The sequence below is a fragment of the Mycobacteroides chelonae CCUG 47445 genome (genome assembly GCF_001632805.1).
In the GTDB taxonomy this organism is placed as follows: Bacteria; Actinomycetota; Actinomycetes; order Mycobacteriales; family Mycobacteriaceae; genus Mycobacterium; species Mycobacterium chelonae.
Genome location: NZ_CP007220.1, coordinates 1 through 922,746, shown reverse-complemented (window position 1 = coordinate 922,746; position 922,746 = coordinate 1). Strand labels below are relative to the sequence as shown.

Annotated in this window: 894 protein-coding genes, 16 tRNA genes, 1 other RNA gene, 8 pseudogenes and 3 riboswitches (1 of these 922 only partly in view); of the genes and pseudogenes, 405 read left to right on the top strand and 514 right to left on the bottom strand. The window is 64.0% G+C overall.

The features are described from left to right. Together BB28_RS25460 and BB28_RS04555 are read left to right on the top strand one after the other, a co-directional pair. Nucleotides 1–320, top strand: partial view of a hypothetical protein gene (locus BB28_RS25460; RefSeq protein ID WP_225421983.1) — the 3' portion only. 994 nt of this gene lie to the left of the window's left edge; only the last 320 of its 1,314 coding nucleotides appear in the window; its start codon lies off the left edge, out of view; its stop codon occupies nt 318–320. A 188-nt stretch (nt 321–508) separates the two neighbouring features. Further along, nucleotides 509–581 (top strand) — tRNA-Arg (locus tag BB28_RS04555). 976 nt (nt 582–1,557) lie between these two features. On the opposite strand, the gene BB28_RS04550 is transcribed toward BB28_RS04555, so the two are convergent. The 4 genes from BB28_RS04550 to BB28_RS04535 all read right to left on the bottom strand — a co-directional run bounded on the left by BB28_RS04550 (nt 1,558) and on the right by BB28_RS04535 (nt 7,913). After that, the gene (locus BB28_RS04550) at nt 1,558–1,932 is read right to left on the bottom strand and encodes a hypothetical protein (RefSeq protein ID WP_046252687.1); all 375 of its coding nucleotides are present in this window, start codon (nt 1,930–1,932) and stop codon (nt 1,558–1,560) included. Between the two features lie 15 nt (nt 1,933–1,947). After that, nucleotides 1,948–2,913 (bottom strand): glycerophosphodiester phosphodiesterase family protein, encoded by a 966-nt coding sequence (locus tag BB28_RS04545; protein ID WP_225421982.1) that lies wholly within the window; start codon nt 2,911–2,913, stop codon nt 1,948–1,950. A gap of 242 nt (nt 2,914–3,155) precedes the next feature. After that, nucleotides 3,156–6,092: a hypothetical protein gene (locus tag BB28_RS25680; RefSeq protein WP_085230441.1), complete on the bottom strand. Its 2,937-nt coding sequence runs from the start codon at nt 6,090–6,092 to the stop codon at nt 3,156–3,158. Between the two features lie 354 nt (nt 6,093–6,446). After that, complete coding sequence (locus BB28_RS04535) at nt 6,447–7,913, bottom strand: sugar transferase (protein ID WP_046252686.1); 1,467 nt, start codon at nt 7,911–7,913, stop codon at nt 6,447–6,449. Nucleotides 7,914–8,718: 805 nt separating this feature from the next. On the opposite strand from BB28_RS04535, the gene BB28_RS04530 reads away from it, so the two are divergent. From BB28_RS04530 to BB28_RS04505, 6 genes are read left to right on the top strand one after another with little or no spacing between them, the layout of a single operon-like run. Then, a complete protein-coding gene (locus tag BB28_RS04530; protein WP_046255533.1) occupies nt 8,719–9,789 on the top strand; it encodes a glycosyltransferase family 4 protein in 1,071 nt (356 codons plus the stop codon). Further along, the gene (locus tag BB28_RS04525) at nt 9,786–10,970 is read left to right on the top strand and encodes a glycosyltransferase family 4 protein (RefSeq protein ID WP_046252685.1); all 1,185 of its coding nucleotides are present in this window, start codon (nt 9,786–9,788) and stop codon (nt 10,968–10,970) included. The genes BB28_RS04530 and BB28_RS04525 overlap by 4 nt, the downstream gene beginning before the upstream one ends. Beyond that, the gene (locus BB28_RS04520) at nt 10,963–12,261 is read left to right on the top strand and encodes a lipopolysaccharide biosynthesis protein (protein ID WP_046252684.1); all 1,299 of its coding nucleotides are present in this window, start codon (nt 10,963–10,965) and stop codon (nt 12,259–12,261) included. Before BB28_RS04525 ends, BB28_RS04520 begins: the two co-directional genes overlap by 8 nt. Next, nucleotides 12,258–13,262: a CgeB family protein gene (locus BB28_RS04515; protein ID WP_046252683.1), complete on the top strand. Its 1,005-nt coding sequence runs from the start codon at nt 12,258–12,260 to the stop codon at nt 13,260–13,262. Before BB28_RS04520 ends, BB28_RS04515 begins: the two co-directional genes overlap by 4 nt. Continuing rightward, nucleotides 13,249–13,860 carry a YdcF family protein gene (locus tag BB28_RS04510; protein ID WP_046252682.1) on the top strand — a complete coding sequence of 204 codons (612 nt, stop codon included), beginning with the start codon at nt 13,249–13,251 and terminating at the stop codon, nt 13,858–13,860. Before BB28_RS04515 ends, BB28_RS04510 begins: the two co-directional genes overlap by 14 nt. A 10-nt stretch (nt 13,861–13,870) precedes the next feature. Beyond that, complete coding sequence (locus BB28_RS04505; protein ID WP_046252681.1) at nt 13,871–15,016, top strand: glycosyltransferase; 1,146 nt, start codon at nt 13,871–13,873, stop codon at nt 15,014–15,016. On the opposite strand, the gene BB28_RS04500 is transcribed toward BB28_RS04505, so the two are convergent. Beyond that, nucleotides 15,013–17,400, bottom strand: a complete 2,388-nt coding sequence (locus BB28_RS04500) for a hypothetical protein (RefSeq protein ID WP_046252680.1) — start codon at nt 17,398–17,400, stop codon at nt 15,013–15,015. The genes BB28_RS04505 and BB28_RS04500 overlap by 4 nt on opposite strands. A 431-nt stretch (nt 17,401–17,831) precedes the next feature. Here BB28_RS04500 and BB28_RS04495 point away from each other — a divergent pair, with 431 nt between their 5' ends. From BB28_RS04495 to BB28_RS04450, 10 genes are read left to right on the top strand one after another with little or no spacing between them, the layout of a single operon-like run. Then, complete coding sequence (locus tag BB28_RS04495) at nt 17,832–18,689, top strand: MlaE family ABC transporter permease (protein WP_046252679.1); 858 nt, start codon at nt 17,832–17,834, stop codon at nt 18,687–18,689. A 1-nt stretch (nt 18,690) separates the two neighbouring features. Further along, the gene (locus BB28_RS04490) at nt 18,691–19,548 is read left to right on the top strand and encodes an MlaE family ABC transporter permease (RefSeq protein ID WP_046252678.1); all 858 of its coding nucleotides are present in this window, start codon (nt 18,691–18,693) and stop codon (nt 19,546–19,548) included. Next, nucleotides 19,549–21,117 (top strand): MlaD family protein, encoded by a 1,569-nt coding sequence (locus BB28_RS04485; RefSeq protein ID WP_046252677.1) that lies wholly within the window; start codon nt 19,549–19,551, stop codon nt 21,115–21,117. Continuing rightward, entirely contained in the window at nt 21,114–22,172 is a 1,059-nt protein-coding gene (locus tag BB28_RS04480; RefSeq protein WP_046252676.1) for an MlaD family protein, read from the top strand. The genes BB28_RS04485 and BB28_RS04480 overlap by 4 nt, the downstream gene beginning before the upstream one ends. Then, nucleotides 22,165–23,211, top strand: a complete 1,047-nt coding sequence (locus tag BB28_RS04475) for an MCE family protein (protein WP_046252675.1) — start codon at nt 22,165–22,167, stop codon at nt 23,209–23,211. Before BB28_RS04480 ends, BB28_RS04475 begins: the two co-directional genes overlap by 8 nt. After that, complete coding sequence (locus tag BB28_RS04470; RefSeq protein WP_046252674.1) at nt 23,208–24,326, top strand: MCE family protein; 1,119 nt, start codon at nt 23,208–23,210, stop codon at nt 24,324–24,326. The genes BB28_RS04475 and BB28_RS04470 overlap by 4 nt, the downstream gene beginning before the upstream one ends. Beyond that, nucleotides 24,326–25,639 carry an MlaD family protein gene (locus BB28_RS04465; protein ID WP_046252673.1) on the top strand — a complete coding sequence of 438 codons (1,314 nt, stop codon included), beginning with the start codon at nt 24,326–24,328 and terminating at the stop codon, nt 25,637–25,639. Before BB28_RS04470 ends, BB28_RS04465 begins: the two co-directional genes overlap by 1 nt. Further along, the gene (locus BB28_RS04460; protein WP_046252672.1) at nt 25,636–26,886 is read left to right on the top strand and encodes an MlaD family protein; all 1,251 of its coding nucleotides are present in this window, start codon (nt 25,636–25,638) and stop codon (nt 26,884–26,886) included. The genes BB28_RS04465 and BB28_RS04460 overlap by 4 nt, the downstream gene beginning before the upstream one ends. A gap of 46 nt (nt 26,887–26,932) precedes the next feature. After that, nucleotides 26,933–27,601 carry a YfgM family protein gene (locus BB28_RS04455; RefSeq protein WP_371258744.1) on the top strand — a complete coding sequence of 223 codons (669 nt, stop codon included), beginning with the start codon at nt 26,933–26,935 and terminating at the stop codon, nt 27,599–27,601. Nucleotides 27,602–27,621: 20 nt separating this feature from the next. Then, nucleotides 27,622–28,395 carry a mannan-binding protein gene (locus tag BB28_RS04450; RefSeq protein ID WP_046252670.1) on the top strand — a complete coding sequence of 258 codons (774 nt, stop codon included), beginning with the start codon at nt 27,622–27,624 and terminating at the stop codon, nt 28,393–28,395. Between the two features lie 68 nt (nt 28,396–28,463). Here the strand turns inward: BB28_RS04450 and BB28_RS04445 are convergent, their stop codons facing one another. The 4 genes from BB28_RS04445 to BB28_RS04430 form a co-directional block, all read right to left on the bottom strand. Next, nucleotides 28,464–29,744 (bottom strand): acetyl-CoA C-acyltransferase, encoded by a 1,281-nt coding sequence (locus BB28_RS04445; RefSeq protein WP_046252669.1) that lies wholly within the window; start codon nt 29,742–29,744, stop codon nt 28,464–28,466. A 103-nt stretch (nt 29,745–29,847) separates the two neighbouring features. Continuing rightward, entirely contained in the window at nt 29,848–30,222 is a 375-nt protein-coding gene (locus BB28_RS04440; RefSeq protein ID WP_046252668.1) for a DUF4345 family protein, read from the bottom strand. A gap of 143 nt (nt 30,223–30,365) precedes the next feature. After that, entirely contained in the window at nt 30,366–31,550 is a 1,185-nt protein-coding gene (locus BB28_RS04435) for an NAD-dependent formate dehydrogenase (protein WP_046255532.1), read from the bottom strand. Nucleotides 31,551–31,705: 155 nt separating this feature from the next. Beyond that, a complete protein-coding gene (locus BB28_RS04430) occupies nt 31,706–32,596 on the bottom strand; it encodes a LysR family transcriptional regulator (protein ID WP_046252667.1) in 891 nt (296 codons plus the stop codon). Between the two features lie 171 nt (nt 32,597–32,767). Here BB28_RS04430 and BB28_RS04425 point away from each other — a divergent pair. Beyond that, nucleotides 32,768–33,891: pseudogene (locus tag BB28_RS04425) on the top strand (FUSC family protein); the annotation flags it as partial. Nucleotides 33,892–34,172: 281 nt separating this feature from the next. On the opposite strand, the gene arsC reads toward BB28_RS04425, so the two are convergent. From arsC to BB28_RS04405, 3 genes are all read right to left on the bottom strand, one after another. Continuing rightward, nucleotides 34,173–34,514 (bottom strand): arsenate reductase (glutaredoxin), encoded by a 342-nt coding sequence (gene arsC / locus BB28_RS04415; RefSeq protein WP_046252664.1) that lies wholly within the window; start codon nt 34,512–34,514, stop codon nt 34,173–34,175. A gap of 202 nt (nt 34,515–34,716) precedes the next feature. Next, nucleotides 34,717–35,799: a GGDEF domain-containing protein gene (locus BB28_RS04410; protein ID WP_046252663.1), complete on the bottom strand. Its 1,083-nt coding sequence runs from the start codon at nt 35,797–35,799 to the stop codon at nt 34,717–34,719. 314 nt (nt 35,800–36,113) lie between these two features. Beyond that, the gene (locus BB28_RS04405; protein WP_046252662.1) at nt 36,114–36,728 is read right to left on the bottom strand and encodes a TetR/AcrR family transcriptional regulator; all 615 of its coding nucleotides are present in this window, start codon (nt 36,726–36,728) and stop codon (nt 36,114–36,116) included. 65 nt (nt 36,729–36,793) lie between these two features. Here BB28_RS04405 and BB28_RS04400 point away from each other — a divergent pair, with 65 nt between their 5' ends. Together BB28_RS04400 and BB28_RS04395 are read left to right on the top strand one after the other, a co-directional pair. Further along, nucleotides 36,794–37,237, top strand: coding sequence for an MmpS family transport accessory protein (locus BB28_RS04400; RefSeq protein WP_046252661.1), 444 nt, complete (start codon nt 36,794–36,796; stop codon nt 37,235–37,237). Further along, complete coding sequence (locus BB28_RS04395) at nt 37,234–40,104, top strand: MMPL/RND family transporter (RefSeq protein WP_046252660.1); 2,871 nt, start codon at nt 37,234–37,236, stop codon at nt 40,102–40,104. Before BB28_RS04400 ends, BB28_RS04395 begins: the two co-directional genes overlap by 4 nt. Nucleotides 40,105–40,127: 23 nt before the next feature. On the opposite strand, the gene BB28_RS04390 is transcribed toward BB28_RS04395, so the two are convergent. The 5 genes from BB28_RS04390 to BB28_RS04370 form a co-directional block, all read right to left on the bottom strand. Next, complete coding sequence (locus BB28_RS04390) at nt 40,128–40,778, bottom strand: DUF3159 domain-containing protein (RefSeq protein ID WP_126315367.1); 651 nt, start codon at nt 40,776–40,778, stop codon at nt 40,128–40,130. A gap of 77 nt (nt 40,779–40,855) precedes the next feature. Continuing rightward, on the bottom strand, nt 40,856–41,422 hold the full coding sequence (locus tag BB28_RS04385; RefSeq protein WP_225421981.1) for a TetR/AcrR family transcriptional regulator: 567 nt from the start codon (nt 41,420–41,422) through the stop codon (nt 40,856–40,858). Nucleotides 41,423–41,580: 158 nt separating this feature from the next. Next, the gene (locus tag BB28_RS04380; RefSeq protein ID WP_046252657.1) at nt 41,581–42,801 is read right to left on the bottom strand and encodes a cytochrome P450; all 1,221 of its coding nucleotides are present in this window, start codon (nt 42,799–42,801) and stop codon (nt 41,581–41,583) included. A 51-nt stretch (nt 42,802–42,852) separates the two neighbouring features. Beyond that, nucleotides 42,853–43,608, bottom strand: a complete 756-nt coding sequence (locus tag BB28_RS04375; protein WP_046252656.1) for an ArsR/SmtB family transcription factor — start codon at nt 43,606–43,608, stop codon at nt 42,853–42,855. 52 nt (nt 43,609–43,660) lie between these two features. Continuing rightward, nucleotides 43,661–45,142 carry a flavin-containing monooxygenase gene (locus tag BB28_RS04370; protein WP_046252655.1) on the bottom strand — a complete coding sequence of 494 codons (1,482 nt, stop codon included), beginning with the start codon at nt 45,140–45,142 and terminating at the stop codon, nt 43,661–43,663. Nucleotides 45,143–45,216: 74 nt separating this feature from the next. On the opposite strand from BB28_RS04370, the gene BB28_RS04365 reads away from it, so the two are divergent. Genes BB28_RS04365 through BB28_RS04350 form a run of 4 tightly spaced genes read left to right on the top strand, consistent with a single transcriptional unit; the run spans nt 45,217 to nt 48,050 of the window. Further along, the gene (locus BB28_RS04365) at nt 45,217–45,855 is read left to right on the top strand and encodes a TetR/AcrR family transcriptional regulator (RefSeq protein ID WP_030094398.1); all 639 of its coding nucleotides are present in this window, start codon (nt 45,217–45,219) and stop codon (nt 45,853–45,855) included. Continuing rightward, nucleotides 45,842–46,939, top strand: a complete 1,098-nt coding sequence (locus BB28_RS04360; RefSeq protein WP_030094397.1) for an alcohol dehydrogenase catalytic domain-containing protein — start codon at nt 45,842–45,844, stop codon at nt 46,937–46,939. The genes BB28_RS04365 and BB28_RS04360 overlap by 14 nt, the downstream gene beginning before the upstream one ends. Continuing rightward, nucleotides 46,936–47,379: an acyl-CoA thioesterase gene (locus tag BB28_RS04355; protein WP_030094396.1), complete on the top strand. Its 444-nt coding sequence runs from the start codon at nt 46,936–46,938 to the stop codon at nt 47,377–47,379. The genes BB28_RS04360 and BB28_RS04355 overlap by 4 nt, the downstream gene beginning before the upstream one ends. A gap of 5 nt (nt 47,380–47,384) precedes the next feature. Further along, nucleotides 47,385–48,050 carry an enoyl-CoA hydratase/isomerase family protein gene (locus tag BB28_RS04350; protein ID WP_046252654.1) on the top strand — a complete coding sequence of 222 codons (666 nt, stop codon included), beginning with the start codon at nt 47,385–47,387 and terminating at the stop codon, nt 48,048–48,050. Here the strand turns inward: BB28_RS04350 and BB28_RS04345 are convergent. The 3 genes and pseudogenes from BB28_RS04345 to BB28_RS25860 all read right to left on the bottom strand — a co-directional run. Beyond that, nucleotides 48,012–48,443, bottom strand: a complete 432-nt coding sequence (locus BB28_RS04345; protein ID WP_030094394.1) for a hypothetical protein — start codon at nt 48,441–48,443, stop codon at nt 48,012–48,014. The genes BB28_RS04350 and BB28_RS04345 overlap by 39 nt on opposite strands. Then, on the bottom strand, nt 48,440–48,868 hold the full coding sequence (locus BB28_RS04340; RefSeq protein ID WP_030094393.1) for a MarR family winged helix-turn-helix transcriptional regulator: 429 nt from the start codon (nt 48,866–48,868) through the stop codon (nt 48,440–48,442). The genes BB28_RS04345 and BB28_RS04340 overlap by 4 nt, the downstream gene beginning before the upstream one ends. Nucleotides 48,869–48,957: 89 nt before the next feature. After that, nucleotides 48,958–49,563 (bottom strand): annotated as a pseudogene (locus tag BB28_RS25860) (hypothetical protein); the annotation flags it as partial. Between the two features lie 1,193 nt (nt 49,564–50,756). Between BB28_RS25860 and dinB the strand changes: the two are divergent. Further along, complete coding sequence (dinB, locus tag BB28_RS04330) at nt 50,757–51,962, top strand: DNA polymerase IV (protein WP_046252652.1); 1,206 nt, start codon at nt 50,757–50,759, stop codon at nt 51,960–51,962. Between the two features lie 25 nt (nt 51,963–51,987). On the opposite strand, the gene BB28_RS04325 is transcribed toward dinB, so the two are convergent. Next, nucleotides 51,988–52,770 (bottom strand): VOC family protein, encoded by a 783-nt coding sequence (locus tag BB28_RS04325; RefSeq protein ID WP_046252651.1) that lies wholly within the window; start codon nt 52,768–52,770, stop codon nt 51,988–51,990. Nucleotides 52,771–52,889: 119 nt separating this feature from the next. Between BB28_RS04325 and yaaA the strand changes: the two genes are divergently transcribed. Next, on the top strand, nt 52,890–53,636 hold the full coding sequence (yaaA, locus tag BB28_RS04320; RefSeq protein ID WP_046252650.1) for a peroxide stress protein YaaA: 747 nt from the start codon (nt 52,890–52,892) through the stop codon (nt 53,634–53,636). Here yaaA and BB28_RS04315 read toward each other — a convergent pair. The 4 genes from BB28_RS04315 to BB28_RS04300 form a co-directional block, all read right to left on the bottom strand. Then, nucleotides 53,626–55,455, bottom strand: coding sequence for a hypothetical protein (locus tag BB28_RS04315; protein ID WP_064393366.1), 1,830 nt, complete (start codon nt 55,453–55,455; stop codon nt 53,626–53,628). The genes yaaA and BB28_RS04315 overlap by 11 nt on opposite strands. Nucleotides 55,456–55,556: 101 nt before the next feature. Further along, complete coding sequence (locus BB28_RS04310) at nt 55,557–55,943, bottom strand: DUF779 domain-containing protein (protein WP_030094387.1); 387 nt, start codon at nt 55,941–55,943, stop codon at nt 55,557–55,559. Nucleotides 55,944–55,995: 52 nt separating this feature from the next. Then, complete coding sequence (adh, locus tag BB28_RS04305; RefSeq protein WP_046252648.1) at nt 55,996–57,513, bottom strand: aldehyde dehydrogenase; 1,518 nt, start codon at nt 57,511–57,513, stop codon at nt 55,996–55,998. Between the two features lie 75 nt (nt 57,514–57,588). Then, complete coding sequence (locus BB28_RS04300; RefSeq protein WP_030094385.1) at nt 57,589–57,987, bottom strand: PaaI family thioesterase; 399 nt, start codon at nt 57,985–57,987, stop codon at nt 57,589–57,591. Between the two features lie 144 nt (nt 57,988–58,131). Here BB28_RS04300 and BB28_RS04295 point away from each other — a divergent pair, with 144 nt between their 5' ends. Beyond that, on the top strand, nt 58,132–60,132 hold the full coding sequence (locus BB28_RS04295) for an MDR family MFS transporter (protein WP_046255531.1): 2,001 nt from the start codon (nt 58,132–58,134) through the stop codon (nt 60,130–60,132). Here the strand turns inward: BB28_RS04295 and BB28_RS04290 are convergent. Continuing rightward, the gene (locus tag BB28_RS04290) at nt 60,095–60,646 is read right to left on the bottom strand and encodes a TetR/AcrR family transcriptional regulator (RefSeq protein WP_030094383.1); all 552 of its coding nucleotides are present in this window, start codon (nt 60,644–60,646) and stop codon (nt 60,095–60,097) included. The two genes, BB28_RS04295 and BB28_RS04290, sit on opposite strands and share 38 nt — an antisense overlap. 91 nt (nt 60,647–60,737) lie before the next feature. Here BB28_RS04290 and BB28_RS04285 point away from each other — a divergent pair, with 91 nt between their 5' ends. After that, complete coding sequence (locus BB28_RS04285; protein ID WP_046255530.1) at nt 60,738–61,649, top strand: LLM class flavin-dependent oxidoreductase; 912 nt, start codon at nt 60,738–60,740, stop codon at nt 61,647–61,649. A 32-nt stretch (nt 61,650–61,681) separates the two neighbouring features. On the opposite strand, the gene BB28_RS04280 is transcribed toward BB28_RS04285, so the two are convergent. The 4 genes from BB28_RS04280 to BB28_RS04265 form a co-directional block, all read right to left on the bottom strand. Beyond that, nucleotides 61,682–61,969, bottom strand: a complete 288-nt coding sequence (locus tag BB28_RS04280) for a hypothetical protein (protein WP_030094381.1) — start codon at nt 61,967–61,969, stop codon at nt 61,682–61,684. A gap of 113 nt (nt 61,970–62,082) precedes the next feature. Further along, nucleotides 62,083–62,526 carry a type II toxin-antitoxin system Rv0910 family toxin gene (locus BB28_RS04275; protein WP_030094380.1) on the bottom strand — a complete coding sequence of 148 codons (444 nt, stop codon included), beginning with the start codon at nt 62,524–62,526 and terminating at the stop codon, nt 62,083–62,085. Between the two features lie 36 nt (nt 62,527–62,562). Next, nucleotides 62,563–63,696 carry a lipase family protein gene (locus BB28_RS04270; RefSeq protein ID WP_474100057.1) on the bottom strand — a complete coding sequence of 378 codons (1,134 nt, stop codon included), beginning with the start codon at nt 63,694–63,696 and terminating at the stop codon, nt 62,563–62,565. A gap of 25 nt (nt 63,697–63,721) precedes the next feature. Next, a complete protein-coding gene (locus BB28_RS04265; protein ID WP_030094378.1) occupies nt 63,722–63,937 on the bottom strand; it encodes an antitoxin in 216 nt (71 codons plus the stop codon). A 54-nt stretch (nt 63,938–63,991) separates the two neighbouring features. Between BB28_RS04265 and BB28_RS04260 the strand changes: the two genes are divergently transcribed. Further along, nucleotides 63,992–64,825 (top strand): class I SAM-dependent methyltransferase, encoded by an 834-nt coding sequence (locus BB28_RS04260; protein ID WP_044104171.1) that lies wholly within the window; start codon nt 63,992–63,994, stop codon nt 64,823–64,825. A gap of 7 nt (nt 64,826–64,832) precedes the next feature. On the opposite strand, the gene BB28_RS04255 is transcribed toward BB28_RS04260, so the two are convergent. Both BB28_RS04255 and BB28_RS04250 read right to left on the bottom strand, forming a co-directional pair. Further along, nucleotides 64,833–65,507 carry a slipin family protein gene (locus BB28_RS04255; RefSeq protein WP_081252203.1) on the bottom strand — a complete coding sequence of 225 codons (675 nt, stop codon included), beginning with the start codon at nt 65,505–65,507 and terminating at the stop codon, nt 64,833–64,835. Nucleotides 65,508–65,817: 310 nt separating this feature from the next. Next, complete coding sequence (locus tag BB28_RS04250) at nt 65,818–68,223, bottom strand: cation-translocating P-type ATPase (protein WP_046252646.1); 2,406 nt, start codon at nt 68,221–68,223, stop codon at nt 65,818–65,820. Nucleotides 68,224–68,340: 117 nt separating this feature from the next. On the opposite strand from BB28_RS04250, the gene BB28_RS04245 reads away from it, so the two are divergent. Next, nucleotides 68,341–69,018 (top strand): class I SAM-dependent methyltransferase, encoded by a 678-nt coding sequence (locus BB28_RS04245; RefSeq protein ID WP_046252645.1) that lies wholly within the window; start codon nt 68,341–68,343, stop codon nt 69,016–69,018. Here the strand turns inward: BB28_RS04245 and BB28_RS04240 are convergent. Continuing rightward, entirely contained in the window at nt 69,015–70,115 is a 1,101-nt protein-coding gene (locus BB28_RS04240; RefSeq protein ID WP_046252644.1) for an MBL fold metallo-hydrolase, read from the bottom strand. The two genes, BB28_RS04245 and BB28_RS04240, sit on opposite strands and share 4 nt — an antisense overlap. Before the next feature lie 2 nt (nt 70,116–70,117). Further along, nucleotides 70,118–70,849, bottom strand: a complete 732-nt coding sequence (locus tag BB28_RS04235; protein ID WP_030094372.1) for an enoyl-CoA hydratase — start codon at nt 70,847–70,849, stop codon at nt 70,118–70,120. Between the two features lie 15 nt (nt 70,850–70,864). Between BB28_RS04235 and BB28_RS04230 the strand changes: the two genes are divergently transcribed. Then, a complete protein-coding gene (locus BB28_RS04230; RefSeq protein ID WP_046252643.1) occupies nt 70,865–71,926 on the top strand; it encodes an NAD(P)-binding domain-containing protein in 1,062 nt (353 codons plus the stop codon). Here BB28_RS04230 and BB28_RS04225 read toward each other — a convergent pair. Next, entirely contained in the window at nt 71,906–72,532 is a 627-nt protein-coding gene (locus tag BB28_RS04225; protein WP_044104166.1) for a hypothetical protein, read from the bottom strand. The genes BB28_RS04230 and BB28_RS04225 overlap by 21 nt on opposite strands. A 120-nt stretch (nt 72,533–72,652) precedes the next feature. On the opposite strand from BB28_RS04225, the gene BB28_RS04220 reads away from it, so the two are divergent. After that, the gene (locus BB28_RS04220; protein ID WP_046255528.1) at nt 72,653–73,387 is read left to right on the top strand and encodes a response regulator transcription factor; all 735 of its coding nucleotides are present in this window, start codon (nt 72,653–72,655) and stop codon (nt 73,385–73,387) included. Nucleotides 73,388–73,462: 75 nt separating this feature from the next. Then, entirely contained in the window at nt 73,463–74,776 is a 1,314-nt protein-coding gene (locus BB28_RS04215; RefSeq protein ID WP_046255527.1) for a sensor histidine kinase, read from the top strand. Nucleotides 74,777–74,778: 2 nt separating this feature from the next. Here BB28_RS04215 and BB28_RS04210 read toward each other — a convergent pair whose 3' ends face one another. Further along, nucleotides 74,779–75,138: an FKBP-type peptidyl-prolyl cis-trans isomerase gene (locus tag BB28_RS04210; protein WP_030094367.1), complete on the bottom strand. Its 360-nt coding sequence runs from the start codon at nt 75,136–75,138 to the stop codon at nt 74,779–74,781. Between the two features lie 23 nt (nt 75,139–75,161). Here BB28_RS04210 and BB28_RS04205 point away from each other — a divergent pair, with 23 nt between their 5' ends. Then, nucleotides 75,162–76,616, top strand: a complete 1,455-nt coding sequence (locus BB28_RS04205; protein WP_046252642.1) for a phytoene desaturase family protein — start codon at nt 75,162–75,164, stop codon at nt 76,614–76,616. A 63-nt stretch (nt 76,617–76,679) separates the two neighbouring features. Beyond that, nucleotides 76,680–77,663 carry a TIGR03557 family F420-dependent LLM class oxidoreductase gene (locus BB28_RS04200; protein ID WP_046252641.1) on the top strand — a complete coding sequence of 328 codons (984 nt, stop codon included), beginning with the start codon at nt 76,680–76,682 and terminating at the stop codon, nt 77,661–77,663. Here the strand turns inward: BB28_RS04200 and BB28_RS04195 are convergent. From BB28_RS04195 to BB28_RS04160, 8 genes and pseudogenes are all read right to left on the bottom strand, one after another. Further along, entirely contained in the window at nt 77,660–78,055 is a 396-nt protein-coding gene (locus tag BB28_RS04195) for a MarR family winged helix-turn-helix transcriptional regulator (protein WP_046255526.1), read from the bottom strand. The genes BB28_RS04200 and BB28_RS04195 overlap by 4 nt on opposite strands. A 28-nt stretch (nt 78,056–78,083) precedes the next feature. Further along, on the bottom strand, nt 78,084–79,496 hold the full coding sequence (locus BB28_RS04190) for a DHA2 family efflux MFS transporter permease subunit (RefSeq protein ID WP_046252640.1): 1,413 nt from the start codon (nt 79,494–79,496) through the stop codon (nt 78,084–78,086). Nucleotides 79,497–79,569: 73 nt separating this feature from the next. Further along, nucleotides 79,570–80,853 (bottom strand): citrate synthase, encoded by a 1,284-nt coding sequence (locus tag BB28_RS04185; protein ID WP_162269697.1) that lies wholly within the window; start codon nt 80,851–80,853, stop codon nt 79,570–79,572. 72 nt (nt 80,854–80,925) lie between these two features. Next, complete coding sequence (locus BB28_RS04180; protein ID WP_046252639.1) at nt 80,926–81,693, bottom strand: DJ-1/PfpI family protein; 768 nt, start codon at nt 81,691–81,693, stop codon at nt 80,926–80,928. After that, nucleotides 81,690–82,667 (bottom strand): GlxA family transcriptional regulator, encoded by a 978-nt coding sequence (locus BB28_RS04175; protein WP_046252638.1) that lies wholly within the window; start codon nt 82,665–82,667, stop codon nt 81,690–81,692. The genes BB28_RS04180 and BB28_RS04175 overlap by 4 nt, the downstream gene beginning before the upstream one ends. Before the next feature lie 62 nt (nt 82,668–82,729). Next, nucleotides 82,730–82,966, bottom strand: a pseudogene (locus BB28_RS04170) (DUF2252 family protein); the annotation flags it as partial. A 132-nt stretch (nt 82,967–83,098) separates the two neighbouring features. After that, nucleotides 83,099–84,376, bottom strand: a complete 1,278-nt coding sequence (locus tag BB28_RS04165) for an MFS transporter (protein ID WP_081252344.1) — start codon at nt 84,374–84,376, stop codon at nt 83,099–83,101. A 110-nt stretch (nt 84,377–84,486) separates the two neighbouring features. Further along, on the bottom strand, nt 84,487–95,610 hold the full coding sequence (locus BB28_RS04160) for a type I polyketide synthase (RefSeq protein WP_046252636.1): 11,124 nt from the start codon (nt 95,608–95,610) through the stop codon (nt 84,487–84,489). Nucleotides 95,611–95,910: 300 nt separating this feature from the next. Here BB28_RS04160 and BB28_RS04155 point away from each other — a divergent pair, with 300 nt between their 5' ends. The 4 genes from BB28_RS04155 to BB28_RS04140 are packed head-to-tail and all read left to right on the top strand — an operon-like array spanning nt 95,911 to nt 103,390. Then, on the top strand, nt 95,911–97,332 hold the full coding sequence (locus BB28_RS04155; RefSeq protein ID WP_046252635.1) for a condensation domain-containing protein: 1,422 nt from the start codon (nt 95,911–95,913) through the stop codon (nt 97,330–97,332). 33 nt (nt 97,333–97,365) lie between these two features. After that, on the top strand, nt 97,366–100,386 hold the full coding sequence (locus BB28_RS04150; RefSeq protein WP_046252634.1) for an MMPL/RND family transporter: 3,021 nt from the start codon (nt 97,366–97,368) through the stop codon (nt 100,384–100,386). 52 nt (nt 100,387–100,438) lie between these two features. Then, nucleotides 100,439–101,605: an acyltransferase PE gene (gene pe / locus BB28_RS04145; RefSeq protein ID WP_046252633.1), complete on the top strand. Its 1,167-nt coding sequence runs from the start codon at nt 100,439–100,441 to the stop codon at nt 101,603–101,605. A gap of 15 nt (nt 101,606–101,620) precedes the next feature. Beyond that, nucleotides 101,621–103,390 carry an AMP-binding protein gene (locus BB28_RS04140; RefSeq protein WP_075874103.1) on the top strand — a complete coding sequence of 590 codons (1,770 nt, stop codon included), beginning with the start codon at nt 101,621–101,623 and terminating at the stop codon, nt 103,388–103,390. Nucleotides 103,391–103,414: 24 nt separating this feature from the next. Here BB28_RS04140 and BB28_RS04135 read toward each other — a convergent pair whose 3' ends face one another. Together BB28_RS04135 and pdxH are read right to left on the bottom strand one after the other, a co-directional pair. Continuing rightward, nucleotides 103,415–104,068 (bottom strand): GAP family protein, encoded by a 654-nt coding sequence (locus tag BB28_RS04135; protein ID WP_046252631.1) that lies wholly within the window; start codon nt 104,066–104,068, stop codon nt 103,415–103,417. A gap of 3 nt (nt 104,069–104,071) precedes the next feature. After that, on the bottom strand, nt 104,072–104,719 hold the full coding sequence (gene pdxH / locus BB28_RS04130; protein WP_046252630.1) for a pyridoxamine 5'-phosphate oxidase: 648 nt from the start codon (nt 104,717–104,719) through the stop codon (nt 104,072–104,074). Between the two features lie 110 nt (nt 104,720–104,829). Here pdxH and BB28_RS04125 point away from each other — a divergent pair, with 110 nt between their 5' ends. Together BB28_RS04125 and BB28_RS04120 are read left to right on the top strand one after the other, a co-directional pair. Beyond that, nucleotides 104,830–105,966: a citrate synthase 2 gene (locus BB28_RS04125; RefSeq protein WP_046252629.1), complete on the top strand. Its 1,137-nt coding sequence runs from the start codon at nt 104,830–104,832 to the stop codon at nt 105,964–105,966. Nucleotides 105,967–106,012: 46 nt separating this feature from the next. Beyond that, complete coding sequence (locus tag BB28_RS04120) at nt 106,013–106,480, top strand: VOC family protein (protein ID WP_046252628.1); 468 nt, start codon at nt 106,013–106,015, stop codon at nt 106,478–106,480. A gap of 3 nt (nt 106,481–106,483) precedes the next feature. Here BB28_RS04120 and BB28_RS04115 read toward each other — a convergent pair whose 3' ends face one another. After that, nucleotides 106,484–108,166 (bottom strand): FAD-dependent oxidoreductase, encoded by a 1,683-nt coding sequence (locus BB28_RS04115; protein ID WP_046252627.1) that lies wholly within the window; start codon nt 108,164–108,166, stop codon nt 106,484–106,486. Further along, nucleotides 108,166–109,221: an AurF N-oxygenase family protein gene (locus BB28_RS04110; protein ID WP_030094347.1), complete on the bottom strand. Its 1,056-nt coding sequence runs from the start codon at nt 109,219–109,221 to the stop codon at nt 108,166–108,168. Before BB28_RS04110 ends, BB28_RS04115 begins: the two co-directional genes overlap by 1 nt. Nucleotides 109,222–109,435: 214 nt before the next feature. Here BB28_RS04110 and serC point away from each other — a divergent pair, with 214 nt between their 5' ends. Continuing rightward, entirely contained in the window at nt 109,436–110,551 is a 1,116-nt protein-coding gene (serC, locus tag BB28_RS04105) for a phosphoserine transaminase (protein WP_046252626.1), read from the top strand. 81 nt (nt 110,552–110,632) lie between these two features. Here serC and BB28_RS04100 read toward each other — a convergent pair whose 3' ends face one another. The 4 genes from BB28_RS04100 to BB28_RS04085 form a co-directional block, all read right to left on the bottom strand. Further along, nucleotides 110,633–112,501, bottom strand: coding sequence for a glycosyltransferase family 39 protein (locus tag BB28_RS04100; protein WP_046255523.1), 1,869 nt, complete (start codon nt 112,499–112,501; stop codon nt 110,633–110,635). Continuing rightward, nucleotides 112,501–113,724, bottom strand: a complete 1,224-nt coding sequence (locus tag BB28_RS04095) for a bifunctional glycosyltransferase family 2/GtrA family protein (protein WP_081252202.1) — start codon at nt 113,722–113,724, stop codon at nt 112,501–112,503. Before BB28_RS04095 ends, BB28_RS04100 begins: the two co-directional genes overlap by 1 nt. Nucleotides 113,725–113,790: 66 nt before the next feature. Beyond that, nucleotides 113,791–115,275 (bottom strand): flavin-containing monooxygenase, encoded by a 1,485-nt coding sequence (locus BB28_RS04090; protein ID WP_046252625.1) that lies wholly within the window; start codon nt 115,273–115,275, stop codon nt 113,791–113,793. Beyond that, a complete protein-coding gene (locus BB28_RS04085; protein ID WP_046252624.1) occupies nt 115,272–116,114 on the bottom strand; it encodes a short-chain dehydrogenase/reductase in 843 nt (280 codons plus the stop codon). The genes BB28_RS04090 and BB28_RS04085 overlap by 4 nt, the downstream gene beginning before the upstream one ends. A gap of 71 nt (nt 116,115–116,185) precedes the next feature. On the opposite strand from BB28_RS04085, the gene BB28_RS04080 reads away from it, so the two are divergent. The 5 genes from BB28_RS04080 to sepH all read left to right on the top strand — a co-directional run bounded on the left by BB28_RS04080 (nt 116,186) and on the right by sepH (nt 119,561). Then, nucleotides 116,186–117,202, top strand: coding sequence for an AraC family transcriptional regulator (locus tag BB28_RS04080; protein ID WP_046252623.1), 1,017 nt, complete (start codon nt 116,186–116,188; stop codon nt 117,200–117,202). Nucleotides 117,203–117,234: 32 nt separating this feature from the next. Beyond that, the gene (locus BB28_RS04075) at nt 117,235–117,579 is read left to right on the top strand and encodes a YidH family protein (RefSeq protein ID WP_046255521.1); all 345 of its coding nucleotides are present in this window, start codon (nt 117,235–117,237) and stop codon (nt 117,577–117,579) included. Next, nucleotides 117,576–117,884 (top strand): DUF202 domain-containing protein, encoded by a 309-nt coding sequence (locus tag BB28_RS04070; RefSeq protein ID WP_046252622.1) that lies wholly within the window; start codon nt 117,576–117,578, stop codon nt 117,882–117,884. Before BB28_RS04075 ends, BB28_RS04070 begins: the two co-directional genes overlap by 4 nt. Nucleotides 117,885–117,974: 90 nt before the next feature. Next, nucleotides 117,975–118,436 carry a lipoprotein LpqH gene (locus BB28_RS04065; protein ID WP_046252621.1) on the top strand — a complete coding sequence of 154 codons (462 nt, stop codon included), beginning with the start codon at nt 117,975–117,977 and terminating at the stop codon, nt 118,434–118,436. Between the two features lie 312 nt (nt 118,437–118,748). Then, nucleotides 118,749–119,561, top strand: a complete 813-nt coding sequence (gene sepH, locus BB28_RS04060) for a septation protein SepH (RefSeq protein WP_046252620.1) — start codon at nt 118,749–118,751, stop codon at nt 119,559–119,561. A gap of 12 nt (nt 119,562–119,573) precedes the next feature. Here sepH and BB28_RS04055 read toward each other — a convergent pair whose 3' ends face one another. From BB28_RS04055 to BB28_RS04040, 4 genes are read right to left on the bottom strand one after another with little or no spacing between them, the layout of a single operon-like run. Beyond that, nucleotides 119,574–119,885, bottom strand: coding sequence for a DUF2537 domain-containing protein (locus tag BB28_RS04055; protein ID WP_225421980.1), 312 nt, complete (start codon nt 119,883–119,885; stop codon nt 119,574–119,576). Continuing rightward, nucleotides 119,882–120,694, bottom strand: a complete 813-nt coding sequence (locus BB28_RS04050; protein ID WP_046252619.1) for a TrmH family RNA methyltransferase — start codon at nt 120,692–120,694, stop codon at nt 119,882–119,884. The genes BB28_RS04055 and BB28_RS04050 overlap by 4 nt, the downstream gene beginning before the upstream one ends. Beyond that, entirely contained in the window at nt 120,695–122,017 is a 1,323-nt protein-coding gene (locus tag BB28_RS04045; RefSeq protein ID WP_046252618.1) for an MFS transporter, read from the bottom strand. Nucleotides 122,018–122,051: 34 nt separating this feature from the next. Next, nucleotides 122,052–122,483 carry an Rv0880 family HTH-type transcriptional regulator gene (locus tag BB28_RS04040; protein WP_030094333.1) on the bottom strand — a complete coding sequence of 144 codons (432 nt, stop codon included), beginning with the start codon at nt 122,481–122,483 and terminating at the stop codon, nt 122,052–122,054. Nucleotides 122,484–122,563: 80 nt separating this feature from the next. Between BB28_RS04040 and BB28_RS04035 the strand changes: the two genes are divergently transcribed. Continuing rightward, a complete protein-coding gene (locus BB28_RS04035) occupies nt 122,564–122,809 on the top strand; it encodes a DUF2530 domain-containing protein (RefSeq protein WP_046252617.1) in 246 nt (81 codons plus the stop codon). 41 nt (nt 122,810–122,850) lie between these two features. After that, a complete protein-coding gene (locus tag BB28_RS04030) occupies nt 122,851–123,312 on the top strand; it encodes an SRPBCC family protein (RefSeq protein ID WP_046252616.1) in 462 nt (153 codons plus the stop codon). On the opposite strand, the gene BB28_RS04025 is transcribed toward BB28_RS04030, so the two are convergent. Continuing rightward, nucleotides 123,309–124,046, bottom strand: a complete 738-nt coding sequence (locus BB28_RS04025) for a DUF3027 domain-containing protein (protein ID WP_046252615.1) — start codon at nt 124,044–124,046, stop codon at nt 123,309–123,311. The two genes, BB28_RS04030 and BB28_RS04025, sit on opposite strands and share 4 nt — an antisense overlap. A gap of 139 nt (nt 124,047–124,185) precedes the next feature. Between BB28_RS04025 and BB28_RS04020 the strand changes: the two genes are divergently transcribed. Beyond that, complete coding sequence (locus BB28_RS04020) at nt 124,186–125,751, top strand: MFS transporter (protein WP_046252614.1); 1,566 nt, start codon at nt 124,186–124,188, stop codon at nt 125,749–125,751. After that, nucleotides 125,748–126,260 (top strand): DUF2771 domain-containing protein, encoded by a 513-nt coding sequence (locus BB28_RS04015; RefSeq protein ID WP_046252613.1) that lies wholly within the window; start codon nt 125,748–125,750, stop codon nt 126,258–126,260. Before BB28_RS04020 ends, BB28_RS04015 begins: the two co-directional genes overlap by 4 nt. Here the strand turns inward: BB28_RS04015 and BB28_RS04010 are convergent. Then, nucleotides 126,257–126,949 (bottom strand): DNA alkylation repair protein, encoded by a 693-nt coding sequence (locus BB28_RS04010; protein WP_046255519.1) that lies wholly within the window; start codon nt 126,947–126,949, stop codon nt 126,257–126,259. The two genes, BB28_RS04015 and BB28_RS04010, sit on opposite strands and share 4 nt — an antisense overlap. A gap of 28 nt (nt 126,950–126,977) precedes the next feature. Continuing rightward, nucleotides 126,978–127,391, bottom strand: a complete 414-nt coding sequence (locus BB28_RS04005) for a cold-shock protein (protein WP_030094326.1) — start codon at nt 127,389–127,391, stop codon at nt 126,978–126,980. 92 nt (nt 127,392–127,483) lie between these two features. On the opposite strand from BB28_RS04005, the gene moaA reads away from it, so the two are divergent. The 5 genes from moaA (at nt 127,484) to BB28_RS03980 (ending at nt 131,940) form a co-directional block, all read left to right on the top strand. After that, nucleotides 127,484–128,476, top strand: coding sequence for a GTP 3',8-cyclase MoaA (gene moaA / locus BB28_RS04000; protein WP_046252612.1), 993 nt, complete (start codon nt 127,484–127,486; stop codon nt 128,474–128,476). Beyond that, complete coding sequence (locus tag BB28_RS03995) at nt 128,477–128,725, top strand: MoaD/ThiS family protein (RefSeq protein WP_109550411.1); 249 nt, start codon at nt 128,477–128,479, stop codon at nt 128,723–128,725. It begins immediately after the preceding gene. Between the two features lie 296 nt (nt 128,726–129,021). Further along, nucleotides 129,022–129,194: riboswitch (cyclic di-AMP (ydaO/yuaA leader) on the top strand. A gap of 10 nt (nt 129,195–129,204) precedes the next feature. Continuing rightward, on the top strand, nt 129,205–130,305 hold the full coding sequence (locus BB28_RS03990; protein WP_064393365.1) for a transglycosylase family protein: 1,101 nt from the start codon (nt 129,205–129,207) through the stop codon (nt 130,303–130,305). A 127-nt stretch (nt 130,306–130,432) separates the two neighbouring features. Beyond that, a complete protein-coding gene (locus BB28_RS03985; RefSeq protein ID WP_081252201.1) occupies nt 130,433–131,227 on the top strand; it encodes a class I SAM-dependent methyltransferase in 795 nt (264 codons plus the stop codon). A 5-nt stretch (nt 131,228–131,232) separates the two neighbouring features. Then, nucleotides 131,233–131,940 (top strand): class I SAM-dependent methyltransferase, encoded by a 708-nt coding sequence (locus BB28_RS03980; RefSeq protein WP_046252610.1) that lies wholly within the window; start codon nt 131,233–131,235, stop codon nt 131,938–131,940. A 2-nt stretch (nt 131,941–131,942) separates the two neighbouring features. Here the strand turns inward: BB28_RS03980 and BB28_RS03975 are convergent, their stop codons facing one another. From BB28_RS03975 to BB28_RS25310, 5 genes are all read right to left on the bottom strand, one after another. Next, nucleotides 131,943–133,250 carry a lipase family protein gene (locus BB28_RS03975; RefSeq protein ID WP_052740101.1) on the bottom strand — a complete coding sequence of 436 codons (1,308 nt, stop codon included), beginning with the start codon at nt 133,248–133,250 and terminating at the stop codon, nt 131,943–131,945. An 87-nt stretch (nt 133,251–133,337) separates the two neighbouring features. Continuing rightward, nucleotides 133,338–133,766: a molybdenum cofactor biosynthesis protein MoaE gene (locus BB28_RS03970; RefSeq protein ID WP_046252609.1), complete on the bottom strand. Its 429-nt coding sequence runs from the start codon at nt 133,764–133,766 to the stop codon at nt 133,338–133,340. Beyond that, nucleotides 133,763–134,248 carry a MogA/MoaB family molybdenum cofactor biosynthesis protein gene (locus tag BB28_RS03965; RefSeq protein WP_046252608.1) on the bottom strand — a complete coding sequence of 162 codons (486 nt, stop codon included), beginning with the start codon at nt 134,246–134,248 and terminating at the stop codon, nt 133,763–133,765. The genes BB28_RS03970 and BB28_RS03965 overlap by 4 nt, the downstream gene beginning before the upstream one ends. Further along, a complete protein-coding gene (gene moaC / locus BB28_RS03960) occupies nt 134,233–134,667 on the bottom strand; it encodes a cyclic pyranopterin monophosphate synthase MoaC (protein WP_046255514.1) in 435 nt (144 codons plus the stop codon). The genes BB28_RS03965 and moaC overlap by 16 nt, the downstream gene beginning before the upstream one ends. Before the next feature lie 80 nt (nt 134,668–134,747). Beyond that, nucleotides 134,748–134,921 carry a hypothetical protein gene (locus BB28_RS25310; RefSeq protein ID WP_046252607.1) on the bottom strand — a complete coding sequence of 58 codons (174 nt, stop codon included), beginning with the start codon at nt 134,919–134,921 and terminating at the stop codon, nt 134,748–134,750. A 63-nt stretch (nt 134,922–134,984) separates the two neighbouring features. Here BB28_RS25310 and BB28_RS03955 point away from each other — a divergent pair, with 63 nt between their 5' ends. After that, nucleotides 134,985–137,210 (top strand): helicase-associated domain-containing protein, encoded by a 2,226-nt coding sequence (locus BB28_RS03955; protein WP_046252606.1) that lies wholly within the window; start codon nt 134,985–134,987, stop codon nt 137,208–137,210. 21 nt (nt 137,211–137,231) lie between these two features. Here the strand turns inward: BB28_RS03955 and BB28_RS03950 are convergent, their stop codons facing one another. Further along, complete coding sequence (locus tag BB28_RS03950; protein WP_046252605.1) at nt 137,232–137,630, bottom strand: DUF2628 domain-containing protein; 399 nt, start codon at nt 137,628–137,630, stop codon at nt 137,232–137,234. Between the two features lie 64 nt (nt 137,631–137,694). Between BB28_RS03950 and BB28_RS03945 the strand changes: the two genes are divergently transcribed. Continuing rightward, nucleotides 137,695–139,347, top strand: a complete 1,653-nt coding sequence (locus BB28_RS03945; RefSeq protein WP_046252604.1) for a DNA repair helicase XPB — start codon at nt 137,695–137,697, stop codon at nt 139,345–139,347. Here the strand turns inward: BB28_RS03945 and BB28_RS03940 are convergent. From BB28_RS03940 to BB28_RS03915, 6 genes are all read right to left on the bottom strand, one after another. Further along, nucleotides 139,307–140,452, bottom strand: a complete 1,146-nt coding sequence (locus tag BB28_RS03940; RefSeq protein ID WP_081252200.1) for an acyltransferase family protein — start codon at nt 140,450–140,452, stop codon at nt 139,307–139,309. The genes BB28_RS03945 and BB28_RS03940 overlap by 41 nt on opposite strands. 27 nt (nt 140,453–140,479) lie before the next feature. Continuing rightward, nucleotides 140,480–141,829 carry a PA14 domain-containing protein gene (locus BB28_RS03935; RefSeq protein WP_052740097.1) on the bottom strand — a complete coding sequence of 450 codons (1,350 nt, stop codon included), beginning with the start codon at nt 141,827–141,829 and terminating at the stop codon, nt 140,480–140,482. A gap of 23 nt (nt 141,830–141,852) precedes the next feature. Beyond that, nucleotides 141,853–142,338, bottom strand: a complete 486-nt coding sequence (locus tag BB28_RS03930; protein ID WP_046252603.1) for an SRPBCC family protein — start codon at nt 142,336–142,338, stop codon at nt 141,853–141,855. A 42-nt stretch (nt 142,339–142,380) separates the two neighbouring features. Then, nucleotides 142,381–144,033 (bottom strand): PA14 domain-containing protein, encoded by a 1,653-nt coding sequence (locus tag BB28_RS03925; protein WP_161581974.1) that lies wholly within the window; start codon nt 144,031–144,033, stop codon nt 142,381–142,383. Between the two features lie 242 nt (nt 144,034–144,275). Continuing rightward, complete coding sequence (locus BB28_RS03920) at nt 144,276–145,280, bottom strand: LLM class F420-dependent oxidoreductase (RefSeq protein WP_046252602.1); 1,005 nt, start codon at nt 145,278–145,280, stop codon at nt 144,276–144,278. A gap of 1 nt (nt 145,281) precedes the next feature. Further along, nucleotides 145,282–146,751 (bottom strand): FAD-dependent monooxygenase, encoded by a 1,470-nt coding sequence (locus BB28_RS03915; protein ID WP_046252601.1) that lies wholly within the window; start codon nt 146,749–146,751, stop codon nt 145,282–145,284. A 65-nt stretch (nt 146,752–146,816) separates the two neighbouring features. On the opposite strand from BB28_RS03915, the gene BB28_RS03910 reads away from it, so the two are divergent. Further along, nucleotides 146,817–147,485, top strand: a complete 669-nt coding sequence (locus BB28_RS03910) for a TetR/AcrR family transcriptional regulator C-terminal domain-containing protein (protein WP_046252600.1) — start codon at nt 146,817–146,819, stop codon at nt 147,483–147,485. Here the strand turns inward: BB28_RS03910 and BB28_RS03905 are convergent. The 6 genes from BB28_RS03905 to BB28_RS03880 all read right to left on the bottom strand — a co-directional run bounded on the left by BB28_RS03905 (nt 147,412) and on the right by BB28_RS03880 (nt 158,475). Further along, nucleotides 147,412–150,543 (bottom strand): MMPL/RND family transporter, encoded by a 3,132-nt coding sequence (locus BB28_RS03905; RefSeq protein ID WP_046252599.1) that lies wholly within the window; start codon nt 150,541–150,543, stop codon nt 147,412–147,414. The two genes, BB28_RS03910 and BB28_RS03905, sit on opposite strands and share 74 nt — an antisense overlap. A gap of 2 nt (nt 150,544–150,545) precedes the next feature. Continuing rightward, nucleotides 150,546–151,910, bottom strand: a complete 1,365-nt coding sequence (locus BB28_RS03900) for a condensation domain-containing protein (protein ID WP_046252598.1) — start codon at nt 151,908–151,910, stop codon at nt 150,546–150,548. Next, nucleotides 151,907–153,106 (bottom strand): serine hydrolase domain-containing protein, encoded by a 1,200-nt coding sequence (locus BB28_RS03895; RefSeq protein WP_046252597.1) that lies wholly within the window; start codon nt 153,104–153,106, stop codon nt 151,907–151,909. Before BB28_RS03895 ends, BB28_RS03900 begins: the two co-directional genes overlap by 4 nt. A gap of 51 nt (nt 153,107–153,157) precedes the next feature. Next, nucleotides 153,158–154,549, bottom strand: a complete 1,392-nt coding sequence (locus tag BB28_RS03890; RefSeq protein ID WP_046252596.1) for a condensation domain-containing protein — start codon at nt 154,547–154,549, stop codon at nt 153,158–153,160. 542 nt (nt 154,550–155,091) lie between these two features. Continuing rightward, complete coding sequence (locus tag BB28_RS03885) at nt 155,092–157,251, bottom strand: 3-hydroxyacyl-CoA dehydrogenase NAD-binding domain-containing protein (protein ID WP_046252595.1); 2,160 nt, start codon at nt 157,249–157,251, stop codon at nt 155,092–155,094. 15 nt (nt 157,252–157,266) lie between these two features. Next, nucleotides 157,267–158,475, bottom strand: coding sequence for an acetyl-CoA C-acetyltransferase (locus BB28_RS03880; protein ID WP_046252594.1), 1,209 nt, complete (start codon nt 158,473–158,475; stop codon nt 157,267–157,269). Nucleotides 158,476–158,772: 297 nt separating this feature from the next. Here BB28_RS03880 and BB28_RS03875 point away from each other — a divergent pair, with 297 nt between their 5' ends. From BB28_RS03875 to BB28_RS03865, 3 genes are all read left to right on the top strand, one after another. Beyond that, nucleotides 158,773–159,042: a hypothetical protein gene (locus BB28_RS03875; protein ID WP_234801002.1), complete on the top strand. Its 270-nt coding sequence runs from the start codon at nt 158,773–158,775 to the stop codon at nt 159,040–159,042. A 104-nt stretch (nt 159,043–159,146) separates the two neighbouring features. After that, nucleotides 159,147–159,554, top strand: a complete 408-nt coding sequence (locus BB28_RS03870) for a hypothetical protein (protein WP_046255509.1) — start codon at nt 159,147–159,149, stop codon at nt 159,552–159,554. A gap of 54 nt (nt 159,555–159,608) precedes the next feature. Beyond that, a complete protein-coding gene (locus tag BB28_RS03865) occupies nt 159,609–160,787 on the top strand; it encodes a pyridoxal phosphate-dependent aminotransferase (RefSeq protein ID WP_046252593.1) in 1,179 nt (392 codons plus the stop codon). Here the strand turns inward: BB28_RS03865 and BB28_RS03860 are convergent. From BB28_RS03860 to BB28_RS03835, 6 genes are all read right to left on the bottom strand, one after another. Next, nucleotides 160,776–161,849: an alpha/beta hydrolase gene (locus tag BB28_RS03860; RefSeq protein ID WP_046252592.1), complete on the bottom strand. Its 1,074-nt coding sequence runs from the start codon at nt 161,847–161,849 to the stop codon at nt 160,776–160,778. The two genes, BB28_RS03865 and BB28_RS03860, sit on opposite strands and share 12 nt — an antisense overlap. 69 nt (nt 161,850–161,918) lie before the next feature. Then, on the bottom strand, nt 161,919–163,010 hold the full coding sequence (locus BB28_RS03855; RefSeq protein WP_046252591.1) for a CaiB/BaiF CoA transferase family protein: 1,092 nt from the start codon (nt 163,008–163,010) through the stop codon (nt 161,919–161,921). Between the two features lie 43 nt (nt 163,011–163,053). Beyond that, nucleotides 163,054–164,100, bottom strand: a complete 1,047-nt coding sequence (locus tag BB28_RS03850) for a hypothetical protein (RefSeq protein WP_046252590.1) — start codon at nt 164,098–164,100, stop codon at nt 163,054–163,056. Then, nucleotides 164,097–164,861 carry a hypothetical protein gene (locus tag BB28_RS03845; protein ID WP_046252589.1) on the bottom strand — a complete coding sequence of 255 codons (765 nt, stop codon included), beginning with the start codon at nt 164,859–164,861 and terminating at the stop codon, nt 164,097–164,099. The genes BB28_RS03850 and BB28_RS03845 overlap by 4 nt, the downstream gene beginning before the upstream one ends. Then, nucleotides 164,858–165,808 (bottom strand): hypothetical protein, encoded by a 951-nt coding sequence (locus BB28_RS03840; RefSeq protein ID WP_225422032.1) that lies wholly within the window; start codon nt 165,806–165,808, stop codon nt 164,858–164,860. The genes BB28_RS03845 and BB28_RS03840 overlap by 4 nt, the downstream gene beginning before the upstream one ends. Nucleotides 165,809–165,872: 64 nt before the next feature. Further along, nucleotides 165,873–166,862 carry a hypothetical protein gene (locus tag BB28_RS03835; protein ID WP_046252588.1) on the bottom strand — a complete coding sequence of 330 codons (990 nt, stop codon included), beginning with the start codon at nt 166,860–166,862 and terminating at the stop codon, nt 165,873–165,875. Between the two features lie 235 nt (nt 166,863–167,097). Here BB28_RS03835 and BB28_RS03830 point away from each other — a divergent pair, with 235 nt between their 5' ends. From BB28_RS03830 to BB28_RS03800, 7 genes are all read left to right on the top strand, one after another. Further along, the gene (locus BB28_RS03830) at nt 167,098–168,063 is read left to right on the top strand and encodes an ABC transporter substrate-binding protein (RefSeq protein ID WP_046252587.1); all 966 of its coding nucleotides are present in this window, start codon (nt 167,098–167,100) and stop codon (nt 168,061–168,063) included. A gap of 112 nt (nt 168,064–168,175) precedes the next feature. Continuing rightward, nucleotides 168,176–168,631: an OB-fold domain-containing protein gene (locus tag BB28_RS03825; protein ID WP_046252586.1), complete on the top strand. Its 456-nt coding sequence runs from the start codon at nt 168,176–168,178 to the stop codon at nt 168,629–168,631. Then, nucleotides 168,628–169,104: a Zn-ribbon domain-containing OB-fold protein gene (locus BB28_RS03820; RefSeq protein WP_046252585.1), complete on the top strand. Its 477-nt coding sequence runs from the start codon at nt 168,628–168,630 to the stop codon at nt 169,102–169,104. Before BB28_RS03825 ends, BB28_RS03820 begins: the two co-directional genes overlap by 4 nt. Further along, nucleotides 169,097–170,167 (top strand): lipid-transfer protein, encoded by a 1,071-nt coding sequence (locus tag BB28_RS03815; RefSeq protein WP_046252584.1) that lies wholly within the window; start codon nt 169,097–169,099, stop codon nt 170,165–170,167. Before BB28_RS03820 ends, BB28_RS03815 begins: the two co-directional genes overlap by 8 nt. Next, nucleotides 170,164–171,318 (top strand): thiolase domain-containing protein, encoded by a 1,155-nt coding sequence (locus BB28_RS03810; RefSeq protein ID WP_046252583.1) that lies wholly within the window; start codon nt 170,164–170,166, stop codon nt 171,316–171,318. The genes BB28_RS03815 and BB28_RS03810 overlap by 4 nt, the downstream gene beginning before the upstream one ends. After that, a complete protein-coding gene (locus tag BB28_RS03805) occupies nt 171,315–172,100 on the top strand; it encodes an enoyl-CoA hydratase-related protein (protein WP_046252582.1) in 786 nt (261 codons plus the stop codon). Before BB28_RS03810 ends, BB28_RS03805 begins: the two co-directional genes overlap by 4 nt. Then, nucleotides 172,097–172,741, top strand: coding sequence for a TetR/AcrR family transcriptional regulator (locus tag BB28_RS03800; RefSeq protein WP_046252581.1), 645 nt, complete (start codon nt 172,097–172,099; stop codon nt 172,739–172,741). Before BB28_RS03805 ends, BB28_RS03800 begins: the two co-directional genes overlap by 4 nt. On the opposite strand, the gene BB28_RS03795 is transcribed toward BB28_RS03800, so the two are convergent. The 5 genes from BB28_RS03795 to BB28_RS03775 form a co-directional block, all read right to left on the bottom strand. Next, nucleotides 172,738–173,550: an enoyl-CoA hydratase/isomerase family protein gene (locus BB28_RS03795; RefSeq protein ID WP_046252580.1), complete on the bottom strand. Its 813-nt coding sequence runs from the start codon at nt 173,548–173,550 to the stop codon at nt 172,738–172,740. The genes BB28_RS03800 and BB28_RS03795 overlap by 4 nt on opposite strands. Further along, nucleotides 173,547–174,317: an SDR family NAD(P)-dependent oxidoreductase gene (locus BB28_RS03790; protein ID WP_046252579.1), complete on the bottom strand. Its 771-nt coding sequence runs from the start codon at nt 174,315–174,317 to the stop codon at nt 173,547–173,549. The genes BB28_RS03795 and BB28_RS03790 overlap by 4 nt, the downstream gene beginning before the upstream one ends. Beyond that, nucleotides 174,314–174,913 carry a TetR/AcrR family transcriptional regulator gene (locus tag BB28_RS03785; protein ID WP_046252578.1) on the bottom strand — a complete coding sequence of 200 codons (600 nt, stop codon included), beginning with the start codon at nt 174,911–174,913 and terminating at the stop codon, nt 174,314–174,316. The genes BB28_RS03790 and BB28_RS03785 overlap by 4 nt, the downstream gene beginning before the upstream one ends. A gap of 68 nt (nt 174,914–174,981) precedes the next feature. Next, complete coding sequence (locus BB28_RS03780) at nt 174,982–175,419, bottom strand: SRPBCC family protein (protein ID WP_030094281.1); 438 nt, start codon at nt 175,417–175,419, stop codon at nt 174,982–174,984. A gap of 28 nt (nt 175,420–175,447) precedes the next feature. Continuing rightward, nucleotides 175,448–175,741, bottom strand: coding sequence for an SDR family oxidoreductase (locus BB28_RS03775; RefSeq protein ID WP_046252577.1), 294 nt, complete (start codon nt 175,739–175,741; stop codon nt 175,448–175,450). Nucleotides 175,742–175,847: 106 nt separating this feature from the next. On the opposite strand from BB28_RS03775, the gene BB28_RS03770 reads away from it, so the two are divergent. Then, complete coding sequence (locus tag BB28_RS03770) at nt 175,848–176,738, top strand: alpha/beta hydrolase (protein WP_046252576.1); 891 nt, start codon at nt 175,848–175,850, stop codon at nt 176,736–176,738. A gap of 211 nt (nt 176,739–176,949) precedes the next feature. Beyond that, the gene (locus BB28_RS03765; RefSeq protein WP_046252575.1) at nt 176,950–178,425 is read left to right on the top strand and encodes a PPE family protein; all 1,476 of its coding nucleotides are present in this window, start codon (nt 176,950–176,952) and stop codon (nt 178,423–178,425) included. A 21-nt stretch (nt 178,426–178,446) separates the two neighbouring features. On the opposite strand, the gene BB28_RS03760 is transcribed toward BB28_RS03765, so the two are convergent. Beyond that, nucleotides 178,447–178,806, bottom strand: a complete 360-nt coding sequence (locus tag BB28_RS03760; RefSeq protein ID WP_225421978.1) for a hypothetical protein — start codon at nt 178,804–178,806, stop codon at nt 178,447–178,449. Nucleotides 178,807–179,221: 415 nt separating this feature from the next. Here BB28_RS03760 and BB28_RS03750 point away from each other — a divergent pair, with 415 nt between their 5' ends. Continuing rightward, nucleotides 179,222–180,760, top strand: a complete 1,539-nt coding sequence (locus BB28_RS03750) for a rolling circle replication-associated protein (protein ID WP_046255506.1) — start codon at nt 179,222–179,224, stop codon at nt 180,758–180,760. A gap of 24 nt (nt 180,761–180,784) precedes the next feature. On the opposite strand, the gene BB28_RS24365 is transcribed toward BB28_RS03750, so the two are convergent. Then, nucleotides 180,785–181,741, bottom strand: coding sequence for a DUF4365 domain-containing protein (locus BB28_RS24365; protein WP_075874105.1), 957 nt, complete (start codon nt 181,739–181,741; stop codon nt 180,785–180,787). Nucleotides 181,742–182,004: 263 nt separating this feature from the next. On the opposite strand from BB28_RS24365, the gene BB28_RS03745 reads away from it, so the two are divergent. From BB28_RS03745 to BB28_RS03730, 4 genes are read left to right on the top strand one after another with little or no spacing between them, the layout of a single operon-like run. Next, on the top strand, nt 182,005–182,658 hold the full coding sequence (locus BB28_RS03745; protein WP_126315366.1) for a DUF6037 family protein: 654 nt from the start codon (nt 182,005–182,007) through the stop codon (nt 182,656–182,658). Continuing rightward, the gene (locus BB28_RS03740) at nt 182,651–183,364 is read left to right on the top strand and encodes a hypothetical protein (protein WP_046252573.1); all 714 of its coding nucleotides are present in this window, start codon (nt 182,651–182,653) and stop codon (nt 183,362–183,364) included. Before BB28_RS03745 ends, BB28_RS03740 begins: the two co-directional genes overlap by 8 nt. Before the next feature lie 30 nt (nt 183,365–183,394). Then, a complete protein-coding gene (locus BB28_RS03735) occupies nt 183,395–183,814 on the top strand; it encodes a hypothetical protein (protein ID WP_046252572.1) in 420 nt (139 codons plus the stop codon). After that, nucleotides 183,783–184,412, top strand: coding sequence for a DUF3558 domain-containing protein (locus BB28_RS03730; RefSeq protein WP_081252197.1), 630 nt, complete (start codon nt 183,783–183,785; stop codon nt 184,410–184,412). The genes BB28_RS03735 and BB28_RS03730 overlap by 32 nt, the downstream gene beginning before the upstream one ends. 37 nt (nt 184,413–184,449) lie before the next feature. Here the strand turns inward: BB28_RS03730 and BB28_RS03725 are convergent, their stop codons facing one another. The 5 genes from BB28_RS03725 to BB28_RS03705 form a co-directional block, all read right to left on the bottom strand. After that, complete coding sequence (locus BB28_RS03725; protein ID WP_046252571.1) at nt 184,450–184,905, bottom strand: YbaB/EbfC family nucleoid-associated protein; 456 nt, start codon at nt 184,903–184,905, stop codon at nt 184,450–184,452. A 7-nt stretch (nt 184,906–184,912) separates the two neighbouring features. Beyond that, entirely contained in the window at nt 184,913–185,386 is a 474-nt protein-coding gene (locus tag BB28_RS03720) for an LppA family lipoprotein (RefSeq protein WP_046252570.1), read from the bottom strand. An 84-nt stretch (nt 185,387–185,470) separates the two neighbouring features. Continuing rightward, nucleotides 185,471–187,387, bottom strand: coding sequence for an alpha/beta hydrolase (locus BB28_RS03715; RefSeq protein ID WP_046252569.1), 1,917 nt, complete (start codon nt 187,385–187,387; stop codon nt 185,471–185,473). A 6-nt stretch (nt 187,388–187,393) separates the two neighbouring features. Next, nucleotides 187,394–187,702 (bottom strand): hypothetical protein, encoded by a 309-nt coding sequence (locus tag BB28_RS03710; RefSeq protein WP_046252568.1) that lies wholly within the window; start codon nt 187,700–187,702, stop codon nt 187,394–187,396. 216 nt (nt 187,703–187,918) lie between these two features. Then, nucleotides 187,919–188,347 (bottom strand): NUDIX hydrolase, encoded by a 429-nt coding sequence (locus BB28_RS03705; RefSeq protein WP_046252567.1) that lies wholly within the window; start codon nt 188,345–188,347, stop codon nt 187,919–187,921. Nucleotides 188,348–188,443: 96 nt separating this feature from the next. Here BB28_RS03705 and BB28_RS03700 point away from each other — a divergent pair, with 96 nt between their 5' ends. Next, nucleotides 188,444–189,223 (top strand): GntR family transcriptional regulator, encoded by a 780-nt coding sequence (locus tag BB28_RS03700; RefSeq protein ID WP_046252566.1) that lies wholly within the window; start codon nt 188,444–188,446, stop codon nt 189,221–189,223. A gap of 82 nt (nt 189,224–189,305) precedes the next feature. Here the strand turns inward: BB28_RS03700 and BB28_RS03695 are convergent, their stop codons facing one another. Continuing rightward, nucleotides 189,306–191,864 carry an AAA family ATPase gene (locus BB28_RS03695; protein WP_081252342.1) on the bottom strand — a complete coding sequence of 853 codons (2,559 nt, stop codon included), beginning with the start codon at nt 191,862–191,864 and terminating at the stop codon, nt 189,306–189,308. A gap of 255 nt (nt 191,865–192,119) precedes the next feature. On the opposite strand from BB28_RS03695, the gene BB28_RS03690 reads away from it, so the two are divergent. Genes BB28_RS03690 through BB28_RS03675 form a run of 4 tightly spaced genes read left to right on the top strand, consistent with a single transcriptional unit; the run spans nt 192,120 to nt 195,317 of the window. After that, nucleotides 192,120–192,539, top strand: coding sequence for a hypothetical protein (locus tag BB28_RS03690; protein ID WP_046252565.1), 420 nt, complete (start codon nt 192,120–192,122; stop codon nt 192,537–192,539). Next, a complete protein-coding gene (locus BB28_RS03685; protein ID WP_046252564.1) occupies nt 192,536–193,903 on the top strand; it encodes an FtsK/SpoIIIE domain-containing protein in 1,368 nt (455 codons plus the stop codon). The genes BB28_RS03690 and BB28_RS03685 overlap by 4 nt, the downstream gene beginning before the upstream one ends. Before the next feature lie 5 nt (nt 193,904–193,908). Next, nucleotides 193,909–194,145 (top strand): helix-turn-helix transcriptional regulator, encoded by a 237-nt coding sequence (locus tag BB28_RS03680; RefSeq protein ID WP_046252563.1) that lies wholly within the window; start codon nt 193,909–193,911, stop codon nt 194,143–194,145. Further along, a complete protein-coding gene (locus BB28_RS03675; RefSeq protein ID WP_046252562.1) occupies nt 194,145–195,317 on the top strand; it encodes a site-specific integrase in 1,173 nt (390 codons plus the stop codon). Before BB28_RS03680 ends, BB28_RS03675 begins: the two co-directional genes overlap by 1 nt. A 31-nt stretch (nt 195,318–195,348) precedes the next feature. On the opposite strand, the gene BB28_RS03670 is transcribed toward BB28_RS03675, so the two are convergent. The 3 genes from BB28_RS03670 to BB28_RS03660 all read right to left on the bottom strand — a co-directional run bounded on the left by BB28_RS03670 (nt 195,349) and on the right by BB28_RS03660 (nt 195,638). Further along, nucleotides 195,349–195,425 (bottom strand) — tRNA-Phe (locus BB28_RS03670). 34 nt (nt 195,426–195,459) lie between these two features. After that, a tRNA-Asp gene (locus tag BB28_RS03665) sits at nt 195,460–195,536 on the bottom strand. A 29-nt stretch (nt 195,537–195,565) separates the two neighbouring features. Further along, nucleotides 195,566–195,638, bottom strand: a tRNA-Glu gene (locus BB28_RS03660). 139 nt (nt 195,639–195,777) lie between these two features. On the opposite strand from BB28_RS03660, the gene BB28_RS03655 reads away from it, so the two are divergent. Beyond that, a tRNA-Lys gene (locus BB28_RS03655) sits at nt 195,778–195,853 on the top strand. A gap of 68 nt (nt 195,854–195,921) precedes the next feature. Next, nucleotides 195,922–197,208, top strand: a complete 1,287-nt coding sequence (locus BB28_RS03650; RefSeq protein ID WP_046252561.1) for an MFS transporter — start codon at nt 195,922–195,924, stop codon at nt 197,206–197,208. A gap of 57 nt (nt 197,209–197,265) precedes the next feature. On the opposite strand, the gene BB28_RS03645 is transcribed toward BB28_RS03650, so the two are convergent. After that, nucleotides 197,266–197,961, bottom strand: a complete 696-nt coding sequence (locus BB28_RS03645) for an alpha/beta hydrolase (protein ID WP_046252560.1) — start codon at nt 197,959–197,961, stop codon at nt 197,266–197,268. 111 nt (nt 197,962–198,072) lie between these two features. Here BB28_RS03645 and BB28_RS03640 point away from each other — a divergent pair, with 111 nt between their 5' ends. Then, nucleotides 198,073–199,035, top strand: coding sequence for an AraC family transcriptional regulator (locus BB28_RS03640; RefSeq protein ID WP_046252559.1), 963 nt, complete (start codon nt 198,073–198,075; stop codon nt 199,033–199,035). Nucleotides 199,036–199,043: 8 nt separating this feature from the next. Here BB28_RS03640 and BB28_RS03635 read toward each other — a convergent pair whose 3' ends face one another. Both BB28_RS03635 and BB28_RS03630 read right to left on the bottom strand, forming a co-directional pair. Next, nucleotides 199,044–199,946 (bottom strand): DMT family transporter, encoded by a 903-nt coding sequence (locus BB28_RS03635; protein WP_046252558.1) that lies wholly within the window; start codon nt 199,944–199,946, stop codon nt 199,044–199,046. Between the two features lie 51 nt (nt 199,947–199,997). Next, nucleotides 199,998–200,462 carry a membrane protein gene (locus tag BB28_RS03630; RefSeq protein ID WP_030094272.1) on the bottom strand — a complete coding sequence of 155 codons (465 nt, stop codon included), beginning with the start codon at nt 200,460–200,462 and terminating at the stop codon, nt 199,998–200,000. A gap of 102 nt (nt 200,463–200,564) precedes the next feature. Here BB28_RS03630 and BB28_RS03625 point away from each other — a divergent pair, with 102 nt between their 5' ends. Both BB28_RS03625 and BB28_RS03620 read left to right on the top strand, forming a co-directional pair. Next, the gene (locus tag BB28_RS03625; RefSeq protein WP_046252557.1) at nt 200,565–201,053 is read left to right on the top strand and encodes an anthrone oxygenase family protein; all 489 of its coding nucleotides are present in this window, start codon (nt 200,565–200,567) and stop codon (nt 201,051–201,053) included. 45 nt (nt 201,054–201,098) lie between these two features. Continuing rightward, nucleotides 201,099–201,947: an SDR family NAD(P)-dependent oxidoreductase gene (locus BB28_RS03620; protein ID WP_046252556.1), complete on the top strand. Its 849-nt coding sequence runs from the start codon at nt 201,099–201,101 to the stop codon at nt 201,945–201,947. Here the strand turns inward: BB28_RS03620 and BB28_RS03615 are convergent. Beyond that, on the bottom strand, nt 201,944–203,059 hold the full coding sequence (locus BB28_RS03615; protein ID WP_046255504.1) for a PucR family transcriptional regulator: 1,116 nt from the start codon (nt 203,057–203,059) through the stop codon (nt 201,944–201,946). The two genes, BB28_RS03620 and BB28_RS03615, sit on opposite strands and share 4 nt — an antisense overlap. A 301-nt stretch (nt 203,060–203,360) precedes the next feature. On the opposite strand from BB28_RS03615, the gene BB28_RS03610 reads away from it, so the two are divergent. The 3 genes from BB28_RS03610 to BB28_RS03600 are packed head-to-tail and all read left to right on the top strand — an operon-like array spanning nt 203,361 to nt 206,125. After that, nucleotides 203,361–204,254, top strand: a complete 894-nt coding sequence (locus BB28_RS03610) for a 3-hydroxyacyl-CoA dehydrogenase NAD-binding domain-containing protein (RefSeq protein ID WP_046252555.1) — start codon at nt 203,361–203,363, stop codon at nt 204,252–204,254. Nucleotides 204,255–204,281: 27 nt separating this feature from the next. After that, nucleotides 204,282–205,202, top strand: coding sequence for a hypothetical protein (locus tag BB28_RS03605; protein WP_046252554.1), 921 nt, complete (start codon nt 204,282–204,284; stop codon nt 205,200–205,202). Nucleotides 205,203–205,240: 38 nt separating this feature from the next. Then, the gene (locus BB28_RS03600; protein WP_046252553.1) at nt 205,241–206,125 is read left to right on the top strand and encodes a 3-hydroxyacyl-CoA dehydrogenase family protein; all 885 of its coding nucleotides are present in this window, start codon (nt 205,241–205,243) and stop codon (nt 206,123–206,125) included. Between the two features lie 8 nt (nt 206,126–206,133). On the opposite strand, the gene BB28_RS03595 is transcribed toward BB28_RS03600, so the two are convergent. From BB28_RS03595 to BB28_RS03585, 3 genes are all read right to left on the bottom strand, one after another. After that, entirely contained in the window at nt 206,134–206,808 is a 675-nt protein-coding gene (locus tag BB28_RS03595; protein WP_046252552.1) for a GAP family protein, read from the bottom strand. Between the two features lie 56 nt (nt 206,809–206,864). After that, the gene (locus BB28_RS03590; protein WP_046252551.1) at nt 206,865–207,848 is read right to left on the bottom strand and encodes an oxygenase MpaB family protein; all 984 of its coding nucleotides are present in this window, start codon (nt 207,846–207,848) and stop codon (nt 206,865–206,867) included. Between the two features lie 106 nt (nt 207,849–207,954). Continuing rightward, entirely contained in the window at nt 207,955–208,965 is a 1,011-nt protein-coding gene (locus tag BB28_RS03585) for an oxygenase MpaB family protein (protein ID WP_046252550.1), read from the bottom strand. A gap of 74 nt (nt 208,966–209,039) precedes the next feature. Between BB28_RS03585 and BB28_RS03580 the strand changes: the two genes are divergently transcribed. Further along, nucleotides 209,040–209,690, top strand: a complete 651-nt coding sequence (locus BB28_RS03580) for a TetR/AcrR family transcriptional regulator (protein ID WP_046252549.1) — start codon at nt 209,040–209,042, stop codon at nt 209,688–209,690. Here BB28_RS03580 and BB28_RS25240 read toward each other — a convergent pair. After that, nucleotides 209,647–209,994 (bottom strand): hypothetical protein, encoded by a 348-nt coding sequence (locus tag BB28_RS25240; protein WP_046252548.1) that lies wholly within the window; start codon nt 209,992–209,994, stop codon nt 209,647–209,649. The genes BB28_RS03580 and BB28_RS25240 overlap by 44 nt on opposite strands. Nucleotides 209,995–210,206: 212 nt before the next feature. On the opposite strand from BB28_RS25240, the gene BB28_RS03570 reads away from it, so the two are divergent. The 4 genes from BB28_RS03570 to phoU all read left to right on the top strand — a co-directional run bounded on the left by BB28_RS03570 (nt 210,207) and on the right by phoU (nt 215,645). Next, nucleotides 210,207–211,211: an acyl-ACP desaturase gene (locus BB28_RS03570; RefSeq protein ID WP_046255503.1), complete on the top strand. Its 1,005-nt coding sequence runs from the start codon at nt 210,207–210,209 to the stop codon at nt 211,209–211,211. Nucleotides 211,212–211,222: 11 nt separating this feature from the next. Beyond that, nucleotides 211,223–212,398 carry a tRNA dihydrouridine synthase DusB gene (gene dusB / locus BB28_RS03565; RefSeq protein ID WP_046252547.1) on the top strand — a complete coding sequence of 392 codons (1,176 nt, stop codon included), beginning with the start codon at nt 211,223–211,225 and terminating at the stop codon, nt 212,396–212,398. Between the two features lie 147 nt (nt 212,399–212,545). Next, nucleotides 212,546–214,855 carry an LCP family protein gene (locus BB28_RS03560; protein WP_046252546.1) on the top strand — a complete coding sequence of 770 codons (2,310 nt, stop codon included), beginning with the start codon at nt 212,546–212,548 and terminating at the stop codon, nt 214,853–214,855. 112 nt (nt 214,856–214,967) lie between these two features. Beyond that, nucleotides 214,968–215,645: a phosphate signaling complex protein PhoU gene (gene phoU, locus BB28_RS03555; protein ID WP_030094258.1), complete on the top strand. Its 678-nt coding sequence runs from the start codon at nt 214,968–214,970 to the stop codon at nt 215,643–215,645. A gap of 4 nt (nt 215,646–215,649) precedes the next feature. Here the strand turns inward: phoU and BB28_RS03550 are convergent, their stop codons facing one another. From BB28_RS03550 to BB28_RS03520, 7 genes are all read right to left on the bottom strand, one after another. Continuing rightward, a complete protein-coding gene (locus BB28_RS03550; protein ID WP_046252545.1) occupies nt 215,650–216,576 on the bottom strand; it encodes an NADP-dependent oxidoreductase in 927 nt (308 codons plus the stop codon). A gap of 112 nt (nt 216,577–216,688) precedes the next feature. Then, a complete protein-coding gene (gene pstB, locus BB28_RS03545; protein WP_030094256.1) occupies nt 216,689–217,465 on the bottom strand; it encodes a phosphate ABC transporter ATP-binding protein PstB in 777 nt (258 codons plus the stop codon). 10 nt (nt 217,466–217,475) lie between these two features. Then, nucleotides 217,476–218,384: a phosphate ABC transporter permease PstA gene (pstA, locus tag BB28_RS03540; protein ID WP_046252544.1), complete on the bottom strand. Its 909-nt coding sequence runs from the start codon at nt 218,382–218,384 to the stop codon at nt 217,476–217,478. Further along, the gene (gene pstC / locus BB28_RS03535) at nt 218,381–219,457 is read right to left on the bottom strand and encodes a phosphate ABC transporter permease subunit PstC (RefSeq protein ID WP_046252543.1); all 1,077 of its coding nucleotides are present in this window, start codon (nt 219,455–219,457) and stop codon (nt 218,381–218,383) included. The genes pstA and pstC overlap by 4 nt, the downstream gene beginning before the upstream one ends. A 78-nt stretch (nt 219,458–219,535) precedes the next feature. After that, on the bottom strand, nt 219,536–220,675 hold the full coding sequence (gene pstS / locus BB28_RS03530; RefSeq protein ID WP_046252542.1) for a phosphate ABC transporter substrate-binding protein PstS: 1,140 nt from the start codon (nt 220,673–220,675) through the stop codon (nt 219,536–219,538). A gap of 168 nt (nt 220,676–220,843) precedes the next feature. Continuing rightward, a complete protein-coding gene (mshD, locus tag BB28_RS03525) occupies nt 220,844–221,737 on the bottom strand; it encodes a mycothiol synthase (RefSeq protein ID WP_046252541.1) in 894 nt (297 codons plus the stop codon). 20 nt (nt 221,738–221,757) lie between these two features. Next, a complete protein-coding gene (locus tag BB28_RS03520; protein ID WP_225422031.1) occupies nt 221,758–222,570 on the bottom strand; it encodes a winged helix-turn-helix transcriptional regulator in 813 nt (270 codons plus the stop codon). Between BB28_RS03520 and BB28_RS25770 the strand changes: the two genes are divergently transcribed. The 7 genes from BB28_RS25770 to BB28_RS03495 all read left to right on the top strand — a co-directional run bounded on the left by BB28_RS25770 (nt 222,505) and on the right by BB28_RS03495 (nt 225,810). Beyond that, nucleotides 222,505–222,645, top strand: a complete 141-nt coding sequence (locus BB28_RS25770; protein WP_225421977.1) for a hypothetical protein — start codon at nt 222,505–222,507, stop codon at nt 222,643–222,645. The two genes, BB28_RS03520 and BB28_RS25770, sit on opposite strands and share 66 nt — an antisense overlap. 81 nt (nt 222,646–222,726) lie before the next feature. After that, nucleotides 222,727–223,524: a mannan chain length control protein LmeA gene (lmeA, locus tag BB28_RS03515; protein ID WP_046255501.1), complete on the top strand. Its 798-nt coding sequence runs from the start codon at nt 222,727–222,729 to the stop codon at nt 223,522–223,524. Between the two features lie 44 nt (nt 223,525–223,568). Next, nucleotides 223,569–223,988: a thioredoxin family protein gene (locus BB28_RS03510; protein WP_081252340.1), complete on the top strand. Its 420-nt coding sequence runs from the start codon at nt 223,569–223,571 to the stop codon at nt 223,986–223,988. Between the two features lie 10 nt (nt 223,989–223,998). Beyond that, the gene (locus BB28_RS25765; protein ID WP_353615267.1) at nt 223,999–224,085 is read left to right on the top strand and encodes an Ms5788A family Cys-rich leader peptide; all 87 of its coding nucleotides are present in this window, start codon (nt 223,999–224,001) and stop codon (nt 224,083–224,085) included. Nucleotides 224,086–224,154: 69 nt separating this feature from the next. Next, nucleotides 224,155–224,628 carry a DUF4395 domain-containing protein gene (locus BB28_RS03505; RefSeq protein ID WP_046252539.1) on the top strand — a complete coding sequence of 158 codons (474 nt, stop codon included), beginning with the start codon at nt 224,155–224,157 and terminating at the stop codon, nt 224,626–224,628. A gap of 40 nt (nt 224,629–224,668) precedes the next feature. After that, the gene (locus BB28_RS03500; RefSeq protein WP_046252538.1) at nt 224,669–225,502 is read left to right on the top strand and encodes a sulfurtransferase; all 834 of its coding nucleotides are present in this window, start codon (nt 224,669–224,671) and stop codon (nt 225,500–225,502) included. Nucleotides 225,503–225,504: 2 nt separating this feature from the next. Next, nucleotides 225,505–225,810 (top strand): DUF1416 domain-containing protein, encoded by a 306-nt coding sequence (locus BB28_RS03495; RefSeq protein ID WP_005064245.1) that lies wholly within the window; start codon nt 225,505–225,507, stop codon nt 225,808–225,810. Between the two features lie 99 nt (nt 225,811–225,909). On the opposite strand, the gene BB28_RS03490 is transcribed toward BB28_RS03495, so the two are convergent. From BB28_RS03490 to BB28_RS03475, 4 genes are all read right to left on the bottom strand, one after another. Then, on the bottom strand, nt 225,910–226,479 hold the full coding sequence (locus BB28_RS03490; RefSeq protein WP_046252537.1) for a hypothetical protein: 570 nt from the start codon (nt 226,477–226,479) through the stop codon (nt 225,910–225,912). A gap of 40 nt (nt 226,480–226,519) precedes the next feature. Continuing rightward, a complete protein-coding gene (locus BB28_RS03485) occupies nt 226,520–227,098 on the bottom strand; it encodes a hypothetical protein (protein ID WP_046252536.1) in 579 nt (192 codons plus the stop codon). 18 nt (nt 227,099–227,116) lie between these two features. Then, nucleotides 227,117–227,764, bottom strand: coding sequence for an MspA family porin (locus BB28_RS03480; RefSeq protein ID WP_419894518.1), 648 nt, complete (start codon nt 227,762–227,764; stop codon nt 227,117–227,119). 308 nt (nt 227,765–228,072) lie between these two features. Then, nucleotides 228,073–229,473, bottom strand: a complete 1,401-nt coding sequence (locus tag BB28_RS03475) for an ATP-binding protein (RefSeq protein ID WP_046255499.1) — start codon at nt 229,471–229,473, stop codon at nt 228,073–228,075. A 191-nt stretch (nt 229,474–229,664) separates the two neighbouring features. Here BB28_RS03475 and BB28_RS03470 point away from each other — a divergent pair, with 191 nt between their 5' ends. Next, nucleotides 229,665–230,318, top strand: coding sequence for a response regulator (locus BB28_RS03470; protein WP_046252535.1), 654 nt, complete (start codon nt 229,665–229,667; stop codon nt 230,316–230,318). 45 nt (nt 230,319–230,363) lie between these two features. Here the strand turns inward: BB28_RS03470 and BB28_RS03465 are convergent, their stop codons facing one another. Both BB28_RS03465 and BB28_RS03460 read right to left on the bottom strand, forming a co-directional pair. Then, nucleotides 230,364–230,729 carry a hypothetical protein gene (locus BB28_RS03465; protein WP_046255498.1) on the bottom strand — a complete coding sequence of 122 codons (366 nt, stop codon included), beginning with the start codon at nt 230,727–230,729 and terminating at the stop codon, nt 230,364–230,366. Between the two features lie 135 nt (nt 230,730–230,864). After that, entirely contained in the window at nt 230,865–231,239 is a 375-nt protein-coding gene (locus BB28_RS03460; RefSeq protein WP_078313682.1) for a hypothetical protein, read from the bottom strand. A gap of 195 nt (nt 231,240–231,434) precedes the next feature. On the opposite strand from BB28_RS03460, the gene BB28_RS25235 reads away from it, so the two are divergent. Both BB28_RS25235 and BB28_RS03455 read left to right on the top strand, forming a co-directional pair. Further along, nucleotides 231,435–231,590 (top strand): hypothetical protein, encoded by a 156-nt coding sequence (locus BB28_RS25235; RefSeq protein ID WP_162269692.1) that lies wholly within the window; start codon nt 231,435–231,437, stop codon nt 231,588–231,590. Next, nucleotides 231,587–232,204, top strand: a complete 618-nt coding sequence (locus BB28_RS03455) for a heme-binding beta-barrel domain-containing protein (RefSeq protein ID WP_046252533.1) — start codon at nt 231,587–231,589, stop codon at nt 232,202–232,204. The genes BB28_RS25235 and BB28_RS03455 overlap by 4 nt, the downstream gene beginning before the upstream one ends. A 300-nt stretch (nt 232,205–232,504) precedes the next feature. Here BB28_RS03455 and BB28_RS03450 read toward each other — a convergent pair whose 3' ends face one another. Then, entirely contained in the window at nt 232,505–233,359 is an 855-nt protein-coding gene (locus tag BB28_RS03450) for an aminodeoxychorismate lyase (RefSeq protein WP_046252532.1), read from the bottom strand. Between the two features lie 37 nt (nt 233,360–233,396). On the opposite strand from BB28_RS03450, the gene ygfZ reads away from it, so the two are divergent. Continuing rightward, entirely contained in the window at nt 233,397–234,491 is a 1,095-nt protein-coding gene (ygfZ, locus tag BB28_RS03445; RefSeq protein WP_046252531.1) for a CAF17-like 4Fe-4S cluster assembly/insertion protein YgfZ, read from the top strand. 115 nt (nt 234,492–234,606) lie between these two features. Beyond that, nucleotides 234,607–234,786 carry a DUF3073 domain-containing protein gene (locus BB28_RS24360; protein ID WP_030094235.1) on the top strand — a complete coding sequence of 60 codons (180 nt, stop codon included), beginning with the start codon at nt 234,607–234,609 and terminating at the stop codon, nt 234,784–234,786. A 21-nt stretch (nt 234,787–234,807) separates the two neighbouring features. Here BB28_RS24360 and purM read toward each other — a convergent pair whose 3' ends face one another. The 3 genes from purM to BB28_RS03430 are packed head-to-tail and all read right to left on the bottom strand — an operon-like array spanning nt 234,808 to nt 238,014. Further along, entirely contained in the window at nt 234,808–235,887 is a 1,080-nt protein-coding gene (gene purM / locus BB28_RS03440; protein WP_046252530.1) for a phosphoribosylformylglycinamidine cyclo-ligase, read from the bottom strand. 49 nt (nt 235,888–235,936) lie between these two features. Continuing rightward, nucleotides 235,937–237,010 carry an NAD(P)H-dependent amine dehydrogenase family protein gene (locus BB28_RS03435; protein ID WP_046252529.1) on the bottom strand — a complete coding sequence of 358 codons (1,074 nt, stop codon included), beginning with the start codon at nt 237,008–237,010 and terminating at the stop codon, nt 235,937–235,939. After that, nucleotides 237,007–238,014: a Rieske 2Fe-2S domain-containing protein gene (locus BB28_RS03430; protein ID WP_046252528.1), complete on the bottom strand. Its 1,008-nt coding sequence runs from the start codon at nt 238,012–238,014 to the stop codon at nt 237,007–237,009. Before BB28_RS03430 ends, BB28_RS03435 begins: the two co-directional genes overlap by 4 nt. Before the next feature lie 154 nt (nt 238,015–238,168). Here BB28_RS03430 and BB28_RS03425 point away from each other — a divergent pair, with 154 nt between their 5' ends. The 3 genes from BB28_RS03425 to BB28_RS03415 all read left to right on the top strand — a co-directional run bounded on the left by BB28_RS03425 (nt 238,169) and on the right by BB28_RS03415 (nt 242,177). After that, the gene (locus BB28_RS03425; RefSeq protein ID WP_030094231.1) at nt 238,169–238,729 is read left to right on the top strand and encodes a TetR/AcrR family transcriptional regulator; all 561 of its coding nucleotides are present in this window, start codon (nt 238,169–238,171) and stop codon (nt 238,727–238,729) included. Then, complete coding sequence (locus tag BB28_RS03420) at nt 238,726–240,141, top strand: amidase (RefSeq protein WP_046252527.1); 1,416 nt, start codon at nt 238,726–238,728, stop codon at nt 240,139–240,141. The genes BB28_RS03425 and BB28_RS03420 overlap by 4 nt, the downstream gene beginning before the upstream one ends. A gap of 104 nt (nt 240,142–240,245) precedes the next feature. Beyond that, a complete protein-coding gene (locus BB28_RS03415; RefSeq protein ID WP_046252526.1) occupies nt 240,246–242,177 on the top strand; it encodes an esterase/lipase family protein in 1,932 nt (643 codons plus the stop codon). On the opposite strand, the gene BB28_RS03410 is transcribed toward BB28_RS03415, so the two are convergent. Genes BB28_RS03410 through BB28_RS03395 form a run of 4 tightly spaced genes read right to left on the bottom strand, consistent with a single transcriptional unit; the run spans nt 242,174 to nt 247,303 of the window. After that, a complete protein-coding gene (locus tag BB28_RS03410; protein ID WP_046252525.1) occupies nt 242,174–243,817 on the bottom strand; it encodes an ABC transporter ATP-binding protein in 1,644 nt (547 codons plus the stop codon). The two genes, BB28_RS03415 and BB28_RS03410, sit on opposite strands and share 4 nt — an antisense overlap. Further along, nucleotides 243,814–244,755, bottom strand: a complete 942-nt coding sequence (locus BB28_RS03405; RefSeq protein ID WP_046252524.1) for an ABC transporter permease — start codon at nt 244,753–244,755, stop codon at nt 243,814–243,816. Before BB28_RS03405 ends, BB28_RS03410 begins: the two co-directional genes overlap by 4 nt. Next, complete coding sequence (locus BB28_RS03400) at nt 244,755–245,780, bottom strand: ABC transporter permease (protein WP_046252523.1); 1,026 nt, start codon at nt 245,778–245,780, stop codon at nt 244,755–244,757. Before BB28_RS03400 ends, BB28_RS03405 begins: the two co-directional genes overlap by 1 nt. Next, nucleotides 245,777–247,303, bottom strand: a complete 1,527-nt coding sequence (locus tag BB28_RS03395) for an ABC transporter substrate-binding protein (RefSeq protein ID WP_081252339.1) — start codon at nt 247,301–247,303, stop codon at nt 245,777–245,779. The genes BB28_RS03400 and BB28_RS03395 overlap by 4 nt, the downstream gene beginning before the upstream one ends. Before the next feature lie 206 nt (nt 247,304–247,509). Here BB28_RS03395 and BB28_RS03390 point away from each other — a divergent pair, with 206 nt between their 5' ends. From BB28_RS03390 to BB28_RS03380, 4 genes and pseudogenes are all read left to right on the top strand, one after another. Continuing rightward, nucleotides 247,510–248,481: an NAD-dependent epimerase/dehydratase family protein gene (locus BB28_RS03390; RefSeq protein WP_030094224.1), complete on the top strand. Its 972-nt coding sequence runs from the start codon at nt 247,510–247,512 to the stop codon at nt 248,479–248,481. Between the two features lie 179 nt (nt 248,482–248,660). Continuing rightward, nucleotides 248,661–248,769, top strand: a pseudogene (locus BB28_RS25760) (MarR family transcriptional regulator); the annotation flags it as partial. 55 nt (nt 248,770–248,824) lie between these two features. After that, nucleotides 248,825–249,838 carry an AraC family transcriptional regulator gene (locus tag BB28_RS03385; RefSeq protein ID WP_046255497.1) on the top strand — a complete coding sequence of 338 codons (1,014 nt, stop codon included), beginning with the start codon at nt 248,825–248,827 and terminating at the stop codon, nt 249,836–249,838. 74 nt (nt 249,839–249,912) lie between these two features. Further along, nucleotides 249,913–250,440, top strand: a complete 528-nt coding sequence (locus BB28_RS03380; protein WP_046252521.1) for a hypothetical protein — start codon at nt 249,913–249,915, stop codon at nt 250,438–250,440. Here BB28_RS03380 and purF read toward each other — a convergent pair. From purF to purL, 6 genes are all read right to left on the bottom strand, one after another. Then, nucleotides 250,437–251,951, bottom strand: coding sequence for an amidophosphoribosyltransferase (purF, locus tag BB28_RS03375; RefSeq protein ID WP_030094221.1), 1,515 nt, complete (start codon nt 251,949–251,951; stop codon nt 250,437–250,439). The genes BB28_RS03380 and purF overlap by 4 nt on opposite strands. Before the next feature lie 166 nt (nt 251,952–252,117). Then, nucleotides 252,118–252,504, bottom strand: coding sequence for a sterol carrier family protein (locus tag BB28_RS03370; protein ID WP_046252520.1), 387 nt, complete (start codon nt 252,502–252,504; stop codon nt 252,118–252,120). 44 nt (nt 252,505–252,548) lie between these two features. After that, nucleotides 252,549–253,151: a hypothetical protein gene (locus tag BB28_RS03365; RefSeq protein ID WP_046252519.1), complete on the bottom strand. Its 603-nt coding sequence runs from the start codon at nt 253,149–253,151 to the stop codon at nt 252,549–252,551. Nucleotides 253,152–253,186: 35 nt separating this feature from the next. Beyond that, a complete protein-coding gene (locus tag BB28_RS03360; protein WP_046252518.1) occupies nt 253,187–253,831 on the bottom strand; it encodes an Rv0804 family intramembrane glutamic endopeptidase in 645 nt (214 codons plus the stop codon). After that, entirely contained in the window at nt 253,828–255,630 is a 1,803-nt protein-coding gene (locus BB28_RS03355; protein WP_081252196.1) for an alpha/beta hydrolase, read from the bottom strand. Before BB28_RS03355 ends, BB28_RS03360 begins: the two co-directional genes overlap by 4 nt. Then, nucleotides 255,627–257,912, bottom strand: a complete 2,286-nt coding sequence (gene purL / locus BB28_RS03350) for a phosphoribosylformylglycinamidine synthase subunit PurL (protein ID WP_046252517.1) — start codon at nt 257,910–257,912, stop codon at nt 255,627–255,629. The genes BB28_RS03355 and purL overlap by 4 nt, the downstream gene beginning before the upstream one ends. Before the next feature lie 63 nt (nt 257,913–257,975). On the opposite strand from purL, the gene BB28_RS03345 reads away from it, so the two are divergent. Next, nucleotides 257,976–258,992 carry a hypothetical protein gene (locus tag BB28_RS03345; protein ID WP_046252516.1) on the top strand — a complete coding sequence of 339 codons (1,017 nt, stop codon included), beginning with the start codon at nt 257,976–257,978 and terminating at the stop codon, nt 258,990–258,992. Here the strand turns inward: BB28_RS03345 and BB28_RS03340 are convergent. Then, nucleotides 258,989–259,381, bottom strand: a complete 393-nt coding sequence (locus BB28_RS03340; protein ID WP_046252515.1) for a DoxX family protein — start codon at nt 259,379–259,381, stop codon at nt 258,989–258,991. The genes BB28_RS03345 and BB28_RS03340 overlap by 4 nt on opposite strands. A 107-nt stretch (nt 259,382–259,488) precedes the next feature. Here BB28_RS03340 and BB28_RS03335 point away from each other — a divergent pair, with 107 nt between their 5' ends. Then, nucleotides 259,489–260,307 carry a maleylpyruvate isomerase family mycothiol-dependent enzyme gene (locus tag BB28_RS03335; RefSeq protein WP_046252514.1) on the top strand — a complete coding sequence of 273 codons (819 nt, stop codon included), beginning with the start codon at nt 259,489–259,491 and terminating at the stop codon, nt 260,305–260,307. Here the strand turns inward: BB28_RS03335 and BB28_RS03330 are convergent. Further along, the gene (locus tag BB28_RS03330) at nt 260,297–261,565 is read right to left on the bottom strand and encodes a M18 family aminopeptidase (RefSeq protein ID WP_046255495.1); all 1,269 of its coding nucleotides are present in this window, start codon (nt 261,563–261,565) and stop codon (nt 260,297–260,299) included. The genes BB28_RS03335 and BB28_RS03330 overlap by 11 nt on opposite strands. A 42-nt stretch (nt 261,566–261,607) precedes the next feature. Between BB28_RS03330 and BB28_RS03325 the strand changes: the two genes are divergently transcribed. Both BB28_RS03325 and BB28_RS03320 read left to right on the top strand, forming a co-directional pair. Next, nucleotides 261,608–262,615: a Dyp-type peroxidase gene (locus tag BB28_RS03325; RefSeq protein WP_046252513.1), complete on the top strand. Its 1,008-nt coding sequence runs from the start codon at nt 261,608–261,610 to the stop codon at nt 262,613–262,615. After that, a complete protein-coding gene (locus BB28_RS03320) occupies nt 262,612–263,409 on the top strand; it encodes a family 1 encapsulin nanocompartment shell protein (RefSeq protein ID WP_030094209.1) in 798 nt (265 codons plus the stop codon). Before BB28_RS03325 ends, BB28_RS03320 begins: the two co-directional genes overlap by 4 nt. Before the next feature lie 78 nt (nt 263,410–263,487). On the opposite strand, the gene purQ is transcribed toward BB28_RS03320, so the two are convergent. Further along, nucleotides 263,488–264,162 (bottom strand): phosphoribosylformylglycinamidine synthase subunit PurQ, encoded by a 675-nt coding sequence (gene purQ, locus BB28_RS03315; protein WP_046252512.1) that lies wholly within the window; start codon nt 264,160–264,162, stop codon nt 263,488–263,490. Further along, nucleotides 264,159–264,398 (bottom strand): phosphoribosylformylglycinamidine synthase subunit PurS, encoded by a 240-nt coding sequence (gene purS / locus BB28_RS03310; protein WP_030094207.1) that lies wholly within the window; start codon nt 264,396–264,398, stop codon nt 264,159–264,161. Before purS ends, purQ begins: the two co-directional genes overlap by 4 nt. Nucleotides 264,399–264,449: 51 nt before the next feature. Here purS and BB28_RS03305 point away from each other — a divergent pair, with 51 nt between their 5' ends. Next, nucleotides 264,450–265,100, top strand: coding sequence for an MBL fold metallo-hydrolase (locus tag BB28_RS03305; RefSeq protein ID WP_046252511.1), 651 nt, complete (start codon nt 264,450–264,452; stop codon nt 265,098–265,100). 79 nt (nt 265,101–265,179) lie between these two features. Here the strand turns inward: BB28_RS03305 and BB28_RS03300 are convergent, their stop codons facing one another. From BB28_RS03300 to BB28_RS03290, 3 genes are all read right to left on the bottom strand, one after another. After that, a complete protein-coding gene (locus tag BB28_RS03300; protein WP_046252510.1) occupies nt 265,180–266,838 on the bottom strand; it encodes an FAD-binding dehydrogenase in 1,659 nt (552 codons plus the stop codon). Nucleotides 266,839–267,019: 181 nt separating this feature from the next. Further along, the gene (locus tag BB28_RS03295; RefSeq protein ID WP_046252509.1) at nt 267,020–267,724 is read right to left on the bottom strand and encodes a DUF2334 domain-containing protein; all 705 of its coding nucleotides are present in this window, start codon (nt 267,722–267,724) and stop codon (nt 267,020–267,022) included. A gap of 72 nt (nt 267,725–267,796) precedes the next feature. Next, on the bottom strand, nt 267,797–268,285 hold the full coding sequence (locus tag BB28_RS03290) for a glutathione peroxidase (RefSeq protein WP_046255494.1): 489 nt from the start codon (nt 268,283–268,285) through the stop codon (nt 267,797–267,799). A gap of 67 nt (nt 268,286–268,352) precedes the next feature. On the opposite strand from BB28_RS03290, the gene BB28_RS03285 reads away from it, so the two are divergent. Continuing rightward, nucleotides 268,353–269,756 (top strand): sugar porter family MFS transporter, encoded by a 1,404-nt coding sequence (locus BB28_RS03285; protein ID WP_046252508.1) that lies wholly within the window; start codon nt 268,353–268,355, stop codon nt 269,754–269,756. On the opposite strand, the gene BB28_RS03280 is transcribed toward BB28_RS03285, so the two are convergent. Genes BB28_RS03280 through BB28_RS03270 form a run of 3 tightly spaced genes read right to left on the bottom strand, consistent with a single transcriptional unit; the run spans nt 269,749 to nt 273,594 of the window. Beyond that, nucleotides 269,749–270,570, bottom strand: a complete 822-nt coding sequence (locus BB28_RS03280) for an SDR family oxidoreductase (protein WP_046252507.1) — start codon at nt 270,568–270,570, stop codon at nt 269,749–269,751. The genes BB28_RS03285 and BB28_RS03280 overlap by 8 nt on opposite strands. 4 nt (nt 270,571–270,574) lie before the next feature. Further along, nucleotides 270,575–272,704 (bottom strand): S9 family peptidase, encoded by a 2,130-nt coding sequence (locus BB28_RS03275; RefSeq protein WP_046252506.1) that lies wholly within the window; start codon nt 272,702–272,704, stop codon nt 270,575–270,577. After that, a complete protein-coding gene (locus tag BB28_RS03270) occupies nt 272,701–273,594 on the bottom strand; it encodes a phosphoribosylaminoimidazolesuccinocarboxamide synthase (RefSeq protein WP_046252505.1) in 894 nt (297 codons plus the stop codon). Before BB28_RS03270 ends, BB28_RS03275 begins: the two co-directional genes overlap by 4 nt. An 18-nt stretch (nt 273,595–273,612) precedes the next feature. Between BB28_RS03270 and BB28_RS03265 the strand changes: the two genes are divergently transcribed. Next, the gene (locus BB28_RS03265) at nt 273,613–274,239 is read left to right on the top strand and encodes a hypothetical protein (protein ID WP_046252504.1); all 627 of its coding nucleotides are present in this window, start codon (nt 273,613–273,615) and stop codon (nt 274,237–274,239) included. A 14-nt stretch (nt 274,240–274,253) separates the two neighbouring features. On the opposite strand, the gene BB28_RS03260 is transcribed toward BB28_RS03265, so the two are convergent. The 4 genes from BB28_RS03260 to BB28_RS03245 form a co-directional block, all read right to left on the bottom strand. Then, nucleotides 274,254–275,486: a cytochrome P450 gene (locus BB28_RS03260; protein ID WP_046252503.1), complete on the bottom strand. Its 1,233-nt coding sequence runs from the start codon at nt 275,484–275,486 to the stop codon at nt 274,254–274,256. 3 nt (nt 275,487–275,489) lie between these two features. Then, a complete protein-coding gene (purB, locus tag BB28_RS03255) occupies nt 275,490–276,908 on the bottom strand; it encodes an adenylosuccinate lyase (protein ID WP_046252502.1) in 1,419 nt (472 codons plus the stop codon). Between the two features lie 9 nt (nt 276,909–276,917). Next, nucleotides 276,918–277,601, bottom strand: a complete 684-nt coding sequence (locus BB28_RS03250) for a TetR/AcrR family transcriptional regulator (RefSeq protein WP_109550415.1) — start codon at nt 277,599–277,601, stop codon at nt 276,918–276,920. Between the two features lie 69 nt (nt 277,602–277,670). Then, nucleotides 277,671–278,786: a pyridoxal phosphate-dependent aminotransferase gene (locus BB28_RS03245; protein ID WP_225422029.1), complete on the bottom strand. Its 1,116-nt coding sequence runs from the start codon at nt 278,784–278,786 to the stop codon at nt 277,671–277,673. A gap of 98 nt (nt 278,787–278,884) precedes the next feature. Between BB28_RS03245 and BB28_RS03240 the strand changes: the two genes are divergently transcribed. Together BB28_RS03240 and BB28_RS03235 are read left to right on the top strand one after the other, a co-directional pair. After that, a complete protein-coding gene (locus tag BB28_RS03240) occupies nt 278,885–279,691 on the top strand; it encodes an alpha/beta hydrolase (protein ID WP_046252501.1) in 807 nt (268 codons plus the stop codon). Nucleotides 279,692–279,754: 63 nt separating this feature from the next. After that, entirely contained in the window at nt 279,755–280,564 is an 810-nt protein-coding gene (locus tag BB28_RS03235; protein WP_046252500.1) for an alpha/beta hydrolase, read from the top strand. Here the strand turns inward: BB28_RS03235 and BB28_RS03230 are convergent. The 3 genes from BB28_RS03230 to BB28_RS03220 are packed head-to-tail and all read right to left on the bottom strand — an operon-like array spanning nt 280,561 to nt 283,104. Beyond that, nucleotides 280,561–281,187, bottom strand: coding sequence for a hypothetical protein (locus BB28_RS03230; RefSeq protein ID WP_064393362.1), 627 nt, complete (start codon nt 281,185–281,187; stop codon nt 280,561–280,563). The two genes, BB28_RS03235 and BB28_RS03230, sit on opposite strands and share 4 nt — an antisense overlap. 19 nt (nt 281,188–281,206) lie before the next feature. Then, entirely contained in the window at nt 281,207–282,466 is a 1,260-nt protein-coding gene (gene purD, locus BB28_RS03225) for a phosphoribosylamine--glycine ligase (protein ID WP_046255491.1), read from the bottom strand. A 41-nt stretch (nt 282,467–282,507) separates the two neighbouring features. After that, nucleotides 282,508–283,104 (bottom strand): TetR/AcrR family transcriptional regulator, encoded by a 597-nt coding sequence (locus tag BB28_RS03220; protein WP_046252498.1) that lies wholly within the window; start codon nt 283,102–283,104, stop codon nt 282,508–282,510. A 108-nt stretch (nt 283,105–283,212) separates the two neighbouring features. Here BB28_RS03220 and BB28_RS03215 point away from each other — a divergent pair, with 108 nt between their 5' ends. Beyond that, nucleotides 283,213–284,991 (top strand): N-acyl-D-amino-acid deacylase family protein, encoded by a 1,779-nt coding sequence (locus BB28_RS03215; RefSeq protein WP_046252497.1) that lies wholly within the window; start codon nt 283,213–283,215, stop codon nt 284,989–284,991. Next, complete coding sequence (locus tag BB28_RS03210; RefSeq protein ID WP_046252496.1) at nt 284,988–285,851, top strand: alpha/beta fold hydrolase; 864 nt, start codon at nt 284,988–284,990, stop codon at nt 285,849–285,851. Before BB28_RS03215 ends, BB28_RS03210 begins: the two co-directional genes overlap by 4 nt. Here BB28_RS03210 and BB28_RS03205 read toward each other — a convergent pair. The 3 genes from BB28_RS03205 to BB28_RS03195 all read right to left on the bottom strand — a co-directional run bounded on the left by BB28_RS03205 (nt 285,846) and on the right by BB28_RS03195 (nt 288,931). Continuing rightward, nucleotides 285,846–286,988 carry a PDR/VanB family oxidoreductase gene (locus tag BB28_RS03205; protein WP_046252495.1) on the bottom strand — a complete coding sequence of 381 codons (1,143 nt, stop codon included), beginning with the start codon at nt 286,986–286,988 and terminating at the stop codon, nt 285,846–285,848. The genes BB28_RS03210 and BB28_RS03205 overlap by 6 nt on opposite strands. Further along, the gene (locus tag BB28_RS03200; RefSeq protein ID WP_046252494.1) at nt 286,981–287,865 is read right to left on the bottom strand and encodes a metal-dependent hydrolase; all 885 of its coding nucleotides are present in this window, start codon (nt 287,863–287,865) and stop codon (nt 286,981–286,983) included. The genes BB28_RS03205 and BB28_RS03200 overlap by 8 nt, the downstream gene beginning before the upstream one ends. A 172-nt stretch (nt 287,866–288,037) precedes the next feature. Then, a complete protein-coding gene (locus BB28_RS03195) occupies nt 288,038–288,931 on the bottom strand; it encodes a LysR family transcriptional regulator (protein WP_046252493.1) in 894 nt (297 codons plus the stop codon). 72 nt (nt 288,932–289,003) lie between these two features. On the opposite strand from BB28_RS03195, the gene BB28_RS03190 reads away from it, so the two are divergent. Then, nucleotides 289,004–289,981 (top strand): EamA family transporter, encoded by a 978-nt coding sequence (locus tag BB28_RS03190; protein WP_046252492.1) that lies wholly within the window; start codon nt 289,004–289,006, stop codon nt 289,979–289,981. 9 nt (nt 289,982–289,990) lie between these two features. After that, nucleotides 289,991–290,395 (top strand): HIT family protein, encoded by a 405-nt coding sequence (locus BB28_RS03185; RefSeq protein ID WP_046255490.1) that lies wholly within the window; start codon nt 289,991–289,993, stop codon nt 290,393–290,395. On the opposite strand, the gene BB28_RS03180 is transcribed toward BB28_RS03185, so the two are convergent. Further along, nucleotides 290,367–291,866 (bottom strand): sensor histidine kinase, encoded by a 1,500-nt coding sequence (locus BB28_RS03180; protein ID WP_191985246.1) that lies wholly within the window; start codon nt 291,864–291,866, stop codon nt 290,367–290,369. The genes BB28_RS03185 and BB28_RS03180 overlap by 29 nt on opposite strands. Beyond that, entirely contained in the window at nt 291,863–292,603 is a 741-nt protein-coding gene (locus BB28_RS03175) for a response regulator transcription factor (protein WP_099051502.1), read from the bottom strand. The genes BB28_RS03180 and BB28_RS03175 overlap by 4 nt, the downstream gene beginning before the upstream one ends. A gap of 116 nt (nt 292,604–292,719) precedes the next feature. Between BB28_RS03175 and BB28_RS03170 the strand changes: the two genes are divergently transcribed. Then, the gene (locus tag BB28_RS03170; RefSeq protein ID WP_046252491.1) at nt 292,720–293,469 is read left to right on the top strand and encodes a hypothetical protein; all 750 of its coding nucleotides are present in this window, start codon (nt 292,720–292,722) and stop codon (nt 293,467–293,469) included. Between the two features lie 8 nt (nt 293,470–293,477). Here BB28_RS03170 and BB28_RS03165 read toward each other — a convergent pair whose 3' ends face one another. The 5 genes from BB28_RS03165 to BB28_RS03145 all read right to left on the bottom strand — a co-directional run bounded on the left by BB28_RS03165 (nt 293,478) and on the right by BB28_RS03145 (nt 297,065). Next, complete coding sequence (locus BB28_RS03165) at nt 293,478–293,876, bottom strand: HNH endonuclease family protein (RefSeq protein ID WP_191985261.1); 399 nt, start codon at nt 293,874–293,876, stop codon at nt 293,478–293,480. 51 nt (nt 293,877–293,927) lie between these two features. Further along, a tRNA-Thr gene (locus tag BB28_RS03160) sits at nt 293,928–293,999 on the bottom strand. Nucleotides 294,000–294,121: 122 nt separating this feature from the next. Next, nucleotides 294,122–294,469, bottom strand: a complete 348-nt coding sequence (locus BB28_RS03155; protein ID WP_046252489.1) for a YidH family protein — start codon at nt 294,467–294,469, stop codon at nt 294,122–294,124. After that, a complete protein-coding gene (locus BB28_RS03150; RefSeq protein ID WP_046255487.1) occupies nt 294,466–295,503 on the bottom strand; it encodes an FAD/NAD(P)-binding protein in 1,038 nt (345 codons plus the stop codon). The genes BB28_RS03155 and BB28_RS03150 overlap by 4 nt, the downstream gene beginning before the upstream one ends. A gap of 149 nt (nt 295,504–295,652) precedes the next feature. Continuing rightward, nucleotides 295,653–297,065, bottom strand: a complete 1,413-nt coding sequence (locus BB28_RS03145; RefSeq protein WP_046252488.1) for a PPE domain-containing protein — start codon at nt 297,063–297,065, stop codon at nt 295,653–295,655. A 166-nt stretch (nt 297,066–297,231) separates the two neighbouring features. Between BB28_RS03145 and BB28_RS03140 the strand changes: the two genes are divergently transcribed. Next, nucleotides 297,232–298,038 (top strand): class I SAM-dependent methyltransferase, encoded by an 807-nt coding sequence (locus BB28_RS03140; protein ID WP_046252487.1) that lies wholly within the window; start codon nt 297,232–297,234, stop codon nt 298,036–298,038. 27 nt (nt 298,039–298,065) lie between these two features. Here the strand turns inward: BB28_RS03140 and BB28_RS03135 are convergent, their stop codons facing one another. The 10 genes from BB28_RS03135 to BB28_RS03090 all read right to left on the bottom strand — a co-directional run bounded on the left by BB28_RS03135 (nt 298,066) and on the right by BB28_RS03090 (nt 308,259). Continuing rightward, a complete protein-coding gene (locus tag BB28_RS03135; RefSeq protein WP_046252486.1) occupies nt 298,066–298,290 on the bottom strand; it encodes a heavy-metal-associated domain-containing protein in 225 nt (74 codons plus the stop codon). A gap of 68 nt (nt 298,291–298,358) precedes the next feature. Next, nucleotides 298,359–298,649: a WXG100 family type VII secretion target gene (locus tag BB28_RS03130; RefSeq protein WP_005062633.1), complete on the bottom strand. Its 291-nt coding sequence runs from the start codon at nt 298,647–298,649 to the stop codon at nt 298,359–298,361. Nucleotides 298,650–298,673: 24 nt separating this feature from the next. Beyond that, nucleotides 298,674–298,967: a type VII secretion protein EsxS gene (locus BB28_RS03125; protein WP_030098163.1), complete on the bottom strand. Its 294-nt coding sequence runs from the start codon at nt 298,965–298,967 to the stop codon at nt 298,674–298,676. Nucleotides 298,968–299,005: 38 nt separating this feature from the next. Continuing rightward, nucleotides 299,006–299,314 (bottom strand): PE family protein, encoded by a 309-nt coding sequence (locus BB28_RS03120; RefSeq protein WP_046252485.1) that lies wholly within the window; start codon nt 299,312–299,314, stop codon nt 299,006–299,008. A 31-nt stretch (nt 299,315–299,345) separates the two neighbouring features. Then, nucleotides 299,346–303,515 carry an AMP-binding protein gene (locus tag BB28_RS03115; RefSeq protein WP_046252484.1) on the bottom strand — a complete coding sequence of 1,390 codons (4,170 nt, stop codon included), beginning with the start codon at nt 303,513–303,515 and terminating at the stop codon, nt 299,346–299,348. Beyond that, nucleotides 303,512–303,751 carry an acyl carrier protein gene (locus BB28_RS03110; protein WP_030095697.1) on the bottom strand — a complete coding sequence of 80 codons (240 nt, stop codon included), beginning with the start codon at nt 303,749–303,751 and terminating at the stop codon, nt 303,512–303,514. Before BB28_RS03110 ends, BB28_RS03115 begins: the two co-directional genes overlap by 4 nt. A 4-nt stretch (nt 303,752–303,755) precedes the next feature. Next, entirely contained in the window at nt 303,756–305,270 is a 1,515-nt protein-coding gene (locus BB28_RS03105) for an AMP-binding protein (protein WP_046252483.1), read from the bottom strand. A 28-nt stretch (nt 305,271–305,298) separates the two neighbouring features. Further along, nucleotides 305,299–305,853, bottom strand: a complete 555-nt coding sequence (locus BB28_RS03100) for an FcoT family thioesterase (RefSeq protein WP_046252482.1) — start codon at nt 305,851–305,853, stop codon at nt 305,299–305,301. Then, on the bottom strand, nt 305,850–306,719 hold the full coding sequence (gene scoE / locus BB28_RS03095) for a (3R)-3-[(carboxymethyl)amino]fatty acid oxygenase/decarboxylase (protein WP_046252481.1): 870 nt from the start codon (nt 306,717–306,719) through the stop codon (nt 305,850–305,852). The genes BB28_RS03100 and scoE overlap by 4 nt, the downstream gene beginning before the upstream one ends. A 313-nt stretch (nt 306,720–307,032) precedes the next feature. Continuing rightward, nucleotides 307,033–308,259 (bottom strand): MFS transporter, encoded by a 1,227-nt coding sequence (locus tag BB28_RS03090; protein WP_201257828.1) that lies wholly within the window; start codon nt 308,257–308,259, stop codon nt 307,033–307,035. 347 nt (nt 308,260–308,606) lie between these two features. Here BB28_RS03090 and BB28_RS03085 point away from each other — a divergent pair, with 347 nt between their 5' ends. Next, nucleotides 308,607–309,647, top strand: coding sequence for a pyridoxal-phosphate dependent enzyme (locus BB28_RS03085; RefSeq protein WP_046252479.1), 1,041 nt, complete (start codon nt 308,607–308,609; stop codon nt 309,645–309,647). Nucleotides 309,648–309,721: 74 nt separating this feature from the next. Then, a complete protein-coding gene (locus BB28_RS03080) occupies nt 309,722–310,690 on the top strand; it encodes a hypothetical protein (protein WP_064393361.1) in 969 nt (322 codons plus the stop codon). Between the two features lie 140 nt (nt 310,691–310,830). On the opposite strand, the gene groL is transcribed toward BB28_RS03080, so the two are convergent. Further along, the gene (gene groL, locus BB28_RS03075) at nt 310,831–312,456 is read right to left on the bottom strand and encodes a chaperonin GroEL (protein ID WP_030095704.1); all 1,626 of its coding nucleotides are present in this window, start codon (nt 312,454–312,456) and stop codon (nt 310,831–310,833) included. 345 nt (nt 312,457–312,801) lie between these two features. On the opposite strand from groL, the gene BB28_RS03070 reads away from it, so the two are divergent. From BB28_RS03070 to BB28_RS03060, 3 genes are read left to right on the top strand one after another with little or no spacing between them, the layout of a single operon-like run. Then, on the top strand, nt 312,802–313,278 hold the full coding sequence (locus BB28_RS03070; protein WP_046252478.1) for a YkgB family protein: 477 nt from the start codon (nt 312,802–312,804) through the stop codon (nt 313,276–313,278). After that, nucleotides 313,259–313,888 carry an RNA polymerase sigma factor gene (locus BB28_RS03065; protein ID WP_046252477.1) on the top strand — a complete coding sequence of 210 codons (630 nt, stop codon included), beginning with the start codon at nt 313,259–313,261 and terminating at the stop codon, nt 313,886–313,888. The genes BB28_RS03070 and BB28_RS03065 overlap by 20 nt, the downstream gene beginning before the upstream one ends. Then, nucleotides 313,889–314,116 carry an anti-sigma factor family protein gene (locus BB28_RS03060; protein ID WP_046252476.1) on the top strand — a complete coding sequence of 76 codons (228 nt, stop codon included), beginning with the start codon at nt 313,889–313,891 and terminating at the stop codon, nt 314,114–314,116. Between the two features lie 30 nt (nt 314,117–314,146). On the opposite strand, the gene BB28_RS03055 is transcribed toward BB28_RS03060, so the two are convergent. Then, nucleotides 314,147–314,710, bottom strand: a complete 564-nt coding sequence (locus tag BB28_RS03055) for a TetR/AcrR family transcriptional regulator (RefSeq protein WP_046252475.1) — start codon at nt 314,708–314,710, stop codon at nt 314,147–314,149. A 111-nt stretch (nt 314,711–314,821) separates the two neighbouring features. Between BB28_RS03055 and BB28_RS03050 the strand changes: the two genes are divergently transcribed. Beyond that, nucleotides 314,822–315,733 carry an SDR family NAD(P)-dependent oxidoreductase gene (locus tag BB28_RS03050; protein ID WP_046252474.1) on the top strand — a complete coding sequence of 304 codons (912 nt, stop codon included), beginning with the start codon at nt 314,822–314,824 and terminating at the stop codon, nt 315,731–315,733. A 146-nt stretch (nt 315,734–315,879) separates the two neighbouring features. Further along, entirely contained in the window at nt 315,880–317,574 is a 1,695-nt protein-coding gene (locus BB28_RS03045) for a DEAD/DEAH box helicase (protein ID WP_046252473.1), read from the top strand. Between the two features lie 72 nt (nt 317,575–317,646). On the opposite strand, the gene BB28_RS03040 is transcribed toward BB28_RS03045, so the two are convergent. Further along, entirely contained in the window at nt 317,647–318,561 is a 915-nt protein-coding gene (locus tag BB28_RS03040) for an SDR family NAD(P)-dependent oxidoreductase (protein WP_046255485.1), read from the bottom strand. A gap of 209 nt (nt 318,562–318,770) precedes the next feature. Between BB28_RS03040 and BB28_RS03035 the strand changes: the two genes are divergently transcribed. Further along, complete coding sequence (locus tag BB28_RS03035; RefSeq protein WP_081342997.1) at nt 318,771–319,346, top strand: MspA family porin; 576 nt, start codon at nt 318,771–318,773, stop codon at nt 319,344–319,346. Continuing rightward, complete coding sequence (locus BB28_RS03030; RefSeq protein ID WP_109550418.1) at nt 319,343–319,714, top strand: hypothetical protein; 372 nt, start codon at nt 319,343–319,345, stop codon at nt 319,712–319,714. The genes BB28_RS03035 and BB28_RS03030 overlap by 4 nt, the downstream gene beginning before the upstream one ends. Here the strand turns inward: BB28_RS03030 and BB28_RS03025 are convergent. Further along, a complete protein-coding gene (locus tag BB28_RS03025) occupies nt 319,711–320,091 on the bottom strand; it encodes a VOC family protein (protein ID WP_046252470.1) in 381 nt (126 codons plus the stop codon). The two genes, BB28_RS03030 and BB28_RS03025, sit on opposite strands and share 4 nt — an antisense overlap. 15 nt (nt 320,092–320,106) lie before the next feature. Beyond that, nucleotides 320,107–320,904, bottom strand: a complete 798-nt coding sequence (locus BB28_RS03020; RefSeq protein ID WP_046252469.1) for an HAD-IIA family hydrolase — start codon at nt 320,902–320,904, stop codon at nt 320,107–320,109. Between the two features lie 116 nt (nt 320,905–321,020). On the opposite strand from BB28_RS03020, the gene moeA reads away from it, so the two are divergent. From moeA to mnhG, 10 genes are all read left to right on the top strand, one after another. Continuing rightward, the gene (gene moeA, locus BB28_RS03015) at nt 321,021–322,214 is read left to right on the top strand and encodes a molybdopterin molybdotransferase MoeA (RefSeq protein WP_046255484.1); all 1,194 of its coding nucleotides are present in this window, start codon (nt 321,021–321,023) and stop codon (nt 322,212–322,214) included. Between the two features lie 247 nt (nt 322,215–322,461). After that, complete coding sequence (locus BB28_RS03010; RefSeq protein WP_046252468.1) at nt 322,462–323,193, top strand: phosphatidylserine decarboxylase; 732 nt, start codon at nt 322,462–322,464, stop codon at nt 323,191–323,193. Nucleotides 323,194–323,204: 11 nt separating this feature from the next. After that, nucleotides 323,205–324,092: a CDP-diacylglycerol--serine O-phosphatidyltransferase gene (pssA, locus tag BB28_RS03005; protein ID WP_046252467.1), complete on the top strand. Its 888-nt coding sequence runs from the start codon at nt 323,205–323,207 to the stop codon at nt 324,090–324,092. Between the two features lie 6 nt (nt 324,093–324,098). After that, nucleotides 324,099–326,318: an AAA family ATPase gene (locus BB28_RS03000; protein WP_046252466.1), complete on the top strand. Its 2,220-nt coding sequence runs from the start codon at nt 324,099–324,101 to the stop codon at nt 326,316–326,318. A gap of 86 nt (nt 326,319–326,404) precedes the next feature. After that, nucleotides 326,405–329,254 (top strand): Na+/H+ antiporter subunit A, encoded by a 2,850-nt coding sequence (locus tag BB28_RS02995; protein WP_046255483.1) that lies wholly within the window; start codon nt 326,405–326,407, stop codon nt 329,252–329,254. Beyond that, the gene (locus BB28_RS02990) at nt 329,251–329,715 is read left to right on the top strand and encodes a Na(+)/H(+) antiporter subunit C (protein WP_046252465.1); all 465 of its coding nucleotides are present in this window, start codon (nt 329,251–329,253) and stop codon (nt 329,713–329,715) included. Before BB28_RS02995 ends, BB28_RS02990 begins: the two co-directional genes overlap by 4 nt. A gap of 5 nt (nt 329,716–329,720) precedes the next feature. After that, nucleotides 329,721–331,313 carry a Na+/H+ antiporter subunit D gene (locus tag BB28_RS02985; RefSeq protein ID WP_046255482.1) on the top strand — a complete coding sequence of 531 codons (1,593 nt, stop codon included), beginning with the start codon at nt 329,721–329,723 and terminating at the stop codon, nt 331,311–331,313. Next, on the top strand, nt 331,310–331,885 hold the full coding sequence (locus BB28_RS02980; protein WP_046252464.1) for a Na+/H+ antiporter subunit E: 576 nt from the start codon (nt 331,310–331,312) through the stop codon (nt 331,883–331,885). Before BB28_RS02985 ends, BB28_RS02980 begins: the two co-directional genes overlap by 4 nt. Then, nucleotides 331,882–332,175 (top strand): monovalent cation/H+ antiporter complex subunit F, encoded by a 294-nt coding sequence (locus BB28_RS02975; RefSeq protein WP_046252463.1) that lies wholly within the window; start codon nt 331,882–331,884, stop codon nt 332,173–332,175. Before BB28_RS02980 ends, BB28_RS02975 begins: the two co-directional genes overlap by 4 nt. After that, on the top strand, nt 332,172–332,498 hold the full coding sequence (mnhG, locus tag BB28_RS02970) for a monovalent cation/H(+) antiporter subunit G (protein ID WP_046252462.1): 327 nt from the start codon (nt 332,172–332,174) through the stop codon (nt 332,496–332,498). The genes BB28_RS02975 and mnhG overlap by 4 nt, the downstream gene beginning before the upstream one ends. Here the strand turns inward: mnhG and BB28_RS02965 are convergent. The 6 genes from BB28_RS02965 to BB28_RS02940 all read right to left on the bottom strand — a co-directional run bounded on the left by BB28_RS02965 (nt 332,495) and on the right by BB28_RS02940 (nt 342,500). Next, nucleotides 332,495–334,429: a MinD/ParA family ATP-binding protein gene (locus BB28_RS02965; protein WP_046252461.1), complete on the bottom strand. Its 1,935-nt coding sequence runs from the start codon at nt 334,427–334,429 to the stop codon at nt 332,495–332,497. The genes mnhG and BB28_RS02965 overlap by 4 nt on opposite strands. Nucleotides 334,430–334,576: 147 nt before the next feature. Further along, the gene (locus tag BB28_RS25230; RefSeq protein ID WP_046252460.1) at nt 334,577–337,702 is read right to left on the bottom strand and encodes a MinD/ParA family ATP-binding protein; all 3,126 of its coding nucleotides are present in this window, start codon (nt 337,700–337,702) and stop codon (nt 334,577–334,579) included. A 383-nt stretch (nt 337,703–338,085) separates the two neighbouring features. Continuing rightward, complete coding sequence (gene dmpG, locus BB28_RS02955; RefSeq protein ID WP_096498857.1) at nt 338,086–339,165, bottom strand: 4-hydroxy-2-oxovalerate aldolase; 1,080 nt, start codon at nt 339,163–339,165, stop codon at nt 338,086–338,088. 1 nt (nt 339,166) lies between these two features. Continuing rightward, nucleotides 339,167–340,075 carry an acetaldehyde dehydrogenase (acetylating) gene (locus tag BB28_RS02950; protein ID WP_046252459.1) on the bottom strand — a complete coding sequence of 303 codons (909 nt, stop codon included), beginning with the start codon at nt 340,073–340,075 and terminating at the stop codon, nt 339,167–339,169. 6 nt (nt 340,076–340,081) lie between these two features. After that, nucleotides 340,082–340,867 (bottom strand): 2-keto-4-pentenoate hydratase, encoded by a 786-nt coding sequence (locus tag BB28_RS02945; protein WP_030095730.1) that lies wholly within the window; start codon nt 340,865–340,867, stop codon nt 340,082–340,084. Further along, nucleotides 340,860–342,500, bottom strand: coding sequence for an FAD-binding protein (locus BB28_RS02940; RefSeq protein WP_046252458.1), 1,641 nt, complete (start codon nt 342,498–342,500; stop codon nt 340,860–340,862). The genes BB28_RS02945 and BB28_RS02940 overlap by 8 nt, the downstream gene beginning before the upstream one ends. Before the next feature lie 88 nt (nt 342,501–342,588). Between BB28_RS02940 and kstD the strand changes: the two genes are divergently transcribed. Further along, a complete protein-coding gene (gene kstD / locus BB28_RS02935; protein WP_046255481.1) occupies nt 342,589–344,277 on the top strand; it encodes a 3-oxosteroid 1-dehydrogenase in 1,689 nt (562 codons plus the stop codon). Between the two features lie 9 nt (nt 344,278–344,286). Beyond that, nucleotides 344,287–345,144: a MaoC/PaaZ C-terminal domain-containing protein gene (locus BB28_RS02930; RefSeq protein WP_046252457.1), complete on the top strand. Its 858-nt coding sequence runs from the start codon at nt 344,287–344,289 to the stop codon at nt 345,142–345,144. A gap of 9 nt (nt 345,145–345,153) precedes the next feature. On the opposite strand, the gene BB28_RS02925 is transcribed toward BB28_RS02930, so the two are convergent. Next, the gene (locus tag BB28_RS02925; protein ID WP_046252456.1) at nt 345,154–345,912 is read right to left on the bottom strand and encodes a hypothetical protein; all 759 of its coding nucleotides are present in this window, start codon (nt 345,910–345,912) and stop codon (nt 345,154–345,156) included. A gap of 221 nt (nt 345,913–346,133) precedes the next feature. Here BB28_RS02925 and BB28_RS02920 point away from each other — a divergent pair, with 221 nt between their 5' ends. Beyond that, on the top strand, nt 346,134–346,820 hold the full coding sequence (locus tag BB28_RS02920) for an Rv3717 family N-acetylmuramoyl-L-alanine amidase (RefSeq protein ID WP_030095735.1): 687 nt from the start codon (nt 346,134–346,136) through the stop codon (nt 346,818–346,820). 5 nt (nt 346,821–346,825) lie between these two features. On the opposite strand, the gene BB28_RS02915 is transcribed toward BB28_RS02920, so the two are convergent. The 6 genes from BB28_RS02915 to BB28_RS02890 are packed head-to-tail and all read right to left on the bottom strand — an operon-like array spanning nt 346,826 to nt 352,868. Then, nucleotides 346,826–347,980: a lipid-transfer protein gene (locus tag BB28_RS02915; RefSeq protein WP_191985260.1), complete on the bottom strand. Its 1,155-nt coding sequence runs from the start codon at nt 347,978–347,980 to the stop codon at nt 346,826–346,828. 2 nt (nt 347,981–347,982) lie between these two features. Beyond that, nucleotides 347,983–348,402, bottom strand: coding sequence for a MaoC family dehydratase (locus BB28_RS02910; protein ID WP_046252454.1), 420 nt, complete (start codon nt 348,400–348,402; stop codon nt 347,983–347,985). Further along, nucleotides 348,372–349,322, bottom strand: coding sequence for a bifunctional MaoC family dehydratase N-terminal/OB-fold nucleic acid binding domain-containing protein (locus BB28_RS02905; protein WP_046255480.1), 951 nt, complete (start codon nt 349,320–349,322; stop codon nt 348,372–348,374). Before BB28_RS02905 ends, BB28_RS02910 begins: the two co-directional genes overlap by 31 nt. Before the next feature lie 28 nt (nt 349,323–349,350). After that, nucleotides 349,351–350,514 carry an acyl-CoA dehydrogenase FadE29 gene (gene fadE29 / locus BB28_RS02900; RefSeq protein WP_030095739.1) on the bottom strand — a complete coding sequence of 388 codons (1,164 nt, stop codon included), beginning with the start codon at nt 350,512–350,514 and terminating at the stop codon, nt 349,351–349,353. 9 nt (nt 350,515–350,523) lie between these two features. Next, a complete protein-coding gene (locus tag BB28_RS02895; RefSeq protein ID WP_046252453.1) occupies nt 350,524–351,585 on the bottom strand; it encodes an acyl-CoA dehydrogenase family protein in 1,062 nt (353 codons plus the stop codon). A 23-nt stretch (nt 351,586–351,608) separates the two neighbouring features. Continuing rightward, the gene (locus BB28_RS02890) at nt 351,609–352,868 is read right to left on the bottom strand and encodes a cytochrome P450 (RefSeq protein WP_046252452.1); all 1,260 of its coding nucleotides are present in this window, start codon (nt 352,866–352,868) and stop codon (nt 351,609–351,611) included. A gap of 217 nt (nt 352,869–353,085) precedes the next feature. Between BB28_RS02890 and BB28_RS02885 the strand changes: the two genes are divergently transcribed. Further along, the gene (locus tag BB28_RS02885; protein ID WP_046252451.1) at nt 353,086–354,246 is read left to right on the top strand and encodes a steroid 3-ketoacyl-CoA thiolase; all 1,161 of its coding nucleotides are present in this window, start codon (nt 353,086–353,088) and stop codon (nt 354,244–354,246) included. Between the two features lie 47 nt (nt 354,247–354,293). Here BB28_RS02885 and BB28_RS02880 read toward each other — a convergent pair whose 3' ends face one another. After that, complete coding sequence (locus tag BB28_RS02880) at nt 354,294–355,547, bottom strand: cytochrome P450 (RefSeq protein ID WP_046252450.1); 1,254 nt, start codon at nt 355,545–355,547, stop codon at nt 354,294–354,296. A gap of 115 nt (nt 355,548–355,662) precedes the next feature. Next, a complete protein-coding gene (locus BB28_RS02875; protein ID WP_046252449.1) occupies nt 355,663–356,049 on the bottom strand; it encodes a DUF8021 domain-containing protein in 387 nt (128 codons plus the stop codon). 17 nt (nt 356,050–356,066) lie between these two features. Between BB28_RS02875 and BB28_RS02870 the strand changes: the two genes are divergently transcribed. Further along, complete coding sequence (locus BB28_RS02870; RefSeq protein ID WP_046252448.1) at nt 356,067–356,567, top strand: nitroreductase family deazaflavin-dependent oxidoreductase; 501 nt, start codon at nt 356,067–356,069, stop codon at nt 356,565–356,567. 31 nt (nt 356,568–356,598) lie between these two features. Here the strand turns inward: BB28_RS02870 and BB28_RS02865 are convergent, their stop codons facing one another. Together BB28_RS02865 and BB28_RS02860 are read right to left on the bottom strand one after the other, a co-directional pair. After that, entirely contained in the window at nt 356,599–357,510 is a 912-nt protein-coding gene (locus BB28_RS02865) for an SDR family oxidoreductase (protein WP_046252447.1), read from the bottom strand. Nucleotides 357,511–357,513: 3 nt separating this feature from the next. Next, nucleotides 357,514–358,329 carry an SDR family oxidoreductase gene (locus BB28_RS02860; RefSeq protein ID WP_046252446.1) on the bottom strand — a complete coding sequence of 272 codons (816 nt, stop codon included), beginning with the start codon at nt 358,327–358,329 and terminating at the stop codon, nt 357,514–357,516. 94 nt (nt 358,330–358,423) lie between these two features. On the opposite strand from BB28_RS02860, the gene BB28_RS02855 reads away from it, so the two are divergent. Genes BB28_RS02855 through ipdC form a run of 4 tightly spaced genes read left to right on the top strand, consistent with a single transcriptional unit; the run spans nt 358,424 to nt 361,882 of the window. Then, a complete protein-coding gene (locus tag BB28_RS02855; RefSeq protein ID WP_030095748.1) occupies nt 358,424–359,194 on the top strand; it encodes an enoyl-CoA hydratase family protein in 771 nt (256 codons plus the stop codon). Continuing rightward, a complete protein-coding gene (locus BB28_RS02850; protein WP_046252445.1) occupies nt 359,194–360,063 on the top strand; it encodes a CoA transferase subunit A in 870 nt (289 codons plus the stop codon). The genes BB28_RS02855 and BB28_RS02850 overlap by 1 nt, the downstream gene beginning before the upstream one ends. Continuing rightward, nucleotides 360,060–360,809 carry a CoA-transferase subunit beta gene (locus tag BB28_RS02845; protein WP_046252444.1) on the top strand — a complete coding sequence of 250 codons (750 nt, stop codon included), beginning with the start codon at nt 360,060–360,062 and terminating at the stop codon, nt 360,807–360,809. The genes BB28_RS02850 and BB28_RS02845 overlap by 4 nt, the downstream gene beginning before the upstream one ends. Beyond that, entirely contained in the window at nt 360,806–361,882 is a 1,077-nt protein-coding gene (gene ipdC / locus BB28_RS02840; protein WP_046252443.1) for a (3aS,4S,5R,7aS)-5-hydroxy-7a-methyl-1-oxo-octahydro-1H-indene-4-carboxyl-CoA dehydrogenase, read from the top strand. The genes BB28_RS02845 and ipdC overlap by 4 nt, the downstream gene beginning before the upstream one ends. Before the next feature lie 16 nt (nt 361,883–361,898). On the opposite strand, the gene BB28_RS02835 is transcribed toward ipdC, so the two are convergent. Then, nucleotides 361,899–362,798 (bottom strand): endonuclease domain-containing protein, encoded by a 900-nt coding sequence (locus BB28_RS02835; protein WP_046252442.1) that lies wholly within the window; start codon nt 362,796–362,798, stop codon nt 361,899–361,901. A 147-nt stretch (nt 362,799–362,945) separates the two neighbouring features. On the opposite strand from BB28_RS02835, the gene BB28_RS02830 reads away from it, so the two are divergent. Beyond that, complete coding sequence (locus BB28_RS02830) at nt 362,946–363,284, top strand: hypothetical protein (RefSeq protein ID WP_046252441.1); 339 nt, start codon at nt 362,946–362,948, stop codon at nt 363,282–363,284. Here BB28_RS02830 and BB28_RS02825 read toward each other — a convergent pair. The 5 genes from BB28_RS02825 to ipdE1 all read right to left on the bottom strand — a co-directional run bounded on the left by BB28_RS02825 (nt 363,281) and on the right by ipdE1 (nt 367,425). Further along, nucleotides 363,281–363,610, bottom strand: a complete 330-nt coding sequence (locus BB28_RS02825) for a hypothetical protein (protein ID WP_064393360.1) — start codon at nt 363,608–363,610, stop codon at nt 363,281–363,283. The genes BB28_RS02830 and BB28_RS02825 overlap by 4 nt on opposite strands. 26 nt (nt 363,611–363,636) lie before the next feature. Beyond that, a complete protein-coding gene (gene fadA6, locus BB28_RS02820) occupies nt 363,637–364,785 on the bottom strand; it encodes a steroid 3-ketoacyl-CoA thiolase FadA6 (RefSeq protein WP_046252440.1) in 1,149 nt (382 codons plus the stop codon). Between the two features lie 23 nt (nt 364,786–364,808). Further along, nucleotides 364,809–365,432, bottom strand: a complete 624-nt coding sequence (locus tag BB28_RS02815) for a TetR/AcrR family transcriptional regulator (protein ID WP_162269711.1) — start codon at nt 365,430–365,432, stop codon at nt 364,809–364,811. Between the two features lie 61 nt (nt 365,433–365,493). Next, nucleotides 365,494–366,282: a (5R,7aS)-5-hydroxy-7a-methyl-1-oxo-2,3,5,6,7,7a-hexahydro-1H-indene-carboxyl-CoA reductase gene (gene ipdF, locus BB28_RS02810; RefSeq protein WP_046252438.1), complete on the bottom strand. Its 789-nt coding sequence runs from the start codon at nt 366,280–366,282 to the stop codon at nt 365,494–365,496. Next, nucleotides 366,283–367,425 carry an acyl-CoA dehydrogenase IpdE1 gene (gene ipdE1, locus BB28_RS02805; protein WP_046255478.1) on the bottom strand — a complete coding sequence of 381 codons (1,143 nt, stop codon included), beginning with the start codon at nt 367,423–367,425 and terminating at the stop codon, nt 366,283–366,285. It lies immediately after the preceding gene. A gap of 99 nt (nt 367,426–367,524) precedes the next feature. On the opposite strand from ipdE1, the gene BB28_RS02800 reads away from it, so the two are divergent. Genes BB28_RS02800 through BB28_RS02780 form a run of 5 tightly spaced genes read left to right on the top strand, consistent with a single transcriptional unit; the run spans nt 367,525 to nt 372,553 of the window. Next, entirely contained in the window at nt 367,525–369,096 is a 1,572-nt protein-coding gene (locus BB28_RS02800; protein ID WP_046252437.1) for a FadD3 family acyl-CoA ligase, read from the top strand. Further along, nucleotides 369,096–370,256 (top strand): acyl-CoA dehydrogenase family protein, encoded by a 1,161-nt coding sequence (locus BB28_RS02795; RefSeq protein WP_046252436.1) that lies wholly within the window; start codon nt 369,096–369,098, stop codon nt 370,254–370,256. Before BB28_RS02800 ends, BB28_RS02795 begins: the two co-directional genes overlap by 1 nt. Then, nucleotides 370,253–371,206: an acyl-CoA dehydrogenase family protein gene (locus BB28_RS02790; protein WP_046252435.1), complete on the top strand. Its 954-nt coding sequence runs from the start codon at nt 370,253–370,255 to the stop codon at nt 371,204–371,206. Before BB28_RS02795 ends, BB28_RS02790 begins: the two co-directional genes overlap by 4 nt. Further along, the gene (ipdE2, locus tag BB28_RS02785; protein ID WP_046252434.1) at nt 371,203–372,156 is read left to right on the top strand and encodes an acyl-CoA dehydrogenase IpdE2; all 954 of its coding nucleotides are present in this window, start codon (nt 371,203–371,205) and stop codon (nt 372,154–372,156) included. The genes BB28_RS02790 and ipdE2 overlap by 4 nt, the downstream gene beginning before the upstream one ends. A gap of 22 nt (nt 372,157–372,178) precedes the next feature. Further along, nucleotides 372,179–372,553, top strand: a complete 375-nt coding sequence (locus tag BB28_RS02780) for a DoxX family protein (RefSeq protein ID WP_030095763.1) — start codon at nt 372,179–372,181, stop codon at nt 372,551–372,553. 18 nt (nt 372,554–372,571) lie between these two features. Here the strand turns inward: BB28_RS02780 and arr are convergent, their stop codons facing one another. Further along, nucleotides 372,572–372,997, bottom strand: a complete 426-nt coding sequence (arr, locus tag BB28_RS02775) for an NAD(+)--rifampin ADP-ribosyltransferase (protein WP_046252433.1) — start codon at nt 372,995–372,997, stop codon at nt 372,572–372,574. Between the two features lie 144 nt (nt 372,998–373,141). Here arr and BB28_RS02770 point away from each other — a divergent pair, with 144 nt between their 5' ends. The 3 genes from BB28_RS02770 (at nt 373,142) to BB28_RS02760 (ending at nt 375,992) form a co-directional block, all read left to right on the top strand. After that, nucleotides 373,142–374,416, top strand: a complete 1,275-nt coding sequence (locus BB28_RS02770; protein ID WP_046252432.1) for a hypothetical protein — start codon at nt 373,142–373,144, stop codon at nt 374,414–374,416. A gap of 67 nt (nt 374,417–374,483) precedes the next feature. Beyond that, nucleotides 374,484–374,867 (top strand): hypothetical protein, encoded by a 384-nt coding sequence (locus tag BB28_RS02765; protein WP_046252431.1) that lies wholly within the window; start codon nt 374,484–374,486, stop codon nt 374,865–374,867. Between the two features lie 12 nt (nt 374,868–374,879). After that, a complete protein-coding gene (locus BB28_RS02760) occupies nt 374,880–375,992 on the top strand; it encodes an agmatine deiminase family protein (RefSeq protein ID WP_046252430.1) in 1,113 nt (370 codons plus the stop codon). Nucleotides 375,993–375,999: 7 nt separating this feature from the next. Here the strand turns inward: BB28_RS02760 and fmdA are convergent, their stop codons facing one another. From fmdA to hsaA, 5 genes are all read right to left on the bottom strand, one after another. Continuing rightward, complete coding sequence (gene fmdA / locus BB28_RS02755) at nt 376,000–377,256, bottom strand: formamidase (protein WP_046252429.1); 1,257 nt, start codon at nt 377,254–377,256, stop codon at nt 376,000–376,002. A 14-nt stretch (nt 377,257–377,270) separates the two neighbouring features. Further along, entirely contained in the window at nt 377,271–377,552 is a 282-nt protein-coding gene (locus BB28_RS24355; RefSeq protein ID WP_075874108.1) for a zinc ribbon domain-containing protein, read from the bottom strand. Nucleotides 377,553–377,637: 85 nt separating this feature from the next. Continuing rightward, nucleotides 377,638–378,204, bottom strand: a complete 567-nt coding sequence (hsaB, locus tag BB28_RS02750; protein ID WP_081252194.1) for a 3-hydroxy-9,10-secoandrosta-1,3,5(10)-triene-9,17-dione monooxygenase reductase subunit — start codon at nt 378,202–378,204, stop codon at nt 377,638–377,640. Further along, on the bottom strand, nt 378,201–379,112 hold the full coding sequence (gene hsaC, locus BB28_RS02745) for an iron-dependent extradiol dioxygenase HsaC (RefSeq protein ID WP_030095769.1): 912 nt from the start codon (nt 379,110–379,112) through the stop codon (nt 378,201–378,203). Before hsaC ends, hsaB begins: the two co-directional genes overlap by 4 nt. A 26-nt stretch (nt 379,113–379,138) precedes the next feature. Beyond that, the gene (gene hsaA, locus BB28_RS02740; protein ID WP_046252428.1) at nt 379,139–380,326 is read right to left on the bottom strand and encodes a 3-hydroxy-9,10-secoandrosta-1,3,5(10)-triene-9,17-dione monooxygenase oxygenase subunit; all 1,188 of its coding nucleotides are present in this window, start codon (nt 380,324–380,326) and stop codon (nt 379,139–379,141) included. A 300-nt stretch (nt 380,327–380,626) separates the two neighbouring features. On the opposite strand from hsaA, the gene BB28_RS02735 reads away from it, so the two are divergent. Further along, a complete protein-coding gene (locus BB28_RS02735; RefSeq protein WP_046252427.1) occupies nt 380,627–381,682 on the top strand; it encodes a ferredoxin--NADP reductase in 1,056 nt (351 codons plus the stop codon). Nucleotides 381,683–381,746: 64 nt separating this feature from the next. After that, nucleotides 381,747–382,286: a hypothetical protein gene (locus tag BB28_RS02730; RefSeq protein WP_046255476.1), complete on the top strand. Its 540-nt coding sequence runs from the start codon at nt 381,747–381,749 to the stop codon at nt 382,284–382,286. A gap of 45 nt (nt 382,287–382,331) precedes the next feature. Here the strand turns inward: BB28_RS02730 and BB28_RS02725 are convergent. Beyond that, a pseudogene (locus BB28_RS02725) lies at nt 382,332–382,771 on the bottom strand (DUF6461 domain-containing protein). 179 nt (nt 382,772–382,950) lie between these two features. Here BB28_RS02725 and BB28_RS02720 point away from each other — a divergent pair. Beyond that, complete coding sequence (locus tag BB28_RS02720) at nt 382,951–383,247, top strand: hypothetical protein (protein WP_046255474.1); 297 nt, start codon at nt 382,951–382,953, stop codon at nt 383,245–383,247. On the opposite strand, the gene BB28_RS02715 is transcribed toward BB28_RS02720, so the two are convergent. Next, nucleotides 383,227–385,344, bottom strand: coding sequence for an acyl-CoA dehydrogenase family protein (locus tag BB28_RS02715; protein WP_046252426.1), 2,118 nt, complete (start codon nt 385,342–385,344; stop codon nt 383,227–383,229). The genes BB28_RS02720 and BB28_RS02715 overlap by 21 nt on opposite strands. Nucleotides 385,345–385,551: 207 nt before the next feature. Here BB28_RS02715 and kstR point away from each other — a divergent pair, with 207 nt between their 5' ends. The 8 genes from kstR to BB28_RS02675 all read left to right on the top strand — a co-directional run bounded on the left by kstR (nt 385,552) and on the right by BB28_RS02675 (nt 393,967). After that, nucleotides 385,552–386,229 (top strand): cholesterol catabolism transcriptional regulator KstR, encoded by a 678-nt coding sequence (gene kstR / locus BB28_RS02710; RefSeq protein ID WP_046252425.1) that lies wholly within the window; start codon nt 385,552–385,554, stop codon nt 386,227–386,229. Between the two features lie 60 nt (nt 386,230–386,289). Next, nucleotides 386,290–388,821, top strand: a complete 2,532-nt coding sequence (gene otsB, locus BB28_RS02705) for a trehalose-phosphatase (RefSeq protein WP_046255473.1) — start codon at nt 386,290–386,292, stop codon at nt 388,819–388,821. 47 nt (nt 388,822–388,868) lie between these two features. After that, nucleotides 388,869–389,873, top strand: a complete 1,005-nt coding sequence (locus BB28_RS02700; RefSeq protein WP_046252424.1) for an SDR family NAD(P)-dependent oxidoreductase — start codon at nt 388,869–388,871, stop codon at nt 389,871–389,873. Next, nucleotides 389,870–390,664: an SDR family NAD(P)-dependent oxidoreductase gene (locus BB28_RS02695; RefSeq protein ID WP_046252423.1), complete on the top strand. Its 795-nt coding sequence runs from the start codon at nt 389,870–389,872 to the stop codon at nt 390,662–390,664. The genes BB28_RS02700 and BB28_RS02695 overlap by 4 nt, the downstream gene beginning before the upstream one ends. 73 nt (nt 390,665–390,737) lie before the next feature. Continuing rightward, on the top strand, nt 390,738–391,616 hold the full coding sequence (locus BB28_RS02690) for a metal ABC transporter solute-binding protein, Zn/Mn family (protein ID WP_046252422.1): 879 nt from the start codon (nt 390,738–390,740) through the stop codon (nt 391,614–391,616). A gap of 7 nt (nt 391,617–391,623) precedes the next feature. Beyond that, nucleotides 391,624–392,409, top strand: coding sequence for a metal ABC transporter ATP-binding protein (locus tag BB28_RS02685; protein ID WP_046252421.1), 786 nt, complete (start codon nt 391,624–391,626; stop codon nt 392,407–392,409). Then, complete coding sequence (locus BB28_RS02680; protein WP_046252420.1) at nt 392,402–393,232, top strand: metal ABC transporter permease; 831 nt, start codon at nt 392,402–392,404, stop codon at nt 393,230–393,232. The genes BB28_RS02685 and BB28_RS02680 overlap by 8 nt, the downstream gene beginning before the upstream one ends. 18 nt (nt 393,233–393,250) lie before the next feature. Further along, on the top strand, nt 393,251–393,967 hold the full coding sequence (locus BB28_RS02675; protein WP_046252419.1) for a LamB/YcsF family protein: 717 nt from the start codon (nt 393,251–393,253) through the stop codon (nt 393,965–393,967). Here BB28_RS02675 and BB28_RS02670 read toward each other — a convergent pair. The 6 genes from BB28_RS02670 to BB28_RS02645 form a co-directional block, all read right to left on the bottom strand. After that, nucleotides 393,964–394,962, bottom strand: a complete 999-nt coding sequence (locus BB28_RS02670; protein ID WP_046252418.1) for a glycerophosphodiester phosphodiesterase family protein — start codon at nt 394,960–394,962, stop codon at nt 393,964–393,966. The two genes, BB28_RS02675 and BB28_RS02670, sit on opposite strands and share 4 nt — an antisense overlap. Nucleotides 394,963–395,054: 92 nt before the next feature. Then, nucleotides 395,055–396,002, bottom strand: a complete 948-nt coding sequence (gene rlmB, locus BB28_RS02665; RefSeq protein WP_046252417.1) for a 23S rRNA (guanosine(2251)-2'-O)-methyltransferase RlmB — start codon at nt 396,000–396,002, stop codon at nt 395,055–395,057. Nucleotides 396,003–396,004: 2 nt separating this feature from the next. Next, nucleotides 396,005–397,414, bottom strand: coding sequence for a cysteine--tRNA ligase (gene cysS, locus BB28_RS02660; RefSeq protein ID WP_046252416.1), 1,410 nt, complete (start codon nt 397,412–397,414; stop codon nt 396,005–396,007). Nucleotides 397,415–397,425: 11 nt separating this feature from the next. Further along, a complete protein-coding gene (gene ispF, locus BB28_RS02655; protein WP_030095787.1) occupies nt 397,426–397,902 on the bottom strand; it encodes a 2-C-methyl-D-erythritol 2,4-cyclodiphosphate synthase in 477 nt (158 codons plus the stop codon). Next, nucleotides 397,899–398,615, bottom strand: a complete 717-nt coding sequence (ispD, locus tag BB28_RS02650) for a 2-C-methyl-D-erythritol 4-phosphate cytidylyltransferase (RefSeq protein WP_081252193.1) — start codon at nt 398,613–398,615, stop codon at nt 397,899–397,901. Before ispD ends, ispF begins: the two co-directional genes overlap by 4 nt. After that, a complete protein-coding gene (locus tag BB28_RS02645; protein ID WP_005064991.1) occupies nt 398,563–399,051 on the bottom strand; it encodes a CarD family transcriptional regulator in 489 nt (162 codons plus the stop codon). The genes ispD and BB28_RS02645 overlap by 53 nt, the downstream gene beginning before the upstream one ends. A 379-nt stretch (nt 399,052–399,430) precedes the next feature. Between BB28_RS02645 and BB28_RS02640 the strand changes: the two genes are divergently transcribed. The 3 genes from BB28_RS02640 to BB28_RS02630 all read left to right on the top strand — a co-directional run bounded on the left by BB28_RS02640 (nt 399,431) and on the right by BB28_RS02630 (nt 401,123). Beyond that, a complete protein-coding gene (locus BB28_RS02640; RefSeq protein WP_046255472.1) occupies nt 399,431–400,144 on the top strand; it encodes a copper chaperone PCu(A)C domain-containing protein in 714 nt (237 codons plus the stop codon). A 76-nt stretch (nt 400,145–400,220) separates the two neighbouring features. Continuing rightward, complete coding sequence (locus BB28_RS02635) at nt 400,221–400,676, top strand: MmpS family transport accessory protein (RefSeq protein ID WP_046252414.1); 456 nt, start codon at nt 400,221–400,223, stop codon at nt 400,674–400,676. 81 nt (nt 400,677–400,757) lie between these two features. Continuing rightward, nucleotides 400,758–401,123 (top strand): MmpS family transport accessory protein, encoded by a 366-nt coding sequence (locus BB28_RS02630; RefSeq protein ID WP_046252413.1) that lies wholly within the window; start codon nt 400,758–400,760, stop codon nt 401,121–401,123. A gap of 89 nt (nt 401,124–401,212) precedes the next feature. On the opposite strand, the gene BB28_RS02625 is transcribed toward BB28_RS02630, so the two are convergent. Together BB28_RS02625 and BB28_RS02620 are read right to left on the bottom strand one after the other, a co-directional pair. After that, nucleotides 401,213–402,307 carry a fatty acid desaturase family protein gene (locus BB28_RS02625; RefSeq protein WP_046255471.1) on the bottom strand — a complete coding sequence of 365 codons (1,095 nt, stop codon included), beginning with the start codon at nt 402,305–402,307 and terminating at the stop codon, nt 401,213–401,215. 171 nt (nt 402,308–402,478) lie between these two features. Further along, nucleotides 402,479–403,594 (bottom strand): ferredoxin reductase, encoded by a 1,116-nt coding sequence (locus tag BB28_RS02620; protein ID WP_046255470.1) that lies wholly within the window; start codon nt 403,592–403,594, stop codon nt 402,479–402,481. 304 nt (nt 403,595–403,898) lie between these two features. On the opposite strand from BB28_RS02620, the gene radA reads away from it, so the two are divergent. Then, on the top strand, nt 403,899–405,320 hold the full coding sequence (radA, locus tag BB28_RS02615; RefSeq protein WP_046252412.1) for a DNA repair protein RadA: 1,422 nt from the start codon (nt 403,899–403,901) through the stop codon (nt 405,318–405,320). On the opposite strand, the gene BB28_RS02610 is transcribed toward radA, so the two are convergent. Beyond that, nucleotides 405,310–405,825 carry a PaaI family thioesterase gene (locus BB28_RS02610; RefSeq protein WP_109550519.1) on the bottom strand — a complete coding sequence of 172 codons (516 nt, stop codon included), beginning with the start codon at nt 405,823–405,825 and terminating at the stop codon, nt 405,310–405,312. The two genes, radA and BB28_RS02610, sit on opposite strands and share 11 nt — an antisense overlap. A gap of 50 nt (nt 405,826–405,875) precedes the next feature. Between BB28_RS02610 and disA the strand changes: the two genes are divergently transcribed. Further along, the gene (gene disA, locus BB28_RS02605) at nt 405,876–406,961 is read left to right on the top strand and encodes a DNA integrity scanning diadenylate cyclase DisA (protein WP_046252411.1); all 1,086 of its coding nucleotides are present in this window, start codon (nt 405,876–405,878) and stop codon (nt 406,959–406,961) included. Here the strand turns inward: disA and BB28_RS02600 are convergent. From BB28_RS02600 to BB28_RS02590, 3 genes are all read right to left on the bottom strand, one after another. Beyond that, the gene (locus BB28_RS02600) at nt 406,958–407,701 is read right to left on the bottom strand and encodes a hypothetical protein (RefSeq protein ID WP_046255468.1); all 744 of its coding nucleotides are present in this window, start codon (nt 407,699–407,701) and stop codon (nt 406,958–406,960) included. The genes disA and BB28_RS02600 overlap by 4 nt on opposite strands. 126 nt (nt 407,702–407,827) lie before the next feature. Then, entirely contained in the window at nt 407,828–409,360 is a 1,533-nt protein-coding gene (locus BB28_RS02595; protein WP_046252410.1) for an LCP family protein, read from the bottom strand. 151 nt (nt 409,361–409,511) lie between these two features. Beyond that, nucleotides 409,512–410,126, bottom strand: coding sequence for a carbonic anhydrase (locus tag BB28_RS02590; protein ID WP_064393359.1), 615 nt, complete (start codon nt 410,124–410,126; stop codon nt 409,512–409,514). Nucleotides 410,127–410,152: 26 nt separating this feature from the next. Here BB28_RS02590 and BB28_RS02585 point away from each other — a divergent pair, with 26 nt between their 5' ends. Further along, nucleotides 410,153–410,995 (top strand): HhH-GPD family protein, encoded by an 843-nt coding sequence (locus BB28_RS02585; protein ID WP_109550424.1) that lies wholly within the window; start codon nt 410,153–410,155, stop codon nt 410,993–410,995. On the opposite strand, the gene BB28_RS02580 is transcribed toward BB28_RS02585, so the two are convergent. Then, nucleotides 410,992–411,948 carry a helix-turn-helix domain-containing protein gene (locus BB28_RS02580; RefSeq protein ID WP_046252408.1) on the bottom strand — a complete coding sequence of 319 codons (957 nt, stop codon included), beginning with the start codon at nt 411,946–411,948 and terminating at the stop codon, nt 410,992–410,994. The genes BB28_RS02585 and BB28_RS02580 overlap by 4 nt on opposite strands. 71 nt (nt 411,949–412,019) lie before the next feature. Here BB28_RS02580 and BB28_RS02575 point away from each other — a divergent pair, with 71 nt between their 5' ends. Further along, the gene (locus tag BB28_RS02575) at nt 412,020–412,223 is read left to right on the top strand and encodes a hypothetical protein (protein ID WP_046252407.1); all 204 of its coding nucleotides are present in this window, start codon (nt 412,020–412,022) and stop codon (nt 412,221–412,223) included. 4 nt (nt 412,224–412,227) lie between these two features. On the opposite strand, the gene BB28_RS02570 is transcribed toward BB28_RS02575, so the two are convergent. After that, nucleotides 412,228–412,929, bottom strand: coding sequence for an alpha/beta fold hydrolase (locus tag BB28_RS02570; RefSeq protein ID WP_109550520.1), 702 nt, complete (start codon nt 412,927–412,929; stop codon nt 412,228–412,230). A gap of 136 nt (nt 412,930–413,065) precedes the next feature. Between BB28_RS02570 and mhuD the strand changes: the two genes are divergently transcribed. Both mhuD and BB28_RS02560 read left to right on the top strand, forming a co-directional pair. Next, a complete protein-coding gene (gene mhuD / locus BB28_RS02565; protein ID WP_046252406.1) occupies nt 413,066–413,383 on the top strand; it encodes a mycobilin-forming heme oxygenase MhuD in 318 nt (105 codons plus the stop codon). Between the two features lie 23 nt (nt 413,384–413,406). Next, the gene (locus BB28_RS02560; RefSeq protein ID WP_046255465.1) at nt 413,407–414,720 is read left to right on the top strand and encodes a serine hydrolase; all 1,314 of its coding nucleotides are present in this window, start codon (nt 413,407–413,409) and stop codon (nt 414,718–414,720) included. Nucleotides 414,721–414,727: 7 nt separating this feature from the next. Here the strand turns inward: BB28_RS02560 and BB28_RS02555 are convergent, their stop codons facing one another. Continuing rightward, nucleotides 414,728–415,522, bottom strand: coding sequence for a CbtA family protein (locus BB28_RS02555; protein WP_046252405.1), 795 nt, complete (start codon nt 415,520–415,522; stop codon nt 414,728–414,730). Nucleotides 415,523–415,537: 15 nt separating this feature from the next. Next, nucleotides 415,538–415,744 (bottom strand): CbtB domain-containing protein, encoded by a 207-nt coding sequence (locus tag BB28_RS02550; RefSeq protein WP_030095805.1) that lies wholly within the window; start codon nt 415,742–415,744, stop codon nt 415,538–415,540. A 172-nt stretch (nt 415,745–415,916) separates the two neighbouring features. Next, nucleotides 415,917–416,145, top strand: a riboswitch (cobalamin riboswitch). A 105-nt stretch (nt 416,146–416,250) separates the two neighbouring features. Here BB28_RS02550 and BB28_RS02545 point away from each other — a divergent pair. Genes BB28_RS02545 through BB28_RS02535 form a run of 3 tightly spaced genes read left to right on the top strand, consistent with a single transcriptional unit; the run spans nt 416,251 to nt 419,077 of the window. After that, nucleotides 416,251–417,303 (top strand): FecCD family ABC transporter permease, encoded by a 1,053-nt coding sequence (locus BB28_RS02545; protein WP_046252404.1) that lies wholly within the window; start codon nt 416,251–416,253, stop codon nt 417,301–417,303. Further along, nucleotides 417,303–418,088, top strand: coding sequence for an ABC transporter ATP-binding protein (locus BB28_RS02540; protein ID WP_046252403.1), 786 nt, complete (start codon nt 417,303–417,305; stop codon nt 418,086–418,088). Before BB28_RS02545 ends, BB28_RS02540 begins: the two co-directional genes overlap by 1 nt. Beyond that, nucleotides 418,085–419,077 carry an ABC transporter substrate-binding protein gene (locus BB28_RS02535; protein WP_046252402.1) on the top strand — a complete coding sequence of 331 codons (993 nt, stop codon included), beginning with the start codon at nt 418,085–418,087 and terminating at the stop codon, nt 419,075–419,077. The genes BB28_RS02540 and BB28_RS02535 overlap by 4 nt, the downstream gene beginning before the upstream one ends. 72 nt (nt 419,078–419,149) lie before the next feature. Here the strand turns inward: BB28_RS02535 and clpC1 are convergent, their stop codons facing one another. The 15 genes from clpC1 to BB28_RS02460 form a co-directional block, all read right to left on the bottom strand. Next, a complete protein-coding gene (gene clpC1 / locus BB28_RS02530; RefSeq protein WP_046252401.1) occupies nt 419,150–421,684 on the bottom strand; it encodes an ATP-dependent protease ATP-binding subunit ClpC in 2,535 nt (844 codons plus the stop codon). Nucleotides 421,685–422,062: 378 nt separating this feature from the next. After that, complete coding sequence (gene lsr2 / locus BB28_RS02525; protein WP_030095813.1) at nt 422,063–422,407, bottom strand: histone-like nucleoid-structuring protein Lsr2; 345 nt, start codon at nt 422,405–422,407, stop codon at nt 422,063–422,065. A gap of 174 nt (nt 422,408–422,581) precedes the next feature. Then, complete coding sequence (lysS, locus tag BB28_RS02520) at nt 422,582–424,084, bottom strand: lysine--tRNA ligase (RefSeq protein WP_046252400.1); 1,503 nt, start codon at nt 424,082–424,084, stop codon at nt 422,582–422,584. A gap of 64 nt (nt 424,085–424,148) precedes the next feature. After that, on the bottom strand, nt 424,149–424,964 hold the full coding sequence (locus BB28_RS02515) for a type III pantothenate kinase (RefSeq protein ID WP_030095815.1): 816 nt from the start codon (nt 424,962–424,964) through the stop codon (nt 424,149–424,151). A 2-nt stretch (nt 424,965–424,966) separates the two neighbouring features. After that, nucleotides 424,967–425,389 (bottom strand): aspartate 1-decarboxylase, encoded by a 423-nt coding sequence (panD, locus tag BB28_RS02510; RefSeq protein WP_046255464.1) that lies wholly within the window; start codon nt 425,387–425,389, stop codon nt 424,967–424,969. 13 nt (nt 425,390–425,402) lie between these two features. Next, nucleotides 425,403–426,347 (bottom strand): pantoate--beta-alanine ligase, encoded by a 945-nt coding sequence (panC, locus tag BB28_RS02505; protein ID WP_046252399.1) that lies wholly within the window; start codon nt 426,345–426,347, stop codon nt 425,403–425,405. Between the two features lie 9 nt (nt 426,348–426,356). Next, the gene (locus tag BB28_RS02500; RefSeq protein WP_046252398.1) at nt 426,357–427,310 is read right to left on the bottom strand and encodes a Rossmann-like and DUF2520 domain-containing protein; all 954 of its coding nucleotides are present in this window, start codon (nt 427,308–427,310) and stop codon (nt 426,357–426,359) included. Between the two features lie 155 nt (nt 427,311–427,465). Then, on the bottom strand, nt 427,466–429,004 hold the full coding sequence (locus BB28_RS02495) for a DUF6779 domain-containing protein (protein ID WP_064393358.1): 1,539 nt from the start codon (nt 429,002–429,004) through the stop codon (nt 427,466–427,468). Between the two features lie 70 nt (nt 429,005–429,074). Further along, nucleotides 429,075–429,542 (bottom strand): DUF3180 domain-containing protein, encoded by a 468-nt coding sequence (locus tag BB28_RS02490; protein WP_046252396.1) that lies wholly within the window; start codon nt 429,540–429,542, stop codon nt 429,075–429,077. Further along, nucleotides 429,542–430,078 carry a 2-amino-4-hydroxy-6-hydroxymethyldihydropteridine diphosphokinase gene (folK, locus tag BB28_RS02485; RefSeq protein ID WP_046252395.1) on the bottom strand — a complete coding sequence of 179 codons (537 nt, stop codon included), beginning with the start codon at nt 430,076–430,078 and terminating at the stop codon, nt 429,542–429,544. The genes BB28_RS02490 and folK overlap by 1 nt, the downstream gene beginning before the upstream one ends. Further along, nucleotides 430,075–430,461: a dihydroneopterin aldolase gene (folB, locus tag BB28_RS02480; RefSeq protein ID WP_046252394.1), complete on the bottom strand. Its 387-nt coding sequence runs from the start codon at nt 430,459–430,461 to the stop codon at nt 430,075–430,077. Before folB ends, folK begins: the two co-directional genes overlap by 4 nt. Then, nucleotides 430,458–431,510 carry a dihydropteroate synthase gene (gene folP / locus BB28_RS02475; RefSeq protein ID WP_046252393.1) on the bottom strand — a complete coding sequence of 351 codons (1,053 nt, stop codon included), beginning with the start codon at nt 431,508–431,510 and terminating at the stop codon, nt 430,458–430,460. Before folP ends, folB begins: the two co-directional genes overlap by 4 nt. Continuing rightward, a complete protein-coding gene (gene folE / locus BB28_RS02470; protein WP_030095824.1) occupies nt 431,507–432,121 on the bottom strand; it encodes a GTP cyclohydrolase I FolE in 615 nt (204 codons plus the stop codon). The genes folP and folE overlap by 4 nt, the downstream gene beginning before the upstream one ends. Nucleotide 432,122: 1 nt before the next feature. Next, complete coding sequence (ftsH, locus tag BB28_RS02465; protein ID WP_046252392.1) at nt 432,123–434,393, bottom strand: ATP-dependent zinc metalloprotease FtsH; 2,271 nt, start codon at nt 434,391–434,393, stop codon at nt 432,123–432,125. A 162-nt stretch (nt 434,394–434,555) separates the two neighbouring features. Further along, nucleotides 434,556–434,984, bottom strand: coding sequence for a hypothetical protein (locus tag BB28_RS02460; RefSeq protein ID WP_046252391.1), 429 nt, complete (start codon nt 434,982–434,984; stop codon nt 434,556–434,558). Between the two features lie 206 nt (nt 434,985–435,190). Between BB28_RS02460 and BB28_RS02455 the strand changes: the two genes are divergently transcribed. Further along, the gene (locus tag BB28_RS02455; RefSeq protein WP_052740356.1) at nt 435,191–436,759 is read left to right on the top strand and encodes a substrate-binding domain-containing protein; all 1,569 of its coding nucleotides are present in this window, start codon (nt 435,191–435,193) and stop codon (nt 436,757–436,759) included. Here BB28_RS02455 and BB28_RS02450 read toward each other — a convergent pair. Continuing rightward, on the bottom strand, nt 436,756–437,418 hold the full coding sequence (locus BB28_RS02450; protein WP_046252389.1) for a helix-turn-helix domain-containing protein: 663 nt from the start codon (nt 437,416–437,418) through the stop codon (nt 436,756–436,758). The two genes, BB28_RS02455 and BB28_RS02450, sit on opposite strands and share 4 nt — an antisense overlap. A gap of 62 nt (nt 437,419–437,480) precedes the next feature. On the opposite strand from BB28_RS02450, the gene BB28_RS02445 reads away from it, so the two are divergent. The 6 genes from BB28_RS02445 to BB28_RS02420 all read left to right on the top strand — a co-directional run bounded on the left by BB28_RS02445 (nt 437,481) and on the right by BB28_RS02420 (nt 443,143). Further along, nucleotides 437,481–438,299: a Coq4 family protein gene (locus BB28_RS02445; protein WP_046252388.1), complete on the top strand. Its 819-nt coding sequence runs from the start codon at nt 437,481–437,483 to the stop codon at nt 438,297–438,299. A gap of 271 nt (nt 438,300–438,570) precedes the next feature. Then, entirely contained in the window at nt 438,571–439,536 is a 966-nt protein-coding gene (locus BB28_RS02440; RefSeq protein WP_046252387.1) for an alpha/beta fold hydrolase, read from the top strand. Beyond that, nucleotides 439,533–440,726: an LLM class flavin-dependent oxidoreductase gene (locus BB28_RS02435; protein ID WP_046252386.1), complete on the top strand. Its 1,194-nt coding sequence runs from the start codon at nt 439,533–439,535 to the stop codon at nt 440,724–440,726. Before BB28_RS02440 ends, BB28_RS02435 begins: the two co-directional genes overlap by 4 nt. Then, nucleotides 440,726–441,757 carry a zinc-binding dehydrogenase gene (locus tag BB28_RS02430; protein WP_046252385.1) on the top strand — a complete coding sequence of 344 codons (1,032 nt, stop codon included), beginning with the start codon at nt 440,726–440,728 and terminating at the stop codon, nt 441,755–441,757. Before BB28_RS02435 ends, BB28_RS02430 begins: the two co-directional genes overlap by 1 nt. Nucleotides 441,758–441,781: 24 nt before the next feature. After that, nucleotides 441,782–442,531: an SIMPL domain-containing protein gene (locus tag BB28_RS02425; protein WP_046252384.1), complete on the top strand. Its 750-nt coding sequence runs from the start codon at nt 441,782–441,784 to the stop codon at nt 442,529–442,531. A 3-nt stretch (nt 442,532–442,534) separates the two neighbouring features. Next, nucleotides 442,535–443,143, top strand: coding sequence for an SIMPL domain-containing protein (locus tag BB28_RS02420; RefSeq protein WP_046252383.1), 609 nt, complete (start codon nt 442,535–442,537; stop codon nt 443,141–443,143). A 28-nt stretch (nt 443,144–443,171) separates the two neighbouring features. On the opposite strand, the gene hpt is transcribed toward BB28_RS02420, so the two are convergent. Beyond that, nucleotides 443,172–443,753, bottom strand: a complete 582-nt coding sequence (hpt, locus tag BB28_RS02415) for a hypoxanthine phosphoribosyltransferase (RefSeq protein ID WP_046252382.1) — start codon at nt 443,751–443,753, stop codon at nt 443,172–443,174. A gap of 89 nt (nt 443,754–443,842) precedes the next feature. Here hpt and BB28_RS02410 point away from each other — a divergent pair, with 89 nt between their 5' ends. Beyond that, nucleotides 443,843–445,339, top strand: a complete 1,497-nt coding sequence (locus BB28_RS02410; protein ID WP_046252381.1) for a flavin-containing monooxygenase — start codon at nt 443,843–443,845, stop codon at nt 445,337–445,339. Here the strand turns inward: BB28_RS02410 and tilS are convergent. From tilS to dacB, 3 genes are all read right to left on the bottom strand, one after another. After that, the gene (gene tilS / locus BB28_RS02405) at nt 445,336–446,211 is read right to left on the bottom strand and encodes a tRNA lysidine(34) synthetase TilS (RefSeq protein ID WP_052740089.1); all 876 of its coding nucleotides are present in this window, start codon (nt 446,209–446,211) and stop codon (nt 445,336–445,338) included. The two genes, BB28_RS02410 and tilS, sit on opposite strands and share 4 nt — an antisense overlap. 56 nt (nt 446,212–446,267) lie before the next feature. Further along, nucleotides 446,268–447,269 (bottom strand): zinc-dependent metalloprotease, encoded by a 1,002-nt coding sequence (locus tag BB28_RS02400; RefSeq protein WP_162269710.1) that lies wholly within the window; start codon nt 447,267–447,269, stop codon nt 446,268–446,270. A 68-nt stretch (nt 447,270–447,337) separates the two neighbouring features. After that, on the bottom strand, nt 447,338–448,735 hold the full coding sequence (dacB, locus tag BB28_RS02395; RefSeq protein ID WP_046252379.1) for a D-alanyl-D-alanine carboxypeptidase/D-alanyl-D-alanine endopeptidase: 1,398 nt from the start codon (nt 448,733–448,735) through the stop codon (nt 447,338–447,340). Between the two features lie 105 nt (nt 448,736–448,840). Here dacB and BB28_RS02390 point away from each other — a divergent pair, with 105 nt between their 5' ends. Then, nucleotides 448,841–449,329, top strand: a complete 489-nt coding sequence (locus BB28_RS02390; protein ID WP_030095840.1) for an inorganic diphosphatase — start codon at nt 448,841–448,843, stop codon at nt 449,327–449,329. On the opposite strand, the gene BB28_RS02385 is transcribed toward BB28_RS02390, so the two are convergent. Next, nucleotides 449,326–450,012: an MmpS family transport accessory protein gene (locus BB28_RS02385; RefSeq protein ID WP_046252378.1), complete on the bottom strand. Its 687-nt coding sequence runs from the start codon at nt 450,010–450,012 to the stop codon at nt 449,326–449,328. The genes BB28_RS02390 and BB28_RS02385 overlap by 4 nt on opposite strands. Before the next feature lie 114 nt (nt 450,013–450,126). Between BB28_RS02385 and BB28_RS02380 the strand changes: the two genes are divergently transcribed. Then, a complete protein-coding gene (locus BB28_RS02380; RefSeq protein WP_046252377.1) occupies nt 450,127–450,648 on the top strand; it encodes a 2-oxo-4-hydroxy-4-carboxy-5-ureidoimidazoline decarboxylase in 522 nt (173 codons plus the stop codon). Between the two features lie 12 nt (nt 450,649–450,660). On the opposite strand, the gene BB28_RS02375 is transcribed toward BB28_RS02380, so the two are convergent. From BB28_RS02375 to BB28_RS02360, 4 genes are all read right to left on the bottom strand, one after another. After that, entirely contained in the window at nt 450,661–451,098 is a 438-nt protein-coding gene (locus tag BB28_RS02375) for a hypothetical protein (protein WP_191985245.1), read from the bottom strand. A 51-nt stretch (nt 451,099–451,149) separates the two neighbouring features. Further along, a complete protein-coding gene (locus tag BB28_RS02370) occupies nt 451,150–452,109 on the bottom strand; it encodes an SDR family NAD(P)-dependent oxidoreductase (RefSeq protein WP_046252376.1) in 960 nt (319 codons plus the stop codon). Then, a complete protein-coding gene (locus BB28_RS02365; RefSeq protein WP_046252375.1) occupies nt 452,106–453,695 on the bottom strand; it encodes a flavin-containing monooxygenase in 1,590 nt (529 codons plus the stop codon). Before BB28_RS02365 ends, BB28_RS02370 begins: the two co-directional genes overlap by 4 nt. 83 nt (nt 453,696–453,778) lie before the next feature. Continuing rightward, nucleotides 453,779–455,104, bottom strand: a complete 1,326-nt coding sequence (locus BB28_RS02360) for an aminotransferase class V-fold PLP-dependent enzyme (protein WP_046252374.1) — start codon at nt 455,102–455,104, stop codon at nt 453,779–453,781. 32 nt (nt 455,105–455,136) lie between these two features. After that, nucleotides 455,137–455,249: riboswitch (SAM riboswitch) on the bottom strand. Between the two features lie 256 nt (nt 455,250–455,505). Between BB28_RS02360 and BB28_RS02355 the strand changes: the two genes are divergently transcribed. From BB28_RS02355 to BB28_RS02335, 4 genes are all read left to right on the top strand, one after another. Further along, nucleotides 455,506–456,486, top strand: a complete 981-nt coding sequence (locus BB28_RS02355) for a TerC family protein (protein ID WP_046252373.1) — start codon at nt 455,506–455,508, stop codon at nt 456,484–456,486. 180 nt (nt 456,487–456,666) lie between these two features. Further along, nucleotides 456,667–460,671 (top strand): Pls/PosA family non-ribosomal peptide synthetase, encoded by a 4,005-nt coding sequence (locus tag BB28_RS02345; RefSeq protein WP_046252371.1) that lies wholly within the window; start codon nt 456,667–456,669, stop codon nt 460,669–460,671. Beyond that, on the top strand, nt 460,668–462,020 hold the full coding sequence (locus tag BB28_RS02340; RefSeq protein ID WP_046252370.1) for a M1 family metallopeptidase: 1,353 nt from the start codon (nt 460,668–460,670) through the stop codon (nt 462,018–462,020). Before BB28_RS02345 ends, BB28_RS02340 begins: the two co-directional genes overlap by 4 nt. Next, complete coding sequence (locus BB28_RS02335) at nt 462,017–463,276, top strand: polysaccharide biosynthesis protein (RefSeq protein WP_046252369.1); 1,260 nt, start codon at nt 462,017–462,019, stop codon at nt 463,274–463,276. Before BB28_RS02340 ends, BB28_RS02335 begins: the two co-directional genes overlap by 4 nt. Nucleotides 463,277–463,283: 7 nt before the next feature. Here the strand turns inward: BB28_RS02335 and BB28_RS02330 are convergent, their stop codons facing one another. After that, entirely contained in the window at nt 463,284–464,669 is a 1,386-nt protein-coding gene (locus BB28_RS02330) for a WS/DGAT/MGAT family O-acyltransferase (RefSeq protein WP_046252368.1), read from the bottom strand. 110 nt (nt 464,670–464,779) lie between these two features. Between BB28_RS02330 and BB28_RS02325 the strand changes: the two genes are divergently transcribed. Continuing rightward, a complete protein-coding gene (locus BB28_RS02325) occupies nt 464,780–465,478 on the top strand; it encodes a glycosyltransferase family 2 protein (protein WP_046252367.1) in 699 nt (232 codons plus the stop codon). Then, complete coding sequence (locus BB28_RS02320; RefSeq protein ID WP_046255461.1) at nt 465,478–465,873, top strand: DUF2304 domain-containing protein; 396 nt, start codon at nt 465,478–465,480, stop codon at nt 465,871–465,873. The genes BB28_RS02325 and BB28_RS02320 overlap by 1 nt, the downstream gene beginning before the upstream one ends. Here the strand turns inward: BB28_RS02320 and BB28_RS02315 are convergent. Next, the gene (locus BB28_RS02315) at nt 465,829–466,761 is read right to left on the bottom strand and encodes an NAD-dependent epimerase/dehydratase family protein (protein ID WP_046252366.1); all 933 of its coding nucleotides are present in this window, start codon (nt 466,759–466,761) and stop codon (nt 465,829–465,831) included. The two genes, BB28_RS02320 and BB28_RS02315, sit on opposite strands and share 45 nt — an antisense overlap. 105 nt (nt 466,762–466,866) lie before the next feature. Here BB28_RS02315 and BB28_RS02310 point away from each other — a divergent pair, with 105 nt between their 5' ends. From BB28_RS02310 to BB28_RS02300, 3 genes are read left to right on the top strand one after another with little or no spacing between them, the layout of a single operon-like run. Beyond that, on the top strand, nt 466,867–468,639 hold the full coding sequence (locus BB28_RS02310) for a hypothetical protein (protein WP_046252365.1): 1,773 nt from the start codon (nt 466,867–466,869) through the stop codon (nt 468,637–468,639). A gap of 10 nt (nt 468,640–468,649) precedes the next feature. Further along, the gene (locus tag BB28_RS02305; protein WP_046252364.1) at nt 468,650–470,296 is read left to right on the top strand and encodes a CocE/NonD family hydrolase; all 1,647 of its coding nucleotides are present in this window, start codon (nt 468,650–468,652) and stop codon (nt 470,294–470,296) included. After that, on the top strand, nt 470,293–470,856 hold the full coding sequence (locus BB28_RS02300; RefSeq protein WP_046252363.1) for a DUF4352 domain-containing protein: 564 nt from the start codon (nt 470,293–470,295) through the stop codon (nt 470,854–470,856). Before BB28_RS02305 ends, BB28_RS02300 begins: the two co-directional genes overlap by 4 nt. Here the strand turns inward: BB28_RS02300 and BB28_RS02295 are convergent. Continuing rightward, entirely contained in the window at nt 470,853–471,413 is a 561-nt protein-coding gene (locus tag BB28_RS02295; RefSeq protein ID WP_046252362.1) for a TetR/AcrR family transcriptional regulator, read from the bottom strand. The genes BB28_RS02300 and BB28_RS02295 overlap by 4 nt on opposite strands. A gap of 82 nt (nt 471,414–471,495) precedes the next feature. Here BB28_RS02295 and BB28_RS02290 point away from each other — a divergent pair, with 82 nt between their 5' ends. Continuing rightward, a complete protein-coding gene (locus tag BB28_RS02290) occupies nt 471,496–471,930 on the top strand; it encodes a DoxX family protein (protein WP_046252361.1) in 435 nt (144 codons plus the stop codon). Here the strand turns inward: BB28_RS02290 and BB28_RS02285 are convergent. Further along, nucleotides 471,927–472,622, bottom strand: coding sequence for a CPBP family intramembrane glutamic endopeptidase (locus BB28_RS02285; protein ID WP_030095860.1), 696 nt, complete (start codon nt 472,620–472,622; stop codon nt 471,927–471,929). The genes BB28_RS02290 and BB28_RS02285 overlap by 4 nt on opposite strands. Before the next feature lie 202 nt (nt 472,623–472,824). On the opposite strand from BB28_RS02285, the gene BB28_RS02280 reads away from it, so the two are divergent. Together BB28_RS02280 and BB28_RS02275 are read left to right on the top strand one after the other, a co-directional pair. Next, nucleotides 472,825–473,517: a GAP family protein gene (locus BB28_RS02280; protein WP_030095861.1), complete on the top strand. Its 693-nt coding sequence runs from the start codon at nt 472,825–472,827 to the stop codon at nt 473,515–473,517. 261 nt (nt 473,518–473,778) lie between these two features. Continuing rightward, complete coding sequence (locus tag BB28_RS02275) at nt 473,779–474,201, top strand: helix-turn-helix transcriptional regulator (protein WP_046252360.1); 423 nt, start codon at nt 473,779–473,781, stop codon at nt 474,199–474,201. On the opposite strand, the gene BB28_RS02270 is transcribed toward BB28_RS02275, so the two are convergent. From BB28_RS02270 to BB28_RS02250, 5 genes are all read right to left on the bottom strand, one after another. Next, complete coding sequence (locus BB28_RS02270; RefSeq protein WP_046252359.1) at nt 474,141–475,295, bottom strand: hypothetical protein; 1,155 nt, start codon at nt 475,293–475,295, stop codon at nt 474,141–474,143. The two genes, BB28_RS02275 and BB28_RS02270, sit on opposite strands and share 61 nt — an antisense overlap. Beyond that, entirely contained in the window at nt 475,292–476,443 is a 1,152-nt protein-coding gene (locus BB28_RS02265; RefSeq protein WP_046252358.1) for a hypothetical protein, read from the bottom strand. Before BB28_RS02265 ends, BB28_RS02270 begins: the two co-directional genes overlap by 4 nt. Beyond that, complete coding sequence (locus tag BB28_RS02260) at nt 476,440–477,576, bottom strand: hypothetical protein (RefSeq protein WP_046252357.1); 1,137 nt, start codon at nt 477,574–477,576, stop codon at nt 476,440–476,442. The genes BB28_RS02265 and BB28_RS02260 overlap by 4 nt, the downstream gene beginning before the upstream one ends. After that, nucleotides 477,576–478,097, bottom strand: a complete 522-nt coding sequence (locus BB28_RS02255) for a hypothetical protein (protein WP_046252356.1) — start codon at nt 478,095–478,097, stop codon at nt 477,576–477,578. Before BB28_RS02255 ends, BB28_RS02260 begins: the two co-directional genes overlap by 1 nt. Before the next feature lie 62 nt (nt 478,098–478,159). Then, nucleotides 478,160–478,843 carry an alpha/beta fold hydrolase gene (locus BB28_RS02250; protein WP_225422028.1) on the bottom strand — a complete coding sequence of 228 codons (684 nt, stop codon included), beginning with the start codon at nt 478,841–478,843 and terminating at the stop codon, nt 478,160–478,162. On the opposite strand from BB28_RS02250, the gene BB28_RS25455 reads away from it, so the two are divergent. Next, nucleotides 478,772–478,948, top strand: a complete 177-nt coding sequence (locus BB28_RS25455; RefSeq protein WP_225422067.1) for a hypothetical protein — start codon at nt 478,772–478,774, stop codon at nt 478,946–478,948. The genes BB28_RS02250 and BB28_RS25455 overlap by 72 nt on opposite strands. A 31-nt stretch (nt 478,949–478,979) precedes the next feature. Here BB28_RS25455 and BB28_RS02245 read toward each other — a convergent pair. After that, nucleotides 478,980–479,055 (bottom strand) — tRNA-Thr (locus tag BB28_RS02245). Between the two features lie 57 nt (nt 479,056–479,112). Then, complete coding sequence (locus BB28_RS02240; RefSeq protein WP_046252355.1) at nt 479,113–480,318, bottom strand: DNA polymerase III subunit delta'; 1,206 nt, start codon at nt 480,316–480,318, stop codon at nt 479,113–479,115. 162 nt (nt 480,319–480,480) lie between these two features. Here BB28_RS02240 and BB28_RS02235 point away from each other — a divergent pair, with 162 nt between their 5' ends. Continuing rightward, nucleotides 480,481–481,971: an adenylate/guanylate cyclase domain-containing protein gene (locus tag BB28_RS02235; RefSeq protein ID WP_046252354.1), complete on the top strand. Its 1,491-nt coding sequence runs from the start codon at nt 480,481–480,483 to the stop codon at nt 481,969–481,971. On the opposite strand, the gene topA is transcribed toward BB28_RS02235, so the two are convergent. The 3 genes from topA to BB28_RS02220 all read right to left on the bottom strand — a co-directional run bounded on the left by topA (nt 481,968) and on the right by BB28_RS02220 (nt 485,829). Beyond that, nucleotides 481,968–484,745, bottom strand: coding sequence for a type I DNA topoisomerase (topA, locus tag BB28_RS02230; RefSeq protein ID WP_046252353.1), 2,778 nt, complete (start codon nt 484,743–484,745; stop codon nt 481,968–481,970). The two genes, BB28_RS02235 and topA, sit on opposite strands and share 4 nt — an antisense overlap. Before the next feature lie 186 nt (nt 484,746–484,931). After that, on the bottom strand, nt 484,932–485,510 hold the full coding sequence (locus BB28_RS02225; RefSeq protein WP_046252352.1) for a hypothetical protein: 579 nt from the start codon (nt 485,508–485,510) through the stop codon (nt 484,932–484,934). Between the two features lie 115 nt (nt 485,511–485,625). Next, nucleotides 485,626–485,829: a cold-shock protein gene (locus BB28_RS02220; protein ID WP_005064941.1), complete on the bottom strand. Its 204-nt coding sequence runs from the start codon at nt 485,827–485,829 to the stop codon at nt 485,626–485,628. A gap of 341 nt (nt 485,830–486,170) precedes the next feature. On the opposite strand from BB28_RS02220, the gene BB28_RS02215 reads away from it, so the two are divergent. Next, nucleotides 486,171–488,480: a DEAD/DEAH box helicase gene (locus tag BB28_RS02215; RefSeq protein WP_046252351.1), complete on the top strand. Its 2,310-nt coding sequence runs from the start codon at nt 486,171–486,173 to the stop codon at nt 488,478–488,480. Here the strand turns inward: BB28_RS02215 and BB28_RS02210 are convergent. Together BB28_RS02210 and BB28_RS02205 are read right to left on the bottom strand one after the other, a co-directional pair. After that, nucleotides 488,477–489,580 (bottom strand): annotated as a pseudogene (locus BB28_RS02210) (NADH:flavin oxidoreductase/NADH oxidase). The gene BB28_RS02215 and the pseudogene BB28_RS02210 overlap by 4 nt on opposite strands. Nucleotides 489,581–489,673: 93 nt before the next feature. Then, entirely contained in the window at nt 489,674–490,633 is a 960-nt protein-coding gene (locus BB28_RS02205) for an alpha/beta hydrolase (protein ID WP_046252350.1), read from the bottom strand. Nucleotides 490,634–490,868: 235 nt separating this feature from the next. Between BB28_RS02205 and BB28_RS02200 the strand changes: the two genes are divergently transcribed. After that, entirely contained in the window at nt 490,869–491,309 is a 441-nt protein-coding gene (locus BB28_RS02200; RefSeq protein ID WP_046252349.1) for a nitroreductase family deazaflavin-dependent oxidoreductase, read from the top strand. 2 nt (nt 491,310–491,311) lie between these two features. Here BB28_RS02200 and BB28_RS02195 read toward each other — a convergent pair whose 3' ends face one another. Further along, a complete protein-coding gene (locus BB28_RS02195) occupies nt 491,312–491,899 on the bottom strand; it encodes a TetR/AcrR family transcriptional regulator (protein WP_046252348.1) in 588 nt (195 codons plus the stop codon). 101 nt (nt 491,900–492,000) lie between these two features. Between BB28_RS02195 and BB28_RS02190 the strand changes: the two genes are divergently transcribed. From BB28_RS02190 to BB28_RS02175, 4 genes are read left to right on the top strand one after another with little or no spacing between them, the layout of a single operon-like run. Beyond that, nucleotides 492,001–493,275, top strand: a complete 1,275-nt coding sequence (locus BB28_RS02190; RefSeq protein ID WP_046252347.1) for an NADH:flavin oxidoreductase/NADH oxidase family protein — start codon at nt 492,001–492,003, stop codon at nt 493,273–493,275. Beyond that, nucleotides 493,268–493,912 carry a TetR/AcrR family transcriptional regulator gene (locus BB28_RS02185; RefSeq protein ID WP_046252346.1) on the top strand — a complete coding sequence of 215 codons (645 nt, stop codon included), beginning with the start codon at nt 493,268–493,270 and terminating at the stop codon, nt 493,910–493,912. Before BB28_RS02190 ends, BB28_RS02185 begins: the two co-directional genes overlap by 8 nt. Nucleotides 493,913–493,942: 30 nt before the next feature. Continuing rightward, a complete protein-coding gene (locus tag BB28_RS02180) occupies nt 493,943–494,863 on the top strand; it encodes a carbon-nitrogen hydrolase family protein (RefSeq protein ID WP_046252345.1) in 921 nt (306 codons plus the stop codon). Beyond that, entirely contained in the window at nt 494,860–495,228 is a 369-nt protein-coding gene (locus BB28_RS02175; protein WP_046252344.1) for a hypothetical protein, read from the top strand. Before BB28_RS02180 ends, BB28_RS02175 begins: the two co-directional genes overlap by 4 nt. Before the next feature lie 21 nt (nt 495,229–495,249). Here BB28_RS02175 and BB28_RS02170 read toward each other — a convergent pair whose 3' ends face one another. The 3 genes from BB28_RS02170 to BB28_RS02160 form a co-directional block, all read right to left on the bottom strand. Then, on the bottom strand, nt 495,250–496,089 hold the full coding sequence (locus BB28_RS02170) for a class I SAM-dependent methyltransferase (RefSeq protein WP_046255459.1): 840 nt from the start codon (nt 496,087–496,089) through the stop codon (nt 495,250–495,252). Nucleotides 496,090–496,155: 66 nt separating this feature from the next. Next, the gene (locus BB28_RS02165; protein WP_046255458.1) at nt 496,156–499,098 is read right to left on the bottom strand and encodes an MMPL/RND family transporter; all 2,943 of its coding nucleotides are present in this window, start codon (nt 499,096–499,098) and stop codon (nt 496,156–496,158) included. Then, entirely contained in the window at nt 499,095–499,556 is a 462-nt protein-coding gene (locus tag BB28_RS02160; protein ID WP_046252343.1) for an MmpS family transport accessory protein, read from the bottom strand. Before BB28_RS02160 ends, BB28_RS02165 begins: the two co-directional genes overlap by 4 nt. A gap of 130 nt (nt 499,557–499,686) precedes the next feature. On the opposite strand from BB28_RS02160, the gene BB28_RS02155 reads away from it, so the two are divergent. Beyond that, a complete protein-coding gene (locus BB28_RS02155) occupies nt 499,687–500,322 on the top strand; it encodes a TetR/AcrR family transcriptional regulator (RefSeq protein WP_046252342.1) in 636 nt (211 codons plus the stop codon). Nucleotides 500,323–500,334: 12 nt separating this feature from the next. Here BB28_RS02155 and BB28_RS02150 read toward each other — a convergent pair whose 3' ends face one another. The 7 genes from BB28_RS02150 to ssd form a co-directional block, all read right to left on the bottom strand. Further along, nucleotides 500,335–500,718, bottom strand: a complete 384-nt coding sequence (locus BB28_RS02150; RefSeq protein WP_162269695.1) for an Rv3654c family TadE-like protein — start codon at nt 500,716–500,718, stop codon at nt 500,335–500,337. Then, nucleotides 500,678–500,938: a TadE family type IV pilus minor pilin gene (locus BB28_RS02145; protein ID WP_318278482.1), complete on the bottom strand. Its 261-nt coding sequence runs from the start codon at nt 500,936–500,938 to the stop codon at nt 500,678–500,680. The genes BB28_RS02150 and BB28_RS02145 overlap by 41 nt, the downstream gene beginning before the upstream one ends. A gap of 65 nt (nt 500,939–501,003) precedes the next feature. After that, nucleotides 501,004–501,171 (bottom strand): DUF4244 domain-containing protein, encoded by a 168-nt coding sequence (locus BB28_RS02140; protein ID WP_044104861.1) that lies wholly within the window; start codon nt 501,169–501,171, stop codon nt 501,004–501,006. A gap of 75 nt (nt 501,172–501,246) precedes the next feature. Beyond that, entirely contained in the window at nt 501,247–501,831 is a 585-nt protein-coding gene (locus tag BB28_RS02135) for a type II secretion system F family protein (RefSeq protein WP_046252340.1), read from the bottom strand. Continuing rightward, nucleotides 501,828–502,601 carry a type II secretion system F family protein gene (locus tag BB28_RS02130; protein WP_046252339.1) on the bottom strand — a complete coding sequence of 258 codons (774 nt, stop codon included), beginning with the start codon at nt 502,599–502,601 and terminating at the stop codon, nt 501,828–501,830. The genes BB28_RS02135 and BB28_RS02130 overlap by 4 nt, the downstream gene beginning before the upstream one ends. Beyond that, nucleotides 502,598–503,758 (bottom strand): TadA family conjugal transfer-associated ATPase, encoded by a 1,161-nt coding sequence (locus tag BB28_RS02125; protein WP_046252338.1) that lies wholly within the window; start codon nt 503,756–503,758, stop codon nt 502,598–502,600. Before BB28_RS02125 ends, BB28_RS02130 begins: the two co-directional genes overlap by 4 nt. After that, the gene (gene ssd, locus BB28_RS02120) at nt 503,755–504,828 is read right to left on the bottom strand and encodes a septum site-determining protein Ssd (RefSeq protein ID WP_052740354.1); all 1,074 of its coding nucleotides are present in this window, start codon (nt 504,826–504,828) and stop codon (nt 503,755–503,757) included. The genes BB28_RS02125 and ssd overlap by 4 nt, the downstream gene beginning before the upstream one ends. Nucleotides 504,829–505,213: 385 nt before the next feature. On the opposite strand from ssd, the gene BB28_RS02115 reads away from it, so the two are divergent. Continuing rightward, nucleotides 505,214–506,095, top strand: coding sequence for an HAD-IB family hydrolase (locus tag BB28_RS02115; protein WP_046252336.1), 882 nt, complete (start codon nt 505,214–505,216; stop codon nt 506,093–506,095). 411 nt (nt 506,096–506,506) lie between these two features. Here the strand turns inward: BB28_RS02115 and BB28_RS02110 are convergent, their stop codons facing one another. From BB28_RS02110 to BB28_RS02090, 5 genes are read right to left on the bottom strand one after another with little or no spacing between them, the layout of a single operon-like run. Then, entirely contained in the window at nt 506,507–507,250 is a 744-nt protein-coding gene (locus BB28_RS02110) for a Fic family protein (RefSeq protein ID WP_046252335.1), read from the bottom strand. A 40-nt stretch (nt 507,251–507,290) separates the two neighbouring features. Further along, complete coding sequence (locus BB28_RS02105) at nt 507,291–508,916, bottom strand: ABC transporter ATP-binding protein (RefSeq protein ID WP_046255455.1); 1,626 nt, start codon at nt 508,914–508,916, stop codon at nt 507,291–507,293. An 18-nt stretch (nt 508,917–508,934) separates the two neighbouring features. Further along, nucleotides 508,935–509,849, bottom strand: coding sequence for an ABC transporter permease (locus tag BB28_RS02100; protein WP_046252334.1), 915 nt, complete (start codon nt 509,847–509,849; stop codon nt 508,935–508,937). After that, the gene (locus BB28_RS02095) at nt 509,842–510,813 is read right to left on the bottom strand and encodes an ABC transporter permease (protein ID WP_046252333.1); all 972 of its coding nucleotides are present in this window, start codon (nt 510,811–510,813) and stop codon (nt 509,842–509,844) included. Before BB28_RS02095 ends, BB28_RS02100 begins: the two co-directional genes overlap by 8 nt. Next, nucleotides 510,810–512,429 carry a peptide ABC transporter substrate-binding protein gene (locus tag BB28_RS02090; protein ID WP_046252332.1) on the bottom strand — a complete coding sequence of 540 codons (1,620 nt, stop codon included), beginning with the start codon at nt 512,427–512,429 and terminating at the stop codon, nt 510,810–510,812. Before BB28_RS02090 ends, BB28_RS02095 begins: the two co-directional genes overlap by 4 nt. Before the next feature lie 184 nt (nt 512,430–512,613). On the opposite strand from BB28_RS02090, the gene acs reads away from it, so the two are divergent. Further along, on the top strand, nt 512,614–514,560 hold the full coding sequence (gene acs, locus BB28_RS02085; protein ID WP_046252331.1) for an acetate--CoA ligase: 1,947 nt from the start codon (nt 512,614–512,616) through the stop codon (nt 514,558–514,560). Between the two features lie 9 nt (nt 514,561–514,569). Here the strand turns inward: acs and BB28_RS02080 are convergent, their stop codons facing one another. Next, nucleotides 514,570–515,265 carry a chymotrypsin family serine protease gene (locus tag BB28_RS02080; protein ID WP_030095895.1) on the bottom strand — a complete coding sequence of 232 codons (696 nt, stop codon included), beginning with the start codon at nt 515,263–515,265 and terminating at the stop codon, nt 514,570–514,572. Nucleotides 515,266–515,501: 236 nt separating this feature from the next. On the opposite strand from BB28_RS02080, the gene BB28_RS02075 reads away from it, so the two are divergent. Next, nucleotides 515,502–516,026, top strand: coding sequence for a phage holin family protein (locus BB28_RS02075; protein ID WP_046252330.1), 525 nt, complete (start codon nt 515,502–515,504; stop codon nt 516,024–516,026). 32 nt (nt 516,027–516,058) lie between these two features. Then, the gene (locus BB28_RS02070; RefSeq protein WP_046252329.1) at nt 516,059–517,021 is read left to right on the top strand and encodes an alpha/beta fold hydrolase; all 963 of its coding nucleotides are present in this window, start codon (nt 516,059–516,061) and stop codon (nt 517,019–517,021) included. Here BB28_RS02070 and marP read toward each other — a convergent pair. The 4 genes from marP to nth are packed head-to-tail and all read right to left on the bottom strand — an operon-like array spanning nt 516,995 to nt 520,384. Next, nucleotides 516,995–518,257: an acid resistance serine protease MarP gene (gene marP / locus BB28_RS02065; RefSeq protein WP_046252328.1), complete on the bottom strand. Its 1,263-nt coding sequence runs from the start codon at nt 518,255–518,257 to the stop codon at nt 516,995–516,997. The genes BB28_RS02070 and marP overlap by 27 nt on opposite strands. Then, complete coding sequence (locus BB28_RS02060; RefSeq protein WP_046252327.1) at nt 518,254–519,018, bottom strand: NUDIX hydrolase; 765 nt, start codon at nt 519,016–519,018, stop codon at nt 518,254–518,256. The genes marP and BB28_RS02060 overlap by 4 nt, the downstream gene beginning before the upstream one ends. A gap of 3 nt (nt 519,019–519,021) precedes the next feature. Beyond that, nucleotides 519,022–519,675 carry a TlpA family protein disulfide reductase gene (locus BB28_RS02055; RefSeq protein ID WP_081252189.1) on the bottom strand — a complete coding sequence of 218 codons (654 nt, stop codon included), beginning with the start codon at nt 519,673–519,675 and terminating at the stop codon, nt 519,022–519,024. A gap of 1 nt (nt 519,676) precedes the next feature. Further along, on the bottom strand, nt 519,677–520,384 hold the full coding sequence (nth, locus tag BB28_RS02050) for an endonuclease III (RefSeq protein WP_225422027.1): 708 nt from the start codon (nt 520,382–520,384) through the stop codon (nt 519,677–519,679). Nucleotides 520,385–520,640: 256 nt separating this feature from the next. Between nth and BB28_RS02045 the strand changes: the two genes are divergently transcribed. Both BB28_RS02045 and crp read left to right on the top strand, forming a co-directional pair. Then, nucleotides 520,641–520,979 carry a hypothetical protein gene (locus tag BB28_RS02045; protein WP_046252326.1) on the top strand — a complete coding sequence of 113 codons (339 nt, stop codon included), beginning with the start codon at nt 520,641–520,643 and terminating at the stop codon, nt 520,977–520,979. Nucleotides 520,980–521,070: 91 nt separating this feature from the next. Further along, a complete protein-coding gene (gene crp, locus BB28_RS02040; RefSeq protein WP_030095903.1) occupies nt 521,071–521,745 on the top strand; it encodes a cAMP-activated global transcriptional regulator CRP in 675 nt (224 codons plus the stop codon). Between the two features lie 12 nt (nt 521,746–521,757). Here the strand turns inward: crp and BB28_RS02035 are convergent, their stop codons facing one another. Genes BB28_RS02035 through BB28_RS24885 form a run of 4 tightly spaced genes read right to left on the bottom strand, consistent with a single transcriptional unit; the run spans nt 521,758 to nt 524,029 of the window. Beyond that, nucleotides 521,758–522,603 carry a DMT family transporter gene (locus BB28_RS02035; RefSeq protein WP_046252324.1) on the bottom strand — a complete coding sequence of 282 codons (846 nt, stop codon included), beginning with the start codon at nt 522,601–522,603 and terminating at the stop codon, nt 521,758–521,760. Between the two features lie 6 nt (nt 522,604–522,609). After that, complete coding sequence (locus tag BB28_RS02030; RefSeq protein WP_046252323.1) at nt 522,610–523,398, bottom strand: MBL fold metallo-hydrolase; 789 nt, start codon at nt 523,396–523,398, stop codon at nt 522,610–522,612. After that, nucleotides 523,398–523,871, bottom strand: coding sequence for a RidA family protein (locus BB28_RS02025; RefSeq protein ID WP_046252322.1), 474 nt, complete (start codon nt 523,869–523,871; stop codon nt 523,398–523,400). The genes BB28_RS02030 and BB28_RS02025 overlap by 1 nt, the downstream gene beginning before the upstream one ends. After that, nucleotides 523,868–524,029: a Sp36 family protein gene (locus BB28_RS24885; protein WP_044104864.1), complete on the bottom strand. Its 162-nt coding sequence runs from the start codon at nt 524,027–524,029 to the stop codon at nt 523,868–523,870. Before BB28_RS24885 ends, BB28_RS02025 begins: the two co-directional genes overlap by 4 nt. Nucleotides 524,030–524,099: 70 nt before the next feature. Between BB28_RS24885 and bagA the strand changes: the two genes are divergently transcribed. Together bagA and bagB are read left to right on the top strand one after the other, a co-directional pair. Continuing rightward, nucleotides 524,100–525,128 carry an ATPase BagA gene (gene bagA / locus BB28_RS02020; RefSeq protein ID WP_044104955.1) on the top strand — a complete coding sequence of 343 codons (1,029 nt, stop codon included), beginning with the start codon at nt 524,100–524,102 and terminating at the stop codon, nt 525,126–525,128. Further along, nucleotides 525,125–526,246, top strand: a complete 1,122-nt coding sequence (gene bagB / locus BB28_RS02015) for an ATPase BagB (RefSeq protein ID WP_030095908.1) — start codon at nt 525,125–525,127, stop codon at nt 526,244–526,246. The genes bagA and bagB overlap by 4 nt, the downstream gene beginning before the upstream one ends. An 85-nt stretch (nt 526,247–526,331) precedes the next feature. Here the strand turns inward: bagB and BB28_RS02010 are convergent, their stop codons facing one another. Then, nucleotides 526,332–526,649 carry a WhiB family transcriptional regulator gene (locus BB28_RS02010; RefSeq protein WP_030095909.1) on the bottom strand — a complete coding sequence of 106 codons (318 nt, stop codon included), beginning with the start codon at nt 526,647–526,649 and terminating at the stop codon, nt 526,332–526,334. Nucleotides 526,650–526,907: 258 nt separating this feature from the next. On the opposite strand from BB28_RS02010, the gene ponA2 reads away from it, so the two are divergent. From ponA2 to BB28_RS01990, 4 genes are all read left to right on the top strand, one after another. Further along, on the top strand, nt 526,908–529,328 hold the full coding sequence (gene ponA2 / locus BB28_RS02005) for a transglycosylase/D,D-transpeptidase PonA2 (RefSeq protein WP_046252321.1): 2,421 nt from the start codon (nt 526,908–526,910) through the stop codon (nt 529,326–529,328). Between the two features lie 101 nt (nt 529,329–529,429). Continuing rightward, a complete protein-coding gene (locus tag BB28_RS02000) occupies nt 529,430–530,392 on the top strand; it encodes a metallophosphoesterase (RefSeq protein WP_046252320.1) in 963 nt (320 codons plus the stop codon). A gap of 1 nt (nt 530,393) precedes the next feature. Continuing rightward, nucleotides 530,394–531,464 (top strand): L-cysteine desulfhydrase Cds1, encoded by a 1,071-nt coding sequence (gene cds1 / locus BB28_RS01995; RefSeq protein ID WP_046252319.1) that lies wholly within the window; start codon nt 530,394–530,396, stop codon nt 531,462–531,464. A gap of 102 nt (nt 531,465–531,566) precedes the next feature. Further along, nucleotides 531,567–531,640: transfer RNA gene (locus BB28_RS01990), tRNA-Pro, on the top strand. A gap of 81 nt (nt 531,641–531,721) precedes the next feature. Here BB28_RS01990 and BB28_RS01985 read toward each other — a convergent pair. From BB28_RS01985 to BB28_RS01975, 3 genes are all read right to left on the bottom strand, one after another. Beyond that, nucleotides 531,722–532,123 (bottom strand): tyrosine-type recombinase/integrase, encoded by a 402-nt coding sequence (locus BB28_RS01985; protein WP_052740087.1) that lies wholly within the window; start codon nt 532,121–532,123, stop codon nt 531,722–531,724. A gap of 50 nt (nt 532,124–532,173) precedes the next feature. Next, entirely contained in the window at nt 532,174–532,587 is a 414-nt protein-coding gene (locus tag BB28_RS01980; RefSeq protein WP_075874109.1) for a hypothetical protein, read from the bottom strand. 157 nt (nt 532,588–532,744) lie between these two features. Then, nucleotides 532,745–533,185: a hypothetical protein gene (locus BB28_RS01975; RefSeq protein WP_046252317.1), complete on the bottom strand. Its 441-nt coding sequence runs from the start codon at nt 533,183–533,185 to the stop codon at nt 532,745–532,747. 91 nt (nt 533,186–533,276) lie between these two features. On the opposite strand from BB28_RS01975, the gene BB28_RS01970 reads away from it, so the two are divergent. The 5 genes from BB28_RS01970 to BB28_RS01950 all read left to right on the top strand — a co-directional run bounded on the left by BB28_RS01970 (nt 533,277) and on the right by BB28_RS01950 (nt 537,414). After that, nucleotides 533,277–534,119, top strand: coding sequence for a hypothetical protein (locus BB28_RS01970; protein ID WP_046252316.1), 843 nt, complete (start codon nt 533,277–533,279; stop codon nt 534,117–534,119). A gap of 233 nt (nt 534,120–534,352) precedes the next feature. Beyond that, nucleotides 534,353–534,673 (top strand): hypothetical protein, encoded by a 321-nt coding sequence (locus BB28_RS01965; RefSeq protein ID WP_046252315.1) that lies wholly within the window; start codon nt 534,353–534,355, stop codon nt 534,671–534,673. A 12-nt stretch (nt 534,674–534,685) separates the two neighbouring features. Continuing rightward, a complete protein-coding gene (locus tag BB28_RS01960) occupies nt 534,686–536,731 on the top strand; it encodes a hypothetical protein (RefSeq protein WP_046252314.1) in 2,046 nt (681 codons plus the stop codon). 56 nt (nt 536,732–536,787) lie between these two features. Beyond that, nucleotides 536,788–537,117 (top strand): hypothetical protein, encoded by a 330-nt coding sequence (locus BB28_RS01955; protein WP_046252313.1) that lies wholly within the window; start codon nt 536,788–536,790, stop codon nt 537,115–537,117. Nucleotides 537,118–537,120: 3 nt separating this feature from the next. Beyond that, nucleotides 537,121–537,414, top strand: a complete 294-nt coding sequence (locus BB28_RS01950) for a hypothetical protein (RefSeq protein WP_046252312.1) — start codon at nt 537,121–537,123, stop codon at nt 537,412–537,414. Between the two features lie 10 nt (nt 537,415–537,424). Here the strand turns inward: BB28_RS01950 and BB28_RS25450 are convergent, their stop codons facing one another. Further along, nucleotides 537,425–537,604: a hypothetical protein gene (locus BB28_RS25450; protein WP_081252337.1), complete on the bottom strand. Its 180-nt coding sequence runs from the start codon at nt 537,602–537,604 to the stop codon at nt 537,425–537,427. A gap of 450 nt (nt 537,605–538,054) precedes the next feature. Between BB28_RS25450 and BB28_RS25305 the strand changes: the two genes are divergently transcribed. The 3 genes from BB28_RS25305 (at nt 538,055) to BB28_RS01940 (ending at nt 539,729) form a co-directional block, all read left to right on the top strand. Then, on the top strand, nt 538,055–538,198 hold the full coding sequence (locus BB28_RS25305; protein ID WP_046252311.1) for a hypothetical protein: 144 nt from the start codon (nt 538,055–538,057) through the stop codon (nt 538,196–538,198). 69 nt (nt 538,199–538,267) lie between these two features. Beyond that, nucleotides 538,268–538,852: a hypothetical protein gene (locus tag BB28_RS01945; RefSeq protein WP_030095914.1), complete on the top strand. Its 585-nt coding sequence runs from the start codon at nt 538,268–538,270 to the stop codon at nt 538,850–538,852. Nucleotides 538,853–539,012: 160 nt separating this feature from the next. Further along, nucleotides 539,013–539,729, top strand: coding sequence for a GNAT family N-acetyltransferase (locus BB28_RS01940; protein WP_046252310.1), 717 nt, complete (start codon nt 539,013–539,015; stop codon nt 539,727–539,729). A 7-nt stretch (nt 539,730–539,736) separates the two neighbouring features. Here the strand turns inward: BB28_RS01940 and BB28_RS01935 are convergent, their stop codons facing one another. From BB28_RS01935 to BB28_RS01925, 3 genes are all read right to left on the bottom strand, one after another. Beyond that, the gene (locus BB28_RS01935; protein ID WP_046252309.1) at nt 539,737–540,219 is read right to left on the bottom strand and encodes a hypothetical protein; all 483 of its coding nucleotides are present in this window, start codon (nt 540,217–540,219) and stop codon (nt 539,737–539,739) included. A 15-nt stretch (nt 540,220–540,234) separates the two neighbouring features. After that, nucleotides 540,235–540,927, bottom strand: coding sequence for an Rv0518 family GDSL lipase (locus BB28_RS01930; RefSeq protein ID WP_046252308.1), 693 nt, complete (start codon nt 540,925–540,927; stop codon nt 540,235–540,237). 72 nt (nt 540,928–540,999) lie between these two features. Continuing rightward, on the bottom strand, nt 541,000–542,238 hold the full coding sequence (locus tag BB28_RS01925; RefSeq protein WP_046252307.1) for an acyltransferase family protein: 1,239 nt from the start codon (nt 542,236–542,238) through the stop codon (nt 541,000–541,002). 273 nt (nt 542,239–542,511) lie between these two features. On the opposite strand from BB28_RS01925, the gene BB28_RS01920 reads away from it, so the two are divergent. From BB28_RS01920 to BB28_RS01910, 3 genes are all read left to right on the top strand, one after another. Then, nucleotides 542,512–543,117, top strand: coding sequence for a hypothetical protein (locus BB28_RS01920; protein WP_046252306.1), 606 nt, complete (start codon nt 542,512–542,514; stop codon nt 543,115–543,117). 38 nt (nt 543,118–543,155) lie between these two features. Then, nucleotides 543,156–543,980, top strand: a complete 825-nt coding sequence (locus BB28_RS01915; protein ID WP_046252305.1) for a DNA-3-methyladenine glycosylase family protein — start codon at nt 543,156–543,158, stop codon at nt 543,978–543,980. Nucleotides 543,981–544,072: 92 nt separating this feature from the next. Further along, the gene (locus BB28_RS01910; RefSeq protein WP_046252304.1) at nt 544,073–545,401 is read left to right on the top strand and encodes an HNH endonuclease signature motif containing protein; all 1,329 of its coding nucleotides are present in this window, start codon (nt 544,073–544,075) and stop codon (nt 545,399–545,401) included. Here BB28_RS01910 and BB28_RS01905 read toward each other — a convergent pair. Continuing rightward, nucleotides 545,398–546,096, bottom strand: coding sequence for a class I SAM-dependent methyltransferase (locus tag BB28_RS01905; RefSeq protein ID WP_046252303.1), 699 nt, complete (start codon nt 546,094–546,096; stop codon nt 545,398–545,400). The genes BB28_RS01910 and BB28_RS01905 overlap by 4 nt on opposite strands. A gap of 296 nt (nt 546,097–546,392) precedes the next feature. Between BB28_RS01905 and BB28_RS01900 the strand changes: the two genes are divergently transcribed. Genes BB28_RS01900 through BB28_RS01880 form a run of 5 tightly spaced genes read left to right on the top strand, consistent with a single transcriptional unit; the run spans nt 546,393 to nt 551,530 of the window. Further along, nucleotides 546,393–547,421, top strand: a complete 1,029-nt coding sequence (locus tag BB28_RS01900; RefSeq protein ID WP_046252302.1) for a glycerophosphoryl diester phosphodiesterase membrane domain-containing protein — start codon at nt 546,393–546,395, stop codon at nt 547,419–547,421. Next, nucleotides 547,421–548,068, top strand: coding sequence for a DUF4129 domain-containing protein (locus BB28_RS01895; protein ID WP_046252301.1), 648 nt, complete (start codon nt 547,421–547,423; stop codon nt 548,066–548,068). Before BB28_RS01900 ends, BB28_RS01895 begins: the two co-directional genes overlap by 1 nt. Further along, nucleotides 548,050–549,210, top strand: coding sequence for a DUF4350 domain-containing protein (locus BB28_RS01890; RefSeq protein ID WP_046252300.1), 1,161 nt, complete (start codon nt 548,050–548,052; stop codon nt 549,208–549,210). The genes BB28_RS01895 and BB28_RS01890 overlap by 19 nt, the downstream gene beginning before the upstream one ends. Continuing rightward, the gene (locus tag BB28_RS01885; protein ID WP_046252299.1) at nt 549,207–550,181 is read left to right on the top strand and encodes an AAA family ATPase; all 975 of its coding nucleotides are present in this window, start codon (nt 549,207–549,209) and stop codon (nt 550,179–550,181) included. Before BB28_RS01890 ends, BB28_RS01885 begins: the two co-directional genes overlap by 4 nt. Continuing rightward, the gene (locus BB28_RS01880) at nt 550,181–551,530 is read left to right on the top strand and encodes a DUF58 domain-containing protein (RefSeq protein WP_046252298.1); all 1,350 of its coding nucleotides are present in this window, start codon (nt 550,181–550,183) and stop codon (nt 551,528–551,530) included. The genes BB28_RS01885 and BB28_RS01880 overlap by 1 nt, the downstream gene beginning before the upstream one ends. Nucleotides 551,531–551,533: 3 nt before the next feature. On the opposite strand, the gene BB28_RS01875 is transcribed toward BB28_RS01880, so the two are convergent. Then, nucleotides 551,534–552,526: a stage II sporulation protein M gene (locus BB28_RS01875; protein WP_046252297.1), complete on the bottom strand. Its 993-nt coding sequence runs from the start codon at nt 552,524–552,526 to the stop codon at nt 551,534–551,536. Nucleotides 552,527–552,612: 86 nt separating this feature from the next. Here BB28_RS01875 and BB28_RS25445 point away from each other — a divergent pair. Then, nucleotides 552,613–552,924 (top strand): annotated as a pseudogene (locus tag BB28_RS25445) (RDD family protein); the annotation flags it as partial. A gap of 368 nt (nt 552,925–553,292) precedes the next feature. Here the strand turns inward: BB28_RS25445 and BB28_RS01855 are convergent. Together BB28_RS01855 and BB28_RS01850 are read right to left on the bottom strand one after the other, a co-directional pair. Then, a complete protein-coding gene (locus BB28_RS01855) occupies nt 553,293–554,552 on the bottom strand; it encodes a cation:proton antiporter (protein WP_046252293.1) in 1,260 nt (419 codons plus the stop codon). A 4-nt stretch (nt 554,553–554,556) separates the two neighbouring features. Beyond that, nucleotides 554,557–554,931 carry a hypothetical protein gene (locus BB28_RS01850; protein ID WP_046255452.1) on the bottom strand — a complete coding sequence of 125 codons (375 nt, stop codon included), beginning with the start codon at nt 554,929–554,931 and terminating at the stop codon, nt 554,557–554,559. 139 nt (nt 554,932–555,070) lie between these two features. Between BB28_RS01850 and BB28_RS01845 the strand changes: the two genes are divergently transcribed. Further along, nucleotides 555,071–555,799 carry a PadR family transcriptional regulator gene (locus tag BB28_RS01845; RefSeq protein ID WP_046255451.1) on the top strand — a complete coding sequence of 243 codons (729 nt, stop codon included), beginning with the start codon at nt 555,071–555,073 and terminating at the stop codon, nt 555,797–555,799. Between the two features lie 74 nt (nt 555,800–555,873). On the opposite strand, the gene glpK is transcribed toward BB28_RS01845, so the two are convergent. The 8 genes from glpK to BB28_RS01805 form a co-directional block, all read right to left on the bottom strand. Further along, nucleotides 555,874–557,388, bottom strand: a complete 1,515-nt coding sequence (gene glpK, locus BB28_RS01840; protein WP_064393357.1) for a glycerol kinase GlpK — start codon at nt 557,386–557,388, stop codon at nt 555,874–555,876. Then, nucleotides 557,381–558,193 (bottom strand): MIP/aquaporin family protein, encoded by an 813-nt coding sequence (locus BB28_RS01835; protein WP_046252291.1) that lies wholly within the window; start codon nt 558,191–558,193, stop codon nt 557,381–557,383. The genes glpK and BB28_RS01835 overlap by 8 nt, the downstream gene beginning before the upstream one ends. Nucleotides 558,194–558,284: 91 nt before the next feature. Then, nucleotides 558,285–559,163, bottom strand: coding sequence for an SDR family oxidoreductase (locus tag BB28_RS01830; RefSeq protein ID WP_046252290.1), 879 nt, complete (start codon nt 559,161–559,163; stop codon nt 558,285–558,287). A 27-nt stretch (nt 559,164–559,190) separates the two neighbouring features. Beyond that, on the bottom strand, nt 559,191–560,042 hold the full coding sequence (locus BB28_RS01825; protein WP_046252289.1) for a MaoC/PaaZ C-terminal domain-containing protein: 852 nt from the start codon (nt 560,040–560,042) through the stop codon (nt 559,191–559,193). 16 nt (nt 560,043–560,058) lie between these two features. Next, nucleotides 560,059–561,264, bottom strand: a complete 1,206-nt coding sequence (locus BB28_RS01820) for a lipid-transfer protein (protein ID WP_046252288.1) — start codon at nt 561,262–561,264, stop codon at nt 560,059–560,061. 178 nt (nt 561,265–561,442) lie between these two features. Then, a complete protein-coding gene (locus BB28_RS01815; RefSeq protein ID WP_081252187.1) occupies nt 561,443–562,072 on the bottom strand; it encodes a TetR/AcrR family transcriptional regulator in 630 nt (209 codons plus the stop codon). 38 nt (nt 562,073–562,110) lie between these two features. Continuing rightward, nucleotides 562,111–563,259: a hypothetical protein gene (locus BB28_RS01810; protein ID WP_064393356.1), complete on the bottom strand. Its 1,149-nt coding sequence runs from the start codon at nt 563,257–563,259 to the stop codon at nt 562,111–562,113. Beyond that, nucleotides 563,256–563,555: a hypothetical protein gene (locus BB28_RS01805; protein WP_030095948.1), complete on the bottom strand. Its 300-nt coding sequence runs from the start codon at nt 563,553–563,555 to the stop codon at nt 563,256–563,258. Before BB28_RS01805 ends, BB28_RS01810 begins: the two co-directional genes overlap by 4 nt. 195 nt (nt 563,556–563,750) lie before the next feature. Between BB28_RS01805 and BB28_RS01800 the strand changes: the two genes are divergently transcribed. Next, the gene (locus BB28_RS01800; protein WP_046252285.1) at nt 563,751–565,226 is read left to right on the top strand and encodes a glutamate-cysteine ligase family protein; all 1,476 of its coding nucleotides are present in this window, start codon (nt 563,751–563,753) and stop codon (nt 565,224–565,226) included. Nucleotides 565,227–565,241: 15 nt separating this feature from the next. Here the strand turns inward: BB28_RS01800 and BB28_RS01795 are convergent, their stop codons facing one another. The 8 genes from BB28_RS01795 to BB28_RS01760 all read right to left on the bottom strand — a co-directional run bounded on the left by BB28_RS01795 (nt 565,242) and on the right by BB28_RS01760 (nt 572,641). After that, nucleotides 565,242–566,069 carry a DUF5995 family protein gene (locus BB28_RS01795; protein ID WP_052740086.1) on the bottom strand — a complete coding sequence of 276 codons (828 nt, stop codon included), beginning with the start codon at nt 566,067–566,069 and terminating at the stop codon, nt 565,242–565,244. A gap of 44 nt (nt 566,070–566,113) precedes the next feature. After that, on the bottom strand, nt 566,114–566,407 hold the full coding sequence (locus tag BB28_RS01790; RefSeq protein WP_046252284.1) for a hypothetical protein: 294 nt from the start codon (nt 566,405–566,407) through the stop codon (nt 566,114–566,116). A 189-nt stretch (nt 566,408–566,596) separates the two neighbouring features. Further along, nucleotides 566,597–567,664, bottom strand: coding sequence for an ergothioneine biosynthesis PLP-dependent enzyme EgtE (egtE, locus tag BB28_RS01785; protein ID WP_046252283.1), 1,068 nt, complete (start codon nt 567,662–567,664; stop codon nt 566,597–566,599). Next, nucleotides 567,661–568,611, bottom strand: coding sequence for an L-histidine N(alpha)-methyltransferase (gene egtD / locus BB28_RS01780; RefSeq protein ID WP_191985257.1), 951 nt, complete (start codon nt 568,609–568,611; stop codon nt 567,661–567,663). Before egtD ends, egtE begins: the two co-directional genes overlap by 4 nt. A gap of 2 nt (nt 568,612–568,613) precedes the next feature. Beyond that, on the bottom strand, nt 568,614–569,294 hold the full coding sequence (gene egtC / locus BB28_RS01775) for an ergothioneine biosynthesis protein EgtC (RefSeq protein WP_046252281.1): 681 nt from the start codon (nt 569,292–569,294) through the stop codon (nt 568,614–568,616). Between the two features lies 1 nt (nt 569,295). Further along, nucleotides 569,296–570,591: an ergothioneine biosynthesis protein EgtB gene (egtB, locus tag BB28_RS01770; RefSeq protein WP_046252280.1), complete on the bottom strand. Its 1,296-nt coding sequence runs from the start codon at nt 570,589–570,591 to the stop codon at nt 569,296–569,298. Continuing rightward, complete coding sequence (gene egtA / locus BB28_RS01765) at nt 570,588–571,826, bottom strand: ergothioneine biosynthesis glutamate--cysteine ligase EgtA (protein WP_046252279.1); 1,239 nt, start codon at nt 571,824–571,826, stop codon at nt 570,588–570,590. The genes egtB and egtA overlap by 4 nt, the downstream gene beginning before the upstream one ends. Nucleotides 571,827–571,861: 35 nt before the next feature. Next, nucleotides 571,862–572,641, bottom strand: a complete 780-nt coding sequence (locus tag BB28_RS01760) for an SDR family NAD(P)-dependent oxidoreductase (protein ID WP_046252278.1) — start codon at nt 572,639–572,641, stop codon at nt 571,862–571,864. 59 nt (nt 572,642–572,700) lie between these two features. Here BB28_RS01760 and BB28_RS01755 point away from each other — a divergent pair, with 59 nt between their 5' ends. Continuing rightward, complete coding sequence (locus BB28_RS01755) at nt 572,701–573,141, top strand: nuclear transport factor 2 family protein (RefSeq protein WP_046252277.1); 441 nt, start codon at nt 572,701–572,703, stop codon at nt 573,139–573,141. Here the strand turns inward: BB28_RS01755 and BB28_RS01750 are convergent. After that, on the bottom strand, nt 573,110–573,997 hold the full coding sequence (locus BB28_RS01750; protein WP_046255448.1) for an LLM class F420-dependent oxidoreductase: 888 nt from the start codon (nt 573,995–573,997) through the stop codon (nt 573,110–573,112). The genes BB28_RS01755 and BB28_RS01750 overlap by 32 nt on opposite strands. Nucleotides 573,998–574,049: 52 nt before the next feature. On the opposite strand from BB28_RS01750, the gene BB28_RS01745 reads away from it, so the two are divergent. Genes BB28_RS01745 through BB28_RS01730 form a run of 4 tightly spaced genes read left to right on the top strand, consistent with a single transcriptional unit; the run spans nt 574,050 to nt 578,253 of the window. Further along, a complete protein-coding gene (locus BB28_RS01745; RefSeq protein WP_046252276.1) occupies nt 574,050–575,444 on the top strand; it encodes a sugar porter family MFS transporter in 1,395 nt (464 codons plus the stop codon). Continuing rightward, nucleotides 575,429–576,331: an N-acetylglucosamine kinase gene (locus BB28_RS01740; RefSeq protein WP_101312319.1), complete on the top strand. Its 903-nt coding sequence runs from the start codon at nt 575,429–575,431 to the stop codon at nt 576,329–576,331. Before BB28_RS01745 ends, BB28_RS01740 begins: the two co-directional genes overlap by 16 nt. 14 nt (nt 576,332–576,345) lie before the next feature. Then, nucleotides 576,346–577,359, top strand: a complete 1,014-nt coding sequence (locus BB28_RS01735) for an SIS domain-containing protein (RefSeq protein WP_046252274.1) — start codon at nt 576,346–576,348, stop codon at nt 577,357–577,359. Nucleotides 577,360–577,368: 9 nt separating this feature from the next. After that, nucleotides 577,369–578,253, top strand: coding sequence for an N-acetylglucosamine-6-phosphate deacetylase (locus BB28_RS01730; protein WP_225421975.1), 885 nt, complete (start codon nt 577,369–577,371; stop codon nt 578,251–578,253). Here the strand turns inward: BB28_RS01730 and BB28_RS01725 are convergent. Genes BB28_RS01725 through BB28_RS01710 form a run of 4 tightly spaced genes read right to left on the bottom strand, consistent with a single transcriptional unit; the run spans nt 578,238 to nt 581,219 of the window. Continuing rightward, nucleotides 578,238–578,882 (bottom strand): sensor domain-containing protein, encoded by a 645-nt coding sequence (locus BB28_RS01725; RefSeq protein ID WP_046252272.1) that lies wholly within the window; start codon nt 578,880–578,882, stop codon nt 578,238–578,240. The genes BB28_RS01730 and BB28_RS01725 overlap by 16 nt on opposite strands. A gap of 3 nt (nt 578,883–578,885) precedes the next feature. Beyond that, entirely contained in the window at nt 578,886–579,548 is a 663-nt protein-coding gene (locus tag BB28_RS01720; RefSeq protein WP_046252271.1) for a sensor domain-containing protein, read from the bottom strand. Between the two features lie 41 nt (nt 579,549–579,589). Beyond that, nucleotides 579,590–580,516 carry a carbohydrate kinase family protein gene (locus BB28_RS01715; protein ID WP_046252270.1) on the bottom strand — a complete coding sequence of 309 codons (927 nt, stop codon included), beginning with the start codon at nt 580,514–580,516 and terminating at the stop codon, nt 579,590–579,592. A 49-nt stretch (nt 580,517–580,565) separates the two neighbouring features. Further along, nucleotides 580,566–581,219: a sensor domain-containing protein gene (locus BB28_RS01710; protein WP_052740083.1), complete on the bottom strand. Its 654-nt coding sequence runs from the start codon at nt 581,217–581,219 to the stop codon at nt 580,566–580,568. Nucleotides 581,220–581,342: 123 nt separating this feature from the next. Here BB28_RS01710 and BB28_RS01705 point away from each other — a divergent pair, with 123 nt between their 5' ends. Then, nucleotides 581,343–581,957, top strand: coding sequence for a methyltransferase family protein (locus BB28_RS01705; protein ID WP_046252268.1), 615 nt, complete (start codon nt 581,343–581,345; stop codon nt 581,955–581,957). Here BB28_RS01705 and BB28_RS01700 read toward each other — a convergent pair. Continuing rightward, on the bottom strand, nt 581,941–583,266 hold the full coding sequence (locus BB28_RS01700) for an ammonium transporter (RefSeq protein WP_030095969.1): 1,326 nt from the start codon (nt 583,264–583,266) through the stop codon (nt 581,941–581,943). The two genes, BB28_RS01705 and BB28_RS01700, sit on opposite strands and share 17 nt — an antisense overlap. 182 nt (nt 583,267–583,448) lie before the next feature. Here BB28_RS01700 and BB28_RS01695 point away from each other — a divergent pair, with 182 nt between their 5' ends. Further along, nucleotides 583,449–584,582, top strand: coding sequence for a nitronate monooxygenase (locus tag BB28_RS01695; RefSeq protein ID WP_046252267.1), 1,134 nt, complete (start codon nt 583,449–583,451; stop codon nt 584,580–584,582). Here BB28_RS01695 and BB28_RS24335 read toward each other — a convergent pair. The 7 genes from BB28_RS24335 to BB28_RS01665 form a co-directional block, all read right to left on the bottom strand. Then, nucleotides 584,557–584,928 carry a DUF6199 family natural product biosynthesis protein gene (locus BB28_RS24335; RefSeq protein ID WP_046252266.1) on the bottom strand — a complete coding sequence of 124 codons (372 nt, stop codon included), beginning with the start codon at nt 584,926–584,928 and terminating at the stop codon, nt 584,557–584,559. The two genes, BB28_RS01695 and BB28_RS24335, sit on opposite strands and share 26 nt — an antisense overlap. 7 nt (nt 584,929–584,935) lie before the next feature. Continuing rightward, entirely contained in the window at nt 584,936–585,583 is a 648-nt protein-coding gene (locus BB28_RS01690; protein WP_046252265.1) for a sensor domain-containing protein, read from the bottom strand. Beyond that, nucleotides 585,580–586,194: a sensor domain-containing protein gene (locus tag BB28_RS01685; protein WP_046252264.1), complete on the bottom strand. Its 615-nt coding sequence runs from the start codon at nt 586,192–586,194 to the stop codon at nt 585,580–585,582. The genes BB28_RS01690 and BB28_RS01685 overlap by 4 nt, the downstream gene beginning before the upstream one ends. Further along, nucleotides 586,194–586,622, bottom strand: coding sequence for an organic hydroperoxide resistance protein (locus BB28_RS01680; protein WP_046252263.1), 429 nt, complete (start codon nt 586,620–586,622; stop codon nt 586,194–586,196). Before BB28_RS01680 ends, BB28_RS01685 begins: the two co-directional genes overlap by 1 nt. A gap of 62 nt (nt 586,623–586,684) precedes the next feature. Beyond that, a complete protein-coding gene (locus tag BB28_RS01675) occupies nt 586,685–588,148 on the bottom strand; it encodes a catalase (RefSeq protein WP_046252262.1) in 1,464 nt (487 codons plus the stop codon). A gap of 21 nt (nt 588,149–588,169) precedes the next feature. After that, entirely contained in the window at nt 588,170–588,598 is a 429-nt protein-coding gene (locus BB28_RS01670) for a Fur family transcriptional regulator (protein ID WP_046252261.1), read from the bottom strand. Between the two features lie 46 nt (nt 588,599–588,644). Then, the gene (locus BB28_RS01665) at nt 588,645–588,995 is read right to left on the bottom strand and encodes a DMT family protein (protein ID WP_030095976.1); all 351 of its coding nucleotides are present in this window, start codon (nt 588,993–588,995) and stop codon (nt 588,645–588,647) included. Nucleotides 588,996–589,051: 56 nt separating this feature from the next. On the opposite strand from BB28_RS01665, the gene BB28_RS01660 reads away from it, so the two are divergent. Continuing rightward, nucleotides 589,052–589,885, top strand: a complete 834-nt coding sequence (locus BB28_RS01660; RefSeq protein ID WP_046252260.1) for an alpha/beta fold hydrolase — start codon at nt 589,052–589,054, stop codon at nt 589,883–589,885. On the opposite strand, the gene BB28_RS01655 is transcribed toward BB28_RS01660, so the two are convergent. The 5 genes from BB28_RS01655 to BB28_RS01635 all read right to left on the bottom strand — a co-directional run bounded on the left by BB28_RS01655 (nt 589,882) and on the right by BB28_RS01635 (nt 594,429). Then, nucleotides 589,882–590,367 (bottom strand): tetratricopeptide repeat protein, encoded by a 486-nt coding sequence (locus BB28_RS01655; protein ID WP_046252259.1) that lies wholly within the window; start codon nt 590,365–590,367, stop codon nt 589,882–589,884. The genes BB28_RS01660 and BB28_RS01655 overlap by 4 nt on opposite strands. Nucleotides 590,368–590,430: 63 nt before the next feature. Further along, nucleotides 590,431–591,444: a DUF4185 domain-containing protein gene (locus tag BB28_RS01650; RefSeq protein ID WP_046255447.1), complete on the bottom strand. Its 1,014-nt coding sequence runs from the start codon at nt 591,442–591,444 to the stop codon at nt 590,431–590,433. Nucleotides 591,445–591,671: 227 nt separating this feature from the next. Next, nucleotides 591,672–592,067, bottom strand: a complete 396-nt coding sequence (locus tag BB28_RS01645) for a hypothetical protein (RefSeq protein WP_046252258.1) — start codon at nt 592,065–592,067, stop codon at nt 591,672–591,674. Between the two features lie 62 nt (nt 592,068–592,129). Then, nucleotides 592,130–593,167, bottom strand: coding sequence for an aspartate-semialdehyde dehydrogenase (locus BB28_RS01640; RefSeq protein WP_046252257.1), 1,038 nt, complete (start codon nt 593,165–593,167; stop codon nt 592,130–592,132). After that, the gene (locus tag BB28_RS01635) at nt 593,164–594,429 is read right to left on the bottom strand and encodes an aspartate kinase (RefSeq protein ID WP_030095982.1); all 1,266 of its coding nucleotides are present in this window, start codon (nt 594,427–594,429) and stop codon (nt 593,164–593,166) included. Before BB28_RS01635 ends, BB28_RS01640 begins: the two co-directional genes overlap by 4 nt. A gap of 86 nt (nt 594,430–594,515) precedes the next feature. Here BB28_RS01635 and BB28_RS01630 point away from each other — a divergent pair, with 86 nt between their 5' ends. Continuing rightward, on the top strand, nt 594,516–595,118 hold the full coding sequence (locus BB28_RS01630) for a nitroreductase family protein (RefSeq protein ID WP_046252256.1): 603 nt from the start codon (nt 594,516–594,518) through the stop codon (nt 595,116–595,118). Nucleotides 595,119–595,124: 6 nt separating this feature from the next. On the opposite strand, the gene BB28_RS01625 is transcribed toward BB28_RS01630, so the two are convergent. The 4 genes from BB28_RS01625 to BB28_RS01610 form a co-directional block, all read right to left on the bottom strand. After that, nucleotides 595,125–596,492, bottom strand: a complete 1,368-nt coding sequence (locus BB28_RS01625) for a flavin monoamine oxidase family protein (RefSeq protein ID WP_046252255.1) — start codon at nt 596,490–596,492, stop codon at nt 595,125–595,127. 74 nt (nt 596,493–596,566) lie between these two features. Continuing rightward, nucleotides 596,567–597,172: a TetR/AcrR family transcriptional regulator gene (locus tag BB28_RS01620; protein ID WP_046252254.1), complete on the bottom strand. Its 606-nt coding sequence runs from the start codon at nt 597,170–597,172 to the stop codon at nt 596,567–596,569. Between the two features lie 12 nt (nt 597,173–597,184). Continuing rightward, on the bottom strand, nt 597,185–598,060 hold the full coding sequence (locus tag BB28_RS01615) for a hypothetical protein (protein WP_046255446.1): 876 nt from the start codon (nt 598,058–598,060) through the stop codon (nt 597,185–597,187). Nucleotides 598,061–598,206: 146 nt separating this feature from the next. Further along, nucleotides 598,207–599,244, bottom strand: coding sequence for a hypothetical protein (locus tag BB28_RS01610; protein ID WP_046252253.1), 1,038 nt, complete (start codon nt 599,242–599,244; stop codon nt 598,207–598,209). 186 nt (nt 599,245–599,430) lie between these two features. On the opposite strand from BB28_RS01610, the gene leuA reads away from it, so the two are divergent. Continuing rightward, complete coding sequence (gene leuA, locus BB28_RS01605; RefSeq protein WP_046252252.1) at nt 599,431–601,263, top strand: 2-isopropylmalate synthase; 1,833 nt, start codon at nt 599,431–599,433, stop codon at nt 601,261–601,263. A 71-nt stretch (nt 601,264–601,334) separates the two neighbouring features. Here the strand turns inward: leuA and BB28_RS01600 are convergent, their stop codons facing one another. Next, the gene (locus BB28_RS01600; protein WP_046252251.1) at nt 601,335–601,577 is read right to left on the bottom strand and encodes a type B 50S ribosomal protein L31; all 243 of its coding nucleotides are present in this window, start codon (nt 601,575–601,577) and stop codon (nt 601,335–601,337) included. Beyond that, nucleotides 601,577–602,764 carry a ribosome hibernation factor-recruiting GTPase MRF gene (mrf, locus tag BB28_RS01595; protein ID WP_046252250.1) on the bottom strand — a complete coding sequence of 396 codons (1,188 nt, stop codon included), beginning with the start codon at nt 602,762–602,764 and terminating at the stop codon, nt 601,577–601,579. Before mrf ends, BB28_RS01600 begins: the two co-directional genes overlap by 1 nt. Before the next feature lie 131 nt (nt 602,765–602,895). Between mrf and rpmB the strand changes: the two genes are divergently transcribed. From rpmB to rpsR, 4 genes are read left to right on the top strand one after another with little or no spacing between them, the layout of a single operon-like run. Further along, complete coding sequence (gene rpmB / locus BB28_RS01590; protein ID WP_005063156.1) at nt 602,896–603,132, top strand: 50S ribosomal protein L28; 237 nt, start codon at nt 602,896–602,898, stop codon at nt 603,130–603,132. Next, nucleotides 603,132–603,296, top strand: coding sequence for a 50S ribosomal protein L33 (gene rpmG / locus BB28_RS01585; protein ID WP_030095992.1), 165 nt, complete (start codon nt 603,132–603,134; stop codon nt 603,294–603,296). Before rpmB ends, rpmG begins: the two co-directional genes overlap by 1 nt. A 1-nt stretch (nt 603,297) precedes the next feature. Next, complete coding sequence (gene rpsN / locus BB28_RS01580) at nt 603,298–603,603, top strand: 30S ribosomal protein S14 (RefSeq protein WP_030095993.1); 306 nt, start codon at nt 603,298–603,300, stop codon at nt 603,601–603,603. After that, nucleotides 603,603–603,848 carry a 30S ribosomal protein S18 gene (rpsR, locus tag BB28_RS01575; RefSeq protein ID WP_046252249.1) on the top strand — a complete coding sequence of 82 codons (246 nt, stop codon included), beginning with the start codon at nt 603,603–603,605 and terminating at the stop codon, nt 603,846–603,848. The genes rpsN and rpsR overlap by 1 nt, the downstream gene beginning before the upstream one ends. Before the next feature lie 7 nt (nt 603,849–603,855). Here rpsR and BB28_RS01570 read toward each other — a convergent pair whose 3' ends face one another. Genes BB28_RS01570 through BB28_RS01550 form a run of 5 tightly spaced genes read right to left on the bottom strand, consistent with a single transcriptional unit; the run spans nt 603,856 to nt 608,741 of the window. After that, nucleotides 603,856–605,007: a serine hydrolase domain-containing protein gene (locus BB28_RS01570; RefSeq protein ID WP_046252248.1), complete on the bottom strand. Its 1,152-nt coding sequence runs from the start codon at nt 605,005–605,007 to the stop codon at nt 603,856–603,858. Beyond that, nucleotides 605,007–605,990 (bottom strand): DEDDh family exonuclease, encoded by a 984-nt coding sequence (locus BB28_RS01565; RefSeq protein WP_046252247.1) that lies wholly within the window; start codon nt 605,988–605,990, stop codon nt 605,007–605,009. Before BB28_RS01565 ends, BB28_RS01570 begins: the two co-directional genes overlap by 1 nt. Before the next feature lie 34 nt (nt 605,991–606,024). Then, nucleotides 606,025–607,206 carry an acyl-CoA dehydrogenase family protein gene (locus tag BB28_RS01560; protein ID WP_046252246.1) on the bottom strand — a complete coding sequence of 394 codons (1,182 nt, stop codon included), beginning with the start codon at nt 607,204–607,206 and terminating at the stop codon, nt 606,025–606,027. After that, a complete protein-coding gene (locus BB28_RS01555; protein ID WP_046252245.1) occupies nt 607,203–608,270 on the bottom strand; it encodes a phosphotransferase family protein in 1,068 nt (355 codons plus the stop codon). Before BB28_RS01555 ends, BB28_RS01560 begins: the two co-directional genes overlap by 4 nt. A gap of 24 nt (nt 608,271–608,294) precedes the next feature. Next, entirely contained in the window at nt 608,295–608,741 is a 447-nt protein-coding gene (locus BB28_RS01550; RefSeq protein WP_081252186.1) for a MarR family winged helix-turn-helix transcriptional regulator, read from the bottom strand. Nucleotides 608,742–609,026: 285 nt separating this feature from the next. Between BB28_RS01550 and BB28_RS01545 the strand changes: the two genes are divergently transcribed. The 5 genes from BB28_RS01545 to BB28_RS01525 all read left to right on the top strand — a co-directional run bounded on the left by BB28_RS01545 (nt 609,027) and on the right by BB28_RS01525 (nt 613,219). Beyond that, entirely contained in the window at nt 609,027–609,587 is a 561-nt protein-coding gene (locus tag BB28_RS01545) for a hypothetical protein (protein WP_046252244.1), read from the top strand. A 113-nt stretch (nt 609,588–609,700) separates the two neighbouring features. Then, the gene (locus tag BB28_RS01540; protein WP_109550430.1) at nt 609,701–610,969 is read left to right on the top strand and encodes a Mur ligase family protein; all 1,269 of its coding nucleotides are present in this window, start codon (nt 609,701–609,703) and stop codon (nt 610,967–610,969) included. Further along, the gene (locus tag BB28_RS01535; protein ID WP_046252243.1) at nt 610,966–611,679 is read left to right on the top strand and encodes a type 1 glutamine amidotransferase; all 714 of its coding nucleotides are present in this window, start codon (nt 610,966–610,968) and stop codon (nt 611,677–611,679) included. The genes BB28_RS01540 and BB28_RS01535 overlap by 4 nt, the downstream gene beginning before the upstream one ends. 131 nt (nt 611,680–611,810) lie before the next feature. Beyond that, complete coding sequence (locus tag BB28_RS25440; RefSeq protein ID WP_225421974.1) at nt 611,811–612,485, top strand: hypothetical protein; 675 nt, start codon at nt 611,811–611,813, stop codon at nt 612,483–612,485. Between the two features lie 32 nt (nt 612,486–612,517). Further along, the gene (locus BB28_RS01525; protein WP_046252242.1) at nt 612,518–613,219 is read left to right on the top strand and encodes a hypothetical protein; all 702 of its coding nucleotides are present in this window, start codon (nt 612,518–612,520) and stop codon (nt 613,217–613,219) included. Between the two features lie 16 nt (nt 613,220–613,235). Here the strand turns inward: BB28_RS01525 and recR are convergent, their stop codons facing one another. After that, nucleotides 613,236–613,844 carry a recombination mediator RecR gene (recR, locus tag BB28_RS01520; protein WP_030096005.1) on the bottom strand — a complete coding sequence of 203 codons (609 nt, stop codon included), beginning with the start codon at nt 613,842–613,844 and terminating at the stop codon, nt 613,236–613,238. Next, nucleotides 613,837–614,181: a YbaB/EbfC family nucleoid-associated protein gene (locus tag BB28_RS01515; protein ID WP_030096006.1), complete on the bottom strand. Its 345-nt coding sequence runs from the start codon at nt 614,179–614,181 to the stop codon at nt 613,837–613,839. The genes recR and BB28_RS01515 overlap by 8 nt, the downstream gene beginning before the upstream one ends. A 205-nt stretch (nt 614,182–614,386) precedes the next feature. Between BB28_RS01515 and BB28_RS01510 the strand changes: the two genes are divergently transcribed. Next, nucleotides 614,387–615,130 carry an Rv3717 family N-acetylmuramoyl-L-alanine amidase gene (locus BB28_RS01510; RefSeq protein ID WP_046255442.1) on the top strand — a complete coding sequence of 248 codons (744 nt, stop codon included), beginning with the start codon at nt 614,387–614,389 and terminating at the stop codon, nt 615,128–615,130. Between the two features lie 12 nt (nt 615,131–615,142). On the opposite strand, the gene BB28_RS01505 is transcribed toward BB28_RS01510, so the two are convergent. From BB28_RS01505 to BB28_RS01495, 3 genes are read right to left on the bottom strand one after another with little or no spacing between them, the layout of a single operon-like run. Then, nucleotides 615,143–615,586, bottom strand: coding sequence for an SRPBCC family protein (locus BB28_RS01505; RefSeq protein WP_046252241.1), 444 nt, complete (start codon nt 615,584–615,586; stop codon nt 615,143–615,145). A 49-nt stretch (nt 615,587–615,635) separates the two neighbouring features. Further along, a complete protein-coding gene (locus BB28_RS01500; protein ID WP_046252240.1) occupies nt 615,636–616,457 on the bottom strand; it encodes an enoyl-CoA hydratase/isomerase family protein in 822 nt (273 codons plus the stop codon). Between the two features lie 13 nt (nt 616,458–616,470). Continuing rightward, nucleotides 616,471–617,664, bottom strand: coding sequence for an acyl-CoA dehydrogenase family protein (locus tag BB28_RS01495; protein ID WP_046252239.1), 1,194 nt, complete (start codon nt 617,662–617,664; stop codon nt 616,471–616,473). Nucleotides 617,665–617,754: 90 nt separating this feature from the next. Between BB28_RS01495 and BB28_RS01490 the strand changes: the two genes are divergently transcribed. From BB28_RS01490 to BB28_RS01470, 5 genes are all read left to right on the top strand, one after another. Then, nucleotides 617,755–618,426, top strand: a complete 672-nt coding sequence (locus BB28_RS01490; RefSeq protein WP_191985244.1) for a TetR/AcrR family transcriptional regulator — start codon at nt 617,755–617,757, stop codon at nt 618,424–618,426. Continuing rightward, entirely contained in the window at nt 618,413–619,387 is a 975-nt protein-coding gene (locus BB28_RS01485; protein WP_046252237.1) for a phosphotransferase, read from the top strand. Before BB28_RS01490 ends, BB28_RS01485 begins: the two co-directional genes overlap by 14 nt. Continuing rightward, on the top strand, nt 619,384–620,658 hold the full coding sequence (gene eno, locus BB28_RS01480) for a phosphopyruvate hydratase (protein ID WP_046252236.1): 1,275 nt from the start codon (nt 619,384–619,386) through the stop codon (nt 620,656–620,658). The genes BB28_RS01485 and eno overlap by 4 nt, the downstream gene beginning before the upstream one ends. Nucleotides 620,659–620,734: 76 nt before the next feature. Further along, nucleotides 620,735–622,105, top strand: coding sequence for an FAD-binding oxidoreductase (locus tag BB28_RS01475; RefSeq protein WP_046252235.1), 1,371 nt, complete (start codon nt 620,735–620,737; stop codon nt 622,103–622,105). After that, nucleotides 622,102–623,412, top strand: a complete 1,311-nt coding sequence (locus BB28_RS01470) for a class I SAM-dependent methyltransferase (RefSeq protein ID WP_046252234.1) — start codon at nt 622,102–622,104, stop codon at nt 623,410–623,412. Before BB28_RS01475 ends, BB28_RS01470 begins: the two co-directional genes overlap by 4 nt. Here the strand turns inward: BB28_RS01470 and BB28_RS01465 are convergent. Next, nucleotides 623,409–625,388 (bottom strand): DNA polymerase III subunits gamma/tau, encoded by a 1,980-nt coding sequence (locus BB28_RS01465; protein ID WP_046255441.1) that lies wholly within the window; start codon nt 625,386–625,388, stop codon nt 623,409–623,411. The genes BB28_RS01470 and BB28_RS01465 overlap by 4 nt on opposite strands. 95 nt (nt 625,389–625,483) lie before the next feature. Between BB28_RS01465 and BB28_RS01460 the strand changes: the two genes are divergently transcribed. Next, nucleotides 625,484–626,209, top strand: a complete 726-nt coding sequence (locus BB28_RS01460; protein WP_052740078.1) for a hypothetical protein — start codon at nt 625,484–625,486, stop codon at nt 626,207–626,209. A gap of 33 nt (nt 626,210–626,242) precedes the next feature. Further along, complete coding sequence (locus tag BB28_RS01455; protein ID WP_046252233.1) at nt 626,243–626,899, top strand: hypothetical protein; 657 nt, start codon at nt 626,243–626,245, stop codon at nt 626,897–626,899. Here the strand turns inward: BB28_RS01455 and BB28_RS01450 are convergent. Then, the gene (locus BB28_RS01450; protein ID WP_046252232.1) at nt 626,896–628,179 is read right to left on the bottom strand and encodes an aspartate aminotransferase type Ic; all 1,284 of its coding nucleotides are present in this window, start codon (nt 628,177–628,179) and stop codon (nt 626,896–626,898) included. The two genes, BB28_RS01455 and BB28_RS01450, sit on opposite strands and share 4 nt — an antisense overlap. 47 nt (nt 628,180–628,226) lie before the next feature. After that, an RNA gene (ffs, locus tag BB28_RS01445) (signal recognition particle sRNA small type) lies at nt 628,227–628,323 on the bottom strand. A 124-nt stretch (nt 628,324–628,447) separates the two neighbouring features. Between ffs and BB28_RS01440 the strand changes: the two genes are divergently transcribed. Further along, nucleotides 628,448–628,903 carry an acyl-CoA thioesterase gene (locus tag BB28_RS01440; protein WP_046252231.1) on the top strand — a complete coding sequence of 152 codons (456 nt, stop codon included), beginning with the start codon at nt 628,448–628,450 and terminating at the stop codon, nt 628,901–628,903. Here the strand turns inward: BB28_RS01440 and BB28_RS01435 are convergent. The 6 genes from BB28_RS01435 to BB28_RS01410 are packed head-to-tail and all read right to left on the bottom strand — an operon-like array spanning nt 628,900 to nt 635,923. Continuing rightward, nucleotides 628,900–629,850, bottom strand: a complete 951-nt coding sequence (locus BB28_RS01435; RefSeq protein ID WP_081252335.1) for an amidohydrolase family protein — start codon at nt 629,848–629,850, stop codon at nt 628,900–628,902. The two genes, BB28_RS01440 and BB28_RS01435, sit on opposite strands and share 4 nt — an antisense overlap. Before the next feature lie 5 nt (nt 629,851–629,855). Then, nucleotides 629,856–631,712 (bottom strand): anthranilate synthase family protein, encoded by a 1,857-nt coding sequence (locus BB28_RS01430; protein WP_046252229.1) that lies wholly within the window; start codon nt 631,710–631,712, stop codon nt 629,856–629,858. Then, nucleotides 631,709–632,344, bottom strand: coding sequence for an isochorismatase family protein (locus BB28_RS01425; RefSeq protein WP_046252228.1), 636 nt, complete (start codon nt 632,342–632,344; stop codon nt 631,709–631,711). The genes BB28_RS01430 and BB28_RS01425 overlap by 4 nt, the downstream gene beginning before the upstream one ends. 3 nt (nt 632,345–632,347) lie before the next feature. Next, nucleotides 632,348–633,106, bottom strand: a complete 759-nt coding sequence (locus tag BB28_RS01420; RefSeq protein WP_030096024.1) for a 2,3-dihydro-2,3-dihydroxybenzoate dehydrogenase — start codon at nt 633,104–633,106, stop codon at nt 632,348–632,350. Further along, on the bottom strand, nt 633,100–634,281 hold the full coding sequence (locus BB28_RS01415; protein WP_046252227.1) for a 3-deoxy-7-phosphoheptulonate synthase: 1,182 nt from the start codon (nt 634,279–634,281) through the stop codon (nt 633,100–633,102). The genes BB28_RS01420 and BB28_RS01415 overlap by 7 nt, the downstream gene beginning before the upstream one ends. 16 nt (nt 634,282–634,297) lie before the next feature. Then, complete coding sequence (locus BB28_RS01410; protein ID WP_046252226.1) at nt 634,298–635,923, bottom strand: carboxylesterase/lipase family protein; 1,626 nt, start codon at nt 635,921–635,923, stop codon at nt 634,298–634,300. 314 nt (nt 635,924–636,237) lie between these two features. Here BB28_RS01410 and BB28_RS01405 point away from each other — a divergent pair, with 314 nt between their 5' ends. Beyond that, nucleotides 636,238–637,524: an IS701 family transposase gene (locus BB28_RS01405; RefSeq protein WP_046252225.1), complete on the top strand. Its 1,287-nt coding sequence runs from the start codon at nt 636,238–636,240 to the stop codon at nt 637,522–637,524. Here the strand turns inward: BB28_RS01405 and BB28_RS01400 are convergent. The 8 genes from BB28_RS01400 to BB28_RS01365 all read right to left on the bottom strand — a co-directional run bounded on the left by BB28_RS01400 (nt 637,420) and on the right by BB28_RS01365 (nt 648,568). After that, nucleotides 637,420–639,207: a helix-turn-helix domain-containing protein gene (locus BB28_RS01400; protein WP_046255439.1), complete on the bottom strand. Its 1,788-nt coding sequence runs from the start codon at nt 639,205–639,207 to the stop codon at nt 637,420–637,422. The genes BB28_RS01405 and BB28_RS01400 overlap by 105 nt on opposite strands. Nucleotides 639,208–639,387: 180 nt before the next feature. Beyond that, nucleotides 639,388–640,770 (bottom strand): nitrosuccinate lyase, encoded by a 1,383-nt coding sequence (locus BB28_RS01395; RefSeq protein ID WP_046252224.1) that lies wholly within the window; start codon nt 640,768–640,770, stop codon nt 639,388–639,390. After that, a complete protein-coding gene (locus tag BB28_RS01390; RefSeq protein ID WP_064393354.1) occupies nt 640,767–642,707 on the bottom strand; it encodes an FAD/NAD(P)-binding protein in 1,941 nt (646 codons plus the stop codon). The genes BB28_RS01395 and BB28_RS01390 overlap by 4 nt, the downstream gene beginning before the upstream one ends. Further along, nucleotides 642,708–643,913 carry an FAD-dependent monooxygenase gene (locus tag BB28_RS01385; RefSeq protein WP_046252222.1) on the bottom strand — a complete coding sequence of 402 codons (1,206 nt, stop codon included), beginning with the start codon at nt 643,911–643,913 and terminating at the stop codon, nt 642,708–642,710. Then, nucleotides 643,913–645,478 carry an AMP-binding protein gene (locus tag BB28_RS01380; RefSeq protein ID WP_046252221.1) on the bottom strand — a complete coding sequence of 522 codons (1,566 nt, stop codon included), beginning with the start codon at nt 645,476–645,478 and terminating at the stop codon, nt 643,913–643,915. The genes BB28_RS01385 and BB28_RS01380 overlap by 1 nt, the downstream gene beginning before the upstream one ends. Beyond that, nucleotides 645,475–646,023 carry an SRPBCC family protein gene (locus BB28_RS01375; protein ID WP_046252220.1) on the bottom strand — a complete coding sequence of 183 codons (549 nt, stop codon included), beginning with the start codon at nt 646,021–646,023 and terminating at the stop codon, nt 645,475–645,477. Before BB28_RS01375 ends, BB28_RS01380 begins: the two co-directional genes overlap by 4 nt. A gap of 124 nt (nt 646,024–646,147) precedes the next feature. Continuing rightward, nucleotides 646,148–647,122 (bottom strand): NADPH:quinone reductase, encoded by a 975-nt coding sequence (locus tag BB28_RS01370; RefSeq protein WP_046252219.1) that lies wholly within the window; start codon nt 647,120–647,122, stop codon nt 646,148–646,150. A 66-nt stretch (nt 647,123–647,188) separates the two neighbouring features. Next, nucleotides 647,189–648,568 (bottom strand): alpha/beta hydrolase, encoded by a 1,380-nt coding sequence (locus BB28_RS01365; protein WP_225421973.1) that lies wholly within the window; start codon nt 648,566–648,568, stop codon nt 647,189–647,191. Between the two features lie 137 nt (nt 648,569–648,705). On the opposite strand from BB28_RS01365, the gene BB28_RS01360 reads away from it, so the two are divergent. From BB28_RS01360 to lucA, 3 genes are all read left to right on the top strand, one after another. After that, entirely contained in the window at nt 648,706–649,887 is a 1,182-nt protein-coding gene (locus BB28_RS01360) for an MFS transporter (protein ID WP_046252218.1), read from the top strand. A 5-nt stretch (nt 649,888–649,892) separates the two neighbouring features. Beyond that, nucleotides 649,893–649,981, top strand: a tRNA-Ser gene (locus BB28_RS01355). A 25-nt stretch (nt 649,982–650,006) separates the two neighbouring features. Beyond that, nucleotides 650,007–650,696, top strand: coding sequence for a lipid uptake coordinator LucA (gene lucA / locus BB28_RS01350; RefSeq protein WP_046252217.1), 690 nt, complete (start codon nt 650,007–650,009; stop codon nt 650,694–650,696). On the opposite strand, the gene BB28_RS01345 is transcribed toward lucA, so the two are convergent. The 3 genes from BB28_RS01345 to ligD are packed head-to-tail and all read right to left on the bottom strand — an operon-like array spanning nt 650,693 to nt 653,483. Then, nucleotides 650,693–651,199, bottom strand: coding sequence for a hypothetical protein (locus BB28_RS01345; RefSeq protein WP_046252216.1), 507 nt, complete (start codon nt 651,197–651,199; stop codon nt 650,693–650,695). The genes lucA and BB28_RS01345 overlap by 4 nt on opposite strands. Next, entirely contained in the window at nt 651,199–652,455 is a 1,257-nt protein-coding gene (locus BB28_RS01340; protein WP_046252215.1) for a glycosyltransferase 87 family protein, read from the bottom strand. The genes BB28_RS01345 and BB28_RS01340 overlap by 1 nt, the downstream gene beginning before the upstream one ends. Further along, complete coding sequence (ligD, locus tag BB28_RS01335; RefSeq protein ID WP_046252214.1) at nt 652,455–653,483, bottom strand: non-homologous end-joining DNA ligase; 1,029 nt, start codon at nt 653,481–653,483, stop codon at nt 652,455–652,457. Before ligD ends, BB28_RS01340 begins: the two co-directional genes overlap by 1 nt. 18 nt (nt 653,484–653,501) lie before the next feature. On the opposite strand from ligD, the gene BB28_RS01330 reads away from it, so the two are divergent. The 3 genes from BB28_RS01330 to BB28_RS24325 are packed head-to-tail and all read left to right on the top strand — an operon-like array spanning nt 653,502 to nt 656,937. Continuing rightward, a complete protein-coding gene (locus BB28_RS01330; protein ID WP_046252213.1) occupies nt 653,502–654,566 on the top strand; it encodes an ATP-dependent DNA ligase in 1,065 nt (354 codons plus the stop codon). Further along, on the top strand, nt 654,563–655,438 hold the full coding sequence (gene gluQRS, locus BB28_RS01325) for a tRNA glutamyl-Q(34) synthetase GluQRS (RefSeq protein ID WP_046252212.1): 876 nt from the start codon (nt 654,563–654,565) through the stop codon (nt 655,436–655,438). Before BB28_RS01330 ends, gluQRS begins: the two co-directional genes overlap by 4 nt. Before the next feature lie 44 nt (nt 655,439–655,482). Next, nucleotides 655,483–656,937: an ABC transporter permease subunit gene (locus tag BB28_RS24325; protein WP_081252185.1), complete on the top strand. Its 1,455-nt coding sequence runs from the start codon at nt 655,483–655,485 to the stop codon at nt 656,935–656,937. On the opposite strand, the gene BB28_RS01315 is transcribed toward BB28_RS24325, so the two are convergent. Further along, complete coding sequence (locus BB28_RS01315; protein ID WP_046252211.1) at nt 656,934–658,163, bottom strand: cytochrome P450; 1,230 nt, start codon at nt 658,161–658,163, stop codon at nt 656,934–656,936. The genes BB28_RS24325 and BB28_RS01315 overlap by 4 nt on opposite strands. A 63-nt stretch (nt 658,164–658,226) precedes the next feature. After that, nucleotides 658,227–659,462 (bottom strand): tRNA guanosine(34) transglycosylase Tgt, encoded by a 1,236-nt coding sequence (tgt, locus tag BB28_RS01310; protein WP_046252210.1) that lies wholly within the window; start codon nt 659,460–659,462, stop codon nt 658,227–658,229. Between the two features lie 53 nt (nt 659,463–659,515). On the opposite strand from tgt, the gene BB28_RS01305 reads away from it, so the two are divergent. Beyond that, entirely contained in the window at nt 659,516–660,067 is a 552-nt protein-coding gene (locus BB28_RS01305) for a DUF4334 domain-containing protein (RefSeq protein ID WP_046252209.1), read from the top strand. A gap of 62 nt (nt 660,068–660,129) precedes the next feature. Further along, a complete protein-coding gene (locus BB28_RS01300) occupies nt 660,130–660,582 on the top strand; it encodes an SRPBCC family protein (RefSeq protein WP_235604544.1) in 453 nt (150 codons plus the stop codon). Here the strand turns inward: BB28_RS01300 and BB28_RS01295 are convergent. Next, nucleotides 660,561–660,651: transfer RNA gene (locus BB28_RS01295), tRNA-Ser, on the bottom strand. The two genes, BB28_RS01300 and BB28_RS01295, sit on opposite strands and share 22 nt — an antisense overlap. Nucleotides 660,652–661,009: 358 nt before the next feature. Here BB28_RS01295 and BB28_RS01290 point away from each other — a divergent pair. Further along, complete coding sequence (locus BB28_RS01290) at nt 661,010–661,306, top strand: Mtp family mycobacterial-type pilin (protein WP_046252208.1); 297 nt, start codon at nt 661,010–661,012, stop codon at nt 661,304–661,306. A gap of 192 nt (nt 661,307–661,498) precedes the next feature. After that, nucleotides 661,499–661,831: an Mtp family mycobacterial-type pilin gene (locus BB28_RS01285; RefSeq protein ID WP_030096047.1), complete on the top strand. Its 333-nt coding sequence runs from the start codon at nt 661,499–661,501 to the stop codon at nt 661,829–661,831. Between the two features lie 61 nt (nt 661,832–661,892). On the opposite strand, the gene BB28_RS01280 is transcribed toward BB28_RS01285, so the two are convergent. Both BB28_RS01280 and BB28_RS01275 read right to left on the bottom strand, forming a co-directional pair. Further along, on the bottom strand, nt 661,893–662,351 hold the full coding sequence (locus BB28_RS01280) for a nucleoside deaminase (protein ID WP_046252207.1): 459 nt from the start codon (nt 662,349–662,351) through the stop codon (nt 661,893–661,895). Further along, nucleotides 662,348–662,878, bottom strand: coding sequence for a tRNA adenosine deaminase-associated protein (locus BB28_RS01275; protein ID WP_046252206.1), 531 nt, complete (start codon nt 662,876–662,878; stop codon nt 662,348–662,350). The genes BB28_RS01280 and BB28_RS01275 overlap by 4 nt, the downstream gene beginning before the upstream one ends. 71 nt (nt 662,879–662,949) lie before the next feature. On the opposite strand from BB28_RS01275, the gene BB28_RS01270 reads away from it, so the two are divergent. Beyond that, nucleotides 662,950–663,909: a prephenate dehydrogenase gene (locus BB28_RS01270; RefSeq protein ID WP_046255435.1), complete on the top strand. Its 960-nt coding sequence runs from the start codon at nt 662,950–662,952 to the stop codon at nt 663,907–663,909. Here the strand turns inward: BB28_RS01270 and BB28_RS01265 are convergent. Together BB28_RS01265 and BB28_RS01260 are read right to left on the bottom strand one after the other, a co-directional pair. After that, a complete protein-coding gene (locus BB28_RS01265; protein ID WP_030096051.1) occupies nt 663,906–664,454 on the bottom strand; it encodes a putative glycolipid-binding domain-containing protein in 549 nt (182 codons plus the stop codon). The two genes, BB28_RS01270 and BB28_RS01265, sit on opposite strands and share 4 nt — an antisense overlap. A gap of 100 nt (nt 664,455–664,554) precedes the next feature. Beyond that, nucleotides 664,555–665,364: a class I SAM-dependent methyltransferase gene (locus tag BB28_RS01260; protein ID WP_046252205.1), complete on the bottom strand. Its 810-nt coding sequence runs from the start codon at nt 665,362–665,364 to the stop codon at nt 664,555–664,557. A gap of 93 nt (nt 665,365–665,457) precedes the next feature. Here BB28_RS01260 and BB28_RS01255 point away from each other — a divergent pair, with 93 nt between their 5' ends. Beyond that, nucleotides 665,458–666,120, top strand: a complete 663-nt coding sequence (locus BB28_RS01255) for a winged helix-turn-helix transcriptional regulator (RefSeq protein WP_046252204.1) — start codon at nt 665,458–665,460, stop codon at nt 666,118–666,120. Here BB28_RS01255 and BB28_RS01250 read toward each other — a convergent pair. From BB28_RS01250 to BB28_RS01230, 5 genes are all read right to left on the bottom strand, one after another. Further along, nucleotides 666,052–666,810, bottom strand: a complete 759-nt coding sequence (locus tag BB28_RS01250; protein WP_046252203.1) for an ABC transporter permease — start codon at nt 666,808–666,810, stop codon at nt 666,052–666,054. The two genes, BB28_RS01255 and BB28_RS01250, sit on opposite strands and share 69 nt — an antisense overlap. Next, on the bottom strand, nt 666,807–667,460 hold the full coding sequence (locus BB28_RS01245; protein ID WP_046252202.1) for an ABC transporter permease: 654 nt from the start codon (nt 667,458–667,460) through the stop codon (nt 666,807–666,809). The genes BB28_RS01250 and BB28_RS01245 overlap by 4 nt, the downstream gene beginning before the upstream one ends. A 1-nt stretch (nt 667,461) precedes the next feature. Further along, nucleotides 667,462–668,568: an ABC transporter ATP-binding protein gene (locus BB28_RS01240; RefSeq protein WP_046252201.1), complete on the bottom strand. Its 1,107-nt coding sequence runs from the start codon at nt 668,566–668,568 to the stop codon at nt 667,462–667,464. Between the two features lie 4 nt (nt 668,569–668,572). Next, the gene (locus BB28_RS01235; RefSeq protein ID WP_046252200.1) at nt 668,573–669,505 is read right to left on the bottom strand and encodes an ABC transporter substrate-binding protein; all 933 of its coding nucleotides are present in this window, start codon (nt 669,503–669,505) and stop codon (nt 668,573–668,575) included. Between the two features lie 63 nt (nt 669,506–669,568). Then, nucleotides 669,569–670,189 carry a TetR/AcrR family transcriptional regulator gene (locus BB28_RS01230; RefSeq protein WP_046252199.1) on the bottom strand — a complete coding sequence of 207 codons (621 nt, stop codon included), beginning with the start codon at nt 670,187–670,189 and terminating at the stop codon, nt 669,569–669,571. A gap of 71 nt (nt 670,190–670,260) precedes the next feature. On the opposite strand from BB28_RS01230, the gene BB28_RS01225 reads away from it, so the two are divergent. From BB28_RS01225 to BB28_RS01210, 4 genes are all read left to right on the top strand, one after another. Further along, nucleotides 670,261–671,043: an SDR family oxidoreductase gene (locus BB28_RS01225; RefSeq protein WP_046252198.1), complete on the top strand. Its 783-nt coding sequence runs from the start codon at nt 670,261–670,263 to the stop codon at nt 671,041–671,043. Beyond that, a complete protein-coding gene (locus BB28_RS01220) occupies nt 671,040–672,122 on the top strand; it encodes an NAD(P)H-dependent amine dehydrogenase family protein (protein WP_046252197.1) in 1,083 nt (360 codons plus the stop codon). The genes BB28_RS01225 and BB28_RS01220 overlap by 4 nt, the downstream gene beginning before the upstream one ends. A gap of 103 nt (nt 672,123–672,225) precedes the next feature. After that, the gene (locus BB28_RS01215; protein ID WP_046252196.1) at nt 672,226–672,594 is read left to right on the top strand and encodes a LapA family protein; all 369 of its coding nucleotides are present in this window, start codon (nt 672,226–672,228) and stop codon (nt 672,592–672,594) included. Between the two features lie 21 nt (nt 672,595–672,615). Next, nucleotides 672,616–673,917 (top strand): threonine/serine exporter family protein, encoded by a 1,302-nt coding sequence (locus BB28_RS01210; protein WP_046252195.1) that lies wholly within the window; start codon nt 672,616–672,618, stop codon nt 673,915–673,917. Here BB28_RS01210 and BB28_RS01205 read toward each other — a convergent pair. Continuing rightward, on the bottom strand, nt 673,901–675,142 hold the full coding sequence (locus BB28_RS01205; protein ID WP_046252194.1) for an acyl-CoA dehydrogenase family protein: 1,242 nt from the start codon (nt 675,140–675,142) through the stop codon (nt 673,901–673,903). The two genes, BB28_RS01210 and BB28_RS01205, sit on opposite strands and share 17 nt — an antisense overlap. A gap of 48 nt (nt 675,143–675,190) precedes the next feature. Between BB28_RS01205 and BB28_RS01200 the strand changes: the two genes are divergently transcribed. Continuing rightward, on the top strand, nt 675,191–675,883 hold the full coding sequence (locus tag BB28_RS01200) for an SHOCT domain-containing protein (protein ID WP_046252193.1): 693 nt from the start codon (nt 675,191–675,193) through the stop codon (nt 675,881–675,883). 17 nt (nt 675,884–675,900) lie between these two features. Beyond that, nucleotides 675,901–676,572, top strand: coding sequence for a histidine phosphatase family protein (locus BB28_RS01195; RefSeq protein ID WP_046252192.1), 672 nt, complete (start codon nt 675,901–675,903; stop codon nt 676,570–676,572). On the opposite strand, the gene BB28_RS01190 is transcribed toward BB28_RS01195, so the two are convergent. The 5 genes from BB28_RS01190 to BB28_RS01170 form a co-directional block, all read right to left on the bottom strand. After that, entirely contained in the window at nt 676,569–677,078 is a 510-nt protein-coding gene (locus BB28_RS01190; protein WP_126315364.1) for a hypothetical protein, read from the bottom strand. The two genes, BB28_RS01195 and BB28_RS01190, sit on opposite strands and share 4 nt — an antisense overlap. Then, the gene (locus BB28_RS01185) at nt 677,075–678,973 is read right to left on the bottom strand and encodes an alpha/beta hydrolase (RefSeq protein WP_046252190.1); all 1,899 of its coding nucleotides are present in this window, start codon (nt 678,971–678,973) and stop codon (nt 677,075–677,077) included. The genes BB28_RS01190 and BB28_RS01185 overlap by 4 nt, the downstream gene beginning before the upstream one ends. Further along, the gene (locus BB28_RS01180) at nt 678,973–679,266 is read right to left on the bottom strand and encodes a hypothetical protein (protein WP_030096068.1); all 294 of its coding nucleotides are present in this window, start codon (nt 679,264–679,266) and stop codon (nt 678,973–678,975) included. Before BB28_RS01180 ends, BB28_RS01185 begins: the two co-directional genes overlap by 1 nt. A 68-nt stretch (nt 679,267–679,334) precedes the next feature. Then, nucleotides 679,335–680,924 carry a GMC family oxidoreductase gene (locus BB28_RS01175; protein WP_046252189.1) on the bottom strand — a complete coding sequence of 530 codons (1,590 nt, stop codon included), beginning with the start codon at nt 680,922–680,924 and terminating at the stop codon, nt 679,335–679,337. Nucleotides 680,925–681,001: 77 nt separating this feature from the next. After that, nucleotides 681,002–681,226, bottom strand: coding sequence for a hypothetical protein (locus tag BB28_RS01170; RefSeq protein ID WP_046252188.1), 225 nt, complete (start codon nt 681,224–681,226; stop codon nt 681,002–681,004). A gap of 113 nt (nt 681,227–681,339) precedes the next feature. On the opposite strand from BB28_RS01170, the gene BB28_RS01165 reads away from it, so the two are divergent. Continuing rightward, entirely contained in the window at nt 681,340–681,933 is a 594-nt protein-coding gene (locus tag BB28_RS01165; protein ID WP_046252187.1) for a TetR/AcrR family transcriptional regulator, read from the top strand. Between the two features lie 13 nt (nt 681,934–681,946). Here BB28_RS01165 and BB28_RS01160 read toward each other — a convergent pair whose 3' ends face one another. Next, nucleotides 681,947–682,378 (bottom strand): SRPBCC family protein, encoded by a 432-nt coding sequence (locus BB28_RS01160; protein ID WP_046252186.1) that lies wholly within the window; start codon nt 682,376–682,378, stop codon nt 681,947–681,949. 282 nt (nt 682,379–682,660) lie between these two features. On the opposite strand from BB28_RS01160, the gene BB28_RS01155 reads away from it, so the two are divergent. After that, nucleotides 682,661–682,810, top strand: coding sequence for a hypothetical protein (locus BB28_RS01155; RefSeq protein ID WP_225422065.1), 150 nt, complete (start codon nt 682,661–682,663; stop codon nt 682,808–682,810). Here the strand turns inward: BB28_RS01155 and BB28_RS01150 are convergent. From BB28_RS01150 to BB28_RS01110, 8 genes are all read right to left on the bottom strand, one after another. Further along, nucleotides 682,807–683,250: a hypothetical protein gene (locus BB28_RS01150; RefSeq protein WP_109550526.1), complete on the bottom strand. Its 444-nt coding sequence runs from the start codon at nt 683,248–683,250 to the stop codon at nt 682,807–682,809. The genes BB28_RS01155 and BB28_RS01150 overlap by 4 nt on opposite strands. Nucleotides 683,251–683,583: 333 nt before the next feature. Next, nucleotides 683,584–684,510: a 2OG-Fe(II) oxygenase family protein gene (locus tag BB28_RS01140; protein WP_046252183.1), complete on the bottom strand. Its 927-nt coding sequence runs from the start codon at nt 684,508–684,510 to the stop codon at nt 683,584–683,586. Continuing rightward, nucleotides 684,507–685,397 (bottom strand): 2OG-Fe(II) oxygenase family protein, encoded by an 891-nt coding sequence (locus BB28_RS01135; protein WP_046252182.1) that lies wholly within the window; start codon nt 685,395–685,397, stop codon nt 684,507–684,509. Before BB28_RS01135 ends, BB28_RS01140 begins: the two co-directional genes overlap by 4 nt. 55 nt (nt 685,398–685,452) lie before the next feature. Next, a complete protein-coding gene (locus BB28_RS25300) occupies nt 685,453–686,397 on the bottom strand; it encodes a 2OG-Fe(II) oxygenase family protein (protein ID WP_052740076.1) in 945 nt (314 codons plus the stop codon). Then, the gene (locus BB28_RS01125; protein ID WP_126315363.1) at nt 686,394–687,908 is read right to left on the bottom strand and encodes a cytochrome P450; all 1,515 of its coding nucleotides are present in this window, start codon (nt 687,906–687,908) and stop codon (nt 686,394–686,396) included. Before BB28_RS01125 ends, BB28_RS25300 begins: the two co-directional genes overlap by 4 nt. Beyond that, nucleotides 687,908–688,813 carry a 2OG-Fe(II) oxygenase family protein gene (locus BB28_RS01120; protein WP_046252181.1) on the bottom strand — a complete coding sequence of 302 codons (906 nt, stop codon included), beginning with the start codon at nt 688,811–688,813 and terminating at the stop codon, nt 687,908–687,910. The genes BB28_RS01125 and BB28_RS01120 overlap by 1 nt, the downstream gene beginning before the upstream one ends. Next, nucleotides 688,810–689,799 carry a 2OG-Fe(II) oxygenase family protein gene (locus tag BB28_RS01115; protein ID WP_046252180.1) on the bottom strand — a complete coding sequence of 330 codons (990 nt, stop codon included), beginning with the start codon at nt 689,797–689,799 and terminating at the stop codon, nt 688,810–688,812. Before BB28_RS01115 ends, BB28_RS01120 begins: the two co-directional genes overlap by 4 nt. Further along, nucleotides 689,796–690,539, bottom strand: coding sequence for a tRNA-dependent cyclodipeptide synthase (locus tag BB28_RS01110; protein WP_046252179.1), 744 nt, complete (start codon nt 690,537–690,539; stop codon nt 689,796–689,798). The genes BB28_RS01115 and BB28_RS01110 overlap by 4 nt, the downstream gene beginning before the upstream one ends. A gap of 588 nt (nt 690,540–691,127) precedes the next feature. On the opposite strand from BB28_RS01110, the gene BB28_RS01105 reads away from it, so the two are divergent. Further along, nucleotides 691,128–692,468: an MFS transporter gene (locus BB28_RS01105; protein ID WP_109550527.1), complete on the top strand. Its 1,341-nt coding sequence runs from the start codon at nt 691,128–691,130 to the stop codon at nt 692,466–692,468. A 160-nt stretch (nt 692,469–692,628) separates the two neighbouring features. Here the strand turns inward: BB28_RS01105 and BB28_RS01100 are convergent. Next, nucleotides 692,629–692,701: transfer RNA gene (locus tag BB28_RS01100), tRNA-Arg, on the bottom strand. A gap of 48 nt (nt 692,702–692,749) precedes the next feature. Continuing rightward, a tRNA-Ser gene (locus tag BB28_RS01095) sits at nt 692,750–692,838 on the bottom strand. A gap of 132 nt (nt 692,839–692,970) precedes the next feature. Between BB28_RS01095 and hisC the strand changes: the two genes are divergently transcribed. Continuing rightward, nucleotides 692,971–694,014, top strand: coding sequence for a histidinol-phosphate transaminase (gene hisC / locus BB28_RS01090; RefSeq protein ID WP_046252177.1), 1,044 nt, complete (start codon nt 692,971–692,973; stop codon nt 694,012–694,014). Here hisC and BB28_RS01085 read toward each other — a convergent pair. After that, complete coding sequence (locus BB28_RS01085) at nt 694,011–695,282, bottom strand: thioester domain-containing protein (protein WP_046252176.1); 1,272 nt, start codon at nt 695,280–695,282, stop codon at nt 694,011–694,013. The two genes, hisC and BB28_RS01085, sit on opposite strands and share 4 nt — an antisense overlap. 417 nt (nt 695,283–695,699) lie before the next feature. On the opposite strand from BB28_RS01085, the gene BB28_RS01080 reads away from it, so the two are divergent. Both BB28_RS01080 and BB28_RS01075 read left to right on the top strand, forming a co-directional pair. Further along, complete coding sequence (locus tag BB28_RS01080) at nt 695,700–696,623, top strand: family 2A encapsulin nanocompartment shell protein (protein ID WP_046252175.1); 924 nt, start codon at nt 695,700–695,702, stop codon at nt 696,621–696,623. Further along, nucleotides 696,610–698,481 (top strand): family 2A encapsulin nanocompartment cargo protein cysteine desulfurase, encoded by a 1,872-nt coding sequence (locus BB28_RS01075; RefSeq protein WP_046252174.1) that lies wholly within the window; start codon nt 696,610–696,612, stop codon nt 698,479–698,481. The genes BB28_RS01080 and BB28_RS01075 overlap by 14 nt, the downstream gene beginning before the upstream one ends. Before the next feature lie 76 nt (nt 698,482–698,557). On the opposite strand, the gene BB28_RS01070 is transcribed toward BB28_RS01075, so the two are convergent. Genes BB28_RS01070 through BB28_RS01060 form a run of 3 tightly spaced genes read right to left on the bottom strand, consistent with a single transcriptional unit; the run spans nt 698,558 to nt 700,349 of the window. Next, the gene (locus BB28_RS01070; RefSeq protein WP_046252173.1) at nt 698,558–698,893 is read right to left on the bottom strand and encodes a cupin domain-containing protein; all 336 of its coding nucleotides are present in this window, start codon (nt 698,891–698,893) and stop codon (nt 698,558–698,560) included. A 2-nt stretch (nt 698,894–698,895) separates the two neighbouring features. Further along, nucleotides 698,896–699,552 carry a helix-turn-helix transcriptional regulator gene (locus BB28_RS01065; RefSeq protein ID WP_081252183.1) on the bottom strand — a complete coding sequence of 219 codons (657 nt, stop codon included), beginning with the start codon at nt 699,550–699,552 and terminating at the stop codon, nt 698,896–698,898. Beyond that, the gene (locus tag BB28_RS01060; RefSeq protein WP_046252172.1) at nt 699,549–700,349 is read right to left on the bottom strand and encodes a class I SAM-dependent methyltransferase; all 801 of its coding nucleotides are present in this window, start codon (nt 700,347–700,349) and stop codon (nt 699,549–699,551) included. The genes BB28_RS01065 and BB28_RS01060 overlap by 4 nt, the downstream gene beginning before the upstream one ends. Before the next feature lie 114 nt (nt 700,350–700,463). Here BB28_RS01060 and BB28_RS01055 point away from each other — a divergent pair, with 114 nt between their 5' ends. Next, nucleotides 700,464–700,985 carry an OsmC family protein gene (locus BB28_RS01055; RefSeq protein ID WP_081252330.1) on the top strand — a complete coding sequence of 174 codons (522 nt, stop codon included), beginning with the start codon at nt 700,464–700,466 and terminating at the stop codon, nt 700,983–700,985. A gap of 176 nt (nt 700,986–701,161) precedes the next feature. On the opposite strand, the gene BB28_RS01050 is transcribed toward BB28_RS01055, so the two are convergent. Beyond that, nucleotides 701,162–701,248 (bottom strand) — tRNA-Ser (locus tag BB28_RS01050). Between the two features lie 31 nt (nt 701,249–701,279). Continuing rightward, nucleotides 701,280–701,648, bottom strand: a complete 369-nt coding sequence (locus BB28_RS01045; protein WP_256364533.1) for a MarR family winged helix-turn-helix transcriptional regulator — start codon at nt 701,646–701,648, stop codon at nt 701,280–701,282. A 238-nt stretch (nt 701,649–701,886) separates the two neighbouring features. Between BB28_RS01045 and BB28_RS01040 the strand changes: the two genes are divergently transcribed. After that, nucleotides 701,887–702,873, top strand: a complete 987-nt coding sequence (locus BB28_RS01040) for an NAD(P)H-quinone oxidoreductase (protein ID WP_046252170.1) — start codon at nt 701,887–701,889, stop codon at nt 702,871–702,873. 13 nt (nt 702,874–702,886) lie between these two features. On the opposite strand, the gene BB28_RS01035 is transcribed toward BB28_RS01040, so the two are convergent. Beyond that, nucleotides 702,887–704,083, bottom strand: coding sequence for a cysteine desulfurase-like protein (locus tag BB28_RS01035; protein WP_030096083.1), 1,197 nt, complete (start codon nt 704,081–704,083; stop codon nt 702,887–702,889). A 109-nt stretch (nt 704,084–704,192) separates the two neighbouring features. Between BB28_RS01035 and BB28_RS01030 the strand changes: the two genes are divergently transcribed. The 6 genes and pseudogenes from BB28_RS01030 to BB28_RS01005 all read left to right on the top strand — a co-directional run bounded on the left by BB28_RS01030 (nt 704,193) and on the right by BB28_RS01005 (nt 709,919). Next, on the top strand, nt 704,193–706,169 hold the full coding sequence (locus BB28_RS01030; RefSeq protein ID WP_046252169.1) for a DUF6541 family protein: 1,977 nt from the start codon (nt 704,193–704,195) through the stop codon (nt 706,167–706,169). Beyond that, nucleotides 706,166–706,684 carry a bacterial proteasome activator family protein gene (locus BB28_RS01025; RefSeq protein WP_046252168.1) on the top strand — a complete coding sequence of 173 codons (519 nt, stop codon included), beginning with the start codon at nt 706,166–706,168 and terminating at the stop codon, nt 706,682–706,684. Before BB28_RS01030 ends, BB28_RS01025 begins: the two co-directional genes overlap by 4 nt. An 11-nt stretch (nt 706,685–706,695) precedes the next feature. Then, nucleotides 706,696–707,484 (top strand): galactan export ABC transporter ATP-binding subunit Wzt/RfbE, encoded by a 789-nt coding sequence (wzt, locus tag BB28_RS01020; RefSeq protein WP_046252167.1) that lies wholly within the window; start codon nt 706,696–706,698, stop codon nt 707,482–707,484. Continuing rightward, nucleotides 707,477–708,421 (top strand): galactofuranosyltransferase GlfT1, encoded by a 945-nt coding sequence (gene glfT1 / locus BB28_RS01015; protein WP_046252166.1) that lies wholly within the window; start codon nt 707,477–707,479, stop codon nt 708,419–708,421. The genes wzt and glfT1 overlap by 8 nt, the downstream gene beginning before the upstream one ends. Further along, the gene (gene wzm / locus BB28_RS01010) at nt 708,411–709,238 is read left to right on the top strand and encodes a galactan export ABC transporter permease subunit Wzm/RfbD (RefSeq protein WP_046252165.1); all 828 of its coding nucleotides are present in this window, start codon (nt 708,411–708,413) and stop codon (nt 709,236–709,238) included. The genes glfT1 and wzm overlap by 11 nt, the downstream gene beginning before the upstream one ends. Nucleotides 709,239–709,240: 2 nt before the next feature. After that, nucleotides 709,241–709,919, top strand: a pseudogene (locus tag BB28_RS01005) (phosphatase PAP2 family protein). Here BB28_RS01005 and BB28_RS01000 read toward each other — a convergent pair. The 3 genes from BB28_RS01000 to BB28_RS00990 form a co-directional block, all read right to left on the bottom strand. Next, entirely contained in the window at nt 709,873–711,366 is a 1,494-nt protein-coding gene (locus BB28_RS01000; protein WP_046255430.1) for a bifunctional phosphatase PAP2/diacylglycerol kinase family protein, read from the bottom strand. The pseudogene BB28_RS01005 and the gene BB28_RS01000 sit on opposite strands and share 47 nt — an antisense overlap. A 57-nt stretch (nt 711,367–711,423) precedes the next feature. After that, nucleotides 711,424–712,005, bottom strand: a complete 582-nt coding sequence (locus tag BB28_RS00995) for a VldE C-terminal domain-containing protein (protein ID WP_046252163.1) — start codon at nt 712,003–712,005, stop codon at nt 711,424–711,426. Between the two features lie 108 nt (nt 712,006–712,113). Continuing rightward, nucleotides 712,114–712,578: a carboxymuconolactone decarboxylase family protein gene (locus BB28_RS00990; RefSeq protein ID WP_046252162.1), complete on the bottom strand. Its 465-nt coding sequence runs from the start codon at nt 712,576–712,578 to the stop codon at nt 712,114–712,116. A 49-nt stretch (nt 712,579–712,627) separates the two neighbouring features. Here BB28_RS00990 and pdxR point away from each other — a divergent pair, with 49 nt between their 5' ends. The 8 genes from pdxR to BB28_RS25295 all read left to right on the top strand — a co-directional run bounded on the left by pdxR (nt 712,628) and on the right by BB28_RS25295 (nt 723,297). Then, entirely contained in the window at nt 712,628–714,061 is a 1,434-nt protein-coding gene (pdxR, locus tag BB28_RS00985) for a MocR-like pyridoxine biosynthesis transcription factor PdxR (protein WP_075874115.1), read from the top strand. A gap of 74 nt (nt 714,062–714,135) precedes the next feature. Further along, complete coding sequence (locus tag BB28_RS00980; protein ID WP_046252161.1) at nt 714,136–714,960, top strand: alpha/beta fold hydrolase; 825 nt, start codon at nt 714,136–714,138, stop codon at nt 714,958–714,960. A gap of 257 nt (nt 714,961–715,217) precedes the next feature. Then, nucleotides 715,218–715,634 carry a GtrA family protein gene (locus tag BB28_RS00975; RefSeq protein WP_046252160.1) on the top strand — a complete coding sequence of 139 codons (417 nt, stop codon included), beginning with the start codon at nt 715,218–715,220 and terminating at the stop codon, nt 715,632–715,634. A gap of 27 nt (nt 715,635–715,661) precedes the next feature. After that, a complete protein-coding gene (locus BB28_RS00970; protein WP_046252159.1) occupies nt 715,662–717,062 on the top strand; it encodes a decaprenylphosphoryl-beta-D-ribose oxidase in 1,401 nt (466 codons plus the stop codon). An 18-nt stretch (nt 717,063–717,080) separates the two neighbouring features. Further along, nucleotides 717,081–717,860 (top strand): decaprenylphospho-beta-D-erythro-pentofuranosid-2-ulose 2-reductase, encoded by a 780-nt coding sequence (locus BB28_RS00965; protein ID WP_046252158.1) that lies wholly within the window; start codon nt 717,081–717,083, stop codon nt 717,858–717,860. A gap of 7 nt (nt 717,861–717,867) precedes the next feature. Next, nucleotides 717,868–719,757 (top strand): galactan 5-O-arabinofuranosyltransferase, encoded by a 1,890-nt coding sequence (locus BB28_RS00960; RefSeq protein WP_046252157.1) that lies wholly within the window; start codon nt 717,868–717,870, stop codon nt 719,755–719,757. Between the two features lie 19 nt (nt 719,758–719,776). Continuing rightward, nucleotides 719,777–723,007 carry an arabinosyltransferase domain-containing protein gene (locus BB28_RS00955; protein WP_046252156.1) on the top strand — a complete coding sequence of 1,077 codons (3,231 nt, stop codon included), beginning with the start codon at nt 719,777–719,779 and terminating at the stop codon, nt 723,005–723,007. Nucleotides 723,008–723,135: 128 nt separating this feature from the next. Beyond that, nucleotides 723,136–723,297: a hypothetical protein gene (locus BB28_RS25295; RefSeq protein ID WP_046252155.1), complete on the top strand. Its 162-nt coding sequence runs from the start codon at nt 723,136–723,138 to the stop codon at nt 723,295–723,297. A gap of 15 nt (nt 723,298–723,312) precedes the next feature. Here BB28_RS25295 and BB28_RS00950 read toward each other — a convergent pair whose 3' ends face one another. Continuing rightward, nucleotides 723,313–724,470, bottom strand: coding sequence for an ATP-binding protein (locus BB28_RS00950; protein ID WP_046252154.1), 1,158 nt, complete (start codon nt 724,468–724,470; stop codon nt 723,313–723,315). 192 nt (nt 724,471–724,662) lie between these two features. Here BB28_RS00950 and BB28_RS00945 point away from each other — a divergent pair, with 192 nt between their 5' ends. Continuing rightward, nucleotides 724,663–727,953 (top strand): arabinosyltransferase domain-containing protein, encoded by a 3,291-nt coding sequence (locus BB28_RS00945; protein ID WP_046252153.1) that lies wholly within the window; start codon nt 724,663–724,665, stop codon nt 727,951–727,953. Continuing rightward, entirely contained in the window at nt 727,950–731,156 is a 3,207-nt protein-coding gene (locus BB28_RS00940) for an arabinosyltransferase domain-containing protein (protein ID WP_046252152.1), read from the top strand. Before BB28_RS00945 ends, BB28_RS00940 begins: the two co-directional genes overlap by 4 nt. A gap of 35 nt (nt 731,157–731,191) precedes the next feature. Here BB28_RS00940 and BB28_RS00935 read toward each other — a convergent pair whose 3' ends face one another. The 4 genes from BB28_RS00935 to BB28_RS00920 all read right to left on the bottom strand — a co-directional run bounded on the left by BB28_RS00935 (nt 731,192) and on the right by BB28_RS00920 (nt 734,685). Continuing rightward, nucleotides 731,192–732,628 (bottom strand): PPE family protein, encoded by a 1,437-nt coding sequence (locus BB28_RS00935; RefSeq protein ID WP_046255428.1) that lies wholly within the window; start codon nt 732,626–732,628, stop codon nt 731,192–731,194. 11 nt (nt 732,629–732,639) lie between these two features. After that, nucleotides 732,640–733,338 (bottom strand): hypothetical protein, encoded by a 699-nt coding sequence (locus BB28_RS00930; RefSeq protein WP_046252151.1) that lies wholly within the window; start codon nt 733,336–733,338, stop codon nt 732,640–732,642. Between the two features lie 101 nt (nt 733,339–733,439). After that, nucleotides 733,440–734,333: an alpha/beta fold hydrolase gene (locus BB28_RS00925; RefSeq protein WP_046255427.1), complete on the bottom strand. Its 894-nt coding sequence runs from the start codon at nt 734,331–734,333 to the stop codon at nt 733,440–733,442. Nucleotides 734,334–734,415: 82 nt separating this feature from the next. Beyond that, complete coding sequence (locus tag BB28_RS00920; protein ID WP_030096102.1) at nt 734,416–734,685, bottom strand: hypothetical protein; 270 nt, start codon at nt 734,683–734,685, stop codon at nt 734,416–734,418. Nucleotides 734,686–734,781: 96 nt separating this feature from the next. On the opposite strand from BB28_RS00920, the gene BB28_RS00915 reads away from it, so the two are divergent. Continuing rightward, nucleotides 734,782–735,756: a cation diffusion facilitator family transporter gene (locus BB28_RS00915; protein WP_046255426.1), complete on the top strand. Its 975-nt coding sequence runs from the start codon at nt 734,782–734,784 to the stop codon at nt 735,754–735,756. 39 nt (nt 735,757–735,795) lie between these two features. Then, nucleotides 735,796–736,209, top strand: a complete 414-nt coding sequence (locus tag BB28_RS00910; RefSeq protein WP_046252150.1) for a hypothetical protein — start codon at nt 735,796–735,798, stop codon at nt 736,207–736,209. 62 nt (nt 736,210–736,271) lie between these two features. On the opposite strand, the gene BB28_RS00905 is transcribed toward BB28_RS00910, so the two are convergent. The 12 genes from BB28_RS00905 to glf form a co-directional block, all read right to left on the bottom strand. Beyond that, a complete protein-coding gene (locus BB28_RS00905; RefSeq protein WP_046252149.1) occupies nt 736,272–737,825 on the bottom strand; it encodes an acyl-CoA carboxylase subunit beta in 1,554 nt (517 codons plus the stop codon). 2 nt (nt 737,826–737,827) lie between these two features. Next, nucleotides 737,828–743,176 (bottom strand): polyketide synthase Pks13, encoded by a 5,349-nt coding sequence (gene pks13 / locus BB28_RS00900; RefSeq protein WP_046252148.1) that lies wholly within the window; start codon nt 743,174–743,176, stop codon nt 737,828–737,830. A gap of 49 nt (nt 743,177–743,225) precedes the next feature. Next, entirely contained in the window at nt 743,226–745,139 is a 1,914-nt protein-coding gene (fadD32, locus tag BB28_RS00895) for a long-chain-fatty-acid--AMP ligase FadD32 (protein WP_046252147.1), read from the bottom strand. A gap of 289 nt (nt 745,140–745,428) precedes the next feature. Continuing rightward, nucleotides 745,429–746,439 carry a carboxylesterase Culp6 gene (culp6, locus tag BB28_RS00890; RefSeq protein WP_046252146.1) on the bottom strand — a complete coding sequence of 337 codons (1,011 nt, stop codon included), beginning with the start codon at nt 746,437–746,439 and terminating at the stop codon, nt 745,429–745,431. A gap of 213 nt (nt 746,440–746,652) precedes the next feature. Then, entirely contained in the window at nt 746,653–747,633 is a 981-nt protein-coding gene (locus BB28_RS00880) for an alpha/beta hydrolase (protein WP_046252145.1), read from the bottom strand. 233 nt (nt 747,634–747,866) lie between these two features. Next, a complete protein-coding gene (locus tag BB28_RS00875) occupies nt 747,867–748,847 on the bottom strand; it encodes an esterase family protein (RefSeq protein ID WP_046252144.1) in 981 nt (326 codons plus the stop codon). Nucleotides 748,848–749,007: 160 nt separating this feature from the next. Further along, complete coding sequence (locus BB28_RS00870; RefSeq protein WP_046252143.1) at nt 749,008–749,982, bottom strand: alpha/beta hydrolase; 975 nt, start codon at nt 749,980–749,982, stop codon at nt 749,008–749,010. A 189-nt stretch (nt 749,983–750,171) separates the two neighbouring features. Further along, entirely contained in the window at nt 750,172–752,193 is a 2,022-nt protein-coding gene (gene aftB, locus BB28_RS00865; RefSeq protein WP_109550434.1) for a terminal beta-(1->2)-arabinofuranosyltransferase, read from the bottom strand. Then, nucleotides 752,171–753,085, bottom strand: a complete 915-nt coding sequence (locus BB28_RS00860) for a decaprenyl-phosphate phosphoribosyltransferase (protein WP_046252141.1) — start codon at nt 753,083–753,085, stop codon at nt 752,171–752,173. Before BB28_RS00860 ends, aftB begins: the two co-directional genes overlap by 23 nt. Further along, entirely contained in the window at nt 753,082–753,645 is a 564-nt protein-coding gene (locus tag BB28_RS00855) for a phosphatase PAP2 family protein (protein ID WP_046252140.1), read from the bottom strand. The genes BB28_RS00860 and BB28_RS00855 overlap by 4 nt, the downstream gene beginning before the upstream one ends. After that, the gene (locus BB28_RS00850; RefSeq protein ID WP_046252139.1) at nt 753,642–755,579 is read right to left on the bottom strand and encodes a glycosyltransferase; all 1,938 of its coding nucleotides are present in this window, start codon (nt 755,577–755,579) and stop codon (nt 753,642–753,644) included. Before BB28_RS00850 ends, BB28_RS00855 begins: the two co-directional genes overlap by 4 nt. Then, nucleotides 755,579–756,778 (bottom strand): UDP-galactopyranose mutase, encoded by a 1,200-nt coding sequence (gene glf / locus BB28_RS00845; RefSeq protein WP_046252138.1) that lies wholly within the window; start codon nt 756,776–756,778, stop codon nt 755,579–755,581. The genes BB28_RS00850 and glf overlap by 1 nt, the downstream gene beginning before the upstream one ends. 274 nt (nt 756,779–757,052) lie before the next feature. Here glf and BB28_RS00840 point away from each other — a divergent pair, with 274 nt between their 5' ends. Together BB28_RS00840 and BB28_RS00835 are read left to right on the top strand one after the other, a co-directional pair. Next, nucleotides 757,053–757,865 (top strand): hypothetical protein, encoded by an 813-nt coding sequence (locus tag BB28_RS00840; protein ID WP_046252137.1) that lies wholly within the window; start codon nt 757,053–757,055, stop codon nt 757,863–757,865. Between the two features lie 220 nt (nt 757,866–758,085). Further along, on the top strand, nt 758,086–759,798 hold the full coding sequence (locus tag BB28_RS00835) for an N-acetylmuramoyl-L-alanine amidase (RefSeq protein WP_109550436.1): 1,713 nt from the start codon (nt 758,086–758,088) through the stop codon (nt 759,796–759,798). 22 nt (nt 759,799–759,820) lie between these two features. On the opposite strand, the gene BB28_RS00830 is transcribed toward BB28_RS00835, so the two are convergent. From BB28_RS00830 to mgtE, 5 genes are read right to left on the bottom strand one after another with little or no spacing between them, the layout of a single operon-like run. Next, nucleotides 759,821–760,639, bottom strand: coding sequence for a Cof-type HAD-IIB family hydrolase (locus BB28_RS00830; protein WP_046252135.1), 819 nt, complete (start codon nt 760,637–760,639; stop codon nt 759,821–759,823). Next, on the bottom strand, nt 760,636–761,400 hold the full coding sequence (locus BB28_RS00825; RefSeq protein ID WP_046252134.1) for a lysophospholipid acyltransferase family protein: 765 nt from the start codon (nt 761,398–761,400) through the stop codon (nt 760,636–760,638). The genes BB28_RS00830 and BB28_RS00825 overlap by 4 nt, the downstream gene beginning before the upstream one ends. Beyond that, a complete protein-coding gene (locus BB28_RS00820) occupies nt 761,401–762,198 on the bottom strand; it encodes a lysophospholipid acyltransferase family protein (RefSeq protein WP_030096121.1) in 798 nt (265 codons plus the stop codon). It abuts the gene before it with no gap. A 48-nt stretch (nt 762,199–762,246) separates the two neighbouring features. After that, entirely contained in the window at nt 762,247–763,020 is a 774-nt protein-coding gene (locus BB28_RS00815) for an SDR family NAD(P)-dependent oxidoreductase (protein ID WP_046255425.1), read from the bottom strand. Between the two features lie 47 nt (nt 763,021–763,067). Further along, on the bottom strand, nt 763,068–764,456 hold the full coding sequence (gene mgtE, locus BB28_RS00810) for a magnesium transporter (RefSeq protein WP_225421970.1): 1,389 nt from the start codon (nt 764,454–764,456) through the stop codon (nt 763,068–763,070). A gap of 260 nt (nt 764,457–764,716) precedes the next feature. Here mgtE and BB28_RS00805 point away from each other — a divergent pair, with 260 nt between their 5' ends. Beyond that, on the top strand, nt 764,717–765,280 hold the full coding sequence (locus BB28_RS00805; RefSeq protein WP_046252132.1) for a CHAP domain-containing protein: 564 nt from the start codon (nt 764,717–764,719) through the stop codon (nt 765,278–765,280). On the opposite strand, the gene BB28_RS00800 is transcribed toward BB28_RS00805, so the two are convergent. Genes BB28_RS00800 through BB28_RS00790 form a run of 3 tightly spaced genes read right to left on the bottom strand, consistent with a single transcriptional unit; the run spans nt 765,281 to nt 767,571 of the window. Beyond that, nucleotides 765,281–766,174, bottom strand: coding sequence for a LysR family transcriptional regulator (locus BB28_RS00800; RefSeq protein WP_046252131.1), 894 nt, complete (start codon nt 766,172–766,174; stop codon nt 765,281–765,283). A gap of 12 nt (nt 766,175–766,186) precedes the next feature. After that, nucleotides 766,187–766,600 carry a tautomerase family protein gene (locus BB28_RS00795; RefSeq protein WP_046252130.1) on the bottom strand — a complete coding sequence of 138 codons (414 nt, stop codon included), beginning with the start codon at nt 766,598–766,600 and terminating at the stop codon, nt 766,187–766,189. Continuing rightward, a complete protein-coding gene (locus BB28_RS00790; protein ID WP_046252129.1) occupies nt 766,591–767,571 on the bottom strand; it encodes an NAD(P)H-dependent flavin oxidoreductase in 981 nt (326 codons plus the stop codon). The genes BB28_RS00795 and BB28_RS00790 overlap by 10 nt, the downstream gene beginning before the upstream one ends. A 130-nt stretch (nt 767,572–767,701) precedes the next feature. Here BB28_RS00790 and BB28_RS00785 point away from each other — a divergent pair, with 130 nt between their 5' ends. Next, a complete protein-coding gene (locus BB28_RS00785) occupies nt 767,702–768,415 on the top strand; it encodes an AAA family ATPase (protein ID WP_046252128.1) in 714 nt (237 codons plus the stop codon). A 138-nt stretch (nt 768,416–768,553) separates the two neighbouring features. After that, the gene (locus tag BB28_RS00780) at nt 768,554–769,888 is read left to right on the top strand and encodes an FAD-dependent oxidoreductase (RefSeq protein ID WP_046252127.1); all 1,335 of its coding nucleotides are present in this window, start codon (nt 768,554–768,556) and stop codon (nt 769,886–769,888) included. Here BB28_RS00780 and BB28_RS00775 read toward each other — a convergent pair. Further along, a complete protein-coding gene (locus tag BB28_RS00775; protein WP_046252126.1) occupies nt 769,885–770,316 on the bottom strand; it encodes a MarR family winged helix-turn-helix transcriptional regulator in 432 nt (143 codons plus the stop codon). The genes BB28_RS00780 and BB28_RS00775 overlap by 4 nt on opposite strands. Nucleotides 770,317–770,435: 119 nt before the next feature. Here BB28_RS00775 and BB28_RS00770 point away from each other — a divergent pair, with 119 nt between their 5' ends. Further along, nucleotides 770,436–771,989, top strand: a complete 1,554-nt coding sequence (locus BB28_RS00770; protein ID WP_046252125.1) for an MBL fold metallo-hydrolase — start codon at nt 770,436–770,438, stop codon at nt 771,987–771,989. Here BB28_RS00770 and BB28_RS00765 read toward each other — a convergent pair. The 5 genes from BB28_RS00765 to BB28_RS00745 all read right to left on the bottom strand — a co-directional run bounded on the left by BB28_RS00765 (nt 771,986) and on the right by BB28_RS00745 (nt 775,601). Then, on the bottom strand, nt 771,986–772,444 hold the full coding sequence (locus BB28_RS00765) for a nitroreductase family deazaflavin-dependent oxidoreductase (RefSeq protein WP_046252124.1): 459 nt from the start codon (nt 772,442–772,444) through the stop codon (nt 771,986–771,988). The two genes, BB28_RS00770 and BB28_RS00765, sit on opposite strands and share 4 nt — an antisense overlap. A 47-nt stretch (nt 772,445–772,491) precedes the next feature. Continuing rightward, a complete protein-coding gene (locus BB28_RS00760; RefSeq protein WP_046255424.1) occupies nt 772,492–773,301 on the bottom strand; it encodes a DUF5718 family protein in 810 nt (269 codons plus the stop codon). 5 nt (nt 773,302–773,306) lie between these two features. Further along, the gene (serS, locus tag BB28_RS00755; protein ID WP_046252123.1) at nt 773,307–774,563 is read right to left on the bottom strand and encodes a serine--tRNA ligase; all 1,257 of its coding nucleotides are present in this window, start codon (nt 774,561–774,563) and stop codon (nt 773,307–773,309) included. Between the two features lie 39 nt (nt 774,564–774,602). Next, nucleotides 774,603–775,085: a GAF domain-containing protein gene (locus tag BB28_RS00750; protein ID WP_046255423.1), complete on the bottom strand. Its 483-nt coding sequence runs from the start codon at nt 775,083–775,085 to the stop codon at nt 774,603–774,605. A 66-nt stretch (nt 775,086–775,151) separates the two neighbouring features. Further along, nucleotides 775,152–775,601, bottom strand: coding sequence for an ankyrin repeat domain-containing protein (locus tag BB28_RS00745; protein ID WP_081252182.1), 450 nt, complete (start codon nt 775,599–775,601; stop codon nt 775,152–775,154). A gap of 85 nt (nt 775,602–775,686) precedes the next feature. Here BB28_RS00745 and BB28_RS00740 point away from each other — a divergent pair, with 85 nt between their 5' ends. The 5 genes from BB28_RS00740 (at nt 775,687) to BB28_RS00720 (ending at nt 780,040) form a co-directional block, all read left to right on the top strand. Next, nucleotides 775,687–777,381 carry a septum formation family protein gene (locus tag BB28_RS00740; protein WP_046252122.1) on the top strand — a complete coding sequence of 565 codons (1,695 nt, stop codon included), beginning with the start codon at nt 775,687–775,689 and terminating at the stop codon, nt 777,379–777,381. A gap of 7 nt (nt 777,382–777,388) precedes the next feature. Then, nucleotides 777,389–777,739 (top strand): metallopeptidase family protein, encoded by a 351-nt coding sequence (locus tag BB28_RS00735; RefSeq protein WP_030096138.1) that lies wholly within the window; start codon nt 777,389–777,391, stop codon nt 777,737–777,739. A 145-nt stretch (nt 777,740–777,884) separates the two neighbouring features. Next, nucleotides 777,885–778,256, top strand: a complete 372-nt coding sequence (locus tag BB28_RS00730; protein ID WP_030096139.1) for a PE family protein — start codon at nt 777,885–777,887, stop codon at nt 778,254–778,256. 3 nt (nt 778,257–778,259) lie between these two features. Further along, a complete protein-coding gene (locus tag BB28_RS00725; RefSeq protein WP_046252121.1) occupies nt 778,260–779,300 on the top strand; it encodes a PPE domain-containing protein in 1,041 nt (346 codons plus the stop codon). Next, nucleotides 779,297–780,040: an ESX secretion-associated protein EspG gene (locus tag BB28_RS00720; RefSeq protein ID WP_046252120.1), complete on the top strand. Its 744-nt coding sequence runs from the start codon at nt 779,297–779,299 to the stop codon at nt 780,038–780,040. Before BB28_RS00725 ends, BB28_RS00720 begins: the two co-directional genes overlap by 4 nt. A gap of 14 nt (nt 780,041–780,054) precedes the next feature. On the opposite strand, the gene BB28_RS00715 is transcribed toward BB28_RS00720, so the two are convergent. Then, nucleotides 780,055–780,753, bottom strand: coding sequence for an MspA family porin (locus tag BB28_RS00715; protein ID WP_046255421.1), 699 nt, complete (start codon nt 780,751–780,753; stop codon nt 780,055–780,057). 61 nt (nt 780,754–780,814) lie between these two features. Next, a complete protein-coding gene (locus BB28_RS00710; protein ID WP_046252119.1) occupies nt 780,815–781,495 on the bottom strand; it encodes an MspA family porin in 681 nt (226 codons plus the stop codon). A 314-nt stretch (nt 781,496–781,809) separates the two neighbouring features. Here BB28_RS00710 and BB28_RS00700 point away from each other — a divergent pair, with 314 nt between their 5' ends. From BB28_RS00700 to BB28_RS00675, 6 genes are all read left to right on the top strand, one after another. Then, the gene (locus BB28_RS00700) at nt 781,810–782,442 is read left to right on the top strand and encodes a TetR/AcrR family transcriptional regulator (RefSeq protein WP_046255420.1); all 633 of its coding nucleotides are present in this window, start codon (nt 781,810–781,812) and stop codon (nt 782,440–782,442) included. Nucleotides 782,443–782,631: 189 nt separating this feature from the next. Continuing rightward, nucleotides 782,632–783,504 carry an SDR family NAD(P)-dependent oxidoreductase gene (locus BB28_RS00695; RefSeq protein ID WP_046255419.1) on the top strand — a complete coding sequence of 291 codons (873 nt, stop codon included), beginning with the start codon at nt 782,632–782,634 and terminating at the stop codon, nt 783,502–783,504. Next, nucleotides 783,501–784,361, top strand: coding sequence for an SDR family NAD(P)-dependent oxidoreductase (locus BB28_RS00690; RefSeq protein ID WP_046252117.1), 861 nt, complete (start codon nt 783,501–783,503; stop codon nt 784,359–784,361). The genes BB28_RS00695 and BB28_RS00690 overlap by 4 nt, the downstream gene beginning before the upstream one ends. Further along, nucleotides 784,358–785,893: a flavin-containing monooxygenase gene (locus BB28_RS00685; RefSeq protein ID WP_046252116.1), complete on the top strand. Its 1,536-nt coding sequence runs from the start codon at nt 784,358–784,360 to the stop codon at nt 785,891–785,893. Before BB28_RS00690 ends, BB28_RS00685 begins: the two co-directional genes overlap by 4 nt. Then, nucleotides 785,890–786,924, top strand: coding sequence for an alpha/beta hydrolase (locus BB28_RS00680; RefSeq protein WP_046252115.1), 1,035 nt, complete (start codon nt 785,890–785,892; stop codon nt 786,922–786,924). Before BB28_RS00685 ends, BB28_RS00680 begins: the two co-directional genes overlap by 4 nt. Then, entirely contained in the window at nt 786,921–788,480 is a 1,560-nt protein-coding gene (locus tag BB28_RS00675) for a flavin-containing monooxygenase (protein WP_046252114.1), read from the top strand. The genes BB28_RS00680 and BB28_RS00675 overlap by 4 nt, the downstream gene beginning before the upstream one ends. Here BB28_RS00675 and BB28_RS00670 read toward each other — a convergent pair. The 3 genes from BB28_RS00670 to BB28_RS00660 all read right to left on the bottom strand — a co-directional run bounded on the left by BB28_RS00670 (nt 788,431) and on the right by BB28_RS00660 (nt 790,858). Continuing rightward, nucleotides 788,431–789,057: a TetR/AcrR family transcriptional regulator gene (locus BB28_RS00670; RefSeq protein WP_046252113.1), complete on the bottom strand. Its 627-nt coding sequence runs from the start codon at nt 789,055–789,057 to the stop codon at nt 788,431–788,433. The genes BB28_RS00675 and BB28_RS00670 overlap by 50 nt on opposite strands. Nucleotides 789,058–789,185: 128 nt before the next feature. After that, a complete protein-coding gene (locus BB28_RS00665; protein WP_046252112.1) occupies nt 789,186–789,749 on the bottom strand; it encodes a peroxiredoxin-like family protein in 564 nt (187 codons plus the stop codon). Next, entirely contained in the window at nt 789,746–790,858 is a 1,113-nt protein-coding gene (locus BB28_RS00660) for an oxygenase MpaB family protein (RefSeq protein WP_046252110.1), read from the bottom strand. The genes BB28_RS00665 and BB28_RS00660 overlap by 4 nt, the downstream gene beginning before the upstream one ends. 155 nt (nt 790,859–791,013) lie before the next feature. Here BB28_RS00660 and BB28_RS25290 point away from each other — a divergent pair, with 155 nt between their 5' ends. Next, on the top strand, nt 791,014–791,241 hold the full coding sequence (locus BB28_RS25290; protein WP_075874117.1) for a hypothetical protein: 228 nt from the start codon (nt 791,014–791,016) through the stop codon (nt 791,239–791,241). Here BB28_RS25290 and BB28_RS00650 read toward each other — a convergent pair. Together BB28_RS00650 and pheA are read right to left on the bottom strand one after the other, a co-directional pair. Next, the gene (locus BB28_RS00650; RefSeq protein ID WP_046252109.1) at nt 791,238–791,924 is read right to left on the bottom strand and encodes a histidine phosphatase family protein; all 687 of its coding nucleotides are present in this window, start codon (nt 791,922–791,924) and stop codon (nt 791,238–791,240) included. The two genes, BB28_RS25290 and BB28_RS00650, sit on opposite strands and share 4 nt — an antisense overlap. After that, a complete protein-coding gene (gene pheA, locus BB28_RS00645; protein WP_046252107.1) occupies nt 791,921–792,847 on the bottom strand; it encodes a prephenate dehydratase in 927 nt (308 codons plus the stop codon). The genes BB28_RS00650 and pheA overlap by 4 nt, the downstream gene beginning before the upstream one ends. A 145-nt stretch (nt 792,848–792,992) precedes the next feature. Here pheA and BB28_RS00640 point away from each other — a divergent pair, with 145 nt between their 5' ends. Then, complete coding sequence (locus BB28_RS00640) at nt 792,993–793,778, top strand: DUF2470 domain-containing protein (protein ID WP_046252106.1); 786 nt, start codon at nt 792,993–792,995, stop codon at nt 793,776–793,778. Here BB28_RS00640 and BB28_RS00635 read toward each other — a convergent pair. After that, nucleotides 793,775–794,464, bottom strand: coding sequence for an alpha/beta fold hydrolase (locus tag BB28_RS00635; protein ID WP_046252104.1), 690 nt, complete (start codon nt 794,462–794,464; stop codon nt 793,775–793,777). The genes BB28_RS00640 and BB28_RS00635 overlap by 4 nt on opposite strands. Nucleotides 794,465–794,486: 22 nt before the next feature. Between BB28_RS00635 and BB28_RS00630 the strand changes: the two genes are divergently transcribed. The 5 genes from BB28_RS00630 (at nt 794,487) to BB28_RS00610 (ending at nt 798,880) form a co-directional block, all read left to right on the top strand. Next, nucleotides 794,487–795,248 (top strand): CPBP family intramembrane glutamic endopeptidase, encoded by a 762-nt coding sequence (locus BB28_RS00630; RefSeq protein ID WP_046252103.1) that lies wholly within the window; start codon nt 794,487–794,489, stop codon nt 795,246–795,248. A 326-nt stretch (nt 795,249–795,574) separates the two neighbouring features. Next, nucleotides 795,575–796,516, top strand: a complete 942-nt coding sequence (locus tag BB28_RS00625; protein ID WP_075874118.1) for an LCP family protein — start codon at nt 795,575–795,577, stop codon at nt 796,514–796,516. 18 nt (nt 796,517–796,534) lie between these two features. Then, the gene (locus BB28_RS00620; protein WP_046252100.1) at nt 796,535–797,092 is read left to right on the top strand and encodes a ferritin; all 558 of its coding nucleotides are present in this window, start codon (nt 796,535–796,537) and stop codon (nt 797,090–797,092) included. 171 nt (nt 797,093–797,263) lie between these two features. Further along, the gene (locus BB28_RS00615) at nt 797,264–797,809 is read left to right on the top strand and encodes a ferritin (protein ID WP_046252099.1); all 546 of its coding nucleotides are present in this window, start codon (nt 797,264–797,266) and stop codon (nt 797,807–797,809) included. A gap of 177 nt (nt 797,810–797,986) precedes the next feature. Beyond that, nucleotides 797,987–798,880, top strand: coding sequence for an SAM-dependent methyltransferase (locus BB28_RS00610; RefSeq protein ID WP_046255418.1), 894 nt, complete (start codon nt 797,987–797,989; stop codon nt 798,878–798,880). 9 nt (nt 798,881–798,889) lie between these two features. Here the strand turns inward: BB28_RS00610 and BB28_RS00605 are convergent, their stop codons facing one another. The 5 genes from BB28_RS00605 to msrA all read right to left on the bottom strand — a co-directional run bounded on the left by BB28_RS00605 (nt 798,890) and on the right by msrA (nt 803,436). Then, complete coding sequence (locus BB28_RS00605; protein WP_046255417.1) at nt 798,890–799,945, bottom strand: GGDEF domain-containing protein; 1,056 nt, start codon at nt 799,943–799,945, stop codon at nt 798,890–798,892. 75 nt (nt 799,946–800,020) lie between these two features. Continuing rightward, nucleotides 800,021–800,890, bottom strand: a complete 870-nt coding sequence (locus BB28_RS00600; protein WP_109550442.1) for a glycerophosphodiester phosphodiesterase — start codon at nt 800,888–800,890, stop codon at nt 800,021–800,023. Further along, the gene (locus tag BB28_RS25410) at nt 800,865–802,028 is read right to left on the bottom strand and encodes a DUF4328 domain-containing protein (RefSeq protein WP_109550443.1); all 1,164 of its coding nucleotides are present in this window, start codon (nt 802,026–802,028) and stop codon (nt 800,865–800,867) included. Before BB28_RS25410 ends, BB28_RS00600 begins: the two co-directional genes overlap by 26 nt. A gap of 81 nt (nt 802,029–802,109) precedes the next feature. Beyond that, the gene (locus tag BB28_RS00590; RefSeq protein WP_046252097.1) at nt 802,110–802,436 is read right to left on the bottom strand and encodes a rhodanese-like domain-containing protein; all 327 of its coding nucleotides are present in this window, start codon (nt 802,434–802,436) and stop codon (nt 802,110–802,112) included. 244 nt (nt 802,437–802,680) lie between these two features. Continuing rightward, nucleotides 802,681–803,436, bottom strand: a complete 756-nt coding sequence (gene msrA, locus BB28_RS00585; protein WP_081252329.1) for a peptide-methionine (S)-S-oxide reductase MsrA — start codon at nt 803,434–803,436, stop codon at nt 802,681–802,683. A gap of 175 nt (nt 803,437–803,611) precedes the next feature. Between msrA and BB28_RS25285 the strand changes: the two genes are divergently transcribed. The 4 genes from BB28_RS25285 (at nt 803,612) to BB28_RS00565 (ending at nt 806,930) form a co-directional block, all read left to right on the top strand. Continuing rightward, nucleotides 803,612–803,767 carry a hypothetical protein gene (locus BB28_RS25285; protein ID WP_101312434.1) on the top strand — a complete coding sequence of 52 codons (156 nt, stop codon included), beginning with the start codon at nt 803,612–803,614 and terminating at the stop codon, nt 803,765–803,767. Between the two features lie 197 nt (nt 803,768–803,964). Further along, nucleotides 803,965–804,588: a superoxide dismutase gene (locus BB28_RS00580; protein ID WP_030096167.1), complete on the top strand. Its 624-nt coding sequence runs from the start codon at nt 803,965–803,967 to the stop codon at nt 804,586–804,588. A 155-nt stretch (nt 804,589–804,743) separates the two neighbouring features. After that, nucleotides 804,744–805,277 (top strand): hypothetical protein, encoded by a 534-nt coding sequence (locus BB28_RS00575; RefSeq protein WP_046252096.1) that lies wholly within the window; start codon nt 804,744–804,746, stop codon nt 805,275–805,277. Between the two features lie 1,254 nt (nt 805,278–806,531). Further along, a complete protein-coding gene (locus BB28_RS00565) occupies nt 806,532–806,930 on the top strand; it encodes a secretion protein EspR (protein ID WP_046252093.1) in 399 nt (132 codons plus the stop codon). A 103-nt stretch (nt 806,931–807,033) separates the two neighbouring features. Here the strand turns inward: BB28_RS00565 and BB28_RS00560 are convergent, their stop codons facing one another. The 3 genes from BB28_RS00560 to BB28_RS00550 form a co-directional block, all read right to left on the bottom strand. Next, nucleotides 807,034–808,149 carry a hypothetical protein gene (locus BB28_RS00560; RefSeq protein ID WP_046252092.1) on the bottom strand — a complete coding sequence of 372 codons (1,116 nt, stop codon included), beginning with the start codon at nt 808,147–808,149 and terminating at the stop codon, nt 807,034–807,036. Continuing rightward, nucleotides 808,146–808,637, bottom strand: a complete 492-nt coding sequence (locus tag BB28_RS00555) for a M48 family metalloprotease (protein WP_030096171.1) — start codon at nt 808,635–808,637, stop codon at nt 808,146–808,148. Before BB28_RS00555 ends, BB28_RS00560 begins: the two co-directional genes overlap by 4 nt. Nucleotides 808,638–808,703: 66 nt before the next feature. Further along, on the bottom strand, nt 808,704–810,209 hold the full coding sequence (locus BB28_RS00550; protein WP_046255413.1) for a hypothetical protein: 1,506 nt from the start codon (nt 810,207–810,209) through the stop codon (nt 808,704–808,706). Nucleotides 810,210–810,525: 316 nt separating this feature from the next. Between BB28_RS00550 and BB28_RS00545 the strand changes: the two genes are divergently transcribed. The 7 genes from BB28_RS00545 (at nt 810,526) to BB28_RS00515 (ending at nt 816,318) form a co-directional block, all read left to right on the top strand. Then, entirely contained in the window at nt 810,526–811,182 is a 657-nt protein-coding gene (locus tag BB28_RS00545; RefSeq protein ID WP_046252090.1) for a DUF6474 family protein, read from the top strand. 3 nt (nt 811,183–811,185) lie between these two features. Beyond that, nucleotides 811,186–811,851 carry a YcnI family copper-binding membrane protein gene (locus BB28_RS00540; protein ID WP_046252089.1) on the top strand — a complete coding sequence of 222 codons (666 nt, stop codon included), beginning with the start codon at nt 811,186–811,188 and terminating at the stop codon, nt 811,849–811,851. After that, nucleotides 811,851–812,417, top strand: a complete 567-nt coding sequence (locus BB28_RS00535) for a copper resistance CopC family protein (RefSeq protein ID WP_046252088.1) — start codon at nt 811,851–811,853, stop codon at nt 812,415–812,417. The genes BB28_RS00540 and BB28_RS00535 overlap by 1 nt, the downstream gene beginning before the upstream one ends. 149 nt (nt 812,418–812,566) lie before the next feature. Further along, entirely contained in the window at nt 812,567–813,205 is a 639-nt protein-coding gene (locus BB28_RS00530; RefSeq protein ID WP_046252087.1) for a hypothetical protein, read from the top strand. Nucleotides 813,206–813,359: 154 nt separating this feature from the next. Further along, nucleotides 813,360–813,848, top strand: coding sequence for a ribonuclease E activity regulator RraA (gene rraA / locus BB28_RS00525; protein WP_046252085.1), 489 nt, complete (start codon nt 813,360–813,362; stop codon nt 813,846–813,848). Next, nucleotides 813,848–815,035, top strand: a complete 1,188-nt coding sequence (locus tag BB28_RS00520) for an amino acid deaminase/aldolase (RefSeq protein ID WP_046252083.1) — start codon at nt 813,848–813,850, stop codon at nt 815,033–815,035. The genes rraA and BB28_RS00520 overlap by 1 nt, the downstream gene beginning before the upstream one ends. After that, on the top strand, nt 815,032–816,318 hold the full coding sequence (locus BB28_RS00515) for a D-arabinono-1,4-lactone oxidase (RefSeq protein ID WP_046252081.1): 1,287 nt from the start codon (nt 815,032–815,034) through the stop codon (nt 816,316–816,318). Before BB28_RS00520 ends, BB28_RS00515 begins: the two co-directional genes overlap by 4 nt. Here the strand turns inward: BB28_RS00515 and BB28_RS24855 are convergent. Then, a complete protein-coding gene (locus BB28_RS24855) occupies nt 816,308–816,469 on the bottom strand; it encodes a hypothetical protein (protein ID WP_162269691.1) in 162 nt (53 codons plus the stop codon). The genes BB28_RS00515 and BB28_RS24855 overlap by 11 nt on opposite strands. A 153-nt stretch (nt 816,470–816,622) precedes the next feature. On the opposite strand from BB28_RS24855, the gene BB28_RS00510 reads away from it, so the two are divergent. Next, a complete protein-coding gene (locus BB28_RS00510) occupies nt 816,623–817,282 on the top strand; it encodes a TetR/AcrR family transcriptional regulator (RefSeq protein ID WP_052740072.1) in 660 nt (219 codons plus the stop codon). A gap of 87 nt (nt 817,283–817,369) precedes the next feature. On the opposite strand, the gene BB28_RS00505 is transcribed toward BB28_RS00510, so the two are convergent. The 9 genes from BB28_RS00505 to BB28_RS00465 all read right to left on the bottom strand — a co-directional run bounded on the left by BB28_RS00505 (nt 817,370) and on the right by BB28_RS00465 (nt 827,791). Beyond that, nucleotides 817,370–818,854: a flavin-containing monooxygenase gene (locus BB28_RS00505; RefSeq protein WP_030096181.1), complete on the bottom strand. Its 1,485-nt coding sequence runs from the start codon at nt 818,852–818,854 to the stop codon at nt 817,370–817,372. Nucleotides 818,855–818,941: 87 nt separating this feature from the next. After that, entirely contained in the window at nt 818,942–820,879 is a 1,938-nt protein-coding gene (locus BB28_RS00500) for a flavin-containing monooxygenase (protein WP_046252079.1), read from the bottom strand. 6 nt (nt 820,880–820,885) lie between these two features. Further along, entirely contained in the window at nt 820,886–822,121 is a 1,236-nt protein-coding gene (locus tag BB28_RS00495) for a cytochrome P450 (RefSeq protein WP_046252078.1), read from the bottom strand. Then, the gene (locus tag BB28_RS00490; RefSeq protein ID WP_046252077.1) at nt 822,118–822,960 is read right to left on the bottom strand and encodes a mycofactocin-coupled SDR family oxidoreductase; all 843 of its coding nucleotides are present in this window, start codon (nt 822,958–822,960) and stop codon (nt 822,118–822,120) included. The genes BB28_RS00495 and BB28_RS00490 overlap by 4 nt, the downstream gene beginning before the upstream one ends. Further along, a complete protein-coding gene (locus BB28_RS00485) occupies nt 822,932–824,506 on the bottom strand; it encodes a flavin-containing monooxygenase (protein ID WP_046252075.1) in 1,575 nt (524 codons plus the stop codon). The genes BB28_RS00490 and BB28_RS00485 overlap by 29 nt, the downstream gene beginning before the upstream one ends. Further along, nucleotides 824,503–825,096, bottom strand: a complete 594-nt coding sequence (locus tag BB28_RS00480; RefSeq protein WP_046252073.1) for a TetR/AcrR family transcriptional regulator — start codon at nt 825,094–825,096, stop codon at nt 824,503–824,505. Before BB28_RS00480 ends, BB28_RS00485 begins: the two co-directional genes overlap by 4 nt. Nucleotides 825,097–825,140: 44 nt before the next feature. After that, nucleotides 825,141–826,151, bottom strand: coding sequence for a PHP domain-containing protein (locus tag BB28_RS00475; RefSeq protein WP_046252072.1), 1,011 nt, complete (start codon nt 826,149–826,151; stop codon nt 825,141–825,143). Between the two features lie 10 nt (nt 826,152–826,161). Beyond that, a complete protein-coding gene (locus BB28_RS00470) occupies nt 826,162–827,496 on the bottom strand; it encodes a glycosyltransferase 87 family protein (RefSeq protein ID WP_046252071.1) in 1,335 nt (444 codons plus the stop codon). A 28-nt stretch (nt 827,497–827,524) separates the two neighbouring features. After that, nucleotides 827,525–827,791 (bottom strand): helix-turn-helix domain-containing protein, encoded by a 267-nt coding sequence (locus tag BB28_RS00465; protein ID WP_046252069.1) that lies wholly within the window; start codon nt 827,789–827,791, stop codon nt 827,525–827,527. 75 nt (nt 827,792–827,866) lie between these two features. Between BB28_RS00465 and map the strand changes: the two genes are divergently transcribed. Beyond that, complete coding sequence (gene map, locus BB28_RS00460) at nt 827,867–828,634, top strand: type I methionyl aminopeptidase (RefSeq protein ID WP_046252068.1); 768 nt, start codon at nt 827,867–827,869, stop codon at nt 828,632–828,634. A gap of 433 nt (nt 828,635–829,067) precedes the next feature. Here map and BB28_RS00455 read toward each other — a convergent pair whose 3' ends face one another. Together BB28_RS00455 and gltB are read right to left on the bottom strand one after the other, a co-directional pair. Beyond that, nucleotides 829,068–830,534 carry a glutamate synthase subunit beta gene (locus tag BB28_RS00455; RefSeq protein WP_046252066.1) on the bottom strand — a complete coding sequence of 489 codons (1,467 nt, stop codon included), beginning with the start codon at nt 830,532–830,534 and terminating at the stop codon, nt 829,068–829,070. Continuing rightward, nucleotides 830,527–835,131, bottom strand: a complete 4,605-nt coding sequence (gene gltB / locus BB28_RS00450; RefSeq protein WP_046252065.1) for a glutamate synthase large subunit — start codon at nt 835,129–835,131, stop codon at nt 830,527–830,529. Before gltB ends, BB28_RS00455 begins: the two co-directional genes overlap by 8 nt. A 493-nt stretch (nt 835,132–835,624) precedes the next feature. Here gltB and BB28_RS00445 point away from each other — a divergent pair, with 493 nt between their 5' ends. The 4 genes from BB28_RS00445 to phoA all read left to right on the top strand — a co-directional run bounded on the left by BB28_RS00445 (nt 835,625) and on the right by phoA (nt 840,210). Beyond that, nucleotides 835,625–836,461 carry an SDR family NAD(P)-dependent oxidoreductase gene (locus tag BB28_RS00445; protein ID WP_046252064.1) on the top strand — a complete coding sequence of 279 codons (837 nt, stop codon included), beginning with the start codon at nt 835,625–835,627 and terminating at the stop codon, nt 836,459–836,461. Between the two features lie 8 nt (nt 836,462–836,469). Beyond that, nucleotides 836,470–837,387, top strand: coding sequence for a metal-dependent hydrolase (locus BB28_RS00440; RefSeq protein WP_046252062.1), 918 nt, complete (start codon nt 836,470–836,472; stop codon nt 837,385–837,387). Next, a complete protein-coding gene (locus BB28_RS00435; RefSeq protein WP_046252061.1) occupies nt 837,387–838,526 on the top strand; it encodes a PDR/VanB family oxidoreductase in 1,140 nt (379 codons plus the stop codon). Before BB28_RS00440 ends, BB28_RS00435 begins: the two co-directional genes overlap by 1 nt. Before the next feature lie 124 nt (nt 838,527–838,650). After that, nucleotides 838,651–840,210 (top strand): alkaline phosphatase, encoded by a 1,560-nt coding sequence (gene phoA, locus BB28_RS00430; protein ID WP_046252060.1) that lies wholly within the window; start codon nt 838,651–838,653, stop codon nt 840,208–840,210. Between the two features lie 26 nt (nt 840,211–840,236). Here the strand turns inward: phoA and BB28_RS00425 are convergent, their stop codons facing one another. Beyond that, complete coding sequence (locus BB28_RS00425; RefSeq protein ID WP_046252059.1) at nt 840,237–841,172, bottom strand: alpha/beta hydrolase family protein; 936 nt, start codon at nt 841,170–841,172, stop codon at nt 840,237–840,239. A gap of 84 nt (nt 841,173–841,256) precedes the next feature. Between BB28_RS00425 and BB28_RS00420 the strand changes: the two genes are divergently transcribed. Then, nucleotides 841,257–842,120 (top strand): helix-turn-helix transcriptional regulator, encoded by an 864-nt coding sequence (locus BB28_RS00420; protein ID WP_046252058.1) that lies wholly within the window; start codon nt 841,257–841,259, stop codon nt 842,118–842,120. Between the two features lie 13 nt (nt 842,121–842,133). Here the strand turns inward: BB28_RS00420 and BB28_RS00415 are convergent, their stop codons facing one another. Further along, nucleotides 842,134–843,066: a TauD/TfdA dioxygenase family protein gene (locus BB28_RS00415; RefSeq protein ID WP_046252057.1), complete on the bottom strand. Its 933-nt coding sequence runs from the start codon at nt 843,064–843,066 to the stop codon at nt 842,134–842,136. 71 nt (nt 843,067–843,137) lie between these two features. On the opposite strand from BB28_RS00415, the gene BB28_RS00410 reads away from it, so the two are divergent. Continuing rightward, nucleotides 843,138–843,698, top strand: coding sequence for a TetR/AcrR family transcriptional regulator (locus BB28_RS00410; protein WP_046252056.1), 561 nt, complete (start codon nt 843,138–843,140; stop codon nt 843,696–843,698). A 6-nt stretch (nt 843,699–843,704) separates the two neighbouring features. On the opposite strand, the gene BB28_RS00405 is transcribed toward BB28_RS00410, so the two are convergent. Together BB28_RS00405 and BB28_RS00400 are read right to left on the bottom strand one after the other, a co-directional pair. Further along, entirely contained in the window at nt 843,705–844,784 is a 1,080-nt protein-coding gene (locus BB28_RS00405; RefSeq protein WP_081252180.1) for a DUF1254 domain-containing protein, read from the bottom strand. A 40-nt stretch (nt 844,785–844,824) separates the two neighbouring features. Continuing rightward, entirely contained in the window at nt 844,825–845,259 is a 435-nt protein-coding gene (locus BB28_RS00400) for a MarR family winged helix-turn-helix transcriptional regulator (protein ID WP_030096199.1), read from the bottom strand. A gap of 86 nt (nt 845,260–845,345) precedes the next feature. Here BB28_RS00400 and BB28_RS00395 point away from each other — a divergent pair, with 86 nt between their 5' ends. Further along, nucleotides 845,346–846,035, top strand: a complete 690-nt coding sequence (locus BB28_RS00395) for a PadR family transcriptional regulator (RefSeq protein ID WP_046252054.1) — start codon at nt 845,346–845,348, stop codon at nt 846,033–846,035. On the opposite strand, the gene BB28_RS00390 is transcribed toward BB28_RS00395, so the two are convergent. Further along, the gene (locus BB28_RS00390; RefSeq protein WP_046252053.1) at nt 846,036–847,742 is read right to left on the bottom strand and encodes a 3-ketosteroid-delta-1-dehydrogenase; all 1,707 of its coding nucleotides are present in this window, start codon (nt 847,740–847,742) and stop codon (nt 846,036–846,038) included. Between the two features lie 173 nt (nt 847,743–847,915). On the opposite strand from BB28_RS00390, the gene BB28_RS00385 reads away from it, so the two are divergent. Continuing rightward, a complete protein-coding gene (locus tag BB28_RS00385; RefSeq protein ID WP_046252051.1) occupies nt 847,916–849,070 on the top strand; it encodes a 3-ketosteroid-9-alpha-monooxygenase, oxygenase component in 1,155 nt (384 codons plus the stop codon). Then, nucleotides 849,067–849,324, top strand: a complete 258-nt coding sequence (locus BB28_RS00380) for a ferredoxin (protein ID WP_081252179.1) — start codon at nt 849,067–849,069, stop codon at nt 849,322–849,324. The genes BB28_RS00385 and BB28_RS00380 overlap by 4 nt, the downstream gene beginning before the upstream one ends. Here BB28_RS00380 and BB28_RS00375 read toward each other — a convergent pair. The 4 genes from BB28_RS00375 to BB28_RS00360 all read right to left on the bottom strand — a co-directional run bounded on the left by BB28_RS00375 (nt 849,321) and on the right by BB28_RS00360 (nt 853,333). After that, nucleotides 849,321–850,241: an alpha/beta hydrolase gene (locus tag BB28_RS00375; RefSeq protein ID WP_046252050.1), complete on the bottom strand. Its 921-nt coding sequence runs from the start codon at nt 850,239–850,241 to the stop codon at nt 849,321–849,323. The two genes, BB28_RS00380 and BB28_RS00375, sit on opposite strands and share 4 nt — an antisense overlap. Continuing rightward, nucleotides 850,238–851,086 carry an IclR family transcriptional regulator gene (locus tag BB28_RS00370; protein WP_046255409.1) on the bottom strand — a complete coding sequence of 283 codons (849 nt, stop codon included), beginning with the start codon at nt 851,084–851,086 and terminating at the stop codon, nt 850,238–850,240. The genes BB28_RS00375 and BB28_RS00370 overlap by 4 nt, the downstream gene beginning before the upstream one ends. A gap of 166 nt (nt 851,087–851,252) precedes the next feature. Then, complete coding sequence (gene bphC, locus BB28_RS00365; RefSeq protein WP_046252049.1) at nt 851,253–852,152, bottom strand: biphenyl-2,3-diol 1,2-dioxygenase; 900 nt, start codon at nt 852,150–852,152, stop codon at nt 851,253–851,255. Further along, nucleotides 852,152–853,333 carry an acyl-CoA dehydrogenase family protein gene (locus BB28_RS00360; protein WP_046252048.1) on the bottom strand — a complete coding sequence of 394 codons (1,182 nt, stop codon included), beginning with the start codon at nt 853,331–853,333 and terminating at the stop codon, nt 852,152–852,154. The genes bphC and BB28_RS00360 overlap by 1 nt, the downstream gene beginning before the upstream one ends. A gap of 103 nt (nt 853,334–853,436) precedes the next feature. On the opposite strand from BB28_RS00360, the gene BB28_RS00355 reads away from it, so the two are divergent. Genes BB28_RS00355 through BB28_RS00340 form a run of 4 tightly spaced genes read left to right on the top strand, consistent with a single transcriptional unit; the run spans nt 853,437 to nt 857,569 of the window. Beyond that, a complete protein-coding gene (locus tag BB28_RS00355) occupies nt 853,437–855,077 on the top strand; it encodes a flavin-containing monooxygenase (RefSeq protein WP_046252046.1) in 1,641 nt (546 codons plus the stop codon). Beyond that, nucleotides 855,074–855,868: a mycofactocin-coupled SDR family oxidoreductase gene (locus tag BB28_RS00350; protein ID WP_075874119.1), complete on the top strand. Its 795-nt coding sequence runs from the start codon at nt 855,074–855,076 to the stop codon at nt 855,866–855,868. Before BB28_RS00355 ends, BB28_RS00350 begins: the two co-directional genes overlap by 4 nt. An 8-nt stretch (nt 855,869–855,876) precedes the next feature. Beyond that, nucleotides 855,877–856,707 carry a mycofactocin-coupled SDR family oxidoreductase gene (locus tag BB28_RS00345; protein ID WP_109550532.1) on the top strand — a complete coding sequence of 277 codons (831 nt, stop codon included), beginning with the start codon at nt 855,877–855,879 and terminating at the stop codon, nt 856,705–856,707. A gap of 25 nt (nt 856,708–856,732) precedes the next feature. Continuing rightward, nucleotides 856,733–857,569 carry a sulfurtransferase gene (locus BB28_RS00340; RefSeq protein WP_046252042.1) on the top strand — a complete coding sequence of 279 codons (837 nt, stop codon included), beginning with the start codon at nt 856,733–856,735 and terminating at the stop codon, nt 857,567–857,569. Nucleotides 857,570–857,573: 4 nt separating this feature from the next. On the opposite strand, the gene BB28_RS00335 is transcribed toward BB28_RS00340, so the two are convergent. The 4 genes from BB28_RS00335 to bla all read right to left on the bottom strand — a co-directional run bounded on the left by BB28_RS00335 (nt 857,574) and on the right by bla (nt 860,912). Next, entirely contained in the window at nt 857,574–857,963 is a 390-nt protein-coding gene (locus BB28_RS00335) for a DUF1304 domain-containing protein (protein WP_046252041.1), read from the bottom strand. A 26-nt stretch (nt 857,964–857,989) separates the two neighbouring features. Then, entirely contained in the window at nt 857,990–859,237 is a 1,248-nt protein-coding gene (locus BB28_RS00330; protein ID WP_474100046.1) for an MFS transporter, read from the bottom strand. Next, on the bottom strand, nt 859,230–859,868 hold the full coding sequence (locus BB28_RS00325; RefSeq protein WP_046255407.1) for a GntR family transcriptional regulator: 639 nt from the start codon (nt 859,866–859,868) through the stop codon (nt 859,230–859,232). Before BB28_RS00325 ends, BB28_RS00330 begins: the two co-directional genes overlap by 8 nt. Nucleotides 859,869–859,994: 126 nt before the next feature. Then, nucleotides 859,995–860,912 carry a subclass B3 metallo-beta-lactamase gene (gene bla / locus BB28_RS00320; RefSeq protein ID WP_046255406.1) on the bottom strand — a complete coding sequence of 306 codons (918 nt, stop codon included), beginning with the start codon at nt 860,910–860,912 and terminating at the stop codon, nt 859,995–859,997. Nucleotides 860,913–860,971: 59 nt separating this feature from the next. Here bla and BB28_RS00315 point away from each other — a divergent pair, with 59 nt between their 5' ends. The 3 genes from BB28_RS00315 to BB28_RS00305 all read left to right on the top strand — a co-directional run bounded on the left by BB28_RS00315 (nt 860,972) and on the right by BB28_RS00305 (nt 863,869). Next, nucleotides 860,972–862,117, top strand: coding sequence for an acyl-CoA dehydrogenase family protein (locus BB28_RS00315; RefSeq protein ID WP_046252038.1), 1,146 nt, complete (start codon nt 860,972–860,974; stop codon nt 862,115–862,117). Between the two features lie 33 nt (nt 862,118–862,150). Further along, nucleotides 862,151–863,401, top strand: a complete 1,251-nt coding sequence (gene lipE / locus BB28_RS00310; protein ID WP_046252037.1) for a lipase LipE — start codon at nt 862,151–862,153, stop codon at nt 863,399–863,401. An 81-nt stretch (nt 863,402–863,482) separates the two neighbouring features. Then, the gene (locus tag BB28_RS00305) at nt 863,483–863,869 is read left to right on the top strand and encodes a hemophore-related protein (RefSeq protein ID WP_046252036.1); all 387 of its coding nucleotides are present in this window, start codon (nt 863,483–863,485) and stop codon (nt 863,867–863,869) included. Nucleotides 863,870–863,875: 6 nt separating this feature from the next. Here the strand turns inward: BB28_RS00305 and BB28_RS00300 are convergent, their stop codons facing one another. The 3 genes from BB28_RS00300 to BB28_RS00290 are packed head-to-tail and all read right to left on the bottom strand — an operon-like array spanning nt 863,876 to nt 867,143. Further along, nucleotides 863,876–865,279 carry a mycothione reductase gene (locus BB28_RS00300; protein WP_046252034.1) on the bottom strand — a complete coding sequence of 468 codons (1,404 nt, stop codon included), beginning with the start codon at nt 865,277–865,279 and terminating at the stop codon, nt 863,876–863,878. Between the two features lie 50 nt (nt 865,280–865,329). Then, nucleotides 865,330–866,472 (bottom strand): sensor histidine kinase, encoded by a 1,143-nt coding sequence (locus tag BB28_RS00295; protein WP_081252328.1) that lies wholly within the window; start codon nt 866,470–866,472, stop codon nt 865,330–865,332. Nucleotides 866,473–866,516: 44 nt separating this feature from the next. Further along, nucleotides 866,517–867,143: a response regulator gene (locus BB28_RS00290; RefSeq protein WP_046255405.1), complete on the bottom strand. Its 627-nt coding sequence runs from the start codon at nt 867,141–867,143 to the stop codon at nt 866,517–866,519. Nucleotides 867,144–867,338: 195 nt separating this feature from the next. Here BB28_RS00290 and BB28_RS00285 point away from each other — a divergent pair, with 195 nt between their 5' ends. From BB28_RS00285 to hrpA, 3 genes are all read left to right on the top strand, one after another. Continuing rightward, complete coding sequence (locus BB28_RS00285) at nt 867,339–867,653, top strand: hypothetical protein (protein WP_046252032.1); 315 nt, start codon at nt 867,339–867,341, stop codon at nt 867,651–867,653. Nucleotides 867,654–867,831: 178 nt separating this feature from the next. After that, entirely contained in the window at nt 867,832–869,061 is a 1,230-nt protein-coding gene (locus tag BB28_RS00280) for a MinD/ParA family ATP-binding protein (RefSeq protein WP_046252030.1), read from the top strand. A 43-nt stretch (nt 869,062–869,104) separates the two neighbouring features. Continuing rightward, on the top strand, nt 869,105–872,989 hold the full coding sequence (hrpA, locus tag BB28_RS00275) for an ATP-dependent RNA helicase HrpA (RefSeq protein ID WP_046255404.1): 3,885 nt from the start codon (nt 869,105–869,107) through the stop codon (nt 872,987–872,989). Nucleotides 872,990–872,998: 9 nt separating this feature from the next. Here the strand turns inward: hrpA and BB28_RS00270 are convergent, their stop codons facing one another. From BB28_RS00270 to BB28_RS00240, 7 genes are all read right to left on the bottom strand, one after another. Then, entirely contained in the window at nt 872,999–873,460 is a 462-nt protein-coding gene (locus BB28_RS00270) for a nitroreductase/quinone reductase family protein (RefSeq protein WP_046252029.1), read from the bottom strand. Next, nucleotides 873,457–874,503 carry an AurF N-oxygenase family protein gene (locus BB28_RS00265; RefSeq protein WP_046252027.1) on the bottom strand — a complete coding sequence of 349 codons (1,047 nt, stop codon included), beginning with the start codon at nt 874,501–874,503 and terminating at the stop codon, nt 873,457–873,459. The genes BB28_RS00270 and BB28_RS00265 overlap by 4 nt, the downstream gene beginning before the upstream one ends. A 235-nt stretch (nt 874,504–874,738) precedes the next feature. After that, nucleotides 874,739–875,029 (bottom strand): WXG100 family type VII secretion target, encoded by a 291-nt coding sequence (locus BB28_RS00260; protein ID WP_005062633.1) that lies wholly within the window; start codon nt 875,027–875,029, stop codon nt 874,739–874,741. Nucleotides 875,030–875,053: 24 nt separating this feature from the next. Further along, entirely contained in the window at nt 875,054–875,347 is a 294-nt protein-coding gene (locus BB28_RS00255) for a type VII secretion protein EsxS (protein ID WP_046252018.1), read from the bottom strand. Nucleotides 875,348–875,410: 63 nt separating this feature from the next. Continuing rightward, nucleotides 875,411–876,928, bottom strand: coding sequence for a PPE family protein (locus BB28_RS00250; protein WP_046252016.1), 1,518 nt, complete (start codon nt 876,926–876,928; stop codon nt 875,411–875,413). 4 nt (nt 876,929–876,932) lie between these two features. Continuing rightward, complete coding sequence (locus tag BB28_RS00245) at nt 876,933–877,241, bottom strand: PE family protein (protein WP_030098157.1); 309 nt, start codon at nt 877,239–877,241, stop codon at nt 876,933–876,935. Nucleotides 877,242–877,676: 435 nt separating this feature from the next. Continuing rightward, a complete protein-coding gene (locus BB28_RS00240) occupies nt 877,677–878,258 on the bottom strand; it encodes a TetR/AcrR family transcriptional regulator (RefSeq protein WP_046255403.1) in 582 nt (193 codons plus the stop codon). On the opposite strand from BB28_RS00240, the gene BB28_RS25675 reads away from it, so the two are divergent. Then, on the top strand, nt 878,176–878,550 hold the full coding sequence (locus BB28_RS25675; RefSeq protein ID WP_318278303.1) for a DUF6670 family protein: 375 nt from the start codon (nt 878,176–878,178) through the stop codon (nt 878,548–878,550). The genes BB28_RS00240 and BB28_RS25675 overlap by 83 nt on opposite strands. Before the next feature lie 20 nt (nt 878,551–878,570). On the opposite strand, the gene BB28_RS00230 is transcribed toward BB28_RS25675, so the two are convergent. The 4 genes from BB28_RS00230 to BB28_RS00215 all read right to left on the bottom strand — a co-directional run bounded on the left by BB28_RS00230 (nt 878,571) and on the right by BB28_RS00215 (nt 881,160). Next, nucleotides 878,571–879,008, bottom strand: a complete 438-nt coding sequence (locus BB28_RS00230) for a DUF350 domain-containing protein (protein ID WP_046255402.1) — start codon at nt 879,006–879,008, stop codon at nt 878,571–878,573. A 34-nt stretch (nt 879,009–879,042) separates the two neighbouring features. Further along, a complete protein-coding gene (locus BB28_RS00225; protein WP_046252013.1) occupies nt 879,043–880,209 on the bottom strand; it encodes a glutathionylspermidine synthase family protein in 1,167 nt (388 codons plus the stop codon). Next, the gene (locus BB28_RS00220; RefSeq protein WP_081252327.1) at nt 880,209–880,760 is read right to left on the bottom strand and encodes a hypothetical protein; all 552 of its coding nucleotides are present in this window, start codon (nt 880,758–880,760) and stop codon (nt 880,209–880,211) included. The genes BB28_RS00225 and BB28_RS00220 overlap by 1 nt, the downstream gene beginning before the upstream one ends. A gap of 317 nt (nt 880,761–881,077) precedes the next feature. Then, nucleotides 881,078–881,160, bottom strand: a tRNA-Leu gene (locus BB28_RS00215). Between the two features lie 255 nt (nt 881,161–881,415). Between BB28_RS00215 and BB28_RS00210 the strand changes: the two genes are divergently transcribed. The 7 genes from BB28_RS00210 to pknB all read left to right on the top strand — a co-directional run bounded on the left by BB28_RS00210 (nt 881,416) and on the right by pknB (nt 890,988). Next, nucleotides 881,416–882,771 carry an FhaA domain-containing protein gene (locus tag BB28_RS00210; RefSeq protein ID WP_046252010.1) on the top strand — a complete coding sequence of 452 codons (1,356 nt, stop codon included), beginning with the start codon at nt 881,416–881,418 and terminating at the stop codon, nt 882,769–882,771. 161 nt (nt 882,772–882,932) lie between these two features. Next, the gene (locus BB28_RS00205) at nt 882,933–883,397 is read left to right on the top strand and encodes an FHA domain-containing protein FhaB/FipA (protein ID WP_030098149.1); all 465 of its coding nucleotides are present in this window, start codon (nt 882,933–882,935) and stop codon (nt 883,395–883,397) included. Further along, nucleotides 883,394–884,905, top strand: a complete 1,512-nt coding sequence (locus BB28_RS00200) for a PP2C family protein-serine/threonine phosphatase (RefSeq protein WP_046252009.1) — start codon at nt 883,394–883,396, stop codon at nt 884,903–884,905. The genes BB28_RS00205 and BB28_RS00200 overlap by 4 nt, the downstream gene beginning before the upstream one ends. Beyond that, the gene (locus tag BB28_RS00195) at nt 884,902–886,335 is read left to right on the top strand and encodes an FtsW/RodA/SpoVE family cell cycle protein (protein WP_046252008.1); all 1,434 of its coding nucleotides are present in this window, start codon (nt 884,902–884,904) and stop codon (nt 886,333–886,335) included. The genes BB28_RS00200 and BB28_RS00195 overlap by 4 nt, the downstream gene beginning before the upstream one ends. Next, nucleotides 886,332–887,846 carry a penicillin-binding transpeptidase domain-containing protein gene (locus BB28_RS00190; RefSeq protein WP_046252006.1) on the top strand — a complete coding sequence of 505 codons (1,515 nt, stop codon included), beginning with the start codon at nt 886,332–886,334 and terminating at the stop codon, nt 887,844–887,846. Before BB28_RS00195 ends, BB28_RS00190 begins: the two co-directional genes overlap by 4 nt. Further along, the gene (locus BB28_RS00185; protein ID WP_030098145.1) at nt 887,843–889,105 is read left to right on the top strand and encodes a serine/threonine-protein kinase; all 1,263 of its coding nucleotides are present in this window, start codon (nt 887,843–887,845) and stop codon (nt 889,103–889,105) included. Before BB28_RS00190 ends, BB28_RS00185 begins: the two co-directional genes overlap by 4 nt. After that, nucleotides 889,105–890,988: a Stk1 family PASTA domain-containing Ser/Thr kinase gene (gene pknB / locus BB28_RS00180; RefSeq protein WP_046252005.1), complete on the top strand. Its 1,884-nt coding sequence runs from the start codon at nt 889,105–889,107 to the stop codon at nt 890,986–890,988. Before BB28_RS00185 ends, pknB begins: the two co-directional genes overlap by 1 nt. 3 nt (nt 890,989–890,991) lie before the next feature. On the opposite strand, the gene BB28_RS00175 is transcribed toward pknB, so the two are convergent. Then, entirely contained in the window at nt 890,992–891,666 is a 675-nt protein-coding gene (locus BB28_RS00175; RefSeq protein WP_030098143.1) for an aminodeoxychorismate/anthranilate synthase component II, read from the bottom strand. 68 nt (nt 891,667–891,734) lie between these two features. Further along, nucleotides 891,735–892,451, bottom strand: coding sequence for a DUF881 domain-containing protein (locus BB28_RS00170; protein WP_046252003.1), 717 nt, complete (start codon nt 892,449–892,451; stop codon nt 891,735–891,737). A gap of 203 nt (nt 892,452–892,654) precedes the next feature. Between BB28_RS00170 and crgA the strand changes: the two genes are divergently transcribed. The 5 genes from crgA (at nt 892,655) to BB28_RS00145 (ending at nt 896,583) form a co-directional block, all read left to right on the top strand. Next, nucleotides 892,655–892,918, top strand: a complete 264-nt coding sequence (crgA, locus tag BB28_RS00165; protein ID WP_005082859.1) for a cell division protein CrgA — start codon at nt 892,655–892,657, stop codon at nt 892,916–892,918. A gap of 121 nt (nt 892,919–893,039) precedes the next feature. Further along, entirely contained in the window at nt 893,040–893,462 is a 423-nt protein-coding gene (locus BB28_RS00160) for a PH domain-containing protein (RefSeq protein WP_046251995.1), read from the top strand. A 58-nt stretch (nt 893,463–893,520) separates the two neighbouring features. Beyond that, on the top strand, nt 893,521–894,420 hold the full coding sequence (locus BB28_RS00155) for a class I SAM-dependent methyltransferase (RefSeq protein WP_046251994.1): 900 nt from the start codon (nt 893,521–893,523) through the stop codon (nt 894,418–894,420). 161 nt (nt 894,421–894,581) lie between these two features. Then, nucleotides 894,582–895,547, top strand: a complete 966-nt coding sequence (locus BB28_RS00150) for an SAM-dependent methyltransferase (protein WP_046251992.1) — start codon at nt 894,582–894,584, stop codon at nt 895,545–895,547. A 64-nt stretch (nt 895,548–895,611) separates the two neighbouring features. Next, nucleotides 895,612–896,583, top strand: coding sequence for an SAM-dependent methyltransferase (locus BB28_RS00145; RefSeq protein WP_081252178.1), 972 nt, complete (start codon nt 895,612–895,614; stop codon nt 896,581–896,583). On the opposite strand, the gene BB28_RS00140 is transcribed toward BB28_RS00145, so the two are convergent. Then, a complete protein-coding gene (locus tag BB28_RS00140) occupies nt 896,571–897,332 on the bottom strand; it encodes a rhomboid family intramembrane serine protease (protein WP_052740067.1) in 762 nt (253 codons plus the stop codon). The two genes, BB28_RS00145 and BB28_RS00140, sit on opposite strands and share 13 nt — an antisense overlap. A gap of 111 nt (nt 897,333–897,443) precedes the next feature. Further along, nucleotides 897,444–897,980, bottom strand: a complete 537-nt coding sequence (locus tag BB28_RS00135; RefSeq protein WP_191985243.1) for a peptidylprolyl isomerase — start codon at nt 897,978–897,980, stop codon at nt 897,444–897,446. A gap of 116 nt (nt 897,981–898,096) precedes the next feature. Here BB28_RS00135 and cwsA point away from each other — a divergent pair, with 116 nt between their 5' ends. Then, complete coding sequence (gene cwsA, locus BB28_RS00130) at nt 898,097–898,501, top strand: cell wall synthesis protein CwsA (protein WP_046251987.1); 405 nt, start codon at nt 898,097–898,099, stop codon at nt 898,499–898,501. A gap of 34 nt (nt 898,502–898,535) precedes the next feature. On the opposite strand, the gene BB28_RS00125 is transcribed toward cwsA, so the two are convergent. The 4 genes from BB28_RS00125 to gyrA all read right to left on the bottom strand — a co-directional run bounded on the left by BB28_RS00125 (nt 898,536) and on the right by gyrA (nt 902,340). After that, nucleotides 898,536–898,608: transfer RNA gene (locus tag BB28_RS00125), tRNA-Ala, on the bottom strand. Nucleotides 898,609–898,734: 126 nt separating this feature from the next. Beyond that, nucleotides 898,735–898,811: transfer RNA gene (locus BB28_RS00120), tRNA-Ile, on the bottom strand. A gap of 48 nt (nt 898,812–898,859) precedes the next feature. Beyond that, nucleotides 898,860–899,816: a DUF3566 domain-containing protein gene (locus BB28_RS00115; RefSeq protein ID WP_046251985.1), complete on the bottom strand. Its 957-nt coding sequence runs from the start codon at nt 899,814–899,816 to the stop codon at nt 898,860–898,862. Between the two features lie 10 nt (nt 899,817–899,826). Further along, nucleotides 899,827–902,340: a DNA gyrase subunit A gene (gene gyrA / locus BB28_RS00110; protein ID WP_046255400.1), complete on the bottom strand. Its 2,514-nt coding sequence runs from the start codon at nt 902,338–902,340 to the stop codon at nt 899,827–899,829. Nucleotides 902,341–902,494: 154 nt separating this feature from the next. Between gyrA and BB28_RS00105 the strand changes: the two genes are divergently transcribed. Continuing rightward, nucleotides 902,495–903,460 (top strand): SAM-dependent methyltransferase, encoded by a 966-nt coding sequence (locus tag BB28_RS00105; RefSeq protein ID WP_052740065.1) that lies wholly within the window; start codon nt 902,495–902,497, stop codon nt 903,458–903,460. Nucleotides 903,461–903,465: 5 nt separating this feature from the next. On the opposite strand, the gene BB28_RS00100 is transcribed toward BB28_RS00105, so the two are convergent. Beyond that, nucleotides 903,466–904,038, bottom strand: coding sequence for a YdeI/OmpD-associated family protein (locus tag BB28_RS00100; RefSeq protein WP_046251983.1), 573 nt, complete (start codon nt 904,036–904,038; stop codon nt 903,466–903,468). 171 nt (nt 904,039–904,209) lie between these two features. Here BB28_RS00100 and BB28_RS00095 point away from each other — a divergent pair, with 171 nt between their 5' ends. The 10 genes from BB28_RS00095 to BB28_RS00050 all read left to right on the top strand — a co-directional run bounded on the left by BB28_RS00095 (nt 904,210) and on the right by BB28_RS00050 (nt 912,208). Continuing rightward, complete coding sequence (locus BB28_RS00095) at nt 904,210–905,046, top strand: arylamine N-acetyltransferase family protein (RefSeq protein ID WP_046251982.1); 837 nt, start codon at nt 904,210–904,212, stop codon at nt 905,044–905,046. A 9-nt stretch (nt 905,047–905,055) separates the two neighbouring features. Further along, the gene (locus BB28_RS00090; RefSeq protein WP_201257826.1) at nt 905,056–905,760 is read left to right on the top strand and encodes a methyltransferase family protein; all 705 of its coding nucleotides are present in this window, start codon (nt 905,056–905,058) and stop codon (nt 905,758–905,760) included. Nucleotides 905,761–905,855: 95 nt separating this feature from the next. Continuing rightward, nucleotides 905,856–906,242, top strand: a complete 387-nt coding sequence (locus BB28_RS00085; RefSeq protein WP_225421967.1) for a hypothetical protein — start codon at nt 905,856–905,858, stop codon at nt 906,240–906,242. A gap of 17 nt (nt 906,243–906,259) precedes the next feature. Beyond that, complete coding sequence (locus BB28_RS00080; RefSeq protein WP_126315361.1) at nt 906,260–907,654, top strand: glycoside hydrolase family 19 protein; 1,395 nt, start codon at nt 906,260–906,262, stop codon at nt 907,652–907,654. Between the two features lie 22 nt (nt 907,655–907,676). After that, a complete protein-coding gene (locus tag BB28_RS00075) occupies nt 907,677–908,444 on the top strand; it encodes a DUF3298 domain-containing protein (RefSeq protein WP_081252177.1) in 768 nt (255 codons plus the stop codon). Between the two features lie 107 nt (nt 908,445–908,551). Next, the gene (locus BB28_RS00070; protein WP_064393348.1) at nt 908,552–909,433 is read left to right on the top strand and encodes a lipoprotein LpqH; all 882 of its coding nucleotides are present in this window, start codon (nt 908,552–908,554) and stop codon (nt 909,431–909,433) included. 77 nt (nt 909,434–909,510) lie between these two features. Then, on the top strand, nt 909,511–909,819 hold the full coding sequence (locus BB28_RS00065; RefSeq protein ID WP_046251978.1) for a hypothetical protein: 309 nt from the start codon (nt 909,511–909,513) through the stop codon (nt 909,817–909,819). 161 nt (nt 909,820–909,980) lie between these two features. Continuing rightward, nucleotides 909,981–910,379, top strand: coding sequence for a hypothetical protein (locus BB28_RS00060; protein WP_046251976.1), 399 nt, complete (start codon nt 909,981–909,983; stop codon nt 910,377–910,379). Further along, entirely contained in the window at nt 910,376–910,978 is a 603-nt protein-coding gene (locus tag BB28_RS00055) for a DUF3558 family protein (RefSeq protein WP_046251975.1), read from the top strand. Before BB28_RS00060 ends, BB28_RS00055 begins: the two co-directional genes overlap by 4 nt. An 18-nt stretch (nt 910,979–910,996) precedes the next feature. After that, nucleotides 910,997–912,208: a hypothetical protein gene (locus tag BB28_RS00050; protein WP_064393347.1), complete on the top strand. Its 1,212-nt coding sequence runs from the start codon at nt 910,997–910,999 to the stop codon at nt 912,206–912,208. A gap of 48 nt (nt 912,209–912,256) precedes the next feature. Here the strand turns inward: BB28_RS00050 and BB28_RS00045 are convergent, their stop codons facing one another. The 9 genes from BB28_RS00045 to dnaA all read right to left on the bottom strand — a co-directional run bounded on the left by BB28_RS00045 (nt 912,257) and on the right by dnaA (nt 922,700). After that, nucleotides 912,257–912,601 carry a hypothetical protein gene (locus BB28_RS00045; RefSeq protein ID WP_046251973.1) on the bottom strand — a complete coding sequence of 115 codons (345 nt, stop codon included), beginning with the start codon at nt 912,599–912,601 and terminating at the stop codon, nt 912,257–912,259. Between the two features lie 253 nt (nt 912,602–912,854). Continuing rightward, the gene (locus BB28_RS00040; protein WP_046255395.1) at nt 912,855–913,094 is read right to left on the bottom strand and encodes a hypothetical protein; all 240 of its coding nucleotides are present in this window, start codon (nt 913,092–913,094) and stop codon (nt 912,855–912,857) included. Continuing rightward, nucleotides 913,094–914,305 carry a hypothetical protein gene (locus tag BB28_RS00035; protein WP_046251972.1) on the bottom strand — a complete coding sequence of 404 codons (1,212 nt, stop codon included), beginning with the start codon at nt 914,303–914,305 and terminating at the stop codon, nt 913,094–913,096. Before BB28_RS00035 ends, BB28_RS00040 begins: the two co-directional genes overlap by 1 nt. A gap of 132 nt (nt 914,306–914,437) precedes the next feature. Next, entirely contained in the window at nt 914,438–916,465 is a 2,028-nt protein-coding gene (gene gyrB / locus BB28_RS00030) for a DNA topoisomerase (ATP-hydrolyzing) subunit B (RefSeq protein ID WP_046251970.1), read from the bottom strand. A gap of 213 nt (nt 916,466–916,678) precedes the next feature. Continuing rightward, entirely contained in the window at nt 916,679–917,230 is a 552-nt protein-coding gene (locus BB28_RS00025) for a DUF721 family protein (protein WP_046251969.1), read from the bottom strand. Further along, nucleotides 917,223–918,371, bottom strand: a complete 1,149-nt coding sequence (recF, locus tag BB28_RS00020) for a DNA replication/repair protein RecF (RefSeq protein WP_046251967.1) — start codon at nt 918,369–918,371, stop codon at nt 917,223–917,225. Before recF ends, BB28_RS00025 begins: the two co-directional genes overlap by 8 nt. A gap of 19 nt (nt 918,372–918,390) precedes the next feature. Continuing rightward, entirely contained in the window at nt 918,391–919,284 is an 894-nt protein-coding gene (gnd, locus tag BB28_RS00015; RefSeq protein WP_046251966.1) for a phosphogluconate dehydrogenase (NAD(+)-dependent, decarboxylating), read from the bottom strand. Between the two features lie 49 nt (nt 919,285–919,333). Continuing rightward, entirely contained in the window at nt 919,334–920,533 is a 1,200-nt protein-coding gene (gene dnaN, locus BB28_RS00010; RefSeq protein WP_046251964.1) for a DNA polymerase III subunit beta, read from the bottom strand. A 691-nt stretch (nt 920,534–921,224) separates the two neighbouring features. Further along, on the bottom strand, nt 921,225–922,700 hold the full coding sequence (dnaA, locus tag BB28_RS00005; protein ID WP_030097698.1) for a chromosomal replication initiator protein DnaA: 1,476 nt from the start codon (nt 922,698–922,700) through the stop codon (nt 921,225–921,227). Between the last annotated feature and the right edge of the window lie 46 nt (nt 922,701–922,746).

Genomic DNA, 922,746 nt, shown 5'->3' with positions numbered 1-922,746 from the left:
ACATCGAGATCGCTCTAGCCTGCGGCACCGTCCACACCCAACGCATGGACATCACCGACGAAGACGCCAAACGCCACTACAACCGCGCCGAGCACCTGCGCCAATACGTCAAAAACGGCACAGACGGCATCTACCGCCGGTGCTACGGCTGGAGAGAAGACGCCGAATCGATCAACAACCTCATCCAGCAGACCCTGCACAACCGACGCATGATCGCTTACTCGGCGGCTCGCCAGTATCTGGTCATGCTCGGGTTCGCTATCGGTCGCAACAGCCTGGCTCGATGGCTACGTCAACAACAAACCTCATCCGACACTTAACCGGGCCGACAATCCATCGTCTCACTGTCCCACTCACCGCTCTGACCCCCTCGGGCCGCTAAGCTGTCTCCGGGCGCCCTCTCCCCTGTAGGGTGCGCAAAACGATCAGCGGACCACACAAAATCAACCGACGAACGCCCAAACCGATATCGTCATGGGTTTTCATCCACGATTCCATCCGGTCCCCCGCCCTCGTAGCTCAGGGGATAGAGCACGGCTCTCCTAAAGCCGGTGTCGCAGGTTCGAATCCTGCCGAGGGCACTCCTTCCGCTACTTCGCACCGTTTCACTCCCGCGTGCCGAAGCGCACACGGCCCCGCAAGAGTTGACACAGGCCTACAGCCCCACAAAATTCCGCCTATTCAAGCTGAATTAAATAAAGAGCGCCACCAATTTCTATTGCTATTGATAACTTCGCTCCAAAGACACGATCCCCACGAGTAACGTGCCCCTGTACATCCACCAATCCGCATAGTCAGGCTCCTTCTTCCGCAATACCATCGAACAGCCGCGATCTGCAGCGGACGCGGCGGCAAGACCTTGCCCTTCATCCCAGTTGGTTACATACACGGAAGTATCTCTATTCTCGTCGTAATCTGAGAGCTGCAGCCGATAATATGCTCTCAATTTTCGCCTCTATCCCGTAAATGAGACGTATCGCGAAAGACAAACCGCGCACATCCAAGTACGCGGCCCACCGCCTCTAGTGACACACCCGATTGCGGAGCCATATCGCTTAACGTGCCACTACTGATTTGCGTTCTATTCAGGTCAATTGGACCCATTGAATTCTCTAATTTATCTGCGGAGTATGACGACGATGGGCGTGCTTGCACGGGATCACTGCCCGCATCGGTATTCTTTGTCCGCAAGGTAGCCATGAGGATGAAAACGATCAACGAAAGCCAGAAAAGCAGTTCCATTGCCTCGGACCAACAATACGCAGCACTACCCCATCCCGGTACTGTGCCTATCATAGAAACCCGTTCGACGTCAGGCCCCTGTCTGACACTACGCTGTACTCGATCATGTAAATGATTATTATCGCGATTACGCACGTCCTACGTCCACATTTACAGATCAGCGCCATGACTATCCATGAATTTCCAATCGCATCCATTTGGAGCATGGTTTACCTGCGGCATTGCTATTCTTGCGGAGCTCAGACATACGAGGACTGCACACCGAATGGCCCTCATTATTTCAAGATATAAAGAAACGCCTCGACTGGCCGTTTATCATCGATAGCGTGTTGACGGGCGAGCGATCATCAACAGCATTCCTGCACATACGACGACGGCCGCGAGTGCAAAAACGGTGACGATTCGCCGTATTGGCACTGTGGCAATATTCTGAGTACCGCTGACTCGGTTTTCCTGTTTACGTACGGCGTCGCACCACAGCTTACGAAAAGTGTCGACGTCGCCGTCCAGCTGACGCACAACCAGATGGAGGATCTCCCACGACGGGATCGCTCCGGGCGCGAAGGCCTTGGCGACCGTCGTGTGACTGCACCCGATAGCCCGGCTGATGCTGCGAAAACTGGGCCGGCCGGCCATGAAACGCAATTCGGCTAGTTCAGCATTTAACGGGTAGACATGTGCGTCAGGCATTGTTCGAAAACTTCTCTACTGCCAATTTCGTGCTGCCAGGGGCGAATCGACCAGCACCGCATTTAGCCCAATCTTGCGGGCCAGACGAAAATCATCCTCGGTTTTCACTGCAAAACCAATCGTCTTCATGCCAGCATGCTGAGAGTTGAAACACTCAATAGAGCTAGGGTCCCAGAGCTCAGCATCGACTTGGGACACCCCCGTACCCAACGTAAATTTTTCAGACACGACGACATCGCGATGGAGCTCAAAACCAGCCCACCTTCCGGTGCTTGGCGCTGGCTCACACCGATGGTTCAGTGCCATGTTCAAGAGACGCTGACGAGTCATATCGCGACTTTCGGCGACCTTTAGACCACTCTGGGCCGCTAATGCAGACACTTCGGCATCTGTCGAATAGATAACTGATCTCTCTACAGCGGCAGCCTTGACCAGCACCCGGGAGACCGCGTCCACCAGGGGCTGAGCCGGCATCTGCTTCAGGTCGAGAAACAGCGGCATACTCGGCGGGATCGCGCCGATCGCCTCCTCTAGGGTCGGTATCTGGACCGGCTTTTGACGATAGGGGTTGACGTCCCCTCTGACGAAATTCCACCCCGCATTCAGCTCCTTCAATTGCTTCACCGTCTGGGCGTCCACCCGCCCTCTCCCATTTGTCAACACTGACAGGTCAACCGGGCGATACAGCACCGGTATCCCGTCACCGCTGACCTGGACGGTTACCCACATCCCACCGACACCTGATTTTTGAGCATTAGCAATTGCCAGAAGTGTGTTCTCCGGGTAATCGGCGGTACCGCCGCGGTGCGCGATCAGCATTGGCCTGGAGTCGACATCGACAGGGAGCTGATCGTTGCTTGGTGGCGCTATAGTCTCCGCAAATGTCGCATGCCCATTTTCGTCGCCGGTGTAATGACCACATCCGGCCACTGCGAATGTCATAACCATAAAACCAGAAGCTAAAAACCACGCACCAAGCATTTACGGATCACCTCAAATTGGAAAGCAGTGCGGTTCATTCAACACCGCGCCGGGAGTGCCTATACGAAGGGTAGGACACAAAGTGTCATGCTGTCAACGCGGTGTTTAAGCGTAAATTTCTTACGTCGGCCAACATTTCAGCGCACTAATCTCACGCTAATGCAGATCCGTCGATTGAAAGCTGAAATCATTCGGTCCGCAAAGATGCACTGCTGATCGATTGTCAGCCGAACCATGCGCCTTTAGTCGCCCGTCGAGTGCTTTCCGCCACTAGAAGCCGATCCGCCATGGGCACCCGAACCTTCCGAACCGCCGCCCGCGCTCGAACCACCACCGGACGACCCATCGGGCGCGCGATGCTTTCCACCCGACTCACTGGGCGAAGCCACCTTGACCTTCACCTTGTTAGACGTACCCGAGGACTCCTCGTGATGCCTACCGCTGTCGGAGTCCGGCTTGGTCTTGTTTCCCTTCGACGAACCAGCCGCATCGGCAGGAGCCGACTTCGCACTGTCGGTCTTCGTTGAGGTGGCGGATTCATCGGTGTTGGTCACCGTAGAGGTGACCGCACCCCGCGTCTGCTTGATCGACCCGGTAGCCGAATCCTTGAGCGCACTGTTCGCCTTATCGACCTTGTCCTGCAGCTTCTCCTTCACGACCGGCTTGACAGGCTTCCCCTTATCTTTGGAGGCCTCCTGATGCTGACCAGAGTCGTTGTTCCGCTTGCTCTGAGAAGGCTTGGACCCAGCATCCACAACCGGCTTAGCGCTGTCAGTCTTCGCCGCCGCGGCAGATGCATCGGTAATGGTTACCGTGGAAGCGGCGACGCTGCCGGTGTCCTGGGTGTCAGTCACCTGCTTCTTGAGTGACTGGTCTACTTTGTCGCGCAGCCCTTCCTTGACTGCTGGCTTGAGCCGGCTGTCCCTATCTTTCGTGTCCGCCTGAGGCGCGGCCTTGAGGTCTTCTTTCGTGGTGTCCTTAGCCGATTCGGCAGCGTGCTGCGCCGAGGACTCAGTGTCCACAACCACACGTGGTTTCGATGCGGAAGGCGCTGCGGACGAGATCTTCTCGAGCGCCGACGCGGCGTCGCCGTTGACAACGGCAGCTTCTTTTTCCTTGCCTGATCCGTTGGTGCCCAGCACGTGCGAGGCAACGTCCGGTGTTCCGGCGGTGAGCTGTTGGGGCGTGGGTAGCGTTTCCGGCATCGCAATCAGCGCCGCGGTGGAACGCGCCGCCACTGCGTGAGCACCCGCGCTCTGCACTGCTCCGACAAGCCCGTTATCCAACGACTTAGTTGATTCGTTGATCGCACGATTCGCATCGAACAGTGGCTTGCTCACATCGATGTTCAGAGCCCTCACCGCGGCACGCCCCTGGTCGATCACTTTGTTCACCTGAACTGTGGCAGCGTCGAGTGCATCGGCCACCGGCTTGAGCATGGTCTGCGCCTGGTTGAACATGGGGTTGGCGATGCTCTTGAGCCGGGTCAGTCCCTCGCGCACCGCGTGAGCCACAGATATGACCAACGCGTTCTTATAGATGGCATCCCCAAGTGCGCTGTTACCGAACAACGTGAGTCTCTGCTTCTCCGGGCTCAGCAGGTTATTGCTGAAACCGTCGATCAGCGCGTTGAACACCGTCTGCGGGACTTCAAAGCGCTGCGCCCAGTTGATGTTGGTCGGGGCCCTGAAAACATCCGCTTGCACACCGGCCATATCCATACCGCGGGTAAAGGTCATCACGCCGTTGGCGTCGGTGGTGCCCTTGACATCTTGGTAACCAAGCGCGACCAGCTGGGTGAGCACACTCTCAAACGAGTCGGCAACGGGTGTGGTGATGTCCGCCAGGCCCGTGTATCCGAGTAGGCGAGGCAGCATGTGGAAGGGCTCGAGGAGCGGAAGGTTACCCGAGTCATAGGTGACGTAGGTGGAGATGCCCTGCACTGGGAACTTGAAGTCAGCGCCAAGGATCGACCGGAAGACCGGCCCCAGAACCGCATTCAGCGCACTGTTCAGGGGGCCATTCACCACATCGAGGATCGTGCCCTGGGTAAGCAGGTGGAGCCCCTGTCCCCCCGTCGGATCAGCAGTGACCAACCCTGCGTTGATGAGCCCGGGAAGCAACTGACCGACAAGGTTGGCGGCCGCCGGGACTGCCTTGTCCTTATCGGGGATCAGGTAGGTGGGCATGACCACACCCGCGACAGAATTCGCCCAGGCAAGTGGATCGAGCGTCGACGGAGCGTCCGAAAGTAGGTCGTACTTCCACCCGACATCGGTGACGGAGATATTGAGAACCTTGGTGGCAAGACCAGCATTGGCCCCTGCATTCGTGTAGCTGCCCGCGCCGGGATTATTGAGATTCAGCCCGAACAACTCCGAGATGGGGGTGACCATCGCCATCAGGCCGCCGCCAGGGCGCGACGTATTGCGAAACAGCACAGCGACAACGCCAGTCACACCGTGCTTATCGTCCCCCCACAAGGCACTGTCGGACTCGACGTCTTTGATCATCTGGCGTAACGCAAGCGCGTTATCGGTGCCGCCGAGACCATCCCCGAGAATGAATGCACGCCGCTGGTTCAGTACCGTCAGCAAATCATTGCCGATCGCGCTAATACCGGGAATCCAATTGATCCACGGGCTATTGAGAGTATCTACAACGCCTTCAAGGCCACTGAAAGCGCCCATGCTGTAACTGAGCTCGTTCACGGAATCGAAAACGCCCGCCGGCCCGAAACCGGGCACCTTAGGCTCGACAGGACTGATCGTGTTCAGCACGTCCAGCAGCGTCTTAACCGCCGAGGACAAACTGGGATCGTTAAGCAACCCCACCGCGTTAGTCAGGACTGCATCCGGGCTGCCGACCCCGGCAAGGCGCAACGCCTGGAAGACAGGCCCCACCCCGTAAACGCCCACCATCGAGGCAAGTTGAACTTCCAGACTCATCGCACGTGGAGCGGGTGCTACCGCGGCCTGGGGCTCGGGGCGTGAGAAATCGACGGTGGTCGGCGCCGCCACACCGACTGTCAGCGCCGTCACTGTCACCAGCGCCGTCGTCGCCAACATCACCCGCGACGTAGAAAATGGCAGGCGGGCAGGCACCGGCGCGCCGGCAAGGACCTGCTTCCCCGATCGCTTGGGAACGTTATTCGACGACCGAACATCCCGACCCGACATAAGCACGACACCTCTCCTCAGAAAATTTGAGCAGCGTTGTACGCCGAAAGTCCCACTGGCCATTGAGAAATCGACAATGCCTATTCGCAGCGAATTTGCAAGGAACGCCCCGTACCACAGCCATGTGCAATCAGCATCTGGTACTCGAGGGAAAGCTCGTCGCCAGTTAGGGGTACCACCCAAGGAACCGTAGGACACAGAGTGTCATGCTGTCAACGATGTGTTCTGGCGCTAACACGCATTTACCGATTGAATGCGGTGACCATTCGGTCCGCAAAGAACCTGATCGAAAGATTGTGCGCCACAAGGCCGCACACCAAAACTCGGGAAGCCCTATGGGCCATCGACCGAGTATCAGTACGCGCCCTCGCTGCGCACCACCGCGCCGACAGTCCGGGAAATGATGCGTATATCGAGCCCCATGGACCAGTTGTCGACATACGAGATGTCGTGACGGATAGATTCATCGACGGAAAGATCGTTACGGCCGCTGACCTGCCATTGGCCGGTAACACCCGGTTTCACCAGGAGCCGTCGCCGCATCGTCTCGTCATAAGCGTCGACCTCCCGCTGCACCTGCGGCCGCGGCCCGACAACGCTCATGTCACCGAACAGCACGTTGAAGAACTGGGGCAGCTCATCGAGGCTGTACTTCCGGATGAACGCCCCCACCGGGGTGATGCGGGGATCTTCCTTCGCCTTGAAGAAGACGGGCGTGCTTCCTGCCGAGTCGATCATCGCCGCGGTATCGCGGTCGGCGCCCGTGTACATACTGCGGAACTTGATCATCCGAAATGGGACGCCGTCCAAGCCGATTCGTTCAGACACATAGAGCACCGGCCCGGTACTGGTGAGCTTGATGGCCGCGGCAATCGCGAGCATCACCGGCGCGGTGGCCAGAATGGCGGCCGCCGCGAACGCCATGTCGAATGCCTCCTTCGACATCGATCGGGCCCGGCGATGGCCCGGGGCGAGCATCTCCAGCATGTGGACCCGCTCCAGACCCCGCTCCGCTGTCGTCACGACAGTCTCATCCACGTCCCCCGGCGATGCCGCGAGCTCGATTCCCAGATCTCCGAGCTCGCAGGCCAGCACTGAAAGCTCCTTGCGTCCAAGCCCATTGGTCATCGCGACCGCGACGATCTGGGCCGATGTCCGCTGCGCAGCCTCGACCACGTGGCGGTCATCGCCGACGATCGGCACCCGGTGATCACCTACTTCAATCGCCTGCCCCCCGAGCCAATGCTCAACTCCGGGGGTGCACGCGCCGACAACCTCGAAGCCACTATCCCGGTGACGACCAAAGGCGGTAACCATCTCCCGGACGGCATCGTGATCGCCCGCCAGCAGCACCGGGGTCCGGCCCGCCGAGCCCCAGATACGCCGCAGCCCATACCGAGCGACCAGTATGCCCAGCAGTCCAAGCGGTATCTCGATGACCAGATGCCGAATATCGATCAGCTCGATGCGCGAGATGAGATAAGTGAGCAGCACGATCGTGAACAACTGGAACGTGACGCTGACGACCGTCTGCCATTGCTGCAAGACCGCCCGCAACGCCTTTCCCGGGCCGACCGTGTGCAGCGAGAGTGCAGCAAACCACGTGACGGCGATCACAACATCTGTTGCCGCATACCAACGACCTAGGTCCTGCCGACTGGACAGCAGATGATGCGCGAGCTGATACGAGACCAGCGACGTGAGAGCGATGGCCACCAGGTCAGCCGCCGGCGCCCATCGTCGGTGCAGGTAGAACAGCCCTCCGGGGCGCGCTTCTACCCTCCGTTGAATTCCGTCACTAACGACGCTCTTCAAATCCATAAGTGCACTTGACCCGTTCGTTCATATCGGTTGATTCGTATGGACGATTTAGGCAATTGAGCCCGACCTATTTACGTGTAGAGGTTTCCATAACGACCAAAAACACGCCACGTGATGACTGTCACGCTACTTCACCCATCGCAGCGCCACAAATGAAAGTTTTATTGCAGGGAAATAAGAATCATCTAATAAACATCTCCCGCCGACACCCTTTGCTAATCTTCACGCCAATCACACAACGCTCACCGGCAAGTAACATTTTCATAACATAGCCAGGTCAGGCTGATTCAGGCAACGCGGAACGCGCCCGTCCCTGCCCGCCACAGCGTTATCTTGAACACTACGCGCCTGCCAGTTGCGGGCAAATTAAAGGCAAGGTCAAACCCAACTTTCAGTGAGCGAAACCTCTGCCTCAGGTTGCGGAGCACCAGCGGTGTGTTGCAGGCTAGAGACGAGTCGGCTGTCTGGCGGCATGAACTAGGCGCATCGAAACATCGGTGCGCACATGAATTTCGCATCCGAAGAGCATCGTGCTAGTCGGAAATATTGTTTGGCCCACTCCGGCATTATGAGCATCAATGGATATGAACCTATCGGCGGCCACGAACACGTGCATGTTGTGTCGGTTGAACATTGAACAAACATGAGGGATGGGGCCGAGCCCCCAAGGCGGACCACGCATGTCGGCGAACACATGCGTGGCGATGGACGACGCGCGACGTCGGACCGATGCCGCAGCCGTCACCGATAGCAAAGATCGCCAGCAGTAGAGATGAGGCCTGATATGGCGCCCATCAGAGTGCACATGACCGGCGCGGAGTGGTTCTCCTCGTTGCCGGGCGGGTTGAATCGGTACTTCACCGATCTGTTCACCGCGCTCCGCCACCGGGACAACATTGAATTGTCGGCCGCCGCATTCGGGGTGCCCTCTGACGGTGGATGGTCTTGGGGCGCCACCGGCGGGTCCACTCGAACGCGGGTTCTCACCGCGTTCAACGATCGATCCGGGCTGCGACAACCCGGTATTCTTGATCGCCACTTCTGCCTGTATGGACCATCGGCCACCGGATGGCGCACCCGCAGCCGCCTAGTTGTGCACTTCCATGGACCCTGGGCGGCAGAAAGCAGGTTCGCAGGAGCCGGAGCCTTCCGTTCCCATGCCAAGTACGTCGTCGAGCGCCTCCGGTACACCGGCGCCGAGCGGATGATCGTCCTGTCGGATCGATTCCGTGACGTTCTGATCGAGGACTATCGGATACCGGCGGATCGCATCGAAGTCATTCCACCCGGGGTCGACCTCGACCGATTCGGACTGCTGCCACCGTTGGAGGCCCCCACCGGGCGGCGCACGGTGCTCTGCGTGCGCAGGCTCGAACACCGCATGGGAATTCACCGCCTCATCGAATCGTGGCCGGCCGTCGTATCCGCGCATCCAGATGCCTGCCTGATGATCGTGGGCACGGGCACCGCCGAAAATGATCTGAGAGCACAGGTGTCAGCGGCGGGTCTGGACGACAGCATCCAATTCACCGGACGTGTGGACGACCCCACCCTGACACAGCTCTACACACTTGCCGACCTCACCGTCGTACCATCCGTGGCTCTTGAGGGGTTCGGATTGATCGCACTCGAATCCCTTGCCACCGGCAGGCCTGCCGTGGTCACCGACTGTGGCGGACTCCCGGATGCGGTACGCGGTCTGGACCCCACGTTGATCGTGCCATCCGACAACGCTGAAGCACTTGGGGCGCGCCTCATTTCGGCACTCGATGGCGTGCTCCCTAGCCCGCAGCAGTGCCGACGACATGCCGAGTCGTTCTCCTGGGCGGCCACCGCGCAGCGTCACCATGCCGTGTATTCGGAGTTGAGCGCGTGATCCGGGCAGTATTCGTCGCCCACACGGCCGCGCCCTCCGGCGCGGAACTGGCAACTTCGCGCTTGCTGTCGGCGCTACGCAATGTGCCCGCGGAGTTCACCGTCGAACCGTCCGTGATCTACACCGAAGACGGCCCCATGGTCAGCGCAATGAAGTCCCAAGGCATACAAACATCATTGTTGGCCAACACTTTCGATAGCCGAAGCGTCACCATTGACGGTTCCGGATGGTTGCGCAGGTTGACCGGAGCCGCGGCACTGGTTCGGCTCGGGTGGGATCTGGGAGCCGTCGTGCGGGAGCACCGAGCCGATGTGCTGATCGCGGGGAGCACAAAAGCTCTCATCATGTCTGCCGTTGCGGCCAAACGAGCGCGGATTCCCTTGATTTGGCACGTTCACGATCGGATATCAGCTGAATATTTCGGTGCCACACTGGCATTCCTTATCCGAATGATCGGCATGATGGTGTCCGACGGATACATCGCCAACAGCCGATCCACCCAGAACTCCCTCCGGCCACGGCGGCGCCCGGGCGTCGTGGCGTACCCCGGGCTGGATTTTCTGCGGACACTCGACACAGAACACCCGCCCCAGCGCCCGCCCGCCGAGACCGTTGTCGCTGTCGTCGGCAGACTGACGCGATGGAAGGGACAAGACGTGTTCCTCAGGGCGCTGGCCAACACCAGCGTTAAGCCTCAGCGCGTGTACCTCGTCGGCGGCACCTTCTTCGGCGAGGATTCCTTTCGAACCGAATTAGAAGACCTGGCAAGCGAACTGCAGCTGCCGGTGACATTCACCGGGCATCTCGACGACCCCTCCGACATCCTCTCCACCGCCGACATCCTGGTGCATTGCTCGGTCATCGCCGAGCCCTTCGGGCAGGTCGTCGTCGAAGGGCTGCGCGCGGGCTGCGCAGTCATCGCCACCCAGCCCGGCGGTCCCGCTGAGGCTATTGAATCGGGAGTTCACGGGCTGCTGGTCGACGCCGGCAACGCTGATCAGTTGACCGATGCCCTCGACCGTCTCATTGAAGACCGTGACCTTCGAATCCGATTGGCGCAAGCCGGTCAGTCTCGGGCCAGAAAATTCGATATCGCCGACTCGGCACAGACCGTCGCATCGTTCTTCGCGCAGGTCCTCAACCGTCGCGCGACTGCATCGTTAGAAGAGCGCAGTGTCTAGGGGACCGCGAAACAGCGCAACGCTTCCCCGCGCATTACGACTGGCCCGGGATTTCGGGGCCGTTGTCTTCGGCAAGTACGGCCAATACGTCGTGACATTCGCGACCGTGCCACTACTTGCCCGAATTCTGGGCCCGGCGGGAATGGGGCTATTGGCCGTGGGGATGGCGGCGTACTTCTTCGGCTCCATCGTCGTCGACCTGGGCATGACACCGTTCCTCGCGGCTCAAGTGCCCGCCCTACGCAACACCCCCGCCGAACTCCGGCAGGTGCGTACCGACTACTTAACCCTGAGGTTGATCACCCTGGCCGTGCTCGGCGCCGCGTTCGGCGTCGGCTGGATAGCCGGGGCGCCCTCGTATGTGCACATGATTCTGTTGGGACTCTTCGCCGGTGGGCTCTGGGCCACCTCCGATGACTGGCTGCTCATTGGGCAGGGGCGGTTTGTCGCATCCGCGGTTTACCAGGGCTCCGGGCGCATCGCCTACCTCGTTCTTCTCATCGTGCTACTACCGCATTCCCCACACGCGTCCACCGCGGTGCTGTGCCTGCTGGGCTCCTCAGTTCTGACGGTCGCCGGCACCTGGTGGGACAGCCTGCGCACCTTCGGCGGACTGTGTCGCCCCTACGCACCTGGCCGCATCCTCCGCACCAGCTGGCCGATCGCCACCTCACGACTTCTCACCACCGGATACGGGCAAGGCGCACCGGCCATTTACTCCGCCATGCTCGACGCCGTGTCGCTGGGCCTGTTCTCGGCGAGTGATCGTCTGGTCAGGGCCATGCAATCTCTCCTGGATATGATCGGATTGGTGCTGCTGCCCCGGATGGCGAAACGCAGTGGACACGAACACTTCTGGCGCACCGGCTTGCGGGGATTACGCGGCGCCGTCGCGGTGGCCATACTCGCAGCAGCTCTACTCTGGGTGCTCGCGACACCGATAGTTCACCTCATTTTCGGAAGCGAGTTCCTCGGGGCCGTCGGCCTACTGCGCGCCGAGCTTCTCATTCTTCCGGCAAGCACTATCAGCTCGTACATCAGCACCGCGCTGTTACCGGTACGTCAGGACATGCATGGTGTCCTCGTAGCGTCGGTGGTAGGTACAGCGGCGTCGGTGGCCGGGCTGATCGCAGCATCCTGGAGCCACTCCGTGTGGGCACTGATTGGCGGCGTGATCGGCGCCGAATTCGGAGTAGCCATTTGGTATCTGGTCCGAATCAGGCACCTGGCAAGACGGGAACGAGGCGTGCTCATCGAGACCGAATCGGAGCAAGAGGGTGTTGTGCGATGAAGATCCTCTTTATCGGAGATGACTGGGTGGGCAGTAATGCCCGGTCGATGGCGGACGGATTCCGCCAGGCGGGCCATGAGGTGGTCGTGGTGGACACCACCAGAGTCACCTTGCCTGCCAGGCTGTCACCGGCCTGGGTGTACTCAAAGGCCATGCGCCGGAGGGCATCCTGGGTGCAGAACTCCGTGCATGATCAGATCGATGCCATTGCGCGAGATTTCACTCCCGACATGCTCTTCGGGTTCAAATCGATCCACCTGGACCAGGCACGACTACTCCAGGTTCCGGCAGCAGTCCGCGTCCACTACAGCCCCGATGATGTCGGCAATCCCTACAACACGACGACTGATTACCTGGCGCACGAACGCGAGTGGGATCTGGTGGTCACCACCAAACGCCACAACGTGACCGAGTTGCAAGACCGAGGCGCGCGCCGAGTGAAGTTCGTACGCAGCGCCTACGACCCCGCGTGGCATCGTGCGTGCGCGAAACGGGTTGCACGGCAGTATCTTGTGGGGTTCATCGGAGCCAGACGCCCGGACAGATCCGACATGATCGCCCGACTCGGCAACGAGCACGGGAAGAATCTTCTTGTTCGTGGTCCGGGCTGGCGACGCATGCCCTCGCTGCAGGCCACCGGAGCCACAGTCGGTGGCGCCGTCTACGGCGATCACTTCGCGACCACCGTGGCGTCCGTCACCGCGAACCTGGTCTTGCTGAACTCTGACAACCGCGACACCCACACCTGTCGAACGTTCGAAATACCCGCGTGCGGTGGGCTGTTCGTCGGGGAACGCACCGATGAACACAGCGAGCTGCTCAACGAGGGAACCGAATGTCTGCTGTTCTCCAACGAGGCCGAACTTGGCGAGATCCTGCAGTGGTGTGCTTGCCATCCGGCGCAAGCCGCCAAGATCGCGGGGGCAGGCCACCTTCGCGTGACGCAGGGATCGCACCGCTACGTCGACCGCGCCAAGGAAATCGCCGATGAGCTCCACTGACGCCACGGAAATGCCCACCGATGAGCCCTCAGTGCCTGCCGCCGACCGGCGACCACGGTGGCGCAGGCGAGTCCTGTTGGCCTTGATCGCGATCGCCGTGCTCACGACGGGGTTCGTCACCGCTGGCTGGCGTGTGTACATGCACCCGCAGACCGATCCGCTACGGCCCGCCGACGCGATCGTCGTATTGGGCGGCACTCCCTACGAGCGATTCGACGTCGGGCTGGATCTGGCGAAACGCGGGTACGCACCGTACCTGCTGATCGCACAGTCGACCGGTGCCAATGACCGCAACATGGACAAGTACTGCAAGGGCCACTTCACATTCACGGTCAGCTGCTTCATCCCAGACCCCTGGACCACCGAGGGCGAGGCCCAGGAAATACGCGCCAAGGCACAGGAACTCGGCTGGCATCACATCATCGTCATCACCTTCACGCCACACGTCTCGCGTGCTCGTTACATCGTCGGAAAGTGTTTCGACGGGGAGCTCACCATGGTCGCTAGTCCCACTCCTTCCGGAGTTGCCTTCTGGTCGTGGATGTTCGTCCGGCAGTCCGGCAGTTACGTCAAGGCTTTTCTGACCCCCGGATGCTGAGGAGGGAACTATGAACTCATCGCGTATAGCGATCGTCCATGAACGTTTCACCGAGTTCGGCGGCTCGGAATTGGTGGTCGCCGAATTCATGAAGGCCTGGCCGCAGGCGAAAGTCTTCGCGCCGATCACGGAACCCCATTGCCGCCAGCAGGTATTGGAAGCCGCGGGCTGGCCGGACGATGCACCGCACGAACCGATTTCGGGGACCTGGCTGGACAATGCCTACAGCGCTACCGGACGCAGGTCGCACGCACCACTGCTTCCCCTGGTTCCCAGCGCCCTGAGGAAGCTCCCGCTCGGCGATGACCTCGACGCGGTGCTGATCAGTCATCACTCATTCGCCACCCAGGCGGCATTCGCCACCGATGCTCCCGTCATCGCATACGTGCACAGCCCGGCCCGCTGGGCATGGGACCGCGCATTTCGTGATCACGAGATGGCAAGCCGGGCAGGACGAATCGCCCTGTCCGCATTGGGGAACCTCGCGCGCCGGGGCGAACTGCGGGCAGCACCCCGCTTATCGCATGTCATCGCCAACTCACATGCCGTGGCGGAGCGGATTCGCGATTGGTGGGGGCTGCCGTCGACAGTGATCAGCCCACCCGTACGCATCGACAGGTTCTCTCCCGATCCGTCGATTGCCCGCGAGGACTTCTATTTGTGTGCGGGCAGGCTGGTTCCGTACAAGCGTGCGGACCTAGCCATCCGGGCCGCGCAACGGGCCAATTGCCGCCTAGTGGTGCTGGGCGAGGGACGATTCCGCGATCACCTAGAAGAAATCGCCGGGCCCGAGACCACCTTTCTCGGCGCCGCATCCGACGAGGTTCTCCTGGACATGTACCGGCGATGCCGCGCCCTATTGATGCCCGGCGTGGAGGACTTCGGGATCGTCCCCGTCGAGGCAATGGCGTGCGGAACACCGGTCCTGGCGCTGGGCGCGGGAGGTGCTCTGGACACCGTGGAGCCCGGCATTACCGGTGAACACGTACAGGCCGGCCCGGATGACGCCGTCATAGCACAGCTCGCCGAGCTGATGCGGGACTTCAACCCCGCCGACTACGACACCAGCGCCATCCGGTCGCAGGCGTGCGGATTCTCACCCGAGGCGTTCCGTTCCCGGATCGCCGATATCGTGCTGGGAGCCGTGCGCCTCTAGTCGCTCGCCGAGTGCTTTCCTGCACTTGACGACGATCCGCCATGGGCACCCGAACCTTCCGAACCGCCCGCGCTCGAACCACCACCGGACGACGCCTCGGGCGCGCGATGCTTTCCACCCGACTCACTGGGCGAGGCCACCTTGACCTTCACCTTGTTGGACGCACCCGAGGAATCCTCATGATGCTTGCCGCTATCGGAGTCGCTCTTGGTCACCGACGACGTGCCTGAATCCTTATTCGCCTCAGCAGCTTTGGATTCGGACTGAGTAGAAGTCACAGATTCGATCGTGTTAGTCACCGTAGAGGTGATCGCACCCCTCGTCTGCTTGATCGACCCACTGGCCGAATCCTTCAGCGCACTATTCGCCTTATCGACCTTGTCCTGCAGCTTCTCCTTCACGACCGGCTTCGCCGGCTTCTCCTTGTCTTTCGAGTCTTCCTTCGCCTCGGCCTTGGGGGCCTCTTTCGCGACATCCGGCGTGGGAGCGGCAGCGGCAGCAGGTTGAGCTGCCGCTTCGCCGATCGGCGTCGCACTCAATTCCGAAGCGCTGGATGCGGATGCGGAAAGCGGCGCCGGCGCGACCTTCTCGACAACCTTGTCCTTGGCGGCGACGAGGTTCGAGGTGAGATCCAGTTTCGGAGCCTCAAGCTGCTTGGCCTCAGGTGCCGTCGCAGCGCCCAGTTTCTGCGCCGGCGCAGAAGCCTCGACGTGCGTGGCCGCCGGTGCGGGCGTATCGGTGGCCGCCAAGGTGTTGGGCGCCGGAGACGAGAGCGGCGCGGGAGCCGCACCGATCACGCTGGCGAGCTGCGTCATCACATCCTTGTAGAACTTGGAGGCCTGCAGGGTGTTCGACGCCGCACCATTGAACAGATTCCCGTACTGCGCGGTGAGCATGTCCGAGATCGGTGTCATGACGGGCGTAACCAAACCCTTGTACAGCGGAGTCAGAGCCTTGGCGAGTTCGACTGTCGGGTCCGGTATTCCGAGCGCGGTACTGATCAGGCCGGAGACGGTGATGAGCTGGGTTGGCACGATGCCACCCGTGGGAATCAGGTTGGGCGGGATGATTCCCAGAGGCGTGTTGGCCCCCGGTGCCGTGCCGATCTGGAATGTCGGCATGAGCCCAACACCGAACAGCGATGGCAGCGTGAAGCCCATGCCCTCGGTCCCCATGTTGAAGCCACCCAGGGAATAGACGATCGGTATCGGCAGCGCCCCGGAGAACGGCGTCTGCAACACCATCATGTTCTGCCCGTTGTTGATATTGAATCCGTTGGTGCCGAGATAGTTTCCGGTCGTCACATTGAGATTCGTCATACCCAGGCCGAGCATCGGAACGGAGAAGTTGGACAACGTCGTGCCGACCGGCGAGTAGATACCGTTCTGCGTCGGGATGAGGACATGTGCATTGAACTGGCCTGCCTGCCCCAGCCCCAGTGGAGCCTTGATGCCGTTGGCCCACATGGGAATCGACAGCACGGTCTGCGGAACGTTCACGGCACCGCCGTCGACCACCAAGGTGGGCGCGGTCGCCCACCATCCGGTCTCCATCCCCAGCGGGAATGTGTAGTTTCCCGCACCCATCGGGACCCAGGCCGTCACGTTCGGCAAGGTGCCATCGGGCAGGATTCGGACCGAGTCGGGCAAGATGCCCAGCGGGTCCAGCGAGGCCGGGATCTTGATGTTGAGCCCGCTCGGTGTCTGCACAAAGGTGTTGGTGATGGTTGTCAGGCCGCTGGCCTGAAGCAGCGGCCAGTTGTAGCCCGCCGTGAACTTGTCCTGCTCGGCGATCAGTCCGTCGACGATGTCGCTCAGGGGCGGAAGCTGGTTGACGACGGGCCCGATGATGGGGTTGTTGAACACACCGTCAAGCGCGTTGGCCAGACCATTGAGCAGGTTGGCGCCCGGGATGGTCGTCGGCAGTGGCAGGTCGACGAAACCCTGCCCGGGAATCTTGATCGCGGGAATGACTCCCGGAACAGCCGTCGGGAGCGGAGTGCTTGCGAGGTTCCGCAGCACATCCGGGAGGTCGGCGATGCTGGTCAGATTGGAGTGGGTAAGGCTCGTCCCGAACGTCGGGAGCAGCCCTCCGGATCCCTGAGCGATGGGATTCCAGACGCCTCCGGCAGCCGATCCGATCGCATTAGTCCCGGATAAGTAGTTATTGAGCGCGTCCTTAGAGTCGGTGACCGCACCCTTGTAGTCCGGCGCCGCCGCGGCCGCCTGCGCGGTGGGCCCGACAAAAGCCAAGCTGGCAGTCGCGGCGACGGCGCCGACCGCCGTCACGGTGCGTTGGACGACGACCTTTTTGGATGACTTTCGATGCCGCTTGGACAAAACCGCAACCCTCTCCTTTGAGGAAACCTGAAACGTGAGCAGCACTGTAAACGTGTGACCCACCTCATAGTCGTTATTTGAAAATCGTGTCTACCTGCGATTTGTTTGGTAACACTGCGTGCCCAGACCGGCCCCGGTCGCTGCGAGCAGCGCAAGGAGGGGCCTTACTCACGCAAAGTGATTGACGAAAGTTTGCCAGAGACGTCAACAAGCGTTTACGGCGAGCAACTTGACGGCCGAAGCAAACAAGCAAACCTCGCGGCCATCGGGGTACTACAACCCCAGTAGACGACCGTCAATTTACGTTCACGCCTGAATCCATTTTCGCGTTTCGCATGTATCCAGGAACCGAATAGCCCATGATGGCCGAGACGTACTCGTAGATTGCTGGGATTTGTGTTCCAGGTCACACAGGGAGCCGCATTGATTGCCGTAGCCGCAACCACTCTGAGCTGCGTCTGCGCGGGCCACCTGCGATGACCACACAAGACGAGCGCCGCGCCACCACTGATGGCGTTGCGGCGATCCAGGATTGGACGACCGGATACGTCAAGCGCCACCCGCTTGAATCACTCAAGACCGTCGGCGAGCAGTTCATGCTCGGTGTCCGCACCATCCAGTGGTTCTTCATCGACCTGTTCACCGGCCAATTCCAGTGGCAGGAGTTCGTCAGGCAGGGCGCTTTCCAGGCCGGCACCGCCGTCGTGCCCGTCATCCTGGTCACCCTGCCCATCGGTGTCACGCTCTCCATCCAGTTCGCACTGCTCGCCGGGCAGGTCGGTGCGACATCACTGGCCGGTGCGGCCAGTGGCATCGCCATCATCCGGCAGGCCGCCTCACTCGTGGCCGCTCTCCTGATGTCCGCGGCGGTGGGTTCGGCGATCACCGCCGACCTCGGCTCGCGCACCATGCGCGAGGAGACCGACGCCATGGAGGTCATGGGCGTCTCGGTGATCCGGCGACTCGTCGTCCCCCGCTTCGCCGCAGCCATCATGATCGGTATCGCGCTCACCGGAGTCGTGTGCTTCGTCGGATTCCTCGGCGCCTACCTATTCAATGTCTACTGGCAGAACGGCGCCCCGGGCAGCTTCGTCACAACCTTCTCCGCCTTCGCGACCCCCGGCGACATGATCCTGGCCCTCATCAAGGCCGTTATCTACGGCGCCATCGTGGCAGTGGTGGCCTGCCAGAAGGGTCTGTCCACCAAGGGCGGCCCGATCGGTGTCGCCAACTCGGTGAATGCGGCCGTCGTGGAATCGATCCTGCTGCTGATGACGGTCAACCTCGCCATCAGCCAGCTGTACATCATGATGTTCCCGCGGACGGGGCTGTGACATGACCGCATCAACTTATGTGCCCCCGATTGCACGGCCCTTCGTCGGCATCTACAACAAGGCGCAGAAGCCGATCACCCGGCTCGGCCACATGGTCGCGTTCTTCTTCCGCGCGATCGCCGGCGTACCCATTGTGCTGCGCCACTATTGGAAAGAATTCCTCCGGCATCTGTCCGATATCGCCTGGGGCAACGGGTCTCTCGTGGTCGGTGGTGGTACCGCGGGCGTCATGATCGTCCTCGGCATCATCGCCGGTGGACTGGTGGCCATCGAGGGCTACAACTTCCTGGACCTGCTGGGGCTGGGCCCGGCCACCGGCATCATCTCCTCCTTGGTGAACACCCGTGAACTCGCCCCGATCATGGCCGCGATCGCCTTCGCCACCCAGGCCGGCTGCCGCTTCACCGCACAGCTCGGTGCCATGCGCATCTCCGAAGAGATCGATGCCATGGACTCCATCGCGATCCGGCCCATCCCCTACCTGGTGACCACCCGGCTGATGGCGGCCACCGTGGTCACCATTCCTCTGTACGTCGCGTGCCTTGCCGTCAGCTACCTGTCCTGCCAGATCATGGTGGGGATCATGAGCGGTGGATCCATCGGTTCGTACCTGCACTACTTCGGCATCGGCGTGAGTGGCATCGACATCTTCTACTCGGTCATCAAGGCGATCATCTTCGTGTGGCTCGCCTCGACCATCCAGTGCTACTACGGCTTCTACGCCAGCGGCGGCCCCGAAGGCGTGGGCGTAGCTGCGGGGCATGCCATGCGCGCTGCCATCACACTCGTGATCATCGTCAACATGCTGCTCACCATGGCGCTCTGGAGCGTCGACGCAGGTGCGAGGTTGGGTGGCTAGATGGCGGCGAATTCCTTTGAGACGGACGGCCGTGGGCCATCCGAGAAGCTCCTGCTGGGTACCGGCGTCGCGATGATCGTGGTGGCCGCACTGGTCACTGGCGTGATGATGCTGAAGTCCACAGGGCGTCTCAACGACTTCGTCCGTGTGGTTGCCGATCTCAACAACGTCGGTGATGGGCTGCCCCAGAAATCCGACGTGAAGTACCACGGTGTTCTGGTCGGCGAGGTCGATGGGGTCACACCTGCCGCCAACGGGCAGCCCAATTTCGTGCACATCAACCTCAAGCCGCAGTACGCCAAGTCCATCCCTAGCACCGCCACCGCTCGCGTTGTCCCCAGCAACGTCTTCGCGGTGTCCTCGGTGCAGCTGGTGGACCGGGGGCAGGGTGCTCCGATCCGCGCGGGCGCACACATCGCCGAGGACACCCAGCTGCCGACCGTTCTGTTCCAGACAACAGTGAGCAAGTTGCGCGATGTCCTCACCGCGACCGGTCGCGGCCGCGACGACCACTCCACCGGCATCCTGGCCGCGCTGGGAGCCGCGACCGACAACCGCCGCGTCAAGCTCCTCACCGGCGGTGCGCAGCTGAACCGCCTCATCGCCCAGCTCAACGACATCGTGGTGACCGACACCGGCCCGTCCACGGTCAAGGCTCTGCTCGACGCGACCGAGGGGCTCAAGCAGACCGCACCCGAACTGCTCGACTCGCTGCACCAGGCCGTCAAACCGATGCAGACCTTTGTCGAAAAACGCGAACAGCTGACCAGCCTGATCAACGGCGGCCTCACGACGGTGGGCACCACCCGGCAGGCCTTCGACAATCACACCGATCAGCTGATCGGCATCACCACGGAACTGACGCCCGTCCTCGGCACGTTCTCGAACAACGCGGGCAAGTTCCAGATGATCTTCCAGAAGATCAACCAGATGAATCAGAAATGGTTCGAGAATCCCTGGCTGTCCGACGTGGATACCGGCAACATGCGGGTGAACCTCTCGCTGACCCCCGGATACAGCTACACGCGAGCCGACTGCCCACGCTATGGCGAGCTCAAGGGTCCCAGCTGCTTCACCGCACCCGAGCTCGTGGTGCGTCCAGACCTGCCGGAAGAACTGCTTCCCCAGAACTACAAGGTGCCGCCGGACCTGCAGCCACCACGCGGAACTGTAGTGGGCCCCAACGGAAATCTGATCGCGGTCGGCCCGCCGTACGTGGTGCCCCCCGGCGGCCCGAACCTGACGGACCCGAACCCCCCACTGCCGCCGTGGCAGGCGGTGCCGGTGCCGCGCGTCCCCGGGACCGCGGATCCCGATCTCCTGGAGCCGCCGCCACCACCACCTCCCCCGCTGCCGGCCGCACCGGTTGCTCCCGGCGCACGGGACGGTGGCGGCGCACCGATCGCACCGGCATCGTTCGGCGGGACGGTGGGCCCGGTAGGTAGCGCGGTGGAACGCACTCAGCTCAGTGTCATCACCGATAAGCCAGCTAGCTCCTCCACGCAGCTGCTGCTCGGCCCGGTCGTGCGGGGCACCACGGTCTCGCTCGCGAAGGAAGGATCCCAATGAAGTTCCGTGGTCCGTTGATCGCGCTGGTCGTCTTCATGGCGGTCGCGATGGTGCTGACGTGGCTGGTGTATGCCACGTTGCGCCGTGATGTGGCGGGCGGGACCACGGCGTACTCGGCGGTCTTCACCGATGTGTACGGGTTGCGAGACGGTGATGACGTCCGCATGGCCGGTGTGCGCGTGGGACGTGTGGAGAAGATCGAGCTAGTCAACAACAATCAAGCCAAGGTCGACTTCGTCGTCCAGAACGACCAGAAGCTGTACGGCAACACTCTTGCCTCCGTGACGTATCAGAACATCGTCGGTCAGCGGTACCTGGGCCTGTCGCTCGGCAAGACCGGTGACACCAACGTGCTGGCGGCGGGGTCGACGATTCCACTGGAGCGCACCGATCCTTCCTTCGATGTCACCACGCTGCTCAACGGATACGAGCCACTGTTCAGCACGCTCTCACCGGAGCAGGCCGACAATCTCACCAAGGGCGTCATCCAGTCCCTGCAGGGTGATCAGGCCTCGATCACCTCGCTGGTCGACCAAACCTCCACGCTGACAAAGACCTTCGCAGGTCGCGACCAGGTGCTGGGCAATGTGATCACCAGCCTGAGCACAGTGACGGGGAACTTGGCGCAGCAGAACGACAGTCTCGACAAGGCCATCACGAACACCCGGAAGGTCGTGGCAGACTTCGACTCCCGCCGTCCGGAGCTGGTCAACTCGGTGGGCTCACTGGCACAGACCCTGCGGCGGGTGTCAAAGATCACCGACGAGGTCTACCCGTCGCTCGATGAACTCATCACGCGCCAACCAGGTTTCGCCAAGCACATGGTGCAGATCGAGCCGAAGCTGGCCTTCCTCGGCGGCAACCTACCGCTGCTGCTCAAGGGCTTGGCTCGTATCACCGGTGACGGCGCCTACGGCAACGCTTATATCTGCGATCTGAACATCACCGGCTTCTTCCCGGGCCTCAACGACGTGGTGCCGATCATCGTCAACGCGGCGACACCCGGCAACGTCACCCAGCACACCCCGCGATGCAGGAACCTGGCCAATGGCTGAACAAACGAGATGGCAGAAGATCAAGAACCGGCCGGTCGAGACCTACAACAAGACCTGGCTCGGGTTCATCGCGATCGCCGTGATTGGCGCACTCGTGGGCGGGATGCTGCTCGTCAAGGCAATCGGTTTCGGGTACACCACCTACACCGCCGAGTTCGCGCAGGCAGCATCGCTGCGGTCCGGTCAGCCCATCACCGTGGCGGGCATACCGCTGGGAACGGTCACCAGCATGAAGCTGGTCGGAGATCACGTCGAGGCCAAGCTCTCGGTCAGCGATGACGTGAAGCTGGGTAAGGACACCAGGGCCGCGATACGGGTGACCACGATCCTCGGTTCCCGATACCTGGACCTGCGCCCGGAAGGACCGGGGTCGTTGCCCAACAAGACCATCGACCTCGCCCACACGGAGGTCCCCTACGACTTGCAGGCGACCCTGAAGGACGTGACGAACACCTTCGACCAGGTCGATTTCGACAAGGTGGCTCAGTCGTTGAGCATTCTGGGTAAACAGCTCGACGGGCTGCCCGAGGTGGTCCCCCAGGCCATGCAGAACATCCAGACACTGTCGGGAATCATCGCCGAACGACGCGACCAGTTGGGCACGCTGCTCAAGAGCACCGAAAAGGTCACTAACACGCTGCACCGTCAGCAGCAGGGCGTGGGAACCCTGATCAATCAGGGGCAGAGCCTGATCGGCGAATTCGTGGTGCGCCGTGGCACTTTCCACGCGATGATGCAGTCGCTCACCAACCTGGTCGAGCAGCTCAGCAAGATCGTCATCAGGAACCGGCCGCAGCTCGACGACATGCTCAAGACGCTGCATCAGCTCACCGACATGCTCGGCCAGCATGACGACCTGCTGCGCAGCATTCTGCAGGTTGCACCCGTCGCGCTGCGCGGCGTAACCAATGCCACCGGCACCGGCAACGCCATCGAGTTCAATGCCCCCAACGGCCTGGCCGTCGACTCCTGGATGTGCGCAATCAGCGGTCGCGCAAAGCAATTCGGCATGATCCAGTACTTCAAGGACTGCAAATGAGTAGCGGCAGAGGTAAGGCCATCGCCGTCATCGCAACGATCGCGTTAGTGGTCGCCGCGATCGTCGGCGCGGGCGCGTACTACGTGAAGTCGCAGTTGGATCACATCACGCTGACCGCCCAGTTCGACAACGCTTCTGGACTGTACGAGTCCAATGTTGTTGCGGTGCTGGGCATGCCAGTCGGCAAGATCACGAAGATCACCCCCCGATCCGGGTATGTCGACGTGGAGTTCACCGTCGACAAGGACGTCAAGGTGCCCGTCGACGTGCAGGCCGTCACCCTGTCGACATCGATCCTCACCGATCGCCAGGTCGAGCTATCTCCCCCGTACCGGGGTGGGCCGACACTCAAGGACGGTGACACCATCGGACTCGACAAGACGAAGACGCCGGTGGAATTCGACCGCGTACTGGGCATGCTCGACAGATTGTCGGTATCGCTCAAGGGCGACGGAAACGGCCAGGGGCCGGTGGGCGACATCATCAATGCGGCCGCCGGAGTCGCCGACGGTAACGGCGACAAGATCAAGTCAGGCCTTGACGAGCTGTCAAAAGCGTTGCGGCTCAGCTCAGAGGGCGGCGTAACCACCCGCGAGCAGATGACGACCATCATCAAGAACGTCAGCTCACTGTTCGACGCCGCGGCGGCTAACGATGGCAAGCTGCGCGAATTCTCCACCACCATCCACCAACTGAGCAACATCATCGACGACGAGGCGCTCGGCACGGGGAACACCGGGCGCAAGCTCAATGATCTGGTGAAGCAGGCCGGCGACCTCCTGGAAGTCAACCGCGACCACATCAAGGCGGCGGTCCTCAACGGCAACACGGCACTCAAGACGGTCTCGGACAACCAACGTGAGCTCGCCGAGACCCTCGACCTTGCGCCGCTGGCCGTGGAGAACCTCTACAACATCATCGATCAGGACAACGGGTCGCTGCGCGCACGATTTCTCACAGACAAGCTGCTGTTCGAGAGTCAGACCGCCAAGGAGATCTGCAACATGATGGGCCTGCGCCAACTGGGCTGCAGCACAGGAACATTGCAGGACTATGGGCCCGATTTCGGCCTCTCCTATGTGCTCGACGGGCTCGCGGCGATGGGGCAAAAGTGATGGCTACACGCAAGCGCCTGGCAGCGATGGGCACGGCAGCGATGCTGGCGGCCACCGTCCTGTCCGGCTGTGGCACCAACGGTCTGGGAGATCTCCCGCTGCCCGCCCCCGGCGTCGGATCGGGCGGCTACCATCTGACCGCCCTGTTCTCGAACATCCTGAACCTGCCGAACAACGCCAAGGTGAAGCTGGCCGGCGCGGATGTCGGCCAGGTCGACGACATGCGGGTGAGTAACTACACCGCGATCACCACATTGCGCATCATCCACGGCGTCCGGCTCCCTAAGGGCAGCACCGCCGAGCTGCGTTCCGCGACACCGCTCGGCGACGTCTTCGTCTCGATTCGCCCCCCGGCCGGTGCCACCTCGGACTCGCCCATCCTCAAGGAGGGCGACACCATCGGCCTCGATTCGACGATGGCCGCGGCGACGGTGGAATCCGTGCTCAGCTCGGCGGCGCTCGTTTCCAACGGCGGCGCGGTACGCAACCTGACCAATGTCATCAACGGTTTCGGTAAGGCAACCGGCGATCAGGGCCAGGCGTTCGGCGATCTGATCAAGGACTCCAATCGCCTACTGGGAACGTTGAATACGCGATCGGCACAGATCTCTGATGCTCTCACCCAGACCTCGCAGTTGGCCGACCAGCTCGACACCAAGAACCAGACTCTCACCGACATCGTGAAAGAGGCCGATCCAGCCACCGAGGCGCTCGCCGCCAACACCGCTCAGCTCTCGCAGCTGGTTCTTCAGATCGGCGCCACCACCAAGCAGCTGCAGAAATTCCCGTCGATCGCGGGCACTGATACCAGCGGACACAGCGTCATCAAGGACGCGAACACGATTGCCAAGTCGTGGAATGACATCGCGCAGGACCCGACGATCGATATCAACGGCCTCAACCGGCAGATCACCACACTCATCAAATCCACCCCCAGCAACGCGATTTCGGTACGCGTCAGTATCGACAAATTGGTACTGGGATCGATCCCCGATGCCGGGTTCAAGGGCGATATCGGTTCGCACGGCCCCAAGCGCTACAACTGGGCTCAGCTGGTCGGCTCCTTCAAGTACACGCTGTGGCGTCTTCAGGAACGCGTGGTGGGCAAGGGCGTGTACGGCGAGGACGTCCCGATGCGACCGAGCGCGACCGAACCCGGCGTGATCGAGCGCGTGCCGGGACCGCCGCCGGGCGTGCCGGTGCCGGCGCCTCCCGGACAAGCCGAGCCCGCGTCGGCGCCCGCTCCTGGCCCCGTCCCCGGCACCGCACCGGCGCCCGTTCCCGCCCCCGGACCGGAGGTGATGGGCCAGTGATCAACGCGCTCGCCAATGGCCTGGTCGGCACCATCCGTGCCGGGCATCGCAAGAGAATGCTGCTCTCGGGCATCGCGCTGGCCACCGTGCTGTTGGTCGCGATCGCCTACCTCACGGTAGGTGCGCTGCGCATCAGCCCGTTCTCGGGCACGTACCGCGTCAAGGTGCAGCTGCCGGAGTCCGGTGGTCTGCTGCCCAACCAGGATGTCGCGCTGCGCGGCGTCAAGGTGGGCACGGTGCAGTCGTTGGCCATCACCCCGCAGGGTGTCGACGCGGTCGCCGAGATCCAGTCGAAGTACAAGATTCCCGTATCCGCGAAGGTGCGCGTCACCGGCCTGTCACCCGCCGGCGAGCAGTACATCAACTTCGAAGGCGTCTCGGATCAGGGTCCGTTCCTCAAGGACGGCGCCGTGATCTCTGAGGGTGCGCAGGTGCCGGTGACGTTGGCCAAGCTGTTGGCTGATGCCGATGGTCTGCTGGCGCAGGTGGATCCCAAGAAGCTGGAGCTCATCAAGAAGGAACTGAGCCTGAGCAAGGAAGGCCCGCGCAAGCTCACCGAGATCATCGACGGCGGCACCTTCTTGCTGAGCACCCTGGATTCGGTGCTGCCCGAGACCACCAGCCTGCTCAAGACCAGCCGGGTGGTGCTCACCTTGGCCGCCGACAAGAACTCGGGCATCCAAGCCACCGCCAACGAGCTGGGCCGCACCCTGCGCGGCATCGAGAAGATGCAAAACGGCTACCGCACCCTCGTCGATCAAACCCCCAAAACCCTGGGCGCCGTCGACAACCTGTTCGCCGACAACTCCGACACCATGGTGACCCTGCTGGGTAATCTCGCAACCGCCTCACGGCTGCTCTACCTGCGCGTTCCTGCCCTCAACGCCCTGTTCCCCAACTATCGGGCCTCGGTGTTCGACGCGCTGATGAGCATCATGCACGACGGCGGAATCTGGGCCACTGCAGATCTGTACCCGCGCTACGTCTGCGACTACCCGACACCGCGGCTGCCGCTGTCGGCCGCCGACTACCCCGAGCCGTTCCTCTACGCCAACTACTGCGCGGACACGGATCCGGCCGTCCTGATTCGCGGTGCCAAGAATGCGCCGCGACCTGCTGGGGACGACACCGCCGGACCTCCCATGGGCGCCGATATGGGTAAGAAGGCCGACCCGACACCGAAGGGCCGCTTCCAGGTACCCACCACCTATGGTGGACCGACACTGCCGATCGAACCGCCGAACTGACACCTGACCTGCGAATCAGATTCAAGGAGCTACTACCGTGGTCACCATGACCAAAGATGACGTCGATTCCACAAGCGACGCCGAGGCGGACAAGGTCGACGAGAAAGACGCCGCGGACACTTCCGCGGAAACCGACCCGACCGACACCGACGAGGCCGACGACGTCGACGCGGCAGAAGAGTCTGATTCGGACGCACCCAAGGCCGACGACGATGCGGATTCTTCCGGAACGTCGTCGTGGGTGCGTTATGCCGCGATCGGAGCCTTCGCGGCAATCCTGGTCGGGGCTCTGGTGTTCTCGGGTGTCGTGGGCATGAAGGTGTGGAGACAGCACCAGATCGATGCGGCCGGAGAGCAGGCACAGGCCGTCGCGGTCGCCTACACAGAGGTCTTGACCAGCGTCGAGTCAGACAAGATCGACGAGAACTTCCGGCAGATCCTCAACGGAGCCACCGGCAAGTTCAAGGACGATTTCACCCAGGCAAGCATCCAATTGCGGCAGCTGCTCATCGACAACAAGTCGGGAGCAGAGGGCAAAGTCGTGAACTCGGCAATCGAGTCCAAGTCCACGGACAAAGTCGTGATACTGATGATGGTCGATCAGAGCGTCAAGAACGTTAATGTGCGTGATCAACGTGTCGACAAGAATCGAATGAAGATCACGATGGTGAAGATCGACGGTCGCTGGCTCGCAAGCGACCTGACGTACCTCTAGGTCGGCCAGGAAAGGTCATCATGCGGATTTCTCAACTCTTGGTCCGAGGAGTTGCCGGGGCGTGTGCCGTCGCGCTGGCGATCAGCAGCGCGCCGTTGGCGTCGGCGTCGGCGCAGTCCTTCTGCGGCGAGCTCGGCGGCAATTTCGACGGGCTCTACTGCCACACCGTGGTGACCTCGCCGCGTAAGGCAGATCGCGATATCAAGGTCGCCATCCCTGAGTTGGTGGACAGCAACCCCGCTATCCGTGAGTACCTGCGCAACTTGTACAACAACTGGAAAGCCAAGGGCGCTGACATGATTCAGGACAGCTATGGCGAGGAGAACTTCCAGATCTTCAACCACGGCAGCACCACATCGATCGTGTTTCACGAGGACTACCACGCCAACGGCCCGCAGGTGAACAACGCCTACCGGACGTTCAACTACGACGGCGGTAGGCGCCTGGTGCTCGCCGATATTCTCAAGGGCGGCGATCTGAACGCCATCCCGCCGATCGCCGAGCCGTTCATCATCGAGGCACTGGATCGGGCCGCGCCGGGGCACACCCCACAGACCTATCCGTTCACGCCCGACCGGTGGACTCCGGACAAGGTGTATTCCGGCGCGTACAAGGCCTGGGCGCTGACACCGGACGAGCTGATCATCTACATGCCGGATTACCCAGTCGCCCACGACTACCCGATCGATTACTCCCCCGGCCAGCGGGTGTACTCGATGGATGGCGGCACTGTGGAAGCGCATATCCCGATTGGCGCCATCGCCCCGATCCTGAAGCCCGGGTACGGCGGCTAGAACGCAATGGGTGATGCCCGCCTACGAGCGACAACGCTTGTAGGCGGGCATTTTCCGTCTTAGGAGGATTACTCCACGCGTTCAAGCACGGCACTGGCGCCGTGACCACCGGCCGCACAAATGCCCAACAGCGCGGTGCTCTTCCCGCTGAGCGCGAGCTCGTTGGCCATGGTGGTGACCATGCGCGCGCCGGTGGCTCCGAACGGGTGGCCGATCGATACCGAGCCGCCGTGCACATTCACCTTGTCGATATCGGGCGTGCCCACGGCCTCGGAGCGCCCGAGCCGGTCGGCCGCCCATTTCTTGGAACCGAGGGCCTCCAGCACCGAAAGAGTCTGCGCGGCAAAAGCTTCGTGGATGTCTACGTAGTCGACGTCGGCAAGAGTCAACCCTGCCTTCTCCAACGCGCGCGGCATTGAGATGGCAGGTCCGATGAGCACCTCGTCGGCCGGGTCGACGCTGACATAGCTCCAGGACCGGATGGCGGCCAGGGGCTGCAGACCGAGCGCCCGCGCCTTTTCCTCACTCATCAGCAGCACGGCGGCGGCACCGTCGGTCAGCGGGCTGGCGTTGCCCGCGGTGACTGTGCCGTCACGATTGAAGACCGGCTTGAGCGTTGCGAGTTTCTCGATGCTGGTGTTTTCGCGGACCAGGCCGTCGCGGGTGACACCGTTGACCGGCACCACCTCACGGTCGAAGCGTCCCGATTTGATGGCGGCAGCCGCGCGATGGTGCGAGCGCACCGCGAACTCGTCCTGTGCCTCGCGGGTAATGCCGTGGATCTTGGCCATCTTGTCGGCGGACTCCCCCATCACCTCACCAGTGGTCCGCTCTTCGATCTTGGGTCGCCGCGGCAGCAGGCCGGTGAACGGCGCCAGGCTCAGAGCGGCGTCGAGGTAGTCCTTTGGCTTGGGCTTACCCAGCGCCAGCGGGGCGGCCGCGTGAATGAGCTTCTGCGGCAAGTTGACTCCGGCATTGGATGTGGAGTCGGAACCGCCGGCAATCATCACGTCGTACTCACCGCGCTCGATCGCGGCGGCCGCCGTGGTGATGGCCTGCAGGCCGGAGGCACACGCACGGGTGACGGTGTGTCCCTCGACGCCGTGCCCGAGCTTGAGATCGAGTGCGATCTCACGAGCGATGTTCGGCGCACCCGCCGGCAGGATCACCCCGCCCCAGACGATGGCCTCAATCTCGTTCGAGGAGATCTTGGTGTTGTCGAGCAGACCACGCACGGCCTCGTCGGCCAATGCGATGGTGTCGATGCGGGTGAAGTCACCGAAAGCACGGACAAAGGGGGTGCGCGCGCCCGCGACGATGACGGCGCGACGCTGAGCAGGTGCGGTCATGGCCGCGAGCTTACTCGCGAGTCAGTTCTTTATTTACACGGGTACTAAGTTCGTAAATCGGCCCGGGTTACGCCACAGCCGGGCCGCGAACTCCCGCGTCGTATCAGGCATTGAGCCGCTCGGTGAGTGCCGCGCCCGCAGCGATTTCCAGCGCCGCGAAAAACCCTGTGGGCCAAGGCCGCACTCGCCGTTCAAACCCGCCAGACAACAATCGGGTCAGCCCCATGCCGTAGCTGGCGTAACGAACAGCGGCACGAAGACCCGCTGATCGAGGGCCGTCATCACCGGCCTGCGCCAAGGCCAGCGCGAAGGCCAGGGGGATGCCTCCGTACACGGCGCGAACCTCGGTGCGGGACTCACTGGTCGGTGCGTCGCCGCCGAACATCTGTGGCACCAGGGCGGGTTTCACAAGGGCGAAGATGCCGATTCCCGCGTAAAACCCCGCTGCCGCTTTGCGCAGTGATGCGTTGTGACTCATGGAGGCGATGCTGCCAGGATGACGCGGCCCTGACACTGCCAATCGATGCCAGATCCCGCCGGATCCATGCCAACCCGGGCTTACGTGCGCGCGGAAGGCCGGCCGCTGTCGGGAACTCCGTCCCGACAACGGCCGTGTGTGGGCTAGGTGCCCGCGCCGGGGCTGGCCGAGCCGTCCGCGGTGTAGGACTTGGCTCCGGTTCCGGCCAGCTGGCCGCCCTCGACGATCAGGTATTCGTCGCGGATAGGCCGCCGCTCAAAGAAGTCTTCGAGGATTTCCCGGGTACCGGCCGCATACCTTGCCTGCGCCGACAGCGTGGTGCCGGAGACATGCGGCGTCATGGCCTCGTGCGGCATGGTGCGCCATGGATGATCGGGGGCAGGCGGCTGGGGGTACCAGACGTCGCCGGCGTAACCGGCCAGCTGTCCGCTACGCAACGCATCGACCACCGCATCGCGAACCATGATCTCGGCACGCGCGGTGTTCACGATGTACGAGCCTCGTCGCATGGAGTTGATCAGGTTCGCGTCGAACAGGTGATAAGTCTGCGGGTGCAGCGGGGCATGGATGTCGACGATGTCCACAGAGCTGACCAGGGAGTGCACGTCCGGGTGATAGGTGAGACCCAGCTCCTGCTCCACCTCGGCAGGCAGCCGACGAGTGTCAAAATAGTGCAGCCGAACGTCAAATGGCTTGAGCCGACGCATTACTGCCTGCCCGATACGCCCTGCCGCGATGATGCCGACATCGAATCCCTCAAGGTCGTAGGCGCGTTCAACACTGTCCGCGATGTTCCAGCCGCCGTCGACCACCCACTGGTGTGACGGAAGGTAGTTGCGCACCAGTGCCAGGATCTGCATGACGGCATGCTCGGCCACGCTGATGCTGTTGCAGTACGTCACCTCGGCGACAGTGATGCCCGCCTTGATCGCCGCATCCAGGTCAACATGGTCCGAGCCGATACCCGCCGTCAATGCCAGCTTCAGTTTGGGCGCCTTGGCAATTCGCTCCGCACTGAGATATGCGGGCCAGAAGGGCTGAGAGATAACCACATCGGCTTCTGGCAGCTCCTTCTCGAACACCGAACCGGGCCCATCCTTGTCGGAGGTAACCACAAGCTCGTGCCCCTGCGCCTCCAGGTAACGGCGCAAGCCGAGTTCTCCGGACACACATCCCAGCAGCTCGCCCGGGGTGAAATCGATGGCCGACGGGGTAGGCAGACTCTGCCCATCGGGATAGCCGCCGATGACCGGGATCGAATCTCGGGCATACACGGGCGGATAACCCGTCACCGGGTCGGGGTAGAGCACACACAAGATCTTCGCCATGACCACTCCTCCACGGCGGTCGTATGGCCGCCAGTTCTCTTGATGCAGATGGCTTTCCAGCCATCCGGCGCGTTCATTCGACGCATCTTCAGTGTCCGGCGCGCCGTGGTGAGGTGTCCAAGACCAAGTTCCGACCGCCCAATAGGCAGAGCCGATCAGGGCTGGTCGAGCGGTGCCGCCGTCTGCGCCAGTGCGCGCGCCAAGAGCGACGCGGGCTCACCCGCGGCACGCACCAGCACGACCGGCGACCCGAGCCTCGGTGCCTGCAGCTCCACGACTCGGGCACCTGCTGGCGCAGGCACGGTAGCGAACCAGGTCCGTGCGACGATGGCCGCCCAGCGGCCGGTCCCTACCAAGGCCAGCAATGTTGCGACGGAATCAGCCTCCAGGCGAGGTGATACGGCGAGCCCATGCTCGGCAGCAGCCTCATCGATGCGATCGCGGTCACGCATACCCTTGTGCAACAAACACATTGGCAGACTTAGCGCTTCCGACCAGTCGATCGGGTCGGGGGCGTCACGCAACAACCCCTCGCCCGCCACCAGCACGTAGCGCTCCTCGTAAAGTCGGGTTAGCTCAAAACCGTCGGTCTGCAACCCATCGTCGTAGACCACACCCGCATCGAGCTCGAACCGGCGGATGCGGTCCAGGATCTCCGTGGAGCGCAGGCTGGACTCGATCCGTACCCGCACCAGCGGGTGTTCAGCACAGAAAGCATCGGCCATCAGCGCCACACGGGTGGCCGCCCCGGGCACCACACCCAACCGCAGCTCACCGGTGAGTCCGCTACGCAAGGCCGTCACCTCATGCTCCAGCGCGTCACGGTCCGCGAGAATCCTTCGTGCCCAAAGGACCAGGCGCTCTCCCTCCGGAGTCAAGCCCTCAAAGTTCGACCCGCGCAGTACCAGCGGGACACCCAGCTCGTGCTCGAGCTTGCGGATGGCCTCCGACAGCGCCGGCTGGGATACGTAGCACGCCGACGCAGCGCGGGCGAAGTGTCGTTCCCGCGCCAGCGCCACGAAATACTCAAGCTGACGGAACTGCATAACTCGTTCTACCACCAGCGATCGGTACCGCCTATCGACTCAGCGGCAATGTCTCTTGGACAGCTCCAGCGCTGAACTCACACACTGATTGCCATCATCACCACGGAAGCTTGGGAGCACACCCGTCCGGATCGCCACGATCACAGGCACGCACTCCGGGTCGCCGCAGGTTTGGCTCTCCCCGGGGTGGTTCTGCTGGCCTTCGGCCGGCCCGAGTTACTGGTGTACATCGTCTTCGGCTCCTTTACCGGAATCTACGGCCGCGCCGAATCCGGCTGGCGCCGGACGCGTCACCAGCTCCAGGCGGGGACTCTCCTCTGCGGGGGAGTCGCTCTCGGCGTGATGCTTTCGTCACTGCATGCCAGAACCTGGATGCTGGTCGCGGTTGAGGTGACATTCGCGATGGCTGGATCGATGGTGGCCGACGCGTTACGCCTGCGGCCTACGGGCCCCTTCTTCCTCTTCGCCATAGGCGCCACGGCCACCGTTCCGGCGGGTCTGATCGCCCCGCCGGGCGCCATCGGACTGTGCCTGTCGACGGCATTGCTGTCGATCATGATCGGTCTCATCGGATCATCCGGCGAGATCTCGACACCGCGTGTGAAGCATCGTCGTCCCCCGCCCGATGTCGGCAGGCATGCGCTGCGCTACGCGCTGGCCGTCGCGGCGGCAGGCGGGACCGGACTACTGCTGGGCTTCGATCACGCCAACTGGGCGATGGCCGCCGCTGCCGTACCGCTGTCCGCCATCGACATCGAACGGCCGTCAGATCGAGAAATTCAAGGAGTGCTGGTGCGGGCCACCCACCGGACCGCGGGAACTGTGGCGGGCCTGATACTCACCGGAGTGCTTATGACGCTAGGCCTTCCGCCTGTCGCGGTAGGCGCACTGGTCATAGCATTCTTGTTCCCCACCGAGCTGTTTATGGCTCGCCACTACGCGCTGGCCGTCGGCTTCTTCACTCCGCTGGTGATGCTGATGACCGAATTGGCCGACCCTGCAGACCCGTTCACCCTGATCCTGTACCGCGGCCTGGACACCGTGATCGGCGTCGCTGCCGGGGTGGCAGCCGCCATACTGGTAGGTAGACGGGATACCAGCCGCTAGACCCGCGCCAGATCCTTGGCCAGCCGGGCGGCGCCGACGCTCATGTAACCGCCGGTCAGCGCTACCAATGCGGCGGCACTGACGCGAGGAATGTCACCTCGGATCAGATGCGCGGTGCCGTGCACGGTATCGGTGACATCGACTATCAGCGCAAGCCGCTGCCACCGGAATCGCTCAGAGGTGGGCGACGTCAGGTAGCCGAGACCGAGCGCAACCGCGCGAATACCGAATATCCTTGTCATGTAGGTCAGTTCGGGCGTCGCTGGGACACGGCTGGCCTTGGCGAGCACGTTGGGGACAACCAAGGAAGCGACGCCCACGACGATCCTTCCGATGGCCAGCCCCCGCAATGCGCCCACAAGGCTGTTGTTGGCAGATTTTGGAGTCATAGGCCCTATCGTGCCAACAGCCACTCCCCCGAGTCTGCGGCTACGTGCCAAATGTGCTCGGAATCAGGACATCTGCGGAACTACAGGATCTCGTCGACAGCCTCGGTAGGGCGTGCCATCCGGGTGCCCTTCGCAGTCACCACGAATGGCCGCTGGATTAGCCGCGGGTGCGCAACCATGGCATCAAGGAGTGCGTCGTCGGAGGCATCCGCAAGACCGAGCTCCTTGTACTCGGCCTCGCCGGTGCGCACCGCGTCACGCACAGTGAGCTCCGCGTCCTTGATCAGCTTTTTCAGCTGCGCTTTGGTGAGTACGTCATCGAGGTACTTCACGACGGTCACGGTGGCGCCGGCCTCCTCAAGACGTGTCAGCGCCTGACGGGACTTCGTGCACCTGGGATTGTGGTAAATCGTCGCGTCCACGCCTTCAACCTACAGGTAGGCCCCGATAGATCTCTTCTGTCACAGGGGTTTCTGGTGTCACACCACGCGGCTCACTCGCCAGCGGGCCGGGTTAACGTTCGAACATGAATTCGATTGGAGCGTCGGAGGCGGCGACTGGTCAAGCCGGGTGTCACCGGGCAGTGGTGCGTAGCGAAGGCGCGTACTGACGATTTCGGCTGGATCAGGCCGTGGGCTCACGCGGTATGCGGGCGCGTTTGGCTTCGTATAGTTTGAAATCTGCTTGCCGCGTGAGGGATTCGAAGCTGAAGTCCACCGTGTCGGTCGATGCCCAGGCGATGCCTACGCTCATCGAGGTGCCGGAAGCGCCTGCGCCCACCGGTGCAGCGCGTATTCGAGCGTTGACTATGGCGATATCGTCCGGATCGTCTACGAATGCGACGACCATGAACTCGTCGCCGCCAATGCGGGCGGCGATGTCTTCCTGCCGGGTGTTCGCGAACAGATTGTCCGCGATGTCTTGTAGCGTCCTATCCCCGGCTTCGTGGCCGTAGGCGTCGTTGAGTTCCTTGAATCTGTCGACATCGGCCACCATCACCACGACGGTTGTGGGATTCGGCCGCTTGCCGAGTAGATAGTCGAAGGTGGCTTGCATACCCCTGCGGTTCAGCAGACCGGTCAGCGGATCGCGGTTGGCGGCCGAAATAGTGGCGCGTATCGATCTTCTGCCTCCTTCGATCACGGCCTGTATGAGGATCGGTAGGAGGACGACCGTGGTGAATGCCGGTGCGTTGTAGTGGAACTGGTCCAGGAAGGTCGCCGCGCCCCTATGCATGTTCCACAGCGTGATCGAGCCGAGTACGGCCGAAGCGAAGACACAGTGCACTGCCAACACGCGCCAGCCCATCAGAAACGCGGCGAAAACACCGATCGTGCTCATGTACAAGACCGGGGCAAGCCGCATCATGGGACCCGCATACATCCAGGCGGAGACCGCGAATGAGAAGTCCGCCCAGATCACGAAGGCGATGGCCCAGCGTCGAGTCGGCCATGGGCGGGCAATCCAGCACACCCCGACCAGGAACGATACTGCGATGAGTAGCTGGTGAATCGTGCGCCCAGTGCCCTGCGGACCCAATGGGTGCATATTGACGATCGTTCCCAGCGGGAGGATCGACATACACAGCAACCCGATGGTGACCTTCAAGTGCTTCAGATTCCGGCGGCCGAGGGCGCCCGTGACAAATCGGTATTCCTGCTCTGAGGTCCGCCTACGTCGCGGCCGGGCGGTTCGGGCGCTGCGCACGGGCTAAGTATGGAACATTGCTTATGGGATTAGTTAGCCGACGGGGAACTATTATCGAATTAGCTACAGTTACCGCAGCTCTAGAACGTCTCGGCCCCGCGGACGAGTACCCACCCACGCGGGTTAAGGCTGTCGGTGTTCCACTTCCTGTGGGTTGGCTTTCGACTCTTTGGGCACGTCCCTAGCTTGTCCGCTGGCGTGTCAAGTAACTCGGCGACCCTTATGCGCATCTGCGGGACCACGGCTGGACCACCCGAAAACACACCAACGGCAGCACCGAATGGATACGCCCACCACAACCAGAGATCGGAGCTTCAGAGCTTCCGGGTCAGGCTGGGCATGATGACGTCGTTCACCAGCGTGCGAACGGTGTTGGCCGTCGGCGATCTCACGGGCATCAACGAACGGAACACCAAGTACCCCGGTAACAGATCCCAAAGCTCCTCATTGATGGCGGCCGCCTCGATCTCGCCGCGTTCCACAGCTGCGGCAAGTACGTCGTCGAGTAACAACTTGCGCTGATCGATAAACTTCGTCCGAAATGCCTTGGTCAAGTCCGGGTTTCGCTCAATCTCGATCAGCAGACCGCGCATGACCGGCGTATTACGCCGAACGTCAGCGAGCGCGTTCATCCCGATCTGCAGCAGATCCTCGCGTAGCGAACCGGTATTCGGCCGGATCAACTGCGCACGCAGTCCCTCGATGAAGGCCGCTAGCACCAGTTCCGCCTTCGACGGCCAACGCCGATAGATCGTCGCCTTACTCGCCTTCGACTCCGCGGCAACTTCATCGACCGACAGCCGGTCGTACCCATGCTGCTGCAGCAGCCGCAGGGTGACAGCGAGCAGCTCCACCTCTCGGGGCGTCCACTGGGAGGACTGTCGCTTCTTCGCCGCCTTAGTCAACCCCGTTGACACGCCATTCGTCATGGGAGTACGGTACCGTACCGTTCTACACAAGTCGGTCAGCGACTATCGAGAGGGCGTGGACGCTGGTGCAGGGCTGGTTCTGGAGTTTCCTCAAACGCTGGTGGACATTCATCGTCGCGGCGGCCGTAGTGGCAGTAGTGGCCTTCGGAGTGACACGGCTGCATGGCATTTTCGGTTCAAACATCGAACTGTCACGTCCCGGCACCGAGGCCATGGAGAACACCAACTACAACCCCAAGCGCGTCCTTCTCGAGGTCTTCGGCACGTCGGGAAGCACCGCCACCATCAACTTCCTCGACGAGATGGCTCAGCCGCACCGCGTCGACAACGCTGCCCTGCCCTGGTCCCACGAGCTCGTGACCAACGACCCCACCTTGTTCGCCGACCTGCGCGCGCAGGGCAGTGGTGACGTGACGGGCTGCCGCATCACCGTCGACGGCATCGTCAAAGACGAAAGGACTGTCACCATCGTGAATGGCTACACCACCTGCCTGGACAAGTCCGCATGAGCGCCGGTCACGCCCAAGAATCGCGGGCGGCGAGGATTATCCGCAGGCTCGCGGTGCCGATTGTGTTGTTCTGGGTGGCCATCGCGGCGGTGACCAACGCCACCGTGCCCCAACTGGAGGTGGTGGGTGAAGAACGGTCTGCCCCGCTGAACGCTGCCGATGCGCCATCGACGCTGGCGATGAGGCATATCGGCAAGGTCTTCAACGAGTTCGACTCGGACAGCTCGGCAATGGTTGTGCTCGAGGGCGACAAACCCCTTGGCGCGGAGGCTCATCAGTACTACAACACATTGGTGCAGCGGCTCAATGATGACCGCGAGCACGTGCAGCACGTCGCCGACTACTGGGGCGATCCGATCACGGCAGGCGGCTCCCAAAGCAAGGACGGCAAGGCCGCGTACGTACAGGTCTACGTCGCCGGTAATCAGGGTGAGGCGCTTTCCAACGAGTCCGTCGACGCCGTGCGTCGCATTGTGGCGGACACGCCAGCTCCAGACGGGGTCAAGGCCTACGTTTCCGGTGAGGCTCCCACCATCACCGATCAGTTCGAGGTAGGTAACGCAGGTTCCGCCCAAGTCACGATCATCACGTTCGCTGTTATCGCGATCATGCTGCTGGTCGTCTACCGATCACTGACCACCACGGCGCTGGTTCTGGTGACAGTGCTGGTGGAACTGTCGGCAGCCCGAGGAATCGTTGCAGCACTGGGACATACGGGCGTCATTGGCCTCTCGACATATGCCACGAATCTGCTGACCATGCTCGCCATTGCCGCCGGTACCGACTACGCGATATTTTTCGTCGGCCGCTATCAAGAGGCACGCTCGGCTGGTGAGGATCGCCTGGCCGCCTACCACACGATGTTCAAGTCCACCGCGCATGTGATCGTCGGATCGGGTCTCACGGTCGCGGGCGCGTTGCTCTGCCTGTCGTTCACACGGTTGCCCTACTTTCAGACCCTGGGCCTGCCCGCAGCGCTCGGGGTGTTGGTGACATTGGCAGCGGCACTCACCATGGCACCGGCCGTGTTGGTGATCGGAAGCCGTTTCGGGCTGCTGGACCCCAAACGCGCGATGCGTACCCGCGGCTGGCGCCGTATCGGCACCGCAATCGTGCGCTGGCCCGGACCCATTCTCGTCGTCTCATGCATCGTGACGCTTGTTGGATTGCTCGCATTGCCGGGGTACAAGACCACTTACGACGGCCGCATCTACATGCCAAGCTCCGTTCCCTCCAATGTGGGGTATGCCGCCGCCGAGCGACATTTCTCCGTCGCGCGCCTGAACCCCGAGCTTCTGATGATCGAAACCGATTTCGATATGCGTAACCCCGCGGGAATGGTCTTGCTGGAACGCGTCGCCAAATCCGTTCTGCACGCCCGCGGCGTGGCCCTGGTCCAATCGATCACCCGTCCGCTCGGAACTCCGATCACCCACTCCTCTATTCCATTTCAGATCAGTGCATCAAGTGCCAGCCAGCTGATGAATCTCTCACAGCAGGAGAACCAGGCCCTATATCTGTCCCAACAGGCTGATCAGATGACGCGGACCATCGCTGTGCTGAAACAGCAGCTGGCACTTCAACAACAAAGTGCGGCGATCACGCATGAGCAAACCCAGGGGTTCCAGCAGACCGTGGCAGTCGCGCAGGACCTGAGGGACAAGATCGCGAACTTCGATGACCAGTTCCGGCCCATACGCAACTACTTCTACTGGGAGCCGCACTGCTTTGACATCCCCTTCTGCGCGGCGCTGAGATCGGTCTTCGACGCGCTGGACGGTATCGATGAACTCGTCGACGCACTCCAAACCGTCACCGGAAGCCTCAACAAACTCGACGCTTTGCAGCCCAAACTCGTGGATCTCATTCCGCCCCAGATTGAGATACAGGAGAAGAACCGCGATCTGACCCAGTCCAACTACGCCATCAACAACGGCACCAATACGCAGAATGAAGAATCAACCCGCACCGCAACAGAGTTGGGTAAGGCCTTTGATGATGCGAAGAACGATGATTCCTTCTACCTGCCACCCGAGGCGTTCGATAACCCCGCGTTCAAACGCGGCATGAAACTGTTCATGTCGCCGGACGGCAAGGCCGCGCGCATGATCATCACTCACCAAGGGGATCCACAGACCTCCGAGGGCATCGCACACATTGATGCGATCAAAGAGGCGGCCTTCGATGCCGTCAAGGCAACACCATTGGCGGACGCCAAGATCTATGTGGCGGGAACCGCCTCTGCGTACAAGGACATCGCCGACGGCCAGAAATACGATCTACTGATGGCCGCGTTGGCCTCGCTCGGCCTCATCCTGCTCATCATGATGTTCCTCACCCGCAGCCTGGTCGCAGCACTTGTGATCGTGGGGACCGTCGCACTATCGCTGGCCGCATCGTTCGGCATGTCAGTAGTGGTGTGGCAGTACATCTTCGGCATTCCGTTATATTGGGTCATCTTCCCGCTGGCCGTCATCATCTTGCTGGCGGTCGGAGCAGACTACAACTTGCTGCTGATATCCCGATTCAAGGAGGAAACCGGTGCGGGCCTGAAGACGGGAATCATCCGCGCCATCGCCGGCACCGGAGGCGTCGTCACCGCCGCGGGCTTGGTCTTCGCGGTGACGATGTCGTCCTTCATCTTCAGCGATCTGCGCGTGCTCGGCCAGATCGGTACCACCATCGGACTCGGCCTGCTGTTCGACACGCTGGTGGTGCGGTCGTTCTTGACCCCGGCGATCGCCACCATGCTGGGCCGCTGGTTCTGGTGGCCCCTCAACGTGCGCACGCGTCCAACTCCCAAACCCTTTGGGCCAAAACCAGTTGCGCCCGACGATGCCACCGGACCGATCTCGGTGGGCACATAGCACCTACCTGACCGGTCTGCGACTCAGTCACCCGCAACACGCATCGCGTGGTGCGCCCGACGTAACAACGGGTAAGCGATCACGATGAGCAGGACACCTAACGGCCATCCCATAAGGACTCGCGCCGCAGCCAGCGCCGACAGGCTGTCTGTGTCGTAGAGATCTTGCTGCACAACGAATCGCGCGGCATTGGCAAGCACTCCCGAAAATGTCATCAGCACGTACGCCAGGAATGCCGGCGGAACACTGCGCCAACGCGTCCCATGGTCAAGCAGCCAACCCCACGCACATCCCGCCAGAGGCCATCGCATCAGGATTGACACCGTTCCCGCAATCGCCGCGAGCAGACTTCTCCAGATTCCTATGACGAAATAGCCTCGCGCATCGCCTATTCCCCACGCAACGAGTAGTGCGACACCCACGGAAGCGGTCCCGATCAACGCGCCACGGGCAGTCCTGCCCATGGCGATCTGGAAGCACACGATGGCCAGGGAAGTACCCAGGGCCGCAACGCTTGCCACCAAAAAACCAGCCCCCGGCGCAAGAACGGCGAACACCGCCGTGGGAAACGCCGCGTGCAAGATCGCTGCCGCGCCACCCAACCGGCGGACCAGCACGCGCCACAATGCGGCGTCGCTGCTGGCCGTCTCGCTTTTTTCGGGTTCGCCTAACATCTCGACCTGAATGTACACAACTGTGCACAAAATGGTCAATATGCTTGGCCCCTCGGCCGAAATACGTTGGGCTCTAGTCAGTCTCGAGGTAGCGAGAGGGTGCGACCCATCTCGGCGATCACCTCGGCGCGCAACGCCTCATCATCCATGTCTGCCAGCCCAAACCCCGCACGCAATACCGGACCGAGCAGACGCCAGCCGTACTGCAGAGCTGTCGCATGCGCCGCGGCAAGCTGCGCCGCACGCTCGGTAGGAAAGTTGGGGCGCGCCTGATCCAGGACCCATTCCATTCCCGGTCTGCGCTCCTGTAGCTCGGCGATCGGATAGCCATCAAGAGCAGACCGCACGAGAACACGCATATGCAGGTCACCGAGCTCCTGGCGCTCTGCATCCAGATCGCCAGATGCAGCCAGTTCGACGCCTCTATCGGCGAGATGCTGCAGTGTGGCGGCCAGTAACTGCTGTTTCGTGCCGAAGTATCGGTGTATCAGACTGTGATTGACCGCCGCATGCGTGGCCACATCGCGCAATGAGGTCGCACTTGGTCCCTTCGCGGCGAAGAGTTCTACGGCGGACTCCAGGATGGCCTGCACGATCTCGGCACGGCCGAGCGGCCTATCGTGATCCGGCTCGCGTTTGCTCACGACAACCCCGCCCATCGGCGTGTGGCAGCCCTCGCCGGATCGGTCAGCTGAAATAGACGCTGTCGGGTGGCAGATAACACAACACAACAGTCTAGAGGGCCCGAATCGGGCTAAGGACGCTTAGCCTGGCGTTGTTTGTCCACGTTAGCCAGGGCGGCTCAACGAACACTCAACGGGAATGTACTGATTCCCCGGAGCGCCGCATTGGATGTGTAGGTGGGCTCAGCGACCATGTGGGCGTTGGGAAACCGGGAAGTCAGAGCCGATAACGCGAGCCTTGCTTCCAGCCGCGCCAGCGGGGCGCCCAGGCAGAAGTGCGGACCAAGGCCGAACGCCAGGTGTTTGGCATCGGAACGCCGTGGATGGAATGTGTCGGGGTCCTCGTAGACCGCCGGATCACGTTGTGCCGCAGCGAGCAGTACCAAAACAAATTCCCCCTTCGGCAAGGTCACCGCACCGGCAGTCATGTCCTGCGCCGCGGTACGCATGACCATCTGAACGGGAGGGTCGAAACGCAAAGTCTCGTCAACCACCGCCGAGGCATATTCCGGGTCGGCTCCCAGTTCCTGCCAGTGCCGTGGCTGACGCAACATGGCCAGCGCCGCGTTCCCGATCAGGTTGACCGTGGTGATGTGGCCCGCCAAGTACAAGATCACACACATGGTGACGATCTCCTCGTCCGTAAGGCGATCGCCAGCGGCCTCGGCATCGATAAGCGCTGACAGCAAGTCCGAACCGGGATGACGTCGCCGCGAGGCAACCAGCTCCGAGAAGTAGGCGCGCATGTCTGCGTCTGCCTGCACTTGAGCGGTGTTATCCGGGGCCTCACCGGTGAGCGCAAACACGAGTCCGGGTGAGCCGTTGAGCAGCTTGGTCGTGTCAACCACCATCGACTCATCGCCGGGAGGCACCCCAAGGATCCGCGAGATCACGGTCACCGGCAGCGGGTACGCATAGTCGGCAATAAGATCGAATGTTCCCATTTCTGCTGCGCTGTTGAGTAATTCATCGATGAGCTGCTGAACGCTCTCGCTCATCGCATTGACGACCTTGGCGTTGAACGCTTTCTGGACGAGACCGCGCAACCTGGCGTGAGCTGCCCCGTCCAGACCCAGAAGTGACGGCTCACGCGCGGGAGCCGGACTACCCGCTCGCTGACGTATATGGGCATGACGGGCGTCCGACGAGGCCAGCGGATGCCGAAGCATGGCATTGCAATCATCGAAAGTCGCCAGCACGCTGACCGGCAGCCCCTGCGGACGCACGGCGCCACTCCTGGCCAACTCCCGGATTTCCCCATAGAGCGGATAAGGATTCGCCCTATCGCCCTCATCCAGAAGCCGACGGAGTAGAGGGTCTACTTCAGTTTGTACACGCATGTCTACATAATGCACATCCCGGCTGAGACAGACCTGTGAACCGCGTGCCGCCTAGCCGGGCTGAGTCCACGGCTCCGTAGGCAGCGGGGCTCCAGTCTCCAAGAATGACTTGAGGTTTGACAGCACCGCCGCCCACCCACCGCTGGCCTGGGCATACTCCGACGGGTCCGCAAGGTCGGCGTGCTGGACCGTCAGCCGCACGATGTTTTGATAAGGCTGAATCAGGAAGGTGACGGTGGATGCGGGAGCGTCGGCGCCGCCGGCCGGGTCCGCCCACGTAGTGACCAGCTTTCGGGGCGGATCCGCCTCCACGACCGTGCCGACAACGTCGGCGATGCCAGATCCATCCACCCGCTGATGCTCCCAACGTGAACCCGGTTGCCAGTCAGACACATTCGAGTGTCCCCAGTACTGGCCGCTGAGGTCGGGATCGGTAATGGCCTGCCACACCTTCTCGGGCGTGCTGTTGATATAGGTGGTGTAGACGAATGTTGGTTGAGACATCTCCGGCTCCTCGGCTCGCTGCTTGAAGGCGCTCAACGCCCGCAGTCGCGGGCGTTCGAACTTGTCAATCCACCGTTCCTGAATCTCATGGAGCGGAACGGGATTGAGATAGTGCAGCTTCTCCCGGCCCTGTCGCACGGTAGTAATCAGGTTGGCAGATTCCAGTACACCCAGATGCTGAGTCGCCGATTGCCGCGTCATCCGAACGCCGTCGCACAGCTGACTGAGGGTCTGGCCGTTACGTTCATGCAGCCGGTCCAACAGCTCCCGCCGAGTCCGGTCGGCGAGGGCCTTGAAGACCATGTCCCAATGAGAATGGCCGGGTGCTGACTGCACCCGGCCATTATGCAGGTATTTACCTGCCTATTGCAACGGGGGCCTCACGCGAGACCTTTACCTTGCTGAATCGCACGCCCTTGTCGGCGACCTTGCCGTACTTGAGCACGGGCAGCTCGCGGAAGTAGTTCTGGTACGAACGCCATGGCGCCAGCGGCACCTGGTGTGGCACCGCGCTCTCCGCACGGGTGACATACCCGGAGACCAAGTCCTCCAAGAACGGCAGCCGCTCAGTGGTCGGGGGTTCGACGGGCCACACCACCGTCTGACCCTCTTTGTCCATGTACTTGAGCAAGCGGCAGGCGTACTGCGATACCAGATCGGCACGGAGAGTCCACGATGCGTTGGTGTAGCCGAAGGTGAAGATGAAGTTCGGCAGCCCGGTCAGCATCAAACCCTTGTAGCTCACCGAGTCGGCGGGGTTCACCGGCACACCGTCCACCACGGGCCTGAGACCGCCGGCCAGCTGAACATTCAAACCTGTTGCGGTCACGATGATATCGGCCTCGAGCTCTTCGCCCGACTCCAGCAGGATGCCCTTGGGCGTGAACCGCGCGATGCGGTCGGTGGCAATGGAGGCAGTGCCCTTGCGCAGGGCGCGGAACAGATCCGAATCCGGCACCACACACAACCGCTGATCCCACGGGTTGTACTTCGGGGTGAAGTGCTTGTCCAGATCGAAGTCAGGCAGCTGCCGCTTCAGGAGTGCACGCAGGATGCCCTTCATGCGCTCCGGGTCGCGGCGGCTCGTCTGGTAGCTGATGAAGCTGACCATCTGGTTCTTCCACTTCACGATCGGATACGCGATCGAGGCCGGAAGCTTGCCCTGCAGCGCCACCGCGAGCGCGTCCGTCGACGGCAGCGACACCACATAGGTGGGCGAACGCTGCAGCATGGTGACGTGCCCAGCGGTTCCGGCCATCGCGGGAACCAATGTCATGGCTGTCGCACCACTGCCGATGACAACGACCTTCTTGCCGGCGTAGTCCAGATCCTCCGGCCAGTGCTGCGGATGGATCACCTGGCCGACGAAGTCTTCGACACCCTCGAACTCCGGTGTGAAGCCCTTGTCGTAGTTGTAGTAGCCGGTGCACGCCAGGAAGAACCGCGTCGTGAACTCGACGATCTCACCGGCGTGCTCGGCCCGCACCGTCCAGAGTCCCTGCTCGGAGGACCACTCGGCGCCGACGACCTTGTGACCGAAGCGGACCTTCTTGTCCACACCGAACTCGCGGGCGGTGTCGGTGACGTACTCACGGATGGAGGTTCCGTCAGCGATGCCCTTGGTGCTCGTCCACGGGCGGAAGTTGAAGCCCAGGGTGAACATGTCGGAGTCGGAGCGGATACCCGGGTAGCGGAACAGGTCCCAGGTGCCACCGATGCGCTCGCGCGCCTCGAGCACCACGAAGTCCTTGCCCGGCAGGTCACGGGCGACGTGGCAGGCCATGCCGATCCCCGAGATTCCGGCGCCCACGATGACAATGTCGACATGTTCGGTCATGAAAGCTAGGCTATCGACGCAGTGTCGAGAAAGTCAACAGTATGTCGATAACTTTATAGAATGCGCAGGTAGACGTGACAAAACCGGCAACGAGAGGCCGCAAAACCACGCGTCCCTCCGGGGACGAGCGGATACAAGCGATCTTGACCAACACCGAGGAACTACTCGGGCAACGCCCACTGACGGATATCTCCGTCGATGATCTAGCGCGTGGAGCCGGTATCTCGCGGCCCACGTTCTACTTCTACTTCTCCTCCAAAGAGGCCGTACTCCTCACCCTGGCCGAGCGGATCATCGAAGAGGCCGACGCGAACGTCGCGGGCATCAACCCCGCGGCCATGACAAGCCCCGCCGAGTACTGGCGCGCCGTGATCAAGGCCTACTTTGACGCCTTCGGCTCTCACCGGGCCCTCACCGTCGCGTTGTCCAGCATGCAAGGAACAAGCCCCGAGCTGGATCAACGCTGGTCCGAGGTGACAGAGAACTGGGTCTCCAACACGACACTCGGTATCGAGGCCGAACGCACTCGCGGCGCCGCGCCGAACACCATCCCGGCCCGCGATATCGCCATTGCTCTCAACCTCATCAACCAGGCGATGATGCGAGCCACCTTCACCGGGCAGCAGCCCGCGGTCGACGACGGCAAGGTGGTCGATACGCTGCTCCACGTCTGGCTCAATGCGATTTACGGAGGGGTCTGTGCGAATTCGTAGTGCGGTGCTGCACGCGGCACCGATCGAAAGGCCATATCGCGACACACACCCCCTGAAAGTCGTTGAACTCGAACTCGACCCACCGGGTCCCGGTGAGGTGCTGGTCCGGATCGAAGCCGCAGGGCTGTGTCACTCGGATCTGTCAGTCGTCGACGGCAACCGGATACGTCCGGTGCCCATGGCACTCGGACACGAGGCCGCCGGCGTCATCGCCGAAGTCGGTCCCGGTGTTCGCGACGTCTCCCCCGGCGACCATGTGGTCCTGGTGTACGTACCGAGCTGTGGCGCCTGCAGATACTGCTCGTCGGGTCGCCCCGCGCTGTGCCCGGACGCCGCGGCGGCCAACGGCCGCGGCGACCTCATCCGTGGCGGTACCAGACTGCACGGTCTCGACGGCTCCGAGGTCCGCCATCACCTGGGCGTCTCAGGCTTCGCCGATCATGCCGTAGTGGACCGTAATTCGGTGGTCGTCGTCGACAAAGACGTACCACTGGACACCGCAGCGCTGTTCGGGTGCGCCATGCTGACCGGCTTCGGAGCGGTCACCCACACTGCGTCCGTGCGCCCCGGCGATTCGGTCGCGGTCCTCGGATTGGGCGGTGTGGGGCAGGCCGTGGTGATGTCCGCGGCGGCCGCCGGCGCCGGCGAAGTGCTGGCCATCGACCCGGTGGCGGCCAAACGCGAGCTGGCCCTTGAACTCGGAGCCACCAGCGCGTGCGCGCCCGACGAAGCGCCCGGCGGGCACGACTGGGTGTTCGAGGTGGTCGGATCGGCCGCCGTGCTGGAACAGGCATACGCACTCACCGGACGTGGCGGGGGCACGGTATCAGTGGGTCTGCCACATCCGGATGCGCGAATCAGCCTGCCCGCGTTGAGTATCGTCGCCGAGGGCCGCAGCATCCTGGGCTCCTACATGGGGTCGGCACAACCACAACAGGACATTCCGGCGATGCTGGCACTGTGGCGCGTCGGGCGGTTGCCGGTGGAAAAGCTGAAGTCCGGGGAGCTACCCCTCGATGACATCAACATCGCGCTGGACGCACTGGCCGACGGACTCGCGGTGCGTCAGGTGCTGCGCCCATGACCAAGCCGGAATTGCCCACTAAAGCCGACTTCCCGGTGCACCGTCGGCACCAAACCCGTTGGGCCGATAACGATGTCTACGGGCATGTCAACAACGTCGTCTACTACGCCTGGTTCGATACCGCCGTCAACGGCTGGCTGATGGAGGCCGCGGGGTGCGATATTCGCGACCTGCCCGCCATCGGCGTCGTGGCCGAAACCTCGTGCAAGTACCTGGCCGAGGTGTCCTTCCCAGACGAACTGTCGATCGGCTTGGCTCTGGAGCATCGCGGACGCAGCAGCGTGATCTATAAGCTCGCGGTGTTCAAGGTCATCGACGGTGTTGTCGAAGACGCTCCCCGCGCCCTGGGCCGGTTCGTCCATGTCTATGTGGACTCCGACGCCCGCACACCTGTCCCCATTCCCGAGCAAGTCGCGACCGCTCTCGAACAGTTGAGGTAACACACATGCCAGCCCTGCAGCGCACCGAAGGCATCTACACCCTTGAGCTCGGTACCGATGAGAACCGTTTCACGACAGCGAATATCGAACAGATCAACGCACTGCTCGACGAGGTCCTCGCCGACGAGACCCCCTCGGCGCTGGTGGTGACCGGCAGCGGGAAGTTCTTCTCCAACGGGCTCGACGTCGATTTCCTGGGCGCCAACCCCGACAAACTCAGCTGGTACATCACCGAGGTCCAGAAGATTCTGGCGCGTTTCCTCGTGTTCCCCACCCCCACCGTCGCCGCCGTCAATGGTCACGCCTTCGGCGCCGGAGCCATGGTCGCGCTGGCATGTGACTACCGGGTGATGCGCACCGATCGCGGCTTCTTCTGCCTGCCCGAGGTTGACCTCGGCATGCCGTTCACTCCCGGTATGTCGGCGCTGTGTCAGGGCAAGATGACGCCGCAGGCGGCATCGGCCACCATGCCCAGCGGCCGTCGGCTCGGCGGATCTGAATCGCTGAACTACCAGATCGTCGACGCGGCCGTTGCCGAGGACCAGGTGCTTTCCACCGCAACGAGTTTCGTGGCGCCCCTGGTAGGCAAGAACCGGGATACGCTGGGCACCGTCAAATACGGGATGTACGGGTCAATCGTGCCACTGCTGCTCGCCGGCCTGGGGTCGTGACAACAGGGCAACAATCGCCAGTGCGACCGCGATAGCCGACGCCGCGAGCGCGATCCAGAATCCGTAGCCGGTCACGATCGGCACCTTGACGTTGATGCGGTAATACAGCAGTTCGAGCCCCAGCAGCCCGAGCGCGAGTACACCTGCGGCGATCGGGGCGATGCGGTGAAGAATGTGCTGCCCCACCATGCATCCGGCCACCACAAGTAGTACCGAAACCAGCAAGATCATCTGTCCCGCACCGAATCCCGGTGGCAGCACCACCGATCCGGTGGCACCGCCGATGGCATTGGCCCTGCCCCCGCCGCTGGCCGATGTTCGCAACCACGGAAGCCAGACGCTGAACCCGATCACCAGGCCGGTGAAGGCGATCAGCCACCCGGCGCGTCTCATGGCAGCTGGCTCGGAACGCACTTGGCCAGCATCGCCTTCAACGCGCGGCGCTCGTCAGCGGTCAACTTCTCCATGACCTCGTTCTCGCCCGCGGTCACGGCCTCAACCGCCTTGTCCAGCTGGGTGCTGCCACGCCGGGTGAGGCGAGCCGGCAGCGACCTGCCGTGGTCCGCGTTCTCCGGACGGCTGATCAAGCCTTCCTGCTCCAACCGGTGCAGCACCGCATTCATGGCCTGCCGGGTGACCATCGCCTGCCGAGCCAGCTCGGAGTTGGACATGCCGGGGTAGGTGCGCAGGATCTGCATGCAGATGTACTCGGGCAGGCTGAGGCCCATCGGCTCCAAACGGGCCGCCACCTTGCCGCGCAGCGATGTCGCGGTACGGGTCAGCAAGTACCCCAGGGTCGCGGTTCCATCGATTTCCATGTCAATGATGTTGACTTATGTCAGTTCCGCTTACAAGCAGGTCCCCGCGCCGTGTCGGGCGCGGGGACCTTTGAGCTTGCGATTGCGGACTAGTCCGACGACGCCTTGTGCGAGGAACCGGACGAGGAACCACCCGAGTTGCTCGAGTGCGAGTCACTCGATGACGAGCTCGACGAGGAACTCGAAGCGGACTCCGGCTTCCCGGCAGACGATGCCGCACTCTCAGGCTTCTTCGCAGCTGAAGAGTCATTTTCAGACTTCTTCGGCGCGGACCCCTTATCGGACTTGGTGTCCTTGGAATCGGCCTTCTCGTTCTTGTCGGCCTTGGCCGACTCATCGGCCTTCGTCGCGACTCCGCCGCTGACCTCGCCGACCTTGGTGACCGGGGTGGGCAGCTTGACCTTCGGCACATTGACCTTCGACTCCACCGGCTTGGCGGCGTCGACGGGAGCCGCCGGCTTAGCAGGCTCGGCCGGTGTGGCCGGCTTGACGGCCTCAGCCGGGGTGGCCACCTTGACCGGTTCAGCGGGGGTGGCGGCTTCCGCGGGCTTGGCCGGCTCGGCCGGAGTGGTCACCTTGACCGAATCCGCGGGCGTAGCCGGGGTCGCGGGCTTGGCCGGCTCGGCGGGCGTCGTCACCTTCACCGACTCCGCGGGGGTGACGGATTCCGCAGGCTTGGCCGGCTCGGCCGGAGTCGTTACCTTCACCGACTCCGCCGGGGTGGCCGGCTTGGCCGCTTCCTCGACGGTTCCGGTCTTAGTGACTTCCGACTTCGCGACGTCAACCTTTGCGGCATCGGACTGAGCCACCGCAGCGTTCGTGACCAGCTTCGAAGAAGGAGTCACCAGGGAGGTGAGACCCGGGATGGTCGGGATGGTCGGAGCCGTTTGAGTCGTGATCCCCTGCAGATACGACAACACCGCAGCAGGCACACCCGGCAACTGACCGATAGCGGTCACGAAATCATTGATCAGCTTCTGATTCGCCGCGGTGTTCAGCTGACCCGTTGCGTACCAGAAGGGAACGTTGAACGGCAGCGTCAGCGCCCCACCCAACACCGTGAACACCGGCTGAACTGCCTGGAACAAACTCGGAGCCGGAGTAGCGGCCGCAGCAGTCGGCGCAGACAACGCCGCCGTCTTGACGGTGGGAGAGGCCGCAGTCAAACCCGGAATCGACGGGATGGTCGGCAGCGTCTGCGACGGAATACCCGCCAGATACGACAACACCGCAGCAGGCACACCCGGCAACTGACCGATAGCGGTCACGAAATCATTGATCAGCTTCTGATTCGCGGCCGCGTTCAGCTGACCCGTCACAAACCAGAACGGGATATTGAACGGCAGCGTCAACGCCCCACCCAACACCGTGAACACCGGCTGAATCGCCTGGAACAAACTCGGAGCCGGAGTAGCAGCCGCGGCCAAAGGTGTCGCGGCCGAACCTGACACGCCGGGCAATGTCGCCAGCGAGCCGATGCTCGACGGCGCCAGTGAGCCTTCGTTCGACGTCAGCACATAGGACTGCGTCGAGACGGTCCGGTGCTGTTCCGGACTGGCGCTGAGAGATTGAATCGTAGGCACGGAAGCCGACGCGGAGATGCAGACACTGCAAACCGCCGCGGCAGCCGTGGCACGAAGGCGAACGCGCACGTGAACCACCCCTTCTGGGCAAAGAATGTGAATAGGCTGGAAGTAACCTGGAGAACTTGGGATAAACGTAGGGCACACTGCACCATGCCGCCGACCACGAACTCGATAGTTTTCCTAGCCGTAAGTCAAATATCTCCCAGACGCCATCAGGGATTGACCCGCGATTCTCCGAATCAACTGGCTGTTGGGCAAATCAACCGGATCTTGGTGTCGGACCCCGGTGCGAGCATCTGTTCATGACCGGGACAGCCAGCATCCTGCACGCGGATCTGGACTCGTTCTACGCCTCCGTCGAGCAACGTGATGATCCGGCGTTGCGCGGCCGCCCGGTGATCGTTGGAGGCGGTGTCGTGTTGGCCGCCAGCTACGAAGCCAAGCGCTGCGGCGTGCGCACCGCGATGGGGGGCCGACAGGCACGACAGCTATGCCCGAAGGCCGTGGTGGTACCGCCCCGTTTCAACGCGTATAGCGCCGCGAGCAAGAAGGTCTTCGAGGTCTTCCGAGACACCACCCCGCTGGTCGAACCGCTGTCCATCGACGAGGCATTTCTCGATGTCGCTGGCCTACTGCGTATTTCGGGCACTCCGCGTGATATCGCGGAGACGTTGCGCGCGGAGGTGCGCCGTCGAGCCGGCCTGCCGATCACCGTCGGTATCGCCCGCACCAAGTTCCTGGCCAAGGTCGCGAGCCGTCAGGGTAAGCCCGATGGACTATTGGTGGTGGAACCTCACGAAGAGATGACATTCCTGCGCCCCTTGCCGGTGCAGGCGCTGTGGGGCGTCGGCACCATCACCGCCGAGAAGCTGCGGGTGTACGGAATCCACACCGTCGCGGACATCGCCGATCTTGGCGAGTCCACCCTGGCGTCGATGGTTGGCCGCGCCATGGGACACCAATTACATTGCCTGGCACATAATGTCGATCCGCGACGGGTGCAGGGCGGTCGACGGTGGCGCTCAATCGGCGCACAGTGTGCACTCGGGAGGCGGCGGCGCACCGGCGATGAGATCGACGCGATCACCACACAACTCATCGAACGGATCGCGCGCCGGATGCGTGGCACCGGCCGCAGCTGCCGGACGGTGGTGCTCCGGCTACGGTTCGACGACTACACGCGCGCGACGCGCTCACACACCGTGTCACGACCCACAACTTCCACGGAACACCTACTGGCAGTGGCACGCCAGCTTGTCGCCGAGGCCACTGCGCTGGTCACGGAACGGGGCATCACCCTGATCGGATTCTCCGTCTCCAACTTCGACTCCTGCGGCGCAACGCAATTGGAGTTGCCATTCGACGGTTCGCAGACAAACACGCTAGCGCTGGACAGCACATTGGACGAGCTACGCGAGAGATTCGGCACCCGCTCGGTCACCCGTGCCACCTTGTTACACGGGGGCGGGCATGAAGAGTGGGGCATCCCGACCTTTGAAGATCTTTGACGATGCCGGGATGCCCTATCCGCGATCAGGAATCGACTGAGCACAACCAGAAGGTAGCGCCGGTGGTGTCCCGAACCAGCGCCATCCGGCCATATGGGGTGTCCTGCGCAGGTGTGAGCACCGCTCCCCCGAGCTCGGCAACCCGTGCCGCACTGGCGTCGGTATCCGGCGTACCGAAATACACTGCCCAATGCGCCGGCACACCCTCGGAAAGCGCCCACTGACCCACTGTCGCGTCATTGACACCGGCGATCGGTTCTCCGCCGTGCTGGGCGCACGCATACCGGAACTCCTCGGAATCGCCCTCCACCTTGGTATCCCAACCCAGCACCTTGGTGTAAAAGTCGACCGCCTTGTTGTATTCGCGAGTGTTCAGCTCATGCCACACCGGGGCACCCGCCTCGGCCACCAGCTGGAACCCCTTGTGGGCCAGCGGCTGCCACAGTCCCACCACAGCTCCGGAGGGGTCGCCGAAGAGTCCCATATATCCGAGCTGTGGAACTTCCATGGCCTGCATGCAGTTTCCGCCGCCGTTGTCAGCCACCTTCTGGAGCGTGACATCGATGTCGTCGGTGGCGAAGTAGGTTGTCCATCCGTCGGGTGCATTCCATTCCGGATTGTTCGCGATCATTCCCGCGACCGCCTTGCCGTCCTTGTGCGCGTTGATGTAGCCGCCGTACTCAGGCCCCGCGTCCTGCAGGGTCCAGCCGAACAAAGCGCTATAAAAGGCCTTCGACTTCTCGACATCCGACGAGGCAAGGTCGATCCACGCGGGGGCGCCGAGTGGAGTTTCTTCACGAGTGGGCATGGGGTCTCCTTGTACTGGATGGGGCACTCACCCATATCGACCATCCAGACCACCAAAACTCATCGCAGCTGTCGACCCGCTGCGCCGTCGGCGGCGGCCAGTTCGCTACGGTCTGTGGCGTGATCGTGTTGCTGCCACCCTCAGAAACCAAACGCGAAGGTGGAGATCATGTTCCTCTGCGCCTGGACAAGCTGGCCACACCGTCGCTGAATCCGGTGCGCACGGCACTCGTCGACGAACTTGTCGCCCTTGCCGCCGACCCTCCGGCATGCCGGAAGGCGCTGGGCATCTCGGCCTCTCAGGATGCGGAAATCCAGCGCAATGCCGAGCTGCGGGTCTCCCCCACCATGCCTGCCCTGCAGCGGTACACCGGTGTGCTGTACGACGCCCTGGACGTGACGTCTCTGCGCGGCGCCTCCGCAACGCGTGCACGCGAACGCCTCGCCGTCGGCTCGGCGCTGTTCGGGCTGCTACGCGCTGATGATCCGGTGCCTGCCTATCGGTTGTCGGCCTCGTCCAAGCTGCCCGGAAAGCCGTCGTTGTCCGCCCGCTGGAAGCCAGTACTGGAGCCGGTGTTGGCGGAGCTGGCCGCCGACGAACTGGTGGTGGACCTACGCTCGGGTTCGTACGCGGGATTGGGGCGAATCCCGCAGGCGGTAACCGTTGATTGCCTCACCGAGCATCCCGACGGGCGACGTACGGTAATCACCCATTTCAACAAGGCGCACAAGGGAAAGCTGGCACGTATCCTCGCCGGCAGCCGAGCCGAACCCAATGACGCCACCTCAGTGGCTGCGGTTGCCCGTCGCGCCGGACTTCACATCGAACGCGACGGCAACACGCTTACGATCATCGTCAGTCAGTAGATCCAGCGTGTGACTTGCCCTCGGAAGAGTGCGACTTTCCTTCGGAGGAATGCGAACTCCCTTCCGATGACGGTGAACTCTTGCCGGTCGACGGCTTCTCCGTCGAGGACTTCTCCGCGGGCTTATCGGACGTGCCACCCGCGGAGGGGGACGATCCTTCGCGAACCTTGGTCGCCGTAGACGCACCGGGCGTCTTGCTGTCCGTTTCAGCGCCCTTGGATCCCTCGGTCGTCTTGGTGCCGCCGGTGGTGGTGGTTCCACCGGGTGTCGACTTCAGGCTGTCGCGGACGACCTTCACCGGGCTGCTGGCGGGTTCAGGCTTGGCCGGTTCCGGCTTGGTCTCCGGCTTGACCGGTTCGGGCTTGGTCTCCGGCTTGACCGCAACGGGCTTGGCAGGCTCGGGCTTCGTCGACGCCGCCGCCGGGTCTACCTTGGGCTCAACGACCTTCGTGGGCTCAACAGCCTTAGTCGGATCAACCTTCGTGGGCTCAACAGCCTTCGTCGGGTCAACAACCTTCGTGGGCTCAACAGCCTTCGTCGGGTCAACCTTCGGCTCAACGACCTTCGTGGGCTCGACAGCCTTAGTCGGGTCGACAGCCTTCGTCGGATCTGCCTTAGCCGGATCTACCTTCGTCGCGTCCGCCGGAGTCTCAGCGGGCTTGGCCTCATGCTCGGTTTTGGGCGCCTCTGCGGGCGTATCGCCAGGCTTGGCCCCGTGCTCCGTGTTGGGAGTCTTCGCATCGACGTCGCGCTTGGTGGTCTCTGACTTCTCGGACGCCGTTTCCGGCTTGGCGACAGCCTGATCGACCTGCTTCGAGGAGGTCTCCGGCGTGGTCCCGGGGTCGGTCCCAGGTAGCGATATCTTCGGCACCTGTCCCAGCAGGCTGGACAAGTCGTTGAGCGCGGCGGCAATCACCGTCGGCACGCCCTCGGTACTGCCGATGATCGCCTGTACCGGAACCGTGATCGGCAACGCCAGCACATGCAGCACCGCGAACGCCAACTGCGCAAAGTAGGACGGCGTGCCAAACGCGGGGCGCGGGCCCGGGAAGTTGGTCGGCAAGGGATCTGGCGCCGGAGCCGGAGCCGGAGCCGGCTCCTCAGTGGCGGGTGCTTCGGCCTCCGCCGCCGCAGCCTTCGGCAACAGCGAGGAGGCCTCTGCGACCTTCTGCTGTGCTTGCGCCGCCGGTTGCTGCGGCGAGAACCCTGGTATCTGGCCCAGCAGGCCCGATAAGTCATTGAGTGCCGCGGCTATCACCGTCGGCACACCCTCGGCACTGCCCAGGAAGAACTGCACAGGCACCGTGACCGGCAAGGCCACAACGTGGAACACCGCAAAGGCCAACTGCGCAAAGTAGGACGGGGTGCCAAACGCAGGCCAATGGGTCCCCGGGAAGTTGGTGGGTGGCGCCGGCTCGTCGGCCGCGGGCGGATCTGTGGGCTGCTCGACGGGCGGATCTACCGGCTGCTCTACCGGCGGATCGACAGGATCGACGGCGGCTGCGGTGATGGCCGGAGCCGAACCGGTCGACGCGGCTTGTGATGCCTTGAGGAGTTTGGCGACTGTCCCGATGAGTTCGCTGCCACTCGGCACCCCGGTGCCCACCGGATTCGATTGCGCCCCAGCATCATTTTGCGGGGCAGCCACCGTCAGCAAGTCAGAGAACGACGTGAGAGAAACTGCCCGATTCGTCACGGAACGTGTTGCGGCCGTGGCTGTTAGGGAAGGGGCCGGGCGCACGGTGCGCGCGTCCAGACCTGTCCCGACACACAGACTGCACACCGCAGCAACCGCAGCAGTTCGAATAGCTACATACACTGGATGACACTCCCCTACGACCGACCCGACCAGACAGCCTCCGACAAGGGCAAACTACTACCTCCGCGGGCAACCGACAACACGAAGGAATCGGCAGCGCCTCAACCGTCGGCGCCGGTCCTGACCGGCTGATTCGCCAACGCGAGCACCTCGTCATCGGTGAACAACCTCGACCGGATAAGGAAACGCACCCCCTCCGGCGCCTCCAGCGAAAATCCAGACCCTCGCCCAGGCACCACGTCCACCGTCAAATGTGTATGTGACCAGTACTCGAACTGGTCGGCGCTCATCCAGAACGGTGTTCCCCCGCTAACCTCGCCGAGCAACACATCCGACGCACCCACGCGAAATTCCCCGCGCAGGTAGCACATCGGCGCGCTCCCGTCACAGCAGCCGCCGGACTGGTGGAACATCACAGGCCCATGTCGAGCCACCAGCGAAGCCAACAGCTCGGCCGCCGCCGGGGTGAGCTCGACGCGATTGATCAGGGCCGGGCTTCCTTCGCGTGAGCTGGGGGTACCTCCCGCTTGCGGGGGACCATCAGAAGAAGCCCGCGGCGTCGGGCGAGTAGCTCACCAAGAGGTTCTTGGTCTGCTGGTAGTGGTCGAGCATCATTTTGTGGTTCTCACGCCCGATACCGGATTTCTTGTAACCGCCGAACGCGGCGTGCGCCGGGTACTGGTGATAGCAGTTTGTCCATACCCGGCCCGCCTTGATACCGCGGCCCAGCCGGTAGGCGTTGGTCATATCGCGCGACCACACCCCGGCGCCAAGGCCGTACAGCGTGTCATTGGCAATCTTCAGCGCCTCGTCCAGTGAGTCGAACTTCGTCACGGAGAGCACCGGGCCGAAGATTTCTTCCTGGAAGATGCGCATGTTGTTGGTACCGGCGAACACGGTCGGCTGGACGTAGGCGCCATCCGGGTAGTCGGCAACCTTTCGGGCGTCCCCACCGGTGAGCACCTGCGCGCCCTCTTTTCGCCCAATATCGATGTAGGACAAGATCTTTTCGTACTGATCGTTACTGGCTTGCGCACCGATCATGGTGTCCTCATCGAGCGGATCCCCGCTCACGATGGCTTCGACCCGCGCGACCGCACGCGCGATGAACTCGTCGTAGATGGACGAATGCACCAGCGCCCGTGAGGGACACGTGCATACCTCACCCTGATTGAGAGCGAACATGGTGAAGCCTTCGAGCGCCTTGTCCAGGAACGCGTCATCGGCGGCCATCACGTCGGGCATGAAGATGTTGGGGCTCTTGCCCCCAAGTTCCAGGGTGACGGGGATGATGTTCTCGGTCGCGTACTGCATGATGAGGCGCCCGGTGGTGGTCTCACCCGTGAAGGCGATCTTGGCGATACGCGGACTGGAGGCCAGCGGCTTGCCGGCCTCGACGCCAAACCCATTGACCACATTGACGATTCCCGGCGGGAGTAGGTCGGCGATCAGCTCCATGAGCACCAGGATCGAGGCAGGCGTCTGCTCGGCGGGCTTGAGAACCACACAGTTTCCTGCCGCCAGCGCCGGCGCCAGCTTCCAGACGGCCATCAACAACGGGAAGTTCCACGGAATGATCTGGCCGACAACCCCCAACGGCTCATGGAAGTGGTAGGCCACGGTGTCGTGGTCGATCTCTGAGATCGATCCCTCCTGAGCGCGCAGCACTCCGGCGAAGTAGCGGAAGTGGTCGATCGCCAGCGGTATATCGGCATTGAGGCTCTCGCGAATCGGCTTGCCGTTATCCCAGGTTTCCGCGACAGCGAGTCGCTCGATGTTTTGTTCCATGCGGTCGGCGATCCTGAGCAGCGTGTTGGACCGCTCGGCCGCTGACGTGTTACCCCATGCCTCGGCCGCGGCGTGGGCGGCGTCCAGCGCCTTGTCGATGTCCGGAGCGGTACTGCGGGCGACCTGAGTGAACACCTTGCCGTCGATCGGCGAGGAATCGTCGAAGTACTGGCCATCCGACGGGGCAACCCACTCCCCACCGATGAAGTTCTCGTACCGGGGCGCGAAAGCGACTGCGCTGCCTTCGGTTCCGGGTGCTGCATGCTTCATTGCCTGCTCCTGTCGGTCATCGATGCGAGCCCTGTGACGTACGTTACACCCAGTTCAGAAGCGGGGGCGCGGGTGTCATCCGCGCGGCCACAACACCAGCTGGGTGCACCGGAACACGGCCAGCGTGCGCCCATCATCGGAGGTCACGGTGGCGTCCCAGAGCTGAGTCGATCGCCCACGATGAACCGGCACAGCGGTCCCGGTGAGCTTTCCGCCGCGCGCGGTGCCCAGGAAGTTGGTCTTCAGCTCGATGGTGGTGAATCCGGTCGCCCCCTCCGGTAAAGAGGCCAGGCATCCGTACCCACACAACGTGTCCGCGAGCCCGACTATCGCGGCGGCATGAACGAACCCGTTCGGGGCGAAAAGCTCACCCCGGATCGGAAGCTCCGCGGTAACCCGGTCGTCTTGAAGCGATACGGACTCGATACCCAAGTAGCCGGGAAACTGATCGGTCGGAAGGTCTTCGCGTGTCATCCGGCTTCCTGTCCACTTATCTGCGAGCAACGTGAGTTCACGATGCCCTGGCCCACATACCTTTAGCATGGGTAAGTTATGTCAGCCGAATCTCAGCAGCAGTCTCCTGAATCCGAAACCGTCGATCAGGAAGCCGCGAGCTCCATGATCAGCGTGCAGCGCCGCAACCTCATCTTCGTCGCGGTCCTGCTCGGAATGCTCCTGGCCGCGCTGGACGGCACCATTGTCGCTACGGCCCTGCCCACCGTCGTCGCCGATCTCGGAGATGCCGGACACCAGTCGTGGGTGGTCACCAGCTATCTGCTGGCCTCCACCGTGGCCACCGCCGTCATGGGCAAGTTCGGTGATCTCTTCGGACGGCGCGCAGTCTTCATCGCCTGCATCGTCATCTTCGCTGCCGGATCGCTGCTCTGCGGTATGGCCGGATCCATGGCCATGTTGGTCGGTGCACGCGCGATTCAGGGCCTCGGCTCCGGTGGACTCATGGTGACGGCGACCGCCCTCATCGGCGAGATCATTCCCATGCGCGAGCGTGGCCGCTATCAGGGCATGCTCGGCGCGGTCTTCGGGGTGACGACCGTGATCGGCCCGCTATTGGGCGGACTGTTCACCGATCATCTGGGCTGGCGCTGGGCCTTCTACATCAACCTGCCCATCTCGGTGGTGGTGATCGTGGTCGCAGCCGCCGCCATCCCGGCTCTGGCCAAGGCGACTCGCCCCGTCATCGACTACTGGGGCATCGTGCTCATCGGATTGGGTGCCTCGGCACTGACACTGGCGACCAGCTGGGGTGGCACCACCTACCCCTGGTCCTCGCCGGTGATCATCGGACTGTTCGTCGGCGCGGTCGCCGCGATAGGCGTGTTTGTCTGGGTGGAATCCCATGTATCCGAACCGATCCTGCCGCCGCGGCTGTTCCGCGACCCGGTCTTCACGATCTGCTGCGTGCTGAGCTTTGTCGTTGGCTTTGCCATGCTCGGGGTGATGACATATCTCCCGACGTTCATGCAGTTCGTCAACGGTGTCTCGGCCACCGTGTCGGGTATGCGCACCCTGCCCATGGTGGCGGGCATGCTCATCACCTCCACCGGAACCGGCATCCTGGTAGGCCGCACCGGCAAGTACAAGCTGTACCCCGTACTCGGCACTGCCACCATGGCAGTCGCACTGGTGCTGCTGTCCAGGATGGACAACTCCACGCCGTTCCTGTTGCAGTCTCTGTATCTGCTCATTCTGGGTGTGGGCATCGGCGCCTCGATGCAGGTACTCACCCTCATTGTGCAGAACACGGCCCGATTCGACGATCTGGGCGTCGCGACCTCCGGTGTGACGTTCTTCCGCACCATCGGCAGCTCATTCGGCGCCGCGATATTCGGGTCACTGTTCTCCAATTTCCTTGCACGCGAAATCAGCTCGGTGAACGTGCCACCCGAGGCCACCGCGTCACCGCAGGCGCTGCACGCGCTGCCGCACGATGCCGCGATACCGGTCATCAACGCCTACGCCGACTCACTGGACCTTGTGTTCCTCTGCGCCACACCTGTTGCCGTCATCGGATTCGTCGTGGCGCTGTTCCTCAAAGAGGTCCCACTGCGCGGGACCGATTCGGCCCTGGCCGCCGATATGGGCGAGGGCTTCGGCATGCCCAACTCGTTCTCACCAGACAAACTGCTGGAGATCGCGATCAGCAATGCCATGCGCGGATTCCCACACATCGGCCTGCACAAGCTGCGCGAACACGCGGGTGTGTCGATGCCCATCGCGCCGCTGTGGGCCCTGGTGCAGGCCAACCGCTTCCTGCGTGCCACCGGGTCTGCCGAGGTGTCCCGAATCGCGCAGTGGTACCGGATACCGCCGGAGGTCATCGCCCCCGCCTTCAACGAGCTCGTCGAGAACGGGTACGCCTTACGCACCAACGACCATGTCTGGCTCACCGATTCCGGACGCCAGGAAGTCGACAAGATCAGCGAGGCGATCAATCAGTACTTGGTCGAACGACTCTCCCGCACACCTGATTTCGAGGATCGGGCAGATCGCGAACAGATTCAGGCAGCACTGGAACGCATTTCACGGCGAATTGTCACCGACACCGATTGGCGCGAGAACCCTATTCCTGCGCTACCCGGGGCGTCACCAGGCCGGTGAGCAATGCCTCAATCCCGGGACGCGGATTGAAGTTCGGCGACGGGTTGGCCAACTGCTGGTAGATGATGCCCGTCAGATAGTCCTGAAAGATTTCCGCATGCAGCTCAGGGGTTTTCGGGTCCACTTTGCGCATGAGCTGCAGTGTCCGGGGAATCTGCGCATCCCGGCCCCGCTGCAGCGGCTCTCGCAGCTCGGGATGGCTCCATCCCTCCATGAGAAGCGCCATGTACGCACGCACCCGGGTACTCATCATTCCGACAGCCCCGTTGGCGTACGCGGTGCCGATACCGACCAGATCAGCCACTGTCGTCGGATTGATCTCGATGACAAGTGCCCGCCAGAAGGCCCGGCGAAGTTTCTCGATCTCGACAATGACACCCAGCAGCAGCGCATCGCGCGTACGGAAATGATTCGACGTAGTACCGCTCGGGACGTTCGCCGCCGCATCCACCGAGCGATACGTAAGACCCCCGACCCCCATGGTGCCCGCCACCTCGATAGCGGCCGCGATCACCTCTGCCCGCCGACCCCTTGGTTGCTCCTCCACCGTTTCGAGGGTAGTACGCAATAACGGCGATATGCGCACCGGCTCTAGGCTGGAAAACATGCGCTTCTCGATATGGGGACAAACCAACCAATCCTGGACAGATCTGCTGGATATCGCCCAGTACGCCGACGGCGGATCGTGGCGTGCCTTCTACGCCGCAGACCACTTCATGTCACACGCGGACACCGCCGAACAGCGCACCGACTTCCACGAAGCCACCGCGATCTTTGCGGCGCTCGCCGCAGCCACCTCACGGATCCGGCTCGCGCCCCTGGTGCTGTCGATGACCTTCCGGCATCCGGCAGTGCTTGCCAACTGGGCGGCCACCGTCGATCACGTAAGCCAGGGGCGCTTCACGCTCGGGCTGGGCGCCGGCTGGCAGGAGAACGAACACCAGCGCTACGGGCTCGAACTCGGCAAGCCCGGACCGCGCGTCGACCGGTTTTCCGAAGGGCTGCAGGTGATTACCGGGCTGCTCAACGAACAAGCCACCACGGTGAACGGCGAGTACTACCAGCTGGCCGAGGGCATCTGCGAACCCAAGCCGTTGCAGCGACCGCTGCCCATCCTCATCGGCGCCACTCAGCCACGCATGCTCGGCCTGACCGCCCGGTACGCCCAGGAATGGAACCAGTGGTCCGCGCCCGGCGGGTTCCGCGAAGTCTCGGACCGTCTGGACGCCGCCGCCGAAAAGATCGGCCGCGATCCCGCGACGATCTGGCGTTCCACCCAGGCGCGCATTATCGTCACCGACGGCCCGCAGGCCGAGGCACGAGCTGCGGAAACCGCTGCGACATCACCGATTCCGGTGCTGTACGGCACCGCAGACCGCATCGCGGAGCAGATGGCACCGTGGGCACAAGACGGCGCCGACGAGGTGATCCTGCCGGATCACCTGCTAGGCACCGGGCCAGCTCGCCGGGACGCCTATGACGCCCTGGCGCAGGCCCTTACACCGCTCGCGGACTGACGTCCGGCAGAGATGGCTCCGACAGAGATGGCCTAGTTGCCCCAGCCGCGCTGGCCGTCCCAGCCACCACAAACGCCGTTGTAGCAGCCGTGACCCCAGCCACCCTGCCCTGGGTTCCATCCGCCGCATACGCCGTTGTAGCAGCCACCGCCGCCACCCGCGTCACCGCTGCCTGAGCCGCCGGGATCGGCAAGAACCACCTGGTTAGACGTGGTTGTCGGCACCCCGGTGGTCATCACGGCGGCGGGCGCAGCAGCGATCAGTACCGCGCCAGCACCTGCGGCGAACACCGTTCCGATGAACTTCCGTGTGATTGACATATATCCATATTGCTCCTTGTTCGGGAGCATGCCAACAACCGACACCAACTCGATACGGAGCCAATCACAAACCGTCGCTTATGTTTTCGCAGGTAGAACGCAAAAAATGGCGATTACGAGGCAGATGCAAAAACTTGAACAAACTTCGACAGCGAGGCGTCGATGTCACTGCGCAACGCTGCCGCGACCACCGCACCAATCGGGCCGAACATCGCGGGGCCACCCAAATGCAGGGTGAAGTCGACGACCGAACCCGGCCCCTTCGGGGTGATCGTCACCCGGAGCTTGACCTTCACGCCACCCCTGCCCTGTCCCTCCAGCGACAGTCCCGTCGGAGGGTCGTACTTCTTAAGGGTCCATCTGACCCGGTTGTACATGCCTTTCACACACACGATCGAATCGATCACCGTGCCCGTTTCCAGCGTCTCGGGCAACGCGCTGCGCCATGCGGTGTGAACACTCAGCCATTCATCGAAACGCCGCAGATCCGAGGCGTGCTCCCAAGCCTCCTGCGGAGGGAGGGGCACATCGATGGAGGAATTCAGTTTGGCTGCCACGTCGGCAAACGATACCGGAGCGACATCAACAGACGGCTAGCAGTTACTGGGAGCCGGAATCCCGGCAAACCGATCCGCGATCCACTGCACCCCCAGCCGCTCCCCTTCGGGGTCCACATGTCCCTTACCGGGCGCCACGATCTCCTGGACGGTGTCGCCCAATGCACAGGCTCGCCGCACCGCAGCGTGGATCCAGCGTGCGTCGATCAGCCGATCAGCCCCACCCGCGTAGACGAGCATCGGGCCAGAAGCCGGCCCCAACGGCAGCGAGATCCGCTTCAACGCGCGCGCGAAAATCTCCGCATCCTGCGGGGTGGTGCCGTGAAAATCGTTGGCGCGCAATCTACCTATGGCCGCGGCCCGCGCTGGATCCAGCCCGTTATGACATCCCAGCAGCAGTGCCTTGTCGTGCGGGTTGTCCTGAAACGATCCGTGCAGGAAGTTCTCCGGCTTCAGCTCAGGGACGGTGACCGAGAGCCCCGTGAGCAGAGTGGGCATCATCGAGAGCTGGCTCCAGTCGTACCGTCCGTCACCGACATGCGTCGCCATCTCGGTCAGATCTGCCGCCGGGGACAGGTTGGCCGCACCCACAAAGTCCAGTTCCGGGGCGTAATCGCCCGCGAGCTCGGCGGCCGCCCAGGTCGCCTGACCACCCTGGGACGCACCAATCGCCGCCCATGTCGTCGACGACCCCGGAATCAGCGACATCGCGGCACGCGCCGCGTCGACGACGTTGAATCCCTCGGATCGCGGCTCCAGATATGGATGTGGGCCCGGCACACCCAGCCCCTCGTAATCCGTGATGGCCACCACCCAGCCGCGCTTGGTGAGGTTGCGCACCAACCAGATGTAGCCGCGCAGATCGGGAGCACGCGAGACCGCGCACTGGTCATCCAGACCGGTGGTGCCGTGACCCACCGACACAATGGGCCAACCTTGTTGTGGAGGTTGACCTTTCGGTGAAAAGACGACACCGGTCACCTCAGTCGGGGTACCGGTGGCACCCGAGGTCGACATATAGCGGATGAGGTGGCCGTCGGCGACGGCGTCCAGATCCGGAGCCAGCGACAACGGCGCATCGGAAAGCACCTCACCCGGCGGCGGCGAGGGAGGCGGAGGTGCAACACCTTCCGCCTCGACCCGCGCGCAGGCCGCCGTGACCAACACCAGCGCCGCCAGCAGCAGCGCCAGTCGGTTACTGAGCGTCGCCGTCCTTAGGAGCTGCGGCCCCTTCAACCTTCTCGACCGCACCCTTGGCGGCGTCCTGCACCTTGTCCACCACTGCCGAGTACTTGCCACCGGTCTTGGAATCGATGGCGTCGCCGACCTTGTCGACGGCCTGGTTCACCTTGTCCTTGTTGCCCGCCAACAGGCTCTTGAGCTTGTCGATGAGGCCCTTGAAATCAGCCATGTGAGGTTCTCCTTCGGTCTGGGACGGCGCAACTGTAGTACGAGTTCGCGGCGTATGTTGGGTCGAGTGACGGACCGCGTGAAAATCACGCTGAGCGGCGCTCCCGAGACCATGCTGGCCACCCTGTACGGCCGGGCACAGGACGCCGTGTCCCCGAATTCGGTTCTTCATGACCACTACGCGGCCGAGGCCGTCGCTCGTATCGACTATGACTTCTCCAAAACCAAGATCAAAGGAACCCAGGCGATCGGGGTGGCATTACGCGCCCGCCAACTCGACGTCTGGACCTCGGAGTTCCTCGCCGCACATCGCGAAGCGACGGTGCTACATCTGGCCTGCGGGCTGGACACCCGTATCTTCCGGATCAATCCGCCCGAGACGGTGCGCTGGATCGATGTCGACTACCCCGACATCATCGCGCTGCGGCGTGCGTTGCTCCCCGAACGCGGTGGCGACTATCGGATGGTGGGCAGCTCGGTCACCGAGGAGGCATGGCTGGACGATATCCCCGCAGATCGCCCCACGCTCGCAGTGTTCGAGGGTTTGACGATGTACCTGACGCCGGCCGAAGGACAGTCCCTGATCCGGCGGATCACCGGCCGATTCCCCAGCGGACAGCTGACTTTCGACTGTTACGGCAGCATCGGAATCACGCTGCAGAAGCTTGTCCCCGCGGTGCGCAACGCGGGTGCCACCCTGCACTGGGGTATCGACGACCCCGGCCAGATCGAGGCATTACATCCCGGGCTGCAGTGCCTCGACGACCTGCGCAGCACCGACGTGGCAGGTGAGGAGCACCTGCCACTGTCGGGCCGCATCCAGATGAAGGTGATCTCGCATATCCCTGCCCTGCGCGATATCGGCAGGATCATGCGGTTTTTCTTCTAGGGCGCACTCAGCTGTTGAGGACGACCATTGCCTTACCGTCGGCCACCGACTCCAGGGTCCGCAGCTGCAGCAGCTCCGGATTCTCCCGCAGTAGCTTGGCGGTGTTGGCCATCGAGCGCAGCACGGCGGCCTCGGCGCGGGCGCGCTCCAACTGGGCCTTACCCGCCTCCCGGGCCAACAGCGGCCCGGCCAGCGCCTTACGTACCTCGCCGGACAGCATGATGTCCTTGACGACGAACCGGGTCACCGTGACGCCGAACTCCTCGGCCTCGGCCGCAAGCCTCGCAACGGCATCGGCGCCCAGAAACTGCCCCCGCTGGGCCAACAGCTCATCGAGCGTCAGTGCCGCGACGGCGTCACGCACCTGCAGCTGAGCACGCAGGTAGATGCCCCAGTGCACCGAACCATTCTCGGCGGTGGCGAAAACGTCCGGCATGGACACCTTGTACTCGACCGCCGCCGATACCTTCACGGTGAAACCATCGACGGTCAGCACATCTTGACCGACCACCTGAATCGACTGCGCACGCATGTCCACGGTGACCAAGGTGTCGGCACGCGGGCGCGTGTAATGCACGCCTGGCGTCAGCACCGCCTTGAACACACCGTCGCGGTACAGCACACCGCGCTGCCATTGCATGATCGTGATCTTCTGCCCGAAGATCTCTTCCCACATACCCATCCTTATTCACCTCTCTTACCTCTGACGTTGTAATTACGTTGCGGAGGAACGACTTCCGGGCCGCATCGCGAGCCGGCGGGAGGAAGTCGCCATAGCGTTCCCCGCAAGGCCGATCCGTGAACCGTAAGGCGCGCGGCCCGGAAGCCATCCTGTGAGGGACTCGAACCCCCTAGCCCGAGGAGGCGTGCCAACAAGGCGAAGACCCAACACGCGGTACGCCGACCGGCGATGCCGGGACGCCGCTTGATCTCCGCGTCAGCAAAGATAGCGAACAGATGCGATGCCGCGCACCCGAATTATCTGCGGCCACTCAGTCGTCGTCGGTGGCCCAGAAATGGCGGGGCTGACCGGACCACTTGCCCTGCAGCCACCACAACACCTCGATCGCGGCGGCCGCCGCGACACCGATGCCCAACGCGGGCCCGGTAACCGCCAGATTGCTCGGATCGAGCATGAATGTCTCTCGCGCCAAGGGAATCGCAAAGATCACCGCATAGCCCAGGCCCGAGAACGCCACCAGCGCCACCCGCCACCAGCGATAGGGACGTGCCACCACGGCGAGCACCCACACCGCCGCCACGAGTTCGGTGATCAGCGCGGCGGTCGACGCCTGCGTGCTGTTCCCCGTGACGTGCAGAATCTGACGAGCCAACAGATAGGACAGGAACGTCGCGATGCCCACCGTCAGGCCCGACGGAATTGCCGACATCATCACCCGGCGTACGAATCCCGTCTGTGCGCGTTCATTGTTCGGCGCCAGCGACAGGATGAACGCCGGAATACCGATGGTGAACCAGGCCGCAATAGTGACGTGGATCGGCTGGAACGGGAACGGTACCGCGCCGTAGTGGAAGATCTTCGAGCCCAGTCCCGCGAGCCCGACCGTCAACGCGAGCAGCACCGAGTACACCGTCTTGGTGAGGAACAGGTTGGAAACCCGTTCGATATTGCCGATGACGCGCCGCCCCTCGGCAACCACATAGGGCAAGGTGGCGAACTTATTGTCCAACAAGACAATCTGAGCCACCGCGCGTGAGGCCGAGCTGCCGGCACCCATCGCCACACCGATGTCGGCATCCTTGAGCGCGAGCACGTCGTTGACACCGTCACCGGTCATCGCGACGGTATGGCCATGCGACTGCAGTGCCTTGACCATCGCACGCTTCTGATCGGGCCGCACCCGCCCGAAGGTGGTGGCATCGGCAAGGGTGTCGGCCAGTTTGTCGGTATCGGAGGGCAGGGTGCGCGCGTCGATGGCGGCGCCGGAAAGCCCCAGCGTCTGAGCCACCGCACTCACCGACACCGCGTTATCACCGGAGATCACCTTGATCGAGACATGCTGAGAGGCAAAGTATTCAAGGGTGTCACGCGCATCGGGGCGAATCTTCTGTTCCAACACCACCAGCGCACGTGCGGTGATGACACCGGGCGCGTGGGCGTCGTTGACCGGCAGCTCCGCCGAGGCGAGCAACAGCACCCGCAGGCCCCGGGAACCGATCTCTTCGGCCGCGGTGGCGATCGGGTCGGCCGGGTCGAGAAGTACATCGGGCGCGCCGATCACCCAATTGCCATGCTCGCCGTAGGATGCGCCGCTCCACTTCTTGGCCGACGAGAATGGCGCTATCGCAGTCGATTTCCATCCTGGCGGAGTGTCATACGCCTCGGCGATGGCGGCAATGCTTGCGTTGGGCCGCGGGTCATCGGCCGCCAGTTGCGACAGCGCCGTCAGTGCATCCGCCTGATCACTGGCGCCGTCGAGCGTTTTGACATCCGAGAGCCGCATCCCATTCTCGGTGAGGGTGCCGGTCTTGTCGGCACATACCGTGTCCACGCGGGCCAGGCCCTCGATAGCGGGCAGCTCCTGCACCAGGCACTGGCGCCGCCCCAGGCGAATCACACCCACCGCGAAGGCGATAGAGGTCATCAGCACCAGACCCTCGGGAACCATCGGGACTAGGGCGCCCACCATCCGGAGTACCGATTCCTGCCAACTGTCATCGGTGGTGAACAGCTGGGTGTAGATGATCAGCGCACCCGCGGGCAACAGCAGATAGGTGATGAACTGCAGGATCTTGTTGATGCCGTTGCGCAGTTCGGAGTGCACCAAGGTGAACTTGGACGCCTCCTCGGCCAGCTTGGCCGCGTATGCCTCACGGCCCACCTTGGTCGCCCGGTACGCGCCACTGCCCGCAACGACGAAGCTTCCCGAAAGCACCGGAGAGCCAACGGTCTTGTCGATGGGATCGGCTTCTCCGGTCAGCAGCGACTCGTCGACCTCAAGAGCGGCCTCCTCGATGACCTCGCCGTCCACCACGATCTGATCGCCAGGCCCCAGTTCGATGATGTCGTCGAGAACCACTTCGTTGGGCGCGAGTGCTGTCGCCGCACCGTCGCGGCGCACCATGGGACGCGTCTGGCCGACGATCGCCAGCTTGTCGAGCGTCTGCTTGGCGCGCAGCTCCTGAATGATGCCGACGGCACTGTTGGCGATGATCAGCAGACCGAACGCACCGTTGATGACCGAGCCGGTGGACAGCACGATGACCAACAGCACCCCGAGAATGGCGTTGATTCGGGTGAACACGTTGGCTCGCACGATGTCCGACACACTGCGTGCCGCACGCGAGGGGACGTCATTGGTCTTCCCCTGCGCTACGCGCTCAGCGACGTCAGCAGCGGTCAATCCGCTGACGGTCAATCCCTCGATCGTTGCCACCCCTGCAGAGTAGCGACCGGCGCGCGCCTGGCACGGCTGCCGAGTGGGAACCTTGCGCAATTATTTGGCCAGATTGGCACGCCACATTCCCGGTCGACGCGGGTAATGTCAGGTGGTATGACATCGCATGAACTTCCGGACTGGGACGCCACATACCAAGGCAAGGGTGAGCTCTTCCAAGGCGATCCGCCGTGGAACATCGGCGAGCCTCAGCCCGAACTCACAGCGCTGATCGACGCGGGCAAGTTCCATGGCTCGGTCCTGGACGTCGGATGCGGCCACGCCGAAACCGCGCTGCGGCTGGCAGCATTGGGACATATCACCGTCGGGCTCGACCTATCTCCCACCGCCATCGAGGCCGCTCGCGCCGCCGCGGCTGAACGCGGACTGTCGAACGCCAGCTTCGAGGTCGCCGACATCACCGAGTTCTCCGGGTACGACGGGCGCTTCAACACCATCGTCGACAGCACGCTGTTCCACTCGATACCGGTCGAGGCACGCGAGGCCTACCAACGGTCGATCTCCCGTGCCGCGGCGCCGGAGGCGTCGTACTACGTGCTGGTCTTCGCGGTAGGCGCCTTCCCGCCGGGAATCGGCCCCAACGCCGTTACCGAGGACGAGCTACGCGCGGCGGTCGAACCGTACTGGATCATCGACGAGCTGAGTCCGGCATTCATCCACTCGAACATCCCCGAAGTGATACCCGGCGCCAACTTCGACATGCCGCTGTTCCACAAGGACGAGAAGGGACGCAACAAGCAGCCCGCGTTCCTGCTCCAAGCGCACAAGCGTTAGGAAAGACGCCACCAGCCGTCGGGGGCAACGGGCTGCCGCATATCGGCCCGTTGCCCGGGCTTGGGCGCCACGACGGTGACGCCCTGCCCGTCAGCGGCGGTGAGCAACCGTTCGATCGGCTCGGCCCACGGATGCAGGGCCAGGTTGAACGTCGCCCAGTGGATCGGCAGGAGTGGCGCCTGAGACGTCGCCAGATCCAGGTGGGTCTGGACGGCCTCTTCGGGGTTCATGTGGATATCGGCCCACGAGGTGTTGTAGGCACCGACCGGCAACAGGGTCAGATCAAAGGGTCCGTAAGTGTCGCCAATGACCTTGAAGGCCTTGGTGTATCCGGTGTCGCCACCGAAAAACACCTTATGTTTCGGTCCGGCGATGGACCAAGATCCCCACAGCGTGGTGTTGCGGGACAGCGACCGGCCGGAGAAATGCCGGGCCTGCGTGCAGGTGAGCGTGAGCTTTCCCAGCTGATGACTCTGGTCCCAGTCGAGTTCGATGACCCGCGCCGGTGAGACACCCCAGCTGCGCAGGTGCGCGCCTACCCCGAGCGGCACCACGAACACGGCGTTCTGGCTCCGGGTCAGCGCGATGATGGAGTCCATATCGAGATGGTCGTAGTGGTCGTGACTGATCACCACGGCGTCCAGCGCCGGTAGTGCCGACAGCTCCACCGGGACGGGATGCTGACGATGCGGCCCCACGGCGCGAGAGGGCGAGCACCTGTCGCTCCACACCGGATCGGTGAGCACCCGATACCCGTCGACCTCCACGAGCACACTGGAATGCCCGAACCAGGTGGCAGCCAAGTCGGCAGGCGGGCCGCCAAGTTCAGGGACCACAAGCGGCACTTGGCCTTTAGGTGCACCCACACTACGCCGCGTGATCACATCCCACACCACCGTGGAGGCCTCGGCGTCAGGCGAAAACTGCCGTGCCGGTTCGGCGTTATGGAAGGAACCACCACGGTATTGCGGTGACCCCTGCGCAACCTCGGCGATGCGCTCCTTGCTGGCGCCCAGCGTTCGCGGGACGTCACGCAGGGCGCGCCCGAACCACGTCGACGCAAGAGCCGCGCCGGCGCCAACCCAGAGCGCCCGCACGCTCAGGCTCCCTGGAAGTTCGGGGGCCGCTTCTGAATTCGCGCGACCTGAGCCTCGATGATGTCTTGGCTGCTCCACGCCTTGTCGAACAGCACCTTGTGCTCGGGCAGCTGGTCCTCGAAGGCACCGTCGTCGTTGAGCACCCGCTTGGCATGCTTGAGCGCCAGCGGCGCAAACCCGGCGAGCTCGGCCGCCCACGCCTGCGCGTCGGCAAGCTCTCCGATGCGGTTGGCCATGCCGGTTTGGAAGGCGGCCTGCGCGTCGAGCGGCTCGGCGGCCAGCAGCATGCCGCGTGCGCGTCCGTAGCCGACCAACGAGGACAGCCTGCGGATGCTCCAGTTATCCAGGGCGATACCGTATTTGGCGACCGGAAACTGGAAGCGCGCGGTCTCGGAGACCACACGCAGGTCGGCCACCATCGCCAACATGACACCGGCACCGATGGCGGGGCCGTTGACAGCGGCGATGACCGGAATGTCGGCGGCGTCGATGCTCTTGATCGAGTGCTGCCAGGCATCGGCGAACTTATCGGGATCAGGAGCGCCGCTGGACAGGTCGGCACCCGCGCAGAACGAGGTGCCCTGCCCGGTGATGACGATGACGCGCGCCGTTTCGGCGGCCTTGCGGACCTCCTCGGCGAAGGCGAGCGCCAACTCGTAGGTCACCGCATTACGCCGTTCTGGGCGCTGCAGCTCAATGGTGGTGACGGGACCGTCGCTAGTTACACCGATCATGGCAACCACCCTAATATGGCGCCCATGACTACCGTCGCCGTGATTGGTGGCGGGCAGGCCGGGATCGCCGCGGGGTACTTCCTCCGGCGGCGCGGCCTTGAGCCCGGCGGCGGATTTGTCATCCTTGATCACTCCCCCGGCCCGGGTGGAGCGTGGCAGTTCCGCTGGCCCACGTTGACGCTCGACAACACCAACCGCATCTATCAACTGCCCGGACTGCCGTTCGGGGAGACGGGCACCATCAAGGCGTCAACCGCCATGCCCCGCTACTTCGACGAGTACGAACATCGCTACGCCCTTGATGTCCATCGACCCGTGCACGTGCGCGAGGTGCAGGCAATTGCGGGCGGCTTCTCGCTCAAAACCTCCGCGGGCGACGTCACGGTCCGTGGGCTGATCAACGCGACCGGTACCTGGGACAAACCGTTCATCCCCTTCGCCGCGGGCTCGGCCACTTTCCAGGGACGTCAGCTGCACACCCACGACTACCGGACACCGGAGGAATTCGCCGGCAAGCACGTGCTGGTGGTCGGGGGCGGAGTGTCGGCAGTGCAGCTACTGGCCGAGATATCGACAGTCACCCGCACGTCGTGGGTGACCCGGCGCGAGCCGGTGTTCGTCACCGATTTCACCGTCGACCGACTGCGGGCCGCGGTCGCCGGCGTCGATGAACGGTCCCGACAAGGCGAACCACAGCGCTCGGTGGTGTCCGCGACCGGACTGCCCTGGACACCCGAGATCGCCGACGCCGCGCAGCGCGGCGTGCTGGCCCGGCGGCCCATGTTCAGCCGCATCACCCCGACCGGTGTGACCTGGCCCGACGGCAGCTCACTGGATGTCGACGTGATTCTGTGGTGTACCGGATTCCGGCACGCGCTGGATCACCTGGCACCGCTGCACCTGCGCAACAGTCGGGGCGGCATCACCATGACCGGCCGGCTGCTCACTCAGGTCGCGGGACAACCCGCCGTCCATCTGCTGGGGTACGGGTCCTCGGCCAGCACCATCGGCGCCAACCGGGCGTCGCGTGCCGCCGTCGTCGAGCTCATGAACTATCTAGAAGGACGTGCTGCCTGAGGGTTGCAGCACGAATCCGTGCTTCTGATCGCCCATGGTCACCTGGCAGGCAGTCAGACTGCCCGCACCGACGGCACATGTGACGTTGCCGTAGGTGAGCTTCTGTCCGACGTTGAGCACCGGCGCTTCGGGTTTGGTGCCGCAGGACCAGGCGCCCTTGCTGATTTCGAAGGCGCCATCGCCCTTCTGCGCGACGGTGCCCATCGGACATGTGCCGACACCGGGGATGTTCACGCCACCCAGTCCGGGCACGTTGGCGCTCGCGCCACCGACACCGGGCACGTTCGGGGCGTTCTGGGCATCGCCCGGAATCCCGGGTACGGCACCGTCGCAGCTGAGCCGCTGACGCGAAGTGGGCGTGATGTTCGCCGACGCACGGAACATGCACCCGATGCCGTCGGGGGTGGAGAAGTGGATCGACCGGACCGAAGAGTTTTCGTTGGTCACGAAGAATCCGTCGGGCGCCACCGCGGCGAACCCGTTCAGATCCGGGAAGGCGGGGTCGGCGTGGGCGACGCCCACACCCCCGGAAAGCAGCCCTAAACCAAGGACGGCGCAAACGCCAGCAACAGAGGAGACTAGCTTTACAGGTGCTTTTGTTGGCATGCGCAAGCTTTCGGTATGGGTCGCCGGATTATCAGCTTTCATGATACTGGCGACGCACGGGACGGCACCGACGTCCGCAGATGGAACGTTTTGAGCACTGCATCGGGCAAGATGGCAGACATGCCTGATGGACTTCGCGCAAGCGGCTCATCACCAGATGCCGGGCACCCCTCCCCGCGAGTACTGGTGGTGGACGACGATGCCGACGTGCTCGCCTCGCTGGAGCGTGGCCTGCGCTTGTCCGGCTTTGAGGTGAATACCGCAAGCGACGGCGCCGAAGCGCTGCGCTGCGCCACTGAGCATCGCCCGGATGCGATCGTGCTCGACATCAACATGCCCGTCCTCGACGGCGTCAGCGTGGTGACCGCGCTGCGCGCGATGGACAACGACGTACCCGTCTGCGTGCTGTCCGCGCGCACCTCGGTGGATGATCGGGTCGCGGGCCTGGAGGCGGGCGCCGATGACTACCTGACCAAACCCTTCGTGCTCGCCGAGCTGGTGGCCCGGGTAAAGGCCCTGCTGCGCCGCCGCGGCGCGGTGGCGACCTCGTCCACCGAGACCATCACTGTCGGCCCTCTTGAGGTCGAGATCCCCGGCCGGCGCGCCCGGATCAACGGCGTCGAGGTAGACCTCACCAAGCGCGAGTTCGATCTGCTGGCCGTATTGGCCGAACACAAGACCGCGGTGCTGTCCCGGGCCCAGCTGCTCGAGCTGGTGTGGGGATACGACTTCGCCGCCGACACCAACGTCGTCGACGTCTTCATCGGATACCTGCGCCGCAAGCTGGAGACCAGTGGCGCGCCTCGCCTGCTGCACACCGTGCGCGGTGTCGGGTTCGTGTTGCGTTCGCAGTAACTCTCGATGACCACTCCCAGTAAGCACCGCAGCCAGCGGATCACCGATCTGGCATACCGACTGCTGGAGCGGCCCATGCGGGTCTTCTCACTGCGCACCCTTGTCGCGATCGCCGCGCTCGGGGTGATGGCACTCGTCGTCACGCTGGGCACCTGGGTGTGGCTCGGTGTGGAAGATGACCAGAACAGCCAGCTGGATCGCCGGCTGGACTCGGTGTCCAGCCTGGGTGCCGTCTCAAGTCTGCTGAATTCGGTGATCAGTTCGGAAGGGAAGATCGACACCCCCGACGGCCTGGTGCTCACCGCCCGCGTGGCCGGGCTGACCAAGTCCATTCCCAGTGAAGTGGAACTGCCGCTACTGGAACCCGGCTACGCCAACACCACCATCAACGGCGTCGAATACCGGGTCCGGTCGTTCATCGCCCCGGGCAACATCCCCGTGGCGGTGGGTGCCCCGATCGCCGAGACCCAGCGGCAGATCGACCGATACCACATCCGCATCCTCGCGATCTGTAGCGGCGTACTGATCGGGACCGTGATCGTGGGCTGGGTGATCTCCCTCATCGTGGTGAGCCCCTTCCGGCTGCTGGCGCAGCAGGCCCGTCTCATCAACGCACAATCCAACCCCGACGACGTGAACGTGCGCGGCGTGCGCGAGGCCGTCGAAATCTCCGAGGCGGTCGAGGGAATGCTCGAACGCATCAACACCGAACAGGAAAAGACCAAGGCGGCCCTCGAAACCGCACGCGACTTTTCCGCGGTGGCCTCACATGAGCTGCGCACCCCGCTCACCGCGATGCGGACCAACCTCGAGGTGCTCTCCACCCTGAACCTCAGCGAGGACCAGCGGGCCGAAATCCTCGAAGAGACCGTGCGGACCCAAACCCGCATCGAGGCAACGCTTTCCGCGCTCGAACGGCTCGCACAGGGCGACCTGACCACCGAGGACGACCACGTACCGGTCGATATCACCGAGCTGCTGGACCGCGCCGCGCATGATGCGGACCGCAGCTATCCGAATGTCGAGGTGTCTCTAGTCCCCTCGTCGACCATCTTGATGCTGGGGTTGCCCGCCGGGCTGCGGCTAGTGATCGACAACGCGATCAAGAACGCGGTCCGCCATGGCGGCGCATCGGAAGTCCGGCTCTCCGCGATCAGCACCGTGCACGGCGTGGAGATCGCCATCGACGACAACGGCAGCGGTATCCCCGAGGCCGAGCGCGAGCTGGTTTTCGAACGGTTCTCCCGCGGCTCCACCGCATCACACACCGGCTCCGGCCTGGGTCTGGCACTGGTGGCACAGCAGGCCGAACTCCATGGCGGCACAGCGGCTTTGGAGTCCAGCCCGCTGGGAGGCGCACGACTGGTGCTGCGCCTCCCCGGGCACTAGCCCTAGCGCGCGCCGAGCAGGTCGATCACGAACACCAGCGTCTTACCCGACAGCTGATGCCCCGCGCCCGCCTCGCCGTAGGCCTGCGCCGGCGGCACCGTGAGCTGGCGGCGTCCGCCCACCTTCATGCCGGGGATACCGTCCTGCCAACCCTGGATGAGCGCATCGAGCGGGAACTCGATGGACTCGCCGCGGTTCCACGAGCTGTCGAACTCCTCGCCGCTCTCGAACTCGACACCGACGTAGTGAACGTTGACGACCGATCCGGGCGCGGCCTCCGCGCCATCACCGACGGTGATGTCCTTGATGACCAGTTCGGTGGGCGCTGGACCTGGCTGAAAATCGATCTCGGGTTTCGTCATGCGATCGACCCTATCGTTAGGTCATGACCGATAGCTATGACACCGTAATCGTCGGTGGCGGGCACAATGCCTTGACCGCCGCGGCGTATCTGGCACGCGCAGGCAAGCGGGTGCTGTTACTGGAGCGGCTCGACGTGCTCGGCGGGGCGGCGATCTCGGCACCAGCATTCGAGGGCGTGGACGCCCGGCTGTCACGCTACTCATACCTGGTGAGCCTGATGCCGCGGCAGATCATTGATGATCTGGGGTTGGATGTGCGCCTGGCGCGACGCAAGTACGCGTCGTACACGCCGGATCCCGAGGACGGCGGCCGAAGCGGGTTTCTCGCCAGCACAAATGATTTCGCAGAGTTCGGAGCGCTCTGCGATTCGGTCACCCGGCCATTGTGGAACTCCATGCTGGAGCCACTGCGGCGCCGAAGCGACATCCGCACGGGGGCCTGGGAGAAGCTGATCGAGACACCCATCGGCGAGGTGATCCGTGCGGCCACACCCAACGACCTGCAACGCGGAGTCCTGCTCACCGATGCACTGATCGGAACCTTCGCCAGTGCCGATGATCCTTCTCTGCAGCAGAACATCTGCTTCCTGTATCACCAGATGAATCCGTGGGACGTACCCATCGGCGGCATGGGCGCCGTGACGGGCTCGCTGGAATCGGCCGCCCGACGGTACGGTGCCGAACTGCGCACCGGGGCAGAGGTTTTGTCAATCAATCCCGAGGGCGAGGTGCGCTATCGGGCCGGTGACGATGAGCACACCGCAATCGGCGAGCGTGTACTCAGCGGCGTCACGCCTACCGTGCTGGCTCGTCTCCTCGGCGAAGATCCACCGGAGGGTCAGCCTGGCGCACAGGTGAAGGTCAATCTGCTGCTGACCCGCCTGCCGCGCCTGCGCGATGAAAAGGTCACGCCGGAGCAGGCTTTCGGCGGCACCTTCCACATCAACGAGACGTACACTCAGCTGGAGAACGCCTACCGGCAGGCACAGGCGGGCGCCGCCCCCGACCCGCTGCCGTGTGAAATCTACTGTCATTCACTGGCCGATCCCAGCATTCTGTCACCGGAGCTGCGCGCATCCGGGGTGCAGACATTGACAGTGTTCGGGCTGCACACACCGCACGGACTGTCCGCAACGCGCGAGGAACTGCAGACTGCCGTGCTCGCATCGCTGAATTCGGTACTGGCCGAGCCGATCACCGATGTGCTGGCCACCGACTCGCACGGAAACCCGTGTATCGAGACCAAGACCACCGCCGATCTGGAGCACGCCCTCGGCATGACGACGGGCAACATCTTCCATGGCGGATTGCACTGGCCGTTCGCCGAGGATGACGACCCGCTGCAGACGTCCGCACAACGCTGGGGAGTGGCCACAGACCACGATCGGATCCTGTTGTGCGGCTCAGGTTCCCGCCGCGGAGGCGGCGTTTCAGGTCTCGGCGGATATCACGCGGCGATGGCCGTGCTCGACGGCTAGCTGAGAGCCGCCGGATTCACCGACCCCGCGTTTCATCCCGCTCGAGCGGGGTACACGACGGGCATGACTCGTTTCGGCTACACCCTCATGACCGAGCAGAGCGGACCAAAAGACCTTGTTCGCTATGCCGTTTCCGCCGAGCAGGCCGGATTCGACTTCGAAGTGTCCAGCGACCACTACTCTCCCTGGCTCAGCGCGCAGGGGCACGCCCCTTATGCCTGGACTGTGCTGGGAGCGGTGGCTCAGGCGACCGAGCGGGTCGACCTGGCCACGTATGTCACGTGCCCGACTATGCGCTATCACCCGGCCGTCGTGGCGCAGAAGGCCGCGACCCTGCAGATCCTCGCCGACGGCCGGTTCACCTTGGGGCTGGGCAGCGGCGAGAACCTCAACGAGCACGTCGTCGGGCATGGGTGGCCGACGACCAAGCGTCGCCAAGCGATGCTCAGAGAAGCAATCCAGATCATTCGCGACCTGCTCGACGGAGAGCATGTGGACTGGAAGGGCGACTACTTTCAGGTCGACTCGGCGCGACTGTGGGATCTGCCCGACATACCTGTCCCGATCGGCGTCGCGGTATCCAGTGGTGACACCGCGGCGAGTTTCGCTCCGGCCGCGGACCACCTGATCGCGGTCGCGCCCGAATCGGAAATCGTGGACGCGTGGCAGCAGGCGCGCCGCTCTGCCGCGCTGCCCACCGAGAGTCGCGTGATCGGTCAGCTGCCCATCTGCTGGGACACCGACCATGACGAGGCGGTCAAGCGCGCGCACGCCGAATTCCGCTGGTTCGCCGGGGGCTGGCCGGTCAACGCCGACCTGCCCACGCCCGCCGGATTCACCGCCGCAACACAATTCGTCCGCCCTGAAGACGTCGCGGGGCATATCCCCTGCGGTCCGGATTTCGACACGATCATCGAGAACGCCCGCGCCTACGCGAAGGCGGGCTTCACCGATATCGCCCTGGTGCAGGTGGGCAGCGGCAGCCAGGATCGCTTCTTGGCCGAGGCGGCCGAACCTCTGCTGGCGGAACTGCGCGCCTCGATCTAGCCGTCGTTCACGGTCGGGCCGGTGGCCTTCTCCAGGAGCACACGCAGGGATTCCAGCTCGCTCCCGGCCAGCCCGGCAAGACCGGCCGGTGCGGGATCGTCCATCTCTGCGATGACCACCATCAGGCGCCGGCCTTCGTCGGTCAACGACACACGCTTGCACCGTCGATTGTCGGGGTCGATGCGACGCACCACCAACCCACGCTGCTCCAGATCGCTCACCGCGACCGTCGCCGCTGGAGCATCCAGCGCCGTGGCCTCCGCGATTCCCTTCACTGTCATGGACTGTCGCGCAAGCCTTCTCAGGATGCGCACGCGACTGAACGGCAGGCCGGTCGCCTCGACGACCGTCCGACGCCAACCATCGCGATTGTCCAGTACCAGGCTCGCCATGGTGCGCCAGACCTCATCCGCGAGGGGCCTATCCGACACGAGAAACCTCCCGCGAGGCAGTGCTCTCGATGAGCGGTGCGAGTCGCTGCGCCGAGCGCAGCGCGAACGGTGACGTGGACACGATACCGAGCGTAGCGATCGCGAGCCCGAGGCCCGCACACATGAACCACAGCGCGGGTGCACCGATCGAACCGCACAGTGCCACACCGATACTTACGCCCACCTGACGACTCGTGGAGGTGACCGCCGAGGCCGCGCCGGCACGATCCAGCGGCATACCGCTGACCGCGGCATTGGTGATCGGTGCGTTCACCATGGAGAATCCCGCACCGAAGATGGCGAAGACCACCAGGAGCTCCCAGATCGGTGTCGCCGTCGTAACCCGGGTGAGCAACAGCGAGGCCGTGAAGAACAGCGCGCCCGCCGCCAACAGTGACGGCCTGGCGCCGAACCGGCCCACCATACGGCCCGAGATCGGTGAGAACACCAGCGCGCCAACGGCAATCGGGAGATAGACCAAACCGGTGTGCATGGCCGAGAAGTGCCGCTCGCCCTGTAGGTACAGCGACATCGTGAACAGGAACGCGCTCCATGCCACGCACGCACATATCGCGGTCAGGGTGGCCGACGCGAACGGGATGCTGCGGAAGAACCGCAGATCGATGAAGGGGTGCCGCCGCCGGGACTCATACCTGAGGAACACCGCGAATGCCGCCAGCGCGGTGATCAGAACCGCGATGAGCCGCGGCGCGGCCCACCCCAGCGACGGCCCTTCGATGAGCGTGAACACGATGCCGAACAGGAACAGCACGGCGAGCACCTGCCCCACCGGGTCCATGTCACGCATGGTCGCCGACTTGCTCTCCGGCACGAAGATCGCCGTCAGCGTGAACGCCAGCGCACACACCGGCAGGTTGATCCAGAAGACGGCACGCCAGCCCACCCATTCGATCAGCAGCCCGCCGACTATCGGGCCCAGCGCCATCGATATCCCGACGACCGCGCCCCAAAAGCCCAGCGCCCTGGCACGTTCCACGCGCCCGGTAAAGACCTGCGAAATGATGGACAGCGCCACCGGGTTGAGCATGGAGCCACCCACCGCCTGCAGCAGACGCGCGGCGATAAGCAACCCGACGGTGGGCGCCACGCTGCACAGCAGTGAACCCACCGCGAAGATCGACAGCCCGATGTGGAAAACCTTCCGCCGCCCCAGCCGGTCGCCCGCGGCACCCGAGAGCATGAGCAACGAGGCCAGCCCCAGGGTGTAGATGTCGATGACCCATTGCAGCTGTGAGGTGCTGGCACCGAAATCGGCCCGGATGGTCGGTAGCGCCACGTTCACGATGGTGGAATCCATCGACACGATGAGCAGACTCAGACAGCAAGAACCCAGGATGACGATCTTGCGGCGCTCACTGAGCGCACCGGCGGCTGCTTCCACACAACCATTGTGAAACTACAACTGTTAGCGATGCAAACAGATTTATGTGAGCTTTGTCATCTCCCGAGGGAGGCTACGGGTACTGACGCTCTCCGTAACCGGTGTAGATCTGACGCGGGCGACCGATCTTGCCCGGCTCCGAATGCATCTCACGCCAGTGCGCAATCCAGCCGGGGAGCCGGCCCAACGCGAACAGCACGGTGAACATGCGCGTCGGGAAGCCGATGGCCCGATAGATCAGACCGGTGTAGAAGTCGACATTCGGGTACAGCTTGCGCTCGATGAAGTAATCGTCGGTGAGTGCGGCTTCCTCGAGGGCCTTGGCGATCTCCAGAAGCTGATCGTCTCCGCCGAGCTTGCCGAGGATCTTGTCGGCCTGCTCCTTACAGATGCGGGCACGCGGGTCGTAGTTCTTGTAGACACGGTGCCCGAAGCCCATGAGCTTGACGCCGTCCTCGCGGTTCTTGACCCGTCGAACGAAGTCGTGGGTGTCGCCGCCCTCGGAGCGAATGCGCTCCAGCATCTCCAGCACCGCCTGGTTGGCACCGCCATGCAGCGGGCCCCACAGCGCGTTGATGCCACCGGAAACAGAGGTGAACAGGTTCGCGTCGGACGAACCGACCAGCCGCACCGTCGAAGTGGAGCAGTTCTGCTCGTGATCGGCGTGCAGGATCAGCAGCATGTCGAGTGCCCGCACGATCTCCGGATCCACCTCGTAGGGCTCGGCCGGCAGACCGAAGGTCATCCGCAGGAAGTTCTCGACGAGAGTAAGCGTGTTGTCCGGGTACAGGAACGGCTGCCCGACCGACTTCTTGTACGCGTAGGCCGCGATGGTCGGCAGCTTCGCGAGCAACCGGATCGTGGACAGCTCGACCTGCGCGTCGTCATGCGGGTCCAGCGAGTCCTGGTAGTAGGCGCTGAGCGCGTTCGCGGCGCTGGAAAGCACCGGCATCGGGTGCGCGTTGCGCGGGAAGCCGTCGAAGAACCGCTTGAGGTCCTCGTGCAGCAGAGTGTGGCGCTGAACCTTGGTGGTGAAGTCCTCCAGCTGCTGCGGCGTGGGCAGCTCGCCGTAGATCAGCAGGTAGCTCACCTCGATAAAGGTGGACTTGTCTGCCAGCTGCTCAATCGGGTACCCGCGGTAGCGCAGGATGCCGGCGTCGCCGTCGATATAGGTGATCGCGCTCTTGGTCGACGCGGTGTTGACGAACCCCGCATCGAACGTGGTGTAGCCGGTATCAGCCAGCAGTTTCCCCAGCGCGAAGCCATCCGAGCCTTCGGTCGCGCGGACGATATCCAGCTTCGTTTCGCCTCCGGGGTACTGGAGAGTAGCGAAATCGTTGTTGTCGGCCACAGGCATCCCTTCTGAGGTTCAGCGGCTCCATGAGAACGTTCATAGAGAAGGTAGTCGCTCCCTCCACACGGCGCCTGGTCAGGGTCGAGGTCGGGGGTCCACCCGGGTGTCGAGCGACCGGCGTCGGCTCCCTTTCCGGCGCACCGTCGAGAGTGCGCCGTCCCACAACAACATCGCGCCCGCGGCGATGACCGCTGGCTTGAACGTGTCCTTGGCAAGCCCGGCGGTCGCCGTGGCCTTGGTGGCGGCACTGGCCTTGGACATGTGCCCGGAGTCGAAGGGCGGCTGCGGGTCGTACTCGATACTCAGCTGAATCGCCTTGGCCCGCTCCTCCCCGGCGATTTGGCCCGCGAGCCACAGCCCCAGGTCGATACCCGCGGACACCCCAGCCGCGGTGACCACACCGCCGCCATCCGCGCGCACGATGCGCTCGTCGCCGACCGGGGTCACCCCGAACGGCTTCAGCAGCGGCAGCGTGGACCAGTGCGACGTGGCCCGCCGGCCCTCAAGCAGACCGGCCGCCGCTAATACCAACGAACCACTGCACACCGAGGTGGTCCACGCGGTCGTCGGATGCACTCGGCGCAACCACTCCAGTAGCGCTTCATCGCGGGCCGCCATGGTCGTTCCGGGCCCTCCCGGTACCAGCACAACATCGGGTGCGGGGGTCTCGTCGAACGAGTGCGTGGCACCGATGACCAGCACGCCCGAATCGGCGGTGATGGGTCCGGGCTTGTGCCAGACGAATCGGACTTCGGTGTCGGGCATGAAGCGCAACACCTCGTAGGGACCGATGAAGTCCAGTGCGGTGAAATCCGGGTACAGCACAATGGCGATTTGAGTCATAACGAAGCCCTTTCGGTGCGATAGAAGGTCTTGCGATACTGATCGGGCGATACGCCCATGCGGCGAACAAAGTTGCGGCGCAAAGATTCCGCAGATCCGAACCCGCAGCGATCCGCGATCACCACCATGGTGTCGTCGGTCTCTTCGAGCTGACGGCGCGCGGCCTCGGAACGGATGCGTTCCACGTAGGCCGACGGCGCCTCGCCGACTTCCGCGGTGAACACCCGGGTGAAATGCCGCGGGCTCATGGCGGCCAGGCGGGCCAGCTCAGGCACTCGGTGTGATCGGCCGGGCTGCGCCTCGATAGCTTCTTGCACATCGCGGATCGGCATGCGCTTGGCCCGCGGCATCCACACCGGGGCCGCGAACTGTGACTGCCCACCCGGGCGGCGCAGATACAGAACAAGCCAGCGCGCCACCGTCTGCGCCACCTCCGCGCCGTGATCGTCTTCGACGAGGGCCAGCGCCAGATCGATACCCGCCGTCACCCCGGCCGCCGTCCACGTCTTGTCCGAGCTGCGTATGAAGATCGGATCGGGATCGACTGTGATGCTTGGGAATTCATTAGCCAGGGTCTCGGCGATAGCCCAGTGGGTGGTGGCCCGGCAGCCGTCGAGCAGGCCGGCCTCCGCGGCCAGGAACGCACCGTTGCAGACGCTGACCACCCGTCGCGCGGAGCGTGCCGAAGCGCGGATCCAGTCCATGACGTCCGGGTCCCGCTGAACCGCAGGCACGCCGACGCCGCCAGGCAGGACCAAGGTGTCGCATCCCGCGCTGGAATCTGGCAACGGACGGGTGACCAACTCCATACCCGAACCGGTGGCGATCGGAGTCCCATTGCTCGATACCAGCGACACGTCGTAGCCGGGGGTACCGGTCAAGTACTGGGACGCGGTCGCGAACACCTCATACGGCCCCACCAGGTCGAGGGCCTGAACTCCCGGAAAACCCAGAATCACTACCGAACGCGTCACGCCTCTTAGTGTTCGCCACCTGGGCAATGGCGTCCAGGTCGGGTATCCCACAAATTAGGACATCAGGAGCTCGGCAGCCACTGCTCCGCGGATGCATCGAGCAGCCGCTGGTGATCCTCACGATTGACCCGTACGTAGGCGTCGGCGAAGGCCGCATCGGCAGCATTGGGATCGGCACCCGCACCGAGGTAGCCCGCAATCACCCCGGGCACGCCCGACTGGGCGTGCGCACGCGCGAGGGCCATCGCACACAGGGACCGATACAACGCCAGGTCGTTGGGATCCGTGAGACTGGCCATGACCGCGGCCGCCCCACGCTAGAACGCGAACGGCGATTCCGACATGCGCTCGCGGCGCACCGGAACCAGCGACGGGATTCTGGACGTGTTCTGCGCGGCGAGCACTGGCGTCAGAGCATCCCTGGGTGAAACCTACTGGGGTTGCACCTTGTCCTGGCCTGCCTCATTCGCATCCTCCGCTGTGATCTCGTCCGACGTCCGGAACCGCACAAACACCGGAACGAGGAGCGCCGCAATGATCACCCCCACCACTACGAGAGCGCCACCACCGGCGGCGGCTGCCGTCGTACCCACGGCCGCGGCGGCCGCACCGTGCGCGAAGTCGGCAACCCGCGGCCCTCCTGCCACCACCACCGTGAACACACCCTGCAACCGACCGCGTACATCGTCCGTTGCCACCGATTGCAGGATCGTTGTCCGGAAGGCCGCCGACACCATGTCCGCGATGCCACCGATCACCAGGAAAACCAGCGACAGCCACAGCAGCGGCGCGTGTGCGGTGAGCCCGAAACCCACCATCGCCAGCCCCCACACCACGATGCTGATCACCACCGCCAGACCCTGGCGATCGATCCGATGGAACCAGCCGGAGAACACCCCGCCGATCACCGCGCCCACCGATATCGCGGCCGACAGCAGCGCGATCACGGTGCCGCCGTCGGCTGGATCGCCGAACCCCTCGTGGGCAATCTGCGGGAACAGGATGCGCGGCATCCCGAAGATCATGGCGATGAGGTCCACCACGAAGGACATCAGGACGATCTTGTGCCCGGCCAGATAGCGGAAACCCTCGAGGACATCACGAAGGCCAGAGGTGTTGGCGCGCAAATCTTTTGACGCGCTGCTCGGCGGCATCCTGTGCAGCCGAACTGTCGCCCAAATGGGCGCCACGCACGCGATGGCGTCAATCAGATACAAGGTGGACAGATCCACCCACTTCAGCAGTACCCCGGCCAGCAGCGGTCCGGCGATGAACCCGAACTGTTGGACCGTCATGTTCAGCGCGTTGGCGGCGGGCAGCTGATCGAGCGGAAGCATCCGCGGAATCGCCGCGGCGCGCGTCGGCGAATTCACCGCGAAGAAGGCCTGCTGCACCGAGAGTAGGCGCAGCACCACCCACACGTTGTCGACGGATAACGCGGCCTGCAGCCACAACAACACCGAAGAAACACCCAGTCCAATGGCCGTAATGATCAGCAGGGTCCGCCGGTCCATCCGGTCCGCCAGCGCGCCGCCCCACAGACCGAACACCACCAACGGCACCAAACCGAAAACGCCCGTCAGTCCGACATACGCCGAACTGTGGGTGAGCGAATAGATCTGAACCGGCACCGCGAACAGGGTGAGCCCAGCGCCGATGACCGTGACGACTCCGGCCAGCCACAGACGCCGGAAATCGGCGTTGCGCAGAGGTGTGATGTCCGCAAAAAATCGACTCAGGCCGCACCCGCTCCACTCATCACCGGCCAACAAATACCGTGGCCGTCCAGGCTAGCTAACTTACCTGGACGGCCACGGGTTCACCTCGCCGGCTCGGATACTTCGTCAGATGGTGCGGGCACCGTGTCCGTATCTGACTCGGACTCGGACTCGGACTGCGCAGCCTCCACAGCGGGTTGTTCCTCCTGCGATTCGGATTCCGCATCCGGCAATTGCGCCACGAGGTACTCCCCGAGCCCACCGATGGTCGGGTAGTCGAACACCGCCGTCGCGTTGATGGTGAACTTGCCACCGAACTGGCTGTGTAGCCGGTTACGCAGCTCGATCGCCATCAGCGAATCCGTACCAAGATCCAAGAACCGGCTCGTCGCGGCCGGCGGCTGTGCCAGGCGCAAGAAGTTCTGCACCTCGCGCTGCAGGAACTCGGTCACGAAACCAGCCCGCTGCGGCACCGGTATCTCCATCAGTTGCTTGAGCAACTCGCTGTCACCGGTTACCTCGCCCACGGCACTCGGCAACACGAGGTCCAGGATCGGCGGACGCGAACTGCCCAGCACCTTCGCCGCTCGCTGCCAATTGGCCTTGATGACGGTGGCCTGGCCGACGCCGTTGGCGATGACCTCGGCCAGAGCCGCGAGCGCCGCCGAGGGATCCAGCGGAATCAGGCCCTGCGCGCTGATGTTCGCGGTCGCCGCCTCCGAGGAGGCCATACCTCCCTGACCCCAGGGGCCAAAGTTGACGCCGGTGGCGGGCAGGCCCTGCGACCTGCGCCGGGCGATCAGACCGTCGAGCCACGCATTGGCCGTCGCATAGTTGGACTGACCGGGCGAACCGAACAAGCTGGACACCGAGGAGGACACGATGAAGAAGTCCAGATCCTCGTCCTTCGTCAGCCTGTCAAGGTAATCGGCACCGAACGCCTTGGGCGCCAAGGTGGTCCGGAATCGCTCGACGCTCTGCTGACCCAGCAGGGCGTCATCGAGCACGCCTGCCAGATGCGCGATGCCGCCGAGCGGGGGCAGCTCCGCCCGAATCCGCTCCAGCAGCTTCACAACCTCGGACTCCTCGCCGACATCGGCGGTGAAGACGTGGATGCGGGCCTTGGAGCGCTCGCTGATCTCCTCGATCAACCGTTGCGCGTCCACATCTGGAGCACGGCGACTGGTCAGCACGATGTCACCGGCACCGAGCTGAGCCAGATACGACGCGGTGTGCAGGCCGATTGCACCCAGCCCACCAGTGATCAGATAGGTCCGATCCGGCTGTGGTGCCAGCGGATTCGGCATCTGGCACACGATCTTTCCGATATGGCGGGCCTGCTGCATGCGGCGGAATGCCGTCCTGGCCTCCGTCAGCGGGTAGATCTCCGCGGGCAGTGGTGTCCACTCCCCCTTGGCCAAACCGTCCGAAACCTCCGTCAGCAAGCCCCGAATACGTTCGGGCTCTTGGAACATCACGGTGTCCAACGCGACGATCTCGTAGGCGATATCTGGGCGGGCTTCGGCCATCTGTTCCGAAGTCCAGATATCACGCTTGGCGATCTCGGCGAAACGGCCGTTCTTGGCGGTGGCCCGCACAGTCGCCTCGACAAACCCCTCGCTGGTGAGGCTGTTGAGCACCACGTCAACGCCATGCCCATCGGTGTCGGCGAGGATCTGGTCAGCGAAATCGGTTGTACGCGAGTCATACACGTACTTCACGCCGAGCTTGCGCACGGTCGCCCGCTTGAAGGTGCTCGCCGTTGCATAAACCTCAGCACCGCACTGCTGCGCCATCTGAATCGCGGCCAATCCCACACCACCACTGGCCGCATGGATGAGCACACGATCGCCGGGCTTCAGCTGCGCCCAGTCGAAGGCGAGCCGAACTGTCAGCGCAGCAGCGGGAATCGTGGTGGCCTCAACCGCACTGACCCCATCCGGAATCGGCGCCAGGAACTGAGCCGGTGCGTTGAACCGGCTGGCGAAGGCACCTTGCATGGAGCCATAGACCCGCTGACCCACCGCGACCTCGGTGACGCCCTCACCCAATTGCGTGACGACACCGGCGAAGTCACCGCCGATCGGGCCCGGGTCACCCGGGTACAGACCCAGCACATTGAGCACGTCACGGAAGTTGAGACCCGCGGCCTCCACCCGCACCTGCACGTATCCCTCGTCCGGCGCCTCGACTTCCTTCTCGGTGATCCGCAGGTTGTCGATGGCACCACGTTCGGTGGGCAACAGAGCGTAGTCACTCCCGCGCGGCACCGTGAGATTGCCACTGCGTGACCACGGCAACAATCTCGAGGCCAGCAGCTTACCCTGCCGCACAGCGATTTCCGGCTCCTCCACTGGCGTAGCCAGCAGATTCGCCAACGCCTGGACAGCCTCGGGTGAGCCGTCACCATCAACGAGCTTGGCGCGCAGCGCCGGTTCCTCGTTGATGGTGGTGCGCCCGAATCCCCACAGGGAAGCCTGCACCGGATCGACCGGCTCGCCGGACTCGGTGGCCACGGCGCGCTCGGTGACGATCCAGAGACCATCGGGAAGTTTCACGCCATTTTGTGCACCGTTCTGCACCGTGTGCACGGCGCTGAGCAGGTTGGCGATCTCGGTCTCCAGACGCGCGATCTCATCCGTGCTCGACTCCTGCGCACCCGGTGCGGCGGCACGCCAGACGACACCGGAGAACGGCACGCCGCGTTCCTTGGCCTCTGCCAGCACCTGTCCGAGAAGTTCCGGATTACTCGTCCGATCGAACGGGATGCAGCCCGGCACCCTGGCCGCCAGCTCGTCGAACCCGGCGATCAACCAGGTACCGCTTGCCGCCGCGGTGCCGTCCTCCGAGGGTGGCACCGGAACCTCGTGCCAGCCAAGGGTGTACAGCAGGCGGGTGGCATCGCCGCCCAACCCACGCAGCAATGCCTCGCGCGGCGCACGTTTCACCGTGAACTCACGAATCCCACCGAGGTGACGGCCATCGCGATCCAGGTATTCGAGATCGAAGACCTGGGTCTCGCTGTCCAGGGCACTCTCATGCCACCGGGCCCGGCAGTAGAAGCGCCGTGGCATCTTTTCCTTCAACGTCACCTGGCCATACCGCAAGGGCAGGAACAGATCGTTGATGCCTTGCTCGGCCGCGAGCAGGGCCGGGAACGCCGGGAAGGCCACACCGGTGCACAGATCCATCAGCACCGGGTGCATCGGCTCGGTACCGAGCTGTTCTGCGAGTTCCTCACCGACGAGGACGTCGCCGATGGCCTCACCCTGACCAAGCCAGAGTGACTTCAGAGAACCGGACCAGGTTGGGCCCCAGGACAGTTCCAGATCAGCGAAGGTTTCGAACAGCTCGTGCGGACGCATGCGCTCCATCCGCTCGATGGCCGCGTCAACCGGCTCGGCCTCCGAGGTCTGGCCGGCCGCATCGTCGGCACTGTCATCGATACCTGGCACGACGGTGCCTTCAGCGTTCAGCGACCAGTCAACATCGCGTTCGCCATAGGGACGGCTGTGCACCTGGAACTTCGACCCACTGCCATCCTCCAGCGGATGCAGCGTCAGCTGCACCTCACGAGAGCTCTTCTCCGGCAAAATAATCGGCTCGTAGAAGAACACATCCTTGGCCCGTGCCGGAGTGCCGACGGCCGCCAGGGCCATCGCGGCATACGTTGCGCCGGGTACGACGACGGTGCCGTAGATGACGTGGTCGGACAGCCACGGCTGCGACCTGACCGACAACCGGCTGATGTAGACGGAATCGCCGGAGGCAAGGTCCTCGCCTCTACCCAGGATGCCCGCGGACAAGCCGCCTCCGCCTTCGATGGCGGCGCCGGACGACTTCGGCCAGAAGCGGCGGCGTTGGAAGGGATAGGTCGGCAGTTCCAGCGTATTACGCGGGTGGCGCTGCAGCGCGGCGAAATTGGGCCGATGGCCGCCGACGTACGCCGCGGCCAGTGCCTCGGCGATCTGGCGTCGGTCGCCGACTCCCTTGCGCAGCGAGACAATTGCCCGCGGAGCGGCCAAGTGCTCCGGCCAGACCTGCACCGCGGCGCCGGTCAGCACCGGCTGTGGGCCAATCTCCATCAGCACCGAGCACCCCAGCGCGGCCACGGTGCGCACACTCTCGGCGAACTGCACCGGCTGACGGGAATGCCGTCGCCAGTATTGGGCGTCGATCGGGGTCTGTGCCGTCAGCACCGCACCCGTGCGGTTGCACACCAGCGGCAACGTGGGAGTCGCGAACTGTACTTGCGCTGCGTACGACTCGAATTCGTCGAGGACGGGGTCCAGCAGCTCGGAATGGAACGCGTGGCTGGTCTCCAGCCAGGTGCACCGGATTCCCTCCTCCTCGAAGCGCGCGACCGCCTGTTCCACATCCTCGCCCGGACCCGAGAGCACGGTGTTCGGTCCGTTGTAGGCGCCCACCGACACCCGCGGAAAATCACTCGCGATCTGTTCGACATGCTTGGCGTCGCTAAAGACGGCCACCATTCGCCCGCCCGCGGGCAGACTGCCGAAGAGCCTGCCGCGCTCGGCGATCAGTCGCGCACCGTCCTCCAGACTGAACACTCCGGCGACGCATGCGGCCGCGTACTGGCCGACACTATGGCCCAGCACCACGTCGGGCTCAATGCCCCACGACTGCCACAGTCGGGCCAGACCCATCTCTACGGCGAAGATGGCTGGCTGCGCGAATGACGTGTGCCGCAGTACCTTCCCGGCTTCTCCGCCCGTCTCGCGATCGGTGGCGAACATCACCTCCAGCAAGGGGCGCTCGACGATGTCCTTGACGGCTTCCGCGCAGCGCGTGACGATCTCCGCGAAAACCGGCTCTGCGTCGAATAACTCACGCGCCATGCCGGGATATTGACTGCCCTGTCCGGTGAACAGCCATGCCGTTGTCGGATGATTCGTGTGCTCGCCACGAATCACGCCGGGGCGCAGCCGGTTCTGAACCAACTCGGCCAGCCCCTCGCGCGCGGACTCCACCGAGTCCACGACGAGAGCGGCACGATGTTCGAAGTGCGACCGCCCACTCCCCGCGGTGAGGCACACATCCTCGATGTCGACCTCTGGATGGGCGCTCAACCAGGACTCGTAACGCTGCGCCACCGCAGCCAGCGCCTCCGGCGACCTGGCGGACAGCGGGAGGACGTTCACCTTGTCGCCCTGAGCTTCTGGTGTAGCGGCCGTCTCGTCGGGGCCACCTTCATCCGTCGCCACTGCCCGTCGCGGTGCCTCTTCGATGAGCACGTGGGCATTGGTGCCGGTGAATCCGAACGAGCTCACCCCGGCGCGCCGTGGCCGACCGTTGGGCTCCCATGGAATGGCCTTGTCCACCACCCGAACTGGCAACGACTCCCACGGGATGTGCGGGGACGGCTTTTCGAAGTGCAGACTCTGCGGCAGCACCCCGTTTTGGAGCGAGAGCACCACTTTGATGAGACCTGCTGCACCGGAAGCCGATTCGGTGTGACCGATGTTGGATTTGACCGAGCCCATCAGCAGCGGCCGGTCTGCCTCACGCGAGCCACCGTAGGCCGCGGCAGCCGCCTGCACCTCGATCGGATCACCCAGCGGGGTACCTGTTCCGTGCGCCTCAAGGTAATCGACGTCCCCACCCGCCAGACCGGCACGCGCAAGCACCGTTCCGATGAGTCGTTGCTGCGCCCCGCCGTTGGGAACGGTCAGTCCACTGGATGCGCCGTCCTGGTTCACCGCGCTACCCGGAATCACGGCCAGGACCCGGTCCCCGTCGCGCTCCGCATCGCTCAATCTCTTGAGCACAAGAATCCCGCAGCCTTCACTGCGCACATAGCCGTCGGCAGACGCATCGAATGTCTTGCAGCGCCCGACCGGCGAAAGCATCCTGGCGCGCGAGGCGGCAATGACTGTCACCGGGCTCAACAGAACGTTCACACCACCGGCCACTGCCAGATCGCAGTCACCGGAGTGCAGGGCCTGCACGGCCTGGTGGACCGCCACCAACGCAGAGCTGCACGCGGTGTCCACCGCGACCGCTGGTCCCTCGAATCCCAGCGCGAAGGCAACACGCCCCGATATCGCGTTGAGCGCATTACCGGTGATGAAATAGGGCTCAATCTTGTCGATCGATTCCGACGACAACAGGTGTGCGTACTCGTTGGCGCCCACGCCCGCGAAGATGCCGGTTCGGCTGCCGCGCAACGCGGCCGGCGAGTATCCGGCGCGTTCCAAGCCCTCCCATACCGTTTCGAGCATCAGTCGCTGCTGCGGCTCGATCCAGACGGCCTCGCGCGGGGAAATGCCGAAGAACTCGGGATCGAATCCATCGATACCGTCCAGGAATCCGCCGAAGCGTGTGTACGTCTTGCCCGCGGTCTCTGGATCCGGGTCATAGAACTCGTCGATGTCGAAGCGGTCCTCGGGCACCTCGCGAATCGCGTCGACGCCCCCGGAAAGCACCTCCCAGAAGGCCTCGGGATCCGGCGCGCCGGGGAACCGGCACGACACCGAGACAATCGCGATCGGCTCGTCGGTGCGATCCGTGACCGCCGATACCCGTTGCGGCGCCGGCTTGGCTTGCTCGCTGAGGCCCAGCACCTCGCCGAGCAGATAGTCGGCAACATCGGAAATGCGCGGATGATCCATCACCAGGGTGACCGGAATCTCCTTGCCCACACCCTGTTCCATGCGTTGGCGCAGTTCGACGGCCATCAATGAATCCATGCCGAGATCGAAGAACCCCGCATCCTCGCGGATCTCCGAGACATCCACGCGCGTCACCTCGGCCACCGCATCGCGCAGGTAATCGGTCAGAAGCTTCTTGCGCTGCTGCACCGGAGCACCCGCGAGCCGTTCGACCAGCTGCGTCGTGCCCGACTGCGGGACACCCTGCGATGCGGCCAGATGCGAAGGCACCTCGCGCTCCAACTCCGCCAGGAATGCTCGCCTTCCGGCCTGCTGGTAGAGCGGTAGGAAACGGGTCCAGTCGATGCGGGCGACGACGCCCTGCGCCCCGCCGTTCGACTGGGAGGCCGCCACCACATCCGCCAGGCCGGCCAGCGCATCGGACGGGGACAACGTCTTGATTCCACGTTGTTCCAGTCGCGCGCGGGATTCCGCGTCGGCCATGCCTGCCGTCCACGGACCGAAATTGACGCTGGTCCCCGCGATTCCCTGTTCACGCAGACGCCAGGCAAGTCCATCGAGGAAGGCATTGGCCGCGCTGTAGGCGGTCTGACCGAAACCACCCCACACCGATGCGATGGAGGAGGTGCTGATGAAGAAGTCGAGCTTCAGGTCGGCCGCTGCTTCGCTCAGATGCCAGGCGCCCCAGACCTTGCCGGCGAAGACGCGGTCGACTTCGGAGTCGTCGAGATCGCTGAGCGGGGTGGTGCCGATCTCCCCGGCGGCATGGACAATGCCGGCCAGCGGCGGCAAGTCGGCCTGCACGCCCGCCAACAGGCGTGCGACGTCATGTGCGTCCGCGACATCGGCGGTGACCACCCGAACCTCGCAGCCGTGCTGAGCGCCCAGTGCATCGATGCGCTGCTGCGCGGTCTCGTTCGGTTCACGCCGACTCGTCAGCACCAGATTCTTCGCGCCGCGCGCGGCCAGGTAACCGGCGATCTCCAGTCCGATCGAACCCAACCCGCCGGTTACCAAGTAGGTTGCGTTGTCGCGGACTTCCAGCGGAGTACCGCTGGGCAGATTCTCCCGCCGCACGAGCCGGGGAACGTAGACCGACTGATCGCGCAATGCGATCTGATCCTCCCTGGCCGCCGCATCGCTCGATGCGGAAGCACGGCTGATGAACTGTGACCATTCGGCGGCACTGGCATCGGCCAGATCAGCGAGTCCACCCCACACCTGTGGAAGCTCAAGGGCTGCCGCACGGCCGAATCCCCACAGGGCACTCTGTTCCGGCGCCACAGTGTCGGTATCGGTGATGCGCTGGGCACCACGGGTGATCACCCAGATGGGTGCCCGCAGTTCAGCAGCGGCGGCCGCGCGGAACAGTCGCCGCGTTCCGCCCAGTATCTGGTGTTGCATCCGCAGCAGCGACCGCGCCGAAGAGGCACCCCCGTCGAGGGCAGCGACATGCACGATGCGGAGCGCCGAATCGCCTGATACCGCGGAACGGAACTCGTCGGCAAGCTGCTGCTCGTCGGCGTCGGACGTCGGCAACCCGAGAATCCGGTACTGCTGTCCACGCGCAGTGAGCGCATCGACCAGAGGCGCGGCCGCGCCGGCTACATCACCCACGAGAAGCCAGGTGGTAGCCGTGCTGGTATCGGCACCCGCGAGCGGCATGGGCGACTTGTCCCACCGGAACTGGTAACGATCGTCCGCGATGGTCTGTGTAGTGCGTTGCTGGTTATGTTGCGCCGCAAGCTTTGTCAGGACTGCCAGGGTCTGCTGGTCGCCGCTTGTACCGCCAAGTAGGTTCGCGAGTTCCTCGATCTTTCCGTCCTCGAGCAGACGGACGGCTTCGGTGCGCGACCCGGAAGCAGGCTGTTGCTGCTTCGTGGCGTCGCGGTTGTCGGCGTTTCGCTTATCACTGAACCAGTACTGGCGATGCTCGAACGGATAGGTGGGTAGGTCGAGCTTTCGCGCGTGGCCGTGCCGGAACGCACCGAAATCGGGCAGGTGCCCCAGGACGTACGCGTCGGCAGCGGCTTCGGTGATCTGCCTGTGGTCCGCGGTGTTTCGACGCAAGGAGGCTATCGCCCGCGGCGCGGTGGCCGGGTCGGGCCAGGCGCGGAGCGCGGCGGCGGTGAGTACCGGTTGCGGGCCGATCTCGAACAACACCTTGCAATTCATGTCGGCGAGGGTGCGCACGCTCTTGGCGAACTCCACCGGTTGACGTGCGTGCCGGCGCCAGTACGCACCGTCCAGTTTCACACTTCTACCCAGCGCGGTGCCCGTGCGGTTGTCGATCAGGATCCGTTGTGGTGTCTTGTAATTGAACTTGCCGGCATACACCTCGAACTCGTCGAGGATCGGGTCGAGCAAGGCCGAGTGGAACGCGTGACTGGTCTCCAGGAAGTCACACCGAATGCCCTCGGCGACCAGCCCCGCCACCGCCTTTTCCAGATCCTGTGCGGGACCGGACAATACGGTATTGGCACCGTTATAAGCTGCAACCGACAGACTGGGGAAATCGTCAGTCAGGCTCTCCACCCGCTCGGCGGCAGCGAATATAGCTGCCATCCGCCCGCCGGCGGGCAAGCTGCCGAACAAGCGGCCGCGCTCGGCCATCAGCGCGGCGCCGTCCTCGAGGCTGAACACGCCCGCGACGCAGGCTGCCGCATACTGACCAACGCTGTGCCCCAACACCACATCCGGCTCGAAGCCCCACGATTGCCAGAGCCGGGCCAAGCCCATCTCCACTGCGAACAAGGCGGGCTGTGCATAGGCGGTCTGCCGCAGCGTCGCCTCGGCATCTGGACCGTCTACATCGAAAATGACATCCAATAACGGCTTTTCGAGAACATCGGCCACCACCGCCGCGCAACGCTTCAGCGTCTCGGCGAACACCGGCTCGGTGTCGAACAGCTCACGGGCCATGCCCGGGTACTGGCTGCCCTGACCGGTGAACAGCCACGCCGTCTTGGGCGTGTCATGGGATTCCCCACGCCCCAGACCCGGTGCCGGGCGGTCATCGGCGACGGCGCCGAGCAGCTCCACGGCGGCTTCGCGGGAATTGACCACCAGCGCGGCGCGGTGCTCCAAATGTGCGCGCCCCACTCCGGCGGTGAAGCACAGGTCCGCCAACGTGGCCTCGGGGTGCCCGTTCAGCCAGCTGCGGTATTGATCGGCGATCTGCACCAACGCGGCGGGTGTGCGCGCCGACAGCGGCAGAATGCTGAACCGGTCTCCCGTCGACTCCGGCTCTTCGGCCGTTTCGATCTCGGCCGCTACCGGGGCCTCTTCGAGAATGACGTGAGCGTTGGTCCCGGCGAACCCGAACGAGCTAACTCCCGCAATACGTGGGCGCCCGTTGCGCTCCCACGCGGTGGCCTCCTTGACGACCTCCACCGGGAGCCTGTCCCAGGGGATATGCGGCGATGGATTCTGAAAGTTGCGGTGCTGCGGCAACAATTCGTTCTCGAGTGACAGCACGACCTTGATGACCCCCGCGATACCCGCGGCCGCCTCCAGATGTCCGATGTTCGTCTTCGCTGAGCCGATCAACAACGGATCGTTCGCCGCACGGCCGATGCCGTAGGCCGCGCCAGCGGCCTGGGCCTCGATCGGATCGCCCAACGATGTTCCGGTGCCGTGCGCCTCCAGATACCCGACGTCACTCGGCGCGACACCGGCACGCTTGAGCGCATCGGCGATAACACGCTGCTGAGCAACGCCATTGGGGACCGTCAACCCGCCCGATGCGCCGTCCTGGTTAATCGCACTGCCCCGGATCACGGCCCGGATTCGATCACCGTCGCGGATTGCATCCTCAAGGCGCTTGATGACGATGACGCCGGATCCCTCACCACGCACGTAGCCGTCCGCGGCCGCGTCGAATGTCTTGCACTTGCCGTCGGGCGCCAGCATGTGCGCATGCGAGAACGTGATCATTGTGGCCGGGGTCAACAGGACATTCGCACCGCCGGCCAGCGCGAGATCGCACTCTCCGAGTTGAAGTGCTTGGCACGCTTGATGAATTGCTACCAATGACGAGCTGCACGCCGTATCGACGGCAACCGAGGGTCCCTGCAACCCCAGCCGGTAGCTGATGCGGCCGGCGGCCGCAGCATTGGAGGTGCCGATGGCCATGTAGGCCTCGATCTCCGGAAAAGTCAGCTCATCGGACGCCATTCCCAGGTAGTCATGGGTGGCCAAACCGACGAACACGCCGGCATTGGTCTCGGCCAAATCCGTTGGGGCGATTCCGGAATGCTCCACCGCCCGCCAAGCCATCTCCAGCAACAATCGGTGCTGCGGGTCCATCAGCCTGACCTCGCGCGTCGACATACCGAAGAACGGCGCGTCAAATCCCGTCACGTCATCGACGAAGCCGGCACGACGGGTTACGACCTTGCCGGGAGCTCCGGGTTCAGAGTCGAAGAACTCATCGGCATCCCACCGGTCAGCGGGTACCTCCGATATCGCGTCACGGCCTTCACGCAGCACGTCCCAGAACTCGTCCGCGTTGGCGGCACCGGGAAAACGCGCTGCATATCCGATGATTGCAAAACGTGGGGCGGGATTGTTCGGATGGTCAGCGGATTCCATGCTGTGGCCTCCTTGCGTCGGCGGGTGGGGAGAGTGGCCCTCGACATCGTCGGACCGAGAATGTGACTCTGGACATCGGCGGGTGCGAACGCGACTCTAGCCGAACAAGTATCGTGCGCACTGTTGTTCCCAAACTTCGTGGTAACTAGGACAGCAAGTTCTAGTTATTCCCGGTATGCCATGTGGCGCATGGGGTTTCCGGGTCTCGACCGACCGCACGTTGCGCGGTCAAACCGAGGGTATGTTGGGCCACCGACGAGAGATGCCGGAGCGGGGCCGGCCGAGCGAGAGGACGGCGCTTTGCGCATTGGCACGATAACTGTTGGCGCACTTGGTGAATGGACGTTGAGCCCCGGCTCCGTCACCTCGTGGCACCCCACCCCAGCCGCGGCCGAGAACGCCCGGCAAGCACCTGTGAGTTTGGTGCCAGTCAGCTACATGCAGAGCCAACATCTGCGAAATTACTACGAACGGAACGAAGCTGGCCTAAACTTCTCGCGCCAAATAATCGCCAGCTGCGATGTCGCGGGCCAGTGCGACATCGCCGCGATGGACCATGCCCTCAACGCATACCTGCGTAGGCATGACACCTTCCGCAGCTGGTTCGAGCGCGCCGAGGACGGGACGTTCGTACGGCACTCCATCAGCGATCCAAGCGAAATCGAGTTCGCGCCTGTAACACAAGGGCATATGACGGTCGATGAAATACGCAGCCACGTCACCGACATACCGAGCCCACTGGAATGGGGATGCTTCACCTTTGGAATCATCCAGAGCGAGAACCACTTCACGTTCTTCGCCGCCATGGACCACGTACATGGTGATGCGACGTTGATTGGCACCACCATGATGGAAGCCAACGGAATGTACTCCGCGCTGAGCGGAGGCGGGCAGGCGCTCACGCTTCCCGATGCCGGCAGCTTCGACGACTTCTGCACTCGCGAACGCGAGTTCACATCGGCATTGACCCTGGATTCGCCCGGGGTACGCGCGTGGATCGACTTTGCTGAGAACAACAATGGGACGTTTCCCGAGTTCCCGCTTCCACTGGGCAACCCGGCCGAAGCGACCACCAGCACCATGACCTCCCTGTCGCTGATGACCCCAGAGCAGACGGACCGATTCGAGTCCGCCTGCTCAACTGCCGGCTCACGGTTCGTCGGTGGTCTGTTCGCCTGCCTCGGCCTGGTCGAGCACGAATTCACCGGGGCGGTCACCTATTACGGTCTGACTCCGAGGGATTCGCGCACAGCTAGCGACAATTTCATGACGCAAGGCTGGTTTACCGGCCTGATCCCGATCACCGTTCCGATCGCGGCAACCTCTTTCAACGATGCGGCGTACGCCGCACAGACCGCCTTCGATTCGAGTCTGGACATGTCCCGGGTGCCGTACTACCGGGTCCTGGAATTGGCGCCGTGGCTGAAGTGGCCGGAACCGAACTTTCCGGTGTCGAACTTCTTCCACGGTGGCGCCGCTCCGCTCAACGCCATCCTCGCGGCGGGCGAGCTGGGCCTTGCCGACAACATCGGCATCTATCCGGACGGCCGATTCTCCTACCAGTTGACCATCTACATATTCCGGTACGGGGAAGGGACAGCGATGGCGATCATGCATCCCGATAACCCGATCGCCGAGAAGTCGGCGCTGCGCTACATGGAGGCCATGAAGTCGGTGTGCGGGCGAGTCGCGGACAGCGGTCACTGGGGACGCGTCGCGTAGCTTGAGCGACATCAGAATGAGGGTGAGGAAGATATGCGGCGGCTAGCCGATTTCGTGGTGCGATGGCCATGGGCGGTGATAGGCGCCTGGGTGGCGCTGGCCATCGCCCTGCCGCTGACCTTCCCCTCACTGACCGAAATGGCGGAGAAGCATCCGCTCGCCATTTTGCCGGCCGATGCTCCGTCGAGCGTCGCCGCCAAGAAGATGACCGAGGCGTTTCACGAATCGAGCAATGACGACCTGCTCCTGGTCGTGTTCATCAACGAGAACGGACTGGGGCCCGAGGACGCCGCGACCTACCGCAAGGTGGTGGATGCGGTACGACACGACCTGACCAGCGTCGTGTCGGTTCAGGACTTCATCGGCACACCCGAGCTGCGAAAGTTTCTGACGAGTCAGGACAACAAAACCTGGATTCTGCCGATCGGCCTTGCGGGCGAGTTGGGTACGCCCAAGGCCTTCGACTCGTACAACCGGGTGACCGGCCTCATCCAGCGCAGCGCCCAGGGCAGTCCGACGACCGTGCACATCACCGGTCCGGCGGCCACGGTCGCCGACCTCACCGTCGCAGGACAACAAGACCGCCTACCGATCGAACTCGCGATCGCCATCTTGGTGCTCGCGGTGCTGCTATTGGTCTATCGCAGCGCACTGACGATGATGCTTCCACTGGTGACAATAGGGTCCTCGCTAGTGATCGCGCAGTCCGTGGTGGCGGCTTACTCGCAGCTGACCGGGGCCGGCGTCTCAAACCAGTCCATCGTGTTCCTCAGCGCGATCCTGGCGGGCGCGGGCACCGACTATGCGGTCTTCCTCATCAGTCGCTATCACGACTATCTGCGGGCGGGTAAGACCTACGACCAGGCGGTCCGCGCCGCGATGATGTCGATCGGAAAGGTGATCACCGCGTCCGCCACGACGGTGGGTATCACCTTCTTGCTCTTGAGCTTTGCCAAAATGGGAGTCTTCCAGACGGTCGGAGTGTCGTCGGCCATCGGGATCGGTGTCGCGTACCTGTCCGGAATGACCCTGCTGCCCGCAATCCTGGTACTGGCCGGACCACGCGGCTGGGTCAGGCCGCGGCGCGAACTCACTGCGCAGTTCTGGCGGCGGTCCGGCATACGTATCGTTCGTCGTCCGATTCCACACCTGGTGGCCAGTGTGGTGGTCCTGGCCCTGCTGGGGAGCTGCGCCCTGCTGGCGCGCTACAACTACGACGACCGCAAGGCCGTGTCGCCGTCGGCACCCAGTTCGGTCGGGTACACCGCGCTGGAACGGCACTTCCCGCTCAGCCAGTCCATTCCCGAATACATCCTCATCCAGTCGCCGCGTGACCTACGCACCCCGCAGGCTCTCGCCGATTTGGAACAGATGGCGTCCCGCATCGCGCAGCTCCCCGACGTCGGCCTGGTCAGCGGTGTCACCCGCCCGCTCGGTGAGGTGCCACCCGAGTTCAGGGCCACCTATCAGGCGGGGCTTGTCGGCACCCGGCTGGCCGACGGCTCCAACCAGATCAGCCAGCGCAGCAGCGACCTCAACCGGCTCACCGCCGGCGCCAACACCTTGGCCGGCAGCCTCGGCGACCTGCGCACCCAGCTCAACAAGATCGTCCCCGGTCTGCAGAGCCTGCTCGATGCGTCCAACTCGCTGAAGACCAAATCAGGCGGCGACGAACTGGTGCGGAATGTGGACAACGCCGCCAAGCTCGTCGATGCCATCAACGCGCTCGCCAATGACATGGGGTGGAACTTCTCCGCCGCAAAGGACATGTTCGCCTGGATCAACCCGGTGTTGAACGCATTACAGGCCAACCCGGTCTGCGATGCCGATGTCTCCTGCGCCACCACCCGCGGCCAGTTCGAGCGACTCGTCGGCGAACGCAACAGCGGACGCCTCGACGAAATCAATCAGCTCGCCCATCAGCTCGGGAATTCACCGGGCAACAAGGCAACACTTTCGGCGACGGTAACCAAGCTCAACGCCTCGCTCATGAGCGTTATGAACGGGCTGCAGGCCATGGGCCTGGACAAGCCCGGCGGTCCGCAAGCCGGACTCAACCAGCTGCGGCAGGGCGCCGACCGCCTGGCCGGCGGTAGCCAGCAGGTGGCCGGCGGTGTAGATCAGCTCGTCGGACAGATCAAGGTGATTGTCAACGGACTTAACCAGGCATCGGCCTTCCTGCTGACGATGAAGACCAATGCCGCGGACCCGTCGCAAGCGGGATTCAACATTCCCGCCGAAGTGCTGAACAATCCGGATTTCCAAAGAGCGGCCAAGGCTTTCATCTCACCGGACGGCCATTCCGTGCGGTACCTCGTTCAGACGAAGCTCAACCCGTTCAGCCCCGAGGCGATGGACCAGGTCAACCAAATCAGCGATGTCGCCAAGGGCGCTCAGCCGAACACCACGCTGGCCGATGCCACGATATCGATGGGCGGGTTTCCGACTGCCCTGCGCGATACGCGCGACTACTACCAGCACGACATCCAGTTCATCATCGCGGCGACACTCATCGTCGTGCTGCTGACACTGATGGTGTTGCTGCGGGCGATCGTCGCGCCCCTGTATCTCGTCGGGTCGGTGGTGCTGTCGTATTTCGCTGCCATCGGTATCGGGGTGCTCACGTTCCAATTCCTGCTCGGCCAGCAGTTGCATTGGACGGTGCCGCCTTTGGCCTTCGTTGTGCTGGTCGCGGTGGGCGCCGACTACAACATGCTCTTCGTGTCACGAATGCGGGACGAGTCGACGAACAGTGTGCGCTACGGGATCATCCGCGCCCTGAATTCCACAGGTGGTGTGATCACCGCCGCCGGGCTCATCTTCGCTGCGTCGGTCGGTGGCCTGCTGTTCTCTAGCATTGGAATCGTGGTCCAAGGCGGCTTCGTGATCGGCGTGGGAATTCTGCTGGACACCTTCGTCGTCCGAACCATCACCGTGCCCGCCATCGCGGCGTTGGTGGGATGGGCCAACTGGTGGCCGTCACGGGTCAGCAAGCGCCAGAGACCGTCGGTGGCGTCACCGCCACCCGCAGCACCCGCGACGCAGGCGGGCTAGCACCAGAAATGTATGTGACACTGAAAATGAAGCCGAGCGGTCAGGAGCACGGATGAAAGACCTCCTCGCAGGAGCGGCCCTGCTGGTAGTCGCCAGCATGACAGGCTGTTTTGGCATCCCGTCCGCTGTCGCCGATGACCCACAGGTGCCCGGACCGCCGATCCCCCGAATCGCGGCAGACGGGACAGCGATGCCCGCGCCGGTATCGCCGGATCGGACCGCATACGCCCTGGGCGGTGCGCACGTGCTCGGCATCCCCTATGACGAGTACATCCGGATGACCGGCAAGGACTGGTTCCCGGGCATGAAGCGGGAAAACATCTGGTACCCCGCTGGACAGGTCCAGGGTCACACCCTGGAGCGCTTGTTCCCCGGCATCGGCCCGGTCGGGGAAAAGATCATGCCCGGCCTGGGTCTGGACGGCCCCAGCATCGGCGAGTCAATCGACGTCGGCGAACCCAACCTCGAAAACGCCATTCGCACAGGCGGTCCCGGCACTGCGATGGGGCTCTCCGAAGGGGCGCTCGTACTCAACGCCGTCAAATCAGCGCTGGCAAGCGATCCGACCGCGCCGGCGCCGGACTCACTGACGTTCGCGACGTTCGGCGATCCGGTCGCGCGGCACCCGTTCGGTGAGAGCTTCCTGACGCAGAACTTCGCACCCGGATCGGTGGTGCCGTTCATGGACTACACCGTGCCGGCTCCGGTCGAAAGCCAGTACCACACCGACCAATTCATCTCCGCGTACGACAGCATCGCGGACTGGCCGGACCGGCCGGACAACTTGTTTGCGGTTGCCAATGCCATCGCGGGTCTGGCCACCGGCCATACGGCGATTGCCTTCACCAATCCGAAAATGGTTCCGCCGCAAAACATCCGGACGGAAGTTAACTCCCGGGGAGGAACGACGACGACGTACTTCATCCCCGAACAGCACCTTCCCCTGGTGCTGGGTTTCAAATACCTCGGCGTTCCCGAGGAGACACTGAACAGGCTCGACGCAATACTGCAGCCTCGAGTGGATGCGGGCTACTCCCGTAACGATGACCCGGCGACGGCGCCGATCGCGGTGGACCCGGTGCGCGGTTTTGACCCCGCCAAGGTCACGGCACCAGCATCGCAAGCGACCTTCGGCGGCGGTGCCGATCCGCTTTCACAGATCACCAGCGGCGCTCTGGCCGTGCTGGGCAACGGCACGCGCTCAGCCCCTCCCAATTAGTACGGACGTGACACCATGACACCTTCAACCCAGTCATCCATCCTGTCGATGCTGCACGGCCGGGCGAGCCTGCGCCCGGATGACATCGCGTTCACCTTCACCGACTACAGCCACAGCCCAGCCGGCGTCGCCGAAAGCCTCACCTGGTCAGAGTTGTCACGTCGTACCTTCAACGTGGCTCGCGAACTCAGCCAGCACGCGGCGGCCGGCGACAGGGCGCTCATCCTGGCTCCACAAAGCCTCGAGTACATCCTGGCCTTCCTGGGTTCCATGCAAGCCGGGCTGATCGCCGTGCCGCTCCCGCTGCCACACCGCGGTTCGAGCCTTGACCGGGTGAGTGCCGTCTTCGATGACACCTCGCCCTCGGTGGTTCTCACGACCTCGGCCGTTGCCTCAGATGTGGGCGACTATGTCGACCAGTCGCGACTCGAGATCGCCCCCAAGATCATCGAGATCGACACGCTGCGGCTCGACATCGACGGCGGGCCAAGCATCGTTCCGGCCGACGTACCGGACATCGCGTACCTGCAGTACAGCTCGGGTTCGACCCGAACACCCACCGGCGTCGTGCTGTCCCACCGCAACCTTCAGTCGAATTTCGAACAGTTGATGCGCAGCTTCTTCGTGGACACCGGTTCCCGGATTCCGGCGGATGCCACCATCGTGTCCTGGTTGCCCTTCTATCACGACATGGGTCTGGTGCTGGGTGTCTGCGCCCCGATCCTGGGCGGCTATCACGCCGACTTGACCAGCCCCATCGCATTCCTGGAGAGCCCTTCGCGGTGGGTACGTGCACTGGCCAAGAACCCACACGCATGGTCCTCGGCACCCAACTTCGCCTTTGATCTGGCGGCCCGCAAGACGACCGATGCCGACCTGGCCGGGCTCGACCTGGGCGGAGTTCTCGGCATCATCAGCGGCGCCGAACGCGTCGAGCAGGCCACCTTGCGGCGCTTCGTCGATCGGTTCGCGCACTTCAACTTCCAGGACCACATGATGCGCCCGTCCTATGGGCTGGCGGAGGCCACCGTCTTCGTGGCCTCGGGCACCTGGAGCGAGACCAAGCCTGCTGCTCATTTCGACGTCGAAGAGCTGTCTGCGGGCCGCGTGCGGCGCTGCCCGGCTGGGACCGGTACTGCGCTGGTCAAATACCATGTGCCGCAATCCCCCACCGTGCGGATCATCGACAGTGACACACACCGGGAGTGCGCACCGGAGGTGGTCGGCGAGATCTGGGTGCACGGCGAGAATGTCGCCTCCGGCTACTGGCGCAAGTCACCCGAGGAACAGCGGTGCTTCGGTGCGAAGGTGACCGAGCCGTCGCCCGGCACTCCGGAAGGCCCCTGGCTGAGAACCGGTGACCTCGGCTTCATCTCCGAAGGCGAGCTGTTCATCGTCGGCCGCATCAAGGACCTGCTGATCATCCGCGGGCGTAACTACTACCCCGAGGACATCGAGGCGACGGTTCAAGAGATCACGCGCGGTCGAGTCGCGGCGATATCGGTCCCGTTCGACAGCACTGAGAAGCTGGTGACCGTCATCGAGCTCAAGAAGCGCGCTGATTCTGACGAATCGTCGGCGCACTGGCTCCATGAGATCAAGAGCGAGGTCACTTCGGCGATAGCCAACGCCCACGGCGTGAATGTCGGAGACCTTGTGCTCGTGCCGGCCGGGTCGCTTCCCACCACGACGAGCGGCAAAATCCGGCGCGCGGCCTGCGTCGAGCAGTATCTCCAGGACGAGTTCACCCGACTGGACTCGGACACTCGCGTCGGGGTTTCCTGATACCGACGCGACTGGCGAATGTCGTCAGATCGCGGCTAACCCGACGGCGAGCAGCACACATCCGACCACAGCCAGCACTAGCGCGATATTACGGCGACGGTTGGACTGTATCCAGCTGTTGAGCCGCGCCATCACCTCAGCCGTGCGCTCCGGCGCCACAACATGAGCCAGTAGCGGTATCTCGATCAGCGCGAAGGCGATGATGTTGAACATCAGCAGGGCGCTGACCTGCGTGGCTGCCGGGGTACCCGAGGCCACGATCACGGCCAGCGCGGCCAGGAAATCGACCGAAGGCAGCGCGATTCCCAGCCCGGCAACCAATGCCACCCACAGTGATCCGCCTGTCGCGATGGACTGAATGCGCCCGGTGACCTTGTCCAACTGCGCATTAGACGACGGACCCCGCACTCGCGACGCCAGCAACGCGGCGACGAGCAGCGCCGCCACCCCGATGCCGATCTGCACCCGCGGTAACGTGAATTGCGCCGATCCGGTCGATACGTGCCGGAAGGTGAAAAGCACCACGAGCCCCACCGCCGTCCCCATGGCGAACCCGCCACACAGAAACGCCAGCAACTGCAGCTGTGGGCGCGGCCGATTCAGCATCAGCACCGTCATGCCCAGCCGAAACGGTTCGAAGCTGACGGCAAGGGCCATCACCAGCAATGTGATCCACATATGTCAGGGCTGCAGCCGCTCAATCCGCCCGTCTTGCAAGACAATCCGGTTGTGTACGCGGTTCTCACGGCCCTGCCAGAACTCCACCGTCTCGGGAGCGATCACGTAGCCACCCCACTGCGGGGGCACCGGCACCGTCTCCACATCGGCGAACCGAGCAGTGACGTCATCAAGCTGAGCCAACAGTGCCGCGCGCGATTCGATGGGCGCCGACTGCTGCGAGGCCCAGGCCCCCAGCTGCGATCCGCGCGGACGGTTGGTCCAGTAGTTGGCGGTCTGGGCCGGATCGACCTTGGTCACCGCGCCACGCACGTGGACCTGCCGCCCCAGCGCGTACCAGGGAAAGGTGACGCTCGCGTAGGGCGCTTGCTGGAGTTGGCGCCCCTTGGCGGAGTCATAGTTTGAGAAGAACGTCACACCCACGGAGTCGAACCCCTTGCACAGCACCGTGCGCGTCACGGGCCGGCCGCCATCGACGGTGGCAAGCACCATCGCATTCGGTTCGGGAATCCCGGAGGACACCGCAAGGTCAAACCACTTGCGCAACAAGGGAAGCCAGCCTTCGGCCAGCCAATCGACATCCAGATCACCGCTGCCGTCCTTTTCTCCGGGACGGTAGTCCGAGCGCAGCCATTCGGTCACGAAAATCACGCTACAGGCGAGCGTCTAAGAGAGATCGAGGTGACTAAGAATCACCCTTATTTGCAGGTGCAAGAATCGCCTTTACCGAGTTGTTACCCACAGGTAGGGAGTCGAGAATCATGACGGTTGCAGCGCCGCTACCAGCGGATTTCGCACCTGGACTGGAGGGCGTGACCGCCTTCGCCACCGAAATCGCCGAGCCCGACAAGGACGGCGGAGCCCTGCGCTACCGCGGCGTCGACATCGAGGATCTGGTCGCCCAGCGGGTGACCTTCGGTGACGTATGGGCACTGTTGGTCGACGGCAAGTTCGGCCAGGGGCTCCCGCCTGCCGAGCCCTTCCCCATCCCGGTTCACACCGGTGACGTCCGCGTCGACGTGCAGGCCGGGCTGGCCATGCTCGCACCCATCTGGGGCTTTGAGCCGCTGCTGGACACCGAGGAATCCGTCGCCCGAAATCAGCTGGCCCGCGCCTCGGTGATGGCGCTTTCGTACGTCGCCCAGTCCGCACGAGGCAACGCCGAACCCGCCGTACCTCAACGCCTGATCGATGAATGCTCCACCGTGACAGAACGTTTCATGACGCGCTGGCAGGGCGATCCCGATCCCAAGCACGTCGAGGCCATCGACGCCTACTGGGTGTCGGCCGCCGAACACGGTATGAACGCCTCTACCTTCACCGCCCGGGTCATCGCCTCCACCGGTGCCGATGTGGCGGCCGCCCTCTCCGGTGCGGTGGGCGCGATGAGCGGTCCGCTGCACGGTGGCGCACCCGCCCGCGTACTGCCGATGATCGAGCAGGCGGAAAGGACCGGCGACGCCCGCGGCGTCATCAAGGGCATCCTGGATCGCCGCGAGAAGCTCATGGGCTTCGGCCACCGGGTGTACCGGGCCGAGGATCCGCGGGCGCGCGTGCTGCGCAGCACCGCCAAGCGCCTCGACGCCGCTCGCTACGAGGTGGCGGCCGCCGTTGAGCAGGCCGCCCTCACCGAGCTGCGCGAACGTCGTCCCGACCGCGTCATCGAAACCAATGTCGAGTTCTGGGCAGCGGTCATTCTCGACTTCGCGCAGGTACCGACCCGCATGATGCCGGCGATGTTCACCTGTGCCCGCACCGCGGGCTGGAGCGCGCACATCCTGGAGCAGAAGCGTCTCGACAAGTTGGTACGTCCGGCCGCACTGTATGTCGGCCCCGGGCCGCGTCCCATCGAGTCCGTGGAAGGGTTCGGGCTGCTGCGCTCTCGGGTAGACGCATAACCTGAACTTCTGGCGTCACTACGCGTGAGGTGGTTGGGTGGGGCCTATGACCCCTCCCGACCTCCCACCAGTAGAACCCTCCGTTTCTCCCTACATCATCGTCGAGGATTCCCGCGCGGCGATCGAGTTCTATAAGAAGGCCTTTGGTGCCGAAGAGCTCGGCCTACTGGAGACTCCCGACGGCAAGGTGATGCACGCTGCCGTCAAGATCAACGGCACGACCATCATGATGAACGACGATTTTCCCGAGTACAACGACGGCAAATCCAGCACGCCCACGGCCCTCGGCGGCACCCCGGTCACCATCCACCTCACGGTGCCCAATGTCGACGACTGGTTCAGCCGTGCCGTCGACGCCGGAGCGAGCATCGAGATGCCACTCGAAGACCAGTTCTGGGGCGACCGCTTCGGCGTCATCAAGGACCCGTTCGGGCACCTGTGGTCATTGGGCCAACCGGTGAAGATCGTCAACCCCGAAGACCTCAAGAAGTACGTCGCCGGCGGCGGCGAGTAGGCCCTACCGAAGCAGCTCTTCCAACGCCGATCCGCGGATCGCCTTGCGCCACAACGGTGGCTGTGGGGCGTTCGCGGCCACGCGAAGCATTTCCGGCACCGAGACGAACTTGTCACGCGGACGGCCTTCGGCCTTGCCGCGCGCAATCTCCGCACGGTCGATCGCCAGCCAGCCATCGTGATCGACAATCGTAGGCTGGCTCCGCTGGATCAGCTTGGATAAGCCCGACAGCCGTTGCACGGGATCGGCGAGCAGTCCGTTGTTGTAATCCTCCACCAGCGAGGTGATGGTCTGCTGTGAGCAGGACTTGTTGGTCCCGATGAATCCGGTCGGACCGCGCTTGATCCATCCCGCCACATAGGTTCCGGGATGTGCCTTGCCAGTGGCCGGATCCGTCACGCGCCCTTGCTCATTCGGGATAATTGCCTGCTGATCGTCGAACGGCACATCAGGCATCGGCACGCCACGGTAACCGATCGAGGTGAGCACCAGTCCCGCATCGATGGTGTCGACAGCGTCGCCATGCTGGAACTCGATGCCCGTCACACGCTCCTCCCCCAGCACCTTGAGGGGGGTGCGGTTGTAGGCGAAACGAATGGTCTTACCGCCCGGCTCCCGAGCCTCGCGCGGGCAGGTGCTGAGCACCTCCAGCTTCTGGCGGGTCAGCGGCTCCAGATGCGTCTGCAGCGCCTCGTCGACCAGCTTGGCGGTTTCGTCATCGATCACCACCGTCATATCGGGCAACCCCACGAGACCAAGCAGCTCGGGGAGCGTGAACGCGGAGTGTTCCGGCCCACGGCGCCCGACGATGACCACCTCGCGCAGTGCGCTGCTGCGCAACGCGGTCAGTGCGGTGTCCGAGATATCCGTACGCGCCAGGCGGTCGGTGCTCCCGGTGAGCACACGCGCTACGTCCAGAGCCACGTTCCCGTTGCCGATTACGACGGCACGTTCGTGATCGAGGTCAACCCGGAAGTCGGTGTAGTCAGGGTGGGCGTTGATCCACGCGACAACCTCGGTGGCGGTGGCGCTACCCGACAGTCCGATCCCCGGGATATCCAGGCGCCGATCGGAGGACGCTCCAACGGAGTAGATCACCGCATGGTGATGCGCCAGCAGTTCGTCATGGCTGACGTCCTTGCCTACCTCGACGTTCAGGAAGAACTCGAAGTTGGGCTGCGCGGCCATCGTGTCGAAGAGCTTGGTCACCCGCTTGGTCTGCTGGTGATCGGGGGCGACCCCGGCGCGCACCAAACCGTAAGGGGCAGGCAACCTCTCGAACATGCTGACCTTCACGTTCGGCTGGGTCAGCAGTTCATCGGCGGCGTACATGGCCGCGGGGCCGGAGCCGACGATGGCCACCTTCAGTCCGCGCCCGCTGGAGCGGACGGGCGGCGCCTGAATGACCGGAGCCAAGCTGGCGCGGGGGATTTCGCGCGGATAGAACTCGGAGTTGATCCGCAGGAAGGGCAGCTGCTCTTCCTTGAGCACCGAGTCCGGCTTGATGGCATCGACCGGGCACGCCGCGACGCAGGCACCGCAGTCGACGCATGCCGATGCGTCGATGTGCAGCATCTCCGCCTTGAGGAAATCTGGCTCATCCGGCGTGGGGTGGATGCAGTTCACCGGGCATGCGTAAACGCAGGAGCCCTCGTTACAGCACGCCTGGGTAACTACGTGCGGCATCAGGCGGGAACAGCGCTGTGTGAATCAGCCACTGCGGCTTCGGGAGCCGAGTAGTTCACCAGCGGGCCACGCTGCGGCTCGCTGCGGTAACGGGCTGCACGGCCATCGATGTGCAGCACCCGCCACACCAGCTTGGCGACGGGGTTCATCATCCCGGTTTCCCGGACCAGCATCCGCACGTCGGAGAAGACCTCGCTCATCGTCTGGCGCGAGGCAGGGCTCTTCCAGAAGATCTCCTTCATCACGTCCTGCGGGATGTCGAACTTCCTGGCGAAGCTGCGCGGCGGCGTCATGATGGCGCCCATCAACACCCGCATCGTGATCGGGGTAGCGATGGACAACACAAATCGGTTGAACCAATGCATGGCCGGGACGCGCTTACGCAGGTACTCGTGTGCGAACGAGATGTGGCGGGCCTCCTCAGCCACATGGATCTCCATGACGCGCTTCATGATCGGGTGCAGATTGTCACCCTCACGCAGCACGTTCTTCTGCGTGTGGTCGATGGGCTCCTCACCGGCGAGCACGCCCACGAAGAACATCTCCGGGAACGGCGTGGAGGCCAGCGGAACGAACGGGGACAGCCAGCGCAGCAGACGCGGCATACCCGGCACGTCGACACCGAGGCGGTTGACCATCTCCTGGAACATCAGGGTGTGGTTGCACTCTTCGATGGACTCGTGGTTGAGGTACCGGAACTCCGGGGAGCCATTGGGCACGCTGAAGGCGTACTGGATCAGACCGCGGATCAGGATGCTCTCGAAATGCAGGCCGACCTTCGCGACGTTGGCCTGGCGCCACATGCCGATCTCGATCTGCTTCTCCAGCGGCTGCGCCTGGTACCAGGGGTGACGGCCGAAGGGGTCGGTCCGGTGCGGAAGCACCCAGCGCGGGTCATTGGGGACGACCGCATACTCCGGGTTATCCCAGTCGATATCGATGAAGGGATCGAAGTTCCGGTTCGTGGAGCCGTGCGACAGGGTCTCGAGCACCTGGACATAGCTCGCGTCGGCACGTACTTCCTTCTTCGCGCGGAGCTTCTCGCGGAGCGACATGGCTTTATCTCCTTTGATTCGTCCAAAGACGCGGTAACGGACCTGCAAACTTTTACGTTCTGGGGCTACTTGAAAGTCTACAAGCTCTGGGCGAGTGTAAACAGGGCGAGAAGGCCCTTTCTAGGTTTGGGACGAAACGTCCCATGTGACGTTCTCTACGGGCTTTGTTTTGTGTGAGGCAGGTCTCAATAGGCCACCGTTTAGGCTGGTAGCCGTGGCTGAATTGACCATCCCCGCTGACCTCCTGCCCGCCGACGGACGTTTCGGCTGTGGCCCCTCCAAAGTGCGGCCCGAACAGCTGCAATCCCTCGTGGACGCCGGAGCCGCCCTCTTCGGTACGTCACATCGGCAAGCACCCGTCAAAAACCTCGTCGGTCGTGTCCGCGAGGGCCTCAAGGAGCTGTTCAAGGCTCCCGAGGGCTACGAGGTAATCCTCGGCAACGGCGGCTCCACGTTGTTCTGGGACGCTGCCGCGTTTGGCCTGATCCGCGAGAAGTCGCTGCACCTGACCTTCGGCGAGTTCAGCGCCAAGTTCGCCTCCTGTGTGGCCAAGAACCCGTTCGTCGGCGACCCGATCAAAGTGGTGGCCGACGCGGGCAGTGCTCCCGCTCCGGTCTCAGATCCGTCCGTTGACGTGATCGCCTGGGCGCACAACGAGACCTCGACCGGTGTCATGGTTCCGGTCCAACGTCCGGCCGGCTCCGAGAACGCGCTGGTGCTCATCGACGCCACCTCCGGCGCCGGCGGGCTGCCGGTGGATCTGTCTGAAGTGGACGCGTACTACTTCGCGCCGCAGAAGAACTTCGCCGGCGACGGCGGACTGTGGCTGTCACTCATGAGCCCGGCCGCCCTGGAGCGGGTGGAGGAGATCGGTGGCAGCGGACGCTGGGTGCCCGACATCCTGTCGCTGCCGATCGCCGTGGAGAACAGCCTCAAGAACCAGACCTACAACACCCCGGCCATCGGCACGCTGCTGCTGCTGGCCGATCAGATCGACTGGCTGCTGAGCAATGGCGGTCTGGATTGGGCCACCAAGCGGACGGCGGATTCGGCATCGCGGCTGTACTCCTGGGCCGAAGCGACGTCGTTCACCACACCATTCGTGGCGGACCCGGCGCAGCGCTCACAGGTGGTGGGCACCATCGACTTCAACGACGACGTGGACGCGGCCGCCGTTGCGAAGGTGTTGCGCGCCAATGGCGTGGTGGACACCGAGCCGTATCGCAAGCTGGGCCGCAACCAGCTGCGGGTGGCGATGTTCGCGGCCATCGACCCCGAGGACATCTCCCAGCTGACGCAGTGCATCGACTGGGTCGTCGAGCGTCTCTGATTCAACGCCTTACGCCCCGAGTGGGAACCTGACGAGGAAAAACACCGCAAAAACCGCGTCAGGTTCCCACTCGACCGGGTGCTAGTGCACCGTGAGGTCGTAGACATCGACGTCGTCGATGGTCTGTTTGGCGAACGCGTGCTGCACCCACTCCTGGATGGCTTTCGAGGTCTCACTGCCCGGGGGGCTGAATCCCTCGCCACCATGGCCACCGCCCTCCCCATCGATGAAGTAATGGATCTGCCCGTCGGCCACGTATTGCTGAAACTGCGCCAGCGTCGGTGACGGGTCGGTCCCGTTGAATCCACCGATGGGCATCACCGGACGGCCCGTGGCCAGCTGATAGCCCGACGCCTTGTTGGAGCCGACGGCAGCAGCCACCCAGGTGTAGCGGTCAGCGTTGGCCTCCAGCGCGGCAACAATCTTGGGGCCCGGATCACTGCCGTCGAGCAGACCTCCGCCACGTTTCGAGCCGGCCTCGAATTCCGGACGATGCTCTCGCCCGGGCATATCCGGGAAGTCCGGGAATCCGCCGCCCTTCACGTCGGGCCCGGCCGAGGGAAGCGCTCCACTATGTGGAGTCGCGATGGTCTGGACCGAGTATGCGACCGGACCGGCCAACGCCACGATGAGCACGGCGGCGGCGACAGCCTTGGGATACCTGTTCAGGACCAGGCCGACGACAGCGACGAGCCCCAGGATCAGAATCACCCAGCGCAGCCAGGGCACAAACTCTGGAGAACGCCCCAGCAAGATCCAGGCCATCACCACCGTGAGCAACAGCGCAGCCACCAAAGACCAACGCACCCAAGATCGTTCACGCTCTCGCCAGGCGATGGACGAACCTGCCCCCACAAGTGCTGCCACTGCCGGCGACAGCGCCACCGAGTAGTAGGGGTGGAAGATTCCTTGCATGTAGCTGAAGACGGTGCCGGTGGTGAGCACCCACAACCCGAAAACGATCAGCACCGCGCGGCGGGTGTCAGTTCGGGATTCCTTGCGCAGCAACACCAAACCCAGTACCGCCAGGGCCACCGCCGTCGGGAGCAGCCAGGCGATCTGCCCACCGAGAGCCGGTTGGAACAACCTGCCGAACCCCGGTTCGCTCCCGAAATGGCCACCGAAACCGTACATCTCGTCACGCGGACCGGACGCACTGCCCTTCTCGTTGCCGTTGAGTCTGCCCAACCCGTTGTAGCCGAGGGTGAGCTCCAGAATCGAGTTATCGGGCGATCCGCCGATCCATGGGCGCGAGCCCGGGGGCCACAGCTCCACTGTGACAATCCACCAACCCGCCGAAACCACTGCCGCGGCAGCTGATCCGGCGAGCTGCGCCAACCGCTTCCCCACGCCCACCGGTGCGGCGATCGCATACGTCAGCGCGATGGGCGGGATGACGAGCAGCACCTGCAGCTGCTTGGTGAGGAAGCCGAATCCGACCAGCGCGCCGACGAGGAGCAGCCAACGAGTGCGGCCATCCTCGATGCCGCGCATCATCGCCCATACCGCGGCGATCATCAGAAAGACCAACAGCGCGTCCGGGTTATTGAATCGGAACATCAGCACCGCCACCGGCGTCACCGCCAGCACCAGACCGGCCAGCAGACCCACCCGGTGGCCGAAGTACCGGCGGACGGTCACATACAGCAGCCCGACCGACGCCACACCCAAAAGCACCTGGGGCACCAGAATGCTCCAACTATTGAGCCCGAAGATGCGCGCGGAAAGCTCCATGAGCCATAGCGAGGCCGGCGGTTTGTCAACAGTGATCGAGTTGGCGGCATCCGACGATCCGAAGAACGCGGCCTTCCACGAGACCGAACCCGCCTGCACCGCAGCAGAATAAAAGGAGTTGGCCCAGCCGTTGGAGCCGAGATTGACCAGATATGCCGCCGCAGTGCCGATCAGCAGGAGAGCAACGCTGATCCGCTCCCGGGACTGATCCCGCACTAGCGGATGCTCGCGCTTCGGAACACCCACCGCAATCCGACGAACCGAACGAGGGTCGCAACGAGATTGGCCACGGTCAGCACGATCAGCAACAGATGCTTGGAGGCGTCGGGGACAAGGTGGTGCATGGCCACCAGAGATCCGCTGGTGAGGGCCAACCCGATGCCGAAGATGACGAGTCCCTGGAACTGATGCTTGGCCGCGTCGCGCCGACCCCGCACGCCGAAGGTGAAGAACCTGTTGGCCGAGGTGTTGAGCACCGCGGTGATAAGCAGCGCCAGGAAATTGGCGGCCTGATCCCCGACTGTCCCGTGTAAGACCAGGAATAGCAGGGCATAAGCCAATGTGCTTGCCACACCGATGATTCCGAACCGGACCAACTGGCCCACCATGCCGGCAGGCACACCCTCGACGAGGGGTTCACGCCCGAGGCTGTGACGCAGCTCTTCCAGTGGCAGGGTGCCGAGCATGAGTGCCCGGCCCAGCCGCCAGATGCCCAGCAGGTCCTTGCGGACGGTGTCGACGATGTCGACACGGCTGTCCGGGTCATCCACCCAGTCGACCGGCACCTCGTGGATGCGCAGGCCAACCCGCTCAGCCAACACCAGCAGTTCGGTGTCGAAGAACCATTCCTTGTCCTCGACCAACGGGAGCAGCTGGCGCGCCACGTCGGTACGGATCGCCTTGAATCCGCACTGGGCGTCGGAGAACCGGACCTGCAGCGAGGCGTGCAGAATCAGGTTGTAGGTGCGAGAGATGAATTCGCGCTTGGGCCCGCGGACCACCCGCGAGTTGCGGTTGAGCCGAGAACCGTAGGCGACATCGGAGTGTCCCGACATCAAGGGTGCGACAAGCGGCATCAGTGCGTTGAGGTCGGTGGACAAATCCACATCGCAGTACGCCACGACCTCCGCGTCCGAGGACAGCCACGCCGCGGCCAGCGCCCGCCCCCGTCCCTTCTCCTCCAGATGCAGCACGTCGACATGGTCGAGCTCGGCGGCAAGCCGGTGCGCAATCTGCAGGGTGCCATCGGTACTGGCGTTGTCGGCGATGGTGATGCGAGCCGTGTACGGAACCTCATTGGCAAGGAACGCGTGCAGTCGGCGCACGCACCGCTCCAGATCGTTCTCCTCGTTGTAGACGGGGATCACGATGTCGAGGGTCGACGCGAGTACTGCGGTCGGTGCCGTCGCGGTGTCGATCGGCTGCATCACACTGGTCACAAGAGTGACAATGGTGCCCCCCGCTCGGACACAACTGGGTCGCCACTGTGAGTTTCCTGTGAGGGGTCACCTTCGCGAGTGTTCGGCCAATCTGGCACCCCCCATCACCAGGTCGTAATCGGACGGATTCGGCTCGGCGGCCAGTCGGTGCCGATACGCATCGGGCGTCCATGGCCACAGTTCGGGCACGCCGTCCTTGCCGAGGTACCAGCTGGTGCAACCCGTGGCCCACACCGTGCCCGGCATGGCGGCCCGCATCTCGGCATTGAATGCTGCCGTCGCAGCAGCAGAGGGTGCCACCGCGTCGATCTGGTTGCCCTGCCAGCGGCGGACCCAGCGCAGGATGTGCTCGCACTGGTGCTCGGCGATTGCGGTGAGTGAATAGTTACCGACCGGGCTATGTGGACCCATCAGCATGAAGAAGTTCGGGAAACCCGGCAGGCCCACCCCCAGATGTGCCACGGGCCCGTCGGACCACAGCTCATCGATCGTAATGCCTTCTTGCCCAATGAGATTCATCGGGCGCATGAAAGCATGGGCATCGAATCCGGTGGCCAGCACGATGGCATCCACCTCGTGCAGCCGACCCCCGGCAGTCACTATCCCGCGTTCTTCGACGTGATCGATCGCCGTGTCCACTAGGTCGACGTGGGGACGCTGCATCGCACGATAAAACCCCGCGGAGATCACCAGCCTGCGGCACATCGGCTGGTAGTCCGGGGTGAGCCTGCGCCGCAGGTCCGGATCGGTCACGGTCCGCAGGTTGGCCCTGCACAGTGCCGAAATCAGGCGGCGTTGCCAGCCGGGACGAACCAACGCCGCGGCAAGGAACTCGAACACACTGCGGTAGCCGTGGTACGCAGCCGCACTGAGGATAGGCACCTTGGCACGCACCATGTCCGCCAGCTTCGTGTACGACGGATTGGGTACGGGCACCACCCATTGAGCACTGCGCTGAAACAGTTTCAGCTCGCCCACAACCGGTTCGAGACCGCAGACGATCTGAACCCCCGTCGATCCGGTACCGATTACCGCGACGCGTTTTCCCTTGGGGTCGAAGGAGTGGTCCCAGCGCGCCGAGTGCATCACCGGACCGTCGAAATCATCGAGCCCATTAATGGTGGGATATCGCGGTTCCCGCAAGATACCGGTGGCCGAGATCAAGAAGTCGACAACCAGGACATCACCTTGATCGGTCCGCACCCGCCACCGGCCGTCCTCAAATCGGGCCTCGGTAACCGTGGTGCCGAACCGAATACGTCGGCGGATGTCGAACTCGGTGGCGAAGCGCCGAAAATACTCACCGATTTCACCCCCTGGTGAGAAGAACCTGGACCAGTCCGGCTTCGGCGCAAAGGTGAATTGATAAAAACGAGAAGGGATATCACAGCTCAGGCCGGGGTAGGTATTGTCCCGCCAGGTGCCACCAACCTCATCTGCCTTCTCCAGAATGGAGATATCGGTGATGCCCGCCTGGTGCAGCATCGCCGCCATACACAGACCGGACATGCCCGCTCCGACGATCGCGACAGAGGGTGACCGGCGCATCATGCCGCTACCTGCGCATCCGCTTCGCGAATTGCCTTTCGCAGTCGCCTATTTCGACCGAGCAACCCGTCCAGGTGATAGACGGCCGTCCTGAGATCCAGTAGCAATGGCACCCAGCGTGGTGCGTACACCCGACGGCTGCGCCGTGCGATGCCATCGACAATGGCCGTACCGGCGGCAGTGACGGGTGCAGCCTTGCCAACAAAATCCGGGAGGCTGGACATGATGGCCCCGAGACCGTGGTTACGCGCTATCGAATTCCCCAACTCGGTGTCGATCAGCCCGAAATACGCGATACCGACACCAACGCGACTCTCGGACAGCTCGATTCGCAATGCGCGCGCCAGCGCCTCGACACCCCACTTGGCGGCCATGTAGGCACTGAAGGTCGGACCGGGAAGCCCGGCCGCCGCAGAGGCCACCACCATCACGTATCCGCGTCGCGCCCGAACGTGTGGAATAGCGATCCGTACGGTGTGGAACACACCGATCAGGTTCACATCGATCACCTGCTGCCACTCCTGCGGCCGAACGCTCGCGACCGTCGCGATGGGGCCGGCGATACCGACGTTCGCGAGCACGATGTCGATTCCACCGAATCGTTGGACGACGGCGTCCATCGCCGCGGCGATGGATTCGGGATCGGTCACGTCGGCGGCGAACCCGGCCACTCCGTTCCCCAATTCAGCGGCCAGCGCATCCGCCCGGGCTGCGTCCCGATCCAGCACCGCGACCGACGCTCCCCGCAGCGATAGCTGGCGCGCCACCTCGGCACCAATGCCATTGGCACCGCCGGTGATGACCGCCACCTGCCCGAACATGTGATCAGACGTCCTTGCCATGGGCTGAAGGTATTGATCGCGCGTCGACCATTGAATGACTTCACCCGCCAAAGACTTGATAAATTCGGACAGTGCCCGATGATGGTGGTCGCCCATTCTGGGACTATCCACGCTCACCCACCGCGACACGGAACCTCGTCGAAGCGGGTAGGGACCGCGGTTTCGACACGGCCCTATGCCTGGCGGGAACGGGTCTCACCGATACCGATCTGGTGGGACCCGACGCCGTCGTAAGCGGAGCTCAGGAACTGCAGATCGTGCGGAACTTGTTGGCACTCACGGGAGATCCGGTGGGACTCGGGATCGAGGTGGGTACCCGCTATCAGATCGCCAGCGCCGGAATCTTGGGATTCGCACTGCTGTCCAGCCCAACTATGCGCGATGCCCTCGCGGCCGGATTACGGTTCAGCCAGCTCAGCTCGACATTTCACCGCTTCACGTTGACCATCGGTGACGCGGACAGCGTTTTTGATCTCGACGAGAGCGACATTCCGCCCGATGTTCGCCGTTTTCTACTGGAACGTGATCTGGCGGCGATCGCCGGCATCGTCCCCATCCTGTTCGGCGGTGCGATGCCGGCAGGAGCACGCGTGCAGCTTCGGAGCGGCCCCGACACACCCCTGCGCCTGCTGGCCGAACTACTCACCGTCGAATTCGACTCGCCCCGAAATGCCCTGGTGTTCCCCACCGAGCTGCTGGCGGCACCGCTGCCGACCGCCGATCCGCATACGGCCGCCCTGTGCGTGCGCCAGTGCGAGGAGCTTCTCGAACAACGGCGCTCCCGTGACGGTATCGCCGGCGAGGTCCGCCACCAGCTGCTTCGAGTCCCCGGGCGGGTGCCCACGATGGGCCGCATCGCCGCGGGCATGCACATTGCCGAGCGCACGCTGCACCGGCGGCTGGCACGTGAGGGCACCTCCTATCGGGCGCTACTCGACGAGGTGCGCGAAACCCTGGCCAAGGAACTGCTCGCCAACGGCCTCACCGTGAAAGAGGTCTCCGACCGTCTGGGGTACTCCGAACCCGCGGCATTCACACACGCCTACACACGCTGGCACGGCGCTCCTCCACGAGCGCATCTGACGTGATGACGCGTTCCATGCTCGGTAAGTTGGTCGGGGTGACGGAACCGCACAAAGATCACGAGATCGACTACCGCTTCACGCTGGCCAACGAGCGCACATTCCTCTCGTGGATCCGGACCGCCCTCGGTCTACTCGCCGGTGGTGTAGCGGTACAAACCCTCGTCCAACCGTTTCACCATGCCGGGGTCCGGCATGTACTGGCGGCGTCCTGCTTGGCCCTGGCTGTGGTGGTGTCCATTGGCGCATACGTTCATTGGCGCGACGTGAAAGACCGGATGGACCGGGACCAGCCTCTCAAGGGCACCCTGTTGGTGCCGTTGCTCGCGGTCAGTATCGGACTCGTCGCGATCCTGGCATCGATTGCCGTCTTCTACCGATGAGGAGCGACCCCGAGACCCACGCCGTCGAACGCACGGCGCTGGCCTGGCTTCGCACCGGGTTGGCCGCCGCCGGAGCCGCAGCGGTATTTCTGACCCACGCGCTCATCCACAAGCAGACCGCGGTGGCCTCATTGATCGCGACCGCGGTTGTACTCGGAATCGCCGCCATCAGCACCGTGCGCCATCACGCGCTGGCGCGAGGGCACTGGCGCCACGGCGGCAGGCCCATCACATTGACCACCCTGACTGTGGTCGCGGTGATTCTGCTGTCGGCCGGCATCGACATCTCAAATCTGGGTACGTAGGTATACCTGCGATTCCGCAGACCACACCCCCTTACGACCCCATACTTCTCCTGTTCGGCTCCACCCCTCATCACACATAAGGAGAACGCAATGAAGCGTGGGCTTGTAGTCGCCATTGGCGGCGCGGCGATTATCGCCGCAGGTCTGGTCGGCTGTTCGAGCGATAAGTCCAGCACCACGGTGACTGGCAACGGCGGCGCCGTCGCCACCAACAGCACCGCCAAGGTCGTCATCGACGGCAAGGAGCAGAAGATCGAGGGGGCCGTCGTCTGCCAGGCCTCAAACGGCAACGTCAACATCGTCATCGGCAGCGGCGCTCAGGGCTTCGGTGCCGTGGTGACGGAAGGCGATTCTCCGACGGTGAAGTCCGCCGGCCTGGGCAGCCTTAACGGGCAGTCGCTGGCATTCTCCGAAGGCACCCCCGGAGCGAACGCGAAGGCCACCAAGGACGGCAAGAAGTACCACATCGAGGGCACCGCCATCGCTGTGGACATGGCCAACCCGATGCAGCCCTCCAACAAGCCATTCGAAATCGAGGTCACCTGCCCATAAGGCAGATGGGCGTCTAGCCGGGTAACCGCGACAGATCCGCGCTACCCGGCTAGACCTCCACACAGCACGGTTCTGACGCCTCTCAGGTGCCGGCCGTCTCGGTCTGCGCGAGGCGGCCCACCGCCCAGACCCGCCCTGCCAGGTCAACGCCATCGATACCAGTGGCAAACAACACCTGCCACATGCGTCACATAGCGCGAACTGTCCGTAAAAGCAAGTAGCCCACACCCCCGCGTGTCACCACGGAAGGGCCCTCTACCTGCACTAAGGTCCCAAGAACTGGGTCATCCAGGCCAGGGCGAGGAGGACATCGTGCGCGAACTGAAAGTCATCGGCCTATCAGCCGACGGCAAGCGAGTGGTCTGCCAGGACGCCAACGGCAGCGACAAGTTCGTCATCGACGCCGACGACAGGCTCCGTGCAGCCGCCCGGGGTGATCTGTCCCGCCTCGGGCAGATTCAGATCGAAATGGAGAGCTCCTTGCGACCCCGGGAAATTCAGGCCCGCATCCGGGCAGGCGCCACCGTTCAGCAGGTCGCCACGGCCGCCGGAGTCGATGTCGCCCGGATCGAACGGTTCGCCCATCCCGTGTTGCTGGAACGGCAGCGCGCTGCCGAGATGGCAACCGCGGCCCACCCCGTCCGCAGCGACGGCCCCACGGTCAACTCGCTCGCCGATACCGTTGCCGGCGCAATGTTCGCGCGGGGACTTGACCCCGATGCCATCGAGTGGGACGCCTGGAAGGTGGAGGACGGCCGGTGGACCGTCCAGCTGCAATGGCGTGCGGGCCGGTCGGATAACAAGGCGCACTTCCGGTTCACTCCCGGAGCACACGGCGGCACGGTGACCGCACTCGATGATTCCGCCCGCGAGCTCATCGACCCGACGTTCACCCGCAGCCTGCGCACTGTCGCGCCGGTGGCTCCGCTTCTCCCCGAACCCGAACCGGAGTTGTTCACCGAGCGCCCCGCACCGCAGCCCGAGCCCGTCCGCGAACCGGAGCCGGTCGAGGAAGTCAACGACGCCCAGCCGACTCCCGCGCCGCGCCGCTCACGGCGGAGCAAGCCCGCGGTACCCACCTGGGAAGACGTGCTGCTCGGGGTTCGCTCCAGCGGCCAGAATTAGCGAGACCGCGCTCTAGACGATCAGGGCGGTCACCACGGCCGCCAGCCATCCGCCGGCGATCCCTATCGCGATGCCCAACACGAACCATCGCAATACCGGGCGTTCCCGCCAACCCCATAATGTTGGCGAAAGACCACCGACTGCAACAATATTGAGCAGGACCGCCCACAGCGGATGCACCTTCGCAAGACCGAGGCTCAGCACCACCACGCCCACCGCGACCACCACGGCCACACACATCGCCGAGACGATGCCCTCGACCCATGGGGTATCGGATTCCGCCGAGCTCTTTGCCCGTCGCGCGGGCTGCCTATCGCCGGTCACGGCGCGAGCCTAGCGCGCTCATAGAACGCCAACGCCGCGGCGGTAGCCACATTCAACGAGTCGGTGCCGTTGGCCATCGGGATGCGCACACGGAAATCGCTGGCACGCAAAGCCACGTCGGTCAACCCAGGGCCCTCGGCGCCCACCATCAGCGCCACCCTCTCGTTCTGAAGCGGCGGAATCACATCGGCCAGCGACCGCGAGTCTCCGGCAGGCGTCATCGCCAACAATCGGAATCCGTTGTCCCGCAATCTGTACAACGACTTCGGCCATTCGGGAAGACGAGCGAACGGCACCAGCAGCGCGTGCCCCATCGATACCCGCACCGCCCTCCGGTACAGCGGATCCGCGCACCCGCTGCCAAAGAGCACCGCATCCACCCCCATTCCCGCGGCGTTGCGAAAAATCGAACCCAGATTCTCGTGGTCGTTGACGCCCTCCAACACCGCCACCGTGCGCGCGGTCTGCATGAGTTCGGTCGCCGACAGTTCTACGGGTCGCCTCGCCGCGGCAAGTACCCCGCGGTTGAGGTGAAAGCCGACGGCCTCCGCCATGACGTCGGGACTCGCCCGGTAGTAGGGAACATCGACAGGTTCGAGATCGGCTGCGAGCTCGGTCAATCGACGATCAGTACCCAAAAGGGCAAAAGGTGCGAATCGCGACGCCAGCATGCGTTGCGCCACCAGCACACCCTCGGCGATCACCAGCCCCTTCCCGCTGGGCAGATCGGGCCTGCGGTCGACACTGTTGAGATCGCGGAAGCTGTCCAAACGGGGATCGGCAGCGTTGTCGATATCGATGACCAGCATCTACACCCGCCTCGCCAGCGGCGTCGGTTCGCACACCGGGGTGGCGACCGGAGCAGGCGGAACAAGCCCGGCACGTATCTGGCCGGCTTCCGGAAGCACCTCGGCCACAACCGGACACGTATGACGGCGCAGATACACCGCACAGGTCAGCCCGGCAGCCACCGACACCACCCCGCCGATCAGCAGCGGCATCCGTCCGCCATGCAGATCGGCCAGCCAGCCCACCAACGGGCTGCCCAGCGGGGTGCCACCCAGGAAAGCCACCATGTAAATGCCCATCACCCTTCCCCGCAACTGCGAATCCACGGACAGCTGAATGATATTCATCGCCGACGTGGTGAACGTCAGCGCAAGCAGACCCGTCGGGATGAGCGCGACGGCCACCGACAGATAGGTCGGCATCGCGCTGACGACAGCCTCGGACACCCCGAAAGCCATAGCGGCGCTGTAGAACAAATTCATACGCACCTTCTCGGTGCGCCGGGCAGCCAGCGTGGCCCCTAGCAGTGTGCCGACGGCCAGCGCCGTCGAGAGCAGCCCGTATGACTCCGCGCCACGACCGAAGGTCTCTCGCGCCAGCACCGCGAGGGTCAGCGAGAAGTTCAGCCCGAATGTCGAGACCAGGAACACGGTAAGCATGATCATGAACAGATCGCGGCGGTGCCACACATACGAAAATCCCTGGCGCAGTTGACCCTTTGCGGCCGGAACCGGATCACTCGGGTGTAGCTCCGCGGGCCGCATGCGCCACAACGCGATGCCCACACCAATGAAACTGACGAAGTTCAGCAGGAAGACCCAGCCGGTACCAACGAGTCCGATCAACACTCCCGAAATCGCCGGCCCAATGATGCCGGCGAGGTTGAACACCATGGAGTTGAGCCCGACTGCGTTGGGTAGATGCTCCGGACCCACCATCTCAATGGTGAAGGATTGCCTGGTGGGTGCCTCGATCGCCGCGGCGCATCCCATCGCGAAGGCCACCGCCATCACATGCCAGATCCGGACAAGGCCGGTGACCTGCAGAAGCCCCACGGTCAACGCGAACAGCGCCATCAGTGCCTGGGTCAGCATGAGCATCCGCCGCTTGTCATAGCGGTCGGCCAGCATTCCTCCCCACACCGAGAGCAACAGCGTCGGCCCGAACTGCAGCGCCATGACCACACCGAGTAGGAAGGCGTTGCCGTGCGAGAGGTCCAGCACCAGCCAGTCCTGCGCCACGCGCTGCATCCAGGTGCCGACGAGCGACACCATCTGACCGCTGATCCATAGCCGGTAGTTACGTGTGCGCAGCGATACGAATATCCCGCCGCGGTCAGCCACGGTGAATCATTTTAGAGACTAACGAGATTGTCAGCTAACCGTTTTCATTGACCAGCGCCGACAGCAGGTCGGTCGCCTGCCGCAGCACCGCTCGTTGCTCCGGGGTGAAATCGTCCAGGTGCTCGCGCAACCATTCCTCGCGGGCGCTGCGATCGGCCTGCACGATATCGGCGCCCGCCTCCGACAACGAGACAACTACCTGGCGGCCGTCGGTCGGATGCGCCGAGCGCTCCACCAGCCCGAGCTCGGCCAACGAGGCGATCACGCGCGTCATCGACGGCGGCTGCACGCGCTCGCGGGCGGCCAACGCACCCGGGGTCATCGCCCCTTCGTTAAGCAACGTCGCCAATGCCGACAACTGCGTCAACGAGACCGGCGAATCCGCGCGCCGGAACCGCAGATGCCGGGCCAGGCGAATGACAACAAGCGACAGATCGCTGGCCAACCGGGCATCAGGGTCGCTCACGGCCCAAACCTTACGGCACGTCCAGGGCTTTCACAGGGACCTAGCCCGGTGTAGTTCGTGCCACGTATGCTGCGCATCTAGTGGACACCCCCGCGCCCCAACCGCCCCCGCTCCCGGCCGCACTGCTCAATCCGTGGCCGGTTGTCGTCGCAGGCACAGTGCTGTGGCTCATTGCCAACATCTTTGCCTTCACCATTCCCGCGCTCGAGAGCTGGCGTCCCATAACGCTTGCCGGGCTGGGTACCGGCGCGCTGGGCACCACCATCGTCCTGCTACAAGTTCGTGCAGTGCGGCGCGGCTCACGCGGCGCACAAACCGGCCTGTAGCCGCATCAACCCCGCAATATCCCGGAAAGAGGAGCAATCTCATGCCCAACGCATCACTGCTGGAAACCGCCGTCGAGATCGATGCGCCGGTAGAGAAGGTATGGGGATTGATCGCCGATCTGGACAACATGCCGCGGTGGAGCCCACAGACCCGCAAGATGTTCGTGCGAGGACCTGTGCAGGCGGGCACCAATGTCGTCAACTACAACCGCAAGGGCTGGAAGGTATGGCCGACACGCGCCGTGCTGACCGCTGTCGAGCCCAACAAGCGGCTGGCCTGGCACGTCAAAGACAACCTCAGCGAGTGGAGCTACGAGCTGGAGCCCACCGCGGCCGGTGGCACCAGAGTGACCGAACGTCGGGTGATGGGCGAGAAGCGCTCGGCGATCTCCACCAACCTGCAGAATCTGATGCTCGGCGGCACCGAGGTGTTCGACGAGGCACTGCTGGAGGGCATGCGGACATCGCTGGCCAGGATCAAAGCGGCCGCAGAAGGCGTCTAGTCCGCCAGATCCAGGACGCCGTCGTCAAAGGGCTCGTACAACGGCATCGCTGCGTTGAGTGGCTGCGGCGTATCGGAATGAGCGCCGCAGCCGTACTCGATGTGCACGACGCGGCCGTCAGCCGACATCGAGTTGGCGCACGCCCCGAAGGCGACACCCAGTGAGCCGGCCAGTGGCAGGTAGAAACCGCAGGATCGGCAGACTCGGCGGGTGGCGCGCGCCATCTCGGTGTCCGGACCCCAGTCGCCGTCGAACCAACGCTGCGCGGCGTCGACACGCCCGGTCAGGCTCAGCACCTGCTTACGCCCCAACCCGATCTCACCAGCAGTCTCGGTTACCTGTGCATCTCCGCTGTCGGTGTATCCGGGTACCAGGCGAGGATCGTTGGGCGGCGGGGCGAGTAGATCGCCCGGGCCCAGGTCACCTGGGCGGATGCGCTCATCCCAGGGCACCCAGTTCGGCGCGCGCAGCGCCTCGGTACCCGGAACAAGCACCACCTCGCTGACGGTCGCGACGGTGGCACCGGGTGCCGCGGCCATCACCACCTCCCAGTGCCATCCGCGGTATCCCGGCAGATCGGCTTCGAAGCGGTGGGTCAACGCGTGCAGATCCGTGCTCTCGGAGGAGGCCCCGAGGTACTTGCCCACGGTCTCCCCACTGAACTCGACAATGGCCGTACGAGCCTGGTCGATACAGGTATAGAGGGCGTCGCGGCCGGAGATAGTGATGTCCATCGCTGACCATCTTCTCACCGTGAGGGACAATCGATGCGTGCGGGACGACTACGCGCGGTTCGGGAACCGCCAAGGCAGTAGTGACTCCCCATCTCGTCGCCGAAATCAGGATCCGCGCGACGCAAACTCCCACCCCGGTATGGCCAACTATCCAACGGGCGGCGCCAAGCGGGATCCGCGTCGCGCGAGCGGCTCATCGAACCGGTACCTGCCGCCGCTGGGCGAGGAACGCCGGGATGAGTCGCGACGACGTCCCCGTCCTGAGCGAGAAATCCCGCCGAAGCTGACGGTCACCCGGGTGGCCGCGATGCGCAGCCGCGAGATGGGCTCCCGGATGTACGGGTTGTTCCACAAGGCCGCGACCGCCGACGGCGCCGACAAATCTGGTCTGACCGCGCTCACCTATCCGGTGATGGCCAACTTCGCGGTGGATGCCGCCATGGCGGTAGCCCTCGCCAACACACTCTTCTTCGCGGCGGCCACCGCTGAGTCCAAGAGCAAGGTGGCGCTGTACCTGCTCATCACCATCGCACCGTTCGCCGTTATCGCCCCGTTGATCGGCCCCGCGCTGGATCGCCTGCAACACGGGCGGCGGGCGGCATTGGCGGCCTCATTCGGGCTACGCATCGCGCTGGCCGTCATCATGATCGCCAACTATGACGGCGCCACCGGCAGCTTCCCTCCCTGGGTGCTGTATCCGTGCGCATTGTCAATGCTGGTGCTGTCCAAGTCCTTTGGTGTGTTGCGAAGCGCCGTGACGCCGCGGGTGCTGCCGCCGACCATCGACCTGGTGCGCGTCAACTCACGGCTCACGACCTTCGGATTGGTCGGTGGCACCATCGTGGGCGGCGCCATCGCCGGCGCCTTCGAGCTCACGTTCACCCGGGTGTTCCAGTTGCCCGGAGCGCTTTTCGCCGTGATGGCCGCGGCGGCGGTGGGCGCCTGGTCGTCCATGCGCATCCCCAAGTGGGTCGAGGTGACCGCCGGTGAGGTGCCCACCACCTTCGGCTACCACGGCGACGACGGTGAACACCCGACGATCCTGCTCCGACGCTCCCACAAGCAGCAGGACAAGATCCGCCAGCCACTGGGCCGCAACATCATCACCGCACTGTGGGGCAACAGCACCATCAAGGTGATGGTCGGTTTCCTCACGCTGTACCCGGCCTTCGTCGCCAAGTCCCATGACGCGCACGGCTTTCAACAGCTCGCGATGCTCGGCATGATCGGCGCCGCCGCCGGCATCGGAAACTTCGCGGGCAACGCCACCAGCGCCCGGCTCAAGCTCGGCCGCCCGGCCCTGCTTGTCGTGCGGTGCGCCGGTGCGGTCACGGTGGTGGCGCTCGCGGCGGCGGTCACCGGGGTGCTGGCGGTCGTGGTGTTCGCGACGCTGGTGACATCGGGAGTCAGCGCCATCGCGAAGGCGTCCCTGGACGCCTCGCTGCAAGATGACCTGCCCGAGGAGTCCCGGGCGTCGGCCTTCGGGCGTTCCGAGGCGCTGCTGCAGCTGTCCTGGGTACTCGGTGGCGCCGTCGGCGTGATGATCTACACCGATCTATGGGTGGGGTTCACGGTGGTATCCGCGGTGCTCATCCTCGGTCTGGCGCAGACGCTGGCCAGCTTCCGTGGCGCCTCCCTCGTTCCGGGCCTGGGCGGTAACCGCCCGGTGATGGCCGAACAAGAGGGTGGCAAGGTAGTCGCGTGAAGGCAAAACTGGCGGCACTTGCCGCCGTCCTGGTGTTGACCGCTGCCGCCATGGTGGGGTTCATCGCCTGGCAGCTGCACGAACATAGAGAAGGCCCGGCGGAGCGGCCCGAGATCAGCGCATTCACCCACGGCACCGTCATCCATGCCGCGCCCTATCAGTACTGCGACAAGAACAAGCTGGATCAGTGCGACCCGCCCGGACCCACCGTCCAGTTGGCCGTCAACGCTCATGAACCCGTGCAGCTTTCGGTAGATGGGCGCATCGCCCAGGCGCCATGGATGCTGTCCAGGATCTATGCGCCGGTGGACGATATCGACCACAAACGGGCCGAATCAAGCGTGTACCGCGACCATCGGACCGCCGTAACCATCCCGACGATCGACGGTGAGGGACGGCGGCTGTTGGGCCTGGAAATAAAGCTCCCGACGGTGGTTCAGACCGAGACCGGTGACCTGCTGGAGGTCACCCATGCAATCTGGTCCGTTGCCACGGTCTGGCAGACCTAGCGCCGAGCTCGATACTCCGCGCGTGACACTGCATCAAGATGCTCGGTCGCATAACCGAGTGCGGTACGACCCATGGCCGCCGCGTGCGCATCGAGATAACTGATGAGAACATCTGCTCCACAACGCTTTCCAACTTCACGCAGCATCCAGCCGTAGGCCTTCTGGATGAGGTCACGCCGGTCGTCGATCACCAGCGGCGCCACCGCGAGAAGGGGTTGCGCGTCACCGCGTTTGGTGAAGGCGAAGGTGCCTATGACGCCCACCCGCCGACGCCAGAGGTCATCGTCTGCCGCCAGTCCCAGCAACAGTGAATAGTCTTGGCCGACAAGCCATTCCCCCAGAATCTGCTCAGCCGAGGAATCAACCAGGTCCCAGTTGTTCACCCGGCCGCCGCGGACCTGCTGCACGTACATCTGCACCCACGCGTCACGTTCGGCGCCGACGGCATGTGCGAACTCCCACACCGCCAGAATCAACCCCGTCAATCGGTGCTCGTGCACCTCACTGGCCAGCAGCCGCACCACCGCATCACGTCCGATGCCACGGAATTGCCGCGCCAGCGCACGCTGCTCGGGTACCGACACACCGACAAAGACGTCGCCCTCGCCGTACTGACCCGGCCCTGTCTTGAAGAACCGTGCCGATTTCTGGGCCCGGCCGGGGTCGCCGACGGCATCGAGGGCCGCGATCACATCCTCGGCGCGAGGGGGTGTCAGGTCAGGCGTCCAGCTCAGCGGCGACGGCGCGCACAACCTCGGAGACCTTGCGAGCGATCTTGCGATCCGGGTAGCGCCCCTTGCGCAGCTCGGTCTGCACCGTGCCCTCCAGCAGGGTGATCATGTCCTCGATCATGCCGTGCAGCTCATCGGTGGTGTGCTTGTGGTTCACCGGCCCGCTGCTCTCGCGGCGCGTCTTCTGCACCGAGGGCGGCGCGTCAATCAACTTGAGGCTCAGCGCCTGCGGCCCCCGGCGGCCCGCGGCCATGCCGAACTCGACCTTCTGACCGGCCTTGAGCCCCTCAACGCCAGCAGGCAGCGCAGAGGACCGGACGTACACGTCCTCGCCGTCCTCCTGCGACAGGAAGCCGAAGCCCTTCTCGGCGTCGTACCACTTGACCTTGCCGGTTGGCACTGCACTCACCTCACATGATTAACGCGCCCCAAATAGGACGCGGTGACTGGTCATCCTACTCGGCGCACGCAAGTGGTCGCTACGCTGGACTTATGACCCCGTTAATCGATTCGTTCGGCCGCATCGCGACCGACTTGCGGGTGTCCTTGACCGACCGGTGCAATCTGCGCTGCACGTATTGCATGCCGGCAGAGGGATTGGACTGGCTGCGCAGCGACGCACTGCTCACCGCCGAGGAATACATCCGGCTGATCGGCATCGCAGTGATCGAACTCGGAATCCGTAGCGTCCGATTCACCGGCGGAGAGCCGTTGATATACAAGGACTTGGAGCGAATCATCACCGCGGTGGCCGCGCTGTCACCACGTCCGGATATCGCGCTGACCACCAACGGCATCGGCCTGGACCGCAAGGCCGCCGCGCTACGGGACGCCGGGCTGGACCGCATCAACGTGTCGCTGGATACGTTGGATGCGGATCGCTTCGCCGCGATCACCCGCCGAGACCGGCTGACCGACGTTCTCGCCGGCCTGGACGCCGCGAGCGCCGCCGGGCTGACCCCGACGAAGATCAATGCGGTGCTGACGCCCGAGCAGTACAAGGAGGACTCGGTCGAACTGCTGCGGTTCAGCCTGGAGCGCGGATTCGAGCTGCGGATTATTGAACAGATGCCATTGGATGCCGGGCATCACTGGAGCCGCGCTCACATGGTGACCGCCGACGAGGTCCACGCGGCCCTGAGTCGGGAATTCACGTTGAGCGCGGATCCGGCGCCCCGTGGCAGCGCCCCAGCACAACGCTGGCTGGTCAACGGTGGCCCCGCCACGGTCGGGATCATCGCATCGGTGTCGAGACCGTTCTGCGGGGACTGCGACCGCACCAGGCTCACGGCCGACGGTCAGGTACGCAATTGCCTGTTCGCCACCACCGAAACGGATCTGCGCGGGCTGCTCCGCTCGGGCGCCGACGACACTGTGGTGGCCTCGGCCTGGCAGGCCGCCATGTGGGGAAAGAAGCCGGGCCACGGGATCAATGACCCGTCGTTCCTGCAGCCTGACCGTCCCATGAGCGCGATCGGCGGTTAGGTGAGCATCCGGGTCCGATACTTCGCCGCTGCCGCGAACGCCGCAGGCATCGACGAGGAGACCGTGGAGCTCCCCGCGGGCGCTTCTTTCGACGATCTGACGCGCCAGCTGGGCGCAAAGGGGCCGGAACTGGAACGCGTATTGGCGCGTTGTTCCTTCCTTCATGACGGCGTGGCTGTCCGCGACCGCTCCCACCGGCCGGAATCAGGGTCTGTCGTGGACGTTCTGCCTCCGTTCGCTGGCGGATAGAAGAGCGCTGGCCCGCCAATTTCCTAAGGAAGCTCTAAGGCATCTCTGAGAGTTGCATATAGAGATGCCTAGACAATTTCGTGATCTACGACACACATCCCAAGGTCACAGTACGGTCACGGCGTGGATACGGGGCGGTGGAGCTACGCAATAACCTGCGCAGACCTCACCGGCGACGGGAATAAACCCACCCCGCCGTGGACGAAACACCGTGAAATGTCCAACATGACGAGACGCGGATCGACACGTACCGTCATCCGGAGTCCATACCCGCGCACCGAGCTCCGTCCCTCGGGTGTGGCACCTCGTCGGTAATTCAAGGGACGGAGGCGGGGAACCCAACCGCCGGAGATCTTGATCTCCAGCATGAACCTTCATGGTTCTTGGGGTGAAGCCCGGGAAACCGGGCCGGGCGACCTCTCGCTCGAACCCGACAGCTCACTTCGCAGGTGCGTCACAGAGAGGAATACGACGGACATATGAGTGGACGGCACAGTAAGCCCACCAAGGCGGGCGCTAAAGCGGCCAAGGTCGCGGTAGCAGGTGCAGGCCTTGTCGGTGGCGGTCTGATGATGGCCGCAACGGCCAATGCAGCCACCGATGGCGAGTGGGACCAGGTCGCGCGTTGCGAATCTGGCAATAACTGGGCCATCAACACCGGTAACGGGTACCAGGGCGGACTGCAGTTCTCGCCCAGCACCTGGATCAACAGCGGTGGCGGCCAGTACGCCCCGTCCGCTCACTTGGCCACCAAGGAGCAGCAGATCGCGATCGCCGAGAAGGTGCTCGCGGGTCAGGGCCGTGGAGCCTGGCCGGTCTGCGGTCGTGGCCTGTCCGGCGCTACCCCCCGGACCGCTCCCGCAGCGAACATCACCCCTGCCGCTCACCACGAGGAGCAGGCCGCTGCCGAGCCTGCCCCAGCACCCGAGCCCGCTCCGGCCCCCGAGGCTGATGAGCAGTTCGTCGCCGAGGCCCCCGAGGCACCCGTCGTGGAAGAGGCCCCGGCCCCCGAAGAAGCGCCTGCCCCCGAGGCCCAGGACGTCGACTTCCAGTCCGGCCCGGCGCCCGCCGAGCCCGCACCGGCCCCCGAGCCCGAGGCTCCTGAGGCACCCGAAGCCATCGCCGCCCCGGCACCCGAAGCACCTGTCGTCGATGAGGCTCCCGCCCCGGAAGAGGCACCGGCTCCCGAAGCCCCCGCCGCCGAGGACCAGGTCCTGCCGTACGAGTTCCAGTCCGGCCCGGCGCCCGCCGAGCCCGCACCGGCCCCCGAGCCCGCACCGGCTGCCGCTCCCGAGATCCCGCTTCCCGCCGGAGTCCCGGATGCCGCGGACATCGGCTTCGCCGCCGGCAAGGCCGCGTTCGATGCCGGCCCGGTGGCCTCCAACGGCGTGCCGACCAGCCCCGAAGCGGTCGCCGGTGTCGTCCGGCATCTGCCCGACCCGAACAACCTGCCCCCCGGCACCACGGACGTCGCGCCCGGCGATGGTCGCGGCGTGTCCTACCTCAAGGACATCGTCTTCGCCATGCAGACGCAGGATGTCAAGGCCAGCGACGCAATCCTGGCTCTGGCCCAGCGCTAACTCATACACCAGACAATCGCCCCGGCCCTCGCGGCCGGGGCGATTGTCGTTGCGGGGTAACCCTTTCGGTGCGAAGTGTAGGCCCAGTGTCAAGAGGGTTGACGCCCCAGCTTCGAGGCGTACCTTGGTGGGCATGACGGCACCGACCACTCCCCCGGACGTTCCCAGTCAAGAGACATTCGAAGCGGTCTACAACGGCAAACCCATGTTCGAGGGCGCCCCCGCCGCGGGCGTGCCCTGGGATATCAGGGATGCGCAACCGCGGATCAAAGAACTCGCCGCGTATGGCGCGTTGCGCGGAGAGATCTTGGATATCGGCTGCGGTCTCGGCGAGAACTCCATCTATCTCACTCAGCAAGGCCTATCGGTCACCGGCCTGGACTTCTCCCCCTCTGCCATCGAGCAGGCGAAACAACGGGCCGCCGCCGCGGGTGTGACCGTCGATTTACAGGTGGCGGATGCGACAAAGCTCGACGGCTGGGACGGGCGGTTCGACACCGTGATCGACAGCGCCGTGTACCACTGTTTCGACCACGAAGGTCATCAGCGGTACGCGAGCGCACTGCACCGGGCCACTCGGCCGGGTGCCCGCTGGTTCGTCGCCTGCTTTGGCGACGGCACCGTAAACGGCATCGCGATGCCCTTCGGCGTGCAAGACCCCGAAGAGATCAAGAACGTACTGTCAGACTCCCACTGGAACATCCAATACTTCGGCCGGACAACCTATCTCGGATCACGAGCGGCATTCGTTGGTGCCGCGCTGGCCGGCGTCGATCCCGAGCAGATGCCCGCCGATATGCGCGAGCGCTATCAGCGCCCGGGCGTGGCAGAACAAGCACAGAAGACCTTCGAGCGTCTCCAACAGCTGGATGACGACATCATCCACATGCCGTTTTTCAGTATCGTCGCAGAAAGAGGCTAAATGTCATGACCGCACCCACCCAGAACACATTTGAGGATCTGTACCGAGAGAGCATCAAGGACGGCGGGCCCATCGTCCCGTGGGACTCCAAGGACGCCAAACCTCGCATCAAAGAGCTGGCTCTACTCGGCGCGGTCCGCGGCGACGTCCTGGATATCGGCTGCGGGCTCGGCGATAACGCTATTTACCTTGCCCAACAGGGATTTAACGTCACCGGACTGGACTTCGCGCCCTCGGCAATCGAACAAGCCAAGGGCCGGGCGGCCGCGGCCGGCGTCACCATCGACTTCCACGTTGCCGATGCGACCGAACTCGACGGCTGGGAGTCGAGGTTCGACACCGTGATCGACAGCGGCGTCTATCACTGCTTCGACAATGAGGGAAACGCGAAGTACGCGAGTGCCCTGCACCGCGCCACGCGCCCCGGAGCACGCTGGTACATATGGTGTTTCGCGCACGGTGGAGTGCATGGCGTGCCGACACCGTTCCAGAACGCACTGCGGGCGGAGCAGATCGAACAGACGCTGACCGCCAATGGGTGGACGGTGCTGCAGCTGAACCCGACCACGATGGCGGCACCAAAGGCCGAGTTCCTCAACGCGATTCGCGGAACCTACCGTGGAGACCCCAAAGTACTCGACCGGCTGGAACAAGATGTCGACGATCCGCTGCTGTACGTCCCCGTGTACACGGTGATCGCAGAACGGGCGTAGGGCTACAGTTGGCGGCCCGCAAGTACGCGGGCCGCGGCCGCGGACATCACCGAGATGGTCCATAGCGCGGGTATCGAAGCGAGCATGGATCCCACAGTGCGCGTGCCAGATTCGGGCTCCATGCCTTCCAAGCGTTGCGCCAGCCAGCGCAGGGCGGCAGGTGCGCCCAGGAGAGCCAGTGATACATGCTCGCTGAGTCGGTCGCGCCGGTAGGTGACGTTGGTGCCATGCGTGGCATAGAAATCGGCCTGGCGATCCACCTCGTCGATACCGACGAGCTGATCGCGCACCGCGGTGTAGATGTACACCGGGCAGGTTGGCGCCGCCTTGCCCAGACGCAGATCTTCGCTCATGGCGGCGACATCGGGCAGCGCCATGAGATCGGCGATGGGCAGGTCGACATAGCGGTCGAGGTTACGCATCACATACCGTCCGACGGCCTGTCCGGTCGAAAGTCCCCGCACTGTCGTCATGATCTTCTCGCCCTTGGACGTAAGATGTTGCGTCAAAACAGAATCCAGTGCCGGATAGCTTCCACGCAAGGCAGAAATGGCCGCAAGTCCCAGCCCGGCGAACAATCCTCCGTCGGCCCGCTCCAAGATCTTGCCGGGGTCCGAGGCCGGTGAGCCCAACGCCGCCGCGACGATGTTGAGCTCGGGAGCATAGCCAGGTGCCATCTCCGCCGCCCATGAACTGGCAAGCCCCCCACCGGAATATCCCCATAACCCGATAGGCGTGTCGGACGGAAGCCGCAGCTCAGCGAACTGTTGCGTGGCCCGCAAACCGTCCAGTACGTGGTAGCCGGGTTGACGCGCGACCACATAACGGCCCGGCTGTCCACCGTGATCCGCGACGCTCACGATCCACCCCTGCCGCAACCCGGCGGCCATCAGCAGCAATTCGATCTGTGGGTTGGCAAAGGGCCCCCGTGCACCCTGTAGCAGGCAATAGGAGGGAAAGCAGGATCGCTGACTGGAGTTGATCGCACACTGATACGCCAACAGGCGCGGAGAGCGCGGGTCATGAGTCGCCGGCACCAGCACCGTGGTAACCGAGACTTCAGGCGCGCCATGCGGATCGGTGGTGCGAAACAGCAACTGCCAGGCCGTCACTCGCTGGCGTAACAGCCCCAGGAATCCGACGTCCGCCGGGCGGGCACGCAGAACTGTTCCGGGCTCCGTGTCCCAGAAGCCGTCAGGTGGGAGATGGAAGGGATCGTCGTCGGGCCGCGCCGGACGTTTACCGGGATGCGGGAAAATCTGGGGTGCGGGAGCCGTATCGCGGTGTCTCGGTTGCACTGGAGTGCTCATGAACCAAGGAAGTTACTGCACCCACTGGACCGTCAATGCCCTGATCTGGGTTTTTAGGTACCAGACCCCAATCGGTGGCCGGATTTTTCAGGCCGACCCCACCCACTCGTCACTACCGTCGGCGAAGAACTGGTGCTTCCATACCGGCAGCGCAGCCTTCACATCGTCGACGAGGCGCTGACAGACGGTGAATGCCTGACGACGATGGTCGGCGCTCACCGCCACCACAAAGGCTGCCTCGCCGACCGTCAGTGCCCCGATGCGGTGGCTCACCGCCACCGCGCGCACTCCCTCGGCCTCCGCGGCAATGCGGTCCACCACATCGGTCAGCACCTGCTGAGCCGACGGATGCGCCGAGTACTCCAGCCGCAGCACGGTCTTACCCGCGTCGTGGTCGCGCACGTTGCCGACGAATCCGACTGTAGCCCCTGCTGATTCGTGATCGACGAGTTGCTCGTGCTCGATCAGTGAGATGCGTTCTCCGGTCAATAGGGCTCGAGTGACGCTAGCGCTCATACGTGATCACCCCCGGCTATCTGGTCGAGTGCATGGCCCAGCACGCTCTCGAGTACCGCAAGCCCGTCGCGCACCCCGCCGGTGGAGCCGGGCAGGTTGACCACCAACGTACGGCCGGCGACACCGCACACGCCGCGGGAAAGAATGCTGGTGGGTACGGTCGGCAGTCCCGAGCGTCTGATCGCGTCGGCCAGGCCGGGTATCTGATGGTCCAGCAGCGCGGCGGTCTGTTCGGGAGTGACGTCCGTGGGCGACAGCCCGGTACCACCGGTGGTGATGATGAGTGAAACCCGATCGGCCAACGCCGAACGAATGGCCTCCCCCACCGCGTCGCCGTCCGGCACGACAGTCGGCGTTTCAACACGAAAGTCTTGCGCACCAAGCCATTCGGCGATCACAGGCCCCGTCTTGTCGGGGTATTGACCGGTGGCTGCCCGGGTCGAGGCCACGATCACCCGCGCAGATCTCAGGGTCGGGTCCATGTTCCGGTCTTGCCGCCTTCTTTGCGCAGTACCCGGACATCGTCGATGCGCGATGCCGGGTCGACCGCCTTGACCATGTCGTGCAGTGTCAGTCCGGCGACCGTCACCGCGGTCAGCGCTTCCATCTCCACCCCGGTCCGGTCCTTGGTGCGCGCGGTGGCGGTGATCTGTATGGATCCGTTGGCCGCGTCGATCTGGAAGTCGACGTCGATGCCCGTGAGCGGTATCTGATGACACAGCGGGATGAGCTCGCTGGTGCGCTTGGCGGCCATGATGGCAGCCAGACGAGCGGTGGCGATGGCGTCGCCCTTCGGGAGCGTGCCGTCAGCCAATAACTTCAGGACGTCCGGGGTGGTGACGAAGCGTCCAGCCGCGACCGCCTCGCGTGCGGTGGCCTGCTTGGCCGACACGTCGACCATGTGCGCGGACCCGTGCTCGTCGATGTGGGAGAGACGGTCGGGTAGGGACCCCTCGCTGTCGCGAAGACCGTCGGACACCGTTACTTGTTGATGACGGTGACGGGGTGCACGTAGGGCACGGACTCCACCGGGAACTCGATGTCGCCGAAGGGTGACAGCGCTCCGGTGCGGTCGGCCGCGAGTTCGGAGACCGCGTGCTCACCGTCCACGTGTGCGGGCCAGCCGTTGTCGACGTATTGCTCTTTCTCAGCCACAAAGCCATTGTGGCAGGCCGGGGGGCCGACGGCGAACCCAACCCGCCTCTACGCTGGTGACCGATGAGTGAGGATGCGGCGTTGGCTACCTGGTTGCGCCAGCTGCCAGACGAACAGTTGGTGCGGCTGGTCCAGTTGCGACCCGATTTGGCCTCGCCACCCCCGGGTTCGCTGGCCGCGCTGGCGGGCCGGGCACTCTCACGCCAATCGGTGCGCGCAGCGACCGACAGCCTGGACTTTTTGACCCTGGCAGTCCTGGACGCGCTGCTAGTGGCACGTGCGGACATCACGGGTGTTCCGCTCTCCGAGGTGCTCACCCAGGTCGACGGTCGCGCCACTGAACTGCAGGTGCGCGCCACCCTGGACCGGCTGCGCGAGCTGGCGCTGGTGTGGGGGGATCGCGAACTGCACCTGGCGGGAGAAACGCGGTTGGGTCTGCCCTGGGTGGTTGGTCAGGTGATCAGCGAGCAGACCCCGGCCTCCTACGACGCTGCGCGCGCCGCCCTGGAGGCGACCGATGAACGCGGGATGGAGCTGCTGCGGGCGCTCATCGCGGGATCCCCGATCGGCCGCACCCGGGATGCCGCACCCGACGCGCCACCGGATCGCCCGGTGCAGCGGCTACTGGCCGCCGGGCTGCTGCAGCGCATCGACGACGAGACGGTGCTGTTGCCGAGATTCGCGGCACAGCTGCTCCGCGGTGAGGAGCCAGACCGGCTGCAGCCCCCCGTCGTGGACATCACGACGGCGACCCAGGCCGAAGCCGACGCCGCTGCCGCCGGTGCCGCCCTCGATCTCCTGCGCGAGGTTGGCCTGCTGCTCGACGAGCTCGGGGTCAACCCGGCACCGCAGCTGCGCAGCGGCGGTTTGGGAGTGCGCGAGGTCAAACGGCTCGCGAAGGCGACGGGCATCGACGACAGCCGGATGGGACTACTGCTGGAGGTGCTGGCGGCCGCGGAGCTGATCGCGGTCGGTGACCCCGATATCGAGACCGATGCAGAGGGCTGGCATTGGGCGCCGACCGTACAGGCCGACCGTTTCGCCGAGCTGCCCACCGCAACGCGCTGGTTACGGCTCATGTCGGCCTGGCTGATGCTGGCGGCGCGGCCGGATCTGATAGGTAAGCGCACCAGCGAGGATAAACCCATTGCGGCGCTTTCTGATTCGCTGCGCTCGACGGCAGCGCCGCATGATCGCAAGCTACTGCTGCAGATCCTCGGCGAGCTGGAGCCCGGGCAAGGATTGCGGGCCGAGGAAATGTCGCGGGTGATGCGGTGGCGCCGACCACGTTGGGGCGGCCGGCTGGGCGTGGAACCGGTAACGGCCCTTTTGTTCGAGGCGACGACAATGGGAGTGATCGGGCGCGGCGCTTTGACGACGCACGTGCGCACCTTCTTGGACAGTGCCGGCGATGAGGCCGCGACGCTGGCCGCGATGGACAAGGCGCTGCCCACGCCCATCGATCACTTCCTGGTGCAGGCCGACCTCACGGTCGTCGCACCGGGACCGCTGACACGCGAGGTGGAACTGGAGCTGACGGCGGTGGCGGACCTCGAATCGGCGGGGGCGGCCAGCGTCTTTCGGGTCAGCGAGGCGAGCATCCGCCGCGCGCTGGACTCGGGGCGGTCGGCGACATCGTTACACAGTTTCTTCGGTTCACGCTCCAAAACCCCTGTCCCCCAATCGCTGACGTATCTCATCGACGACGTCGCGCGACGGCATGGACAGCTTCGGGCCGGGGTGGCCAGCTCGTTCCTGCGCTGCGATGACGTGGCCCTGCTGACGCAGGTGATGGCATCGGCCGTGGCCGACGATCTGGGGCTGCGACTGTTGGCCCCGACGGTCGCGGTGTCCTTGGCTCCGTTGGCCGAGTTGGTGGCCAGGTTGCGCTCGGCGGGCTTCGCCCCCGCCGCCGAGGATGCCACCGGAACGATCGTGGCGCTGCGAGCGCACCGCGCCCGGGTGACACCGCAGCCGCACCGGATGGGTTGGACGCCACCGGTGCTCAGCGAGCCCGCGGCTGCCGCGGTGGTCAAGGCATTACGGGCGGCGGGCGATCACGACGGCGTTCGCATCGAGCCGTCGCATGCGGTGGCCTTGTTGCAACAGTCCGCCAAGGCTCAAACCAGTGTGTTGATCGGGTACGTAGACCCGGCCGGGGTGGCGTCATCGCGTGTGGTCAATCCGATCAGCGTGCGCGGTGGGCAGCTGTCGGCATTCGATACCGCCGCCGGGCGAATCCGCGACTTCGCGATTCACCGCATCACCGCGGTTTCCCCGCCGTCCTGACCGTGACGGCTGGTTAACCCCTCAGCGGACACCCTCGAAAGGATTCCAGGACTCACTCTTGCGTACCCAGTGCAGGTAGTAGGCCTGGTTGGCGATTCCCATGAACAGCGCAGCAAAACCAAAGGAGAAGGCGCGCGTCACACTGTCGGAGGCCCCCAGGACCCCCAACGCGACGCTGACACTCACCGTGATCCCCAGCAACACGAGGCCCTTGCGCCACATCCCCTTGACGAAGAAGTAGATCGGGCCAAAGAAAAAGGCCAGGAAATTACTGGTCAAGCGGATACGTGTCCAGAACGATCCCGACCGGAAGATGGCATTCGCCTCTTCTTTCGTCGGCGCCGCAGCGTACTGGTCGTAGAACGCGAACCGGCGCTGCCAAATCTCGGCCAGGGTGCTGCGGTCTTGTGGTGTCGTCACCGCAGCAATCTAGCAGGGCGTACAGCACCCGCCAATGTCTCCGGGCATCACTATCCTGGACCGAATGACCGATGGACCGCTGATCGTCCAATCCGATAAGACCGTGCTGCTGGAGGTCGACCACGACCAGGCAGATGCGGCACGCCAGGCGATCGCCCCCTTCGCCGAGCTCGAACGCGCCCCCGAGCACGTGCACACCTACCGCATCACGCCACTGGCGCTGTGGAACGCCCGCGCCGCCGGGCATGACGCCGAGCAGGTTGTCGACGCCCTGGTCACCTTCTCCCGGTACGCGGTACCGCAACCGCTGTTGGTGGACATCGTCGACACCATGGCCCGCTACGGACGTCTGCAGCTCGTCAAACATCCGGCGCATGGTCTGACGTTGCTGAGCCTGGATCGCGCCGTCCTCGAAGAGGTACTGCGGCATAAGAAGCTCGCCCCCATGTTCGGCACCCGCATCGATGACGACACCGTGCAGGTGCACCCCAGCGAGCGTGGCCGCGTCAAGCAGTTGCTGCTTAAAATCGGCTGGCCGGCAGAGGATCTCGCCGGTTACGTCGACGGTGAAGCTCACCCGATCAGCCTGGCTCAGGATGGTTGGGAGCTTCGGGACTATCAGCAGATGGCAGCCGACTCGTTCTGGGCGGGCGGTTCCGGCGTGGTGGTCCTGCCCTGTGGTGCCGGTAAGACGCTGGTGGGTGCCGCGGCGATGGCCAAGGCCCAGGCGACCACCCTGATCCTGGTGACCAACACCGTCGCCGGTCGGCAGTGGAAACGGGAGCTGATCGCGCGGACCTCGTTGACCGAAGAGGAGATTGGCGAATACTCCGGTGAACGCAAGGAGATTCGGCCGGTCACCATCGCGACCTATCAGGTGATCACCCGGCGCACCAAGGGCGAATACCGCCACCTGGAGCTGTTCGACAGCCGGGACTGGGGCCTGATCGTGTACGACGAGGTGCATCTGCTGCCCGCTCCGGTGTTCCGGATGACGGCGGACCTGCAGTCGCGCCGCCGCCTGGGGCTGACCGCCACCCTCATACGGGAGGACGGCCGCGAGGGCGACGTGTTCAGCCTCATCGGGCCCAAACGTTATGACGCACCGTGGAAAGACATTGAGGCACAAGGCTGGATTGCCCCCGCCGAGTGCATCGAGGTGCGGGTCACCCTTACCGAGAACGAGCGAATGATCTACGCGACGGCCGAGGCCGACGAGCGCTACAAACTGTGCTCGACAGCCCATACGAAGATCAACGTGGTGAAGTCGATCCTGGCCCGCCATCCGGGAGTTCCCTCGCTGGTGATCGGCGCCTACCTCGATCAGCTCGACGAACTGGGCGCCGAGCTCGGCGCCCCGGTGATCCAGGGCTCCACCAAGAACGCCGAACGCGAAGCGCTCTTCGACGCTTTCCGTCGCGGGGAGATCGCCACCCTGGTGGTCTCCAAGGTGGCCAACTTCTCCATCGACCTGCCGGAAGCAGCTGTAGCGGTTCAGGTTTCGGGTACGTTTGGCTCACGTCAAGAGGAAGCGCAGCGACTTGGGCGGTTGCTACGGCCGAAGGCAGACGGCGGACAGGCCTATTTCTATTCGGTGGTGTCGCGCGACACCCTCGATGCCGAATACGCCGCCCACCGGCAGCGATTCCTTGCCGAGCAGGGTTACGGCTACCGGATCACCGATGCCGACGACCTGCTCGGACCGGCGATTGGTTAGCGGTCCGGGACAGTTCGTCACCGGAACGCTCCGCAGGTGATTCGAAGCGGCGCTTGATACGTAGCAGGGGTGTCTCGAAGTACCGGAAGCTCACATAGGCAACTGCGATGACGAGAATCGTTGTCCCGGCGCACAGCGTCAACCCCTGCTCCTCGTGTACCACGCGGCGAACGACGTTGGCGCACAACATGTGCATCAGGTAGATCCCGTAACTGATGACGCCGATGAATGCCAGCGGCCGCCAGGTCAGCACAGGGTGCATCAGGGTGTCCTCGCGGATGGTCACGGCGGTGACCGCGGTTACCATGATGACCTGTATCGACCAAGGCGGCGCACCGAACCACAGCGCGCCGATCATCACCGCGAACACGGCCGGGGCGGACCACCACCACCCCAGCACCGCGGAGACTCCTGCGTAGCCGCGACGCGTGTTCACTACGATCGCGGAGGCGGCGCCGAGCAGGATGGGCAAGGACAGGCTCGCGAGAATGCGCCAGGGCAGCACCCGGGTATCCAGGAACACGCCCGCACCGACCGATACCACGACCAGGACGAACAGCACTGCGAGCGAGGGCCCGATTCTTCCCTTGCCCAAGAGCAGCGCGCCGACCAATAGGGGCGGCCACAACAGATAGAACTGTTCCTCGGTGGACAGCGACCACGAAAAGTAGAACGGCACCGAGGTACCGGCGGATAGGTCGACGAACCAGTTGACGGTGTAGGTCAGGAATGCGGGCAGGTTCCGGAAGAATTGCTCGCCCTTCGGCGTACCGCGTTCGGTGGCGAACACCAGCAGGACATACAGGGCCAGCACCGCGTAGTACAGCGGGAAGATTCGCAACGCCCTGCGCGCATAGAAGTTTCGCAGCGAGATGTCCGCTGTGCGACCACGTTCACGCATCAGCAGTGTGGTGATGAGAAAGCCACTGATCGCGAAGAAGAGGTCCACGCCCATGAATCCGCTGTGCGAGATCCTCGGACCGGGCGTCCCTGATGTGTGGTGCCAGATCACCGCCAGGACGCTCAGCGCCCGCAGGCCATCCAGCGCCCCGAATTTTCTCGTGGCCAGAAAAGAGCCATAAGCAGCCACAGAGCGTCGCGACACCGAAAGAAGGGTATCAGCGTTACCAGACTAGTGCTGCTGTCGGCAGCCCTGGTCCGCAGCGGTGTCCAGCTGGATATCCGTGGAGCTGGTCGACGGCGTGAGGAAACGAAGATGCCCGATCAACTCGCGCGGCAGATCGTCGACCCGGGTCGGGTACCGGGTGCCGTCGGTCACGCTGCGCGCCGTCAGCGAGAAGGTCTTGGCGACATCGGCGTCGAACGCGCCATACTTCTGCAGCGCGGTCGCCACCATCTGCTGGAAGGGGCTCAGGTTCAGTGTTCGCAAATCCAGGGTCGGATCGAGCTGAATTCTGATCCCCTCCGGCACCCCATCGAGGACCGTGCCGTCCGACCGGGTACCCGGGTACACGTAGGTGGGCGCGTTGATCGGGATGGCGAATCGCAGCGCGTGATCAATCACTCCGGCTTGCACATCCTCCGGCGTGATCAGCCCGGCCAGGTAGGACAGCTCGCCGCCCGAATGCGCGGGCCCACTGACGTGTCCGCCCGATCCGGTGTTCACCCGGTAGGTGGCCTGGGCGATGGCCGACATCGCATCCGGCTTGAAGGACTGGAATTCGTATTCACACCCGGTGGTGTCGTCGATGATCGCGATATGGGCGTCGGCGTCCTGGGTGGGCAGATAATGCGGCAGGTAGGGGACATCGATCGACTTCCCGCTGTTACGGACGGCGACGGTCCGGGTCGGGGTGCCCGCGGGCGCGTGGTACACGGCGGTGGTCCAGATGTCCTCGTTGACGTCGATTGCCTTGACATCCGGGTGATGCATCAGCGCGGCAACCCAATTCGGCGAGCGCGGGTCGACCGCGGGATTGGGCGGGAGGGGCTGATTCAGGAATGAATTCGCCGCGAAGTAGTTGCCGTTGACCGAAGCCGGACCAAGCGCGACTTGAGACACCGAGAACTCTTGCACCGCGGGCCCGCTGGCACCGGCATAGCTGACGCGGACCGCATGCACACCGGCCTCTACGATGCGTGTGGCGAGATCGGTCCCCCAGTCACGGGTATCGGCATGATCGAAGATCAGCTCGCCGTCCAGCCATACACGCGCGACGACACCACCGCTCATCGAGGCGATCTGATACTGGCCCGTCACCGGGAATCGCAGCGAGCCGGTGGCATCGGCCGAGAATCCGTCGGCCTGTACGCCCAGTGCTGGAGATCCCGTGAAGTTCCCGCCGACCGAGTACTCGCATCGAGCGAGCACCGCGCTGCCCGAATGATCGGTGTTGTTGTAGTACCGCGTCCAGTATTGGCCTACATCGCAAGGGTTCTGGGCCGCCGCGTCCGTCTCATTCCGGGCAGGCGCACACGCCGCCACCACCAGGAACACCGCAAGCAGAACGAACGCACGCACGGATTCACTGTACGGGCGAACTCTTACCTTCCGGCGGCGGCAATCTTCTCGAAGTACCGCTGAGTGCGCTTCATCGAGAATCCGACGATGGCGTTCACCGCGGGAGTGGCATTACGAATCGGTCCCGTGCCGTCGATGGCCCATGCCCAGGTGAAGTCGGCACCGCGATCCGTCGGCGTCACCACGTAGTCCTCAGCGAAGGCACACAAGCCGGGCGCAGGCACCGGCAAGCTCGTCACGTAGAAAGCCTTCCGCCGTCCTTCCTCCCAGAGGAAGTAGTGCTCGTTCACCTTGGGTCCCACGGCGGGCCCGATCTTGCGGACCGCTCCGACCCCGGTTCGGGGGCTACCCCACACGACCCTGATACCCGGCGCCAACCACCGCAATGTGGTGTCGTTGGTCAGCTCACGCCACACGGTGTCGGCGGACACCGGTACCGAGATGGTGTGACTGGCTCGCACAGGAGCGCTGGACAGGAAGGCTTCATCGACTGCATCAAGCGAAGGCATTCCCGTAACTTACGGTATCGGTTGGGTTGTAAACAACGGGCCCTACTGCTGTTGCGCACAGGTCTGGTCGGCCTGCTCGTCCAACCGGATGTCAGTAGACGCCACAGTGGGTTTGAGGAACTGCAGATGCTGGACGAGGGCCTGCGGCAGCCCCGAAAGCGGCAGGTTGAAAGGCGCCGAGGCCATGGTGTTCTCGGTGGCGACGGCGAGCACCCCTGCGGTATCGGCGTTGTAGCCCCCGTAGTTCTGCAAGGCCACGGCCACCATCCGCTGAAACGGAGTCAGGGCGAACTGGTCCAGATTCAGAGACGGGTCGAGCCGCATCCTGGTCCCCTGCGGAATGCCGCCGGGTGTGGTGCCGTCGGAACGGGTGCCCGGATAGGCGAATCGGGGTGAACCGATGGGCAGCGCATAGCGCAGCGCGTGGTTGATGCCGCCCGCGTTCACCTCGGACGATCTGATGAGCCCGGCCAGCCAGGACAGCTCGCCGCCCGCATGCGCCGGCCCCGACGTGTGTCCGCCGGTGCCCGTGTACGCGTGATAGGAGGCGGAGGCCACCGCCGAGGAGGAATTGTTGAACATCTCCAGCTCGTAGGCACACCCCCTCGCCTGATCCACAATGATCAGCGCGCTGTCACCGTCGGGACTCGCCCTATAGGACGGCAGGTACGGAACCGTCAGGTTCTTGTTCGAGTTCGTGATCCGGATGGCGCGGGTAGGGGTGCCCGGTGGCGCGACGTAGATGGGTTGCGTCCACATGCTGCTGTTCAGCGAGATGCCATTCTGGTTTCCCAGCATCGCCACCCAACCGTCGGACCGAGAGTCGATCTGGGCGTCGGCGGGGATCGGTGTGTTCCAGAAGGAGTCTGCCGAGAAGTAGTTGCCGTTGGTGCTGGCCGGTCCCGGCCCCATTTGCGAGACCGAGAAGAACTCGAAGGAATCGCCGGACGACTTCCAGAAGGCAACCTGAACCGCATGATCACCCGCAGTGACGTTCTTGGCGGCTAGATTTCGGCCCCAGCTCACTGCCCCCTTGTCGATCATCAGTTGTCCGTCAAGCCACGCCCGCACCGCCATGTTCCCGGTGTCGGCACTGAACACATAGTTGCCACTGACCGGAAAGTGGATCGTTCCGACATATTGGGCACCCCAGTTCGACGTGTTGACACCGGATACCGGTGCGGCACTTCGGAAGTAGCCACCTACCGATGTCTCGCACTGTCGCACCACCGGGTCACCGCTCAACGCGGTGTTGTTGTAGTAGCTGGCCTGGTACTCATTCACGGCGCAGTCCGAGGGCGTCGCCGTGGTGGTTGTCGGCGTGGTGGTGGGCGCGGTCCACACCACCGTCACCTTGTCCAGCACCAACATTCGCCCGCAGAAGAACGTGCTGTACGCCGCGCTGTTCGTAATGGTGATGGAATGCGCCCCTTCGGCGATGGACAAATCCACCGTGTAATCTGTCAGGCCATTTGCCGATACGGTGAAATTGCCCACCTCGACATTGTCGACACTGATGCGCATAACCGGCGCGCCCAGACATTGCTGCCCACGCGCCCGAATAACTATTCTCGACGAAGTTTGGAGCCACACCGTGTTTGTGGCAATAGCATTCTGACCGTATAGGCCCAGGAGGGTGCCACCGGACGCACTACCGTCCGCCCAGGCCCCTCCGCCGCCGCCGGTATAGGACATCGATTCTGCTTCGATGGCCGTATCTGCTTGCGAGACAGATGGAAATGTTATCCCGATGGCCACTAGGACGGACACGACAACCAAGAACCGTAGAACTCTCATGAGCGTGAACACCCTGTCCGATAGCAGGCGTAAAACGATTCACGCGCAAAGTACTATCGGATTAATTCGAATCACCAGAGCATTCGTTCAAGCGAGATTCTCCGGCGATGAATCCGTAATAGACAGAGCGTCTAATTAACTCAATGACGCACGTCGGCAACTATTTCGCGCACGAACAGGTCTATCCCAGAACGGTCATACGCCGCTTCCGGGAAATTGCATATCGCATAGCCCAGACCTAGCCTGCGGAACTGGGCCAGACGCTCTGCGATCTGCTCGGGAGTTCCGGCGGTCGCAGCCAGATTGCCGACCGTGACATCGGCCATGTCCTCGCCGACAACCGGCACAAGCCGCGCCTTGATGGCCGCCAGCCGGTCAGCTACCTCGGCGTCGTCGGCACCGATGACGATGTTCATGTTGGCGCTTCGAACAATCGCATCGAAGTCAGTGCCAATGTCCTTACAGTGCGCCGCAAGAATTTTCGATTTGTGTTCGAATTCCTCGGGAGTCTGCCCGAAGTTGGTGTACTGGGCATAACGTGCCGCGATCCGCAATGTCACCTTCTCGCCGCCACCGGCGATCCATAGCGGAATGCCGTTGGGCTGCAGTGGCTTGGGCGCCACGATGGCATCGTCGACCTGGTAATAGGTGCCGTCCAGGGTGACACGCCCGTCCTGCCAGGCGTCACGCATGATGCGCACCCCTTCGCGCAATCGGCCGAGGCGCTCGGCGGCGTCCGGAAAGCCGTAGCCGTAGGCACGCCACTCGTGCTCGTACCAGCCGCCGCCGATGCCCATCTGGGTGCGTCCGCCCGAGATGATGTCCACTGTCGCGGCGATCTTCGCCAGGTAGACCGGGTTTCGGTATCCCATCGCCGTACACATCTGCCCGAGCTTGATTCGCGAGGTCACCGCTGCGAAGGCGGACATCAGCGTCCACGCCTCATGAGTCGCCTCGTCGGTGGGCACCGGCACGGTATGGAAGTGGTCGTAGACCCACACCGAGTCCCACGGACCGTCCTCCGCATAGCGGACCACATCGCGCATGACGTCCCATTGACGTTCGGGCGCGATGCCTACCAGATCCAGGCGCCAGCCCTGCGGGATGAAGACTCCGAACTCCAGTGTCTCGGCCACCCGCGCCACACTACGCCGGGGCGGGAGATCCCAACCAGCGGGTGAGCGCTTCGCCGAGGCCGACATCGGACCCCTCCCCCACCCAGGCGACGTACCCGTCAGGTCGCACCAGCACCGCGTCCGGCGCCGAAACCTCACCCAGCACCGGAAGATCCCATGCACCTGAGTATTTCGCGTCAACCAGCTGAACCCGGTCGGCCCATCCGTCGACGTTCAGACTCTGCGGCGCGCCAAAGTTGAACACCACAGAACGGGCGGTGTGCAGGTAGGGGTAGACACGGGTGAGCCCATCCGGGGTGACCACGTCCAGGTCCGGCATGCGGCGCCCCAGCAGCGGATGCCCCTCGCCCAGCTCGTAGTGAATGTCCAGGCCGCTCATCATGCCGGCGATGCGCTTGCGTGGCTCGTCCATCGCCAGCAGGTCGGCCACGATGTCGCGCAGTGCATCCATCCGCGGCCCGGCGTCGGACAACGGTGTTTGGGCCATGGTGTTGTGCAGCACCCTTTCGGCCACCGGATGGCGCTCGCAGTGGTAGGTGTCCAACAGCGAGTCGGGGGCTTCCCCCTTGATCACCGCCGCCAGCTTCCATCCCAGGTTCACCGCGTCTTGAACCCCGGTGTTCAGCCCCTGTCCGCCGAACGGAAAATGAATATGCGCGGAATCCCCGGCAAGGAACAGGCGGCGGTCGCGGTACCGGTCGGCCTGACGAGTCATATCGGAGAATCGCGACATCCAGCGTGGACTGTGCAGCCCGAAATCCGTTCCGGCGATGGCGATCAGTGCTTCCTTCGCTTCTTCCAATGTCGGCTCGACGCCCAGTCGGTCAAGATCGGTGCTGAACACCAACCGGCACCACCCCTCTTCGAAGGGCAGGATGCCGAGGAACGACTGTCCCGGCTTGCGCAGCAGACCGAACTCAAGCGGCTGCTCGGTGATCTCGGCGTCCACCAGCATCGCCGAACACGACGGATCATGGCCGGGAAATCCGATCCCTGCCGCCTTCCGGATGGTGCTGCGTCCGCCGTCGCATCCGATGAGATACAGCCCACGCAGCGCGCGCCCATCGGCGAGCTCCACATCGACACCGGAGTCGTCCTGGGTAAACCCGACGACCTCGGCGTTGTAGTAGATCGGCACGCCGAGTTCGGTGATCCACGCCGCCAAGGTCTTCTCGGTGTAGTGCTGAAGCAAGCCCAGTGCGTAGGGGTGACGGGTGGGGAAATCCTCGATGCTCATGAAGATCCCCGAGAAATGGGTGACCTGGCCGGTCATCCCCTGAGAGAGGAATCTCTCGGCGATCCCACGCTGATCGAACACCTCAATGGTGCGCGAATGCACGCCCGCCGCACGCGATCCCACCTCTTCGTGGCTGCCCCGGCGTTCCAACACCGCAACGTCAATACCGGCGAGAGCCAGCTCACCGGCCAGCATCAGCCCGGTTGGACCTCCACCTGCGATGACCACTGCATGCCCGGTCATGATTCTCCTTAACGTCGTTATTGGTATTGACTCCATAATTACTTTAACGATGTTAAGGTGTCAACGTGATTTTGAATCGGGAGACGATCGCGCGAGCCGGGCTGGCCCTGCTCGACGAAAAGGGCAGCGACGGCCTCACCATGCGGGCATTGGCGGCATCCCTCGGCGTGCAGGCACCGGCGCTGTACTGGCATGTGAAGAACCGGCGCGAACTCATCGACCTCATGGGTGAGGCGATCATGCGCGATGCCCATGATGCCTTCGACGACACTTCGGCGCCATGGGATATCTTCCTGGCCAACGGCGCTCGTGCACTACGGCAGGCGATGCTGCGCTACCACCAGGGCGCCCGGATCCTGGCAGGCACCTTTGTGACCAACGCCGCCGACATGCTTGAGCCGATGCTCGATGCCATGACGTCGGCCGGATTCACTGTTCGCGAAGCGGCCCGGCTATCTCCCGTGATCCACCACTACACAATCGGTTTCACCATCGAACAACAGGCTCGCGATGGCTCGGAGTATCCGGGTCCCAATCCGTACACCGAAGAGAATCTAATCGCCAAGCTCGATCTCCAGAAGTATCCGGCGATCTTGGAGGTCTTCTCGGAGCTTTATGAACCCGACTTCGATGCCGACTTCGAGGACGGACTCGCGATCGTCATCGACGGCCTGCGAGCTCGGCTTCGCGGGAAACGGAAATCAGCGGCTCCTCGAGTATCGGATCGCCGCTAGGACACTCAGGCTCCTCCGACTCCGACGGCGCCGCATCCTGGTCGTCAACCTTCGAGCGCGAAAAATGCTTCTGGAACCAAGGTTCCACGATCGCAGAGGGCCACCAGTTGGCCTGCCCACACAGCACAACCAGAGCAGGAATGGTGATGGTGCGCACCAGGAAGGTGTCCAGGAGCAGGCCCATACCGATGATGAAGCCCGCTTCGACCATCGACTGCAGGTTTCCGATCAGCAGGCCGAACATCGATGCGGCGAAAATGACTCCGGCAGAGGTGATCACACCGCCGGTCGACTTGACCGTCTTGATGACCCCGGAACGGATACCGTCGGGCGATTCGTCACGGATGCGCGAGATGAACAACAGGTTGTAGTCCGCGCCCACCGCCACCAGCACGATGAACGCCATACCCGGCACACTCCAACTCAACGGTTGTCCACCGATGAACTGGAACGCGATCACCCCGATACCCACCGCCGAGGCGTACGAAATGATCACCGAACCAATGAGATACAGCGGCGCGACAATGGCCCGCAGCAGAGCGACGAGGATGAGCAGCACCACGATCACCGTCAACACGATGATGAATCGCAGGTCGTGGTTGTAATAGTTGCGAATGTCGTTGTACATCGCCGACAACCCGGCCATCGAGATGGACGCATCGGACAGTGTGGTGTTGGGTTGTGCGCTGTGGGCCGCATCCTGGATGGCGCGGACCTGATCCATTGCCTCGGGACTGAACGGATTCAGGTTGCTCTGGACCAGATAACGCACCGCATGGCCATCGGCCGAGACAAACGCCGCCGCGGCGGTCTTGAAGGAGTCTTGGGTAAGTACCTGCTGCGGGATGTAAAAGCCGGACATCGATCCGGGTGCCGCATCGCGCTTGGCGGCGACCAGGAGCGTTGAGGCATCGCCCAACTGGCCGCCCATCTGCTTGGTCTGGTCCACCAGCATCTGCACACCCTCGGCCAGCTGTGCGCTGCCATCGGCCAGCGAATTGACCCCGGTCAGGACTTCGGCGAACTTCTGCTGGATGCCGTAGGAGTCGGACAGACCTAACCGGCGCAGATTCGTGTCAATGGCGTTGAGCGCGGTGCGCAGTCGGGCGATGGTCGAACTGATCTGCTTGTCATTGTCGACGGCCTTCAGTTCACGGCCGAGCTCGACGATCCTGTCCCTGGTGCCATCCTGTTTGGTCTCCAGGAACTTGTTCATCTCGTCTCGCGAGGAGCGGCACGCGGGGTCCATCTCACAGGCCGGGTTGCCGACCAGCACACGAGCGACGGGTTCGATCCAGCCGTACACCTCGCTGGCGCCCTGGGCGTTGGCCTCGATGGCCTCGCCAAGGGAATGCATGCTGGTGACCAGCTTGTCCACCGAGTCCAGATCGGCGAGGGTGCCCGTCCTACCGCTGCCGCGCAACTGCGCCAGCACCTCGACCAGTGCGCGCGCCGTCCCCAGTGAGTTCTTCACCGAGTTGCGGACCTCACCGAGCTTGTCCGCCAACGTGTGTCCGCCCGCGGCGAGCTTGTCCAAGTCCCTGGTGCGCGCATCGATCAGATTCGACGCATCGCCCAGCTTCCCGCCGACCTCGCCAGCCTGATAGGACAGCTTGGCTTCCTCCAGCGGCTCACCCGTGGGGCGCGTGATGCCCCGCACCTTGTCCACACCGGGAACCTGACTCACCCGCGCGGCCATCTGCTCCAGATCGGCCAGCCCGCGCGGAGTGCGTAGATCGTGCGGTGACTTGATGTAGAGGTATTGCGGCAAGGTCGAATTCACCGGGAAGTGCTTTTCGATCGCGGCATAGCCCAGATTGCTGTCGGCCCAGGGCGGCAGGTTCTTGCGGTCGTCGTACCCGAACTTCACCATTGCGCCGCACGTGGCGAGGACGATCAGAATGACCAGGCTGACCGCCAGGTGTGCGCCAGGGCGTTTGACGATATTGATGCCCGAGCGGTGCCAAATCTTGTTGGCATACGCCTTTCTCGGCTTGACCCAGCCTCGGCGACCCACCAGGACCAGCACCGCGGGCAGGAAGGTCACCGACGCCACGAACGCGATCAGGATGGACACGCTCAGCGCCGGACCGATGGTGGACAGGATCCCCAGCTTGGTGAAGCCCATGCCCAGGAAGGTCACCGCTACCGTCGCCGCCGACGCCGCGACCACCTTGCCTATGGACTCCAGCGCTGCGGTCACCGCACTGTCGGAATCCATGCCCTGCTTGACGTATTCGTGATATCGACTGATCAGAAAGACCGCGTAGTCGACGCCCGCGCCCATCATCATCGCGGTCATGAAGGTCAGCGTCTGGTTCGAGATACTCAGACCCATCTGCGCCAGCCCACCAACGGCGGCCTGGGCGATGCCGAGTGAGACACCCACCACGATCAGCGGTAGCATCATCGTCACCGGATTGCGGTAGACGATCAGCAAGATCAGAAGAACTAAAGCCGCCGTGGTGATTTCGACCTTGTGCAGGTCACGCTCTCCGACCACCGTCAAATCCCCGACGGTGGCAGTGGGCCCCGTCGTGAAGGCATTCAGGGTGGTGCCTGCGGTCGCCTCCTTGATGATCTTCAGGGCGCCCACGTAGGCCTTGCCGGATTCGGGGGTAGCAAGCTCGCCCTGCAACCCGACCGGCAGATACCACGCCTTGCCATCGGTACTCGACATCATCTCGCGCAGCATCGGTTTGGTGATGAAGTCCTGCACCATGCTGACGTCGCGGGTGTCTTCACGCATTCGGGCCGCGAGGATTCGATAGGTCTGCTCGTCGGCGGGAGTCAGCCCGTTCTCATTGGTGAGGACGATCAACAGAATGTTCTGCGCACCCGACTCCTGGAACGACTCGACCATCTGCCGCGTGGTCTCCATGACGGGAGCATCTTTGGGCAGCAGATCGACGGGGTGCTCCTCGATGGCCTTCTGCAGAGAGGGCGCGGTCAGCGCCAAGACCGCAGCCAGAGCGATCCACACCCCGATGACGGCGACAGGGGCCTTCCGGACGATCCGAGCGATCAGTCCGTAGATGCCACCTGTGTTGTCCGCCACGACTACTCGATCACGCCGCGCATACCGAAGTCCTCGAGCGTCTCGGTCAGCAGATTGGTCAGGTCGGCGCGTGATTCGATCACATCGGGTTGGTAGCCGACAACGGCCAGGAAAATCTTCTCGTTGACCCTCCCGGACGCGAGGAAGAGCTGCCCGTAGGTGCTCAGCACCTTGTCGGGCCGCACCCGTTGCTCGGCCAGTTTGCAGAACACGTAGTCGGCATGTGTCCCGTCGGGACGATTCACATCGGGATCCAGCGGCCCCACATTCGAGCATCCGACGGGATAGTCGTTGTACTCCAGCGCCACATCGGCAAGCCGGCGTGCAGCCGCCTTCGGGATGAACGGCGTCAGCGGGAGCAGTGCCCACTTTTCGTCGGGGGCGTCCCGCAGGCCGGAGAGCACCTCCTTGGTGGCTCTGCGGATTCCGCGTAGATCGGTGGTCAGTTCCGCCGGATCGATCGCGAACATCACCGATGTCATGGCGTTGGCACGGTGATCGCCCTCGGTGCGCTCATTGACCGGCATGGACAGAGTGACCCGGCCATCCGGACCGAGCCTGCCTACCTTGGTGGCGAGCTGAGCGGCAAACGCACCGACCAGCGAATTGCTGGTACCGCCACGCTCACGTGCGTGTGTGTCCCAATGGCTTTCGTCCAGATACACGGTCACCGCCGGAATCTGTTCGATGTGCTCCTCGGTAGCGGGCCGGCCCGCATGCTTGATGTCCTGGCGCCGCGAGCTCAACATCTTGGTGGCTTTTCGAAAGGCCCGCGCGGTATCCGGCAGGTCATGCCTGGTGCGACGCAAGTCCTCCCGCACGCTGCGCATGCGCTTGCGCGACCGCGGTGCACCGTAACCCAACGGGAGGTTCGCGTCATTGGCGGCATCGGCGATGGCCCGGCACATGCCCACACCGTCGGCGATGCTGTGCGAGACCACCAGGCTCACCGCGGTCGCACCATCGGTGAATCTGGTGACACCGAGTCGCCAGGACGGGCCGTGCTCGGGATCGATCGGCAGCTGGGCATGCCGGTGCACCCAATCCTGCAGTTCGGCGCGCGGCAGTGGTGCGAGCTCGACGTCGATGGGGTGGCACGCCGGGTCCAGTACCCAGCGATGGCGACCGAAAGGCAAGCGGGAACGTTCGATTCGGCGCCCGAACAATCCCAGGCCGAGGTTGGCATGGAATCTGCGCAACCGATCGGTGTCGATATCGCGTTCATAGATCCAGACCATCTGCCCCAACGTGGACAGCTCGGTGGCCCGCAGACCCAGGAAAGAGGCCTGATCAACGAAGTCCAGATGAGAGATCGACAGGGATTTCGCGCGCGACGGAGCGACGACGGCCGGAATCGTGGCCGTCACAGCGACTCTCCCGCCGGTGACACCCCCAACGTGGCGTAAAGCTCGTTGATCAGTCGCACACTGCGAGGATCGGCATCTGCCTTGGTCACGTCGAACTGGTTCATCACATACGAGTAGCCGATGCGGTGCTCGAGGTCGACGAAGGCGTATGAACCACCGGATCCGCCGTGCCCGAAGGTCTTCTGATTTGGCCCGGCATAGCAGCGCTGATTGAGCATGTAGCCCAAGCCCCATCCGTGGTTGGCCACCCGGGGTCCCAGCACGACGTCGGGATCGAACCCGCCCTGCGACACCCGCACCACATCCATGTGATCGTGGCTGAGCAGCTTGCCGAGCGCCATCGCGTTGTAGAAGGTCGCCATGCCCAGCGCCGAAACGTGGGCGTTGGTCCCGGGGAACTCCAGCGCCCGCCACATCGCAATGTCCTTGCGCGCTATCTCATCATCGGGGATGAAGTCGCCCGAGATGAGCGGGCCCGCCAGTGGGTGGTCGCTCATGCACTCGAACTCCCCAGGCGCGCCGCGGAACACATCGCGCAGGAACGGCTTGTTGACCAGCTCCGCGCACCGGTGGTGCTCGCTGTGCGGGAGCCCGACGTGTACGTCGAGCCCGTACGGCTCGGCAATCTCGGTACGCAGAAACTGCCCGAGCGTCTTACCCGTGGTGCGGCGGACGACCTCGCCCAGGATGAACCCGAACGTCGCCATGTGGTAACCCTGCGCGGTGCCGGGCTCCCACCACGGTGTCGCTCTGGCGATGTGCTCGCACACTTCGTCCCAGTTGGCGGCCTGCTCCGGCGTCAACCTGGTGCGCGGCCCGATCACACCCGAGCGGTGTCCGAGCACCATGGCCAGCGTGATGGATTCCTTACCGGCCTGGCCGAATTCGGGCCAGTACCGCGCCACCGGCGCATGCAGGTCGAGCACACCGCGCTCGATCAGCATGTGAACGCAGGTGCTCATCAATCCCTTGGTGCCCGAATACACCGGCGCCAAGGTGTCCTCGGTCCAGGGACGGGTGCGGGCCTCGTCGGCCCATCCGGCCCACAGATTGACGACGAGCTCACCGTCGACCCAGATCGCGACCGCCGCGCCCAGCTCGTCGTTCTCCAGGAAATTCAGTGCAAACGCGCGCCGAACATTGTCGAAATCCGGTGAGCTGGTTCCATTCACCGCGACATCAAGGCTTGTGCTCATGACGGTGTCAACCTTTCACTGCTGCTCAAATGCGGCCGCGATGCCGCGGAATCAGGAAACGAACTGTGACTGCGCGACACGCTGATACACCCTGCGAGCCACATCGAAATAGCGCGACACAGATTCACGGGCGACAGCGTTGTCGGGGAACGAGATGGTCAGGTTGGTTTCATTCTCAAACCTGTTGACCCACATACACACCTGATCGGAAGAACGGCTGTCCCCGTAGATTCCGCCATTGATGCGATCCCATTCGGCACTCACCGGGATCTTGCGCGCATCCAGGAAAGAGACCATCGGAACCACGTATTCCGGGGCGGCCAACCCCGACTCAGGACCGGCGAGCTCCAGGGCGCGCTCAAACGGAACCTTGGCCAGCGGCTGGCATTCGTCGAACGACTTCTGCGCCGATCGCGCGACCCGCGCAAAGGAGTCCTCCGACATATCCACCACGAAGGGAATGAAGCTCGCGTACCAGCCCACCGACATCTGCTCCTCGGCGGTGCTGCGGGTGTCGTACGGGGTGATGCCGTAGAAGACGTCTGCGCCGGTGAGCTCGCGGTCGATCAGTGCGGTGCAGGCGAACACACCACCGCTGAATCGCACACCCGCCTGTTCACAAGCCTTTTCGAATGCCACCGTCTGCTCGGCGTCGAGCAGCTGGGCCGCGACCATGCCGCCGACGTTCGGCACAGATCGGTCGCCGAGGGGCAGGACGAAGTCGGGCAGGGTGCCCCCGTTGTCCCGCGCGTAGCCCAGCCAGCTCCGCACCTCGAAGGAGTCCAGGGTCATGGACTGGTTATGCGCGCGCTCACGGGCAGAGAAATCCAGATATCCCGCGGGCGCCGGAAGTTCCAGTGCCGCCCCGTGCACCAGGCTGGCGTACATCAACTGGATCTCGACGTACAGGATGCCGGTCGACATGCCGTCGGTATGGAGATGATCAACGCTCAGGTACACCGTGAAGTGGTCCGCACGTTGAATCACCCCGAACGTGAAGCAGTCCCACGAGAGCGGAGTACCCGAGGTACGCAGCAGATGCGCGCGGATCTCGTCGGGCCCCTGCAGCCCGTGATCCTGCGGCACGAAGCCGATGGTCTCCGGATCCTCGATTACATGCCGGACGATGTTGTCGGCCGTGTCGAACTCGAACCACGAGTGGTAGGTGTCGTGCCGTCGCAGATGCGCGTTGATCGCCGCAGTCATCGCATCGATATCGCAGATGCCCGGGACATCCCAGGAGCCGATTCCCAAACGGGCCATCTCGCGGTCCTGACGGGCCAGATCCCGGTACGAACGCACATGCTGGGCCTGCTGATAGCTGGGGGGCACCGTGCTGGTAGGAGCCTGTGCGGCGGCCTGGCGGGCGCCTGGCGAAGCGCTCCAGGAAATGACGGTTCCCGGCTTGGGGCGCCAATCGTGGATCGTTCCAAGTGTAACCATCGTCCCTATTCCTGTTCAGCGATCTGGACTACGAGCGTGACCATGCTCGATTTGCCTGCGACAGTGCGGACGGCAAAGACATCAATCATCGCGAGCAGCGTAGCGAATAAATATCTCGCAAAGGTACGTTCCATCAAAGAAATAGCTAGTGAACTGTGAGTAACGCCGCGTTACGCCATATCGCAGCAACTTCCCGTAAGACTTACGGTAACCCAGTTTCCGCAAATATGACGACCACATAGAAATGCCGCATGACCTGGCCATTCATATCTGGTTACGCGAAGTATCAATAACTATGTCTGTAGTGCCAACAGAGAACCCGCGAGATCTGGATGATTTTTTGTGGGCCACCACTCCAGCCACCATCGTTGTGGCGTGGACCACGCCACTGGGCCAGCCACTTCTGGTAACCGATTCTAAATCTGCTGAATCTTCGGGGGCATGCATCGGGCGGGCCCCATCCGCCCCGTCGGGACGGGCCCTAAAACGACTACAGCCGCCCACCCCGGAGGGTGAGCGGCTGTAGTGCCGTTGAGCCGTACCTACGCGTCCAGCAGCGACGCAGGCGGGGTGAAGCGGTCGCCGTACTTGGCGGCCAATTCCTTTGCACGAGCGACGAATCCAGCCTTGCCCTTACCCGCAGGACCCTCGTACCCAACGATGTACTGGTGCACACCGCCGGTCCAGGGCGGGAAGCCGATGCCGAAGATCGAGCCGATGTTGGCGTCCGCGGTCGAGGTCAGCACGCCCTCGTCGAAACACTTCTGCGTCTCGATGGCCTCGGCGAACAGCATGCGCTCGATGAGGTCCTGCAGCGGCGGGTTGGCAGCGTCGGCGCCATTGCGGGTCTTGAAGGTCTCCCGCAGACCCGGCCACAGCTCGGTGCGCTTGCCGTCCACGTAATCGTAGAAGCCGGCACCACCCAAGCGGCCCGGACGGCCCGCCTCCACCAGCGTGTCGATGACACGGCCCGCCGGGTCGTCCGGCAGTTCCTTGCCCTCGGCCTTGGCGGCCTCGACGGTCTCCTTGCGGATCTTCTGCATCAGCGTCAGATTCAGCTCGTCAGACAGCTGCAGCGGCGGAGCCGGGTATCCGGCCTGGCTGCCGGCCTGCTCGATGGTCGAGGGCTCGATGCCCTCGGCCAGCATGGCGACGGCCTCGTTGACGAAGGTGCCGATCACGCGCGAGGTGAAGAAGCCGCGGCTGTCGTTGACGACAATCGGGGTCTTCTTGATCGCCAGCACGTAGTCGAACACCCGGGCCAGCGCCTCGTCCGAGGTCTTCTCGCCGCGGATGATCTCCACCAGCGGCATCTTGTCGACGGGCGAGAAGAAGTGGATACCGATGAAGTCCTCCTGGCGCTTCACACCCGCGGCCAGCCCGGTGATGGGCAGGGTGGAGGTGTTGGAGCCAAGCAGCGCGTTGGGCTCGACGACGTCCTCGATCTCCTGGAACACCTTGTGCTTGAGCTCGGTGTTCTCGAAAACCGCCTCGATCACGAAGTCGACGCCTGCCAGGTCGGCAGGATCGGCGGCCGGGGTGATCTTCGCCAGCAGCGCCGCGGACTTCTCCGGGGTGGTCTTGCCGCGCGAAAGAGCCTTCTCTTCAAGCTTTTCCGAGTAGCCCTTGCCCTTCTGAGCCGCCTCAAGCGAGACGTCCTTCAGGACGACGTCGTAACCGGCCTTGGCCGAGACGTAGGCGATACCGGCGCCCATCATGCCCGCGCCCAGCACACCGATCTTCTTGATGTCCTGCTTGGCGATGCCGTCCGGACGTGACCCGCCGCCGTTGATGGTCTGCAGGTCGAAGAAGAACGCCTGCGTCATGTTCTTGGCGACCTGGCCGGTGGTCAGGCTGGTGAAGTAGCGGCTCTCGATACGGCTGGCCGTATCGAAGTCCACCTGGGCACCCTCGACCGCAGCGGCCAGGATGGCCCGCGGGGCCGGCATCGGCGCGCCCTTGAGCTGCTTCTTCAGGTTCGACGGGAACGACGGCAGGATGGCCGCCAGCGCCGGCGTGGACGGGGTGCCGCCGGGGATCTTGTATCCCTTGACATCCCAACGCTGCACGGCCTCCGGGTTCGCCTTGATCCATGCCTTGGCGGCGGGGATCAGCTCGTCGACGGAGCCAACCAGCTCATCGATCAGGCCGACTTCCTTGGCCTTGGTCGGGTTGAAACGGGTGCCCTGCGCCAACACGGTGACGAAGCCGTTCTGGATGCCGAGCATGCGGGTCACGCGGGTGACGCCACCGCCGCCGGGCAGCAGGCCCAGCGACACCTCGGGCAGGCCGATCTGAGATCCCTTGACATCGGCCGCGATCCGGTGATGCGTGGCCAATGCGATCTCCAGGCCACCGCCGAGGGCGGCACCGTTGATGGCGGCCACGACCGGACGGCCAAAGGTCTCCAGCGTGCGCAGGTCCTTCTTGATCTCCTCGACCTCGTTGAAGGCCTCCTGGGCGTTCTCCGGCTGGATCTGGATGATCTTGGTGAGGTCACCGCCGGCGAAGAAGGTCTTCTTGGCGCTGGTGATCACCACGCCGGTGATCGAATCCTTCTCTTCCACAAGGCGCTTGACGGCCGCGGCCATCGACTGCTTGTAGTCGTCGTTCATCACGTTGGCCGAGCCGTTGGGGTCGTCCAGGGTGAGGGTGACGATGCCGTCGGCATCCTTGTCCCACTGAATTGTGTTTGCGCTCATTGGTTCTGGTTCTCCCTACACTCGCTCGATGATGGTGGCCACACCCATGCCGCCGCCGACGCACAGGGTGATGAGGGCACGCTTGAGGCCGCGACGCTCCAGCTCGTCGACCATGGTTCCGGTGATCATGGCGCCGGTGGCACCCAGCGGGTGGCCCATGGCGATGGCGCCGCCGTTGACGTTGAGCTTCTCGTCCGGGATGTTCAGGTCCTTCTGGAACTTCAGGACCACCGAGGCGAACGCCTCGTTCAGCTCGAACAGATCGATGTCGTCCACGGTCAGCCCGGCACGGTCGAGCACCTTCTGGGTGGCCGGTGTGGGGCCGGTGAGCATGATCAGCGGCTCGCTACCGGTGGTGGCGGTCGCCACGACGCGGGCACGCGGGGTCAGACCCTGCGACTTGCCGGCTTCTTCGGAGCCGACCAGTACCAGGGCGGCGCCGTCGACGATGCCCGAGCTGTTACCACCGGTGTGCACGTGGTTGATCTTCTCGACGTAGGTGTACTTGATGCGTGCCACGTCGTCGAACCCGCCCAGTGCGGCCAGGCCCTCGAAGGCCGGCTTCAGCTTGCCCAGGTCCGCGGCGGTGGTGCCGGGACGCATGTGCTCGTCGTGGTCCAGAATGAGCAGACCGTTCTGGTCCTTCACCGGCACAACAGACTTGGCGAAGTAACCGCCGGACCACGCGGCTGCGGCACGGTCCTGCGAGCGGGCGGCGTAGGCGTCGACGTCGTCACGGGTAAAGCCTTCGATGGTGGCGATCAGGTCGGCACCGATGCCCTGCGGCACGAAGGACACGTCGTAGTTGGTGGCCGGGTCCGAGGCCCAGGCCCCGCCATCGCTGCCCATCGGCACGCGCGACATCGACTCGACACCACCGGCTAGCACCAGGTCGTCCCAACCGGAACGGACCTTCTGTGCGGCGACGTTGACGGCTTCCAGGCCGGAAGCACAGAAACGGTTGAGCTGAACGCCACCGACGGTATCGGGCAGGCCAGCGGCCAGCACCGCGGTGCGGGCGATGTCGCCACCCTGATCGCCCACAGGGGCAACGACGCCGAGCACGACGTCGCTGATCAGGTTCTCGTCCAGGTCGGGGAAACGGCGACGGATCTCGTCGATCAGGCCGACCACCAGGTTCAGCGGCTTGACCTCGTTGAGGGCGCCGCCGCGCTGCTTGCCGCGAGGCGTGCGGATGGCCTCGTAGATGAATGCTTCAGTCATGGGTATACGTCCTTATAGGGGGTGCGTATGGGGCATGTGGTGCAAGTGCCGCAGCCTTGTGACGCCGGGTTGACTCCGGGTCAGTTTCGCCGAGACAGCCTTACGTTAGACCAGGGTGGCGTCCCCATGGTAAGCAGCCCTCCCAACCCGTTGGTTGGGAATCTGACGCCGGTACGCTCGAAGTGTGCTGCGGACTCGGTCTCTACCGCTAAGACGCATGGTCATCGGCGCCATTGCCGTTCTGTCGATATTCGCGGTGTGGTTCGCATGGCTCTCGCTAAAAGCACGGACCGTCTTATGCCCGCCGCACAAAGGGACTGCATGGACAACGCCAGGGCCTCGGGCGGTGGCGGCGAACTCAAGATCGTCCAATCCACGATCGAGGGCGATCCCGTCACCACCTACTACCGGGTGTTCTCTCCGCAGCAGAAGGTCGAGATCTTCATTGACTACAGCGGCGACCAGTTCAGCAATGTCGGCTGGAGTCATGTCTTCTGCTGGGCCGCATCCACCGACTACAGGCCAAACCCCAGCTGCCCCGACCCCGCATTGCAGCCGGATCGATAGCCGTCTGGGGTTAGACCCCAGGCGTGCATTCGGTTTACCGTGCTGCGCGACGAGATTTCGCCGAAACCTCCCGCTTTCACACCGTGGGCGACAAGCCTGAAGCGATGCTCACACGACTCTGCATCGCGACGGCGACCCTGGCGGTTGCCGCCGCCGTGTGTTCGCCGGTGGCACAGGCCGAGCCGGAACCACTGTCCCCCGACACGGCGTTCGAGCAGCGCGCACCGCTGCAGAATTGTGGCCGGCTGCGCATGCTGCCGCCGTCGCACGAGATCCCACCGAACTATCTGAACTGCATGCGTCAAGCGCGCGCCGCGGGCACCGGTGCCGAGCTGACCACCATCGTCGCCAATTTCTTCCTCGAGGACACCACCACGTACTACCGGGTGTACCGCGCGGACCGGGATGTGGAGGTCTTCGTGGACAACCGGGACCGCGGCAATCCCGGATTCAGTCACTACTTCTGTCCGATACCGGATACCGACCTGTCCTTCGAACCGCCCAGCTGCTAGGTCCGCCGGTAGGCTGCCCGGCATGAAGCCGGGTAACACCGAACACGAGCCAGCGTGAACCCGAAGACCGTCAAACGATTGCGCCCCTTCGGCGCAACGATCTTCGCCGAGATGTCAGCCCTCGCCGTCCGACACGACGCAATCAATCTGGGCCAGGGTTTCCCTGACGAAGACGGGCCCGCGTCCATGCTGGACGCGGCGCAGCAGGCCATCCGTTCGGGCCTCAATCAGTACCCGCCCGGGTTGGGTGTCCCCGAGCTGCGCCGGGCCATCGCCGCCGATCGACTCGCCCGCTACGGGGAGGAACTCGATCCGGATACGCAGGTGCTGGTCACTGTCGGCGCCACCGAAGCAATCGCGGGCGCGGTCCTCGGCCTCGTCGAACCCGGCGCCGAGGTCATTCTGATCGAGCCCTACTACGACTCGTATGCCGCCGTGGTGGCCATGGCAGGCGCCGTTCGCGTCCCGGTGTCACTCGTTCCCGACGGAGCGGGCTTCGCACTGGACACCGACGCGCTCGCGGCCGCCATCACACCCCGGACCGCGGCACTGATCATCAACTCCCCGCACAATCCAACGGGCAAGGTGTTCACCGACTCCGAGTTGGCGCGGGTCGCCGAGCTGGCGGTCGAACACGATCTGCTGGTCATTTCCGACGAGGTGTACGAGCGATTGCTCTTCGATGGGCGCATCCAGACGCCCATGGCCAGCCTGCCCGGGATGGCCGATCGCACCGTGACGATCTCCAGCGCCGCCAAGACGTTCAACTGCACCGGCTGGAAGATCGGCTGGGCTTGTGGCACACCAGAGTTGATCACGGGCGTGCGGGCCGCCAAGCAGTTCCTTTCCTACGTCGGCGGTGCGCCGTTTCAACCGGCGGTAGCGGTAGCCCTGGACACCGAACAGGCCTGGGTAAAAAATCTACGAGACTCCCTGCAGCGCAGGCGTGATCGCCTCGCTGAGGCGCTCACCGGCCTGGGCTTCGAGGTACACAGCAGCCACGGCGGGTACTTCGTCTGCGCAGATCCACGTCCCCTGGGATTCAGCGACAGCGCCGAACTTTGTCGGCGCCTACCGGAAACCGTTGGCGTAGCCGCAGTTCCGGTAAGCGCCTTTTGCGACCCCAACACAGACACAGCCGATCAATGGAATCACCTGGTGCGGTTCACCTTCGCCAAACGTGACGCGGTGATCGACGAGGCGATATCCCGCCTGGCGCGGCTAGGAGGTTAGACCCGTCGCGATCGCGTCGGGACGCTGCCGTGCTCTGGCCAACCCTGGCAAGACCTTCACGAACTCGGTGATCTCCCCCACCGCCCGCCGGGCGTCCGGGTTGGTCGCCGCGAACACCTGGAACACGTGAATAGCACGGTCAAAAATCTGCAACCGCACCGGAACTCCCGCAGCGACAAGACGTTCCGCCAGCAGTTCAGAGTCCGGCCGCAACGCTTCCTGCGAACCCACCTGCAGCAGGAACGGGCCCAGTCCGGTCAGGTCGGCATCCGCCGGGCACGGCCCCGGCTCGCGTGCGCCGTTGCGCAACAGGAACACGTCGTTGATCATCTTCAAGAAGTCGACGGGGAACATCGCATCGCCGACGCGCTTGGCGGCAGCATATTTCGGCTCCATGTCGTTGTTGGTCGCCGCCGAGATCAGCACGCATCCCGCGGGCGGTGTCAAGCCCTCATCGCGCACCGCGATGGCGGTCATGGCCGCCAGGAAGCCTCCGGCCGAATCGCCTGCGAGCACGATGTTCTCGGGGGCGACACCCTGACTCAATACGTAGCGGTACGCATCGACACCGTCGGCGACGGCATCTTCGACCAGGTTGCGCGGGCACAACCGGTAGCCCACGCTCAGCGCCCGTGCACCGGAGTCACGCGCGATATGGCTGACCAACGGGCGATGGCTGTTGATCCCCAACGCGATGAATGCCGACCCGTGGAAGTAGATGACCACCGGCGCGTCCGGCCCCGGCTCATTCTTGGCGTTCCACGTCCATTCGGCCGCGCAGTTCGGCAACTGCACAGACTCCGTGCGGGTTCCGGACACGCCCGGCACCCAGCCCATGAGACGTTCCAGTCCGTCGTATCGCCGATTCAGCAGAGCGTCAGGGAACCGGCGGTTGACGGCCAGCATCAACCGGGTCAGCGCATAGAGCCCCGGCTTACCCACCGCCTTGAACAGATAGGTCTCGGCCACCGAATGCCAATTGGCCTTGCCCATCCATTCCGGCCCCGCGTACGTGACGGCGGCGGCCAGCCGGGATTCGGCGGCGTGTCGGGCAGTGGTCATCGAGCCTCCTCATAGCGTCATTGCTTGGGATGAGACTACCAGTACCTAGTACTGACAATCTCGGCTAAGTCACCAGCCGATATCGGCGAGCTCGGTCGTCTCCTTCGGCGGCGCTTCGATGGGCCCGCTCGGCGTCCGCGAGAAGCGCGGGGCCGGCGCGGCCTGGGTCACGCCGTTCACATCGGTGATGGTGCCGCGATCGCGAAGGTGCGCATTCTGCTTGGCCTCGCCCCAGGTGAGCACCGGTGACACGCAGGCGTCGGTACCGATGAAGATCTCGGTCCATTCGTCGCGAGTCTTGGTCTTGAACGCGTCGTCGAACAGCTTGCGCATCTCGGGGTAGCGCGCCTTGTCGAGCTGGAACGGAACGCTCTCGGGGTCCAGTCCCAGGCCCTGCACCAAGATCGCGAAGAACTGCGGTTCGATGGATCCCACCGCCATGTACTTGCCGTCGGCGGTCTCGTAGGTGCCGTAGAACGGGGCGCCACCGTCGAGTAGCCCCGCCTCCCGCTCATCGAACAGTAGGCCGTTGTTGTACATCGTCCATTGCATCTGAGCCAACTGGCTGACGCCGTCGACCATCGCGCCATCGATGACCTGCCCCTTGCCCGACTTCTCGCGCTCGTACAGGGCGGCCAGGATGCCCTGCACCAAAAGCATTGAGCCACCACCGAAATCCGCAACGAGGTTCATCGGCGGCATCGGCGGACGGTCCTTGTAGCCCATCGACCCCAGAGCGCCGGTCAGCGACAGGTAGTTGATGTCGTGGCCCGCCCGGTCGGCCATCGGGCCGGTCTGACCCCAGCCCGTCATCCGGGCGAAGATCAGCCGCGGGTTGCGCTTGGCGCACTCCTCCGGTCCGATCCCAATTCGCTCGCACACCCCGGGCCGGAAAGGATCCAGAAGTACATCGGCCTTGTCGACAAGCGCCAGCAGCGCCTCGGGGTCCTTCTTGACATCCAGGTTGACCAGGCGCTTCCCGCGGTGAAACAGGTCCGTCTCCTCGGCGGGGATGGCGAGACCACCGGGACGGCGCACCCGAATGACGTCTGCCCCCAAGTCGGACAACATCATCGCCGCGTGCGGCCCCGGGCCGATACCGCCGAGCTCGATCACCTTTACGCCCGCGAGAGGGCCTGTCTTGACGCCAGTGTCACCCATGAGGGTCACCCTAGCCACTCAACCCGTTGGTTGGGAAGTGCGGCTAGAGAGAGGAGGAGATGGCCGGTGACGACGTCTGTGTGGGCGCCGGGGCCGGGGTCGGCGTCGGGAAGTTGGGGATCACCGGTCGCGACGTACTCGGGGCGGCCGGAGCATCCGACGCCGGTGGCGGCGCGGGCGCAGGAGTGAACTCGTAGGCCGGAAGCGGCGGGGGTGGCGGATCATCGTCGCCCTCACGCCAGTGCGTCGAGCGATACAGATCGATCACCTTGCCAAGGTCGTGCAGGCGCAGCGCCGGTGGGCGGCCCCCGCGCGCGTCCCGAATGCGCTGCGCCTCCCATGCGACAAGGCATTGCGCAGTCGGCGTGTTGTACAGGCTTTCCAGGAAGGGAGTCAACGCCTTTGCGAGATCGCCCTCGGCCTTCAGGACGTCGTTCCGGTAGGGGCCGTAGTAGGGCAGGATCGCCTCCAGAACGCGCACCATGACTGTCTGGAACCGGGTGACAAACTGGTCGATCGCCCACGGATGCCGCGAGAGCAGCGGGGAGATCCGCGCCAGCACCGGGCCCATCATCTTCAGGATCGGTTCATACGCCGTAGCCGGAGCGAACGCCTCCGACGAGAACACACCCGCGGCCGGAGCCACATCGATCAGCGAGGCCAGCCCGCCCTGCTCATCCGGGCCAGGCGCCGGCCAGCCGAAGGGGCAGGGCTGCGCGACGGATATCGGAAGCCCGCGGTCGGTCACCGAAGGCAGTGCACCAAACGGTCCGGCAGCCTGACCCGGTGGATGCGAAGGCACCTGGGGGCGCGGCAGCGGCGCGATCAGTTGCGGCCCCGGTGGGGGCACCGGGATCGGGATGGCACCTTCGGGAATCGATCCGTCGCGGTTCACGATCTGGTATCCAACGATGGGCGCACGCGCAGGCGAATACGAAAGCTGGGTAATGGCGGCCACGCTGCCGATCACCGTAATGGCAGCGAATGCCCTTACGGCTATCCCGAATACGCGTTCCTTGGTGGGTCTGCCCCCAACGGAAGCAATCGGAGCAGCTATCGGAGCCGTCTCTTCTGCCGGTGTCGAACTCATCGGTCTTTCACCACGCCTTCGAGGTGCCAGACTCCCGTGAAACTGTTGAACGGGCCACCCACAATGAGGCTCGTCCAGTCGAGAGTGAACTTCTTAGTGTCCTTGTCGTATGTACCGGTGGCTTTGGGGCTTTCGCCGTCCACGGAATCGCGGCCGACCCAACGCCCGGCGACGAACTCCCACACCTGCTTGGCGCGAGCCTCACCGGGAATCTGCGCCTGCTCCTTGGGTTTCGGCTTGGGCGCGCCCTGGTTGAACTCCTGGCGGTTCCACGAGGCCGCCCATGCGGACACGTCCGCCGAGATCTGGTCGCCCGCCACCGTGGCCGAGGGCGCCGGGAGCTCGCGCTGGGTCTGCGGGTCGATCTTGTTGGTGGAGATGCCGAACTCGATATTGAAGAACTTCGTCGGCTGGGTGACGCGGGCCGCCAGCGAGTACCCGGTGGCCTCATCGAACGCCGGATCCGGCTCACCCTGGTAGTCACCCAGCGCCAAACCGCCATCCGCGCCCGGCGAGAGCAGAGTGGCCGCCCCTTGCGGCACAGGAGAATTCGCGTTGGGCATGAACGGACCCTCTTGGGGGTTGCCGCCCGGCTGCACCATCTTGAACCAGGTGCCGCTGAGCTTGTTCCCCTCGATCTTGCCGGGCTCCAATGCCAGCAACCCGGTGAGCGGAGACTCGGTAGGCTTCTCCGATCCACAGGCCGGAGCCGTCACCAGCACCACGGCCGCCAGCGCTACACCAAATGTGCCGCGCGTCATCGTTTTCTGGGCCACCGTGCGGCTCCTTTCACGTCAATAGCGGCAGCGGCCGCCAGTACACCGGGCACAAGGAAGAACCACCCGAAGTAATCGAATGATCGGAATCCCAGCGGGGCCGTGATCCGATCGAGCGCCACCACCCTGCCGAAATTGTCGACGTTGTCGGCCATCACCCCGATCAGCGAAGCGAAATCCGCTGTCATGGGCTGCCATTGCGAAACGAAGGCGTCGATACCCGGAACCGCGCGCGCCGAGTCATGCTGCCGCAGATCACCCAGGAACTGGGTGTCCAACTCCCCTTCCGCAGCGACCAGCACCACGAAGTGCCGCTGTACCGCGGCCACCCGCTCGTGGGTCATGATCGGGGTGAACGCGTCAATGAGCTGCGCACCCGCCGGGGCACGGGAAAACAGTCCGTCCGCGAAGGGCACGGCGATGAGCACCGCCGCCGCAAGGATCGCGAGAATCCGTGCACCGAAAGCTTTTTCACCGCTGCCAGTACGGCGGAGCCCCCATACACCGGCACCTACCAAGACCAGTCCCGGCACCGCCAGCAGGAACGGCAACACGTCGAACGGGCCCACGGCTCGCAACTGCCCGTAGTTACCCACCTGACCATCGACCGCATCGAGCAGACCGTTCATGTCCCGACGAATCGACGGATACTGCGCCACAAAGGTATCCAGTCGCTCGTAACGTCCTCCAGCGATCGACTGAGTCGCCTGCACATCGGTACGAGCGGCGTCGACGGTATCGAGGTAACCGCGGAACTTGGCGATCACCTCCGACGACACGTAGGGCCGGAACTCGGTCAGCAGCTGCTGACCGCCCGCGGCACGTGTGAACATTCCGGTGACCACCGGCAACGCGAACAGCAGCACACCAAGGGCGATGAGCGCGACAAACCGCCACCGGGGCCGCGGGGCCGGTCCGGCCTCCGCAACCACAGCCTCCTCACCGACGATGTCGGCGTACGAAGGCAGGGCCGGCTGAGACGTCTCAGCCAACCGCTCAGCGGCCACGGCTGAAGATCCGCTCCCCCAACACAAACAGGATTCCGCCGCCGATCGCCACGAACACCAACAGGGCAATGACCCATGGCGGAGTGATGGTGCGGGGATTGTCGTCAACCGGCAGCGCGATGAGCTGCTGGCCGGCCGACAGCGGTGGCGGTGCCACCACTTGTTGCCCAGCTTGCACGACGACCTGCCCGGGGGCCGCCGGCGCGGCCACGGCGGGAGGCGCATCCGCCGCTGCCGGTGGGGCGCCCGGCGGAGGAGGAGGTGGCGGCTCGGCCACTGCGGCGCCATCGGGGCTGCCCCCGACCTTGCCGACCAGATGCCATAGTCCGGTGAAGTCGTTGAAAGGACCACCCACGATCTGACTGGTCCACTCGACGATGAATGCGCCGGTGTTGCGGTCGTAGGTGCCGGTCACCGGTGTGGTCTTACCGGGAAATGCGCCACCGGGTTTCGGCGATCCCTGGTTGAACACCTGGTTGTTCCAGGTCACGCCGAAGGCACTGAGGTCACCGCCGAGCTTGTTGCCACTGACGGTGATCTGGGGCGTGGCAGTGCCCTGGCCGGTCTGCGGATCGGTCTGGTTGGACGCCGTGGCAAAGCCCACGCCATAGAACTTCACCGGCTGAGTGATACTGCCGGACAACGCATTTCCGTTTCCATCGAATGCGTTGCCAGGCTGCGGCTGATATTCACCGGACTTCAGGCCACCATCGCTACCCGGTGCCAGCAGAGTGACCGTGTTATCCGAGCACGTCGAATCGCCGTTGGCGAGATAGGGGCCGGAGGCGTCACCCGCGGGCAAGATCATGCGGAAATAGGAGCCCGTGGCGCGACCCTCCGCACAGCTGCCGGGAGTCAACGCGAATAGGCCGTTGAGCGGCGTGGCCGTATCGGCCACTGCCGGGTAGGCGGCAGGCGACATCGCCGCGGCTGCCACGACGAGGGCGACCGTCGCGCGGCGGGTGAGATGCTTAATCATCGGCTTCCTATTGGACTGTTGCACGTTGCTCTGACCCGTAGCACGAGCTGGGAACGGCGCAAACGTATGAAGGTCCCACCCCAGCGTCAATGGCAACGGCCAGCAAACGACATCCCGCCTGGTGACGTTCCCGCAGGTGGCAGGCGTGCAACCCCATGCCCGCCCGTTCGATTCACCCCGAGCCGATTGCGATCACATTCGTATATCGGCGCCGGCCGATGGTAGTTTGCTCGGTATGGCAACAGCCGGATGGCGCGTCATAGCCGCGCTGCTGACGCTGCTGGCCCTTGCCGGGTGTTCTCGCAACCAAAGTCCGCCGCCCGCCGCGCCGCCGACGTTGACTCCGGACGGCTTCCCGCTCAGCATCCCCCACAGGTACGGCGGCGCGTTCCTCGCGACACGACCCAATCGCGTCGTCACCCTGGGATGGAACGACCAGGACCTGGTGCAGTCGTTGGGCACTAGACCCGTCGGTGTCCGATCCACCCAGCCGGAGTATCCGATGTACCCCTGGGTCGTTCCGGAGGTCTCCTATCCCCCCGTCGTCTCGGGCTCGGAGCTGAACTTCGATGCCATCGCGGCCGTCAAACCCGATGTCATCCTGGCCACCGGCGCCGATATCGACAGACCCAGTTACGACAGGCTGGCCAAGATCGCGCCAACCGTGGTCTCCGAGGATCGAGTCGACCGCGCCGAAACACCTTGGTATACACAGCTCTTCACCATTGGGCGAGCCCTGGGCAAGTCTGATCGGGCGCGCATGCGATCCGAAGAGGTTGGGACTCGGTACAACCAGATACGCGCCGGACATCAGCATTGGGTCAACCGCACGGCCGTGGTCGATTGGGTCGCCGACGGACAAGGCACCTTCCTCTTGGGTTTCCGCGACCCACGCCGCGCGGTGTTCGACGGTCTGGGGTTCCTCAGCCAGCGATACTCCGGCCCGGTGCCGGATAACGAGCTGAAGGCCAAGGCCGACGAGGACCTCCTGGTAGTGGTGGGAGCCACCGAACAGCAGGCGAAGTCCACGAACGGTCTCGCCGATTTGCGCGCCGTCACCGAGGGGCGCGCTGTCTACATCCCGGCGGACAGTCCAGTGGTGAATGCCCTTCGGCTCGGAGGCCCCCTGGCCCGGATCTATGCCCTCGAACAACTGACACCCCAGCTCGAAAAGGCCCTGAAGCCACCCCCTCCGCGATAACCGCCATCCCCTCGCCGCATTGGTGTCCACGTAAATCTGTGGCCGCCATCACTGTCGTGTTACGGTCCTATCGCTCGATTCAATCAATTGATAGAACCGCGTCGGGAGGGCTGTGAGCGACCAATCCTCCGAATCCCTGCGGGCGTCGTACACGATCGAGTTCGGGTTCGAGCGCACCGTCGGCCCCAAGATCGGCACCTTCCTCGGCGGGCTACGCGACGGGCGACTGTTCGGAGTGCGGACAATCCATGGCCAGGTCTTGTGCCCGGCACTCGAGTTCGACCCGGCCGATGCCGCCCCTACCGGCGAGTTGGTAGAACTCGAACCGAAGGGCGTTGTCCTGCAATGGACCTGGGTACGGTCACGGCCGACAGACGAGTTGCGGGACGATTTCGCATGGGCGCTTATCCGCATCGACGGAACCACCAACGCAATGTTCCACGCCGTCGATGTCGGCGGGAATCCCATGACCATGAAAACGGGACTGCACGTCGTCGCACGATGGCGCCCGGACCGTGTTGGCGCCATCACCGATATCGCCTGCTTCGAACCCGCGGGCCCGCAGTGACCGCACTACCCGAACCGGTCTCCTCGATCGCCAGTCCGTTTCGCATGGACTACACGTATGTGGCGGGATCCGGTCGTTCGATCTTCCTGCGCGGACTGGCACACAGACGCCTGCTGGCACGCCGATGCCCTGGCTGTGAACGCACGTACTGTCCTGCGCCGCAATTCTGTTCGCGATGCCTGACGGAACTGGGCGAACCATTCCCCCTCCCGGGGACCGGAACGGTGGAGACTTTTTGCATCGTAAGCTTCCCCTTTCCGGGACAAGTGTTCGCGCCGCCCTATGCAGTGGCGCACATCCAGCTGCACGGCGCCGACAACAGACTCATGCACATGATCGGAGACACCGCGCCAGACCTCGTTCACATCGGCATGACCGTAGAGCCGGCCTGGGTGAACGACGAGGACCTCAGTACCAGCATGCAGAGCATCCGCTACTTCCGGCCGGTATCGAAAGAGGCGCCTCGTGCGTGATGTCGCCGTGGTTTCTTTTGCCCAATCAGCTTGTACTGCGGCAAATCTGCGTGATGATATGGCCGAGATCCTGCTACCCGTAGTCCGCGAGGCACTCGAGCAGGTAGAATTGCGTCGCGAGGACATCGACTTCTACGCCTCCGGCAGCCATGACTTTTTCGAGGGCCGTACCTTCGCGTACATCGAGTCCCTCGATGCGGTCGGCGCCTGGCCTCCGATATCGGAATCCCATGTCGAAATGGACGCCGCGTGGGCGTGTTACGAGGCTTGGTCATGGCTCCAGCTGGGCCACGGCGACATCGCCCTGGTGTACGGCATCGGCCGCGGCGCGCTGCCCACCGACCTGGACCAGGTGGCGCCCGCTTCACTGGACCCCTACTACCTGACCCCCCTTCATCCGCATCGGCATGCGATCGCCGGTCTGCAGGCGACGGCCGTCGTCGAGGCCGGTATCACCACAGAGCGCGAGATGGCCGATGTGGTGAACCAATCGCTGACCGATGCGTTGTCGAATCCCTTCGCGCTCAGGGCAGGTGCTCCGGGAGTCGAATCGCTGCTAGATCAGCCGTACATCGCCTCGCCACTGCGTCCGCACGATGTGGCACCGGTCGGTGACGGCGCCGCGGTACTGATCCTGGCCACCGGTGACGTGGCACGCCGCGTGGCCCGGCGTCCGGCGTGGATCAGGGCGATCGATCACCGGATGGACACGCACTACCCCGGCTCGCGGGATCTCGCGGTAGTGGACTCGGCACGCATCGCCGCCGAGAAGGCTGCTGCCATGGCCGGTTTCACTGTCGCCAGTGTGGAAGTCGCCGAGCTGCATACCGAGTACAGCTACGTGGAACCGCTACTCACCAAAACCTTGGGCATCGACAACGTGCTCGTGAATCCATCCGGTGGGCCGCTCGCAGGCGCGCCCGCCACCGCCACCGGCTTGATCCGCATCGGTGAATCGGCTCGCGCCATCATGCAGGGCCGCGCCACACGAGCACTGGCCCACGCCACCAACGGCGCTGCACTGCAGCACAATCTGGTGTGCCTCATGGAGGCGAGCGGATGAGCGCCCGCGTCGCCGTAGTCGGTGTCGGACAAAGCAAGCAGGCCAAGAAGCGTGAGGTCAGCATCGCGGCCCTAGTGCGCGAGGCGGTGGACGGTGCGCTGGCCGACGCAGAGCTGACGTTCGGTGATATCGACGCGATTGTGCTCGCCAAGACCCCCGATCTCTTCGACGGCGTGATGAACCCCGAGCTATACCTCGCCGACGCGATGGGCGCGCGCGGACTGCCGGTCACCCGGGTGTTCACCGGTGGCAGCGTCGGAGGGCATGCGGCCATCTATGCCGCACATCTGGTGCAGGCGGGACTTGCCGGAAGGGTGTTGGTTGTCGCGTATTCCAAAGAGTCAGAAGGCAACTTCACCTGGGCACTGTCCCGGCCGCTACCGTTCAGCGCCCAGCTGGGTGCTGGCGCGGGTGGGCATTTCGCACCCGTTATCCGCGAATACATCCGCCGCTCGGGCGCGCCGGAACACATCGGCTGGCAAGTCGCGGTTAATCATCGCCTCAACGCCATCCGTAACCCCTACGCACATATCCACAAACCCGATATCACCGTCGAGGAGGTACGCAGCTCGCCGATGCTCTGGGATCCCATCCGGTTCCTGGAATCCTGCCCGTCATCCGACGGCTCGTGTGCGGTCGTCATTTCTTCCGAACTGTTCGCGACGCATGCATCGCGACCGCCCGCCTGGATTCACGGCACCGGATGGCGCACCGAGACAGGACATTTCGCGGGCCGCGATGAGGTGAATCCACGCGCCGGGCAGGAGTGCGCCGCCGCGGCGTACCGCGAGGCGAGGATCACCGACCCGGCCACCGAGGCCGACGTATCCGAGCTCTACGTCCCCTACAGCTGGTATGAGCCGATGTGGATGGAGAACATCGGACTGGCTCCCGAGGGATCGGGCTGGCGCGCCGTCGACGAGGGCCACACCGCGTTCGAGGGCAGACATCCGATCAATCCGTCCGGTGGTGTGCTCTCGGGCAACCCCACCGGCGCGACCGGCCTGCTTCGGTTCGCCGAGGCCGCGTTGCAGGTGCGCGGGCTGGCGGGAGAACATCAAGTCGACGGTGCCAGACGCGCGATAGGCCATGCCATGGGCGGCGCATCGCAGTTCCATGCTTTGTGGGTGGTGGGGTGCGACAAACCATGATCGAAGATCGAGAACTCATCGTCGAGCGTGACGGCCCGATCGTCATCTTGACCATGAACCGTCCGCATCGACGAAATGCACTGTCCACCAACATGGTGGGACAGCTCGCCCAGGCCTGGGACGAGATCGACGGGGACGACGGCATCCGGGCGGCCATCATCACGGGCGCCGGTAGCGCCTACTGCGTAGGAGGCGATCTCAGTGATGGCTGGATGGTCCGGGACGGCTCCGCGCCGCCACTCGACCCCGCCGCCATAGGCAAGGGACTGCTACTCACCCATACCCTGACCAAGCCGCTCATCGCGGCGGTCAACGGCGCGTGCCTGGGTGGCGGATGTGAAATGTTGCAGCAGACCGATATCCGTGTTGCCGACGAGCAGGCAACGTTCGGTCTTCCGGAGGTGCAGCGTGGGCTGGTGCCCGGTGCCGGGTCCATGGTCCGGCTCAAACGGCAGATTCCCTACACCAAGGCCATGGAGATGATCCTCACGGGCGAGCCGCTCACCGCTCAAGAGGCCTATCATTTCGGCCTGGTGGGCCACGTGGTCCCAGCGGGCACCGCATTGGACAAGGCGCGCAGCCTCGCCGAACGCGTGGTGCGCAATGGCCCGCTGGCGGTGCGCAATGCCAAGGAAGCCGTGGTGCACAGCGGTTGGATCGCCGAGGAAGACGCCCGCGCGATCGAGGCCCGCCTGACCCGCCAGGTGATCAGCTCCGCCGATGCGCGCGAGGGGTTGACCGCATTCCGCGAGAAGAGAGAGGCGCGGTTCACCGGGCAATGACCGACATAGCATCTGAAACAGCCACCTCTGCACATGATTCCACCGATCAGCGATTGCTCAGCGCCGCCGAGCGGCTGTTCGCCGAACGTGGTGTGGATGCGGTGTCACTGCGCGCCATCATGGCGGCGGCCGGCACCAATGTCGCGTCGGTGCACTATCACTTCGGGTCCAAGGAACGTCTCATCGAGGCGCTGCTCGATAAGTACCTGAATCAGCTCGAAAAGCGCCGGTTCGCGTTGTTGGACATCGCCGAGAAGGCCGGGACACTGCGCGCCATCGCCGAGGCGATCGTCGTCCCGTTATCCGAGATCGGCGAAGAGGGCGGAACCGCATGGCTTTCCACCCTCGGCAAGCTCCTCATCAGCGGGCACCCCGCATTGATCCCGATGAGCGTGAGTTTTCAACCTCAGGCCGCGCGACTACAGGAGCTGATCGTGCGGCTGCGCCCGAACGCCTCACTGCCCTCAATCCGATTCGGGGTCACCCAGGCGGTCACATTGACCTGTGTAGTTCTCGGCGACATCGCGCACACCAATCGACTGATGTCCCTGAGCGGCACCTATCTCGACGACGGGCAGATGAATGCGCAACTCATCGACATGGTGACCGCCATCCTGGCCGGACCTCCGGCAGAGGACTAGGTGCGCCCCTCCCGAAAAGCGTCGAACGAACGGCGCAATTCGCCGGTGGCAGTGCACATCACCTGGGTCCTGTTCTCCAGATCCAGCGCGTGACGCAGGCTCGGCGCGTCGACCGTCTGCCACATCGTCTCTTTCGTCATCCATACCGCCAACGGTGAGTGCACGGCGATTTCTTCGGCCTTCGCAGTCGCCGCGTCAAGGAGGGTTTCGGCGGGCGCCACGTCGAAGATCAAGCCGATCCGTTGCGCCTCGTCGGCACCGAACACCCGTCCGGTCAACATCAACTCCGCGGCGCGGGCCGCACCCACCAACCGTGGCAGGTGATAGCTGGTTCCCATATCGCAGTTGGACACCCCATGACGAATAAACACGGCACCGAATGAGGCCTCCGGACAGGCGAACCGGATATCGCAAGCCAGCGCCAATGCGAACCCGCCACCGACCGCGTGTCCATTGACAGCAGCGATGACGGGCTGACGCATCCGGTGAATCCGTTCGAACAGCGAGGCCATCAACTCCTGAGCCGCCAGCGTACGCACCAGCTCCGAGTCGGTGGCACCGAGCAGCGCGGCCGTGGAGGTCGCCCCGATATTGGTGAAATCAGTGGGCAGCGACTTCAGATCGGCCCCGGCACAAAATGTTGCGCCAACTGCGGTGAGAACCACCACCCGCACCTTGGGGTCGCCATCGGTCTTCTCGACCACGGAGTGCAGCTCGGCCACCGTCTGCGGATCGAGTGCATTGCGGCGCTCGGGACGATCGATCGTGACCACCAGGATTCCGTTGTCGCGATGCTCCGTGCGAATCATCGGGCCACCAACCCTCCGTCGGCGATGATGGTCTGACCGGTGATGTAGCTGCCCGCATCGGATGTCAAAAGCAGTGCGGTACCCACCATTTCGTCGGGGAGTCCGAGCCGTTTGAGGTGGTTGGCGTTGGCCATTCGTTCCACCTCTGCGGGCGGGGTCTTGCGCACCATGTCGGTGTCGATCGCGCCGGGGGCGAGTGCGTTGACACGCACCCCTCGCGAGGCGAGCTCGGCCGCCGCCGACCGCGTGTAGGAGACGAGTGCGGCCTTTGCCGCCGAGTACATGGAGACGCCCTGGCCAAACATGAAGGCGCCCACCGAGACGACGTTGAGCACCGCCGCATGTCGACTGGTCACCAGATGCGGCAGCGCGGCTTGCACCAGAAACACCGGCCCCCGCAGGTTCACACCGAAAGACTTGTCCCACCCGTCGACGGTGAATGCGCCCACCGGTTCGGTGAGCGCATTGGCGGCATTGTTCACCACGACGTCGATACCGCCGAACTCCTCGACGGCGGCCTTAACCAAGTGTTCCAGCGATTCGATGTCGCCCGTGTGCGTCGGTACGCCCAGTGCCCGCCCACCCAGGGAGCGCAGATGCTCGACCGTCTCGGTACACGCTTCCGGTTTACGGCTTGCAACAACCACATTGGCACCCGCACAGGCATAACCTTCGGCGAGAGATCGCCCGATTCCACGGGTGCCCCCGGTCACGATCACCGTACGCCCAGTGAGGTCGAACAGGCTGGAGAAAGTTTCTCGGTTCATCGTTCCCTCACTCTTCGCTGGTCCATCATGCTCGCCGCGCGAACCACACCAAGAATCTGCTCGATGAGCGCTTCGTCGGCGGTGCCGCGCAAGACGCCGTGATAGACAGCCATACCCACGACGGTGTCGAAGAGCGCGTCGGCCCCGGGCCGGCCCGCACACCGGCCGGCCACGACGGCCTCGGCGTGTGCCGTCCGGAATGCTTCGCGCAGAGGCATTTCGGTGCGTGCGACCAAATCCGCGTACTGACCCGGTTCGCGGTGGTACTCGACGAGGAGTCCCGGCATCGCGGCGCGGGTAGCAGGATCGGCAAAGTACTCGACCACAGCGCGCACCACAACGGGCAGATAGTCCTGGAATTCGCCGCGATCGGCGAGGGCCGCAGGCCACGGGCGGTCCGCGATCGCACTCTCCACCATGGCGGCCTGCGTGGACCAACGCCGGTAAATCGTGGGAGCACCGATGCCCGCGGCGCGGGCCACGGCGGGGATGGTGGTGCCCTGATATCCCTCGGTCGCCAACATCTGGCGCACGGTCTCGCGCACCGCGTCATCCTTGTCGGGATCGCGGGGACGTCCCCCCTGGCGTCTATCCACTATCCCAGCACTCCCTAGTTTCGATATTTGCAATAACGATACTAGGGAGTCCACAGGGAGGGAAGGGTCTACCGGTAGGTGGCGAGGACCTGCTTGCGCAGTCCATCGGTGGCGGTTTCCATGGCGCCCTTGATGGCCCGCTTCAGCACGAACCCGGGCAGTGGGATCAGCGGGTCGACGGTCAGCTCGAACTTCACGTGCGTCTTGTCCCCCTTGGGCGTGAAGGTGTACTTACCGTCCTGACGGCGCTGCTGACTGGCCTTAACCAGGGTCCAGCTGACCGTATCGGCGCCCCAGGTGTAGGCGACGGTTTGTTCGTCGGTGATGCCCGCCGTCTTCACCTTCATCTTCACCTCGTGCGGTCGTCCGTCGTCGCCCGTGGTCAGCACCGTCGAACTCTGATGCGCCGAAGACCATTTCGGCAGAACCTCGAAGTCTGCGATGACATCCATGATCTGCGCGGGGGTCGCCTCGATGACGATTTCCCGGGTATCGCTAGTGGCCATGCATCTGACCCTAGCGACCCCGCGAGCGCTAGACGGTAAATCCCCCGTCGATGTTGATCGCGGTTCCCGTGATGTACCAGGCCTCATCGGATGCCAGATAGCTCACCAAGCTGGCGATGTCGCGAGGCTCGGCCTTCACCGCCAGCGCCCAGCCACCATCCTCCTTGACATCGGCCACGACGTCCGCGGCCGGTTGCGGTGAACTCGAGAACGTGAAGACGACACGCGCACCATCGTCGGCAAGCCTGCGCACGATGGCTGCGCCTATTCCGCGCGATCCGCCGGTGACAAACGCGCGCCGACCCTTCAGTGGTGGAGTCATGGTGGTCCTTCCGTAGGTACGCACGGGTCAAGTGGACTCGGGTCCGAAACATTCCCCGTCATGCCAAACCGCCACGTTATGCGCCTCCCACCGGCATACTCACTGTGTGTCGTCACCTGACATTCACCCCAACCTCCGTTTGGCGGCCAAGGTATTTCCACGACAGGTCGGCCTGCCCCGAACCCTTTCCACCCTGCGCGGATTGATCCGCACCTCGGGGCTGTTTCCCAGATTTGGGGTGCGTACCGTCGCGGTGAACGACGACGTGACGGTACGTGCACACGTTCCCAAAAACCTGACCGAGCCGTCCCCGGCTCTGCTGTGGATTCACGGCGGCGGCTATGTGATGGGCACGGCACGTCAGGATGACTTCTTCTGCCGCAAGGTCATGCGGGAAACGGGGCTTCCCGTCGTGTCGGTCGACTACCGGCTGGCACCCGAACATCCCTATCCGACACCCGTCGAAGACTGCTATGCGGCGCTGCGCTGGCTATCGGTGCAAGGCTGGATCGACCCAACACGCATCGCCATTGGCGGCGCCAGCGCAGGCGGCGGACTGACCGCAGCCCTTGCGCTGCTGGCGCGCGATCGAGGCGAGGTCGCACCGGCGGCGCAGCTGCTGGTCTACCCGATGCTCGATGACCGCACCACCGCGCGCACCGACGTCGACGAAACCAACCTGCGGATGTGGAGCACCAAAAGCAACCGGTTCGGCTGGGACTCGTACCTTGCGGACACCGACCGCAATGTCGCCGTACCGGGTAGGCGGTCGGACTTGACCGGAGTGGCGCCGGCCTGGTTGGGCATCGGGACGGCCGACCTGTTTCACGACGAGGACCTCCTCTACGCCGAACGTCTGCGTGCCGCCGGAGTGCCCTGCGAGCTGGAAGTCGTGGAGGGCGCTTTCCACGGCTTCGACAGGTTCGTGCCATGGGCCGGGGTGTCAAAGGACTTCGTGGCCAAGGCTTGCCGAAGTCTGCAGGGCGCGCTTATTTGATCGAAGCCTGACGGCCGGATCTAGCGCACCAGGTCTCTGAACACGGCTGGCCGACAACGGCTCTCCGGGGTCTTTGGCATCAACCCCGTCGAACCCGGGACCACACAAACCGAACCCCTATGGGGTACCGGCACCGCCTCGCATCCCACACGCTAATGTAAATGAATATCGTTATCGTTGTCATTAGTGCGGTGGAGGGTGCGGAGTGGCTATGCCGGTGTGGATGGCTTCGCCGCCGGAGGTGCATTCGACTCTGCTCAGTGGAGGTCCAGGCCCCGGGCCGCTGCTCGCCGCCGCAGCCGAATGGTCCTCGCTGGGGGCGCATTACACCGCGACGGCCGATGAGCTCCGGGCGATTCTGGCCGCCACCCATGCGGCGACGTGGCAGGGTCCCAGTGCGGACACGTATGTGGCGGCGCACATTCCGTATCTGGAATGGCTGACCCAAGGCGCCATCGAAAGCAATGCCCGTGCGGCTCAGCATGGGACCGCGGCCGCCGCATACAGCACGGCGTTGGCGATCATGCCCACTCTTGCCGAGCTGGCCGCCAACCACGCCACACACGCGACGTTGTTGGCAACAAACTTCTTCGGTATCAACACAATCCCCATCGTTGCCACCGAAGCGGACTACGTCCGCATGTGGGTTCAGGCCGCCACGACGATGGCGACTTACCAAACCGCCTCCGAGGTCGCACTGGCGTCTACGCCGCCTTCCACACCGCCTCCGTCGATCCTGCACGATCATGACCACGAGCACGAGCACGAGCACGAGCACGAGCACGACGATGGCCACGGCCATGGGGATTTGGACCCCACCGACCCGGAGTGGTGGGTGGATGTGGCCGGTGAGATGGTCGAGCATCTCAAGCTGCTGTGGAACAACCTGCTGACCGATCCGGCCGCACTGTTGACCAACCTTCCGTTGGTGTTGGCGGATGTCGCTTTTCATGCCGCACAATTGGCTTCGACAATCGGCCAGTTCGCCCCGGCGCTGATCCAGCCCGCACTTGCTCTGGCGATCGCCAGCCTAAGCTCAGTGGTCGGGTTGGCAGGCCTGGCCGGAATCCAGCCGTCGCCTGAAATCGTTGCGAAGGAACCAAACCCCGTCCCGGAGTCTCCCACCGCGGCGGCTGCTGGGACGGCTCCTGCGTCTAGTTCATCGCCGTCGGCTCCCGCACCGGCCCCCTCCGGCGCACCAGGGCCAACCGCCCCAGGTACCGCGCCTGCGCCGTCGCCTCCTCCCCCACCCGTCGGAGATCCAGGTTTCTCGTTCCCATACGCGGTCGGCGGCGGCCCCCGCATCGGCGCAGGATTGGCCCTGGCGAGCCAGGTCTACACGAGAGCCAGTACATCAGCCAGGAACTCAGCATCAGAACGGGCGTCGACGGACGCGACGGCCGCGGCACGACAGGGACGCCGACGACGCGATCGGAGCAAGCAGGAAGGCCGCGCCGTCGAATACATGGATATGGACACCGCCCCAGCAGCGGTCTCGCATACCAACGCTGACGTGACGGCCTCTGGCCGCGCGGCTGGGCCCATGGGATTCACCGGTACGGCGCCCAGAACAGGCTTGGCAGCAACCGGATTGGCCACATTGGGCCGCGATGACGACTTCAGTGAGGGCGCTCGGGCGCCGATGGTCCCCAACACCTGGGACCCGGACGGTGCCGACGCAGATTAGCGGCGCGGCATTCGGTGACACTTAGCAGGTGATCGAGACCAGAGCGACCTTGTGATCGATCACCGACACAGTTGTCGGAGCATTCCGCACGTCCCGGGCCGGCTGCGCCGAGTAGACCGGGGACTGCTCCTCGACGGAAGCAACGCACCTGCTCAAATCTGTCGCAGCGCCGCTCTTGGAGACGATCACCCGGTAGCCCTTGGCTTTCAGGTCATTAATAACGGCACTCGCATCACCGACCCCCGTAGGACCCGCGTGAGCAAGCCCCGAGGAGCCCACTGCGCCGATCATGCCGACGGCCGCGATGGCAAGCAGTCCAGTCCGCCGGTACGTCCCCCGCCACGCTGAACGGGACCGGTCTCGAAGGGCAAACTTAACCATAACTAGATACTATACTTGTTAAGTACTAATCAACAATAGTGCTTTCGTGAACCTATGGCGGCAGTGACTATGCCTGAGGTAATAGACACGATTGGTCCACAGAAACTGAGCTGGACCGAGAAGACGCCCCGAGATACAGAAAAACCCGCCGTCTCCGGCGGGCTCTCGTGGTGGCCAGGGCCGGGATCGAACCGGCGACCTTCCGCTTTTCAGGCGGATAAAATAGCCATTGACCTGTGGTTTATCTGTCTCTATGCGTTCTATGCGTCGCATTGAGCAGGGCTGACGTATTCGAGCTGTCCGGGGAACGGACATAAACCGGACACGGTGCTTGCACTCCCGATCAGGTACTCCCCCTTTTTTGTTGCGTTGATGATGCGCGCTGTGGGTGGGGTTCCGGGGAGCAGGTACCTCGATGCCTTTCAGCATCGCATCTTCCACCGCTGCGACGGAACATCTCGCTGGGGTTAGGTCGTCGGCATCTTCGACGTCCACGTCTGGGTCGGTTTGTGGTGGGGCCGGAGCCGTGGACGGCGGGAAGCCGCGAGCGCCCGAGGCCCGAAGGGCCGCAGGGCGCGAGAGCGGCAGCGGTCGGCTGGACAACGGCCACGGCGCAGGCCACACCACAGCCGCCGAAGGCTGCGGGCTTGTTATATGTGCCAAAAATGTCCGCACACCCGACGAGGAGGTTTCCGAGCCCCGGAAGTGGCGGGCTGTCGACGCGTTGGGCATGCGGTTCCCGAGCCCGGAAATGGTTGCCTCGGCTGCCGCATTGTTCGACAAAGCCGTACCGTGGGCCACGGATCGGGGCCGACTCAGCGCTGAACCTGAATCCGGCCGATTCCGTATCACTGTGGGTCCGGGGGTGATACGGCTCGGCTGGACCAACCCCGTCCGAAAAGAAAAAGCCAGCCAGCGAGCCGGGCACAGGCATGAACTGGACATCGCCGACTGGCAGCACCGCGTTAATGATCTGCTCGCCAAAGCGTCCCGGCTAGATGCTCAGGCCGTCGTGACTGTGTCGCGACGGAGCCTTACGGACATTGCCCCCGGCAGAACCGGACGGGTCATCACGAACTGGTCGCGTAAATCCCGGTCGGCGATGTGCCGCACCTTCGCCGAACTCGACTACACCCCACTAGTCGAGTCAGGTCGCATCCCGGCCATGGTGACCTTCACCTACCCCGGAGAGTGGGAAACAGTCGCACCCAACGGAGCTTCAGTGAAAAGGCATATGGTGTTGTGGCGCAAACGGTTCCAACGTGAATACGGAGAACCGCCGCGCTACATTTGGAAACTAGAGTTTCAGCGCCGAGGCGCACCGCATATCCATTTGTGGATGACCCCGCCCCAAGCCTTCGGCAAGTCCGGGATGCCCTTCGCATCGTGGCTATCTGAAACCTGGGCCGAGATCGTGGACCACACCGACGACGAACAGAAGCTACGGCATCGTCTCGCCGGAACAGCCATCGACATCCTCTCCGGCTTACGGGCCTGTGACCCGAAGCGGCTGGCGATCTACTTCACCAAGCATTCATCCCCAAACAGTCACGGAGACAAGGAATACCAGCACATCGTCCCTGAACAATGGCAGCAACCAGGTAAAGGGCCTGGCCGCTTCTGGGGTGTCTACGGTCTCGCTAAGGCCATCGTCTCCGCCGACGTCACTCTAGACACCTACCTTGCGGTGCGGCGCACCATTCGCCGCTGGTCACGGAACCAGGCCGTCTACGCTAACCCGGCCTCTCGATACCCTACCGATGTTATTCCTCGCACTAGCCACCTCATCGTCCCACGAGTAGAACGGACCACCGGGATCGTCAACCGCCGCCGAGTACGCAGACGGCGCCAGCTATGTGATCAAGGCGGACTCAACGGTGGCTACGCATTGGTCAACAGCGGCCCGCTATTCGCAGCGCAACTCGCCCGTATCACCACAATCGACCATAGCTAAGGGCGTTCGTGCAGCGAATTCCAATTAGTTCACTTCACAGGGCCCTGATTCGATACCGCCTGAAACAATTTCATTTCGCCGCTTTGCATGAGATTTGACTTTGTTAATCAAGATGTTCCGCATACCGGGCTTCATAAGGACCCGACATTTCCTGCTCCAAAGTATCGGATCAATCTCGGCATCGGAAATTTCAAATCCATTATCACGCGAATACTGGGCCATCGCACCAACCAGAGCCAGCACCCTCCCTGTAGATGGAACATGCTTCCCTGAAAGATAGTTGCATATCGCTGCCGCGTCACAGCCTGTAGCATTCGAAAGGATTTCCACTGGAGGCGCACCGGCAAATCCATGCAGACGCGTTAGGTCGGCAGCAAAAGCCACTTTTAAATCTCCATAGTTAAGTTCATCAACAGACCGTTGACTTGCCGATAAAGCTAGATTGATGTTGTGGATGAGTGCATAGTCAGCTTGCCGTTTAATGGTACGCCTAGAAAGTAATTCTGAGCTCCTAACTGACTTATCAGCTAGTAGTGAAATTAACGCCTCCGATTGACCGAACTCTAGACAATTATCTATTGGCACAAAGACCTTGACGCCTTTTCCTGTAGCAACCATTGATTGCCTCGTCAGTGCGGCCCAGTATGACTCACCTGTTCGTTCGTCATGGAGAACAAGGATGTGAGGTAGTGTATGAGTCAACCAATATTGTGCACGGTCTTTTTCACAACGAAACCACCATCCGATGACAGCGCCCCTGCCGTCACGGCGAACTTCGCCAAAGTGGCTCTCCCCGGTTTTAACCTGGACACCGAGAAGTCCACGTTCGACCAATTGATCATCACGAACGATTAACATCAAGTCAGTGCCCACGTCATGTTGCTGTGGCACCTCGATAGGTCCACAATTCAGCTTCAAGAAAGCAAGTTTGACGGCGGCCTCACCGATTGTTCCTAACTGTCTCTCTGGTGGCTGTGGCATGTCCGCAGAAATTCCAATCCTATTGTCACTATATAACTTTCTTGATATTGCACAAATTAGCTAAATAATACACCTGCTTGCCGCTTCAGCCTCCGTTATCCGCAAATTTTTATAGGGTCCAACCAACCCGGACGGCATTGATGCAATTGGTGACCCGACGAACGCGGTGATGACTAGCCAGTTTTACTAGAAGGCCCCAGGGCTCTGCAGGCTCCTTATCTGCGAACAGTAGCCATGTCCTTGCCTACTGCCATACTGGCAGCATGAACGATCGAGAACGTGGTGCAACGCATCCGATCGTGCTACACGGGCTCAAGGCTCTCTACCCTTCTATGAAGGCATCGGGGAGACTGCGGGTGCAGTTCGAGCACCGGCACCCGAACAACGGCGCAAAATTCATTGTGGTGTTCTTGGCTGATGCGAGGCCATTCCAACTGATCGTGGTGGCAAAGGGCGCGATCCCCCTGGTGATCGTGACAGACGTGCTGCCTGGGTTTCGAGTCTCGCCATGGATCGAGTCGGGCGTCGCCCTGATTGCCACCCTTAAACGTATTCTTGGTGTAATCCCCGGCGGTCAAACACCATTCAAGCTCACGAGCTTTTTCAAGGAAGTCGCGTCGTCCGCTCCGACGCATGTGAGCGCAGCCGACGACGCGCGACCTTCCGTGATCGCCCGGCATCACAGCGACGTCGAGGAAGCTGACAAGATCTACTTCACCAATTTCCGTCTGCACGGTCAGCATTCCCACGTCACCAAGATCAACTTGGACAAGACGCGGCTGCTGTTAGGGCAAGAATGCTATCGAGTGTGCCGGGATCGAAACATCAGTTCGTGCTGGAGTGCAGATCCTGAACGCGAGAAGCCTTGGGATCTCAGGAAGGCGGAATACAAGCGCGACAATGACACACGTGAGTAATCCATTTGGGGAGAACCTGGCGGCCGAACCGTTTGAAACGGTATTCGCGAACCTGAACCCGGCGATTCAGGGCGCTCTGGATGGGTTCCGGGAGTTGGCCCGGATGTTCGAAGCTGGGCCGCAAGCGACCGCCGAAGCAGTGGCAACGAATCTGCAGTGCGCGCGAGGTGAAGGCGACGTCGCCGTTGCCTCTTTAATGGCGGGTTTGGACGCGATTTTCCGGGGTTACCGCGCGAGCTTCACGCCCTTGGGAGACAGCCTAAACAGGCAGATCAAGGCCATTTCTGCTGCATGGGAGACATATGGTCGCAGTGGACGCTGGATACAACCAACGTCGCGCGAGGTTCCACGGTCCGGCGCACTGGAAGTACTCATCAGCACGAGTGATCCAAGCCCGATGGCTGACGGTCAGCACGTCACCGCGGAGACCATCGAGTCCGCAATCCACAAAGCCACAACCATTGCCAGAAATCTCGCGGGCACCAGCCATCACATGTTCGGGGGCCTAGTTGCTAACGCCCTACCCGTAGGTGAACTCATGGATGCGATAGACATCGCGGCAGTCGATCATGCGAAAGCATTCGCGGACCTGCATAAATCGTTGGCGATGAACATACAGAAGTTCACCAACGCCATTGAAAACAGCGTCAACGTCTACTGGCAGACCGACCGGTGGGATGCTCCGACTGTCGCAACCTGCACCTAGAATCGCTGCGAGTAGATACGAACGCTGCCTATGATGGTCGTCAAGGGGCTGCAAGCCCGGACCAACAAGGGGGTTCTCGTGACCGGTCTTCAAGAGGCGATTGCGAACGCGCAGGCAGGCAAGCTCACCCTGTCGCTCAACACCGAAGAGTTCGACAAACTCATCACAGCATGCGATGTGTACATCGAGGCCCTACGCGATCTACGAGACGACGCGTGGAACTTGAGCGTGCACCCGTTGGGGTTCTCCGAGGGCCACCTCGATTCCGGCAAACAACTTGCGCAAGCCTTCCAACGCAAGGCCGCAGGCGGCTCCAACAGTGCCGAGAGCACTTTCCTATCGCACATTGACCAGGTCGAGGAAATGAAGTCCCTGTTCATTGCGGTACGCAGCAGCATCATGCAGACCGACGCCAGCAATGCGCACAGTTTCGGTGAGCACGGCAGATAGCAAGGGCACCACACTGTTTCGTCTAACACGGCGGCTTACACTCGCGCTCGTCTCACTGACTGTCCTCGTGTCCTCGTGTGCCTCAACCAAAACCAGCACCGACGGAACAGCCGTAACACAGCCTGTCAGCGCCAGTGCTTCGACCAGCACAACAGCGCCAGCGACCAACGCGGGTGGCCGGCCAAAGATCACGTTTGATCCCTGCAGGGACATCCCAACAAGCGCACTACAGGCTGAAAACCTCTCGATGCCCCGCCCCACCAGAAGAACCGACGGCGACATCGAGGACGTATCGTGCGCATTTCGCCCACAGCCAACCGACTATCGGGTCAGGATCGGGGCATCCAACTACACCCTGGACATGGACAAGAAGGTCGATGGGCACTGGGGATTTCAGGACACGACGGTCGGTGGACGCAAGGCGCTGTTCTTCTATCCGGTGCCACAAAATACCAGCGGCTGCGTCATCGATATCGAAGCCACAACCGGCGTGTACGGGGTACTCATCACGGGCGATTACAAATACGGCCCTTACCCTGATTGCATGGCGGCGGCCCGCCACTACGCCGAGGCATTCGTTCAGTACTTCCCTGCCTAGCACCAAGCAATGCTGGCGAAGGTAAGGGCCAATCTCTCTAGCGACGTCGTCCGAGCGGGTCGAAGTTGAATGCATCCTGCGAGGCATCCAATTCCTGCTCCGTCATTCCTCCTACAGCACGCCGTGAATTCAAAGCCGCATCTGGAGCTCTCGATGCTTGTGGCTGCGGCGTGCGCGATTCAACAGATCCGAGTTGGTTCAACATCGTTGCCACATATGAACTTTCGGTCAACTGAGACTGGATGCCCTGTATGTGCTGGTTTGCGTCGGCAATAGCAACGCGGTGCGCTTCGCGGATGGCCCGCGCTAGTTCGTAAGCGGGCATTGTTCGGATCTGATCGTCGAGAAACATGTTGCTGATCGAGCCGTCGCCAGCGACTTCAACCCTCACCCAGCCGCCAGCAGAATCGCCCTGCCCCCGCACTTGTGAAACAGAACGATTCACCTGGGCAGCAGTCCGCATCAAATCATCAAGTCCTGCATCGAGATTCATATCGATGCTACTTCTTCGCGGCAGGTAGTCGACAGCCCGTATAGCCCGAGATGACGAGATTCCCGGAGTAGGCGAGCTTTATGAATATCCCTGCGGGACCGTAGAATCCGATATCATGCTTACCCGGTTTGTCCTGCATAGTTTGCAAGTCGGTGGCACCGAGTTTGGAGGCGGCTTCTCTCGTTGCCTCCTGGATCTTTGACCAGTTTTCCTCGGAGAGGCCAGTTCTGACAGCCACGGCATCCGGTAGGTAAAGGCTCTGCCCGTCACTTTGATCGTAGGGTTTGAAACAGTTCGCCTTGGCGCCCTTATCAAACTCCTGCCATGTGACCGCGGGAACGACGCTGCCCACGGTGCTTTTGATTGCGGCTATGGCTTCCTCTAGTTGCTTCCGGGTGTCCTCCAGCGACGGGAGACCGGTCAACTCTGCGAGGGCTTGCGTGGCCTTGGTCTGCGGTGTCCGCGCATTCGGGTCATTCATCTGACATCCTGTCATCGTCAGGGATACGGCTATGGTGAGACATCCGATCGCATTGCGCCTATGCCGATTTCTTGTCATGTGTCTTTAGTACCTTCCGCCTCCGCCTCGCATCGACGGCTCAGGGATAGCATTTTGGTCGGCCAGGCCAGAAATCACGGCCGCGATGTTGTAGCCAGTGGTTCGCAGTATTGGATTGTTCGCATCGTCCTTGAACCGAGGGTAATCGCTATGTCCAGAAGCTCCTTCTAGCTGAAGTCCCCCAGTCGTGGTCGTTGCTCCGGTTGCCAGATGTGTGAAGTTGGGGTTGGTGGCGGGGTTAGGGCCGAAGTCTCCCCAGCCGAGTACTTCACGACCACCAATTGATGCCACGGCCAACGGCGCAGCAAGTGGATTCGTCACGGTCGTCAGAACCGAGCCTGCTTCCAGGAGGGGTGGTCCGTCATAGACCCATTGGATCGGATCATTCGCGGTTTCCATGGTGAAGACGTGCCCGGGTTGCACACCGAGTTGCCCTGGTGTGGTGGCTTCAATGCCGGGCGAGCCGTAGAAAATGGCATTGTTGACGCCGTGATTGCCAGGCTCCTGTAGCGCGAGACCGGTAGTTAAGGAACCGTAGGAGTGACCAATTGCGGTGACATCTGCGGGACCACCTTGATGGGTAACTTGCAGGCCGTCGTAGAAGCGCGCAAGACTACGTGCTCCGCCTCTGGCCTGCTCGTCGTGGATAACGTCGTTCACCCCGACTAGATTCTCGCCGACACCTTGTGTGCCACTGATCTGCGGCGGGTCATATCCAATCCACGCAATCGTGGCCACTGTTTCGGCCTCGTGACCGGGCGTACTGTGCAACTGACGTAGAGCTTCCCGCTGGAGGGCTGTTCCCTCGTCAGCCATATTGCCGATGGATTCGCGCACAGTCGTGTTGATGCCGGGGGTCGTGACCGAGACGTGATCGGCGGTGTCTGGATTGCCATTCGACACAGCAGTGTGCGCCTGTCGCCCGGTTTGCGTGTCCATGACCATGAGATAGCGATCAGGGTTATTGCGCACAGCCCTATCAGTGGCCTGCAGGTCGGGCAGGTATTTAGACCGTTTGTTGGCGTCATCCAGTTGCCGTTGCCAAGCTTCGTAGTCCATACGGTCTTTAGAAATGCCGCCGACCATAGTTTCGGGAATGTTCTTGCCTGCGGCCCAGTCCGCGTGTTGCGCCTTCAACTGATCAACTGCTGCTGCCGCAGTAGTGGCTCGCCCTAGTTCGTCATCAAGTTTCATCCGGTTGAAACGATCTCGATCAGGGGTGGGCATGTTGTCGTTGTTGCCGATGTACTGGTCATGTAGGTACATCTCGTTCTTTTCGCCTTCGGACAGCGAGTTCCACCAGTCTTTAAAGGCTTTCGGATCTTCTGGTGGCTTGGCCTTGCCGTTAAGGATGTCATCGGTCAGCGTGGCGGTCGGCGTCGAGTCAGGGGCGCGGATCAAGGATTCCATTTCGGCGATTTCGCCGTTGATGGCTGCTTCGGCGGCGCTATCCAACTCGTCAAACAGATGCAGCGCCGGAATTAGCCGTGCCTCAAAGGCTTTGGCCTTCTCATTGGCCTGGTTCTGCAGCAACAAGTACGCTGCGGGATCGGTGACCACGTACTTCAAATCAGGAGCCTTCACGTGTCCGTCATCGGAGACAGTGCAACCAGTCCCGACGGCATCGTCGGCGATACCGAGTGCGTTGGACCGAGCGCTTGACAGAGAGTTCACGCCGTCTTTGATGGCTTGTTCTTGGGACCCGATGGCATCAACGATACGAGTACCCGCTAGGTGTTCGGCCAGAGTTTTGACCGATGCTGCGGCAGCGGCTTCGCCTTTCCAGTCGGCGGTGGCAGTCTCCACGTTGTACTTCATGGTGTCCAGCTGCGCCTTGAACGATTCTTTGACACCGGCTAGCTTGTAGGCCGTTTCAGTGACCAGCTCGGGTTTCATTGCCCGCAACTGTGAAATCAACACCATCGCGAACTACCGCCCGTCCCCGTAGTCACGTAGCTGTGCGGCGAAAGTTTGTTCCTGAGTGTCGTAGTCCAGGGAGGTGTCCCAGGCTGCATGCTGCATCCGGGTGATCTGCCCGCTCATCGCTTTGAAAGCGCGTCCGTTCGGGTCGCCGAGGCGTGCGATGGCTGCCGCGAACTTCGATCCGGGCATGGCCGAACCGGCATCGCGTACCGGGGCCGCAGCGTCGATGTTGTTGATGTTGTTGGCGCGGTACGACAACTCGCTGGCTAATAAACGCAGCTTGTCAGTATCAGCCTGCAGTGCCGGTTTCCCCACCTCAACCCCTACCGATTACATGATTTTCAGGTCACGGTACGACGCTGGCCGCGCTCTGGCAAGCAACCGTCCTCATCGGAAAGTTCACAGCAGAAAGTTTTGAAAATATGGAACCGAATCCGTCTCTACTTCGTCAGAGCGCCATATAAGCCGAATTCCGCGATTAGAGATGGAGACCGACTCACATCGCTCTCCCCCCTTGCCGTAGGTACACGGCTAGACCGCCAGCAGATTCACCCCATCGTGTGCGCGAGAGTGGGGGCGATCATCGAACGCATCAAGCACTCGAATGGCGAAGGCAGGAGTCATCACGGCTTCGACTTGGTCCTTAGTCATCCATCGGACTTCACGAGCTTCTTCAGTGGGATGCGAGTCGCCGCTGTCAGGCCGACACCGATAGACCAGAGCAACGATTCCATGCGTGAGGTTTTTATAGACACCAGTAAGCCGCTCGACCGAGATCTTGAGGCCTGTTTCCTCAAGCACTTCGCGTTGCACGCCGGCTTCGAAGGACTCCCCTAGTTCAAGGACACCACCCGGCGCCTCCCAATGGCCGTTGTCGTCACGCCGAATGACGAGAACGCGGTCATTCTCGTCGACGACAACTCCCGCGACACTCACAGAGTGCTTAGGCATGCCTGCCATCTTGTGCCCCTTTGTCGAGTCCGATGCCGCATAGTGACATAAGCAACGGTGATCTCTAGACTAGTCGTCTAGACATGCAAGGGGAAGGCTGGACTGGTGTTGCAACTTGGCCAGGTAGACCGCGCGGACGACCGTCCCCCCTATCGCCAGATCGCGGACATGCTCAGGGCCGCAATCGAATCGCGTCAGCTCGGCAACGGCGAGCGCCTTCCGTCTGAAACTGAACTGATTGAACATTTCGGCGTGGCTCGCATGACCGTTCGACAGGCCGTGCAGGAGTTGCGCGGCGAAGGGCTCGTTGTCTCCGAGCATGGCCGGGGAGTGTTCGTCCGCCCAAGTCCACCGATCCGACGGCTGGCCTCAGACCGGTTCGCACGCAAACATCGCCACGAAGGTAAAGCCGCATTCTCTGTCGAAGCAGAAAAAATGGGCTATACACCGCGCGTTGACAATATCGTCATTCGCCGCGAGAAGCCTAATTCCATTGTTGCAGAACGACTTCGCATACCGACAACAACAAAAGTTGTTGTGCGGTCAAGGCGCTACCTGGCGGACGACCGACCGGTTGAGACAGCGGTGTCATACATCCCAGTCGCGTTCGCCGAAGGCACCCCAATCGAGCAGCCAGATACAGGACCGGGCGGTATCTACGCGCGACTGGAAGAAGCTGGGCACACCCTCGCACGCTTCACCGAAGAGGTCGGGGCACGTATGCCCACCCCTGCAGAACGACGAGCGCTGGGCATCGGACCCGGGGTGCCGGTGCTGACGGTGCTACGGACGGCTTACGACACGAATGACATCGCAGTCGAAGTCTGTGACACGGTGAAGGTGGCTCCTGCGTACTTGCTCGAATACGAGTTCTCGGCCCGCTAGAACCTCAGAGGTTTACAAGCTCAGCTATCTAGCTACCGATGCTTTATCCCGAGCAACGTATCTGTCGCCAAATTGCGAGCGATTAATCCTGGGCGGAGTTGTAAGCGGTTCTGGCCTGCGTCAGTTCGAGCCAGTGAGCTTCGAGCCCCGCGAGGGTAGGACTGACACCGAGGCTAGGCAACGGTTGAGAATGCCCGTCGATATACCGACACGCCTCTTTGAAAATGTGATTGACGGTCTTGATGGCGGCGGGGAGCGCCCCCGGCTTGATATTCGGAAGGCAGGTCATGCGAACGTTGGGCTGGTATCGCTGGGTAACCCCTTGAAGCAGTTCGGTCTCGGTGAACACCTCGCACCAGGACCTGATCCAGTCGTAGCCGGTACGAACGAGCGCCGCACGGGCGTCGCCCTGTTGAGACTTGGCCGCCTGAATAGTCTCGTTGATGTTCTTCTTCAAGTTGTTCAAGCTATCCCAACGAGGGCCAGTGGCTCGAGTAATCTGCCCCTTGCCATCCTCGTCGGTTACTTGAAAGTATGTGCACCGCTTGGTTTCGTCCATAAGCGTGAGCAACGTCGTTGCGAAGAAAATGTCGTGGGTGAACACGATCACCTGCGTTGTCTCAACGAGTGCAACGATACGTTGTGCGACCTCATTTATACGACGGTGATCGAGACTGGAGACTGGGTCGTCGAAGATGACCGGCGCAGTAATGCCGGCGAGGCGCGCCTCCGCTAGAAAGTCCGCCATTGCGAGCACCTTCTGCTCTCCTTCGGAGAGAACCTTCGAAGGCTTATGCTTGCCGCTGAGTACTTTCCGGCGATGTGCACGCCCCTGACGGCCGACAAATTCCACGTTCAGCATGGGTGCTCGAAGGGCTGCACATTCTTCATTAAACAGCGCGTCGAAGCTTGCATTGATCATCTGGTCGCTCGCAGTTTTAGCGAGTCCAGTGACCGTACGCAAGAGGCCTGGCATCGGCTTCGCAAGAAGTGTTAACCGGTCGGCGTGTTTGGCGTCATGTACACGCGACTCGATTAGCGACCATGACTTTGTTAACTCGGCTGCAGCTTCGAGTTCAATCAGCTCCTTCTTCTTCTCTACGAGCGCCTCGGCCCCTGCGGCGGCTTGTTTTCTCAACTCGGTTACCGCTTGCGTGGTGTCCGCTAGCGCCGCGGCTAGTACACGGGCGTCTTCGGCGGCGGGTCCGGTCAGACTGGGCTCAACGCTCGATGCAGTCTGAATATGCTGAGTTAGCTTGGCGATGATGTCCAGCGTCCGATCTAGTTCGGCGTGGAACGTTGGCTTGTCATCGGTCTCGGCATACTCGCCAGCGAACGTGGAAGCATCTCCGATCTGGGTTGACATGACAGGTTCAGTGAGCGCGTCTAGCCGCATTTTCGACGCGGCGATCTCACCGGCGATCTTGTCTTCTAAATACACGGAGTACTTACTGACGAGTGCCCGCGCAGCCTCGTCCAACGGCTGACGGCAGTACAGACAACGGTCGATATCGTGGACTCCCTGACCAACAAGGTGCGCCCGATACGCCACACCCGCCTCAATGAAGCCGCCCCAGGTGTCATCGGGCTCAGCAGGAAGATCCGCCGCCGCGAACAACGCCGTACGAAATGTGCGGTAGTCCTCTTGAAGACCTGCGCGCGTGATCAGTTCGCCGTCGTAGGAGACCACATCGAAGTCGGCAACCGCGGTAGCAGAGGCGACCGCCTGAGTTAGAACATTTACGACTCGCTGCTGGAGCTTGATCTGGGCGCCGATCGTGTCTCCTTCCAATGCGGCGACTGTGCGACGCAAATCGGCGATACGAGCATCAACGTTCGGGTCCGGATCGGCAGCCGCCCTCAACTCTTCCAAATCTGTAGCCGCCCCGAGTGTTTCGATAAGCGGATACACACGGGCAGCGCGCGGAAACCTCGACAAGATTCCTGTCGAGCCTGACCGCAAGTCCTGAACAGTTCCATCCACCTGACCTTGCACTGACTTAATACCGGCAATCACATGATTGAAAAGAGCCAATACCACTGGTACATAAACATATTCAAGATCATCATCGACGTGAAAACTGACGCAAGGGCTGTCAAAAATGGAGATCCTGGTGAACGGAGTGACGCCATGCTGACCAGTCCAGACGTATGTCTTCGACTCTGTGCCAAGTAGATAGGAGACGACTGCAGACTTTTCTTTCGGCGCGCTTGTTTCGATGTTTCCGAGGATCGCGTCAGCGGTACGGCTAGCCGCTAGAGCCTTAAAGATGCGGGAGTATCCAGTCTTACCCGTGCCGTTCTCGCCGAACAGGATCGTAAGCCCTTCGTCCGGTTTGATGCTCCCGCCTTCAACTAGTGCGTTGACACCGGTGACCTCGGAGAGGGACGTTAGCGTCAGCGGTTCGATCGCCTCATCCTCCCCTTCGAAAGTGGCTAACAGTTCCTCAATGGGGAGCTCGCGGGCATCGAACGCTTTCTCCTGCCGAAAGAGGGCGTACGCGCCAGCCTCTTCGCCAGCTCCGAGAGGGCCGCCTCCTTGCAGTACATGCCGAACGATGAAACGCACCCACTCATCCGAAGCATTTGCCCACTCGCTGAGAAGGTTACGTGGGTCCACCCGTTGCGGTGGCGTCGCCATATCCGTCACTATTGCCCTCCCTCGCCGAGTACGAGGTCACAATTGACCAGGCAACTCCAAGGCGAACCCTAGCTGGGCCCAACAGTACGAGGTGGGGATTTTTCGCCACTGGGCCCGTTCTGCCCGGAAGGCACACCACGAATGTGGCGGGGACATCGGCGCACAAATTCAGCACCCCTTGACTCCTCTAGACGACTATGTATGCTGAATCTTGTCTAGAGGAGTTCTCTAGTCCATGCGTAAGGAGTGATTGCAATGGAGATCAAACACACAGGCGAGCTGTATGGATGGGTGACCAACCAGCCCCGGCAGCGCTCGCTGTACTCAGGCCGTGGTGAAAGCCGCGTAGTCACAGGACGCGAGTGCGACGCTACGGGGATCGCGGTCTCGGGCGTGGAGTCAGTAATCGTCAGCGACTCGCTCGGAGTAACGCCAGGGGCCACCCTGGTCATGCCGGACGCATTGGCTGCCGATGTGCCGGTGGGGACCGTAGTCGCGGTCAGTGGGGTCAACGGTCTGTCGGCACGGATCACTGGCGGCGACTTCGGCAGCACCCGCGTGTCGATCTTCGGAGTCACGGAAATCCGGGTCATCGCCGACGGTGCGAAGTTGATCCGTGATGCCGCCACCAAGCAAACATCTTCTGCCCGTGCAGGTTCGGGAGCGCAGTCATGACACCGAATTATCCCTACCCCACCATGCCGGAGCTGCCGGATTACTCCTACTACCCGAGCGGAGGCGTAGATCTCGTCCACCTGGTCACGATGACCGGAATCTGGTTGGCCGTGATCTTCGGTATCGCGCTGATTGTGTTGACCTGGTGGAAGCACGCGGACGCGGGCAGTTTCGAGCGCTATCTGGCTGGCCCGTTGCGGCGTGCCCGGTGGCGGTGGTGGCTACGGGGCCGCTGGTCACACATCGCCAGACGCTGCGGACTGTCGGTGTCCGAACAAGTCACCAAGAAGGATAGCGAAGGCAAGGTTCACACCGAGACGGTATGGACGCACCCAACCCTGATGAAAGTGGCCACCTCACAGACCTGCCTGTACGCCACGGTCCGCACTCGTGTCGGGCAGACCGTCGATGACTTAGAAGCTGCCGTGCCCGCGATCCGCGATGCCGCTGGGGCGCATTCGGCGCGCGTCACGGTGGTTGCTCCGGGCACTGTGCGCATGGAATTCGTGATGCGCGAACACCTCTCGGCAGTGAGCAACGCGCCCACCGGACCGACCCCAACCACCGCGACGACGGCCCCGGTCGTGTCGGCAGTGTCGGCAACCCATGTCCAGTTGGGGCTCTGCGAAAACGGTTCTTCCTGGCTGCTGCCGATTGCTCAGCGGCACACCCTGGGCGTAGGCTGCTCCCGTTCCGGGAAAGGCTCACTGCTGCAGGGCATCGCCTGCGGCTTCGGCCCCGCCGTCTCGGCTGGCCTGGTCAAGTTGATCGGGATCGATCTGAAATTCGGCATCGAACTAGCACCGACAAAAAAGCTGTTCACCCACATCGCCACCACCGAAGAAGATGCGGTGAAAACCCTTGCCGCCCTCGAAAAAATCATGAAACAGCGCGGCGAAGGTATGGCCGATAACAGCCGTAACCACACCCCCACCACCGCGTCCCCGCTGGTGGTGCTGCTCATTGATGAGCTGGCCACCTTGACGCACTACATGACCGACACTGCGCTCAAGAAGCAGGCCAACATGTCTTTGTCCCTGTTGTTGAGCAAGGCAGCGGGGCTGGGCATCGTCGTCGTGGGCTTCTTGCAGGACCCCCGCAAAGAGGTCCTGCCCATGCGCGGACAGTTCACCCAAACCATCGCCCTGCGGCTGCGCTCACGCGACGAGGTGAACATGGTCCTGGGCGACGGGATGGCAGATAAAGCACCGGCACACCGCATCGACCCCAATAAACCCGGCACCGGATACGTCATCGCCGACGACGGAGCCGTCATGAAAGTCCGGGCCCACTACTGGGCCGACGACCAAATCCGTTCCACTGCAACCCAATACCAACCGACCACCACAGCACGGAAGGGATAGAATCGATGGTGATCCACGGTATCCGAGAGGCCCTGATCGCATCCGGAAACTTCCCAGAACTGTTGACCGCCGAACAGGTTTCGGCGCTGCTGCGGGTCTCCGCAGCCACCCTGAACCGGTGGGCCGCGATCCGGGAAACCACCGGCCAGCAGGTCGGCCCGCCTTGCTACTCGCTGTCCGAGCGGGTACGTCGCTGGGATAGCGGCGAGGTCCGCAAATGGCTCAAAGGGGTCGCGCGCTGATGGCCGGAAACACCCCGCGCGGAATCCGCAAGCGCCTTGGCGCATCCGGGCAACCTCGCTATCAAGTCCGCTACCTCGTACGAGACGCGTCGTCTTCGTCTGGCTGGGCGGAAACCTCGACCACGTTCGCCACGCTGCGAGAAGCCAAAGCGTTCAAGGCCGACCGTGACAATGAAGCTGCCCGAGGCCATCAGCGTTTCGACCCTCGTCTGGGCCGCACCCCGCTCGCAGCGATTTGGGAACAATATGCGGCCACGAAAAAGCCTGCGGTATCGCCGAAGACGTGGAGCGGCTATACGCAACACTGGCAGCTTCGCATCCAACCGCGATTCGGCCATGTGCCCGTCGATGAAATCAGCCGCGCCGACGTACAGAAGTTCCTAGACGCCCTCACCGTGGGGCCATGGGCGAAAGTGTCTACCCTGCGGCTTCTGCGCTCCATTCTGGAGGTCGCCCGTGAGGATGGTCGTATCCACCGCAACCCCGCACTCGGTGTCTCCCCTGGACGCATCCCCGAACGCGAGCGCCACCGCTATCTCACAACCGTGGAAGTTGCCGCGCTGGCTGCCGCCTGCGTCGACCAGGGTGATGTTGTCACGATCCTGGCCTATACCGGCTTGCGCTGGTCCGAGCTAGTCGGCCTGCGCGTCGGTGACATCGATCTCGACGCCAAGCGCCTGCACGTTCGCCGTGCCGCACCCGAAGTCGAAGGCCGCATCGTCATCGGCCAAACCAAGACTCTCAACTCCAAACGCACCGTCCCTCTACCCCAAGTCGTCATTGACGCACTCACGCCGCGTATTGCCGGCCGCAAGCCCGACGAACCCGCCGTGACATCACCCAACGGAGCATTACTGCGCTCGAACAACTGGCGCAGGCACACGCACTGGAAGAAAGCTCTGAAAGCCACCAAGCTCGCACCGCTGACTATCCATGATCTGCGGCACACCTACGCCAGCCTGGCCCGGAAATCCGGCGCAGACCTGCGCTACGTACAGAAAACCATGGGCCACTCCACACCCACCGTGACCGCCAACATCTACAGCGACCTCTACGCAGACGAACTCGACCAAGTGGCCACGAATCTCGACCAACTGCACAAGAACGAGACGAAGCCCCGAAACACGGGCGAGAAGACCGGACAAGAACCGGACGAAGAAATCAATCCATAGAGTGCACGAATCGTGTCCATGCAGGTCAGAATGGTGGCCAGGGCCGGGATCGAACCGGCGACCTTCCGCTTTTCAGGCGGACGCTCGTACCAACTGAGCTACCTGGCCGGACGGCAGATCCACAGATACTGCCTCGCCGTACTGGCGACCCTGACGGGACTCGAACCCGCGACCTCCGCCGTGACAGGGCGGCGCGCTAACCAACTGCGCCACAGGGCCTTACTCTGCTCCCAGTATGACTGGTTGCGTACCCCCAACGGGATTCGAACCCGTGCTACCGCCGTGAAAGGGCGGCGTCCTAGGCCACTAGACGATGGGGGCCCATTCCGAATCTCTCCGGGGTACCCACAACGCTTGTCGCGTTGGGAGCTCGCCCAGCTTAGGGCACAACCCGCCCAGAACCCAAACCGGATAACCACGGTGCTTGCGTGGTGAGCCAACCAGTATCCTGTCTCTCCGCGCCCCTATAGCTCAGTTGGTAGAGCTACGGACTTTTAATCCGCAGGTCCCAGGTTCGAGCCCTGGTGGGGGCACCAGCACGCCGTTGCAATCAGCGGGAGCAGGAGCCTTATCAGGCCCGCACCCGCTGCCTACCGTTCGGGCAATGACGTCGACAGCTGAGGAAACCACCGAGACACCCGCGCGGCAATCCCGCCCAGTGACCTTCCGGCAGGCGTTTTTCGTCGCCGTGACAGCGGGCCTCGGGTACGGCTTCGACTCGTATGCGGTGAACATCTACGGTCTGGTGCTGCCCGAGATCAAGAAGACGCTGCACATCACCGAGGCCCAGGCGGGCTACATCGGCTCGATCTTTCTGCTCGGCTACACCATCGGCACCATCGGCTTCGGTCTCGCCGCCGACCGGTGGGGTCGCAAGACGACACTCGGGGCCTCGATCCTGCTGTACGGCATCACGACCGCCCTGGCGGGTCTCACCACGAACGTCGCCGCATTCACCGGGCTGCGGTTCCTGACGGGCGTCGGCGGGGCCGGCGAGCTCGCGGTCGGCGCCCCCTACACCGCCGAGGTGTGGCCCGCCAAGACTCGTGCCATAGGCGTTGGCGGCGTCATCTTTTCACTGTTCTCGCTGGGATACGTGCTCGCCGCCGGCGTTGCCCTGGCCCTAGTTCCACGGTTCGGCTGGCAGGCGGCATTCGTCGTCGCGATCGTGCCCGCGGTCGTACTTTTCCTTGCCCGGCAAGGCATCAAGGAATCTCACCGCTACACCCAGACGAAAGCCAAGGTCGAACGCGGCGCCACCAAACCCACGCTGTGGCATGTCCCCGGCGTGCGTCGACGGCTCATTGTCGGCTGGCTGGTCTACACCGCCAACGCGATCGGCTACTGGGGCATGACACTCTTCCTGACCACATATATCGTCAAGAAGTTCCACGCCACTTCGGTGGAAGCGATCCGCTACGCCCTGATCTTCTTTCTGCTGCAGGCCGTCTTCGTCTTCATCGGCACCGCACTCGCCGACTGGATAGGGCGGCGCCCCTCGGCCATCCTCGCCGCAATAATCGAAATCGCTTCTACTGCACTGGGAGCCACGTCAGACTCGCTCTCGCAGTATCTGGTGTTCGGCGCCATCTCCATCGCGACACTCGGTTGGCTGTGGGGCGTCGGCGATACCTACGTCGCCGAGCTGTTCCCCACTGTGTTGCGTGGCACCGGATTCGGTATCGCGGTCGGCGGTGGTCGCGTCGTCTCTATCGCCGCGCCTACCCTGGTGGGCTGGGCCATAACGCATTACGGAATTCAAACGCCGTATCTTGCGCTGAGCGGGCTGTGGATCCTGACGATTGTCGGATACCTGCTGGGCCCTGAAACCAAGGGCAAGGAGCTCGAAGACCTTGCCGACGAGGCCTTTACCGAAGATCTGGCGACCTAACGAACGCCGATGGGGGCACCGGCAACATGTGCCGATGCCCCCACGCGTGTGATTCTCTTAGCCGGCGAGTTCCTCAGCGGCCTCGGAGATCAGATCGGCGATGGCAACGGGTTGCGACGCCAAGGAGGCGTGGCTGGCATCCAGTTCGATGGTCTTGCGGGGGTTGATCCGCTGCGCCATCTTGCGCTCGTTATCCGGGTTGATCATCCGGTCTTGCGTGGATACCTGGTACCAGGAGGGCTTGACCTTCCATGCGGGTGCCGTGATGGCGTCACCGAATGTCGATGCCAGCGGCGCCTTTTGAGTGACAGCCATGATGAGGGCCGCATCCTCGGGCAGATCCTGCGCGAAGCTCTCACGGAACTTGTCCTGCTTGATCCACAGATAGCCATCGCTATCCGGGGCCAGGTTGGCTGCCGCCGCGGGCGGCAGCTGCTCGGTCAGCTGACCGGGGCTCTCCCCCGCGTCGGGAGCGAACGCCGCGACATAGACCAGGCCCGCCACGTTCGGGAGATCGCCCGCCTCGGTGATCACCGCGCCGCCGTAGGAGTGCCCGACAAGGAGCACCGGGCCGTCGATCTGCTCCACCATCTGCCGTGTGCGGGCAGCGTCATCGGCCAGTGACGTCAATGGGTTCTCGACCGCATATAGCTCCCCGTAGCCACGCTTGTGCAGCTCGACGATCACGTTCCCCCAATGTGCGGCGCCACCCCAGAATCCGTGGACCAGGACGATAGCCGGTTTGCTGGACATATCTGCCTCTCAGTAGATGTTGGACGACCTCGACCCCGTCGTGTCCGCTCTCGGCGGCGCTGTTGACTTACCGGGGCTCCACCAACATATTTGGACTATGGAGCAAGTGGTATGACCGATCATCCTGAATATTTTGCCGATCAGCCAAAATCGCACAGCTGGTTCTCAGATTCTCCCGATATCGACGCCTTCTCGGGAGTCTTGTCCGCCATCGGGTTGCGCGGAGAAACCGTCATGCGTTGCTCCTCCGAGCCGCCTTTCGACATCGCACTACCTTCGAACGAGCGCGTGCTGCACATCGCAGAAACTCCGGGCCTTCGCGTGCACATCGACGGAGATCTCGAGCACACCCTCGGCGCAGGGGACATGGTGCTGCTGGCACGGGGTACGGCGCACCGCCTCGCCCAGGGCGAGCCAACCTGTGTCCGAAATCTTTCCGCGGCGGACGGGCACGTGAGCGCGCGTGATAGCCACACCGCAACCCGTTGGGTCAGTGGACGATTCACCGCGGAGAAGAAGGCCGCCGACCCCCTGCTGTCGGTCCTGCCGCCAGCCATCGTCGTGCGGACCGACCAGCCCGGACATGAATGGCTATCACTGTCTCTCCAGCTCGTGCTGGCCGAAGTCGTCACGCCCAGCCCGGGCTCCTGGGTGATGCTCTCACGGATCCTGGACCTGCTGTTCATTCACGCACTGCGGGAGTGGTCGACCTCCGACCGCGCCGAACCAGGCTGGCTCACCGCGGCTCTGGATCCCCGGCTTGCACCCGTCCTCACCGCGATACACAACAACCTGGCGCACCCCTGGTCCATCGCGGAGCTCGCCAAGCACGCGCAGCAGTCACGCTCGGCCTTCACCCAACGATTCACCGCGCTGCTGGGGCAACCGCCCGCCGGTTACATCACCGAGCGACGGCTCGACCGGGCAGCGCATCTGCTGCGCTTCAGCACCGACGCGGTGAGCCAGGTCGGCAGAGCCGTCGGTTACACCTCCGACGCCGCGTTTAGCCGGGCGTTCCAACGCCGATTCGGCGAGCCTCCGCTGCGGTGGCGCATGCGGCACCGGTCCAGGTGACCGCCAGGTCAGCGACTTCCCTTGCGGCTCAATATGATTCCTGCGACCACGATCGCCCCTCCCAGGGGTTCATGCCATCCGATTCGCTCGTTCAAGACCAGTGCCCCCAGCAGCACCCCGATCACCGGGGCCAGGTAGGTGACCGAGGACGCGGCGGTGGCACCCCATCCGTTGACGATCTGGGTGTTCCAGACGTACGCCAGTCCGGTGCCCAGCACCCCGAGAGCCGCCATGCTCAGCAGCACGGCGGGGGTGATCGCCATCCGGTGATGGTCAGCGAGCGCCACCACGGCGGTCATCAGCACCGCTCCCAAACCCACCTGAATACCGGCGACCGCAAGCGCGGGTAGCCCCAGCGGCGTGACGTACTTGCGCATGTACACAAACCCGATCCCGTAGCTCATGGTTGCCCCCAAGCACGCGAACTGCGCCAGCACCGGCTCTCCGTGGCCGATCAACTGCCACGGGGCCAACACCACGCACACCCCCAGAAACCCGAGCCCCAATCCCAGCAGCTGCATCCGGCCCGGTCGCTCAGCGCGCAAGGCGACAAGGGTCACCAATGTGGTCATCAGTGGGGTCGCCGCGTTGTAGATGCTGGCCAGCCCCGAGTCGATGCTCTGCTCAGCCCAGGGATAGAGCACGAACGGAATGACGCACAAGGTCAGCGAGACAACGCCGATGTGCCCCCACACCTTGAGCTCGCGCGGCAGCCAAACACGCAGCAGCACAACCAGAGATGCCAGCGTCAGGGCACCGAAGTCCAAACGCGCGGCAGCCACCTGTAGCGCCGACAGTCCTTGCAGCCCGACCTTGATGAACAGGAAACTCGCACCCCACACCAAAGCAAGAGCGGCGAACCTCAAGGGAAGCCAGCGGCTACGGGCAGGGGCGGCAGTCGCGGTGTCCACCCAGCAATTCCACAGGACACCCAACCGCCCGCGCTAGCGGTTTTCCGCCATCTAGACGCCGGTACTGGACCCTGGGCGCACGATCATCAGCACGGTCACCGCTGCCCACAACAGGTTGAAGATCCCGGTGAACATCGCCAACCGCGCGAATACCCGCGCATCGAGGGACTCACCATCGCCCAGCTGGACCAACACCCGTTGTTGGCGCGGCAGCATCACAAACACCAGCACCACCGCCGCTATGCCGGTGAGCATCAGCGATGCGATCAGCCAGGGGCTGCCCAGCACCCCCATCAGATCGGCCAGCGGCAGACCAAACATCGGAATCGCAATCCCTACCACGGCATATACCCGGCAGACCCGATGCAGGGTGCGCAGACTTCCCAGCTCGCCGCCACCATCGGGCGTGGCGGCGGCCCGCCGCGCGAATGCCGGAAACATGCTGGCTGCCACGGCGATTGGCCCCACCGCAAGAATCACCGCCAGCACATGGATGGAGAGCAATAGCTTGGTCACGCGCAGACGGTATCGGTACTACCGCAATGCCGAAAGCCTGCAGCTGGCCATATTTCGACGACTTTCGGCCGTATCACGCCACAATCTTGGGAGTATGTGCCGATGGGCCGTCGGATACTGATGTACTTCACCGTGTTCGGGATCGCGATGTGGTTCTTCGGAAACCTCTACGAGGCCGTCGTGATCGGACCGAACATCGCCGGTGACACCAAGGAACAGCTACGGGCCTTTCAGCAGTTCACCGAGGTCACCAACCCGGTGTACTACTACATCCCGCTCACCCAGATCGCCGCCGTCACGCTGATCGTCTGGTTCGTGCGCACCCCATGGCGGGCCCCGGAGAAGCGCTCACTGTTTATCGCGAGCCTCGCCGAGATAGCGGCGGTCGCTCTCTCGATCTACATCATCACCAAGCTCAACATGACGCTCTTCTTCGGATCGCTTGGCGAAACTCCCGAGGAGCTCCACCGTCTCGCGCTGCAATGGAATCTGCTCAACCTCGTCCGGGCTGGGGTGACGGCACTAGCACTGGTGTTTGCCCTGGGGGCATTGACCAAAGTACGTGCGCGGACGTCGACGCAAATCCCTTAACCTGTGACACTCGATCTCATTTAGCCATCTCAGCGAGGAGTGCGCATGCCCAAGACGATCGTCATCACCGGCGCCAACGCCGGCATCGGCCTGGCCAGTGCGCACCGATTGGCCGCCGATGGACACACCATCGTCATGGCGTGCCGCAATCAAGAGAAAGCCAACGCCGCCCGCGACCAGATCCTGGAAGCGACGCCGGGCGCGCGGGTCGATGTCCTGTCGCTGGATTTGTCTTCGTTCGGACACATCCGACGTTTCGCCACTGAGCTGGCAGCACAGCATCCCCACGTCGATGTGTTGATCAACAATGCCGGCGCCTCACCCATGCGCCAGTCCAAAACCGAGGATGGTTTCGAGCTGCAATGGGGGGCCAATTATCTGGGCCCCTTCTTGCTGACGCACCTGCTGCTTCCTCAGTTGCAGGCCGCACCAACCGGCGATGCCCGCATCATCCATCTGGCTTCGGTCGCCCACAGCGTGGGCAGGATCAACGAAAACACCTGGCGAGGAAGGCGTTTCTACTTCACTTTCTCTGCCTATGCGCAGTCCAAGATGGGTAATCTCCTGTTCAGCAATGCGCTGGCCCGTCGCCTTCCTGAAGGTGTCACGTCGAACGCACTGCATCCCGGCAACGTCAGATCCGACATTTGGCGTGAGATACCGCAGCCCGCGCGGTCGCTGGTGATGCTGGCTCTGATCACACCGGAGCGGCCGAGTCAGCTGATCACCGACATGGCGGTATCGGAGGAGCACCACGGGCGCAATGGGGAATACCTCGCCGCACAAACACCGAGCCCGGTGCGGCGCTACACCAAAAACCAAGCGGCGCAGGATGACCTGTACGCCAAGAGTTGCGGACTCGTCGGTGTCGAGCCGTTACCGGTCCGCGGCTAGGGAGGGTTGAGGCGGCGCTCGGCTTCGATGGCGAGATGCAGCTCGGCGATGTCACGGGGGCGAGCGATATCGCGTCCCGTCAGTTGCTTGAGCCTGCGCAACCGATACCGCACGGTGTTGGGATGGCAGAACATCGCACCTGCAGTGGCCGGAATGGAACCGTCACAGGTGACCCACTGCTGAAAGGTGCTCACCAGCAATTGCCGATCCGCGGCACCAATGTCACCGAGGCCACCTAACACCAGATCGCAGTATCGCTCCATGGTCGGTGGATCGGTAACCGCCGCTATCGCATAGGGATTCACGTCGAACGCCAAAACCGCCTCGTCCCCGGTGGCCGCCAACAAAGCGGCCTTGGCATAGTTCAGAGCCGAACCATGCGGAGGGTAGCCGTCATATACCGGGCTAACCCCTATTCGCTGCGCGACAAGACCGCGGAGCGCTTCGCCCAGCTCTCCGAGCCGCGAACGCATAACGAGCGCAACCACTCCCACCTGCATATCGGGCTCAACCCGCCATGCGGAGGCAAAGCCACGGTCGCCCAGGGTCTTCTCCGCAGCGCGCAACGCGCGGTAGTCGAGCGGCCCCGAATCAATGGCAACCACGACGAAGCACCCGGATTCCGGTAGACCGAGTAGATGTGCCGCATCCCCTGCGGTCATGCCCGCTGGTAAGCGGCCGTCGATGAGCCCACCTACCAGCGCAGAACGTTCCTGATCCCGGTGGATGAGCTGCTCGACGACGACCTCGCGGTACCCCTCGGCCATCGCGTCGGTATAGATGTCCTGGTTCTGCCACGCCTGTGAAGCCGCGGCCCGCAATTCCTGCCGCGACAAGCCGGCTGCGTCAATCGCCTGCAAGATTTGGTCCCATAGAAATTGGCCCCCGGCCCGGTAGGCCGACATCACGTCGGCCAACGGCACCCCTTGTTCTGCGCGCAGCCTGCCGACCCGCCCCGCCACACTCGTATCGGGGGCTCCCGCTCCCATTACCTCCAAGACGAACACCATCTGGTCACGGCCGGCCGCGAATAGATCGTCATCGGTGACCAGCGCAGGATCCCGGTATGCGGCGACGCGTTCGCGAATGATCCGACATTGTTCGGCGCACATCTCGTCCACTCGAACAAGCAGCTGACGTCCGACAACATTCAGATTTGCCTTCGCGGCGTCCGACAGTGACTCACCCACGGTGACCAGGCTACTGCTTCCCCCACGTCACGGATTGTTCAAATGGACAATCAATCTTGGCCTATACACCATCGACGTGCGACTTAGAGCTAGATACGTTGTTCATAGAGTCAGAATCAAGTCGATAGAGCACGGTGAGGCGCCACACGGATAGCCGCGGACACGCGGCAAGGCAAGAACCCGATTCTGCCGTTGCTACGCCACACAAGAGGCAGGAGGAACAATGAGCGATCAGCAGAAGACCATGGCAGTCGTCGGCGCCGGCGTCATCGGACTGTCGTGGGCACGGCTGGCCCGTGACCATGGGTGGCGCGTTGGCATAACCGATCCCCGCGAGGACCTCGATGCGGTGGTTGAAGCAACCTTCGGCGCAGATGACCCCGACGTGTTCGCCAGCCACACACTCGCCGAGGTCGTCGCCGAAGCAGACTTGGTCCAAGAAAACGGTCCCGAGCGCCTAGCCGTCAAACACGACCTATTCGGCCAGTTCCTGGAGTCGGCCCCCGAGCACGCGGTGTTGGCCACCTCAAGCTCCTCGATCGGCGCGACGCTCATCGCCGACGGCCTCGATGCAAGCGACCGCATCGTTGTCGGTCATCCTTTCAACCCGCCCGAGTTGATGCCTCTCGTTGAGGTGGTTCCCGGAGCGCATACGAGTGATTCCACGCTTCGGACCGCTCTCGAACTGTATCGAGCTCTGGGCCGCGCGCCGATCGTGATTCGTCGCGAGGTCCCCGGTTTCGTCGCCAACCGGCTCCAGGTAGCACTCACGCGCGAGGCTCTATACCTCGTCGCGGAAGGTGTGGTCAGCGTCCCGGACCTCGACTTCGCCCTCCAGAACTCGCTTGGTTTACGCTGGGCCGCAACAGGATTGTTCGAAGGAAACGCACTGGGCGGCGGCCCGGAGGGCGCGCGGCATCTGTATAAGGGCCTTGGTGCCGAGGTAGGCAAGATCACGCCGGGAACTCCCCCATCGGACCCACAGATCATCGAACAACTACTCGAAGCAATCGACGCCGCCTATGGGACCGGCGACGAGAACTACCACCGGCTACTGACGCGACGCAACGAACGCACCCGTGCGGTCTTGGCGGCACTACATCAACTAGATGCCTGAATAGCACGACATCCCAAGGAGAACAGCATGTTTCGACACCTTCTTGCCCTGAATCAGCTCCAGAGAACCATCCTGAAGTTCCCCGTCTCGGGTGGAGAACCCACGGAATTGGTGACCGAACTCAATGAACTGCCCGACGGCATAGTCGTCGACCCCGCGCGGCAGAACATCTACTGGACCAACATGGGCGTGCCCACACTCACCGACGCCAACCAACCCCTCACCGAGCACAACCTCGACTTCTACGGAAAGAACGGTTCCATCGAGCGAGCAGCCATCGATGGAACCGAGCGATCCTACCTCCTGCCAACAGGAAGTTTTGTTACTGGTAAACAACTTTCGGCGGCGTGGTCACTCGGACGGCTGTACTGGTCCGATCGCGAGGGCGCGGCTGTTCGCAGCGCGCGGCTGGACGGCAGTGACCTACGCGACGAGGTGATCGTCGCGGTGACCGAATCGGACCGCAACATTGTTCGCAATCATTGCGTCGGCGTGGCGGTCGACGAACACAACGGACTTCTGTACTGGACGCAGAAGGGCCCTACCAAGGGTGGCGATGGACGGATCTTTAGAACTTCCTTGGAGATCCCCTACGGACAGACTCCACAGCACCGAGACATAGAGGTGCTATGGACCGACCTGCCCGAGCCGATCGACATCGAACTAGATCTTGACGCCGGATTGATCTACTGGACCGACCGGGGCGCAGCACCCTTGGGCAATACGTTGAACAGAGCCAAGATTCCTGCCCCCGGACACGGAGGTGGCGAGGTCACGATTCTCGCTTCGGGATTCAGCGAAGCGATCGGCCTGGCAATCGACAAGGAAGCCGGCATCGCCTACGTGAGCGATATGGCGGGAGAAATCCGGGCCGTCAACCTCGACGGCAGCGGCGAGCGCTCGTTCGCGAAAGTCGACGGCAACCTCACCGGAATCGTTGGAATCTAAACGAACTCGCCAATCGTCAACATAGAACGGAACAAAACATGACGTACTCACCCCCGACAAACATCGCCAATCGACCCGTCACCGTCTTGGGCGCGGGCACACTCGGCCGCCGCATCGCCCTCACCTTCGCAACGCGTGGCGGCGCGGTGCATCTCTACGACGTATCCGAGGACTCACTGAAGTCGGCCAAGGAATTCCTCGATCAAAGAGTTCCGGAGTTGGTCAAAGCCAGAGCCGATGTGGGCGCCACACCGGCGAGTGTCGAGTTCTTCACCGATCTGCCCAGTGCGGTGAAAGACGCTTGGTATGTCGTCGAATCCGTTCCCGAGGTGCAGGCACTCAAAATCGATATCCTCGGCCAACTCGATGACATCGCCGCGCCCGACGCGATCATCGGCACCAACTCGTCGTCCTTCATGAGCAGCGAGCTCATCGGCAAGGTCAAACACCCCGAAAGATTTCTGAACACTCACTACGGCCAGCCTCCCGAAGCCCCGCAGGCCGAGCTGATGACCGACGGACAGACCGATGAACGGATCTTCGACATCCTTAGCGCAGAGCTGCCCACGCACGGCTTCGTCACTGCCGTCGCACGCACGGAAAGTGTTGGGTTCATCATCAATCGAGTGTGGGCTGCCATCAAGCGGGAAGCCTTGGCCGTCGTTGCCGAGGGCGTTTCGACACCGACAGAATTCGACCGGATCTGGGTCGCGGCACACATGAGCCCGGTGGGTGTGTTTCGCGCGATCGATCAGGTAGGCCTCGATGTCGCGCTGGACATCGAAGAAAACTACATCAAGCACTTCCCCCATATCCCCACCACATCGCGGGACCTTCTGCAGCGATATGTAGATGACGGCAAGCTGGGTGTGAAATCCGGCGAGGGGTTCTACAACGACTACCCGAAGCCGTCACACGGCTGAACATGGCCTCAGGCCAACGCGTGAATTCCGTTGTATAGCACCATCACACCGATCACGATCAAGATGGTGGCCATTAGGGCGGCGTTGTTCTTCTCCATCCAATCTTTGAGCCGGCTCATCGTGTCATCGAGCCGGTGGCCCGCCGCCGCGTAGGCCAGTATCGGGATAGCGACGGTCGAGGCGGCGACAACGACAAAGAACGCTGCTGCCGTCCACCGATCAGCGAGATCCAGCCCACTGGCACCAATCGCCAATCCGGCTGGGACGCAAATGAACAGGACATCCGGCCGCACCAGCACCAGGGCCGTCCCGGTGATCGCCGCCCGGGCCGGGCCGATGGTGGAGAACGTTCGCATCCAGGCCGGTGAGTCGGTGTGATGATGTCGGGTCATCCATCGATAGATGCCGAACAGGATCAGCACCGAGCCGAGGACCACCCGCACCCACGAGGCCCAGTTCGGCGCCGATCGGTGTAGCCCACCGAGTAAACCTGTGGCCGAGACACACAGCGCCGTGAGCGCGGCGAGGCCGAAGAGCCAGCCGGCCAGGAAGGCAAGCCCACTCGGCCGTGGCCGTGGCGCGTGCAAGACCAACACTGCCGGGATGACGGTGATCGGCGAGAGTGCGACAACCAATCCGAGCGGAACGAGTCCGGTGAGGACAGAGCCCCAACTTCCTGCCATGAGCAGAAATCATGGCACTAAGAACGCGGTTGTCACCGGCGAAAGACAAACAACGGCTAGGACACCTTGGGGCTGTAGTGGTGGGGGCTGTCGCGCAACTCCACCGGCGGCAGGTAGCGGGCTGACGCCTGCGGCAACGGCGCGCTGGCGGGCGCCCGTCCGGTTGCCCGGTCCCAACCCGCTCGGGCGCGCGGATGCTTTCTCCACCGGAAGGGCACGAGCCTGAACACCGCGTGGTTCACCCTGCCCAACAGCTCCAGGCGCCGCTCATCACGGTCGGTCCAGGTGTACCCCAGTCGCTTTCGCACCGGATCATCGAACATCCCAACCATCACCCACTCAGAAAATCGGGTGAAGACAGGAAGGGTCAATCGCCACATCCAGTTCGGCATCAGCGGCAGAAATGGCGGTTTCGGCAACTGGGCGAAGTCCAGCAGGTCACGTGTGGCCTTGTTGTCCTCTAAGACATTGGCACACATGTGATCCCAGTACACCTGGAACTCCTCCCAGCTGGCCGGCACGGGCCGCATGCTCATGCCGTACATCTGGTACCAGACGATGTGCTCGTCAAAAAGCTGGCGCTTCTGCGCCTCCGATAGACCCCCGCCCAACCGCTCCACGGACAGCAGCAGCGACTTGAAAAAGGTTGCGTGCGCCCAATAGAAGACATCAGGATCCAATGCGCTGTAGCGGCGCCCTTGACTATCAACACCTTTGATACCGACGTGATAGCCGCGCACCTCTGCTCCGGTCGCCGGCGCCCGGTCCGCATCGAAGACCACGCCGGTGATCGGGTACAGGGAGCGCAGAAGGCGCTCCCACCGCTCACGCAGGAAAGTCGAGTGCTCCTCGACGGCGGCACCGAGTTTCGGGTGCATGTTCTGCATCGCGGTGGCGTAGGTGCCCATCAACATTCCGGACCAGTCCGCCGTGAGCTTCCAGGTCAACGAATCGGGCCCTAGCGGCGTAACCACCGATCGGCCGGAACCGTGCGAAACAGGACAGCCTGCCGTCAGGGAATTGATCTCGCCATCGGTCATGACCCACTCCGTCGCAGCCCGTCCCAGAAACTGAATCTAAATTCAGTTATATGTCGAGATTAGGAGCTTCGATGTGGTGACGTCAAGCACCAAAAATAGCCGGAGTTCAGGAGACCTTGGGGTTGTAGTGGTTAGGGCTGCCCCAGGTATCCAGTGGCGGCAGGTTACGGTCCGGAGTCTGCGGCAGCGGCGCGTTCGCCGGTATGCGCCCAAGCGCGCGATCCCATCCGGCACGGGCCCGGGGGTGACGGCGCTTGCGCTCGGGCACGAATGTGAAGAGCAGATTGACGGCCTGCCCGAACTTGCGGTGCCACCATTCGTCGCGCGCAGACCATGTGTAGCCGAAACGTTCCCGAACGGCCGGGTGGTACAGCCCAACGGTCAGCCACACAAACATCGGCGCCACCAAACGTCGTTGGAACCGCCACAGCCCCTCGGGAATCCAGGGCGCAAACGGCGGCACCGCCAAAGTGGTCAGGTCAAGCACATCGCGCGTGGCCTTGTTGTCCTCTAAGACGTTGATGCACATGTGATCCCAGTACTCCTGGAAGTCCTCCCAGGTCTTCGGCACTGGCCGCATACTCATGCCATACATCCGGTACCACGTGATGTGCTCATCGAAGAGCTGACGCTTCTCGGCCTCACCGATACCGCCGCTGAGCCAGTCCGCGACAACGATCGTGCCCATGAAGAAGGTCGCGTGCGCCCAGTAGAAGACGTCTGGATTGAGCGCGCTGTACCGGCGCCCCTGATCGTCGACTCCTTTGATGTTGACGTGATAGTCGCGCACCTCGGCACCCGTCATCGGTGCGCGATCCCCGTCGAACACGACGCCGCCGATCGGATACAACGAGCGCAGGAGCCGCTGCCAACGTTCCCGGAAGAACAGGGAGTGCTGTTCGACGGCCGCGCCCAGCTGTGGATGCATGTTCTGCATGGACCCGGCATAGGGGCCTTGCAGCACCCCCCGCCAGTCGCCGAAGTACTTCCACGTCAACGATTCCGGGCCAAGCGGCACAGTGGTCGACGAACCTGCGCCATGACTCACCGGGCAGCCCGACACGAACGCAGCGGATTCCCCGGCAGACTGGGCGAGCTCGGACATATCGTTGACCATTCGGAACGCTCCATTGCAGTTCGACGTATAGTGACAATCAGGGTTGTCAACTTTGATATCAGATTAGGAGGCCCGTGACGAACGGTCAAGCGCAGCGACGTAGCTGGGCGGGCATCTCGGCGGCCGAGCGCGCCGATGAGCGGCGGCGCGAGCTCATGGCAGCCGGCGTGCGGCTACTCGGCCTGAGCCCCCGGCCGGCCGTCACCGTCCGTGCCGTATGTCGATCCGCCGGCATGACCGAGCGGTACTTCTACGAGAACTTCTCCGACCGCGACACCTTTGTCCGGGCGGTCTACGACCACGTGGGATTTCGCGCGATCGAAGCGCTCAGCGGTGCACGATCGGCACACGAAGGCGTCGACGCGTTCGTCCGGCTGATGGTGGACGAACCCACCATGGGGCGAGTTCTCTTGATAGCACCGACATTTGAGCCAACGCTCTCGGAGTCGGGTTACGACTGGCTGCCACGATTCGTCGCGCTGCTGCAGGGAAAGCTCAGCACCAATCTGGCCGACGAGGTGCAGCAACAGCTGGTCGCGACCAGTTTGGTCGGGGCGCTGACAAGCCTTTTCAGGGGATACCTGAATGAGGAGCTGAAAGTGGAACGCCAGCGGTTCGTGGATTACTGCGTGCACATACTGCTACAGGGCGCGAACTCGACGCCGACGACAACTGGGTCGACTACGCCGCCGCAGACTTCGCCTTATCCTCAGCAGCCTTCTTAGCCGCCGCGACCTCTGCCTTGTAGCACCGCAGGGTCACATGAACCATCTTTCCGCGGTCGTCCTGACCCTTCTTGACGGTGAATGCTTCCTGGTGCGAGACAAGACAGTTGTCCAGGCCTACCTGATCACCGGAGCGACCGGCCACGACGACCGTGTAGCCCTCACCCTTGAGGGTCGAGGAGGCGTCGCCGTAGAACTGCCCGGTGGTATCCGTCGGACCACCCGCATGGGCCAGCCCCGCCATCGCCAACGAAAAACCCGCACCCGCAACCGTGACAATGGCCGCGTTGACTACCGACTTCACTGGTTACACCTCCACCTTGGGTTGTCAGCAAGCATACTGCGGTTGTACAGGCCTCGCAGCTCGAGCGAGAAATGCCTTCATCCGCACGCCAGAAGGCCCGCGGGCAGGTTGTTGTGCGCCACAGTCCACCCACTTGTATGCAACCGCCGTTTACAGATATATTGACTGCAACTTCCAGATACAGATAACTCTGTCGAACCTGAGGGATGTCCATGCAGAAGGAATTCACCGACCTGGAGCTGCTCCATGAGCTTGAGCCCGTGGTCGAGGAGAATGTGCATCGCCACCTCGGCGTCACCAAGGACTGGAACCCGCATGACTATGTCCCCTGGTCAGAGGGCAAGAACTACAAGGCATTGGGCGGACAGGACTGGGATCCCGAGCAGTCCAAGCTCTCTGAGCTGGCCAAGGTCGCCATGATCACCAATCTGCTCACCGAGGACAACCTGCCCTCGTATCACCGTGAGATCGCCATGAACTTCACCATGGACGGGCCGTGGGGTACCTGGGTGAACCGGTGGACCGCCGAGGAGAACCGCCATGGCATCGCCATCCGCGACTACCTCGTGGTGACCCGCTCGGTGGACCCGATCGAACTCGAGAAGCTGCGCGTGGAGCAGATGACCCGCGGGTTCTCCCCCGGCCAGAACCGCCAGGGCGGCGAGGAGCTCTTCGCCGAGAGCCTGTTCGATTCGGTGGTGTACGTGACGTTCCAGGAGCTGGCCACCCGTGTCTCGCACCGCAACACCGGTAAGGCCTGCGACGAGCCCATTGCCGATGAGCTGCTCAAGCGCATCTCCACCGACGAGAACCTGCACATGATCTTCTACCGCAACATGGTCGAGGCCGGCCTCAAGATCGCCCCGAACCAGGCCATGAAGTCCATCTTCCGGGTGCTCGACAACTTCAAGATGCCTGGTTACACGATTCCGGGCTTCCGCCGTAACGCGGTCACCATCGCCACCGGCGGCGTCTACGACCCGCAGTCCCACCTCGATGAGGTGGTGCTGCCGGTGCTGCGCAAGTGGCGCATCTTCGATCGTGACGACATCAACGGCGAGGGCGACGAGTACCGCGAGGGTGTCGAACGCATCATCGGCGATCTCAGGAAGACCTCCGAAGACTTCGAAGAAGTCAAAGCCAAGTACCTGGAGCGCCAGGCCAAACGCGCCGAACGCAACGCCGCCAAGGCCGCCAGGGAAGCGATCAGCGTCTAATCAACTGACACGTGACCGCATCCGTCGACCTCCCGAAGGCCCGATCCCGCGAACTGCGGATCGGGTCTTTGGCATTGCCTAGCCCGGTCGTACTGGCACCGATGGCGGGTGTCACCAACGTGGCGTTCCGGATGTTGTGCCGGGAGCTTGAGCTGGCCACCACCGGCACCGTGAGCGGCCTGTATGTCTGCGAGATGGTGACCGCGCGGGCACTCGCCGAACGGCATCCCGTCACGCTGCACATGACCACCTTCTCCCCCGAAGAGTCACCACGGTCGCTGCAGCTGTATTCGGTAGATCCGGAAACGACCTACCGCGCCGCCAAGATGGTTGTCGACGAGAACCTCGCCGATCACATCGATATGAACTTCGGCTGCCCAGTCCCCAAGGTCACCCGAAATGGCGGAGGCGCCGCGCTTCCTTACAAGCGGCGACTGTTCGGCCAAATCGTCTCCGCCGCCGTCCGGGCCACCGAGGGCACCGACATACCGGTGACGGTGAAGTTCCGTGTCGGCATCGACGACGACCACCACACCCATCTGGATGCCGGAGCCATCGCCGAGGCAGAGGGTGCCGCGGCGGTCGCACTACACGCCCGCACCGCCTCGCAGCGTTACTCCGGGGCCGCCGACTGGAACCAGATCGCCGCGCTCAAGAATCACGTCACAACCATCCCCGTCCTCGGAAACGGCGACATTTTCGATGCCGCCGATGCCGTCGTCATGATGGAACAGACGGGCTGCGACGGTGTTGTCATCGGTCGCGGTTGCCTCGGCCGACCCTGGCTCTTCGCGGAGTTGAGTGCCGTATTCAACGGTCAGACGATTCCCGCGCCCCCGAATCTCGGTCAGGTCACGGACATCATGCGGCGTCATGCGGTGTTGCTCGTCGACCATTTTGGGGAGGACAAGGCGTTGCGCGATATGCGCAAGCACATCGCGTGGTATCTACACGGCTTCCCGGCCGGTGGAGACCTCCGCCGCGCGCTCGCACTCGTCAGTACCCTCGCCGAGCTGGACACCCTTCTCCATCAGCTGGACGCCACGGCTCCTTTCCCCGAAGGCGGAAACGGTCCCCGCGGGCGTCAGGGGTCACCGGGCAAGGTGTCGCTACCCGATGGCTGGCTCAATGACCCCGACGATTGCACTGTTCCCTCGGCCGCCGATGTCATGCACTCTGGCGGGTGACGTGGGGTCACATCTCGGTCACTGGGCATGGTGATCTGCGGCAATGCTCAGTAGCATGTGACGACGACCGTGCCCCGGGCACGGCGCTATGTGCTGCCGGTGTGCCGTGTACTTGCAACTGTCCAGACGTTTTAAGCGAGGTTGAACATGGGTGATGGCCCCAACGCCACTCCTGCCCAACCACGCGCATATGGCGCGGCCCCATGGGAACGCGCCATCGAGCCCGTTGGCAGTCATCCTGACATCGACGTAGCGCCGGAACGATCCAACACACCGTGGACACCACCGCCGGCCCTGAATCACTCGCTGCCTGACCCCACCGACGACGAGTGGACCCGGCGCTTGGAGATCGAACAGTCGGTGCGCGAGACGCTGCGCGCCGAGCCGTCGGCGCGTTCTCCCCGACCCGCACCCAGACAGGCCGCACGGCCTCCCCGACCGGCTCCCAGCGGAGCCAAGCCAACTCCCGCACCGGAGGAGACCGCGCCGTCAGCACACGAGACCGGCTCGCACTCCCTGTCGGTGGCCGACCTCCTGGCCCGTGAGGGCGCCGGCGGTGGGCGCCGATCGCGGCGGCACGCTCGCTCAGAGGACGAGGACCGCGCCGAGGAGCCCGCTCCCGGCCCGATCGCCGACGAGAGCCACACCGATGTCCTGCCGCAGGTGCCGCAGGACATGCCCCATCTCGATCACCAACCCGATGAACCGGTCGATGAGCGCCCCGACTTTGTGGACTATCCGGACGACGCCCCCCTTTACGACAAGGCCGCCGCGCGCCGCGTACGGGCATCGAATCTGGACGACAACATCGACACCCGCGCCATTCCGATCCGGGTGGGCAATCCGGAACCCTCTGTTCGGGAACCTGAACCCAAGCGCTCGCGGCGCCCCATCTACCTCGGACGCTCCATCGCCGCTGTGGTCGCGGTGTGCTCCCTGGCTCTGACCGGCGGCGCGTGGCAGTGGAGCAATGTCAAGAACAACAGACTCAACCGCGTCGAGGCGCTGGACCCCAACTCTCACGATATTCGTGATCCCAACGCTCAATACGGCGACGAGAACTTCCTGATCATCGGCGTGGACACGCGGGCAGGTGCCAATAGCAGCATGGGAGCCGGAGACACCTCCGACGCCGAAGGCACCCGCTCGGACACCATGATGTTGGTCAACATCCCGGCGAACCGTAAGCGTGTCGCGGTGGTGTCCTTCCCGCGCGACCTGGCGATTCAGCCGACACTGTGCGAGGTCTGGAACGAAGACACCCGGTCCTACGGACCCGATAAGGCCTACACCGAAACCAAACTCAATTCGGCATTCGCATTCGGCGGACCCAAATGCCTGGTCAAGGTCATCCAGAAGATGTCGGGGTTGAACATCAACCGCTTCCTCGGGGTGGACTTCGCCGGCTTCTCCAAGATGGTCGACGCGCTCGGCGGCGTCGAGGTGTGCACACCCACTCCGATCGAAGACTACGAGCTGGGCACCGTGCTGGAAAACGCTGGGCGCCAAACGATTGACGGGCACACCGCTCTGCAGTACGTGCGCGCACGTCAGGTCACCACCGAATACAACGGCGACTACGGACGCATCAAGCGCCAGCAGTTGTTCCTGTCGTCCCTGCTGCGTTCGATGATCTCGCACAACACGTTCTTCTCGTTGAGCAAGCTCAACAACGTGGTGAACACCTTCATCGACGACTCCTACGTCGACAACATCAGGACCAAAGACCTTGTGGACCTGGGTCAGTCGCTCCAGGACGTGAAGGCCGGCCGAATCACCTTCCTGACGGTGCCGACCGACGGCACCGATTCCGAAGGCAATGAGACGCCCCGCACCACGGACATCCGAAAGATCTTCGACGCCATCATCAATGACGATCCGCTGCCCGGCGAGCTGCAGCCCGACGGCACCCGCGTTCCGATGCCCGGCACCACCACCCAGGACACCACGTTGGCGTCCAGCGAGCACGGAGCCGCAAGCGAGCTCGGCGAAACATCCACCGCCACACCAACTCCGGCCGCCACGCCGAGTGAGCCCGTCGATCTGGTGACCACCGAGCCCAGTGAGATCAATGTGCACGTGTCCAACAGCACCGGCCAAACGGGCCTGGCAGCGTCGGCGGCGAGCCAATTGACCCACTATGGATTCGGCATCACCACCACCGACGACTATCCGTCCACCCTGCCCTCCACCACAGTCTTTTTCTCGCCGGGGCACGAGCAGCAAGCCGCGACCGTTGCCGCCTCCTTCGGCGGTGCCAAGCTCCAGCGAATCAACGGGGCGCAAACCACCGTGCGCGTGGTCCTCGGCAGTGACTACGCCTCCACCGCGAACTTGCAGGCTCCGCCCGCCGCCGGCTCGACCGTGCCGTTACAGCTGTCCTCGGGCGCGATGGCACCCGCCGAGCTCCCAATGGACCTGACCGTCGTCAACGCCGGCGACGCTACCTGCGGATAGTCCGACTATTTAGACGCTGATCTCAGTTTCTTTCACGGAACCTGTGGCGGCATTCACTCGCCGTTCACGCCAGGGCCATGACTCAACGACGGCGGGTCCGTAGGCTTGATCCATGCGTACCGCGTTTCAGGAGCAGCTGTCCTCACTATCGGCACAGTTGGGGGAGATGTGTGGGTTGGCCGGAGCCGCCATGGAGCGGGCCACTCGTGCACTGCTGCAGGCCGATCTCGTCCTCGCCGAGCAGGTCATCTCCGACCACGAGCAGATCACCGCGATGAGCGCCGCCGCCGAGGAGAACGCCTTCGCCATCTTGGCCCTGCAGGCTCCCGTGGCCGGAGATCTCCGCGAGGTTGTCAGCAGCATCCAGATTGTGGCCGACGTGGACCGGATGGGCGCTCTGGCGCTGCACGTCGCCAAGATCGCCCGGCGCCGCCATCCGCAGCACGCCCTGCCTGAAGAGGTCAACGGATATTTTGCCGAGATGGGCCGAGTCGCAGTAGATTTGGGCAACAGTGCGCAAGAGGTACTACTGACTCGTGACCCGGAGAAGGCCGCCCGCATCAACGAAGAAGACGATGCGATGGACGACCTGCACCGGCACTTGTTCACCGTGCTCATGGACCGCGAGTGGAAGCACGGAGTGGCCGCCGCCGTCGACGTGACGCTGCTGGGCCGCTTCTACGAGCGTTTCGCCGACCACGCGGTGGAAGTCGCCCGCCGGGTCATCTTCCAGGTGACCGGCACCCTGCCGCCCGAGGGACAGGGTCACGACCACCTGACATCGCTCTGAGCGGCTAAGGCACCAAAACGATCTTTCCCCGGGTGTGCTGCCGCTCTAGAAGCTCGTACGCATTACGCACCTCGTCCAGCGGGAATGCCTGCGCGACAATCACATCCAGCTTTCCGTCGACAATCAGTGCCGCCAGCTCGGCGAGCACCTGCGCGGAGGCGCCTTCGGCGTTTCCCACACTTTGCACGCCATATCGCTCGATTGCCGCGAAATCGATGATGGTGTCGATTCGCGGCAGCTCCACTCCAAGCTCATTGAGCGCCAGCTCCACGTAGCCCCCGCCGAAGAGGTCGAGGAAGGCATCGACGCGACCCTCGGGTGCTGCCGCCTTGATGCGGTCTGCCAGCCCGTCGCCGTAATTGACCGGGATGACGCCATGCGCGGTGAGCCACTCGTCGTTACCCGGCCCCGCGATACCGATCACGGTCGCACCAGCGGCCTTGGCGAGCTGTACGACGATGGTGCCCACTCCCCCCGCCGCTCCGGAAACGGCGACGACATCACCCGGAGCCAGATCAACCGAGCCGACCGCGGCGTAGGCGGTGGTACCCGCGACGAAGAGACTGCCCGCCACCTCCCACGACAGACTCTCGGGCTTGGTCACCAGCTGACTGGCCGGGACAACAACGAACTCGGCGTGACTGGCCCGATCGTCGGTATAGCCGAACACCTCGTCCCCTGGTGCAAAACGCGCCACGCTGTGGCCGACCTCCACCACGACACCCGCCAGGTCGCTGCCCTGCCCGGAGGGGAAAGTCGCAGGGAACCGATCGTGCAGCATCCCGGTACGGATCTTCGCCTCACCGGGGTTGATTCCCGCGGCACGCACCTGCACAAGCACGTCGGTGGGCCCGGGTACCGGACGCGGCACTTCACGCACCTGCAGGACATCGATGTCGCCGTACTGGTCGAACTGCACTGCCTTCGTCATGCCGACCAAGATAGTCGCGCGTCCCAACTATTCCCTGAGTCTGCGTCTCACGACGTTCTGGGACGCGAAACCGTCGTGAGAAGCAGACTCGGCGGCAATCTTACGATCAAGATCAGCCGAAGCGACCGGAGATGTAGTCCTCGGTGGCCTTCTGGCTGGGGTTGGAGAAAATCTTCTCGGTGTCATCGATTTCCACCAGCATGCCCGGCTTGCCCGCGGCCTCCAGGTTGAAGAACGCGGTCTGGTCACTGACACGCGCGGCTTGCTGCATGTTGTGCGTGACGATGACGATGGTGAACTCTTGCTTGAGCTCGGAGATCAGATCCTCGATAGCCAGCGTGGAAATGGGGTCCAAGGCCGAGCACGGCTCGTCCATCAGCAGCACGTCCGGCTGCACGGCGATGGCTCTGGCGATGCACAGACGCTGCTGCTGACCACCGGAGAGCCCGCCGCCCGGGCGGTCGAGACGGTCCTTGACCTCGTTCCACAGGTTGGCGCCCTGCAGCGAACGCTCGGCGACCTCATCAAGGGTCTTCTTGCTGCGCACACCCTGCAACCGCAGGCCGGCCACCACATTGTCACGAATCGACATGGTGGGGAATGGGTTTGGCCGCTGAAACACCATACCGATGGTCTTACGCACCGACACCGGGTCAACCCCGGCACCATAGATGTCGGCTCCATCGAGTAGCACCGAACCCTCGACGCGGGCACCGGGTGTCACCTCGTGCATCCGGTTGAGGGTGCGCAGCACCGTCGACTTGCCGCAACCGGACGGGCCGATGAACGCCGTCACGCTGCGGGGCGGAACCGACAGCGCGACATCCTGAACGGCATGAAACTTGCCGTAGTAGATGTTGACGTCCTTCAGATCGAGACGCTTGGCCATGACTACCTTCCTAGACCTTTTTGGGCGCGAAGAAACGCGAAATGAGTTTGGCGATCACGTTGAGAATCGCGACCAACAAGATGAGCGTGAGGGCGGCGCCCCAGAGCCGGGACTCGGCAAGGCCCACCACCGAACCACTGCGCTGATCGAGCATCATGCCCGGCAGTGAGGCCATCTCTCCGCCGAACATGTCGTAGTTGATCAGCTTGCTGTAACCGACGAGCACGAGCAGCGGCGCGGTCTCGCCCATGACGCGTGCGAGCGCCAGCATCACACCGGTGACCACACCCGAGAGTGCCGTCGGCAGCACGATGCGCGCGATGGTCTTCCACTTGGGCACGCCCAGCGCAAAGGAGGCCTCGCGCAGATCATTCGGGACGATCTTCAGCATTTCCTCCGAGGAACGCACCACCACCGGAATCATCAACAGCACCAAAGCCAGCGATACCGCAAGGCCCGACCGCGGCAGCCCGAGCGTGGCCACCCACAGGGCATAGATGAACAGCGCGGCGACAATCGACGGCACGCCGGTCAGGATGTCGACCATGAAAGTGGTGAGCTTAGCCAACCGGGAGTTCGCACCGTACTCGACCAGGTAAATGGCTACGAAGATGCCGATGGGCACCGAGATGATCGCGCAGAACAGGCCTTGGAACAGCGTGCCGACGATGGCGTGATAGGCGCCGCCGCCCGCGATTCGGTTGGTCATCATGTTCTGCGATTTGAACCACCAGTCCGCGCTGAGGATGGCGCTAAATCCACGGTCGAAGACCGTGTACAGCACCCACACCAGTGGGATCAGCGCGACCAGTACCGCGGCCGAGACCAACACCGTGGCAAGGGCGTTGGTGGCCTTGCGCCGGCCCGAGAGCGGATGGAAGGCGGGCTCCTTTACGGGCCTGTCGAGAGTCGAGGTCATGCCCGGCCCTTTCCGCCGACGACGGCACGAGCCGCCGAGTTCACCAGGAATGTCAGCACGAACAGCACCAGCCCGGCCGCGATGTATGCGCCGGCCTCTAGTTCGTTATTGAATTCCGATGCGTTGGAAGCGATATGGGTTGCAAAAGTGCTTCCGCTGTCGAACAGTGACCATCCGAACGCCACCGAGGTGCCCGACAGGATCAGCATCAGCGCAATGGTCTCGCCCAGGGCACGGCCGAGCCCCAGCATGGAACCGCTGATGTATCCGGAGGTACCGAACGGAATGATGGTGGTGCGCACCACTTCCCATTTGGTGGCACCCAGCGCGAGCGCGGCCTCGATCTGCCCCTTGGGGGTCTGAATGAAGACCTCGCGCGTCACGGCCGCGATGATCGGCAGGATCATCACCGCCAGCACAATGCCGCCGGTAAACAGGTTGCCGCCGCCTCCGATGTTCACGGGGCTATCGGCGAAGAGCGGGATAAATCCGAGGTTTCTGTTGAGCCACAGTGCAACCGGCGCGATCGCCGGAGCCAGTACGTAGATGCCCCACAGGCCGTAGACGATGGACGGCACCGCGGCCAGCAGGTCGATGACGTAGGCAAGTGGCCCACGCACCCGCGCGGGTGCGTACTCGGTCAGGTAGATCGCGATGCCGAGGGCCACCGGCATGGCGAGTAGGAGCGCGAAGACCGAGACGAAGACGGTGACCTGGAACAGATCGAGCACGCCGAACTGCATGTGCGACGTGTCGTCAGTGCGCCACGGCCCGTTGTAGAGGAAGAAGTTCTCGTCGTCGTTACTCAGCGCCGGTACGGCGCGCAGGATCAGGAATACGGCCACCAGACCGATGAGCGCGACAACGAATACACCTGACCCCTTAGCGAGTCCGGAGAAGATGCGGTCGCCGGGACGGGTGACCGCCTTGGTAACCGTATTGGTGGCCTTGGCGGGTGGCTGATGGTCGCCCTCGTCGCTCATGGGTTGTGGCTTCTCCTCGAAGACCGATCCGTCAAGATCCGCCGGACGGGCTACCCCCACGGGATCGATCCCGCTGGTCTGGCTGCTCATTGAACTCGCTGTCTATGTCGTTGATGGTACGTCCCCACCCGGGTCACCCAAGCTCACCGGGTGGGGACGAATCAGCTGCTAGGAGAGCGCCTTGATGGCCGTCTCCAGGCGGGACTTGAACTGCGTGGGCAGCGGGGCGTAGCCGACGTCTGCCAGACCCTTCTGGCCCTGGTTCACCGCGACCGTCAGGAACGACTTCACCGCGGCGGCGACGTCGGCGTCCTTGTACCCCTTGGAGCAGACGATCTCGTAGGTGGCCAGCACGATCGGGTAGGCGCCGGCTGTCTTGGTCCCGTAGATCGAGGCCAGGTCCAGCTTGAGGTCGTTGCCCTCGCCCGCGAACTTGGCGGTCTCCACCGAGGCGGCGGCGGTCTCCGGGGTCAGCGCGACGGCGCCGGCACCGCTGTCGATCTGCGCGTACGGCATCTTGAGGTCGTCGGCGTAGCCCTTCTCCACGTAGGTGATGGCACCGGGCAGCGCCTTGACCTTCTCGGCCACACCCGAGGACTTCTCGGCGCTCTCACCGGCGCCGCCCTCCCAGGTGCCGCTGCTGCCCTTGGTCCAGCTCTCCGGGGCGGCGGTGGTGAGGTACTTGCCGAAGTTCTCGCTGGTACCGGACTTGTCCTTGCGGTACACGGGGGTGACCTTGGTGTCCGGCAGCGTCACACCCGGGTTGAGGGCGGCGATGGCCGGGTCGTTCCAGGTGGTGATGACGCCGGTGAAGATCTTGGCGGCCGTGTCCGCGTTCAGAACCAGCTTGTCGACACCAGGAAGGTTGTACGCCAAGGCAATTGGGCCGAAGACGACGGGCAGGTTCCATGCCTCGTTGCCGCTGCAGCGCTCCTTGGCCTTGCCCGCTTCTTCTTCGGACAGGGCCGAGTCGGAGCCGCCGATGTCGACCTGTCCGGCGATGAAGTTATCGCGCCCCTTGCCCGAGCCGGTGGGGTTGTAGTTGATCGACTTGCCGGAGCACGCGGTCGAGTACTCGTTGGCGAAGATGTCGAAGGCGTTCTTCTGGGCCGACGAACCCTCGGCGCTCAGCTTGGCCTTGCCCGCACACTCACCCGAGCCGGAGGCAGCACCCGACGCGCTCGAGGAGGAGCCTCCCGTGGTGTTGTCACTACCGCAGGCGGCGAGGCCGGCGGTCAAGGCGACGGCGGCGGCTGCCGCGAAGATCGTGGTGCCGGTGCTTTTAAGATTCACGGCCTTGAGGTTCACGGCTCTCGCTTTCTCGCATGAGTGATGGGAAGACGGGTGATGGGGGTGGATCTTCTACGCGCACCCCGGAAACTAAAGGCAGACGATGGACGGGCACCCGACCGCAGGTGAACGGAAAGTGAACTCACAGACTTGACAGTCCGGTCGTTATCGCAGGTAAACGCCTTGTCAGGCCCGACCGTATGCCGCGTCGGTGTGGAATACCGCAAATCCCAGCCGCTCATACGTCCGCAGGGCCGCGCCATTGTCCGACTCGACGTACAGCAACACGGTGCCCAGACCGGCATCAGCCAGATGATGCAGTCCCACCAAAGTCAACAGATGGCCTAGTCTCCGGCCCTGCGCGGTGGGGTCAACCCCGACGACGTACACCTCGCCCACTCCAGGCTTGTCCAAATGCCTTTTGGTCCAATGAAATCCGAGAAGATCGCCGGTCTGCGCATCGTGTGCGAGGAACAACCCACCCGGATCGAACCACGGTTCGGCGAACCGGGCGGACAGATCGTCCTGACCCCAGCCTCCTTGCTCCGGATGCCAGGCGAACGCGGCATTGTTTACCCGCAGAATGTCCGAATCATCTTGTGGCCCAGCGTAATGGCGGATCACGACATTCGCATCGGCGGAGATGGCAGGCAGATCGGCCAGCGGGCGCCGCATCTGGTGCAGTCGCCGCACCGCGACCAGTCCGAGCGTGGCGGCCAGTGCCCGGGCGGGCGGAAGGTCGCCATGCGCCCAGATACGGGTACCGTCACCCCCCTCCGCAAGGGCCAGCCGGATCATCGCCGAGCCGATTCCGCGCCGCCGCGCCCCCGGCGCGACCACCAATTCGGCCATCGCCGTGGCATTCTCATCGGCGGCGCGCTCATCGGGCAGCACCAAATTCAGGTACCCCGCCACATCGTCACCGTCCTCGGCGACCAGATGCTTGGCCCCGGTTCCACGCAGCTCCCGCAGCACCTGCTCCCCCACCGGGGCAATGCCGTCGACGCGAGTGGCCTCGACAATCAACTCACGTATCTGCAATTGACGCTGATCATCAAGAAGCGGGACCCATTCGGTCATACCGCCACGCTAGTCGTGATTCAGCCCGCGTTGCGCGCCCCTGGTCCGGCGGTGATGTCCTCATCGGCGCCGTCATCATCCACGCCATCGTGCACGTCGTCGTCCAGTTCAGCGTCGCCGTCAGGGTCCACGCCACCGGCACTCTCGGATCCGCCGGCATCGCCCTTGGCGCGCGGCGGGCGCACCGCCTTGTAACCGACATTGCGCACGGTGCCGATGAGCGATTCGTACTCACCGCCCAGCTTGGCGCGCAGCCGTCGCACATGGACGTCCACGGTGCGGGTGCCACCGAAGAAGTCGTATCCCCACACCTCCTGAAGCAGCTGGGCCCTGGTGAATACCCGGCCGGCATGCTGCGCCAGATACTTGAGCAGCTCGAACTCCTTGTAGGTGAGGTCGAGCGGGCGGCCACGCAACCGCGCGGTGTACGTGCCCTCATCGATGACCAGTTCGCCGAGCACCACCTTGCTGGCGTTCTCCACGTTGACCGCACCCGCGCGGCGCCCCACCAGCAGACGCAGCCGCGCGTCGATCTCAGCGGGTCCCGTGCCGGGCAGCAGGATGTCGTCCAGACCCCAGTCGACGTTGACTGCCACCAGGCTGCCTTCGTTGACCACGGCGACCACCGGAACCGAGGATCCGGCCGCGCCCAGCAGTCGGCACAGTCCGCGCGCCGACGCCAGATCGGTGCGCGCATCGACGATCGCCACGTCGGCGGAGCCCGCCTCTAACAGCGAGGACACCTCGCTGGGCACCGGTCGCACGGTATGGGCGAGCAGCGACAGGGACGGCAGTACCGCGTCCGGATTTGGGTCAGCGGTCAGCAGCAACAGGTCCAACGAGCCCTCCAACACCCGGGTGCTTCGGTCTCCAGGTGTTCCATAATGTACCGCGCCACCTGCTTGTAAGCGTGGATGAGCCGCCTGCGTGAACACCAGCAGTCCGTGGCCGAGAACCGCGAACGCGCGGGAGTACGCCAGAATGTGCAGATGCGCAAACCCCTGATCGCCACTATCGCGGCGGTATGTGCACTGGCAATCGTGGCCACCGGCACCGATTTCGGGTTTGCGATTTACGCCGAATACCGGCTGTCCCGGACCCTGCGCGCCGAGGCGAATCTGAGCTCCGATCCGTCCGTCGCCATCTTGGTGTTCCCGTTCATTCCCCAGGCTCTGGCGCACCGGTACAAGGAAGTAGAGATCAAGGCGCATGGCGTGGACCATGCGGAGACGGGGAAGGCAACGCTGGAAGGCACGCTGCACGGCATCGATATCTCCCAGGCGTCCTGGTTGATCCGCCCGGACTCCCCGCTGCGGGTGGATCGGGTGGAGAGCCGGATCATCATCGACTCCAATCACCTGGGTCGATTCATGGGGATCAACGACCTCGCCGTCGAACCGCCTCCGAAAGAACAGAACGATGCCACCGGCGGCACCACCGAATCGGGCATCTCCACCGGAACCGGCCTGCTGTTCACCGGTACTCCGAAGTCGGGTGATTTCCAACATAAGGTGACCGTGTCCGTAGACGTCTCCGTCGGGGGACGCGACAAGACAGACCTTCAGCTCGTCGCCACATCCGTGGTCACAGGCCCGGGAACGGCCGACCGCGACGTGCCCGAGGAACAGCAGGCGGGCGTGTTCGCGGCGTTCACCAAGGTGGTCCCCCGGCAGAAGCTCCCCTTTGCCATCGAACCAACAACGGTCGGCGCACGTGGATCAGATGTGATCATCGAAGGTATCGCCAAGGGAGTAACCATCTCCCTGGACGCGTTCAAGCAGTCATGACGCCAGGTTTGTCCGCTCTTCAGGCGAGCGGCTCATCGCCACTGGTGACCGCGGTCATTGCGATCGCGGTCGCGCTGCTGGCGTCGAGCCTCATCGCGGTCGCCATCAAGAGCAAGTCCGGCAAGCTACGTGCCGGCCCCGGCGGCTCGGACGAGGCGCAAGCCCCGCCCGGGATCGCGCTCTCTGCCACCGGACCGACAATCGTGCACTTCAGCGCGGTGTGGTGCGGCCCGTGCGCGGCGGTCCGCCGCGTCGTGGACCAGGTGTCGGCCGAGCAGCCCGAGGTGGCGCATATAGAGGTAGATATCGACGCAAACCCCGACGCGGCTCGGGCCCTCTCGGTGTTGTCGCTGCCGACCACCTTCATCTTCGATGCCACCGGACGGCAGGCATATCGAGTCTCCGGAGTGCCGAAGGCCGCGGACCTGCGCACTGCCCTGCAAGGCATGACGCAGCCGGGGTAAACTCGTCGCCGTGCAAGCCCGCCTTGAGCCGATGCTCACCAAACGACGCGCTGTCGATCTGTGCCGCGTCGCGGGCTGCTGCTGTTGTTGCTGCTAATCGCGGCCACCTTCGAGTGTGCCGTAACAGGTGTAGCCATATCCGCCACCCTTAGGAGCACAACAACCCATGACCACTGCCAACTCAACGCCCGCAATCACGCAGGTTGACGTTCGCGGACCCCGCTTCGTCGCGTGGGTCACCACCACTGTTCTCATCATCACCCTGGCGGTATCTGCCGTGTCGCCGGTGGCGGCCGCGGTCATCCTGGGACTCCAGGCGGTGGTCTTTGCGATCGGCGCGCTGCTCGGGCCGCATCGCGGCCCCTACGGGACGATCTTCCGGACGCTGATTCAGCCCAGGCTGAGCCCGGTGACCGAACGCGAGCCCATCCCGCCGCTGCAGTTCGCCCAACTGCTGGGCTTCACCTTCGCCGCGGTCGGAACCATCGGGTTCGCCACCGGCGTCACATTGGTCGGCTTGATCGCGACGGCGTTCGCGCTGGGCGCTGCCTTCTTGAACGCCGCCTTCGGCATCTGCCTGGGCTGCCAGCTGTACCCTCTCGTCACCCGTTTCCGCCGCACACAACCGTCGGCTCAGTAACCCGACAAAACCAACTAGTTACCCTGAAAGGAAGCCCTTTATGGCACGCTCTGACGTCCTGGTCTCCGCCCAATGGGCGCAAGACAACCTCTCCGCCCCCAACACGGTGTTCGTGGAGGTGGACGAGGACACCAGCGCGTACGACGTCGGCCACATTGAGGGCGCCGTCAGGCTGGACTGGAAGACCGACCTGCAGGATGCGGTGAAGCGCGACTTCGTCGACCAGCAGCAGTTCTCGAAGCTGCTGTCCGACAAGGGCATCGGCAATGATGACACCGTGGTCCTCTACGGCGGCAACAACAACTGGTTCGCCGCGTACGCCTACTGGTACTTCAAGCTGTACGGGCACCAGGACGTGAAGCTCCTCGACGGCGGCCGCAAGAAGTGGGAGCTGGATGGCCGCGCGCTGTCCACCGACACCGTCTCCCGGCCCGCGACGTCCTACCAGGCCGCCGCCCCGGACAACTCCATCCGCGCTTTCCGCGACGAGGTGATCGCCGCCATCGGTGCCAAGAACCTGGTCGACGTGCGTTCGCCCGACGAGTTCTCCGGCAAGATCCTGGCTCCCGCGCACCTCCCGCAGGAGCAGAGCCAGCGCCCCGGGCACGTCCCCGGCGCCATCAACGTCCCGTGGAGCAAGGCAGCCAATGAAGACGGCACCTTCAAGTCGGATGAGGAGCTGGCCAAGCTCTACGCCGATGCGGGGCTGGACGGTGAAAAGGAAACCATCGCGTACTGCCGCATCGGTGAGCGTTCCTCGCACACCTGGTTCGTGTTGCAGGAACTCCTGGGACACCAGAACGTGACGAACTACGACGGCAGTTGGACCGAATACGGCTCCCTGGTGGGAGCCCCGATCGAGTTGGGAAGCTAGTTATGTGCAGTGCACCGAAGCAGGGCCTGGCCATTCCGGCGGGCGTCGACGTGGAGAAGGAAACCGTGATCACCGGCCGCGTGGTCGATGGCAACGGCCAGACGGTGGGCGGTGCATTTGTGCGCCTGCTGGATTCCTCCGATGAGTTCACCGCCGAGGTGGTGGCGTCGGCGACCGGCGACTTCCGATTCTTCGCCGCACCGGGCGACTGGACGCTGCGGGCGTTGTCCTCGGCCGGGAACGGCACCGCGACGGTGAGCCCCACCGGCGCCGGCATCCACGAGGTCGACATCAAGATCGAAAGCTGAGGCCTTTCGCTCTATCTCGATAAGGCACCCAGGTACGTATTCAGCCCGGATCACGTACCTGGGTGCCTTTTCGTGTCAGCAGCCGACCGCCCGACGGATTCAGTTCGCGGTGTCCGGTGCGGCGACCGCGCTCCGAGCCGGTTGCCGCGCCTCCAGGCCAGGCATCGGCGCATCCGGCACGGCCCCCGTGGGGGCCGGATTCTCCAGTCCGAGGGGCTGCCCGGTAGGGATGTTCTGCCGGCCGGTGGCGGCCGTCGCCCCCGGCGCAGTGCCTCCGGCAGCCTCCGGTGCGTCGGTCCGCTGCATGGGCGAGGACGGACGGGCGCCAAACACCTGGCCGAGCGGACCGGCTTCATGTGGCTTGACCGTCACATGCTTCAGTTGCACACCCAGCCGATCGCCCGGCATACCCACGTGGGATGACATGGGGTCGGCGTTGGTCATCGCCCTGGTGCCGCCGGCGTCGCGGACCCGAGGTGGCGGAGTCAACGACCAAATGGACTGCAACCCATAGACACCGGGGTAATAGCCGATGTATCCGGGCGGCGTGTAGATCTGCCCGGTGGGGTCTCCCGGAACAGACGGGTCGGCCGCCGCGATGGGCGCGCCGAGTACACCGGCACCCACGAACGCCGCGATGACACCGGCCTGGCGAATTCGAGCTCTCATACTCTCAGGTCCCTCGTGTTGTATTGCGGTGCAGGATAATTCAGTGCGATGCGGCAGGGCCGAGGTCCGGTCCGCTGTTGAGTGAGCCGGGCGCGATGGTCCCGTTGTCCTTCGGCTGAACGGACTCGCTGTCGGCAGCCGGTGGTGGTTGATGGGTGCCCGGGACGGGATCTTCCAGACCACCTGGGACGCCACCGGGCGAACTGGCACCAGGCACCACGCCGGCAGAGGGATCGGGCGCACCGATCGAGTCCATCGGCGATTCCGGCCGCACACCCGGCGCGACTCCCAGCGTCGAGTTGCGCAACGGTTCGACACCGAGTTCCGAGCCGGGCATTCCATACTCGGCCGACACCGAATCGGTATTGCTCATGGCGCTGGTGCCGGCCGCGTCGAGGACGCGGCGCGGCCGCATCCAGAAGCCGAGGATGTAGGTGTAGGCGCCGGGCTGGTGACCGATCCGGCCCGGCATGTTGTGGTACGGGAGCCCGTCGTACCCCGGCGGCGGCCCCGGAGGGACAGGTGGCGACGGAGCGGCGAGTGCGGCCGGTGCGAGGACAAGACCCGCGCCCAGGAGAGCGACGAGCAGTCCCGACCCCTTGCTGATGCGTGATGCCATTCGGGTAACCGTCCTCGTCTAGATCTTGATGGGTTCGCCATAGATGGCGTACGAGGAATGGGCATTGGTGGTCGAGATCCGCAGGTAGCCGTAGGACCGGATGGTGACGTCCCCACCGCAAGCGTCCACCTTGACATGCAGGTTCGTCACGTCCAGTGTTGCCCGGCCCGCGGGATTGAGCGCCATATTCGACATCGGCAGATCAACGATGACACCGGGTTCCAGATCTGTCTGCACGTATCCCGTGGCACCGGCTCCCGCCGATCCGCCGATGGAGTTACTCGAGCCCAGCGAGCCCGTTCCGCTCACACCTCCGGACACGGCACCACCCAGCTGCAAGCCACTGGACACGTCGGACTGACAGCCCAACTGGTATCCCATGATGAAGAGGCTGTCGACAATCGAGCCCTGCCCGCCGCTGACGGTCGCCGAGGAGTAGAGGTTGACGAAGGCCTCACGGGAGTTCGTGGCATTGGCGAGGTTCGGGATCGAGTTGACCACCTCGTTGTAACTGTTCAAATGAATATGCCAACCATCCGGCGTCACCTGATCCAGATCCTCCGGCAGCATGGTCACCGGTTCCGCTAATGCCGCGGGCGCTTCCATTGCCGCCATGGAGCAGAGCACTGCCACAACACATGCAGTGCGCGTAAATCGATCCAGCATTCCCGCCATGTGACCCTTTCCAATGGTCTTAAACATCTGCAACACATCAATGAGAAGCGCCATTTAGGCAGACAGAATTCAGTCGCAATTCGAGTTCATACTTCGGAAACAATCTGCCGTTTCATCAGGCAAGATTGCAAAAACTCCCGAGTTAAAATCGCTCTCCCACTGAACGGGTCTCATCTAGCTAGAGAGCAGTTAACGCCGCCTCGAATCTCGGTTAACGGAGACTAAACGCGGAATTTGTTGTGGTTTGCCGCTATTAGGCAGGTGGGGTTTCCCCCCATACGCACACGGCGGCTACTCGATCAGCGGATCGGAATCGAAATATCCAGGGATGTGCCGCGTCCGACGGGGCTGGACACGCTCAACTGCCCACCGAGCGCTTCGACCCTGTCAGTCAGCCCAACGAGTCCCGAACCTCTACGAGGATTGGCCCCACCCACGCCGTCATCACGAATGGCCATACAGAGATTGGCCCCCTCACATCGCACCGAAACCCGCACCACGCTCGCCGCGGAGTGTTTGGCGGCATTGGCAAGTGCCTCCGCCAGCACGTAGTACGCGGCCATCTCGACCGACTCGCCAACGGCGCCATCGACATTCACCTCGATGGTGACCGGAACAGCCGAACGGCGAGCCAGCGTGCACAATGCGGGCCGCAAGCCGCTGGACAAGATCGCCGGGTGAACACCACGCGAGAATTCCTGAAGATCTTCGGCGACGCCGACCAACCCGGCATTCAGCTCGGCGAGTTGGCCGGCCAGGTCCGGAGCACCGACCGGCAGCTCCGCCGTCATCATGCCGAGCCGCAGGCGCAGCGAGGCCAGGCGCTGCTGGACACCGTCGTGTAAATCGCGCTCCAGACGACGACGTGCCTCATCGGCTGCTGTCACGATCCGCGCGCGCGAGGCCGTCAGCTCTTCGCGGGTGTGAGCATTCGCGATGGCAGTGGCCGCCAGATCGGCAAAGTCATTGACGGGCGCAACCTCAAGGCGGTCCCCCCGTAACACCGCGGCACCCCAGGTGTTCCAGCCGACACGGATCGGGGTACACAAGCTGGCGCCGAATCCCAGCGCCTCTTCGGGAGGCACATCGTCATCCAGCGCGAGCTGGGTTCCCGGAACGTGGCCCAGCCCTACGTCGCCGGATGCCGCGACAATGGTGACGTTGTTGCCCGCCTCGTAACGCAACAGAACCGCGGTGTCGGCGTGCAGACAATGGACCATCTCGTCGACCAATGCTGCGAAGACCTCCGCCGGCGCTACCTCACGCGCGACCAGCGTCGCTATTCGGCGCAACCCGGCCTGTTGCTCGGCGATAGCGGCCGCCTCCCGGCGGCGCGCTTCGACCTCGTTGGTGCGTGCACGAGCCAGGCTTGCCAACCCATTGGCGACCAGCGCGGCAACCAGGAAAATGACGTGGACCACGCCATTTTGCAGCTCAACCGACAGCACGTGACCGTTCGGCCAATCCCGGACGTAGTCGAACGTGATGGCACTTGCGATGGAGGTGAGCACCGCGAGCCGCAGGCCCCAGATCGCCGATACGACCAAGATGCCCAGAAGGTAGATGGTGCCCATGCGCTCGGTAGGCGCGATCTGCCGCAGCAGCAGCGCGACAACGGTTTCGGAGACGAGAAAGCCTGCGGCCACCAGGATCCCCAGAGTCGCCGAAGGGGGCGCACCCGGCCGGAAAGGCAGGGTCAGCCATCCCCGGAGTCTGGGTGACGACGCGCGGCGGTCATCGCCGACCGCGTCGCCGGCCACCCTGGACCGCCGCCCCAGTGGCAGCGTTGAGATGGTGGGGGTCACGTCTGGAAACTTCCTTACCTCCGGGACCCAGATACGTCCCGCCACTTCGAATATAGCCACGCAGGTTGCGCGGCTACCCTGACGCTGTGGTCGCCTTGCGGGTGGTAATCGCCGATGATGACGTACTCCTTCGTGAGGGGATTGCCAGCCTTCTCGAACGTTCGAGTTTCGAGGTTGTCGGCCAGGCACGCGACGGCGCCGGCCTGATGGCCTTGGTCAGGGCTCAACGGCCCGACCTCGTCGTCACGGACATCCGGATGCCGCCGGCGCACACCACGGAGGGACTCGACGCAGCCCGGGCGATACACAAGGAATTCCCCGAAGTCGGGGTGCTGGTCCTTTCCGCACATGTGGAAGTGGAGTACGCGATCGAGCTCGTAGCCACCGGCGGTGGACGCGGCTACCTCCTCAAGAGCCGCATCGGTGATGTCGCGGAGTTCGTTGACGCACTGAACCGGATTGCCGGCGGGGCCGCGGTGCTGGATCCCGCACTGGTCAGAGAGCTGGTGGTGACGCGCCGCCAGGATCACCCGATCGACGCCCTGAGTCAACGGGAACGGGAGGTACTGGGGGTGATGGCCGAGGGCTATTCCAATGCCGGTATCGCCCGCAGACTGTGGATTACGGAAAGCACCGTCGAAAAGCACGTCCACAATGTGATGACGAAGTTGAATCTCACCGAAACCGACGAGTATCACCGCCGGGTGCTGGCGGTGATCACCTTCCTGGCGGGCAGCTGATCCCGGACAGGTAAATCGACTGTCCCCGAAGGTTTTCCGGCTGACCTATGACGCAGTGTTTCCACAGACAACACCCGGGTTCTCGCATTCGGGACCGGTGGCGTCAGGCAGCTGCGCCCATTCTGGCTGGCCGCGTTCACTCTGAACCTGGTCGGGATACCAGATTCCCGTACGGCAGATGACGCCCCTGTCCATGCACTGTGGCCCGGTGCCATCGGGATGGTCGACCCAACCACCGGCACTGTCGCGCGGTTGCTGCGCTTCGGAAGGGGCCATGCCTCCGTCGAGCCATTCGCCATCGTGGTTCGGCGATGGCACCGGGGTGGGCTTGTCGGGCGTCGCATACGCGACACCCGGCGTCGCCATCACGAGCGCGAGACTGACCAGACCCATGCCGATGCCCCGGAGAATTGATTTTGATTGCCACACAGTTGATTTCTTATTCGCGACGCCCACCGGGAAATCGTCCCGCGGGTACCGGCAGCGGGCATCCAGACGGACACCCAATGTTCATGGGGGATTACCCCCAAAGATCGCGAGCGTGCGCTAGTAGGACCAGCTGCCGGAGGGCTGCACGACGAATCCGTGCTCGCCGTAATGCCGGTCCGGTGGATCTGGTGTGTCCTTTGGCCAGGAATCGGGTTTCTTGGCCTGGCACGCCAGCGCATCCTCGGCGATGACCGCACAAACAACGCCGTTACCCGGCGCGATCTTGGACCCGGTGGGTAACAGCGGGTAGGCGCGATCGTTGGGCGTCTGGTCGTACTGTGCGATGAGACCCGGCTTGGTCAATGACACCGCCACCGAGTTCATGCCCTGGCCGGCTCCCACGATCCCCCCGGTACACGACACCCCCAGATCCGCGATCATGTTGCTCTGGCAGGCGAGGCCGCCGGGAGTGCTGAACACCCAGCCCGACATGCTCGGGTGCGCGCCGATCACCCGGTAGTCGCCGAGGTCGACCGCGGGATAGGAGTCGACGTCCGGGAACTTGGGTGGTTGCGCGTTCGCTATGGGCGCTGCCACAAGCCCCACAGACACCGCAAAGGGCGCGAAAAACGCAGCTAAGAATCGGCTCCACAAGATCCTCACACCCCTCCATCGCAGTAGCTGAATGTGACGTTACCCGGCGAGTTGTGGGTCACACCGTTGTCCCAGGTAAGCTCCCTTTCCGTGGTGCTCTTCTTCGAGATCGCGTTGGTGGCTGCCGTTGTCGTCATCACCTGGTTCGCGCTGTACGCGCTGTACCGGCTGATCACCGACGAGTCGTGACGGAACCAGATCCGACCGCCGCCGAGCCGCGGCCATCGGTGGGCCGGAACGTCCCCACTTTTCAAGACCTTCCTGCCCCTGCCGATACCGCGAACCTGCGCGAGGGCCCGGACCTCAACCAGGCGATGCTTGCGCTGCTGCCCCTGGTCGGGGTGTGGCGCGGCGAGGGCGAAGGCCGGGATGGCGACGCCGACTACCGCTTTGGACAGCAGATCATCGTCGCGCACGACGGCAGCGACTATCTCACGTGGGATTCGCGGTCATGGCGTCTGGATGCCGACGGACACTTCGAGAGGCTGACCCTGCGCGAGAGCGGATTCTGGCGGTTCGCGCCCGATCCCGATGATCCCGACGAAAAGCAGGCCATCGAGCTGGTGCTGGCACATGCCGCGGGTTTCGTCGAGCTGTTCTATGGCCATCCGCGCAATGCCTCGTCCTGGGAGTTGGTCACCGATGCGCTGGCCCGGAGTAAGTCCGGAGCACTCATCGGCGGGGCCAAGCGTCTATACGGCATCGTCGACGGTGGCGACCTCGCCTATGTCGAGGAGCGGGTGGGCGCCGACGGCGGTCTGTCACCGCATCTGTCGGCACGGTTGTCGCGTTTCGCGGGCTAGAACTTCCCCGCTGTCGCTCGTCACCGGGCACGTCGGCGAGTCTTTCCGGCCGCCCCAGAAAAGGGGGCGGCCCCCGAACCGTTCGGCTCGATCGGACTAATCGAGGGTTCGGGGGCCGGGTGGCTGCCGTGGATTTGCCCACCGCAGCACATGGCTGCAGCTAGCGAGCAGCCACCTCACATGTCCAATAAGCAATCAATTTGTCGGACCACCTCCTTCCTTGTGTACCGACGACGGTACGACGCAAGAGAGTGCGCGACAACCGATTTATTCTGCGGCGATCCGAACTGACGATCAGAACTAGAGCGTGATGGCCTTGTCGACCAGCTCGGGCAGCCGCGCCGCCAGCGGCCCCGCGGGACGATCGGCACCGTCGAGCGTGCGCACCCGGGCCGCAAGCGTGATGCTGGCCAGCATCCAAACATCTTGGGCGGCAACTAGATCAGCGGGCTTCACGGCCTCGCACCGGCATGGGATGCCCTGGGCCGCAGCCACTTCGAAGAGCGCACGCTGAGTGGTTCCGTGCAAGATTCCGTGCTCCGGAAAAGGGGTGACCAGTGCGTCACCGGTGTCCACGATGACCGTCGAGCGCGGGCCCTCAAGCACGAATCCGTCCGAACTGACGAAGATGACGTCCTGAGCCCCTTGATTTTCGGCGTACCGCAGGGCGGACATGTTGACTGCGTAGGACAACGTCTTGGCCCCCGACAGCAGCCAGGGCAGCGGATCGGCGGGCTGTGCGGGCAGCCCACGATCCAGGGTGATCACCGAGACGCCATCGCGACGCGCCAGCAGCGACCGCTCGGGCACCGGCGCGATGGTCAGATATGCCGTTGCACCCCCGCCGCTTTCACGCCCACGGGTGTACACAAGGCGTAGCATCGCATCCGCGCTCGACATCGAGTTCCATTGCTGCACACCAATCTCGACCGCCGTGCGCCAAGCGGGCCGATCAGGTTCGGATAGATCCATCGCTGCGGCCGATGTGGCCATCCGGTCCAGATGCGCCTCCAGCTTGCAGACGACACCGCCTCGCACCAACAGCGTCTCGAACGCGCCATCGCCACGAACGGCGGCGAGCTCATCGGCGTACAACAACGGCACCGTCGGGTCGTGCACTTCACCGTCGAGTGTGACCAGCACCGCTACCGCCATGGGCAATGAGATTAGCGGTCGTAGAGTTGAAAACATCATGACGGCCATCTACGTCCCTGAAGGTAACCCCGACACCGGTGCGGTGTGGCACTACGGCGACCCCCTCGGCGAGCAGCGGACCGCCCTGACCGGTGCCGTTCTTGTCGATCGATCGACGCGCCCCGTCATCACCCTGACCGGTGCCGAACGGCTGAGCTGGTTGCACACGATCTCCAGTCAGCATGTCGCCGACCTGCAGGACGGTCAGACGCGCGAGAACCTCAGCCTCGACGGGCAGGGGCGGGTCGAGGACCACTGGGTGCAAACCGATCTGGACGGCGTCACATACCTGGACACCGAGCCGTGGCGGGGCCAGGCGCTGAAGGATTTCCTCACCAAAATGGTGTTCTGGGCGAAGGTCGAGGTCTCGTCGTCCGAACTGAAGCTTTTCACCCTGCTGGGACCGGACACCTCCGGCCTGGCCGGAAAGCTGGGCCTCTCGACGCTCCCCGGATTCGAGCGTGCGGTCGCGTTGCCCGGCGGCGGCCTTATCAGGCGCATGCCGTGGCCACTGCCCGATGCGACGTTCGACCTCCTGGTTCCCTCCGGCCACGAGCTCACCGAGCGCCTTGGTCTACGCCCAGCCGGGCTGTGGGCGTTCGAGGCGCTTCGCGTCGCCGCCGCGCGGCCACGACTCTCCCTGGACACCGACGAGCGGACCATCCCGCACGAGGTGGCGTGGATCGCGGTCGACGACGATCCCCGAGCCGTCCATCTGGCCAAGGGCTGCTACCGCGGGCAGGAGACCGTGGCCCGGGTCCACAATCTAGGTAAGCCACCGCGGGTGCTGGTGTTGCTACATCTTGATGGCTCTGCCGATCGCCCATCCACCGGTGACGAGGTGGCAGCCGGCGGGCGTTCCGTGGGCCGGGTGGGCTCTGTGGTCGACCATGTTGACCTGGGCCCCATCGCCCTGGCTCTGCTCAAACGGCCAGTGGTCGAGGCCCTCGCCAAGGGCGATCAGACTCCCCTCACAGCTGGGCCGGCGGCGGCCGCGATCGACCTCGATCTACTGCCCGAACTGCATGGTCAGCAGGCTGGACGCGAGGCAATCAACCGTCTGCGACAAGGTTCGGCTCAACCGGGCAGTTAGGGCGTGCAGCAGTTGGTGGATCGGCACGCTAAACTATCGTCAGGATCGATAAACAAACTCCACCGGAGCCGCCCTGAAATCGGGCCGCTCCGCTATTGCGCGAGGGGGTTCCCCCATGGGCCGCGGCCGGGCAAAGGCAAAGCAGACCAAGGTTGCTCGCGAGCTGAAATACAGCTCTCCTAACACGGATCTCGAGCAACTCCGCCGTGAGCTTTCGGGGGCTCCGGTATCTCAGCCGGACGATGACCGCACCGGCGATCGCTGGACTGAAGACGAGGACGCCTGGCGCCGCTAAGGCTCCAGGTATCGCTTCTCCCTAGAACCTCGGGTGCTGGCCCACCAGCACCGCATTTTCGCTGCCCGCATCCTTGCCCGACTTCTTGATCGTGCCAAGGGTCCAGCAGTCGATGTGCCGTGCGGTCAGGACGGCGAGCGCCCTGTCCACGTCTTCGGGTGCGACGACGGCGACCATACCGACGCCCATGTTGAAGGTCTTCTCCATCTCGGCACGCTCGATCCGGCCGCGCTGGGCGATCATCGCGAAGATCGGGCCAGGGGTCCAACTACCGCGCTCGAGCTCGGCGACCAATCCGTCGGGAATGACCCGGGCAAGGTTGCCTGCGAGTCCGCCACCGGTGACATGGCAGAAGGTCCGCACCTCGGTCTCGGCCGCCAGCGCCAGGCAGTCCTTGGCGTAGATGCGGGTGGGCTCGAGAAGCTCCTCGCCGAGGGTGCGGCCGAACTCCTCGATCTGTCCGAACAGGTCCATCCGGTCGATTTCCAGCAGCACGTGCCGAGCCAGTGAGTACCCGTTGGAATGCAGACCCGAGGACCTCATCGCGATCACGACATCGCCCGGACGCACCCGGTCGGGTCCCAGTACGCGGTCTGCTTCGACGATGCCGACACCGGTGGCCGACAGGTCGAAGTCATCGGGAGCCATCAGACCTGGATGCTCGGCGGTCTCGCCGCCGAGCAGTGCGCAGCCTGCGATGGCGCATCCTTCGGCGATGCCGGCGACCAGCTCACTGACGCGTTCGGGCACCACCTTGCCGACGGCGATGTAGTCCTGCAGGAAGAGCGGCTCAGCCCCGCACACCACGAGGTCATCGACGACCATGGCCACCAGGTCCAGGCCCACGGTGTCGCGTTTGTCCATGGCCTGCGCGACGGCGATCTTGGTGCCGACGCCATCGGTGGAGGCCGCGAGCACCGGCTCGCGGTACCCGCCCTTGAGGGCGAAGAGCCCGGCGAAGCCCCCGATACCCCCCAGCACCTCGGGGCGGTGGGTCTTGGCGACAGATTTCTTGAACAGCTCGACCGCCCGGTCGCCGGCTTCGATATCCACACCGGCCGCGGCGTACGAGTTACTGGGTTTGTCGGCTCGCTCGCTCATATCGGGCCTTAGGCTACCCGTCCCGGCTGGCAGCGGTGTCCGCACAGCCCTACTTGAACCGTCCCGCGAATCCACGCAGGGGCAGGTCGGCCGAGGTGAGGATGCCGGGCGGGGCATCGATGACGCTCCGGATGGCGTTGAGCGCGGGCAGCCCGGTGACGGTCATTCCGACAGACGCGAAGGCCGCCGGGTCGGAGAAGTCGGTGCCGGGCCTGGGAATGACCATGTGTTTGCTGTACACGCAGGGGTCACCCTGGATCTTTGTGATGTAGCAGCCCTTGACGTTCCAATGCGGCTGCGTCTTGGGGGTCATCTGCCATTCGACATGCACCTCGACCTTGGGTGTGCCGCCGACAATCCCTTGATACTTCAGGTAATTGGCGCCCAGGGAGCCCTTGGGCAATCGGTACCAACCGAGGTCGACGTCTTCGGTGCACGCGCCCAGCTCATAGGAAAACGTGACGTCGTCGAGCTCGAGGCCAAAACAGTCGGCCATCAGGTACACGCCGTCGGCGAAGACACGGGTGCCCTTCTCCAGCAGTGCCGGGATCTCCGGGTCGTCGATGGGGCGTCCGTATCCGACCATCTCCCAGGAGTCCACCGAGTGATGACAGGACACATCCACCGATTCGATGACCGTCACGTTTTCGATCTCTGCGACATCGCAGGAGTGGATGACCCCCAGGATCTGCGTGAGCCCCGGGTTCATCCCGGTGCCATAGAAGGTGGAACCGCCACGCTCGCAGGCTTCCTGTAACACCTCGCTTGTCGGCCGCCCCGACGGATGCGGGTGGTTCCGGTCTCGGTGGTGTCCGGTGATCCAGTCGGCGGTGGTGACGATGTCGATACCCGCTTCGAGCACCCGCACATAGAGATCCTCGTCGGGGAACACACCGTGGAAGGTCAGCACATCAGGTTTGGCGGCAATGATCTCTTCGACGGTACCGGTGGCGATCACCCCATTGGGTTCCAGACCTACCAGCTCACCGGCGTCTCGACCAACCTTTTCTCTTGAGTAACAATGCAATCCGGCCAGCTCGAGGTCGGGATGCTGAGCGATACGTTTGATCATCTCGGTGCCGACGTTTCCAGTCGCCACCTGAAAAACCCTGATTCCACTCATGTTCGGACTTCCTCCGGATAGAACTGGGTCGCCCATTTCCGTAGGGCGATGAAGCCTTCGTGTTCGGCCCGCACCAGGGCGGGTGGGTCCGAGTAACGTTGGTGAGACCAGATGTGGATATCGGCGAGAAATTGGTCGATGATGGCCTGCGCAAAGGCCTTTGCGTTCTGCGGGGGTTCGGTCGCGCCGCCGGAATCACCCCCGGGTGGCCGTCCGATGAAGACGGTGAATCTGACGTCACAGGTCTCGTCGTCGACGGGGGTCACCGCCGAGACGGTGCGGTTGTCGATCATCCCCCAGCTCTTGGTGACGGCGACACCCAGGCCGCCGTTGATAGCCCGCACACCACTTCTCATGTCTTCGGCAGACATACCCGGCACCTCGTCGAAGGAAATGGTGAAGTCGACATAGGAGACGGGCCGCTCGAACTCCTGCCGGGTGAACTTCGGAATGAACGGAGTTTTGTGCACGTATTTGAAATGCGCGAAGTCGACTCCATTTTCGAGAACGTACTGCGGATGTAGTTGGAGGCGTTCGCGATACAGCGTGCTGTGCGGATATCCCGGGTAGTAGTCCCGGGCGCTGCTGCCGTCTTCGAATCCGGTGAAGACGTCCGGGACGTCGAAATACGGGTCGATGCCATCAACGTCGTGCCAGATGTACACGGCCTCGTTACGTTCCACGACCGGGTAGCTTCTGATGCGCCGCAACGGATTCGGCCGTTTTTCGTAAGGGATGCACACATTCTTGCCGTCGCGGTTCCATTCCCAGCCATGAAAAGGACAGACGATGCGATCGCCTTCGACATGCCCACCGTGCCCGAGGTGCGCGCCGAGGTGCTCGCAGTAGGCATCCATGACGGCGAGTTCACCCGAGTGCGCGCGCCAGGCCACCATCTCGCGCCCAAAGTAGGTCATCCGGTGCACGGCACCGACGGCGATCTCCGCCGACCACGCGACCTGGAACCATCCCGTGGGCTTCATCGACAACGGCGGCTTGGGCATCGGAACCTCCCTACGCGGCGACAGTAATCCACTCCCCGCATTTTTCACAGAGACTTCTATGAAAAATTCTTCGGCGGCTAGCATCACTGAGATGAGCGAAGGGGTAGCCACGGGGCGGCGCGCCAATCGTCGCGGCCTGGCGACCCGGGAGAGCATGCTCGATGCCGCGCTGCGGGTGCTTGCATCGGGTGATCCCACCGCCGTGTCGGCGAACAGAATCGCCAAGGAGTGCGGTGCCACCTGGGGCGCGGTGAAGTACCAGTTCGGCGATATCGATGGCCTGTGGGCTGCGGTGTTGCAGCGCACCGCCGAGCGCCGCGGCGACCAGCCGTGGCGGTCCGATCCGGAAGGCCCGCTGGATCGCCGGGTCAGCAAGATCGTCGAAACCCTCTATCGAGGATTGACATCCCCCGACTCTCGGGCCATCGAGAACCTGCGCCGAGCACTGCCCCACGAATCTGCCGAGTTGGAACGGCTGTACCCCCACACCGCCGCCGAGCTGGCCTCATGGAAGCATCGTTGGGCGCGGGCGTGCCAACTGGCGTTCGACGGCTTGGACGTGGATCCCGTCCGGGTGCGCGAGGTGGCAGCCTTCATTCCCGGTGCCATGCGTGGACTTGTGTCGGAAAAGCAGCTGGGAACCTATTCGGATCTGGAGGAGGCCCGCCGAGGGCTGACCAACGCGATCGTCGCCTACTTAGGAGGTCACGCATGACACGCGTGCACGCATTCACCGAGGACGCCCTGGGCGACCTGGATGCCACCGGGGTTGCGGAGCGGATCGCCTCGGGCGAGGTCACCGCCGCAGAGTGTGCCGACGCCGCCATCGTGCGCCTAGAGCGCGTCAACCCTGCGCTCAATGCGGTCGAGTTCAAGGATTTTCCGCGGGCACGGGAACGCGCACAACAGATCGAGGATGCCGCCGAAGACTCCGCCGCTTTTCGGGGCGTGCCCACCGCGACAAAGTGCAACATCCATGTCGCGGGCATGCCGCTGACCGAAGGCTCCGCGGCGATTACACCGATACTGCAGACCGCAGACGGACCATTCACGCAGCAGTTCCTCAGCACCGGGTTGGTCCCCATCGCATCGACGACCATGCCCGAATACGGCTGGTCGGCCAGTACGGAACGTTCGGGCGGCTCGGTCACACGCAACCCCTGGCATACCGACTTCTCAGCCGGAGGATCCTCGGGCGGCTCGGCCGCACTGGTGGCCGCCGGGGTGGTACCGATCGCCCACGGTAACGACGGCGGCGGTTCCATTCGGATTCCGGCGGCCGCCTGCGGTCTGGTAGGCCTCAAACCCAGTCGCGGAAGGCTTTTGGGCGATCCGTCGAGCAGCTCGGCGCCCGTGAAGATCGTCGCCGACGGGGTGCTGGTTCGCAGCGTCCGCGACTGCGCACGGTTCTTCGAGGCGGCCGAGCTGCACTATCGCAACCCCAAGCTGACGCCGATCGGCCGCGTGGATCGCCCGGTGCAGCAGCGGCTGCGCATCGGGTTGTGCATGGATTCCCCGTTTACTCCGGCCACGGATACCGCGACCCGGCAAGCGGTGAATTCCGCGGCGGAATTGCTTGAATCACTTGGCCACACCGTCGAGCCGTACGCACCGGCGGTCCTGCCCTCTTTCAAGGTCGACTTCGAGGATTACTGGTCCTTCTTGGCGTTCGCGGTCGCCAAGGGTGGCCCCCGGTTATTCGACGGGTTCGACGCCTCCCGGCTGGATCCGCTCACGGTCGGGCTCAGTCGCAGGTTTGTCCGGCGGTCGTATCGCACGCCGCTGTTCTTGGCCCGGCTGGCCGCATCGGCCCGGGTGTACGAGCGAGGATTTACCACCGGCATCGACGCAGTGCTCACTCCGGTGCTGACCCACACCACGCCGCGGATCGGGTACCTCACCCCCGACCAGGATCCCGAGGTGTTGCTGGACAAGCTGAGCTCCTATGTGGGATTCACTCCGGTGCACAACGCATCCGGTGCTCCGGCGATATCGCTGCCGCTCGGCCAGGATCCCGACGGCCTGCCTATCGGGGTCATGTTCAGTGGTCGTCGCGGCAGTGAACGCACGTTGCTCGAGTTGGCATTGGAGATCGAGGAGGCGCGGCCCTTCTCACTTCTGGGCTAGCCAATCGAACGTCCACCGTGATGCCAGTCACAAACTGCCAGTGTTGCAACAAAATTGGCGTTCTCGACATGCAATCCGCCGGTTGAACACCTACCGTCGTCTTCATGCCGACGGCGTCGCACCGCGCGAGCAGTGACCTCCGGAATCTGTCCTCACATCACCCGCGTGCACGCAGGCTGCGCGGCCTGCTGGCCGCGGCACTGGTCGCATCATTGGTTGTCACAGACGGAACGCCTACCGCCCTGCGGGTAAGGCCCGAGCTGCCAGTGGCCGGTCCTGTGACACTCACGGTCGAATCGGGTTTCATCTCCCTGACCTCCAGCTCGACACCTCTGGAAAGCTTGACGATCACCCGGCGCGCCACCGTTTCACTGAACCCGGGCGAGAACGGCCGGGGGCTCGACGCGGTCATCACGTCCGAATCCCTCACGTCCCCTTCCGAAGCCGGCAGTCCCGCACCCGGGAGTATCCCGGTGGTCTTGATACACGGGACCGCCGAGAATCAAAAGTACTGGGACGCTATGACGACAAGTCTGCACGATGCCGGAATGAAGGCATTCACTTTCGAATACGGACAGAAGGGATTCCAGGGTCTCGTCGGGTCGATCGGAAAAAAGATCGGGCTGCGCGGATTCGGTGACGTCGAGGTGTCCACCCAACAGCTCGCCGACGAAGTAGCGACGGTCTTGGACCAAACCGGCGCGGGCAAGGTCGACCTGGTAGGCCATTCACAGGGCGGCCTGCTGATCAAGAATTTCGTGGCGCAGGACAAATCTGACAGGGTCGCCAACGTCGTTCAGTTGGCGCCGTCTACCCACGGCACCACCTTCAGCGGGCTCGCGGACTTCGTCGGCCCCGTCGGCAATTCCGTCGATATCAACGGCTGGAAGCCCGTCAAAGACGTGATCTACACGGCCGCCAGCACATTGGCGTGGCCGTCGTTAGCGCAACAAACCGTCGGCAGCCGATTTCTCGAGAAACTCGACAAGCTTCCGGACACCAAACCTGGTGTCGACTATCTGGTGGTGAGCACCAAGGACGACGTGGTGGCTACGCCATACCGGGCTCAATTCATCACAGCGGCACCGGGTTCCACGGCGGTCAACATGGAAGTGCATTCGTTGCCCGGCGTGCCGCGAGACGGGGCGGTAGACCACGGCCTGAACACCGGGGACGTCATCTCGGCGGTGACCAATTACCTCAAGTCCAGCCAGTCGGCGCCGCGCACGGCCGATCAGGTCAAGGTCAATCCGGGTACCACTCTCACCCGCGACGGCGGCACGACGACCGTGTCCGAGGGCGGCAAGGTCGTCGCGACCATCGACGAGCAACCCGGTGCCGCACAACAGAACGCTGCCAGGCAATCTCGCGAATCAACTGGCAAGTCTGCTACCGGCACCACGGTCACCACGCCCTCGGGGGCGACACTCGAGGTAGCGGGGCGCGATGTCACGCTGAAGCGCAATGGTCAATCGGTCTCCATCAGCGAAACGCACGGTGTGACAGTCGCCAGCAGCCCTGCAGAACGGGCGCCGAGCACCAAGAGCTCCCCACCGGCGGATCACCCCGCCAAGACGGACCAGAAGCCCCCGGCGCCTGAACCCACGGGAATCACAACGAAAATCGGCATCGGTGCCAACGGGGTAGCCGAGCGCAGCGGCACTACGCCGGGCGGTAAGCCCGCAGGGCACCCGACTGGCCGCACCGCAACGGATTCGCCGTCCACGAAGACCTCGAAGACGGCCAAGTCACCGACGGATAGCGCGACGGGCGGCACGGCGACCACGGGCGCGGGACCGGAGATGCACGCCACCAACGGCACATCCGCACGCAGTGGATCATCGAACAGCATTGGCGGGCAACAGTCCTCCACGCCGAAAGCGACCACGAGCACGTCGGGATCAGGCCCTGGATCGGCAGCGGGTAGCGGTGACAGCAAGGCAGGACATTCGGGTACGCGCTCCCGCCCGGATTCCGGCGACCACAAGAAGTCCGCAGACGGGCCGTCCCACGAACACGCCGCAGGCGACTCTTAGAGTCCGCGCCGCCGCCGTTGTTCTACGGGATCCGGAACCGGCACAGCGGCAACCAATGTGCGGGTGTATTCGGTGGACGGGTTATGCAGAATCTCGCGGCGCGGGCCCAACTCTTCCAGGACACCGTGGCGCAGCACCGCAACCTCGTCGGCCAGTCGATCCACCACGGCCAGATCGTGACTGATGAATAGGCAGGCGAACTGCCACTGACGCTGTAGTTCCTCGAACAGGTCCAGGACGGCCGCCTGTACCGACACGTCAAGCGCGCTGGTGGGCTCGTCGGCGACCAACAGGTCGGGTCCCAGTGCAAGCGCCCGGGCCAGGTTGGCACGCTGGCGTTGCCCCCCGGACAATTCATGGGGATAACGATTCTCCGTGCCGGCCGGAAGCTGCACGGCATCGATCAACTCAGCCACGCGGGTGAGAATCTTGCGCTGATCGCCATATCGGTGCACCCGCATGGGCTCGGCAATACAGTCACCCACACGCATTTTCGGATTCAGCGAGGTTGCGGGGTCCTGAAAGACGAACCCGAACTTGGCGCGCAGCGGGCGCAGCTTGCGTTGACTCATGCCCACGAGCTCCTGCCCAAGCATCCGCACCGAACCCGAGGCAGGCTGCTGCAGCGCGGCCACGCATCGCCCGATGGTCGACTTTCCGGAGCCCGACTCCCCCACCAGCCCGAGGGTCTTCCCACGGCCAATACTGAAGCTCACATCGTCGACCGCACGGAAGGATGAGCGACCCAGTAGACCGGGGAACTCCACGACCAGGTGGGACACCTCCAGGACGGGCTCGGCCGGTTCCCCGGCCTGGGTGGGAGCATGTTCGGGGTCTCCCTGTCCCAGGTGCGGGACCGCCGCCAGCAGCGCCCGGGTGTACGGTTCGGCCGGCTCAGCGAAAAGCTGTTCCACCGGCGCTATTTCGACGACCTTCCCCTGCTTCATGACGACGACTCGGTCGGCGATATCGGCCACCACACCCATGTTGTGGGTGATGAGCACGATCGCACTGCCGATCCTGTCCCGCAGATCTCTGAGGAGTTCCAAGATTTCGGCCTGCACCGTCACGTCCAGGGCGGTGGTCGGTTCATCGGCGATGATGACCGTGGGGTCACACGCGATGGCGATCGCGATGACCACACGCTGTTTCTGGCCACCGGAGAGCTGATGCGGATAGCAGTCGTAACGACGCTCTGGATCGGGCAGCTGTACAAGCTTGAGTAGTTCGATGACACGCGCGCGGGCCTGTGCGCGTGTCATATCCGAGTGCGCGCGGACCGCCTCACTCACTTGATATCCGATGGTGAACAGAGGATCCAGTGCCGCACCGGGCTCCTGGAAAACCATGGCGATGTCCTTGCCGCGCATGGCTGTCAGCTCGCGAGCCGACAACGTGGTCACGTCGCGGCCGTCGAGCAGGACTGAACCGGTAATGCGTGCGGTCTCGGGGAGCAGCCGGATGGCGGTGCGCGAGGACACCGACTTACCCGAACCCGACTCACCGACGACCGCCAGCACCTCTCCCGGCCTGACGTCGAATGACACATCTTCGACGGCAGCGACGGAGCCGCTGTCGGTGCTGAAGGTCACCGACAGCGACCGGAACGACAGAGCGGCCAACGGTTCCTTATCGCTCATGCTTCCCCCCGCCTGGTCCGCAGGAGCGGGTTGATGATCTCGTTGAGACTCTCGCCCACCAGCGTCATCCCGAGCACTACCAGCACAATGGCGGTACCGGGAAAGACTCCCGTCCACCAAATGCCGTTCGCCACATCCGATAGCGCTTTGTTCAGGTCATAGCCCCATTCGGCGGCTTGGGTGGGTTCGATGCCGAAGCCGAGGAATCCGAGTCCTGCCAGCGTCAGGATGGCCTCGGCACCGTTGAGGGTGATGATCACCGGTAGCGACGAGGTGACATTGGACAGGATGTGCCGGAACAAGATTCGTGGGGTGCTGGCCCCGGTGACCCGTGCGGCGTCCACGAACGGCTCTTGTTTGACGCCAACGGTGGCGTTGCGCACCACCCGGAAGTACTGCGGCACAAAGACGGCCATGATGGCAATGGCTGCGGCGAGAATGCCTCCGCCGGTGCTGGATTGACCACCAGTGACCGCAATCGACACCACGATGGCCAGCAGAAGGGAGGGCATGGCGTACAACGCGTCCATCACCAGCACCAGCACCCGGTCCAGCCAGCCGCCCAGGTAACCGGAGGTCAGACCCAGCGCCACGCCCACCGGCAGGGACACCACCAGCGAGGTCACTATGACCAGCAGTGCGGTGCGGGCACCGAACAGCACCCGCGAGAACACATCTTCACCACGCACCGACGTTCCGAACCAGTGCTGCCAGGACGGCGCCTGCTGACGCACAAAATCGACACCGTCCACATTGGTCTGGGCGAACCCGTACGGCGCCAACAAGGGCGCCAGTATCGCAACGAGGATAAATCCCGCGACCAGGACCAGACCGGCCACCAGTGTGAACCGCTGCAGGCCATGCGTGGAACGCAACAGACCCACACCCGGCAGGCCGCGTAGCCGGTCCCCCAAAGGTGCCCTGACCGATGCCGTCATCAGAACCTCACCCTCGGGTCGATAAAGGCGACCACCACATCGATGACGAAACTCATCACCGCCACGATGATCGCGATCACGGTGACAATGCCCTGCACCGCGACGAAGTCACGCGCCGAAAGATAGTGCGCCAGTTGTGAGCCCAATCCATTCCATTCGAAGGCCGTTTCGGTCAGCACGGCACCGGCGAGCAGCATGGCAATCTGCATACCCATCACCGTGACCACCGGCACCAGTGAGTTCCGGAAGGCATGCCGACCCACGACGACTCTTTCCGAAAGCCCACGGGCCCGGGCCGCGTCCACGTACCCCGCACGCAACGTCTGCAAGAGATTGACGCGCACCAATCGCAGGAACACCCCGGCGGTCAGCAGCCCAAGCGCCAGCACCGGTAGCACCAGATGTTTGAGCGCGTCCACGAAATATCCACTGTTGCCGTACAACACGGTGTCGACTAGCAGCAGGTGGGTGCGGTGCGGCATGGCATCCAGCGCGATCTCGGTCCCCACGGTGCTGCGCCCCGAGGCCGGCAACCATCCCAGTTTCACCGAGAAGAAGAGCTTGAGCAGGATCGCGACGAAGAACACCGGGGCCGCGTAGAAGAACACCGCCGCCAGTCGTAACGACACGTCGGTGATCTTGTCACGATGCGTTGCCGCCAGTCGCCCCAAGGGAATACCTACCACCAGGGCCAAGAGGATCGCACCGACGGCAAGCTCGAGGGTGGCGGCACCGTTGACCACGATGATGTCGGTTATCGATCGCTTGTCGGTCAACGTGCGCCCAAAGTCCCCGCGCAGCACGCCGCTGAGGTACTCCCAATATTGGGTCCAGATGGGCCGGTCGAACCCCGCCTCGGCCTTGCGTTTGGCGATCTCGGCGGGCGTGAGCCGCCCACCGGCCTGTGCGGTGATGGGATCGCCGATACCGCGCATGAGCACGAACACCAGCGTCATCAGGATCCATGCCGTCGGAATGATCAGTGCCAGACGTACCCCGAGATAGCGCAGCAGCGTGGTGCTCATGCGGCGCTGCCCGTCTTCTTCAGCGGAGTGAACTGGAATTTGAACGAGGGGCCGAGCTTGATCCCCTCGACGTTCTTCACCGACACCGCAATCTGTTTTCCGGTGAGCAGCGGAAGCGTCGAAATATAGTCCCGTGCCATCAGGTCCTGGATCTGCCCGATGATGCTCAAGCGCTTGGCCCGGTCGGGTTCGGTGGCCTCGGCGGTGATGAGCCGCGTGATGGTGTCGTTCTCGAAGTGGTTCACGACCATGTTGTCCGGCATGAAGAATGGCGTCAGATAGTTGTCAGGATCGGGGAAATCGGGGAACCAACCGAACTGATACACGGGGTACGAGTCCGATGACCGCCTCTCCTGATAGGCAACCCACTCTGTCGACTGCAAATCCACCCGGAAAAGGCCGGACGACTCGAGTTGCCCCTTGACCGCCGCGTACTCCTCCGATGAATTACTCCCGTAATGATCCGGGTTGTACTGCAGATTTATGAGCACCGGGACTGAAATCTTGGCATCAGACAAGAACTTTCGAGCCAGCTCCACGTTGGGCTTGGCCCCATATAGTGTCTTGAATGATTCGGTAGCACCCGTCATAGAGTCCGGCACCACCGAATAGGCCGGGGTATAGATGCCCTTGTACACGTTGCGGGACAGTGCTTCACGATCAACCAACGAAGACACCGCCTTGCGGACGGCGAGCTTCTGGGCATCCGTGCCGCCCGGCATCGTCTTGAGATTGAAGACGATGTATCGGAGCTCGCCACCGGGCCCCTCGTGCACGGCAAGGCGCGGATTGACCCGCAGTGTCTCGATGTCGTTGGGCGACAGACTCCGGTAGGCGATGTCGATGGCCCGGTTCTCGATGTCGATCTTCAGGTTCTCGCCACCGGTGTAGTACTTGATACCGACCAGCTCCCATTGCGGCTTACCCAGTCCGCCAATGTATGTGGGATTGGCCCGCAACCCGATCAGCTGGTTCTTGCTGTGCGAGGTGATGGTGTAGGGACCCGCGAACGGCTCGGCACGCGCGATGGCGTCGTCATCGAGCAGCCGGTCCGGCGGGAAGACCTCTTCATCGATGATGGGTCCGGCATTGGTGGCGAGCACCTGAGGAAACGTCTGATCGTTGGGGAGTTTGAGCCGGAAGTCGACGGTCAGGTCATCGGGTGTCTCAATACGATCGAGGTTGGCCAGCAGCGACTGCGGCCCGTTGGGATCGTCGATCACGCGCTCGCGGTCGTACGAGTACTTCACATCCGAGGACGTCAGCTTGTGCCCGTTGGCGAACACGGAGCCGGGCTTGAGCGTGCAGCTGTACACCGTGGGGTTTTTGAAGCCGCACGATGACGCCAAGTCGGGTTTGAGGTCGCCGGTCCCGGGGGTGAAGTTCATCAAAAATGGGTAGACCTGGTTCTCGATCTGAAACGAGCCGTTGTCGTAAGCCCCCGCTGGGTCGAGGGTGGAAACGCGGTCCGTAGTACCCACCGTGAGGTACTCACCGTCGACAGCTCCCGGTGGCCTACCCACTCCACACCCGGCAACGAGCAGCACGGATGCCGCCACGGCCAGTTTGCGCATCCGACGAGTATGGCAACACTTGCCCCAACCCGCTGAGGTGCGGTGCAATACATGTCACAAGGCCAACCAAGCGAGCGTTAGGTAGGTTGGTTGCGATCCCGCCGTCCGCGTCAGCGCTCGGCGGTCACCACACCCGAGCCACCCGAGGGACAGAAATGAAGACTGCCGTCACCGGAGCCGCCGGCTTCATTGGTACCAACCTAGTCAATCTCCTCGTGGAGAATGGCCATGACGTGGTCGCCATCGACCGCGTAGTGCCCAGCTCACCGGAGACTCGCGGGGCCGTGACCTGGGTATCCGGCGATGTGCTCGACCTGGCGTCGATGACCAAGGCCCTCGAAGGCGTCGAGGTGGTCTACCACCTGGTGGCCGTCATCACCCTCAAGCACGAAGACGAGCTGTGCTGGCGTATCAACACCGAAGGCGCGCGCACCGTCGCGCAGGCCGCCCTCACCGTCGGAGCCCGCAGGATGGTGCACTGCAGCTCCATCGACTCGTACTCCAACAGTGTGGCCACCATCGACGAGAAGTCGCCGCGCTCGACGGGTGCCGACCTACCCGTCTACCAGCGCTCCAAATGGGGTGGCGAAGTAGCTGTGCGTGAGGTCATCGAGTCCGGGCTCGATGCCGTCATCGGCAACCCCACCGGGGTTTACGGTCCGGTGGACCTGCCCAACCTGTCGCGCATCAACCAGCTGCTGTTCAACAGTGCGCGCGGCCGACTGCCCGGCATGGTGAACAGCCAGTACGACCTGGTCGATGCCCGCGATGTCGCGGCCGGCCTCTACCTGGCCGGAGAGAAGGGCCGCACCGGTGAGAACTACCTACTCGGCGGCTACATGGGCAGCCTGTTGCAGGTGTGCCGTTTGGCTGCTCAGCACGTCGGCAAGCGCGGCCCGTTGTTCGCGCTGCCCATGGGACTTCTCAACGCTGCTATCCCGGTGATCGAGCCGATCGGCAAGCTGCTGAAGAACGATGCACTGAGCCGCGCCGCGTTCAACAAACTGACCGTGTCACCCGCCGTCGATATCACCAAGGCCCGGACAGAGCTGGGCTATGACCCACGATCCACGGCGACAACGGTGACCGAGTTGGTCGATTTCTTCGTCAGTTCAGGCCGGCTCTAGCCCTAGCGCGCGAGCCCCAGCATTGGGCACCAACACATCGATCGGGGCGTTGCCAAGTTCCCGTGTGAGGTCCTAGACGAATTCCCTGACGTGTCCAGTGAGACCAGGTCAACGGCGCACATGGATGAGACAGGCTTGACCACCCGTATCGAAATCACGGATACAGGAAGGGAAATCGCGACGACCTCCATGTCAGGGAACGGATCGAACTATTAGCCCATATTGACTAAGGTGGCAGAGGCCCTGCGCGCGCGTGGAATTGACGTGCCGCAGTACCGAGGTAGTTGAAACTGGCAACAATCTATACCAAGATCACCTCTCGGATATTCAATCAGGAGGTGACGTGGACCAGCTGTCGATCCCGCCGCGTTGGGGCACCCTGGCAGCGGAATTGGCACAGCGCCAAGGCCTGAACGCAGCCAAAATGCTGACGAATGTCCAGATTTCGCCAAGGTTCCTCGAAGGCGAGCCCGCCGAGGTCAGCCCCGAGCAGTTTCGCTTGCTGGTACGTGACATCCTCGCCCGCACGGGCGACCTCTCATTTGGCAGCAGTCCCGTGCCGGTCCCACCCGAGACACTCGGGGTTCTGATGTTCAGCCTCGCGACATCGGAGACGGCCGGCGCGGCTTTCGCCCGCTGGGCGGCTTTTCGGGATGCCATGCCGCTGGTGCCGAGCTTGGCAGTGACCAGATCTACCGACTTGGCGACCGTGACGTTAGAGGTATCGACGCTCAGCCTGCCCGATGCCACGGTCACGGAATGGACTCTGGCCATCGTGGTCCTGCTCTGGAGCTGGGTGACCATGCGGTCGATACATCTGGAACGCATTTGCCTTCCTCAAGTCCGCCCGGACGGACGATCCGATCGCAGCAACTTGCTCAGGGCGCCGATCAAGTTCGGTAGTAGTTCGGCCGCAATGATTCTGGATGCCAAGCTCCTCGATGCCCCAATTCTGCGCACCGAGGAGGAGATCACCTCGCTGCTCGAGCACCCGGAACAGATCTGGTTCGACGCCCGTGGTTATCGTCAGGAACTACCAGAGCGCGTCGAGCGAATCGTTAGATCGACTGTTGGGCAAGGTATTCCAACCGTCAGCGATATCGCGACAGCCCTGAACATGACGCCGTCGGCCCTGCAGCGTTCGCTTCGAAGCGAGTTCGGCACCTCGGTGCGAGAGGTCAGGGATGCCACCCTCCGCGCAGAGGCCATCAGGAGCCTGGAGAGCGGAGCAGAATCACTCAGCGATCTGTCGATCCGCCTTGGCTTTTCGGAGTTGAGCGCTTTCACCCGGGCCTTTCGGCGTTGGACGGGCGCATCGCCCGCCCAGTACCGAGACGGTGCGCGTTCGGTCAAGTAATTCGCCCAATTCGGTCATCGCACGCTCCCCTTCCATCCCGTAACCTCGGGCCAACGCGATCCGAGGGGGAGAGTTTGCTATCTGCTGAACGGCGTTTCGAGTTCTCCCGCAGTCTTGAGGAAATCTCTTCGGTGGCGAGCTTCGAGCTACCGTCCTCCAGCGACATCGAACCCGGCAATCACGCGCCGTTCGCGTTCACTGATGAGACTCGCCGGCTGAGTGATCTCTCCGTCGGTGACGAATTCACCACGCAGACCGGAATCGCCGGTCTGATGACACCCATCGAATGGGTGATCGTCGAAATCACCCACACAACACAACTTCTCGCCGCCCGCCGGGGCCGCTATCAGGTGGTGTCGCAGGGACTGCAAGGGGCGACCGCCACCGTCGTGCTCAACGTCTACGAGCAGATGCCGTCAGTGGTCGCGGAACTGTTCGTCTTGATCGACGAGGTAATCCTGACCGGCGACCTTCAGCATTCGTTTATGACAGCACTCGACGGCATGATCGACACCCAGGTTGAACTCATCAAGGCGAGCTCGGAAGTGCTTCGCGACGTCACCGTGGTTGAGGAGTACCCACCCCGGGGACGTCAGGCCTAACGGGCTTGAACGGGATCCGCGCTGTCGCTTGATGTCTCCCGCGCGGTCGCCGCGAGCATGTTTTCGACCACATTCTTGCCGAGCGCTGTTTCCTTCGGCAGCTCGATCGGGTACTGACCGTCAAAGCATGCGCAGCACAATCGAGACCGGGGCTCTTGGGTGGCGGCCACCATCCCTTCGGCAGAGATATACCCCAGGCTGTCGGCACCAATCGCAGTGCGGACACCATCGAACATCTCGTCGTCGGACTCCACCGCGTTGGCGATGAGTTCTGCGGGAGAAGCGAAGTCGATGCCATAGAAGCATGGCCAGCGCACCGGCGGCGAGGCAATACGCACGTGCACCTCGGCGGCCCCGGCCTCACGCAACATCCGCACCAGTGCCCGCTGGGTGTTGCCACGAACGATCGAATCGTCTACCACCACAAGCCGCTTGCCTCGGATCACCTCGCGAAGAGGATTGAGCTTCAAGCGGATACCGAGCTGACGGATGGTCTGCGACGGCTGGATGAAGGTGCGGCCCACATAGGCGTTCTTCATCAATCCCTGCCCATACGGGATGCCCGAGCCTTGCGCGTACCCGACGGCCGCCGGAATCCCGGATTCGGGAACACCGATCACCAGGTCCGCGTCCACGGAGTGTTCGGCGGCAAGCCGACGCCCGATCTCGACGCGGGTGGAGTGCACGGAGCGTCCGTCGAGCATGCTGTCAGGCCGGGCCAGGTACACGTACTCGAAGACACAGGTCTTGGGTGTCGCGTTGGCGAATCGGCTGGAGCGAACGCCGTCGGCGTCGATGGCCAGTAACTCGCCGGGTTCGATGTCCCGCACAAAGGAGGCGCCCACAATGTCGAGGGCCGCGGTCTCCGAAGCGACCACCCAGCCGGTGTCGAGACGGCCCAGGCACAGTGGCCTGACCCCGTGCGGGTCGCGAGCCGCGTACAGCGTGTTCTCATCCATGAACACCAGACAGAACGCGCCACGGACGGTGGGCAGCAGCGACATCGCCGCTTGCTCGATGGTGGTGTCGGCGGCACCGTGCGCCAACAGTGCGCCCATGATGTCCGAGTCGGTCGTGGCCATACCCGGAGTCTTCGGATTGATAAGTCCCGCGTCGCGCGCCCGCTCGGTGAGTTCGGCGGTATTGACCAGGTTCCCGTTGTGTCCCAACGCCACCCCGGTGCCCGCGGCAGTCGTCCGGAACACGGGTTGAGCGTTCTCCCAGGTCACCGAGCCGGTGGTGGAGTAACGGCAGTGCCCGATCGCCACATGTCCGAGCATGGCGGCAAGCGTCTGCTCGTCGAACACCTGACTGACCAGACCGAGATCCTTGAACACAACCACCTGCGAGCCATCGGCAACAGCGATACCGGCGGCCTCCTGGCCGCGGTGCTGCAGCGCGTACAGGCCGTAGTACGTGAGTTTTGCTACTTCTTCGCCGGGTGCCCAGACCCCGAATACGCCGCATTCTTCACGAGGGTCGTTTTCCAACTCAATCGGCTGTGCGGTCACTATGGCTGCTCCCTGGTGGGGGGTGGGTGACCGTATCAGTCTACGGGTGAAGGTAGCTGAACGCTGAATCGGCAGGCCGCGCCCGGCAAAAGTGCCCGTGGATAGCATCGCGAACGTGATCGAGGCCACTACGGGGCCTCATCGTGGCGCCCGGAGCGACGAGTTCCTAGCCGAGCGGCACCAACGGCAGCCAGTCCGCGATCTCGGCGGCACGTGATCCGGACACGGTGACCGTGCGGTCGGCGATGGCTCCGTCCAACGTCAGCAGACCCGTGGCCAAGAGCAGCCAGGTACGCGGGGTGGTCTCCACCACGTTGGGCGGGGTGCCGCGGGTATGACGTGGGCCCGAGATGCATTGCACGGCAACGAAGGGCGGTACCCGTACTTCTACGGACGCCCCGGGAGCATCTGCGGCGAGAGTTCGGGCGGTGAATCGGACGGCGTCAGCGAGTGTCGCGCGTTCCGGCTCGGGCGCCTGCGCATCACGCAACCAGTCTGCGATCGCGAGTACTGCCGCCCGCGTCGAGGACGCGTCGGGCGGGCGAGCTGGCATGTTCGCCAGCCTATCCGTGGAGCGCCGGAGTCCGGCCGGGGAACCTACGCCCCGTCGCAGATTCCCGAGTCCCGAATGGTGTTCCCGTAGACATTGGCCGTGGCGATGTTGGCGTTGATCACTCCGGACGGCAGCTGCTGCTTGATCTTGTCGCTGATCTGAGTGAACTGGAACCACAGGTGATAGAACGAGTCACCGTTGTACAGCGGCGAGTACTGGCTCTGATCCGGGTAGTTGGTGATGTACAGAGCGTGCACCCGAGGATCCAGGAACGCCGCGGACTGGTCCAGGTTGGCGGTCACCACGTTGCCGACAGTGTCCGACCCCGAGGCCGCCCAGACATCGTGGTGATCACGTAGGTAGTTCTGGAATCCGTACACCGATCCCATCAAGGTGCCGTACTGCGCGTTGAACCACTGGCAGGAATCACGCAGCGCCGTGAACTGCTCATCGGTCGCGCGGTTCTGCCACATGTTGTACGGGAACACCGAGGTGTCCGGCGACCAGTCCGACGGGTACGGGACGAACACGGGTAACGATGCGCCCGCTCCGGGCTCGGCGCTTGCTGGTGCGGCCACCGCCACTCCGGCGGCCATCGCCATACCGGCCAGCACTGCACCGGCCCTACTCATCCAGTTCGAGACCATCTGTGCAGTATTCCGTCGAATGTCGACTTTTGGTATCAGTTGCTCGCACTTTCTCGCCCCAACCCGACATTCGGCCGGGAAACGTACAGGGTTGCCACCGCGCCCGCCTCATTGAGCGCCAGGTGGGTGAGCATGGGCGCCGCCACGCTCCCCGATCGCTCGCGTAGCCAACCCAACAGCCAGCCGAACATGCCGGTGACCAGCACCGTTCCCAGGATGGAATCTCCCGCTGCGCGAGCAGGCCGGATATGAGCCAGCCCAAAGGCCACCGCCTGGACCACACCGCCCAGCCCGCGGCCGAAGGCCCCGGCGGCCATAGGCTGCAGCACCCCGCGGAAGGCGAGTTCCTCCGACCACACCGTGCCCACCGGAATGTGCAGACCCAGCCAGGCCGCGGGGTGCAGGCCGATGTTCCGTTCCCGCATGGACGTGCGCACCGGTTTCAGCGCCGGAGAGGCACCGACGACGGCGGCCACCGCCGCTGCGGACACGCCACCGAGCCGCAGCCCGGCCGCCAGCTGAGGTTGTCGAAGCCCCAGCGGGATACCCGCGGCGGCGGCGAGCACCGAGCTGGCGCCCGCCCCGATCAGCGGACGCCAACGTTGCGGGAACCGCTCCAGGACCGTCGGCCAAGCCACGAGCGCCGCGGCCAGGATGAGCACCCTGACGCGAGCGGTCACGTGTCGGGGCCGTCGAGCGACGCGGTGTCGTCCAGAGCCTTCCGGATGCGTTCGGTGTCCTGGGGGGTCCAGCCGTCGGGCGGGGCGATCGCCGCCCAGCCGTTCACCGACGAGATGCCGTAGTTGTGTCCGTGCCCATCGGGTACGGACACGGCATTGGCCAGGTCTGCGGCCACCTGCCAGAAGGTGACGATGGGATACCAGCGCATGGCGACAGACCGGTCACCCACCGGTGCTTCCTTGAGCCAATCCGGTTGGCTGAAAAGCAGATCCGTGGACCACCAGGTCACCGGATCTGACGGATGCTGCACGAAGAGCACCCGGGGGTTCTGCCATGGAGGTCTGGCGAGGGCGTCGATATCGGGGCCTATCGCGAAACGCGCCGTGAATCCGCTGTCGTAGACCGGGAGCGCTTCCAACGTGCCCCGGTCACGCTTGGACACCAGCTCATTCCAGATCTGGCTGAAGTTCGGCGGACCGGTCCACAACACACCGTCGACGCCAGCCGCCCGGATGTCGCCGAGGCCGTCGAATGCGCCTTGTCCCGCAAACGATCCCAGGCTCTCGCCGTAGATGAGCAGCTTGGGGCGATGCCCCTGCGGCTGCTGCGCCCACCGTTTCTGAACGGTGTCTACCAAGAGCCTGCCCGAGGCCAGCGCCTTCTTCTTGTCTGCCAGGAACGAGATCCAGCTCGGCAGGAAGGAGTACTGGGTGGCCACGATCGCGGTGTCGCCGTTGTACATGAGCTCGATACCGCGCGCAGCAGCCGGCGTCACCCATCCAGTTCCGGTGGTCGGGACGATGATCAGCGCCTTGCGCTCGAAAGCCTTGGTGCGCTCCAGTTCCCGCACCAGGATGTCGGTGCGCTCCTCGGCGGTGTCGGCGGTTTCCAGGCCCGCGTACACCCTGATGGGTTCCTTGGCCTGGCGACCGTTCACCTTGGTCAGCACGTCGGCGTGTAATCCACCGGAGACGAAGTTGCGTCCCTCGTAGCCGAGGCTTTCCCAGGAGGCCAGCGACGCCGGACTTCCGGAACGCTCCGGCTGCGTGGGCTGTTCCACCCCGGCCCGGGTGGTGTCGTTATGCGGACCAAATGAGGCGTTGGCAGCGGAGAAGAAGCCGCGCACCAGCACGCCGTTGAACAACATGATGGTCAGCACCGCAACAATGGCGGTACCGATGAGAAGTGACACCTCCTGGCTCAGCCGCAGCCGCCGGATGAGGAACCGGGCCAGCAGCCGAACCAGGTCACGCAAGATTCGTGCCACCGAGATAAACAGTGCACCAACGGCAATCGAGACGAGGAACGATTTTGAATACTCAATCGTTGTCGGCCCCTGAGTCTCCATAAGCGCCGCGATCTGGCGTTGCCAGCGGGCGGCGGGCACGATCATCGCCAGCGAGCACACCGCCGAGAGCAGCACCACCCCGAGCTTGGCGGTCACCATCACCCGGTCACGCAGCGGCCACCATTTCTGGTGACGGAGCCAAAAACGCAGCACCAGTTTGGAGAGCGCGACACCGATGCCGTAGCCGATGGCCGCGGTGGCTCCGCCGATCAGACCCTGGAACAGCCAGGTACGCGGCATCAGCGACGGCGTAAGCGACAAGCAGAAGAACAAAGCGCCGAAGGCGATTCCACAGAAGTCCAGGCGCAACAGGTTCCACGCCCAGGCCACCAAGGGGTGCCTACTCTCGAGATGATCCTCTAACTCCTGGAAAGCCAGCCAACTGCGGCCGATCCAATCATCGGGATCGACGGTGCTCGTCGTGACCGGGACTCCAGGAGTCTCGCTCATCCGAACAATCCGGGCAACACACCTTCATGGACTTCACGCAGCTCGGCCAGAGTGACCGAGAACTGCCCCTGCACCTCAACGGAATCCGACCCCTGATCGACAACACCGATGCGCACCGCAGGCAACTGCCGCGCCTCGCACATCGCGACGAATCTGCTCTCCTCGGTGCGCGGGACCGCGACCAGCACACGCCCGGCGGACTCGGAGAACAACGCCACGAAGGGATCGGCTCCCTCGGGAAGCAGGATGCGGCAACCGGTTTCGCCGGCCAGCGCCGACTCGATAACGGCCTGGATGAGCCCACCCTCGGACAGGTCGTGAGCGGCGGACACCAGCCCGTCTCGCGATGCGGCGGTGAGAATCTGCGCAATCAGCTGCTCGCGGGCCAGGTCGACCTTTGGCGGGGTGCCTCCCAGGTGATCGTGTGCCACCTGCGCCCAGATGGAACCGTCGAATTCGTCGGCGGTGTCGCCCAGCAGGATCAGCGTTTCTCCGGGTTCGGTACCGAATCCCGTGGGGATGCGCCGTTTTACGTCGTCAATAACGCCCAGTACCCCGACCACCGGAGTGGGCAGAATGGGCGTGGTGCCGGTCTGGTTGTAGAAGCTGACGTTGCCTCCCGTGACCGGGATGCCCAGCTCCACACAGCCATCGGCGAGGCCACGGACCGCCTCGGAGAACTGCCACATGACGCCCGGGTCCTCCGGGGAACCGAAGTTCAGGCAGTTGGTCACCGCGACGGGGGTCGCACCGGAGGCCGCCACATTGCGGTACGCCTCAGCGAGCGCCAAGCGGGCGCCGTTATAGGGATCAAGCACCGTGTACCGACCGGAAGCATCGGTGGCCAAGGCGATTCCACGCCCGGTCTGCTCATCCACCCGGATCACGCCGGAGTCGGCATGCTCGGCAAGCACGGTGTTACCGCGCACGTACCGGTCGTACTGCTCGGTGATGAAGGCCCGGCTGCACAGGTGCGGGCTACCGATCATGTCCAGCAGCGTCTGCCGCAGTTCCCCGGCCGTGGCCGGGCGCGCCAAACCTGCTGCACTGTCGGCGATCAGCGCGTCCTGGGTGTCGGGCCGGGCCACCGGGCGCTGATAGACGGGGCCTTCGTGGGCAACGGTCCGCGGCGGCACATCGACGACGGTCTCGCCGTGCCAGGTGATCCGCAGCCGGTCACCATCGGTCACCTCACCGATGACGGTGGCCAACACATCCCACTTGCGGCACACGGCCATGAAGGCGTCTACGTTCTCGGGGGTAACCACCGCGCACATGCGCTCCTGAGACTCGCTGGAGAGCACCTCAGCAGGGGTCATTCCGGTCGCGCGCAGCGGCACTTTATCCAGATCGATGTGCATACCGCCGTCTCCGGCCGAAGCCAGTTCCGATGTGGCGCAGGATAGTCCGGCGCCACCGAGGTCCTGGATGCCGACCACCAGATGTGCCGCGTACAACTCAAGACAGCACTCGATGAGCACCTTCTCGGTGAACGGGTCGCCCACCTGCACGCTGGGGAGCTTCTTGCGAGAAGCACCGTCGGCCTCGTCGCCGCCAAAGGTCTCCGAGGCCAGCACCGACACACCGCCGATGCCGTCGAGACCGGTGCGTGCCCCGAACAGGATGATCTTGTTGCCGGTGCCGGAGGCGAAGGCCAGATGCAGATCTTCCTTGCGCAGCACGCCGGCGCACAGCGCGTTCACCAACGGATTACCGGCATACGAGGCATCGAACACCGTCTCGCCGCCGATATTGGGCAGGCCCAGCGAGTTCCCGTAGCCGCCGATACCGCGCACCACGCCATCAAAGACACGACGGGTGTCGGGGGCATCGGCAGCACCGAAGCGCAGCTGATCCATGACGGCGATCGGCCGGGCGCCCATGGCCATGATGTCGCGCACGATGCCGCCCACACCCGTGGCGGCGCCCTGGTACGGCTCGACGTACGACGGGTGGTTATGCGACTCGACCTTGAAGGTGACCGCCCAGCCATCGCCGATATCCACCACTCCGGCGTTCTCACCGATTCCGGCGAGCATCGCTGAGCGCATCTCCTCGGTGGTGGTCTGCCCGAAGTAGCGCAGGTGCACCTTGGAGGACTTGTACGAGCAGTGCTCGCTCCACATCACCGAGTACATAGCCAGCTCGGCGTCCGTGGGACGGCGCCCGAGTATCTCCCGGATGCGGGCGTACTCGTCGTCCTTGAGCCCTAGTTCAGCGAAGGGCTGCGGGTGATCGGGGGTGGCTGTTGCGTTGTCGACCGTATCAACCCGTGAAGTCACGAACAGATTCTATATGCGGTCGGTTCAGGCCTGGACAAACGCTCCTGGCGCATACTGAGCGCTGTGAAATGGGGGCGCGGACGTGCATGGACCATATTTGCCACTGCGGTAATTCTGCTGGGGGCCGGATGCGCACCTCAGCGCACCGAGGAGGCCCAGCAGATCTCCACGCAGATCCGCGCACTATCCGGTGTCACAGAGACCACCCACGACTACGCCAATGTCTTCACCAAAGGCCAACGATTCGGCTTGACGGTCACCGTGGCACCGGCCGTGACCACTGAGCAACTGACAGCGATATGGGACCTGTTCACCAGACGGGTACGCGAGGTCGGATTCAGTCAGCACGATGTGACGTTGACCGTGGCGACGCCGTGCGCAATCCAGAACAACTTATCGGGGTGCAGCAAGGTCACCTCGGCCGTCGACCCGGGCGCCGAGCGGCAATCGGCGCCGCCCTTCGCCGATTGGGTGCGACTGCGGCAACTGACCAACATCGGAGGTGTCGACATATCCACCGCCTACTCCGGTCCCGAGCCGCGCGTCACGGTCGATGTCGCGGTCAAGAGCCGTGAAGCGGGCAAGCCCGTCGACTATCGAGACATCACCACGGCCTTTCAGCAGATCGCCGGCGACTTTGCGGCGCTGTCCGGCGCGGCCTGGCATGTTGGACCCGTCGTCGGCCCCTACCCGGCCCTCAGTACGGAACGGGGCTTTCCGGATATCAGCGCGGTCGCCCTGTGGGAACGCCTCAACGCCATCGCCCCGACATCCTCGCGGTTCACGTCACGCTCGGCCCGCAAGGATCAGAACAATGTCCAGTATTCGACTGCGCGGCACTACCTGAACACCACGTACGCCGAGGTGCCCACGGCGAACCAAGCACAGCTTCGAGAGACAGCTGTTCGGCAACTGGAGCTGCTGAAGCGGTTCGGGCAACCCGGCGTCTACGAACTACATGGAGACAAGACCGGTATCACTGTGTGGCTGGGTGGTTGCATGGGCGAAATGCCTCCGTCGCAACGCAGTTCCGCGGTCGAAGCGGAGATGCGCGGGATGTACGAGAGCTGCCCGGGCTAGCCGATCAACACCCGCAACAGCTCGCGCCGGCGCAGAATCATCGCCGCCCAGATCAGCAGTCCGAATCCGACCGCGAACACCACGGCGAACCAAACTTCCTCGTGCATATCGATCGTGACCGCGCCACCCAGGTAGGCCGTCAACCCCACGGCGCCGAGCACCGCGGTACGTGGAATGGCCCACACGATGGTGCATGCCAAGAGCACCCAGCCAATGAGCGCGGTCTGATACGGCGCGAAACCCAGCTGCTCGGTCGCCTTCTGGGCGAACTCCGCACCAAAGATCTTGGGTAACGCATCACCCAAGAGGAACAACAGGATGATGCCGCTCAGCGCGATACCGATCTTCTCCGGTGTCGATTTCTCACTGAATGTGGATATGACGGACATGAGATTCCTTTCTCGAAATCCCCGATGAAACAACTCTAGAGAGACGGACCGACACAATCGATCAAATTCATCGCTCGAGCGCCCATCGGCTCTCGTAGGCTCGGGCCATGACCGTCACGATCGTCGCCAAAAATCCCGTCGTCGCCGCTCTGGCCGCGGAGTGGACCGCGTTGGACGAGCTCGGCGCCGCCTTGACCGATGAGCAGTGGGCCGCTCCGTCGGTGCTGCCGGGGTGGACGGTCAAGGATGTCATCGCGCACGTGGTGGGTACCGAACGTCTGCTGTCCGGCGACCCACTGCCCAGCACTGATGAGGCCGTCGCCAATCTCCCACACGTACACAATCCGGTCGGCGTCCTCAACGAACGGTGGCTGACCTACTACCGCAAGCTGCCGCCCGTGGCGGTGCTGAACGACTTACGTAGCGTGACCAGCGCGCGCCTTGCCATCCTGGAGGGCCTGTCCCAGGAGCAGTTCAACGCTGAGACATCGACTCCGGTGGGGCCGGAAAGCTACGGCCGGTTCATGCAGATCCGCGATTTCGACTGTTGGATGCACGAATTGGATGTGCGTGACAGCCTCGGACTGCCCGCACCGGCCGACCCGGTGGCGGCGACACCGGCCCTCACCGAGCTGATCAACGCATTGCCGTTCCTGGTCGGAAAGCGAGCGAGTGCACCCCAGGGCAGCCGGATACGTTTCGTGCTCACCGGAATTAGTGCGCAGAACATTGATATCGAAATCCCCGACCGGGCCCGCATCGTCTCGGCGCTCTCCGGCGCGCCGCACGTGACGCTCACCGCGGACACCTGCGAGTTCGCCCGTCATCTGGGTGGGCGAGCCAGCGCGAACCGCGACGGATTCACCCTCGACGGTGATCCGGATCTAGGTTGGCACATCATCGCCAACCTGCGCTTCACGATGTAGCGGGCAGCTCCAGAAACGCTTGCAGCGCATCTGAATACATCGGAACGTCGTGCGCACCCATCAGTTCGCGCACCGAATGCATGGCCAGCGTGGCGGCACCGACATCGACGGTGACGATGCCGGTGTGTGAGGCCGCGAACGGTCCAATGGTGGAGCCGCACTGCATATCCGCCCGATGTTCGTACCGCTGATACGGGACACCTGCCCGCCCGCAGGCCAGCGCGAATGCCGCCGCACCCCGGCCATCGGTGGCATACCGAACGTTCGGATGAATCTTGATCACCGGCCCGGCATTGACGGCAATCTGGTGACCCGGTTCATGCCGATCCGGGTAGTTGGGGTGAGTGGCGTGCGCCATATCGGCCGAGACCATCAGTGAAGCGGCCGCGCGCCGCAGGAAGTCCTCTCGGGTGCCGTTGCTGGACAGCACGATCCGTTCCAGAACTGTCGACAACAGGTCCGAGTGAGCGCCATGACCGGATACCGAGCCGATTTCCTCGTGGTCGAAGAGTGCGAGGACGATCGTCGAGCTGGACTCGGCGGCAAGGAACGCCTCCAGTCCGGCGTAGCAGCTGGCCTGATTGTCCAGACGCGGGGCGCTGACCAGGCTCTCGTCAGGGCCGATGAGCGCCGCGGCGGTCAGGTCGTGCGCCATGAGATCGCGTCCGAGGACATCGGCCGCGGCGACCCCCAGCTGGCCGGCAATGAACTCGTCGAAGCTCTTCCCACCGCTCCATACCGAATTCACATGCCACTGCGGGTCGATCACCCATTTCTTACGCTCCTCGGCACTGACCATGTGGATCGCCAGATTCGGCACCCGCAGGATCGGCTGATCGATGCGAATCAGGGTGGACCGCAACGCATCTCCGTCACGCACCAGCACCCTTCCGGACAGCCCCAGGTCGCGGTCCAGCCAGGTCTGCACCCATGCACCGCCATAGGGCTCCAGGGCGACCATGGGCCAACCCGCCTGCACTCGATCGGCATTGGCCTTCACCCGTAGGTTCGGGCTATCGGTATGCGCCCCGATCACCCGGAAGGCCGCGTTGTCGTCTTCCATGTCGACACCGCGCCAGGCCACGATCGACCCCGACCGCACCGTGAAGTAGTCACCCGAGTGTCCCGGCCAACGCTGCGCCTCGAACAGCTCGGTGAAGCCCTCCTGACGGAGTCGCTGTGCCACCGTGTCCACCGCGTGAAACGGAGACGGTGAGGCGTCGATGAATTGGCACAGTCCTGATGCGGTCGCGGTCACGCTTCCCATGATGGCTGACTGGATTGGGTCTAGGGTCGAAGCGTGACCGATCCCGTGCCACAGCCTGTTCTGGAACCGCTGTCCTCGTCGGCCATTTTCCTGGTGGTGACTGTCGACGTGGGCGCCGAACAAGCAGTTCACGCCGCATTGCCCGACTTATCCGGCCTGGCTAAGGCCATCGGATTCCGCGACCCGGCACGGCGATTGTCGCTGGTTACGGCAATCGGCTCGGATGCCTGGAACCGGCTCTTTTCCGGGCCGCGCCCCGCTCGGCTGTGGCCGTTTCAGGAGGTGCGTGGCGAGCGACACACCGCCCCATCGACCCCTGGTGACCTGCTGTTCCACATCCGCGCGAGCACTATGGACCGCTGCTTCGAACTGGCCACGCGCATTACGAGCACGCTGGCGGGTGCCATCACCGTGGTGGACGAGGTACACGGCTTTCAGTACTTCGACAACCGAGACCTGCTGGGATTTGTCGACGGCACCGAGAATCCCGATGGTGAGGAAGCCGCGTCGGCAGCCCTCGTCGGCGCCGAGGATGCCGACTTTGCCACGGGCAGCTACGTACATATCCAGAAATACCTGCACGATATGGCCGCCTGGAGCGCATTGCCGGTCGACGAGCAGGAGAAGGTGATCGGACGTACCAAGCTCGACGACATCGAATTCGACGATGCCGTCAAACCCTCGAATTCGCATGTGGCCCTGAATGTCATCGAAGACGACGAGGGCAACGAGCTGCAGATCCTGCGACGCAACATGCCGTTCGGCGAGCTGGGGAAGGCCGAGTTCGGGACGTACTACATCGCCTACTCACGCACCCCGGATGTCACAGAACGCATGCTGCACAACATGTTTGTCGGGGATCCCCCAGGGAACACCGACCGTATCCTGGACTTCTCGACCGCGGTCACCGGCGGACTGTTCTTCGCACCGTCCGCGGACTTCCTCGACGCTCCCCCACCGCTGCCCAGCCAGGTAGCCGCGAAATCCACTGAGTACCAAGGGTCCCTATCCATCGGCAGCCTGAAAGGAACGTCGGCATGAACAACCTGTATCGCGAACTCGCCCCGATCACGGACGAGGCGTGGGCGGAGATCGAGACCGAGGCCACCCGCACCTTCAAACGCCATATCGCCGGGCGCCGGGTGGTCGATGTCAGCGAGCCGGGCGGCCCCTCCAGCGCGGCGGTGAGCACCGGCCACCTGTTGGACGTGGCCGCACCCGCCGACGGCGTCCAGGCGCATCTACGCGAGAGTAAACCGCTTGTACGACTACGCGTTCCGTTCACCATCAGCCGGTCGGCCATCGACGACGTGGAACGCGGCTCCCAGGACTCCGACTGGGACCCGGTCAAGGTGGCGGCCAAAAAGCTGGCCTTCGCCGAGGACCGCGCCATCTTCGAGGGATATCCCGCCGCCTCGATCGTCGGCATCCGTGAGTCGAGCTCAAATCCCGAACTCAAGCTCCCCGAGGATGTCCGCGAGTACCCCGACATTGTTGCGCAGGCGCTGTCGGAACTGCGCCTGGCCGGTGTCGACGGCCCGTACTCGGTGCTGCTGTCGGCTGAGGAGTACACAAAGGTCAGCGAGGCCTCCGATCGCGGCTACCCGATCCGCGAGCATCTCCGCCGGTTGGTCACCGGGGAAATCCTCTGGGCGCCGGCGATCGATGGCGCGTTCGTGCTGAGCTGCCGCGGCGGCGACTTCGATCTGCAACTGGGCACCGATGTCACCATCGGCTACCTGTCCCATGACGCCGACAGCGTGCAGCTGTATCTACAGGAGACCCTGACGTTCCTGGCTTACACCGCCGAGGCCTCGGTCGCACTGCTGCCCTAGCCCCTTCTCGCCGAATGTCGACTTTCAGAGCGGCTTATCCGCAGTTCTTAACAGAAAGTCGACATTCAGCGAGGGCAATCAGGCGGTGAGCACGGCGTCGAGCGCCGAGTAGAAAATGCCGAGCCCGTCATCGCTCGGGCCGGTCAGCGGCTCGGTCGCATGCTCTGGGTGCGGCATGAGCCCCACCACGCGGCCATTGGCCGAGGAAATCCCCGCGATATCGCGCATCGACCCGTTGGGGTTCTCGCGGTAGCGGAATACCACCCGGCCTTCGCCCTCCAACTCGTCGAGAACCTCATCGGAGGCCACATAGCGGCCTTCACCGGACTTGAGTGGCACCAGGATGTCGGCACCCTTGTCGTACCGAGACGACCACGCCGTGTTGTTGGCGTCGACTCCTAGCCAGACGTCGCGGCACACGAAGTGCAAACCGGCGTTACGAGCCAATGCGCCGGGCAGCAGTCCCGCCTCGCACAGCACCTGGAAACCATTGCAGATACCCAGGATTGGCAGGCCTTGTGCGGCGGCGTCAACTACGGAACGCATCACGGGGGCGAACCGCGCGATGGCCCCGGCACGCAGGTAATCACCGTAGGAAAAGCCACCGGGCACAATCACCGCATCGACGGACTTCAGGTCGGCATCGTCGTGCCACAACGGGACCGCCTCGGCACCGGAGAGCCGGGCCGCACGGGCGGCGTCGACGTCGTCGAGGGTGCCGGGGAACGTGATGACACCGATGCGTGGGGTCATTCGGACTCCCGCACGATTTCCCAGTCCTCAATGACGGTGTTGGCGAGCAGCGCCTCGGCGATCGACTCGAGATCGGCGTCACCGATCTCTCCCTCGAATTCCAACTCAAAGCGCTTGCCCTGCCGGACGTCTGCCACACCGGCATAGCCAAGGCGGGCGAGTGCGCCCACGATCGCTTGTCCCTGCGGGTCCAGGATCTCGGGTTTCGGCATGACGTTAACGACGACTCGGGCCACGGCCTGACTTTACCGTGTGGGCCCGGACACATCCCGCCTAGACTCCCCTTCATGCAGCTGACCCACTTCGGGCATTCGTGCCTGCTGGCAGAATTTCCGTCTGAGAATGGGAGCACGACGCTGCTGTTTGATCCGGGCAACTTCTCGCACGGATTCGAGGGCATCACCGGCCTGTCGGCCATCCTGATCACCCATCAGCACCCCGACCATGTGGACCTGGCGCGGCTACCCGCGCTCGTCGACGCCAACCCGGGGGCCGCGCTGTACGCCGACCCGATGACGGCGGCGCAGTTGGGCGAGCCGTGGCAGGCGGTGCATGCCGGTGACAGCTTCACCGTCGCGGATCTAAGTGTGCGGGGGGTGGGTGGGCAGCACGCGGTCATCCACCCGGAGATCCCGCTCATCGACAACACCTCGTATCTGATCGGCGACGCCGGCCATCCCGCGCGGCTCATGCACCCGGGCGACGCGCTCTTCGCCCCCGGCGAGGAGGTTGACGTGCTGGCACTACCGGCGGCAGCGCCGTGGATGAAGGTGTCCGAGGCCATCGAATACCTGCGTGCGGTCAACCCTGCCCGGGCGGTGCCGATCCACCAGGGCATCCTGCAGGAGGCCGCATACCCGTTCTTCTACACGCGATTTCGCGAGATGTCTGACGCCGACTTCCAGGTGCTGCCACACGAGGACGCGGTGGTGTTCTAAGCCCCTTCAGCGCCGAGACCGAGGTTGTGGCGGCATCGTCTCGCACATTTTCGCCAGAACCCAGGTTTCGATGAGCGCGCTAGCCGATGTCCTCGGCGGCGCCCCGGCCCGCGGCCCGTCCGCTGAAGATGCAGCCGCCCAGGAACGTGCCCTCCAAGGCGCGATATCCGTGCACGCCGCCGCCGCCGAACCCGGCGACCTCTCCGGCCGCGTACAGGCCCTCGAAGCAACTTCCGTCGGCGCGCAACACCCGCGAATCCAAATCGGTCTCTAAGCCGCCCAAGGTCTTTCGGGTCAAGATGTGCAACTTGACGGCGATCAGCGGACCCGCCTTGGGATCGGCGAGTCGGTGCGGAGCCACCACCCGGACAATCCGATCGGCGAGATACCCCCGCGCGGCGCGGATGGCGGCTATCTGCGGGTCCTTACCGAACGGATTGGCCACCTCACGGTCGCGTGCCGTTACCTGCTGAGCGATCGTCGCGTAGTCCAGCGGGGTGACGTCCGGCAGCGCGTTCATCTTGGCTACCAGATCGGGCAGATTCGTGGCACTGACGAAGTCGACGCCCTTATCGATGAACGCCTGCACGGGCGCCGGCGCGCCGGCCTTGCCGCGCCGGAGCACCCCCCGCACATCCTTGCCCGTGAGGTCGGGGTTCTGCTCCTGCCCCGACAGTGCGAACTCCTTGGCGATAATCCGCGCATTCAGGATGAACCACGAGTAGTCGTGCCCACTACGGCAGATGTGCTCCAACGTGCCCAGGGTGTCGAATCCGGGGAACAATGGCGCAGGAATTCGAGATCCATTGGCGTCCAACCAGAGTGATGATGGACCGGGAAGGATGCGAATCCCGTGGCCCGGCCAGACCGGGTCGTAGTTGGTGATGCCCTCGGTGTAATGCCACATGCGGTCGCGGTTGATCAGGTGGGCACCCGCGTCGACCGAAATCCCGAGCATGCGCCCATCGACATGCGCGGGTACCCCGGTCAACAGCTGATCCGGAACACGTCCCATCCGCTCGGGCCAGTTGGCCCGCACCAGGTCGTGGTTGGCCCCGATACCGCCGCTGGTCACGATGACGGCTTGTGCACGGAACTCAAACTCTCCCAATGCTGTTCGCGAGGAAGCCATACCCCTCGCGTCGGTGGAAGGATCCAGCACGGTGCCCCGGACGCCCACGGCGGCACCTTGTTCGACGATCAGCTCATCGACCTGGTGGCGGTAGGCGATGCGCACTTGACCCCGGTCCACGGCGGCGAGCACGCGCCGGGCGAAGATCTCCACCAAGCCAGGCCCGGTACCCCAAGTGATATGGAATCGGGGAACCGAGTTGCCCGGGCCCAGCGCGTCTTTACCGCCGCGTTCGGCCCACGCCACCACGGGAAATGTTTGTAACCCCCTGGCGCGCAGCCAGCTTCGCTTCTCGCCTGCGGCGAAGTCGACATACGCGTGCGCCCATTGACGAGGCCAGTGGTCCTCCGGCCGGTCGAAGCCTGCGGTACCGAGCCAATCCTGCAGTGCCAGCTCGTGGGAGTCCTTGATGCCCAGGCGACGCTGTTCAGGACTGTTGACGAAGAACAGGCCGCCGAACGACCAGTACGCCTGCCCGCCCAGATTGGCGGCGTTCTCCTGCTCGACGATGACAACGTTCTTGCCGCGGTCCACCAACTCACAGGTCGCCACCAACCCGGCAAGACCTGCGCCGACGACGATGGCATCGGAACTCGCGTCACTCACCGGTTCACCGTAGCGGGGTCGATTGATGATTAAAAGGTCCAACTACCTTGCGGTGAAAGCACAAAGCCATGTCCCACGCGTCGGGGCAGCACATGCGGCACGCGGTGGAAGCTTCCGAAGAAATCGCAGTTCGTGGCAATCGCCACGACTACCAGGTAGCAGACTGGGCAAACTGTAGCGACTAGGCCACGCTGTGCAATACCTGCTTGGGCGACCATTCGTAGACGCCCGGAACCGAGCCATGCAGCAGCGAGAGATCGATGGCATCGATCATGGCTTGCCGCGGACCGGGCTTACGAAGGTGTTTGGCCGAGATGGCCACACGCACCACACCGTCGCGGCGAGCGGTCCGCGCGGCCGAGAGCACCAGCATCCGGCACCACCAGGGCTCGGAGAGGAATCCCTCGCCGATACCCAGCACGCGCGCCCGCACCGAAGTGCCATGGACCAGGTCGGAAATCTCGGAAAGCCCGATATTTAGACGGAAACCGTTGCGCGGCAGCATTTCCACTGCGCCGGCCGAGGCCATCCAACCCGGTGCCGCAAACAGGCGCGTACGCAGACCCGTCTGCTCCATCACACGGTCGGCCGCCATCAGGCGCAGGTTCGCCTCGTGGGCGGGCAACGCGGCGAACTCATCGCGACGCTTCTTGGTGGCGGCCTGGTCGTATCCGTGCAGGACGATGGCGTCGCCCCGCGACCGGCGCGCGGCCAGCCAGTCGACCGTTGGCTGGTCCTCCACGAGGCGGTACTTGCCCTTCAAGCGCGGGGACACGAGGAACGACAGCGGAATCGACCGCTTATCCATTTCCTCAGTAAATACGGCGATCTCGTCGAGAGTGCGATCGCAGATTCCCGACACCGATACCAGCAGCTGTCCTGCCATGCCGCCAGTGTGGCAACTCCAGATGTACGCAAGGTGTCAGACACCCCGCATCGAAAAGAACGCTCTGACGCGCTACCCCAGCTCCTTCTCGATGGCCGCGATCACCTCGGGAGCATCCGGCACCGTCGTCGGCCGAAACCGGTTGACCACCGAACCGTCCCGCGCGATCAGGAACTTCTCAAAGTTCCACTGCACGTCCCCGGCAGTACCTTCGGAATCAGCGGTCTTGGTGAGCTCGGCGTACAGCGGATGCCGGCTCTCACCGTTGACATCGGTCTTCTCCAGCAGCGGGAAACTCACCCCGTACGTGGTGGAGCAGAACGTCTGGATCTCCTCCGACGTACCGGGCTCCTGACCCATGAATTGGTTACACGGCACGCCCAGCACCGTCAGGCCACGGTCGGCGTAGTCGGTGGCCAGCTTTTCCAGAGCCGCGTACTGCGGGGTGAGGCCACATTTGGACGCGACGTTGACGACCAGCACGGCGTTATCACCGAAATCGGCAAGTGACAGCTCTGCGCCGTCGAGTGCGGTCAACGGGATGGAGGCGAGATCGGACATGCTCACCACGTTACCGGTGTTGCGATGGTTGACTGTTCGCACATTACGCAACGTTGCGGGAGGTCATATGAGCGAGGAGGACGAATTCTCCTCAGGTCGCAGTGCCCTGCGGATCGCCTCGGTGGCGGCGCTGGGCGGACTGCTCTTCGGGTACGACAGCGCGGTCATCAACGGTGCCGTACAGGCGATCCAGGACGAGTTCGCCATCCGGGATGCGGAGCTGGGATTCGCGGTCGCCTCCGCGCTCCTCGGGGCCGCTGTCGGTGCCATGACGGCCGGACGCGTGGCCGACAGGATCGGGCGGGTGGCGGTCATGAAGATCGCCGCCGCACTGTTCCTGCTGAGCGCGGTCGGCGCGGGGCTCTCGCCCAACATCGAGTTGCTCGTCATCTTTCGCGTGATCGGCGGTGTGGGGGTGGGTGTCGCCTCGCTGATCGCACCGGCCTATATCGCAGAGACGTCGCCGTCGAACATCCGTGGCCGGTTGGGTTCTCTACAACAACTGGCGATCGTCACCGGCATCTTCCTGTCCCTCACCGTTGACTGGCTGCTGGCGCACATCGCGGGTGGATCGCGCAGTGAATTGTGGTTGGGACTCCCGGCATGGCGCTGGATGTTTCTCGCGATGGCACTGCCAGCGCTGGTCTACGGCGCGCTGGCCTTCACCATCCCCGAGTCACCCCGTTATCTCGTTGCCACCCACCGAATTCCCGAGGCACGCACGGTGCTGAGGAGGCTACTCGGGGAGAAGAATCTGGACATCACGATCACCCGAATCCAGGAAACTCTCGACCAGAGCACCTCACCCTCGTGGCGTGATCTACGCAAGCCCACCGGTGGTCTGTATGGCATCGTGTGGGTTGGTGTGGCGCTAGCGGTATTTCAGCAGCTAGTGGGCATCAACGTGATCTTCTATTACTCGAATGTGCTGTGGCAGGCCGTCGGATTCGGCGAGAGCTCGTCCTTCACCATCACGGTTATCACCTCCATCACGAACATCGCCACAACGCTGGTGGCGATCGCGTTGATCGACCGGGTGGGCCGCAAGCCCTTGCTGCTCATTGGTTCGGCCGGGATGGCCGCGACGCTCAGCACGATGGCGATCGTCTTCAGTTCGGCCACCGTCCTGGACGGCAAGCCGCACCTGGGACCCGTCGCCGGACCCGTTGCGCTGGTGGCCGCAAACCTGTTTGTCGTGGCGTTCGGGATGTCCTGGGGCCCGGTGGTGTGGGTGCTGCTCGGCGAGATCTTCCCCAACCGAATCCGGGCGGCGGCCATGGGAGTGGCCACGGCCGGAAACTGGGCCGCCAACTGGCTGGTGACCGTCAGCTTCCCCGCGTTGCGCGACTCGCTGGGAATCGCCTACGGGTTCTACGCGATCTGCGCGGTGGTGTCCCTGGTGTTCGTGGCGCGCTGGGTGAACGAAACCAAGGGCCGGACATTGGAAGACATGGATTCGGTCATCAGCTGAACAGCTGGCCGGACCGCACCGCGGCGATCACTCCACCGTCGACCAAAAGATCGGTCCCGGTGATGTACGACGCCTCAGTACCGAGCAGGAATGCCGCTGCCGCGGCGATATCGTCGGACGTGCCGATCCGTCTGGTCGCCGATCCGTCGATCATGGCCTTTGTGACGGCACCGGTCTCCGAGGCGAGTTCCTGGTGCCCCATCTTGGTGGACACCACCCCCGGACTGATCGAGTTGAGTCGAGCGCCGCGCGCACCCCATTGCCGGGCAAGTGCTCGCACGCGAATATGGTTGGCGCGCTTCGACAACTGGTAAGCAACCGCGGGATACTCGATGCCCTGAACGTACGGCAGTGCGAGCAGATCCTCGGCACCGGTGCCCGCCAGTTCCCGCTCCTGCTCAGCAGAGAGTTCCATGGGCATGTGGCCGGCCATGCTGGCGATCACCACACCCGCGCCGCCGGAGGACACGACGTTGCCGAACTCCTCCAGAACCAGAGCCACCCCTAGAAGGTCGACGGCCAGGATGGCCTGTGCCGGAGCCTGCGCCGGAGAAAGTCCGGCGGTGTGCACCACCTGAGTGACCCGCCCAAGCTCCGCGGCGACTGCGGCGAGTCCGGATACCGACTCGCGCGAGGAGACGTCAACGCGGTGCCCGATGACGTTGTGTCCATCGGCCTTCAGTTCGTCGACGACCGCCTGCAGTGCCTGCTCGTTGTAGTCGGCGATCACCAGGGTCTTACCGATGCCCTGACGGCGGGCGATGACCTTGCCCATCCCACCAGCGCCGGTGACAACGACGACTTCGTCAGACAACTGACTACTCCTTCACGGCACCAAGAACATCGAGTACCCAGGCGAGCTGGAATGCGCTTTCTTTCCAGCGCTCATACCGCCCGCTGATACCGCCGTGCCCGGCCGTCATCTCGGTGCGCATCAAGATGGGACGATCGCCGGTAGTCGTGTGCCGCAGCTCGGCGATCCATTTGGCAGGTTCGACGTACAGCACCCGCGAATCATGCAGTGAGGTCATCGCGAGAATGGTCGGATACTCGGTGGCACGGATGTTCTCGTATGGCGAGTACGACTTGATGTAGTCGTAGACATCCTTGTCTTCCAAGGGATTTCCCCACTCGTCCCATTCGGTAACGGTGAGCGGCAGCGTCGGATCACAGATGGTGGTGACCGGATCCACAAAGGGCACTTGCGCCAACACTCCGGCGAACAGTTCGGGCGCCAGGTTCACGGCGGCACCCACCAACAGACCGCCGGCACTCCCGCCCCATGCCGCGAGCCTGTCCGGCAACGCAATTCCAGCGTCAACGAGATATCTTGCCGCTGCGACGAAGTCGGTGAAGCTGTGCTTCTTGTGCAGCATCTTGCCGTCCTCGTACCAGAGGCGGCCCATCTCACCGCCACCGCGCACGTGGGCGATGACGAACACCACTCCCCTGTCCAGCAGCGAGAGGCGTCCGATGCTGAACTGCGGGTCCTCGCACATCTCGTAGGCGCCATACCCGTAGAGGATGGTCGGCGCCGGTTCACGAGTGTCCGCGCGATGAACCACCGAAAGCGGTATCCGGGTGCCGTCCTGGGCAACCGCCCATTCCCGTCGCTCCACATAGTCTTCCCGGCGATAGCCGCCGAGAACGGGTTGTTCCTTGAGCAGCGTGCGTTCCCCAGTGCGAACGTCGAGGTCGTACACCCGCGTCGGTGTGATGAAGGATGTGCAGCCCACACGCAGCAGCGGCGAGTTCCATTCGGGGTTGTCGCCCAGACCGGACAGCATGAGCTCCGAGTCGAACTCGACCTCCTGCGGCGCGCCGTATCCGTCGGCCTCAATCGGCCATACCTGGATGCGTGGCAGCGCTTCTCGGCGATAGCCGATCACGAAACGCTCGGCGAAGGCCTCGACACCGTCCAGCCGCACATCGTCACGATGGGCGATCAGAGTGCGGGCCAGCGCCGGGTCGGCTGGTCCCTCGGCGACCGCGGCGAACGGTAGGTCGGCGAGCGCGAAGTTCACCGCTCCGTCGTTGTGCAGGATCAAGAGCCGGTCCTCACCGCCGACCACAACGTGATCCACGGTGTATTCGATACCGTTGCGGCGCAGCCAGATCGGCGAGAAGGTCGTGGCAGGATCTTCGGCGTCACCGATCAGGATCTCGGACGTCACCGACGAGTGCACGCTGATGGCGACAAAGCGGTCGCTGCGGGTACGGCCCACGCCGATCCAGAAACGCTCGTCGGGCTCGGAGAACACCTCGACGGGCTCCGCATCACTACCCAACGTGTACCGGCGAATGGCGTAGGGCCGGAACGCCTCATCGATCACCGGGTAGTACAGGGTGCGACTGTCCATCGCCCACGTGGCACCGGCACCTATGTCGGTGATCTCGTCCGGGTACATCTGGCCGGTCCGCAGATCCTTGAACCGCAGGGTGTACATCTCGTGGCCGACGACGTCGACCGAGTAGGCCAAGGTGTTCCCGTCGGGGCTGACAGTCGCAGCTCCCAAGGAGAAGAATTCGTGCCCCTCGGCTTCCACGTTGCCATCGAGCAGGATCTGCTCGCCCGGAACATCGTGATCGAGCGCCGGCGGCCGCCAGCTCTCAATTCCGACGGATTCCCCTATCGGACAACGGCAATGAGTGCCGTACTGCTTACCCTCAAAGCTTCGGGCGTAGTACCACCACTGCCCCATCCGAGTGGGAATCGAGAGATCCGTCTCCTTGGTACGAGACTTGATCTCACCGAAGATGTTGTTACGCAGTCCTTCTAGGTGGCCGAGCTGGTCATCGACATAGGCATTCTCAGCCTCCAGATGCGCGATGACCTCTGGGCTCTCCTTCTCGCGCATCCATTCGTAGGGGTCGACGAAGGTATCCCCGTGGTACTCGCGCAGGGTGTCGATGCGGTTCGCGGTGGGCGGGCGTACGTGCCCGCTCACGCCGACGGGCCGATCCAATCAGCGAAGCTCAGCCCCGAGATGCGTTCATATGCCTCGATGTACCGCTCGCGGGTGGCCATCGCCACCGCCTCAGGTAATGGCGGCGGCGGAGTATCCGACGCGCGATCCCATCCCGATTCGGGCCCAGTGAGCCAGTTACGCACGAACTGCTTGTCGAAGCTGTCCTGCACCACACCCGCCTTGTAGTTGGCCGCGTCCCAGTACCTGGACGAGTCAGGGGTGAACACCTCGTCCGCCAGCACCAGCGTGCCCTCGATATCGACCCCGAATTCGAATTTCGTGTCGGCCAAGATGATTCCCTTGTGCAGCGCATGTGCTGCGGCCCTGGTGTAGATCTTGATCGTCTCGTCGCGCAGTTGGTTGGCGCGCACTCCGCCGACAAGATCCACCACGGCGGCGAAATCAACATTCATATCGTGCTCTCCGATATCGGCCTTCGTCGCCGGGGTGAACAACGGCGGATCCAGCCGACTGGCCTCGCCGAGCCCCTGGGGCAGCACGTGGCCGCACACCGCACCGGTGCGCTGGTAATCCAGCAGTCCGGACCCGGTGAGGTATCCACGTGCCACACACTCCACGGGGAGCATGTCGAGTCGGCGCACCAGCAGTGCCCGACCCAGCACCTCTTCGGGTATGCGCGGGTCATCGGGCGGTCCGGCCAGATGGTTCGGCACGGTCAGCAGCCCGAAGAAGAAGACGCTCATCGCGGTGAGGATGCGCCCCTTATCCGGAATCGGCGTATCCAGGACGAAATCGAATGCGGAAATTCGGTCGGTGGCGACGAACAACAGGTGCTCGTCGTCGACTCGGTACAGCTCACGGACCTTTCCGCTGGCCACATGCTGGTAATCGGACAGCGGAGGACGCATCGTGCCATCCTACGATTCATGCGATTCCTGCCCTACTCGACCCGACCGGGACGGTTGCTCGGCCAGTTGTTCAGCGATGTAGCGGTCGCGATCTGGAGCACGATCTGGGTGTTCGTCGGGCTTGCTGTGCATGCCGCGGTGTCGACGATCGCCGAGGTAGGCCGGCAGGTGAAGGACGGCGCCGACGGTATTTCGGACAACCTGAACTCCGCCGGAGACAGCGCACACCGGATCCCCTTGGTGGGAGACAAAGTGGGTGGACCCTTACGCGCGGCAAGCGAGGCAGCCGCCGATTTGGCCGGAGCCGGCCACAACCTGGACACCACTGCGACCTGGCTGGCGATCGTTTTGGCGATCGCCGTTGCCGCGCCTCCCATCCTGGCGTTCGCAGGGCCGTGGATCTTTTTGCGGATCAGGTTCTTTCGCCGCAAGCTGGTCGCGGTACAGCTGGCGGCCACTCCCGCGGGTGAACAGCTGCTGGCCCTGCGGGCGCTGGCCAACCGGCCGCTGAGGAAGCTGGCGGTGGTCACGCCCGATCCCGTGGCGGCCTGGCGCGCTCAGGACACCGCGTCGATACGGGGCCTGGCGGCCATCGAATTGAGGGCCTCGGGTATCAGCACACCGAAAACCTGGCGCACCTCCTAGCCGATCACGGTGCCTTAGGAGGCCGCCACAAGCAGATGGCGGATACCGGTATGCCGATTACTGCGCGTCCATTCCACCGGCTCGGCCAATTGCAACGACGCAAATCGCGAAAGCAGCTCCTCGAACACCACGCGCAGCTCCAGACGAGCCAGATGTGCCCCCAGACAGAAATGCACGCCCTGTCCAAAGCCTAAGTGAGGATTCGGTTTGCGCGTGATGTCGAAGGTGTCCGGCCGGTCGAACACCAGCGCATCGCGATTCGCCGAGCCCTCCCAGACCACTACCTTCTGGCCCGCGACGATCTGCTGACCACCCAACATCACATCAGCGGTGGCCGTCCTGCGCTTGGACGGTGACGGCGAGGTCCAGCGCAGCATCTCCTCGACAGCCGTCGGCAGCAGGCCAAGATCTTCACGCAGGGAACGGAATTCAGCGGGGTTGTCCAGCAGCGCCAACAGGCCACCGGCAATCGCATTACGCGTGGTCTCGGCACCGGCACTGAACAACAGGTAGAAGAACAGATACAGTTCGGCGTCCGACAGCGAGGGCGCTTCCGGATCATCAACCGTCGCATTGGCGACCACAGACAACATGTCGTCGGCGGGCGCCGCACGTTTCGACGCGACCAACTCCGAACCATATTGATACATACCGGAGCTGGGATCGCCCAAAGAGCTGGTGACGTGCGAGCGTCGTGACCTGCCGAAGTCGAAACTGGGCTCAACCGCTTCGAACAACCAGTGCCGTTCAGACTCCGGCACGCCCAGCAGGATGCAGATCATCTGCATGGGCAGCTCTGCGGCGATATCGACGAGGAAGTCGAACGGCACGGTCGGCTGCACCGCATCCAAGAGCGTCCGGCACCGCACCCGCAAGTCATCCTCGACCCGCTGAATCATGCGCGGGGTCAGTCCGGAGCTCACCAACTTACGGATCTGACGGTGTCGCGGATCATCCATCATGTTGAGCACCTGGCCGGCGATCGGCAGATCCTGTATGAGGGTGCCGCCGTAGGGCCGGTCACCCCCGGTCACCGATGAGTACATCACCGGATCACGCAGCACCTCAAGGGTTTCCGCATAGGTGGCCACCGACCAGAAGCCCTCGTTGTCCGGGGTGTTCTCGGTGGGCTCATGCCAGTACACCGGCGCCTCGCGCCGATGCCGTGCAAACAGGGCGTGCGGAAACCCGCCGGCGAAGTTGTCCAGGTCGGTCAGGTCTATGCCACGAAGAGCCGCGCAGCCCATGAACTACAGAATGGCACCCGGGTTGTAGGCCGCGGCCTCGGGGTAGGCGTCGACAAGCGCGGAGACGTCGGCCACCACTCGATCGACCTGGTCGGCGGCGGCTCCGGTGAACGAGGCCCGATCTGCCAGCGCGGCTTCCAGGGTCGCAGCGTCCAGCGGCAGCCGCGGATCTTCCGCCAGCAAGCCCAAAAGGTCTGGTTCGGCGCCCTTTTCACGCATGGCGAGCGCGGTCGCGACGGCATGCTCCTTGATGACCTCGTGGGCTTCTTCGCGTCCGACCCCGGCGCGCACCGCCGCCATCAGTACCTTGGTGGTCGCCAGGAATGGCAAGTAGCGGCGCAGCTCCCGGTCGATCACCGCCGGGTAGGCGCCGAACTCGTCGAGCACCGTCAGGAACGTCTCGATCATCCCGTCTACGGCAAAGAAGGCATCGGGCAGCGCGACACGTCGCACCACCGAGCAGAACACATCGCCTTCATTCCATTGCGCCCCAGCCAGTTCCGCAGCCATGGAGCCATACCCACGCAGAATCACCTGTAAGCCGTTAACCCGTTCACAGCTGCGGGTGTTCATCTTGTGAGGCATCGCCGAGCTACCCACCTGTCCAGGCGCGAAGCCCTCGGTGACCAGCTCGTGCCCGGCCATCAGCCGAATGGTGTGCGCCAGTGAGGACGGGCCGGCGCCGAGCTGCACCAGCGCGGACACCACATCGTGGTCCAGCGAGCGTGGATACACCTGGCCAACGCTGGTCAACACAGCCGAGAACCCGAGGTGCTCGGCAATACGCTCCTCCAACGCGGCCAGCTTGACTACGTCCCCGTCGAACAGATCGAGCATGTCCTGCCCGGTGCCCATGGGTCCCTTGATCCCACGCAGCGGATACCGGTCGAGAAGCTCACGCAGCCGCGTGAGCGCGATCAACGTCTCGTCTGCCGCCGATGCGAACCGCTTACCCAATGTGGTGGCCTGTGCGGCCACGTTGTGGCTGCGTCCGGCCATCACCACATCCCGGTATTCGACGGCGTGACGCGCGAGCCGCGCCGCCACCGCGACGCCGTGGGCATGGACATATTCCAGCGACCGCCGAATCTGCAGCTGCTCCACGTTCTCGGTGAGGTCGCGGCTCGTCATCCCCTTGTGGATGTGCTCGTGCCCGGCGAGGGCATTGAACTCCTCGATACGAGCCTTGACATCGTGACGGGTGACACGCTCGCGGGCGGCGATGGAGTCCAGGTCAACCTTCTCGACCACGCGCTCGTAATCCTCAATAACGCCGTCGGGAATGTCGATGCCGAGGTCACGTTGTGCGCGCAGCACAGCGATCCACAACTGGCGCTCCAGCAGCACCTTTGATTGCGGCGACCAGAGCGCCGCCATGGCGTCGCTCGCGTACCGGGATGCCAGAACGTTAGGGATTTGCACAACCAGAGTCTATGGGGGGAAGGAAATCGACTCAGCCAGCTGTTCCACTTCCAACGGTGCGAGCACGTCGATGACGTCCACCAGCATCGCCGTGGCAGTTGCCTGTGGACTACTGGCCGCCTCGGTGAGCGCGCCCACCATCGCGCCATCGATAGTCGAAATCAGCACCGCGACACGGACGTTATCGATGGAACGACCAGACCTGCGAACCACCTGGGCCACGGCATCGTCGCGCTGTTCCCGGAGACGCTGCTGCACCTCGCGCAGTTCGGGATGGCGACTGCACGCCAGTTCACGCTCGTACCGCGATACCAACTGTTCCCCGCCACCGAATCCCGGCGTGCCGAACAACAGCTCCACCACCGTCTCTGCGGTGGCAGCAGCTCCACGGCGCCGATATTGAACCAGAGACAACCGTTCCTGGATCTGTTCCAGCTCGTGGGTTCCCGCGTGTTCGACGGCCCGCGCGATCAAGTCCTCCAACGAGGAGAAGTAGTAGGTGGTCGAGGCCAATGGCAGTCCAGCACGCTGCGCCACGGCCCGATGCCGCACCGCATCAATACCATTGTCCCGCAACAGATCAGCAGCAGCGCTGATCAACGCCCGCCGCCGTCGCTCCCCCTTCGGGGTGGCTTGCGGACGGTGCGCGGTATTCCCTTCGGGGAACACCTCGACCTGTTGCCTGACTGTCACGTCATGTCATGCTGCCAGCAGAGACGCATCCCCACGGGCGTTTTGCGCTATCTCATGCAAGCGGCCACATCAGGCCTGGCCGAGTCGCACCAGAGCCTCCTCGATCGCATCCGTGCTACCGGCGAAGCTCAGGCGGATGGTGTGGTGACCACGCACGGTGTCAAAGTCGATTCCGGGCGCGACGGCTACCCCAGTGCGCGCCAACAGGTCCGCACACCACTGCTCGGCATTACCGGTCAGGTGCTCAATATCGGCATACGCGTAGAACGCGCCATCAGGCGGCGCGATCTTGGTAATGCCTGCGTTAGCGAGGCCGCTAATGAGCAGCGTCCGGTTCGCCGCATACCGGCGCACATGCCCGTCGAGCTCAACCCGCGCCTCGGGGCTGAACGCCGCCAGCGCACCGTACTGCGAAACAGCCGGCGGGCAGATCGTGAAGTTCGAGGACAGTCTGTCGACGGCACGCAGGAACCGGCGCGGCACCAGCATCCAGCCCAACCGCCAACCCGTCATCGAAAAGTACTTGGACACCGAGCCCATCACTACCGACTCTCGACTGAATTCCCATGCACTGGAGGTCTTTTGATCGCCGTAGGACAGCCCGTGGTAGATCTCGTCGGAGATCAGCAGGGTGCCGTTGGCTTCACACCACAGCGCGAGGGCCTCCAACTCCGTCGCGTCGATGATGGTACCGGTGGGGTTGGCAGGACTGGCGACGATGAGACCGGCAGGAGGTCGCCCTTCCTCCTGCAAAAATGCCTCCAGCATCGCCACCGTCGGCTGGTAACGCGTCTGGAGCCCGCAGTCGATCTCGACAACCCGACAGCCAAGCGCGGCAAGACAATTGCGGTATGCGGGGTAACCGGGCCGGGTCATCACGACGGTATCGCCCACATCGAAGGCCGCGAGGAACAGCAGCGTGAATCCACCCGAGGATCCCGTGGTGACGACGACGTCCTCCGCCTCGACCTCGATACCCGAGCGCTCCCGGTGGTACCCGGCGATCGCCTCACGCAATTCCGGCAACCCGAGTGTTTCGGTGTATCCGAGCACCTGCGTGCCGAGAGCCTCTCGGACCGCGTCGAGAACCACCGCAGGTGCGCCGGTCGACGGTTGCCCAGCGGCCAGGGAGATCATGTCCCCGTGCGTGCGCTGGCGTGCGGCGGCCGCCGTCAGCACGTCCATGACGTAGAACGGCGGAACGTCCGAGCGCCGCGAGAGACCTACCACGGCTGCGACGGTATCGAATGTCTGGATCTGGACGGAACCGGCATGATGTCCACATGCGTGATCTGTCTCGACGCTCCCTGTTCGCACTCGGCGCGGCAACCGGCGCCGGCGCCGCCCTGGCCGGTCTGGGGGCTTTCCCTGCCCATGCCGACGGCGCCATTGCCGCGGGTTCCTTCGTCTCGGCGGCGCGCGGTGGTGTGCGTACCGAATGGCGTATCGCCCGGCCACCCGGGGTAACCGGCCCCATCCGGCCCATCATCGCGCTGCACGGCAAGGGCCAGACCGCCGCCGGAGTCATGGAGGGCGGCGTGGAGAACATGCTGGCGCAGGCCGTCACGGCGGGTGCCAAGCCCTTCGCTCTGGTCAGCGTCGACGGTGGCGGCGGCTACTGGCACAAGCGGTCCTCGGGTGAAGACTCCGGCGCGATGGTGCTGGGTGAATTCATCCCACTGCTGGCCGAACAGGGACTGGACACCTCCCGCGTCGCATTTCTGGGCTGGTCGATGGGCGGATACGGCGCCATGCTGCTGGGCTCACGCCTGGGCGCCGGCCGAACCGCCGCCATCACCGCCGTCAGCCCGGCGCTGTGGACGTCCTCCGGTGCCGCCGCACCCGGCGCCTTCGACGGTCCCGAGGACTACGCCGCCAACTCGGTATGGGGGTTGGCCGCGCTGAACTCCATTCCGCTGCGCATCGACTGCGGTGACAGCGATCCGTTCTACAGCGCCACCAAGCAGTTCATCGCCCAGCTGCCGACACCGCCTGCGGGCGGCTTCAGCCCCGGCGGTCACGATGGCTCGTTCTGGAGCTCGCAGATCGGCGCCGAACTGGCGTGGATGTCGCCGCTGCTCACCGCGTAGCGCTGTTCTCCTACCGTTGGCTGGACCTCGACGGGTTTGCCATCCGCTGGCATTATCGATCCCGTGACCGAAATGAGCCGACGTCGCCTGTTGCAGATGGGTGCCGCGCTCGGGGCCGGTGCTGCGCTTCTTCCGACGCTCGCGGCGCCCGCACGGGCCGCGGCCGATGTCACCAGCGGGTCCTTCATCTCCGAGGCCCGCAGAGGCACTCCCACCGGATGGAAGGTAGCCAGGCCACCAGGAGTCGACTGGCCCGTGCGTCCGGTGATCATGTTGCACGGTCGCGACGAGAACGCCGATCGGACCATCTACTGGGGATATGAGCGGATGCTCGGGGATCTGGTCGCCGCGGGGGCGCCGCCCTTCGCGGTCGCCGCGATCGACGGGGGCAACAGCTACTGGCATCCGCATCAGAACGGCGACGACCCCGGAGCGATGATCATCGACGAGTTCCTGCCGATGCTCGCCGAGCAGGAGGGCCTCGACGTCTCCCGGGTGGCCTTCATGGGCTGGTCCGCCGGCGGCTACGGTGCGCTGCTCAACAGCGCCCGTCTGGGCGGACCCCGAACCGCAGCCGTCGCCGCGGTGTCCCCGTCGATATGGCTGTCCTATCCCGAGGCCACCGCTGACGCCTTTGACAACGAGGAGAACTGGGAAGAGAACTCGGTTTTCGGTCGGCCCCAGCTCAACGGGCTACCGGTGTGGGTGTCGTCCGGCTTCGACGACAGGTTCTACACGGCCAGTAAGGTTTTCGCCGAGCAGCTGGCGGCGCCCCCGGCCGGAGATTTCGGTCCGGGCGCGCACGAGGGTGGGTACTGGCTGTCGCAGGTCCCCCTCGCACTGGGTTGGATCGCACCGATCCTGGCCGCCTAGAGCCCCGGGTTTGGGGGGATCTCGAAGGTCGTCGAGGGCTCCTTGGGCTCCTGAACGCAGCTCATCGTCCACCAACTGGCGACCGACCCCGACCGGCGTCCTTCGCACTGGCGTACTTGTTCCTGTCTGATGGCTTCGAAGTCGCGGGTTATGTCGCAGGAGCGAGCCGCCGACTGATGCGCGAATTCGTAGCGGAGAACCAATGCGTCGATCGACAGGAGTCCGTCACGGCGGGCGAGCTTGTCGGCGAGCGCAACATCGTTGTCTGCCATGCCACGGATGTCAGCCTCCAGGGTCAGTCCATGGTCGGCATGATCGTCCGGCATCAGCGTCCGCAAGGACTCCGCCTCACGCCGCAATGCCGTGCTGAATGCCGAGGCAGCGGGCCCGACCCGCCGGTCCTCCCACGACCACGTGCGATTCCTGGTCAATTTCGAGAAGTCGTCGTACTCGGGTTCTGCGCGCTCCGCCACGGCGAGAACGGCCGTACACAACGACAGCTCGTGGACGTACGGAGCCGGCACCGCCTGCGATCGGTTCGACCGCCAGGTAATCACCAGCAGCACGACGGTGGCGAGCACCAGGGCCACCGCGCCCAGCGCAAACCACTTGCGACGTCCCACCGATCCCCCCTGCCGTCCTCTAGAGGCTAATACGCCCTTCGGCGGCAGCTAATCCGATGTCACTACGGAAATGACTGCCGGGCAGGCGAATTGCCTCGATCTTCGCGTAGGCGTCGGCACGTGCGGCCTGCAGGTCCTTGCCGGTGCCGACGACGGAGAGCACTCGTCCGCCCGAGGACACGACCGCGCCGTCCTCCCGCCGGGCCGTCCCGGCATGCAAGACACCCTCGGCCTCCGAGCCGGTGATGACATCGCCGGTGCGCGGACGCAGCGGATAGTTCTCGGCAGCCAGCACGACGGTCACGGCACTGCCGTCCTGCCAGCGCAGCGGGCCGAAGTCTGGCAGGGTCCCGGTCGCGGCGGCATTCAGCAGCTGCCCCAGCGGTGATTCCAGTAGCGCCAACACCGCCTGGGTCTCGGGATCGCCGAAGCGGCAATTGAATTCGACGACCGAGGGGCCGTTCGAGGTGATTGCCAAGCCTGCGTACAGTACGCCAGAGAACCGGCTGCCCCGCTTAACAAGTTCAGCGGCAACGGGTTTGAGGACGGTGTCAACAATTTCGGTGACGGTCTCATCGGGCAGCCAGGGCAGCGGACTGTAGGCGCCCATGCCGCCGGTGTTCGGACCGGTGTCTCCGTCGCCGACCCGTTTGTGGTCTTGCGCGGGCAGCAGCGGCACCACCGTCTCGCCGTCGACGATGCACAGCAGCGAAACCTCGGGCCCGTCCAGGAAGGACTCCAGCAGCACCGGATGCCCGTCGTCGAGCAGGCCGGCAGCGTGGGCGCGAGCGGCGGCGCGATCGTCGGTGACCACCACACCCTTACCCGCGGCCAGTCCGTCATCCTTGACCACCCAGGCCGGCTCACTCGCGAATCGGTCCAGCGCGGCGTCCAGATGCGCTGGGTTGTCGACGATCTCACTACGCGCAGTGCGCACGCCCGCGGCGGTCATGACGTCTTTGGCGAAGGCCTTGGAGCCCTCGATGCGAGCGGCGGCCGCCGAGGGGCCGAAGCACGCGATACCCGCCGCGCGAACAGCGTCACCCACGCCCAGCACCAAGGGCACCTCGGGGCCGATCACCACGAGGTCGATGTTGAGCTTGGCAGCCAACGCCGCGACCTCGGCACCGGAGCCGATGTCGACGGCATGCTGCTCGGCCACCGCTGAGGTCCCCGCATTGCCCGGGGCTACCGCCAGGTAGTCCACGTGCGGGTCACGCTTCAGGGCGATCAATAAAGCGTGTTCACGGCCACCGGACCCAAGAACCAAGACACGCAAGGACTCCATACGCGTCACCCTATCGGCTCCGGTATGCCTGGCTATGCATCCGGGCGGTATCCCCGCAGTAGCTTGGCGAGCAACTCGTCCCTGCCCGCGACGAGCTCCGGATAGGGACGCAGCGTCTTCACCAGTGCTTCCCCATCGAACATGTCGGTGATCATGAAGACCAACGTCACCAGCTCCGTGTCGGACAACCGGTCGGTTCCCGGCACCGAGCGCGCCAGCGTGACCATCTGAGCGCCGTACTCGGCGACCGCGACCTGCAAGGTCTCCCGTAGCTGCGTGTCGGTGCGCGCGGCAACCATGAGTTCGTAGAGCACGGCGTTGATGGGCTCCTCCTTGAGCGAGCGCATCACCGCCATTACGTCCTCGAACTCGGTGAGGCGATCGCCCGCCTCGTCGAACTGTGCGCGCACGGTGGCCAGCTGGCGACGCAACGTCTCGCGCGCCACCGCGGCCATGAACTCACCGACGGTCGGAAAATGCCGGAACAGCGCCCCGTAGGAAAGCCCGGCCCGCTTCGCGATCCGCTGCACGGAGGCACGCGAATATCCCAGCTCAGCGATGGTTCCAATACCGGAATCGAGCAGCTTCGCGATCGTGGATTCACGGCGCTCGGCCTGGGTGGGACTCACGGGTGCACACTAGAGGAATACAACTCCAATGTGGCGCCCATCACTAACATTGTGATTGGTTGCCATCTTTTTTAGACTCGCCGTAACACCCAACGAAGGGCAGCCCCCATGAGCGACTACGACCTGATCATTCGCGATGGCCTCTGGTTCGACGGCACCAATTCCGAACCCCGTAGGGCCAACCTCGGCATCAAGGAGGGGCGGGTTGCCACCGTCTCCACCGCGGAGCTCGACGAGACCGATTGCCCCGAGGTGATCGATGCCGGCGGCAAGTGGGTGCTGCCGGGGTTCGTCGATATGCACACCCACTACGACGCCGAGGTGCTGCTCAACCCCGGCCTCGACGAGTCGGTGCGCCACGGCGTCACCACCATCGTGCTGGGCTGCTGTTCCATGTCGACCGTCTATGCCAAGCCCGACGACGCCGCCGACCTATTCAGCCGTGTGGAGGCAGTGCCTCGCAAGCATGTGATCGGCGCGCTCAACGAGTTCCAGGACTGGACCGATCCGGAAAGCTACGTCAAGAAGATCGACGCGCTGCCGCTCGGCCCCAATGTGACCTCGTTCCTTGGGCATTCGGATCTGCGCACCGCCGTCATGGGACTGGGCCGCGCCACCAACAACTGGTCCTTCCCCACCCGCACGGAACTCGACCGGATGGCTGACATGCTCGAGAAGGCACTCGATGCCGGCATGCTGGGGATGTCGGGCATGGACGCCCCGATCGACAAGCTCGATGGGGACCGCTACCGCTCGCGCGCGCTGCCATCCACCTACGCATGGTGGCATGAGCGGTGGCGCCTCATCAACGTGCTGCGCAAGCGCGATCGCATCCTGCAGAGCGCCCCGAACATCAACAACCCGGCCACCGCGGTGCTGTTCTTCCTGTCCACGGGAACACGTTTCTTCAAGCGCCGCAAGGCTGTTCCTGTCAGCCTGCTGGTCGCGGCCGACTCCAAGAGCATCAAGGGCGCCAACGTGTTCTTCAGCGCCGCAGCCCGAATCGGCAACAAGATCTTCAAGTCCAACGTCAAGTTCCAGCACCTGCCCGTGCCGTTCACGCTGTACTCCGACGGCATCGATCTGCCGGTGTTCGAGGAGTTCGGTGCGGGCACCGCCGCCCTGCACATCAAGGAGCAGCTCGAGCGCAACAAACTGATGGCAGATAAGGAGTATCGCCGCAAATTCCGACGCGAGTTCGCCATCAAGAAGCACAAGCCGGGCCTGTGGCACAAGGACTTCCACGACGCCGTCATCGTGGAATGCCCCGATGCCTCGCTGATCGGCAAGACCTTCGGTCAGATCGGTGACGAGCGCGGAATCGAAGGACTGGATGCCTTCCTGGACGTCCTGGTCGAGAACGGCGAGAAGAACGTCCGCTGGACGACGACCGTCGGCAACCACCGCCCCAAGGTGCTCGACGAGATGGCCAAGGACCCCAACTTCCAGATGGGCTTCTCCGATGCCGGTGCGCACCTGCGCAATATGGCGTTCTACAACTTCCACCTGCGCTTCCTCAAGCGCATGAACGACGCCCAGAAGGCCGGGAAACCCGTCTTGTCCCTTGGCCACACCGTGCATCGACTCACCGGCGAACTGGCCGACTGGTTCGGGCTCGACGCCGGGCACCTGCGCGAGGGCGACCGTGCCGATTTCGTCATCATCGATCCGGAGAAGCTGGACGGCAGCGTCAATGCCTACAACGAGGCGCAGGCTCCGTTCTTCGACAACCTGTCTCGCATGGTGAACCGCAATGACGAGACCGTCATTGCCACCGCGGTCGGCGGCAAGGTGGTGTTCCGTCTCGGTGAGTTCATCGAAGGCTACGGGCACGATCTGCAGACCGGCCGGTACCTGAAGGCCGGTGAGAAACTCGCGGTCCGATGAGCGCGGCGACACGCCTGTCGACGTTCACCAATGACGGGCTGACCTTCGACGTCATCGACGAGGGCCCGCTCGACGGACCGGTGATCGTTGCTCTGCACGGTTTTCCCGAGCGCGCAGACAGCTGGAGCGGTGTAATCCCGATCCTCACCGCCGCCGGGTTTCGGGTGTTGGCCCCGGACCAGCGGGGCTACTCCCCCGGTGCCCGCCCTAAAGGCATACGGAATTACACACTCGACAAGCTAGCCGGCGACATCCTGGCACTTGCCGATCAGGCCGAAGTACCGAAATTCCATGTGCTGGGACATGACTGGGGCGCTGCGGTCGCCTGGGAACTAGCCGGGCAGCATGCCGACCGCGTGATCACCGCATCGATTCTGTCGGTGCCACACCCGCGGGCGTTTCTCGCCGCGTTGCCGCGCGGGCAGATTCTGAAGTCGTGGTACATGCTCTTCTTCCAGATTCCCTGGCTGCCGGAACGACAGACCACAAGGAACGGCCTACTCGTGCGCAAGTTGGCACGAGATATGAGGATCAGCGACGCCAAGATCCAGGAAACACTCGAATTGGCACGCGAGCCTGGCGCCGCCACCGCGACTATCAATTGGTACCGCGCTATGCGGTATGCCAAGCCGTCCGGTCCTGGGCAAGTCCAGATCCCCACCTTGTATGTGTGGAGCACCGACGATGCGGCACTGGGCCGCAGGGCCGCCCAAAACACCGCCAAATACGTCGACGGGCCCTATCGGTTCGAGGTGTTCGATGGTGTCTCCCACTGGATCGCAGCGGAACGGCCAAGCGAAACTGCGGCTTTAGTGCTGGAACACATTAAGGCGCATACAAATCGGGCCGCGGGGCTATAGGTCCACCACAATCCGGGCGCCCGCCGATGTCGCCCGGGAAACGCACACCAACATGTGGCCCGCCGCTCGCTGTTGCTCGGTGAGGGTTTCATCGCGATGCTCTACCTCACCGGACAGCACGCGCTGTATGCACGTCCCGCAGAACCCTTGTTGGCAGGAATACCCGATGTCAGGCCGTGCGACCCGCAACGCGGCCAGCACAGTCTGCTGCGGCGCGACGGCCAGTATGTCTCCGGAACGTGCCAACTCCACCTCGAACGCCATACCGTCAGCGACAGGTAGCGGCGAGAATCGCTCGGTGTGCAACTCGACGCCCAGCGGGATTTCTCGACTCACCGACTGCGCCATCGATGGCGGACCGCACACATAGACAGCAGTTCGTTCATCGGAACCGTCGAGAAGCTCACCGGCACAGGGCAATCCGCCCTGATCGTCGGTGCGCACCCGCACCTTGTCTCCGAACGCAAGCAATTCCTCCACGAACGGCAGGCTGCCCCGATGCCGACCGGTGTAACACAAGGTCCAGGGCACACCCAGCTGCTCGGCTACCCGGACCATCGGCAAGATCGGTGTGATGCCGATACCCCCGGCGATGAAGTGCAGACTCCTTGCACGCGAGGACACGCCGGGCAACGCCAGCATGAAGGCATTGCGGGGATCGCTGATATCAATTCGATGACCTGCGGCCAACCCGTGCACCTCCACGGACCCACCGCATCCATCCTCGATGCGGCGCACTGCGATTCGATACTCGCCCGGTTGCAGCGGATCACCACATAGGGAGTACTGGCGCGTTCGCCCCGACGGCAGGTGGACGTCGATGTGCGCCCCCGGATGCCAACTTGGCAACGGTTCGTCATCATCGGATACAAGCGTCAGCTGCACAACATCCGAATCACCGGCGAGCACCCTACGATCCGCCACTCGTACTGTTCGCCGGTTTGTGACGCACGGAAGCTCGGGCAGTTCACGATCGCCACCGAGACGCATCACCAACGACACAAAGTGCGGAACTGCCGCACCCGCTATACGGATCAGGGCGTCGGGGCGGGTGTCCCGGTAGAGCCCAGGGGGCGGCTCGCCCGTGTACGGCTTGAGTAAACCTGTTGCGAACCGTGACAATCGGCCCTTAGTCATGGAGAAAGCGTGCCGCCGGGGACGTGGCCAGATAGGCGATCGCCTGCGCGGTGCTGCCCTCATCCACCGGGCTGTAGTCACGTTTGAGCAGCCGGAGTCCGCTGCGGGCCATGTATCCGGCCGAGGGCACCGCACCCCGTCGCCCGGAGGCGCGCAGCTTCCACAAAAGCCGGATATAGCCGATATTGGGCAACGCCGGATCTTCGTGGACAAGGAACCTGGTGCCGCGCAGCAGCATGACGAAGAAGACAACGCTGACCATGACCCCCGACACGACTTGGGCCAGATAGTCCATGCCGAAGTACTTCGCCACGTTGTACGAGACGTGCCGGTGTTCCACTTCTTCGGCTCCATGCCACCGGTACAGGTCGCACAACATCGGGTCGGCGTTCATCTCGCCCCATGAATTGTTCAGTGCCCAATGGCCCAGCACACCGGTGTAATGCTCTGCGGCACATAGTGCGTGGGTTCCCGAGGCCAGCGCCTTACGCCGGTTCGTCCTGTTCGCCCGTGCGGAACGATGGCCGTATTGGGCCACGACCCACTCCAGCTGACGGGTGAACGGCACCGGATCGATCCCATGTCGGCGCACATAGTCGACCAAGACTTCATCGTGGGTCTTCGCATGCACGGCTTCCTGCCCGATAAAGCCGACAATCTCCTCGCGCAGGCGCTCGTCTCGCACGTATTCCAGCGCATCGGATAACAACGCGCTGAACCAGCGCTCAGCCACCGGCAAGAACAAATTGAGCGCCGTCACCACATGCGATGCGTACGGATCGCCAGGAATCCAGTGCAGCGGCGACGCCCCCCACTCAAAATGGACATTTCGTGGGCGCAGCGCCACTTCCTCGGGAGCAAACCTATCGGTCGCCATTGACACTCCTCACCGACAACGTGCGCAAAGTACACCGATCGAGCCGACGTTCTTGCGCTTTAGGAGTAATTCGATGCCAACGGCCCTCTGGACGGGTGTCCGCTGTGCCCGTTTTCACAAAGATCTCGCCGATGGATGGGAAGCCCAACCGGCCGGGCACACACCCCAGCGACTATCCCGACTCCAGTACCGCCGCCGCGTCCTGCAGACCGCGGATCGCCGCGGCAATCGCCGGCCGATGCTGGGCACCGGGACGGACCAGCACCTCGTAGAGCCGTCCCGCCCGGACCTCGCGGATGACCAGACGTGCCACCCGCGGACTCCGGCTCACGTATCGCGGCATCAACGCGATGCCATGACCGTGCGCCACCATATCCTCGACAATCTGGAAATCCTTGAACCGGAACCGGACTCGGGGGCGAATACCCGCCGAAACCCCGAGTGAGACCAGTACATCGTCCACCGGAAAACCCTCCGGGACACTGATCCAGGTCTCGTCGGCCAACTCGGACGGAGTCACCGATCCTCGCCCCGCCAGCGGATGATTCTTGTGCACCAGCAGATCGATGGGCTCACGCATCAGCGTCATCGACCACACCCGTGCAGAGCTCAACACGGCGGCTCGCTCGTCACGGTGGGTGACGACGATGTCGTACTCGGTCAACAGCCCGGGAGCCTCGCTGTACGTCACATCCTCGTCTGCCGGACGCACATCGACCTCACCGGCCACCGCGGCGACCAGTCTGGGCAGCAGCAGGCTCCCACCGGACGGGAACGACGCGATCCGCACGATCGGCTGTGTCCCCTCCCGATACGTCACCATCTCGTCGGCTGCGCGATCGACAGCGGCAATCACCTCGTCGGCCCGCAGTACCAGCGCGCGGCCTGCCTCTGTCAGTGCGATACCCCGCCCGTCCTGCCGCAACAGTGGCACACCAGCCTCCCGCGCCAAGACCTTCAATTGCTGCGATACCGCCGAGGGGGTGAGCCTCATCGCGTCCGCCACCTCACCGACCGTGCCACGATCGGCAAATTCTCGGAGAATCCGCAGGCGGCGCACATCCATGAAGGAAATCTACATCAATAGTGCACATTAATTAGATTGTGCTAAATCGATTGGATACGCAGGATCGACGGCATGACAACCCGGCACCGTCTCCTCGGACTGACAGTTGCAGTGTTGTGGGGCCTGAACTTTGTGGCGATCCACGCTGGGCTCGAGCATTTCCCACCGATCTTCTTCGCCGGACTGCGGTTCGCGGTCCTGGCGATCCCTGTGATCCTGTTCGTGCCACTGCCGCGCGTGCCGTTGCGATGGTTCCTGCTGTACGGGATCGGGTTCGGCACCGTCCAGTTCGCGTTCCTATTCCTGGCCATGGCGAACGGGATGCCAACAGGGCTGGCATCCCTGGTGTTGCAGGCCTCGGCGCCGTTCACGGTGATCCTCGGCGTGCTGCTACTCGGCGAACGGATGTCACGTCTGCAGGTCGCTGGGATCACCCTCGCGGTCGGCGGCATGGCTCTCATCGCCGCCGACCGGGCCGTGCATGGAGCCTCTGCCGCCGTGATGCCGGTAATCCTGACGCTGCTCGGCGCCCTCGGCTGGGCGTTCGGCAACATCGCGAGCCGAAAGGCCATGGCAGGCAACAACGATCCGCGTACCCCCGTGCGACTCACCCTGTGGATGTCGGTGGTACCGCCGATTCCGCTGTTCGCGCTCTCGGCGTTCACCGAAGGGCCCGTCGCCGGATGGCACTCACTGACATCGATCGGCGAGCGCAGTGGGCTCATCGCCCTCGGCGGCCTGGCCTACATCGTGCTACTGGCCACCATCGTCGGCCTGGGCCTATGGACGTACCTGATGGGCCGCTACCCCGCGAGCCGAGTCGCACCGTTCTCGCTACTGGTTCCGGTGGTGGGTATCACCGCTTCGTGGCTGGCCCTCGGCGAGCGGCCCACCGCGATGGAGCTGCTCGGGGCGGCGGTGGTGATCACCGGATGCCTGATCGGCATGACCGCGCGCCCCGCCGCCACGGCGGCTGCCGATACGAGCGACGCGCACCACCCCGTGCCCCTCGAACTGTCCGCGACCTGTGTCGCGCGAACGGCCCACTAACCTATGGGCATGTCGAGTGTGTTCACGAAGATCATCAACGGAGAGCTACCCGGTCGGTTCGTCTACGAGGACGAGGATGTCGTCGCGTTCCTCACCATCGCGCCGATCACCCAGGGTCACACCCTGGTGGTGCCGCGCGCCGAGATCGACCAGTGGCAGGACATCGACGCGGCCGTCTTCGCGAAGGTCAACCTCGTCGCGCAACGCGTCGGCCGCGCCATCCGCAAGGCCTTCGACGCCCCACGTGCCGGCTACATCATCGCCGGGATGGAGGTGCCCCACCTGCATGTGCACGTCTTCCCGGGTTTCACGCTGACCGACTTCAGCTTCGAGAACGCAGATCCCAACGCCTCGGCGGAATCCCTCGACGAGGCGCAGGCGAAGATCAAGGCTGCGCTGGCTGAGATCGACTAGCCCGCACGATCTTTGGCGCCGTCTCGGCGGTGTCCAGGTCGTCCGGTCCGGCGTCGTCGTCGGTCATGTCGGCACGCGGCAGCCGCACCTCGAAACGGCAGCCCTTACCCGGCGCGGTATGCACGGTGACTGTGCCGTCATGTGCGGCGGTGAGGGCATCGACGATCGACAGCCCCAGCCCCGTGCCGCCGCTGCTGCGGGTACGTGACGTATCCGCGCGATAGAACCGCTCGAAGACACGTTCGGCATCAGTCTTCGTCATACCCGGTCCCGCGTCGATGACCTCCAGGACGGCGTCATCTCCCTCGGTGCCCACCCGAACCCGGACGGCCGCAGTGGTGTGCCCGAGCGCGTTACTCACCAGATTGCCCAGCACCTGACGCAACCTCAGCTCGTCACCGATGACCTCCGGGGTCCCGGGCCCATCAAAGACTTCCAGTTCCACGTCACGTTCGGGCGCAGTGGCTTTCGCGTCGTGCACGGCGTCGGTGGCCAGCACCAGCAGGTCGACGAGGCGCTGTTCCATGGGTCGATGTGCGTCCAGTCGCGCCAAGAGCAGTAGGTCCTCCACGAGCTGGCCCATGCGGGTCGACTCGCCTTCGATACGGCCCAGCACCAGCTCGATGTCGGTGGCCGCGCCCTGGCGGTAAAGCTCTGCGTAGCCGCGGATGGTGGTCAGGGGTGTGCGCAATTCATGGCTGGCATCGGTGATGAACCGGCGCATGCGCTCCTCGGAGGTGCGTGCCGTCTTCGCGGACTTCTGCGAGTCGGCCACCGCCCGCTGAATCTGCGCCAGCATTCCATTGAGCGCCAACGATAATCGGCCCACCTCGGTGCGCGGGTCGCGTTCGGGTACCCGTCGATCGAGATGGCCCGCGGCGATATCGGCGGCCGTCGCCTCCACCTCGGCCAGCGGCCGCAGGCTGCGGTGCACCAACCAATATCCAGCAATACCAAGCACAGTCAGCACGGCGGTCCCTATGGCCACCTGCAACCACAACAGGTCCCGGGCAGTAGTGCGCACATCGGTGATGTCGCGGGCAACGGTGGTGTACCCGCCCATCGCGTCGTGGCGGGACACCGCGCGCCACTCCGTGGTGCCGTCGGCAGAGCGCACCGTCACCGGACGGCCGCCCACATCATTGTCGAACGGTAGATCCGGATCGGCCCGGGCCCGGTCATTGAGCATGATGACCACCCGCCCACGGTCATCGGTGGTGCGGATGAAGAACAAGGACGGGGGCCGATGCCGGTTGGTGTCGAAGGTCGGCGGCGGCGGAGGGGGCCGATTCGCCCACCCATTAGCGGCGTCGATCAGCTCCCGATCGGCGCGATTCATCATGGTGCGCTGCATGGTGGTAGTCACCGCGATGCCAGATGCCACCAACCCCAGCGCGACCAGAACCAAGGTTCCAACCACGAGGCTCACCCGCAGCGGTACACCCCGACGAACGCCGGGGCGGGTACTCACCGCGGCTCGCGCAATACGTATCCCACGCCACGAAGCGTATGCAACAACCGCTTCTCACCGTTGTCGATCTTGCGCCGCAGATACGAAACGTAGGACTCGACGACGTTCACATCGCCACCAAAGTCATAACGCCACACATGGTCGAGGATCTTCGGCTTACTGAGCACGGTGCCCGCGTTGATCATGAAATACCGCAGCAGCGTGAACTCGGTGGGCGAGAGCGCGACGGGCTCGCCGGTCTTCCACACCTCGTGGGTGTCCTCGTCGAGCTCGATATCGGCGAAGCTGAGCCGCGACTTGCGTGCGGGCTCCGAGCCCATCCCGGAGCGGCGCAGGATGACGCGTAGCCGGGCCACCACCTCTTCGAGGCTGAACGGTTTGGTCACGTAGTCATCGGCACCCAGCGTCAGCCCGGCGATCTTGTCCTGCAATCCGTCACGCGCGGTGAGGAAAAGCGTCGGAGCATCGATACCGTCGGCACGCAGACGCCGTAGGACGCCAAACCCGTCCATCCCAGGCATCATCACGTCGAGAATCACCGCATCGGGGCGAACCGTGCGGGCCAGATCCAGCGCGGCGGCCCCGCTGTCGGCGGTATAGACGTCAAACCCCTGGAATTTGAGACTGACCGAGAGCAGCTCGACAATGTTCGACTCATCGTCGACCACCAGCACCTTGGCGGGGGTGGTGCCGTTGGCGGGAAAGGTTCCTTGGTGTGTCTCAGTCGTGATGCTCACCTCCGACAATCTTCCCCTCAAAATTTACGGTGCGCTGGATCTTCGCTGTGAGGTTCCTGTGAGTTCTTCACAGGAGATTGTCAGCCAACCGCGCAAACTCGCCCTAGAGTTGTGCCATGAAGCTGGTGTCGCTGATCACCGCGCCGCTCAGGATTTCGCTGGCCGTTGCCGATACCGGCTTGGCGGTGGCTGCCAAGGCGATCGATACCGGGCGCGAAATCCTCGCTGAACTTCCCGACGGGGAGCCCCACGACGGTCGCCGTGACGCCCCCGGCGCGGGCCTGGTCGGCACCGTCGAATCCCTGCTGGGGATGGCCGGGCGTAAGAGTCCGCTGCAGTCGGCGATGAAAGTCGCCGAGCTGATGGAGGAGGACAAACCGCTTGGCAGAGCACTGCGGCCGGGCGGGCCGGTGGAGCGCGTCATGGCGCCCGGCGGGCTTGCTGATCGGCTGACCGAACCCGGCGGCGTCCTGGACCGGCTCTTCGCTAAGGACGGGCCCGTCGACAGATTGACTTCACAGGATGGCGCCCTGGACCGGGCGCTCGCCCCGGGAGGGCTAGTCGACCAGCTGCTCGCGGAGGAAGGGATTCTGGAACGGCTGATGCGCGAAGAGGGCGTCCTGGACAAATTCACCGCTAAAGACGGTCCACTGCAGCAGCTGGCCAACCTGTCGGAGACGGCTGCCAAGGTGGCACCCAATATCGACGCGCTGACACCCACCATCGAGCTACTGACCGATACCGTCTCGGCGCTCAGCTCCGTGGTCGGTCCGCTGGGCGGTTTCCTGCCGCGCCGGCGTCCGTCCCGGCCGTCCGGTTCACCGCGGCCGATACGGTCCGAGCGGGTCATCGAAGGCGAGATATAGCGGGCTGGCTAGTACGACTTTCCGTCGGCATAGCGCTGCCGGCGAAAACTGCGGCCCCTACCGCGATTGCGGCTCTTGTAGGTCGGCAGTTGCGAGTCGCAGTTCGGGCAGACGAGTCGCAGATTCTCTCGACAATTGTTGGCGGGGTTTCCGTCGATATGGTCCAACACCAGTACCAGCGGGGAGTCTTGCCAGATGCTCGCTCCGCTGCAGATCGCGCAACGGCCCGATTGAGCCTCGGCGAGAAAGAGCCGAATGAAGTGACCCTGCTCGCTGCGCACCCGGGCCTCACCGGATTCGAGCCACAGTCTGGTACTGGCGTCGCGTCGGGCTGCTGCCTGACAAGCATTGCCGCAATAGACCTTCTGGCTTCGCCTGGAAAGTGGTGCGCCGCAACCAAGGCACAGTCTCATGGGCTGAAGTTACGTGAGGGCACCGACATGGCAGATGACGCGTTGAGCCCCCTGTCAGGATTGAACTGACGACCTTCGCTTTACAAGAGCGGTGCTCTACCACTGAGCTAAGGAGGCATTGGAACGTCGTACAGCTTAGCGGTCTTCGTTCACGCTGCGTACGGAGACCGCCGCACGCAGCCAGGTACTGCAGAGACAGCGGTCTTCAGGAGTGCCCACACACGATGTCACTCCGAGACTCAGCCCTTGACCAGCAGCGCCACCAACAGCACGACCATCCCCAACAGCAGGACACTGAGGAAGGTCGGCATGTGACTCGGCGGCAGGTCGGCGTCGCGGCGCATGGCGTCCTGCACCCGGCGACGGCGTCGCGCAGCCGCCATCGCCAACAGACCGCCCGTGGTCACCAAAAGGATGCTCACCACATGCCGGGCACCCGGAATCCAGAACTCCGGGACGAACTGCATGAGGGCGACACCGCTGGCGATAAGCGCCAGCGAGGTGCGCACCCACGCGAGATATGTCCGCTCGTTGGCGAGCGTGAATCGGTAATCAGGTTCGGCGCCAACGGATTCGCCGACGGTCACGAGCCGTACTTCAGCCACAGCGGCAACACCTTGTTGAGGCGGTCCATGAATTTCTGCAGACCGACACGGTGCTCACCGAAGCCCATCGGGTCAATCCGGTACTCGGGGAAAGCGATTCCTACACCGAAGAGCCCGGGCGCGATGATCCCGTTGGCCGGGTTGTACTCCAGCTTTCCCCACTGCGGCGCCGCGGGCACCGGACGCGGGCTGAATCCCACGGTGTACACCGCGTAGTCGCAACTCTGGAGCAGCTCGGGGAACTCGGGGCTGTCGACGAGGCATCGCTGCAGTCGGGCAGGCAGCACCCCGTCGATGTTCTCCCGAGCCCACCGTGCCGCGTCACCCTTCAGGCCAGTGTCGTCGAACAGTGTCCAGTCCCCCATATCGACCGCGTAGCGCAGCGGCCCGCGATAGAAGTTGATCACCTTGGCCGCCGGCCCCGCCAGGAGGTTGGGCAGCGCGATCATGCTCGAGTGCGAAGCGCCGAAGACTGCGACAGTGGCGCCCTCCAGCGGCAGCGCGGCGAGCTTCTCCGGGTTGAGCGCCGCCTCGAGCGGGATCTCGTTCAGCCACGGATAGTCCAGGTTTTTGGGAACCGAGCCGACGGCGAGAATCACGTTCTTCGAGGTGATCTCGCCCATTTCGGTCTGCACGGTCCACCGGCCGCCGTGCAGCGACAGCCCCGTCGCGGTGGTACGCAGGGCGCTCACCTGCTCGCGGAGCTGGCCGGTGATCCATACCAGCGGGTCCGCCACATCACCGAGCAGACACGTGTCCGTGGGCGCAAGGTCGTTCAGCGCGAAATGCGGCGCATGCGCGAACCGGAAGGACTGCGCATCCGTCAGGTAGTTGATGAACAGCTTGACCGACGTATTACTGGGCACGGCACGCCATTTCGTACCAAAGCCACCTGCGGCGAACTCCGGGTCGATCCAAGCGATGGAGCCGGACGGCACTCCGCGATCAAGGAGCTTCCCCACTGCCGCAATTCCCGCGGGGCCCGCACCGACCACTGTCCATCCGTACTCGCTCACTGTTCTGCCCTTCTCTGCGTCGAAAATCTCGGAACGCCACCGCCGCACTTCCGGTGACTGTCTTCGATTGTTCTGCGCAACGACGGGCGCGAGTAGTGACTAATCCGTGAACAGCTCCAAAGTTTTACTTATAAACACAGGTAAGAAGACTACGACTGTTCCGTGTTTTCTACTTCCCAGGTGCTGGGGAGCATGGGAGCCACCTGCCGGGTGTCATCGGAAGCGAGTCTGACCGTCCGGGCGGTGTGCGTACTCGTGGCGGCGGGCACGGTGCCTGCGAATCCCAGCGGGCCGGCGCCTCTGCTCGTTGCCGCGTGCTCGCCGGTCTCGGCGGAGTGCCCGCCCTCCGCACCCATTCCGGCTGCCTCCTCGAGGTATTCGTAACGTTGGCCTCCGATGCGGGCCTTGCTCTTGGCGCGCTGCCTGCGTCGAGCCTGGGCGAGCACCGTGGCGCTGGCCGCCGCGGTGGCATCGACGGTGTCGACGGCATTCTCCGATGATTTCGCGGCGCCCTTGGGGCCAAAGCTCACCCCTGGTGGCACTAAACCGGGTATGGCATAAGTGATTCCACTCAACGGCGCGGGCGCGGGAGATGGGGCCGGCACGGTCCCACTCGATGCGGGAGTGATTGCCGACGAGCCTCCCGATGGCGTGACGGACATGGCAGGCAGCGCTGCGGCCGCCACACCCGGCTCCGGACGGTGCACAGCGCGGAACACCGGCCGCTCAGCCGATGCGGCCGGTGCCGGAGCCGGAACCGCCACCGGAGCAGGACGCAGGTGTATCAACGCCGCCAATCCGCTGAGCCCACTGAGGGCCGGAATGAGGAACGGCAGCAGGTACGAGGCGTAGTACGGGTACCAGAGCAGGTCGTAAAGGAACAGCATGATCACCGCGAGCACCGCCGAGGTCGCCGGGTTGAAGCCCATCTTCTCGAACCACTGCTGAAATCCCTGCAGCATCTTCGAAATCTGGTCCGGTGAGCCCGGGATATCCGACTGGTCACTGCGCGCTTCGCCGCCGGGCGCGAGAATCGGGGGTGCCTGTTGCGTCGGCGGGATCGCCGAGGTCATGGCCTCTGTGGTCGCCTGATACGTGCTCATGGCGGCCGCCGCCTGCACCCACATGCGGACATAGTCGGCCTCGTTGAGCGCGATCGGAATGGTGTTGATTCCAAAGAAGTTCGTGCCGACCAGCACTCCGTGCGTCACATGGTTGGCGGCAAGCTCCACCAAGGTCGGCATGGCCATGAGTGCGCTACCGTAGGCCGCCGCCGTTGTTTCATGTTGCGCGGCAATGACGCCGCTCTCTACAGCGGCCTGCTCGAGCCATGCCAAGTACGGCACGTGGGCGGCCACGTACTCCGAGGCGCTGGGCCCCTGCCAACTACTTGCCTGAACCCCGGCCAAGATCTGGGTCAGTTCAACCGCCGTGCGCGCATAGTTGTCCGCGATCTCTTGCCACTGCAAGGCGGCGGCCAGCACCGCCCCCGGACCGGGCCCCGCACTCAACAGCGCCGAATGCACCTCCGGAGGCTCCGCCATCCATATCGGTGCCGTCACACGCCGCCTCCCTGCCTAATAGGCGCAACAGTTTCGCGCCACCGTTGGAGTAGTCGTACCGAGTACCGGAAAGTTCCCACACAACCAGAATCAGCGTCTGAAATCACATTTATCGTTGCGCGCCAGGAATTCCCACGCAGTACCACCGTCCCGTACAGTCGGCCTCATGCCAGTCATCGACGCTCGACACCTCGACGGTGTGTCCGAGACCGCGCTACTCACCTTGCACCAACGGGCAACGGAAGCGGCCAGGCCGGACGGCATCATCGACGACCCGATGGCCAATGCTCTGCACGCCAGCCTGGATTACGACTTTCAGCATTTTGGCCGCACCCATCAAGCTACTGCCTTGCGTGCCTTGATATTCGACAAGGCAACGCAGGAGTACCTGGCGGAACACCCGCGTGCGAATGTGGTGGCGTTGGCCGAAGGATTGCAGACCAGTTTCTGGCGCGTCGACAACGGCGAACTCACCTGGTTGTCGGTAGACCTCGAGCCCATCGTGCGGCTACGCCAGCAGCTGCTCCCGCGATCAGACCGGTTGCGGTACAGCGCCCAATCCGCGCTCGACTACTCGTGGATGGATCAGGTGGATGACTCCAATGGGGTGCTGATCACCGCCGAGGGCCTCTTCCAGTACCTGGAGCGCGAGCCGGTTTTCGATCTGATCACCGAGTGTGCCAAGCGTTTTCCTGGCGGCAGGTTGGTCTTCGATTCCGTGCCGAAGTTCCTGAGCGCACACTCGCAGCGTGGCATGAGACTCAGTGAGCAATACACCGTGCCGCCGATGCCGTTCTCGTTCACCGCCAATCAGTATGGTGAACTGCGCGCCATTCCCGGCATCCGCAGCGTGCGTGAACTGCGGATGCCGGCGGGGCGCGGCAAGGTATTGCGCTGGGCCGGCCCCCTCCTCTATGCATTGCCCGGCCTGCACCGGCTGCGCGCACCTCACACGGTAATCGAGTTTGGCTGAGGTTAAAGACCTTTCGGTGAGTGGCCGCTATCCCGCAGCGACAGCGAAATCGCCACCCGCCCTGACGAGCGTGTCATGCACTTCTTCCACCGACAGCACACTGTCAGTCAGGACGCGCACCGTCGAGGCTCCCTGGGGATCCAGGTCGACGGATACCTCACGCACCGGGTCGAGTGCGGTCAGCGCCTCGGTCACTCCCATGACGCATGAGTTGCAGTGCATCCCGCTGATGGCGAAGATTTGCTCGGACATCGTGTCTTTCCTCCTGAAATAGTTGTTCACAACGGATTTGGTGGAACGGAACCTTGTCGACAGGGCGTTTATGCGCCCCATTTGGCTCCTTCGGCCATGTCGCGGGCGTTCATGGATAAGGTGTTGGTTTCGTGGGTGGAGCCCATGGCGCGGTAGGCGCGGATGAGTTCTTCCATGGCGGTGTTCCACTGGGCCTGCCAGGCGGCCTGGCTCATCGAGGTATCACCGTGCCAGGCTGCCTGCAGGGAAGCCTGCTGGGCGGCCAGGTCGGCACCCAGGGCGGTCAGCACACCGGAGTAGGTGTTCATCTCGCCGGCGTGGGCCAGCATCGCGGGGTAGTTGAAAGTAATCTGCGACATTTCTATCTCCTCAAAAGTCCGGTCTTAAACACCGACGTAACGGCTGGCGGCGGCGGCATCCTCGGCCACATAGGTCGCGGCGGCATCACCCAGGTTGATCTGCGCGATATCGAGCAGAGCGTTGACCTTGGCGGCGACCTCCACGAACCGGGCGTGCGCGGCCTGGAACGCCACCGAAGACTCACCGACATGGAACGCCTGCGCCGACAACGCCGCCGACTCCGCCTGCGAAATCGTCGAACGCATCAACGCGGTCTTAGCACCAAACGTGCCCTCCGCAGCCACCAGGGCCGGAATGTGCGCATCAAGCAAACTCATGAAAATACCTCTCGTTGTGTGGTGGATTACGCCGGGAACTACGCGATCCCCGGCATGTACGTTGCGGCAGCATGCATATCGCCGACGGTGTAACCCGCGCCGGCCTCGGTCACCCCGACTCCAGCCCTTCCCAGCTCGTAGACGGCGCCGGCCGCGGCTGCGTCGCGCTCGATTCCATGGATGCTGAAGACGGCCGCGCTCTGGATAGATACCGGGTCGGCGGCCGGTGGTGTCACCGCGCCGATCACCGGGGCCGCGGCGGCATGCACGGCGGCCAGCCGTGCGGTCAGGGCCTCTACCGCGGCACTGGCGGCAGTCAGCCCCTCAGGAACGATGTTGAGGTACATGGCGAATTCTCCTTCTCTGATCCCACATCGGTCATTGAGAACATCCCTGCACGAGTAGATCTCGGATCGACTCCGGCACGGCGCCAAGTTCTGATACCGCCGCATCCAGGGAAATCGTCGGGTAGCGGGCGAGATGGTCCACATAAGTCTGCGAACCGAGCCGCAGCCCCAACCCGGCCCAGGCGTCAATCACCGACCATCGCCGTGGATTTCGCTTGGCCCAATCACTACCGTCCAGCAGTTGCTTCCATTCACTCAGCTCGAGCTCATCGAGGCCGAACCCCGCGAGGAACTCGGTGTAGCGGACCTGCATGCCGCGTACCACGGTGATGCCCCGGCCGAGTGTGAACGGTTCGCCCGCCATCCCAAGGATGGACATCGCCGCCGCGCGCCCCGTGGTGACCTCTTCGGTCAGCGAGACAGAAGGACAGGCCCGCAGCGCAATGCACGCATCGGCGATCGACACCAGCACATCGGCACTCTCGACCAACTGGCTGGCGTCCCCGAGCACTCTTGGCAGCCGCGCGAGCGTGAAGTCAAGCCCGCGTGGTGACGCCGCGACCACCAGTTCGGCCAGCGCCTTTGATGCCGCGTAGGGATAGAGCGCCTCACGTGGATCGGTGACACGTGCGGCATCCGCATCCACGTTGACGACAAAGGTCGACATATGAATGAACCGGGCATCGCGTTCCGCACAGATGTCCACAGCGGCAGACACCCACTGCACGTTGGCGTCCCGGATATCGCGATAGGGGGCCAACATGTTGGTGTTTCCGATGCAGTTGACCAGTGTGCGCGCCCCCGTCTCGCGCATCAATGTGTCCAGCGCCTGCGGGCCGAACCCCGCACCGACATGCCGAACCCTGACTCCATCGATACCCCGGAGGGCTGGCCATGGTCCGGAATCGGGGAGCTCAGATCTCGTCACCAAGACGACGTCCGGACGCAGCGCGCCCTCGCTTTTCAGATCCAGCGTGGCGCGGGCGAACCCGGTTCCGACGATCCCGGATGCTCCCAACACCACGATCGGCCCGTCTGCGTTGGCCCGGGAGTTGTTGCCATTCGACACCGTCACGCGGGGCGTTGCCGTCAGCCGTTCAAAGTCTGCGCCAATCTCCCACGCGGTGTCCGCGGCACCGAGCTGGTCGGCCACCGCACCCGCCGCCGCGAGGTAGGCGGCGCTGTCGGCGCTGATCACATCGAGCACGGACAGCTGACGGCTGAGATACCGGCGCGTGTCCGGCAAGATTCTGATCAGGTCGAGCGAGCCGATTCCCTCGGCGAGGAGCGACGACTCCGCCCTGATTTCCCGCCCAAGGTGCCGGCTCCAGATTCGTGCGAGACCCGCGGCTGTCGCGATGGTCGCTTCCTCGTCCGGCGCTGCGTCCACAAACTGTGGCATGGTCCGCAAGCCGTCGTCGTCGATCTTGCCGTTGGGCTTACGTGGGATGCGCGACACACTCACCACAAAGAAAGAAGAGACACCCGAGTCCGCCAGAAGTCGCCTGATCCGCGTCGCCAATTCGTTGTCGTTCAGGTCTTTACGAGCCTGGAACCACACCACCAGCGCGCCCCGGTGTAACCCCACTCCGACATCAGCGATACCGGGTTCCTCCCAGACACGTCGAACGATCGCGGCGGTGTCGATCCTTCTCCCGGAAATCTTCACGATGGCGTCACGGCGCCCGGAGAAGGCGGGGAATCCATCCTCGTCGAACACGACGCGGTCGGCGGTGGCGAATGCCCTCCGGGATGCTCCATCGGCGGTGCGGACCACACCGAAGCTGTCACCCGGTGTCCCGAGGTAGCCCGCCGAAACAGCTTCTCCGACAACCACGATCTCTCCGAACGCGACAAAGACCGTGTTGGGCACCACTGGCAGGCCCACCCGAAGCCGCTCAGAACCATCACCGTGCCGCATACCGTCGATCGGTATATACGTAACGACGACGGTGGTTTCGGTCGGACCGTAGCTCGAGATGAGTGAGACCCCCTGCGCACCGGCGGACTCCAGCCAGGTGTCGACCGCGCTCGGACGGATTGCCTCACCGCCGACGATCACCTGCCGAAGAGCAGAACCACCGATCGCCGCCAACGCCTCGACGTCATCGCACAGCAGGTGCCACACGGCGGTCGGCAGATCGATCAGGGTTGGTTCCAGCACTTGGATGTCCCGAACGAGTGCAGCCAGATCTCCGGACCTCATTGCCGTAGAACGGATTATCCGCGCTCCACAGACCGCTCCACCGAATATCTCCTCCACGCTGATATCCGATGTCAATGGCGCGCATTGGAGGATGCTGTCCCGCGCCTCCCAACCGTAGGCATGCACGGCCGCGCGGGCGAACAGTGCGAGTGCACCGTGCGTTACCGGCACGAGTTTGGGCCGACCGGTCGACCCCGAGGTAGCCATGATGTACGCCGTCCTGGTTGCCAGGCCGGCGTCCCGGACGACCTCCTCGGTGCGCTCTTCGACGAGCCGCCGCATCGCACCGTCCAGGTTCATCGGGATCGGTGCTGCGGTGTCGACAACGCGTGTTGCGGCACCACCATGCTCGGTGATGGAATCGGCCCGCAGCGGCATATCTTTCGCGCTATCACACACGCTGTATCCGCAGCCTGCGAGGTGGCAGGCGATCAGAAGGTCGACGGTCTTGTCGGTGTCGTCGTCAACGCACACCACGATGTCCCCCGGCGCGACGCCGTCCGTGACCAGCCGCGCGATCCACGGCTCGACGAACTGCCGCCCTCGCAGGAACCGATCCACGCCACCGTCGGTGTCAAGGAACCAAGCGGGCGTCGCGGCGGCCTCGGCTCGCACACACTCATCACCACGGCGTCGTGTGCCGTCGACACCGATCCCGAACCACTCGTTCACAGTCATGGCAATCGGTAAGTGCCACATGGCTTCCATCGAGCCCAGCGCCGCCGCGATCCGTTCGGCTATCCATAACGGCGGTGTATTCGCGTCGTCCACGTCTGCGCGGTTCCAGATCGACAAGGTGAGTGTTCGTTGTTCCTCGTCGACGACGCACGACACGGTCATACCTTCCACCGGGCCGATATCGGTGGCGCAGGGCGCTGCCGTCAGGAACGGGCGAAGGGTGGGTGCACATGTCTCGCGGATGAAGTTGAAGGTCAGCGCATCGACGTGCGAGGTCTTGTTTATTGCCAAGTACATTCGGCGATACTGTTCCTCGCGGAGCCACCGGCGCCGCGAGGCTCTGACATAGTCACGGTCCAGCGCGTGTACGACATCCTGTACGGAGGCAAAAGCAGGGAAACGGACCGGATGCGCGATCGAATTGACCAGACAGGTTGCGACGTTCAGCTCGGGTTCCCCGAACCTGTTGTCCACCGCATGAATCAGCAGGGTGGCTGTGCTCTGCCGCAGACTTGCATCCACTGCGATCGCGGCCGCAGCCACCAGAATGTTCAACGGCACCTGCTTGACTTCGGACAGCGTTTCGATCTTCTCGAAGGCCTTACCGGCTAAGGTGACCGACTCCTGCAGAACGCCTCTGGCCGCCCCTACCGGCCCACCGCCTGCATCATTTCCGTATCCGCCGGTGTGGGATGCGTCGGCGAGTTCGCGCTGCACTGCCTGACCAAACCGTCGCAACGATTCGTCTGTCTTGGTGGCCTCGCGGCTGTGCGCCTCAGAAATCTTCGCTAGAGATGCTCTTGGACATGGGGTTTCGGTCTCCTCGAAGCCTGCTAGCTGCCGGCCGAGATCGGTCTCTATCACCGCGATGGCGCCGCCATCGAGCAGGAGGTGGTGCGCGTGGATGTCGAGCCCCACCACGCGCCCGTCCGTTCCGGTGTGGACGGTGTAACGCACGAGCGGCTTGGCTTCGAGGTCTGTTGACCACATGCGGACAAGCTCGTCAGCGCCCCGCGTTGTCGGATCACCCGTGTCCGCAGCCGTCTGCACGATGTCGCCGAACTGCAATCGCCGCACCAGTTCTGGGTAGCGTGATTCACCTGGCACGTGTTCGAGGACACACAGCTGGACCGCGTTGGCGACTACTGCCGCTTCCAGCGCGGACATGAACACCGGACCCTCGATGGGATGAAGCCGGTAGCTCTTCCCGATCAGATACAGCCGGGGGTCATCGGCCTGCGACGCGCCGTTGTACATGTTCTGCTGGGACCTGCTCAACGACACCCGGTCAACTCGAGGTTCCACCGCCAGCGTCATGTGACGCCCTCCGGCTGCGCCTGCTCCAACACCTGCGCCCATCCGGCGACGGAGAGATCCGAGACCAAACGCTTCTGCAGATCCGACCCTCGGGCTACACCCAGCTGTTTCATCAACAGCACGAAACGGACCGAGTCCAGACCCAGCTCTCGAAGATCAGTGGCATCGCCGTCGAAAAGCTCCGATTCGGAGATGTACAGCACGTCGCAGACGGCCGCCACGATCCGGTTCCGCACGTTGTCAGGCACGCGTCAGTGCCCCATTCAGCGAGGCGGCCAATGCCGAACGCATGACCTTGCCGGACTTCGTCCGCGGGATATCTGCGACTACTGCGATGATCGACGGCCTGGCCATCGACTCGGATTCGTGGCGGTACTTGGCCGCGATCCGCTGCTTGAGCTCAACCGTGCCCAGCTCGTCAAGCTGCGCGGCCGGTACCACCGCCAAACCGACCAGCGCGCCGAACTCCTCGTCCGGTATCTCGTAGCACGCCGCTTCACCCACGCCTGCAACGCTTTCGGCGATCCTGTCAACCTCGTCCGGTACCACGTTGACCCCTCCGGAGATGATCATCTCCGAGGAACGCCCCCTGATGTAGAAGAAGCCATCGTCACGATGCTCCACCAGGTCACCGGTGTTCACCCATCCGTCGGCCAGCACCTCACGGGTACGGTCGGGATTTCCCCAGTAACCGAGCATGTTGGCCGGCGACTTGATCCACAGCGTGCCGTACGGCGCAGAGGTGCCGCCGTCCATGGGTCCGCCGGTCTCGCTGTCCGAGAGGAAGGTCTGCACTCCGGGATAGGGACGGCCGACCGCACCCTGCTCGATCCTGGCGAGCGATTCCTCGTCGGTGGGCAGACACAGTGCGGTACAACCAGTTTCACTCAGGCCATAGACCTGAGCCGTTCGCACCCCCGCGGCTTCGATGAACTGCACATCGTCCGGGATCGCCCGTGAGCCGCCATAGGCTATGAACCGCAACGAGGAAACGTCTTGCCCGGTGATTCTGAGTTCGGACACCAACCTGGTCAAGAGAGTGGGCACCAGGCAAGCAGTCGCCACCTCATTGCCCACCAGCAGGTCCATCAACGATGCCCCACCCTCGCCGCCGGTGATACACGATGCGCCGTGCATCAGGCCATTGAGGATCCACCAGAGCCCACCGATATGCGTTGCAGGCAAGGGCGAATAGCTCGTCTCGCCCGCGACCCAGTCGATCCAGCTCAGCCCCTCATCGCGCAGGATATCCGGGATGGCGAAGAACGTGCGGTGAGCGAGCAGCACGGCTTTCGGTTCACCTGTCGTTCCGCTGGTGAAGATCATCGCGAGCGGGGCGTCGGCGTCACTTCCGGTATGCGTTGCCGGCCAATCTATATCGCTATTCGGGTCATCAAGCCCGCCGGTTGCCTCGGCCGCATCCGGGAGGATCGCGGCCGGATCGGTGATCTCGCAGAACCGCGCGATGGCGGCGGCGGGCAGGTCCTTGTCCACCATGACGGCGATGGCGCCGATCTGCGCACACGCGAGTACCGAAAGGTAGGTCTGGGGTCCGTTGTCCGACAGCACCACAACCCGTGATCCCCGAATCACCGACTGTGCCCGAAGGGCCGCGGCGAGCCCTCCGACCTCGGCGACGAGCTCTGCGTAACTCACGGCACCGGTGCCGTCACTGCGGCGCAAGGCGATGAGATCTTGCCGGATACGGGCCTGCTCGAGGACTCGTTCCCAAACGGTGGGTGGTGGCGCGGACATGGCAGAGGGAGACGCTTCCTGTCGGGGGCTACGGGATGTTCAGGACCGCGAGCTCGAACTCTCCGGCCGCGGATCCTCCGTCCTGGTCCCAGAATTCGATGGTGCTGTGGAATTGGAGATAACGCCACGACCGGTCGACGATGTGGAAATTGCGGGCCTGTAGGCGGGCGGAGAACCGCTGCGCGTTGACCAGCCGCCGGAACCGGGACGATGTGCTCTTGATCAACATATTGGCGAGTTGGTTCTGGCAGTAGTCATCGATCGACCAGCCCCGGAATGCCCAGATATCGTCGTTGACAACACCCTGAGCGAATGCACAGTACGCCAGCTGGTTGAAGCACAGCACCAACTCGACGGCGTTGAAATGCCCCGTGCTCCGGATATAGGCGGACTCATTGATCGCGAAATTGCCCTGCGCGTGCACCGCGTCCGACGTGATTCCGTATTCGGCATCGGACAGATAGCGACATCCCTTGTAGGAATATGGCTCAAGCACTCTGCCGAGTAGATCCTCGTCGATCGGGGCCATGCCGGTGGAAGGCAGCCCGGTCTGTACCGACAGGGTCGCCGCGACCGCGCTCACGCCGCGTATCCGGGTGTCTCAAGACCGTCCAGCATGGTCAGGCGGTGGGTCGTCAGCGTGCCCGCCGCTGTTCCATGCTTTGCACGGTGCACCAGAGCTCTGTTGTCCCACAGCACAATATCCCCGACCTCGTAGTGCTGGGCGTGGATGAACGGCGACGCGTAGTCGGGATCGAGCTGCCCCGACTCTTCGAGTAGCTGCTGAAGCAGCGCAGCATCGAGCAGCCTTCCATCCCCGTCCTCGATCGTCTCGGTGCCGGCCTCGCAGATGTAGAGGATCTCTTCCCCCGTCTGCGGGTGCTTGATCACCGTGGGCCACTTCTGGGGCGGTGTGACCCTTTCGATCTCGGCCAGGATTTCTCCGATGGGCCGGTAGACATCACTGGGCCGGATCTTGATGTAGCGGCGGGGCGTGTGTGTGCTGAACGTCCCACGCACAGAGTCCTTTACTGTGCTCGGCAACGATTCCCACACCTTGTTGAGATCGATGAAATAGGTTCCCCGATCACTCCCGGGCACCGCCAATGGCACCACCATGGAGAACGCGAAGGGTTCGGGCATGAACATGTAATCGACGTGCCAGAATGCGCCGGTCCGCGGAACCCCTTGTCCCTCTTCCGTAGACGAGACAAAGATTTCCGGGTGGTCCTCGTGGTGATACACCGGCTCGTAATAGGGCACTATCTCCCCGATCAATCTCCCCAGCTGGATGAACTCCGCGGGTGAGGGATGAACATCCTTGAGGACGACGAGCTTGTTCCGGTAAACGAGTTCGCGGATCTCCTGTGTGGTGATTCCGTCCAGGTTCCCGGGATCAATCCCCGTGACCTGCGTGCCCAGTCCCTCGCCCTTCACATTGAGCGTCATCGACTCCCTATTCCTGATTCAGCCCTCGCCTCTCGGCGATTGGATGGGCACCTTCGGTCTCACCGCCCGGCCGCCGACTACCGGCGACCACTAACACAGCAGTCGATTCGATGACCGAAATAGTTCCCAAGACTTGACGAAGCAGTAGTTTTCTGTGGGCTCGCCACCACGAACCACAGCGGATAATTCGTTATTGCCCTGCAGTTTTGGAGACCAGACCGCAATCACCGGGAGGTAACGTCCGTCGCGGTGACCTTCGTCTCAGGAACTTCGGGGGCATTCGGCACGACTCACTGCAGAGCACCGACTGCTCTCAGGAGCGAGGCTCCTGGCCAAAGTGCCGTGAGCTCGGCGTCAAGGCCGCAGCGGCAGGCGCCAACAAGCAAACCGCCGCACACACTGCCAGCACCGGCGCGCTACCGAAGTGATCCATCGCCGGGGCGATGATCACCAGGCCCAGTGGCGCCAAACCGTAGGACAGCAGAAAGTCCAGAGAAGACACCCGGGCCAGTTTGTCGGGTTCGACTTCGCGCTGGGTGGCGGTAAACCAGGGAACATTGAAAAGCTCGATGCCCATACCGGTGATCACGTAGGCCATCACCACGATCGCCAGAGGCACGGGCAGCATCAAGCTCAGCGGTGCCGCGCTGTAAAGCGCGAGGCCTGCGAGCGCCGCCCAGCCTTGGTTACGCGGGCGCCAGCGACTGATAAGGATCGCGCCGATAAGCGCTCCGGCGACGTATGCCGTTGTCGCGCTTGCTAACAGCACTTCAGTCCCATACCTGTCACGGCTTACCAACGGCAGCGCAACCCCGGTGGCCGAATAACCGGTCGCGATCACCGCGGTCAACGCCGCCAGGCCCGCGAGGAACCACGGGTGACGGCGAGCCTCTCGGAACCCGTCGGCGAAGTCGCTGAACACGGTGAAACCTGAACCAGCCGCCTCGGCTCGGCCACGTCCCGCCGGCGGTGCGAGCGCAGACAGAAGCCACAATCCCGCGAGAACTATCAGCAGCGGGGCAACCCCCAGCCGGGCAGCAGCCAACGCCGCCACCCCAGGCGCGACGAGCGTCACCACCCGCACGGCAATGGTGATGGCGGCATTCGCCTGCTGACGCTGCGACACCGCGACCACCTCAGCGGTCAATGCCTGATAGGAAGGCCGGCACGCACCCTGCCCCGCCCCAGCCAGCACCGCGGCCGCTGCCGGAATCGCAATCACGTGGTGGATACCTCCCGCGATCACCAGATGCCCCACTGCTGCCAGCATCGAAGACACCGCGATCACGCCACGTCGCGAATAGCGATCCGCGAGAACGCCTCCCAGCGGGACAGCCGCCAAGAACCCGACGGTCCGGGCGGCGAGAACCAGACCTAGCGCGGTTGCCGACAAGGTTCCGTCGAGGACCGCGAATCCGAGCACGATGGGCAACATCCAGGTCGCCAAACCCGAGGCAGTGGTGCCTATCCACAACCGCAGGAAGGGAACGCTGCGGAGCACGGACGGGGCGCTCGGCTCCGCGGGGTGAGGCGATGTCACAGCTGTGTTGTCTACACGACAGCACAGCGATAGGGGAAATATGAGACGACCGGGAACTATTGACCGCACAGCGACGACCACTCGGACGTGACAGTAGCTGAGACGACCTTCGGGAAGCGCCGCCCGATTCTCATTCCCAAGTACGCGACCCGTACCCGGCGCGCCTCGGCGCAGCATGCGGGACTGTTACAGAATGGGTGCACACATCATCGCAGCCCGGTCTTACCGGGCAACGGCCCCCACGTCTACGTTGCCGATGGCACCGGACGCGCCACACTACGTGCAGGCGCGGTAGCGACGTCGTCGACATACAGGGCAAATACGATCAGAAGGGCTGGCAGCTGAGAGTGGACAGACATTTCGCAGAGTCGGTGGGGCGCCCCGACCTGATTCAGTTGGCCGACGGGATGTTCTGTCTGCGATTCGAGACCATGAAGGTTGTTTCGGCCATGGCGGCCGTGCAGCAGCTGCTGGACAGCGGCGCGATTGATCGCGAGACGACCCTCCTCGACAGCTCCAGTGGTATCTACGCGCACGCCCTGGCGCTGGCCGCACATCGCCACGGCCTGAAATGTCACATCGTGGGTTCCACCACGGTCGACGAGACACTGCGCGTCCAGCTGGCCATCCTGGGCGCGCACTTCGAGCAGATGCCCCCGACTCCGAACCTGAAACTGGATCAGAACCGCCGGGTTGCCCGCATCCACGAGATTCTGCGCGAGCAGCCCAACTACCACTGGATGCGCCAGTATCACGACGACATTCACTACGCCGGGTACCGCCCGATTGCTCACCAGATCCGGCGCGAACTCGGGGACACCGCGCTGACCCTTGTCGGCGGCGTGGGTACCGGCGCATCAACCGGCAGCCTCGCCACCGAGCTGCGCGTCGATGCACCCGATACCCGCTTGGCGGGGATACAGCCGTTCGGCTCGGTGACTTTCGACGCGGAACATCTCGATGACCCTGACATCATCATTGCCGGCATCGGCAGCTCCATTCCCTTCGAGAATGTGGACCCAAGCCTGTACGACACGGTGCACTGGATCGGCTTTGGCGCCGCACAGTCAGGTGCCATCGAACTACTGCGCAGGCACGCGGTCTTCGCGGGACTGTCCACTGGAGCGGCGTTCCTTGCCGCGCAATGGGAGAAGGAACGCAACCCCGAGCGCGCGGTGGTTTTCACCGCACCCGACACCGGGCATCGCTACGTGCAGAACGTGTTCGCCCGTCATGAGGACGCCGCTGCCATGGCGGAGTTCTCACCAAAGGCCGTGGCGGACAACGCCGATCTGGCACTGCCCTGGTCGTACCGCGACTACGACAGGCCCACGTCCGGTTTCGTAGCGGACGGCCACAGCCTGTGCCATGCCGCCGCGCGCACCTGATAGCCACGGCCCGCGACACTGCGACACCCGCGAATTCCCGGCTCAGCAAACATGTTCATTGCTAGCCTGAATCGGTGACTTACCCACCACAGGAGCCGCCCGCTGCGGGCGATCCGTCAGCGTACGACCCACACCAGCCGCCCCCGGGGTACCAGCCGCCCCCGCCGCCCGGATATCAACCCGGGTACCAGCCGGGTCCTCCGCCGGGAGCCCCCCAGTACCCGGGTGGACAATTCCCGCCCCCTCCCCAGGGATATCCGCCTGTTGGCTACGGCTATCCGCCGCAGGCTCCATGGCCACCGCAAGGACCGTTCAGCGCCGGTGAGTCGTGGACCTGGTCGTGGGCCCAGGTCACCAAGCGCTTCGGAACCTTCATTCCGCCGTATCTGGTCTGGTTCCTTGCGATCGGTGTGCCGTTCGGGATCGTCTACGCGATTCTGATCGCCAGCCTGCCGCAGACCAGCACCAGCGGCTACGGCGGTGATTCCAGCTCCTCGTACTCATACTCGTATGAGGGACCCGAATTCTCCGGCGGAGCCATCGCCATCATCATCCTGCTCTACGCGGTGGTGTTCGCCGTCAGCCTCTACGTGGGCGCCTGCATCGTCAGCGCCAATCTCGATGTCGCCGACGGTAAGCCCGTGAGCTTCGGAACCTTCTTCCGCGCCCGCAGTTTCGGCGCCTACGCGGGGACCGCGCTCTTGGTCGCGCTCGGAGTGCTGATCGGAAGCTTCTTGATCATCGGCGGAATCATCTTCGGGTTCTTCGCCCAGTACGCCGTGTTCTTCGCCGTCGACCGCGGCCTGGGCCCCGTCGATGCGATCAAGGCCAGCTTTCAGATCGTCAAAGACAATCTGGCACAGGCCCTGCTCGTGTTCCTGATCACCTTGGCTGTCGCTTTCGCCGGTGTCGCGGCGACATTCATCACCTGCGGCTTGGGCGGCATCATCGCCTACCCGACGATTGCGGCCCTATCCGGTCTGATTCACGTCTACACCTACCGGCGTCTGACCGGCGGCATCATCGCACCAGCACCGGTGTAAACCTCGGCCCGCAAGCCGAGTGGGAATCTCACGAGAGAATCGACCCAATTTCCCACGCCAGATTCCCACTCGGCACACGGAGTGAACAACGAAAAGGCCCGGCCTGCATGACGCAGACCGGGCCTTCTTCGTTGGTGGACTTAGAAGTCCATACCGCCCATGCCACCGGTCGGGTCGCCCGCAGGTGCGGCGGCCTTCTCCGGCTTGTCGGCAACAACGGCCTCGGTGGTGAGGAACAGCGCCGCGATGGACGCCGCGTTCTGCAGCGCCGAGCGGGTCACCTTCACGGGGTCGGCAACGCCGGCCGCGAGCAGGTCCTCGTACACGTTGGTCGCCGCGTTCAGGCCGTGGCCCGCAGGAAGGTTCGCGACCTTCTCCGCGACGACACCCGGCTCCAGACCACCGTTGAAGGCGATCTGCTTCAGCGGAGCCGACAGCGCCACCCGGACGATGTTGGCACCCGTGGCCTCGTCACCCTCGAGCGAGAGCGAGTCCAGCGCGGGGGCAGCCTGCAGCAGGGCGACGCCACCACCGGCGACGATGCCCTCTTCGACGGCGGCCTTCGCGTTGCGAACGGCGTCCTCGATGCGGTGCTTGCGCTCCTTGAGCTCCACCTCGGTGGCAGCTCCGGCCTTGATCACCGCAACACCGCCGGCCAGCTTGGCCAGGCGCTCCTGCAGCTTCTCGCGGTCGTAGTCGGAGTCGCTGTTCTCGATCTCGCTGCGGATCTGCGCCACGCGACCGGCGATGGCGTCGGAATCGCCCGCGCCCTCGACGATGGTGGTCTCGTCCTTGGTGACGACGACCTTGCGAGCCTGCCCGAGCAGGGAGATGTCGGCGGTCTCCAGGGAGAGGCCGACCTCTTCGCTGACGACCTGGCCACCGGTGAGGATCGCCATGTCCTGCAGCATCGCCTTGCGACGGTCACCGAAGCCCGGAGCCTTGACGGCGACGGACTTGAAGGTGCCACGGATCTTGTTCACGACCAGGGTCGAGAGAGCCTCGCCCTCAACGTCCTCGGCGATGATCAGCAGCGGCTTGCCACCCTGGATGACCTTCTCCAGCAAGGGAAGCAGGTCCTTGACAGTCGAGACCTTGGAGCTGACCAGCAGGATGTAGGGATCCTCCAGGACGGCTTCCTGACGCTCGGCGTCGGTCACGAAGTAACCCGAGATGTAGCCCTTGTCGAAGCGCATGCCCTCGGTGAGCTCCAGCTGCAGGCCGAAGGTGTTGGACTCCTCGACGGTGATGACACCCTCGTTGCCGACCTTGTCCATGGCCTCGGCGATCAGATCACCGATGGACTGGTCACCCGCGGAGATGCCCGCGGTGGCCGCGATCTGCTCCTTGGTGTCAATCTCCTTGGCGGAGTCCAGCAGAGAGCTGGTGACGGCCTCCACGGCCTTCTCGATGCCGCGCTTCAGGCCGAGCGGGTTGGCGCCGGCAGCGACGTTACGCAGACCTTCCTTGACCAGAGCCTGGGCAAGCACGGTGGCGGTAGTAGTGCCGTCACCCGCGACGTCGTCAGTCTTCTTGGCAACTTCCTTGACCAGCTCAGCGCCGATCTTCTCGTACGGGTCCTCCAGCTCGATCTCCTTGGCGATGGACACACCATCGTTGGTGATCGTGGGGGCGCCCCACTTCTTCTCCAAGACGACGTTGCGACCCTTGGGGCCCAGCGTCACCTTGACCGCGTCAGCGAGGGCGTTGAGGCCCCGCTCCAGGCCGCGGCGGGCCTCTTCGTCATACGCAATTGTCTTGGCCATTGCGAAGTGATTCCTCCGTATAGGGGGTGGCACGTTCTTTGGCCGGGCTCAGTGCCCGCGACGGACGGACGCAGCTGTGTGGGCTGCGGCCTCACCGTCCCGGCCTAGCACTCACCGGTCGTGAGTGCCAATGCCATTTTTAGCACTCGGACATGGCGAGTGCAAGGGCGATTGGCCGAAGCCCGGGCCAACAAACACGATGTCGGCTCCAGATCAAAAGCCGTGGTGATGTGGACGGACGTCGATACCCACGTCGCACCCTTCGGTCTCACCGCGATGCTGTAACGCTTTGCGTCCTGCAGAGCACTCAGTCGTGTCACCATCCCCATCAGTAGAGGAGTCGCCATGATCACCGCTCAACTGCAGCGTCACATCGAACCGGAAGCGCCCTTGGCGCGCGCCGGGGTCGCTCTGGCGCGATATGGACTCGCGATCGTCATCGCCTGGATCGGCATGCTGAAGTTCACCGAGTTCGAGGCCAACGGCATCGTGCCGCTGGTGTCCCACAGTCCGCTGATGTCCTGGGTATACAACGTTTTCTCGGTCACCACGTTCTCATCGCTACTAGGAATCGTGGAAATCACGATCGCGGTCCTGCTCTCCGTCAAGCCGTGGTTGCCCCGGCTCTCAGCAGTCGGCAGCCTCATGGCCATCGGCATGTTCGCCACCACTGTGAGCTTCCTGTTCAGCACACCGGGGGTGTTCGAGAGCGCGGCCGGAGGGTTCCCGGTGCTGTCCTCGACCGGGCAATTCCTCATCAAGGATGTCGCGCTCCTCGGCATCTCCGCCTGGACCTTGGTCGATGCCCTCACGCGACGCTGAAGCAGCCCTCGTCGCTTCGCTACAAGCCGGCGACGAGGGCGCGTTCACGCAGGTTGTGGACGCGTACACGCCCGCGATGCTGCAGCTCGCGCGCAGCTATGTGAGAAGCCGCGAGATCGCCGAAGAGGTAGTGCAGGAGGCCTGGCTCGCATTGTGCAAGGGGATCGCCGCATTCGAAGGTCGATCGTCGCTGCGCACCTGGCTGTTCACCATCCTGATCAACATCGCCAAGGAACGGGGAATCCGCGAACGTCGCGATACCGCGAAGGCCATTGCGGCATTCACCGGAGGGACCGTCGACCCGGGCCGTTTCCGGGACACCGGCGAGTGGGTGGGCCACTGGCGCGACGACGCCGCCCCTCATTCGTTTCCCGAGACACCGGAGAACCTGGTGCTCTCCGAAGAGCTGCTCGCCCATGTAGTTCTGCAACTCGACGGGCTGCCGCAGATGCAGCGCGTCGTGGTGACGATGCGGGACCTCTTGGGACTCGATTCGAAGGAGGTCGCCGAACACCTGGGAATCACCTCGGCCAACCAGCGCGTACTCCTGCATCGCGGACGGGCGGCAGTGCGCCAAGGACTCGAGGACTACATGAAGGACGTGAGCTAAATGAACTGCGACGAACTCGTCGAACTGATCACGGAGTACCTGGACGATTCGCTATCACCGGTCAAGCGCGCGAAGCTCGAGGCACATCTGTTGGAGTGCGACGGATGCGTGAACTACCTGAACCAGTACAAATCCACCGTGTCGATCTTGAGCCAGCTCCCGCAGGAGGGCCCCAGTGCGGCGCTGCGAGAAAGACTGCTCGCCGGATTTCGGGAACGGCAACCCTGAGCCGCGAACACGGCCATACCTATGAGGCGCCTAACGACGCGGCCGTAGCCCGTCGAAGACAACGTCGGTGACCTGCTGCGAGACCTCTTTGTTGTAGCTCTGCATGGCCTGGCACCCGACGAGGAGCGCCTTTACCTCGTGCACGCCGATATCGGAGCGCACCGTGCCCGCCTGCTGCGCGGCCTGCACCAAATCACCCAGGACCGCATAGAAGGATTCCTCGATCTGCGGGATAAGAGCTTCGACACTGACGCCCGCACCGGCCAGGGCGTCCACCAATCCCTGATCGGTCCCACCCCACTCGACCATCACGCGCAGGAATCCGAACAGCGCCTCACCCGGATCGGCCGACTCCAGTAGCTCGCGCCCCTTGCCGATCACCGTGCTCATCCGATCTTCCGCGACGGCGCGATACAGATCCTCCTTGGCCGGAAAATGCCGGTAGACGGTCCCGGCACCCACTCCCGCGCGCCGCGCGATCTCGTCGATCGGAACACCGAGCCCCTCTTCGGCGAACGTTTGATAGGCAACCTCCAGGACTCGCGCACGGTTGCGGGCGGCGTCAGCACGCAAGGGCCGGGCAGGTTGATCCATCTCACACTCCTCGAGGTTCCGACACGCCTTGACAAAGCGGGGCGCACGTTCCGTATATTCGTAAGCGGAGTAGCCGCCCCGGTTACTGAAGATATTACCCAAGGAGCCCTCATGACCAAATGGAATACCACCGACATCCCCGATCAGACCGGTCGCGTCGCGATCATCACCGGTGCCAACACCGGTCTCGGGCTGGAGACCGCCAAGGCGCTCGCCGCGCACGGCGCCCACGTTGTGCTCGCGGTGCGCAATACGGAGAAGGGAAAGGCAGCGGCCGACGCGATCACCGCGGCCCACTCGAACGCCGACGTGACCCTGCAGCCGTTGGACCTTTCCTCGCTGGAGTCCGTACGCCGGGCCAGTGACGAGCTCAAGTCGCGCTACGACAAGATCGACCTGCTGATCAACAACGCCGGGGTCATGTGGACGGAGAAGTCCACCACCGCCGACGGCTTCGAGCTGCAGTTCGGCACCAATCACCTGGGGCACTACGCATTCACCGGCCTGCTCCTGGACCACCTGCTACCTGTCGAGGGTTCACGCGTGGTGACCGTCTCCAGCATCGGGCACCGTATTCGCGCCGGGATCCACTTCGATGACCTGCAATGGGAACGCGACTACAACAGGGTCTCGGCCTATGGGCAATCGAAGCTGGCCAATCTGTTGTTCATCTACGAACTGCAGCGGCGCCTGGCGGGCACCAACACGGCTGCCCTGGCGGCGCACCCCGGCGGCTCCAACACCGAGCTGGCCCGCAACTCTCCGCTGTGGGTCCGGGCCGTTTTCAACGTCGTGGCGCCATTGCTGGTCCAGGGGGCCGATATGGGTGCGCTGCCCACCTTGCGGGCCGCCACCGACCCTGCAGCCCTGGGCGGCCAGTACTACGGGCCGGATGGATTCGGCGAACAACGCGGTAACCCCAAGGTCGTCGCATCGAGCGAGCAATCCTATGACCTCGATTTGCAGCGACGGTTGTGGTCGGTATCTGAAGAACTCACCGACGTGATCTTCCCGGTGAAGTGAGCTGAACGGAAAGTGGCAGGCACTGTGCTGATTGTCGCCGACTGTCACTCTGGTGACACGACACGCGGTGCCCGCCACGCCCGTCGGGATGCACTCCCGTAATCCGTTGCGCTAGTCTGCAGTCCAATCAGTGAGGAGTCTGACGGGTGCGGGCTGTAGAGGCGCCCAGCACCCATACATTGCGGGGCTGGCAGCGTAGGGCATTAGTGCGGTATTTGGCCGCCAAGCCCCGAGATTTCCTGGCGGTCGCGACCCCGGGATCAGGGAAAACTAGGTTTGCCCTGCGGATTGCTACCGAGCTGCTGGCCGACGGTACGGTCGACAAGATCACCGTCGTGGTGCCCACCGAACACCTCAAGGTCCAGTGGGCTCAGGCGGCCACCTCCTTCGGGCTGTCCCTGGACCCGAGATTCAGCAACTCGGACGCACAGAACTCCTCGGAATATCACGGAGTCGTCGTCACCTATGCGCAGGTGGCAAGTCACCCCACCCGGCACCGGGTTCGCACGGAGAACCACCGCACGTTGGTGATCTTCGACGAGATCCACCACGCCGGAGATGCCAAAAGCTGGGGTGAAGCGGTTCGCGAAGCCTTCGACGACGCAACCCGGCGCCTCTCGTTGACCGGAACCCCGTTCCGCAGTGACGACAGCCCGATCCCATTCATCAACTATGAGCCCGACGGCGCGGGCTTCCAGCGCTCGCAAGCCGACCACACCTACGGCTACTCCGAGGCGCTGGCCGACGGCGTGGTGCGTCCCGTGGTGTTCATGGCGTACTCGGGCGAGGCCCGTTGGCGCGATAGTGCCGGCGAGGAACATGCCGCACGCCTCGGCGAACCACTCACCGCCGAGCAGACCGCGCGGGCCTGGCGCACCACCTTGGATCCCAACGGCGAATGGATACCCGCGGTGCTGCGCGCCGCCCACGCGAGGCTGCAGCAGAAGCGCAATGGCGGTATGACCGATGCCGGCGCCATGATCATCGCCTCCGACCAGAAGGCGGCCCGCGCCTACGCGAAACTGCTGACCACCATCACCGGATCGGAACCCACGGTGGTGCTCTCGGACGACCCGAAGTCCTCGGATCGCATCGCGCAGTTCTCCAACAGCACCAGTGAGTGGATGGTCGCGGTGCGCATGGTGTCCGAGGGCGTCGACGTGCCGCGCCTTGCCGTCGGCGTGTACGCGACAAGCGCCTCGACGCCGCTGTTCTTCGCCCAGGCGATCGGTCGGTATGTGCGCTCCCGAACGCAAGGTGAGACGGCCAGCATCTTCCTGCCCTCGGTACCGACACTGCTGGAGCTCGCCAGCCTGTTGGAAGAGCAGCGCAATCACGTACTCGGCAAACCGCATCGCGAGCCGATGGGCGATGAGGAGCCGGTGGAGCGCAAGCGCACCGAGCCGGGCGAGGAAGAGAAGGGCTTCGAATCGCTCAGTGCCAGTGCCGAACTGGATCAGGTGATCTTCGACGGAGCATCCTTTGGCACCGCGACGCCCGCGGGCAGCGAGGAGGAAGCCGAGTATCTCGGCATTCCCGGCCTGCTCGATCCAAATCAGATGCGAGATCTGTTGCGGCGCAGGCAAGAAGAGCAGCTCACCAAGCGCACCGCTTCCGGCGAGGTGCCCCCTGAAATCACTTCGACGCACGGTCAGCTGCGCGAGCTGCGTCGCGAGCTCAACGCCTTGGTGTCGGCGACACACTTCAAGTCGGGTAAACCCCACGGCTGGATTCATAATGAGCTACGCAGGCGGTGCGGAGGCCCCCCGGTGGCCGCGGCCACCCGCGACCAGCTCAAGGAACGCATCGTCGCCGTGCGCACCCTGCATCGGGAGCTCTAAACCGCCGAGTGTCGACTTATCGTGTGATTTCTCGCTCGGCGACACAGAAAGTCGACAGTCGGCGGGAAGGATTTAGACGGGGAACGTCACTCCGGTCAATTCTTCGGAGACGGACCAAAGCCGTTGTTGCAGAGCCTGATCATGTGACTGTCTAGTGGACTTGACCACCTTCGGATACCCACGAAGCTCACCGAAGCCCGAGGGCCCGTAGTACTGGCCACCGACGGCGGTTGGGTCCGTGGCGGCACGCAGACTGGGCAACGCACCCATGGCCGGGCTCTGGGCGAGTTTCAACACCGCCGCACTGAGCGCTTCCGGACCGAAGGTGATGTGACGCATCAACTCGGTACCCGACGCACCGGGATGCGCGGCCAGCGCCACCGTCTCTGCCCCCGCGGCCTCGAGGCGCCGCTGCAGCTCGTAGGTGAACAACAGATTGGCCAGCTTCGACTGAGCGTAGGCCCCCACCCGGCTGTAGTCGCGTTCCCACTGTAAGTCATCGAAATGTATTGCAGCCCTGAACTTATGGCCGTTGCTGCTGACGGTTACGACGCGGGAGCCACGCACCGTCGTCAGGTTCTCCAGCAGCAGGGCGGTGAGGGCGAAATGACCCAGATGGTTGGTGCCAAACTGCAGCTCGAAACCGTCCGCGGTGTTGCCCTTGGGCGGATACATCACCCCGGCGTTATTGATGAGCAGATCGATCTGCGGGTATCGGGCACCCAATTGTTCAGCAGCAGAACGGATATCCGAGAGTGAAGATAGATTTAGGCGCTGCAGCGCGAGGTTGCCTGCGGGCGTGGTCTTCCTGATCTCTTCGACAGCGGCCGCACCCTTGTCCAGATCGCGGACCGCAAGAACGATCTGCGCCCCCGCGGCCGCCAACGCGCGGGCCGTCTCCAGGCCCAGCCCAGTATTGGCACCGGTGATGATGGCGACGCGTCCCGCCTGGTCGGGGATGTCGGCGGTGGTCCAGTGTGCGGTCACACCCGCATCCTGCCCCAGATCCACCGCGCTGCCCAGCCTGCTTATTCACAGTTCTCCCGGTGTTCGATACCAGGAATCCCACAGCAGGGGTCAATACGCTCATCGCCGGATCACTGAGCTTGGCCACCTACTGCATGTAAGGCGGGTCCGTGCGCAAACTTACTTCTGTTGCCACCCTTGTAATTTCACTCCTGTGCTCGAGCACGGGAGTGGCTGCGGCAGACCCGCTGCCGGTCGCCGACGTCAGCCAGTCGGCCGATACCGACGACGGCTGGCATCTGAGCGCCGCGCTGTCGCGGATGACGATCAACTCCGTGCCAAACATGGCCGCCACAGCATTCACACGAGAGGGGTTTGTCACCGGCAAGGCCCTCGCCAGCATCGACGGCAACGGCGCGGTTCCGGTCAACTCCGGAACCCTCGTCATGGGGTTGCAGCTGGGCTGCCAGATCGACCTCAGCGAAGGCGGAAGCGTCGACGTCGGCGCCGACGCGGGGGTCAGTCCCGGCTTCTCCGGCGGCAGCAATCTGCTGGCCATGGTCGGCCCTTATGCAGAGGTCAACGGGAGCATCTCAGTCAATCTGCTTCCGGGGACCATCAAGAACATCGTGCTCGGCAAGAAGGCCCTCAAAGGACGCACCGGCGAAATCGTGGTTCACGACGCCCATGTGAAAGTCGACGCCTGTGGCGGACCGGTCTCCATCAGGTTCTTCACGACGGCGCTGATCGACACCGACAAGTCCGACGACAGTGTGAACGTGTACGGGGACATTCTTTCGCTATGAGCCCGGCCCGCGCGCGACCACAACGCCACCGAATGGCACGGCTGATCGTCGCCACCGCCCTGAGTGCAAGCCTCACTGTCGGTCCGGTATCCGTGGCACGGGCCGACAACTGCAGCCCCGGCGACTTCGGCGCAGCGCAAGGATGCGCTCCCCCAGCCGCCGCGACCGGCGGCGACAAGGCCGAGAGTTGGCCCCCGACAAGTGTGGACTGGCCACCCGAACCCGACTCGGACACCGATGCCGCCGGTCAACAGGGCGCCGCACCGCCTCCGATCGTCATGCCCGCCGGCGCGGCACCCGTCAAGCCGGCTTCGCCGGCCCGGGAACCGACCAGCGCGTCGGCGCCGATTGTCACTCCGGGCTCTTAGGCCGGCGCGGCCCCGTGAAACACCGCCTCGACATTGTTGCCGTCAGGGTCGCGGACGAACGCACCGTAATAACCCGGGTGATACTCCGGCCATAACCGCGGCGCGTGGAGCGCCTCGGCGCCTTCACCCGTCGCCGTCGTGAAGAACTCGTCAACCTTCTCGGTGCTCTCGGCAGAGAAGGCAACGTGGATCTCACGATTGGGGCCGCCCGCGGCATCACCGCCGCCGATCCAAAAGTCAGGCTTTCCTGCGGTCCCGTACCCGATGGCGACACCGAAATCCATCTGTCGCGTGTACCCGAGAACCCCGAGCACCTTGTCATAGAACGCGGCCGCGGCCCGCAGGTCCGCGCAGTTGATACCGAAGTGGTCGATCATGAAGCAGATTCTGGCTCACAAGTCCGACAACAAGGACGGCAAATCGGCGATCGAATCGATGACGTACGCAGGTTGCATCGAATACTGATCGGCAGCCCATCTGTCGAGGGTGTCCTGACGGAACTTCCCGGTGCGCACCAGCACACCCGTCATCCCGACCACCTGGGCTGCCAGCACATCGACATGCAGGTCGTCGCCCACCATCACGACTTGATCCGGCTCGCACCCCATCCGCTCGGCGGCCAGCTGAAACCCGGCCGGGGCGGGCTTGCCGACAGCGACGGCCTTGCGCCCCGATATCTGCTCCATGCCCGCCAGGTACACACCGGTATCGACGCGCAATCCCTCGCGTGTGCTCCACACCGCGTTGCGATGCATCGCGACCACCGGAATTCCCTGAGCCATCAGGTCGTATACCCGGCTCAGCGCCACATGATCGAACTGCGGACCGGCTCCACCAAGAATGATGACGTCAGGATCATCGGAGAGGGATTCGACGAAGTCGACCCCGGGCATATCGGCGGTGATGTCGCCGTCATTCAGCAGATAACACCGGGCGCCGGGGTGCTGCGCGATCACGTGATCGGCGGTCAACATTGCGGCGGTAATCACCTCGTCGGCGGGCACCGCCAGGCCTGCTGCTGTCAGCAGCTCCGCGATCTGAACTCGGGTACGCGAGGTGGTGTTCGTCAAGAAGCAACGACGAACGTCGTCACCCTCCAGCGCCCTGAGAGCCTGCGCGGCGCCGTCGATCGGCTCCCACGAGGTCACCAGGACCCCGTCGATATCGAAGAGCACTCCGCCGACGGTCATGGCGCTATTTTCCCGCCATGCTGTGCGCGGCGCACGCCGAGGGCATACCGGGCACAACGAACTCGGCGAAACCCCTGCGTGCGGTATGCGCTGGCTGGTCGGGCAATAATGAGCCGATGCGTTCCGTCGCCGAACACCAGCAAGTCGTCGCGGGATTGATCCAGGCGCCCGCGCTTGTCCGGGTACCGGTCGGTGCGGCTGAGCGACTGGTCCTGGCCGCCGACGTGATCGCGCCACTGAATCTGCCGGTGTTCGACAACTCGGCGATGGATGGGTATGCGGTCCACCGCGACGACCTCGCGGGGGCTTCGCCCACCAATCCGGTGACACTTCCGGTCACTGAGGACATCCCTGCCGGGCGCACCGACGTCCTGACGCTCAAACCCGGTACCGCGCACCGGATCATGACGGGTGCGCCCCTTCCCGCCGGTGCCACCGCGGTGGTGCCCGTCGAAGTCACCGACGGCGGCACCGAAACCGTGGCCATCACCGAAGAACCCCGCGCCGGCCAACACATCCGGTCCGCCGGCGAGGATGTGCGGGTCGGCGACACCGTACTGAACGCCGGCACCCGACTGATGGCGCCGGCGTTGGGTCTTGCGGCGGCACTCGGACTCGAAGAGCTGACTGTGCATCCGCGCCTGCGGGTGGTTATCGCCTCCACCGGCAGCGAGTTGGTGCCCCCGGGCACCGACCTCAAGCCCGGGCAGATCTATGAATCCAACGCCGTCATGCTTGCCGCCGCTGTCCAGGAGGCCGGGGCCGACGCCGTGGTGGCGCCGACCGTCGCAGACGACGTCGAGCAATTCCTCGCAGTACTCGACGAATTCGGCGCCCAGGCCGACCTGGTGATCACCACCGGTGGGGTCAGCGCCGGAGCCTACGAGGTGGTCAAGGACGCACTCACCGACGCCGGTGTCCAGTTCGTCTCGGTGGCCATGCAGCCCGGCAAACCGCAGGGAGCAGGACACGTCAATGGCGTCCCGGTGCTCACCCTGCCCGGCAATCCCGTCAGCGCGCTGGTGTCGTTCGAAGTGTTCATTCGCGAGCCGTTACGCGCAGCGATGGGGCTGGCGCCTGCGCGGGCGCGCCATGAGGCCGTCCTCACCGATCCGATCTCCGCGCCTGCGGGTAAGCGGCAGTTCCGGCGCGGGTGCTGGGATGCCGACAAGGGGACCGTGACGGCTGTCGGACCTCCCGCATCGCATCATTTGAGATGGCTTGCGGCCTCGAACTGCCTGCTGGACATCCCCGAAGATGTCACCGAACTCGCGGCGGGGACCACCGTCAGCGTGTGGAATCTGAGCTGATCACGGCGGTTGATTGTCTAGTCACCGCGGAGCACTGAGAACTCGAGTGCGAGCCTCACGCGGATTTCACGACAGATTTTCGCGTGAGACTCGCACTCGTTGGTGCCCAAGAGCGAATACGACCCGACTGCACCGTAAAGGTGTATTACTCAGGTGACTCGTTGATACCCCTCGGGAGGCACGACCTGACAACGGCGTCTGGGGAACCACGTCCCCAACTGCATGCCCGCATCACTAGGATGGTCCGGTGGCAAGACGCCCCCGCCCCGTAGGTTCAGAGCCGGACTCCGGCATCCCGCATATCGTCGAACTCATCCGCACGACGATCCCACCGATCCATCCGGCAGGACTCCCGTTCATCGCCGGTGGAGTTGGGCTGGCGGGACTTGGTTTCAAGAATCGTTGGATTCGCGGCACCGGTCTGGCGCTCGCGGGCGCGTGCGCCGGATTCTTCCGGCATCCTCCGCGTATCCCACCCAACCGTGCCGATGTGGTGGTGGCCGCGGCCGACGGCCAGATCTGCTTGGTCGATCGCGCGGTACCTCCGCCGGAACTGGGGCTGCCCGCCGAGCCACTCCCCCGCATCAGCATCTTCCTGTCGGTGTTCGATGTTCACGTGCAGCGGGTCCCCGTCGCCGGTGAGGCGACTGCCGTCATCCACCGCAGTGGGCAGTTCCTGTCGGCCGACCGTGCCGAGGCGAGCGTCGCCAACGAACGCAACAGCGTGCAGATCCGTACTCGCACCGGGCACGATGTGGTGGTGGTCCAGATCGCAGGACTCATCGCACGCCGGATCATCTGCCACGCCAAGGTCGGTGACCAGTTGTCCATCGGCGACACCTACGGATTGATCCGATTCGGTTCCCGGGTGGACACCTACCTGCCCGAGGGGTCGAAAATTCTTGTCCAGCCGGGGCAGCGAGCCGTGGGCGCCGAGACCGTGCTGGCCGAGCTGCCGTCCTCCACCGATAACGCGTAAGCGGCGCAGTCATGAACCAAGCCGCGTCCTCAAAGCGCCCCGTACACATCCGGATTCTGCCGAGTGTGATGACGGTGCTGGCGATCTGCGGTGGCCTGTCCTCGATCAAGTTCGCGTTCGACGGAAAGCCCTATATCTCGCTGACCCTGATCGCCGCGGCAGCGATCCTCGACGGTCTCGACGGCAGGATCGCCCGGCTGTTGGACGCGACATCGCGGATGGGCGCGGAGATCGACTCGCTGGCCGACGCGGTGAACTTCGGCGTCGCGCCCGCGGTGGTGCTGTACATCTCCATGCTGTCGGATACCCCGACAGCATGGGTCTTTTCGCTTCTCTACGCGGTGTGCATCGTGCTGCGGCTGGCTCGCTTCAACACATTGCTCGACGACGATTCTCAGCCCGCGTTCACCAAGGAGTATTTCGTCGGAGTGCCCTCCCCCGCGGGCGCTCTGATGGTGCTGGCCCCGTTGGCTGCCTGGCTGCAATTCGGCGACGGGTGGTGGTCGTCGGTATGGGCGATATGCGCATGGATGGTGTTCGTGTCCATGCTCATCGTCAGCCAGATCCCCACCGCGGCCATGAAATCCGTCTCCGTGCCGCCCCGCATGGTGGTCCTGCTGCTCGCGCTGGTGACTGTGGCCGCCGCTGGACTGCTGCAATACCCGTACGTACTGCTGCTGATTCTGATCGTTGTCTACCTGGCCCATATCCCGTTCGCCTGGCGCAGTCAGCGCTGGGTGGCGGCCCGACCCGAGTCGTGGGATGCCAAACCCAAGGAGCGCCGGGATCTACGTCGCGATCAGCGCCGGGACCAGCGTCGCGCCTTCCGGCAAGCCGCGCTCCCCAAGCGGCGCACGGCGGAGCGTCTGGGGTTGCGCCGGCCCGGTGGGCCGCGCTAGGTACGCATGAGCGAACATCCCGATGCTCTTCGCCCCAGCGGCCCGTCGCTGACTCTCACCGCTCGCCTCAACACCTCGGCTGTCGACTCGCGGCGCGGCGTGGTCCGCTTGCATCCAGAAGCGATTGCAGCCCTTGGCATCCGGGAGTGGGATGCGATTTCTCTGACGGGATCACGAACAACGGCGGCTGTCGTCGGGGTGGCGCCGCGCTCAGTTCCGGCCGGCACTGCCTTGCTCGACGATGTCACGCTGTCCAACGCGGGGTTGCGCGAGGACGCGTCGGTCATCGTCGCCCCCGTGACGGTGTATGGCGCACGGTCGGTCAGCGTCAGCGGTTCCTCTCTTGCCACTCAATCTGTTTCGTCCGCGACACTTCGGCTGGCGCTACTGGGCAAGGTCATGACCGTTGGGGATACCGTGTCGCTGCTGCCACGGGACCTCGGACCCGGCACGTCCACGTCGGAGGCTACGACGACACTGGCCCGTTCGGTGGGGATCACCTGGACCTCCGAGTTGCTCACGGTGACCGCGGTCGATCCGGCCGGTCCGGGCAGCGTGCAACCCAATTCTCTTGTCAGCTGGCAGGGCGCAAACCCGTTGAGCCCCAATGCGCAACAGACGGCTCTACCTGCCGAAGCCGTCGCCGCTGCGGCTCCTTCACCCGAGCCCCCCGCCGCGATATCCGTGGAGGACCTCAAGGGCTCCCGGGCGCAGGCGACCCGGCTCACCGAGTGGCTCAAGCTCGCCCTCGATGAGCCCGGCCTGCTGAAAACACTGGGTGCGCAGCCGAATCTGGGTGTTCTGATATCTGGTCCCGCCGGAGTCGGCAAGACGACGCTGGCGCGCGCGGTGTGTGCACCACGCACGCTCGTCGAGCTGGACGGGCCGGAAGTGGGGGCCACCACCGCGGAAGGACGTCTCACCGCGATACGGGAGGCCGTGAGCCGGATCCGGCAGTCTGGCGGCGTCTTGCTGATCTCCGACATCGACGCCCTGCTGCCGGCCACCGCAGAGCCCGTGGCGACACTCATCCTCGCCGAACTACGTTCAGCGGTAGCCACTTCCGGCGTTGCGTTCATCGCGACGACCGCGCATCCCGACGCCATCGACGTGCGCCTTCGTGCTCCCGAGCTCTGTGACCGCGAGCTGGGCCTGAGCCTGCCCGACGCCGCCACCCGTAAGTCACTGCTGGAAGTTCTCTTGGCGAAGGTACCGGCGCAGGACCTGCAGCTCGACGAGATCGCCGCGCGAACACCGGGTTTTGTGGTGGCCGATCTGGCCGCGCTGGTCCGCGAAGCCGCATTGCGGGCAGCGGCACGGGCCAGCGAGAAGGCCAGCGCCCCCGCGCTGACCCAGGAAGATCTTGTCGGCGCGCTGTCGGTGATCCGACCGCTGTCCCGTTCCAGCACTGAGGAAGTGGCCGTCGGGTCGATAACTCTCGACGACGTCGGCGACATGGTAGCCACCAAACAGGCTCTGACAGAGGCCGTCCTGTGGCCCTTGCAGCATCCGGACACTTTCGAGCGCCTCGGCGTTGACCCGCCCCGTGGGGTCCTGCTGTACGGACCGCCCGGCTGCGGAAAGACCTTCGTGGTGCGGGCGCTGGCTAGCTCTGGACGGTTGTCGGTGCACGCTGTCAAGGGCGCCGAGCTGATGGACAAGTGGGTCGGCGCCTCCGAGCAGGCGGTGCGCGAGCTGTTTCGGCGGGCACGCGATTCGGCGCCATCACTGGTCTTCCTGGACGAGGTGGACGCACTGGCGCCGAGGCGCGGGCAGAGCTTCGACTCGGGTGTCACCGATCGCGTGGTGGCGGCTCTGCTGACCGAACTGGACGGGGTGGAACCGCTGCGCGATGTGGTGGTGCTCGGCGCCACCAACCGGCCCGAACTCATCGACCCGGCGCTGCTGCGTCCAGGCCGGATGGAACGCCTGGTGTTCGTCGAGCCGCCGGATGCCCAGGCCCGCAAAGACATTCTCAAGACGGCGGCGCGGGCGGTGCCCCTGGACGCCGATGTAGATCTGGACGCCCTGGCAGCTGACCTGGACGGCTTCTCGGCCGCCGACTGTGCGGCGCTGCTACGCGAAGCTGCGATGGCTGCCATGCGGCGATCCATCGACGCCGCCGATGTGACAGTCGGCGATATCGAAACCGCGCGGGCCACAGTACGTCCGTCATTGGATCCCGTGCAGGTAGCATCCCTGCGCGCGTTTGCTGACAACCGCTGAAAAGGGTTGCGTCGCGCCAATCGACGAGCGCCCCGTAAACTAAGCAGCACGACACCCCGCCCAACAACCGATAGACGGGAGTGCCTTTGCTTGCCATTCTGCTTGCCCACGCACTTGCCGCCGCGATGGCGCCGCTACTTGTGGCGCGCGTTGGCCGACTGGCGTTCTATCCCCTTGCCCTGGTCCCTTTAGGTTCGCTGATCTGGGTATTGGCAAGATGGCCTGCCGCCGGGGCCGACACCCGTATCGACATCCCCTGGGTGCCCGAGCTGGCGATGGATATCTCTCTGCGCTTCGACTCGCTGGCCGCGATCATGAGCGTGCTGGTGCTCGGCATCGGGTCGCTGGTGCTGTTCTATTGCGCGAGCTACTTCCGGCATCGGGACGGGCACACCGAGCCGCGGCTTCCGAGTTTCGCTGCCGAGCTGGTGGCCTTCTCCGGGGCCATGTTCGGCCTGGTGATAAGCGACAACCTCCTGCTGCTGTACATCTTCTGGGAACTGACGACCGTGCTGTCCTTCCTCTTGGTGGGTCACTACGCAGAACGGCTCGCGAGTCGCCGCGCGGCGGTACAGGCACTGCTGGTGACGACTGCTGGTGGGCTGGCGATGCTGGTCGGGATCATCGTGCTCGGCCATATCGGCGGAAGCTTCCTGCTCTCCGACCTGATCGCAGACCCGCCATCGGGTATGGCCGCCAGCGTCGGTCTGGTGCTGATACTGATCGGCGCACTGAGCAAGTCCGCCATTGTCCCCCTGCACTTTTGGCTTCCCGGTGCCATGGCCGCACCAACCCCGGTCAGCGCATATCTACATGCCGCGGCCATGGTGAAGGCAGGTATATATCTGGTGGCCCGAATGTCGCCCGGGTTCGCCGAGGCGACACCGTGGCGGCCCATCGTGCTGGTGTTGGGCATCGCCACCATGATCCTGGCGGGCTGGCGCGCCCTGCGCGAGTACGACCTCAAGCTGATCCTGGCCTTCGGCACGGTGAGCCAACTCGGATTCCTGGTGGTGCTCACCGGCACCGGTGACCCCGACATCCTGTTGGCCGGGCTGGTCATGCTGTGCGCGCACGCCCTGTTCAAGGCGGCACTGTTCATGGTGGTGGGAATCATCGACCACACCGTCGGGACCCGCGATATCCGCAAGTTGGCGTGGCTCGGAAGACGCGAACCGTCTCTACTGGTGATTGCCGGGCTGGCCGCCGCGAGCATGGCGGGGGTGCCACTGACCCTCGGATTTGTCGGTAAGGAACTGGCCTTCGCGACGGTGCTGCATAGTCAGGCGCTCGGTTCTTCCGCCCCCTGGGTGTTGGCGGGGATAGTCGTCGGATCGATGTTCACCATCACGTACAGCATGCGATTCATCTGGGGAGCGTTCGCACGCAAGGGTTTACCCGAGCCAAGCGCCCGCGTTCAGGGCATGCACGCTCCGGCACCCGCCTTCCTGGTGGCACCCGCCGTGCTGTCGGTGGCGAGCATCGCGGCCGGGATACTGCCCGACTGGCTCAACTGGGCTCTGGGCAGCTACGCCAATCCTGTCGACGCGCATATCGCGATCTGGGAGGGCTTCGGCATACCGCTGCTGCTTACCGCGATCGCGTTCGCGGTCGGTATCTTCGCGTTCTTCTCGCGGGGACGCCTGCGCAAGGCCCGGCTCGCCGTCAACCCGCTGGGTAACGCGGACCGCGGCTACGACGCCGTTCTGCGCGGTGCCGATGTCCTGTCCCAGCGGCTGACCGCACTGACGCAACGAGGCTCGATCCCGTTCACCCAGGCCACCATTCTGGTGACCCTGGTGACGCTGCCGACCATTGTGTTGGCACTCGGAGCCCGCGACGAGCCGCACCTCAAACTGTGGGATTCGCCGCTGCAGGGAGTGGTCGGGCTGCTGATGCTTGCCGCCGCCATCGGCGCGACCGTCATGCGCAACCGCCTGGCAGCGGTGCTGCTCGTCGGCATCACCGGCTACGGAACGGGCGTCATCTTCGCACTCCACGGGGCGCCAGACCTGGCGCTGACGCAGTTCCTTGTTGAGACCCTGACCCTCGTGATTTTCGTGTTGGTGTTGCGCGCTCTACCCGCCGAGTCGGATGCGGAGCAGGCCAACAGATTCCGGTTGCCCCGTGCCATGCTCGCGATTGCGGTCGGATGCACCGTCACGGCACTCGGGGTGTACGCGATGGCGGCACGACGTGATCGCCCGATCGCCGACCTGCTCCCCGAGGCCGCATACCAGCGCGGGCACGGCGCCAACACGGTCAACGTGCTGCTGGTGGACATCCGCGCCTGGGACACCCTCGGCGAGATCTCGGTACTGCTAGTTGCCGCGACGGGCGTGGCCTCATTGATGTTCCGGCACCGGCGTTTCGGAAGAGCTCCCCGGGTCGGGGACGCGGCGGGTCAACCGGATGTGGTGGTGGCCTCCAGCGTCTGGTTACGCGGGAGCGAGCTGCGCGATCCCAAGCACCGGTCGTTGGTTCTGGAAGTCGCGACACGGCTGATCTTCCCGCTTGTCATGGTGTTGTCGTTCTACTTCTTCTTCGCCGGGCACAACGTTCCGGGCGGCGGATTCGCCGGTGGCCTCACGGCCGGCTTGGCTCTCGTACTGCGCTACCTCGCCGGTGGGCGGTATGAGCTGGGCGAGACACTGCCATTCGACGCAGGAAAGATCCTCGGGCTCGGGCTGGCATTCTCCGGCGGGACAGCATTGGCTTCGATCTTGCTGGGTGCCCCGGTGTTGTCTTCGGCCACAATCCAATTCGATGTACTTGGATTTGGACACGTCAAGATCGTCACGGCGCTGTTCTTCGATCTGGGCGTATACCTGGTGGTCGTCGGTCTGGTACTTGATGTGCTGCGCAGCCTGGGCGCACGCCTGGATGTGGAGCTCGAAGAGTCTCCACGAGCCCGGACAGGGGTGCGTGCGTCATGACCAATCTCGGACTGCTCATCATCATCGGAGCCCTCACCGCATGCGGCGTGTATCTGATGCTCGAACGCAACCTGACGCGCATGGTGCTGGGTCTGCTTCTCGTCGGCAACGCGGTGAACCTGCTGATCCTCACGGTGGGTGGCCCGTCCGGTAATCCGCCGATCATCGGCCGCGAGTCCGCCGGCCGGACCTCTATGGCAGATCCGTTGGCCCAGGGCATGATCCTCACCGCCATCGTCATCACCATGGGCGTTGCCGCATTCACTCTCGCACTGATCTATCGCATGTTCACGTTGGAAGCCGACGACGTCGTCGACGACGACGCCGAGGACGCGCGCGTCGCCCAGGAACCACCCGAACCCGTCACCGACGGCAGGGAAGAACACCATGAGGCGCCCGAATCCGGCGACGAGGACTTACCTTCCGAACTCGACGCACTTCCGGCGGGTGAGAAGTCATGAACACCATGGCTGTTCTGACCCCGCTCCCGGTCCTCGTGCCGACTGCCGCGGCAGCGTTGACGCTGATCGCGGGCCGTCGCCCACGACTACAACTGCTGATCACCGTCACGGCGTTGACCACGGTGCTCGGAGTCTGCGCGGTACTGCTCTACCTGGCAGATCGCAACGGCACCTTCGCACTGGCGGTCGGAGGCTGGGGGCCTACCGAGGAGAAACTGGGACCGCTCGGAATCACCCTTGTGGTAGACCGGCTTTCGGCATTGATGCTGGTCGTCTCGGCCATCGTGCTGCTCGCGGTGGTGCTGTACGCGGCGGCGCAGGGTATTCGGGACGGTGACGAACGCCAGCCGGTGTCGATCTTCATGCCTACATACCTGGCGCTGTCGGCCGGTGTCTGCAATGCCTTCCTGGCCGGCGACCTGTTCAACCTGTACGTCGGTTTCGAGGTGCTGCTGTCCGCCAGCTTCGTGCTCCTGACCATCGGCGCCAGTGGTGACCGGGTGCGTGCGGGCATCTCGTACGTGATGGTCTCGATGATGTCCTCGGTGGTCTTCCTGCTGGGTATCGCGTTCGTCTACGCAGCAACCGGGACACTGAATATGGCCGAAATCGCGGTCCGCGCCGACGGCATACCGTCGGGTACCCGGATGGCGATCTTCGCGGTGCTGTTGGTGGCCTTCGCCATCAAGGCGGCGGTTTTCCCACTGTCGACGTGGCTACCCGACTCCTACCCCACCGCACCCGCACCCGTGACCGCCGTCTTCGCGGGCCTGCTCACCAAAGTAGGTGTGTACGCCATCATTCGCGCACATTCGCTGCTCTTCCCGGGCGGAGTTCTGAACACGGTGCTACTGGTGGCCGCACTGCTGACCATGATCGTCGGCATCCTGGGCGCCATCGCGCAGAGTGACATTAAACGACTGCTGTCCTTTACCCTGGTCAGCCATATCGGGTACATGATCTTCGGTATCGCACTGTCCAACGAGCTCGGCATGTCCGGCGCCATTTACTATGTGGCACATCACATCATCGTGCAGACAACGTTGTTCCTCGTGGTGGGACTCATTGAGCGCCAGGCAGGGGCCTCATCGCTGAATCGCCTGGGTGGTCTGGCGGCCGCGAGTCCGCTACTGGCCTTCGCGTTCGTGGTGCCGGCATTGAACCTCGGTGGCATACCACCGTTCTCGGGGTTCATCGGCAAGGTCGCACTACTGGAGGCAGGGTCGCTGCAGGGCTCGGTGCTGGCCTGGACCTTGGTGGCCGGGGGTACGATCACGAGCCTGCTGACCCTGTATGCGGTGGCACGGGTGTGGACCAAGGCGTTCTGGCGGCCACGCGCCGACGCGCCCGAGGGTGATCTCGCCGCGGCAACACCGTCCGCGCTTCTCGATGACGGGGAAGAAGTCGCGTTTGTGGACCGCGCCGACGTGGGCCGGATGCCGGCCGGCATGCTGGCGCCCACATTGGGTTTGATCGCGGTCGGGGTGGCGCTGACCATATTCGCCGGTCCGATCATCGGCATGAGCGATCGTGCCGCCGCCGAAGTCCGTGACCGTGCGGTATATATCAGCGCGGTCCTCGGGGGTGGCCCTCGATGAAAAGCCTCACGATGTACGGCCCTCGCGAAATCATCTTGCGCATCTGGATTCTGGTGTGGCTCATGCTGGTATGGACGATGCTGTGGGGCAACTTCTCCGTCGCCAACACTGTTACCGGGCTGCTGGTGGCACTGGTCATCACGGTTCTGCTACCGATGCCCCGGCTGCCGGTGGAGGGCCGCCTGCATGTGGGGTCGATGCTCCGGCTCGCCTTCACGGTCGCGTACTACATGGTGCTGTCCAGCCTGCAGGTGGCCTGGTTGGCGATCAGGCCGGGCGCGCCCCCGTTGAGTGCCGTGCTGCGCGCTCAGCTTTCGGTGAAATCCGACTTGGTGATGGCGCTTCTGCTCAACACCCTGACCATCATCCCGGGATCGGTGGTCCTGGAAATAGACCAGGAACGCCGGCTTGCATATGTGCACGTGCTGGATGTGGGCTCACCCAAGGCCGTAGCGACTTTCTACGCCCAACTGCGGCAACTGGAAAGACTTTTCATCGCAGCCTTCGAACGCGATGTCGATTGGCATCCCGACGATGGCACCGCCGAGTCCGAGATGAGGGAGGGACTGTGAACGTCGTATGGCACATCGCGGCCGTGCTGCTCATCGCCGCGGCGACCATCACCACATACCGGTTGCTCGCCGGCCCCAACACGCTCGACAGGCTTGTTGCCGTGGACACCCTGGTGGCCGTCACCATGTGCGCACTTGCCGCATGGGCGGCCTACAGCCTGGATTCCACTGTGCTGTACGGGATGGTCGCGCTGTCCCTCATCAGTTTCCTCGGTTCGGTGAGCGTGACACGGTTCCGCGTACCCGATACCGCGATCGACCCCCGCGATGAGAGGAGACAACCGCGATGAACACTCTTCTCGACGGCATCTCGGGCGCGCTGGTGTTACTCGGTTCCGCGCTGGCCCTCACCGCGGCAATCGGCGTGGTGCGTTTTCCCGACACGTTGGCCCGTATGCACGCCGCCTCCAAGCCCCAGGTGTTGGGACTGCTGCTGGTTCTGGCGGGGGCCGCGCTGCGCCTGCGCGGGCATGCCGACGTCAGCATGATCGTGCTCACAGGCCTGTTCACCATCATCACCGCCCCGGTTGTCGCCCATCGAGTCGCGCGGCTGGCTTATCACGAACGCAGCGTTCGCGACGACCTGATGACGACCGACGAACTGGAGCGTTAACCCCAGCTGGTCTGCCGGGTGTTTCCGCCCTCGTAGAAGCCATCGGCCACCGAGGCCGCCAGTTCCATGAACGCCAACCGGGTCTTCTTGCCCATCAGATCCAACGAGATCTCCGAGCCCTCCGACAGATGGTTGTCGAACGGGACGATGTGCACCGCTCTGGCCCGCGTGAGGAAATGCCGGCTCAGCTGTTCGAGGTCAATCGAGGAGGCACCCGGTCGCGACGAGCTGATGGCCACCACAGATTGCCGCACCAGGTGCGAATACCCGTGGTGATCAAGCCAATCCAGGGTCGCAAGGGCGCTACGCGCACCGTCGATGGCTGGCGAGGTCACCAACACGATGGCATTGGCCTCTCCGAGCACACCGGCCATCGCCGAGTGCATGAGTCCGGTACCGCAGTCGGTCAGGATGATGTTGTAGAACCGCTGCAGGATCCGCATCACCGCCAGATAGTCGGCTTCGGAGAACAGCTCGGAGGCCGCCGGATCACGTTCGGAGGCGAGCACCTCCAGACGGCTCGCGCTCTGCGACGTGTGCCTGCGCACATCGGAGTATCGGTGAATATCAGGATCACGCAACAGGTCTCGCGCGGTGGAGCGTGTCTCATCCGGGCCACGTTGAGCGAGCGTCCCGAAGTCCGGATTCGCGTCGACGGCGATCACACGGTCACCGCGCAACGAGGCGAAGGTGGCGCCCAACGAGAACGTGGTGGTGGTCTTGCCCACGCCGCCCTTCAAGGACAACACGGCGATTCGGTAGTCACCGCGGACGGGCAGGTTGATTCGGTCGATCAACTCGCTGCGATGCGACTCGTCCGAAGACTCGCCGGGGTTGATCGCACCACCCGAGAGTCGGTGAACGGCCTTACGCCACCCGCTTCTCGGCAGCGGCTTGACCGACCTAATGAGACCAAGCTGGTCGTGGCTGGGCCCCTGCGGTCGTGATGGTTGCGGGGGCTGCGGCGCCGGCCGGTACACGGGAGCTTCGGGGCGGGCAGCCGTGAACGGCGTCTGGCCGGGAACAAAGGGCGCCCGTTGTGGCGCGGCGGGCGCGTTCCAGGCCGCTGGAGGATACGACGCCGGAGGGACCACCGGGGCCGGAGACACGGGTGGGGCCGGTGCCCACGATGACACGGGCGGCGTTGGTGCGGGCGGTGTTTGGGGCGCCTGCCCACCCCACGGCGTCTGACCCTCCGGAATCATCGAGGAAGCATCATCGGGCCTGATCTGTGGCGCGGGTGCCGGCGCAACGGGTGCGGGCGGGGGCGGCGGCACCTCGGCAGGCACCTCGACGTCAGGTGCCTCGTCCCTGGGCGCTTCTTCCTCACCGCGGGCCTGAGGTTGTTCGGCGGGAGGCGCTCCGGCCGGGGGTTCCGGCACCACCGCGGAGGTAGGCCATGCCGGCAGCTGACTTGCCCACTCCGGGTTAGGAGGGGGCGCAGCGGGTGCGGTGGGTTCCGCTGGAGCCGGCGGTCCCGGCGGCGGGGCGGAGGGCGCCGGTGGAGCGTAATAATTCTGTGGCGGCGGCCCGTAGTAGTTCTGCGGGGGCTGCTGGGCCGGCGCACCGTATCCCTGCGGCGGAGCCGGCGGCGCACCCTGCTGAGGCGGAGCTTGAGGCGCCGGGTTCTGGTACTGAGGCATGCCATACGCGCTCAGCGGATCCGGTTCCCATATCGGATTCATCGGACGCTGATGGTTCCGTTGGCGCCGTGAGAGTTTGGGAGTCTTCGGCAGTGGAGGCGGCGGCTTGAGCGTCGGTTGCGGAAAGTAATCGGCGCTGGGCGGCACGAATTCCTGGTTGTTCGGGTTCTTGGACCGGCGGAACGGATTGCCCTTGGTGTCCCCGCCGCCAAGCCCGTCGGCGATGGGCTCGCGCCACGGGCCGCTTGGCGGCGGCGAATCAGGTGTGTTGTCTTGCGAGTCAGCCATATCAGATCACTTCGCCATCATTGCCAAGCACGACATCGTGGTCCGTTACCAGACGGTCGATTGGGATACCAAGCGAGAGCACACCGGCGGCAAAAGCCCGCCGGGCGTCTCTAGCGTCAACCATCTTGCTGTCCTGCCTCTTTCGTCTTATCGCTGCTCGTCGCCGCGCATACGAAGCCGCGGGAAACTCTCGGAGATCGCGCCGGCCAGCTTCAAGTACGCGGCATTGGTATCCGCATTGAGCAGATTGAAGTCGACGTCGGCACCCTCGGCGAGGTGGGGATCGAACGGGATCATGTGAATGGAACGGCAACGCGCCTGAAAATGCTCATAGACCTTGTCCAGCTTGATCCCGGCAGATCCAGGACGCGAAGCACTCAAGACGACATGGGCTTCACGCACCAGCGCCGAATGCCCATGCTGCATAAGCCAATCGAGAGTGGCCGAGGCACTACGCGCGGAATCCATGGCCGGTGAGCTCACCAACACGATGGTGTGAGCAAGGTCGAGCACGCCCGCCATTGCCGAATGCATGATTCCCGTACCGCAGTCGGTCAGAATGATGTTGTAGTACCGCTGCAGGATGTCGATCGTATTGCGGTAGTCGACCTCACCGAAAGCCTCCGATACCGCCGGATCCTGCTCACTGGCAAGCACTTCCAGACGACTTGTCGCCATCCGCGTGTGGTTTCGCACATCAGCGTAACTTCTGATGTTCCGATCGTTGAGAAGGTCACGGACGGTGGACTGCGTCGAATGGTCGCGCACTCGCTCGGCCAAGGTGCCACGGTCGGGGTTGGCGTCGACAGCAATGATCCGATCGGTACGGATTGTCGCGAATGCCGAACCCAATCCCAGTGTGGTGGTTGTCTTTCCGACACCACCCTTAATGGAGAGCACCGCGATGCGGTAATCGCCGAGGATCGGCTGCCGAATACTTGCGAGCAGCTGGTCCTGTTCACGGTCCTTGCGTGAATCGCCTGGATTGACCCGGCCTCCAGTGGACCTGTGCACCGCCTTGCGCCAGCCGGATCGCGGCGCGTAACGACCACGGTTGATGACCTCAGCCTCGTCCAGCGAGGGCGGCATCCGGTAACCCTGTGGCCCACGGTAGTTGGCGGGAGGTGCCGCTCCCTGCGGCGGTGGCACGTAACCCGGAGGTAGCTCTTGTGGCACAGGGGGTTGAGGCGCCTGCGGCTGCTGCGGCACCCATTGCCATTGACCCTCAACACTGGTGGGCTGCGGGGGCGGTTGCTGCGAAAACTGCTGTCCGCCAAATGATTCTGGAGCCTGCGGAGTGCCCTGCGGCCACTGCCCCGGGTATGGCTGACGCGGGTTCCACCCAGGGGGTGCCTGAGCCGCAGGCTGATGCTCGGGTCCCGGCTGCGGCGGACCGGCATGTTGCGGGGCAGGCGGCGGCACGTAGTAGGCGGGTTGCGCTGGTGGTTCCGCAACCGGAGCCACCGGGGTAGCCGACGGGGCCTCCCACGGCGAATGGGTATCGCCACGGTTCGCTTCGAGACGCGAATCACCCTCTACCGCAGAATCTTCGAAAGAATTCTCGGCCGTCACCGGCGCGTCATCCGTCGATTCAATGGCGGTGTCAACGATTTCGCCGCCAGGCAGTGGATCCGGCGCCTGCTCGACGGAAGCGTTCGAATCATCCGAGAGTTCGGGCTCCGGCCCCACCACGTCCTCAATAGCGGGGTCAGCGGACGTCTCCTCGAACACCGCTGCCGGCAGGTCGATGACGATGTCCTCGTCGACCAGAGGCGCAAATCCCTCGAGTTCGGGAGCCGCCGTTTCCGCTGTTTCCGTTTCCACGGCTTCTTCGGCACCGATGCCGAGCTCGGTGTTCTCGTTCCCGGCGACTTCGGGCACCGAGGCCCACGGCGCAATCATCGGTACAAACGGCGCGGGTTCAGGCTCGGGCACCGACACGTCCGAATCGGCCGCATCGTGCGCGGCCAATTCCTCATCGAGCTCGGCACGTTTGGCTTCGATGCGCTGCAGCAGTGCCGCCGCTCTCGAATCGACGTCATCGATTTCGGGCGTATCTGCCGACCCCGGTGCTTCCGGCCCCGGCTCTTCCGGTTCCGCGGGGTGTTCGGACACCGGGGTGGGCTCCTCCTCCTCCACCGCCGCCTCCGGGGCCACGGCCTCGACGACGGGTGCATCGGGCTCGGGCGCTTCTGGCAGCGAGTCGGCGGTACGCGCTGTGGGCGGTTCCGGCTCGGGCGCGGCGTCCGGTACGGCGGTAGGCTCCGGCTCCTCCGTCCCGGAAAACGACTGGTTGATCGCCTCAGGAGGCGTGAACCCGAGCGCAGGAGCGGACGACGGCCCCGCGGATTGCGCGTCTGGAGCCGGCTGCGCGGGCTCCGCTATGTCCTCAACGACCTCGGGGGCCTCATCGAGCGCCTCTGGCGGCGTGAAACTGAGTGCACCGCGGGCCTCCGGGCCGGGCATGGCCTCGGATTCTGGCATCGCGTGGCGCCGATGACGCTCGAGTTCAGCGTCGGTGATGCTTTCGTCGAGGCTCATCTGGCGCAGTTGTGCTTCGAGCAAGCTGAAACGCGAGAACGGGTCCGTGCCTGCGGACTCCTCGAGGCGCTGATCAGCGGTAGGTACGGGTGAGCTCGACTCCGCTGGCGGTTCGGCCACCGGCGCGGGTTCCGGTGAATCTGCAACGTCTCCGGGCGCTTCGATCGCGGCCGGGGCGACCGCCTCCACATCCGGGGCGGCTTCGGGAGTGACAGGCTCCGGTGCCGGGATTGCCGGGGACTCATCGGACGCAGGCACCTGCGGTTGCTCGACCTGCGATATTGGCCGCGGGTCCGGCTTCATCTCCGGAATAGGACTCGTGATGATCCGAGGCTCCCCCGGTACGGACTTCGGGACGATCTCGTTCGACTCGGTGGCCGGCGGCTCCTGCGCGGTCGTCAGCGGCCGCTGCTCGGGCGGTTCGGACGCGCGGGGCGGCGTGTAGTACTTCGACACGTCGGGCACCGGCGTCGTCCCGTTGGCCTTTTCTTCGCGAGGCGCGACGGCAGCATGCTTCTCAACTGGCGGCAGGACGGAATCGGTGATCGGTTTCTGCGCCGGAGTCTGGGGAGTGAAGGAGTGCCCGGTCTCGTGGGTTAACGAGTCCTCGTTCGACTCGGGATCGTCCGCGTTGCGCTTCTTGCGCCTCAACGAACGGAGAAACCCACGTTGTTCGTCTTCTTCGGGCAGCCACGGAGGACGGGCCGGTGCACCACGATCCTGCTTGGGCAACGTCCCCCTCCCCTTCCTCAATCGCCAAATGCTCGTAGAGTTCGATCGTACTCAGTTGCTAGCGCACGGGTACCAAGACTGGTTACCCAACCAAATAAACCCCCGCACTCAACCAGCAGCTTAAGCGAGATGGCGATGTCCTCGCAGCGTTCGGTGCGATCCTGCGTCGGCTCCGCCCCGGCGGTAACCACTGAGCAGGGCCTGCACGTGAGCCTCGCGAGCAACCAGCGCACGCTGGCTAAGCCGCCACGAGCGCCTGCGGACGCCATATGACATGAGTTCCCGCTGCCGGGGTGCGCCAAACACCTGATCGACACCCCCGCGCCCCCATGCGCACGGCGGCGCGATCACGACCGCGGCAGAGTGACGGTGGAGAGCTCCGACTACGACTTCTTTTCGGCGTTCTCGCGCTGGATCTCCAATGCGATATCGATGAGCTGGTCCTCCTGCCCACCAATGAGCTTTCGCTCACCGGCCCGGTGCAGCAGCTGGTGTGCGGGCACCCCGTAACGCTCGCCCTGCCGGATGGCGTGCTTGAGGAAGCTGGAGTACACACCGCTGTAACCCATGATCAGCGCATTGCGATCCAGCAGGCACTCGGCCGGCATAGCAGGTGCGACCACCTCTTCGGCGGCATCCGCGATATCGAAGAAGTCGATGCCCGTCTTGACGCCGATCTTGTCGAAGACACCGATCAGCGCCTCCACCGGAGCATTACCGGCGCCAGCACCGAATCGCCTTGTACTGCCGTCGATCTGCTTGGCCCCGGCACGCACCGCCTCGATGGAGTTGGCGACACCGAGTCCAAGGTTCTCGTGCCCGTGAAAACCGACCTGCGCATCGTTGCCGAGCTCTGCCACGACAGCGGCCACCCGGTCGGCGACACCGTCGAGCACCAACGCGCCCGCAGAGTCGACTACGTACACGCACTGACATCCGGCGTCCGCCATGATCCGGGCCTGCTTGGCCAGCTTCTCCGGTGAGATGGTGTGCGACATCATCAGAAAGCCAACGGTTTCCAACCCGCGCTCACGCGCCAGCCCGAAGTGCTGAAGCGACACGTCAGCCTCGGTGCAGTGAGTGGCTATGCGGCAGATGGAGCCGCCGTTGCCCTGCGCCTCGATGATGTCTTCCTTGGTGCCCACGCCCGGCAGCATCAAGAAGGCGATCTTGGCGTTCGTCGCGGTCTCCGCGGCGAGCTTGATCAATTCCTGCTCAGGGGTTTTAGAGAACCCGTAGTTGAACGACGATCCACCAAGACCGTCACCGTGGGTCACCTCGATGACCGGCACACCAGCACCGTCGAGGGCGGCCACGATCGCGCGCACCTCATCGGCGGTGAACTGGTGCCGCTTGTGGTGCGAGCCGTCACGCAACGACGTGTCGGTGATCCGCACATCCCACGCGGCGTCGAAGAAGACGCCATCGGTGCCCAAGAGCTGAGTGCTGGTGTCCGAACCCATGTTACGAAACCTTCGCTGATAGAAGTTCTTTGGCGATTTCCTCGCCGACCTTGGTCGCGGCCGCGGTCATGATGTCCAGGTTTCCGGCATACGGCGGCAGGAAGTCTCCCGCGCCCTCGACCTCGACGAATGTGGTGACGACGTGGTTACCTCCGTTGACCACCGACGGCTCGTCGAACTGAGGCTCGTTGAGTAGCCGGTATCCGGGCACATATTGCTGTACCTGGCTCACCACGTCGTGAATCGATGCGGCGATCGCATCGCGATCCGCATCCTCCGGGATGGCGCAGAAAATGGTGTCCCGCATGATCATCGGCGGGTCGGCCGGGTTGAGGATGATGATCGCCTTGCCGCGCTTGGCACCGCCGATCACTTCCACACCCTTGGATGTGGTCTTGGTGAATTCGTCGATGTTGGCACGCGTACCCGGCCCCGCCGAAACCGACGCGACCGACGCGACGATCTCCGCGTACGGCACCTCCACCACGCGGGAGACCGCGTACACGATGGGAATCGTTGCCTGGCCGCCGCAGGTGATCATGTTGACGTTCGGGGCATCTAGGTGCGCACGCAGATTCGCGGGTGGTACCACGGCCGGCCCGACCGCGGCCGGGGTCAGGTCGATCGCCCGGATGCCCGCTTCCTCGTAGCGCGGCGCGGCGGCCTTGTGCACGTACGCGGATGTCGCCTCGAATACCAAGTCGGGCTTCTCATCCTGCGCCAGCAGCCAGTCCACGCCCTCATGCGAGGTTTCCAGCCCGAAGCCGCGGGCACGCTTGAGGCCTTCAGACTCGGGGTCGATGCCGATCATCCACCGCGGTTCCAGCCACTCAGACCGCTGCAATTTGTACAGCAGGTCGGTACTGATGTTTCCCGAACCGACGATCGCTACAGATGCCTTGCTCACAATTCTCCTCTACTCGAAAGCCAGTCGGACCGAACCAAGTCCGGCGAACTCAGCCAAAAATTCGTCCCCCGGATGCGCATCGAACGCCCGCGTGCACGAACCCGGCAGCACCACGTCGCCGGCACGCAGACGCACCCCGAACGAAGCCACCTTGCGCGCCAGCCACGCCACCGATGTCACTGGGTTGCCCAGTACCGCATCGCTTCTGCCCTCAGCCAACTTCTCGCCGTTGCATGTCAGCACCGCATCGATCGACTTGATGTCGATGTCCTTCGGCGAAACACGTTGCTTACCAATGACAAAACCAGCCGAGGATGCGTTATCGGCGATAGTGTCACAAATCTTGATCTGCCAGTTGGTGATCCGGCTGTCTACCACCTCGATAGACGGCACGTACGCCGCGGTCGCCGCCAGCACGTCATCCTCGGTGCAGTCCTCACCCGGCAGGTCGGCTGCCAGGATGAATCCGACCTCCACCTCGACCCGTGGGAACAAGAACTTGGACGCGGAGGCCGCGACATCCTCGAACAGCTCCATATCGGCCAACAGGTGTCCGTAGTCCGGCTCGTGGACACCCATCATCTTCTGCATCGCCTCGGACGATAGGCCCACCTTGTGCCCGACGACCTTGGCTCCGTCCGCTAGGCGGGAGCGAATGTTCATCAGCTGGATCTCATAGGCGTCGACCACACCGAAATCCGGGTACGTGTCGGTGGGCGGCGCGATGGCCACCCGGGTGCGCTCGGCCGCTGCCAAATCGGCGGCGATGGCCTCACGAACTTCGGAACTAAGCATCTATGTGTCTCCCAGTCTCAGTCCCGGCCCGCCGTCCGGAGAAGACGCAGTCGGCCAGGGACAATCCGCTCACATACGAATTGGAGCAGATACCCACCGCCGCACGCCCGGCGGCATAGAGCCCAGGGATCGCCGCGCCCGATGTGGTCTGCACGGCACCAGTCTCCTCGTCCACCACCAGCCCGCCAAGAGTCAGCATGGGACACGGATTGAGCATGTTGGTCTTGATGGACACGTTGAACAGGTAGAACGGCCCTTCGACGACGGGAACCCGAATATCGTCCGGCTTGCCGAGGGGGTCAGGGGTGCCCTCGGCAATGGCCCGATTATGTTCGGACACGGTGCGCGCCAATCCTTCCGGATCGATGCCCGCCTTGGCAGCCAGTTCTTCGATGGATCCGGCCTTCCTGCGCCCCACATTGAGAAACGCCTCGGCCTGGACCCGCTGAAACCACAGGGTCTGCGAGCCCAACTGCCGACGGGCCCGCTTCACCAGCGCCTTGTCGGCCACCAGATAGCCCACCCCTCCGGCCGTGCGCACGATCTCCTTACCCAACGCGGCGCCATATCGGGACTCGTCAATCATCCTCTGCCCCTTGGCATCGACCAATAGCGAGCCGAGGAAGGCCGCGGGCGGCACGATGAAACGCCATGCGGATATCTCGTCGAGATGCCCGGTGGCCGCATTCAACGGCTCCGCGAGCGTCAATGCAGCCCCGTCGTCACCGGCGGTGCCGAGCTGCAACCCGTCCCGATAGGCGGGGGCATGACGCTCGATGAGTTCGCGATTCGCGATGAACCCACCCGAAGACAGGATCACCCCGTCATTCGCCCGGATCTCGAAGGGCTTGGCGAACCGGCGCTCCAGCGCGTACGCCGGTCCCTCCAACGCCTTTCGCATCGGCGGGTAGTAGATGCCCGGCTTAGTCGCATACCGCGTGAACAACGAGTACGCCCGCCGCACCCAGCCCGGCGCGTCCTTCAGCGTCACGCCCCGCACCCCCACGACACGACCGTCCTCGACGATCAGGCCGGTGGCCCGGGTCTGCCGCCAGACATCGGCGCCCAAACGCTCCGCGGAGGCCGCCAACGGCGCGAACAACGCCTTACCGGATACACCCCGGCCAAAGGCCCGATGTCCGCGTTGGCGGGGCGGGGTGACGGCTCGTGCCATCCCGGAGGATTCGCTGCCGGAAAAGTAGAGGTAGTAGTCGTTGGTGGGGTACGAAGTCTTGAACGGAGCCAGCGAACCTTCGAACGGCACTCCGTAACCTTGGAGCCAATCCAGAGTGTCCGCGCTGCCGTCGACGAACTTCTGCAGCGTCTCGGGCTTCACCGCGTCTCCGACCTCAAGCTGCAGGTATGCCAACATCAGCTCCGGAGTGTCCTCGACGCCCGCGTCACGCTGAATATTGGTGCCGCCCCCGGCGTAGTAAATACCCCCTGAAATGGCCGAAGCCCCGCCGCCGTCGAACCGCTCAAGGATCGTCACGGATGCGCCACGCTCCAGGGCGGCCAGCGCGGCGGCCGCCCCAGCCACCCCGTACCCGACGATGACGACATCGGCTGATCGCACGTCCGATCGACCCGGCACTGGGCCTCCCTCATCGTCATATAGCCAAAACAGCAACAAGTTTCTGTTTTCACCGCAACATCAAAGTGTCGAGACGGTGAAACCTCAGGCCAGCGCCGGTAGCGCCGGGCCGCCTCAATTCTATAACGTGTTCTACATGACTGAGCAGGAGTACGACGTCGTCGTCGTCGGGAGTGGTGGCGCCGGCATGGTTGCGGCGCTCACCGCGGCACACAACGGGCTGAGCACCGTACTGATCGAGAAGGCCCCCCACTTCGGCGGATCGACCGCGCGGTCCGGTGGCGGCGTCTGGATCCCCAACAACGAGGTGCTCAAGAAGGCCCGCCAGAGCGACACCCCAGAGGCGGCCCGCGAGTACCTCTACGCCATCATCGGCGACGTCGTCCCCCGCGAGAAGATCGACACCTACCTCGATCGCGGCCCGGAGATGCTCTCGTTCGTATTGGCCAACTCTCCACTCAAGCTCGACTGGGTGCCCAACTACTCCGACTACTACCCCGAGGCTCCCGGCGGACGTTCGACCGGCCGCTCAGTGGAACCCAAGCCTTTCGATGCCAAGAAGCTTGGCGACGAGCTGCCCAACCTGGAGCCTCCCTACGGCAAGGTCCCGTTGAATGTCGTCGTACGCCAGCAGGATTACGTGCGGCTGAACCAGCTCAAGCGTCATCCCCGTGGCGTGCTGCGCAGCCTGCGCGTGGGCGTGCGCACCTTCTGGGCGCAGGGCACAGGCAAGAAACTCGTCGGCATGGGACGCGCCCTTTCGGCCGCGTTGCGCATCGGTCTGCGCGACGCCGGCGTTCCGGTCAAGCTCAACACCGCTTTGACCGATCTCTACCTCGAGAACGGCACGGTCAAGGGCGTCTATGTGCGTGAGAGCGGTTCTTCGGAGGCTTCCGAGCCGACGGTCATCAGGGCGCGCAAGGGCGTCATCTTGGCCTCCGGCGGATTCGAGCACAACGAGCAAATGCGTGTGAAATACCAGCGCGCCCCCATCACCACCGAGTGGACGGTCGGCGCCAAGGCCAATACCGGCGACGGCATCCTGGCAGCAGAAAAGCTCGGCGCCGCGCTGGAGTTCATGGAGGACTCATGGTGGGGCCCAACGGTTCCGCTGGTGGGCAGGCCCTGGTTCGCGCTGTCCGAGCGCAACTCTCCCGGATCGATCATCGTCAACGCTTCCGGTAAGCGGTTCATGAACGAGTCGCTGCCCTATGTGGAGGCCACCCACCGCATGTACGGCGGCGAGTACGGCCAGGGCGCGGGGCCCGGCGAGAACCTGCCCGCATGGCTGGTCTTCGATCAGGAGTACCGCAACCGGTACATCTTCGCCGGATTGCAGCCGGGACAGAAGATTCCGAGCAAGTGGATCGAGTCCGGCGTGATCGTCAAGGCCGACAGCATCGAAGAGCTCGCGGCGAAGGCCAACCTGCCCGTCGAGGAGTTCACGGCGACCGTCGACCGGTTCAACGGCTTCGCCCGCAACGGTACCGACGAGGACTTCGGCCGCGGTAAGAGCGCCTACGACCGCTATTACGGTGACCCGACGAACAAGCCGAACCCAAATCTGGGTGAACTCAAGAAGGGGCCCTTCTACGCGGCCAAGATGGTGCCCGGCGATCTGGGCACCAAGGGTGGCGTGCGCACCGACGTACAGGGCCGGGTGCTGCGCGATGACAACAGCATCATCGAAGGCCTTTACGCCGCAGGCAATGTCAGTACCCCGGTGATGGGTCACACCTACGCCGGCCCCGGCGCTACCATTGGTCCAGCCATGACATGGGGCTACCTCGCGGCGCTCGATATCGCCGGGAAGTAGGGTCAGCTCATGCCTATCAACGTCGATATCGCTCTGGGCGCTGCTGTCGAGCCCGCAGAATTCTCGTGGACCGCATCCGATGTGCAGCTGTATCACCTGGCCATCGGCGCGGGCGCCGATCCGGTGAGCGAGACCGAACTGCGCTACCTGCAGGACAAGACGCCGCAGGTGCTGCCGACATTCGCGACCGTGGCCTCGGGCTTCCACGCTGTGGAGCCACCCAAGGTGTCATTCCCGGGTATCGAGATCGACCTGGCCAAGATCCTGCACGGTACCGAGCAGGTGACTGCGCACCGTCCCTTACCGCCCGCGGGTTCGGCCCGTTCCGAGGGCAAGGTCGTAGAAATCTGGGACAAGGGCAAGGCAGCCGTTATCGTCACGGAGACAACGACTTCCGATGACCAGGGACCGCTCTGGACGATCCGCCGGTCGATCTTCGCACGTGGCGAGGGTGGCTTCGGTGGCGAGAGAGGGCCCTCCGCCGCAGACGGCACTCCCGACCGCACGCCCGACATTGAGGTCTCGACACACATCCTGCCGCAGCAGGCGCTGCTGTACCGGCTCTGCGGTGACCGCAACCCGCTGCATTCCGACCCTGCCTTCGCAGCGGCGGCCGGATTCCCCCGTCCGATCCTGCACGGGCTGTGCAGCTACGGCGTGGTGTGCAAGGCCGCGGTGGACGCCGCACTCGACGGGGATGCCTCGCGGGTGACGTCGTATGCGGCGAAGTTCGCGGGTGTGGTCTTCCCGGGCGAGACCCTCAAGACCCGCATCTGGAAGGAAGACGGCAAGCTGCTGATCTCGGCTGTCGTGGCCGAACGCGAGGATGCCGCCGCACTCGCCGACGTCGAGCTCACCTACACCTAGCCCGACGGGCTAGTACCAACGTATTCCGCGGTAGCGATACACCCCCAGGGCCAGCGCGGTGCCGATGCTCCAGACGGCGACGCCCAAGCCGAGTTCCAGTAGGGATCGTTCGGTGAGCGGCATGGAGTGGAAAACGTTGCGCCCGAAGATGGCTCGAGGGATACCTCCAACCGGCGCAACGAGGTAGTAGACGCCGTACGGCAGAGCTAGATAGAAGAGCCATCGCGCCGTGGCCGGCAGATTCCCACGCTGCCGCCAACGCTCGCGCAGCGGGCGCGTCACCATCGGCAGCAGCACCGAGACCAGATTGCCCAGCCCTAGCCAGCTGACGATGTGTACGCCCACATCGGGCACGGTGATCGCGGTTTGGGTCGCCTGCTGCCGGTGGATGGTCAAGAAGGCCGTCAGGATGAGCGTCGGCAGCCCGGCGACAAGAAACAGTGCGATGTTCTTGACCAACAAGACGTACAGAAGCGATCGATGTCCCCGCAGCACGTGCCTGACTCGATCGGCATCCAGACCCAGCATGTTGGTCACCGACACATCGGCGAAGATGAACATCGCGAAGTACAGGCCGATCAGCAGCGCCCAGTCGCGTTTGCGCCCATGTTGGGCAATCGGCTGCCAGATGATCAGATAGGCGATTGCCAGGCCGAGGTTCAGACCCAATCCCTCAAGCCACCGACGCGGCGGCCGGAAGGTCTCGACGACATCCTTGCGCAGGCGGGTCAATGTGCCTGCCGCAGTGGCGCCCTTTGATTGAGTCACCGGGCAAGCATCGCCGCGGTTTCTGTCAGAAAGCTGTGACTTCGGTACGGTCTCGTCTCGGTCACAGTTCAACCGAGCCACATGTCGGGTTCTCAAATCTCAGGTTCGGGGCCTACCTTTCCGGCGTGCAGACCACCCCGTGCGGTCCCGCCAAGCGGTCCCGCTGCCTCTCACGACGCGACGTCCTCAAGTACGCCTCGAGCGTGCCCGTCCTACTCAGCATGCCGGCCGTACTGTCCACCACGGCCCTGGCCCACGCGGAATCTCCCATCGCGGGAAAGATCGTCTTCCTCGACCCCGGGCACAACGGCGCCAACGACCGCTCGATCACCCGGCAGGTCAGTGACGGCCGGGGACGCACCAAGGACTGCCAGACCAGCGGCACCGCAACCGATTCAGGTTTTCCAGAACATACCTTCAACTGGAATGTGGTGTTGCACATCCGGCAGGCCCTCACCGTGGCCGGTGTTCGCACCGCATTGTCTCGTGGCAATGACAACGCGCTCGGGCCGTGCATCGACGAGCGCGCTGCCACCGGAAACTCCTTCAGGCCCAACGCCATCGTCAGCATTCACGCCGATGGTGGCCCCCGGGACGGCCGGGGATTCCACGTCAACTACTCGAACCCACCGATCAATGAAGCGCAAGGGGGTCCGTCGTTGCGCTTGGCCAGCACCATGCGCGATCAGCTCAAGGCCTCGGGATTCCAGCCGTCGACCTACCGCGGAAACGATGGTCTGTATGGACGCTCCGACCTGGCCGGACTGAACCTGGCCCAGTACCCGGCGATCCTCATCGAGTGCGGAAACATGAAGAACAGCGACGACGCTGCGATGCTGTCCAGCGCAGACGGCCAAGCGCGTCTGGCGGCCGCTATCGCGCAAGGCATCGCCAGGTTTCTGAGCTGAGCCGGCTACCCCAGGATGAGGCCGGATGTCGGCACACCGGTGCCCGCTGTGACGAGCACGTGCTCGACATTCGGCACCTGGTTCACCGAGGTTCCTCGCAGCTGACGCACGCCCTCGGCGATACCGTTCATACCGTGGATGTATGCCTCGCCGAGCTGACCACCGTGCGTGTTGATAGGCAGCTTTCCGCCCAGCTCGATGGCGCCGTTGGCAATGAAGTCCTTGGCCTCACCCTTGCCGCAGAAGCCGAGTTCTTCGAGCTGCAACAAGGTGTATGGCGTGAAGTGGTCATACAGGATCGCGGTCTGAATGTCGTTGGGCGTCAAGCCGGACTGATCCCAGAGCTGCCGACCGACGAGTCCCATCTCGGGTAATCCCAACTCGTCCCGGTAGTACGAGTACATGGTGAACTGGTCGTCTCCAGACCCCTGCGCGGCCGCCTCGATGACCACCGGCCGGTTCTTGAGATCCTTGGCCCTCTCGGGTGTCGTCACGACGATCGCCACCCCACCATCGCTCTCTTGGCAACAGTCCAGCAGTCGCACCGGATCGGCGATCATCCGCGAATTCTGGTGGTCCTCAATGGTGATCGGCTTGCCATAGAAGAATGCCTTCGGATTGGTGGCCGCATGCTTACGGTCGGCCACCGACACCGCACCGAAATCGGCGCTCGTGGCACCGTATTCGTGCATGTACCGGCGAGCGATCATCGCCACCGAGGCGGCCGGCGTACTTAGCCCGTGCGGGTAGGACCAGCTGTACTCAACGCCTCGTGAGTCGGCGGTCGAACTCAGTCCCGTCATCACCTGACCGAATCTGAACTCTGAGCGCTCATTAAAGGCCCGGTATGCGACGACCACTTCTGCGACACCGGCGGCGACCGCCAATGCGGCCTGCTGCACCGTCGCCGCGGCCGCCCCTCCGCCATAACCGATCTGGCTGAAGAACTTCAGCTCGCCGATGCCTGTCGAACGCGCGACCGCGGTCTCCAGGTTCGAGTCCATGGTGAAGGTCACCAAGCCGTCGACTTCCCCGGGAGACAAGCCGGCATCGGTTAACGCATCGAGCACCGCCTCGGCCGCCAACCTCAGCTCGGACCGGCCCGACTTCTTCGAGAAGTCGGTGGCACCGATACCGGCAATAGCAGCCTTACCCGACAAGCTCACGCGCTCGCTCCGATCGTCAGCTTGACCTTGGCGGTGACATGCGCACCCAGGCTGTTGTTGCCCACCACATCCACTTCCACGACGCCGTCATCGATGGCGGTCACCTCGCCGGAGAACACCGTGGTGTCGTAGGCGTACCACGGCACACCCAAACGCAACGAAATCGATTTCACCCGCGCCGAAGGTCCGGCCCAGTCGGTGACGAATCGCTCGACCAGACCGGTGTCGGACAGGATGTTGATGAAGATGTCCTTGGACCCCTTCGCCTGCGCCAGGTCACGGTCATGATGCACGTCCTGGAAGTCACGCGTGGCCAGCGCGGTCGACACGATGAACGTCGGAGTGCCCTCAAGTTTCAGCTCGGGCAGCTTCTCGCCAACGGTGGTCACTTTGCCTCCCAGGCATACAGAGTCCATGCCGGGCTCTCCCCCTCGGCGGGGAAGTCCAGATATGTCACCTGAACCGGCAACCCGATCTGAACATCGTCGGGCGACACCCCTCGAAGCTCGCCCAGCATCCGAACACCCTCTTCAAGCTCCACCAGCGCGATCACGAAAGGCAGTGTGCGACCAGGCACCTGAGGGGCGTGATGCACCACGTAGCTGAACACCGTGCCATGCCCACTGGACACCTGGTACTCGATCGGAGCGTCTTTGTCCTGCCACACAGCGGGAACGGGCGGATGCTGCAACGACCCATCGGGCCGCTTCTGCAACCGCAGTTCATGGGCCGCGACACCCTCCCAGAAGTACGCGCTATCCCTCGACCAGGACGGGCGCATCAGCTTCGAAGGATCGAGACCATCCGGCACATCGGCCGACTTCTTAGCGCGCGGCCGGAACTTCATGATGCGCCAGTTCATTTCATTGACGAGCTCATCGCCCACATGCCATTCGGCGTGGATGTTGATGAACCAGCTCTCGCCGAGCGCGGTCTGCTTCGGCCCGAAGACCTCGGTCACCTCATTGGTGGTGGTGACCTGCTCGCCCAGCTGCAGATAGCGGTGATAGATCTGCTCGTAGTTGGTGGCGACCACCGACTGGTAACCCGCCGAATCGAGCAGCTCCATCACCCGGCCCAGCGGGTCGTCTCCCGAGCGCTCGCCGTACAACCCGGCCATGGTCCACACCTGCGCCATCGCGGGCGGCGCGACGACACCGGGATGCCCGGCGGCCTTGGCGGCGGCCTCGTCGACGTAGATCGGGTTGCGGTCCCCCATTGCCTCAACCCAGTTGTTGATCATGGCCTGGTTCACCGGATCCCGCGCCAGACGGGGGGCGCTGGGGCCGGCGGCCTTGATCTCGGCGAAGCCGTCCTGAATATCCACGACGCTCATGATTGTCCGTTCTTCGCGCACGCCTTCATCACCGCGGCACCCTGGGAGTACCCAGACCAGCCGTCGCGACCATCTCGCGCATAACCTCGTTCACACCGCCACCGAACGTGATCACCAGGTGGCGCTTGGTCTGAGCATCCAGCCATTCAAGGGTCTCGGCAGTGTTAGCGTCGGCGGGATCTCCGTAGCGCCCCACGACACCCTCACTCAACCGGCCGAGCTTCTGAATCCATTCGGTGGCAAGGATCTTCGTTGCGGCAGCATCGGCCATGCTGATGTCATCGCCCGACGAGGCCACCTGCCAGTTGAGCAGCTCGTTGAGACGCCACACAGCCTTCATCTCGCCCAGAACCCGGCGCACATCCTCATGCGCCAGCGGCGCCACACCGTCGTGCCCCGGCTTGGCGGCCCACTCGTAGACGCGGTCGTACATACCCGCGATCCGGCCGGACGGGCCGAGTGAAACCCGCTCGTGGTTCAGCTGAGTGGTAATGAGCTTCCATCCCAAGTTCTCTTCACCCACCAGCATGTCCACCGGAACCCGCACATCCGAGTAGTAGGTGGCATTGGTGTGGTGCGCACCGTCATTGGTGATGATCGGCGTCCACGAGTAGCCCGGATCCTTGGTATCGACGATGAGAATCGAGATTCCCTTATGTTTCGGCGCATCCGAGTCTGTCCTGCAGGCCAACCAGATGTACTGGGCCTGGTGGGCACCGGTGGTGAAGATCTTTTGCCCGTTGACGATGTAGTGATCGCCATCGCGTACCGCGGTGGTACGCAACGACGCCAAGTCCGTCCCGGCTTCCGGCTCGGTGTATCCGATGGCGAAATGTATTTCACCCGCGAGGATTCCGGGCAGAAACTTCTTCTTCTGCACTTCGGTCCCGTACTTCTGCAGGGTCGGACCGACAGTTTGTAGCGTCACCAACGGCATCGGCACGTCGGCCCGCATGACCTCGTTCATGAAGATCTGCTGCTCCAGCGGGCCGAATCCGTGCCCGCCGTACTCCTTGGGCCAACCGACACCGAGCCAGCCATCCTGGCCCATCCGCCGCACCACCGCCTCATAGGACGAGCCGTGGCGGTCGACCATCATCTCGCGCGTCTCATCGGCAGTCACCAGATTCGAAAAGTACTGTCGCAGATCGCTTTGCAACTTCGCCTGTTCCGGCGTGAGATCTATCAGCATCCCTGACTCCTAAACCTGCGCCGCAGCGAGAACGTCAAGGCGCTCGGAGGACCCACCCACCAGACGACTCAGGTCCTTGATGGTCGAGTAGTAGCGGTTCATCGGGTAGGTAATGTCGACGCCCAGACCACCGTGTAGGTGATGACAGATCTGCATGACTCGCTGCGCTTCCGCAGCCATCCAGAACGCCACGACATCCAGATCCTCCGTCGCGTCAAGCCCGGCGGCCAGACGCCACACCGCAGACGTGATACCGAGATTCAGCGTGCGCGAGACCACATACACATCTGCCAGTTGTTGCGAAACCGCTTGGAAGGTAGCCAGTGGCTTGCCGAACTGAACCCGGTTCGACACGTGATCGGCGGTCAGGCGCAGGGCGCCCGAGACCAATCCGTCCGCGTAGGAACCGATGGCCGCCAAGGCAAGCTGGTTCACACGCTCAACGGACCCGCCTAACACATCCGAATCGGGTACCGATGCATCGGCGAAGGTCACCGCGTATTCGGCGGCCTTACTGGCCGTCGGTGTCCGGGCGATCGTCACTCCCGGGGTGTTGGGTGCCACCACAACGACGCCGTTGTCGGTGGTGACAAGTATCCAATTTGCCTCGGCCGCATGTAGAACGCCGATCTTGCGGCCGTTCAACACCAACGAGGAACCGTCGCGCACGGCGGAAACCGAGGGCGACGAAGGTAGCGCAGCCCCTGGCTCATCGAGGGCCGCAGTAAGGATCGTGCCGGAGCCGACGCCGTCGAGGAATCTGTCCTGTTGCTCAACAGAGGCCAGCTCCACCAGGGGAACCACGCCGAATCCGAGCGTCGCCAGCGCCGGCGTCAATGCGCCGTGCTTTCCAAGCACCCGCAACGCCACCGACACTTCAGCCAGGCCCAGTCCATCGCCGCCCAGCCGTTCGGGCAGCGCGAGACTCAGGACTCCGTTGGCAGCCAGCGACTGCCACAATCCGTCGTCATATCCGACCTCGGGCACCACACCGATGAACTCCCGATCGGCAAGCACCGCTTCGACCACGTCGGAGACAGCCTGCTGCTCCTCCGCGAAAGCGAAATCCATAGCGTGCGTATCCTTTTGAATGACTAGTGCAGAACCGGGCAACCACTGGCGCCGTTGAAATCAACCTGCCAGTGCTTGATGCCGTTGAGCCAGCCGGACTGCAGTCGCTTCGGGTCGCCGGCCGGAGCCAGGTTGGGCAGGTGGTCGGCGATGGCGTTGAACATCAGGTTGATGGTCAGCCGGGCCAAGTTCGCGCCGATGCAGAAATGCGCACCGCTGCCACCGAATCCCATGTGCGGGTTGGGGTTACGCATGACATTGAAGCTGAACGGATCGTCGAAGACTTCTTCATCGAAGTTGGCCGAGCGGTACATCATGACCACCCGCTGGCCCTTCTTGATCTTCACGCCACCAAGCTCGGTGTCCTCCAGCGCAGTGCGCTGGAAAGACGTCACCGGTGTTGCCCAACGGACAATCTCATCGGCCGCCGTCTCCGGACGCTCCTTCTTGTACAACTCCCACTGCTCCGGGAACTGCGTGAAGGCCATCATGCCCTGGGTGATCGAGTTGCGTGAGGTCTCGTTGCCGGCCACCGCGAGCATGATCACGAAGAAGCCGAACTCGTCATCGGAGAGCTTGCCCTCGCCCTCAACCTCGGCGTTGATAAGGGTGGTCACGATGTCCTCGCCGGGATTCTCGGACTTCTGCTTCGCCATCTCCATCGAGTAGGCGAGGATCTCCATCGACGATGCCGCCGGGTCGATGTGCGAGAACTCGGGGTCGTCGTACGAGGTCATCTCATTCGACCAGTTAAAGAGCTTGCCCCGGTCCTCGATGGGCACCCCGAGCAGACCCGCGATGGCCTGCAACGGCAGCTCGCAGGACACCTGCTCCACGAAGTCACCCGAGCCGGTCGCCGCGGCGGCCTTCGCGATCTGCTGAGCGCGCTCGTTCAGCTCGTCGCGCAGCCGGCCGATCGCACGGGGCGTGAAACCGCGGGAGATGATCTTGCGCAGCCGGGTGTGATGCGGGGCGTCCATGTTGAGCATCACGTAGCGCTGCAGCTCGATGGCCTCGCGGGTGATGTCATCCTGAAACCGCGGGATGGCGGTGTTTTCCCAGCTGGAGAAGACATCGCTGCGCAGCGACACCTCCTTGACGTCCTTGTGCTTGGAGACGACCCAATACCCGCCGTCATTGAAGCCGCCGACGCCGTCGGGCTGCTCCTGCCACCAAATCGGAGCCGTCTTCCGTAGCTCCTTGAGCTCCTCGATCGGGAGCCGTTCTGCGTAGATCTCCGGGTCGGTGAAGTCGAAACCGGCGGGAAGGCTGGGGTGCACCACGTTGAACTCCTATGGCCTTTCAGGGCGTCATTCAGGGACGATCTTGTTAGAGCATCTAGTGAGAGCTTAGTGAGATACGACACTCTCTAGCCCCATTGAAGCACACGATCAGCGCAGACAAAACGTGGTGGATGGGGGGAGAACACGTTCTCATTGCTTCCAGACTGGAACGTGTTCTACCGTGAAGTCAACGTTCAGAGCGCAAAGGAGCAGCTCCATGGGTAATCCGGTCATCGTCGAAGCGACGCGCAGCGCCATCGGCAAACGTGGTGGATGGCTCGCGGGCCTGCATCCGGCCGAGCTGCTCGGCAGCATCCAGAAGTCGGTGATCACCCGCGTAGGTCTGGATCCGAACGAAGTCGAGCAGGTCATCGGCGGCTGTGTCACCCAGTTCGGTGAGCAGGGCGGCCACATCACTCGGCAGGCATGGCTGCACGCGGGGCTGCCCGAAGCCGCCGGTGCCACCACCATCGACTGCCAGTGCGGCAGCGCGCAGCAGGCCAACCACCTCATCGCCGGCCTGATCTACTCCGGTGCCATCGACACCGGCATCGCCTGCGGTATCGAATCGATGAGCCGCGTGCCACTGGGCGCCAACGTCGGCGGCACCGGCATCCCCCGCCCCGCCTCCTGGGATATCGACATGCCCAATCAGTTCGAGGCAGCAGAGCGGATTGCCAAGCACCGCGGGATCACCCGCGCCGATGTCGACGGGCTCGGAGTGCGCTCGCAGGCACTGGCCAAGCAGGCATGGGCCGAAGGACGATTCGATCGCGAGATCACCGCGCTTGATGCGCCGCAGGTGGACAAGGAAGGCAACCCCACCGGTGAGACCCTGACGGTCAGCCGCGACCAGGGCCTGCGCGACACCACCCTGGAATCTCTGGGCAACCTCAAACCCGTTATGCCGGAGGGTATTCACACAGCCGGTACGTCCTCGCAGATTTCCGACGGCGCGGCCGCGGTATTGCTCATGGACGAGGACAAGGCCCGCTCATTGGGCCTGACGCCGCGCGCCCGCATCGTGTCGCAGGCGCTCGTCGGTGCCGAGCCCTACTACCACCTGGACGGCCCGGTGCAGTCGACACAGCGCGTGCTGGACCGCGCGGGCATGAAGATCGGCGATATCGACGTCGTCGAAATCAACGAGGCTTTCGCCTCGGTGGTGCTTTCTTGGGCCGCAGTGCACAAGCCGGACTTCGACCGGGTCAACGTCAACGGCGGCGCCATCGCGCTGGGGCACCCCGTCGGCAGCACCGGCAGCCGCCTGATCACCACGGCACTGCACGAGCTGGAACGTACCGACAAGTCAACGGCTTTGATCACCATGTGTGCTGGTGGCGCGCTGTCCACCGGCACCATCATCGAGCGGATCTAGTACCTGCGCGAAGGCCCCCGGCACCTCGGTGCCCGGGGGCCTTTTCGTCAGCTGGCCCGCCCGAACCCGGCCGGGCAGAAGTCAACCTCCCAGTGCTTGACCCCGTTGAGCCAACCGGACCGCAGCCTGTCAGGCTCGCTCGTCGACGCGAGGTCCGGCAGGTGGTCGGCGATGGCGTTGAACATCAGGTTGATGGTCATGCGGGCCAGGTTGGATCCGACACAATGGTGTTCGCCATTTCCGCCAAAACCCACATGCGGGTTGGGGTTACGCATGATGTCGAAGGTGAACGGATCGTCGAAAACCTCTTCATCGAAGTTGGCCGAGCGGTACATCATGACCACACGCTGACCCTTCTTGATCTTCACGCCACCAAGCTCGGTGTCCTCCAACGCAGTACGCTGGAAAGACGTCACCGGCGTCGCCCAACGGACAATCTCATCGGCCGCCGTCTCCGGACGCTCCTTCTTGTACAACTCCCACTGCTCCGGGAACTGCGTGAAGGCATGCATGCCGTGAGTGATCGAGTTACGGGTCGTCTCATTGCCGGCCACCGCCAAAAGCATGACGAAGAAGCCGAACTCGTCATCGGAGAGCTTCTGCCCATCGATGTCGGCATTGACCAGGTCGGTACAGATATCCGGACCTGGCTCCGCTGTCTTGCGTGCCGCGACCTGCATCGCGTACATCAACAGCTCGGCACTGGCGATCGCGCTGTCGTCTTCGCCGTCGTCGGAACCCACCAGCCTGTTGGACCAGTCGAACAGTTGCTCACGTTCCTCGAGTGGAGTGCCCAACAAACCCGCGATGGCCTGCAACGGAAGCTCGCAAGCCACTTGTTCCACGAAGTCGCCGTGCTGGAGCTGGGCCGCCGATTTCGCGATGCCCTGTGCGCGGGCGTTGAGGTCATCGCGGAGCCGGTTGACCGCCCGCGGCGTGAACCCTCGGCTGATGATGTGCCGCAATCTGCTGTGCCGCGGGGGGTCCATGTTCAGCATGATCAAGCGGGTCGCGTCGATGCGCTCGCGCGGCGTGGTGGACAGATAGCGTGGTATCGCGGTGTTCTGCTCACTCGAGAATATGTCGCACCGAAGTGAGATCTCTTTGACATCTTTATGTTTGGACACCACCCAGAAACCGTCATCATCGAATCCGCCGACCCCGCGCTCGGTGTGATTCCACCAGATCGGTTCGGTATGCCGCAGTTCGGCAAGCTCGACCTCTGGGATTCCGTGCACAAAAAGATCGGGATCGGTGAAGTCGATGCCATCGGGCAAGTGGGGATGTTGGGCCTGTACCACGCTGTACCTCCCGGCCTGTGATGCATTTCACTAATGGCTCTAGTGGCAGTGAAGCATAGAAATCAACCCCGGGACAAGGGTGTGCGGAGGAAAATCCCCCAATCTAGAACGCGTTCTATACGCGTGACAGCTTCGGGACGAAGATCGCCCGAATGTGGTGGATCCGCGGATCAGTCGCCGGAATCTTGAACGTCTCGTCCACTTTTGCCACGACGCGCCATCCGGCGACCTTTGCCTTGGTCTCGATGACGAAACTCGCGATGACGTTGTCACCTTCGACACGAAACTGCCGATTGGACGCGGCGCCAATCAGCCGGAACTGCGGTCCGTTATTCAAACTGCGCCGCAAGTGATCTCCGGAGAAACCGGTCTTGACACCCTGCTCGATCCGCACACATTCCGGGGCGAACGGCACCGCGTCTGCCTCATGGGTGACGAGGGCTTCGATGTAGGCATTTGCGGCGGCAATACGTACTTCGTCTGAGGCTCCAGGTGTTGACACCCTCGTAGCATAGGGCCATGTCTGATGGTCTTGCCGCGAGCGGCTCATCCGCGAATGCACCCGCCCAGCTGAACTCCGAATTGGCTGGAAAGCTGATCAAGTGGATGACCACCGCCAATGTCTGGCTGTATCAGCGGACTGACGGCCGCCTCGGCGGAAAGTGGCGTGTGGGTGCGGCTTTCCCCTGGGGCATACCGGTACTGCTGATCACCACCGTCGGCCGCAAGACCGGACAGAAGCGGTTGAGCGCGCTGCTTTACTTGCCCGACGGCGACAAGATCGTCCTGGTGGCGTCGCAGGGAGGACGCGACGCCAATCCGGCGTGGTACCTCAACCTGAAGGCGAATTCTGAAGTCACCGTTCAGATAAAGGGCGATATCCGAACGATGACGGCCCGCACCGCGACCGACGAGGAACGCGCGTACTACTGGCCCAAGCTGGTCGAGCTCTACGCCGACTTCGCCAAGTACCAGTCGTACACGACCCGCAAGATCCCCGTGGTCATCCTGGAGCCCTAGCTCCCATCGACACCCCGTGTCGGCGAGACGGCTAACCCTGTGAGCCGTAGACCGGAACCGGCGTACGAGCCTTATCGAGCAGGTCCGTGACCACGGGACCCAATTCACTTGGGTCCCAACGAGCACCCTTGTCTACCTGCGGACCGTGCGCCCATCCCTCAGCGACGCGAATGATGCCGGCTTCGACTTCGAACACCTTTCCGGTGACCGCGCGCGACTCCGGGCTGCCCAGCCACACCACCAGCGGCGAGACGTTCTCCGGGGCCATCGCGTCGAATGCACCGTCCTCGGGCTTGGCCATGGTCTCGGCGAACACTGCCTCGGTCATCCGGGTACGCGCGGCCGGAGCGATGGCGTTGACAGTGATGCCATAGCGGCCCATCTCGGCAGCAGCCTGCAGGGTCAAGGTGGCGATACCTGCCTTGGCCGCGGCGTAGTTCCCTTGCCCGACACTGCCTTGCAGCCCGGCGGCGGAGCTGGTGTTGATGATGCGGGCATCCACCGCGTTGCCGGCCTTGAACTCGTCACGCCAGTACGCGGCGGCATGACGCAGCGGCGCGAAGTGCCCCTTGAGGTGCACACGAATCACCGCGTCCCACTCCTCCTCGCTCATGTTGGCGAGCATCCGGTCACGCAGAAATCCGGCGTTATTGACCAGAACATCCAGACGGCCAAAGGAATTGACGGCGGTGTCGATCAGGTTCTTGGCGCCGTTCCAGTCGGCGACATCATCACCATTGGTGACGGCCTCGCCACCGGCAGCCTTGATCTCCTCGACCACTTCCTGAGCGGGGCTGGTGCCAGCCGATCCATCCAGGCCCACACCGATGTCATTGACGACCACACGGGCGCCTTCGGCCGCGAACGCCAGCGCGTGCGCACGTCCGATGCCCCGGCCCGCACCGGTAATGATGACGACCCGACCGTCGAGCAAACCTGGCATGTTCTATTCCTTTTCGCCGTTCTCATTGCTGTTGACATTGGCGGCGTCGAGGAACGCGGGACGCTCCCCTCCACCGTGAACCGTAAGAACCGAACCCGTCACGTACGAGGACAGGGGTGAGGCAAGAAACGCTGCCGTCCAACCAATCTCGTCCGGATTGGCAAGGCGGCCCAGCGGCACCGTCGCGCCGACGGACGCGATCCCCTCTTCATCGCCATAGTGCATTTCCGAGAGCTCGGTGCGGATCATTCCGGCAGCCAGGGCATTCACCCGCACCTTGGGCGCCCATTCCACAGCCAGGCTCCGGGTCAGGCTCTCGAGCCCGGCCTTGGCGGCGCCGTATGCGGCGGTACCCGGCGAAGGACGGCTTGCGCTCACGCTGGTGATGTTGACGATGGCGCCGCCCTCGTCCTGCCGCTGCATCACGGCGTTGGCGCGCTGCGAGACGAGCAGGGCGGAGAGCAGATTCAGTTCGATGATCTTGCGATGAAAGTTATGGCTCGCATCGGCAGCCAGTGCGAAGGGCGCACCACCGGCGTTATTGACGACGGCGTCCAGACGTCCATGTGCGGAAACAACGGTGTCGATGAGCGCATCGACCGACTCTTCATCACGGACATCGCAGGAATGGAATTCGTACGGGAGGCTCTGGGATGAGCCGCTTGCGCGAAGACCATCAGGTGCGGGACGGCGCGCACAGGTAATCACCGTCGCACCGAGCTCGTCGAACACCCGGCTGATCCCGGCACCGACGCCGCGGACACCTCCGGTGACCAGCACGACGCGACCCGCGAGGCCGAGTTCGTAAGGGGTTCGCACGTCACTCCTTGCTGTATTCCTGCTGTTTGTCCTGCGCTTTCGAGCCATGGTAGCGTACCAAGCAAGTGCTTGTTTCGGTACCTTGAGGAGTCTCATGGGCATCATCACCGCGACGGTTGAACCGGGCATCGTGACCGTCACCGTCGACTATCCGAAGGTCAACGCCATCCCCTCGCGCGGATGGTTTGAGCTGGCCGACGCCATCCTGGCGGCCGGCAACGACCCGTCCACCCACGTCGTGATCCTGCGAGCCGAGGGGCGCGGGTTCAACGCGGGCGCCGATATCAAGGAAATGCAGCGCACTCAGGCAGAAGGACAGGGCTTCACCGCCTTGATCGACACCAATCGCGGCTGCTTCGAAGCCTTCAGCGCGGTCTACCGCTGCAAGGTGCCCGTCATCGCCGCCGTCAACGGCTTCTGCCTCGGCGGCGGAATCGGCCTGGTGGGTAACGCCGATGTGATCGTCGCCTCCGACGACGCGGTGTTCAGCGTGCCCGAGGTGGACCGTGGCGCACTTGGCACCGCCACTCATCTGCAGCGATTGGTGCCCCAGCATGTGATGCGCCGGATGTTCTACACGGCGGCCAAGGTCGACGCAAAAACGTTGCACCACTATGGATCCATTCATGAGGTGGTGCCACGAGAGGAGCTCGACGAGGCCGCGCTGCGCGTCGCGCGTGACATCGCGGCCAAGGACACCCGCGTCATCCGGGCCGCTAAGGAAGCCATCAACTTCATCGATCCGCAGGACGTCGAATCCAGCTATCGCATGGAACAGGGCTTCACATTCGAGCTCAACCTGGCCGGTGTCGCCGACGAGCACCGCGACGCATTCGTCGAGACCGGAAAGCCGAAGGGAAACTAATGGCAGACAAGACAAGCACTCTCGACGAGGTCGTCTCCGAACTGCGCAGCGGCATGACCATCGGCCTCGGCGGCTGGGGTTCGCGCCGCAAGCCGATGGCCTTCGTGCGCGCGATCTTGCGTTCGGATGTCAAGGATTTGACGGTCGTCACCTACGGCGGACCGGACTTGGGCCTGCTGTGTTCGGCGGGCAAGGTCAAAAAGGCCTACTACGGCTTCGTGTCCCTGGATTCGCCGCCGTTCTATGACCCGTGGTTCGCCAAGGCGCGCACCACCGGTGCGATCGAGTCCCGCGAGATGGATGAAGGCATGGTCAAGTGCGGCCTGGAAGCCGCCGCCGCCCGCCTGCCGTTCCTGCCCATCCGGGCAGGGCTGGGCTCGGACGTCATGAATTTCTGGGGCGACGAGCTCAAGACCGTCACATCGCCGTATGCGGATAACGAGACCCTGGTCGCGATGCCCGCGCTGAATCTGGACGCCGCATTCGTGCACCTGAACCTGGGTGACGCCACCGGCAATGCCGCCTACACCGGCGTGGACCCATACTTCGACGACCTCTATTGCCTGGCAGCCGAGCGCCGCTTCCTCTCGGTGGAGAAGGTCGTCTCCACCGAGGAACTGGTGAAAACCGTTCCTCTGCAGTCGCTTCTGCTGAACCGCATGATGGTGGACAAGGTGGTGGAAGCACCCGGTGGCGCGCACTTCACCATCGGCGCCGCCGACTACGGCCGCGACGAAAAGTTCCAGCGGCACTACGCCGAGGCCGCCGGGGATCCGGAGACTTGGCAGACCTTCGTCGACACCTACCTGTCCGGTTCCGAAGAGGACTACCAGGCAGCCGTTAAGCGGTTTAAGGAGCAGCAGGCATGAGCGAGGCAACCCGCGCTGAGGTATGCGCCGTGGCGTGCGCCGAGTTGTTCAGGGACGCAGGCGAGATCATGGCCTCCGCGATGTCGACCATGTCCACCGTCGGCGCCCGGCTGGCTCGCCTGACCTTCTCCCCCGATCTGGTGCTCTCCGATGGCGAGGCCGTCCTGATGGCCGAGACACCGGCGATCGGCGGCATCTCGCCGATCGAAGGGTGGATGCCCTTCCGCAAGGTGTTCGATGTGGTGGCCTCCGGCCGCCGGCATGTCGTCATGGGCGCCAACCAGATTGACCGCTACGGCAATCAGAACCTCTCGGCGTTCGGGCCGCTGCAGCACCCGACCCGGCAGATGTTCGGCGTGCGCGGCGCTCCCGGCAACACCATCAACCACGCCACGTCGTACTGGGTGGGTAACCACTCGGCGCGAGTGTTCGGGAACTCTGTCGACATCGTTTCGGGCGTCGGCTACGACAAGGTCGACCCGGCCAACCCGGCGTACAAGTACCTCAACGTGTTCCGGGTGATTTCCAACCTGGGTGTGTTCGATTTCAACGGCCCCAACCACGAGATGCAGGCCCTGTCACTGCACCCCGGCGTCTCGGCCGAGGACGTCGCGTCCAACACCAGCTTCGAGGTGCACGGGCTGGCCGACGCCGGCGAGACTCGCCTGCCTACCGACGAAGAGCTACGGATCATTCGCGAGGTGATCGATCCGAAGTCGTTCCGGGACAAGGAAGTCAAGCAATGAGCGCACCGGCCCTCAAGACAGCACTGACCGAGCTGGTCGGCATCGACCATCCCGTCGTCCAGACCGGTATGGGCTGGGTGGCCGGACCACGCCTGGTGGCCGCTACCTCCGACGCCGGCGGTCTGGGCATCCTCGCCTCGGCGACCATGACGCTGGAAGAATTGGTCGCCGCGGTCGCGAAGACGAAGTCACTCACCGACAAGCCCTTCGGTGTGAACATCCGTGCCGACGCCGGTGATGCCACCGAGCGCATCGACCTACTGATCCGCGAAAAGGTGAAGGTGGCCTCGTTCGCGCTGGCCCCCAAGCAGGATTTGATCGCCAAGCTGAAAGACAATGGCGTGGTGGTGGTTCCGTCTATCGGCGCGGCCAAGCATGCCAAGAAGGTCGCCGCCTGGGGTGCCGACGCGGTGATCGTTCAGGGCGGTGAGGGCGGCGGACACACTGGTCCGGTCGCGACGACCCTGCTACTGCCCTCGGTGCTCGATGCCGTGCAGGACACCGGAATGCCGGTCATCGCCGCCGGAGGATTCTTCGACGGAAGAGGACTTGCTGCTGCGTTGTCGTATGGCGCCGCCGGCGTGGCCATGGGCACCCGATTCCTGCTGACCTCCGATAGCACCGTGCCGGATGCGGTCAAGGAGCGTTACCTGGCCTCGGCCCTCGACGGCACCGTGGTGTCGACGAGGGTCGACGGCATGCCGCACCGGGTGTTGCGCACCGAGCTGGTCGAGAAGCTCGAAAGCGGTTCGCGGGTACGTGGATTCAGTGCAGCGATCCGGAACGCGGCCAAGTTCAAGAAGATGTCGGGCATGACGTGGGCGTCGATGGTCAAAGACGGCCTGGCGATGCGCCACGGCAAGGAGCTCACCTGGTCTCAGGTGCTCATGGCCGCGAACACCCCGATGCTGCTGAAGGCCGGTCTGGTGGAGGGCAACACCGGTGCCGGTGTTCTCGCTTCCGGTCAGGTCGCGGGCATCCTTGATGACCTGCCCAGCTGCCAAGACCTGATCGACGCGATCGTGACGGACGCGGTCGCCCATCTGAAGAGTGCAAGCGCGGCCATCCTTTAACCGCCGAGTGGGAATCTCACGAGGCAAAACGGCCGAAATCCCTCGCCAGATTCCCACTCGACATCGCCGTTCGAAACGCCTCATCGACCCGGGCCACGATCGTGCCCGCTCGATGCCGCAGCATCTCGGATGTCACCCGAATGATGGTCCAGCCCTCTGCGGAGAGTCCGGCTGACCGATCGACATCGCGGGAGCGCTGGTGCGGATCAGTCCAGTGCTGGGCGCCGTCGAGTTCGACTCCGAGTTTGAGGTCCTCCCAACCCATGTCGATCCTCGCGACGAATTCTCCATAGCGCGTGTAGACCCGGATCTGAGTCCGCGGCGTGGGGAATCCCGCCCTTACGAGAAGTAGCCGAGTCCGGGTTTCTTGAGGTGACTCCGCTCCACCGTCAACCAACTCCAGCGCCCTGCCGAGCGCCACTAGCCCCCTGGCTCCGGGATGCATATCCGCAGTCTGAAGAATCTGTGCAGGGCTGACACCAGTAGCTGCGATCAGGGCGTCCAAGCGTTCAACAGCAGCGTCTAGCGGCAACCAGCGTCCAAGATCGAAGGACGTGCGTGCCGCCGAGGTGGCCGCGAGGCCGTCAACGCGGTCAACCTCGTCTGCCAGCAATGACTCTCGGTGAACCCTCAACCCCTTGGGCGCCTTATGGTTTTGATAGATCAATTCCGCTGGGGCCGAACCATCTACCCACTTCGAGCCGAGAAGCGCCGACGCGGACAGGCCCGCGACCACCCCGCCCCGCCGCGACCATAACCATGCGGCTCGCGCACGCTGTGTGGCCGTCACATTCGATCCGCGTGGAACGTAAACGGATGGGTAGAGCTGTTCGTATCGACGACGGATTTCGTGCTCAGTCACAGCCCCAGAAGCAATAGCCTCACCCGAACGAAACGGCCATGGAACCTCCCCCATAGCGGGAGCATGCCACTCACCACTGACAAATCTGAGTGGGAATCTCACGAGGGAAATCGGCCGAAATCCCTCGCCAGATTCCCACTCGGCAGGAATGGGCAAGGATAGGGACAGCGGATTCACAGAATGCGGGAGAATCCTGGAGATATGAGACATCGAACGTTCAGCTTCTCGACAGCTGCGTGTTGTTTGGCCGCAGCCGCCGCCTTCGTCCTCGCACCGATCGCCGCGGCCGACCCCGACGAACCATTGGTACCCGAGCAACCCGTCCACGCACCCTCACAAGGGGCGATGGAGCTACCGACCGACCGCGGTCCGCACCACGTGTTATTGCAGGACCAGAACAAGGGCGGCGCTGACCCGGACGTGCCGTACGGAACAGATCCCTATGTCCCGGACCATGCCAACGACATCGGTGGCGCCGACCCGGACACCCCGCTGGGCACCGACCCTGACGTCCCATTCGGCACCTGGGCCGGAAACTAATCTGCCGGTAGAGCAGGCCCCGGTAGGGGTGGCGGCGCCTGCTCCGGCACCCCCACATCGGATGGCTGCGACCGAATGAACTCCGCTGCCCCTGGGGTATCGAACATGCCCGTGTTGTCCCGCTTGCTCAACCAATCCCAGGCCTGACCCATCCACATCGGATCTTGTGGCAGGTCAGACATCTGCGGATTGAACGGCAGACTGCCGCCCGGCAATCCAGGAATACTGCAAACCTCCGGCGGACACGGTTCGGCAGATGCCGGCGCGTTGCTCGCGATGACGCCGAGCACCGCTGCGGCCGTGCCGATGAGGATTCCTGCACGCATCAGTTCAGGCTACGCCCGCGATGCGCTCAGAGGCGTTCGATAATGGTGACGTTGGCGGTGCCGCCGCCCTCACACATCGTCTGCAGGCCGTACTTGCCGCCGGTGCGCTCCAGCTCGTTGAGCATGGTGGCGAACAGCTTGGCGCCGGTGGCTCCCAGCGGGTGGCCCAGCGCGATCGCGCCGCCATTGGGGTTGACCTTCTTCAGGTCGACGTCCAGCTCCTTGGCCCATGCCAACACCACAGGGGCGAAGGCCTCGTTGATCTCGACAACGTCGATATCGTCCATCGTCAGGCCGGTCTTGGCGAGCGCGTACTTGGTGGCGGGGATGGGGCCGGTCAACATGAACACTGGGTCGTCGCCGCGGGCGCTGATGTGATGAATGCGCGCGCGTGGCTTCAGCCCGTGTGCCTTCACGGCGCTTTCCGAGGCGACCAGCGTCGCGCTACCACCGTCGGAGATCTGGCTGGCCAGCGCGGCCGTGAGACGACCACCCTCGACGAGGGTCTTGAGCCCGGCCATCTTCTCCAGCGTGCTCTCGCGCGGACCCTCGTCGACGCGAAAGTCGCCGACCGGGACGATCTCATTGTCGAAGTGTCCGTTGCGGATCGCAGCAAAGGCCCGCTCGTGGCTGGAGAGTGCGAACTGCTCCATCTCCTCGCGGCTGATGTCCCACTTCTCGGCGATCATCTCCGCACCGCGGAACTGGGAGATTTCCTGATCGCCATAGCGGTGCAGCCAGCCCTCGGATTCCGCTGTGGGCGAAGTGAATCCGTACTCCTTGCCGACGAGCATCGCGGCCGAGATCGGAATCTGGCTCATGTTCTGGAAGCCACCGGCCACCACCAGGTCGGCGGTACCGGACATAACAGCCTGCGCGGCAAAGGAAATGGCCTGCTGGCTCGATCCGCACTGACGGTCGACGGTGCAGCCCGGCACCTCTTCCGGGTAACCGCCGGCCAGCCACGCGAGGCGTCCGGCATTGCCGGCCTGCCCGCCGATGGCGTCCAGGACTCCCATGATCACGTCATCGATGGCGTCGGGGTCGACGTCGACGCGGTCGAAAAGCCCCTTGAAGGTGGCCGCACCCAGATCCAGCGGGTGCACCGTGGACAGTGAGCCATTGCGCTTACCGACAGCGGTACGCACAGCGTCAATGATGTACGCCTCAGACATGGTGAATCTCCTTATTTCCCAGACTAATCGACGGTAATCCCGCCGAGGACTATCGAAAGGTACTGTTCGGCGACTTCCTGCGCCGTGCGCGAACCGCCCGGACGGAACCAGCGCACCGACACCCATGTTGCGTCGCGAATGAACCGGTACACCACTGCCACATCAAGATCGGGACGGAAGTAGCCCTGAGCGATGCCGTCGCGCAGCACTTCGAGCCATAACTCGCGCTGCTCGGTGTTGAGTTCGTTCAGATAGGCGAACCGCTCCTGCGACAGCAGCCGAGGTGCTTCCGCCTGGTAGATGGCGACCTGTGCGTGCTTGGTTTCGATCGCGTCGAACGAGGCCAGGAACAGTCCCTTAAGCGTGTCGACGGGGTTCAGGTTGGCAGCGGCAATCTCGCGATACCGGGCGAAGAGTCCCTCGAGGAAATCGCGCAGCAGTTCGTCGACGATCGCCTCTTTGGAATCGAAGTGGTGATACAGACTGCCCGACAGGATTCCGGCGGCATCGGCGATGTCGCGCACCGTGGTAGCGCGCAGGCCACGCTCTGCGAACATGGCAGCCGCAAGACTCAGCAGTTCGTCACGCCGCGACGGCTGCGATGAACCGCTTGCGCGAAGAGCGTCCGACTCTCGCACTTCTGCCACCTTGTCCACCTCCCTACTGTATCAACCAAGCGCTTGTTTGGTCACCGCTTAATGGCGCATGTCACGCCCGCTGGCTCGACACCGAGATGACCTCACCGGTCAGATAGCTCGAGTAATCGCTGGCCAGGAAGGCAATGGTGGAGGCAATCTCCCACGGCTCGGCGGCGCGACCGAATGCCTCATCGGAAGACAGTTTGTCCAGCAAATCCGAGGATGTCACCTTGTCGAGGAACTTGTGCCGGGCAATGCTCGGGGCCACCGCGTTGATGCGTACGCCATGCTCGACGGCCTCGATGGCGCTGCATCGCGTGAGAGCCATGACGCCGGCCTTGGCGGCGGCGTAATGCGATTGTCCGTACTGCGCGCGCCAGCCCAGCACGCTCGCGTTGTTGACGATGACACCACCGTGACCGGCCTCGCGGAAGTACCGCAGGGCCGCGCGGGTCGCGCGGAACGTGGAGGTCAAGGTGACATCGAGAACTCGGTCCCACTGTTCATCGGTCATATCGGCGACGGGAGTCTCACCGCCGAGCCCGGCGTTGTTCACCAGTACGTCGATACGGCCCAGCGCAGCAACGGATTCGACGATGAGTGCGTCGACTGCCGCGGTAGAGGTGACATCACACACCACCGCGGCCACCTTGCCCAGCCCGAGGGCCGCGAGCTCGTCGCGCGTCTCGGCGAGGCGGCGCTCGTGATAGTCGGAAACGACCACGTCGGCACCCTCGGCCAGAGCACGGCGCGCGGTCGACGAGCCGATCCCGGTTCCGGCGGCTGCGGTCACGACGACTGCCTTGCCCTTCAGAAGACCGTGTCCGTCAATCTCTTTCGGTGCCTGGGACAAGCTCACTTAGCGCGCCTCTCTGGGTAGTCCGAGCACCCGCTCGGAGATGATGTTGCGTTGGATCTCATTGGAGCCGCCGTAAATCGTGTCGGCACGGGAGAAGAGGAACAGACGCTGCCATTCGTCCATCTCGCCGTCATCGGTCAACAGGGTCGACTTTCCGATGATCTCCATCGCCAACTCGCCCAGGTCGCGATGCCAGTTGGCCCACAACAGCTTTGACACATTGTCCTGGCCGGGACGCTCCTCGTCCATGGTGGCCAGCGCGTAGGCACGCATGGTACGAAGCCCCACGTAAGCCTGGGCCAGGCGCTCACGGATCGCGGGGTCGTCCGCCGAACCGTTGGACTTGGCAAGCTCGACAAGCCGCGAAAGCTCACGGGCATAGGTGATCTGGTTACCCAAGGTCGAGACACCACGCTCGAAGGTCAGGGTGCCCATGGCGACCCGCCAGCCATCGCCGGGCTCGCCTACCACCAGATCGGCGGCGGTGCGCGCACTGTCGAAGAACACCTCGTTGAACTCCGAGGTGCCGGTCAGCTGAATGATCGGGCGGATCTGGACACCTGGCTGCTCAAGGGGCACCAGCAGATACGACAGACCCTTGTGTCGCGCCGATCCGGGTTCGGTACGCGCGACCACGAAGCACCACTGTGATTGCAGCGCCAGCGAGGTCCACACCTTCTGCCCGTTGATCACCCATTCATCACCGTCCAGCACCGCGGTGGTGGACACGTTCGCGAGGTCCGACCCCGCGCCGGGTTCCGAATATCCCTGGCACCACAGCTCAGTGACATCGCGGATAGCCGGGAGGAAGCGCCGCTGCTGCTCAGGGGTGCCGTAGGCGATGAGCGTCGGTCCGAGCAGCTCCTCGCCCAGGTGATTGACCTTGTGCGGCGCCTCGGCGCGCGCGTACTCCTCATAGAAGATGACGCGCTGACTCACGGTGGCTCCGCGACCGCCGTGCTCGACGGGCCAGCCCAGGCAGGTCCAGCCCGCGGCGGCCAGGTGACGGTTCCAGGCGAGGCGCTCTTCGAAGGCCTCGTGCTCACTGCCCGGGCCGCCCAGGCCCTTCAGCTCGGTGAACTCGCCGACAAGGTTCTCGGCCAGCCATTCCCGGATCTCGGCACGCACCTGATCGTCGGATATCTCCGACAACGGACGCTCGGAAGCCGCTTGGAACTCACCCACACCTGTAGGCTAACCTACCAAGCACTTGCTTGTTATTGGAAGGTGGGTCGGACGCGTATGGAGTCGGCGCAGCAGACACCCGAACTCACCATCCCTGCAGCGTTGGACCAGGCAGCAGCCCGTTTCGGCAGTCGCGACGCCCTCTACGCGGACGGCTCCTGGCTGACCTTCTCAGAACTTCGCACCCGTGCGCGGCGCTTCGCCGCAGCGCTGATCGCACTCGGGGTCGAGCACGGCGATCGCGTGGCCATCTGGTCCCCCAATTCCTGGCATTGGCCCATCGCCTGCCTGGGTGCGCAGTACGCGGGGGCCGCCGTCGTCCCGATGAATACCCGCTACACCGTCGACGAGGCGACCGACATTCTGCAGCGCAGCCAGGCCCGCGTGCTGGTGTCTGTCGGGGTCTTCCTCGGTTCGGACCGCATCACCCAGCTGGACGCCGCAACGCTCCCCGACCTGCGGCACATCGTGCGGGTCGCGGTGGAGGCCGGCGACCGATCCGACTGGGACGAGTTCGTCGCGCACGGAAACGACGTCACCGACGAGGACATCGACGCCCGGCGGGACACCGTCGAGTCCGAGGACATCAGCGACATCCTTTTCACCTCCGGCACCACCGGGCGCAGCAAGGGCGTGCTGTGCATGCACCGTCAACCGCTGGCCGCCTCCCTGGCCTGGGCCACCTACGGCGAATTCACCGAAAACGACCGCTATCTCTGCGTCAATCCGTTCTTCCACAACTTCGGGTACAAGGCGGGCATCCTGGCCTGCCTGCAGACCGGCGCGGCACTCATGCCGCAGCTGACCTTCGACCCCGAAAAGGCCATGGCCGCGGTCCAGGAGCACCAGATCACCGTGCTGCCCGGCGCGCCGACCATCTTCCAGATGCTGCTCGACCATCCGGCACGCAAGAACTACAACCTGACCTCGCTGCGGTACTCGGTCACGGGTGCGGCCGTCGTCCCGGTGGTGCTCATCGAACGCATGCAATCTGAACTGGATTTCGATCTGGTGCTTACCGCCTACGGCCTCACCGAGACTCAGGGTTTCGCCACAATCTGCCGCTCCGATGACGACGCGGTCACCGTCGCGACCACCTGCGGGCGCCCGATGATTGGCTACGAGCTGCGGATCGACGGCGCGCAAAAACCTGGCGACGAGGGCGAAGTGCTGCTGCGCAGTGCCAATGTCATGAAGGGCTATCTCGACGATCCGCAGGCCACCGCCGACACCATCGACTCCGATGGCTGGTTGCACACCGGTGATATCGGCAAGCTCGACGAGCGGGGCAATCTCACCATCACCGACCGCCTCAAGGACATGTACATCTGCGGCGGGTTCAACGTGTATCCCGCCGAGATCGAGCAGGTCCTGATGCGCCTGGAGGGTGTGTCCGATGCCGCCGTGATCGGCGTTCCCGATGCGCGCCTCGGCGAGGTCGGTAAGGCGTACATCGTGCGCAAGCCCGATGCAATTCTGGACTCGCAGGCAGTAATCGATTACTGCGCACAGCATGTGGCGAACTTCAAGAAACCGCGGTTCGTCGAGTTTCTCGACGAACTTCCCCGCAACCTGGGCGGCAAGGTGGTCAAACCCACCCTGCGCGCCATGCACGAGGAGTCTGCGTAATGGACCTATTGCTTGACGACGAGACCGAGGCATTCCGGGCGGAGGTGCGTGAGTTCCTCGCCGCCAACGTCCCGAACCCGCCACTGCCCTCCTACGACTCCCCGGAAGGTGCGGTGGCGCACCGACAATGGGAGCGCACCCTCTACGATGCGGGATTCTCCGCGGTGTCCTGGCCCAGGGAGTACGGCGGTCGTGACGTCACCCTGCTGCAGTGGGTGATCTTCGAGGAGGAGTACTTCAAGGCGGGAGCCCCGGCGCGCATCAGCCAGAACGGCATGTTCCTGCTGGGCCCGACGTTGTTCGCGCATGGCACCAAGGATCAACTGGATCGCATCCTGCCCAAAATGGCCAATGGTGAGGAGATATGGGCGCAGGCATGGTCGGAGCCGGAATCCGGTAGTGACCTGGCCTCGCTGCGCTCCCCAGCCCGCAAGGTCGACGGGGGCTGGCGCCTGTCCGGTCAGAAGATCTGGAGCTCGCGAGCACCCTTCGCGGACTGGGCATTCGGGCTGTTCCGATCCGACCCGGCGGCCCAGCGCCATCAGGGATTGACCTACTTCATGTTCGACCTCAAGGCCGAGGGCGTCACGGTGCGCCCCATCCCGCAGCTCGACGGCGACCCCGGCTTCGCCGAGATTTTCCTGGACGACGTATTCGTTCCTGACGAGGACGTCATCGGCGGGGTGCACGACGGCTGGCGCGTGGCCATGAGCACCTCAAGCAATGAGCGCGGCATGTCACTGCGCAGCCCCGGCCGTTTCCTGGCCACCGCCGATCGGCTGGTGGACTTGTGGAAATCGGTTCCGGACAACGGGTTCGCTTCCGAACGCGTAGCGGATGCCTGGATAGCGGCACAGGCCTACCGGCTGCACACCTTCGGCACCGTCACCCGGCTGACGGGTGGCGGCGAGCTGGGTGCCGAGTCCTCGATCACCAAGGTGTTCTGGTCCGAATTGGATGTCGCCCTGCACGAGGCGGCCTTCGATCTACGCGGCGCAGATGGCGAACTGACCGGGCCGTGGACCGACGGGTATCTGTTCTCCCTCGGCGGCCCGATCTACGCGGGTACCAATGAGATTCAGCGCAACATCATCGCCGAGCGCATCTTGGGCCTCCCCAGGGAAAGCAGCGCAAGCGCTCGCACGGGAGGTGCCAAGTGAGGTTCGATCTGGACACTCAGCAGCGGGATTTCGCCGCCAGCATCGATGCCGCCCTGTCGGCGGCCGACGTTCCCGGCGCGGCGCGCGCGTGGGCCGCCGGCAATCACGAACCCGGGCTGGCCGTGTGGTCAACGCTGGCCGACCTCGGCGTCACGGCCCTCGCGGTATCCGAGAAGTATGACGGCATCGGGGCACACCCCATCGATCTGGTTGTCGCCCTTGAGAGCTTGGGCAAGTGGGCGGTACCCGGACCCGTTGTCGAATCGCTCGTGGTGGCACCGGTCTTGTTGGTTGAGGACGAACGGTCCGCACAACTTGCCGCCGGAGAACTCATCGCCACCGTGGCCGCACCACCCATCGCTCCGCGCGCGCTCGATGCGGACGTCGCCGGTCTGGTGCTCATCGCCGATGACATCGGATTCCGTGAGGGGCAAGCCGGCCCGCAGCATGAGTCGATCGATGCCGCCCGTCGGCTGTTCGACGTGACGCCGACCGGCGGCGGTGTCTCCGTGGACACCAGCCGTGCCATCGACTTTGGTGTGCTTGCTATTTCGGCACAGCTGGTCGGCGCCGGACAGGCCCTGCTGGACCGCGCCGTGGAGTACGCCAAGCAGCGTTCCCAGTTCGGCCGGCCGATCGGCTCCTACCAGGCCGTCAAGCACAAACTGGCCGATGTACACATCGCGCTGGAGCTGGCACGCCCTTTGGTGTACGGCGCCGCACTGGCCCTCGCCGACGAATCCCCCACCGCCGCTCGCGATGTGAGCGCCGCGAAGGTCGCCGCCGGCAAGGCCGCCTACCTTGCCGCGCGCTCTTCTCTACAGACTCATGGCGCCATCGGCTTCACCGCCGAATACGACCTTTCGCTGTGGATCCTCAAGGTGCGGGCGCTGACGGCGGCGTGGGGCACACCGGAATGGCACCGTGCGCGTGTACTGGAGGCACTGTGAGTACTTCCTCAAACGACGAACGGCAGATGCTGCGTGACACCGTCCGTTCTTTGGTGACCAAACGAGCCGACTCGGCAGCGGTGCGCAAGGCGATGGAATCCGAGCGAGGCTTCGACGAGAACCTGTGGACCGTCCTGTGTGAGCAGGTCGGAGCGGCAGCGTTGCTGGTTCCGGAGGAGTTGGGCGGTGCCGGAGGCGAGCTCGCGGACGCGGCCGTCGTGGTGGAAGAACTCGGCCGTGGGCTGGTGCCCAGCCCGCTGATGGGCACCCTGTGGGCGGAGCTGGCCCTCCTCGACGCCGGCTACCAGGGTGAACTACTGGAATCGCTGGCGGCCGGTGAATCGATCGGTGCGGTGGCCTTCGACCCGGGATACGTCCTCAACGGAGCTATCGCCGATGTAGTGCTCACCCTGGACGGCGACGAAGTACACCGAGCGGAGAACCTCACCGCTACTGCGTTGTCCACGATGGATCCCACCCGCCGACTCGCCGCAGTCGTGGTCAGCGGAAACGAACCGATCGGCACTGCCCCAGGACTGATCGACAAGGCCGGGCTACTGCTGGCCGCCGAGCAGGTGGGCGCAGCGGCACGCGCCCTGGAACTCACCGTCGAATACACCAAGACCAGGGTGCAGTTCGGCCGTACGATCGGCAGCTTCCAGGCCCTCAAACACCGGATGGCCGATCTGTATGTACTGGTTGAGTCCGCACGCGCCATCGTGTACCAGTCCATCCAAGACCTCACCGCCGAGGCCGCGACCGTAGCGAGAATCAAGGCCAGCGAGGCACTCTCGGCAGTTGCCGCGGACTCGATCCAGTTGCACGGCGGTATCGCCATCACCTGGGAGCACGACGCCCACCTCTACTTCAAGCGCGCACACGGCAGCGCGCTGCTGCTGGGAACACCACGTCAGCTACTCCCAAGCCTGCAGAGCGCCGCGGGACTGTAGGTTCCCGGCCTAGACTCCGGGCATGCAGACCAAAGCCAGCCCCTGGCCCGCCTACCGGCTCGCCGCCGTGCTCCTCGGCGTCGGCGTCGTACATTTCGTCGCGCCCAAACCCTTCGACGACATCGTCCCGGCCCAGCTGCCTGGTGAAGCCCGGTTCTACACGTACGCCTCGGGTGTTGCCGAGCTCGGAACCGGTGCGCTGCTGCTGGCCCCGAAGACACGCAGGCTCGGCGGTACGCTCGCGGCGCTCCTGTTCATCGCCGTCTTCCCCGCGAACATCAACATGGCGCGGCAGTGGTGGGACAAGCCGCTGCCACTCAAACTCGGCGCCATCGCCCGGCTACCGTTGCAGATCCCGATGATCACCGAGGCCCTGAAGGTGCGCCGGACCGCGTAACGGCCTGCCAGCGCACGTCTAGTCGTAGATGACGGCGTTTCCCTTGCGCTGGAGATCGTCAAGCCCCGCAAGGAACTTCTCCATGAATTCAGGCGGAGGCCCCACCCAGTCTTCGACCTCACCCACGATGCGGACGGGCTCCCGGCTGCGGTAGGAGTGGGTCGGATTCCCGGGGAACTTCTTGTCCGTCACGTTCGGATCATCTTCCAGGGTGCCCTCCGGTTCCACGATGTAGACATGACCCCTGCCCTCGCCTTTGGCCATGATGGCGGCGAGTCCCGCGCCGATCAGTGTCCTCGTCACGTAGACGTGGTTCATGACGCGGCCCTCTTCGTAGTTCGACAGATGCCCGGGGGTCAACAGATCTCCTATCTCGAGGTCGGCCTTGGTGCCATGGAAGTAGGCGCCCGACTCGTGCGCCTCGAAAAAGTTCGGCATCGTCATACCCGTTCCCATCAGTCGAAATTCGTGGTCGCAGGATTGTGCGTCACGATGGGGGCCTTGCCGCAAGCCCCCCTTCGTGACATATTTTGAAAGGGGACAAGCCAAAAGGTTGACCCCACAACCGCTCAATGGTCGGCTTGATCCATGACGCTGCAAATATCCGACCGCGAACGCGAAGCCCTGGCACAGGTCACTACGTTTCCGCTGCTGGCAGCGATCACCGGGCGCCGGTCCCGACGCTTCCCTCTCGGCGGACGCATTCCCGACGGGCCGCTCGCCTACACCAGCAGTCATCCAGTCAGACCGATATCGGAAGTCGAACGGGCGCTGATCCTTTCGGTGGTGGGGGGTGTAACCGGATGGCACTATGGCATCACTTATCACCCCGGATACGCCCCCGCGTTCCCGAACTATTCCGGCAGTGCGACTGGACGCACCTTTCCCTCCGCCGCCGGATTTCACACCAGCCAGCTCTTCTTCACCGATGACACCGGGATCTACCTGCTGCCGACACGTGATGAACCCCCTCGCGAGTTCGCGTCCATCGAGGACTGGATCACCCACACCGCGGACTCCTATGTGCGGATTTCGGACAAACGTCTGGAACTGCCGCGAGAGGAGCCGTACATGGAGGGCCACAACACCTGGATCGGGAATCACCCGGGCAGCCTGCTGGCCTTCCCGGTGGCCGATCTGGCAGAGCACCTGATCGCGAACCTGTCTTTCTTCGCCGCGAACGGCTACCTGGTCTACGACGATGTCAACAACCGGAGCATTCCCGGCACCGAAAAGTTCAGCAGTTTAAGGAATTACGACGACCCCATTCCGTTGTCTTTTGTGGAGCAGTACACGCTCACCGAGGCCAGCGCCGAACTGGCCACCGCAACTCACAATGGGGTGCTCCTCCTTCAAGCGCTCGGGCTGGGTGGATGGATGTTCGACGGGCTCGACCGGCTTTCGGTGCTCGGCGGCTCCGGGGACCCACGTGCACCCGGTATCGGGTTCCGTTCCGACAACGACGATCGGTGGCCATTTCCGAATGCCACCGGTCTGGATGGATTCTTCGAAACCCTCAGTCCCCCACATGTACCGACGGTCGCGGCGGGCGTCCAGAAGTACATCGAGCGCAAGTACGGCCCCGGCGGCCCCTTCCACCCCGACACCCCTGGCGCCTGGGCGGATTCACGCAAGGTGCGCGCGGCCGCGTTACCAGCCGAGGCAATCCAGGAGATCGTTACGACGGAGGCCTCGTACATTTACGACACCTTCGGAAAGATTCCCGGCACCGTTCCGACCGTCCATGTCTTGATGTATTTGCAGGCTCAGAACATCGATCTGGGCTTCTACGACACGCACTTCGGCCCGGGCGCCTACCTGTCGACACACGCCGAACACGCCGGGCGCTGGTATGGCGACTAATTGCCAGAACATTTAACGCCCTGCATATCGATGGAAATGCATTTGCCCACTCGGGTACGTTGGGCGCATGCCGACAACCGCGGACTTCACGCTGCGCTATGACCGTTGGTACCTACCGATCGCCACGGCGATGGGGCTGGGAACACGTCGCACCATCATCCGAATCTCCGACGGCGTATTGACCGTCAAGCACGGATGGGCCTTTGCCATCACAATCCCGCTGACGAGCATCCGCTCGGCAGTCGTTCGCACGGAGAAGCCGTTGGCATGGGGCGTGCACGCCAGCGGTACCGGTTGGCTCGTCAACGGTTCACGCGAGGGCATTGTCGACATTCAGTACGCGCCGCCGATCAAACCGAAAGCACCGATGTCCTTCGGCCCGGTCGGCGGCCTGCAACTCAGTCTCACTGACCCGGAGGGGCTGGTTTCGGCGCTGAGCCGCCGGGGGTAGCACAATCTGGATATGCGCCGACGACACCTGCTCCAACTCGGAACGGCAGTGGCAGCGGGCCTCGCGCTGACTTCCTGCGCGGACACTACCGACGAGCCGCACGATAATGGCGAGGTGAGCGACGGCGAGACCTGGCGCATGCCCGACGAGGGCGAACCACACCTGCGAACCTGGATGGCCTTCGGCGCCAGTGACGAGATCTGGGGCCGGCGGCTGAACCGAAAGGTCCAGCAGAATCTGGGTGCGATCGCCCAGGCCATCTCACAGTTCGAACCGGTGTCGATGCTGGTACGACCGCAGGAGATCGAACTGGCGCGCCAATTGGCCGGACCCAATGTGGAATTGGTTCCCGCACCGCTGGATGACCTATGGATTCGTGACAGCGGGCCGGTCTTCGTCCGCAACGAAACCGGCAAGGCAGCTGTTGATTTCAACTTCAACGGCTGGGGCAACAAGCAGAAGCACGACTCCGACGCCAAGGTCGCCGCCGAGGTCGCCAAGCGCGCTGGAGTGCGGGTCCTTCACACCGATCTCGTGCTCGAAGGAGGCGGTATCGAGGTTGATGGGGAGGGCACCGCGATCATCACCGAGAGTTGCGTCCTCAACAACAACCGCAACCGGGGACGCTCCAAACAGGATGTCGAGGCAGAGCTGCGGCGCCTACTTGGTCTTCAGAAAATCGTTTGGCTACCGGGCATCGCGGGCATGGACATCACTGATGGTCACACCGATTTCTACGCGCGATTCGCAGGACCGGGCATCGTCGTCGCAGGGTTGGATAACGACCCCGACTCGTTCGACTACGACGTGACGCGCCGGCATCTCGACATCCTCGAAAAAACAACGGATGCGGCCGGGCGTCCACTGCGCGTGGAAGTACTCGAGGCACCCGAGCAGGGGCGCGATGACTTCGAATCAGAGGACTTCGCAGCGGGTTACATCAACTTCTATGTGTGCAATGGCGGCGTCATCGCTCCCGAGTTCGGAGACCCGGACGCCGACACGGCAGCCAAATCCACCCTGGAAGCCGTCTTTCCCGGACGCAGGGTGGTCCAGCTCGACATCGACGGTATCGCCGCGGGCGGTGGCGGCATCCACTGCGCCACCCAGCAGGAACCGCGATAGGCCGCCCTCAGCTCACCACCGAACGCGGCGCGCCGGGCCCGGGATCGATCTGCACCGGACCCGATGCGGACGGCGTCACCGGAAAATCGAAGATCGCCGTCGGGATATAAACAGTGGCACAGGAATTCGGGATATCGACGACACCGGACAGTCGCCCCTCGATGGGCGCTGCACCCAGTAGGAGATAGGCCTGCTCCGGGCTGTAGCCGAACTTTGTCAGGTAATCGATGGCATGCAGGCAGGCCCGCTGATACGCCAAATGTGAATCCAGATAGCGCTGTTCGTCGTCGAGAGTGACCGAGGTCCCCGAGAAGGCCAGCCATTGCGAGTACTGCGGATCGGTGTTACCCGGCATGAAGATCGCGTTCTCCGACACCCCGTAGGTGTCCATCCCGCCCTTGAGCACGTCGACATGCAGATCGATGAAGCCACCCATCTCAATGGCTCCGCAGAACGTGATCTCGCCGTCTCCCTGCGAGAAATGCAGGTCACCCACCGACAGCTTGCCGCCAGGCACGAACACCGGGTAGAACACCCGGCTGCCCTTGGTCAGATTCTTGATGTCCTGATTGCCGCCGTTCTCCCGGGGTGGCGCGGTCCTGGCCGCCTCCTCCGCCGCCCTGTCAAAGGTGTCGCCGGTAAGCCCACCAAGTACCGCATCCCTGGGTTCTGGCGGAAGAGCCAGTGCGGGAACACGATAGGGGTCAGTGGCGATCAGCGCACCCTCACGGGCGTTCCAGCGCGTCAGCAATTCCGCCGACGGCGCCGTCCCCATCAGCCCGGGATGCACAATCCCGGTGAAGCTGACGCCGGGGATGTGGCGTGAGGTTGCGGTTTGACCCGAGAAGTCCCAAATCGCCTTGTACGCATCGGGAAACTGCTCGGTGAGGAATCCACCACCGTTGGTCGTCGGGAAGATGCCGGTGTAACCCCAGCCCTGCCCGGCCAGTGGCCCGGAGTCTTCCTGAGGAATCGGGCCCACATCGAGAATGTCGACGATCAGCAGGTCCCCCGGCTGCGCACCCTCCACCGAGAACGGCCCCGACAGTGCGTGCACGGTGGTCAGTGGTGCGTCACGGATGTCGTCGGCGGAGTCGTCATTGTGGATCGCACCGTCGAACCATTCGCGGCAGTGCACCCGAAATGAAGTACCGGGTTTGACGACGGCGGCCGGCGGAATGTCGGGGTGCCAACGGTTATGCCCGACGATCTGTTGTTCGGTGAACTTCTTGCTCGAATCCAACGGGAACAACACTTCGGGCATGGCAATCCTTCCGATCAGGGACGAGGTAACTTGCGATGCAACGGATTTGACGTCACTGGAATCGATCGGCGCGCGGTGGGCGGCGCAGCCACCACCGACGGCTCACAGGCACTGCGCCGGGTATCGTCGAGCAGACGCATGCGAGACGAGGTGCCACGACTCATCCCGGCTATGCCGAAAACCCGGTGCGCCGACCCAGGGCAGCCGGGGCAGGGCACGTTATCGGGGGCGGTCGCCAAGGGAAAATTCCGCGACGTACTGCCGCAGCTCGTGCAGCGATACTCGTACAACGCCATGACCCGCCCTCACCGAGGTAGCACCTGGATCTGAGACGTTACGCCGGATCGGTCAGGCCTGCAGGGGAAATCGATGGCAGGCCGGTTACAACCAGGTGTCCTCGGTGGTGGCGGTGAGGAACGCCTCCAGGTCATTGCGCCAATCGGCGGGCGTGGTCTTGTCGGGCTCGATGCCGGTGTACTGCCCTCGGTAGAACAGCAGCGGCCGGGTGGCCGTCGGGTTCTCGGGGATCTCACTCAATTCGTTGACCGACCCGAACACCACCCAATGGTCTCCGCCGTCGTGGACGGTGGCGACCTCGCAGTCGATGTGCGCCAGCGACCCGTCGATGATTGGTGATCCCAGACCCGATGGATGCCAATCTATTCCAGCGAACTTATCCGGCTCTCGTGAGCCGAACCGCGCCGAAACCTCACGCTGGTCCTCGGCCAGCACGTTTACGCAAAACCTGCCCGATGCCTCGATGGCAGCCCAGGATCGCGACTGCTTTGTCGGGCAGAACAGCACCAGCGGTGGCTCCAACGAGAGCGCCGCGAACGACTGGCACGCAAACCCCACAGGCTCGCCGTCGTGCGTCGTGGTGATGATGGTGACGCCGGTGCAGAACTGCCCCAGCACATTCCGGAACGCCCGCGGGTCAATGGCCGTCACTGGTTCAGCTTCGCACCGATGGTGAAGTCGTGGCCCCACAAGCTAACCGCGGTGCTCTCCCGCGCGACCCAGGACTCGTCTTCGACCTGGCGTCCCTCGCAACCGAATTCGATATCGAATCCACCCGGTGTCTTCATGTAGAAGGACAGCATCAAGTCGTTGACATGCCGCCCCAAGCTGGCCGACATCGGCACCTTGCGGCGCAGCGCGCGGTCCAGGCACAGGCCCACATCGTCGGAGTTCTCCACCTCAACCATGAGGTGCACGATCCCGCTCGGGGTCGGCATCGGCAAGAACGCCAGGCTGTGGTGACGCGGGTTGCAGCCGAAGAAGCGCAGCCAGGCCGGCTCGCCGTCAGCGGGACGGCCCAGCATCTGCGGCGGGAGCCGCATGGAGTCACGCAGCTTGAACCCCAGCACGTCTCGGTAGAAGTGCAGCGATTCGGCATCGTTCTTGGTCGACAGCACCACGTGCCCCAGGCCCTGCTCCTCGGTGACGAACTTGTGCCCGTACGGGCTCACCACCCGCCGATGTTCCAGGGCGACACCGTGGAACACCTCTTGGATGTTGCCCGACGGATCCTCGAAGATGATCAGCTCATCGACACGGCGCTCGGCCTTCTCCTGCGCGGTGCCCTCCTTGTAGGGAGTGCCGTTGGCTTCCAGCGCTTCCCGAACCTGTTGCAGTCCGGCGGCGTTGGCGGCCTCCCACCCGGTGACCGACAGCCGGTCGTGTTGGCCGGGGAAGATCACCAGACGGGCAGGGAAGTCGTCCATGCGCAGGTACAGCGCACCGTCAACCGTGCCCTTGCCCTCGACCATGCCGAGGATCTTGAGCCCGTACTCACGCCAGGCCGCCATGTCGGTGGCCTCGATGCGCATGTATCCCAGTGAGCGGATGGCGTCCATTCTCGGATTCCTCCTAATACCCGGCGTTAAACCATTGTGTCGGTGGCGGGCAGCTCGAAGGCGTGGTTACCCCAGATTTGGTAAGCCCGCTCGGCGTCGTTGGCGGCGTGCACACGACCGGCGTGGGCATCACGCCAGAATCGCTGGACCGGAGCATCGTTGGACAGCGCGGTAGCACCGGAGTTCTCGAACAGCAGGTCGATCGAGGCGATCGCCCGGCCAGTAGCACGCACCTGATCGCGGCGGGCCGCGGCGCGCAGCTCGAACGGAACCTCCTGGCCCGCCGAGATGAGCTTGTACTCATCGCCCACATTCCCGATCAATTGACGCCACCCGGCGTCGATATCGCTGGCGGCCTCGGCCACCCGCACCTTGGTGAACGGATCATCCTTGGCCTTCTCGCCGGCGTACGCCGCGCGCACACGCTTACCCTGGGCCTCGACGTGGGCGTCGTAGGCGCCATAGGCCATACCTATGATCGGCGCGGTGATGGTGGTGGGATGCATGGTGCCCCAAGGCATCTTGTACACAGGTGCCGTGTTGGTCTCGTAACCACCGGCTGTCTGGTCGTTCATCTTCTTGTACGACAGGAAGCGGTGCGACGGCACGAACACGTCCTTGACGACGACGGTGTTGCTGCCGGTGCCACGCAGACCCACGACGTTCCATACATCGTCGATCCGGTACTCGGTACGCGGGATCAGGAAGCTGCCGAAGTCGACCGGACGGCCGTCCTTGATCACGGGGCCACCGAGGAACGCCCACGTGGCGTGGTCGCAACCCGAGGACCAGTTCCACGCACCGTTGACCAGGTACCCGCCGTCGACGACGACACCGGCACCCATCGGCGCGTACGAGGAGGACACCCGCACGTTGGTGTCGTCACCCCACACCTCTTCCTGCGCTTTCTGGTCGAACAGTGCCAGGTGCCAGTTGTGCACCCCGATGATCGAGGAGACCCAACCGGTGGAGCCGCAGGCACTGCCCAAACGACGCACCGCCTCGTAGAAGGTGGTGGGCGCGGTCTCATATCCACCCCACTGCGAGGGCTGCAGCAGCTTGAAGAAGCCGATCTCCTGCAGTTCGGCGACCGTGGCGTCAGGCAGACGCCGCAGGTCCTCAGTCTCCTGCGCGCGCTTGCGCAGGATCGGCAGCAGGTCGTCAATTCCTGCGAGAACCGCCTGAATCTCGTCCCGCTGTTCGGTCGTCGTCACTGCATTTCCTCCACTGCTGTAGTTAGCATCAGTCGGCACAAACTAGGGCTAGTAGTTCGCGACACCCGCTGTACACCCACGGTGGTAGCGCGTGTTCCCTGCTGAGACTAGAACACGTTTCGATCTGTGTCGACACCGCCTCGCCTACCCCAGGAAGGCGGGCTCATCTGGAACGAAGCGACGACGGTGTTGTAGGGCCAAAGGTCAATTCTGTAACCTGTTCTAGTTCCACGAAGCTGTGGCTCTTCGCGCAAGCGGCTCATCGCCCCCGGGCGACGTACAACTGACGGAGGAAATCACGTGACGGACGTTCCGCTGGGGAAACACGTCCTCGAGGTTCGCATCGCCGAGGTGATCGACGAGACCGCCGACTCCCGGTCGCTGGTCTTCGATATCCCCGAGGACGCGGCCGACAAATTCGCGTACACACCCGGCCAGTACCTCACGCTGCGTATCCCCTCCGATCGCACTGGATCGGTGGCACGCTGCTACTCGCTATCCAGCTCACCGCATATCGATGAGCGGTTGACGGTCACGGTCAAACGCACCGTCGATGGTTACGGGTCCAATTGGCTCTGCGATAACGCGCATGCCGGCATGCATATGCACGTCCTGGCACCCTCCGGAGTTTTCGTCCCCAAAGAACTCGATCGCGACTTCCTGCTGCTGGCCGCCGGTAGCGGCATCACCCCGATGATGGCGATCTGCAAGTCCGCACTCTCACAGGGCAGCGGCAAGGTGGTGCTCATCTACGCCAACCGCGACGAGCGGTCGGTGATCTTCGGTGCGGCACTTCGCGAGCTGACGGCGCAGTATCCGGATCGGTTGACCGTCATCCATTGGCTCGAATCGGTCCAGGGGCTGCCCTCACAACAAACCCTGGCCACGCTGGCCGCCCCGTTCGCGGCCGGACACGAGGCCTTCATCTGTGGCCCCGGACCGTTCATGGATGCCTCGGAGGCCGCGCTCAAGGGCAACGGCATGCCCGCGGATCGCGTGCATGTCGAGGTTTTCCGTTCCCTGGAGAGCGACCCGTTCGCCGAGGTGGTGCTGGCCGAGCCCTCCGACGACGATGAACCGCCCGCCACGGCCACCGTCGAACTCGACGGCGAGACCCACACGGTCAGCTGGCCACGGAGCACCGTCCTGCTCGACGTCCTACTCGCAAAGGGACTGGACGCGCCGTTCTCTTGCCGCGAGGGGCACTGCATGACCTGCGCCTGCATCTTGAAGGACGGCAAGGTCCGCATGCTCGTCAACGACGCGCTGTCGCAGAACGACCTCGATGACGGGTACATCCTGGCGTGCCAGGCGGTTCCCGAGACCGACGATGTCAACGTCACCTTTGATGAGTGAACGCCGGGTTCAGAAAAAAGATCTCAGCGACGCGGCCTCATCGGGCCGATACGATTCCCCCATCATGAGCTCCCTGAAAGCGGCACTGGCCGCCGTATCACTGGTGGTCACTTCCCTGGTCTTCCCGGGTACGGCCACCGCCGAGGTCAAAACCACCGACGTCAGCACGCCCGTCGACGAGGGGCGTCAGCTCGAGGTGCACGCCACGGCCGACTGCCGCAAGGTCGAACGGCAGTGCTATTACACCGCGAGCTTCAACCTTCGGACCCCCAACGGGATTGAGGGATTCGGGGGTGATCTGTGGGCCAAGCAGACCACCGAGCTGCGTACCTCGGACCGGATGAACTATCTCTGGGTGCAATGGGCCGACAATCCGAACACCGTGGAGCACAACGGCGGTAGCACCTGGCTGCTCACCACCGTCTACTTCGGTGGAGGTGACGTCGACCGCTTCCGGATCACCGGCACCACCCAGCCAACCGACTGGGCGACCGGGCAACCCAAGCTCGACGCCGACTACATCGTGTGCAGCCACGTGGAGGCCAGTATCGGTGGCCGGAGCGTGATCTCGCCCGACGCCTGCGCACAGGCCCGCTTCAGCTAACCGTCACCCGGCTGGCGGATGTATGCAGCGAGGAAATCGCTGCACTCAAACAACTGCGGCGATATCGTCGGGCCTGTCGAGCGGGATACCTACATCACGGATATCTTCAGCCAGCGCATCGGGATCGGCCCCAAACCGCGCTGCCGGAAACAACAGATCCACGTCCACAAGTAGCGTGCCGTCTCGCCACCAGTGAAATCGATACGCCGCGTTGACATTACGAAAATGCGACACAACCGTTCGTCCGACAGACATCGGTTCGATGAGGCGCTCAGTCACCCCCACGTAGCCGTTGATCTCAGCAATCAAAGCCCACCCGTCATCGATGTCGGCCACGCCAATCAGCTCCCCGGACGATTCGCCGCCGCCGGTCCAGTCGGAGACGTCGCGGTCGTAATGCCGCTGATGAGCGTCACGCAGTACGCCTCGGCCCAATCCGGGCGCCACTGACTCCACCACGCGTAGTCGGCCAACGTCGCAGCCATAGTGCTGCCACACTAGCGCGGCAGACCGAGCACCCGCTCTGACCATGTAGGTGTGCTGCCCGCGTCTATGCGACAACAATTGGTCAGGCCGGTAGTTGTCGCATAAACGCGGGCATCAGACGTGTGTTGGTTAAGACGCCAGTCCGACAATGTCGGCGCACCGTGGCATGGTGCTGAGCATGAACGCTCGGGCCCGGTCGCTGCGCACCGATTTGCGTTACCTGCTCGTCCTGCATATCCATCGCCACGGGCTCACCACGGTATCCGAGATGGTCACCATGTTGGCGGACATAGGTTTTGACGTAGATGGCCGACCATCAAAGATGATCTCGGATGCACTGCGCACCGATGTCAAGCTCGACCGAGTTCGTCGACGCGGCCGTGGCCTCTACAGTCCGGGCGCTCTCCCGCGCAGCACCCAACACCGCATGCACACCCGAGCTGACCGCCGGATGTCAACGCGGCAGACCGAGTAGCCGCTCCCCTGCCACGCTGAGCAGGATCTGCGTGGTGCCCCCGGCAATCGACAGACACCGGTCTCGCATGAACAGCCACACCTCGTGTGACTCCACCGCACCATGAGAGTCCACGTAGTCGAGGATGTGCTCCGAGAGCCCCTGACGATGCCGCACGCCGACGAGCTTGCGCACACTCGAGGCCGCACCCGGATCCTGACCACCGATTGCGCGCAGCGCGGTACGCAGATCCAGCAGCGCGCCCGTTTGCGCCGAGCACACGAATACTCCGAGCGTATCCAGTTGTGCCCCATCTAATGCTGTGTCTCCGATGAGCGTCAGCAGCGACTCCATGGCCTCGTCGAGCGTGCCGCCGCCGGCCATCGCCACCCGCTCGTTGGCCAGTGTGGTGCGGGCCAGGCGCCATCCGTCGTCGACCGAGCCGACCACGTTCTCGTCCGGAACGATGACACCGTCCAGGAAGACCTCGTTGAACATCTCCTCACCGGTGATCTCGCGTAGCGGCCGCACGGTGATCCCCGGGGTCTTCATGTCCAACAGGAAATACGTGATGCCCTTGTGCTTGGGGACATCGGGATTGGTGCGCGCCAGGCAGATCGCCCAGTCCGCGATCTGCGCCTTAGAGTTCCAGACCTTCTGTCCGTCGAGCTTCCATCCACCGTCGACCCGGGTTGCCTTGGTGCGCAACGCCGCAAGATCACTGCCGGCACCGGGCTCGGAGAAAAGCTGGCACCATTCGATCTCACCGCGCAGTGTCGGAGCCACGAATTGCGCTATCTGCCCCGGAGTTCCGTGCTCAAGAATGGTTGGAGCCGCCCACCAACCGATCACGAGGTCGGGGCGGGTGACTCCCGCGGCATGCAGCTCCTGATCGATGAGCAGCTGCTGCGCGGCCCCGGCGCCCAGCCCGTAGGGCGCGGGCCAATGCGGGGCCAGGAAACCCGTCTCGGCCAGCCGAACCTGGTGTTCATCCTTTGGCGCCGAAGCGATTTCCGCAGCAGTGGCAGCGACCTGAGCCCGCTGGGTCTCCACCTCGCCGAGGTCGATGGTGAGGGAGCGGCGAGTTCCCCCGAGCGTCAACGCGGCGGCCTTACGCCGCCATACCGCCGGCTTACCCAGGAAGGACTGCAGTGAGTAGGCGCGCCGCAGGTACAGGTGCGCGTCATGCTCCCAGGTAAACCCGATGCCGCCAAGAATCTGAATGCAATCCTTGGTGTTGACCACCGCGGCATCGACCGCCACCGCCGCCGCGACCGCAGCGGCAAGCGAAAGCTGCTGGAAATCAACACTATCGACCACCGCATCCTGCGCGCATCCGGCGGCATCCCAGACTGCGACATCTGCCTGCTCGACCCGGCACAACATTTCCGCACACATGTGTTTGATGGCCTGAAAGCTGCCGATCTGCTTACCGAACTGCTCGCGCACCTTGGCGTACTCGACGGCGGTCTGAAGCGCCCAGCGCGCCACACCTACCGCCTCGGCCGCGAGGGTCACCGTCACCAGATCGGCGACCACGGCCTTCGGCAGACTCACCGGATGCGCCGCGGCGCCGTTCAGGGTGATCGCGGCCCAGGGGCGCGAGAAATCGGTCGCCTTCTTGACGTCCACCGTGACACCTGCACCCGCGCAGTCGACCAATACCCAGCCATCGGGCCCCGGAGCAAGCAGCACTCCGTCGACGGTGCCGCCCAGCACCGCGGGCAACACGCCCGATGCCAGCCCGTCGGCGACGGTCAGGCTCCCGGTGAGGGCCAGGCCCGACGTGCGCTCCCCGGAGGTCAGCGCCGCCACCAATTCGGCCGGCCCGTCGGCCGCGAGCACCACAGCAGCCAACGCACTGGTGGCAACCGGCCCCGGCACCAAGGACGCCGCGGCCTCGTCGACCATCACGATCATGTCGTCGAATCCGGCCCCCGAGCCGCCCGCGGCCTCGGGCACCGCGACGCCGAATATTCCCAGCTCAGCCAGCCCGGCATAGGCCGGGCCCCACCCGTGGGGGTCGGATTCCATCTTGCGGACCGACTCGATGACAGCCGCGCTCTTGGCCCACTGACGGACCGCGTCCCGGGCGGCTTCCTGGACATCGGACGACACAGATTCTCCTCGGCTTGATTCGGGTACACAAGACTAGAACGTGTTCTAATATCGTGATTGGGTTCAGTGTAGTAGGAACGCATTCAGGCTGTACAGAGCACTACCGGAGGGCCAGGGAGACCTGAAACGACCGACGGTCATCCGTATAGTCGTGCGCTGAAACCGTCCCGTGGACATACGGGATTGAGCACAGGGAGTACAGACGCCATGGCAACGCCTCGGACATCTCACGCATCGGAAGCCGTGCAGTCGGATAACGGTGACACCGACGCCGCGAATCAGCCTGCCGCTGTCTCAGCACTGTCCGATGACGATCTCGGTTCCACCGCGCAGCGCGAGCGCCGCAAGCGCATCCTGGATGCCACCTTGGCCATCGCGTCCAAGGGCGGTTACGAAGCGGTGCAGATGCGTACCGTCGCCGAACGGGCAGACGTCGCCGTGGGCACGCTGTATCGGTACTTCCCGTCCAAGGTGCATCTGCTCGTGTCCGCGCTGGAGCGCGAGTTCGAGCAGATCGACGCCAGATCGGATCGCAATACCGTCAGCGGCAGCACCGCGTACGAACGCCTGCACACGGCCATCACCCGGCTGAATCGCAACATGCAGCGCAACCCCCTCCTTACCGAGGCGATGACCCGCGCGTTGGTCTTCGCGGACGCTTCCGCCGCCGGTGAGGTTGATCACGTGGGCCGCCTGATGGACGGAATTTTCGCCCGCGCGATGGCCGGTGACGACGACCCGTCCGACGCACAGTTCCACATCGCCCGCGTCATCTCGGATGTCTGGACCTCCAACATGATTGCCTGGCTGACACGTCGGGCGTCGGCGACCGACGTGAGCCACCGTCTCGATCGCACCGTCAGATTGCTGCTTGGCATTACCTGAGCAGCAACGCTTGGCCTAGCCAGCCCGCTGTAGGTAGCGGACGTAGACTCGGGACCCGTGGTGAGTGCCCAAGATCTGCCTGTCGAACTGCGCCGGGCTCTTTCCGAAGTCGCCCGTACTCCTCGGCTGTTGGTGGCCTCCGACTACGACGGAACCATCGCCCCGCTGGTCAACAACCCCGATGACGCACGCCCACACCCCGAGTCGACCACGGCGTTACGGGCGTTGGCGGGGCTGCCGTCAACAACGTCGGCGCTGATCTCCGGGCGCGCACTGCGCGACCTGGCGACCCTGTCGCGGCTGCCCTCCGAGGTACATCTGGTCGGTAGCCACGGATCGGAGTTCGATGCCGGATTCGTGCACGCCATCGATGGAGACGCCAAGGCGCTGTTGAAGACCATTGCCAACAAGCTGTCGGCCATCGCCGCCGAATACGCCGGGGTGGCCATCGAGCTGAAACCGGCGAGCGTCGCACTGCACGTGCGCAATGCCTCCGAGGCGGACGGCGATGCCGCGCTGTCCCAAGCACTTACCGTGGCCAACGGGTGGGGCGCGCAGGTCACCGAGGGCAAGAAGGTTCTCGAATTTGCGGTTATACCCACCGACAAGGGACAGGCTCTCGACATCTTGCGCCATCAGGAAGGCGCGACGGCCGCGGTGTTCTTCGGCGACGACGTCACCGACGAGAAGGCGTTCAAGCGGCTACATGGCCCCGACGTGGGCGTCAAGGTAGGCGACGGAGAAACACTGGCCGGATACCGCATTCCGGACACCGAATCGGTGGGCACCGCACTGGCTTTCCTGCTTGAGGAACGTCGCACCTGGCTGCTCGGCGGTCACGCCACCCCCATCGAGCGTCTCACCATGCTCGCCAATTCGCGCACGCTCGCGCTGGTAACTCCCACCGGTGACAGCACCTGGATGTGTCACCCGGAACCCGACTCGGCAGCAGTCTTCGCCCATCTCCTCGGTGGGGATGAGGCCGGGCATTTCACCATTGGCCCCGCACGGTCGGCGCTGCCACTCGGCCAGAAGTACATCGACAGCACCATGACTGTTGAAACACGTTGGGCCAGTCTGCAGGTCACCGACTACCTGGCTCACGATGAGATTCCCGGACGTACCGATCTGATCAGGGTTGTCACCGGCGAGGCCGATGCGGTGGTCACGTTCGCCCCGCGCCCCGAGTTCGGTCAGGCACCCGTGCAGCTGGTGGCCGACGAGGGCGGTCTGCGGGTGCTGGGCACCAACGATCCGATTGTGCTGCGCGCCCCCGGCGTCACCTGGAGCATCTCCGCCGACGAACAGACCGCCACCGCGACGATCAGCCGCTCCAACCGGCCGATTGCTCTCGAATTGCGCTGCGGTACCGAGGATTTAGGGCATAACCCTGTTCCCGAGCCTGAGCTGCGGCGCCGCGCCGAGTCGTATTGGCGCGACTGGGCGCAGACCCTGACCCTCCCCGAGCGCAAGCCCGGACTGATGAAGCGCTCGGCCCTGACGCTGCGCGGCCTGGTGCACGCAGAATCCGGCGCGATCCTTGCGGCCGCCACCACGTCATTGCCGGAAGACATTGGCGGCATTCGCAACTGGGATTATCGGTACTGCTGGCTGCGTGACGCCTCGATGACCGCATCGGCACTGGTGGCGTTGGGATCGCTGGGCGAGGCCGAGGGCCTGCTGGGCTGGCTGCACCGAGTACTGGAGCACCTGCCCGGCCCGGATCGTCTGCACCCGCTGTACACCTTGTCCGGAACGGTGCTGCCACCCGAGGCGGTGATCGACTCGCTGCCCGGATACGCGGGCTCGCGCCCGGTCCGCGTCGGCAACGCCGCCAATTCACAAGTACAGCTGGACGTCTTCGGACCAGTGGTGGAACTGATCCACGATCTGACTCACGCCCGTAAGCGTCTCGGGCACGCCGAACCGCTGACCGATGCCGACTGGAACCTGGTATCCGACATGGTTCTTGCCGTCGAACGCCGGTGGTACGAACCCGACCACGGAATCTGGGAGATCCGCGGCAATCCGCGGCACCACGTCTACTCCAAGGTGATGTGCTGGGTGACCGTGGACCGCGCGGTGAAACTCGCCGAAGAGTTCCAGCGCGAGACTCCCGCGGGCTGGGCCGGACTACGTGACGAGATCGCCGCCGAGGTCATCGAGAAGGGGTGGAACGACTCGGTCAAGTCCTTCACGGCCGCCTATGACGGCACAGATCTGGATGCTGCCACCCTGTACATCGGACTGTCTGGCCTGATCGAGCCCACCGACCCCCGGTTCACCGCGACAGTAATCGCCACTGAAGCCGAGTTACGCAGTGGTGCAACGGTTTACCGATACCACCGTGATGACGGCCTGCCCGGCGGAGAGGGCGGATTCCACCTATGTGCCGCCTGGCTCGTCGAGGCCTATCTGCTCATCGGTGCGCGATCGCAGGCCGAGCTGCTGTTCGACCAGTTGGTCAAGGCCACCGGCCCCACCGGCCTGTTGTCCGAGGAGTACGACCCGGTGGCCGAACGCTCGCTGGGCAATCACCCGCAGGCGTACAGCCACATCGGGCTGCTGCGCTGCGCCGCCCTACTTTCCTAACCGGCCATTTCGCCGCGCCACCGGCGGCGCGGGCATAGCGTTCAGCCATGAACCCCATGCAACGTCTCAGCTCTCTGGCGTCGCAGCAGTTTGGCAAGGTCAACAAGGCCCTGACAACGCCGACCGGACAGCTCACACCGCACGCCATCGCCAAGCTCGTAACACCGAGCCGAAGTCTGCGCTCGTCGGTCCGCAACAAGATCGTCATGATCACCGGCGGCTCGTCCGGCATCGGTCAGGCCGCGGCGCTACAGATCGGCGAGGCCGGCGGAACGGTGCTGCTGGTCGCCCGCTCCGAGGACAAATTGCAGGAGACCGCCGCGCAGGTTCGTGGTGTCGGCGGCACCGCCCACGTGTTCCCGTGCGATCTGTCCGATATGGACGCCATCGATCGGATGGTGAAAGAGGTGCTTGCCGACCACGGCAGAGTGGACATTCTGATCAACAACGCCGGCCGATCGATCCGGCGCTCGCTGGCCCTGTCCTACGACCGGCCACACGATTTCGAGCGCACCATGCAACTGAATTACTTTGCGCCCCTGCATCTCATCCTCGGCTTCATGCCGGGCATGCGTGAACGCAAGTTCGGCCACGTCATCAACATCTCGTCCATCGGGGTGCAGACAAAGGTGCCACGATTCGGTGCGTACATCGCGTCGAAGGCGGCCTTGGACACGGTCTCCGACGCGTTCCAGGCCGAGACGTCCGATGAGGGCCTGCGCTTCACCACCATTCACATGCCATTGGTGCGGACCCCGATGATCGCGCCGACAACGCTGTACCAGAAGTTCCCGGCCCTGACCCCGGACGAGGCGGGTGAGGTGATCGCCAAGGCGATCATCGAGCGGCCACGACGGGTGGCTTCGGCATTCGGCCGGATCGCCTCGTTCGCAGATTCACTCACCCCGGAAATCATGGATGCGGTGCGCAATCAGGGGTACAAGATGTTCCCGGATTCCGACGCCGCCAAGGGGGTCAAGAACCTCAAGCCCGAAGAAGTGGACAGCGGGCAGCAGATATTCATCGACGCCACACCCGGGGTGCACTGGTGAGCCTGCCCAAGCCGGAGGCCGCCGGCCCCGTCGTCATCACCGGGGCGTCCTCGGGGATAGGCACCGAGCTGGCGTATGGGCTGGCCAAGCGCGGATACTCGTTAACCCTGGTGGCGCGCCGCAAGGACAGGATGGACAAGCTCGCCGACATCCTGACGGCACGCCACCACATCCAAGTCGAGGTGCAGGCACTAGATCTCGGCACCGAGCCGGGCCGCGCCGAGCTGCGTGAGTGGATTGCCGGCAATCGCGTTGCAGGATTGTGCAATTCCGCGGGATTCGGCACCAGCGGGGTCTTTCATGAGTTGCCGTTGGATCGCGAGCGCGAGGAGATCGAGGTCAACGTCATCACGCTGGTCGAGCTGACCCATGCCGCAGTGGCAGGCATGGTCGATCGGAGGGCCGGGGCCGTGCTGAACATCGCCTCGGTCGCCGCGTTCCAGCCGATTCCGTACATGGCGACCTATGCGGCGACCAAGGCCTATGTGCAGTCCTTCTCCGAGGCCGTGCATGAGGAGCTGCGGGGCAGCGGCGTGTCCTGCACGGTGCTGTGCCCGGGACCTGTCCCCACGGAGTGGGCCGAGATCGCGAGTGCCGAGCGGTTCAGCGTGCCGGGTGTACAGGTCTCTGCGAAGCAGGTCGCCGCGGCGGCGATCAAGGGCATGCAGCAGGGCGCGCGCAGCGTTGTCCCGGGAGCGGTACCCCAGGCGATGACCGTTGCCGGCCGATATACGCCACGATCGCTGCTGCTACCGGCGCTGCGTGTGGTCACCAAGCTCAGCGAACGCTGACACGTTTTGCACTCTCATCACCCATCCCCCATAATGAAAACCGTTTTCATTATTGGAGAGCTGGAGGTCTGCTGTGCACGCTCGCGTCGCTGGGTTGGCTTTGGCGGTTACGACCGTAGGAACGCTCGCACTCTCCGGCTGCGGCCAAGCCGCCCAACGGTCCGGTGAACCCACTGTGGTGGCCTCCACGGACGCCTGGGCCTCAGTGGCCAAGGCCGTTGCCGGTGACCACGCCACGGTGAGCGCATTGGTCAGCGGCGCCAACACCGACCCGCATTCCTTCGAGGTAACGCCCGCGGCGGCGGCGCAGGTCCAGGACGCCACCCTGGTGGTGTACAACGGCGACGGCTACGACCCGTTCATCGACAAGCTGCTCAAGGACGGCCAGCCCCGGGTCAACGCCTACCAGCTTCTGCCCGCGGACTCCGCCGACAAGAATGAGCATGTGTTTTACAGCCTGAGCACCGCCAAAAAGGTGGCCGATCAGGTTGCAGACGAACTTGCCAAGGCAGACCCGGACGATGCCGATACCTACCGAGCGAATGCCAAAACATTTGGGCAGCAGCTTGACTCCATCTCGGATCTGCAGCATGGCATCGCCGAGAAAGACCATGGCAAGGGAATCCTCGCAACCGAGCCGGTGGCCAGTCACTTGGTCTCTCATTGCGAACTAGTTGACCGCACACCCCACGACTTCGCCGAAGCCGCCGAGCAAGGCCAGGACCCCTCCCCCGCGGATGTCGCCACCGCGTTGGACCTGATTAACACCAAACAGGTTGCGGCACTGCTCTTCAACTCCCAAACGGCCGGACCGGTCACCAACCAGCTCAAGCAAGCCGCCGAATCCCATGGCGTCCCGGTGGTGACGGTGACCGAAACCCTGCCGGACGGCACCGACTACATCACCTGGCAGCGACGCACCACCGAGCAGCTCGCGACCGCCCTGAGATAATGACCGAATGAGTACCGCGACGCTCTGCAATGCATCGCTCAATCGCGGCGGACGCACCCTGTGGCAGGATCTGGATCTCACGGTCGAACCCGGTGAGTTCATCGCGGTATTGGGCCCCAACGGTTCCGGTAAGACCTCGCTGCTGCGCCTGCTGCTGGGTCAGGTGCCACTCACCCGAGGCACCATGAGTGTCACCGGCGACCTCGGGTACGTACCCCAGCACCGGCTCGCCGACAACGCGCTGATTCTGCGCGCAGAGGATCTTGTCGGCCTTGGAATCGATGGGCACCGTTGGGGTTTGGCAGCGTTCAGCGGCGCACGTCGTGTGCGCCATCGCGAGGCGATCAAATTCGCCCTGGATCAGGTCGACGCGACCCATCTGGCCACCAAGGCGGTCTCGTCGCTGTCCGGAGGTGAGCTACAGCGGGTACGCATCGCGCAGGCACTGGCGGGCGATCCCGCACTACTGCTCTGCGACGAGCCGCTGCTGAACCTGGATCCGGCCAGTGCACAACAGATTTGCGCCCTGATCGACAAACGGCGCAGGAGCGCACAAACGGCGGTGCTGTTCGTGACGCATGAGATCAATCCGATCGTGCCGTATGTCGACCGAATCCTGTACCTGGTGGACGGACGCTTCCAGATCGGCTCCGTCGACGAGGTGATGACGACGGAGACGTTGTCGCGGCTGTACCGCGCGCAGATCGACGTGGTGAAGGTGCGTGATCAGTACGTGGTGGTGGGCGAAAACCAGCAGCTCACGACAGAGTGTGCCGAGCACGCCCATGAGTAACTTCTTCAATCTCTCACTCACCGCCGATCTACTCGGCCGCGACTTCGTGCAGCAGGCGATCCTCGCGGCCGCTCTGCTGGGATTGCTGGCGGGACTCATCGGCCCGTTCGTGATCATGCGCCAGATGTCTTTCGCCGTCCACGGCTCGAGCGAGTTGTCACTGACCGGTGCCGCGGCAGCGCTGCTGGCCGGTGCCAACGTCGGGACCGGCGCACTCCTCGGGAGCGTGGTCGCGGCAATCCTTTTCGGGATCCTCGGGCAGCGAACCAAGGACCGCGACTCGTCAATCGGTGTCGTCATGGCCTTCGGGCTGGGGCTGGCGGTGCTTTTCATCCATCTGTACCCGGGCCGCACCGGCACCAACTTCGCACTTCTGACCGGACAGATCGTCGGCGTGGGATACAGCGGGCTGCTGATGCTCGTCGTCGTGAGCCTCGTGGTCGGCGTCGTGCTGGCCGTCACCTATCGGCCGATGCTTTTCGCGACCGTCGACCCCGATGTGGCCGAGGCGCGCGGCGTCCCGGTTCGCACCTTGGGGATCGTGTTCGCAGCCCTCGTCGGCCTCACCGCGGCACAGGGTGTGCAGATCGTCGGCGCGCTGCTGGTGATGTCGCTGCTCATCACACCCGCGGCAGCCGCCGCTCGCATCACCTCGTCCCCGGCGCGCGCCATCGGCCTGTCGATCCTCTTCGCCGAGATCGCCGCGATCGGTGGCATCGTGCTGTCGTTGGCGCCAGGCGTGCCGATCTCAGTCTTTGTCACCATGATCGCGGTATCGATCTACCTGCTCTGCCGGGTCATCGGACGGTATCGGCAGGCCTGAGCGGGCTAGGCTCGCACGGTGACGCGCATCGACCTGAATGCCGACCTGGGTGAAGGTTTCGGTGCCTGGCACCTGGGCGACGACGAGGCCATGCTCGATGTGGTCACCAGTGCAAACCTCGCCTGCGGCTTCCACGCGGGCGATCCTGCGACATTGCATCGCACCTGCCGCGCCGCTGCCGCTCGCGGTATCCGCATCGGCGCGCAGGTGGGTTACCGCGATCTGGCGGGATTTGGCCGCCGGTTCATCGATATCGCCGCAGATGACCTCTATGCCGACGTGGTGTACCAGATCGGCGCACTGGATGCATTGGCCCGCACGGTCGGGTCGTCCGTGACTTATGTGAAACCGCATGGCGCGCTGTACAACACAATTGTTCATCATGAGGTGCAAGCGGACGCGGTTGCGCGTGCGGTGCGCGACGTGAACCCCGACTTTCCCGTGCTGACACTGCCGCGCAGCGCGTTCGGCGACCGTGCGCGCGAATTGGGATTGCGCGTGGTGACCGAGGCCTTCGCCGACCGGGCCTACCGAGAGGACGGCACCCTGGTACCGCGCAGCGAACCGGGGGCGGTGCTGCACGACCCCGCTGCGGTCGCGGCGCGCATTCCCGCCCTGAGCAAAACCGCCGAATCGATATGCGTACACGGCGATTCCCCGGATGCCGTGCCGCTCGCACGGGCCGTGCGAGCGGCGCTGACAGCCAACGGAATCGAGCTGGCCCCGTTCGTTTAGCGGTGATAGGCCGGCGGCAGTGCCAAGCCCTTCTCTGCCAACGCCTTCCGTAGGGTCGTCGGGTAGTCGCTGATTATCCCGTCGGCGCCGGCGTCGATCTGCGCCTTCATGGTCTCGGCGTCGTTGATGGTCCACGGAATGACCTTCAGCCCCAAAGCGTGTGCCTTCTCGATGAACTTCTTGTCGGCGACCAGGGTGAAGCCCGGATCGCCCACCTTGCCTCCATAGGGCACGGTGTATCCCGGTGACAAGATGGTTGCGCCTATCTGCTTGGCCCCGTCAATCGGATCCTTGACGACCGCAGGATCGACTCCACCGAGCCAGGGCGAGCCTGGATACCAGGTGGTCTCGTCCCAGAGCGCGACAAGTGGGATCGCCGGTTCGGCCCGCTTCGTCATCGGCAGCGTGCGCCAGTCGAAGCTCTGAATTTCGACTTTGTCGACCTTGCCCGCTGACCGAATGGCCCCGAGGATGACGTCGACAAACACCTGCGGTTCGGCCGATTTCTGAGGCTCGGCGGCCTCAACCTTCGTCTCGATGTTGTACCGCACATCGGCATGGTAGGAATCCGCGAGGGCGAAAACCTCTGGTAGCAAAGCAATCCTGTCGTTCTTTACCACCTCTGCCTGTGGAAAATCCTTGAGCAGCTTGCCGCAGTCCAGGCTACGCAGCTGATCGGAAGTCAGGTCTTTCACCAGCTTTCCGACATAGGGGAACTGCGGGTCACCCGGTGTCACCGGGACCGTATCGGAGCATTTCGCGGAATCGATCACCGGATCGTGCCAGACCATGGGTTTGTGGTCCTTGGAGATGACGATGTCGAGCTCGAGAGTGCTCACCCCGAGTTCAAGTGCTTTCGCGAAGGCGCGCAATGATTCTTCGGTGGTTTCACCGCGCCCGCCCCGGTGCGCCTGCAGGTCAAAAGACGCCGCGTCCTTATCGCCGCAGGATGTCAGTGCCAGGGTAACTGCGAGAACGGCAGCCAAGCGCTTCATGGCGATGAGGCTATGTCACTCTCACCGGGAAGGCACTGACGTACACCAAACAGCCATCTTCCGTACACAGATGCCTTCGCGGCGCGCAGCAATCAGCGCCGCTGACGCGCGATCTCCGCGAGCACCACACCGGCGGCCACCGACGCGTTCAACGATTCGACCGGCCCGGCCATGGGGATCGACACCACCGCATCGCAGGTCTTACGGACCAGCTGAGACAGACCCTTGCCCTCTGATCCAACGACCACGGCGATATCGCCCGCGCCGTCGAGGTCATCGAGCTCGGTATCTCCGCCGGCGTCAAGTCCGACAATGGTGAGACCCTTGTCCTGCCAATCCTTCAGTGTGCGTGTCAGATTCGTGGCGCGCGCGACCGGAAGGCGCGCCGCCGCACCAGCACTGGTACGCCACGCAACAGCGGTGACCGATGCACTTCGCCGCTGTGGAATGACGACGCCGTGCCCGCCGAAGGCGGCCACGGAGCGCACGATGGCGCCCAGGTTGCGCGGGTCGGAGATGTTGTCCAGTGCCACCAATAGTGCGGGCTGCGCCTCCGCACGCGCGCGGGCCAGCAGATCGTCGGGATGGGCGTATCGATACGGAGGGACCTGCAGGGCAAGCCCCTGATGCAACCCGTTGGTGCTCATGCGGTCCAGGTCGGGCCGCGGCACTTCCAGGATCGCGATACCGGCATCGGCGGCCAGCGACACGGATTCGGTAAGTCGCTCGTCGTTGTCGGCACCGACGGCCACATACAACGCCGTTGCCGGCACACCCGTGCGCAGGCATTCGAGCACCGGGTTGCGTCCCAGCACCATCTCGGACTCGTCGCCCTGCTTCAGTCGACGCTGCTTGGCATCGGTGATCTTCCGTTGAACAGCAGCACGTTTGGCAGCTGGATGCTTCGTCCGCTGTTCGGCCGGAGGTGTTGCGCCCTTGCCCTCCAGGCCGCGTCGGCGTACACCGCCAGAGCCGACGGTGGGCCCCTTCTTGGTGCCGGGCTTACGTATCGCGCCGCGGCGCTGAGAATTTCCTGCCATCGCTACTCTTCGTCACTACTCGTAAGGGACCACTGAGGGCCGTCTGCGGTGTCGGTGATCTCCAGGCCCGCCCGCTTGAGCCGGTCCCGGATCTCGTCTGCGAGTGCCCAATCCTTCTCTGCCCGAGCAGTTCCCCGCCGCTCTAGCTCGGCCGTCACCAGCACGTCGACGGCATTCAATGCGGCGGACGTCTCGTCACGCGTCTCCCAGCGCTCATTGAGCGGGTCACAACCGAGGATCGACATCATGGCGCGAACGCTCGACGCCGCCGATAGGGCGCCCTCATGGTCACCGGCATCCAGTGCCCGGTTTCCGTCCGCGCGCGTGGAATGCACCTCTGCCAGCGCGATCGGCACCGACAGGTCGTCATCCAGAGCCGCGGCGAAGCCAGGGGTCCAGGTACCAACCGGCACGTCCCCGACCCGGATCCGCACGCGATGCAGGAAGTCTTCGATACCGCAGTAAGCCTTGACCGCGTCCGCGAGCGCGGTCTCGGAGTATTCGAGCATGGAGCGGTAGTGCGCGCTACCGAGGTAGTAGCGCAGCTCGACAGCCCGAACTCGTTGCAGCACAGCCGGAATAGACAACACATTGCCCAACGACTTGCTCATCTTCTCGCCACCCATGGTGACCCAGCCGTTGTGCAGCCAGTAGCGTGCGAATCCGTCGCCGGCAGCGCGGCTCTGCGCAATCTCGTTCTCGTGATGCGGGAAGATCAGATCCATGCCGCCCGCGTGAATGTCGAACTCCGGGCCCAGGTATGACTCGCACATCGCCACGCATTCGGTGTGCCAGCCGGGCCGACCGGGTCCCCACGGAGTCGGCCACGACGGCTCACCGGGCTTTGCACCCTTCCACAGGGTGAAGTCCCGCGGGTCACGCTTCCCGGTCGCAACACCCTCGCCCTGGTGCACGTCGTCGATCTTGTGCCCGGACAGTTGCCCGTACTCCGGATAGCTCAGCACATCGAAGTAGACGTCGCCGCCACTGGCGTAGGCGTGCCCGGTGTCGATGAGTCGCTCGATCAGCTCGACCATCTGGGTGATATGGCCCGTCGCACGTGGGGAGACCGAGGGAGGCAGCACTCCGAGCGCGTCGTAGGCCTCGTCGAAAGCGCGCTCATAGGTGGCCGCCCACTCCCACCATGGCCTGCCGGCATCGGCCGCCTTGTTCAAGATCTTGTCGTCGATATCGGTGACATTGCGAACGAACAGGACGTCATAGGCGCGGGCGGTGAGCCAGCGACGCAGCACATCGAACGCGACGCCGCTGCGGACGTGCCCAATATGGGGCAGACCCTGCACGGTTGCCCCGCACAGGTAGATGGAGACGGACCCGGGCTGCAAAGGCACGAAGTCACGCACGGCACCCACACGGGTGTCGTACAGCCGAAGCGGAGCGTGACCGGTCACGACCAGCGAGCTTACAGCGCTGTGACGAGCGCCGTTGCCACCGCGGCCAAGCCCTCGCCGCGTCCGGTCAGACCCAGCCCGTCGGTCGTGGTCGCCGAAACCGAAACCGGTGCTCCGAGGAGGCCGGACAGTAGCTCCTGGGCCTCGGCCCGGCGCGGCCCGATCTTCGGGCGATTCCCGATGACCTGAACTGCGGCGTTACCGATCTGGAAACCGCTGTCGTGCAGCAGCTCCCGCACGTGCGTCAGCATCTTCGCCCCGCTGACCCCCGACCATTCGGGCTGACCGGTTCCGAACACCGCACCCACATCGCCCAGTCCGGCCGCCGAAAGCAGAGCATCGCACAAAGCGTGGGCGGCGACGTCACCATCCGAATGCCCCTCGCAGCCATCCGCATCGGGGAACAAAAGCCCCAGCAACCAGCATTGCTTGCCCGCCTCTATCGGGTGTACATCGGTGCCGATGCCCACCCGGGGCAATGCGCTCATCGAGCTACCTCCCTGCTCAGAATCGCCTCCGCCAGCGTCATGTCCAGCGCCGTGGTGATCTTGAAGGCCAGCCGGTCACCGTCCACGACGTGCACGCTTTCGCCCATCTGCTCGACGAGTGCGGCATCGTCGGTGGCGATATCCCCCGCGGCCGCGTACGCGCGCCTCAGCAGGTCGGCGGCGAACCCCTGCGGTGTCTGCACGGCACGCAGGCCGGCCCGGTCGGGTGTGCCGCTCACATCGCCGGCCGCATTGACCGATTTGATGGTGTCTGCGACGGCTATCGCCGGGATAACCGCGCGACGGCCGCCTTTCAGCTCCGCCACGATGCGGGCGATCATGTCCGGAGGGGTCAACGGACGCGCTGCATCGTGAACAAGAATCCAGTCGGCCGCATTCACTGCGGCCAGGCCGGCACGTACGGAATCAGTACGTTCTGCACCACCCGGCACAAGTGTGGCCGTCGGGCCCAACAGGGCCGCAGCCTTTTCCATCTGCTCGGCGCCGACTACGACGACTACCTCGTCGACGGCCCCGGAAGACAACAGAGCATCGACGCAACGTTCGAGCATTGTCCGGCCGCCGACAGTGACGAAGGCTTTCGGAATGTCTGCACCCAGCCGCACACCGAGACCGGCGGCTGGGACTATCGCCGCCGTCCTACGAGGCAGCTGCGAGCACCTCGTCGAGAATGGTGTCGGCCTTGGCGGCATTGGTGTTCTCGGCAAGCGCCAGCTCGCCGACCAAGATCTGACGAGCCTTGGCCAGCATGCGCTTCTCGCCTGCGGACAGGCCACGCTCCTGCTCGCGGCGCCACAGGTCACGCACGACCTCGGCGACCTTCTTTACGTCGCCGGAAGCCAGCTTCTCCTGGTTGGCCTTGAATCGACGGGACCAGTTGGTCGGCTCTTCGGTGTGCGGTGCACGCAGCACCTGGAAGACCGTGTCCAGACCCTCGCGGCCCACCACGTCACGGACGCCGACGTACTCGGCATTCTCTGCAGGCACACGAACAGTCAAATCGCCCTGGGCAACCTTCAGGACGAGATACTCTTTCTGCTCGCCTTTGATGGTTCGGGTCTCGATCGCTTCGATCAGCGCTGCACCGTGATGTGGATACACAACGGTGTCTCCGACCTTAAATATCATCTTGTTTCGTGCCCCTTTCGATACCCAATTCTATCACGGGGTATCTCGACGTGTGCACCAACGGTGCAGGTCAGGGGCACTGCAGGTGAACCCTCGGGGTTGACATGGTGACGTTTTCGTGCATCCAGCGCCCCTCGGCGGCAGCGCCCGTCGACCCATAAACCAGCCCTCACAAGCGGTAATCCAGGTCACATCGGTTCCCCGATGCCCGCCTGGGACACCGGATCCGGACTGATCTGGACCGTCTTCACGTGAGCGACTCGTCCCGAGTGCCCCGCTGTTTTCGTCGTCGCGAGGCACCTACTACTGTCTATAGGACATATCGGCCGCAGGTGGATTTCGGACTATCCGGAGCCGCTTTCGAATCAGGGAGATGCCTGTGTTTCGCACTCGGTCCCAGCGCAGCACCGCTCGCGTGACGACACTTCTTGGCGCCGCAGTTCTCGCGACTGCCCTCACCGGCTGCGGCTCGGGGCAGATCTCGCAGACAGCGAACCAGTCGTCGGCGATCAACGGCGGCAGTGCCAACCTCGGCAAGCTGGCGTTGCGCAACATCCACCTCGTCGGCACCTCGGACCCGGTGAAGCAGCGTGCCGGGCAGAAGGCCGAGCTGGTTCTGGTCATCACGAATGAATCAGCGGATGTCAACGACAAGCTCACCGCGGTTTCCTCTCCGGACGACATCGGCAAGGTGACCTTGAGCGGCGACAGCGAGATCCCGGCGACCGGCCGCCTGTTCGTCGGGGCCGCCGAAGGCCAGGAGCCCGCATCCGAGGCCAAGGGGCCCGAGGCCGCCGGCGCAGAAGGCAGCAACGGGGAGCATGGGGCCACCGTCTCCACCGAGCCCGGAGTCGCCACGACGGAGGTCAAGGCACCAGAGCCCAAGCCGCAGGCCGCCTCTGATCCGACGATCAAGCACGGCAAGGCTCAGCTACAGCTGACCAAGGATTTGGCCGACGGCCTCACGTACCGATTCACCTTCACCTTCGAGAAGGCCGGAGAGGTCACCGTCGCGGTGCCGATCGACGCCGGTCCGAGTGCACCTCGCCAGCACACCGCCAATGAGGAAGGCCACGAGGGCGGCGGACACTAACACAGTCGCACAGCGAGGGCCCGGAACGGCGATCTGCCGTCTCGGGCCCTCGCTTTTTTCGTGCTAGCTTGCGCCCATGAAACGGCTCTTCACCTGCATGGCGGCGGTGGCCACGATGGGCGCGGCGTTGACCGCTCCTGCCGCACACGCAGCGCCCAAAACGGTGACCTACCGAGTCTGGGCGGAGTACGGCCCGCTGGTCGCGGCAACTATTGGCTACAACGAAGCGGATGGTTCCCGGCATGGTGCGATGAATCCGCAGTTGCCATGGGGTAAGGACATCACCTGGACCGATGACACCAAGCACCCCCTGATTAATGTCACCGGGTACAACACCGGGGACGGTCCGCGCATCTTCTGCCAGATCCTCATCGACGGGCAGGTGGTCGACGAGGATGATCGCGTGGAGCTGGCCACCTGCAGCTACGCCACCGACGGCGTGCCCCGCGAGCATTGCCAGCGCGGAAACTCAGGCTCCATCGTGGGCATCTTGAGCAAGGTGCCCGGCGACCCATGCAGCCGCGATCAGTGACGCCCGCCGTGTGACGAATCGGCCCATCGCCCGCGGTCGTCGTGATAGCTTCCGGCCCAAAGCCTGAACCGGGAGGACACCGTGAAGCGAACCCTGGCAGCGGTAACCGCGGCAACCGCAGTCGTTGGCCTGGCCCTCCCCGGGACCGCGCAGGCTGCGCCCCCCAAGGTGACCTACCTGGTGTGGGCAGCCGGCAAGGCGCCCGAGGCCGGCACCATCAGCTACGGCGGCTACAACGGAACGCCTCAGTCCGTCAGCGGCGTCAAGCTGCCGTGGTCGGTGACAGTGGCCTGGCCGTACCAGGACACTGTCAAGCAGGTGACGGCGATCTGGGGTTCGGGCCACATCTATTGCCGGATTCTGGTGGATGGGCAGACGGTGCTGTCCAACGACGGCGAGAAGACCGTGAATTGCCAGGACCGCATCGTCCCACTGCCGCCTGACTAAGCACATCCCACCGAAGGGTTCAATTCCGCACTGGCACTTCGTCTCCGCCCCCACAAGCCAGCCGTTGGAAGGCCGGCTTGTGGCAATGCTCAGGCAGCGGCCCGGAACTGGCGCCTCACCATCCGCACAGGGAAGGCGATGATGTCTGCAACCGTTGCAATCGGCGACTTCTGGAAGAAGTTGTCCGGGAACGAAAGCTTGAACACCTTCTTGTAGACACTTCCCAGCTGCTTCGCCATCGAAGCCTCGTGGTAAGCGATGCCGTATTTCTCGCATATCGCGCGGACCTCCACGGCAATCTCCGCATAGCGGTATGCGGGGAGGTCGGGGAACAGGTGGTGCTCGATCTGATAGCTCAGGTTGCCCGACAGGATGTCGATGCCCTTCCAACCGGTGAAGTTGGCCGAGCCGAGGATCTGGCGGTAGTACCAGGCGGCATGGCTCTCATCCTCGGTCTCTTCGATCGAGAACGTCTGAACCTCTTCGGGGAAGTGACCGCACCAGATCACCGACGATGCCCAGAGGTTGCGGACCAGGTTGGCCGCCATGTTCCCGAGGAAGGTAAACGGCGCGCCCGGGCCCGAGAGCAGCGGGAAGATGACGTAGTCCTTGAGCGCCTGCTTGCCGGCCTTCGCACGGAACCTGGCAAGCCCTTCCTTCATGTCGGACCACGACTTCTCACCCTTGAAGAACTTCTCCGACTCGAGCTCCTGGAGCGCGGTTCCCCACTGGAAGAAGATCTGCAGGGTGGCGCAGAAGACGGGGTTGAGCAGCCAGATCGGGTGCCACGGCTGCTCCTCGGTCATGCGCATGACGCCGTACCCCTCGGCGTCGTGGTCTTTGCCGACGATGTTGGTGAAGGTGTGGTGCACGTAGTTGTGCGTGTACAGCCAGCTGTCGGCGTGGATGGTGTTGTCCCAGTCGAAGTTCTTCGACGTGAGAGCCGGGTCCTGCATCCAGTCGTACTGGCCATGCATGACGTTGTGCCCGATCTCCATGTTGTCGATGATCTTGGAGAGGGAAAGCGCTACGACTCCTCCCAACCAAGCCGGCGGGAACCAGCCGGCCCACAGCAGCGCGCGGCCGGCGACTTCAAGCTTCTTCTGCTTGCTCACGATGTCGCGGATGTAGTTGGCATCCTTTTCGCCGAGGTCGGCGACGATGCGGGCACGCAGGGCGTCCATTTCCTTGCCGAACTCTTCGATCTGCTCGGAAGGCAGTTTCTTGAGGTCGTTAGGCCTGGCCGGGGGTGCGTACGTGGTCGGCTTCTTCTGGTTCTTCTGCTTGTTAGCAGGTGCGAAAGTAGTCATTCGTGTCTCCTTCGGGGGCTCTGGTGCGGGCTGGCTCGGCATTGATCAGAGGGCGATGACGACATCCCCAACGGGTTTGTTGATGCAGAGCTTGACGTTGGTGTCACCGTCGCTGCAGAGGTCGCCGTTGAGAACGTTCTGCGTCGTTCCGCTGTCCTTCTTACGAACACACGTGAAGCAGATGCCGATGCGGCAGCCGTACTCAGGAGTCAGGCCCGCGGCCTCGGCCTGTTCGAGGATCGTCTGGCCGTTGTTGGCGACAGCCAGGTTCGAGTCGGAGAAGGTGAGATCACCTTCGGCATCGTCGGTGCTGACGGTCCGAATCGGCGCGGCGAACTGCTCGAGGTGGAGCTTGTGCGCGAGACCCTCGGCATCGAAGATCTCCCGGACCGCGTCCATGAGCGGCATCGGGCCGCACAGGTATGTCTCGGCTTCTGCGTAGTGGCGGTCAGCGGCGAGCAGGTGCTCCTTGCAGAAGTATCCCTCGAGGTCTCCGTCCGATGCTTCGGTATACGCGCGGACGATCCTGACGCCTTCGTACTTGGCCTTGATCTCATCGATTTCAGCCTGGTAGATCACGTCGTCCTTGGTGAACGCGTAGTGCAGGAAGGTGATCTTCCCGATGTACGCCTTATCGGTGAGTGTGCGCAGCATCGACATCACCGGTGTGATTCCCGAACCACCGCTGATGAGCAGGATGCTTCGCGGATGTGGCAGCGGCAGGCAGAATTCGCCCTGGGCGGCCGAGATCTGTACGACCAAGCCGGGCTCGGCGTTGGCCAGCAGCCAGGGCGAAACAAGGCCGTTCGGGTCTACTTTGATGCTGAGCTCGATCTGACCGTCACGGCGGAACTGCGAGTTGGCCGGCGAGTAGCAACGGGTGCGGCGGATGCCGTCGATCTCAACCGAGAGCTTGACGAACTGTCCGGCCCGGAAGCCCTTCCAGTTGGCATTGGGTCGCAAGGTCAAGGTGACGCTGTCCTTGGTCTTCCGGACGACGTCAGTCACCTCTGCGCGGGTCTCGGTCGTGGACCACAGCGGGTCGATCATTTCGAAGTAGCGGTCCACACCATGCGGAGTGGTAGCGGCCTTGACGAACGAAGAGGTCAGTATCCGACGCGCAAGCCGAGAAGAGGTCAAGGTCTGAACATTGAGAGACATGCTCGACTCCATTTCGGTTAACGTTTGTACACTGAATACAGTACGGCAGGGCGCCTTAAGCCACAACCTATGCGGCCGTGGCGCTCCTAACACTGAGCTATTACCGCAGTTCACAGCACCTATAGATCAGGGTAATCAGTGCACTTTCCGGACAATGGTTTGCCGCGATCAAGTCATGTAATCCCCTTGAAACAAGTGCACATTTGTGTGTGAATACGCCGTGGCAACAGGAAGCGCACCCGGGAAATCACTCGCCCCGGCCCGCATCCCCGGATTTGTCACACCCGACGGCTAACGTCGCGGTGTGGCCAAACCCCGCGCGCAGTTCAGGTGTTCTGAATGCCAGCACACCACCGCCAAATGGGTGGGCCGCTGCCCCGATTGCGGCACCTGGGGCAGCGTGAGTGAAACCGCCGTGCTGTCCTCCATCGGCGGACTCGGCGCGGTGCGAGCGGTCGCCCCGGCCTCCGCAGCGGTGCCCATCACCAGCATCCCCACCGACACCACCAAGCATCAGCCCACGGGCGTCTCCGAGCTCGACAGAGTGCTGGGTGGCGGCGTCATCCCGGGCTCGGTGAATCTCCTCGCCGGTGAGCCGGGCGTCGGCAAATCGACACTGCTGCTGAAGGTTGTCCATCAGTGGGCGGCCTCTGGCGGACGTGCGCTCTACATCAGCGGCGAGGAGTCGGCGGCCCAGGTTCGGCTTCGGGCCGAACGCACCGGATGTGCGCACGACGAGGTGTATCTGGCCTCCGAATCCGATCTACACAGCGTGCTGGGGCATATCGAGGCGGTCAAACCCACACTGGCGATTATCGATTCGGTGCAGACCATGTCCACAACCGATGCCGACGGCGTGACCGGTGGTGTCACCCAGGTGCGTGCGGTGACCACGGCGTTGACCATGGCGGCGAAGTCTTCGGGCGTGGCGATGGTGCTGGTCGGCCATGTCACCAAGGACGGCGCGATCGCCGGGCCGCGGTCCCTGGAACACCTGGTCGACGTGGTGTTGCACTTCGAGGGCGACAAGCACACGGCGTTGCGCATGGTCCGTGGAGTCAAGAACCGATTTGGTGCCGCCGACGAGGTTGGATGTTTTCAGTTGCGCGACAGAGGGATCGAGTGTGTATCCGATCCTTCCGGTTTGTTCTTGGAACACCGCGAGAAGGCCGCTCCCGGAACGGCGGTGACGGTCACCCTCGACGGTAAGCGCCCCCTGCTCGGCGAGGTGCAGTCTCTCGTCACCACTTCCACCAACCCGTCACCGCGGCGCGCGGTGAGCGGACTCGATCATGCACGTTCGGCGATGGTCACCGCCGTACTGGAACGCCATGGACGAATTCCATTGGGCAATAACGATATTTACATGGCAACGGTGGGCGGCATGCGCATGACCGACCCGTCGTCGGATTTGGCCATCCTGATGGCGGTGGCCTCGGCGTACACCGACATCGCACTGCCGGCCAACATGGTGTTCATCGGCGAGGTGGGACTGGCGGGCGATATCCGGCGCACCGCCGCCGTGGGTAAGCGCATCGCCGAGGCCGCGCGGCTCGGCTACACCCATGCGGTCATTCCGCCCGAGGGGGACGACCTGCATCCGGCCGGTATGCACCTGCTGCGCTGCCCCACCGTCGGCAGGGCCCTTGAAGTGCTCTCCGAGGCACGCCGGATCGAGCCAGAAAAGCGCCCGAGCCTACGTCTGGCGCAACAATTTACGGACTGATGCCGAGCGTCCGCGAGGCCCCTTCACCGTAGTGCGCATCCGGGTCGATGATCACGAAGATCCCCTGTGAACTAGCCACCAGCTCACCGTCGATTCGCGCACTGGCCGTCGTGTACAACTTGCGTCCGGCCCTGCCCTCTACCGCGGCGGCCAGGTCTACCGTTGCCCCAACCGGAATGGGCCTACGGTAGTCGATCTCCAAATGCGCTGTGACAGCGATCAACTGCGTCACGATGCCCAGCACGCCCTGCAACTCATCAAAGATCGCCGCCATCACGCCGCCGTGGATAACGCCGGGTCCACCCTCGAGCTCGGGGAGAACCTCGAACTGGCCGGTGACACCGGCGCCGTCAGCGGCGAAGAACCGCGTGCCCCACAGGTCCTCCTCGGACCCCGGGTAACTAAACCGCCGGGGCCAGCCCGGGTTCAGTGCTGCTCCCGCAGAGGGGGCTTCCGGGCCGCGGCTAACCGGCTCTAGCCCCTCGGGCAACGTCCACGTCGACATGACCACGTAATCTAACTGCGGCGAACCGAGCCTGGAGAGGGAGGGGCGCGATGGACAACGCGGAAGCCAACGGACGAATGCGGGAGACCCTGGCCCGGTTGGCGCCGGGCACACCCCTGCGCGATGGACTGGAACGCATTCTTCGTGGTCGCACCGGGGCGCTGATTGTCCTGGGCTACGACGACAAGGTCGAGAGCATCTGCGACGGCGGTTTCTCACTCGATGTCGCTTTCGCCCCAACCCGACTTCGCGAGCTGTCCAAGATGGACGGTGCCGTGGTGCTGTCCACGGACGGATCGCGCATCGTTCGCGCCAATGTGCAACTGGTCCCCGACCCGTCCATCCCGACCGAAGAATCCGGTACCCGGCACCGCTCTGCGGAGCGAACAGCCATCCAGACGGATTACCCCGTTGTGTCGGTGAGCCATTCAATGAACATCGTGAGCGTGTACACCGCAGGCATCCGGCACGTGGTGATGGATTCGGCGACCGTCATGTCCCGGGTCAACCAGGCGGTATCCACCCTCGAGCGCTACAAGACACGACTGGACGAGGTGACCTCGTCGTTGTCCACCGCAGAGATCGAGGACTTCGTGACCCTGCGCGACGTCATGACCGTGGCGCAGCGGCTGGAACTGGTGCGCCGGATCAGCCAGGACATCGAACTCGATGTCATCGAGCTCGGCACTGATGGACGACAGCTCAAGCTGCAGATCGGCGAGCTCGTCGGCGATAACGACACCGAACGCGAACTACTGGTGCGGGACTATCACGCCAATCCCGAGCCACCGACACAGGCGCAGATCGCGTCGACACTGGAAGATCTGGACGCGCTCTCGGATACCGATCTGTTGGACCTGACGGTGCTCTCACGCACATTCGGGTACCCATCGACCGTCGAAGCCCAGGACACCGCGATGAGTTCCCGCGGTTACCGGGCCATGACGCACATCCCCCGCCTGCAGTTCGCACATATCGACAGGCTGGTCAGGGCCTTCGGGTCGCTACAGGGGCTCCTGGCCGCCAGCGCGACAGATCTGCAGTCGGTGGAGGGAATCGGGGCCATGTGGGCCCGGCACATCCGTGAAGGACTGTCCCGTCTGGCCGAATCGACTCTTACCGAACAGACCGGTTAGGCCGGTGGTGCTGCCGGCGGCGGTGCGTCGGCAGGCTTCTCACCGATGATGAAAGGCACTGGCGCGCTGCGCAGATCTCCGAGCTGAACCACTAGCGAGTAGGTTCCCGGGCCGATGGCCGGGCGAGGCAGCGGGCAGTTGGGCGCGGAACCCATTCCGGTCCAGGTGACCTCGGTGGTCACCTGTTCGCCGGGGTTGAAGGTCTTGATGGAGTTCTCCTGCGACGGGGCGCAATCCAGGTTCGCCCAGATCCGCTTGTTGTCGACACTGAACACCGAAGCGGCTAGCACAGCGGCACCGACGTCTCGTTTGCACTGCACCAGGCCGATATTGGTGACCACCATGGTGAACTTGGGCTGCTCGCCGGCCAGATAGCTGGGTTTATCGGTGGAGGCCTTCACCGCGAGCGTCGCGTCGGGGCAATCATCGCCGGCGTTCAACGCCACCGGCGGCACCAATTCGGGCTTGGCGATGGGCGGTCCGTCGTGGACCGGCGCATCCACGGGCTTATCGGTCGGCTTCTGGATCTCGTTGGGCGGCAGGATGACCGGCTTACCGGCGGGCGCCGCCGCTTCAGCAGGCTGATCCGCGGCCTTGGTGTCGGCTCCTGCACTGCCACCGACCAGCGCAAAGATCACCGCGGCGACGATGGCGACAACCACCACCGCCACACCGATCGCGAGGGCGCGGCGCCGCCAATAGATCTCCGAAGGCAGCGGGCCTGAGGGGTGCATGTCAATCACGATTCAACGGTAAGCGCAGGTCACTATAGGATGGCCGACCTCGCTCGGCGTGTCGGCGAGCTACACAGACTTCACAGTGCTAATTGAGGGTGCTTCGGCGGAGCCGTTCTGGCACACCGAGCGCTAGTTCACGCAGGGAATGCCACTGCTACCGACAACAGGCTTGCCAGAGTCCGGTGGTGCGTAGTCCTCCGAACTCAACGAGCCGGCCATCGAGCTCGCGGTGCCGCTGTCTTCGGCACTCAAGACATCGGATGGCGCAGAGTATCCGTCTCCGAGCATGACCCGAATTCGTCCGGGCGCCAATGCGGGATCAGCGCTGGGCTTCGCATCGATACCCAACATTGTGGACATCGTCTTGGCATCGGCATCGGCGCCTGTACCGTAATCGATGGTGGTACTGGTCGATTCGCCGCTTTCGGGATCCCGTACGTCACCCTTGGTGTAACCGCGGCTCACCAGTGCCGACGAAATCGTTGATGCCAGACCGGACGTCGAGGTGGCGTTCACGACATCGACAGTGCTCGTGGGCGTCGCGGGAGCGGACGCGGGCCCCGCATCCTCCCCCTTGAAGGCGGCGGCCACCTTGGCCCGGATCGCCACCGGGTCGACGATGTTCACGTCGGCACCGTTGATGGTGTCGTACCGCACCACCGGCAGCGTCTGGAAGTTCACGTTGCCGTCCGCGATTTGTCCTATGCGCTGGAATTGCTTCTCGGTCCAGCCCTTTGACAGCACAACGTCCTTGTGGACGACGTTCATCAGACCGTTCAGTTTGGTGATGTCGGTGAGGATGCCGGCATTGCGCAACTGCTGCATCACCGAGATCAGGAAGGCCTGCTGGCGATGGGTTCGGTCTAGGTCACCGTTCTCCAGGCCATGGCGTTGACGCACGAACGCCAGGGCCTGTGAGGCGTTGAGGGTTTGTTCTCCGGCCTGGAAGTTCGCACCCGAATAGCTGTCGTAGACGGCATTGTTCAGGCAGACAGTGACTCCGCCCAGCTCGGAGGCTAAGTCGTAGAAGCCGACCAGGTTGACCTCGGCGAAGTAGTCGATGGGCTGACCGGTAAGCCGGTGGACGGCATTGAGGGTGGCGCGCCTGCCGGCCTCACGACTCTGCTGCTCCAGCGTCGCCTGATCGGTGATGCCCTCGTTGACGAGCTTGTCCGCCTCATTGGCCTTGGTCAGGCCATAGGCTTCTTTGATCTTGATGTGCTTGTATCCGGGTATGCCCTCGGCCGGGACCCAATCGTCGCGGGGGATCGAGAACGCGGTGACCTTGTTGTCCGCGCCGACGTGAACGAGGATCAAGGTGTTGGTGTTGTAACCGCCGGCATCCGAATCACCGGCGTGCAGCTGGCTCAGGACCGCCTTCGGCAGGTCGTTTCCGTCCTGATCTTTCCGCGAGTCCAGACCGATGAGCAGCATGTTCATCGAGCCGTCGCTGGACTTGCCGCCTTCGGCCTCCGCACCTGAGGTGGGGACATGACTGAACGCCTTATAAAACACCTGCCAACCGGCGCCGGTTACCACCAGGCTGGCGCAGGCCAGCAGAGCGAAGACTGCTCGGCCTGCCGCAGTTTTACTAATTGACCAGCGGTTATTTGATTTGGGTAGTGCGTGCTTCGGCCGCCTGCGACCAGTGTCGCGGCTCATCGGTCGCCACCCCCGTGTGGCAGCAACGTACACACTGAACTACCCATCCCTCCCCCAGAGAAATCTGCATTCCGTCTAATTCTCCCATCACGGGCATCGAGATGCCATGTGACGTTTACCGAATGCACGTTTACCTGGGGTTTTGAGATCTTTACTCGCCGATGTCGCCGACGTGGCCGTGTAAAACGATGCGTCCGTCGGCCAGTTTGTAGGTCAGATACACGATGGCGAGCTTGTTGGCCTTGACGGCATCGGCGACCACCTGCGAGCGCTGTAACAACTTGATGCCCGTCTCTTCGACGTGGCGGGCCTCGAACTCATCGATGCGTGATAGTCCGTCCTTGCGGCCACTGAGGATCGAGGGCATCACCCGCACCACCAAGTCCCGGATGTACCCACCGGGCACCTCACCGGTGTCCAGGGCGGCCACCGTGGCCCCTACCGCGCCGCAGGAGTCATGTCCCAGGATCGCGATCAACGGCACACCCAGCACCGCCACCGCATACTCGATCGAACCCAACACCGCCGAGTCGATCACCTGACCCGCGGTCCGCACGATGAACATGTCACCCAGGCCCTGATCGAAAATGATCTCCGCGGCCACCCGACTATCCGAACATCCGAACAACAGCACATTGGGGTTCTGACCATTGGCCAGCTCGGCCCGACGCGTAATGCTCTGGCTCGGGTGCTGTGGAAAACCGCCGACAAAACGCTGGTTACCCTCTTTGAGTGCCTTCCAGGCGGACTTCGGATCAGCTGTCATACCCGTCATTGTGCCCTGACGAACTTTTGAGCTGGTTTGATGTCGCCGAACGAGACCTTCCCTGGCGCCATCCGGAGGCGACGCCGTGGCACATCCTCATCAGCGAGGTGATGCTCCAGCAGACCCCGGTGTCCCGGGTCGAACCGGTGTGGCGGGAATGGGTGGCACGCTGGCCAGTTCCGTCCGCGATGGCGAAAACCTCTGTGGCAGAAGTACTACGCGCCTGGGGAAAGCTGGGATACCCGCGCCGCGCCATGCGCTTACACGAATGCGCCACCGTGTTGGCTCGTGACTATGGCGACCAGGTTCCCGACGACGTGGAGACATTGCTGACGCTGCCCGGAGTCGGGGCGTACACCGCGCGGGCCATTGCCTGTTTCGGCTACGGACAGCGAGTTCCCGTGGTGGACACCAATGTTCGCCGAGTGATCACACGGGTGGTCCATGGCGTCGCCGACTCCGCACCATCGGCGCGGGATCTGCGGGACGCCGAGGCATTGCTGCCCGTCGACAACGGGGCACGGTTCTCGGCGGCACTCATGGAGCTGGGCGCCCTGGTGTGCACCGCCCGTGCGCCCCAGTGCCCGCTGTGTCCGCTCAGTTCCTGCACGTGGCACGAGGCGGGCCGACCCGAATTGGATACACCCGCACGGCCGGTGCAGAAATACGCCGGTACAGATCGCCAGGTACGGGGCCGATTGCTGGATGTACTACGCGGCAGCAGCATTCCCGTGACGCGAGCACAGCTCGACGCGGTGTGGCTGTCTGACATAGCCCAGCGCGACCGCGCCCTGGACTCATTGCTGGTCGACGGATTGGTCGAGCAGACCTCGGACGGTCGCTTCGCTCTGGCCGGCGAGGGCGGCTAACCGACCGCCACCGTGAAGGTCTTGCGGTAATCGGTGGGCGTGATCCCGACACCGCGGCGGAAGTGATGGCGCAACAGGATCGCCGTACCGAAACCGCTGCGTGCCGCGACCGCATCGATATCTAGATCGGTCTCCTCCAACAGACGCCGGGCCAGGAGTACCCGCTGGTCGATGATCCAGCGCAACGGCGTGACCCCGGTCTGATCGGTGAACTTTCGGGCGAACGTGCGGGTCGACATATGCACGCGCGCGGCAAGATCGGCGACCGTATGCGTCTGGTCGATGTTTTCGATGAGCCAATCGAACAGTCCGCCAAAGCCGTTGGTATCCACATCGGGCACTGGCTGCGGAATGAACTGACGCTGACCACCCGCGCGCTGCGGCGGCACCACCATGCGTCGCGCGATCTTGTTGGTGATCTCGCTACCCAGCTCGCGGCGGACCAGATGCAGGCAGGCATCGATGCCCGCGGCGGTCCCCGCGCTGGTGATCAGATCGCCGTCGTCGACGAACAACACATCGCGGTCCACCGTCGCCGTTGGATGTCTGCGGGCCAGCTCATCGGTGTACATCCAGTGCGTGGTGCACCGGCGACCATCCAAGAGCCCTGCCGCACCCGCGATGAAGACACCTGAGCAGACGGTGAGCACTGTGGCGCCGCGGTCTGCCGCGGCACGTACTGCCTCCAGCGCTTCGGGCGGGTATCCCTCGGTAAAGGGCCGCGCAGGCAGGGCCACCAGATCGGCGTCCACCAGTGCGTCGAGCCCACGATCGGGGATGATCGACGCTCCCACCGTCGTCCGCACGGGCACTCCCGCTTCCACTCCGCAGACCCTGAAATCGAAGTTGGGAACACCGTCTCGGGCGCGGTCGATGCCGAAGACCTCGCAGATGACTCCGAACTCGAACACAGCGACGCGATCGAGGACTAACGCCGCCACCGAACGCAACATGGCTGAATATTATCGAAGGTCGTCAATTCCGCCACTGTTGGCGCGATATTTATCAGAACACAATTATTGCCATGACCATCTTCGCCGCCATTCTCGTCCTGCTATCCCCATTCGCCCTGGCGGTCGCACTGAGCTGGATCGCCCGCCGAAACAAGACCTTCCGAATTCACCTCGATCAGTTCCGGGTCGCCGCGCCACTGGGCGGAACCTTCGCCGACGATCGTGACCTGCAACGACAGCTACACGAGATGGAAGTGATCCACTCCCGGCGCTAGCCGGTTACCCGGCCGCGACTGTGGTGATGAAGTCCGTGACCGCAGCCCGATAGCGCTCGGGCGCGTCGTCATGAATCAGATGTCCGGCCCCCTCAACCTTCACATAGGTTGATTTCCAACCCATTTCGGCCATCTTGGTCATCTGCCCGGGCGGTGCCACGGTCACCGACGCCTCCATCAGTAGCGCCGGGCAACGCACCTGCCGCCACTGATCCCAGAAGTCACGCAGTCCCCATTCGGCAGCCGTAGCTATCCATTTGTCGATGGGTCCGTGCAGACGCCAGCCGCCGGGCACCCGGTCAAACGCCTCCAGGAAATATTGTCCCGCAACGGGTCCGAACCTTTCGGTGACCTCTGCGGCCGAAGTGAAGACCTCCGGCCACGAATGCAACCAGGGTTCCCAGGGCCCCGTAGTACCCCCGACGAAATCAGGAGCCATGTCCTCTACGACCAGTCCCGACACCAGCTCCGGATGCTCGGCGGCCAGGCACCACGAATGCAAACCGCCCATGGAGTGCCCAACGAGCAGAGCCGGACCGTCAAGCTCGCGCACCGCCTTCGCAAGCGCCTCGACATAACGCTCAGTCGAAATCGGTTGGGCATCAATGACGTCTCGTCCTCGATGCCACGGTGCGTCATAGGTGTACACCCGACCCAGCTCACGCAGCCAGGGCAACTGCCGCGACCAGGTGCTCCCGCGCCCCATCAGACCGTGCACGAGCACGATCGACGGCCCCCCCCGCAGGTCCAGACAGACCGCCTTGGTCGAACAGGCGGTCGTGGTCCATGTCTCTCATCATCGCCCTGTCAACATAAGCCCCGCTGCCGGGTAGCCTGAACCCATGTCCGTGGTGAAGATCAACGCAATCGAGATCCCCGAGGGTGCAGGTCCGGAGCTGGAGAAGCGGTTCGCTCACCGCGCCGGAGCAGTGGAGAACCAACCAGGATTCCTGGGCTTTCAGCTGCTGCGCCCCGTGAAGGGCGAAGACCGCTACTTCGTGGTCACCCAGTGGGAATCCGAGGAGGCCTTCCAGGCCTGGGCCACCGGTCCGGCGGTCGAAGCACATGCCGGCCAGCAGGCCAAGCCCGTGGCGAAGGGCGCCCACCTGTTGGAGTTCGAGGTTGTGCTCGACGTGACCGGGGCCGCCGCCAAGGCGTGAACGGGGGTTTGCTGCGCGCGCGCATGACGCGCGCCGTTTCAGTGTGCACAGTGGCCGCGATGGCTTTGTCCGTGGGCAGCACAGCGGGGTGTGGCATCAAACTGCGGCAGGTGCCGCACGGTGATGTCGATACAAGCACGCCTCCGGGCCTGCGCTCGCAACAGCTCATCGACATGCTGAATTCGAACTGGCCGATCGGCAAGCAAGGCGTGGCGACATTGGCCGCCGCCAACAAGGTCGACGACTACACCGAGATCATGACCAAGCTGTGGGTGGACCGGCCGTACAAGGTGAGCTCGGTGGATCTCGCCGCGAACAGCTCCACCGTCCACCTGATCGCTCCATACGGCGCCAATGTGGACATCGGACTGCGCACCAATGACAAGGGAGATGTCGACAGGCTGGTCCCGTACCAGCAGCCCCCGACCATCGCCGACTGGTCCGACATCGACACCGCGCTGTCGGCATCAGGGGGCCGGTACTCCTACCGGGCCTCCAAGATCGTCAACGGACAGTGCGAGCAGGTCGCCGGAACCAACACCTCCGAATCCATGCCGCTGGCTTCAGTTTTCAAGCTCTACGTACTGTTGGCCACCGGTACCGCGATCAACGCCGGCTCCCTCACATGGGATGACCAACTCACCGTCACCGATCGCGGCAAGGCGCTCGGAAGCTCGATGGACAAGCTGCCGACGGGCTCAACAGTCTCGGTGCGCACCGCCGCTCAGAAGATGATCTCGGTGAGCGACAACATGGGCACCGACATGCTGATCAATCGCCTGGGCCGCCAGGCGATCGAAAAGGCCCTCGCCGACGGTGGGCACCATGACCCGGCGTCGATGACCCCCTTCCCCACCATGCACGAGCTGTTCAACATCGGCTGGGGCATACCGGATGTGCGTCAGCAATGGAAGGACGCCACCACACCCGCACAACGGGGTCAGATGCTCGCCGAGGCGGACACCCACGACTACAAGCTGGATCCGGACCGGACCACCACGCCCGCATCGAAATTCGGCATCGAGTGGTACGGCAACGCCGAGGACATCTGCCGTGTGCACGCGGCACTGCAGAAGGTCGCCGTGGGCGCTGCCGCCCCGGTCCGCGACATCCTGTCGGCGGAGCCCGGTATCGATCTACACAGCGAGAACTGGCGCTACATCGCTGCTAAGGGTGGCAATCTGCCCGGTGACCTGACGTTCAGCTGGTACGCCGAGGATCGCCACCATCAGCCGTATGTAGTCAGCTTCCAACTGAATTGGGACCGCGCATTCGGCCCTGGTGCGGCCGGGTGGGTGATCGGCCTGGCCAAGGGCGTCTTCAAGAAGCTGGGATGAGCGCTAGCTAGCCGGTGACGGCGTCCTCGGCGTTGACGGGCTTGCGCCCGATCACCGTGGCGAATCCGATACCGATCGTCGCCCACATGATGGCCTGCGTCGTGAACGAGTACAGCCGGAACAGGTACAGGTCATGCGCCGGGAACCCCGGATACACGATCTTCCCGTCCGCATCGAGCAGCGGTTGCGGCGCCTCGACAAATCCGGGCGTGACCGCGATGACGAGCCCAACCAGCACGACGAATACCGCGGCGGCGGCGAGCGTGGCCGTCCAGGTGTCCACACGCTGGGACAGCTTTCGGCCCACCCATAGCGCCACCGCAAGTGCGATCGCTGCGACCAGGATCATCAGCACGAAGTACCCGGTGCGCTCCTTGATGGTGCCCTCGGCGCTTGCCGCCGGCGGATTGGCCGGGAACTTCAGGAACGGCACCACATACAGCACCAGGAACAGACCACCGGCGACCGCCAGAGCCTGCGCACGCGGACTGAGATTGCCAACCCGTCCGATTGCCACCACGTAGGCCACCGCGAAGAGTGCGCCCATCGCGATTCCGAATCCGATGACACCGAGTGCCAAGCCCGCATTCGCCTGCGCGAAACGGCTGAACAGTTCCGCGCCCTCGTGATGGGCGTGGACACCGGCCGCCTCGTCAAGCGCGGCTTGCGCCTCGCCCCGGCCCTCCTCGTAGGAGATGGCCCTGTTGATGACGGGCTCGACGAAGATCCATCCGAAGATGAAAGACAGCAACCCGCCCAGTGCGCCGAAGCCTAAGCCGCGCAGAATTATTGACTTTTCCATGTATTCGGCCCGCTGCTAGTGGCAGGGGAAACCGAGCAGATGGCGGGCGTCATGCACGAACTCGTGAACGTGCATATCGCTACCGAAGATCGACACCGCACCCTGGTCGATGCCGATGAAGTAATAGGCGAGCAGCCCAAAGAGGGTGGTCACGCTCAACCACAGCGCAGCCTGAGGAATCGACACCGCAACCGGATGGCTGGCGGACGTTGTGTGTGCCATGTTGCTCCTTTTCGGGATACCGCGTCCCGGGTCCGATCGTCGTCTTCTGGAATCGACAGGTCGGGGTCTGACTTTTACAGTGGCGCGACCGTCCTGGGATCACACCAGGTTCCCGTCCTGTCGAAGGACGAACTGAGCTTAGTCGACGCAGCTGGTCTGCGCGTTCGGGTGATAGTTTTGGCCTCGCATTGGTTTCTCCACGAGCATCACACGAAGCGCTCCTGGAGATCGCAAGAGGGAATCCGGTGTGAATCCGGAACTGCCCCGCAGCGGTATGTGGAAACGACAGCGGCACGAGAAGCACTGGGTTAAGCCCCCGGGAAGCGGCCGCCGGTAGGTGAGGCTCGTCCATGAGCCTCGAGTCCACGAGTCCGAAGACCTGCCAACGCGGCCGCACCTCCTGGTGTGGTCATTCGCCAGTGCCGAGGGCCCGCCTGGTGGGTAATGCCTACGTGGCGTATCCGTCATGCCCGAAGTGTCGGCGACCCGACGACACAGGAAGATCGATGCTCGCAGCACAGCACGGACGGCCGGTGTTCCTGGCAGCGGTCGGCGGTCTGGCAGCACTCCTGCTGCTGTCGGTGACGGCACTCGCCTTCGGCACCGCCGATGTGCCATGGCGCGACTGTCTGCATTTCCTCTGGGCGGGTGCGACCGGTGGCTCCGTGCCGGCCACCGACGCCGCGAACTACCGAATCGTTGTCGAGTCCCGGCTGCCGCGGGTGATTCTCGCGATCCTCGTCGGTGCGGGGCTGGCCGTGGTGGGTGTGCTCGTGCAGGCCATGGTCCGCAACGCGCTGGCCGATCCATACGTTCTGGGCATCTCCTCGGGCGCCTCGGTGGGGGCCACCGCGGTGGTGGTCTACGGGGTACTCGGCACACTCGGCGTGTACGCGCTCTCCCTTTCGGCCTCATTGGGGGCGCTTGCAGCAACCGCGCTTGTCTACCAGATCGCCCGTACCCCACAAGGTCTGATACCTCTACGGCTGGTGCTGGTGGGCACTGCGGTGGGGTACGGCCTGTCCGCGGTGACGACCGTGCTGGTGTTCTTGGCGCCGAACGGCGAAGCGGCGCGCAGTGTGATGTTCTGGCTGCTCGGCAGCTTGGGGGCGTCGTCATGGGACAAGGTGCCGGTAGCGCTCGCGGCGACCGTGATCGGCTTCCTGTGCGTTGCAGGGCTCGCGCGTCAGCTCAACGCCCTCGCGATGGGTGACGAGGTGAGTGCGTCGCTGGGTTTGCACGCCGGCCGCTTCAGGGTTTCGCTGTTCGTGCTGTCCGCCGCCATGACGGGATGTTTTGTATCCATCTGCGGAGCAATCGGATTCGTAGGGCTGGTCATTCCACACGCAGCACGGCTGCTGGTCGGGGCTGACCATCGCCGGGTCTTGATCGTGGCTCCGGTGCTGGGCGCGTGCTTCCTTGTGGCCGCCGACCTCATTGCACGGACCGCGATTCCGCCGCAGGAGCTGCCACTGGGCGCTATCACGGCCGCGGTCGGGGTGCCCGTCTTCGTCGGGTTGATGCGTCGCCGCGCGATGTCTGCAGGAGCGGTGGGCTGATGGACGTCACCTACCGGAATGTGTCGGTCGATATCGGGGGTACTCGGATCGTTTCCGACATTGACCTCGAGGTCGGGGCCGGTGGGTTCGTCGGCATTGTCGGCCCCAACGGCAGTGGTAAGTCGACGACCCTGCGCTGCCTCTATCGCGCCCTTGCTCCGGCCACCGGTGACGTCACGGTCAGTGGCGTGTCGGTGCGGGCAATCAGCATGCGGGAGAACGCTCGTCAGGTGGCGGCACTCACCCAGGACATGTCCTTGGACTTCGATTTCACGTCCGCCGAAGTCATCGCCACCGGTCGGTTACCGCACGGCACCTCCTTGCGCGGCACCTCCGAACTGGACCGACGCATCTGCGCGGAGGCCACAGAGACGGCGGACGTGACGGCACTCGCCCACCGCAAGTTCAGTTCCCTCTCGGGCGGGGAACGTCAGCGAGTTCTCATAGCCCGCGCTCTCGCGCAACAGCCACGCGTCCTGGTGCTGGACGAGCCAACGAATCATCTGGACGTGCGCCATCAATACTCGATACTCAGTTCGGCTCGGACACTGGGGATTACCGTCATCGCCGCACTACACGATCTCAATCTCGCGGCACAGTACTGCGACACGATCCACATCATGGCCAAGGGACAAGTGGTGCTGTCGGGATCACCCGACCAGGTCATTACCACCGAGTCCATCGGCCGCTGGTTCGGCATCGGTTGCCACGTCATCGCCCATCCACGAAGCGGCGTCCCACAGATCATCTTCGATGCTCAGCCAGAGAGGCAGGACAAGGAATGAAGGCACTCACCGGTTTGGCGGTCGCGATGTCGCTACTATCGGCCAGCTGCGCGACCATCGAGGCCCAAAGCCCCGGAACGGCACGGGTGGCTGTCGAAAATTGCGGTGCACCACTGGATGTTTCGGTGCCGATTACCCGGGCGATCAGTAATGACACCGGGGTCACCGAACTCTTGTTCGCGCTCGGCCTGCAGGACCGGATGGCCGGCTACTTCATCGACGCCGGACAGGACCGGGACGTCGAAAGCTCGCCATGGAAGGCGCAGTTCGAGTCCACCACCAATCTAGGCCAGGGATTCACCCGTGAAGCCGTGCAAGCCGCGCGCCCCGACCTGGTGTTCGCCGGGTGGAGCTACGGATTCAACGAAACCTCCGGGCTCACCCCCGATTGGGTGCGCTCCATCGGGTCGGTCCCCTATCAGTTGACCGAGGCATGCCGTCAGCCCGGAACCGTGCGGCGCGGTATCAAGCCACCCCTCGATGCCCTCTATGAAGACCTGACCAATCTGGGGGTCATCTTTGGGGTACAGGACCGCGCGGCATCACTGATCGCCAACTACCGCAAGACCATCGATGACGTGCAGTCACGTGTTCCGCACGGCCGGCCACCCGCACGCGTCTTTCTGTATGACAGCGGTGAGGCCGAACCCTTCACCTCCGGCAAGAATGCCGCGCCACAACAGATCATCGAGAAGGCCGGTGGACGCAACGTCTTCGCAGATCTCGATGACAGCTGGACCACCTCCGCCTGGGAGACTGCCGCCCAGCACGATCCGCAGGTGATCATCATCTGCGATTACGGGGTGGGCCCCAACAACACCGCGAACGCAAAAATCAACCTGCTCAAGGCGCAGCCCCTCATGAAGCACACCCAAGCGGTCCGCGACGGGAACTTCCTCGTGCTGCCATACGCCGCGCTGGTCGAGGGACCGCGTAACCCGGACGCCATCGTCACCCTTGCGAACTATCTGCGCGACAAGGGTTTTTGAGGAGACTTAGCCAGAAACGCCGAACGCCCGGCCGCCGCGTAACGCGACAACCGGGCGCTCGAACAGAACTGCCTACTCCGAGGCGGAGGCTGCCAGGTCGGCAGCAGGCTCCTCGCCGGTGACCAATGCAGGCTTCGGACGTCCGACGAACGTGAACTTCGCATCCTCGCCGGTGCCTTCGCCATCCCAACCCTCGACGTCGACGGTGACCAGCTCGCCCGGCCCCACCTCGTTGAAGAGAATCTTCTCCGACAGCGCGTCCTCGATCTCTCGCTGGATGGTCCGACGCAGCGGCCGCGCACCCAACACCGGATCGAATCCGCGCTTGGCAAGAAGCGCCTTGGCCTGGTCGGTGAGTTCCATGGCCATGTCCTTGGTCTTGAGCTGCTTGCCCACCCGTCCGATCATCAGGTCGACCATCTCGATGATCTGTTCCTGCGTCAGCTGCTCGAAGACGATGATGTCGTCGATGCGGTTGAGGAACTCGGGCCGGAAGTGCTTCTTGAGCTCGTCGTGAACCTTCTGCTTCATCCGCTCGTAGTTCGAGCCGCTGCCGCCCTCGGAGAACCCGAGGCCCACGGCCTTCGAGATGTCCGAAGTGCCCAGGTTTGAGGTGAAGATCAGCACAGTGTTCTTGAAATCGACTGTGCGACCCTGGCCGTCGGTGAGACGTCCGTCCTCGAGGACCTGCAACAGGGTGTTGTAGATCTCCTGGTGCGCCTTCTCGATCTCGTCGAACAGCACGACGCTGAACGGCTTGCGACGCACCTTCTCGGTGAGCTGTCCGCCCTCCTCGTATCCGACGTATCCCGGAGGAGCACCGAAAAGCCGTGAAGCGGTGAAGCGGTCGTGGAACTCGCCCATGTCGATCTGGATGAGCGCGTCGTCGTCGCCGAACAGGAAGTTGGCCAATGCCTTGGACAGTTCGGTCTTACCGACACCGGACGGCCCGGCGAAGATGAACGAACCCGAGGGACGCCGCGGGTCCTTCAGACCGGCACGCGTACGGCGGATCGCCTTCGAGACGGCCTTGACGGCGTCTTCCTGGCCGATGATCCGCTTGTGCAGTTCGTCCTCCATGCGTAGCAGCCGAGTGGTTTCCTCCTCGGTCAGCTTGAACACGGGGATACCGGTCCAGTTACCCAGCACCTCGGCGATCTGCTCGTCATCGACCTCGGCCACAACATCCAGATCACCTGAACGCCACTGCTTTTCGCGATCTGCGCGCTGCGCGACCAGTTGCTTCTCGGAGTCGCGCAGGCGCGCGGCCTTCTCGAAGTCCTGGGCGTCGATGGCCGACTCCTTCTCCCGGCGCGCATCGGCGATCTTCTCGTCGAACTCGCGCAGGTCTGGTGGAGCAGTCATCCGGCGGATGCGCATGCGGGCACCGGCCTCGTCGATCAGGTCGATGGCCTTGTCCGGCAAGAACCGGTCGTTGATGTACCGGTCGGCCAGAGTGGCCGCCGCGACCAGCGCGCCATCGGTGATGGACACCCGGTGGTGCGCCTCATAGCGGTCGCGCAGACCCTTGAGGATCTCGATGGTGTGCTCGACGGTCGGCTCACCCACCTGCACCGGCTGGAAGCGGCGCTCCAGGGCGGCGTCCTTCTCGATGTACTTGCGGTACTCGTCGAGGGTGGTCGCACCGATCGTCTGCAGCTCGCCGCGGGCCAGCTTGGGCTTGAGGATGGAGGCCGCGTCGATCGCGCCCTCGGCCGCGCCCGCACCGACCAGCGTGTGCAGCTCGTCGATGAACAGGATGATGTCGCCGCGGGTGTTGATCTCCTTGAGCACCTTCTTGAGGCGTTCCTCGAAGTCACCGCGATAGCGGCTGCCGGCCACCAGGGACCCCAGGTCCAGGGTGTACAGCTGCTTGTTCTTCAGCGTCTCGGGAACCTCACCGTGCACGATGGCCTGAGCCAGACCCTCGACAACGGCGGTCTTGCCGACACCGGGCTCGCCGATCAGCACCGGGTTGTTCTTGGTGCGTCGGCTCAGCACCTGCATGACCCGCTCGATTTCCTTTTCCCGGCCGATGACCGGGTCAAGCTTGCCTTCCATGGCGGCAGCGGTCAGGTTGCGGCCGAACTGGTCGAGAACCAGGGAGGTCGACGGAGTTCCAGCCTCGCCACCGCGGCCACCGGTACCGGATTCGGTGGTCTCCTTGCCCTGGTAACCACTCAGTAACTGGATGACCTGCTGACGCACCCGGGTCAGCTCGGCACCCAGCTTGACGAGCACCTGAGCCGCGACGCCTTCACCTTCACGGATGAGGCCCAGCAGGATGTGCTCGGTGCCGATGTAGTTGTGGCCGAGCTGCAGCGCCTCGCGCAGGCTCAGTTCCAGCACCTTCTTGGCGCGCGGAGTGAAGGGAATGTGCCCGGACGGTGCCTGCTGCCCCTGGCCGATGATTTCCTCAACCTGGCTGCGCACCCCCTCCAGGGAAATACCCAGCGACTCCAGCGACTTGGCGGCGACGCCCTCGCCCTCGTGAATCAGACCCAGCAGGATGTGCTCGGTGCCGATGTAGTTGTGATTGAGCATGCGGGCCTCTTCTTGGGCCAGCACGACCACCCGCCTTGCGCGGTCAGTGAATCTCTCGAACATCGGTCTCCCTCGCTTCCTCGTCCGGCCTTTGCGCAAGCGGTTCGTCGCGCCGCTCGGGGTTTCCCCCAAACGGCTCATCCCCGCTGGCACTAGGACCTAATCGCCACTCTAGTGGTCGGCCGTAATCGGCGCGGTGCTCGCATACCTGGAGATGGCTCCTGAGTGCTCAGCGGAGCCCACCGGAACCCGGAGGAACCGTCCCCAAAAATGCGAATCACCGCACCCGGCGGTGCTTGTTAGGCAACCGAACAACGCCAGATGCGGTGAAAACGTTTCCGATTTTGATCCGACTTCGCCGTAAGCGAAATTCCCGGGGGACCCGCAAGTCGACGGGTTTTAGGAGGGAGTCTTAGTTGGGAGTCGTCTTAGTTGGGAGTCTTAGTTGGCAGCGTTGAACGCGTCGACAACTTCGGCGGGAATGCGGCCACGCGAGGACACATTGTGGCCGTTCTTGCGTGCCCACTCACGGATCGCGGCGCTCTGCTCACGATCGATGCTCGCGCGCCCGCGACCCGACCCTGAACTCCCCCGGCCACGACGGCGCCCACTGACGCGACGAGCATGCTCGACCCAAGTGGTGAGCTGATTACGCAGCTTCTCTGCATTCTTAGAAGAAAGGTCGATCTCGTAAGTCACGCCGTCAATACCGAATTCAACGGTCTCATCGGCTGGCGCCTCGCCATCGACGTCATCGACAAGCGTAACCGTGACCTTCTTAGCCATTCCCTTTGTCCTTCCAAATGCGGAACCCCCGTTGGTCCACTTCAAACATGCCACGGATTGCCGCAAAGTTCAACATACGCGCAAGGCTGCGCGCGTTCCACTCAAGGCAAGCGATTCACTACACGCATAGTTGACTCATAGTTGAAAAGCGAGACAAAAATTCGAACGTGTAGATCAAAGCGTAGGTCGGACGATCGGAAACAGGATCGTCTCGCGAATTCCCAGTCCGGTAAGCGCCATCAACAACCGGTCGATACCCATGCCGGTTCCCGCCGCCGGCGGCATTGCGTGTTCCATCGCACTGAGGAAATCCTCATCGAGGCTCATCGCCTCATCATCACCAGCCGCGGCCAAACGAGCCTGGTCAACGAACCTTTCACGCTGAATCACCGGATCGATCAACTCCGAGTATCCCGTTGCCAATTCGAAGCCCCGAACATACAAATCCCACTTCTCGGTCACGCCGGAGATGCTTCGGTGCTGACGAGTCAGTGGAGACGTCTCAACTGGGAAATCTCTGACAAACGTCGGTGTGTACATTTTGTCACCGACCTGGTGCTCCCACAGTTCTTCGATGAGTTTTCCGTGGCCGTAGCCGCGATCGGTGGGAATCTCTGCGCCCACTCGCTCGGCGATCTTCCATAGCGTGGCAATCGGTGTATCAGGCGTGATCTCCTCGCCAAGAGCTTCCGACAACGACGGATACATTTCCATCGTCGCCCACTCACCGTCCAAGTCGTAGGTCGACCCGTCGGGCAACGCCACCTGCCTGGTTCCCATTGCGTCGTCCGCTACCTCCTGTATGAGCTCGCGGATCATTGTTGCAGCGGTGTCGTATGTGCCGTACGTCTCATATGTTTCCAGCATCACGAATTCGGGAGAATGCGTCGAATCTGACCCTTCATTTCGAAAAACTCTGTTGAGCTCGAAAATCTTGTCGAAGCCGCCGACGAGCGCCCTTTTCAGGAAAAGTTCCGGTGCAATACGCAGATACAGGTCGATATCGAGCGCGTTGGAATGCGTAATGAACGGTCGGGCCGCAGCACCTCCGGCGAGGGTCTGCAGGATCGGCGTCTCCAACTCCAGGAATCCCCGTCGGTGCAGAGCATCACGAACGGCGCGCATCACCGCGACACGCTGCCGCGCAATCTGGCGCGCCTCGGGCCGCACGATGAGGTCCACATATCGCTGGCGCACTCTGGTCTCTTCGGACATCTCCTTGTGAGCAACGGGAAGCGGGCGCAATGACTTGGAAGCCATCTGCCAGCTGTCCGCCAGGACGCTCAGTTCGCCTCGGCGTGAGCTGATGACCTCGCCCTGCACGAACACAATGTCGCCGAGGTCCACATCGGTTTTCCAGTCAGCCAGGGACTGCTCGCCGACGCCGGCGAGGCTGATCATTACCTGCAATGAGGTGCCGTCACCCTCCTGCAGCGTCGCAAAACACAGCTTGCCGGTGTTACGGGAGAAAATGACACGACCCGACACACCCACCTGATCACCCGTGCTGGTGTCCGTCTGCAGGTCCACGTACGCATCGCGAACCTGCTTGAGGCTGTGGGTTCGGGGTACCTCCACCGGATACGGTTGAATGCCCTCGGCGAGCAGCTTCTCGCGCTTGGCCTGCCGGATGCGAAATTGTTCCGGCAAGCTGGTCTGCGCGTCAGGATCAGTCACGTCTCGGCAGCTTAGCGGTAGTGCTTCGCCGAGACTGTTTCGCCGATTCTGGCGTCTGAAAATTCTATTTCGCCGAGCGGGGCTTGCCGCGCTGGTCAGCCCGGTTGCGCTCGTACACCAGTCGCAAACCGTCGAGGGTGAGGTGCGCCTCGTAGCGGTCCACGGTGTGCGTCTCGGGAAGGATCAACGGAGCCGTGTGGCCAGTGGCCACCACCGTGGCACCTGCGCCGCCAAAGCCTTCGATATCCCGGCGCACCCGCTCGACAAGTCCGTCCACCAGCCCGGCGAATCCGAAAACCGCCCCCGCTTGCATGCACTCGACGGTGTTCTTGCCGACAACGGAACGCGGCCGCGTCAGCTCCACCCGTCGCAGGGCGGCACTGCGGGCTGCTGCGGCATCGGAAGACACCTGCACACCCGGCGCGATGGCCCCTCCCAGGAATTCACCCTTGGCCGACACCACGTCCACACAGATCGAGGATCCAAAGTCGACCACGATGCATGCCGAACCAAATCTATGATGCGCAGCAAGGCAATTCACGATTCGGTCGGCGCCGACTTCTTTCGGGTTGTCGACGAGCAGCGGCAGGCCCGTACGCACGCCCGGCTCGATGAGGACCTGCGGAACAGCCGACCAGTACTGATCGAACATTCCCCGCATTTCGTGCAGCACAGAGGGCACAGTGGACAGTGCCGCGACACCGGTCAGCGTCTCGCTGTCATCGCCGATCAGTCCGTCGATGGTGAGGGCCAGCTCATCGGCGGTGATCTCGGGTTCCGTGCGAATCCGCCAGTGCTGAACAACCTTGGCGTGCTCGCCGGTGCCCGATACCAGCCCGAGGACGGTGTGGGTGTTACGTACGTCGATGGCCAGCAGCACGGCTACACCAGACCGCGGGGCGATACCAGACCGAAGTTCTCGGGTACGTAGGCCGGGTCGCCAGAGTGCTCACCCAGCTCAACCTGCTTGTTATCCGAGTCGACGAACACCACGCGCGGCGTGAAGGCGCGCGCCTCCTCATCACTCATCACGCCGTAGGCGATGATGATCACCAGATCCCCCGGATGCACCAGATGTGCTGCGGCACCATTGATCCCGATGACGCCACTGCCGCGCGTGCCGGTGATCGCGTACGTCTCCAGCCGAGCACCGTTGTCGATGTCGACGATGGTGACCTGCTCGCCCTCCAGCAAGTCGGCGGCCTCCATGAGATCGGGATCGATGGTGACCGAGCCAACGTAGTGCAGATCGGCATGCGTCACGGTGGCGCGATGGATCTTCGATTTCATCATCGTGCGGAACATCATTGTCCTCCAGTCAGTTTCGCCAGGGCAGTGCGTGATCAGGGTCCGCAGGTCCAGAGGAGCCAATTCCGCTGCCCAATTCCAAGGGAACGTTGTCCAGCAACCGGGTAGTACCCAGCTTGGCGGCCACCAGCATGCGCCCGGGTCCTTGTGCTGGTGCGGGGCCCAGATCGGCGCCGCGCACCTCCAGGTAGTCCACCTCGATCGCCGGCACCTCATCGAGTACCGCACGCGCCGCGTCCAGTGCCGATTCCGAACCGGCAGAGGCTGAGTAGATCCCGGCAAGTAGAGCGGCCGATAGCGCACCGGCCTGCTCTCGGTGTTCCTCGCTCAGGTAGACATTCCGCGAGGACATCGCCAGCCCGTCCGCCTCACGGACAATCGGTATCGGAACGATGCGCGTCTTGAGATTGAGATCGGCCACCATCTGCCTGATCAGCACCAGCTGCTGGTAGTCCTTCTCACCGAAGTACGCCTGGTCGGGAGCCACGATCTGCAGCAGCTTGAGCACGACTGTCAGCATCCCCGCGAAATGCGTTGGGCGCGATGCACCCTCAAGTTCGGCACCAAGCGGTCCCGGCTGGACGGTGGTGCGCTGCCCATGGGGATACATCGCCTCCGCATTCGGAGCGAACACCAGCTCGACGCCCTCGCCACGTAGCTTTTCGACGTCCGATTCCAGAGTGCGTGGGTAAGCATCGAGATCCTCGCCGGCACCGAACTGTAAGGGATTGACGAAGATCGACACCACGACCACCGCGCCGGGTACTTTCCGGGCATGCCGAACCAACGTCAGGTGGCCCTCATGCAGCGCACCCATGGTCGGTACCAACATGATCCGGCGTCCGGTATGCCGCAATGCCTTCGACACGTCATACATCGTGTCGGGATCATGGTGAACGGTCAGTTCTCCACTGAGGTAGCCCTTCGGCCCCTTCGGCCCATACAAACTCGTCATCAAGCAGCCCTACCTAGTCCGGGGTTCCAGTGCGGCAAAAACCGATTGGGGCGCGTGCGCCCGCTGTGCAGTGCGTCGAGCATCGGCGCGATATGCCTCGGCCAGCGCCGGATCCGCTTCAGCCAGTGCATCGAGGTGGCGTGCGATCGCAGCGCCGTCTCCCCGCGCGACCGGACCTGTCAGAGCCGACTGCCCACGGTCCAGCGCGTTGGTGACGGCGGCACGGATCAAAGGCGCTAGCATCCGCTCGGGTAACCCGCCAGGTCCATCACCAATGATCTCCTGTCCCAACAGTTCCTGACCCCACAGCGCCGATCGCAGCGCCGCAACCGCATCCAGCACCAACGTCACCACGTGGTTGCTTCCGTGTGCCAGGGCGGCGTGATAGAGAATCCGGGCATCCTCGCGCACTCGCACCGGTTCGCCGCCTATCTCCAGCACCAGCGCCGTACCGATCGCATAGCCGATTTCGTCGGCCGCGGTAATTCCAAAGCAGGCATTGGGGAGTCGTTCAATATCCTCATCGCCGCCCGCAAAGGTCATGGCCGGATGGATGGCCAGCGGCACGCACCCGAGGGCAGTCAACGGCTCCAGGATCGCGATGCCGTTGGCGCCTGACGTGTGCACCACGATGGTTCCCGGCCGTACCGAGCCGGTAGTGGCAAGTCCCGAGACCAAGGCCCCCAGCTCGTGATCCGGTACCGCAAGGATCAGCAGCTCGGCACGCGGAGCGACCTCTTGGGCGGACAGGACCTGACTTTCCGGCAGCCGTTCCTCGGCACGCCGACGCGAAGCATCAGACACCGCGCTGCATGCGACCACAAAATGGCCCGCCGCCTCCAGCGCGACGCCCATGGCAGTACCCACTCGGCCGGCCGAGATGATGCCGACGGCCAGACGCGCGGGCCGCAAGCCATCGAGTGGCCCCTCGGCTTGGCTATCGACATTGAAAGCCTCAGACATGCTGAACGAGACACCTCGCAGACTAGATACGTTCCAGTCCTGCCTGGCAGGTACCGGACGGTCAACAGCAGGCTAATCCCACCGGGGCGCTACCGGCAGTGCCCTGAGCCGTTAGATTGCTCACTTTCGCGCACGGTGACAAAATCCGCCGAAAGTCAGTCCTCGCGGCGCCGGCGGCGGCCGCCACCGGACTCCGAGGACTCTGAAGGATCGCCCTGGAGACGTCCCAGCAGGTCGGCAACCGAGAAGCCACCCGTTTCCTCAACGCGACGCCGGCCGCGCGACTCTTCGGATTCTTCGGGTTCCGGTGCCCGCCGTCGACCGCGTGGCTCTTCGGATTCCTCCGGCTCGGGGGCACGCCGGCGTCCGCGCTTCTCTTCAGGCTCTGGCGCCCGGTGCCCCCCGGAGCTCTCCGGGTAGTTCTGTTGTTCCGGAGCCGGAGGTGGCGGTGGGTAGGACGGCTCGGGCGCCCAGTGCCCACCACCGGCATTCTCGGGCGCGGGCGGGGCCTGGTGCCGTGACGACGTTCCAGAATGACGCCCGACGACTGGTTCTGCTTGATACGGACTCGGAGCCGGCGCGGGTTCGTTGGAGGCCCAGTTGCTTCCGGTGGTGCCGGGAGGCAACCAGTGGCCTTCCGCGGGGGCCGGAGACCACACGCTCGGAGGCGGCGGGGGCGGGGCGTTCCACTCCGGGGCGGGCTCGTTCCACACGGGCTGGGAGACAGCCTGCTCTGGAGGCGCGATGGGCTGGGGTGTCGGATCCCAGTCCTCGCCGTCAGCGGCGGCATCCCAATCCTCTTGTCTGGCAGCCCAATACGCTTGCTGCACGGGTTCTCCGGCGGGCGGAGCCACCGGAACCGCAGGTTCCTGCGGCGGCACCGGGGACTGGGCAGCATGCGGCTCCGGCTGCGGGCGCCAATGCGTACCGGATGAGACCGGCTGTTGATACGGCTCCGGCTCGTGAGGTTGCGCGGCACCGTAATACGGAGGCGCCGGATACGGCGGCGTGGGAGGCGCTTCCGCCTCATCGACATGATGAGGATCTTCGGCGACGTCGATGATCGGGTACTCCGATGTCCGGTTGTCCTCTTCGACCGCGGTCACATCCTGGTACTCGGCGGTCGGCGCGGGTTGCGGCTCGCGGACGGAATGAGTGAATGCGGCAGCCGGTGCGCCCACGTTCGGTGCGGGTTCGGGCTCGGCTCCCGGCCAGGGCCCTAACGCGCGAATCGGGTCATGCTCGATCGCCGGACGCTCACTGAGCTCGGTGTTGAAAAGGATCTCCAGATTGGTGCGTAACGCGGCAAGCTCGGCGCGCAAGGTGGCGATCTCGTCGGCAGCCTGCGCCTCGATCTCCCCTGCCAGCTGCTGGCGCAATCTGCTCTCAACCGTCAGCTCGTACTCGCGGCGCGCGGAAATCTCCCGTTCCAACTGCAGGTCGTAAACGAGCTTCTGATCGCGCACCTTCGCCTGGTCGGTATCGCTCTGCCGACGGTAGGTCAACGCGGCGAATGACGCGATGACCGCGGCCCATAACGCCAGCAACAAGCCGACGCGCAAATAGATGGCCTTATCGGTGAAAACCAGGGCGATCCCGGAACCGATCGCCAGCACCAGCAACGCGGTCAGCAACGCCCACCCGGGGCGACGGCTGCCACGCCGAGGCTTCGCCGCTCGGGTCGGAATCGTCATGGGGGTGACTGTACCCGGACAGTGCAGTGTGCTGGCCGACCTCGAATCGGCGATTCGACATGGGCGGGTGCTATCGGGCGGGGGTCGCGGGCGGGTCGGGTGGCGACTTACAGCAATGCTGTAGCCACAGCCCGGCGACCACAAGCGCCAACGCACAACCGGTCGCGATCACCACGCCGAATGTGTCCGCCGCCGCCGCGGCCAGCTGAGCGCGCCGCGGCAGGATGTAGACCAGCATCGCCAGCCACCATCCCGTCATCAGCGTGCCGAGCCATGCCGAGGCCTTCGCGACCACCACCGAACGTGCCACCACAAGCGCCGGCAAACGTCCCGTGCCAACCCCGATCTCGCCGTCAGTGACCTTGTTGCGGATATAGAACGCCCATCCACCCTCGGCGATCGCCAGAACCAACAGCGAAACACCCCCGAGCAGCGGGATCGGCGGCAACGAACCATAAGCCGCCGAAACAAAGAAAAAGCCGAGGATCGCCGTGACGGCGCCCCCCAGCAGTAGTTCACGGATCCGCGTGGGCCCCATTACGCCTCCGGACCAGTCAGGGTGTCGTCCACACGGCGGACGCCGGCACGTTCGGCTTCGGCCAGACCTGCCACCAGCTCGGCAACCGGACGGAGTCGCCCTTCGACCGTCAGTGCGGCCTCCGGATCGAGCGCCAGCCACGGCACCAACACAAAGGCGCGCTCGTGTGCGCGCGGATGCGGCAGTGTCAGCTCTACGTCCTCGGAGAGGATCTCACTAGCCGCTGCGGCGTTGTCGACATCCTGTCTGCAGCTGATCACGTCAACGTCGAGAGTCCGCGGACCCCAGCGTTCCGCACGTACTCGTTGCGCGGACTGCTCTAGGCGATGTGCCACCTCGAGCCACTCCCGCGGTGCACGCCCCCGCGCGATGACCACGGCATTGAAGTAGTCAGACTGCGGAACCGGTCCCCACGGCGCTGTTTGATACACCGGTGAAACCCCGATCACATCCGCGCCCAGCGCGTCGACAACCAATTGCAGGTGCGCGAGCCTGTCACCGAGATTGGATCCGATGGACAGCACCGCGCGGGTCACTGTGGTGATCCCCCGGGCCGCGATCTCCGGGAACGGCGGGCCACCACCGCAACATCGCTGAACGTCAAAGGAATTGGCGCATTGGGCTTGTGCACCACCGCCTCCACAGCGTGAACCCTGGCATCGGTCATTACATCGTCGGCGATCGCACCCGCAACCGATTCGATGAGATTGCGCGGCGGACCGGACACGATCGCGGCCGCCCGCTGAGCCAGTTCCCCATAGTCGAGCGTGTCGGTCAGCTGATCCGTGGCCGCCGCGGTATCGAGGTCCAGCCAGACGGTGACATCTACCGAGAAATCCTGGCCATCGCGACGCTCATGCTCGAAAACTCCGTGATAACCAAAAACTTTCAGGCCGCGCAACTCGATGCGGTCGGTCATTTCGAGCCGCCCTTGGTGCCGCGCTGGGCAACCTCACGACGCCACTTGCCACCCGCGGTCTTACTGGGTTCGGGTCGAGCGGTCCGCACGGTCACCTCCATGGTCACTTCGTCCTGAGCGATATCGGTGGCGGGCGTGGGTTCGGGCCCTGCCTGCTGTTCCGGGTGGTGCTCGCGGACCTCTTCCTCGTCCTCTTCGATGGTCTCGATACCGCCAGTCTCCCAGGCTCGCACCACCTTCAGCGCGTCCATGGATGCCGTGACATCGTGAACCCGCACACCCCATACCTCGTGAAGCGCACCGAGCGCGGTGATGACGGCCGTTGCGGTTTCACGCCCGTCGGCCGGACGCTCCACGCCCTTGAGGTCGGTAAGCAGAGAACCCAGGAATCGTTTCCGGGAGGCGCCGATGAGAATCGGATAACCCAGCTCCTGTAGGTCCGGAATCGCTTGGAGTAACAGCCAATTGTGGCGGGCTGTCTTGGCGAAGCCAAGACCCGGGTCAAGGATCAGCTTGTCCCGAGAAACCCCGGCCTTGAGCGCGACCTCTACCGACTCGATGAGCTCGCGCGAGACATCGGCAACCACGTCACCGTAGTTCTTCGTACTCGGTGTGTGTATGAAATCCTTTGAACGCCAATGCATCAGAATCCACGGCAAGCCCAGACTCGCCATCAGCGGGGCCATCTCCGGATCTGCCCGGCCGCCCGAGACGTCGTTGACCATGTTCGCGCCCGCCTCCACCGCGGCGGCCGCGACCTCGGCGCGCATGGTGTCAACGCTGACGTTGATCCCATGGCTGGCAAGCTCTTTGATCACCGGAACGACCCGCTGCATTTCAATCTTCTGCCTGATCGGCGTCGCGCCCGGCCGCGTCGACTGCCCGCCGACATCGATGATGTCGGCGCCCGCAGAGGCAAGCGCCAGCCCGTGCGCCACCGCATCCGATTGCTTGATGAATTGCCCACCGTCAGAGAAGGAGTCGTCAGTGACGTTGACGACTCCCAAAATATGGGTCAATGCGGGGGTATCCGTCACGCCGGCGATCATGCCCTCATCATCAGGTCGAGAACCTCGGCCCGCGAAGCGGCGTCACTCTTGAACTGGCCGCGCACCGCAGAGGTGGTTGTTGTCGCTCCGGGCTTGCGCACGCCGCGCATGGCCATACACAAGTGCTCGGCTTCGACCACGACGATCACTCCGCGCGGCTCCAACTTGCGCACCAACGCGTCGGCGATCTGCGCCGTCAACCGCTCCTGCACTTGAGGCCGTTTTGCGTAAAGATCAACCAGCCGAGCGATTTTCGATAGTCCGGTAACCCGACCATGCTTGCCGGGGATGTACCCCACATGTGCAACACCGTGAAACGACACCAAGTGGTGTTCACATGTCGAGTACATCGGTATCGATTTCACCAGCACCAACTCGTCGTGCTGTTCGTCAAAGGTGGTGTTCAACACCGTATCCGGATCGGTGTAGAGACCGGCAAATATCTCCTTGTACGCGCGCGCCACGCGGGCGGGCGTATCCACCAGCCCATGTCGGTCCGGGTCCTCACCGACCGCTAAGAGCAGTTCGCGGACCGCAGCCTCGGCACGTGCCTGGTCGAAGACGTGACCAGCCGGCTGGCCGTTGCGCTCGGCCGTCTCGGGCGAGTTCATATCAGCTCTTGCTCTCACTGCCCTCATCCGGAGCCGGCTGCTGATGCGGAGTCGGCACGGGATACGGGTAGGGCTGCTGGACATGCGGTGGGTACGGGGCGTGTCCCTGCGGTGGATAACCCGGCTGCGGGTACGGAGGCTGCCCCTGTGGCGGCCAGCCGGGTGCATACCAGCCCGCGGGTGCACCGTAGTTGGTACCCGAGGGCTGACCCGGATGGCTTCCAGGCGGAACCGGTTGACCGCCTTGACCATTCGGCGCAGACTGCACCCCATTCGCGGGCACGGCCGCAGCCGCCTGCTCGGCGATGGCCTTCTTGAACGCAGGCTCGGGGACCGGAGGAGGCCAGGGTTCACCACGTTCGATGGCGAGCTCCCCCGGGGTCTTGATGGGGGGCTTATCGGACGGAATCCGGCCTCCGAAGTCGTCGAACATGGTCAATCGCGGGCGACGCTGCACGTCCTTGAAGATCTCCTCGAGATCCTTGCGGACCACGGTTTCCTTCTCCAGCAGCTCACCGGCCAGCGTGTCCAGCACATCTCGGTACTCGGTGAGGATCGCCCACGCCTCGGTGTGCGCGGCTTCGATGAGATTGCGTACCTCCTCATCGATTTCGCGAGCGACCTCGTGGGAGTAATCCGGCTGCGTGCCCATGGTCCGCCCCAGGAACGGGTCGCCGTGTTCGGTGCCGTAGCGCACGGCTCCGAGCTTGGCGCTCATGCCGAACTCGGTGACCATGGCGCGAGCCTTCTTGGTGGCCTGCTCGATATCGGACACCGCGCCGGTGGTCGGCTCGCGGAACACGAGCTCCTCGGCGGCACGACCGCCCATGGCGAACACCAGCTGCGCGATCATCTCGGACCTGGTGGCCAGACCCTTGTCGTCCTCGGGCACCGCGATGGCATGCCCGCCGGTACGCCCGCGCGCCAGGATGGTGACCTTGTACACCCGCTCGATATCGGGCATCGCCCACGCCGCCAGGGTGTGCCCGGCCTCGTGATAGGCAGTGATCTTCTTTTCGTGCTCGCTGATGATGCGGCCCTTGCGCCGCGGACCGCCCACAACCCGGTCGACGGACTCCTCCAGCGCCGCGGCCGTGATGACGGTGCCGTTCTCACGTGCGGTAAGCAGCGCGGCCTCGTTGATGACGTTGGCCAGGTCGGCACCGGACATACCCACGGTGCGCTTGGCCAGCCCGTCGAAGTCGACATCGGGGCCGAACGGCTTGCCCGCCGAGTGGACCTTGAGCACGGCCTTGCGGCCGGCCAGATCGGGGCTCGACACCGGGATCTGCCGGTCAAAACGACCGGGGCGCAGCAGCGCCGGATCGAGGATGTCGGGCCGGTTGGTCGCGGCAATGAGGATGACGCCCTGCCGGTCGCCGAAGCCGTCCATCTCGACCAGTAGCTGGTTGAGGGTCTGCTCGCGCTCGTCGTGACCGCCGCCCAGGCCCGCACCGCGCTGTCGGCCCACGGCGTCGATCTCGTCGACGAAGATGATGCAGGGGCTGTTCTGCTTGGCCTGCTCAAACAGGTCGCGAACGCGCGAAGCACCAACGCCCACAAACATTTCCACGAAATCGGAACCGGAGATGGTGAAGAACGGCACTCCGGCCTCGCCAGCGACCGCGCGCGCCAGCAGCGTCTTACCGGTACCCGGCGGGCCGTAGAGCAGCACACCACGCGGGATTTTCGCCCCAAGCGCCTGATACCGCGACGGGTTCTGCAGGAAGTCCTTGATCTCGTAGAGCTCTTCCACGGCCTCGTCGACCCCGGCCACGTCGGCGAAGGTGGTCTTCGGCATGTCTTTGGACAGCTGCTTGGCCCGTGACTTACCGAAACCGAAGCCCATGCCGCGACCACCGGACTGCATGCGGCTGAACGCGAAGAACAACACCACCAGCAGGATCACCGGCAGCAAGTACAGCAGCAGCGATCCCAGGATGCTGCCCTGGTTCACCGTCGTGCTGACGGCCGCACCCTTGCCGTTCAGCTTCTCCAGCAGCGGCACTCCGTACCCGGTCGGGTACTTGGTGATGACCTTGTCCTTGCCCTCGGTATCACCGTTGCCGGACTTGAGGTCCAGCCGCAGCTGCTGCTCACGGTCGTCAATGCGAGCGCTCTTGACGTTGTCGGTGTCGATCTGCTTGATCGCGACCGTGGTGTCCACGGGTTTGTAACCGCGGGTGTCGTCGCCGAAGTAGAAGAACGACCACCCCAGCAGCAGCACCACCACGATGACGCCCAGGGTGCGAAACACGTTTGTCCGGTTCATACAGCGTCGGCCGCGGTCAGCGGCCCGGTCCTTCCGTCGTCATGGGGCAGGCCATAGGCATACGTAATGAACTCTCAGGCTACCTCACCTGCATGTTCGCATCTGTGGCGCGCACTACGCCGAGGGAGAAAACGGAGGTAGTCCCCGGGCTCAAAGAGGGGGCTAGGTGTTGAACAGGCTGATATGCAGGTAGACCTCATCGGGTGACCTGACGTCTTGGACGATGGTGCGATAAACCCATGGCTTCTCCACATGGTCTTGGGCCTCTTTGACGTTCGTGGCGCCCGACAACGGAGGACCTGCGATCACCGTGAGGGTCGCCGGGTTCTGCACGGGGCGGAACGGCTCGGTGAACTTCGAATTCCGCAACATCATGTCCACATCCCGTGCCGTGGCCCGCAGCACCACCGCATAGAGCGTGTCCTGGAAGTGCGTTCTCCTCACTTTCAGGACCGCGACACCGTTCGGGACGTCAATCCGCCCGAACGCCTCGGCCTCGGCGAGCGGTACCTCGACCGGGTCATCACCGAATGTGAATACCGAACACCCAGCTAACAGGGCACAGAACATCACCCCCACCAATACCCGCATCTTCCCCCTTTCACACCCGTCAAGTGCCTGCTCAGGCCACCAGAGCGTGATCTTGTTCACGGTACTATCCGCCCGAGCCTCACGACGCGGGCACCAGGCCTGCGTGCGGCCGAGAACGAAGAGGTCCAGTCATGCCTGGTCGCCACAGTGAACGCAATCGGAGAAGACAACAGTCGGGCCGCACGAGTCTGCCCAAGTGGATCGCACTGGCGGTAGTCGCCATCCTGCTCGGCGGGCTCGGGTTTTTCGCATACAAGAAATTCTCCGGACGATGCGCAGACGTCGCCTCCTTCACGGTGGCCACCGACCCCGCCATCGCGGCAGCCGTCTCCAAGGCGATTGACGGCGCGAGCGCCAAAGAACTCGGCTGCACAAAACTCACCGTGGAGGCTAAACCCTCCGCGGCAACAGCAGCGGCGCTCGGCAAGCCCGGAGGTGCGCCCGCATTGTGGCTCCCCGATTCGTCCACCTGGCTGGCGAGGCAGATGCGCGCCACCGGGTCCCCATTGGATTCGGCGAGCCAGTCGGTGGCCAGGACCCCCGTTGTGGTGGCCGCCAAACAGGGCGAGACGCCGACCTTCGACTCCTGGCTGAGCGTGTTGAAGCAGCCCGCCCTGCGGATTGGTAATCCACTCGAAGACACCGTGGCGGCAGGCCCGGTGATGGGCGCACTCGCCGAGGCAGAGCAGGGAAAGAGTGATCCCAACGCCATCACGGCCGCACTCGTGCCTATCGCGCAGTCACAGCTGACCAACACCAAGCAGAGCAGCGCCGAAGAACGCCTGGGCGAGGTGGCCAAGACGGGCGGCCTGGCGGTCTCCACCGAACAACAGCTCATCGACTTCAACACCAAACATCCGGACACAAAGCTCACCGCCGTCGTTCCCGCGACGGGCGCTCCGGCCCTGAACTATCCGATAGCGGTGACCGAAGCCGCCAATGATCGACATGCCAAGGCCAAACAGGCTGGGGAAGCTCTTGCAGAGCGTCTGACCGGCAGCAACGGTGCAGATGCCTTGACGGGTGCGGGATTCCGTGGACCAGACTTCGCGCCGCTGGCGGGCAGGGGGTTGGGCACGATCGAGACACTCACCGTGAACGACCTGACCGCGTTCGATACCGCGATGCGCCGATACGCGGTGTTGGCCTTGCCTTCTCGAATGCTTGCCGTTCTCGATGTCTCCGGCTCGATGAAGTTCTCCGCCGGGCAGACCACCCGTGTCGGTCTGTTGAGCCAGGCTATCGACAATGGGCTTCCGCTGTTTCCCGAGAACGCACAGATCGGCCTGTGGGCCTTCTCGATCGACAAGGGCGGGCCGGGGCAGGACTGGAAAGACCTGCTGCCCATCCGCACGCTCGGCGAGAAGGTGGGCGATAGGACTCAACGTCAGCTTCTGGCGGATGAGGGCCACGGCCTAGACACCCTCGTCGGCGGTGGAACCGGCTTGTACGACACCACACTCGCGGCGTTCCGCAAGGTCCAGTCGACATACGACCCGCACTACGTCAACAGCGTGGTGATCATCACCGATGGCGCGAATGAGGATCCGAACGGCATTTCCTTGGACCAATTGCTCGCAACATTGAAGAAAGAGCAAGACCCCGCACGCCCCGTCGTGCTCATCACCCTCGGCATCACAGAGGATGCCGATGCCGCTGTCCTTAAACAGATTTCGGATGCCACCCCGGGAGGGGGCAGCCGCGTCGCACGCAGCGCGGACGAGATCCCCAACATTGTCATCGATCTCATCAGGGCTCGCACCGCTGCCCGCTAGACGAACACGGCCTCGGGCGCCGGAGGGTTGGCAAGCAACGTGGGCAGCACGAAAACCCTGACGTAGCGGCGAACCTGCTCCGGGTTATCGGTTCCCGGGATCAGCCCGAGGAGCAGCGACAGCGCCACCGACAACACGTACCGCGCAGCGTCCTCGGGCCGTACCCCCTGCCGCACCTCCGCCATCCGGGTACTGAACACACCCGCGTATAACGAGGTCAACAGGTCGATGAGATTGGGTGCGTTGACAATCAACGAGGCGACCGTGCCGCGATCATCGCGGTCGGCCAGCACGCGCAGTAGCGGATTGGCGCCGACCTCCACGGAAACGATCACCATCGATTCCGGGATGATCTCGGCCAGGTCCTTGAGCACGATAAGACGACCGATCATGTTGGTGATCTCGCTCATCGTCGCGCGGACCACCAAAGCATCCATCAGATCGTCCCGGTTCCGGAAATGCCGATACACCACGGCTCGGCTGTATCCGGCTTCCCGCGCAATGGCTTCCATCGTGGATGCGCCGTATCCGCGCTCGATGAACAGCCGCTCCGCAGCATCAAGGAGCTGCGCCTGCGCCTGCTGGGCGGTATTACCGCCACCCGGCGGTCTACCGCGTCCACGTGGACCCTTGCTCACGCCCTCACTCTTACGAGCCACCCCGCAGCCGCCTCCTCAGGTAATATATTGACACTTCTATAGATCTGCCTATTATTGATCGCATGCAAACCGACCTGGCCAAATACTCTAATCCCGGCGGTGCAGTACCAGACCGCACAACATGGACACCCTGGCTGAGGGCTTGGCGCATGCTGATTGATGCCAAGTACCACGGCGACATCTATGAGGCGTTCCTCGGCATGGAGGCGCCGGTCTTCGCGCGTTCCTACTATCAGGTGCGGGCCCATCCGAATGGCCGAAAACTGTTCAAAAACAAGCCAGACCTGCTCGCCGTACTCAACGATGTGGAGTATCTGAATTCCCTGCCATTCGGCAGCCTGGGGCACGCCTACCTGTCGTTCCTGAACACCAACAAACTCGACGCAGGCGTCTTCGGCGAAGCGAACATCATCAGGCCGATCGCCGAGAAGAACAACTGGGACGAAGACTTCTACTACATGATCATCAGGGGTACCGCCCTTCATGACATGTTCCACACCATCGGCGGTTACGGTCCCGACGTCGCCGGCGAAATGGCCAACATCGGATTCCATTGCGGACAAATGGAACCCGCAGGACCGCTGAAGAAGCTCGGGATGTTCGGCGCCCTCACCCTTCCGGGTGCCTCAGCACCGTTCAAACTCCGCTACTACCGCCAGGCGGTGGAGCGTGGCCGTCGTGCCGACCTGCTGATGGCCGCGCCCTGGGAGGAGCTACTCGAGTTGCCCTATCGCGAGGCCCAGTCGGCCCTGGGGGTGAGCCCGGTCGAGGTGGCGCATCCGCAGGGTAGGTGGACCACCGAATGGACACCGCCTTCCATCAAGCCACCGACACCCTGGAACTACGAGCGCATCCTCGCCGCGGGCCCTCTCGCGGCCTGAATCGCCACCAAATCAACACGATTCACCCACCCACGACCCGCGGCAGATCATTAGCGGACAAAATCACCAGAATGTCTAATATTTAGAATACCCGCGTACACAACATGGGTTCGGAGCCGAGCGCCCTCGGTCACTCCGATGTGACCACGATCAGCGTCCTGGTCGCCGATTGCGTGTTGTGGTTTAGTGGCAATCACGACGCTGACGAGCCCGCACGGCGAAGAAGCGACAACAACGCTGTTGGCCACCCTCAGAAGGTGAGAATGCGCTGATGACCGATGCCGCTGTGGATATCCGGGAACGTGACATCGCCACGAACGGCGTGCACCTGCGCATCGTCGAGGCGGGTGAGCAGGGCCAGCCCGTAGTCGTTCTGGCCCATGGCTTCCCTGAGTTGGCCTACTCCTGGCGCCACCAGATTCCGGCACTCGCCGCCGCTGGATATCACGTGATCGCCCCCGACCAGCGGGGTTATGGCAGGTCGAGTTCACCAGCGCACATCGACGACTACAACATCGAAGCGCTGTCCGATGACCTGCTGGGCATCCTGGATGAGGTGGGCGCCGGCAAGGCGACCTTCATCGGGCACGACTGGGGCGCCGTCGTCACCTGGCATACCGCACTCGCTGTCCCTGAACGCGTCGAAGGTGTCGTCGGGCTGTCGGTCCCCTTCACCCGGCGTAGCCAGGTGGCTCCTACCCAGGCGTGGAAAAAGCTGTTCGGCGACAACTTCTTCTACATCCTGTACTTCCAGGAGCCGGGGGTCGCAGACGTCGATCTCAGCCGTGATCCCACCGCCACGATGCGCCGCATGCTGATAGGCATGGCCCACACCGACGGCGCCACGATGATCGCACCCGGCCCGGCCGGATTCATCGAGCGCATGTCCGATCCCGGCGAGCTTCCCGGATGGCTGAGCCAGACCGAACTGGACCATTACGTCGCGGAATTCACCCGCACGGGGTTCACTGGAGGGCTGAACTGGTACCGGAACTTCGATCGCAACTGGGCGCTGACCGAGCGCCTGGCCGGAGCCAATGTCGTTGTGCCCTCTTTGTTCATCGCGGGCGCAGCCGACCCTGTTCTCGGTTTCACCGACCACGCGGGGAGTCTGAAATACCGCACCGATAACCGCGGTGACATCCTGATCGATGGCGCTGGACACTGGATTCAGCAGGAGCGGCCCGACGAGGTCAATGCCGCGCTCCTGGAATTCCTGCAACAGGTTGCGCGATGAGCACCCCACTGCGATTCGGTGCCTTCATCACCCCGTTTCATCCTGTCGGCCAAAACCCCACCACCGCACTGGAGTACGACCTAGACCGGGTGGTTGCCCTGGATCGGCTGGGTTATGACGAGGCCTGGTTTGGTGAGCATCACTCCGGCGGCTACGAGTTGATCTCCTGCCCCGAAGTCTTCATTGCCGCTGCGGCCGAGCGCACCAAGCACATCAGGCTGGGCACTGGGGTGGTGTCACTGCCCTACCACCATCCATTGATGGTGGTGGATCGCTGGATTCTGCTGGACCACATCACCCGGGGCCGTGTCATATTCGGTACCGGACCCGGTGCGCTGCCGACGGACGCGTACATGATGGGCATCGACCCGCTCGACCAGCGCCAGATGCAGGAGGAGTCGCTGGAGGCGATCCTGGCGCTGCTGCGCGCGGCACCGGATGAGCGCATTAGCCGCGAAACATCCTGGTTCACTTTGCGGGATGCACAGCTGCAGCTGCGCCCCTACACCCACCCCTATCCGGAAATCCTTACCGCGGCGATGTTTTCCCCTTCGGGTCCGCGGCTGGCCGGAAAGCTCGGCGCCGGCCTGCTGTCCTTGTCAGCATCGATCCCGGGTGGATTCGCGGCATTGGAGAACGCCTGGGAAGTGGTGCGTGAACAGGCGGCCGCCCACGGCCACCCCGAACCAGATCGGTCCAGCTGGCGGGTGCTCGGCATCATGCACCTCGCCGAAACACGTGAGCAGGCCATCGAGGACTGTACGTACGGTCTGCCGGACTACGCACACTACTTCGGTGCCGTCGGGGTGCTGCCGCTTGCGAATGAAGTAGACGGCGTGCAGGCGGACCCACGCGAGTTCGTCAAGGCCTATGTGGACGAAGGGAACTGCTGCATCGGGACTCCCGACGATGCCATCGACTACGTCCAGGGCCTGCTCGACAAGTCGGGCGGCTTCGGTACATTCCTGATGCTGGGGCACGATTGGGCTTCACCGGAGGCCACGTTCAAATCCTATGAACTGTTCGCCCGCAAGGTGATTCCGCATTTTACGGGACAGCTCACCGCCGCCAGGATCTCGCACGACTGGGCGCAGGCCAAGCGCGGCGAGCTCCTGGGCCGTGCCGGCGAGGCCGTCGCCAAGGCCATCGGCGAACATCAGAACGACCGAGCACAGAAAGGGCATGCGTGATGCGAGCATCGGTGCTGCGCAACGGCGCGATGGTCTATCGAGACGATGTGGCCGACCCGGTGCCCGGAGAAGGACAGGTACTCGTCAAGGTCACCGCATGCGGAATCTGCGGATCCGACCTTCATTTCGCAAAGCACGGTGCGCAAGCCATCGAACTGTCCAAGCAGATGGCCGGCATGCCCAGCCTTACCGACGGCGTCGACCTGGGCGCCGATGTCTTTATGGGACATGAGTTCGCCGCCGAAGTGATCGAGGCTGGGCCGGGGACGCAGGCCCCCGCGCCAGGGACCGCTGTGACTTCAATTCCAATCTTGCTATCTGCCAAGGGAATCGAACCCATCGTCTATAGCAACAGCACACTCGGCGGCTACGCCGAGCAGATGCTGTTGAGCGCTCAGCTGCTGCTACCCATCCCCAACGGCCTCGACCCGCGGCACGCCGCACTCACCGAACCGATGGCGGTCGGTCTGCATGCCGTCAACAAATCGGGCATCCAACCCGGTACTGGAGCGATCGTCATCGGGTGTGGCCCGGTCGGCATTGCGGTGATAGCGGCCCTGCATAACCTCGGCATCGAGCCTGTTGTCGCCGCGGACTACTCCCCCGCGCGGCGTGATCTTGCCCGGCGCATGGGAGCACACGAGATCGTCGACCCCGGCGTCGAGCCCGCCTTCGAGGCCTGGTCCCGAGTCGGCAAGGGCGCGCCGGTGATCTTCGAGGCCGTCGGTGTGCCGGGCATTCTCAACACCGTGTTGAGGGATGCGCCGCACAGCTCACGGGTGGTGGTTGTGGGCGTCTGCATGGAGCCCGATGCCATCACCCCCTACTTCGGGATCGCCAAGGAAGTTGCGCTTCAATTCGTACTCGCCTATGACCCGACAGAGTTCTCCGAGACGCTACGGCGAATCGCGCACGGCGAGATCGATGTTGCGCACCTCGTTACAGGTGAGGTAGGTCTGGAAGATGTCGGATCGGCATTTGCCGATCTCGGCGATCCGGGACACCACTGCAAGATATTGGTGGTGCCGTAAAGGTTGGGGAGGACAGGAAGTGACATGCGGGTACAAAGACGGACAGCACTGACCCGGACGGCCGCGGTGGCTGCCACCGCGGCGATGGCGGTGCTCCTGGCCGGCTGCGGTGATGATTCCACCGGCAGCCCAGAGTCCACTCGGAACGTGACGGTCGTCGGCAAGGGCGAGGTCAAAGGTGCACCCGATGTCCTGCGTGCCGATGTGGGCGTATCGGTGACCGCCAAGGACGTCTCCGGGGCACTGTCTCAGGCCAGCGAGAAGGCTCAGGCCGTCATCGACGCCGTGGTCGGCGCCGGGGTGGCCCGCGAGGACGTGCAGACCAACGAGCTGTCCATCCAGCCCGAACAGACATACCCGCAGGGCGGTCCCGCACGTATCACCGGGTACAACGCGACCAACTCGGTGCGTATCAACGTCCGCGATCTCAAGAAGGCATCCGAAGTCCTGGACAAAGCAGTGCAGGCCGGCGGTGACGCGGCACGGCTGTCAGGGGTCAGCTTCGATCTGGACAACGACGCCGACCTGGTGAAGGGTGCGCGGGAGCGTGCCTTCAACGACGCGAAGGCCCGCGCCGAGCAGTACGCCGGCCTATCGGGCTCCAAACTGGGCAAGGTGTTGCGTATCGACGAATCCCACGGATCGGTGCCTCCCCCCGCGCCGATGATGGGTAAGCGGGCACCCATGCAAGCTGACGCGTCGTTCGCGCCACCGCTGGAACCCGGACAGCAGACGGTGACATTCGAGGTAAGCGTCATCTGGGAGCTGACCTAAGCGATGGGTGACATCACGGTTGTCGGCCACGGCGAGGCCAGCGGTAGTCCCGACGTATTCATGGCCACGGTCGGTGTGTCGGTCCGCTCACGGCGTATCGCCGGGGTGATGGCCGACGTGAAGGCCAAGGCCCGTGCGGTGATCGATGCAGTGCTCGACTCGGGTGTGTCCGCCGAAGACGTGAGAACCGCATGGATGTCGGTGCACCCGCAATTCGACGGCAACAAGATCACCGGGTACTCGGCCGACAACTCGGTACGGATCACCGTCCGCGACCTGTCGAAGGTCTCCGATGTGCTGGATAAGGCCGTCACCGCGGGAGGTGAGGCCGCACAGCTGTCCGGGGTCAGCTTTGATCTGCAGGACAGCACCGATCTCGCGACCCAGGCACGTGAACGGGCATTCGCCGATGCCAGGGCCCGGGCCGAGCAGTACGCAACCCTGTCCGGGGGGACGCTGGGCAAGGTGCTGCGCATCGACGAGACCGGAAGCCATTCGAGCCCGTCCCCGCGGGCAGAGTTCGCAATGCTGCGTGCGGCGAGCGGGCCACCGGTGGAGGCGGGTCAGCAGACCGTCAGCGCCGACATCACCGTGACCTGGGAGCTAGCATGAGCGCCCACACGAGGACCGTCAAAGGCAGTTAGCCGGTATAGACGCGCGGGTGCAACGTGCCGATGAAAGGCAGATCGCGGTATCGCTCGCCGTAGTCGAGCCCGTAACCGACCACGAATTCATTGGGGATCTCGAAGCCGACGAGAGCGACGTCGACGTCGACCTTCTTAGCCTCGGGCTTGCGCAGCAGCGAAACCACGTTCAATGACCGTGGGCCGCGCGAGGTGAGGTTCCGCATGAGCCAGCTCAGGGTCAGCCCGGAATCGATGATGTCCTCGACGATCAGGACGTCGAGGTTCTGGATGTCCCTATCCAGATCCTTGAGGATGCGCACCACACCGGAGGACGAGGTTGCCGAGCCATACGAGCTGACCGCCATGAACTCCATCTGGGTCGGGATGGGGATGGCCCTGGCCAAATCCGAGACAAACATGACGGCACCCTTGAGCACGGTCACCAGCAGCAGGTCGCCCTCGATGTCGCGATACTTTTCGCCGATGGCGGCGCCAAGCTCCTGAGTCCGGGCACGAATCTGCTCCTCGGTGAGGAGCACCGATTTCACGTCGCCGCTGTATTGCTCGCCGCATGACTGTTGCTGTTCGCAGGTCACGACGGACAGCGTGCCATGGAGAACGCAAGCTCACCAAGCCGGTGACATTGGCTAGTGACTTTGTTTACGAAATAGGCCACTATGGAAACGTGAGCAATGGCGCTTACGGAGCAGGCGACGAGCTGCCGTCCCGCGATATCCGCGTAGTGGTAATTGGGGCTGGCATGTCCGGTCTGTGCATGGCCTCCACCCTCCGGCACCGGGGCATCGCCAGCTTCACCGTCTACGAGAAGGCCGACGAGGTCGGCGGAACCTGGCGGGACAACACCTACCCCGGCCTGCAGTGCGATGTGCCGTCGCGCTACTACTCCTACTCCTTCGCCCCGAATCCCGGTTGGACCAAAGGCTTCTCACCAGGTCCAGAGATCCACCAATACTTCGTGAGATTCGCCGACGAGCAGGGTCTGCGCCAGCACATCCGATTCGGCGCAGCCGTCACCCGAGCCGAATGGGTGGACGGGCCGGACCAATCCCACTGGGAGTTGGAAATTTCGGACGGCAGCCGCGACACCGCTGACGTCGTGGTCAGTGCCACCGGAGTGCTGCATCTTCCCCGTCTTCCCGATATCGACGGGCTGCGCACCTTCGCCGGTCCGTGCTTTCACTCGGCCCGGTGGGACCACTCCGTGCAGTACGTGGGGAAACGGGTCGGGCTTATCGGCACCGGATCCTCGGGAGTCCAGATCATCAGCGCGCTGGCCGGCGAGGTGCAGAGCCTCTCGGTGTTCCAGCGCTCGGCACAGTGGGTCGCACCGGTGCCCAACTTCACCTACTCGTCCATGTCGAAATCGATGTGGTCCCGGGTACCGATACTTAACATGTTCTCTTATCGATTGTGGCGCTTCTACTTCGAGCGGGGCGTGGGCGGATCTGTGGTCAATCCCGGTGTACGGCGCCGACTCATCCAGGGGTTCGTGCGGGCATCGCATCGGCTACTCATCCGCGATCGCGCGCTGCGCGAGAAGCTGCATCCCGATTACGAGCCACTGTGCCGACGACTGGTCATGTCGGTGCCGTTCTTCAAGGCGGTACAACGCCCCAACGTCGCGATCGTCACGGAGGGTATCGAACGCATCGTGCCACAGGGCGTCATCACAAACGACGGGGTGCTGCATGAGCTCGACATCCTGGTGTGTGCCACAGGTTTTGACGCTCATTCCTATTTGCGTCCGATGGAGGTTCTCGGCCGCGCCGGGGTCAAGCTCAGCGAGGTCTGGAGCGACGGGCCGCGCGCGTACCGCGCCGTGGGCCTGGCCGGATTCCCGAACTTCTTTCTCCTGATCGGGCCGAACAGTCCGATCGGAAACAACTCGCTAATCTCGATCGCCGAGACGCAGGTGAAGTTCGCGATGCATTGGATCGACGAAATACGTTACGGCCGAGTTCAATCGGTGGCACCGACCACGCATGCCGCAGATACCTTCAACGCCGAGGTGCGGCGGGCCATGCCCAATACCGTGTGGTCCTCGGGATGTGACAGCTGGTATCTGGGAGCCGACGGCGTACCGGAGCTGTGGCCCTGGCCTCCCGTCGACTACCGCCGTACGCTCACCTCGCCGAAACGCGAGGACTTCGCAATCACTTAGACGTCGTGGATCGACAGCACCAGCCGGTCACCCGACCTCGAGGCCACCAGGCGCTGGTACGGCAAGTCAGCGCCCACCGCGACCCCGCCCTGCCCATGCCACTGGCCGATGAGCCCATCCACCGCCCGAATCTGGCTGTCGTTCAGATCCTGTGCGCCACCGGCCAGCAGCCAAAGTCTGATCACCCGCCTGCGCACGGCGGGTGCCACATCGCGCAGTCCCGAGACCTCGAGTGAACCCGCACCGGAGAAGGCCGCCCGCGCCTGCTCGTCGAGCACATCGCCGTCCTCGCGTAGCGAGGCCGCGGTTCGGGCGAGGGCCTCGGCCACACCACCTCCGAGAACCTGCTCCAGTAACGGCAGCACCTCATGACGCAGACGCACGCGGACGAAGCGCGGATCCACATTGTGCGGGTCTTCCCATGGGGTAAGACCCCATTCGGTGCAGGCCGCACGTGTCTCGGCGCGACGAATATCCAGGAACGGGCGCCCCCAGGGGGCATCCCATGGGCGCATTCCGGCGATGGAACGCCCCCCGGATCCTCGCCCGAGCCCCAGCAGCACCGTCTCAGCTTGGTCATCGAGTGTATGGGCAAGAAGCACAGGCAGCCCGTCACTGGCCTGGCGCAGCGCGGCATACCGGGCAGCCCGGGCAGCCGCTTCCAGACCGCCCGGGCCGTCAACGGCCACAGTAAGAACCGACGTGTCACGACATCCCAGGGCCAACGCCTGATTCCGCGCCTGGGCCGCAACCTCGGCCGAGGACTGCTGCAGCCCGTGGTCGACGATCAGCGCGGTCACCGCCCAGCCCTGCCCGACGGCAGCCGCCGCGAGTGCCAGCGAATCAGCGCCGCCCGAGAGCGCCACGGCCACTGCTTCGGTATTCGGGAGATACTGCGCACCAAAGGCTTTGACAGCCCGCCGCAGTGCTAGAGAACTCGGGCGATCCACAGGTCCGGGTCCTCGATTTCGGCAGGCTTGGGTAACGTCTCGGGGTCTTGCCAGATGGTGTTGAAGCGCTCCATCCCCACCGTTCCCACCACATGATCGACAAATCTCTTGCCGCGGGTGTACTGACGCATCTTGGCATCCATGCCGATGAGCGCACGGATGACCCGTTGCAGCGGTGGCTGCTTGCGTGAACGCCGCGCCTCGAAGCGCGACCTTATGGATGCCACCGAGGGGACCACGGCCGGACCCACCGCATCCATGACGTGGTCGGCATGTCCTTCGAGAAGGGTTCCCAGCACCAGCAGACGATCCAGTGCATCCCTGCCACTGTCGGATTGCATGGCGCGCAGCAGGTCGACAATCCCGTTCTCGCCCTGCCCTTTCGGAGATCGGACAAACTCGGCCAGCCTGCCGAGCATGCCGGCCACATCCTCTTCTTGTTCATGTGCGAGTGTCGCCAGCGTGCCCGACATGTAGTCCGCCAGCCACGGGTTGGCCGAGAACTGCACGCGGTGCGTCACCTCATGCAGACACACCCACATCCGGAAATCGCTTGGCATCACCCGAAGTTGACGTTCCACCGCGATGATATTCGGATACACCAGCAGTAACGCGCCCGCCCCTTCCGCGGTGAACGGGTCATACTGCCCGAGAATGCCCGACGAGACGAACGCCAGCACAGCGCCGGTTTGCGCCCCGGTAAGGCGGCCGGACAAAAATCCCGAGGCGCCGCCGTCACCGCCGGCCATCACCCGCATGGACTCGGCTGCCGCCGCAATCCAGCTGGGGCGATCAATGATCCGCGCCTCCGGAACCACCAGCCCATCGGCCAGCCCGGTGAGCTCACGCACCGGAGCTTCCGCACGCCGCGCCGCATCCGAGAGCTCGGCGATGGCCTGCTGGCGGGTGTATTCGGTGGTGGGCGGCGCGGGTCGTGCCAACTTGGCGCCCACGGTGGCCGCGAACTCCCAGTTGACCATGCGGCCAACCGTCAACTCGGGACGCTCGGTTCCGGCTCCGCGCTTCGCGACGCGATCCGGCGTGGTCATCAGCTACATCCGCATGACCGCAGCACTGCCGCGGTGTTATCCACCGCGTTGCGCGCGGTCGGGGCGGTGGCCTGGTTCTGCATCAACGTGAAGGTGAGCACGCGGCCGCTGATGTCGGTGACCACACCTGCCAATGTGTTCACCCCGGTGAGCGACCCGGTTTTGGCGCGCAACCAGCCCGCCGAGGCTTGGTTTTGGAGGACGAAGCGTTCCGAGAGCGTGCCGCTGCCGCCGGCGATGGGCAGCACATCCAGCAGCGGTCGCAGCTTCGGCTGATCGGGGCCGGCGGCCGCTCCGATGACCTCGTCGAGGGTGCGTGCCGTCACCCTGTCGTCCACCGACAATCCACTGGAATCACGCAACGTCAGGCCCGTGAGATCGATTCCTGCGCTACGTAACTGGCTCGTGACCGCATCGACGGTTCCGGAGAACGTCTGCGGCCGACCCGAAGCCAGCGCCACCTCGCGGCCGATCGTCTCTGCCATGACATTGTCGGAGGCATTCATCATCTCCCGCAGCCGCTCCATCAGCGGCGCCGACTGCACGGAGGCAATGGATTTCGCCGCCGGGGGCGCAGCATCCAATCGCACCGTATCCGGGTCAGCCCCCAGCGCGGTGGCGAGTGCACGCCCCGCGTCCAATGCGGGAGTGGTGGAACGGCGCGAGTCATAGTCGGTCGGCTGTGTGCGTCCGGCATCGAGCATCACAGCCTGGATCGGCGCGACGTCACCGCCGTCGATATCTGCCGGGTCCCACCCGGGCGCCATCGACGGTCCACCAAATTGGCTGATATCCACCGTGATTGAGGTGACGGTGACACCCGACTTACGCACCTGGTCGGCAAGATCACTGATACGGGCGGCGTCGCGGTACCAGGTGTCGGTGCCCGCCGGCGCCGCACTGAGGATCGGATCTCCGCCACCGACCAATGTCACCAATCCGCGCTGCCCCGCAGTATCGGCCACTACCGAAGTGGTGAGTTTGGCGTCGCGATCGAGGGTGATCAGCGCCGCCGCCGCAGTCAACACCTTGTTGGTGGACGCCGGCACCATCGGCACGGTCGAACCCTGTTGCCACAATTCGCGGCCCGTCAGTGCATCGGTGATCCGGCCGGTGAACATGGCGAGCGCCGGATCGGCCAGCGCCTTGTCCAGCGCCTGCGCCAAACCGTCCGCCGTCGGAACCGGCGCGGAATCGGAAACCGGAACAACGCCGGGTTTGGGGGTGACGAGTACCGGCTCCGGATCGGCGCCCTGCAATTGATGGGAGGTGGCGGCTCCGGTGGTCAGCGAGGCCACGAGCACCAACGCGGCAATCGCCAGCACGACGGCGACGGCGAGCAGGACATGGGTAGAGCGCCGCCAGCGACGCGGATCAAGTGCCCTGGCGGTGACCATGCTCTGCAGGGTATCGCTATCCTGGTGCCCGCTGGACGAGCGCTTGCGCGAAGACTGACAGACAGACTTGACAGGCTAAGTACCACCGACATTCAAGGAGCGGGTGTGGAGTTCGACGTCACCATCGAGATCCCCAAGGGTCAGCGCAACAAGTACGAGGTCGATCACGTGACCGGCCGGGTGCGTCTGGACCGCTACCTCTACACGCCGATGGCCTACCCCACCGATTACGGCTTCATCGAGAACACCCTCGGTGAGGACGGCGATCCGCTAGACGCCCTGCTGCTCCTGCCCGAGCCCGTCTTCCCGGGCGTGATCGTCGAGGCACGGCCCGTCGGCATGTTCAAGATGGTCGACGACGGCGGCGGCGACGACAAGGTGCTGTGTGTGCCCGCGGGCGATCCGCGCTGGGATCACATCCAGGACATCGGTGACGTGTCGAGCTTCGAGCTGGACGCCATCAAGCACTTTTTCGTGCACTACAAGGACCTCGAGCCCGGCAAGTTCGTCGAGGCCGCCGACTGGGTGGGCCGCGCCGAGGCCGAAGCCGAGGTCACCGCGTCGTTCGAGCGCCTCAAGACCCAGGGACACTAGCCCGGCATAGGCGCCTGGCACACGACGGCGAACACGTCGGTGCTGCTTTGGGCGACGGTCACTCCGTCAACGGTGATAGAACAGCTGATGGTGCCCTCACCGACCATGGTGACATTCATGGTCAGCGGAACGTCCCGACGTGTAATCGTCACCGAGACTGCCCACGGCTGCGAAATATTCGACACACGCACATAGTCGTTGTCCGTCATATAGGCGACATTGACCCCGCCGCCCTGACCACCCACGCTGTAGGTGACGCTCTTGCCGCCGTTCCCCGACCCCCCGGGACCCTGACCCGTAGTGGGCACCGGGGTGGGCGCCTCAGTCGTGGTGGGCACCGGCGGCGCCTCAGTGGTCGTTGGCGTGGTTTCGACACCGGTGCTGGGGTTAGGCGGGGGTGGCGATGGCGGAGGTGGCTCCGTCGTCGTTATCGACGGCAAGGGGACGTCATTGGGCCCCGTCCAGGTCGTCGAAGGGGTGACCGTGACTGTCGTCGGTGCGGCCACCTCGGTTCGGCGGGTGACGACCAGAATCGCGGTCAGCGCGATCGCCAGCACCGCCAGGATGCTGACGCCGGCGACTATCCACGGCCACTTCGGGGGTTTCGGATCCTCGGGATAGGGGATCGGCTCGCCCGGCGGCCACGGCTCCTGCGGGTACTCCTGCCAGGCCGGATCCGTCACTGTCCCCCACTCCTTCCCCAGTGCTCCCGGGAGCAATGTTACGTCGCGTTAAGCTCCTGCAAAATGCACGGTCCCCCTCTAGCGAACAGCGGCGCCCCGTCGAATCATGGTTCTATGTTGATGCATCAGGGCATCGGCCGCGACACGTTCAACGAGATGCCCGACACCAAAGCGGTCCACGCGCTCTACGAGTGCGGTGGCAGCGTGACCTGGGCGCGGAAGATCGCCGCCGCCCGGCCGTTCGCCGATCACGATGCCCTGTTCCGGTACGCCGACAACGAGCTCTTCGCCCTGTCCGAGGAGTCACTGGACGAGGTACTGATCGCCTATCCACCGCTGGGCAGACGTCCGGGAAGCGCGCGTTCACATGCCGAACAGTGCGCAATCCGTGATGAAACCCCGGGAATGATGGCAGCGTTGCGGGCCGCTGCCCACCGGTACGAGCACCACTTCGGCCATCGCTTCGTCATGCACCTGTGCGGACAGAACGGCGCCTCCGTATTGCGTGCGATCTCCGACCGCATGCATCACGACGTGGACACCGAACGCAAGGTGACCCGCAACGAGCTCGCAAAGATCAACCGCACCCGTCTGGAGCGCATGCTCGGCCCCGAGGGCGGATACGACAACTGGTGAGCTAGCCGCGTACTACGCCGCCAGCGGTACGCGCTGCGGCAGCAATGCGAATACGCGGCGTGCGGCACAACCGATATCTGTGGTGGGCGACACCGGGATCAGGGTCACCCCGTCGGCGACACCGGCCAGGTAGATATCGGCGATCAGACCCGCCAGCCCTTCTGGCGTGCCCGCATACGACACCGCCGAGGGAACTCGCAGGCTCGCAAAATGCTTACGTGCCGAACGGGAATCGGCCTCGATGTGCACGTAGACATCCAGGATGACTGCAGGTGCGTCCTTACGTGCGGCGCGCAGCGCGTGCCTGGCCCGCTGCGCCTGTTTGAGATCGGCGGCGTTGACGCGTGCGGTAACACCCGTTCCGTTGGTCAGTTCCAGCCAGCCGGCCGCGTCGTCAGTGAAGACCCGAAACGTTTGATGTTGTGTTGCCACAGACGCCACGGTACCCACGAGGTCGCGGTAGAGCCATCGTTCAATTCCGGGTGAGCGGATCAGCCCCGATCACACCGGCGACTCCTCGGAGACCGGCGGCGTCGGTGCGCGTTCGGTCAGGTTGTCGATGACGCGTTGCACTCTCGGCATGAGCGAGTCGATATCCAATCCGAGCCAGTACGGGATCGGATACATGAAATGTCGATTGAGACCTGGTAGGAGCCTGCTCAAGAAGTAGCCCAGCCACGCTTCGGGACGCACCGGAGCCACCGCAAAGTTGTAGCGCGCCGCGCGGACCGTGGCCCGGGCAACCTGCGGGGGACCGATCAACTGATCCAGCACTCGCATCGGGGCAGAGGACTGGAAGGCCCTCATGACGTTGTTCACACGCTCACGTACGTCATCAGGGAGGTCCACGCCGGCCACGGTGGCGTTTACCCCGATATTGGTGTTGATGAAGCCAGGACATACCGCGGACACGCCGATTCCCTTGGGTCCCAGTTCCATCCGCATGCACTCGCTCAACATCTTCACCGCCGCCTTGGAGGCAGAGTAGGCAGGAAAGACCGGTGTCGGAGTGATGGCCCCCGCCGAGGCGATGTTGACGATTTGACCGCCACGACCCCGTTCGGCCATCTGCTTGCCAAAGACACGCCCGCCATATGCAACACCAAACACGTTGACCCGGAACTGCTTTTCCCAGTGCTCTTGCTCGAGGTCGAAGAAGCGTCCGCCAACCATGATGCCCGCGTTATTCACCAGCACATCGGGCACACCGTATTCGGCACGCACCTGATCGGCGAACCGCTCCCAGGCTGCCGGATCGGTGACATCGAGCTGAAACGCGACGGCACGCAGCCCCTTGTTGTGAATGATCTCCGCCGTCTCCTGCGCGGTTGTTAGGTCCAGATCCGACGCCACCACCTCCGCACCGCCCCTGGCGAATTGGATAGCGATGGCCCGGCCGATGCCGCTACCGGCGCCGGTCACCACAACAAGATCTGGTTTACGTGCGGGTAGCAGTCTCATCCGACGACCTCCTTGTTGCGCTTGCGCCTCGATGCCACCTTCACCACGGGCGCCACCGTCTCGGTGCCGTAGCGATAGTTGTCCAACCGGAAGTATTTGTTGTGGAAATACATCTCACCGAAACCACCTGGGCGGAAAGGCGAATCACCGTGATTGTCGATGTAGTAGGTGTTGGCAGTCGAACACGCCGGAGAGAGCCACAGGTGGTTCTTGTTGCGCTGGTGCATCTTGTCGAAGTAGGCCTGGTGCACGTCCTGCTTGACCTCGGCGGTGGTGGCACCGCGCTTCTTGGTTTCCGCGATGACCCGGGCCGCGTGCGCGGTCGTCGATTCGATCAGCATGTGATACGGCCCGAACACGTATCCGTACGGCCCCAGAACAAGGAAGAAGTTGGGGTACTCGGGAATCGAAACACCCTGGTACGCCTGATAACGACTCTCCTGGAAGAACCGTTTCAAGTCCTTGCCGCCTCGCCCGGCAGTCGGGAAGGCCGGCATGTGATCCCAGATCGCGAATCCGGTAGCACAGATCAATACATCTACTTCATGCTCGACGCCGTCCGCGGTCAGCAGACCCTTTTCGGTGATCCGCTGAATCGGTTCGGTCACCAAGTCCACGTTGGGCCGGTTGAACGTCTTGAGGTAGGTGTTGGAGAACGATGGACGCTTACAGCCAAATCCGTAGTAGGGCAGCAGCTTCTCGCGCGTCACCGGATCATCGACCTGCGTCCGCATCCAGGAGCGAATCCTGTTGGCCAGGGCCAACGAGGCCGATTCGACATATTTGGAGTCGAGGTTGAAAACAGCATCCGGAATGTACGCGGTGCTGAGATTGATCGCGTGTCGAATACCCTTGGCAACACCGGGGAATCCGAACAGTGCCCGCCAAAACGCGTTGTACTTCAAGTCAGGTTTAGGCCCCACGTAGATGGGCGTGCGCTGAAAGACGGTGAGGTGGCCAACCTCCGGGGCGATCTCGGGAACCAGCTGCAGCGAGGTGGCTCCGGTTCCGATGACCGCCACCCTCTTGCCGGCAAGCTGAACATCCTTGTCCCAGAGCGCGGTATGCATCAACACGCCCTGATAGGAATCGATACCGTCTATTTCTGGGAGCTTGGGTTGCTCCAGTCCGCCCGTCGCGGCGATCACATGCCGACCGGTGATGACGGTGTCATCGTCCAGGGTAAGTGCCCAGATGTTTTGTGACTCATCAAATTCCTGACGAACCACGCGTGTATTGAAGCGGATCTTGCGGCGCAGGTCGTGCTTGTCGACGAGCTCGTTGGCGTATTCCTCAAGTTCATCACCCGGAGTGAAGAACTTCGACCAGGTGGTCTTCTGGTCGTAGGAAAAACTGTAGATAAAGGTCGGGATATCAACGGCCACGCCCGGATACTTGTTCGCGTGCCAGGTGCCGCCAGCGGCCCCCCACTTTTCCAAGATCACGAAATCGTGGACTCCCCTTTTGGTGAGCTCAACACCTGCTCCGATACCGCCGAAGCCTGCTCCGATGATCACGACTTCATGGTCAGGAACAACCCGTTCCCGGCCATTGGCTTCGCTACCCCGCACACGTGTACTAGTCATTCGACGTCCTTGTCAGTCCGACCCTGTGATGTGTCGGACTGAAAGTATCACGTATTAGGAGTTACGGGTACTACGATTCGGCGTCAGGCCACCAGGAAGTCCGGCAGTGGCCGCGGATCGTCAGCGGGCCCCACCTGTCCGTCCCGCTCGAGGTAGGTCAGGGTCAGGCCATGGTGGACAAGCTGACCGATCGCATCGACGAGGCGGGTGATGTCACCCGCAGTAGTCCCTAGCCCGACACTTGCGCGTAGCGCGCCACCCGGAGCACCCAATCTGGCGAGCAGCGGATGCGCGCAGAATCTGCCGTCGCGCACCCCGATTCCGTGTTCAGCCGACAGATACGCGGCGGCCACCGACGGCGTGTATCCGTCGACTGTGAAGGACACGATGCCTAGTACGTCTCGGCCGCCTTCCCAGATGCGAAGAGTGTCAACGCCTTCGATCGCATCGAGCCCCTCCCGGAGTTGGGCGGTGAGCGCTTCTTCGAGGCGGCCTATCTCTCCCAGGGCCGCCAATGCCTCGCATGCCGCTGCCACGGCGGCAACGCCGACCACATTGGGGGTGCCCGCCTCATGCCGCTGCGGCCCGACGAGCCACTCGGCCCCGTCGATGCCGACATTGCGCACCGCACCCCCGCCTGCCAGGTAGGGCCGCGCGGCATCAAGCCAGTCACTTTGTCCAACAAGGACTCCGGCACCAAACGGGGCATACAGTTTGTGCCCGGAGAACGCGAGGTAGTCGATTCCGGTTGCCGCCAGGTCGATGCGACGATGTGGAACCAACTGCGCTCCGTCAACGGCGATCCTCGCGCCGTGCCGGTGGGCAACGACAGCCAGTTCAGCCAACGGCAACACCTCGCCAGTGACGTTCGATGCGCCGGTAACGGCCAGCAGCGCGGCAGGCTGCCGGGCGAGTTCCTCATCCAGCGCAGCGACGGTATCCGCGACAGTGGCTCGATGCGCTACCACTCGGGCGCCATATCGCTGCCAGGTCAACAGGTTTGCGTGATGTTCGATATCTAGCACCACCACATTTGGGTGTCGCCGGCTTTCCGAATCCGCCCCACCCGGCACCGCGGAAGCGAGCAGATTGAGCGAGTCGGTGGTGTTGCGGGTAAAGATCACGTGGTGGTCGGGGGCCGCTCCCACGAAACGCCCCACCGTTTCCCGGGCACCCTCGTACACCGTCGTGCACACGCGCGACGCATATCCGGCGCCACGGTGCACGCTGGCGTAGTAGGGCAGCAACTCGTTGACGCGGTCCGCGACATCGCCGAGCGCGGGTGCGCTCGCCGCATAGTCGAAGTTGGCGTATCTGATCCAACCGCCTTGTGCCAGGGGCACTTTGACATCTGCTCCGACGACACGCGCAGCGGCTCGCTCAGACCCAAATTGTGTGGACACTGACATGTGACATCCCATCTCACCGGACCCGCCCGGCGAGTCCACGCTTGCCACGCCCGGTTGAGCGCGGCCAGGTCGTCACCTGGAGCACCCCACCGTGGAGGAGGGTTGCCGACCAGCTAGCCAGGGCTTATCGCTGGTTCTCATGACCTGAGGGCAGTGTGCCCACCGGGCACGTCCATCGTCAAGCGCATTGCGCAGGGTGATTTCAAATGCGCGATGGCGCGTCGTTGATCCGGCCCGATTTTCCGATCCCCGCGCCGTAGGGCACACTGACTAGTGGAGGGGAGTATTCCTTCGCTGCGGTGTCGTCATCACATCGGCCATTGTCGGACCGGTCGGTGCCGCGGGCCGGTCACGTATCGGCGGAAGAGACCTCCGGCGTTTTGGCGACCGGAGGTTATTCAATGCAGGTATCCCAGCTCGAGTGGATCATCACCCTGGCCGTCACGGTCGCGATCTTGCTGGTTGACGTCGTGGTGATCGGTAGGCGCCCTCATGAGCCCACCGTCCGCGAGACCGCTACTGCCCTGAGCATCTACATAGGGCTCGCCGTGGCCTTCGGTCTGTGGGTGTGGTTCTTCCACGGCAGCCAGTTCGGGCTGGAGTTCTTCGCGGGCTGGCTCACCGAGTACAGCCTGTCGGTGGACAACCTGTTCATCTTCTTGATCATCATGGCCAGCTTCAAAGTTCCCCGTGTCTATCAGCAGGAAGCGCTGCTGATCGGCATAATTTTGGCGCTGATCTTCCGCGGCATCTTCATCGCGCTGGGCGCGGTGGCCATCGAGCAGTTCTCCTGGATCTTCTACCTTTTCGGCGCGTTCCTGGTGTACACCGCTATCAACCTGGCCCGGGACACCGAGCACGACGATGACGCCGATAACGCCGTGGTGCAGTTCGCCCGCAAGCACCTGCGGACCACCGACAAGTGGGACGGTCTGCGACTGTGGGTCCGGGATAACAGTGCGAACGGCGCCAGACTGATGACACCGATGTTCCTGGTGATCGTCGCCCTGGGCACCACCGACCTTCTCTTCGCCCTGGACTCGATTCCCGCGATCTACGGGCTCACCAAGGAGCCCTATCTGGTGTTCACGGCCAACGTGTTCGCCCTCATGGGTCTGCGCCAGCTGTACTTCCTGCTTGGCGACATGCTCAAGCGTCTGGTGTACCTGTCGCAGGGGCTGGCCTTCATCCTGTTCTTCATCGGCGTCAAACTGATCCTGCACGCGCTACACGAGAACGAGCTGCCCTTCATCAACGGCGGCGAGCCGGTGCACGTGCCCGAGATCCCCACGCTGGCAAGCCTTGCGGTGATCGTCGTGACGCTGCTCATCACCACCGTCGCCAGCCTGTACAAGACCCGGCGCACTGCTCAAGAAGGCTAGTGCCCAACGCCTGCGTGGTGGACGGCGCGGTCCACCGTGGCAAACTTGGCGGCGACGGGCTCACCGTGCCCGCGGGAGCGCTTCCGCGCGGCGGCGAGCCCAGCCGCAGCCGGACCGATAGGCTCGCTGCGGTACCCCTCCAGGCCCATAGATCCGACGCGGAAATTAACGAGGAGCAGCGTGACCGGCCCCGACGAGTCACCCACTAACCGCGCGGGCGAAGAGGCTCCCGAGCCCGCCGTTCAGGAAGCCCCGGCCCATCCGGTGCCACCGCAGTACTTGCTCGGTAGGTCGGCCCCTCCGGCCCGGACACTGATCGACATCCTCTACTCAACGGCCGCCGAGCACCCCGATGCACCCGCCATCGATGACGGCACCATCCAGCTCACGTATTCCGAGCTGATCGTCGACGTCGAGGCCAGTGTCGAGTGGCTCGGGGCACGGGGAATCGGTCGCGGTGATCGCGTCGGTATCCGAATGCCCTCCGGCAGCTACTCGCTCTACGTGGCCATCCTGGCCACCCTGGCCGCGGGAGCCGCGTACGTTCCGGTAGACGCCGACGATCCGGACGAACGTGCCGCCCTGGTTTTCGGCGAGGCACAAGTGGCCGCCGTGATCACCCCCGACGGACTCGTTCGTGGACCCGGATCGTCGCGGGGCTGGCGCGCCGCGAAACCCACACCTCGCGACGACGCGTGGATCATCTTCACCTCGGGATCCACCGGCACCCCGAAGGGCGTGGCGGTGACACATCGCAACGCGGCGGCCTTCGTCGACGCGGAAGCGCAGATGTTCTTGCCGGACAATCCGATTGGTCCGGATGATCGGGTTCTCGCTGGACTCTCCGTGGCCTTCGACGCCTCCTGTGAGGAAATGTGGCTCGCCTGGCGCTACGGCGCCTGCCTAGTACCCGCGCCGCGTTCCCTGGTGCGCAGCGGCATGGATCTGGGTCCGTGGCTGGTGTCCCGCGATGTCACGGTGGTGTCGACGGTGCCCACGTTGGCCGCGTTGTGGCCGGCCGAAGCGCTCGAGGCGGTGCGGCTGCTGATTTTCGGGGGCGAAGCCTGCCCACCGGATCTGGCCGAGCGACTGGCCACCGGCGAGGACGGCGCCGCACGCGAAGTGTGGAACACCTACGGCCCCACCGAGGCGACCGTGGTGGCCTGCGCCGCGCGGCTCGACGGGGTAAGCCCTGTCAGCATCGGGTTGCCCCTTCCGGGTTGGGATCTGGCCGTTGTGGATCCGCAGGGCAACCAAGTCGGCTACGGCGAGGTCGGTGAACTCGTCATCGGCGGTGTCGGCCTGGCCAAATACCTCGATCCCGAAAAGGACGCCGAAAAGTACGCTCCGCTCCAGACTCTGGGGTGGTCGCGGGCCTATCGCAGCGGTGATCTGGTGCGCTTGGAGCCCGACGGTCTGTACTTCCAGGGCCGTGCCGACGACCAGGTGAAGGTCGGCGGCCGCCGTATCGAACTCGGTGAGGTAGATGCGGCACTGGTCAATCTGCCCGGTGTCAGTGGTGGTGCGGCCGCGGTGCGCAAGACTGCCAGTGGCACCCCACTGTTGGTCGGCTACATCGCCAGCGCCGATCCCAACTTCGATATCGCCGCCGCCCGCGCCAGCTTGGCCGAATCACTTCCCGCCGCGCTGGTGCCGCGACTGGTCAAACTTGACGAGCTGCCCACGCGCACATCGGGAAAGGTCGATCGCAACGCACTGCCCTGGCCACCGCCGGGCGCGGATACCGACGATGACGCAACCGAACTGGGCGGCACCATGGGCTGGCTTGCCGGACTGTGGCGCGACATCCTGGCTGCCTCAGTCGACGGGCCCGAAGCCGACTTCTTCGCTCTCGGCGGCGGATCGCTGTCCGCCGCACAGCTGGTCGCGGCGTTGCGACAACGCTATCCGCAGGTGACCGTCGCGAACCTGTACGACCAGCCGCGGCTCGGATCGCTGGCCACTTATCTGGATGAGCTCGCCCCTCCCGTCGAGGTCGAACCCCGGACCGTGAAGCCGGTGCCCCGGCTCACCGAGCTGGCGCAGTTGGTGGCGACCATTCCACTGACCACCCTCACCGGCCTGCAATGGGCCACATGGCTCGCCCTGGCCAACAACGTGTTCGCAGCATTCAGCAATGTGCCCTGGCTGGTCACGGTCAACTGGTGGGTGCTGCTGGCAGCCTTCCTGCTCTTCATCACCCCCCTGGGTCGCATGAGTATCACCGTCATCGGGGCGCGACTGCTGCTCTCCGGGGTCAAGCCGGGGACGTACGAGCGCGGCGGAAGCGTGCACCTGCGGGTGTGGATCGCCGATCGCCTCGCCACCGCGAGCGGCGCCGAAAACCTCTCCGGCGCACCGTGGATGGTGTATTACGCCCGCGCACTGGGCGCCCGGGTAGGCAATGGGGTCGACCTGCATTCGTCACCACCGGTGACGGGCTGGCTGGAACTCGGCGACCGCAGTTCCGTTGAACCCGAGGTCGACTTGTCCGGGCATTGGGTTGACGGCGACAAGTTCCATGTCGGCCCGATCGTCATCGGCGAGGACGCCACTGTTGGGGCCCGCACCACCCTGTTGCCGGGTGCGGTCATCGGTAAGAACGCCGATGTGGCACCGGCTTCCGGTGTCGTCGGAAGAGTCAAGAACGGTCAGTACTGGAAGGGCTCACCGGCCGTGAAGTCGGGCAAGGCCCGCCATCCCTGGCCCGATTACCGTCCGCCCCGCGCCGGGCAATGGGTACCGATCTATGGGGTGACGTCGATTCTGCTGGGCGGACTGCCCCTGCTTGCGCTGGCCGCCGGGCTAGGTGTGGTGGCCTTCGGCATCAGGAATACGGCGACGATCTGCCAGGCCGTGGTGCCCGCGCTCATCTGGACGCCGGGGGCGGCGCTGGTCAGCGTGGTCGTGTACGCCGCCATCACCGTTGTGCTGGTGCGGCTGCTGTCGATCGGCGTGCACGAGGGTTATCACCCCGTCCGCAGCCGGCAGGGCTGGCAACTGTGGGCCACCGAGCGCCTCATGGATGCGGCCCGGAACTATCTGTTCCCCATCTATGCCAGCCAACTGACCCCATGGTGGCTGCGCATCCTGGGGGCGAAGATCGGCAAGGACACCGAGATTTCGACGGCCCTGCTGGTGCCGAAGTTCACCGAGGTCGACGACGGTGCGTTTCTGGCCGACGACACTATGGTCGCGTCGTACGAGTTGGGCGGCGGCTGGATCCACATCGCCAAGGCCAGAATCGGCAAGCGCGCATTCCTGGGGAACTCGGGGATCACCCAACCGGGACGCAAGGTTCCCAATGACGCGCTGGTCGCCGTCCTGTCCGCCACTCCGCATAAGGCGAAGTCGGGCTCGTCGTGGATCGGTAGCCCACCAAAGCGGTTACGAAGAAAGGCCGATGGTGCTGATTCCGCGCTTACCTTCGAGCCACCGTTCCGCCTCAAGGTGATGCGGGGAATCGTGGAGACCTGCCGCATCATCCCGATCATCGTGACGTTCGGGATCGGTGTCGGGGTGCTGCTGACTCTGCAGACAATCGCCATCCGGTTCAACTTCTGGGTTGCCGGCGCACTGAGCGGTGTGGTGCTGCTGGTCGCCGGTGCTGTGGCTGGTGTGGTGAGCGTCGTGGCCAAGTGGGTTGTGGTCGGGCGCACCAAGGCCGTGGAAAAGCCGCTCTGGTCCTCGTTCGTCTGGCTTAACGAGGTCGCCGATACCTTCGTGGAAACCGTTGCCGCCGTGTGGTTCGCACGCGCCGCATCGGGAACGGTGATGCAGAACTGGTGGCTACGCGGCCTGGGCGCCAAGATCGGCCGCGGAGTGTGGTGCGAGACGTATTGGCTGCCGGAGGCCGATCTGGTGACCCTAGGCAAGGGTGCGACCGTGAACCGCGGCTGCGTGGTGCAGACGCACCTCTTCCACGACCGGATCATGCGGATGGACACCGTGACCCTCGGTGAGGGCGCCACCCTCGGCCCGCACTGCGTGGCGCTTCCCGCCGCCGAGCTGGGCGCGGGCGCCACCGTCGGTCCGGCATCACTGGTCGTCCGCGGTGACGTCGTACCCCCGTCGACCAGGTGGCAGGGCAACCCCATTTCTCCATGGGGCAAACTGGATCCGATGGCACCGAAGAAGCCCAAGGGCGGCAAGGTTTCCCCCGGTAAGAATTCCGGGGCCGCATGACCAAACCAGGCAAGAAGGCGGCCAAGCGGCTACCCCCACGGCCTCCCGTCATCGATCCCTATCTGCCGCAAAACGGCAACTACGGATATCGGGTGTCACGCTATGAGCTGGAGCTGGAGTACAAGGTCGCCATCAACCGGCTGACCGGTACCGCGACGATCACGGCCGTCACCCTTGCCACCCTCAAGGAATTCACCCTTGACCTTGCCGATGCCCTCGGCGTCTCAAAGGTGACCGTGAACGGCAGGCGTCCAGAGCATTTCGGGCACCGCGCCGGAAAGATCACCATCAAGCTGGTGACCGCCATCCCAGCGGGAGCCGCCATGACCATCGTCATTCGGTATGGCGGATCACCTCGAGCCATCAACAGCGTGTGGGGCGACGTCGGATTCGAGGAGCTGTCCAACGGGGTGCTGGTGGCCGGGCAGCCTAACGGCGCGGCATCCTGGTTCCCCTGTGACGACCATCCCAGCTCCAAGGCAAGCTATCGGTTCGTCATCAGCAGTGACAGCCCATATTGTGTTGTCTCCAACGGGGAGTTGGTATCCCGTCGAGTCCGGGCCGCGCACACAACCTGGACATACGAACAGCCCGAGCCGATGGCGCCGTATTTGGCGACACTACAGATCGGCGACTACCAGACGATCAAGCTCGCGAAGAACCCGATCTCGATGAATGCCGCGCTGCCCTCACGGCTGCGCGAACGGTTCGAGCATGACTTCGGCAGGCAGCCCCAGATGATGAAGCTGTTCGTCAAACAGTTCGGCCCTTACCCGTTCGCGGCCGGGTACACCGTGGTGGTCACCGACGATGATCTCGAGATTCCTCTTGAGGCGCAAGGTATTTCAGTGTTCGGGGCAAACCATTGTGACGGGGAGCGACACTCCGAGCGCCTGGTGGCACACGAGTTGGCGCATCAGTGGTTCGGCAACAGCGTCACCGCCCGCCGCTGGCGCGATATCTGGCTCCACGAAGGGTTTGCCTGTTACGCCGAATGGCTCTGGTCCGAGGAGTCCGGGGGGCCGTCCGCCGATGCCCGCGCCCGCCACTATCACCAAAAACTGAAAGATCTCCCCCAAGATTTGATTCTGGCCGATCCCGGCCCACAGCTGATGTTCGATGATCGCGTATACAAACGTGGAGCACTGACATTGCACGCGTTGCGATTACGGCTCGGTGACACAAAATTCTTTACACTGCTGCAGGACTGGACCACACGTTACCGGCACAGCACCGTCATCACCGACGACTTCACCGGCCTAGCGGCCGCCTACTCTGACGAATCACTCCGGCCGCTGTGGACAGCATGGCTATATGAGAAGCAGCTCCCGCCCTTGGACCGGAAGTGACCGACGCCGGCCCCAGCACCCGCTCCAGCGTCGCACGAATCGGTGTGGCCACGGCCATCAGCGCCATCTGCGGTTACACCGTGCTGTACCTTGCTGCGCGTGAACTGGGCCCCTCCTTGTTTTCGGTATTCGGAGTCTTCTGGGGCGCATTCGGTTTGGTGACCGGCGCCGCGAACGGGCTACTGCAGGAGACCACTCGCGAAGTGCGGCTATCGCTGGCGCAGCGTGAACGTTCTCCGCTGGACACCACCCTGCCGATCAGGATCGCCTTCGCCTTCGCCATCGCGTCCGCCGTAGGGGTCGTCGGCACCGCGCCACTGTGGGCATCGCATGTGTTCACCGAGTTCCGTTGGCTCAGTGTGGCATTGCTCGCCGGAGGGCTCGCCGGATTCTGCATGCACGCGACAACCCTGGGCGCCCTGGCGGGATCGAGCCGCTGGACTCAGTACGGCGTTCTCATGGTGACCGATGCCGGGATTCGCCTGGTGGTAGCGGTTGTCACGTTTGTGGCCACCCTCGGTCTGGTCGGGTATCTCTGGGCGACGGTGGCCGGATCGATGTCGTGGTTACTACTCACCGTTATCTCCAAGCCGACCCGTGAGGCGCTCAAGGTACCCGCACTGGTCGACACCATGGAATTCCTGCGCGGGGCCCGGCATTCGATCGCCGCGGCCGCCGCCAGTGCGGTGTTGGTGATGGGTTTCCCGGTGCTATTGCAGTCGACGGCAGGCGATCTCGGCCCCACCGGTGGAGTGGTGATCCTGGCCGTCACGCTGACCCGCGCACCACTCCTGGTGCCGCTGACCGCGCTGCAGGGCAACCTCATCGCCCACTTCGTCGATGCGCGGGACCGACGCCTCACCGCACTCATCACCCCGGCTGTCATCATCATCGGTGTCGGAGCGGCGGGTATTGCACTCGCGGCGTCCGTCGGCCCGTGGCTACTGCGGACGGTGTTCGATCCGGCGTATCAGGCGGGCGGCCCGCTCCTGGGCTGGCTTACCGCCGGTGCGGTGATGATCGCATTGTTGACGTTGACCGGGGCGGCCACCGTGGCACATGCCCGACATCTCGCGTACTCAGCGGGATGGGTTGGCGCGACAGTGGTCTCAGCGCTGCTGTTGCTATTGCCGCTCGCTTTGGAGGAACGAACGGTCATCGCGTTGATCGGCGGACCCGTCGTCGGGATCGTGGTGCATCTGGCCGCGCTCGCATTCTGGCGGGACCCCGAAACCACCGAAGAGATCATCGACTGAACGCGCGTCAGATCCCCGCGGCGTGCTCCAGCTCCACCAGCGCGGCCTCGAGGCCGTCGGCCATCTCGTCGATGTCCGCGGCTACTTCCGGCGTGGTGACGAAACCGAAATCCAGATGCTCCAGATAGGAGAAGCAGGTGATGTTGAGGGCAACGTCCATGACGGGCGGGCCCAGCGGAATCAACGACTCGAGTCTGGCACCGGCCATATACAGCGGGAACGACGGACCAGGAACGTTGGAGAGCACGAGGTTGATGGGCGCCAGATTCCGGGACAGCCCGCTGGCGGTGTAGGCCCGCGCGGCCAGCTGCAGCAGCCCGGGCGGCGTCGTGTCCGTCAACCCCATGATCTGGTGGGCCGACATCGCCCGCGCCATTTCCTTGGCGCCCTGTGTCCCCTCATAGATGGCCCTGATCCGCTCGGCCGGGTCGTCGATATCGGTCGCCAGGGTCACGGTCATCGAACTGACCTGATTGCCTACCACCCCATCGGTTTCCTCGGTGCGCACCGACACCGGAATCTGCACGATCAATGGCTTATCCGGCAGCTCGTCACGCTTGAGCAGGTAGTCGCGGACCGCGCCGGCAACGATCGCCAACACCACGTCGTTGACCTTCACCCCGAACGCATCCTTGAGCGCCTTGACCCGCGCCAATTCGAGACGTGCGCCGGAGACGCGGCGATGCGGTGACACCGGCGCATTGAATCGGGTGTGCGGCGCCTCGAAGTATCCGGGAGATTTGCGTTCCATACCGAAAACCGCCAGCTGCTGGCGGACCGTCTGCTGAACCAACCGGACCACCCGGTAGGGCGTCTTGACACCCACGTTGACTAGGGCGCTCAGCAAGATGCGCTCGCGACTGGGTAGGCCCAACCCGACCAACGATCCCACGGTGTCGTCGGGCGCCGGTCGCGGCTCCGGGGCGATGTCGAGCAGAATCTCGCCCAAACCCGCACCCGAGACGCCATCGACGATGGCGTGATGCATCTTGGTCAGCGTCGCAACGCGCCCGCCCTCAACCCCCTCGATGACCCAGAGCTCCCACAGTGGCCGCGACCGGTCGAGCTTGTAGGACATCAGCCTGCCGACCAGTTCTTCGAGCTCCTTGCGACCGCCGGGGGCGGGCACGCCGATGCGGCGGATGTGGAAATCAGGATCGAGCTCCTCGTCCTCCACGAACCACGGCCGGTCCAAACCCAGCGGGACGTCGGTGACCCGCCATCGCAACTGCGGCATCGACGGCAGCCGCTCCACGATGAGACCGCGTACCCGTTCAAAGCTGTAATCGGGGGCATCGCTGGGGTCGAAGATCGACAGCCCCCCAATGTGCATATGCCAACCCGACGTTTCGGCGTGCCAGAACGCCGCATCTACCCCAGACAGCCGCTGCATGGCCGAAACATTAGTGCGGCCGACCTTCCCTTCTGCCGGAATGGCCGGACTCGTCGGGGCCGGGTGGAGCCGACGTTCACCGGTGAGTTACCGGTGCTACCTTGATCCCAGTGAGCAACACCGGTAACAGCGACGTCTGGCTGGTCATCCCCGCCTACAACGAGGGACCAGTCATCGCCGACGTCATCGCCGCGGCGCTCGGCACCTTCCCTAACATCGTCTGCGTGGACGACGGCAGCGCCGACCGTACCGCCGCACTCGCGCACGGCGCGGGCGCACACGTGGTCCGCCACCCCGTCAATCTCGGCCAGGGCGCGGCGATACAGACCGGGGTCGAATACGCGCGCGCACAGCCCGGAGCTCAGATCTTCGTGACCTTCGACGCCGACGGCCAGCATCAGGTCAAGGACGTGGTGGCGATGGTGGACAGGCTGCGACTGGAACCCCTCGACATCATCGTCGGCACCCGCTTCGGCGCCGGATCGGCGCCGGGCCACGTACCCCTCATCAAACGCATCGTGCTGAAAACCGTTGTGCTGCTGAGCCCGCGCACCCGCCGCCTCAACCTGACCGACGCTCACAACGGACTGCGCGTCTTCAACCGGACCGTCGCCAACGGACTCAACATCACCATGAACGGCATGGGCCACGCCAGCGAGTTCATCGCGGTGATCGCCGAAAATCATTGGCGGGTAGCCGAACAGCCGGTCGATATTCTGTACACCGAGTATTCGATGGCCAAGGGCCAATCGCTGATCAACGGGGTCAACATCATGTTCGACACCGCGTTCCGCCGGAGGTTGCCGTGATCACCTGGATTCAGCCGCTGCTGATCGTCGCGGTCCTGCTGTTGCTGGTGTATCTATTGCGTTCGCGCAGCACCGCGCAGGCCAAGGCCTGGGTAAAGCTCGGGTTCGTGGTCTTCGTGGTCGCAGGTATCTACGCCATCTTGCGACCCAATGACACCACCACGCTGGCACATTGGCTCGGCCTGGGCCGCGGCACCGACCTGATGCTCTACGCCATGATCATCGCGTTCGCGTTCACGACGCTCAGCACCTACCTGCGTTTCAAGGATTTGGAGCTGCGCTATTCGCGGCTCGCACGCGCCGTCGCGTTACGCGGCGCCGAGCCCCCGACGGGCGACGTTGCTTCGGAGCTAGCTCCGGAAAAAGTCGACGGTCCTTCCGATTCCGTCCGTTAGCGCCACCTTCGGCTCCCATCCCAGCACGCTCTTGGCCAGGCGGACGTCCAGGCAAGACTGACGCAGATCGCCCAGCCGGGGCGGATGAAACTCCGGATCATCCGGTGCGCCGGCGGCCGCGGCCACCAGCGAATGTAGCTGCCGATCACTGGTTTCGACTCCCGTACCGACATTGAAACGCTGTCCTCCGCCATCGGGACCCGATGCGCGCACGAAGGCGTCCACCACGTCGTCGACGAATACGTAGTCCCGGGTGTTTCCGCCGTCACCGAACACCTTGGTGACGCGTCCCGACAGCAGCGCCTGCGCGAAAATGGCCACGACGCCCGCCTCACCGTGCGGATCCTGGCGCGGCCCATACACATTGGCCGGAGCGATATGTGAGCACTCCAGCCCGTACAGATGCCGGAAGGTGTTGAGGTAGATCTCTCCGGCCACCTTGCCTGCGGCGTATGGCGAATGTGGATCGGTGGGGACAGATTCGCCGGTGGGGATCTGCTCGGGAGTGCCGTAGATCGAGCCGCCCGATGAGGTATGCACGATCTTGCGTACGCCCGCCTTCCTGGCGGCGTCGGCCAGCCGCACAGTACCGACGACATTGACGGAGGAGTCGAACTGCGGATCGGCAACCGAGTGGCGCACATCGATCTGCGCGGCCAGGTGGAATATCACCTCGGGCGAGAATTCGGCCACGACGGCGTCCAGATCTGCCTCGACGATGTCGTCCTTGACGAAGGTGAAGGCGGAATGCGCCTCGGCGGCCTCCAGATTCGACACCTTCCCGGTGGCCAGGTTGTCCAGACCCGTTACCTCGTGCCCGTCCGCCAACAGCCGGTCGACCAGCGTCGATCCGATAAATCCTGCGGCTCCGGTAACCATTGCCCGCACGTGGCGACTCCCTCTTTGTTCGCATAGCTCACGGCATTCGGCCCCACCCTACCGACCGTGCCTGATGTTCTTCCCGCAAGCGTTCATCGCTAGTCTCGGGCCCTGATGCCTTTCGCCAGAACCAACCGCGTTGCCGTTGCCGCAGCGGCTCTCATCGTGGTGCACCTTGTCGTGCGCGGTGTGCTGGCGTTCGGGGGAGATTTCTATTGGGATGACCTGATCCTGGTCGGCCGCGCCGGTACACAGGGCCTGTTCTCGCCGTCGTACCTGTTCGATGACCACGATGGGCACGTCATGCCCGCGGCGTTCTTGCTGGCCGGCATTCTCACCAAGCTCGCACCGTTGAATTGGTTCTGGCCCGCGCTGAGCCTGGTGATCATGCAGGCATTAGCGTCCCTGTCGCTGCTGCGGACGCTATGGGTGATTCTGGGCTGGCGGCCGGTGCTCCTTGTTCCGCTCACGTTCGCACTGTTCACGCCGCTGGCGATCCCAGGTTTCACCTGGTGGTCGGCCGCGCTGAATTCCCTGCCAATGCTGACCGCGATGTGTTGGTTCGTCGCCGACGCGGTGCTGCTGGATCGCACCGGAAACCGTCGGTACGCGGTGACGGCGATGTGCGCGTTCCTCGGTGGGCTTCTGTTCTTCGAGAAGTCGGTGGTCATTCCCTTCGTCGCGTTCGCGGTGGTGACGCTGCTGGCGTACCTGCGCGGCGACGAGTGGTCGGCGCTGGGGCGGACATGGCGTCGGGGTGTGGTGCTGTTGGTTCCGGCGGGAGCCCTTACCGCAGCATGGATCGCGCTATACCTGGTGGTGGTGGACCAGAAGCGCTGGAGCACCGATCTGTCGATGACATGGTCGCTGCTCCAACGCTCGTTCACGCACGGGGTGCTTCCCGGGTTGGTGGGTGGTCCGTGGCATTGGGACCGTTGGGTGCCCAGCTCCCCGTGGGCCGAACCCTCGACCTTCGTGATCTGGCTGGGGGCGTTGGTGCTCACCGCGACCGTGGCGCTGACCTGTTTCCGCAAGCAGCGACTTGGGCTGGTCTGGCTGACGTTGCTGGGATATCTGGCGGCCAGTGAGGTGCCGATTTATCTCATGCGCTCGTCGGCGTTCACGGCGCTGCTGCTCGCGCAGACCTTGCGGTATCTGCCTGATCTGGTGGTCGTCGGGACGCTGCTGGCGGCGGTGGGGCTCACCGCCTCGAATCGGCCGGGCAGTACGAGCCTGGACAGTTCTGCGCGACGCACCGCCGTAGTCGCGCTGGTGCTGGCGTTGTTCGTGGGGAGCAGCCTGGTATCCACGGCCAACTACCTACACAGCTGGCGCAACAATCCCGCCTCGCCGTACATCGCCACGGTGAAAGAGTCCCTGGCGGCGGTCGCGGACGGACCGGCGGTGCTGGACCAGGAAGTTGATCCGCTGGTGCTGCAGAATGTGGTGCGACCGGAGAACCTGTTGAGTCATATGTTCGCCCTGGTGCGCCCCCGACCAGAGATCGGTTCCACCACAACGCAGTTACGGATGCTCGATCGCTATGGCCACCTACTCGACGCCCAGGTGACGTGGGTGCGGGCCCTCACCGAAGGCCCGGTTCCCGGATGCGGGTACCTGGTGCAGTCCACGCAGACCATGCCGCTGACGGGGCCGCTGCTCCCCGCAGATTGGATCGTCGAATTGAACTACCTGGCCAATACCGAGGGTGCCGTGTGGGCATCGTTCACCAACGGGCCCAGAATCAAGGTTCCCGTTCGGCCGGGACTCAATCGGGTGTTCATCAGACTCCCAGGTTCGGGTAATTCACTTACCCTGCAACCGATTACCCAGTCATTGTCACTGTGCGCCGCCGTCGGGCCGGTAGGGGCGCTCGCTCCCCGGTAGATTGGGCGCCATGCTCGGAGAACTGGCTTTGACCTGGACCGGACGACTCTCTGCACCCGTCCTGGAAAAGCTGCTCGATCTGCCCGAACCCCAGTTCACTCAGATACAGACGCGCCGCGACATCCCGGTGAGGATGCCCGACGGCGTCAAGCTCGCTACCGACCACTTCCGCCCGCCGGGGCAGGACCCCTTGCCTGCCGTCATCTTCCGCACCCCGTACGACAAGCAGGGCATCATCAGCCAACTCTGGGCAACGTTATTGGCCCGTCAAGGGTTTCAGGTGGTAGTACAAGATACCCGGGGCCAATTCGGATCCGAAGGCAAATTCGACGCGTTTCGGCAGGAACGGGCGGACGGCCTTGCTACCGCCGCCTGGGTCCGCGAACAGCCGTGGTGCGATGGCACACTCGCTACCGCCGGTCCGTCGTATCTCGGGCATACGCAGTGGGCGGTAGCGCCGTACATCGAGCCACCCCTGGCCGCCATGTGCCCGGCAATCACCACCAGCAACTTCACCGAGCTCTTCTATCCTGGCGGGTCGTTCAACCTGCACAATCTGCTGACGTGGTCCGCGGCGGTCGGTTCACCGGAGATCCCGCAGGCGGTCCGCCTGCTGCGGGCGAATGCGCACGGCAAGCGGGTGCGCCGAGCGATGGATCACCTACCTCTCGCCGACGCCGACAATGTCGCGATCGGAAAGCCAGAACCCTTCTGGCGCACCGTGACCGATCACAACGATGACGACTATTGGGACGAGATCAACCACACCGCCCAGCTTGCGACGCTGGGCACACCCGTGAGCATGGTGACCGGGTGGTGGGATCTGCTTCTGGTAGGTCAGCTCCGCGATTACGAGGAGCTACAGAAGGCCGACTGCCCGCGGCGTATCACCATCGGCTCTTGGGACCATGCGAAGTCGATCAAGACGGCGATAGCCGACAGCTTTTCCTGGCTGGCGGCCCATCTGCACGGCGACACCTCATCAACCCATCGCGCACCGGTGCGGGTCTACCTCCAGAAGGCCGGCCAATGGCTGGACTTCGATCATTGGCCGCCGAAGAGTTCGATGCCCACACCGTTGCATCTGCAGGCCAATCGCGGGCTTGATTGGCAAGCGCCACAAGGTGATAGCACCGCCGACACCTTCACGTACGACCCAAAGGATCCCACCCCGGTGGTGGGCGGGCCGCTGCTTGATGCCAGAGTGTCCGGGCAGCGCGACAACACTTCCATCGAAAGACGCTCCGATGTGCTGGTCTTCACCACCGAGCCCCTGACCAAAGATCTTGACCTGGTCGGCCCGGTTTCGGCATCGGTGTACGTGACAACCGACAGTGGTCAGGGCGATTTGTTCGTAAGACTCTGCGATGTTGACCGAAAGGGTTTGTCTCGCAATGTAACTGATGGAATTATCAAACTAGACGGTACCGCGGATTCACCGGTACAGGTGACCATGCATCCCACCGGTTATCGTTTCGCGCGGGGACATCGGCTGCGGGTCCAGATCAGTGGGGGTGCGTTTCCGAATCATGCCCGCAACACCGGCTCCGGTGAGCCGTTGGCGACCGCCAGCCGCATTGTTCCGATCCACTTCGAGATCCGCCACGACGAGGAACATCCCTCGGCCGTGACATTGCCGGTACTGCGCACTTCATGATCGCGAAACGCCTTTGCGCTCTGGGCCTTACCGGAATTTTTCTCACCGCGTGCGGAGGCGGTGAGGCCTCGGAGAGCCGCCCGACCCTGATCCACGTCGGCCCTACCGGCGGAGGGGCGGAGACCAAGGTGGTCACGGCGGAAGAAGGCAAACCCGGGGCTCTTGGACAGCAGGTGCGCGATGGCGACCTCGCGTTTGTGGTCACCCGGGTGAGTGATGCCGGAACCGTTGGTGACGTGGCGAATCCCGCGCTGCAGGCGACCGCCGTCGGCACCTTCGTCGTGGTCCACGTCGAGGTTCTCAACCTCGGACAGACCACCCACTCCTTCCTCGGCGATGAACAAAAGCTCAAGGACGCCGCGGGCAAGGAGTACACGCCCGATAGCATGGCAAATATCTTGGCGCGCAATGCCGAACAGCTCGAGCCCGGCGCAGAACTGGGACCCGGCGCACAGAAGCGGTCAGTGCTCGTCTACGACGTGCCGGCCGGCACGGTGCCCAAGGAGATCGATCTGCACACCGACTACCGATCCAAGGGCGCAAAGGTTCTACTCGGCTAGCCGGTGGGCGGGAACAGCGCATAGGCGATCTGCGAGGCGATCGTTTTCGGATCGGCTTCTTCACGCGAATCAGCAAGTGCCCCAGTCGACCACAGCGAGACAAAACCGTGCACCAATGACCACGCAGCGCGGGCCGCGGTGACCTTGTCGGCCGAGGTCTGACGTGGCGTCAACGTCTCGATTCCCGCATTCAGTGCCGCCCCGGCACGCTCACGTGCCGCGGTCAATTGCGCGTCGGTGCAATCTAGGAGCGCGGGTTCGAACATCACCGAGTAGTGGCCCGGATGACTCAAGGCGAAGTCCACGTAGGCCAGCGCCGCGGCATGGAAGTCGGGGTGCGCGCCGTGCAGCGCCTCGGCCAGTTTGGTGAATCCGTCGGCCGCCAGCGCGGTGAACAGTCCGCGACGATCGCCGAAATGGTGGGCGGGTGCGGCGTGGGAGACACCCGCCTCGCGAGCCAGTTCCCGTAGTGACAGCTCGGTGGGGCCGCGGCGGCTCACCATGTCGGCCGCGCTGGCCAGGATCGCCGCCCGCAGATCGCCATGGTGATACGCCATCACATCAGCATAGCGCCGATCTTGACAGTGACAAGTTTGACGGTAATGTCTATCTAGTCAATGTCAAGATTGGAGAATTGTCATGGCACCGCTCATTGCCCTGCTCGCCGGGACGCTCCTGGCGCGTTTAGTCGGCACTCAAGGGTCGGCACTCGTCAGTTCGTGGCCAGCCGCGGTGGCGGTCGGTCTCGCCGCGATGTTCACGCTGACCGGGATCGCACATTTCGTCCCGAAGATGCGTGATGCGATGATCGCGATCGTTCCGCCACGGATTCCGGCGCCCGGGTTCCTGGTGGCGCTCACCGGAGTCCTCGAACTGCTCGGCGCGATCGGTGTCCTCGTTCCCTCGACGAGGGTGGTGGCAGCCGCGTGCTTGGGAGTGCTGTTGGTGGTGATGTTTCCGGCCAATGTGTATGCCGCGAGTCAGCGGTCGAATCCGCTGTCCACTCCCCTTGGTTGGCGCACCGCCGAACAGCTGCTGTTTCTCGCGGCTACCGCGATCGTCGTATGGGGCTAGACGAGATGCCAGACCAGGACTGCGGCCAGCACTCCCATTCCGTTGAGCGACCAATGCAACGCGATGGGCGCCAAGAGGCTGCCACTACGACGCCGCAGCCACGTAAAGACAAATCCGGCAAGAGCGGTGGCCACCACCGCTCCGGCCACGCCGGCGATCTGTGCCCACAGGCCCACGCCGAGCAGCTTGGTCAGGCCGACGTTGCCGGTCGTCAATCCCAAGGACGTGGCGATGTGCCAGAAGCCGAACAGCAGAGACCCGACGGCCGCGACTCCGCGAAAGCCCCAGGCTCGAGCCATCGTGCCGTGCAGAACCCCCCGAAATGCGAGCTCCTCGGGAATCACGGTCTGCAGCGGGATCAGGACGAAGGAGGCGAGCAACGCACCCGAGACGGTCGTGGCGTAACTGCTGTTGAGGAACATAGGCCGGGTGACCGGCAGCAAGAGACCGATGCCGATCACCGCGCCGACGATGACAACCGCGACGGCTGCGTATTTGGCGCCCGAACGCCAGTGGTCCCGGCCCAACCCCAGCTCAGCCCACGAATGGCCGCGGTAGCGGATCAGAGCCAGCAGCCCGATCGCGGCGACCGGTACCACCACGAAATTGGCCCATGGCGTGGTGAAGTGCGCGATCAGATTCGTGGCCACGAGAACGGCGACCACGACGGCGATATCGATATACGTGCGCACGTCCCGCAATCCGTGCAGGGGCGCAACAGCGGCCGAGGTCTGAGTAGGCATCCGGTTCAGAGTACCGGCGGTGACGTTGGCCCAGGTCAGAGTGTGATCCAGTCGTGACTACCGTCCCGGGGGCAGCACATGAGCGACTGTGGCAGTCCCCACAACCCGGCCAGAGCCGGAACACGATCCGGCTCACGTAAGTTCTGGAATCGTGCTCACCCTGTTGCTGGCGTTCGCAGGATTCGCCTGCCTGGACGCCCTCAACGTGCTCAACATCGGTGTCGCAACCACCATCGTCTATGTGACCCGGCTGGAACGGCGGTCGGCATTTCCCGGCGGCCTCAGCTTCGTCACCGGCCTCTTCGTGGCGCTGTTCACCTTTGGACTCGCGACCGTGCTCGGTGTGCGCTCGCTGACCGATGTGGCCGGCGGCTCGGACATCACCCCGTCCACCCGATACTGGGCGCAACTGATCATCGGCATTCTGTTGATCGCCGTTGCGGCGCTGACCTGGTTCACCGAACCGGTGACGCCACCATGGATTCGCACTGTTGCGCGACGCCATCCATGGCTTCTCGCGCTTGTGGGTCTCGCATTGGGCTACGCGGAGGCACCCACATCTGTTCCGTATTTGAGCGCGCTGGCGATGCTCGCCTCACGTCACCCGCTGCCGTCGATGTGGCCGCTGCTGTTGGTCGGCTATGGCTTGGTCGCGATTCTTCCCAGTCTGCTGATTCTCGTACTGTCGACGCGACGGTCCCCTCGCGCGCGGCGAGTGCAGCGAGGTCTAGTGCGAACGGTGACGCGATACGGCCCCACCGCGATTCGGGTCATATTCCTGGGCCTCGGGGGCGTACTGATTGTCGGCGCGCTGCTGCATCACAGTGCTCTGGGGCTCCGCTAAGCACGCAGGACTCGTACGAAAATCGGCTGACCATTCGCTGTGCTCAACCCCACGATGAGCACAGCGATTGACCAGCCGAGCACGATCGACCTTGATTAGCCGAACGAACACCCCGGACATTACTGTTAGTAAATAGTCCTTGTCAATGACTTACCCTTCCGATAAGTTTCATAGCGCTCAGACACCCGCAGACCTACGATGAGCAGCGCGGCATGTGCGTGTATCGTTGGGCTGCGAAGTGAAAGTATGTGAGGGGGTGCTGTGCCAGACTTTTCGCAGCGCTTGAGCCATTTGTTTGCCACTGTGCATCCGGCCGGGCGCGGACCTTATTCCCTCAACGAGGTTGTCACCGCGCTGGGCGAGCGCGGGGTCGAGGTGTCCTCGCCCTATCTGTCGCTCCTGCGCAAGGGCGAACGATCGAACCCGGCGCCGGACATCGTCGCGGCACTAGCCGAGTTCTTCCAGGTGAGCCCCGCCTACTTCTACGACGCCGACTACGCCGCGTCGGTGAATCGCGATTTGGATTGGCTTGTGCAGCTGCGTGACTCAAAGGTTCGTGAGATCGCGCAGCGCAGCTATGCGCTCTCCGAGAACAGTCGGCAGGCCATCGCCGACATGGTCGATCACTTACGCAAGGTCGAGGGCATACCCGACAAGGAAGCCGGCGCCTCCAAGTCTTCCTGACGTTCCCGGTACGCGTCGGCGATCTCGAGCACCCAAGGCCCCTCACTCATACCTTCAGGCGGACGCAACCATTCGCAACTGAAGCCTGGAGCTTCTTCACCTACAAGCCAATTCACAACATCCCGAGTCCGCTCTAAGCCACTCTTTGGCAGAGGCAAGTCGGCTACTAGCGGCACCCGTCGACTCTGCGCCAATAGCGTGAGTCCATCCTGGACATGCGTCGTCCATTCGAACACCAAGTCCGACGATCGAATTCGCGATTCCACGGGCGGGAACAGCCCCGGAAACATACCGGCGAGTGCGTCATGGAGCGGGCCTAGCCGCCGCAATTCTCGCCGTGCCTGAACACGCAGCATGATGGGCGGCCACAGAAAGCCCGCGACAATCAAACCCGCTGCGATACACCCCGGCCAGGTCTGCAGCCACCGTCCGACCGCGCCGCCGATGAAGCCCTCGCCCCGACTCAGCGGGCTCCACATCCCGCCACAGACGCTCGCAACCACCTGAAACGCCGATGCAGCCGCTAGCAAGCCCAGACCTACGCCGACGGGAGTTCGATCAGCGTTGCGAGAGCCCACCCATGCGAGCTGAAGAGCCACTAACACCATGTACCCACTGCTCACCACAATTGCGACGAGCGCACCGCGATCAGTCCCGGCGTACATGGCATTTGCGGTCGCCAGCACATCATCAGCCCTCGGGACCACCTCGCTGTAACTCATAGCGATGAAGACGACGGTAAGTGCAATCGCCGCTCCTGCCATAGTGATCCATAGCCCACGGCGAATGCGCTCGGGCGACGCATCACCGCCGATACCAACGACGAAAATTTGCAAACACGCCGCGATCGTGATGGCTGGCCAACCCGCCACGCTGACCGCACGCGCGGCGGCCGGCAACGCGGCCCACACCCAGTCGGTGTACACCACGAACCAGATCCACACCGACACCCCGAAGACAGTTACCGCGACAGCGGGAACTGATGTCGGGTACCGCACAATCCGCCAGATCCGGTACAGCAACCCCGGCAGAAAGCAGATGAGCACTGCGATGCGCACTATCTGCATCAAGTCCCATGTGGACTGGGCGATCATCCTCCCACCGGCAGACGCACACGTCCGGCTTCCCGCACACCGGAACCCTGCATACGGTTGCGGTAGGCATCAGCGATAGCGAGCACCCAAGCCTGGTCGCTCACGCCGATGGGCGGATGCAGCCACTGGCAGCTGAATCCCGAAACCGATTGACCTAGAATCCAATTACTCACAGCCAAGGCCCGCGCCGTCTCCTCTTCTGGAACCTGCGCGGCGCTATCTAGCGGCACTCCGCGGCTCTGCGCCAAAAGCGTAAGACCGTCCTGAATATGCGTGCACCACTCGAATACCTTCTCTGACAAACGTATTTGATGTTCCGCCGGTGGAAACAGTCCCCGAAACATATCGGCGAGCGTGTTGTGAAGGGGCCGCAGCCGTCGCATGTCCCGCTGGGCCTGAACACGCGATACCACCGGCGCCCAGAGGAAGCCCGCGACCATCAAGATCGCAGCGACGCATCCCGGGAGCGTCTGAAACCACAGCCCCACCGGACTGCCTATAAAGCCCCCACCGTGCGCGAGCGGGCGCCAGACCCCCCCACAAAGGCTTCCCACAACCTGGAATACCGATGCGGTGGCCAGCAACCCTAGGCCTACTCCGACAGGCGTTCGGTCGGCATGCCGAAAGCCGACCCACATCATTTGGAGAACCACCGATATCACGTACCCACTAGTAACAATCGTGGCAATTGCCGAGGCGCGGTCGCCACCGGAGTACACGATGTTAGAGATCGTCAATGCGTCGTACGTTGTCATGAGCACGCTGCTGTTCGTCACCGTCACTGCCACGACAACGAGTGCGAGCGCAGCCATCGCGAAAGTGATTCGCAGCCCTCGACGAACCCGATCTGGTGAGGCGTCACCGCTGATGCCGACAACGAAGACCTGTAGACAGGCGGCGATTGAAATGGCCGGCCACCCACCCATGCTGACGGCACGCACGATCTGCGGTAGGACGGCCCATACAGAGTCGGTGAATGCGAGGAACCAGAGCCAAGCGGACGCCCCGAAGGCAGTTACCGCAACGGCTGGGATTGATGTCGGGTAACGGATCACCCGCCAGATCCGGTACAACACCATCGGCAGGAAGCAGATCAGCAACGCAACGCGCACCGTCTGCATGACCTCCCACATCGAGCGGGTGATCATCCTCCCACCGGCAGACGCTCATGTCCGGCTTCCTGAAACCCGGAAGTCTCCGCGCAGTTCCGGTAAGCATCGGCGATCGCGAGCACCCACGCCTGGTCGCTCATGCCGATGGGCGGATGCAGCCATTGGCAGCTGAATCCCGAAACCGACTGGCCGGAGATCCAATTCGCCACTCCCAGAACCTGACTTGGCTGATCAGCGGGAAGTGGCATACTGCCCTCGACAGGTACCTCACGGCGCTGCGACAAGATGGTGAGACCGTCCTGCACGTGCGCTACCCATTCAAATACCAAGTCCGACAATCTTATTTGAGATTCCATGGGAGGGAAGAGCCCGGGGAACATGTTGACGAGAGCCTCATGGAGCGGACGTAGTCGCCGCAGCTCTTGCCGCGCCTGAACACGGAGCATCACGGGCGGCCAGGCGAATCCCACGACCATAAGTACCGCGCCGATACATCCGGGCAAGATCTGGAGCAGAGGACCATACACACCGCCGATCCCAATCATGGGTCGCCAGATTCCGGTAAGCACAAGTGCGGTCAGTTGCAATAGTGCTGCCGCCGCCAACAGTCCCAGTCCCATGCCGACGGGGGTGCGGTCGGCATGGCGGAATCCGACCCACGCGAGCTGAACGAGCACTATTGCCAGGAAGCCACAGCTCACAACTTGGGCAACGGCTGCACCACGATCCCCGCCGTCGAGGAGAGTGTTGGTGAGCGTAAGCATGTCGGCAGACGAGACCAACACACGGCTCTGACTCACCGCTACCGCGACCACGACAAGGACCAAACCGGTCACGAAGAAGGTGGCACGCAGCCCGCGGCGAATCCAGCCCTGCGAAGCATCACCGCTGATGCCAATCACGAAGATCTGCAAACAGCAAGCCATCCAGACCGGTGCCCAACCACCCATGGTCACCGCGTGTACGTAGGGCGGCATCGCCGCCCACACCGGCTCGGTGAACATCAACATCCAAAACCACACCCATACTCCGAAGGCCGTGGCAGCGATGGCGGGGATCGACGTGGGGTACCGGACCAGCCGCCAGATCCGGTACAGCACTACCGGTAGAAATCCGATCAGTACCGCTATGCGCACAGCATGCAGGGAATCCCACACCGAGCGAGTCATTACCCCAGCGCGTCGTCGACGTATGGGCTCCAGCTCGGGCGGTCGCGTCGGCCGGACCGCAAGCGGCGCACGAGTAATGCCGCGAACCGCTCAGCAGCTAGTTCATCCTGCGGCCAACGGTCGTCGCTATGGGTCAATTCATCAGCGCCACAACTGCGTTGCAGCATGCGAGCGACCAGTTCAGGTGCCACCGTACGGACATGCTCCGCGGCGTACTCGGCAATCGGCAGACCGCGATGCCCCAACACCATGTGACCCAACTCGTGTGCGATTGTGCGGTCGCGGCCCACGACTCCTTGTCCTACCTGAACGAGGTCCCTGTCAGGGAACGAGATCCACTGACCAAAAACGCCGGCAGCGAGGGGCGCGTCCTCGATGTCCATTACCCTGCCGTTCGCGTGGGCCCAGCTATGTGCGACATCAACCACCGAACCTTGCCGCCCGGTAGCCGTGGCCAGCACCTGGTCCACCGCAGCAACGACCAAGCCGTAACGGCCGGCATCGCGCTGTGCAAACCACATGAGCAATGATGCTAGCGGCCTTGCGTTGCGCCCACAGCAGAAGTACCCGGCAGCGAAGTGATTTACGTCAAGTTCCGGAGAAAGGCGAGGAGCGCAAAATTCACAGGTTCGGGGGCATCCAACGTCACGACATGACCGGCATCGGGAATGACCACCTCGGCGACGCCGTCCGCGATTGCCCACTGCGGCATTGATGTCGCGATGTTTCCGGTGCGATCTTTTGCTCCGCGCATCAGCAGCAGTGGCAACTGTGTGCGGTAATCGCTATCGGGCTCAACGAACTCGGTGGTCACGCGCCATATCCTGAGAAACTCGGCCTTCGATATCGCCGCAAACGCCCGGCGCAGGTAGGCACGCGCGGGCTCGGTAACCGCCGAGGCATCCGCCATGACACCCGGCAAGGATCGTGCCGGTATGAGCCGCAGCAGCGGAGCAGCGAGCCGCAAAGATGACCTTTCGATCCAAGACAATGGACCGGTGTTCCAGGTCGAGTCGAGGACACCCAGCGCCCGATAGCCATTCGGCGCCTGCCTGACAAGACGCTGCGCGATGTTGCCGCCCAAAGAAAGTCCGATGAACACCGGCCGGCTCAGGCCCAGGTGGGCGATCAACGCTTCCACGTCTGATACCAGCACGTCCGCTGTGATGGCGGCCGTATTAGGTCTCGAGACTCCATGTCCGCGCAAGTCGAAGAGCACAACGCGAAATCCGGCCGCCCGGAGGACATCGCGCTGGGATTCGAACATGGCATGGTCTGCGCCCGCTCCATGGATGAACACGACCGGAATGCCCGAACCAGCAATATCGGAGTATCTGAGCACACAACCATCGCGACGAAGACTTCCGTCTAATTCCATATGGGCCCGAACCACGTACTCCGCATGGAGCTGCCCGGGGGAATCGAACCCCCGACCTATTCATTACGAGTGAATTGCTCTACCGACTGAGCTAGGGCAGCACGCCGGGCGAACCCAGCGACCGAGAGTCTACGGCACCCCTGCCACGACGCCCAATCTCATTCCGAGGGACGAAGCGCCTGCCCCGCCGTCGCGACCAGGGCATCGATCGCGAACTTGGGTTTCACATTGACCGCCAGTGCCTCTCGGCACGCTAGAACGGCCTCGATGCATTGCAGAAGCTGTTCGGGGGGCACCCGGTCCACCATCGGCCCGAGCCGGTCGGCCATATCGGGGTGATGCAGCGCCACCCGGCCCTCCTCGGCAGCGCCCACCGACAGCACCAGGGCGTCTCGGAAGTAGGTGGCCAAATCGATGAGCGTGCGGTCCAGGGCATCACGCGATGCCCTGGTCTGACGCGATTTTTGTTTACGCTCCAAGTCCTTCAAGACACCCGCTGCTCCGCGCAGCGCTGTCGCCGCACCCTTGCCGGTGCCGCCGGCCCCCAGCGCCGTCCTCAGCTCTTCCTCTTCGGCCTCGTTGCGGGCGGCCGTCTGTTCCTTCGCCTCGGTGTCGGCGCTGCTCACCAACTCCTCGGCCGCCGCATACGCCCGCGTGGGGGTCGCAGCCTCCCGGGCCAGCCCCAATGCTCGGAGCCGCCGGGCACGGGCCTGCTCATCGGTGGCGAGCCTGCGCGCGCGGCCGACATGACCACCGCTCACCGATGCGGCCCACTGCGCCTGCTCGGGATCGATCCCGTCGCGGTCCGTCAACACCTGTGCGATAGCAGTCACCGAGGGGGTGACGAGCGCCACATGACGGCAGCGCGATCGCAAGGTGATCGAGATGTCCTCCTGGTCCACCGAGGGGGCGCACAGCAAGAACACCGTTCGCGGCGGCGGCTCCTCCACCACCTTCAACAGCACGTTGCCGGCGCCCTCGGTCAACCGGTCGGCGTCCTCGATCAGCACCACCAGCCAACGCCCGGTACTCGGACGGCGCCAGGCCGCCTGCACGATGGCGCGCATCTCGTCCACACCGATCGACAATCCCTCGGGAACGACTCTGCGCACGTCAGCATGGGTCCCGGCCATCGTGGTGGTGCAAGCACGGCACTCCCCACAGCCCGCAGCCCCCTCCGATTCACACTGGAGGGCGGCGGCAAAACACAAAGCGGCCACCGATCGGCCCGACCCCGGCGGTCCGGTGAACAACCACGCGTGGGTCATCCGGCCCACGTCATCCCCACGCGCGGCCAATGCCGCAGAGGAGAGCGTGGAAACCACCGCTCCCTGATCCACCAGGCGACCGAAAACCCCGCTCATCGCCACCAACCCTAGCTGCCGGATCCGACTCCCCGAACAAGCCGCATAGGCGTGTGAAACGCCGCCGTCACCGCCGACAGCTACGGTTAACGAGTGACTGGCGCGGAAGGAAGGGCAGACCAGCGCCCACTCGCACGCGCAGCCCGGTATTCACGATGGGTCATGCGCACCCCATGGCCTCTTTTCATCATGGGTATCGCACAGTCGAACCTGGTCGGGGCCCTGTTCGTCTTGGGCTTCCTGCGCTTCGGCCTACCGCCGAGCGACAGGGTGGAACTGTCAGAGCTCGGCACTGCACGGCTCATCATCCTCGGCGTCTCGCTGTTCATCCTGTTCATTGCCGGCGCCATCGTCAGCACCTACCTGCTGTTACCGGTGCTGCGCTGGCAGTACAGCTCCCCAGACTTCGAATCCGAAGGATCGGAGTCTGTGCGCGTCCGTGCCCTGCAGATGCCCTTCTACCGCACGGTCATCAGCGTCGCGACCTGGCTCGTGGGTGGTGCGATCTTCGTCGCCGTCACCTGGTCATCCACCCATAGCTCGGTACTGGTCGCGGCATTCGCGACCGTGCTGGGCGCCACTACCACCAGCATCATCGGCTACCTGCAGTCCGAGCGCGTCCTGCGCCCGGTAGCCATTCAGGCACTGCGCCGTGGCGTGCCGGAAAATGTCACCGCGCCAGGGGTTATCGTCCGCCAGATACTCACCTGGGCATTGAGCACCGGTGTACCGATCCTGGCGATCGTGCTCACCGTCGTGGGCCAACGCGCGGGATATCTGAAGTCCAATGCCGACAACCTCACCGGGTCCATCCTGATCCTGGCGATCATCGCGCTGGCGATCGGTCTGATGGGCACGCTGCTAGTCGCCACCTCGATCGCCGACCCACTGCGCCAATTACGTTGGGCGCTCAGCGAGGTACAGCGCGGCAACTACAACGCCCACGTGCCCATTTATGACGCGAGCGAGCTCGGACTGCTGCAGGCCGGGTTTAACGACATGGTGCGTGATCTCGGTGAACGGCAACGCCTGCGCGACCTCTTCGGCCGCTACGTCGGTGAGGATGTCGCACGTCGGGCACTCGAGTACGGCACCGAACTCGGTGGTCAAGAGCGCAGTGTCGCTGTGCTTTTCGTCGACCTGGTGGGATCTACCCAGTTGGCGTCGACACGCGGGCCTGCGGTGGTCGTGAGGGTCCTCAACGAGTTCTTCCGGGTCATCGTCGACACCGTCAACAAGCACGGTGGCTTCGTCAACAAATTCCAGGGTGACGCGGCGCTGGCCATCTTCGGTGCACCCATCGACCACCCCGATGGTGCCGCAGCAGCGCTGGCTGCCGCCCGCGAGCTGGCCCATGAACTCACCAACGTGTTGGGCTCCAACGACTTTGGAATCGGGGTCTCGGCGGGACGCGCTATCGCCGGACACATCGGGGCACAAGCGCGTTTCGAGTACACCGTCATCGGCGATCCCGTGAACGAGGCAGCCCGGTTGACCGAGCTGGCCAAGAACGAACCCGGAAACGTGCTGGCGTCCGCCTCCGCGGTCATGGAGGCACGCGATCAAGAGGCCCTGCGCTGGGATGTCGGTGAGACCGTCGAACTGCGCGGCCGCAACGTGTCCACTCAGGTGGCACGTCCGCGCCGCGTCTAGGTCGCCTTCTTGGCGGCCTTCTTCGCCGCGGCCTTCTTGGCGGGAGCCTTCTTTGCCGCCTTAGCCGGCGCCTTCTTGACGCGCTTCACGGGACCCCGCGCACGACGGTCGGCAAGCAACTCCGAGGCGCGCTCATCGGTGATCGACAGCACGTCATCGCCCTTACGCAGGCTGGCGTTGGTCTCCCCGTCGGTGACATACGGGCCGAAGCGCCCGTCCTTGATCACCATCGGTTTGCCGGTCGCCGAATCCGCACCGAGCTCACGCAGCGGAGCTGCCGAAGCCGCCTGACCGCCACGACGTTTCGGCTCGGAGTAGATCTTCAGCGCCTCGTCGAGGGTGATGGTGAACATCTGATCCTCGGTGGCAAGTGATCGAGAATCGGTGCCGCGCTTGAGGTATGGGCCGTACCGCCCGTTCTGGGCGGTAATCTCCTCGCCGTTGGCGGGATCAACACCGACCACGCGCGGCAAGGACAGCAGCTTGAGCGCGTCCTCGAGCGTCACCGTCTCCAACGTCATGGACTTCAGCAGCGAGCCAGTACGCGGCTTGGGCCCCTCCACCTTCTTGGCGCCCCGCTTAGGCTTTGCGTCCGCCTCGGCGGCGTCCAGCTGCTCCGGCGGTGCGGGCAGCACCTCGGTGACGTAGGGACCGAAACGTCCATCCTTGGCGACGATTTCGTGCCCGGACTCCGGGTCAACACCCAGCGTCCGACCCTCCTGTGGAATCGCGAACAGCTGCTCTGCCATCTCGACGGTCAGTTCGTCGGGGGTGACGCCGTCCTTGACGTTGGCGCGCTGCGGAGTCGGTTCCCCGTCGTCGCCGGTGATCATCCGCTCCAGGTACGGGCCGTTCTTTCCAACCCGCACATAGATGGGGCGGCCCTGGTCATCGTCGAACAGCTTGATCGAGTTGACCTCGCGGGCGTCGATCTCCTCGAGGTTCACACCCACCAGGCGTTTGAGTCCGCCGGCGCGGGCCACCGAACCTTCGACACCGTGCTCGCCACCAAAATAGAAGGCGTTCAACCAGTTTGTGCGCCGTTCATTACCGGAGGCGATCTCGTCGAGGTCATCCTCCATCGCCGCGGTGAAGTCGTAGTCGACAAGTCGGCCGAAGTGTTGCTCCAGCAGACCGATCACCGCGAACGCGGTCCATGAGGGCACCAGCGCGCTGCCACGCTTGTGCACGTAGCCGCGGTCCTGGATGGTCCGGATGATCGACGAGTAGGTCGACGGACGCCCAATCCCCAACTCTTCCAACGCCTTGATGAGCGAGGCCTCAGTGTAGCGAGCGGGCGGATTGGTGGTGTGTCCGTCCGCGGACAGCTCGGCGACCGTGACGGTCTGGCCCTGCTTGAGCTGCGGGAGACGACGTTCCTCGTCGTCTGCCTCGCCACCGGCCAGCTCATCCACGGTCTCGACGTACGCCGACAAGAAGCCGGGGAACGTGATGGTGCGGCCACTGGCTGTGAACACCACCTGCTCGCCGGAAGTGGCGGTGCCGGCCAGTCGCAGGCTCAACGTGGTCCCGCGTGCATCGGCCATCTGCGAAGCAACGGTGCGTTGCCAGATCAGCTCGTACAGACGGAATTCGTCATTGTCGATCAGTGAATGCAATTGTCCCGGAGTTTTGAAAGTCTCGCCTGCGGGACGAATAGCCTCGTGCGCTTCCTGCGCATTTTTCACCTTGCGTGTGTATTGCCGTGGCGACGGGTGCACATATTCGCTTCCGTACAACTCCGCGGCTTGGCTACGCGCGGCAGTCAATGCCGATTCGGACAGCGTCGTGGAATCGGTACGCATATAAGTGATGTAGCCGTTTTCATACAGCCGCTGCGCAATGCTCATGGTGCGCTCGGAGGAGAACCGCAGCTTGCGCCCGGCTTCCTGCTGCAGCGTCGATGTCATGAACGGCGGGTACGGCTTACGGGTGTACGGCTTTTCCTCGGCGGAGGCAACCGTCAGGGTGGCCTGAGCCAGTCCGGCGACCAGCGCGTTGGCCCGCACCTCGTCGAGAACCAGCACATCGTCAGCCTTCTTGACCTGACCCAGCGAGTCGAAGTCGCGACCGGAAGCCACGCGCAGCGCGTCAACGCTCAGCAGGCGGGCGTTGAAACGCGGAGGCTTGGCCTCGCTGCCGGCGTCCAGTTCGGCACCCAGATCCCAGTACCCGGCGCTGCGGAACGCCATGCGGTCGCGTTCGCGCTGGACGATGATCCGGGTCGCCACCGACTGCACGCGCCCGGCGGACAGGTTCCGTCCGACCTTCTTCCACAGCACGGGGCTGACCTCGTAGCCGTAGAGCCGGTCCAGGATGCGGCGGGTCTCCTGTGCGTCGACGAGGTTGTTGTCGAGGTCACGGGGGTCCTGAGCGGCCGCAAGGATGGCTTGCTCGGTGATCTCGTGGAAGACCATGCGTCTGACGGGCACCTTGGGCTTGAGAGTCTCCAGCAGGTGCCAGGCGATGGCCTCACCCTCGCGGTCACCGTCCGTTGCGAGATAAAGCTCGTCAACGTCCTTCAGCAGGCCCTTGAGTTCGGTGACGGTGCCCTTCTTATCGGGGCTGACGATGTAGAGCGGCTCGAAGTCTTCGTCGACGTTCACCCCGAGTCGAGCCCAGGGTTCGGACTTGTACTTGGCCGGAACGTCGGCAGCGGCACGGGGCAGGTCCCGGATGTGGCCACGCGAGGACTCGACGACGTATCCGTCGCCGAGGTAGCCAGCGATCTTGCGGGCCTTCGTCGGTGATTCGACGATGACGAGCCGTCGCACTGCTTCGTCTCCTTACCTGCGCATTCAGCCGCATATGTACGGTGTAGGGGCGGTCCACCGTGGTCACAAGATGACACCCCCGCGCCAATTGCGCAAACCTAGCCTTTCATATCGGCTTCGGTATTCCCGATGTCAGGGTGGCTAAAAGTGTGTCCGTGTCGCCGTTAAACCGCTGATAAAACCCGGTTATACCCTCGGCCAAACACGAAATGCATCGGTATCGCCGGGTGGTTCCCCGATGTTTTCGAGCAGCCGCCCCAGTCGGCGTCGCCCACTGATTCGTAACGCGGGATTGGCGCCACGTGTTCCGATCAAGGTTGGGGCAATGCCCACGCGCATCAGCGCGGCCGCCAGCGTCGAATGGGTATCGGGGGCGTGCGGGTCCAGTCCGAGGAGGTACCGATCGGCTTCCGGTGAGCCCGCCGCGAGCACCCAGGCCCGCAATTCACGAGCGCCCGGTAACCATTGCGCTGGGACGGTTTTCACCGCGCCCCGAGTCCACTCACGCGCGATCGGGAGCACCGCGGGATCGATGGCGGTACGCACCAGCGGATGGTTCTCGTCGGTGTGACCGACCTCGGCCTGTAGACCGGTTTCGGTGATCATCTCGGCCAGCGCCAGCGCACGCCACGGCTGGTCCACGACCACCGAGATCCGGGCGCCCGCGCCACTGACCACAACCTGGCCCGGTCCGGCCAGCAGCCCCGCCAGATCGGAGACCTCGGGAGGCACCGATTCGGCGGAAAAGAAGGACAGCTGGCTCACAGTCACAGACAGTACTTTCTCCGCGCGCCAGTGGGCTCTACCCGCGCGCGCGGAGATTCTTGGAACGAGAAACGCCCCCGGCCATGGCCAGGGGCGTTCCTTCGACGGATGTGGGTCAGACGGCGCGGACGCCGGTAGCCTGCGGGCCCTTGGGGCTCTGGCCTACCTCGAACTCAACCTTCTGGTTCTCTTCCAGGGTACGGAATCCGTTGCCCTGAATCTCCGTGTAGTGGACGAAGACGTCGGCGGAGCCGTCCTCGGGAGCAATGAACCCGAAGCCCTTTTCCGCGTTGAACCACTTCACAGTTCCCTGTGGCATTTCTTGATTTTCCTTCTCTTACACCGGGTGCGACGCGCCGTTCGGTACGTCGGGCCCCGTTCCGACCGCCATACCCCGTGAAGAAGACCCTCGCAGGAACCGCGACCGCAACGTCGATCCTGCGAGTGCAAAACACGAACACAGAAGCTGCGACCGCCCTAAGTAGAGCATGTTTAGGGCGTTGGCGATAGCGGTGAGCCAGATAATTGATAGGAAGTTCGGTGAACAGTGGCGAAACTTCGGCCACCTTTTGGCCTGCCTTACCCTGGCATTATGGCCAGATGCGGTAGCGAACTCGACACCGTTTTGGCACAAGTGTGCAGGTCACGAGGGGTTTTGCGGTGACCGTCGGCTATGGCCGTGAACTGCTGGATCTCATCGTGGCCGGTACGCCCAGCGGCGAAACTCCGGTGCGGCATATTTGCGATATTCCTGCTCGAAATGCCGAGGTCGCGGTGTGGCCGCAGTGGGCACACCGCGACGCGATCACTGCTTTTGCCGCCCAAGGAGTGACCGATCCGTGGTCGCACCAGGTCGCCGCCGCCTCGCTGGCGTTCGCGGGCCGCCATGTGGTGGTAGCCACCGGCACCGCATCCGGGAAGTCGGTGGCCTATCAATTGCCGATTCTGACCGCGCTAGCCGCAGAGCCGCGGGCCCGCGCGCTCTATCTGGCACCCACCAAGGCACTCGGCCACGACCAGTTGCGCTCGATACGCGAATTAATCACTGGGATCGACAGTTTCGATCGGGTGTTGCCCTGCGCGTATGACGGCGACAGCTCCAACGAGTTGCGGCGGTTCGCGCGCGAGAGCTCGCGGTGGATCTTCACCAATCCCGACATGATGCATGTGTCACTGCTGCACAACCACACCCGCTGGTCGGCATTCCTGCGCGGATTGCGCTATCTGGTGGTGGACGAATGTCATTACTATCGTGGAGTTTTCGGGTCAAATGTGGCTCTCGTGCTGCAGCGACTGCTGCGCTTGTGCGCACGCTATGGTTCGCATCCAACAGTGGTGTTCGCCAGCGCCACGACCTCTAATCCTGGCGCCGCGGCGCAGGCATTGATCGGTCAGCCGGTCGAGGAAGTCATCGCAGACGGTTCTCCACACGGGATGCGCACGGTGGCGCTATGGGAACCGCCGCTGCTTCCGATCACCGGAGAGAACGGGGCACCGGTGCGACGCCCGGTAAGCACCGAGGCATCCCGACTGCTGGCCGATTTGGTCCAGGAGGGAGCGCGGACGTTGACATTCGTCCGATCTCGGCGCGGCGCGGAGATGACAGCGCTCGGCGCCGCCCATCGGCTCGCGGAGGTCGATCCGGCACTGGTGTCGCAAGTGGCGGCGTACCGGGCGGGCTATCTGCCGGAGGACCGCCGGGCGCTGGAACAGGCGTTGTCGACAGGCACGTTGACCGGCGCGGCGACCACGAACGCTCTTGAGCTGGGCGTCGATATCGCCGGTTTGGACGCCGTTGTGGTGGCTGGTTTTCCGGGCACCGTGGCCTCATTCTGGCAGCAGGCGGGACGCTCCGGGCGCCGGGGACAGGGGTCGTTGGTGGTACTGGTCGCTCGCGACGATCCGCTGGACACCTATCTGGTTCACCATCCGGGCGCGCTGTTGGATAAGCCGATCGAGGCGGTGGTGATCGATCCGACCAATCCACATGTGCTCCGCCCCCATCTACTCTGCGCGGCAACCGAATTACCGTTGACAGAGGACGACGTGCGATCTCTGGACGCCGGGGATGTGGTCGACCAGCTCGTTGACGATGGGCTGCTACGCCGCCGACCCGGCGGATACTTTGCGGCCCCCGGCCTCAATCCGTATGCGGCGGTGGATATCCGTGGATCTATCGGCGGGCAGGTGATGATCCTGGAGGCCGATACCGGGCGAGTGTTGGGAACCGTCGATTCCGGGCGGGCCCCCGCGACGGTGCATCCGGGTGCAGTCTATTTACATTCCGGCGAGACCTATCTGGTCGATTCGCTCGATTTCGGTGATGGAATCGCCTTGGTGCACAACGCCACTCCTGACTATTCGACGTTCGCGCGGTCGACCATCGATATCGCGATCACCGGAGAAGGCGAGCGGATCGATCTGGGTGACGTCCAGATAGGACTGGTGCCGGTGGACGTTACCCACCAGGTGATCGGCTATCTACGCAAGCTGGCGACCGGTGAGATCCTGGACTTCGTCGAACTCGATATGCCCTCCTCAACACTGAGCACCAAGGCGGTGATGTACACCATCACCCCGGAAGCGTTGACGGGCATCGACATCGAGGCACTGGCCACCCCCGGCGCCCTGCACGCGGCCGAGCATGCCGCGATAGGCCTGCTGCCGTTGGTGGCCAGCTGTGATCGTGGCGACATCGGCGGAGTGTCCACCGCTCTGCAAGCCGAAACCGGGCTACCAACGGTGTTCGTGTACGACGGCCACCCGGGTGGTGCGGGTTTTGCCGCCCGGGGATATCAGCAGCTCGCGATCTGGCTGGGTGCCACGGCTGACGCCATCGAGGCGTGTGAATGCGAGGCCGGGTGCCCGTCCTGTGTGCAATCACCCAAGTGTGGCAACGGAAACTCCCCACTGGACAAGGCCGCGGCCGTCAAGGTGCTGCGGTTGGTGTTGTCTCGACTACCCGGCTAGAAGGCGCGGGCGTACTGCTTGGGCACCACCGGGCTCAGCTCGGCGCCCAGCTCCCGGGCTGCGCGCCGTGGCCAGTACGGGTCGCGCAGTAGTTCGCGGCCCAGCAACACCGCGGAGGCATCGCCGGCGGCGAGAATCGATTCGGCCTGGTGTGGCTCGGTGATCATGCCGACCGCGGCTGCGGGAAGCGTTGTTTCGGTCTGGATACGACGGGCGAATCGCACCTGATATCCGTGCCCCGTAGGAATCCGGACATGTGGCACGTTGCCGCCCGTCGACACGTCGATGAGATCCACCCCACGCGCCTGCAGCAGCCTGGCCAGCTCGACGGTCTGGTCGGGCGTCCAGCTGTCTGCCTCCAGCCCGGGCTCCTCGGACACCCAGTCAGTGGCCGACACCCTGACGAAAAGCGGCAGGTGTTCGGGCCAGACCATACGTACCGCCGCGACAGTGTCCAGGGTGAGCTTCACCCGGCCGGCGAAAGACCCGCCTTACTCGTCGGTGCGGGTATTGCTTGCCGGAGAGAGGAATTGGTGCTGAATGTAGCCATGGGCGGCATGCACCTCAAGCACCTGGAAACCCGCCCGCAACGCGCGCTGCGCGGCAACCACGTAGTCATCGATGATCGCGTTGAGATCAGCGGGCGTGGCCGCCACCGGAGGCTCGAAGTCACCATACGGCGCGTTGGTGGGTCCAATTGTCTCCCAGCTCAATGGATCTGAGGGGTTCAGTGAGAGATGCCCGTCCCATGGTGCGACGGTAGACGCCTTACGTCCGGCATGCCCGAGCTGTACCCCGGGAATCGCACCAAACTCCTTGACGGCGCCCACGATGGAGGCCCAGGCCTGCTCTTGGGTGTCGTTCCACAGCCCGGTGTCGTACGGGGAGAGTCGCCCTCGCGCGTTGACGGCGGTTGCCTCGGTGAACACCAGCCCAGCACCACCGACCGCCCGGCTGATCAAGTGAGTGCGGTGCCAATCGTTGGGTGTACCGGTCAAGGGACCGGTGGGGTCGGCCGAGTACTGGCACATCGGCGACATCCAGATCCTGTTGGGAATGGTGATGTCGCGCAGCCGGTACGGCTCGAACAGCAGGCTCATGGTGCGAAGGCTCCTCGCGTCGGGTCGACGGCCAGCCTGGCTGGCCCGGCACAATCCAACGCGGACGGGCGCGGGATGCTTCCCGCGCCCTATTTAGCCTGCCTGTTCGGTTGCCGGTCCCTGCTCGACAGCGGAGAGCGCCTCCCGCACGAAGTCGGCGGACAGCACGACCGCCTCGGCGGTATCGCGCGAGACGGCGATGGCCGGGAAAGCGTGCAGCTGCCACGAGTAGCTGTGCACCTTGGCAACCACGCCTGCGGTGGTGAGCTTCTCGGCGAGCTCGAGAGCATCCGGCTCCAGGAATTCGTCCTGCGCGGTGATGAGCAGCGTGGGCGGAAACGCCTCGACAGGCACCGACATCACGCGCCGCTCGCCAGTGAATTCCACTGGGCCCCTGTCGAATTTGGGCGCCAGCTTGGCGAGCTTACCCTTGGGTAAATACGCGTCATGACGGCTAGTGCTGGATGGATTGGACGCCAAGTCCAGATCTAGCAGCGGCGAATACCCCACATAGGCAACGGGTTTCGGAAGTCCATGGGTGTGCGCATACTCAATGACCTTGCCGCTCAGGTACCCGCCGGCCGAGTCACCGACGATGATCACCCGCGCATAGTCCTGCAGCAGCTCGCGGTAGGCCTGCACCGCATCTGCCACCGAGGTACCCACCCCGGCCACCGGCAGCTGCCGGTAGTCGAGCACGTAGACGGGGATCTGAAGCTGGCGGGCCAACAAGCCGGTGATCTTGCGGTGGGTGGCGGGTCCGCATGCGATGAACGCGCCACCGTGCAGATAGAGGATGGCGGTGTCGGAGTCGCTGGCTTGCGTCCCCGCCGGCACCATCAGATCCGTGGGCCGGTCGGCCAGCGCGATTCGCGTCCGCTGGATGCCGGGTGCATCGGGTCCGCGTTGGGCGCCCTGGTCCAGCCATTTGAGCTGGCGAAGACCGGCGTCGAGGATCGGAAACAGAATCAACAGCGGCTTGACGAACAGCAGCACGAACAGAAACGGCAACCGAGCCTTGAGACCCGACTTGGGGTGCAGGGTGACGACCATTCGCTAACGCTACCGCCAGGGATTGGGCCGTCGCTGGGCGGCCATTAGATCCTGAACGGCATACGCATAGACAGGGGCAACCTTGCTTCGGCGCTCGCCCCGAGTTGCATCGCGCGGGCTTCGTTGCCCGCCCGTGCATGGATGTTGACACCGCTCACACCCCTGGTATGTTTGCACCGTTAACACGACCCTCAAGGGTCGTTCCGAGTGTGAGCATCAGCCCAAGGAGCAGGCGATGAGCAAGAACGCGTGGAAAGACCGCGGTGCCAAGTTGATGAATCTCGCGCATCGAGTGGTGCTCACGGTAAGCGGAAACCGGTTGCTCGCAGAACCCTTCGGCATGCCCGTGGTGGAGTTGCATACGGTCGGACGCAAATCCGGCCAGTCACGGTCTTGCTACCTCACCACCCCGGTCCACGATTCCACTCGCGTAGTGCTGGTCGCATCGAAGGGCGGTGATGACCGCAATCCCGATTGGTACCTCAACCTGCAGGCCCACCCCAACGCCGAACTTGTCATCAACGGACGTCGACACAGCGTGCACGCCCGTACCGCCGACTCCGCGGAAAAATCAGAACTGTGGCCGCAGATCGTGGCGAAATACAGCGGGTACGCCGGCTACCAGAGGCGGACCTCACGCGATATCCCGGTAGTGATCTGCGACTTAGTCGGCTGAAACTACCGCGCGTGATCGGCGGCCGAGAGCGCCGCGCGCACCGCCGCACGCACCCGCTGCTCCACCGCCTCGGCAGGCTGGGTCTCGAATTTTCCGTCGAGGTGCAGGAAGGCAAGTCCATGCACCAACGCCCACATCGCGTTGGCCGCCGCCTCCGGATCTGACGCCGGGAACGTCTTCTCAACGATCGATTGCAGATACTCGCCGATCGCCGCAGCGGCAGCGGTCCGTTCGGGACTGTTCGGATCACAAGGCTCGGCGAACATCACCCGGAAGAGCCCCGGCCGATCCAAAGCAAACTGCACATATGCCACCGCAACGGCGGCAAAATCATCGAGTGTCGAAGGCTCGGCACTGGCCGAGGCGAGCTGAGTCGCCAACTGCTGGTAGCCAATTGCCGCAACTGCGGACACCAGCGCGGTGCGGTCGGCGAAATGTCGATAAGGGGCCGCGGTGGATACCCCGGCGCGACGTGCTGCAGCGCGCAGCGACAGCTCATTGGCCCCGTTCTCCTCGAGGAGTTCCATAGCCGCTCGCAGCAGAGCGCTGGGCAAGTCGCCATGGTGATACGTCTCGGACGTCGTGGCCATACCTCAAACCTAACCAGTGTTGACAGTGCTTACATTCGTACCTACCGTGTTGTCTAGGCATTGTAAGCACTGATTACATTAATGGCCGGGAGGCAATTCGCGTGACAAACAATCTTCGGGCGGACGGGTTGTTCGCACCCCTTCAACTACACAGCGGACGGGTCCTACCGTCCCGGATCGCCAAGGCGGCCATGGAGGAGGGCATGGCCGGTATCGGGCAGGTCCCCGACGATCGCCTGATCAGCCTGTACCGCCGCTGGGGGGCCGGCGGTGCAGGGCTACTGATCACCGGAAACGTCATGGTGCACGCCGAGGCATTGACTGGGCCCGGCGGAATTGTGCTCGACGCCGAAGCCCCGCTGGATCCCTTTGTACGGTGGGCGCACGCGGGAAAGGCCGCCGGCGCGAGCATCTGGATGCAGATCAACCACCCCGGCAGGCAGGTTCACGCGAACATGCCCGGCGTGGCGTGGGGGCCGTCCGATATCGCCGTCGACATCGGCAGCCAGTCCAAGCGATTCGGCCGGCCGGTCGCGATGACCCAAGACCAGATCGAAGACACCATCCTTCGTTTCGTTACCACCGCGCAGCGCGCAGCGCAGGCGGGATTCGACGGGGTCGAGGTCCACGCCGCACACGGATATCTACTGTCCCAATTCCTTTCACCGCTGGTGAACACTCGCACCGATACGTGGGGAGGCTCGCTCGAGAACCGCGCACGCCTACTGGTCGAGATAGTCCGAACGATCCGTACCGTGGTGACCGCAGATTTCACTGTCGCCGTCAAACTGAATTCTGCAGACTTCCAACGCGGTGGCTTCGACGCCGACGACGCACGCAAGGTCATCGCCCTGCTCGAACCAGTCGGTGCGGACCTGATCGAAGTTTCCGGCGGAAGTTACGAAAGTCCAGCCATGACAGGCCGTCCCGCCGATGATCGCACGGCCGCGAGGGAGGCCTACTTTCTGGATCTCGCCGCAGAACTGGCCAAGACCAGCGCCCTGCCGTTGATGTTGACCGGCGGGATCTCTCGGCGCGCAACCGCCGATCAGGTACTGGCCAAGAACGTAGCGATGGTGGGACTGGGCACCGCGCTCGCGGTGACCCCGGACCTTGCGCACCGCTGGCGCGACGGACAGGGAGCCACCGACTCGCTGCGTCCCGTGGCATGGAAAAACAAGCAGCTGGCATCCGCGGCGAGCATGGCCATAGTCCGCTACCAGCTGCGCCGGATGGCCAAGGGGGGAAACCCGGCCCCTCGAGTGCGCCCTACCTGGGCACTGGTAACGGATCAGCTAGCCCAGCGTCGGGCATTGCGCAATTACTCACACTGGTTGGCATCGCGGCAAAAACCCGTAACCTCGGTGGGTGCCTGAGACCAAGGGTCGACGTCAAGACCGTCGCACCGCCGTAACGACTGCGGCAATCCTCGACGCGGCCGAAGCACTTTTCGTGGAGCGCGGGTTCCATGCGGTCACCATGGACGCCATCGCCGATACCGCCGATCTCGCGGTTGGTTCGATCTATCACCACTTCAAGAACAAAGAGCGTCTCTATCTCGCACTCGTCGAGCGCGCCTTGCTGGTCAATGAGGAGGCGATGGCAAAGGCCTTCGGCGAGGGGCGCACGCCGATGGAGGAGCTGCGCGCTGCCAGTGATGCCTACTGCGATTTCCATCTGCAGAACCCCGGGTACTTCCGCATGATCGCCCTGCGCACTCTCGACGTTCCCCCCGGAGATATGGCCGACGAAGTCGAACGCCGGATCGCCGACAAGGTCGAGTCGCTGGTCGGCGATATCGCTGATGTGCTCCGCCGCGCCGACGCCGCAGGTGAGCTGTACTGCACAGATCCGGTCCGGACGTCCCTCTTTCTGTGGGGCGCATGGAATGGCGTGTTATCGCTCAATTTGCGTCCTGACCGGCTGCGCCTCGAGCCTGCCGAGATGCAACGCGTCTTGGCCTTGGGACGCGAAATCATCGAGCGTGGCCTCGTCCGCAACAAAGTCTTGTAGGAGCGTTCGGTTTTGTAGTAGCGTTCGGTTATGGTGCTGGCGGCGGCGATCCAACTCGAAGCAGTTATCGGCGATGTCGCCGCGAACCTGGACAGGTGCTCCACGCTCGCCGATAAGGCCGGCCAATCCGGCGCGCGCATCATCGCGTTGCCCGAGTTCTTTACCAGCGGGATCGCCTTCGACCCCTCCTTGAAAAATGCCACCCTGCCCTTCTCGGGCGAGGCCACCGAACTGCTGCGCTCAGTGGCCCGTCGCTACGACGCGCTCGTCGGCGGCTCGTTCCTGTGCCGGGACGAGGACGGGCACGTCCGCAACGCCTACGTCGCGGCGGACGCGACGGGAGTGGTCGGGCGCCACGACAAAGACCTGCCGACCATGTGGGAGAACTCCTTCTACGTCGGCGGCCGGGACGACGGGGTGTTCCGCGCGGGCGCGTATGACGTTGGGGCTGCCGTGTGTTGGGAGCTGATGCGCACCCGCACTGCACAACGTATGCGTTCACGGGTCGACCTGGTGATGACCGGTTCTGGCTGGTGGTCCGTACCTCCATGGCACCCACGCTCGACATTCGAGGGGATGGAACGCCGCAACCACGAGACAGCCCGGGCCGCGGCGGGCACCTTCGCCAAATACGTTGGAGCACCGGTTGTTCACGCTGCACACGTCGGCGATTTGCGCTGCGCTATGCCTTGGATTCCCCTCGAGTACCGGGGGCATTTTGAGGGTTCCACACTAATCACCGATGGTGCCGGGCATGTCATCGCCGAACGTCGCCCCGAACAGGGACAGGGCATTCTCCTCGGCGAGATCGACCTCGGACGCCAGGCACCCACGACTGAGATTCCCGACCGCTTCTGGCTGCATCCCCGCGGCGCACTCCCCACCGCCGCATGGCATTACCAACGGTGGCATGGCCGGCGGTGGTATCGCAGAAACATGGTCAGCGCATGAACCTCGTCGTCCGCATCGGCCTACTCGAGCTGGCATTCGGGGCAATGATGGGGTGGGCGGTGGCCGCCAACTTCCTTGCCCCGCAACTGCTCAAGCGCATCGGTGTAACGAACGGCCGCAGGTTTCTCCAGGCCCATCTGGACTACATCATGATGGGAATACTCCTGATCGCGGTGGGGCTCGCCGTGCCGGGAATGCCCGGCTGGCTGGCCGCCGTCGTAGTCTTTGGCGCGCTGCTGAACCCAACCCTGTTTCTGCCGATGGCATTCAAGGAGAATGTTACGTCCACCGCGGTTTTCAAGGCTGTCACGTTCACCTCATTCGTCGCGACCAGTGGCGGTCTGGCTTTGGTTGCAGTTCAATAGGATTGACAACCGCAGCCCGCGCTAGGCCGGCTTCGTGGCCTTGATCGTGTATGTCAGGGGCATAACACCCGATCGCTCGCTCAGCGCCCATTCACCTCCGGGCCGCGGCGCCATGTGGCCGGGAAGTGCCTCCCAGGGAACACTGTCGTGCTCGATGAGGAGATCGAGGCGCAGACCGCTGGCGATCAGAGCCGTCACGATCTCGCCGAGAGAGTGGTTCCATTCGTAGGTCGTTGAAGCCTGAATGACCTTGTCCGTCGGGACGTATGTTTGACCGTCGTCCCATTCCAACGGTTCGTCGTGCTCGAAGTACGGGTACCGCAGACATAACTCGGCACCCACGGAATCATCTATCGACCACAAGATCGGATGTCCTTCGCGGATGACTAGAGCCCCACCGGGAGCAAGGAGCGCCGAGACCACCTCCGACCATGCGTCAACGCGCGGGAGCCAGCACAGCGCCCCAATTCCGGTGTAGACAAGGTCGAAGCTATTGCACGGCAGCACTTTTGCTGCATCATGAACGTCTGCCTCTACGAAGGTCACGACATCACCCGTCTCGGCAGCCAGTGTCCGAGCCTCCCGGATAGCGTCCTGTGAAAAATCCAGGCCAGTCGCTACGGCGCCCAGACGGGCCAACGAGATCGTGTCCGTACCAATATGGCACTGCAGGTGCACGGCGTTCTTGCCTGCGATGTCACCGAGCACCGGCAGATCGAAACTGACGACATCCGAGAGCAACGCGCCGTTGTCGACGAAGTTCTGCACTTGATATCCCGAGCCATCGCGTGCCGCGTGAATTGCGGCCCGCTCGTTCCAGTTGGCTCGATTTGCACCCAACCAACCAGCTCTGTCACTCATGGTTGCCATCCTATTGGCGCGTACAACCTATTTAGCTGTACGGACAATGATCAGGTCGGCAATCTGTTAAACCGTTGCGGTAGTGGGCTCCTCCGGTTGCGGGCCACGTTCGGGCTCGTCTCTAAACGTGGCGCGTTTCCGGGTGGGGAGTTTCTGCGGCCACCAGAACCAGGGCCCCAGGAGCCTGGCCAACGGCATGACCAGGAACAGCCGGACGATCATCATGTCGAAGATCAGGCCGATGCAGATAGTGGACCCCGCCTGGCCGATGTTGACCACATCGCTGGAGAGCATGGCCAGCATGGTGCCGGCGAGCACGAATGCCGCGGTGACGGCAACGTTGCCCGAGCCTGCGATGGTACGAATCAGACCGGTGCGTATTCCGGCAGAGAGCTCTTCGCGGTATCGGGAGAGCAATAGCAGGTTGTAGTCGCAACCCACCCCCACCAGCACGATGAACGCAATAGGCAGCGTCAGCCAATGCAATTCGATACCGATCAAGGTTTCCCAGATGAATGCCGCCAAGCCAAGGGAGCCCAGGAAAGACAGCACCACAGTGATCAGGACAATCACCGAACCGGCCAGGGTGCGGGTGATCACCATGACGATCAGGAACACCAGACCGAACGTCGCCAACATCATCGTCAAGATGTCGTTCATGGAAAATGCCTGCACATCACGGTAATTCGCGGATGCACCGGCTACCAGCAGATCGACATTGGACAGCGACGTCCCCTTGATCGCCTCGTGGGCGGCGGACTCGGCGCGCTGAATCTGATCAATGCCCTGGGGACTCATCGCTTCGCCCTCGTGGTAGATCAGAATCCGTGCGCCCTTGCCGTCAGGGGTCATCATGAACTTCAACCCTGTCTGAAAGTCCTTAGTTTTGAACGACTCCGGCGGCATGAAGAAGAAGTCGTCATTCTTGGCGTTGTCGAAGGCCTTACCCATATCGACCATCGGGTCGATCATGGGCTCCAGCTGGGCGATGGTGGCGTGGAAGAGGCTTTGCATCGTCAAGGTCAGCTGCTGCATGACGGCCATGTTCTGCACCATGGCATTGAGCTGCGTGATCATCTGCGGAGTGGCCGCATCAACCATGCTCAGCCCGTCTACCATCGGGCCCAGTTGCGAGGTCGCTTCGTCAATGTTGTCGACGGACTCATTCAACGAGCGCATGGCCCAACAGATCGGAATGTCGAAACAGTGAGGCTCCCAATACAAATAGTTACGTATCGGGCGGAAGAAGTCATCGAAGTTGGACAGGTTGTCGCGCGTCTTCTCCATCGCGGCCTTCAGACCCCGGGAAGCCTCCACGGACATCTGCGTACCCGCGGACAGCTGCCCGGTGATGTTCGCCATGTTCTTGCTCAACTCCATCATGTCCCCCATCCGGGCGGCCATGGTGTCGATGTCGGTTACGCGGTCTTTCAGGAACCCCAGATTCTGACCGATCTTGGTTCCCATCGAACCCATCGCATACGGCAGCGAGGCGTGTTCCAGCGGCCGGCCATTCGGCCGGGTAATGCTTTGCACCATCGAAATACCCGGCGTACGAACAATGTTCTTCGCGATCCGGTCCAAACTGATCATGTCGGTGGTGTTGCGCATGTCGTGATCGGCCTTGATGTACAAGGTGTCGATCGAGAGCTGACTCGGCTGGAAGTGCCGGTCCGCGGCGTCGTAGCCGCGAGACGACTCGACACTCTTGGGCGCGTAATCGCGGTCGTTGTAGCTCACCGTGTAGTTGGCCAGGTTCGCGATACACAACGGAATCACCAGCGCTGCAACCGCAATCATCGCGACAGGCCACTTGGCAATCGCCGTGCCCAGCTTGCGCCAGACCGGGCTGGTCTTGGCCGGCTCGGAGAGCCACGGAATCTTGCTACCCAGTGTCAATAGGGCCGGCCCCAGCGTGAGCGCCGCGATAACGGCGACGACCATTGCCACAAAACACGGTGGCCCCAGCGTCCGGAAGTAGTCGAGGGTCGTCAGGCTCAGGCATAGGCACGCACCAGATATGGCAATGCCCGATCCCAGAACAACGTGGGCCACACTGCGCACAGAGGTGTAGTACGCCGACTCCCGGTCCTCCCCCGCGCGCCGCGCCTCCTGAAAACGACCCAGGTAAAAGATCCCGTAATCAGTGGCGACGCCGAGAACCAACGACACGGCCATGTTCATCGCGAAGGACGAGATCCCGATGACGTGGTTTTCGACCAGAAGCGAGACCACACCGCGGGCCGTCGCCAGTGTGATCAACACACCGATCAACGGGATGATCGCCCGAGTGAAGGAGCGGTAGGCGATGAGCAACATCGCGATGATCACCACGATGGTGACGATCGTCAGCGTGACCATGCTCTCGTCGGCGGCATTGAGAGTGTCCGAGGCCAAAGGCGCCGGCCCACTCACATAGACCGTGAGCCCCTCGGGCTTGTCCTTGTCCAGCTTCTCGATGATGCCTCGGATGGCTTTGATCGACCTGTTCGAGTCGGCATCACCCAAATCTCCGGCAGGGCGCACCGTCAGCGTTGCGGCCTGCGCGTCGGCGCTCTGCTGACCCGACCTGGTGACGGGATCGCCCCACAGATTCATGAGCGATTGCACGTGCTCTTTGTCGTCGAGTAGACGGCGAACCATCTCGTCGTAGTAGCGGTGGTCCTGCTCGCCGAGTGTGCGGCCCTGGGTCTCCAGGACAACTACCGCCATGCTGGTGTAGTCGGACTCTTCGAAGTCCTGCCCCTGGGTAATCGCAGCAGCCGACGAGGGGGCGTCACGAGGAATCATCGCCTTGGCGTTGGCCGCGGTCGTTTCTTCCAGGGTGGGCACGAAAATGTTCAGGGCCGCAGCAGCCAGCACCCAAAAGATCACCACTGGAATCGCCAGCACTCGAAGCAATCGCGCAGGCCCCGGGCGCTTCTCGGGTTCCTTCGCCGCTGGCGGCGCGGGCGCTACCAATACCGGACCGGTGGCCGCGTCCTCCGGCGGCTGCTGACTCGACGTCATGCTGCCGTCACCGTGCATGCGACCGCGGCACTGGCATGGTTGACGATCTGTTCCTCGCGGACCTCGCCGTTGACTCGAATGCGGCAGCCCAGCGTGTCCCCGTCCACCTGGGCGACCAGGCTCAGCGACGCGGCCGACGACATCGTGGTTTCAGAGACCGACCACGGCAATGCTGTCAGCACGACGTCGACGGGTTCGCTGTTGAGGTTGGCATAGGACACCTTCCCGCTGGTTCCCAAATTGCCGAACACCTCGTAGGTGACGTTCTTGGGATTGATCTGAACGACCGTGGCCGGAATCGGACGGGTGGTCGGCGGATGGCTAATTGCCTGCGACTTCTCCCGAATCCGATTGACTCCGAAGCCAACGACCACGATGACGATGAGTGCGACCAAAGGCATCCACAACGTGCCGAGAATTCGACCTGCACGGCCCCGCGACTGTTTGTGTCGACTCATGGCTGAGTCCCCCTGGTCTGGACGGGATGGATAGCGGTCACGCGATCCTCCTTGCCGCTCGTCGTCGTTGTTACCTTCGGTAACATAGCTCTTGTTACCGAGAGTAACAAGTCGGCTAGACTGTCGACTCATGGAGGCAGCCTCAACGTCCGGCGTGGGCTCACGTCGGCCGTGGGCAGAGCGCCGCGAACACCTGCTGGATACCGCCGAACAGTTGTTCTTCGAGCGCGGTTTCGCCGCGGTGTCATTGGGTGATATCGCCCAGGCAGCGGGCGTCACCAAGCCGATCGCCTACCGTCACTTCACAACCAAAGACGGCGCATATCTGGCGTGCGCGCGGCGCGCACAGGCTGATTTCGCGCAGACGCTGATACAGCGGGTAGATCCCACACTGACCGTGCGCGAGCAGTTCGCCACTGCCGCCGACGTGTTCTTTGAGCTCTTGGAGACTCATCCCGAGCGGTGGGAGCTCATTTACGGCAGCGCCGCAGTGCTGCCCGCGGAGTCACGTGAAGAACTCTCCGCCTTGCGGTTGGACAACATCGAGACGACCTACGCGCTGATCACCAAGGATCATCCCGACGTACCCGAGCTTTTCGCCGAAGGACTCTCGCACGCCATGTCCGGTGCAGCAGAGCGTCTCGGGCATTGGTGGCAGTCCCGCCCCGACCTGGACCGCCAACACATGATCGACATCTACGTCGAAATCTTCTATGCCGCGGTGGCTCCCTATCTCGATTCACCGCAATCGACAAGCAAACGCTGATCAGCACCACCGTCACCCGACCTCGGCGACCGGTCCTGCGCGAGCCGCCGCTCGGGCCGGACCCATCCCGAACCGGCCCAGCATCACCGGAACAGACACGGCAACAACCACATCGAGATCATCGACCATGCAGCTGGTAACGGCGGCACCCGTCCTCCGGGCGACAACCGTCGCCTCCGCGCAGGCGGAAACCGTGCCGTAAAGCGCACGCTGTGCACCGGCCAGCGCAGATAGGTCGGCGGCGGCCTGCGCGCGATGCCGCGCTACTACCGCCGAGCCCACTGCGGCGCCTCCCGCGGTCAGCGCCAACAGCACGACAATTATCGCTGCCGCAACGATGGTCGCCGAGCCTTCCTCAGCCCTCGGGTTCCATCGCTGAGACCGATTCGGCGGCAATCGTAATGGCAGGCAACAAAAGGCTTCTCGCGGTAACCCGCGCCACCGCGTAGTCACCGTCGTGCCGAACCTCGACCACCGCGCCGCGAGGAGCAAGGCGGTGTGCGGCTCCTCGCCCACCGCCTTCGTCACCCCGAGCGACCAACCGTGCCGCCTCACGCGAGGCGTCCACACAGCGCACCTGCATCGAAACCGCTTGAATACCTGAGGAACACAACACAAGTACTGCCACCAAAGCCGCGATGCCGAATGCGGCTTCGACCGTAACGGCTCCGGTGTCGCCCGCTAGACAGCAGTGTTGAGCGCGCGCGTGATGATGTTGGTAAGCGCACTGACGATCGAGTCCCCGGTAACCACCGTGTAGAGGATCGCTCCGAAGGCCGCCGCAGCGATCGTCCCGATCGCGTACTCGACCGTGGACATGCCGTCCTCTGACTCGACGACCACCACCATCCGCCGACGTAGCTTCGTCAAGATGTTGCGTATCAATGGATTCCCTCCCTCTCAACCCCGCGGTCGGTCCGCGGGTCACAGCACACCACCACTGAACACATCCCGCGCCAAACCCATGACGACAGGCACGATGCCCAGACAAACGAATGACGGCAGAAAGCACAGACCCAGCGGCGCACCGATCAGCACACCGGCCCGCTCCGCGGTGGCCACGGCCGAATCGACCGCGTCCCTGCGACATTGAGTGGCCAACGCGGCAATCCCATCAGCCATCACCGCGCCGGAGTCGGCCGATCGGCGCGCCAGTCTGGTCAGCGCCTGCCGCTGCTCGTATCCCAGATCATCCGGCGGTCCCGGGTCAGCCCAGGCCGCAGACGCCGGTGCTCCCAAGGCGAGCATCTCCCCTGCTCGGTTCAGGATGCGGGCCAGTTCCGACGGCGCGCAGGACGACACCACTAGGGCGGCGGTTGCGACCGGCATCCCCGATCGAAGACACACACTGAGCACATCAAGACTGAATGCCATTCCCCATAGCCCCTTTTCGGTCACGCTGTGATCGGCCGAGACAACCACATCCGCACGCGGCAGCCTGACCCGAGCACGCAACGCTCCCGGCGCGGTCACGATGGCCGCGGCCAGCATCAACAGCGCTGCGGTCATCGCAATGCCTTCCCCGTAATAGCGTCGGACCACAGCAGACCTGCACACGCCAGCACCACCCCAACGACGAGCAGCACGCCACCGACCCCACCGGAGCACAGCACGATTAGCGGTTTGGCTCCGATCATCTGCCCCAGACCGATTCCCGCCACCGGCAGACCAGTGAGCACTGCCGCGGTCGCGCGAGGCCCGGCGAGCCCGGCGTTAACACGCGAGGTAAATCTTTGCCGCTCCTGCAGGTCCGTGCTACATGCGTCAAGCAGATCGGCAACCGCGAGGCCGTGCCGCTGGGCCAGCGCCCAGCCGCTGCTGATCCGACTCCACTGGCCCGCCAATGGCCCCAGTCTCGGCACGGCCGGATCCAGTTTCACCCCGAGACGTGCGCGTGCGGCCATGGCCGCGAACACCTCCCCGACCGTTCCGCCAAGCTCCGCCGCAGCGATTTCGAACGCGTGCACCGGATGCGCACCAACCCTCAGCTCGCCGACAAGCACATCAAGACCGGACTCCAAAACAGCCAGTTCCTTCGATTGGGCCTTCAGCCGGCAGCGGCGACTCCACCACAAGCACAAGGTTCCGCCCACCGCCCCCACCGCGATCACCACCGACAGAGGCAACAACCACAGGGCCGCCAGCACCAGTCCGCCCGTAGGTACTGCCGCCAGTTTCCAGTTCCACCGCCGCGAGGAAGCCCTCGGCCGTAGGCGTGAACGCCTTTGCGGTGCAAAAAGTAACGCGGCAGAGAGCAGCAGCAGGGCCTGTGGCGTCATATCGCACCCCGCGCGATCAATGCATCGAACCGCTCCGCGCCGGAACGAGGCCCACCGTCGAGATTCCATGCGGGTATCACCCGCGCTATCCCGTCGTCGCCCTTGCACACCACCGCGATCTCAGTCAGTTTCCGAATGTTTCCAAACCGCCTGATGTGACACACGCACTGAATGGCCGCGGCGAACTGCGAGTGGAGCGCGGCACGATCGAGCCCACCCAACGCTCCCAGCGCTTCCAGCCTTGCCGGGACCTCTGCCGGGGCGTTTGCGTGGACAGTTCCCGCACCTCCATCGTGACCGGTGTTCAGTGCGGTCAGTAGCTCAACAACCTCGGCGCCCCGCACCTCTCCCACCACGATGCGATCGGGTCGCATCCGCAACGCCTGCCGCACCAACTGGCGGAGGGTGACCTCTCCCACCCCCTCGACGTTGACGGTGCGTGCAGCCAACGTGACCACATGCGGATGACGCGGCGCGAGCTCGGCGGCGTCCTCGGCGCAGATGATGCGTTCCGATGGATGGACGGCTCCGAGCAGGGCCGATAGCAGCGTCGTTTTACCCGCGCCAGTTCCCCCCGTTACGAGGAACGCCAACCGGGCCGCCAGCATCCCGCGAAGCAAGACTCCAGCGTCTTCAGCGACGGTGCCATCAGCGATCAGCTGATCCAAACCCTTAGCAGTCGGGCGTAATACGCGCAGCGAGACACATGTTCCGCCCACTGCGATCGGCGCCAGCACAGCATGAAGGCGTACCACTGAACGCGGTGGGCCGATCCCTGTCAGCTGACCGTCGACAAACGGTTGCGCGTCATCGAGACGTCGCCCCACCGCGAGAGCCAGCCGCTGCGCGAGTCGCCGCACGGCGGCCTCGTCGGCGAATCGCACTGCGGTGAGCCGCAATCCTTGACCGTCATCCACCCAGACCCGATCCGGCGCGGTGACCAAGACGTCTGTGACTCCGTCCGCGCCTAACAGTGGCTCGAGGACGCCCGCACCGCCCAGCTCACTTTGGAGCTCCTTTATGTTGTGCAGCACATCGCTATCACCCAGTACGCCACCGGATTCAGCGCGTATCACCGCCGCTACCGCCGTAGGACGCAGCGTCGCGTTCTCTGTCGCGAGCCGTTCCCGAACGCGATCGATCAGCGATCCGGTCATGCCGCCGCACCCGTGCCTTCCCGTGAGACCAGCGCCAGCACGGCGTGCGCGGCACCCGTCAACGGTGAACGGCGCGATAATCGCAGACCGCCGTTGTCGAGGCGATTGCCGAGATTCGGTTCCGGCCGCATCGCGGCGATCATTGGGGCCCCCACGATTTCGGCCACCTCGGCCGCCCGCAACCCGCTCGGAGCCGGACCTCGCACCACAACGCCGACGTTCGGATTGATGAGCTGTATCGCGCTGGTCACAAGCGCAGCGGCCGCGCAGGCTCGCACCTCGGCAGGTGTCACCACGACCACCAGATCCGCGCGCTCCAGTGCGGCCACACTTGTCGCACCGAGACGCCGCGGAAGGTCGATGATCACCGGCACGCCGGCGTCGCGTGCACTATCGATGACCCCACCGATCGCCTCCGTGTTGCCTCCGCCACCCGTTCTGTCGCCCGACACCACAACAAGCCCGCGCCGATGCGGCAGCGCACGTCGAAGAGCATCGAAACCCACTCGACCACTGCGCATATCGATGTCCGGCCAGCGCAGGCCCTCGACGTCCTCCCATCCGAGCAGTAGGTCGATTCCGCCTCCGTACGGATCGGCATCCACAATGAGCGCACCGCCCGGCACGCAGAGACCAATCGCCGCACACAGCACCGACGCACCGGCACCACCGCGTCCTCCCACCACCGCAATCACCGGGGCGCGACCCGCCGAGGCGCTGACCGGCATCGCCGCACATGCCTCGATGAGCCTGACTTCGTCCTCGGGCAACGTGAGCACCTCCTCGGCACCCACCGCGACCGCTCTGCGCCACATCTCACTTGTCGGCTCGTCCCCAGAGATGAGTAACACCCGCGAACGGCGAGGCAGTCTGATCACAGCTTCCAACGACGGGTCGGCTCCATCGAGCAGCACCGCACTCGCGCGGGTCCAGGCCTGTCTGCCGATCGAACCGGCATCGGTAGCGGTGATCAGTGGCCTGCCAGTCGCGGCGACGATCCGCTCGATGTCGTTGCCAAGCCGTCCATCGCCGACTGCCACGACGATCGGCTCCCCCGCGTTTGCCTCCACGCGCTCCACCATCAAGGTTGCGCGACGTGAACGCCAGGGGCTTCATCGAGATTGGGGATGGATACGAATCTGTGGATAGATCCGGGATGAGCCGCAAAAATCGGTGATAAACGTCCCCAGAAAAGAGGACGACCCTCGCCAGGGGGGGAGGAGGCGAGGGTCGTCGTGCTTCAGCCCCGGGGGGTCGGGCTGAGACACACTCGGCATAGCCGAGTAACCCCACTATACACACGAACCAGGTGAGGGTGGCAAGACCAATCGGCTGAAAAAAGCCAAAGAAAGGCAACCCTTCTTCTGGCGTAGCCGCGTTACCAGACTACCCCGGCTGAACTGGGACTTTACTGATGGACCCGACGATGTAATCCATGAGATCTATCCTCGAGCTGTGACCGACCACGCAACGGCACCCGGATCCTCTCCGTCTGTCGAAGACCGGGATGCCGCGGCCATCAGTGAGCCCACGGACGCCGGCCAAGCCCCCAGGACGGCGGCCTTCTTCGATCTGGATAAGACCGTGATCGCAAAGTCGAGCACTCTCGCCTTCAGCAAGCCGTTCTTCGACCAGGGCCTAATAAATAGACGCGCCGTCTTGAAATCGAGTTATGCACAGTTCTTCTTCTTGCTGTCGGGTGCCGATCACGACCAGATGGATCGCATGCGCACACACATCACCAACATGTGTACGGGGTGGGATGTCGAACAGGTGAAGGCGATCGTGGCCGAGACACTGCACGACATCGTCGATCCGTTGGTGTTCGCCGAGGCGGCCGATCTGATCGCCGATCACAAACTCTGCGGCCGTGATGTTGTGGTGGTCTCCGCGTCCGGCGAAGAGATCGTGGCCCCCATCGCGCGCGCACTCGGCGCCACCCACGCCATGGCCACGCGCATGGTGGTGGAGGACGGTAAGTACACCGGAGATGTCGCCTTCTACTGCTACGGGGAAGGCAAGGTGGCCGCGATCCAGGAACTCGCCAAGCGCGAGGGCTACCCGCTGGAGCACTGCTACGCCTACTCCGATTCGATCACCGACCTGCCCATGTTGGAGTCTGTCGGTCACCCGACAGCCGTCAACCCGGACCGGGCGCTACGCAAGGAATCCATGGCACGTGGATGGCCGGTGCTGACGTTCTCACGGCCCGTGTCGCTCGGCGACCGGATACCCGTTCCCTCCGGCGCGGCGGCCGCCACCACGGCGGCCGTAGGACTGAGCGCGATCGCCGCTGGGGCACTTACCTATTCGCTGATTCGCAAGCTACGGCCGTAGTACTAGACACATGTCACTTTCGGCACGCACGTAACAATGCAGTGACCAAACGAATTACCCCTTGATGTGACCGTCGTCTCAGTGTAGAAAGTAGGTACGGAAGCCTGGCAAGGCCAAGGTCGACCCGGAAGAGAAGGATCGATCTCCCGACCTAGGATTCCCAGCACGGACCACGGCACCCACGCGGAGCACGCCGCGACAAGGGCAGAAGCGTTGTGGGCCTGCGTAATCGCGAACAGAGACAATTCATCAGACTTCTTGGGTGAAGTCCGAGTTGGAAGCGTCGTGAAAGCGCCGAGGCCACCCACACAACCCACATTGCACGCTTGGTAACCGGAGGATCCGTGCTAACGGGCGGCGGGCCGATTCATTCGGACCGTCGCCCGTTTTTACTGTTCAGACCAGCCTCGGTCAGCGCTTAGCGCTGTCGGCGATCGATGTCGCCTCTGCCGCACCCGCCGTTAATGCCTGACAGCAGAAGATGATCCAGGCAGCGATGGCTTCGGGTGTGCCTCCGGCGAACGCGGACGAAAGCTCACGGTATCTGCCGGACTGCCGCATCCACATCACCTCGGGGACACCGAGCGCGTGCGGATCCAGCCCGCGTGAGACCGTCACCAATCGGGACGCCGCGCGGGCGACCACACCATCGGCAGAACCAAAGGGATTCAGTGCCAACAGTTCCCCGTGCGTGATCGCCGCGAGAATCGGTGCGGACACCGATGTTCCACCCGACGCCAGTTGCGCCAACAACTCCAGCCGATCGGTGTCGACGCCAGGGCGCGGGCGTCCCAGAGTGTCCTCGTCCGCCATGCCGGTGGCCGCCAACACATGAAGACGCGCCAATGCCTGCAGTGGGGCACGCGACCACACCGCGGTCAACTGAGTGAGCGCGTCCCCATCGAGCGCCTGACCGACCCGCAGCGCGCCGGCCAGTATCGGGTCCTCCACCGCACCATCGGCGCTCAGCTTCATCGTGCCGCCATCCAGTGCCGACGAAGACCTGGCCGCCCGCACCGCAGCCTCGGCCGCGGTCACCGGCCATCCCCGCAGATTGGCGCGGTGACGGTGCACCTTGCTCAACGCATCACGGGCGGATTCGGCAGCGTCGGATACTCCCGGCAGGGCGGCCAGCGGCGCGAGTGGATCAGTCATGGTCCACTAACGGTACTGAATGACTCGCCGCATACGAGACTCACCGCAGGGCCTTGCGCTCCTCGCGCCGGATTCGCTGCTGCTCAGGGTCGGGTACCGGAACAGCCGCCAGCAGCCGTTTGGTGTAGTCATCGGTGGGTGCGGTCAATACCTGTTTGTCAGAACCGAATTCGGCAAGACGACCGTGGTTGAGCACCGCGATGCGGCTTGCCACCAATTCGACAACCGCCAGGTCGTGGCTGATGAACAAGCACGCGAACCCGTGCTCACGTTGCAGCTCTGCAAAGAGTTCGAGCACCCGGGCCTGCACCGAGACATCCAGCGCCGAGGTTGGCTCGTCGGCGATCAACAGGGTCGGCTCCAGCGCCAGCGCCCGCGCGATGCCCACCCGCTGCCGCTGGCCTCCGGAAAGCTGGTGGGGGAACCGGTTTCGCATGTTCGGGGGCAGCTGCACCTGCTCCAACAACGTCTTGACTCTGCTTTCCCGCTGGGAGCGATCCATATCGGTGTGCAGGGTCAACGGCTCGGCGATCGACTGGCCGATGGGCCATCGCGGATTCAGCGACGATCCCGGATCCTGGAACACCACGCCCACCTTGCTCCGGATATCACGCAGCTGCTTACGGTTGGCAGTCGAAATATCCTGCCCAGCAACACAGATAGTGCCCGAAGCCACCTTGAGTAGGCCCACCGCGGCGCGCCCGATGGTGGATTTCCCGGAACCCGACTCGCCGACGAGGCCCACCACCTCCCCTCTGCCGATCGAGAAGGACACGTCGTCGATGGCCCGGAAATTGCCGCCCTTTCCTGGGTACTCGATGACGGCATGTTCCACGCTCAGCGCCAGATCGGTTATCGGTAAAGATGATTCGTCGGCGTCGCCCAATGTCGCACCCAGATGCGGCACCGATGCCAGCAGCTGCTGCGTGTATGGCTGCTGCGCCCGGTGGAAGATGCTGTCGGCATCACCCTCCTCGACAACCTCACCGTCCTTCATCACCATGATGCGATCGGCCATGTCGGCGACGACACCCATATCGTGGGTGATCAGGATGATGCCGGCCTCGATGCGATGCCGTAGATCACGCATGAGATCAAGGATTTCGGCCTGCACGGTCACATCCAGCGCAGTGGTGGGCTCATCGGCGATGAGTAGCCCCGGGTCCAGGGCCAGTGCCTGCGCGATCATCGCGCGCTGACGCTGCCCTCCGGAAAGCTGATGGGGGTAATGCTTGACCCGCTGCTGGGGCTCGGGCATGTCCACCAGCTCCAGCAACTCGATGGCGCGCTCGCGCGCCTGCCTGCGCGTCATCTTCTTGTGCGCACGTACGGCCTCGGCAATCTGCCAACCGATGGTGTAGACCGGGTTCAGCGCCGTCATCGGCTCCTGGAAGATGACGGCGACATCCTTGCCGCGGACCTCGCGCAGTTCGTCATTGGTGGCCCCCAGCAGCTCGGCACCGTTGAGCTTGATGCTGCCCGCCACCCGCGCGGTGGACGGCAACAATGCCGGAATGGCCATGGCAGTGGTCGATTTCCCCGAGCCGGATTCACCGACGATGGCGAGCACCTCGCCCTTGGCGACCGTCAGCGAGACACCCTTGACCGCCGGCACCCATTGTTTGTCTACCTCGAAGTCGACCGAGAGGTCCTCGATCTCAACCACGGAATCTGCGGGCACCGTCTACCTCCTCCGCGGATCGAGAGCATCACGGAGGGCGTCACCAACCATGATGAAGCCGAGCACGGCGGCCGAGAGGAACAAGGCCGGAACGATGACCAGCCTCGGCGTGGTGGCGAAACGGGACTGTCCATCGTTGATCTGAAGCCCCCACGAAATCTCGGGCAGCTCCAGCCCGATGCCCATATAGGTCAGCGTGGCCTCCGCCGCGATGAAGCTGCCCACCGCGATGGTGGCGTACACCAGCACGGGCGCCAACGCATTGGGAAGTATGTGCCGCAGCAGGATTCGCCACGTCGGCGCTCCCAGCGCGATGGCGGCCTGAACGTAGTCGCTCTGTTTGATGGTCATCACACTGGATCGCACCAGCCGCATCGAGGTCATCCAGCCGAACACGATCAGCGCGCCCGCGACGCTCCACACCGTCCGATGACCGACGACGGACAGCAGGATCATGCCACCCAAAATCGTTGGGATACCGTAGAAGACATCGGTCAACCGGGACAGCGTGGAGTCGGCGAAACCTCCGAAGTATCCCGCCAGCGCCCCGACGAGCACACCGATGATCAGCACACCCACCATCGCGATCAGACCGATCGTCAGCGACACCCGCGCCCCATAGACCACGTTGGCGTAATAGTCGCATCCTTGTAGGTCCGTACCCAGCCAGTGCGCCGCGCTGATCCCCTTGCGCGCCTGATAGAGGTCGCAGGCCCGAGGGTCCTTTCCGAAGGTGAACAACTGCGGGACCAACGCCATCAGGACCAGAATCGTCAGCAGGATCGACCCGGTGATGAAGAAACCACTGCGCCGCAGGTACTTCCAGGCGTTTCCCCAAAGATCCGCCTGCTCCACCAACGATTCGGCGGCGGCATCAGGGCCCGAGACCGGGCCGGGGGCATGTATGGGGTCACTCATAGCGAATCCTCGGATCCAGCAGCGCGTACAGGATGTCGACGACGAGATTGAAGAAGATGTAGAAGAAGACGATCAGCGTCAGGATGCTCACCACGACGGCGCCCTCCTGGTTGCGCACCGCATCGAATGTCGCCCTCCCCAACCCAGGGATGTTGAACACCGACTCGGTGACGACGGCGCCCGCCAGCAGCGCACCCACGTCGGCGCCGATGAATGTGACGACGGGAATCAGGCTGTTACGCAGGGTGTGCCGCAACAGAATGCGTGATTCGGAGATGCCCTTGGCACGGGCAGTCCGGACAAAGTCGGCATCCATGGTCTCCAACATCGAGGTTCGGGTGAGCCGAGCCACATAGGCCATGGACAGCGAGGCCAGCACCAGCCCCGGCAGCAGGAAGCTATACCAGCCGTCCCGGATTCCGGCGATCGGGAACCAGCCGAGCTTGAAGCCGAACAGGTACTGCGCCAGGAAGCCCAGCACGAACACGGGCATCGAGACCAGCAGCGTCGTGGTGACAAGAACAAGGTTGTCGTAGAACGATCCCCGGCGCACCGCACACAGCACTCCGGCGGTGATGCCGATGATCGTCTCGAACGCCACGGCCACCACCGTGAGCCTCAACGTCACCGGCAGACGTTGTGAAACAGTTTGCGCAACAGGGCGTTCCTGAAAGTCAGTACCGAAGTCACCGTGCAGGAAGCCCACGATGTACTTGCCGTAGCGCACCAGGAACGGATCATTGAGATGAAAGCGCTCGCGTAGTTGAGCCATGACCTCGGGGGTGAACGGACGGTCGCCCGCCAACGCCCGAATGGGGTCACCCGGTAGCGCGTACACCAGGGAGTAGATGAGCAGCGACGTGCCTATGAGCACCGGAATGGCCAGTAGCAGCCGTTTCACCACATAACGAAACAAGCCCGCGTTCTGCCAAAGCCGCTGGATTTCAAGAATTTTGGCGGTCACTGCACGACCTCCACATCGGCGTACTCGATGCAGTCCTGGATACTGATCTTGACGTTGCTCACCCGCTTGGAATGCACCGCCTGATTGACCTCATAGAACAGCGGCGCGGCCGGAAGGTCCTTGAACAACAGGTCTTCTGCCTTCTGATACGCCTTGGTGGCCAGTTCCACGGTCGGTTGGTTGTTCCCCTGCCGCAGCAGCTCGTCGAATGCCGGATTGCTGTAGAACACGTAATTGGAGCCCGCCGGTGGCAGCGCCACCGTGCCGTACAACGACTCCAGGAAGTTGTAGATCGACGGGTAGTCCATCACCCAGCCGGAACGGAACGGTCCGGTCATCCCCTTGCTGTCCTGCAACGGCAGGAACTGCGACCACGGCAGGCTCTTGAGGCTGTAGGGCACTTTCAGGTTCGACTGCAGCTGGTTTCCGATGGCCTGCACCCACGACAGTGCTCCGGTGCTCGATGAGCTGTACCACAGCTCAATGGGCTTGCTCCTGTCGAAATGAGCGTCATCGAGCAGTTTGTTGGCCTCATCGACGTGCAGCTCGCACAGCTTTCCGCACGCCCCCTTGCGGTACCCGTAGACCACCGCCGACGCATAGGACGTGGCCGGGGTGCGGGTGCCGGAGAAGATTACCTGGGTGATCGCCTCACGGTCGATGGCCATCGAAATCGCCTGGCGCACACGTACATCCTTGTACCGCGGGTCGTACATCGGGAACCCCAGCGAGGTGATGTCCGGGCGGGGCCGCTCCAGGAAGGCCGATCCGAATTCGGCCCTGGCGTTCTCGTAGGCGGAGTCGGGCAGATCGAGCTGAATGTCGAGAGCACCGGCCTGCATATCGGTGTACGCGGTCAGGCCCTCGGTGTATACCCGCCAGATCAAGCCCTTGGACTTGGCCTTCTTCGGGCCGGCGTACTGGTCGTAACGGCTCAGCGTGAACCCGATACCACGCACCCAGTCGCCGTCGGCCTTGAAGGGGCCATTGCCGATGGGGTGCACGCCGAACTTGGCCGGATCCCGATAAAAGGCCTTGGGCAGCGGCAGGAACGCGGTGTATCCCAAGGTCATCGGGTAGATAGCGAACGGGGTGTTGAGCCGGACGGTGAATGTCACGTCATCCACGACGTGCAATCCGCGCATCTGGGTGGCCCGCGGCGGGATCTTGTTCTTCGGATCTCCCTGTAGATCGCCGTACCCGTCGACGTTGGCAAGGAAACTCGAGGAACCCTGGGCATTGGTGCTCAAGGCGGTGTAGTTCCAGGCATCCACGTAGGACTGCGCGGTCACCGGTTCGCCGTTATGGAAGGTCCATCCCGGCTTGAGCTTGATCGTCCAATTGACGTTGTCGTGGCTGGTGATCGACTCGGCCACGCCGGTGTATTCCACTTCCGCGGTGTCGTTGTTGAACTCGACCAGCGCGGTAAATAGCGAGCGCAGGATCCGACCACCCTGATTCTCGGTGGTGTTTCCCGGGACCAAGGTGTGCTCGGGTTCGGTGATGTACATGCTGAAGTAGCCCGGGGGCGCCGGAGTCACCAGGTCACCGCAGCCCGAGGGCAGGAGCGCCGCAATGCCGACGAGCAACGCGACGGCCAGTCGGCGAAACCGCATCCTCACCCTGCCCTTCGGTAGCTGAAATAGGTAGGACGAACCATAGGCGGGTAACACGCCGATGTCTCTCCATCGACACACCGCCACGCCCGGATCTGAACGACGGCCCCAATTACTTCTCGGTAACCGGGGGCGCCCACTAGGCTTTCGAGCGGACCTGTCTAGGGCAGAAAGGCCAGATCAGATGACCGAAATCAGCACCGAACCGGATCGCTACCCGCCGTCGCCGGAGTTCGTGGCGACAGCGAACGCGACCGCCGACCTCTATCAGGCGGCCGAGGAAGATCGGCTCGGGTTCTGGGCACAGCAGGCTGGCCGTCTGCACTGGAGCGAGCCTTTCGGCGACGTACTCGACTGGTCCGACGCACCGTTCGCGAAGTGGTTCGTCGGCGGCAAGCTCAATGTCGCCTACAACTGTGTCGATCGGCATGTGGAGGCCGGCCATGGTGATCGCGTCGCCATCTACTGGGAGGGCGAGCCCGGCGACACCCGCACCATCACCTACGCCGAGCTGCTGGCTCAGGTCAGCCAGGCGGCCAACTATCTGACCGAGCTCAGCCTGGTTTCCGGTGACCGGGTCGCTATCTACATGCCGATGCTGCCCGAGGCGATCGTCGCGATGCTGGCATGTGCGCGGCTGGGGCTCATGCATTCGGTGGTGTTCGCGGGATTCTCCGCAGCGGCACTGCGGGCGCGTATCGACGACGCCGAGGCCAAGCTGGTCATCACCTCCGACGGCCAATGGCGGCGCGGCACCGCGGCCCCACTGAAGGCCGCCGTGGACGAAGCGTTGGGTGGCGATCCGAGTTCCGTCGAACATGTTCTGGTGGTGCGCCGCACCGAGATTCCCGTCGACTGGACCCAGGAACGCGACCTGTGGTGGCACGAGACAGTTGCTCACGCCGACACCACCCATACGCCCGAATCCTTTGATTCCGAGCATCCGCTGTTCCTGCTGTACACCTCGGGAACAACCGGAAAGCCCAAGGGCATCGTGCACACCTCAGGCGGCTTCCTGACGCAGACTTCGTACACGCATTTCAACATCTTCGACCTCAAGCCCGAGACCGACGTGTACTGGTGCACAGCCGATATCGGTTGGGTCACCGGCCACACCTACATCGTCTACGGCCCGCTGTCCAACGGCGCCACCCAAGTGGTCTACGAGGGCACACCCACCTCGCCGAACGAGCACCGGCATTTCGAGATCATCGAAAAGTACGGTGTCACCATCTATTACATAGCTCCCACGTTGGTGCGTACCTTCATGAAGTGGGGACGCGACATCCCGTTCGCGCACGATCTGTCCAGCCTGCGCCTGCTGGGCAGCGTCGGTGAGCCGATCAACCCGGAGGCATGGCGCTGGTACCGCGAGGTCATCGGCGGCAACCGCACCCCCATCGTGGACACCTGGTGGCAGACCGAAACCGGCTCGGCGATGATCTCCCCGCTGCCCGGCGTCACCGACACCAAGCCCGGCTCGGCGATGCGTGCGCTACCCGGTATCTCCGCGAAAATCGTTGATGACGACGGGAATCGGCTGGAGCCAGCCAGCGGCGATGAACCGGTCACCGGGTACCTGGTGCTCGATCAGCCGTGGCCGTCCATGCTGCGCGGTATCTGGGGCGACCCCGAGCGGTTCAAGGAGACCTACTGGTCCCGTTATGCCGAGAAGGGCTGGTACTTCGCCGGAGACGGCGCACGCTACGACAGCGACGGCGCCATCTGGGTGTTGGGTCGCATCGACGACGTCATGAACATCTCCGGTCACCGAATCTCCACCGCCGAGGTGGAATCCGCGCTCGTCGGACATGACGGTGTCGCCGAGGCCGCCGTTGTCGGCGCCTCCGACGAAACGACGGGACAGGCCATCGTGGCGTTCGTGATTCTCAAGGCAAGCCACACCGTCGAGGGCGATGAGCTCGTCTCACACCTGAAAGCTCAGGTGTCCAAGGAGATCTCACCCATAGCCAAGCCGCGCGAGATTCATGTGGTACCCGAGCTGCCCAAGACCCGCAGCGGCAAGATCATGCGGCGGTTGCTGCGTGATGTGGCCGAGGGGCGCGAGCTGGGCGACACCTCGACACTGGTCGACCCGAGCGTCTTCGAGGCGATCAGAGCCAGTAAGTAGGGCTTCGAACTAGCCGACCGGGGTGAAACCCACTCCGGCGGTGCGGTTCTTGGCGTTGATATCGGCCAGCACGGTGTTGATCGAGTACGTGGTGGTCGGTGTGTGCAGCGGGATGTACTTGATGACGCACACCGGCAGCTTGGTGGCGGCGCCGTGGATCATCCCTACCAGCTGTCCGTTCACGGTGACCGGCGCACCCGAGTCTCCGGGTTGCCCGCAGACCTGATTGATGAAGGTGCCGGGCTCTGCTCCGGCTCCAAAGGTCACGCCGCACGAGTTACCGGTGGTGCGGCCCAGCTTGCACGCGATGTCGCCGGGCTGCGGGTCCGGTCCGATTCCGGTGATGGCGAACCCCTTGTAGGTGGACACCGGCTGCACCTTTTCCGGATCGAACTGGATGGTGGCGTAGTCGTACTGCTCGTTACCGTTGACGAACTTTCCGACCACACCCTTCTTGGGAAAGTCCTCGGAGGCCACCTGTGAACCTGCACCACCACAGTGAGCCGAGGTGAAGCCCACCAGATTGCCCTTGTTGTCGTGGCCGATCGTCGTCAGCGTGCAGAGGGTGTCACCGTTGATGATGAGCCCGGATCCGCCGCCCATGGGCACCTTGTCATCGGCTCCGGCGGCAGGAGCCGCGCCAGCCGGAATCGTTCCCACGACGAGGCCAAACAGTGCGATCAGGACCGGCAATCCGTACCGCATATGCCGTCCAAGTGACCTCATGTCGTGCAGCCTTTCTTATTCCGGCCGCATCTCTCCCCCGTCGGCCATGCCTGACACCATTCTAAACAAGATTCACACTGGTCACTTCTGTCACAGTGCTATCGATTGGGTAACGACGCCCCAGGCCAGACGCGCCGCAGCCCTGGCGCCACCGACGTGGCAACATAGGCCGCACGACATCACACCGGACCCGCAAGGGACACGGAGGGAGCACAGTGAGCAGCCCTGGAAGCCGCAACTACCGCACGGACAGCAATGGTGTTCCGATCACCGTCGCCGCCATTCCGCTGTCCGATCCGAACGCGACCGGCACCGGAGAACCCACCATCGGCAATCTCGTCCGTGATGCCACCACCCAGGTCTCCGCTCTGGTGCGTGCCGAGGTGGAACTGGCCCGTGCCGAGGTCGTCCGGGACGTCAAGAAGGGTGTCGCGGGCAGCATCTTCTTCATCGCGGCTCTCGTCGTCCTGTTCTACTCGACGTTCTTCTTCTTCTTCTTCGCCGCGGAGATCCTCAAGATCTGGCTGCCCGCCTGGGCGGCGTACCTGATCATCTTCGCCGCCATGGTGTTCGTCGCCATCCTTGCCGTGCTGATCGGTTTCCTCCAGGTCAGACGGATCCGAGGACCACGCGACACCATCGCCTCCGTCAAGGAAACACGGACCGTGTTTACCTCACGTGACGACGAGACTCCCGCACTGACCAAGTCGGCCAAGCCCACAGACCCGTCGGGCTGGTAGCCCACTGAAGTCGGCTCGACACCGACGCATCCATGCTGTTCGACCAGACGGCACGTCACCCCGACCCATCAGTGGTCCGCATCGTCGGCCCGTGGCGCCACTTTGACGTACACGCCAACGGTATTCGGTTCCACGTGGTGGAAGCCGAAACTCCCCACACACCAACCGTGGCCGTCACCAGCAGGCCACTCGTATTGCTGCTGCATGGGTTCGGATCCTTCTGGTGGTCGTGGCGGCATCAGCTTCGCGAGCTGACGGACGCCCGCGTGGTGGCGGTCGATCTCCGCGGCTACGGAGGCAGCGACAAACCGCCACGCGGATACGACGGATGGGCGCTGGCCGGAGACACCGCCGGATTGATCCGCGCCCTGGGACACACGTCGGCCACGCTGGTCGGGCATGCCGAGGGCGGACTGGTCTGCTGGGCCACCGCGAACCTGCATCCGCGCCTCGTCGATGCCATCGCGGTGGTGAGCTCGCCACACCCGATCGCCCTGCGCACCGCCACATTCCGCAGAACCGGGCAGGGAAGCGCGTTACTGCCCTCCTTGATGCGCTACCAGCTGCCCATCTTTCCCGAGCGGACCCTGACACGTCATCGCGGTGCCGAGCTGGAACGTCTGGTGCGCTTGCGGGCGGGCGAGCATTGGACCACCACCGACGATTTCGCCGAGACCATCCAGCAGCTGCGCACCGCGATCGCCATCCCCGGGGTTGCCCATTGCGCGCTGGAGTACCAGCGGTGGGCGGTGCGTAGCCAGTTACGCAGCGAGGGTTGGCGTTTCATGCGCTCAATGAACCGTGAACTAACCGTCCCGGTACTTCACATGCGCGGCGACAGCGATCCCTATGTGCTCGCCGACCCGGTGCATCGATCACTGTCCTTCGCACCCCACGGCCAGTTCGTCGCGCTGCGCGGGGTAGGACATTACGGCCACGAGGAAGACCCCGGCACCGTCAACGAGCACCTACGGAGCTTTATTGGGCGCCGGTGATTGCGGTCCGCTGACGGGCTGCGGTGACTTGTTGGCCTCCGGCGCGGAGATGCAACTGCCGGTGGCGACGGGCTCGGAAAGCTCGGCCTTGGCGAGCTGATCCTTGACCTGCTTGGCGGTCAGCGCGAAGCCGGTGTCGTCGTCGTCGATCGCCGCCCCGAAGACCACACCGAGCACACGGCCCTCCGTGTCGATCAACGGACCGCCCGAATTGCCCTGCAGCACCGAGCCCCTGACGGTATACACCTCGCGTGTGACCGTGGTGGACCGGTAGATGTCCGGGCCGTTCAGTTCGATGATCTCCCGGACCCGTGCCGGTGTCGCCTTGTAGTTCCCGCCGCCCGGGTAGCCCAGCACGATGGCGTCGTCCCCGGTCTTCGCGGGTTTGGGTGCGAAGACCAGCGGCGTGGCCGGCATATCCGGAACCGCGAGGATCGAGATATCGGCATTGGGGTCGTAGGCCACCACAGTGGCATCGAACGTCTGCCCGGCCGACTCGACGGTGACGCTGTTGGTACCGGCCACCACGTGCGCGTTCGACATCACCCGGTGCGGGGCGATGACGAATCCGGTTCCCTCAAGCGACTTCTGGCAGCTGCGGGCAATGCCCTTGATCTTGACGACGCTCGGCTCGGCGCCTCGCACCACCGGACCGTCAACCAACGTTGAATCCGGGGCATCGACGGCCGCGATAGGAGTCTTACCGAACGGCTGCAATACACCGGTCACACCCGAGGTGTCCAGCAGCTTCGACAGGTCGTTGGGCACCTTGCGGAGTTGGTCCGGGGCGTACTTGTCGACCTGGCTGAGAACTCTCGATTCACGAGCTGCCGCAGAGATATTCGGCTGATTGGAACTCTGCATCGGAATGGACAGCAGCCATGCGGCCACCAGCACGGCGGCCACCTGCAGCACCACGCCCACCACCGAATCACCGGCGCGCAGTACCCGATTCTTGATGGCACCACGCATGGCCCGGCCCAGCACCACGCCCGCCACCTCGCCGATGACCACCAACACGAGAATGAGCAGCAACGAGGCGAACAACCGGGTACGTGCCCCATCCAGGTTGCCCACCACATGCGGGGCCAGCATCACACCGGCCACCGCGCCCAGGATCACCCCGACGAACGACATCAAGGAACCCAGTGCGCCGGAACGCCATCCGGACACCGCGGCAATGAACGCGACGGCGATGACGCCGATATCGAGCCACTGTGATGGATTCAGATTCATACCGACCCTCCCAGGTGCTCGGCCAGCAGCTCATCAAGATCACGAAGGTTACGAGTGTCCCATGGCTGTGCCCAGCCGGACACCTCCAACATCGCCGAGATGATCTGCCCGGTGAAGCCCCACACCAGCATCCCCGGCAACAAGAAGGCCGGGCCACTGTAACGGATACCAAATGTCTTCTTAGTCACCATGATTCGATTCGCCGGGTCCACCAGGTCACCGATCTTCACCCGTGACACCTCGGCAGTCTCGCCCGGATCGACGGCAAGAACCTGTCCCGGGTCGGGCGAGTAGGCAAGCACCGGAGAGACGTGGAAACCGGACGGCGGAATGAACAGCGGCTCCATGACCGTCAGCGGCTGCACGCGCACCGGGTCCAGCCCCGTCTCCTCCTGCGCCTCACGCAAGGCGGTTCCCACCGGCCCTCCGTCGCCGGGATCGGTGGCACCGCCAGGGAAGGACACCTGGCCGCTGTGCTGACGCAAGGTCGATGCGCGCACCGTCAGCAACAAATCCGCGTCGGTGGGGTCGGTCACCGCCTCATCGGCGGACACCAGCACCAGCACCGCCGCCGGGCGCCCCGAAGAGGGCAGCTTGCGTGCCCGCAGCACCGCCTTGATCGCGGGGTGCACGCCACGGCCGTAGATGTCCTTGACACCCGCGGCGTTGTCCACCAGCGGTCGCATCCAGTCTGGAGCGGCACCGGGCGTCAGCGGCGCGGTCGCCAAACCTCTTCGCGTAAGCGGCTCATCGGCAGTCACGACCTAGAACCTCACTCCCAACGCTTGTTCCACCTCGGCACCGATCTCATCCGCCGAAGTGAACGAACGCGGTAGCACTCGGGCAACGCTACCGTCCGCTCGAATCAAAATGGTCGTGGGCATGACATTCGGTGACTTCAGTGCGGCGGCGATGCGCCGGGCACCGTCCTGGATCATCGGCAGCCTGACGTGTAGCTCGGCGAGCTTGGCCAGCCCGGCCGCCTCGTTCTCGTCTTGATGCACCGTGACAACGGTGAGCTTGTCACCCGCGCGACGCTGCAGCTCGGCCATCGCCGGCAGCTCATCGGCGCAGGGACCACACCAGTAGGCCCACAAGTTAAGAACCACCTGCCGCCCGGCGAGGACGGGACCGACCGGAACCCTGGCCCCACTGCATTCCAGCGTTATCCCGGCCAGTTCGCGCATCCCCGGCGCACTGCCGGCGTTGGGGCATGGCGGCAGTTGCGCCTGGCGGAACAGTTCCGCGAGGGCTTCCGGGGTGTCGGCGTCCCGGCGTTCACGCGCGGCGACAGGGTCCTGCCCTTGCGGCACCCGCCGCCGCTGATCGTGTTGTTGCGACAACATGACGGTGATCAGCGCGGCGACCAGCACCATCCCCACGATCGTCCACCGTGCCCCGGTGCTGAGCCGAGACACGTCACAACCCGGCCAGGGCCAGCAGGTGCTCGGTTTCCGGCCCCTTCACCAGCGGCGCGGCCAGCTCGGGATCTGTCGGGCCCAGTCCGTACGACGGGCAGTCCTTGGCCAGTACACAGACACCGCATGCGGGCTTGCGGGCATGACATACCCGCCGACCGTGGAAGATCACCCGGTGGCTGAGCAGCGTCCACTCCTTGCGCTCGATCAGCTCGCCGACGATGTGCTCGACCTTGACCGGATCTTCTTCCTCGGTCCAGCGCCAGCGTCGCACCAGTCGCCCGAAATGCGTGTCGACGGTGATGCCCGGGATGTCAAAGGCGTTGCCCAGGACAACATTCGCCGTCTTGCGACCGATACCGGGGAGGGTGACCAGATCCTTCAGCCGCGGCGGCACCTCACCGCCGTATCGCTCCACCAGCTGGGTGCCCAGCCCGATGATCGAGTTCGCCTTGTTCCGGTAGAAGCCGGTGCTGCGGATCATCTCTTCGAGTTCGGTCCGGTTGGCTCCCGCGTAGTCCTCCGCGGTGCGGTACTTGGCGAACAACGCGGGCGTCACCATGTTGACCCGGACGTCGGTGCATTGCGCCGACAAAATGGTCGCGACCGCCAATTCCAGCGGGTTGGTGAAGTCGAGCTCGCAGTAGACGTGTGGAAATGCTTGCGCCAGAGTTCGATTCATTCGCCGCGCCCGACGGACCAATCCCATGTGCGTCTCGGGCTTCCAGGTTCGGGCCGGAGCTGGCGTCTTTACCGTCGATTTCGCTCTGGGCTTAGAGGCCGATCCGGTCAATGACACAAGCCCAGGGTAGCGGGAGCGGAGGACACGGGAGGGGCGAGCGTGCCCACCGATTACACCCCTGCGCAGGACAAACCGGTTGTTTTTCGTGACCTCGTCGAGATCTTGGGCGTGTTTACTTCAACCCGTGTCGGGCCTATTCGGTTTGTTGGTACCCGGACTTCTCATGCTTGCCAGCCTTGGGCTCGGGAAGCTGGAAGCCGGGTTGATGCGGCATACCTTGCAGCCGAGCGAGGTCGCCGATTTCCTGGACCAAGCCAGTCCTTCGGATATGAATCGCCTCGCGCGCGACGGCATGCCGTCAGCAATCGAGGACTTGCACCGGCGGCAATTGCAGCGCATCGAGCCGTCCTTGGAGGCGGTGTATCAGGCCACCACAAACGGCTACAACCAGCCACGAATCAACGGTTCAACGATGAATCGCCTGCGTGAAGAGGGTGCGTCCTCGATGCGCTCGCGGCATTCGGTGGTGGATTCACTGCGTGCCGGTGGCGCAGCGGTGTAGCTTGGATCACGTTCTTTAGCGACTTGGCCTCTAGACTCATGTCGAGTAGGCCAGCGCAAGCATGACTAACGAATTTGGGTAAGGGGCAAACGTGGACGAGATCCTGGCCAGGGCCGGAATCTTCCAGGGTGTCGAACCGAGTGCCATCTCGGCGCTGACCAAGCAGCTGCAGCCGGTTGACTTTCCGCGCGGGCACACGGTGTTCGCCGAGGGCGAGCCTGGCGACCGTCTGTACATCATCATCACCGGCAAGGTGAAGATCGGACGCCGGTCACCCGACGGCCGTGAGAACCTGCTGACGATCATGGGTCCGTCGGACATGTTCGGGGAGCTGTCGATCTTCGACCCCGGACCCCGGACGTCGAGCGCCACCACCATCACCGAGGTGCGCGCCGTGTCGATGGACCGGGACGCGTTGCGCGCCTGGATCGCCGACCGTCCGGAGATCGCCGAGCAGCTACTGCGCGTGCTGGCTCGCCGCCTGCGCCGCACCAACAACAATCTGGCCGATTTGATCTTCACGGATGTGCCCGGTCGCGTGGCCAAGCAGCTGCTGCAGCTGGCCCAGCGGTTCGGCACCCAGGAGGGCGGCGCGCTGCGCGTGACGCACGACCTGACACAGGAAGAGATCGCTCAGCTGGTGGGTGCGTCCCGCGAGACTGTGAACAAGGCGCTGGCCGACTTCGCACACCGCGGCTGGATCCGGCTGGAGGGCAAGAGCGTCTTGATCTCCGACTCGGAGCGGCTGGCTCGCCGCGCGCGCTAGTTTCTGCGCGCGTCAGCGTGACGCGCTCAACGCCACCACCGCGACGCACACCAGCGTCAGCACCGCGCCGGCTTGTTGAATCCGGCTGAGCCGCTCATGAAGCACCACGCGGGCGATGAGCACCGTCACCACCGGGTACAGCGAGGACAGCACCGCCGCGATGCCGAGGCTTCCGTGCGCTGAGGCGTACGTGAACAACAGAATCGCTGAGGTGTCGAGCACACCGGCGAAGGGCACCACCCCGAACGGCGGGCGCAGATTGGCCCGCAGGTTCTTCCAGCTGAATGCCCCGAGCACCGCGATCAGCATTACCTCGGTGGCGCGGGAAACCACGACCGCCTCAACCGGGTGGTACCTGCCCGCCTCGGCCAGCAGGATCATGCAGACACCGAACATCACCATGCAGAAGAACGACCAGATGAGCACCTGTCTGCCCGGGCGTTGTCCGTCCAGCCCCTGCGAAGCGGAGGCCAGCATGACGCCCACAAGGGTGCCGGCCAGCCCCAGATAGGTCAGCCCCGACAGCGACTGCCCAATCATGGCGCCCCAGAGGACTGGCACCACCGCACCCACCGCCGCGATGGGCGAGACGACGCCCATCGGTCCGATGGCGAGCGCGCGATACAACGCGTAAAGCGCCGTGAAAGCCGCTGGGCCGGAAAGCATTCCCAGCAGCGTGCGGCCGTCGAAATGTGATGAGGACGTGACCAGCGCAACCAGGCTCACCACGGCAAGCCCGACGGGCCGGCTCAGTGCCAGTACCGCGAGGGTGGAACGTCGCTTGCTCGCGTGCCCGCCGATGAAGTCGCTGACGCCCCAGCTGAGCGAGCCCGCGAGGGCCAATGGGATGGTGTTCACCGCCGGCTAGACAGCGCGCAGGTAGTCCAGCTGCGCCTGCACCGACCATTCCGCAGCGCCCCACAGCGACGGATCCACATCCGTATAGACGAATTCGACGACCTGCCGAGCCGAGGCATCCTCACCCAATGCGGCGAGCGCCCCGCGCACCTGGTCGAGGCGCTGCTCGCGGTGTGCCAGATACTCGGCCGATATCGCCGACAAGTCACCCAACTCCGGACCGTGGCCGGGCAGCACGGTGCGCTTGCCCAGGCCCTCAAGACGTTTCAGCGACTCCAGGTAGTCACCGAGGCCTCCGCCGTCCTGCGCGATGACGGTTGTACCCCGCCCGAGGATGGTGTCGGCGGTCAGCACCGCGTCGTCAAGAACGAAGGACACCGAGTCGTCGCTATGCCCGGGTGTTGCGAGCACCGAGATGGACAAGCCCGCGACGTCGATGTGCTCGCCGTCGGTCAGGGCCACCGAATCGCCGCGCAGCCATGCCGGGTCCGCGGCACGCACCGGCGCACCGCTCAGTTCGACCAGTCTGTCGACGCCGCCGGTGTGATCGAAGTGCCGATGGCTCACCAGAATCAGTGCCACCTTGCCGATCTTCGCCAGCTCCTCGACGTGCACATCGGGGTCACCGGTGGCGACACCCGGGCCCGGGTCGACGATGACGATCTCATCGCTGCCCGGGGCGCGCAGCACCCAGGTGTTGGTGCCCTCCAGTGTCATCATCCCCGGGTTGTTGGCCAGCAGCACCGAAGCGGTTTCGGTGACCGGACGCAGCTGCCCGTAGGCGGGATGGGTCATCAGGCGGATGCTTCCGCTGTGACCTCCACGATGATCTCCACCTCCACCGGGGCGTTGATCGGCAGCTCCGCGACACCCACGGCCGAGCGCGCGTGCACACCTGCGTCCCCGAACACCTCACCGAGCAGCTCCGATGCCCCGTTCACCACGCCGGGTTGACCGGTGAAACCCGATGCCGATGCGACGAATCCGACGACCTTGACCACCTTCACGACGTTGTCGATCCCGACAAGTGCGTCCACTGCGGCGACGGCGTTGAGAGCAGAGATGCGGGCCAGGGCCTTGGCGTCCTCCGGGGACACCTCGGCGCCGACCTTTCCGGCGGTGACCAGCCTGCCGTCCACGATGGGCAGCTGTCCGGAGGTGTAGACGTGGTTGCCGCTGCGCACTGCGGGCTGGTACGCCGCCAGGGGCGCGGCGACGGCGGGCAGCTCGATTCCCAGCGCGGCCAGCCGGGCGCTATGCGTGCTCACTTCGACCTCTTCAGGTAGGCGACATGCTGTTCACCAGTGGGCCCCGGAAGCACACTCACCAGCTCCCAGCCATCGCTTCCCCACTGGTCCAGGATCTGTTTGGTGGCGTGTGTCAACAGCGGGACGGTGGCGTACTCCCATACGGTGCGTTCGGTCATACCCGCAACCCTAGACAAGCACAGACGTTCTGACATCGGCTCGATCGTGGACAGTTAGCATGCGTGCGTGGTGAACACTTCCCCTGACGACGACGCAGGGACCTCAGCCAACGCCTGGCCCGCGCGAGTCGCGAATGCGCGACTGCACTTTGTGACCGGCAAGGGCGGGACCGGAAAGTCCACCATCGCCGCGGCCCTGGCCCTGGCGCTCGCCGCGGGCGGCCGCAAGGTGCTGCTGGTCGAGGTCGAAAACCGGCAGGGCATCGCCCAGCTTTTCGACGTACCTCCGCTGGCGCCCAAGGAACTCAAGATCGCCACCGCCGAGGGCGGCGGAGCGGTGAACGCGCTCGCTGTCGAGATCGAGACGGCGTTCATGGAGTACCTCGAGATGTTCTACAACCTCGGCCTGGCTGGGCGTGCGATGAAGCGCATCGGCGCCATCGAGTTCGCGACCACGATTGCGCCGGGTCTGCGCGATGTCATCCTCACCGGAAAGATCAAGGAATGCATCGTCCGCGTCGACAAGTCCGGACGGCATGTGTACGACGCCGTCGTGGTCGACGCCCCGCCCACCGGCCGGATCGCCCGCTTCCTCGATGTGACATCGGCGCTGTCCGATATCGCCAAGGGCGGACCCATTCACTCGCAGTCCGAGGGGGTGCGCAAGCTGCTGCACTCGGATCAGACGGCCATCCACCTGGTGACTCTGCTTGAGGCTCTGCCCATGCAGGAAACCGCCGAGGCCATTGCCGAACTGAGCGGGATGGGCCTACCGATCGGCAGTGTCATCGTGAACCGAACCGTGGTGCCGCATCTGTCACCGGCAGATCTGGACAAGGCCGCCGAGGGTGTCATTGACGCCGACGCGGTTCGTAAAGCGTTGGCCGATAACAACGTAACCATCTCCGACGCCGACTTCGCCGGTCTGCTCACCGAGACTATCGAGCACGCGACCCGGATGCGGGCACGGGCCGAGAGCGAGGAACTACTCGGCGAGTTGCAGATACCGCGATTGGAATTGCCCTCCCTGGCCGACGGCGTCGACCTGGGCAGCCTCTACGAACTGGCCGAGAGCCTGGCCGAGCAGGGAGTCCGATGAGCAACACACCTGCCGTCTTGGACATGGCGGCCATCCTCGAAGACCGCAAGAACCGCGTCGTGGTCTGCTGCGGTGCCGGCGGTGTCGGCAAGACCACCACGGCCGCTTCGGTCGCGCTACGGGCCGCGGAGTACGGCCGCACCGTTGTGGTGCTGACCATCGACCCGGCCCGCCGGTTGGCGCAGTCGCTGGGCATCGAAGCGCTCGGTAACACCCCGCAGCAGGTACACATCGAGGGCATCAAGGGCGAGCTGTACGCGATGATGCTGGACATGCGTCGCACCTTCGACGAGTTGGTGGTCCAGCACGCGGGATCCGATCGCGCACAATCGATTCTGGACAACAAGTTCTATCAGACCGTCGCCACCTCCATGTCGGGCACACAGGAGTACATGGCTATGGAGAAGCTCGGACAGCTTCTCCATGAAGACAAATGGGATCTGATCGTGGTGGATACCCCACCGTCGCGTAACGCACTGGACTTCCTGGACGCACCCAAGCGGTTGGGCAGCTTCATGGATGGACGTCTCTGGAAGATGCTGCTGGGCTCCAGCCGCGGCTTGGGCCGGATCGTCACGGGAGCCGTCGGGCTGGCGATGAAAGCGCTGTCGACGGTCCTCGGATCGCAATTACTTTCCGACGCTTCAATGTTCGTGCAATCGCTCGACTCCACGTTCGGAGGATTCCGCGAGAAGGCTGACCGCACCTATGAGCTGCTGCGCCGACGCAGCACCCAGTTCGTCGTGGTGTCGGCCGCCGAACCCGATGCGTTGCGGGAGGCCACCTTCTTCGTCGAGCGGCTGACCCAGGAGGGCATGCCGCTGGCCGGCCTCATCCTCAACCGCACTCATCCCACGCTGTCCACCCTGACCGTCGAGCGTGCCGTCGATGTGGCGGACAACCTCGAAGAGTCTGGCGAGTACAGCCTGCCGGCGGCGGTGCTGCGGGTTCATGCCGAGCGCGCGGCCACGGCCAAGCGGGAGATCCGGCTGCTGTCGCGGTTTACGAGCGCCAATCCCACGGTTCCGATCGTCGGGGTGCCTTCACTCCCGTTCGACGTGTCCGACGTGGATGCGCTGCGCGCGATCGCCGATCAGATCACCGGCGTCGCCTCTTAACCCCAGATACACGTCGAGTGTCGACTTCTCGGGCGGAAGTTCAGGAGAACAACCCGAGAAGTCGACACTCGGCGAAAAGAACTAGTTAGACCGCGCTCTTGTGCTTGCGCTGCGCGGCGAAGAAGTCGGCCCAGGAATCCACCTCGGGGTGAGCCTTGAGCATCGCGCGACGCTGCCGTTCGGTCAGTCCGCCCCACACACCGAACTCCACGCGGTTGTCCAGCGCGTCGGCGCCGCATTCCATCATGACCGGGCAGTGCCGGCAGATCACTGCGGCCTTGCGCTGCGCTGCCCCGCGGACGAACAACTCGTCAGGGTCGCCTTGTCTGCATCTGGCCTGTGAAACCCAGGCAATGCGCGCTTCTCCACCATCGATTGATACCGCCGTATGCAACGCACTCATGGCTGGCCGTGAAGCTGACACTGGCAATCCCTTCTGTCACTAGCGGCCCATAAGAGGCGTGGGCCACACTCCGCTTGGTGTGTAACTTGAATCACACCGTGAGATCAAGTTAGTGGTCAGAGATCTTCAACGCAACACCTGATCCGAATTTTTTGGGACGGTTGTGCCGACAACGTCTTTTTCATCGCCCCGCCGGGGCCCGGCGTTACCGATCAACTACCGGCAGACACCTCTGGGGAGGCCACGTACCCTGTGCCTATGCCAGAACGCCCGCCCGAGTCGGTGACCCTCGCGAAGCTCGCGGGCTGCGGGCTTATCGCGGCGGTCATCCTGGCCGGATTGATGTTCCCCTTCGCGGGCGGCTTCGGGTTGGCGTCCAACCGCGCATCCGATGTGGTGGCCAATGGCTCCACCCAGCTGCTCGAGGGCGAGGTACCCGCGGTCACCACCGTGGAAGACGCCAAGGGCAACAAGATCGCCTACCTCTACACGCAGCGGCGATTCGAGGTGCCCTCCGATCAGATCGCCGACACCATCAAGCTGGCCCTGTTGTCCATCGAGGACAAGAGGTTCACCTCGCACAACGGTGTCGACTGGAAGGGCACGCTCGGCGGCTTGGCCGGATACGCCTCCGGTGACGAGGACACCCGCGGTGGTTCCACCATCGAGCAGCAGTACGTGAAGAACTACCAGCTGTTGGTGGTGGCCAAGACCGACGCCGAACGCAAGGCCGCCATCGAGACCACCCCCGCGCGCAAGCTGCGCGAGATCCGGATGGCGCTGCGGCTGGACCGCACCTTCACCAAGCAGGAGATCCTGACCCGGTACCTGAACCTCGTGTCCTTCGGTAACAACTCGTTCGGTGTGCAGGATGCCGCACAGACCTACTTCGGAATCGATGCCAAGGACCTGAACTGGCAGCAGGCGGCGCTGCTGGCGGGCATGGTGCAGTCCACCTCCGGGCTGAATCCCTACGTCAACCCCGAACGTGCGCTCGCCCGCCGCAATCTGGTGCTCGACACCATGATCGCCAACGCCCCGGAGAAGAAGGCCGAACTGGTGGCGGCCAGGGCGCAGCCCCTCGGTGTGCTGCCCCAGCCCAATGAGCTACCGCGCGGATGCATAGCCGCGGGCGACCGCGCGTTCTTCTGTGATTACGTGCTCGACTACCTGGCCAAGTCGGGTATCAGCAAGGACCAGGTGATGAAGGGCGGATATCTCATCCGCACCACCCTGGATCCCGATGTGCAGAACTCGGTGAAACAGGCGGTCTCCCACGTGGCCGATCCGGGTCTCAACGGTGTCGCCGATGTCATGAGCGTCATCAAGCCGGGACAGACCAGCCACCCCATCATGGCCATGGCATCCAGTCGCACTTATGGACTGGATGGCGCAGCCAACGAGACCATGCAGCCGCAGCCCTTCTCCCTCGTCGGCGACGGCGCCGGATCGATCTTCAAGATCTTCACGGTCGCCGCCGCCATGGATATGGGCATGGGCATCAACACCGTGCTCGATGTGCCGCCCACCTTCTCGGCCAAGGGTCTCGGCAGCAGCGACGGCACCAAGGGCTGTCCGAAGGACACCTGGTGCGTCAAGAACGTCGGTAATTACCGTTCCCCGATGAGCGTCACTGACGCCCTGGCGACCTCGCCGAACACCGCGTTCGCCAAGTTGATTCAGTCGATCGGCGTGTCCAAGGCGGTCGACATGGCCGTCAAGTTGGGCATGCGTTCCTACGCGCAGGCGGGCACCGCCAAGCCCTATGACCCCGAGGGCGACGAGAGCCTGGCCGACTACATCAAGAAGTACAACCTGGGCTCGTTCACGCTGGGCCCCATCCAGGTGAACGCCCTCGAACTATCCAATGTGGCGGCCACTTTGGCCTCTGGTGGCAAGTGGTGCCCGCCCAATCCCATCGACAAGGTCTTCGACCGTCACGGCAAAGAGGTCCCGACCACCACCGAGGCCTGTGAGCAGGCGGTACCTACCGGGCTCGCCAACACCCTCGCGAACGCGCTGAGCAAGGACGATCAGCCTGGCGGCACGGCCGCAGGCTCGGCGGGCTCGGTCGGCTGGAGCCTGCCGTTGTCCAGCAAGACGGGAACCACTGAAGCGCACCGGTCTTCGGCCTTCCTGGGATTCACCAACAACTTGGCCGCGGCGAGCTACATCTTCGACGACTCGACCTCCCCCGGTGATCTGTGTTCCTTCCCGCTGCGCAAGTGCGGCGACGGAAACCTGTACGGCGGAAATGAGCCCGCCCGGGCCTGGTTCGAAGCCATGAAACCGATCGCCGAGAACTACGGCCCTACGGCCCTGCCGCCCACCGAACCGCGGTACGTCGACGGAGGTCCGGGCTCCAAGGTGCCCAGCATCAACGGACTGCGCGAATCCGAGGCACGTGACGTTCTCAAGAAGGCCGGATTCAAGGTTGCCGACCAAGCCAGTGTGGTGAACAGCACCGCGCCGTTCAACGAGGTCGTCGGCACCAGTCCATCTGGAACAACCATCCCGGGCTCGACCGTCACCATCCTGCTGAGTAACGGCATCCCGCCGGCGCCGCCGCCTATCGTCATTCCGGGCCTGGGCGGCCCACCGGGCGAGATGACGACGACGGTCGTCAACATCCCCGGCCTGCCGCCGATCACCGTGCCGGTGCTGGCGCCGCCCCCGTGAGCTAGCTGCCCGTCTTCGCGCACGCCGTTCACGACGAGAAATTCGCCACGTTTTGCGCTGGTGATCAAGGGTCACTCAGCTTTCGGAGTTACTCTCGGGTGATGAACACGTCGTTCAACACGGTTATCAAGCGAGCGGCCGCTTATTCGGCAGGTTCGGCCGCGCTTGGCATCGGGTACGCGTCGATCATCGAACGCAACGCGTTCACCGTCCGCGAAGCAACGATGGATGTACTCGACCCCGGCGCCTCCCCTCTGCGGGTGCTGCACATCAGTGATATCCACATGCGTCCCGGCCAGCACCTCAAGCAGGCCTGGTTGCGCGAGCTGGCGCAGTGGCAGCCGGATCTGGTGGTCAATACCGGCGACAACCTGGCCCACCCCAAGGCGGTGTCCTCGGTTGTTCAGGCCCTGGGTGATTTGCTCTCGGTCCCAGGACTTTTCGTCTTCGGAAGCAACGACTACTTCGGCCCGCGGCTGAAGAACCCCGCGAAATACCTGTACAAGAGCGATGAGCGCAAGCACGGGGAACCGCTGCCGTGGCAGGATCTGCGCGCCGCGTTCACCGAGCGCGGCTGGCACGATATGACCCACACTCGGCACGAGCTGGAGGTCGGCGGGGTGCGGATCGCGGCCGCCGGGGTCGATGACCCGCATCTGCACCGGGACCGCTACGACACCATCGCCGGGATGCCGAATCCGCTGGCCACACTGCGGCTGGGGCTGACCCATTCGCCCGAGCCGCGGGTGCTCGACCGCTTCGCCGAGGACGGCTACCAGCTGGTGATGGCCGGTCACACCCATGGCGGGCAGCTGTGCTTGCCGTTCTATGGAGCGATCGTCACCAACTGCGAACTGGATCGTTCCCGGGTGAAGGGTCCGTCGCGCTGGGGTTCGCATATGCAGCTGCACGTGTCGGCGGGTATTGGCACATCGCCATTCGCGCCGATGCGGTTCTTCTGCCGTCCGGAGGCGACGCTGCTGACCCTGGTGCCTGCGCGCATCGACGGCCAAGGGACCGACGCCGAATCCGGCGACCGGCTGCCCAGCGCCACCGCGCAGTGACGTGAGCCGCGCGTGGGCCGATAACGCGGTCCGGCTGATCGAGGCGGACGCCCGTCGTAGCGCCGACACCCACCTGCTGCGGTACCCGTTGCCTGCGGCCTGGGCCGACACCGTGGATGTGCAGCTGTATCTCAAGGACGAGTCCACTCACATCACCGGCAGCCTGAAACATCGTTTGGCGCGTTCACTTTTCCTGTATGCGCTGTGTAACGGGTTCATCCGGGAAGGCACCACGGTCGTGGAGGCCTCGTCCGGTTCGACCGCGGTGTCCGAGGCCTACTTCGCGCAGCTGCTGGGGCTGCCCTTCATCGCGGTGATGACGGCTTCGACCAGTCCCAGCAAGATCGCCCTGATCGAGTCTCAAGGCGGCAGTTGCCATTTCGTCGACCAGGCACAGCAGGTCTACGCCGAGGCACAGCGGCTCGCGGACGAATCCGGTGGACACTATCTGGACCAGTTCACCAACGCCGAACGTGCGACCGACTGGCGCGGCAACAACAACATCGCCGAATCGATCTTTACCCAGATGCACTACGAAAAGCACCCGCTGCCAACGTGGATCGTGGTCGGGGCCGGTACCGGCGGTACCAGCGCAACCATCGGACGGTACATCCGCTATCGCCGCTACCCCACCAAACTGTGTGTGGTGGACCCGGATAACTCGGCGTTCTACCCGTCCTACATCGCCGGACATGATGTGGTGACCGGGATTTCATCGCGTATCGAGGGCATCGGACGTCCTCGCGTCGAGCCGTCATTCCTGCCCACCGTGGTGGACCGTATGGAGCAGATACCCGACGAGGAGTCGGTGGCGCTCACGCGGCATGCCAGCACCGTGCTAGGCCGTCGGGTGGGTGCGTCAACGGGAACCAACCTGTCCGGCGCGTTCCGGGTGATCTCGGAAATGGTGCGGGACGGTGTCCCCGGGTCGGTGGTGACACTGTTGGCCGACACCGGTGACCGGTATGCCGACACCTACTTCGATGACGCCTGGGTCGCCGAGCAGGGATTCCATCTGCTGGCCTCGACGGAGCGTCTGGCCGAGTTCGAGAACACCGGCCGGTGGGGTTAGGCCCCGGGACGATAAGGGCACGTCACATCCGGTTTGGGTGCACGCGAGTCAACGCATTCGCGACCGAAGCCCTCGATGCGATACCCTTGCCTGGCTTCAAAGCGGGGTGTGGCGCAGCTTGGTAGCGCGCTTCGTTCGGGACGAAGAGGTCGTGGGTTCGAATCCCGCCACCCCGACGCTAGAAGTAAGGCCCTGACCAGGAATCCCCGGTCAGGGCCTTCTTGCATCAGGAGCTGATATCGCCCCGTGGCCCGCAGTTAGCCCGCAGCAGATTCGCGGATGGCCCGCACGGCAGCGTCCAAAGCGTCCGCGACCGCCTCTAAATCGTCGGGGAATAGGTCGGCATAGGTGTCGAGTGTGAGGGCCGCAGATTTGTGTCCGAGCATGGTCTGTACGGCCTTCACGTTCGCACCGGCCGAGATGGCCAGAGACGCGGCGGTGTGCCGTAGGTCGTGCATCGTGGGGCGCGGCCAGTCGGTCGTCGGGTTGCGGTCGCCGTCCAGGCCCCGCAGTCTGTCCACGGCCTTGTTGAACACCCGCGTTCGGAAGGTCGCTATGCGCAGCACCCCGCCCTCTGGCGCGGCGAACACCAGATCGTCGCGGCCCTTGCCTTCCATCCGGGCCGCCAGATCTTCGGTCAGGAACTTGGGGAACGGCACCGATCGGCGTTCATGGTTCTTCGGGGTTGACCATCGCCTTGGCCGTAACTCTATGAATCGAATGACTGCATAGTCAGGGTCGCCAACTTCGCTGCCACATCGAGGGCTTTCAGGAGTTCATCCGAGCCAGAAGGTGACGACGCTGACGTGCTCACTGGTGGTGTGTTGCTCGTCGGCATGATTGTGCACCGTTTGATGATCAGGACGGCGTCCACAGAGCCATAGGAATGCGAACTCTTGAGCTTCACAGTTTGGCCGGGGCCGGGAGCAATGCCTTTGTCACACAGCTCTGTCAGGAGCGGCTTGATAAGTCCGTATTCGCCGCTGAGTGTGAAAACCGGGCCGCTCTCGGTGAGGTCGACAGTTGTGCGGCCACCGAGGCGACCGGCAATCCTCCAGGCCCTTTCCAACGACCACACACCGGGCCCTTGAGGCTCTAGAACAACAATCACTTGATCAGTCATGCCGCCGATCGTTGCATCGACAACACGTACCGTCCGCTGGTCGCAGCATTGCGTTTCAACCGAGCTTGGGCGACCACCGGGCTGCCCCTCCTCCACCCCTCAGCGCCGCCTCGCGGCATACGGCACGTTTACATTCGACATTTTCCACCAAGAGCAACTACCGCGTGACTTGTCCCGGAGTTCGGTAGAAGCGGTTGAGGAATGCTTGCGCAAGGGACTTCCATCCGGCGATCGATACGCCGCCGTCGAGGCTTTCGACTGCGCGCGCAATGTCGCCAGGGGCGTCACAGTCCCAGTCTTCGCTGCGACATCTGATCGTGAAAGAAGGACCCGTAAACTCCCAGAAGAAGAGCCCTGCAGTCTTCTGCCCTTTGTCGGCGCGCGTCATCACGTAGCTGCCATCAACTTCGGCGCGAAGGTCGGCGCTGACACGAGGGAACTGGTCGCGGTACTGTGCGGGCCAGTCTTGCCACACGTCTTTGAATGCCAGGTCGATCCGCTGTTTTTCGTTGGGGAGTTCGTGGTGGTGCAGCGTCCAGAGGCCCAACGCGACGCCCCCTGATACCGCATTCTGCTGCCGAGCAGCCGTGATCGTCATAGCGTTGGATGCTAGAGCGAGTCGGGTGCTGCGTTGATCTCTTTGAGCGTTTAGGGCCTGCGACGCGACTGCCAGAGAGCATGATCTTGCTATGAGTGACACGACGCCGAGCGAGGACGACTATCGAAGGTTGTCTGTACGTATTCGTGAGGATGTAAACCAGCTACAGCGTGTGCCCATCCAAGGTGCGATAACTTCGCCGATTGAAATTGACAACCAGTATCTGCGCACTGGACCTGTTTCACAATCGATCCAGGAGTTGGTGCGAGTACCGCTTGAGTCGGCGATCGACAACTTAAGCCTGGTTGCAGACATGCTCAATACTATTGGTGCTCAGCATCTTTACGCCGAGAACTCCCTCATTCGCACATCGCTCACCGGGGCGTCGTTCGCGCTGTGGATGCTCAACGACAGTGATGCGAATGTGCGGCGTGCGCGCGTACTGCGCTTTGCGTTCAAAAACATAGATGGCCTGACTTCGTACTTCACCGGCAATGCGGATATGAATCCTAAATTCTTTGAAGAAATGAATTCCTATCAGGAGTTAATCGTTAAGCAAGCGAACGTTTTAGAGAGGGAAGAGCGGAGCGTAACGAAGTACAGGAACTACCGCCCCGATGACACCGACCCCACGAAGATATGGTACTCGGACACGGCGGTGGTCAGGTATGCAGGTGATGTGATCGAGGCTCCAAACCTGTTGAGTACGTGGCAGTTCATGAGTGGATACGCACACTCGCTCCCTTGGTCCATCTTGGTGAACTCCTTGGAAACCGCACACCGCATTGAGCGTTACGGAGCCGTGATGCCAAGACATGAACCCAACCCCAGGCAGCTTCTCTCGGCCTCAAATCTCGCACTGGCTGTCATTGAGAAAACAACCGAGTGTTTGGTCGCCCTGAGCCGCCCAGGAAGTGCCGCTCCCCTGCACTGAGGGTTCGGTTAGGCCGAAGGGGACGACACCGGCCGAGTGCAGCACAGAGGGCATTGATCGTTTGGAAGGGCGCCGCCCGGTGGGGTTGCAACCATGGTCACCAGGCGGGCGGCGCCCTGGCCTTGATGCTGACAGATTGCTGGCTACTGGCCTGGGTTGTTGCCCGCAATAGCCACTAAGCCTGTAGTGTGCTGTGAATCACCGGGGGTGTTTGCCGAAGGGGGGTGCGTGCCATGGCTGGCGATGAGGACGTGCTCAAGGTTGATCTTGCGGCTTTGGGCAAGCTTGGTCCGCATCTGCGCGCGCTTGGTGGTGAGGTTAGGGACAGCATCGCCTCTGGTGGGTCGGCGCCGTCTGGTGCTGATCCGGGGTTGGCGGCGTTGCATGGGGTGTCGAAGGCCATCGCGGATGTGAAGCGGGTCGGGGCTGCCCGGTTGAACACGATCGCCGACTTCGCTGACGAGGCGCACAAGGATTTCACGATCGCTTCCAGCTCACTGGATACCGGCTACCGAAACTTGCCGAGCATCTATCAGCCACCACTGCGCGCATAGCGGGTCGGGTCTGTGACGACGCTTGATGAGTTCATGGCGATCAACCCCAACGCCTATATGGCGGTGGTGGATACCTGGCGTCCGCAGACTAAGCAATTCAAGGAAGCGTTTGACGACTACAAACGCTGGGCTGGTGCTCCCGCCGGTACGGAGTGGACGGGGCGCACCGCGAACGCGGCCTATGAGCGGGCCGCTCTGGACTGCCACGGTTCCGATAACGCTGATGATGCCGCCGAGGACATTGTGAGGCTGGCCTCGGCCACTATCACCCATGAGGTCCTGCCGCCGCTGAACAACGGCAAGGCGATGATCGAAAACGCTTTGCGTGCCAAGGATCAAGGTGTCTCGATCGACCAGAGCTTCAACATGACCTACACCCCACCGGAGGGCATGAGCGAAGAGACCGCCGCCAAGAACCGCCAGCACGTCGAGGAAGCCGAGCGGCAAATCAAGGAATACGTCGCCAACTGGGAGAAGGGCTGTCAAACCCTCAAGACTCAGGCCGATACTGCCGCGCAGAAGATCACCGGCTGCATCAACCCCAAAACCGCCCTGGTCGATGGGCGCAAGATCCTGCGCGACGCCGTGGGATCGAAGCCCGGCGACGGACCCGCCACGGCTACCGCGACCACGGTCAGCGCGACCAGCGGCAAGCCGCACGGGATTGTTGCGGGTATGCAGGACATCGCCGGTGCTGGCGACACCAAACCCGCAGGCACTACAGGTGCCGAGACGGTGGCCGACTATAAGAAGTGGTATCCCAAAGACGCTGTGAATGTTGGGGATAAGAATGTTGACCCCGCCAAGCTCGGCGGTGTCGGGTCAATTCCTGGTGTGCGCGAAGGTGATCCAGCCAACCCCGCGAAACTCGCCCCCACGCTGGCCGACCGCGATGTCCCGGCATTCGCGCAAATGACCCGCGAGCGCCTACAAAAAGACCCCACAGTTCCGGCCGACCAGATCGAGCAGCGGGTCAACGACGCAGTCCGGGCGGCGCAGGCCCCGCGTTTCATGCCCGATGCCGAGCCGATGCGCACGCCCGGTCAAGTGCCGCTACACAACTCGCCCGGTGATCAGTTCAACGACATCATCGGCCGCGCCAGCGACTCAGCCACCAAAACCGTTGACGGCCAGATTGAGCAGGCGAAAATCCTTACCGGACAAGCCGGTCCAGGCGCACCCGGTGTCGCCGAAGCATGGAAACAAGTCGGCCTCGGCGCAATCCAGCAGGCCCACGAACTCACCACCGACCCCCTGGCTGCGCCCAAGATGGGCATTGAACAAGCCAAAGACTTCTACAACCACCCCGGCGAGTTCATCGGCAAAAACATCATCCACGGCACCGAAGCCTTGGCCACCGGCGCGATCGGCGGCGAAGCCGCAGCTGGCGCCCGCGGACTACTCGGCGACCTCACCGGCACCGAAGGCCGCGCACTCACCCACGGACTTGACGACGCTGCGCCAGGCCATCACTCGGCACCAGGCGGTGACCATCACGCCCCAGCGAGTAGCGACCAGGGAGGCAGTGGGGGTTGGAACCATTCCACTGAGCATTACTCGCCGCATGCCCCCGGGCTGGCGTCAGACCTCAATAGCGCCTACGTCAACGGCCATCCCACGGCCGACCTCGCGGCGCAGGTCGCCGACCACTCCACCCACCACGCACCCGGCATCAGCAGTAACGCCAACCCCGACCGGGTCGTTCTGGGTAAGTGGGATGGGCAAGACGGCGGCTACATCGGCGAAGCAAGAAACAACGGCGGCATCTACTTCGACACCGGGGATGACACCTGGAACGCCGTCGGCCGAGGACTTGATGACGCTGGTTCCCGAAGCCTGGGGTGGCAAGTCAACGAACAATTCTTGCGTGCACAATTGGAAAATAGGGTGCCACGGGTTGACTACGTTCTGCCTGAAGGGTTCAGCAGTGTTGAACAGGTAGCGGCCGTGCAGAGGCGTTCATTCTCTGCGATGGAGATCAACTTTTTGAAGGAAAACGCCGCAGCGTACGGATACGTACAGCAGGGCAATGTCTGGGTCTACACGGGAGGCAAGTGATGAGACCAGCAGAGTTGGCGAGCTTTCTAGATCGAACTCTCTTCGGAGCTGGCTTTGTGCTTGACGCGGTACAGGATTCTGCCACCTATGGGGACCGCCCCGCGTGGGCGATCTACTACCGCCGTCCAGACTGCAAACTCCAGATTTGTTCATCGGCCCGGGACGGTGGCATCGACTTTTTCCTTGCACCGCCGGAGGCGCCCAATGAACTCGGACTAGACAACAGATCCAAGAAATGGCATTACATGCTCATGCTCAGCGATATCCACGACGATATACCGACCCCCGGCCTCAATGCCGATGACACCGCGGTGATGTCGTGGATGAAGGACCTCTTCGAAATCCATTTCCGCGCTGCGCATAAAGCACTTCTCTCCCACCGTTAAGACATGCCCAGCACCGACATCGACGCCAGTGACGCGATAGTCGTCTACCTGCGACGCTATCCAGGGAAGAACGACGAAGAATTCCAAGCCCGCTTCGGCACAGACAGGGCGACGGCAGCCCTGGAACGGGTGCGAGTCGTCCTTGACGAGGCGATCAAGATCGAACCTGACTGGAATCGCATGTCCCTCAACGATGCTGGTGACTATGTAGAGGCCGTCATGCATGAGAGACACCCGGAGCTATCTCCAAAGGCGCTCGAAGCTATTGGGAACTATTTCACCTATCTCGCGAGGTAACGGGCGGTAGCTAGCGCTCGTTGGTCTCGCTCGCGTCGATTGGATTGCCGTCTTCGTCAGTCGGCCACGGTGGCCGTGGGGTGTGAGGCCAATCCGGTGCGCCACGCCACAGGTAGGGGTGTGGCATGTAGGGGTTCCGCCAGGGCCGACGCGAAGGCTGTTTGCGTTGCCTATAGGCGACGTACATCATCACGCCGAGGAATAGGAATATGCCCAGGGTCAGTAGCGGGGCCACGGCCCCAAGGTTACTGGGCGCACATGCATTTGACGGCTTCCCGTGTAAGCGCCCCGTGGCCCGCAACTGGCCCGCAGTAGATTCAACTCCGATCAATTCCGACCAACACCGCCAACGCCTTGACCTGCACATATCCGATACAGCCAACAGAGCTAGTAACTGCAAACGCCCAGTACGTCGAGTTCGGGACGAAGAGGTCGTGGGTTCGAATCCCGCCACCCCGACTGAGCTGAGAGGTGAACGAGCGTGCTCGTTCACCCGAGGCGAGGAAAGGGGTAGGAGGCGCATAGCGCCGAATACCCCGACGCTGGAAGTAAGGCCCTGACCAGGAATTCCCCGGTCGGGCCTTTTTTCATCAGCATGGCGGACCGGCTGGGACTCCCGGCGCCATGACATGGTGGATGCATGGCCGTCTCTGAACTCGCGTCGAATCCTGTCGCCCTCGCGGCCATCGCTATCGGTTTGCTTATCGTCTGGAAGCTGCGCAAGGCCGTAATGCTGATCGGCCTGCTGGCAGCGGTGGTACTCCTGGTCGCGATGTACCGGTAACAGCTAAGCGGAAGCACACGACATTTCTTTCGGTAAGGTTTGACAAAACCCGACGAATGGGAGCTTTACATGAAGAATCGCCTTGTGGGCGCCGGTGTGATCGCGCTGGCGGCCGCCCTCAGCGGACCGGCGCTGGCCGCCGCCGCACCCGCCGATGACCAGCAGATCCGGCAGATCATCTCGGGCGAGGCTTCGGCCATCAAGTCGCTCGACAACGCCACCCTCTCGACATTCTTCTGCGACAAGTACCGGGGCACGATCGCCTCGAAGTCTGCTGATGACCAGATCCCCCCGATCGGTCAGGTCGCTGGGTACGGGCCGAGCATGATCAGCGCCGTGGCGTCGGCAGCCGGGGTCTCCGGGCCGACCACCCAGGCGCTGACCACCGCGATCCAGAACAATGACGACAAGGCCTACCGTTCGTCGTTCCGCGCGGCAGCCAAGGAGGTGCTGTCCGGCGTCACCTACGACGTCCACGACATCAACGTCACCGGACCGACGGCGACCGCTGGGGTCACCGCGCAGGGCCACGACGTGACCGCCAATCAGCAGCGCGAGTTCGTGCTGGAGAACGGCAAGTGGAAGGACTGCACCGACCCCGAGAAGCGGGCCGAGACCTCCGGCAACCCACTGCTGACGTCGTTGATGGGCTGACGCCCTAGAACTGCCCACAGATCAGGCCGCCTGTGTCCTTCGGGACGTAGGCGGCCTGATTCTTTGAACGCACCGCAATATTCGGTGGCGCTACATCGGGATGGTCTCTAGCCTGAACCAGTTTGCGCCATAACCGATTACCTCCAAGAAGATAGAGCCGATGCCCGACTTCTCCCCCATCATCACGGACTTCTGGCATGGTTACCTTGGCCGGGGCACCGTCCTGCACACCGACGACGATTTCCAACTCGCCGTCTACCCCGACCTCGACGAGGACAGTCGGCTGATGGTGCTCAAGACCGTCGACGGCAAGACCAGCGTCACCCTCGTACCCGAACTCGCCGAACGCGCGGGAATCGATGGTGCACAGACCCTTTCGGAGCCCAGCTACTGGGGCAGCCTGGACAACGTCGGCATCGCGATGCATGGCGCGGACAACCTCTTCTACTTCACCAACGATGCGCGCGACGCACTCGTGGCCGAAGTACCCACGGGCGACGTCCGTCAGCTCACAGCCGACGACAAGGCCATCTTCTCGGCATTCGAATCGGTTGCCTCGGCGGAAGATTTGGACAACGCCCAAGTGGAGCTGGGTCATTGGGCGGTGTTCGGCTCCTTCGACAACGGCCGCCTCGTCGCCGTCTCCAGCATCTATCAGTGGGAGGGCGCGGCGATCATGGACCTCGGAGTGCTGACGCTGCCGATATTCCGCGGCAGAGGCCACGCCCGGCAGCTGGTGCGTGCCGTGTTCCGGTACGCGTGCGCGCGGGGTTACGAGCCGCAGTACCGATGCCAGGTGGACAACGCAGCGTCGAGCGCGTTGGCTCGTGCTGCGGGGCTCACGCTATTCGGCACCTTGGACGTGATCGCCGACTAGCGCGCTCCTACTGCGCGGTCATGGGCATATCGATGGTTTCGGACTTGCCGGCGCTGCCCGTGATCACCAGTTTGGTGAACTGCCACCAGCCTGCGTCATCGGGAAGCGCCTTCGAGTCCTGGAAGGTCAGCGTGACGTCCCGACGGGTTGTCCCACCCGTCGCGCAGTCGGGGACACAGTCCTTGGTCGCGCGGACTGCCTTCCCAGTCGCCTGCTGCTGCGTCCAGCTGTCCCAGGTGATATCGACAAGCATGTCTCCGGCGTCGGCAGGGGTCAGCACGATCTGCGTGGGCTTCTCTTCCGGCTGCTGGGTCACCGGATTCCAGTAGACACCGCCCGGCGGCACCACCTTGCGCGAAGGCTCGGGGAGCGATGGCGAGGATGGCGCGGCCGACGTGGACACGGGTTCTTGCTCCGGCGATGTTGAACCACAGCCTGTAAAAGCGAACGCTGCCAAGGCAATTCCGGTCACCCACACGATCCGCTTCATGCCTGGACTCTACTCTCAGAGCCGTCGGGTCAGCCGGGTACCGATGAGCGGGGCGATCTTGTCGGCCATGTAGGCGTGCCCGGCATCGTTGGGGTGCACACCGTCGGAGCCGATCAGCTCCGGGCGTCCAACGAACCAGCGTTCGGCCAGCGGATCCACCCACGACGCACCGATCGCATGGGCCTCGCCGTACAGAATGTCGCGCAGTTGCAGCACCACGTCGGGTACGTCGGCCGTCGGCCACGGTGGGCCGATCACGAGCAGCTTGGCCGCCGGCGCCGTGCGCCGTGCCGACGCCAGCGTGCGACGGGTCGCCTCTGCATACACGTCCGGATCGACATCCTGGTCGTTGCGCGAACCGAAGAACACCACCAGCTCGTCGTCGGGACGCACTACCCGGTCGGTGAGGTCGGCGAAGACGCTGCCGTGGTCACCGCGCACGCCGTATCCGGCACGCCCTTCGGCGGCGACGTCAGCGTTGATGCGGACACCTTCGCGCCCCAAGATCCGCCACGCCAGCGACGTCCACGATTTGGCGCCCAGGCCGCCTTCCTTGGTGCCGGTGGTGTACGAATCGCTGACCACCGCGACATGGTTCAGTCCGGAACCTAAGTAGGCCAGTCGGTAGGGGCGCGCCGGTGCAGGCTGCGGGGCAGCCACCCCGAAGAGAAACACGAATGCGATGACGAACGCCGCCAGACGAACCACTGCTACCTCCACTGTCCCCAGCATTTTAGGGGGCCTCAAACCCGGCTGCGGCACAGCGTTATTCGTTTGAAACTATCGACTCGTTACACCGGTCGACACCGGCTCCCGATCGGAGTCCGTCACGTCCACGGGCACCTGGTGTTTATGGCCATTGTGCGGAACATGGTGATCGGTGATCGCTGGCTTGGTGACGCCGATCATCCGGCGCATCCAGCGCCGTCCGGGTTCCTCCACGCCGTGATACAGCGCCATGGACAGCACTACCGAGAGCGCAATCAGGCCGATCACGATCCAACCGCCGCCAGGGTCGGTCAGTGAGAGCTCGAACTGCTTGGTGGCCCATGTCCAGGAGACGTGCACGAGCTCATGCACCATGTACAGCCCAAAGGAGATCTGACCGCCGTAGACCATGATGCGCGTGGAGAGCAGTGTGGGTAGCGGGCCGATGCCGACCGCCAGCGCCATCACCAGCGGTACGAACAGCACGTCCACTACCCCGCTGCTATCGGTAACTCCGGAGATCGGGTGGGCATCCAGGAAGTACAGCGAGCCCACGATCGCCGCGATGATCGCGATCGCCACGTAGCCGGCAATATGGCGGGAACGGTGAGTGAGTCGCAGCCTGCTCACCGCAGCACACGCGAGGGCGCCCGCAGTGAACTGCATAACGATGCGCGGCAACCAGCTCCACGGTGTGTAGAACTGCCCCGTCAGCAGCAAGATGATGACCGGCGGCAGCGAGGCCACCACGGCCAGAACCATCAGGCTGCGGGCGCGGGTCGCGCGCGCCATCCGGAAGATGACAAGGACCAGTCCGCCGAAGAGCAGGTAAGCCAGCCATTCAGCGCTGATAGACCACGCCGGACCGTTCCAGCTGGACAGGTCGAAGTACGGACGGAACCACAGCTGCACCATGAACAGCTGACGCGCGTAGCTCATGGCGTCGTATCCGTTGACGTCCTTGGGCGGTATGTGTCCGACGTGCATGGTGAAGATGACCCACAGCGCGGCCAGATGCATGGTGACCAGGTACACGGGCCACACCCGGGCCAGGCGCAGCCACAGGAAGTGCAGCGTCTCGCGGGTGGACCAGCGATCGCCCATTTTGTCGAGGTAGTTCCAGGTCAGTACGAACCCACTGAGGATGAAGAAGAGGTCGACGCCTTGAGCGCCACAGTTGAGAACGGGGGTCAGCGCGGATCGGAATCCGGGGACCGCGTCCTCCAGCAGAGGCCGGAAGTGAAAAAGCACAACCCAGAGCGCGGCGATGATGCGAAGCCCTGTGAGGGCCTTGATCTCTCCGCCGCGCACTAATCTCTCCGTCAGCCTCGCTACCAGCTCTTTCGCGCTTCCTTGCGATCCACCGGTCGAGCACGCCTCCCCGCGTCCCCATTCCGGCGTTCTTCGGAGACTAACAGCGCAGCCCGCTGAAGCCTGAATCTCGGACATGCCGGGAAGGCGTGTGGAGAAATAGGACATCACCTCGGCAGGCACGGAAACCGCGTGACAACCACCTCCACCGCGCCCATCCGGCACACTGGCAGGGAACGCCATGACCGCAGCCGCGCTAGGACAGATACGCAGATGACGCAACCGCAGTACCCCCACGGCCAGTACCAGCAGCCTCAACAGCAGTTTCCCGGATACCCGCAGCCCGGCCCTTATGGCCAGCCTCCCAGCGGCTACGCCCCCGCCCCCAAACCTCCCCGGCCGCCACTGACCCCGCAGCAGAAGGCTCTCGCCGTCGTCGGCGGCTCGCTCGGTATCTTCCTGGTCGCCCTGCTGGTACTCGGCCTCACCACCACCAACTCCAGCACCCAAAGCACCCGCACGACCGCCAACGACCAGATCGTCGACTCGCCCCGGTCCTCCGGCTCCAACAAGGACGAGGACATCAAGGCGATCAAGCAGACCATCTCCGGGATGGCCGATGCCGCCAAGGCCAACGACTTCAAGAAGATGCTGACCTTCTTCTGCGCCAAGTACCGCGAGGCGTTCAAGGACATCGCCGGAAGCGGGCAGGCTCCCGATCTCAACGCCTTGACCAAGGCCGACAATGGCCCCTCGAAGATCACCGGCCTCGATATCGACGGCGACGTTGCCGTCATTCACATCACCGACGCCAAGGGCAAGCACGACATCGAGTTCAAGAAGGAGACCGGCGGCTGGAAGTTCTGCCCGGGGGCCTAGCAGCTCCGCTCATCCGTGAGTGGACTCCACCGTGGCCGTTGGATATACGCCGAACCCTCGGCATCCACCGGCGCGGCTCGACTGATCCCACGTACCGGGTATCCCCCGGCGGATCGATCACCCGGGGCTCCTACACCCCGGATGGCCCTGGGGTACTGACGATCTCACGCGAAGACAAAACCGTCGTCGGCCGGGCCTACGGTGACGGTGCCGGGTGGCTGCTCGATCGCCTGCCACGCCTGTTGGGCGCCGACGACGAACCCGAAGCGCTCACACCCAAACACGAGGTTGTCACCCGGCTGATCCAGGGCGCGAAAGGTGTCCGTCTTGGCGCCACCGATCGCGTGTGGGAGGCTCTCGTTCCTGCCGTGCTGGAACAGAAGGTGCCCGGCGCAGAGGCCTGGCGTGCCTGGCGGTATCTCATCAACCGTGTCGGCACCGACATGGGCGACGCCAAGGTTCCACCACCCCAACGAGAATGGCTCGACATCCCGTCGTGGGAGTGGCACAAATCCGGTGCCGAACCGGTCCGCATGCGCACCGTCCGCATCGCTGCCAACATCGACGTGGAAACCAAGCCAGAGCACCTGACCTCGATCCACGGCATCGGACCGTGGACCGAGGCCGAGGTCCGCATTCGCGCGCTCGGCGATCCCGACGCCGTGCCCGTCGGGGACTACCACATCGCCGGGCAGGTGGGATTCGCGCTCACCGGCGAAAAAATCGACGATGCCGGCATGCTGGAACTTCTCGAACCCTATGCCGGACAACGCTATCGAGTCATTCGGCTCATCGAACTCATCGCACCCAAGCCGGAGCGGCGTGGATCACGGATGCCGGTGCGCGACTACCGCAACTTCTGACATTCGACAAGCGGTTCATCCCACTTGTGGATGGCCATCGTGGTTGTGGATAGCCTCGCCCAGCTGTCGGTCGTCATCCATAGCCTTCAAACATGAGTCCAATCGACGATCTACTGACGACAGCCACCGCAGTCGTCGAGTCGTCGTGTGATGAACTCAATAATCCCGAGTTGCTCTCCGCACTAAGACAACTGGAAATCGCACAACGCAAGATCACCGCGGCCTCACACACGCTCACGGCCCGGCTGGTGGAACGCGGATCACCGGTCGCGTTGGGCGGTACGTCATTCGCGGAGGTACTGGCACGGCACCTCTCGGTAAGTACCGCGACCGCTCGGCGTCGCCTCTCTGACGCCGCACATCTCGGCCCGCGGCGCGCATTCACCGGCGAGCCCCTACTACCTTTACTCCCGCATACCGCCCTCGCATTGCGGGAGGGCCGTATCGGCGACGAGCACGTGCGGATCGTCCGCAGGTTCTTCGACGTCTTACCCGACGCGATCGACACCGATACCCGCGAGTCTGCCGAGCAGCGATTGGCATCCATGGGAACCGAATTCGGCCCGGAACAACTCCGCGCCGGCGCCGACCGGATCGCGGCTCTGATCAATCCCGACGGCCGGTTCTCTGACGTCGACCGTGCCCGTATGCGGGGCATATCGATCGGACGCCAGGGAACCGACGGAATGAGCGCCATCAGCGGCCTGCTGGATCCGGAGACTCGCGCCTACCTCGACGCAGTGCTGAGCAAGCTCGCGGCGCCGGGCATGTGCGATCCTCGCGATGAATCTCCCACGACCGAAGGTGAACCCGACGCGGCGGCCGCCGAGCGCGACACACGAACTACCGCCCAGCGAAACCACGACGGACTACGGGCGTGCCTGCGCAGCACCTTGACCTCGGGCAAGCTGGGCTCACATCATGGATTGCCCGTCACCGTCGTGGTGTCCACGACGGTGAGCGAGATGCAGAGCGCAGCCGGTCAGGCGATATCGGGTAGCGGCAACCTAGTGCCCATCCCCGACCTGATCCGGATGGCCGCCCACGCCCTGCATTACCTCGCGATATTCGACGACGACGGCCGCCCGCTCTACCTGGGTCGGTCCAAAAGGATCGCCACCGCCGATCAGCGAATTGTCTTACACGCCAAAGATCGTGGCTGTTCGGCGCCGGGATGCACGGTGCCCGGCTATCTCTGCCAGGTGCATCACGTCGACGATTGGTGCGACGATGGACCGACCGACATCGACAACCTGACCTTCGCCTGCGGCCCGCACCATCGGCTGCTCCAACAGGGCTGGACCACCCGAAAACGCCGCAGTGACGGGATCACCGAATGGATTCCGCCGCCGCATCTCGATACCGGCCAGTCCCGCACCAACGACTACCACCACCCCGAGCGGTTCATCCTGGACTTCTAGCCCGCCAGATGCGCCGAAAGTAGCCACGCCGGCACCGATGACCGGCCATCGGGCTCGACCTGGTGCCGTGCGAACCCCTGCGCCACACCCGGTTCGAATCCGTTGAAGTTCGCGTAGATCTTGGCCGGGCGGATCTCATCAATGGCCCAGTACTTCGAAACCGCATCCCGCAGTTCATTTTCGGTAACAGCATTGACGGGTGATTCCGCCGGGAACGCGGCGCGATCGAAGACTAATACGTAGTAGCGTGCGCCCGGCGCCGCAGCCCGCACAATCGAACGCTGATAGCCATCGCGCAGCTCGACAGGCATCGAGTGGAACAGCGTCGAATCGATGATGGTGTCGAACCGCCCGTCGTATCCCGTGAAGGCCGAAATGTCGGCAACCGCGAAACTGGCATTGGTCAGGCCGCGTTCGGCCGCATAGCCTTTCGCCAGCTCGATGGCCTTGGGCGCGGAGTCCAGACCTACGGTGGTGTGCCCCACCTCGGCGAGATACAGCGCGGTCGCTGCCTCGCCGCAACCGGCGTCAAGCACCTCCCCACGCACCTTGCCCTCGGCGATCAGCGTCGCGATCTCGGGCTGTGGTTCACCAATGCTCCACGGCGGCCGGACACCCAAACCGTCGGGACGCTCGCCGCGGTACGCGGCCTCAAACGCGAGATCGAATTCCTGTGTGGCGCTCTTCTCAGTCATATCCCCAGAATGTCAATCCGCCTGACATATGTCAAGGGTATTGACATTAAAATGGGGAGGCAATTGCCAGGAACGCCCTCAGCCGCCAAAATGGAACAATGAGCAACGACGAGGGGGGCGTCACTCCGTCTCCGCTACCCCCGGGACCCCCACCCGCCTACCCTCCTGCCGCGCCTGGCTATCCACCCGCCCCGGCCTACGGATATCCGCCCCCGGGGTTCGGATACCAGCCGCCACCCCCGGGGTATCAACCACCACCGCCCGGATATCAGGGGCCGCCACAGGTTCCCTACTGGGTGACACCCGCGCCACCGGCACTGAAACCCGGCATCATCCCGCTGCGCCCGCTGGATCTGTCCGCGCTGTACAACGGGGCCGTCGCCGCCATTCGCGCCAACCCCAAGGCAACGATCGGTCTTACCGCCGTGGTCGTGGTCATCAGCCAGCTGCTCACCTTCGCGTTGCAAGCCGGACCCATCCTGGGACTTCTCAGCGGTGTCGGCAGCTTCGACGCGAACAGTGACGATGCCTTCGCCGCCGCATTCGGGATCGGATACTTCGGCGGCGCGGCCATCGGCTACGTGATCACCATGCTGGTCACCATCGTCCTGAGCGGCATGCTGACAGTCACCGTCGGACGCTCGGTGTTCGGTGAACACACCACTCCCTCGGAGGCCTGGCAGCGTGCCAAACCCCGCATCTGGGCGCTCATCGGATTAGCGTTCCTCTCCGCTCTACTGCTGACCCTGCCTCTCGCGATCGGTATCGCGGGAGTGGTCGGGCTTGCCCTCACCGTCGGCCCGTGGGGCGCGGTACCGGCGGGCTTCGCGCTCGGGTTCGGCTTCCTGGCGCTGTACTTCTATCTCATTCCCGTCTTCGCCCTGGCCTCACCGGTACTCATCCTGGAGCGCCAGAGTGTCTTCGGCGCAATCGGCCGATCAATATCCTTGGTACGCAAAGGCTATTGGCGCCTCCTGGGCATCCTGCTACTCACATCCATCATCGTCGGCATCGTGGCCGGCATCCTGGGAATGCCCTTCAGCCTCGGCGGACAGATCGGCATGGGCCTGGGCTCATCGAATACCAGCAGCACGACAATGCTCCTGGGTCTGGCGCTAACCAGTGTCGGTGTCATCGTCGCCCAGATCATCACGCTGCCGTTCAACGCCGCGGTGAACGTGTTGCTCTACACCGATCAGCGAATGCGCACCGAGGCATTCGATCTCGTGTTGCAAACCGAAACCAGAACGCGTGAGCGCCTCGGACAACCCGGCATCGATCCTGATGCGTTGTGGCTGCCCGCGTATCCCCCGGTTCAGGTGTAATGCCGACCGTCGACATCGACCGCGAATCAGCGGCCGAGGCGGCCCAACACGAACTCGCCAAACCGATCTACGAGCACCCCTCGCCACTGGACCGTCTGGTCAACTGGATCATCGAACACCTGAACTACCTGGAGTTCCGGGCCAGCGAGGTTCCCGGCGGCTGGTTCACCATCGTCGTCACCGCGCTCATCGTCATCGCCGTCGTGGTGCTGTTGGTGCGCATCGCCCGCCGCGCCATCCGGACCAAGGGCGGCGCGGATTTCGGGCTCTTCGAATCAGCCGAGCTAACCGCGGCGGAGCATCGAGCGGCCGCGGAACTTGCCGCATCCCAGGGTGACTGGGCCTCGGCAATCCGCCACCGGCTGCGCGCCGTGGCACGCCAACTCGAAGAACGCACGATCCTCACCCCGGTGCCGGGACGTACCGCCAACGAGCTGGCTGCCGACGCATCACGCGAATTACCCTCACTGGCACCAGAATTCCGATCGAGTGCGGAAATCTTCAACGACGTGAGCTACGGCGAACGCCCAGGCACCGAACAGTCCTATCGCAAGATAGCCGACTTGGACGACCATATCCGCGATGCCCCGGTTCTGTTGACATCCACAGAACCCGGCGCGATGACGGGCTGGGAGGCGGTGCGGTGACCACCAGCACCAGCACCGCCACCTCTCCCCGTCTCCGGGACCGTTGGCGCACCTGGGCATGGATCCTGACCGCATTGGTCGCCATCGTCGTCACGGGTCTACTGGTCACCAAATCGCCTCGGCCCGAGGGCTATCTCGACCCCGAAGCCGTGACCCAGCGGGGCGGGCACGCTCTCGCGCAACTGCTGCGCGACCGCGGTGTCACCGTCACACGCGCCACCACCATCGCCGAGGTCCGTGCCGCGATGCGTCCCGACAGCCAGCTCATGGTGCTGGACAATGGGAATCTCACCGACGAGATACTGGACTCTCTGGTTGCGATTCCCGGGGATCGTCTGCTGCTGGCGCCGTACTCCGCGACCCGTGAGCGGCTGGCCTCGCAGGCACGCATCACCTCATACCAAAGCGATGAGATCGTCGAACCGAACTGCGATCTCCGGGAAGCTCAGCAGGCCGGCACCATTCAGACATACATCGGCCCCACCTACACATTCACCAACCCGGGTCCCGGCCAAATCAGCTGTTACGGCGGTACTCTGCTGCGTTACCCAGAGGGCACCCGCACCATCACCGTGTTAGGCGATGACACCCTGCTGTCCAACCTGCAACTCGCCAAGCAGGGCAATGCGGCATTGGCCATGAATCTGGCCGGCCGCTCCTCGCACCTGGTCTGGTACGTCCCCGAACGGCCGAAGGTGGGCACCAGCGCCCAACCGAAATCGATGGGCGATCTGATCCCCGACCAAGTGAGCATGGCCATTTGGCAGCTCTGCATCGTCGTACTGCTGCTCGCTCTCTGGCGGGGCCGCCGCCTGGGGCCCGTGGTCGCCGAAAAGCTTCCGGTGATCGTGCGCGCTTCGGAAACCACCGAGGGGCGCGGGCGCCTCTACCGGTCGCGCCGTGCCCGCGACCTCGCTGCCGCATCGTTGCGCGAGGCAGCCACCTACCGGATCGTGCGCCGACTCGGCCTCCCTGTCGACGAGACGCCGCAGGTCGTCACCACCACCGTCGCTCAGCGAATAGGACGCAACCCCATCGAGATTCACCATGTGCTGTTCGGCCCCGTCCCGTCGGACGACCAACAGCTCACCAATCTGACTCGACAACTGGATCTTCTGGAAAGGCAGGTACGCGAATCGTGACACAGGCAACCACCACCGGGAACTCTGAGGACGCCGCGCGCAAGGCCCTGGCCGCGTTGCGCGAACAAATCGCCACCGTGGTCGTGGGGCAGGATTCCGTGGTCAGCGGACTGGTCGTAGCGCTCCTGTGCCGCGGGCACGTCCTGTTGGAGGGCGTACCAGGAGTTGCGAAAACCCTTCTGGTGCGTACGCTCTCGGCGGCGCTGTCCCTGGAGTTCAAGCGGGTGCAGTTCACTCCCGACCTGATGCCGGGTGACGTCACCGGGTCGCTGGTCTACGACGCGCGTACCGCGGCATTCGAGTTCCGGGCCGGTCCGGTGTTCACCAATCTGCTGCTGGCCGACGAGATCAACCGCACCCCGCCCAAGACGCAGGCGGCACTGCTGGAGGCCATGGAGGAGCGTCAGGTGACGGTCGATGGCACGCCACGGCCGCTCCCGAATCCCTTTATCGTCGCTGCGACCCAGAATCCTATCGAATATGAGGGCACCTATCAGCTGCCCGAGGCTCAGTTGGACCGCTTCCTCATGAAGCTCAATGTGTCTCTGCCGGAACGTGATCAGGAGATCGCCATCCTGGAACGGCACGCGCACGGATTCGACCCCCGCAACCTGTCGCATGTCACTCCGGTCGCTTCTGCCGCCGACCTGGAGGCCGGACGCGCCGCGGTGGGCCGCGTGCTGGTGGCCCCGGAGGTGCTCGCCTACGTGGTCGACGTCATCCGCGCCACTCGCCAGTCGCCCTCGCTGCAGTTGGGCGCCTCCCCGCGCGCGGCGACGGCTCTGCTGGCGACATCCCGTGCATGGGCGTGGCTTTCCGGCCGCAACTATGTCACCCCAGACGACGTCAAGGCGATGGCGCGCCCGACGCTGCGCCACCGCATCGGCCTGCGCCCCGAGGCCGAGTTAGAGGGCGCCACCTCGGACAGAGTGCTCGACGGCATCCTCGTCACGGTTCCGGTGCCACGCTAGTGATTCCCACCGGACGCGCGGGATTGGCGGCGCTGCTCGGCGCGCTGCTGATCCTGGTGTCGCCGTGGCCGGTTCGGCTGTTCTGGCTGCTACTCCTGGCGCTCGCGGTGGTGATCGCCATCGATATCGTCGCCGCTGCCAGCCCGCGCCGTCTCACCTTTGTCCGGTCGGGGCCGGATTCCATCCGGCTTGGTGAATCCGCAGACATCACCCTGCAGATCCAGAATCCGGGCCGCCGGGTACGCGGATGGGTCCGCGACAGTTGGGCACCGAGCATGCGTGCCACACCACGGGCACACCGGTTGAATCTGCGCACCGGCGAACGCACGCAGATCGTTACCTCCTTGCACCCCTTACGCCGTGGCGATCACCGGCCGGCCACCGTGACCGTGCGCACGGTGGGACCGCTGGGGTTGGCCGGGCGGCAGGGGCGTCACGACGTGCCGTGGCAGCTGCGCGTGCTGCCCCCGTTCCTGAGCCGCAAGCATCTGCCGTCCCGCCTCGCCAAGTTGCGCGAGCTCGAAGGCGCCATCCCTGTGCTCATCCGGGGCCAGGGCACCGAATTCGATTCGCTGCGTGAATATGTCGTGGGCGATGATGTCCGGTCCATCGACTGGCGTGCCTCCGCCCGGCGCAATGACGTGGTGGTACGCACCTGGCGCCCGGAACGAGACCGCCGCATCCTCGTGGTGCTGGACACCGGCCGCACTTCGGCGGGACGCATCGGTGTCGACCCGACATCGGGTGATCCCTCTGGGTGGCCGCGGTTGGATTGGGCGATGGACGCCGCATTGCTGTTGGTGGCATTGGCATCTCGCGCCGGAGATCGCGTGGACTTCCTGGCGCACGACCGCGCGGTGCGCTCGCAGGTTTCCGGAGCATCGCGCAACGAACTACTTCCACTGGTGGTCAACGCGATGGCGCCGCTGGAACCCTCGCTTGTCGAATCCGACGCCCGCGATCTCGTGGCCACCATTCGTCGCAAATCCCGTCATCGCTCGCTCATCGTGCTGCTCACCGACCTGAATCCCGAGGCGCTGGAGGAGGGCCTGCTACCGCTGCTTCCCCAGCTGACCAGCCATCACCATCTGCTGGTGGCCGCGGTCAGCGATCCACGTGTCGAGGACATGGTCAAGCCCGAGAACTCCACGGGGCCAGGAAATATCAGGTCACTCGACGTCGAGCAGGTCTACGACGCGGCCGCCGCCGAACGTACCCGTGGCGGACGCCGACACATCGTCACCTTGTTGCGCCGTCAGGGTGTCGAGGTTGTCGATGCCCCGCCGGACGAGATCGCCCCGGCCCTTGCCGACCGGTATCTGTCGTTGAAGGCGTCCGGACGCCTGTAGCGCTCAGGAAGCCGGAGCGTAGTCGGGAGCGTCTTCCATATCGCCGGATTCGTTGGCGGCCACCCCGCGGCGCCCCAGAATCACCACATAGGCCAGGAACAGCGCTTCCGCGATCACCCCGATTGCCACCCGTGCGAATGTCGGCAATGGCGACGGGGTGACCAGCGCCTCGATGAGGCCGCTCACCAGCAGTACCCCGACCAGTCCGCCCGCCACCGACATGACGGCACGGCCCTGCTCGGCCAGCACCTGTCCACGGGGCCGATCGCCGGGGTCAATGACCTTCCATCCCAGGCGCATTCCCGCGCCCGCGGCCAAGAACACCGCCGTGAGCTCCAAGAGACCGTGCGGGAGGATCAGGCCGAAGAACACATCGCCGCGGCCCGCCGCGATCATCAAACCACCGGCCACGCCCACATTCGCCGCGTTCATGAACAAGACGAACGGGATGGGAATGCCCAACAGCACGGCGAAGATGATGCACTGCGCCGCCACCCACGAGTTGTTGATCCACACGTGCAGCGCGAAGGCCGCCGCGGGATGCTCGCTGTAATAGTTTTCGAAGTCCTCGTTCACCAGGTGCGCGATCTCATCGGGTGTTCCGATCACCGATTGCAGCTCGGCCGAGTGCATCACCCAGATGCCGACGGCGACTGCCACCACCATCGAGGCGACCGTCGCGCCCAGCCACCACCGCCAGCTCCGGTAGGCGACCACGGGAAAGGACACCGTCCAGAATCGGATGAAGTGACGCCACAACGGGGCATGCTCTCCCGTGACGGCCGAACGTGCCCGGGCAACCAGGTTGGACAACCGCCCGACCAATGCCGGATCCCCCGAGGACGACCGCACGGTCGACAGGTGCGTCGACACCCGCTGGTACAGCTCGACCAGCTCATCGATCTCTGGACCGCTCAGGCTGCGCCTGCGCTTGAGCAGCAGCTCCAGCCGGTCCCATGTCCCCCGGTGAGTGGCGACGTATGCGTCCACGTCCATCTGGCAAATACTAGTAGTCTCGAGTGATGTCCGAGTTGGTGACGGGTGACGCGGTTGTCTTGGACGTCAAGGTGGCCCAGCTTCCGGTGCGGGTGGTGTCCGCGTTCATCGACATCTTCGTGCAGGTGATCCTGCTGTATGCCGGGATCTTCGTCGTCGCGTTCTCTCTCTCGCAGTTCGACGAGGCGCTGGCCGGCGCGCTCAGCATCGCCTATTCCGTGCTGGCGCTCGTCGGCTATCCCGTCATCTGGGAGATGTCCACCCGGGGACGCTCGCTGGGCAAGATGGCCATGGGATTGCGGGTGGTATCCGACGATGGGGGCCCGGAACGCCTGCGGCAAGCCGTCATCCGCGCCCTTGCGGCCGTGGTCGAGATCTTCATGTTCATGGGTGCCCCCGCCGTGATCAGCAGCTTGGTCTCGGCAAAGGGCAAACGTCTGGGCGACATCTTCGCGGGCACCATGGTGATCAGCGAGCGTGGCCCCAAACTCCCTCCGCCGCCGGTGATGCCACCACCGCTGGCCGAATGGGCACAGACATTACAACTGTCGGGGCTCACTACCGAACAAGCGAATCTTGCCCGCCAATTCCTCAACCGCGCAGGGCAATTGGCGCCACAAACCCGCGACCAGATGCTCTACCAGATCTCCACCGATGTGCTTGCCAGCATCGCACCGCCACCGCCGCCCGGCACACCCCCACAGTTCATGCTGGCCGCAGTGCTCGCCGAACGTCACCGCCGCGCCCTGGAACACATGCAGCCCGCCTACCCTGCGGCGCCGGTGCCTGTTCCGCCGGCGGACTGGGCTGGACCACCCGCAACATCGGCAGCGTCAGAACCCCCTGAGTCCCCCAGCGGACCTTCAGGTTTCGCTACGCCTGGCTGATTCCGGGTAGATGTCTTCGCGTAGAGCGAGCCGCCTAGCGTTGCCGCGACGATCGTGACCAGCGCCCCCAAGATGAGTGCCGCGGCCTCACCGTGCAGTAATGATTGCTGTTGCTCACCGATCGCGGCGGCCGCGATGGGTACGCCGAGCTGAGCCGCCGCCAACGCACCCAGCGATACCGGCTGTCCGAAGGCCCGCCCGACCACATGGGCCAACACGGCCGCGCCACCCAGGCCCAACCCCAGCAGCATGAGCTTGGGGTTCTCACCGAGCTCACGCACGTGTAGCGACGCCCCCAGCCATACGAAGAACAGTGGCGAGAAAAAGCCTTCGGTGAATCCGAACAACTGCTTGGCAAGGCGGCGCGGCTCCCCGATGCCCGCGACGACCAGGCCCAGCGCGAACCCGGCCAACATGATCGACACGTGAGTCTCCACGGCCAGCGCCGCCAGCCCGAAGACGATGGCCAGGCTGATCCGCAGTTCCATGGCCACCCGGCGCTGCTTGGAATAGTCGTGGAACCGGTCGAGCTTTCCGGCCTGATCGAGCGCGCGCAGGATCACGAAAACAATGCCCGCGCAGGCCGCCACGGCCACCGCACCGACGGCCGCCCGGGGCGCGTGCTTGAGGTCGATAACCAAGGGCAACAGAATAATCGACGCGGTATCGGCGATGGCCACCTGTGCGGTGGTGCTCAATACCTTGGGTCCTTCCAAGCTCAGCGAGTCGATGATCGGCAATACCAGCGCCGCCGAGGAGGACGCGATGAGCACCGCGTATAGCGGTGCATGTCCGGTGTGGAACGCGTTGGCCAGCAACACTCCCAACCCCGCACCGACCGCGCCCACCACGATGGCGCGCAGGGCCGCCTTGGGTAGCGCGGCCACCATCGTCTTATCGCGTATGGGCACATGCGTGCCAGCGACGAACATGACCAGCGCGAATCCGACGTCGGCGAACATCTTGAACGTGGGATCGAAGGCATCGATCCAGCCAAATCCGGTGCGGCCGATGACGATTCCGGCGAGTAATTCGCCGATGACGACAGGGATCCGCAGACGCGTATTGAGCGCGAGCAGTGGTCCGACCATTCCGACGACGACGACGATCGCCAGGGTCGGAAATCCAAATCCGCTCATGGAGCTACTGCCAGGACACCAAATGGCAGGGGATATCGGTATTTTCGTCGGATATGTAGCTAGCGCAGACCCGGTGGTAGCCGTCGGCAATCTCCAGCCGCGCCCCGGAACGTGCGTCCCCCCGCACCAACAGGATGGGGGACAACGCCTTGTCCTTGGCGATCTTCGCAAGGTCGCGGGCCACGTGGGCATTGGTCTTGGGAAGCATCTCCAGGTGAGCCGCCCGCAGGATGTCCTTGGCCTTGCGGTACTCCAGCGTCGCATTGCGCAGCGCCTTCACGGTCCGCTTCACCACATCCGCCTCACCGACGAGCGTCAGGTAATCCACGGCCGCCGCATAGTCGTGGTCCTCGGGTTGTTCCAGCCACTTCACCGTCATGGCGGTCACCCTACGGCGCGTAGCTGGCAGCAGCTCTCGAAATCACCTTCGAAAGTTTTCGTTGCATCACGATCGATTCCGATATATCGTTATGTATCGAGAGGCGATAACGCCTCCCCCCAAGCACGAGGAGACACACATGACTTCCCATGAGGAAAGGGCCGAACAGTTTCGGCCCGACACACCATTTGGTTTCGGATTCGGTTTCGACCCCACACGTCGCGGACCAGGTCGGCGCCACGGCGGTCGTCGTCACGAATGCGACCCGCGCGGCGAGTTTCAGGATCAAGCCTGGGCTGGGCGGCGCGGACCCGGCGCGTTCATGGACCGCGGGTTCGGGCCAGGGTTTGGACGCGGATTCGGGCCGGGCTTCGGCCCTGGCTTCGGATTCGGTTTCGGTGACCAGCCACGTGGACGTGGACGGGGACGTGGCCAGCGCGGCGACGTCCGGGCCGCCATCCTGGCGCTGCTCGCCGAACGCCCGATGCACGGCTACGAAATGATCCGTGAGATCGCCGAACGCAGTAACAACATCTGGCGGCCGAGCCCCGGTTCGGTCTATCCGACACTGCAACTGCTCGTCGACGAGGGCCTCATCGTTGAGGCCGAGGGCAGCGGCAGCCGCAAGCAGTTCGAGCTCACCGAAGAAGGCAAAGCGGGCGCGGCCAAGCTCGACACCCCGCCCTGGGACAAGATCAATGAGGACGCCGACCCATCGGTGCTCGATCTTCGTTCCGCACTCGGTCAGCTGATGGGCGCGGTCGCACAGTCGGCCCACGCTGCCTCAGCCGAACAGCAGCAACGGATCATCGAGATCGTGAATTCTGCTCGCAAGCAGATCTACGGCATCTTGGGCGAAACCGACTAACTCACCTGTCGAGTGTCGACTTTTCGGGCTGCTCTCTCGAACTTTCACCCGAGAAGTCGACACTCGGCCATTTCTTAGGCCTCGACCCAATCCAGCGTGCGCTGCACGGCCTTCTTCCAGCCGGCGAACCCATGCGCGCGCTGTTCTTCGCTGATCGAGGAGCTCCATCGTTCGTCTTCCTGCCAGTTCCGCCGAAGGTCGTCGACGTCCTTCCAGAAGCCGACAGCCAAGCCCGCCGCGTACGCAGCGCCGAGCGCGGTCGTTTCGGCGACAACGGGTTTGACGACATCCACGCCCAGGGTGTCGGCCTGGATCTGCATGCAGAGCTTGTTGGCGGTAATCCCACCGTCCACCTTGAGCACCTCCAGGTGCACACCCGAGTCCGCCTCCATGGCTTCGACCACTTCGCGGCTCTGGTAGCAGATCGCCTCCAGCGTGGCGCGCGCCAAATGCGCGTTCGTGTTGAACCGGGAAAGGCCCACGATCGCGCCGCGGGCATCCGAACGCCAGTGCGGCGCGAACAGCCCCGAGAAGGCCGGTACGAAATACACTCCGCCGTTGTCCTCGACCTGACGCGCCAAATCCTCGCTCTGTGCGGCGCCGCTGATGATGCCAAGCTGATCCCGCAACCACTGCACCGCCGAGCCGGTGACCGCGATGGAACCCTCGAGCGCGTACACCGGCTTGCTGTCCCCGAATTGGTAACAGACGGTGGTCAACAACCCATTGCGGGAGCGGACCAATTCTTCACCGGTGTTGAGTAGCAAGAAGTTTCCGGTGCCATAGGTATTCTTGGCCTCGCCGGGGCTCAGGCACACCTGTCCCACCATCGCCGCCTGCTGATCACCCAAATCGCCGGCAATGGGCACCTCACCGCCGAGCGGCCCCATATGGGTCGTCACACCAAAGGGCTCTACCGGCGAGGATGCCTTGATCGGCGGAAGCATCTGGCGTGGAATGGAAAAGAACGACAGCAGCTCGTCATCCCAGTCCAGGGTCTCCAGGTTCATCAGCATCGTGCGGCTGGCGTTGGTCACGTCGGTGACGTGCACCCCGCCGCGAATGCCACCGGTAAGGTTCCAGATCACCCAGCTATCGGGGGTACCGAAGAGCGCATCGCCGTTCTCCGCGTCGCGGCGCACACCGTCGATGTTCTCCAGAATCCACTGCAGCTTGCCGCCGGAAAAGTATGTGGCAGGTGGCAATCCGGCCTTCTCCCGGATGATGTCACCGCGGCCGTCCCGGTCCAGCGCCGCCGCGATCTTGTCGGTGCGGGTGTCCTGCCAGACGATGGCATTGCAGTACGGCCGGCCGGTATGACGGTTCCACACCAACGTGGTCTCGCGCTGGTTGGTCACTCCCACGGCAGCCAGATCCCCCGATGACAATCCGGTCACGTTCAGGGAAGTGGCCAGCACCGACCAGGTGCGTTCCCAGATCTCCACCGGATTGTGCTCCACCCAACCTGCCCGCGGCAGCAGCTGCTGATGCTCCAACTGGTGGCGGCCGACCTCCTCGCCCCGGTGGTTGAAGATCATGGCACGCGTGCTGGTCGTGCCCTGGTCGATCGATGCCACGAAATCAGCCATTGGCGAACTCCTCGGTGTGCGAAGGTGATTGAGTATCGGAATCGTCTGCGTACAGGAATGCTTCCACGAGATAGCGGTACAGGGCGGCCCCCAGCAGGCCCCCGACGAGTGGCCCGACTATCGGCACCCACCAATACTGGGCGCCGTGCTGGTCGAGGAAAACCGTATCGAAACCGGTGAGATAAGACGCCAGCCGGGGTCCGAAATCGCGGGCCGGATTGATCGCGTACCCCGCGATGGACCCCCATGCCATGCCCAGACCGACGACCACCGCACCGATCGCGAACGGCAAAAGACTCTCGGGCATACGGATATTGCGTCGGTCTGAAATGGCGAAGATCAGGAACAGCAGAATTGCTGTGCCGATGATCTGGTCGCGCAGGCCGCCCCACAGGCTGACGTCAAGGGCGCCGTTGCCCGGTAGCGTCGAGAAGACCCCCTGCGTCGCAATGGTGTGCCCGGGATCCACGGCCGACAACACACTCCCGTAGTTCCACCGGACCAGCAGCGCCGCCACGAACGCACCGGCGGTCTGGGCCACGATGAACGGAATCACGTGTTTCCAGGGGAATCCACGAAACGCCGCCAACGCCAGTGTCACCGCCGGGTTGAGGTGCGCGCCGGATATCCGCCCGGCGGCGAAGATGCCGAAGGCGACTCCCATGCCCCAGGCCCAGGCGATGGAGTTGTGATTGCCGTAGTCCTCGTTCCCGGCCGTCACCACCTGTGCGACCACACCCAAGCCGAACAGAATCAAGATCAGCGTGCCGACGAACTCCGCGGCGAGTTGACCGGTGTGCCTCATAACTCCGAATCTAGGGGCGAGCCGCCGTAGGCACACCTGAAAACGCCGAACGGTCCCCCGATTTCGGGGGACCGTTCGCGTTAAGAAACTCCTACTTCCAGGGCTCCACGCTCTCGCGCACCAGGTCAATGCTCCACGGTCCGTCGGTCTCGGCGGTGTCGGTCACCGACCAACCCTTGAGCCGCTGGATGGATCCACCCGTCACCTTGAACACCTGGCCAGTCCACGGGTTCTTCTCCGTGCTCAGGTAGGCCACCAACGGTGAGATGTTGGCCGGGCTGAACATGTCGAACTGCCCCTCCTCCACCGGCTCCGCGAAGATCGCACCCATACCCGGCGTGGCCAGCGTCAGGCGCGTGCGCGCCACCGGCGCGATCGCGTTCACCTTGACCCCGTATCGCTCCAGCTCAGCAGCCGCGACGCAAGACAGCGCCGCGATACCGGCCTTGGCCGCACCGTAGTTACCTTGCCCCGGATTCGGCAGTGTTACACCGGAATCCGACGCAGTGTTCACCACGGTCGCCTTGACATCGGCACCGGCCTTGGACTGCGCCTTCCAGTACTCGGCTGCGTGACGCAACACCGCGAAATGCCCCTTGAGGTGCACCTGGATGACCGAATCCCACTGGTCCTCCTCAAGTCCCGCAACGAAACCGTCCCGCAGGATGCCCGCGTTGTTCACCACGGCGTCCAGCTGTCCGAAGGTTTCGACGGCCTGGTTCACCAGATTCGAAGCGCCGGCCCAGGTGGAGATGTTGTCGGTGTTCGCAACGGCTTTACCCCCGGCGGCAACGATCTCGTCGACCACTTCCTGCGCAGGCCCGGCATCCGATCCGGAGCCGTCGTTGGCGCCGCCGAGGTCGTTGACGACCACCGATGCGCCTTCCCTGGCGAAGAGCAGCGCATGCTCACGGCCGATGCCACGTCCGGCACCGGTGATGACCGCTACCCGTCCGTCAAGTTGTCCCATAGTGATTCCCTCTCCTTCTGCGATGACTTAGGCGATAACCGCGTGGCCGTTTTTGATGACGAGGTCGTCGCCGACGCTGGTTTCGTACGAATAGGTACCGGCGGCACCGTTCTTCCAGAAGCTGGTGGTGATGTCCTGCCCGGGCAGCACCGGCTTGGCGAACCGCACCGCCAGCTCCTTGAGACGCTCGGTGCGCGAGTCGGCCAGCTCGGTCAGGGCGGCCCATGACGTAAATGCCATGGTGCACAATCCATGCGCGATGATGCCGGGCAATCCGGCCGCCACCGCGGCATCGTTGTCCAGGTGGATCGGCATCGGATCACCCGACGCCGGGCTGTACCGGAACGTCTGGTCGTCGTCGACATGCTGCACCAGGGAGGCGGCCGGCCCGTTGGCCTTGATCGCCTCATCCAGCACGACGTTCGGGCCAAGAACACCGCGCGTCTCACCCACGTCGTACTTGCGGAAGAAGAATGTCACGTACTGCTCGTTGACCAGATCGCCCGAGGCATCCCGCGTTTCGGCATACACCGTGCCGCGAGTGCCATTCTCCATACCCTCGTAGCCGGTCATCTTCGACTTGGCCACCAGCGTGTCGCCAGGCTTGATGGGTCGATGGAACCGGAAGAACTGCTCACCGTGCACCACACGCGGAATCAACTGGTAGGGAACGACACTCATCGTGGTTCCGACGAGTGACTGGAAGATGGGTACCACCGCGAAAACCGGTGGTGCCACCTCCCCCTTGCGATGCTCTTCGATCGGGTCGTTGGTGGCCTCGGCATAGGCGATCAGGCGATCCTTGTCGACCTCGATGGTCTCCTCGGCACCCCACTGGTCCAGGCCGTCGTTGTTGAACGGGTATTTGGTGTCAGCCATTGCTTCCCAACCCCTTTCAGCGATTGGCCGGCTTGTAGGCGGTGACCACGCACGCGCCACCGAGGCCGAGGTTGTGCTGCAACGCCACCTTTGCGTCGGCCACCTGGCGCTTGTCGGCCTCACCGCGCAGCTGCCACGTGAGCTCGGCGCACTGCGCCAGACCGGTCGCACCGAGTGGGTGCCCCTTCGAGATCAGGCCACCCGACGGGTTGACCACCCAGCGGCCGCCATAGGTGGTGTCACCGTTGTCGATCAGCTTGCCGCCCTCGCCCTCGCCGCACAGTCCCAGCGCCTCGTAGGTGATCAGTTCGTTGGCCGAGAAGCAGTCGTGCAACTCGATGACATCCACATCGTCGGCCGAAATCTGGGCCTGCTCATACACTTTCTGCGCGGCGAGCTTGGCCATGTCGAATCCGATGAGCGTGATCGCCGACTTGGATTCCAGCGTTCCCGGGGTGTCGGTGGTCATCGCCTGCCCGACGATCTCCACGGCACGGTCACCGAGCCCGTTCGCCTCGACGAACCGCTCCGAGGCCAAGATGGCGGCACCCGATCCGTCGGAGGTCGGCGAGCACTGCAGTTTGGTCAGTGGTGCGTAGATCTCCTTGGCGTCCAAGATGTCCTGAAGGGTGTATTCCTCCTGGAACTGCGCATAAGGGTTGTTCACCGAATGCTTGTGGTTCTTGTAACCGATCTTGGCGAAGTGCTCGGCGGTGGTGCCGTACTTCTGCATGTGCTCACGACCGGCGGCGCCGAACATCCAGGGCGCAGGCGGGAAGGCGAAATCGAACAACCCGGCAAGGGCTTCGATGTGCCGCTGCATGGGCTGCTCACGGTCGGTGAAGGTCGCGCCCAACGATCCGGGCTGCATCTTCTCGAATCCCAGCGCCAACGTGACATCGGCGAGTCCACCGCGAATGGCCTGCGCCGCGTTGAACAGTGCGGTCGAGCCAGTTGAACAGTTGTTGTTGACGTTGGTGACCGGGATGCCGGTCATGCCGAGCTCGTAGACGGCACGCTGGCCGGAGGTGGACTCCCCCGCGCAGTACCCGACATAGGCGGCTTCCACCTTGTCGTAGTCAATGCCGGCGTCGGTCAGGGCATTGGTGCCCGATTCCTTGGCCATGGCCGGGTAGTCCCAGCCCTCACGTCGTCCGGGTTTCTCGAACTTCGTCATCCCGACGCCGATGACGAAAACCTTCTCGGGGGCCTTTGGGGGCATCGTTCCAAGCTCCTTTTGCGCGCACTTCGATGGGGGCTTCGTCAACGTAACATACGTTCTATCCTGAATGTAAGGGTGCGGTACAGATGTATCGTCAAACCACAGAAGGCCTGGTCTATCGAACGATGAACTTGGTGAACGCGCACCAAACTTGCCCGGAATCACCCCGGACATTTACCTACAGGACAGTTTGTTTTTGCGTATCGAGCTGCGGCGCTCGAAGCCGCAGTTCCAGCATCTGCTTGGCCCTGGACCAGCGACGGTCGCGGGTTTCCTGAGACGCGGTCAAGCTGCTGACCAGGATGCCGCGGATGATGTCCATGGCCAGCAGGCCGAAGTCACGCCGATCCCTGGGAGACGTCGGATCCTCGTCGTCGAGTACATGCAACGCCGACAGATTGTGCAGCACCATCTTTTCGAACTGGTCCAGGTGCACACGCAGGTCAGGCTCGGTCCGCGCCGCGATGAGCAGCTCCACCACCGCGGTGAACAACGGCCCCTGATGAATCCGCCACAGCACGTCGAGATACCGCTCAACCGAGTCGGCGGACTGATCCATGGCCATCAGCTCTTCGAGCACCGCCTGGGTGCGCTTAAACGCGAGATGGCGCACCGACTCGGCCATCAGTTCCGACTTGGACTGGAAGTGATGGATCAGCGCACCGCGCGTGACACCGGCGCGACTCGCGATACGCGAGGTGGTGGTGCCGGAATACCCGAACTCGACGAGACAGTCGATGGTCGCCTCAAGCAAGCGGGAACGCATCGCCGCCGAACGTTCCTCCTGGGTGCGTCGCGGCGTGGGCATGCCCACATTGCACCACAGTCAGCCGACGGGCAGCGCGACTATCGACCGGTGACCTGGTGGAAGATCTGCGCGGCCTGCGCCTCGTACTTCGCATACGCGTCGGGGAAGGCGGAGCGCTGAACCGACTGCGCGGCTTGGGCAACGCTCATGTCCTGCCAACCGGACACCTTCACCAACTGGTCGTAGAACTTGCCCGCCGACCTCGTCGGATCCATCAAATCGGCTGTGGCACCCCAGCTTTGACGCTGCTGGAACGGCCCCACCGAGTCGTGGTCATGTCCCACACCGTCATTGGCCAGCATCATCGAGTCGGGAACCGAGGAGTTCGCGAGGCTGCGCAAGCCGGACTCGGTGAGTGCGGTCGCCAACGCGATCTGAATCGCCTCGGGCGAAAGCCCCCGACGCAGACCTTCTTCGATGATCTTGCGAGCGACGTCCATCTGACCGGCGTCCAGATTCATGAACACCGACGGACCCAACGGGCGCAACGACGGAGCACCGGTGTTGGAGTAGCTGCCATCGGGCACACTATGGCCCCCGCCGCCACCGTGTCCGCCCCCACTGCCACCGCCATGACCGCCCCCGAAACCGCCGCCACCGCCACCGAATCCACTGCTGCCGGCCCGCATCGAGCCACTTGCCGCACCGCCACTGCTGGCCGGTACGAACGCCGCGGGCGCAGTGCTGGCCACCTTATGCTCCGCGTCAACCGTCTCCGACGCCTTCCGCAGGTCATTCGACGAGGCGCGATCGGCCTCTTCGAGCGACTTCAGCGCCTGGCGAATCGCATCGGTCAACCGCCGGGCCTCGGCCTGTAGATCCCTGTTGCCCTGCGGAGCCGTGACGGTGCCGTCGTCGGCAACCTGCAGGCCCTTCGCGTTGGCCTCGTCCACCAGCGCCATCACCTTGTCACGCGCCGCAGTCAGTGCCGAGTGCCCGCCACGGACCGCCTCGGCCACATTGCCGATCGCGAACGAGAGCCGGTTAGTCGAGGACTGCTCGCTCGACGCCTGGTCATACGCCGCCGCGAAGGACTTGCCCTTCCAGAACGACTCTGCCGAGTCCAGATCGCGGACCACTCCGTCGATGGACAGGTCCAGGTTCTTGCTGGCATCTTCGATGGCCTTTGCGGCAGCGTCCAGGTTGGCGACATCCCACCCACGTAGCTGCGAAATCGTCGGTCTCACAGCCTGACCTCTCCGGCCCTGGTGACCTGCCTGCCGTTAGCGGCGTCCTGGCCCGTCAACGAGCCCGAGCTGGTCTGAACAAAGTGTGAAATGCCCTCGATGCGTTCGGACGCACCGCCCCCGGCACGTTTGAGCGCGGCACTGACGGCCCGCAGCACCTCAGCGAACTCGGTACCGGCAACCGCGTTGGCCGCCGCCTCGAAATCAACATCGGGAAACGCATCCTTCGCACGTCCTGCGACGCGACTCGCCAACCGAGCCATCTCGGCACCGTTGGCCTTCATGATGTCGCTCATAAATACCTCCCCAAGGAACCGGTCCCACGCGCACACGATGGCGCGGTTCGTCGCCAGATTGTGCCTCTGATCAGATACGACGGCACTGGTGCTGATTTGGTTCCATGTTTTTCAACCTTTTTTCGCCGAATCGTCTGGGGCCGCGTACGGGCGAATCACCAGGTCCTAGCCCCCCGTTGGGGAAGAATACGACCCATGGGCGACGAAGTCGCACGCACCCAGTTCACCGGTGAGCACCGCCGGGCCTATCGCACCAAGGTGCAGAACTGTCTGGACGTGTTCGAGACCATGCTGTCGGAGTCCAGATTCGACTTCGAACGACCGCTGACCGGCATGGAGATCGAGTTCAACCTCGTCGACAGCGATTACCAGCCGGCGATGACCAATACCGAAGTTCTCGCGTCGATCGCCGATCCGGCCTTTCAGACGGAACTGGGCGCCTACAACATCGAACTCAATGTGCCGCCCCGCGCGCTCCCCGGCTCGGCGGCCCTGGAACTCGAAGACGACGTGCGCACGAGCCTGAACGCAGCAGAGCAGCGGGCCGGCGAACGCGGCGCACACATCGTGATGATCGGCATCCTGCCAACGGTCATGCCCGAACACCTGGACGGCGCGTGGATGAGCCCGTCCTCCCGCTATCGGGCATTGAACGACGCGGTGTTCAACGCCCGTGGTGAGGACATGCAGATCGACATCACCGGTTCGGAGCGTCTCAGTATCAGGTCGCCGTCCATCGCCCCGGAGTCGGCGTGTACCAGCATGCAACTGCATCTGCAGGTGGCACCCGACGACTTCGCAGCCAATTGGAACGCCGCCCAGCTGCTGGCGGGCCCGCAGCTGGCGCTGGCCGCCAACTCACCGTTCTTCTTCGGCAAGTCCCTATGGGCGGAGACGCGCATCGAGCTCTTCACGCAGTCCACCGACACCAGGCCGCAGGAACTCAAGGTGCAGGGGGTGCGCCCACGGGTGTGGTTCGGCGAGCGCTGGATCACGTCGATCTTCGACCTGTTCGAAGAGAATGTCCTCTACTTCCCATCGCTGCTGCCGGAGATCTCGGACGAGGACCCGGTGGCCGAGCTCGCGGCGGGGAGGGCGCCTCGGCTTCAGGAACTGCGGTTGCACAACGGAACGGTCTATCGCTGGAACCGCCCGATCTACGACGTCGTCGATGGCACACCACATCTACGCGTGGAGAATCGCGTGCTGCCCGCCGGGCCCTCGGTGATCGATGTGATGGCCAATGCCGCGTTCTACTACGGCGCGCTTCGAGCCCTGTCTGAGGATGATCGGCCCGTCTGGACGAAGATGACTTTCGCTGCGGCACATGACAATTTCCTGGAGGGTGCGCGGCGTGGTGCAGAAGCCAGAATGTACTGGCCCGGCGTGGGCGAGATCACGGCCGATGAACTGACGCTGCGGCACCTGCTGCCCATGGCACATGAAGGATTACGACGCTGGGGGGTGGCCACCGAGGTGCGCGATCGTTACCTCGGGGTCATTGAGGCGCGAGCGAAATCTGGCATCAACGGCGCGGCCTGGCAGACCCACACCGTCGGTGCGCTCGAAGAGCGTGGGTTGACTCGCAAGGCGGCGCTCAGCGAGATGCTCCGGATGTATTGCGAACACATGCATTCCAACGAACCGGTGCACACTTGGGAGCTGATCTGAACATGGCGTGCCGCATCACATCACGGTGCATATCGGCGCCGGTGTCACCGCAATTCGATCCAGCTCCCGTAGGTTCGCCACCACATCGCGACTCTCCCGCGCGGCGATCGCGTTGACAAACACCGACATTGGCGCGGGCGGACTGTAGACCAGCGCCCCCTGCTGCGCGATGTGCAGATCGCGCGCCAGGATCACGCCCGGATCGAGAACATCCGGCAAGGCGGCCAGCACAGCGGCGAACCGCCAAGCGCTATCCCGAAATGCTTTGACCGATTCGTTGATCACTGCGATCTGCCGTTCCTGGAGCACCGCGTACAAGTCGGCCAACACCGGAGACAACTCGTTGATGTCTCCCACCACGCCGTTCACCTGACTGGCCAGCACCGCGTTGAGCCGGTTGAAATCCTCGCGCAACGACTGCAGCTGGGCACCCCTGGCGACATTCTGGACAACAATTCCAAGGTCAAGCCCAATGTGCGCATTGACCCCGGCGAGCATGTGCTGCACCAGAATTGGCTGCTCCAGGTGAGCCGAGTCGAATGTCACCTGCCACGAGTGCGCGGGTTTGCCGTACTGACCCGGGTGGAAGTAGCCATTCAACGCAGCGAAATAGCGCTCGGCGAATTCCACATCGAACCGTTCCATCCGTGCGCCATCCTGGAACACATGCTGCTCAATCGCGACGCCGACCGCGAGGGTAATCCTCTTGTACAGCGCCGCGAAGTATCCGAGTCTGCTTGATACCCCGATTGACCACATGATGATCGAGTCGATCGCCGCAACGACTTCATCGATCGTCCTGCAGGTTGGCAGGGGATCCAAGGGGGCTATGTTCTCTGGCACGCCTTTTCCTTTCAGGAAGAGCCATCCGGTTTCACCGCGCGCGCCTATCTGAGGAGATAGAGCCCGACTGTCCCGGCATCATTGGCCGCATAGACCGCCTCACCGGCGCCGCACCCTGCCTGATTGGCCGCCTCCACCGCCGAGGGAGCATCCGCATGATTACCCATCCAGCGCCACTTCTTCACGCTGCCTACAGTATTGAGGTATATGTACAGTCCCACGGTGCCGTTGTCATTCACTTCGAAGACCACTTCACCGGCGCCGCACCCCGCCTGATTGGCCGCCTCCACCGCCGAGGGAGCATCCGCATGATTACCCATCCACTGCCAGTTACTCATGAGAGGTCCTTGCCTGTTCGTTAGCTTCACCCGCGCTGCGCGGGCAACGCCACGGTGGCATCGAACTGCCGACCCCGGCACGAGTAGCCGACTACCTAAATTTCGCCGCGCCTATACCCGAACTCGCATCAGATAGGTCATCTGCGCCGAGAAAAATACTGGGGAAGCCACAGGTCTACGCCTTGAGGACTAGGCCAACGCGTCGGCCAACTGCTCCAGCTCCTCATCGGTGCCATCGACATGCGGGCTGATCCGAAGCACCGGCTTGGTCATCTCGAACGGTGCTCGCACGGTCTCTGCAGCGGTCGTCACGATCGCATGCTCCTCGATGAGGTGCGTACGCACCGCGACCACGTCGACGTCCCCAATGGGCTCCAGTGTGGTGATGGCACTAGGTTCGTCCACGGACTCCACCACCCGCCAATCGTCGAGTTCCCCCAGGATCTTTCGGGCGGCCCGCCCACGCTCAGCCAACGCGCCCTGAACCTCCGAGGGACCGGCCGCCAGATGCTGCCCCACCGCGACCGACAGCCCCACCCAGCCCGCGACATGTGCCTCCACATGGCCAGCCCATTGCGGAATCAGATGTGCAAGAGCCGGATTGACGGCAAGCACACCCACACCACGCGGACCGGCCAACCACTTCCGTGACGGTGCGTACATGGCGTCGGCGCCATGAGTGCAGTCGATATGTCCCAGGGCCTGCGCGGCATCGACAACGACCGGCACCCCGGCCGCACGCGCCAACGCGACCACGTCCGCGGCGGGCTGCACGGTGCCACGGTGGCTACCGACAACGGTGAAATGCACCAGGTCCACCTTCTCGCGGCGCAGAAAGGCCTCAATCCCGTCAATATCGGCGCGGCCGTCTCCGTCGACAGGCAACCACACCGGGGTGAATCCGAAGTGGTTCATGATCATCAGGTTCGGGCCGAATTCACCGGGCAGACAAGCGACAACCCGTCCGGCATCGACCGGCCACGACTGCAGCAGCGTACGCAGGGCATCGGCGGCGCCGGTGGTGAATTGCACCTGCGCCCCGGGCATGCCCGTCAGGTGACGTACTGCGGCACGTCCAGCCTCGAGTACCGGCGCCGCGGCTTCCTGCGCCACGTACCCGCCTATCTGCGCCTCGTGTTCGGCGTGCTGAGCCACCGCCCGAATGGTGTCAACGCTCTGCCGTGAACATGCCGCCGAATCCAGGTGCACACCGAGAACCGGTGGCCGGACCTGCCGCCACACCTCACCCAGACTCACTGCTTCACCGCCAACGACAGTCCGAAGTCATGGGAACCATCCGTCCACCAATGAGTCTGGCGCAGGCCCGCAGCGGCCAACTCCCGCGCCACACCCTCCTGTCGGAACTTGCACGACACCTCGGTCAACATCATCTCCCCCGCCCCGAAATCTACGACGAGGTCCAGAGCTTCGATGGTTACCCGCTGGTCGCGCACGGAGCGCAGCCACATCTCCATGCGTTCCTCGTCACCGTTCCACAACGCGACGTGCTCGAAAGCCTCCAAGTCGAAATCGGCATCGAGTTCACGATTGATCACCGCCAGCACATTGCGATTGAAAGCGGCCGTCACACCGGCGCTGTCATCGTAGGCACGCACCAGGCGGCCGGTGTCCTTCACCAAATCAGTTCCGAGTAACAGCATTTCACCGGGTTGCAGGGTGTCCGCGACATCGGCCAGGAATCGTGCCCGCGGCTGCGTGGTCAGATTTCCGATCGTGGATCCCAAGAAGGCGACGAGACGCCGCCCCTCCCGGGGAATCCGCCCGAGGTCCTGCTCGAAGTCGCCACACACAGCCCGCACTCGCATCCCCGGGTACTCGGTGACCAGAGCATCCCCCGCCGCGCGCAGCACCCCGGAATCCACGTCGAAGGGGATGAACGTCTTGGGAGACAACGCGTCGAGCAGCATTCGCGTCTTTTCTGAGGTGCCACTGCCCAGCTCCACCAGGGTGTCGGCACCCGAAGCCGACGCGATGTCGTCTGCATGGGTACGCAGTAGGCCAGCCTCGGTCCGTGTTGGGTAATACTCCGGCAACCGAGTGATCTCGTCAAACAGATCGCTACCCACTTCGTCGTAAAACCATTTAGGAGGAAGCGATTTCGCATCTGCGGTCAAGCCCTGCCGAACATCACGGCGTAGCGCCTCGGCCGCCGCACCAGAGGCTAGGTGATTCTCCAGGGTCATGGTCATAGTGGCGCCACCTCTACCTTCCCATCGCGTACCCGCACCAATCGCCGGTCCGGGATGTCGACCCAGGACGGGTCGTCGTCGTACGGTTCGCTCGCCACCACCACACCGTCGGCGGCCTCCAGAATCGACAGGGTGTCACCCCAGGTTGTGGCGATCAACTCATTTCCGTTGGCCGCCATAATATTCAGTCGCGCTGATGGATCCGCGGCGCCGATCCGCCGAACCGTCTCTCCCAGGTTCTCCGGGCCCGACGCAAAGATCCGGGCCGCCAGCACCGCGCTATCGACCACCGACTCCGCACCCGACACCTGGCCCACCGCGCCGCGATCGACAATCCCGTTGTGCGACAACAGCCAGGTGCCATCCGTGAACGGGGCGGCGGCGGACTCGTCGATGGGCATTCCGACACTCGCGGACCGCACCGCAGCCACCATGCATCCGCTGCGCAACACCGGAGCCACCGAGGCGAAGGACGCATCACCCCACAGTGGACGTGCACTGCGCCATCTACGAGGTGCCCCGTCGATGAAGAACCCGGCACCCCACCCGTCGGCGTTTACCAGACCATGCTTTTGACGTCGCGGTGAATATGACTGCACCACAAGGCCATGCGGCGGGTCCAGCATCAGCGACGCCAGGCTCCGTGGCTCACCCAACCAGCCCAGATGACGACACATGCTAGACGTCCCAGGCCAGACGAACGCCGCTGAAGATCTGTCGGCGGATCGGGTGATCCCAGTTGCGGAAGCTGGGCCGCATGATCGATGGGGACACGGCCCACGAACCCCCGCGCAGCACCCGGTAGTCACCGGCCCCGGAACCTTCGAAGAACGGCTCGCTGTACTGCTGGTAGATCATCGGGGTGAAGCCGGGCCAGGGCCGCAGTGGTGAGGTGGTCCACTCCCACACGTCGCCGAGCATCTGTTCGGCACCGTAGGGCGACGCCGATGCAGGATAGGCGCCGACCGGGGCCGGTCCCAGGGCACCTCCGCCGAGGTTGGCTCGGTCACGGCCCGGGGCATCCTCACCCCACGGGAAGCGCCGTCGCACAGAGACTTCCGGATCCCAGACGCAGGCCTTTTCCCATTCGGCTTCGGTGGGCAATCGCCCGCCCGCCCAGGCGGCGTAGGCCTGTGCCTCATGAAAGGTGACATGCTGCACCGGCTCATCGGGCACTCTCTGCACCTCACGTCCGAACCGCGTCAGCGTTCCGCCGCGGTTCCAAAACTTGGGCGCCGTAAGGTCTTCCATGCACCGATGTGTCCATCCGGCCTCGGACCAGAACTTCTCGCGTCGATATCCGCCGTCTGCGATGAATGCCGACCACTCGGCGTTGGTCACCGGAACCTTGCCGATCCGAAAACTCGGGAGATCCACCACGTGTGCGGGGCGCTCATTGTCCAGCGAGAACGGCTCGTCGATCGCGTCGACGCCGAGTACGAACGGACCCGCCGGCACCAGCACCGAGGTTCCCGCCACCCCAGCGCGGCCCGGCGGCAACGGTTCCACGCGCTCCAGCAGGGCGGCTCCACGACGAATCGATAAGGCCTGCAACATGGTTTCGTCATGCTGATGTTCATGGCTGAGCACCATGGCGTAGGTGAATTCGTCCGAACCTGCCGAACCGTCGGAGGGCAGTGCCTCCAACCGGTCTAGAACCCGGCCTCGCACCTCGTGACAGAACGAACGCGCCTGTGCCGGGGAGAGCAGCGGCAGCTGCACCCGGCTGGCCCGGGTGTGACGGAAGGCGTCATAGAGGGACTCGATGTCGCCGGGCAGCATTCCCGGTTTCTGCGGATCACCGTCGCGCAGCAGCCAGAGTTCTTCCTGCTGTCCGATATGCGCCAGGTCCCACACCAGCGGACTCATCAGGGGGTCGTACTGACGATGGAGCTCGGCATCATCATGATCGGTGATGGTCAGCGTGCGCAGACGCGCGGCTTCGAGGTCGCGCACCAACTTTTCCCGGATCATTGGGTCGCTCCCGAAAACGCCTGCTCCACACCGTATTCCGTCACATTATCCATGAAATCGTCGGCGGGACATCGGCCTTCTTCGACACGTTCCAGTAGGAAGGCCATGTCCGCGGCCAGCTCGGACGGCGCCACCGCGCACGCCGCCGCCACCAGCCGACGCCCGGCCGCATGGAGGGCGGGATCCGCCAGGCCGGCTCGCGATGCCGCCTCCCACGCGTCACCAACAGGTTCAACCGTCTCCGCGGCGATATCGGCGACCTGCGGATGGTCGAGCGCGGCGACCACGGTGAATGCCAGCGCGGGCCACCACCAATCCGGTGCTGCGTCAAGGTACCGCAGCTCCAACCAGCGGCGCGGTCGCACCGGAGGAAACAGCGTGGTCAGGTGATAGTCGAGGTCTTCGGTGGTGGGAGCGCGCCCTGCAAGCCGCACGGTCCCGTCAGCCCAGGATTGGAACGGCACATGGGTGACAACCGCATCGGCGCCCTCCTTGTTTCGCACCAGCATGACGGGTGCTCGCAACGCATATCTGACCCAGGATTCGGTCGGGTCGGTGCCGATCTCGACCGGGGCGCAGCGTCGCGGGTCCAGGTTGTCCCAGATCCACTGTCGGGTGTTTCGCCGCCCCGTACGCCGACCGGCAAGCATCGGCGAGGAGGCCGAGAGCGCCGCCATCGTCGGACCCATCCGCTGCGCCAGCACAAATCTGTCCCGCCATTGCCGCGGTGTCCCGGACTGCAGATTGACCTGCAATGACGCGGTGCAGGTCATCATCTGCAGCGCGGTCTCACCGAAACCAGCAGCACCGAAATGGCCTGCCATCGCGGCGTACCGTGCTGCGGGATTGACGCGTTCGGGTGTGCGCAGCGGGTCGGTGCCCAAGCTGGCCAGCGCAATCCCGGCGCCACGGTATGTCGAGGTCAGGATCGAGTGATCGGCCCGCATCGACGAGATCGCCGACCAGATATCGGCGTGCGGGGGTCCGGAGAGTTCGACGGCCCCACCCGGTTCAAAGGTGATCGCGCTGCGACCGGGCAGATCGTGAACGGTCTCCGCGATGTCATGCAGCCGATTCCAGCTGACCCTGCGGTGCGGAGCCGTCAGCTCGACGGTATGAGATTCCAGCTCCAGCCCGACCGTGCCGACATGTGCGTCGGCGAAAGACTGCCGAGCGATGTGCTCGGCAGCCTCGTCCGCGTTCGACAGTGTCTCCACTGTCGAAGTGGTGGCCATCTCTCCAATGTTCCATAGGCCACCGACAAGTAGCGCTACTTCGGCTGGAGGCGGGCTCCGCCGTCGATGCGAATCGTCTCGGCATTCATGTAGCTGTTGGTGACGAGCTCAAGGGCCAGCGAGGCGAATTCCTCGGGGTTACCCAGGCGCTGCGGGTAGAGCACGTTCGGTGCCAGGCGGTCCTTGAACTGTTGCGCGGAGTCGCCCTCACCGTAGATCGGGGTGTCGATGAGACCCGGCGCGATGGTGTTGACACGGATGCCCACGACCGACAGATCACGCGCGATCGGCAGCGTCATGCCCACGATTCCGCCCTTGGACGCCGAGTAGGCGGCCTGGCCGATCTGGCCGTCGAACGCCGCGACGGAGGCGGTGTTGACGATGGCGCCGCGCTCACCGAACTCGTCGACCGGCTCTTCCTGGCTGATCGCGGTGGCCGCGAGACGGATCAGGTTGAACGAGCCGATCAGGTTGATGCCGATGACCTTGGAGAAGATGTCCAGCGAGTGTGCCGAGGCGTACTGCCCGTCCTTGCCGATGGTGCGGCCGGGCCAGCCGACGCCCGCGCAGTTGATGAGGACGCGCACCGGGCCCAGCTCCTTGGCGGCGTCGACGGCGGCGATACCGTCGGTCTCGCTGGTGACATCGGTGTGCACGAAGGCGCCACCGAGTTCCTTGGCCAGAGCCTCACCCTTTTCGTCCTGGACGTCGGCGATGACGACCTTGGCGCCCTGCGCGGCGAGCAGGCGAGCAGTTGCGGCACCCAGACCCGAGGCGCCACCCGTGACGATTGCAGACACACCATTGATATCCATGAGCCGCACCCTAACCGATCAGTTGGTTGGGAGATCGAGGCCCCATAGTCTTTGTATCCGTGACCGATGACCGACTCGCCATCCAGGATCTCGTCGCCCGGTATGCCAGCGCCGCGGACCACCGTGACGTCGACGCGCTCGTCGCACTGTTCTCGGCTGACGCCGAACTGATCCGGCCCCCGGCCCTGCTGCGCAAGGGTGATTCGGCGGCCCTGCAGGGCCGCGAGGCGATCGCGGATTCGATCGTCGCGGCACTCACGCCGCTGCATGCGACGTATCACCTCGTGGGCCAGCAGACGGCGACTGTTCACGGTGACAGCGCGACGGGCGAGGTCTATTGCATGGCCCACCACATCTACCTGCGCGGCGACCAGCATCACGACAACGTGATGGCCGTCCGCTACCTCGACACCTACGAGCGCGGACCTGCCGGTTGGCTCTTCGCCCGCCGCGAGCCGGTCGTGGTGTTCAGCGAGGACCGACCAGTTCGAGTCGGCTAGCGCACGCCGCCATCTCCTCAAGCACCGCTTCCAGCGTCGTGGCGCACCGCGACGCCGACAGCAGCATCCGTCCCGCACCGCGCTGGTGCGCCTGCTCCAGCGCCGCCTGGTCCACGCGATGCAGACCATGCCCCAGCACGAGGTCGATACTCGCAGGATCTCGACCCGCATCGGTAGCCGCGGCTCGCATGACATTGAGCGCGGCCGACAGCTCCTCACCAACTAGGCCCAGCGGTTGAAAGCCATCGCCCAGCCGCCCAGCACGCCGTGCCGCGGCCTTGCTGTGCCCACCTATGTACAGCGGAACACCTTGTGGCCGAATAGGCTTGGGGTAGGAATAGGCGTCGTGGAACCGGTAGAAATCCCCGTCGTATGCAGCAGGCCCATCGGTTGACCACAGTGTGCGCATCACCGCGACGGCTTCATCGGTAGCCGCGCCGCGATGGTCGAAGTCGCCCCCGCACGCCTCGATCTCCTCACGCATCCATCCGACTCCCAGACAGACCCGCAGCCGTCCCCGGCTCAATCGGTCCAGGGTCGCCAGACGTTTGGCCAGCACCACGGGGTGGTGGTCGGGTAACACCAGCACCCCGGTGGAAAGCCCCAGCGTCGTGGTGGCACCCGCGACAAACGACAGCAGCTCCAGCGGGTCGGGGATGTCGACATCATCGGGCAGGTGCGACTGACCGGTCGGCGAGTACGGGTAGGTGCTCTGCGTGTCTCCGATGACGACGGCGTGCTCCACCACGGAGATCTCGCTGAATCCCAGCCGCTCTGCGGCACGCGCGAATTCGAGGATCTTGTCGGGTTCCGCGGTCATCCCGAGCTCTACCGGAGCAACAACACCGATCTTCACCGCCACCTCCAATAACCCGTGCCCGCCGCATCCTCAGTGTCTAATACGTGGGATGAGCCTGATCACCGACCTCCGCTCGACATCGCGTCTGGGTCTCATGGTGGCCGTGACGGCCGCAGCGGTGGGTGTCATCTACGGATACGACTCCTCCAACATCGCAGGTGCGCTGCTCTTCCTCACCGACGATCTACATCTGTCTACCAATGACCAGCAGGTGGCCGCCACCGCGGTGGTGATCGGCGAGATCGTGGGCGCACTCATCGGCGGCCCACTGTCCAACAAGATCGGCCGGAAACGGTCAATGGTCCTGGTGGCGGCGACGTTTGGAATCTTCTCGCTGCTCTCCGCACTGGCCGTCGACCTGAACACCCTGGTCGCTGCGCGATTCTTGCTCGGGCTCACTGTGGGTGTGTCGGTGGTGGTGGTTCCCGTGTTCGTCGCCGAGTCCTCCCCCACCAAGATCAGGGGCTCGATGCTGGTGCTCTACCAACTGGCTTGCGTAACAGGGATCATCGCCGGGTACCTCATCGCCTGGGCATTGTCGTCAACGGGCAGCTGGCGACTGATGCTGGGTCTGGCAGCCATCCCCGCCGTGCTGGTATTGATCGCCCTGCGCAAGCTCCCCGATACGGCTCGCTGGTACATGATGCGTGGCGACCGCGCACGGGCACGCGAGATCCTCACCACGGTGGATCCCGATATCGACGTCGACCACGAGCTCGATGAGATTGCCGACGCCCTGCGGTCCGAAGGCGGAGGTTCGGTGCTGGCACGACTCAAAGAGATGGTGACTCCGCCCTACAACAGAGCAACTTTTTTCGTTGTCGGCCTTGGGTTCTTCATTCAGATCACCGGCATCAACGCTGTCGTCTACTACGGGCCTCGCATCTTCGAGGCGATGGGCATGTCCGGATATTTCGCCAAGCTCGGACTGCCCGCGCTCGTTCAGGTGGCAGCGCTGCTGGCGGTATTCGTGTCCATGTCGACCATCGACCGGATGGGCCGCCGTCCCATCCTCATGATCGGCATCACCATCATGATCATCGCCGACGCCCTGCTGGTCACCGTATTCGCAATCGGTGGATCGTCATTCGGTGGCGTGCTGACAGTTCTCGGCTTCCTCGGAATCGTGCTCATTGCGGTGGGCTTCACCTTCGGGTTCGGCTCGCTGGTGTGGGTGTACGCGGGCGAGAGCTTCCCGGCACGGCTGCGCTCCTATGGGGCCAGCGCCATGCTGACTTCGGACCTGGTGGCCAATGCCGTTGTCTCCATGTATTTCTTGACGTTGTTGACCGCACTCGGCGGCACCGTGGCGTTCGGGGTCTTCGGCGCTCTGGCGTTGGCCGCCCTCGTGTTCGTCTATCTGTTGGCACCGGAAACCAAGGGCCGCAACCTTGAGGAGATCCGGCATTTCTGGGAAAGCGGAGGCAAGTGGCCCGAGGCGTAGTAGTTGGGATAGACATCGGCGGGTCCAAGACCCGCGCACTGGCCGTCGCGGACGGCAAGGTGATCGGCGAGGCGCTGGCAGGTAGCGCCAATTTGCAGTCGGTGAGCGAGGAGCAGGCGAAAACCGTTTTCGCCGACATCTTTTCCGAGCTGAACCGGGACGATGTCTCCCGCGTGAGCGCCGGGTCGGCCGGGGTGGATACCCCCGAGGGCGCGCAGGCCCTGATTCGGCTGCTGCAACCGTATGCACCTCACGCCGACATCACCGCGGTGCACGATACGCAGCTCATCCTGGCGGCGGGCGGCCTCACGGCCGGCATCGCGGTGATATCCGGTACCGGATCGGTGGCCTGGGGAAAACGTGGCGACGGTGCCACCGCGCGAGTCGGCGGTTGGGGCTACCTACTCGGGGACGACGGCAGCGGCTACGGCGTGTCCAGATCTGCTGTGCGGCACGCTCTCTCTTTGTCCGATCGGGGCGATCCTCCCGACGCGCTCTCGCAACGGTTCACCACCGAGTGCGGTGTCACCGAGCCCGCGCAGCTGCTGGATCATTTCTATGCCCACCCCGAACGCCGGTACTGGGCCAAGATGGCAGGGCTTGTCTTCGACCTCGCCTCGGCAGGTGATGACGCCGCACAGGTGATCACCAGGCAAACAGCCATCGACTTGGCCGCCTTGATCGAGGGTGTCTGCCTACGATTGGGCCCTGGACTGCCTGTGGTACTCGGCGGGGGTCTACTGGTCAACCAACCGGGCCTCGTCGCCGATATCATCGAACGTACACGCAGCACCGGTGTTTCGGATATCGCTGTGCTGCAACGTGAACCGGTGTTTGGAGCATTGGCCCTGGCCGGGGTCGATGTCGACGGATTGGAGAAGGCATGACCGCGGGGACGCATATGGCTGACGAGATCCGCCAACAGCCTGCCGTATGGGGGCGGCTGCTTTCGGAGGGCCGATCAGGCATCGCGGAGGTAGCAGCCAAGATCGTCGAGTACCGGCCGCGCTTCGTGCTCTTCGTCGCGCGCGGCACCAGCGACCACGCCGCGCTGTACGGCAAGTACCTCACCGAGATCATCCTGCAGGTCCCGGCCGGTCTGGCCTCCCCTTCGACCATGACGACCTACGGTGCGCGGCCCGATCTTTCGGGTGTGCTGGTAATCGGAGTCAGTCAATCGGGGGGCTCCCCCGACCTGGTGCAGACGCTGTCGGTGGCACGCGAGCAGGGAGCGCTGACCGTTGCCGTGACCAACGCCCCGAAATCTGCGCTGGCCACCGCTGCCGAACACCACGTGGACGTGTTGGCCGGCCCTGAACTGGCGGTTGCGGCCACCAAGTCGTACACGGCGCAATTGCTGGCGCTGTATCTGCTGCTCACCGATGTGGCGGGCCGCGATAACACCGCGGCCGCCCTGCTCCCAGAACGCGGTGAGGAAATCCTGCACAGCGCCGTGGTCCAGCAGCTGGCTACCCGGTACCGCTTCGCCTCACGCCTGGTCACCACCGGTCGCGGCTACTCATACCCCACCGCACGCGAGGCCGCCCTCAAGCTGATGGAAACGAGTTATCTTTCTGCCCAGGCATTCTCCGGGGCAGATCTGTTGCATGGCCCGTTGGCCATGATCGATCCGCAGGTACCGGTGATCGCGATCGTGCCCGATGGGGTTGGCGGCCGGGCCATGAACGACGTGCTGCACCGGTTGGCCGGACGCGGAGCCGATGTGTGCTGCGTGGGATCGGCGGACGCGGTGGCAGCCACCGGGCTGGGCGTCACCCTGGAGCCGACGCTCGAGGAGCTTTCGCCCATGTTGGCCATCATTCCGCTGCAGCTGCTTGCCCTGCAATTGGCGATCGGCCGCGGAGAAGACCCTGATGTACCACGAGGTCTATCCAAGGTGACCGAAACACTCTGAGGACATGACGTGGGTTCTGCCGGGTTTTTTGACATGCACGTGCATGGCGGTGGCGGCGCATCATTTGGAGACGATCCGGAGGCCAATCACACTGCCGCAGAATGGCATCGGTCCCACGGCACCGATGGCATGCTGGCCAGCCTGGTGACTCTGGCGCCCGATGACCTGCTCAACGCCGTGCGCGTGCTTGCCGGCACGGCGAGCACCGGGGGTATCGCCGGCATACACCTGGAAGGCCCCTGGCTGTCGCCGCGATATGCCGGAGCTCACGATCCGCGGCTGCTGCGCGAACCGGATCTTGCCGAGCTCGAGCGGCTACTGGACGCGGGCGCCGGGCATATTCGGATGGTCACCATCGCGCCCGAGCTCCCGGGCGCGATCCCGGCGATCGAGTTGCTTGTCGCGCGCGGCGTAGTGGCGGCAGTGGGGCATACCGATGCCACGTATGAGCAGACCTTGCAGGCTATTTCGTCCGGTGCCACCGTCGCCACTCATCTGTTCAACGCCATGCGCCCGATCCACCATCGCGAGCCCGGCCCCATCCCGGCACTCCTGGAGAGCCCCGCAGTGACCATCGAGTTAATCGCCGATGGCGTACACATCCACCCCGCGATCTACCGAATGGTGCTGGCCGCAGTGGGACCAGACCGAATCGCTCTCGTCACCGACGCGATGTGCGCCGCCGGAATGCCCGATGGTGCTTATCAATTGGGCCAGCTGCCGGTCACCGTCGCAGCTGGTGAGGCGCGGCTGCCCGACGGCACCATCGCAGGCAGCACCGCGAGCATGGCGGACCTGTATCGGTTCGCGGTGGCGCAGGCAGGTCCCGAGGTGGCCGCCCTGCAGACGTCCGTCAATCCCCGTCGCGCGGTGCGTGTTCAGGCCGCTTCGTAGCGGGGCCCGATGATCCTGGTGATGCGCAAAACACGTTCGTAACGCTCGGGACCGTCCGAGCATGTCCGCATGTCAGTCACGGTGTTACGCACTCTGACCAGTAGATGCGTGCAGGCCTTACGCACTCCGTTATCGGCGATCATCACGTACGGTCCCACGATCGCGTCATCATCACGGCGCAGCGCACTGATCATGTATCGCCACTGGAAGCCGTCACGCACTGTTTGGTTCGCACACCGCTGCCACAAATCCATTTCACTGGAAGCGAAGTCGCGGGCCTCGTCGTCGGAGGGGAAGACCGCAACGCTTTGTGAGACCTGGACGGTCCACGGAGCCGCATCTTCGAGCTGCTGGTCATGCGCGGCCATGTACGGCGCGCGGTCGTAGGTGGCGATGGACGCGCGAATCACGCTGCCACAATCGGGTCTGTCCGTCGACAGATCTGGCAGCGCATTGAGCCGATTGACTGTCGGGAAGCCAACTCCCAGCACCGACGATGCCTCTTGCGGCGTCACCATCAGGTTATCGATCGCGGCGGGCGGCACGATCGAACCCGGATCCGCGTGTGCGGGTGACGCCATAAGCATCCCCGCCGTCGTGGTCGCGACTGCCCAGGCCGGAACTCTCATGACTTATGCCTCCCACACTCGCGGACCGACGATCTTCATCAATTCGAATGCCCGCTCACCATCACTCTTGGAAACCGTTGAGCACGTTCGGATATCGACGGTGACGTTGCGCTCGCCGAGAAGCACATGCTGACATGACGCATACGCCGAATCGTTCCTTGAGTAGCCGACCGCGAGCAGGTTGTCGACCTGCGTGACATCCCGAACATCCACGGTCGCCACCAGAGTCGTGCCATCGATGGCCAGCTCGGAGACACTGATGGTCTGATGCTCACATGCCCGCCAGCGATCGGCCTCGCTGTGCGCGAAATCGCGGGCCTCCGCATCGGTACCGAAGACCGCCACGCTTTGATCCACCAGGGTGAACCAGCCGGCGTGATCCCAGAGTGCCTGGGAGTGCGCAGCCACATAAGGCGACCGGTCATAGCTCGATACCGAAGCCAACACCACACTTCCACAATCCGGGCGGTCGGTATCCAATGCGAAGGTGGCACTCTGCCGCTGGACATTGGGCAGAGCCACTCCCATCACCCGTTCGGCCTCTCGCTGGGTGAGCATCAGTCGGTCGATCGCCGAAGGCGGCACCGTGGGCGATGGTTCGGCGGCCGCGACGGCCGGGTGCAAGGCGCCGAGTACCACCACCAGTGTTCCCACCACTGATCGCATGCGCCCCCCTGTCCTCGGCCCCGATTCTTGTGTATTGAACTCTAGGACCCGATGCGGCGCAGCTCCTTGGCCAGCTCAGCGGAATCGGGCGGCTGCGCTCCTGGACGGGTACAGGTGATCGCCGCCGCCACCGCCGCACGGTGCAGTGCCTCGGGCAGCTCGAGCCGCCGCTGATAGAACCCGTCAAGGAAGGCGCCGGTATACGTGTCACCGGCGCCGACGGTGTCCACGACGCTGACCTCATGGGCGGGGATGTGCAGCGGTGACAGTTCGCCCCGCCGGAAGGCCAGCGACCCTGCCGCACCGCAGGTGATCAACGCGATCTCGATGTGGGGGTAAGCATCGAACCAGTGGCTCACCACACCCTCAATCGATCCGCCCGGGTACAGGAACTGGAGATCTTCGGTACTGGCCCGCGCCACTTCCGCGATGGCCAGCCACGGGGTAATGCGCTCGACATACGTCTGGCGGTCACTGATGAGAGTTGGGCGCACATTCACATCGAAAGTGAGCGGGGTGTCCGAATAGTGCTCGACAATCCAGGCCCGTAGCGTCTCGCGCCCCGGCCAGAGGACGCTGGCGATCGAGCCCGCCCACACCGCCGCCGGGGCGAGCGCCGGAACAGGAAGCGATGGCGGAGCAACATCATTGGTGGTTCCCTGCCAATAGAACCGGTACTGAGCGACACCCAGGTCGTCGACTTCCGCGATGGCCAATGTCGTAGGGACGTCATGGCGTATCACCAACGACTCATCGACACCCGCCGCGGTCAGGTTGTCGATGCACTGGCGCCCGAAGACGTCGCGCGACACCTGCGTGAGAAGAGCGGTTCGCGTGCCAAGCCTGGCAGAGGTGATCGCGGTGTTGTACGGCCCACCGCCTGGCACCGAGCGCCACAATCCGTCGGCCGCGGGTACCACGTCGACCAGCGTCTCGCCACAGACGATGAGGCCATCTCTGCCGGGCACGCATCGAGGCTACCCGAGAGAGGTTTTGTCACAGCATCTTTGAGTGCTCTTACGCCTGAGCCACCCGCGGCAGCAGCGCCTGGATGAGGTCCAGTGCACGGTTCCCGTCTCGTTGACCACAAACCCGCACGTCGATAGCAACGTTTCGTAGCGGCGCGAGCGCGTGCTGGCAGTACATGGCTCCGCCGTAATCCGTCGGCCACGCGTAGCCGACTACCAGAACCTCTTGCACCTGGACGATCTTGCGAAGCTGCACCCATTCACGACGCGTGCTTCCGTCCGGTTGCGGCAAGAGCGAAGTGACCCGCTGGTTCTCGCAGGCCCGCCAGCGATCCGCCTCGCCGAGCGCGAAGTTCGTCGCATCCGACCACTCCGGAAAGATCACCATGCTCTGGTCCACCAAGCGCGTCCAGCTCGGCCCGTCCGTCAATGACCGGTACCGCCCGGACAAGTAATTGGAGGATTCATAACTGGCCGCCGACGCCAAAACCACACTGCCGCATTCGGGTCTGTCGGTCCGATCCGACACCAGCCCGGCCCAATCTCCGGACACAAACATGCCGGACCCCATGACGGGACTCACGTCCCCGGGCTCAAGCATCAGACCCGGCAGCGCGTCCACCAGCACTGGTAACTCGTCAGGATTCGCCGAGGCGGTGCTCGGCGACGCTGTCATCGCCAGCACACAAAGGAACGACGCCACCCCCAGAACAGACCTCATAACCGCAGGAGCCTAGACGAGCAGCGGGAATGACCCATCGGGTTATTGACACTCATCTTGAAATATTGTTCTATGCGAATGTATGCATTAAATGAAGGGAGTTTCATGCCTCTGGCAGCGCTTGTCTTGTATCTGGTCTTCATCGCTGCCGGACTGGGCTGGAAGAGCTACCGACAGTGGCGGGCGACCGGCTCCACCGGCGTCCGCGGATTCCACGGCAGCCCCGGTTCACGCGAATGGTTCGCGGGTGTGGGATTCATCGCCGCGATAATCGCCGCCCTGCTCGCACCCATCCTGCAGTTGGCGGGACTCATCGCCCCCCTTGCCGCACTGGATCATCGAACTCTTCACATCGCGGGAATCGCATTGGCGGTAACGGGAATCGTCGCCACGGTCGGGGCACAGCAGACCATGGGCGAATCGTGGCGAGTTGGTGTCGACACCCGTGAGACCACCACATTGGTGAGCAGCGGCGTTTTCGGCTGGGTTCGCAACCCGATCTTCACGGCAATGCTGACCTTCGCGGCCGGGTCGGCCCTCATGACCCCGAACCTGTTGGCCCTCAGCGGTTTCGTGTTACTCGCCGCCTCAATCGAACTGCAGGTACGGGTGGTAGAAGAGCCGTACCTCCTCGCGACGCACGGCAAAACCTACCGTGACTACGGATCCCGGGTCGGGCGATTCCTACCCGGGATCGGCAGGTTCAGAGCCCCGGGTTGATGAGCCCACCACCGCGGGTGGTGGCCAGCTCGTAGGCCGACTCGGCATGCTCGGCATCGTCGAGACCATCGGACTCGTGCTGTGGATGCGACCGAATTCCCATGGAATGGCGCAGACCCAGCCCGATGACCCCGGTGACCGCAACCGAGTAGGCGAGCACCGCCGCCACCCCCACCAGCTGCAACCAGAACTGATGCAACCCGCCGCCGTACAGCAGCCCATTGACACCGGCAGGGGCCGCGGCACTGCCGACAACACCGATCATCAACGTACCGACCACGCCGCCCACCAGGTGTACGCCCACCACGTCGAGCGAATCATCATATCCCAGGCGGTATTTCAGCTCGATAGCAAGAGAGCTCACCGCACCGGCCACCGCGCCGATCACCAGCGCGCCGATAGGCGTGACCGCGGCACACGAAGGTGTGATGGCCACCAAACCCGCGACGACGCCCGAGGCCGCACCGAATGAGGTCGGCTTGCCGTGCCGGACCTTCTCGACCAGCAGCCAGGCTGCCATCGACATGGCGCCCGCACCCAGGGTGTTGGCGATGACAATCGCGGCGGTGCCATCGGCAGCCAACGCCGATCCGGCGTTGAATCCGAACCAGCCGAACCACAGCAGCCCGGCACCGAGCATGACGGCGGGCAGGTTGTGGGGGCGCATCGCTTCGCGCGGCCATCCCCGCCGCTTGCCAAGAACGATGGCCAGCGCCAAACCGGCAGCACCCGAATTGATCTCCACGGCGGTACCGCCGGCGAAGTCGAGGACGCCCAGGTTCGCGAGCCATCCGCTCTTGTCGGCAGTGGTGCCCTCAACCGCGAATACCCAGTGCGCCACCGGGAAGTACACCAAGGTTGCCCACAGTGCCGTGAATGCGATCCACGGTAAGAAGCGCATCCGGTCGGCGACCGCACCGGCGATGAGCGCCACCGTCACCATGGCGAACCCCGCCTGGAACATGACGAACACCAACGCCGGAATGTTGGTCGGGCCCCACAGCGGCACCGAGGGCGCCTTGTAGTCGCCCTCGAACAGATGCTGCAATCCGGCGAACTGGAACGGATCGCCGAGTAGTCCGCCACCGATGTCGGTACCGAACGCCATCGAGTACCCAAAGGCCACCCAGAGCACCCACACCACGGCAACGGCCGAGAAGCACATCATCATCATGTTGAGGACGCTCTTGGCGCGCACCATGCCGCCGTAGAAGAAGGCCAGTGCCGGGGTCATCAAGAGCACCAGCGCGGCGCTCGTCAGAACCCAGGCGGTATTGGCCGCGTCCGGCACTCCCATATGCGGAAACATGCGCTGGCTACTCCCGGCTCGTGCGATTAGGTCAGCGTGAGTGTAGGGAAGCCGCCGGACGGGCGTGCAGGACCTGTTCTAAACTAGAACACGTTCCAGTTTTTAGACCCTCCTACTAGTCCTCTGCCGGGACCCCATCCCGCCATCCGCCTGCCCCTCTTCCCATCACCCAAGGAGAAGTCATGCACACCCCGATCTGCGACGAGCTCGGCATCGAGTTCCCGATTTTCGCCTTCACCCACTGCCGGGACGTCGTCGTCGCGGTGAGCAAGGCCGGTGGCTTCGGCGTGCTGGGCGCCGTCGGATTCACCCCCGAACAGCTCGAAATCGAGCTGAACTGGATCGACGAGCACATCGGTGACCACCCCTATGGCGTCGACATCGTCATCCCCAATAAGTACGAGGGCATGGACGCGAACATGTCGGCCGATGAGCTCACCAAGATGCTCCAGTCGATGGTTCCGCAGGAACACCTCGATTTCGGCCGCAAGCTGCTGGCCGACCACGGAGTACCCGTCGAAGAGGGCAACGACAACGCCCTGCAACTGCTGGGCTGGACCGAAGCCACCGCGACCCCCCAGGTGGAGATCGCGCTGCGCCATCCCAAGATGACGCTCATCGCCAACGCGCTCGGCACCCCTCCGCCCGACATGATCAAGCACATCCACGACGCCGGCCGTAAGGTCGCGGCGCTGTGTGGTTCACCCAAGCAGGCCCGCAAGCATGCCGACGCCGGGGTGGACATCGTCATCGCCCAGGGCGGCGAGGGCGGCGGCCATTGCGGTGAGGTCGGCTCGATCGTGCTGTGGCCGCAGGTGGTCAAGGAGATCGCACCGGTGCCCGTGCTGGCCGCCGGAGGTATCGGCAGCGGCTACCAGATCGCCGCGGCGCTGGCGATGGGTGCACAGGGCGCGTGGAGCGGCTCGCAGTGGCTCATGGTCGAGGAAGCCGAGAACACCGCGGTACAACAGGACACCTACGTCAAGGCCACCAGCCGCGATACCGTGCGGAGTCGGTCCTTCACGGGCAAGCCGTGCCGGATGCTCAAGAACGATTGGACCGAGGCCTGGCAGACCGAGGGCAATCCCGAACCGCTGGGGATGCCCTTGCAGTACATGGTTTCCGGGATGGCGGTGGCCGCCACTCACAAGTTCCCGGATCAGACCATCGACGTCGCCTTCAACCCGATCGGACAGGTCGTCGGCCAATTCACCAAGGTGGAGAAGTCGGCCGCGGTCATCGAGCGTTGGGTCCAGGAGTACCTGGAGGCCTCCAACACGCTCAACGAACTCAATGAGGCCGCGGCGACGGTGTAAAGACCGATCGAGTGTGTGGATCGTGTTGTTTTCCGAACAGATTTCGACACGATCCACACACTCGACTATCCAGCGGGCTTGTGATCGACGCAGAGCTAGCCGGCGGCATCAGATCTCGATATTTCCGGTCGGCCTGCACCATCTTGTACCCGACCACCCCCAGCACGACCAGACCCACAACACCGCCGATCCGCGTCATCGCGTAAGCAGTCTCGCTGGGCTCGTTGGCTTCAGGGTTCCGGTATTTCCAGGAAGACAGCGCCTGCCACTGGCTCTTCGGATCAAGAATCGACCACAACAAAAACGGGACGACGACTAGCCCCAGTAAAAGAAGCAATCCCCCCACGCTCCCCCTACTGGCCCAGGCCGTTTTGCATCGTGTTGGCCAGCACGTTCACCGCAAGGCTGCCATTCCCCGGCTGACAGACCTTGGCTTGCAGCAGCACATTCTCGCGTCTACGGGTCTGGTTGAAGCAGCGGCGGTCAACACCGGCTTCCTCCTTCATCCACGCGGCATCGGCGGCACCGGGCGCTGGTCCGGTGAATGTCCACACCTCGCGTCGGCCGTCGTTCAGGAGCAAGGTGGCCGTCTGACCGGAACATCCTTGAGTGCGGTCCACCACCCGATGGAATGCGCGGTCGGCGGCATCGTTGTTGGCGAACACCCCGATCGACTGCTTGACCAAATGCGTTGCATCCGTAGCCGAATCCTGCGTCGCCGCACCCCGGAACGAGGCCAGATCCGGATCCGCGTACACCTCGTCAAGCCCAATGTCCGACCAGTTGTTGCATTCGGGGATGTCCACCGAGAACCCCTGGAACGGCTGAGTGAACTCGCTGTGCGAACCGAGCTGCGCCCCCAGAACATTGCTCACCGATCGCCGCGCGAGCACCGCGTAGTTCACGACGCCCGGGTCGGACGGGCGGGCGCCCGCGACGGGGGCCAAAGCGAGCGCGACCACCGTCGCAGTAGTCACGACCGAGGTGATCTTGATGGTCATGCCCGTCCCTCCATGGCATCGGCGAGGGCCGCGGCGATCTTCTCGCCATTCTTCGGCGCACACGCCTTCACCTGCAATAACACCTCGCGCTTCGCGCGCATCTGCACGTAGCAGGTAGTCCCAGCGGCGCTGGCCATCGACCAGCTGGCGGTGGTGTCTCCCGACTTGCCCTTGGTGATGGTCCACGTTTCCCGCGCCCCCTGGCCGTCGGTCACGTCCAGAGGTACGCCGTAGCAGTTGTCCATGAACAACAGCGCGACAACCGGATCCACCGCGGCAATCGGGCGCTGAAAGACCCCCACCGCCTGCTTCACGGAATACGTTGTGTCCGAATCTGATTTCTGTGACGTCTGCCCGCGATACTCGGCCAATTCGCCGTTACCGTTGAATACCTCATCCAGCCCCACATCGACGAAACTGAGACAACTCGGTTCGCTCACCTGATAGCCGGCCGTCGGAGACTCGACAGTACGGGTGACGGGAAGTTCGGTGCCGACGATCGAATTCACCACCGTGGGCTTGAGCACGACGGCATCCGGGCCAACCGCCTGGGCCGTCGGCGCGAACACCAGGGCCAGCGCCGATACCCCCGCGACGACGTACCCCCGCATCAGACTCGCGCCTTGACCGTCACCTCGATGTTGCCGCGGGTGGCGTTGGAGTACGGGCACACCTCATGCGCCTGCTCCAAGAGGTCATCTGCGACCTCCTGGGACAACCCGGGCAGGTAACCGTCCAGCTCGGCCGACAGGTCGAATCCGCCCTCCGAGGTCTTGGAGATTCCCACCTTCGCGGTGATCGAAGTCGCGGGGTCGAGCTGCACCTTCGCGATACGCGCCACCAGATTGAGTGCACTCAAGAAACACGCCGAGTACCCGGCCGCGAACAACTGCTCAGGATTGGTGCCTTCGCCGTTGCCGCCCATCGCTTTTGGAATTCGGGTGTCTAGATCTATCCGGCCATCCGACGAGCGCACATGCCCGTCACGACCTCCCCCGGTCGACGTGGCTTCTGCGGTGTAGACGGCCTCATTGGACATATGACGAGCATACGGAAGGCGCCGGCCCCCTTGAAGAGAACCGGCGCCATCCAGGAACTCCCCTACTGCGCGTCGAGACCGGCGCGAACGCCCTCTTCGACGGCCTTGCCCAGCTCGGGGTCTACGTTCTTCCAGTATTCGAATACCCGGGACAGCACGGGTTCACTGACGCCGCCCAGCACATGGCCCACGATATTGCTCGCCAGCCGCGCGCGCTGTTCATCGTCCAGCACCTCACGCACCAGGGTTCCGGCCTGGACGAAGTCGTCGTCCTCGGCGTGTTGCACATACCCGGCACGCACGGCGGTGCCGTCGAAATCCCACACGCCGCCGTCGCCCGCTGCCTGTGGATCGGCATGCGGACCCCCAAAGGAGTTGGGGGCGTAGACCGGAACCTCGGGATCATTGAAGTGATACCGCATCGCGCCCTCCTTGGAGTAGGAGTTCACGGTCGCGGCCCGCGCCTCGTTGGGCGGCAACTGCGCATAGTTGGTGCCAATCCGGTACCGATGTGCGTCGGCGTAGGCAAACACCCGGCCCAGCAGCATCTTGTCGGGTGAGAAGCCAATTCCCGGAACGATATTCGATGGTTCGAAGGCAGCCTGCTCGATGTCGACGAAGTAGTTCCCCGGGTTGCGATTGAGCGTCCACTTGCCGACCTCGATCAAGGGGTAGTCCTTCTTGGACCAGACCTTGGTCAGGTCGAACGGATTGAACCGATACCCCTGCGCCTCGGCCACCGGCATGATCTGCACGTGGAGAGTCCAGCTCGGAAAATTGCCTTGCTCGATCGCATCCCACAGATCGCGACGATGCGCGTCGCCGTCGGATCCGGCGAGTGCATCCGCCTCCTGCTGAGTCAGGAAGTCCTGCCCCTGATCGGTCCGGAAGTGGTACTTCACCCAGAAACGCTCACCCTCTGCATTGACCCACTGATAGGTGTGCGAGCCGTATCCATTCATGTGGCGGTAGTTCTTCGGGATCCCGCGATCACCCATCAACCAGGTGACCTGGTGTGCCGTCTCGGGACGCAGCGTCCAAAAGTCCCACTGCATGTTGTGGTCCCGCAATCCTGATCCCGGCAACCGCTTCTGCGAGCGGATGAAGTCCGGGAATTTGATGGCGTCGCGAATGAAGAAGACGGGGGTGTTGTTGCCGACCAGGTCGTAATTGCCGTCCTCGGTGTAGAACTTGATGGCGAAACCACGCGGGTCACGCCAGGTATCGGGACTGCCCTGTTCGCCTGCCACCGTCGAAAAGCGCACCAGCGACTCTGTTTTCGCACCTGGCTGAAACAGCTTGGCCTTGGTGTACTTCGAGACGTCCGCGGTGACGACAAGCTCTCCGTAGGCGCCGGCGCCCTTGGCATGCACGATGCGCTCGGGAACACGTTCCCGGTTGAACTGCGCAAGCTTTTCGATCAGATAGTGGTCATGCAACAGAACCGGGCCCTGGATGCCCGCGGTCAACGACTCGTCGTCGCTCTCCACTGCGATTCCGGTGTTCGTGGTTGTACGGATGGACATGAAAACCTCCTCGAAACCTGACTAATTGGGCTGACATTCGGGGCACAGGCCCCAGAACACGATTTCGGCCTCGTCGACCACGAACCCCGCGGTATGTGACGGCTCCAGGCACGGCGCGTGCCCGACGGTGCAGTCCACATCGGTGACGGCACCACAACGGCGACAAACCAGGTGGTGATGGTTGTCGCCGATACGCGTCTCAAAGAGCGCCGCGGAACCAGCTGGTTCGATACGTCGCACCAGCCCGGCGCTCACACAGGCCTTGAGCACATCATAGACGGCCTGTGTGGACACCTTCCCAAGATCGGCACGCACCACCATCGCGATGACATCTGCGGTTGAATGTGGATGCGCCGCAATCGCGTTCAGAACCGCGACGCGCGGAGCCGTGACACGCAGTCCCGCCCTGCGCAATGCAGCGGCTGGGACGGGGGGCTGTACTGCGGTCACCTCACCAGTATGCGCCTTTTCTGGAATGAGTCAAGAAATGGTATCCCTATCCGAACGGGCCGTTGAATACGAAGTAGGCCCCGGCGGCGATCAATACGAACCCCACCAGGTGATTCAGGGTGAGCTTCTCCCCCAGGTACCACACCGCGAAACCGAGAAACACCGTCAGCGTGATGACCTCTTGCATCGCCTTGAGCTCGGCGCCTGAATACACCTCACTACCAAGACGATTCGCGGGAACCGCCAGGCAGTACTCGAAGAACGCGATAAACCAGCTGACGAGCACCACCACCCACAGCGGGTGATCCTTGAATTTCAGATGCCCATACCAGGCAAAGGTCATGAAGATGTTCGAGCAGATGAGCAGCACTGGCGGCAGGAACCGGGCAGCAATCATGTCCACATTCTGCAGATCTTCCCTGTTAACCGCCCACAACCGCTAGCCTGCTGCGCATGAGCGGCGCCGCATTGCAGGACCGGTACGTCCAGAGCTGCCTCGGCGGACTGCATGTGCGGGTCGGCGGTAACGGGCCCGCCATCCTCTTCTGGCCCAGCCTGCTGATGACCGGGTCGATGTGGGCCGAACAGGCACGATACTTCGCCGACCGATACACCGTGATCCTCGTCGACCCGCCCGGCCATGGTGACAGCCAGGCCCTGCACCGCATGTTCCGATTCGATGACTGCGCACACAGCATCGAACAAGTCCTCGACACCCTCGGCATCGAGCGCGCACACCTCGTGGGCAATTCCTGGGGCGGAATGATCGGGGGAACCTTCGCGGCACTGCATCCCGACCGTGCCGGAGCGTCCGTCTTGATGAACGCCACCGCCTCGCGCGCGAACATGCGTCAGACCGTCGAATTTCGGCTGCTCACCGAGATAGTCCGACTGCTGGGAAAATTCCGCGAACCACTCACCACCCGTGCGGTGAAGGCCTTTGTCGGCCCCACCATCATGCGCGAGCGCCCCCAGGTAGAACAGGCGATCCGCGCCGAACTGCGCGATCTCAACGTCGATTCGGTCTATTGGGCGGTCAACAGCGTGGTTCCGGCACGGCCCGACCAACGCGAGCTGTTCGGGCGCATCCGCACACCGATCCTGGTTGTCGCCGGGCGTGAGGATCCCACCTTTCCCGTCGCCGAGACCGAGCTGATGGCCGAGGCGATCCCCGGGGCCGAGTTCGTGATCATGGAGAACACCGGACATCTGGCCGCGTTGGAACGCCCCGACGAGGTCAACGCACTGATCGACGAGTTCCTCAAGCGGCACCCGCTGGAGGGCTAGAGCGCCCGTGCCCTGCGCATGTCCTCGATGGCCCCGGCCCGATCGCCCAGCTCGTTTCGGATCACCGCGCGCAGCGCGAGCGCATCGGCGAATCCAGACTCGATATCGAGGGCCTCGTCGACCGCCGAGAGGGCTTCATTCGGTTTGCTGGCGCCCTTGAGCGCCCACGCGTGGGTGTAGTGGTTGATGGCGTCATGGCCGCCGTATCGCACGGCAGAGAGCGCGCAATCAATCGCGTCGAAATGCCGCCCCATGCTGCCGAGGCAGTACGCCAGAATGCGCCAGGCCCGGGAATTCTTGTGCTCCAGCTCCAGCGCATCATTGGCGAGACGCAACGCCTCGCTGTCGTCTCCAGACGCCAGGGCCTCGCTTGCGCGGGTTGCCAGCTCCTCAGCGTCCACAGATTCGAAGGTACGCGAACCCTGCCCGTCGGTTATCCACTCCTCGGCGGCGATGTCGATCAAGGTTCCGCTAGCAATCATTGACGACCATCCTAACCAGCCGTCATAGACGCGTCGATAACTCTGGTAACGAGCAGATGTTAGTTAGCCCACACCGGCCCGCAACGGGTTCACCGCGAATTCGATCACCCGATAGGGAGCATGGTCGCGCGAATCGGTGTTCCACTGGCTGACGTAAATGCTGAGCCGATCAAGCGTGGAGTCCGGCCCGATGTACCCGCCGTACGGCTGAGCCAAGGTGTTGTCCCACGACTCGGGTAGCTCATCGGCGACCTCGGGCCAGGCCCCGGCGTTCACCACCGTGGTCGCCGGTACCGCGCCGAGCCGCGTGGGGTTGTCGGCAACCCGCACCTCGACGTTGCCCGTGGTCTGATTGAAGTAGGACAGCACCGCTTGTCCGTCGACCATTTTCATGCTCAGCTCGCCCAGGTGGTCACCCCACAACGGCGTCACGGCGGTACCCCAGGCCCACCTGCCGCGAGCATCGGCACCCCACCCCTGCCACGTCGCACGGTCGGTGAACGTGTCCGGCTTGGCCCGGTACAGAACCGCGGGCCGCGAGCGATCGAATCCATCGCTGACGATGTAGACCCACCCCTTCGGCGACTCAGGGGTCCATAGCGGGTCGTAATAGCCACTGATCTGGGTCTGCTGGCCATTCGCGTAATCACCGGGTCGTACCGATCCCGGCACGGTCGGCCATCCGGCACGGAACGGATCCGGCTTCACCAGCCGTGTCGACTGCGGAACCAAGTTCTTGGTGACGGCGATGAACAGCCAGTTAGTCCCGTTGATGTCGATGACGCCCGAGGGAAGTTGCGAGAATCCCGGCGGAGTCGGGTCTTCCAAGAGTGGGCGGTCGGTGCCCAGCACGCCGGAGTGACGCACTCCGGATGCGTTCGGCACTGTTTCCGTGTCGACGCGTAGCGCCACCGGCGAGTACCAGCCGCCGTATCCCACGCCCTGCCCTGCGAAGCTGTCACCACAGATCTGCAGCATGCCGCCGGTGAAGACCATGAACTCGCACAGATCGGTGGCACCCAGGTTGTAGTCGGAGGTCGCGGTGCCCGTTCCCGCGACCGGTCCAACACGCACCACCTCACCGGGGTCCAGCGGAGGCAGCGACGCGGGTTGCGGCGGGTCCGCGAATGCGGCTGGGAAGCAGGGCAATTGGAGACTGGTGAACGTCAGGAGCGCCGTCAGCAGGATCGTGCTGCCTCTGATGCGCCGCACGCCCCATCTCCCATCCGACGCCCAGGCGCCACTAACCGTCCCAGGACAGGGTAGCCAGTGGCGCCGGGCGGCCGGATCGCGATGGACCGGGGTCAGGGGCGCGGCGCGGCGGGCGTGGAGGGCGCGGGCGGCGGCGGCTGGTCGCGCCGGTCCTGGCGCTCGGGCGGCTGCGGCGGGATGAAGGCAGGACCGCGCTCGATGATGACCGGCCCACCCGGGGGAAGCATCGGAGGCTGGCCGTCCCGCTGGAACATCATGTGCCGGCCGTGCTCGCCGGGGCCACCAGGACCGCCGTGGCCGCATTGCGAGCCGGCCAGCACGCCGAGACCGAAGGTGACGCCAAGGATCACGAAGGCGCCGGCGACGATGCCGACAACGGCGGCGATCTTCACCAGCAAGGTGTTACTCGCCGAACGCGGCGCGGGCGCCGGTGCCTGCGGAACAGACACCGGATTCGTTGGTGTATCGGGATTGTCTGGAGTTGTCATGCCCCGAGCATGGCCGAACCGACTGACCATTGCCCAGGGAAAACCCGTGAAGTTCCTGTGAGTCAGCTCGCGACGAGCAGTTCGGCGATCTGAATCGTATTGAGCGCCGCACCCTTCCGAAGATTGTCTCCAGAAATGAACAGCGCCAGACCGCGATTACCGGGAACGCCCGGATCCTGACGGATCCGGCCCACCAGCGATTCGTCGGCACCCGCTGCGGCCAGCGGCGTGGGCACGTCGGACAAAGTGACACCCGCCGCCGCGCCAAGCAGCTCAGTGGCATGCGCGGGCGTCAGCTCACGCTCGAACTCGGCATTGATCGAGAGGGAGTGTCCGGTGAAAACCGGAACCCGCACACACGTACCGCTCACCAAAAGTTCTGGGATGCCAAGAATCTTGCGGCTCTCATGACGTAGCTTCTGGTCTTCATCGGTCTCACCGGAGCCGTCATCGACCAGCGCGCCGGCCAGCGGGATCACGTTGAAAGCAATGGGTGCAACGTATTTCACCGGCGCAGGGAAGCTAACGGCAGATCCGTCGTGCACCAGCTGCTCACCGTCGGCGATACCGGCGCGCACCTGAGCGGCCAACTCTTCCACGCCGGCCAGGCCACTGCCCGACACCGCCTGGTAGGTCGACACGATCAGCCGCTGCAGACCGGCGGCACGGTGCAGAACGCTGAGTACCGGCATCGCAGCCATGGTGGTGCAGTTCGGGTTGGCGATAATGCCTTTCGGCAGTTTCACGCCACGCACGTCGCGATCGAAGTTCACCTCCGAAACCACCAACGGAACGTCCGGGTCCTTGCGCCAGGCCGACGAATTGTCGATGACGGTGACGCCCGCCTCGGCGAACCGTGGCGCCTGCACCCGGGACATGGTGGCCCCGGCGGAGAACAGCGCGATGTCCAATCCGGACGGATCCGCGGTCTCGGTGTTCTCGACCTCGATCTCCTGGCCACGGAACGGCAGCTTCTTGCCCTCGGAGCGGGCAGACGCGAAGAACCGCACCGATGACGCCGGAAAGTCACGCTCTTCTAACAGCTTTCGCATGACGGCCCCGACCTGGCCAGTCGCGCCGACAACACCAATGGAAGTCATCGCCCGGTACCTCCGTACACGGTGGCTTCCTCTTCGCCACCGAGTTCGAAGGCGTCGTGGATGGCCTTGACCGCAGTGTCGAGCTCGTCATCCTTGACCAGGACCGAGATCCGGATCTCCGACGTCGAGATCAGCTCGATGTTGACGCCGGCCTTGGCCAGCGCCTCACAGAAGCCGGCAGTGACACCCGGGTGGCTGCGCATACCCGCGCCCACCAGGGACACCTTGCCGATGTGATCGTCGTAGAGCACCTGCGAGAACCCGATCTCGTTCTTCAGCGAGTCCAGCTTCTCGACCGCGGTGGGCCCATTCTCCTTGGGGCAGGTGAAGGTGATGTCGGTCTTGCCGTCCTCGACCTTGGAGATGTTCTGCAGCACCATGTCGATGTTGATCTCGGCATCGGCCACGGCACGAAAGACCTTGGCGGCGTAGCCGGGTACGTCGGGAATCCCGACGACAGTGACCTTGGCCTCGCCACGATCGTGTGCGACACCGGTGAGAATCGCTTCTTCCACAGGAATGTCCTCCATTGATCCGCTGACGATCGTGCCTGGCTTGTCGGTGTACGACGAGCGCACGTGAACCGGAACGTTGTATCGCCGGGCGTATTCCACGCAGCGCAGCATGAGCACCTTTGCTCCAGCTGCCGCCATCTCCAGCATTTCCTCGAAACTGACCTTGTCGAGCCGGGCCGCATTCGGCACGATCCGCGGATCGGCGGTGAAGACCCCGTCGACGTCGGTGTAGATCTCGCAGACGTCGGCCTTCAGTGCGGCGGCCAGCGCGACGGCGGTGGTATCAGAGCCACCGCGCCCCAGTGTGGTGACGTCCTTGCTGTCCTGACTCACACCCTGGAATCCGGCGACCAGCACCACTTGGCCCTCGTCCAGGGCGGAGCGCAACCGGCCGGGGGTGACGTCGATGATCTTGGCGCTGCCGTGCCGACCGGTGGTGATGACACCGGCCTGCGATCCCGTGAACGAGCGCGCCGAGGCCCCGAGCGAGTGAATGGCCATCGCGACCAGGGCGTTGGACATCCGCTCACCGGCCGTCAGGAGCATGTCCAGCTCACGGGGCGGCGGTGCCGGGCAGACCTGTTGAGCCAGGTCAAGCAGCTCGTCGGTGGTGTCACCCATGGCCGAGACCACAACGACGACGTCGTTGCCGTTCTTCTTCGTCTCGACGATGCGTTCGGCCACCCTGCGGATGCGTTCGGCCGTTGCGACCGACGATCCGCCGTACTTTTGGACGACGAGCGCCACGGCATACCTTCCTGCTGTTCGGCCAGGGTCGGGAGAGATCCAGTCATCAGGATAAGGGGTTACGACAACTCGATAACCTGGACCGTATGGGCAACCCGACCGAACGTACCGCCATCACCTCGGTTCCGATCCAGCCGCTGATCGCCTCGCGCTGGAGTCCGCGGCATTTCGATCCGGGTGCAAACCTGGCTCCCGAGACCCTGACGGCCCTGCTCGAAGCGGGTCGCTGGGCCGCCAGTTGGGGTAAGCGCTTCCCTGTCCGATACATCGTGGGTCTGCGCGGTGATGCCACTTACGAGGCACTGGTCGCGCTGCTCAATCGGGGAAACTCTTACGCAAAAGTTGCGGCAGCGCTCGTACTGGTGAGCACTGACCTCGGTGATGATGACAACACCGCCGTCTACGCGGCGGTCGACGCCGGACTCGCGATCGCCCAGCTGGGCGTGGAGGCACGCTCGCATGGTCTGCACACCCATCCGATGGCCGGGTTCCGGGTGGACGACGCACCCGGTGTCTTCGGTATCCCCGAGAACGTGCGGCCCATCGCCGTCGTCGCGATCGGACCTGTTCTCGAGGACTACGCCGATGCCGAGGAATCGACCGTCGAGCGCGATCACGCCCCCCGGCAACGCCCCGCACTGAGCGATATCGCCTTCACCGAGCGCTGGGGCGAAAGTTTCGGTGGCTAGCGCGCCTCACCCGGCGGCCAGCACCTCTTGGGCTGCGTGCCGGCCGGACCGGACGGCTCCGTCCATGTAGCCGCTCCAAACCTGCGCCAGCTCCGCACCTGCCCAGTGGATACGCCCGACGGGCGCGGCCAGCGCCTTACCGTACTGCGTCCACACGCCCGCACCAAGACGTCCTCCGTAGCATCCACGGGTGAATTCCTCTGCAGTCCAGTCCTGTTCGAGGATGTCGAATGGTTCCGCGGCGTTGGGCCCGAAGTACCTGACCAGGGCGTCGACAACGACCTGACGCCGTTGCGCAACAGATAGCTCGGCGGCGGCGCGCGCATGGGCTCCTTCGAGGAATCCGACCAGCACCCCACACGACCCGTCGGGCGGCGAGTTGTCCATGACCGGACCGAACCCGTCGTCGAGGCTGGCGACGAATCCGCTCAGGCCATCTTCACGCCAGAACGGCGTGGGATAGCCCACCTGAAACTTGATGACCGCGCCTGCGGGAATCTGCTGAGTGAGGCCGTCGCGGGCGGCCGGCAACGCCGGTAGGTAGCGGATCCGGCCGGCCAGCGTGGGCGGGATCGCGACGATCACCTGCCGGGCCGTGACCACTCCGATGCTCGATGCGGCGGCATCCTCAGACGACACCGAGACGCCCTCGTCGTCCTGGGAGATGGTGCGGACAACGGCCCCACACTGCACGCGGTCCCCGAGTTCGGCGGCCAGTCTCTCCGAAATCTGGTGCGTGCCGCCAACCACCCGCCGCTCCTGAGCGCCACCTCCAACCGCGAGCAAGGTCTGCAAGCTGTTTCCCGAGCATTTGAGGTAGGTCACAAAATGCAGCAGCGACATCTCGGAAGACTCGGCGGAGAACACCGCCGGCACGACAAAGCGGAAGAACCGAAGCGCAACGGTGTCGGCGGTGTTCTCGGTCAGCCACGAATCGAATGTCTGCCGGTCCAGGTTATGCGCGTCGGGCGCCTGCCACGGCGCCTCCGGCGGAACCGCGGCACCCAGCGCCTCAACCTTGGCCCATAACCGGCCGACCTCGGCAAGGTGCTCGGCAGGGATCCCGAAGTAGCCGTCGCTGTGGCGAATCCGCTGACCGTCGAGCATGGTGAGCGAGTCGCCCGAGTCGTAGCTGGGAAAGGTCTCCAAACCGAGCTCATCGATCAATTCCAGGACCGCATGCTGGGTGGGGCCGACCCACTGGCCACCCAGCTCGACGGGAACACCGTTGCTCAGGAAACCGCCCAGGTTGCGACCGGCGACCCGGTCACGGGCCTCCAACACACGGACGGACCTGCCCGCCGCCACGAGCGTGCGCGCCGCGGATAGCCCGGCAAGACCAGCACCCACGACGACAACATCCACCTCTGCCATGACATCTCCTTTCAAGTCAGTCGTATGACTTACTTGAAAGGTATGCCGATGACGAACTCGGGGCAAGACCACAGCTAGGCGGGCTCTACCGCCGCCAGGGCAATCAACATCGTCGTGAGCAACTCAAGATCCCCGGCAGAACGGACGGGGTCAGGATTGACGACATGCTGCAGGATCAGTCCATCGATCCCGGCCACGAGCACCCGGGCCAACTGTTCGAAGGGCACAGCGCAGCGCTCACCGGCACGGTTCGCGGCCTCGCGACACCATTGGGCGGCAACTTCGGTGTATCTCTCGTACTGCCAGGCCGGCAGGTCCTCCAAACCGGGTGTCCGCAGCGCATGGGTCACCAACTCGTACTGGACCAGCTGCAGATTGCGGTGCTCGTCCACGAGCTGCGACCAGAAGTTCTGGATGCTGCGGCGGATCGCGTCGTTCAGGCCTGTTTCGGTCTCGGCGGCACCGCGCAGAACTCCTGAGATCTCCTCCACGACATCCTCGATCACCGCCTTGAGTAGGCCCTGCTTACTGGGAAAGACGTATTGGAGTGTCCCCAACGGAATACCCGCCTCTGACGCGACAGCGCGCATGGTGGTGCGGCCCACCCCTTCACGCATCAGCACCACACGCGCGGCCGCGACCGCTTCCCTGGTCCGCTGCGCCGATTCGACGTAGGGCATCTGAAAATCCTCTCAGTCGAATGAACCGCGGAAGATCCCTACCGCCTTGTCGATCATCGCGCGGGTAGATCCACAGTCGCCCGCCTTCAGAGAGAAGCTCAGCACCTCGATGAAGATCCGCTCCGGGGCGCTGCTCTCCTGCATGGCACCACCGGGGACGTCGCGGGCGTACAACGGCTTACCCAGACGCACCATACTGGTGCACATGCTGCCGTCTTGACCGTGGAAATACTCGACACCGTCCCGGATTTCCTCGTGCAGCCTCGACGGCGGATCGACACCCGTTCTGATGGTGAATTCAAACTGAGTATCGCTGTCTTTCAACGAGAATCGGCATGAGAACGGATCGCCGAACAGGGCCGGCCGCAGATCATCTACCCGGCCCGGATACTCACCGAGAATCTCGCACGGATCACGCTCGGCGATTTTGATCGGGTACGCACTCAAAGCCTCACGCACGGGCATATCTGCCGGGTTCAGGGTGGCCAGCACACCGATAACCGGCTGCGCCATCTTGCAATTCGGTGCGGGCACGCCCCTGGCGCCGTCGACGACCACGACGCGCAGCGCCGGCACCCGCGCTCCCTTCAACGCGGGCGCATTCGGAAGCTTGTTCAACGCGATGGGAAATTCGTACAGACATGTGCCCGCGGTGTGAAACACCGGTGCGCCACCGATCCTGAATTCGGGCTGCTCCCGCGAGTAGTCACCCAATACCAGTGACAGACCCACACTCGATGGGGACGCCGTGCCGGCCACCTTGATGGAACCGAAACAACCACCCACATCTCCCGAGATATAGGTCGGAGCGCCAATGTCTTTGAGCATCAACAAAAGGCCACACGGATCGATCCGTCGCAACGCCCGCAGATAGGCCAACAGGGTCATCTGCGGTTCAGTGAAGGTTTGACCGTATGTGGCTACTGCGCCGACGAACAGACTCGCACCCGTGAGCGCGGGCGATCCTCCCTTAGCCGAACCGGATACCACGTTCGCGCACCCCGCGATCGCCAGTGTGGCGACGAAGCCCAGCGCTATCGAGCGGAGTTTGCGAATAGTCGCACCGCCTTGTCCAGAATCTCCCGCATCTGCCCGCAATCGGTCCGTCCTTCTTCGGTGAAGGCGCTCGCGACCACAGCCGGAAAATAGGCGTCAGCATCGGTGTTCGCCGCACCACCGCCGACATCCTTGGGGTACAACGGATCTCCCACCAACGCCAGCGCGTGACACCCCGTCAGCTGATTCGGATCCTCGTTATGGAAGTACGTCACGCCGCCGCGGGTCGATTTCGTGTATTCCTCCGGGAAGTCATCGACGCTGCTCGTCAGCTGCACGGTGTACTCGATATCGGTTTCCGATAGCGAGAAATCACACCCGAAGGGATCGCCCAGCAGGTCCACGGAGACCTTCTGCGCCTTTCCCGGGTACTCCCCGAGGATCTCGCACGGATCGCGTTCGGCAAGTTTGATCGGATATGCGCTGAGCGCAGAACGCGGCGGCAATCCCGACGGCAGCTCCTTGGCGACCGCGGTCATCACCTGCTTGGCAAGCCGGCAGTCCGGGTCCGAATATTCGTCCGACCCATACAGGTACGCACTGACCGACAACATGGCCTGCATCGTGGGGTTCGAGGGCGCACCCGGCAGCCGCTCCAGGCCCAGCGGTACCTCGTACTCACAATCTGCCCCGGTCTCGTAGACCGGGACAGACCCCACCACGAAGGCCGCGGGGACGTCTCGCTTGTCCTGCATGGAGTACGCATACGAGACCTCGGTGAGACCAGGATCACCTGTGACCTTCACGCTGGCATAACACATCGGAAAATCGCCAACGACCTGTCCCGGGTCTCCGAAGTCCTTGAGACTTGCGGCGAAACCGCAGGGATCCACGCGCCGTAGTGCCCGCGCGTAGGCCAGCGTCACCTTCTCGGTGGCATTGAGGTTCTGTCCATAGTCGGACTGATCGCCATGAAAGAAGGAGTCGGCGCCGGGTGCGGGTTCGCCTCCCCGCGGCTGCCCGCTGACAGTGCGCGCACAACCGGTGACCACCAGCAGAACCAGCAGCGTCACCATCCCCCGCCGTACCCACATGCTCTGCGAGCTTGCCAGATGATCGGGCTTCTTGCGGCTGGTAGAGTCCCGTCTATGCAGCGGGCGCTCCTCCTCCGACGCCGCGACAGGGTCTAATCCAGACCGGCTTCCTGTCGCGGGTTGTTGGCGTGCCGGTCGAGATACCCCTCAAACTCCCGGAGCCTTCCCATGACTAGCTTCTCTTCAGACGAGTTCAACTACACCCCCCGCAGCATCATCACCCCGAATGGGCCCATTCCGGCCGACCAGCCGGCGTGGAACACCCAGAAGAACAGCTCGATGCCGGTACATCGGTACCGATCGTTCGCCCTGGAAGTTCCAGGGGGCGAACCGACTGCATCCTTCAACCGCACCTGGCCCGACAAGGTGATCACCCGTGCACCACAGTGGGCGGCGGTCGACCTGCGTGACGGCAACCAGGCCCTGATCGACCCGATGAGTCCCGCGCGTAAGCGCCGGATGTTCGATATGCAGATCCGGATGGGCTTCAAGGAAATCGAGGTCGGGTTTCCCTCGGCCAGCCAGACCGATTTCGATTTCATCCGCGAGCTGATCAGCGAGAACGCCATCCCCGATGACGTGACCGTCCAGGTGCTGACCCAGTGCCGACCGGAGCTGATCGAACGCACGTTCCTGGCCTGCGAGGGCGCCGCGAGGGTGATCGTGCACTTCTACAACTCGACGTCGATCCTGCAGCGGCGCGTGGTTTTTCGGGGCGAGAAGGACGCGATCCAGAAGATCGCCACCGATGGTGCCCGCAAGTGTGTTGAGGAAGCGGCCAAATACCCCGATACGCATTGGCGTTTCCAGTACTCCCCGGAGTCGTACACCGGCACCGAGCTGCAGTACGCGCTGGAGGTGTGCAACGCCGTCGGCGACATCATCGAGCCCACACCGGACAACCCGATCATCTTCAATCTGCCGTCGACGGTGGAGATGACAACCCCCAATGTGTACGCCGATTCCATCGAGTGGATGAGCCGCAACCTGGCTCGTCGCGACTCGGTGATCCTGAGCCTGCACCCACACAACGATCGCGGAACCGCCGTCGCCGCAGCAGAGTTGGGTTACCAGGCAGGCGCCGACCGTATCGAGGGATGTCTGTTCGGCAACGGCGAGCGCACCGGGAACGTGTGCCTGGTGACGCTGGGGCTGAACCTGTTCAGCCGAGGGGTGGACCCACAGATCGATTTCTCCAACATCGACGAGATCCGGCATACGGTCGAGTACTGCAACCAGCTGAAGGTTCCCGAGCGGCACCCGTACGGTGGCGATCTGGTCTACACCGCCTTCTCCGGCAGCCACCAGGACGCCATCAACAAGGGCCTGGATCAAATGAAACGCGATGCGGACGAGGCAGATTCCGACGTCGACGACATCCTGTGGCAGGTGCCGTACCTGCCCATCGACCCCAAGGACGTCGGCCGCAACTACGAGGCCGTGATCCGGGTGAACTCGCAATCCGGCAAGGGCGGCGTCGCCTACATCATGAAGTCCGATCACGGATTGGTGCTGCCGCGCCGTCTGCAGATCGAATTCGCGCAGTCGATCCAGCGGATCACCGACGGCGAGGGTGGTGAGGTGAACCCGAAGGAGATCTGGGACGTCTTCGCCGAGGAGTACCTGGCGCCGATCACTCCGCTGGAGCGGATTCGCCAGAAGGTGACCGCATCCGAGGAGGATGGCGGCACGGATTCCATTGCCGCCGTGGTGAAGATCGACGGTAAGGAAACCGAAGTCCACGGTACGGGTAACGGGCCGTTGGCCGCCTTCGTCGATGCGCTGTCGAGCGTGGGCTACACCGTCAACGTCCTGGACTACTCCGAGCACGCCATGAGCGCCGGTGACGATGCGCAGGCCGCCGCCTACGTGGAAGCCATGGTCGTCGGCCCCCACGGCGGCGAGGCGCAGACCGTGTGGGGTGTCGGTATCGCACCGTCGATTACCACCGCCTCACTGCGGGCAGTGGTATCGGCCGTCAACCGCGCCGCGCGCGCCTAGCCCTCACACCGAGAGCGAGCCTGGCGCGGATACTTAGCCAATTTTCCGCGCCAGGCTCGCACTCGATTCGGTTAACGAGTGCCGTAACGCCTGCGGAACTTCTCGACCTGGCCGGCGGTATCCATGATCCGGCGATCGCCCGTCCAGAACGGGTGCGAGTCCGCCGTCACTTCGACGGTGATGAGCGGGTACTGCTGGCCCTCGAACTCCACGGTGCGGGTGCTCGTCGCGGTCGAGCGGGTCAAGAACATTTTTCCGGTGGTGGTGTCCTGGAAGACGACCGGGTGGTAGTCGGGGTGGATACCGGGCTTCATCAGTGGTTCCCTTCTGTGTTGTTCTCGCCGTAGGACAGGAAGGCCTCAAGCTCGGACACGTGTTCGCACGGATCCTCATGCCAATCGCCGAACGGATCATCGAGCTCATGCCACCTTGCGGGGCTTGCCATTTCGGCGTCGGTGAGCAGCGCTCCGCGCAACGCATCCAGCACCTCGGCGCTGTCGGCTCCGCAGACTAATACCGTCATCGCGGTGTGACGGTCGCCGAAACGGTAGTCCCACATGAGATCGGCAAATGCCCGACGTTCCGGATCGGATCGCAGCACTTCATCGGAATCCATTGCTGCCAGCCATTTCCCGGCCGCCGAAACTCTGAGGCCACCGCCCGCCGACTCCAGCCACATCGCCTGTTCATCCTGCGTGGCCAACCACAACCGGCCCCGGGTACGGATCACTCCGTCGAGCAACAGATCAATCGCGGCATGCAACCGTTCCGGATGGAAGGGCCTGCGCGCGTTGAATTCCACCAGTGCGATGCGACCGTCAACGGCCAGCGAGGGCTGCCCGCCGAGTAGAGCGCCATGCGGATTGTCGGACCGGCCGCGCCGTGCATCCTCTTCCAGATGATCGAGGGCCTGCTCGACGCGACCGATGCGGGCAGTGATACGGGCCCGTGGTGACAAGCGCCGCAGTACCGACAGCACTTCGGGCTCTGGATTACGAACCACCAGGACGTCGGCGAACTCGGCCTGTCCGATCACCACCTGTGCGACAGTTCGGCCATCTTCGAGTTCGTCGTCACCGAGCGCCTGCTGCAACCAGTTCACGCTGTCCACACAACTGACCACCCCGGCGATCTCCACATCGCGGGCGGCCGGTCCGTCGACAAACCCCGGCCCGACGCGAACGGGCACGGTGTTGATCGCCCAGCAGATCGGATCGGCCTCCAGCCACGGCTCCAGGTGCAGGACGATCCGCCCGACGTCGTCCCGGCGATGGAGCTTGCGCAGCAGTACGAGCAGGTCGTCACGGACCGTGCAGGACACGCAGCCGTGAGCCAGTTCCAGAACGGACTCCGCAGTTCCCCGGATCCCCGCGACGGTCCGCTTGACGATGTGCCCGTCGAATCGGTGCGTGACGATGACAGTCCCCGGGTCGCGTGCCAACACGTCCACCACCGCGTCGGTATCGGCCTGTCCGGACACGAGTAGCACCGGCGTACGCATGACTCTCCCTTTTCCAGCCCTTTTGCATCTAAATGCAAACGATTTTCATTACTAACAGCTTCACGGTACAGTCCCGAGCAACACTTGTCGAAAACGATTCCCATTACCAAATGGGTATGAATGGAGGTCCGTTGTCTGCGCATTGCGAGGTGACCGGACGGTCGCCGGGCTTCGGTAACGCGGTGTCGCATTCGCACCGCCGCACCCGTCGCCGCTGGTCACCCAATATCCAGCTCAAGACGTACTACCTACCCTCGGAGGACCGGCGCATCAAGCTCCGGGTGAGCGCCAAGGGCATCAAGGTCATCGACCGAGACGGTATCGAGGCCGTGGTGGCACGGTTGCGCGCGCAGGGACGGAAGTTCTGATGGCGCGCAACGAGATCCGCCCCATCGTGAAACTGCGGTCGACCGCGGGCACCGGATACACGTACGTCACCCGCAAGAACCGGCGCAACGATCCGGACCGGATGGTGCTGCGCAAGTACGACCCCGTAGTGCGGAAGCACGTGGAATTCAGAGAGGAGCGCTGAGATGGCCAAGAAGTCCAAGATCGCCAAGAACGAGCAGCGCCGCGCCATCGTCGAGCGCTATGCCGAGCGGCGTGCAGAGCTCAAGGAGATCATCCGACAGCCCTTGAGCACCCAGGAGCAGCGCATAGCGGCACAGGCCGAGCTGGCCCGCCAGCCGCGGGATGCCAGCGCGGTACGGCTGCGCAACCGCGATGCGGTGGACGGTCGGCCGCGAGGTTATCTGCGCAAGTTCGGACTGTCCCGCGTACGAGTCCGTGAACTGGTGCACGACGGGTCGCTGCCCGGCGTCCGGAAAGCGAGCTGGTGATGGCCGCCAAGACACCCCGCAATCGTCGCGTCAAGGTCGCCGATACCAAGCCCAAGCCCAATCTCTTCGCCAAATTGGGTCTTTCATCGGTCGATTACAAGGACACCAACACTCTGCGCCTGTTCATATCCGAGCGCGGCAAGATCCGGGCCCGCCGGGTAACGGGCCTGACCGTACAACAGCAGCGCCAGGTCGCGACCGCGATCAAAAACGCGCGCGAGATGGCGCTACTGCCCTACGCCTGACACCCGATCAGCGCGGCTGCGGAATCGCGTTTTCCAACAGGAAAACGTGATTCGGACTGATCACCTTGGTGATAGCGGTACCGAACAAGGTGCTGGGCTGCGCGGGTTGCTTGGCCACGTCGGTGTTGAGTAGCGCCACCACGGTGGTCTGTTCGGCGGGCGAGTAGATGGCGAGCGTCTGATAACCGGGGATGCTGCCGTTGTGGCCGATCCACCCGTGCGCATCGAAAATCCCTAGGCCATAACGGATATCGTCGGGAACCGGCGGCATCGCCACGGTCTGCAACCGCTGCTGCTGGGTGGCCGGTGTCAGAAGCTTGCCGGTCGCCAGCGCGGGCACCCAGATCCGTAGGTCCTCGAGCGTCGAGATCATCGCGCCCGCCCAGGACGCCCACGACGGACTCCAATCCGTGCTGTCGATGAGCGGCCCGGTCGGCGTCAGCTGCGTGTAGCCCTGCGCATGCGGATCGGGGATGGTATTGGTGTCGGGAAAGCTGGTGTGCTTCAAGCCGAGTGGCTCGGTGATGTGCTCGCGCACGAATGCCGGCAGACTCTGTCCACTGACCTTCTCGACCACCTGTCCTAACAGCACGGCGTTGGTGTTGCTGTACTCGTAACCCTGGCCCGCCGGGAAATTGGGCGGTTGCGCGAAGGCGTAATCAAGCAGCTGTTGGGTGCTGTAACGGCGTCGTGGATCGGCCTCCAGGTCGCGGTTGAAGACCAGGGACATCGAATAGTTGAACAATCCGCTCTGCATCCGGGCGAGCTGACGCAGGGTGATCTTGTCGCCGCCCGGAACCTTGTCGACATACTTGGCAACCGGATCATCGAGCCCCAGCTTGCCCTCATCCACAAGTTGCAACACCGCGGTGACCGTGAAAGTCTTTGTCACACTTCCAATTCGATGATAGAAATCGGTACGCATCGGTGCACGGTTTGCCGTGTTCGCGACCCCGAATGCCCGCACATACTGCCCCTTGGGTCCCCACACGCCGACGATCGCGCCAGGCACCGCTGCGCTCGAGAGCACCTCGTTGATGGCGGTGTCGAGCTTGGCCGACGTCTGCGCGTCCAGGTCTGCGGCGGCAATGCCCGAGTGTGTCCCACACCCGCTGACGAGCAGCGCAAGCGCGAGTACCGCACAGAGAATTCGGCGCATCAGAACAGCGAGTACTGCGCTCCGGCGCGGCTGGGAACCGTGAACTGCTCGACATCGGTACCGCCGACGACGCGCCGGACCTGGGTCATGAACGTCTCGTCGTCCAGCAGCGGTACACCCAGTGACCGAGCATGAAATCCCTTACCTTGCTCGGGGTTTGACTGATTACAGATCACCACCGAGGTGTCTTCGTCGACCGTGTCGGCATAGGCGAGGCCGGCCTGCATGATCTGCTCCACCAGCTCCTCATGTGTACGAGCGACCTCGGAACTCAACGCCACCCGCATGCCCTGCACCAGCGGCTGACCGGCGACGAACGGACCGGGATTGAGCCAGTGACACGGCTGACGAGACGCCACGGTCTTGAGCGAGCGCAGTTCGTCGTGTGTCACACGGCCATTGGGCCAGCGCTTACGGGTGGTCTCGCGGATAGGGAGCCACGTTCCCCGTTCCCGCGCACGGTCAAGCACCTTCGGCAGCACCTCGGCCAGCACTCGAGCGTCGTCATAGGCGTCATGGGCCTTGAGCTGCTCGACGCCCCAATGCGCGGCGAGGGTTTCCAGCCGCAGATTGGGCGTATCCAGGTCGAGACGCCGGGTCAGCTCAACCGTGCACATCACCGCCTCGGTGGGCAGCTCGGCGCCGGCCAGTTCGGCCTCCGCCGCCAGGAACGAGTAGTCGAACCCGACGTTATGGGCGACCAGTGTCCGGCCTCGCAGCAACGCGATGAGGTCGGGGACGATATCGGCGAACTCGGGCTGTCCCTCCAGCATCTCCGGAGTCAGGCCGTGCACGTGGGTGGGGCCCGGATCAACACCCGGATTCAGCAGACTCACCACACTGTCGGTGATGCTTCCGTCGGCATCCAGCGCCAACGCCGCGACACTAATGACACGCGCCCGACCTGGCTGAAAGCCGGAAGTCTCCAGGTCAACCACTACCCACTTGGGGCTGTGGTCGGGCGTCTGCCCCCAGATCGGCATGACTCAGGATGGCATGCGGGACCGACAAGCCGCTCTAGGCGCGCGGGGTACGCAACACCTGACGGCCGATGGCGTACTTGTGCACCTCGGTGGGGCCGTCGTACAGACGGAAGGCGCGCATATCGCGGAAGATCATCTCCACCGGCGTCTCGTCACTGATGCCGATACCGCCGAGCACCTGCACACACCGGTCGGTGACCTTGAACAGCTCCTCGGACACGAATGACTTGGCCATCGAGCTCTCGTGCCGCCCCTTGGCGCCGTTGTCCATCATCCAGCACGCGTGCCAGATAGTGAGACGACATTGGTGCAGCGCGATCTCATTGTCGGCAAGCATGAAGGAGACTCCTTGATGCTCTCCGATGGTCTTGCCGAACGAGGTCCGGGTGCGCGCGTAGTCGACGGCGATGTCCTGAGCGCGGGCGGCGGCCCCGAGCCAACGCATACAGTGCGTCAACCGCGCCGGTGCCAGCCGCAGCTGCGCGTACCGGAAGGCCTGGCCGGTCTCGCCGAGCAGCGCCTCCCGCGGCAGAGTCAGATTGTCGAACCGCACGACCGCATGCCCCTCGGCATAGTTGCGGTCCATCGTGTTCATGATCCGTTCGATCACAATGCCTTCGGTGTCACCGTCACACAGGAACAGCGTGGGCCCCTCGGGCAGATGATCATTGGCTTCCAGGTTGGCCATGATGATCCACGTCTTGGCGCCGCGCGCGCCGGTGATGAGCCACTTGCGTCCGTTGATGACGAAGTTCTGGCCATCGAAGGTGGCAGAGGTCTTGAGCTGTGACGGATCCGATCCGGCGCCATCGGGTTCGGTCATGGCGAACGCCGAGCGCTGATACCCCTCGATGACGGGGCGCAGGAATTTCTCCGACTGTTCCTCGTTGGTGATCTTGCCGAGCAGGAACATGTTGCCTTCATCGGGCGCAGCGCAGTTCATCGCGATGGGGCCCAGGGTGGACCAGCCCGCCGCCTCGAAGATCACTGCCTGACCGATATGCGAAAGGCCCCAACCACCATAGGATTCCGGCGCCTGCACGGTCAGCAGCCCGGCATCTCGGGCCTTGCCGACAAGCTCGGCACGCAGTTCATCAGTGGGTCCGTGCGCTGTCAGCCGAGGATCGCGCTCGTAGGGAATCACAATGTCGGTGACGAACTCACGCACCCGCTGCGCCTTCGCGGCCAGCTCTTCCGGAACGCTGAAATCGATCATATCTCTCCCTCGGTGAATTGTGTTGCCGCCCAACCAAGGACAGCCATGGCGATATCTTCGAAATCTGCGTATCCGGCACCGACGAGGTCGCCGGACTGCCACTTGCGGTACAGCTGCATCCACGCGACACCCAAGCGGAGCCGCGCGCACGCCACCTGCCAGTGCATCGGGCGCGGCCGCATTCCAGCCACCGTAAAGTAGGAATCAATAACGTCGCGACGACTCGCGAACCCCGTTGTCGTGGTCGGCATCTGGTTGACGGCCCGCACCGTGGCCGGGTCCCCCGGCTCCATCCAGTACGACGTCAGAATCGCCAGATCGAAGAGCGGACAACCCCGGGTGGCCATATCCCAATCGATCACAGCGTTGGGCGACAACGTTTCCCGGTCGACGAGCATGTTGTCGAGTTTGAGGTCCATATGCAGTAGCGAGACCCCCGACGGCTCGGGGATCCGCTGTTCCAGCTGCGAAGTCAGGTTCGTGACGACAGCGGGCAGTCCCTCGGGCCACACCGCGTGTGCCCGGCGCGTCCAGCCGGCGAGCTGACGTTCAAGGAAACCCTCGGGCTTGCCGAGATCGCCTAATCCCACCGTCTCCGGCGTCACCGCGTGCAGGGAGGTCATCGCCTCGATCAGGGTGGCGGTGATGCGCTCCGGGGCGTCGCCCGGAAGACCTGTCGGCAGTTCTCCACCGATCACCAACCCCTCGCGATACTCCAGAAACTGGAAGGGGGCGCCGAGGACGTCAAGATCATCGCAATACGACAAGCCTCGCGGCGCCAGGGCGAATCCTGCATTGAGCCGCGAAAGCACCCACCATTCGCGCGCCATATCGTTGGCGCCCTCGGCGATCGGGCCACCGGGTGGGCGGCGGAACACTGCCGGCCGGCCGTCGAGGGCCACCAGATAGTTCAGATTGGCCTTACCGCCCGCGAACTGTCGCACCGCCGAGACGTCGAGGACGTGCCCCTGCCGCGCCACCCAGGACGACAGCGCAGCCCAGTCTTGCGGCGTCGTCTCGGCTGTGGCGCGGAACACACGCGTTACCCTAGCCGCGTACCCCAACCGGCTGGTTGGTTGGGTGGACGCTCACTCGTTTTCGCCGGTAGCGTCGATCAGTCGCCCCAGTATCCGTCTGAGTTCGCTCTGATCATCGGCGCTCAAGCGGCCGAACATCTCATCCTCCGCGGCCCGGATTGCCGACTCCACGCGTTTGAGCAACGCCTTGCCCTTGGCGGTGACCCGGGCCGGTAACGCTCGCCCCGAGGCCGGCACCGTCGGCCGGGACACCAGCGCCACGCTCTGCAATCCGTTGAGAACCTGATTCATCGCCTGCGCCGAGACATTGTGTTCGCGTGCCAGCTCAGCGCTGGTCCGCCCAGGGCTTTCGTTGAGCATCCGCAGGCACATGAACTCCGGCATCCCGAGCCCTAGCGGCCGCAACGCAGCAAGGACCTGCGGACGCATCACGGCACCAGCCCGGAACATCAGGTACCCCAGTGGCTCGACCTCATCGGATTCAGTCATCGCAAGCATCCTGGCATGAACCTGCCAGGACGCACGCAGACTCAGGCCCTTTGGCTAGTCACACTCGGACAGTAAGTCCAGGCGGCTTGGCCTTTCGGCCGACGATATCCGAGGCGCGATATGGGCGGCGTGCACAAGCTGTTGCCGTGCAATGGATTACCGCTCAACACAAAATTCTCAGCCAACTCATATCAAGATTCTTGACATACCGGATTCGACGCAGGTATCAAGGAAGTTGATACAGGTTCAGCGGGCAACGAGTCAGCTGCCTGATCTTCAGAGAAGGAGAATTAGATGTCTGATTCATTCGCAGGCTTCGAAGGTCACGGTCCTGCCTTCGGCGGACCCGGCTTCGGCGGACCTGGATTCGGTGGCCCGGGTTTCGGCCCCGGTGGCCCTGGCGGTTTCGGATTCCGCATCAAGCGCGCCGTCACCGCTTCACTGCTGCTCGACGGGCCCGCCAGCGCCGCACAGATCGTGCAGCGTGTCTCGGACGCAACCGAGGGTGAGATCACCCTTCCCGAGCCCGTGGTCGAGCGAGTCCTCGAACGGCTGGCTCATCGTGGCGTGGTGAAGACCGACGACGGCGTGGCCACCCTGACCGACTTCGGCCGGAAGGTGCTCGCGAAGCGAGGCATCACCAGCCAGACCGCGCAAGCGCTCCGGACCAAGCTGTTCCCCAAACTCGTCAATGTCCTCAAGCTCCGCTCGGGGCTGGCCGAGATTGCCGGACTGGCGCGCGTGATCGCCCTGACCGGTACTGCCGAGCAGAAGGAGCAGCTGGCAGAGGCCAGCGCCACCCTTCTGGCCACGGTCAACGACGTCAAGCAGTCGCTACAGCGCGCCGTCGCCTAGAGGCTGGACCTGCACTGCCCGTGCGGCCATCGCCTCCGGTCGCACGGGCCGTGCACTCCTACTCCACGACGGCGACATCATCACCTCGCAAGGGTCTCCAATAAACTGCGCGGATGCCCATCGAGCACCTATCGCTGCGCGGCCGAATCGCGCTTGCCGCGGGCTCCGCCGCGCGCTGGGCCTCGCGCGTCAGTGGTCGCGGCGCGGGGTCAATGATCGGCGGGCTGGTTGCCCTCAAACTCGACGGCGGCATCCTGGCCGAACTGGGCGTCGGCCGGCGCACAGCCATAGTCACCGGCACCAACGGCAAGTCCACCACTACCCGCATGCTGGCCGCGGCGCTGGCGACCACCGGGCCAGTGGCCACCAACACCGAGGGTTCGAACATGGACGCGGGCCTGGTGGCCGCACTGGCCGGCACCCGCGATGCCGAGCTGGCGGTGCTCGAGGTCGACGAAATGCATGTGCCACATGTCGCCGACGCGATCCGCCCCGCAGTCATCGTGCTGCTCAATCTCAGCCGCGATCAGCTGGACCGCGTCGGCGAGATCAACAACATCGAGCGCACTCTGCGCAAGGGGCTGTCCCAGCACCGTGACGCGGTGATCGTCGCGAACTGCGATGACGTCCTCATGACATCGGCGGCCTACGACAACCCCAACGTCGTCTGGGTGGCCGCCGGCGGCGGCTGGGCCGGTGATTCGGTGAGCTGTCCACGCAGCGGCGAGCTCATCGTCCGCGACGGAAATCATTGGCGCAGTACCGGAACCGACTTCTCCCGACCGGATCCGGACTGGTGGTTCGACGACGACCGCATCTACGGGCCCAGCGGAATCAGCCTGCCGATGTCGCTGACGCTGCCCGGCACCGCCAACCGCGGAAACGCAACGCTCGCCGTTGCCGGGGCGGTTGAACTCGGCGCCCGCCCCGGTCCTGCCGTCGATGCCGTATCGGCGGTCGATCAGGTGGCGGGCCGCTACCGGAGCATCGATCTCGGAGATCACACGGTGCGACTGCTACTGGCCAAGAATCCGGCCGGCTGGCAAGAGGCGCTATCGATGGTGGACACCGACGCCGACGGACTCGTCATCGCGGTCAACGGGCAGGTGCCCGACGGCGAAGACCTGTCCTGGCTATGGGATGTCAACTTTGAACATTTCGCGTGCGATAACCCGCAGACCACCGTGCCTCCCGTCGTCGCCTCGGGGGAACGCGGCACCGATCTCGCGGTGCGGCTGACCTATGCCAGCGTCACACACACCTTGCACCACGACCCTGTTCAGGCCATCAGGGCCTGTCCGTCCGGCAAGGTCGACGTGATCGCCAACTACACGGCGTTCCTCAACCTCAACCGCGCGCTGGCCAAAGGTGGTGCGGCATGAGCGAATCCACCGTTCGAGTCGGCCTGGTACTCCCCGACGTCATGGGTACCTACGGCGATTCGGGAAATGCCGTGGTGCTGCGGCAACGGCTGCGGATGCGCGGAATCGACGCCGAGATCGTGGAGATCACCCTGGCCGATCCCGTCCCCGACTCCCTGGACGTGTACACGCTGGGCGGGGCCGAAGACTACGCACAACGGCTTGCCACCCGCCATCTCATCGCGCATCCGGGACTGCAGCGCGCCGCCGAACGCGGTGCACCGGTGCTGGCGATCTGCGCGGCCATCCAGGTGCTCGGGCATTGGTACGAAACGTCATCCGGGGAGCGCGTCGAAGGCGTCGGCCTGCTCGATGTCACCACCAGCCCGCAGGACAAGCGCACCATCGGCGAATTGGCCGGCGTGCCCATCATGGACGAGCTCGAGGACACCCTGACCGGGTTCGAGAACCACCGCGGTGGAACAGTTTTGGGGCCCGCAGCGGCCCCGTTGTCCAAGGTCGGCCGAGGCGCCGGGAATCGCGCCGGTGACGGTACCGACGGTGTCGTACAGGGCAGCGTGATCGCTACCTACATGCACGGCCCGTGCCTGGCACGCAATCCCGAGCTCGCCGACCTGTTACTTGCCCGCGCCATGAATGTGCCGCAACTGACCCCGCTGGACCTGGACGAGGTGGCGCGGCTGCGCCGAGAGCGCGTGTCCGCCCGCTAGCCTTCCTCTGCCCCCTGATGGGCCGCGCCGGTACCGAATTCGAGTAGTCGATTACTCACGCAGGCCCGGCCGTACGCGCAATACGTTCCGTTGGCATTCAAGTTCCATGCCGAACGCCCAAAGGAGCGATTGTGACCAGTGATTCTGTAGCGCGGTTCTTAAAGGCCGAGCGGCGCAGTCTGTCTGTGCCAGAAGAGAAGTCGGTGATCGTTGATCCCAGCGATCGCGAATGGGCGGAGGTGACACATCGCCTGGACATCGCCGGATTCGACGATCTTCAGACCCTGCGCCTGGTCCCCGAGCGTTTGGAGGAACGCGTTGCACGCCAAGCCATAGCGGAGGACGACCTCGCAGTGCGTGAGATCGCCCGCCGCATGGCCGAAAGTATCGCCGAACACCCCGACGCAGAGGATTCGTGCTGCACGCCATGCGCGAGCAAGAGCGAGCGGCGAGTCGGTTACCCGGGGCGGCTCAGCCGGCTCTACCGCGAGATACGCCCGGCCATGCACACGAATCTTTCACGCGCAGTGAGTGATGCACTAGGAGTACCACTGGAGGCCGACAGCCTCGAAGTGAAGATCACCCATTCGTTCACCCAGCGGTATGCCGCACATGTCACCCGAATACCCCTGGTTCTCGTGCTGTTCAAAGATATCGAGATCGGCAGGAACGCCACGTTGACCCTGGGGTCGAAAGCGAAGAGTTTGTGGGCCAACGACATCCGCATTCATACCGGGGGGCGACTCGTTATCACCTCCAGTTACATCAAGATTCGCGCGACATCCGTCCGCGGCAACCTGGCATAAACGGCGATCTGGCATAAGAAGGAGTAAGCACCATGGCGAACATCATCAGCAATGGTCCGAACGGCGACGCCGGAGCGACGGGTGCACCGGGCACCCAAGGTCCCACCGGCGCGGCGGGGACCATGGCGAACTGCAATTGGATCGACGACGACTGCGCCACCCGGGGCGGGACCGGAGGAACCGGAGGCAACGGTGGAGCCGGCGGTCCTGGTGGTCCGGGCGGTCACGGCGGCGTCATCGACTTTGAGGTAGAGACCTTCATGGACGGAGTCTCGCTTCAAGCCAAGGGTGGCCGCGGCGGGAACGGCGGGCAGGGTGGAGTCGGCGGAACCGGTGGCACCGGAGGCAAAGGCGGCGATGGAGACGACTGCGAGTTCGGTAGAACGGGCGGCAATGGCGGTACCGGGGGTCGCGGCGGAGACGGAAACTTCGCCGGTCCCGGCGGCAACGGCGGCGTCATTCTCGTCAAATGCCAACACGACCTGTCCTTGGGCACGCATCCGATGGACGTGTCGGCGGGCACTGGTGGCAACGGCGGGATCGGCGGCGGTAACGGTCCGGGCGGATCGGTGGGCGCTAACGGCGCGACCACCGGTGTGTTTTCGTCCTCATCGGACTGCAGCGGGCCGGGGCCTCAACCGAACCCGGGCGCACCCGGCGATCCGGGAACGTCGGTGACGGTGTCGGGAGCACAAGGCAACCCCGGTCAAGCACAATTCCTCATCGTCCCCTGAAGGTAAGCAGGGAAATTCAGAGGGGGCGGCGGCCGGAGAGGGCGCGTCCGAGGGTCAGCTCGTCCGCGAACTCCAGGTCCCCGCCCATCGGCAGGCCGGACGCCAAACGGGTGACGGTCAGTCCGGGGAAATCGCGCAGCATTCGGACCAGGTAGGTGGCCGTCGCCTCACCTTCGGTGTTCGGGTCGGTGGCGATGATGACCTCGGAAATGGAGACGCCGTCCTCGTCGGTTCCAATGCGCGTCAACAGCTCCCGAATCCGCAGCTGGTCAGGACCGACACCCGAAAGCGGATCCAGTGCGCCACCGAGCACGTGATAGCGACCGCGGAACTCTCGGGTGCGCTCGACCGCCTGCACATCCTTGGGTTCCTCGACAACGCAGACCAATGCGAGATCGCGTCGTGGGTCCGAGCAGATCCGGCAGCGCTCCTTATCGGAGACGTTCCCGCAGACCTCGCAGAACTGAACGCCATCGCGCACCCGCGTCAAGGCTGCGGTCAGCCGATCGATATCGGGAGCCTCGACGCCCAGAAGATGGAAGGCGATGCGCTGTGCGCTCTTGGGTCCAACCCCGGGCAGTTTGCCCAGCTCGTCAATGAGGTCCTGGACCGGGCCCTCAAACACCGGGCAATCCCAGCCCTCCACCAAGATCGCCGAGGCCACCGGCAAGCGGGCCCAGCCGCTGGCTTGCCAGTTCCTGTGTCTTCGAGGTCAGATCGGCCAACGCACCGATAATCAGGTCCTGCAGTGTCTCGACATCTTCGGGATCGACGATCTTCGGGTCGATCTGCACGTTGATCACTTCGCCACTGCCCTTGCCGGTAATCCGCACCAGGCCACCACCGGACTCACCGGTGACCTCGGCCGCCGCGATCTGCGCCTGAGCGGCCATCAGCTGCTGCTGCATCTGCTGTGCCTGCGCGAGCAGGGCTGACATATCCGGGGCGCCTCCGGGTTGCATGAAATCTCCTTCTCGCCTCAAACGACCGGGTATCAACTTGGTCACGCTCGCCGGGCCTCGGCGGGTCGTCAACAAGGGTAGCCGCCGTCCGGGCTACCGTGGCCAGGTGCGAGTGAGTTTCGGACACCAGATGTCGCGTGCCGTGCCGCTCCGTCGGGCCATGGGCCTGGCGGGAACGGCCCTGTTGACGGCGGCATCGGTCACGGTGCTGCCGATCCTCACGCCGGCGGCCCCCACCGCCGCGGCCGCACCCGGCATCGCCGGACGCATCGTCGTGCTGGACCCCGGGCACAACGGGGCCAATGACGGCTCGATCAACAACCAGGTGCCCGACGGTCGGGGCGGCACGAAGAGCTGTCAGACCAGCGGCACCGTGAGCGATGGCGGGTACCCGGAGCACACCTTCGCGTGGAACACCGTGTTGCTCATCCGTCAGCAGCTGACCCAACTCGGCGTGCGCACCGCGATGACCCGTGGCGACGACGACAAACTCGGTCCGTGCATCGACAAACGCGCGGAGATCGAGAACAGCTTCAACCCCGATGCCGTCGTGAGTATCCACGCCGACGGCGGTCCGGCCGGCGGTCACGGCTTCCATGTCAACTACTCGAACCCGCCGGTAAACGCGGTGCAGGGTGAGCCGACGCTGCGCTTCGCCAAGACCATGCGCGACAGCCTGCAAGCCGCCGGCCTGACACCGGCGACCTACATCGGCACCGGCGGGCTCTATGGCCGCTCCGACCTGGCGGGCCTCAACCTTGCCCAGCACCCGAAGGTTCTCGTCGAGCTCGGCAATATGAAGAACGCCCAGGACTCGGCGATGATGACCAGCCCGGAGGGCCGCGCCAAATACGCGCAGGCCGTCGTTCAGGGCATCGTGGCCTATCTCAGCGGCACCGCACCGGCGCCGGGGGTAGACCCGGCTGCGGCGCCTGCGCCCGGCGGTTAAGCCGCCCGGCCGTTACGACTTGGCTTCCACAACCTTCTTCAGGTTGTCCAGCACCTCGGCCTGAATCTTCTTGAGGCCCAGGGGCGCAAAGGTCTTCTCGAAGAATCCCTTGATACCGCCGCCGCCCGTCCACGCCGTCTTGGTGGTGACCGTCGATCCGGTTCCCGCAGGTGCGACGGTCCAGCTGGTCACCAGCGTGGAGTTGGCATCCTTCTCGATGACGGTGTGCCCGGCGACACTCACGCTGGACTTGATATCCCGCACGCGCGACTCGGTGGCCTGAAGCTTCCAGGACGCGACGGTGCCTTCACCCTGACCGCCCTCGAGCACCTGGTAGTCGCGGTAGTGACTGGACAGGATCTGCGGGCGCACATTCTGGTAGTCGGCAACAGCGGCGAGCACTGCCTCGGGCGTCGCGTTGATCAACACCGAACTGGACGCACTGACCTGACCCATGAGTTCTCCCTCGCTACGACTTGGTTCTACTACTGGTTGTAGTCGCAGTCTAAGGGTCGCCCACGAGATCGCCGAGGCGACGTTCGCCGTCCACCGTCTGGCCTCCCCGTTGCAGAAAGCGCGCGATTCTCTGGGTGCTGTGCACGTCAGCGAACGCGGCAACGATGGCTGCCCGCTCGGCGGCCAACCCCGGCTCCAGGTCGGTGACCAGCGCATCGACCGTGCTCTTGGCACCGGCGATCAGTTCGAGCGGATTGACGGCGATACGCCGGGCGAGCCGATTCACGAACCGCCACCCCTCATCGGGGTCCAGGGCACGGTTGACCCAGCCGTATCGCTCCGCCAGGTCAGCATCGAAATCCTCATGACCCAAAATCACCTCGAGCGCGCGTGCCCGCCCCATGCCCTGGACCAGGTGCTGGGGGCCCGAACCCGCCGGCACGATGCCCAGACCCGTCTCCACCTGATTGAAGACGGCGCGGCCACGGACGGCGAAACGCATGTCCAGGTTGAGGAGAAACTCGCTTCCTCCGCCGGCAACCCGGCCCTCAACAAGTGCGATGGTGGCCTGGCGCAGCGCGCGAAACCTGCCGACCAACCGCTGGAAGGATTCGACGGACTCCGCAGTACGCGCCGAATCCGTCTGCAGGATTTCGACATTCAGGTGGGCGATGAAGAAGTCGGGATTGGCGCTACCGAACAGCACCACCGTCACGTCGTCCCGATCGGCGAGCCAACGAGCCAGCCGTGACAAGCTTGACATGAGTGGCCCGTCCAGCAGATTGAGCGGACCGTGATCGACCAGGACAGTCAGGACACGATCGTCGCGCGTACACCGCAACCCGTTGAGCTCGGGCGTCTCGGTATTCACGAGCCAGTGCTCATCAGAACGCGACGGATCCCGGCGGCAGCCCCAATTCCACCCGGCCGAACAGTTCGTAGGCCGAATCCGTGTCGTAGACAACGTGTGTGGACAAGGTGTTCACATCGCGTAGATGGCGCTGCAACGGCGAGTCCTCGTATTGCGCGGAGGCGCCGCATGCCTCGACTGCCTCGGCGATGGCCTGTTTGCAGACTTCCACGACATAGGCACAGTTGCGGCGCACCGCCACCCGATCCTCGGTTGCTAGCCCCTCGCCGGAGCGCAGCTTGTCCTCCACATCACGCACCGTCTGCAACAGCAGGGTACGTGCCGACTCGGCCTGCGCGGCAACATGTCCCATGCGCCGGTGCGCGGTGGCCAGCTTGGACTGCTCCTGCATCGAGTACCGCATCACCCGGGTCTTGATCTTCTGGGTGAACAGCTCCACCGTCCCCAGCGCCATCCCTACCGCCGGCGCGGCCGCGACATTGGAAAGGGCGCAGAACAGGGGTATCCGATAGATGGCCGACCCGTGTAGTTCCGCCGACGGTGACTGCCCGCGCGCCAGCGGACCGAACTCCTGCACCCGATGCTCGGGGACGAAAACGTCATTGACGGCGATGTCCATGCTCCCGGTACCCCGCAGACCGGAGGTGTACCAGGTGTCGATGACCTCGAGGTCGTTCCTGGGAATCATGAAGGTGCGCAGATCCGGATACTTCGGCGGCTCATCATGCTGCACCACCGCGGCAACCGATGCCCACGACGAGTGCCAGACACCACTGCCGAATTGCCAACGCCCACTTATCTTGTAGCCGCCCTCAACGGGAGTGGCGATACCCGATGGCGACCAGCTGCCCGGAAACAGCAAGGGAGATCCCGGCGAGACCGAGCCGAACATCTCGTCCTGCAGCTCCTCGGGGAACAACCCGGCGAGCCAGTTGTGGATTCCGTAGATACAGAAGGTCCAGGCGGTCGATCCACAGACCTTGCCCACCTCGATGACCGCGCTGACCAAGGTTTCCAGGCTGGCCTCGTCGCCCCCGTAGCGGCGCGGCGCCATCAGGCTGAACAGACCCGACTGGGACAGTTCGGCAATGGTCTCGTCGGGCATCCGGCGCAGGCGCTCCGCCTCGAGCGCCCGTGCGGCGATGGCGGGTGCGAGGTCACGCGCTCGCTGAACGGCATCGGCCTGCACTGCTGTCGAACTCGTCATCAAAACCTCGCAACCTGCGCAATCATTAGGGAATGACACGCGATCGGACTGAAACTGAATCTCGATTCAGGTTTAATGTAGCCTTGGCGGGTGGTGATGTCTAGCGATTCAGCGATCCGGCCCGTGGCTGCCGAGCAGCCCTCGACACAACGTGGCCGCAGCACGCGCCGTGCCCTGATGGATGCGGCGCGTGAGGTCATCTCCCGGGTCGGGTACTCCGAGGCTCGTGTCGTCGACATCACCACCGAGGCCGGGAAATCCGTCGGCGTTTTCTACAACTACTTCACCGACAAGGCCGAGCTACTCCGCACCATGGTCGATGAGTTCCGCGATGAGGCCTACACCCGCGGTGACACCGTCGAGACGGGCGATCGCGCGCCGTATGACGTGATCCGGGACATCGTCACCGTGTACTGGACCACCTATCGAGACCATGCCCCCGTACTCTCCGGGGTATTCCAGGCCGCACAGATAGACCCGACATTCGTCGAGTACTGGCGAGATCTGCGCGCCCCGGCACGCACGATGATCGCCAACAACATTCGGCGACTACAGAAACACGAGTACTCCCCCGGGATGGATCCTGATATCACCGCGTCGGCGATCGGGGCGATGATGGACTACTTCTGTTATGTCTGGCTGGTCGAGGGTGGGGAGAGCGGACGCGGCTCGGTCACCGACGAGGAGGCCATCGACACGCTCGCTCGCATCTGGTTCAACGCGCTGTGGTGGAAATCCGAAGGTGCACATGGCACCACCTGATTGGGTGGTCGAACTTCTCTCCCACGCCGAACTCGTGCCGGTGGAGGCACAACCGTTGACCGGAGGGGTGTCCTCCGACGTGTGGCGTGTTCGGCTGAGTTCGGGCGAATCGGTGGTGGTCAAGCGGGCCATCGAGCGGCTTCGCGTGCAGGCACACTGGGTAGCTCCCTTGGAGCGCAACACCTTTGAGGCACGCTATCTCATGCGTGCGGCGGCGATCGTTCCGTCTTTCACGCCTCGGGTTGTTATGGCCGTTGACAATCTGCACGCGTTCGCGATGACCGATCTGGGGCCCATTCCGTCCTGGCGCGAAGATCTGGCGAACGGGCGCATCGATCCGGAGGTGGGCGGGGAACTCGGCGCACACCTGGTTGCCGTGCATGCGCATACGGCCGGGGATGACACGGCGGCACGCGAATTCGCATCCAATGAGTTGTTCGAGGCATTGCGAATCGAACCGTATCTGCGCTATCCGGCAGAGCACCTCCCGGAACACGCCGACGCCTTGTCCCAACTGGCCGATGACCTCGCTGGCACGCACATCGCATTGGTGCACGGGGATGTGAGTCCGAAGAACGTGATCGTCACCGCGGACGGACCGGTGCTGACCGATGCCGAATGCGCCTGGTACGGAGACCCCGCCTTCGATCTCGCGTTCTGCCTTAATCACCTTCTGCTCAAGCGGATATGGAAACCCGAGTACCGCGAACTGTTGTGGGAGACGAGCCGCCGACTCTGCACCGCGTACTTGGCGGGCGTGTCCTGGGAGCCACCGGATGCGGTGGCCGCCCGGACCGCGCGCCTCCTACCCGCGTTGGCTCTCGCCCGCGTCGACGGACGTTCGCCCGTGGACTATTTGTCTGCTTCTCAACGCGATTCACTGCGCACCCGCGCAGGGCAGGCCTTGCATGAATCGGCCACCGATCCGCTGGCCGTCGCACAACAGTTAGAGGGACCATGACCGGAACACACATCAGTGGTGTGCACGCTCGACGCGTATGGGATTCACGCGGGCGGCCGACCGTCGAGGCGGAGCTGCTGCTGGGCGATGGCAGCATCGGGCGGGCGATCGCTCCCGCAGGTGCGTCCCGGGGCAGCGGCGAGGCCGCCGATCTGCGGGACGGCGGCAGCCCGTTCGCCGGTTACGACGTGACCGCTGCGGTGGCAGCCGCCCGTGACCTGACCGAGCATCTGGTCGGCATCGATGCCACCGACCAACAGGCCGTTGACACGGCGCTCACGGCGGCTGACGGGTCGGACGCGTTCGCGATCATCGGCGGTAACACGTCGGTGGCCATGTCGATGGCGGCCGCACACGCCGCCGCCACATCGCACGGTATTCCGTTGTGGCGGTATTTGATCGGTGATCGAACGGCCGCTATGCCGCTGCCTGAGATTCAGGTGATCGGCGGGGGCGCCCATGCCGCGCGCCGCACCGATGTTCAAGATTTCATGGTGGTGCCCGCGGCGGCCGACAGCATCGAACAGGGCCTCAACTGGGTGGCTGAAATTCATCGCGCTTGCGGGGCTTTACTTTCCGAGCGAGGCCGGCTCGCCGGAGTGGCAGATGAGGGTGGATGGTGGCCGGTGGTGGACTCCAACGAGGACGCACTGGAACTGCTGGTCGCCTCCATCGAGCGGGCCGGGTTGCAGCCGGGAGCCCAGGTCACGATCGCCTTGGACATCGCGTCCAGCGAATTCGGCAGCGGCGGCCGCTACCGTCTCGGGCTCGACAGCACCGAGCTCGACTCCGATGCGTGGGCCGAGGTTCTGATCGGGTGGATCGATAAGTATCCGATCGCTTCCATCGAGGATCCGCTCGCCGAAGACGATCCCGCTGCCCTGGCGGAATTCACCCAGGCAGTGGGACACCGCGTCCTGGTCGTCGGTGACGATTTCACCGTCACCAATGCCGAGCGCGTGCGCCGAGCAACCGAAGCCGGAGCGTGTAACGGGTTATTGGTGAAGCCCAACCAGGCCGGCACACTCAGCGCCGCCAAGTCGGCACACGATGCCGCTCACGACTGCGGATGGGACACCATCGTGTCTGCGCGATCAGGTGAGAGCGAGGATGTCACCATCGCGCACCTGGCGGTCGGCTGGGGTGCCGAGCAACTCAAGGTCGGCTCCATCACCAGATCCGAACGCACCGCGAAATGGAATGAGCTGCTCCGCATCAACGAACAGCTTGGCGGAGCAGCGATTCGGCTAGGACGATTGACCCGGGGTTAGTTTCCGATAGTCGCGCTTGGCATCTGAATCGCGTTCTCGGGTGCGCCACGCGCAGAACCGGGCTAGCGTAGGAATTGTGCCTATCTCGTCAGGATCGGCGCACGCCGAGGGAGTGAACCGGCTACTACGGAGTTACCGGGCCATTCCCACGACGGCGACCGTGCGTTTGGCTAAGCCCACCTCAAATCTGTTCCGCGCAAGGGCAAAGTCGACTACACCGGGCCTGGATACCTCGGGCCTCACCGGTGTCATCAGCGTGGACACCGTCAACCGCACGGCCGACGTGGCCGGCATGTGTACCTACGAGGACTTGGTCGCGGCCACCCTTCCCCACGGGCTCGCACCGCTCGTGGTGCCACAGCTCAAGACCATCACACTGGGTGGCGCGGTGACCGGGCTCGGAATCGAATCCGCGTCCTTCCGCAACGGGCTTCCGCATGAGTCGGTTCTCGACATGGACATCCTCACCGGCGCGGGCGAGATCGTCACAGCATCGGCCCATGACCACGCAGATCTGTATCGGGGCTTCCCCAACTCGTACGGCACACTGGGCTACTCGGTGCGGCTGCGCATCGAGCTCGAGCCCGTCGAACGGTTCGTTGCCCTGCGGCACATCCGATTCCATAGCCTCGCTGAACTTGTGGCAGCGATGGAGTCGATCGTGGACTCGGCGACGTTCCAGGGTGAGCGAGTGGACTATCTGGACGGGGTGGTGTTCACCGACGAGGAGTCTTACCTGTGCCTGGGCGCCCGGACGGATGCGCCCGGCCCGGTGAGCGACTACACAGGACAACAGATCTACTACCGCTCGATCCAGCATGCGGACGGCACCGGCCACGATCGGCTGAGCATTCACGACTACCTGTGGCGCTGGGACACTGACTGGTTCTGGTGTTCCCGCGCGTTCGGCGCGCAAAATCCGCGCATCCGCAGGCTGTGGCCGCGAAAGTACCGGCGCAGCAGCGTCTACTGGAAGATGATCGGCCTCGACCAGCGTTACAACATTGCCGACCGTATCGAGAGGTTCAACGGGCGCCCGGCCCGGGAACGCGTCGTCCAGGACGTAGAGGTCCCGATCGGTCACACCGCAGACTTTCTGCGGTGGTTCCTCGACGAGGTACCCATTGAACCGGTATGGCTGTGTCCGTTGCGGTTACGCGACAAGGAAGGCTGGCCGCTGTATCCGATACGGTCGGGCCAGACGTACGTCAACATCGGCTTTTGGTCCTCTGTGCCGGCCGGCGCCGGCGATGGAGCCACCAACCGGCGGATCGAGCACAAGGTCAGCGAGCTGGGCGGACACAAGTCGCTGTACTCCGAATCCTTTTATCCGCGTGAAGAGTTCGAGGCTCTCTACGGCGGCGAGCACTATCGGACGTTGAAGAAGACGTACGACCCGGATAACCGATTGCTGGATCTCTATGCGAAGGCGGTACGGCGACAATGACGACAACTCAGGCCAAGAACGACCGGGGCGAGAACGGCAAGCTCTCGCTGGCCGAGATTCTCGAAATCATGGCGGCCGGAGATCTGCCGCTGCGCTTCAGCGCCTACGACGGCAGCAAGGCCGGACCGGAGAACGCCGAGCTGGGGCTCGATCTACTGACGCCGCGCGGCACAACGTATTTGGCGACGGCACCGGGTGACCTGGGGCTGGCACGGGCGTATGTTTCCGGCGATATCGAAATGCAGGGCGTGCACCCGGGCGACCCTTACGAACTGTTGAAGGCCATGGCCGACAGGCTGGATTTCAAGCGACCGCCGGCGCGCGTGCTGGCGAACATCGTCAGGTCGATCGGTTTCGAACATCTACGGCCCATCGCACCACCGCCACAGGAGGCACTGCCCCGCTGGCGGCGGGTCGTCGAGGGATTCCGGCACAGTAAGACCCGCGATTCCGAGGCCATCCATCATCACTATGACGTCTCGAACGCGTTCTACGAGTGGGTACTCGGCCCGTCCATGACCTACACGTGCGCGTGCTATCCGAACGCCGAAGCCACGCTGGAAGAGGCGCAGGAGAACAAGTACCGGCTGGTTTTCGAGAAACTGGCACTCAAGCCCGGAGACCGGCTGCTCGACGTGGGTTGCGGCTGGGGATCGATGGTCAGGTACGCCGCACGGCGTGGCGTACACGCCACCGGTGTCACATTGTCGGCCGAGCAGGCCGCCTGGGCGCAGAAGGCCCTTGCCGACGAAGGTCTTTCGGATCTCGCGGAGGTCCGTCATGCGGATTATCGCGATACCACGGAAAGAGAGTTCGATGCGGTCTCCTCGATCGGACTGACCGAGCACATCGGCATCGCGAACTATCCCGCTTACTTCCGGTTCCTCCAGTCGCGGCTGAAGACCGGTGGCCTGCTGCTCAACCACTGCATTACCCGGCCAGACAATCGAACTTCGGCCGTCGCGGGGTATTTCATCGACCGCTACGTCTTCCCCGACGGGGAGTTGACCGGATCGGGGAAGATCATCACCGAGATCCAGAACGTTGGCCTCGAGGTGCTGCACGAGGAGAATCTGCGTCACCATTACGCACTTACCCTCAAGGAATGGTGCGCCAACCTCGTCGAACACTGGGATGAGGCAGTCGACGAGGTAGGCGAGGCCACCGCGAAGGTGTGGGGCCTGTACATGGCTGGTTCACGACTGGGCTTCGAGCGCAACGTCGTTCAGCTGCACCAGGTGCTGGCCACGAAACTTGACGCGCGGGGCGGGTCCGCGCTGCCGCTACGCCCGTGGTGGCGGCCCTAGCTGGGGTCGATCTTGCGAGCGCCCAGCTCGTTCTGAAGTAGTTCCAGCGCAACCTCTTCGGGATCGCGTCGCGGACCGGCCTCGCCCTGCCCGGCCTCGGCGAGCATCTGCTCCTCCTCGTCCTCCGGGGACGTGGGTTCCGGTTCAGGCTCGGGTGCCGGCTCGGGCTCGGGTGTCGGGCGGCTGGGCCGGGTCACGACCCGCGGCGCGGCCTTGGTGACTTTCTGTGCCTGGGCCGGGGCGCCGGCGTCTGCACTGCCCACCTCGCAACGGATCTCCCAGTCCACACCGAGCGCATCCTTCAACGCTTCCCGGATGACCTCGGCGTTACGCGACTCGGTGATGCGCTTGGCCAACGGTGGCGAATCATGGGACAACACCAGGGTCTTGCCCTCGATGGCGCGCACCGTGGCACCAGAAAGCATGACCTCGGTGGTCCGGCTGCGGTCCCGGACCTTGGATCGGATCTCGGCCCAGGCGTTGCGCACGGCAGTAGTGTCAAGGGCCCCGGGCTGGCGAGGCTCGGGGGCAGGTTCTGGTTCTGGTTCTGGAACCGGTGGTGGGGGCGGCTCCGGGGCAGGCTCGGGCTCGGGCTCGGGGGTAGGAGCAGGTGTCGGGGTTGGCTCAGGCTCTGGTGCTGGAGCTGGCTCCGGTTCCGGGGTGGGAGCCGGAGCCGGAGCGGGTGCTGGAGGCGGAGTCGGCGCGGGGGGCTCGGGCGCCGGAGCCGGCGGCGCGGTTGTTTCGGCAGCCGGAGCAGCGGGGGCCTGGGACTTGCGGACAAAGCGCGGCGACGCGCTTGCCCCACCGGACTCGGGCACCGACATGTCCAGACGCTTCTCGATGCGCTCGACGCGTTGCAGCACAGCAGATTCCGCGTCAGTGGCCGAGGGCAGCAGCAGCCGCGCGCACACCACCTCCAGCAGCAGCCGTGGTGCCGTCGCGCCCCGCATCTCCCCCAGCCCGGCGTGCAGCACCTCGGCATATCGGGTCAACGTCGCGGGGCCGATGCGCTCGGCCTGCTCGCGCATCCGCTCCAACACATCCTGTGGCGCATCGACCACACCGCGCTCCACTGCATCCGGAACCGCTTGCAGGACAATAAGATCGCGGAAACGCTCAAGCAGGTCGGTGCCGAATCGACGCGGGTCGTGTCCGGCATCCATCACGCCTTCGATGGCTCCGAACACCGCCGCGCCGTCACCGGCCGCGAGCGCGTCCACCGCATCGTCGATCAGCGCGATATCGGTAACGCCCAGCAGCGCGAGAGCCCGCTGGTAGGTCACGCGTTCCTCGTCCGCACCGGCGAGCAACTGGTCCAGTACCGACAGGGTGTCTCGAGGCGATCCGGCACCGGCGCGGATCACCAGCGGGTAAACCGGGTCGTCGACGGCGACGTTCTCCTGCGCACAGATGCCCTCGACGAGCGTCCGCATCGTCTTGGGTGCCAGCAGGCGGAACGGATAGTGATGGGTGCGCGACCGGATGGTCGGCAGCACTTTCTCCGGTTCGGTAGTGGCGAAGACGAAGATCAGGTGCTCGGGTGGCTCCTCGACGATCTTGAGCAGCGCGTTGAAACCTGCGGTGGTGACCATGTGCGCTTCATCGATGATGAAGATGCGGTAGCGCGACTGCGCGGGTGCGTAGAAGGCGCGATCGCGCAGTTCACGGGTGTCGTCCACACCACCGTGGCTGGCGGCGTCCAGTTCGATGACATCGACGTTGCCCGATCCGTTGGGCGCCAGCGCGACACACGAATCACAGATCCCGCACGGCGTCGAGGTGGGCCCCTGCACGCAGTTCAGCGAGCGGGCCAGGATACGGGCGGAGGACGTCTTACCGCAGCCACGGGGCCCCGAGAACAGATAGGCGTGGTTGATGCGGCCCGCGTCCAGCGCGGTGGTCAACGGTCCGGTGACGTGCTCCTGGCCGATGACTTCGGCGAAAGTCGCCGGGCGATACTTGCGGTACAGGGCCACGGAGAGCAAGGGTACCGGCGACCGCAGACGACCTTGGCGGGCCACCTGACGAACAAACCGCCACATTGGGTGATCTTGTTCGCTAAAGTCCGCGCATGAAGACACGTCGCGTTGATATGAACACTGTGTTGGCGGTTGGCGCGAGTGTCATCGCACTCGCGTTCACCTCCGCTTGTTCCAAGGAATCGCCGAGTGAGTCACCGGCGCCGTCATCGAGTACCCAGAAGGCCGACGAGCCGGCCGCGAAGTTGCCCGAAGGTCCGGCAACCGCACTTTTGCTGACCCGGGAGGACTTCCCCGCCGGCAATGGGACGTTCACCATCGAAGACAAGCTCAAACTCGACAAGGACAAGGCGGACAAGTCCAAGCCGGAGAAGGTCAACCCGCCCGGGTGCTACGAGTTCATCTCCGAGGGAGACGGCGACTACGACAGGGCGCGCGCCAAGTACGACTCGGACACCGTGATGGCGGAGAGCAGTGTCGGGCTCGGCGTCAAGCAATCATTCGACGACCTCGCCAAGCGCGCCCAGGAATGCGCGTCCGTCCAAATGGAGGGTGACGGGGTGGCGATGAAGGCGCACGTCTCCATCGCCGATTTGCCCGGTGCCTCCGAGGAGACCAAGTTGGTGAAGGTCGGCGGCCTTCTCGGACCCGAGGGCGATCAGATCGGCGTCGAGTCGCATATCGCGATTGCGCATCCCCGGGGCACGACCGTCCGGATCGAGGTCGACCGATTCATCGAGCCGTGGACTCCCGAGCAGGACGCACTGGTGTTGGATCTACTCAACAAGCAGATCGCCAAGGTGAACAAGGCGCCGTAGGCGAATCCGCACAAGACGGATGGGGGAACTCCCGTGGCTCGCACGCTGTCCATCGGCGCAATATCCGCTGCGCTGATCCTCGTATCGGCGTGCACCAGCGTCGTCTCGGGTGAACCGAAGTCGGACGGTTCACCCGGGCTGCCCAAGGGCGATCCCGCCAAACTGCTGCTGCCCCGCCAGGACTTCCCTGAGGGCTCGGGCACCTATGAGGTACTCGAACGCCCGGGCGACGACGGCCCGACGGTCAGCCCGTCCGAGTGCAACATGTTCGTCAACCACGACACGGTCACCTTCGATCAAGCCGCCGCACAGTACGAGGACGGGTCTCTTCGTGTGGACATCGTGGTTGGCAAGGGGATTGCCGACTCGTTCCAGGCCATCGAGGAGAAGGCTGGGCGGTGTGGATCCGTCACGCTTGACCTCGACGGGATCGGCGGGACCGGCAGCGTCAAGACGGAGAAAGTATCGGGAGCGAGCGTGGACGCGACCGCGGCCATCTTCACCGGCGGCCTGGGAATGGACGGTGAACAGACCGTTGAGATCACCGTCAAGACGCTCACCGCACATCCACGCGGCACCACAGTGACCGTCAAGGTCCTTCATGCCATGGAGCCTTGGACCAGCGATAACGACAAGCTGGCGCTGACACTGCTCAACAAACAGATCGATAAGGTGCAGAAGGCTCCCTAATCGGCGCGCTCCAGCAGCTTCTCGGTTGCCGCCAGCAGCGCGCACGTCGCCAAACCATCGACGGCGGCGCCGACGGTCTCCAGCGGTGGGAACGACGGCGCCAGACGAATGTTCCTGTCATTCGGGTCATTTCGGTACGGGAACGTGGCGCCCGCCTCGGTGAGCGCGATCCCGGCCTCCTTGGCCAGGGCGACCGTACGTTTGGCGGTGCCGTCCAGCACGTCAAGACTGATGAAGTATCCGCCCTTGGGCTCACTCCACGATGCGATCTTGCTCTCGCTCAATCGGTCGTCCAGGACCTCAAGCGCAAGCTCGAATTTGGGCGCGAGGATCTGCTGATGCTTCTGCATGTGCAGCTTGACGCCCTCGGCATCGCCGAAGAAGCGCAGGTGCCGCAGCTGATTCACCTTGTCGGGCCCGATGCTGCGCTTACCGGCGTGTTGCAGGTACCACGCGATATTGGCCAGTGATCCGCCCATGAAACTGACACCGGCACCGGCGAAGGTGATCTTCGAGGTGGACGCAAAGATCAACGGGCGGTTGGGATGTCCGGCGGTCTCGGCGAGCCCCAGCAAGTCCACATTCCGGACGAAATCATGCGTCAGAGTGTGTACCGCGTAGGCGTTATCCCAGAACAGCCGGAAATCCGGTGCCGCCGTGTTCATCTGGGCCAGCCGACGAACGACCTCCCACGAGTAGACGGTTCCGGTCGGGTTGGAGAAGACGGGAACGCTCCACATGCCCTTGATGGTCGGGTCGGATGCGACGAGTTCCTCGATGAGGTCCACGTCGGGGCCGTCCTCGCGCAGCGGTACCGGGATCATCTCGATGCCGAAGGATTCGGTGATCGCGAAATGACGGTCGTATCCGGGCGCCGGGCACAGGAACTTCAGTGACGGCTCCTCAACCCAGGGCCGGGGCGAGTCGACGGTTCCGTGGAGCAGCGAATACACGATCACGTCGTGCATGAGGGAGAGGCTGGCGTTGTTGGCCGCGATCAGGTTGGGCGCGGGGACGCCGAGCAGCTCACCGAAGATTGCGCGCAGCTCCGGAAGACCGTTACCGCCGCCGTAGTTGCGCGTATCGGTGCCATTGCCATCGAGGTAGTCGCCGTCACCGGGCAGCGCCAGCAGGCCGTTCGACAGATCCAGCTGCTCGGGCGCCGGCTTGCCACGAGTGAGGTCCAGCGAGAGCCCCTTGGCCTTGAGCTGGCTGTAGTTCTCCTGCTGCAACCGATGCTGAGCTGCGAGTTCGTCGAGTCCGAGCGACAGGAATGACACGGCTTTCCCCTATTCGCCCTGCGGGGCATCTGGAGGTCGCGATCTTCGGAAAGGGGACCCCGCGCACCCGACAGAGCCCGTTGACCCTTGCTGCCTTCCAGCCCTGGGGGAGTTCACAGGATAGACGCCGCGCGGGGTCCAGCGATCAGTCTAGTGGGTGGGCCATCCCGCCTCGAACCGTGGTGGGTGTTACCTTCCGATATCGTGAAATCGGATTGAGGCAATACCCTCCGTACCCTCGAATTCGCACAGGAAAGGAACAGCGGGAATGGCTGAAATTCCAACTCTTGCAGAGTTTCCGCTGCATTCACACGATAAGCTGCGTTATGCCGATACAGACCGGCAAGGGCACGTCAACAATTCCGTCTTCTCCACCTTGCTGGAAACCGGGCGAGTGGAGTTTCTACACGACAGCACCAGACAAATTCTGGAGCCAAACAGGGCGTTTGTCATCGCACGTTTGGAGATCGACTTCCTGGGCGAGATGCTGTGGCCCGGCCAAGTAACTATCGGCACAGCGGTGGATTCCGTCGGGCGCAGTTCACTCAAACTTCGCCAAGCCATCTTTCAGGAAAATTGTTGTGTCGCGCGAGCCCTCTCCGTGATTGTTTTGATGGATGAAAGCTCGCGCCTCTCGACACCATTCTCCGAGGGCGTTCGCTCCCGCCTTTCCGAGTCGGCATCGAATAGCGCAACGCAACCGCATTCCGATACAAACGCCTAATCGCCGTCCAACCCCAGCAGCTCGGCCCCATTGCGGTCCAGGATCAACGAAGCGTCGTCGGATGACAGCCCCTCCTGGATGTACGTCGCAGAACTGACGTACCTGGCACCTCCCTGGTACGGGAAGTCCGAGCCGAACACCAACCGATCGGCACCGAGCGATGCGACAGCTGCCTGCAGTGCCGGAGTGTGGTCATGCCCCACCGTGTCGAACCACAGCCGCCGGGCAGCATCCTTGGGCGCCTCCGGACAATGGGTCGCTTCCCATTCAGTCACCTGACGGTTCGCGCGCTCCAGCACCATCGGTAAGGCCCCGCCCAGATGACACGTCACGATCTTCATATCCGGATAACGCGATGGGATACCCGCGACAATGAGGTGCATGATGGCGATCGTGTCCTCGATCGGCGCTCCGATCGACCAGGTGAGCGAGTGATCGGTGATCAAGGACGAATCCGCGCCGCATCCTGCCGGATGAACGAAAAGTATTGCGCCCCTGCTATTCAATTCCTCGTAGAGCGGATCGAATATCGGATCGGCTATCGACCGGCCAAGTACGGAGGTCGTGATCGACGCGCCGTACATGCCCAGATCGTCGATCGCACGGTTCAGCTCCTCCAACGCGGCCGGGATGTGCGGCAGCGGCAGTGACGCCAGCGCGCGGAACCTCCCCGGATACTCACTGGCGAGCTTCGCGTACTCGTCGTTGATGAACCGGGCGCTCTCGACGGCGGCGGTCTCGTCCTCGAAATGAGGTGATGCCGGTGTAGCCGAGAGGATCTGCAGGTCGACACCCGCCTCATCCATCAGCGCGAAACGCCCATCCAAATCGGTACGCGTCGCCCCGGCACCGAGGCCACGATGGACATCGGTACCGGCCCTCCCATACTCGTCGAGTAACGACAGGTAGTCGTCAGACCACAGGTGAGCGTGAATGTCTATGCGCACACTTGTCATGCTAGTACCGGAACACCCGTCGCCAGCGGCGTGAGCAGCTCACCGAAGATCCCCACGCCATCGCGGGTGAGGATGGACTCTGCGTGGAATTGGATGGATGCAAACCGCTTGGCGCGCACCGCATGAACCTCACCCGTCACGGCATCGGCACTGATCTGCACCCGCCCTGCGGGCGTATCGACCCACTCCCCGCTCGTCACCGCGGCGAAGGTGTTGTAGAACCCGACATGCCGCTCGGTTCCGAACAAATCGATCTGCCGCTGCACGCCCTGATTGGGCTGCTCCCGACGACGAACCGGCAGGCCCAACTGCCGGCACAGCACCTGATGGCTCAGGCAGATCGATAGAAACGGAATGCGCTGAGTCAGTGCGGTCTTCGTCAAAGCGGTCAGTGTCGCAATCTTCGGAACATCGATGGCCGTCGGATCGCCCGGGCCGGGGCCAAGTACCAGGATGTCATGCGCGCCGGGTTGGATATCCTCGTCGAATCGGCGGATGTCTACGCGTAAACCCAAGGCCCGCAATTGCAATCCGATCATCGAGGTGAACGTGTCCTCGGCGTCGACTACCAGCGCGGTGCGGCCCACCAGATTCGCGGCGTTCTCTCCCGATCCGTGTCCCAGCCAGAAGGTCCCGATGCCGGTGTTGCGACTGGCCAGAGCCTCCGTCACCCGGGGATGACTGCGAAGCTCCCGACGTGTCGTCAAGGCAGAGAGTAATCCGGCAGCCTTGCTACGGGTTTCGGCGGCCTCGCTCGCGGGGTTGGAATGCCGAACGATGGTGGCGCCAGTGCCCGCGGTGAGTGCGCCACCTGGTGCGATCTCCGCGGTGCGGATCAAGATGGCCGAATCCAATTGCCGCACACCGGCCGTGTCTGTGCTGATCAATGCGGCAACGCCGCTGTAGTACCGGCGGCCCTTGGGTTCATACCGTTGAATGACACGGCACGCGTTCTCCAGCGGGCTTCCCGTCACCGTCGGCGCGAACATCGTCTCGGCCAAGATCTCACGCGGATCCCGATCAGTAACACCGGAAATCAGATACTCGGTGTGCGCGAGCCGCGCCATTTCCTTCAAGTACGGTCCCTGCACCTGCCCGCCATCGGGGCAGATTCGGGCCATCATCTTCAGCTCTTCATCGACCACCATGTAGAGCTCGTCGGATTCCTTGGTGTCGGCGAGGAACTCCATCACCGCATCCAGGTTCGGGCCGTTGGCACCGTATCGATACGTCCCGCTGATCGGATTCATCACCGCCAACGAATCCTGCACGCTGATATGGCGTTCGGGGGTCGCGCCGATGAATACCTGCTCGCCGGTGCTCACCAGGAACGTCCAGTACGCGCCCTTCTCCCGCTCCAGCAGTCTCCGAAAGAGCGTTAGCGCGGTGTTGATCGAATAGTCATGCAGCTGGACCAACAGGTTCCGCTTGAGCACGAAGTTGGCTCCGGCCCCCTGTCCGATCTCCTCGGAGATAATTCCCGAGGCCAGACGCGCGTACTCCGCATCGTCGATGTCGAAATCGCTGTGGCCCACCACCACCGGATACTCGGGAATTCGGTCCAACACCTCCGACAACGGCGCCGACTCCTGCTGCTCGACGGCAAGCGCCAGTAGCGGAGCACCGTCATCGGGCGCTACAAATCCGCGCTCGGCGATCTGCCGGTACGGCACCAACGCCAGCAGGTCATGCCCACTATGCCCGTCACGCAGCGGAAGGTCGGCGATCCGCTCGACAGATGTCACCGTGCCGGTGACGACGTCGACGGCATCGGGTGCGCCGGATTCCGGGCGGTACAGCAGGGCAAATGGCCCGGTTGCTCCCGCCAATACACGTCCCAGTAGATCGCTCATGTCAGCACCTCGTCCGTGACGGTCAGCACGGCGCACCGCCGTGCCGCGTATTCCAAAGCCATCCAGTGTGATTCGTCGTCGAAATCGGCGATCGCATCGGCAACCAGGAAGGTCTCGATATCGTGGGTGAACGCGTCCACCGCGGTCATCAACACGCCCACATGTGCGTACACGCCGCAGATCACCAACTGGTCGCGTCCCGCTGCGTGCATCCGTTCCAACAACGCAGAACGATGAAAGGCGCTGTACCGCCATTTGGTGAAGACCCAGTCACCCGCGTCGGGTGCGATCGGATCGACGATCTGACGGTGCTCCTCGTCCACCCGCATCCCGGGGCCCCAGAAGTCCTTGAGCAGGCCACGCTGCTCCTGGGTCATGCTGCCGGGCTGAGCGGTGTAGGCGATCGGGATACCCGCGGCCACCGACCTGTCGCGGATGGCCGCGACATTGCTCACCAGTTGATCACGCAACGACACCGGCAGCGGTGCGAGGAAATAGCGCTGCATGTCGTGAATGAGCAATACGGCGCGTGCGGGATCGATCTGCCATGTCGCCGTGTTGGCGGGCAGTAGATCCACGGTCGGCAGGTCGTACTCGGCGATGATCGGGATGCCGCGGGTGGCAGTGGTCATTGGTCAAACCCCTAACGTCGCGCCGCCATCGACCACCAGCGTGTGCATGGTGATGTGGGCAGCTTGGTCGGAAGAAAGAAAAGCCACAGCGTCGGCGATGTGTTGTGGTTGTGCGATGCGCCCCAGGGGAATCCCCGGCTTGAAGTCGTCCAGGCTGCCGGCCACCAATCCGGAGTCCGAGGAATCGCCCAGCATGGCGCGCAGCATGGGAGTGTCCGTCGAGCCGGGCGCCACGACGTTGCATCGGATTCCATGCTCGGCGAGCTCGAGCCCCAGACTCTTGGTGAACGCGTTGGCGGCCGCCTTGGATGCGGCGTACGCCGTCATCCCCTTGCGAGCCACCAGAGCGGCATTAGAGGCGATCGTCACGATCGACCCTGCGCGGCGGGGAATCATGTATCGAGCCACCTCGCGGCTCAGAACAAAGGGAGCGCGCACGTTGACGTCGAAGGTCCGCGCCCAGTCGGCATCCGAGAACTCCACCGCTGCACCTGTTCTCAGCACTCCCGCACCATTCACCAATGAGGTGATCGGTCCGATCCGAGACTCGATGTCCGATACCCCGACCGCCACCGCGGTGTCGTCGGTGATGTCGAGCACCTGCCCGATGATGTCCAGCCCCTCGTCGGCGGCGTACTCGACGAGCTGTTTGATGGCGACCTCATCGACGTCCACCGCAACAACCCGCTCGTCCCGACGAGCCAACGTGGTCACCACACGAGATCCGACTCCCCCGCCGGCGCCGGTGACCACCGCTACCATGCCGACACCACTTCGGTGGCCTGCGCCGTATTGAGGCGCGGATCGCACAGCGTCGAATACCGCTGACCTACCTCGTGGTTCTGTGAGCCGTCGAGGACGCACTCGACGACGTCGTCGGGCGTGGCTTCCAGGTGCAATCCACCCGCGTGCACACCCGCCTCGGCAAGTACCTCACGGAAGCCGCGGACCTCATCGATGGCCGTCTGGACGTGCCTCGTCTTGTACCCGGACTCGGTGGACACGGTATTGGCGTGCAGCGGATCGCACAGCCAGATCACGGGGTGTCCGGATTCACGCACTGCGGCAACCAATTCCGGCAGCTTGTCGCGTACAGCCGACGCACCCAACCGCGCGATCAGCGTCAACCGCCCACTCTCGTGCTCCGGATCCAGCTTGTCGCACAGCGCGAGGAGATCCTCGGTCGTCATCGACGGGCCCACCTTGCATGCCACAGGATTGGCGATGCGCGAGAACAATTCGACATGCGGCCCGTCCAGATGGCGGGTCCGGTCACCGATCCAGGGCCAGTGCGTGGACGTGAGCACCATGCGGTTCTCGCCGTCGCGACGCAGCTGCGGCGCCTCGTAGTCCAGCAGCAGCGCCTCGTGGGACGTCCACACCGGCGGCTCGATGACCGAGAGCGAGGACGGCACCCGCCAACCCAGATGACCCATCACCCGGTTCGCGGCCCAATAACCGGCGAGCATCCGATCCGGATTGGCACGCCGATGCACCGGATGAGGCTGCGGACCATTGACGAGATGCCCACGGAAAGAGGGAAGTTCGACGCCATCGATCGTCTCGGTGGGCTTAGACCTCGGCTTCGCGTATTGGCCGCCGATGCGTCCGACCCGCAGCACCGGCCGGTGAGTCTTCATCCGCATCGTGCCGGCGAGTACGTTGAGCAGCGCTACCTTGCGGGCCACGTGCGCGTTGGTCGACTCCTGCGGATCCTCCGCGCAGTCGCCCGCCTGAATGATGGTGGCGCGGCCCTGAGCGACGGTGCTCAGCAGCGTGCGCAGAGTCCTGATCTCGTCGGCCCCGATCAATGCGGGCAGCTCGCTGAGTTCGGCACGCACACGTTCCAGATGTGCGTGGTTCTCCCAGACCGGCTGTTGTACCGCACGTCCGGTGTCGAGCAGCAGTGATGGCGCAGTCATTCTCGTGATCTCCATTCGATTGATTTCTGATTCACTTGCCCCACTGGACTGCGTCAAGAACGCCCAGCTGTGTGGTCTTGGTAGGGGTGGCGATTGTTCCGGCACCGTCGCGAAGCACGAGCTGCCGCAAGTCCTGGCCAACCGGATCCCATTGCGGAAGCCGCGGACTTGCCGGTGCGCGGCCATGTGCGAACTCCGCTACCAGATCCATGAAAGCGGCGGAGGTTTCACGCTCCTTCGGCCCGTCTCCGAACTTGGCCACATTGGAAGGATGCGCGTAGGTGCCGAAGAGGAAAGGTGATGTCGATTCGTGCGGTACGCCGAAATACGGAGGCTGTACCGGGTGTGCGTACTCCATCAGATACAGCGGCGCGCGCCGCTCGACCGTCGCGCGGCGGGTGAAGGCAAGGATGTCGTGCCGGATCAGCGCATCGCCCCACAGTTCGGTCCACAACGACAGCGGATCGGTTGGGCGGCCATCCTGTCGTGCCGAATCCGTATAGACGGCAACAGCATCGGCAACGGTCGCGTCGGATAACGGCGATACGCCCTGCTCGAGGATGTCGCGGAAGGCAGCGTGCAGTGACGCCGCATCGGTCGGCTGCGGTTGCGGGTCAGGCGCGTTGGGTCCGGTGAAGAACGAACCCTCCGTGCTGGTGTAGATGGAGATGGTGGGGATATCCGGTATCGGTTGATTGACGTCGAAGGCCGGGAGCAACACCGGATCCAGAACCGGTCCGCGATACTGCCGACCGCTCTTGGCCACACGCTGCGACCTCGGCAGGGCGAACTGCGCCACCCACCAGTCGCGGATCCGATCGGCGGGGACCTCTTTCAGGTTCTTGACCGAAACCCCCTGCGCGGCGGCCAGTGCGTCGAACACCGCCGTGGCATCGTCGGGCGTCAAGCTCAGATACGGACTCCAGACATGGGCCTGGCTGATGCTGATGATTCGGCGCAGCAGCGGCCTGGTCTGCGGGTGCAGGGCCAATTGCCAGGTGCTGGCGCCGCCCGCCGAGGTGCCGACGAGCGTGATGTTGCCCGGGTCACCACCAAAAGCCTTGGCATTCTCACTAACCCACCGCAACAGTGCGATCTGGTCCTGCAGACCCCAGTTGGTGTGCAGTCCGGTGTCGGGATCTTCGAGCGCGGGATGACCGCAGAAGCCGAAGGCACCCAGCCGGTAATTGAAGTTGACGACGACTGCTCCGACGCGCTCGGCGAGCGCCGCCCCGTCGTACACCGGGAGACTGCCCGCTCCCCGGGACCAGCCGCCACCATGGATGTAGACGATGACGGGCAGCTTGGCTCCCGCGTCCACCGTGGGCGTCCAGACGTTGGCATACAACGCGTCTTCCTGGCGCACCGGGTCACCACCGGCCGGTTGGATGAAGTCAGGTCCGAACCGTGTGGTGTTCAAAGTATTTCGCCACGGAACCGCCGGACGGGGGGAACGAAAACGGTTCTCCCCGGTCGGCGGCTGTGCGTAGGGAATGCCGCGGAAGACGTGGACCTTTCCCGCCGTTCCCCCGCGGATCGCGCCACCGGTGACCGAAACTTGCGGATCCGCCGCACTGGCCTGCGAGCCACAGCCCGCTAGTGCGGCCGCCCCAGCCAACGCAAATGTCGTGCCTAGCAACGCCCGCCGGGTAATCACCTCTCTATCTTCGAGATGGGGCGTCGCGCACCAAACAATCGCGAATTCAATTCGTCAGTTCGGAGACAATCCGTCAAGTTGACCCCCCAGGCGCCCCATTGCGCCACCTAGCGACTCAGGATGCGGCTAACCATTCGCTGGTCACGGGGTTGTTCACATATCTGTCATCACCTATTCGTCCACCGCGATGGGTGTAGCGGGCCACACGCATAGTCCGTCACTTTGTGTGGTGCCAATACCTGTTCCCCAGGACGCATCTCGCCCATTCTGAGGTCGACATCGATCACCCGCTAATTCATTGAGGTGCTCCAGACATGACATCTGCGACCAAGGTGCAGGCCGCACCCGAACTATTCGACACGCGTCCTCGTGTTTCTCCGGTCGACGCCATGGCGTCGGTGGCGGCGCACGTGTGCCCCGACGTGCTGCGATCACTGCCACGGTGCGACCAGCGGGCCAAGGGTGAGGACTATGTCACCGGCCTGCTGAAGGTCCGCGGCCGCAAGTCCGCTCGGAACATGGCAGCCACCATGGGGCAGTCCATGGGGCGCGAGGTGAGTGAGCAGAACCTGCATCACTTCGTCAATAGCTCCACGTGGGATTGGTGGTCGGTCCGTCGAGATCTGACGAGCTACCTCACCAGCGCCTATCACCCCGCCGCCTGGGTGGTCACGCCGATGCTGATTCCCAAGGCCGGAGTGCACTCGGTGGGAGTGGACCGCCGCTACTGCCCCCGCGCCGGGCGTGCTGTCAATGGTCAGCTGGCGCTCAGTGTGTGGCTGGCGGCCGACGGATTCGCGGTGCCCGTCAGCTGGCGTCTGCATCTCTCGCAGCCCTGGCTGGAATCGGCCACCAAGAAATCCAAGACCTCGATCCCCGAGGACTACCCCTTGGAATCTGTCAGCGGATGCGCACTCTCGGCTTTCCAGGAGTTTCTCAAGGTGGCCCGACCGTCGAATGCCCCGGTGGTCTTCGACCTGCTGGGCGCCAACGGCGCGGATCTGACCCAGCTGTTCGGCAGCTTGACCCACCAGGTCGCGACCTCACGAGTATCGGGCGACCTGCAACTGCAGATTGTCGACCCGGCGTTCGTGGGCTATCAGGGCCGCGTACTTCCGGCAGCACAAATCGTGCAGGCCACGAAGGGCTCGCGACGCACCGAACAGTACGTCTACCAGGGGCGTCGCCACCTGATCAGCATCGCGAAGGTGCAGCTGGCCGACCCGTCCGCGGCTCGTTCACGGACACCGTTGACCCTCGTCGGCATGACGCCACTGGATCATTCGCGGGCTCGTACCGAACTCTGGCTGACCAACGACCCCGAGTTCTCCACCTCGTCTCAGGCACACCAGGTGGCACTGGCCGATCACGTGCAGCAGGGATACCTGCACCTGGCGAACCGCATGGGCATGCAGGACTTCGCGGGGCGCTCGTTCACCGGATGGCACCGCCACGCAACCCTGGTGTCGATCGCCGCTACGGTCGGATGCCTGGTGTCACCCGGTCTGGCGAGTGAGCAGCGAACCACGAACTTTCCACAGCTTGATGGCGAGCTGCGTGTCCAGGAGGCGCTCGGCATCCTGCCAACCGTCACCCAGTAGTTCGTTCACCCGGTCCAGCCGGCGCACCACCGTGTTGGGATGTGTGTGCAGGATCTTGGCGGCGCGGGTGGGGCTGGCGCCGACCGTGAAGTACACATCGAGCGTCTGGAGCAGGTCGGTGTCACGTTCGTCGTCATAGTCGATGACGGGACCGACCATGGACCTGACGAATCCCTCCACGTCCTGGTGGCGCGACAACAGCACCCCCAGGAACCCGAGTTCGTTTGCGGCGGCCGCCGTTCCGAGCGCCCCCAGGGCGCTCATGGCGTCCATACAGCGCAATGCGTCCTGATAGGTCTCCTCGATGGACTCGACGCGGTCCGAGGGCCCTGCGGAGGACACCGTGACCGGCATGCGCAGGTGCGTGGTGGTCTCGTCCCATACCGCCTGTGCGGTGCGGCCCGGATCAGATCCCGGAACAAGCAGCACTACCACCTCGTCCTGGGTGGCTCGTAATCCACCCACCCGAGAGGCGAATGACGCCGACCACAGTGCTGCGCGGTCCAGTCCACCACGTTCGGGTCGAACGATCACCACGATATGCGGCTGGTTGAGGTCCAAAGACAAACGGCGGGCGTAGGTTTGAACCAATCGATTGTCGCGCTGACGTGAATCCAATACGTCATGGAGCAGGTCGTCACGCAACTGGGCCACCGACAACGACATCCGATTATCGCCGGACATGACCACTGCGGCCGTGGTGGCGAGATCTTGTAGCTTCAGCGGATACACCGAGACGGGCGCGTCGTCCAGGCTGGCCACCGACAGCTCGCCGTGGTAGTCATCGCCCACCGTGAGCGCGGTCGTCACATAGTCTTCGGGGTCGGATTCCCATTTGTACGAGGCGATCTCCGCGCCGTCATGCCCGGTCACCCGTATCGCGACTCCTAGGCGTTCCGATGCCGCAAGGACAAAGCTGTCCATGCCACCGGGGCCGGCTCCGGCATCCAGAAGCTTGGTCCGCAGCTCGATCCGCTGCTCCAATTCACTGATTTGCGCTGTATTGCTGGAGAATTCGTCGGCGCGCGCCAGCGCGATACCCGCGAACGAGCAGAGACTCACGAAGAGGGACCGCTCGGCGGCGGTGAAGCTGCGCACCGTCCGTGAACCGACATAGAGGTTGCCGAAGTGCTGACCCTCGTGCTCCATCGGCATGATCATCAGACTGTGCACACCTTCGGAGCGCATAGCGGCGTCACCGTCGCTGGCCCGGCTGAATCGGGTGTCGGACGGGTAATCGGCGGTCCACACCGGACCGTGGCCGGGCCGATACTGACTCACCAATCCGATGTCGTCACCGATCGGGAAGTACAGGCTTCGATTGATCGCGGTGGTAGATCCATCGACATAACGGACATGGTGTCGTACCTCGGGTCCGGAGTCATCGCGCACCGAGATGAACGCGAAGTCGGCGTCGAGCATGATCCGTGCCCGCTTCACCAGGGTGGTCGAGGCCTCGTCGATATCGTGGCATCCGAGCAATTCGATGGCCACGCCGACCAGGTTGGACAGCCGGGCCTCACGTTGATTCTGTGTCTCGATGAGCCCGTAGATGCGTTCGGCGTATCCACGGGCGCGGTGCAAATCCGCAGCACTCCACGGCGGCGAGGATTCCCGGGCGATCTCCTTGAGCCGTGCTTCGAAGACATCGGGCGCGGTTCCCGATGCCAACAACCGCAGCACGGCTAACGCGGTGGGGCCCCCTTCGCGCGCCCCACTCACCTGTATGTCAGTCAATACCAACTACCCGTCTGCCGTGTGTGCGTGGCAACGGTAAGGGCGGGCTATGGCACCGTCAAGACTCTTGCGCGCGAACAGTTCGCAAAGAATCGACGTGAGGGAAAATTCCCGCAGGTGGCTACCTCAGAATTGGCGCTCGATGACCCCCTCAACCAATTGACCTGCAGCTCCGACATAGGTGACCGGGTCCAACAGTTCATCGATCTCGGTCTCGCTCAACCACGCGGTGATCTCGGGCTGGGCAACAGCCACCTCACGCAAACTCACGCCGCGCGCGACTGCCGCGTCGACCACAGCGGAGACGGCGGCCTTCGCACCGCCCTTGCCCAGTCTCGGGGATAGCGCCGCCGACAGCCGCTCGGCCGAGGGCTGTCCACCGAGCAACGCAAGGTTGTCCGACATCCGCTGCGCACGTACCTGCAGTCCGCGGCTCAGATCGACAGCCGTCTGTGCCGCGCCTCCGGTGAGACGCAGACATTCACGCAAAGCCAGCCACTCCGCATGCCACCCCCCTGCGGACCGTTCGTCCTCACTGAGCAACGAGTTCGTGAGAATGATGCTCAGCGCCGGAACCTGTAGTGCGGCCGATCGGATCATCGTGGCCAACACCGGGTTCCGCTTATGCGGCATGGCTGAGGAAACCCCGCGCCCCGGTGGTGCCGGCTCGGCGACTTCGGCGATCTCGGTGCGACTCAACGTCAGAACGTCGATGGCGAACTTGCCGAGAGCACCCGCCACAAACGCCGTGGTGCTACCGATATCGGCTATCGGACTGCGTAACGCGTGCCACGGCAACCCAGACGGGGCCAGTCCGGTCCGGGTTGCGAAGGCGGCGTTCAGCTTTTCGACGAACGCCCCGGGTTCGGCGCCCTGCGGTCCAGCGTATTCGAGGTACCCCGCCAGGGTGCCCGCCGCGCCCCCGAGCGATACCGGAAGGGCACCGGCCACCGCGAGCACACGTGTACGTGCCTCGAGAACGAGCTCACGCCAGCCAGATGCCTTGAGCCCGAATGTCGTCGGCACTGCCTGCACCGCCAGTGTGCGAGCGGCCATGACGGTGTCCCTGTGCTCGACCGCCAGGACGGCGAGTGCCTCGGCCACATATCCCAGGTCCGTGGCAACGAGTCCCAGTAGGCGCTTGGTCAGGATCATGGCACCGGTATCGAGGATGTCCTGGCTGGTCGACCCGCGGTGTACGTAATCGGTTGCACTCGGATCGATTTCACCCACCACTCGGGTCAGTTCCTTGATCAGACCCACAACGGGATTAGCCGTCTCCCTCGCGGACAGTGCCACGGCGCGGACGTCGATATCGTGGGTGGCCACGGCCTTGGCGATGACATCCGCTGCGCTCCTGGGCAGAACTCCGATATCGGCCTGCGCGGCAGCCAGCGCGGCTTCCGCGTCGAGCATCGCCTGCAGCCACGCGGCATCCGTCAGTTCAGCCTCGGCGACGGTGCCGGCACTGACGGGTGAGAGCAGCCCGGTCTCCAGGAAACCGCTCACACCAACACTCCGTGATCACCCACATCCGCGACTGGGCTGGGTGCGCTGGCCAAGGCGGCGCGCGCAATGGCATCGGCGTCGCCCAGGGTCACCGAATCCACTCCCGGCCTGATACCCGCCGCGGTGACCCAGTGCACCGACTCGGTGGGAACTCCGTAGGCGAACCGGCGCGGGTGAACTCTTCCGTCGGCGCCGATCAAACGATAAGGACGCTCGGTCACCGCCAGTCCCTTTGTCTGGTAGGCCTTGTGATCATCGGTGGGAATCTCGTAAGGGCGGCATTGCCCGGTCTCCTGCAGGAACATCAGCAAGGGGTCACTGCTGCGGCGCAGATCCGGCTCATGCAATCGCGCCTCGATGAGACTGCGCGTCCTGACGGCCGACCCCGGCACCAGGGGTGACTCGATGACCACAGCCGGATCATGAGTGTCGAAGCGCACCTGCATCTGTGGTCCCACCAGATGCATGACCCCGGCCTCCACCAGCGCGATGATCTCTTCAATCCGCTGGGCCGGAGGGCCGATAGACAGGAAGGCATTCAACGGGGTGTACCAGCTCTCCAACTCATCCCGGTACGACTTACCGTCGAGCCCACCGTGGTCCACCGCGAGCCGAATCTCATTGCGCAGGTCCCGCAACACATCCAGTGCGGCCTTCACCGGACCGTCGACATTGCCCTCGCGGGCCATCACCACATCGGCACGCAGGTGCTCGAGAATCCATGCGGTGAATTCGTCCGGGCCGCTGAACGTGCGCTTCCCCCACGGGCGATCGAGGTCGTCCCATTCCCACGCGATCTCGAGCAGGTCATGATCGGACAAGATTGCGTGTAGTTCGCTCTCGTCAGCGTTCAGGTACCGCTCGGAAAAGGCTTGCACCGGCAGCCCCCGCTGCGTCAGATGCCCTTCGTAGTAGACGCATTCCACCTCTCGCGCGATGAGCGGCCACAGGTCACGGCGGAACTGTAGGAGACCGCCGAGATTCTCGCGAAGCTGAGCGATGCGCTCCACCGTGAGCAACCGCGGGAAATAACGACCCGAGGATCCCTTCTGATTCTCACCGCGTGCGTGATAGGGGATCCCCCGGCGCGAGCTGGCGTACAGAATCGGTTCCTGCCCCGACGGGCGATACACCAGTCGCCCTCCTTCATCGCCGTTGTCCCGGAGAAACTTTCCGCCCCGACCTACCGTCAACAACGCCATATAGTCGAAGAAGTTCAGACCCAGACCCCGAACCGCCACGGGCTCACCGGCTTTGATGGAGGACAGATCGATATCGGCTGGGTTCGCCGGTGTGACGTAGGTCAGCCCGTGGATACGGGCTAGGGAAGCTGCTCGCGCCTCGCCGGGACGCAGACCCGCGGGCACATGACCGACGGCGAGAATAACGGCACTGAGGTCATGCAACCTGGTCCCATCCTCCAGCCGAACCCCCTGCGGCCCATCGATATCACCGTGGGTGTCTGCCAACGCCACCGCACGGGATCGATGCACCCGCACCGTCAGATGCTCGGGCGCCCACCCGACGACACGGGCGAAACTGTCGCTGAGGTAATGCCCGTAGAGGGCGCGCGTGGGATAGGAGTTGGATCGCAGCGTGCGTGCCTCCGCGATGGCCTTCTCACCGCTGCGGGACGGATCACCCAGCAGGGCAAGGCTCTGTGCCCACTCGTAGAGCGTTGGCCCCGGTTCGATGGGCCCCTCGATGGCCACGCTGTCGTCGGTGAACACGGTGATTTGTGATGCCACGGTGTTCATCAACAGATGCCAGGACTGATCGGTGCGCCAGACGGATCCGGCGCCCGGGGAGTAGGGATCGACAACGTGCACGACGATTCGGTCCGCGCTGGGCGCTTGACGCTCGTTGGCGCACAGACGCTCCAGCACCGCCAGACCGCGCGGTCCCGCACCGATGATGCATATCTGTTGGTTCGACATTTATCGCGCCCCTACCGCCGAGGTGACTGCCGCTAGCCCGAAATCGGTGTCACCATGCATCCAGGCCAACTCGTCATGCAGATCGGAATCACGCATGGCACCCAATTTCTCGTTACGTTCGACGGCGGCGTCGCCCGCCGCATGCCAGATGCCGATGCTGTCCCGCGCCGCGAGTGTCACATCGGCGGTGCGGTCACGCCGCGCCTCGACGTACCTGGTGAATCTGCCGGGCAGCCTGTCTGGGTCCGCGCCGATGAGCGCGCCGAGAACCACCGCGTCCTCCAGTGCCTGGCTGGCACCCTGCGCCGCGTAGTGCAGCATGGGATGCGCCGCATCGCCCAGCAACACGACGCGGCCATCCGACCACTGCCGCACCGGGTCGCGGTCCACGAGCGCCCAGGATCTCCATTCCCGCCCCAGTTCGAGCAGGCTGCGGGCCGTTCCACGCAACGGCGCCAGCTCCCGCAACACACGCGCCTCACTGACTTCGACGCCTGAAAACGCCTGTGTGACGCCATCGGTACGGCTTGCCGCCAGATTCAGCAGTGAGCCCCCCGCGATGGGATAGGTCACCAGATGGCACCCGGGCCCGGTCCACCAGGTGACCGAGTTGGATTGCAGGCTCTCGTCAACCTGGTCGATGGGCACCGTGGTGCGGTACACCGTGATACCGGCGACTCGCGGTTCACCGTCGTCGAGCAGTGCCCGCCGGATTGACGAGTTGATGCCGTCGGCGCCGATGAGACCATCGCCGTCCACGCTGGTGCCGTCGGCGAGCAGTGCGCGCACTCCCCCGGCATCCTGTTGGTATCCGAATACCTCACTACGGCTGCGTAGTTCGATACGTGGATCCGAGGCGCACGCCTCCACCAGGATGCGGTGCAGCTCGGCGCGGTGCACGACCAGGTAGGGGCTGTCGAAGCGATGCTGGTAGTCCGCACCCAGGCTCATCGTGTTGATCAACCGATCGACGGTGGCGTCGAAGAGCCGCAACGAATCGACCTGGACTCCGATGCGCTCAATCTTGTCACCTACACCGAGCAGGCTGAGAGCGCGTAATCCATTGGGTGCAAGCTGGATACCAGCACCGATCTCGGCGAACTCGCGCGCCCTCTCCAACACGACCACGTCGTTACCGGAGGCTGCGGCACTCAAGGCAATGGCAAGGCCGCCGATACCGCCGCCGACCACAACGAGCCGCGACATCAGATGGCCCCCGCGCCGATCCGCGCCGACAATTCCAGTCTCTTGATTTTGGTGGTCGCTGTTTGCGGCAGCTCGTCAAGACGCAGATGCAACGGCGGAGCCATCGGCGGTAACTGAGCCGCTGCCGCGTCCCATGCATTAAGGTTAAGTGGCACATCGTTTTTCGTGCACACGACCGGTTGCGCGAGCCCGCCGGGGCCGGCGACGATGATTACCTCGGTGAGTTCATCCACCGCCAGGAACAGGCGATCCTCGGCGGCCAGGGTGCTGCCGAAGCCGTCGATGAGGTCGACCTCACGGTCCAGTAGGTGGATGCAGCCCCAACGGGTGCGGTAGCCGACATCGCCCATCCGCCACCAACCGTCGTCGAGTTGCTTGTCGTAACGATCTTGCTCGCCGAGGTAAGTACGGATTCGCCCATCGGTGCGCACCTCGATGTAACCGGGGTTCTCCGCTGAAGGCGGCTGCCCATTGCGCGACACGATCCGCACATCGGTCATGCCCGGGAACGGGTAGCCAACGCACCGTCCATCGGAATCGGCAGAGCGCAGGCGACTGAAGCCACGTGCGACGATCGGCCCCACCTCACTTTGACCGTAGAGCTGCCCGAAGAGCGGGCGCCGGCGCTGCGTAGCCGCCAGCAGGGTACGCACGGTGCGCGGGTGAATGGCATCGAAGGTGCTGCTGAAGTACTTGACCGAGGCCAGCGGCCGCCGCGGATCGTCGGCCAGCACTTCCCAGTTGATAAATGTGTTCGGGTGGGCCTCAAGGATTCCCGGCTTTACCCGCAGGAAGATCTCCGCGGCGTGCTCGGGTTCGTCGTCGACCAGCACCACCACGGGGAAGCCGCGAAGAATCGCGATGGCCAGCGCCGTCACCAGGCGTGAATGTACGAAGGAAACATGAATGACCAGGGGTTCGCGGCGGCGTACCAGGGCCGCCACGGCGGCCTGTGGCCGATACCGCGCCTCGAAGGTGAAGTTGGTGTGCACGGCAAGCTTTGGCACCCCGGTGGTGCCGGAGGTGTGGGTGATGAGTGCGGGGTCGTGCGGGCTGGGTACGACGGCGGGTGCGGCCGCGGCGGGTGTGAGTCCCGACAGCGTCACAGCCTGGGGATGCTCGCCTTCGGCGAGCAGCACGCGGGAGGTGAGCTCGGCGATGGGCTGCCCCGCCAAGTCGCCATCCAGTTTGGCGGCATCGGTAAGCAGGGTGGGATTGCCGACGCGGCCAATGAGGGTCGCTACCGTCGGGCCATCGAGTTTGGGGGACAACAGAACCGGCACCGCACCGATGCGGGCCGCGGCACAGGCCGCCAGTGTGATGTCGAAACCGTCGGACTTATGGATAACCAGCTTGTCTCCCGGCGCGACACCGGCGGCACGTAGCCGCCGGCCGATGTCGTCAACAGCCGCCGCCACCTGAGCGATGGTCGACGTGCCTTCCAGTTGCGGGGCCAGCGAAGGTCGATGGTCCAGGGTCAGCGTGTTGGAGGGATGCTTACGTGCCGCGCGCTCGAAGAGCGCACCGAGCTTGATACCGCGGTTTCCGATGCGCTGCAGAATCATTGGGATACTCCGGCTTTCTGGGTAATACTGGCTTCCTCGGTGATACGCGAGATGGCGTCCACGGTGGCCTGCATATCGACACGGAGTTTGTCGCCCCATTCGCGGACAAAGCGTTCCTTACCCTCTTCGTCGAGGTGCGACATGATTTCGGTGATGCCCTCGGTGGGCCTGCCCATCCGGTAGTGGTGCCGCAGGATCGATCCGCCCTCGGCAGCGTCGACGAAGTAGCTCCAGACGCTCTCCTGTAGCTCACCGGAACGGTTCAGGATCGACCAGCTGAATTGCTTCGGCGCTTCGGCCGCCACAATCTCGCTTTCGGTCTGCCAACCGCCGCGCACTACGGGCGCCCAGGCGACGACGTCGGTCGCACGGTTGTTGTTTCCACGGAAGCGGGCGCCAACCTGGCCCGGCTCGCCTGATATCCATTGTCCACCAATGCATTCAGGGCTCCAGCGACCACTCTCGGGGAGGTCACTGACCAATGCGTACAGCTCGTCGGGGGAGGCGGTGCAGAAGGCGCTGGTTTCGATTTCGAAGAGGCTCACGCATCAAAGGCTGGCACCGGCGGTAGGGGGCAGCGATGTATCCACGGAAGGTCCGTCAAGTTGGTTTTCGGGTCCGTCAAGTCCAGGAGCCGGATAGAAGCAAACGCCTGGTCGTGGCCGGGAATCAGGCAGGAAGCAAAACGAGGCGGGTGCCGCCCATGACTTCGGTCTCGATACGCCGATGAGCCCTCGCGGCCTCCGAAAATTGCATCAAGTCAATGGCATTCGGAACAAGCTCGCCCTCGGTGAGCAAGTCGGCCATGCGTTGGGCCGCGGTGGCGAGTTGGTGGGTCGAGGCCCTGGACATGACAAACCCGCGAATGGACCCACTCTTGCGGTACAGCGGCCCGAGTGGGACTGGCCGCTGTGTCTGCGGAGTTCCATCACCCGATATCAGGACGATTCGACCATGCGGTGCAAGCAGATCCACCGCCGCGACAACGTCGTTGACACCCGAGGTGTCAACGTAGATGTCGATCGCGCCGTGATGGGTCTTGCTGACCAGCGGTACCCAGTCGGCGGCGTAGTCATGCACCTCGTGTGCGCCCAGTTGCAGGCATCTGTCCCGGCTCCGCGACGATGCCACCGCGATCACTGTGGCGCCGGATCGCGCCGCCAGGGCGACGGCCGCGGACCCCACGTTTCCCCCGGCGCCGACGATAAGCACCGTCTCCCCTGCCTTGATCTCGCCGTACTCGGCGGTCGCCAGGTAGGCGGTAGAGGCGGGGTGTGCCACCGCGACGGCCGCCAGCGGGTCTACATCCGCGGGTAACCCGTACAACCTGTCCACTGGAACTGCGGCGAATTCCGCTGTGGCACCTTGCCGTCCGTCATATCCGAGGCTTGTGCACCACACCCGATCACCGGCCCGAAATCCCCCGGACGGCTGCGCGACCGTACCCACCAGGTCGCGTCCCACCACAAACGGCAGTGGAATCACGGTGGGGTACGAGCCCGAACGCACAAAGGTATCTACTGGGTTGACCGCAACCGCGTCGACCTTGACGAGCACTTCATCGGGCGAGATGACGGGTTCGGGAAGCGTGCCGTACCGGATGTTCTCGGCTGGTCCCCGCTGCTCGATGTAGGCGGCGCGCATGCACACATCTTGCGGTATGTCTCGCGCGCCCACAATGTGACGGATTACGTTGCCAATGCTTGCTATTCACATGTTAGGTGCGGGCAGCGGGGCCCGTGGCACCCCGGGAGTTCCGAGCCTACCGGCGATCCATGGAAACGCCTCGGCAAACGCCTCCTGCGCATACGCCCAATCGTGGTTGCCGGTGCGCCTCACCACCGCGCAGTCGATCCCCGCGGGCGCCGCCGCGTCGCACAGCCGGGCCGCCGCGATCGGGCCGGTGAGCTGCTCCTGCCCCGCCCAGATCTTCGCGGTTGTCGAGACGTCCAGCCACCCCGCCACGTCCTGGTATCGACGGTGACTGTGTAAGGCCGTGAGCGTGTCGAACAGTGCCCATTGCCTTTCGTCGCCGCCGTAGAGCCGCTCCACGGTCTGCTCCTTGGTGCCCGCATTCGGGGTGAGGTCACCGGCCATATCGATGAAGGAGTGAAACAGCTCCGGGTGGGTGATGACCAGATCGGCCGCGCACGTGCCGCCCATCGACCACCCGGCGACGCCCCAGTTCTCAGGGTTTGAACTCGTCTCGAATTCCGAATTCACGTATGGAATAACTTCTTTGGTGACGTGAGCGGCCACGTTTCCACGCGGACCGTCCACACATTCGGTGTCATTGTTGAAGGTTCCACCGGTATCAACGAAGACCAGTACCGGGCTGACTCCGTCATGAGACTGCGCGAAGCGGTCCATGGCTCCGGCGGCGTTCCCCTGACGTACCCAGTCGGCCGGTGTCGACCACGCCCCGGAAATCATGACCAGCACGGGAAGTTTCGGCGGCGCGGGACTCGCGAACCAGGCGGGCGGCAGATAGACGTACTCGGTTCGGTGTTGGAAGCCCGCAACATCCTCCGGGATGTCGACCGGAACCACCCGCCCCGTTGCCGTGAGGCCCTTACCCTTCAGATCCTGTACCGCAGCCATATCGGTCTCACCGGGCAATGGACCGGCGGTCACCGCGGCCCACGCAAGACGCAACGTGTCGTAGTAGTCGATCCACTGATTCAGTACGGTCAACGCGGCCAGCAGGCACAGTGGAGCGGCCAGCACCATCACTCCGCGGCGCAGCCATCGCGCGCCCACCCAGCCGACGAACGTGACGACCAAAGCCGCTGCGGCAAAACCGATCCAGATCCACAACATGAGCGGAGGCGGGTTATCCGCCATCCCCTGCGAGGTGATGTACCAGTACGCCAGCGCGCCTGTGCCCGCACCGCATAGGGCGGCGCCCGGAACCCACACCCGCAGCCAACTGCGCGGTCGGCGATAGAGCCCCACCACCAAGGCCAGCGCCGCCACGACCTGAATCGCCGCCGGAAACCAGCCATGGATCAGAGAGGGGCCCGCGTACAGCGGATTGTTCCGCGCGTAATCAGGCAACTCGGCCAGTACCCATGTCCCCGACGGCGGCACGCCATGATTGTCGGTGCCCTTCCTGTAAGAAGGTTCCGCGCATTCTGGAGAATTGCTGGGAATCGCCGAATCCTGGACGTGACGGACAATGCCGATGGTGGTTGCCGGTGAACCCCCGCCCGACAAATAGTGCAGAAATGACGCGGGTTGTCCTGATCGTGCTGTGCGCGCTACAGGTCACCATGCAGCTCTACGTGTGGATTCCGATCCACGATGCCGTATCGGCGTCCTACGGCGGGCACGACATGACGCCCGCCCTGTCCTCGGCTCTCTTCGGTTACGCGGCCGGATTCCTGCTGTTTGGTCCCGTCACCGATCGGTTCGGACGTCGACGTGTGCTGATCGCCGGGGTGCCGGTGATGGCCTTGCTCACCCTTCTGGTGCCGTGGGCCCCCACACCTGTGCTGCTCGGATTGATCCGCGTGCTGCAGGGTTTTGCGGGTGGCGCGTTTTCTCCGTCCGCGCTGAGCTACCTCGGAGAGGCGCTGCCCCGCCGAACGGCAACGACCGCGATCGGTGCGGTATCTACCGCGTATCTGATGGCCGGGGTGCTCGGGCAGGTGATGGCATCCCTTATCACCCACACGTGGGGCTGGCAATGGGTCTTCTGGGTCGGTGCGGCCGGACTCGCGCTGAATGTCCTACCGCTGGCGTTCGTCATGCGGGAGCAGAGCAGCGGCGATCCCTCGGCACGGGTGGTATCCGGTTTCGCCGCGCAAGCCCGTCTACTCACCCGCCGAGACATCGCGGTACCGCTGGCCGCGGTGTTCGTGCTGATGTTGTCGTTCGTGGCGATGTACACCAGCCTGGCGACCCAGTTGGTGGATGCGTTGCACTTGCCTGAATCCATGGGCACCACCATTCGACTGGCAGGCATTCCCGGGATGCTGGTCGCCCCGTTCGTCGGCTCGTGGGTGGGCAAGGTCGGCACCGAAACCGGTGCGTTGGTCGGGTACTCGCTGGCCGCCGTCGGCCTTGCGGTGGAAGCCCTGGGGGCCGACTCCGTTCCCGTCATCATCGTGGGCAGCAATATCTTCGTCGCCGGTATCGCCATCGCATCGACGGCGATGGTCACCATGTTCGGCGATCGGGCGGCGCCCCGGCGCGGTGCCGGTACCGCCCTGTACGGCTTCACGGTTTTTCTCGGCGCCAGCGCTGCGCCCTACCTCGCCCATGCCCTCGGATTCCGGCCCCTGCTCGGGGTGCTGGTGGCGGCGCTGATCGGCGGAGCAGTGCTCGTCGCGAGCTCACGACGGAATGCATCGGGGCCGGTCAAGACGACGGTGGACATAGGCACCCAGCGCAGTCCGCTACCATGACCGACGGAGGATTCGCCTAGTGGCCTATGGCGCTCGCCTGGAACGCGGGTTGGGTTAATAGCCCTCAGGGGTTCAAATCCCCTATCCTCCGCCACTGCAGGACCGCATCAAGGAGGGCAATGGCTGCCGGACGCCGGACGGCGACCATCGTTCTGACCAGCAGCCATGCCGCTCTCTCCTTGATCGCGGGACTGCTTTTTTTCTTTTTCGTGCTGCCCCGCTGGCCCGAACTGAACGGGGCCACCAGTCACGCCTTAGGTACCGGGCTGCGCATCCTCGCCGGGGTACTGCTGGCGGCCGCCGGTGTCCCCGCCCTGATCCGGTGGCGACAGACCCGCCGGCCCGAGTTCGCGACACCGCAGCTCGCGCTCACACTGCGCGCGGCGGCCTTCATCGGCCATTTCCTGGCCGGGGCGCTGATCATCGGTACGGCGACCGCCGAGATCTGGTTGAGCCTGGATCGGTTCGGCATCTGGGAGTTCGGTGCGTACGGCGCGGCCGGGGCGATCGGAATCCTGGCCTTCGCGGCCTATCACCTGGCATTCGTGGCCGAAAGCCCGGAAAAGGAACGCAAGCCCCGTCCGGCCAAGAAGAAGCCCACCGAGGTCACCGAGCCCACACTGGACACGGACGAGACCGCCAACGCCGACGAACCCCCTGCCGAGGAGTCTGCGGTTGACGAGGCAGCCGACGCTGCCACTCAGGACACCGAGACCACCGAGGACACCGAAGCCACCCCGGACATCGAGGACGGGGAAGCGCTCGAACCGGCACGCGGTCTACGGAACCGTCGCACCCGCAGGTCCTAGATCGCGTCCTTCCCTTGGGCGGACAAGACGAGCACCGAACCGTCCCTAGGCGCGAACGCTTTGACCTCCCATCCGCCCTTCGCGGTGTTGGTGGACAACATTCGATCAAGCTCATCGCTGCGTTCGAACTGCGCGGAGGACGGCACACCCGCATCGAGTGTCTTCCACAGACGTGGCCTGGTGGCCAGGACCATGCTGGAGCGGAAGGGTGCCACGTACGCGGCCAACTGCTGGGGCGGCATTTCGATGATGGCGTCCACCCAATACGTGGTGTTCGGACCGGGCAGGGGCTCGTCGCCGAAGAAGCCCTGGACCCACTCACCGGTCACCGGCTGCGGCAATTTCGAGAAACGCTGCTCCAAGGGTTCGGAGTCGTAGCGGATCGGCGACGCTCCAGTCTTTTGCGGCGTGTACGAGGTCTGGGTGGACTTGGGCTCGTCCCAGGCCGAGCAGCCGCCCACCGCGAAAAGCGCTACGGCACAGGCCACGGCCCAACGTTTCATTACTGCACGGTACCGGCAGGACGAGATCGCGTTGCCAGTATCCAAATGGCCACCGCAAGGAACAGCAACGGAAAGAAGGCCGAGTCGAAAACTCTTTCACCACGCGACATCTGTGCGATCACGGCGTCCCACGCGGTGATATAGGACCCGAAATCGGGGTTTATCCGCATCGCGCGGACGTACAGCACCAGGTACCACCACATAGACACGATCGCCGCGATCACACCCGTCACCGCCGCCCACCGCCACCGCTGGGCACCACGAGTGATCAGGATCTGGTTCACCAACAACACCATCAACGGCACCGTCCACACCCAGTGATGGCCCCATGCCAACGGAGACACCACACAGCCGACCATGCCGACGACCGTGACGGCCAGTAGCTCCCGCCCGTCTCCGTGTGCTCTGCGGGCGGCGGCCATTCCCAGCAGCGCGGCTCCGCCCGCGAGCAGCACCCACAACCACGTCGGCATCGATTGCGGTGCATAGATATTCGACAGTGCACCACCTATCGATGCATTGGCAGGATGGTCCAGGGAGCCGATGTGGCCGGTGGTACGCACCGCACCCAGCCAGTAATCGGACGAATCCGAAGGCAGCACAATCCATCCCAGCACCACGGTACCCACCGCCGTGACCATGGCCGTCACCGCCGCCCGCCACTGCCGGGAGATCAGCAGGTAAGGAACGAAAATGATAGCCGTGAGTTTGACCCCCGAGGCCACACCCACCGACCAACCACGCCACCGCGCACCCGCCGGCCTCGTGAGATCCCAGATGATGAGCGCGGCCAGCACGAGATTGACCTGCCCCTGCCACAAGGTTCCATGGACTGGCTGAATATCCCAGGCCACCAAGTTCATTCCCACACATGCGACAGCCAACGGACCATCGGCCGAGAATCCAAGAACCCGCCAGCACCGCCAGATGATGGCGAACAGCGCCCCCAGATTCACCAGGAACCAGATAACCTTCGCCGTCCCCAACGGCACGAAACCCAGAGGGGCGAAGAGTAATCCTGCGAACGGGGTGTACGTGAACCATCCGGCATCCGGAATCTCTGTGGCATACAACGGCTCACCGTGCAGAACCCGCAGACCCCCGAACCGGTAGGTCATCAGATCGCCACCATTGCTGAACAGTCCGAAGCTGTTCGGGGCGTTCAGCGGTATCAGCCAATGCTGTAGCAGCACCGCCACCACGCCGACCGCCAGCCACAGGCCAGCCGCCCGCCACAACATCCTGCGGACCGTCACTACTGCTTCCTATCGGTATCCCGGGACGGCTGAACGCGTTTCGGTTCTCCCGGCATCTTCGGGTAGTTCGGCGGGTAGGGCATATCGCCCAGTCCGTTTGCCTCGTCCCGTTCTACCATCTCAAGCAGCGGCTCGATGGACTGCGGCGCATCATCCATATCCGACATGGGGTCCGGACGTTTCCGGAGCAGGTCGGGCACGGTCGCGATGGTGAAGTCGTCGGGCTCGGCGTCGGCGAGTTCTTCCCACGTCAACGGCGTGGAAACGGTGGCGATCGGCGTGCGCCGCACCGAGTAGGCCGATGCCATGGTGCGATCACGCGCGTTCTGATTGAAGTCGATGAAGATGCGCTCGCCGCGTTCTTCCTTCCACCACGAGGTTGTCACCTGCCGGGGTGCGCGCCGTTCCACCTCACGGGCCAGCGCGATTCCGGCACGGCGCACCTCGATGAAATCCCAGCGGGTCTCGATGCGCAGATAGATATGGATGCCGCGGCCGCCGGAAGTTTTCGGATAGGCGACAAACCCCAGCTCATCCAGTAGTGGACGCAGCACATCAAGCGCCACCGACTTGGCTTCGTCGAATCCGGTACCCGGCTGCGGGTCCAAATCGATACGCAGCTCGTCCGGGTGGTCAAGATCGGGATATCGCACCTGCCACGGATGCAACGTCACCGTGCCCATCTGCGCCGCCCACACGATCGCGGCGGGCGTGGTCACCCGCAGGACCTCGGCGGTGCGGCCGGACGGAAACGTCACCTCACAGCTGTCCAGGTAATCCGGATAGTGCTTGGGCAGGCGCTTTTGGTAGATCTCCTCGCCATCGATGCCGTCGGGGAAGCGCTGCAGATGCGTGGGACGCTCCCGCACCGCGTTCATCATCGGGCCGAGCGCGACCGTGCGGTAGTACTCGGCGAGATGCCGCTTGGTGCCGCCATCAGCCCCCAACTGAGGGAAGTACACCTTGTCAGGGTTGCTCAGCCGGACGGCGATGCCGTCGACATCCAGTTCCTCGGCGGGCGTGGGCATTACCGTCATCATATGGGAATGGACCTGCCCGTCATTCCTCCTATCGCGCCAATGCTTGCGAAACCTGTCGCGAAAATCCCGGCCGACGCGTCATACGAGCCCAAGTGGGATGGGTTCAGGTCGATCGTCTTTCGCGACGGCAACGAGGTGGAGCTGGGCAGTCGCAACGAAAAGCCGCTAACCCGGTACTTCCCGGAGCTGGTGGCAGCCGTGCTGGCCGAGCTGCCGCCGCGGTGCGTTGTCGACGGGGAGATCGTGATCGCCACCGAATCCGGGCTGGACTTCGAGGCGCTGCAGCAGCGGATTCATCCGGCCGATTCCCGGGTGCGGCTGCTGGCTGAGCAGACGCCCGCCTCATTCATCGCTTTCGACCTGCTCGCGCTGGGTGACGAGGACTTCACCGGACGACCGTTCAGCGAGCGCCGTGCCGCCCTGACGGATGCGCTGTCCGGGGCCGGCACCTCGATTCATCTCACCCCCGCCACCACCGATCCCGACACGGCACAGCGCTGGTTCGAGGAGTTCGAGGGTGCCGGAACCGACGGCCTCATCGCGAAACCACTGGCGATCGCCTACCAGCCCGACAAACGGGTGATGTTCAAGATCAAACCCGAGCGCACCGCCGATTGCGTGGTGGCCGGATATCGGGTGCACAAGTCCGGTGATGACGCCATCGGATCGCTGCTGCTCGGCCTGTACCAGGACGACGGTGTGTTGGCCTCGGTCGGTGTGATCGGCGCGTTTCCGATGGCCGAACGCAAGCGGCTCTTCCACGAGCTGCAACCGCTCGTCACTGCCCTGGAGGATCACCCCTGGAACTGGGCGGCTCATCAGGCCGGTGAACGCACTCCGCAGAAGAACGCCGGCTCACGCTGGAATGCCGGCAAGGACCTCTCGTTTGTCGCGCTGCGCCCCGAACGGGTGGTGGAGGTCCGCTATGACCACATGGAGGGCGTGCGGTTTCGCCACACCGCCCAATTCAACCGCTGGCGCCCGGATCGCGATCCGTCTTCCTGCACCTATGAACAGCTCGAACGGCCAGTTGCGTTTAGTCTCAACGAGATTGTTCCGGGCCTGGTGTGATCGGCGCCGGACGATTCGCGCCGAGCCCTTCCGGTGACCTACACATAGGCAACCTGCGCACGGCATTGTTGGCGTGGTTACTGGCACGCTCGACCGGCCGCAGGTTCCTCATGCGGGTGGAAGACCTGGACACCCGTACCAGCTCCACCGTGGCGCAGCGCCAACTGGCCGACCTCGCCGCGATCGGTCTGGAGTGGGATGTACCCGTGGTCTGGCAGTCGGATCGAAACACCGCCTACGACGCGGTGTTGGCGGAACTGCAATCTCGCGGTCAACTATACGAATGTTATTGCAGCAGAAAAGATATCGCCCAGGCGCCCACGGCACCACACTCGCCACCCGGCGCATACCCGGGCACCTGCCGAAACCTCTCGGAATCTCAGCGCGCACAGCGCCGCGTGGCCCGCTCCGAACGCCCACCCGCACTTCGACTACGCGCGGAGAGCTCTGCCGTCACCGTGCAGGATGCGCTACATGGTGAATACACCGGCCTGGTAGACGATTTCGTGGTACGCCGCGGCGACGGTGTGATCGCCTACAACGTCGCGGTGGTGATCGACGACCACGCCCAGGGCATCGATCAGGTGGTGCGCGGCGATGATCTGCTGACCTCCGCGCCCCGCCAGGCCTACCTTGCTGCGCTGCTGGGCTACCCGGTGCCGGCGTACGCCCATGTTCCGCTGGTTTTGAACACCAGGGGCGCGCGGCTGGCCAAACGCGATGGCGCGGTGACCGTCGCCGATCTGGGTGCGCAGCGGACCTTCGATTTGATATGCGACTCACTCGGATACCAGGCCGCCAGTGCCGCGGAACTACTGGGACAGTTCGACGCGCGGCGCATCCCACACGACCCGTGGATATACCCGGGCTGATCCGAAGCAGCCTCCCTACACCGGAACTGTGTTAGCCTCCCGCGGTGTTTCGTGCCCTCGCGCTCGCACTTCTAACACTGCTGGCAGTAGCCGGGTGCGGAGGCCAGGCACAGGAATCGCTGCGGGTCGGCACCGAGGGCGTCTACGCGCCATTCAGTTTCCACGATGAGCGCACCGGGGAGCTGACCGGATACGACGTGGATGTCGCTCGCGCCGTCGGCGAGAAACTTGGCCGACCCGTGGAGTTCGTCGAGATACCGTGGGACGCGATCTTCGCCGGGTTGGACGCCGAGCGGTTCGACGTGGTGGCCAATCAGGTGACCATCACCCCGGAACGTAAGGCCAAGTACGACCTGTCCACGCCGTATGCGGTGGGCGAAGGGGTGATCGTCACCCGGGCCAACGACAACACCATTCACAGCCTCGCCGATATCCGCGGCAAGGTGGCAGCCGAGAATGCCACGAGCAACTGGTCCCAGATCGCCCGCGACGCCGGCGCCCGGGTGGAGGCCGTCGAGGGCTTCACCCAATCCATCACGCTGTTGAGCCAGGGCCGGGTCGATGTCGTGGTCAACGACAGCATCGCGGTCTACGCCTACCTGGCCAGCACCGGTGACCCCGCGGTGAAGATCGCCGGGAGCACCGGTGAACGCAGCGAGCAGGGGTTCGCGGCCCGCAAGAACAGCGGTCTACTGCCCGAGCTGAACAAGGCGCTGGATCAATTGTCAGCCGACGGCACACTGACCCGCATCTCCGAGAAGTATCTCAAGGCCAACGTAAGCGGGACGGCCAGCGGCACGAAATCACAAGCAGCCCAGGGTGACCCTGGCGAAGGAAGATCCAACACCCAACTGGTCCTGCACAACCTGTGGCCGATGGCGCGGGCCATGCTCACGGTCACCCTTCCGCTGACCGCCATCAGCTTTACGATCGGGCTGGTCATCGCCCTCGGGGTGGCGCTGGCCCGCATGTCCGATCGCCGGGTGCTCTCCGGTCTTGCCCGCATCTACATCTCGATCATCCGGGGGACCCCGCTGCTGCTTCAGTTGTTTCTGATCTTCTTCGCGCTGCCCGAATTCGGGGTGAAGATCAGTCCGTTTCCCGCCGCGGTCATCGCTTTCAGCCTCAACGTGGGCGGCTACGCCGCCGAGATCATCCGGTCGTCCATCCTGAGCATCCCCCGCGGGCAATGGGAGGCTGCCTCAAGCCTGGGCATGAGTTACCGCACCACGTTATGGCGCATCGTCATTCCGCAGGCCAGTCGGGTCGCGGTGCCCCCGTTGTCCAACACGCTGATCTCTCTGGTGAAGGACACCTCGCTGGCATCGGCAATCCTGGTGACCGATGTGATGCGCACGGCGCAGGTTGCCGCAGCCCCCACCTTCCAGTTCTTCACGCTCTATCTGACCGCAGGCATCTATTACTGGGTGGTCTGCATGGTGATGTCCGTGGTGCAGGATCGCGTCGAGGAACGTCTAGCCAGGTCTGTTGCCCACTAGATGATGCGTACCGGAAGGTCGGCCAGCCCGCGGAGCGTGACGTTCGGCTTGTAGCTGGGCTCACCGGTCAACCGCACATCAGGGAACCGTGCGGTGATCGAGCTCAACGCCAGCTTGGCCTCCAACCGCGCCAGCGGAGCGCCCAGGCAGAAGTGCGGGCCGTGCCCGAAGGCCAGGTGTTTGATCTCGGCGCGATCCGGATCGAAGACGTCCAAATCCGGGCCGATCTCCGGATCACGTTGCGCGGCAGCAAGCATCAACAGCACCCACTCTCCGCTGGGGAAGGTGGAGCCACCAACAGTCATATCACCGTCCGCGACGCGGGCCACCATATGCACGGGCGGGTCATAGCGCAGCGTCTCCTCGATGACTGCCGCCGCGCGATCAGCGTTCTGCCCCAACAGTTTCCACTGCTCCGGGGTCTGCAGCATAGCGAGCGACGCGTTGGCGATCAGGTTGACGGTGGTCTCGTGTCCGGCGATGAGCAGCAGCGTGCAGGTGGAGATGATCTCTTCCTCGGTGAGCTGGTCACCGGCCTCCTCGACCTGGATCAGGGCCGACAACAGATCATCGCCGAGGTTGCGCCGGCGGGCCGCGATGAGATTGGCGAAGTAATCCCACATCCAATGGGCCGCCTGGAATCGTTCGTTCACGTTGGCGGGCGCCTGACCGGTCAATGCGAAAACCGGATCCAGCCCTTGACCCAGCAGCGCTGAGGCCCTGCCGAATTCGGGCTCGTCTTCGATCGGTACCCCCAGCATCCGGCAGATCACCGCGACAGGCAGCGGATAGGCGAAATCCGTGACGAGGTTGACGGTGCCGCGCCGCGCGATGTCGTCCAGAAGCTGATCGACGAGGCCCTGCACGTCTTCGGCCATCGCGTTGATCACCTTGGGTGCGAACGCTTTCGCAGCCAGCTTGCGCAGCCGGGTGTGATCGGGGGCGTCCAGCCCCAAGAATGAGGGCCTGGCGATCAGGTTGGGATTCTGTGCAAGCTGCCGCTGGACGATCTTCGACTTACGGCGATCCGAAGACGCCTGCGGGTGGCGCAGCACGGCGTTGCAGTCGGCGAAGGTCGCCAGCACGCTCACGTCCATGCCCGGCGGGTGCACCGGGCCGGCCTGCGTCTGCTCGACCAGCTGGCGGTACACCGGGTATGGATTGGCACGATTGGCCGGGTCGAGCACCTGAAGTAGCAGGGTGCCCGGGTCAGTCGTAGTAGGCATGTGTCCAGTGTGCGCCTGGATCTGGAGATGCGCCCGAACCGCAGGCGCTCCGGCCGTCGGGATTCAGCGGTAGTAGCGCCCCAGGGTCTCTTCGCGCAGCTCCTCGAAGCGACCGTCCACGATGCTGGCGCGAATGCGGTCTACCAGCCCGATGGTGAAACGTTCGTTGTGGATGGTGGCCAAGGTGGACGCCAGGATCTCCTTGGCCTTGAACAGGTGGTGCATGTAAGCCCGCGTGTAATGCGTGCAGGTGTAGCAGTCGCACTCGGCGTCGATCGGGGTGAAGTCCCGGCGGTACTTGGATCCGGTGATGTTCACCCGGCCGTCGCGGGTGTAGACGGCGGCATTACGCGCGACCCGGGACGGGGACACACAGTCGAAGGTGTCCGCACCGGCGGCCACGGCCGCGAACAGGTCATCAGGCTCGCTGATCCCGAGGAGGTGACGCGGTTTGTGTTCGGGCAGTTCGGATGTCACCCAGCCGACGATGGTGCCGAGGTTCTGCTTCTCCAGCGCGCCACCGATCCCGTAGCCATCGAAGCCTCTCCCCTGCGCGCTGGCAAGGGATTCCAAGCCACGCGCAGCTTGACGCCGCAGATCCTCGTACTGTGCGCCCTGCACCACGCCGAACAACGCCTGGTAGGGCTTGTCGGCGCGCTCGCGGGTCAGCTTCTCGTGCTCGTCCAGGCACCGCTGCGCCCACTCGTGGGTGCGCTGCACCGAATCCTCTTGGTATTCACGAGTGTTGATCAGCGTGGTGAGCTCGTCGAAGGCGAAGATGATGTCGGCGCCCAGCTGATGCTGGATCTGCATGGACACCTCAGGAGTGAACCGGTGCGTGGATCCGTCCAGGTGTGAGGTGAAGGTGACACCGTCGTCGTCGACGTGAGCAAGCTTGTCCTTTTTCTTGCCGCCGCCGAGGGAACCCATGACGTCGTCGGAACGGGCCCGGTCGAGGTCCATCGCCATGACCTTGCGTGCCCCCGAACCGAGTGAGAGCACCTGAAACCCGCCGCTGTCGGTGAACGTGGGGCCGGGCCAGTTCATGAAGGCACCCAGCCCTCCGGCCTCGTCCACGATGTCGGGGCCTGGCTGCAAGTACAGGTGGTAGGCGTTGGCGAGCACCGCCTGAGCACCGAGAGCAGCCATGGTTTCGGGCAAGACAGCCTTGACGGTGGCCTTGGTCCCGACGGCGATGAACGCCGGGGTTTGGATGTCGCCGTGCGGGGTGTGGATTACCCCGGCCCGGCCCGCGGTTCCGGGCAAGGTGGCGTCGATGGAGAAATACGGGTCAGTCATTTGGGAGATATTTTGCCTGGGCGCGTCGCGGCCCCGAGTCGTAGGCTCGGGTCATGACATCGACGTCGGATCTTCTCGCGCTGGAACATGGCACCACCACGCCGGAGGCACTGGCCTTTTTCGACAATCTGGAGCCGGTACGAGCAGAGGAGCTGGTCGGTCAGCGATGGCATGGCGGTGAGGTGCCCACCGGGCATTCGATGGACGGCATCCTGACGGTGTCCGGCTGGTACGGCAAGCAGTTCGACGATGTGGATCACGTGCATCCGCTGCTGTTCAGCGATGGTGGCGGCGATATTTTCGCGGTCGATCCGATGCTGGCGCCGATGGGGCTCGCGGGCCGGATCAGCGGGCTGACCGAATCCCCCATGGTGAAGCGGACGTCGCCGACCGCGTTGTCGGCGCTCAAGCCGCTGATCCGGACCAACAAGCACCGCGCCCGGCTGCGCAATATCGAGTTCCGTGGCGCCGTCAGCGCGGCCATGGTCTACGACCACAAGGCGATCATCGATCATTTCCGCAAGGTGGATGACGACACACTGCTGGGCATCATGGACCTGCGGGACATGGACCAGCCGTACTTCTTTACGTTGCGCCGAGACTGAACGCGGTTGCCCACCATCGCCGCCGTCTAAGCTGCGCGGGTGAGGGCGCCAAAATGATCTTGTTGGAGCGGTCTTTCGCCTACGTGCCGCTTCAGGTGTGGCGTGTGATGGTCGATCCCGATCTGTGGTCCCTTCAGACCACCGGGTTCCGGCCCGAAGTCGGTTGCCGGTACCGCATCACCCACCCAGCCATCCTGGGCACGCGGCTGCTCGGCACCGGGGACTGCACGGTCGTCGCCGCGGATCCCGGCGAACTGCTGTCGGTGGACTTCGTCGGCACGGTGCGCGAGGGCGATCCGGCCCGCTGGACCATCAGTCACCGTCTCACCGCCGCCGAGCACGGGACCACCCTCACGACATACCTCAAGGGGGTCGATATCAACGATCACTCCGAGAAGGTGCTGATGCGCATCGTGGCCGACAGTACGGCGCGATCCGCGCACCTGCTCGAAGAGTGGCTTGCGGATCGCTACCGGATACCCGGCGAAGAATATGGCGGTGGCGGAGGGATTTGAACCCTCGGACGGGGGTTACCCGTCACACGCTTTCGAGGCGTGCTCCTTAGGCCGCTCGGACACGCCACCGCCGAAGAGACTACAGGCCCCCGGGCCCGATCCCCCAATCGGTTGACTCGACTACTGACGATGGAAAGCCCATCGCCACGGGTGAGCGTGCTTTATCGCGCCATCACCCGACAGTGTTAGCAATGTGCTGTCCATATGCGTGAAGTCGCATGGCTGGCAGGAAACTCCCAGCGTGCTGTACGAATTCGGCGGCGCGGCTCCAAGGAAAGTGGTTTTCCATCAAGCATGTGCAGGTTCCTTGTTGGCATCTCGCGGCATCCGCCTCGTCGGGGCGGGCGGGCGCCGTCGGGCGGTCGACACCACATCGGGGATCGGCACATCTGAGATCAACACCATCAAGTGTGGAAGGCCCTGACCAATGAAGATTCTTGTAGGAATCGCGGCATCCGCCGCCATTGCCGCGAGCGCGCTCGGCTTGGCGGCAACAGCCAATGCAGCACCGGCAGTCCCCGCCCCCAACTACCACTGGTGCCCGGGCGAGTTCTGGAATCCCATCTGGGGATTCAACTGGGAATTCGGCGAATGCCACGACGACTGGCACCGCGACCGCGACGGCGACTGGCACGACCGTGATTGGCACGGAGACCGTGGCGATTGGCATGACCACGACCGCGGCGACTGGGGACGTGGCCACGACCGCGACTGGAGGCCGTAACCCCCCTTTTCGCTGATAAACAACCCCGCCCGCCGGATCAATTCTGGCGGTCGGTGTTGTTTGCCATGAAATGACTGGGCCAGGAACGCACACGACTGTCTGGCAACCAAATATATTGATTGACAGCAGTTTTACAGCGCACTGTACGCAGTGTGGCCAGATATTGCCAGCCTTGCATGCTTTGCTTTCTTTATGAAAATTCTCGTTGGAATTGCCGCTTCCGCTGCCATAGCCGCCGGCGGGCTCGGCCTCGCCGCCACCGCCAATGCCGCTCCGGCTCCAGAGCTTCCGGCGCCCACCTACCACTGGTGCCCCGGCGAGTTCTGGAACCCGATCTGGGGCTTCAACATGAACTGGGGCGAGTGCCACGCCGACGGCATCCTGGACCGCGACCGTCCCGGCGACTGGCGCGGCGACGACGGTCGCTGGCGCAACAACGGCCCCGGCCCAGGTGACAACCGCGGACCTGACCGTGGACCCGATCGCGGCCCGGACCGCGGACCCGGCAACGACTGGCACCGGTAAGCCTCCCGAATCGGCCCGTCCGGCGCGCGACCCCGACCACTCACAGCGCCGGGCGGGCCACTTACCTTTTAGCCGCGAAGAAGTTCTCGAGCAGGGCCGCGCATTCCTCGGCAAGCACGCCGCCGCGCACCTCGGGACGATGGGCCTGGCGCCGGTCACGCACCACATCCCACAGCGATCCCACGGCCCCGGTTTTGGGCTCCCACGCCCCGAACACCACCCGGCCGACGCGCGCCAGCACCAAGGCCCCCGCGCACATGGTGCACGGTTCAACGGTCACCGCCAGCGTCGAGCCCTCCAGCCGCCAGCCGTCGCCATGTTTCGCGGCGGCCTCACGCAGGGCGAGAACCTCCGCATGCGCCGTCGGATCACCCAGGCGTTCACGAGCATTGGCGGCGCGCGCCAATTCGGTACCGTCCGCGGCGTAGATCACCGCACCGATCGGCACATCATCAGCACCGGCCTGTCCGGCGGCCACCAATGCGGCGCGAATCAGCGCCTCGTCATCGGGAAACGTCACCGATCCAGCTTGTCGAGCACCGCACCGAACTCATCGGCAAAGCCCATACGTGCGGCGATCATGCCGAGCTGCTCATCGGGGTAAAGATCGGTCTCGCTGAGAATCACACTGAGCACCGGCTCGGGCAGCCCGATATCGGAGAGCAGGCCCAAATCGCCTTCCTCCCACGGATCGACTTCGTCCAGCTCATCGGAATCGAGCTCCGGGACAGGAATATTCAGCCTGTCGAGCACCTCGACGGCAATGTCATAGTCAACCGCCGCCGTGGCGTCCGAAATCAGCAGGTGCGTTCCCGAAGGCGCCGGGCGGATGATGATGAAGAATTCCTCGTCAACATCCAGCAGGCCGAACACTGCACCAGCGCTGCGCAATTCACGTAACTCGGTTTCCGCCGCCGCCAAATCGGTAAGCGCCCCAGCCTTCAACGATGTCACCCGCCAGCGGCCCTCTTCACGAACGACGGCCACGCCGAAGCCCTCCAGGCTTTCGGCGCTGGGCCCTGCGGCCTTGGCACGTTGTGCGTCCATGGGCAATACGGTAATGCCCCAACCTGTGTTGTGACCACAAACAACTTGGTCACGTATGCCAACCTGGTGTGGTGAACGCCGCCGAACACGACCACCAACACCCCCCGATCTGCGTACTTGGCCTCGGGCTCATCGGCGGATCCCTGGTCCGCGCGGCCACCGCCGCGGGGCGCCACGTATGGGGGTACAACCGCTCCGCCGAGGGCACCGAGGCCGCGCGGGCGGCCGGTTTCGATGCCACCACCGACCTGGGCCTGGCGCTGCGGCGCGCGCGCAACGCCCAGGCACTCATCGTGCTCGCGGTGCCGGTTCCGGCCCTGTCTGCGCTGCTGAGCCGCATCGCAGAGCTGGCCCCGGAATGTCCGCTCACTGATGTCACCAGCGTGAAATCGGCTGTACTGCAACAGGTATCCGAGCACGGTTTGGCACAGCGATTCGTCGGTGGCCATCCCATGGCAGGCACAACAGAGTCGGGCTGGGGCGCCGGAGACGCCAAACTTTTCCGCGACGCGACATGGGTCGTCAGCGTTGACGACGACGTCGATCCGCAGGTGTTCGCACAGGTGACTCGGCTGGCCCTGGACTGCGGGTCGGTGGTGGTTCCGGCCCGCTCGGATGAGCACGATGCGGCCGCCGCGGCCATCTCACACCTGCCACACCTGCTCGCCGAAGCCCTGGCCGTCACCGCCGACGGGGTGCCGCTGGCCTACTCACTGGCCGCCGGATCCTTCCGGGACGGCACGCGGGTCGCCGCCACCGACCCGTCACTGGTACGCGCCATGTGTGAATCGAATCCGCACGGCGTGCTGCCGGCCCTGGAGGAGGCCATGGCGCTGCTGGCGGCGACGTGGAACACCCTAAACGCGGAGAATTCGGTCGAGCTGCTGGTGGAGGCGGGCTACGCCGCGCGGCAACGCTACGAGGCGCACACGCGGTTCGACATCAGCGGCGTCAGCCGAGCGGACGCCGACTGGCGTGAGCGGCTCGCCGAGGCCGGACGGCAGGGTGGAGTGCTGCGGCTCGTCCCTTAAATCCGGACAGCAAGCCCCGGGTACTCCAGCAGGAATCCCTCGTCATCGACGGTGACAGTGGTGTCTGCGACCGGCGAGACCACCTTGATGCCCTTACCGTCGTTGCGGTAGCTGATGGTGGCGGGGCTGACGACCAAATCCGGCAGGGTCACGTAGACAACCGGCAGCACAGTGCTGCCTTCTTGCTGGTAAAGGCCCGTGCGACGGATCGGAAGCGCGTTGAAGAAGGGGCTGAACACCACGTCGACGTCCAATGCGCCGTCAAAGGCCGAGCGTGTCGCGCCCTCGTGGTTCTGCACGGTCCACATGCCCTCTTCGTCCCGGGCGATCGACAGCTGCCGCTCCCGCTCGGCCACGGTGGTCGACAGGGACAACCGATTGGTGGATCCCGTCTCGTCGGTCACCAGGTCGTACGAGGCACTGAACGCGGGGTGCGCCTCGGATGCACCGGCCACAAAACGACCGTGTGCGCGGATGCGCCGACCCGATAGTTGAACCCGGGTGGATTCCATGCGCGACGCGTCGTGGGCACGCCAGGTCAGCACGGCGGGCCCAGTCGCCGGGTCCATCGGGCTGGGGTTACTCACCCGTCTACCGTAGGCGACCGCGCAAATTGATCCCTCGTGAGCCCTTGGCGCCTCCGAATCACTTCCTCGTGTGCGCGACGTACAGCAGGTACTCCCAGTCCATCGACAGTCGACCGTCGCCACGATCGTGCCGTCGCGCCAGTTCGACAAGCGCATCGTCAAGCTCGGCGGTCTTATCCGCGTCACCGGCGATACCGGCGTAGACGGTGATCGTCGGCCCGTAACAGGCCTTGAAGAAGTCGCGGAACTCCTCGGCGGTGGCGAATCGGTCCACCACCAACGTCCGTGGCTCCACGGTGACCTCGGTGACTCTGTCCGCCAGCAGTGCGCGCACATGAGCCGGGTCTCCCCACAAGGGCGGCGGTTGCGCACCGGGCGCCGCAGGAGCGGCGAACGGTTTCATGGTCGCGAACATCTGGCCGACGAACCCCTGCGGTGTCCAGTTGATCAGACCGATGGTTCCGCCCGGCCGGCAGACGCGGATCAGTTCATCGGCGCTGTCCTGATGCCGCGGAGCGAACATCACCCCGACGCAGGACATCACGACGTCGAACTCATCGTCGCCAAACGGGAGCGCCTGCGCGTCCGCGACCTGCCAATCGATTTCGGCACCCGCGCTGGCCGCCACGGCCCGCCCCACCTCCAGCAGCTCGGGCGTCAGGTCGGAGGCCACCACCTTCGCACCCGCACCAGCGGCGGGAACTGCCGCATTCCCGGATCCGGCCGCGACATCCAACACCCGAACGCCGGGGACGACGCCGGACTCCTCGACGAGGACCGGGCCCAGCGGTGCGATCACCTCAGAGGCCACCGCCGCGTAGTTACCCAAGGCCCACAGCGAAACTCTTTGGGCTGTTTCTGTGTTCATACATATAGACGCTAGGCAGATCGCCGCACCTGGGCTAGTACAAGATCTGTACTGGGGCTGTTCACCGTGACGTCGGCGGCCTACCGTTCATCCATGGGTGCGTCGTATTACCAATTCTGCCCCGTCGCCAAGGCTATGGAGCTGCTCGACGAGCGCTGGACTCTGCTGATCGTGCGTGAATTACTCCTCGGCAGTGAGCATTTCAACGATATTCGGCGCGGAGTGCCCCGCATGTCCCCGACCCTGCTGTCCAAGAGGCTGGACCGGCTGGTGCGCGCCGGGATCGCCGAACGTCACGACAACCGCTACGTACCCACGGACGCTGGCCGTGAGCTGCGCCCCATCGTCGAGATGTTGAGCCAGTGGGGGATCCGGTGGATCGGTGAGATCGGGGACGAGGATCTGGACCCCAAGCTGCTGCTCTGGGATATGCGCCGTCACGTCATCGGCAGCGCGGTCCCCGAGGGCCGCACCGTGCTGCACTTCCGCTTCGGCGACGTCACCGCCGACAAGCGGCACTGGTGGCTCATCATCACGCCCGAGGCTGCCGACCTTTGCGATGCCGACCCGGGCTTCGACGCGAACATCGGCGTGACGGCTCAGCTCCGCAGCCTGACTCGAGTGTGGCGCGGAGACTCCGCGTGGTCGGATGCGTTGCGCTCCGGTGAGGTGGCCTTCAGCGGGCCGTCACGGTTGTGTCGCGGCCTGCCGACGTGGTTCGACCCGCCCCTCTACGCCGCTGTCCCCCGCCCCTGAGTCACCACCGAGATCGCGCGGCGCCCAGCGCAGCCGCCCCGTACCGGGAGCGGACAGCCACACCGCCAAGGCAAGGAACGCATCCAGCAGCAGCGCCAGCGCGGTCACCAAAAGGGCGCCGACCAATGCCAAGTGGAACTGCCGCACCTTGATGCCGTCGATGAGGTACCGGCCCAGCCCGCCGAGGCTGGCATAGGCCGCGACGGTTGCCGTCGCGACGATCTGCAGGGTCGCCGTCCGCAAGCCCGACAGAATGAGCGGTAGCGCATTGGGTAGCTCGACACCGAAGAGCACCTGACGTTCCGTCATCCCCATGGCCCGCGCGGCCTGCACCACCGTGCGGTCCACGTTCGCGATGCCGGAATAGGTTCCTGCCAGCAGCGGCGGCACCCCGAGCAGGAGCAGCGCGACGGTGGGCGGCACCAAACCCAGGCCCCACAGCAACACACCCAGCAGCAGCACGCCCAGTGTCGGCAGCGCGCGCAGCGCATTCACCGCGCTGACCACCAGAAAGGTGCCGCGGCCCGTGTGCCCGATGATCAGACCTATCGGCACCGCGATGATGACCGCGGCCAGCACCGCGATCACGGTGTACTGCAGGTGCTCACCGATCCGCACGCCCAGCCCACTGTGGCCCGTCCAATGGGATGCGGTGAATATGTAGCCGAGCGCATCGGAGAGAAAGTTCATCGTGCACCCACGACTTTCGCCGCTCTGGTCCACGGCGTGGCAGCGCGGCCGAGAACAACCAGGAGTGAATCCACGATGACCGCCAGCAGGAAGATCGCAACGATTCCGGCGATGATCTGGCTGCTCTTGTTGGCCTGGTAGCCCTCGGTGAACCAGGTGCCCAGGCCGCCGATGCCGATTACCGACCCTACCGAGACCATCGAAATATTGGTGACAGCAACAACTCTCAGGCCTGCAACAAGAACCGGAATCGACAGCGGGAGTTCGACGCGGACGAGGCGTGCCAGCGGGCGGTACCCCACCGCGGTGGCCGCGTCACGTACCTGGGGAGCAATAGCGTCGAGCGCTTCGGGCACGGCCCGAATGAGCAGCGCCGTGGTGTACAGGGTCAGCGCCACCATCACGTTGGCCTCGTCGAGGATCCGGGTGGGAATGATGAGCGGCAACGCCACGAACAGCGCCAGTGAGGGAATGGTGAACACAATGCTGGCGATCACCGTGGTAACCCGCCGCACCGCCCGGTGCCGGTGAATCAGTGCGCCGCACGGAATCGCGATGGCCAATCCGATGAGAATGGGGACCAATGACAGCCGCATATGAATCAGTGACAGCTGCCAGGCATCGCCGAGATGAGTAAAGAGATAACGCATCTCACCGCTGCCCGGTACGGCGTTGCCTATCCAGCGCGATGAGCACGTCATCCCCGCGGACGCCGCCGCGAACGCGGCCGTCTTCATCGGTGGCCACACCAAATCCCGACGGCGAGGACAGGGCAGCATCCAGTGCCTGCCGCAACGTCCCGTCCGGTCCGAACAACGATCCTCCAGCGATCACGCTGTCGTACAAAGATTTTCCGGACCGATAGACCTCTGCCCCAGCGTCGTCCATCCAGCCGAACGGCGTGCCGTCGGGATTGCAGACAAGCACCCAGCTGCGCGGAGCGAGAATGAGGTCATGGACCTCCGATTCAAAGATCTGCCTGATCTCGTACAACGGCAGATCGCCCGCCTCACGAAACTGCAGGCCTCGATAGCCACGGTCACGGCCGATGAAGCCGGCGACGAAATCGCTTGCCGGGTTGGATAACACCCTTTCTGGCTCGTCATACTGCTGCAGCACGCCGCCCGGCCCGAAAACCGCCACCTTGTCCCCGAGCTTGACGGCCTCGTCGATATCGTGCGTCACGAAGACGATGGTCTTGTTGAGTTCGGCCTGCAGGCGCTGCATCTCGGCCTGCAGGTCATCACGCACATTCGGGTCGACGGCGCTAAATGGCTCATCCATCAACAGGATCGGCGGATCGGCAGCGAGGGCACGCGCCACACCGACACGTTGTTGTTGACCTCCCGAGAGCTGTGCCGGGTAACGACTGGCCAATTTTGGATCGAGCCCCACCCGTGCCAGAACATCAAGAGCCGCCTTGCGTGCAGCACGCCGGGATTCGCCGCGCAACACCGGCACCGTCGCCACATTGTCGACGACGCGCTGGTGCGGCATCAGGCCCGCGTTCTGAATGACATAGCCGATGCCCAACCGCAGTTTGACCGGATCCACGGTGCGGACATCTGCCCCGTCGACAGTCAGTACCCCGGACGTCGGGTCGGTCATCCGGTTGATCATCCGCATCGAGGTGGTCTTGCCGCAGCCCGACGGCCCCACGAACACCGTGAACGAACCCTCGTCAACATGCATGGTGAGATCATCGACAGCGGTGGTCCCATCGGGGTACTTCTTGGTGACGCTCTCAAAGGTGATCACGCGATCAGTTCCCTATCGGTTTGTCGAAACCTTTGTCCGTCAACCACTTCTGCGCAGCTTCCTTGGGGTCGACACCGTTGTTACCAGAGACTTCGGCATTGAGCCTGGTGAGATCCTCCGTCGTCAAACGCGCGGAGAGCGCGTCGAGCACCTTCTTTAGTCTCTCGGATTTCTTCTGCGCGTTGACCAACGGCACCAGATTGCCCGCCGGGAAGGTGAACTTGGGGTCCTCGAGCACCACCAGGTCATGCTCGGCGATGGCCGGCGAGGTGCTGAATATGTTGGCCGCGGTGATCGTTCCGTCCAACAGCGCCCGCACCGTCGCCGGTCCGCCACCATCGCTGATCGCCACGAATCGCGATTCCGGAACATCCAGGCCGTAATTGGCCTTGAGGCCGGCCAACCCGACACTGCGGTGCAGGAACTCCGAAGGTGCACCGACTGTTACCTCCTCCGAGTGCGCGGCGAGGTCGGCGATGGAGTGCAGATTCCATCGGTCGGCGGTGGCTCTGGTGACGCACAGCGTGTCGGCGTCCGAGGCCGGTGATGGGGACAGAATGTCCAGATCGCCATCGAGCTTGCGCAGCAGCGCCAGCTCGACATCATCGGGCCTGGTGGCGGTGGCCTCAGGATCGAAGTAGCGCAGCAGATTTCCGGTGTAATCGGCGATCAGGTCGATCGAATGGTCTTTAACCGCCGGGATGTAGGTCTCGCGGCTACCGATGCCCAGCTGCCTGGTGATGTCAAAACCATTGGTCTGCAATATCTGTGTATACAGCTCGGCCACGGTCTTAGATTCGGGGAAGTCGGCCGAGCCGACGATCAGGGTATTGAGGTCACCCGAAAGCGGGCCTCCGCCCAGGGGATTGGCGCTGCCACAGCCACTGAAGACAACCGCTGCCATGACGGCAGCGAAGAGTCGTGCGGCCCTGCGCATCCTCCGACAGTAACCGGGCAACCGCCGTCATGCCCGGCTTTAGCGTCAGGAAGATTCCGGTGGCTAACCTGGGGACGCCGTCGCCGCGGTACCTTCGCCCGAGCCCGCCAGGAGCTCTGGCAAATATTTGATAACCGCCTCCGCCTGGTCGTCGGGTAGCAGCTGGCGCGCGAGGACATTCGCTCCGATGATCATCAACATGGTGGCGTTGGCCCGATCGTGGGCCTCCTGCTGACCAACGTCCGGACGCTGTGCGCGCATCACCTGCGACAGCAATTCGGCACCCGTCTCGCCGAAGCTTGCCCACAGCGCCTGCCCTAGCTCGGGGTCGGTACGCATCTGGCCAAGAAGGGCGGGGGCGGCCGCGATGACATCTGGTCGTTCAAAGAGTTCCGCTGTGTACGAGCAGGATTGGCGTACCCAGTCGCCCACTCCTGCCGCGGCGCTCATCTCCCGGGTGGGTGCGGTCCAACCGAACACCGCCTCGAAGACCAGGTGCGCACGGGAGGGCCACCGCCGGTACAGCGCGGGCTTTCCCACGCCGGCCCGCTCGGCGATCGCAACCATGGTGGTGGCATCCCACCCCTGCTCCACCAGGAGCTCACGCGCGGCAGCAAGCGCCTTGGTGTCGATATCGGAACTGCGGCGGCGCCCCCTGCCTACGGGTAACTCGTCAGTAGTCATTGCAAATAACGGTACACCATGTTACGTATTAAGAAGGATGGTGGCGTGGGTCACAGAGAGAAAGGCAGCCGATGACAGGACTTCTTTCCGGAAAAACGGTGGTGATATCCGGTGTAGGCACCGGATTGGGCCGGGAGGTCGCGCTCAAGGCGCACCAGGACGGCGCGAAGGTGGTGCTCGGCGCGCGGACCCGGGAAAACCTCGAAAAGCTCTCCGCCGAACTCGACGATTCGGGCGGCACCGCTGCCTGGGCGGTCACCGACATCACCGATGCCTCGGCGTGCCAGGGCCTTATCGACACCGCCGTCGAGCGGTTCGGCACGGTGGACGCACTGGTCAATGTCGCCGCAAAAGAGGACGTGTTCGGCGGTATCGAGGGCGCGGATCTGTCCCAGTGGCAGGCGATGCTCAGCACGAATGTGGTGGGCACGCTTCAACTCGTTCAGGTGGCCGTGCCGCAGCTGAAGAAGAACGGTGGATCGGTGGTCTTCATCGGATCGCAGTCGGCGTTCCATCCTCAGCTACCCCAGTCCGCATATGCGACATCCAAGGGGGCGTTGCAGAACGCCATGTATCAGCTCGCGAAGGAGCTGGGGCCACACAAGATTCGTCTCAACATGGTGGTGCCGACGTGGATGTATGGCCCGCCGATTCAGCTGTACATCGGTCTGGTCGCCCAACAGCGCGGCATCACGCAAGAGGAAGTACTCGCCGAACTGACGGCCAAATTCCCGTTGGGCGAGATGCCCGCCGATGAAGACGTCGCCGATGCGGTGGTGTTCTTCGCATCCGACCGGGCCCGCATGGTGACCGGGCAGACCTTGTTCGTCAACGCAGGAGAGTTTTTCGCATGAGTGATAAGTATCCCGTCATCGTTTGGGGCACAGGAGTTGTCGGCAAACTGGTGATCCGCGAGCTATTGGACCATCCGGTATTCGAGCTGGCTGCCGTGCTGGTGCACGATCCGGCCAAGGACGGTGTGGACGTCGGAACACTGGTTGGTAGCCATCCAACCGGACTGGCCGCCACCACCGACATCGATGCCGCGTTGGGCACCAAGGGCACGGTCGCGTACTTCGGGCCGACGGCACAGTACGCGCTGGAGAACATCGACAACATGTCACGGGCACTGCGCAGTGGGCACAACATCGTCTCCACCGCGATGACACCGTGGGTGTACCCGCAGGTGTGCCCACCCGAGATGCTCGCCGATATCAAACAGGCCTGCGAGGACGGCCAGACCTCCTGTTTCACCACCGGCATCGACCCCGGCTTCGCCAACGATCTGTTCCCCATGACCCTGCTCGGTGTGGGCGGACGGGTGGATTCTGTTCTGGTACAGGAACTCCTCGACTACCAGTACTACAACGGTGATTTCAGCATGCCGATGGGACTGGGCGCGCCCATGGATCAACCGGCAGTACTGGAAATCCCCGAGGTGCTGATCCTCGCGTGGGGCCACACCATTCCGATGATCGCCGACGCCGTTGGAGTCAAACTCGACAAGATCGATACCGTCTACGAAAAGTGGGCGACGCCAACCGAGATCGCCTACGGCGCGGAACCCAACACCGGCACCATCGAAGCGGGCCACTGTGCCGCGGTGCGGTTCGAGATCCGTGGCTGGGTGGGCGGTAAGCCAAAGATCGTCATCGAGCATGTCAACCGGATCACCAATGACACCGCACCGCATTGGCCGCGAGCCCAGTCGGTCGACAACGACGCCTACCGCATCGAGATCAAGGGCAGTCCGAACATCACCCAGGAGACGGTGTTCCGTGACGAACGCACCGGTGACGGCGCGATCGGTGGCTGCCTTGCCACCGGGATGCGGGCCATCAACGCCATACCAGCGGTCATCGACGCTAAACCGGGCTTCCTGACGCCACTGGATTTGCCGTTGATCGCGGGCCAAGGAACTATCCGCGCCTGACCTGCGCCAAGCGGCGGCTTTTCGCGGTATCCGCCGGGCGTTTTCCGCGAAAAGCCGACCGTGGGCGCTTGCAATAACCGCCTATGTAGCAAATGATGAACATATGACCAGTGACCCCGGTACGACTCCGGACTCTCCGGTTGCCGACACATCCATCGACGTCCCCGTTGGAGAGCAGGCACCTCTGCCCCCCGCGAAGGCCGTCAAGAAGGAAGATGCGGTCAAGCGGACCCGCGCGGCGGCGACCTGGACCGGCGTCATCCTTGGCCTGCTGATCCTGATTCTGCTGCTGGTGTTCATTCTGCAGAACCTGACGGACACGACCACCCACTTCCTCTCGTGGGAGATCCAGATGCCTCTGGGCATCACGGTGTTGTTCGCGGCCATCACCGGTGCAGCGCTCACCGCCCTGGTCGGTGGCGTGCGAATCATCCAGCTGCGGCGCGCGGCGAAGAAGAACCTGAAGGCCTGACACCCGACTACAGTTCGGCGCATGACGGCGCTGACCGGGCGTGGACGGGTACGAACGCTTGTCCGGAAGGCTCTCAAGGACAAGCCCATACCCCTGGCTGACGCCAAGCACTTCGATGACGCCGAGATTGTCACGATGCTGCGCATGCTCGGTATCGCGATGCTGGAAGTCGGTCAGCCCACCAACCTGGTATTGGCCAAGTTGCATGACATCGCACCGCAGTACACCGACAAAGAACTGCGCGCCGTTGTGTTGCCGACGGTGCTGATCATCCAGATCGACGGCGTCACCGGTCAGCTGGAAGTGGAGGAATCCACCCGCAGCACAGCACAGTTGGACCAGGCCGGCCACATCGACACCATCGCCGACATGGCCGTCGCCGGGGCGATCGCACCGGCCGAGGCGATCGCACGAATCTACGAGATCCGCTGTTTGAAACCACGTTTCGGTACGGTCGTCACCGTCATCGGACACACCATCTTGACCCTCGGCTTCGGGCTCGCGCTGGCACCGACCTCCTCGGCGTTACCCGCCTATCTGGTGCTGGGCCTGATCGTCGGCATCCTGATGTTGGCCACCAACCCCATGCCCACCCTGGCCGCCACCATGCCCGCGGTCGCCGCCTTCGTGGTGACGGTCATCAGCACATTCATCGTCGCGAACGTGCCCAGCGAGGGGCTTGCCCGCGTGGTGGCGCCCGCCCTGATCGCCGTGCTGCCCGGGGTGACCCTCACCATCGGGGCGTTGGAGCTGACGAGCACCCAGCTGATGGCCGGGTCCACGCGCATTGTGTACGGCATCGCACAACTGATGCTGCTGGCATTCGGGGTGGTGATCGGCGTGAAAGTCGCTGGTCCGCCGGAGCCCTCACCACTGGGACCGCCGCTGGGCAGCTGGACAATCGCCCTGGCCGTACCGGTAATAGCGGTGGGGTTTTACCTGTACAAGTCCGCGCCACGCGGATCACTGATCTGGTTGGTGCTGGCGATCGGGGTCGCCATGCTGGGACAACGCCTCGGCGGTCTCTTTCTGGCACCCGCCATGACGGGCTTCATCGGAGCGGTCGCCGTCGTTCCCTTCGCCCTGTTCGCGGCACGCTTCAAGGGGGCGCCTTCGGCAATCGTGTTGCTACTGGCCGCCTTCTGGTGCCTGGTGCCCGGCGCGCTGAGCTTCGTGAACGTCAGCGAGGTCGCGGCCACCGGACATGCCAACCTCACCGCACTGCTCGATACCTGCATGGCGATCTTCTCGATCGCACTGGGGCTTCTGGTGGGGGCGAGCCTGCACCGTGGGATGCGTTACGCGCTCACCGTCCGTCGGTAGCGTATTTCGCCAGCTCGATCCGGGCCACCACACCGCGATGCACCTCGTCGGGGCCGTCGGCCAGCCGCAGCGCGCGGGCATTGACCCACGCGGCCGCTAACGGGAAATCGTTAGAAAGCCCTCCACCACCGTGGATTTGGATCGCCATGTCGATGACCTGCTGAGCCATGTTCGGTGCGGCCACCTTGATTTCGGATACCGCCGACAACGCGCCCATGATGCCCACGGTGTCCAGCAGCCAGGCAGCATGCAGCACCAGCAGCCGGGTCTGGTTGATGGCAACGCGAGCGTCAGCGATGCGCTCCCGGTTTCCGCCCAGGTTCACCAACGGTTTTCCGAACGCGGTGCGGTCCAGTCCCCGTCGGCACGCATGCTCGAGGGCCACCTCGGCCAGGCCGATCAGGCGCATCGCATGATGCACACGGCCCGGCCCCAACCGCCCCTGGGCGATCTCGAATCCCTTGCCCTGTCCCGCGATGAAGGCATCGACGGGCAGCCGTACGTCCTCGAACGACACCACGCCGTGTCCGCCCGGCTCGTCGTAGAACCCCATCGTCGGCAGCATCCGTTCCACAGTGACGCCCGGAGTATCCATCGGGACGAGAACCATCGAGTGGCGCGCGTATCGATGCGCGTCCGGGTCGGTCAACCCCATAAAAATGATCACCTTGCAGTCGGGATGACCGACGCCGGTGCTCCACCACTTGCGGCCGTTGATCACCACCTCGTCGCCGTCGACGATGGCCGTGGCCTCCATGTTCGTGGCATCAGAGGAAGCCACATCGGGCTCCGTCATACAAAACGCAGACCGGATATCGCCCTCCAGCAGTGGTTCGAGCCAGACCTCCTTCTGCTCCTGGCTGCCGTACCGGTGCAGCACCTCCATATTTCCCGAATCCGGTGCGTTGCAATTGAACACGGTAGGGGCGAACAGCGACCGGCCCATCTGCTCGGCCAGCGGCGCGTACTCGGAATTGGACAGGCCGCCGCCCAACTCCGGATCCGGCAGGAAGAGGTTCCACAACCCGGCGTTGCGCGCCTTCGCCTTCAAACTGTCCAGCTCCGGTGGGACGTCCCACAGCTCGGCCGTCGTGCCTGCGCGCGCACCCAGCAGCGCGTCGTGGTGGGCCAGCACCGCACGTTCCACCGGCATGATCTCCCCGTCGATGAATTCGCGGACGGCGGCAGTCAGTTCGGCGGCGCGGGCGGAGGGGGCGAAGTCCATCTGTCCGATGCTAGGGCGGTTGACGCGGCACGTGACAGACTTCGGCACATGAGCATGCGCCGGACCTCGGTACTGGCACTGACCACGATGACCGTTGGTGGGGTCATCGGCGTCATCGCCACCCTCATCCTGAACGTTTTCGTGTTCGACAAGTTCGACGCCTACGGCGAGGTGAAGATCCCGGGCAACACCCAGCTGGAACTGCCCGCCGGTGAAGTGACCGTCAGCTTCCACTCCTGGGTATCCGGTGACAACGGGCTGCTCATCCCCCAGCTCGGCATGTCGCTCTTTCCGCCGCCCGGGGTCGCTGAACCTCAGGTGCGCGAGAGCATCGGAAGCTCGACCACGGTGAACGGCGATGCCCGCCGACGGGTGTGGGTCGCGCAGATCCCCGCCGCCGGTACCTACAACGTGCAGGTCGACGGTGAGGTGAGCGGGTTCGTCAATCCACGCCTGGCCTTCGGGCACGGCAGTCCCTATTGGGCGCTCACCTGGGGATTCGCCGGATTGCTCGGGGCGGCGGCGCTCGGCTGGATCGCCTACGTGCTGACGAGAGTGCGTTCTACCCGTTCATCCCCACCATCACCGCTAGACAATCCGCAGCCCACATCCTCCTATGAACCCAGTGACGACGGTGTGCGCATCGAACAACTCAAATCCCTTGCTGCCCTAAGAGATTCCGGAGCGCTTACCGAAGCCGAGTTCGAGGTCGAGAAGCGGAGGGTCCTCGGCGGCGGTTAGTCGATACGATTGCCCGCATGGGCGTCATCTACCTGGTCCGGCATGGTCAGGCTGCCAACTACTCCAGCAGCCCCGATAGCCCGTTGACCAGCGCCGGGCAGCGACAGGCCGACACCGTGGCAGCCGAGCTGGCCCGCCGCGGTCTGAGCGGCACCCGGCTCCTGCACGGCGGAATGAAGCGACAGCGGCAGACCGGAGAGGCCATCGCGCTCGCGCTGGGATCCGAACCGCAGCAGGATGACCGCTGGGACGAATACGACTACAAGGAGATCGTCGGCAATTCACGGATGCGCCGCCTGGCGTCGGTGAACACCGTCAAGAGCCTGGCCAAAGGTGACACGCAGGCCATCCTGGAGGACGGTCTGGCCCAGTGGGCCAGCGCCGATTCCTCCGGCGGGTATGCGGAGAGCTACACCCGGTTTCAGCAGCGCGTGCTCGACGCCATGTCCGATGCCGCCAAACGTGACGGTGACACCGTGGTGGCCACCTCAGCCGGGGTCATCGGAATGATCGTCGCCGATCTGTGGGGCGGAAACGTATCGAACTGGCTTACCGCACAACGTGTTGTCATCAACTCGTCGATCACCTCACTGGTCAATGGCAAGCGCGGGCTCAGCCTGCTGTCCTTCAACGACCACACCCACCTGATCGGCGACGGGGGCAACAGGGATCTGGTGACCTACCGCTAGTCCTCGTTGGCGCAGGGAGACGACGCGGTGACGACGTACACCCGAACCCCATTGCCGCGAACATCTTCGCGGGCGCTCACGATGTAACCGGCATCATCACGGTAGGTCCGGCTGTTCACCGGCTCAGGCTCCGGCCGCTTGCTTTCTTGACGGCGAAAGCCCTTGCTGGACAGCGATTCGAGGCGATCCAGCACGCCCGAGATCAGCTCTGGAGTGGGGTCCGCGAAATCGCGCTGCAGGCGCAGCCACCACGGCGGCCCCTCCGGGAGGGCCGAGTTGTAGCTCGTGCGGCAGCCCATCCGTTCGACGTCGTTGACGCCCGGCTGCACCTTCTCCGCCGTGACGAACGACAGGTTCTCGGCCGTGACCCGCAGCGCGTCGGACATCTTGACCGTCGTGGGTTCCATGCTCGTATTACCTCCTTGCTCACTGCCCGCACCGGGATTGCACGAAACCGCAGTCAGAATCGTCAGCCCCGCCATCGCAATCGTCCATGCGCGCCTCATCGGACCTGCACCTTCCGACCAAGACCGGGGTTGTCGGTGACGTGCGGATTGCCGTAGGGGTCTTCCCATTTGGGATTGGTCGGCAACGTGATCGGGCCGATCTTGGCGCCCGACAACCATTGATCGCCGTACGCCTTGGCGATGTCCTTCACCGATTCGTTCAGGCTGCTGTCGTCTCCGAGGTTGATGTCGACGTTGTTCGACTCGATACCCCGTTCGACGTAGGTGGTCACCTCACCACCCCTGATCACGTTCGCCATGTTCTGGAAGGCGTCAGATTTCGGGTCGTCCCAGTAGCTGCCGTGCCCCTTGGGGCCGAACACCACCTCGCCGGGATGATCCTTGTTGTCGTCGCTGTAGTAGCCGGTGTCCAGCCGGGTGACGCCGGGAATCGAATCCGGGTCTCCCCCAAGCGGATTACCCGCATGGGGGTTACCGATATCGCCGTCCGGCGCCCGCGGAATCACCGGCGGCAGATCCAGATTCACCCCGGGGAACGGGGAAAATCTGGTGGGGATATCGCTGTCACGGGGCGCGAGTTGTGCTGCGCCGATGAGGTCGCCGGGGGCAGTCATGGAGAACCGCTGCACATTCGGGTTGGGGTTATGCCACTCGGTGCTGAGGATGCCCGTGCCGGCGGACGAGGCGTACAACACGCGGTCGGCGCGCAGACCCATCTGTTCGGCGGTGCCGACGACAGAACCGCCATACGAATGTCCGATGTACGTAGTTGGCGCACCCGGCGCATGGCGGGCGACCTCGGCGTCGAGTTCCTTGCCGAACGAGACGAGTTGCGGCGCCATCGCCAATCCGTAGGACGGGTCTGTCGCCTTGTCCAGCCCCTGCGGAAAATCGTTCTCCATATAGAGGAAGACCGGCGACCCGCTCTGCTTGGCCAGGTTGACGGCCGAGTCGTGGTTATTTCTGCTGCCGTTGAGGTTGGTGTTGGTGCCGGGCACGTAGACCCCGACGCCGGGTGCACCTGGCTTGAGGTCGCCGATCTGTTCGATCATCCGGCCGTTGCCCTCGGTCGAGAACATCACGAACTTGCGATCGATCTTGAAGTCGGCGGGCGAGCCTCCGGCAGGGATCGTTGCGAACGGATCATCCATCGGTTCGAGCATCGCCCGGAGCTGATCGACGCGTGCTTGATTAGGCGACGGGTTCTGCAGCTCATCGGTGAGCGCGTTCCTGATGTTGATCTCATTGGCGTCCGCGCGGACGTCGAAGGGAACTCCGTTGGTGTTCCCCATGAACTCGGGATCGGCGATGACCATCTGATGCACCGTCTCCGGGGGCAAACCCTCCAGGAACGCGCGGCGCTCCTCCTCGGACATGCCACGCACCCGGTCGACCAGCGCATCGGGATCGATCTTCTCTCCTGTCGGCAGCGTGACATCCTGCTGCCCGTCGCGCATGGCCTCCAAGTCGTTGACGGCCTCCCGCAGCTTCCGGCCGTACAACTCGTCCAGACGGGCCACCTCGTCGAGGCCCGCCTGAATCCGGCGCTGGTGGTCGGCCGCCGCCTGTGCCTTCGCAGCATCCGGGTGGCTGACTTCTCCGGTATCGGTGACCGTGAACCCTTCGGCGACCGCGGCGTCCACGTCTTGAAGCGTGTATTCCTTGGCGTGCTTGAGAGTTCGTCCCGCGTCCTCGGCGTCATCGGATAACCGGTTCAGGACATTCCGGACCTCGCGACCGTGGTCGAGCTCCTGGTCGACCTTGATCCGGGCCGCGTCGTGCGTCTTGCCAAACCAGCCCGATGCGTCGTTGAAGACGCGGTCGCACGAGTCCAAGGACGCATCCAGCGTCCGGGCGTTGTCGCGGGCGATGTCAGCGGCCTTGCTGAGCGCGTCGAGATTCCAGCCGCGGAGCTGACTGATCGTCGGGCGCATCAGCGTGGCTTCAGCGCATCGAACGACGTGGCGGTCTTCTCGTCCTGCGCTGTCACGTTGGTGGCGAAGGTATCGACGAGCCCTGCCATGTCGGAGAACCTGCGGGCAATCGAGGACATCGCCTTGATTCCGGGCGAGGCGGTGTCACGAATGGCAGCCAGGACTTCGCTTCCCGAACCCGAGGCATCCTGAAATGACGTCCATGGCATGTCGTTGATGTGCAGCGTCTCACCCAGCCATGTCTTGGAAATGGCTGCGAGCTCCTCGGTCCGGACACCGAACTCGTCGCTCATGATTTCCCTCCGCTAACTCCTCAACTGCTGACTCTATCCAGTCAGACGTTCGGAGACGCGGATCGGTTTCATGCTTGTGGAGAAAGAATTAAATCGGCAGCTTTCTCACCGAGCAACACCGACGGAGCGTGCGTGTGACCACGGATGAGGCTCGGGATCACCGAGGCGTCGACCACCCGAAGTCCCTGCACACCGCGCACCGTGAGATCCGGAGCAACCACGCTGGCCTCGTCCACACCCATCCGACAGGTCGCCACGGGGTGATAGAGGGTGTGCGAGTTGTTCTGCAGCGCAGCGACCAGAGTCTCCTCCAGGTTGTCGCTGGGATTCCTCGGCCGCAGGATCTTGCCGAGTATCGCCCGCATCGACGGCGTCTCGGCGATACGGGCGGTGGTCCGTAGCCCGAACATCATGGCGGCGCGGTCCTGTCCGGCACTATCACTGAGGTAACGCGGGTCGATGCGCGGCTTGGCCAGCGGATCGGGCGAGGTCAGGGTGATCTCACCGCTGCTCTCTGGCTTGAGCAGAATCGGGCCCATCACGATGGCGTGCTCGGTAGCCTCCCCCAGGCCTTCATCGAAGAATGGTGCGGGGGCGAAAATCAGCTCTAGGTCGGGTAGGGCGAGATCGGCCCGGCTGCGCAGGAATCCATAAGCCTCGCCGACATTCGAGGTGAGCATGCCGCGATGGCGCAGGAAGTAGTTGGCGAGCTGTAGCGGCTTTTCCGCCCCGTACAGCGAGTCAGCCTCGACCGCGTAACCCACCGGGCAACACAGGTGATCGAGCAGATTCTGGCCAACCTGCGGGGCGTCGTGCACGATCGGGATTCCCAACCCGCCAAGGTGCTTGGCATCACCGATACCCGAAAGCATCAGCAGCTGAGGAGAATTGATGGCACCGCCGCTCAAGATCACCTCGCGCCGCGCGCGCACGGTGTGTGTGATGCCATCGCGCACGTACTCGACGCCGATGGCTCTGGTGCCGTCGAACAGCACCCGGCGCACCTGGGCCTCGGTAACTACATTCAGGTTCCGGCGCCGCAGGCCCGGCTTGAGGTAACCATCTGCGGTGCTCCAGCGGCGTCCGCCACTCTGGCACACCATGGTCTCCGAGAAACCCTTGGGTTCAGGAGTATTGGCCCGCTCGACATCGAATCCGGCTTCCTTGACGGCCTCCAGCCATGCCGCGGTGCTGGAGCGGGGGCTGCGCTGTTTGGAGATCTTCAGCGCGCCCTCAGTGCCCTCATCGCTTTCGGTCGCGCCCTCCACCGTCTCGATGCGCTTGAAGTAGGGGGCAACGTTGGCGAAAGACCACTGATCGCCGGCCACCGCCGCCCAGTCGTCGTAGTCGGCCGCGAATCCCCGGACCCACATCATCGCGTTCATGGACGACGAGCCGCCCAGCGTTTTGCCTCGCGGCCAATAGATCTGGCGATTGTTCAGCTCGGGCTGCGGCTCAGTGAGGTAGTCCCAGTCGACGTCGCTGCGGAACAGCTTCGAGAACGCGGCGGGAATGTGGATTCCCATGTCCTTGTCCTTGGGCCCCGCCTCCAGAACCAGCACCTGGTCGTTGGTGCGTTCAGCGAGCCGGGTGGCCAGCGGAGCCCCCGCCGATCCCGCGCCCACGATGACGTAATCAGCTGTCAGGTCCTCAACCATGAGGGGGACGGTAGCGGACTGGACACCGCGCGGGGAAGCTTCTGGTACAGGACGTCCCAGGTGCGACCCTGACGCGCTTACGGGTACACCCGATAGCAGTTCGTCCCTCCGATGCCGAGCACGTACACGGTGTCGCATCGAGTGAAGCTGCCATCGGGCGCGAAGTCGGATTCGCACACGCCGCCGCCGTTACCCCACACCACAACCTTGCCGCAGGGCGCCGCCGCGGCGGGACCGGCAAGGGCCATGCCCCCGGCCGCCAGTACGGCAGCGATGCCCAGTGAGGCCAGTGCTTTCCTCATGTCAATCGCCTCTTCTTCGTGCCCCCGGCCTCACCGCGACGCCGGACATACTCGTAGAACGTTTCCATTTTTAGAAAAGTTTCCCAAAACGGAAGGTTTGTTAGGATGGCCACATGCCACCGCCCAATGGCCTGCGCGAGCAGAAGAAGTCCGAGACCAAGTTGGCGTTGAGTCGCGCCGCACTGGAGCTGGCACTGGAACGCGGAGACCTCGCCGCCGTCACGGTCGACGACATCGCCGACGCGGTGCGCGTCTCGTCCCGCACGTTCCGCAACTACTTCACCAGCAAGGAAGACGCCGTCTTGTTTTCGTTGCGCGGGATCGAGGACAACGCCGTCGAACTACTGCGCCAGCGCCCCACTGACGAGCCCGTGATCGACTCACTGGAAGCCGTGATGCTGGACCTGGCGACCTCCGAGGCATTCAGCACCGCAGTGGCCGTCACTCGGTTGTCCGCACAGAATCCGGGCTTGGCCGCACACGACGCGGCCCGATCCGACGACGTGGGAACCGTGGTGCTCGCCGAAGTCAGTCGACGCACGGGCCTGGATCCCGATGCCGACCTATATCCGCGATTGGTCTGCAACGCCGCGTACGCGGTACTTGGCACCGTGATCCAACTGGCGGTATCCGATTCCACCGTGCCCAGAAACCCCGGCGAACTTGTCGCCCAAGGCTTTCAGCGCCTGCGCGATGGCCTGATATGACCGTGACAGGGGATCACGGGCGAGGCTGATCCAGGAGCCGGGCGATGCCGTGCAACTCGGTCGCCTGAATCTCTTTGACCACCCGGAGCAGAATCCGTTCATCGACGTCGTCGAGATTGACGCCCCTATTCGTCACCGTCAACAGCGTGCCGCCCTCGTGCTCACGAAAGGCCACATGGCGCGTCCACCGCGCCGACTGACCGGTTGACGCGTGGGCCAGCAGGCCCAAGGTCAAATGCTCGTAGGGGGCGGCGTCGAGAAACTCGACCTCGAATACGCCATTGAACCGCGTGCCCACCACGGGAACGGTGGTCATCGTGAAAGCGCTCCCCACGGTGACATCAGCCGGCGGGGTATCAGGCTTGCCCCACCACGATGCCGGATCGACGAGAGCCGACCACACCTCGTGGGGAGGGTGCGGGAAATATCGTTGAACCTGTGTCATTGCTTCTCACTCACTCGTGAAGAAGTCCTGATGCGCCCGAAGGGATTCGAACCCCTAACCTTCTGACATATTCGTGCGTTTGCCTGTGTTCTCCAGAGTACGCTAGTGACGTTGTGGCACATGACTTTCCATCAATTTGCCACCGCCGTTGTTCGTAACCTTTCACCTGGGTTCGCGTGCGTGTATATCAGGAATGTAGCGACCTGGGGTCATATACCCTGGATCCATGGCCCCCTGCTAACGCTGGTCGGATTGCTCATCTTCGGCGTGGGGATGTTCGTGATGTACAAGACTCGCAACGTCCGTCCCGCGTGGAAAAACCCCGACATGCCGCATCCGTACTTGTACGGTGGCGCACCAGAAATGCCTGCCACCCCGCGTCCACCGTGGCCGGTCGATGAGGACGGTAACCCCATCGAGGAACGACGCTAGAGTTTGGTGTCAGAGGATCCGACCGGGCACCTGATTCGCAGCTTGGCCTCGGCATCTTTGACCTTGCGGACGGCAGCCACAATGTTGTCCGTCGACTCTTTCAGATGCTGCTCTCGGGTCTGCCCTGCCGCCGGTTTCCCCAGGAATTGAATCTCCCGCTCGACAACCTCGTCTGCAGCGTCGGCCATTTGCACCGCAGTACCTTTGAACTCCGGGCCAGAGATCTTCTCGGCGTAATCCCTAAGGGTGGCAGCCCATTTCTGATACATCGGGATCGCTTCGTCTTGTCGGTCAGCGTCTCGTGTCTCGGCCACCTCTTCGTTGTGCTTTTTGATGCGCGCCATCTCATCGTCGGAATACCTGAGCAGTTCCCCAACGGTTTGACAGCTCACGTCTGGAGCGGACGGCGCCGATCGAAGCAAGTACACCCCGCCCAGCACCAAAGCTGCCGCGACGATGACAGCTGAGACAGTTATCAGAACATTCTTGCGTGACACTAATAGACCTTCTTTACGGCTCCGTTTGCCAGTTCAACGACTCCCCCGCTGGGCATTCCGTTGTATTCGGGGAACCGCCACGGCTGCGCGATGAGATACCGGAACGTCTCGGTTGGGAACCTCTTTGATCGATCGGTTATCTCAGGAACGGCGACGTCGACAGAGGTGCGATCGGTTCTGTCGGACATCGAGAATGCCCACCACCGCGCGGTCTGCTTAGCGACAACGATTCAGACCTGAACTGTCACCACTTATGAGGTGCAGGAGATGGCGCCGTCAGTACAGTCCGGTCGTGTCTTTCTGATAGGTGTTGTCGAGGATCTCGTTGAGGAAGGCGTCAAAACTGGTCTGCAGGTGGAGGCCTGTTTCCGGGTGATAGGTGAAAAGGCCGGGGCATACGTCGCTATCGAGGGCGCTGTCAACGAACAGTGCATAGGAGAATCGGTCCGATTTCCCGTCGTCGTCACGCTCTTGCTGTATTACGCGGTGAGCGACGGCGGCGACCGGGGTAGTGGTCGATCGCATCAAAATCTCGATGGCACAGCCGAAGTTGACGATGAACGTGCCGGGGATGGGGTCGATAGGGTGCCAGTCGCCGTCGCGAGCCACTTCTAGCCCGGGTTCAGTGGAGCGCAGGACGGTCACCCATCCTGAGTCTTTGTGGATGTTGAGGCCGCGGGCGGCGACTTCGGGACGGAAGTGATTGAACGTCAGGGTGTGTGTACCTTGCGGGGTGAGACTGTGTCCAGTGCCCTGGTGCCAAAGCTCACGCGGTAGGTCGAGTTGACTTAACACTGCCTGCTGGATGTTTAGTGCAAAGTCGCGCATGGCTTCGGCCTGTTGCACAAGCGGGTTCGGGTAGATCTTCTTCCACCAGGCACTTTCGAGGAAGAATTGTTCGGTTTGGTCGGCTTCTCGGCGGAAGTAGCCTTGATGCGGGCCTAGTTCGTCTGAAGTCCACTTCTGGTAGCCGCGGTATGGGTCCGGCTGTTCGCCCGGTGCAGCTGGGAGATAGAAGCTGCGGGCGAAGCGGTCCCCGGCGGACAGATCCAGGTCGCTGGGCTGCTTGACGTAGAAGAAGCCGTCCTGCAGTGCGCGTTGCAGCCCGTCTTGGGTCGAGAAGACAAGGGTTTCGTTTTGCAGCTCCGCTAGCTGCCAGTCGTGGCGGGCGCTGCTTTGTGTGTGCTCCGGTGCGGTGTTCATATGCGCGAGTGGAATTCGTAGCCCAGCTTGCCGGCTTTCTCCACCGAGAACTCGCGGAAGCCCTGAAACTCAGACAGCTTGTGCTCTGAGTCGTATTGGTACAAAGACATGTCGTATCGCGGCCCCATGTAAATGGTGAATGAAGAGCGATCCGAGGAAGTGATGTCGGCCTGACGCTCCGGAACGCGGTGGTATACAGCATTCACTGGGCGTGGAAGCTTCTCGGTCAGGACTTGAAAGGCGTCGCCGAGGTTAACGATGAAATGCCCTGTGCGTTCTTGTACGGGCAGCCAACGACCGTCATGCAGGATCTCGTAGCCGGGCTGATCGGTGCAGATAGTGGTAATAAATCCGCTGTCCGTGTGTTCAACGATCCCCGCTCGATCGTTGAGGCCTGAGCGGTAATGATTCACGGTGGTGTAGCAGAGCCCTGTGTCTTCTTGGGCCCCGCCAGTGATGGGTTCCCAATCATCTTTCGGTATGTCTGCAGCGTCGAAAATACCGAAAAGGGTATCTAAGGTCAGCTTTTTCATCTGCTGAAGTAGCGCCGTCACGTCGTCTGGGAGGTATCGGTGCCAGAGGAAGCTTTCCAGTTGTAGCTGTTCGACTTGGTCGGGGCGGTCTTCGTAGCCGAGCTTGGATTCGGGGTGACCGTGGTCGCGATGGCCGCGATAGCGATCGTCAGGGTTGTCGGTGTGGGGTTTGTAGAAGCTTCGGCAGAAGATGAGCCCAGCACTTACGTCGATATCATCGGGTACGGCTAGGTGGAACGCGCCGATCTGGAGCGCCTGGGTTTCGTCAGTCTCGGAGGCAAACCGCAATTTCCCTGCATCTAGCGCAGCTGCGGGGAGGATTAGGCGAGTTTCGTCAACAGCGTGCGTGGTCATGCTGGTTGCTTCCCATCGTGGTTGGTGTCTTCGTTGTTGGGATCGGAGTGAGTGTTCACAGCGTGATGTCGTCGTTGTAAGTACGATTCACTTCTTGCACAGCGAAGTCGGCGACCGACTGCACGGGCTGCGCTGTTCCGTCGTTGGTGATGCGGTAGATGGTTCCGTCGAGGTTGGAGTCCAGGAACGTTACGTACGAGATGCGATCGGGCTGGCCTGCGGCTCTTTCCGTGCCGACTACTCCGTGAATGTTCGCCCGGACCGGGGTGGGCAGATCCGCGGTGAGTACTTCCAAAGAGCTTCCAAAGTTGACAATGAAATATCCCGGCTCTGGGTTTATGGAACCGAGTCTGCCTTCGATGAGGGCAAGGAGACCGGGGTCTACAGACCGCAGTACGGTCACCCATCCAGAGTCACGGTGGAACTTGCAGCCCCGGGTGGTTTTCTGTGAGCGGAAATGGTTGAACGCGAGCATTTGATGGCCGTGGTGCTCGGACAGGCCGCTAGAGACTTGACTCCATAGCTCCGCAGGGATTCGCAGGCGGCGGAATACTGCTCGCAGGACGGAGATCCCAAGTTCGGTCATGCCACGCCCTAGTTCGGCAACGTCGGCAGGCAGCAGCGCCCAATTGGCTTGTTCGATGTAGAAGTTCTCCCATTGGTCATGTTCGCGGTCGAAGTAGCCTTGGTAGGTGCCAGGCACGTCGATCTCCCGGAACCCGCGATAACGGTCTAGTTCGTCGCCTGCTTGGTCTTGGTAGAAGTGTGCAGCGAACCGATCGCCGGGCTCGGTCTCGAGAGCTTCAGGGATGCGCAGCAGAAAGAAACCTTGAGCTAAGGCGCGGTCGAACCCCTCAGCGGATTCGAACAGGAGTTGTTCCTCGTCGAGGTGGGCGTGTTCTAGCTGGATTCGAGGGTAGGCAGCAAGAGCTTCGTGTTCCCGTGGCATCGGCGGCAAGCTAACGGGCGCCCGCGCCGTGACTGAATTGGAGGTCGTCATGAGGTCGGCTCCTTGACTGTCTCGGTGCGTGGATAGATCGTGATCGTGCCGGGTGCGGCGGGGCGGGGCATGGACGCGTGCCGCTTGAGCTGAAGGTCTACGCCATTGGCGCTTACTGTGTACGCGCCATACAGTTCCGACAGGACGACGGACTGCATCTGTACTGAAAAAAGGCGGCCAGGACACTTGCGCGGGTTTCGATCGGCGTTGACCATGCTGAATGAATTGATCTCGTAACGTCCCCGGGAAATCAGGGATGCGACCGTCTCACGCTCAGTCCGGAAAATCGCCTGAATGTTCGCGGGTGCGAAACGGTCTGGCTCTGGGAAGACAGCTGGGTCGCGGTTGGCCTGGCGGCGGTCCAACCACAGCATGGTGTCCGGCGGGATCGTCACCGTTGTTCCTCGATGATGCAGGGTGAAGGGCGCGGTCGTACGACGCCACAGCGCGCAGGGGTTGCTCCCGCCGAGCCGTACGGCTTCGAGAACTGCAAGGTCCGTCACCGAAGGCGCTTCGTGTGCGGGGCACGATCCGACGCCACGACTCTGGGCTTCTGCAATGACAGTTTTCTTGACTTCGGGTTCGCTCTCGATGTAGCTAAGTGCCCACATCAGACTCAGAGCGGTGGTGTCGTACGTTGCGACGATGATTGTGCCGAGTTCTTTGATCCGTGCGGTGTCGAGGAGATCTAGACCGTCACGAGTCAAAGGGTGGTCCCACAACGCGAAGTAGCGCCGAATCATGTTGGAGGACGGGGCGTTTTCTAGAGAGCCGAGGTTGTCGGTCAGTAGGTCGCGAACGAACGGGACGATGATGTCGAAATCCCGCATAGCTTGGGGGTTGTTGTTGCTGATGACATCGGAGGCCAAGTCGAAGAAGCCGCGGACTACCGGACCGTATTCTGCTGAGTGAAGGTACTCCGGCAGTGGTTTGTCAGTGAGATCCAGAACGCCGGGGATCATGCTGTCCACGTAGGCAGTCAGGGTCAGCGTGAAGTCATCTAGCGCAATCGGTTGCCCGGCTGAGCGGCGTAGATAATCTGCGGTGTATCGCCGTATAGCGGGCTCAAGGCGCTCAATAAATTTCGCGTTACCCAGGGACCGCTCGATGACTGCGCGTTTCGTCGGGCGGTCCTGGTGGTCATGTGGCAGCGATCCCATGAAATCGCCGAACAGGTCCCTGTTTGCGTCCGTGGAGGGTGCCAAGGAGTTGTCGCCGACTAAGGGAGTGTTTGTGATCTGGTAGACCGCGAGTTGGTGTCCCATCCAGAAAGTGCACAGGCCGCCGTTTTCCTCAGCGAGTCTGCTGATCCCAGCGCTGCGGAAGTAATCCGATGCCGGCAAGCCTCGATTAACTGTTGCTTCATGAAAGGCAGCGGCATGGCTATGTCCACGAGTGGGTCCGGGATGATGGGCGAGCACACCGGGAAAAGGCTCATTTTTTGGATATTCCGGTGCAGCGACGATGCTGGTCGACTGGGTAGTCTTGTGGGTGCTTGCGGAAGTAGCCACTATGGTGTTCCTGTTCCTGCACCCACAGACTGGCTAATTCCGAACTCTGCGTGGCGGTCGGACCAGGTTTGTTCGTTGAACTCGCGCAGAAATTCTGCGGAGCTGCGCACCGCCGCGGCGGACCCATCGCGATACACCTGGTAGAGGTCGCCGGTCGCTGGTGGATTGGCGAAGGCCGCGAATGAGAAGCGGTCCTGCGAACTGGGTGTCGGATTGCACTGGCGGACTTGATGCAAGATGGCTCGCACAGGTTGGCTTAACTCGGCGGTGAGCAGCTCGAACGTCCCCCCGAAGTTCACGATGAAATAGCCGGGTGCTGGGTCGATCGGAACCCAGGTGCCTTCGACAGAGGCTTCCAGTCCTGGCTCTTCGTTGTACAGGACGGTCACAAATCCAGTGTCCTTGTGCGGGGCGCAGCCGAGTTTGGGCTGTTCGGAGCGGTAGTGGTTTGCCGCGAACCAGTGTGTGCCTCGTCCATCTACTGCGCCCCCGGTGACCTTGCTCCACAGGGCCTCAGGGATATCCAATTCGTTCATCGCGTGGCGCAACACCAAGCGGGTCAGATCGCTCATCTGCTCGGTCATGTCGATAAGTTCGTCGGGGAAATGCAGACGGCGTCCGGGCCCGTCTATTAGGACATGCTCGGTCTGGAAATGTTCCCGATCAAAGTAGATGCCCTCTAGCGCTCGGAATCCGCGATACGCATGGGTCTCTTCGGGGCCGTCTTCGGGACTCCGATAGAACTGACGGCACAATGTGATACCGGGCTCGGCGTCGAATCCGTTTGGTATAGCGAGGAGGAAACAACCGTCCCGCAGTGCTTGAGACATGCCACCTTCGGTGGTGAATGCCAGAGCAGCCTCATTATCAACGAGCGCGCGTTGCAGTGTCATTGCCGCGGTCATTGGGGGCTGCTTTCGGCCTGCAGGGAGGCGGGTTCAGGGGCCTCGGTCCCGGCATAGATCTCGTAGTCGTTCTCATCGATCAACTCACGCGAATCGCAGATGCGCTCAAGTCCGGCTTCTTGGGCGTAGCGGTAGATGCCTTGGTCCTGGCCCGGCAGGCATCCGCTGGAGCTGAAGTGTCCGAAGCTGGACCGATCTTCTTGTTGGCGTGCGACCCTATGCATGATTGCCGCAACAGGTGTTTCGCTGTGCGCGGTAAGGATTTCCATCGACAGCCCAAAGTTGATGATGAAGCAGGAGGGGTCTACCGGCACGATCTCCCACCGGTCGCCGCGGGCAACTTCCAGGCCCGGCCTGGTGGTCCGCAGGATCGTGAGAAACCCGTCGTCTTTATGGGAGCTCAGACCGATGTCTTCGTGGGCAGGCCGATAGTGGTTGAATGTTAAATGATATGAGCCCGCCGACCTTGAGCAGCCGCCGGTGGCCAGCGACCATTCCGTCTCGGGTATGCCCACCAGCGATAACACCGATCGCAGTACCTGTTCGGAGAGCTGTGTGAGCGCCTCGCCAAGACTGGCGATCTCGGCCGGATAATGATTGGCCCAAAAGCGTCGTTCCAGGAGGAATTGTTCGATCTGGTTGGAGCGTTGGTGGAATCCCAGCAGAGGGTCGCCAAAACTGTCGCTATCGATGGTGCGGAACTTGCCGTACGGAGCGAAAGAAAGGCCGCGATAGAACTGCTGAGCGAATGCATCCCCGGCCACCACGTCAAGATCGGCAGGTATCTCCAGGAAGAACACTCCGTCGCCAAATGCCTGATTCCGCGCGTGAGAATTTTCGAAAAGTAGTTCTCCAGCCGAGATTTTGGCTCGTTCTAGCTGTGCTTCGTCCAGGGCAACCTGATCCGAGGAGCGTTTTGCGTAGACATCCTGATAGATCTTTCCCCGCCGTATTTCCGGGATGGTTGTACGAATTGAATCTGTCACGATCCGCGGCCTTTCAGGTGAAGTGACACGACAATCAGATCACGCAACTCTTGTGGCGCCATCGGATGTTCTCCGCCTGCGATTTCGGAGAGTGTGCTAAAGGAGCCGGGATATATCATCACCGGAATTCCTTGCTGCTGCAGGCAGGCGAAAATCGCGAACTCTTCTAAGAAGTAGTCGCTGGACATGTTGATTCGCTTTTCCCATTCAGCTGCACCTACTTCATGCGAGTGTTTGCCGTGGTATGCGCGACCGAACGACTCCACTGATGACTTAAATGCGTCGTTCTCTGAGAAGAAGGCACGTAGCTCGGTGTGAAACTTGGAGAACTCCTGGCTATCGGCTACCTCGCTGCATTTCAAGTATGTGAAGTCAGTGGAATCGCAGTACTCATCAAATATCTCACTCATATCCTCGATAAACTCACATCCGAGCTCCAGCGCGCGCAACTGAGCATCATCGGGAGTGGTCGAACCAGCCGACTCAAGCGTGATGCGATGAATGCTGTCACCTACGAGAACCGTGCAGTGTGAAAATCTACGTGAGATCCACTTCACCATGCTCCTGAGCTTGGCTGGAGTGAAGTTCGCATTCTCAAGGCTCACCCCGAGAAAGCACGTGTCATGCTGTTCGAAGGTATTTCTGCTGGACATGGGGGAGACCGACGCTATTTCTGCTTTGTAGCGTCCTCGTCGAGTTGAATTCGATTCAGTAAAAGTCGTCTGTGCATCTAATGTCACTGCATCTGCCTAACTATTCTCATTGTCGAGGTCTAGGACAGGTAGCGAACTACCATATTCTCGAAAATGAGGGCTAATTACCCGCCAACTCCCAGCCCCCGGAAGAGTCAATTCGAACCCCTGCGGATTACACGCTAGAGGTCGTACACAAAAACCGTAGCAAGGCGAAATAGTTCAGCCAACAGATCCGGCATAGTCAGTCAATTGGCCATGAATTAGTCAAGTTGAACGAAGGCGTTGCTGCATCTGTCATATTGATGGCAATCTGTCATGTTGGCACGATCTGTTCTGGTTCTGGCACGCTAGTTTGATATCCGGTAGGGTATTGATGCACGCCCTCGCGGTTTCCTGCTGCAGGTGTCTTCCTGCGGCGCCCAGAGTGAATTTACGTGCCTGTCGTCTGATCACGATTTCCGTGAAATCGCCAACCCACCGTGGGTTTTCCTTGTTCCGCTCTATTGCTCTTTACGCGCCTAGTCCGAGCCGAGACGGGCGCCAAGTTCTCGGTAATGCCGCCGCCGCGGCAAGGAAGGACGCCAGATCGTCATGGCACCAATATTCGTAGCTAGACAGTGGGCCTTGCTGGCCATGTCCGTTGGAGTGTTCTGCATTCAGCTGGACGCGTTCGCGTTGAACCTGGCGCTCCCGCAGATCGGCCGTGATCTGCACGCAGACAGCGGTGGTCTGCAGTGGGTGGTCAGTGCCTACCTGCTGTCTACCGGCACGCTGATGCTAGGTGCCGGACGTCTTGGTGACCTGTTCGGGCGACGGCGTCTGCTCGTGTTAGGACTGGCCCTTTTCGGGGTGTCGTCCCTGGTGTGCGCGCTCGCTCCGACGCTGCCCGTCTTAGTCGGAGCGCGTGTGGCCCAAGGGGCGGGTGCCGCGATGATCATGCCGGTAGGTCTGTCTTTGCTCACCAACCTGTACCCGACCAAGATGCGTGGTCGCGCCATTGGATGGGCGCTAGGTATCGGCGGAATAGCCACCGCCTGCGGGCCATTCGTCGGCGGATTTCTCACCGACACCGTCTCTTGGCGGGCGGTGTTCTGGCTTAATGTGCCCTTGGCCGCCGCCGGGGCTCTTGCGGCCCGTCGCGTCGACGAGAGCTTCGACAACGACCACCATCGACAGATCGACTGGCCGGGGTTGGTGACGATCACCGCAGCCCTCGCGGCACTCGCGATCGTCGTCGACCGCGTCAGGATATGGCCGTTATCTGCAAGTATCGCCGGGATCATCCTGGTGTTCGCGCTGCTGATCTTGTTTGTGTATCGCGAACAACTAGCGACTAATCCACTGGTTGACCTAGCGCTCTTTCGCAATGGGCCTTTTGTGGCGCTGACGCTCACCGGTGCGGTGGCTAACGCCGCAATGGTGATGCTCCTATTCGTTGTCCCCTTGACACTGCAGGGGCAATGGAGTCTGTCGGTCGTTAGGGCAGGCGTCGCCTTTCTCATCCCGGCACTGGCGATGGCACTCACCGGCCCACTGGCCGGCCGCATCGTTCCCTCGGTTGCCGTATATGCGATGGCTATATTCCTTACGGGCGCGGCCACATGCCTTTTATGCCTGGTGTGGGCGCCATCGCTCACGGTCTATCTGATCGCGGCCACGCTAGCTGGCGCCGCCCTCGGGGCCGCTAATGCGTTGACCCTGATCGCCACTCAAGGAGTCATCACACCCGAGCGAGCCGGGGAGGCATCCGGAGTCACCAAAACAGTGATCACCGTCGCAGCTGGCCTTAGCGTGGCGATGGCGGGAGCCGTCACCGATCGCAGCCGCGGTATCGGCTCACAAGTCGCTTCTGAAACGGCCCTACAAATCACCGCAATTAGTTGCTTGGCCGCCGCGCTTGTCCTCGGCCTATGGACACTTGGCCTGCATGCGCGTCGCCGTTGGGGCTTTTCTCCTGCTGAGCGAGCCTGTTGAACAAAGAGTGCCCATGTGTTTCAAGGAACCATGGTGGGCCAGTCCGGGTCGGGTAGTAGGCAGATGAGCCAGCAACACCGACCAAAATCTAATTTGCGGGTATTCGATGGCCGTGCAATTAGCCAGCTACCAGCGAAATGCCCCTGAACTCGAACTATAGTGCGCCCGAAGGGATTCGAACCCCTAACCTTCTGATCCGTAGTCAGATGCTCTATCCGTTGAGCTACGGGCGCGTGCTATTCAATTGTTGCAGGTCAACAGGTTTGGCCTGCAGACCGACGCGGAGGCGAGAGGATTTGAACCTCCGGTCCCCCGTAAAGGGGACAACTCATTAGCAGTGAGTCCCATTCGGCCGCTCTGGCACGCCTCCTGAACTTCCCGAGGGTACCGGAACCCATAAATGGATTCCGAACCGCCGAGGGCACAGAGTACAGGCCCGCGAGGCCGGAAGGCAAAGCCGTTGGTCGCCATCCGGTCCAACATGCACAGATAGTCTGTTCCAGTGCCTGCCCGACTTCGCCCCGAGCTGACTGAACTGCCGGCGTACACCCCCGGCCGCAACGTCCCCGGTGCCATCAAGCTCGCCAGTAACGAGACCGTGCACGGACCACTGCCCAGCGTCCACACGGCCATCGTCGAGGCAACCGCGCAGATCAACCGTTACCCGGACAACGGCTACGCCGAGCTGCGCTCACACCTGGCCAAACACGTGGACATGCCGCCTGAGCACATCGCGGTCGGATGCGGATCGGTGAGCCTGTGCCAGCAGCTCGTACAGGTCACCGCCACGGTGGGGGACGAGGTGCTGTTCGGCTGGCGGTCCTTCGAGACCTACCCGCTGGTGGTGCGGGTCGCTGGGGCCACTCCCGTTCAGGTGCCGCTGACCGACCACACCTACGACCTGGCGGCCATGGCCGCCGCAGTGACGGACGCCACCCGGCTGATCTTCGTCTGCAATCCCAACAATCCGACCGGCACCGTGGTCCCACCCGCCGAGCTACGCCGGTTTGTCGAGGCGGTACCGCCCCACATCCTCATCGCAATCGACGAGGCATACATCGAGTACGTGCGCGAAGACTTCACCGACAGCATTGCCCTTGTTCGCGAACATCCCAATGTTGTTGTGTTACGCACCTTCTCAAAGGCCTACGGCCTGGCCGGCCTGCGGGTGGGCTACGCGATCGGCGATCCCGATGTGATCACCACGCTGGGCAAGGTGTACGTGCCGTTCAGCGCCTCCAGCCTCGCTCAGGCCGCTGCGGTGGCCTCCCTGGGCGCCGCAGAGGAACTCCTCGCACGAACCAATGATGTTGTCGCCGAACGCACAAGAGTGACCCAAGCACTCCGGGAGGCGGGATACGAGGTACCGCCATCGCAGGCCAACTTCGTGTGGCTACCGTTGGGCGATCGCTCGACGGAATTCGCACAAGCCTCCGCCGAGGCCCGAATCATCGTGCGCCCCTTCGGCGCCGACGGTGTGCGAGTCACCGTCGGAGCACCCGAAGAGAACGACGCATTCCTGGAGTTCGCGCGCTCCTGGCGCTAACTCACCCGCGACAGTTGCGTGGTCTCGGCCCACTCGACGGTGAGTTCGACAACTTCCCGCGCACCGGGAAGCACGAGCGCCAACGGAGTCAACGGCCCCTCTGCCACACCGGTGAGCACCCGGGCGGTCGTCACTGGGTCAACCACCGAGACCGTCACCGCCGCAACGCACTCCGCGGGCCGCACATAGAAACGCGTGCCCGAGCCCACCAGCCCGGTGAGCTCCGCGCCGGAGATGTCCATGGCCTTGGCACCCTCGGACAGCGAGAGCAGAACCGGGCGTTGTGAATCCACGACGAAGGGCCCCATGAGTCCTGCCGCCATCACAGCCTGCGAGTCATCGATGACGGGGGCGTGCTCAGTCTGGCCGGCCGCGATCAACGACTGCTCCAACAGATACCGGTACAGCTGCACCACGCGGTCGGCATTGCGGTGATTACGGGCATCGTGCAACCAGAATTCGACACCCTCGATATCGGCGGTACCGCCCTGCACGTACAGGCGATAGAAGCGATACCCGAGATCCGGTGCACCGTGCCGGGTTTCGGCAACCGTCGCGCCGACGCCCAACGTCTTGACGTACTGCGCCTCACCCTCGCTGAAATTCAATTCCGAAGAGGACACCTCGCGCCACACGGCCCCATTCACGGATGCGTGCAGCCGCACGCTGGCCGGCTGCTGCCCCGCACTGGTCCGCACCGTCAGACCGCCCAGCTGTGGGCGCTCCTTGAATTCGAACTCGATGAAAGACGGAGACTTTCGGGTAGCGGTTGGCACATTGCGCGCCGCGGTGTCCAGCTCTGTCCCGTTGGTGAGGAACCAGATGGCGGCCTGGGTTCCCGCGATGGCCTCGTGGTCCTTGATGTTCGCCTCGCCCAGATACCCCACCGCACGCAACCGGCGACTCAGTTGTGCCGTCGACAGCGCCGGGAAGGAGTTGGCCAAGATCCAGGCCACCTGAGATTCACGGGTGCGGGCCCGCAGGTTCGCCACCGACAGCCAGTCGGCCACCGCGTAGCCCGAGGGCAGATTGGGGGCGATTCCCGCGATATCGAGGGAGTACGCGGCGATAGTGGGGTTCAGGCGAATTAAATCTGTGCGAGCGGAAGTTCCGTCGGTGAACACAACCTTGTCCACAGTGGATGAATAGGTGCCGCCGCGGTACCTCGTCAGGCGCTGCGGGAGTGCCTCGGCGTGGTACCCGTGACGCCTGCCAGTGATGCGGGCGGAGGGCCAATCGACGAGCGATAGCAAAGAATGAGTGGTCATGGGTTGGTTGATCCTTGTGCCGGCGGATTGCAGCCCAGGAGCTCGTCAACATGGAAAACGGCGATCCCGGGTGCCAGAGGGCGGGGTTAGGGAATCAACAACAACAGCAACACACGGCGGCGCTGCGCGCCCCGAAGCTGTCGGCGCGCAGCGCGCTGATCGCCCGGCGTCGGTGCGACTGTGCGACGTGCTGCATGCAACCAGTCTACGGATCCCCAGCCGCGCGCCTGCTTTTCCACCGGGGCCACTTCTAGGGGGCGGGCGAGTGAGATACCGATTCACGGCGACGCGGCGCGACGGCTCAACCGCCCGCGAGGAGTTTGGCGCACGGGTGTTCCTTACCTGATGCACCGCCCCAATCGCGATTAGGATTTCGGGCATCAGGTCTTGATCCCATTCGCTGAGGAGGAAACCGCTGTGCCCGCTGCCAAGAATGAATCCCAGGCCCTCGGCGATCTCGCCGCACGGCAGCTAGCCAATGCCACCAAGACCGTCCCCCAGCTGTCGACGATCACTCCACGGTGGCTGCTGCATCTGCTGAACTGGGTACCCGTCGAGGCCGGCATTTACCGGGTGAACCGCGTCATCAACCCCGACAAGGTGGCGATCCACAGCGAGGAGCAGGGCGAGAACGAGGCCCCGCTGCCGCAGACCTACGTCGACTACGAGACCAATCCGCGCGAATACACGCTGCGCACCATCTCGACGCTGCTCGACATCAACACCCGGGTCTCGGACCTGTACTCCAGCCCGCACGACCAGATCGCCCAGCAGCTGCGCCTGACCATCGAGTCCATCAAGGAGCGTCAGGAAAGCGAGCTCATCAATAACGCCGAGTACGGCCTGCTGGCTCAGGCAACACCCGAGCAGACCATCAAGACCCTCGGTGGCGCTCCCACACCGGATGACCTGGACGCCCTGATCACCAAGGTGTGGAAGACCCCCGGTTTCTTCCTGACCCACCCGCTGGGTGTGGCCGCGTTCGGCCGTGAGGCCACCCGCCGCGGCGTGCCGCCCGTTGTCGTGAGCCTGTTCGGTGCGCAGTTCATCACCTGGCGCGGCATCCCGATCATCCCGTCGGACAAGGTTCCGGTGAAGGACGCCAAGACCAAGTTCCTGCTGGTGCGTACCGGTGAGGAGCGCCAGGGCGTTGTCGGCCTGTTCCAGCCCGGCTTGGTCGGCGAGCAGGCACCGGGACTGTCGGTGCGGTTCACCGGAATCAACCGGTCGGCCATCGCCTCATACCTCGTCACCCTGTATTCGTCGCTGGCCGTGCTGACTGATGACGCACTGGCCGTTCTCGACGACGTGCAGGTGGACAAGTTCCATGTCTACAAGTGACGCGATTCCCGTAACCGACAGCCCACCGGGCTTCCCCTCTGCGGCGGAGCTGTCGGCATTGGCCACCCAATTGTTCTGGGAGGCCACACCCACCGGAGCGCCGGGTATCGACACCCCGGGACCGGCGGTACCCGTCGCACCCCGGGGCAACGTGCCCGACGCGACGGCCGGATCCTCCGCGGCGGCCACAGCGGGCTCGTTGGCCAGTCCATACGCACCCGCACCCGTTGCCGACGCCCTGTCGACGGCAACGGTGGCCCCGCCGGTAGCGGCTTTCAGTTCGGCGACACCCGACGGCATTCCCGGAGCGGTGCCGGTGGCACCTCGCGGCGGTGGCGGTGACCTGACATCGGGCACCTCTGCGGCGCACACCGCCGCAACGGGTTATCCGACAACCGGTCTCGCCGATTTCGCGGTCCCCTCGGGCCTGGTGCCGACAATCCCCGGGGTGCTCGCCACCCCTGTGGTGGCCCCAGCCGTCGCTTCACCACGGGTGAGCCCACACTCGGAGGCGCTTTCGGTGCCGGATCTGGGTTGGACGGCCCCCGTGGCACCGAAGGGAGGCGACGAGTCGAATTACTACTTCTTGGGTCAAGCGCCGGCCGCGGCGCCGATCCACGAAGACGCTCGCGCCTTCGACGTCGCGTCGATTCGGGCGGATTTCCCGATCCTGTCCGAGACCGTCAACGGTAAGCCGCTGATCTGGTTCGATAACGCCGCGACCACGCAGAAGCCACAGTCGGTGATCGATCGACTGGTGCACTTCTATCAGCATGAGAACTCGAACATCCACCGTGCGGCACACGAATTGGCGGCACGGGCCACCGATGCATACGAGGACGCGCGCGGCGCGGCCCGTAAGTTCCTGGGCGCCGAGGCGGACGAGAACATCATCTTCGTGCGTGGCGCCACCGAGGCCATCAACCTGGTGGCTCATGCCTGGGGCGGTAAGAACCTGGGACACGGGGATGAAATCGTCATCACCCACCTAGAGCACCACGCCAACATCGTTCCGTGGCAATTGATCGCGAAGAAGACCGGCGCCGTCATCAAGGTGGCTCCGGTGGACGACGCCGGCAACCTGCTGCTCTCCGAGCTCGAGGATCTGGTCGGTCCGCGCACCAAACTGGTTGCGGCCACTCAGGTTTCCAACGCGCTGGGGACGGTGACGCCTGCCAAGCAGATCGTCGAGATCGCGCACCGCTACGGCGCGCGCGTGCTCATCGACGGTGCGCAGTCGGTGCCACACCTCGCGGTGAACCTGCAGGAGCTCGGTGCCGATTTCTTCGTCTTCTCGGGTCATAAGATCTACGGCCCCACCGGGATCGGCGTGCTCTATGGCAGCGAAGACGCGCTGGCGGAGACGCCGCCGTGGCAGGGCGGCGGCAACATGATCGCCGATGTCACCCTGGAGCGTGCGGTATTCCAGGGTCCACCCAACAAGTTCGAGGCGGGCACCGGAAACATCGCCGACGCCGTGGGGCTGGGCGAGGCGCTGCGGTATGTCGAGCGCATCGGCATCGACCGGATCGCTGAGTACGAGCACGCGCTACTGGAGTACGCGACACCGCAATTGGCCGCCATCCCGGGTGTGCGGCTGGTGGGGACGGCCGATCACAAGGCATCGGTACTGTCGTTCGTGCTCGCTGGGCACGATCCGGTGGAGGCCGGTAAGGCACTGAATGCCGACGGTATCGCGGTGCGTGCCGGACATCATTGCGCTCAGCCGATTTTGCGCAGGCTCGGGCTGGAACAGACGGTGCGGCCCTCGTTCGCGTTCTACAACACCTTCGACGAGATCGACGTCTTCATCGACGCGGTGCGGCGGCTGGCCGAAAGCGGCGGCCCCAAGGCGTAAGACTCAGTTCGCCGAGCGCATACAACACGCAGGCATCTCAGCGAAATACCCTGCGCCTGGTATGCACTCGGCGGGCTCAGCCCGCCCGGCCCACCACTGTCAGCAACACCGCCGAGTCCTCGACCGCAGTGAGGTCATGGCGCTCCTGCGGGATGATCACGTAGTCGCCGGTGGCCAGCGCCGCCTTCGCGGTCGCTGTCGCAAGCTCCACCCGCCCGCTGAGCACTAACAGGGTTGCCTCGCCGGGGTTTTCGTGTTCGGCAAGTTTATGCCCGGCGCCGAGGGCCAACAGCACCTGCTTCAGCGCATGGTCCCTGCCACCGTGCACCGTGTGCGCGGACCGACCACTGTGCGCGCGCTGCGCCGTTTCGACCAGCTCATCCCCTAGAGCCGTTATCGAGATGACATCCACGACTATCTCCCTTTCACCTGTGGATCCAGAGTCAGGCTGACAGTGCAATCCCCGTGCCCGGCATCGGGCGATACGGTGACCTCAAACTGGCCCCCGACCGCGTCGGCATTCACGTCGAGAACCTCCTGGATGAGTCCACGCTGGATTCCGCGAACCACTTCCGGAGCCGTGGTGGCGATCTCGGCAAGTGGGCAAGAACAGATCTGCACGGTGACGCTCCCAAAGGACATCAGCGTGGACTGCACCGTAAAACCAAGTTCACCAAGGGTTTCCACCACCAAATCCACGGCCGGAAGCGACGCCCGGTGCCGCGCAACATTCACGCGGTGTGCAAGGTCGGCGCCAACCAGTGCCGCCCGTGATTCGCGCTCTGCTGCGGTGCCACCGAGATGCACCGCGAACAGTGACACGACATCGGCGTAATCCAGTCGCGGGGCGACCGCGTAGGCCAGGCTCGGCCTGCCCGCCCTCTGCCCGGCACCACCACTGCGCCGGACGATATGACCCTGTTCTTCCAGGGTTCTGAGGTGAAACCTCACCGTGGTGATGTGAATCCCCAGGCTGTCGGCAATGTGTTGCACCCCGACCGGCTGCCTTGCCTCCCGCAGCAGCCCGAGCACCCGCTCGCGCTGCTGGCCCGCTCGGCGGTCAACGGTCATTCGGGGCGCACGCCCACCACGGCGACTGCCGTCAGCGCGTTGGCGTGTTCCCGAAACGTATGGCGCATGGCGAGCACTCGCTTGCGCGCCCCACCATGCAGGAGAACGTTTTTCACCAGACGCAGGGCCCCGAGTACGCCCTCGTCGGCGATGATGCGACGCGGGCTGAGCAGTGCCATCGGTGCCCGGTCGGTGCTCACCACTTCGAATCCCGAGGCCATGAGCAGCTCACTCCATTCGGCCACGGTGAGCGGTCGTGCGTTGACCTTGATCGAACGAGCCAACGCACGGCGAATCTCGTCCTTGGTGGCGGTATCCACGGAGTCCGGCGTGAGCCCGAGCTCGTGAATCGCGTACCGCCCACCGGGCCGTAGTAGCCGATAGGCCTCGTCGACGATGGCGCGCTTGGCCTTGTCACTCTGCATCGTCAGCATCGCCTCGCCCACTACGACGTCGGCGCTGGCGTCGGGCAGACCCGTGCTGGCGGCATCCGCGACGATCACCCGACCACCACACGGTGCAACCACATCGCGTACCGATTGGGTAGCCGCCGCGGTGTCATCGACACCAACGTAGGAGCGCGGGCGCAGCGCCACGATGTCACGCGCGGTCCGGCCGAGACCTGGCCCGAGTTCGACCACATCGGCATCGGTCACCTTCCCAGCAGCCAAGAGCCGCGTGGTCAGTTCAAGCCCGCCCGGACGCAGGACGCGCTTGCCCAGCCGCGCCAACAACCAGTGCCCGGGAAGGTCCTCGTCTCTGCGCCCAGCCAGCGGAAGTGTTTCTCTGTCAGCCATGACTCCAATTTAGAGGAAACTTCTCCTTTTAAATAGGCCTACGTCCTCGACCGTTGGATTCACCACGGACGCAACCCTCCCGTCGCGGCGCCAGTGCCACTAATGTCACCGCGCGTGACTGCCTCGACAACATCCCTCAACGCGATCACCGACGCGACCCGTGCGGCAGTAGCCGACAACCCGGCGGCCGCAACGGTGGTGTTCAAGGCGTCCGCCCAACCAGAGGGCACGGTCGGCAGCGAAATCGCCCTGGGCAAGTACCGCGTCCATGTCGACGAGCCACCGGGTCTCGGCGGACAGAACACCGCGCCGAACCCCGTCGAGTACTACTTGGCATCGCTGCTGTCCTGCCAAGTGGTGACCTATCGCTTCTGGGCGGAAAGACTAGGAGTTCAAGTCGATTCGCTCAGCGCCAGCGCCGAAGGTGACCTCGATGTACGCGGGTTCTTCGGCTTGGACGACAGCATCCGGCCCGGCTTCCAGCAGATCCGGGTCACCGTGACGGTCTCGGGCCCGGACAGCGAGGAGCGGTATCGCGAGCTGCAGGAGGCCGTGGACGCACACTGCCCGGTACTGGATCTGACCACCGGCTCGACGTCCGTACATACACAACTCATCACGCGGCCGCGGTCGTAAATCTGTTGCCGGACGCAAATCCTGCCTGGCAGCATCAGCGGCGCCCGCCCTAGACCGCGTCAACCGGTACCCGCGGTCCGCTGCATACGCAGCCGGCGAGGGAGGCAGCCCGTTCGAGCCGGGCCGGGACCCAGAAACATCCCCAGCTGCGCACAGTCCAGCTGCGGCGTTAAGAGCGGTGGCGGAGGGATTTGAACCCCCGGACGGTGTTAGCCGTCTCTCGCTTTCAAGGCGAGTGCATTAGGCCGCTCTGCCACGCCACCGTCGGCAAGCCTAGCGGCTCCGCCGAGCGATCTACTCCCCGCCGCGGCCCTCGGTGTCATGGAGCGCCTCTTCGGCACCCTCTCCGACCCGCCGGAAGCTCTCGGCGATGGCCGCCTGCTGTGGCCGGGTCAGGCGGGTCAGATAGTGCTCACGAACACATTCGGAGTACGTACGCATCGCCGCCTCGCCCAGCGTGCGGCCCTGCTCGGTAAGCGCCGCCAAGACCGCCCGACGGTCCTGGGGCATCGACCCCCGTTTCACCAGCCCCTGTTCCTCGAGGCGGCGCACCTGGTGCGTGATCCGGCTGCGCGAGGCCAACAGGCTGGTGGCGATATCCCCCATCCGGCAACTGCCGTTAGCTGACCGCAACAATTGCTGAAGCACTTGGAAGTCGGTCAACGAAATTCCGTGCGAAGCAACCATTTTGCGGTTCAACAAAAAGTACAACCGGTTAGTCGCTATCCAAAAGTTTTGCCACGAACGAAATTCGGCGAGGTCAAGTCCCGGGACTTCGCTCTCCGAACGTGTACTCATGCACCATCCCCCTCCGTCGACCAAGCCATGGCCTCGACCGCGCCTCCACCCGCACTGTCCGATAACCCGGCGACCACCAATAGCTCGGCATAGTCTGGATGCTATGCACGCTATCACCGTTGACCAGCCGGGTGGGCCAGAAGCGCTGTGCTGGACCGAAGTTCCCGACCCAACTCCGGGACCAGGCGAAATACTGATCGATGTAACGGCCGCCGCAGTTAACCGCGCGGATCTGCTACAGCGCCAGGGCCTGTATCCCATGCCGCCCGGTGCGAGCCACATCTTGGGACTCGAATGCTCCGGAACCATCGGTCAGGTTGGCGCAGATGTCACGGAATGGGCTGTAGGACAATCTGTTTGTGCTCTGCTGTCCGGTGGCGGGTACGCCGAGAAGGTGGCGGTACCCGCCGGTCAGGTACTGCCGATTCCCTCAAACATCAACCTTGATGTCGCTGCGGCACTACCCGAAGTCGCCTGCACGGTGTGGTCGAACCTCGTGATGACGGCGAGAATGACTGCCGGACAATCTATCCTGATTCACGGTGGCTCAAGCGGAATCGGCACCCATGCCATTCAGGTAGCCAAGGCGCTCGGCGTTCGGGTTGCGATCACCGCAGGCACCCCCGACAAACTCGACGCCTGTCGTGATCTTGGTGCCGATCTGGCCATCAACTACCGGGCCACCGATTTTGTACAGGCAGTTCACAACTTCACCGACGGTGCCGGAGCCGACCTCATCCTGGACATCATGGGAGCGAAGTATCTGGACCGGAACGTCGATGCTCTCGGCAATGACGGCCACCTCGTCATCATCGGTATGCAAGGCGGCGCGGTGGCAGAGCTGAACATCGCCAAGCTGATCACCAAACGCGGCTCCGTCACCGCTACCACGCTGCGCGGACGGCCACTGGACGGACCGTCCGGCAAGGCCGCGATCGTCGATTCCGTCACGCGGAACCTGTGGCCGCTTGTCGAGGCGGGGAAGGTCCGGCCGATCGTGGGCGCCGAGATCCCGGTGAGCCAAGCGGCCGAGGCTCACCGCCTGCTGGAGAGCGGGGAGGTCGTGGGGAAGGTACTACTGACACTCTGAGCTGGCGCCGCGGTCACCCCAGCGAGGCGACCGCGCGTACCAGCTGGTCGACCTCGGCGGCCGTCGAATAGTGCCCCAACCCAACCGTTATCGCGCCGCCGATCTCGTTCACACCGATAGCGTCGAGCACCCGCGAGCTGGTGTTGGCGATCGCGCACACCCCGTTGTCGGCCAGTCGCTGCACCACCCGGTCCGCGGGAATCCCGATCACAGTGAAGCTGAGCGCGGGAATCCGGTCCTCCGGAGCCCCGATGACCATGACCCGCGGCAGGGTCCGCAGCGCGCTCACCAGATACCGGAACAACCAATCCAGATACGCGCCCGCCGAAGTCAGGGACGTCAGCAGCCGCTCGCGCCGGGTGCCCGACGCGGACTCGTCCAAACCGGCCAGGTACTCCACGCTGGCAACCAGCCCGGCCAGCATCGCGAACTGATGCCCGCCCAGCTCCAGGCGCGCGGGCCCGCTCGCCAGCGGGTTGAGCGAAATCGAACTGATCGAATCCAGCAGCGCAGGATCCCGGAAGACCAACGCGCCCACCGGCGGTCCACCCCATGCCGTCGCGTTGAAGGCGACAACATCGGCGTCCAGGTCTTCGATATCGAAGGCGCGATACGGCACCAGGCTTGAACAGTCCATCACCACGAGACCACCGACCGCGTGCGCGAGCTTGGTGGCCTGTTGCAGATCCGGCACCGTGCCCAGGGTCGAAGAAGCGGCCGTCACCGCCACCAGCCGGGTCGGCTTGGTAATCAAAGACTCCCACTGCCAGGACGGCAGATCGCCGGACTCGATGTCGACCTCGGCCCACTTGACCTTGGCGCCGTATCGGTTGGCCGAACGCAGCCACGGCTGCACATTGGCTTCTTCGTCGAGTCTGGACACCACCAGCTCGTAGCCGAGGCCCGCTTTGGAGGACGATCCTTCCGCCAGAGAATTGAGCAGAACGGCGCGGTCACTGCCCAGCACCACCCCGCGCGCGTCGGCACCCACCAGATCGGCGGCAGCGTGCCGAGCGGCCTCCAGGACGGCAGCACTGCGCCGCGCGCTGGGGTGCGGACCCCGCGTGTCGGAAAAGGATCCCCGGAACGCTGTGGATACAGTCGTAGCAACCGCATCGGGGATGAGCATCCCGGCTTGGGTATCGAAATGTACCCACCCGTCGCCGAGGGTCGGGTGCAAACCACGCACCCGGGCGACGTCATAAGCCATGCCAGACACCTTAGATGCTCACCACAGGTCACGGCGCTGAACCCGTCGTTGCACCACGCCCCGACGGACGACGGTTAACGGCGCCGTCTCGTGTAGTCATACTAGAGCAATGTCGTTCGCTTTCGGGGTGGCCACGGCACTGCTGTTGCTGTTCATCCCAGGCTGGCTGATTGGCCGAGCCTTCGGGCTACCAACACATTCGGCCGCCGTCACCGCACCTGCATTGACCTATGGGCTAGTTGGGCTGTGCATCGTCACCTTCGGCTCAATCGGCATACCGTGGAATTCAGTCTCCGCCGGGTTTGCGCTCCTCGGCGGGATCGTCGTCGCACGGCTGCTGTGGCGTTGGCTGCGGCCAAAAGAGCACGCCGAACAATTCCCGTCACAAAGTCGTGCGGCAGTGATCGCGGTCGCGTTCGGCATCGCGATCGGATCCGGGCTCATCTTCTACGCATTCTTGCGCGGACTGACCAACTGGCAATCGGTCCCCAGTACCTGGGACTCGATGTGGCACGGGAACACCATCCGCTACATCCTCGACACCGGGCAAGCATCGTCGACCCGGATGGGCGACCTCCGCAATGTCGAGACGCACGCGACTCTCTACTACCCGTCGGCCTTCCACGGTCTGGCGGCAGTGCTGAGCCAACTGACCGGCGCGGCTCCCACGACGAGTTACACGCTGTACGCGGTGGCCGGGTCGCTGCTCTTCCCGCTCAGCGCCGCGGCACTGGCCTGGCAGATGCTGCGCGGCCGCACCAGCCGCACCTTCCAGGCCGGTTGCGCAGCCACCGCCGCCGCGCTCTCGGCCTCGTTCACGGCGCTGCCCTACGTGGAGTTCCACGTGGCGGCGGTGCCGAACCTCGTGTCCTTCGCCCTGGTGGGTCCGGCGGTAATCGCCGTCACGAGCGTGGTCGCCGACCGCAGCCGCATACCCGTGGCGGTGCTGGCATTCGTGGGAATCGCCTCGGTGCACACCTCCGGTGCCATCGTGGCGGTCGTCTTCGTCGCCGCCTGGTGGCTCCTTGCGCCACTGTCCCGATACCGCGGCAAGGAACACAAGCCCCGACGCCGGGTGGGAAATGGGTTCTTGCCGTTGGCCATTGCCGGTGTCGTCTCTCTGGTGCTGCTCTACCCGCAACTGCGCACCCTGCTCCAGCTGTCCGAGATCATCGCAGGACACCAATTCACCACTCCGTGGGGAAAGAAGCGCGCGCTGCTGGACGCCCTCACCCAGCACACCCGCCACCTCGCCGACTACCCGGTGCAGTCCGCCCTGCTCTGGCTGGCACTTCTCGGCGCTGTCGTACTGATCGTGAAGCGGGTGTACTGGCCACTTGCGGTTTGGCTGCTGCTGATCGTGGCAATTGTCCACTCCTCCAGACCCTTTGGTGGTTTCATCGGCCGCGCGGTGGCCCTGTTCTCCGACGCCTTCTACAGCGACCCGCGCAGGCTGTCGGCCATCGTGTGCCTGCTGCTGGCTCCCGCTGCCGGGATCGGTTTGTTCACGCTGGCCTACGCCGTGCTGACGAGGATCCGGGGGGAGCGCACCCGCCAATGGGCCCTGGTGGCCACGGCCATCACGTTGGCCGCGGTCTGCGCCTTCTCCGCCCGGCACTACTTCCTGCCGCACAAGTACCTCGTCGGCGCGAAATACGACCAGGTGATGATCGGGCCCAAGAAACTCGACGCGTTCGCCTACCTGGCCACCCTGCCGGGCGCCAAAGACACCACCATCGGCGACGGAAACGTGGACGGCTCGGGCTGGATGTACGCGGTGGCGGGACTGCACCCGCTGTGGACGCACTACGACTTCCCGCAGCAACAGGGTCCGGGCTATCACCGGTACATCTTCTGGGCCTACGCCGACGACGCCGATACCGATCGGCGCGTGACCGATGCCGTGCACGCGCTGAATATTCGCTACGTCATGACCAGTACTCCCGTGGTCCAGGGGTTCAAGGTTCCCGACGGACTAAGGTCGTTGGACAGATCCCGATCATGGAGAAAGCTGTACGACAACGGCGCCGCCCAGATCTACGAATGGGTCGGCGATCGGAAACCACAGGCGGAAGGTGACAGATGACCCATCCCGGTCAGGACGATGACGACGACCAGGTGATCATTCTGGGCGCCGGCGATGCCGACAAGGGCGCCGACAGCGCCGACGACGACCCCTCGATCACCGATCTCGTCGAGCAACCCGCCAAGGTGATGCGCATCGGCACGATGATCAAGCAGCTTCTCGAGGAGGTGCGCGCGGCACCTCTCGACGACGCCAGCCGCTCTCGGCTGCGCGAGATCCACGCCGCATCCATCGCCGAGCTGGAAGACGGGTTGGCCCCCGAGCTCCGTGAGGAACTGGAGCGCCTCGCCCTGCCGTTCAACGAGGAGAGCATTCCTTCCGATGCCGAGCTGCGCATCGCGCAGGCACAGTTGGTGGGCTGGCTGGAGGGGCTGTTCCACGGCATCCAGACCGCGCTCTTCGCCCAGCAGATGGCGGCACGCGCACAGCTACAGCAGATGCGTCAAGGTGTTCTGCCGCCCGGTCTTTCCGTACCCGCGCAGGGCGGCGGCAGCGGCACCGGCCAGTACCTGTAGGCCCCGAGAACATGGTCCGTATCCAGACCCACGAGGCGTGGGTGGAATTCCCGATCTTCGATGCCAAATCACGCTCGCTGAAGAAGGCGTTTCTCGGCAAGGCCGGCGGCGCCATCGGTCGCAACGAATCGAACGTCGTGGTCATCGAGGCACTGCGAGACATCACGCTGTCCCTCAAGGAGGGCGACCGGGTCGGCCTCGTCGGCCACAACGGCGCGGGCAAATCGACTCTGCTGCGGCTTCTTTCGGGAATCTACGAGCCCACCCGCGGCAGCTCGTACGTCCAGGGGCGGGTCGCGCCCGTATTCGACCTGGGCGTGGGCATGGACCCCGAGATCTCAGGATACGAGAACATCATCATCCGCGGCATGTTCCTGGGGCAGACCCGTAAACAGATGCAGGCCAAGGTCGAAGAGATCGCCGACTTCACCGAACTCGGCGAGTACCTCTCCATGCCGCTGCGCACATACTCCACCGGTATGCGCGTTCGGCTGGCTATGGGTGTGGTCACCAGCATCGACCCGGAGATCCTGCTACTCGACGAAGGCATCGGTGCGGTAGATGCCGAGTTTATGAAGAAGGCCCGAATTCGATTGCAGCAGTTAGTGGAACGCTCCGGCATGCTCGTCTTCGCCAGTCATTCCAACGAATTTCTGGCCCGACTGTGCAACACGGCAATGTGGATCGATCACGGCACCATCAAGATGAGTGGCGGCATCGAAGAGGTGGTCCGCGCCTACGAAGGCAACGAGGCCGGCGATCACGTGGCCCAGGTCCTGGCCGAAGACGCCCATGGATGACTCCGTCGGCGGTGTTGTCGCCGTCGTCGTCACCTACCGGCGCACCGCGGAACTGGCCGAGTCGCTGAAGATCGTCACGACGCAGACCGTCCCGCCGAATCATCTTGTGGTGGTGGACAACGACAACGATCCCGCGGTGAAGGCCTTGGTCGACGGTCAACCCATCGCCACCACGTACCTGGGTTCGCACCGGAACCTCGGGGGCGCAGGCGGATTCGCGCTCGGCATGTTGCACGCACTCACCCTCGGCGCTGCCTGGGTATGGCTTGCCGACGACGACGGCCGCCCGGGCGGCACCGACGTTCTCGAAACACTGCTGGCCTGTGCCCGTAAGCATCGTCTCGCCGAGGTGTCCCCGGTGGTGTGCGATATCGATGACCCCGGCCGGTTGGCGTTCCCCTTGCGCCGCGGCCTGGTGTGGCGTCGACGGGTCAAGGAGCTGCGCACCGAAGCCGGCCAAGACCTGTTGCCGGGCATCGCCTCGCTATTCAACGGCGCACTGTTTCGCGCTGAAACCCTAGAGGCCGTGGGCGTTCCGGACCTGCGTCTGTTCGTGCGCGGAGACGAGGTGGACGTGCACCGGCGGCTCGTACGCTCGGGTCTACCGTTCGGAACCTGCCTGGAAACGACATACCTACACCCCAACGGCGCCGCCGAGTTCAAACCGATTCTGGGTGGGCGTATGCACACCCAGTACCCAGACGATGCCACCAAGCGCTATTTCACCTACCGCAACCGCGGCTACCTGATGTCCCAGCCCGGCATGCGCAAGCTGCTGCCGCAGGAATGGGTGCGGTTCGGGTGGTACTTCCTGATCACGCGCCGCGACGTTGCCGGCCTGCGCGACTGGATTGCGTTGCGGCGCTTGGGCCGGCGTGAGCAGTTCGGAAGACCAGGCAACCCGACTCCCTCAGTACAGGAGCGACATGACGATTGAGGACCTCGCCTCGGACTCCCGCACCTTCAAACGCGCGTGGCGTGATCTTTCCGAAGGCTTCGAGCACCGGCAGCTCTGGCTACAGCTGGGCTGGCAGGACATCAAGCAGCGCTACCGCCGCTCGGTGCTGGGACCGTTCTGGATCACCATCGCCACCGGCTCGACGGCCATGGCGATGGGCATCCTGTACTCGCAGCTGTTCAAGATCCCACTCGCCGAACATCTGCCCTACGTGACAATCGGTTTGATCGTCTGGAACCTGTTCAACGCCGCGATCCTGGAGGGGGCAGACGTCTTCGTCGCCAACGAAGGCCTGATCAAACAGTTGCCGACACCGCTGAGCGTGCACGTCTATCGGCTGGTGTGGCGACAGCTGCTGTTGTTCGCCCACAACATCATCATCTTTTTTGTCGTCGTCGCCGTGTATCCGCCGCACTGGCATATCACCGACCTGAGCTTCATCCCCGCGCTGGTGTTGATCGCGTTGAATTGCATATGGGTCTCACTGGTTTTCGGCATCTTGGCCACCCGCTACCGGGACATCTCCCCACTGCTGGGCAGCCTGGTGCAGCTGTTGTTCTTCATGACGCCGATCATCTGGAACGAGAACATGCTCAACGAGAAGGTCGGCAAGCTGGCCACCGTGGTGCAGCTCAACCCCTTCGTGCATTTCCTGGCCATCATCCGTGATCCGCTGCTCGGGCTCGACCAGCAGCTGCACCACTGGATCATCGCGATCGCCATCACCGTCGTCGGTTGGACCGTCGCGATACTGGTGATGCGCCAGTACCGCGCCCGGGTCCCGTACTGGGTCTAGGCATGCCAGGGATAAGCGCCCGGGACCACCGATGGCTGCCGGTGTCCGCCGGCGCCGCCTTCATCGTCTTCGCGCTGCTCTGGATCGGCTATGCCCAGCAGTGGGATTGGCTGTCTCGACTGGACATCGCGGCACTGGCCCCCGCGCATGACTATGGAATCGCTCACCCCGGCTGGGTCACCGCCTGGGACGTGTTCGCCACTGCCTTGGGTCCGGGCGCGTTCCGCATCGCGGTGGCCGTCGTCATCGTCGTGCTGCTGGTGCGGCACCAGCGGCGCGAGGCGGTGTTCCTGCTGATCACCGTGGAACTCAGCGCGCTGGTAACCGAGTTGGCGAAACTGCTCGCGGGCCGTCCCCGCCCGGCGACCAGGTTGGTCGATGCGTACGGATCCTCGTTCCCCTCGGGACATGCCCTGGGCGTCATGGTCGGTGTGCTGGCATTGCTCACGGTGTTTCTGCCGAAAGCGGTTGCCGCGCTGCGCCCCTGGCTCGCGTTGCTCGGCTCTGTGCTGATTCTGGCGATCGGCGTCAGCAGAGTTCTGCTCAACGTCCACAATCCCTCGGACGTGCTGGCGGGGTGGGCATTGGGCTACGCGTACTTCATTGCCTGCCTGTTGGTACTGCCGCCCTGGCCTCAGGGCAGCGGGCGGAGCACCGCCAGCGCCCGGTAGCGAACCCTGAAGCGCGCCTCCGGGTATTTGTCGCCGGCCTCACCGTCATGCGCAATCACCGTCGGACCATCCACCGCGGTGAACGTGAACTCCGGCACCTGCAACTCGTGATAGAGCGGGCTGCGCTGCAAGCGGCCGAATGCCAGCGCGCTGAGGATTCGCACGCTGCTGAACCTGCGGCCGGTCTCCAGGATGCGCACGTCGATCAACCCGTCATCCAGACGGCTTCGCAGCGAGGGGGCGAAACCCGCCGGCAAGTAGACCGAATTACCCAGGAAGAACAGTGATGTCTGAATGGTCTTGTTATCGAACCGGATACGTACGGGATGATCGCGCCGCAGCATGTGCAGCATCGCGTACACACTCGCCAGCGGCTTGCCGATCCGGCGTTCAAGCTTCTCCCGGATCTGTACATACTTCGGGTAGGAGCCGATGCTGGCGGTGTTGATGACCACCTGGTCTTCGTTCAGGTAGACCAGATCGACGCGGCTGGCGCTGCCCCTGCGGATGGCATCGACCGTCTTGGCCACACTGTCACAGCCGATGTCCTTGGCGAAGTGGTTGAACGTGCCACCGGGGAAAACCGCCAGCGGTGTATCGGTCTGAGCCGCAACACCGGCCGCGCATGCCACCGTGCCGTCACCGCCGCCCACCGCGAGCACTTCGGCCCGGCCCGCCGCGCTGCGCATCACCTCGATCACATCATCGTCTTTGTCGAGTTCGACGATCTCAGCGCGCGGCAAGGCTTTCCGCACCTGATCCAGGATCCGCTGCCCGGTTCCGTCACCGGAGGCCGGGTTGACCACCAAGACCACGCCCTCGCCCTCGGGCCGCGCGGCAGTCACCACCCGCAACGGATCTGCCGCGCGCACCGTCGCCGGTGCGATGGGCGGCACCACCCGTGCACCCAACACCGCTATCCCCGCGCCGATCCCGAATCCGGCGAACACATCGCCGGGATAGTGGACACCGGTGGCCACGCGCGACAGACCCACCAACCCGGCGAGGAGTGCGAGCCCAAAACCCACCGGCGGACTCTCGAGGCCAACGCCCACCGCGAAGGCCGCCGCACTCGCCGAATGGCCCGAGGGCAGTGATGACGACGTGGGGATGCGCCTACTGCGCCGCATCAGCGGCACCGAGAGGTGGTTGGGACGGTCGCGCCGCCGCAGCCTCTTGGCCACCTGGTTGGTGACCGCACTGGTCACAGCCAGAGTCAACAGGCCACGCGTGGCGCCGCGCTGCATGGCCGGCTTGCCGAACATGGCCAGCCCGGCGCCGATCCCGATCCACAGTTTGGAATGGTCGGCAGCGCGCGTGAGCCGGGGCATGACGGTGTCCAGCAGCGGGCTCGGGGACTCCGCAATCGCTTCGAACACTTCTCGATCGAGCGTGCCGAGGCCGTCACCGATCTGCCGCAGACCGCGCAGAGAATTACGAGATGGCAAGAAACCCATGGAATTCAACATATCTGCGCCCGGGCCCTCGGCGCTGTCTATCGCGGCCGACTGCAGTCAGCAGCTGATCGCGGGCGGTTTCGCACCTGCCCGGAACGAGACGTGCACGTGATCCATGTGATTGGCGGTCGGACTGCCGCGGTTCTCCATCATCGACCAGCCATTGCCATCGTTGTACCGCTGCTGCCAGATCACGTACGTCACCCCCAACCGATCGCGGTTGGCCAGCACGAAGTTCGCAAGCGCCGTACCGGTGGTGTTAGAGCTCGTCATGAAGTCCAGAGCCAGACCGCGACCGTGGTCACCGCCGCCACCACGCCCGCTGGCACCGCCGATATCGCCGATGCCGAACATCGTCTTCAAGAAGTTGCCCGCTTGCGCCACCGCCGGTTGTGCACCTGCCAACACCGTCGAACATGGCTTGATGGCCCTGGCCCTGGCCTCCAGGGCCAGCGCCTCGGCCGAGACATAGCGCCGGTCGCGCTGCGCACGCGGCAAGTCGGCGATCAAGACGATCGCCTTCTCTTCCGGCTTGAGCGAAAGCTGGACATCCGGCTTCCCAACTTCGCTCACTACCCCCATCACGGCGGCACCGGCAACGAGTGACAGGCCGAGGCCCGCGACGCGAGAGAGCGGCATCGCGGGCCTCTTCCCACCGTCGTTCGCACGCCATCTCGCCGAGATCACCCGGTCAGATTACGAAACGATCACGCTTCTGTCACGCCGACGGCGAAGAATGTGGCAAATCTAGCCACGCTTCGGAGGTGCGTTGCGGGTAGTGACAGCGATGCGATTCCAGGCGTTGATCGTCAGGATCATCCCGATGATCTGCCCGAGCTCGCGCTCGGTGAACACCGCCGCCGCCCGTGCGTAGGTGGCATCGGACACGTGCTCACCAGCGGAAAGGACAGTGGCTTCCTCGGTGAGGGCCAGTGCGGCCTTCTCCCGGTCGGTGTAGATATCGCCGGCCTCGGCCCAGGCATTCAGCAGGTAGATGCGCTGCTCGGTCTCACCCTGCTTGCGCGCATCGTGGGTGTGCATATCGAGACAGAACGCACAGTGGTTGAGCTGGGAGGCGCGGATCTTGATCAGCTCGGCGAGGCTGGGCTCGACGTCCTTGGCCGAGGCGATGCTCAACGCCATCATGGCCTCGTACACCTCGGGGGAGACCTTGTCCATGCGGATTCTTGGGGCATTCAGGGTGCTTGTCATGCCTTAACGGTAGAAGCAGAAAGTCCCATTCTCATGGTTCAATCTGACCGTGAGTTCATGGGCCAATTCGGGAATACCGGAGCCGCGTCCCCTCAGCCATGATCTGCATCTGGACCTGCGTCACGCCATCACCCCCGGTGCCCGCGGCGTACGCGATGTGTTGATCACCGCGCTCCGCGAAGCGGTCCGGTCCGGACGCCTGACGGTGGGTGCGATGCTGCCACCCTCCCGCACCCTGGCAGCCGACCTCGGACTGGCGCGCAACACCGTCGCCGAGGCCTACGCGGAGCTCGTCGCCGAAGGCTGGCTCGAATCGCGGCAGGGTTCGGGAACCCGCGTGGTCAATCGGGTCCACAACCAACTGCCGCCGCGATCACGCGGAGCGGGCTCTCCGCCGCCGCATAACCTCATACCCGGCTCCGGAGACGTCACCGCCTTCCCTCGCACCGACTGGGTCACCTCCGTGCGCCGCGCACTGAGCAACGCACCCCACGAGGCCCTGCGCGCGGGTGACCCACGCGGACGTCCCGAACTGCGCTCAGCCGTCGCCGAATACGTGGGCCGAGTGCGGGGCGTGCGAACCTCACCGGATTCGGTCGTCATCTGCGCGGGCACCCGTCATGCCGTGGAGATCCTCACCCGCATGTATGGGCTGACCCGGCCGATCGCCCTGGAAGCGTACGGGCTCTTCATCTTTCGCGACTGCATCGAAGCCGCCGGAGGCTCCAGCATCCCCATAGGATTCGACGAGGAGGGTGCCGTGGTCAGCGACCTTGACACCCTGAACGTGCGCGCCGCCATGATCACCCCCGCCCACCATTTTCCGCACGGGCTGCCGCTACACCCGGGTCGGCGCACCGCGGTGGTGGACTGGGCACGCCGCACCGACTCCTACGTCCTAGAAGACGACTACGACGGCGAGTTCCGGTATGACCGGCAGCCCGTCGGCGCGCTGCAAAGCCTGGATCCCGATCGCGTCGTCTATCTCGGCTCAGCGAGCAAGAGCCTGGCCCCCGTGCTGCGCCTGGGATGGATGGTGCTGCCACCGGACCTGGTGGACGCCGCCGTGGCGGCTGCCGGGGGCGGGCAGTGGTACGTCGACGCCATCTCGCAACTGACCATGGCGGACTTCATCGGCGGCGGCCACTACGACCGGCATATCCGGCGGATGCGCGGCCGATACCGGCGCCGACGCGACCAACTCGTCACGCGACTCTCGGAGTACGACGTCGGAGTCCGTGGACTGTCGGCCGGACTGCATCTGCTGCTGACGCTGCCCGACGGGGCCGAACCCGACGTGCTGTACCGGGCGGGCGAGGCGGGCGTGGCGCTGGCCGGGCTGTCGCGGCTGCGGCACCCCCAGGCCGGACCGCATATCCCCGATCCGGACGGGGTGGTCGTCAGCTTCGGCACACCTGCCGATCACGGTTTCGCACCGGCCGTCGACGCGCTCTGCGGCGTACTGGCGGCCACGGGCCTCTAGCGCAGGCATCCGAGTGGCACCGTCTGGCAGTGCCGCGCCTCGTCATGGCAGCAGCTCAACACCATGGTTGAGGCATGCCTACCTTCGAGTCCTCCGCCGGCCCCATCCACTACCGCGATAACGGCGACGGTCCCGCGATCGTCTTCGTGCACGGGCTGTTCGTCACCAGCACCATGTGGCGCAAGGTCACCGAACCGCTGAGCCAACGGTTCCGATGCATCGCGCCGGATCTCCCGCTGGGTGCGCATACGACTCCGATGAACGCGAGCGCGGACCTCACCCCTCGCTCGGTGGCAGGGCTGATCCGGGAACTGATCGGATCCCTCGACCTCGATAACGTCACCATCGTCGCGACCGACACCGGTGGCGCCATCACACAGCTGCTCCTCGCGGACGGCTGCGACCGGATCGGCCGAGTGGTGCTGACACCCTGCGACTCCTTCGACAATTTCCTACCGATGTCGATTCGCATCTTCCAGTACTGGGCACGCATTCCCGGCACCGATTTCGTGTTGCGCCCGTTCCGGCTCAAGATCGCCCAACGTGCTCTCGGTAACACCCTTGCCAAGCACTCCATCCCCGAGGATGTGCTCGGCGAGTGGGTCCGGCCCTTGCTACAGAACAAAGCCGTGCGGCGCGATGTGCGGGCGTTCCTGCGCGGTATCGACTACCACGACACGCTGGCCGCGGCCGAGACGCTGCGCACCTTCGACAAGCCGGTGCTGCTGCTCTGGCCACGCAAGCTGCCGTTCTTCCCGTTCACACACGCGCAACGGTGGGTGCAGCTACTGCCCGACGCAAAACTCGTCGAGGTACCGGACAGCTACACCTTCGTCAGCGAGGACCAGCCCGAGCTCATGGTGAAGGAGATCGAGGCGTTCGTCCCGCAACGAGTGTGAGTGCCTACTCGTCGTCTTTGGCGTGGTCGGGGACTCCCGGGTTGGGATCGCGCGACAGGTCGATCAGCGGATCAAGTCCTTCGCCTTCGGCCCGCTCGTGCCTTCCGTGCTCTGGAGTCGTCATGGTTGCCCCTCACGCATCGATGTTCCAGCAATCTTGTTAGAAAACCCTTTGGGACCATACCCGCGCGCGGAAAGTCATGCGCGGGGCCCGTTGATTGGCGCTGCGGCCAGACACCTGACATAGGCTCTGGCCCGTGTCAGGTGTCCCAGCCGAGCAGGCTCCGCTGTCGCTGACCACTCAAGCGACCCGTTTCGTCATCACCGGTGGACTTTCGGCGATCGTCGACTTCGGGCTCTACGTCCTGCTCTACAAGGTGGCCGGGTTGCAGCCCGACCTCGCCAAGGCCATCGGCTTCATCGCAGGCACCACCACGGCCTACCTGATCAACCGGCGTTGGACGTTCCAGGCGCCGCCCAGCACCGCCCGGCTCATCGCGGTATGGGCGCTGTACCTGACGACCTTCTTCGTCCAGGTGGGCCTCAACCATCTGTTCCTGGGGCTGCTGAACTACACGCCGACCGCGGTGCTCGTGGCCTTTGCCATCGCCCAGGGCACCGCGACTGTCATCAACTTCATCGTCCAGCGCGCCGTGATTTTCCGGCTGCGCTAACAGGCTCAAGTACGCTTTTTGACTGATATGTCTACAGACCTTCCGCTGACCCAGCGCGCACTGACCGGGTTCGGTCGCACCGCGCCCACCGTCGCGCACGTACTCTCCACTCCCGATGTCGATGTGATCGCCGAAGCGGTACGCCAGGTCGCCGATGCCAGCGCCGGCAGCCCCGCGCACCTGCGTCGTGGGATCGTCGCGCGCGGCCTGGGCCGCTCGTACGGCGATCACGCGTGCAACGGTGGCGGAATCGTGGTCGACATGACTCCGCTGAACAGGGTGCACTCGATCAGCGCCGAGACCGCCATCGCCGATGTCGATGCAGGTGTGAGCCTGGATCAGCTGATGAAGGCCGCACTGCCGTTCGGCCTGTGGGTGCCGGTGCTACCCGGTACCCGCCAGGTCACCGTGGGCGGTGCCATCGGCTCGGACATCCACGGCAAGAACCATCACAGCGCCGGCAGCTTCGGAAACCACGTGGTGTCCCTGGACCTGCTGATGGCCGATGGCGAGGTGCGCACCATCACGCCCGACGGACCCGAGAGCGAGCTCTTCTGGGCCACCGTCGGGGGAAACGGGTTGACGGGCATCGTCGTTCGCGCACGCATCGCCATGACGCGCACCGAAACGGCCTACTTCATCGCCGACGGCGTCGCGACCCGGGACCTGGACGAGACCATCGCGGTGCACCAGGACGGCAGCGAGGACCAGTACACCTATTCCAGTGCGTGGTTCGACCTGATCAATCCGGCACCGAAGCTGGGCCGGGCGGCCGTCAGCCGCGGCAGTCTTGCGAAGTTGGATCAGCTGCCCCCGAAGCTGGCCAAGGATCCGCTGAAATTCAGTGCGCCGCAACTGCCCGGCTTCCCCGACCTCTTCCCGGTGAACTTCATGATCAAGCCGTCGCTCATGGCGATTGGCGAGGCGTTCTACCGGATGAGCGGCAACTATCAGGGCAAGATCGTCAATCTGACGCAGTTCTATCACATGCTCGACATCACCACCGGATGGCAATACGCCTACGGCCCAGCGGGTTTCGCGCAACATCAGTTCCTGGTTCCGCCCGATGCACTCGATGAGTTCAAGGGCATCATCCGGTGGATCCAGACCCAGGGCCAATACTCGGCACTCAATGTCTTCAAGCTTTTTGGCCCGGGGAACAAAGCGCCACTGAGCTTCCCCATGAAGGGCTGGAACGTCGCAATGGACTTCCCCAACAAGCCCGGCGTCAACGAGTTCCTCAACGAGCTCGACACCCGTGCCATGGAGTTCGGCGGGCGGGTCTACACCGCCAAGGATTCCCGGGTGAGTGCCGAGAAGTTCCACAAGATGTATCCGCGCGTCGACGAGTGGATCGCCACCCGGCGCAAGGCCGACCCCCAAGGTGTGTTCGCCTCCGATATGGCCCGCCGCCTCGAGCTGCTCTAGAAAGGCTTCTGCCCCACAATGATTGACGCAACGGGTAACCCCCAGACCATCCTGCTGCTCGGCGGTACCTCGGAGATCGGCCTGGCCATCGTCGAGCGCTACCTCAAGAACGCCCACGCGCGCGTCATCCTGGCCGACCTGCCCAACGCACCGAAGCGCGCGGCCGCTGTCGCACAGATCGAGGCTGCCGGAGCCAAGTCCGTCGAGTACCTGGACTTCGATGCCGTCGATACCGCGAGTCACCCCGCTCTCATCGAATCCGCCTGGGCACAAGGCGATGTGGATGTCGCCATCGTCGCCTTCGGCGTCCTGGGCGATGCCGAGGAACTCTGGCAGAACCAGGCCAAGGCGGTGCTGAGCGCACAGGTCAACTACACCGCCGCCGTCTCCGTCGGCGTGCTGATCGGCCAGAAGATGAAGGCACAGGGCTTCGGTCAGGTCATCGCGATGTCCTCGGTCGCCGGTGAGCGGGTGCGTCGCTCCAACTTCGTCTACGGCTCAACCAAGGCCGGGCTCGACGGGTTCTACCTTGGTCTCGGAGAAGCCCTGCGCGAGTTCGGTGTTCGCGTACTGGTGGTACGCCCGGGCCAAGTCCGCACCACCACGACGATCGAACACTGGAAGGCCACCGGCGCCAAGGAGGCGCCGTTCACGGTCGACAAGGAGGAGATCGCCGAGCTGGTGGTCGCGTCGGCCGCTGCGGGCAAGGAGCTGATCTGGGCACCCGGCCAATGGCGCTTTGTGATGTCAGTGCTGCGTCACGTTCCGCGCCCCATTTTCCGCAAGCTGCCTGTCTAGGCGCGAGATGACGGCCCAGACAGCAGAGGCGTCACGTCGGCACGTTTTAGACACCACTAAGGACCTGGCGCTTGCTGTCGTCACGGCCTCGGCGGTCAGTGTCGTCGCGCTCCTCGCGATTGCCCGGGTGGAGTGGCCGGCCTTCGGATCGTCAAACCAGCTCCACGCCCTGACTACGGTCGGGCAGTTCGGTGCCATCGCCGGACTGGTGCTGGCCGGGGTTCTCTGGCGCAGAGGGCGCCGGGCCGTCGCGAAAATGCTTTCTCTGCTCTTCTTGTCGACGTTCACCGTGGTGACACTGGGGATGCCGCTAGGGGCCACCAAGCTGTACCTGTTCGGGGTCTCGGTGGACCAGCAGTTCCGCACCGAGTACCTGACACGGTTCACCGACTCGCCCGCGCTACACGATATGACCTATCCGGACATGCCACCGTTCTATCCGGCCGGCTGGTTCTGGATCGGCGGGCGGCTGGCGGCGCTCACCGGGACCGCCGGCTGGGAGATGTACAAGCCGTGGGCCGTCACGTCGCTGGCGATCGCCGTGTGTGCGGCATTCATCCTCTGGAACAAGCTGATCCGTTTCGAGTACGCCCTCATCGTGACTACCGCGACCGCCGCCGTCACCCTGTACTCCACCGCTGCCGAGCCCTACGGCGCGATCATCACGGTGCTGCTGCCGCCGGTACTGGTTCTGGGTTATAGCGCCCTCCGTGCACCCGCAGGCAGCGGCTGGAGCGCCGTCATCGGGACGGGTGTGTTTCTGGGGTTCGCGGCGCTGTTCTACACACTGCTCACCGCGTACGGCGCGCTGGCCATCACCGTCGCCGCCAAGGTGGTGGCGATCAGCCGCATCCGGCGGGACGGCTGGTGGTCCGCCGTGAAAGAGCCCCTGCTGCGCTGGCTCGCCATCGCAGGCATCGCCATTGCGCTGGCTCTGGTGTTCTGGGGTCCCTACTTGATCGCGGTTTCGCGGGCCTCCCTGGAAAAGGCCGCATCGGCGCAGCATTACCTGCCCAATGACGGCGCCGAACTGGCCTTCCCGATGCTGCAGCCCACCATGCTCGGCGGCCTGTGTCTGCTTGGCACGGGCTGGCTGGTGGTGCGGGCACGGACCTCGGTACGTGCCGGCGCGCTGGCGATCGGCGTGGGCTCGGTCTATCTGTGGTCGTTGCTCTCGATGCTTGCCACCCTTGCCAAGACCACCCTGCTTTCCTTCCGGCTCGTGCCCACCCTCACCGTGCTGCTCGCCGCGGCGGGAGTGTTCGCCTTCATCGAGGTGGCCGCCTGGGCCACCCAGCGCGCCAAGTCAGCCACGCTCGTGGCCACCGTCGTCGGACTTGCCGGTGCACTGGCATTCAGCCAAGACATCCCCAATTTTCTGCGCTCCGACATCGTCATCGCCTACGCCGATACCGACGGCACCGGACAGCGCGCCGACCGTCGCCCGCCCGGCCCGGAAAGTCACTACGGCGCTATCGACAAGGCAATCACCGAGATAACCGGCAAGCCGCGCGATGAGATCGTGGTGCTCACCGCCGACTACAGCTTCCTGGCGTTCTACCCCTACTACGGCTTCCAGGGGCTCACCCCGCACTACGCGAATCCCTTAGCCCAGTTCGACAAGCGCGCGGCCGCGATCAAGAGCTGGGAAGACCTGCACACCGCCGACGAAATGATTCGGGCGCTGGACGCACTGCCCTGGCGCGCGCCGACCGTCCTTCTCATGCGCCAAACCGGTGACAACTACTCCCTGCGGCTCGCCAAGGACGTCTACCCCAACCAGCCGAACGTGAAGCGGTACACCGTCACACTGAACAAACAGCTATTCGCCGACCCGCGGTTCACCGTGCGCACCATAGGGCCCTTCGTCCTGGTTGTGCGGGTCCCCTCTAAGTAGCCAACTAACATCTTCCTCCGTGACGGTTCAGGGCAACGCGACGGAGAAGGTCGCCGGCAACGGCGACGGCGACTACCGCAGGGCCCGGCTGATCGCGATCGTCACCGGTTTTCTTGGCGCACTGTTGGCCATCGCCACTCCGCTGCTGCCGGTCCGGCAGGACACCGCTGAGCTGAACTGGCCACAGAACGGCACCCTCACCAGCGTTGACGCACCCCTCATCGGATACGTTCCCACCGACCTCACGATCACGGTGCCCTGTGCGGCGGCCAAGGGGCTCGAGGGCCACAACACCGTGCTGCTCTCGACCGTCCCCAAGCAGGCGCCCAACGCGGTGGACCGCGGCATGCTGATCCAGCGGATCGGCGGCGACCTCGTGGTGATCGTGCGCAATGTGCCGGTGGTCTCAGCCCCGCTGTCCGAGGTCACCGGCCCCAACTGCCAACAACTCGAGGTCACCGCGCATTCAGACAAGGTGACCGGTCAATTCGTCGGCCTGACGCAGGGCCCCAAAGACGCCAAACCCGGACAGCCCCGTGCCGGGGAACGCGGCGGATACGACTTCCGGCCCCAGATCGTCGGCGTGTTCACCGACCTGTCCGGACCCGCTCCCGCCGGCCTGCATCTCTCCGCCACCGTCGACACCCGCTACAGCAGCTCCCCCACCGTCATCAAGTTCATCGCGATGATCCTGGGCGTCCTGCTTACCGGCATCTCGCTGATCGCGCTACACACTCTCGATACGGCCGACGGGCGCAAGCACAAGCGCTTCATGCCCGAGGGCTGGTGGAAGCCCCGACCGCTCGACGCGCTGGTCGGCGCGGTATTGGTGTGGTGGCACTTCGTGGGCGCCAACACCTCTGATGACGGCTACATCCTCACCATGGCCCGCGTCGCGGAGCACTCGGGCTATATGGCCAACTACTACCGCTGGTTCGGCACTCCCGAGTCGCCGTTCGGCTGGTACTACGACCTACTGACCCTCTGGGCGCACATCAGCACTGCCAGCGTCTGGATGCGGCTGCCCACCCTGATCATGGGGGTGCTGTGCTGGGCCGTCATCAGCCGCGAGGTGATCCCGCGACTGGGCCACGCCGCGCGCACGAATCCGGTGGTGCCATGGACGGCGGCCGCGATGTTCCTGGCGTTCTGGCTGCCATTCAACAACGGCCTGCGACCCGAACCGATCATCGCCGTCGGCATCCTGTTGACGTGGTGCTCGGTCGAGCGATCGATCGCGACCAACCGGCTCCTTCCCGCCGCGGTCGCATGCATCATCGGTGCGCTCACCTTGTTCTCCGGACCGACGGGTATCGCCTCCGTCGGTGCGCTGCTGGTCGCGATCGGACCACTACGAACCATCGTGGGCAAGCGCGCCAAACGGTTCGGTTATGCCGCACTGCTGGCACCGATCCTGGCAGCCGGGCTGGTCACGTTGGTCGTCATCTTCCGGGATCAAACCCTCGTCGGTGAGATCCAGGCCAACGCACTCAAATCGGCCGTGGGACCGTCGTTGAACTGGTTCGACGAACACGTCCGCTACGAACGGCTATTCCTGCCCACCACCGACGGCGCGATCTCCCGGCGATTCCCGGTGCTTGCCCTGCTCATCGCGCTCGGCGTGGCCGTGGCGATGACATTGCGCAAGAACAAGATCCCCGGCACCGCTAGCGGCCCCAGCCGACGAATCATCGGCATCACGCTGATCTCGTTCATCGCGATCATGTTCACTCCCACCAAGTGGACGCACCACTTCGGGGTGTTCGCGGGCCTGGCGGGATCACTGGGCGCGCTGGCCGCCGTGGCCGTGACCGCCGCAGCGATGCGCTCACCGCGCAACCGCACGCTGTACGCCGCCATCGTGCTGTTCGTCCTCTCCCTCTCGTTCTCCAGCGTGAACGGGTGGTGGTACGTCTCCAACTTCGGCGTGCCGTGGTCGAATTCCTTCCCGCAATGGCACTTCGGCATCAGCACCGTCTTCTTCGGGCTGTCGGTGCTCGCCCTTCTGATAGCGGCATGGATGCATTTCACCGGCCGCGACCACCCCGGCCGCACACCCGTGCATCCGGTGCTGGCACGCATCGCCGAGTCTCCTCTGGCCGTTGGCACCTGGATCGTCGTCATCTGGTCGGTCTTCTCGCTGACCGCAGGCATGGTCAACCAGTACCCCGCGTGGTCGGTCGGACGTTCCAACCTCGACGCACTACGCGGAAACGGCTGCGGGCTGGCCAACGACGTGCTGGTCGAAGAGGATCCGAACGCCGGGATGCTGCAACCGATCGACACCCCGATCGGACAGGCACTGGCCGCCGATACCAACATCATGTTCGATCCCAACGGGATTCCCTCGGATGTGTCGGCCGACGAGGAGAACAACCCCCAGGCCTCGGACAGCTTCGTCGCACGCGACAAGAGCGGCAACAACGTCAACGGCAGCCAGGAAGGCACCGAGGGCGGCACCACCGTTGTCGCCGGTGTCAACGGATCGCGGGCACGCCTGCCCTTCGATCTCAGGCCCGAGACCACACCCGTGATGGGCAGCTATCAGATCGGCAGTCAGCGTCCCGCCCGGTTGCAGTCGGCGTGGTACCGACTGCCCCCGAAGGACGCCACCAAGCCGCTGGTCGTATTGGCGGCCGCGGGCCGGTTCGACCCGGTAGAGCTGCAGGCGCAGTTCGCCGGTGAGGACGGAAAGGTTATGGGCGCCATCTCGTTTGCCGACCTCGGCCCCTCCCCGGCTTGGCGAAACCTACGGATGTCCCGCGATGCCCTTCCGACTAGCGCCACCCGAATCCGGTTGCTGGTCACCGATGACGACTTGGCACCGCAGCATTGGATCGCGGTCACCCCACCCCGCGTGCCGTCATTGCGTTCACTGCAGGCTGTTGTGGGCGCCGATCCAGTGTTCCTGGATTGGCTTGTGGGACTTGCCTTCCCCTGCCAGCGTCCGTTCGACCACAAGAACGGGGTCATCGAGATCCCGAAGTGGCGCATCCTCCCTGACCGCTTCGGTGCGGAGGCCAACTCGCCGGTGATGGACTACCTCGGTGGCGGACCGCTGGGCATCACCGAGCTGCTGTTGAAGGCCACTCCGGTGCCGACCTATCTGCAGAACGACTGGTTCCGTGACTGGGGTGCGTTGCAACGGTTTACGCCGTATTACCGGAATGCCACCGTGGCACAGCTACAGGTCGGAACCGCTGTGCACGGCGGACTCTGGACACCCGCGCCGTTGCGTAAGAGTCGGTAACACGCGGCACCAGCATCAAAGCCTGGCCGATTTTCGACAGAGACTGGCAACTTATCGGAAGCCAGTAGCAGGGCACGCCAACTTCAATGGGGTTGTCTCCAAAGAGATCCCAGAGGAAGGTTCCTGCGATGTTTCGGCAGTTCGCGATGGCCGCGTGTTTGACGACGTCCCTGGTCACGGCCTCGCCTGCCGTAGCCACCAGTGAGCCCTGCCCGTATCACCCGGTGAAGGTCGATCCCAAGTGCGAGCGCTCTGGAGTGGTCCGGGAGAAGTCGCCGCACAACGACTAAGTTGCCGACACTGCGTCAGCCCTCTTGAGCGCGAACAAATTCCGCGAAGCCAGGGATGGTGAACTCGAGAAGTCCGTGGCCCGCGACGGCGATCAAGCCCTTGTCGATGAGTGCGGCGCGGGCGGCGCTGATCGCCCGCGAATCCCGCCCCATGGCGGCCGCGATATCGGCCCGGCTCGCCGACCGATCATCGGACAACGCCTGCGCCATCGCCGACAGGAAGCGCCGCTGCACCGGTGTGGCGTTGTTCCAGCGCGCGCGAAACAGCGCGTCCATATCCTCGGCGACCTGTCGGGCGGCGCGCTCCACGTCGGTGATCCGGATCCGACCCCCGGGATCCGGGTAACCGGCGCACGCCCATGCGGCGTCGGCGTACAGCTGCAGGGTGTACGGATATCCGCTCGTCTGCGCGATAACGGCATCGAGCGCACCCGACTCCCACCCGACTCCCACTGCCCCGGCCGGCTTCACGAGCGCCACACGGGACGCGTCGGGACCAAGACGTTGCAGCGTGCGATAGGCGAACCGTTCACTGAATGTCGCCGCGGCACTGATGATCTCGGGCGTCTGCGATAAACCCGCCGCGAATACCCCGGCGGGCAGAGCAGCGGCCTCGGCCTGCAGGTCCTGCCAGGTCACGGCCAGCGTACGAAGCCCGGCCCGGTCGGCGTCCTGGATCTCGTCGATCAGCAGCACCAGACCGCGGTGCCCCTCCTCACGCGCGGCCGTAACGGTCTCGACAATCAGTTCCTTGAACGACGACTCGGCCTGACCCCCTTGCGCCGGTTTGACGGTGGCACCGATTTGGGCCACACCCGGTACGCCGGCGGTGATGTTCACCTGATCGATGGCGCGAAGCAGGCGGCCGCGCGACTTCTTCTTCCACGCCGCCCCACGCACGCGGATCTGCGTCGCGATGGCCGACGCGAGCGGCTCATCTCCTCCAGCGGTGACCCACACCGTCACCACACCGCGTGCCTCCGCATCGCGCTGCACCTCGCGCAATAGGGAGGTCTTTCCCACCCCACGTGGGCCGGTGTCGACGCGTATGCGCCCGATCAGTCGGCCAAGCTCGGCCATATACATCAGCCGCTCACCGATCTCGGCAAGCTGTTCCGTGCGCCCAACCACGTCGCGCGCCACCTGACCTGGTGTGTACGGACTGGGCTGCATACGTGTTCCACCTGATACTTATCGATACTGTGCTGACTTGTATCAACAAGTATCAGATGGGTCCGACAACTTGGATACTTTTTGATACTCCAGCCAAGGTATCAAGAGGTATCCCGCTGGTGAGGTCTCAATCCGGCCAACCGGGCGCGCTGCATTGAGGCGCCCGAAGCTTCGTCACATACCATCGCCCTCGTGCCTTCGCCGCTTTCAAAGTCCGCGACAGCAGGTACAGCCCAGCGGGCACGTCTGATTTCATTGGCTGCGGCCTCCATCGGTGTGCTGTTGTGTGTGCTCGTTCCCCTGCTGCCGGTCCGCCAGTCCACCGTCGACATCACCTGGCCTCAGGGAGTCACGGCCGACGGGAACATCACCAGCATCACGGCACCGCTGGTGTCGGGCGCGCCACTGTCCTTCGAGGCGCACATCCCATGCACCGCCATCGCGACCTTGCCCGCCGGCGGTGGTGTGGTGCTGTCGACCAGCCCCGACGGCGGCCTCGAGGCAAGCCGACACGCGTTGTTCGTCCGTGCGACCTCTGACCTGGTGGTGGTCGCCTTCCGCGATAACGTCGCGACAGTCGCCCCGCGCAAGGCGGTGGAATCCGGTGGTTGCACCTCGCTGGACATCTGGGCCAATGCCGGCGGCGTGGGTGCCAACTTCGCCGGGCTCCCCGGCGCCAACGGAACCCTGCCCATCGAGAAAAAGCCTCAGGTGACCGGCCTGTTCACCGACCTCAAGGTGCCCGCAGCGGGCGGGCCGACAGCCCACGTGGTGGTCGACACCCGGTTCATCACCAGCCCAACCGCTTTGAAGCTCGCGGCCTTGGTGCTCGGCCTTGCCGCGGTGGCCATCGCCATCGGAGCACTGGCCGTACTGGACCGCGGTACACGTAGACCCGTCCGGCGCCCATTCAGGCTGCCGGATCGTGCGGCTCTGCTGACCAACGGCCTCGCCGATATCGGAGTCGTTGGCACACTTCTTCTTTGGCATGTCATCGGCGCCATCACCTCCGACGACGGCAACGTCCTGGTCGAGGCGCGCGTGGCCCATCAGGCCGGATACGTTACCGAGTACTACCGCTACTTCGGCGCGACTGCCTCCCCATTCGATTGGTACGCAACCCTTTTGAGCTGGCTTACGCAAGTGAGCACGGTCGGCGTCTGGATGCGCGTGCCGGCCACTCTCGCGGGCATCGGCACCTGGTACATCCTGCGCAAAAAGATGCTGCCCCGCCTCGGTGAGCAGCTCGCCGCGAGCCGCACCGCGGTATGGACCGCGGCACTGGTCTTCCTGGCTGCCTGGCTGCCCTTCAACAATGGCTTGCGGCCCGAACCGATCATCGTGTTCGGCACCGTGGTCACCTGGATCCTGGTGGAGCGCTCCATCGCGACCCGGCGCCTATCCCCGGCCGCTCTGGCTATCGTCACGGCACTACTCACCGCCACCGTTGCTCCCCAGGGCCTCATCGCGCTGGGACCGCTACTCGCCGGCGGACGAGCCATTGCCCGCGTGATCTCCGTGCGGCGGGTCCGATACGGACGATTCACCCCCGTCACGGTGCTGGCAGCATCGGTCGCGGGTGTGCTGGCCTTTACCTTCCGGGACCAGACACTGGCCACGGTCGCCGAATCCGCCCGCATCAAATACGTGGTGGGCCCGACAATCGCCTGGTACCAGGAATTTCTGCGCTACTACTTCCTGACCGTCGAATCCAATGTCGACGGCTCGCTGACACGCCGCATCGCGGTGTTCACCCTGCTGCTCTGCCTCTTCGGCACACTCGCGGTGCTACTGCGCCGTGGCGTACTTCCGGGCCTGGCCAGCGGACCGGTGTGGCGACTCCTCGGCAGCACCGCGATTGGGCTGCTGTTACTCACCTTCACCCCCACCAAATGGGCGATTCAGTTCGGCATCTTCGCCGGGCTGTCCGGTGCGCTCGGCGCGGTCGCGGCCTTCACGTTCGCCCGGGTCGGACTGCACTCACGACGCAACCTGGCGCTCTACGTCACGGCCCTGCTGTTCATCCTGGCGTGGTCGACCTCCGGCATCAACGGCTGGTTCTACGTCGGCAACTACGGCGTGCCGTGGTTCGACAAGCAACCGGTCATCGCCGGACAACCGGTCACCACGATCTTCCTGGCACTGTCGATCGTCACCGCCCTGCTGGCCGGTTGGTTGCACTTCCGTCTGGACTACGCAGGGCACACCGAGGTCGAGAACACCCGCAGGAACCGGCTCCTGGCCTCCACGCCGCTGATGATCGTGGCGGCGATCATGGTGATTCTCGAGGTCTCCTCCATGGCCAAGGGGGTCTACGCACGCAGCGATACCTACACCACCGGCAAGGCCAATCTGCTGGCTCTGGCCGGCAGACCGTGCGCGATGGCCAACGACATCCTCGTCGAACCTGACGCCAATGACGGCCTGCTGCAACCCATTCCAGGCCAGCCAGCGGGCAAGTACGGACCCCTCGGCGGCACCGACCCCATCGGCTTCACCCCCGATGCGGTAGAGACCGGTATGACCTCACTGCCCGTCATCGGCAAGCCGGGCCTGGTGAACTCCGATGCCTCACCCAACGCACCCATCATGGAGGTCAGCGATGCGGCCGGGACCACCGGCGGTATCGGGCCCGTCGGAATCAACGGCTCCAACGCACTGCTGCCATTCGGACTCGATCCCGCCCGCACTCCGGTGATGGGTAGCTACGGCGAGAATTCGATTGCCGCGCATCTGAAGTCTTCGTGGTACGAGCTTCCTCCGCCCAGCCCGGATCGCCCACTGGTGGTGATCTCGGCCGCCGGAGCGATCTGGTCGTTCCAGCAAGACGGCACCTTCAGCCCGGAGATCAACTACGGCCAGTCGCTCAAGCTGGAGTGGGGAGTCCGCGACCAGGGCAGTCCCGGTGGCATCCGTGCGCTTCGCCAGGATTACCCGATCGACATCGGGCCGCAGAGAGTCTGGCGCAACCTGAGGTTCCCCACCAAGACCGCTCCTGCAGGGGCCAACGTAGTTCGGATAGTCGCCGACGACCCGAACCTGTCCAACGACCAGTGGTTGGCGTTCACGCCACCCCGGGTGCCCACCCTCAAGACCGCACAGGATCTGTTGGGCTCCGATACTCCGGTACTACTGGATATGGCTGTGGCGCAGAACTTCCCCTGCCAGCGGCCGTTCAGCGAGCGCCTCGGGGTCGCCGAGCTGCCCAAGTTCCGGGTCATGCCCGAACACAAGCAGGTCGCGACGTCGTCGAACATGTGGATGTCGGCCGAGGACGGCGGACCGTTCATGTTCACGACCGCGCTGCTGCGAACCTCCTCGGTTCCGACCTATCTGCGTAATGACTGGTACCGCGACTGGGGCTCGATCGAGAAGTACGAGCCCGTCATCGCCGCAGACCTGGCACCCAACGCACAACTCACTGAGGGCACCGTCGTGGTGAACGGCTGGACCCGCAACGGACCGATTCGAGCCCTGCCATGACAAAGAATTCCGTGACAGACACCTCCCCTGAGGCCCGCAAACTGAACATCGCACGTTGGACAGCAACCGTTTTCGGTCTGCTCGGGTTCGTATTGAGCGTCTCCATCCCCCTGCTGCCGGTCGAGGTGTCCACCGCGACCCTCAACTGGCCGCAGCAAGGACAACTGAACAATGTCACCGCGCCGCTGATCGCGCAGACGCCCATGGATATGACCGTGACCGTGCCGTGCGCGGTGGTCAACTCGGCACCCGCCGAGGGCGCGGTGATCCTGGGTACCGCACCTCCCGAAGGCAAAGAGGCTGCGTTGCAGGGCCTGTTTGTCAAGGTATCCAAGGAACGCGTCGACATCACCGATCGCAACGTGGTCATCGCCACCGCTCCGCGCGCCAAGGTGGCCTCGCCCGAGTGCCGGCAGATCGTCATCACCTCCTCGGACAAGGGCACTTACGCGACATTCGAGGGGCTGCGCGGCGACGACAAGACCGCCGACCTCAAGTCGGGATTCCCCGATCCCAATCTGCGCCCGCAGATCGTCGGGGTCTTCACCCAGCTCACCGGTCCGGCTCCGGCAGGACTGAGCCTCACCGCCCATATCGACAACCGGTTCTCCTCCAGCCCAACGCTTCTCAAGCTTGCGGCGATGGTAGGCGCGATCATCTCCACGATCATCGCGCTACTGGCCCTGTGGCGAATCGACCAGACCGACGGTCATCGCATGCAGCGGGTCATCCCCACCCGATGGCGCCGTTTCGATTTCACCGACACCGTCATCATGAGCAGCCTGGTGCTCTGGTACGTGATCGGTGCGGGATCTTCCGACGACGGCTACCAGATGGGCATCGCACGTACCGCCGAGCACGCCGGGTACATGGCCAATTACTTCCGCTGGTTCGGAAGCCCCGAGGACCCCTTCGGCTGGTACTACAACCTGCTGGCCATCATGACGAAGTTCAGCGATATCAGCCTGTGGATCCGGCTGCCCGATCTCGTCGCCTCACTGGTCTGCTGGCTGCTGATCAGCCGGGAGGTGCTGCCACGATTGGGACCCGCCGTCGCCCGCAGCAAGCCCGCGGCCTGGGCGGCCGGCTTTGTGCTGCTCGCATCGTGGTTCCCGTTCAACAACGGCCTGCGTCCCGAGGGCCAGATCGCCGTCGGATCGCTGATCACCTGGGTGCTCATCGAACGCGCCATCACCTCTCGCCGACTCACTCCCGCCGCGCTGGCAATCGTCACGGCGGCCTTCACCCTGGGAATTCAGCCGACGGGTCTGATCGCCGTCGCTGCCCTCCTCGCCGGTGGCCGACCCATCCTGCGAATCATCGTGACGAAGCATCGGCAGGTGGGCACGTGGCCGTTGGTGTCGCCCATGCTGGCGGCGGGAACAGTGGTTCTTGCCGTCATTTTCGCCGATCAGACCCTGGCGACGGTCGTCGAGGCCACCCGGATTCGCACCGCGATCGGCCCGGCACAGGCGTGGTACACCGATAACCTGCGGTACTACTACATGTTCCTGCCGACCGTCGACGGCTCGGTGTCGCGACGCTTCGGGTTCCTGCTCATCGCCGCGTGCCTGTTCATCGCGATGTTCATCCTGTTGCGCCGCAAGCGGGTTCCCGGTGTCGCCCGCGGACCGGCCTGGCGCGTGCTGGGCGTCGTCTTCGGCACCATCTTCTTCCTGATGTTCGCGCCGACGAAGTGGGTGCACCACTTCGGGCTCTTCGCTGCCCTGGGAGCCGCAGTGGCGGCCCTGGCCACGGTGCTGGTATCGCCACAGGTGCTGCGCTGGAGCCGCAACAGGATGGCAGTGGTGGCGACCGTGCTGTTCGTGCTGGCACTGAGCTGGGCCAGCGCGGCCGGCTGGTGGTACGTCTCGAGTTTCGGCGTGCCCTTCAACAGCAGCATGCCCAAGATCGCCGGAATAAGCGTCAGCACAATATTTTTCGCGCTGTTCGCGCTGGCCGTGGCCTATGCGGCATGGCTGCACTTCTCACCCCGGCACGATGACAGCCGGGTGATCAAGTCCATCACCTCGGCCCCGGTGGCCTGGGCGGCCGGATTCATGGTGCTGACGTCCATCTGCCAGCTGGCGATCGGTGTCGTTCGCCAGTACCCGTCGTACTCCAACGGCTGGGCCAACATCCGTGAACTCGCCGGCGGGTGCGGGCTGGCCGACGACGTTCTGGTCGAATCCGACGCGAATGCCGGTCTGCTGCAGGCCATTGGCGCACCGTCGGGTCCCCTGGGCCCGCTCGGCGGCGCGGCTCCCTCCGGATTCACGCCAGACGGAGTGCCGGACAAGATCGTCGCCGAGTCGATCCGGATGAACGACTCACGCCCGGGCACCGATTACGACTGGGACTCCAAGGACCGCAACAAAACTCCGGGGATCAATGGCTCCACCGTGCGTCTGCCCTACGGGCTGGACCCGGCGCGAGTGCCGATCGTGGGCACCTACCGGGTCGGCCCGCAACAGCAGGCCAAGGCGACCTCCGACTGGTACGAGCTACCGGCCCGTGACGCCGCACACCCACTGGTGGTGGTGACAGCTGCCGGAACGATCGCGGGCAAGAACGTCAAGGGCGCCGTCGCCGGGCAGACACTGGAACTGGAGTACGGCACGGCCGGACCGGACGGCACTTTCGCACCCGCCGGACGGCTGACGCCCTATGACCTTGGCCCCGCGCCGTCATGGCGCAACCTGCGCTTCGCACGTTCGGATATCCCGGATACCGCCACCGCCGTACGCATCGTGGCCGTTGACGTCTCGCTGAGTCCCGGCGATTGGCTGGCCTTCGCCCCGCCTCGGGTGCCCGAGCTGAAGTCGTTGCAGGAGTATGTGGGTAGTGAGCGGCCGGTGCTCATGGACTGGACCGTGGGACTCGTCTTCCCCTGCCAACACCCCATGCTGCACCAGTACGGGATCACCGAGATCCCCGAGTTCCGCATCACTCCGGACTACGACCAGAAGCGCAAGGACACCGACACCTGGGAGGACGGCGAGAACGGCGGCCTGCTGGGGATCTCCGATCCGCTCCTGCGGGCGCATGTGATGCCGACCTATCTGTCCAAGGACTGGGGCAGAGATTGGGGCTCGCTGCGTAAGTTCGACACCCTGGTCGACGCCCAACCCGCCCAGATCGAGTACGGGTCCGAGGTACACAGCGGGCTGTGGAAGCCGAACAAGATCCGGATCAAGCCCTAATCCACCTCACGTCGGAAGACGGGCAGCCGCGGACCTCAGTGATCACCGTCCCATGTTTGCGGCAGCATAGGCGTCGTCCGGGCACCGTCGTGAGAAGCGGTGTTGTCTTGTGCGACAAGCCCTGCGGGCCGGCTCAGTGAGGCAGCGGGAACCGTACCGGTGCGCCGCTGCGGCCCGGTGCCGCGCGCGGATGCCTGCACGCCGGGCGGCTCTTCGGGCTCCGGAGCCACCGTGACATTCATGTCCATGAACTCCGGACTGGAGCTCGCCAACCGTGTGCGCCGTCGGCGGGCCGTCTGTCTGCGTGCTGTTGCCTGCGCAGCCACAGCGGCGCCCGCCGCAGGCATCCGTGCCTCGGAGCCCTCCTCGAATGTCGGGCCGAGACCATGGTTCGGCGGGTCCTCGCCAGAGGCAAACACCAGGTAGGCGGGGGTTACCGCGGAAGCCGGTGCGGTGGCCGGGGTCGCCGACGACGCCGGCGCCGGGGCGGATGGCGCCGGCGCGGACGGACTCGCCGGCGCCGAAACACCTAACGCGGGCAACGGAAGCGCCCTGTGCACCCTAGTGGCCGACTCCCGTAATGGTGGGCTCTGTCCGGGCTGATCTGTTGTCGGCTGATCGACACCGGACGGCGCGGCCACGGCAATCGACCCCAGAATCGTGGCCAAGGCCGATCCCCACAGCGGACTCGTCAGCGCCATGTAGATGGGGACGTTCGTCGACAGATAGGCGGCGAACAATCCGCCGTTGACGATCAGAGCAAGCAGACTGGTTGGGCTGGGGTTGGCGATGAACTCGCGCAGTGCCTTGATCGCCTCGCCCAAGAACGGGAAACCGTCGATGGCGCCGCTGTCGCTGTCGCTGCTGTCGAGGGCCCTTCCCGCCTCAGTGGCGCTCGACGTAGCAGCGAGGTCGGCTGTGAACCGGCTCGCGGTGCTCGCCTCCGCGCCCGGGGCCATGATCGCCGGCGCGGGCGCGCTGGCCGGCACAGCCGACAGTGCGAGGCTGGACTGGGCCTCATACGTGCTCATCACGGTGGCCGCCTGCAGCCACATGCGCAGATAGTCGGCTTCATTGAGGGCAAGCGGAATCGTGTTGATACCAAAGAAATTCGTGGCGATCAGCGCGCCGTGAACGGAATGGTTAAGCGCCAATTCGGCCAGCGTTGGCATCGCGGCAATCGCGCTCGCATACGCGGCGGCCGTCGTTTCGTATTGCGCGGCAGCGACCGCACTGTCGGCGCTGGCCCGCGAAAGCCACGCGAGATAGGGGCCGTGCGCGGCGACATAGCTCTCAGAGCTCGACCCCTGCCATGCGCCCATCTCTGTGGCACCCAGCACCGTAGTGAGTTCCGCTGCGGCGTCGGCGTACTCGGCACTCAGAGTGAGCCAGGCGCTGGCCGCGGCCAGCAGCGGCCCCGGGCCCGGACCCGTGCTGAGCAGCGCCGAGGATACTTCCGGAGGCAATGCCATCCAGATCGGCATCACGATGTGCCGTGGTTCCGCAGCGCGGCCATCACCTCATCCACCGGCGCACCCGGCGGTGCCGCAGCGACAAATCCCCGCACCGCCGTGGCGATCAGCATCGCGAAGTACTCGTCGTCGGTCAGCATCCACCGACGTTCGTAGGCGGGACCTATCGCGCCCTGTGCGGTGAGTACGTCATGCGCCTTTTCGTTCTCGGCCAAGAAGTCAGCACCGTCGTTCGCGGCGCTGCGCTGCTCATCGGCCGCGACCAGACTCAGGGCCACTCGGGCAACGCAACCCGCGATCGTGACCGCGACCTCGACGGGATAGCCACGGCGCCCGAGTGCGTCTACCTGGTCCCGAATCAACTGGGCACTGCTCTCGCCGCGGGGAAACAGCACCAGCATGTAGGAGGCAAGGCCAGGGTGTGCGGTGACGAAGGCCCGCAATGCAACGGCGAAGGACACGAGGTGTTCGGTCGTGTCGTGCTCCGGGTTGTCTGCGATACGCAATCGGCTCAACAGCTCTTCACCGACCAGGCGTTCGAGCTCCCACCGGCCGTCGATGTGGCGGTACAACGCGGCCGCGGACACACCGAGGGCGGCAGCTACCGCGCTGATCCGCAGACCCTGCAGTCCGATTTTGCACCCGGCCGCCACGATGTCAGCGCGGGTGAATACGACGGGTCGGCCCACCGGGCGCGAGGCTGCTGACATACTAAAACCCCTGATCAGTAATTTGTGATGCTACTTCACTATTTGACCGAGGCTAGCCGACAGCGGAGCGATGCGGGTGGCTACGTACTGGTGCTGTGCGACTAGCCGCCGGACTGGCCCCGAGCCTTGGCGGCTAGGCGTGCGATCTCGTCGGCGACGAGCTGCGGTTCGGTAACGGGGACGGCATGCCCGGAGTGCTGGGCGATGACATGCCGTCCGCCTGCAGACTGCGCTGCGCGGTGCACGTGTGCGGCGATCGCTTGAGCGCGCACCTGCCCGGGCATGCCGTCTTTTGCCAACGCGAGCGCGCCGGATATCACGGTGACTGGCAGGTCACCAACTTCGGGCGGACAACTGCGCCAGGCCGCGAGATCGTCAAGAAAGCTGCGAGCTTGGCGGCGCTGCGTCTCAAGAACGCGGTGGGTGAAGGCCTCCCGGCGAAGATCCTCGCGGACATCGGCGGCGGGGGCCGCCGCCAGCAGTGAACCGTACAGAAACCGCAGGACCCCTAATCGGGCGAACGCCTTACCGACAGCGATGCCGATCCGTTCGTTTCGGCGGAATGCCTTGCCGAACAACACCTCTGCAGACTCATCGACCGGTTCAACAAGGACCAGCCCGGCAAGTAGATGCAGCCGCTTGGAGGCGGCCAGGCGCACGATGGCGCCACCGGCACTATGCCCGACGAGAATAACGGGGCCCGGGCCGAAGTGGTCGAGCAGATCAACCAGGTCGTCGGCCATCCGGTCCAGGGACCGGCCCGCCGGATCGGGCTCCGAACGGCCCAGACCGGCACGGTCATAGGCGATCGCACGGGCACCTGCCGCGACGCGCAGCTGCACTGCAGCCCAATACGAGCGCGTGGCACCGGATCCCGCTTCGAAAACGACGGTGGGCGAGTCGGCAGGCCCGGGCAGCACCTGGCTGTAGAGGCGTCGGCCATCACGAGTCGCCACCCAGACCGGAGCACCCTGGCTGTGCATGATCGACGTCATGCCGAAGCACTGTACGAAATGCCGGTCCACAAGTGTGATGTCGACGGGCTAGCCGGGCCCACGGAACCACGAAGGCTGGGGACTAGTGGTGGCCCCGTCGCCGATAGCCGTGGCCTCCTCCACCGAATAGTCCACCCATGACGCCGCGGTAGTCCTGCTGTGGTGGCGCGGGCGGATACGGTTGCGGGGCGGGTGGATACGGCTGCGCGGGGGGCGCCTGGTCGATATGCGCCGACGGGCCGAAGCGTGCGGCGCCGTCGACGAACTGCTGCAGACTCTCCTGCTCCACCAGCACGGCGGCGCAGCCCGTGCATTGGAACGTGCGGACACCAAACCATTTCGTGGAGAGCATCTGCGACTCACACTTGGGACAGGTCAAGGGCTGAACGTTTGTCATCACACATGCTAGCATGCATATGTTTGCATGAATCTTAGAGAGGAAGTGGCCATGTCCACCGACGCACACGAGCACGGAGCCGGGCACTCGCATAGCCACGGCGTGAGTGCCGACGCCGATCGGAAATGGCTGACCATAGCCCTGATCCTGATCGGCGGATTCATGGCCATCGAGGTCGTCATCGGTGTGATCGCCCAGTCGCTGGCGCTGATCTCCGATGCCGGGCACATGCTGACCGACGCGGCATCGATCGTGTTGGCACTCATTGCCATTCGGCTGGCCTCCCGCCCGGCTCGCGGCAGCTACACCTACGGGCTCAAACGCGCCGAAATCCTGTCGGCACAGGCCAACGGCGTCACCCTGTTCCTGCTTGCCGCCTTCTTCATCTACGAGGGCATCCGCCGATTGATCACTCCCCCAGAGGTGTCGGGTCTGCTCGTGTTCGTCACCGCACTTGCGGGTATCGCCGTCAACGTCGCGGCCACCTGGTGCATCAGCAAGGCCAACCGATCCAGCCTCAATGTCGAGGGGGCCTTCCAGCACATCCTCAACGACCTGTACGCCTTCATCGCCACCGCCGTCGCCGGCGCCGTGGTGTGGCTCACCGGGTTCACCCGGGCCGATGCCATTGCCGCCCTCGTCGTCGCCGCGCTGATGCTCAAGGCCGGCTGGGGCCTGGTGCGTGAGTCGGGCCGCATCTTCCTGGAAGCCGCACCGGCGAACATGGATCCCGAGGCCATCGGCACCCAGCTCGCGGCGTTGCCATCCGTCGCCGAAGTGCACGATCTGCACATCTGGCAGATCACCTCCGGCCAGCCCGCACTGTCCGCGCATATCTTGGTGGCCCCCGATGCGGACTGCCACGGAATACGGCGCGACATCGAAGGGTTACTCCATACGCAGTACGACATCGACCACACCACGTTGCAGGTCGACCACGAGGACACCGAGGCCTCAACACACTGCCTCGACCCCCATGGAGAGCCGTACCGCTCGGGCGAAAGCATGTTGCCCGGCAAGGGTTAGGTATCTACTATCGCTTGTAGTAGGCCAACGGAGGTCGCGATGACAGAGCTCACCACTCGCGCCGACAGATTTCTGCGGGCCGCCACCGTTGCCTTCATCATCGGCTGGGCACTGGACCTCATCGACCACCTGCGCCGCGGGATCGCGGCGGCACCGCCCACGCTCACGTACCTCTCGGCCACGCACGCAGTGCTGATCGCGATTGCGGTAACGATGATCCTGCGCCATCGCAAGCACGCCCCTGAGGCCACCGTGGTGGTGGGCACCGCCAGCGTCCTCGGGCTCGGTTATGTCCACCTCATGCCGACGTACTGGCCGGCCGTGCAAGACAGCTTCATCTCCGGTCCGCGCATCGACGTCACCTGGTTTTCCTGGATGACGATGCTGATATCGATCGCCGCCGCCATGGTGTGGGCGCACGCGGGCAGCCGCGCCCTGGTGCTGCGCGACTAAAACTCCGACAAGCAGAAGGCCCCCGCACGCGTCGCGTGCGGGGGCCTTCTGGTGATGAATCGTTAGATCGGGGTGAGACCGTGCTTGCGCTGCACCTTGCCGAGATTCTGCTTGTCCCGCAACAGCTTCAGCGACTGACGCAATAGCAGCCGAGTCTGATGCGGCTCGATGACGCCGTCGATGTAGCCACGCTCGGCGGCGATCCACGGCGTGGCCAGGTTTTTGTTGTACCCGTCGATGAAGTCCTGTCGGATCTTCCGCACCTCTGGAGCCGTCGGATCGGGGAATCGCTTCACCAGCAGCTGCGCGGCACCCTCGGCGCCGATCACCGCGATACGCGCTGTGGGCCAGGCGAAGTTCAGGTCGGCTGAGAGTTGCTTGGAGCCCATGACCGCGTACCCGCCGCCATAGGCCTTACGGGTAATGATGGTTACCTTGGGCACATCGGCCTCCACCACGGCATTGAAGAACCTGCCGCCGCGCTTGATGACGCCGTTCGTCTCCTCTTCCACACCCGGCATGGCGCCCGGGGTGTCGACAACGAATACCAAAGGAAGATTGAACGAGTCACAGAAGCGGATGAAACCGGCCGCCTTGTCGGAGGCCTCGTTCCCCACCGCTCCGGACATGTGCATCGGCTGGTTGGCGATGACGCCGACCGGGTTTCCATCGACACGGGCGAACGCGGTGATCATGGACGGGCTGCGCTGGTCGGCGATTTCGAAGACGTCACCGTCGTCGAAGATCCGCAGCAGGACCTCGTGCATGTCGTATCCCTGGTTATCGGCATCCGGGATGATCGTGTCGAGGTACAGATCGTCCTCGGTGATCTCGGGCTCCAGGCCCGGATTCACGATCGGCGGATAGTCGAACGTGTTGGAGGGCAAGAAACTGAGGTAGTCGCGCACGTACTGGTACGCGGCCGCTTCGTCCTCGACCACCTTGTGGATGTTGCCACGCTGAGCCTGCACGTCCGCGCCGCCGAGTTCGTCGAATGTGACGTCCTCGCCGGTGACGTCCTTGATGACGTCGGGGCCCGTGATGAACATGTAACCCTGATCGCGCACCGCGACCACGAGGTCGGTCTGGATCGGCGAATACACCGCACCGCCGGCACACTTGCCGAAGATCAACGAGATCTCCGGAACCATGCCGCGCAGCATCTCGTGACGACGCCCCAGCTCGGCGTACCAGGCCAACGAGGTGGCGGTGTCTTGAATGCGGGCACCCGCCGAGTCGTTGATACCGATCACCGGGCAGCCGTTGGTGGCCGCCCACTCCATGAGCTTGGCGACCTTACGGCCGAACATCTCGCCGACGCTTCCCTGATACACCGTCTGATCGTGCGAGAAGACTGCCACCGGACGGTCGTCGATGCGACCCAGTCCGGTCACCACACCGTCGGTGTACGGGGCATTCGGATCACCTGGGGTACGCCCAAATGCGCCGAGCTCCAGGAAGCTGCCCTTGTCGAGCAGTGCGTGGATGCGGGCACGCGCACTCGGGATGCCCTTGGCATCACGCTTGGCGATGGCCTTGGCGTCACCCGGCTCTTGTGTGCGGGCAATCCGCTCACGCAGGTCGGCGACCTTCTCCGCAGTTGTATGTGGTGGCACGTCTAGCCTTCCTGATTCTTCGCATTGATGGAACGCAATGCCTGACTCATATGAGCACCGACCTTAGCGATGAACGGTTCGTCGATGATCTGGATGTGCTCCCCACCAACCGGGACCACCTCCAGATCGGAGACGAACTCGCCCCAGCCACCGTCGGGCTGGCGAGTCGCGTACGCGGGCTCGAAGGTGATGGCGTCATCGTGATACCGGTCGGCCATGTACAGCGTCATATGCCCGTCGAAGGGCACCGGCGTCGACGTGTCGATGGCCCGTTGGTCCAGGTAGGACGTGCGCTGGTGCTCGATGATGCCGCCCGGAATCTCCACGCCGGCTGCCTTGACGGCCTCCAGCACGAACCGCACCTGGCCCTCGTCGTCGAGCTCCTCGAGCTGCTCGTAGGGGATCTCCGGGATCTGCACGTTGAAGGTCTTCTCCGCGAACTTCGCGTAGCGATCCCAGCGCTTGCGCGTCTCCTCCGTGGTCGTCAGGATCGGCGTCCCGGGGCGCACCCCATCGATATTGCCGACCCAGGCGACCTCGGCACCGGCCTCCTTCAGGCCCACCGCGCAGGCGTACGCCAGTACCGCACCCAGTGACCACCCAGCGAGGATGAACGGGCCCTTGTGCAACTCCAGCAGCTTCGGTACGTACTGGGCGGCCCGCTCCTTGATGGTGCCCTCGACCCGCTCCAAGCCGAACATCGGTGTGCCCTCCGGCAGCCGTTTCAGCAGCGGCTCGTAGACCACAGTCGATCCACCCGCAGGGTGGAACACGAAGACGGGAACCGTGGTGGAACCCTCCTGCCGGGGTGCCAACGTCCGCACGAAACCGTCGATCTTGCCGGCCTCCAGGCGGCTGCGGACAACCTCGCCGAGTGCCTCGATGGTCGGCGCGAGCTTGACCTCCTCGGCACCGATCTCTCCGTCCGCACGCTGCGAAAGGCGTTCGGCGAGTTTCTCTGCCGTTGCGTCATCGATCTTGGGCAGCGCGTTGAAGATGCTGCCCGGCGACTCACCGGTGACGATGGCCCACGTCGCGAAGGCCACGCGTTCGGCCGCATCACGCGGCGGCACATCAGCGTTGAGCGCCTCGGCGATCGCCTCTTGGTTCATCGCGGCAGCCGCCTTGGCCAATTCCGACGTCTCCGCCGAAAGCGCCGACTCCGCGGCGGGAGCACCGTTGGCCGTTTCGTTGGAGGATTCTGGCTCCGCCGGCTGCGGCACCGCATCGAGCACCTTCTCCAGATCGGCCTTCGACAGCATGCCGCCTGTCGGCGCGGCGTCCTTAAACTCATCGGTCTGCTGGTAGTCGTGCAGCTCGTGCACCGCGTCCGGGTTCTCCAGCGCGTAGATGACCAGCCGCTCGACGTCGAGCAGGTTGGCATCGCGCACGGCCTGCAGCTGAATGGGCGGCAGGTCGAAGTCGAATTCGACGCGGTTCTTGATGCGCACCGCCATCAACGAATCCAGACCCAGCTCGATCAACGGCACCTCACGAGGTACATCCTCGGGCTCGTAGCCCATGGCCAACGACACGATCGCGGCCAGACGCTCGATAACCGGTTCGCCGGACTCCTTGCTCCACTTCTTGAAGTCGGCACCGGCACCCGCCCCGGACAGCAGGTTGTCATGAATCTCTTCGGGCACTTCGTCTTCCACGACTGCGACCGCTTGTGCCGGGACAGCCGTCACCGTCGCCGAACCGTTGGTGGCCACACCCGCGGCGGTCGCGAACGGCAGTGCGCCGCCCTGACCGGCACGAGAGACCACCGCGTCGTAGACGAGCGTGAACGACTCACCGATGCGAGCGTGTACCTGCACGGTGGCACCACCCGGATGCCGCGACAGCGTGGTCACCAGCGTGGAACCCTCACCCGGGATGGCCCGCTGCTCAAAGGCGGTGAGCTGCGCACCCGAAATGACCGATGTCGCTGCCGTTTTCACCAGCTCGGCGAAATCGACCCCGGCGATCTCTCGCGGGCTCCACTCCCAGACATGCTTGCCATCGGGCAGCGAGACGTGCGTGCCCGGGATGCGGGTCGACCCATCGGCGCTGAAGTGCGCGGGCAGCCAGTGCGGCTTGCGCTTGAATTCTGTCGCGGGAATCGGCGCGTAGTCCGATGACTTGGCGGCCTTGTCGAACAGTGTCCGCGGATCCAGAGCGTGGCCGTGCACGTACAGCTGAGCCATGGTCTTGACCAGGGACTCGACCTCGTCCTCCTTGCGAGCGAGGGTCGCGATCAGCTGCGCGTCGGGCAGCCCGGACGCCATGGTGGTGAGGCCAACCTGCATGAGCGCCACCGGATTCGGCGCCAGCTCCAGGAAAGTGGTGTGTCCGGCTTCGACGGCATTGCGGGTGCCGTGGGTGAAGTAGACCGAATGCCGCATTCCCTTTTTCCAGTAATCCACATCGTGCAGCGGCTCACCGCCGGGGCGGAAATAGTTGCCCTCGTGCACCGTCGAGAAGATCCCGACGGTCGGAGTCGTCGGCTCGATGCCCTGTAGCTCTGCGGCGAACTCGCCGAGCAGCGGGTCCATCTGGGAGGTGTGGCCGGCGCCCTTGGTCTGCAGCTTGCGGGCGAACTTGCCCTCGGCCTCGCAACGGGCCACGATCGCGTCGATCTGCGCGGGCGGACCGCCGATGACGGTCTGCGACGGGGCGGCGTACACGCACACCTCGAGGTCCGGGAAATCGGAGAACACCGTCTTCAGCTCATCGGCTGAGTACTCGACCAGGGCCATCAGCCGGATGTACTCGCCGAACAGCATCGCCTCGCCCTCACCCATCAGGTGAGCGCGCGAGCAGATGACCCGGGTGGCGTCAGCCAGTGACAAGCCACCCGCGAAGTAGGCCGAGGCGGGCTCGCCCAGCGACTGCCCGATCACTGCGGTGGGTTTGGCACCGTGTGCCTTGAGCACTTCGCCCAACCCAATCTGAATCGCATAGATGGCGATGTTGCTGGTTTCGATGCCGTACTCATGCGAGTCGTCGAGGATCAGCTCGACAACGGAGTAGCCCCGCTCGTCCTGCACATAGGAGTCGACCTTGTTGATCCACTCGGCGAAGAGCGGATCGCGCAGGTACAGGCTCTTGCCCATCTTCCGGTGCTGCGCACCGAATCCCGCCATCACCCAGACCGGGCCACTGCTGACGGGTCCGTCGGCGGAGTACACATAGGGCTTTTGCTTGCCCTCGGCGACGGCGCGCAGTCCCTTGACGGCCTCTTCGTGGTTGTGTGCCAGGACCACGGCACGCGAGCGACCGTGGTTGCGACGCGAGAGCGAACGGCCGATGGACTCCAGCGAGTAAGACTGCCCCTCTTCAGTTTCCATCCAGTCGGCCAGCGCCGCTGCGGCGGCCTTCTTGCGCGAGGAGAGGAAGCCTGAGATGAACAGCGGCACAACGGGAGTCACCGGCTCTTCATTCGAAAGTGCCGCCAGCGCCTCATCCCGGAGACGCTTGGCCTCATCGGTCAGCCCGGGGAGTTCTACCGGCTCGTCGGAGTATCCGCCCAGGAATTCGCCGTACTCGTCAAAGCGGGTAGCACCGGACTCGTCACCGCTGCCCTCGGTATCTTCCTCTGCCGCAGCATGTTTGCCATTGACATCGGCGTCCTCATCGGATTCTGACGGCTCCGCCGGTTCGACCAAGTCGATCGGCAGCACCTCACGCACCACGATGTGGGCATTGGCGCCACCGAATCCGAAACCGGAGACACCCGCGATGGCGTGGCCGCTGTAGCGCGGCCAGTCGGAAACCTGATCGACAACCTTGAGGCGGATCGCATCGAAGTCGATGTACGGGTTGGGGCCGGTGTAATTGATCGACGGCGGAACCTTGTTGTTCTGCAAGGCCAACACGATCTTCGACAAGCTCGCGGCACCGGCCGCGGACTCCAGGTGACCGAAGTTCGACTTCGCCGAGCCCAGTAGCGCTGGCTTGTCGGCATCGCGGCCACGACCCACCACCCGGCCCAGGCCGTCGGCCTCGATTGGATCACCAAGAATGGTGCCGGTGCCGTGCGCTTCGATGACGTCGACGGTGCGCGGATCGATACCGGCGTCCTTGTAGGCCCTGCGCAGTACCTCCGCCTGGGCGTCCGGGTTGGGCGCGAGCAGGCCGTTGGACCGGCCATCGTGATTGACCGCGGACCCGGCGATGATCGCCATGATCGGGTCACCGTCGCGGCGCGCATCGGAGAGCCGCTTGAGTATCAGCATGCCGCCGCCCTCGGAACGGCTGTAGCCGTTCGCATCCTGCGAGAACGACTTGATGCGGCCGTCCGGCGCGAGCACGCCACCGACCTCGTCGAATCCGACTGTGACCACCGGGGTGATGAGAGCGTTGACACCACCGGCGACCACCACGTCGGCCTCGCCGCACCGCAGGGCCTTGACGCCCTGGTGCACCGCAACCAGCGACGAAGAACATGCGGTGTCGACGGCAACGCTTGGCCCGCGGAAGTCGTAGAAGTACGAAACCCGGTTCGCGATAATCGAACTCGCGTTACCGGTGATGGCGTACGGGTGCGTGACGGTGGGGTCGGCCACCGACAGATAGCTGTAGTCGTTGTTGGAGCTGCCGATGTAGACACCCACACTCTGACCCTTGAGCGCAGACGCCGGGATACGGGCGTTTTCCAGCGCCTCCCAGGTCAATTCGAGGGCGATCCGCTGCTGCGGATCCATGTTGTCGGCTTCCATCTTGGATAGCGTGAAGAACTCGGCGTCGAATCCCTTGATGTCCTTCAGGTACCCACCGCGGGTGCTGGCCTGCGCAACGCGTTCAGCGATGCGCGGCTCGACGGTGAACTCTTCCCAACGCCCCTCGGGTAGATCGGTGATGGCGTCGCGGCCCTCCAGCAGCGCCTCCCACAACTGCGTCGGTGAGTTCACATCGCCGGGCAGGCGCGTCGACAGACCGATCACCGCGATGTCGAATTCGCCTGCGGCAACATTGGGATCGCGTGACCAATCCTCTTCACCGGCGTCCGGTAGCTCCGGTTCACCCTCGATGATCCGGGTGGCCAGTGACTCGATGGTGGGGTGCTGGAAGGCGACGGTGGCCGTCAGCGTGACGCCGGTGAGGTCCTCGATATCGGCAGCCATCGCCACCGCGTCGCGCGAGGAAAGGCCCATCTCCACCATGGGCGCCGACTCGTCGATACGGTCGGGGCTCACCCCGGTGGCCTTCGCGATCCACTCGCGCAGCCAGGTGCGCATCTCCGGAATGGTCAGCTCAGCCTGCGGTGTCCCGCCTGCGGGAAGCGCGTCCGAACCGGCACCGCCATCCGTCGCCTCTGGCGCCTCGGGTTCGGTCTCTGGTGTCGAATCCTGTTGCGTATCAGTCATGTTCGAGCCCTCTCCGGGGTGTTGCGTACGGACGACCGTGTATAAACGGTTACTGCCGGTCGTCGGGGAATGCGGTCTGCTGGTATCCGCCGCGCAGGCTGCCGTCCAGGTAGCTGGTCCGGGCGGCGCGGCGGGCGATCTTGCCGCTGGAGGTCCGGGCGATCGAGCCGGCGGGCACCAGCAGCACGTCTCGCACTGTCACACCGTGACGCACGGCGATGGCGGCACGCACATCGTCACCGACCTGCTGGTTGTCCGACTTGTGTCCACCCACACTGCGCTCGCCCACGATGACCAGCTGCTCCGAGGAATCCTCCGGGTCGTACTTGAGGCCGGCATGCGGATTGTCGAAGACCACCTGCGGCAGCTGGTTGGCCGGCACCGAGAACGCGGCCACATATCCCGGGCGCAGCGCCTTGTTGGCCTCCTGTGCGGTGAACTCCACATCCTGCGGGTAGTGGTTACGTCCGTCCACGATGATGAGGTCCTTGACGCGGCCGGTGATGTACAGCTCGCCGTCAACCCATACTCCGAGGTCGCCGGTGTTGAGCCAGTTGGCATCATCAGGCACGCCCTCGGCGTGGGATTCGGAGATCCGTGACTTGAGCGTGTTATGGAAAGCAGCACGCGTCTCTTCTTCCCGGCCCCAGTAGCCGGATCCAATGTTGTTGCCGTGCAACCAGATCTCGCCGATCTGCCCGTCGGGGAGTTCCGACGCGGTCTCGCCGTCGACGATCACGCCCCATTCGTCCCGGGCCATCCGGCCGCTGGACACCTGAGTCACCGAGTTGTCGGCACCCGGCTCCACCTGCACGATGCGCCCGGCGTTGAGTTCGGTGCGGTCCACGTGAAGCACGCGCGCCCGCTCCGTGTTCCAAATGGTCGAGGTCACGAACAGAGTGGCCTCGGCCATGCCGTACGACGGGTGAATCGCCCTGGGATCAAAGCCGTACGGCTCGAAGGCATCGCAGAACTTCTTGATCGAGGCCGTGGACACCGGCTCGGAACCGTTGATGATCGAGTACACGTTCGACAGGTCCAGCGGCGGCTCGCCCTCCTTGGGCAGACCGCGCAATGCGCAATGCTCGAAGGCGAAGTTGGGCAGCGCCGAATAGGTTCCGTCGCGGTTATCGCCCTTGACGCCCATTTCCCGCAGCCAGCGCAGCGGGCGGCGGATGAACGCCGCCGGGCTCATCACGGTCATGTGCTCGCCGATCATGGACGGCACCATCACCGTGATCAGACCCATGTCGTGGAAGAACGGCAGCCAGGTCGTCCCGCGGTGCCCGGACTGGCCGTCCTTGCCTTCTTGCTGCGACAACGCGTCGACCAGCTGCAGCAGGTTGGTGGCCAGCGACAGGTGTGTGATCTGCACGCCGGCCGGGGCGCGGGTCGAGCCGGAGGTGTACTGCAGGTAGGCGATGGTGTCCTTGGTGGCCACGGGCTCTACCCAGGTCTGCCCGACGTCCTCGGGAATCGCATCGACCGCGATCACACGGGGACGCTCCTTGGGGGGACGGTTCCGGAAGAACTTCCGCACTCCCTCGGCGCAATCGGTCGTGGTGAGCACCGCGGACGGCTGGCAGTCGTCGAGGACCGCGTGTAGCCGGCCCGCATGGCCGGCCTCGCTGGGATCGAACAACGGCACCGAGATCGCGCCGGCATAGAGCGCACCGAAATGCGCGACGAGATAGTCGAGGCTCTGCGGGGCCAGGATGGCGACACGGTCGCCCGGCTTGGTCACCTGCTGCAGGCGGGCCGCGACGGCGCGGTTGCGCGCGCCGAACTGCGACCAGGTGATGTCGATGTAGGCGCCGTCGCGCTCTGTCGAGAAGTCGAGGAACCGGTAGGCCAGGCTGTCGCCCTGCGACTCCGCCCAACCTTCGACGTGGCCAACGATGCTCCCGTCCTCGGGGAACTTGATGTGGCCCGCCGAGTCGAGGAACGGGTTGTCGAACGCCATGTGTGCTTCTCTCCTATGACGGCGCATGATGCGCGTTTCGCGGGCCTGAGGCATTCGCGAGCACGCGTCATCGCGAACGTCAAATCCTCGATGATCGTACCGAGAGGCGATCGCGTACTACGGCAGCTCAGGCGGCCATTCGCGACGAGATTATCGGTCAGCGTCGGCCAGCCAAAATCACTCGACCCCGCGAACGGCTTACAGTCTTAATTTTCTCTTAATCTTAGGCGAGCGTACCGTGCCCTCCAAATATCTCGGCGCCCTGTTGCGAAGATGACATCGACGCTTGTCAGCCGTGCTTGGGGTGGGGCGCCTTCTCGATGAGCCCCTCGGCCCAGTTGGTGGTCCACACCGTCGCCGGCTGGCCGTCAATCTGCCAAAACTCCGGCGTGGCGTACAGCGCGTGTACCGGGGCACCCGCGCCCCCGGACAGAATGTCCAGCGTCTTACCCAGGTTGGAGATATTGAAGGCGTCCGGCGGCGCCGCGCAGATGAGGTCACCGGTTCCACAGATCTGGTTGGTGCGACCGTTGAGCTCACCAAATCCACCCGGACGCGGGCCCGACATCTTCAGACCGAAGGAATCCAGCACCCCCAGATCACCCAGGGTGACCTCGGCGCCCTGCCCGGGCGGGTTGGGCCCTGGCGACAGTCCGACCCCGTCCTGGCGGCGGCCGTCTGCGATCAATGTCACGCCGAGCACCAGGTCCTGGTCGACGGGTCCCTCGCCATTTCCGATCTGGTTGGCGATGTCACCGGCGATCACCGCACCCTGCGAGAAACCAACCAGAACATAGCTGGTGAGTGGGCACCGGTCGTACATCTCGGACAGCTGTTTGACCGCCCGGTCGGTGCCTTCCTTGCGGCTGTCGTTGTATGACATCTGGTTGTCATTGGCGAATGGGTTGTGGAACTGGGCGGTGTACGGCACCGTCCAGGTCTCCAGCCGGGCCTTGTCGAACTTCTCGGTGATCGGCCGGGACACGTTCAGCAGCAGTGACCGTGGAAACTCTGTCGGGTTGAGCGGGTCGTCGGTGCGCGATGACTCCCAGGTACCCGGGATGATGAGCGCCTGCACATCGGGGCAGTCGGCGCTCTGGAACGCCGGCCGTGGCTTCTGGCCGGGACGCGTCAGCGGCGGTGTCGTCGTCGTCACCTGCCCCGCGGGGGGCGTGACATCGTCGGGCCTGCGGACGATGACCACGACGATCGCGATCACCAGGATGACGACGACGGCAACGGCCAGCGCCGCGGCCAAACCGAGAATCCGGTGCCGTTTACTACTCGAGGTCTTGGGCATGTGTCTCCTGGCCATTCGTGACGTGCGGTCTCGCAGCTTGCTCCACGGTACCGGGAGCCCCGAGCGAGGCTACCGAACCGATGCCACCCGCACCTGCGCAAATGATCGTCACAGCACAGAATTCGTTACTCGATTGTGGCCGTCGGCGATCTCCGAAACGACAAAAGCGGCGACCACCGAAGTGGCCGCCGCTTTTGCGATTGTCAGTGATGACTAGTGGCTACCGAGGTAGCTCACCATGTCGGACTTCATGGCCCGGAGCTGGTTGCCCCAGTAGGTCCAGTTGTGCAGACCACCCGGAGGGAACTCCACGTGGGCGTTCTTGCCACCGGCGGCGGTGTAGGCGTCGACGTACTTCTTGTTGATGCCGATGGCCATGCCCTCAAGGAAGCCACCGGTGAAGTTCTCGAAACCGTTGCGCGTGGCGTCCAGGTCGGTCGCGTCACCGCTACCGCAGTAGATCCACAGCCGGGTGCCGTTGGCCACCGTCTTGTCGATGTTGAGGAAGGGGTCGTTGCGGACCCACGCCGGGTCGCTGTCCGGGCCCCACATGTCCTGGGCGCTGAAGCCACCGGCGTCACCCATGGCCATACCGACCTGACCCTTCATGTCCGAGGGGTTCAGGAAGCCCGAGAGCGCACCGGCATAGATGAACTGCTGCGGGTGGTAGTTGGCCAGCGTGATGGCGGACGCGCCACCCATCGAGAGGCCGACGACGGCGTTACCAGTCCGGGACACGCCGTTGTTGGCGGCCAGGTACGCGGGCAGCTCCTGGGTCAGGAAGGTCTCCCACTTGTAGGTGAAGACGCCGTCCTTGCCCTTGGCGGGCTGGTACCAGTCGGTGTACCAGCTGGACTGTCCACCGACGGGCATGACCAGCGAGATACCGGACTGGTAGTAGTCCTCGAACGCGGTGGTCTCAATGTCCCAGCCGTTGAAGTCGTCGCGTGCGCGCAGACCGTCCAGCAGGTAGAGGGCCTTGGCGCCGCCTCCCTGGAACTGGATCTTGATGTCGCGACCCATGGAGGCCGACGGCACCTGCAGGTCTACAACAGGGAGACCCGGACGCGAGAAGGCATTCGCTACCGCTGAACCACCGGCGACGCCGATAAGTCCTGGTAGAACAGCCGCAGTAGCGGCCACGGCCGCAAGTCGACGCGCAGTTGCGCCACGCATATGTGTAAAGAGCTTCATTACCTCAGTATCCCGTCTGCTTCAGTCGGCGTTACATGTCAGGCCGACAGACATCCTGTGGGGTCCCCGAGGTAGTCAACCACATCAGGAGGGCTGTCAACACATCCCGTCACGGTTGTTGGTGCTCCGCAACCAGACCGATGTGGTCTTGAGACACAATCCGGCGAAACAACGAAAGAGCGGTGGCCACCTGTCAAAGACAGGGTGACCACCGCTCTTTCGACTGCTTAGGCCTAGTGGCTCTGCAGGTAGGCGACCATGTCAGACTTCATGGCCCGCAACTGCTGGCCCCAGTAGGTCCAGTTGTGGATGCCGCCCGGAGGAAACTCCACGTGGGCGTTCTTGCCGCCGGCCGCGGTGTAGGCCTCGACGAACTTCTTGTTCGAACCGATGGCCATGCCCTCGAGGAAGCCGCCGGTGAAGTTCTCGAAACCGTTGCGGGTGGCGTCCAGGTCGGTGGAGTCACCGGTGCCGCAGTAGATCCACAGGCGCGTGCCGTTGTCGATGATCTTCTGGATGTTCAGGAACGGGTCGTTGCGCTGCCAGGCCGGATCGCTGTCCGGGCCCCACATGTCCGACGCGCTGAAGCCACCGGCGTCACCCATGGCCATACCGATCTGGAACTTCATGTCCGACGGGTTCAGGAAGCCCGACAGCGCACCCGCGTAAACGAACAGCTGCGGGTGGTAGATCGACAGGGTCAGTGCAGCCGAGGCACCCATCGAGAGACCGACAACAGCGTTACCGGTCTGCGAGATGCCCTTGTTGGCAGCCAGATACGCCGGGAGCTCCTGAGTGGTGAAGGTCTCCCACTTGTAGGTCCAGACGCCGTCCTTGCCCTTGGCGGGCTGGTACCAGTCCGTGTAGAAGCTGGACTGTCCACCGACGGGCATGACCATGGAGATACCGGACTGGTAGTAGTCCTCGAACGCGGTGGTCTCAATGTCCCAGCCGCTGAAGTCATCGCGCGCACGCAGACCGTCAAGCAGGTAGACAGCCTTGGTGCCACCGGGCTGGAACTGAACCTTGATCTCGCGGCCCATCGACGCCGACGGCACCTGCAGGTACTCGACCGGAAGCCCGGGACGCGAGAAGGCGCCCGCAATCGCCGAACCACCGGCGACGCCGACAAGACCCGGCAGCACGGCCGCAGCCGTGGCAACCACAGCCAGCCGACGCGCGGTAGCACCGCGCATCTTCGAAAAGAGCTTCATTTACTTCGTTTTCCCATCTGTTTCAATCGATTTCCCACGCGCAGGTCAAGGGATTTGATGGACGCCCATCGCATACTCGCGCGGTAGTCAACCACATCTTTGAACCTGTCAGCACCATCACCATGTGCGCCTGCGGACCTTCTCAAGGTGCCCCGAGACCCTAGCCATTGATAGTGGCTATCAGATCACCCTTGAGGGCCTGCAGTTGCTGTCCCCAATACGGCCAGGAGTGATTCCCGGACGAGGGGAAGACAAATGTGGCGTTGCTGCCGCCGGCGGCGGCATACGCCTGTTGGAACCTCTTGTTACCGCTGACGGCCAGCGACTCCAAGCTGCTCGCGCTCAGGGCGACACCCGCATCGGCGTTTTCGTCGATGGGTGTCGAACCACCAGGAGCGCAGTAGATGTAGAGGCGGGTACCGGCCGCGACCAACCCCTGGACCTGCACGGTGGGATCGTTGCGCCGCCACGCCGGATCCCACGGCGGGCCCCACATGTTGTCGACGCTGTAACTACCGGCGTCGAGCATCGCGACCCGGATCGCGTTGGTCATAAAGATGGTCGATGGGTTGAGGAACCCGGAAAGCGAGCCCGCGAATCTGAATTGCGCGGGGTGATAGGCGGCCAGGATCAACGCCGCACCACCACTCATCGAGAGTCCCACCACACCATTACCTGTGGCCGATATTTGCTTATTGGTGGCCAGGTAAGCAGGCAATTCCTGAGTGAGGAATGTTTCCCACTTGTACGTGTATGGCTGCTTATTGAGCGCCGACGGCGAGTACCAGTCGGTGTAGAAGCTCGACTGGCCGCCTACGGGCATGACCACCGAAATCCCCGATTGGTAGAACCACTCGAAGGCCGCGGTGTTGATATCCCAGCCATTGAAGTCGTCTTGGGCGCGAAGTCCGTCGAGCAGGTAAACCGCTTTGGGTCCCCCGCCCATGAACTCGACGCGGATGTTGCGTCCCATTGAATTGGAGTAGACGTCCAGGTATTCGACCGGAAGTCCCTCACGCGAAAAGGCGTGCGCAGTGGCAGGGTTGATCGCCAAGCCCGCGGCCATTGCCACGGGCATCACAAACGCCGCTAACAGGGCCGTCAGCACGCGGCGGGCTCTCACGCGCACGCTCATCTGGGGTCCATCCGTTTCATTGGGGGAAGTCACAATTGTCACTTCTGTAACGCAACATTGCGTCTGAAGTGTCTGACACGGTCGTCTTCGTATCGCGACGACGGGGCCGCGGCGTTACCTAATTGGGATCTCGATTCGGACACAGAAACCCGCAGGCGCGGTCGCTTCGAGGACCCGGGCGGGATCGCTCTAGGGACCGGTCGCCGGAAGCCCAGTGTACGGCGGGGTATCCAGCTTCGGCATCGGCAGACCGCATCGAGCCAGCTCAAGACGGGGAACACGGTCGAACCGGTACGTGGTGAACTCCGCGGAGTGCACCAGATTCGACACGAAAAGCCGAGGTGAGAGAGGCCGCCGTATCGAACCCAACATCGCTTCGGTCCGCGGGCATTTGAGCGCCTCCACGGCCTCGGCGACCCAGTCCTGGCTGAGATACCGCGGGATGTAAGGGTACCGCTTAAGCCAGGGCCCGTCCGCAATCATCCACTCCGGGAACAGATCCTTATCGTGGCCGATGCGTCCATCCGTGATGCGCGTGGTGTGCGCGGCCAATGGATTGGCCAACCCGATCTGGTCCACGATCCGCACATCCAGACCCAGGTTCATGCCGAGCATGCCCAAGTTGGTGAACAGAACCGCGTGCGGCCCGCGGTAATCGTGTGGGATCGGGGGCGGCGGCGGGATGGCCGGCACCACATCCCACTGGTCGTAGTTCCCCGACGGCAGCAACAAAGCGCCATCGGGGGTGTTATCGATCGCCACCAGCACGGCCCGCATGCGCGGGTAGTTCAGGTAGTCCGCGGCGGTCAGCGGATGCGCGACGCCGGTCGCCTGCGCGTAGAAGCGCCGCTCGTCGACGATGCCGCTGTAGGTGACCTTGGTGCCGTCACCTCCCATTCCCGGCGAGTTCGCCACCCACAACGCCCAACCGGCGATACCCGCGAAAAGCCCGATGGTGGCCCCGGTGAGCAGCCGAGCCTGCTTGGGCGTGAAGGCCGCACTGTCCGGCGCCGCCAGCGGAACCACCGCGATGGGGAGCAGCATGCAGAACACCGGGGTTAACAGCACGCGCGCGTGCATGAAGTCCCCGCCCTGACGGATCCAGTACACACCCTGGATGAATCCGCTTGCAAGCATGAAAATGACTACGGCGGTGGGGTTTTGGACAAGCCGCGCCAACCACCCGTAACCGGGGGCAGCCACCTGACGCACCCACCATTGACCTCGGCGGGCCTGATAGGCAGCCACCCCGAGCGCGATGAGCAGCACCGTCGGCACCCAGATGAGGTACGGGGAGTTCATGTTTTGCAGGTAGACGAAGCCCTGCCCCCATTTAGAGCCCGAGGCGTCCTTGGCGATCGCCGTACTGGGCACCAAGAGGCCGTAGTAGCCCATCCGGAAAATCTGGTACAGCACGGGCAGCGCTCCGCCGGCCGCCACGATGTACACCCGGCTGGTGAACCCACGGGCGGCGACCAGCATCATCACCAGGAAGCCGCCCCCGACGAGGGCCAGCTCCGGACGGATCAGCACGCTCAGCCCGGCCATGAAGGCCAGCCCTATCGTGAATCGTCTGCTGAGAACGTCTTTCTGGTCTTTTCGGTCGGCATGCACGATCCGCGGATCTACCGGCTGATGTGGGCCGCCGCGTCGATCAAGGGTCACGGGCGCGCGCACGGCCTGCGCCCAGATCACCATCATGAGCCACAGTCCGCCCAAATATGCCAGCACCAAACCGTTTTCCAGGCCGGAGGTGGCGAAATCGCGGGCCGGTGGGATGGCGATGTACACCAGCATTCCGGCGGGCACCATGACCGCGGCACGTCCGGCAAGCAGCGGCGCGTACAACCGGGCGGTGCCCAGAATCGCCAGCGCGACGCCGACCAGGCTGAGCACCAGCGACAGGGCCAACGCCACGTACTCCAGGCGAATACCTCCGCCGGCCCAGCCGCCCAGATATGTCAGGTAGGTCCACACCGTGGAGGTGTTGGCCTCTACCCGTTCTCCCTTGTTGAAGACGGGTCCGTTGCCCGCCAGCAGATTTCGCACGGTACGCAGCACGATGAGACCGTCATCGGCGATCCAACGCCGCTGCCAGGCCCCCCAGCCGAACAACACAGTCACGGTAAGGACGCTGACCCACACCGTGAAGCGGGTCAGGCCATTCGTGCCCGGGCCGGGTTGGGGGTTAGGAGAAGTAGAAGGCCGCACCGAGCGATCCGATCCATGCGACGAACAGGAATTGCAACACCCTGTCCCCCAGAGCGATCTCCTCGGGCTCGCCTGCCTCGCCCCCGTCGACATCGACCGCGTAGCGCAGGATGGCGATGGTGAACGGGATCATCGACGCCACAAACCAGGATCCGGCGCGGTGGTCACGTTCGAAGGCCCACAGTCCGTAGCAGACCACGATCGCGGTGGCCGACAGCGTCCAGACGAACCGCAGGTAACTGGATGTGTATCCCTCGAGCGACTTACGGATCTTGGCGCCGGTCTTCTCGACGATCTGCAATTCGGCATAGCGCTTACCCGCGGTCATCATGAGCGACCCGAAGGCCATGATCAGCAGGAACCACTGCGACAGATACACGCCAGCGGCCACACCACCGGCGATCGCGCGAATGAGATACGCCGAGGAGACGATGCAGATGTCGATGACCGGCTGGTGTTTGAGGCCAAAACAGTAGGCCAGCTGGATGGCGATATAGATCGCTATCACGATGACCAGGTTGAGGCTGACCCGAGAGGCGATGCCCAATGATCCGGCCACCAACACGACCGCAAGCCCGTACGCGGCGGGTATCGGCAGAACCCCTGCGGCGATCGGCCGGAACCGCTTGGTGGGGTGCTGTCGGTCGGCCTCGACATCCCGGGCGTCGTTGATCAGGTAGATCGACGACGCCGCCATGCTGAAGGCAACAAAGGCGATGGCGACCCGGATGAAAATGCCCCGGTAGTCGTGCGGCGAAATGTCGCCGAGCGCCGCCAACGGCGCCGCGAAAACCAGAACATTCTTCACCCATTGACGCGGGCGTACCGCCTTGATGATCCCCGAGACGAGATTCTTGGGCGGGCCTGCGGTGGGTGCCGGCTCCTCGCTCATATCTGTTCCTCCTTGAGCGCCAGGCGCGAGTCCGCCCGGCGAACGGCCGTACCGATCAGCGCGCCCAGGGCAGCGCCGGCGGCCACATCTGTGGGGTAGTGCACGCCAAGAACCAACCGCGACAACGCCATCGGCGGAATCAGCAGAGCGGGCAACGGCAATCCGGTCAGCGGCGCCAAAAGCACCGCGGCGGCCGCGGTCGAGGTCGCGTGTGAGGAGGGGAAGCTCAACCGGCTCGGGGTACCGACGTTCACCCGCACCGCCTCATGGCTGGGACGCCGCCGGCGCACCACACGTTTGATGACCACCGACGCGGCATGAGCACCAAAGGCACCGGCACCCGCGGCCAACCAGCTGCGCCTGCGTGGCTTGTCTCGCCAGTTGATGGCGGCACCGATCAGCGCCGCGGCCACCCAGCCGATGCTGTGCTCACCGAAATGGGACAGGCCGCGGGCGGTGCTGAGCACCCCGGGCCGACCAGCGAGGGCCGACTGCACGGCGACAAGAACCGCAGTCTCCCCCTGGGGCGCGGTCACCTCGCCCGGCAGCAGACCGGTCATGCACTCACCCCGGACGATGTCGACCGAGCAGCTGGATCGTCTTTACCGATGCCGAGGATGTTCTCCCACTGCTCTTTACTGGTCAGCGTCGGCAGCGCGTTGCGGTAGGTCTTGCGCATCTTGTTGAAATTACGCATCAGCTGCAGGTGGCGACGCGCCGACGCGCGCAGCAGCTCGAACATCTTGGCCCGATCACGCTGGCGGTACACCACGCCCCGCCCGTCGGCGGTGGTGACGGTGACGCCGTCGACACGGCACAGTAGAAACCAACGGGCATCCTGGGTCGCCACGTTCAGCTCCGGGCGCACGTGATGCTCGGGGTTTTCCTTCTTCAGCTGGTGGATCACGCCGCGGGAGAGCCGTAACCCGATGGCGGGCAGGGAAACCGGTGGCTTGTGCACCTTGCGGCGTCCGGAGGGCGAAGGCAGCGAGGTGGCTGTCGGGAGTACGACGGCGTCCGGGAACTGCTGACGCATCTTGCGCACGTCGGGCAGCGCCGACTCGAGAATCGACGCGATGTGCCCGGGCCCTGCCAGGAAGTCGTCAATGGCCCGGTTCTGGATGGCCACGGTCGAGTACTCCAGGCACAGCAGGTGTTTGAAGGTGGCCTTCAGCGAGCTGGCGAGCAGACCGCGGATCGGGTTGTCCCAATGCAGAGCCGCGACCACCAGCCGGTTACGCAGGTGGAAGTAGGCCTGCCAGTCGATGGCGTCGTCCTTGTCGCTCCAGGCCATGTGCCAGATCGCGGTGCCCGGCATAGACGCGGTGCCGTAACCATGTTCGTTGGCGCGGATCCCGTACTCGGCGTCGTCCCATTTGATGAACAACGGCAACGGCTGGCCGAGTTCCTCGGCGACCACGCGGGGAATCATGCACATCCACCAGCCGTTGTAGTCGACATCGATGCGCCGGTGCAGGTCCGGAGAATCCGCCAGCGGCTCCTCGGCGAAGTCGTGGTCGTACTCGGCGAATGGCGCGCTGGTCCACATGAAGTTGTCGCGGTTGACCATCTCACCCATCACATGCAGGTGCGAGGGCTCCTGCAAGTTGAGCATCTGGCCACCGACGAGCATGGGGGACTTGGCGAAACGGCTCAGCGCCAGCGCCCGCAGGATCGAATCCGGCTCGATCCGGATGTCGTCGTCCATGTAGAGGATCTGCTCGCAGTCGGTGTTCTTGAGCGCCTCGTACATGACCCGGCTGTAGCCGCCCGAACCGCCGAGGTTCGGCTGGTCGTATACCCGCAGGCGGTCACCGAGCGGCCCCGCTGCGGCCGCCCACTCGGGATGGTCCTTGGCCTTGTTGGTGCCCTGGTCGGGGACGATGACGGCGGTTATTACCTTGTCCACCTGGGGATCCGAAGCGAGCGCCTTAAGGGCGTTCACGCAGTCTCCGGGGCGGTTGAAGGTTGGGATACCGACGGTGATGCTGGCCCGGCCGGGTGCGGCGGTCGCGGCGTACCAGCCCGCGTTGTGCACTGCCACCTCGGTGTCGGTGGTGATGTCGAACCAGATCCAGCCACCGTCTTCGAAGGCGTCCAGGCCGATCTCGAATTCGATCACCGCATTGGCACCACTGAACTGAGTGCCTCCCACCGTGATTCGCGCACCGGTCGCCTTGGTCCGGTACACGTCCACGCGACCGGCACCGGACAGCTCGATGTGCAGCACGACGTTCTCCAACGTCGACCAACGCCGCCAGTAGCTTGCCGGGAACGCGTTGAAATAGGTGGCGAACGAGACCTCGGACTCCGCCCCGATCTCCAGCGTGGTGCGGGTGGGTGCGTGCGCACGCCGGTCGTTGGTCTCGGACTCGACGATGTAGAGCTTGCGCACGTCGAGTGGCTCGCCCGGCCGGGGCAGGATCACCCGCGACAGCAGGCTCACCGCATGCGATTCCGTCGAATCGATGGGACCGAATGGGATGTCACTCATTATTCGTCACCTCCGGACAAGGGAGCACCGTCGGCCAGATGCGGCGCAAGCACGTTGTCGTACATGCTCAGCGCACTGGCGATCGCCATGTGCATATCGAGATATTGATAGGTACCTAGCCGTCCGCCGAACAGCACCTTCGACGAAGCTGTCTCCTGCTTGGCGCGGGCGCGGTAGGCGGCCAGGGTGGCCCGATCGGATTCGGTGTTGATCGGGTAGTACGGCTCGTCGTTCCCCTCGGCGAACCGCGAGAATTCCCGCATGATGACGGTCTTATCGGTTGGGTAAGCCCGTTCCGGATGGAAGTGGCGGAACTCGTGGATCCGGGTATACGGCACGTCGGCGTCGTTGTAGTTCATCACCGGGGTGCCCTGGAAGTCTCCGGTCTCGAGCACCTCGACCTCGAAATCAAGTGTGCGCCAGCCCAATCGGCCGTCAACATAGTCGAAGTAGCGGTCCAGCGGGCCGGTGTACACGACGGGGGCCGACGGGTTCGCGGCGCGAAGATCGTCCCGCACCTGGAACCAGTCGGTATCCAAGCGCACCTCGATACGGTCGTCGGCGGCCATCTTCTGCAGCCAGGCGGTGTACCCGTCGACCGGCAGGCCTTCGTAGGTGTCGTTGAAGTACCGGTTGTCGAAGGTGTAGCGCACCGGCAGGCGATTAATGACGGCAGCCGGTAGGTCTACGGGATCGGTCTGCCACTGCTTGGCGGTGTACGCCTTCACGAACGCCTCGTACAGCGGGCGCCCGATGAGCGATATCGCCTTTTCCTCGAGGTTGGTCGCGTCTTCGGTGGCGATTTCGGCGGCCTGCTCGGCAATCAGCGCCCGCGCCTGGTCGGGGGTGAAGTAGCGGCCGAAGAACTGCGACACCAGTCCCAGGCCCATCGGGAACTGATAGGACTGCCCGTTGTGCATCGCGAAGACGCGATGCTGGTACCCGGTGAACTCGGTGAACTGCCGCACGTAGTCCCAGACCCTCTTATTAGAGGTATGGAACAGGTGCGCTCCGTACTTGTGTACCTCTATACCCGTCTGAGGTTCAGGCTCGGAGTACGCGTTACCGCCGATGTGATGACGGCGCTCGACGACGAGCACTCGCTTGTTCAGTTGGGTCGCGGCGCGCTCAGCGATGGTGAGGCCGAAAAACCCGGATCCGACAACGATCAGGTCGAACTGTTGGTTTTCTCCGGTCACGTGCAGTCAGGGTACTGGACCGGTACCGCAAGCCCCTGACAGCGACATCCGCCCTGTGAAGAACGGGTGCACCCGGGTTCGCAGGTACGGATCCGGTCGCAATTGGCTCACGATTTGATTTCGTCCCATTAGTCACACCAGTAACTCTGGTTACCATCGAAAGCGTCGGTTCCGGTGCCGATCCACCGATCCGACACCCGCGGGAAAACCCGTGACAGAACACGCAAAACCGCAGAACACCATAAGTGATCGACCCGATATTGAGGAGACTTCCGTGCCTAATCGTCGCCGCCGCCGGCTTTCGACAGCCTTGAGCTCGGTCGCCGCGCTGGCCGTCGCAAGTCCGTTTGCCATTGCCCTCGCGACCAACATGACCCAGGCCGCCGCGCCCGCACCCTCACAGCAGGAATTCGTGCAGGCCGCGATCGTGTCCGACCTCCCCGGTGAGGTCATGGGCGCTGTTCAACAGATGACGTCCCAGTTCGGCGTGCAGATCCCCGGGCTGTCCGGTCTCAACATCCCCGGCCTGGGTGGCGGAGGGCTCGGCAGCCTTGGCGGCGCCAACCCCGCGCTGACCTCGCCCGGTGGGCTCACCACTCCGGGCGGGCTCACCAGCCCGTCGTCGTCGCTGACCAACCCGGCACTGACCAACCCCGGTCTCACCAGCCCGGGCGCTACCACCACCCCGAGTCTCACCGACCCGGCACTGACTAACCCCGGACTGACCAACCCGGCAGCTCCGGCCAGCACCCCGAGTCTCACCGGCACCGGCCCGACGGGCGTGAACCCGGCGCTCACCGATCCGGCCGCATCGACCGCGGGCCTGACCTCCCCCGGCGCTGAGGTCCCGATCACGCCGAACCCGGCCCTGGGCACCGGCCTGACCAACCCGGCGCTTGCCGATCCCTCGCTGGCAGGCCTCGGCACCCCCAGCGCGCTCGGGGGCGGCAGCGGACTCGGCGGCGGCAGCAGCCTGATCAGCGACGCGATGGGCGCCGTGAACCAGCTGGGCATCACCCAGGCGGTTGACCTCATTAAGGGTGCCATCCCGGCAGCCGCCTCCGCGGCGGCTCCGCCGGCCGGATAGGTCACACACAAACTAGGTAGCGAAACGGCACCGCAGGGCACAGAGGCTCTGCGGTGTCGTTGCGTCTGGCCAACCGGCTAAATATCAAGATCGACATTCGGCGCGTGTCGAATCACTAGTCACATTTGTCCCATACGTAACATCCCTGGTGGTCGTGTCGCTCCATGCGGCACGTCCGGTGTGATCCAGGAGAGACGACGTGCCAGTACGAGTCAGCAAGATGCCCATGCGACGGCAGCTTGCGCTGGCTCTTGCCGCGACCGCGACGGTAATGACCGTCAGCGTGGTCGATCACCTCAAAACCGAGCAGGCCGAAGAGACCGCCATCACCTCGCAGTCGCTGCAGAATTCGGCGACTCACGAGGTCCTGACCGCGGAGGTCGGGTTACCCGGTCTGAACACACCGGCCACCGTGCACGACATCCAGCAGACCGAATCCTTCAGCCTTGTCGCCGTCCGCGGCGAGGACCTGGCCTCCGTCAACGTTTCCGTGCGGGCGCAGCAGACCGATGGCGGTTGGGGGCAGTGGTACGAGCTCCACCCCGTCGAGTCCGGCGACCCCGTGGCCCAGGACAAGGCAATCCCCGCGGCGACAGAGCCGGTATTCGTCGGCTCGACCCATTCCGCCCAGATCGCCGTGCAACCCCGATACGGCGCGAACGTGAAGGCGCCGAAGACCGGCGGCGGCGACCCCGGCCTGGGGTACCGGCCGGCGAGCATCGAGCAGCCGTTGACCACCGGACTCGACGCCATCTTGATCAGCCCCAAGCTGGCACCACCCGATGGCGCGCGGTTCGAAGAGCGCTGGTCGGCGCCGATAGCGCTGCCCCAGGCGGGCCCGCGCATCATCACCCGTGCCCAATGGGGAGCCAATGAGTCGGACCGGTGCCCACCGGTTTACAACAGGGACGTGCGTGCGGGAGTGGTCCACCACACCGCCGGAAGCAACAACTACTCGCCCTACGACTCCGCCGCCATCATCCGGGCGATCTACGCGTATCACACCAAAACCCTCAAATGGTGCGACATCGCCTACAACGTGCTGGTGGATAAGTACGGACAGATCTTCGAGGGCCGTTTCGGCGGCATCACCAATAACGTGCAGGGCGCACACACCGGCGGATTCAACGAGCACAGCTGGGGGCTGGCACTGATCGGCGACTTCACTCGCGAAGAGCCCTCTCCCGCAATGCTGCAATCCGCCGGCCGCATGCTGGGCTGGCGTCTGCGGCTCGCCGGAGTGGATCCGCGCGGCCAGGTGGACCTGGCATCCGAGGGCGGACCCTTCACCACCGTGCCCGGAGGAAAAGTCGTCACGCTGCCAACGATTTTCACGCACCGCGACGTCGGTAACACCGAATGCCCGGGCGAGGCCGCGTACCGCTTGATACCCCGCCTGCGCGATATCGCCGCAGGAGCCGCCAACGGCGAGCCACCTGATCTCGTCGATGCGATGCGTGGGGGCGCCATCTATGACACCTGGATGCGGTTGGGCAGCACCGACAGTTCCCTTGGTGCGCCCACTTCCACTGAGCAGCAGGCCGCCGGTGATGCCCGCTTCGCGACCTTCCGCAATGGCGCTATGTACTTCTCTCCCGGCACCGGCACTCATCCCGTTGTCGGGGCGATCTACCACGCCTGGGCCGAAACAGATTTCGAGCGCGGGTCGCTGGGGCTCCCGGTGACCGACGAAGTGGGCGAACCGAACATCATCGTGCAGAACTTCCAGAACGGCTCCCTGATCTACGACCGGGCCAGTGGCCGGGTGTCAAGCGTGATCAACGGAGAGACCCGCGAGATCCTCGGCGTGGCACCGGTGGCACAAAGCGCACTGGCCGAACAGTTCTCAGCACCTGCCGCACCGGCGGCACCGCCACCGCCCGCACCGGCTCCCCCGCCGCCCCCGGTAGAGCAGTTCGTGCCCGCCGCCTAGCGTCGGATGCACCTAAAAGAACTCAGCCCCACCAGCGTTCGAGAACCTTGGCCACACCGTCGTCGTCGTTGGTAGCAGTGATCTCATCGGCGGCGGCCCGCGCATCCGGATGCGCGTTACCCATCGCCACCCCGTGCCCGGCCCAGCGCAACATGGCTACGTCATTGGGCATATCGCCAAAGGCGATCACCGATTCCGGCTGTACCCCAACCTGATCTGCCACCACAGCGATTCCGCTGGCCTTGCTGATCCCGGTGGGCATCACCTCGATGAGCCCGTTGTCTGTGGAATAGGTGATGGCTGCACCCGCCTCGGTCACCAGGGGTGCGAGGACCTCGGCCATGTCTGCGCTACGGGCTCCGGCCTTGCGCACCAACAGCTTCACCGCGGGAAAGCTCAGCAGGTCGTCCAGCGATACCTCGGTATTATCGGGATTCAGCCAGGCATGCTCGTATCCGGGCGAGCTGACGAACTGCGGTGTCGCGGCGTCGTGTGCGCTACGGCCGACCCTCTCCACCGCCAGGCCCACTCCGGGAATGGCCGCTTGGGCAACCTCGGCCAGCACGGCGAGCTCCGTCGGACCGAGCGTTGCCGCCGAGAGAATCCGGTCACTGCCCGCGTCGTACAGAACGGAGCCGTTGGCGCACACCGAAATCGGCGCGAAGCCGAGGGCGTCGACGATGGGCGTGATCCAACGGGGCGGCCGGCCGGTAGCCAGGACGAATGTGCTGCCCGATTCGACCGCGGCGGTGATGACCGCCCGGGTACGCGGCGACAGCAGCTCGTCGGAATCGATCAGCGTCCCGTCCACGTCGGACGCGATGAGGGTGGGAGGAGTCACGTGCGGTTCGGGCCTGTCTTCTTCTGGGCCCGCTTACGGGCGCGTTCTGCCAATTCCGCCGCATCGAGCGCGGCGGCTTCCTCCAGTGTGGGGGCGCTACCGCCCAGGCGTCTGGGCAGCCAGTACGCGCCGGGCTCTTCCGGGTAGTCCTGCTGCGCCTGGGTCAGCAGCTGCTCCATGGCGTCGTGCAGCTGGGCGGTCGTGTGCTCGAAATCCGAGGATGCGTCCAGCGACGGACCGACCGCGACATTGACGGGGATCTTGCTGTGGCCCAAGTTTTTTGGATGGTCCTTGGTCCAGATGCGTTGAGCTCCCCAGACGATGAGTGGAACGATCGGCACACCGGCCTCATGCGCCATTCGGGCGGCTCCGCTCTTGAACTCCTTGAGCTCGAAGCTGCGGCTGATGGTGGCCTCCGGATACACCCCGACGATCTCGCCGCTGCGCAAGCTGTCCACCGCCGCTTCGTAGGCCCCGTGGCCCGCGCTGCGGTCGACGGGAATCGCCTTGGCATGTTTGATCAGGAAGTTCATGATGGGCACCTCCTGCATCTCTGCCTTGAGCATGAACCGCAGCCGCCGTCCGGCGCGGACCGTCGCCAATCCGGCGGGAAGGAAGTCAACGTAACTGGTGTGGTTGATCGCGATCACCGCACCTCCGCCGGACGGAACCTGCTCCAGACCTCGATATCCGATCGTGGTCCCCGTGAGGAGGACCGCCGTATTGGCCGTGATTTCGAGGAGTCGGTAGACCGGTTCCATCTAGCCGTCTTTCTGTGCCCCATCCTGCTGGGCCTGCTTTTCTGCCTCGCGGGCCGCCCGCTGTGCCTTGCGCTCGGCAGCGTCCTGGGCGTCCCACTGCGCGGCCTCGGCCAGCGTCGGCGCGGATCCGCCCAGCCGATGCGGCACCCAGTACTCGCCAGCGGGATGCTGGCCGTAATCGTCCTGCACCTCCAGCAGCAGATGCTGCATGCGTGCGTGCAGCAGCGCGGTGAGCTCCGCAACCGGCAACGTCGGCGGGATCGGTGCGCCCACCGCAATCGAGATCGGCGTATTGGTGCGACCGAGATTCTTGGGATGTCCCTTGGTCCAGATGCGCTGTGCGCCCCAGATGACGTGCGGAACGATCGGCACGCCGGCCTCGATGGCCATGCGTGCCGCTCCCGATTTGAATTCCTTGATCTCGAAGCTGCGGCTGATGGTGGCCTCCGGATAGACCCCGACCAGCTCACCTGCCTTGAGCTTGTCGACCGCTTCGGCATAGGACGCGGCGCCGTCTACGCGATCAACGGAGATATGTCGACAGCCCCGCATGATGGGGCCGGTGATCTTGTTGTCGAAGGTTTCTTTCTTGGCCATGAAGCGCACCTTGCGTCCCTTTTTCTGAAGGAACGCCGGTAGCCCGGCGAAGGTGAAATCCATGTACCCGGTGTGGTTGATCGCCACCACCGCCCCGCCTTCGGTCGGCAGGTTCTCGACACCCGTAACGGTGAATTTCAGGCCTTGAACGGCCCAGACGGTGCGGGCAAGCCCGATCACCGTTCCATAGACAGGCTCCACGTGACGAGCCTAGCGCTGGCAGCCCGCTCAGTGCACTCGGATACCCGCCTAACGCTGAACCCCGCCACCGCCGTCAGCCACGATCACCTGGCCCGTGATGAACGAACCCGCGTCCGACAGCAGCAACAGCGCCGGGCCGATCATCTCGTCGGTGTGGGCCACACGGCCCATGAAGGATTGCGCGGCCATCGCGTCGATGACCTCCTGGGGATTCTGCTGCAGCATGTAGGTGTCGACCGTGCCGGGAGCCAGCGCGTTCACCCGAATACCGCGGCCGGTGTATTCGGCGGCCATCGACCGGGTGAAGGACATGAGAGTGGCCTTCATCGCCGCGTACATCGACAGCATCGGCACGTACTGGAACGCCGCCACCGATACCACGTTGAGCACCGACGCATGCTCGCTGGCGGTCAGATGCGGCAACGCTGCCTGCACCAGAAACACCGGACCGCGCACATTGACGTCGAAGGACTTACCCAGCGCCTCCGGTGTATAGCTGCCCATGGGCTGCGCGACCGGGTTCGCGGCGGCGTTCACCACGATGTCGACACCGCCATACTCGTCAACCGTGCTCGCGACCAGCCTGTCGATATCGCCCAGGTCGCCCATGTGGGCAGGCACGCCAACTGCGCGATACCCCTTGTCCTGTAGTTCCTTTGCCGCAGCGCTACAGGCGTCGGCCTTCCGGCTGGACACCACGACCGATGCCCCACAGGCGCCGAGAGCCTCGGCGATCGCATACCCGATTCCGCGAGTGCCGCCGGTGACGATGGCGGTACGTCCCGACAAGTCGTAGAGCGCTTGGAAGTCATTGAGGTTCACCTCCGGCACGCTACCGCCGACCGATACCGCGCAGTCTGGAAACCTCCCTACAAGCCGGCCAGCTGCGGAAGCGTCGCGTGGGCGATGAGGAAGTAGATGATCAGGCCGGTCCCGTCAACGAGGGTGGTGATCATCGGGGCAGATACCACCGCGGGATCGACCTTGAGCTTCTGGAGCAGGGGCGGCAGCAGCGATGCCACCAGGGCTGTCCATAAAACGATGGCGAAGAGCGTCAAAGAGACCGTGATAGCGATCTCCTTGCCGACACCGAGTGTCCAGGCCCGCATGATGCCTGCGCCTGCCATCGTCAACGCAACAAGGACACCTGTCGACAATTCGTTGAACAGAACGCGGGGCAAATCGCGTATGTGAAACTGGCCGGTGGCCATGGCGCGTATCAAACTGGTGGTGATCTGCGTTCCGGTGTTTCCGCCGGTACCGATCAGCAGCGGAATGAAAAAGGCCAACGACACCGCCGCCTCGAGCTCGTCCTCGAAAGCCTTGAGCACAGTGCCGGTGTACGCCTCGGCGATGAACAACACCAGAAGCCACACAATGCGTTTGCGCCATAGATGTGCTGGCGAAGCACGCACGTAGGGCACGTCAAGAGGCTCCGAACCACCTTGCCGTTCCGCGTCTTCGGTGGCCTCTTCAATCAGGATGTCGTCGGCAGCCTCGGCGGTCAACACCCCGAGCACCTCGCCCTGATCATCGACGATCGGCAATGCCAACAGGTCGTAATCGATCAGAATTCGGGCAGCGCGCTCAGCGTCGGTAAGCGGACCCACCCGAATCGGGTCCTCACTCATGAACTGTGCGACAGTCTGATTCGGATCGGCCAGGACAAGATCATCGAAGCCGACCGCCGCTAGCAGGTGCCGATCAGGGTCGGTGACATAGATCTGGCCCATACCACCATGAACTTTGCCGCCCGCGCCGCGGCTTTGCGCCCGTACGGATTCTTGGGCGGCGGGCACCTTCAACTCGGGACCGATGGTGAACACATCCGGAATCATGTGAGCCGCTACCGATTCCGGCGGCCACTGCAACACCGCTTCGAGGGCCTCGACGTACTCCGGGCTCAGGGTCTGCAGGAGGGCTTTTCGGCGGACACCCCCCAACTGCCGGACAATGTCGGCAGCCGTGTCGTAGTCGAGGGCCTCAAAGAACCGGCCGCACCGTTCCACACCTGCAGCACGCACAACCTGAGCCGCGGCGTGCGCGTCAAGGGACCCCAGCAGTTCGGGGCCGGACTGTTCATCCAGCAGTGAAACCAGATGCACGATTTGTTCTTTGGACATCTGGGCGATCATGCGGCTGCGCTCGGCAGTACCGGCTAACCGAAGCCATTCCGACACCGCACGCGCGGAATTGAGCGCACTGGCGCGAACCGGCAACACCCCCAACACTCCGAGATCCATATTCGATTTCGACATCACGATCCTCTCTACGCCCACAAGCGCTGCGCACCCTGCCGAGCAGGATGCCGCCGCCCACCACGGATTACCAGGGCCTCGATTAGCCGGGATTCACACCCGGTATGCCCGCACCGTCCAACGAATCCACAATCCAAAGTGGCCCGGGCGCAGACATATTGACACAGAGAACGAGACCTGGCCATCCAACCGATTCTGTGGGGTGAACCCTTGCACCCTAGGCCCATAGCCGTGCGGCAAATTTCCGTAATCTGGATCGCATGCGTCTGACGATCCGCCGCGCGCTGCTCCTGGTAGCCCTGGCCGTAACTCTTGTCGTGGTGGCCGGTGCTGCCCTCGGGTTCTACCGTTCCCGCACCGCAACGCCGTCGTTTCCCGTCGTCGACACCACTGCGCTGTCCCCGGGACGCGCCGCCGTCGTCCAGATCCTCGGGCAGGAATACGCCGAGCAGGCGGGCATGGTGAAGTACTCGGAGGGCAACGACGAGCCCTGGTGCGCCGACTTCACCAGTTGGGTGATGCGCGCGTCAGGCAGGCCGTTCGCCAACCCGAACTCCGGGCATTGGCGCATCCCGGGGGTATTGACGCTGACCGCCTACCTCAAGGAGCAGGGGCGCTACGAGACCCCCGAGTACTCACCGAAGCCTGGCGACATGGTGTTGTACGACGAGCCCAGTCCCAAGGGCCAGCATGTCAACATCGTGCTGATCAATGACAACGGCACCCTGACAACCGTCGGTGGTGGCGAGGGCCGCGGAGTCGGCTTGTCGACCTACCTGGCCGCCGACGATTCGGGTATCACCGGCTACGGACGCTACGAGTAATCACCGGCCGACCGCGCGCAGCACCGCGGGTGAACCGGCACGCTGCAGCTGGCGAAGGAACTGCGACATCGCTGGTGAGACAACCGAGTCCGCTCGCCGGATGAACAGCGTCTCGACTCGCGCCTGCAGTGGCGGGAGCTGATGCACCCGCAGCGCTGCTGCACGCTGCGAGGCCATGACCACTGCGACCGGAAGCAACGTCACACCCATATCGGCCGCGACACATCCGAGAATTCCCTCCAAACTTCCGAATTCAAGAACCTGCGGGTCCGCGTTGCCGTGATCGGCGAAGATCTCCTGCAACCTCTCTCGGTAGGCACACCCGTTGCGGAAGACCAGCATGCGTGCCGGGGAATCGAAGACATCACGGATGTCGCCGTGGTGTTGGGCGGTGACCAGTACCAGCTCTTCCACGAAGGCCGCATTCGCTGTGAGAGCGTCGTGTTCGACAGGTCCGCAGACGAAGCCGCCATCGAGCCGACGATCGTTCACCATGCCGGTCAGCTCGGCGGAGGTGCCTGTGGTGAGTGTGAAATCCACTCGAGGGCAGGCGGCGGCGTATGTGGCCAGGATGTCCGGCAGTCGCAGTCCTGCTGTGGTTTCCATCGCGCCGATGGCCAGTGTTCCGGTGGGTTCGGCCTCGTCGCCAACCACCTGGGTCGCCTCACGCAGCAGCGCCGTAAGCCGCTCGGCGTAGGGCCGAAAAGCCTCCCCTGCGTTGGTCAGAGTCATGCCCCGGGCATGTCGCCGGAACAGCTCGACGCCGAGCTCGTCCTCTAGCGCCCTGATGTGGCTGCTGACGTTGGACTGCACGGTGTGTAGCTGTTTCGAGGCGCGAGAGATGCCACCGGCCTCGGCAACTGCCAGGAAATGCGTGATGTCACTGAGCTCCATGTCAGGAGTCCATCATGCGCTCGCCGCGGCGGGCACAGCCAGCTCACCGGTAACGTACTGCGCGTTACCGAAGCCGAAAGACCAATCTTGCGGCCCATTTTCGCTGATCGCCACGAAAAGATCCGCGCCCGCCACATCGACGGCGGCCAGCCTGTTGGCCAGCTCGGCGAAGATCCGCTGCTTGGTCTCCGCGGTACGGCCGGCCTGGGTGAAGATGTGCACGATCACCACACGGGCCGATCGCGTGAACCCCAGTCCCGCATCCTCTGCGATGATGTCGGCGGCCTCATGCCCCGTGATGATCTGAAATCGGTCTCGTGCAGGGATTTTCAACACTTCGACCAAGGCGTCATGCACGGCGTCGGCGATGGCGCGTTGCTGATCACGTGACCGGTCGGAAGTAACGTCGATACGCACTAGTGGCATGTGCTGACTCCTTGATACGCCGGGTTGATGGCGGCGGCCTGAGCCACCATGGAATGGATGATGTCTGCGGCACTCTCGATATGCCGTATCCGCCCGATGCCCTCGCCAACGACCAGATTGGCAACGCGGTAATCCTCGGCGGCCACCCCGATCTGGTATTCGGACCGAGCCTGCTCGAGATGTTCGGCGAGCTTGTCCTCGTGGCCGTGCCATCTGTCGACAAAGCTGTTGCGCAGCACTCTGCCGCTATAGGTAGACGGCCAGTCTTTGCCGCGCACAATGTCATAGACGTGTTGACGGATGGTGCTGTCGCCGTCGGCCTGGAGTGCGTACTGCTGAGCAACCCGGGAGATCGCCGCTTCCTGTGATGCCCAGAACCGGGTCCCGACCACCACACCGTCCGCACCCAGAGCCAGCGCCGCCGCCAGGGTGCGGCCATCGGTCACTCCGCCCGAAGCCAGCACCAGGACCTGCGGCGCGTTCTTCGCGACAAGGTCCGCGATCTCTGGAACCAACGTGAACGTCGACCGTTGTCCGGCTCCGTGTCCACCCCCTTCTGCGCCCTGCGCGGTGATGACGTCGGCGCCCACCTCGATGGCCCGGGAAGCCTGCTCGACGTTGTGGACCTGGCAGATCAGAGGCACTCCGGCGGCCCGGATACGCGGCGCATAGGGCGCGGGGTCTCCGAAAGACAGAAAGATCGCCGCGGGACTCTGCTCCAGTGCGAAATCAAGGACATGGTCCTTGCCGTTCAGGGTCCAGGTGATGAAGCCGCACCCGACGGCGGAGCTGAGCTGGTCAAACTGCCGGCGAACCCACACCTCGTTCGTGTAACCGCCGCCGAGCAGGCCGAGGCCACCCGCCGCGCTGACGGCACTGGCAAGACGCGCGTCGGCGACATCGTCCATCGGCGCCAGGACCACCGGATGCTCGATACCGAAATGGCGGGTCAGCCGAGTTTTCAATGTCATGCCTCAACCGTAGGTTCGCGAGAAACCGCAGGTCCAACGGTTTCTAACGATAGGAGCGTTCTGTTTTTCAGAACGAAATCCACACTACATACCGCAATGGGAGAAATTACAGACCCGATACCATCAAGACGTGATCCTGCGCCAGATCGCGATCGATCGTGAAAAGCAGCCCGATGCTTGGTATTTGGAGATCCCTGCGATCGCACAGATCGCTCGAGAACCCCTGCGATTGACCACCGGCGTCACCGTCATCGTGGGCGAGAACGGCTCGGGCAAGTCCACGTTCCTGGAAGCGGTGGCTTCCTCGTGGCGTTCGCGGCTGCCCTATGCCGTCAAACACTGGGGCGCACCCGGTGGAACCGAGGACACCGACCTGTACTGGGCCGTCACCTTCGATGCCGAACATCCGCGCCCCGGCGGAGGATGTTTCCTGCGGGCCGAGGCAATGCACCAGCTGTTCACGGCGGTCGACCAGCGCACCCCGGAACAGATCTTCGAGGGCAGACTCAACGAACGCTCGCATGGCGAGTCGTTTCTGGCGTTCCTCGCCGAGCGGGATATGGAGCGCGGACTGTTCATCCTCGACGAACCCGAGGCGGCGCTGTCCTTCACCTCATCCCTGCAACTGATGGCGATGCTGGACGCCGTGGTCGCCGCGGGATCTCAGGTCATCATGGCCACCCACTCCCCCGTACTCGCGGCCTTCCCCGGCGCCACCATCCTGGAATTCGGCGAAGACGGTGTACACCAAAGCGATTGGAACGAACTAGAGATGGTCGGGCACTGGCAGCGCTTCCTCGCCGACCCACGCGCGTATCTACGACACTTGTTCGAGAACGAATGAACCGACAGAACTCCGCTACCGCGCACAAGTAAGGCCGCTCTTAGGGAGTCGCAATCCAATCGAGACACAAGGTCTGGTCCGCCCCGCGTAGATCGCTGAATACTCCACCCGGGGAGGTCGGGGTGGACAGGAGTCTCCATGGAGCGATTGGGTACGCATGCCGTAGTACTTGGTGCGGGCATCGCCGGGCTAGCCGCCGCGCGGGTGGTCTCGGAGTTCTACGACCAGGTGACGGTTGTCGAACGTGATGCGCTGCCACAGGGTCCGCAGCAGCGCCGGGGGGTACCCCAGGCAAGGCATCTGCATGGACTGCTCGTCGGCGGTATGCAGGCGCTGACACAACTCTTTCCGGGACTGGACGAGGAACTGCGCGCTGCCGGTGCTCCCGTCAGTGACGAGGGTGATCTCTCGCTGGTTTCGCTCCGCACACGTGGCCAGGAGATGAGCCGGTCCGGGCGTTTTAGAGATCCGGGCTCACTCAAATTCTGGTTCGCCAGCCGCATCCTTCTGGAATCGACTATCCGTCAAAGGGTTAGCGGCGTCGAGAACGTATCCATCCTGGACGGTCACGACTTCGTGAACCTGATAACCGACACCCCGAGGGCCGTGACGGGGGTCCGGATCGCGGAACGGACCAACGGACTCAAGCGGACTCTGCGAGCCGAGCTGGTAATCGACGCGACGGGGCAAGGCTCACGTCTGCCGCTCCTGCTGGAGAACCTCGGATACGCACAACCTCGGCTCCAGCACACCAAGCGGCCGCTGAGTTACGCGAGCCAATGGTTCCGGCTGGCCCCGGGCTCGGTGACCGAGAAACTCATCATGAGACAGCCTGATCCCGGTGGCCTCAGAGGCGCAGCCATCCAACAGGCCGAGGACGACACATGGGTGTTCTCCGTCCTCAACCTGGCCGACGGCGATACCCCTGCGGACCGCTCCGCCATGCAGGCGTGGGCAGCCGAACTGTTTCCGCCCCGGGTGATACGAGCCCTGCACGAGGCGCAACCACTCACCGACGTCGTAGGGCACCGTCATCCCGGCGGGTACTGGCGCCGATACGACAAGATGCGCCAGTTCCCGACAGGACTCCTGGCCATCGGCGATGCCGTCTGTAGCCTCAACCCGATCTTCGGCCAAGGCATGGCCGTTTCCGCCTGCGAGGCAGTCGCATTGCGCGACTGCCTACGCAGAGGAGATCGCCGTCTTGCGCACCGATACTTCCGACGAACGGCGCAAGTACTTCGGCCCCTATGGGTTTCGTATCTTCAGCTCGACTGGGCGATTTTTGACCGACACGGCTGGCGTGCGGGTCCGCAGCGATTCTGGCGCTGGTGGTTCGACAGGATCTGTTTATCGATGGCCAGGGACGTCACGGTGGCTGAGGCGTTCCTGCGGGTGTCACAACTCATCGATCCACCGTCGCGCACCACATGGCCATCTCTTCGAATTCTGTTCACCGTACCGTCCAACTAGGCGTTGGCCATCCGGCGGATCAGACCCTCCAGGATCGCGGCAGCCTCGGCAAGGGTGCGCTGCTCATCAGGCGGCAAGGTGCTCAACCACGGATCCAGGACACTCTGCCGCTCGGCGCGCATGGCGACCAAGGCATCACGTCCGGCCGCGGTCAGCTTGATCCGCTGTGCCCGCTTGTCCGTGGGGTCGACGCGCCGCTCGACATACCCGACGTCCTGCAACCGCTTCAACTGCACGGTCATCGTCGGCTGGCTGCAGTGGTCGGCCTGCGCCAGATCGGAGATTCGGGCGTCCTCCATCTCTCCGACGAGTGCCAGCAGCCTTGCCTGGCCGGTGGGTACGGGCAACTCTGCCTGGCTGGACACCCAGCGGTTGAGCCGTGCGATCACGGTAAGGACATCGGCGGTGAGGCCATCGGTGGTGGACACCGGGCCAATTTTACGTAGTTTCGCTAATCATCCCGTGGTTCTCTAGAGGCCTTCGGTGCATTTTCGTGCGACTTCTGCACCTTTTTGCGCAGAATATGCAGCTCGATAGGCTGGGGCTTATGCGAGTCACCAGTGTCGGCCACGCCGGATTCTTCATCGAAACGGCGGCGGGCAGCATCCTCTGCGACCCCTGGGTCAACCCTGCGTACTTCGCCTCCTGGTTTCCCTATCCCGACAACAGCACCCTGGACTGGGACCGGCTGGGGAACTGCGACTACCTCTACGTCTCACATCTGCACAAGGACCACTACGACCCGAAGAACCTGACCGAGCACGTCAACAAGGACGCGGTGGTGCTACTGCCCGACTATCCGGTGCCTGATCTGAAGCGTGAGCTTGAGGGTTTGGGGTTCCACACGTTCGTGGAGACCGAGGACTCGGTGAAGCATCGGGTGAGCGGCCCCAAGGGCGACTTGGATGTCATGATCATCGCATTGCGCGCTCCGGCCGACGGACCCATCGGCGACTCCGGACTCGTGGTATTCGATGGCACCACAACGGCTTTCAATATGAACGACGCCCGGCCGGTCGATCTTGACGTGCTGACCGAAGAGTTCGGGCACATCGACGTGCACATGCTGCAGTACTCCGGGGCTATCTGGTATCCGATGGTCTACGACATGCCCACGCGCGCCAAAGAAGCCTTCGGCACCCAGAAGCGGCAGCGCGGAATGGACCGGTGCCGTCAGTACATCGCGCAGGTGGGCGCCACCTGGGTCATCCCGTCCGCTGGGCCACCGTGTTTTTTGGACGCCGAACTGCGTGACCTCAACGACGACCACGGCGACCCGGCGAACATCTTCCCGGACCAGCTGGTGTTCCTGGACCAGATGCGCCAGCACGGACACGACAAGGGCCTACTGATGATTCCCGGCACCGTTGCGGATTTCACCGGCTCCGAATTGAATTCTTTGACGCATCCGGTGTCCGACGAGGAGGCCGAACACATCTTCGGCGCCGGCAAGGCCGCCTACATCGAGGAGTACGCGCAGCGGATGGCTCCTGTACTGGCCGCCGAGAAGGCTGCCTGGGCACCCGCCGAGGGCGAACCGCTGCTCGGGCCGCTACGTGCCAAATTCGAACCGATCATGGCGCAAACCGATCAGATCTGCGATGGCATCGGCTATCCGGTGGAGCTGCGCATGGGAGACGAGGTTGTGGCGCTCGACTTTCCGAAACGTATTGTCCGTGAACCGATTCCCAATGAGAAGTTCCGCTACGGGTTCGGGATCGCACCGGAGCTGGTCCGCACCGTACTGCGTGATGACGAGCCCGACTGGGTGAACACCATCTTCTTGTCCACCCGCTTCAAGGCCTGGCGCGTGGGCGGTTACAACGAGTACCTGTACACCTTCTTCAAATGCCTCACCAACGAGCGCATCGCGTACGCCGACGGCTGGTTCGCCGAGGCCCACGACGACAGCGCCTCCATCACACTGGATGGCTGGGAGATTCAGCGCCGCTGCCCGCACCTCAAGGCCGATCTGTCGAAATTCGGTGTGGTGGAGGGAAACAAGCTCACCTGCAACCTGCACGGATGGGACTGGAACCTGGAGACCGGCCGCTGCATGACCTCCAAGGGGCACGAGCTGCGCTCCAGAAGGCTCGGTTAGACCGGCATCAACTCGAACATCGGGATCACCCGCTCGATACGTGCCTGGTAGTCGCCAAAGAACGCATACCTGGCCACCAGCACCGGGAAGAGTTGGTCGCGTTCGCCCGAATCCAGCTCGCGCACAACGGCATCGTAGCTGTCCGGAACTACCTCGACGGTCACGGTGGGATGGGAGCGCACATTGAAGATCCACGATGGCGGCTTCTGCTGTCCTCCGTTGGATCCCACAATGAACCTGCGTCCCTCGTGCTCGAAGTAACCCAGCGGCGTCAACCGTTCGATTCCCGTCTTCGCGCCGATGATCGTCAGGATGAGCACCGGCATCTCGTCATCGGGTACGCCGGGCAGCTTGCCGCCGTTCTCGCGGAGCAGCCTGATCATCCGGCTGTTGTGCTTCTGCACACCGTTCTCAGAAAGCTCCCGGTAGGTATCCGAGGTCACGCCTTCGATCATGTCTCGACGCTAGCGCGAACTCGGGACCGCAAACCCGTCCGTCCCGCCTAGCGGACGCTACGAACCCGCTGCCGTAGCTCGGACACCTCGTCGGAGGAGGTGCTGTACACGCGGACCACGGCCTCATCGCCCTGCTGTAGATACGTGGACTCACCCAACGGCGTGTACTTGGTCGCCCCGATGCCGATCAGCACGTGTGCGGGATGCCCGGCGGCCACCATGAGCGCACCCACATCCTCCAACGGCGTATCTGCGGAACCCTTTTGGTTGTCCAGGCGCTCGGTGATCCAGTCCAGCAGAACCTCACCGTAGTAGGAGTACCCAAGCAGCGGGCTGTCCACGCCGTACTCATGCTCCTGTCCGTCCGAGCTGTGCAGGTGACAGTTCAGCCGCAGGGTGGCCGTTGGGCCGTAGGGGGTGAGGTCGCTGACCTCAAAGAACTGTTGCGCAACGCCTTTGGACGCTGAACCCCAGTTCTTCTTGTAACTGATTTTGGGAGCGTTGGGACGCCGGATCGAGCAGTCGTTGAAGGCACCCAGCGCGAACGGCTCCAACGAAGCGACAACGTCGCCGCGCCAATGCACGCGGCATGCCAGGCCCACTTCGGGCTCAATCTGCAGGTTCAGCGGAGCGTCGCTGTCGGGCAGCACCGTCTCATCATGCGAGAGGGGGAACTGGCCCAGAAACCCGTCGTCACCGGGTACATACCACGGAAATATCCCCTTGGGTGCCACACCGTTTGAGGCGACATTCACGAAATCCGCTGATTCCCCGGCCTGTTCGAGATGCCCGGCGAAGTTCCCGGCGACTCCGAAGCCGAACCAGCTACGCAGCTCGTCCAGCTCGATGTCGAACATCTTGCTCATTTGGGCTCCAGCACTTCGGTTCCGACAAAGGGCACCAGGGCCGCGGGTACCCGAACGCTGCCGTCGGGTAGCTGGTGGTTCTCCAGGATTGCCACCAACCACCGGGTGGTGGCCAATGTGCCGTTGAGTGTCGCGGCGGTCTGTGGCTTACCGTTCTCGTCGCGGTAACGCACTGCCAGCCGACGCGCCTGGAAGGTGGTGCAGTTGGAGGTGGAGGTCAGCTCCCGGTAGGCCTGCTGCGTCGGCACCCACGCCTCGCAGTCGAACTTGCGGGCCGCTGATGAACCCAAATCACCTGCGGCAACATCGATGACGCGGTAGGGCACGTCGATGTGGGCCAGCATCTGCCGTTCCCAGCCCAGTATCTTGCCGTGCTCCGCCTCGGCGTCCTCGGGCTTGCAGTAGACGAAGGCCTCCACCTTGTCGAACTGGTGCACCCGGATGATGCCGCGAGTGTCCTTGCCATAGCTACCAGCCTCACGCCGGAAACAACTGGACCATCCGGCGTACCGCAGCGGACCCTCACTCAGGTCGAGTATCTCGCCGGAGTGATACCCGGCGATCGGCACCTCCGAGGTGCCCACCAGATACAGGTCGTCCTCCTCAAGGTGATATACCTCGTCGGCGTGGGCACCCAAAAAGCCTGTACCGCCCATGATTTCGGGCTTCACCAGTACCGGCGGAATCAGCAGCGTAAAGCCGTTGGCCACCGCGGTCTGCACGGCCAGCTGCAGCAGGCCGAGTTGCAACAACGCACCGTAGCCGGTGAGAAAGTAGAACCGGGCGCCGGAGACCTTTGCGCCGCGCTCCATATCGAACAGGCCCAGTGACTCACCCAACTCCACGTGGTCCCTGGGGTTTTCGATAGCAGTCGGCTCCCCCACCAGCTCGCGTACCACGAAGTCCTGCTCGCCCCCGGCCGGTACGCCGTCGATCACTACATTGCTGATCGCCTTGTGCGCCTCGGTGAACGCGGCCTCAGCGACTACCTGCTCGGCCTCGGCGGCTTTGACTTGAGAGGCAAGTTCAGTGGCCGCCGCCAGCAGCGCGGGGCGCTCCTCGGGCGTCGCCTGGCCCACCTTCTTGCTTGCCGTCTTCTGCTCCGCACGCAGGGTGTCACCGGTCGACACCGCCGCCCGCCGTGCCGTATCGGCGTCGAGCAGCACGTCGACGAGCGCCGGGTCCTCGCCTCGCAGACGCTGCGAGGCACGCACCGCGTCGGGGTTTTCGCGCAGGAATTTGAGGTCGATCACCCGCTGAACACTACTGGGGCTAGCTTTCGCTCCTGCGCTTCAGCCCAATGCTGAGCCATCGGCTCGGACAATCGTCTCAACCTGGGCACGTAACCCCACCAGCTCGTCGCGCTCCGCTTGCGTGTACTCGCGCGCCACCTCGTCGAGCACACACACCGTCCCCACGACCTCACCGGCCGAGTTGTGAACGGGCAGCCCCAAATAGTTGGTGAGGCCGAACTCGATTTCGTCCTCGTTGCCCGCGAAAAGCTCGTCGACACGCGAGTCACGCACGAACACCTCGTCACCGGAGTCGACTACTCGCTCGCAGTACAGAGGGACCCTGCTCTGGTCGTCGCCCGCTTTCTTACCAACGGATCCCACCGTGTAGTGCTCGGCCGCATCTCCGGCCGTGGCGGCGACAGCCATCGCACCGGGTTCGGAACGCATGACCAGCACCGATCGAACACTTAATAGGCGCGCTACCTCATCGAGCCGCGGTGCCAGGGCAGCGAGTTGGGGGGTGGTCTCGGCAGATGCCACGTAGCAACGCTCGCCTACAGCCGCGACCGCGGCGAGGGTTGCATTCACCGTGAATCCGCATGCGGCCTAAACGCCAAACAAGCTCAGATACTCATCCTTGCCGAACATCCGCGCCGCATCGAGCGCGGATGGGGTCCCGGCGGTGGGATCTGCACCCGCCTCGACCAGGATCTCGACGATGTCGTCGGAGCCCTTGAAGACTGCGCCGGCCAACGGCGTCTGGCCCTTGTCGTTGGCGCGATTGACGTCGGCACCGCGCGCGATCAGCGACCGAACCGTGGACGCATTCCCGTGATAGGCGGCCAGCATGACCAGTGTGTCGCCTGCCTGGTTCGTCAGATCCACCGGCGCTCCGGAGTCCAGGTAGGCGGCCAGGGTGGACGCGTTGCCCTCCCGAGCCATATCGAACAGCTCGTGGGCCAGCGCGGCGACCTGCTCGGCAACGCGTGCCTGATGCTCGGCTTCCTCCGCGGGAGAGTCCCCGGCCTCGCCGGACTCATCACGGTCAGGTTCCATCGTTGTCACAGAGTTCAATCTAGCTGCGCATGCGGACAGCATCGCTGGGCTAACCCGCACCGCCACCTGTAACAATGGCTGCAGTATGAGCGACGAAGCCGAACCCACGAAGGTCGAGCGGGACGAGTCCGCCCCGGACGAATCCCCTAACGACGAGGTGGGCACCGAGACATCCGCAGACTCCGAAGCCGAGTCCGCGGCTGCTGCCGTGCCACCCGCGGAGGCCGAGCAGTCCCCAGAGACCCCGGTCACGTCGGACTCCGCCACCGAATCGGTGGCCGCCGACGAAGCTCCGCAGACGGAAGTCCTGGACTACCCCGAGAACGGCTCTGAGGACGACCTCCCCGATGACGTCGCCGACGAGCCCGCCGCTGCTGTCGACGAGGGTGCCTCCTCATCGGACAAGCCGCGCTGGTGGGAGGGCTTGAAAGAGGGACTCAAGGAACGGTCCACGCATCGTGCTCTGCTGCTCGTCACCTTCGGCGGATTGTTCATCGCCGGTCTCACTCAGGCACTGCCGGACGGCTGGACCTCGGCGGACCGCTTGGTCAACAGGATCGACTCCAACCCGGTGCCGAGCACCGGCGCCCCGGGCAACAGCACCTTCAACTCGGCGAAGGCTGGCGACTGCCTCAGCTGGTCGGCGCCCACGTCGATGGCCGATGTCCGCACCGTCGACTGCGCGAGCGATCACCGCTTCGAGGTCGCTGAGTCCATTGACCTGCGCACCTTCCCCGGCACCGAGTACGGGCCGGATTCACAGCCACCCAGCATGGTGCGCATCCAGGAGATCAGTCAGGAACAGTGCCAGGTCGCCATCAACCGTTACCTGGGAGATCGCTACGACCCGAACAGCCGATTCACCATGGGCATGCTGTATCCCGACAAGAAGGGCTGGTCCGAAGCGGGTGAACGACGCGTGCTGTGTGGTCTACAGCTCCCCGGCTCCGACAATCAGCAACAGCTGTTCCGTGGCAAGGTGGCCGAGCAGGACCAGTCCAAGGTCTGGCCGGTAGGGACCTGCGTCGGTATCGACTCCACGACGAACCTGCCCACCGAGCTCCCGGTGGACTGCGACAGGGCCCATGCCATGGAGATCACCGGAACGGTGAGCCTGGCAGAGCAGTTCCCGGGTTCGGTGCCGCCCGAGCCTGACCAGGACGCGTTCATCAAGGACAACTGCAACCGTCTGACCAATGAGTACATGGGCAATCCCGACGGATTTCGCGCCACCACGCTGACGCTGTCGTACAACACCATCACCTTGCCGAGCTGGACCGCCGGCAGCCGTCAGGTCAGCTGCAACATCGGGTCCACCCTCGGTAACGGTGCCTGGTCGACTCTGGTCAACAGCGCCAAGAGTGGACAACTGCTCATCAACGGGCAGCCGCCGGTGCCGCCGCCGGACATCCCCGCGGACCGGCTGAACATGCCGCCGATCCCGCTGTCCACCACTCCGGCGCCTACCCAGCAGCCGACTCAGCAACCCACCTACACGCAGCAGCCGACGTATACGCAGCAGCCAACCCGCACCCAACAACCGACTCAGCAGACGACACAACAGCCGACTCGGACCTCTGCGCCGCCGACGTCCTCGGTAGCGCCGAACCCCAGCAACCCTCCGGGCAATACGATTGTGACCACGCTGCCTCCGGGTGCGGGTCCACCTCCGCCGCCCGCGGGCCCGCCGATGGACGGCCCGCCCATGGAAGGGCCGCCGATGGAGGGGCAGCCGCCGGGCCAGGCGCCCCCGGGAGCTCCACCACCCGGACCGGCCTAGCTATGTGATGGCCGTCCAGATGAGCGAACAACGGTTCGAGGAACTTGTTTCCGACGCCTTGGACGCTGTGCCACCGAAACTCGCCGCCGCCATCGACAACGTGGTGGTGTTGGTCCAGGACCGCAATCCGGAGGACCCCGAGCTACTCGGGCTGTACGAGGGAATCGCACTGACCGAGCGCGACAGCTTCTATGCCGGCGCGCTGCCGGACACCATCACGATCTACCGCGAGCCGCTGCTCGAGATGTGTTCCAGCGAACATGAGGTGGTGGACGAGGTGACGATCACCGTAATCCACGAGATCGCCCATCATTTTGGTATCGACGATGAGCGATTACACCAGCTGGGCTGGGGCTAACGAGGCGTCTGAGGTTTGCTGGAAAAAAATCCAAAAATCTTGGAGAATGATGGAACCGAATAGAGGGATCCGCCGTCCATCTTTAGTGAAAGGGCAAAACTGCCCTTAGGACGACGCGAGACTAGTGGGGGAAAGGGGACAGAAGATGGCTGACGTACCAGCGCCCGCCCAGCGTGAGGAGATCCGTTGGGACCTGGCTAACCAGCCGGGAACTGTTCTGCAGGTCGATCCGGATGTCATGAAGGATGCCGCTGTCGAGTACGACGCGATGGCGCAGCGACTGCAGGAAGCTCTCGACAAGCAGCTTGAGGCCACGAAGTTCGGTTCGGCCGGTCGCGACGAGGTGTCCACCGCGGTGGCCAATGCCTCCGCGAAGACCAACGAGAACTTCGAGAAGGTCGCCAAGGACGGCATCGAGCAGCTCAAGCGCATTGCCGAGGCGTTCCGACGCAACTCGCAGGCGTTCGTCGATCTCGAACGACACAACGCCGCCCGTATCAATGGTGTGGGGGAATAGATCATGACCGGATTCACTGGCGTCAACTGGGTGGCCCGCAAGGCGAAGAAGCTGGCCCTGGACCTGACCACGGGTGCCGGACCGACGCATGTCGTCGACAGTGCACTGGCGTGGCAGGAGATCAGCGCCGCGTTCGCCGAGGTGCACGAGAACAGCGTGGGTGTCGGCGAGAAGCTGATGGAGGGGTACCGCGGTCCCCGCGCCGAAGAGGCGCTGACCAAGCTCACCCCGTTCACCGAGTGGCTGGACAAGATGGCCGGACTGACCCAGGAGGTCAGCGACACCGCCAACACGTACGCCGAGTCGTACGGCACGGCGGTTCTGGACATGCCACACATCAACGACTTGGCTCAGCTTGAGAAGGCCAAGGCCGAGGCGTTGTCCGCGGGTGGGGCGCTCTTCGGGCTGCACGCCACCACCGAGGGCATGGAGCAGGGCCTGGATCTGCAGGCGGCCAAGGCCATGGAGACCTACGAGTCGGCCAGCGAGCCCGCGGCCAAGGTCGTGGAGTTCCCGCCGGCCCCCGAGGTCATCAAGTACCCCGAAGAGAAGTCGGAAGCCAACAGCGGCAACACCGGCGTCAGCGCTGCCGGTTTCGGTATGTCCGAGATGGGTCCGAGCCCGCTGAGCCCCGACTCGGTGCCCGGTGTGCAGAGCGCCCGCGCGGCAGCCATCTCGATGACCGCCAATGCGGCCTCCGCCGGCGGCTCCGGTATGGGCATGGGCGGAATGGGTGCGCCGATGGCCGGCATGATGGCCGGCGGTGCGCTGGCCGCGAGTGCCGGCAAGGGCATCAAGGTGGGGAACGCCGGCAGCAAAAAGGATGAGGACGAGGACGACAAGGACCTCACCGCCATCGGTGCCACCGGCGTCTTCATGGGCGACGAGAGCAAGCCTGTCGAGTTGCCGGACATCCTGACCACCAAGCCGGCCAGCGACAAGGTCGCCGACTTCGAAAACGTTGACGCCTCAGCGCTGTTCGAGCGCGGTGGCTCCAAGGGCGCGGTGGCGCCGCCGGTCCTCGGTGCGAGCGCGGAGCTGTGACCGTCCGCCTGGACTTCGACGAACTGGAACTGACCCGCGAGATCACCGGCAATGACCTCTTGCCGGTTGTGCTGGCCGCTGGTCCGCGCCACGAAGACGAAGCCGAACATCGAGACGCTCTGGAGGGCGCCCGCGCCCGGCTCAAGGAACGCAATCTGCTCAAGGGCGAGGACCTTCACCCGACTCTGCGCGACATGCTGACCTCGGCCAGCAAGGCCACCGGTCAGGTAGCGGTGCGCCGCTGGGCCGGATCGCAGATGCTGCGCCTGTGCCTGGTAGAGCACGGCGAGGCATACGTGCTGCTGGTCAACGATGGCGAGGGTGTGGCCATGCGTTCGGTAACCGGGTCGCTCGGCGCCGAACTGTGGCGGTACCTGGGTGACGCCACGCCACTGAAGTTCGGGTCGATCAACGCACCCGCCGAGCAGCTGGCGCTGGCCCTTAACGCCGAACCCGCCGAAATGGCCCGGGGCCTCATCGCCCTCGGCGCCACCAAAGCCGACGCCGTAGCCGTGGCCAAGGCAATGGCTCGTCGCGGCGCGATGACCGAGATCACCGCAATTCGTCGCGTGGACGGTGTCACCGATCGCGCACCCGGCGGAGTTGCCGTGTACGACACCGCCTTTGGCCGGATCATGGCCACGCCGAGCACCTCGGCTGACGGCGCGCTGTGGGCGACTCTCACTCCGGCGACCCCGCAGCGGATGTCTCACGCACTCAAGAGCCTTGGGCTCGAATAGAACCCCGTCCCCGCTCAGACCGTTTTGGTGACGCCGTAGTAGGCGATGATGTCCTCGGTTCCTGAGGTCGTGCTGGTGAGCACCGCATAGGACCGCAGGAACGACTGCCCGATACATCCGTCGATCTTGATGTGAACGTCCTTGAGCGTGATGCGCGATTGCGTGCCCTTGAACTTCTTCTTGGTGACGGAAACATTGATGACCTCACCGGGTTTTGGCCTCACCTCGATGTTTCCCACGAGGGGCATGCTGATGTTGCCAAGCCCGGACTGGCCGATCGACGAGGACAGGCCGATGCTTCCGGTCAGGCGAACTCCGCTCAAGGCGATACCGCAGCCAATCTGGTAACCGGCCTCGACGGTCCCGCCCTTCAGTTTTGTGCTGCCGCCACCTTTCACGGTGGCGATGAACGTGCCTCCGGCCAGGTATTCACGAGAGGAGGTCGCCGTGGTGAGCGGCGGGATAGGCAGCTGAGTCTCTTCCTCTGCCGCGAGTGCCAGCACCCAGCCGTCCGGGGTTGTGACGGTCGCCGGTGGTTCGGAAGCGACGACCCCGTTGTCCAGCGGCGGGCCAGGCTCACCTTCAGCGGGCCGCGGCGGGTTCTCTATCCCGACGGGCAAGGGAAGTGGGGAGGGGCCGGGCTCAGCCGACGCCAACGGCGCCCCTCCGGTGAGTACACACGCGGCTGTCACGGTGGCAAGAGTCTTGAACATGGTCATCGACGCCTCTCAGAGCTGGATGCGATTGAGCGAGTTGAGATCTGGATGCTTAGGATCAGACGGCCTTGGTCACACCCATGTAGGTGACCACGTCCTGCGTGTCCTCGGTCGAGCTGGTCAAGATCGCATAGGAGCGGATGAAGGACTGGCCCACGCAGCTGTCGATCTTGATGCGGAAGGCCGTGATGGTGACGCGCGCACTGTCCCCCTCGAACGCCATCTTGGTGACCGGAATGATGGTGGCGGTACCCGGCTTGAGAGTGGGACGGACCTGCCCAAAGACGTTACCTCCGATGCTGGGCACACCCGCGGGACTGATCTGCGGTGTGATGCCACCACCGAATCTCAAGTCGACCTCGGCAGCGCTTATGCCACAACCGATTTGGTACCCAGCTTCAAGGATCCCATCGGTCAGCTTCGTAGTGCCGGCCCCCTGGATGGCACCAAGGAATGTTCCACTGACCAGGTACTCGCGTGAGGACAGGGCTGTGGTCAACGGCGCGACGGGCAATTGGGCCTCGTCCTTGGCCGCTATGGCCAGAACCCAACCCTCCCGCGTGCGCAGGGTGCCCGGCTCTGCCGAGGCCACGGCACCGTTGTCTGCGGCCGGGCCGGGTGCGCCCTCGGCGGCAATCCGATCCGGCAATGGTTCACCGCCCAGCGGATCAGCCAGGGCCACCGGTGCGGTCGCGCCGAGCACGCCCGCGATGGTCAGGACGACAAGACTTTTCAGCATGGTGGCGGCGGTGCCTCTCAGTTGTCCAACACGATCCGTCCCAAAATGCTCGGGACTATTACCCCATACCCCTTTTGGGTATGCATGATTTTTAAGTTGACCTCATTTACGGCAAGTGAACGGATCGGGAACGGGGTTTGTATGTTGAGCGTCTGCTGCATGCGCTCACTCCGCCTCGGCCTCAGACGCAGTGCCTGCCAGACGCATCCGTCCGGCGCACTGGACTCCCCAATCGGGACAATGGCAAAATATGAACTCGACCGCTCCGCGTTGGTGGATGAGACGAACACGGTGCAGGACTCAAGGAGGTGGCGATGTCCGGGCAGCGACAGCGGATAAGCCGCGCCGAATCTCAGCAACGTACCCGCGAAGATCTCCTTGATGCGGCCGAGGAACTGTTCCTGGCCAACGGACTCGGCGGCACTACCGTCACCAAGATCGCCGATGCAGCCGGCCGGACCGTCGGGGCGATCTACTCGAACTTCTCCAGCAAAGAGAACCTTTGCGCTGAGGTGCTGCTGCGCTGCTATATGAGGACCTTCTCCGACGTTGCAGGCAAGCTCCTTCAGTCCGCCTCCTCCGTCGAGGACCAGGTCGCTCAGCTCGCACAGTGGTCCGCGGCGTTAAGCGGCGATGAGGGCCTGGTAGCGCTGGCCGCAGAGTACGCACTGGCCATTCACAAGGATCAGACGCAGCTGGCGGTCTCGCAGGGCCATATCGCTATGGGACGCAGTCTGCTGGGTGCGGTGCTCTCGAACGCCCTTCCCGACACCGTGCCCGATGACGAACGTGACGTCGCGCTTACCGCGATCCTCGCGACCGCGACGGGATTGGCACTGGGCCGCACACTGGGCACCATCGACAACCAGCAGTACGTCGCTCTACTGACTCGCACGCTGCAGCTGTGGATTGCCGACCTGCGGCTCTCTCCGAACGCCTCCAGCTAATTCACTGAGCCAGCTCGCGAACTGATACGCGAGCAATCCGCTGTCATGGAATCCTTACCGCTCTCTCGGCCGGAAGGCATTGCGGCTTCATTCAGATAATTCTATTATCTGAATGAAGTGTTCGACGAGGAGAGGTCCAAACATGCCGAAAGTCCCGTTCTGGTTCACACAGTCCTGGGGGTGCCAGCCATGCCCGTAACCGTCGTGACCGGGGCGGGCAGCGGCATCGGACGCGCGACCGCCGAGCGTTTCGGTCGTAAAGGTTGGACCGTCGTGGTATCCGATATCAACGAGACGACCGGCGCCGAGACGGTCGACCGCATCGTGCGCGATGGCGGGAATGCCGTCTTCCGCCGACTGGATGTCGCCGATCTGGCGGATTGGGAGCAGTTCACCGATTGGGTATGCGAGCACTACGGCCTGCCGGACCTGCTCGTGAACAACGCGGGAATCCTCATCGCCGGTGGTTTCCTGGAGCAGACCGGCGCGGACTGGCGGCGGATGATCTCGATCAACATGATGAGCCCGCTGGTCGGATCGCGACTGTTTGTGCAGCGCATGGTGGATGCCGGCGCAAGAGGACACATCGCCAACATCTGCTCGGTTGGGGCGTTCATGCCTACGTCCTTGGCACCGTCGTATGTCGTTGCGAAGCAAGGGGCTTGGTTTGGCACACAGGCACTACGCGCCGAGTTCGGTCGCCATGGCATCGGTGTCAGCGCGATCTGTCCCGGCTTGATCGACACAAATCTGTCTGCGAACGGCACTCGCAGCGGTGTCGACAACCCGACGGGCACAACGTGGACGAACAAACTCAGCCGGGGGCAGCACTTCCTCGGACGCTCCCCTGATCATGTGGCTGCTGCGATCGAGCGTGGCATGCGGTGGAATCTGTCCACCGTGCCGGTCGGACTGGAAGCCTGGTTCGGCTGGTACTTGTACAGACTCTCCCCGGGCTTGTCCCGTGGGCTCATGGGCCTGGGACGGATGTCGCTGGCCGAACGTGTCGTGGACCTGGGCGCGCGCACACTGAACACCTTGGGGATCGGAGCAGATCGATGAAGACCGCAATCGTGACCGGGGCCGGATCTGGTATTGGGCGAGAAACCGCCCGCCTCTTCGCTTCTCAGGGAGATCGGGTAATCCTGGCTGATATCGACATCGATGCCGCTGAATCGGCCGCCGGCGAGATCGTCACCGCCGGCGGCACCGCGATCGCGTACCAATTGGATGTCGCGGACGAGGAACAGTGGGAGGCCTTCGGTAAGTGGGTCGACACCGAATTCGGCGCGCCGCACCTACTCGTCAACAACGCCGGAATCATGGACTGGGGCGGCTTTGTCGAGATGACCGCACAGGAGTGGCAACGCACGATAGACATCGACTTGATGAGCGTCATCTACGGCTCACGCGTATTCGCCCAACAGATGATCGATACCGGGGTACGCGGTCATATCGTCAACATCTCCTCGGGTGCGGCCTTCCTGCCGCACAAGATGATTGCCGCATACGGAACCGCCAAGGCAGCCGTGCTGATGGCATCACAGGCGCTACGCGTCGAACTACGCCGCCACCACATCGGCGTCACCGCGATATGCCCGGGTGTCATCAACACGAATCTGATCGCCAATGGTCATCGCGCAGGCATCAGCGAGGTCGATCAACAGCAGTGGTACGCCAGCGCCGGCAAGATCCAGTCGATCAGCTACGCGGGCCCGGACAAGGTAGCGCGCGTCATCGAGCGATCGGTACGGCACAACTGGGCCGTCGTTCCCGTGAACCCCGAATCGTGGTTCATCTATGGGCTCTACCGCCTGTCGCCGAGTCTCAGCCGGGTCGTCACCGGTATCGGCTCATTCGAACTGGCCGACAACCTGATGTCTCGGCTGCAGCCACTCCTGAATCGAGTCGGACAATGAGCGCTCCATCACCGGAATTCGATGTCGCGATCATCGGTGCCGGACCCGGCGGCATCGCAGCCGGAGTCAAACTACTGCAGGCCGGTATCGGCAACATCGTGCTGCTGGAACGGGCCGATGACGTAGGCGGTAGCTGGCATGAGAACCACTATCCAGGCCTGGGAGTGGACGTTCCGTCCTTCGCCTACCAGTACTCCTTCGCGCGAAACTCTCAGTGGAGCAGGCTTTTTCCCAAAGGAGACGAGGTCAAGCAGTATCACGTCGACGTGGCCAAACGCTTCGGTGTCCACGAACGCGTCCGCTTCAACACCAACGTCGAACGGGAAGAGTGGGACGACGCCGGATATTGGAACCTGCTCACCAGCGACGGTTCGGTCATTACCGCGCGCTTCGCGATCAGCGCCGTAGGCGCCTTCGTCCGCCCCAAGGCCGATGTCGGCATCGCCGGAGCGGACTCGTTCGGCGGCAAGGTCCAACGGCCTACAGACTGGGACCACGCGTACGACATGGCGGGAAAACGTGTCGGCATCATCGGCACCGGAGCCAGTGCGGTGCAGATCATTCCGACGATCGCGCCACAGGTATCGCATCTCGGCGTCTTTCAACGCACACCCGTGTGGTCGCTGCCCAAGCCGGACCTTGAAATCGGCCCCATCCTGCGCCCCCTATACGCGGCGCCCGGCGTGCAGCCCGCACTCAATGGCGCCGTCCTGGTACTGGCCGACCTGCTACTGCGCACCCTGAGCAGAGCGCCGTTCCGATGGTCGCGGCCCGCGATGGACAGATTCGATGCGGCATGCATTGCCGCATACCGGCGTTACATCCGTTGGGTGGTAAAGGATCCGTCTACGGCCGAGAAACTGGCTCCCGACTTCGGCCCGCTTGCCAAGCGCCCGACCATATCCAACGGCTATCTGCAGGCGTACAACCGTGACAACGTCTCGCTGATCACCGAGCCGATCGAGAGGATTACCGCGGCAGGCGTCCGGACACGCGATGGCGCCGAACACCAATTCGATGTACTGGTGCTCGCCACGGGATACGAAGTTTTCTCCGATCCGGAGACCTATCTTCCCGGAGCCATCGTGGGCAGCAACGGCTTCGACTTGGCGAAATACTATGCCGAGCAAGGATTGCAGGCCTACGAAAGTGTTGCGGTGCACGGACTGCCAAATCGATGGACGTTATGCGGGCCGTATTCGTGGACGGGCTCGGGTTGGCATGCCTTCATGGAAATGACATCGGATCACGCCGTACGTGCCATCACCGAGACCAACCGGCGCGGTGCGATTCGCTGTGAGGTACGCAAGGAGATCGCCGACACCTACCACCGGACCGTGCGACAACGGTCCGAGGCCATCCGGTACTACCTTGCGGAGCTGAACGGACATATTCCGACCTACTACCGGAACTCACAGGGCGACAGCACATACCTGCGGCCCGCGGGCTTCTTCGAGGCCCGCCGCAGCACACGCAAGTTCCCCCTCGACGACTACGTCTACGAGAAGCAGCCCGCGGAGGCACTCGCATGAACGACTCGGTATCGATTGCCGCACCCGGCGGCACCGTCAGCGTGGAGATGACGGGGAGTGGATCAGCCCTGCAAAAGTTTTCCCACGCGGTGGCTCGCGTTCTGCTGCGAGCACCGCTGGAGCTTCTTGCCAAACTCGCCATACGATTTCCCGCGTTGAGGACGCGCGGATTCCGCGCCGTCAACTTCGTCGAGATGGCCGCATACCCACTGCGTCCAAGCAGGGGGACGGCGCGCCGTATTGTGACGTTCCCCCGCTTCCGCGCGGAATGGCTGTGGCATAAGGATCTTTCCGATCCCGAGAATCCGGCCGAGGGCGCGGTGCTGTATTTCCACGGCGGTGCCTTCATTCTGGGCGGCCTCCACAGTCACCGACGCATGACGGCACGCCTTGCGCGCACAGCGGGAACACGGCTGCTCGCGGTCGACTATCGCCAGCTCCCATTAGCACACATCACCGAATCTGTCGCCGATGCCATGACCGCTTACCGATATCTACTCGACCAGGGATACACCGCCGACAAGATTGTGTTCGCGGGCGATTCAGCCGGAGGCGGACTGGCCTTCAGCGCGGCGCTCGCCGCGCGAGATCTCCGATTACCTGTACCCGGTGGCATCGCCGCCATCTCTCCCTGGGCGGACCTCGATTGTTCAGCCAAGAAGGCTCATCCGAACGAGGCCCGTGACGCGATGCTATCCGGTCTCATTCTCTCGGTTCCAGGCGAACTGGGCATGGCCCCCGACGGCGTGTTGGACCCCGCCTGGTCATCGGTGAATCACGATTTCACAGGCTTACCAAAGGTTTTCATTCAAGTGGGATCACTGGAGGTACTGCTGGTCGATGTCGAGCAATTGGCCCGCCGCTGCGCCGAGGCCAACGTGCCGTGCACCGTCCAAATCTGGGACCACGCCGTGCACGATTTTCAGATAGCGGCGGATCTGCTGCCTGATGCTCGGGCGGCCGTTGCGGACATCGCGTACTTCATCGGCCAGATCACCAACCCGACCATCTACAAGGCAGGCACACCGTGAGCACACCCACCCTCCCCCAACACGAGGTCCTCGTCGTAGGCGCCGGATTCGGCGGTATCGCCGCAGGCGTCAAGCTACGCAAGGCCGGCATCGACGACTTCGTCATCGTCGACAAGCATCCGTCCGTGGGCGGAACCTGGTTTATCAACAAGTACCCCGGTGTGGCGGTGGACATTCCATCCTTCATCTACAGCTACTCGTTTGCCCAAACCGGGAACTGGAGCCGGCTGTTCGCGCCGGGCGAAGAACTGCAGCAGTATGCCGAGGACGTAGTCGATCAACATGGCCTGCGCGACAAGCTGCGGCTGAGCACCATGGTGCTCGGCAGCCGCTTCGACGAGGCCACCGACATCTGGCATGTAAAGACCGATCGAGGCGAAATCACGGCACGTCACGTGATCGTCGGGATCGGGGGGCTCGAAGTGCCGAACCTGCCGAACATCCCGGGTATCGACACCTTCGCCGGCAAGCTCCAGCACACCACGGCGTGGGACCACGACTACGACCTCACCGGCAAGCGGGTGGCCGTGATCGGAACCGGCGCCACCGCACTGCAATTGGTACCAGCGATCGCTGATCAGGTCAGTCACCTGACGGTGTTCCAGCGCACCGCGATCTGGGTCGCACCCAAGCTCGACTTCAAGACCGGCCCCCTCACCCGATTCATCTTCGGCAATCGCCTGCTGCGCGCGCCCCTGCGCGGCGCAGGCATGGTGCTCGTCGAACTAGGGCTCGGCGGTGCGCTGCTGGGCGGACAACTGTTGGGCGAACGCCTGTACAAGGCGGTGCTGCAGAGCGTTGGTCTGGCGCTGCGGGGATGGATGTGGACACAGCTCCCCGGAGAACCCGAACTACGCAAGAAGCTGACCCCGAACTATGCCTTCGGCTGCAAACGGCCGTCGATGCACAACGAGTGGTTTTCGACGTTCACCAAGCCCAATGTCGATCTGGTGACCGAACCCATCGAGCGCATCACGGAAGACTCCGTCGTCACCGCTGATGGCGTCGAGCACAAGATCGATGTCCTGGTCTGTGCTACCGGATTCAAGGTCATGGAAAAGGGCGCGACACCACCCTTCCCCTGCCTGGGACGCGACGGCGTCGACCTGAACACCTGGTGGGATGAGAATCGCTATCAGGCCTACCAAGGGGTGACCATTCCGGGATGGCCCAATGCCTACATGCTCATCGGCCCGTGGGCGTACTCGCCGGGATCATATCTAGTTCTACTGGAATCAACTGTGGCGCATGCTGTTCGGGCCATAAAGGAATCACGGCGGCGTGGCGCCACACGGTGTGAGGTTCGCCGGGAGCCCCACGACAAATACTGGCAACAGATGCTGTCGCGCGCCGCGAAGAGTCATCTGCCCACCCCGCTGTGTGCGGGCTCGAACACCTACTACATCAACTATCAGGGTGATGCCGCCGCGTACCGCCCCTCCACCAATACCGAGATGCGCTTGCAGAACCGGTATTTCCCATTCACCGACTACGAGTTCACCAGCGTTAGTGAGAAGAACTCAGTCGATCTCGCCACGTCTCGAGGGTCTGCATGAACAGGTTGGTCGACTGATCTGGCTCCACAAGGCCCAGCGTGTGGTTGACCACCAGGCCCATCCCCGTTGCGACGATTGCCGCCACCGCATCGTCAAGAATTGGATGATCCAGCGCCGCGATGCCCTCGGCTTCTAGCTGACCCGCGAACACCGCTTTGACACCTGCCTGCAGGCCCGCGACATTCTCACGGATCAACTGAGCCTGTTCAGGATCGTGCCGGACGGCGAGTAGGTATTCCGCTGTGAGACCGATCCAGTCTGTCTCACCACTCAGTACCCGCCATTTTGTCTCGACGATTTCGAGTTTTTCTGCCGAGCTTTCCGCAGCCATCACCGCCAACGCGACCTGAGTCAGCCATCCTTCGTAATGAATACGCAGGAGTTGCTGACACAGTGCGTCTTTGCTTTCGAAGTTACTGTAGATCGAACCTTGAGTGCGTCCCGCCTCGGCCGCGATCTGCGCGACCGTCGTTGCGTGAAAGCCCTTCTGCAGGAACACCGTTTCGGCGGCCTGCAGTACCAACTCACGTGTCTGCGCCTGAAGTTCGTCGCGTGTCAGCGCCTTCGGCATCGACACCCCGATCGCTAGTCCCCGCGCCCTCTTGGGCGCTGTCCGTCTCCCAGCCGGAGCCGGTCGGCTCGCATTATATCGATCTGCTGCGGCCGGCTCGAGGGTCGTTGCCCGGGACATAGCGAACCGTATCGCTACGTCATTACGCCAACAGGGCTTCGCATCGACGCCTGGACCAGTGCCCTGGCGATCTCTGCGGCGGGGGCGATATCCGAGGCCTTACGCGCCCGGAAATCCCAGGTGACTTCGCGACCGCCGGCCGTTGCGACGAAGACACCACCCAGCTGGTAGAGGTCGCCGGTTCGTTGATACGGATACACACCCTCACGCATGAGCTCGAGCCACGATGCGAGGTTCGAGAGCCCGATCGTTCCTCGTCGGTACCGCCAGAGTCCCATCGTCCGGTACAAGGTCCGGTCATGAGTCGTCAGCACCAGGGACCGCGTCTGGCTGCGCTTACGGAAGGTGAAGCCCTGAATGGACGTGCCCAATCCGATGAAGACGACTTTCGCTCCCGCAGCGACGATCTCATCGTGGTAGTGGTTGAGCGATTGGGCCTGCCGAAGCGCGAAGGCGCTGCCAAATTGACGCAGGAAGACGAACGCCACCGGACCGTCGGCCCACAGCTCCTGGAACTCATGCAGATGATGGCGATCATCGAGAAGCCGCTCATTGGCCATGATGTCGATGCGCGTCATACCGTCGCCTCCGCCGGCTGTGGTTGCGTCGCCATGGCCAGTGCGTGCATTGGGCAGGCACTGGCCTCAAGCGTTCCACCCTTGCCCTGCTGCAGTTTCAGGCCCACTTCATGATCGAAAGGCACCGGCCCGGTGTCCGGTGCATGCCGGATCGCGTTGTGCATATAACCCCACATCTCGTATCCGAACCAGGGCAGAATCAGCTTTTCGACAATCGGATTACGCAGCGCACGCACCGCCCCCTTGATCGCGAACGTGCCGATGGCAGGCCGTACCCGCATCGTTTCCAGATCACAGATCTCCCGCACATACGGGGTGAGCAACGGAATCGCGGCCCAGATCGCCAGCTTGACCCCTACGCCCATGATCGCGTTGGGGTACAACGGCGTCCAAGGATTATGGAGCAGGAAATCATAGAGTTCCTGCGCCGGCCGGGTGATCGCCATCAGGTTCTTCTCCGCGTTCTGAACCCAGGCCTCCACGGCCTCCGGGGTATCGGGCAGCTCGCCCGCCGGCATGCCCATCAACTCGCAGACCTTTACCTGCTCCTTGTAGAACTGGCACTCGTCCTCGTACGTCGCGTTCGGATCGCCGAACTGCTTGTAGGCACGCCACAGGTGCGGCCAGCCCACCACATACGTGAACTTCAGCGTCTCAACGTGGTTCGCACGGTACAGCTCACCCGTCGACGGCACCTCGCCGTTGACATGCGAATGCTTGCGGAACAGATCCCGGCCGACCTTCACCGCCATGTCGGTGTCTCCTGCGACGGCACCGGCGAAGAACAGCAGGCTCCGCCGGATCCGGCCCACGACGTCGTAGTAGTAGGTGGTGTGCTGCCCGACACCGTAGGCACCATCAGGATCGCTTGTGGAAATGAACAGCCCGGACAGTGCCCCCATCCCGGCGATCATGACGTTTTCGTAGACCTTGAAACTGAGCGAGTCGAGTCCGAAGTAGCCGTCGTCCTGACGAGGAGCCTCCGCGATCTGCAGCGCCTTCTTGCCGTTCTTACCGTGCAGCTTCAGCAGGAAGTCGTACCGCCGGTCACGCCTGCGACGCTCCTCAACCGTTCCCGCATATCTCGGGTCGTCTCGCAGGCTGCCCATAGTCCAACTCCCTTGCATCGCAATGTGACGTGTCTGGCCCTAACCATTTCGAATAGTATCGATATTCAGATTGCATTGCAATATAAATATGGAAAAGGGCTCTTACACCCGCTCGGTTACGACGGCTTGTCGGCATACGGTGCTACAACACCGGTATGAAGAAATCACCGGAGTGGCGCCGCGCCATCAGCTGCGGTGTGGCATGCCGTGACTGCGTCCAGGACATCGATCACTGCCACGGCACTCTCATCGTGCATTCCACTCGCCACGCCGAGTGCACAGATCGCGATTGCGACGGACTCCATCTACTTCGACACAGCCTGGTTATCGATTGCATTGCCGCACAATGTGGTTGTGAAGGCGAGATACAACTAGCCGGTTAGCCCATCGGGTCGGCCGACTGCGCCAGTTCCTCTGCGCTGGCAGCCTCCTGATGCGGAAATGGCGCCACCGCGTCACCCCAGTGCACGCAGCTCCATCGCCCATCGGTAATCGGCGCCAGCACAACCGCTTCCGCGTTGCGCAGATGCCGGTTCACCGCAAAGCCGGGATCCACCCCGGCCAGTGTGGCCGCGACCAGGCGAATCGCCGCGCCATGGCTCACCACCACCACATCGCCGGTCGACGCATCGTTTTCCAAGTGCCGCAGTCGCAGTTCGGCCACCACGGGCAGGTACCTGTCGAACACATCCTGAGCGGATTCGCCGCCGGGCAACCGAGCTCCGAAATCACCGAAATGCCAACGCTCATAGGTGCGGTCAAAAACCTCGAACGAGTCCAGGCCGGTGTGGTCTTCCAGCTCCCCGGCCTGTACCTCGTGCAAACCGTCTAGCTGAAGTGCTTCCACACCAAGGTGTTCCGCGATCTGACCGGCGGTCTGAACGGCGCGCACCGCCACCGAATGCACCAGTGCTGCGGGGGCATGCTCCTCGTACTGTCTGGCGAACAAGCGTGCCTGCTGTAAGCCGAGTTCGGTCAGCGCCGCACCGGGCGGTTTGGTGTCCAATCGGCGTTCGACGTTTCCATAGGACTGTCCGTGCCGGACCAGGACAAGGCGCCCACTCATCGCAGCTTCCCTTCCCGCGTTTCGGCCAGCCATCCCGACGCCTCGTCCAACACCGGTGGGTTGGCGCCGTCGGGTGCCGTCGTCTCTCGTGGCCACGATCCCAAATACCGCACATCCTCACAACGACGATGCAGTCCCTTGAGTGCCTCACCCACCGCGACATCGTCGATATGCCCGACACAGTCCAGGAAAAAGCGATACGTACCTAGCCCGGTCCGGGTGGGGCGGGACTCGATACGGGTAAGATCGATGTCCCGGATCGCAAACTCGTTCATGGCGGCAGCGAGGGCACCGGGTACGTTCCCCAGCCCGAGCACCACCGAAGTGCGATCGGAACCCGTGGCCGGTGGCGGCGGCCCGGGTTGACCCACCAGGACGAAACGGGTGTGCGCATGCGCTTCGTCCACGACACCGCTGGCCAGGGCATTCAGACCCAGGCGCTGCGCGGCCCATTCTGTACACACTCCCGCATCGGCCCGCTGCGCCTTCACATCCTCGGCCGCGGCAGCGTTCGAGTTGGCGGCGACCAGCTCGGCGTTCGGCAAGTTCTCCGCCAGCCACTCGCGTACCTGAGCGACGGCGATCGGGAAACCGGCGACGGTCTTCACGTCCTGCGCGGAGGTGCCCGGCCGCACCGCGATCGTGAAGGACACCGGCAACACCGCCTCGGCGAAAATCTGCAGCGGAGTACCCACCGCGAGGGTGTCCAGCGTCGGTACCACCGGGCCTTCGAGTGAGCTCTCGATCGGAACGCACGCGTACGTCGCGTCCCCCTTCTGGACCTGCACCAATGCGTCGCGCGCGCTGGCCACCGACACCGGCTCCACCTCGGGCAAGCCTGGAATCCGCCCCGTCGTCCGCAGCTTGATCAGCGCGGCCTCGGAAAACGTTCCCTCCGGCCCCAAATACGTGATGCGCTGCACACTCCAAACCTTAGGCGTTCCATCGCCCGGCGAACCCCCGACACAGTCGACAGCACAGGTGTCCCTTGCACTCTCCACGGTCCATTGTTAACTTAGGCTTACCTCAGTTGGTTGATACGACAGGGTTCACAAGGAAAGGGTCGCCATGACCGCAGCACCGCCCACCACCGCAGAGCGCGTGCGCTCGGCATGTGCCCGCGCCGCAAGCTCCACTCTCGCCATCGCCGGAGCCGATGTGGTCGGAACCTCGCTGCACCACCTGTTCGACGACGGAACCTTCGCCGTCGCGGTCCCCGCCGACAGCGCGATCGCTGCGACAGTGGTCTCCGCGGGGCCGAACGGCATGCCGGCACTCCTGGAACTGACAGACCAGGCCCCGCTACCGCTGCGCGAACCGGTCAGATCCCTGGTCTGGGTACGCGGCAACGTCGTGGCCGCCACCGATCGGGAGGCCCGCGGCATCGTCGACGTCATCGCCAGCCGCACACCCGATCCGGCACTCCTGGACATCCGCACCGATATGCGGCTTCGCACCGAACCCGGCTCTATTCTGCTGTGCCTGACCGTGGAGTCCGTCGTTGTCGCCGATTCGACCGGCGCCGAATCGGTCGATGTCTCCGCGCTGCTCGGCGCGCGCCCCGATCCCTTCTGCGCACTCGAGGCCGGGTGGCTCTCACATATCGACAACGACCACCGCGATCTGGTCGAGCGGCTGGCGCGGCGCCTTCCGCTGAGCCTGCAGCACGGTGAGGTGCGGCTGCTCGGCATCGACCGCTACGGCATCCAACTGCGCGTGGAGGGAGAGGCCGGCGACCACGACGTCAGACTGCCGTTCAACGAACCCGTCAACGACACCGCCGGACTGAGCCAAGCGCTGCGTATCCTCGCCGGCTGCCCCTTCCTCAACGGACTGCGCGCGAGAAAGATCTAACCCAGCAACAGCTCGCGCAACACCCCGGCGAACATTGCCGGAGCAGTTCGGTGCGCGAAATGGTCCTGTCCGACAAGCTCTTTGACTCGCACACCGGGCACCCGCCGCGCCAAGTAGCCCACTGGCTCGCGGAACTGTATCGGCGAGTTGGCCCCCTCCAAAAGCAGCATTGGGATGACCGCTCGGGTGTATTCATCGAGCACCTCCGCGCACTTTTCCAGCGCGTGAAACTCCCGCGACACCGTCACCGAACGCGCCCGGACAGCCTCGCTGCCTTCCCGATTCGCCAACGCCACGCTCTCCGACACCGGAAGCGGCGGCTCGTAGAGGACGACGGCAGCCACATCAAGTCCGCGACGTAACGCCTCTAAGACGACAACGGCTCCGAACGAATGGCCGAGTATCACCGCATCGGGCCCGGCCTCCGCGGCCACCGCGATGACGTCATCGGCCTCACGCGCCAGGCTGTGCTCTGCCGCGTCGGTGCTCGCGCCGTGTCCACGCCGGTCGATGAGAAAACAGGTGAAGTCCCGTTGCAGCTCGGTGGCGACATCAGACCAGGTCGCCCCCGAATCCATGGCTCCGTGCACCATGACGAGCGGTGGCCCCTCGCCGGACACGGTCAGGCTCAGCCGCACTCCATCGGGCGATGCCACATAGCGCAACGCGCTCACCACATCGGACACTCTTCTACCAATACCAGCCACAATGAGCGCCGTGGCCGAATCGGACATGTCAGCGCGCACAATCCGCATCGAGATGGGGATCGTGCTCGCCATCAGCTTCGGGATGAGCGCTGTGAGCGCCCTTCTGCAGTTCACATCTGCCGTCATCATGGGACTGTCCGGCCAGACCGTCGCCCTCAATCCCCGCCGCGCCGAGCTGAGCCTGATCGACCTCGGATTGAATCTCGTGTCGATCACCCGGTTGATCGCGTGGGGCGCACTCGCAGTGTATCTACTGTGGCGCAGCGGATTCGGTCTGTCATCGATCGGGCTCGGTCGCTGGTGCTCGCATACCGATGGCCTGGGGGCGCTCGGATTGGCGGCGCTCATCGGTCTTCCGGGCCTGGCGTTGTACGTCGGCGCGCGCTGGATGGGCTTGAGCGTTCAGGTCATTCCGGCCGCACTCGACGACACCTGGTGGCGCATACCGGTGCTGGTGCTGTCCGCCTTCGCGAACGGTTGGGCCGAGGAAGTGGTGGTCGTGGCCTATCTGCAGACCCGACTGCGGCAGCTGGGCTACGGAACGGTGACCGCCATCGCGTCCTCGGCACTGCTGCGAGGTTGCTACCACCTGTATCAAGGCATCTCGGCCGGTATCGGAAATCTGGTGATGGGTCTGGTCTTCGGATACGTCTGGCAGCGGACCGGACGACTATGGCCGCTGGTCGTCGCCCATGGCGTGATCGACACCGTGGCCTTCGTCGGGTTCGCGTTGCTCCGGGATCACCTGAGCTGGCTCCATTAGCCTCATCTCATGGGATGCGCACGATGACCGAGCCCACCATCCCGTTCCGTGGACGGCGCCCCCACCGACGGGACGGGCGGGAGGACAGCGAGGTCATCCGGCGATATCCGCAACAGCCGCCGCCTCCACCGGCCCGCACCCCGCCGCGTCGACAGGGACCACCGCCGCCGCGCCGCGAACAGCCCCCGCCACCGCGTCCGTCCTCACGTGATGTGCGACCCCGCCGGCCGGCACCGCCGGCCAAACCACCTCCGCCCCCGCCGCCGTCACGGCCGCGCCGTGCGAGACGGTGGGGCACCTGGATGCGGCGCACTCTTCTTCTCGCAGTGACCCTTGTTCTCGTCGGGTTCTGCACCATCGTCGGCACGGCGTTCTGGATCGACGGGCGGTTGCACCGCGTGGATGCGCTCACCGACTATCCGGAACGACCCTTGCCCGGCAGCGGAACAAATTGGCTTCTGGTCGGCTCCGACAGCCGGCAAGCCCTCAGCCCCGAACAGGAGGCGGAGCTCTCTACCGGCGGCGACACCGGCGATGGCCGTACCGACACCATCCTCGTGGTGCACATACCGGCCTTTTACGACGGTGGGCCCGCCACCACGGTGTCCCTCCCCCGCGATTCGTACGTTCCCATTCCCGGATACGGAAGCGACAAGATCAACGCCGCCTTCACGCTGGGCGGAGCGGCTCTGCTCACCCAAACCGTCGAACAGGCCACCGGCCTACGCATCGACCACTACGCCGAAATCGGATTCGGTGGATTCGCCTCGGTGGTCGATGCCGTCGGCGGTGTCTCGATGTGTCTCGACGAGCCGATCGACGACCCCCTAGCCGGAGTCAACCTGGCCGCCGAGTGTCAGATACTCAACGGGCCCAAGGCACTTGGATACGTGCGCAGCAGGGCCACACCTCGCGCAGACCTGGACCGCATGACACATCAGCGGGTCTTCATGGCCGCGCTTCTTCACCGCGTGAGCAGTCCAGCGGTGTGGGCCAACCCATTCAGGTGGTATCCGCTCGCCACGTCTACCGCCGATTCCATCACCATCGCGCAGGGCGATCACAGTTGGAATCTGGCTCAACTGGGCCTGGCCCTAGCCGGCTCTACACAAAACCTGACAATGCCCATCGGCTCGTTCTCGTCGAACTGGGCGGGGGACATCGTCACCTGGGATGAGGATGCCTCGGCGCGGCTTTTCGAGGCCCTGCGCACCGGTCAGCAGGTTCCCGCAGACCTCTTGCCCGACCCGGCCACACCGACCCCTTGACGCACTAGGCTTTTCGGTGTGGCTACCACCGACCTCCATGCGCGTGCATCTTCACCGTTCCTCGAACTGCTGCGGGACCAAATCGGCAACGAGTTCACGGCCTCCCAGCAGTACATCGCGATCGCGGTCTACTACGACGATGCCGATCTGCCGCAGCTGGCCAAGCGCTTCTACGCGCAGGCGGTCGAAGAGCGCAATCACGCGATGATGATCATCCGCTACTTGATCGACAAGAACGTGGACGTCTCGATCCCCGGTGTTGATGGTGTCGTGAACGAATTCGCCGATGCGCGCGCACCCATCGCCCTGGCGCTCGAACAGGAGAAGCGCGTCACCGACCAGATCACCGCGCTCGCCCGTGCGGCTCGCACGTCGGGCGACTACTACGGCGAGCAATTCATGCAGTGGTTCCTCAAGGAACAGGTGGAAGAGGTCGCCGCCATGGACACGCTGCTGACGGTTGTCGATCGTGCCGATCATGACCTGTTCGATCTGGAGAACTTCGTGGCGCGCGAGCTCAACCGCCCCATCGGACAGGACCCAACGGCACCCTCTGCCGCCGGGGGCGCACTCTGATCAATTTTGTGCACGACGATTTCCAATTGTTGTTGCACGGAAATTAACTTTGGCTAAGTTAAGAATCCGCCAATTACCTTACGTAAAGTTCGGCAATTACTTAGGTGACGGTAACCTCATTAAGGCTGACCTTGGCTGACAAGGCCTCTGACCTGGTCTATTGTCGAGTTCATGTCCGTGAACGACACTCCCAAGACTAAATTCAACGCGCTTCTCCACGACCAGATCGGCCACGAGTTCACCGCGTCGCAGCAATACATCGCTATTGCCGCTTATTTCGATGACGCCGATCTTCCGCAGCTCGCCGCGCATTTCTACAAGCAGGCGGTAGAAGAGCGCAATCACGCCATGATGATCGTGCGGTACCTGATCGACCGGCGCGTTTCCGTGGAGATCCCGCCCGTAGGCGCGGTCACGAACGGATTCACCGCGCCGCGTGAGCCGCTGGCGCTCGCACTGGCTCAGGAGCAGACCGTTACCGAGCAGGTCACCGAGCTGGCCCGCACCGCCCGGGACGAGGGCGACTACATCGGCGAGCAGTTCATGCAGTGGTTCCTCAAGGAACAGGTGGAAGAGGTCGCCCTCATGGACACGCTGCTCACCGTGGCCGAACGTGCCGGAGACAACTACTTCGACCTGGAGGAGTTCGTCGCACGCGAGATCTCGGTCGAATCAAGCGATCCCACCGCTCCCCCGGCCGCGGGTGGCTCGCTGTAGCCAACCTGACGCGCAGCTGACTGCTCTCCCTCGTCTCGACCACGGTCGAGACGAGGGAGAGTTTGTTTTCGCGCCCATCACACCCGTTTCCTCACTCCCCGTCGGCTAATCTTGATTGGCAGATCCTGATTTGCCACCTCAAAGGACGACGCTATGGAAAGGGGGGCGGCGTACCGGATGTCCCGCGGCAGACAGATTCAATTGACGCTCACTGCTTCTCGCGCCATAGAGTCACTTCGAGCCAACCCATTGTTTGTCGACACATTGGCCCAACACCTGGTACTGGCATCGGGTGACCCCTATGCGCTGGCACTCCTCGACCATCAACCAGCGGATTCTCCCGTTGCTGCGGATCCGACTAGCGACCACAAATCGTTCATCGCGCATTGCCGGTCACTGATGACGCGTCACTACGATGACTCCCTGCTGGCCGCAACACATTCCGGCGCCCGCCAGGTCGTGCTGCTAGCGGGTGGGCTAGACACCCGCGCCTATCGGCTGGACTGGCCTGATGGCACCACGGTCTTCGAAGTCGACTACCCGGAGCTACTCGGCTTCAAGCAGGAGGTGCTCGCCGAGATTGGTGCGCAACCGCGTGCCGAACGCCGACAGGTCGGAACGTTCCTCAGTGGGCCATGGCAGCCCGACCTGACCGCAGCGGGCTTTGACCCCGATCTACCCACCGCGTGGCTGGGCGAGGCACTCGTCTCACATCTGCCAGGTCCGAGCCATGACGCACTCTTTGAGCGCGTCATCGAAATGTCGGCCCTCGGCAGCACCATCGCCACCGACACCGACGGCGCGGCCCCCTCCGGCCAGCCATGGGCCGACGTTCGTGACGCGTTGACTTCCGACACATTCCAGGTGCAGGAACTCACTCTGGCCAACGACGGACGGACCCGTTCCGGTGAGTGGTTGTCGGGGCACGGCTGGCTTGCAGGCACGACCACCGGTCACGAACTCGCACAGCGCTACGCCAACGCTTTGAGCGATGAGCCGGCGCCGTACGCCCAGGAGTTCGCGGAACGCCGGTTTCTCACCGCGACGCTGCCTTCGACATACCTTTCCTAGCGCCGAGATCTAGGACGCCGCACTGAGGTCCGAATCGCGAGCGCGCTTGACGCGATAGAGCACCTCATCTGCGGTTCTGCGCAGAGACTCGAAATCAAAGCCATCATCGCCCGTCGATTGCCAGGCCGATCCGATGCTGACGGTGGCACCGTGGGGTCCGATACCAGCGCGCGGTGTGCTGACCCGTTCGATAAACGCGACTGCTTCTTCGGCCCGATCATGCAAGGCGACGATCATGAACTCATCACCGCCCACCCGGGCCGTGATATCGCTGGCCCGGGCAGTAGCGGTGAGCACCTGAGCGACGGCTTTGATGGCTTCATCGCCCGCCTCGTGTCCCAGCGTGTCGTTGATTTCTTTGAGACGATCCACGTCCACCAAGACGACGGCAACGATTCGCGGGGCGCGCTGCCCGTACAACAGTGAGCTCAACGCCAGTTGCACACCACGGCGGTTCAACAATCCGGTAAGCGGATCCTGGTGTGCCGCAATGGAGACTGCTGTCAGCGATCTCCTACCACCCTCGATCACGGCCTGGATGATGAGGGGTAACAACACCACCGAGGAGATGACGGGTGCGTGGTAGACGTACTGCTCGAAAAGTGTCGCCTCACCGAGATGGACATTCCACACCGTGATGGCACAGACCGCCGCGGTCGCAAAGACACAGTGAGCGGCCAGCACCCGCCAGCCGAGCAAGAACGCTGCGAACACACCCACCAGGCCCATATGTGAAATCGCGCCCAGCCGGGACGCCGGCGCCGAGAGCATGCACGCACCGATGAACAGTGAGATATCCGCCCAGCACACGAAGGCGATCGCGGTGCGGCGCTTAGGCCAGGGCAGCACGATCCAGCACACCCCAACAACCAACGAAGAAGCCACCAATACACCGTGAATGACTCTCAGCAACAACCCGTGCGGCCCCATCGGATGGAGCTGAATGAGTACCCCGAAGATCACGATCGACATGCACAGCAATCCGATAGCGATCTTGAGAGGAGCCAGGTTGCGGCTGACTCGCAACGCGCGCGTGGCGAGTCTGTACTCCTCCCCGTATGTCAGCGACGCGTCACCAGCCACAAGGTTGATTATGGGCCTGACCCGCGTAGCAAATAGGGGTTAATGACAGAAATTCAACTACAGCGCGGTGCCGGTGAGGCCCCGTTGCAACCATGCTTTGGTGCGGCCGGGATGGTTGGTGGCTATCCAGGCGACACCTATGCTCCGGCAGAATTCGACGTCTTCGTAATGGTCGACGGTCCAGCAGTAGGTGGCTCGCCCCTGCGCCGCAGCCCGGTCGACCAATTCCGGGTGCTCGCGCAAGGTGGCGATAGAGGGCCCCACCGCAGTGGCTCCCACGGTGGTCGCGGCACTGCCTCCCAGATATCGCGACGTCTCACCCAGGAGCACGGTCGGCAGCATGGGCGCCGCGCGACGGATACGCCATACCGCCGCTGCCGAGAACGACATGACGACTGCCCGCGACATATCCGCTGACGCCGGTGCGGCGATGCCGAACCGATGCAACAACGCCAGCACCTTGTTTTCCACCAACGATCCATAGCGGACCGGATGTTTGGTTTCGATGAACAGTTTCACCGGGCGGTTCCAGTCGAGCACCAGGGAGACCAGCTCTTCGAGGGTCAGCAGCCCGGTGCTCGGTCCAGCCTCCGCTCCGCCGGGGTGCCATCCTCCGAAGTCCAACGCGCGCAGCTGGCTCAGTGTCATCTCACTGACCAATCCGGTCCCGTCGGACGTGCGATCCACCCTGCGGTCGTGGACGCAGACCAGTTGTCCGTCACGAGTGAGGCGAACATCGCATTCCACACCATCTGCACCCTCTTCGAGGGCGAGCTCGTACGCGGCAAGAGTGTGCTCGGGCCGATCCGCCGACGCACCCCGGTGCGCGACGACGAACGGGTGACGCTCGGCCCTGCCGTCTATCTCGTCGGCTCCTTGCACGAGCTGAAGGTCCTCCCCATCACCAGGCTCCGGCGACTCGGTCACGCTCCAATGCTGCCGGTTCCTGCCCCGTCCGTTCAACCGCAGCGCCGGAATTGTCCTCGCGTGTCGCCGGCACATCGGGTTGATCGGCGTCGATCGGGACTGGCCCTTGCGGAGATTCCACCGCCAGCCAGCGCACTGCCCGGTGATGTCCTTCCGGCGCGGTGAAGCCGTCGTACACACGCCGAAGGGACCAGACCGCTACCGCCGCGATCGCGTAGTCGATGGCGGTGAACAGCGCGTTGTCCGCTACTCCCTGCACAGTGACCGAGTCACGGGCCACCCAGGTCACCAGCACCAGCAGCCAGGTCACGCCCCACAGAATCGACCACCACACGATGTTTCGGTATTGCCGGTACCAGCGGTTCTCTATCTTGGCGAGCTCCAGCAGCAGTAGGGGTACGCCGACGATGTTCACGATCGGCAGCAGACACCCCACGCGGATCTCCCAGCGCGCCCGTGGATCTTCAAATCCCAGGTCCCGATATGTTTCGGCCCGACGCGCGATCATCCACTCGGTGAGGAACCACGCGGTCGCCACCATCACCGCGAAGGCGAGCGCCACGCTGAAGAGCACTAGCCCGTTCGACGTGCTGGCGACGAATCTGGGAATCAGGGCTCCGCGGTTGTACACCATCAACGCATATCGAAGAAAATGGGCACACGAAACGATTGCCAGGGTGATGATTGTGGCCAGCAGGAGCCTTTCGAGCACCCGGCTGGGGACACGACCCCCGGCTATCCCTTGGCGTGAGGATCCCGCCGGTTCGATGTGGTCGACCAGACCCCAGCGCGGGATGTACGCGTAGCGGGGCGTCGGCCCGAGCGGACGGCGGCGGCGGGTGGCGGTCGGGGGCGAGCCAGGGCGCACGGCAATCCATCGATATCCCGCGGGCAGCCGTGTCGGACGGGCCGGCGGACGCCCGGTCGGTGTTGCCACGGGCCCCTGTGCGGCGGGCGGAACCCAATACTTGCCACCCGATGGCTGCGCAGCAGCGGGCGGACGCGATACCGGCGCGGCATGGCGCGCCGGAGCGGTTATGCCTGGCTCAAGCAGCGTGCCCCGACACCGCGGGCACCAGTATCGACGCTGCTCACGCACGTTCCACTGGGTACCGCAGCGGGAGCACACCTGGATCATTCGTCCAGCGTAACGGCCTGAGGGGGCAATCGGCAGCGAGTAGTGCACGGCGACCAACCCGCGAGGTTGGTCGCCAGGCGCTCAGCTGATGGTGGGTTTACCTGCTTGTACCCACGCCAACATGCCACCAGAGACGTTGCTGACATCGAATCCGTTGCGGTTCAGATAGGCGGCCGCGCGCTGAGATCTCCCGCCCGCATGGCAGATCACCCACAGCGGAGCATCCGGATCCAGCTCGTCCATCCGGGAGGGCACATCACCGAGCGGTATATGTTGCGCGCCGTCGATATGGCCGGCCGCCCACTCGTCGTCCTCACGGACGTCAAGCAACTTGACACCAAGATCCAGTGCGGCCGAGATCTCGTGGATGCCGACCTGTGGAACCTCATCACCCGAGGGGAAACTCATCGTCCATTCCTGTCGCTTGATCGGTATGACACCTGCCGCGCCTGCAACTTTTCACAGTGTGACGCACGCCACAGCAATGTCGGCTTATCCACAGTATCCACAGGTTGATCCACAAACCACATGCTGCTCATTTGCATTTGCGCTGGCCAGGACTTCGTAGCGGCGCTCAGCAGGGCGGGCGACGGGGAACCGTAGCACTGCCTGTGCATAGTTAGCGAATTCATAGTCGCTGCCGTGGGATAGCTCACGCCTGCGCTGGACCACCGGGCGGCACATCCAGTCCGACCGGGCAGGACACCGACGTCCCACCTAGACCGCAGTATCCGTTCGGGTTCTTCGCCAGGTACTGCTGGTGGTACTCCTCGGCATAGAAGAAGGTCCGAGAAGCCGACTTGGAATCCCCCAGCGGGCCGTCCAACGGAGCAATCTCCGTGGTGACGGCGCCATACCCGGCCTCAGCAAGAGCCGCCCCGTACCGCGCGGCGCTCTCGGCGGCCTGTGCCGCCTGGCTCTCACTGGTCGTGTAGACGACCGAGCGGTACTGCGTGCCGCGATCATTGCCTTGCCGCATGCCCTGGGTCGGGTCATGACTCTCCCAGAACTGCACCAACAGCTGTTCGTAGGTCACCTCGCGGGGGTCGAACACCACCAGCACCACCTCGGAGTGACCGGTCCGCCCCGAACACACCTCTTCGTAAGTCGGATTGGGCGTGTAGCCCCCGGCATAGCCGACGGCCGTCGAATAGACACCCGGCAGGTTCCAGAACCCACGCTCGGCACCCCAGAAACAGCCCTCCCCGAACACTGCGGTGTCCAGCCCCTCGGGAAAGGGCGGCACGATCGTGCGGCCGTTGACGAAATGGACGCCGGACACCCGAATCGGCGTGGCACGCCCCGGCAGGGCCGCACCCTCTTCGACGATTGCCGACTTTCCGGGTTTGAGCCCTTCCTCGAGCCGTCCCAGGATCTGATCGCGAACGTTATCTACCCAAGAAGCCATGGGCTCAATGGTACGCCGTTGCATCCCACCAATTTGCTGGTCTAGCTGGGGTTTCCAGGTACACGCAGGGTGAATTTTCGCGCATCGCGATTTGGAGCTATGATGACCGTCACACGCGAGATGCTGTGACTCATCTCACCGTGAGGGTAGTTGCAATGTGAGCAGGAGGGCAACGATGACGGCACAGTCGGCAGGGCATGAGTCGATGTCCACTTCCGGCTGGCAGCTGACACCTCGCTGCTACAACACGTCCTACCGCGTCGCGGCATTCCGCGCGCTAGTCATCGCCGTCATCCTCGCGGCCGGCCTCGCGATTCTCATCCTGATCTAGCCGGGATATTCGGCGCCCGGTTTGATCCGGCCAACATTGGGTAACCAATTGAGGATGCGTGCGTCCTTGCGACGCGTTGCGCAATAGAGCAGGGTTGAATCGGTAGGCCGGCGCATCCGGTGAAACCGGTTTGGCCGTGTCTTCTCATTGAATGGATCTGCACACACGCGGATACGAAGCAAGCCGAAAGGAATCTCGTGGCTGAGTACACACTGCCCGATTTGGACTACGACTACGGAGCGCTGGAGCCCCACATCTCGGGACAGATCAACGAGCTGCACCACAGTAAGCACCACGCGGCATACGTCGCGGGTGTCAATTCCGCTGTCGCCAAGTTGGAAGAGGCTCGCGAGAAGGGCGACCACGCCGCGATCTTCCTCAACGAGAAGAACCTGGCGTTCCACCTCGGTGGCCACGTGAACCACTCCATCTGGTGGAAGAACCTGTCGCCCAACGGCGGCGACAAGCCCACCGGCGATCTGGCCGCCGCCATCGACGACCAGTTCGGCTCGTTCGACAAGTTCCAGGCGCAGTTCACCGCCGCGGCCAACGGCCTGCAGGGCTCGGGCTGGGCCGTACTCGGTTACGACAGCCTGGGGCAGAAGCTGCTGACCTTCCAGCTGTACGACCAGCAGGCCAATGTCCCGCTGGGCATCATCCCGCTGCTTCAGGTCGACATGTGGGAGCACGCCTTCTACCTGCAGTACAAGAACGTCAAGGCGGACTACGTCAAGGCGTTCTGGAACGTGGTCAACTGGGCCGACGTGCAGGACCGCTACACCGCGGCGACCACGAAGACATCAGGTCTGATCTTCGGCTGATCTTGCTGCTTCGCTTGGGCCCCGGGTTTGTTACAAATCCGGGGCCCAAGTGTGTTACCGGCGTGTCCGCTAGCGATTGCGGGCCGACTCCGCGCATGGTAACTCTGGAATAAGCAGCGTCGCGCAATGTGGATTGTGATGTCGCGGAGGCAGATATGGCAACCAGTTCCGATCAGCCGATCGAGATCGCGCCCTTCCATGCGGGCGGAGCACTCAGAGGGTTTGTGGTGTGCGGCCGCTGGCCCGATTCCACCAAAGAATGGATGCAGCTGCTGATCGTGACCGTGCGCATCGCCACGCTGCCCGGATTACTTTCCACCACAACGATTTTTGGCGCACGCGAAGACTTACCCGACGATCCCGCGCCCGGCATGGTCGGACTCGTCATCGCCGAAGGAACGGTGCTTGGAGAGTCCGCCGTCGCACCCGGGCGTTTTGCGGAACACCAACCACCCGCGTTGCTGATGCTCCATCCACCGTCTGAGACCAACCCGACACTGCCCGAGTGCCTTGGCGCGGCCTCCGGTTGCCTTCTTCTCCCAGGATTGCCACACCTGGGCCTGGAGCACCGCGCCGCCTGGGTCGAGGCCGAGTCGGATGGCACGGTGACATCGGTGGTGAGCCGAGTGGGCATCGATCCCATCAGCGACCCCGATACGGCCGTTTTGGCCATGCTGCTTGCCGCATAAGGGAATTGGGAAGACTCGACTTCCCGGCTAGACGCCACGAAGCGGCTTCGTGAAGCTGAAATCCACTCGCCCGCTGGAATTTTCCAGATCGGGCCGCGCCGCGCCAGCGGATGGCCGAAGACCTGACGGCGTTCGATCGGCCTGCCCACGGCAGTCTCGACGTCGTGTCCGGCCCATGAGTTGTGCGCCCCGCTGCGCATATTCAGACGTGTCGCGACAGGGGGAAGATATCCGGCAGCAGTTCATGGCCTCTACGTGGCCATCAGCCGCGTCCACGGGGCCACGAGCCCTGAAGCGCCCCGCCTTCCACGCGCGTTCGGCCCTTACCGGCTCCGCGAATCGGCCGCGGTGTGCAAGAACGGCGCAAACGACGATGCCGAACCAGCGACCACCCACGCGAGTTCTTTCCTCTTCCTGGCGACCATTTCCTCATTCCTTGCAGACAGGCCCGGCGCCTCGACAGCGCAGGCCGCGGTCACCCTTCCCAGCCACCATCGGTCCACCGGCACATGGTGCGGCTCTCCGGCGGGCGGGGTGTGCGCTAGCACGGTCTCCATTACATCGGGCACTTCGCCACGCCGTGCCGATCCGCCACGTCTGCTCGCGACGAACGATGGCGACAGTCGCCGCGAGTCCGGTTCTGAAGGATCCGAGGCGGCGCCGAAGGGTTTCATCGCGTGGCAGTGACCGCCCCCCGTCGCTCTGGGTTGCTGTGATCTTGCTCACAGCGAGTAGTGGCGGATTTACCGCTGGTCAGAGGGGATGCCCTGTTGGCGACCACACTTGCGGTCGATGTTCCAGTATTTAAACGTTACGACTGCGCGGCGATTCGCACCATAATCGCAAGCTGCCGTTATCGTCACGGGCATGACATCGTGCCAGGTCAGCGAGGCATGCGCCGAGAAAGCGCGGCGTCGGTGTCAGTAGCAACGAAGCAGGTTATACCGCCGGGCCCTGTGTCCGGCCGACTTAGGAAACGAATGCCGCTTCCCCGCACAGCCCGCGGCGGGGTCTCCGAGTCGTCGCCCTGGGGATTCATCAATCATTTGCCTGAGAACGAAGATTCCCAGATCGTCCCGAATATTGGACGCTGCACAGATGTGCCCGAGCTAGCAGGTTTGGATAACCGAACACTATGTCCACCGTGGGCGAACTTGGTGGTTGCGCTTGGCTCCAGGCAAAATTAAGGTTACGATGGGCAGCAAATACGTCCCCCGAATTAGCAACTTTATCTGTTTGTGGAGGTAAGGCTCGATGAGCACCACGTTCACCGCACGTCTGAATCGGTTGTTCGACACCGTGTATCCGCCCGGACGCGGCCCTCACACCTCTGCCGAGGTGATCGCGGCCCTGCGTTCCGAGGGCATCACGATGTCCGCGCCATACCTGTCGCAGCTGCGATCGGGTAACCGCACCAACCCTTCGTCGGCGACCATGAAGGCACTCGCGAACTTCTTCCGGATCAAGCCGGCGTACTTCACCGACGACGAGTACTACGAGAAGCTGGATCAGGAACTGACCTGGCTCGCCAACATGCGCGACGAGGGCGTCCGCCGGATCGCAGCCCGCACCGTGGGTCTGTCCGTCGAGGCGCAGGACCGCATTACACAGGCCGTCGACGAATACCGTCGTCAAGAGGGTCTCGACAGCTAGTCCGCCGCTCGCCTGGCCGGTCCACTCGGGGAAGGACCGGTCAGTTTGGCGTTCACCGCTCATCGAGTCGGCGGAGTACGCACAGGGGACGGCGATGTACAACTTAAGAACGACGTTCGGCATGCACCAGTCTGCGGTACTCAGTGGCGATCGCGAGAATCCATTCGCGATCGGAGTATCCGTCAGGCTGGTGTAGCCATTCCGGGCCTGGGAAGTTCTCCTTCGGATCACCTTTGGTAAGAACCCATTTCACTACCGCATGTGCCTGCACTTCGGGCGGCACGTCGAGCTTGGCCGGCTCCACACCGAGCTCGATATCGCCCTCACCCTCCGCCTCTGGGTCAAGCCCCTGGGCGTGCATTGCTTCCAGGAAGAGCGCGTCGGAGATGTACGCCATGCGATCTGCCACCTGGAAGGCGAGCGGTCCACGGGGCCGCACTCCGATCGCCGCATCCGGCTGCCGCTTCTTCAGGTCCTTGTATAACGGTGCCAGTACGAACATTTCGCGGCGAGCAACCAGCCAGGTCTCGAAGGTCGGCAACAACGATCCCACCGCCACCATCGCCATCGCACAGCCGATCAGTGTGGCCGCGGTCCCGATCGTCACATACTCCGACTGGGCCACAGCCACGCCTGCGACCACCAAAACGGCGAGTACCAGCAGGCTGATCCCGACGGTGAAAAGAAACAGGGCGCGACCACGGCGGCTGCGATTCGAGTAGGCCATCCCCGCCCACAAGACCACCGAAAGCGCCACGGCGATGTACAGCATCGGGATGAGCCAGGCTGTGCCAGAGGCGAATCCGCCAAGGTCGTGCTTCAGAAAATCGCGTGGTGTCATCTCGGGCTGCGGGCCACGGGAGAAGAACACGGCGAGGCTGGCGCCGGCGATCACGGCTGCGGCCAGGTACTGCCACCGCGCCCATCGCCTGTTGTCCGCCGCGGTGCGGTTCGCGGACATACTGGTGATCATCACGCAGCTGCCCGCCGCGCAGGCCGTCAGCGCGGCTTGGCTCACGGCCACCGAAATGTTTGGCCAGCCCAGCGAGCTGTCCACAAGAATCGTCAGCGGCTCCCAGTTCAGCGCCGATACAAGTGCCAGGCTCCCCAACGCAACAATCATGCCGGTACTCACCGGGGATTGTTTGTGGACGAGCACCCACCCGATGCGCAAACCCGTCGCCATCCCCAGCAGCCCGGCAATCACCCAGGCGATCACCCAAAGGCCTCCCCGAGCCTCACCTGAACAATGGATGCGCGATCAGATGGCAGTCGGCCAAGCCGGTACAGCAGCAGCGCCGCGAAGTCCTCGGCCTCTTGTTCGGCCTCCATCCCGGCCGCCCCCATGCAGCCGGTGCGCTGAGAAAGCATGTACGCGATGAGGTCATCGCTGGCGAATTCGGCTTCGTCCCTAGCCATTTCAACCACAGAGATGCCCTCGTGCCGCAACACCACATGCCCGAGTTCATGGGCCAGGGTCCGGTCCCAGGTGGGTAGGCCACGCTGGATGATGAAGATGTCTTCGTTCTCGTACTGGCGCCACTGACCGCATACGCCGGGCGGCAGATCAGCCGAGATGATCTCGATGGACCGGTCCCGATCGCGACCAACGGCCTCGACGAGGGCCGTCAGTGTCACCTCACCCTTACGCGGGGCGAGGTCGAGCACAGCACTGACGGCGTCGGTCACACGACGGCCTGCACCCATGTGTGTCTCCCCTCACCGTGTGCCTTCCCGGACAGACCCCTAGCGGGGTGCTGTATCGATTCTCCCCTACTCCAGGAAGCGGGCGGCAGCGGAGGCACGCACGGTATGCCCGGCCTTGGCTTGCCGGTACCCGATGGCGCCTCCCACGAAGGTCATCATCGCGATGCCCACAGCACCCGGAATGGCTACCGCGGCGATCTCGGAGGTCTTCGTCAATCGGAGGTAGTCGCCGTAACCGGTACGCGGCGCGATGGTCTCGGCCGCGACGAACTGCTCGATCGGTTTGGTGACCGCCTCGGGTTGCTTGGTCCCGCCGGCGGTCACGATGGCGTCGCCACCGCGGCCCCCTTCGGCCTGCTTGATGGTGACAACCGGAGGCGCCGGGGGTACGACAGGCGCCAGCGGAGCGATAACCGGCGGCGCGGGCGGTGCCGCGATGGCGACCGCGGGAGCCTTGGGCGTGGGCACGGTCGGCGGAGCGATGGGTCCGGTGTGGATGCCGGGGTTTCCGCCCGGAGTGCGCGTTCCGGCCGCGCCGCCGAAGGGGGCATCCGGATTCGGGATGCCGCCGAGGTTCGGAAGCCCGGGCAGCGTGATCACGGGGGAGTGCTCGCCCTCATGATCGTGCGTTGTGTCGTGCTCGTGAGTGGTCTCATGATCGTGCGTCGTACCGCCGCCGGCGCCAGGCGTGTGCGTCGAGGTGCTCGGCTTCTTCTTCCAGATGATGATCGTGCGCCCACCCACATTGAGGGTGACGCCGGGAACCTTGGGCTCCTCGGCCGATGTCTCGTGCTCTGTGTGTGTGCCGGGAGCCGGCGTGCCGGCAGTCGCGCCTGGCGCCGTCGCGTTGTGCGGCGAGGTCGCGGTGTCGGCCTTGGGCGTCGTGGCAGTCTGCGTCTTGGGGGCCATCGCACCCGCGACAGAGCCCAATGCGCCCTTCAAGGTCGGCGACTCTTCGGTGTGAGTTGTTGTGCCACTAGGGTTTTCAACCGACGGGGACTCTGCGTTCGGGGTGTGGGCACCCGCAGTACCACCGGAATGCGGCAGCGTTATCCCGGTGCCCCCACCGATTCCCACACCCGAGGTGCTACCGGTGGTACCAGAGGTACTGGTGCTCGAACCGGAACCGTTGATGCTGGAACCGGCGCCACCGATGGTGCTCGAGCCGGAGTTACCGGAGACATGTTCGGAGGAGTTACCGCTGGAGCCCGCAGATCCCGGCTTCGGAACATTCGCTCCGGGACCCTTGTCTTTGTCCTTGTCGCCCTTGGACGAATCACTGCTACCGCTGCTGCCCGCCGCGCTTTCCGATCCAGAGCCGCCGTGCAGGCTTTTGCCGAAACTCGGAGATGAGGGCGCGCTGCGCGTGCCGCCGCTGCCCGGCCCACCGCCGCCACCGGATCCCCCGCCGAGCAGGCCACCGGTGATCTTGTGGATTGCACCACCCAAGCCGTGGTCGTGGTCGTTGTCGCCACCTGATCCGCCGCCGGGTTTTGCATCCGCGGCCGGCGTCGATATGGCGAATACTCCAAAGCCCCCCATGAGCGTCCCCGAGCTGAGCACCGTCACCACAGCAGCACGCGCCGAGGCACGCTTCAGCTGCTGGCTCCGCCCGCTCGGTTTTGCACGATGTCGCCCCACGGCGAACAGCATGCCGGTGATTTGCTCGCAGGTCAAATATCTGTGACGAATTGTGGGCCCTTTCACCTCATGTTCCCCTTGAGCCGCCTAAATGATTGCTGCCTGGACTTCGCTGGGGGCCGCGGGGAACCTTTGCAGCGCGCGGCGCGACCACCTAAATACGCCGCCCTATCCGCAGGGGGCCAGCGCAGGTCGGCGCGCTAGGGTTAGCGCCACACTCGCAACGCGATGAACGGAGGCCGCTGGGATGGGTTTTCTCACCAGCCGCAAGAGCCGCTCGACAAAACGCGCCGAGGCTCGGGCTCTGAAGGCGAAAGCCAAGCTCGAAGCCCGCTTGGCGGCGCGTAACGACCGGCGACGGATGCACATGCAAGCGCGCTCTGAATCCGCCGCCCGGCGTGACTCACGCAAGACAGAGCTGGCGACGTTGAAGGCCCAGCGGCAGATCGCCCAGGACCAGCTCAGGGCAGTGCGTGAGGGCAAGCTGCTCTCACCCACCCGGATCAGGCGCACGCTGACGGTGGTGCGGCTGCTGGCCCCGGTGCTGCTACCGGTGTTGTACAAGGGCGCGATCGCGGTCCGTGGGGTGTTGGATCAACGCCGCGCCGACCGCCTCGGGATACCGCTGGCGGAGCTTGGCCAGTACTCGGGGTTCGGGGCGGAGTTGTCGGCTCGTATCGCCGGCGCCGAGCAGTCCCTGCAGGCCGTGCTCGACAGGGCGCCCAAGGACGCGGAGACCAAGAAGTTCACCTCGGCGGTCCGTGCCCGGCTGGAGGAGCTCGGTACTGCGGTGGGAGCTTCCGAGCACATGCCGCCGACCCGCCGACGCGCGGCTCATGCCGCGATCGCCCGCGAGCTCGACGGCATCGACGCCGACCTACTTGCCCGACTCGGGGTGAGGTAGTCGATGCGCGTGTTCCCCCGCCTGGCGACAGCGTCAGCCGCGGCAGCCGCCGCGCTATTGGCGCTTGCTGTTCCGGCCTCCGCGCATGTGCGCGTGACCGCAGACAACACCGCTCGCGGTGGCTACGCAACGCTGGAGTTCTCGGTTCCCAATGAGTCCCAGAGCAAGGCGCTGACCACCGAACTGACCGTCCAGTTGCCGGACGTGGGCTCGGCGAGCACCGAGCTGCTGCCCGGCTGGACCAGTACCGTGGATCGGGACGCCGCCAAGGGCACGGTCAGGGCGGTGACCTGGAAGGCTGTCCCGGGCAACGGGATCGGGCCCGACCAGTTCGCCTTGTTCCGGGTGCGCGTCAAGCTCCCCGAGACCGATTCGGTGACATTCCCGGCAACGCAGACCTACGCCGACGGTCAGGTCGTCAGGTGGGATCAGCAGGCTCAGCCCGGCGGTGCCGAGCCGGAGCACCCTGCGCCCACCCTCGATCTGACGCAGAGCAAGGCCGACCACGATGGACACTCCGCGCACGCACCGCAGGTGTCCGCAACCCATGATTCCGCGCAGAGTGCGGGGCATCCGGACAAGACGGCCCGCTGGTTCGGCGGGATCGGTCTGATCCTTGGTGCCGTCGCGCTCGTGCTTGCGGTGACAAATCGACGGAGGCAACAGTGATGTCTGTTCTACGCAAGTCCGTGTCCGTGTTCTTGTCGGCCTTCATCGTGTTGGCGCTGGGCCTGGCGTTGCCGGGTGTGGCGGCGGCGCACGCCGTCAAGGTGTCTTCCGATCCGGCCGAGAATGCCGTGCTATCCGGGCCTCCCGCCCAGGTCAGCGCCACCTTCAACGAGCCGTTGCAGAAGCGCTTTTCCGCGATGACGATCATCGGGCCGGATGCCAAGACCGATCAGTGGCAGGCCGGCGACCCGGTGGTGGCCGGTGCGACGATCTCGGTCGGAGTGAAGCCGGGGGCGCCCGCCGGGAAGTACGCGGTGAACTTTCGGGTGATCTCCGAGGACGGCCACCCGGTCGACGGATCCTGGCAGTTCACCGTCACCGGCTCGGGTGCACCGGCCTCCGCTGGCGCGCCGGTGGTGTCGCAGCAGCCGTCGGGCACAAGTTCCTCGGCCCCCGTACCTTCGGCGAATCCGACCGACGGCGACCTTCCTATGTGGCCGTTTGTGGTGGCTGTGGTGGTCTCTGTGGGTGCGGCACTCATCTGGACTCAACGTCGTCAGTCGTAGGCCGTCAGGGGGGACGACTGGCCTTTTTCCGGTGTGACGGCATGATGGACAACGGCGGGGCGGCAGAGATTCGGGTGTGAGCCGCCCATCGTGGCCGAGAGCGCGCCACGAACACCCAGGACGACCGAAACTTGCGAAGGAGCAGGCGCATGGCGGACCAGGACAATTCGGCTAACGAGCCCAACCAGACACCGGAGACGCCCGCTGGCGGCGAGGCACCTAAGCCCGCGGCCCCGGCCCGCCCCGCGAAGGCCGCGAAGCGACCGGCGGCCAAACGCGCACCTGCCAAGCGACCTGCCGGCTCGACGGCGCCGCCGAAGTCGGGCCCCAAGGCCGAACCCGAGTCCGGTGCTGCCCCGACCCCGAAGCCGCCGGCCGCGCCGAAGCCCGTCAAGCAGGCGAAGCCCGCCGAGGCACCGGCATCCGAAGCTCCCCAGCCGCAGGCCCCCAAGCCTGCCGCGCCACCGGTACCGAAGCCCGCGCCCGCGCCTGAACCGGAGCTCAAGCCTGAACCCACTCCCGAGCCGGTCGTCGAAGCTCCCAAGCCGGAGGCACCCAAGCCCGCACCCGCACCGGCTCAGCCCGATCTCGCGGCGGCGACCCGGGAGACTGCCGCGCAGGCGAAGTCGACCGTCGATTCGGCCCCACCACCGATTCCCGGCCCCGCACCCGAGGCGGGCCGGCAAGCACCAAACCTCAAGATCGCGGTCGGGGCCGCATTCGCGATTCTCGTCCTGTTGGTACTGCGGCGGCGGCGTCGCCGCGAGGACTCCGTCGAATCGGGCTGATCCGCGTGGCCCGGCCGCGTCGGAAAAAGGCTTGAGGGCGTCCAGCCCGGGCCTACTACGAAGGTGCCGAGCCCGGTCTGGCGCAGTGGCTGCGCGACGTCGTGATCGCCTATGCGGAGACCCAGCCGTAGGGACTGACGAATAGGCTTGGGGTATGACGACCGCACCGATCACCCCCCAACCGACCGCCGACCTGGGAGACGAACTGGGCATCGACATGGCCAGTTGCGATCTTCAGCTCACCCAGTTCGGTGGGCGTCCGGTATTCGCCGGAGTCATCACCACGGTGCGCTGCCACCATGACAACGCGCTGCTGAAATCGATTCTCTCGGAACCAGGTTCAGGTGGTGTGCTGGTCATTGACGGTGGAGGCTCGCTGCACTGCGCGCTCGTGGGCGACATCATCGCGGGGATCGCCGTCGACAGCGGCTGGTCGGGTTTGGTGATCAACGGGGTGGTGCGCGACAGTGCCGCCCTGGCCACCATGGACATCGGCATCAAGGCTCTCGGCACCAACCCCCGCAAGGGCACCAAAACCGGTGCCGGGGAACGCGATATCGTCGTCAGCTTTGGCGGTATCGACTTCACGCCGGGTGCGATCTGTTACGCCGACCATGACGGCGTTGTCGTGGTTCCTGCCTGATGTCGATACGGCGGCTGGCCGCGGCACTGCGGGGGGCGCCCGTACCGCTGGCCGCGGTCGATATGGACGCGGCGCGGGCCAACGCCGCGTCCTTGGTGTCCGCCGCCTCCGGCTTACCCATCAGGGTGGCCAGTAAGTCCATACGCAGCACCGCGTTGATTCGGAAATTCTTGGAGATACCGGGGTTTCGCGGGGTCCTTGCCTTCACCCCCGGAGAGGCCGTGCACCTCGCCGACGCCGGGGTCGACGATCTGTTGATCGCCTACCCGAGTGTCGATCGGGGAGCCCTGGCCACCGCGGCGCGGCATCGTTCTGTCATCCGCCCCTTGATCGATTCTGCCGACCATGTCCGTCTACTGGCCGACATCGCGCATGAGACGAATGCACCGATCCCGGTATGTCTCGATATCGATGCCGGGTGGCGGCCTCTCGATGGGCCGGTTCATCTGGGGCCCAAGCGATCGCCGGTGCGCACCCCTGAGCAGGCAGCTGCCCTCACCGACCTGGTGTGCGCCACACCCGGTCTGCGGCTCGCCGCGATAATGGCCTATGACGGGCAGATCGCCGGTGTGGGCGATATCGTCCCCGGAAATCCCTGGTACCAGTTGGCGGTTCGTGGAATGCAGGCCTCTTCGCTGCGGGATCTCGGCCAGCGCCTTCCCCGGATTCTGGACGCGGTGAGCGCGCGGCTTCGCGCCGCCGGAGCACCGCCGCTGGAACTGGTGAACTCCGGCGGCACCGGCAGCCTGGCCCGTATCGCGGGGTTGGGATTCGCCACCGAACTAGCGGCCGGGTCGGGTTTCTTCGCTCCTGCTCTTTTCGACAACTATCGCAGCCTGCGGCTGGATCCCGCGGCGGCGTTCGCGTTGCCGGTGGTACGCAAGCCGAGTCCCGAGCTCGCCACCGTGCTGGGCGGTGGGTACATCGCCAGCGGCCCCGCCGGAGCCAGCCGTGTACCGCTGCCATCGTGGCCTGCGGGTTTGTCCTTTGAGGCCTCTGAGGGCGCCGGTGAGGTACAGACACCGTTACGGGGTGCGCGTGAACTACGGATCGGCGATGTGGTGTGGTTCCGGCACGCCAAGGCCGGTGAGCTCTGTGAGCACTTCACCGAACTGCAGCTGGTCGAAGACGGTCAACACGCGGGTGCGGTATCCACTTATCGCGGCGAGGGAATGATGTTCCTATGAGTCAGTGGCGCAACTGGAGTGGTCAAACATCCTGCGCCCCAGACCTTGTGGTGCGTCCGCGGTCCGAGGACGAGCTGGCGTTCGCCCTGAGACGCTCCGCCGGACGAACGGTGAGGCCGATCGGCTCATCGCATTCCTTCACCGAGCTGTGCGTCACCGACGGCGTACAGGTCGACATCTCCGAACTGCGGCAACTGATCTCGGTGGACGAACACGACCGGGTGCGGGTCCAGGCCGGCATCAACCTGCATGAGCTGAACCGCAAGCTGCTGCGGCGCGGGCTGGCGCTGCCGAACCTCGGCGATATCGACGTCCAGACCCTTGCCGGGGCCGCCGCCACCGGAACGCACGGGACTGGCCTGCGATTCGGCAATATCTCGCAGACCATCGTGTCGATGCGGATCATGACTGCCGACGGCACGATTCATGAGATCGACAGCGGCGATGAGCTGCGCGCCGCACGAATCTCGTTGGGCGCGCTGGGTGTGGTCACCGAACTCACCCTGCAATGTGTTCCGGCCTTCCGGCTGTACCGGCGTCAGTCCGTGCACGACCTGGACACCGTCTTGGCCAATCTGCCCACGTTGCTGGCCGAGACCGATCACCTTGAGCTGTATTTGTTTCCACACACGCGACGGGTTCTGCTGCTGGAGTCGACACGCACCCAAGAGGATCGGTGGCCCAGTCATCCGGTGCGGCATTGGGTCGAGCGCGACCTGGTGGAGAACGGCGCACTCGGCGCGCTGATGTGGACGGCCGGGCGCCTACCCGTGGCTGCCCCCTACATATCCAGATTGGTCGCCAACCTCGCGGGTTCGAATGAGTCGCAGGATGAAAGCGCCGCCGTGTTCGCGAGTCCCCGCAAGGTGAAGTTCACCGAGATGGAGTATTCGCTTCCGCTGACAAATGCGCGTGATGCGATCGAGACCGTGCTGGCCACGATTGAACAAAATCGTCATCGGGTCGCCTTCCCGCTCGAGGTCCGCTTCACCCAGGCCGATGATGCGCTGCTGGCCCCGGCCTACGGCCGCGAGAGCGTCTACCTGGCAGTGCACCAGACCGTTCACGGTCTATGGGAGCCCTACTTCCACGACCTTGAACCCATCCTGATCGGGCTTGGCGGCCGACCTCACTGGGGTAAGCGGCACACTTTGACCGCCGGGCAGCTCAGCGAGCGGTATCCGCAATGGCGGACCTTCCAGGAGGTCCGCGCCCGGCTGGATCCCGGGGGCGTGTTCAGCGGTAGGTATCTGAATAGGCTCCTGGGCCCGGTCAGCCCCTGAACCAGGGCGGCGGCGTTGGGGAGAACGCGAGGTCAGGATCGATCACCACGGGCGATACCCCGGTCACTTCGCCGTCGACCAGGAAGTCGGCGCTCCAGTCTGTGTCGGCGGGCGCATCGTCGACGACGGAGGGCCGGTTGTGTCGTCCCACGATGTAACTCCATCCTTTGATCCCTGCGACTATCTGGTTACGTAATGTACCCAAAATTATGCAGCGTCGGCGGATGAGGGATTCTGCCCTCGATACGCTGCGGCGTTGCCGGCGACTTCTCTCCTGGCAAGTGCCTGCGACCGCATAGACTCAATGGTCGTGGCCAAGCGATTGACTCGTTCTGAAGCCCAGGCTCAGACAAAGGCCCGGCTGGTGGAGTCTGCGACCCAGCTCTATTTGCAACAGGGTTTCGCCGCGACGTCGAACGAACAGGTGGCCGAAGAAGCCGGTTACAGTCGCGGCGCCGTGTACTCGAATTTTCCCAGCAAAGAGGCGTTGGCACTGGAGGTCATCGACCGTCACACCGAACAGGTTCTGGAGAGCTACCGCACCACGCTCGCCGAAGGATCGTCAGAGGATCGCGTTCAAAAATTTCAGGACTGGATCGAGCAATCACTCAGCGATACCGGCTGGGCCCTGCTGAAGATCGAGCTCGCCTTGGTTGCCCGACGCAATTCGACATTGAACGATGAACTCGCGGCACGCGACAAAACCATGCTGGACCACGTTGCCGGTGTGATCTCGCAGCTGGACGACGACCTCGAACTTCCGGAGACAAGCGTGCAAGACCTTGCCCGCCTTTGCGTCGCGATGGGCCAAGGAGTGGCCCTGGACAGCATCAAAGATCCCTCATCGACCACCGACTGGACGGCGCGGCTCCTGACCGCCGTGCAACGTCTGTTACCCATGCGCCCGATGCTTCCGATGCTGATCGCCGCGAGCACGGATCAGGCTGCACCCGAACAGAACTAGTGATTACGGGCGTCCATTCGTAGCGCTCCGTAGACAGCGAACGGCCGGGTGTCCACGCATGACACCCGGCCGTTCTGCAGAAAAGATCTAGCTGTTGACGGCCACCGGTGTTGTCTCGGTGGCGGCCTTCTTTCTGCCGAAGCGCATACCCTCGCTGACCCGGCTGCGCCGCATCATCCCGACGTCATAGGCGTAGTTCTGCTTCAAACGCCACGGGTGCTTGTCACCCTGCTTGGGCAGTTCATCCAGCGCGCGCAGCACGTAGCCCGGCGTGAAGTCCATGAACGGCTGCTTTTCGAGCGTCTCGTCGGCCAGCTCGGGAACCGCTGTGACATAGCCGTTCTCGTCCATGTAGTTCAGCAGACGCCCAACATACTCGGATACCAGGTCCGCCTTGAGTGTCCACGAGGCGTTGGTGTACCCGATGGTGAACGCCATGTTCGGGATGCCCGTGAGCATCGCGCCCTTGTACACGGTCTGCGCGGGCAAGTCCACGGGCACGCCATCAACCGTCGGGATGACACCGCTGAAGAATTTCAGGTTCAAACCCGTTGCGGTGATGATGATGTCAGCGTCGAGATGCTTACCGGACTTGAGCTTGATACCGGTCTCGTCGAATGTCTCGATGTGATCGGTGACGATATCGGCCTTGCCCTTGCGGATGGTCTTGTACAGGTCGCCGTTGGGCACCACGCAAAGACGCTCGTCCCACGGGTTGTACTTGGGACCGAAGTGGGTCTTGTAGTCATAGCCCTTAGGCAGCTGAAGTTTGGCCTGCTGCATGATGATCCGCCGCGCGGCCTTGGGGAACTTGCGGCTGGCCTGGTAGCTGAAGATCAGCTGGCCGATGTTAATCCAGCGGGCGATCGGATAGGCGACCTTGGCCGGCAATATCTTTCGCAGACCGTTGATGATCGGGTTCTCGTTCGGCAGCGACAGGATGTAGGTGGGTGAGCGCTGCAGCATGGTGATGTGTCCGACATCGGGCGCCATCGCCGGAACCAGGGTCACCGCAGTGGCGCCTGAGCCGATCACCACTACCTTCTTACCCTTGTAGTCGAGGTCCTCCGGCCAGTGCTGCGGGTGAATCACGGTGCCCTTGAAGTCGGCGACGCCGGGGAACTCGGGCGAGTAACCCTGGTCGTAGTCGTAGTAGCCGCTGCAGCAGAACAGGAAGGAACAGGTGTACTCGACGGTCTTGCCGTCGTGATCCACCTGAACCGTCCACTGCTGGGTCTCGGTGGACCAGGCCGCTCCGACCACCTTGTGGCGGTATCGGACATGACCGTCGATTCCGGAGTTGGCCGCGGTCTTGTGCACGTAGTCGAGGATCGAAGGCCCGTCCGCCAGGGTGCGGCTGTCGTTCCACGGCGAGAAGCGGAACCCCAACGTGTACATGTCCGAGTCCGACCGGATACCTGGATACTTGAACAGATTCCAGGTCCCACCCATATCGTCGCGGGCCTCAAGCACCGCATAGGTCTTGGACGGGCAGCGGTTCTGGATGTGCCAGGCGGCGCTGATGCCGGAGATGCCGGCGCCGACGATGAGCACGTCAAAGTGTTCGGACATGCCGCGATGCTACCGCTTACGGATCAGGGAGAAAAGTAAAGTTAGACCCTTGCGGTTGCACGCACACTGTGCCGCCGACATCGCAGGTCAGGGCTTTCCGGTGTTGGTAAACACGTACTCAGACCAGTCCGGGCTGCGGATCGCATGCCAGTACTCGGGTAGTCGCCAGGGACTGACGGTGTGTATCTCGCCATCCGCGTTCTTGAAGTAGGAGTGTTCGACGGCCGGGTGCAACCACACCATCTTCTTGATCTGGTCCTGCGTGCGGCGATGCCATTCCGCCGCTGCCTGTCGCTCAGGCTCCATGGTCAGGCCGCTATCGGCCGCCAGGTGTTCGAGGCATTGCGTGATGTACCGCATCTGCAGCTCGGACTGGAAAATCAGACTTCCGCCATGAGCCAGGTGTGTTCCGGGTCCGTACAGGATGAAGAAATTGGGAAACCCGGGCACGGTGATCCCGCGATGCGCGTACGGCCGCGCACCCCACATGTCACGCAGCTCGACACCGTCGCGTCCCGTGATTCGCATCGGCCAGAGCACCTCGGTGGCCCGAAATCCGGTGGCGTACACGATTGCATCAACCGGGTGGACGGCGCCGTCCCCGGTGACGACGCTGTCCGGCTCGATCCGGGCAATGGGTGTACGCACCAGCTCAACATTCTCCCGACGCAGGGTGCGTAGCCAGCTTCCGTTGTCTTGTAAGGTCCGCTTGCCGGTGGCTGGGTACTCGGGCAGTACCTGGGCGAGTAAGCGTTCATCCCCGTCGACCTGCCGGGTTATCCAGTCGGTGAACATCATTCGGGCGGCGGCGTTGATGGCGCTTACCGCGTAGTCCTGGTCTGGGTAGTGCGGATCTATCTCGGCGGCGTCCAGTCCCTTGTCGGCCCCGGGCCACATCAGCAGGAACCGATACCAGCGCCCGTAGAACGGCAGATGTTTCATCGCCCATCGCACGCCGTCCTGGACCTGGTCGTGATACATCGCGTTGGGGAACATCCACTGCGGGGTGCGTTGGAACACGGTGAGGTGCTCGACGGTCGCGGCAATGGCCGGCGCGATCTGGAATCCGCTGGCACCCGCACCGATGAGGGCAACACGTTGTCCGGCCAGATCTACCGATTCGTCCCAGCGCGCCGAGTGAAAGGCCGGGCCGGCGAAGGTCCCGGCACCAGCGAAATGCGGAATGTTCGGACGATTGAGCTGACCCACCGCACTGATCACTGCCCGGGCCGAAAGCTCCTCTATCGCACCCTCACTGGTGCGCACCCACACCTTCCAGCGTGCGTCTCTCTCATCCCAAGTGGCCGACTCCACCTCGGTCTGCCACCGCACATGCTTGCCGAGACCGTGCTTGTCGACAACCGACTGGAAGTAGTCGCGCAGTTCGGGTTGCTCGGCGAAGTAGTGGCTCCAGCCGTCACTCGGCTCGAAGCTGTAGCAGTAGAAGTGGTTGGCGACGTCCACCCGGGCACCCGGATACGTATTCTCCCACCAGGTTCCGCCAGGACCCGCGTTCTTCTCGATGATGGTGAACGGGATGTTGGCCTGTGCGAGCCTGATACCCGCCAGGATCCCTGATTCGCCACAGCCGATCACGACGACGGGCATGCTGTCGGTCTGAGTCGACTCCAGGGGTTCGGCGCGCCGCGGGTCGGCGCCCTCGAGATCGAGTTCCTCCAGAACCAACGACAAGTACTGTTCGGGAACCTCTTCGCAGGCCGCCCAATCCATCATCTCCCGAACGACGCCGGCATCCAGTGGTTCCGGGTCGGGGCAGCCCCGATCGCGGTAGTCGACAATCACGTCGAGTGCCACCCGGCGGGCCCGTGCCTTGTCCTCCTCGGACATGAAACCCTGCACTTCGTTGAGGAAGGTGGCGGCCTGCTTGAACTCCCGGATGTACTGCGGATCCCCGGTGACATGCACCAGCGACAACAGCAGCGTCGGGACGCTCACATACTCGAGGGCCGCCGCGATCTCCTGCGTGGATGTGGCGAAGGGAGTTCCTGCGTAGCGGTTACGCACGGATATCTACCTTCGGTAGCTGGCGGGCAGCGACACGACACCGTTGATCCACCCCGATCTGAAGCGGGTGGGCTGCCCGGTCGGCATCAGATCCGGAAGCCTGTCGGCCATGGCATCGAACATGATGCCGATCTCCAGCCGGGCCAGGTTCGCGCCGAGGCAGTAGTGGATGCCGTGTCCGCCGAAGGCCAGATGCGGGTTGGGGTCGCGCTCGATGTTGAAGGTGAACGGGTCATCGAACACGTCCTCGTCGAAGTTGGCCGAGGCGTAGAACATTCCCACGCGCTGCCCCTTCCGGATCTGCACACCACCGAGCTCGACATCCTGCAGCGCCGTGCGCTGGAAGGCGATGATGGGGCTGGCCCAGCGGATGATTTCGTCAGCCGTCGTCTGCGGGCGGCGCTCGCGGTACAGCTCCCACTGTGCCGGGTTGTCGGCGAAGGCCAGCACCCCATGTGTGATGGCGTTACGAGAGGTCTCGTTCCCCGCGACCATGAGCTGGATGACAAAGTAGGCGAACTCCAGCGGGGTGAGTGGGCGGTCCTCGTACGCGCCCTGGACCAGTCCGGTGAGAATGTCGTCGCGCGGATTCAGTTGTCGCTCTTCGGCCATCGCGTAGGCGTAGCCCAGCATAGAGACCGTTGCGGTGGTGGCCGTGTCTTTACCGATCGCCGGGTCGTCGTAGGCGAACATCTGATTCGTCCAGTCCAGCACCTGTTGGCGGTCCGACTCCGGGATGCCCACCAGATCCGCGATGGCATGCATGGGAAGCACCGAGGCGATATCGGACACGAAATTGCCGCTGGACTTTTCGGCAGCCGCTTCTACGATGTCCCTGGCGCGCACCACCAGCCGTTCGTGTAATCCGTTGACGGCCTTGGGAGTGAACAGCGGTGACACGATGCGCCGCAGGATGCGGTGTTTCGGCTCGTCCATGTCGATCAGCAGATTCTCGCGCTGGATATCCAGCTGCTCGGCGGTGATGTCCTCGTTGTAGCGCACCACCGTGGTGTTCAGGCTGTTGGAGAAGACTTCGTTGAGCCGCGATATCTCTCTGACGTCACTATGTTTGGTGACTACCCAGTAGCCGTTGTCGTTGAATCCGGCCACTCCCCTGGGCTGAGCATTCCACCAGATGGGTTCGGTCTTGCGCAGATACGCGAACTCATCGGCGGGGACGCGCTGTTGGATGAGGTCCGGGTCGGTGAAATCGAATCCGGGGGCGAACGGACAAGTGGTCATCGCTTCAAGTACCCCTTGTCGACGGGAATCTGGGCGCCGGTCATGACACCGGATGCGTCGCCGGCGAGCCATGCCACCACCTCGGCGATTTCGGCAGGTTCGACGAGCCTGTCGTTGTCCACCAGTGTCTGGCTAAAGCTCTGCAGATAACCCGGGTACTTCTCGAACATCCGCAGCACCGACTCGTCGGCCGCCAGCGGCGTGTTGGTTCCATACGGGTGGATGGAGTTGACCCGAATTCCATACTCCCCCAGCTCAACCGCCAGTGAGTTCGTCAAACCCACGACACCGAATTTAGCGGCCACATAGTGGCCGCAGCCGGGCATTGCCTTGATCCCGGCCGATGAGCTGACCGTGATGATGGACCCACCGTTGCCTGCTTCGATCATTGCGGGGACCGCCGCCTTGATGGTGTTCCACACACCGGTCAGATTGACGTCGATGACGTCGCGCCACTGGTCGGCCTCGATCTCCCACAGCCGCGCCCAGCTCGCGATGCCCGCGTTGGCGACCACGATGTCCAGCCGACCGAACCGGGTGATCGCTTCGTTGATCACCTTCTGCTGCCCGGCAAGGTCCCTTACGTCGATACGTTCCGCGACAATCTCACGGCCCAGGTCCCGTACCGCGGAGACGGTCTCGTCGAAGTCTTCGGCGGTGGTGGCCGGGTATTCGTTATAGGGCGAGGGCTTGTCGCAGCTGTCGATGGCCACAATGTCGGCGCCATCGGCGGCCAGCCGGACGGCGTGTGCGCGGCCCTGCCCGCGCCCCGCCCCCGTGATGTACGCGACCCGGCCGGCCAGTGGTTTATCAGGCTGATTGTTCTGATCTTTTTCCATGGGAAGCCCTCGCTTGGATCGATGCCGGACGAAATGAGTAGTCGGAGAGTCGGGAATGCGTTGAGAACCAGTTCATTTCGCTTACCGTTTGGGGCCGGTAGTAGCGTGCCTCCCCCTTCGAGTTGACGAAATAGGTGCTCAGCGGCGGTTGGCAGTCGGTCGCGTACAACCGGATCGCCTTGCTCTGATGGGCCATCCGCCGCACCCAAGTGTCGAAGGCACGCTGGCTTACTTCGGCAATCTCTCGGCGGGTCCGTACAGATTCGGCGATGACCCGGGCGGTGTGACGCGCGTTGGCCTCCACCATGGCGTGCCACCCCTGCCCCTGGTTGCCCTCGGGTCCCACCAACACCCAACGGTTGGGCAGGCCAGGCAGCGCCGCGCCGCCGTAGGTCCGCATCTCGTGGTCGCGGTAGTACTCACCCAGGTCGAATCCGCCACGGCCCCGCACGGTTCCGGGCAGGTAGTGCTCCGGATCCGTGTAGATCTCATATCCGGTCGCCAATACCAGAAGGTCGACGTCGTGATGGGTGCCGTCTGCCGTCTCGATACCATTTGCGGTGATCCGCGTGATGGGATCGGTCACCAGCCGAACGGCTCCGGCATCCACGGCCTGCAGGAAGTCATTGGACAAGATGGTGCGCCGTGCCAGAATCCCGTAGCTCGGCATCAAGGCCTCACGCAACGCCGGATCACGGACGGTGTCCGCGAGCAGTTTGCGATACCACCTGCGCGCCATATCGTCGTATCGAGGAATCATCTTGCGCAGCAGTGATTCCGGTAGCAGCGGCAGCAGATGGAACAGCACCGCCTGGGCGACGTCCATCGATACGATCATCAGCGCGTTGATGACTGTCAGAACAAACGGCGCACCGAGAATCCGCTGCCCGCGTAGCGAGATACTCGGATTGGGTTTAGGAATGATCCATGCGGGGGTGCGCTGAAAGGTGGTGACCGACGCGGCGGTTTCCGCGACTGCGGGAGCGATCTGGATGCCGCTGGAGCCGGTACCGATCACCGCGACGCGCTTACCTGCGTGGTCATAGGAGTGGTCCCACGCGTTGGGCCGCATGGTTCTGCCGCGAAAGTCGCCGAGGCCGGGGATGTCCGGGCCGGGTTTGGTGTCGATGTATCCACCCACGGCGCTGATGACATACCGGGCGCGGACCGTCGGCTTCCCGGCGACGGTGAGTTCCCAGTGGCTGCGGTCCTCGTTCCAGCGTTCGGCGGTAACGGTGCTGCCGCCCCGGAAATGCTTGCGTAAACCCAAGCGGTCCACCACCGACAGGTGGTAACGCTGGATATCGGCACCGTCGGCGAAGAGCTTGTTCCACCGGCCGGTGCGTGCAAAGCTCAACTGGTAGAACAAGACCGGGATGTCCACGGCGAGGCCCGGATAGGTGTTATCGCGCCAGGTACCACCGAAATCGTCGGCACGGTCCAAGATCACGAAGTCGTCGATACCCTGTCGGCGCAGGTAGTGAGCGGCGGCGATGCCACCGGGGCCGGCCCCGATGATCGCCACCTGACAGTCGATGTCACTCATGCCAACCCACGCAGGATGAACCGGGAGAAGTAGTCCCGCACCACGGCCGGGTCTTTCAGGTCCACGGAGATGGCGGGCAACACCTCGATGCTCATCAGGGTCCGCATGATCCATTCAGCGCCTTCGGTGGCGTCGACGTCCCTACCGATCTCGCCGCGCTTCTTGGCCGCCTGCACCTGTGGCACCCAAAACTCCACCGAGCGGCGCATCAGGTCGTCACCGCACTCCTCAAGCACCAGCTCCAGCACGTTCGACACGTGCAGGGTCGGATCCAGGCGGTCGGACCAGGCCCGGTGATCGCTAATGCGTACCGCCGCCTCGCCCACCTGCTCGGTCAGCGTGGCTTTGGCACTCACCGCCCCGGCGAACAGCTCGATGAAGGCGCCCGCGATGAAGCCGACCGCCACATCGATGGCTTCCTTCTTGCCGCCGAACCAGTTGTAGATGGTTCCACGCGAGACGCCCGCCTCGTCCGCGGCCGCCGAGAGGCTGAAACGCTGGATTCCCGAGCGGACCAGGGTCTGCGCGACGGCCGCGACAATCGGTTCGGGCACCTCACCGCGCGGACCCGCCGTCTTCACAAGCTTCACGTTTGAACACTTTGCGCGAATGTGTTCAAAGTGTCAATAGGTGATCAACGGCTCCTAATTGTCCTGGCCAACAGCTGCTCCACCGGCCACGTGTTGATCACTCGTTCTTCCGGGACGCCTGCCTCGAGCGCACGCTCGCAGCCGTACCCGGAGAACTCCAGTTGCCCCGGCGCATGCGCGTCGGTGTCGATGGAGAAGTCGCAGCCGATGTTCAGCGCCAAGTCCAGCAGCCGGCGCGGTGGATCGCGTCGCTCCGGGCGTGAGTTGATCTCGACGGCGGTTCCCGAATCGCGGCAGGCCCGAAATACCTCTGCGGCATCGAATTTCGACTCGGCCCGGAGGCCACGCTCCCCCTCCACCAGCCGCCCCGTGCAATGACCCAGCACGTCGACACGCGGGTTGGTCACGGCGGCGACCATGCGGCGGGTCATCGCAGCGGAGTCCATCGCGAGCTTGGAATGCACACTCGCGACAACGATGTCGAGCTGATCCAGAAGCTCGGGGTCCTGGTCCAGATCGCCGTCATCCAGGATGTCTACCTCGATCCCGGTGAGGATTCGCATGGGTGCCATCTGTTCTCGCAGTCCGTCGATCACCTTCAGCTGGGCGCGCAACCGTTCCGCGGACAGCCCGTTGGCGACCCGCAGACGCGGCGAGTGGTCCGTCAGCGCGCAGTACTCGTGTCCGAGCGCCTTGGCGGTGCTCATCATTTCCTCGATGGGCACCGATCCGTCTGACCAGTTCGAATGCAGATGCAGGTCGCCCCTGAGCGCTTCGCGCATGGTGCCACCGCCGGTGCCCGTGGCGCTGGCGCGTAGTTGTTCGAGCGCCACCGGTACCTTCCCGGACCAGGCTTCGGCGACGACGGTCGCCGTCTTGGGGCCCAGGCCCGTCAGACTCTTCCAGGTCTTGTTGGCACCGTGGCGCTCTCGCTCTTCGGGGCTGAGCGCGGCGATGACGTCGGCGGCCTTGCGGTACGCCATGACACGGCGCGACTCTTCGCGCGCGAGCTCCTTGTAGTAGGCAACTTCACGCAACGCCGCGACTGGGTCCACCCCCTGGACTCTAGGCGCGCAGCGCCAGCTCCTCATCAAGAATGTCCGGCGGATAGTCCTCGACGTCCGTCGACAGCATCGAGAAGTCGTCCGGGTCAGCCCGCACCGAGGAACTGCTGAGCCGCAGCCAGCTGACGGCGCCGATCATGAAGCACAGGAACACCAACGGGTACCAGCCGCTCATCAGCTGGCCTATCCAGAACGGGCGCAGGTCAAGGAAGTTCCAGTACACCCCGCTGAAGTAGATGGTGGTGTGCCCACGGCCCGGCCGGTGCAGGGTCCACATGAACACCATCGCGAACAGCGCCGCCGCCCGCCAGGCCCAGCCGCTCGACCAGGGGCGCGCGGTTGTGCATGCCTTGGCGACAAGCCAGACGATCGCGAGGGCGAACCATACCCAGTGCGCAGCCCAGCTGAAGGGCGACACCGCGCAACCGGTGAGCCCTACCGACACCACTGCCAGCACGCACTCTCCTCTACGGTGTGCCCACACCGCGACAGCCATGCCAGCGGCAAGCACCAAGAGGCTCAAGGAAATCCACAACCACTCCGGGCGCGCGTGCGGAAAGAAGTAGCGTGCCAGGAATCCGTTGATCGACTGATTGGCCAAGTGATCGATGCGGCTGATGTGCGCGGTGTCTCCGAGATGACTCCAAAACCATGCGCTGTCGCGCGAGAGCAACGGCCACGTCAACGCCGCGGTGGCGGCGAATGTCGCCGTTGCGATGGCGGCCGCACGCCATTGCCGGGTGAGCAGGAGGTAGGGCAGGAAGACCAGCGGCGTGAGCTTGATACCCGCAGCCAGTCCGAGTCCGATACCTTGCCACCGTCCCGGGTTTGATCGCGCCAGGTCCAGGAAGACCAGCGCCATGAGCAGGACGTTGATCTGACCCCACCAGAGGGTGGCCTGCACCGGTTCGACATCGATGACGACAACCGCGAGCGCCGCGGCCATCACGGCCAGCCGGATGTCGGCGCGGATGCCGACCAGACGCAGGACGCGCCACGCGATCACGGCCAGCGCGGCGATGGACAGCGCGAGCAACACCCACTTGGCGACATCGAACGAGGCCCAGGCGAGCGGCGCGAGAACCAACGTCGCGAATGGCGGGTAGACGAACCACGCCTGGTTGAGCGCCGGAGCCTCGTACAGCCTCTTGCCCTCCCACAGGCCGCGTACCGCGGCGCGATAGGTATCCAGGTCGTAGCCGTTTTCGGCCAGTCCGAAGAACCGCGTGTCGAACGGGACGAGGCCGTTGTGCAGCACCATTGCAGCTCCGGCCACGATCAGCGCACTCAGAACGGCGCCCCGTGGCAGCCGCATCTCCCCGCCCCAGCTGTGCATCGGCCAGATTTTACGGCCGCTGGGCCAGTTACGACGCGGCGCCGATCTTCGCCTCTTCCTGCCAGGCCGCCGCGATGTCGTTGAGGTCGAGACGCAACGTGGCGGCCAGCTGCACGACGGCACCGAACGCGGGTGTCGGGAGCCGCCCGGTTTCAATCTTGCGCAGGGTTTCCGGAGAGATTCCGGACGCACGGGCGACGTCCTCCAGCGGCCGGTCGCCCCGAGCGGAGCGCAACAGCCCACCCAGACGCTTCCCCGCCGCGAGTTGTTCTGCGGTGAGCGGCTGCCGAACCATGCCGCCGACTCTAGTCTTGGTATTTAAATACCGAAAGCCCTAAGGTGGTATTTAAATACCGTCCAGGAGGTTCGCGTGATTGAGTTGAAATCACCCGCAGAGATCGCGCACATGCGGGTGACCGGCGAGTTTGTCGCCTCGGTGCTCTCCGAGCTGTCGGCCATCGCCGCGCCTGGGATCAATCTGCTGCATCTGGAGCAGCGGGCGCGCGCAATGGTCACCGAACGCGGCGCGGTTTCCTGCTACTGGGACTACTCCCCCTCGTTCGGGCGCGGACCGTTCCGCAATGTCATCTGCCTGTCGGTGAATGACGCGGTACTGCACGGGCTTCCGCACGATTACGCGCTGGCCGACGGCGACCTGCTGAGCATGGATTTCGCGGTGAGCATCGACGGCTGGGTGGCTGATTCCGCGGTGAGTGTGATCGTCGGCACCCCAGATCCCGAGGACGTACGGCTGATCGACACCACCCGCGCCGCCCTGGATGTGGCCATCGCGGCCGCTCAGCCAGGTAACCGACTCGGCGACATCTCCGCAGCCGTCGCCGCGGTGGCCGAAGGTGGCGGGTATCGGATCAACACCGATTTCGGCGGGCACGGGCTGGGGCGGACCATGCACGAGGACCCCCACGTTCCGAACAAGGGCACGGCCGGACGGGGAATGACCTTGAAGCCAGGCCTGACGCTCGCGCTGGAGCCATGGTTCGGCCGGGGAACCAATCGGCTGACCGTCGATCCAGACGGTTGGACGCTCCGGCTGGCCGACGGGTCTCGGGGCGCGCATTCCGAGCACACCATCGCGATCACTGAGGACGGGCCACAGGTGCTCACGCAGCGGCGCTAGGCGGGATCGGCCACCCGCACCATCCGCTACCGCACCTACTAGAGCTGGTTACAGATCTATAACGATCTTGAATACCGGGCGTGTTCGCACCTCGACACGCCCAATGGCTGTCGCGAGCAACGCTCAGTGGCTGAAGCGCATGAGCTCTTCGGGAGTGATGAGTCGCTCGTTCTTCGCAGGGAAACTATGACTCTTCATGGGATGACGGAGCAGTGACCAGGCAATTCGGCCAACCCATGTCTTCGTAACGGGTGTGTTGGGCACGAGAACATCTCCTGCGTCGGCAAGCTTTCAGAACCAGGCAGTAGCATAACGCAAATTCCGACCTAGATCACGTGTCACACCGACAACAAGCAAACATGTCAGGTAACACGAGGTGAAATCATCCAGAGCTACCGATCCCCGTGGGTCCGGCAACGCCGGGCCAAGAAGCTCAGCGCTGCGGTGCGGCAGTCGGCTTGATCGGCGCGGGCAGCGCCGTCTCACCGGTCAGATACTCGTCCACCGCAGCAGCGGCGGAACGGCCCTCGGCAATCGCCCACACAATCAGCGACTGACCACGGCCCATATCGCCTGCCACAAACACGCCGTCCACTGACGTCGCATACGCGCCATCACGAGCCACATTGCCGCGGTCGGTGAGCTCCACGCCCAGGCTCTCCAGCAGGCCCGGCTTCTCCGGACCCACGAATCCCATTGCCAGGAAGACGATGTCGGCCTGCAGCTCGAAGTCCGAGCCCTCGACCTTCTCGAACTTTCCGGCATTGAAGACGACCTCATGGGCCCGCAAGCCGGTCACCTTGCCGTCCTCGCCGAGGAATCGCTCGGTATTGACGGCGTAGATCCGCTCGCCGCCTTCTTCGTGCGCGGAGGCCACCCGGAACAGTGTCGGGTACGTCGGCCACGGGTCGCGCTCGGAACGGAGCTCGGGCGGCTTGGGCATGATCTCGAACTGCTGGATGCTTGCCGCGCCCTGCCGGTGCGCGGTGCCCAGGCAATCGGCGCCGGTGTCGCCGCCACCAATGATGATGACGCGCTTGCCCTTTGCGGTGATCGGGGGCTGCCCGTCCTCGTCCACAACATCGTCGCCCAGCTGCACCTTGTTGGCCCAGGGCAGGTACTCCATGGCCTGGTAGATGCCCTCAAGCTCGCGTCCAGGAACCGGAAGGTCACGCCAGGCAGTCGCGCCGCCCGCGAGCACCACGGCATCGAACTTCGCGCGCAGCTCATCGGCGGTGATATCGACGCCCACGTTCACTCCGGCCTCGAAAACCGTTCCCTCGGCCCGCATCTGGTCCAACCGCCGGTCGATGTGGCGTTTTTCCATCTTGAATTCGGGAATGCCATATCGCAGCAGACCACCGATGCGGTCCGCCCGCTCATACACGGTGACGTCATGTCCAGCACGCGTAAGTTGCTGTGCCGCAGCCAAGCCCGCCGGGCCCGAGCCAACGACGGCGACCTTCTTGCCGGTCTTCACCTCGGATGGAACGGGCTTGACCCAGTCGTTTTCGAAGGCGTTGTCGATCAGTTCGACCTCGACCTGCTTGATGGTCACCGGGTCCTGGTTGATGCCCAGCACACACGACGCCTCGCAGGGCGCGGGGCAGAGCCGGCCGGTGAACTCCGGGAAGTTGTTGGTGGCGTGCAGCCGCTCGATGGCCTCACGCCAGTTTCCGCGGTACACCATGTCGTTCCACTCGGGAATCAGGTTACCCAGGGGGCAACCTTTGTGGCAGAACGGAATTCCGCAGTCCATGCATCGCGACGCCTGCGTCTGCAGGGCCGAGTGCTCGAAGTCTTCGTAGACCTCTTTCCAGTCGAGCAGTCGCAGCGGCACGGGACGCCGCTTCGGCAGTTCGCGGGTGGTGTGAGTCAGAAAGCCGCTTGGGTCACCCACGAGCTGCCGCCATGATCGCCTCGTTCACATCGCCTCCGGTCAGCTCCGCGTCGGCAATGGCCTCCAACACGCGACGGTAGTCGCGAGGCATCACCTTGACGAAGGAGTCGCTTTGGCCGCTCCAGTCGGCCAGAATGCGTTGTCCGACAGCAGAGTCGGTCGCCGCCACGTGCTTTTCGATCAGGCTGCGCAGCACCTGCTCATCGTCAGGATCCAGCGCGTCCACATCGACCATCTCGTCGTTGAGGTTGTCCACCAGCTGTTTGGCCGGGTCGTACACATAGGCCACACCGCCGGACATGCCCGCGGCGAAGTTGCGCCCGGTCGGGCCCAGCACCACCACGGTGCCGCCGGTCATGTACTCGCAGCCGTGATCGCCCACACCTTCGACGACAGCGGAAGCGCCCGAGTTGCGCACGGCGAACCGCTCGCCCACCAATCCGTTGAGGAAGGCCTCACCGCTGGTCGCTCCGAACAGAATGACGTTTCCGCCGATGATGTTCTTCTCGGCCTCAAAGTCTGCCGGTGCCTCGCGGGAGGGGCGCACCGCGATGTGCCCTCCGGACAGTCCCTTGCCCACGTAGTCGTTGGCATCGCCGAACAACCGCAGCGTGATGCCACGCGGCACGAACGCGCCGAAGCTGTTCCCCGCCGAACCGGTGAAGGTGATGTCGATGGTGTCGTCCGGAAGTCCCTCGCCGCCATAGGCTTTGGTGACCTCATGCCCAAGCATGGTGCCGACAGTCCGGTTGACGTTGGTGATCAGCGTCTCGAACTTCACCGGGGTACCGCGATCGAGGGCCTCGCGGCTCATCACGATCAGCTGCTGGTCCAGCGCCTTCTCCAGGCCATGGTCCTGCGACCCACTGCAGTACAGATCCTGGTTCATGAACGCCGACTCCGGCTCCGTCAGCACCGGGGTCAGATCGATCTTGCTGGCCTTCCAGTGCGCAATCGCCTTCTCGGTGTCCAGCGCGCCAACCTGGCCGACGGCCTCGTTGACGGTGCGGAATCCAAGCTCGGCCATCAGCTCCCGGACTTCCTCGGCGATGAACAGGAAGAAGTTCTCCACGAACTCCGGCTTGCCGTTGAACCGCTCGCGCAGCACCGGGTTTTGCGTGGCCACACCCACCGGGCAGGTGTCCAGGTGGCAGACGCGCATCATGATGCAGCCCGAGACGACCAGGGGAGCGGTCGCGAAACCGAACTCCTCGCCGCCCAGCAGCATGGCGATCATCACGTCGCGACCGGTCTTGAGCTGGCCGTCGACCTGCACGACGATGCGGTCACGCAGACCGTTGAGCAACAACGTCTGCTGTGTCTCGGCCAGACCCAGCTCCCACGGCGCACCCGCGTGCTTCATGGAGGTCAGCGGGGTGGCACCGGTACCGCCGTCGTGCCCCGAGATGAGCACCACGTCGGCGTGGGCCTTCGAAACACCGGTGGCGACCGTGCCAACGCCGTTCTCCGACACCAGCTTCACGTGGATACGCGCCTGCGGGTTGGAGTTCTTCAGATCGTGGATCAGCTGCGCCAGGTCCTCGATCGAGTAGATGTCGTGGTGTGGCGGCGGGGAGATGAGTCCCACGCCGGGAGTGGAGTGCCGCACCTCGGCCACCCATGGGTAGACCTTGTGCGCTGGCAGCTGCCCACCCTCACCGGGCTTGGCGCCCTGCGCCATCTTGATCTGGATGTCGGTGCAGTTGCTCAGGTAGTGCGAGGTCACACCGAACCGGCCGGAGGCCACCTGCTTGATGGCACTGCGTCGCCAGTCGCCGTTCTCATCGGGTGTGAACCGACGCGGATCCTCGCCACCCTCACCGGAGTTCGAACGAGCACCGAGGCGATTCATCGCGATCGCCAGGGTCTCATGCGCCTCGGCAGAGATGGAGCCGAAGCTCATCGCACCGGTCGAGAAACGTTTCACGATCTCGCTGGCGGGCTCCACCTCGTCCAGCGGAACCGGTGGGCGCCCGGTGTCTTCGGGAGACTTGAACTTCAACAGACCGCGCAGCGAAGCCATCCGCTCGCTTTGGTCGTCGACCAACTGGGTGTACTCCTTGAAGACCGAGTACTGACCGGTCCGAGTGGAGTGCTGCAGCTTGAACACGGTGTCGGGATTGAAGAGGTGGTATTCGCCCTCACGCCGCCACTGGTACTCACCACCAACCTCCAGCTCCCGGTGTGCCCATTCTTCGGGGCGCTCCAGGAAGGCCAGATGGTGGCGGGAGGCAACGTCGGCGGCGATCTCGTCCAGACCGATACCGCCTGTGGGACAAGCCAATCCGGTGAAGTACTCGTTCAGCAGCTCCGGCGACAGGCCGATGGCCTGGAAGAGCTGGGCACCCGTGTAGGAGGCCAGGGTCGAGATGCCCATCTTGGACATGACCTTGAGCACGCCCTTGCCCGCGGCCTTGATGTAGTTGCGGATCGCCTTGTCGCGCTCCACACCCGAGATCATGCCGCGGTCGATCAGATCTTCGATGGACTCGAAGGCCATGTAGGGGTTGACGGCGGCGGCACCGAAACCGACCAGTGCCGCCACATGGTGCACCTCGCGGGCGTCTCCGGCCTCGACCACCAGACCGACCTTGGTACGGGACCGCTCGCGAACGAGGTGGTGGTGCACCGCGGCAACAGCCAACAGTGAAGGGATCGGCGCCATCTGATCGTCCGACTCGCGATCGGACAAGATGATCACCTGGGCGCCGCCCGCGATGGCCGCGGAGACCTCCGCGCGCACCGACTCCAGGGCGGTCCGTAGTCCCGCACCGCCCTCGGCAACCGGGTACAGGCAGCGAATCACACGACTGGAGAAGCCATGCGGACGCCCGTTGACCTCATCCGAAGGGTCGAGGTGGATGAGCTTGTCCAGCTCGTCGTTGTGCAGCACCGGCTGCGGCAGCAGGATCTGGTGGCATGACTCAGCGGTCGGGTTCAACAGATCGCCCTCGGGGCCAATCACACCGCCGAGGCTGGTGACGACCTCCTCGCGGATGGCGTCCAGCGGGGGATTGGTGACCTGCGCGAAAAGCTGCTGGAAGTAGTCGAACAGCATCCGGGAGCGGTTGGACAGCACCGCAATCGGGGTATCGGTGCCCATCGAGCCAAGTGCCTCGGCGCCGGTACGAGCCATCGGCGCCACCAGGAGGTTGATCTCCTCGTAGGTATAGCCGAACACCTGCTGGCGCAACACGATCCGGTTGTGCGGCATGTGCTGGTGCGGGCGGTCCGGCAGCTGCTCCAGGCGCACCAGGCCCTCGTCGATCCACTTCTGGTACGGCTCCGCGGCGGCGAGATCCGCCTTGACCTCTTCATCGGAGACGATGCGGCCCTGGGTGGTGTCCACCAGGAACATGCGGCCGGGCTGCAGGCGGGTGCGCTGCACAACCGTGGAGGGGTCCAGATCCAGCACGCCGGCCTCGGAGGCCATCACGACCAGTCCATCGTTGGTAACCCAAACACGGGACGGCCGTAGGCCGTTGCGGTCGAGCACGGCACCGACAATGGTGCCGTCGGTGAAGCAGACCGAGGCCGGTCCGTCCCAGGGCTCCATGAGAGACGCGTGGTACTCGTAAAACGCGCGGCGCTGCGGGTCCATGGACTCGTGCCGCTCCCACGCCTCGGGGATCATCATCAGCACCGCGTGGTGCAGGGGGCGGCCACCCAGGTGCAGCAGTTCCAGTGCCTCGTCGAACCGCGCCGTGTCCGAGGCACCGCGGGTACAGATGGGGAAGATCTTGTCGAGCTGGGCAGGATCGCCGAACGCATCGGTCTTGATCAGCGCCTCGCGGGCGCGCATCCAGTTCTCGTTACCCGCGACGGTGTTGATCTCACCGTTGTGCGCCACCCGGCGGTAGGGGTGCGCCAGGGGCCAGGACGGGAAGGTGTTGGTGGAAAAGCGCGAATGCACGATGCCCAGCGCGCTCTCGACACGCTCGTCCTGCAGGTCGAGGTAGAACGCCCGCAGCTGCGGAGTGGTCAGCATGCCCTTGTACACGAAGGTGCGACCGGAAAGGCTTGGGAAATAGACGGTTTCCTCGCCGAGGCTGCCGCGGCCCGATCCCTGGTTGCCCAGCTCGTGCTCGATGCGCTTGCGTACCACGTAGACGCGCCGCTCCAGATCGATACCGGAAGCGCCGGAGATGAACAGCTGACGGAAGGTCGGCATGGCGTCGCGGGCGAGAGCGCCCAGTGATGAGTCGTCGTGGGGAACCTCACGCCAACCCAGAACGGTCAAACCTTCTGCCTCGACGATCTTCTCGACGGCTTCACATGCCGCCGCCGCGTCCTTGGACCCCTGGGGCAGAAACGCGATGCCCGAGGCGTAGCTGCCCTCGGCGGGCAGTTCGAAGCTTCCGTTTTCGGCCAGGACGGCACGGAAGAACTTGTCCGGGATCTGCAGCATGATTCCGGCGCCGTCACCGCTGTTGGGCTCGGCTCCCGCGGCACCACGGTGCTCCAGGTTCAGCAGTGCGGTGATGGCCTTGTCCACGATGTCGCGGCTGCGCCGGCCGTGCATATCCACGACCATGGCGACACCGCACGCATCGTGCTCGTAGGCCGGGTTGTAGAGCCCGGTCGCGGGGTGTGGCATGGCTGCTCGTCTCGTCTCCAGGGCCTCCCTGGGTGCACAGGCTGTATGCACCCGTCAATGCCCTCCTCGAAGGTGCCTCACAGACCGGCACGGGGTGGTGCTCAAACCCCGGGGCTGGCCCGTTGGCCCTTGTCCGTAGCGTCCTTCTCGGCCGTCTGCTTCGTGGGCTCGCGGCGATGAACCGCTTGCGTGAAGAGCATCCGGCTCCGACGATGAGGCACCCACCGGACACCGTTGACCAGCGGATCTCGTGCCCCGACGCGACAAGTAATCAAAACGATATGTCAGGAACCCCAGTGGACGCCAACTCGGGTGGTTAGATGGCGCGACACCTTGCGGCGCCGTTCTCTCAACGTGTAGGTCAACGCCCGTTTCCTCGATAAACGTCACCGGGCCCCCATATCAAACACTGCGTCTTTTTTGACCCCCGTTTGGTGATTTACAATCTCCGCTATCACGTAAGCGCGCTCGGTGCGCAGGATTCGGAGGATGCATGACATCCGGCAGTGCACAGCGCAACAGCCTGGTGGTGGTGACCGGCGGCGGAAGCGGCATCGGCCGCGAGACCGCGTTGGCCTTCGCCCGCCAGGCCGCGCGTGTGGTTGTCGCCGATATCAACCTCGACACCGCCAACGAGACCGTCGGCCTCGTCGAAAAATTGGGCGGCACCGCCCACCCTTATGCCTTGGATGTGTCCGACGAGAGCGCCGTGACCGCATTCGCCGATGAAGTCTGCGCCACGCACGGCGTGCCGGACGTCTTGATCAACAACGCCGGCATCGGCCAGGCCGGACGATTCTTCGATACGCCGTCCGCGGACTTCCAGCGCGTGCTCAACATCAATCTCAATGGAGTCGTGTACGGCTGCCGCGCGTTCGGCCCTCGAATGGCCGAGCGCAAGAGCGGTCACATCGTCAACATCTCCAGCGCCGCCGCGTACACGCCCATCCCCGAGATGGGCGCCTACGCCACCAGCAAGGCCGCGGTTTTCATGTTCTCCGACGTGCTGCGCGGCGAGCTCGCACGCGCCAAAGTCAAGGTCAGCACCATCTGCCCGGGCATCGTCAATACGAACATCATTCGCACCACCCAGTTTTCCGGTCTGTCGGCCGAGGACGAGGCCAAGCGCCAGCGGCAGGGCGCGGGGCTGTACGCCAAACGCGGATACGGCCCGGAGAAGGTGGCCAAGGGCATCGTGAATGCCGTCCTCAAAGGCAAGTCGGTCGTCCCGGTCACCCCGGAAGCACACATGCAATACCACCTCAGCCGCCTGGCCCCGGCGCTGAACCGGCTCTTCTGGGGCAGCCTTGGCAACAAACTCAACAAATAGGAGGAACCATGGCGCGCAACACAACTGAGGCCACCGGCCTGCACGTCGTACCCACTGAGCCCGGCGAGGTGGTACTCCGGCCGCGCAATGTCCAGTTCGACACCAGCCACACGCCGCTGCACTGGATCCCCAACGAGCCCGTCGTCTCGCATTTCATCTCGGCCTTCAATCTCCTTCTGCCGGAGGGCGAGCGGGCATTCGTCGATACCTTCACCCGCGCATTGCCGTATGTGAAGGACGACAAGATCCGCGAAGCGATGATCGGATTCATGGGTCAGGAGGCCGTGCATGCCGAGACCCACAGCAAGGTGCTGGGCGATTTCCTGGAGAAGAACGGCATCAACGTCGCGCCCGCGATCACCCAGATCGAATACATCACGCACATGCTGGAGCGCACCAACGAGCTGCGCAGCGAGAAGCTCCGGTACCGCGTGATGGTGGAGAAGCTGGCCCTCATCGCGGGTATCGAGCACTTCACCGCTGTGCTCGGCGACTGGGTGCTCAACCACCCCTTCGAGAAGTTCAACGCCGACCCGGAGATGGTTGACCTGTTCCGCTGGCATGGCGCCGAAGAGGTCGAGCACCGCAGCGTCGCATATGACGTGGCCCGGTACTTCCAGATCCGCCGCGGCCACATGATGCTGACCTTTGTGCTGGCCACCATGCTGCTGGTGGGTGTGATGCTGCGCTACACCAAGTTCTTGGTGCGGCAAGACCCGTCGCTACCCAACTACGGCGTCTTCGGCGTGCTGCGGCAGATGAACAAAGCCATGAAGCGGGGAGCGTTCTTGCGGTGGCGCGAGCTGGCCAAATCGGCCATGGAATTCATGCGTCCCGGCTTCTCACCTGACCAGGTGGGCAGCACGGCACAGGCGGTGGCATACCTGAGTACGTCACCCGCCGCGAAGGCCGCGGCCGGCTACTGATGTTCGATCGCTTTCGCCGCACGCCGCAGCCCACTTCCAAGCGCAAGCGGCCCTCGCTGCCGCCGACGCTGTACGGCACCCTGCCGGTCTCGCCCACCATCGCACTCGGCAGCGTGCTGTTCCCGGTCGCGGTCCGGGCCATCGGTGCCCTGCTGATTCTGAAGAAGCCGCCCGAGAACCACGTCGACCGGACGCTGACGCTGGTGGTGAAGGACCGCTGGATCGAGGCGAAGGATCAGGACGTCGCCAGCCTGGTGCTGGCCGCGCCCGACGGCGAACGCCTTCCGCCGTGGCATCCCGGCGCACACCTGGATCTGCTGCTGCCGTCGGGCCGGATGCGGCAGTACTCACTGTGCGGCGACGTCTCCGACCCGTACCACTACCGCATCGCCGTGCGTCGTATCCCCGAGGGCGGTGGCGGCTCCATCGAGGTGCATGACGCGCTTCAGATCGGTGCCACCGTGTCGATCCTCGGACCGCGCAACGCCTTCCCGCTCGCGATGACCCAGCCCGGACCGCGCAAGCTGCACTTCGTGGCCGGTGGCATCGGCATCACACCCATCCTGTCCATGATCGCCTTCGCCGAGCAGCTGGGTAAGCCATGGACCATGGTGTACACCGGCCGGAACCGCGATTCGCTCCCGTTCCTCAACGAGCTCAAACGCTTTGGTGATCGGGTCATCGTGCGGACAGACGATCAGTCAGGTCTGCCGACCGCCAATGACCTGCTGCCCGAGGTGGGCGAGAACGATGCGGTGTACTGCTGCGGTCCCGCACCAATGCTTGCCGTCCTGCAGCGGCGCCTACTCGAAATGCCTTCGGTAGAACTGCATTTCGAGCGATTTGCCGCCGCACCCGTGGTGGATGGCCATCCGTTCGAGGTGCAGCTGAGCGCCGGCGGGCCGGTGCTCAAGGTGCCCGCCGATCGCACGGCGCTGGACGTCATCAAGAAGCAGCTGCCGCATGTGGCGTATTCATGCCAGCAGGGTTTCTGCGGTACTTGCCGGGTGAACGTGCTCGCGGGCACCGTCGACCATCGGGACCAGATCCTCACCGAATCCCAGCGAGACGAGGGACAGATCCTGACCTGCGTATCGCGCGGGGAAGGGCGTCTGGTTCTGGATCTGCCCGCCGAGTAACACCTCCGCCGAGGCCGAGGTTGTGGCGAATTTGTGCGAGACGTATGCGCCATAACTTCAGTCTGGGCGAGGCGTTTCCTCCTTGGTTCACCGAGCGTTCATCGGTTCCCTGGAAACTGGCCCGATGCGCATTTCCCACGCAGTCATTGCCCTCACGTCGACACTGATCCTTGCGCTTGCTCCGTCCGCGGCCGCCGCGCCGCCCTCGGACGCTCCCGAAGTGCCCGTCGGCGAGATCGCCAAGACGGGGGGCGCCAACCGCACGCAGGGCGGGCGTGACGGCGACAAGGCGGCGGATCTTCGGAACTCGGTGCAGGGCCGCAACGCCAAGAACGTCATCCTGCTGATCGGTGACGGCATGGGGACCTCGGAGATCACCTCAGCGCGCAACTACCAGCACGGCGCCGCCGGGACCCTTCCCGGACTCGACGCACTGCCCATCACCGGCGAGTACACCACGTTCGCGCTCACCAAAGACGGTCCCGAGAAGGGCAAGCCGGACTATGTGACCGACTCGGCGGCCTCCGGCACCGGGTGGGCGACCGGAACCAAGACCTACAACGGCGCCATCTCGGTCGACCTCGACGGCAAGCCCCTGGACACGATCCTCGAGATCGTGCAGAAGCAGGGATTTGCCACCGGAAACGTCACCACCGCCGAGCTGCAGGACGCCACCCCCGCCGTGCTCACCGCCCATGTGGTCGATCGGGACTGCAAGGGCCCCAAGGAGACCCTCGAGAAGTGCGCAGGCAACGCCGTCGACAACGGCGGCAAGGGCTCCATCTCCGAGCAGCTGGTGGCCACCCGGGCCGATATCAGCCTCGGCGGCGGCGGTAAGTACTTCGAGGAGACCATCACCGCCGGCGAGCACAAGGGCAAGACCTCACTGGATGTCGCCAAGGCCGCCGGATACCAGCTGCCCACCACCGCAGGCGATCTGAACAAGGTAGGCAGCCTGGACAACCCGGTGCTCGGTGTGTTCGCGAAGGGCAACCTGCCGGTGCAGTGGGACAAGGTGCCCGCGGCGGTTCCCAACGGCGGCAAGCTGCCCGCAACCACCTGCCGGCCTAACCCCGAGCTGCCCCAGGAACAACCTCAACTGTCCGCGATGACCACCAAAGCCATTGACCTGCTGGTGAACTCGAAAAAGGGGCAGGACAAGGGCTTCTTCCTGCAGGTGGAGTCGGCGTCGATCGACAAGCAGGATCACGCGGCCAACATCTGCGGTCAGATCGGTGAGACGATCGCGCTCGACGAGGCCGTCGCCGCCGCCCTGGACTTCGCCCGCAAGGACGGCAACACCCTGGTCATCGTGACCGCCGATCACGGACACTCCTCGCTCATCGTTCCCGGGGACTTCGACAACCCCACCGCCCTGTCGGTCGCGGTGAAGACGGCCGACGGCGCCACCATGCGGATCATGTACCCGACAGCGCCCGAGGGGGAGTCGCAGACGCATACCGGAACACAGGTCCGTATCGCCGCCTACGGACCGGGCGCCGCGAACGTCTCCGGCCTCACCGATCAGACCGACAACTTCAACACGATCGTCGGAGCGCTGCTCGGATCTAAGAGCCCCGATGCCTCCAACGGCCCGTCCTGGTGGCTCGCTGGAGGCATCGCCGTCGTTGCAGCCGCTCTGGGCGCCGCCGCCACGTTCTTCCTGGGCAGACGAGGGACCTAACAGTCACGGACGCGCGCGGCCGTCCGCTACTTCATGTAGCGGTCGAACCACGCGAGCATCGGCTCCGGGCGACGCTGGAATTCGAGGTATCCGTCCCAGCGCCGCGTGGTGTTCTCGACCCAGAACAACTCCTTCTCCACCGGGATCGCGTCGTACATCGACTGAACGTCCGAAGGCTGGGTGAGCACATCGTCGTGTACTTGGTAGAGAAAGGTGGGCACGTTGACATGTGCCGCCGCCTGAACCGGAGAAAGCTCCTCCAACGTGCGGCCGATAACCAGTTGTACGCGCCGATCCGCCTCATCGAGCCGCTCCGGCATATGCATCAGCCGGGTCAGGATCATGTCGAAATTGACCCGCGGCGACAGCGGCTGCGGACACACCATGCAGCGCACACCGTCAAACACCTCGGGCCGTCGTTGCATCGCGAACATTGTGGCCGCTCCGCCCATGCAGCGGCTGAACAGCCCAATTGTCATATGGGCCAAATCAGTCCGGCTTCGCACATAGTCGATCGACCCGATGACATCGCGTGATTCGTAGATACCGTTGCTCTGTAGGCCGCCATTGCCCTCGCCGCTGAAACCCAGATTGCGCAGGTCGTAGGTGAGCACGTTGTATCCGGCGTTGTGCAGGATCTCGTAATCCGGCATGAACCGAACCTCAAAGTCATTGCCCGCCGCCCCGCCGATCGACTTCCAGGGCTCCAGGTGCGCAGGCAAGCCCGTCCTGCTGAACCACAGCGGGTGATTGGTAATGATGATCTTGTCAGAGCCCTCGCGGGGGATGAACCACCCTTCCAGGCCGACGCCGTCCTCGGCGGGAAAGAAGACGTCTTCGTAGGCAAGCCCGATATCCGCGGGTGTCCCGAGCACGGGTGAGCGAATGGCTTTGGTGTAACCGGCGATGAGTCCGTCGATCATCGCGTCTTGCTCGGAACTGTAGATGCGTTGTGAAGTCATGCGTCCAATCCTGGCGGCGCCCACCGGATCGGCCCAGGCCCTGTTCGACGGTAGGACCAGCAGTACCAGGCTAGGCTTGAGTTTGTGGGCGAGACCGAGAACAAGGGCGAACTCGCTAGCGTTCTGCGGGCGTGGCGCGAGCGGATTCGCCCGGCTGATGTCGGTCTTCCCGCCGGGACGGCCCGCCGGACACCGGGGCTACGTCGAGAAGAACTCGCGATGCTGGCGGGAGTCAGTGTCGACTACTTGGTACGCCTGGAACAAGGCCGCGCGCCTCGGCCCTCGCCTCAGGTCCTGCAATCTTTGGCGAGCGTGCTACGCCTCAGCGACGAAGAGCGCGACCATATGTTCCAGGTCTCCGGTGCCGCACTGCCGCGCCGAGACACTTTGCCGCGCAATATCACTCCCAGCGTGCAGCGAATCCTCGACAGGCTCGCCGACACCCCACTCGCGGTATTCACCGCGGCTCACGACATCCTCGTCTGGAACGACATGTGGGCCGTACTCAACGGTGACCCCGACCAATTGACCGGATTGAACCGGAACATCGTGTGGCAGCACTTCATTTCGGGGCAACCGGGCCTCGAGTTCGATGCCCAGCACGCGGTGGAATTCCCGGACGACCTGGTGGCGGACATACGCGTGGCCGTCGGACGTTATCCCGGCGACACGGCGCTCGCCCATATGGTGACACGTCTGCGCGCAGAAAGCCCCGAGTTCGAAAGCCGCTGGGCGTCGGCACACATCGCCCAGCACAAGTCCAGTCGCAAGACCGTGCAATCGCCGGTCGGGCCGATCACCGTGGACTGCGATGTACTCACGATGCCGGGCAGCGACCTGAAGATCGTGGTGTACACCGTGGCTCCAGGCACTCCCGATGCGGAGAAGCTCGATCTTTTACGCATTACGGGCGGCCGCACCTTCGCCGCGAGTTCCTCCTCCGGTTAGGGAGGGCTGCGGCCTACGCCACCAGCCGCTTCGGGTTGTCGATCACCGAGTAGTCGCTGGCGTCCCCGGAGATCACCCTGCTGCTTTCACCGTTGACACCCACCGGCACATCACCGGCGAGAGTCACGCGATGCATCCGGCGCCGCTGGTCACCGTAGTCGGAGACCGCGTAGTGCTGGGTGGCGCGGTTATCCCACATCGCGACGTCACCAAGCTCCCAGCTCCATCGAATCGTGTTCTCCAGCCAGGTGATCCGATCCTGGAACATGCGGAACAGCGCCTGTGACTCACTGCCGCTCACATCCAGAATCCGCTTCACGAAGTTGCCCAACAGCAGCGCCTTCTCACCCGTCTCGGGATGCACCCGAACCACCGGGTGATGCGCCTCGAAATGCGTCGACCCGAACTCGCGCACATACTTGGATCCGGAACCCACCTTGGCCAACAGCTCGGCCACCTTCGCGGGATCTACTTGGGCGTAATCAAATTGGTTGTTGTGCATGGCCCACAGATTGTCCGCCAACTCTTGCAGAGCCTTGGGCAGCTGCCGGTAGGCCGCCACCGTGGACGTCCATGTGGTTGTTCCGCCATACGGTGGCAGCTCCACCGCGCGCAGGATCGAGGCCTTCGGAATCCGGTCCACGAAGGTCACATCGGTATGCCACTGGTTGGCACGGCCACCCTCCTCCGAGTCGAGCCGCATCACGCGCTCTCCGTCGAACTTCAATGTGGGGTGCGGCGAGGTAGGCACGCCCATGCACCGCGCGAAGGCGAACTGCGCCTCGTCATCGAGGTGGTGCTGGCGACGGAAGAAGATCACCTTGTGCTCCAGCATGGCCTCGTTGATGGCACCTGCCGTCTCGGCGTCCACTTCGCCGATGCGCACTCCGTCGATACGGGCGCCAATGTTCTCGCCCAGCTTCACCACGTTGAAATCGCTGCTCATGACCCGCTCCTTCTCCGGTATTTTCGAGTGTAGTCATATGACTACACTCGCTCATCCGCTACTGTACACACATGACTACGCCGGAGGCAACGGGTCCCAAACCTGTAGGCAAGGAGGAGGTGGTGGAGGCCGTTCTGAACGCCGCCTCCGAGCTCTTCGCCGAGAAGGGGCCCGCCGCGGCATCCATCCGCGAAGTCGCTGCCCGCGCCGGGGTAAACCACGGCCTGGTGCACCGCCATTTCGGAAGCAAGCGACAGCTGCTGGCGTCCACGCTGCAACACCTGGCCGACACCGGGGCGGCACTACGCGAGGCCGGGGCACCTGTTCAGGACCTGGAAGTCGCGCACGATCTGCAGCTGCGGGTGATGGTGCGCTCCACGCTCGACGGCTTTCCCATCGAAGAACTCCAGGCACGCAGGCCCGGAATGGAGTGGCTACTCGAACAGATACGCCCCGGTCACGCGGACGAGCGTGAGGCCCGACTAGCAGGAGCCCACGCGATCGCCCTGCAGCTCGGCTGGCGACTGATAGGCCCCAGCCTGCGCGCCGGCTTTGGCCTGGATGACATGTCCGATGCCGATATCCGCGCAGAGGTCGCCGGGCAAGTCGCCAAGCTCATTGCACCGCAATAGATTCCATTAAACGACGGGCTGCGCCTCGGGGAACACCCACTGGCCGTCGAGAATCTGCGGCTGTGCGCGGTACAGCCTGACCATGTAGTTCCAGCCCGGCGTGATCGGCAGGCAGTTCGCCGTGGCGTCCGTGCACCCACCGAACTGCACCGTGGTATCGCCCCCGGCTCCGCGTCGTGCGGTGATGTTGTTGAGTGAGTATGCATTCCGGTCATTCGGCGTGAGATACCCATCCTTGTTGTAGACCGTCACCGACCAGAATCCATCAACCCGTACCTGCCCCACGGTGAGCCGATACACCGTAGACCCGTCGTTCTTGGCGGGGTTCACATTGAGGTACAGGGCGTCCTTCTCGGGGTTTCCGCCCCACGCCGAGGCGCTGCCGATGAGATGGCGGACCGGGTCGGTGGTTGCCCTGGTACCGAATGTCGCCTTGGTGTCGGGCAGGGTTGCCGCCAGCTGGATGAGCCCCTCGCGCACCTTCTGCTGACTTACCTTGTCCCACTTAGGGGTATCGAAGTCTCCGATGCGTTCCTGCTGTGTCGCGACAGCGTCCTGCAGGGCATGGACCTGCGCTAGGTCTGCGGGATCACCGGGGTTCACCAGGGTCCGCACGGCGGCAGCGACATACCGGGTGCCGGCCTGTTCCCTGGTGATCGTGTGCTCACCCTTGCCGTAAAAGACGGCCGGCACATAGTGGTCTTCGGTGATCAGCTGCAGCGACATGAACCGCCGTGCCGGATCGGGCATCGAGATAGTCACCGGTCCGGCATCCAGATCGAAGACCGCCGACGAATAGAGCGTGTCCCGGTTCTGCCGCACCACCAGCTGCTTGTCCACGGGCGCCAACTCGCGGATGTGGTGGAAGGAACCGAATCCGCCGTCTTTCACGATGTTGCCGAAATACAGGTCCGACTCCGCCCGCACAAAGTTGTCGGGAGTGACAATGATGGCGCCGTCGGGTGTGCGCCGCTCAGGAAACGGTGTGCCTGGTGTGTCGGTCGGGGCCGCAGACGGCGGATGCGCGGAGCATCCGACGAGCACTGCCGAGAGTCCGACCACTACACCTGCCGCAAGCCTGTTCATGGCGTCGAAGCTACTCGCCGAGCGCTCGGCTCGATACGATTCAGCAGGTAGGACCGTCTTCGCCCGCGATATCGCGGAGGGTCTGAAAGAAGTCGGCGCGCTGCCCCGCCGAGATATCCGCGAGTAGGCGCTCTTCGGCCTCCCGCGCCAACACGTCGGCCTGTTTGAGTAGCGCCGCCCCGGACCGGCTCAGTTGAGCGGGGCGGGCACGTCCGGAGTCCACGGTGTCCGGGCGCGACACCAGACCGGCGTCCTGCAGCGCCTGCAAAACGGTGTTCATCGACTGCGGGGTCACATCCGTCGCACGGGCCAGGTCCGCATTGGACCAGCCGGGGTTTTTGGACAGCACCCGCATGCAGACGTACTGGGGGAATGGCAGATTCAGGGGCGCCAACGCCGCCGTGATCTCCGAACGCAAGGCCGCCGAGACGCGGTACATCAACGCACCGAGCGGTTGCCATTCCTGCTCATCCATATCAGTCATGTTGACACAGTTACCATTCTCCCGCTGAGCGGCCCCGGAGCGCCCTGGACGGCATGTCGCGTTGCTACCCTTGATCGATGGCAGCAACCAGTTCGCCCGACGAACCGAATCTCGCTGCCACCAGCTGGACGATCCTCGGCATGCTTTCCTACGAGGAAGAGGTCTCCGGCTATGACATCAAGAAGTGGGCGGATTGGAGTATCAGCTACTTCTACTGGAGCCCTTCCTTCAGCCAGATCTATTCGGAGTTACGGAAACTGGAAAAGATCGGGTACGCCACGTCCCGGGTCGATCACGACAACGGCGCCCGTAGCCGTCGGCTGTACAAGATCACACCCGCGGGTATGGCCGCGATGAACCAGTGGGCGAACGAGACACCCGCCGAGCCACAGGTTCTCAAGCACAGCGTCGTGCTGCGGGTCATGCAGGGCCATATGACGGATCCGGCCAGGCTCAAGGAGATTCTCGAACGTCACGTCGAGTACTCCGAAAACATGCAACGGCGCGCGGCGCTGGATGCGGATGGCGCTGCGGCCCAGCCTGCCTGGGCGTACTCGCGTGTTGCACTCAAATGGGCCGAGCGCTACTACGCGGCCGAGCGCGATCTCGCGCTGATGATGATCGACGATCTTGCCGAGGCTGCGGAGGAATTCGACAAGGCCGATCCCGACGGCGGAACCCCTCGCCTCGTCCCGGGTTACTGGCGCGAGGTCGAAAAGCGAGTTGATGCCGAAAAGCTTTCTAAACAACATGATTCGCCGGAGTAGTTATCGCGCCGCCGCGTCCTGTGCGGCGATGTAGCCGTACACCAGCCCCTGAGCAATCGTGGCCCCCGCACCCGGATAGGTGGCGCCGAAGGCATTGGCGGCGGTATTGCCGATCGCGTAGAGCCCCTCCATTACGGTGCCGTCTTCGCGAAGCACGCGTGCACGCTCGTCCGCACGAAGTCCACCGCAGGTGCCGAGGTCGCTCAGCACCATGCGTACCGCGTAGAACGGGCCGTCGTGCAGCGGCCGCAGATTCGGATTCGGCGTCACGGTCGGGTCACCGTAGTAGCGGTCGTACACGCTGCGACCCCGGCGGAAGTCGATGTCATCACCGGCCGCGGCCGATGCGTTGAATCGCCGCACGGTGGCCAGAAACTCCTCACGCGGTATCCCCATTATCGGCGCCAGTGCCGCCAAACTCTCTGCACGATAAGCAATTCCGGCATTGAACCAGCTGGCCGGTATCGGCATACGCGGATACAGCTGGCCGGCGAAGACGTAGCTGTTGCGGTACCGCCGGTCAAAGATGATCCACATCGATTCCACCGGGTCGCCGCGGCGCTCCCGCTCAAGTACACGCTGCCCAAACGACATGTAGTCGGTGGCCTCGTTGATGAAGCGTCGTCCGGTCTGGTCGACGATGAACGATCCCGGTAGCGATCGCTCCGCCAGCATTACCTTCGGGCTACCGCCGGGCAGCGGCGCGACCGCCGGGAACCACCAGGCCTGGCTCATGGAATCGATTGCGGCACCGCATTCTTGGCCGATCTGCAGCGCATCACCGGTGTTGGTGTCGGCACCCAGGCTCATGTTCTTGCCGAGGGTTGCCGACTGGAATTTGTGCCGCATCTCCATGTTGTGGTCGAAGCCTCCGGCCGCCAGTACGACGCCCCGACGGGCCGTCACCGTAATCTCGCGGCCCTCGTGAGCGACCACCGCGCCGGTGACGCGCGCGCCCTCGGTGACCAAACGCACGAGCGCGGTGTCCGTCCAGATCGGAATCCCCGCACGCAGCACCCCGGCGAACAGTCCCGCGGCCAGGGCCTGGCCACCCGCGAGGTACCGCCGACCCAGTACCGCCCCGCCGACTCCCTGCACGACTCGTTTCACGATGAGCGGCAAGGCCTTATGGGGGAGTCGTGCCATCAGATTCATCCACCGGTAGTCGGCGCTGGTGACAGGCATCGGAACCGCGGGGGGCTTCATGACACCCGGTTGCAGTCGGTTTCGGTACGTGCCCAGCACGGATGCATCGAACGGGCGGCATTCGCAGGTACGTCCGGCCGGGCTGCCGCCGGGCTCTTCGGGGTGATAGTCGGCGTAGTCCCGGCACCAGGTAAAGCGCATCGGTGTCAGTCGCGTCAGCATCTCTACGGTCGCCGATTCGTGTTCAAGGAACCCGTCGCTGCGCGCCTCCGGTGCCGTTCCGGCGACCACCGATCGCAGATAGGCGCGCGCCTGCTCCACGGTGTCACCCGTGCCGGCTGCCCTCAGCACCGGACTCGCCGGGAGCCACAGGGCCCCTCCCGAGCGGGCGGTGGACCCACCCACGTAGTGCGACTTCTCGACGATCAGCACCGACAGTCCGCGCTCACTGCCGGCCAGCGCGGCGGCCATCCCCGTTCCCGCGCCGACCACCAGCAGATCGACCTCGGTGTCGGCCGCGACGGTTCCGGCCGGAATCAGCCCATGGAGTGCCGATGCCATCTGTACGTACCTCCGTCGACTAGGTGTGAACGCCCGCGAGGTTATGCCGATAGTCCCTCGCAGTTGCCGTCGATTCCCTCCCAGCGGGACGTCAGCGCTGCGGGCGGCAACCGATGTCCGGTGAGCGGACCAACCCCCTGCTGTGAGGGCAAAGACGCTGTTAGAACGGGTCCATGACGACAGCCCAGTCAGAGCCCGGTCTTGATTCTGTGAAGGTGCGAAGCATCGAGGCGGACGCGGCGCCTACCCGGTTCGCCCGCGGCTGGCATTGCCTTGGCCTCATCAAGGACTTCGGAGATGGAAAGCCACACTCCATCAACGCGTTCGGCCAAAAGCTCGTCGTATTCCGCGGCGCCGGCGGCACGATCAGCGTCTTGGACGCCTACTGCAGGCATATGGGCGGTGACCTCAGCCAGGGCGAAGTCAAGGGTGACGAAATCGCCTGTCCATTCCATGACTGGCGCTGGGGCGGGGATGGCCGCTGCAAGCAGGTGCCCTATAGCCGTCGTACCCCCAAGCTCGCGCGCACGGCCACCTGGATCACGCTGGAACAGGACGGCATGCTGTTCATCTGGAACGACCCGCAGGGGAGTCCGCCGCCGGAGGGCATAACGATTCCCCGAATCGAAGGCGCCGGTAGTGACGAGTGGACCGATTGGCATTGGTACACAACGATTGTCAACACCAACTGTCGAGAGATAGTCGACAACGTCGTCGATATGGCGCACTTCTTCTACGTGCACGGTGCGCTGCCGACGTACTTCAAGAACATCTTCGAGGGCCACGTCGCCACGCAGTACATGAACGGCGGCACCCGGCCAGACGTGCCCAGCCCGGAGGGGGTGGAGATGACCGGACAGACCTCCGTCGCGTCGTACTACGGGCCCTCGTTCATGATCGATGACCTGACCTACCACTTCGTTGGCGGCGACCAGCAATCGATCCTCATCAACTGTCACTACCCGATCGATGCGGATTCCTTTGTGCTGCAATACGGCATCATCGTCAAGAAGTCACCCGCACTGCCCGATGACGCCGCCACAGGCGCCGCTATCGCGCTCGGCGACTGGGTGAAGATCGGGTTTGAACAGGACGTGCAGATCTGGAAGAACAAGGCACGTATCGACAATCCGCTGCTGTGTGAGGAGGACGGTCCCGTGTACCAGCTGCGGCGCTGGTATCAACAGTTCTATGTGGACACCGAGGATGTGGCCGCCGAGATGATCGACCGGTTCGAGTACGAGGTGGACACCACCCGCCCCGGGGAGGCCTGGAAGTCGCAGATCGAGGAGAACCTCGCGGCGATGGCCGGAAGCTCATCGTCGTGATCCGCGCCGATAATCGCCTGGCCGACTCACCGATGGTGCCTGTCGGCTGTCAGCATTGCGGCGCAGAGGTTTTAGCGCGCAAAAGCAGCTGGCAACAGACCAGCGTGCAGTGGAATGCCCAGGCCGAATCTCGGTGCCTTCAGCGGCGGGACAGCACCGGGCTGTTCCTGGTGTGTCCGGAGCTGCGCAGCTCGATTCTGGATGCCGCACGCAGCGGACGACTACCCGTACTCGCCGAAGAGCACGGCGTTTAAGCAAGCAGCTCATCGACGTCGCGGCATAACCGCTCGATCGCGGTGGCGGCCAAGTCCAGACTCGGCATGGTCATGAACCCGTGAATGGCGTTGTCGTAGCGCCGATACCGCACAGGAACCCCGGCCTTCTGCAACGCACCCGCGTAGGCTTCACCCTCACTGCACGGCGGGTCATAACGCGCCGTCACCACCACCGCGGCAGGTAGTCCCGTGAGATCCGCCCGCAGTGGCGCCGCATAGGGATGTGTACGCAGGGCGTGATCGGGCAGGTACTGATCCCAATACCACTGCATGGCGGCGCGGGTGTTGTAGTAACCGTTGGCGTACCGCCGATAAGAGTCCGTGCCGAAATTCGCGTCCACCACCGGGTAGATCAGGATCTGGCCCGCTAGCGCCGGCCCACCCATATCGCGGGCCATCAGCGCGGTGACTGCGGCGAGATTGCCTCCGGCGCTATCGCCGCAAACGATGACGCGGCCGGGGTCTCCTCCGAGTGTGCGCGCATGACGCACCGCCCAACACGTCGCCAGGAACATGTCCTGCGCCGCCGCCGGCCACCGATGTTCCGGCGCGCGCCGGAAGTCCACCGATACCACCACGGCGGGCATCTGATCGGCCAGCCGTCGGCACAAGCCGTCGTGGGAGTCCTTGTCGCAGAATACGAATCCACCGCCATGCGCGAAGACGAGGGTGGCTATCGGCCCCGCCGCAACCGGACGGTACACCCTGATCGGTATCTCACCCTGAGGCCCGGAGGCATACTCGTCGGTCACCGAACGCATTGGCAGCGGATCGGCCGGTGCGGTGTATCGGGCTCGAATGGCAGCGCGCGCCGCCGCTCCCGTCATCGTCTCGACACGCGGAAACCCCTCGTTCAGCGATGGCAGCAGTGCCGCGATCTGTGGATCGAGGGTCACGCGTATTGCAGTGCGCGTGAGTTCATCTCGCGCGGAGCAGAGGACGGGCCGCAGCGCAGTGGCCGAATCGGCTGCAGGGTTGGTGCCACCCGTGTCGGGCCGTTCTCGACATTGCGCCAAATGCCCATCGCCGTCATGCGCACCGGAGCCACCAGCCGTTGATCGAAGGTCATCCGCGGCATCGGCCCCGATACCGAGACCGCGGCGACGGCATCGCCGATGCTTCCGATCGGGGCGGCCACGCAGCCGATGCCCTGTTGCAGCTCCTCGCGGTCGAAGGCCACGCCGTGCCCGCGAACCTTGTCCAGCTCGGGCCGCAGCTGTGCCGCCGAGCCAATGGAGTAGCGCGTTTTGCGGGCCAGCGCGGTGAATTCGTCGAGCGTCTCGCCCCGATACGCCAGGATCGCCTTACCCGACGCCGTACAGTGCGCCGGCTGACGACCGCCGATGCGGGTGGCCACAGCGGCGCCCATCGCGGCACCGATTTTCTCCAGGTACACAACGTCTGTGCCGTCGAGGATCGACAAGTGGACCACGAGTCCGGTGGCGCGATGCAGCTCGTGCAGCATCGGCAGCGCGGCGGCGTGCAGCCTGTCCTGATGCACCGCGAGTGAGCCGAGTTCCACCAATCGCGTACCCAGTTCGTAGTCGCGACCATCACGTCGCAGCCATCGCAGCTGTACCAGCCGCTCCAGCATGCGATGAACGGAAGAGCGAGGCAGGCCGGTCCGGCGCACCAACTGCGCCAGCGTGAGCCGACCCGGGCCGTCGAAGGCGTCAAGCAGTAGAGATACCCGGTCGATGACAGCGCTCGGGGTCGCCGATTCGGCGGTGATGGTGGTCATGGTGCCCTCCCACGGCGTTGGGGTCTCGGTCACATATGACTATTAGTCATATACCTGTTTGTATCATGGGTGTGTCCGCCGACACAACCCCGCAGAGCCCCCACACGCGAACAGACGCCCGTTGCGTTTGCAACAGGCGTCTGTTTTGTCGGAGAGACGACCGGGGCTACATGGCGGCCAGCGGCTCGCTGCCCGACCAGTCATGGCCCCAGTAGCTATCCGCGGTGATTTCCTCGGCGCTGTAATGCGTTTCGTCGACCCGCATACCGTCAGTACCGAACTCGATATCCCAGCCGCCCGGAGCCCGGACGTAGAAGGACACCATCTTGTCATTGGTGTGGCGCCCCAAAGTGGAAGAGACCGTGGAGTCCGATTTCAGTACCCGGTCCAGCGCCTGCCCCACGGCATCGAGACTGTCCACCTCGACCATCACGTGGACCAGCCCCGGTGCACCACCGTGCGGCGCGGGACAAAGCGCCAAACTGTGATGGCGCTCGTTGATGCCCAGGAATCGCACCCGCATCGGGCCGAACTCTGGAGGCGCGGGAATGCGGAACGCTCCCCTCGACCGGAATCCCAGTACCTCGGTATAGAACGTGAAGGCAGCATCCGGATCGGTGACCGGCAGCACCACATGCCCGAGCCCCTGAGCGCCGGTGACGAATCGCGCACCGAACGGCGTGACCACTGGACTGTGGTCCAACACCGGGCCATGGAATACCTCGACCGTGGCGCCGCCGGGGTCGGTGAACGTCACCGCCTCCTCGACTCGCCGCGCGTCGGCCTCCTCGACGGACAACTGCTTGACGCCAAGGCCCGCAGCCTCCACTGCCCGCGTGACGTCGCGCAACGCCGCACCGTCACGCACCTCCCAGCCGATCGTGACGACCTGATCCGTATCGCCGGGCACCACGACGATCCGCGCGGCACGCTCATCCATCCGCAGATACAACGCGCCGGGGTCGGGCCCGCTGCCTTCGGCGAATCCGAGCACCCCCAGGGCGAAATGCCGCCAACGGTCCATGTCCTGGGTCTGGACGGTGATGTATCCCAAGCTCTTCAACATCAGATCATCGCCCTCAGCGGCCCCTGCGGTTCGATGCCCAGCGAGCTCAGTGCCGATGCGTGAAACACGGTGCTGGGCACGTGAATCGCGTGGGCTAACCCGGTGTGCGCATCACGCCAGTACCGCTGCAAGGGCTTGTCCAATCGCATCGCGTTACCCCCGGAACGCGAGAAGATCTGATCGACCGCCATCACCGCGCGCCATGCGGCGCGCACCTGGGTACGACGACCCGCGGCCCGGTCCTCGAATGACACTTCCTTGCCTGAATCGACGATGTCCCAGATCTTGTCGACATTCGCGAGAATCTCCTGGCGGGCGGCATTGATATCGGCGGCGGCCTCGCCGATCGCGAACAGCACATACGGATCGTCCTTGACCGCGGTGCCCTGGGCCCCGACCCGCTCGCGTTGATAGTCCAGGTGCGCGGCCAGCGCGCCCTCGGCGATGCCTATCACGGCCGAACTGATGCCCAGTGGGAACATCGTCGACCACGGCATCCGGTACAGGGTGTCGGTCATGCCGGCGTTGCGCTGCGCGGTGCCGTCGATCACCTCGTCCCCGTCCATCACGCGATACGACGGCACGAACGCGTCCCTGACGATGATGTCTTTCGAGCCGGTACCGCGCAGCCCCACCACATTCCAGGAGTCTTCGACGATCTCATAGTCCTGACGCGGCAGGATCATGTGCAGCATTTTCGGTGGCATGAGGGGCTTGCCCTCGCCGTCACCGAGCAACGCGCCCAGGATGATCCAGTCGCAGTGGTCGGTGCCCGAGCTGAACTGCCACCGTCCGTTGAAGATGTAGCCGCCGTCCACCGGCTTGGCCACACCTGTGGGCGCATAGGGAGAGGCCATCCAGACGTCCTGGTCCTGACTCCACATCTCGTCGGCAACCTTGGGGTCGGCGAACGCGACCTGCCAGGGGTGCACGCCGACAACCCCGCAGATCCAGCCCGAGGCGGGATCCAGTGCGGCGGTGGCCATAACGGTTTCGGCGAACTCGCGAGGGTGCACCTCGTACCCGCCGTAGCCCTTGGACTGGAGCAGCCGGATCGGTCCGGCAGCCCTGAGCATCTTGGCGGTCTCATCGGGCAGCTTGCCCAGCTTCTCCGCCTCCCAGGCCTGCTCACGTAGCTGGTCAGCGAGATCGTTGATGCGATCGATTACGCGTTCGGTCATGCGCTTGATAGTGCGCTCACCACCACATCCCCATGGGACGTTTTCCCGATCAGCGGTCCGTTGGATCTGATTGACCGTTCACCGGGAACGGGAGGCCGGGGGAATGCGATACGAACCTAGCGTGGCCACCGTGAAGGCCCTCGTAAACAACGTTGATGTGGTGGTGGTCGGCGCCGGTTTCGCCGGGTTATATGCCCTGCAACGGCTGCGGTCACTGGGTCTGTCGGTCATCGTGTTCGAAGCAGGCTCGGACGTGGGGGGCACCTGGTTCTTCAACCGGTACCCGGGCGCGCGCTGCGATGTGGAGAGCATCGACTACTCCTATTCGTTTTCCAATGAACTGCAACAGGATTGGGACTGGACGGAGAAGTACGCCACCCAGGAGGAGATCCTGAGGTACATCAATCACGTCGCCGACCGGTTCGACCTGCGCCGCGACATCCGCTGCCACACCCGCGTCATCTCGGCGGTGCTTGACGAGCGCCAGATGTCATGGACAGTGCGCACCGACCGAGGGGACCAGGTGACGGCGCGGTTCTGCGTCATGGCCACCGGTGCGTTGTCCACGGCGAACATGCCCGACATCCCCGGGCGTGATGCCTTCGCCGGCGAGATGTACCACACCGGACACTGGCCGGCGGCAGGCGTGGATTTCACCGACAAACGCATCGGGATCATCGGAACGGGCTCATCGGGCATCCAATTGGTGCCCATCGCCGCCCAGACCGCCGGCAACCTCTTCGTATTCCAACGCACCGCCAATTACAGTGTCCCCGCGGGTAATACCGTCATCACCCCGCAACGCCGCGCCGAGGTCAAAGCCAGCTATGACGAGCGGCGACGACAATCCCGGGCAAGTGGTGGCGGCTCTCCACACCAGGCTCATCCCAAGAAGACCCTGGAGATCACTGCCGAAGAGCGGCGCGCCGCGTTCGAGCAGCGCTGGGACCTCGGCGGGGTGCTGTTCGGTAAGACCTTCCCGGATCAGACGACCGACCTGCGCGCCAACAACGAAGCGCGCGCCTTCTTCGAGGAGAAAGTGCGCGCGGTCATCGACGATCCGGCCGTCGCCGACGTTCTCATCCCAACGGATCATCCCATCGGGACCAAGCGAATCTGCACAGACACCAATTACTTTCAAACATTCAACCGCGATCATGTACACGTGGTGGATCTGCGCACCAATCCGATCGAGTCGATAGAGATCGACGGAATCACGACCACTGCACAGCATTACGAACTCGACATGATCGTCTTTGCCACGGGGTTCGATGCCATGACGGGCGCGTTGAACCGGATCGATATCCGGGGCCGGGGCGCAGAAGCACTCAAGGACACCTGGCGGGCCGGACCACGCACCTACCTGGGGCTCGGGGTCGACGGATTCCCCAACCTGTTCATCGTGACCGGCCCAGGCAGCCCCTCGGTACTGGCCAACATGGTGCTGGGCGCCGAACAGCATGTGGATTGGATTGGCGAGCTGTTGGAACATATGGCCGAACACGGCTTCTCGACAGTGGAGGCCGAGCCTCAAGCCGTCGACGACTGGGTGGCCGAGTGCAATGAACGCGCCGCCTCCACCATGTTCCCGCAGGCCAACTCGTGGTACCTCGGCGCAAACATCCCCGGCAAGCCAAGGGTTTTCATGCCGTTCATCGGTGGTTTCGGCGTGTACGGGGCCATCTGTACCGATGTCGCTGCCAGCGGGTACAAGGGCTTCGCCCTGAGCGGTGGTAACGCGTGACACGGCTGATGGAACGGGTTGCGCTGGTCACCGGCGCAGGCCGGGGCATGGGGCACACACATTGCGAGCGCCTCGCAGAGGAGGGCGCAGATGTCATCGCGATCGACCTACCGGGCTGCACCGAGCTGGCCGACACTGTCAACGAGGTGCAGAATCGCGGCCGGCGCTGCGTGCCCGGCTTCGCCGATGTCCGCGATCCGGAATCACTCACCCAGGCCGTCGATGCCGGAGTGCAGATGCTGGGACGGCTGGATATCATCGTCGCCAACGCCGGAATCTACGAAAGCCTCTGCCCCTCCTGGGAACTCACCGAAGATGCCTGGCAGCGGTCGCTCGACGTGAATCTGACGGGTGTCCTCCACACCGTTCAGGCTGGGGTGCGACACCTGACGGCGGGCGGCTCCGTCGTGGTCATCAGTTCCACCAACGGCATCAAGGGCACCCCCAACACCGCGCACTACACCGCGAGTAAGCACGCCGTCGTGGGCCTGGCCCGCGCGGCCGCTAATGAGCTGGGGTCGTTGGGCATTCGGGTCAACACCGTGCATCCGGGCGCGGTCAACACGGGGATGATCCTCAATCCCGAGGTGATCGCTCGCCTGCGGCCGGACCTGGCGCATCCCACCGAGGCCGACGCCGCCGAAGTCCTGGCGGCACGCACCTTGTTACCGGTGCCGTGGGTGGAAACCGTGGACATCAGCAATGCCGTGGTGTTCCTGGCCTCCGACGAAGCGCGTTACATCACCGGCACCCAGCTGGTGGTCGACGCCGGACTAACGCAGAAAGTGTGATGAATCGCGTGACAGGACGATTGGCGGGCAAGGTGGCGCTGGTCACCGGTGCCGCCCGGGGCATTGGGCGTGCGCAGGCGGAACGCTTCGCTCAGGAAGGCGCCGATGTCATCGCTCTCGATATCTGCGCGCCGGTACACACCACCGTCACACCGGCCGCGACACGCGCCGACTTGGACCGGACGGCCGACCTGGTGGAGTCTCACGGCCAACGGATCATTCCGGGTGTGGTCGATGTACGCGATCTACGGGCATTGGAAACCTTTGTCACCGATGCGGTTACCGCATTCGGCGGACTGGATGTTGTGTGTGCCACCGCCGGAATCACCTCGCGCAGCATGCTCACCGAGATGAGTGAAAGCGTGTGGCAGACCATGCTTGACGTCAACCTGACCGGGGTGTGGCATACCACCCGTGCCGCGATTCCACACCTGATCAGCCGGGGCGGTGGCTCCATGGTGTTGGTGAGTTCCATCGCCGGATTGCGCGGTCTCGTGGGGGTCTCGCACTACGTCGCTGCCAAGCATGGCGTGGTAGGGCTCATGCGTTCACTGGCATCGGAGTTGGCGCCGCACAAGATTCGCGTGAACACCGTGCACCCCACCAACGTGGATACCCCGATGATCCAGAACGACCATGTACGGCGGATGTTCCGTCCCGACCTTGAGGAACCGACTCGGGAAGAATTCGCTCACGCCGCCAGGACCATGAACATGCTCGACCTGCCGTGGGTGCAGCCGCTCGATATCGCCAACGCCTCACTGTTCCTGGCCTCCGACGAGGCGCGCTACATCACCTCGGTCGCCCTGCCTGTCGACGCGGGCAGCACGCAGCGGTAGCCGCGTTCGGCGGTACCGTCGAGGCATGAACGTGCTCATCTCGGCCGACGAACTCGCACAACGCCTGCCCGATCTTCGCGTTCTCGACGTGCGCTGGACCGTGATGCAGCCGGACGGCCACCCGGCCTACCTAGAGGGCCATCTTCCCGGCGCGGTGTTCGTGGACCTGGATACCGACCTCGCCGACCACACAGCGACAGGCCGTGGCCGCCATCCGTTGCCCACGCCCCAGGCTCTCCAAGCCAGTGGCCGGCGCTGGGGGCTGAGCGACGGTGACGCCGTGGTCGTCTACGACGATTGGAACGGGCAGGCGGCCTCGCGCGCCTGGTGGCTGCTGCGCGCCGCCGGAGTTGCCGATGTTCGGATTCTCGACGGCGGCTGGGCGGCCTGGCAGCGCTTCGGAGGGCCCGTCGAGACGGGAGATGTTGTCGCCGAGCCCGGCGGGATCACCATTTCCTCGCTGGAAGGCTTCGCCTCAGTCGATGCCAATACGATTGCTTCCCAAGCGGAATCACCCGATGCCTTGGTCCTGGACGCCCGTGCGGCGGCCCGCTACCGCGGGGATGAAGAGCCCTTGGATCCCCGTGCCGGGCACATCCCTGGTGCCGTCTCCGCCGCGACTGCCGAGAACCTCACGCCGCAGGGCACTTTCCGGCCCGCTGCCGAATTGCGCGAGCGCTTCGAGCTACTCGGCGCCGGACGGCGCCCCGTCACGGTGTACTGCGGGTCCGGTGTCACCGCCACGCACCAGATCGCGGCGTTGGCCGTCGCGGGATACGACGCCGCCCTCTATCCGGGGTCGTGGTCGGAGTGGTCGAGCGACCCGCAGCGCCCCGTCGCGACCGGGCCCGATCCGAGCTAGCCGATCAGAGCGCCAGTCCCACGACCAGCGCGATAATCCCGAGAAGTGGCGGCACCAGCTGCTTGAGCGCGGCCGACGCCTTATCCGGCGACGAGATCAACAGCACCAGCCCGGCCGCGACCATCGATCCGGCGCCGGTGAACACCAGCGTCGCACCGACCGACGTGCAGCCGCGTACCCACAGCACCGTGCCCACCGCGATGGCGATCGCGAGGAACAGGTTGTAGAAGCCCTGGTTGAAGGCCAGAGGTTTCGTCACCTCGGCCTCTTCGAGCGTGCGGACACCAAAAACCTTGCGTGTCTTCTCATTGGTCCACGCAATCGATTCCAGATAAAAGATGTAGACGTGGATGAGCGCGGCGATTCCGGTCAGTACCAGCCCTGCGATGATCATGCTGCGAGAGCCTATCCGGCTATCCGCTAACGCAGCGCCGGCTCGGGCGTTACGGCGGATTCCGCCGCCTCGACGGGTGACCCTTCGCGGATATCGGTGCGCGAGTTCATCGCCAGCACCACCATGCAGAGCGTCGCCAGTATTGCGCCACCGCAGAGCAACACGGGGTGTGTCAGCACCGGCAGCGTGTTGCTGAACATCGTCAGCATCATTGGCACCCCGAAGCCCAGGTAGGTAAGTCCGTAGAAAACGGCGGTGAGTCCGGCCAGGTCCGTGGGCCCGGCGATCCGGTTCACCTCCTGTAGCCCACTGACCAGTGCCGTTCCATACCCGGCACCCAGCACCAACGCGGCGATCAAGACCCACGGGATCGTAAGCCGGTGCGCGGCAACGGCGGCCAGCGCCATACCCGCGGCGACCAGGGTCAGCCCGATGATGCCGAGCCGCGCGGTACCCGGCCGATCGATCCTGGGCGCAAGTAGCTGTGCGGTGAAACCACAGCCCAGGCAGACCAGACAACACAGGGCGGAGAATGCGATGCGCTCGCCCGGAAGCGTCGGGGCGATGAGCGTGGGCAGCACCGCGTACGCCACCGCCGCCGAGCCGAACACCCAGGGCGCCAAAGGCATCACAACGAACAGGAACCGGCGACGGCGCGCGGCAGGGATCTTCAGATCGTCCACCAGCCGGCCCGGCGCGCGCTCGGCCGCAGATTCCGGAACCGACAGTGCCAGTACCGCACCGGGAACCGTGATCGCGATGTTGACCAGGAATGCCAGGTGCTGCGGCCAGGGACCCCACTGCGCCAACGCTCCGGCCACGGCCGCGCCGAGCGCGAATCCCGCGGTCAGGCTCATGGCTCCACGCCGCGCACCGGCGCCGATCCGGTCAAACGGGGGAGCCGACAGTTCCTTGACCCATGAGCTGCCCGCGGCCATCGCCAGGCCCAGCGCGATACCGGAGAGCACCCGCCCCGTGAAGAGCAACGCGAAATGCTGCGCTCCCAGCGCAAGCACCAGAGACCCGGCCATCGAGATGAACGGGGCCGGCAGCATCACCGCGCGCCGGCCGTACCGATCCGAAAGCGGGCCGCCCAGGAAGAGCGCTGGAATGATGCCCAGCACGTAGGCGAACAACAGCGTGTCAACGGATGCGGCGGATTGTCCGGCCTGCCGATACATCACCAGCAGCGGGGTGAATTCATTACCGCCCCAGGCAATTCCGAACATAGCGAGGGCCACCCGCTGCCACGGCGCCAGCAGTCGGCTAGTCACGCTCGGTCACCACTTTCATGTGCTCGACCAGCTCGACGCTGAAGCGGGCCGCGTCACCCGCCGCAAGCGCGTCCACCAGCGCGCGGTGCCCGGCAACCGAGCGCGCGACCCGCACCGGGTCTACCCCGATAGCGGCGGCCGCCATTCGGCGCTGGCGTTCACGCAGGCTGTCGTAGAAGTTCTCCAGCAGTGGGTTTCCCAGCTTGGCCACGATCGCGCGGTGGAAGTCCACGTCTGCGGCGGCAAAACCCGCGGCATCGCCCTGCGCGGCACGCCCCAATTGCACCTCGATGAGTGCTGACAGGTCTGACAGGAGTGCCGGAGATGCTCCGCGTTCGGCAATACGCGCCGCAGCGGCACCCTCAACGACGCGGCGCGCATCGACGACGTGTCGCCGTTCCTCGGGGGTGATGGGCACCACCAGCGCCCCGCGCTTGGGATAGAGCCGCAGCCAGCCTTCGGTTTCAAGCCGAAGGAAGGCCTCGCGCACCGGAGTACGGCTGCACCCCATCCGCGCCGAGATCTCCCCTTCGCTCAGCAGCTCACCGCCGGGGATATCGCCGCTGAGGATGCGCTCCTTCACCGAGCGATACGCCTCTTCACTTGCGGAGATTGCCACTGTTCGAATAATAGACACAACTTGTATCTAAGATGAAGACGGTAGCCATCGCAAACCGAAAAGCACACTTCACGGGGTGTTCAGCGTCACGTTGAGCTGGCGATCGATGCCACCGTCACCGCAGATGCACACGCCTCGCTAGCGGGCCGCCCGCTCGTCGGCGATCCGCTTATCCAGCTTCGCGTCGAACGTGTCAGCAAGCGCCGTGCACGCCGTCGGGTCAATCATCGGGTTCGGGTCACGTTGCACCGCGAGCCTGTTCAGCTTCGTGATGTCATCGGCTTGTTCAGGGTGCACGGAGAACAAGATGTCGCAGGGTAGGGCGCGCACCGTCTGAATGCTCTGCCGGAACCTGGACACGTGACCTGGCGTAAAGCGGTAGTTGCCGGTGGCGACGGCATTGAGGCTATCGGCGTAGACCATGTCCAGGCACCGGCCGCCCTCGCACGATTTCCAGGTCCAGCTGACACCGCCGGGCGTATGGCCCGGCGTGAAATGCGCTGTCAGCGCCACATTTCCAAGCTTCAACACCTCCCCATCGGCGACCTCCCGAACTCGTTCAACGGCAGGGAAGGCGGCGTTCGCGGTATCGGAGGCCTGCGGATCATCGGCGGACACGTGCCCGGCGCGCAGCGACTGTGCGCCGATAGGGCTCGATACCGCCGTAGCGCCACTGTCATGAACCACCGCGGCGATACCACCGGCATGGTCGACGTGAGTATGAGAGGACAGCACGTACTTCAGGTCCTCGACGGCGAACCCCAGCGTGCGGATGTTGTCCTCCACCTGGGGCGCCGATTGCGGCATACCCACGTCCAAAAGAATCAGCCCCTCGTCGGTCCGGATCAGCACCGAACTGATGCCCTCGGTCCCGACGTAATAGGTGTCACCGTGCACGCGGATGGGAGCGCGCGGCTGCGTCCAGATCGGGTCTCCCGCCACCGGCGCGGTCAGCGAGTTCCCGTGTTCATGCTGTTCGGACGCCTCCGGCGAGGCGGCGCAGCCCGCGACGAGGACAGCGAGAGCGGCAGCGGCGAGCAGTTTCACGATCTCCATCCCTACCACCTCACCGAACACCCGAGCACGCGGATTTAGACGCGTGCTTCGATAACACCATGCAACGCACTATCTACACCGAGGACCACGACGCGTTCCGGGAGTCCGTGAAGGCATTCGTGCAGCGCCACGTCGAGCCGCGCGCCGAGAACTTCATCGAGCAGCGCTACATCGACCGCGAGCTGTGGTTGGAGGCAGGCAAGCAGGGCTACCTGGGGCTCGACGTGCCCGAGGAGTTCGGCGGCAGCAGTGCCGGCGACTACCGCTACAACGCGGTTCTGCAGGAGGAGCTGTCGCGCTCCAGTGCCGCACTGGCCTCATCGATGTCCATCCACTTCGACATCGTCGCCCCGTACCTGGTCGAGCTGACCACCGATGAGCAGAAGCAGCGCTGGCTGCCGAAATTCTGCAGCGGCGAGATGATCACCGCCATCGGCATGACCGAACCGTCAGGTGGCTCCGACCTGGCCGCCCTCAAGACCACTGCGGTCAAAGACGGTGACGACTGGGTCATCAACGGATCCAAGACGTTCATCACCAACGGCGCGCGTGCCGATCTCGTCGTCGTCGCCGCGCGCACCGCACCCGAGCTCAAGGCCAAGGGCATCACCTTGTTCGCGGTCGAAGAGGGCATGCCCGGCTTCGAGCGCGGCCGCAAGCTGGACAAGGTGGGCCAGCCCGAGGCCGATACCGCCGAACTGTTCTTCACCGATGTGCGGGTGCCCGCCGAGAACGTGATCGGTGAGGTCAACCAGGGATTCATCTCGATGATGCAGCGCCTGCCCCAGGAGCGGATGGGCTGTGCGGTCGCCAACATCGCCCACGCGGCCGGGGTGCTCGAGGAGACGATCGAGTACGCCAAGGAGCGCAAGGCATTCGGTCAGCAGATCGGCAGCCTGCAGTACAACAAGTTCCTCATCGCCGAGCTCGTCACCAAACTCGAAGCGGCGCAGGTGTACGTCGATCAGGGTGTGCTCGCGCACAGCAAGGGCGAGCTCTCGGCGATCGATGCCGCGAAGGCCAAGTGGTGGTCCTCTCAGGTGCAGAACGAGGTCATCGACGCCTGCGTGCAGCTGCATGGTGGCTACGGCTACATGAAGGAGTACCGCGTGGCACGCGCCTGGATGGACGCCCGTGTCACCAAGATCTGGGCCGGTTCCAACGAGATCATGAAGGAGCTCATCGGTCGCGACCTGGGCTTCTGAGGCTCGCCCAGTGAGTCGGGTAGGAAGGAATCCATGACCGACGACGGACGCATACGAGTTCCAGCAGACCTGGACTCGGTCACGGATATCGGCAGCGGCGATCAGGCCGAAGACCACTCCGACATCGACCCCGCCGCCGTGGAGCGCATTTGGGCGGCGACCCGGTACTGGTATCAGGCGGGTATGCACCCGGCGATCCAGGTGTGTTTGCGGCACAAGGGAAAAGTGATCCTCAACCGTGCCATCGGTCATGGTTGGGGTAACGCGCCCACCGATCCGGCCGATGCCGAGAAGATCCCCGTCACCACCGACACACCGTTTTGCGTGTACTCGGCCGCCAAGGCCGTCTCAACGACGGTGATGCACCTGCTCATCGAACGCGGTGCGCTATCGCTCGACGACCGCGTCTGCGAATACCTGCCCACCTTCACCAGCCGCGGCAAGGATCGCATCACCATCCGCCACGTGCTGACGCATAGCGCGGGAATCCCGGTGCCCACCGGACCCCGGCCGGATGTCACCCGAATGGATGACAGCGAGTACACCCGCGAACAACTAGGCCAGCTGCGCCCGCTCTACCGTCCCGGCCTGGTGCACATGTATCACGCACTGACCTGGGGGCCGTTGGTGCGCGAGATCGTTCTCGGTGCGACCGGTAAGAGCATCCGCGACATCCTTGCCGCGGAAATCCTCGATCCCCTTGGGTTCCGGTGGACCAACTACGGTGTGGCCCCGGAGGATGTGCCGCTGGTGGCACCGAGCCATCCCACTGGCAAGCCATTGCCCGCGCCCATGCGCGCGGCCTTCCGGGCGGTGGTCGGCGGGACCATGCACGAGATTATCCCGATGTCGAACCAGCCCTTCTTCCTCACCGGCGTGGTGCCGTCGTCTAACACTGTCTCCACCGCGAACGAGCTATCCCGCTTTGCCGAAATCCTCTGCCGGGGTGGCGAACTCGATGGGGTGCGGGTCATGTCCCCCGAGACCATCCGGGCCGCGGCGGCACCGGCCCGGCGCCTGCGACCGGATATGGCAACCGGCGGAATGCCGATGCGCTGGGGGACCGGATACATGCTGGGCTCTGAGCGGTTCGGGCCGTTCGGGCGCAACTCGCCTGCGGCGTTCGGGCACACCGGGCTGGTGGACATCGCCATGTGGGCGGACCCCGCCCGTGCGCTGTCCGTCGGCGTGGTCAGCAGCGGCAAGCCAGGTAACCACAAGGAAGCCAAGCGCTACCCGGCCCTGCTGGACCTCATCGCCGCGGAGGTACCGCTCGTCTCCTGATGTTTCAGCACTCGTTTACGGGGTACACCTCGCGTGGATCGGGGATCAGCAAGAACTGCCCCCAGCGAAGGAAACATCGACATGACGCTCTCCCACACCCTCATTCGCCGGGCCACCAGTACCGCCGGTGCGCTCGGGTTCATCACCGCGACAGCCATATTGCCCACGGCTGCGGCCGCGCCCGACTGTAGCCGCGAGAGGCTCTCCGACACCGTCGGATCCACAACAATCGCCGCCCGCGGATACCTCGACAATCACCCCGGAGCACGGGCAGTGCTCGACGCCGCGCCCGACCAACCGCGCGCCCAGGCCGCCGCGAACATCCGCGCGTACTTCACCGCCAACCCCGGCGAGTACCACGAGCTCCGCGGCATCCTGGCCCCGATCGGTGATGCGCAGCGCGAATGCAATGTCACCGTGCTGCCGCCGGGCCTGGCCTCCGCGTACGACGAGTTCATGGCCGGCTGAGTTCGGCTAGAGCTCCAGGCCGAGCAACGCGTTCTCGATCAGCTCGGGCAGTGCCGGGTGTATCCAGTACTGACCTCGCGCCATCTCGCGCACAGGTATCGAGAAGCTCATCGCGGTGATCAGCGATTGGATCAACGCCGACGCCTGGTAACCGACGATGTGCGCGCCCACCAGCAGCCCCGTCGCCCGGTCGGCGACCAGCTTGCACAGCCCCTCGGTGTCCTCCATCGCCCATCCGTACGCGATGTCGCCGTATGTCTGCACCTTGACCGCCACATCGATCCCGCGTTGCCGCGCCTGGTCCTCTGACAATCCCACCGATGCCACCTGCGGACGGCTGAACACCGCACCGGGGACAAACCGGTGATCGCTGGCGGTGGTCGGGGTGTCCCAGCCGGACAGCAGATTCGCCTGTACCACCCGCGCTTCGTGATTGGCCACGTGCTTGAGCAGATAGTGCGAACTCACGTCACCCAGGGCGTAGATGCCGCGCACCGGTGTGCGCTGGTACTGGTCGACCGGCACCCGGCCCTTCTCGTCGAGCGTCAGTCCCGCCGCTGACACGTCCAGCTGATCACCATTGGGGGTGCGTCCGGTCGCGACCAGCAGCACATCACCCGTCACCGTTGATCCGTCGGTGAGGTCCAGTTCGACACCGCCACCATCGGTCTCGCGAGCGGCCACCACTTCCGTGTTCAGCCGCACATCCCACCGCGCCGATACCACCTCGGTGAAACGCTGCGCGATCGTCTCGTCCTGCGCGCGCAATAGCCGCGGGCCGCGCGCGATCACCGTGACCGCCGAGCCCAAGCCGCTGAACACATGCGCGAACTCGGCGGCGATGAAGCCACTGCCCACGATCACCACACGCTCGGGTAACTCCGGTAGACGCATGATGTCGTCGTTGGTGTGAAACGCCACGCCGCTGTCGGTGATCACCGGCGGGATGACCGGACGTGAACCCGCGGCGATGACCACCTGCCGGGCCTCCAGGATCGTGCCGTCCGCCAGCTGGAGTCGATGGATCGGGTCGCCCTCGGCATCGGTGCCTGGCGCGATGAATCGCGCTTCCTGCTGAAAGACCGTGATGTTGGGGCAGTCCTCGACGCGGTAGCGCAATCCACCCGCCGCGATCGGATCGATCCTGCCGAAGACGCGTTCACGGATGTCGGCCCAGCGGGTTCCGCGCACCGAGCTGTCCACACCGAGCCGGGAGCCGTCGCGGGCCTCGTCGGCCAGGTCGGCGGGGTAGACGAACATCTTGGTGGGTATACAGCCGACGTTCAGGCAGGTGCCGCCGTAGGCGCCCGCGTACACACCGCGATCGACGATCGCGACCTCCTGGTCCGCGAAGCGGTCATCAGGCAACGAGTTTCCGCTGCCGGAACCGATGATGACGAGGTCGTACACCTGTTCTCCATCCGTTGAGGGCGCGCTCTCTCGGTGCCGAGCGTTCCCCCTTACGCTGCCATATCGGCCGGCACCGTGACGCACACCCGGGTACCGGCGCCCGGCGCCGACGTGATCACGACATCGCCGCCCGCGGCATTGATGGGGACCGTCAGCGAGGCCAGCCCGATGTGTCCGTCGGCGACTGACGCGGACACATCGCGCGGATCAAAGCCCCTACCGTCATCCGCGACCACCAGCGTCAGGAACTCTTCATCTCGAGTCAGTTCGACGTGAATGTTCTTGGCGCGTCCGTGCTTCACCGCATTGGTCAACAGCTCTTTGACCGCCCGGTACACCAGCGGCTGCGCCGGGGGGCTGCCCACTTCCCGCAGTTCCGTGTTGACCTCGACGGTGCCCCGCGCCGCGTACTGGCGACCGAGCTCGCGGATCGCCGCCGTCAATCCCAGCTCGGCGAGCACCTGCGGATGCAGGGCCGACACCGCGCCGCGCAATTCCGCTGCCGTGTCGCGCAACGACGCGTGCACCGCCTCCAACACCGGATCAGGTTGTCGTTCAAGAACTTCCTCGATTTCCAGACGTGCCGCCAGCAGATTCTGCAGCGGGCCGTCATGCAACCGCTCGGCGACTTCGCGGTTGTGCCGCTCCTCGGCGCGCATCGCTTCCAGCACCAGCTGCTCGCGTGTGTGCAAAAGCTGCTCGACGTGTTCGGAGCGGCGCTTGAGGACGAAGCACATTCCGGCGGTCGCAGCGGCCAGCCACAGCAATGTCACAACGGTGAGGTACTCGTCGCCGGGAATACCGTCGATGTTGCCACTCCTGGTGTAGAACACCAGAACGCCCAAATATCCTGCAGCGGTCACGGTTCCGAGGAGAGCCGTCACAGCCGGGCGCTCTTGAAAGGCCACTGAAACGGGAAGCAGGAAGAACACCGGAAGCAATTCCGACGTGCCATAACCGGAGGCCACACACAGCGCCACCACGGCGGCGATGTCCACGGCGGTGGCGGCAGGGGCCACCCACATCGGGACATGTCCACGAACCGCGATCAGCACCCACACAATCGCAGACACCGTGTACACGGCCAGCACCCCGTAATACACACCGACATGCCACATTTCGATGTTCGGGTTAGACCCCAGCAGCACAATCAGCACGATCAGGGGCAGCCGTAGCCAGGCCGAAACCCGCATGGGTTCAGCGGTGAAGTACGCGGCCACCCGCTCCAGCACCACGGCTACTCGAGCAATCCACGCCGCATGGCCTCAGCCACCGCCGCCGCCCGGTCACCGACGCCGAGTTTTTCGTACAGCCGCTGCACATGGGTTTTCACCGTGGACGGAGCCAGGAACAGTCGCTTGGCCATGGCGGGCACGGTGAGACCGTCGGCGATCATCCGGAGCACCTCACGTTCACGCGTGCTCAACGACGGGCCTGCCGGTTGTGCGCGCTTGCGGATCTCGCCGGCCAGCCCCGCCGTGAGGCTGGCCGTCACCACGTCCCGGCCCCGCGCACAGTCGAGCACCGCGCTGACCAGCTCCGCGCGTGTGGACTCCTTCGACAGGAAGCCCGCGGCGCCCTCCGCCAGAGCGTGATAGACGATCGCCGCGTCATCATGCGCCGAGAGCAGCAGCACCCGGGTACGTAGCTCGTCACGGCGCACGGCAGCCGCCACCTGCGTCCCGTCAAGCTCCGGCATCCGGTAATCGAGCAGCGCGACATCGGGCAGGTGCTCTCTGATCAACGCGAGCGCACCCGCGCCGTCCTGAGCCTCCGCCACCACGGATATCTGGCCGCTTGCGGTCAGCGCCCGCACCACACCCTCGCGAAAAAGCGGGTGGTCATCGCCGACAACCACCCGCACAAGTTCGCCGCTCACCTGCACAAACGCAAGCTTGGCACGCCAAATCCACGTGTGTCCCCCAATTGGGGGACATCAAGATCCTCCGGTGTATCAGCCGGTCGCCCGACATACATTCCGGCCTCCGCGCCGCATCGTTGAAGTATCACCAAGCAACCCGGTGATCCAACTCAAAAACCCACTGGCACAGGAGAAATCATGAAGAAGTACATCATCGCCGGAACCGCCGCCGCTGCCCTCGCGCTGACACCACTCGGCTTCGCCCTCGGCACCGCATCCGCTCAGACCGACGGCTCCAACGCACAGCAGACCGTCAGCGAGCTTCAGGCACAGGGCTACAGCGTGATCGTCAGCAAGACCGGATCCAAGGCCCTCAACCAGTGCACCGCCAGCAGCGTGCGTCCCGGGCAGACCACCGTGCGGTCCGATTACGGCCTGCCGAGCAACAAGCGTCCGGGCGTCTTCACCAACACCACAACCACCAAGACCATGTACGTGGATGTGACCTGCTGATTTAGCGCCGGTACCGACTACATACCAACCTCGTTCCATTTGATGCCGATTCAGACACGGGTGGGTAACGGCCCTCGCCAACCGCGCAACGGCCATAAGAGACTGCGTATGCGACGGGTCTCACGCTGCCCGCGATGCAGATCGAAACTGTCGGAGCGCTGGGGCCAAACGGCTTCTGGTGGAGGAGGAGATTGCCGTGAGTGCGCCCAACGATTCCCCGGCGGACGGCTCCGAGGACGAGATCCTCGACCGAACCGGACCCATCATCCCCATCAAGCTGGGCGCGCACGCCAAACGGCAACGCGCCGAGGCCGCCTCGCTGCAACAGCGCCAGCCCGATGTCGAACCCCGCCCACTGCAATTGCCGCCTCGTGGCCCGCTGTCCATCGTCGACGCCGTACCTCCGCATGATCCGCATGTCGATCTCCCTCCGGCCATCGGCGACGCGTTGGGAGCGCAGCTTCGTTCAGAAATTCTGCCCTCGCCGCGTCGGCCCGCGTCGATTGGTTGGCGTAAGTGGGTGTACCGCGGGAGTTTTGGCGTTATCAATCCGGGCGAATCCCGTGAAGAGGCCGAGCTTCGTGAGCTGACCGCCGTGGTGCGCACCCCCTGGCGGGGCATCCACTCCCTGGCGGTCTTGGGCGGAAACGGCGGCGTCGGCAAGACGATGATCACCGCCGCTCTCGGTTCGGTGCTCTCAGAGCTGCGCCGCAAAGACATGGTGCTGGCCACCGACGCCGATCCGGGCCAGTCGGCCAATCTGGCGTCGTGGATTGACCCGTCAGCCTCATCCACCTTCGCCGATGTGCTGGCTCAAGACGAACCCGAGCGCAACTTCGATCTGCGCTTCTTCGTTGGCCAGAATCCGGTGACCGGCCTGGATGTGCTTGCCGCCAACGCACATTCGGTGCGCCCGCGCGGGGAACTCAATGCCGAGATCTACACCCAGGCGCACAGTCGGCTGCAGCGGCTTTACAGCCTGCTGCTCACCGATACCGGCGTGGACTTCTGGCATCCGGTGATGCCTGGCGTGCTGCGATCTGCCAACGGTGTGGTGCTGGTTGCGGCCGCCACGCCGGTCGGCGCCGAGGGTGCGGTCCGCGCGATCGAGTGGCTCATCTCCGAGGGCTACGAGTACCTGATCCCCCGCATGGTGGTGGTGATCAACCATGTCCGTGGCTACGACAATCGCGAAGATCGCAGGAACTCCGAGCGCCTGGTGGCGGCGATGGTCGCCCGGTTCCACCGCTGGATCTCGCCGAACCACATCGTCGCCGTGCCTTATGACCCGCATATCGCCACGGCGGGTCCGTTGGATATCCATCAGCTGCAGCCCGAGACCTGGCATGGCCTGGTCACCGCGGCAGCCTCGGTCTCGGCTGGCCTGGCGAGCGCCTGGAGCGTCTAACGGCATAGCGCCGGGGGCGCCTATCCTTTCCGGAGTGTCCGAATTGTCGGGGGAGTCCCGTTCCGCGTTGCGCGCGCGCCTCGACGGCGTGACCCTTCGCGATGCGTCCCGGCTCGGCCGCCGCCTCAAGAACCTGCGCAACCCGGCCGATGCCGAGAAGCTCCTCGAACAGATCTCCACCGCCGAGGCACTGGTGGCCACCCGGACCGCGGCCGTCCCGACGATCACGTACCCGGACCTACCCGTCAGCGCGCACCGGGACGAACTCGCCCGCGCGATTTCCGCGCATCAAGTGGTCGTCGTCGCCGGCGCCACCGGCTCGGGGAAAACCACACAGCTTCCCAAGATCTGTCTGGAGCTGGGCCGTGGAATCCGTGGCACCATCGGCCACACCCAGCCACGCCGACTCGCGGCACGCACCGTCGCCGAACGTATCGCCGAGGAACTGGGCACCCCCCTCGGCGAAACCGTGGGCTACACCGTCAGATTCACCGACCAAGCCAGCGACCGCACCCTGGTCAAGCTGATGACTGACGGCATTCTGCTCGCGGAGATCCAGCGCGACCGACGACTACTGCGCTACGACACCCTCATCCTGGACGAGGCGCACGAACGCAGCCTCAATATCGACTTCCTCCTGGGCTATCTGCGCGAGCTGCTGCCGCAGCGGCCCGACCTGAAGGTCATCGTCACCTCGGCCACCATTGAGCCGCAACGCTTTGCGGCGCATTTCGGAGGCGCACCCATCGTCGAGGTGTCCGGGCGGACGTACCCGGTCGAGATCCGCTACCGGCCGCTGGAGGTCCCTGCTTCCGGCGATTCGTCAGATGATCCGGACGACCCCGACCATGAAATCGTCCGTACCGAGATCCGCGACCAGACCGAGGCCATCGCCGACGCGGTCCGCGAGCTGGAGGCCGAACCCTCCGGCGATGTACTGGTGTTTCTGTCCGGTGAGCGCGAGATCCGCGATTGCGCCGAGACGCTGCGCGGCAGCTTCCGCAACACTGAGGTTCTTCCGCTCTACGCACGTCTACCAACAGCAGAGCAACACAAGGTCTTTGCGCCTCACACCGGCCGGCGTGTGGTGCTGGCGACCAACGTCGCCGAAACCTCCCTGACCGTTCCGGGCATCCGATACGTCATCGACCCCGGCACCGCGCGCATCTCCCGCTACAGCCGACGCACCAAGGTGCAGCGCCTGCCCATCGAACCCATCTCCCAGGCGTCAGCCGCACAGCGGTCCGGACGGTCCGGACGAACGGCACCCGGTATCTGCATCCGGCTGTACTCCGAACAAGACTTCGAGGCCCGGCCCCGCTACACCGATCCGGAGATCCTGCGCACCAACCTTGCTGCCGTCATCCTGCAGATGGCGGCGCTGCAGCTCGGCGATATCGAGAACTTCCCGTTTCTGGATCCGCCCGACAAACGCAGCATCCGCGATGGTGTGCAGCTGCTGCAGGAATTGGGTGCATTCGATACCGGCGGTGCGATCACCGAGCTGGGGCGACGGCTGGCACGACTACCCCTCGACCCGCGAATCGGCCGGATGATCTTGCAGGCCGATGCCGAGGGCTGCGTCGGGGAAATCTTGGTACTCGCGGCCGCACTGTCGATTCCCGATCCGCGGGAACGTCCGGCCGACCGCGAAGAGGCAGCTCGCCAAAAGCACGCGCGCTTCGCCGACGACCACTCCGACTTCAGTGCCTACCTCAATCTCTGGCGATACATCCAAGATCAACGAAGCCAACTCTCGGGCAGCGCTTTCCGGCGCATGTGCCGCGAGGAGTTCCTGCATTACCTGCGTATCCGGGAATGGCAGGACTTGGTGGGGCAGCTGCGCAGCATCGCGCGCGACCTCGGCATCCGCGAGTCGGGTGAGCCCGCCGATCCGGGACTGGTCCACGCAGCCCTGATCGCAGGCCTGCTGTCTCATATCGGTCTGCGCGAAGGCGACTCTCGCGACTATTCCGGCGCACGCAACACCAAATTCGTACTCGCCCCTGGCTCAGTACTGACCAAAAAGCCACCCCGGTGGGTGGTCGTCGCCGATCTGGTCGAGACCAGTCGGCTGTTCGGCCGGATTGCGGCCCGCGTCGAACCGCAGTCGGTAGAGCGGATCGCCGGGGACCTGGTACAGCGCACCTATAGCGAGCCGCACTGGGACGCCGAGCGCGGATCTGTGATGGCCTTCGAGCGCGTGACTCTGTACGGGCTGCCATTGATACCTCGCCGCCGGGTGGGTTACGCGCAGGTGGACCCAGAGCTGGCTCGCGAGATGTTCATCCGGCACGCCCTGGTGGAGGGTGACTGGCAGAGCAAGCACCACTTCCTGCGGGACAACGCGCGACTGCTGCGGGAACTGTCCGAGCTCGAGGACAAGGCGCGCCGGCGCGATCTGCTGGTAGGCGATGACGAGATCTTCATCCTGTACGCAGCGCGCATACCGGAGGATGCCGTGTCCGCCAGGCATTTTGATGCCTGGTGGCGCAAGCAGCGGCACAAGACGCCTACTCTTCTGACGTTCACTCGTGACGACCTACTGCGTTCCGAGCACGCGACCGACGATATGCCCGACACCTGGAGATCCGGTGATGTGGCGTTGCCGGTCAGTTATCGATTCGAACCCGGCGCGGCTGATGACGGCGTATCCGTGCATATTCCAGTCGAGGTTCTTGCTCGCCTGGGCGGTGACGAATTCGCCTGGCATGTACCTGCTCTACGCGAAGAGCTGGTCACCGCGCTCATCCGTTCGTTACCGAAAGATCTGCGCCGCAACTTTGTTCCCGCGCCCGACACCGCCCGCGCGGTGCTCGAGAACATTGAGCCCGGACCAGAACCGCTGGTGTACGCGTTGGGGCGGGAGCTGCACCGGCGCACCGGCATCCGTGTACCCACCGACGCGTTCGACCTGGACAAGGTGCCCCCGCACCTGCGGGTGACCTTCGTGGTCGAGTCCGCCGACGGCTCCGAGGTGGCTCGTGACAAGAACCTCGATGCACTGCAGCAGCAGCTTGCGGGTTCCACCCGCCAGGCCGTAGCGGCGGTGGTCGCGGGAGATTGGGAGCGCCAGGATCTACGCGGCTGGCCGGAGGATCTACCCGAATTACCCTGCACCATAGAACAAGTCAGCGGCGCACACACCATACGCGGGTATCCGGCACTGGTGGATACGGGTAGCGCCGTGGACATTCACGTGTTCGCCACCGCTGCCGAGCAACGGGCTTCCATGGCGGCAGGCACCCGTCGCCTGCTGCGGCTGTCGATTCCGTCACCGATGAAAGCCGTTGAGCGCGGTCTGGACCCGCGATCCAGGCTCGTACTCTCATCCAACCCAGACGGTTCCTTGGCCGCGTTGCTCGATGACTGCGCCGACGCGGCCGTCGATCTGCTGGCCCCCACACCCGTATGGACCCGGGCCGAGTTCGCGGCGCTCCGCGACCATGCGGCACAGAGCCTGGCAGCCACCACGCTCGATATCGTGCGCCGTGCCGAGAAAGTTGTGACGGCCTGGAGCGAGGTACACGTGGCGCTGCCCACCACAGTGCCTGCGGTGCAGGCCGATGCGATTGCCGATATGCGCGATCAGCTCGCCAGACTGCTGGAGGCGGGATTCGTCGCGGCCACCGGCGCTGCGAAGCTGGCCGACCTTGCGCGTTACGTCACCGCGATCGTTAAGCGACTAGAACGTCTACCCCAAGGGGTGGAGGCGGACCGCGAACGCATGCAACGCGTGCACGCGGTCGAGGACGTCTATGACGACCTGCTGCGTGATCTACCCGCCGGGCGCTCCGATGATCCCGATATCAGGGATATCGCGTGGTTCATCGAGGAACTGCGTGTGAGCCTGTGGGCCCAGCAGCTCGGCACCGCGCGTGCGGTCAGCGAACAACGAATCATCAAGGCCATCAACGCTGCCCGGTAGGGTTTCGTCTTAGAGTCCGACGGGCACGACCTCGCAGATCACCACCGGGATGACTCTGTCGGTGTTTCGCTGGTATCCCTCGTAGCCGGGAAACGACCTGATGATCCCCGGCCACAGCTCCGCCTTCTCCTCCGCGGAGGCGGTGTGTGCTTGATACGTTCGGGTGACCCCCTCCGCCGTGATATCGAGAATCGGGTTGGCCGTCAGGTTCTTGTACCAGTCGGGGTGATCCGACGATCCGCCCTTTGAGGCCACCAGCACCATGCGCTCGGGCGCGTAGACAGGTGACGTCAACAGCGTCGAGATGCGGCGGCCCGTTCTACGTCCGGCGATGTGTAGCTCGACGGTCTGATTTCGCCCGAATCGTTGCCCTAGGCGTCCACCCGTTACCGCCAGAAGCAGCTTGTGGGCGGTCTCCATCGCCCAGGCTCCCGCTCCCAGTACCCAATCGGGTGTACGCGCCCGGCTCATCGTTCCTCAGCGATGGATGCCGGGCGTACCAGCGATAGCGGCGCTGGCCTGCGCCGTAACCGACGGTCGCGCTTGATCGCGGCTGACACGTCGTCCGGTAGGGCGCGAGACAGCCGCCAAAGTAGGACGGCGGGAAAGCCTTTGATGATCCCGACGTCGTAGAAGAACCTCGAAATTGGTCCGTATAGAAACTGCGCGTTTTCGCGGTACCGCCGACCGAAGAAGCCTGCCAGCACGCCCTGGACCGGATTGATTCCAACCGCCCGGTAGCTCCGCGGATTACTCAGCGCCAGCGCCGGAAAGGCCAACGCCGCTCCGGCCGCCGCCATCCGCGCCAGGAAACGGTCAAGAGGACCCCCTTGTCGGTAGCCGCGCACAATCTCCTCCTTTGCGAAGGCGACATGACGTGCTTCCTCGATCACGTGTATGCGCATCGCGGTACGCACATGCGGTTGCAGAGTGGAGTCGTTCATTCCTTCCCGCTGGAGGCGATCCAAGATCTCCTCCGCCATCAAGACCGCGGTGTACATCGCAGGGCCCACCGGCACCAGGGAACTGAAGAATGGAACCGCCGCGCGTGCGAACCGCGGCAACCGGAATTCCACGGCGGATGAGTGTTCGCCCATCTTCTCGACCAGACGGGCGAACATGGCGGAATGTCTTGTTTCTTCACCAATTTCAGTGAGCAGATATCTGCTCCGGCTATCGGTCACCGGACTTACCATGAGATCGCGATAGAGAAACACCGCCAACGCCGTCTCGAACCAGATACCGAGGATGAGGATCGAGCCAAACTGTTGTCTGCCGAATTCGATCTGTTGCTCCCGAGTCAGCTTCTCCCATAGCCCCGTACCATCCAGGCTGACCCGTTGCTCGCTCACCCACGGCCGGTCAGGGTCAATCGGTGCATCCCAATCGATGTCGATCTCGGGGTCGTAACTCTTCTCAGCCGAGGCTTTCAGTCGGCGTTCTGCCGCTAACTGCGGGTCAACGTCCGCGCGCCTGCGGGCCTGGCCTCGTTCGTTGGTTACTTCGACACTCATTTGTCCACTTCCCCGTCCCGTGGCGGCCATTCGCCACATTATCGTAACTAATAGTACCGGGTATATACTGTTCGGTATATACTGGGGACGGTACACTTTCCTGCGCCGGAAGCAATACCCCGACTTTGGCAATCAACGGCGAAGAACACGACCGGGCTCGGTGATGACCTAATGCAGAAGGGCCAGAGACCCTTTGGAGTCTCTGGCCCTTCTGCATCGAATCGCTAGTCGGCGTTTATGCGCCCCATTTGGCTCCTTCGGCCATGTCGCGGGCGTTCATCGATAAGGTGTTGGTTTCGTGGGTGGAACCCATGGCGCGGTAGGCGCGGATGAGTTCTTCCATCGCGGTGTTCCACTGGGCCTGCCAAGCGGCCTGGCTCATCGAGGTATCACCGTGCCAGGCTGCCTGCAGGGAAGCCTGCTGGGCGGCCAGGTCGGCACCCAGGGCGGTCAGCACACCGGAGTAGGTGTTCATCTCGCCGGCGTGGGCCAGCATCGCGGGGTAGTTGAAAGTAATCTGCGACATTTCTATCTCCTCAAAAGTCCGGTCTTAAACACCGACGTAACGGCTGGCGGCGGCGGCATCCTCGGCCACATAGGTCGCGGCGGCATCACCCAGGTTGATCTGCGCGATATCGAGCAGAGCGTTGACCTTGGCGGCGACCTCCACGAACCGGGCATGTGCGGCCTGGAACGCCACCGAGGACTCTCCGACATGGAACGCCTGGGCCGACATCGCGGCCGACTCCGCCTGCGAAATCGTCGAACGCATCAACGCGGTCTTAGCACCAAACGTGCCCTCCGCAGCCACCAGGGCCGGAATGTGCGCATCAAGCAAACTCATTGTTCCTCCTGAATTGTGTTGTGTTGCATGTGATTCACATGGTCATCGAAGTGGAGCGGCCGGTCAGCTGCTGGACCCCCCTTCGGAGGGTCCGTCAGGTTCGGCTCCCCACGTGGTGGGGAGCATGGGCATCGTGCGCGTGCCGTCCATGCTCTCTGAGGCGATCTCGCGTTCGATCAGGCCGGCCGCGCTGGTGCTCGCTGTACTCCTGGACACCGTCCCGGAGAAGCCGAGCTGGCCCGTGCCGCGGGAAGATGCCCCCACGCCCGCGGGCTGGCGCGCTGCCGGTTCCGAAAAGTCCGGGTCCACTGTGGAATTCATGTCCATGAACTGTGGGGCCGGATCTTTGATCCGGGCCGCGCGCTTGCGGCGGGCGCGTGAACGCGCCGACGCGGCCGCTGCGGCCGCCGCAGAGATCCCCGCCGCCGGCGCCTTGGCACCCGCACCTTCATTCAACGTCGGCCCAAAGCGCGCCGCCGGTGGATCCTCCTGCACCGCATACACCATGTAGGCAGGAGTGGCGGCCGCCGGGGCCGGTGATGTGGACGCGGGCGCACTGGAAGTCGTTGGGGCGGAGGATGAACCGCCTGGCATCGACTGCCCCGACGGCACCTGCGCCAGCTGTAGATCCTGCTGGGGGTTGCGGCGCTCGATCCGTGCCGGCTCGCGGCCGGGCTCATCCTCATGTCCGGGCTCTTCAATACCGGCCGGTGGAACCAGGGCCGAAAGCGCGAGCCCGAGCACAATCGGCAGCCAAGCCGGCGCCGAAAGCACAATGCCCCAGAAGGTGAAACCGAAGGGGATGAAGAACGCCTCGTACGCGATGAAGAACAGCAGTGGGAACCACGCGAAGAACGCAGCGATCGGGTTCTTCATGAAGTCTTCGATCATGTCCTGGAGCGTGCCGAGCGGGTTTGTCATGAACCGCATGAGCTGGTCGATCATGTTGTTGCTGTTATCCAGCGCGGTACCGGATTCGAGGGCTTGCGGTTGTGCCGCCATCGAGGTCATATCGGCGGACATTCGCGACATTTCCCCACCGGGAGCCATGATCATCGGCGTGGGCTCTGTCGGAGCCGTAGCAGCCAGCGCGGTGGACGAGACCCCTTGGTAGACGCCCATGGTGGTGGCGGCTTGGACCCACATCCGGATGTAGTCGGCCTCATTGAGAGCGATCGGAATGGTGTTGATACCCAGGAAATTGGTGGCCAGCAGCACTCCGTGAATCATGTGGTTGGCCGCCAGCTCGGCCAGCGTCGGCATCGCGGCCAGCGCCGTCATGTAGGCGGCGGCGGCCGTCTCCTGCAACACCGCATTGGAGGCGCTCAGCGTGCTCTGCTGGGTCAGCCAGGCCAGATACGGTGCATGACTGGCCACATACTGGGTGGCGCTGGGCCCCTGCCAGGGCCCGGCGTTGGTGGCAGCGAGCAGCTGTGTCAACTCCGTTGCGGCAGTGGCATACTGCGCGGACAGCGCCTGCCATTGCGCGGCCGCAGCCAGCAAGGCACCGGGACCGGGACCGCTGGACAACAGAGCGGAGTGGACCTCGGGAGGTGCAGCCATCCAGATGGGGGCAGACAATGAACTACCCCCGCGCGATCATGTACGTCATCGCGGCCTGCATATCCCCGGTGGTGTAGCTGGCCGCGGACTCCGAAACACCCAGCCCGGCCCGGCCCAGCTCCTCAACAGCCAGCGCGGCCACACCGGTGTGTTCCACACCGCGGGCACTAAAACCGGCCGCGGTCTCCAACGACACCGGATCGGCCGCCGGCGGCACCACCGCACCGATCACCGGGGCGGCGGCAGCATGTGCGGCAGCCAGACGCGCGGTCAGCGCCTCCACCGCAGCACTAGTGGCAAGCAGACCTTCCGGAATGACATTCAGATTCATCGTGGGTACTCCCTTCCCTGAGCAGCATGCTCACTGACGAGCGAAGACGCGGGCTGGGCGCATCTGCGCGCACTGGCCCGGGAAACGTCCTCACCTGCAGGCAATTTGAAGTAGCTGTAAAGATCATTGGTGATCGACCAACCCTGCGAATCGATGACCGCATAAGGGGAAATTAGCATCGCCTAACACTGTTGTCGACAGTTCGCTCAATGTTGATTCACCAGTACTGAGCTGTTTCAATTAGAAACTTGTAGGTTGCTGGAATCGATATTCAGCCCGATCGACTCCCCGCGCTCGGGTGTGAACTGCGCTTATCACGCCCTCGGTCTAGAAAAATCTCTTTAGTGCGCTAACCGTTCGGGCCTGTGCGCTCTTGCGCCACTGTGGCACAAGTCACTAGCAACGGTGCCGCCTGCGGCGTCTCCGGAGTCGGGATCACTCAACCGGACGGTCTGACAGCGCCGAGAGAACTCTGCGTGCACGCGCCGCCATCTCATCGGCCGACCGCTCGGGGTGGTGCCACCACCACTGCACCAACGCTGAGACCATGTTCTCCCAGACCAGCGTCGCGGCCGACAAGTCATCCTCGTCGCTCAGGCCCGAGGCGCCGAGCGCCTCCGTCACCGCCGCCGCGGCCTGTTCACGCAGCACGGTCCGCTGGCGCCTCGCGGCATCGCGGGCCCGTCCGCTGGGCACCGTTCTGTCGTAGAGAACCGGCCAATCGCTGCGCCGGCCTTCCAAGGTGGTGAAGATCGCCGTCAATACCGATTCGGCGACCTCTTGACGCGCAGACGATCCGGACAGTGCGCCGCCGATCGCCGCGACCAGCCGCTCCCCGGCCCGTTCGACGCACGCGACGTAGAGATCCTCTTTAGACCCGAAATAGGCCAGCACGAGGGCCTTCGATACCCCGGCACGGGCGGCGATCCCATTCATGCTCGACGCCACGAAGGTCGATTCTCCGAACTCGTCCGCGGCGGCAGTCAAGATCCATTGCTCCCGCTCCTGCCGGGGCATTCCCTTGCTGCCGGTCCGGACGGGTTGCACGCGTACGACGGTAGCGGAGTGTCCGTGCACGTTCGTAGAGAAACCAATGATCGACGAGCAGGGGCGCTCCATGCGTCTTCCGTGCCGCCTGAACTGGACAGTCCGCGACGACCACGTGCTCACCGTCGACGGGCTCGTCGACTCACCTCTGCGCTACGGCCATGGCCGCGGCTACGCGGGCGCCTACAGCTATACCGGCGAATACCAAGGCAATCCGGTAGGCGGGTCTGCCTACATGGAGTGGGTGGACACCGGGCATTAGGTAGCCCACACAGATATCGACTACAGAATCGCGGCGGCGATGATCAGGCCCACGGCGACATAGGCCGCGGCAACGACGAGCGTCGCGGGCGCGAACCTCCTGTGTGCCAGCAGATCTCCTACGTCAAGGCCCACCACCCACTCGATCAGCCTGATGCAGATCGTCTGGGCCGCAATACCGATAAGCCCGAATACCAACGCGCGCACCAGGCCCTCGGTGATGTTTCCCGAGGCGGTGTAGATCGCCAGCACGATCACGAACGCCTGCGAGAGAAGCCCCGCCGCGGTAATCACGACAGCGTTAGGCAATCCCGCGCGGACCATCTGACGCAGCGGGCCGGGAGTGGTCCAGCCCAGCACAAAGAACCCGACGACCATCAACACGAAACCGACAGCCGCGTATAGCCAGATCGCGGCCGCTCCGTGAGCGACTATCGACCAGTACCCTGCTGCGCTCATGGTTGCCTTCCCCATCTCTCGTGTTCGGGTGTCGCTACTGAGGTGATATCCGGTGTGGAACGAAGGCGGCGCCGTCGTCGGTGATCAGGCCTGCGGTCTCCCGGATACCCAACCCTGCCGATTCGTCGCCGATAATCCAGGCACCCAGGGCCGGCCTCATGCCGCCGAACTCCGGTAACGGGTCCAGCAGCTGGTAGACGTAGCCTTCCTCACCGTAGACACCTCCGGTGGCCGTCTCATAGCCCGCTCCCACCACCGTGATGTTGGCGCCTTCTCGGCCCAGTTTCGGCTTGCGGACGTACTCGGTCAGTTCGTGAGGGCTGTCGACGTAGGCCGGAAGCAGATTGGGGTGGCCGGGGTACATCTCCCAGAGCACCGCCAAAATCGCCTTGTTGCTCAACAGCGCTTTCCACAGGGGCTCAATCCATAGGGTCTCGGGCAGCAGGTCCAGGGCATGGCGGCCGAACTCGTCGTCGACGATCCACTCCCACGGATACAGCTTGAAGATCGATTCGATCGGCGCCTCTTCCAGATCCACGAGACGGTTCAGATCGTGATCCCAGCCGATGTCCTCGATCGGCAGGCCCACCGTGTTGATACCGGCCTCTGCCGCGCATTCCTGAAGATAGGCCAGGGTGACGTTGTCTTCACCGCTCTGGTCCGCCGATGACCACGTGAAATGTGTTTCTGCACCGGCTAGTTGCTTGCCGATCTGCTTCCAGCGCGCGACGAGCTGTTCATGCAGGGAGTTCCATTGGTCGTCGTCGGGGAACACATCCGTCTTCCAGTGCCACTGCAGGATCGAGGCCTCCAGCAGTGAGGTGGGGGTATCGGCGTTGTATTCCAAGAGAACCGGCGGCCGGCGGCCGTCATAACGGAGATCGAAGCGCCCGTAGAGGTGCGGATCTCTTCTGCGCCAGGATTTTTCGATGTGCTCCCATGTCCATTCCGGCAGCCCGAAGTCTTGGTAGCGCCCGGTGAGGACAACGTGTTCAACGGCGTCCAGGCACATGGAATGCAGTACCTCCACGGTCGCCTCGAGGGAGAGCACCTCGTCCATATCGAAGACGTAGTGCACCGACTCGTCCCAGTAGGGCCGGTCACTGCCGTCTGCCATCCGCGCCGGTGTGCCGTAGCACATTCCTTGGGAGGCAACGATTTCTTCCCAACCTATGCGGGGCGGCGCGTGCTCACGGCGCATCAGCTTCCCGAACTTCCCGAGCTGCTCGACCCGAAGCCACCCCGCGAGACCGACGGAGACCGGGAAATGCTCCCCGAGTTGTCGGACTTGGTGAGGGTGGTGCCCGAACTGGTCTTGGCCCTCGTGCCCCTGGGCAGCTCCACGCTGCCGCCGGTCGCGATGGTGCCGATACCTCGGTTGTGTCCGCCGTAGTAGTAGCGATAGGGCGAGCCCGCGTAGATGAACACGCCGCCCGAGGACGACGCGGTGCCCCGCTCGCAGTACTCCTCGGGGGCCACGACATTCGACCCGTCCTGCACGCACGTCGCCTCGATGTCGTCATCACGGTCGATCACCGCGTAACCCACGGCCACCACCGCCGCGATACCGGCGACCACCATCGAACCCATCAGAACGTGGTTACGGGTCCGGCGCCGTTCCTCGGCCTTCTGAGCCTGAACCTCGGCCAGCCTGCGCTGGGCTTCGCGTGTCCGGCGCGCCTTGTCGCGGGCCCGTGACTCAGCGACGGTGGGCGGCCGCGGCAGGGTGATACCCGGCTCCTGCCAGCGCACGGCGCCGCGAACCGGTGGCGGCTCACGGTGTTCAGATTCTTCGTCGCCTACGGACGAATCGGGCATCTTTTCCCCCTTAGGCCCGAATCATAGGAAACACACTACGAGTGAACTTACAGCAGCAGCCTCGAATGACGGCATACACCGGAAGCGTTGCAGCAAATACTCCGGCGCCGTCGTGCCGCACCCACGCCGACCGCCCTATGCGGCGGATATCCGAACCTGACGTCTGTACCAACAAACAACAACAAACAAGAAAGCCGGAAACCCTCGGGTCTCCGGCCTTCTGTCGTTGGGCTTCTTAGCCCACTCACTTGTGGGCGAAGGGGGACTTGAACCCCCACGTCCCGAAGGACACTGGCACCTGAAGCCAGCGCGTCTGCCATTCCGCCACTCGCCCCAACGACCGCGAGAGCCTATCACGCTCGTGGCCTCATCTTTGAACCGCGAACAGCCCGCCAGAGCCCGCGCACGCACGCCAATCCTCTCAAACGGCGAGCATAGAAGGCCTCTTGGTGCCAAGACGATGTCGTCTCGTAATAGAGGAGTGGGTGCCGACGATCATCAAACCGATACGATCTACTCGAGATCCGCTCGTGGCGGAGCGCTGTGTCATGCGCTCAGAACTGTCACGCGATCGCCGAAAGGAGGAGGCATGGGAATTGTCCAACGCTTCGAGCGCAAGCTAGAAGACGTGGTCGGCGATGCCTTCGCCCGCGTATTCGGCGGCAGCATCGTCCCTCAGGAAGTGCAGGCCTCACTGCGTCGCGAGGCCGCCGACGGCGTCCGATCCGCGGGCCAGGGACGGCTGCTGGCTCCCAACGAGTTCTTTGTTCTCCTCAGCACCGGAGATCACGAGAAGGCGGCCGACGACCGCGATCTCAACGCAGACACGTTCGCCGAACACCTGCGCGAATATGTTCGCGATCAGGGGTGGCAAACGTATGGTGAAGTTGTTGTCCGATTCGAACAATCACCGAACTTGCACACCGGCCAGTTTCGCACGCGCGGTGTGGTCAATCCCGACACCAAGCGGGACCGTACGCACGGCGCCGTGACGACTGCCCCTTCGACCCCGGATCCACAACCAGGAGCATCCATGACTGACAACCCAGGTCCCCAGCAGGGACGCCCCGGCGAAGAGTACGGCCGAGAGGACGACCGCTACGGACGTCCCGAACAGGATCCACGTGGTCAGCAGCCTCCGCAGGGTGACCAGGGATACCCCCCGCGCCAGGGCGGATATGGGCAGGGCCAGCAGTACGGGCAGGATTACGGTCGCCCACCGGCCGGCTATGAGCAGGGCGGCTACCAACAGCGCCCGCCACAGCAGGGTGGCTACGACCAAGGCGGCCGCGGTGGCTATGAGCAGGGCGGCTATGGCGGCGGTCAGGAATACGGCCGTCCCCCGGCACCTCCGCAGCAGGGCGGCTACGGCGCCCCGCCGCAACAGGGTGGGTACGGCGAGCCTCCTCGTCCCAACTACGGCGAGTACGAACAGGGCGGTGGCTATGGCGCACCGCAGGGTCCGCCTCCGGGCCAGGACTACGGTCGTCCCCCGGCCTACCCGCAGCAGGGTGGCTACGGCGCCCCGCCGCAGCAGGGCGGCTACGGATCACCTCAGGGCGGTTACGGCGAGCCCGAGTACGGCGACTACGAGCACGGCGGCTACCAGAGCAGCCCCGACTACGGCGCTCCCACTGGAGGCGGCGCCGGTGCCGGTCGCACCACCGTCACCCTGCAGCTGGACGACGGCAGCGGACGCACGTACCAGTTGCGTGAGGGCACCAATGTGATCGGCCGCGGTCAGGACGCGCAGTTCCGTCTGCCCGATACCGGCGTCTCGCGCCGCCACCTCGAGGTGCGCTTCGACGGGCATGCCGCGCTGCTGTCGGACCTGAATTCGACCAACGGCACCACCGTCAACAACGCGCCGGTCACCGAATGGCAGTTGGCCGACGGCGACATCATCCGGCTGGGCCACTCCGAGATCATCGTTCGGGTCCAGTAGGGAACAGGAGAACCGCACCCGCAACGCCGCGTTCGACACAGGCTGCACGTATCGAGCCCCGGCGGGTAACCCGGCCAAGTATCGTTGCCCTGCCGAATATGTCCGGTCTTCCGGACACCCTCGCCGAGGCGCGATGGACCAGCGAGAGGAACGACAACCGGATGCAGGGACTGGTGCTCCAGCTCACCCGCGGTGGGTTCCTGTTGCTGTTGTGGGTGTTCATCTGGTCGGTGCTGCGCATATTGCGGACCGATATCTACGCCCCCACCGGTCAGCTGATGGCCAATCGCGGTTTGAACCTGCGTGCGATTAGTCCCGCGAAGGCGGGCCGGCGTCAGATGCAGTACCTGTTGGTGACCGAGGGCGCCCTGGCCGGCACCCGGATCACGCTCGGCACCCAGCCCATTTTGATCGGCCGTGCGGACGACTCAACACTGGTGCTCACTGACGATTACTCGTCGACGCGGCACGCGCGGCTATCGCCACGCGGGGCCGATTGGTACGTCGAGGATCTAGGATCGACCAACGGCACATATCTGGATAGGGAGAAGGTGACGACGGCGCTGCGGGTTCCCCAGGGGACGCCGGTACGGATCGGTAAGACAGTGATCGAGCTGCGCTCGTGACACTGGTGCTTCGCTACGCAGCGCGTAGCGACCGCGGACTTGTGCGGTCGAACAACGAGGACTCCGTCTACGCCGGTGCCCGCCTCTTGGCATTGGCCGACGGCATGGGCGGTCATGCCGCCGGTGAAGTCGCCTCACAGCTGGTCATCGCGGCGTTGGCCCCACTCGACGACGATGAGCCTGGCGGCGATCTGCTGGATACGCTGGCCGACGCGGTGCACTCCGGTAACGCGGCGATCGCCGACCATGTGCGCGCCGAGCCCGAGCTCGACGGAATGGGCACCACGCTGACGGCTTTCCTGTTCACCGGGAAACGGCTGGGCATGGTGCATATCGGCGACTCACGCGCCTACCTGATGCGCGATGGCGAGCTGGCGCAGATCTCCAAGGACGACACCTTCGTCCAGACCCTTGTCGACGAGGGTCGCATCACTCCGGAACAGGCACACAACCATCCGCAGCGCTCGCTCATCATGCGCGCGCTCACCGGTGCACCGGTCGAGCCCACTCTCGTAATCCGTGAGGCGCAGGCGGGAGACAGATACCTGCTCTGTTCGGACGGACTGTCCGATCCGGTGAGCCACGAGACCATCGCCGAGGCGTTGGAGATCCCCGATGTCTCCGCCGCCGCCGACCGGCTCATCGAGCTGGCGCTGCGCAGCGGTGGACCCGACAATGTCACCGTCGTCGTCGCCGATGTCGTGGAGCTGGACTACGGGCAAACCCGGCCGATCGTGGCGGGGGCGATATCCGCCGACGCCGACACCGACACACCTCCGCCGAACACCGCCGCCGGGCGGGCCGCCGCCATCCAGCGCGCGCTCAAAGAGCCCGAGCCCGCTCAGGACGAATCCGATAGCGACACAACCGATTCCGATACCACACGGCCCAAGAAACGCCGGCTCCGCTGGCTGATCGCGGCGGTGCTCGTGGTGTTGATCGCGCTGGCCGGCCTGGCGATCGGCCGCCGCGTGGTGCTCAACAACTATTATGTGAGCGCCTACGAAGGCAACGTCTCCATCATGCAGGGCGTCCAGGGCTCCCTCCTGGGTTATCGGCTGCAGCGGCCGGACCTGGTGGGTTGCCTTGACAACCGCGGTGACCTGTCGCTGGTGAGCTACGGCGAGTCCGCATCCAGCCTGTCCTGCAAGTACTTCAAGGTGTCCGATCTGCGCCCGTCCGAGCGTCAGCAGGTCGAAACGGGTCTGCCCGGAGGCACTCTCGACCAGGCCATCGGCCAGCTACGTCAGCTCACCAAGAGCGCGCTGCCCCCGTGCGCACCGCCCGCGCCCAAGACAGCGCCGCCCGCACCGACCACCGCGGGACGCTCCCCGTCCGCCACATCCGGATCCCCCACGACGACCACAACCACGCGGCCGTCGCCCGCGCCCACGTCTCCGGCGACACCCGGCGCAAGCACGACGCAGACCACAACATCCACCCCCGCGCCGGCGCCACTGCCGGCGCCACCACAAGAGCCGGGCGTCACCTGCCGGACCGTGTCATGACGACGGCGCCCCAAACCGCTGTAGTGGCCCGTGGGGCAGGCACCTCGCCACCACCCCAATCCACACGACGTAGCGCGGAGTTGGGGCTCCTCGGCTTCGCCGCCGCGATCACCACCGTGGCACTGATCCTGGTCGAGGCGAACCTCGAGCGGGGACTTTCCTGGGATCTACTGAAATACGGACTTGCGTACCTCGTCCTGTTTACGTTGGCACATCTAGGGATTCGCCGTTACGCGCCCTACGCCGATCCGCTGCTGCTGCCCTGTGTCGCACTGCTGAACGGCCTCGGGCTGGTGATGATCCATCGTCTGGACCTGGCGAAAGCGGCCGCCGGCGATGGCTCCGAGACGGTGGAAGCCAACGCGCAGGTGCTCTGGACGCTGGTGGGTGTCGCCGCGCTCGTCGGGATCCTGGTAGCCGTCAAGGATCACCGGGTGCTGGCACGGTACGGCTACACCTTCGGCATCCTTGGCATCGTCCTGCTGGCCATCCCCGCGCTGTTGCCGTCCTCGGCCTCGGAACGAAACGGCGCCAAAATCTGGATCGAATTGCCGTTCTTGTCGATTCAGCCCGCCGAGGCCGCCAAGATTCTGTTGCTGGTGTTCTTCGCGGCCTTCCTGATGACCAAACGCGACCTGTTTCGCACTGCCGGCCGCAGCTACTGGGGCGTGGAGTCGCCCCGGGCCAGGGACCTGGGCCCGCTGCTCGCGGTGTGGGCAATATCCGTGGGCGTCATGGTCTTTGAGAAGGACCTGGGCACCTCGCTGCTGCTGTACACCTCATTTCTCACGGTGCTGTACATCGCCACGGCACGGATCAGCTGGGTGCTGATCGGCCTGGGCCTCTTCGTCGTCGGCGCGTTTTTGGCGTACTTCTTGTTCGCGCATGTGCGCGTGCGGGTCGAAACCTGGCTGGACCCCTTCGCGGATGCGGACGGCAACGGGTACCAGATGATGCAGTCGCTGTTCAGCTTCGCCACCGGTGGCATCTTCGGCACCGGTCTCGGAAACGGTCAGCCGGGCACGGTTCCTGCCGCATCAACGGATTTCATCATCGCCGCGATCGGCGAGGAACTCGGACTGGTCGGCCTGGCCGGAGTGCTGCTCGTGTTCACCATTCTCATCGTCCGGGGCTTCCGCACCGCGCTGGCGGTGCGTGACAGCTTCGGCAAGCTGCTGGCCTCCGGCCTCTCGGCGGCGCTGGCGCTGCAGCTGTTCATCGTCGTCGGCGGTGTCACCAAGCTCATTCCGCTGACCGGGCTCACCACGCCCTGGATCTCCTACGGCGGTTCGTCACTGGTATCCAATTACGTGCTGCTGGCCATCCTGCTGCGCATCTCGCATATCGCCCGCCGACCACTGACCACCACCTCCGCACCCAACGCCGCCCCCATCGCGGAGGCCCGGACGGAACTGATCGATCGCGTATGAACACATCGATCCGCCGGGTATCTCTCGTCGTCATGGCACTGGTCGTGCTACTGCTGGCCAATGCCACGCTCACCCAGGTGTTCACGGCACCCGGACTGCGCGCCGACCCCCGCAATCAGCGGGTGCTGCTCGATGAGTACTCGCGCCAGCGGGGGCAGATATCGGCGAGCGGGCAGTTACTCGCCTCCTCGGTGGCCACCGACAGTCGTTTCCGCTTCCTGCGGCAGTACGCCGATCCACTGGTCTACGCGCCCGTCACCGGCTTCTACTCGCTCAACTACTCCAGCGCCGGGCTGGAACGCGCCGAGGACAGCGTGCTCAACGGATCCGATCCCCGGCTTTTCGGCCGCAGACTCGCGGACTTCTTCACGGGCCGCGATCCACGTGGCGGCAGCGTGGTCACGACCATCCGCCCCGATGTGCAGCAGGCCGCCTACGACGCCATGCACCGCGGCTGCAAGGACGGCTGCCGCGGCTCGGTGGTCGCGCTCGAACCCTCCACCGGAAAGATCCTCGCGATGGTGTCGACGCCCTCCTACGACCCCAATCTGCTGGCCAGCCAGGACTCCGCGAAGGAGAACGCGGCCTGGAAGCAGCTGCAGGAAGACCCCGCGCAGCCGATGCTGAACCGCGCCATCTCGCAGACCTACCCACCGGGATCGACCTTCAAGGTGATCACTACGGCCGCGGCGCTGGCCGACGGCAAGACGGTCAACACCGAGGTGACCGCGTCCCCAACCATCTTCCTGCCGGGTAGCAACGCAACCCTGGAGAACTACAACAGGACCTCCTGCGGGGGTGGCGACAACACCACCCTCAAGGAGGCGTTCGCGCGCTCCTGCAACACCGCCTTCGCCAAACTCGGATCCGAACAACTCAAGCGCGACAAGCTGGTCAAGGCCGCGCAAGCCTTCGGTCTCGACCACGAAATCGACGGCATCCCACTCCAGGTGGCTACCTCCACCGTCGGGTCGATGTCCGATGACGCGGCCGTCGCGATGTCGAGCATCGGGCAAAAGGACGTCGCGGTGACCCCCTTGCAGAACGCGATGGTCGCTGCGGCCGTTGCCAACAAGGGTGTGCTGATGCAGCCGCACCTGGTCGATAGCCTTAAGGGCCCAGACCTTTCGAATCTGTCCACCACCACCCCGGATGACATTGGCCAAGCCGTGACACCCGCTATCGCGAACACATTGACCGAACTGATGATTGCCTCAGAACAGCGCACCGCACAGACCGGAGCCATCCCCAGCGTGCAGATCGCATCCAAGACCGGCACCGCCGAGCACGGCACCGATCCGCGCAACACCCCACCACACGCGTGGTACATCGCGTTTGCACCGGCATCGAGCACCACATCGGATCCTCAAGCCACGGTGGTCACCCCTAAGGTGGCCATCGCGGTACTCGTCGAAGATGGCGGAGACCGCGCCCTCGCGGCCACCGGCGGCTCCGTCGCCGCACCCATCGGGCGGCAGGTCATTGCCGCAGCACTACAGGGGGCCTCATGACAGTTCGTGTGGGAGAAACGCTTTCGGGCCGCTACCGGTTGCAGCGGCTCATCGCTACCGGCGGTATGGGCCAGGTCTGGGAGGGCACCGATAGCCGCCTGGGCCGCAAGGTGGCCGTCAAGGTGCTCAAGGCCGAGTTCTCGTCGGATCCAGAGTTCATCGAGCGGTTCCGCGCCGAGGCACGCACCGTGGCGATGCTCAACCATCCCGGCATCGCCAGCGTGTACGACTACGGCGAAACCGACATCGACAGCGAGGGCCGCACCGCGTACCTGGTCATGGAACTGATTCACGGCGAGCCGCTGAACTCGGTGCTCAAGCGCACCGGCCGGCTGTCGCTGCGCCACTCGCTGGACATGCTGGAGCAGACCGGGCGTGCCCTGCAGGTCGCGCACGCCGCGGGCCTGGTGCATCGTGACGTGAAGCCGGGCAACATCCTGATCACGCCCACCGGGCAGGTGAAACTCACCGACTTCGGCATCGCCAAGGCCGTGGACGCCGCCCCGGTCACCCAGACCGGCATGGTGATGGGCACCGCCCAATACATCGCCCCCGAACAGGCTCTGGGTCACGACGCCACCCCCGCCAGCGATGTCTACGCACTGGGAGTTGTTGGCTACGAAGCAGTTTCGGGTAAGCGCCCGTTCTCGGGCGACGGCGCGCTGACGGTCGCGATGAAGCACATCAAGGAGACACCGTCGCCGTTGCCCGCCGATCTACCCCCGAACGTGCGCGAGCTCATCGAGATCACGCTGGTGAAGAACCCCCAGAATCGGTACACCAGCGGCGGCCCGTTCGCCGATGCGGTGGCGGCGGTGCGTGCCGGTCGCCGCCCACCCCGGCCCAACCAGGCGCCGACCATCAGCAGGGCCACGCCGGCGGCCATCCCGCCCGCCACGCAGGTGCGGCCTGCCGTGGGGACACCCAGCCGAGTTGCCCCGCCCACCTCCCGCACCCGACCGCCTACGGGCTCGCACCGGCCGCCACCGCCCCGGCGTGGCACGTTCTCGCCCGGCCAGAAGGCCCTGATGTGGGCGGCCGCGGTGCTGGGCATCTTCGCGATCATCATCGCGGCGCTCATCCTTCTGCGAGCAAGTGAGCAGAAGAATGACGTGCCGCTCCCATCGGCGACGACGCCCAGCAGCGAGGCACCCTCAAGTCCGGCTTCAGCTTCGCCAGGAGCGCTTGCGCCAGCTAATATCGTGGCTCTGCTTCCGGTCGCCGAACCGGACCCGATCACTGGGACGAAATCACCGTAATGACCACTCCGCAGCACCTCTCGGACCGCTATGAGCTGGGGGAGATCCTCGGCTATGGAGGCATGTCCGAGGTTCACCTGGCGCGCGACCAACGGTTGAACCGTGACGTCGCGATCAAGGTGCTGCGCGCCGATCTGGCCCGGGACCCCAGCTTCTATCTGCGTTTCCGCCGCGAGGCACAGAACGCCGCCGCACTGAACCACCCGGCGATCGTGGCGGTCTACGACACGGGCGAGGCCGAGACGCCCACGGGGCCGCTGCCGTACATCGTCATGGAGTACGTCGACGGCATCACCCTGCGCGACATCGTCAAGGACGACGGCCCCATGCCGATCCGCCGGGCGATCGAGGTCATCGCCGACTCCTGCCAGGCGCTCAACTTCAGCCACCAGCACGGCATCATCCATCGTGATGTCAAGCCCGCCAACATCATGATCAGCAAGACCGGCGCGGTAAAGGTGATGGACTTCGGGATCGCGCGGGCCGTGTCGGACGCCGGTGTCAGCGTCACCCAGACCGCGGCGGTCATCGGGACCGCGCAGTATCTTTCGCCGGAACAGGCGCGCGGCGAGACCGTGGACGCGCGTTCCGACGTGTACTCCCTGGGCTGCGTTCTCTACGAATTGCTCACCGGCGAGCCGCCTTTCGTCGGCGATTCACCTGTCGCGGTGGCCTACCAGCATGTGCGTGAAGATCCGGTTGCGCCCTCCAAGCACAACCCCGAGATTCCTCCCGGTCTTGATTCGGTTGTGCTCAAAGCACTTTCGAAGAACCCCGATAACCGGTACCAGAACGCCGCCGAGATGCGCACCGACCTCATGCGGGTGTATCAGGGCGAGCAGCCGGAGGCCCCGAAGGTTCTCACCGACGCCGAGCGCAGCTCCATGCTCAGCACCCCCTCCAACGCCAAGGCCTTCCCGGCCTCCGGACCTCAGACCAATCCGCTGCCCAGCCATTACGCGGAGCCGCGGCGCAATCCACTGAGCCGCTGGCTGGTCGGACTTGCCGCGCTGGTGGTGCTGACCGTGGTGGTCACCTTCGCCATCATCTTGGGCAACGGCCCCTCGCGTGATGTCCAGGTTCCCGACGTGACGGGCAAGTCCCAGGCCGACGCCGTCGCCGCGCTGCAGAACCTTGGGTTCAAGACCAAGATCCAGAAGAACACGAGCTCAAAGCTTGCTCCCGAGAGAGTCATCGACACCGATCCCGCGAAGGGTTCCACCGTGACGGCCGGTTCCGAGGTGACGCTGAACGTGTCCATCGGGCCGGAGAGCCAGCAGGTACCCGACTGCCATGGCCTCAGCTTCGGCGACGCGGTCAAGAAGCTGCAGGCCGCCGGGTTCAAGGGCACCTTCACCCAGAGCGAGACCAAGTCGCTGCCCGAGGACAAGGGCCGCGTCATGGCCACCAACCCGCCGGCCGGACAGTACTCGGCGGTCACCAACAACATCACCATCGTTGTCGGCAAGGGCCCGGGGGAGAAGCCCGCACCAGACTTCGTCGGGCAGAACATCGACGTTGCCCTCAAGAACCTGCCCACCTACGGCTTCACGGCACCGCCCACGGTGATCCCGGTCCCCAGCCCGGAGCCAAAGGGGCAGATCCTGAGCACGAATCCGACCGCCGGAACCATGTTCCCCGAGGACGGTGCCATCGAGATCCGGGTGTCATCCGGCGGGCAATTCCGCATGCCGAGCGTGATGGGCAAGTTCTGGGTCGATGCCGAGCCACAGCTTCGCAGCCTTGGATGGACCGGCGACATCACCACCGAGGACGTGCCGTCCGATGGCAACAACAGGGCACGCGTGGTCTTTCAGGACCCGCAGCCCGGTGCCGGGGTCAACTACAACGCAACGATCAAGCTGCGTTTCGGTACGGGCTAGACCTCAGCCGCCGAGGGCGCTCACGCGTCCGCTGACGCCGTCCAGTGCCGAGGCGACCTCTGCCTCAAGCGAGCGCACCAGCGATTCATCAAGGGGCGCACCACAATAGGTGAGCCAGTTGGCCAACATCCGGTGCCCACCCTCGGTGAGGATCGACTCCGGGTGGAACTGCACCCCGTGAATCGGATGTTCGGTGTGCATGACACCCATGATCACCCCGCTGGCGGTGCGGGCGATCACCCGAAGCCCCTCAGGCACGGTGTCTGGGAGGATCGTCAGCGAGTGATACCTGGTGGCCGTGAACGGGTTTGGCAGACCGCGCAGCACCCCGGCGTCTTCATGCTCGACCGTGCTCGTCTTGCCGTGCAATAACTCTGGTGCGCGGTCGACGGTGCCGCCGAACGCCACCCCGATCGCCTGGTGTCCCAGGCACACCCCGAGCAGCGGGGTGCCCGTCTTCGCGCAGGAATGCACCATCGCGATGGACGCGCCCGCGCTCTCTGGTGTCCCCGGGCCGGGGCTGATCAGTACGCCGTCGAAGTCGGCGGCCACCGCATCGGTGTCGGCCAGTCGCGGGTCGTCGTTGCGCCACACGGTCGCGTCCACGCCGAGCTGACCCAGGTACTGGACCAGGTTGAACACGAAGCTGTCGTAGTTGTCGACGACCAGGATGCGCACAGGTCAAGGGTACGGACCCGCGCCAGCGGATTCCCAGCCGGTTTAACCGGACAGGTGCCGACCGATGTCTACCGGCCCTCCAGCGGAGCCGCACGGCCGGGCCCCACCGCATCCCGATATCCGGCCACCTCGAGGTGATGGCCGCGAGTCACCGTATATCCCAAGCCAAATCGCGCGACATACTGCCGGTACAGGGTTACCAGCGGAGCCGCGTCGAGTGCCGCCTGCATGGCGTCGGCATCACCGATGGCCGTGATCACGTACGGCGGGCTGTAGGTACGGCCGTGCAGCAGCAGGGTGTTACCGACACATCGAGGTACCGAACTCGCGACCAGGCGCTGGTCATCCTGCATCTGAATGGCCTCGGCACCCGCACTCCACAAGGCGTTGAGCACACCTTCGACATCCTGCTGGTGCACCACCAAGTCATCCGGTGATGCATCGCGGGGGAAACGCCCGTACGCGTCGCGCTTGGCATCGGTCAGCGTCACCACCAGGCCGGGACCCGTGACGGGCTGCACGCCGGCGGCATCGGCCATCTCACCGGTTTCGGCGAGCGCCGCCGCCACCTGGCTGTCACCCCCGGCCGACTGTGCCCGCGCGGCAGCCATCTCATTCGCCAAACCGTCGCGGGTGGCGCTGAGTTTGTCGACGGACTTCTGCGTCTCGCGCACCAGATCCACCAGCCGGGGCGACGGAGAGTCCCCCCGCCGGATCTCGTTGCCGCCCGACACCGTGTGCGTCGCGGCCAGCAGGAAGCCCGCAAGCGCGCACACCAGGGGCACCCCGACCCGCCAGAGAAGACCCCCTCGGGCCGAAGGAGCCGCCGGTTCGCGCTGGGGGCTGGCCCCGCTCCGGGGGGCCTCATCGGCGGTCACCAGAAGATTGTCGCAGCATCGGGCTGTAACCTGCGTAGGAACCCATGACGACTCCGGCCATGGCGATCAGTCGCCGTGCCGCCATATCCCAGATGCTTCCGAGGTAGTCGATGCCCAAGTCCAAGGTCCGTAAGAAGTCAGCGTTCAACGCGACCACCGTTAGCCGTACTCCGGTCAAGGTGAAAGCCGGTCCGTCGAGCGTCTGGTTCGTCGCGTTCTTCCTCACCCTCATGCTCATCGGCCTGGCCTGGTTGATGGTGTTCCAGCTCGCCGCACAGCACATCACCTGGATGCTGGATCTGGGGCCGTGGAACTACGCCATCGCGTTTGCCTTCATGATCACCGGACTATTGCTGACCATGCGGTGGCGGTGACACGAGACGGGATGGAGCCCGGGCCGCCGTTGCCGGTCCGGTTAGCACCCGTTTCCGTCGAGTCCACCCAAGAGACACCCAATCACAACGATGTGATTTATCCCCACTGTGGATAACGCCTGTGGATAAACCGACCGCATCCCCTGCCGAATGGGGCCCGAAACCAGCCGGTATCGCTGCCGCCGCCCTCGTGGGTGTCGCGTTCGGTATCGCCGTCTTCCTCGTGGCCGATGCACCCGGGCGTCTGTTGGCCTCGGTGGCCGCGCTCGGTCTGCTGGGGTTCGCCGCCGTGTCCTGGCGGTGCCGTCCGAAACTGCGCATCGCCGACGAGGGTCTTGAGCTGCAAGGCCTGACCCGCCTCACGCTGCTACCCCGCGCCGCGGTGGACTCGGTGAAGGTCAGCGAGTTCCGCCGACTGGGCCGACGCACCCGGCTGCTGGAGATCGAATCCGGAGATGACCTGATCGTCCTGAATCGTTGGGATCTGGGTACCGACCCCCGTGAAGTGCACGAGGCACTGCGCGCCGCCCAGTATCGGGCGTGAATGCCACAACGCGCGTATCGTTGCCTTAGGTAATTACTCCGAGGTAAGAGGCGGGCACATGACACGGACCGAGGGCGATCAGTGGGACATTGTCAGCAGCGTCGGTTTCACGGCCCTCATGGTGTCGTCGTTCCGTGCCCTGGAGACCACCCGATCTGAACCACTCATCCGCGACGAATACGCCCGCGCCTTCGTGGAGGCTTCCGGGGAACCTCATCTCACCGAGGCACTGGCCGCGCCACGGGCCGAGTCCGAATGGGACGTCGCCACCACGTACCTGGTCAATCACCTCGCCGTCCGCACCAAGTACTTCGATGAATTCTTTACCACCGCAACAGCTTCCGGTGTTCGACAGGTAGTCATCCTGGCTGCTGGCCTGGATGCGCGGGCCTACCGGCTGCCCTGGCCGGACGGCACCGTCGTCTACGAACTGGACCAGCCGAAGGTCCTCGAATTCAAGGACCACGTCCTTGCTGAAGAGAACGCGGTCGCGCGGGCCGAGCGGCGCGAAGTCGCCGTCGACCTACGCGATGACTGGATCGCCGCGCTGGAGACCGCGGGCTTCGATGCGAGCAAGCCCACGGCCTGGCTCGCAGAGGGCCTGCTGGCGTACCTGCCGGGTGCCGCCCAGGATGCCTTGTTCGAGAAGATCACCGCCCATTCCGCCCCCGGCAGCTTCCTGTCCACCGAATGGCGCCGCCGGGTGGCCACCGCCGGCCAATGGCAGGACGCCGTGAACAAGCTCAAGCCGGAGTTTCTCCAGAACGTCAGCATCGGCGATCTGATCTACGACGATGAGCGCAAAGAACCCATCGAATGGCTCGGCGAACATGGTTGGCAGGTCGATGTCACCAACCGCCTGGAACAGGCAGCCGACTACGGACGGCCCGCCCCCGAGGAGCACAGCGAAATCACCGCGCTGTGGTCGGACGCCTACTTCATCACCGCCACCCGCTAGCCCTGCGTGCAAGGCGCGCGGACCGATGCTGGGGTGGGACCTTACTGTCCCGTTTCGACTAAAGTTTCCCATGCAATCGATCACAAGGGTGCCGTCTGTACGAACAGGCCACGTGGCAAAGGCCTGTCGTTTGACGGTTGGGGGATTGAAAGCTGGACTTTATGCCAGGAGATGGGCATAGCAGCGGATTCGTCCGCCAGAGTATGCAGATCGGGCTGACGATCGCCGCAATGAAGGCGCTCGAGGCACGCCGCGTACAGCCATTGCTGTACGACGAGCACGCCCGGACGATCCTCGATGCCGTCGCTGATCCCCACACCCAAGCGCTCCTGGACATCGGCCTTCACGAGAACCCGTCGACGGCGAATGAGCTGAGCACCCATCTGCTCGCCAACTACGTGGCGGCGATGTGCCGGTACTACGACGAGTCCCTGCTCGCGTCCGTCACCAACGGCATCCGCCAGGTGGTGCTGCTGGCCGGGGGCCTCGATACCCGGGCCTACCGGCTCTCCTGGCCCGCCGGCACCGTCGTCTATGAGGTCGACTATGCCGAGGCCCTCACCGTCAAGATGAAGGCACTCGACAACGCGGGGGCTGAGCCGCATACGACACAGCGGATGGTCCTGTGTGGCCTGGGCGAGCAGTGGCAAGCGGAGCTGACCCTGGCCGGATTCGACCCAGACATTCCCACCGCGTGGCTCGCCGAGTGCGTCGTCTGCAACCTTCCCGGTGGCAGCCACGACACGATGTTCGAGCGGATCATCGAGATGTCGGCTCCGGGCAGCATCATCGCGACGGACAATGATCCGCTGGCCCCGTCCGGGCGGACATGGGGCGAGGCCGTGGACACCGTCCTACCGGACGCGCTTCGCGGCGCCGACTACTCGGCGCTCGCACATCGTGATGAACGCACCCATCCCGGGGACTGGCTCTCCGGGCACGGGTGGCTGACCCGGACGTACACGACACGTGAGCTCGCCGAGCGCTATGGCCGACCGTTCGGAGACGAGCTGGTGCCGGGGTTCGACGATCTCGCGGACCGTCGCTTCCTGACCGCGATGCTGCCGGCCGATTACCTTGCGCATTCCACGGAAACGCCGCCGAGTGACGGGCCCGCGGCACAGTGAGCTTGGTTCGGTAGCCCGGTCTCGCCGGGCAGCTTGCGCAGCACCATTACCTTTGCGCCGCACGATGGCTATCTTGGGGGCAACGTGCAAGAAGGCAGGTGATTCCTTGGATGGTCAACCGGAAAAGGCTGTGACCTCACCGGCGCACAAATATCAGTTCGATCTGATTGCCGCAGCTCTGCGAGCGCTGGAAAGTCGGCGCGGCCATCCATTGATCGACGATCCCCTTGCGGAGGTCCTGGTCACCGCGGCGAACGAGCCACTCAGTAGTGCCTTCCTCGCCACCGGATTTCCCGAGAACCCCTCGGCAGCCGACGGCACCTTTCTTCTCATCAACGCGTCGGGAATCTTCACGCGGTACGGCGACGACTTCATTGGCACGGAGCTCGAATCGGGAACCCGGCAAGTCGTGCAGTTCGTCGCGGGCCTGGACACCCGGGCCTATCGACTCCCGTGGCCGACCGATGCCGTCCTGTACGAAGTGGACCATCCGCACACGCTGGAGTTCCGGTCCCGCGTGCTCAGGGAGCACGGCGCTGTCGCCGCGGTGACGCAGCGACTCATACCCGTGGCGACGACCGCCGGTCCGTGGGCGGAGGATCTGTGCGCCGCGGGCTTTGACCCCGAGCAGTCCACGGCCTGGCTGATCGCGCCGCTGATCATGGCGGGCCTGCCCGGCCAGGCACAGGACCTGCTCTTCGAGCGCATCATCGAGCTGTCCGCGCCGGGCAGCGCCATCTGCAGCGATGCCAACATCTTCCTGCAGTCGACCGAGACGTGGGATTCACTCGCCGAACCCGTTGTCCCCGAAGATATCCGGGCCGCCAATTTCTGGATGCTGACATATCCGGATTCCCGCATGCCCCCCGCGGACTGGCTGACGGGCCACGGCTGGACCACCGACGTACAGACGGCCGCCGAGATCGCCGCACGCTACGACCGGCCGTTCACTGACGACGTACCGGACATCGTCAAGCAGCACACCCAATGGCAGTTTCTCAGAGCCAAGCTGCCGCACGTGCACTATCCGGAGTAGGTGAGAACCCTCGCCACGATGAGCGCCACCGACAACGCGATCACGACCGCAGCCAACACCCACGGCGTCGAGGGCTTCTGCACCAGGTCCGGTACACCGACCCCACGGCACACCTCGCGGTAGTACAACAGCGCGCCCGCGCTCAGAACGCCGAACAGCAGGCCGCCCATATGCCCGGCCAACGAGATGCCGGGCAGCGAGATGCTCAGCCCGATGTTGAGCACCAGCACGATGATGATGGTCTGCGGGTTCAGCCGCTCCCGCAGATACAGCACCAGCGCCGCACCCAGCAGACCGTAAATGGCGCCGGATGCACCGGCCACCAACGCATTCGGACTGAACCACATTGCGATGGCGCTGCTGCCCAGTAGCGCGGTGCCGTAGATCGTGGCGTAGCGCTCACGACCGAACGCGTGCTCCAGGCCGGGCCCGATCAAGGCCAGCGAAAGCATGTTGACCCCGATGTGCATCAGGCCGAAATGCAGGAAACCCGCGGTGACCGTGCGCCACAGCTCACCCTGCGCCACCCACGGCAGGTACAGGACCAGATCCCGGAACAGTGGACTGGTGGTGACGGCCATGGTCTCGTCGGTGCCCCCCACCACGGCGGAGTACACGAGCACGTTGACGGCGATCAGCGCCCAGGTGGCCCAGGCCCGCGCCTGTCGCAGCGGTTTGACCTGACGTACCGACTTGGCGCCCTGCTGGACGCATTCGACACACTGCTGTCCGACGGGCGCTGATCGCATGCAGTCCGGACACACGGGGCGCCCGCAGCGCACGCAGCGCACCGCGGTGGCCCGGTCCGGGTGCCAAGCGCACCCGTAGACCGGTACCTGTCCGGGATGAGCCATCGAGATCTAGCTGATGGTGATGGAGTTGATCACGACGTCCTCGGTGGGACGATCGCCGCGATCGACGGAGGTGGAGGCGATGGCGTCGACGACCTTCTGGGAAGCGGGGTCCACAACCTCACCGAAGATGGTGTGGCGACGATTCAGGTGCGGGGTCTTGCCGACCGTGATGAAGAACTGGGAGCCGTTGGTGCCGGGTCCGGCGTTGGCCATGGCCAGCAGGTACGGCTTGTCGAACTGCAGCTCGGGGTGGAACTCGTCGGCGAACTGGTATCCGGGGCCACCGCGGCCGGTGCCGGTGGGGTCACCGCCCTGGATCATGAATCCCTCGATGACGCGGTGGAAGACGGCGCCGTCGTAGAACGGGCCGGCGACCTCGCCCTTGGCGTTCTTCGTGGAGTAGTCCTTGCTGCCGTCGGCGAGACCGACGAAGTTGGCGACGGTCTTCGGGGCGTGGTTGCCGAAGAGCGCGATGACGACGTCGCCGTGGTTGGTGTGCAAGGTGGCGGTCTGTGTCTGGATTGGTGAAGTCACGACGACCACCTTATCCGCGCCGAAAAGACATTCATGCGGATGTTTCCCAATAGGCGGCGCAAAGATGGCAATCTGGAGTACCAGTCATTCTGGAGATCACCGCCCGACGAAGGGACCCGCTGACAATGAGCCTGCTGACCAAGACCTCCGAACCCGCCGTCAAGCTCACCTCCGGGGAGCGGCTCGTACGGGGTCTGAAGGAGGCCGCGCTGGCCCCCATCGACGTCTCACGCGGTACCGCTGGACTCGGGTTCGGGCTGGCCAAATCGGCGGCGGGCGTGGCCGGCAAGCTGGTGCGTCGCGGCAAGGCGGTGTCGTCGGAGGTGCAGGAGGCCGTCGCCGATGTCGTGGACACCCTGCCCGAGGTGGTCAGCGGAGCCCGCAAGCGCAAGCTGCCGCGCGCGTTGACCGGCCTTGCGGTCGTCGGTCTGCTGGGTGCGGGCGCCGTCGCATTCAGCGTGCTGCGGCGCTCAGGGCAGCCCGAACCGTCGCCGCTGGCGCCGAGTGTGGATTCGCAACCTCAGCCGTAGGGCCGTATCGGGTCGCGCGAACGGGAAACTTGAGTGGAGCCTAGGAGAATCGAACTCCTGACATCTACCTTGCAAAGGTAGCGCTCTACCAACTGAGCTAAGGCCCCTCACCTGCTGCTGTGTGCCACACTTCCATGTTGTTGCGCGCCACGGTGATTGCTGTCGCGTAGGCCACGCCCAGCAATGTGAGCACCAGCAGCAGCACTCTCATGTGGTCGACCTCCCAACGAGTGTGGTGGGGCTAGGAGGACTCGAACCTCCGACCTCTTCGTTATCAGCGAAGCGCTCTAACCACCTGAGCTATAGCCCCTGAACCGAAGGCAGAGATTACCGCACGGATGGGTTGCATCCCAAACCGTTAGTCGCGATCGGCCAGTGTGACCTCGATACCGCCGACTAGATCGGTGGTCAGGTTGTAGATGAACGCACCGATGGTGGCGGCCGCGGTCATCAGCACGATGTTCACCAAACCGATCAGCAGCGCGGTGCCGAAGATGGTGCCACTGGACACCAGCTCACCGCCGCCGCTGTTGGTGATGAGCTCACCGACGTTCTCGTTGAGCTTGGACCACACACCCATCGCGCCGAGCACCAGATACAGCATCGCGACGGCGATCATCCAGACGAAGAAGAACACCACCGACAACACCAACGACACCTTGAGGGTCGCCCACGGATCCACGCGCCTGATCTGCATGGCCGCCCGCAGCGGGCCGCGGCGCGAGGGGCCCACCGTTACTGCCGAACCACCTTGTGCCGCATCACTTCTACGCGGAGGACGGGGGACCGGGCCCGACAGGTCGGGCAGGTCGTTGTTCTTGGGGGCGCGCACGGGCTCTTGTGCGCTCGCCTCGCCCCACGGGGTGCCCGAACGCACCGGCTCGGGCCGCTGGGGCCGCTCGGTTCTTTCGGGACGCTCCGGCACCTCGGGATGCTCCGGCGCCTCGTCGTAGGACTCCAGCTCCGGCACTGCTGCTTCGGGTTCGGGACGCTCCGGCGGGGTGTTGAATCCGGCCGGGGCCGCGGTGCCCGAGATGAACCGGCTGAGCCGGGCATCCAGGCCGGCCGACGGGCGGGGCCCGGGCCGCGGCGCCGACGTCGGAGCCGTTGGAGGCGCGGTGGCGTCGTCCACGATGGGGATGATCTCCGTCGGGGCGCCGCCGGGGCGCGGTTCCCTGCTGGGAATCCGCTGCGGGCCGGTGGCGGCGGCGTGTGAACCACGCCGCCGCTCCGCCCGCTGCCAGGGAGGCAAGTCCGCCTGGTCCACGGGGCGTTCGTTGGCGCCAGACTCCCCCGGATCGTTCGGTGAACTCACCTACAGCTCCTTACTCGCTTGCGCTGGCTGTGTCGTCGTCAGGGTCAGCATCACCCTCATCGGCATTATGCGCGATTGCCAATAGGGTGTCGCCCTCGCCGAGATTCATCAACCGCACGCCCTTGGTCTGGCGACCGGCCTTACGAACCTGTTTCGAGATGGTGCGGATGACGCCGCCGCCGGACGTGATGGCGTAGAGCTCGGCGTCCTCGTCCACGATGAGTGCACCCACCAGAGAACCCCGGCGCGGGTCGTACTGAACCGTCAGCACGCCCTTACCGCCACGGCCCTGCACCGGGTACTCCTCGATCGCGGTGCGCTTGGAGTAGCCGCCCGACGTCGCCACCAGCAGGTAGGTGCCCTCGCGGACGACATTGAGCGACAACAGCTCGTCCTCCCCGTTGAACCGCATGCCCTGCACACCCGAGGTAGCGCGGCCCATCGGCCGCAACGCCTCGTCGGTCGCGCTGAACCGGATGGACTGGCCGTGCGCCGACACCAGCAGCAGATCGTCCTCGGCGGCGCACAGCACCGCGCCCACCAATTCGTCGCCGTCACGCAGGTTGACTGCCACCAGGCCGCCGCTGCGGTTGGAATCGAAGTCGGTGAGCTTGGACTTCTTCACCAGACCGTTCTTGGTGGCCAGCACCAGGTAAGGCGCGTCCTCATAACCCTTGATCTGGATGACCTGGGCGATGCGCTCCTCCGGCTGGAAGGCCAGCAGGTTGGCAACGTGCTGGCCCCGCGCAGTACGAGCCGCCTCGGGCAGGTCGTACGCCTTGGCCCGGTAGACGCGACCCTTGGTGGTGAAGAACAGGATCCAGTCATGCGTCGAGCACACGAAGAAGTGCTTGACGATGTCGTCCTGCTTCAGGCCCGCACCTTGCACGCCCTTACCGCCGCGCTTCTGGCTGCGATACAGGTCGGTCTTGGTGCGCTTGGCATATCCGGTTTCGGTGATGGTGACGACGACGTCCTCGCGTGCGATGAGGTCTTCGTCGGCGACATCGCCGTCGGCGGAGATGATGCGCGTGCGGCGATCGTCGCCGTACTTCTCGGTGATCTCGGCGAGTTCGTCCTTGACGATGGCACGCTGACGCTCCGGCTTGGCCAGGATGTCTTCCAGGTCGGCGATCTCGGCCTCGATCTTGGCGAGATCCTCGACGATCTTCTGCCGCTCGAGGGCCGCCAGGCGGCGCAGCTGCATGTCGAGGATGGCCTGGGCCTGAATCTCGTCGACGTCGAGCAGCTCGATAAGGCCCTGCCGGGCGATATCGACAGTCTGCGAAGCACGGATCAACGCGATCACTTCGTCAAGGGCGTCAAGGGCTTTGACCAAACCGCGCAAGATGTGTGCACGCTCGTTGGCCTTGCGCAACCGGTACCGGGTACGCCGGATGATGACGTCCAACTGGTGATTGACGTAGTGCCGGATCAGCTGGTCCAGGCGCAAGGTGCGGGGTACGCCGTCGACGATCGAGAGCATGTTGGCGCCGAAGCTGGTCTGCAGCTGGGTGTGCTTGTAGAGGTTGTTCAGCACCACCTTGGCAACGGCATCACGCTTGAGCACCACCACGATTCGCAGGCCGACACGGTCGGAGCTCTGGTCTTCGATGTTGGAGATGCCGGCGATCTTTCCGTCGCGCACCTGCTCGGCGATCGAAGTGATGAAGTTGTCGTGATTGACCTGGTACGGCAACTCGGTGATCACCAAAGACGTTCTGCCCTTGGAGTCTTCCTCGATTTCAGCCACACCGCGCATGCGGATGGAGCCGCGTCCGGTGGTGTAGGCGTCGTGAATCCCTTGTGTCCCAACAATCAAACCGGATGTCGGGAAATCGGGACCGCTGATCCTCTCGCAGACCGCCTTGAGGGTGGTCTCCTCGTCGGCCTCGTGGTTATCCAGTGCCCAGTAGACGGCCTCAGCCAACTCACGCAGGTTGTGCGGCGGCATGTTGGTGGCCATACCGACGGCGATACCGCCGCTGCCGTTGGCGAGCAGGTTGGGGAACCGGCTCGGCAGCACGGTCGGCTCCATGACCCGGCCGTCGTAGTTCGGGCTGAAATCGACTGTTTCCTCGTCGATTTCACGCAGCATTTCCATGGCCAGCGGTGTCAGCCTGGCCTCGGTGTAACGCATGGCGGCGGCGGGGTCGTTACCCGGCGAGCCGAAGTTTCCCTGGCCGTCCACCAGTGGGTAGCGCAGCGACCATGGCTGCGCCATACGCACCAAGGTGTCGTAGATCGACGAGTCGCCGTGCGGGTGGTAGTTACCCATGGTCTCGGCTACCGAGCGCGCCGACTTGGCGTGGCTGCGGTCGGGCCGGAACCCGGAGTCGTACATCGCGTAGAGGACGCGACGGTGCACGGGCTTAAGGCCGTCGCGCACTTCAGGCAGGGCGCGGCCCACGATGACGCTCATGGCGTAATCGATGTAGCTGCGCTGCATCTCCTGCTGGATGTCTACCGGCTCGATCCGGTCGACGGCGTCGTCACCGCCGGGGGGCAGCGTTGTGTCGGTCATGTGCTCCTCGTTCATGCTGCGCCCGGAGAAGGCCGGGCAACCCCACCAGCCTAGTCACTTGTGCGATGGGTTTCTCGGATCCAGGCCCGTGCGTCGTTCTCAGCGGCTTTAGATGCCGATATCCCAGGTATCCGGTACTGTTTGTTACGCAGGCGTGAGCCGCAACGAGGCGGCCAGGGCCGAAAGGGAGCTGCCAGCCATGACCACTCTGACGTCCGATTTCACCGAGGAATCCACCGGCGAACGGCTACGCCGATGGGCCGACGAGTGGCGGCGCATGGCGGCGGTCGCGGTATCAAACGCCGACGGCCCCAAGACCGGGATGGTCTACGACATCGTCGGTCCGCAGAACTTGTTCGGCGAAGAGTCCCTCTTCATCAACTTCGGGTACTGGCGCGACCACCCGACGACCCTCGACGAGGCCAGCCGCGACCTTGCACGCCTGGTTGCCTCCAGCGCCGGGTTCACCTCGAAGGACGTGGTGGTGGATTGCGGTTGCGGATACGGCGATCAAGACATTCTGTGGGCCAACGAGTTCAAGGTAAAAAAGATCACCGGGGTCAACATCGCCGAGGAACAGATCGCGATCTCGACTCAACGGGTCGCCGAGGCCGGTCTGTCCGACACGATCTCCTATGTCAAGGCCTCGGCCACCGATCTACCGTTCGGGAACGAGTCCTGCACCAAGGTGGTCGCGCTGGAGTCGGCCTTTCATTTCCCGTCGCGCATCGACTTCTTCCGGGAGGCGCTGCGTGTGCTCAAGCCCGGTGGACGTCTGGTGACGGCAGACATCGTCCCGCGCCGCACCGCGCTTACCGCGCTGGCACGTAATCAGGTGGCCCGTCGCGGCTGGCAAGGTGCGCCACCGAGCGCGGTGCCCTGGGCCGTCGATGTCCAGGGCTACCGGGATCTGCTGCTGGACATGGGCTTTGCGCGGGCCGAGACATGGTCCATCGCCGATGATGTCTATCCGCCGCTGTCCAAGTTCCTGGCCAAGCGACTGCGCCAACCCGATATGAAACATGTCAACCCGCTGCTGCGCGCGCAGTTCAATTCGGTAGGTATGAGGCTCTTCTCGCTGCATTCGGACTACATCGTGTCCGTCGCGCACAAGGCATGAGCGCGCTAGCTCAACTTCTTTCCCTGCGCCAGCAACTCGACGTACTGCACGATCCGCCGGGCGCGAGTCTCCGGTCTCTTGATGGTGGTGAGCCGGAACAGGAACGGCCAGCGCGCCGTCTTGGTCAGGGAGTCGAAGAACTGCTGCGCATGCGGCTCGGCGCGCAGTGCCTGCGCGAAGTCCTCGGGGACTTCGATGGTGGCCTGCGAGCTGTAGGCGGCGTCCCAACGGCCGTCGGACTTGGCGGCATCCACTTCTCGTAGGCCAGCGGGCCTGAGCCGGCCCTCACCGGTAAGCCGTTCGATATGGCCGACGTTGATCTTCGACCAGGTACTGCGGGCGCGACGTGGAGTGAACATGCGCAAGGTGTACTGCTCGTCGAGCGATTTGGCCTGTCCGTCGATCCACCCGAAGCACAGTGCCTCCTCCAGGGCTTCCTTGTGGTTGATGCTGGGGATGCCGCTGGCCTTCTTGGCCATCTTGATCCAGACGCCGGGGGAGTTCTCGTGGTTCTCTTCCAGCCACTCTTCCCAGTCTCGTTGCGACGCAAAGAAGATGGTGGGACGGTCAGCGGCCATGTGGTTAGGGTACGGGTGCGCGGTGACATGACAGACCCGTGCCCGTCGGCGCCCTCACCGACGACGAAACACACCCGATTGACGCCGTGAACAGCACCGTTTCACCGTTCTGCCAGATATGGTCCATGGCGCTACAGGCCTGTGGCCGGGAGCAAGTAAGTTGTCCACACCATGTGGAACGGAGACGAGCTCGAGCTCGACGAATACCTGGCCTTCATAGGCTTCGACGGCGCCCCGTCGCCGTCCCTGGACACCCTGCGGCGCCTACAGCGCGGGCACGTCCTGAACGTCAAGTGGGAGAACCTCGATGCGGTGCTGCACAAGCACGTCGCACTGGATATCCCGACGGTCCAGGCGAAGCTGCTGCGCGGACCCCGCGGCGGCTACTGCTACGAGCATGTCGCCCTGTTCGCTGCGGTTCTGGAGCGCCTCGGCTTCGACTTCTTCGGAATTCAAGGGCGCGTGCAGATGGGCGCCACCACGATTCGACCCGCGACGCACGGCATGCTTGTGGTCCGGCTGGACGGACAACACTGGCTCTGCGACGTCGGATTCGGCACCAGCCCTCTTGCTCCGATACGCATTGTCGACGAGGACACCGTCGACGACGAATCGTGGACGTACCAACTGCTGCGCGGCGAGGTCACCCCCGGCGCCGACGGCTGGACCCTGTCCGAGGCCGCCGGGGACGGGGCGCTGCCGGGGTGGATGAGCCGGTACACCTTCGTACTGGAACCGCAATACCCGATCGACTATCGCGCCGCGAGTTACTTCGTCGCATCGAGTCCCCATTCACCCTTCAGTACAAGGGTTTTCGTACAGAAAATCGCGGCCGATCACGCGTACATCCTGGATCACCGCGAGCTGCACGACATCCGACCCGGCATAGGCCGTGAGACTCGGCAGCTGAAACCCGAGGAAGTCGTGGTGACGCTGCGAGACATCTTCGGTATCGAACTGAAGGACGACGAGTCGTCACTGCTGTTAGAACGGCTGGCAGAGCAGTAACGTCGATACATGCCCCAGGCCATTCCGTCGAAGACGCGGCTGCTGGTCAAGCTGCTCGTCGCCAACATCGTGTCCACCCTCGCCTTGGGCGGGCTCATGGTCCTGGCCGCGGGAACCTGGCATTGGCCCCAGCTATGGATTCTCGGAATCGAGGTCACCGTCCTGAACCTCGGGGTGCACCTCTGGCTGCTCAACTACAACCCGGCCCTGCTCGCCGAGCGGCTCGGCTCACCCCGCCAGCCCAACCAAACCTCATGGGACAAAGTCTTTGTGGTGTTCGCCATCATCAGCATGCCGATCTGGTTCGCGGTACCCGGGCTCGACCATCGCTGGAGCTGGTCAACGGTGCCAATCTGGATCCAGGTCGTAGGCGCGGTACTCATCGCCGTCTCGCTGTTGTCCATGGTGCTCGTCTTCCGCGCCAACAGCTTTGCCGCGCCCGTCGTAAAGGTGCAAGCAGAGCGTGGACATTCGATTGTCGATACGGGCCCCTATGCCTATGTCCGCCATCCCATGTACTCGGGTGCGATCCCGTTCCTCATAGGCATGCCGCTGCTGCTGGGCTCCTGGTACGGCTTGGCCGGGTCGGTGGCGACCGTCCTCGCGCTGGGATTTCGCGCAGTCGGGGAAGAGCGGCTGCTCAGCCGGGAACTCGACGGCTATCCCGAGTACGCGGCCCGGGTGCGCTACCGGCTGGTTCCGGGCGTGTGGTGATCCCCAGATTCGCGCGGTACTCACGAGTATGTGTGGATCTTGATGCGCGGCAAGCGCTCCGCCGCTGAAGCATCGAGCCCACCGCACCCTGCGTGGTGCCGTTCTCCACACACCCGAATTCGATGGAACCGAATCTGGCGTACCGCCGTCTCAAGTACTTAGAGGCGGAATCTGGGCACTTCGAGGGCGTGAAGGGACATGGGCACATGGGGTACGCGGACCGGCTGTACGCCTTACAACTGGAGTTTGGGCGCTCCTCTGAGGCTCGTAAATTGAAAACCGCCCAGCGCTTCCAAGAAATCCGCGCCGAGCAGACCCGCCAGGCACGGGAACGCGCCGCCTGGGAAGCAGGAAACGCGCCTTTACCTGCGAAGGAGTCCCCCATCGCGGCCAAAGATGTGTCCCGGACGCGGCCGGCCGCACCCGGTTGGGACGACGAGGACAGCTTCTGGGAATTTCGTGGAAACCGGCTGAAGTACTAGGGCTGAGGGGGTTTGTGGTGGTGGTTTATGACACGGGTCGGCAGGTGCTCGATGACGGTGCCAAGATCCGGGATTTTTGTGGGTACTGGGAGATTTTGAAGACTCACCAGGGCGAGTTGAGTCAGGCCGGGGTCGACTTATCGGGGCTGCCGATGGACCGCAGTGCCGCCGATTTTGAGGCCGCCTACTACAAGGAAGCCGACATCAACTTGAAGGTGATCCGCGAATCCGGAGACCACCTGCAAGACGCGGTCACCGGTGGCACCGAACAAGTCGGGCTGATCGGGGAGACCGAACGCCTCTCGCAATACGTCAAAGGCCATGCCGCCGATGCGGCCTGGGAGAAATACAAAACCAACACCGAACAACTGCAAGCCAACCTTCAAAAGCTCAAGGACGCCCAAGAAGCCGTCAAAGGCGTCGACGACAACCTGTACTTCGGTCTGAACAAAAAACAAGACGAATACACCGCGGCGATCACCCTGATGATTGAAGGAACGATTCAGAACAACCCCACCGATTTCGCCAACCGGCTCACCACCGGCGCCGCCGCGATCAGCGCCAACAACACCGGAGTCGAAGGCTCAGAAAAACATCTCTATGCCTGGCACGGCAGCCCCGGCGTCAATTGGCCTGCCCGACAAGTCAAAGACGACCTACGCACCAGCGTCATCGGCGCATTCGCCACCGCCATCGCCGCCTTCAACGACGCCAACACCAGCATGGACCAATTCGTCACCGACAACTACACCATCCTGCGCCAAGCACTCAACATCGGCGAAAACGGCCCGGAGGACAGCTCTTTCCACAAGGTGACGATGGATCAGCTGCAGGCCGTCTTCAATCAAGGCGCCTTCGCAAGCCTGCCCCCGGAACAGCAACAACGAATTCTCGACCAGCTCAACGCCATGATGGAACACGCCGGCATCGATACCCCGCAGCGGCAGGCAGCGTTCCTTGCCACCTGTGCAATCGAATCCGGTGAGCTGACCATGTGGTACGAGGGCGCCTATCCGGGCGGGCCCGACGCCGACTGGTTCAACGCGCACTACGGCCCGCAAACCTCGAAAGGGCAAGAGCTCGGAAACACAGAACCGGGCGACGGTGCGCGGTTTATGGGGCGTGGTCCGATCCAGGTCACCGGCAGAAGCAACTACCAGCGATTCACCGAGTGGTACAACCAGAGCTATAGCCCAAATCCGCCAATGGATTTCACCCAGACACCCGAACTGCTCCAACAGCCCGAGTACGGATTCGCGGCCGCGGAGTGGTACTGGACCGCCCACGGGATCAATGCCGCTGCCGATAGCGGAGGAATCGACGCGGTGACCGATATCGTCAACTACTACGACGGCAACCGGGATAAGAAGCGCGACGTTTATCAGAGAGCGCTGACGGCGCTCGGCGGATGACGGAAGGAACACCATGGCGACAATGACAGTCCGGAAACTACGTCCGCTGGCAGCGCTTCTTCTCGCGCTGGCAGCCTGCTCCACCGCGAGTCCCGTGCAAAGTCCCGCAACCGCCGCGCCGCCGACAGACCTGTGCACGAACGTGGGTGGCACGTGGGACGGCTCCAAGGAAAGCTGCGCACTTACCGGCACGAACGCGAAGAACATCACGGCGAAAGTTCAAGCCACCTATCCCGTTAACCTGCTGGACGACCCAGCAGCCGGACCGGTGCTCCAACAATTCCTCACCGGCTTCTTCAACAAATTCGGCCACCCGAATGACAACCTCACGCAAAACAGCGAAGCGAGCCTGGGCTACAAGACCTATAAGTCTCCGCACACCCTGTCCGTCGTCTTCACAGAAGATTGGTTCGTCACCGGAACGCCGCACCCCAACGATGCGGTGGTCACCTTCACTTTCGAGCAGACGAACAGAAGGCAGCTCGCGCTCGCGGACCTGTTCTGCCCGGGTGTCGATCCGCTGACCGCACTCCCGCCGCTCATACGCCCTTACGTGGAGCAGGCTGTCGCCCTGGACAAGACCCCCCAATTCACCATTGGCCAGTTCGAACCCCAGCCCGGCCACGGCGGCTACAGCGGCGACTACAAGGCCTGGTACCTCGACGGCGACGACCTTGTGCTCGTCATGCCCGCCGAACGTATGGGACCGGTTCACTCCGCCGCGTGGCAGCCCCGTATTCCGCTATCCGCACTGCAGTCCGTCCGGCGCGGGGGTGCCTGCGCCGCATGATCCGTCGGCGGCCACACAAGCGAAAAACTCTGGTGGACAGATTAGTTGAGGGGGCTCTGATGTTACGGATATCGGGACTGAGCGCTAGCCCGGCGACGAAGAGGACCTTGGGAATCCTCCTGGCATTGCTCGTCGGGGTGCCCGCTGCCGCGTGCGATCCGAAGCCGCCGGCCGATACGCCCACCGCGACATCGGCGGTGGCGCCGGTCTCGACCACCACGGCGCCCCTCCCTCCCAATTTCCCTCGCGGTCCGGCCACCATCGAAGCCACCCTCGACGGGCATCCGCTGGCATTCAGCGACCCGGTCTGTCTCGGGTTTACTGAGGAGCCCACAATCGGCTTTAGCACGGCACCACAAGCGAGTTCACTGAGCTTGCGGCTGGACACCGGGACATCCACCGTGAACGAGATTCGCATCGGGGCACCGGATGGTGGCATGTATCTGTGGAAGACGTGGTCCCATCTGCCATCACCTCCCACCGTGGTGGTGCAGGGCTCGACCTACAACGTTTCCGGTGTGGTGTTCCTGAATCTGGACCCGGGTGAGCCTAAGCCGATTCCGTTTACCGTCACGGCAACATGCCCCGCTTACCCCCATCCACAGCAGCCGTCGGCACCGCCCGTGCCTCCCAAGACCGACCCCAGGGGGCCGCGAGTGGATGCGACGGTGGACGGACGAGTCCTGGTCGACGGCACCGATGCCGCCTCCTGCAGCCGAGAACCGAACGGCTCGTTGAAGATTGCGGTTAAACCGGGCTTGGGTAACCCCGGAAACACCCTCACCTTTGAGGTGAAAGATGGTGCCGTACTTCACGGCTATGTCGGCGGGGCCCTGTTCAACTACACCACCCGGGTTCCCGCCGAAGCATCGGTGACCAAAGAAGGCAACACCCTTCACATCAAGGCCAACCTGTATCGGATCTACCGAAACAAGACGTTCGACGAGCCCCACCCCGTCGAGCTCACCGCCACCTGCCCGGAGCTGTAATCCACACGAAATTCATGGAACCGATTTCCGTGGGCCTGCGTCGGAATAGGTAGTTGAAACTAAGAAGGGTCGCTCTTATGACGTACATCGACTCCGACGGTGTCGAGAGTTTGGCGGGCGTCTGGGGACGCGCCGCCGAGGGTCTGCGGGCTCAAGGGGACAAGGTTCGGTCCTGCGAGCTGCGCGCCGAGACATTTGGCTCTCACTACGCCGACCAGATGGCCGACATCGGACCCGCCGTCGAGCGGCTAGCCGGGCTGATGACCGGTGACGGGGCCCGCTGCGATGACTATCGCGACAAGCTTCGGCTGACCAGCACAGCATTCATCGCGACCGACGACCGAACCGCCTCCGGGCTCGGTGGCGACCCGTCCCGTCAGGGCTAAAGCTTCGCCTACGATTAGGACCCTGGTCTGGGGTTTTCTTCCCAGGTACGCGGCGAGGTAGACCCCGCCCGGACTCCGTCAAAGAAAGTTCCGGAAAGATGGAACCGAACCTGGGGTAGGGGCGTCGTATCCATTTGAGAGCAGGTTTCTGGAGGCGGAGCATGACGGAAAAGAACTACGACTTCGATTTGGGTGGGATGACCCCCGACGCGCAGCGGAGCGCGGCCAACGACGCTGGTCAGGTGCTGCACATGGACGAAAAGGCCGGGCAAACGGTCGCCAAGGAGCTGCTACCCGCTCTTGATCTCATCAACGAGGCGCTTCAAATCGCGCAACAAGCGGGCAACATTGAAGGTTTTGGGGCACTGAACACGGGGCAACAGGCTATGGCGCATTACCGCAAACAGGCGCCTGAGATGGTGACTCGCCTCACCGCATTGAAGGCCGACTGCCAAGCGAAGATCGATCACGTACTGGCCATGGAGCTTCTGTACAACAACATGGACGCGTACAACGCCGGCCGCGTCTTTGATCACAAGCTGACAGTCGAGTACAAATGAGCCGCGCTTCTCGCTTCGTGCTCGTGACGGCGGCCACTGCGCTGGCGATGGCGGGCTGTGCTGACACCGTGTCCGGAGACGCTAAGACTGCAACCGCCGATTCGTCCCCAGGGACTAGCGGCGCGACTAGCTCTTCACCTCCGACCAGCAACGCCGTCTCTGGCCCACATCAGACACCGAATTCAAACACTGACGGCACCACCTTCGATCCCTGCGTGGCCTACAGCGCCGCAGAATTGAGTAAATGGGGACTAGATCCGGCCACTGTCAAAGGTGTAGATGACGGCCTGCAACGTGGCTGTATCTGGAACGGAAAAGGTTGGTACGTTCAGCAATTGGTAGCCAATCGCTCTATCTCGGAGTATCTCGACACCAACAATTATCCGGACGCACAGCCCTTGACCATTGCCGGGCTGCAAGGTTCTCAGCATCGCCTGAGCCAACCCGGTACCGGATTCTGTTCCGTGCAGGTCCCGTCCCAGAAGGCCGTTGTCGCGACCCTCGTTAACGTCGATGCCGGAGCCGCCACCAGGATCCCCGACGCCTGCACCAAGGCCATCGAGATTGCGACCGATACGGTCGCGAAACTTCCTAAATGACAACTGGAGGGAGCAAACATGTCCGGTGACGGATGGGACGGTATGTCACACGCCGACATCGTCGGAAAGCTCAGTCAGCTCAAGCCCGACGGCGCCTTCAATGCGGCCCAGAAGTGGAGCGATATCTACACGAAGGTTTCCGATGCCGCCGAGCACTACACGCGGGCTGCCAGCGTTATGCAGCCGATCTGGACTGGTAAAGGACCCGAGGCTGCAATCGGCGCGCTTAACGCCAAGTACCAAGAGCTCCAGGCCGAAGATGGTATCCCTACCAAGGCCGGGAAGCTGCAGAATGCACTGTTTCAGGACGGAGCTTGCCTAACCAACGCGGGTTACGTTCCACAGCAGTACCCCGTACCGCCCGACAACACCGACAAAGATGCCAAACAGAAACTCCTAGAAGCCGTTCGGACCGAGGCACAACGTCTCTACACCGAGCCACTCAATGTTGACAGACCCGAGGTTGATGAGGCCAAGCAAGGCTCGCCGATGGGCTCGATGCCTCAAGGATCCGGCGGGGGCGGCGGGGGCGGCGGCGGCAACTCGGGTGGTGGGTCCGGTACCAATCTGCAGTCCCCGGGCGGCGGCGCCGACGGCCTGGCCAACAAGGACACCAAGCCGCAGCTCGCCAACGGTGAGGGGCAGGGCGGACAAGGGCAGGGGCAAGGCGCCGGTTCAGGTTCAGGTTCCGGCAGCGGCTCGGGCGGCGGGCAAGGCTCCGGCTCCGGTTCGGGTGCTGGCGGAAGCTCGCCGTTTGGATCTGGAACCGGTACGGGCACAGGTGGTTCCGGCCTCCCACTAGGAGCGACGACCGCCGCCGGTTACGGATCCTCAGGTTCTGCTGGCGGTACAGGCCTCGCCTCGGGAACTGCCGGCGGTGCCAGCGCATTGCGAGCCGGCGGCGGACTTCCCGGTGGAGCCACTAGCGGAGCGGGCACCAACCCGGCTGCCGTCGGCGCTTCCGGAGTACGCGGCGGCGCGATGGGTCCCATGGGCATGATGGGGGGCGCGGGCGCCCACGGTAAGGGCGGTCACGACGAGGACGACGACCACGAGACCCCGGCGATCCTGATCAACCTCGACAACACCTACGAGTTCATGGGCGACCTACCCAAGGCATCACCTGCCGTCATCGGCGACTGGAGCGAGCAGGAGAAGGCCGACAAGCAAGCGCAGGAACGTGAGAAGCAGCGCTACAAAAAGCTCGGCTGGGACGTCAAATACGAGTGATTCAGAATGACTCTGGGTGGCTGGCTTAGCCACCCAAAGTCGTTAGCGCTACTTGGTCCAACCCAACTTCTTGTTGGCCTCGACGATCACGGGCGCTGAGAAGTCACACCATGTCTGTCCGGCGGACAAGGCAGCAGCGGCGACGGCTGCGTCGCCCGGCTCGAATTCAAACTGGGCAATGTTGTCCTCTGGCCCTAAAAGCCCGACACCGCACTCGTTCGGTTCATCCTTCATGACGTAGATATCGGTGCCCTCGGACTTCAGAATTCTGAGGTGAATCGCCCGGAAATTGGCGGCCCCCGTCGAATTCTTGAAGAGCTTCACATTAAGCACGTCATGCCCACCGGCATCCTCGTAATTGCATTGCTGGATACCGGTGCCGTCATCATCCATTGCACGTGCCTTGATCGGCGCGGCACCCTGTGGGGCCAATCGTTCCGGCGCTACGACACCGCAGGGATCCGTCGCAGGGGTAAACGGTTGGTAGCCCGAATCTTTGGCCTCGGATGACTGCGTGGTTGTGGCCGCCGCTGAACCCGAGGGTGTCGACGAAGGCGTCTGAGTGCCCTCAGCCTCCTGTGAACCGCACGCAGCGCTAAAAAACCCCACTGCGGCGACCGTAACCAACAATGCTCGTTTGCTCATATCACTTCCGCTTGTTCGTACCGAACGGATCTTTGAAGGCATAGAAGTCGTCTTCCTCCAACTCCGTTGGGGTAGGGGGTTTTTGAGGTTCTGAAGCAGCCTGTCTGCGCTCGGTAAAACTCGGCTCGATCGGGGTATCGATGTACCGTTCACCGGCCAGTCGAACCGCCTCCATCTCCGCAACACCATCGGTGACCTTACGCACCAGCGCCTGTAACGCCGGATCGAGTGGAACCTCCATCACTTGCCATCCTCCCACGGAGAACCTCCCGTGCCGCCGGTATAGCCGTCGCCGGGCGCAGCTTGATAACTCGGCGCCGCCAACACCGCCGCAGGCAGATCCTTGACCAGTTGCTTCGCGGCATCACTCTCCACGCCCGCCTTACCCAGCGCGTTATCCACCGCCTTGTTCAACGCGTCCTGCCCCTTGGCTTTCAGATATTCGGCCGGGTCCTCGAAGAACTCGATGACGGACTTCACCAGATCGACTGCCTTCTGGACCTGGTCGACCAGCTTTTGCGCCTCCTGAAAGACCTCGTAGAGAATGGCGGCCAAACGTTCTACCTGCCAAGCGGTTCCGGCGATCGGAATCTTCTTCGCCAGAACCTTCAGGGCGTCCTTCCAGTTGTCGATCTGGACTTCCTGCTTTAGCTTTTCGACCACCATGTCAACGATGGTTTTGATCAACTTCTTGATCTGCTCCACCAGCACGTCCAGGCAGTCCTTGATGACCTTCGTCAGCGGAGCCTCTGCCTCCAGCGCCTTGCTCAGCTTTTTCGCGTATTCATCAAAGGCTTGGGCCGACTTACCATCCCAATGCGATTTGGACTGGTCGGTCATTGACTCAAGGGATTTGCCCGCACCCTCCATGCCCTTGCCGGCCTTCTCATACACGTTGCCGATGCGGGTCAACTCGGCCCAGTTACCGACGAGCTTTTCGAACGTGTCGTTGATCGGACTCCATCCGGAGACCTTCTGGATCGCTTCGTCGGCATCAGCAACCCACGCCGCCTTCTCCCGCACGATCGACACCACATCGGCCACCTCATGCTCGGGCGCCGTCAGGTCGGGAGTATCGCCTGTCGCGAGGTGTGGAGCCGTCGTCGTCGCATCACCATCGCGCCTGGAATCGTGTCCGGGCAGCGGCGATGCGGCGGCCCGGATCCTGGCCCCGGTCTTGTTTTCTTGTTCTTTGTAGGTGTTGGCCAGCGAGATCAATTCATTGCCGGTCATGTACATCGCGACCTGGCGCTTGTCGTAGCGCTGCGATGTCTTGGTCTTCGTTGCCTCGAAGGGCCCCTTCAGCTGGGACATGAGCCCCTCCCAGCCGTCCTTGGGACCGGCCTCTGCATCGACCAGACTCTGAACCTTGCCCAGATACCCGGCCAAATCCTCGACGCCGCCACCAAAACCCGCCAGCTTCGCAATGTCGACGCTGAACTTCTCACCCATGTGGACAATCCCTCCGGCTGCTTTCGTACTCGTACGTACGACGTCGAGGCCTCAGGATCGGTTCCACGCACCGACAAAAAGATTCAAGACCAAATTGAATCCGCAACTATCTCGCCCGTCGGGCGAGCGTCACTACACGTCGAGGAAGCGCACGTCCCTGGCGTTTCGGGTGATGAAGCTGCGGCGCGCCTCCACGTCCTCGCCCATCAGAATCGAGAACAGCTCGTCGGCCGCGGCGGCGTCGTCGAGCGTCACTTGGCGCAGTACACGCACGGACGGATCCATGGTGGTCTCCCACAGCTCCTTGGCGTCCATCTCACCAAGACCCTTGTAACGCTGGATGCCGTCGTCCTTGTTGATCTTCTTGCCGGCCTTGAGCCCGGCCTCCATCAGCCCGTCGCGCTCACGGTCGGAGTATGCGAACTCCGGCTGGCTGCGCTGCCACTTGAGCTTGTACAGCGGCGGCTGCGCCAGGAAGATGTGGCCGTGCTCCACCAGCGGGCGCATGAAACGGAACAACAACGTCAGCAGCAACGTCGAAATGTGTTGTCCGTCAACGTCGGCGTCGGCCATCAGCACGATCTTGTGATACCGCAGCTTGGCGATGTCGAACTCGTCGTGAATACCCGTGCCCAACGCGGTGATGATCGCCTGGACTTCTGTGTTCTTCAAAACCCGGTCGATACGGGCCTTTTCAACGTTGATGATCTTGCCGCGCAGCGGCAGGATCGCCTGGAACATCGAGTCACGGCCGCTCTTGGCCGAACCACCGGCCGAGTCACCCTCCACCACATATAGTTCCGACTTCGACGGATCGGTGGAGCGGCAGTCGGCCAACTTGCCGGGCAGCCCACCGATGTCGGTGGCGCTCTTGCGGCGGACCAGCTCACGCGCCTTACGCGCCGCGATCCGCGCCTGTGCCGACGAAACCGCCTTGTTCACAACAGTTTTTGCGTCGGCGGGGTTCGAGTCGAACCAGTGCTGCAGCTGCTCGTTGCACACCTTCTGCACAAACGACTTGACCTCGGTGTTGCCCAGCTTGGTCTTGGTTTGACCCTCGAACTGAGGTTCGCCGACCTTTACCGAGATGACCGCCGCGAGTCCCTCACGGATGTCATCGCCGGTGAGGTTGGTGTCCTTCTCCTTGAGAAGCTTCTTCTCCTTGGCGTACTTGTTGACCACCGTCGTGAGCGCCGCGCGGAATCCCTCTTCGTGCGTGCCGCCCTCGTGGGTATTGATGGTGTTGGCGAAGGTGTGCACCGATTCGGAGTAGCCTGCGTTCCACTGCATCGCGATCTCGACCTCGTGTCCTTCACCCTTTCCGGAGAAGTCGACGATGGTGGTGTGGATCGCTGATTTGGTGCGGTTGATGTGCTTGACGAAGTCGACCAGGCCATCGGGATAGTGGAAGACGCGGTTCTTAACCTTATGCGGCGCAGCCGATTCGGCGGCCTGCTCTTCAGCGGTCTTAGGCGCCTCGGCGGTGTCGCTGACCACCTCGTCGGTCACGTCGGCGTTGCTCACACGCTCGTCGGTGAGCTTGATGGTCAGGCCCTTGTTGAGGAAGGCCTGCTCCTGCAGACGCCTGGCGACCGTCTCGAAGTCGTATGTCGTGGTTTCGAAGATCTCCGGGTCCGCCCAGAATCGGACCGTGGTGCCCGTCTTCTTGGTGGCCGCGCCCTGCTGCAATGTGCCCGGCACTGAGGCCGTGTACACCTGCTGCCACTCGTGACCATCGCGCAGGATCTCCAGCTCGACCTTGGTCGAGAGCGCGTTCACCACCGAGATACCCACGCCATGCAGACCGCCCGACACCGCATAGGAATCCGAGTCGAACTTGCCGCCGGCGTGCAGCTGGGTCATGACGACGTCAACGGTGGGTATGCCGGAGGCGTGCATGGCCACCGGGATACCGCGGCCGTCGTCCTTGACCTGGATGCCGCCATCCTCAAGCATCGTCACCTCGACGGTGGTGGCATAGCCGGCCATCGCCTCATCAACGGAGTTGTCGACAACTTCCCAGATCAGATGGTGCAGACCGCGTTCACCCGTGGACCCGATGTACATGCCGGGGCGTTTCCGGACCGCTTCGAGCCCCTCTAGGATGGTGATCGAGTCGGCACTGTATTCGCTCTTGGCACTCTTCTTCGGCGCAGCCACGATCGACTTTGTCTCCTGTCTGGAAGTAACGACTCTCGCGGGCCACAGACCCAGCGAACCGTGTTACCAACATCCTACTGGTCTGCACAGGCGGCACCTAGCTTCAGGGCATGTTTCATCCCCTCTATTTACGCCGTCCGTCGCATATCTCGGATCAGGCCGTGTCAGGACGGTCTAGACACCGGTTCTACGGCACGACGCGGCGATGAGCCCTCAGCCGTAGGTATCGCGCGGACCCCGTCCGGCGATATGTCGGGGACCCTTACGCCAGGAGGGCGCGGTCGGCCCGGAGATCTTCAAACTCGTCACCACACCGTCTCCCACCGCCGCCGCGATCTTCGCTAGCAGCTGTGCCTGCACCAGCCGCAGCTGCGTAGCCCAGGCCGTGGACTCCGCCGACACCGTCAGCACGCCCTCGTTCAGGGCGGTCGGGGTCGCATGTGCGGCAATCTGCTCGCCCACGACGGCCTCCCACCGGCCAAACACCGCACCCTCGGAGACTCGCGAGGACCAGCCCCGCCTGTTGGCCAGATCTCCTGCGGCCCTACCCAGCAGCTGCGGATCACGCGCATCCGGGCCCGGACCTGACCAGGTGCGGCGCCCTCCCGCGACCCGTCGGCGCTGCTGCGGGGATCTGCCGCCTCTGCCGATATCTTTACCTTGCTGCTTGGCCGCGCCACGTGCCTCTTCGAGCACCCGCCGCACCAGATCCATCCCTGTGACTCCGGCTAGATGCTCCGGCGGCCAGGCCTCTTCCTCACTCATGTGCCACCGACTTTCGTCCCGAAGGATCTTCCTGTATGTCGACGGTAACCGTGCGTGCCGACAATTCCTCGGGAACATCGTCGGGGACCGCGGCGGTCACCAGTACTTGCTCCGCGTTGGCCGCGACAGTGGCCAACGACCGCCGCCTGGCGCCATCGAGTTCTGCGAACACATCGTCCAGCATGAGGAGGGGGTCGGTCCCGTCGGAACGGAGCAGGTCAAAGGCCGCTAGCCGCAGAGCCAAGGCGAAAGACCACGATTCCCCGTGACTGGCGAAGCCTTTCGCCGGCCCGTCGCCGAGCCGTAACTCCAGATCGTCTCGGTGCGGTCCCACCAGGCAGACTCCGCGTTCAATCTCCGCGGACCGCTTCGCAGCCAGCCCGGCGTACAGCGCTTCCGCCAGGCGTTCCACCGAAAGTTCTCCTTCGACACCCTCGACGCTACTGCGGTACGCGATATCGGCCAGCCGCGATGCGGGCGCCAGAAGCTGGTACGACTTTTCTACCAGTGGCCGTAGCTCGCCCACCAATTCGATACGCGCAGAAAGTAACTCGGTGCCGTGCGCCACCAAATGCCCGTTCCACACGTCGAGGGTGTCCAGCACACTCTGATCATTCCGCTGTCTCAACGCCGCACCCGCGGTCTTGAGTAGCGCGGTGCGCTGCCGGAGCACCTTGTCGTAGTCGGCACGCACGCCAGCCATCCGGGGACGGCGCTGAATCAGCAGGTCGTCAAGAAAACGGCGTCGATCAGACGGATCGCCGCGCACCAAGGACAGATCCTCGGGTGCAAAAAGCACCGCATGCAGAATTCCAACGATCTCCCGCGGGCTGCGCACCGGGGAGCGGTTTATCCGGGCCTTGTTCGCCCGCCCAGCCGCGATCTCCAGATCGATCGCCAGTTCCCGACCGTCGTTGACGACGATGGTCGACACCACCGCCCTCTCGGCACCGCTGCGTACCAGCGGAGCGTCGGTGGCAACTCGGTGCGATCCCAAAGTCGACGAATACCAAAGGGCCTCAACAATATTGGTCTTGCCATAGCCGTTGGGACCGACGAATACGGTGCGACCGGGTTCGAGCTCCAGGTCAACTCGTTCCCATGACCGGAAGTCCCGCAATCCCAGCTGTCGTACGTACACGTCGGTCCGCGCGCGTGCCTTAGCCGGAGAGACCGACGCGCTTGACCGCGTGGCCGCCGAACTGGTTACGCAAGGCCGAGACGGCCTTCATTGCGGGTGAATCTTCCTGCCGCGAAGCAAATCTCGCGAACAACGACGCAGCGATGACCGGCGCGGGCACCCGATGATTAATAGCCTCTTCTACGGTCCAGCGTCCCTCTCCGGAGTCTTCGGTGTATCCGGAAATCGCGTCGAAGCCAGGATCTTCCTTCAAAGCCTTGGCCAGTAGATCCAGCAGCCATGACCGCACCACGGTGCCCTTGGTCCAGGCCTGCAGCACGGCCTGCACATCGGTGATCAGCGGTTCGGCCGCCAGCAGCTCGTACCCTTCGGCATAGGCATGCATGAGGCCATACTCGATACCGTTGTGAATCATCTTGGCGTAGTGCCCCGCGCCCACCGGGCCGGCATGTACGAAGCCGTCCTCGCGATCACCCTCAGGCCGCAGCGTGTCAAAGATGGGCAACGCCCGCGCCACATCGGCGTCACTGCCGCCGACCATCAGTCCGTAACCGTTCTCCTTGCCCCACACCCCGCCGGATACACCCGCGTCGATGTATCCGATCCCCTTGGCGGCCAACAGATCTGCGTTCGGCTGATCTTCGGTGAACCTTGAGTTACCGCCGTCGATCACGAGGTCGCCTTCGGACAATTCCTCGGCAAGCTCTGCGATCGTCTGTTGGGTAATCGGCCCCGATGGCACCATCACCCACACCACACGAGGAGTCTCTAAGGCATCGGCCAGCCCTTTAAGCGACGGCACATCGGTGACCTCCGGGCGCGGGTCGTATCCGATGACCTCATGCCCACCGGCGCGCAGCCGGTCGCGCATGTTGAAACCCATCTTGCCCAGTCCAACCAAACCCAGCTGCATGACCCATAACCTCCGATGACCAGTACCTATACCGATTGGGGCGCAAGCCCTAGCCGGGCAGGCGCACCGGCATCAATAGATAGACATAGTCAGTTTGCGCTGCCGTAAACGGCCCGGGACCTTCTGGCGAGCTTTGATCGTCTTCCGCCGGACGCAGTACCGCCGGACGGCTGGGAGTGGTGAAGCCGAAAGTCACCCGATTTGAGTGCAGCGACCCCAGACCATCGGTCAAGTACGTCGGATTGAAGGCGATGGTCAGCGGTTCACCGACGAAATCCACTTCGAGCTCTTCCTCGGCACGGCCCACATCATCGGCACCTGCCGACAACCGCAGCAGTCCCGGCTCGAACTCCAACCGGATCTGCGCTCCACGATCGGCAACCAGCGCAACACGTTTGATGGCTTCCACCAACTCCGCGATACCAATCGTCGCCAACGCGGTGTGCTCCGTCGGCAGCAACTGACGGAACTTGGGGAACTCGGCGTCCAGCAGACGGGTGGTACTGCGCTTGCCGTTACTGACGATGCCCAACAGACCTTCGGATCCGATCGCCGAACCCGCTCCCAGCGCGAGCTGCACGTCTGATCCGCTGGACGCAGACTTTGCCGCCTCGGACAGCGTCTTAGCCGGAACCAAGACCGCGGCGCTGGTCTCACTAGATCCGGACGTCCACTTCAGCTCACGAACGGCCAGACGAAAGCGGTCTGTTGCCGCCAAAACCACTGTGTCGCCGTTGATTTCAACACGGATACCCGTCAGCATCGGAAGCGTGTCGTCCTTGCCCGCGGCAACAGCGACCTGACCGATCGCCTCGGAGAACACCTCCGAACCCAGAGCACCGGTCTCCTCCGGCAGCGAGGGCAAGGCGGGGTAATCCTCGACCGGCATGCTCGGCAGCGAGAACTTCGCGCTTCCGCAGCTGATCAGCAGGCGGGTGCCCTCCAAGGCCACATCGACAGGCTTGTTGGGCAACGACCGAGTGATGTCCGAAAGAAGTCGGCCCGACACCAGCGCACTACCGGAGGCGGCGACCTCCGCCGGCACCTGCACTTGCGCGGAAACCTCGTAATCGAAGCCCGAGAGGGTCAGACCTGTGTCATGCGCGGTCAGCAGCACACCTGCCAAGACCGGAACCGTCGGCCGCGAGGGCAGACTCCGCGCAACCCACGCCACCGAATCGGCGAAGTCGTCGCGCGCGACCCTGAACTTCAGGCTGGTGTCTGCGGCAGTGGGGCTCGCAAGATCCATGAATACCCTTCGCTTCCTCGTTGTCCAGGTCGGACTGTCTGCACACAAAAATCCGTGATAGCCATCGTGGCACGCCCGGGTGACAGCGTTGACAGCGCATCGGACGACCCCCGGCATGTAACCGGGGTACCGCGCACAAGTCCTGTCACTCGGCGTCGGAAGCCGTCAGGCCATGCGACTTCCGAAGCACAACCGTAGATGCTTTCGACGCATCGGGAAAGCGGATCCGTCTCTCCGACGATCCCTGAAGTCCATCGCTGGGTTACCGGCTGGACGGTCCTTGTTGACGCGTCCATCCACACAGCTGCTTTTCAAGAGAAAGATTAGATAGAGATCTAAGCAGTATTAGTAGGTGCTGTGGAATCTGTGGACAGACAAGTGTTGTCGCACGACAGAGGCCCATAGGGGTTGTCAGGAGTTTGTGGATTCCGGGGAGGGTTGCGGCCCGCGGATGTGGAGGACATGTCATTCGTTCAGCAACCCCCAACCGATCGTAGGTTTGCCCCACAGCAGTCCACAGTCCTGTGCACAACTTCGATTGGTGTGGATGTGACGTGTGAGCCACACGAGGTGACAAAAAATCATCGAGAAAAATCTTGGAAAGTCTTGAAATGGGCACGTGTTGAGGGCCCGGCGCGGTGCGGTGAGACAAAAAAACCCGGCCGCGGGGCCGGGTGGGGGAGGGATTAGGTCAGTGCCGGGAACGCTGGCGGATCCGGGCGGTGAGTTCCTTGACGTGATCGAAAACCTCACGCCGCTGAGCCATTTCGCCACGAACCTTCTTGTCGGCATACATGACGGTGGTGTGGTCGCGTCCAAACGTTTGGCCGATCTTGGGTAGCGAGAGGTCCGTGAGTTCGCGGCAGAGGTACATGGCGATCTGGCGTGCTTGCGCGAGCGCCCGTGTCTTGCCGGGGCCACGAAGCTCTTCCACGGTGGTATCGAAGTACTCCGCGGTGACCGCCATGATCGTGGCGGCGCTGATCTGAATGGAGTTTGAGTCGGGGATGAGGTCGCGCAGCACAATCTCGGCCAGCGACAGCTCGATGGGGGACTTGTTCAGAGAGGCGAACGCTGTCACCCGGATGAGCGCACCTTCAAGTTCCCGGATATTGCGTTCGATCCGGCTTGCGATCAGCTCCAAGACGTCATCGGGGACGTCCAGCCGGTCCATCTGTGCCTTCTTGCGCAGGATCGCGATCCGCGTTTCCAGTTCGGGGGGCTGAACATCGGTAATGAGGCCCCACTCAAAGCGGGTGCGCAGCCGGTCCTCAAGAGTGGCCAGGCCCTTCGGCGGCCGGTCGGAGGAGATCACGATCTGCTTGTTGGCGTTGTGCAGGGTGTTGAAGGTGTGGAAGAACTCCTCCTGGATACCTTCCTTGCCCTCGATGAACTGGATGTCGTCGACCAGGAGAACATCGATGTCGCGGTAGCTGCGTTTGAACGCGACCCGACGGTCATCGCGCAAAGAATTGATGAAGTCGTTGGTGAATTCTTCGGTGGAGACGTACTTGACGCGCATACCGGGAAACAGGCGCTGGGCGTAGTTCCCGGCGGCGTGCAGTAGATGCGTCTTACCCAACCCGGATTCACCCCAGATGAACAAGGGGTTGTACGCGCGGGCCGGAGCTTCGGAAACTGCGACGGCGGCTGCGTGCGAGAACCGGTTGGATGCGCCGATGACGAAAGATTCGAAGGTATAGCGCGCATTGAGGCTCGTGTCAGGAGTCTCGGCCTTGTCGGCCCCGCCCGGACGGTTGATGAAGTACGACGGCCACGATTCGTGTGCGCTAGCAAGCGCCTCGGTGGTCTCGTCGACCTCGTCGAGCTCGAGCTCGGGCGTGGGGCCGGCGACTTCCAAATCTTCGCCAGGAGCCGGTGCCGCGATGCGCACACCCAGTTCGACGTTCTCGCCGAGGCGACGTGAAAGGGCCTCCACGATGGGTCCGCGCAGATGCCGTTCGATCTCGTTTTGCACGAAGCTGGACGGCACGGAAAGCAGTGCGAAACCTTCGGCCATGGTGAGTGGCTTGACCAATGTGAGCCAGGCGCGCTGCTGAGGGGTGAGTGGCGGAAAACTCGACAAATATTGGTTGTCGTCACCATTGAGCTCTGCGACGACGGTATTCCATACCGCCGTGAACTGGGAATTCAGTTCATCAGTCAACGGCGAGCATCTCTCTGGCAGTAGGGGACACGTCGACAGTAGCCCC

Excerpts from the sequence above, each read along its gene's own strand:
- BB28_RS00695 (WP_046255419.1), top strand. The coding sequence starts at position 782,632 with ATGCCCGTAACCGTCGTGACCGGGGCGGGCAGCGGCATCGGACGCGCG.
- BB28_RS03125 (WP_030098163.1), bottom strand. The coding sequence starts at position 298,967 with ATGAGTTTGCTTGATGCGCACATTCCGGCCCTGGTGGCTGCGGAGGGC.
- BB28_RS00565 (WP_046252093.1), top strand. The coding sequence starts at position 806,532 with ATGAGCACCACGTTCACCGCACGTCTGAATCGGTTGTTCGACACCGTG.
- BB28_RS01515 (WP_030096006.1), bottom strand. The coding sequence starts at position 614,181 with ATGCAACCCGGAGGCGCCCCGGATATGTCAGCCCTGCTCGCGCAGGCA.
- BB28_RS03680 (WP_046252563.1), top strand. The coding sequence starts at position 193,909 with ATGGTGATCCACGGTATCCGAGAGGCCCTGATCGCATCCGGAAACTTC.
- BB28_RS01720 (WP_046252271.1), bottom strand. The coding sequence starts at position 579,548 with ATGCGATCAGTGGTGGGAACACTGGTGGTGGTACTCGGCGCCTTGCAC.
- BB28_RS03390 (WP_030094224.1), top strand. The coding sequence starts at position 247,510 with ATGAAGACTGCCGTCACCGGAGCCGCCGGCTTCATTGGTACCAACCTA.
- BB28_RS00950 (WP_046252154.1), bottom strand. The coding sequence starts at position 724,470 with ATGCAGCCCAGTCCGTACACACCAGGTCAGGTGGCGCGCGACGTGGTT.
- BB28_RS03260 (WP_046252503.1), bottom strand. The coding sequence starts at position 275,486 with ATGGGCTGCGCGGCTCTTCGTGGCATAGACCTGACCGACCTGGACAAC.
- BB28_RS03605 (WP_046252554.1), top strand. The coding sequence starts at position 204,282 with ATGTTTCGACACCTTCTTGCCCTGAATCAGCTCCAGAGAACCATCCTG.
- BB28_RS01290 (WP_046252208.1), top strand. The coding sequence starts at position 661,010 with ATGAAGATTCTTGTAGGAATCGCGGCATCCGCCGCCATTGCCGCGAGC.
- BB28_RS01945 (WP_030095914.1), top strand. The coding sequence starts at position 538,268 with ATGAAGAATCGCCTTGTGGGCGCCGGTGTGATCGCGCTGGCGGCCGCC.
- BB28_RS02195 (WP_046252348.1), bottom strand. The coding sequence starts at position 491,899 with ATGGCCACGACGTCCGAGACGTATCACCATGGCGACTTGCCCAGCGCT.
- BB28_RS02310 (WP_046252365.1), top strand. The coding sequence starts at position 466,867 with ATGCCTTTCGCCAGAACCAACCGCGTTGCCGTTGCCGCAGCGGCTCTC.
- BB28_RS24365 (WP_075874105.1), bottom strand. The coding sequence starts at position 181,741 with ATGCCACAGCCACCAGAGAGACAGTTAGGAACAATCGGTGAGGCCGCC.
- BB28_RS01660 (WP_046252260.1), top strand. The coding sequence starts at position 589,052 with ATGAGCGGCGCCGCATTGCAGGACCGGTACGTCCAGAGCTGCCTCGGC.
- BB28_RS03895 (WP_046252597.1), bottom strand. The coding sequence starts at position 153,106 with ATGAGCACAAGCCTTGATGTCGCGGTGAATGGAACCAGCTCACCGGAT.
- BB28_RS02560 (WP_046255465.1), top strand. The coding sequence starts at position 413,407 with ATGACGCGCGCCGTTTCAGTGTGCACAGTGGCCGCGATGGCTTTGTCC.
- BB28_RS02100 (WP_046252334.1), bottom strand. The coding sequence starts at position 509,849 with ATGAGTGACCCCATACATGCCCCCGGCCCGGTCTCGGGCCCTGATGCC.
- glfT1 (WP_046252166.1), top strand. The coding sequence starts at position 707,477 with ATGGATGACTCCGTCGGCGGTGTTGTCGCCGTCGTCGTCACCTACCGG.
- ligD (WP_046252214.1), bottom strand. The coding sequence starts at position 653,483 with ATGCCCACGCCCGCCGAGGAACTGGATGTCGACGGCATCGCCGTCCGG.
- BB28_RS03290 (WP_046255494.1), bottom strand. The coding sequence starts at position 268,285 with ATGTCCGATCTCGCCTCCATCCCGTTGACCGCACTCGACGGCGCAGAG.
- BB28_RS04535 (WP_046252686.1), bottom strand. The coding sequence starts at position 7,913 with ATGGATTTGAAGAGCGTCGTTAGTGACGGAATTCAACGGAGGGTAGAA.
- BB28_RS01600 (WP_046252251.1), bottom strand. The coding sequence starts at position 601,577 with ATGAAGCCCGGTATCCACCCCGACTACCACCCGGTCGTCTTCCAGGAC.
- BB28_RS04220 (WP_046255528.1), top strand. The coding sequence starts at position 72,653 with ATGCCTGATGGACTTCGCGCAAGCGGCTCATCACCAGATGCCGGGCAC.
- pstA (WP_046252544.1), bottom strand. The coding sequence starts at position 218,384 with ATGACCTCGACTCTCGACAGGCCCGTAAAGGAGCCCGCCTTCCATCCG.
- BB28_RS00915 (WP_046255426.1), top strand. The coding sequence starts at position 734,782 with ATGTCCACCGACGCACACGAGCACGGAGCCGGGCACTCGCATAGCCAC.
- BB28_RS04180 (WP_046252639.1), bottom strand. The coding sequence starts at position 81,693 with ATGACTCAAATCGCCATTGTGCTGTACCCGGATTTCACCGCACTGGAC.
- BB28_RS04515 (WP_046252683.1), top strand. The coding sequence starts at position 12,258 with ATGAAGATCCTCTTTATCGGAGATGACTGGGTGGGCAGTAATGCCCGG.
- kstR (WP_046252425.1), top strand. The coding sequence starts at position 385,552 with ATGGCAACGCCTCGGACATCTCACGCATCGGAAGCCGTGCAGTCGGAT.
- BB28_RS03800 (WP_046252581.1), top strand. The coding sequence starts at position 172,097 with ATGACCGACATAGCATCTGAAACAGCCACCTCTGCACATGATTCCACC.
- BB28_RS04470 (WP_046252674.1), top strand. The coding sequence starts at position 23,208 with ATGAGTAGCGGCAGAGGTAAGGCCATCGCCGTCATCGCAACGATCGCG.
- BB28_RS03335 (WP_046252514.1), top strand. The coding sequence starts at position 259,489 with ATGACCGTCACGATCGTCGCCAAAAATCCCGTCGTCGCCGCTCTGGCC.
- BB28_RS02795 (WP_046252436.1), top strand. The coding sequence starts at position 369,096 with ATGGACCTATTGCTTGACGACGAGACCGAGGCATTCCGGGCGGAGGTG.
- ispD (WP_081252193.1), bottom strand. The coding sequence starts at position 398,615 with ATGCCGCCAAGGCCGACACCATTCTCGACGAGGTGCTCGCAGCTGCCT.
- BB28_RS03560 (WP_046252546.1), top strand. The coding sequence starts at position 212,546 with ATGGGTGATGGCCCCAACGCCACTCCTGCCCAACCACGCGCATATGGC.
- BB28_RS00515 (WP_046252081.1), top strand. The coding sequence starts at position 815,032 with ATGAGTCAGTGGCGCAACTGGAGTGGTCAAACATCCTGCGCCCCAGAC.
- BB28_RS00465 (WP_046252069.1), bottom strand. The coding sequence starts at position 827,791 with ATGGTTCGGCAGCCGCTCACCGCAGAACAACTCGCGGCGGGGAAGCGT.
- BB28_RS01645 (WP_046252258.1), bottom strand. The coding sequence starts at position 592,067 with ATGACAACTCCAGACAATCCCGATACACCAACGAATCCGGTGTCTGTT.
- BB28_RS04550 (WP_046252687.1), bottom strand. The coding sequence starts at position 1,932 with ATGCCTGACGCACATGTCTACCCGTTAAATGCTGAACTAGCCGAATTG.
- BB28_RS03000 (WP_046252466.1), top strand. The coding sequence starts at position 324,099 with ATGAGCGAACATCCCGATGCTCTTCGCCCCAGCGGCCCGTCGCTGACT.
- BB28_RS25305 (WP_046252311.1), top strand. The coding sequence starts at position 538,055 with ATGGCCGTCTCTGAACTCGCGTCGAATCCTGTCGCCCTCGCGGCCATC.
- BB28_RS04030 (WP_046252616.1), top strand. The coding sequence starts at position 122,851 with ATGCCCAACGCATCACTGCTGGAAACCGCCGTCGAGATCGATGCGCCG.
- BB28_RS03975 (WP_052740101.1), bottom strand. The coding sequence starts at position 133,250 with ATGAGCACTCCAGTGCAACCGAGACACCGCGATACGGCTCCCGCACCC.
- BB28_RS01210 (WP_046252195.1), top strand. The coding sequence starts at position 672,616 with ATGACGGCGCTGACCGGGCGTGGACGGGTACGAACGCTTGTCCGGAAG.
- BB28_RS00685 (WP_046252116.1), top strand. The coding sequence starts at position 784,358 with ATGAGCGCTCCATCACCGGAATTCGATGTCGCGATCATCGGTGCCGGA.
- BB28_RS00440 (WP_046252062.1), top strand. The coding sequence starts at position 836,470 with ATGGCGCGCAACACAACTGAGGCCACCGGCCTGCACGTCGTACCCACT.
- BB28_RS00490 (WP_046252077.1), bottom strand. The coding sequence starts at position 822,960 with ATGGAAAAAGATCAGAACAATCAGCCTGATAAACCACTGGCCGGCCGG.
- folE (WP_030095824.1), bottom strand. The coding sequence starts at position 432,121 with ATGAACTCGCCCGAGACGGCCGAGCGCAACGGCCAGCCGGCTGGTCAC.
- lsr2 (WP_030095813.1), bottom strand. The coding sequence starts at position 422,407 with ATGGCTAAGAAGGTCACGGTTACGCTTGTCGATGACGTCGATGGCGAG.
- BB28_RS03305 (WP_046252511.1), top strand. The coding sequence starts at position 264,450 with ATGCAGCTGACCCACTTCGGGCATTCGTGCCTGCTGGCAGAATTTCCG.
- BB28_RS01245 (WP_046252202.1), bottom strand. The coding sequence starts at position 667,460 with ATGCGTTATCTCTTTACTCATCTCGGCGATGCCTGGCAGCTGTCACTG.
- BB28_RS03750 (WP_046255506.1), top strand. The coding sequence starts at position 179,222 with ATGCCTTTCAGCATCGCATCTTCCACCGCTGCGACGGAACATCTCGCT.
- BB28_RS01690 (WP_046252265.1), bottom strand. The coding sequence starts at position 585,583 with ATGACCATCAAGATCACCTCGGTCGTGACTACTGCGACGGTGGTCGCG.
- rpmG (WP_030095992.1), top strand. The coding sequence starts at position 603,132 with ATGGCGCGCAACGAGATCCGCCCCATCGTGAAACTGCGGTCGACCGCG.
- BB28_RS01370 (WP_046252219.1), bottom strand. The coding sequence starts at position 647,122 with ATGCGCGCCGCCTACATCGAGCAGCGGGGACCAGCCGAGAACATCCGG.
- BB28_RS00035 (WP_046251972.1), bottom strand. The coding sequence starts at position 914,305 with ATGGGTGAGAAGTTCAGCGTCGACATTGCGAAGCTGGCGGGTTTTGGT.
- BB28_RS03830 (WP_046252587.1), top strand. The coding sequence starts at position 167,098 with ATGGCAACAGCCGGATGGCGCGTCATAGCCGCGCTGCTGACGCTGCTG.
- BB28_RS01385 (WP_046252222.1), bottom strand. The coding sequence starts at position 643,913 with ATGTCGCGGCTCGTTGTGGTCGGCGGCGGTATCGGCGGCCTTGCCATT.
- fadD32 (WP_046252147.1), bottom strand. The coding sequence starts at position 745,139 with ATGGCGTTCGACAACCCGTTCCTCGACTCGGCGGGCCACATCAAGTTC.
- fadE29 (WP_030095739.1), bottom strand. The coding sequence starts at position 350,514 with ATGCTGATAGATCTCACGCCGGAACAGGCGAAGTTGCAAAGCGATCTG.
- BB28_RS01940 (WP_046252310.1), top strand. The coding sequence starts at position 539,013 with ATGCCCGACTTCTCCCCCATCATCACGGACTTCTGGCATGGTTACCTT.
- BB28_RS02835 (WP_046252442.1), bottom strand. The coding sequence starts at position 362,798 with ATGGGGGAGGTTCCATGGCCGTTTCGTTCGGGTGAGGCTATTGCTTCT.
- BB28_RS04140 (WP_075874103.1), top strand. The coding sequence starts at position 101,621 with ATGACACCTTCAACCCAGTCATCCATCCTGTCGATGCTGCACGGCCGG.
- BB28_RS00800 (WP_046252131.1), bottom strand. The coding sequence starts at position 766,174 with ATGGAGCTCAGTGACATCACGCATTTCCTGGCAGTTGCCGAGGCCGGT.
- leuA (WP_046252252.1), top strand. The coding sequence starts at position 599,431 with ATGACTAGCTTCTCTTCAGACGAGTTCAACTACACCCCCCGCAGCATC.
- BB28_RS25295 (WP_046252155.1), top strand. The coding sequence starts at position 723,136 with ATGTTTCGGCAGTTCGCGATGGCCGCGTGTTTGACGACGTCCCTGGTC.
- BB28_RS02910 (WP_046252454.1), bottom strand. The coding sequence starts at position 348,402 with ATGGACTCTGTATGCCTGGGAGGCAAAGTGACCACCGTTGGCGAGAAG.
- purQ (WP_046252512.1), bottom strand. The coding sequence starts at position 264,162 with ATGACCCCACGCATCGGTGTCATCACGTTCCCCGGCACCCTCGACGAC.
- BB28_RS01610 (WP_046252253.1), bottom strand. The coding sequence starts at position 599,244 with ATGGTGACGCTGCTGGTTCTGCTGGTGGTCACCGGTTGTGCGCGCACT.
- BB28_RS00535 (WP_046252088.1), top strand. The coding sequence starts at position 811,851 with ATGTCTGTTCTACGCAAGTCCGTGTCCGTGTTCTTGTCGGCCTTCATC.
- BB28_RS04230 (WP_046252643.1), top strand. The coding sequence starts at position 70,865 with ATGGCGCCCATGACTACCGTCGCCGTGATTGGTGGCGGGCAGGCCGGG.
- ygfZ (WP_046252531.1), top strand. The coding sequence starts at position 233,397 with ATGACGGCCATCTACGTCCCTGAAGGTAACCCCGACACCGGTGCGGTG.
- BB28_RS00555 (WP_030096171.1), bottom strand. The coding sequence starts at position 808,637 with ATGGGTGCAGGCCGTCGTGTGACCGACGCCGTCAGTGCTGTGCTCGAC.
- BB28_RS03195 (WP_046252493.1), bottom strand. The coding sequence starts at position 288,931 with ATGGATGTGCGCCGCCTGCGGATTCTCCGAGAATTTGCCGATCGTGGC.
- BB28_RS02305 (WP_046252364.1), top strand. The coding sequence starts at position 468,650 with ATGCTCGGAGAACTGGCTTTGACCTGGACCGGACGACTCTCTGCACCC.
- BB28_RS01545 (WP_046252244.1), top strand. The coding sequence starts at position 609,027 with ATGTCTGATTCATTCGCAGGCTTCGAAGGTCACGGTCCTGCCTTCGGC.
- BB28_RS00710 (WP_046252119.1), bottom strand. The coding sequence starts at position 781,495 with ATGCTGAAAAGTCTTGTCGTCCTGACCATCGCGGGCGTGCTCGGCGCG.
- BB28_RS02010 (WP_030095909.1), bottom strand. The coding sequence starts at position 526,649 with ATGAGTGCGTTGCATACGGCGGTATCAATCGATGGTGGAGAAGCGCGC.
- BB28_RS01075 (WP_046252174.1), top strand. The coding sequence starts at position 696,610 with ATGTCTACAAGTGACGCGATTCCCGTAACCGACAGCCCACCGGGCTTC.
- BB28_RS01120 (WP_046252181.1), bottom strand. The coding sequence starts at position 688,813 with ATGACCGCGGCAATGACACTGCAACGCGCGCTCGTTGATAATGAGGCT.
- BB28_RS00615 (WP_046252099.1), top strand. The coding sequence starts at position 797,264 with ATGTCCGTGAACGACACTCCCAAGACTAAATTCAACGCGCTTCTCCAC.
- BB28_RS01835 (WP_046252291.1), bottom strand. The coding sequence starts at position 558,193 with ATGAGGCACACCGGTCAACTCGCCGCGGAGTTCGTCGGCACGCTGATC.
- BB28_RS01085 (WP_046252176.1), bottom strand. The coding sequence starts at position 695,282 with ATGACCACTCATTCTTTGCTATCGCTCGTCGATTGGCCCTCCGCCCGC.
- phoA (WP_046252060.1), top strand. The coding sequence starts at position 838,651 with ATGCGCATTTCCCACGCAGTCATTGCCCTCACGTCGACACTGATCCTT.
- BB28_RS04475 (WP_046252675.1), top strand. The coding sequence starts at position 22,165 with ATGGCTGAACAAACGAGATGGCAGAAGATCAAGAACCGGCCGGTCGAG.
- BB28_RS01030 (WP_046252169.1), top strand. The coding sequence starts at position 704,193 with ATGTCGTTCGCTTTCGGGGTGGCCACGGCACTGCTGTTGCTGTTCATC.
- BB28_RS01625 (WP_046252255.1), bottom strand. The coding sequence starts at position 596,492 with ATGGCAGAGGTGGATGTTGTCGTCGTGGGTGCTGGTCTTGCCGGGCTA.
- BB28_RS02870 (WP_046252448.1), top strand. The coding sequence starts at position 356,067 with ATGTCTGATGGTCTTGCCGCGAGCGGCTCATCCGCGAATGCACCCGCC.
- BB28_RS01285 (WP_030096047.1), top strand. The coding sequence starts at position 661,499 with ATGAAAATTCTCGTTGGAATTGCCGCTTCCGCTGCCATAGCCGCCGGC.
- BB28_RS00060 (WP_046251976.1), top strand. The coding sequence starts at position 909,981 with ATGACGGAAAAGAACTACGACTTCGATTTGGGTGGGATGACCCCCGAC.
- BB28_RS00340 (WP_046252042.1), top strand. The coding sequence starts at position 856,733 with ATGAACGTGCTCATCTCGGCCGACGAACTCGCACAACGCCTGCCCGAT.
- BB28_RS00725 (WP_046252121.1), top strand. The coding sequence starts at position 778,260 with ATGACCGGATTCACTGGCGTCAACTGGGTGGCCCGCAAGGCGAAGAAG.
- BB28_RS03955 (WP_046252606.1), top strand. The coding sequence starts at position 134,985 with ATGAGTGAGGATGCGGCGTTGGCTACCTGGTTGCGCCAGCTGCCAGAC.
- BB28_RS02000 (WP_046252320.1), top strand. The coding sequence starts at position 529,430 with ATGAACACGTCGTTCAACACGGTTATCAAGCGAGCGGCCGCTTATTCG.
- BB28_RS04300 (WP_030094385.1), bottom strand. The coding sequence starts at position 57,987 with ATGACACGCGAAGACCTTCCGACCGATCAGTTTCCCGGCTACTTGGGT.
- BB28_RS02155 (WP_046252342.1), top strand. The coding sequence starts at position 499,687 with ATGGAGGCAGCCTCAACGTCCGGCGTGGGCTCACGTCGGCCGTGGGCA.
- BB28_RS01950 (WP_046252312.1), top strand. The coding sequence starts at position 537,121 with ATGCCCAGCACCGACATCGACGCCAGTGACGCGATAGTCGTCTACCTG.
- BB28_RS04050 (WP_046252619.1), bottom strand. The coding sequence starts at position 120,694 with ATGCTGGTCATCGATATCGACAACGCTGCCGATCCCCGTTTGGACAGC.
- BB28_RS04345 (WP_030094394.1), bottom strand. The coding sequence starts at position 48,443 with ATGAGACGCGCCGGGTGGCTGATCGCCTTCACCGGCCTGGTGATCGGG.
- BB28_RS04435 (WP_046255532.1), bottom strand. The coding sequence starts at position 31,550 with ATGGCGAAGATCTTGTGTGTGCTCTACCCCGACCCGGTGACGGGTTAT.
- BB28_RS03645 (WP_046252560.1), bottom strand. The coding sequence starts at position 197,961 with ATGTCCAGCAAACCGGCTATCGTCCTGGTCCACGGATTCTGGGGTGGC.
- BB28_RS00935 (WP_046255428.1), bottom strand. The coding sequence starts at position 732,628 with ATGGCATTGCCTCCGGAAGTATCCTCGGCGCTGCTCAGCACGGGTCCG.
- BB28_RS00410 (WP_046252056.1), top strand. The coding sequence starts at position 843,138 with ATGACTACGCCGGAGGCAACGGGTCCCAAACCTGTAGGCAAGGAGGAG.
- BB28_RS00240 (WP_046255403.1), bottom strand. The coding sequence starts at position 878,258 with ATGCCCCGGCAGGAGCGGGAGCAATGGATCTTGACTGCCGCCGCGGAC.
- BB28_RS01535 (WP_046252243.1), top strand. The coding sequence starts at position 610,966 with ATGAGCGAATCCACCGTTCGAGTCGGCCTGGTACTCCCCGACGTCATG.
- BB28_RS04205 (WP_046252642.1), top strand. The coding sequence starts at position 75,162 with ATGACCGATAGCTATGACACCGTAATCGTCGGTGGCGGGCACAATGCC.
- BB28_RS02445 (WP_046252388.1), top strand. The coding sequence starts at position 437,481 with ATGCAAACCGACCTGGCCAAATACTCTAATCCCGGCGGTGCAGTACCA.
- BB28_RS02685 (WP_046252421.1), top strand. The coding sequence starts at position 391,624 with ATGAGTACCGCGACGCTCTGCAATGCATCGCTCAATCGCGGCGGACGC.
- BB28_RS02365 (WP_046252375.1), bottom strand. The coding sequence starts at position 453,695 with ATGACTAGTACACGTGTGCGGGGTAGCGAAGCCAATGGCCGGGAACGG.
- rlmB (WP_046252417.1), bottom strand. The coding sequence starts at position 396,002 with ATGGCAGGAAATTCTCAGCGCCGCGGCGCGATACGTAAGCCCGGCACC.
- BB28_RS01680 (WP_046252263.1), bottom strand. The coding sequence starts at position 586,622 with ATGTCCAATGAGGCCGTCTACACCGCAGAAGCCACGTCGACCGGGGGA.
- BB28_RS02165 (WP_046255458.1), bottom strand. The coding sequence starts at position 499,098 with ATGACGTCGAGTCAGCAGCCGCCGGAGGACGCGGCCACCGGTCCGGTA.
- BB28_RS00765 (WP_046252124.1), bottom strand. The coding sequence starts at position 772,444 with ATGATCGAAGGCGTGACCTCGGATACCTACCGGGAGCTTTCTGAGAAC.
- BB28_RS04070 (WP_046252622.1), top strand. The coding sequence starts at position 117,576 with ATGAGGAGCGACCCCGAGACCCACGCCGTCGAACGCACGGCGCTGGCC.
- BB28_RS00910 (WP_046252150.1), top strand. The coding sequence starts at position 735,796 with ATGACAGAGCTCACCACTCGCGCCGACAGATTTCTGCGGGCCGCCACC.
- BB28_RS01170 (WP_046252188.1), bottom strand. The coding sequence starts at position 681,226 with ATGAGGAAAGCACTGGCCTCACTGGGCATCGCTGCCGTACTGGCGGCC.
- BB28_RS03435 (WP_046252529.1), bottom strand. The coding sequence starts at position 237,010 with ATGAGTGGAATCAGGGTTTTTCAGGTGGCGACTGGAAACGTCGGCACC.
- BB28_RS04235 (WP_030094372.1), bottom strand. The coding sequence starts at position 70,849 with ATGATCGGTGTAACTAGCGACGGTCCCGTCACCACCATTGAGCTGCAG.
- BB28_RS25410 (WP_109550443.1), bottom strand. The coding sequence starts at position 802,028 with ATGATCCAGGTGTGCTCCCGCTGCGGTACCCAGTGGAACGTGCGTGAG.
- pstC (WP_046252543.1), bottom strand. The coding sequence starts at position 219,457 with ATGAGCAGCCAGACCAGCGGGATCGATCCCGTGGGGGTAGCCCGTCCG.
- BB28_RS00850 (WP_046252139.1), bottom strand. The coding sequence starts at position 755,579 with ATGAGTGACATCCCATTCGGTCCCATCGATTCGACGGAATCGCATGCG.
- BB28_RS01855 (WP_046252293.1), bottom strand. The coding sequence starts at position 554,552 with ATGAGCGGATTTGGATTTCCGACCCTGGCGATCGTCGTCGTCGTCGGA.
- mnhG (WP_046252462.1), top strand. The coding sequence starts at position 332,172 with ATGAACACTCTTCTCGACGGCATCTCGGGCGCGCTGGTGTTACTCGGT.
- BB28_RS04440 (WP_046252668.1), bottom strand. The coding sequence starts at position 30,222 with ATGAGTCACAACGCATCACTGCGCAAAGCGGCAGCGGGGTTTTACGCG.
- BB28_RS03835 (WP_046252588.1), bottom strand. The coding sequence starts at position 166,862 with ATGATTAAGCATCTCACCCGCCGCGCGACGGTCGCCCTCGTCGTGGCA.
- BB28_RS00055 (WP_046251975.1), top strand. The coding sequence starts at position 910,376 with ATGAGCCGCGCTTCTCGCTTCGTGCTCGTGACGGCGGCCACTGCGCTG.
- BB28_RS04350 (WP_046252654.1), top strand. The coding sequence starts at position 47,385 with ATGCCAGCCCTGCAGCGCACCGAAGGCATCTACACCCTTGAGCTCGGT.
- BB28_RS04285 (WP_046255530.1), top strand. The coding sequence starts at position 60,738 with ATGCGCTTCTCGATATGGGGACAAACCAACCAATCCTGGACAGATCTG.
- BB28_RS03690 (WP_046252565.1), top strand. The coding sequence starts at position 192,120 with ATGGAGATCAAACACACAGGCGAGCTGTATGGATGGGTGACCAACCAG.
- BB28_RS03425 (WP_030094231.1), top strand. The coding sequence starts at position 238,169 with ATGCTCGATGCCGCGCTGCGGGTGCTTGCATCGGGTGATCCCACCGCC.
- BB28_RS00185 (WP_030098145.1), top strand. The coding sequence starts at position 887,843 with ATGACAGTTCGTGTGGGAGAAACGCTTTCGGGCCGCTACCGGTTGCAG.
- BB28_RS04225 (WP_044104166.1), bottom strand. The coding sequence starts at position 72,532 with ATGCCAACAAAAGCACCTGTAAAGCTAGTCTCCTCTGTTGCTGGCGTT.
- pstB (WP_030094256.1), bottom strand. The coding sequence starts at position 217,465 with ATGGCCAAGCGTCTCGATCTGAAGGACGTCAACATCTACTACGGCAAG.
- BB28_RS03845 (WP_046252589.1), bottom strand. The coding sequence starts at position 164,861 with ATGACGCGCGGCACATTTGGTGTAGCGCTGGCGGCCGTGGTGCTGGTG.
- BB28_RS02535 (WP_046252402.1), top strand. The coding sequence starts at position 418,085 with ATGAAGGCACTCACCGGTTTGGCGGTCGCGATGTCGCTACTATCGGCC.
- BB28_RS01620 (WP_046252254.1), bottom strand. The coding sequence starts at position 597,172 with ATGCCCTACGTCGAATCGGCGCAGCGGACCAGGGAAGCGGTCGCGGCC.
- BB28_RS01215 (WP_046252196.1), top strand. The coding sequence starts at position 672,226 with ATGACCAGTGACCCCGGTACGACTCCGGACTCTCCGGTTGCCGACACA.
- BB28_RS01185 (WP_046252190.1), bottom strand. The coding sequence starts at position 678,973 with ATGCGCCCGACGATCAGTCAGCTCCGCGGCTGGAATCTCGACGCGCTC.
- BB28_RS04135 (WP_046252631.1), bottom strand. The coding sequence starts at position 104,068 with ATGTGGATCACATTGCTGGTGATGGCCCTTGCCGTCAGCTTCGAACCG.
- BB28_RS01205 (WP_046252194.1), bottom strand. The coding sequence starts at position 675,142 with ATGGACTTCGCCCCCTCCGCCCGCGCCGCCGAACTGACTGCCGCCGTC.
- BB28_RS00230 (WP_046255402.1), bottom strand. The coding sequence starts at position 879,008 with ATGAGCGCAGCAGGGTACTGGTCGATAGTCGCTCACGGAGCGGCCGCG.
- BB28_RS03450 (WP_046252532.1), bottom strand. The coding sequence starts at position 233,359 with ATGGCGGTAGCGGTGCTGGTCACACTCGACGGTGAAGTGCACGACCCG.
- BB28_RS02990 (WP_046252465.1), top strand. The coding sequence starts at position 329,251 with ATGACCAATCTCGGACTGCTCATCATCATCGGAGCCCTCACCGCATGC.
- BB28_RS25285 (WP_101312434.1), top strand. The coding sequence starts at position 803,612 with ATGACGGCACAGTCGGCAGGGCATGAGTCGATGTCCACTTCCGGCTGG.
- BB28_RS01000 (WP_046255430.1), bottom strand. The coding sequence starts at position 711,366 with ATGGGTTTCTTGCCATCTCGTAATTCTCTGCGCGGTCTGCGGCAGATC.
- egtB (WP_046252280.1), bottom strand. The coding sequence starts at position 570,591 with ATGATCCGGGAAAAGTTGGTGCGCGACCTCGAAGCCGCGCGTCTGCGC.
- gyrA (WP_046255400.1), bottom strand. The coding sequence starts at position 902,340 with ATGACCGACACAACGCTGCCCCCCGGCGGTGACGACGCCGTCGACCGG.
- BB28_RS03205 (WP_046252495.1), bottom strand. The coding sequence starts at position 286,988 with ATGACTAAGGGCCGATTGTCACGGTTCGCAACAGGTTTACTCAAGCCG.
- mgtE (WP_225421970.1), bottom strand. The coding sequence starts at position 764,456 with ATGTCGAAATCGAATATGGATCTCGGAGTGTTGGGGGTGTTGCCGGTT.
- cwsA (WP_046251987.1), top strand. The coding sequence starts at position 898,097 with ATGAGCCTGCTGACCAAGACCTCCGAACCCGCCGTCAAGCTCACCTCC.
- moaA (WP_046252612.1), top strand. The coding sequence starts at position 127,484 with ATGACCCCGTTAATCGATTCGTTCGGCCGCATCGCGACCGACTTGCGG.
- BB28_RS01330 (WP_046252213.1), top strand. The coding sequence starts at position 653,502 with ATGGACCTGCCCGTCATTCCTCCTATCGCGCCAATGCTTGCGAAACCT.
- BB28_RS03500 (WP_046252538.1), top strand. The coding sequence starts at position 224,669 with ATGGCACGCTCTGACGTCCTGGTCTCCGCCCAATGGGCGCAAGACAAC.
- BB28_RS01675 (WP_046252262.1), bottom strand. The coding sequence starts at position 588,148 with ATGTCCATCCGTACAACCACGAACACCGGAATCGCAGTGGAGAGCGAC.
- BB28_RS03020 (WP_046252469.1), bottom strand. The coding sequence starts at position 320,904 with ATGACCGTCGGCGGAGTGCTCTTCGATATCGACGGGGTCCTGGTGACC.
- BB28_RS01180 (WP_030096068.1), bottom strand. The coding sequence starts at position 679,266 with ATGAGCGACGAGTTCGGTGTCCGGACCGAGGAGCTCGCAGCCATTTCC.
- BB28_RS00305 (WP_046252036.1), top strand. The coding sequence starts at position 863,483 with ATGACGCTCTCCCACACCCTCATTCGCCGGGCCACCAGTACCGCCGGT.
- BB28_RS02370 (WP_046252376.1), bottom strand. The coding sequence starts at position 452,109 with ATGAGACTGCTACCCGCACGTAAACCAGATCTTGTTGTGGTGACCGGC.
- BB28_RS03925 (WP_161581974.1), bottom strand. The coding sequence starts at position 144,033 with ATGTCCTATACCGGCGGCGGCGGAGGGGCCTGGGCGGACGGTAGTGCG.
- BB28_RS00050 (WP_064393347.1), top strand. The coding sequence starts at position 910,997 with ATGTCCGGTGACGGATGGGACGGTATGTCACACGCCGACATCGTCGGA.
- BB28_RS01105 (WP_109550527.1), top strand. The coding sequence starts at position 691,128 with ATGTCCGTTGGAGTGTTCTGCATTCAGCTGGACGCGTTCGCGTTGAAC.
- folP (WP_046252393.1), bottom strand. The coding sequence starts at position 431,510 with ATGATCGCCGGCGTGACGGATACCCCCGCATTGACCCATATTTTGGGA.
- BB28_RS03060 (WP_046252476.1), top strand. The coding sequence starts at position 313,889 with ATGAACTGCGACGAACTCGTCGAACTGATCACGGAGTACCTGGACGAT.
- BB28_RS02780 (WP_030095763.1), top strand. The coding sequence starts at position 372,179 with ATGCAGACCAAAGCCAGCCCCTGGCCCGCCTACCGGCTCGCCGCCGTG.
- BB28_RS01275 (WP_046252206.1), bottom strand. The coding sequence starts at position 662,878 with ATGGACGCACAACGTGCCAAGGCCGCAGGGCCCAGCGCCGAAAGCCTG.
- BB28_RS01025 (WP_046252168.1), top strand. The coding sequence starts at position 706,166 with ATGACCCATCCCGGTCAGGACGATGACGACGACCAGGTGATCATTCTG.
- BB28_RS02200 (WP_046252349.1), top strand. The coding sequence starts at position 490,869 with ATGAGCAAGAACGCGTGGAAAGACCGCGGTGCCAAGTTGATGAATCTC.
- BB28_RS04195 (WP_046255526.1), bottom strand. The coding sequence starts at position 78,055 with ATGGCGAGCCTGGTACTGGACAATCGCGATGGTTGGCGTCGGACGGTC.
- BB28_RS01220 (WP_046252197.1), top strand. The coding sequence starts at position 671,040 with ATGAGTGATAAGTATCCCGTCATCGTTTGGGGCACAGGAGTTGTCGGC.
- BB28_RS00795 (WP_046252130.1), bottom strand. The coding sequence starts at position 766,600 with ATGCCACTAGTGCGTATCGACGTTACTTCCGACCGGTCACGTGATCAG.
- BB28_RS24885 (WP_044104864.1), bottom strand. The coding sequence starts at position 524,029 with ATGACCGAACGCACCGTATGGGAGTACGCCACCGTCCCGCTGTTGACA.
- BB28_RS00870 (WP_046252143.1), bottom strand. The coding sequence starts at position 749,982 with ATGAGCGTGCGCGTGAGAGCCCGCCGCGTGCTGACGGCCCTGTTAGCG.
- BB28_RS00860 (WP_046252141.1), bottom strand. The coding sequence starts at position 753,085 with ATGAGCGAGGAGCCGGCACCCACCGCAGGCCCGCCCAAGAATCTCGTC.
- BB28_RS04245 (WP_046252645.1), top strand. The coding sequence starts at position 68,341 with ATGACATCGCATGAACTTCCGGACTGGGACGCCACATACCAAGGCAAG.
- BB28_RS00100 (WP_046251983.1), bottom strand. The coding sequence starts at position 904,038 with ATGGCCGCTGACCGTCCCACCATCTTCTTTGCGTCGCAACGAGACTGG.
- BB28_RS00545 (WP_046252090.1), top strand. The coding sequence starts at position 810,526 with ATGGGTTTTCTCACCAGCCGCAAGAGCCGCTCGACAAAACGCGCCGAG.
- BB28_RS01825 (WP_046252289.1), bottom strand. The coding sequence starts at position 560,042 with ATGGCTGACACCAAATACCCGTTCAACAACGACGGCCTGGACCAGTGG.
- BB28_RS00805 (WP_046252132.1), top strand. The coding sequence starts at position 764,717 with ATGCGTCTGACGATCCGCCGCGCGCTGCTCCTGGTAGCCCTGGCCGTA.
- BB28_RS01315 (WP_046252211.1), bottom strand. The coding sequence starts at position 658,163 with ATGCCTACTACGACTGACCCGGGCACCCTGCTACTTCAGGTGCTCGAC.
- BB28_RS03685 (WP_046252564.1), top strand. The coding sequence starts at position 192,536 with ATGACACCGAATTATCCCTACCCCACCATGCCGGAGCTGCCGGATTAC.
- BB28_RS00760 (WP_046255424.1), bottom strand. The coding sequence starts at position 773,301 with ATGTTCGACATCGAGCTGGACGAGCTGCGTAGCTGGTTCGGCTTCGGA.
- BB28_RS01800 (WP_046252285.1), top strand. The coding sequence starts at position 563,751 with ATGGGCGACGAAGTCGCACGCACCCAGTTCACCGGTGAGCACCGCCGG.
- BB28_RS01040 (WP_046252170.1), top strand. The coding sequence starts at position 701,887 with ATGCACGCTATCACCGTTGACCAGCCGGGTGGGCCAGAAGCGCTGTGC.
- BB28_RS02235 (WP_046252354.1), top strand. The coding sequence starts at position 480,481 with ATGCGCACCCCATGGCCTCTTTTCATCATGGGTATCGCACAGTCGAAC.
- moeA (WP_046255484.1), top strand. The coding sequence starts at position 321,021 with ATGCGTTCCGTCGCCGAACACCAGCAAGTCGTCGCGGGATTGATCCAG.
- BB28_RS01065 (WP_081252183.1), bottom strand. The coding sequence starts at position 699,552 with ATGACCGTTGACCGCCGAGCGGGCCAGCAGCGCGAGCGGGTGCTCGGG.
- BB28_RS03945 (WP_046252604.1), top strand. The coding sequence starts at position 137,695 with ATGACCGATGGACCGCTGATCGTCCAATCCGATAAGACCGTGCTGCTG.
- BB28_RS01035 (WP_030096083.1), bottom strand. The coding sequence starts at position 704,083 with ATGGCTTATGACGTCGCCCGGGTGCGTGGTTTGCACCCGACCCTCGGC.
- BB28_RS03420 (WP_046252527.1), top strand. The coding sequence starts at position 238,726 with ATGACACGCGTGCACGCATTCACCGAGGACGCCCTGGGCGACCTGGAT.
- BB28_RS03805 (WP_046252582.1), top strand. The coding sequence starts at position 171,315 with ATGATCGAAGATCGAGAACTCATCGTCGAGCGTGACGGCCCGATCGTC.
- BB28_RS00520 (WP_046252083.1), top strand. The coding sequence starts at position 813,848 with ATGTCGATACGGCGGCTGGCCGCGGCACTGCGGGGGGCGCCCGTACCG.
- moaC (WP_046255514.1), bottom strand. The coding sequence starts at position 134,667 with ATGGTCGACGTGTCGGCCAAGCAGGCCACCGCACGCGAGGCGGTCGCG.
- BB28_RS00225 (WP_046252013.1), bottom strand. The coding sequence starts at position 880,209 with ATGCGCCGTGAGCACGCGCCGCCCCGCATAGGTTGGGAAGAAATCGTT.
- BB28_RS03135 (WP_046252486.1), bottom strand. The coding sequence starts at position 298,290 with ATGTCCGAGCAAATCTTCGCCATCAGCGGGATGCACTGCAACTCATGC.
- BB28_RS02885 (WP_046252451.1), top strand. The coding sequence starts at position 353,086 with ATGGGTAATCCGGTCATCGTCGAAGCGACGCGCAGCGCCATCGGCAAA.
- BB28_RS01820 (WP_046252288.1), bottom strand. The coding sequence starts at position 561,264 with ATGCCCCCAAAGGCCCCCGAGAAGGTTTTCGTCATCGGCGTCGGGATG.
- BB28_RS02425 (WP_046252384.1), top strand. The coding sequence starts at position 441,782 with ATGCGGGTACAAAGACGGACAGCACTGACCCGGACGGCCGCGGTGGCT.
- BB28_RS03285 (WP_046252508.1), top strand. The coding sequence starts at position 268,353 with ATGAGCGAGGAGGACGAATTCTCCTCAGGTCGCAGTGCCCTGCGGATC.
- BB28_RS00930 (WP_046252151.1), bottom strand. The coding sequence starts at position 733,338 with ATGTCAGCAGCCTCGCGCCCGGTGGGCCGACCCGTCGTATTCACCCGC.
- BB28_RS00740 (WP_046252122.1), top strand. The coding sequence starts at position 775,687 with ATGAGCGACGAAGCCGAACCCACGAAGGTCGAGCGGGACGAGTCCGCC.
- BB28_RS24360 (WP_030094235.1), top strand. The coding sequence starts at position 234,607 with ATGGGCCGCGGCCGGGCAAAGGCAAAGCAGACCAAGGTTGCTCGCGAG.
- BB28_RS00435 (WP_046252061.1), top strand. The coding sequence starts at position 837,387 with ATGTTCGATCGCTTTCGCCGCACGCCGCAGCCCACTTCCAAGCGCAAG.
- marP (WP_046252328.1), bottom strand. The coding sequence starts at position 518,257 with ATGAATCTGAATCCATCACAGTGGCTCGATATCGGCGTCATCGCCGTC.
- BB28_RS02545 (WP_046252404.1), top strand. The coding sequence starts at position 416,251 with ATGCTCGCAGCACAGCACGGACGGCCGGTGTTCCTGGCAGCGGTCGGC.
- BB28_RS03295 (WP_046252509.1), bottom strand. The coding sequence starts at position 267,724 with ATGGCAGGACAGCTGCTGGTATCGGTGTCGGGAATCTGCGATCGCACT.
- BB28_RS01420 (WP_030096024.1), bottom strand. The coding sequence starts at position 633,106 with ATGGTAGCGGTGGTCACCGGCGCCGGCGGGGGAGTCGGATCTCGTGTG.
- BB28_RS00680 (WP_046252115.1), top strand. The coding sequence starts at position 785,890 with ATGAACGACTCGGTATCGATTGCCGCACCCGGCGGCACCGTCAGCGTG.
- BB28_RS04455 (WP_371258744.1), top strand. The coding sequence starts at position 26,933 with ATGACCAAAGATGACGTCGATTCCACAAGCGACGCCGAGGCGGACAAG.
- BB28_RS01190 (WP_126315364.1), bottom strand. The coding sequence starts at position 677,078 with ATGAGGCGCGCATGGACGATTGCGATGGCGGGGCTGACGATTCTGACT.
- rpsN (WP_030095993.1), top strand. The coding sequence starts at position 603,298 with ATGGCCAAGAAGTCCAAGATCGCCAAGAACGAGCAGCGCCGCGCCATC.
- BB28_RS03870 (WP_046255509.1), top strand. The coding sequence starts at position 159,147 with ATGCTCACACGACTCTGCATCGCGACGGCGACCCTGGCGGTTGCCGCC.
- BB28_RS00195 (WP_046252008.1), top strand. The coding sequence starts at position 884,902 with ATGACGACGGCGCCCCAAACCGCTGTAGTGGCCCGTGGGGCAGGCACC.
- BB28_RS03875 (WP_234801002.1), top strand. The coding sequence starts at position 158,773 with ATGCCCGCCGCACAAAGGGACTGCATGGACAACGCCAGGGCCTCGGGC.
- BB28_RS00690 (WP_046252117.1), top strand. The coding sequence starts at position 783,501 with ATGAAGACCGCAATCGTGACCGGGGCCGGATCTGGTATTGGGCGAGAA.
- BB28_RS03675 (WP_046252562.1), top strand. The coding sequence starts at position 194,145 with ATGGCCGGAAACACCCCGCGCGGAATCCGCAAGCGCCTTGGCGCATCC.
- BB28_RS02380 (WP_046252377.1), top strand. The coding sequence starts at position 450,127 with ATGTTGATGCATCAGGGCATCGGCCGCGACACGTTCAACGAGATGCCC.
- BB28_RS00370 (WP_046255409.1), bottom strand. The coding sequence starts at position 851,086 with ATGACCACCATCACCGCCGAATCGGCGACCCCGAGCGCTGTCATCGAC.
- BB28_RS03715 (WP_046252569.1), bottom strand. The coding sequence starts at position 187,387 with ATGGTGTTGATTTCACAGTTGCGGGCAATGAAACCCGAGCTGGTCACT.
- BB28_RS03625 (WP_046252557.1), top strand. The coding sequence starts at position 200,565 with ATGGGCCGTCGGATACTGATGTACTTCACCGTGTTCGGGATCGCGATG.
- BB28_RS00960 (WP_046252157.1), top strand. The coding sequence starts at position 717,868 with ATGACGGCCCAGACAGCAGAGGCGTCACGTCGGCACGTTTTAGACACC.
- BB28_RS00190 (WP_046252006.1), top strand. The coding sequence starts at position 886,332 with ATGAACACATCGATCCGCCGGGTATCTCTCGTCGTCATGGCACTGGTC.
- BB28_RS00285 (WP_046252032.1), top strand. The coding sequence starts at position 867,339 with ATGAAGAAGTACATCATCGCCGGAACCGCCGCCGCTGCCCTCGCGCTG.
- purM (WP_046252530.1), bottom strand. The coding sequence starts at position 235,887 with ATGAGCGAGCGAGCCGACAAACCCAGTAACTCGTACGCCGCGGCCGGT.
- BB28_RS03585 (WP_046252550.1), bottom strand. The coding sequence starts at position 208,965 with ATGGTCAACGATATGTCCGAGCTCGCCCAGTCTGCCGGGGAATCCGCT.
- BB28_RS00385 (WP_046252051.1), top strand. The coding sequence starts at position 847,916 with ATGACGACAGCCCAGTCAGAGCCCGGTCTTGATTCTGTGAAGGTGCGA.
- BB28_RS02645 (WP_005064991.1), bottom strand. The coding sequence starts at position 399,051 with ATGATATTTAAGGTCGGAGACACCGTTGTGTATCCACATCACGGTGCA.
- BB28_RS25770 (WP_225421977.1), top strand. The coding sequence starts at position 222,505 with ATGGGCGAGCAGCGACAGGGACGGCAGTACCGCGTCCGGATTTGGGTC.
- BB28_RS04480 (WP_046252676.1), top strand. The coding sequence starts at position 21,114 with ATGAAGTTCCGTGGTCCGTTGATCGCGCTGGTCGTCTTCATGGCGGTC.
- BB28_RS03025 (WP_046252470.1), bottom strand. The coding sequence starts at position 320,091 with ATGATCGACCACTTCGGTATCAACTGCGCGGACCTGCGGGCCGCGGCC.
- BB28_RS01060 (WP_046252172.1), bottom strand. The coding sequence starts at position 700,349 with ATGGCTGACAGAGAAACACTTCCGCTGGCTGGGCGCAGAGACGAGGAC.
- ftsH (WP_046252392.1), bottom strand. The coding sequence starts at position 434,393 with ATGAACCGGACAAACGTGTTTCGCACCCTGGGCGTCATCGTGGTGGTG.
- BB28_RS04115 (WP_046252627.1), bottom strand. The coding sequence starts at position 108,166 with ATGCCGCACGTAGTTACCCAGGCGTGCTGTAACGAGGGCTCCTGCGTT.
- BB28_RS01140 (WP_046252183.1), bottom strand. The coding sequence starts at position 684,510 with ATGAACACCGCACCGGAGCACACACAAAGCAGCGCCCGCCACGACTGG.
- BB28_RS02920 (WP_030095735.1), top strand. The coding sequence starts at position 346,134 with ATGCCGGCCGTACTGTCCACCACGGCCCTGGCCCACGCGGAATCTCCC.
- BB28_RS03065 (WP_046252477.1), top strand. The coding sequence starts at position 313,259 with ATGCCCTCACGCGACGCTGAAGCAGCCCTCGTCGCTTCGCTACAAGCC.
- dnaN (WP_046251964.1), bottom strand. The coding sequence starts at position 920,533 with ATGGATCTTGCGAGCCCCACTGCCGCAGACACCAGCCTGAAGTTCAGG.
- BB28_RS24355 (WP_075874108.1), bottom strand. The coding sequence starts at position 377,552 with ATGGCGTTGTACGAGTATCGCTGCACGAGCTGCGGCAGTACGTCGCGG.
- ipdC (WP_046252443.1), top strand. The coding sequence starts at position 360,806 with ATGAGCGCACCGGCCCTCAAGACAGCACTGACCGAGCTGGTCGGCATC.
- BB28_RS00855 (WP_046252140.1), bottom strand. The coding sequence starts at position 753,645 with ATGACCGGTCTGCTGCCGGGCGAGGTGACCGCGCCCCAGGGGGAGACT.
- BB28_RS03270 (WP_046252505.1), bottom strand. The coding sequence starts at position 273,594 with ATGCGTCCTCCGCTGTCCGATTACCAGCATGTGGCCAGCGGAAAGGTC.
- BB28_RS00510 (WP_052740072.1), top strand. The coding sequence starts at position 816,623 with ATGGTCGTGGCCAAGCGATTGACTCGTTCTGAAGCCCAGGCTCAGACA.
- BB28_RS03610 (WP_046252555.1), top strand. The coding sequence starts at position 203,361 with ATGAGCGATCAGCAGAAGACCATGGCAGTCGTCGGCGCCGGCGTCATC.
- BB28_RS00530 (WP_046252087.1), top strand. The coding sequence starts at position 812,567 with ATGGCGGACCAGGACAATTCGGCTAACGAGCCCAACCAGACACCGGAG.
- panD (WP_046255464.1), bottom strand. The coding sequence starts at position 425,389 with ATGTTCCGCACGATGATGAAATCGAAGATCCATCGCGCCACCGTGACG.
- BB28_RS03735 (WP_046252572.1), top strand. The coding sequence starts at position 183,395 with ATGATGGTCGTCAAGGGGCTGCAAGCCCGGACCAACAAGGGGGTTCTC.
- BB28_RS04120 (WP_046252628.1), top strand. The coding sequence starts at position 106,013 with ATGACCCCTCCCGACCTCCCACCAGTAGAACCCTCCGTTTCTCCCTAC.
- BB28_RS04280 (WP_030094381.1), bottom strand. The coding sequence starts at position 61,969 with ATGTCAATCACACGGAAGTTCATCGGAACGGTGTTCGCCGCAGGTGCT.
- BB28_RS02730 (WP_046255476.1), top strand. The coding sequence starts at position 381,747 with ATGAGCTCCCTGAAAGCGGCACTGGCCGCCGTATCACTGGTGGTCACT.
- BB28_RS01640 (WP_046252257.1), bottom strand. The coding sequence starts at position 593,167 with ATGACTTCCATTGGTGTTGTCGGCGCGACTGGCCAGGTCGGGGCCGTC.
- BB28_RS01850 (WP_046255452.1), bottom strand. The coding sequence starts at position 554,931 with ATGACGGTGAAGTGGCTGGAACAACCCGAGGACCACGACTATGCGGCG.
- BB28_RS02490 (WP_046252396.1), bottom strand. The coding sequence starts at position 429,542 with ATGGGGCCCACGCGGATCCGTGAACTACTGCTGGGGGGCGCCGTCACG.
- BB28_RS03070 (WP_046252478.1), top strand. The coding sequence starts at position 312,802 with ATGATCACCGCTCAACTGCAGCGTCACATCGAACCGGAAGCGCCCTTG.
- BB28_RS03365 (WP_046252519.1), bottom strand. The coding sequence starts at position 253,151 with ATGGTCTCGAACTGGATGAGTAGGGCCGGTGCAGTGCTGGCCGGTATG.
- BB28_RS01425 (WP_046252228.1), bottom strand. The coding sequence starts at position 632,344 with ATGACCACTGCCACCCGCGGCATCCCGATCATCGCCGAGTACGACCTG.
- BB28_RS00025 (WP_046251969.1), bottom strand. The coding sequence starts at position 917,230 with ATGAGTGAGGAAGAGGCCTGGCCGCCGGAGCATCTAGCCGGAGTCACA.
- BB28_RS03505 (WP_046252539.1), top strand. The coding sequence starts at position 224,155 with ATGACCACTGCCAACTCAACGCCCGCAATCACGCAGGTTGACGTTCGC.
- egtD (WP_191985257.1), bottom strand. The coding sequence starts at position 568,611 with ATGACCCTGGAGAATCACCTAGCCTCTGGTGCGGCGGCCGAGGCGCTA.
- BB28_RS03215 (WP_046252497.1), top strand. The coding sequence starts at position 283,213 with ATGAGCGACTACGACCTGATCATTCGCGATGGCCTCTGGTTCGACGGC.
- BB28_RS03140 (WP_046252487.1), top strand. The coding sequence starts at position 297,232 with ATGCCAGTCATCGACGCTCGACACCTCGACGGTGTGTCCGAGACCGCG.
- BB28_RS04485 (WP_046252677.1), top strand. The coding sequence starts at position 19,549 with ATGGCGGCGAATTCCTTTGAGACGGACGGCCGTGGGCCATCCGAGAAG.
- BB28_RS01415 (WP_046252227.1), bottom strand. The coding sequence starts at position 634,281 with ATGGAGATCACGAGAATGACTGCGCCATCACTGCTGCTCGACACCGGA.
- wzt (WP_046252167.1), top strand. The coding sequence starts at position 706,696 with ATGGTCCGTATCCAGACCCACGAGGCGTGGGTGGAATTCCCGATCTTC.
- BB28_RS00875 (WP_046252144.1), bottom strand. The coding sequence starts at position 748,847 with ATGAAGCTCTTTTCGAAGATGCGCGGTGCTACCGCGCGTCGGCTGGCT.
- BB28_RS02575 (WP_046252407.1), top strand. The coding sequence starts at position 412,020 with ATGACCATCTTCGCCGCCATTCTCGTCCTGCTATCCCCATTCGCCCTG.
- BB28_RS03860 (WP_046252592.1), bottom strand. The coding sequence starts at position 161,849 with ATGACCACTGCCCGACACGCCGCCGAATCCCGGCTGGCCGCCGCCGTC.
- BB28_RS01495 (WP_046252239.1), bottom strand. The coding sequence starts at position 617,664 with ATGACGAGTTCGACAGCAGTGCAGGCCGATGCCGTTCAGCGAGCGCGT.
- BB28_RS03115 (WP_046252484.1), bottom strand. The coding sequence starts at position 303,515 with ATGACGCTGGCGGTGGAACCTCGAGTTGACCGGGTGTCGTTGAGCAGG.
- BB28_RS02765 (WP_046252431.1), top strand. The coding sequence starts at position 374,484 with ATGCCGACAACCGCGGACTTCACGCTGCGCTATGACCGTTGGTACCTA.
- BB28_RS01655 (WP_046252259.1), bottom strand. The coding sequence starts at position 590,367 with ATGATTGCTAGCGGAACCTTGATCGACATCGCCGCCGAGGAGTGGATA.
- BB28_RS03415 (WP_046252526.1), top strand. The coding sequence starts at position 240,246 with ATGCCGACGGCGTCGCACCGCGCGAGCAGTGACCTCCGGAATCTGTCC.
- BB28_RS04465 (WP_046252673.1), top strand. The coding sequence starts at position 24,326 with ATGGCTACACGCAAGCGCCTGGCAGCGATGGGCACGGCAGCGATGCTG.
- ispF (WP_030095787.1), bottom strand. The coding sequence starts at position 397,902 with ATGAGCGCATTGCCCCGGGTGGGCATCGGCACCGATGTACACCCGATA.
- BB28_RS02930 (WP_046252457.1), top strand. The coding sequence starts at position 344,287 with ATGCCTATCAACGTCGATATCGCTCTGGGCGCTGCTGTCGAGCCCGCA.
- BB28_RS02760 (WP_046252430.1), top strand. The coding sequence starts at position 374,880 with ATGCGCCGACGACACCTGCTCCAACTCGGAACGGCAGTGGCAGCGGGC.
- BB28_RS01630 (WP_046252256.1), top strand. The coding sequence starts at position 594,516 with ATGGGCAACCCGACCGAACGTACCGCCATCACCTCGGTTCCGATCCAG.
- BB28_RS03340 (WP_046252515.1), bottom strand. The coding sequence starts at position 259,381 with ATGTCCGTCATATCCACATTCAGTGAGAAATCGACACCGGAGAAGATC.
- BB28_RS01235 (WP_046252200.1), bottom strand. The coding sequence starts at position 669,505 with ATGCGCAGGGCCGCACGACTCTTCGCTGCCGTCATGGCAGCGGTTGTC.
- hsaC (WP_030095769.1), bottom strand. The coding sequence starts at position 379,112 with ATGGACGCCATCCGCTCACTGGGATACATGCGCATCGAGGCCACCGAC.
- BB28_RS00090 (WP_201257826.1), top strand. The coding sequence starts at position 905,056 with ATGCCCCAGGCCATTCCGTCGAAGACGCGGCTGCTGGTCAAGCTGCTC.
- BB28_RS02570 (WP_109550520.1), bottom strand. The coding sequence starts at position 412,929 with ATGGGGCGCGGGAGCACCTGGTCGCGGCAGTTGCCCTGGCTGCGTGAG.
- BB28_RS00770 (WP_046252125.1), top strand. The coding sequence starts at position 770,436 with ATGCGAGTCACCAGTGTCGGCCACGCCGGATTCTTCATCGAAACGGCG.
- BB28_RS04215 (WP_046255527.1), top strand. The coding sequence starts at position 73,463 with ATGCGGGTCTTCTCACTGCGCACCCTTGTCGCGATCGCCGCGCTCGGG.
- BB28_RS01980 (WP_075874109.1), bottom strand. The coding sequence starts at position 532,587 with ATGACTGATCAAGTGATTGTTGTTCTAGAGCCTCAAGGGCCCGGTGTG.
- BB28_RS03170 (WP_046252491.1), top strand. The coding sequence starts at position 292,720 with ATGAAGCTGGTGTCGCTGATCACCGCGCCGCTCAGGATTTCGCTGGCC.
- BB28_RS00665 (WP_046252112.1), bottom strand. The coding sequence starts at position 789,749 with ATGACGCGCATCGACATCATGGCCAATGAGCGGCTTCTCGATGATCGC.
- BB28_RS01700 (WP_030095969.1), bottom strand. The coding sequence starts at position 583,266 with ATGTTTCCGCATATGGGAGTGCCGGACGCGGCCAATACCGCCTGGGTT.
- BB28_RS25300 (WP_052740076.1), bottom strand. The coding sequence starts at position 686,397 with ATGACGACCTCCAATTCAGTCACGGCGCGGGCGCCCGTTAGCTTGCCG.
- BB28_RS25450 (WP_081252337.1), bottom strand. The coding sequence starts at position 537,604 with ATGATGTACGTCGCCTATAGGCAACGCAAACAGCCTTCGCGTCGGCCC.
- BB28_RS01665 (WP_030095976.1), bottom strand. The coding sequence starts at position 588,995 with ATGATTGCTGCCCGGTTCCTGCCGCCAGTGCTGCTCATCTGCTCGAAC.
- BB28_RS01550 (WP_081252186.1), bottom strand. The coding sequence starts at position 608,741 with ATGCTTGCGATGACTGAATCCGATGAGGTCGAGCCACTGGGGTACCTG.
- BB28_RS02670 (WP_046252418.1), bottom strand. The coding sequence starts at position 394,962 with ATGAAGCGCTTGGCTGCCGTTCTCGCAGTTACCCTGGCACTGACATCC.
- BB28_RS03480 (WP_419894518.1), bottom strand. The coding sequence starts at position 227,764 with ATGCTGGATCGATTTACGCGCACTGCATGTGTTGTGGCAGTGCTCTGC.
- BB28_RS03640 (WP_046252559.1), top strand. The coding sequence starts at position 198,073 with ATGACCGATCATCCTGAATATTTTGCCGATCAGCCAAAATCGCACAGC.
- BB28_RS02590 (WP_064393359.1), bottom strand. The coding sequence starts at position 410,126 with ATGACAGCTGATCCGAAGTCCGCCTGGAAGGCACTCAAAGAGGGTAAC.
- bla (WP_046255406.1), bottom strand. The coding sequence starts at position 860,912 with ATGGAGATCGTGAAACTGCTCGCCGCTGCCGCTCTCGCTGTCCTCGTC.
- BB28_RS02580 (WP_046252408.1), bottom strand. The coding sequence starts at position 411,948 with ATGTTGCGTTCGGTGGCGGCGTTAGTCCTCGATCGCGTCGCTGTGTTC.
- BB28_RS04380 (WP_046252657.1), bottom strand. The coding sequence starts at position 42,801 with ATGCGTGTACAAACTGAAGTAGACCCTCTACTCCGTCGGCTTCTGGAT.
- dmpG (WP_096498857.1), bottom strand. The coding sequence starts at position 339,165 with ATGGGTTCGGACACCAGCACTCAGCTCTTGGGCACCGATGGCGTCTTC.
- BB28_RS03600 (WP_046252553.1), top strand. The coding sequence starts at position 205,241 with ATGACGTACTCACCCCCGACAAACATCGCCAATCGACCCGTCACCGTC.
- gltB (WP_046252065.1), bottom strand. The coding sequence starts at position 835,131 with ATGCCACACCCCGCGACCGGGCTCTACAACCCGGCCTACGAGCACGAT.
- BB28_RS03190 (WP_046252492.1), top strand. The coding sequence starts at position 289,004 with ATGACAACCCGGCACCGTCTCCTCGGACTGACAGTTGCAGTGTTGTGG.
- BB28_RS02180 (WP_046252345.1), top strand. The coding sequence starts at position 493,943 with ATGGTGCTGGCGGCGGCGATCCAACTCGAAGCAGTTATCGGCGATGTC.
- BB28_RS01805 (WP_030095948.1), bottom strand. The coding sequence starts at position 563,555 with ATGAGCGACATCATGAAGGCCAACGGTGCCGAGATGGCTCGGTTGGCG.
- BB28_RS02070 (WP_046252329.1), top strand. The coding sequence starts at position 516,059 with ATGCTGTTCGACCAGACGGCACGTCACCCCGACCCATCAGTGGTCCGC.
- BB28_RS01935 (WP_046252309.1), bottom strand. The coding sequence starts at position 540,219 with ATGAAGCGGATCGTGTGGGTGACCGGAATTGCCTTGGCAGCGTTCGCT.
- BB28_RS03320 (WP_030094209.1), top strand. The coding sequence starts at position 262,612 with ATGAACAACCTGTATCGCGAACTCGCCCCGATCACGGACGAGGCGTGG.
- BB28_RS03880 (WP_046252594.1), bottom strand. The coding sequence starts at position 158,475 with ATGACTGAAGCATTCATCTACGAGGCCATCCGCACGCCTCGCGGCAAG.
- BB28_RS00150 (WP_046251992.1), top strand. The coding sequence starts at position 894,582 with ATGCCAGGAGATGGGCATAGCAGCGGATTCGTCCGCCAGAGTATGCAG.
- BB28_RS00335 (WP_046252041.1), bottom strand. The coding sequence starts at position 857,963 with ATGATCATCGCAGGGCTGGTACTGACCGGAATCGCCGCGCTCATCCAC.
- BB28_RS01845 (WP_046255451.1), top strand. The coding sequence starts at position 555,071 with ATGACTTCCCATGAGGAAAGGGCCGAACAGTTTCGGCCCGACACACCA.
- BB28_RS00730 (WP_030096139.1), top strand. The coding sequence starts at position 777,885 with ATGGCTGACGTACCAGCGCCCGCCCAGCGTGAGGAGATCCGTTGGGAC.
- BB28_RS02135 (WP_046252340.1), bottom strand. The coding sequence starts at position 501,831 with ATGACCGCAGCGCTGTTGATGCTGGCCGCGGCCATCGTGACCGCGCCG.
- BB28_RS03590 (WP_046252551.1), bottom strand. The coding sequence starts at position 207,848 with ATGACCGATGGCGAGATCAATTCCCTGACGGCAGGCTGTCCTGTTTCG.
- BB28_RS03795 (WP_046252580.1), bottom strand. The coding sequence starts at position 173,550 with ATGATTCGCACGGAGCATCGCGACAACGGAATCCTGGTGGTCACGATC.
- culp6 (WP_046252146.1), bottom strand. The coding sequence starts at position 746,439 with ATGCCCAAGACCTCGAGTAGTAAACGGCACCGGATTCTCGGTTTGGCC.
- eno (WP_046252236.1), top strand. The coding sequence starts at position 619,384 with ATGACCGGAACACACATCAGTGGTGTGCACGCTCGACGCGTATGGGAT.
- BB28_RS01485 (WP_046252237.1), top strand. The coding sequence starts at position 618,413 with ATGGCACCACCTGATTGGGTGGTCGAACTTCTCTCCCACGCCGAACTC.
- BB28_RS00780 (WP_046252127.1), top strand. The coding sequence starts at position 768,554 with ATGGAGCGATTGGGTACGCATGCCGTAGTACTTGGTGCGGGCATCGCC.
- BB28_RS03930 (WP_046252603.1), bottom strand. The coding sequence starts at position 142,338 with ATGCCTTCGCTTGATGCAGTCGATGAAGCCTTCCTGTCCAGCGCTCCT.
- folB (WP_046252394.1), bottom strand. The coding sequence starts at position 430,461 with ATGACCGACCGCATCGAGTTGCGCGGCCTGAAAGTTTTTGGTTATCAC.
- BB28_RS03405 (WP_046252524.1), bottom strand. The coding sequence starts at position 244,755 with ATGACGGCATCGGTCAGGGCACCTTTGGGGGACCGGCTACGCGGCCTG.
- BB28_RS01440 (WP_046252231.1), top strand. The coding sequence starts at position 628,448 with ATGGCTGAAATTCCAACTCTTGCAGAGTTTCCGCTGCATTCACACGAT.
- BB28_RS02330 (WP_046252368.1), bottom strand. The coding sequence starts at position 464,669 with ATGCAGCGGCTGTCTGGGGTAGATGCGGCGTTCTGGCACGCCGAAACG.
- scoE (WP_046252481.1), bottom strand. The coding sequence starts at position 306,719 with ATGACGCTCAATGTGAAGGGCGAGGGACTGGGCACGCAGGTCACGGGG.
- BB28_RS02140 (WP_044104861.1), bottom strand. The coding sequence starts at position 501,171 with ATGGTGGTGGTCGTCGAGTCAGAGGACGGCATGTCCACGGTCGAGTAC.
- BB28_RS02360 (WP_046252374.1), bottom strand. The coding sequence starts at position 455,104 with ATGTCAGTGTCCACACAATTTGGGTCTGAGCGAGCCGCTGCGCGTGTC.
- BB28_RS00540 (WP_046252089.1), top strand. The coding sequence starts at position 811,186 with ATGCGCGTGTTCCCCCGCCTGGCGACAGCGTCAGCCGCGGCAGCCGCC.
- BB28_RS01760 (WP_046252278.1), bottom strand. The coding sequence starts at position 572,641 with ATGGATATCAATGGTGTGTCTGCAATCGTCACGGGTGGCGCCTCGGGT.
- BB28_RS04545 (WP_225421982.1), bottom strand. The coding sequence starts at position 2,913 with ATGCTTGGTGCGTGGTTTTTAGCTTCTGGTTTTATGGTTATGACATTC.
- BB28_RS00940 (WP_046252152.1), top strand. The coding sequence starts at position 727,950 with ATGACAAAGAATTCCGTGACAGACACCTCCCCTGAGGCCCGCAAACTG.
- msrA (WP_081252329.1), bottom strand. The coding sequence starts at position 803,436 with ATGGCTTCTTGGGTAGATAACGTTCGCGATCAGATCCTGGGACGGCTC.
- BB28_RS02700 (WP_046252424.1), top strand. The coding sequence starts at position 388,869 with ATGAACCCCATGCAACGTCTCAGCTCTCTGGCGTCGCAGCAGTTTGGC.
- BB28_RS01895 (WP_046252301.1), top strand. The coding sequence starts at position 547,421 with ATGCCGACCGTCGACATCGACCGCGAATCAGCGGCCGAGGCGGCCCAA.
- BB28_RS03130 (WP_005062633.1), bottom strand. The coding sequence starts at position 298,649 with ATGTCGCAGATTACTTTCAACTACCCCGCGATGCTGGCCCACGCCGGC.
- BB28_RS00470 (WP_046252071.1), bottom strand. The coding sequence starts at position 827,496 with ATGCACAGCTGGGGCGGGGAGATGCGGCTGCCACGGGGCGCCGTTCTG.
- dinB (WP_046252652.1), top strand. The coding sequence starts at position 50,757 with ATGACCGGGACAGCCAGCATCCTGCACGCGGATCTGGACTCGTTCTAC.
- BB28_RS04510 (WP_046252682.1), top strand. The coding sequence starts at position 13,249 with ATGAGCTCCACTGACGCCACGGAAATGCCCACCGATGAGCCCTCAGTG.
- BB28_RS02220 (WP_005064941.1), bottom strand. The coding sequence starts at position 485,829 with ATGCCACAGGGAACTGTGAAGTGGTTCAACGCGGAAAAGGGCTTCGGG.
- BB28_RS04490 (WP_046252678.1), top strand. The coding sequence starts at position 18,691 with ATGACCGCATCAACTTATGTGCCCCCGATTGCACGGCCCTTCGTCGGC.
- BB28_RS02170 (WP_046255459.1), bottom strand. The coding sequence starts at position 496,089 with ATGAGTGACAGAGCTGGTTGGTTGGGTGCAAATCGAGCCAACTGGAAC.
- BB28_RS03105 (WP_046252483.1), bottom strand. The coding sequence starts at position 305,270 with ATGTCCGCGCCACCACCCACCGTTTGGGAACGAGTCCTCGAGCAGGCC.
- BB28_RS00260 (WP_005062633.1), bottom strand. The coding sequence starts at position 875,029 with ATGTCGCAGATTACTTTCAACTACCCCGCGATGCTGGCCCACGCCGGC.
- BB28_RS00205 (WP_030098149.1), top strand. The coding sequence starts at position 882,933 with ATGCAGGGACTGGTGCTCCAGCTCACCCGCGGTGGGTTCCTGTTGCTG.
- BB28_RS01875 (WP_046252297.1), bottom strand. The coding sequence starts at position 552,526 with ATGGACGTGGACGCATACGTCGCCACTCACCGGGGGACATGGGACCGG.
- BB28_RS00505 (WP_030096181.1), bottom strand. The coding sequence starts at position 818,854 with ATGTCCGAACACTTTGACGTGCTCATCGTCGGCGCCGGCATCTCCGGC.
- lucA (WP_046252217.1), top strand. The coding sequence starts at position 650,007 with ATGGCTGCCGGACGCCGGACGGCGACCATCGTTCTGACCAGCAGCCAT.
- BB28_RS01260 (WP_046252205.1), bottom strand. The coding sequence starts at position 665,364 with ATGAACACAGAAACAGCCCAAAGAGTTTCGCTGTGGGCCTTGGGTAAC.
- pknB (WP_046252005.1), top strand. The coding sequence starts at position 889,105 with ATGACCACTCCGCAGCACCTCTCGGACCGCTATGAGCTGGGGGAGATC.
- BB28_RS03485 (WP_046252536.1), bottom strand. The coding sequence starts at position 227,098 with ATGGCATCACGCATCAGCAAGGGGTCGGGACTGCTCGTCGCTCTCCTG.
- BB28_RS04200 (WP_046252641.1), top strand. The coding sequence starts at position 76,680 with ATGACTCGTTTCGGCTACACCCTCATGACCGAGCAGAGCGGACCAAAA.
- BB28_RS25680 (WP_085230441.1), bottom strand. The coding sequence starts at position 6,092 with ATGTCGGGTCGGGATGTTCGGTCGTCGAATAACGTTCCCAAGCGATCG.
- BB28_RS00650 (WP_046252109.1), bottom strand. The coding sequence starts at position 791,924 with ATGAGTGGGCGCCTTGTCCTGGTCCGGCACGGACAGTCCTATGGAAAC.
- BB28_RS02340 (WP_046252370.1), top strand. The coding sequence starts at position 460,668 with ATGACCAAACCAGGCAAGAAGGCGGCCAAGCGGCTACCCCCACGGCCT.
- BB28_RS02540 (WP_046252403.1), top strand. The coding sequence starts at position 417,303 with ATGGACGTCACCTACCGGAATGTGTCGGTCGATATCGGGGGTACTCGG.
- BB28_RS00425 (WP_046252059.1), bottom strand. The coding sequence starts at position 841,172 with ATGACTTCACAACGCATCTACAGTTCCGAGCAAGACGCGATGATCGAC.
- BB28_RS04390 (WP_126315367.1), bottom strand. The coding sequence starts at position 40,778 with ATGTTAGGCGAACCCGAAAAAAGCGAGACGGCCAGCAGCGACGCCGCA.
- BB28_RS00700 (WP_046255420.1), top strand. The coding sequence starts at position 781,810 with ATGTCCGGGCAGCGACAGCGGATAAGCCGCGCCGAATCTCAGCAACGT.
- BB28_RS04375 (WP_046252656.1), bottom strand. The coding sequence starts at position 43,608 with ATGGTCTTCAAGGCCCTCGCCGACCGGACTCGGCGGGAGCTGTTGGAC.
- BB28_RS01920 (WP_046252306.1), top strand. The coding sequence starts at position 542,512 with ATGACGCAACCGCAGTACCCCCACGGCCAGTACCAGCAGCCTCAACAG.
- BB28_RS04090 (WP_046252625.1), bottom strand. The coding sequence starts at position 115,275 with ATGATGCGCCGGTCACCCTCTGTCGCGATCGTCGGAGCGGGCATGTCC.
- wzm (WP_046252165.1), top strand. The coding sequence starts at position 708,411 with ATGACGATTGAGGACCTCGCCTCGGACTCCCGCACCTTCAAACGCGCG.
- BB28_RS04265 (WP_030094378.1), bottom strand. The coding sequence starts at position 63,937 with ATGGCTGATTTCAAGGGCCTCATCGACAAGCTCAAGAGCCTGTTGGCG.
- BB28_RS04150 (WP_046252634.1), top strand. The coding sequence starts at position 97,366 with ATGCGGCGGCTAGCCGATTTCGTGGTGCGATGGCCATGGGCGGTGATA.
- BB28_RS03400 (WP_046252523.1), bottom strand. The coding sequence starts at position 245,780 with ATGAGCACCACGCTGCTGCGCTATCTCGGGGTACGTCTGGCACTGATC.
- BB28_RS02265 (WP_046252358.1), bottom strand. The coding sequence starts at position 476,443 with ATGATCACCCGCTCGATGTGGGAGGTCATGCAGACGGTGCGCGTTGCG.
- BB28_RS00045 (WP_046251973.1), bottom strand. The coding sequence starts at position 912,601 with ATGGATGATGACGGCACCGGTATCCAGCAATGCAATTACGAGGATGCC.
- BB28_RS02635 (WP_046252414.1), top strand. The coding sequence starts at position 400,221 with ATGAAACGGCTCTTCACCTGCATGGCGGCGGTGGCCACGATGGGCGCG.
- BB28_RS00445 (WP_046252064.1), top strand. The coding sequence starts at position 835,625 with ATGACATCCGGCAGTGCACAGCGCAACAGCCTGGTGGTGGTGACCGGC.
- fmdA (WP_046252429.1), bottom strand. The coding sequence starts at position 377,256 with ATGCCCGAAGTGTTGTTCCCGTTGGATTCGAGCAAGAAGTTCACCGAA.
- BB28_RS01735 (WP_046252274.1), top strand. The coding sequence starts at position 576,346 with ATGGCTGACGAGATCCGCCAACAGCCTGCCGTATGGGGGCGGCTGCTT.
- BB28_RS03055 (WP_046252475.1), bottom strand. The coding sequence starts at position 314,710 with ATGGATCAACCTGCCCGGCCCTTGCGTGCTGACGCCGCCCGCAACCGT.
- BB28_RS25675 (WP_318278303.1), top strand. The coding sequence starts at position 878,176 with ATGCTCGACGCCACGAAGGTCGATTCTCCGAACTCGTCCGCGGCGGCA.
- BB28_RS01965 (WP_046252315.1), top strand. The coding sequence starts at position 534,353 with ATGGCTGGCGATGAGGACGTGCTCAAGGTTGATCTTGCGGCTTTGGGC.
- BB28_RS00590 (WP_046252097.1), bottom strand. The coding sequence starts at position 802,436 with ATGAGTTTCCCCTCGGGTGATGAGGTTCCACAGGTCGGCATCCACGAG.
- BB28_RS01225 (WP_046252198.1), top strand. The coding sequence starts at position 670,261 with ATGACAGGACTTCTTTCCGGAAAAACGGTGGTGATATCCGGTGTAGGC.
- BB28_RS01540 (WP_109550430.1), top strand. The coding sequence starts at position 609,701 with ATGCCCATCGAGCACCTATCGCTGCGCGGCCGAATCGCGCTTGCCGCG.
- BB28_RS02030 (WP_046252323.1), bottom strand. The coding sequence starts at position 523,398 with ATGACCCATCCCGCCTACGGGCAGCTGCGTCCGGTCACCGAAACCGCT.
- BB28_RS02290 (WP_046252361.1), top strand. The coding sequence starts at position 471,496 with ATGGCACCGCTCATTGCCCTGCTCGCCGGGACGCTCCTGGCGCGTTTA.
- BB28_RS02905 (WP_046255480.1), bottom strand. The coding sequence starts at position 349,322 with ATGAGCGTCGTGGATATTCAGGACGGCTTCGCCGAGATCAAGGCCGCC.
- BB28_RS02260 (WP_046252357.1), bottom strand. The coding sequence starts at position 477,576 with ATGACTCGCTCGGTGTGGGATTCCCTGCATGCTGTGCGCATAGCGGTA.
- BB28_RS04185 (WP_162269697.1), bottom strand. The coding sequence starts at position 80,853 with ATGCCTGTGGCCGACAACAACGATTTCGCTACTCTCCAGTACCCCGGA.
- BB28_RS01175 (WP_046252189.1), bottom strand. The coding sequence starts at position 680,924 with ATGGTTGAGGACCTGACAGCTGATTACGTCATCGTGGGCGCGGGATCG.
- BB28_RS01905 (WP_046252303.1), bottom strand. The coding sequence starts at position 546,096 with ATGACTGAGAAGAGCGCCACACAGGAATTCGATCTCGCGTTTGAGGCC.
- BB28_RS02110 (WP_046252335.1), bottom strand. The coding sequence starts at position 507,250 with ATGACTGATCCACTCGCGCCGCTGGCCGCCCTGCCGGGAGTATCCGAC.
- BB28_RS01200 (WP_046252193.1), top strand. The coding sequence starts at position 675,191 with ATGAGCATGCGCCGGACCTCGGTACTGGCACTGACCACGATGACCGTT.
- BB28_RS03265 (WP_046252504.1), top strand. The coding sequence starts at position 273,613 with ATGCGATTCCTGCCCTACTCGACCCGACCGGGACGGTTGCTCGGCCAG.
- BB28_RS02610 (WP_109550519.1), bottom strand. The coding sequence starts at position 405,825 with ATGTCGACGTGGACGTTGCCCGAGGGGCTAGAGCCGGTTAGCCGCGGC.
- BB28_RS01380 (WP_046252221.1), bottom strand. The coding sequence starts at position 645,478 with ATGATTCTGCAGCGCATCGGAAACCGCGGTATCAAGCTCGGTGCGCTC.
- BB28_RS02430 (WP_046252385.1), top strand. The coding sequence starts at position 440,726 with ATGCGAGCATCGGTGCTGCGCAACGGCGCGATGGTCTATCGAGACGAT.
- BB28_RS00925 (WP_046255427.1), bottom strand. The coding sequence starts at position 734,333 with ATGACGTCGATCATGCACAGCCAGGGTGCTCCGGTCTGGGTGGCGACT.
- BB28_RS00415 (WP_046252057.1), bottom strand. The coding sequence starts at position 843,066 with ATGAGCAGCGATTTCAACGTGGTGAAGCTGGGCGAGAACATTGGCGCC.
- BB28_RS01970 (WP_046252316.1), top strand. The coding sequence starts at position 533,277 with ATGAGTGACACGACGCCGAGCGAGGACGACTATCGAAGGTTGTCTGTA.
- BB28_RS00640 (WP_046252106.1), top strand. The coding sequence starts at position 792,993 with ATGACCGCAGCACCGCCCACCACCGCAGAGCGCGTGCGCTCGGCATGT.
- BB28_RS01560 (WP_046252246.1), bottom strand. The coding sequence starts at position 607,206 with ATGATCGATTTCAGCGTTCCGGAAGAGCTGGCCGCGAAGGCGCAGCGG.
- BB28_RS01470 (WP_046252234.1), top strand. The coding sequence starts at position 622,102 with ATGACGACAACTCAGGCCAAGAACGACCGGGGCGAGAACGGCAAGCTC.
- BB28_RS03495 (WP_005064245.1), top strand. The coding sequence starts at position 225,505 with ATGTGCAGTGCACCGAAGCAGGGCCTGGCCATTCCGGCGGGCGTCGAC.
- BB28_RS25290 (WP_075874117.1), top strand. The coding sequence starts at position 791,014 with ATGAAGAAATCACCGGAGTGGCGCCGCGCCATCAGCTGCGGTGTGGCA.
- BB28_RS04445 (WP_046252669.1), bottom strand. The coding sequence starts at position 29,744 with ATGACCGCACCTGCTCAGCGTCGCGCCGTCATCGTCGCGGGCGCGCGC.
- BB28_RS01910 (WP_046252304.1), top strand. The coding sequence starts at position 544,073 with ATGAGTCCAATCGACGATCTACTGACGACAGCCACCGCAGTCGTCGAG.
- BB28_RS00825 (WP_046252134.1), bottom strand. The coding sequence starts at position 761,400 with ATGGAACCGGTCTACCGACTCCTCGAAATCACGGCCAATACGGCGGTC.
- BB28_RS04160 (WP_046252636.1), bottom strand. The coding sequence starts at position 95,610 with ATGGAATCCGCTGACCATCCGAACAATCCCGCCCCACGTTTTGCAATC.
- BB28_RS02680 (WP_046252420.1), top strand. The coding sequence starts at position 392,402 with ATGAGTAACTTCTTCAATCTCTCACTCACCGCCGATCTACTCGGCCGC.
- BB28_RS03730 (WP_081252197.1), top strand. The coding sequence starts at position 183,783 with ATGCGCACAGTTTCGGTGAGCACGGCAGATAGCAAGGGCACCACACTG.
- BB28_RS03050 (WP_046252474.1), top strand. The coding sequence starts at position 314,822 with ATGACCAAATGGAATACCACCGACATCCCCGATCAGACCGGTCGCGTC.
- BB28_RS00040 (WP_046255395.1), bottom strand. The coding sequence starts at position 913,094 with ATGGAGGTTCCACTCGATCCGGCGTTACAGGCGCTGGTGCGTAAGGTC.
- BB28_RS02125 (WP_046252338.1), bottom strand. The coding sequence starts at position 503,758 with ATGACCGGATCGCTGATCGATCGCGTTCGGGAACGGCTCGCGACAGAG.
- BB28_RS02865 (WP_046252447.1), bottom strand. The coding sequence starts at position 357,510 with ATGCCAGGTTTGCTCGACGGTCGGGTCGTCATCATTACCGGTGCGGGC.
- BB28_RS00610 (WP_046255418.1), top strand. The coding sequence starts at position 797,987 with ATGTCCCGCGGCAGACAGATTCAATTGACGCTCACTGCTTCTCGCGCC.
- BB28_RS01160 (WP_046252186.1), bottom strand. The coding sequence starts at position 682,378 with ATGACACAGGTTCAACGATATTTCCCGCACCCTCCCCACGAGGTGTGG.
- tgt (WP_046252210.1), bottom strand. The coding sequence starts at position 659,462 with ATGACTGACCCGTATTTCTCCATCGACGCCACCTTGCCCGGAACCGCG.
- BB28_RS04065 (WP_046252621.1), top strand. The coding sequence starts at position 117,975 with ATGAAGCGTGGGCTTGTAGTCGCCATTGGCGGCGCGGCGATTATCGCC.
- BB28_RS03760 (WP_225421978.1), bottom strand. The coding sequence starts at position 178,806 with ATGGTTAAGTTTGCCCTTCGAGACCGGTCCCGTTCAGCGTGGCGGGGG.
- BB28_RS04405 (WP_046252662.1), bottom strand. The coding sequence starts at position 36,728 with ATGACGAATGGCGTGTCAACGGGGTTGACTAAGGCGGCGAAGAAGCGA.
- BB28_RS03695 (WP_081252342.1), bottom strand. The coding sequence starts at position 191,864 with ATGGCGACGCCACCGCAACGGGTGGACCCACGTAACCTTCTCAGCGAG.
- BB28_RS02175 (WP_046252344.1), top strand. The coding sequence starts at position 494,860 with ATGAACCTCGTCGTCCGCATCGGCCTACTCGAGCTGGCATTCGGGGCA.
- BB28_RS04210 (WP_030094367.1), bottom strand. The coding sequence starts at position 75,138 with ATGACGAAACCCGAGATCGATTTTCAGCCAGGTCCAGCGCCCACCGAA.
- BB28_RS04450 (WP_046252670.1), top strand. The coding sequence starts at position 27,622 with ATGCGGATTTCTCAACTCTTGGTCCGAGGAGTTGCCGGGGCGTGTGCC.
- BB28_RS01695 (WP_046252267.1), top strand. The coding sequence starts at position 583,449 with ATGCACACCCCGATCTGCGACGAGCTCGGCATCGAGTTCCCGATTTTC.
- BB28_RS00835 (WP_109550436.1), top strand. The coding sequence starts at position 758,086 with ATGCCCATGCGACGGCAGCTTGCGCTGGCTCTTGCCGCGACCGCGACG.
- BB28_RS02440 (WP_046252387.1), top strand. The coding sequence starts at position 438,571 with ATGACCGATGCCGCTGTGGATATCCGGGAACGTGACATCGCCACGAAC.
- BB28_RS03775 (WP_046252577.1), bottom strand. The coding sequence starts at position 175,741 with ATGACTCCACCACTGAAGGGTCGGCGCGCGTTTGTCACCGGCGGATCG.
- BB28_RS04340 (WP_030094393.1), bottom strand. The coding sequence starts at position 48,868 with ATGGAAATCGATGGAACCGCGACCCTGGGGTACTTGCTGACCCGTACC.
- BB28_RS00745 (WP_081252182.1), bottom strand. The coding sequence starts at position 775,601 with ATGGAACCTGACCGTGATGAGTCCGGCGAGGCCGGGGACTCTCCCGCG.
- BB28_RS00095 (WP_046251982.1), top strand. The coding sequence starts at position 904,210 with ATGTGGAACGGAGACGAGCTCGAGCTCGACGAATACCTGGCCTTCATA.
- BB28_RS02045 (WP_046252326.1), top strand. The coding sequence starts at position 520,641 with ATGCTTGCCAGCCTTGGGCTCGGGAAGCTGGAAGCCGGGTTGATGCGG.
- BB28_RS01830 (WP_046252290.1), bottom strand. The coding sequence starts at position 559,163 with ATGGGACAACTTGACGGACGGGTAGCGGTCATCACCGGTGCCGGACGT.
- BB28_RS00495 (WP_046252078.1), bottom strand. The coding sequence starts at position 822,121 with ATGACCACTTGTCCGTTCGCCCCCGGATTCGATTTCACCGACCCGGAC.
- BB28_RS02355 (WP_046252373.1), top strand. The coding sequence starts at position 455,506 with ATGCAGGTATCCCAGCTCGAGTGGATCATCACCCTGGCCGTCACGGTC.
- BB28_RS00355 (WP_046252046.1), top strand. The coding sequence starts at position 853,437 with ATGCGATACGAACCTAGCGTGGCCACCGTGAAGGCCCTCGTAAACAAC.
- BB28_RS03885 (WP_046252595.1), bottom strand. The coding sequence starts at position 157,251 with ATGAGCGCAAACACAATTCAGTGGGACAAGGATGCCGACGGCATCGTC.
- BB28_RS04395 (WP_046252660.1), top strand. The coding sequence starts at position 37,234 with ATGAGCGCCGGTCACGCCCAAGAATCGCGGGCGGCGAGGATTATCCGC.
- BB28_RS03430 (WP_046252528.1), bottom strand. The coding sequence starts at position 238,014 with ATGCCCAAGCCGCCGTTGTCGATGAAGCCCACGGGATGGTTCCAGGTC.
- BB28_RS04355 (WP_030094396.1), top strand. The coding sequence starts at position 46,936 with ATGACCAAGCCGGAATTGCCCACTAAAGCCGACTTCCCGGTGCACCGT.
- BB28_RS03915 (WP_046252601.1), bottom strand. The coding sequence starts at position 146,751 with ATGACCGGGCATGCAGTGGTCATCGCAGGTGGAGGTCCAACCGGGCTG.
- BB28_RS01345 (WP_046252216.1), bottom strand. The coding sequence starts at position 651,199 with ATGAAACGTTGGGCCGTGGCCTGTGCCGTAGCGCTTTTCGCGGTGGGC.
- BB28_RS04370 (WP_046252655.1), bottom strand. The coding sequence starts at position 45,142 with ATGACCGAACATGTCGACATTGTCATCGTGGGCGCCGGAATCTCGGGG.
- BB28_RS01155 (WP_225422065.1), top strand. The coding sequence starts at position 682,661 with ATGTACAAGACTCGCAACGTCCGTCCCGCGTGGAAAAACCCCGACATG.
- BB28_RS01305 (WP_046252209.1), top strand. The coding sequence starts at position 659,516 with ATGACATCGACGTCGGATCTTCTCGCGCTGGAACATGGCACCACCACG.
- BB28_RS03355 (WP_081252196.1), bottom strand. The coding sequence starts at position 255,630 with ATGAGCGAGACTCCTGGAGTCCCGGTCACGACGAGCACCGTCGATCCC.
- BB28_RS03780 (WP_030094281.1), bottom strand. The coding sequence starts at position 175,419 with ATGGCCACTAGCGATACCCGGGAAATCGTCATCGAGGCGACCCCCGCG.
- BB28_RS04495 (WP_046252679.1), top strand. The coding sequence starts at position 17,832 with ATGACCACACAAGACGAGCGCCGCGCCACCACTGATGGCGTTGCGGCG.
- BB28_RS03410 (WP_046252525.1), bottom strand. The coding sequence starts at position 243,817 with ATGAGCGATAAGGAACCGTTGGCCGCTCTGTCGTTCCGGTCGCTGTCG.
- BB28_RS03980 (WP_046252610.1), top strand. The coding sequence starts at position 131,233 with ATGACCGCACCCACCCAGAACACATTTGAGGATCTGTACCGAGAGAGC.
- BB28_RS00315 (WP_046252038.1), top strand. The coding sequence starts at position 860,972 with ATGCAACGCACTATCTACACCGAGGACCACGACGCGTTCCGGGAGTCC.
- BB28_RS02855 (WP_030095748.1), top strand. The coding sequence starts at position 358,424 with ATGGGCATCATCACCGCGACGGTTGAACCGGGCATCGTGACCGTCACC.
- BB28_RS00485 (WP_046252075.1), bottom strand. The coding sequence starts at position 824,506 with ATGAGTGACATCGACTGTCAGGTGGCGATCATCGGGGCCGGCCCCGGT.
- fadA6 (WP_046252440.1), bottom strand. The coding sequence starts at position 364,785 with ATGTCTGAGGCGTACATCATTGACGCTGTGCGTACCGCTGTCGGTAAG.
- BB28_RS03620 (WP_046252556.1), top strand. The coding sequence starts at position 201,099 with ATGCCCAAGACGATCGTCATCACCGGCGCCAACGCCGGCATCGGCCTG.
- arr (WP_046252433.1), bottom strand. The coding sequence starts at position 372,997 with ATGACGATGCCGAACTTTTTCGAGGCGCACGAGTCGGGCGCCTACTTC.
- BB28_RS02555 (WP_046252405.1), bottom strand. The coding sequence starts at position 415,522 with ATGGAAAAGTCAATAATTCTGCGCGGCTTAGGCTTCGGCGCACTGGGC.
- BB28_RS00970 (WP_046252159.1), top strand. The coding sequence starts at position 715,662 with ATGTCTACAGACCTTCCGCTGACCCAGCGCGCACTGACCGGGTTCGGT.
- BB28_RS01685 (WP_046252264.1), bottom strand. The coding sequence starts at position 586,194 with ATGCGGGGGTACGTCGTCGCGGGGGTATCGGCGCTGGCCCTGGTGTTC.
- BB28_RS01460 (WP_052740078.1), top strand. The coding sequence starts at position 625,484 with ATGAAGACACGTCGCGTTGATATGAACACTGTGTTGGCGGTTGGCGCG.
- BB28_RS02770 (WP_046252432.1), top strand. The coding sequence starts at position 373,142 with ATGACGCTGCAAATATCCGACCGCGAACGCGAAGCCCTGGCACAGGTC.
- BB28_RS03720 (WP_046252570.1), bottom strand. The coding sequence starts at position 185,386 with ATGAATGACCCGAATGCGCGGACACCGCAGACCAAGGCCACGCAAGCC.
- BB28_RS03990 (WP_064393365.1), top strand. The coding sequence starts at position 129,205 with ATGAGTGGACGGCACAGTAAGCCCACCAAGGCGGGCGCTAAAGCGGCC.
- BB28_RS00245 (WP_030098157.1), bottom strand. The coding sequence starts at position 877,241 with ATGAATCTGAATGTCATTCCGGAAGGTCTGCTTGCCACTAGTGCTGCG.
- BB28_RS04255 (WP_081252203.1), bottom strand. The coding sequence starts at position 65,507 with ATGGGTATGTGGGAAGAGATCTTCGGGCAGAAGATCACGATCATGCAA.
- BB28_RS02620 (WP_046255470.1), bottom strand. The coding sequence starts at position 403,594 with ATGTCTCTCAATGTTCAGACCTTGACCTCTTCTCGGCTTGCGCGTCGG.
- BB28_RS00145 (WP_081252178.1), top strand. The coding sequence starts at position 895,612 with ATGGCTATCTTGGGGGCAACGTGCAAGAAGGCAGGTGATTCCTTGGAT.
- BB28_RS03200 (WP_046252494.1), bottom strand. The coding sequence starts at position 287,865 with ATGGCGACCGATAGGTTTGCTCCCGAGGAAGTGGCGCTGCGCCCACGA.
- BB28_RS02985 (WP_046255482.1), top strand. The coding sequence starts at position 329,721 with ATGGCTGTTCTGACCCCGCTCCCGGTCCTCGTGCCGACTGCCGCGGCA.
- dacB (WP_046252379.1), bottom strand. The coding sequence starts at position 448,735 with ATGGTCACCGCCAGGGCACTTGATCCGCGTCGCTGGCGGCGCTCTACC.
- disA (WP_046252411.1), top strand. The coding sequence starts at position 405,876 with ATGGACAACGCGGAAGCCAACGGACGAATGCGGGAGACCCTGGCCCGG.
- BB28_RS03570 (WP_046255503.1), top strand. The coding sequence starts at position 210,207 with ATGCAGAAGGAATTCACCGACCTGGAGCTGCTCCATGAGCTTGAGCCC.
- BB28_RS02895 (WP_046252453.1), bottom strand. The coding sequence starts at position 351,585 with ATGGATTTCGCTTTCGCGGAGGAGCAGCAGGCTGTCTCCGACGTGGTC.
- BB28_RS00265 (WP_046252027.1), bottom strand. The coding sequence starts at position 874,503 with ATGAGTGTCGAAGTAACCAACGAACGAGGCCAGGCCCGCAGGCGCGCG.
- BB28_RS03210 (WP_046252496.1), top strand. The coding sequence starts at position 284,988 with ATGAGCGCGGCGACACGCCTGTCGACGTTCACCAATGACGGGCTGACC.
- BB28_RS01565 (WP_046252247.1), bottom strand. The coding sequence starts at position 605,990 with ATGCCGATCTGGGGGCAGACGCCCGACCACAGCCCCAAGTGGGTAGTG.
- BB28_RS00140 (WP_052740067.1), bottom strand. The coding sequence starts at position 897,332 with ATGCGATCAGCGCCCGTCGGACAGCAGTGTGTCGAATGCGTCCAGCAG.
- BB28_RS04530 (WP_046255533.1), top strand. The coding sequence starts at position 8,719 with ATGACCGGCGCGGAGTGGTTCTCCTCGTTGCCGGGCGGGTTGAATCGG.
- clpC1 (WP_046252401.1), bottom strand. The coding sequence starts at position 421,684 with ATGTTCGAGAGATTCACTGACCGCGCAAGGCGGGTGGTCGTGCTGGCC.
- mrf (WP_046252250.1), bottom strand. The coding sequence starts at position 602,764 with ATGCGTACGCCGGTGCTACTCGTGTCCGGACAGGCCGATACCGACGCG.
- BB28_RS01230 (WP_046252199.1), bottom strand. The coding sequence starts at position 670,189 with ATGACTACTGACGAGTTACCCGTAGGCAGGGGGCGCCGCCGCAGTTCC.
- BB28_RS01570 (WP_046252248.1), bottom strand. The coding sequence starts at position 605,007 with ATGCGCCGAATTCTCTGTGCGGTACTCGCGCTTGCGCTGCTCGTCAGC.
- BB28_RS00920 (WP_030096102.1), bottom strand. The coding sequence starts at position 734,685 with ATGCTCTCCACGAAATGGTTTGGTGTCCGCACGTTCCAATGCACGGGC.
- gnd (WP_046251966.1), bottom strand. The coding sequence starts at position 919,284 with ATGCAGCTGGGTTTGGTTGGACTGGGCAAGATGGGTTTCAACATGCGC.
- BB28_RS01705 (WP_046252268.1), top strand. The coding sequence starts at position 581,343 with ATGCCTCTGGCAGCGCTTGTCTTGTATCTGGTCTTCATCGCTGCCGGA.
- BB28_RS02435 (WP_046252386.1), top strand. The coding sequence starts at position 439,533 with ATGAGCACCCCACTGCGATTCGGTGCCTTCATCACCCCGTTTCATCCT.
- mhuD (WP_046252406.1), top strand. The coding sequence starts at position 413,066 with ATGTCCGTGGTGAAGATCAACGCAATCGAGATCCCCGAGGGTGCAGGT.
- BB28_RS00395 (WP_046252054.1), top strand. The coding sequence starts at position 845,346 with ATGGCAGCAACCAGTTCGCCCGACGAACCGAATCTCGCTGCCACCAGC.
- rpsR (WP_046252249.1), top strand. The coding sequence starts at position 603,603 with ATGGCCGCCAAGACACCCCGCAATCGTCGCGTCAAGGTCGCCGATACC.
- BB28_RS00360 (WP_046252048.1), bottom strand. The coding sequence starts at position 853,333 with ATGACCGAACGCGTAATCGATCGCATCAACGATCTCGCTGACCAGCTA.
- BB28_RS02300 (WP_046252363.1), top strand. The coding sequence starts at position 470,293 with ATGATCGCGAAACGCCTTTGCGCTCTGGGCCTTACCGGAATTTTTCTC.
- BB28_RS03855 (WP_046252591.1), bottom strand. The coding sequence starts at position 163,010 with ATGGGTGACACTGGCGTCAAGACAGGCCCTCTCGCGGGCGTAAAGGTG.
- BB28_RS02850 (WP_046252445.1), top strand. The coding sequence starts at position 359,194 with ATGGCAGACAAGACAAGCACTCTCGACGAGGTCGTCTCCGAACTGCGC.
- BB28_RS03615 (WP_046255504.1), bottom strand. The coding sequence starts at position 203,059 with ATGTGCGCCGAACAATGTCGGATCATTCGCGAACGCGTCGCCGCATAC.
- BB28_RS00735 (WP_030096138.1), top strand. The coding sequence starts at position 777,389 with ATGGCCGTCCAGATGAGCGAACAACGGTTCGAGGAACTTGTTTCCGAC.
- BB28_RS04110 (WP_030094347.1), bottom strand. The coding sequence starts at position 109,221 with ATGTCGCTCCGCGAGAAGCTCCGCGCGAAGAAGGAAGTACGTGCCGAC.
- BB28_RS03650 (WP_046252561.1), top strand. The coding sequence starts at position 195,922 with ATGACGTCGACAGCTGAGGAAACCACCGAGACACCCGCGCGGCAATCC.
- BB28_RS01505 (WP_046252241.1), bottom strand. The coding sequence starts at position 615,586 with ATGGGTCAGGTCAGTGCGTCCAGTTCGGTGTTGATCAACGCGACGCCC.
- lmeA (WP_046255501.1), top strand. The coding sequence starts at position 222,727 with ATGCGCAAACCCCTGATCGCCACTATCGCGGCGGTATGTGCACTGGCA.
- BB28_RS02090 (WP_046252332.1), bottom strand. The coding sequence starts at position 512,429 with ATGCGGTTTCGCCGACTGGCCGTCGCGTTGCTCGTCGGCATTGCGGCG.
- groL (WP_030095704.1), bottom strand. The coding sequence starts at position 312,456 with ATGGCCAAGACAATTGCGTATGACGAAGAGGCCCGCCGCGGCCTGGAG.
- BB28_RS04260 (WP_044104171.1), top strand. The coding sequence starts at position 63,992 with ATGTTGGGTCGAGTGACGGACCGCGTGAAAATCACGCTGAGCGGCGCT.
- phoU (WP_030094258.1), top strand. The coding sequence starts at position 214,968 with ATGCGTACCGCGTTTCAGGAGCAGCTGTCCTCACTATCGGCACAGTTG.
- BB28_RS02595 (WP_046252410.1), bottom strand. The coding sequence starts at position 409,360 with ATGAGCCGCGACACTGGTCGCAGGCGGCCGAAGCACGCACTACCCAAA.
- ponA2 (WP_046252321.1), top strand. The coding sequence starts at position 526,908 with ATGCCAGAACGCCCGCCCGAGTCGGTGACCCTCGCGAAGCTCGCGGGC.
- BB28_RS03890 (WP_046252596.1), bottom strand. The coding sequence starts at position 154,549 with ATGGTTACACTTGGAACGATCCACGATTGGCGCCCCAAGCCGGGAACC.
- BB28_RS03810 (WP_046252583.1), top strand. The coding sequence starts at position 170,164 with ATGAGCGCCCGCGTCGCCGTAGTCGGTGTCGGACAAAGCAAGCAGGCC.
- bagB (WP_030095908.1), top strand. The coding sequence starts at position 525,125 with ATGAGCAACACACCTGCCGTCTTGGACATGGCGGCCATCCTCGAAGAC.
- BB28_RS02500 (WP_046252398.1), bottom strand. The coding sequence starts at position 427,310 with ATGTCTGAGGCTTTCAATGTCGATAGCCAAGCCGAGGGGCCACTCGAT.
- BB28_RS02420 (WP_046252383.1), top strand. The coding sequence starts at position 442,535 with ATGGGTGACATCACGGTTGTCGGCCACGGCGAGGCCAGCGGTAGTCCC.
- BB28_RS00995 (WP_046252163.1), bottom strand. The coding sequence starts at position 712,005 with ATGCCGCTCTCTCGCGTCGCGGGCCTCGGCCTGTCACTCGTTGCCGGT.
- nth (WP_225422027.1), bottom strand. The coding sequence starts at position 520,384 with ATGGGATTGGTCCGTCGGGCGCGGCGAATGAATCGAACTCTGGCGCAA.
- BB28_RS03245 (WP_225422029.1), bottom strand. The coding sequence starts at position 278,786 with ATGGACGTGCTGACGGCGGCCGCCGCACGCCAGCGCACGCACGGGGAC.
- BB28_RS02945 (WP_030095730.1), bottom strand. The coding sequence starts at position 340,867 with ATGCTTAGTTCCGAAGTTCGTGAGGCCATCGCCGCCGATTTGGCAGCG.
- lipE (WP_046252037.1), top strand. The coding sequence starts at position 862,151 with ATGACCGACGACGGACGCATACGAGTTCCAGCAGACCTGGACTCGGTC.
- mshD (WP_046252541.1), bottom strand. The coding sequence starts at position 221,737 with ATGACCGAATGGGTCCCGCTTCTTGATGATCAGCGTCAATTGCAGATA.
- BB28_RS02550 (WP_030095805.1), bottom strand. The coding sequence starts at position 415,744 with ATGGCACACACAACGTCCGCCAGCCATCCGGTTGCGGTGTCGATTCCT.
- adh (WP_046252648.1), bottom strand. The coding sequence starts at position 57,513 with ATGAAGCATGCAGCACCCGGAACCGAAGGCAGCGCAGTCGCTTTCGCG.
- BB28_RS02400 (WP_162269710.1), bottom strand. The coding sequence starts at position 447,269 with ATGGTCAACTGGGAGTTCGCGGCCACCGTGGGCGCCAAGTTGGCACGA.
- BB28_RS02270 (WP_046252359.1), bottom strand. The coding sequence starts at position 475,295 with ATGATCGCCCAGTCCACATGGGACTTGATGCAGATAGTGCGCATCGCA.
- BB28_RS00295 (WP_081252328.1), bottom strand. The coding sequence starts at position 866,472 with ATGCGGGTTTCGGCCTGGCTACGGCTGCCCCTGATCGTGCTGATTGTG.
- BB28_RS04085 (WP_046252624.1), bottom strand. The coding sequence starts at position 116,114 with ATGGCAAGGACGTCTGATCACATGTTCGGGCAGGTGGCGGTCATCACC.
- BB28_RS04325 (WP_046252651.1), bottom strand. The coding sequence starts at position 52,770 with ATGCCCACTCGTGAAGAAACTCCACTCGGCGCCCCCGCGTGGATCGAC.
- egtA (WP_046252279.1), bottom strand. The coding sequence starts at position 571,826 with ATGGCCACCACTTCGACAGTGGAGACACTGTCGAACGCGGACGAGGCT.
- BB28_RS02495 (WP_064393358.1), bottom strand. The coding sequence starts at position 429,004 with ATGACGATTCCGACCCGAGCGGCGAAGCCTCGGCGTGGCAGCCGTCGC.
- crgA (WP_005082859.1), top strand. The coding sequence starts at position 892,655 with ATGCCCAAGTCCAAGGTCCGTAAGAAGTCAGCGTTCAACGCGACCACC.
- BB28_RS02295 (WP_046252362.1), bottom strand. The coding sequence starts at position 471,413 with ATGGCGTATCACCATGGCGATCTGCGGGCGGCGATCCTGGCCAGCGCG.
- BB28_RS03965 (WP_046252608.1), bottom strand. The coding sequence starts at position 134,248 with ATGGACCCGACCCTGAGATCTGCGCGGGTGATCGTGGCCTCGACCCGG.
- BB28_RS00575 (WP_046252096.1), top strand. The coding sequence starts at position 804,744 with ATGGCAACCAGTTCCGATCAGCCGATCGAGATCGCGCCCTTCCATGCG.
- BB28_RS03850 (WP_046252590.1), bottom strand. The coding sequence starts at position 164,100 with ATGAGTTCGACACCGGCAGAAGAGACGGCTCCGATAGCTGCTCCGATT.
- BB28_RS01725 (WP_046252272.1), bottom strand. The coding sequence starts at position 578,882 with ATGAGAGTTCCGGCCTGGGCAGTCGCGACCACGACGGCGGGGATGCTT.
- BB28_RS00400 (WP_030096199.1), bottom strand. The coding sequence starts at position 845,259 with ATGGATGAGCAGGAATGGCAACCGCTCGGTGCGTTGATGTACCGCGTC.
- BB28_RS02460 (WP_046252391.1), bottom strand. The coding sequence starts at position 434,984 with ATGCGGGTATTGGTGGGGGTGATGTTCTGTGCCCTGTTAGCTGGGTGT.
- BB28_RS00630 (WP_046252103.1), top strand. The coding sequence starts at position 794,487 with ATGAGCGCCGTGGCCGAATCGGACATGTCAGCGCGCACAATCCGCATC.
- BB28_RS03725 (WP_046252571.1), bottom strand. The coding sequence starts at position 184,905 with ATGAATCTCGATGCAGGACTTGATGATTTGATGCGGACTGCTGCCCAG.
- BB28_RS03595 (WP_046252552.1), bottom strand. The coding sequence starts at position 206,808 with ATGGCAGGAAGTTGGGGCTCTGTCCTCACCGGACTCGTTCCGCTCGGA.
- acs (WP_046252331.1), top strand. The coding sequence starts at position 512,614 with ATGACCGAAATCAGCACCGAACCGGATCGCTACCCGCCGTCGCCGGAG.
- BB28_RS03790 (WP_046252579.1), bottom strand. The coding sequence starts at position 174,317 with ATGAACCGAGAAACTTTCTCCAGCCTGTTCGACCTCACTGGGCGTACG.
- BB28_RS01165 (WP_046252187.1), top strand. The coding sequence starts at position 681,340 with ATGCCACCGCCCAATGGCCTGCGCGAGCAGAAGAAGTCCGAGACCAAG.
- BB28_RS01360 (WP_046252218.1), top strand. The coding sequence starts at position 648,706 with ATGACGCGGGTTGTCCTGATCGTGCTGTGCGCGCTACAGGTCACCATG.
- BB28_RS00155 (WP_046251994.1), top strand. The coding sequence starts at position 893,521 with ATGACACGGACCGAGGGCGATCAGTGGGACATTGTCAGCAGCGTCGGT.
- BB28_RS00255 (WP_046252018.1), bottom strand. The coding sequence starts at position 875,347 with ATGAGTTTGCTTGATGCGCACATTCCGGCCCTGGTGGCTGCGGAGGGC.
- BB28_RS01525 (WP_046252242.1), top strand. The coding sequence starts at position 612,518 with ATGGCGAACATCATCAGCAATGGTCCGAACGGCGACGCCGGAGCGACG.
- BB28_RS03240 (WP_046252501.1), top strand. The coding sequence starts at position 278,885 with ATGCGTGATCTGTCTCGACGCTCCCTGTTCGCACTCGGCGCGGCAACC.
- BB28_RS00715 (WP_046255421.1), bottom strand. The coding sequence starts at position 780,753 with ATGTTCAAGACTCTTGCCACCGTGACAGCCGCGTGTGTACTCACCGGA.
- BB28_RS02980 (WP_046252464.1), top strand. The coding sequence starts at position 331,310 with ATGAAAAGCCTCACGATGTACGGCCCTCGCGAAATCATCTTGCGCATC.
- BB28_RS03120 (WP_046252485.1), bottom strand. The coding sequence starts at position 299,314 with ATGTACCTCAACATCGTTCCTGAGGGGCTGACTGCCGCCAGTGCCGCG.
- BB28_RS00660 (WP_046252110.1), bottom strand. The coding sequence starts at position 790,858 with ATGGGCAGCCTGCGAGACGACCCGAGATATGCGGGAACGGTTGAGGAG.
- BB28_RS03970 (WP_046252609.1), bottom strand. The coding sequence starts at position 133,766 with ATGAGCGCTAGCGTCACTCGAGCCCTATTGACCGGAGAACGCATCTCA.
- rraA (WP_046252085.1), top strand. The coding sequence starts at position 813,360 with ATGACGACCGCACCGATCACCCCCCAACCGACCGCCGACCTGGGAGAC.
- BB28_RS03550 (WP_046252545.1), bottom strand. The coding sequence starts at position 216,576 with ATGACGAAGGCAGTGCAGTTCGACCAGTACGGCGACATCGATGTCCTG.
- BB28_RS02845 (WP_046252444.1), top strand. The coding sequence starts at position 360,060 with ATGAGCGAGGCAACCCGCGCTGAGGTATGCGCCGTGGCGTGCGCCGAG.
- BB28_RS02720 (WP_046255474.1), top strand. The coding sequence starts at position 382,951 with ATGAACGCTCGGGCCCGGTCGCTGCGCACCGATTTGCGTTACCTGCTC.
- BB28_RS04430 (WP_046252667.1), bottom strand. The coding sequence starts at position 32,596 with ATGCAGTTCCGTCAGCTTGAGTATTTCGTGGCGCTGGCGCGGGAACGA.
- BB28_RS00390 (WP_046252053.1), bottom strand. The coding sequence starts at position 847,742 with ATGGCATCGGCACTCCATGGGCTGATTCCGGCCGGAACCGTCGCGGCC.
- BB28_RS03460 (WP_078313682.1), bottom strand. The coding sequence starts at position 231,239 with ATGTCGGGCTGGGTGTTCAGCACTCCCGGCGGCCTCGCCTGCCAGAGC.
- BB28_RS02080 (WP_030095895.1), bottom strand. The coding sequence starts at position 515,265 with ATGCGGTACGGATTGCCGGTCCTGATCGCACTGTTTGGCCTCGTCGTG.
- BB28_RS01255 (WP_046252204.1), top strand. The coding sequence starts at position 665,458 with ATGGGTGCGTCGTATTACCAATTCTGCCCCGTCGCCAAGGCTATGGAG.
- pe (WP_046252633.1), top strand. The coding sequence starts at position 100,439 with ATGAAAGACCTCCTCGCAGGAGCGGCCCTGCTGGTAGTCGCCAGCATG.
- BB28_RS00790 (WP_046252129.1), bottom strand. The coding sequence starts at position 767,571 with ATGACATTGAAAACTCGGCTGACCCGCCATTTCGGTATCGAGCATCCG.
- BB28_RS00270 (WP_046252029.1), bottom strand. The coding sequence starts at position 873,460 with ATGAGCCGGGCGCGTACACCCGATTGGGTACTGGGAGCGGGAGCCTGG.
- BB28_RS02830 (WP_046252441.1), top strand. The coding sequence starts at position 362,946 with ATGAGACATCGAACGTTCAGCTTCTCGACAGCTGCGTGTTGTTTGGCC.
- BB28_RS01405 (WP_046252225.1), top strand. The coding sequence starts at position 636,238 with ATGACATCTGCGACCAAGGTGCAGGCCGCACCCGAACTATTCGACACG.
- BB28_RS25455 (WP_225422067.1), top strand. The coding sequence starts at position 478,772 with ATGTCCGCGCAAGTCGAAGAGCACAACGCGAAATCCGGCCGCCCGGAG.
- BB28_RS01615 (WP_046255446.1), bottom strand. The coding sequence starts at position 598,060 with ATGACCCTGTTGGCCTATCTGCGGGCGTTGCGACGGATCGATCCGTGT.
- egtC (WP_046252281.1), bottom strand. The coding sequence starts at position 569,294 with ATGTGTCGTCATCTGGGCTGGTTGGGTGAGCCACGGAGCCTGGCGTCG.
- BB28_RS02625 (WP_046255471.1), bottom strand. The coding sequence starts at position 402,307 with ATGGACGCCCTGCGTGCCCGCATCGTCGCCGACCTCGGCGAAAAGGAT.
- bphC (WP_046252049.1), bottom strand. The coding sequence starts at position 852,152 with ATGTTGAAGAGCTTGGGATACATCACCGTCCAGACCCAGGACATGGAC.
- BB28_RS02205 (WP_046252350.1), bottom strand. The coding sequence starts at position 490,633 with ATGGTCGTCACCCTGCACCCCAAGTCGGGTCTCAAGGCTCGGTTGCCG.
- BB28_RS00065 (WP_046251978.1), top strand. The coding sequence starts at position 909,511 with ATGACGTACATCGACTCCGACGGTGTCGAGAGTTTGGCGGGCGTCTGG.
- BB28_RS01745 (WP_046252276.1), top strand. The coding sequence starts at position 574,050 with ATGAGCCTGATCACCGACCTCCGCTCGACATCGCGTCTGGGTCTCATG.
- BB28_RS01975 (WP_046252317.1), bottom strand. The coding sequence starts at position 533,185 with ATGACGATCACGGCTGCTCGGCAGCAGAATGCGGTATCAGGGGGCGTC.
- BB28_RS01250 (WP_046252203.1), bottom strand. The coding sequence starts at position 666,810 with ATGAACTTTCTCTCCGATGCGCTCGGCTACATATTCACCGCATCCCAT.
- BB28_RS04505 (WP_046252681.1), top strand. The coding sequence starts at position 13,871 with ATGAACTCATCGCGTATAGCGATCGTCCATGAACGTTTCACCGAGTTC.
- BB28_RS02965 (WP_046252461.1), bottom strand. The coding sequence starts at position 334,429 with ATGGCTGACTCGCAAGACAACACACCTGATTCGCCGCCGCCAAGCGGC.
- BB28_RS04025 (WP_046252615.1), bottom strand. The coding sequence starts at position 124,046 with ATGGACATCACTATCTCCGGCCGCGACGCCCTCTATACCTGTATCGAC.
- BB28_RS01790 (WP_046252284.1), bottom strand. The coding sequence starts at position 566,407 with ATGAGTAACTGGCAGTGGATGGGTAATCATGCGGATGCTCCCTCGGCG.
- BB28_RS00980 (WP_046252161.1), top strand. The coding sequence starts at position 714,136 with ATGCCTACCTTCGAGTCCTCCGCCGGCCCCATCCACTACCGCGATAAC.
- BB28_RS02160 (WP_046252343.1), bottom strand. The coding sequence starts at position 499,556 with ATGAGTCGACACAAACAGTCGCGGGGCCGTGCAGGTCGAATTCTCGGC.
- panC (WP_046252399.1), bottom strand. The coding sequence starts at position 426,347 with ATGACGAGTTTGTATGGGCCGAAGGGGCCGAAGGGCTACCTCAGTGGA.
- BB28_RS02800 (WP_046252437.1), top strand. The coding sequence starts at position 367,525 with ATGGAGTCGGCGCAGCAGACACCCGAACTCACCATCCCTGCAGCGTTG.
- BB28_RS02255 (WP_046252356.1), bottom strand. The coding sequence starts at position 478,097 with ATGTGGTTTGCACAGCGCGATGCCGGCCGTTACGGCTTGGTCGTTGCT.
- BB28_RS04295 (WP_046255531.1), top strand. The coding sequence starts at position 58,132 with ATGATCAGCGTGCAGCGCCGCAACCTCATCTTCGTCGCGGTCCTGCTC.
- BB28_RS03490 (WP_046252537.1), bottom strand. The coding sequence starts at position 226,479 with ATGAGAGCTCGAATTCGCCAGGCCGGTGTCATCGCGGCGTTCGTGGGT.
- BB28_RS03370 (WP_046252520.1), bottom strand. The coding sequence starts at position 252,504 with ATGCCAGCTCGCCCGCCCGACGCGTCCTCGACGCGGGCGGCAGTACTC.
- pssA (WP_046252467.1), top strand. The coding sequence starts at position 323,205 with ATGAACCAAGCCGCGTCCTCAAAGCGCCCCGTACACATCCGGATTCTG.
- BB28_RS03765 (WP_046252575.1), top strand. The coding sequence starts at position 176,950 with ATGCCGGTGTGGATGGCTTCGCCGCCGGAGGTGCATTCGACTCTGCTC.
- BB28_RS01430 (WP_046252229.1), bottom strand. The coding sequence starts at position 631,712 with ATGAGCGATCTACTGGGACGTGTATTGGCGGGAGCAACCGGGCCATTT.
- BB28_RS01195 (WP_046252192.1), top strand. The coding sequence starts at position 675,901 with ATGGGCGTCATCTACCTGGTCCGGCATGGTCAGGCTGCCAACTACTCC.
- BB28_RS01815 (WP_081252187.1), bottom strand. The coding sequence starts at position 562,072 with ATGCCCACGCCGCGACGCACCCAGGAGGAACGTTCGGCGGCGATGCGT.
- BB28_RS01135 (WP_046252182.1), bottom strand. The coding sequence starts at position 685,397 with ATGACCACGCACGCTGTTGACGAAACTCGCCTAATCCTCCCCGCAGCT.
- BB28_RS04020 (WP_046252614.1), top strand. The coding sequence starts at position 124,186 with ATGGCCAACTATCCAACGGGCGGCGCCAAGCGGGATCCGCGTCGCGCG.
- BB28_RS00210 (WP_046252010.1), top strand. The coding sequence starts at position 881,416 with ATGGGAATTGTCCAACGCTTCGAGCGCAAGCTAGAAGACGTGGTCGGC.
- BB28_RS02130 (WP_046252339.1), bottom strand. The coding sequence starts at position 502,601 with ATGACGCCACAGGCCCTGCTGCTGCTCTCTGCCGCGTTACTTTTTGCA.
- BB28_RS01390 (WP_064393354.1), bottom strand. The coding sequence starts at position 642,707 with ATGTCGAACCAACAGATATGCATCATCGGTGCGGGACCGCGCGGTCTG.
- BB28_RS00075 (WP_081252177.1), top strand. The coding sequence starts at position 907,677 with ATGACAGTCCGGAAACTACGTCCGCTGGCAGCGCTTCTTCTCGCGCTG.
- BB28_RS02250 (WP_225422028.1), bottom strand. The coding sequence starts at position 478,843 with ATGTTCGAATCCCAGCGCGATGTCCTCCGGGCGGCCGGATTTCGCGTT.
- pks13 (WP_046252148.1), bottom strand. The coding sequence starts at position 743,176 with ATGACTGATACGCAACAGGATTCGACACCAGAGACCGAACCCGAGGCG.
- BB28_RS02825 (WP_064393360.1), bottom strand. The coding sequence starts at position 363,610 with ATGCGTGCAGGAATCCTCATCGGCACGGCCGCAGCGGTGCTCGGCGTC.
- BB28_RS00990 (WP_046252162.1), bottom strand. The coding sequence starts at position 712,578 with ATGACAAGCACCCTGAATGCCCCAAGAATCCGCATGGACAAGGTCTCC.
- BB28_RS00405 (WP_081252180.1), bottom strand. The coding sequence starts at position 844,784 with ATGAACAGGCTTGCGGCAGGTGTAGTGGTCGGACTCTCGGCAGTGCTC.
- glpK (WP_064393357.1), bottom strand. The coding sequence starts at position 557,388 with ATGGCTGATTTCGTGGCATCGATCGACCAGGGCACGACCAGCACGCGT.
- BB28_RS03745 (WP_126315366.1), top strand. The coding sequence starts at position 182,005 with ATGAACGATCGAGAACGTGGTGCAACGCATCCGATCGTGCTACACGGG.
- BB28_RS03705 (WP_046252567.1), bottom strand. The coding sequence starts at position 188,347 with ATGGCAGGCATGCCTAAGCACTCTGTGAGTGTCGCGGGAGTTGTCGTC.
- BB28_RS00880 (WP_046252145.1), bottom strand. The coding sequence starts at position 747,633 with ATGAAGCTCTTTACACATATGCGTGGCGCAACTGCGCGTCGACTTGCG.
- BB28_RS04125 (WP_046252629.1), top strand. The coding sequence starts at position 104,830 with ATGACGGTTGCAGCGCCGCTACCAGCGGATTTCGCACCTGGACTGGAG.
- BB28_RS02240 (WP_046252355.1), bottom strand. The coding sequence starts at position 480,318 with ATGAGCGGGGTTTTCGGTCGCCTGGTGGATCAGGGAGCGGTGGTTTCC.
- BB28_RS00965 (WP_046252158.1), top strand. The coding sequence starts at position 717,081 with ATGATTGACGCAACGGGTAACCCCCAGACCATCCTGCTGCTCGGCGGT.
- BB28_RS03030 (WP_109550418.1), top strand. The coding sequence starts at position 319,343 with ATGAGCCCGGCCCGCGCGCGACCACAACGCCACCGAATGGCACGGCTG.
- BB28_RS03185 (WP_046255490.1), top strand. The coding sequence starts at position 289,991 with ATGTCGAGTGTGTTCACGAAGATCATCAACGGAGAGCTACCCGGTCGG.